Genomic DNA, 922,746 nt, shown 5'->3' with positions numbered 1-922,746 from the left:
ATTTCAAAACTAGTACCGTTTGGTGCTGTAATTTCTGCTGATTCTATAGCATGATCAAATGTTTTTCTAAATGGAATGACTCCGAGTTCTTCTAATCCTGATAAACTGACTAGTCCACCGCAATGCTCGGGAGTGCCAATCTCATAATCCTCCTCAATTACTAGAACAGTGTTTCCATTTCTGGCAATCTCTCTTGCGCAAAGTAGACCTGCAACACTTCCCCCGGCAATTACTACATCAAAATTCATAAATTTTTTGCCTGTGTCAGTTATTTAACTTGATTTTTTAATCGATCTATTTCTCCCTCTATACTTTGGAGAAATCCCTCACACTCATACTCTCATAACTATTCCCAAATTTGGAACATTGCATGTTAGTATTTATCTAAAATTCTCCAATAATATGTGAATAGAATATGAAATTTACAAAGTCCTTTCGAGGTTTACTAGCAGATACTGAATTTTGTATATGGGGGAATGAGTCTTGACTTTTTTTAGAGTAGGATGTGTTTTACTTGTATTGTTTTTGACTCCGTTGTTTGTCTTTCCAATTTATGATGCATATGCTTTATTTGAAAATCCATCATCAATCACATTTGAACAAAGGAAAAGGATCTACGTTCCGGCTTCAAGTGGTGCAACAGATGTACTTACAATTCCACCTATTTCTATAGGTACGCAAACAGATCGTTTGCTTGTAGCAAGCATTGCTTTGGATAATCAGGGTAGTAATGGAGATATTTCAGTATCTTATGTACAATTTCAAGGTGGGGTAGGTTGTGGTGTTGCTGCAAATTCACAAAATTTTACTAGTGCAGCTATTGCTAATAATGCAGGAAACGCTAGAAGTGAGATATGGTATTTAGTTAATCCTCCAGAAAATGAGACATGTAATGTTATTATTAAATTAGATAATCAAATTGGAAATACTGTGCCAGGTGCAAGTGCAGTTGCTCGTGCTGTATTTTTTTCTGGTGTACATCAAGGTGTATCTATTGATGGACAATTTAGTAATACTGGTGGTCCCTCAACCATTCCAACTGTCAATAAAGTTCCAAATCCCACCAATAGCTCACAAATAATTATTGACACCGTATCTACAACTATTGATGAAGAACCAGTAACCACTATACTTGGCCAAAATCAAATACGGATAAACAAACAGACATTCAGTGGAGTAAATCCATTTAATTCTGATTGGAGTTCTGCTTACTCTTATCAAAATGGTACAAGTGCAGATGTTGCAATGTCTTATTCTACCACTTCAAATTCAAATTGGGCAATTAGTGGAATTGTTATAAATTCTTGTGATATTGGTTCATCCTGTACTGTTGTATCTAGTTCTAGTTCTAGTTCTAGTTCTGGTGATGAAAATGGTTCTTGTCGTGGTGATTGTAGCCCTCCAACACTAGGAATTGACAAAAACAATAAGCGAGTCGTAAGTAACGGCTTTGCATTTAACAAAAATCCTGTTGATGCCGAATTATACTATACCCCCTATCCTCTGATTACAGCTTATGTTGGTGAAGAAAATGCCATTGATCTTCGTATTTATGAAAACGATGGACCAAGTAACCTTGCACATGTAGCAGTCGCATTTGGTTTGGGTAATGGTGAAACATTTGGTCAAAGTAATGCAATGATTAATTGGGATAGATCTTTTGATGGTAAAGAAACTGTGTCTCTTATTGATCCATACAATGTTTTAGCTAATGTTACTGTAAATGTCACTGAAGTAGACTGTGATGATATTGGCAGCAAATGTAATCATGTTACTGTTTACCATACTTTTAGAGCACCATTAGAATTTAACATGGTAGCAACTAATATCTGGGATCATGATAGAAACGCATGGCAGAATTACTTTAACCATGGTCTACAAGTTGTAGGGGAATCTCTAAACCCTCCAAATATTCATAGTGGCATTTACAAAGGAAAAATCTACCAATTGACTGAAGTTGAAAAGAACAAGTCAGTTGACGATGATGGTAATACTTGGACCTTTGATTATGGAATTTGGAATAAAGATTATGTCGATACTAAAAAAGCAGATCGTCAATTAGTTAATCCTGAAAAAATTTGGGCTATTAATCATGTTCTAAAAGAATATTCTATTGGTGATTCTTCTGATGCATCCACCCATGATAGATACCATGACCAGTTTTCAATCCAAAAAGAATATCAAATTATACTTGCTGAAAGTTTACTTGAAGAGATATGTCCAAAATGTTTTGATGATGAATTTGAGGAGATAGATAATATTTCATATTATGACTTTGATGTTTCAATTAAAAGAACTGATGATCCTGAATTTGCTAACTCTATGAAATTAGAATCAGAGAAGGCTGAATTCCTCTTGGAAGAGATGATAAATTCATTTTATCCTGGACGAGTCTTTGAAGAAGAATAATCTTAACTGATTTTTTGCTTTTTTTCATTTAATTTACGATCAAATGTGATCTGTATTTTTTAAAAATTACATCCCGTCTTTATCTCTATTTTTTGTATTATTTTTTTTAGACAAAAAATGATCGTAAATTCATGATTTTCCCAAATTTGGTATGTTCGGTCTTGGTTTTTTAATGCACCAGTCACAAAAAATGTGTTGCAGTGGATGATGGAAATCATGTGTACTAATGTTACATACAATGTATCATATGATTTTGGAAACAAAACAGATGTGAGGGGTATGGTCCATTGATAAATCTAAATAAATTCTCATCTAAAAAATCAAAGATTTTTTCTAGTTTGATATTTTCAATTCTAATTTTTGGAATGTTTTCAATTCCTATAAATTCTGCATTTGCTGCAGGAGGTGCAGACCTCATTGTAGACTATGATCTTTTATTTTTTCCAGGACCTGATGTAGATTTTGGTGATCTTGGTGCATTATTTGTACATGTTTCACTAACTGAAGAATCAGACGATGCAGAAGAAGTTCAACTTCGTTTTGAAGCTCCTCCTGGATTAATCTTTGATGAAGTAGCTACTGATACTGATGTGTGCTATCTTGATCCTGATCCTGCGGCTGCAACTGGATTCATTGTTACATGTGATATTGTTTCTTTAGATGAATCTGTACTTGCAGCAGGTGATGACGTCACCGCTGTCATTGTTTTTGAAGTAGGTCCTATTGGAAATTCTGCTGATTCTCTTATTGAAGTTTCAACTGTAACTCAACCAAATACTGTTACTTATGTTAAAGATCCAACAGTTCCAATCACATGTGCATTTTGTCCAGAACCCTTGGTAATCACATCTCATTTAGATGTTGACATAACTAGTGATAACACTCCAACCATTTTTGGTACAGCTCAAGCAGATCATTCGATCTCATTAAATGTTGTTGGACCTGGAGTTGACAATACATTTGTACAACCTTCTTCAGGTGGAGTTTTTAATTTTGATATAACTCCTGCATTACCTGATGGTGTCTATACTATCACTGCAACTGATACTGAAGCATTTGATTTAGCAGGCAATCTTATTCCTATTGCAGATTCTATTATACTAACTATCGATACTACAACCTTTGTTTCCTTTGATCCTTCTCTTAATCTTTCAACTACTAATCTAGAATTTCCAACAATTTTTGGTACTGCAGAAGCAAACTCTACTGTAGAAGTATTTGTTGAAGGAGTATCTGTTGGAACAACAACCTCTGATGGAGTAGGCAACTGGTCATTAATCCCATCTGCTCCTCTAATAGAAGGTTCAAACAATATTACTGCTACAGTCATTGATGCTGTAAGTAATACTAGTTCTGCAGGTCCTATTGAAATTATTCTGGATTCTGACATTACAGTTACAATCACATCTCATACAAATGGTCAGATAATTACAATTAACAATCCAATATTTTCTGGAAGCTCAGATCCGAATTCAGACATTGAATTATTTATTGATGGGTTATCTGTAGGTACAACCACTTCTGATGGTACTGTCGGTTTGTGGTCATTTCCAGAAAATCTTCTTTCTGAAGGTCTTCACACTATTTCTGTAACCGCAACTGATCCATTAGGAAACGTAGGTTCTCTAGGAATTTCAATTACTGTAGATACTGTAACATTTGTAACTATTGATCCTTCTTTGGATGGAATATCCACTATGGATACAACTCCTACCATTTTTGGTACTGCCGAACCTCACTCTGTCGTTGAATTATTTGTTGATGGTATTTCTATAGGAACTAAAGTTGTCAATGCAAATGGAGATTGGACTAAAAACTCTTTTAGTTTAACAAACGGGGTCCATCTATTTACTGCAATTGCAACTGATTCATATGGTAATGTTGCATCCACCATTTCTCCTACTACTATCACAATTGATACAATACGACCTGGAGTTGTAATATCTACGGTAGCTGGAACTTATACCAATCTTAATCCAATTCCATTTACTGCTGTTTTCACTGAACCTGTTTTTGGCTTGACAGAATTCAGTTTCAATGTTTTGGGTGGCTCTACTATCACTCCTGGCTCTCTTAGTACTGTTGATAATATTGTCTGGACATTTACTGTAGTTCCAAATGAGGATGGTGCAGTTCCAGTAAAGCTTACTCCGAATCAAGCTGTTGATGCTGCCGGTAATTGGAATACCATGTCAAATACTGCAAATATTCTATATGATTCTACTTCCCCAACCTCAACAGTTACATCTACATCTGCTCCTGTTACCAACATTTTCCCAATTCCATTTACTGTAACCTTTAATGAGGATGTAACTGGATTTACAGAGTCTGATATTGTATTATCAGGAGGAACTATAGATGCTGGTTCATTTTCTACTTCCTCTGCTAAAATTTACACCTTTACTGTAACCCCTGCTGGCACTGGTGATCCTGCAGAAACTATCTCTGCAACAATTCTATCTGCAGCTGCTCAAGACTTGGCAGGAAATAGCAGCATATTGGATGGTGTAGATGATGTAGAGGATGTATTGTATGATACTGCTATCACAGTCTCAATCACATCTCATTTCAATGGCCAAAAAGTAAATGATGATACACCGACTTTCTTTGGTGGTAAAGATTCTGGCGATTTAGTTGAAGTCTTCGCTGATGGTGTTAAAATTGGTGAGGACTTGACATCGTCTACAACTTGGACTGTAACACCAATTGTTCCACTCCCTGAAGGAACTCATACTATCACAGTCACTGCAACTGACAATGCAGGCAATACAGCATCTGTAGTTATTATTATTGATACTATGCGACCTACTCCTACAATTACTTCCTCCTCAGCTGATCCTACCAACATCGAACCAATTCCATTTACAGTAACTTTTGATGAATTAGTCGATAATCTTACTGAGGCGGAAATTATTGTTGTTGGTGGTACTGTAGATGAAAATTCATTATCTCCTGATTTTGACGTCCCAACTCTGGTTTACACATTTACTGTAACACCAACTACTGATGGAACTATCTCTGTAACAATTCCTGAAAATGTTGCAGAAGATGAAGCAACAAATGGCAATTATGAATCTAACATATTTGATATTTTATTTGATTCTACTGCTCTTATTGAAATTGATTCCCCGATCACAGGAACCTCTATTGGTGATAATACTCCCACTCTATTGGGAACTTCTGAACCCTTTGCTCTAATTGAAATATTTTCTTCTTCTATTACTCTTCCACCTTTAGGCAGCACTACTGCTGACATTGATGGCAACTGGTCATTTACTACTCCTACATTAGCTGAAGGTTCAAAGACTCTCATTGCAAAAGCTACTGATGCTTTAGGCAATACTGCAAGTGATTCTATTATAATTTTCATTGATACAACACCCCCAGTAATTACACTAAACCCACCAAATCCACAAGTAATTTCAGAATCAGGAACATATACAGAACTTGGAGCTACTACTAATGATGGTTCACCAATAGTAATTGATGCATCTGATGTCCTAGCTAACATTGGAGTTGTAGGCTTTTACTCTGTAACTTATACTGCAACTGATTCTGTTGGAAATACATCTGTTGTAACTAGAACTGTGGATATTATTGATGATAATATCCCTATTATTACCCTCAATCTGCCAAACCCACAAACCATTCAAATTGCTAATCCCTTTGCTACATACACAGAACTTGGTGCAACTGCACTTGATTTTCCTGGAATTGATCTTACTGCTGATATTGTAATTGATGCATCTGATGTACTTGCAAATCTTGACACAATAGGAACATACTTTGTTTACTATGATGTAGTAGATGGAGAAGGAAATGCAGCAGTTCAAAAAGTTAGAACTGTTAACATCATTGATACTATTGCCCCAATTATTGAACTTAGTTCATATGCTGAAACAATACAATTAGGCGATTCATTTGATCCTGCCACTGCAACTGCCACTGACAATGATCCTGCATATACAGGAGTTATCACTATTGGCGGAGATGCTGTTGATACCTCTGTGGTTGGCGTTTATACTATTTCATACACTAGTACTGATCCTTCTGGTAATGCAGCAATTGTTAATCAAATTGTAACTGTAGAGGACACAACTGCACCTGTAATCTCATTAATTGGAACAACTCCAATTACATTAGAAGTTGGAGTTGATACTTACACTGAACTTGGAGCTACTGTAACTGATGATGATCCTACATATTCAGAAACTGTATCTGTTGGCGGAGATTCAGTCTTAGATGCAGTTGGTACATACACTGTAACTTATGATGCACCAGCAGACGCATCAGGAAACACTCCCTTGCAAATTACTAGAATTGTTAATGTAGTTGACACAACAATTCCAGTTATCACTCCAACTGGTTCTGATGCAACCATAGAACTAGAAGCTGCCAACTCTTACACCGAACTTGGCGGTACAGTAACTGACAATGATCCAACTTATTCTGAATCTGTAACCGTATCAGGCGATTTACCTGACACATCTGCAGTCGGAGTTTACACCGTACTCTATGATGCTCCAGCAGATGCAGCAGGAAATATCCCAGACCAACAATCAATCACAATTACCGTAGTTGACACCACCCCACCAACCTTTGATGTTGATGGCAACACAGTTGATTACACTACTACACTAATGGTAAATGATGTTTACACAGTTGGAACTATACTCAATATTGCTGACTTTAGCACTACAACTCAAAATATTGTAGGTGATGATCTTGTTGATACAAGTGCTGTAGATTCATTCATCGTAATTTACACAGTAACTGATGCAGAAGGCAACTTTACAACTATTACTGAAACTGTTAATGTCATTTCAGGCAATGTCCCAATAATCATACTAAATCCACCAAACCCACAAACAATTGAATTAGGTTCAGGTTACACTGAGCTTGGAGCAACAGCAACTGATGTTGAAGATGGCATTCTAACTAGTTCTATCACTATTGATGATTCAGCATTTGTTGATGCAATTGGTTCATATCTTGTAACTTATACCGTAACTGATTCATCATCAAATACAACTGTTGAAACCAGAACTGTCAACGTAGTTGATACCACAAACCCCGTTATTTCCCTTAATGGAGCAACTCCTGTTACTATTGAAGTTGGAGTTGACACTTACACTGAATTTGGTGCAACTGTAACTGACAATGATCCTGCTACTGCCCCTGTTGCTATTGTTGGCGGAGATGTAGTCGATGATAGTACAGTTGGTGTGTATGTTGTAACTTATGATGCAGTTGACCCATCAGGTAATGTAGCAACCCAAGTAACTAGAACTGTCAACGTAGTTGACACTACAGCACCAACCATCACAGTTACACCTGATACCATTACACTAGAAGCTGGCTCACCATCACCAGATCTATTAGATGGAGTCACTACTGATGATGGTTCAACTGTCACCACAACTGGTTCAGTTGACACTAGCACACCAGGAACCTACGTCATCACTTACAACTCAGTTGATGCTCAAGGAAATGCAGCAGCACCAGTTACTAGAACTTACATTATACAAGATACCACAGACCCAGTTCTTACAGTCCCAGCTGATGTAACATTAGAATTCCCAGCAGACACAACTCCTGCCAACACTGGCTTTGCAACTGCAACTGATAATGCACTTCCAGCACCAACAGTAACATTTAGCGATGTATCAGTTCCAGGAACTGGAAACATCATCGAAGTAATCACTAGAACATGGACTGCAACTGATGCAACAGGCAACTCTGTCAGTGCAGACCAAACTATCACAGTACAAGATACTGTAGGACCAACCATCACAGTTACACCTGATACCATTACACTAGAAGCTGGCTCACCATCACCAGATCTATTAGATGGAGTCACTACTGATGATGGTTCAACTGTCACCACAACTGGTTCAGTTGACACTAGCACACCAGGAACCTACGTCATCACTTACAACTCAGTTGATGCTCAAGGAAATGCAGCAGCACCAGTTACTAGAACTTACATTATACAAGATACCACAGACCCAGTTCTTACAGTCCCAGCTGATGTAACATTAGAATTCCCAGCAGACACAACTCCTGCCAACACTGGCTTTGCAACTGCAACTGATAATGCACTTCCAGCACCAACAGTAACATTTAGCGATGTATCAGTTCCAGGAACTGGAAACATCATCGAAGTAATCACTAGAACATGGACTGCAACTGATGCAACAGGCAACTCTGTCAGTGCAGACCAAACTATCACAGTACAAGATACTGTAGGACCAACCATCACAGTTACACCTGATACCATTACACTAGAAGCTGGCTCACCATCACCAGATCTATTAGATGGAGTCACTACTGATGATGGTTCAACTGTCACCACAACTGGTTCAGTTGACACTAGCACACCAGGAACCTACGTCATCACTTACAACTCAGTTGATGCTCAAGGAAATGCAGCAGCACCAGTTACTAGAACTTACATTATACAAGATACCACAGACCCAGTTCTTACAGTCCCAGCTGATGTAACATTAGAATTCCCAGCAGACACAACTCCTGCCAACACTGGCTTTGCAACTGCAACTGATAATGCACTTCCAGCACCAACAGTAACATTTAGCGATGTATCAGTTCCAGGAACTGGAAACATCATCGAAGTAATCACTAGAACATGGACTGCAACTGATGCAACAGGCAACTCTGTCAGTGCAGACCAAACTATCACAGTACAAGATACTGTAGGACCAACCATCACAGTTACACCTGATACCATTACACTAGAAGCTGGCTCACCATCACCAGATCTATTAGATGGAGTCACTACTGATGATGGTTCAACTGTCACCACAACTGGTTCAGTTGACACTAGCACACCAGGAACCTACGTCATCACTTACAACTCAGTTGATGCTCAAGGAAATGCAGCAGCACCAGTTACTAGAACTTACATTATACAAGATACCACAGACCCAGTTCTTACAGTCCCAGCTGATGTAACATTAGAATTCCCAGCAGACACAACTCCTGCCAACACTGGCTTTGCAACTGCAACTGATAATGCACTTCCAGCACCAACAGTAACATTTAGCGATGTATCAGTTCCAGGAACTGGAAACATCATCGAAGTAATCACTAGAACATGGACTGCAACTGATGCAACAGGCAACTCTGTCAGTGCAGACCAAACTATCACAGTACAAGATACTGTAGGACCAACCATCACAGTTACACCTGATACCATTACACTAGAAGCTGGCTCACCATCACCAGATCTATTAGATGGAGTCACTACTGATGATGGTTCAACTGTCACCACAACTGGTTCAGTTGACACTAGCACACCAGGAACCTACGTCATCACTTACAACTCAGTTGATGCTCAAGGAAATGCAGCAGCACCAGTTACTAGAACTTACATTATACAAGATACCACAGACCCAGTTCTTACAGTCCCAGCTGATGTAACATTAGAATTCCCAGCAGACACAACTCCTGCCAACACTGGCTTTGCAACTGCAACTGATAATGCACTTCCAGCACCAACAGTAACATTTAGCGATGTATCAGTTCCAGGAACTGGAAACATCATCGAAGTAATCACTAGAACATGGACTGCAACTGATGCAACAGGCAACTCTGTCAGTGCAGACCAAACTATCACAGTACAAGATACTGTAGGACCAACCATCACAGTTACACCTGATACCATTACACTAGAAGCTGGCTCACCATCACCAGATCTATTAGATGGAGTCACTACTGATGATGGTTCAACTGTCACCACAACTGGTTCAGTTGACACTAGCACACCAGGAACCTACGTCATCACTTACAACTCAGTTGATGCTCAAGGAAATGCAGCAGCACCAGTTACTAGAACTTACATTATACAAGATACCACAGACCCAGTTCTTACAGTCCCAGCTGATGTAACATTAGAATTCCCAGCAGACACAACTCCTGCCAACACTGGCTTTGCAACTGCAACTGATAATGCACTTCCAGCACCAACAGTAACATTTAGCGATGTATCAGTTCCAGGAACTGGAAACATCATCGAAGTAATCACTAGAACATGGACTGCAACTGATGCAACAGGCAACTCTGTCAGTGCAGACCAAACTATCACAGTACAAGATACTGTAGGACCAACCATCACAGTTACACCTGATACCATTACACTAGAAGCTGGCTCACCATCACCAGATCTATTAGATGGAGTCACTACTGATGATGGTTCAACTGTCACCACAACTGGTTCAGTTGACACTAGCACACCAGGAACCTACGTCATCACTTACAACTCAGTTGATGCTCAAGGAAATGCAGCAGCACCAGTTACTAGAACTTACATTATACAAGATACCACAGACCCAGTTCTTACAGTCCCAGCTGATGTAACATTAGAATTCCCAGCAGACACAACTCCTGCCAACACTGGCTTTGCAACTGCAACTGATAATGCACTTCCAGCACCAACAGTAACATTTAGCGATGTATCAGTTCCAGGAACTGGAAACATCATCGAAGTAATCACTAGAACATGGACTGCAACTGATGCAACAGGCAACTCTGTCAGTGCAGACCAAACTATCACAGTACAAGATACTGTAGGACCAACCATCACAGTTACACCTGATACCATTACACTAGAAGCTGGCTCACCATCACCAGATCTATTAGATGGAGTCACTACTGATGATGGTTCAACTGTCACCACAACTGGTTCAGTTGACACTAGCACACCAGGAACCTACGTCATCACTTACAACTCAGTTGATGCTCAAGGAAATGCAGCAGCACCAGTTACTAGAACTTACATTATACAAGATACCACAGACCCAGTTCTTACAGTCCCAGCTGATGTAACATTAGAATTCCCAGCAGACACAACTCCTGCCAACACTGGCTTTGCAACTGCAACTGATAATGCACTTCCAGCACCAACAGTAACATTTAGCGATGTATCAGTTCCAGGAACTGGAAACATCATCGAAGTAATCACTAGAACATGGACTGCAACTGATGCAACAGGCAACTCTGTCAGTGCAGACCAAAACTATCACAGTACAAGATACTGTAGGACCAACCATCACAGTTACACCTGATACCATTACACTAGAAGCTGGCTCACCATCACCAGATCTATTAGATGGAGTCACTACTGATGATGGTTCAACTGTCACCACAACTGGTTCAGTTGACACTAGCACACCAGGAACCTACGTCATCACTTACAACTCAGTTGATGCTCAAGGAAATGCAGCAGCACCAGTTACTAGAACTTACATTATACAAGATACCACAGACCCAGTTCTTACAGTCCCAGCTGATGTAACATTAGAATTCCCAGCAGACACAACTCCTGCCAACACTGGCTTTGCAACTGCAACTGATAATGCACTTCCAGCACCAACAGTAACATTTAGCGATGTATCAGTTCCAGGAACTGGAAACATCATCGAAGTAATCACTAGAACATGGACTGCAACTGATGCAACAGGCAACTCTGTCAGTGCAGACCAAACTATCACAGTACAAGATACTGTAGGACCAACCATTCACAGTTACACCTGATACCATTACACTAGAAGCTGGCTCACCATCACCAGATCTATTAGATGGAGTCACTACTGATGATGGTTCAACTGTCACCACAACTGGTTCAGTTGACACTAGCACACCAGGAACCTACGTCATCACTTACAACTCAGTTGATGCTCAAGGAAATGCAGCAGCACCAGTTACTAGAACTTACATTATACAAGATACCACAGACCCAGTTCTTACAGTCCCAGCTGATGTAACATTAGAATTCCCAGCAGACACAACTCCTGCCAACACTGGCTTTGCAACTGCAACTGATAATGCACTTCCAGCACCAACAGTAACATTTAGCGATGTATCAGTTCCAGGAACTGGAAACATCATCGAAGTAATCACTAGAACATGGACTGCAACTGATGCAACAGGCAACTCTGTCAGTGCAGACCAAACTATCACAGTACAAGATACTGTAGGACCAACCATCACAGTTACACCTGATACCATTACACTAGAAGCTGGCTCACCATCACCAGATCTATTAGATGGAGTCACTACTGATGATGGTTCAACTGTCACCACAACTGGTTCAGTTGACACTAGCACACCAGGAACCTACGTCATCACTTACAACTCAGTTGATGCTCAAGGAAATGCAGCAGCACCAGTTACTAGAACTTACATTATACAAGATACCACAGACCCAGTTCTTACAGTCCCAGCTGATGTAACATTAGAATTCCCAGCAGACACAACTCCTGCCAACACTGGCTTTGCAACTGCAACTGATAATGCACTTCCAGCACCAACAGTAACATTTAGCGATGTATCAGTTCCAGGAACTGGAAACATCATCGAAGTAATCACTAGAACATGGACTGCAACTGATGCAACAGGCAACTCTGTCAGTGCAGACCAAACTATCACAGTACAAGATACTGTAGGACCAACCATCACAGTTACACCTGATACCATTACACTAGAAGCTGGCTCACCATCACCAGATCTATTAGATGGAGTCACTACTGATGATGGTTCAACTGTCACCACAACTGGTTCAGTTGACACTAGCACACCAGGAACCTACGTCATCACTTACAACTCAGTTGATGCTCAAGGAAATGCAGCAGCACCAGTTACTAGAACTTACATTATACAAGATACCACAGACCCAGTTCTTACAGTCCCAGCTGATGTAACATTAGAATTCCCAGCAGACACAACTCCTGCCAACACTGGCTTTGCAACTGCAACTGATAATGCACTTCCAGCACCAACAGTAACATTTAGCGATGTATCAGTTCCAGGAACTGGAAACATCATCGAAGTAATCACTAGAACATGGACTGCAACTGATGCAACAGGCAACTCTGTCAGTGCAGACCAAACTATCACAGTACAAGATACTGTAGGACCAACCATCACAGTTACACCTGATACCATTACACTAGAAGCTGGCTCACCATCACCAGATCTATTAGATGGAGTCACTACTGATGATGGTTCAACTGTCACCACAACTGGTTCAGTTGACACTAGCACACCAGGAACCTACGTCATCACTTACAACTCAGTTGATGCTCAAGGAAATGCAGCAGCACCAGTTACTAGAACTTACATTATACAAGATACCACAGACCCAGTTCTTACAGTCCCAGCTGATGTAACATTAGAATTCCCAGCAGACACAACTCCTGCCAACACTGGCTTTGCAACTGCAACTGATAATGCACTTCCAGCACCAACAGTAACATTTAGCGATGTATCAGTTCCAGGAACTGGAAACATCATCGAAGTAATCACTAGAACATGGACTGCAACTGATGCAACAGGCAACTCTGTCAGTGCAGACCAAACTATCACAGTACAAGATACTGTAGGACCAACCATCACAGTTACACCTGATACCATTACACTAGAAGCTGGCTCACCATCACCAGATCTATTAGATGGAGTCACTACTGATGATGGTTCAACTGTCACCACAACTGGTTCAGTTGACACTAGCACACCAGGAACCTACGTCATCACTTACAACTCAGTTGATGCTCAAGGAAATGCAGCAGCACCAGTTACTAGAACTTACATTATACAAGATACCACAGACCCAGTTCTTACAGTCCCAGCTGATGTAACATTAGAATTCCCAGCAGACACAACTCCTGCCAACACTGGCTTTGCAACTGCAACTGATAATGCACTTCCAGCACCAACAGTAACATTTAGCGATGTATCAGTTCCAGGAACTGGAAACATCATCGAAGTAATCACTAGAACATGGACTGCAACTGATGCAACAGGCAACTCTGTCAGTGCAGACCAAACTATCACAGTAGTGACTCTAAACACTACTCCAGTTCTTTCACCAATTGGTGATCAATCAGTGGATGAGTCTACCACATTGACATTTACTGCAACTGCAACTGATGCAGAAGTGCCCCCTCAATCACTAACATTCTCACTTGATGCAGGCGCCCCACCAGGTGCAACAATTGATTCACTTACTGGAGAATTCTCATGGACTCCAACTACTATTGGAACATTTACTGTTACAGTAAGAGTAACTGATGATGGAACACCATCACTAGATGACTTTGAAACAATTACAATTACCGTAGTTTCATTAGGAAATGACGCTGACGTATCCATAGTAAAGTCTGGAGAATTAATCACATCTGGTGGTACTACTGGAGTAATTGATGTTCGAGTAGCAACTGGTACTGATGATGCAGAAGAAGATGATGATGAAGATGTATCACTAAACTCTAGCGACCTTGATCTAAATGAAGAAGAATATGTCGGTATGAGATTCAATGGAATTGAAATTCCAGATGGTGCAACAATCACCAATGCATATGTACAATTTACAACCGAAGATGATGAGGATACAGGATATGCCAAAGTAAAGATATTTGCCCAAGATTCTGATAATCCACAAACCTTTACCAACCAGGATGAGAATATCTCTTCTAGACCTACAACTTCAGCTTCTGTCAGCTGGATAATTCCTGACTGGATTGGAGAAGGAACTGCAGGTGCACCACAACAGACTCCTGACATTACTGCACTAATTCAAGAGGTAGTTGACAGAAATGGTTGGAACAGTGGAAACTCTATTGCAATAATTGTTGAAGAAGATAGTGGAAGTGCTGACAGAGATGCTATCTCATATGAAACTAATCCAAACAAAGCTCCATTACTACACATCGAATACGAAATTCCATCTGAACAATCAATCATTAACTATACACTAGAAATTGATAACAATGGACCAGACGCTGCAACCAATGTCATCGTCTCTGATGTCTTACCATCACAAGTTACAGGACAAAGTGTTTCACCATCACCAGAATGTACATTGTCCGGTAATGCTGTAACATGTGACTTTAGTTCACTACCTGCAGGATCAGATGAAACCATCACAATTACCACACTAGTTAATTCTGGAGTGTCTGGAGTAATATCCAACACTGCAACAGTTTCAGCAGATGAGAGTGATCCAAACCCAAGCAACAATGAATCAACTAAAAACATAACAATTGAAGAAAGTGCCAATAATCCTCCAACAGCAAAGGCTAGCGCAACACCAAATCCAGCTGATGAAGGTGTAATTGTCACATTACTTTCAACGGGATCATCTGACTCTGATGGAACAATCATATCATATGCATGGACTGCCCCCACAGGAATTATCTTATCTGATGTAACTGCATCTTCCCCAACATTCACAGCACCTTTAGTAGAATCCCCAGGTGAGACACTTGTCTTCTCACTAGTTGTAACTGATGATGAAGGTGCCTCATCTGATCCAGATACAGTTAGTGTTGGAATTAATGATGTATCTTCTGTTCAAACAGTTCAGCAACAAAAACAAGCAATAATTGATGAATTAAAGAATCTAAAATCCTCAGCTGAATCACAACAAACTGTTAAGCGTATTGATAGGGCAGTACAGGACGTCAAGAAAAGTCTTGATCAGAAATACTGGATAGATGAAAATACACTAGATCCAAAACAAGGAAAGCATTCAATCCATGAAGAAGAAAAAGCTGTAAAGAGATTAATGAATATTATAAAACAAGACAAAGAGTCTGAATCATTCCTAAACTTTATTCAAGAAATAATTGATCAGATCACTCTAATTGATAAGACATTTGCAGAAAATGCAATATCTCAAGCCCAAGCAGCAAACACTGATGGAAAATTCACAAAATTAATCCAAAAGGCAGTTGATAACTTTGAGAAAGGTCTAGATTATGAGGATGACGGTAAATATGACAAGGCAATTCACAGTTATGAAAAAGCATGGACAATTGTCGCTGTTTTAAATATTTTAGATAGTCTAGATTCTCAGATATCTGAATTTACCACTGCAGCAATTAAATCAGAATTAATTGATGATCTTGTAGAAGAATCATCTGAAGAATCATCTGAAGAATCATCTGAAGAATCATCTGAAGAATCATCTGAAGAATCATCTGAAGAATCATCTGAAGAATCATCTGAAGAATCATCTGAAGAATCATCTGAAGAATCATCTGAAGAATCATCTGAAGAATCATCTGAAGAATCATCTGAAGAATCATCTGAAGAATCATCTGAAGAAGAAAAGACTGAAGATGAAAATGTAGATCTAAAATCTCAAAATGATGTTATCATTGATGTCAACACAGCACCCGTAATTGTGCTAAATGGAACAAACCCACAAATAATTACACTAGATGGTGATTACACTGAACTCAATGCCACTGCAACAGACCTTGAGGACGGAGACATCAGCGGCTCTATTGTGATAAACTCTACAGCAGTAAACACTGCTATACTTGGAAACTACACAGTAACATACAATGTATCTGATTCCTTGGCACTTCCAGCAGAGGAGCAAATCAGAACCGTTCAAGTAGTAAATGACGCTATGATTGATGTCGTAGAAGAAAAGACTGATGACACCACAGAGAAATCAACTGACGACACCACAGAGAAATCAACTGACGACACCACAGAGAAATCAACTGAGGAAGAAAAGACTGACGACACCACAGAGAAATCAACTGAGGAAAGAAAAGACTGACGACACCACAGAGAAATCAACTGAGGAAGAAAAGACTGATGACACCACAGAGAAATCAACTGAGGAAGAAAAGACTGACGACACCACAGAGAAATCAACTGACGACACCACAGAGAAATCAACTGACGACACCACAGAGAAATCAACTGATGACACCACAGAGAAATCAACTGATGACACCACAGAGAAATCAACTGACGACACCACAGAGAAATCAACTGAGGAAGAAAAGACTGACGACACCACAGAGAAATCAACTGAGGAAGAAAAGACTGATGACACCACAGAGAAATCAACTGAGGAAGAAAAGACTGATGACACCACAGAGAAATCAACTGAGGAAGAAAAGACTGATGACACCACAGAGAAATCAACTGATGACACCACAGAGAAATCAACTGATGACACCACAGAGAAATCAACTGATGACACCACAGAGAAATCAACTGATGACACCACAGAGAAATCAACTGACGACACCACAGAGAAATCAACTGAGGAAGAAAAGACTGATGACACCACAGAGAAATCAACTGAGGAAGAAAAGACTGATGACACCACAGAGAAATCAACTGAGGAAGAAAAGACTGATGTAAATCGTCTTGAATTAAGCAAAGATCTCTAAACGTAATTCAGATTAATCCAAATTCAAAAGACTTTCATTTTACCATTTTCAAGCTTACTTGTGGGAGACATCAAACAGGTAATTGTAGTTAGAACTGATCTAGATATGGGTAAAGGCAAAATTGCAGCCCAAGTGGGTCATGCATGTGTGCTTGGTGCAGAACATGTTAGAAAATCTCACCCTGAATGGTATCAAAAATGGTGGGGTGGACAAGAAAAAGTGGTAGTCAAAGTGTCTGGAATTAAAGAATTGCAAGAGGTAAAACGCCATGCAATTGATTTGAATCTACCTTGGTCTGAAGTGTCTGATGCTGGCCACACTCAGTTGGCTCCTGGCACTACAACATGCATCTCAATTGGTCCTGCTCCTGAAAACTTGATTGATAAAATAACAGGGGATCTGAAATTATTATAACAATTACTTGGAATAAGATATAACAAGGCTCAATATTTTTTCTAATATGAAGAAAAAAGGTGTTATAGTTACCATATTTTTCGGATTCATTTTACTTTCATCTACTGTATTGCTGACATTGCCTGGAATTGATCCAGGTACTGACTCTCCAGAAGTTTCAGTTACTGGAACTCCTGCTGATAATTTCCCAGATGAGCAACGTGCACAATTTTGCGGTTCAAGTAATGCCCAGTCTACAAATTATGTTCAAGAATATTCAATTCCAACCTTATGTACAAATCCACTTGCAATTATAACTGATTATGATGGAAATGTGTGGTTTGCTCAAACTAATACTGGTAAAATTTCAAAGTTTGATCCTAACTCAAAAACATTTACTGAATATGAAAATCCAATGTGGCCTCAAGGTGGACGCTCAATGATGTGGGGAATGGACTATGCACCTGATGGTTCTATATGGTACACTGATGAATCTTATGATTCCATATGGAAATTCTCAACTATTGATGAGACCTATGATAGATTATCTTATCCGTCTGAAGGGGATTCATTACCTCAAAAACTACTAGTTGATGGTTCTCAAATAATAATAAATGATTTTACTGGAAACAAACTCACATTTTTAGATCCTAATCAATCCGGTGAGGAAGTAAATTATCTTAGTATCCCATCTCCAACCAATGACTCTGTAACTGCAGACTTTGCAGTTGATGCAAATGATAATGTCTGGTATACTAATTGGTTGTATCAGCAAGGAGGAGTTTTAGTAAAGTTTGATCAAAATAGTTACCTTAACGCTGTTGCAACTTCGAATGAAAAATTTCTTCCATTAATTGACTTTATTGAAATATACCGATTACCTGTAACCCTTCTTACTCCTAATGGTATTGCAGCAGCAGATGATGGAACAATTTGGATGGCTGATACAACATCATCATCGTTCTTTAATTTCGATCCTATGACTGAGAGTTTCGTACAATATGTGACATCTGATCCTATGTTGAGCACATATGGTAATCAGACAGGCGTTGTAAAGACGCCTATATCCAGACCTTATTGGATTGAATCCGATAACCAAGGTAGAATCATCTTCAATGAACAAACTGCAAATAATATCTCTGTAATGGATCCCAAATCTCAATCACTTGTTGAATATCATGTTCCTTCAAAGAATCCAAACTGGGCTGATTGTGACCCTGGAACCGGTATGATGTTGGCTGATTGCGGTGTTGCTCAAATCTTTGATTTTACTATTGATGGTGAAAAAATTTGGTTTACTGAATGGGCAGAAAACAATATTGGAGTAGTTGACACCTCTATTCCATTACCATTGGAAATACAATTATCTTCATCTTCTATAATCACCACCCCTGGAAATTCAAAACCTATTGACTTTGTTGTGTCTTCTTTGTCTCAAAAAGATCTACTTGGCGTTTCATTAATTTTATCTTCAACACATGATTTTTTGAATATCGAATTAATTGATGCGCCAAAAACATTCCAACTTGATTCAGATGCCCCTCGTCCAATTTCACTTATCATTAATACTGCAGACGATGCAATTCCTGGGACATACAAAGTTCTAGTAGGTGCACAATTATCTGATGTTGCAATTAGCAAATATGTCACAGTGACAATAGAGTGATACCTGACTTAGATTCTCAAATTGGGATTTTAGTTTACAGTACTAAATTTCCTGGCATTGGGGGTAAGATTAGAGTTGAACCTGAAGATTTCCAAGTTAGTGAATTAATTTCTGAGAAATCTAAAAAATCAATTGGTGATGAACATGGATATGCTGTGTATAAATTAAAAAAGAAAAAAATTGACACCAATCATGCACTATCTGGAATTTTTAGACAAAAAGGAATTAGATTAAAATCCCTTGGATTAAAAGATGCATCCGCAGTTACAGAGCAATTTGTTTGCTCTGGAAATAAGGGAAAACCAATAGAGAATTTCTCAAGTGACAAATATTCTCTAGAGCACTTGGGTTTTGTAAAAAAACCGCTATCAAAAAAGGATATGGTTGGTAATCATTTTAAATTGAAAATATCTGATTGTCAAAATAAATTAGAATCTTTTACAGAATATGAAAAAATTCTTAATTTCTATGGATATCAGAGGTTTGGCTCAAAAAGACCAGTCACACATCATATTGGTAAGGCCATTTTACAGCAAGATTTTGTAAAAACTGTTGATTTGATTTTATCCTTTACTTCTTCATATGACTCTAAAGAAAATACTGAAATCCGTCAAAAATTATCTGACAAGGCAAATTATCAGCAATATTTTGATCAGGTTCCAATTCAAATGGATATTGAAAGAATTGTTCTAAAGGAAATGATTGAACATGGAGAACCAATTCGTGCCATTAGGGCAATCCCTGTCTCATTAAGACGATTTTACATTCAGGCTTACCAGTCTTTTATTTTCAATCAATCTTTGAGTGCTGCATTTTTAGAAGGTGAGGATCTCTTTGAAGCACAAACAGGAGATGTTTGCTTTGATAATCATGGTATTATTGGAAAATATGTTAAAGGAATGGATCAAAATTTAGCGTTACCATTTGTTGGTTATTCATATTATAAAAAAACACGATTTGATTTTCAAATTTCCAAAGTTCTACAACAAGAAGAAATTTCTCCCAAAGATTTCTTCATTAAAGAGATGCAAGAAGCAAGTAGTGAGGGTGGGTTTAGACAAGCTGCGATACAATGTTCAGATTATTCTGCACATGGTGATGTAGTAGAATTTTCATTATCTAGAGGATCTTTTGCAACAATTTTGTTAAGAGAGATAATGAAACCTCAAGATCCAATGATTGCTGGATTTTGAGATCTGTTTTGAAAGAATAATTTCTTAGATGTCTTTAAGTTGGTGTTTTTTTAAGAAAATATGATTTAGATGGAAAGAGCATACATGCTGATTAGTTGTGAGATCGGAGAAGAGCAATCATTGTATTCACAATTAAAAAAAATTCCCGAAGTGAAAAGTTGTCTAATTACTTATGGGAGTTATGATGTTGTGGCAGAATTTGTAACTGATTCTGCTTCTCAAATTAACGAAATAATTACATCTAAAATTAGAAAATTGCCAAACATTCGAAGTACAATTACTCTTCGTGTAACAACTTAATTTTTTTTGAGAATTGTAAATCCAATACCTGAAATTAATATTCCGACAATAATTATCTGCAAACCATAACTTGTCCATTCTGGGTTTGCATACATGAAAGATGTTTCTGGCCCGACTATAGATTGACCTTGGAGATGAAAAATCAAACCAAATATTCCAATTATAATTCCAATTATTATGAGAGTTTTTCCGCCTTTCATGACTTTTTTTCTTGATTCTACTAAAAAAGGGTAAAGAGAATTGATTATTTGAGCAAATGATTTTCCGATTTGGTTTTTAATTATTTTCTTTTGAGCATGTAATGTGTCTAATTGGGATGATTATCAACAAGAGTCAAGCGTGCGTAGTCATATGGGGCTAATTCTATTTGTATCCTCAGCATCTCTTGCCATTCTGTTGTTTCTAATTTTTCACCCGCAAATTGAGACAATTAACAAAGAATCTCCAATTCTTATCAACATCATGTTTTTCCCTGCTATGGCTGTAGGGTTCCTTTATGGGATAAGAATCACTGAAAGGGCGGTAAAACCTTCAGAGATTCGCAGTCCAATCAAAAGATCAATTGTAAAACTATTCTTGTTCTTTTTTGTAATTGGTGGGATGTTCAGTTCTGTGAATTTTGCAATTAATGGCGGTAGTATAATGCCTGATATGGAAATATTGGATGATGGATTGTTACCTTGGATAAATAATTTCATTACTGCAAACGGTGGAGCTACTTTTCTAATAATCACAAGTATTGGTTTGATGGCAGCAGCTACCAAAAGAATCGTTGGAATGAATACTGGAATTGTAAATAGAATAGTTACATTTGTTGGAACATTTGTGTTTTTTACAATGCTTGTATTGAGTTTTACAAAATCTGATCCTACGTCATCTGGTGTTTTCTTGTATACATTTTATCAAGCCGGAATTGTAGGAGGTGCATTTTTTGCTATGAATCGTCTTACTAAAAATCAAAATATGCTAGAAGATTTTACAAATGGATATTAGATTACTTCCACTTTGCTGGGTCTACATAAATTCCTGATGCTTCATTGTTGATTCTCTCTCTATATTTTACACAATCCTCTGCCACAAAATCATTTGCTTTACATTCGTTAAAATGAGCCGTATGGTCTCTTGCCCAATTATCTGCTAACAGTACATCATCTGCGATAAATAGACCTATGATGGCTATTGCTGCTAAACTAGCAGATACCACAATCATAGAATATCCCACTTTAGCATAATTGTGAGGGTCTTTCATTTACGGTGAATCCATAACTCTTGAATTTAATCTTTTCAAGCTGAGATTTTGCGATCAAATTATTGGTATTAGGGATTTTTTTGGGAAAAGCTGAAAAGAAAGTACTCAAAAATATCTTCATTGAGCATTCAAATCTTACAATACGAATTTCTTGGACCTATTCCTCTTGAAGAATGGGGGCCTCCGATGGAGAAATTGGTTTACCTAATTCTTTCTAGGGATAAAGACAAATTCAATATTGTATATGTTGGTGATTGTGAAAAGACAGAAGACAAGTCGTTTTTTCTCCAACATTCTCAATACAAATGCTGGGTTGATCATTCAGGCTCTGAAAAATCACTATATTTGGCAATCTTGCCTCTCTTTGAATCTGATTCTGAACGTAGAAAAATTATATTTCAAAAGATAATTGCCCATTACAAACCACTATGCAATTCTGCAGATATGCCAAAATCAAAACCTGATTACATAGTACGAAAATCTGAAGATGTAAATACAAAATCTGAAAAAATTGTCTGTCTCTGTTGTGGTGCTGAAATGAAGCCAGAAAAACTACTCCAAAAATCTACGCTTTTTAGATGTACAGGTTGTGGATTGAGTGATACTAGGATGAATTGTTAATTTTATTTTGAACATCAAATAACTGCAAAGTTAACAAATCAATAGCTTTTTTCAAATGTTGAAATTCATTTATTGAATGCATTTGTCCTTCAACCAAAGCCCTTTGAACTTTGATAGAGTTTTTTTGGAAATCATCAGATGCAACAATTTCCATGGCGTTTAATTTTGATAATAAATTATCTAAATCTTTAATCATTTCATCTGATGGTTTGTGTTTGTCCATGATTTTATGAAATTATTTTGATATATGAATCGTTACAAAAGATCCTCATCAATTTCTTGAATGGGATCTAAATATTGTTGACATGTACATGTTGGAATTTGACATTTCCCTGCTTTCATAAGGGAACTACTATTTTCATTTTTACTGTGTGCCTCATTTGTGTGGTGACATTTTTTACAATTCATATCCCAAACATTCTTTTCTAATATTTAAGCCAAGAATTAAGGGATTAAAACTGCTCTTGCTTCAATTTCAGAATCTTTTAATTTTTTGAGTGCTTGATTTGCTTGCTCTAATGGAAAAATCTGAGTAATCACTTCAAGATTCTCTTCATCGCATATCTTGATTACTTGCTCCATATCTTTTGTAGAACCAATCAAAGTTCCACGGATTGTTTTCTCTTCAAATGGCATAAATGATGGATTCTCACCAACAGTTGCAATCACAATTAATCCTCCCTTCTTTACTGATTTTATTGCAGTATCTGTGACTATATCTGCTGGGGCAAACACTATGGCAGCATCTAGTGTACCATGTTTTTCTTTTAATGTGTCTAGAAACTTTTCTTGCTTTTCAGAAAACACCATTGCATCTGATGCCCCTAATCTTTTAGCAACATCAAGATGTTTCTGTGATCTTGAAAATGCAATAACTTTACAATTTTCTACTTTGGCAAACTGAATTGCCATGTGTCCTACTCCTCCGATTCCAAAAATTCCAATTTTTTTATTTAGTTTTGGTTCTGCGGCCTTTACTGCTTTGTATGCTGTAATGCCTGCACAAAATAACGGTGCAGCATACTCTGCCCTCATATTGTCTGGTACTTTGGTTGCATAGTCTTCTACAACTGTAATGTATTCTGTGTAACCTCCTTTGAAAGACTCTCCTGTGATAATTGATGATTCACAAAGGTACTCTTTTCCTTCTTTACAATATTGACATTCTTTACATGCTTCTAAAAGAGGAGTTATCCCTGCTCTGTCTCCAATTTTAAATTTAGTAACTTTATCTCCGATCTGAACCACTTTTCCAACCACTTCGTGACCCGGAACTGTTGGAAGTGTTGGTGGAATGCCGATATCTTTCCAGTCTCCCTCAATTCCATGAAGTTGTGAATGACAAACCCCACAGGCCTCAATTTTTAATAAAATTTCATTTGATCTTTTAATTTGATGTTTATCAATTTGTGTAAGTTTCAAGGGATTTGTTTCAATTTTAGCACATTCTGAAAGTACCATTGCGCGCATTTTTTCCATAAATTTGATATTCTATTACGAAATTTTAACATTCGTAATTTTTATTCTTACAATACATGTAGCCAATTCCAAAAATCTAGTTCATGATCTATAAGCTTAAGTGCTCACAGTATCTGAGAGTTCATGTCTGAAAGTATCAGTGAATCATGTTTGGATTGTGGTACTCCTTTGGAATTAACAATTCAAGGTCAAAAGAAAAAACCATGCACTAAATGTGGTGCATATCGTAGAAAAAGAGAATATTCTTAATCGCTGTATTTCAGCATGTTCAAATTATTCTTAGATTGTTATGGGATTATTCTTCTAAATTGAATACCCAATGGGTGTTGAAATTATCATCAATCTGATAAATCCAATGGTCAGAGGTTGGTCTATCCTAAGTAATAGGCCAATCTTGCTTTTACGCTAAGATTTATTTGCAAAATTAAAAAATTATACCTATGGCTGAAATTACTGATGAAGACCGTGAGAGAGTTAAATTATTACAACTTATCACAAGTTCTAAACATGAATTCAAAAAACTGACTCTTGAGCAATTAAAAAGATTACAAGAACTAGTTGAAAAAAAAGATTACAGTCATGATAAAAAAGCACATAAATCAAAAGTCAAATTGCTAGCAAGAATTAACGTTAGAATTTATGAATTAACTGAAGGAAAAGGAATCTGGAATTAACATAATGTCAACTAGGTACAAATATTCAAGCAGTGTTGATGAATTGTGGTAGAAAATAATCTCATTCATGAAAGTAGTCCCTACTTACTTCAACATGCACATAACCCTGTTAACTGGTATGGCTGGAATAATGAGTCCTTAAAAAAAGCAAAAGATGAAAACAAACCTATTTTCTTAAGCATTGGATACAGCGCTTGCCATTGGTGCCATGTTATGGCTCATGAATCTTTTGAAAATGAAGACGTGGCTGAATTTATGAACGAGCATTTCATTAACATAAAAGTCGACAGAGAAGAGAGACCTGACATTGATGATATTTATCAAAAAGTTTGCCAAATAGCTACTGGCCAGGGTGGTTGGCCGTTGAGCATTTTCCTTACTCCTGATCAAAAACCGTTCTATATTGGAACTTATTTTCCTGTTTTGGATTCATACGGACGTCCTGGATTTGGCAGCATTTGTAGACAACTCTCACAAGCATGGACAGAAAAACCAAAAGATATCGAAAAATCCGCTGAGAAGTTTATTGGTGCATTACAAAAAACTGAAACAATTCAAACTCCTTCAAAATTAGAGAGAGCAATTCTTGATGAGGCAGCTATGAACTTGTTTCAATTAGGAGATGCAACTTATGGTGGATTTGGTTCTGCACCAAAATTTCCAAATGCTGCAAATGTGTCATTTTTGTTTAGGTATGCAAAACTATCTGGATTGGGAAAATTCAATGAATTTGCGCTCAAAACTCTCAAAAAAATGGCAAATGGGGGCATCTTTGATCAAATAGGAGGTGGTTTTTCCAGATATTCTACTGATGCAAAATGGTTGGTTCCTCATTTTGAAAAAATGCTTTATGACAATGCACTAATCCCTGTAAACTATGCTGAAGCATATCAGATAACTAAAGATCCTTTTTATCTTGATGTTTTGAAAAAAACACTTGATTTTGTTTTACGTGATATGACTTCCCCTGAAGGTGGATTTTATTCTGCATATGATGCAGACTCTGAAGGTATAGAGGGGAAATTCTATGTGTGGAAAAAAAGTGAAATTAAAGAAATCCTAGGAAGTGATGCAGATCTATTTTGTTTATACTATGACGTAACTGATGGAGGAAATTGGGAGGGAAATAATATTTTATGTAATAATCTTAACATATCCACAGTTGCTTTCAACTTTGGAAAATCAGAATCTGAGGTTAGAGAAGTTTTAAAATCTTGCTCAGAAAAATTACTCAAAGTACGTTCAGCTAGAGTTCCCCCTGGATTAGATGACAAAGTATTGGTTTCATGGAATTCATTAATGATAACAGCATTTGCAAAAGGCTATCGAGTAACTGGAGATCAAAGATATCTTGATGCTGCAAAGAACTGCATTTCTTTCATAGAGCAAAAACTTTTGATAGATGAGAAATTATTACGGACTTACAAAAATGGAGTTGCAAAAATTGATGGTTATTTGGAAGATTATTCTTATTTTGTAAATGCATTACTGGATGTCTTTGAAATTGAACCTGATGAAAAATATCTAAAATTATCTATAAAATTAGGACATCATTTAGTGAACCATTTCTGGGATTCAGAAAATAATAGTTTCTTTATGACTTCTGATGATCATGAAAAATTGATTATCCGCCCCAAGAGTAATTATGATTTATCACTACCTTCTGGAAATTCTGTATCTGCCTTTATCATGCTTAGATTATACCATCTATCTCAAGAAAAAACATTTCTTGAAATCACTACTAAAATAATGGAATCTCAGGCACAAATTGCGGCTGAAAACCCATTTGGATTTGGATATCTACTAAATACAATTTCAATGTATATTCAAAAACCTGTAGAAATTACTTTGATTAACACTGAAAATTCTGAAATACGAAAATCTCTTCATTTAGATTATTTGCCCAATTCAATTTTGATTACCATTCAAAATTCTGCTCAACTGGATTCTCTTGCAAAATATCCATTTTTTGCAGGTAAATTATTTGGAGATAAAACTAGTGTTTATGTTTGTAAGGATTTCACTTGCTCCTTACCTCTACATACTCTTGAAGAAATAAATTCAAATCTTTAGATTTTCTTCAAATCTGTAGCAATGATATTCCCAACTTGAGGCCTTCCCATACTGTCATATCTTGATCTTGGCATTGCTATTGTCATCTGAGTTTGTTGATATGATTTGATATTTACTTTAGGTTGTGCTTGTAGAATTGCTTCTAATAATGGCATGACTTGTTCTTTAGTTTCTGAATCTAAATTTTTTGCAACATTTTCCATGATCATTTGTTGCTGTGAAATAGGCTCTGTTGTAATGTTTTCAATCAAAGTTAATTGAATCATTTGACCATTGTCTACTATTTGTGTAATTTTGAATTCATTTGTAGCTGACATTACAACACTTTATTTCTTTGATGATTTATCTTTACCGAATTGCAAAGTACAATACTACACCTGCAGTCACTACGGCAGCAGCAACTCCCATGAAAAAAATTATCTTACTTCCATCAACGTTCATGGATTTCATTTATGATAGTTGGAATTAAACTATGCTGATTTTTTAAAGAATCTGCTTACTGATGATTTCTACGTAAGTGTTTTAATAGAAATTTGCTAATATTTGATATCGCATACTAATGGTATTCATACATCTGCGATAGTACAACCAGTCCAACAGGAGTCATAAAGAATGCCCACTTGGGCATTCTTTTTCATTATGATTAATCTTCAGAATCTGTATCTTCAGGCGTGATTTTTGCTTCATTAGATGTTGATTCTACCTTTGGAGGGTCAATGATTGATTTCTTGATTTGTGCTGCTCTATCTTTTATTATTTGATTGAATTCCCTCATGTCCTCTAAGCTTGGAGTTTCCTGTTGATTCTGATATGCCTGCAAAAATCCAGAATACACACATCCTGTAATAATTCCAAATGCTGTATCTGGAATTGATTCTATTTCGGGAATAAAATTCTCTGCTATCTGTTTATATGATTCTGATTCACTAATGTAATAATCAATTAAACTATCTATGAAATCTTTATTTTCTTTGGAAATTACCATTGCTATTTTATTTATTTCCTAGTTTATTTAATTGTCTTTGATTAATCGTTTATTTATTCATGAACTCTTTACAAGATGTTGTGGAAATTAGAATCCGATGAAGGTTATTTTAGAATATATGATTCTAAAAAACTCATTGCGGGATATTTTGATCCTGATTATGGGGATATATTTCCAAAAGCAAATTCTGAAGAAATCGTTGCTTCCATGTTAAAAAATCATGATAAGATTTTAGGAGGTATAATTATGGTTCCTCTTGTCAAATTTAGATTGTTTGACACTGATTTGGATACTACAATAACTAATGTAGAATCTCAAGTAAATCGTGTCAATGAGCATTTACAAAAATGGAAATTATTTTTGTCTGAAATGAATTATGATTGGCATTCTGTAAGAATATCTCACACTGATCAAGACATGCTTACTATAGCGTTTCAGAAAAAATTCTCAAAACCAACGCCTCTTGAAAATAAGGCCCTACTTGAAGAACTTTCTGATACAATGGATAATTTACAAAAATCTGACTTGCTGTAAAATTTCAAAATCTATGGTAAATGATCTTTTTTCCACTTTTCAGCCTCATTAAAACAATTAAACCACTCTACTTCAATCTCATTTGAATCAAATTCATCCATTTCGTTTTTGAATTCCAAGTCGCATTTGTTTTTCATATTCTCTGAGATTTGAATTACTTTTTGTTTTAGTACTTTATCTGGAGGTGAAAACTTGCCTGCCTCATCAAATTCTATTATTCCTGATTTAGCTAATTGAAATTCTACTAGTCCTAAATTTTCATACTCATATGCTTCTTGAATTTGAGTATCTGATCTTACCTTTGCTAATTCGTCTCCGGTTTTAATCCATTTAATATATTCAATATCGCTTTTTAATTGAGTTTCAGATGATATCTTAAACAATTCAACTGAACTTTCAAACAACTCTGGGGTGGACAAGTTATCGTATTTGGAAATAATATTTTCAAATTTTTCTACATGTTCATCATAGTATTCTAGTAGTTCTTCTTTTGTAATGTCTCCTTCATCCCACTGTGTTTTTTCAGAATAAAATTTTGTCTGCAATTCTGTCACTTCTTGTTGAATTTGAGCAAGCTCATTTCCAAATTGAAACCCTTTCTGTTTAGTTTGTTCTGCTGAATAATTATATGCAATAATACCTGCGATAATGATGATCCCTATGGCAGTAATAGTGATATTTTGAATTTTATTTTTTTTCAAAGATAATCTATGTAATTTCCTTCATCATCTAACTTTAATTCAATTGTAAATTCAGTGCCGCTGATAAAAGAGTCATTTCGTGTAGTTCTGACTCTTCCAATAACTAGTTCATATGGCCAAATTTCTACTACGATTGAGCCTACAGTAGCTATTGGGGTTTCAGTAATTTCCATATCTTCACGTTTGACCCCGTGTCTTTCAAGCATGTGGATGGCGTGATCTAATAATGGCTCTGGGTTGTTGTAATTTAGTACCCAAACTTTTCCTTCATAATCAATTTTTTGCAATTTGAAACAATCCTAAATTCACTCATATAACAATTATTCGGGAACAATGACGTTTAGGGTCATTGTGCTGACTACTCTGGAGAGTTTTCTAATAGTCGCAATCACTTTTTCAAATTCATCCTGATTGCTAGTTTGAATTTCAGCAATCACATCATATGCTCCAAAAGTAAGATATGCATTGCTAATGTCTTGCATTTGTTTTAATTCATCAACAATGTATTCTTCTGCTCCCAAGTCGCAATTTAATAAAATGAATCCTTTATGCATTGGTTTATCTTAAAATAATTATGTAGTTCTTGTCTTTAAGTTTTACAGTATTACCATCTACTACGTCCGCCGTAGCTATTTTTGTTTCCATCTCTATCACTACTTCTTCTTCTACTTCTATCGTCTCTTGGATTGCCTCCTCCTCTAGAACCTCCATATCCGCCAGAACGTCCGCCTCTGGAATAATTAGATCTTGATTGCCCTCCATATCTTCTTGATGGAGTTTGTCTTTTTAGTGGGTCTGGAATTGAAATTTGAATTCCCATTTCTTGATTTAAATCTGTAATTGGAACTTTGATTTGACGTTTGACTAAATTCCAATCTCCTACTGATGAATATGATACAAATGTGATTGCTCTTCCTTTTGCACCAGCTCTTGCAGTTCTTCCAATTCTATGAAAATATGCCATCTCTTGATTTGGCACATCATAATTTACTACTAGTTCTACTCTAGGTACATCGATTCCTCTTGAAGCTACATCTGTTGCAACAAGAATGTCTGCTTTACCGCTCCTAAATTTACCCATAGATTGTTCTCTTCTATGCTGTGACATGTCTCCCTCAATTGCCACTGCATTGTATTTTTCTTGATGGAGGAATTTTGCAACATCTCTGGTTCTATATTTTGTTGAACAAAATACGATGATTTGTCCTTTGACTGGTTTGATGAAATCAATTAGATACTTGAATTTGTCACGGTCTTTAATTACTAAATATGATTGGTCTATTCCTTCTCCACTAAGATCATCTGCATCCAGTAAGAATTGTTTTGGATTGTTCAAATATTCTTCTGATAATCTTAAAATCTCAGTTGGCATTGTTGCTGAAAACAATGACATTACTCTATCTTCAGGAGCTAAATCTAAAATAAATGAAATATCATCGACAAATCCCATGTCTAGCATTGTATCTGCTTCATCAAGAACAATGTGAGAGATATCTCGTAGTTCAATTGAGCCTCTTTTGAGATGGTCAATTAGTCTACCTGGAGTGGCAACAACAATTTCAACACCTCTATGAAGTGCATCTAATTGAATTCCCATTCCTTGTCCTCCGTAGACTGTTGCAATTCTAATTCCTGTATGTTTACCAAATTTTTTGATTTCATCACTGATTTGCATGGCCAATTCTCTTGTTGGTGCCATGATTAAACCTTGAATTCCTTGTTTAGGTTGAATTTTTTCTAACATTGATAATGCAAATGCTGCAGTTTTTCCTGAACCAGTATGTGCTTGTCCCACAACATCTCTTCCTGAAAGTAAAACTGGGATTACTGCTTCTTGAATTGGAAATGCATCTTCAAACCCCTGATCAGTAATTCCTTTCAGCACGTCGTCGCTTAATCCTAGATCTTTAAATTTTGTCATTTTATTTTTTACTCTTTGGCAATGACGAAAAAGCTCATTGCCCACTCGTCATTATTCTGATGCTTGATGCCGATTGTGGTCTAATAAACGCTTGTTATTTTTTTATGAATTTAGTTGAGCATCAATTACTTTTTTGAAACTCTCAAATGGCTGTGCTCCTTTTAATTCAACAAATCCAATTTGATCATTTCCTACAAAGAATCCAGGTGTTCCTGAAACTCCATAATCTCTTCCATCATTAAGATCATTTTGAATTTCTGGGATGTGTTTTCCACTATTAAGACACAAATCAAATGATTCTTGATCTAATTGTATGTCTGATGCATATTGACTGAATAATGATAGCGCATCGATAGTTTCTAGATTATTCCAGTTATTTTGATTTTCAAATAATGTATCGTGCATTTCTCTAAACTTGTTTTGATCATTTGCGCATTCAGCTGCAACTGATGCTGGTAATGCATTTGGATGAATACTTTGAATTGGGAAATCTCTAAAAACTAATTTTACTTTGCCTGATTCGATATATTCTTCCAATAGTAGTGGTAATGTTTGAATGTGGAATCTTGCACAAAATGGACACTGAAAGTCTGAAAACTCTATAATGGTAATTGGTGCATCCGGATTCCCTATAATTGGATCATCATCCATTGAAATTTTTACTGGTTCTGCTACTTGTTTAGTAGGTAATTGGTTTTGTAATAGTTTTAGCTCTAGTTTTGCCATGGCCTCATCAAGATCTTCTGTTGAAATTTGGTTTGAATTGAGATTTGATGTGTATGATCCTGCAAAGAATGCTGAAACTCCAACTAGGATTATTATTCCTAAGAGTAATCCATTAAACGTAGATTTTTTCACAGAAATTTTTTCATTATTATTGTGATTTATTTCTGAATCATCTAAACTCATTTTAATTAAATCAAAATATAGTATACTTAATCGTATTGCCAAATCTTTGATTTGATGTGATATAGAAATGAAAAGCCAATGACGGGATCTGAACCCATGACCTATTGATTACAAATCAATTGCTCTACCAGGCTGAGCTACATTGGCACGAAGTAGGATGAATTTTTTGAAGGTTTAAAGTGTTACCTGTGGTTAATAGAAAATGATTTTATTCTAAAATCATCAAATTCACCGTCAGTTTATAATAATGCCCTATTTTGACACATGTTATGAGGTACATCGAACCAACTAGAGTTAAATTTTTGATGATTATGTTTTTCACAACTGGTATACTTGGTATAATTATCGGATTATCTGGTTTTACTCCTCCTTCATTTAAGATGATGATCACATTCATGGGTGTGATAAATATTGGATTGGGCGCATTTTTCACATTTATCTATCTAACTCAGACTCGAAAAGATCCTGATAAACGAAAGAAGAAAAGAAAAACCGATTAGATTTTTCAACAACTTTTAGAATAATTTTAAAGATTTTGGTTCAATTAAAGTATAAATAATAACTCTCTATCATGAATTCAGAAATGCTAGATCTAGTTGCGAAGAATTTGTTTCTTACAAAAGGTAAAGGAGTTCATGAAGACCGACTAACTAGTTTTGAATATGCCCTTCGAGATGCAGGTATTGCTGGTACTAATCTTGTTTTAATTTCAAGTATTTTCCCGCCAAAGGCAAAATTAATTTCAAGAAAAGAAGGATTAAAAAAAATTTCCCCTGGACAAATTCTATTTACAATATATTCTAAAAATCAAACAAATGAACCGCAAAGAGTATGTGCAGCATCTGTGGGTCTTGCTCAACCAAAGGATAAAGATAGATATGGATATCTTTCTGAATACGAATCTTTTGGCCAAAATGAAGTTCAAGCAGGTGATTATGCTGAAGATATTGCAGCACAAATGCTTGCTTCTTCTTTAGGAATTCCTTTTGATGCTGATAAAGCATGGAATGAAAAGAGACAACAATGGTTAATTTCTGGTGAAATTTACAAAACTCATAACATTACTCAAACTACAAAAGGTGACAAAGATGGAAAGTGGACGACTGTTTTTGCAGCGGCAGTTCTTTTATTATAATTATTTTTTATATCCTTTAAGGTAAAACAATGCGGCAGCTATTGCAACTATTGTAATTATAACTACTACTACTATTGATTCATCTAATTCTATGTTTTTATTTTCTACTTTTTTATTTTCTATATCATCTCCTACTAGAGAAAATTTTAATTCATCTTTTTTGATTGATGTCTTTTCTCCAAAAATGTATTTTCCTTGAATTACTTCTCCTTCTTGAGGATCAAAAATCCATCCTTGTTTTTTTATGTCTGTGGGAATTTTTTCATTATCGATAATTTGTGTTGGAACTATATTCCCCTTAATATCTGAAATACTGATACTTTCAGGTGATAAAATTACTACTTGAATAATTGAATTTAATGGATAAAATCCGGTAGAAAAATAATCTGATCTTTTGATCTCTTCAATTTGTAGAAATTCTAATGGGCTCATTTCTGATATTGTTGAAGCCGTGTTTGGATACATGACTGATAACCTTAGCTGTAAAAGCGATTTTGAATCTAAAGGAATCATTGAAAATGTCATTTTTGCATTTTCATCAGATGACATTTTTTTTGCAACATCATAAAATCCTCCTGCATCTCTGATTATTTTTGGAATTAAGATTGCTGATACTTTTTCATACATCGAATTGGTGTCCTCCATTGGTAATGTGTACACTGCAGAAATTGTTCCTTTTCCAGAAATTGCACCTGATGTTTCTAAGGCTTGGTTTGTTTTATCATCTGTGTGTACGAAAACTGAATGAAATTCTGCATTTGTATCAAAAATTTGATTGATTTCTCCAATGTATTTTTCTGCAATCATTTTTGTGGAGTCTTGAATTGCAATGATGCCTCTATCCTCCATGTTTCGTTGTACATTAATCATAATACATGATTGATCCACTACTCCTAGAACACACTGATTTTGATTGGTGAATATGACTGCAGTTATTCTATCATCATCTCTGATACTCTGTTCTAACTCTGTTGGAATTTTGATTTCTTGAATACTGGTACTCTGTAAAGTTATTGACGCTGTAACATTTTGAGATATACTCCTATCTACAACTACTTGTGCACTCTCTTGAAATGTTGCAAGATTCATTTCTTGAGCATATGTGAAACTAGTTGAAACCCCTATCAGTATGGTTAATGTAAAGAAAAGAATCTTTTTTTGCATTGACTGCCTTTTTAAAATCAAATTATTAAATTTACTCTTATTTTGTTCATATTGTTCATTATTGTAATATTTTTTAATTTTTTACTAAGAATATGTTATCTGGTAACTAATATTCTCATTAATACAAATATCTAGATAGTATGGCACTAATTCCAATTCTAGTAGATCTTTTTCTTAATCCAGTTATTCAACTAATTGCAGTTTTGAGTGCTTTTGGAATTGGTCTGTTTCAAGGAATAATTCTTGGTAGGGCAATTTTGGTAAGATTCCCTCGTCTACAAAATCATGTTAAAACTGTATCAATTACCATGTTTGTTTTATTTTTAATAAATGCAATTTTGAGTGTTCCAAGATTTGCCTCCCCTGATAAAGTGAGTCTGTCAAATTTATCTGCAAATTCTCCTGCTGAGTTTGCATCTACTCTTTTTTTGATTTTTGGGATGAATACTGGATTTTTGACTGTACTGGCAATTTCTGTAACTGTGATGACTTTTGTTGTATTGAAGTTTACAAATCTAACTGGTATCGCTAAAGGATTTATTTTCTTTTTCAGTGCGCTTTTGTTGGTATTGACTGCGGTAAGTCGTTTCACTGATCTTACCCCTAGCACTTTTGAAGTTTTATTGTATTTTCTATATCAGTTAGGGATAACTATAGGAATACTTGCGGGCTCTATTAGAAAGATAAAACCCAAAAAATTGGACCTGAAATAATTTCAAAGGTTTAAATCTGATAATCTTTGTCTTTGAATTGACATCGAATTCAAACCGTTCGGGGAACAAGCCGGCAGTCCATGCGTTGGACTGTCGGCCCCATTTATTCTAAAATTTAATTCAAAGAAGAGAGTGTTTTTACTTGATCTTTCACATAATCAAATCCTTCTTGCCAGAATTTTGGACTAGTAATATCAAATCCATATTCTGAAAGAAGTTTTTCTGGTTTTTTAGAACCTCCAGCTGCAAGAATATTGATATATGCTGGAACAAAGTCTTTGCCTTCTTTTTTGTATCTCTGGAACAATGATAATGCAAGTAAATTTCCAAATGAATATGCATAACAGTAAAACGGAGTATGGTAAAAATGAGGAATACAACTCCATTCTATTGCAAAGTCATCTGATAAACTAACTGAATTACCAAATTGAATTTTGAGATTTTTCAAATATGTTTTTGAAATTTCATCTATTGTGGTGCCTTCTCCAATTTGTTTATGTGCGTCAACTTCAAAGATTGTGAAAAATGATTGTCTCAGTATTGTAGCATACAGATCATCGATTTTTTCTGATAACATTGCCTTTTTTTCATTATCTGAAATTTTGTTTGATAGGTTATCGTATAGGAGTAATTCTGAAAAAGTTGATGCAGTCTCAGCTAGAGGAAGAGGTGCATCTTGAACAAGAATAGATCTATCTTGTGCAGCTTGGCTGTGCACTGCATGACCTAATTCATGAGCCAAAGTAAATACATCCCTTGATTTGCCTGTGAAATTTACCAATACGAAGGGTGTGATTTTAGGAGTTAGAGTACTACAAAATGCTCCGTCTCTTTTTCCTGGTCTTACACTTGAATCGATATGATTCTCATTGAATACTTTGCGTGCATGTTCTTCTAATGTAGTACTAAATTTACCAAGTGACTCAAAAACTAATTTTACCGATTTATCATAAGAGTAGTTTTTTTCTTTAATGTTGGCTGCTGCTGGGGCATACAAATCATACCTACGTAGCTTTTTCATCTTTAGCATCTTTGCTTTTTGAACAAAGAATTTCTGAAACACTGGTGAATTTTTTTTACAAACTGAAAGTAGCGAGTCTATAGTTTTATCATCCACATCATTTCCTATATTCCTCATTGATATTGGGGATTCATATCCTCTGATCTCTATTCCTTCATCTTTCCAATTCTGAACGATATTTTGATAAATTTCTCCCACCACTCCTTTATTTTGTGAATATTTTGAAAGAATTGTTTTGTAAGCTGTTTCTCTAATTTTTGGATTTGTACTTCGAACATAGTTTGTAAGTTCTTCTCTTGTCATTGTTTTGAGTTTGTTTCCAACTTTCATCTTATATTCAAAAGAATTTGTAATTTTATCATACAGTTTTACAAGTGCAGATATTCCTGTCACATCTAATGTGTTTATGATACGTTCTTCAGGTTCACTTAGTGCATATTTTGCAAATAATCTTTTATGTGAAAGATACTCTGTAATCTCTCCTGCATCTTTCATGAGTCTTTTGGCATTTTTATCATCCACTTGTGTTTTCCACCACAAATCAAAAAATAAAATCTTGTTTGATATTTCAGAACCTAGTTTTGACATTTTAGTCATTAGTGCTGTTGCTTCATCTGATTGTGTGTCAGAAGAATATGATAGTGATGCATAACCTCCGATCCTGCTCATGTTTTCTGAAATCTTTTCAACTTGATGAAGAATATTCATAAATTGTTTAGATGACATTTTAGGATCTAGTTTTGATTTGATCTTTTCGAATTTTTCTGCCTGTTTTTCTAATTCTTTAATTTGTTTTTGAAATGCAGGACTTTTTGGATTTTTTACTAGTTCTGTTAGATCCCACTTACCTAACTGATACGATGACATCTGAGTTTGCTGTTTTGTGACTATTAAAAAATGAATATGTGGATTAGACTATTTCTGCCCTCCTTATTTTTAGAATTTTTTAGAATTTTTGGTAAAATTTTAATTTTTAAAAGATTTGTTCCTAAAAACTAGGCTCGATCAATCTCTGAAAAAGTCAGTAAATAAGTCGTTTATATAGGAAATGAATAGCACAAAAGGAGTAATCTTTATGGTTTTAGAAATTGTCAATGCAGATTCGACCTGTGGTCGATGTGGAAAAAATTCCATGTTAACTGATAATGTTACAGGAGAAAGATTTTGTGGAAAATGTGGTTATGTCATAACTGAGACATTGCAAGATTCTGGACCTGAATGGAGATCTTTTTCCAAAGAAGGTGGAGCAGATCCAACAAGAACTGGTGCTCCTACATCTTTAGCAATGCATGATAGAGGACTTGCAACTATTATCAGTCCTATGAATAAAGACTCATCTGGAAAACCACTTACATCTACAATGAAGAGTACAATTGAAAGACTACGAACTTGGGATAGCAGAAGTAAAGTAAATGCATCCTCTGACAAAAATCTTAGACAAGCATTAAGTGAATTATCTACATTAAAAGACAAACTTTCATTATCTGATGCAGTTATTGAAAAAGCATCTTACATTTACAGAAAAGCATTAGAGAAAGGACTTGTAAAGGGTCGTTCCATCTCTGCATTAATTGCTGCATCATTATATGCTGCATGCAGAGATACTGAAACTCCAAGAACTCTAAAAGATGTTTCAGATGCAGGTAACATTAAGAAAAAAGATATTTCAAGATGCTATAGAATTTTACATCAAGAGTTGGAACTAAAAATGCCTGTAGTTGATCCAGTACAATGTGTTGCAAGAATTGCAAGCTCTATTGGAATTACAGAAAAGACAAAAAGATTTGCAGTTAAAGTACTCAAAGATGCACAAGCACATGAAGAATCTGCAGGAAAAGATCCTATGGGATTAGCAGCTGCAGCACTTTACTTGTCTTGTGTAAAAAATGGTGAGGATAAAACTCAACGAGATATTGCAGAAGCTGCAAATGTAACTGAAGTAACAATTAGAAATAGATACAAAGGCTTAAGATTAGACCAAAATATGGATACGATGGGAGGAAAATAGAAAAATGACTCAAACTAAACCTATCATTGCAATTGTAAACGTTGTAGCCTCTGCAACAATTGAACAAAAATTAGACCTTGTAGATATCACTAAAAAATTCCCCGCAGTTGAATATCATCCTGAACAGTTCCCAGGCGCAGTATTCAGACTAAAAAGCCCAAAGACTGCTACATTGCTCTTTGGCTCAGGAAAGATGGTATGTACTGGTGCTAAATCTCAAGAATTGGCAGAAACTGCTGTTTTTGAAGTTGTGAAAATCTTGAGAAAAGGCAAAATCAAAATTAAAAATGATCCTATAGTTTCAATTCAAAATATTGTATCTTCAATTAATCTTGGTGGTAAAGTAAACTTGGAGCAAGCTGCAAGAACTCTTCCTAGAAGTATGTATGAACCAGAACAATTCCCAGGACTAATTCACAGAATGCTTGATCCAAAAACTGTAATTCTAATTTTTGCATCAGGTAAATTGGTGTGTGTTGGAGCAAAACTTGAAAAAGATGTTCATCGCTCTGTCAACCAAATCCATGCATTACTTGAAGAAAAAGAATTAATGGTTTACGATTAAAATCGTAGAAAATAGTTTCTAATCTCTCAAATTATTCTGAATGAAAATATTCTTCATGTATGTAGCACCATTTCCAAATGTTCTCTGGAACTGCTTGCATTACAGGATGTCCTGTATCTTCAAAATGTTTAGTTGCGTGTTTGCCAATTGATGAATCGCAGCAACCAACATGTCCACACGTTAAACACATTCTAAGTGCAACTATTGGCAGATGTTCTTTTTCACATTCTTGACAGTTTTTTGTATTTTGAGATACGTTTCTTTCTTGAGTAAAATGTTCGCATTCTTTTGCCATACTAATATTTTTTCAAAGTGTCTTTGTATCTCTTTATTGATTCTATGATGACGATTTTAGCTTCTTTAGCTGATTTCCATCCTAATATCTCTACTTTTTTCCCTTCCAAGTCTTTATACACTTGGAAAAAGTGTGCAATCTCTGAGCGGTAATGGTCTTCAATATCTGTAATATCTGCAGTGTGTAAATAACGTGGGTCATTTGTTGCAACGCAAATAATTTTGTCATCTAATTTTCCATCATCTTTCATTTGGAGTAGTCCTATTGGTCTTGCTTCAATTAGTATTCCTGGGTATGTTGGGTTTGTAACTAGTACAAGTGCATCAAGTGGGTCTCCATCATCAGATAATGTTTGAGGGATTAATCCATAATCTCCTGGATAGTGAAATGGTGAAAATAATACTCTGTCTAATTTTATCATGTTGTGCTTTTTATCATATTCGTACTTGTTCATAGACCCTTTAGGAATCTCTACAATGGCGTTAATAATTTCAGGAACATCACTACCTGATTCTATGTCGTGCCAAAAATTCTTACTCATTTTCTAGCTCTTCATTTAGATATTCAGTATATGAATTCTATGAAATATTATGTGGATTTGAATTTAGTAGAAATCTTTTATCTTGTTTCATTGTGGATTACCCATGGCAAAAATTGTAATCATTGTAGGTTCTGTTAGATCTGAACGACATGGAATTAAAGTAGCCAAATGGGTTGTATCAAAATTAAAAGAGAAAGGTCATGATGTTTCACTTGTGGATCCTCTAGAGTTGGATTTGCCAATACTTGACAAGATGTACAAGGAGATGGAATCTCCTCCTGAAAAATTACAAAATTTGCAAAAAATCCTCAAAGAAGCAGATGGGTATGTTCCAATCACACCAGAGTACAATCATAGTGTTTCATCAGCATTAAAAAATACATTAGATTATTTTCTTGAAGAGTATTTTTTCAAACCTTCTGCAATTATTTCATATTCTGTGGGTGCATTTGGGGGCATTACGGCTGGAAACCATCTCCGTCAAATATTGGCAGAGATGGGAACTCTGGCAATTTCTTCACAACTTCCAATTTCTAAAGTTCATGAGGTATTTGATGCTGATGGAAAATTATTGGATGAAAATTATGATAGACGATTTTCTAGATTCTTAAAAGAATTTGAATGGTACATGTCTGCACTATCTAAACAAAGAGAATCTGGAATGCCTTATTGATTAAACTAAATCATTGGAATTTGGGATTACTTTGTAAATTTTTACAATATAATCTCCATTGAAGATATTTACAAATTCTCCTGAATTGGAATCTAGACTTCTAACTCTGAATTTGTATTCATAAGAGCCATCACCTTTAGTGTCTACTTGTGCAAAGTGCACTGGATCTTCTCCCTTGTAGAATTGAATGATTACTGGGTATCTTTCAGCAACATCTGATGCATCCCCTCTAACTGTTCCCCATGGTAGTTTGTTATCTTCAGGAACATTCATCGTTGTAATTGTTTTTTCCAAGCTAATCTCCTCATTAATTGGAGTAACTGTAATTTGGTTTGATTCTGCAGAACTGCTTGCTGGAATCATCATGACTCCTAATACTGTTAGAATTGTTCCAATTAGCAAAATACTTGATTTTGAACTCATACCATCCTCATTTGTTCAAAGTTGCTTAAAAAATTTATTACTAATTTGTACTGGGTTTGTTCTTGATTATGGTAATTCGTCTTCCAAGTCACAGCAAGCTTTGTGAACCCATTGATCTTTAGAATTCTTTAGAATCTCTTTTCCGGCCTTTATGACGTCGCCACATTCAACACATTTTCCGGTAAATTTGGCTTTCATGGATTTGATATGATTTTGACCCCTTTAAACTAGGCTGATTATGTTATATTTGAAAAATCGACCAAAAAATACCAAGATTTTATCAAAAATAATATGTCTATTCCCTTTAGAGTTAGATGTTAGGAGATATGGTGATTATAGTTGCTCAGTGAAGAAGATCTTTTTGCACGTATTTTGAAAATAAAACAACTCAAAGAAAATTGCTTCAAATATCTTGAAGAAAGTTCAAATCAATTATTGACTCAAAAAATCCTTTTTGCAATTTCTGAATTAACTGCTGAGGAGATGGGTCCGGTAAAACTCGCTCAAATTGCTCAAAAGACTACTGGTGAGAATGACAAGTTAAAACAAGATCTAGTTAGATTAACAATTGAAAAGTCTCTTCTAAAATGTGGATTAGTTGAGAAACTCAAATATGCATCAAATGATGTTCGATACATTTTGACTGCATATAGATTCCAAAAAATTAAGGAAATTGATAGTTTCAGAGGGGAGAGTTCTCAGCCAATTGGTGATGTGTATGAATTGCCAAAAAATACGTGGCCTCTATCTGATGAATTTTATTTATTATTAGCAAAAAAATATGGATATGAACAATCTTTGAATAAACTTCATTCAGACTATGACTCTGATGTTATTCCTCGTGGAAAATATGAGACATTAAACAGCGATTACAAAAAATCTCTTGATCAAATTAATGAAAAATTAGATTCAAAATATTCTGGCCTTGAAGCATTGGTGGTATCTGAATCATGAAGTTGATAATTTTTGGTTTAGTTTTTTTTGGACTTTTCTCTATTGGTATGTCTGGAGATGATTTTGTATATGCCCAATTCTCAAACACTAATACTCTAAAGGTGAGTTTTGAAAATAATCTTCTTCCATCATATGAAGTGCCATTGGTTTCTGGGCAGACATTTACTTTATCTCAGAATCATTCATGGGTTCAAGATGAGACTAGTCGATTCAATCTGGTATCGTACACTCTAGATGGTGAAACTGTAAAGATCTCAAGAACTGCTAGGGGTGACTTCACACTATCTATCCCCACTGATTCTTCTCACAGTGTTGTGTTTTCAGCAGTTCCTCAATATGCTCTAAGTGTAGAGGGGACAAATGATTACTCTTTTCTTCCATCATCTCCAACTAGTGATAATTGGTTTGATTCTGGAACTTCAGTCTCTGTAAATGTGCAAAAGACTAGTGAAATTGAACCAAACAAGGTTCGACAAGAGATAACTGGTTGGTCATTGGACAAGGCAGAGTTTTGGGAAATTGAGGATGATGGTTCTACATCATTTACTACTCCACCGATAGTGTTGAATGAGTATCATCAGGTAGATTTCTTTACAGAATATCAGTACAAGCTTAATGTAATTTCTGATTCTGGTGAAACCACTGGAAGCGGTTGGTATGAACAGGGAGTTACTGTTCCTATTGGTATTGATGCTGGTGGAGATGGATTGGTGTTAAATTCATTATCTGAATGGGAGGGTGCTGATGTGACATATGATGGAAATACTGCTCAAGTGTTCATTGATGGTCCAGTTACAGTTTCTGCAAAAGTTGAGAAAAACTATTCGCTTGTAATTGGGATGATTGTAATTCCAATATTGATTATTGGTTTTGTTGGATTTAGAAAATTCAAGAATAGAGTTCCTGTAGTTGTTGAGGAGAAACCTGTAGAGCGAATTGTAGAAAAAGTTATTGAGCGAGTAGATGCTCCTGAGAAAAAATATGAAGATGGGTATGATAAGAAACTCTCAGAATATCTATCTGAGCAAATTAAATTAAAAATTGATGAGATGCACTCATCTCAGATTATTTCTGATTCAAAATATTCCAAAATCTCTAAACAAAATGAATAGTTATTAATTTTATCCCGAACCTACTACAAGTCTGAATGTGTCTTCTATCCACAATCCTCCTGTATCTGTTGCTCTAATTGTAATATCTGCCGTTCCATCTCTTCCATTTTTGACATCTACAGTTACTAATGTAGTGCCCGGAACACTGGTGATTGCATCAATTGTATCTGAATCCCCTGAAATGATTGCACTTGTTCCAGTGTATGTTAATTGAATGTCAGTATCCTCTGCATCAGCAAAATATTGACCAATATCTAGAATTACATAATCTACATTCTTTGCTGTACTGTCATCTGGTATTGAAAGAGATACTGTTGGCTGAGTATTTCCAGCAGCAGAAACTGTTACATCAAATGAATCTTCTACAAATAACAAATCTGTATCTGTTGCTCTGACTGTGATGATTCCTGTTCCTTCACCCGCAGCAGTGTCATCATAATCAATAGTCAAAACATCATTAACATCAATAGAAATTGAAGTGAATGTGCCGGTGAATGTATTTAATGAAATGCTATAAGTCATTTCATCATCGGCATCCTCTACATCGTCAAATACATTTCTAAGATCAATTACAGAATCTGGTCTTGGAGAAGTTAAAGTTACATCTGAAATTGGATTTTCTACTGTTGGAGTACCAGCTATTATTGCCGTAATTACTCTGATAACATCTGATAATCCTCCTACCTTAGCAGTAATAGTATAAACCCCCACTACGTCAGGTGTAAATGAATATGGTTGTGCCTCATTCTTGATATTTCCTAAACTTGAACCGATTGGAATGTCTACATCTATTTTGATTTTATCTGAATCATCTTTACCGTTCTTTATTGCAGTGAAATCTTGAACTGTGTATTGTACTCCTACTGTTGCTGAGATATTAATTGCATCACCATCTGTGATTCCATCATTGGCCTTCTTTGCAAGGCCTGGTGGTCCACCATTAGCTGCAGCATCTGCAATTCTATCTAATTTTGCTTGTTTTGCCTTGTCCTTCTTGACTTTAGCCTTTGAGTCTTTGTACATTTTATCGTAATTTTCTTCAAATGAATCTTCTTCCAACTCATCTACTGCATCTTCAAAATAATCATCTGGAGAATACACTAGATCTGCAGAAACATCGTACACGTCAGGAATAATTGATGCAATATCTACAGAATCTAAAGATTCAGTTGGATTTTCTACATCCGTATTACTTGGATTTTCTACATCAGTACTTGGTGATTCTGATTCATCATTATTTTTATCTAGTAATTTAGCTAAACCTGGTGGCACCTTTCCGAATTTAGAAATCTTTAGCTCCTTCTCAGCTTCCTTGTTTTCCTCTTTCAATAATTTCTCAGCTTCCTTGTTTTCCTCTTTTAGCTCCTTCTCAGCTTCCTTGTTTTCCTCTTTCAATAATTTCTCAGCTTCCTTGTTTTCCTCTTTTAGCTCCTTTGCTGCCTCTGGATCTGTCTCTTTTAGCTCCTTCTCAGCTTCCTTGTTTTCCTCTTTTAGCTCCTTCTCAGCTTCCTTGTTATCTTCTTTTAGCTCCTTCTCAGCTTCCTTGTTATCTTCTTTTAGCTCCTTCTCAGCTTCCTTGTTATCTTCTTTTAGCTCCTTCTCAGCTTCCTTGTTATCTTCTTTTAGCTCCTTCTCAGCTTCCTTGTTTTCATTTTTGAATTCCTTTGCAAGATTGCTATTGTCATCTGTTTTTTCTAAAATCTCATCAATTTCACCTGTGTTCAGAACATCTAGGGTATCTTGTAATTCATTTAGTGTATCTTGGCTTAAGCCTAGTTCTTCTCCGTTTGCTAACATTTGATTTATTGTGCTGATACTATTTGTCACAAATTGCTCAATTCGTTCATCTTGATTTTCCTCTACTGCTACATTGATCTGATTATAAACTTCATTTTTCATCTCATTTGCTATTGATAATTTTTCATTTGCACCTGAAATATCACCATTAGCTAATCCCTCTTTTGCTAAATTGATAGATTCCTCATATTCCTCTAAATTAACATCTAAATTATTTGATTCAATTAATTGTCTTAAATTTTCTACCTCCTCATCAGTGTCTGTAATTTTTTCCTGAATCTCAAAAATATTGGCTGATGTTGGCTGATTAATAATCTGAGAACTAAACTCGTCTATACCTGAACTCTCTCCAAATGATTCTGATTCAATTATTTCTCCAATTACTGATGCTGAATCCTCAAACAATGTCATGGCAATTAATGCATGCTCTTCTGCTGCATCAAAATCACCTGCGTTCAGAGCATCAATTGCCTTTTGATATTCCTCTTGTCCTAAATCATAAAATGTCTGCGCTGAAGAAGGGATCTCTCCAGTGTCATCAAAAGAGTCTAAGAGATTACTTCTTGTCAAATCAAGCACCATTTTGATTGGTGAACTAGTTTCTGATTCAGTTGATTGGGCAAAAGCTGAAGGTACACTAACTGTTAATACGAAAAGTGCAATTAGGCCGAAGAGGCTTATTTTCAACACTGATCTTGCGTCATAACTGAACTTAACTGAGTAGTTCGATCCATCCAGTCGTCCGGTTCGCATTATGTTATTAACATAATACCGTATTACAAATGGAAAAATTAAATTCATGTTCATTTGAACCATCCCCATAACCAGTCAAACCATTCTACTGATTCTTCCTTGAAATCTAAAATTCGCACCAAACCTTTCTCATGAGGATCTATTCTGATCCAAGAGTGGGTTGAATTTTGATGAAATTGACTAAACTCTACTTTATCTCCATTCAGTAATACGTCATTTGGATTTTCCAAAACTGTTGTAGGAATAATTGTCAAAACAATTGCCTTGTCTCTGATGATGAATTGAATTTCATCTGAATTTGCTGAAAATTCTTCTATCTTGGCCGCAGTGATTGCTTCAATTTTATATTCTGAACCATCAACATTAACAAAAAACTCCTTTGATGTGACTGGCTTGATTGAATAACTCAGAGAAATATCTCCTGGGGGTAAGACGTATTCTTTTTCTGAAATTTCAATTGGAATTATATTTAATGAAACTAGTTTTGATAATTGGGGTAGGCTGACTCTGGATTCTAATTCACTGCTGTATTTTAGCCTAAAAACTCCTGATTCATAGGTTAGAATATCTGCATTATATTTGAGATCAACTACTGAGGCGCCTAATGTGGCTATTTTCAAAAGATCTTGGTCCTGTGTAGTGCCTAAAAGAATATCTTTTTCATCAATTGCCAAAAGATTTGAAATTTTTTCTGAAACTATTGGTACGTCAATTGATGAAACAAATGTTTTGGGAAATAGTGTTTGAGAAATTTTGGCTTTTCCTTCTGAATTAACGATTATTGATATCTGCTCATTTCCTAGTTGGGATAATCCTGCTGAAATCCCAATAATTATAAGCAAAAACACAATGATTTGTAATTTCATTGAATTACCTTCTAGGTGTTGGTGGTCCACCTACTCCGGAAATATCAATCCATTTACCATCAACAAACTTTTGTAGTTTGTTAGTCATACTGTTGTAGAATAATTCTCCTTCTGTACCGTTGGTTGCAGGTTTACTGAAATATCCTTTCTCAGTTGTTATTTCAAATGGATTGGATATTGTTTCTATAATCTCTAATGTTTGCTCTAATCTGTCAAGATCGCTTTGTAAGATCTCCACCTCTAAGGAAAATGACACACATTCAAATTTTGTTACCTCTCTGATCTCGACAGTTCCGTCATCCTCTGTAAAGAAAATCTTTCCTTTTGAATCCACACCATGAACAAAATATTCAGTTACATCACAATTTGAATATTTTAATGTCTCAATTACCTCTCCATCACCTGAGAAAATATCGATTGCGATGTTCATTCCTTTGTTTTTAAGTAGTGTATTTTTTGATTCTAGTGATTTTTGAATTAAAGCGTAAAATGGTTTTTTATCTTTACTAGGAACTGATTCTAGTAAAAAATTTGCTTCTCCATCAACAAAACCAATTCTTGAGAATGAATCATATGCATTCTCAAAATTTGTTCCATCTGGGTTTATTCGTACTAGAATTGTCTTTGCAACATTGTCACGATCGAGTGTTACACCTGCATAAGCTTCTTCCCATATGTCAAAATTGGAATAAACAGTAGATAATGTAAATAATATTGCAATTGAGGCAATTGTGATAACGCCTATCTGGCTATTTTTCAATAAGGTAATTGATGGATTTTCCTTTATAAGCAATAGTATGTAATTCCACTATTGGGACTCAAAATAGGACAGGTTCGCATGGTTCGAACCATATTTCGTGCCTAATCGAAAACCTTGATTATATTCATTGTAACCACTACAATCTTTGTAGAACAATGAACCAAACAACACAAAACCAAACATTTGACTCAAATCACACTTTTTTAGATTCTAGATTGGAGTCACTTTTCAATATGACAAATGATGTCATGATGAAAATTAAAACACAATCTATGGAGATGTCCCAATGACATACCAATTCCTAGCAGATTCATCCATTGATAATCTCCTAAAAATGACAAACGTTGTCATAATGAAAATTAAAACACAATCACAGGAGAATTTCTAATGAATTCTCAAAATCAAATCAGTCTGTTTGATAATGAATCAGACACTGCAATGTACAAGCATAAACTAACTCTTGAGAAAATTAGAGATGAATTAATCAATTTTGGCCTCACAAAAAGCCAGGCAAAGGTGTTCATTTATCTTGGAAAGTATGGATCGAAGACTGCTTCTGAGATAGCAAAAGCACTACAATTGCCTCGAACTGAGACCTATCATCTGGTCAACTCCCTTCAGAGTATGGGATTGGTTGTTGCAGAACTGGCACATCCAACAAAATACACGGCAATGGATATGAAAGAAGCAGTTTCTACATTGGTCAAACAAGAACAGGATAGAATTGACACCCTGGCAAACAAGGAAGAATCTCTTTCAGAGATGTGGAAAGAAATCCCATTCTTTGCAGTAGAGACAGATGAATCAAAATCTGAAAAAATGCAATTGCTACATGGAACAGGCCCTATCATGAACAAAATCAAGGAAATGGTAAATTCTAGCAATGAGGATTTCAGAATCTATGGCAGTGTTTCAGATTTACTAAGAATGTATCATGCAGATGTGTTTGATTGGGTAGAAGAAGCACCAACTAATCTCAAAATGGTCGTCACTCCTCTAAACCAAACCCCTGAATTCCTATCTGAGATGAATTCAGCACAAATTAGAGCAATGCCTGCAAATTCTGAAAACAAGTGTTTCATTGTGAATGACAAAAAAGAGGTCCTCATCTTTATGCGCAATGCAACACATCCTACAAGACAGGTCTTTGCATGGTGGTCTGATTCTGAAACTCTCGTAGATATGATGAGTTCATTGTTTGAACTGTCTTGGGAAAAAGGAGAGGCGCTATATTGACTAGTCAGGTTTTAGCACTTGAGAGCCTTCAAAATGAGGTTTCATTTATGGCTAAACAGTCTATAGATGATGGTCGTCAACATCTCAATGATCTTGAAGTTAAACATTTGATAAAAATGACCGGTGATGTAGTTATGAAAATTAAAAATCAGACAAAGGAGTTTTACTATTGAACTTTTTACAACAATTCTACTTACTACTTACTGGACAAGTAGAGCAATTATCTACGGAGATGTCTACTTGAATATGGTCCGTAAATTCTACTTACTACTTACTGGACAAGTAGAACAACTATCAAAGGAGATTGACGATGAATCAATGCGAAGATAGACACGAACCAAAATACAAAATTATTTACAAACCTACAATTGGACAGATTTACTGCCATGAATGGCTTGTATGTGAGCAATGCTATGAAACTAAATTTCACTTTGGTTCAGAAGATATGATTAAATCTATAGTTCCACTCTCTAAAATCTCGGCATGATTCAAAATATTTTAAAGTCCAGTAATGGCAAATCTATCTTATTTCATCTCAAAATATTAGATGAGACCTCAGAACTGATTACTGATCTCTCTGAATATCCTTGTTAAAGTTTCAAAATACTCTCAAACCAGTGAGGTTCGATGCCATCGATACTTAATTCATGCCTAATCGAAATCCTTGGTTATATTCATTGTAACTAATAGTGTATTGAAGAAAAATGAATACAACACAAAAAACAGTGATGTTTGATTCCAGTTCAGAATGTTTTCTTGATGCTGACATGGCAAATCTCTTACAAATGACAAATGAAGTCCTAATGAAGATTAAACTACACGTAATGGAGTCATCCTAATGACTTTACAATATGTCCAAGATCCTCAAATGGAGGCTTTGCTCAAAATGACTAACACTGTCATTTCAAAGATAAAGCTTCAAACTCAGGAGATATCCTTATGAAAATCTGTGAAATCTGTTTAGATTCATTTGATGTAGGTCACAAAGGATGTTGTTCGATTAACTGCTATCTCAAAGTACTACAATCCAGATTGGATGACTGTTTTAGAAATGATGTTAGTCACACACAACTATTGGCACAAATATCTTAAAACCCACTTATTTCTTAAAACTTGAAATAATATCTAAGAGTCTTTTTTTTTCATCAATATATTTATCGTAATTTTTAACATAATCTTTAATCGCAATTGCAATCAAATTTGTATCTAGATTTTCCTTGTTTTTTAAAATTGTCTGCAGTAGGATTTCTTTTGATGATTCAACCTCTAATTTTGTCTGAGAGACATTCACATGGTTTGTTTGTTTTCTAGATTTTAATAATTACTATTATTTCACACTGGATTGGGATTATTCGTTTTAGACATTTTCACCCTTATTTCTGTCTAAAATCCTCTTTCTTTTTCAATTAGTTTTTAATGATATGCCATTTACGGGGAACGTATGGATTCCAGAGATGTTGTAGATGACGTCAATGCTTTATTGAAATTGGATGTTGGTGACCCTTATAGATTAGAGCACATTAAACAGACTTTCATTCAAAATAAAAAAATCTGGATTACTGATGAGAATTATCTGAAAAATTTACGAGAAAAATATCTTGTTAAACATACTTCTGATGCACAAACTGATGAGATTGTTTTTGAAAATGAACCTGAAAATAAAGATACAATTCATTGTTGGAAATGTGGAAAACAAGGTCCATTGGGTGCTAACTTTTGCATGATTTGTGGGGCTTCAATTTTTGAAGTAGGTGCAAACCCTCAACTTATTCCTGAATCAAAATCTTTTGGCAGTTTCTCAAAATCAATTCCATTAAAGATTCCAATTATTGTGGGAATTCCTGTTTTGATATTGATAATACTTGGTGCTGGTTATTCTCAAGGGTATTTTGATAATACATTTGATTCATCATCTGATACAATTTCTAACCCTGTGATTGAGGATGAAGATATTTTCTATGGTGAATTTGATTCCAAATGTGGCCCTGGTACTGTTCTTGATCCTGATACAAATGCATGTAGAGTTGGTGTTGTAAAAACATCTGATTCAACTGAGTTTGATTCCAAATGTGGCCCTGGAACTATCTTTGATTCTAAATCCAATTCATGTATTTTGGGATAAATGAAATGGTGGACCGAATGGGATTTGAACCCACGACCTTTGCGGGAAAGTAATTTCCTTACGCAGTGTGAGTGCGTCATCCAAACCAAACTAGACGACCGGTCCAACTAAATTGCTCAATTAGGAGTTTTTTTGTCTTTGCTATGTGATTATGTTACAATTACCTTGACCTTTTTTACTATTTTTAAAAATAATTTTCATGTCTTTACAAGAGTTTGATGCATTAATTGACCGGATGAAATTGGCCTTTGAATATGCTGATAACTTAGGACAATATGTAGAGGCTGCTAGAGTTTTGTATCAAATGAATGATCAACTCCCTGAGGATTTACAGTTGACATTTGAAGAATTGGAAGATCCTGAGGCAGCTAAATCCTTTGTTAAACAATACAATAGTGAATTAAAATCTGTAATTGTAGACTATCGACAAAGATTAATGATTTCTTAATTCTATTTCTTAATTCTATTTCTTAACCCCGAGATTCCTATTCTTTAATCTCAAGTATGGATTTCTACATTTTCTACATCGTGTAGCACCTATATCGTTTCTAGCTCCACATTTGAAGCAAATTCTCATTACAAGACGTGCTTGTTGTGCAATTCGTTTCTTTTCTGGATCTGTAATAGGCATTAATTTTCTCCTTTATCTCTCTCTTTTATTCTAATCGGATTTTTCCATCTTTCCTGCTAGTAATACTGGTACTTCTGCAGGTCTTTTTGCAACAGGGATGTTTGCTTTGTTAAACATTGATACTTTAGATTCTGCTGATCCATAATTTCCCATTACAATTGCTCCTGCATGACCCATTCTCTTTTCTTTAGGTGCTGCTCTTCCTGCAATGTATGCTACTGTTGGTTTGTTAAATCCACAATCGATAATTCTTTGAGCTAACATCTCTTCAGAGTCTCCTCCAATTTCTCCAACTATTACCAATCCTTCCATATCTGGAATGTCTTTTACCATTTCAAATGCATCAATTAATCTTGTTCCGTTAACTGGGTCACCGCCAATTCCAATTGTAATTGATTGACCAAATCCTGAATTTGTAAGAGCATCTGAAATTTCATATAGTAATGTTCCACTTTTTGATAATACTGCAATTTTTCCTGCCTTAAATGGCATTGGTGGCATGATTCCTATCTTGATTAGTTCTGGAATCATTATTCCCGGTGTGTTTGGTCCAATTATTGTTGCGCCCTTTTTGTTTGCTAAATCTAATGCCTCCATTGTATCTCTAATTGGAACGTGTTCTGGAATTGCAACTAGTAATTTGATTCCAGCATTTAATGCATCTTTAGCTGCTGAAAGGAAGGATTTTGCTGGAACAAAGATGATTGAAATTTTTGCATCAGTTGCATCTACTGCTTCCTGCATTGTATTGTAAATTGGTACACTCTCATTCCATGTTTGTCCTCCTTTACCTGGTGTAACTCCTGCTGTAATGTTGGTTCCATACTCTAACATTTTTCCTGCATGTAGTGAACCATATGATCCTGTAATTCCTTGAACTATGACTTCTTTATTTTCATAATCTGGGTCTCCTGGTTTTCCTTTTAGTAATTCAAAGATGTCTGTCATTTCTTTATCCCCATCACTGCTGCATTAATTGCCTCTTCTACTGTATCAAATATGTTGGTTCTAGAACCTTGTAACATTTCTTTTGCTTTATCTGATTCTGTTCCCTTTAGTCTTGAAAATACTGGCAAATCAATTAGATTATTTTCATATGCTTTGAGAAATGCTTCGGCAACAACAGTAGTTTTTACAATTCCTCCATAGAGATTTACGAGAATTCCTTTGACTTTTGGCAATTGACTGATTAATGTTAATGCTTCATACACTGATTCTGTTGTTGCACCGCCACCGACATCAAGAAAACATGCAGGCTTTCCACCGTTATCTGATAACATATCTAATGTTGACATTACAAGTCCTGCACCATTTCCAACTACTGCAATATCTCCATCAAGTTCTACTAGAGAAAATCCACTTTTTTCAGCTTGTTCTTCTATTGCTGTTTTTTCTTGGTATTTTTGTAATTCTGGGTGTCTGAAATTACTATTGTCATCTGTTACAAATTTTCCATCTAGTGCCATGATTGAATCATCCTGCATTATTGCTAATGGATTAATCTCGACAAGTTCTGCCTCTTTTTCAATTGTTAATTTTGATAATTTTTTTAAAGTATCCACAAATTGTTCTGCTGTGATTCCTTCTAGCCCCATTTCCTTTGCAACTTGTTTTGCTAATTCATCTGAGACATCTCCTAATCCAACCTCTTTGATAATTTGATTTTTAACTGATTCAATTTCTACACCACCTTCAGCTGATGCAATAATGGTGTAACATCTTTTTGAACGATTCAAAAATATTGAAAGGTACAATTCTTTTTTAATATCTGCCATCTTTTCAAGTAAAATTGCTCTTGCTTTCTCTCCTTTAATCGTCAAGTCCATGACTTGAGGATATTTTAGCTCAAATTCATCATCGTTTTGACATTTTTGAATTCCGCCTGCTTTTCCTCTGCCTCCAACAGGCACTTGAATTTTAATTACAAATGGATATCCTAATTCTTTTGCATGTTTACGACCATCTTCTATGCTAGTTGATGAGATGCTCTCAAGTAAGTTAATTCCATATTCTCGAAATAATTCCTTGGCCTGAAATTCAAGTAATTGCATGCAGAAATTATGAAATTTACGGTCTTTATTAACTATGATACTATTTTAGTTGTTCATCTAGAAAATCAATCATTTCTAAAAAGCGATCTTTACTTTTTCGTAATAATTCTTGAGGGTACTCTTCTATGGTAAATACAAATTGTTGATGAAAGCTTGGAACTAGAATTCCTCCTGATGTGACCATCTGTTCAATCACATATCCTTTGGTAAGTGTACATACAATTTCTTCATAAGATTCTTCTTCTTCTTCAAGAGTTTGTCTGTACAGAACAATTGGTCTGTTTGTTTTTGCAACAATACTTGAGCCTTTTTCTAACAGATCTGATAGCTGCTGAATTTGCCATGCATCAAGGCTAATCTGTTTAACCATATTATCAATAAGGGATTTTTCTATTTAACCGTGATAAAACAACACCTCTTCACTATTTGTCGTGTATAAAGTCACTTTAATTTTGAATTTAAAATAAAGAAAATGATTTGGCACTTAGGCCATATCTAATGCTCTAGAATGTTTTCTTGTATGTGGTCTTTCACCTGCATACTTTCTTCGCATGTGTCCTGATGGTCTACCATAGATTAGTTCTAGGAACCAAGACTCATGTTCTATCTCTTCAGCCAAAATATCTTTTGCAATATCGTATGTGACAGGATCTTTTCCAAATGTCATCTGGCAAACTTTGTTCCAGTTGACAATTGCTCCTTGTTCTGCTTTGAGACATTTTTCTAGAATCGCTTTATGATCTGTTGGATTTGCTGGAAGTTGTAAGAATTCACATCCAGAAATTTTGATAAATTCTGTTGCGTCATTTGGAAGAGTTCCACCTAGTTGGTAGATTCTCTCAAGGCATGATTCAAAGTGACTAAGATCTTCTAATCTTGCATCTTCGATAATTCCTTTCAATCCTTCCCCTTCTATACCTGTGCAATGTGCTCTGAGATTGGTAAAGTAATAGTATGCAGTAAATTCTACTGCAGCATTTTTGATTAATTCCTTTAACAATTCATCAACATCTAGGCCATTTTGTTTTAGAACGTTAATTCCAACAACATTTGGGGTTGATTCTGACATTTGCTTATGGGATTTCTAAATGTAATAAAAATATTGCATTCATTTTCAAATTCTATTCTACAGAAATTTTGATTTTTTGACCATCAATGTCGTCTTCTTTGTATTCCTTACAAGATTCTGTAAAGTTAACTTGTTTTACTCTGACCAAAAATGCTAGTTCTTCAGCTTTTTCTTTCATCATTTCAAGGGATTCTTCATCTAATTCTAAAATAGATGCAACTTCTAAAACATCAGTTGGGGTATATCCTCTCTCTTTTCTAAGTGTTTGGAGTCTTCTTGCAATATCTTTTACCAATCCTTTTGCCATCATCTCTTTGTTTCTTAATGTTGAAATAATTACAGTATAGTTGTCTCTTTTTGCAGCGGCATAATTTTCACTTGCATCAAAATCTATTATGAAGTCTTCATTATATAGCGAAATAATCTCTCCATCAATATCAAAATCATATTTTGAATTTTTCTCTAATGATGAAATTATTTCATCTGGATTGGTTTCATTAAATGTAGATACAAGTTTTCCCATGTGTTGTTTTGCTTTTGGTCCAATTCGTTTTCTTTCTAATTCTACTACTCCTTTGACAGGTAATCCTAATTGTTTTAATTCCAGAATTTGTTCTATTCCTGATTCTTTTTCTGTTTCAGTAATTGTAAATTTCTCGACATTTAGTTGAGATTGTAATAATTCAGATAATGATTCAAGTTTATTTTTCTGACCTTTCTTTACACAAATCTGTGCTTCGTTTAATGGCCATCGTCTTTTCAGTTTTCCTTTCATTCTGGCAGCTGAAGAAATTGATACGATATCCTTCATGATGTCAAATGATTCTTCGATTTTTTCATTTACTAGATCTTCTTGGTATGTTGGCCATTTGTCAAGTAGAATACTTTGTTTTCCTGGAAATATTGATTGATAGAGATGTTCGCTTGTAAATGGACAAAATGGATGAATCAGAATATCTAATGTTTTTAGAACTTCACTTAGGACTGCATAGATTGCCAATCTTCTGTTTTTCTTTTCATCGTCTTCATCCCATAGTTCTCCTCTAGTTATTGGAATGTAGATTTGACTGAGGTTGTTGATGATAAAATCATCAATTGCCTTTGCGCCTTCGTGAAATTTACATGATTCATTTTTCTCAGTAAGAATTTGAATCAGTTTTTGAAGTTTTGATAGTAACCATATATCTGGAGATGTCAGCAAGTCATTTTGCTTTGCCCATTTAATTGAGTTTGAATTATTAAAATTATCATATTGACTATTTTGCTGAAAATACAGGTGTAAATTGAATAGCGTGTTGATTACCTGATATGGCCTTGACATTAATTCATCTGTGCTAAAACTTAGGGGCTCAATTGGACTTGCTTTCCACATAAAATAGAATCTAATCAGGTCTACTGGATATTTTTCAAGCAATTCTGCTCCCTCTAGGACATTGCCTTTACTTTTACTCATTTTTCCTCCGTTCTCATCTAACACATGTCCTTGAAACAAAAATGATTTGTAAGGTGGAGTTGCAGCATTGTTTAAAATTACATTTTCAATTAGTAACGTGTATGCCCAACCTCTAGTTTGATCAATTCCTTCTGTGAAAAATGGAGCCGGAATTTCATTTGCATATTCTTCATCTGTTAGCGAGGAATAAGGTGCAGAGCCACTGTTATGCCAAGTATCTAAAACATATTCTTCTCTTTTTGTATTGACTCCATTACATTTTTTACATTTTACTGTAATGTTGTCAATCCATGGTCTGTGTAATTCAAAGTCAGGGCCGTCTGGCAATTTATCTGCAGCATCTACAATGTCTTTTCTAGTAAAGAACCAATTTTTCTCACCGCAATCTTCACAATTCCAAACTGGTAGAGGACAGCCCCAAATCCTTTCTCGAGAAATACACCAAGGATGTCTCTCTTTGATAATTCCAAGAAATCTGTTTTTTGGCTGCTCAAAAAAATACTCTACACTTTCTGCTGCATCAATTGCTTTGTTATCTAATCTATCTAATTTGTAAAACCACCCTTTTCTTGCAAGCCACACAATTGGATGGTGTGATCTCCAGCATAGTGGGTACTTGTGTTTGATTTTACCAATTTTTACAAGGGCATTGCACTCTTTTAGATCCTCGACTATGGGTCTGTCTGCATCTCTAACAAACATTCCTTGATATTTTCCTGCTTTTTCAGTGAATTTTACCTCGTCATTAATGGGGCTGAAAATTTTGACTTTGCGTTTATTTGCAATTTTAATATCTTCTTCACCGTTTGCAGGTGATAGATGTACAAGACCACTCCCTGTGCTGGCATCTACAAATGTCTCTGAAACTGCCACATGATAATTATCTGATTTTGAAATTTCATTTAATTCTGGAATTAAATCCAATAATGGATGAATGTATTTTTTTCCTTCAAATTCTGAGCCTTTTACAGTTTTTTCAATTTTATATTCTTCAATTTTTACTTCTGCCATGAACTCTTCTAGTCTTGTTTTTCCAATTACCCAAGTTTCGTTTTCCACTTTGACATATGCATAGTCTTCTTTAGGTTGTAATCCTACCATGGCATCAGTAACAAGAGTAAATGGCATTGTAGTCCATACTATCAAAAATGCATCTTCATCCACTAGCTTGACTTTGTAGTATAGTGAAGGGTCTTTGACTTCTTCATACCCTTGGTTGACTTCTGCATGACTGAGTGACGTTTGACAACTTGGACAGTATGCAATTACAGTAAAGTCTTCTTCTAAAATTTTATTTTCATATGCTTTTTTGAGAACTTGCCATTCTCTTTCAATAAATTCATCTCTAAATGTCCAATATGCTTTTTCATGATTAAATGACATTCCAAGTTGTGTATCAACTTCAACCCATGTTTTGTTGAATTTTTCTACAGTTTTTTTACATTCAGAAACAATTCTTTCAATTCCAAATTCTTTGATGGCTTCACTTTTTCCACCTGTAACTCCTAATTCTTTTTCCACCTGTAATTCTACAGGGAGTCCTTGGGTATCCCATCCACCATTAAATTCAATTTTTTTTCCTTGTAATGTGTTGAATCGATACCACAAATCCTTGATTACTCTGCCTCTGAGATGTCCTGCATGTGGAATTCCATTCATAGTGGGTGGGCCCTCAATAAATCGAATTTTTTCAGGTTTATCTGATGCAAAAATCAGTTTTTCCAAGTCAATGGATTTGATATATTTTCTAACTTCTGATTCTATTGCTTTAGCATCAAATTTTGAAGAAAGTTCCATCTAAATTTTAGAATGTTTGTGGCATTATAAAGCTAAATTGATTTGTTGAGACTTGGATTATATAATTGAGAAAAAGATAATTTTTGTTGGTAAATGTCTTAGTGATTGGTTCTGGTGGAAGAGAACATGCATTATCATGGAAGTTGTCTCAAAGTAGTAAAGTTGAAACTGTTTTTACTGCTCCTGGAAATGGCGGGACTGAAAATAATGTTCCAATAAGTGTGGATGATTTAGATGGATTAGCAGATTTTGCTCAAAAAAATAATTGTTTTACTGTAGTTGGACCTGAAGATCCTCTAGCTGCTGGAATTGTAGATAAATTTAACAAATTAGGTCTCAGAGTTTTTGGACCATCACGCCAAGCGGCTCAACTTGAATCAAGTAAGATTTGGGCAAAAGACTTTATGAAAAGAAATGAAATCCCGACTGCTCGTTTTGAAATATTTGATGATGCTCAAAAAGCTCAAGAATATGTGAAATCCCTTGACTACAATGTAGTTGTAAAGGCAGATGGTTTGGCTGCAGGAAAGGGTGTAATTGTTTGTAATAGTAATGATGAGGCAATTTCTGCAATTCAAACAATTTTGGTAAATAAGACATTTGGTGATGCTGGAAATAGGATTATCATTGAGGAGAGAATTGATGGAATTGAAGCCTCCTACATTGCTCTTTCTGATGGGGATATTGCTATTCCTATGGCTTCCAGCCAAGATCATAAGAGAATTTTTGATAATGATGAAGGCCCAAACACTGGAGGAATGGGTGCATATTCTCCAACTCCAATAATTGATGATAATTTAGCAAAAATAATTCAAGAAGAAGTTATTGAAAAAACTATCCATGCAATGAAAAAAGAGGGAATTGTTTTCAAGGGATTTTTGTATGCCGGAATTATGATTCAGGATGGTAAACCATATGTTTTAGAATACAACGTTCGAATGGGTGATCCTGAATGCCAGCCAATTACTATGAGGATGGATTTTGATTTGTATGATTATTTTGTAGCAAGTGTTGATGGCACATTGTCTTCTTTACCTCCTGCCACTTGGAAATCACAATCTGCTGTGTGTGTTGTTTTGGCATCAAAGGGATATCCTGAGGCATATTCAAAAGATGATGAGATCACTGGCTTTGATTCTGTTCCGGAGGGTGCAATTGTTTTCCATGCTGGTACCAAAAAGTCTGGCGAAAAGATTCTCTCAAACGGTGGACGTGTATTGGGAGTAACTGCATTAGGTGATACATTACAATCGGCAATCACAAACGCATATGCTGCAACTGACAAAATTATTTGGTCTCAGAAATTTCATCGAAAAGATATTGGTCAAAAAGGTCTTTCTTATCTTTGAGTCTGTATCATTTGATCTTCTGTTACAATCCAATCCATCAATACATCATGATCTGATTTTGGAATTTTTTTGATAATTTGTTTTTCCAAGGTAAGAGAAATTGTTGTAGTTTTATTTTCTGCCAAAAATTTATCATAGAACCCATAGCCATAACCTAATCTGACTCCGCTATGATCAATTCCTACAGTTGGCACTAAAATAACGTCTAGATTGTTGTTCACTGGGCAATCATCTTTTGGTTCCATAATATCAAAACTGCCATGTTCTAGGCTTGAAAAATCTACAATTTTTCTAAATTCCATGGTTTTCCCAGTAACTTTAGGCAGGAAAACCTCTTTTCCTTGACTGATTAGTTCTTGGATGATATCCTGAGTAAAAATCTCACTTCCTATTGGGTAGTATACTCCAATTCTCTGAGCATTTTTGAAAGCATACATTTTTCTTAATTTTTTCTGAATATTCCCACTTGCAATTTTTAATAGATCAAACGATGTGTTGTCTCTTGTTTCCAAAAGCCTATTTCGTAATGATTCTTTTTCTGGGTTTTTATCCAATTTGACTACTCAGTGATGCTGCTGTAATTGTATTTTTCAATAGCATTGCAACTGTCATGGGACCAACTCCTCCTGGAACTGGCGTGGCAAATGATGCTTTTTGAATTATTTTTTCATAATCTGAATCTCCCACTAATTTTTCTTGAAATCTTGAAATTGCAACATCAATTACAATTGCTCCTTCTTTGATCATATCTGGGGTTAGTGTGAATTTGTTTCTGTCTCCTACTGCAGTGATGATAATGTCTGCATTTTGACATAGTTCTGATAAATTTTTAGTTTTAGAGTGACATGTCAATACAGTGGCATTTTTTTCTAATAACAAATGATACAGTGGTTTTCCTACGAGGTTACTTCGATTAATTAACACGACATTTTTTCCTTCTAGGTCTATTCCATGATAATCAAACATCTCCATTATTCCTGATGGTGTACATGCAACTAATGCTGCTTTACTCATGGCAAGTAAACCTGCATTATGTGGAGTTAAACCATCTACATCTTTTAGTGGAGATATTCTTGATGTAGTTGCAAATTCATCTAGTTGATTTGGTAGAGGAAGTTGAACTAAAATACCATGAACTGATTTGTCTGCATTTAATTCATCAATAATTTTGGTTAATTCTGATTGAGTTATGTTGGCATCAAGTTTGTGATCTTTTGTGGAAATTCCTACTGCTTCACATGCTATGTGTTTATTTCTAACATATGTTGCAGAAGCTGGATTATCTCCAACCAATACTGTGGCTAAACAAGGCGAAATCCCTTGATTTTTCAGCACCTCAGCTGCTTTTTTGACTCTTTCCTTGACTGATTGGGCAATAATCTTACCATCAATTCTAATGCCTGCCATGAACTGCTTTTTGATTTGTAGATATTTAATCCTTGGAATTCTAAGATGAAAATCTCAGAAAAGAAATTAAATGGTTATTTCACTAGTCATAACATGTTTGTAATGATTGCCGATATTCAACTCAAGGAAGGGGTTGAGGACGATTTTAAAAATTGGTTTGCTGAATCAAACAAAGTACTATGTAATTTTCCAGGATTTATCTCTAGAAAATTCTTGAAATCCTCTGATGGAACTTATAGAATCCTTGTTGAACATGAAAGCAAAGAAACTTTTATCAAAATGCACCAAAGCCCTGAACATGAAAAAGTTCATCCTACTGGACATTCATTCATGAGTGCTGATCCTCAGAGAAAAACATACGAAGTAGCTGCTGAATAAAATTGAAGCTAGAATATGATTTAGATATATATCTAGAAAAAATAAAAAACAATAATTCTTATTTTCATACTTTTATCAATAAGGACAGTTTAGCCGCAGGAGTTTTGGTACTCAAACCTGGAGAGGAGGACACTCAAACACCACATGACAGTGATGAGGTATACTATATCATTTCAGGTAACGGATTTTTAAAAATTAAAGATAAGGATTACAAAGTTTCTCAAGATAAATTATTTTTTGTAGCAAAAAATGTGGAGCATTGCTTTCATGGAAATACAAAGGAACTCAAAGTTTTGTATTTTTTTGGAGGTCCTGATTCTTAACTAATTATTGTTCTTCTACCTGAAACTTTGATTTTTTTTCTAGCAAATAGATTGACTGCTTCAGGATAAATTCGGTGTTCTTCTTTTAAGATTCTTTTTGATAATGATTCTTCTGTATCTTTTTCATTAATTTTGACTACTGCTTGAATAATTACAGGACCTGTATCCATTCCTGAATCTACAAAATGAACTGAACATCCTGATACTTTAGCTCCGTATTCTAATGCCTGTTTTTGTGAATCTAATCCTGGAAATGCTGGAAGTAAAGCTGGATGAATGTTGATGATTCTGTTTTTGTACTTTTTTACAAATTCTGGGCTTATAATTCTCATAAATCCTGCAAGACATACAAGGCCATTTTTTGGTGTGACTCCATGTTTTGTGAGGATTGAAATAATTTCTTTATCGTACTCTGCTCTGGTTCCTTTGAATCCTTTACTTTCAACTACTTCGATTTTAACTCCTAATTTTTCTGCAATTTTTAGACCTTTAGCATCATGTTTGTTAGAAATTACAATTGCTGGATTGATTGGAATCTTTTTTTTCTTAATTGCCTTTAGGATTGATTCCATGTTACTCCCACGACCTGAGATTAGAATTCCTAGATTTAGCAACTAGTCAATAGTAGATCAAACCTGCAATTTATATCAAATCCAACTTACTTGATTTTCATTGCCTAGTAAAGTCAGGATGACAAAAAATGGAATCCTGTGTGAGGTTGATGATAAACGAGTTTTGTTGGATCCAAAAAACAGTGATGTTAATGGGATAAATTTTGTATCGCACGCACACTCTGATCATCTTCCATCGAAAAACGGTGGAACTATTCTATCATCTATTGAGACTAGTGAAATAGCCAACCTTCGAGGGTTTAAGATGGAAAATCATGTTGAATTTCTTGATGATTTTTCTCTAATTGACAGTGGGCATATTTTGGGTGCAAAAGGATTACTTTTCGATGATATTTTCTATACTGGAGATGTTTGTACAAGAGATCGTGGATTTCTCAAGGGTGCCAAAATTCCAAAGTGTAAAACTCTGATCACTGAATGTACATTTGGTTTACCTGAATTTATTTTTCCAAAACTTGAAGATATTCTAAAACAAGTCAATGAATTAATTTCTGAACTTTATGGGAAAGGGGTTCCTGTAATTTTGATGGGTTACCAATTAGGTAAGGCCCAAACTATAACACAGTTTTTTGGTCATTGGGGTCCGTTATACCTACATGACTCTGTTAAAGACATGAATGCATTACATCAAAAATTTGGGGTATCACTCAATGATGGAATTGGACATACTGAGGCTGAGAAAAATGGTTTACTTGACAAAAAACCTTGGGTTATGATTGCACCAATGATGTCTAGTAAAAATAAATTTGTTCAAGATATGAAATCAAAATACGGTGCAGTAACAATTGGATTTAGTGGATGGGCACAATCAATGAAGTACTCTTTTGGGAGGAGAACTGATTATTCGTTTCCAATGAGTGATCACTGTGATTACACTGAATTGATTGACATGGTTGTACAATCTGGAGCTGAACAAGTTTACACAATACATGGATTTGTAGATGAGTTTGCAGAAGACTTGAGGAAAAGAGGGATTAGTGCACAGCCATTACTTGAAAATTCATTAGATGATTTTACTTAGTAAATTCATTACATCCACAATTATCTACAAGACATGTTTCTGCATTTCTAACATGGTCGTGAGAAAAGTGTTTACATTCTTCATTTTTACAAATTCTTCGTATAGCTTCTTTCTGAACCACAGATTGAGCAATTTTATTTGCTTTGTCTTTTGAAAATCCTTTTTTATCGATATAGAAATGAACTACTCTATTATACAGCATTTCTGGATTGAATTGTTTTTCTAGCAATACTGTCTCTTCCTATTCCCTCTTCTAAAACTTGATCCCTCATGGCAGTCACATTTGCAGGAGATGTCGTTACAAAATCCATGATTGTTTTTTACCATATTCTAATTAGGCAATTATGATATTTGAAGGACTCTACTTTTTGAATAATCATTTGTTCAATAAAATTCAAAAAAATTAATATTTTTACGCCTAACTTTTTGAATGATTTATCTCAAAATTACGCCTATATCCATTAGATTTGTGTGAGTTGGATTTGTTTTGATGTTTCCTTTTTGCTTTTGAAAAAATCTCCCTGAATCACTATTTTTAAGAAATTCTTTCATTGTGTCTAAATCCACTTTTACATTTTCTGTAATTGCTCCTGCAAAAACTGAATTGCCATCAACACCATCAGTTCCTGCAGATGCAATGACCATCTTTTTTAATTTTTGTGTATTTTTTAATAATCTTAAAACTAATTCTTGATTTCTCCCACCCATTCCTTTTCCTAGAACTTTGACTGTTGGTTCTCCCCCAAAAATAATACATGTTTTATCTTCTTCTGAAATTTTTTTAAGAATTTTAGTTACTATTTCTTTAATGTCTCCAAAAATATGCATCACACTAACTGTATAGCCCATTTTTTCAGCTTTAGATTTCATTTCATTTAGACAATCGTCATTATTTGCAATCACATAATTTTCGATTTTGGCTTTTTTTGGAGTCTCTAGTTCTTTCTCATTCATTCTATTTTTTAAAAGTGTCAAAACTTCATTAGGCATTTTCCAACCTATTTTGTATTTTTTAATAATTGCTAATGCATCTGCATATGTTGTGTCATCCATGTATGTTGTACCTGATGCAATTGATGACAGATCATCTCCTTCAACATCTGACATTATTAGTCCTATTCCTTGACATTTCATATTCTCTACAAGCTTACCTCCCTTGATTTTTGATAGATGCTTTCTAATACAATTGAATTCTTGTATGGTTGCACCAGATTTTAACAGAGTATCTGTGACATGCACTTTGTCATCCAAAGTGATATCATCAGGCATTGCTAACAATGATGAGCCTCCTCCTGAAACTAGGAAAATTATCAATTCATCACTCCGCTTGTTTTGAACAAATTTCATGACTTCTTTTGCTGCTTTTACACTTGTGGAATCTGGCTTTGGATGTCTGGAATTAAAAATCTGGAATTTTTTACCTTTGATAACTGATTTTGAACCTTTTGGAATAACTATAATTCCGCTTTTTATTGGAATGACTGCATTTAGTGCTCTAGTCATAGTGTCCCCTGCCTTCCCAAAAGCGACTGAATAGATACTTGAATATTTCTCTAAACTGAATGATTTCCCATCAATTTTTATTTCATTAGGAGTGACAAATTTCTTAATTATATTTTCTGGATTTGCTGCTTGAAGTCCTGATTCTAAAATTTTTAAACAATCTTTTTTCTTGTCTGTAGTTGCCAAGTCGTCAAAATTTTGAATTATCATGATGTCCATCGATAATGCAAGATATAATAATAATCAATGATGTCTTTCATTCATGAATACAGTACGCATTCCAAAAGTTATCAACTTTGGAGAAAATGCACTTGGTGAAACAGAGTATCCAAAAAATGCCTTGATTGTCACAACAGTTCCTCCTGAACTTTCTGACAAATGGATTGCAAGAATGGGTATTACGGATTACATGTTGTATGACCAAGTAAAACCTGAACCATCCATGGATGACGTCAATGCTGTTATTTCACAATTCAAAGACAAAGACCCATCATGTCTAATTGGACTTGGTGGTGGAAGTTCTATGGATGTAGTAAAATATGCTGCACCTGAGATGAAAAAAGACAAAATCTTAATTCCAACTACATTTGGAACTGGAGCTGAAATGACAACTTATTGCGTTTTGAAATTTGATGGCAAAAAGAAATTGTTACGTGAAGACAGATTTCTAGCTGATATGGCAGTTGTAGATTCCTATTTCCTAGATGGAACTCCGCAACAAGTCATAAACAATTCTGTCTGTGATGCATGTGCTCAAGCTACTGAAGGCTATGATAGCAAACTCGGTAATGACTTGACAAGAACTCTATGCAAACAAGCATTTGAGATTCTATATGATGCAATTATGAATGACAAACCAGAAAACTATCCTTACGGATCAATGTTGTCTGGAATGGGATTTGGTAATTGCTCTACAACTCTAGGACATGCATTGTCCTATGTGTTCTCAAATGAGGGTGTACCCCATGGATATTCCTTGTCCTCTTGTACTACCGTTGCACACAAGCATAACAAGTCAATCTTCTATGATAGATTCAAAGAGGCTATGGAAAAGTTAGGCTTTGATAAACTAGAACTCAAAACTGATATTTCAGAAGCTGCAGACACTGTAATGACAGATAGAGGACATTTGGATCCAAACCCAATTCCAATATCCAAAGAAGATGTTGTAAAGTGTCTTGAAGATATCAACGCAGGTAATTTGTAAAAAATTCAATATTTTTTACTTTTTTTCTATTTTCTTGATAAAGTACGAAATTGGCAGCTTGATGAAACTTTTTATTCTAATAATCTGGTGTAAATGTACTTGGCTTCAAAACAACTCAAATTTGGTATTCAAAATGGACTAAATGTAGCAAGAGCTGGTTATACTGAAGACCAAATATTGACAGCATGCATACTAGCTGATAAGACTGGTTATGATTCTATTTTTTATATGGACCACACAAATGTCCCACAATGGAAAAATGCAACTGTTCTTGATCCTTGGGTAATGTTATCTGCAATTGCAGCTGTAACAAGTAATGTTGAACTAGGAACTTGTGTAACTGATGCAATTAGAAGACATCCTTCTAACATTGCTCTAGCTGCAATTACTCTTGATAGAGTTTCCAAAGGTAGAGCAATTTTGGGAATTGGTGCAGGTGAGGCACAGAATTTAAAAGAATTTTGTATTCCATTTGAGAAACCTGTTTCTAAATGGGAAGAACAAATTGAAGTTATTCATCAATTATACAAATCAACTCCTGATCATACTGTAGATTATGCAGGAAAATATTATCAACTTGAAGGGGCATGTTTGCAAGCTCCTCCAATTAGAAAACCACGTCCACCAACTTACATGGCATCCGGTGGTAAACGTACACTTGCATTAACTGGAAAACTCGGTGATGGGTGGCTACCAATTGGTTACACTCCTGAATTGTTTGAGGATCATAGAAAACAAATCGAGGTTTCAATGGATACAAACAACAGAACACAAGAGGAAAAAGATAACTTCCAAATGGCTTTAGATATTGATGTCTACTTTTCTGATGATGCTGAAGTATCATGGGCCAAAATGAAAGAAGCTGTTAAAGTTAGTTTATTCAAGCCTGAAATTTTAAGGGTTCACGGCTTGAAAGAAATTGAAGGATTTGATTTTGTAAAATACTTTACAGAATATTCAATGTCTGATCAAAGTTGGATTGTAAAGATGAGAGAAGCTGCAACTAAAATTCCAGATGCTGTTGCTCGTTCATCAACTGCAGTTGGTACTCCTGAAGATATGATTCCTGTATTTGAGCGATTTATGGATGCTGGTGTAAATCACTTTGTTATTAGATTCTGGGGTAAGAATTACTTTGGTTCTATTGACAAGTTTGCAAGTCATGTGATGCCTGTATTGCGTGCTAAAGCCAAACAATAAGAAATTCAATATTATATCATACAGCAAATCATTTAGTATACTTCTTCATAGAATTTACCATGGATGAAGAACTTCCTGATTCTGTAAAAAAATGCCTTGATATATTAGAAGAAAATGTGGAAATCTTGGCAAATCTTGAATATGATTTAGATGATGAAAAGGAAGATGAATTGACTCCTGATATGGAATTGCACAATCTATATGATATGAGTGAAGATGTGGCAGAATCTGCTAAACTAAAACGTGCAGAATCAAATTTTGCTAGACGGCAATCTGAAGATTCTTTATGATTTATGTGGCCTTTTTCTCTTTGTCATTGATTTAGAATTACGTCTATTTTTTTGCTTTTCAATTCTTTTTCTAGTTCTCTCAGTTGCATTAGTTGAACCTTGAATAATTTTTGTTTTACTTCCATCCTTTAACATTATTTGTTTACCCTTGAATCTAAACTCTACATCTCTGCATTTGATGTAGTACTTTTTCAAACAGAAGAATATTCTATTGTTTGTCCCATGCATCTCTTTGACTTCTTTTGATTTTTTCAATTCATTGAGAATATTTCGAAGTAATCCCTTATCGATATCTGTAATTCTATGTAATTCTCTAAACCAAATGAATTTTGATGCCGAACCCCATTCTTCTAGAAGATTCAGTGTAACTTTGGTGGCTTCTTCTCGTTCATCATCTACTTCGCTCATTTCATACATTGAATTAATCCTAAATTTAGGAATTTACATTAATGAAGAATTTGGATGAAAAAAGTCAAGTTTTAGAAAGTTGCTTGTTTTTGATAATTTTTGTAATCATCCTCTATGGGCACAGAATTCAAAACCGAATGTAATGAATTAGAATGTAGAATAATGGAAATTAAGGCTATGGCCAAAGAATTAGATGAAGAAGATTGACTCTATCTCTTTGATTTTGATTTCCTTTCTTTAATTCTAGATTTTGTTACTTTGACTGATTGTTTTTGATTGTTCTCCATCTTGTTTGCTATGGAATCAATTTGCTTGATGATTTTTGCTTGAATTTCAGGAGAATTTGTTTTTAATAATTTTATTTTTAATTTTTTTAATTGATTAGAATATTCTCGAAAATCATCTTTTAATTCATTAAGATAAGGATCGTCCATGATTGTTTTTTATTTACCTTGTATTTTAGGAATTTCTATACTCTGGATTTATAATATTATTTTACTGAATTAAATTATGCAGTTAACTGGAATTCTCCAAATAAAATCATATGAAAAAGTAAAAGATTTCTTAAATGAAGAACATGTTGGACGTGTAGCAAGTATTGATGTAAATGGATTCCCGCAAATTATTCCTATGAATTTTGTATTTCTTAATGATGCAGTTTACATGCATTCTCATGTAAAGGGTGAAAAACTTGATAATATTGCAAGAAACAACAAAGTTGGATTTGAGTCTGATAGGGAACTTGAATTTTTACCATCCTATTTTGAAGATCCACATAATGCATCTTTAGCTGATACATTATACATCAGTGTTGTAATCAAGGGGATTGCTTCTTTTGTATCTGATAGAGAAGAAAAAACTCGTGCACTAAATGGTTTAATGGAAAAATATCAGCCTGAAGGATTTTACGATCCAATTAAATCTGATATGCGGGTTTTAGATGCTGTTAGTGTTATCAAAGTATCTCCCCAGTCCATACATGGCAAATACAAAATCGGTCAGCATATGCGACCTGATGATAGATTAGATTTGGCAGAAAAAATTCTAAAGAAAAATTCCCCTTCTGCACATGAAACTTTGAAGATTATGGGATTTGAGATAACTGATACTGGTTTGAAAATGATTGATGAGCCTAGTTGGTAATTTGGGTATTTTAAAATTAATTCCTTTTAAATTCCAAAAACCTTTTTGCCTTTCTGTTCTCTGAATTTTCGAAGAAAGTCATCGGTTTTGATCTTCAAATCCATCATGACTTCTTGCTGTGTTTCTTTGAATTCTTTATTCGTATCTTCTTCAGGAATTGCAGTTCCTTTGAGTTTTAATTCAATTCTAACTTCTTGCTCTGTTTCTTTGAGTTCTTTTTTAGGATCATTGTTCATTACTTGCACATTCCTAATTGAATTTCACTTGAATTTATAATGATGTAGAATTTCCCAAATTTAGTAATTTGTTGACTTGGCATTACTAATCTACAAACGTTAGCTATAAGTTCAGTTTTTGAGGATTGTATGCGTTGGAACAGATATCTAAGTTTGAATTGGCCTCTGATTACTCTCCTACAGGGGATCAACCTCAAGCTATTGATGCATTAGTCAAAGGAGTAGAGAAAGGAACTGTTCAAACATTACTTGGAGTTACAGGTAGTGGAAAAACCTTTTCTGTAGCAAATGTAATTGCAAGAACTGGAAAGAATACCTTAGTCATTTCTCATAACAAAACTCTTGCTGCTCAACTATACTCTGAACTAAAACAATTTTTTCCAAAAAATAATGTTGGTTATTTTGTATCTTATTATGACTATTATCAACCTGAAAGCTATCTTCCACAAACTGATACCTACATAGAAAAAGATACTCAAATTAATGAAAAAATTGAAAAGATGAGATTGGAGGCAACTGCAATGTTGTTATCTGGCGAACCTACAATTATTGTATCTACAGTATCTTGTATCTACTCTCTTGGTAATCCTAAAGATTGGGGAGACTTGGCTATTACATTAAACATTGGTGATGAGATTAAAAGAAATGAGATAATTCGAAGATTTGTAGATGCAAGATATGAAAGAAATGATACTGAAGTAGCTCCTGGAAATTTTAGAGTTAAAGGTGATACAATAGATGTAACTCCTGCATACTCTGAAGATTTAGTTAGAATCTCTATGTTTGGGGATGAAATAGAAAAAATTGCTTTATTAGATCATGTTTCCTTGAAAGAAAAAAAGAAAGTTAACCAAATGAAAATTTATCCTGCAAAACATTATCTTATTGCAAAAGATGTTCGTAAAAAGGCTGTCAAATCTATTAGAACTGAATTAAAACAACGATTACCTGAATTAAACGAATTAGAGAAACAAAGACTTGAGATGAGAACAAAATATGATTTAGAGATGATTGAAGAGTTAGGGTATTGCTCTGGAATTGAAAATTACTCTAGACATTTTGATGGACGAAAAGCTGGAGAAAAAGCATTTTGTTTAATGGATTTTTTCGGCGATGATTATCTTTTGGTAATTGATGAATCTCATGTCACGTTACCTCAACTTCATGGGATGTTCAAGGGTGATCATTCTAGGAAAAATGAATTGATCACATATGGGTTTAGATTACCTAGTGCATTTGATAATCGACCACTAAAATTTGAAGAATTTGAAGAATACATACAAAATACCATTTTTGTTTCAGCTACTCCTTCTGATTATGAGAAAAAAATTTCATCTCACATTGCAGAGCAACTAGTGAGGCCTACTGGGTTACTTGATCCTCAAGTAGAGATTAGGCCTAGCAAAGACCAGATGGATGATTTAATTCGAGAAATTAACAAAAGGACTGCTAAATCTGAGAGGGTTTTAGTCACTACTTTGACTAAACGTATGGCTGAGGATTTGGCTGAATATCTATCAAAAAAACAGGTTAGGGTGAGATACATGCATTCAGAGATAGAAGGATTACAGAGAACTGAGATAATCAGGCAATTACGATTAGGGGAGTTTGATGTACTTGTGGGGATTAATCTTTTACGTGAGGGTCTGGATATTCCCGAAGTTTCTCTAGTTGCAATTTTGGATGCTGACAAGGAAGGATTTTTGAGGAATTTTACAAGTTTAATTCAGACCTGTGGTAGAGCTGCAAGAAATGTAAATGGAACTGTCATCATGTATGCTGATAATACCACCAAATCTATGAAAAATGCAATGGATGAAACTACACGTCGTAGAGAAAAACAAATACAATACAATAAAGATCATAATATTACTCCTAAAACAATTATCAAGTCAGTCCCAGATCAAGAAGTTGCATTAGATGATTCTAAACTCAAATCAACACATGATCTTACTACTGAAGTTATAGATTTGGATGCACAAATGAAAAAATATTCTGAAGAATTAGATTTTGAACGTGCAATTGAATGCAGAGATAGAATAAAAAGACTAGAGAAGGAGATTGAATTTAAAAATGGTAGAAAATAAATTAAAAATTCGTGGAGCTCGACACCATAATCTGAAAAATTTAGATGTTGATATTCCAAAAAATAAATTAGTTGTAATTAGTGGATTGTCTGGTTCTGGAAAATCTACATTGGCATTTGATACCATCTATGCTGAGGGTCAGAGAAGATATGTGGAATCTCTTTCTTCATATGCTCGTCAATTTTTAGAGATGATGGATAAACCTGATGTCGATTCTATTGAGGGTTTATCTCCTGCAATTTCTATACAACAAAAAACTACAAGCAAAAACCCACGTTCTACTGTTGGAACTACTACTGAAATTTATGATTACATGAGATTATTGTTTGCAAGAATTGGAATCCCCTACTGTACTAATTGTGGACGCAAAGTCTCAACACAATCTATTGAAAGAATTTGTGATTCAGTACTCAAAGATTTCTCGGGAAAAAAAATACTTGTTTTGGCTCCTATGGTTCAAAGAAAAAAGGGTACGTATGAGAAATTATTTGAACAAATCAAAAAAGATGGCTATTCTAGAATACGACTTAATGGCGAGATTTTGAGCCTAGATAATGACATTCCCCCTCTTGATAGGCAGAAATGGCACAATATTGAGATTGTAGTTGATAGAATTACAACTGAAAAATCAGAGCGCTCTAGACTTTTTGAGGCAATACAAACTGCAATCAAAGCATCAAAAGGAGATGTGATGATTGCCACAGATAAATCTGAGAAGATTTTCTCTCAAAATAATGCATGTCCATATTGTGGATTAACTGTCGGTGATTTAGAACCTCGTTCTTTTTCATTTAATTCTCCTTTTGGAATGTGTAAAACATGTAATGGTTTGGGAGTAAAGATGGAGTTTGATGCAGATTTAGTGGTGCCTGATAAAACAAAATCTATTTTGGATGGGGCAATTGTTCCATGGAGTGGTAGATTTTCTGCATTTAGACGCCAAGCACTAAGAGCGGTAGGAAAAAAATTTGGGTTTGATTTGATGACTCCTTTTGATAAGATCAAACCAAAACATCTTCAAATTATTTTACATGGAACTGATGATTTAATTGATTTTACATATCATTCAAAGTCTGGAGATTCATCTTGGCAATCAACTAATGCCTTTGAAGGTGTTTTAAATAATTTACAGCGTTCATTTATGGAAACTGATTCTGAATCAAAAAGAGAATGGCTAAAACAATTCATGAGAGATACTCCATGTACCACATGTAATGGTAAAAAACTAAAACCAGAATCACTTGCAGTTAATATTAATGAAAAAGGAATAATGGATGTATGTGATATGTCAATTGATCATTGCTATGATTTTTTTTCATCATTAAAATTAACAACAAATGAACAATACATTGCAAGAGATGTCCTAAAAGAAATTAAAGAACGTCTAGAATTTTTAATGAATGTTGGATTAAATTATCTTACATTAAATAGATTAAGTTCTACTCTGTCTGGTGGAGAATCACAAAGAATTAGATTGGCCACGCAAATTGGTTCTAATTTAACTGGAGTTTTGTATGTTTTAGATGAACCTACTATTGGATTACATCAACGAGATAACACCCGACTCATTAAAACGCTAAATAAGCTACGAAATCTAGGAAATACTGTCATAGTAGTAGAGCATGACGAAGAAGTTATACGAAATTCAGACTGGATGATAGATTTAGGTCCCGGGGCTGGTGTGCATGGTGGACATGTAGTTTTTGAAGGAACAGTCAATCAAATTCTTAAAGATAACAAATCTGTAACTGGCAAATATTTGAAAGATAATTCGTTGATTAATTTAGATGATAAAATTCGTAATCGTTCAGGTTCTCTATTGATTAGTAAAGCATCTGAAAATAATTTAAAAGAAATTAATATTGAAATTCCTTTGGGATTATTTGTTTCTGTAACTGGTGTTTCTGGTTCTGGAAAATCCACTTTGATTAATGATATTTTATTAAAAACATTACAAAATTATTTTTCCAAATCTAATATTCGACCAGGAATGCACAAAGATATTACAGGTATAGAAAATATTGATAAAGTAATTGCAATTGATCAATCTCCGATTGGTAGAACACCACGTTCAAACCCTGCAACATACATTGGAGCTTTTACACCTATCAGAGAACTTTATGCAAATACTGCATTATCAAAAGAACGTGGATATGCACCAGGTCAATTCTCATTTAATGTAGCTGATGGACGATGTTTTGCATGTGATGGTGATGGTGTTAAGCAAATTGAAATGCAGTTTTTATCTGATGTTTATGTAAAGTGTGATGAATGTAAAGGAAAAAGATACAATACTGAAACTTTATCTGTATTGTACAAGGGAAAAAATATTTCTGACATTTTAGATATGACTGTATACGAGGCATTGAATTTCTTTGAGAACATCCCTGCAATTCAACGAAAATTACAAACTGTATATGATGTAGGTTTAGGGTATATCAAACTAGGACAATCATCAACTACATTATCTGGAGGTGAAGCTCAAAGAGTAAAACTTGCATCTGAATTATCTAAACGAGGTACTGGGAAAACATTATACATTTTAGATGAGCCTACAACCGGTCTGCATTTTGCAGATGTTCAAAAATTATTAGATGTTCTTAATCGTCTAGTAAACTTGGGAAACACTGTGGTTGTAATTGAACATAACATGGATGTAATCAAAAATTCTGATTGGTTAATTGATCTTGGACCTGAGGGTGGAGATGAAGGTGGAAAAGTAGTTGCAGTTGGCACTCCAAAAGATATTGCAAAAGCACCTGGAAGTTATACTGGAAAGTATTTGAAAAAATTGTTAAAAAAATGACCTTTGATATTTCTAAAATTAACATTCCAACTGATCCTGGAATTTATTTAATGAAAGATTCTGACGGCCAGATTATCTATATTGGAAAAGCCAAAAATTTGAAAAATAGGGTGAGATCTTATTTTAACAAAAATCAAAATTATAAAACACAAAAACTTGTTGAAAATATTTCATCTATTGAATTTGTTTTAACTGATAATGAAAGTGAAGCATTTCTTTTAGAATCAAATATGATCAAAAAGTATCGGCCTAGATTTAACATTGAATTAAAAGATCAACAACGATACACGTATCTTAGAATATCTGATGAAAAATTTCCTAGGTTATTAGTTTCAAGGAGGACTAGAGATGGGAAATTTCTAGGTAAGGGGAAAACTTTTGGTCCTTTTACACAAGGCAGTTCAAAATTACTTACTATTGGTACTTTGAGGAAAGCATTCCAAATTAGAATTTGTAAAACACTTCCAAAAAAAGTTTGTTTAGAATATCATCTGGGGAATTGTGAGGGGCCATGTGAATTTAAAGATGCTCAAGAACGATATCAAAAACATGTAAATGCATTACAAGATGTGCTGAAAGGAAAAAACAAGACTAAGATTTTTACAAAAAAATTAAAAGAAGAAATGCAACATGCTGCAGAATCGCAACAATTTGAACGTGCAAAAGACATTCGTGATACCCTGATTAGGCTTGGTAGTCTTCAAACTAAACAAAAAATGGAATATGTTGAAAATTCTGATGAAGAATATTTTGGAATAGGTATCCAAGAACAATCTGCAACTGTTATGAATTTTAGAATGATCAACGGTGTGATTAGAGATAGTGACAAGTTCTTTTTTGATTTAGTTGGGGATAATTCATTTTCAAATTTCTTATATCAATATTATTCTACACATAAAATTCCAAAATTTATTTTGGTTAGTGAATTACCTAATAACAAAAAATTGTTAGAATTATTGCTCTCTGAACAATCAGGACTTAAAGTTCAAATTTTATGCCCTACAAAAGGTAAGAAAAAAGACATCATTAATCTAATTTTAAAAAATATTAAATTAATTCTATCTAAAGGGGGAGATCCTGGATTGGTGGAATTAAAAGAACTTCTTAGCCTCCCTGTCATTCCAAATATCATTGAATGTTTTGACATTTCAAATCATGGAGAAGATTTTGCTGTGGGGTCAATGGCTAGGTTTGTTGGCGGGATTCCAAATAAATCTGGATATCGAAAATTCAAAATTAAAACAGTGACTGGGCGAGATGATTTTGCAATGATTGGTGAAATTATCACGAGACGATATTATAGATTGCTAGAAGAAAACTCTGAACTTCCTGACTTGATAGTAATTGATGGTGGTAAAGGTCAGCTTAGTTCTGCATTAAAGTCATTACAATCTCTTGGTTTAGATTTACCTTGTATTTCTTTGGCAAAAGAAAATGAAGAAATCTATGTTCCTAAAAACAAAAATCCAATTATCATTCCAAAATACAAATCATCTTTGAAAATTTTACAATATGCTAGAGATGAAACGCATAGATTTGGAGTGGCATATAATAGATCAATAAGGAAAAATCAAATAAAATAAGAAAAAAGGAAAAAAGTTTTTTGTTAGCTAACTGAAACGCTGCCGACCATCCATGGATGTACCATACAGAAGTACTTGTAGCTGCCTGCTTTATCAAATGTAAATGCATATTCTGCATTTGCCATTACTAAACTGCTATCAAATACGCCAGATGGGCCATTAGCTGGACTGCCACCAGTTACAGTGTGAGCTGCTGTGTCAACATTAATCCATTTTACTGTGTCGCCAGCTTTGATTTTGATATCTGCTGGTGTGTAACATGCATTACTTGTTTCACATCCTGGAACTGAAGTACCTGATGGAATATCAACAGAATGTGTTTTAGGTCCTGTTGGTGCTTTAGCTACTGGTTTTTCTTCTTTAGCTATTGGTTTTTCTTCCATTTTCACTTTATCTTCCAGTTTCACTGTTTTTTCCATCATATCATCTCCAGTTTTTACTTTCTGAGCGATATCTGCACCAAATGACTCAGTTTGAGTTTTTGGTTCTGATACTTCTTTTGTAACTGCTGGAGCAGTGTATGTTGGAGCATTATAAGCTGCATCTCCTGCAACTGCAATTCCTACACCTACTAGTGCAATTGCAATTGAGAAAACTATTGCTGCTTTGTCTATACCTGCCATAATTGATCCATGGTTTAGCATATACTAAATAAATCTAATCGTCTTTCTCACGTTTATTTTTATAATTTAGCCTGATGTGTTATTTTTTCAAAATTAGTTCATTTTCAGAATTTTGTTTTTTTAAAGTTTTTTCTACAACCTCTTTTTGAAATATTTTCAAGATAGTTGCTAAACAATTGTAAATTCCATAAGATCGCTCTAATTGAAGATGAGGTGTTGTCAATGTTAGTGAACAAATCTTTCTTTTATCAGACTAGTGCTAAGTATAATCACAAACTGCGATTGAGCTCTCACCAAACAACTATTCGTTTTTGGTCTTAAGCTCTTTTGCTTCTAGTATTTTATTTGCCAAGTTGTCTTTTTGTTGAATCAATTCAAATTTAATTTTTAACTTTCTTTGTATGGTTAATTGTTTGATAAATTTAATTCGATTTACAATAAATTCATCTTCTATTTTCAAGTCTGTATTTATCTGATCAAACATTGTTTTTTCATCTAACTTTATTTTGATAATATCATTATTTTTTAATATGAATACTCCAATCCCCCAAAATAATCCGATATGTAATGCTACATATTTTGATTGTAGTTCTGAAATTTTATTTTTGTATATTTGTGCATGTTCTCTACTTTGTTCAATAATTGAATCATTTGTTTGAATTATCCAGGAAATTTTCTTTACATTCCCATCTGAATAAAAAACATGGTCCAATTGTCAACCAAAAAGGGGTCTTTTGTTAATATATTTTGAATCCCCCACTTATGATCATAGATTGAAAGGTGTACATATGCTTGAATCTCACGCCTTCTTCTCGAAAATGGTCGATGAATTGGTTGAATTTTCAGAATATGATCCTGAATTAGCAGATGGAATCAAGTGGCTTGATGATCAGGCTCAGAAAAAAGGTATTACATTTTATGATATGGTTTTTGAAGTGTTGTACAAACATGATGTCAATTCAAAAGCTAAAGATTGGTTAAGCACAAGAAATTAAATTTATTTTCTTAAGTCTAATGTTTGATATTCGCAACCTTGCGGTCCGCAATATTTTCCAACATATGTCGCCTTTGGTCTATACAAAGCTGGTTTAGGTGCAGCTTCTGCAAATTTTTCTTCAATGATATGTGCGGCCCATCCTACAACTCTTGAGATGGCAAAGATTGGGGTGTTAAGATCCATTGGAATTTTTAACATGTAGTATAATGATGCACTGTATAGGTCTACATTTGGATAGATATCTCTATCTTTTTGGGATTTCATTTCAGCAATAGTTGTAGTTTCTACTTTTTCTGTAATGTCAAACCATGGTTCTTTGGTTTTTTCTGCCAATTTTCTAGAAAGTTCTTTTAACACTTGTGCTCTTGGATCATAAGTTTTGTATACTGCATGTCCCATTCCCATAATTCTATCCCCTGCTTTGATTTTTTCTTTAATCCATCCTTCAACTTTATCTAATTCTCCAATTTCTAAGAGCATTTTCATTACTTCTGTATTTGCTCCTCCATGTAGTTCTCCACTTAATGCTCCAATTGCAGCACTTGATGCTGAATACATGTGTGCTCTTGTTGATGCAACTTGTCTGGCTGTAAAAGTAGATGCATTGAATGTATGATCAGCATGAAGAATTAAACACACATCAAATATTTTTTCAACTTCAGGGTCTGGTTTTTCTCCAAACATCATGTATAGAAAATTTGCAGCATGACTAAGTGATGAATCCGGTTCGACTGGTTCTAATCCGTTTCTTATTCTGTGCCAACTAGCAACAATTGTTGGGACTTTGGCAATGAGGTTAATTGCTTTATCGTAACTGGCATCTTTGTTTGAAAATTCTTCATCATAATAACCTGCAAGTGCAGATACGAATGCCTGAAGCATATCCATTGGATCTGCATCTTTTCTCCAATTGCCCATGTTTTTTTGCATCTGTTTTGGAATGTATCTTGCATCGATTAATTTTGCATTAAATTCATCTAATTGATTTTGTGTTGGTAATTTGTCATAAAGTAGGAGATAGGATGTTTCTTCAAACGTTGAATTTTTTGTAAGATCTAAAATATCAAATCCTCGATAAATGAGTTTTCCTTTCTCACCGTCTATGTTTGAAATTCTGGTATCTGCAACTTCAATTCCACGTAGACCGATATTTTTTGTCTCCATGATGTGCCTATTGAGAATCTTTTATTATATTTTCTCTAAAATCATGTCTCCGAAGTTTAGTAATTAGTCTAATATGGCAACTTTTGGTCATAAATGATTATTTTTAATCAAAACTTGATGACTCCTAAAGAGCGAGAACATTTGAAAAAATTAGATGACTTGGTACTAAATGCATCATCTGAAGAACTTAAAAAAATTCAAGAAATTGATAATCAAACCCAGATGGAGGGTCTATCGCTATATGATGTATATCTTGATTCAAGTTCGTTGGTAAATCAAAGTATCAAAAAGCCTTTTAGAAAATCCTAATTTTACATTCTTCATTTAAATGAGGGTTTGTGATTTTCGAATCTGTATTGGTATCCTCTAAAACTAAAAAAACAGCAGCTAAAAAAGTAACTAAAAAAACAGCAGCTAAAAAAGTAACTAAAAAAACAGCAGCTAAAAAAGTAACTAAAAAAACAGCAGCTAAAAAAGTAACTAAAAAAACAGCAGCTAAAAAAGTAACTAAAAAAACAGCAGCTAAAAAAACAAGTTCATCTAAGCGTACTAAAGTAATTTGTATTTCCCATAAGGAAGATTGTGATGGTATTAGTTCTGCAGCATTAATTCGTCAAGCATTTGGCGGAGATGCAATATTAGTTGATTATCCTGGTCAAATGGAAGCATTAAACCAAGTTGTTTTAGATGAAAAATTAAAGTCATTATTTATTTGTGATTTAGGATTAAGTAAAAAAACACAAGATGAATTTATTGACATTTTAACAAGATTGAGAAAAAATAAAGTTTCAGTTACATACATTGATCATCATGATATTGATCCTAATGTTGTAAAAGCATTAAACAAAATCAAAGTAAAGGTAATTCATGATATCAATGAATGCACTGCAGTTCTAACTTATACTGCTTTCAAATCCAAACTCAATGATCATGCATCCTTTGTTGCAGCATGTGCTGCAATCACAGATTATATGGAATCTAGACCACTTGGTTCAAAATTACTTCAAATCTATGACCGACAATTTGCATTGATTAGTGCAACAGTGATGACTTACAATATTGTGGGACGTCAAAGAGAACCTGATTATCTGCAATACTTAGTTGAGGAATTGGCAGACTCTAAATTCCCACATGATATTCCAAATACTTATGAATTTGCACAAATTCAAGTAGAAAAATTATCTCAAATGATTGCCAAAGTAAAAGTTGGATTAAAAACAATGAGTAATCTAGGACATATGGAAATTTTAGATTCTGGCGCAAGTGGAGCAGTTAATTTTGTAATGGGTCTATCTGGTAAAAATGTGGGTGTGGCATACAAGGAACGTGTAGACCATGGGATTTATGCAGTATCTGTAAGAGGTTCAAAGAATTGTAAAGTTCACTTGGGTAAAATTGTTAATCTTTTGGCAACTAGTCTTGGTGGTTCTGGTGGTGGACATGACAAAGCATGTGGTGCAGTTGTCCCAAAACCAAAAATAAAGAAATTCATTACAGAATTAAATAAAAAAATAAAATAATTACTGTAAGATTCTAGGGATTTTTTTCACTAGATGTGAAATTGATATTCTTCCAGGTCCTGCCACGATGATTGTGAGAACTGCTGCTAACATTACAAGATCCCATTCCCATCCTCCTTGAGAAACAAAAAATCCATTCTCCCATCTAATGTGAAATATTGCACCAAGTAAAATTATGGCAAATATAGAACCTGTGACTCTTGTGAGTACTCCAACAATTAGTAAAATACCGCCAATAAATTCTGCTAAAGCAATTGGTAATTGCATTTCTGGTGGAATTCCAATACTCATTAGCCATTCTTGCCAACTAGGATCAAATTTTTTCAAACTATGAACTATGAATATGACGCCGATTGATGCTCTAATTCCCCAATGAGTGATGTCGTGTAATACATTTTCTTTTAGATTTGCCTTTGTATTCATGGATAAACGATTTAGAAATTGATTAAAAGGGTTTATCCAAATTAAAATCAAATTGGAAGAATTTTTTAATAATTTGCAAATCAAATCTATTCTACATTGAATCTAAAGATACTTGTACCCGTCATTGTATTTGGAGTTGCAATTGTAATATTCTCTATATTGTTTTTATCTGATTCAGACAATGTTGTTGATTTTACTTCTATGGAGTCTGCCTCTGAACTCATTTCTGAGCCTGATTCCATGATGATTATGGAGACAAATGGGGTAAAGCATAGTATTCCACTTGATAAGATAAAGGGGGGCGGACCACCAAAAGATGGAATTCCGTCAATTGACGATCCTGTATTTGCAGAGATTCGAAATTCTGATTTTATGTCTGACTCTGACACTGTAATTGGATTGGAAATTAACGGAGAAGTGAAAGCTTATCCTATTTTCATCTTAGTTTGGCATGAAATTGTTAATGATAGAGTTGGTGATGTTCCAGTATCTGTTACGTACTGTCCTTTATGCTACACTAATCAGGTTTTTGAGAGAATTATTAATGGACAAGAAGTGGAATTTGGAACTTCTGGAAAGTTATACAACAGTAATTTGTTAATGTATGATCGATTTACTGAATCCTATTGGAGTCAAGCTCTTGGAATTGCAGTAAAGGGTGAATTAACAGGATACAAATTAAATCTAATTCCATTTGATGTAATTACTTGGGGTGATTGGAAGAAACTTCATCCTGATACTTTGGTATTGACTACTGATACTGGTTACATTCGTTCGTATTCTACTGATCCTTATGGAAACTATTACACCGAACCGCGAATAATGTTCCCAGTAGAACATAGAGATGATCGATTAAATCCAAAAGAAATAATCATTGGATTTAATCAAGATAATATTTACAAAGCTTACAAACAAAATGACATTGAATCTAAAATTTTGATTAATGATTTTATTGGTGATGCCCCTATAATGCTGGTTTCATTGTTTTCTGAAAATTCTCGTGCATTTGAGAGAACTGTAAATGGAAATACATTAGACTTTGTGTATGATGATGGAAAAATTATAGACATGCAAACAAATTCTGAGTGGAACTATGATGGATTATCTATATCTGGTGAGAATATTGGAATGCAGTTAAAACGAATGCCAATTGAGCCTGGATTTTGGTTTGAATGGGTTGCATTTCATCCTCAAACTCTAGTTTATGATGGTGCATGATGAAACCTCTTAGAAAGGCAATACTTGCAGGTATGATTACAATTACAGTGTATCTTTCTGTAGTTGTAATTACAACTCCTGCATTGGAGCCTCAAGATGCAATTAGTGCTGCATTTCAACTAAATTCAATAGTGATAATTGGAATGGGGATTGGAATTGGATTACAAATATTCCTTTCAGAGAAAAGTAAGACATTGGGTTGTAAACTAGATGTAAAGAAAAAAACGTTTAGTGGAAATACTGGAAGTACTGCTGCTACCTCTTTTTTCTCATTTTTTTCTTTGGTTCCTCTTGGTTGTTGTGGTTGGTGGCTCTATGCATTGTCTTTACTTCCAGGTATTGTAGGAACTGGTGTATCTGCTGTTCTGATAGAATATAGTCAAGTTTTATCTTATCTGGGATTGATCATAATCTTTGGATTTGCAGGATTGACTGCTTACAAATTAAAACAAGAACTAAAATTACAAAAAATTGTTTGATTCACTTTTAATCTAAATGATATCTGAAATGGATTGGAATTTATGATTGCGATATTGTAAAAGCAAAAAATTTTCCTTTACTTTTACTAGCAAATTTTGCAACCTTTGCCATGAATCCGTATTTTTTATCTCTCATCTTTACTGCTTCTTTAGTTTCCAGTTCAGATAATATTTTTGCAGTGCCTGAAATCCATTCTCCTGTAATTTTACCCCTCATTGAACACAATGCAAATTTTACTTGTAAATTATTTTTAAGCCGTTTTACTTTACCTGTTTGTTCTCTAGTTACAACATAAATCAAATTATCTTTAATTACAAACCAAACAGGGGTTTTTACTGGTTGATTGTTTTTTCGATAAGTTTCAAGTGAAATATATTTTTCTGATTTTATGTCGTCTAAACTAAACATATTCTTTGTGTTTGTATGTGGAATTAAAATCTAGTTGGTATAGCAAGTTTTGATTTTGATGATACTATGATTATGGAGATAATTGATATTGCTAAAACAAGTGAAGCTATGACTCCAAATTCAGGTACTACTACTCCGTCTTTGATTTCAACTTGAATTGATTTTTTAATCTCTGATGATGTACCTTGATTTGCAGTAATTGTATACATGCCGTCTTCTTTCCACATTGGACCTCCTGTCTTAATCTCCACTTCAAAATTTCCGTTAATTCCTGGGGTTACTTGTGCTATAGTCATTAGATTCCCCATAGGGGAATTAACAATTAATGTGATATCTGAGCCTCTCAAACTTGTATTTCCAGTTATTGCAATTACATCTGAGCCGTTTACTGCATCCGCAATCAATGTGATTCCATTTGTTGCCATCGGTACTTTTCTCTCTATTGTTTTCTCTTGAGTTGTATTTGGAATTTCATTTCTTGGTATTGCTTGGGCTATAACTGTAAATTGAGTGGATGCTGTTACTTCTGAATCTTCATGACTTGCTGTAATCAAATATGTTCCAGCCTTGAAACTTGGAATTGGATGATTTAATAATTTTTTAAATTCTCCATTATCTCCAATTGCTAACTGTGGGGCAAAAACAAGTGCCCCGTCAGGACCTATAATTCGGAGTTTTACGGGTTTGAATTCAGATACATCTGTTATTTTACCTGAAATCCAAATTGAATCTAATGCATTGATTTGTTCAGATGATACTTTTACTTCTAAAGTTGGCTCTGCAAATGCTGAGCTAGATGCCATTGAAATTATGATTAACATAAATAATGAAATCTTTAGCATTTTTATCACTAAATCACAACTGTATATGAATTGTTTCTATGAAGGTATAGTAATCTTCTTAACTTTGAATTTTATTTTCTCTATTCTTTTTTAGAACTTTCTTCATCTGTCTGTTAGGCTATTCTGCAAATTCTACAATTGCATCTATTTCAGTCATTGAATCCAATGGCAGACAAGCTACTCCAACTGCAACTCTTGCATGTTTTCCTTTTTCTCCAAATATCTCAAAGAGTAAATCTGATGCAGGATTGATGACTTTGGGATGTTGTGTAAACTCTGGCATAGAATTTACAAATCCTGAAAGTTTCACAATTCTTGTAACTTTGTCTAGACTTCCAATTTCTCTTTTAATTTGAGCAAGTATGTTAATTGCACACATTCGGGCAGATTTTTGGGCAGTCACTAAATTGTTATCTGAAACTTTTCCTGTAAAAATTACTTTTCCATCTTCCATTGGAATTTGACCTGAGATAAATAACAAATTACCTGTACGTATGACTGGGACATATGATCCTGCGGGAGTAGGTGGATTTGGAAGTTTAACTCCTATGGATTCAAGTTTTTCTTCAATCATGATTATGATGCTTAATTTGGGTCTGATTTTAGTATTTTGAATTTACCAAATGTATGTTCTCTACATTGAAAATAATTAGAAGATTTTGTATATGTGAAAAATTTCCTATTAATTGTCACTAGGGGCGTTTTATGATGAGGATCTAGTAAATGTCTCTGGTGACACTTGAAAATTATTTTTATATTTTTAGATATCCTGCTTTTGGAATTTTACCTGTAAATTCTCGTTGTAATACTATTCGTTCTTGAGTTTTTCTCCCTTCAAGTAATCTGCGATTTATTTCATCCATAAATTCATTAATTTGTTTAAAGCATTTTGTTATTTCTTTTTTTAATTCTTTATCTTCACTATTTTCTTTAGTCCACAGTATTGATGATGCTAATTCAAACATACTTGTCATACTAATTAGTAATGATTCATAGTCTGATTTTGTATATTTACTAAATTTATACGCACTAAGATCTTTTGATATGTCCAAAAATATTTTTTTATTTTCTAAATTTTTAATTGCAGAATTTATTTTAGATTCATATGTAAAAATATTGTTGTTGATAAAACCAATATGCTCTTCAAATGAATAATGATAATGTTTTACATAATATGCATCATCTTTGTAGCCGTGTTTTTTAATGTGACCTAACAGTTCCATTTTTTTTAAAATTTCTTTTAGCTTGCTTTTTTTGAATCTTTTTTTGTTATTTAGGCAAGTTTGCCACAAGTCTCCCAGATAATTTTTTTCATCATTCATGCATTCTAAAATATATTCAATTGAAACCATTTGCATGGCCTTACTCTTTAATTGAATTATTTATTGGTGATGACTAAAATTTTGACTCCAATGGAGCCTGCTGATTATAACATGGTATGAAAACTGAGTATTTTGTACATCTTTCTTACCTACTATTGTAATGAATGTTGGTCTCAAATTCATTATTGTAATGCTGTATCATGACGAAGAATTAGATGAGGAAGAATTGAATAAATGCTTTGCAAAATTTGATTCTAAGACTATTGAACTAATTAAGCAAGAATACAAAGATGATTGATAGTGAAAAACTAGCAAATACTGTTTCTGCATTTATTGAGAAAAACCTTCTAGGTAATGCTCCTTTTCAAAGCACTTCGGAATTTATCTCATATATTGCCTATAAAGAGTCTCAAAAAAAATTAAACACTAATTCAAAACTATTAGAATAGTTTTTTAATTTTTTGTTATTTTAATATGGACTTTTTCGCCTTTGCTTGAATTATTTTGATAGATTGTTCTTGTTTTGTACCCTTGTTTTTGAAGACATCCATCTAAAATTGACACCCATGGTAATGAATGTCCACTGTTTAATTTTGATTCTATTGTAATGTTTTTGGTATTTGCCTCAAAATTAACATGGCCTGAACATGTGATTTGCATTATTGCATCAATAATCTCAATCACGTCATCTAGTGTTTTTGATTTTAAAGAAACTCCGTTCTTCTCCAAAAGTTTAACCATATCTGCTTCTGGTTTTTTAGATACCATTGTAGAATTTAGTAAATATGGTAAACCTATTTCATTGACGATTTTAATAATTTTGTAAATCTCTTGTGCTTCAGTTTTTGTCATATCTCCTAATGCTTTTGTCTTAATTGCGTTTTTCCAAATATTGGAAAATATTTTTTCTTGGTTTATTCCCAAAATGTCTGTAGATGAAAATATTGCCCCTTTACCATTGCTATTATCTACCATTAGCAATTCTGTTTCATCAAAAATAAAGCAGTTTTGTGTAATGTCTGATGCTCTGATTTCTACTCCGTCTGGAATTACTCTAAACGATTCAGAACAAATTTGAGATGGTGCTACTAGAACTTTCACATCTAAATTTCTTCGTAATACTGATAACAACTGTTCTTTACATTCAGCTAATAATCCAAAACCCCATTGGTCAGTCATGATTTTGATTGATGATTTTGAACCTTCAATCATAGTTTGTAGTTGTGATAAGACGTTATTTGCACTTAAATGAAAATATCTTTTTTCTTCAGAGCCTCGAGTCTTTCTACTTTCTTCACTTGCTTTCTTTAAATTAGAAATCAAAGCATTCATGGCGTTTACCTTATTGATCTGCTCATGAATTATTCCATCAAAAGCATCTTCTGGAGCAATTGCTGTACACATAATTGGTTTACTTTTTGAAATGATGACTAGTTTTTTATTTTCTAATTTCAATAATGTTGGGTAGATTTTTGTTCTTGGAATCTCTGAATAATATGCAAGATCTCCTGCTGAAATAGTGCCCTTTGCTATTAATGCCACATATGCCTGTGCTTCGTATTTACTTAATCCAAATTCTTCTAGACTGACTGTTAAAACGTGCTCATTTACCATGGTTTTCTTTGATTTGTTATTAGGTAAAATTGAGAGCTAAATTCCTTTACACAAATACTCAAAAAAAATCAAAATTGTATCTGTTGATAGGTGTAACTGTGGTTACTAAAATATTTGATACATCGTCCTCAAATACAAAATTTAGAATTGTTAGTCGGTATGTTGGTAAAATGCAGTATTAATTCAATAGAAATTGAAAACATCTCTCATTCTGTAACTCTGGTTCCACGATTAAAATATTCTATAAATATACTCAATGATGTAATTGATGTTCTTAATGATAAACAAATTCAAATAAAAAAAGCAAATCAAGGTTTAATTCATGATTTTGATGAATCTGATAAACTTCATACTGTTGCATTAAAACTAGAACATCTTGTAACATTCTCTTTAGAGATATTACTTTCTGTACAAAAGAACATGGGGAGAATTTCAAACATAAGTAGCATACCTGAAATTTTACCCTCTACAATCCCTATGATTAGAATTGTTAGTGCACAACTTTTTGAATTAATCCCAAATTGTAGTCAAAAACTATCTGAAATCTCAGTTCATTTAGGTAGTATCGTCATAGATTCTGCTGCTTTAACAACTGCTAGATTTGATTTTAGTCAATCCAATTATGAATCTTCGTCTAAACTTAATGAAGTAAAATTGATGGTGGACTCTAAATTAAGTAAGCAGTACCCTAATCTTGATTTTTTGAAATTATGCAACACCTGATATGCTAAATCAAAAACGAGATTTTTCAAAAGACCTAGAACGAATAAAATCTATTTCCTCAATAATTGACAAAAAACTATCTGAAGTAAAACCTTCAGAGGATTCAAAAATTGATAAACTTACCTTGGAGGAACTACAAGATCTGGATAAAATTGTTGGAATTGCCAATTTTATGATGTGTAAATATGCAGATAAGAAAGAAATGCGCTCAATTCTAAAGCATTTCGCCTCGATAATTGATGAAACTGCCGGCTCCCTTGAAGATTTGGATGGTGAGGTTTCTGAATTGATACTCTCTGCTGAGGATTCTATTAACAAAGTCAAAGACATGCATGTCAATATCTCAGACAAGTCTGATTTTAAAAAAAAATACCTTGATGGTCCTGACTATAATGAACATGAAACAAGTGCAATTAATTTAACCAATTTTGTGACAGAGATTAACACAGTAGAATACCAACAAAATTCTCGAGAGGAAACTGCGTAGGTAATTAGAATGAGTTTAGCCCCCCAAGAATTAGAAAACACAGCAAGCAAATATGCTTCTGAAGCCATCAAATTTGATTCTCAAGGTGCTCGTGGAATGGCAATCACACATTATCAGCATGCAATAGATGCTTTGGTAAAATTATTACAACTTTATCCTACTAGTAAACTAAATCAAATTTACAAAGAACGATGTAACTCTTACCATGGAAGAATTCAAGCTTTACAGCAATCTCATGGTGTTGAACCAGCAGTTGATCCAAAAGCTTCTGATTCAGATCAAAAGAAATCTGTTCAGAGACAAGAAAATGAAAATGATTTTGAAGAATTAGTTATGAAAGAAAAACCTGATGTTACTTGGGATCAAGTAATTGGTTTAGATGATGCTAAAAGTGCATTACGTGAATCTATAGTTTATCCTACTAAAAGACCTGATTTGTTTCCTCTTGGATGGCCAAAAGGAATGTTACTTTATGGTCCACCAGGTACAGGAAAAACAATGCTTGCAGCAGCAACTGCAAATGAAATGGATGGTTATTTCATTAATGTGGATGCATCATCTATGATGAGTAAATGGCTTGGTGAAGCAGAAAAGAATGTTTCAAAACTATTTGCTATGGCAAGACAATATGCTGAAAAAGAAGGAAAGCCTGTTATTTTATTTGTAGATGAAGTAGATTCTTTGTTAGGCTCTAGAAGTAGTGAAGTCGGTGGAGAAGTAAGAACTAAAAATCAATTCTTAACTGAAATGGATGGAGTTAATGGAAAAGGTAAAGATTTGATGTTGTATGTGATTGGTGCAACCAATAAACCATGGAGTCTTGATTGGCCTTTCCTTAGAAGATTCCAAAAAAGAATCTATGTGTCATTACCTACTCAAGCAGCAAGAGAAAATCTATTTGAACAATATACTGCTCCGTTGAGTAAACATATCAATGTAAACAATACTGAATTGGCAAAACTATTTGATGGATATAGTGCAAGTGACATTAAAGATGTCTGTCAAGCCGCACAAATTAAGACAGTTCATGAAATTTTCGATGCTCCTGATTACCATGAACCAGTTGAAGGTGAAACTCCTATCCAACCAAGAGATCTAACAACTGCTGATTTCAAAAATATAATGGCTAGAAGAAAACCTAGTGTTTCTATTGATATGATTCGCGCTTATCACAAATGGAGCGAAGAGTTCCAAGCCCTCTGATTGATTATTCTTATTTTGCGATCAGTTTTTTGAATTTCATTTACGCATAAAACTTAAATTCATAATAACTCGGACTTTACGAGGGTCACAATTACTACAAAGAAATCAAACCACGCAAACAAGTTTGGAAAACTGATCTTTGATGATGGTACTGTTCTTGATGGTCACGGTTTTGGTTATTCTACAACTGTTTTTGGAGAAATTGTTTTCAATACTGGAATGGTTGGCTACACTGAGGCTTTAACTGATCCATCGTATAATGGTCAAATTCTCACTTTGACTTATCCTTTGGTTGGAAATTATGGCGTTCCCGATCCATCAATTGTTGATAAAGATGGAATTTCAAAATTCTTTGAATCTGATCAAATACAAATTCGTGGGTTGGTAGTTCATGAATTATCTTTGACTGCAAGTCATTGGAATCTTTCTATGACTTTGGATGAATGGATGAACAATGAAAAAGTACCTGGAATTTCTGGAATTGATACTCGTGAATTAACAAAAAAACTTCGAACAGGTGGAGTGATGATGGCAGCATTAGTTGTGTCTGACACTGAGATTGATGTTGAATCTGTTAAAAAACAACTAGAATCTACAAAACATTATGATTCTGAACAATTCATGGATGTGGTATCTACAAAAGAAGAACAAATTTACGGCGATGAAGAAAAATCTGTAGTTGTAATTGACACCGGTGCAAAAAATGCTATTTTAAGAAATGTTCGTGAACTTGGTTACAAAGCAATCTTAGTTCCATGGAATACTTCATATGAAAATGTCATGTCGTATAACCCTAAAGGTGTTGTACTTAGTAGTGGTCCTGGTGACCCACAAAAATGTCCTGATACTATAGACACTGCAAAAAAATTAATTGAAAATAATATTCCTACATTGGGTATTTGTTTAGGTGCACAAATTATTGGCATTGCAGGAAATACAGAAACTTACAAACTAAAGTATGGACACAGAGGACAAAACAAACCTTGTGTTAATTTAGAAAATAATCAAGTCTATGTTACAAGTCAGAACCATGGATATGGAATAACTCCTGAATCTATTGAAAAATCTGACTTTAAATTATGGTTTACTAATGCAGATGATAAGACAGTTGAAGGAATAAAACATAAAAAACAAAGTTGTATTGCAGTACAGTTTCATCCCGAAGCTGCTCCTGGTCCTTTTGATTGTAAATTTGTCTTTGAAGAACTCAAAAAACTAATGGAGAAATAAATTATTGCCTAAAAATGAATCCTTAAAGAAAATCCTTGTACTGGGAAGTGGTGCAATTAAAATTGGTGAAGCTGGAGAATTTGATTATTCTGGAAGTCAATGTCTTAAAGCAATACATGAAGATGGAATTAACAGTGTCTTAATTAATCCTAATGTTGCAACTATACAAACTGATACTAGATTTGCAGATCAAGTGTATCTTCTTCCAGTTAATGCCGAGTATGTGGAATCCATTATCGAAAAAGAAAGACCTGATGGAGTTATGTTGGCATATGGAGGACAAACTGCACTAAACTGTGGAGTGAATCTTAATGAATCTGGAATTTTGAAAAAATATGGTGTTAATGTACTTGGAACTCAGATTGCAGGCATTCAAAAAACCGAAGATAGGCAGCTTTTCAAAGATTCTATGAATGAATGCAATGTCCCTGTATTGAAAAGCAAAACTGTCAATAATTTTGAAGATGCTAAAAAAGCAGCTGAAGAACTTGTCTATCCTGTGATAATTCGAGTTGCATACACTCTCGGAGGAAGGGGTGGCGGTGTTGCCTATAATGAAATTGAATTGCATGAAATTGTTGAACGAGGTCTCAAAGCTAGTCTGGTCAAACAAGTACTAGTTGAAGAATACATTGGCCATTGGAAGCAAATTGAATATGAGGTAATGCAAGATTATGATGGAAATAATGTAATTGTTTGTAATATGGAGAATGTTCTTTCTATGAAAGCACATACTGGTGATAATATTGTTGTTGCACCATCACAAACAATTGATAATCATGAATATCATATGTTACGTTCAGCTGCTCTTCGTGCAACAAAACATGTTGGTATAGTTGGTGAATGTAATATTCAATATGCTTTAGATCCTGATTCTGCTAAATATGTTGCAATTGAAATCAACCCTAGACTTTCTCGTTCATCTGCATTGGCAAGTAAAGCAACTGGATATCCGTTAGCATACATGTCTGCAAAAATTGGTCTGGGTTATAATTTATCTGAGTTGGTAAATAGAATTACCAAAAACACTACTGCTTGTTTTGAACCGTCCCTTGATTACATTGTATGCAAACATCCTAGGTGGGATTTTGATAAATTTGAACTTGTAAATAGACGACTTGGTCCTACAATGAAATCTGTTGGAGAGGTAATGGCAATTGGTAGAACTTTTGAGGAATCATTCCAGAAAGCAATTCGAATGCTAGACATTGGAAATGATGGATTAGTTTTGAATCGTACGAATGGAACTAAATATACTGAAGAAGAAATTGAATACAAATTATCTCATCATGATGATCAAGTCCTATATCATGTTGCAATTGCATTGAAGATGGGAATTACTGTAGAACGAATTTACAAATTATCTACAGTTGATCCTTGGTTTATAGAAAAAATTAAAAATATTGTGAATATTGAAGAGAAACTAAAAGATTCTGAACTTGATGAATCTTTAATGTGGGAAGCAAAAAAATCTGGTTTTTCAGATAAACAGATTGCACGTGCAAAAGACAAAACTCCTGATGAAATTCGTGATTTGAGAAAGAACTTAGGCGTAATTCCTTCGGTTAAACAAATTGATACACTTGCAGCAGAGTGGCCTGCAGTTACAAATTATTTGTATTTGACATATGGTGGTCACTCCAATGACATAGTAATTCCACAGGATGAAAAGGGAATAATTGTGCTTGGTGCAGGCCCTTACAGAATAGGAAGTAGTGTTGAATTTGATTGGGGTACTGTTAACATGGTTTGGGGTCTTCAAGAAAATGGTGAAAAAAGTGTCTCAGTGGTAAACTGTAACCCTGAAACAGTATCGACTGATTATGATATTTGTACAAGATTATACTTTGAAGAATTAACTCAGGAACGAATTTTAGATATTACTGAATTTGAACATCCAAAGGGAATCATTACTTGTGTTGGAGGTCAAACTGCAAACAACTTGACTCTTGGCCTTGCACAACATGGAGTAAATATTATGGGTACTAGTGCAGAAGATGTTGATAGGGCAGAAGACCGTTCTAAATTTAGCGCTGAACTCGATAAACTGCACATTCAACAACCACGATGGCAAGCATTTTCAAATCTTAATGAAGCAAAATCTTTTGCTCAAGAAGTCGAATTCCCTGTAATTGTTAGACCTTCATATGTTTTGTCTGGTGCTGCAATGAAAGTTGTTTGGTCTCAAGAAGAACTAAAAACATATGTCAAGGAAGCCACTGATGTATCCCCTGATCATCCTGTAGTCATATCCAAATTCATGTTGAACTCTCTTGAAGTTGATGTAGATGGAATAAGTAATGGAAAAGAAGTTGTAATTGGTTCAATAGTTGAACATATTGATAGTGCTGGCGTTCATTCTGGTGATGCAATGATGGTGATTCCTCCTTGGCGTCTAAGTAACAAAACTATTGAAACAATTAATGAATATTCGAAAAAAATTGCTTTAACCTTTAATGTTAAAGGACCATTTAATTTACAATTTTTAATTCACGACGATCATGTCTATGTAATAGAACTAAACATTCGTGCATCACGTTCAATGCCTTTTGTATCTAAATTGGTCAAAACAAACTTAATTTCGCTTGCTGCTAAGGCTATTTTGGATAAACCTCTACCTAAAATCCCTGAAAATAAATGGCAAAAAATCCAAAACTATGGAATAAAGGTCCCACAATTCTCTTTCATGCAATTAGAGGGAGCTGATATTGCATTAGGTGTTGAAATGCAATCTACTGGAGAAGCTGCATGTTTTGGAAATAGTTTCTATGATGCATTATCTAAAGGATTGACCTCTGTTGGTTATAATCTCCCAGACAAAGGTTCTGCTCTTGTTACTGTAGGTGGTGCACAAAATAAAGAAAAACTAGTTCCAACAATTGCTAAATTAAAACAATTAGGATTTAAAATCTTGGCAACAGAACACACTGCAGAATTCTTTGAAGAGAAAATTGGTCAGATTGAAATTGTTCATAAAATTTCAGAACCTGAACGAAAACCAAATATCTCTGATTTATTATATGAACGAAAAATTGATTTTATTATTAATATTCCAAGTACATCTACTTTGGAAAAATATGTGGGAATGCTTGATGATGAATATCAAATAAGACGAAAATCACTTGAATTGGGTATACCTGTCTTGACTACTATTGAATTGGCAGATTCTTTTGTAAAAACATTGGAATGGTTAAGAACAAACAAAACAACAAAAGATCCAATTGAACCTTATGACAAGTATGAGTAATTATAAAAAACATAAACGCAAGTATTCTATAAAATGACATGGCAAAAAAATTTTCTGATGATGAACTTGATGAAGTTCTAAGTAAAATTGAAAAATTTAATTCTGATGGAATTCGTTTTATTCATCTAAAAAATAATGTGAAGATAAATTTTGTAAAAATAAAGATTGCAGAATTTAAACTCAAAGATATTTTGGTTTTTTTAGATGAAAACGGTTTAGTTCAAAGAATTCCTTTTGATGACAAACCTGGCTTCCATGATCTGACATTATATCGTATTTCTGAAAAAGGACGTGACTTAATTTCTAAATTTACTCGTGATCCTAATGATGATTGGAATAAAAGTAGTTATTCATCAGAAGTTCAATGCCAAAACTGTGGCTATTCATACAAAATTCGAGTTTTATATTCTGAAACTGTTAAAAATTGGGCAAAATCTCAACGTTGTCCTAACTGTGCAATGAAGGGAACATTGGCAACGAAAATTATTTGATTAAATTACTTGGTTGATATTTGATTCATTTCCAATAATTGTTCCATCTAGAGTAATTATTTTTGCTTTAGATATTTCATTAATTTTATTAATTATTGGGGAGATGGATTTTTTATATTGTTTTCTGTGAGTTGCGTAAAAATATTTGTTAAATGATGGTACAATTGTTATTTCAATTTCACCTGATTTATTTGGAAAAATATTTTCTTTATCTGTTTTAATTGATACCCATACTCTTTGACCATTGATTATGGAGTCTTCTTGAAAAAATACAGGATGGAGGTGTCCCATGATGATTTTATCCACATGTGAAAAGTTTTCTGAAGGTAATGTGTGGCCATGTGTCAGCAAAATATTTTCTTCAACCATTCCTGTTGAACTAATCATTGTGATGTTGTCTGGAACTAGTCTCTGAATATTTGCATCATGATTTCCAGGAATTAATATCACATCACATTTTTCTCTAATCTTTTTAAAAAACAAAGGAACTTCATCCCATTCATTTCTAGATATGCTTTTGATACTTGATTTAATGTCCCCTAACATAATTACTGAATCTGGTTTTTCTGAATCTATAATATCTGATAATTCTTGAATAGACTCATTGATTGTTGAATTTTTACCGATGAAAATTTCATTTGATGCCATATTACTTTCAAACCCAATATGGATGTCTGTAACTATGAGATTCTTTTTTTCACCTTCTAAAATTAGTACAGGTTTTGATGGAATGATTCTTGTTTGTAACATCAAAGTTATACTGAAGATATGTGATTAAACCCTTATGAGTAAAGATTTGGATCGTGTTCAGTCTTTAGTTTCTGAAAAACGAGTAAAATTACATATCTTTGAGCCCACACAGCGTAAAATTTGGTCTGTAGTTGGAAAAGGCGAAGAACATTGGATTGATCCTGATTGTAATTATTGTTCTTGTCCTGGTTTCTATTTTGGTAAATTAAATGGGAAACTGACTTGCTATCATCTTGAATCTGCACAATTAGCTAGGAATGAAAATAAAGTTGAAGAAATAATTTTTTCTGATGATGAATTTTTTGATTTTCTTAGAGGATTGATTTCTGATTTATAATTCGAACCTGTTAATAACTAGAAATTATTCATAATATTATGGATGAAGACCAACAAAATTCTGAAATAGAAAAAATTGCAAATCTTATGGTTCATGATGATATTTCACCTGATGAGCAGGATGTTGCAAAATTAGAAAAATACAAAAATCAGATCAAGGACGACTGTGATCTTGATGATGAAAGTGCCTTAAAGATGGTTTATGAGACATTACTTTATAGAAAATTAAAAAATTCTGATTCTAGTGATGTTTTAGAAAAAGGTAATGAGTTTGGTGCTGGATTCAGCTGAACCTACTCTAATGGTATAGTGTCGATATCGTCTTTTGATACTCCTTTCCAAAGACCAACCATTCCTTCTGGTTCTACTTCTTCAACTTTGGTGATTTGTTGAATCTTGATGTGATCTGGGTTTGGAGGCATCCATAACATTGCCATGTAATCCCCAACTTTTCCTATTTTAGTTGGTAAGGCCATGATGACTTTATCTGCTACAAATCCTTTTGCAGTCAATGCGTTTGTTGCTTTTTCTTTAAGATCCATTTTTCCGTGTAGGAACAAATAGACATCTTTTTGAGTGTCAATTCCTGCCATGATTTGACTGATTTTTTAAACTAAATCAACCTTCCTGATCTGACTGTCCCAAAAAGGGTTAAATTAGAACGTACAAAATTCACAACTGTGAAAATCTTCACTGTTGGCAGCAAATCATTTGTAACTAGTTTTCAATTAGCTGGAATTCCAGGAAAAATTTCTGAAAATCCTCAAAATGCCCTTGAAGAAATTAAGACGCTCACTGATGACTCTGATGTGGGACTTGTTTTGGTTAGTGATGATATTACAGAATCTATCAGTGATGAGTTAACTGCATTACGGGCAGAAAAATCTACTTTGGTATTTGCATTACCTGCAACTGGAAGTGAAAAAACTGAAATTGATTACAGAGTAATGTTGAAAAAGATTCTTGGTGTATAATCTTCTTATAATCAAATTTCTAATGTTTTACCATGAAAAGTGCATCTGTTAAAGAAGCATCTGTAGTTTCTGTTGATGATGTAGAGAAACCTAAGTTAACTTCTGGCGATATACTAGTACAGATGCAAGCTTGTGGTATTTGTGGGTCTGATTTGGAAAAAGTTTTTGGACAATATGGACAACCTTCTATGCGATTAGGACATGAACCATCTGGAATAATATTAGATGTTGGATCTGATGTGACTGAATTCAAAAAAGGTGATAGAGTTTTTACACATCACCATGTTCCGTGCTATGATTGTCATTATTGTAACCATGGGAATGAAACAATGTGCAAAAAATATTCTGAAACTAATCTTTCTCCATGTGGATTATCTGAAGAATATGTAGTTCCTGCATGGAATGTTTCACATGGTGGAGTTTTAAAAATTTCTGATTCTCTAAGTTATGAAGAAGCTGCAATGATTGAACCTTTGGCATGTTGTGTAAGGGCATGGTCTAAATTTGCATATCGCGAAGGTGATTCTACTGCAATTTTTGGAGTTGGTCCAACTGGAATGATGCATGTAATGTTGGCACATGCTAAAAAATTCTCAAAAATTTTCTGTTTTGATGTAAATAATTTTAGATTAGATTTTGCAAAAAAATTCAACATTACCCATTCTATTTCTTCTATGGATGAAAATCGCAAACAAAAGATTTTGGATAATACTGATGGGCAAGGAGTTGATGTGGCAATTGTTGCTACTAGTAGTCTCAAAGCATTAGATGACGCTATTGATATGACTAGAAAAGGTGGTACTGTAATGATGTTTGGGGTTCCATCAAAAGGTGCAAAATTGGATTTAGATATGAACAAAATTTATTCTAAGGAAATAACTTTGGTAACCAGTTATGCTGCATCTGATTCTGATACCAAGGAAGCATTAGATCTTATTGAATCCTCTCAAATTGATGTTAAGCAATTAATCACTCATACTTATTCTATTTCTGATTCTCAAAAAGCATTTGATCATGCTCGAACTGGTGAGAATGCAATGAAGATAATTATTACAAAATAAGAAAGGCTTAAGAAGGGATTTTCATTCTTTCAAAATCGAAGAAATATGAATTGGGGATTGCAAAATAGAATTTCTCGTATAATTAAACCACAAAATAATCGTGCATTAATGTTAGCAGTGGATCATGGGTATTTCCTTGGTCCAACTGAAAAACTTGAAAATCCAAAAAAAGTGATTGCTCCTCTTTTGAAATATTGTGATTCATTAATGGTTACAAGAGGAGTTCAAAGATCTTCTGTTTCTGCAACCACTGACACTCCTATGGTCTTGAGAGTCTCTGGTGGTTCTAGTATCATAGGTGAGGATTTATCTCAAGAAGACATCACTGTCAGCATTGAAGATGCAATTAGGCTAAACGCTAGTGCCCTTGCAATGTCTATCTTTGTTGGTTCAAAATATGAATATCAAACTATTGTCAATCTTGGAAAATTAGTTAATGAGGCAGAAAAATATGGATTGCCTGTTTTAGCAGTAACTGCAGTTGGAAAAGAACTAGGTAAAGATGCTAGATATCTTTCATTAGCATGTCGAGTTGCAGCTGAACAAGGTGCTCATATTGTTAAAACATACTATTGTGATAATTTTGAAAAAGTAGTCCAATCATGCCCTGTCCCAATAATTGTGGCCGGTGGAAAAAAAATTCCTGAACGCGATGCCTTACAATTAACATTTAATGCAATTAAAGGCGGTGCAGTAGGTGTTGATATGGGTAGAAACATTTGGCAATCTGAGCATCCTGTTTCAATGATTAAAGCCGTTAGAGCAATTGTACATAATAATCAAAATGTTGATCAAGCTTTCAAATTATATCAAAAATTAGTTAGTGAAGAACCTAAAAACAAATCAAACAAACCTAATCAAAACAAATCAAACAAACCTAATCAAAACAAATCAAACAAACCTAATCAAAACAAATCAAACAAACCTAATCAAAACAAATCAAACAAACCTAATCAAAACAAATCAAACAAACCTAATCAAAACAAATCAAACAAACCTAATCAAAACAAATCAAACAAACCTAATCAAAACAAATCAAACAAACCTAATCAAAACAAATCAAACAAACCTAATCAAAACAAATCAAACAAACCTAATCAAAACAAACCTGATGTTACTAGAAAATAAAAATTAACCTTCAATCTTTGATAAATGAATATGTGCTATTTTCCATGTTGGTTGTTTTACTAAAACAAATGTTGCACGTCCATTGATTACCATGTGTTCACCTGTGTATGCTTTGTTATCTACTAGCATTCCTTTTTGAATTAATTCTAAAGCAACCACTGCTGTGTCTCCAAACAAGCTAATTTTTGGATTTTTAATTTCATAGGAGTAGTCTGATATACTGATAAATCTTAATTCTTCAAGTTCAATTGTTGTTTGATAGTCTTTGAGATCATATGGTGGTAAATCACTGAAACTAGAAAATTTAGAATCATTTAGATGAATATCTCTGAGTTTTGAAAGATCTTTGCTGATTCCTGATTGAAATAATGTCTCTATGATGTTGATTATTTCTTCATTATCGCTCAAAATAGTCCATTTCGAATGCAGAAAATATCAGTTTAAGTCTTCTGTATGATATGGAGTGAATTCATGATTATTTTTCAGATAATCTTTATTAATTATCAATTGATTGTTTTTATGATTTCAATGAACACAAAATTAGCTAAAATATTTGGTGATGATTTGCTTTTTGTTGTTCTACTATAGTGTGTCTAAAATTTACTAGCTTAAAATTATGGAGAGAAATTAAATGAATAAAATGGAAACTATGACAGGTGCAAAGGCCTTGATGACGGCTATGGAAAAAGAAGGCGTTAAACAAGTATTTGGATTGCCTGGAGGTGCAAATCTTCCAATGTATGATGAATTTAACCGATGTAATATTCGACATATTTTGGTAAGACATGAGCAGTCAGCTGCTCATATGGCTGATGGTTTTGGAAGAGTCAGCAGAAAACCTGGTGTATGCTTTGCAACTTCTGGTCCTGGTGCAACTAACATTTTGACTGGCATTGCAACTGCACAAGCAGATTCTGCTCCGATGATTGCAGTAACTGGACAGGTAGCGGTTAACATGATCGGTAGAGATGCATTTCAAGAAAGTGATATTATTGGAATGGCAAATCCTGTTGTAAAATATGCATTTCAACCAAGAACTGCTTCAGAAATTCCAGAAGTTGTTAAGAAAGGATTTTTCATTGCAGAAACTGGAAGACCTGGACCTGTATTAATTGATATTCCAAAAGATGTTCAAACTAATGAATCTCCTATGGAATTTCCAGATGAATTTAAAATTCAAGGATATCATCCGTGGGCTGATCCTGATATTGTTAATGTTGAGAGAGCAATCGACATGTTACTTCATGCTGAAAAACCAATTATCTTAGCTGGAGGTGGAGCAATTATTTCATCTGCATTTGCAGAATTACAAGCTGTTGCAGAAACTCTAATGCTTCCTGTAGTTTCAACATTCAAAGGAAAAGGTGCATTTCCTGAAACTCATCCGTTGTCATTAGGTCCAATTGGAATGCATGGACATGCAGAAGCTAATAAAATGATGGCAGAAGCTGATTGTGTTTTAGCTATTGGAACTAGATTTTCAGATAGATCTGTTGGAACTTTTGAGGCCTTTGAAAAACGATTAAAAATTATTCACATGGATGTTGATCCTGCTGAAATTGGCAAGAATCAAAATGCTCAGATTGCAGTTGTTGGAGATGTAAAGGTAAATCTCAGAGTTATGGTAAAGTTACTTTTACAAAAGGCAATTAAAAAAACTGATGAATCGCCTTGGGTAAAACATGTTAAAGAAACTAAAGCCTATTGGAAAGAAAATTTAAAAATTCACCCAGGTGAAATGGGCGCTGCTAAAATTTTACGTAAACTTCGTGAATTATTGCCAAAAGAATCCATTGTAACTACTGAGGTAGGACAACATCAAATGTGGGCATCATTATTTTATGATGTGATTCAACCTGGCACTTTCTTTAGTTCAACTGGACTTGGTACTATGGGTTGGGGATTTCCAGCAGCTATTGGTGCAAAAGTTGCAAAACCAGATGTACCAGTTGTTGACATTGCAGGAGATGGAAGCTTTAGTATGACAGAAAACTCTCTTGCAACAGCCGTTTTGGAAGATATTCCTGTAATTGTATTTCTCTTAAACAACTCTTCATTGGGAATGGTAGCTCAATGGCAGAGAACTTTCTATGATAGAAGAATGACTGGTGTAGAACAACACAGTTGTCCTGATTATGTTAAATTAGCAGAGTCTTATGGTGCACAAGGTATTCGTGCACAGTCAATGGATGAACTCGATAAAGCCATCAAAAACGCATTAAGCAGTGATGTTGCAACAGTAATTGACATTCCAATTGATCCTGAAGAAGATGTGTTGCCATTTGTAGCTCCTGGAACTTCGTTATCGGATATGATCTTACCCTCTTAGGTGATTGATGATGTGGGCAATTCTTTCTATTTTAGTTGAAAATAAACCTGGAATTTTATTCAAGATAACGCATCTTTTTAGAGCAAGAAATTTCAACATTGATAGTATTTCAGTAGGAACTACTGAAAATCCTGATTACTCTAAAATGACTATCACGACATATGGGGATGAAAAACGAATCGAACAGATAGTAAAACAACTCGATAAAATGATTGATACTGTAAAAGTTGAGCATTTAGATGAGCACAAAACTGTATTTCGAGAACTTAGTATTTTTAAGATAAAACTCAGTAATGCTAATGATAGTATGGAAGTTAACAAATTAGCAAATGCATATGGTGGCAAAGTCCATGATGTTAAAAAGGATTCTATGATGGTTGAATTGACTGCTACGCCTGATCAAATTAAAGCATTTGAGGAATTAGCAAGGCCATTTGGAATACTTGATGTTGCACGAACTGGTGTTGCTGCATTGCAGAGAAGTGGCGCTTAATGGTAAATGTTAGAATTTTTGATACTACATTACGTGATGGTGAACAAACACTTGGTGTATCATTATCTCCAGAACAAAAATTAGCAATTGCAAAAAAACTTGATGAATTAGGAGTTGATGCAATTGAAGCAGGATTTCCAGTAATTTCTGATGGTGAATTAAAAGCAGTCAAAATGATTACTTCTGAAGGCTTGTCTTGTGAAATTGCTGGATTGACTAGGACAATCAAAAAAGATATTGATGCTGCAGTTGATGCTGGATTAAATTATATTCATACATTCATTGCAACTTCCGATATTCATTTGGAACACAAGCTCCAAATGACTCGAGATCAAGCACTTGAAAAAGCAATTGAGGCAGTAGAGTATGGCAAGTCACGTGGATTACAAGTAGAGTTTTCAGCTGAAGATGCATCAAGAACAGACCGTGAATTTTTGAAAAAAGTTTTCGGTGATGTTGCAAAAGCAGGAGCTGATCGTGTTAACATTCCTGATACTGTAGGTTATTCTACTCCTGAATATATGGCTGAGATCACTAGAGATACTATTGAAGCTACAAAACTTCCAGTAAGTGTTCACTGTCATAATGATTTTGGATTAGCAGTTGCAAACTCTTTGGCTGGAATTCATGCAGGAGCTTCATGTGCTCATGTAACAATAAATGGAATTGGAGAGCGAGCTGGAAACGCATCATTGGAAGAACTTTCCATGGCACTCAAATGCTTACCTCATAAACAAAATTACGAAACTAATATTAAATCTGAATTAATCTATGAAACTTCTAGATTTATCTCAAAGACTGTGGGAATTATTGTACAGCCAAACAAAGCAATAGTTGGGGCCAATGCCTTTGGCCACGAGTCTGGTATTCACACTCACGGTGTATTGAGTAATCCTCTCACTTACGAACCTATCAGTCCTGAATTAGTGGGAAGAAAAAGATGGCTTAAGGTTGGAAAACATGCAGGAGTCCATGGAATGAATGCCATGTTGAAAGAGTATGGTGTTACGCCAACTGAAGAACAAGCAAAACAAATCTTAGAAAAAGTCAAAATACTTGGTGATCAAGGAAAACAAGTTACTGATGTAGAGTTGTTATCTATGGCAAGTGATGTTTTAGGTGAAAAAGAACTCAAAAGAATTGTACAATTAACTGGCTTTTCAGTTTCTACTGGAATTGGAACAATGCCTTATGCGTTTGTAAAATTAAATATTAATGGTCAAGACCATATTGGAACTGATTACGGCGTCGGTCCAGTTGATGCAGCATTAAATGCAATTCAAAAAATCACAGGTAAGATTTCTGAGATTAGAATTAAAGATTATGGATTGGCATCCATTTCAGGTGGTTCTGGCGCTTTATGTGAAGTTACAGTAAAAGTTGAGGATCCTTTAGGAAACAAGGTTTCGGCAAAATCTGTTGGTGAAGATATTGTAACAACTTCTGTAAAGGCAGTAATTGATGCAATCAATAGAATTATGCTTAAAAAAATGCTTAGTGAGAAACAGGTCAACTAATATGAAATTTTTAATTTATGTGATACTGGATAATTATAATTCCTTTAAGTTTTAAAAAATAAGTTATGGAAAAATTATTAAGTTTATCATGGGTGATTCTAGTTGCTTCTCTACTTTTCACCTCTATGATTTGGATCAGTTATTCTTTGGAAGAACAAAATTCTCAAAAACAAAATTTTCTTAAAGATACTGATTTTTTGACATTATTAATTACTGATGAACTAAAACAATATGGGCAAGTGCTAGTTGGAGCAAAGGGTCTTTACGCTGCTTCAAATGAGGTTGAATTATCTGAATGGAATACCTTTATTGATTCACAAAATCTTCCTACACGATTTCCTGGACTTCAAGGAGTTGGATATGTTGAACACACTCTTCATGAAAATCGTGATAAACTAATTGCCAAAATGGTTGACTATGGATTTGTTAACTATCAAATTTTACCTCAGGGGGATAGGAGTGAATATTATCCTGTGTTGTTTGTAGCTCCTTTGGATATTCGTAACGAAAAGGCCATTGGTTTTGATATTTACTCTGAGCAAATTCGGCAGGATGCAGTAAATCTTCTCAAAAAAACTGGAGATACTACGATTACTGGAAAAATAATTTTGGTTCAAGAAATTGATGATGATATTCAGTATGGGTTCTTGATGCTGACTCCAATTTATTCAAACGAAGCAAACTCCTCAGATACTTTAACTGGTATGGTATATGCCGTATTTAGAATAAATGATTTTATTCTTGGAACAGTGGATGGCCACTTATTTGATAATATAAAATTAAAAATATATGATACTTCTGTTTCAGATGAAAATTTATTTTTTGATTCACAAGAATTACATGACACTACTTTTGATGATGATTTTTCAACTGAGATATTTGTCTCCATAAATAATAGGGATTGGGTATTTTCATATGCTGGAAATAGTGTGCCTCTTAATCTGGTGGAAGCATTAGTTCAAATTTTTATCCCTGTAGTTGGAATTGCAATGAGTTTATTGTTATTTTACATGTTTAGAATTTTTGCTACAAATATAAAATTGACTCAAGAGGCAGCAAATAGTGAAAAAATTACCACGATTGGAACAATGGCTTCACGAATGTCTCATGATTTGAAAAATCCTCTTACTGTGATTAAAAGTAGCCTTGAATTATTGAAAATGAATTTGGGACCTGACCTGGATGAAAAAACAAAAAATTATACAAAACGAATTGATGATTCAATTGATTCTATATTTTCTATAATTGATGATGTTTTAGAATTTGCAAAAAATTCAAAACTCCATAAAGAAAAAACTTCCATTAACTTTCTACTTGAAACTGTAGTTTCCAATATTGATGTACCAAAAGATATTCAAATCAAATTACCTGAAAATAAAATGACTCTGAATTGTGATTCCAGTAAGATGAAATCTGTTTTTTCAAATTTAATTACAAATTCTATACAATCAATAGAAAATAATGGAACAATTACGATTTCTATTGAATCTGATTCTAAAAATGCATTTATCTCTATAGTTGATTCTGGACCTGGTATTCCTAAAGATAAAATTTCTCGAATTTTTGATCCATTATTCACTACTAAATCTTCTGGAACTGGATTAGGTTTAGGAATTTGTCGAAATATTATAGAACAACATCGAGGAACAATCTCTGTACACAACAATCCTACCACGTTTACTATCTCTTTACCAAAAACTTTGGCGTCTGATGATGATAATGTGGTTGATGCTGGGGTTGTATTGAAAAAAATGCTCAAAGATATCAAAAAAGATGAAACTTAGTTGAATTAATTGCATTATCTTGATTGTGCAGGAAAACTAATGATTTAAAATTAACATGTGTTGAATTATTTCATGTACAATATTTCGTTAATTACTGGTGATGGGATTGGTCCTGAACTATCAGAATCTGCAATTTCTGTTTTAAATACAATTCATGATAAGCTTGATTTGAAATTTGAAATTACAACATTATCTGCTGGTGACCAGGCTCTATCCGAAACCGGAAAAGCACTTCCTGATGAAACAGTTGAATCGATAAAACAGTCTGATGCATGCATGAAAGCACCCGTAGGTGAAAGTGCTGCTGATGTGATTGTGGTGTTGAGGAGAATGCTTGATTTGTATGCCAATATTCGACCTGCAAAATCATACCCACACATGCCTGCATTACGTGATGATATTGATATGGTGATAGTTCGAGAAAATACTGAGGATCTTTACATTGGTAAGGAATTCAGTCTAGGTGATTCATCTGTTGCACTTAGAATAATTTCTGAAGCAGCTTCGAAAAGAATTGCAAAATATGCTTTTGAAACTGCTAAACAACGTGACTCTATGCGAAAAGTAACATGTGTTCATAAATCAAATGTGATGCGAATTACGGATGGTATGTTTGCAAAGGCATGTGCTGATGTTTCCAAGGATTATCCTGATATTACATTTGAAGAGATGTATGTTGACGCATGTGCTATGAATTTAATTCGTCAACCAGAACAGTTTGATGTTGTAGTTACTACTAATTTGTTTGGAGATATTTTATCTGATGAATCCTCACAGGTAGTTGGTGGATTAGGTATGGCCCCAGCTGCTAACATTGGAGATAATTTTGCTTTGTTTGAACCCGTTCATGGTGCAGCATTTGATATTGCAGGCCAAAACATCGCAAATCCTTCATCTTTCTTGTTATCCATGAAGATGATGCTTGATTGGTTAGGTAACAAACACAATGATTCCAAATGTATTGAGGTTGGTCAAAAATTAGAATCTACTATTTTTAATTTAGTAAAAACTGGCGTTAAGACTAAAGATATTGGTGGTGACAAGAGTACTAGTGAATTTACAAAACAAATTACTGATAATCTTTAAAGGGTATTTTTAAAACAACGAGATACATGGAAAACACGTTAAATCAAGGACGTATTCCTAACATGATGTGTTTTCCAGACCTATCGTTCTACGACGCAGAACAATGGTTTCTCGTCATATCTATTACGTCAAAATGATATTTAACCATGATCCTAATTTCCTTCTAGTGATAATTGAACCTGCCTATGATATTCTCTGAATGTATTCTTCGTGAATTTTTTTCTGATTTTGTATTATCCACAAAAATGCCTCATAGTTTGAATTCATAAAAATTCCTAGATTTTTTTGTTAAAGATAAAAAAAGTGTAAAAAATTTGATTCTTTAGTATGCGGTCTTTTGAGCCTGATTTTTCTTTAAATTGAATCTGTAGAAAATTACCAATTTTTATTAATCACATTTTTTAAGAAAATCTATGGCCGATTGTTGTATTTGTAAAATTGTTCCTGGGACCTTAAAAATTACTGATGGAAATCCAAAATATAAAGGAAAACCAATTTGTAAAGAATGTGCAGGATATCGTAAACTACTCAAAGAAACTAAGTAGATTCTTCTGACTTTGTTTTGTTTTTTGCAGCCCATTCTTCATACATTTTTATCAACTCATCCACATCTTTACCTTCTTCAGAATAAGTTACAATGACTCCGAATGTCCCTTTAGTGTCATGTCCTCTTGCAAAATACCCCCAAAATGAATCTGGTAATTTAGCAAAACTACTAGAATCATGTGATACTCCAATCAAATTGTTTCCAATTACTTCTACCACTTTTTTTGCATCTTTTTGATCAATCATGATCAATTAACGCCTTTTCTTCTTTTTAATTTCTCGCCATTTAATGACGTATTATTTTCAAAATCATCTAATTTTTTCTTTATGTCTTCTTTTTCTTCTTTAGTTATTTCTCTAATTATTACATCAACCCCATCTGCAAAATTTTCACATTTTCCACATAACCATAATGGTGGTTTGTCTTTTGCAAATACTATTGGTAATCTTCTTTCATTGCATTGTTTACAGAATAATGTCATATTTTCTATATTCCTCTATGGGCTAAGCCTATCTGGGTCACGTGGATACAAAACTACTTCACGAACATTGTCAATACCAATAAGTGTAGTCATCAATCTATCTAATCCCATTCCCCAACCTGAGTGCGGTGGCATTCCCCAATCAAATGTTTTAAGATGGTCTGCAAATTGGTTCGGATCTAATCCTTGTTCTTTTAGTCTCTCTTTGAGCATTTCTGGATTGTGTAGTCTAGTTCCTCCTGAAGATAATTCTAAAAATCCGTATTGTAAATCAAAAGAACGTGAAAGTGTTGCATCCTCGTCCTTCTCTCTAATGTAAAATGGTTTTAATTTCATTGGCCAGTCAGTTAAGAAGAAAAATCCTGGATGGTTTTGTCCAATAATTCTAAGATGCGAATCAAGTAAATCATCTCCAAATTCTACTTTTTCCCCTGCTTTTTTCAATTCATCCACACATTGAGTGTATGTTATTCTCTCAAATGGTACTGAAGGAATTTCTATTGCATGCTCAATACTTTCTTGTTCAGTTTTACAATTTTCTGAGATATCTTTGTAAACTGATACTACTAGAGATTCTAAAACATTCATGACATCCTCATAGTCCATAAATGCAGCTTCAATGTCTATACTGGTAAATTCTGTCAAATGCCTTCCAGTATGAGAATTTTCTGCTCTGTAAAAATTTGAAATCTCAAACACTCTCTCTAAACCAATTGTCATTTGTTCTTTGTATAATTGTGGGCTCTGAGCAAGATATGCTGTTTTACCAAAGTAGTCTAATGAAAATAAGTCTGCACCCCCCTCACTTGCACTCCCAATTATTTTTGGAGTTGTGATTTCAATAAATTTTTTATCAGCTAGAGTTTTTCTTAAAGATTGTAATACATGATGTCGTAATTTAAAAATTGAAGCTGTTTTTTGATTTCGCATATCTAATGCTCTGTGATTTAGTCTTGTATCGATATTACTTTCTAGTCGACCAATTGGATCAATTGGTAATGGATGAATTGCTTTTCCTAAAACTTCTATTTCGTCTGCCTTGACCTCAAATGCAAAATCCCGAGCTTTGGTTTCTTGAACAATCCCTCTAATGCTGACAACACTTTGACGGTTGATCTCCCCTAGATTATCATTGAGTTCTCCTTTTACTATAACTTGAGATATTCCTGAGACATCTCGAAGAGTAATAAATGACATTTTTCCTAATTTTCTAAGATCCTCAATCCATCCTCCTAACACTACTTCTTTTCCAATCAATTCTTGGTTTAGTTCAGAAATATCATGAGTTTTTACAAATACCATGTCTATCTTTTATCCTCAAATTCTATCTCAATGTCAAGGTTTCGGGCATTCCTAACTATCTGCACCACTTTTTCAGTGTCTATGGGAAATTTTGGAGTCCATTTCCCTGAAACAACTGCTTTTGTTTTTTGAACGCCGCCAGGTGCCCAAACTGCATTAATTGATAGGATTTTGGTGGGAAAGAACAAATCTTCGATGAAACGTTTGTCTGTTTCATCGGCTTCTACAAGCCAAATTTTGCCTTTGAATTGGTCTTGTAGTGTTCGATATAATGTCCGACTCTGTCTAATCAACATAATGTCATTTTTTGCAAGAGACAATACAAAATTCCCATCAAATTCCTTGCATGAATATAGTGTAAAATTTTCAATTTCTTTATTTGATTTTGCAATTTTTGCAAGATTCATCGATGCTTCTACATCAGCTTTTGTTAACTGTCCTGATTCAATCTTACTTTCACATTGAGGACAAAGAATAGAATTTTTTGCATCAAAGCCACAAATAGGTAATTTCATTTAAATCGACTTTTTAATTCTAATAATGTTGTTTATATCCCTTAGTGCAAAACAAAAATTCTAGTTTGGATCTAAGAGAACGATGACATTTTTAACAGTTAATGGATTATCCTCAAAATATTCATCATCTAAAGGACCTGTTTATGCTGTAGATGATGTAGATTTTGAATTGAATGACGGTGAATCTATGGGAATTGCAGGTGAGAGTGCATGTGGAAAAAGTACATTGGGTTTGTCATTAATTCGAATGCTTTCAGGTGGAACTGCTGAAGGAAAAATCCTCTTTGATGGAGTTTCTATTTTAGATATGACAGAATCAAAATTTGATGATGAATATAGGTGGAAGAAAATCTCCATGGTTTTTCAGGGTGCCATGAATTCTTTGGATCCTGTATTTACAGTTAATGAACAATTCGTTGAGATTTTAAAAGAGCATTCATTTGATGGCGATTCAAAGAAATTAATTTCTGATGCAATGAATTCTGTATCTCTCGATGAAAGTGTTCTAAAAAAATATCCGCATGAACTAAGTGGTGGGATGAAACAAAGAGTTATCATTGCAATGTCGCTATTACTCAAACCAAAATTTGTAATTGCCGATGAACCTACAACTGCATTGGATGTTTTAATACAAGCTCAAATCATAAATTTATTAAAATCTCTAAAAAAAGAAGGCATGTCTTTTATGTTAATTACGCATGATTTGGCGGTTCTGTCTGAAATTTCTGATAAAATCGGTATTATGTATGGAGGACAAATGGTGGAATTTGGTTCATCAGAACAAATTTACAAGAATCCAAAACATCCCTACACTCAGGGACTTTTAGAATCCATTCCTACTTTGAAAGGAAACACTCCAAAATACATCAAAGGAACGCCTCCAAGTTTACTTGACGCACCAACTCAATGTAGATTCATTGAAAGATGTCCCTTAGCTATAGACAAATGCAAAGAACTCCCTCCTAAATTTAAAACTGAAACTGGTTATGTCCGGTGCTGGTTATATGAAGATGAAAAATAGGTTTATTTTTTATTCAGAAATTCCTCGTCGATTTTTTTCAAGTATGTTTCTTGCAATTTAGCAATTTCTCTTCCAGTCGTATTTCTGCTAATCATTTTAGCATATTGGACTAAATCTTGGTTTTTTTGAGTTTTTTCAAACTCTTCAATTTTTTTAAATGACTCTTGCTCAAACTTCATAATTGCTCTTAACTCTTTACTGATTTCTATAGCTTTCATTTCTTCATAATTTTTGGAATTTGATTTTCTAAAATTAATTTCATCAATTAACTCTTGAACTTCATCTGATTCATCCATATTTTTTAAAAATTATTCAAATATTTTAATTTTGTATTTCTTTTTTATGTTCTAGTATGTGCTTTAATCCATCAGTCATACAAAGTGAATCTAAGTCTATTTCACAATAAGGACATTTCAAAGTTTTAAGAATATTTTTTTACAATGGGTAGGCAAGAGTCTATGATTCTGAGCATCTCTGATCTAATGACTTTTTTGTCAATTGAAATCCAAACTCTTGATTTTTTAATTGCAAATGAAATTGTCTGTACTTTCTTCCTTTCTTCCCAGACAAATTCAATCTCCCCTAAATTCTTGTCAAAAAATCCTTCCAAATCCGTCTTTATTGCAATATGTGAAAATTGATACTGTGTGTTCTTTTCATTTAACAGCGGTAACAAATCTGGTCTTCTCTTGTATGCTAGAAGATTTCCACTCTCTCCGATGACTCCTACAAATCTGATAAATGGGCTAATTGTGGCAATTGTATCGCAAATTTTCTCAAAGTCTTTTTTTGACATCTGCATTGTTGTGTAAAAAGATGATATTTTAATCATTATCGAAGTATTCTGTCATTAATTATATCCAAAAAATCTCTTCTAGACTATAAAATATGACCGTTTAGCCATACCTCATACTTTATGATTATACATAATATCTTGTGTTCGTCAGTTGTGTTACATACTATCTATTACAAGCGGTTACAAATTAACACATCATATGAAAATACTGATAGTTGATGATAATGTCGATATCACTGAAATGTTTTCAAAATATCTTTCATTAAAGGGATATGAGTGTGCAATTTCTAACACTGGCCAAAATGCTCTAAATATGATAAAAAATCAATCTTTTGATTATGTGATTTTAGATATGGCAATGCCTGAATTTGGAGGATTGGATGTGATTAAATCCTTGGAAAAAGAAGATCTATTAAAAAATAATAAAATAATAATTCTCACTGCTTCATCAATTTCGAACGTTGATATTGAAAATATTACAAAAAAACAAGGAGTAACCACCTTTCTAAAAAAACCAGTACAATTAAGTGAATTACTCCAGGTTATGTCTAATTAACAATTTAATTTTTTATTGCTATGGATAATCTATCGGTGAAAAATATGAAACAAAAATCCAACTTCAATAATAATTTTATTGCTAATAGTATTCAAAATAAAATCTTAGTTCCAATGTTACTCTTATCATTAATACCTACTTTTATTTTTGGTATGCTTTTTTTAAATAATGAAATTGCTAGTTTAGAAGAGGAAGAAGTTTTAGAGAATCTTTATTCAGATATTTTCTTTTTTTCAATGATTATGATTTCTACTTCTATATTGATAATAGTTTTTTCACATTTAGTTGCTAAAGGAATACAGACTCCAATTTTAGAATTGAAAAATGCATTCAAGGAATTTAATGGAGGAAAATATGATTCTATAATTAAAATTAAAGGCCACGATGAAGTATCTGATTTAACACAATCTTTCCAAACTTTTCAAGAATATTTTATTGCAAATAATAAAATTAAAGATTTCTATCAAAAAGAATTAGAATTAAAATTAAATGAACTTAAAAAAACTGATGTTTTAAAAGATGAATTTGCCTCAATGATAACCCATGAACTTAAAACCCCGTTAACTCCAATTCGGGGATATTGTGAAATGTTAAAAGATAACGATTTAGGAAAGTTAACTCCTGAACAATTAGATTGTATTGAAACAATTGATTCAAACGCATTTCATCTAGAAAACTTAATTGGCGATATTTTAGATGCTCAAAAATTAGATATGGGACATATTGTTTTTAATAAATCTGAAGTTGAAATTAGTTCTTTTATCTCTGAATTAACTAAAAACATTCAACCACTGGTAGATAGCAAAAATATCCAGCTTATCGTTTCACGATTGACTGAATGCATATTATTTACTGATGAGCAAAGACTGCGACAAATTTTTTATAATTTAGTTAGAAATGCCATTGATTTTGTACCTGAAAACAGTGGTGTGATTGAACTTGGATTCAAATCATCTGGGGATGATCAAATTTTTTATGTAAGGGATAATGGATTGGGAATACCTAAAGATAAACAATCAAATATTTTTAAAAAATTCTATCAGGTAGATACTGCCCAAACTCGTAAACATGGCGGCAGTGGTTTAGGCTTAGTCATTTGTAAGGGAATGGTTGAGGGTCTTGGTGGTAAAATATGGTTTGATAGTGATCATGGTAAAGGAACTACGTTTTATTTTAGCCTCTCAAAAGATTTACCTGTTACCAGTGAGGTAAAACAATTGAACAAATCTACTAAAAATATTGACAAGTTTGGAGAACGTAAATAATGAATAATGATTATGAATCAATTGAAGACCTTAGTAAACAATTTTCAGATAATGTAGTTGCTAATCAAAAACGTCTTAATGGAATTCGCACACACCAATTTCTTGATATGACTAATGTATATGGAGAAGTAAATGTTAAGCAGGTTGTAGAAAAAGGACATGATTTTACATATAGAGAAAAATCTCAATTAGAAATTTTATCAAATGAAATGAATGAATTAGTATTAAATCAAATTAAAAGTTTTGAAGAAGAAACTGCTTTTAAAAATAAAGAATTAATGCAAAAGAAAATACTTTTAGAAGAATTAGGAAAGGAGTATTCAAAACAACTTTCTTTTATTTCTAAATTGTCTAATTCTGAAACTGATTTACCACTTACTCCTCTAATTGTTCACATTGATATGCTTTTACAACAACAAAATTTATCTGAAAAACAAAAAAACCATTTGATTATTGCAAGACATAATATTCTATCTGGATTAAATTTACAATAAGTTGTTTTTAATAAAACAAAAAAATCCTATATGTGGGGATTCGGTATTATTTTGAATTATCTAGTTTGATTTGCCATAAGGTGATCCTTACAATTACTGAGGCATGAGTGGTTTACGGGTAATCCGTAATTCTTTGAATGATGTGAAGATTATTCAAACTCAATATGGGAATGACTCCGTTTTCATTAAATAACGTCTAAAATTAGTTTGATTTGTGGATTTTACTGACATCTTTCCGTTTGCGCCTGATGTCGGTTATTCTCTTCTAGCTTTAGTTAATTTCTTTGGTTCTCTTGTTCCTTTTGTCCCATTGCCTGGATTTTTACTTTTAGCTACTATGTCTGTGGGTAATCAATATGATCTACATATTTTGGCATTAGTATCTGCAGTAACTGCTACTGTTGCAAAACAAATTATTTTCTATGTTAGTTATGGTGGTCGAAGAATTATCAATGAAAAAACTAGAAAGAGGATGCGTCCATTTGAGAGATTGATCAAAAGATATGGTGCAGGTGCTGCATTCTTTGCAGCTGCCACTCCGATTCCAGATGATCTAGTATATGTTCCACTAGGATTGGCAAAATATAATCCTAGAAGATTTTTTATTGCAACTCTTACTGGAAAAATAGTTCTAAGTTATTCAATTGTCTTCATTTCACACCATTTAGGATTGTCTTTAGTTGAACCTTTCCTTGAAAATATAGATGATGCAACTCCGATATACATTGGAATTATAATTTTTGGAGTGATGATGACTGCCGTTATTGTATTGCTATTGAGATTAGATTGGGCTAGGATTCTTGGAAAGTTTGCTCCTTGGACTTTGGATGAAAATAACAAAGAAGATTAAATTTTAATTTTAAAATTCCACATTTTATCTACTGCTTTTGTTATTCCTATTCTTTGTGATGTAATTATTTTTTTTGACTTTATTCCTTCAGTTATGTAGAGTTTAGATTTTTTTGTTAAATCTATCCCATAATGTTCTTTGGTGATATCTAATGCTTGTGCTAATTTTGCTGGTCCATCAGTGAGGTTTTTTAAATTTTGAATTCCTCGATTTTTTTGCATTACTTTGATTCCTTTTTCAGGCTCAATTGCACGAATGAGAACTGCTCCAGCTGCTTTCTTAGGATTTTTTGCTACTACATTGAAACAAAAATACATTCCATATGTAAAATAAACATAGGCAAAACCCCCCTCCCCAAACATTATCTTGTTTCTATCTGTAATTTTTTTAAATGCATGGCTTGCTGGATCATCATTATGTCTATATGCTTCTGTTTCAGTAATGATTCCTGATACTTCACTACGTCCTATTTTTCTAATTATTTTTTTTCCTAAGAGATTTTTTGCAACCGTAACTGTGTCTTTTGAATAAAATTCTCTAGGGAGTATAGTCAATATCAATTTTCACTTTTTTATTGTTTTTTAACTCTGTGATTAAATTAAATAATTTTACAATATCTTTTTTCAACACTGTGATTAGTTCTTGATTGTAAATGGTTGCTGCTGGATGAATTGTCAAAAAATACAATTGTTCTTCTTTTCTAACTAGTTTTCCTCTAAATTTTGTTATTTCTGAACCCCCTAATATGGAATTAAATGCAGTATTTCCTAATATGCAAATTATTTTTGGTTTAATGATTGCAATTTCTTGTTTTAGATAATCTTTACATGTTTCCCTTTCAATTGTGGTTGGAACTCTGTTTTTTGGAGGTCTACATTTTACAATGTTTGTAATGTATACTTCTTCTCTTGATATCCCTGCTTCTTCTAGAGCTATTGAAAGTTTTTTACCTGCAATACCGATAAATGGCTCGCCATTTTTATCTTCATTTTTTCCAGGTGCTTCTCCTACAAAAATTACATTTGAATGAAAATTCCCTTTACCTGGTACTGAATTAGTTCTTGTTTTAGAAAGATTACACTTTGTACATTTGATGACGTTTTGTTTAATAATCTCTAGTTTTTGATTCATTTTTTAATTTACACTCTTTACTGTGGCATTTCCTCTTATTGTTGGTCCTCCGTTCCCCATGATCATTGACTGCATTGGATCTCCTTTACCGCAATTAGTTATTGGTCTTACAGTGAAATCGTTCCCACATGCATCAATTGATTCGAAGAATTTTGGCGCTGTCCCCATGACAATGACGTCCCTTAACAAATTAGTAATTTCCCCATTTTCAATTCGCTGAGCATACTGACATGATATGCTCCAATTATATCGTTTCATATCTATTGAGGGGATTTTCATATTTGAGATTAAGTATCCGTGTTTGACTTCTTTGATAATTTCATTTACGTCTCTATCTCCGTTACCGATACATGTACATGCCATTCGTATCAAAGGAATAAATCGATAGTTTGTTGCCCTCATATTTCCTGTTGGTATAGAATCAAAATCCATAGATGTTTCCCTATTTTGCATGTGATTTTTTAAAACTCCATTTTCAACTAGAGTTGTTTTCTTAGTTTCAATCCCTTCGTCATCAAATTGATACCATCCTAAACTTTCTTTCATTGTTGGATCATCAAATACGTTGAGATTCTCGGAACCAATTTTTTCTCCTAGTTTGTTTTTCCACCATGCTCCGCCTGCCCATGCCATCTCTTTTCCTAATACTCTATCTGCCTCTGACGGATGTCCTAATATTTCATGTGTAAGTAATGATACAAAATCTGGATTCATTACCACTGTTGAATTTTCTTCTTTTACTGGTTTTGCAAGTGTTAGTTGTGATGCTTTTACTGCAATTTCTTTTGCACTTTTTTGTATTTTATTTTTATTTGTTAATTGCTCTAGTCCCCCCCTTCCCCCTTCTGTAATGTTAACTGATTGAGTTATTCCTGAATTATGGGCTGTTGCAATCATGTCAATAACAGTGTCTGTAAAATTCTGTAAAATTTCTGAACCTTCAGTATTTACAAAATATTTTGAATTAATTGTAAACCATGGATTTACGATAGATTTTATAATTTTTGGAATTTCTGAAATAGTTTTGTCTGCCTCTAATCCAATTTTTATTATATCTTCTAATTCAGGTTTTTTAATTACCAAATAATTGACTTTAGATTTATTTGCAAGATTAGGATAAAGTTTTATTTTATTTCTATTATTGCTCTTACTACTTTTTAATGAATTATCTATTGCATCTTTGATTTGCTCAAATGTTTTTGGATTTGTAATTGAACAAAAATTCCATACGTTATCTTTGATAGTTCTAATGCCTATTCCTCTATCATCATTTGTTCTCACATATTCTACTGAATTTTTTTCTATCAGTGCTGACTTTCGTTCTTGTTGTTCTGCTCTAGCATCACAATATTGAACCCCTGACTGTTCTGCATACTTGACTGCTTTATCAGCAAAATCTTGCAATTTTACATCCATGCTTTATGACATTCTGCATGGTTCGTAAATCTTCTGTTATCTAATGGCTTGATATTGCAGGCATGGTAAAATAATACTCATCTTCGAAATCATAATCTGTACTAGATTTTTTGCGTAAAAATTCAAAATATTTGGTACAATTTTCATAAAATTCCTTATTTTTCTCATGTTGTTGCTCCATATTCTATATTCAAAAATATCCATTTTGTTAAGAGTGTGAGGGATTTTAGTTCTGAAAGTTTGTTTTCTTTAAGCAGATTTTAAAGGAGTTTTGGTGTTAACTGCTTCTTCTTTTGGAATTGTAAATGAGAATGTTGCCCCTTGATTAGGTATGCTTTGAACCCTGATTTTACCTAGATGATTATCTATGATTCCTTTACAGATTGCTAATCCTAACCCACTCCCTCCTTTTTCTCTTGTAAGTGATGCATCTACTTGATAGAATTTTTTGAAAAGATCTTTTTGTTTTTCTTCTGGAATTCCTACCCCATTATCCTTAACAAAAATTTCTATTTCATTAGGATGATCTTGTAAAGTTACATCAATCTTCCCTGGATTTGGCTCAATTGCAATGATGCTGTTTTTAATTAGATTTGTGATTACCTGTCCAATTCTTTCTGGATCGTGATTGATAATCAAACTTTCAGCATTATATGTAATTTTAATATTTTTGGGATCTGCTTCTGGTTGCAAAGTTTCAATTGCTTTAGTGATTGTATTTTTAATATCTGATTTTTGTTTTGTCATTCGTAATTGTCCTAAATCTAATTTTTGTACATCCAGCAAATCTGAAATAATTGATAACAATGCTTCAGAACTTGATTTAATGATACTAATTCGTTCTTTTTGTTTATCTGTTAGTTTTCCTAAGTGTTCATTAAGCAAAATATCTGCGTATCCTTGAATTGGAACTAGTGGTGTTTTTAATTCGTGTGTGATCATCGCAAGAAATTCATCTTTTGCAATATCTGTTTTTTTAGCTTCCTCTTCTTTTTCTTTAATCGTATTTGACATCATGTTGAAGTTTGCAACAAGTTGTCCCACTTCATCTGAACCTGAATATTCTATTTTTTCACCATATACTCCTTCTTTTACTTTGGATATTGCTTTAGATATTGTATCTAGAGGTGATAGAGATTGCCTAATGATAAACAAAACTAAGAAGAATACCCCGATATCTACTCCTAAGAGAATTTGAATGATAATTTGTCCCTCTGAACCTTGAGAACTTAATTCTTCATTCCACGAATTGAGAAGCATATCTATTTTTTCAAACAAAATATTTTTTTCCACCGCCATTTCATTTTTTGCTAAATTGAATTCTGGTGATAACAAAGCCCTTTCTTGTAATGTCTCAATTTTTACTTTAATTGCTTCCCATAATGGATCTAAATCTCTTAGTGCTTCTGAATTTTCTCTTGGAATTGGTATTAATTCTTCATGAGTCATACCAACTTTTTCTACATCTAAATCTGATGTAGATAATTGCATCAGTTTTCTTAACCCTATCTCAAATTGTAAATTCTTTTCTTTTAGAATTTCTTGAGCATTCTCTCCTTCTCCTATAGAAATGAGAAGACTTTGCTGTCCTATTATTTTTGCACATTCAGCTAATTCTTTTGCAATTAGTTTATGTGGATTATAATCTCTATCTAATTTATCTAGATCTTTACTTAACTTGTCTGTTACAAGTACTAGCTCTTGATTTTTCTGTAATACATAGTTCATGGCATTTGTAGCTTCCATATCAAATACTGATGTTTTTTCCACTATCAATGCTTTAGATTTGTAAGATTCCCATGATGATAGAACTTCATTATAATCTGTAATGAGTGATGTTGGAATTATTTCTAATTTGTGACCTTTGAATTCTCCTCCGTTTCTAATGGTTGATAATGTTAATTGAACTTCTGTAATTTCTTTTTCTAGTTTTTCTTTGTCTTCTAATACTCCGTTTGCAACTGATGTAGCTAAACTTGAAATTGATTCAGCTTTTACTTTTACATCTCCTGCACCTATAATGGAATATGATTGAGATGTATCTGAATTATCTTCTTGATATAGTAGAAATAAATTAAAAACTGCAGCAGCGATGAGAATAGCTATCAAAACATATGCCTTACTAACTATTTTCATATCAAAAATCACCCATCGTACACTATAAAAATAAAGGGTGAATTTAATTTAATGATACATAATGTCTGATGAATTTATTGCAGTTGCAACCCAAGAAGTGACTGATGACATTAATTCCATTGAAAATATTTTAAAATTATGCGTTAATGATGCTGATGTATTTCAAAACGCTTCAAAATTTCAAAAACATACTCATAAAATTAAAGGTCTAGCACCCATGATGGGTAAAGAACCTCTTGGTGATTTATCTGCTTCATTAGATGATCTTTTTAAGAAAATTATTGATGGTCAGCAAATTGAAGGAGTTTTTGATTTGATTCTTGATTCTATTCCTCATATGAAAAAATCCATGAATGAAATTGATTATGATTTTAGTCAAATTGATGAGCGAATTAGACAACTCTAGTCAAAATTTGAATAATCTAGTTTTTTAATGTGGAGTTTTAATGAAAACAAATGGCTAAAATTTTGATTGCAGATGATTCAGATGCAATTCGACTTGTTTTAAAGGATATTTTATCAATTGGTGAACATGAAATTGTTGGTGAGGCAACAGATGGCGCTGAAGCAGTTGATCTTTATCAGAAATATAATCCTCAAATTCTATTGTTAGATTTGGCCATGCCGCGGAAAGATGGATTTACTGTTGTAAAAGAAATAATTGCATATGATCCTAACGCAAAAATTATTCTGATAACTGCAAGTGATGATCAAAAAGTTATTCAACAATGCTTAGAATCCGGTGCATCTTCATACATATCAAAACCCTTTGATTTTAATGGTGTTTTAGAATCAATCAAGTCTTTAATTTGAGAAAGTAAATTAGGGTATTAGTTATCTAAGGAATTGATCTAAAAATTGTCAAAAATTGTAGCTGATACTAGTGTGATTATCAATGGTCAACTTGTATCTCAAATTGAATCTGGAAGTATTAGGAATTTTGAAATCATTATCCCTCAAGCTGTGTTTGATGAATTACAATCTCAAGCATCCAAGAAAAAAGAACAGGGGTTCATAGGTCTTGAGAAAATACGAAAGCTAAAATCATTATCTGGAAGTTATGGATTAAATATTATTGTAGGTGGAACTCATCCTTCTTCAGATGATGTGAAGCTTGCTGGTAGTGGACGAATTGATTCTCTGATTGTAGATATGGCTAAACAAAATAATGCAATATTGTATACTTCTGATCATGTACAACACTTGGTTGCACAAGCAGGAGATGTTGAAACAGTATTTTTAAAATCTAGAATTAAAAATGAAACCTTAGAATTTTTAAAATATTTTGATTCTGAAACCATGAGCATTCATCTAAAAGAAAATCAATACCCTCTGGCAAAAAAAGGAAAGCCCGGTGCCTTTGTATTAACAAAGTTAAACGATGAACTTCTATCTAAGGAATATTTAGAAATGATTTCAGCCCAAATTTTGGATATTGTGAATATCTCTGATTCTACTACTCTGGAGATATCAAAAACAGGTGCATCTGTTGTTCAACATGAGGATTATAGAATTGCAATTACTCATCCTCCTTTTTCAGAATCTTTTGAAATTACAATAGTTCATCCAATTGTAAAATTATCTCTTGATGATTATTCTATTTCTGATAAATTAATGGAAAGATTCTCAGATAGTGCAGAAGGTATTGTTATTTCAGGTGCTCCTGGTTCTGGAAAAAGTACCCTTGCATCCGGACTAGCAAATTTTTATTATAAACAGGGAAAGATTGTAAAAACATTTGAGTCTCCACGAGATTTACAAGTTGATTCAGGAGTAACTCAATACAGTAAACTTGATGGAAGTTTTGATAATTCTGCTGATATTTTACTTTTAGTTAGACCTGATTATACAATTTTTGATGAAGTTCGACGAAAAGAAGATTTTGTTACCTTTGCTGATTTAAGATTAACAGGAGTTGGAATGGTTGGTGTTGTTCATGCAAATTCCCCATTAGATGCAATTCAACGTTTCATTGGGAAAATTGAATTGGGGATTATTCCAAATGTTTTGGACACTGTAGTTTTTGTTAAAGACGGTGGAATTCAAATGGTATATGATTTAGAATTAAAAGTCAAAGTTCCAACGGGTATGACTGAATCTGATTTGGCTAGACCTGTAATTGAAATTAGAAATTTTGAGAATGATGTTCTAGAACATGAGATTTACACCTTTGGTGAAGAGAATGTTATAGTTCCCGTTGGAAAAAAAGTAGATAAAATTGGAATAGAAAAACTCGCTGAGGATAAAATTAAGGAAACTTTTAGACGATATGACCCAAATGTTGAGGTTGAAATTCTATCTGATAATCGAGTTAAAGTTATGGTCGATGAACGAAATATTGCATCCATTATTGGAAGGGGAGGCTCAAACATTAATGAAATTGAAAAATTGCTCAAAGTCCACATTGATGTTGTTGAAAAATCATCTGATGATTTATCGCTAACCTCTAATGATTTACCATTTAGTTTTTCTGAATCAAAAACTGCGATTCTACTTACTGTGAATAGAGATTTTACTTCAATGCATGCTGATATCTATGCTAATGAAAAATTCATAGCCTCGGTTAGAATTGGAAAAAAAGGACAGATTAAAATCCCTAAACGTTCAGATGTTGCAAGAACATTGATGGATTTTTCATCTTCACAAAACGATATTAAACTATATCTTAAAGATTTTTAAAATTATCAATAATTTTTGGATTTGCTTTTAGAAAAGTAATAAATTTTCTTAATTGTTTTATTGTTTTTGGATTGAGATGGTGTTCAATTCCCTCTGCATCTTGGTTTGCCGTTTCATATCCTACTCCTAAAATTTCAAAAAATTCCAATAGTATTCCGTGCTTCTGCCTTATTCCCTCTGCTACTTGCATTCCTTTGTCTGTAAGATTGATTCCATGATATTTTTCATATTCTAAAAACCCGTTTTCGTCTAGTCTCTGAAGCATTTTGGTAACACTTGGTGCACTAACATTCATGTATCTCGAAATATCTAAAGTGGTTGCATATCCTTTCAACTCTACAAGTTCTCCAATAATTTCTAAATAATCCTCCATTCTTGAGCTTGAACGATTCCTTTCTAATTGATGAGCTGCTTTGATTGAATCTAGTCTTTTAGAATCCTTAGTTTTCATGTATCTTTGTATCTAAATGGAATCTAGTATAATTGAGTGTCTTTTTGTTGATTTTAGCTACTCTTTGTTGACTTGAATGTGACATGAGTTGATCTCTGTTTCTTAACTAATTTCTTCTAAATCGAAATTGGAATGGTTGATCCTCTAAAGGAACGTCTTGAAAAATTGAAGAAATTCTCTGATTCTGCTAAACGTAGAGCAAATCTGTATTCTGAAGTATCTGGAATCGATGGAAAACACACTGCACGTTCATTGGGGTCTTTGCAAAAAGCACCTGCGCCAGGTAAAAAACTACAAAAAATAGGATTTTTGATGTTATGGATACCTGAACCAACTGGTGTGACTTGTGCCATTGGAGGACCTATGATAGTTGCTGGTAGATATCTTGACAAAAAATACAATGGTTCCACTATTCATGACATTGGCCATCAGACAAAGAATAACATGTCCACGATTAATGATTTTAAAAATTCTGTAATGTGAGAATTTTAGTAAGTTTTTTTAATAGTGACTCATGAAGTCTTAATGAAAGACATGAAACTATCTACTAAAATGAAAAAAGCTCTAAATGATCAAATCCTTCTTGAAGCATCTGCAACGAACAGCTATCTTGCAATGGCATCCTGGTGTGAAGTCACAGGATATCAGGGAGCAGCTGATTACTTTTACGCTCAGTCTGATGAAGAGAGGACGCATATGCTCAAAATTGTTCGCTATCTTAATGCACTTGGTACCATCGCAACAGTTCCTGCAACAAAGTCTCCGTCTAGTTCTTACAAATCCCTTGAAGTATTGATCAACACTGCACTCAAAAATGAACAAGCAGTGACTAAAGCAATTCATAACATGGTGGAAATTGCACAAAAAGAAAAAGATCATTCAACATATGTTTTCCTTGAGTGGTTTGTAAATGAACAAGTACAAGAAGAAACAAAGTTTGAAACAATTTTACAAAAGTTTGATTTGCTTGGTAGAGATAAACTAGGAATAAATGAGATTGATAAATTCCTTGCTGCAGAAGCTGCAGCTCCAACTGAACCTGCAGCATAGATTTTCTAAAATAATTAATACCTCGTTATTTTCAACTCTTTCATGACCGTTATTGTGACAAGAAAGCCAGGTGGTGTAACTCAATTATTTAACACTGAAACTGGTAGAGTGACCTACAAGTGTAAGGCAGAATCAGCATTCATGCTAATTGAAGCTTTTGGAGGTATTGTAAAATTCAATCAAAAAGGGTCTATGGCAACTGTCACTGGTCATATTACCACCTTGGAATCTTGTGATGTCTTAAAGAAAGGACATTCAGAATACAGAGAGGCATTAACTGTTATTGTTAATGCACACAAGGAGTTTGCACAAAATGTTTCTAATTCATATCAAAAAGATATTCAAGAACTTGAAAACAAATTATCTGCTCTTTGAGTTTTTTAGAATAAATTATTATTTAAAATCAGTTATCCGTAAATCATACAATGTTCGCATTCACAAACCTCTTGTTCTTTTGATTTTTTTAGGCATTTTTTATGTTGACCTGCCTGGCATTGTACACAAATTTCTTCAATGTTATCCACAGTCGTATATTTTTTAGACTGATCAAATCCAAACCCTCCATCTTGCGGTCCTACCATACACTTACTACATTGAGGCTCTATTTCTACTTCACTAATTGATTGCTGATTTTATTGCTTCTTGTAAATCTCTCTTATGGGTTTCAATTATCCCACGTATTTCAAATGTGTCGACATATCCGCCAGCAGATGCTCTAGTTGCTTTAAGTAAATAATGTAGAGCCCCTTCCTCTATTTTTCCTACATAATATCCATAAAGAAAATCTGATTCGTCTTTACATTTCCAAATTTGTTTGATTGCTGGAAATGTTTGCTTAATCTCAGTTGGAATTTCTAGAATTCTTCTTTGAATGTATTGATCTAATGATTTTCTAATTGTTGAATCTTGAAACAACTCAAAACCTTATTGATAGACTTGCATTTTAGTCCTTTTTCTTTTTGTCTTTTTTTAGTTCACCTGGCTTGTCCCACATATGCATAGTACCTCTAACCATGAATGAACCTACAATTATGGCAACCAGTCCTGTGACTATGAATAAAAATAATTTCCCAATATCTTTGATGCTTGCCATATAGTATTCACTCATTGTATCTAGTTATAATTGTCTGAGATAAGCAATTAGATTCAATAATGAGTTTAACCAATTCTTCTCAAATGTCTAAAATTAAACAGATTGCAGCCTGGATTGCAATTATTGGTGGTGGAATTGGATTCTTCTTCTTTTCAATTGAGATGGCTGAATTCATGCGATAGTGTGAAAACTAAATACGTTCAATTTTAAAATATTATTTGTGATAACTACAGAAATTAAGGATTTTTTAAATTTACAAAAACTTGGATATGTTGCAACTGTCTCCTCTGATGGCAAACCCAACATTTCACCAAAGGGTACTATTATTGGGTGGTCTTCTGAAACTCTTGCTTTTGCAGATATTCGTTCTCCTGATACCATGAAAAATTTAATTGACAATCCTAGTGTGGAGATCAATGTAATTGATCCTCTTCTTCGTAAGGGATACTTGTTTCAAGGAACTGCTAGACTGATAAAAAATGGTGATTTGTATCAAGAAATTCTAAACCATTATAGACAAAATGGGATTAAGAGTATCATTAATTCAATCGTATTGGTAGATGTATCATGTGTGTCTGAAGTTCTTTCGCCTTTGTATGATCTCGGAATTTCTGAAGAAGAAATAAAATCAAAATGGCAAAGTCATTTTTCTTCTCTATGATTTATCAAATGATTGTGCAGTTTGTTTGATATTCTCTAAATCTTTCTTTGTTTTTTCATGTTCCGCTCTTTCTTTTTCCAATAATGATTGAACTGTTTCTAATTCTTTCAGTGTTGTGTTGAGTTTTGATTTTAATGATCCTACTACTACACTTGCAGCTTCTATAACTCCTGCCGAACTTTTTTGACTTTTATTGTCTATTCCAATGAATTCTTTTTCAGATGCTGTGAGAATACTGGCATCTTCGAAAGTATCTTTTTTATCTAATTCTTGTTTTGCATTGTATAGTCTAGAGTTTGCCTCGTCTAATTCTTTTTCAACTTCTACTTGTTGCTTTTTAATATTATGTAATGTTGCTTGCTCTTTTTCTATTTGTTCTTTAATTTCATCATGTTTTTTTGTAAATTCATTCAATTCTTCTTTTATTTTTGAATGATCTCCTTCGGTCTTGTTGAATTTTTCTACTGATTTTGAATCTTTAATTAATTCTGCTTTTTTGACTTTTTCTCTTGTTTCTTTGTATTCTCGTTGAGTGATATCCAGTTCCATCTTTTTTTGATTAAGTTCTTTTTTTACTACCATTAAACTACCTACTGTTGAATCGTACTCTTCCTTGACAGTAGTAATTCTCTGAGTAATTTCGTCTAATTCTGTTTGTTTTTCTCTGAATTCTTTTTGTAATTTTTCAACTTCTTTTTCAAGTTCAGTTTTTAGTGTTATTTCTGCACTGTTATCTGGAATGTCTTCTACTTTCTTTTTACCAAAAAATCCCATATCTAATTCCTGATTTTTCCAAAAGATGAACCTTTCTTATGCTTGTTTTACTCGCCATCTGAAAAATTTTAGGTAAAACCCAATACTGCCAATCATAATGCCCGCAATCCAGGCAATGGGTCCCAATCCCATCTCATTAGTGCTTTCTTGAGGTGCAAGAAATAGCAACAATGCTCCAAGTATGATTAATGCAAATCCTCCGCTGTTCTTTGATCTGTTATGTTCTCCGTGAACCATGATTAAACATACTCTGAAAGTGTTTTTGCTACTTGCTTTCGTCCAATGTCTGAAATGAATGGTCCTATTTTTGGTCCTCTTGAGGTTCCAAGTATGATTTGATATAATATTTTAAAGAAATCTTTTGGTTGAACATCATTTGCTTTTGCAATTTGATAAATTGTATTTTGAATATCTTCTAATTCTTCATTGCCCTCTAATGCTTCTACAAGTAATTTTAATGCCTTTTTAGCAGTATCATCTAAATCCACCTGAGTTTTTTCTTGTTCATCAAATTCATTTGAATAGTTTCCTGCAAGTTCAATGAGTTTTTCAATTTCAGGTTCTGGATTTTTAATTACACCATAATCTAACAATTTTTTCATTACTCGCTCAGTTCTATTTTCTTTGAAGATTTTTGCTAATTCAATTAATAATCTATAGTTAACATGCGTGCTTGATTGTTTTGGCGGGTTGAGGAGATTTACATATTCATACAATCCTTTATTTTTTATCAACTTTGCTTGGTTATCTACTTTGATTCGTCCAAAGTAGATGTCTTCTAATTCATTATACTCATTCATCAATCCTGGAATGTCATCAAATCCTAATTCTCTTGCACCTGTAATTCTCTTGTAAAGTAACAATAGAATTGATTTTGGGCTGCCAAATTCTAGCCATTTCTGTGCGGTAATTACATTCCCTAGAGATTTTGAAATCTTTTTTCCACCCTTGTCTAAAAACATCTCATATTTTACATGATGAGGATGTGGAAATCCTAAAATTTCATCTGCAACCCAATCATTTACTTTAACTGAATCCATGATGTCTTTCCCATATGCTTCAAATCTAATGTCAAATGCTTTCCATCTTGCAGCAAATTCTACTTTCCAAGCTAATTTACCAAGATCTTTTCCAATATCTGCCTCCCCCACATGGCCACACCCTTTGACCATTTTTGAGCCAATTTCAGTATCGTGGCAAGTGTATTTTATCTTCTTTTCATCTGCAATGTATTCTGAAGCTTCGGCAGTGTAGAGGCGATTACAATTAGCACAAACTGGAAAATACGGTAGATATTTTTGATATTTCTCTTGTCCTACTAATTCTGAAATCTTATCTCCAATTTTTGCACTGTTTTGTAGAATTGTATGAATTTGATCTTTTAGTAATCCTTGTTTGTAAGTGTCAACTGCTCTTCTAAATTCATATTTTATTCCTACTTTGTCTAATCCTTCTAGTAGAATGCTGCTCATGTGCATCCCGTAGGAATCGTGACATCCATAGGGATCCGGAATTAATGATACTGGTTTTGCAATGTGTTCTTCTAATCCAAACTCTTGCATTCCTTCAGGAATTTTTCTTAATCCATCAAGATCATCTGAATATGCAATTAATTCTGATTTGTATCCTAAATTTTCTAATGCCAGTTTAACTCCGTATGCTCTTACTGCATCTCCTAAGCTTCCTATGTGTGGAATACCAGAAGCTCCCAATCCACTTTCAACTCTGAGTAGATCTGTATTCCTTCCTAGTTCTTTTTCTCGTTCAAGTAACTCTGAAGCTAATTTGTCAATCCAAGTTCCTTTTCCTATAATTTCCTGTTCAGTCATATCTTTGCTCTAATTCAATGTCTTGGACATGTATGGCCCATATAACGAATACCCTAGTTTTTGATAATATTCTCTTGTACCTACTGCGCTAATCACTAGAAGTTTTTTAGCATCAAATTCTTCTTTAGATATTTTTTCAGCTTCCTTCATCAAATTTTTTCCTAAACCTGAATGTTGGATTTCATCATCTTCTTTTTCACCTAGTTTCAATGATTTCCCATAAACGTGAATTTCTCTTACTATGCAAGTATCTTGATTAATTTCATCTCTATGTGCATCAATGCTGGGTTTTCGCAATCTCAAAAATCCATAAATTGATTCATTTTTGTCCTCATATGACAAGAATACTTCTTTTCCTCCGGATGAATCATAATTAATTCTGTTTAGTTTTATTTCTCCTCCGTTTGTTTTTTTGTCAGTTAATCCTGCTTCTCTACATCTGATACATTTGCAAGAAAGTCCTTGTTTTGCAAGATTTTGATGTACGATTTGCCTTAAATTTCCTGATTTTGGTCCTGCAATAATCTCACCTGGAGTTATTTCTCTTTGGATTCTCATAATTCTCACCCACTTTGGGACATTTTTTTTAGCCTCTGTTAGCACTTTGATCATATCTTCATCTGAATATGGTGTGTATTTCCCTTGCTTGTATTCTTCGTATAATGGGGTATTTTCAATAACTAGTGATGGATAAATTTTCAACATATCTGGACGCAATTGTGGGTCTGAAAATAATTTTTTAAAATCCGCAATGTCTTCTTCTGGTTTCATTGTAGGAAGTCCTGGCATCATATGTGCAACTAGTTTGTAACCTGCATCTTTTGAAATTTGAAATGATTCTACCACATCATTGTAATCGTGTCCTCTGTTTACTATTTTGTAAACTCTTTCTTGTAATGACTGAACTCCAATTTCAACTCTTGTGATTCCATAACTTAACATTAAATCCACATGTTCTTTTTTGCAGTAATCTGGTTTTGTCTCAATTGTAAATCCTACGTTTCTTATTGATGCATGTTCATTGTTTGATTTTGCTTCCTCCAAATCTTTTGAATCTGTCCCGTTTAATGCATCATAACATGATTTGATGAAATCTTTCTGATAATCTTTTGGCATGAATAGAAATGTCCCTCCTACGATCACTACTTCCATTTTAGATGGGTCGTGTCCAAATGCAATTAATTTTTCAATCTTTGAAGTGATTTGTAATTTAGGATCAAACTCATTTTCAATTGCATTTAATGATGATGGTTCTTTTCCTGTATAGCTATTTGGGGAATTAAATTCAATTCCGCCTGGACAATACGTGCATCTTCCATGAGGGCATGCATATGGTTTTGGCATTAATGCCACTACTGATACGCCTGATGCTGTTTTAGCTGGTTTTCTAATCAACATTTTTTTTAGTTTATCGAAATCTGATTCCTTTGCCATTGATAATATTTCATAATTTTTTGGAATTCTACTTAGTGCATATTTGGTGCAAATTTTTATAATTTCTTCTTTTACTTGTTTTTTGCTTGGCTCTTGAATTGTTAGAAGATTCTGAGTAATTTCATCACATGCTTTGGATGTGATGGGGTCAAGCTTGTTCATGAATGATCTTTTTAATTTGGACATAAATTCGTTAAATAATTTGGTATTTTTGATATCTATTTACGCCTAGTTGTATTTCTTTTAACAGCCTTTCTAGCTGGTTTTCTCTTTACTACCTTTTTCTTTGCTGCACTCTTTCTAGCTGGTTTTCTCTTTACTACCTTTTTCTTTGCTGCACTCTTTCTAGCTGGTTTTCTCTTTACTACCTTTTTCTTTGCTGCACTCTTTCTAGCTGGTTTTCTCTTTACTCCTTTCTTTTTTGCTCTTTGCATGGTTTTGCCAATTTTGTTTTTTTCCATCTTCTTTAATTCCGCTATTTCTGTCTGAATTTTTTTAATTTCTTCTTTAATCCCACTTTTAGAATCTAATGCAGAATGAACGAAATTTACTATTTTACAATGATCTACATTTGGTTCTGTTCTGATCAAAAATAATTCATTTGAATTTATTGGGATGCTAATCATTGACACTTTCTCAAAATCTGTAATTGATGCCTTTTCAAGTCCAATTTTATATGCTAAATTTGTATTTAGATCTCTTTTTTGTAATGCATAATGCATTGACATTTTTGCTTCATCTTCCCCGAATATTTTTTCTATGTTTTCCTTATATCCTCCTGCAACTAATTCCCCTTTACTGTTTGCTACTGCTGCAAATCTTATCTTACCATCTAGTTTCAATACTTGTTTTGATAATTCATCATAATTTACAGTCAACTTGTTTTCTCTTTTAATTTCTCATGATATATTTGTAGTTTATTTTGAATTCCCTTCTATTTTCATTTCTGAATTTCCTTCTCCTCCACTTTTCTGTTCTTTTCGGTATTCCATTTTTAGCCATATTGGTGTGATGATTGTCGTAACTGCAACCATGATTACGATGGTGGAATATACTTCTGATGTGAGAATTCCTGCTGTAACTCCTACTCCTGCAACAATTAATCCTACTTCGCCTCTTGAAATCATCCCAATTCCAACTCTCATCCCTTGTTGTCTATTTTTCAAAAATAACATTGCAGGTAATCCACATCCGAATAATTTTGTTACAACTGCCACTATAATTACAACTCCACTGATTAGTAAAATTTCAAAATTAACTGCCCTTAGGTCTACTTGTGCACCAATGATTGCAAAGAAGAGTGGTGCAAAAATTAATCCTATCTTTCCGATATAATTTTCTATTTTGTCAAATACTTTGGTAGTTGATAATGCCATTCCTACTGCAAATGCTCCTACAATAGGTGATAGCCCTATTGAACCTGCAAGTGCTGCCGCCCCAAAGAACGACGCAGTTGCAATTCCTTCCACACTGCCTTTTGCTTTCCATAGTCTTGGTGTGATGACTTTTGGTATGATAACTACTGCTACAATTAGCATTATTGCAAAGAATCCTAATACTTGAAGAATTGTAATTACTACTTCTGTAATGTCGATATTGTCTATTCCTCCATCTGAACCTGCAATTGATGATACTACTGATAATACTGCAATTGCTAAAATATCATCTACGACTGCTGCCCCTATGATTAGTCTAGCTTCTGGAGTTTTTATTTTACCGAACTCACTTAACACTTGAATTGATATTGCAATACTTGTTGCAGTAAGTGCTGTTGCAATTAACATTGATTGTAATGCGTCAAATCCAAACATTTGGAATACTGCGAGACCTGCAAAGAATGGTACTACCACTCCTAATGTTCCGACTGTAAATGATGCCTTTCCTCCTTTGAGAAATTCTTTTGGTGTCATTTCTAACCCTGCCATAAACAAGATTACAATTGCACCCATCTCTCCAAGAATTTTAATTTCATCGTTGATGTGAAGTAATTGTCTTCCATCAACTACGAAAAATGCCCCTAATGCAAATGGTCCTACTATCATTCCAGCTAGTAATTCACCTAAAACAATTGGAAGTTTTAATCTGAGGAAAAGCTCTGCCATTAATTTGGCTGCAAACAGAAGTATTCCTACACCAATTATTGTTTCAATGAATTGAGCCTCGGCCATCTCTCTATATTCTTAAAAAATCTGTCATATAAGGTATATTTTATTGAAAATTACTTTATCTTTGTAGAACCATGCTTTTCTATATTGATCTTTTAAAGATCTATTTTTCTTCTTTAAGCAATGTTTCAATTATTTCGGTATTAGTGCTAATCCAAGTTTTCAGATATGCTGAAAATAAATTCTCTAATTCGTCCATTGGTAATCCCTTGAATCTAGGATCTGCCTGTAGATCTATAAATTGTTCATGAAGTTGTTCTAGTGTTGCCTTTTGTTCTTTGTTTAATGCTTCTAATTTTTCAACTACTTCCATTACGGCCATATTTTTTTCAGGCTTTCTTAAAACTTAAAACTATTGATGGATTTCTGAATCTTTTAAATTCAACTTAGGTAATTTTTGTAGAATTTACAAAAACACCTTTCTTGGAAATGATCTGTCCAATTTCCTGACTTGAAATTTTATGCTTTTTGAATATTGATTTAATTTTTGTTGCCTGATCCTTTGGTGCAACTACACAAAATCCTACTCCCATGTTGAATGTTTTGTACATTTCTTCTGGTTTCACTCCTTGCTCTTCTATCAATCCCATGATTGGAGGTATTTTTGGCAGTGCATCTATTTGATATCCTATATTTTTGAGACGTAATAGTTTGGTAAATGCCCCGCCTGTAATATGTGCAAATCCATTAACTTTACATTTTTTGTTTATTTCTAGAACTGGATTTGTATAAATTTCAGTTGGTTTTAGTAATGCATCGCCGATAACCCCCACTCCTTTGACTTTGTCTTTAACTGAATATTTTGTTAATAGTGCTTTTCTTGCAAGTGAGTATCCGTTTGAATGAATCCCTGAACTATTTACACCGATAATCACATCCCCTGCTTTGATTTTGTTTCCAAGCACCATCTCTTTTTTCTCCAATAATCCTACTACCATTCCTGCTAGATCAAATGCAAATCCATTACCTTCGATGACGTCTGGCATAATTGCTGTTTCTCCTCCGACAATTGGCATTGCAGATTTTTTAGCACCTGTTACTAGTCCTTCTACAATTTTTTTGAATATTGTTACATCATTTTTGTTTGCAGCAATATAATCTACAAATGAAATTGGTGTTGCACCAATACAGATTATATCATTAACGTTCATTGCAACACAATCGATTCCTATCGTGTTGTATTTTTTCATCATGTTTGCAATTACAACTTTAGTTCCAACACCGTCTGTATGTGTCGCCAATAATTTTCCACCTGGAATTTCTACAATTCCTGCATAATGGCCAAACCCGTGCGTCATCTTTGCTTTTTTCTGAAGTTTATGAGTTGATGAAATTAGTTTGCCGATGGCTTTTTGACTTTGTTTAATTTTAGAAATATCTACTCCTGCTTTTTTGTAAGTTAGAGCCATAGTTTGTTGCGCTTTTGCTGTGAATAAAAGAATTTGCCCTTTGTTTCGATCACATGTACATGCCGGATATTTCTTCTCTATGCTCTGCATATTTCTGAGATAATTCGCTAAACTCTGAATGGATTCTGTCTTTTTGTTTTTGAAGTTCTGTTGTATCTATATTCATGTCATAAAATCGATTTAATGCTTCAATTAGAGTTGCTGCTGCTGCTGAATCTGGTGCCTCTTTGTTTGCTTTTGCCAATAGGGTTAGCCCCTGAATTTTTCTAACTAGGCACTCATTTAGTATGCCTCCTGGGATTCCTGTGATGAATCCTTGTGGGATCATACTGATATCCTTATCTGCCATTGTTCTTACTAGATCTTCTTCTGCTGCACAGTATGCTTTATCATCGTGCTCTGTACTTGCAACTCCATCTAAAATTACAATTTCTTTTGAGCCTTTTTCTTCTGCCCAATCTAAAATCGATGATACCAGTGTGAATAGCCCTTGCATCCTTAGTGTAATTTCACAAATAATTGCACAAACAGTTCCTTCCTTATTTGCATAAAATCGAAAAGGATGACGTAATCTGCCTCTCATGAATACAGTTGATGGTGGTAGATATTTTGATCTCATTACTGCAATTTCTTCCATTTTTAATTCTGTGATGATATGGTTAATTGCTACAGGCCCAACTAGACCTGCTCCTACAAATCCTGCAAAAATTATTGGACTTTTTAATTCTATTTGCTTTTTTTCAAAAACTTCAGCTTCTGGAAACTCTTTTTGCACTGCTTACGTCGATTTGTTCTGATTAATTACCTTTGTCAATAAGTAGATTGTATGAGAAAATAAAAAAATAAAGGATTAAGCCACGTAGTTGTTCTTTTGAATAAAGAGTTGTAACATGGTTCGTCCCTTATCTGTAATTGTATAGATCACATTTGCTCCCACGGCTTCCTTGCTGATAAATTCATAATCTACACATAGGTGTAAATAATTTAGAAATGATTTTTTCATTCTAATTTTTGATTTTGAATACAAATCAGAGAATGTCATAGGGTTTCCTTTTAGTTGGTATAGCAATTTCAATAAAGATAATGTGCTGTAATCTTTTGTTCTTGCTTTTACTGCATCTAAAACTTGTTCATCTCTATGTATGATAAAGTCCTCGAATTGATCTGCCACTTCTAGTGGTACATATGTTAGTCTTGCTCGCATCATACCGTATAGTACGGTACATTACTTTATTAGTCTTTAACTTGATCTTTGTTGATCTTCCCAGCTGGTTTTTTTACACCTGATCGTGCCTAGATCTGTGTGATTTGGAATTAGCTTGAATTGTTTGATTTGTGAAATTATGATGTATCACCTGATTTAAACAACCAAAATCTAAAATCAATTTGTGGAAATTGCAATAAGTGCTATACTGACTATTGTTGGTTTAGTTATGCTATGCTTCGGTGGTAACTGGCTAGTAAGTGGGGGTGTTGCAATTGCAAGAAAATTCCGTACCAGTAATTTGATAATTGGAATGACAATAGTTGCATATGGTACATCTACTCCTGAACTTGCAGCAAGTATTGCAGCTGCTGGCGAACACAGTGCAATTATTTTGGGAAATATTGTAGGTAGTAACATTGCAAATGTTGGTATGGTGATTGGTCTATCTGCAATAATTATTCCACTTGCTGTAAGCAAATCAATTTTAAGAAAAGAAATCCCAATCATGCTTGGTGTTTCATTACTTTTAATTTTAATTTCAATTGATGGAGAAATTTCTCAATATGATGGTGTTTTATTACTTGCCGGTTTGGGTGTATTTGCTTATTATACATTTAAAGATGCAATGAAACAAAGAGCAGAAAACAAAGAAGAAACTAACCAAGAAATTAAACAAGAAACTAACCAAGAAATTAAACAAGAAATCAAACAAGGTGCAAACAATGTTTATCTAAAATCTGCAGGATTAATTGCAATTGGAGTGGTTCTCTTGTATGTTGGTGCGCTATTAACTGTTGACAATGCTGTGATTTTAGCTAAAGAATTTGGATTGTCTGAGAAGGTTATAGGTTTGACTGTGATTGCAATTGGAACTTCTCTTCCAGAATTAATCACATCAATTATTGCAATTAGAAAAGGTCATGCAGACATTGGTGTTGGAAATATTATTGGAAGTAACATTTACAATATTTTGATGATTATGGGAGTTGGTGCTGCACTTGGAGGTGTAATGGTTGGTGCTGATGTTTATGTTGATTATGCAATTATGATTATTTTCAGTCTATCTTTATTGATTGCTTTGAAAACTGGAATTATTGGTAGGGCAATGGGTATTGCTTTATCTATTGGCTATGTTGCATATCTCATAGTCACCTTTTTCAAGTAATTTGTGCCTAAATTTGAGCCTAAATGGAATTTACTGCAATGTTTTCGGCCTTTAATGAAGGAGCAATTGATGGAAGTGATGCCCATTGGATAATATTTCTTTGATTATTTCCAATGGCTGAAATATTTTTCAACATGTTTGGAAGATTGTGAATTATTCTGACTGATTTTCCTGGGCCTATAATTTTTCCATTCTCAATAATTCTAATTCCACTCCTTGCAGTACATGAAAAATCTCCTCTAATTGGATTCACTGCATATGTGTACCATAGTCTTCCTACAAGTAATCCGTGCTTTGTTTCTCTAATCATCTCTTCTTGAGAATGATCTCCTGAAACTATTTTCAGATTATGTGGAGATGATATCGGAATTGGCTCAGAACTCCTTCCCATGGGGGAGCCCGGACGTGATGCATTGCCTGTTGATTGTTTTCCTTCTTTATAACTATCAAATAAATTAGAAAATGTATTTTTGAAAATACCTTTTTCTATAAGATTCTGTTTTTGCGTTTTGGTTCCTTCATCGTCTATTGATTTTGTTCCAATCCCTTCTGGTATGTGTGGATCATCAATTAAATTAAGTTGTTCAACTGCAATTTTTTTTTCATAACTATCTGAAAAACAACTTTTCTTTTCTCTAAATGTTTTAAAATTAAAATTAGATGCAATAACAAAAGCTAATAATTCTCCTACTGAATACGGTTCAAAAATTATGGAATATGTGTCGGAATTAATTTTCTGTGGATTTATTGACTCTATACACATTGTCTTTGCATCTTTGCCTATCTGCTGTGGTGAAAAATTTGATAATGTTCTACCACATGAATGTCCTATTCCTGATACTGGCGTCTCTCCATGTTCTGATTCTGCATTAATTATTCCTGAAATGTATGTGGATTTATCGATAAAATCAAGTCCATGGGAATTCATCAATTGATATTTTTCAGATACTATGTGGAGTGATCCTGTAATCGTATCTACTTTATCATTATTTGCAGAATTAATCATATTTTGTGCGATATCCGTGCATTCAGTACCTGAAATCTGATCTAGTTTTGTATCAAATGTTCCCTCTAATTGAATATGATATGCTTTATCTGGCAGTCCTTCCCAAAATTCCCTTGATTTGAGATTTGATGTTACTCTCAAGGCTTTCTGCATTGTATGTTCTATGTCTTCTTCATTTGTTGTCTGCATGGACGCAATTTTTTTATCATGAATTAGTCTAATTCCAAAACTCTTATCAAAATTCTGTTTAATCTCAACAATTTCTGAATCTGTAATTCTGATTGTAGTAATTTTTTTCTTTACTAAAGTAACATCACATTCATCAATTTTTAATTTTTTTGAATGACTGAGTGCCTTTTCTAAGGCTGACAAATTATTGTTTCCTTGGATTTTTATAATTATATTTATTTATTTTAATTAATTCTACATATGATCCAAATTGCTTGTCTGTGACATTATCTAATTTATCTTCTATCTCTTCTTCACCGTCAAATTTTTTCAGAATTTCATAATGTGTGTTTCTTTCAGCTGGAATTCTTCCAATTTCTTTTACCATTCTTCTAATTTCTTTAGGTTTTAACAATTGACCATATTCTGAACCTGCAGATGTTGAAATACTTTCGTTGATTAATGTTCCTCCAAAATCATTTGCTCCCCACATGAGTAGTAACTGTGACATTTTTTGTCCTTCTTTTACCCATGACATTTGTAAATTATCAATCGAATTATTTAACATGATTCTTGAAACTGCATGTGTGAGTAAAACATCATTTCCGCTACCTCCTTGTCTTATCCCTTCATGTAATTGGTGTTTGTACATTGGAGCTTCTGTATGTATGAAATTTAGTGGGACAAATTCTGTAAATCCTCCTGTTTCTTTTTGAATTTCTCTTAAACGCACGATATGTTTTACCCTATCTTCAAGTGTTTCCACATGTCCAAACATCATAGTTGAGGTTGTATTAATTCCCATTTTATGGGCACTTTTGATAACTGTCTCCCAATTTTCAACACTAATTCTACCTGGAGAGATTTTATCTCTTAGTTTTTGATCAAGAATTTCAGCTGATGTGCCAGGAAGTGTGTTTACCCCCGCCTCTTTCATTCTTTTTAAAAATTCTTCAATTGATACATTTGAGCGAGTTGCTCCATAGAGAATTTCTTCGGGGGAAAAACCGTGAATATGAATATCTGGAATCTCTTTTTTAATATCTCTGCAAATTTTTTCATACAAATCCCCCTCCATATCTGGTGGTAGTCCTGCCTGAATGCAAACTTCAGTCGCTCCTAACTGATATGCTTCTTTTGCTCTTCGTACAATCTCTTCGTTTGGAAGAAAATACCCTTCTTCTTCTCTGAAATCTCTACTAAATGCACAAAAACCGCATTGTTTGATACAGACATTTGTAAAATTGATATTTCTATTTACTACATATGACACTATATCCCCGACTCGTCTCTTTCTTAATTCGTCTGCAACGAGACCTACTAAATGAAAGTCAATTCCTTGCACTTTGAATAATTTTAATCCGTCATCTGCTGAAATTTCTTTTTCAGATAATGCATCGTTTAGAATTCCTGCTATTATGGGATCGGCATTTTTGAAAAGTGAATCTATGTTAGTAATCATCTCCAATATTCCTCTTTTACGAATCCTTCCTCATCTTCAATGACTGATATCTTATCTCTTAACTCTTTACTAATAAAAGAAAAATACTCTGGGTATATTGGGAATCGGCATTTTAAATCAAAGCCTGCTTTTTTCGAATAATCATCTACTTTGTTAATTTCTGGCCAAGAAAATTCGGGATTTACAAAGTCTGGAGTGAGTGGAGATATTCCTCCCCAATCATTTATTCCCACTGATAAGAAACTCTGATATGATTTTGGAGATAGATTTGGAGGAATCTGTATATTCATTTGTGGCATGATGATCCTTGATAATGCAACAACTAGTTTGAAGTATTTTTCATCAGCTGATGGTTCGTTTTTCATTCTAGTATCTGGTTTTGGCTGAAAGTTTTGTAAAATAACTTCTTGAATATTTCCATGTTTGTCGTTAAGTTGTTTAATTGCAAATAATGAATCAATAATTTCATCTATTGTTTCTCCTATGCCTACTAGAATCCCTGTAGTCATTGGTATGCCTAGTTTTCCAGAATTTTCTAAAATTGCTAATCTTGCTTTTGGTCTTTTACTTGCTGCTAAATGATGTGGCATTCCTTTTTCTGTTAATCGCTCACTGACATTTTCTAGCATTACTCCCATTGACACATTAGTTTTTTTCAATTCTTTCATCTCTTCATAATTTAGATTTCCTGCATTTGTATGTGGGAACATCCCCATTTCTAATGCCAGTTCTGATGAATGAATCAGATATTCTACAGTAGATTTGAACCCGTTTTCTTTTAACCAATCTCGAGCTTCTTGATATCTTTGCTCTGGTTGTTCCCCTGTGACAAAAAGTGCTTCCACACATCTGTATTTTTTTGCAAGTGTTAGTAATTCAGTAATCTGTTGTTTTGACATCAACGAAAGTTTTGCTTCTCCCGGTTCAGATTTGTAAGTACAATATGAACAAGTATCTTTGCATAAATTTACAATATTGAAAAATGCTTTTTTTGAAAAGGTTACAGAATTATTTTTAAATTTCTTTCTTAAATTTTGTGAGACTTGATACAAGTTATCTGGATTTGTTGTTGCCTTTTGATATATTTCGATTATTTCTTGACGGGAGGCTGGCTTATTTTCTAAAATCTGGTTTAAACTCTCTGAATCAAAGACAAGATTGTTCAACAGAAGGATTTCTTTTTAGGAAGTATTTATGCTTGTATTGATTTAATTTCCATTTGGTCTTTCATCTAGTAATATTGTGACATTTGTAGTCCTTCCATCCCTTAGAATTTCTAATACCATTTCATCACCTACTGTCTTTGCTCTTTGCAAATGAACCAAAATATCATCAATTTTTCTGACTTCTTTTCCATCAACTGCTAAAATAATATCTCCTCCTAATGGATAGTTGACTCCGTCAACTTCGATGGTTTTTTCAGAACCAATCAATCCTGCACGAAATGCTGGACTATCTTCTACCACTGTAATTACTAAGAATCCAACTGCCTCTTTTACATTCAAAACCTTCGCCATGTCTGGATCAATGTCTCTACCTGAAATTCCAATCCATGGATGTTTGTATTCTCCATCTTCAATTAATGTTGGAACAATTTTTGCAACTGTCTGTGATGGAATCGAAAACCCAACCCCTGTAAATTCTCCTGTTGTTGATTGTATTGCAGTGTTAATTCCAACTATTTCACCACGCATGTTGAGTAGTGGTCCTCCAGAATTGCCAGGATTGATTGCAGCATCTGTTTGAATTACATCTGGAATTTGATAGTTTGATTCAGTTGGAAGTAATCTGCCTAATTGACTAATAATTCCAGAAGTCATAGATCCTGATAATCCAAATGGATTACCAATTGCAGCAATCTGTTCTCCTACTTTGAGATTTGAAGAATCTCCAATGGATAATGGATGTAACAAAGCTAAATCTGCATTAACTTTGATGATGGCAATGTCTGTGTATGTATCAACTCCAATAATATCTGCGTTATATGATCTACCATCGAGAAATGTGACTACTACTTTGTTTGCATCTTTTACAACATGTGCATTTGTTATGATGTGCCCTTTCTTGTCAAAAACAAAACCTGAACCTACACCTCCTTTCACTTCTTCGGATTCCCCTCTTTGAACATTAACTCTAACTACTCCTGGTTCTGATTTTTCAAAAATTTCAATTAATGATAACTTCTTGGAAATTAATGGAGACGCTTCGGCAACTATGTTTGTATTATCATTTATGATATCTGGTTCTGCTAATTCTGGTGATGAGATAAACAGTACTGCAACAATAACTAATGTTATTGCTGCTCCTATTGCCCCACCTACAAATACTCCTGATTTGTCCATGAGATTTTTTATTTCTTACTTTCTATCTAAAAGGCTTGCTATACACTAATTGAACTTTGAGAATGATCTTTCATTGAATAACTTCTACCTCTCCATGTTACTGCAGATGTTCTTTTAGCTTGTAGCAACCCACTCAAAAATCCTAAGACTACTACTAAACTTCCTACTGGTGCAAATATTGCATATGCTAATTTTAATTTTAAACCTATTTTCACTTCAATAATTGCTCCAATGTAAATCAGAATTGAAGCGATTGCAGATGCAATACAAAGTATTTTTGCAGATATTGACTCTATTGGGAATATAGATGAAATTGTGAATATTGGAAATGGGATAAATAACAAAAATACTATTGCAAAAAATATCCCTATTGCAATTTTTCCACTCTGTAGATAGAGTGGCACCATTAGCCTCTTTAGAGCATTCCATAAAGTTCCCTTATCTCGTGCCCAAATAGCTTCGATGAGATGTTCTCCACGAACCATTTTCATTTTATATCCTGCCTCCTTGACTTTTTTCCCTAATGCTCCGTCTTCAATAATTTCTTGCTTGACTCCTTCATGAGTGCCCACTTCTTGATATGTTGTTTTTTTAAGAATAAAGAAACTCCCAAAAAAATAACCTGTCTTTTTTTCTGGATTGTTTACATTTAATGCTGAAAATCTAGTATGCAAGAATGTTGAAATCATTGGAAGTGTGATGTTTGTCCAAAAATCAAATGTTAACATTTTTGGTATTGCTGATAATGCATCCAATCCAAATGAATTCAAATGAGTTACTGCAAGTGTTATGACATTTTCTGCATGTTTTGTGTCTGCATCAGTAAAAAGTAATAATTCACCGGTTGCTTTTTTGTAACCTTCCATGCATGCCCAGTTCTTTCCCATCCATCCATCCGGTTTTGGGCTTGCAGATACTGGAATTATTTTTGGATATTTTTTTGCATATTCTGAAATTATTTCTCCTGTTTTATCTTCTGACGAATCATCAACTACAATGATTTCATAATTTTCATAGTTTTGTTTAACTAGTGAATCTAGGCATTTTTCAATGAACTCTTCTTCGTTTCTTGCTGGTAAAATTATTGAAACTTTGGGATTTGTTTTAGATGTATTTTCAAATTTATCTAAATATGGTGTTAATCTAAATGACTCAAGCATTGATTTGATAAGAAAAATCCATGCGCCACAAATTCCAATTAGAATTGCAGTTAATGTATAATTGAAAATATCTAGGATTAAATCCATGAAATCTATCTCTCGATTTCTTCTTTGATACTTTGCATGGCTTGCTTTGTACCACTTTTGATGTGTTTTTTAATCATACCTGTAAACATGCCCATCACTCCTGTTAGTTTGATATCCCAATATGTTGAAAGTATTGTTTTTTCACCTTTGACTGACAATGATACTATTTTTTCACCATCGATTATACCTTTGGTGAATCGTGCTTCAATTTTCTCTTTTGGGTAAATTTTTACTTCTTGTAAGCATTTTTGATCTCTAAACGCAATTATGACTTCTCTACTGATGGTATTACCTTCTTTTGAAATATTTCTGACTTCTTTTGTGCCCTTCCAAAACTTTGGTTCATTATCTATATCTGAAACAATATCCCACACTTTGTCTATTGAGGCATTGATTTCTACTTCAACTTGGATTGTAGCCATAGAATGAAGTCCCCTCTTCCGCATTAAATATATTAGATTCTTACAATGTTTCAAATAGACTGTGATCGGTAACATGCCTAAAATCCGGAACATTAACTCCAGTTCCAATGGCGTTTGCCATTCTTCGGTCACAGTCCCTTAAAACTTGAAAAAAAATGAAACCAACAAAATACATGCCAAAAATTGAAACTTTAGATGGTGCAGGTTTTTGGAAAAATGCATATGCTCATCAACGAGGGAAATTATTGAAAAAAGTCAATGTTCCTGAAGATCAAATTGTTGAATTAGTTAACAAAAAGTATATGGAAATTCCTGCAGCATTAAGGTATGAGATTGAAACAAGTGGGATTAACAAAAAAGATTTACAATGAAATTCGAAATTCATTTTAACGGGGAAAATTAGGTTTTATCATGTCTACGATAACTTATGATGACTTTGCAAAGTTAGACATTCGTGTTGCTAAAATTATTGCGACTGAACCAATTGAGGGTAAATCTAGGATTATCAAAGGTAGAATTGATTTGGGTGATGATGATCAACGTGATGTAATAATTGGAGGCGCACAATATTATCGACCTGAAGATATAGTTGGAAAAACTGTTATTGTAATTGCAAATCTTGAACCAAAAAAAATGGCAGGAGTTGAATCAAATGCAATGTTGTTGGCAGCTGATGTGGATGACAAACCTTTCTGGTTGACTGTGACAGAAGATGTTCCTTTAGGAAGTCCAATTAAATAATCTAAATTAGAAATTATTTTTTTAAATTAAAATTAATGAAAATTAGTTTTTGATTTGGAAAATTAATCATAAATCATTAATTCTTTTTCTTCAAGTAATGCGTGTAGATTATTTACAGAACGATACACGTCTTCTTCATGTTTAGCTCCTGTACATACAAGTTTTCCTGATGAGAATAATAAAATGACTGTCTTTGGATCTACCATTCTATGAATAAGACCTGGGAATTGTTCAGGTTCATACATACTTCGTGGTAATGTTCTTGCAGCTTGTTCCAAATGGATTTTTCCACCTAAATTGATGGATGCCACAATGTTTTGAATTGTTACTACTGCGTTTTTTTTGACCTTAATTCCTCCTTTTCGAAGATCTTGTACTACTGTTTTTACTGCTTTTTTTGCCAATTCTTCGGATTTTGAACCAGTGCACACCATTTTACCTGACGTGAAAATCAATGTTGCCGTTTTTGGAGTTTTTAATCTGAATACTAGTCCTGGAAATGAGTCTGGATGATACTCTACATCTGGAAATTTCCTAGTAATATCATTCAAGTCCATTTTTTGCATTACGTCTGCTGAAGCTACAACGTTTTCTACACTCACCATTGGTTTTGTTTGTGGCATATTCGGCTTTTTTTGTCTTTAAACTATAATAAAAGCACTCGCCATTATTCTGCTTAAAAAACACATTTTTTCATTTTCAGTTGTGTTGTGCTATTTGAAATTAGGACGAATGCTTTAATTTGGTTCTGAAAAATATTGATTCTAGTGAATTTTACAAATTTTGATTTAGATCAGTTGTTTTCGATGGGTGATGATTCAAACCCATTGTTGATGATTGTTTGGATTCTTCCGATAATTCTTTTCGTATTTTATGGACAACAAATACAGCTTTTTGTTACCTCTAGAGAAATTAAAAAAGGACTTAAAAAATTAGACAATTTCAGAGAAGAGTCTAGAACTGAATTAATTAATTATGTTAAAAATAATTTAAAAGTAAAAAATGACCCTGTAAAAAAAATTGATAAATTTTTAGAATATTTTACAATCATGCCAGTTGATATGGATCCTAATGGAATTGTTGACAAAGTCCATCACACAGTTAGGTCTAGAGAAGATTACACTAGATCTCATGTAAAATCTCTGTCACCTGAAATGAATGATATTGAATTAAATAAAATCCAAACCTTACTTGAAATTGCATCTTCACTACAAATGATTTACAAAATAGTTAATCACATGTTCTTGACTGCCAAAAAACAAAATAATTATCCTTTAATTTTACCCCTTCAAATGCTTCTGCCCTTCATTATGGAGCAAGCAGAGGCTATGATAGAGGCAATCCCTGCATTCAAATCTGATCAGCCTGTTGGTGATGGAATTGGTCCGATGGTTGTTGGAAAAATGATGTTGGAACATGAAAAAGAAACTATTGCATTTCAAACATCTCTTTCAAAAATTGATTTTGAAGATAGAAAATTGTTTCTTTTAAAAGCTGAAGGTCCTGCTTCTACAGTTGGCAGACCTGCAGACGGGCTAGAAAAAATTATGTCTGAAAATAAAATTGATGCAATAATAATGATTGATGCTGCATTGAAAATGGAAGGTGAGGATTCTGCATCTATTGCTCAAGGCTTTGGTGCTGCTATTGGAGGAATTGGTACAGAACGATTTCAAATTGAAGCCGTTGCAACAACAAACAATGTTCCGATATTTTCAATTGTAGTCAAACAATCAGTTAAAGAAGCCATCACTTTGATGACCGAAGACATTGCTGATACTGCAGAAATTGTTCGATTACAATTAAATGAAATGATCCTTGAAAATACTAAATCTGGTCAATCTGTTGTAATAATTGGTGTTGGAAATACATCTGGAGTTCCCCAATGATTTTCTCCAAGAAAAAAATTACAACGGAATATACTGTAGAGCAATGCACCAAATGTGGTACCTTGACTAAAAGAAAATTCAATCATGGTGATGTCTTGTTTGCTACCCTCTTAAAATGTGCCTCTTGTGATGGACACACTAGAATTGAGAAAATTTTTGGTGAAACAGTAGAACAATAATTTCTTGATTACTCTGTTTTGTATTTCACATTACAAGAAGGACAAAACCATGTTGCCGCTTCTCCTTGTTCTCTAAACATAAATCCGCCACATTTTGGGCATGCTCTGACTTCTTCACTCATGCCTTCATGATTTTTTTATTCAGCCTTTGTAGTTACTGTAACTCCATTCTCATTAGGAATGAATGTGTGTTCTGCTTGTGCTACTCTTTGTTCATTAACTTCAATTAGTATAGGGTACGCTTGAACTGCTTTTTTCTTTATCAAAAAATCTAATAGTTCACGTGCTTCTTTTTCTTCCCATTCTTTTGTTAGCCATCTTAGGGCAAATGGCAACATGTTGCAATTCTCCCAAATGAAGTCAAGTAGTTTGTCTGCTTCAACATTTTTGGTTTTCTTTCTTGAATTTAATGCAAAAATATTTTTTATATTTCCATTTCTAACAAATCCGCCTGCTTGCTCTGTTGTCACAAATGGTTCACATGCATAAGCCGTATTTTCTGAAAGTGAAAATCCTCCAATTGACCAAATATTTGGAATTGATTTCCCTGCATGTATTGTATATTGATCCAATGAGTGACCACTAAGATTTGCAATTGGTTTGAAACCCATTTTTTTAATTGTTGTTTCAATGGTTCGTCCAATGTCACTTGCCTTTACTCCTGTTTTTATCATGGACATTGCATTTCCTAATGCTTCTTCAGCTGCTTGAACTAATCCGTCAAATTGTGCATCATAGCAAACAGTTACTGCTGTATCTGCAATGTAACCGTCAATTTGTGCACCAAGATCAATTTTTACTAAATCTGTGTCTTTGATTGTAATTGGATCATTTGGTTCTGCAGTATAGTGAGCTGCAATTTCATTAATACTTGCATTTACTGGAAATGCACATTTAGCACCTCTTTTTTTAATTTCATTTTCCACTTCTTCACAAATTTCAAAAACTGTTTTACCTACCCAGTCTTTTACTCTCACCATCTCTCTTACTTCAGCTGCAATTTTACCTGCCTTGATGTATTGCTCTGTTTGCACGATATCGATCCTGAATTTACCTTTAAAATGATTATCTGTGAAGCTTAAATTGGGCAATTTTCTGGTTTTACTGGGATCGTGGTCTAGCTTGGTATGATTCTGCGTTTGGGACGCAGAGGTCGCGAATTCAAATTTCGCCGATCCCACCATCATCATCTTATTATCAAATCATATTCATATCCAATTGCCGAGCAATGAGGAAGAGTTAGAGTATTGATTGAAAATGAATTAAACTAATTGAGTCTGAGCTCCGGCACGTTTTTATCAATTCTTGAGTTTTTTGTTTTAATGAAATTTGAGCGACGTGATATAGTTTTGATTATTGGAATTTTTCTTATTGTTCTTGGCATTACTCAATACATCCCATTTCATTATTCTGCATTGATAGGAGTTGGGTTTTATTTTGCAATCAAATTGTATGTTGAAAAGAGACGAAAATCGATTGAAAATAGTGTTGGAGATGGAATTTGTATGGAATGTGGCTCAAAAATTATTCAAACAAAATGCCCTAATTGTGACTATTCTAAAGAATAATTCCTACGCATGCCTTAAAACCAAAAAATCAGGTTAATTTTTGATGGCATTAAGATATCTGACTTTAACAACAAGCTCAACTTTTCCTCAATTCCATTCTAAAATGAGTCTTTTAGTCAATCAAATTAGGAATTAACGATGAATCGAAATATACCTCTAGTATTTTCTATACTTCTTTTTGCAGGAATTCTTGTTCCAGCATATGCTCAGACTGCTGATCATGTTGTAATTAATGAGGTTGACCTCAATCCTCCTGGCGATGATTCTAAAACAATTTCTGAATGGGTTGAACTTTACAATCCTACTGACTCTGATGTTGATTTAAGTGGATGGAAGATAGCCTCTACAACTGTTCTTAAAAAAACAATGACTGTTTCACCTGGTACCATAATTAAACCCGGACAATATTTGACATATTCTTACCAAAGTCTATGGTTCACTGATTCAAATGAATCAGTTGAATTAAGAGATGCAAATAATGTTGTTATAGATAAAACTCCTCATTTTGGTGACATTCAAAATACTTTTACATCCTGGCAGAGACTCTATGACGGATATGATTTTGATAGTTCTGATGATTGGAAGTTTGTTACCTCTACTGCAGGTTCATCTAATGGAAAATTAATTCAGACACAAAATTCTGATGGAGTTGTAGTTTCTATTTCTTCAGACAAACCATCTTACTTGTTTGGTGAAGTGGCAGTTCTTTCTGGAAGTGTATCTGAAGAAATTTATCAAATTAAACCCTTTTTCCAACCTGAAAAGATCATAATTACAATCTCTGGACCTAATTTTAATAAAATAGTTACAATGTATCCTGATCTTAAATTAAACTATAAAACCACACTTAGTTTGCATCAAGTTTTAGGAATTAATGAAGGAACTTATGATGCAGTTGTTACTTATGGTGATACAACAACCGGTACAACCTTTTCTGTCGGAAATAAAATATTAGAACAAAAAATCCAAGAAGAATCTGATATTAGTATTCTTACTGATAAATCTCAATATCTTCCAGGTGAACATGTTATAATTACTGGATTTGCCTCTGAAATACTCCCATTCCAAGGTATGGCTTTTACTGTTACTGATGTAAATGGCAAAGATATCTCTACTGGAAATCTTTTCCCAACCAATGGAAAATTCACCACTAAAGTATATCTCACAACCATTAATCCAATTTATGGCACATTCAACATAAATGCAGAATATGCTGATAAATCCACTACAACTTCGTTTGAAGTTTTAGAGGATATTAAAGAAGATGTTCCAATATCCCTTTGGATTGATAAACCTGCATATGGTTTAGGTGAAACAGTTACCATAAGTGGCAGATTAAATGATGTTTGGGTCAATAATTTAGATTTAGAAATTACACAAACAAAACAATCTTCACTTGGTTCTTCGGGGAATTCAGGATTTAAAATTCAAGATAGTGTGAAAATAAGTGGTGATGGTTCGTTCAATTATTCTTTTAAAATCCCTGATAATTCTATAAGATTAGGAGATTACAAAATTACAGTATCTAAGAGTGTTGGTTCTGCAACTATTATTGCACATGCTGTAAAGGATCCTGAAAATTTTGTTGCCTCAAACGATCCATTAACTATCCAAACTGATGATATGATCTATGAATTTGCAGATAAAATAACTATTAGCGGTTTTGTAAAAGATCCATTTAGTAATGCAAGTTATGGTACTGGGACATCAGTTAAGGTTGTGATATCTCATGAAGATGGCAAGCCTTTACAGATTAATAATATTCAAGAAGCAAAGAGGCTAAATGGTGCTGGTCTGATTAATTATGACTTTACTGCTATTCCTGAAACGTCTGGAAGATATTCTGTTCAAGTAGATGTTTCTAAAAATATTTTTACTGTGGGTAATTATGTAGTTAAAGCACAATACTTGTCACATACAGTCACTTCTACTTTTTCAATTGTTGATTCTCTGAATTTAGAGGATGGAGCATTAATTTCAATTAATAAGGATGTATTTGGTTTGGGTGAAACTGTTCATCTTACGGGAATTTTACCTTCAACCGGTGATAATTCTGTTAAAATTTCCGTTACTAGACCTGATGGTACAAGAGCTGATTCAGGAGCAACCGTTGATAAACAACGTTTTTCATGGGATTGGAAAGTTCCTTCTTATGAAAAACCTCCAACATTAAAAGATGATGATGGACGAGATGTCCGAACATCCAATTATGGAATTTACAAAATCAAAGTATCAGTTCCATCTGAAAACAAGAATATTTTCTTTAAAGTCTCAAAAGATCCTCTGAATGATTCTCTTTCTCTAACTCCTCTTTTCGTATCTACAGAAAAATCTCTGTACAAAGCCGGTGAAAAACTAAAAGTAATTGGTGACGTTATTCAACGTGAACAAGGTGACGAAGGACTAGTAGTTAAAGACCGAGTTCAATTGCGAATTATTGATGGATCATTTCCATTCAAATTAATTCATGAAGCACATGTATATCCAAATCAAGGTGGAGAATTTTCAAGTACTTTTGAATTACCTGCTACCATATTTGATGAAGGTGAATATGTTGTTCGTGCAAATTATGCTGGAACCCAAACTGAGTCTAGATTCAGTGTTGCTAATGACTTTTTATTTGGAGTTGAAGATGATTTAGCTTTGTTGCTTGGTATAGATAAGTCTGAATATTATCCTGGTGATACCGTAGTGATTACTGGAAAGCCTAACAAGTTAATTTATTTAGAAAAATTTGAAGTTGGTGTAATTAAAAAATCTGAATCACAGATAACTTGTGGTTCTTTTATTTGTGGAAAAAATATTGGTCCTATCAAAACAATTCGCCCTGGCCCTTCAGGTTCATTTACTTATGAATATATGATTCCTGATAAAGTAACATCAATTGGTACATACGAGGTATCAGTTGACGCCGATTTTGATACTGGTTCTAAAACTTTTACTGTAATTGAAAAACTACCTGCTCCAAAATTAAACACTGTTATTGAAAGTCAAAATAGAATTGCAGATAAAACCATTCCAATTTTTACTGAAGAGAAAACTGTTGATGATGTAAAACTTGCTCCGAGAGTTGTTAGTGGTTCTTTGATTACTCCATCTAGGGGTGATGAATCTAATGTTGATCTTAGAGTCTCAACAGTAACTGGAACTTGTATAATTGGACCTGATGCTGAATGTTTGGTAAAAGAATCTACAAGAAAACAAGGTCAAATCTATGATGTTGTAGAAGTTGATGGAGTTAGTCTTAATGTTAGGTATAGTGGACCTGATGTGCGTCTAGAGAAATTCAGTATTTTGCCTGAATCTTCTGAAGGATTTTTACCTGATGCAAATTGGAATGTTGAGGTACTCAAAGATGAACAAGTTTCAAGATTTTACTATAAAGTAACTTACAAAACGCTAGAGTAAATTCAAAATACTCTCGATCTTATTCTTTATTGAAATGAAATTACAAGTATTAATGTTCTATCAAGACGATCCAAAAAAATGCACTGCTGCCAAAATGGTAAAATTTGGTCTTGCACAAAACATTAAAAAAATTGGCTCTAAGGGATTAGTGTTAGATCCATTTTCTGAAAAAACTTTACTTCCTAAAGATAAATCCATAATTAATACCATAATTGGTATTGATTGCTCTTGGAATTTGGTAGATCAGGCATTCTCAAAAAAATTTTCTGGCATCAAAAGAAAACTACCTCCATTACTTGCGGGGAATCCTGTGAATTATTCGAAATTAAATAAATTAACTACTGTTGAGGCATTGGCTGCATCTTTATTCATTTTAGGTTCTAGAGATCAGGCTTTAGAATTACTTAACAAATTCAAATGGGGTCATACTTTTTATGAATTAAATCAAAATCTTTTAGAAGAATATTCTAAACTTGAAAATGAATCACAAATAGATTTAATTTTAAAAGATTATGGTTTAATTTAATTTCTCTTTTTAAAATATATTGATACTGTAATAATTACTATGATTGGTATTGCCCAGAACCAATACTCTGATTTACTTTCAGTAAATTCAATCTCATCTGTATTTACTATCGGTAAATCATTTTTATTATTGGTTACAATAAAACTAGATTCGTAAAAATCTGGCTTTAAAACTGAGTTTGATATTGCAAATATCTTGATATTATTTGCTCCTGTATCTAGTTGATTAGATTCATCTGAAGATATTTTGATGTTGGTATTATCCTCAGTAACGAAATATGTGTTTGAACTGATATTTTCTCCATTACTATTTGTTAAAAAATATAAAATTGAATTTGAATTTTTTGTTTTTACACTTATACTTATTTCATCCCCTTTCTGTATTAATTTTTTAATTTCTACTTTTTCAATTATAGGGAACTCTGCTTTTTCAAATGTTGACCATTTACCCTTTTTGAATGGATATGAATCATTATCAAACGCAGTTACTTTGATGGTTCTTGATTCGGGAGAATATGATTCTAAATAAAATGGCCCATTACTTATTACTGCATGCTGTTTGTTATTAATCCAGTCTATTGATGAATCATATCTTGATTGATAGTATTCTGAACTTTCATTGTTTTCGCTAAATGGCAGTGGAATGTGGTTTGATTCTTTGAATTCTTCCAAATACCCTTTTATCGTATTTGCATCATTTGGGATGATTAATGATAGCCAGTTTACATTTTTACTTGTAGCACCTGATCTAGAAAATGACACTTTGCCATCCGTTACTGCTTTCTCCATCGCAGCAGTAATTTCCCAAGGAATTGTATTCCATAATGCTGCCCACTCTGCAATCTCTCCTTCATCAAAGTGCCAATAATCAACATACACCTCGATGGTGTCATCATCTACTAGATTGATTCCTTTTATTGTCTGAATACTTTGTGCAGCTCTTGGTGTGAATTCGGTATCAAATGTTTTATCATTTTCATCTGTTTGAGTTCCCCACTCTACTGTAAAATACAATGAATGCAAGATATCGTTCATATCCATTTTTTTACCATTGTGCCAACTGCTGAATTTAAAATCATATGTTACCTTACTTGTTGACTGTGCATTTGCTTCTACTTTCTCCCATTTTTTGATAATTGGATTCCACATTATTGCCTCTTGAGGAATGTTGATTTTATTATTTGATCCTTCACTTTCAACTTCCCATGTTGCTCTTATGGGAAATGTTTCTCCAGTGAAAGGGTGTTTGAATGTTGCAGGATCTGAAATAATTCCCCAAATGTGTCTACTATAGGTATCTCCGAATCCCATCACTGGGTTCCATGCTCCTTGATAGATTTGTTTGACTCCTATTACTAGTTCATCATTACTATTCTTTGCATTAATTGGTGTAAACCTACTTGGAACTCCAGCTCCGAAATCATTTACAATCCCGCTGGTTTTTTCATTTACAACGTATTGGTCTACTTTACTTGCTAAAAAAATTCGTACTGATTCATTAATTCCTTCAACTACTGCATCTTGAATTAATTCTGTTCTTTGCTTTGAGGTTTCAAAATCTCCTGTGTAAATTTTTTGAGTTAGTGAATCTAATTTCTCATTTTCATAATTCCAATATGAAGGATCATTAAACCCTGGCATATTTGAAAACCAAGGAGAATACATTTGTCCTAATCCTACTGAATCATATTTTACAAATGCTGAACGTCCCCATCCTTCTGTATACAAATTCCATTTCACATCTGAAGGATTTGAACCATATACTACTACGAATGCTTTATTCAAATCTCCAAATTCTTTCTTAACTTCAAATCCCACACTTTCTAATTCAACTGATAATATTTCCCCTATTGATTTTCTTACTGGATCATCACTTCTGATAAAAATTGTAATCTCAATTGGACTTCCGTCGATTTGCCATTTACCGTCTATTTTACTTGCTCCTTTTTCATTTAGATTTTTTGAGATGATTTCATTTGCAAGTGATGGATTGTATCTGAAATTATACGTCTCTAGTTGCTCAATCACTGTGAGGTATTCTGGGTCTGATGGACTATAGTATGAAATAATTGGTGAACCATAACCTCCCATCAATTCGTTTACAATTAGTTTTCTGTCTACTAGGTAATTCAAAGCAAATCTAGTATCTTTATTTGAAAAAGGATTGAACTTTTGAGATTCCGCAGGATTTACCAAAATACTATATGATCCTCCTGTAGAATCAAATACTTGTAATCCCTTCCTACCTTGGTCACTTTCTAGTCTGTCTGGTGATATCGTGAAATAGTAAATGTCCAGATTCCCATTCCTTACTTCTTCTAGTGCTGTATTTTCATCTAAATATTGAATAAATTTTACTGAATCAAAAAATGTATTTTTTTCTGCAAATGATTCATCATATAGAATTGATGTAACTGAAAAAGCTAGTATGATAACTAGCATTTTTTTCATATTGATTATTTTAAAACCATGTACTAAAACCTATATCATAATACCCTGATGTTAATAGCTCCTAAAACCTATATTTCCATAATGAATCAAATACATCAATTGGATATCAACCCAAAAATGATAACTGGATTACAAGGTATTATACAGGGAGGTGTATCTGTAAAAGATTTTTCTGCTGTTACAAAACTAAGTGATGCTGAATCTAAAATAATTTTAGATGAATTTATTAAAAATGATATTGGAACAAAGGAAAACAATTCATATCTTTTTGAAGATGGTGATAAATTAAAGACTGCGATATTCTTACTTGAAAAAGGATATTCTATAGATGAGATCTCTGTTGCTTTAGAGTGGAGGGATTTTGAAGGTTTAACTGCAGAAATTCTATCTGAAAAAAATTTTGCAGTAATGAAAAATATGATGTTGACAAAACCTAGAATGGAAATTGATGTTGTTGGAATTAGACTTGGTATTGCAATTTTAATTGATTGTAAACATTGGAAACGTTATAGCTCATCTGCGCTATCTACTGCTGTTAAAAAACAAATTGAAAGAACAAAACAATATGTTGAAAAAACCCCTGGAGCAATAGCTGTGCCAGTAATAGTGACTTTATATCAAGATAAAATTGATTTTATTGAGAATGTTCCAATAGTTCCTATTTTTCAATTCGCTTCATTTATTGATGAATTTTATGGTAATATTGATAAAATGAACACTATAGGAACAGACTAGTAACAAAAAAGACTACTCCTCCTATTACAAATCCCTTGGTGATTTTCAATGAATTATCTAATGCCTTGGAGTAGTCTTCATAGATCCCTTGACCCATTACTTTGACATTTGTCTCATTTTCTAAAATTTCAAATTTTACTGTAGTGATGTTGGCCTCTGCACTCTTTGCAATTGTAAGGAACCATTTTGCAAGTTTTTCTGCACTTGTAATTAATCCTAATTGATAGTATCCGTTTCTATTTCTTGCTTTAACTGGTGCATAATGAGTATCAGACGTACATATTTCTAACAGTTGGCAGCCTTCCTTTGCAAAAATATCTATGATTTTTTCTCTAATTCCATTTTCCATGTTATTTGCATCTGCCCATCCCAGAAAATATTTTTTATTATTAATATTGAGACAAATAATTCCAAGACCCCCCATTCCTAAATCTTCTGTCCATACATCCATTTGATCCGTATTTGCATAGCCTAATTCAATTGGGAAACTATTTTTTGAAATTAATGTATCTAAACAAGATTTTGCAGCTTTTAGCATGTCTTCACCATCTTCCTTTGAAATTTCCTCCCCCATCGCATTATGACAATCAACAATCATTGTTTGTGAATAATTTTTGTTGTTTGCATATTGTTCAATTTCTGTTTTTATATAATCTGGAATATCTTCCATTCCATGTGGGGATAATGATAAAAATAATAATGGATTGTTTCCAAAAAGTAAACCTGTAACTCTTGATTTGTTAATTTGAACAATTACTGGTTCTGTGCATTTGATGCCCTCATCTTTTACTTTGGTGTTCTCTAAATTATGTAGATATTTTTCAACTTCATTTCTTGATGGGAGATTTAATGTGTGATTTGATATGCTATGCATAACCATGGCTGATGATGACAAATTCTTGTAAATTAGGTAGGGGATATTGCTTCCACCTACTGGATGATATGGTCCTGGATGAATTTCTGGCAATATAATTCTGAATTCTTTATCTCCATTATCCATCGAAAATTTGATTTGTGATGTTGATACTTTGGTTTCATTTGAGCGCTGTTCCATTAGTTCTTCTGCATCTTCAAAATCATTTCCTTGAGACGCAAGATATGCTTGAATTGTTTTATGTGTACTTGCCATTGCCGGTCTCCCAGCTCTATCTGTAACAACTGACCATACACTTGCAATTATCATAAATGATACGCCGTATCCTAAACCTATTGGTTCACTAAGTATTGAAACCCACAAATCTTGTGGAATTAATACAAGATACATTGCTACTGGTTGGATAAAGCATATTGCCCATGCTTTTTTGAGACTCGCCCCTAGAGTTGTAGTGTAAATACCAATTCTAAAACTGGCAAAAAGCAATAATCCGAATACTATGAAAAATGGTTCAATATCTTTTGATAAGACAATGCTTGAAAGTATACCCATCAACAGTGTAACTGTCCACAACATGTTTGCAAAAAGAGATGAATGCAAAGATTTTGAGTATTCTTTTTTCTTTGAAAATCTTGTATCTAGTAATTGTGTTAAAGCTAAAACTCCTAAAACTATTGGTAATCTATACCAGTTTTCTTCAAAACCTAGATTACTCAAATAGCCAAAATATATTGCTAAAACCGTTACTGATGCTACAACCATTGAAACAACAAGTGAAAAATACTTTGATCCTGGATTTACTAGAGTAAGGGAAAATCTATTGTGTATATTTGAAACATCATCTGGAGCTTTTTCCATTGTTTATTCACGGAGCGAAAAATAAATCAATTATCCATGAAACGGCAATTAAACTGATGGGAATTGATACTACGATTTTTGGATCTAATTTGAATCCCTTTGTCTCATCTTCAAAGAATCTCATGAGACCTCCACTTGATGCTGGGAGTGGTGCTGATTTCTTATCTGCCATTACAATTCGTCATCGCGGATTTTAACATAAAAACTTTATTCATCAACTATAATTTGACCTTAAATCGTGTTTTTTCCTAAATTTGTCTCAATTCTGTATTATTCAGTTCCTTTTGTAATTAGAACGGGGCATTTGGCATGTCCGAGTACTCCATTTGCAACACTTCCTAACACAATTTTTCTAAAACCAGTTCTTCCATGAGACCCCATTACAATAAAGTCGATATTGTTTTTACCGGCAAAAGATACTATTCCATCTGAAGATGAAGGGTTGTGGATTATTGCTATTGAGAATGGTACATTTTTGGCATTTGCTTGCTCTTCTAGCTTCTTTAGCATAATTGTTGCAGTATTCTCTTCTTCGTCTTGGATTTCTTGTAATCTTTCAAGAGAAATTCCAGCAGAATCAGATAATTTCGATTGTAATACGGTCATGACTGTGAGTTTTGATTCAAATTTTTCTGCTATCTCCAATGCTGTGTCAAATGCCTTTTGAGAGTATCCTGAACCATCAAAAGGAACTAAAATATTTTTCAATGTCTTGTAACATTTACTTTAGGATTTATACTGTGTGGTTGATTTTAAGATCAGATTTTCTTTTTAGCAATTTTTTTCTTTTTTAGGTACTTTCATAACCGATAGTTCTCATCCCTACACAAGGCTTTTTTCCTTTACTCCAACATTTACAAGAACAAGAAACAGCTTTTCCGCTTTCTAAGTCTTTAACAACTTTATGAAAAACCCCTTCTCTAATTTTTGATTCAATCAATATTGTTTCATATCTATCTTGTTTCACGATTTTTGTAGGTGAATTATGAACTTAAGATTTTCTTTATTATTTCCCTTTCAACTTCTCAATTGTTTCTAGCAGTGAATTGATCGTTTTTAAGATATTTTGTTGTTTTTCATGATCTTTTTCTTGTTCAAGTTCCTTAGAAAGTATCTCTAATTTTTTCTCGAATGTTTTTTCTATGCTTGTTGTCTCATTAACTGGATTTTCAATGATTATCTCTTTTTTTTCTGGCTGTCTGCCACAACTAATACACAATGCCAGACCTGCTTTCATCACTCTGACGCCTGCACAGTATGGACAAGGTTCGCTAAGTAATGTTGCTCCTTGAAGAAGCATTTCAGCAGCTTTTTTTGTAAGTTCTTCTGTCACTGTTTTTCTTTAATTTTCTATCTAAAAAATCCGTTTATTTTTTATTTTTTCATAATATTCAAACAAGGCTTAATAGTGTGAATAATTGAATTTAGTTCGAACGAATGGCAGTAATTTGTAATACTTGTGGTCTACCCGAAGATTTGTGCGCATGTGGTGAACTTGCCAAAGATAGTACTAAAATCATTATCAGATTAGAAACTAGGCGTTTTAAGAAAAAGGGTACTATGATTGAAGGATTGGATCCTAAAATAAATAATCTGGAAACTGTAGCAAAAGATCTCAAAAATAAATATGCCTGTGGAGGAACTGCAAAAGAAGGCTACATATTTTTACAAGGAGATCATCGTGATACAATCAAAGATACTTTGATTCATTTAGGATTTGCAGAAGACACAATAGAATTACATTAGAGTGCAATTGCAAAATCCAAATAAAATAATTCAGTCTATTGGAATCCCATTCACTGCATTACTTTCAGTAGTTTTTGGTTTACTTTTAGTTTCATTCCCAATTGGAATTTACGTAATTTTTGAAACTAATGTCGGAGGTGATATTAATTTTGAATATCCTTTAACTCATTTGGATCTTTTTGTTGGTACTGATTTTTACAAATCCTCTCTTGATGTTAGTATAGGTGATGCATTTGTTGTGCTGTGGATATTTTACCTTGTTCTTTTTGTTATTGCTATTCTTGGACCTCGTCATAATTTTTTTAAAACCCTTTCACCCATTATTTCATTTGGAAAATATGATACACGTGTAAATTACATGATTGGAATTACTAAATGGTTTTCAATTTTAATTTTAATCTCGACTCTGATAAACTATGTTCAGCAAGGGATTGGCCTTGAAATTGTACCTCCTTTGGCTGAAAATAATTTAATCCAGTTTTTTTATGTAAGTTTAGCTCCTCTTCTTGAAGAGTTTGGGTTTCGTCTAATCTTAATTGGTGTTCCGTTATTTGCTCTCTATTCTACAAAGTCTTCTTTGAAATATTTTGTTAAATGTTTGTGGAGTCCTGCTAATTTGGATATTTATGATGCAAAAAAAGCATTTCTTTTAATTATTTTTGTTGGTGTTCTTTTTGGATTTGCACATATAGCATTTGGTGATTCTTGGAGTACTGGTAAATTTGCCCAAGCTGCGGCTAGTGGAATAATTCTGGGTTGGGTATACATTCGATATGGTTTTGTTGTTTCTCTCTTGATTCATTGGGCTGCAAATTACTTTGTTTTTTCATATGCGAATTTTATTTCTCAGATTAATGTAATTTCTATTGAAGATGCATTTTCACATTCTCTAATGTCCACTTTAGAAATTTTACTGCTTGTGACGGGTATTTTTTCAATATGTATTTTATTTGTAAATAGATTTTATTCTAAAAAAGAGTCTACCTTAGAGGTTTAGTGCTACCTTCAATCCTTTGTATCTATTTCTAATTGTTACTTCTGTGACTCCTGCAGCTTCTGCAACATCTCTTTGAGTTTTATTTTCACCGTTTGTAACACATGCTACATAAAGTGCAGCAGCTGCCAATCCCATTGGATCTTTACCTGCTGATATTTTTTGCTCTTCAGCTGTTTGAAGAATTTTAGTTGCTTTTCTTTTTGTTTTTTCAGATAACCCTGCTTTACTTGCAATTCGCGAAATGCATTTTACCGGATCAACTACTGGCATCTTCAAATTTAATTCTCGAAGTAATAATCTGTAACACCTTGCAATGTCTTTACGCTTAATGTTGCTTGCTTGACCTATGTCTTTTAGTGTCCTTGGCGTTTCAGTATCCCTGCATGCTGCATAAAGCGCTGATGCAATCAATGCTGAAATGGAACGGCCCCTAACTAATCCTTTCTCTAAAGCTTTTCTGTAAATGTAAGCTGCTTTTTCAATAACTGAATCGCCTACTGCTAATTTATCCTTTAATCTGTCTAATTCACTAAATGCTTGTCTAAAGTTTCTGTCAACTGGTTCATGAACTTGGCTTCTACTATCCCATGTTCTTAATCTTTCAATAGTGCTTTTCATTGCTGCAGTTAGTGGTTTACCCGTGGCGTCTCTATTTTGTGGATTGATTACTGTGGCTAACCCCATATCGTGCATTGCAAGTGATGTTGGAACCCCTGCTCTGCTTTTATTCTCCCCTTCGTTAGAAAATGACCTCCATTCGGGCCCTGATTCTTCTACTTTGTCTGTGATTACAAAACCACATTTTCCACAGAAATTTTCTCCTGTATTGGCATCTGTAACTAGAGTACCCTTTCCACATCTGGGACATTTGTCTTTTGGATTAGTTGTTTTAACCATTTTCTTTCAAAACTTTTTATGATGATATTTAACATTTTCTAATTTATTGCTTATAAGTATGTCTGAGATCTCGTACCTAAAATGACAATTTTTTTATGTTTTGAGCGATTTTTTTATTTTAACGCTATAATTTTTCTAATTTTTTCTGATATCTCTGGTTTTTCATTTTGTTCTAGTAAGAATTTGAGATCTTCCATGTTATCTACATCCCACATTATTCTTTTCACAAATACCATTGCAACATTGAGTGTGTGCTCTTTTGCAGTGTTCATGTGAATTTTATAACTATCTTCATCGTAATGAGTCTCCATCAAATCTATTGGCATTCTTACCAAGGCATTGGTACCATCAAATCTTCTAGAAGGGACAATTATTGCAAAATTGGGGTGCATCTTGTAGTTTAACATAAAATCGATATCTTGAGTTTTGATAAATGGGATATCTTGAGGAAATACTATTGATGCATTAAAGTTATTTTCCAAAAGATATTTGTCAGCTAAAGCCACTGCACTGTTGACACTCTCTTCTTTTTCATCGATGATTGTAACTGTATTGAATTTTTTTCCTATCTCGATTGCTTTTGCTTCTTTAGTTACCACTACTGTTTTTTCAATTTGTGGTGAAATTGACAAAGTGTGTAAAATTTCTTCTAACATCACTTTACATAATTCTTCAACCTGTTGTTGAGATAAATCTAAACGGGTTTTAGCATTTAAGAAAGTCTTTACAGGAATAATTGCAGCTATTTTCAAATTACACGTGTACTTGTTTTAAAATGAAATTTGCTAATGCGTCTTCAGCAATTTTATTTTTCATAGTGATCTTTGTTTCAAAAACCTTCATGTCTAAACTTTGAATTTTCTTTACTAACATCTTGTCTTTTGAATCTACAATGATGTTTGCACATACGTCGGAATACATCTTTGCTAATCCATAAGCATTTGATTCAATTCCTGCAGCCTGCATGTATTTTGCTGCAGGTCCACTAATTGCATTATCGCCAATCAATGGACTGACTGCAACCACTTTTTTCTTTATTTTTGATAATTCTTTTCTAATTCCTTTAATCTGTAACATTGGACCAATTGATGTTAATGGATTTCCTGGTGCTAAAATTACCATGTCTGCATCATGGATTGCATTTATTGCCTCTGGATTTGGACGAGCTTTGTCTGCTCCGATATATTGAATCCCTTCAATTGGATCTTTACCTCTGTGTTTGACATGGTATTCTTGTAAATGTAATTCTCCTTTGTCTGTGGTAATTCTTGTTTCAATACTGTTATCTGTAACTGGTATGATGTTTGCACTCACTGCAAATTTCTCACACATCCATTTTGTAATGTCACTTAGATTCTTTCCGTTTTTCAACATGTTTGTTCTAATCAAATGAGTGGCTGCATCTCTGTCTCCTACTCTAAACCATGTCTCTTCACCAAAAACTTCCATTTGTCGTAAAAAGTTGAATGTGTCCTTTTTCATTCCCCATCCTCGTTCTTGATCAAGTAAATCTGCTAAACCGTATACGATAGTATCGATATCTGGACAGACATAAAGTCCGTATAGCCAATAATTATCTCCAACGTTACTAATTACGTTGACTTTGGATTCTTGAGACACTAATCCTCGGACTAGCTTGACTGAACCTGTTCCACCTGCTAAGACTGTTATCATATCATATTCCTCTAAAACTGTATTTGCAGTGTTTGTCACTCAATATTACTTTTTCAAAAAATTACCGATCTAGATAATTAGGATAAGTTTATTACTGTAATTTCAGGGATTTTACTCGTGTCTCGGGCTGTGATATTGTCTGTTTTGCTAGCAACTCTTATTGTTGTCGGTACCAGTACTCCTGTTTGGGCAGCACAATTAGATGCTAGAATTAACCCTAATACTGAAACATCTCCATTTAAAATGAATTATCAAAAAACAGTTTTTATCGAATATCCAAATGGTGGAAATCTTTTTGATGAATTACAAGGAAAAGAATGGAGTGTTCAAGGAACTGCTGATTCTTCAAATCCTGGAGTTCAAGCACTTATTGCAGAACTAAACCGTGGTATTGCCAATGATGGTAGTCAAGCACAAATTAGTGACTTGAATGTCTCTTATGATTTTCATCTCAAAGCTAGAAACATCAACACTTCAATTGATTATCGTGTAATTTTACAAGGCACATTAAGTGATTATGTGATTACAGATGATGGTCAAAGATCTTTAGTTGACTTGGGTTGGAGAGGAATGTCTACCGATAAAGAAATTGTAATTGATGGTGTTGAGATTAATATTCCAATTAATATTTTAAGGGATAACGAACCCGAAGTGTACACGTACTTTGCTGGAACTGAAGCTGAAGAAGTTTTAGGAAAACATCTCATTAATGCTGACTTTATTTTAGAACAACCATTGACCAACTGGCACTTTCTATTTGATCCAACTGGAATCAATGTGGATGCTGGAACCTTTGGACTAGATGATGAAATCGCTGGATTTGTTGTATCGTCATGGACGATGGGTGAAAGTAGTATTAGAGAAGGAAGACAAGTTGAAAGAGTCTTTGAAGCAGAAATAATGGCTGATCAACTTTATGTTGTTAGAAGTGTTCAATCTACAGATACAGCAAATTTGTCTACCATTGGATTTGGTGCTTTAGATAAATTAGACGGTGTTGAAATTGCCGGTGTAACTCCAACTCCTCCTGCTGATTATATGACTACATCTACTGGTGATTTCCCTGTGATGATAGTTTATGGAATGGCAGGATTAGCTGCAGTTGCAGGTATTGCATTTTTCTTCATTAGTAGCAGATCACTCAAAAATGAAACTCAAGGTCAACAAGGAATTGATCCAAATAGACTAGTTGGCTACCAAACTAGTGCCTCTTCTGGTGGATATCAGACCAATAGAGGTGAAGCTCATCTGAAAGATGAAACTGATTATCAGCAAACTCGAAGTGTCTATGAGAACACTGCTCCTCAGGAAACTACTACTCCACCTCCAACAATGGCTAATCGTGAAGAAGCAGCATGTGGATGTGCATCTTCTGCAGAAATGGGTTCTGAATGTGATTGTGAAATGCAAGGTTCCTGTCTATGTGACGCATCATGTGGATGCTCCGCAGATGTTTGTAAAGAACACGTTAGCTCTATGAGTTAATCATATTTTCTTATCTTTTCATATAATTTCATATTTCCATAATTGGAAAGATTCTCTATTGTTTGATCTTTTTGTAAACAAATAATTCTTGAACCTTGAAAATAGTAGTATTACGTTAATTTGGTATGTCTGAAAGACTTACAATTATGCTCAATAGCGATATTGCAAAGAAACTTAGATCCTTACAAGCAAAAAAAATCAAAGAATCTTCCTCAACTGTAAGTTTTTCTAGAATTGTAAATGAAGTATTAGAAAAAGGTCTCAAATAATTTTAGTTTTTATCTTTTTTATGGATTGTTCTGATATGTCTTTCTAAATGTCCCTCTCCAGCTAGATGTTTTTTACAATGGGGACATTGGATTCTTTTTATCATTTCTTAAATTCATATATTTTATGAATTTCATATATTCTTTATTATGATATTAAAAATATGTGTGCTGGGAGTAACCCTCCTTCTGTTTTCACGATATTTCGCTTTGCAGCCTACCTGAACTTAGTACAGGAACTATTAGTTCTGTTTGGCTTTGCTCCATGTGGGTCGTCTTTTTCATTCCTTTTATGGAAACCTCAGGTTTTGCCATCATAGTGCGCCATATTGGATTATTTTCTGCTCCGTTGCCAACCATCTCTGATTATCTATCTCCAGATCACATTTCCTGTTTGGAGGGAGGAGTTTCCTCTGCCGTAGCAGCGTGTCGTGCTCCAGCTCACATGAATACTGTATTTTGTTATGGGATTTGAGTATTACTTTTTAGGTTTTGTGCCTATGATGAACAAAGTGCCGTGTTCTCTTTTCCATTTCTTTTTGTTGTTCAAATCTTTGACATTTTTGGTTTTTACATTAAAGCCTGCTTTTTTGAAAAATTCTCTCCATTCTTTTTTTGAATGTAGATGCATCTGGATTTTCATTATTCCTGCCCATCTTGCTGTTGCTTTGTTATCTGTGTAAAAATCAGTTCCACAGAAAAATTGCCCTCCTGGTTTTAACAATTTGAATATTTTCTCAAGTGCAATTTCAATAGAGTCTGCATAGTAAAGTGATTCCATAGAAAAAATAAAATTAAATCTTCCTCTATAATTCATAGATTCTATGTCTGTGTGAATATATTCTTCTTTTTTACTCTCTGTCTTTTTTTTAGCCTGAATGATCATTTTTTTACTTTTATCTATACCGATGGATTTTTTACAAAACTTTTCTTTTGTAATTTTTCTTACTACCCATCCATTTCCACAACCTACATCTAAAAATGTAAATGGTTTATCAAATGATATTGATTTTAAAAATTTTAAAACGTTTTTCCCATGCTCTTCTTCCATATGTTCTGCTTTTCCATTTTGAGCCCATTTATCAAAAGTTTCTCTAACTTTATCCATAACTTTTGTTTATTTTATTTCCAATATATTCTTCTTCTTACTGAGCTATGTGATGAACAATTTCTACGTGTTTCTTATATTTAATTTTCAATGATTTATTTTGAATATAATTGCCTGATGAATCTTGTCGAAATTGTGGTGGAAAGTTGCATGAATATTCTAAATGTTCTCAATGTTTCAAGTCTAACAGAATGATCTGTGACAAATGTTCGACAATTACGCCAGAGCAATTTCATTCAATTTGTATGTCTTACCAGACAAATCCAACCAACACTGTGCCCCAAATTAAGCCTGGTAACTATTCTATGGTGGTTACCATGGCTTAATTTATCAACATTATTTGAAATATCTGATACTATAGCTGCTCAAGTTTTAAGTAGTATGAGCCTCGATTTGGATCCTTATGAGTCGAATTCCGGTTGTTTTGAGCCTATTTGTTCTACTTTTGATGCCTGTGTATGCATCAGCCCAAACTCCTGACCGTATTACAATACTTGAAAATTTTGGTAGTTATGAGAGTGGCGAACCATTGTTTGTCTATGGTCAAATTGCAAATCTTCTAGATGATTCTTTTTTGATTATGCAAATCATTAATCCTCAAGGTGATTTATGTCAAATTCAACAATTAATGCCACTGTCCAATGGTGCTTTCATTACGGATGTTATTCCATTGAAAGGTAGAATTTGTGGTATTTCTGGAGAATATGAAATAAAGTTATTCTATGGTGATTATTCAAAATCTACCCCATTCACTGTTTCATCTGACTCTTTTTTAGAACCTGATGAAGAACAAATGACTTTGTCTGCTCAGAACTTGATATCTTCTCATAGTGATGCAATTGGAAAATTATTTGATATTCCTTCTCCTTTACCTGAACCTTCTTCTAATGATTTATCTCAACTAGAAAATGATTTTGTAGATTTATGGAGTGAGTTCTTTGTAGATGATTTAATAATTGAAATTGATCCTCTAATTCGACCTGCGGTAACTTCTTCCTTTGATATAGTCCAAAAATTATTGGATGATGATGAAATTTCTTTTGAAATAGCAAAATCTATTGATGAAACTATTTTTACATCTATTTTTTATTATGAAATTGGGGATAAAACTAAAGCCATTGATTTGTTGACTGATGCATTTGTAGATGTAACAAATGTCAACCCTGATAAAGTTCCAAATCAAAGAGCTCCAACTTTTGATGAATTAGAAGAGACTCTTTTGAATTTAATGAAAAAATCTGATACAGTAATGAGTAAATCTGTGAAAAATGAGGTTGGATTTATTTTTGCAAGGGGAACTGCTCCTGTATTTTCAGATGAAATTGGGGAATTGATAGATGTACTTTCAAAATCTCGATATCTTGATGTAGTTTCTAGAAAACAAAGTGATCTTTATCGATTAGTTCAAAATGATTGGGAGTCTCTGAAACCTTCTCTTATGGCCAAAGAGTCTATAGATGAATTAATTTCCACATCAATACGCGTTTCAGAATTACACCAGGCAGCTATTCTTTTAAGAGAATTGGACAATGTTGATAGATTCATCTCTTTGGATTCTGAAGAAAATAGTGATCTTGCCAATCTGATTGAACCTGATTGGAATGCATTAGAGCGTGATTTGGCATTGGCTAGCTCAGTTGAAGATATTTTGGAATCTGAATCAAAAATCAACCAAATGGTCCAAGTCATAGACATTTCATCAAGAATTAGTAAGAGTGTAGAAATTTCTCAATCTACTGGTGGAAACTCTGCACTAGTTAGTGATTGGAAATTACTTTTAGAGCAAGTTGATAATGCTGATTCCATTGATGATATCTTAGAAATTGTTTCTGAGTTTGATCAAACTATGACTGACCTGAGAGAGAAAAGAAACCCTTTGACTGTATTAGAATTCCAATACAAATCTATGAAAGAAAAAGCTGAACTTCAAGCTGATTATGAAAATCTCTTTTTAATTGATAATGCATTGAAAATTTTGGATACTGCCAAACAAATGGAATCTGGAAGTCCTTCGATAACTAGAATTGATAGGATTGAAGTTTTATTGAGTTGGGTTAGTGACATGTCTTCAAAAATTCAAAATGATTTAGATTCTTACAACAAGGATGCATACAAAATCCGTGCAAGTGATATTTTACAACGTGCAAAATCTCTTGAAAATTTAGTTGAATTGAGTTTAACGAAAAATAGATTCCTTCCAAATTATATTGAATTTGCTGAAACATTTAATGAAAAAATTGACAATGTTCGAGATCTTGTAATTAAAAATGATCTTGATCAAGCAGATGCACTAGTTCGTGATTTATTTGATGAATGGCGTTTAGTTTCTCAAGCATACACTGATGATCCACATGGTTCTGATGTGGGTTACACTGGTGATGAAATCAAACGAATCGAATTCCGTAAAAAATTAGATACTTTTTCAAATATGGTTTCGACTTTTTATAATGCAGGATTTTCAGAATATGTCGATAAATACAATGGCATGATGGCAGATGCTGATCATATGATTGAATTGGCAAATTTTGTAGATGCTGAATCAAAGATTTTAGAAATTGGTGACTATCTTAGCCAACATTTAGTTCTACACAATGACAGTATAATATACGATATTTCATTTGATGCTGAAAAAAATATTTGGGTAATTAACGGTGCCACTGAAAAATCCGTTTTTGACCGACGTGAAAATCTCTATGTGACTGTGTACAATATGGATGGAACCAAACACAGCAGTCTAGCGTTTACTGATACAAAACAAGGTAATTTCTTTACTCAATGGATTGCACCAACTGATCCTGGATTATATATTGTCATGTTGCAATACAAAGATTCCAAAGCATCTCAAATTGTCCATATTGAGGAGGACTTTGACTATGAATACAATGCTGCTGATTTGAGTATGGTTGAATTGGCACGTGAATTTGAAGAATTACAATCATTTGCTGAAAAATTTGGTGGTGAAAGCTATTCTGAAAATTCCAGATTTGGATCAGTGATTAATGAAATTGAATTTGCATTCAAAGACAAAGATGCAGAAAATGTGAATGAAAATCTAAACGAATTAAAATCTCTCATAGAAAGATATCTGCCAATCCGAAATAAGGCCGCCCCTATTATGGCTGAATATAGTGGAGATAAACTGGTAATCTCTGGTGCTCTTTTAAAAACGGTTCAATTCCCTGAAGATCTTTTCATTGACATCTATGATCAGCAAGGGAATATTGTAGAAGAGATTGCATTGAAGGATACTGCTGGTGGAAAGTTTAGTAAAATTGTAAACAAATCATTTGATTCTGGAGTTTATGTAGTTCAGTTATCTTACCATGATTTAGTTGTAAGTGATTTCTTTAACGTAAAATAATTATTTTTTACCTTTCACCAAATTGAATAGTTGTCTAACTACTAGTTTTGGATGATGAGTTGCTAATTTGATCATGTTTGATAAACCAAAATCTGCTTTTATAAAATCCATGAATTCTTCGGGTTTTAGTTCATTAATTATATCTAATTCTTTGTCCCATTCTTCATCGGTTAGACCAATCCATCTATCTTGAACTTTACTTGCAGAATTAATTTTTGATTCAATAGATTTTCTCCAATTTTCTTCATAGGGGTAAAGTGATTTTTTTTCTGTATTTCCTGATTTTATTGCATCTGAGGCTACTTTTCCTGCAACTCTTCCAAACTTTATGGCATATCTGATGCCTTCTAACACTAACGGGTTTGCTTGTCCTGCTGAATCTCCTACTAGAATCAAATTATTAAAAACTGTTTTTCTAGATAATCCATCATTTGGAATTAATCCATAATGAAATTCAATCTCAGTTAATTTTCCTAGTTTTTTTATTGGTCCTAATTTTTTCTCAATAATTTCTTTTAGTCTTTGAGTGGGGTCTACATTTGATTCTGGTTTTCCAACACCTACTCCAATCCTAACTATGTTATTTCCTAATGGAAATATCCATGCATATCCTGCAGGTGAGTATTCTTGTCCTACCATTAACCACCATGTTTCAGAATCCACATTTTCTGCTATCATTTCATATTCTGCACCTGCACCAAACCTTTCCCATTGTGGTGCTAATCCCATTGCCTTACACACTGTTGATGGAAAACCACTAGCATCAATTACAACTTTAGCATGAAATGTTGTTTCCCCCTTGGGACCGATACCGGTAACTCCTACGATATCTCCTTTTTCATTTTCTATGACATTTTTGATATTCATTTTTACAAAAATATCTGCACCTGCATTTTCTGCTTCGTTTGCTAACCATCGATATGTTTTTCTCACATCTAATACGGCGGCCCTGGGGATTGTATCACTAATTGTGACTTCGTTATTGGGAGAACAGAATGAAAAATTCTTAATTGGATTAAAACAATCATCTGGAATTCCAAATTCTTTGATATTTTGAATCCATGTTACACCGCTAGTTCTCACTGTTTCTGCAATAGTGTTTTCTTTTTCAAGTAATGCAACCTTGATTCCGTTCTTTGCAGCAGAATATGCAGCTGAGGAGCCTGCAGGCCCGCCGCCTACAACAACTAAATCATAATGATATTCTTCTGACAATTACTTCAATGATGAATACCTAGGATATAATTTTGAGGAATGAGAATTATTATTTTTTTAACACTGGGGTACCTGTGGTATCATTTTCTCTTTCTGAATCAAAAGTTTCCATATGTGCAGGATCTCTATGCATGAAACTATGAGTTTCTCCTTCTGTCTTTCTACAGAATTTTGAATGAATTGTCTCTTCGATTTTTAACGTAGTTTCATTTTCATGAAATAGTCGTTTTCCACAGTCTGGACATATGATTTCAGGCATAAATTCCGTCAGTATCAAATCTATTTAGATGTTTCATACTTTTTGTGAAATATTCATTCTCAACCCAAACTTTAGATGTTTATTCGTTTGTTGTAAAATATGGATGAATCTGAAATTGGATCTTTTTTAATATGGTCTGCTATCACTGGAATTATTATGCTTGTTACTGGATTTAGCTATAGAGTATATTCTAAAAAGAATAAGATCTCTACTTGATTTTTTAAAAATCTAATGTTATCCTTCTGAAGCTGTTTTACCGCCATCTACATTCAAGATGGTTCCTGTAACCCAGTTTGCCTCATCAGATGCTAAATAAAGAACTGCATTTGCAACATCGATTGGTTCGCCAACTCTTGCAAGAGGTAGTCTTTCTTCTAACACTTTTCTTGCTTGAGGATCATCAAGATAGGGTTTTATCATTCCTGAATTTATAATTCCTGGATTAACACAATTACATCTAATGTTTCGTCTAGCATATTCTACTGCAATTGATTTTGTGAACATGGAGATTGCAGCCTTGGTAGATGAATATACTGCCAAGTGAACTCTTGGAATTGCTCTTTCACTTGAAATTGAGCCTACGTTAACTATTGCCCCACTATTAACATCTGACATTTTTGAAAGAGCCGCCTTTGTCATATGGAATACTCCAAACAAGTTTACATCAATTAATTTTTTTATTTCAGAATCTTGCATTTCGTGAAAATGTATCGGATCATTAATTGCTCCTGCGTTATTTACCAAAATGTCTATCTTACCATAAGTGTCCATAATCTGATTCACTGCCTGTAATACTTGGGATTCATCAGTCAAATCACATGAAATTGAAGCCGTTGATTCTTCATGACCTATTTCTTTTCTAGTTGCCTCTAATTGCTCTAAATTCCTTGCAACTAGGATTACTTTGGCCCCTTCTTCTACAAATCTCTTAACAATACCTTTCCCAATGTCACTTGATGCCCCTGTAACTATTGCAACTTTTTCATTTAATCGCATAATATGGTATTGTTATCCTATCTTATAGAATTTTTGTTGAATTCTATTCGTGATTTTGATTATTTTTATTCGTTAATTTTTTTAAGATATTCTATAATGCCTGTATAATCAATGTCTCCAAATCCTTCTTTTATTGCATTTTCATAAACTTCTTCTGCCTTGCTTATCATAGGAAGTTCTATTCCAAGTGATTTTGCAGCATTTGTCATGGTGGTGATATCTTTTTTAAGATTTGAAAGCGTGAATGTTGTATCATATTTACCTTCTATCATTTTGTAAGCCTTTTTTTCACTCATTCCTGTTTTGAAATAGGTAGAGTTTAAAATTTCTAGAAATATTTTTGGATCAACTCCTGATTTTTTTACAAGTGTTATTCCTTCAGATAATGCCAATGCTAACATCGTGATTTGGAGATTCATGGCTAATTTAATAGAATTAGCAACTCCGTTCTCCCCCAAGAAAAACACTTTGTTTGCTATTGTGTCCAATACTGCTTTACAATTATCAAAACTTTCTTTATTCCCTGATGCCATCAAAACTAAATCTCCAGTTATTGCTACATTTGGTCCTCCCATTACTGGGATGTCTAGCTTTGTAATTTCAGAATCCATAAATTGTTTTGAAATATTTTTTGATTCTGTTGAATCAACTGTGCTCATGTCTGCAACAATTAGATTTTTGTGATTTCCATGTACAATTCCATTATTCCCAAATGAAATATCTTTTACAGCATCTGCATCTTTTACAATTATAATTACTAGTTCTGATTTTTCTGCCACTTCTTTTGGAGACTCTGCAATTGTTGCACCTTTTTCTTTTAGTTCTTCTGATTTTTCTTTTGTTCTATTATATGCTGTTACTTCATAACCTGAATCCACTAAATGTAATGCCACTGCATTTCCTAACATACCTAATCCGATAATTCCTATTTTTTTCATTTGGCTTCTCCTGGTGTTGTTTTATTAATGTCGCTCTTCATTTTGAATCTCCCAGTGTTTGTTTCCAAATCTTGATGCAACAAATTCTAATTGGCCTATTGTTTTATCTCCTTTTTTGACTTTGGCAAAATCATATTTTTTCATTTTAATTATTTTTTCTTTTGGTTTGTATCCTCCCTCGATAACTTTAACTTTGAATCTTTTACTTGCTTTGATGATCATCTTTCTGGCATTCTGAACATTTCCAATCCATGAAAACATTTCAAATTCTCCAAAATTCTCTGTAGTCACATTGTAGCCATACAATCTTGCCTCTAGTTTGATGGATTGTACTTTTGCTTGTTCATTTAGCCATGCCACGACTTCTTCTCCATGTCCTTTTTCTACTCCAAATGTTTCAGAATCTGCCATGTAATTACACTCACAATATTAAACCATAATAATCATTTTCTAATTCTTGTTAAACTAAAATATCGATTCAATTATCATATTTTATGCTCACAATTGACTGCAAGGATGTGGTATCTGTCAAAAATGATTTACTTGTATTTGTAGCAGATCAAGTTGCTGCAATCCCTACTTTAAAGAATCATCAGTTTACGTTGTCTTCTTTTGATGATGATGAAATTATTGACACTACTGCAGTAATTTCTGCAATAAAAGAATTTTTAGATTCTATAGATGAAGGACAAAATTTTGCTGTAATTTCAAATAATGATATGATAAACATTACGTCCATCTCTGGAAAAGTAATTGAAAACACTACACCACAGTCTGAACATGAAATGTTTTCATGTACTCATTGTGGATATGTAACACAATACCAAGTTGAACTAAATGTCCATATGCGAATTCACTATATCTAATTTATTTTACAATTTCTCTAGTATCTAATTTTTTAATATTTAGAATTCATACAACCCATTAAATTAACCATAACTCGATCTAGATTAATTTAGTTCTCAAAAATATACTAAATTTTAAATCCATGTAGGTTGGATTTAACTAGATATTTTGTAGAATATTACGTAATTCCAAGTGTTATGATAAATTTTTTGTTAAGGTTTTATTTACAATTTTTATCATTTATTGATTTTCAACAGGATCTTTATAAGCACTAATCACTCAAAATGTTTGTGAAAAAACCTTTGAAGAATAATGTATCCAAGATTTATTGTGAAAAATGTGATCTAATTTTAGAATCTCGTCAAAAATTTGATAAACATATTGAAAGTCATTCTTCTAATGTGACCTGTGAAGTTTGTCCGATTGACACTGTTATTGCAAAATTTGTAAATTTATTCAAAAGAAAATCTTCTCGTAATTTGGAATAAGTTTTTTTAACCAAGAATTCCTATTTTTAATTATGAATAAAATAGGCGTAATTATAGGCGCCATAGTTATTGCAATTATTGCTGGGGTCGCCGTATCCTTATCTACATCTACTGAAACTGTTAATTTGGATATGGGTAGAACCCATGGAACAATTTCAACTGCAATGGGTTCTCCGATATTAGGTGATCCTTCAGCTCCCATCACTATTGTAGAATTTGGAGATTATCAATGTCATCAATGTTACAATTGGTTTCACAATACAAAACCTGCAATAACTCGTGATTATATTGAAACTGGAAAAGCAAATTTAGTTTTTGTTGATTTGGCATTTTTAGGACGTGATTCTCCAAAAGCAGCTCAGGCCTCTTATTGTGCTGAAGATCAAGAGATGTATTGGGAATATCATGATATTCTATACATGTCTCAAGAATCTAAAATTGATAACGGATGGGCAAACACTGAACGACTAAAGGCATTTGCATTTAGTTTAGGTTTGGATATGGAATTGTTTGACAGCTGTCTTGACTCTGGAAAATATTCTAAACGCGTACAATACAATAGTCAACAAGCTCGAGATCATGGTGTAAGAGGAACTCCGGGTTTCTTTATTGTTGGTCCTGATGGACAAGAGCAACTTGGTGGTGCACAACCTTTCTCTGTGTTCAAACAAGTGTTGGACAAAATGATCTAATGGTATCTGCAATCAATCTTGTATTTTCAAATTCAAAATATCTTGTCTTATCATTTGTAATTTTTTCATCCATGTTAGTTGGGTTGCTAATTATCTCTGAGTATATTTTCTTAGAACCTTATGTTGTTAGCCATATTCCATCTGGAACTGAATTTGGATTTATTCTTATTGTAACGATATCTGCTTTATCTGCCCTAGTATTACCAATGAACATATTTCGTATCAATATACTAAAAAAATCAAAACAAAAAATGGGTGGGGGTGTTTTTGGTTCAATAATTGGAGCTGCTGCGGGTGCATGCAGTTGTGGTCCTATTGGATTTGCTGTAATCTCAACCTTTGGTTCAGTAGGAGCTACAGCAACTACATTTCTGACAAATTATGAAACTCCGATTAGGATAGTTGCCATTGGAATATTGGCAATCACTTACTTTACTTCCGTAAGATCATTGAAAATTGAGTGTAAGTTTGATCCAAAGATTTGATGTATTAGAAATCACCACTTAGACAAACATTTGCAACCTTGGAATGTATCTTGCAGACAATTCTAGTGTTTGTATGACCATTCTCTATATTCCAATTAGACCTGGTAGACGAGATCCAGAATCTGATGAAATAGAAGATGCTGAAGACTAGTATTCACTAAATTTCTACATTGATTTGTTACGTTTCATAAATTCCAAAGTCGAGATATTTATTTGCCTTTTGAGGGTTTAACATAATGCAGAATTGGAATTTGATTTTTGGAATTTTCATAATTTCTAGTCCTATTCTCTTTGCAATGATTGCATTCCCGGACTCTATAGCTTGGAGTTGGAATGAAGGTAGAGGTGGTTATTTCTTTGCTTTGATTTTTGTTGTTGCTGAATTAATTGGATTGAAGATTGTGATTTCAAAGAAAAAATTACTTGCTGTAATTCCTTTAGCTGTGGCTACAATTATTTATCTTGTTTCATTAGAATATGGTTTAAGAGATTACATTATTGAATCTGCAGAATATTTTGATGTACAATTAATCTATTCATGGACTTGGATGTGGGACTTTGTTGTCATGGCAATATTCATTGTTGTTGCATTGAGTATCTTCTTTGGAAAACGCTGGATCAGAATTGCTCCTGCTGGTCCAATATTTCTTATAGGTACTGCAATAATTCTTTCACTTGATGCGTTTTTCCCATATGATACACTTGGGCCTTTACAATACATTGTCCCATACTTTGTTCAAGCAAATGTTTGGATAATTACTGTACTTGATCTTGGAACTGCTGTTGCTAAAGACAATGTAATGTTCTTACGTGGTGATCATGGTTCGATGGCTCTTCAAGTATTTTGGCCATCAGCCGGTGTTCATAGTATTATCATTTTTTCTTTAGTAATTGGGGCATTCATGTTAAAATTAAACATCCCTAGAACTAGAAAGGCAATTTACTTTGTTTTAGGAATTATTGGAACTATTGTTGTCAATTTAATCCGAATTTTTTCATTATCTTGGTATGCTCTTAAAGTCACAACTGATCCTGTTGCTTGGGAGGAATATCATAAAATTGCAGGCGAGATAATGTTCTTGCCTTGGCTATTTGCGTTTATTTTAGTAGTAATTATCATTGAATCCAGACGTCTTAAAAAATCAGAAAAATAATTGATATTTCTAAAAATAAGAAGTAATGTCGCTTTGTCCTTGAATTTCTGAAAGTTCTGAAACTTTAACTCCTAATCTTCTAATTGTAATGGTTTGATTTTCTAATGCTTCTTTTAATAATTGATCAGCTGTTTTTTCCAATTCTTCAATACTAGTGGTGGGGCTTCTGAGCATTCGTGATTTTGATTTGTTTGATAGATCTGATTGTACGAAATGTATGCCAACTGATTTGAACATTTGATTATTTTTTTTAACTACACTATGCACTTCCTTACAAAGTTCTATGATGTTTTCAGATAAGAATTGATAATCTTTTGAATCTTGCTTTAATGTTGTAATTTTACTATATTGTATTCGTGCTTCACGTTTTTTTACTGGTTCATTATCTATTCCTCTAACTGCATTATAGATATATCCTCCAGTCTTTCTTCCAAACTCTTTGTTTAATGTAAAAATATCTATTTTTTTTAAATCTTGAATTGTTTCTAAATTCATTTCTAAAAATCTTTCTTCAGTTTTTTTACCAATGCCTGGTATAGTTCTAATTTTTAATTGTTCTAAAAATGTATCAACTTTTTCTGGTGATACTGTGGTTAAACCATCTGGTTTTTGAAAGTCTGATGCTATTTTTGAAATTAATTTATTTGGAGAAATTCCTATTGAACAACTAAGTTTTATTTTATCTCTAATGGAATTTTTTATTTGCTGTGCGAGATGATTTGCCTTCTCAAAATCACCCTCAACTCTATCTGTTACATCTAGATAAGCTTCATCTCTGCCAACATATTCAAAAATGTCTGCGTAATCTTTCATAATCTCCATTGCTTTTTCTGAAATTTCAGTATAGAACTCAAAGTCAACTGGTAGAAAAACTGCATCTTTTCTTTCATCAAGTCTTTTTTTTGCAAATGCAATTGGAATTCCTGATTTAACACCGTATTTTCTGGCTGTGTAATTTGCAGTAGCAATAGCACCGCTATCTCCTCCTCTGTCTGAATAAACACAAACACATACTGGTTTTGATTTTAGTTCTGGTGATCTAGTTTCTTCACATTGGGCATAAAAATAATCAAAATCTATGTGGAAAACTACTCTTGTTTCCAATATTCTTCTAGATTGCTTTGATTATTACTATATTGTGCATGATTTTTTGTTTTGTATTTTTTTTAACAGCCTGCATGTTTTTTAGGTATGGGGATTGTTTTTTCTTATGGAGTCAACTCTAAGTTCAGATGAGCCTGAAAGAATTCAAGCCTTACATGATTTAAAAATACTGGACACTCCTCCTGAAGAACGATTTGATAGGATTACAAAAGTTGCACAAATAATGTTTGATGTTCCGATAGCGCTGGTAAGTTTAGTTGATACTAATCGTCAATGGTTCAAATCATGTGCTGGACTTTCTGCTACTGAAACTCCTAGAAGTATGTCTTTTTGCAGTCATGCGATTTTAAATGAGGATGTAATGTCTATTACTGATGCCACTAATGATGAACGGTTTTCTGATAATCCTCTTGTTACGGGAGAACCTCATATTAGATTTTATGCGGGAAAACCAATTCGAGATCCTAATGGAAAAAAATTAGGGACTCTTTGTATCATTGATACAAAACCTCGTGTTTTCAGTAGAGCTGATAAAAGTGTCTTAATTGATCTTGCTAATTGGGTTGAGAGTGAATTTAAAAATACTGTTTTAACTATGTCATTGAAATCTACTGCAAAAGATTTGTCAATAGCTCAGCAAGAACTTTTAAAACAAAATGAGCAATTAGCAGAAAAGGTACAAGAAAAAACTGAACAACTCTTAAAAAATGACCGAGTATCTACAATAGGTTCAATGGCATCACGTATTGCACATGATTTAAGAAATCCTTTATCTATCATTCAAATGTCTTCAGATCTTTTGAAAATGAACCTTGAACACCATATGGATGATAAAATGAAAAGTCAGTGTGCTGGTTTACAAGATTCTATTGTTGAAATTAATCGTATCATCGAAGATGTGCTAAATTATGCAAAAACTACTGAACTCAATTTGGAATCTACATATGTTTCTGAACTCTTAAAAAATGCTATAAAAAATATCTTTATTCCTAAAACAATGTCAATAAAATTACCTGACAATGATTCTCAAATTAAATGTGATTCTAGAAAAATTCAAGCTGTCTTTTCAAATTTAATTGTAAACTCTATTCAGGAATTAAATAATTCAGGACAAATTATTATACGATTACTTGACACTCCTGAAAAAGTTTCTATCTTTTTTGAAGATTCTGGTTCAGGAATTTCTGACGATGTTTTACCGAAGATTTTTGACCATCTTTTTACTACAAAACCTGAAGGTACTGGTTTAGGGCTAGGAATTTGTAAATCTATAATTGAACAACATAAAGGTACAATTTCTGTAAAAAATAACCCGACAACGTTTACAATTGATTTACCAAAATTGAATCTTTAGCCTTACATCCAATTAATCTAAATATTGATGAAAGAACTGTATCTCCATGGAATATCCTGTATCCGTAGATGAAAATGGTGTCAAGTTTAAACCTGAAAAAATGGAAAAGGAGAAACTCTATCATTGTATTTTTAAAAACAAAGCAATACTGGTGTTCAAAGATTCTCAAGATGTGATGAATTGCTATGAAATTGAAGAAGTAGATCTAGTCGAGCAAATCAAGAAAATAGACAATGATGACGATCTTGAAAAATTATTTGAAGACTATTTGAAAGGAAATACCTGAAAAATTAAATAAAAGCGAGAGAGAAATTCGGTATAACAGGAATTTAAAATTGAGTAGCAATAAAAAATCAAAAGACGCAGAAGACATCTTATCAGAATTTGGTTCTAGAGTTAAATCAGAACCTGAACCAACACCAGAACCTGAACCAACACCAGAACCTGAACCAACACCAGAACCTGAACCAACACCAGAACCTGAACCAACACCAGAACCTGAACCAACACCAGAACCTGAACCAACACCAGAACCTGAACCAACACCAGAACCTGAACCAACACCAGAACCTGAACCAACACCAGAACCTGAACCAACACCAGAACCTGAACCAACACCAGAACCTGAACCAACACCAGAACCTGAACCAACACCAGAACCTGAACCAACACCAGAACCTGAACCAACACCAGAACCTGAACCAACACCAGAACCTGAACCAACACCAGAACCTGAACCAACACCAGAACCTGAACCAACACCAGATGACAAATCTAAATCAAATGATACTGAACATAAAACCCCTAACCCTAAACACTTTTCAGATTCTCCTCACAGTACAGAGGAACGTGATGTAATTTTTATTGGTACAAAACCAATTATGACTTATGTTTCTGCAACATTAACCCAACTTTCAACTAGACCTACTGTAACTATCAAAGCAAGAGGCAAACGAATTACACAGGCTGTTGATGTTTCACAAATGATTGTAAAACGAATGGATTCAGTTGGTTATGTAATTAGTGATGTTAGAATTTCATCTGATTCTTTAACTTCACAAGATGGAAAGCAACGTAATGTTTCCAACATGGAAATTGATATTTCAAAAAACTAGACTAAAAAACTTAACATTAATTCTATTTGCTATGTTATTTGTTGTTCTAATGATTGCTTTTTTTGGTGATTCTTGCAGTGTAGATCATTTGATAATACTAAATGAAATCCTATCTTATGAACAATCTTTAGATCCAGAACAATGCGAAAATATTCTTGAACAAATTTATTCTTATAATGACATGTGTACATCTGAAATAGAAATTTTAGATTGTGGTTAAGGTGATATGTCTAGTAAAAATATGATTCCAAAATAAACTAGCAATAAACTCAATCCCACCATTATGATTTTGTAGTTTCTATTTGATAATATTTGTGAACTTTTGGATGCTAGAAATGAAATCCCTCCCAACCACACATAATCCATCCATATGTGTAGGAAAAATACTATTAATATGCCTGAAAATGCCCACATTAACATTGCATCTGAAATTAGTTTGAATCCTATAGTTAACCACCAAATTATAAAAAATGGATTTAGTGCGCTAAGTACAATTCCAGTAAGTAATGGCCCATGTTTTGGAATTGATGTAATGTTTTTGTTATTTTGTAATGTATTTTTGATTTGAACAAATGCAAAAATGAAAAGTGTAATTGCTCCTACAATTGAAATTATAGTTCTAAATTCTGGAAATGATTCTAAAGAAAAAACTCCAATTCCTAATAAAATAACTAAAGGAAATTCTACAATTGTATGGCCTATTGCCATTTTAACCCCTGATTTGGTCCCTTCTCGTAATCCATATGATATATTTGCAGTAAATAATGGTCCTGGGGCCATTACTCCTGATGCCGAAATAACGATTACAATAATTGCAAATTCAAAAATTTGAATCACTCTTTTTCAATTATCTGATTCTGAAATAAACTTGATGTGGTTTATTATCTATACATGGAGTCTTTGAGATTTTTTGACTCTTCTTGAGCTTCTTTAATAATGCCTTCAGCTTTCTCTGCTTCTTTTTCTAGTGATGATATATCACAAGATGCACCTGGGATTAATTTTGACATTGCCATACATAGATTTGCACTTGATTTGAAATCTGGCCCGTTTCCAGTTGTATGAAAAATTATTACGATGACATCTTGATTTGACATCCTGCCTTCATTTAGTAAAATCCCTGGAATGCCTGGAATTGTACCATGATCTAATACTTTGAGACCTGCTTCTTTTATTTTGGTTCTTGCAGATTCTGTACTTCCAATACCTATCATCTCTTCTTCTTCATTTGGTGACTTAATTGCAACACTACTAACAATTAATTTTATTTTTTGTTTTTTTGCCCATGACAGCATTGTTTTTGCTGTAATTCTATGCAATGACTGCTCTAGAGTCAAATATGACAAAAATATTCCTACTTTTAATTTCTCATTTACAAAAATCCTTGATGGAAAATTCGGTTTTCCATTTTTAATCACACTGATTGGAGGAAATGCTTCTGAATCCATTACTCCTCCCAGTTCAAATTGTGATGTATTGATCATTGATTCAGTTGCAATTGCACTGGTAAAACCTGCTGAAGGAAATCCATCTATCAAATATCCATTTTCTAAATTTAATTTTCTAATTTCTCTTATTCTAATTTTTGGAATCAATGAATATTTTCTATATTGATCAAATAATAGCTTTTATCTAATTCTATTTTTTTACTTTTGAAAGTAATGCTGCATAAATGAATGGTAAAATCGTTGTTACTTCTGCATGAAGTGTTGATTGTTTTGCTATTTGTGTAACTTTTCCCCATGAAATTGCTTCTCGTACAAGTGCACCACTTAGGCTTCCATCAAATTCTTGAGCAGTAGTGATGTAAAATGCATAATCTAGTCCTTCTCTGTATTGGTTCCACCATAATGTGTGGTGTTTTGAAATTCCACCTCCAATCATGAATGCTCCTGATTTCTCTGCTTTGAAAATTAACCCTGATAGTAGATTTGCATCTCCAATCATGTTTAATTTGAAATCTGCATGTTTTTGTGTAAATAACCAAATTTGACTTCCTACTGCTCCGTCCATAATTCCTGGAACTACTACGTCGATATCATTTTTGTATGCCCAGTATAGAAAAGAGTCTTCGCCAAGATGTTTTCCAATCATTTTACAAATTTCAGATGTACTCATCTCTTTGTTTCCATTTTGATATTCTTCTTCTAAGAATGACTGCATTTTTTCTTCAATTAGTGGTCCGTAACTATCCATTGGTACTAGGACATTTCCTAATCTGTGGATGTTTTGATTTGCCAGTTCCATATCATCCATTGTAAATGACCCTTCTTTGTAATGTGAAAAATGTCTAGCAATATCATGATCTAATGCACCGCAAGTTGTAATTGCAACATCAAACCATTTGTTTTTTATCATGTCTTTAATTATTCCTCTTAACCCTGTGGATACTACTGCACCTACAAATGAAACAAATCTTAGACATTGTTTATCTGAAATCATTTCTGTTAAAATCTCTAAACCACTTGATAGGTTCACTGACTCAAATCCTCCTGATTGAGACAACTCTTCAAAAATTTTTTCAATTGACATGTTTGAATCAATTTGAATATCTTTTACTGGACGGCCAGGATCTATCATGATTACATTCTATGTCGGTACCGAATATAAAATCCTGCCTTTAACGAATGAAATTTTTCAATTATCTGGGGAAACTTTAAACCTCCCTCTCAATAATGAATTTCAAATGGCTGATAGAATTAAAGTTGGTTTAGTAGGTATCGGTAATTGTTTTTCAGGTTTAATTCAAGGAATTGAATATTATAGAAAAAATCCTTCCCAAGAAGTAACTGGTATTATTCACGATAAACTAGCAGGATATGGAATTCATGATATTGACTTTGTTTGTGGGTTTGATGTTGGCGAAAATAAAGTTGGCAAACTATTGCATGAGGCAATTTATGAATATCCAAACATGGTTGATTGGATTGCTAAAGATGATTTGCCAAAAAATGAAGCATTGGTCTATGAAAGTCCTATTTTAGATGGAGTAGGTGTTTGGGTCGAAAATCGAATTAAACCTATTGTTAGCACAAAAACACCTGAGCAAATAGCTGAAGAGGTCAAAAAAATTATCAAAGAAAAAGGTGTTGAAATTATTGTATCTTATTTGCCAGTTGGTTCTGATAAAGTAACTGAATTTTGGGCTCAAATTTGTTTAGATACAAAAACTGCGTTTGTAAATTGTATTCCCTCTTTTATTGCATCAGATGAGAAATGGGCAAAAAAGTTTGAGGATGCAAATGTTCCTTGCATTGGTGATGATATCAAGGGTCAAGTTGGTGCAACTATTGTACATAGAACTTTGGCTAAACTTTGTAGTGATAGAGGAACAAAAATTGAAAAAACATACCAAATCAATGTTGGAGGTAATACTGATTTCTTAAACATGAAGGAACAAGACAGACTGGCATCTAAGAGAATCTCTAAGACTGAAAGTGTCCAAAGTCAACTTAAGGAAAGATTAGATGATGATCAAATCTATGTTGGACCTTCAGATTTTATTCCATTTCTAGGAAATACAAAACTCATGTTTATGAGAATTGAAGGTAGACAATGGGCAAATATTCCATATAATATGGAAGTACGTTTAGAAGTTGATGATAAAGCAAATTCTGCAGGTATTGTAATTGATGCCATTCGATTAGCAAGAATTGCTCTTGATAGAGGAGTTGGTGGTCCAATCAAACCTGCCAGTGCATACTTGATGAAACATCCTATAGAACAAACCTCTGATGCTTTGGCAAAAGATGCATGTGAAAAGTTTGTTGCAGGCGACTAGTCACTGAAAATTATTAGAATCTGAAAATCTTATCTTTCTACTCTTTTCATATTTATTCAAATCAAACTCTTTACTAACTCCGCATTCTCCATTTAATTTCATAACTTTTGTTGTGACTATTTTGTTTTTTTCATTCAAATCTATGATGAGACTGTTTCCTCCGAATCTCTTATTTTCAACATTTGCTGCTAAGATTGGTATTCTATTTTCTAAGGATCTGACTTGAACATACATTTGCCAAGGCTCAATTCCTCTCCTAACTATTCTACTAGGTGAAAACAAAACTTGGGCTCCTTTTTTTACCAGTGTATTTGCTACTTTTGGAAACACCATATCATAGCAAATTATCACTCCAAACTTGCATGCGGTATTGAAGATTTTAGCCTCATTTCCTGGTTTTACACTGTTTTTTTCATAGTCAAAAGGATGAATTTTCTCTTGTTTGCCTATGAATTCTCCCTTTGGCCCAATCACTGGCGATATGATGGATGTTTTTTTCTTTGTAATTTCATAAAACGCTCCTGGAATTATGGTCATGCTGAATTCCTTTGATATTTTTTTAAACTCTGAAAACTCTAAATCAAAATCATTGATCTCGTTATTTTTTAGCCACTGTTCTGGCAGGCACACAATGTCTGTGTTATTCCTTCCTAATTTTTTAAGAATTTTTACTGCATGAGAAATTCCTTTTTGATTAGTACTTTGTGATGCAGTCTGGATTAACCCAAGCTTAACCATGTTTTTAGAATTATTTCTTAGTAATTATAGTAGGCGTAATTATGCGATCATTAAATAAAAAATTATTATTTTCTTTTCAACCGCTACGAAAAATATCATAACACAACAAGAAAAATTAATCAATTCTGTCAACTAAACTTGTTAACCATCGATTATCCTACGTAATGAGAAATTATTATCATTGGTTCATGTTAAAAAAGTTGAGATCTTCGGTTTCAAATCATTTGGATTTAAGAATACTACTGTACAGTTCGAACCCGGACTAGTTTCAATTTCAGGTCCAAATGGTTCTGGTAAAAGTAACATCTTGGATGCCATTATTTTTGCAATGGGTGAAAATAAACCAAAAGTAATGAGAGTGGATAAATTGCGATCTCTAATTCATGATATTGAAGGAGCAAGACATGGACCAAAAATGGCAAGATCAAGTGTTCATTTTGATAACTCTGATAGAAAAATTCCAGTAGATTCTGATGCAGTTGAAATTACAAGAGAGATGGATGCTAACGGCGAAAACACATACTATCTAAATAAAAAGAAAACAAATCGAAGTCATATTCTTGATTTACTTGATATGGCAAATGCCGGTTTGGGTCAACTCAATGCTGTCCAACAAGGAACTGTAACTAGAATATCTGAATTCACTTCAGAAGAAAAAAGAAAAACAATTGAAGATTTAATTGGTCTATCATACTTTGATGATAAAAAAGTAGAATCTATAAAACAATTAGATGAGGCAGATAGACGTTTAGAAATTGCTCTTGCCAAAATGGGCGAAATCAAAAAAAGAATAGATGAATTAGAGGAAGAAAGAAATCAAAAATTACGTCATGATATTTTAGAACGTGAGTTAAATCGTTACAAGGCCATTGCTGCAGCAAACAAAATGAAGGTTATTTCAAGCCAAAAATCGGCAAAAGAATCCAATTTGAATGCATTAAATGCTGAAATCACAACGTTTAGCACTCAAAGAAATACTTTGAGAGAAGAAATTGGTGCTTTGGAAACTGAAAAGACAAAGTTGATGGCTGAAGCTAATGATTACAGTCAAGCAAAAGCTACTCTTGATGTTGAAATTAGTTCTGCAATGGAACAATATGAGATAGACAATAGTGCAATTTCTGCATCAAAGAAACGATTAGAGCAAATTAATTTAAGATTACCTGAAATACAAAATGAAATTGCTGAAATTAATCAAGCTAGATCTGATATTGATACACAACTTCAAAAAATAAAAATATCTATTGATGAAACAGATTTAAAGAAAAATAAAATCAATGAAGATTTACAAATTATTGACTCTCAAAGAAATAAAATACTTACAGAACAATCAGAAGCAGCAGCTAAAAAATCTGAAATTGATAATAAAATCAAATCTCTTACAAGTCAACTCAATGATGTACAACTAAAATTATCCAAAGTTTTACATGAGAAAGATGAATCCAAAATCAAAATTGACACAAATACTGCTAAACTCTCTGAATTAGAACATGATATTGTTTCATTAACTGGTTACCAATCTAAACTGGAATCTATGTTGAATAATCATAATGCATCTATTACTGAATTAAAATCAAGAATTCAAAAACTCCATGATAGAAAATCAAAAATACATAATGATATGGATGAGTTGGAATTTATTTTAGAGAAATCAAATAAAGCTGCAAATCAATATGAATCAAAAATTAAAACTGTACAGGGATTCATGCATGAAGATTACACTGTTGCTAAATTAAAAGAAGATGCAGACAAACTTGGCATTGATGGATTAGTTTATGAAATGATTTCATGGGAAAAAAAATACGAGCGTTCAGTTTTAGCAGTTAGTTCTGATTGGATTAAAGCAATTGTTGTAAAAGATTTTGCAACTTTACTTGGCATAGCTGAAGTTGCACGAAGTAAAAATCTTCCAAAATTAAAGATAATTCCACTAGATGCAATTCCACAATTCAAACTATCTCTACCAAAAGAATCTGGTGTAATCGGCATACTTGCCAACTACGTTACATGTGATCCTGCATATGCTTCCCTCAAAACTTTCCTATTTGGCAATATTGTGCTTACTGAGAATAGGGAATCTGCTTATAATGTCTCTCAAAAGGGTTACAAATCTGTAACACTTGATGGTGAATTCTTTGAAGAAAAAGGTGGTACAGTAATCATTGATATTAACTCCAAAATATCTAAACTCACAAAATTAATCTCTATGAGTAGTGATATTGATGGATTATTCCAGTCAATTAGTATAATTAAAAAATACATGTTAAAGAAAAAATATTCATTAAAAAAATTAGAGGATTCCATCCAGTCTTATGATGATCGTCTATCCATGTCTGAAAATTCACTAACCTCTACAACTGAAAATTATTCAAATTTGAAATCTAGACTCACTTCTGCACATAGTATGAAGGAGCAACTTTCAAAAAGAATTTCAGATCTTACTTCAAGAAATAATGTAATTGAATCTGAAGTGAATACTTGCGAATCTCATGTAGAATCATTACAAGAAAGAATAACTATTGTTGAAGAAAATTATGCTAGTGGAGAACAAGATAGAATTGCTTCTGAATTATCCAGAATTAATATTAAAAAATCTGACATTGAGAAATTATACACTACAATAATGAATGAATATCGTGATAAATCTTCCCAACAAACAACATTACAAACTCAATACAATAGAGAAAAATCTCAATCTAATCGTCTTGATGCTGAAACAAATTCCTTGAATCTAGAATACAAAGAACTTGAAACAAAAATACATGACTTGGAAATTCAGAAAGAATCCAAGAATCAAGTTCTTGTATCATTGCGTGAAAAAGAACAAGAATTAATTTCTACATCTGGCTCATCTATTGGACATCTAAAAGAATTTGATGATAAACTCAAAGTATTAACTGAACAAGATAGAGAATTGACAAAACAAATCAATACTATAGAGCGTCAAACAGATTCACTTACTCGTGATCTTAAAGATTTAGTTGAAAATGAGGCTAAACTACAACAAATTCTATCTACGTTTGGATTTGATAAAGATATGGAAACATTTGATGTTGAGTCAATTGTACATGGATTAACTACTGAATTATCTTCGCTAAATGCATTAAATGCTAAAGCACCTGAAACATACCTTGAGGTATCTTATGGATATCGTTCCATGTCTACAAGAAAGAATTCTCTTGAAGCTGAAAGAAATTCTATTGTCAAATTTATTGAAGATATTGAAAAAGATAAACGACAAACATTCTTAGATGCATTTGATAAAGTCGATAAAGAAATTCGTTTAATTTTCAATAAAATGACTGATGGGAATGCATGGTTGGAATTACAAAATGAAGATGACATATTCAATTCTGGAATTTCATATCTAATCCAATTCCCAAATAAACCCAAAAGAGAATCCACATCAATTAGTGGTGGTGAAAAAACATTGGCCGCAATTGTATTTGTTCTAGCATTACAAAAACTAAAACCATCTCCATTCTATCTCTTTGATGAAGTTGATGCTCACCTTGATGCACCAAATTCAGAAAGATTAGCAAAAATTTTAGAAGAAAGATCCAAGGAAAGTCAATTCATTATGGTGTCCCTCAAAGACTCTGTAATTCAGAAAGCAAAATTGATCTACGGGGTATTTCCAAAGAATGGGGTATCTAATGTTGTCACTTACAAAGATAAACGAATCCCTTCCATGAAAACTTCCTAGTCTAGTTTTACAAAACAGGCTGAGTAATGGTCTGCACTATTTTCTTCTAATCTTGGTTCTTCTATACATTTTTCAATGGCATATTGACATCTTGCTCTAAATCTACATCCTTGATACACATCAATATCTAACGGATCATTGATTCTGATTTTCTTCTCCTTGTGTAAATTATCCGGATCAGGCTCTGAAATAGCATCAATTAATGCTTGAGTGTAAGGATGCCTTGGTTTTACCAGCACTTGATTAATTGGTCCAATTTCAACAATTTTCCCCATGTACAAAATCCCTATTCTTTGACCAAAATATCTGGCAGTAGCCAAATCATGTGTGATGTAGATAAATGAAATGTTGTATTTTCTCTGTAATTCTTGCATCAATTCTAACATTTCAGCTCTAATTGATACATCTAACATAGAAACTGGTTCATCTGCTAGTATTATTTTGGGTTTTAGTGCCAAAGCTCTTGCCAGTACTACTCTCTGTCTTTGTCCGCCTGACAACATGTGTGGGTATCTTTTTACAATGTCTTCAGCTGGTTCTAATTTTACTTCATGGAGTACTTCGATTACTCTTTTGGTTCTATCCTCCTTGTTCCCAATTTTATGAATTTCAAGTGGTTCAGATATGATGTCACCAATCTTCATTCTGGGGTTGATGGAGTCGTATGGATCTTGATGTATCATTTGGCAATTCATTCTAATTTTTACTAAATTTTCTTTTTTATCATCGATTTCCTGTTCTTCAAAAAATATTTTTCCTGAATCTGATTGGATTGATTTAAGAATTAATTTTGCAATGGTTGATTTTCCTGAACCTGATTCCCCTGCTAACACAAAAACTTCGCCTTTTTTTAATGAAAATGATATATCATCAGTAGCTCTCACAGTTACTGATTTTTCCCCAAATATTCCTTTTTTTGTAAAATATTTTTTCAAATGTTCTACTCTGAGAATTTCACCCAACATTTATTGTTGAATGAAGAAGTATATCAAGAAATATTATTCATGCGTAAAATTTGGGATAAAGCATTTATGTTAAACAAAGACCGGTTTAATACTTGAATAAAGCAATCCAAAAACATCCTGATTATAAAAAATATGTAATAGATTCTAAACTTCAATATTTTAAACCTCATGCTAGTAAAATCGAGAAAACATTTGCTGAAGAGATCTCTTCAAGCTTGAATAGGGAATCTAAATTTATCGTGCCTAAATTTTTCTATGATAAAAAAGGGTCTGACTTGTTTGAAAAAATTTGTACCCTTCCTGAATACTATCCTACAAGAACTGAAATTGCTATTTTGAAAAAGTTAAAGACTGAATTGCCTTCATTTATTGATGATTCCTTTAGATTAGTTGAACTTGGTAGTGGGGCATCTGTAAAAACGCGATTATTACTTGATATTTTCACTCAAATGCAACAAACTACAGAATATTTCCCTATTGATATCTCTGAAATACTAGCTGAAAGTTCAGAACAACTTTTACAAGATTATGATAATCTTCGAATTACTGGAATTATTGACACATATGAGGGTGGGTTAGAATTTTTAAAAAATTATGATGATAAAAATAATTTAATTCTATTTTTAGGTTCTAGCTTTGGAAATTTTTCTCCTACTGATGGTAAAATCTTTTTAGAAAAAATAAATTCTACCATGAAATCTGGTGATTTATTTTTAATTGGTTTGGATCTGGTAAAGGATTCGCAAATTTTAGAATCTGCATATAATGATAAACAAGGTATTACTGCTGAATTTAATCTCAATGTTCTATCTAGAATAAATGATGAACTTGATGCAGATTTTAATTTAGATAATTTTTCTCATTATTCTATTTACAATAAAGAGGATCAGCGAATTGAAATGTATTTGAAATCTTTAGTGAATCAATCTGTTGTCATTTCAAAATCTGGTCTTTTATTAAATTTGGAAAAAAATGAGTTGATTCATACTGAACATTCTCATAAATTTACTCTAGACCAAATTAAAACACTTTTTACAAGTACTGGATTCAAAATTAATCATACTTGGTTAGATGAGAAAACTAATTTTTCATTAACTTTAGTATCAAAAAATTAAATATTTTCAGCACATCTGAAACCTGAAAATAACCATCTTTCATCTAATCTGAAGAAATTTCTGTAACTTCCTCTAATTGACATCTTTGGAGTTCCAAAAGAACCTCCTCTCAAAACTTTTTGATTTGTAAACCATTTGTCATTGTATTCATCAAATCCTGATTTGAATCCTGGGTACCCTGTATACTCTGATGATGTCCATTCCCAAACATCTCCGATCATTTGTTGACATCCTGAATGACTAGTCCCATTTGGGTATGTTCCAATTTCAGAACATCCCCAGTGATATGATTCTAGTAAATTACATTTTTCATTTGTTGGATTTTCATTTCCCCATGGGAAAGTAGTTTTCTCTTGCTTGTATTCATTCCAACAAGCAGCTTTTTCCCATTCAGCCTCTGTTGGGAGTCTTTTTCCTGCCCATTTACAATATGCATCTGCTTCGTAGAAACTTACATGGCATACTGGCTCGTTTGAATTGATTTCTCTAATTCCTAAAAAGTCTCTTGTATGCCATTTACCATCAACTTTTTCCCAATACATTGGAGATTCCCATTTGTTTTCTTTGACTTTTTCCCATCCGTCTGATAACCAGTATTTGTAAGTCTCATATCCTCCAGCTTCCATGAATTCTAGATATTGCTTGTTTGTTACAGGAAATTCGTCAATTTTATAATCATTAAGGTAAACTTTGTGTTCTGGTAATTCAATATCGTAGCAAAACTCTTTTCCTGTATTCCCCATGATGTATAATCCTCCCTTAATTTGGATTGATTTTCTATCGACGATTGGCTGTTTTACAATTTCATTTTTCTTTACAGGTCGGTATTGTTCTGCAAGTAAATGTTGTAAATCATACACTAGGAGTTCTTGATGTTGACATTCATGATGAAATCCTGTCATGATAAGTTTGACATCATCTTCACTAAGCGTTTGGGTTTGAATGAATTTCTCTACTTTTTGATTTATTGTATTAAAATATTGAAAAATTTGATCAGTTGTTGGTCTTGACACAACTCCTCTCAAACCTTTGTCATGAGGTACTCCAAATTGCTGATAGTATGAATTTAGGTATTCTGAAAATTCTTTAGAATAAAATTCGTAATTTTTATCAATCTTATTCATTATTGTTTCATAAATCCAACTTACATGTCCAATGTGCCATTTTGGTGGACTCATAAAAAATGCAGTTTGAACTACAAAATCATCTTTTTCTAATGTTTTTACAAGTTCTAGCGTTCTACTGCGTGTTTCTTTAAACTGTGATAGTAATGAAATCTCTGACTGTAATTCTGGGTTGGATGTCAATATTAAGAAATAATATTTTTTCTATTATTATATTTGTGGGTTTTTTAATATCCTCTAGCAAAGATTGGAACTGCTATGCTTTGTTCTTGACAGTAGATGCATTTTTGATTTGTATTTTCACTTCCAAATGGAATGACTCTAATTTCTGCCCCTGTTTCTTCTTTAATTTTTTCTTCACATTCTAATTTTCCACACCAGGGTGAATTGAAGAAACCTCCTTTCTCAATTTTTGATTTAAAATCAGAATAATCCGAAATCTCTAAGGTATTGCTTTTAGCATCTTCTCTGGCTTTTTTTAACATCTCTACTTGAATTTCATCTAATATTGTGGGAATTTTCTCAATTTCTGAACAACTCAAACTAATTTTTTCAAGATTGTATCTTTTTGCAACTACTATGCTATTTTTTTCAATATCTTTGGGCCCTATCTCTATTCTCAATGGAACTCCTTTGAGTTCCCAATCGTTGAATTTGTAACCTGGGGATAACCCTTCTCTTTCATCTACGTGTACTCTGATGTCTTTTGATTCTAATTCCTTTTTGATTTCTTCTACTTTTGGAAGAACTGTTTCTTTTCCTTCATCGTTTCTGTAAATTGGAACAATAACTACTTGCATTGGAGCAACCTTTGGTGGTAAAACTAATCCTTTGTCATCTCCGTGCGCCATGATCATGGCTCCAATTAATCTCCAAGACACTCCCCAAGATGTTTGCCATGCAAAATGTTCTACATTGTCTTTATCTGCAAATTTAACTTCAAATGGTTTTGAAAAGTTTTGACCTAAGAAATGAGACGTACCCATCTGTAATGCTTTCCCATCTGGCATGATTGATTCCATTGTAGTGGTGTACACTGCTCCTACAAATTTTTCTTTCTCACTTTTTTTACCTGTTGTTACTGGAATTGCAAGTTCTTCTTCAACTGTATTTTTGTAAATATCTAAAATTTTCATTACTTCTTTTTCTGCTTCTTCTTGAGTACTGTGTACAGTATGTCCTTCTTGCCATAAAAATTCTGAAGTTCTGAGGAATGGTTTTGTTGCTTTAATTTCGGCTCTTAATGCGGTATTCCAAAAATTAATTTTTAATGGTAAATCTCTCCAACTTTGAATCCATTTTGCATACATGGTATATGCCAATGTTTCCGATGTTGGTCTTAATGCCAATCTATCTCCAATTTCATTAGTTCCTGAATGAGTTACCCAAAATACTTCTGGATTGAATCCTGCAAAATGTTTCTGTTCTTTACCTAACAGTGATTCTGGAATTAAGATTGGTAAAAATCCATTCCTAATACCATTTCTTGAAAATTTTTTGTCAAAAGTACCTCTTAATGATTCCCAAATGGAATAACCGTCTGGTCTGAGTACAATTAATCCTTTAACGGGAGCATAATCTGCAAGTTTGGCCTTTAGAACTACTTGTGTATACCATTCACTAAAATCATCCTTCTTTGAAACTGTGATTCCTACGTCTTCTTTACCCAAACTAAGATTTATTGAATTAATTTAACTAATGAGCCTTTCGTGATGATTTTTGTTTTAAAACTAATTTGTTATTTTAGTGGGTCGCCTTTGCATAATACTTCGCCCATGACTCTACTTTGGAAATTCGGACAAATGAAACATTGAACAAATTGAATATCTTCTTTTAAAACTGGACACTTTACAAATTCCTGTTTCATTCTTTTGAGCATTTTTGGACTAACACCTTTGAGTTTCAATTTTCCTTTATCATCCATCAAACCTAAGTCTTTTAATTTTTCTTTGAGTTCGGCAGGGAATTTTACTTTATCTTCTGTCGTTTCAATTTTTACATCATATTTGCGTTCTAGCTCTTCTGCCATACTTAGTGTGATATACTCGGTGATTTATTACTAGCGTTTTTTAGATCTGAAAAAAGTTTAAACTTTAATATAATTAGCGATTTTTTTCAAAATCAGATTACTATTGTTAGCTATTTTTGATGTTGAGGGCGTTTTGTATGATGAAGAATATCTCCCAATTCTTGCAGAAAAACTTAACAAAGAATCTGAAATTTGGGAAATCACAAAACAAGGAATTCAAGGAAAAATTAACTGGGAAGAGGGATTACGAACTAGAGTTGCAGCTTTGAAGGGCCTTGATGAAAAAACTTGTCAAGAAGTATCTGATGCATTACCTATCATGACTGGTGCAAAAGAGGCATGTATGGCATTAAAAGCAGCAGGATGGAAAATAATGGCCGTATCTGGTGGTTTTTCCCTGATGATGCACAGATTGAAAAAAGAATTGGATCTTGATTATGTTTTTTCAAATGAATTAATTTTCAAAGATGGTAAACTAGATGGTGTTACAATTAATGTTGATTCTGATAAATCAAAATCTGCAAAAATAAAAATTGAAGAATGGGGTGAGAAAAAAGAAGATATAGTTTGTGTCGTAGATGGTGCAAATGACATAAAATTATTTGATGTTTGTGGATTGGGAATTGCATATCGTGCCCAAGATATTGTCAAAGACTTGGCCACTACAACTTTGGAAGAAAAAGATCTATCTAAAATTATTGATATTATCAACAAACACTATAAACTTGAATTAGAAGCTGCAACCCCTGCGTAAACAATTTTTTAGTCCTCTATTTGAGATACATTACTTGCAAATTATTCCTATTCATGTTGAAAAAGAGATTGACCCATCTGATGATCTATCTGACATCATTCTGAAATCTGAAAAATTAAATGATGGCGACATTCTGGTAATTGCACAAAAAATAATCTCTAAACAAGAAGGACGTTTGATAGATTTGTCAACTGTAACTCCTTCTTTATTGGCTGAAGGTATTGGCTCTCAATACCAAAAAGATCCTAAAATTATTGAACTAATTTTATCTGAATCTAAACGAATTGTAAGGATGAAAAATGGTATATTGATAGTTGAAACTAATCATGGTTTTATTTGTGCAAATGCTGGAATTGATGAAAGTAATATCCAAGAAGGATATGCAACTTTGTTACCTGTGAACTCTGATAAATCTGCACAACAAATTAGACAGAAAATTTTTGAACAATCAAACAAACAAGTAGTAGTAATAATTTCTGATACATTTGGTCGACCTTTTAGAATGGGACAAACTAATCATGCAATTGGAGTATCTGGATTAAATCCTATTTTAGATTATGAGGGAACTTTGGATTCTTTTAATAAAATTTTACGAGTAACTGCAATAGCTATTGCTGATGAGATTGCATCTGCATCCGAATTAGTTATGGGTAAGTCTTTGAAATGCCCCTTTGCAATAATTCGTGACTATTCATTTGAGATTGAAGACCATACAATTAATGAATTAATTCGCCCTGAACATGAAGACCTTTTCAGATAATTTTTTTCAAAATTTAATTCTACATAGTAGGACAAGCTAAACTCGTATAGCTTTTAATATGACAATTTGGTCTTTAGGGATCAGTAATGTCTGAATCTACTGAAAAAAAACTAGATGCAACAGGATTATTTTGTCCTGAACCTGTGTTTAGAACCAAAATTGAAATTGAAAGAATGCAGGTCGGTGAAATAATTATTGTATCTGCTGATGATCCTGCAGCTGAAGATGATATTTCGAGATGGGTTACACGAAATGGTCATGAATTATTAGACATGTCCAAAGACGGTGAAACTATTACATTCAAAATTAAAAAGGTGAAATAATCCAAATCATGACTACTGTTACTGATACAGATGTTTTGAATCGTGTAGGGAACACTCCGCTGGTACATTTGGATTCTCTTTCTCATGATAACGTTAAATATTTTGCAAAATTAGAGGGTCATAATCCATTTGGGTCTGTTAAAGACAGGGCAGCATATTATATGATTAAAGATGGTGAAGAAAAAGGAATTTTAACAAAAGGGAAAAGCATCATCATTGAACCCACCTCTGGTAACACAGGAATTGCATTGACCGGAATTGCAAATATCTTGGGTTATAAAGTTGAGATTGTAATCCCTGAAAAAGCAAGTAATGAAACTAAAGATATCATTAGAAAATTAGGAGCCAAAGTGTTTGAAACCAGTGATGATTTATGTCCTAAAGTAGGTGCTGGAACTGATCAAAGCATTGCACTTGCTACATCGATTGCATCATCTAGACCTGATACGTATTATTCCCCAAATCAATATGCTAATGAAGCAAATTTTAAGGGACATTATGTTGGAACTGGACCTGAAATTTGGAAACAAACTGAAGGTAAGGTGACTCATTTCTTTACCGGTGTTGGTACTGGAGGTACAATTACCGGGATAGGTGCATATTTGAAAGAAAAAAATCCTGATGTTAAAATAATTGGATGTCAACCACAACAAAACCACTTAATCCAAGGATGGAGAAATTTTGAAGAATCTGCAAAACCTGATTTATTCTTAAAAAGGGAAAATGTTGTTGATGATTGGGTATCTGCTGATAATGATGAGGCATTTTCAGTTGTAAAAGATGTATTTGCTAAAGACAAACTCTTGATTAGTCCATCTTCTGCTGCAGTTTATGCATGTATGAAAAAATATCCTATTGATGGCGATGCATGTGTTGTAGGGATTTTTGCTGATGATGGCAGGAAATTCAAAAGTGTTTACGCAACTCAAAACGTTATGACTGAGGAAGAGTTTGATAATTGCCTCGAAGATGCAAAACACATGTCGGAATTGGCATACTGACTATTCGAGAATACTTTTCAAATGTTTTTCATAAAATTCTCTAAATGATCCATTCATGTCCATTTCATGTCGTAAACATTCGTTACTTTGTTCTGTTATTTGATTTTTAATTTCTTTACTCCATGGGCTTTGTTGTTTATCTTTTGAATCTATTATTGTTGGGTTTTCTTTAATTTTCTCCATAGTTTCAGATAGTTTTGTACTTAATTGTCTGAATTTACTAATGCGTAAAAGAAATAGTTGTGATTCCTCTTTGTTTACCAAGTCCATCATTGCATGAACTTGATTGTAATATTCCAAACCTTTTTCATTATATTTTTTAAAATCTTTCATTCTTTGGTTCCAATATTCTTTGGTTATTTTTTCTTCAATTCTGTAACTGAATTGTAATTCCCCCAAATCCATTCCTAATTTAGCTAGTTTATTGCTATGTTCTTTAGCTATTTTTTTTAGATTTTCTGGATCTTGACTCATTACTTTTTAATTTCCTCACTCACAATAAAGAGTTTAGATTTTTGATTCATTCCATTTTTTCTCAGATTCTTTTGAATATTCTACCATGCATGCTTCACAGAATGAATCCCGCTCGGTAATTCCTAATTTAACAAAATATTTTACAGACCATTTGTATGAAGGTGATTTTCTATATTGAAATTGTTGAATTGTGTAGATGTCTTTTTGATGAAATTTATTCAGGCATTTTTTACATTGGGCATTTTTCATTACTATTTGTCTGCACTTTCAGTAAGATATTTGTCAACATCAATTGCTGCCATACATCCAAAGCCTGCTGCAGTAATTGCTTGTCGATAACTTCTATCATGTACATCCCCTGCAGCAAAAATTCCTTCCATATTGGTGTGTGTTTTATTTTTTAATATGATGTATCCTTCATCATCTAAATCAATTTGACCTTTGAATAGTTGTGTATTTGGCACATGACCAATTGCAACAAATAATCCTCCTACATCAAGTGTAGTTTCTTCATTTGTTTTTAGATTTTTCAAAACTGCATGTTGTATTTTTTGATCTCCTTTGATTGAAGTCACTGCTGAATCAAAATGGAATTTTATTTTTTCATTGTTAAATGCTCTTTCTTGCATGATTTTACTTGCACGTAATTCTCCTCTTCTATGTATTAGATGAACATTTGATGCAAATTTTGTAAGGAATGTTGCTTCTTCAATTGCAGAATCTCCACCACCTACAACAAGAATTTCTTGATTTCTAAAGAAAGGACCATCACATGTTGCACAATATGATACTCCTTTTCCACTGAAAGTCTCTTCACCTTCAACACCTAATTTTCTTGGATTAGCTCCTGTCGCAATAATTACTGCCCGGCCTTCGAATTCCTCTGATGCTGTCAGAACTTTGAATGGTTTACGTCTAAAGTCAACATCAACTACGACATCATCAATAATCGTAGTTCCCATTCTTTGTGATTGTTTTCTCATATCAATCATCAAGTCAGGTCCCATGATTCCTTTTTCAAAACCAGGATAATTTTCAACTTCTGTTGTGTTGACTAGTTGTCCTCCTGGAAGTAATCCTGATAAAATCAAAGTATCATAACCTGCTCTAGAACAATAAATTCCTGCAGTGTATCCAGATGGACCTGCACCAATAATGATTACGTCATATTTTGTTTTAGTTTTATCTGTTATTTTGATTTCATCATCTCTTGTTTCGAGAACTGCTGAACCTGTGTCTCCCCCTGCCATCATAATGTTAATGGTCTTAATTTCAATAATTTAAGTGAATATCCCTTTGAGTTTCTCTTGATGTCTGTCACATAGTTTTTTATTTTCTAATTGTGAATAGAACAGATCCTTTTGCCAATGCGAATTAAATAACCTGCATTCCTTATTTTCACAAAATGCATCCCCTGTACTATAATACATGATGGTTTGTAGTACATACCCTTCTACAATATCGCTTAATCTTGGATCGTGATATTCTAAAAATTCACCTTTGTATTTTTCTTTGATTTCTTCTATTTTTGCTTCTGAAAAATTTGGCATTAAATCTAAATAGTATTGCTTGGGTTTTGCAGGTGCCTCTATCATTCCAGTTGTTGAAATTATTGTAGGGTTGGAACTGATTAGTGCTCTAGCATGATATCTGAAATCATCATTATCAAATGTTGCAGTAAGTTTGTTTGTAAAAACTATGTGTAATGTGTTATCTGTGATTGAAATATTCTCTGCAATGATGTTTCGTAGTTCAAATCCATCGTACAATGTCATTGTATCTTGTTCAGTTGTATCTTGATTTTCTTTTTCAATTTGAATTTCTTCTTGTGTTGGAATATGCTTTTTGAATTGATTTTTTAAATCAAAAATTCGTGTTGATGCTATTTTTTCAAATATTTCATCTTCTAAACTTTTAAAAAAATTATCGTTTATCTCAACTTTGATTTGACATGTATCTGTGATGAATTCTTTAATTTTTTCAATTTGAATTTCTGGAACTGTAGGCTCATTGTATAGAATAATCTTAGAAATCTTCACTAGAGAAAGATTGTTTTAATTGCTTATCTTTCTAACTCTTTGATTTTCTGGGCTGTAATCTCTGCTGCTCTCTTTCCAGAGTATAACATAGAGCCAAAAGTTGGTCCCATTCTTGCTAATCCATGTGTTTCAGTTACTGACATTCCAGCGGCAATCAATCCTGGATATACTTCACCTGTCTTGTGAACTACGTGTTCTTCACCGTCGTTGACATGCATTGGTTCCATTCCTTTCCATTTTGCTAATCCTCTATCTACAAGTCTTTTCACTGCAACTGAATCATGACCTGATGCATCTATGATTATTTTTGCTTCAAGTGCAATTGGATCGACACAAGTAATGTTACGTGGTAGTGCTGAAACTGGCATCCAATTGACAACAATTCCTGCAACTCTTCCATTTTTCAAAACCAAATCATCGAATTTAGTTAATTGTAAGAATTTTACTCCTGCATCACATGCTGCTGCAATTAATTTTGAAACTGCATGTGGTCCTGGTGTTATGTATAATCCATCTGCAACTTTTTTGTATGGTACTCCAAGTTCATCCCATATTTTCTGTGCTGGTTCTCTTACAGTAACTGGGTTCATCATATATCCTCCTAACCAGTAGCCGCCACCTAGGTAGTTGTTTTGTTCGATAACTAGAACTTTGTATCCCATGTTAGATAATTCTCTACTAGCTGTTAATCCTGCAGGACCTGCGCCAATAATGATGACGTCGGATTCTGCTCTGTCAATTAATACATCATGAAATTCATTTGCAATTGCACGTGTAATTTCAACTTCACGTACGTCGGTAAAAATTTTCTCTGATTGCTCTGCAACTGTTGCTTCTTGCATGAAGACACATCATTTCCTGAACAATTAATACTTTCCCACATCTGATTTCTAAAAAATTAGGTAATACTAATTATTTCTAAAATTATGCTCTTCATAGATATAGGAAAATTTTGTACTTTGAGGAAAGTATCTCTCCTAAAACCTCCAAATTTCAAAAATTTATATCCAAACTAAAAGAAATTCCTTTGTATTGACTATATCAGATCTTAAACAATCTCTGCCTGATTCTGTAAAATCCAAAATAAATTGGTCTAGAATTGAGGAGGCAGATGATTTTGCAAATACTGTAAAGTTATTCCGTCAAGGAAAATATGACGAAGCTAGTTTTAGACGATATAGATTACAACATGGAGCATATGGAACTAGAATGACTAGTGACTATGCCATGGTTCGAATTAAACTCCCAGCTGGAGAAGTTTATCCTGATCAAATTGAAAAAATCTCTCAACTAAGTGAACAATACTCTATAGGAAGTGCACATTTTTCCACTAGAGAAAATATTCAACTACACTGGGTAATCCTTGAAGATGTCTCTGAAATATTCAGGGGTCTTGCAGAAGTTGGTTTGACATCCAGAGAAGCATGTGGAAACTCTGTACGAAATGTAATGTGTAGTCCTTTATCTGGTGTTTGCCCTGATGAAGAATTTGATGCAACTCCATATGCACTTGCAACTGCACGATTCTTTTTGAGAAACCCTATGGCTCAAAATCTTCCTCGTAAATTCAAATTCAATTTTACATGTTGCGAGAAACATGGAATGGTAAGAATGGTTGATGTGGGATTAATTCCACAGATTAGAGAAATTAACGGAACTACTCAAAAAGGATTTAAAATTTTCCTTGGTGGTGGTTTAGGAAACAGATCTTTTGTTGGACATCAATTAGAAGAGTTTACTCCTGAAGAAGATTTACTTTACACATCAATTGCTGTTGTGAGAATATTTGATAGAATGGGTGATAGAAAAAATCTTGCTCGAAACAGAATGAGGTACTTGGTAAATGATATGGGTTGGGATAAATTCCAAAATCTTGTATTAAAAGAAAGAGCAGTAGTTAGAGCTACACAATCAGTTGTAACTCAATTAGAAGTTGATCATACTCCAGATGTTATCAAAAGACCAATTCGAATATCTGATGAGAATGGTGGTGAAACAACTCCTGATGGATATGCAAGATGGATCAAAACCAATACTGTGAAACAAACACAAGAAGGATATGTATCGGTATTTCTTACACTTGAAGCAGGAGACATTACTGCAAGTCAACTATATGGATTGGCTGATATCATTCGTAACTTTTCATCTGAAGGAAAGGGAAGATGTGGATTTACACAAAATATTGCTCTACGATACGTGCATGAGGATGATTTGCCTCGCCTGTATTCTAAATTACTTGAGACTGGATTGGCGAAATCAGGTGCTTTAACCATGACTGCCCCTATTGGTTGCTCTGGAACTACCTCATGTAATCTTGCATTAACTAATTCTCATAGATTGGCAAAAGAAATCCAAAGAAAATTCCTAGAACTAAAACTAGATGAAGATGAGGACCTTAGTGATTCTTCAATTAAGATTAGTGGATGTCCTAATTCATGTGGACAACATGGAATTGCAACTTTAGGATTCTTTGGTGGTGGTGGACGTGTTGGAAAAGACATGTACGCAAATTACCAAATGTCTGTTGGTGGTCGTTCTGATGGAGATACAATGTTGGGACAAACATTACTTCGTGTTCCTGCAAAACGAGTGATACCTGTAATTCTAAAGATAATTGAAATTTTTAAAGCAAATAAAAAGTCTGATGATACTTTAAAATCTTGGATTCATAGGGTTGTAAATGGAAATGAAGATTCTGAAATTAAATCAATTATTGATATTAAAAAAATTCTGGAACCTCTGATTATTCCACCAACAATTGATGAGGATCCAGACTTTTACTTGGATTATGGAAGTGACTCTAGCTATCACACAAAAACCGGCAAGGGTGAATGTGCTGCTTGACAGACACTGTTAAAATTACAACTGATGTAGACTCTTTACGTTCAGAGATTCGTGACAAAAGTGTTAGAGTAATTGATGTTAGACGAGAAGCCGATTACAAACAAGATCATATTCCAACTGCTGTAAATTTACCTCTTGCAAATTTATTATCTGATGATAGCCCTGAACGTGTTTTAAAATTAGTAAATTCTATGGGGGTTGATGATGAAACTCCTGTTGTAGTTTATGATGATACTTTTGGTGCATTGGCATCAAGAGTTGCATGGACTTTGGAATATCTTGGGCATTCAGATGTAACTCTGTTGGAATCCACATATAGTCATTGGAAATCCCTTGGATTGGAAAATGATTCTACCACTCCTGAAATTCAATCTAAGGAACACTCTATGAAATTAAAACCTGATATTTTGGCAACTTCGGATTATTTGGAAACTGCAAAAACTCGAGATGATGTAATTTTAATTGATAATAGGGAAAGACTGAACTTTCTTGAACAACATATTCCAGGTGCTATCAGTTTACCTTATCGTACTTTGGCCTCAAATGATAAAATTTTACGCTCAAAAGATGATATGAAACGATTATTGGATAATCGTGGAATTACAGGGGGTTCTGAAATTATCACTTATTGTGGTAGTGTTGGCACACTTTCAGGTTTGGCATACTATGCACTAAAATCTACTGGATTATCAAATACAAAACTATACGTTCGTTCTTTCAAAGAATGGAAAAATCTTCAAAAACCAACTGAAAAACAAGAAGATGCAAATTACTGGGATTTATCAGCAGAATAATTAGGAAATCTGTTCTCTAAGTTTTTTCGTTACAGTTCCTTCAATGTTGTCGAAGAGATCTACCATTTTGTCTTTGTTATCAATTAGATAATCTACCCCTCTATCTTTTAGTCTGATTTTCCATAATCTTATTTCTCTATGTTCATCAAAGAAAGTTTCAATCATTTGTTCACCTGATTTTGTTGGGTCAATGAATTCATCAAACAGTTCAATTGTTTTATCGACATCTTCTTCTTCTATTGCTTCTCTTACTGATTGAATAGCTTGACTAAGTTCTTTCAAATTTTTAACTGGTCGTGGTAATGTTTTCTTTGTAATTCCAAATAGTCCTTTCTTTTCTTTGCCGAGTTTCTCTGCAATGTTATCTGCTAGATCATATATTGGAATTTTACTTAGACCGTCACGTTTTTCATTTTGAACTATTAGTCCTTTCTCTAATAATTTTCTCAAAGCAGTTTCTGCATCTACTTTGTCTAGGAATGTTGTCCATACAATTGCCCCTATTGTATGGTATCCTTGTCTGATTGATTCTAAAACAACGACTTCTTCAATTCTTTTAAATCCTTCTTCAATTTTGACATTTGTGAAATCTCTATCTCTGATAGACCTTCTTGCATTTTTAACATCAATTTCTATGGAGCGTTTCAAAGCTTCAAGTGATTCTGGAACTTGATTTAGTAGTGATAAGAAACATGCTTTGTTGTACCATGCCATTCCATATGTTGCATCTGACTCTATTGCTTTCTGTGCTGCATCTAGAGCTTGAGCATATTTTTTCTGTTCATAGTGTACTAGCCCTTTGAGATTCCAAGCTTCTGGATTTGTAACATCAATTTCTAAAACTTTGTCATATACTTTCAAAGCATCTGAGAATTCCTCTAGATGGAATCTGGCGTATCCTAGTTTCATCAATACTTCAACATTTTTTGGGTCAATTCGTAATGCTTGCTCAAACATTTCAATGGCATCTTCTAGTTTTTCATCAGCCATCAAATTGATGCCTTTTTTGTATAATCTTTTTAAATTGTAATCGATATCTACTAAACTTCTTTCTTGTGGGATTGTCTTCTCGACTTTTATTTCCTCTTTGTCCTTTGATTTTCTTCCAAAAGGTTTCTTCACAGCTCAAATAGGCATTTTATCTAGATAAATACCAACCTTAATTGCGCCTAATCTTGATCGTACTTGATTTCAAATAGAACTTTGCGATCTAAATACAGAAATACTTGAAATATTAACAAACGTTTGTGTCATCTCAGCCACGTTTAGAGATTCAAGGACAGGCACCATTCAAACAATCTGGTGTCTATGAAGCTCAAATTGCAATTACTGATAGTAGACCCTCAGATGATGATATTCGTTCAAAGCAATTTTCAACTTTATGGCGAGGCAATTTCCATCTCAGAGTAAAAGATGGATTATTTTCTGAAACTCTAGGCTCTCCTACAAATCCACTTCCATCATCTGTATCTAATCTTAATCGTGTTTGGATTGTTGTTACTGATTTATTTTCTTCATTGCATACTGTGTTTGAAGTTCCGTTATCTAGATCATCAACCCAGTCTGAAATAAAATCTGAAACAAAAACAAATGCTGATAATCAAAAACCTACACGTTCTACAAAAACAAATGTTGTTGGAGCAGCCGGTCCTCCTGGTGACAAAGGTCCTGACGGTCCTCCTGGTCCTCCTGGTGACAAAGGTCCAATCGGCCCACCTGGACAACAAGGACCAATGGGCATTAAAGGTCCTGAAGGTCCTAAAGGTCAACCTGGTGACAAAGGAGCAACTGGTGACAAAGGTCCTCAAGGAGATAAAGGAATTTCTGGCGATAGAGGATTAACTGGAGATAAAGGAATTACTGGAGATAAAGGAGATAAAGGAGATAAAGGAATTGTTGGTCCTCCTGGTGAAAAAGGTGACAAAGGAGCAACTGGACCACTTGGTGACAAAGGTCCTTCTGGATTAAAAGGACCACTTGGTGACAAAGGAGAAAAAGGTCCAACTGGATTAATTGGTGATAAAGGTGCAACTGGATTACGTGGTGTCCCTGGTGATAAGGGCGATGATGGTCCACAAGGATCTTCTGGCGATAAAGGATTAACTGGTCCAACCGGACCGCCCGGAGAAAAAGGTCCAACTGGATTATCTGGTGTACAAGGAGAAAAAGGAATTCAAGGTGGTCCTGGACCAATCGGAGAAAAAGGTCCACTAGGTCCTCCTGGTGACAAAGGTCCACTAGGTCCTCCTGGACCACATGGCGATAAAGGATTAACTGGTCCTGCCGGACCACTTGGTGACAAAGGTCCAATCGGCCCCCCTGGTCCACTAGGAGAAAAAGGAAACAAAGGTGTTGAGGGTCCTATCGGAGAAAAAGGTCCACAAGGTCCACAAGGTCCAGCAGGTTCTAAAGGATTAACTGGAGTTCCTGGTCCTCAGGGAGAAAAAGGTGACAAAGGTTCCATTGGTCCCATTGGAGAAAAAGGTCAAACTGGTCCTCTAGGTGCACCTGGTGACAAAGGTCCACAAGGTCCACAAGGTTCTCAAGGTGAACGTGGAACTACTGGTCCTTCAGGAGAAAAAGGTCCACAAGGTCCACAAGGAATTCAAGGTCCACAAGGTGAACGTGGCCCAACTGGTCCAATAGGTTCCATTGGTGAACAAGGTCCAGTAGGGGGACAAGGTCCAGTAGGTCCACCAGGCCCAAGAGGTCCGCCAGGTTCTCCTGGAGAAAAAGGTCCATCTGGTGGAATGTCTGCAGAACAGAAAGCACTCTTCAAAGATTTACTGGAAATGTTAACTGACAAAAATGTAATTACTACTGAAGAACAAATAAAATTGATGAGTTATCTTTATTGAGAAATTTATTTTTTAATTTAATTATTTTAATAATTTATTTTCAATATTAAAATTTGTAAATTGGTTTTATTTTTTGTAAACTTTATTTTAATAATTTCATTTTTTTAGATTTTTAATTTTTTCTTTATTGATGGATATGTTTTGTAGTGTTGTAAAAAACTAATCTGTTGTATTCTTATATTTTTAATTAATTTAGAGTTAACACTATTTTGAAATTTGAAAAATGAAAACAATTCGTCGTCATTTTGACGATTGTTAATTTATCGACTAGATTATCGTCTTTTTGCTGCAGTTTTTCTCTTTGGAGCGGCTCTGCGTTTTGGAGCTGCCTTTCTCTTTGGAGCTGCTTTTCTCTTTGGAGCGGCTCTGCGTTTTGGTGCTGCCTTTCTCTTTGGAGCTGCTTTCTTTGCTGCAGTTTTTCTCTTTGGAGCGGCTCTGCGTTTTGGAGCTGCCTTTCTCTTTGGAGCTGCTTTCTTTGCTGCAGTTTTTCTAGTAGCTTTTCGTTTTGGAGCTGCTGCGGTAGATTTTTTAGTTGATCTACGTTTAGTTGCAGCTTTTCTTTTTGTAGCCATACAGAATTCCGCAATTTCATCGTTTTTCAGTGGTTAAACTAAAGAAATTTACACAATTTGATTACAAATTGTCAAGTAATTTTATTTGAATTTATTTTATTTTGATCGTAAATTTTCTATTTTTTACTTTTACAAACAATTTCTTTGCCACAAGAACAATTATTCGTCTAATTTTTTTCATTTGTGATGTATTTTAGTCGCAATATTGATTATTTTTTTTAAAATTATTTTTTTGTAGTTTGTTTTTAATTTTTTTACAAAAATTAATGTTGTAATTTATTCCGATCTATTTTTGATTATGCCCCACGTCTTTTGATGATTGTTAACACATCTTCATCAATCATTATGTGATTCAAACCCACACGTTGCCCTCCAAACTTTACACTCTTTCCCCAAATTAACCCATATCTGAATTCTCGTTTTAATCTTCGATGTAGTTTATTACAAATGTCTTCTACAGTGTCTCCTTCTCTTGCAATTAGCGGTTCTTTGAAATCTGCTTCGCCTCCTTTTGGTTTCAAGTAAATTCTAATGAACTTTAATTTTTCATATATTTTTTCTTTAAGCAACTCGATGTTGGTATCTGAGTTTGCAGATACTTCTATTACCTCTGATTTGATTTTTGTTTTCAAATCTTTTAGAAATGCATCATCGACTAGATCAATTTTATTTAGAATAGTTAATGCTTTAGAATAACTAATGTTTCCTGCAATATGATCAGCTAACTGCTCTGATGTCACGTCTTCTCTAACTACAACACGCGCACTAACTAAACCATAAAGGTGTAAAATATCTTTGAGATGATCTACTGAAATTTTTGTAAGCTTTACTTGTTGAGCAACTGCAATTCCGCCCATTGATGCTTTTTCAATTGTAATGTTTGGTGGCAATTGATTTAATCTAATTCCTATATTTCCTAATTCATTTACTAATACATCCTCATGGAATGGCTGGAACACATCTAACACTAGTAACACAAGATCTGCAGTTCTTGCAACTGAAAGAATTCTCTTCCCTAATCCTTTACCTGAAGATGCCCCTTTGATGATTCCTGGAAGATCTAATACTTGGATATTTGCACCTCTATACTCCATCATCCCTGGAACTACAGTTAATGTTGTAAACTGAAAAGCTCCAACCGTTGATTTTGCACTAGTCATTTTGTTTAACAGGGTTGATTTCCCCACACTTGGCAATCCAATAAAAACAACAGTTGCATCCCCACTTCGCCTTACATCAAATCCATCTTCTTTCTTTCCAGATTTTTTGACAACCTCATCTTCTTGCTCTCTTTTGAGCTTGGCAATCTTTGCTTTGAGTAAACCTATGTGCTTCTCAGTAGCCTTGTTGATCTGAGTCTTTGCCATTTCATCTTGAATGGATTTAATTTTTTCAGGAATTCCCAATACTGTTCACTCCTTTTCACTTTCTTTACAAATAAAACCGTATAACTTGCACTTAGTAGCAAATATTATTCGGTTCAAAAAACGATTCTTATGAAAAAGAGAACATTTGCAGTAGATATTGATGGAACTATTACTGAAAATGGTGGGGGTAGAATTCATCTTGAAGCACTTGAAGCATTGCGTCGATTAACTACCATGGGACATAATGTAATTTTTGTAACTGGAAGGTCTTCAGTTGAAGGATATCTTTTATCTGTTTTTGGTGGAACAACAAAAATTGCAGTAGGTGAGAATGGTGGATGTATTACAATTGATTCTGATGAACATATTTTGCTTGGAAATATGGATGAGTGCAAAAAAGCATTTGAAATAATTCAAAATAATATTGAACACGTACAAGAAAAACATGTTTTTCCAAGAATGACTGAAGTTGTTTTGGAGAGAACATTTGATTTGGATTTGGCAAGAAAATTGTTAAAAGAAAAAAATATTTCAGTTGAATTATCTGATAGCCAATATGCATACCACATTAATTCACCAGGAATTGACAAGGGGACAGGGTTTACTAAAATCATGGAAAAATTATCTATTTCTGCTGATGATGTGATTGCAATTGGGGATAGTGCAACTGACATTCCATTATTCCGGGTGTCTAAAACAAGTATTGCATTAGGTAATGCATCTGATCATGTAAAATCTGAGGCAACTATGGTGATGTCGGCCCATGCGGGAGATGGAGTTCTTGAGGCATTAGATAAATTAGCACCTATATTATCTGAAATATAGAAATGACTTTCAAATCTATTCTTGATGAAATTGAAAATAATCTCAACAAAATATTATCTGACTTGTCAATTTCTGATGTGATGTTTTCTGTAGAGCCTGCAAAACCTGGTTTTGGAGATGTAAGCTCTAATGTTTCATTTTTACTTGCAAAACAACTAAAGAAAAGTCCTAAAGAAATTGCTGAAATTCTTTCTTCAAAATATTCTGATTGCACTAGTATGCTTGTATTAAAATCTGAGGCTCATCCATCTGGATATCTTAACTTTTTTGCAAATTGGGATAAACTAAATCAGTTGATTTTATCTGAATCTTATCTTGATACCTGTGGTGATGTTGAAATTGGTAATGGCTCTAGTGTTGTAGTTGAGCATACTAGTGTTAATCCTAACAAGGCACTACACATTGGACATATTAGAAATATCATTATCGGGGATACGGTATCTAGAATTTTAAAGAAAGCCGATTACAAAGTAAATGTACTAAACTACATTGATGATTCGGGATTACAGGTAGCTGACATTATAGTTGGATTCAAACACTTTGGATATGCCCAAGAGCCTCCTGATGGAAAAAAGTTTGATCATTATTGTGGTGATGATGTTTATGTTAAAACTACTGAAAAATATGAACAAGATTCTAGTTTAGAGGAAATCAGAAAAAATGTTCTAAAAGAATTAGAAGATGGGGATTCTGAAACTGCAAAGTTTGGAGATAAGATAACTCGACGGGTTTTAGCCGGACAGCTAGAAACTTGTTGGAACTTTGGCGTAACTTATGATTGTCTAAATTTTGAATCCCAGATAATTCGTTCAGGGTTATGGGATGAAATCTTTGAAAAACTCAAAGAGATGAATCTAATTGAATTTGAAAATGAAGGTAAGAATAATGGATGTTGGGTTATTCGTGGAGATGGCAAAGAAGAAGATAAGGTGATAGTTCGTAGTAATGGAACTGCTACATACATTGCAAAAGACATCCCATATGCTGCCTGGAAACTTGGACTGATCAAGGATCCTTTCAACTATGAAAAATATGAAAAAGAGCAGCCAAATTCTAGAGTCTTGTGGCAGACTACCCTGAAGAATACTGAAAAAATCTCCAAAGATTTTACTGCTGAGAAAGTTGTCACTGTAATTGATTCACGTCAGGCTAGATTACAAAAAATTATCACTGGTTTGATGGGTAAATTCAAATCTGTTCCTGATGCATACAATCATCTGGGATACGAGTCCGTAACTTTGAGTTCAGATACTGCAAAAACTTTGGGACTTGAAACTGATGGCAAACAAGCACAAATGTCTGGTAGAAAAGGATTGTATGTTTCAGCTGATTCCGTTTATAATATTCTAAAAGAGAAAACAAAGGAAGAAACAAAACGAAGACATCCTGAAATGGATGATTCTGAAATTGAAACAATCGCTCACTCAGTATCTGTTGGTACAATTCGATATGAGATGATAAAACAGGATTTAGATAAAATAATAACATTTGATTTGACAAAGTCTCTTAGCTTGGAGGGGGATACATCTCCATACATCCAATATACTCATGCAAGAGCATCACGAATCTTGGAGAAATCTGGTCGCATTCCAACTATTAATGTTGATTTTACTTTATTGAATGAAAAATCAGAATTAGATTTGATTAAAAATATTGGTCTATTCAATCTACAGGTTAGAGATGCTGCCAAAAATCTATCTCCAAAAGTTATTGCACGATACTGTTATGATTTAGCAGTTTCATTTAATTCATTTTATGAAAAATCCAAAGTTCTTGAATTAGGTGATGTGGAATTGGAGAATTCTCGTCTATGTTTGGTAAATTCATTTAAAATTGTTTTAGAAAAGGCCTTGGATCTTTTGGGAATTCAATCTCCTGATAGAATGTAATGTCCTAGGAAGAAAACTGGTCCCTTCCTAGGGATATCCTATTGAGCCGAAGCCCTATAGAATATCTTGGCGTGCAAACCAATTATTTACTGTGATTTGTTTTACTCCAATAAACTTTACTTTACAAAAATCATTAGAGAATTGAATTGTTTTGTAAAATATCTATGAATGCACAAATTTTATTATTTTAAAAAAATCATCTAGTTTTTACATCACTATGCTGGTTAATTGTTGCGTGATTCCAAAAATCGCGATTACCAAATCGGGTAATCAAAACGCAATTATGAAGAATGGATTCTCTCCAATCTTCATGAGATTGGGAGAGACTCTTCAGTTCTTCCAATCTCGCTTTTGATTAATCAACCACATATTGGATGTTTAAACAAACTTCATATTTTCGTAAAAAGTATGAAAATATTATTTTAAATACATGTACCTAATCTATTGTTATTATTGTGTTATTTCTTTATCAAACAGACACCTGTTAATTTCATAATCGATCAAAATTAGGGATGGGCATGGGATCAAAATGACATCTGTAATTGTAATTGATGATAATGAGGATATTGTATATTCAATGTCTGAACTTTTAGAGATATATGGAATTAATGTAGTTGGTAAAGGCTACAATGGATTAGAATGTGTGGAATTATACGACAAACTACATCCTGATGCGGTTTTACTTGATTTGATGATGCCAAAATATGATGGGCTGTATGCATTAAAAGAACTCAGAAAAATAGATCCAAAAAGTGTTGTACTAATTGTTACTGGAGGGGCTTCTCCGTCAATGAGTGATGGGGTAGATGCTTTGGAGCCTAACAAAATCATTTTCAAACCAGTCGACGTAAATACTTTGGTTGAAACGATATTGGAGGAGACACACACCACAATGCCGTTTAAAATTCAATATTCATTCAAAGATGATCCAAATTCATACACTTGTGTAATGACGCATGATCAATACAAAAATTTCAAAGACTTGCCTGTATTACAAGAAAGTAAAATTCTTAAAAATGATGAGAATAATCTTGAAGCATATAAACAGGAAATGCAAAAAGCATTAATCTTGGCAGCCGAAAACGACCTTACTCATATTCAAAAATTATCTCAACAGGTTTAATCTATTTCCTTGGTTTTCGTCTAGGGTTCTTCTCATAATATTTCTCGACATTCTCGTTCCACTCTTTAGTTTCTGCAAGACGAGAGCGTGCATGTGGTCTTTTACCATTGTTTGATAGTACAGTACTATTATTTTCATAAAATTTATCTGTCTCATTAATTAAAACATCTAGAAATTCTGATGCACCTTTAGATTCATCACTTTTAGGATCCTTGTGGGATAAAATGGATTTTGCAAGTGTCTCAATTTTTGCTATTTTAATTCTATATTCACTTAATACTCTGTGTTCGAAGGAAATCATTTCATTTTTGCTCCATTTTACTAGTGTATGTTCATTTCGGTTCTCTTACCCGTACATTGATTTGTCAATTGTTGCATCAGTAGTGTTGTTTTGAGCTGAAAATCCACTTAAATTTGAGCGAAGAATTTTTTGAACATGCCCTGACACTCTTGCCACATTATCCCATGCACTATGAAATGAGATCCTGTCTAGTGATTGCTCATCTACATGGGAAAATATGGCTAATCCTGCAATATCCTCTCCCGCCTTAATCCATTGATGCCCAACACCACATGTTGTACAAATCTCACTTATTTCCATAATTGCTTTAGAAAATGATGGGTTTTTCATAACTAGTAATTTTGAATCTTGGGATGGGAATCTCATGTTTACATTGATGTGAACTCTGTCTTCCCGGTTTGCATTTTTGCTGACAATGACATTGCTACCTACATGAAACTGCCAATCTATGATCTTGCTCTTCTCTTTGATTTTTTCAGTTTGATCTTCATAATTGATTTTTGTAACTTTGATAAATTCTTCAACCAAATTTTTCATTTCTTGAGGTGTTTTTGCCATGAGTCTGGTTATTCCTTATCTGATATATCCATGTTATAGAAAAAAAGAATTAATGGCTGTGTCCACAACCACAAGAGTCATGTCCGCCATGGCCTTCTGATTCTTTACCTGCACATTTGGAACATTTCTCTGCTCCTGTTGGGGAGAAGAAACCAATTCCACATGATACACATTTTTGATTTGACATGATGTTAGTATAGAATTGCCGTATTTAATTAATGCGCATTATTTAGGCTGGAGATGAAAATAATAAAGTTCAGAATAATTTAGTATGGGTTATTCAGATTTCTGAAATACTCTGTATTCTCCGATAATAGAGTTACACTTGTGACATGTGTATTGTCCTCTTTCTATCAAAGTTAATCCATCTGCAACTGCTTCGTTTGGCTGTTCCTCAATTTGTATTTGAGTTGGTCCATTAAACTCTGAATTACATTGTTTGCAAAAGTGTTTTGACATTTTTGCAGTATCTAATTTTTCAAGTGATGCTAAAAAATGCTTGTCTATATTTGGAACAAGTTTTGATTTTGTTACTTGCTCATCAGTAAGATCTGCATTAATCCATCCACCTGATCCGGCTAGTTGAATTTCGGTCAATTTGATATATTGTCTTGTTTGGTCTTAAAATACTGTTTGAACTAGATGATTTTTTGTTTCCATTCTGGAAAAAAAGTCAGTCTCCTTTACTATGGAGACTCTGAAATGTATTAACTAGTTTATGTGAGCATTGGGCTCTTCCAGCTAACACCGCGAGATGTCTCTGACTCAATGAACCTCTTACGTCTATGTTTTTGTTAAAAAACCAGAATCAAAAATAATTACTTTTAGGTTAAATTTCTAAACGCCCGATCACAAAAATCATGCGCAATTGTTTGAGACTTGTCTTATCTCCATATGCAAGAAATAGCTTCATTATTCGGCAATATTCATCAAATTTGAGGAAATCAGATAGAACCCGTTGTAATAATCATCAGCACATGACTTTAATTTTTGAGGTAAATAACACTTTGAATTACGATGCAACGTAAGTTTTTCTCATCTAGGTCATTACACCATTACTGTCTTTAGAATCTGATTCTACAATTGCTTTTATTTGAGATGTATCTTCGCAGTTTTTTCTAAATCCAATAGTATGTTGTAATATTCTAACCATCCCATATCGTTTGTAACTGCTAGTTGATTCATCATATTCCTTGTCATGTTTTGTTAAAATCACGGCTTTGACTTTCTTCTTACATGTTTTGCAATATACAAAAATCTCTTTCACAACTTTTTTGAATTATTTGTGAACTTAAGGTTATTGGAATGATTGCAGGTGTTACTCTATGCCTTTTTCTAACTTTATTTTTCTAATGACTTCTTGAACTAATTCTTCATCTTTTGTAACTAATTCTTGTAGTTTTTTCTTGTATTCTTCATCTCCCCATTTATCCAGACCTAGCATCTCTTTGACTAGTTTTACAATTTCAGATTTATTTCTCTGATGGTCACGCTTGGCAATTTCTGCACCTTCCATAACTTTTCTCAAATAATTATGAATTTTAAGCGTATTGATTTTTTTAGTAGAACTGGGGAGTACTGTTGTTGAATTTTAACTGTATTTTTTCGTCATGTAGTTACAAATGCAATAATGTTGATGAAGGTGAATTTCTAAAACATTTGAATAAAGAACACCATGATGAAATTTTGAAAATTTCAAAAAAAGAGAATATTTCAATTAAAATGGCAGAAATGATAACAGTGACAAACTCCACTGTATTCATTAATTCTGGATAATTGACAACAAAATGGGTTTATAGATTCTACTCATTTGCCTGTGACATAGATGATATACAGTATTGATGATGCGATAACTGAAATTCCGATAATTATTGCCAGTTCCTTTGTTGAAAATACACTTGTTCTAACACTCACAATTCCCCTATGGGAATTCCAAACTTAAGCTTATTGAAATTCAGTATATTCAATATGGGTAAAAAGTCTAGAAAAACCAGTAGGTTGGATAATCTGTTTTAACTAATGGATGGTTTATGATGCTCTACTGTAGTCTATTCTCAAAAGAGTTTGGAATCTGAGGAAATTTTTTTATGTATAATTTCTACGTCGTGGTTAAATACAAATTTTGCATAATGGATTTATGATTCAATTAAAAAATAAAAGAAATATTTTCAAAATAATTCAAAACAAATGGGACCAATTAGAGAACCCCGACCAAGAATGGTAGGAATTAAAATTTAAAAAATTAAGCATATTGTTTATTTCTCAAAAGAGTTTAGAACACTGCAATGCCAAATTGTAGAAGGTTTGAACAGAATGATTATTCTTTGTTTTTGTCTCTAAAATCATTTGAATTATGATGACCTAGTGCATCACGATATAGTAAGTATCCAATTATCGTCATTGGAAAAGATAAAAATAACATTATGGTCAGTATGGATAAAACCCAATCTGGTAAAACAGAGTTTTTAATACCGCCAATGATTTCAGATGAGAAAAATAGAATAAGTGCAGGAATATAAAATAATATCACCCCAGATAAAGCTAAACCTGCACTTATGGTAATTCCCTTTTCATGTTCTTCTGCATGTATTGGCACCCACCAAACTAGATAGTGTAATCTGAGAGATTCTAAAATTGTTCTAAATGACATTAGACAGATCCTGTATGGTTTTTTGTGAATTGTTCATTCCATTCTTTTGACCATTTTTTTATAAAATACATTGCAACAGGTAATATTGCAAGTTCAGGTATTACAACATGCATTAAAGACATGGGGAAAAAATACATCATAACACCAAATACAGGGAGTCCAATGCCAAGCACAATCATAACATATGGAGTCAATTTTCCTACTTTGTTTGCAGCATAAAGATCCAGACCTGGAATGTAGACATATTGTGTTTGTTTCTTAATGTCTACAGGTTCATTTTTCATATAATTCACTTATGATTTTCATACATTACCATCTGTATGTTATTTCAGATAACATAGGCACAAGATTATTCAAAAAGCCCTGATTTAGTCCGTCAAACAGTAGGTTGGATAATTGGGTTTGACTAATGGATTGTTTATCATATGCTAGTTGGGAGAATAAAAATATCGATATACTATGTTTGAAAAATCAGAAGATTCCTATGGGTCCAAATGTGTTTGTGGACATTTTCTCAACGGGCATCATCATGGACCTATCAAAAAAACAATCTATTCAAGATTCAGTCATGAGTTTGTAGAAAATAGGATTAATTGTAGATTTTGTGAATGTCCAAAATTCAATAAAAAGCATTTTTGGAAAAAAAATCAAAATTACTCATTAAAAGATAAATCGTGAAATGAATTGGATTCTAAACCTATTCACACTTTAGCCACATGATTTGCTGTGGTCAAACAGTAGGTTGGATAATTGATTTTAACTAATAATTCAATTCTGTTTAGTAAGCCCAACCACGTGCAATTAATTTTTCAATTGTTGATGGTTTTACACAAGCTGGAGATTTATCTACTTTGAAAATTTTTTGGAAACCTTGTCTACAAACAATGTCTAATGGAGCTATGCCTGATTCTTCTTGAATTTTCAAACTAGGGATTTCTTTTGACGATAATAATTCAGACTCTGAACTTTTTAGATTATCCACACTCGGGTGATATGCTCCTATTGCAGATAAAATCATTCCTAAAGAGATTTCATTATCAGGATCTGTAGAGTGATTAAAAGAAGATATCGTGCCAATTAATGCAGAAGATGAATTTAACATGATTACTTGTTCTTCATAAGAAAGAGGAATTCCTTCAGAGTCTAATTCTTTGAATAATCCCATGGTGCCAAAAATATTGACAGCCCCTTGAGGAATTTGTCTTTTGAATAAAGGTTCAATAGAATATTTATCAAAAAAAGATACAGTGGCAAAAGGCAAACCATCTATAAACTCCACATCAGTCGTTCCATCATACCCGCGATATTGTAATACAACTACAATATTTTCAAATTGATACAGATCAGAATTAATATCATCAATTAATTCTTGAGATATATCTAATAGTTCCGGATTGCTTCCCTGTTTATCAAATTTATCAACTAATGCATTGTATTCATTTACCAATTCTTTCACATCCACAGAAAATAATTCCATGTCGATACTTCTAAACACCTTTCGATGAAATTCTTCAGGTTCTAAAATATTCAGATAAGGGATCATTGAACCATCCTCATGAATAGCTGCATATGAAGAAAGTTCCCAACCTCGCTGACTTAATTTATCTTCAATTCGTAATAATGTTGTAGTCATTTCACTACCTAGATGTTCAATTTCAACATCAGAAGAGAATATTGTGAAAAAATCTTCTCTTGTTTTTATGTTTAAAATTTCTTGAAAGAGATCAATTAATTCTTCATCACTCATTTGAGAAAAAGCATAATTTGAAAATAAAGATTCATCTTTTTCAGAAACTTGACAATTATCTGCAAATGGAACTAGTTTTGGAAATTCTGGCCACATGGCATTATCATTCCAACCTTCAAAAGTTATCAAATAATCAAAGGGTAACTGGCAATCAAAGGATCTACGAATATCATTAATTTTTGAAAACCCATCAAGATTGCAAGAGTCTTCATTTTTTTGAATAAGATTCAGATAATATCTACCGTTTGAAAAAGGTCCTTCATAAATTCCAATTTTACAATTCTGTATAGAACTAATTTGTTCAGAATTCATCATTTGTTCCAAATTTTCCGGTTCTGCAAATGAAGAAGGAATGAAACTGAACAACAAGAGTAAGGGCATCACCATCCAAACCAATTTCATAATCAAAATTTGCATATTTTCATACATTACCATCTGTATGTTATTTCAGATAACATAGGCACAAGATTATTCAAAAAACCCTGGTTTAGTCCGTCAAACAGTAGATTCTTATCTAAAAATTTGAGGCAAAATATATGGCTAAAATTAAGAATAATTCTCCAGTATTATTCTTCTACAATAATTCAAAAAAATGGTTAACCAAAATTTCTAAAAAAGAATCCTTCCACACTCACATTGGTATTATCAAACACTCTGATGCAATTGGCAAAGAATATGGTTCTAGATTAATGACAAACAAGGACAAGTACGTCTATCTTTTGCAGCCAACAATGTATGATTATGTAATGAAAATCCAACATGGTACACAAATTGTGTATCCTAAAGATATTGGATACATTATTGCAAGAGCTGGGATTGGCGATGGACAAAAAATCTTAGAGATTGGAACAGGCAGTGGCTCATTAACTTCGTTTGTAGCTAGTGTTGTAAAACCTCGTGGTCATGTATACACATTTGATGTCGATGAAAATTTTATGAAAATTGCTGAGAAAAATATCAAAAAAGCAGGAGTTTCAAAATATGTAACTCAACACAATCTTGATCTAAAAACTGCTAAAAAAATGCCTTTAGACGAAATGGATATGGCAATTATTGATTTAGGGGATCCTTGGGTTGTAATTCCTCAAGTTAGACAGATGTTGAAGGGTAGTGGAACTATGTTTGCTATTTGTCCTACTATGAATCAATTAGAAAAATTAACCATGGCACTAGTTGAAAATGAATTCACTGACATTGAATCAACTGAACATATCATCCGAAATATAGAGGCCAGAGAGGGAAAAACCAGACATTCTTTCCAGGGGATTGGACATACAACTTATCTTTGTTTTGCAAGAAAGGCCTTTTTTGGTAGAGAGGCTCGAAGATCTGCAGAAGCAGCAAAAGTTTCAGACTCTTCAAAGAAAACTGCTCCAAAAATTGTTAAAAAAACTATCACAAAACCGGCAAAAAAGACTAGTGGAAAAACCCCAAAAAGGACAAGTAAAAAATCTGCCTAGTCATTGTTAGATACTTTAAAACAAGTTTTATTCATCTATTTTTTAGAGTGTATGGTATGGTGAGGAAGAATCTGACTGCTGCAATGGTTAAGAAATTTATTCCTGCCAGAAAATCAAAATCCCGAAAAGGTGACAATGGAATTGTTCTAGTTGTTGGTGGAAGTTACATTTACCATGGCGCGCCAATATTATCTTCACTTGCTGCATTGAAATGCGGAACTGATCTAGTTTACACATCTGTTCCTAAAGTTAACGTTACTCCAACTCGTGCAGTTTCTCCAAATTTGATTGTAATTCCTTTAGTTGATCAAAAACTTACATTAGGTGCAGTAAACAAACTGATTGGCGCTTTACCCCGTAATTTACATTCAGCAACAATTGGAATGGGATTGGCAATTCAAGAAAAAAATTCATTGTTGCATTTTGTAAAGTCATTACTTGATAGGGATGTTAGATTATCTCTAGATGCTAGTGCATTAATCCCTGATGTTTTACCATTTCTGGCAAACAAGAATGTTGTAGTTACTCCTCATGCAGGAGAATTCAAAAGATTGTTTGGAGATGTACCACCAAACACAAAAAATGAAAGAATCAAACTTGTAGAATCTAAAGCAAAAGAGTTTGGAATTACTGTTTTACTGAAAGGTGCAACTGATGTTGTATCTAATGGCACTACTACTTATCTTAATGAGAAAAAAACTCCTGCTATGACCGTTGGTGGAACTGGTGACGTTTTATCTGGATTAGTGGCAGGATTGTTATCAAATAATAGAAATTCTTTGGAATCTGCAGCAGCTGCTACATTCATTAATGGATTGGCAGGAAAATCTGCTCAAAAACGCTTAGGATTACACATGACATCGATGGATCTTTTAGATGAAATTCCATCTGTAATGAAGCCTTTTGATAGAATTGTGTGAGTAAAATGATTCCAGCAAAGCATGTAGATTCTCATATGGATGAACTTGTCTCAGATTTACAATTACTAATTCGTCAACCAAGCGTTTCTGCAAAAAATGAGGGGATTGAAGAATGTGCAGTTTTGGTTCAAAAATTACTAAAAAAATCTGGGGTCAAATCAGAAATTTTACGATTAAAGAAAGGTGTTGCACCAATTGTATATGGTGAAATAAAATCAAAACAAAACCCCGAAAAAACTCTCATGTTTTACAATCATTATGATGTCCAGCCTGCAGAACCTTTTGATTTATGGGATGATCCTCCATTTAGTGGTACAAAAAAAGGTAACAAAATCTTTGGACGTGGTGCAACTGATGACAAGGGAGAATTAATCACTCGAATCAAAGCAGTAGAGGCATGTCTGAAAACAACCGGTGATGTACCTTGTAACATAAAATTTGTAATTGAAGGTGAAGAGGAAACTGGCAGTGCACATATTGAAGAATATCTGAAAAAATACAAAAAGAAATTTTCATGCGATGGAGTAATTTGGGAATTTGGATATGTTGATGCAAAAAATAGACCAATCATCGGACTTGGAATGAAGGGATTACTCTTTGTTGAATTGTCTGTAAAAGAATCCGTTCGAGATGCACATTCAAGCTTGGCAGTATTAATTAAAAATCCTGCTTGGCGATTAATCGAGGTTGTAAATACTCTGAGGAACTCTGATGGCAAAGTCCTCATCAAAGGATGGTATGATGAAGTATCTTCTTTTTCAAAAAACGATTTGAAAATAATTCGAGAGGAGCCTTTTGATGAAAGTGTATTTAAAAAAGAATTTGGAATAAAGTCATTTGTGGGAAACAAAAAAGGAATGGATGCAAAAAAGGCTCTAGTTGGAGGGGCAACTTGTAACATTGCAGGTTTTGTTTCAGGATACATTGGTGATGGTGCAAAAACTGTTCTTCCTGGTAGTGCCCTTGTGAAGATTGACTTTAGATTAATCCCTAAGATGGATCCTAAAAAACAAGTTTTACGATTAAAAAACCACTTGAAATCAAAAGGATTTTCAGATGTTGGCATCAAAGTTTACCATGGTGAGGCAGCTGCTAGAACTGACTCTTCACATCCATTTGTATCCCAAGTTAAAGATGCTGCAGACAAGTCGTTTGGAAAGTCAATTCTTAACGTTTCAAATGCCGGTACTGGTCCGATGCATCCATTTGTTGAAATTCTAAATGCTCCTTGCATATCTATAGGAAGCACATACATGTTTTCAAGAATTCATTCACCAAACGAATTTGCAAGAATTGATTTGTTAAAGAAAACTACAAAATGTATGTGTGAGATAATGAATAATTTTGGAAATTCCTAGTGTAGACATCTGGGTATTTTTTTGATAGCTTGGGCAAGTGATATTCTACCTGGACCTACTATCATAATTACAAGTGCTACTGCAAGTAAAATTAAATCCAATTCTACTCCTCCTTTACCCGTAATGCTTGATGCTCCTTTGACCATGAAAATTGCACCAAGCATAATAATTGAAATTAATGATGCAGATAGTCTACTTAGAACTCCAATGATTAGTAAAATTCCTGGAACTAGTTCTGCTAATGCAATTGGGATTTGCATTTCTACAGGCAATCCCATGTTTGGCAAATTCTCTGCAAATCCTGGACTGAACTTTGAGATTCCATGAAGAATAAAGATCACACCGATTGCAGATCTTAACCCCATGAACACTAAATCGTTTAGAATCTTCTCTCGAATTTCAGCAGAGGTCATGAGACTACCTTGAACTTTCACTATAATTATTTTGCCCACAAATTATACGTTAAATGTAGAAAGCCCTTTATTATGCGGCAAAATTATTTGAAATATGTCAATGTATATGCCAGGAGCAACTGCTGTTGGGATTACTTTTGATGGCGGTATTGTTCTTGCAAGTGAGAAAAGGATCGCATTTGGAAACTTTTTGGTAAGTAAATCCACAAAGAAAACATTCCCTATTACTAACAAAGTTGGTGCAACCTGTGCTGGCCTTGTAGCTGACATGCAAATTCTATCTTTGCAAATTGCTGCTTTAGCTAAAATTAGAAAAATGGAACTTAAAAGAGACGTTCCACCAAATACAGTAGCCAAAATGATGTCAAATATGATGTATGAAAGAAGATACTTCCCATTGTTAACTCAGGTAATTGTTGGTGGCGTAGTCGACAAACCAATCATGTATACCTTAGACCCGTTAGGTTCAGTACTTCCTGATGATTATGCAGCAGTAGGAACTGGTGCAGAAATGGCATTAGGTGTTTTGGATCCTCAATTCAAACCAAACATGAGTAGAGATGAAGCAGTAGAATTAGCAAAACATGCCGTGCGTTCAGCAGCCCTTAGAGATTCTGCTAGTGGTGATGGATTAGATATCCTAGTGATCACTAAAGATGGTACTGAAGAATTTACAGAAGATATTAAATAAAAAATTTATTTTAAAAATTAGTTTTAATCGTAAATAGTTTTTCCCGTTTCCCAGAATCTGTCTGAGACATAATGCATATTTTTTATCACCTCTCCTTTTTCCATGGTTTCTAATTCTGAACTACTTACCAGTGACTTTCCAACTGCTAAAAACTTGTGTTGAGATTCCTCAACAATACATACTATCTTATCTTTTTCAAACTCTGTGAATTTTTTAATTCCTGGTCTCATCAAATTTGCTCCCTTACACATGAACTTCACTGCTCCCATGTCTACTGTAACTGTTGGAAATTTTTCTAACATTTCAATTTCAGATAAAAATGGTAAATAATCTTCATCGACTTTGAGAATTTTTAATCCATCTCCTGTAATAATTTGTGCATCATCTAAAATTTGATGAACTTTGACATTTTTCATTTTAGGAAATTCCATTCCCCATTTTTCTGAAACTGTCTTTAGCAGTGTACTAGTTTCACTTTTAGAAATTAAATTAGACTTCAATCTCTTGCAATCTCTTGTCTGATGTCTAACAAGTCTCTGAGAATTGAACTGGCTGTTTCCATGCCTCCTGCACCTTTACCGATAATTGTCTGGGTGCCTGAATGCTCAGATGTAAAAGCGATTGCGTTTAATGTTCCATTCACACATAGAGGATCGTCATTTGATACTTCTTTTGGTCCTACAACAAGTTCTTTGTTGCAAGATGCGATTAGTTTAATTGCACAATTATTTTTGGCAGCCTTTTTGATATCTTCAACTGTGACTTTTCTAATTCCTGTACAGTTGATGTCTGGAAGTGTTACTTTCATTCCCATAATCCAGTTAGCAAGGATGACTAGTTTTGCTGCAGCATCTAATCCATCTAAATCTAATGTCTCGTCTGCTTCTACATACCCTTTGTCTTTTGCATCTTTGAGAGCTTCTTCATAAGTTACCCCTGTTCCCATATTTGTTAAAATGTAATTTGTAGTTCCATTAAGAATTCCTGCAAACGATGTAATTCTTTCACCGCTAAGGCTATTTTTTGCATAATCTAGGATTGGGGTTCCACCTCCAACTGTACCGCTGAATTTGAACATTACCTGATTGTATGTTGCAAGTTCTAACAGTGATGGGAATGCTAGCGCTAGTGGTCCTTTATTTACCGATATCACATGCATGCCTTTTTTCATGGCAGTAGTGATGTGAGTCATTCCCGGCTCTGCATCTTTGTAGTTACTTGCTGTAGTTTCAATTAACACATCTGCATCTACATTTTTTAACATGTCAATTCCGGACATTAAATTTTTAGAATCTGAATAATTTTTTACCGTCCCAAACTTTTTCTTTGCCTCAATTAGTTTATTGAAATTTAATCCTGATGGGTCTACTGCACTTCCTTTACTATCAAAAACTCCTACAACTCTTGGCTTTAATCCATATTTTGCATATAGATCATCTGCTCTTGATTCAAATAATTTTACCAAGCTTTGACCTACAACCCCAAAACCGCATAATATGATTCTCAAATCATTTCTTTCCCTTTTGTTTCGTTTTTGTGGTTCATAATATTCTTCTTGATTTTATTATCCTTAATTGTGTTTTATTAATAATTTTTGAATAATCTTTCACAATTAACATGCCTTTGTTAATTGATGACTATTGCATATCTTCATCTTTTTCATGTTGTAATGAAATTGAATTGATACAATATCTTTGATTTGTAGGCTGAGGACCGTCGTCAAATACGTGACCTAAATGTGCGCCACATTTGTTGCAATTAACTTCAGTACGAACCATTCCATATGCGTTATCTGAAATGTATTCTATCTTTTCTTCAGAGATTGGTTTCCAGAAACTTGGCCATCCTGACCCTGAATCAAATTTTGCATCAGATGAGAATAGTTCTTCACCACAACACGTGCATTTGAAAGTCCCTTCTAGTTTGGTATTGTTATATTTTCCAGTAAATGGTGGTTCTGTTCCATGGTTAATACAAATTTCATATTGATCTGGGGTTAGCTGCTTTTTCCATTCTTCAGGCTTTTTCACAATTTTTTCTGTCATGATATTTTTTAATTATTCTGATATTAGTATATTTTTCTATTTTTTTAATTTCTTTCGCTTTTCTTCTGTTCTTTTTTCAGATTCAAATCTTTCCAAATCATATTCTTTCATGTCTACATACTTCATTATTTTACTGAGATTTGGATGAACTTTGTTAATTTGTTTGAACATTTGTTGTGCGACTCTTCTATAATCTACATGTCCTTGTGGAACTGTTCGTAATTCAATTAAATGACATGCTTCTCTTAGATTCATTTTCATGAAATATGGATAGTTGTATCCAAAGTTTACAACATACTGTCCTTGTTCTGGAAGTTTAATTCTGATTTTATCAAATATTTCTTTTGTTTTATTCATACAGTCTTTGAAATCATTTTCAATTCCTAAAACTTTAATTTCGTTTGGAATGCTGTATCCATGATCTGTTGTTAGTAATTGTCTTTCAAGTGTAAGTGCTCTATGTCTGTGAAAATCTCTAAACATTCCAAAATTATTACATAAATCAAAAGTATAATAGATATTTTCAAAGGCCCTTGATGGTCTATGACGTCTGTTTGTACGAATTTTTGTAAATTCATTGATGATTTTAATTTTTTTATCTTTTGATATTTTTTTTACTTGTTTTAGTATGTCTTGGTATGATGTGCTAGGTGATTGCTCATACATGATGCTTGTAATTATTGTGTCTATAGAATTTTTCTCTGATTCATAGTATACTAGTTTGGTAACGGTGCCTTTCTTTGGGTTTGGTTTTATTTCTCTAGATGTAATTATTTTGGATTTGTTTTTTATATCTCTGAGATATTTTTGGAATGCTTTTCCATATTTGTCATCTGCTCGTCTCACAAATGACTTTATTGTGGTGTCAAGCTCTTTTTTGATTTTTGAGGCTAAATCTTGTTCTTCTTTTAGTTCAGATGCACCTAAAACAGTAAGTAGATATTCAAATGCTCTTCCGTTTCCAGTAATTCCAACATTGGTCAAAGTTGATGCTGGTAATAATCCTCTGAGAATATCAAGAGCTTTGGCTTTAGTGGAACCTCTATAGATCATGTTTGCAGATTTTATATCTGATTCATTTTTTAATTTGGTAAATAATTTTTCTTTTCCATCTTTAGAATCTTTGAAACTATATTTTTCAATTGGATATTTTTCTCTAACATAATTTATCATTGGTTCAATATTTTTTGAATAAACATCAAATGAAAAATTACAACTCTCCTCATACATATCTGCAAAACGAGATTTCATTATTTCAGGGTCTCTGTAAAATCTGTACTTTCCGTTTTCTTTTTTGTTCCATGCCACATATCTTGATGATTTTTCTAAATATGATAATCCTATTCTTCTGTCTTCAATTTTTTTCACTGCAATGTTTGATAATCCTTCAATTGCAATTTGTGCTTCTCCTAACTCTGCAACTGAATCATCGCCATACTCTAAGAGAACTCGATTGTAAAATTCCTCACCTCTAGTTTTGTTTTGTAAAAATTCATCAAGAAAAATTCGTCTCATGCTTTTGTCTGTTCTACTATATCTTGACATCAATGCACCACGATCAACTTGTCGTGGAGTAATTATTGCAAAGACGTTGCCTTCAGTGTTTGAAAAGTGATCTGATAGAATATTTTTTTCTTTAATTGAGAATTCAGACAATATGGATATGCTGTTTCACAATTATTAATAGTCTATTTCTTTTTTCCAATTTGAATTAGATCGGGTCCCTTGTCTCTGTTTTTGTCTTGACCTTTTGCTTGCCATCTCAATAACACTTGCTTGAATCCTTCTGCATCTTCTTCGTTTTCAGTGTATAGCAGTGTTGTAACCCAGAATCCTTTCTTGGCTGTTTTCCCTCCAATTGAGTTCATCCAGAAATCGTTTGGCAAGGTCTCCATTGCTTTGTTATTTGGATCCTTTGTAGCTTCAGTCCATCTGCTTGCGACAAAATTCAAAATTTGCTCAAGTTCTTCTTTTTGAATCATGAGCCTACTAAATTGTCTCTAAATTTTAAAATTGCTAAATCTCAGGCGATGTTGAGTTGGTGAATTTAATCTTACTAAAACTAAAAATATTTCTTACACTTTGCCGGTTATACAAATCTCTAAAGTATCACACATGACAAACGACGATATCGAAATTATCGGTAAAAATGTCAAAGACATGTACGGAACATTCATGGGTAAAGTCGTAGGAACAATAACTGACTTTGACGGAAGTATTCAATCCGTCGGAATCGACTGCGGTTCACAAGGATTACAGCAAATCCAATATGAGCAACTAGTCGTTCAAGGTGAAGTTGTTATATTTATTCCAAAATGGAGACTTGACTCACAAAGACTCATTCGAGAAAAACAATTAACTCTACGTCGATTGAAAGCATTGATTGATATAGTTTCTGAAAATGATGACATGAAAACAGATGCAGAAATAATTCATGAAAAATACAAGTCAAAACTTGTATCATTAGATGAAACAGAACGTGAAATCAAAGCAATACTTGAGGCAAGATTGACAGAGTTAGATGATCAAATGAAGTCTGCAAAAATGTTATCGTTTGATGCAAAAGTACAATTTAAGAGCAACGAAATCTCTGATGCAACATTTGAGACTGTGAAATCATGCACAACTGAGGTAATTGAGCATGTAACTCACGAAACAGCAGAAATCGCAAATGTAAAGAGTAGAATTGCAGACCTTGAATTGGAAGTGCAACAGATAACTGCCCCTCCAACACCAGACATCCAAGAATCAGCCCGTTCATATCTGGAGACTACTGAACAAGAACAACAAATTGTTCAGACAATACTTCCAGAAGTACCAGTCGAATCAACAACACCTTCAGAACTAATTGAGGCACCTAGTACCCCTATACCAGAACCTCCAACAGAATCTGAGGTAGCATTTGCATTTCCAGAACCACCCCAACAGGTGACAGCAGAAACTTCAAAAGACGACAATGATAACGATTGGCTTGCAAGAATGGAAGCACAATAATTTTTTTATATTATTTTTCAACACTTAGAAAGATCTAAGTTCATACACTTTTTGATGTCTGAAATTTTTCATATAGGTCTTGGAAATAATGATGATGCATTAAGAAAAAAAGCTGATGCTGACTTTGTATCGTTTTGGGATGAGCAGGCAAAGAATTTGTCGTGGTTCTCTCCGTGGGAAAAAACTCTAGATTGGAGGCCTCCTTTTGCTAAATGGTTCGTTGGAGGCACGATTAATGCCTCGTATAATACACTGGATATTCATCAGGCCGCAAAATCTGATAAATCTGCAATTCTATGGGAGGGGGAAAATGGCGAATCAAGAAACCTCACATATGGACAAATGTTTACTCAGGTACAAAAATTTGCAAATGTTCTCAAATCACTTGGTGTTAAAAAAGGAGATAGAGTTACAATTTATCTTCCGATGGTTCCAGAGCTACCCATTGCAATGTTGGCATGTGCTAGAATTGGTGCCGCCCACACTGTAATTTTTTCCGGGTTTAGTGCAACATCCATTAAAGATAGAGTGGCTGACTCAAATTCCAAAGTAATCATAACTGCTGATGGTGGGTATAGACGGGGGAAAATCGTTCCACTAAAGGATGTAATTGATGAAGCAATAAGTGAATTAGATTTTGTTGAACATGTAATAGTACTAGAGAGAACAAAAAATAAAATTTCAATGTCATCTAAAGATCAACTCTGGACAGAATTAATTGATAGTGCTTCATCTTCTTGTCCTGCTGAAGAATTACCTAGTGATCATCCTCTTTACATTTTGTATACTTCTGGAACTACAGGAAAACCCAAAGGCGTGTTGCATGGTACTGGAGGATACTTGACACATTTGTACTCGACATTCAAATGGGCATTTGACATTAAAGATTCAGATGTATTTTTTTGTACTGCTGATATTGGTTGGGTAACTGGACATAGCTATGTTGTTTATGCTCCATTCCTTCATGGTGCAACACAAGTGATGTATGAAGGCGCACCTGATTTTCCTGAACCATCTAGAATGTGGGAAATTTTACAAAAATATAACGTTACAATTTTTTACACAACTCCTACTGCTTTGAGAATGTTTATGAAATTTGGAGATGATATTCCAAATTCTTTTGATTTATCTCAATTAAGATTACTTGGAACCGTTGGGGAGCCGATAAACCCTGAAGTTTGGAAATGGTATTTCAAAACTATAGGGAAAGAAAAATGTCCAATTATTGATACTTGGTGGCAAACTGAAACTGGTGGAATGTTAATTTCTTCTTTACCTGGATTGGAGACTATTCCCCTAAAGCCTGGATCTGGAACTCTGCCAATTCCAGGCGTAAATATCACTGTAGTTGATGAAAATGGGGGTGATGTACCTGCAAATACCAAAGGATATCTTGTAATCAAAAACCCTTGGCCTGGGATGCTTTTGACATTGTGGGGTGATGATGAAAAATATAAAACAGTTTACTGGTCAAAATATGAAAATTGCTACTATCCTGGTGATTATGCTTTAAAAGATGATGATGACTATATTTGGTTGCTAGGTCGTGCAGATGATGTTCTAAAAGTTGCAGGTCATAGAATTGGCACTGCTGAACTTGAAAGTTGCATGGTTTCACATCCAAGTATTGCAGAATCTGCAGCATGTGGTATTCCTGATGAAGTTAAAGGTGAGGTGATTATTGCATTTGTTGTTTTAAAACAAGGTATTTCAAATGATACTAGTATTTTAGAAAAAGAATTGTCTAATAAAATTAGAACTGATATTGGTGCAATTGCAACTCCAAAACAAATCTATTTTGTTTCTAAATTACCAAAAACCCGTAGTGGAAAAATAATGAGAAGATTGTTAAAAGCAATTGGAAATAATGAGAAAATAGGTGATGTCAGTACATTGGAAGATGGTGCTGCAGTAACTGAAGTTCAACAAGTTTTTGATGAATTGCAAAAATCAATTAAAGAAAATTCTAGATAATTATTTTTTTAAATCATCTAATTTAATTTTAGATAACATTTCAAACATTTCTTTTAGTCCGTCATATTCTGATTTTGAATTTTCATCAAATTGATCATATTCTTTTTCTTTAATTTCATCTAATCTCTTAATTGATTCTTTAAAAAATTCTTCATACTCTTTTATTTTTTCATCTGACATTTGTGCCAAATCAAAAATTACGGTATTGCTTCCTAGCAGATTTTTATTTTCATCATATAGACTGGTTGCTTGTAATAATCCTGAAAAAGTATCGCCATTTTGTTTTTTGAATGTTATTTTTCTATCTGTCACTTTGCCTGTCTCAAACCATATTTTTAGTGAATTATTCATGTCGCCCCAAGAGTCTTTTGGTACGTGTTCGAAGATTGGTTTTCCGAGAATTTCTGACTTTGCATAGCCTAGATTTGCCGCATATGTCGAATTACAGTCCAAAATCATGCCTATGGAATTGATTCTTCTCCACATAATTGGGGCGTCTTTCAGAGTTTTCCTAGCTTCTGTTTGAGGCATTTTTTAAAATTAGATTGACTAGTTATTAAATTGAAATCTTAGAACCATTGATCGAGATTTTGACTCTTTTTCTCCAATGCTTTTTTCAATCTGTTTAAAGTAGATTGGATTCTATCTTCAGAGAAACTCCTTTCTTTAAGATATTTCATGACTCCTTCATAATCTACTTCATTAAACACAATTTCATCTACATCTGCAACTTCAGGATTTAGGAATATTTTTCGTATTTGTTGAAAATCAATTTCTGATAACTGTTCTTGAATTTGTGGGATATCTTCCAATCTTGAATGTTGTTTGATTAACTTCATTGCAGTCTTTGGACCGACTCTCTCAAATCCATTTGGATTAAAATCAGTACCAATTAAAATTCCTACATCAATTAATTCTTCTCTGGTTAATCCAATTGATTCAAGTGTTTTCTGGGTTTCAATAATTTCTGGCAATACATCGATGTATGTATTTCTGTTTGGAATTTTCCTTCTTCCACTACTTGTAAAATTTCTTACTAGTCTTTTTGCTCCACATAATATGGAGTCATAGTCTTGACTAGCTGATGCATATGCTTGTCCTGTGTTTGTTAGATGTGCTGCAGTTGCTTCTCCTTCTGATGGTGCTTCAATATATGGAATGCCAAAATATGTGAGAAATTCTTTTGATTCTTTTACCATTCCATCTCGCATACTAGTTGTTTGCTGTGCAAATTTTCTTGCATCTTCCATATTTCCTTCTGCAACTGCTTTTTCATATTTTACAGTGGCGTCTCTTTTGATTTGTTTTCTACGCTCAATTTCTGCAGTTTTTAGTGATGGTGGTTTTCCATCAAAAACATACACTGGTTGAATCCCTAATGACAGAAAATTTACATTTCTGTATAATAATCCGCTTAGATGACTGGTAATTCTTCCTTCAGAATCCGTTAATTGTAATCCGTCTGGCCCTCTAATACTTGCCAAGAATTGGTAAATTGCATTGTATGCATCAATTGCAACTACTCTATTTGAAAATGCCTCTAGGGTTGTTTTCTCCCTTATTACCAAATCCTTTAGGTTTAATCCCATAGAATTTCTTGTGTCTATGAGGTATTTTGTGTTTATCTTTTATCTCTGATCGATGTTTTATTGTGATTTTTGAAATCGATTTTAATATACAGATAATCTAATGATGATTATTGCCAGTTGACTTGCCTTTACATTTGAAAGACAAAATTTTTGAAATAAAATATGATCCTGATAAAACTATTTCTAAAATTATTTCATATTTCCCATTTGATGAATTAGAAAAACAAGAAATTGTTTCTATTTTAGATGATGTTGCTTTTGATGGGTTTCGTTCTATTTTTTCAAACACTGTTAGTGACGAAAAATGGAATAGCACAAAGGATCAAATCAAAAAGAAATTCAATGATGAATTATTTGATATTGATCATCTTTGATCTTTACTGTTTTTTCTGATTTGCTTTATTATGGAGTTATTCTGAGAATAGATGCCGAGATAGCCAAGTAGTACGGCGGCCGTCTCGAAAACGGCTACGCGCAAGCGTGCGGGGGTTCGAATCCCTCTCTCGGCGCGCTTAACATAATAATATCATATTTTAAATTCTAATCTATCTCAAGAATATGTCAAGATTCTAAATATTATCACTAGACTAATTCTAAAACTATAGAATGAATTTGTAATATTACTCTTTGACAAAGAATAATCTTTATTTATAATATGAAGTTCATTCAACCAATGAACAAAACCCAAACTATCTTTTCATTTGTTGCAATTAGCTTGGCAAGTGTACTATTAGGAAGTACTTTTGCAGACCAAATGGTTATTGCACAAGGTACACAAGTACCTGTATTTGATGCTAAGATAAAACGAGTTAATCAAGAAACAATTGTGATATCTACAGTTAGAGTCAATAACATGCCTTCTATCGATGAAGATATCAATTTCACATGGGAGATTACGGCTTCAGGTCAAACATCCACACCTGTAAGTTATACATATCCTGCAGGTGAAACTGGAAAAATCAAAATTGGTGATCTTGAAACTGGTCAAATCATTGTGAAGTATGATCCTGTTAAAGATGTTCTAGTTGGAAAATATAGAATTGCAGGAGACTTTGGTATTACATATGATGTATCAGGTTTTGCTGAAGGTGCATTGTCTCAAACCAATCTAATATCTGGGCAATCTACTATTAGTGCCACCTCGCAACTAGTTTTCTAGAACTTTTTAATTTTTTTATTTTTTATTTCACGCTAATCTAGCTGAATCCCCGTGAATTTGAATCTTCAATTAGGGCGTCAAACTTTCTGTACTGTTCACTCTCTCGGCGCTCTCAACATATTGATTTCATATTTTGAAATTATAATGAATTACATGAAGGTATAATAGAAACAATAAAACTAATTTTTGATATACTATGGATAAAAGAGATCGTTTAGTTTTAACTGGAATTTTATTAGGTACTGGAATTCCAGTTCTATTGATGATTTTTGTAGCGAATGGAATTATTGATTCTCCGATCCCATAACTTGCTTTCTACAGAATTAAATTTCTAAACTTTTAGTTTTTAATGCAAATGCTCCACATTTTGGACATCGATGTTTTTTCAAATAATCTGAATGAGTTTGACCTAGTTTTTTAGAATACGTACATTGTTCCCCACAATCTAGACATTCAGCGGGTAAATCTCCTTTCATAGATTGATTGGGAAACTACCAGTACAAATAATTTCACATTTTGAATGTTATTCTAAAAATTGGTATGATCTCTAGAAATATGTTACAACATTAAATCTAAAATAAGAAAAAATGAGATATATAGAGAATTAATACATGTTTGTTTAATATCATGAAATGTAAATACTGTGGAAAAATTTCCCTTGCAAAAAATGCCATTTTTTGTTCTAAAAAATGTGATACCTATTATTCTGATGAGTTAGCAAGAAAAAACGATTCAAACTTTGTTCGAGTAACTGTAAGCATGGATGGAGATATATCCAAAAGTCTTAGAGCCATTCAATCCAGTCTAATTCTAAACACCAATGAATCCATATCCTTTTCTCAAGTTGTGAATCTTGTGCTAGGAGAAGGAATTAAAGTAAAAAAGAATGTCTTAAAAGGCATCTAGACTTTATCTCCAAAATAACGTCTGACTCAACCTGAATTGAATTCACATTGAGGTTCGAATTTCTACATCGTCATTTTTGATCTTTTATTTTATAATTTATTCAAAATGTTTAAACTAACATGATTGCTCAAAATTATCATGACATCTGAGATTGAATCAAAAATTCAAGATTCTGATCTTTCTAATGCTGAATTGATTTCTCATTTTCGGGAAAAATGTAAAATTTGTGGTCATCATCGAATAATGCATAATGATTTGGGTGCATGTGAGGGTGTCATGAACAAACCATGTACATCTGGCTGTGATAAATTTGAAGCAGAATGATTAATTTCTACTATTTGAAATTTTTATAATTCTTTAATATGATATTTTTACAAGTATCTTATGGGTTCAGAAAAACAACCAGAAAAAATTTTTCCTTTAGGTTATGAACCTGATGATATCCCTGTTTCTGATAATCCAAATATCCGAAATCAATTACTTGATTTTATTTTAACTTCTGGGCCTACTGAAGTTGTCGACACTGATTTGTTTGCAGTAATGGCAAAGAGGCGTTCTACTCGAAAATTCTCTGACAAACCAGTTGAAACTACCAAGGTTGATAAAATAATTGCAGCTGCAGATACTGCTCCAACAGCAGGAAATTTTCAAGGGTTTGAAGTATTTTATATCAAAAGTCCAAAAATAAAAAAACTCCTAGTTGAGGCTTGTAATAAACAACCATATGTTGATGCCCCTGTTGTGTTGGTTTTCTGCAAAAATCCTTCTAGAGTAAAGTTTGATTTCCCTGATGATATTTTGAAAAAATTTGCCATTCAGGATGCAACTCTTGCTGCAGGATATTCGCAACTAGCTGCTCAAGCTTTAGGATTAAGTTCTATTTGGATTGGAATGTTTGATGAACAAAAAGTAATGGATGCTATCGAAACTGATTTGGTCCCCTCATCTGTCCTTTGCATAGGGTATCCTGAACAAACAAAGTTTGCTAAACCTAGAAGAAACCTAAAAGATTTAGTTCATGTAAAGTGGTAATATCCACTTGAAATTCTCCAGCTTTAAATAATCATAGTTTATTGTTTATTTCATGACTGATGCATATGTAATGCTAAATTGTGAACTTGGTGCTGAAGAGGCAATTATTGAACAACTCAAAGAACTTGAACAGGTAGTTGATGTTTTTGAAACCATTGGTACTCATGATATGATGGTAAAATTGCAAGCAGAAAATTTTGAAAAAATAAGAGAAATTGTTTCATGGAATATTCAAAAGCTAAAAAACGTACGTGCTACTTCTACTCTGATAAAAAAAGATAATTAAGAATAGACCCATAGTAGTTCTAATGGTTGATGAGAAAAACGAAATCGACAAATTGATTGATAATATGATTTCTAGTGGTGATGAATTAGTTGATAATCTCAAATCGGTATTGCCTAATTCTTTATCTGAATCCATGGTGATGTTTCATGAATCCAATGTTGCTAATCTCAAAAAAATCAAAGAGTTTTTGAACAAATAGTAGAATTATACCTAATGATTACTACTATATCTTTTTTAATCATTATTTGAAATTCATGTCATGGGCAGATCGAGAACTATTACAATTTCTGTGGCGAAGAAAACAGGCGATGCGTTTGATGCTATTTTGAAGATGCCTCCAAAAATGATGCCTGATGCAAAAATCAACGATTCTGGTTGGTGGTTATTTACTGGACCTCATGGAAAATCAATGCTAAAATTTGCTGAAAATAAATCTCTTGGAATTTTAGACCATCAATACATTGATGAAGAATCTAAATGGGATGTTCCTATGAGAGTTGTTTCAAATGGTGATGTTTCTGAGGTTATAATTACTTTGAACAAACCTGATGAAATAACTGATGTTCAATTTGATCAAAGAATGGAAGAACTCGGTGAGATGTTTAATTCAATGAAAAACATCATAGAGTCTGAATCCTAAAATTTAGACCTATTTTGGACTGAACAAGTACAAATCATTCTTCAAGCTTAAATGTAAATTTTGTAATATAGAATAGAGAAAAAATGCCATATGAAGAAGTATATTTCCAAAAAATGGAAGATGAAAAATTAGAGAAATTAAAGTCTAAAAAACAGAATTAATCCTTGTCTGAATTATTGGGACTGTCATTTTTATTATTCCCAGGTCCTACAATATCTTCAGGTTTAACTCTGTTATCCCAATCTCCTTTAACTCCTTTAATTAGAGAGATGATTCCAGCTGCAATGAATCCTAAAACTAGACCAAAGAATACTGTCTGATCAAATATCTTGTATGAGCAATTGATTTCAACTGGAGGGGAATCATCAGAATATTCGTAACATGTTCCAAATTGATTTGATTCTAGAGTTGCAGCTTGAAAATTATTTCCAAATACACCTAGGATAAGAAATCCTACAAAGATTAGAATGATGCCTGCAATGATGAATCTCATGTCACTCATAATTTTTTTCTCTGATTTATCGTATTTACATTTTGACCTTAAAATTTACTAGTGTTATTTTTCAAGTAATGCTTTAAGATTTTCAAGTGATGCTTCATAAAATGCTGCCAAAAACACTATGAAGTCTAAAAATTCTTTTTCAGACATTTTCTCACTATTGAGATATGATTGCCATGTCAACTCTACTAGATTTTTAGATTTTGGTTTAATTGAAATTGTTGCAACATATGCTCTTAATGGTAATCCTTCAGTTGCGATATATGTGAAATACTCGCCTTTTTTCCATGCAACAACATGCTCTTCAATTTTGTTTCCGTCTTCAAATGTGATTAATCTGATAGCACCTACATCTGTTTTCTTTTTTGATAAGTACACTGTTTTTTTAACGTCTACTACCCATGTAGGCAATCCTGCAATATTGCTAATTTTTCTCCAAACCTTGTCTTTTGATGCTTTGATCTTGATTGTTTTTTTAACAGTTCCAGTATGATGTGCCTTTTTCACCATGTCTCTATCCCGATATTACATAATTTTAAATTTTAGCTGAACAACCATTTTTAATCCCCTGAGGAGAATAATATCAAATGGTCTTTGGATGGGGAAAAAAGAAACAAGTAGATACATCTATTGAAGAAATACCGCAAAATAAGGAAATTTCACTTGCAGATGTTCCCAAAATTATAGATGATCTTACTAATTTGAGAAAATCTCAAACCTTGTCTGAAATAAATAACTTGAGAAACAAAACGGTTCCTCTCATTGAAGAATTGATGAAAATTGGTAATGTCCTTGAAAAAGATAATCTCAATATGGATGATGTAGACAAACATTTGGCAATCATTGTAGTCAGAGGTAAAAAACAAGTTATTGATATGATCAAAAAAGATGTTGTTTCATTACCGAAAATATCTTCTTTTGAGGATGCTGAAAAATTAAATTCTGTATTGAATCTTATTCTTAAAAAAGTAGGTGATGTGTTGGGACGCCAAACTAGAGTAATTCATATTTTTGCCAAAAAATATGCATCGCAACTAAAAGAAAATCTTGCAGTGATGAATTCTAATCACTCTGAAATTAATGATTTATTGAAAAATTACGATTCTACAAAGTCTCTTTCTCAAGAAACACTTGATATCATAAAACAAATTAAAAATCTTACAAAGTTACGTAAAGAACAATCTCAAAAAATTGATGATATAACAAAAAATACAATTAAACTAAATGAAAAAATAACATCCATTCAAAATAGTATTGATGAAATAAAATCATCTGACAATTATAACCAATATCAGAATTTAAAAAATACTTTAGATACCCATGCAAATGAAAAATCAAAAATTAAAAATCAAATTAACACACAATTTACAAAAATCTCTCGACCTCTAAGTAGATATGAATATGCTTCATCATTGGACAAGGATCAAAAAAGTATTTTATCAAATTTGGTCTCTGAGCCCTTTGATGTTATGACTAATGCAAATAGGGATTCTATTATTACTATACTTGAAAATGTCCGTAAAGGAGTTTCATCGGGTTCTATCTCTGTAAAAGATACTGAGAAAACATTTTCTCAGATAACTGAAACAGAAGAGTCATTGGATGGATATGTACACCAGGTTTCTGAATACCATAAAAAATATCAAAAGATCCAAAATGATCTGAATTCTCTAATGCCTAAAGAATTGATTTCTTTAGAAAATGAACTTGCCAAAAATACCTCTGCATTGGATGAATCCCAACTAAAATCTGAAACTTTTCAAGGTGAAATAAATGAAATTGATTCAAAAATCCCTGAACTAGTCTCTGAAATAGAACAAAAACTGAGACAATTTTCTAATACTCGATATACTGTTTTAATATCTTAAAATTAAATTAGTTCTATACTGAATACTTGATATGTTGTTTAACAAGAAAAAATACGAACGTAAAGTTTTATTGAAAAAAGAAGTTCTTGATAGCATACTGTCCTTTTGTCAAATGAAACATCCCAATGAAGGAATTTTAATTTTAAAAGGAAAATCAAAAAATGGTGAAATCAAAATCGATGGATTAGTAATTCCCCCATTTAGTGAAACGGGACCTACTTTTGCAGGATTTCCACATTCCTTTTTACCTTTTGATATGAGTTATGTAGGAATTGTACATTCTCATCCAAGTGGTTCTGCAGAACCTTCTGTAACTGATTTGCATAATTTCTTTGGTTTGGTTTCGATGATTGTCAAATCTCCATATGATGATGATTCCATTTTTGCATGGGATAGTAATGGAAATACAATTCCACTTTCTATTGAATAATTTTACAACAAATCTGCTGACCAGCCTGAAGAAAACTGAAGAAACTTTATATCCGTTTTAAAGATACTTTTATTGAATTGAATCCTCAGCTTAAACGATATTATATTTTCCTAGGTGCTTCTTTGGTGTTTAGTATTGGGTTACAAATTGGTCTTGGATATCTTGGTGTTCCATGGTATATCAGCATAGGTGCAGTAATGGCAATTTTCATTTTATTGCCTATGATTATGAGACGAAGACAAATGAGTAATACTGGTAATTATGGTGGAGATTCAGGAACTGGTAGTGGTGGATTCTTTGGTATGGGTTCACAGGGTGGATCTGGTGGAGTTAGATATGTTTGCCTTGTTTGTAATAACAAACACAAAGGCGGCACCTGTCCGCGATGTGGTTCTAAAATGCAAAGAGCAGACTTTTAGTTGATTAAGGATGGCATTAGAAGAATTAAGAAAAAAGGTTCTATATCAGAACTCTATTGAAATTTGGATTGGAATAAGTGAAGAAAAAAACATAGACTGGTTTGATACTGATAATTATCAAAAGTTTATTACATTTCTTCTAAAAAATAATCAAAACATGAAACAAATGTCTATTTGTTTTGATGAATCAGATAAGGCATCTTATGGCGGTCACAGCAAAAAAGTATTTGCCAACAATTTGGCCGCAATTAATAATGAGAATTCTGCATGTTATTCAATTAAACTAAATGATGGTGCTATTGAATTAATTCGAAAATTCAATCTCTAACTTTATTATCTTTTCAATTTTGGATTTACTATTGCGTCAAGTGCATTCCCAATAAATACAAAAGCTAATCCTGTAATTGCAATCATTATTCCTGGGGGCATAATCCACCACCACATTCCTCTAGATGCTGCCCCAAACGTATTGGCATCATGTAAAATCTGTCCCCATGTCGGAAAAGATGGATCTCCTAACCCTAGAAAACTCAATCCTGCTTCAGTTGTAATTGCGGCTGGAACTGAAATTGCAATGCTTGCAAATGCATATGGCAATAATTGTGGAACAATATGTTTTAAGATGATTTTGGAATCTTTTTGACCCATCATGTTTGCTGCATCTACATAGCCTCGAGTTTTGATTTGGAGTGACATACTTCTGGCAACTTTGGCAATTCCTACCCATCCGAAAATCGTTAAAAAACCTACCATGACAAAAATACTATTACTAATTGTCACTGATAGAATGATTAAAAATGGCAGTGCTGGCAATGCGTAAATTACATCATTAAACCTCATCATGGTCTCATCTGTTTTTTTGCCTTTGTATCCTGCATATACTCCATAAAGCAAACCCATCACCACGGATGCAATTGAAACTACTAATCCAATGAATAACGCAAGTGGTGTTCCCCACAAAAGCCCAATTGCCAAATCTCGTCGTAATTCATCAGTTCCCATTATTCCAAATGCTTTACCTCCGATGATTAATTTTGATTCATGAATTTGTATTTCAGAGTTTGTTCCATACATATCAATTAAAAAAATATAACTTCCTTTCAAAGGATCATTTGTATCAATTTTAGAAAAGACAATATTTTCTGCAGATAGTCTTTCAAATACAAACTCAAATTTCTCTGATTGTAAAAATAGATTTTTCTTTATTGAATTATCTGTGGAGAAAATTCTTTCACTGTGCACTGTTTTTCCATTCGAATATGGCAGTGATGTTGTCAGTAAATCTAGTTTAATTCCGTCTGGTCTGATTACTGACATTTGTAGTAGAGGTGAACCTGAATACTCTGTGGAGAATTCATAGATGAAATCATTTGGAAAGTCGTCGTAATCATAATTTAATCCGAATTGATGTGATGTAAGATTTATCTCTGAATTTGATATTTTTTCAATATTTGGATTTTTCAAAATTTTATGTTCAGGGATTTTTTCAGTCATGAAAATATTTACCCAAATTGGAATTGCAACTTTTGGATTTGAAATCCAATTTCCTGGATTATTCCATTCTTGAAATGTTTCAATAGGGATACTGATCATTGCAATGACTGATGTTATGACTAGGATTGAAAGAATTGAAATTCCTGCAATTCCCATCTTGCTTTTGATGAATTCTTGTTTTATTTCCTGAGGTGTGATATTACTCATTGACCCGTCCTCACTCTAGGATCAAAATAACCATAAAGTAAATCTGCGATGAATATGCTGATTAGGAAAAATACTGTGAGTAGATACGTTGCACCAATAATTACGGGCAAGTCCATTACTGTAATTGCTTCAAAATACAGTCTTCCCATCCCGGGCCAATCAAAAACAGCTTCTGTAATTATTGCTCCTCCAAGAGATCCAGATAAGCTGAGAGCTAGAATTGTAACAATTGGCGGAGCTGCATTTTTCAGTGCATGCGTGTAAATTATTTTCTTTTGGTTAATTCCTATGGTTTTTTTTGCTATGATGAAATCCTCTTGCATTATTCCTACCATGAAATTTCTTACCAGATATGCCCATGAACCAAACCCAATCATTACAATTGTAATTAATGGTAATGCCATATGATATAGTAAAGATAGTAGATATGTCGGATCTGATGATGGAATATCTGGTGTTGCTCTTGCAGGAAATATTTGCCATGTAAATGCAAATAAAAAGATCATTAGCATTCCTATCCACCATACAGGAAAACTAGAACTAATTATTGCAAAACTTGAAGTGATTCTATCAATTGTTGAACCAACTTTACTGCTAGAAAAAGCGCCCAGAAATATTCCTATAATTGATATGATTATGGTTGCAGTTGTAAATAACAAAACTGTTCTGGGGAGTTTTTCAAATAGGATGTCTTTTACATCTGACGATCCTTCATCACTTGTTAGAAATGTTGCATTCCCAAAATCTAATAACATTATTTTGTACATTGTTATTCCAATTCTTTGAGGTGAATACCAGGGCTCATCAAGTCCTAAGACCTCTATTCTTTGGTCAATTTGATTTTGAATGAACCCTTCAAATTCATCCACTGATGAGAAACTTTCTGCAATGGCTGGATTCTCTGTTATTTCAGATCTTACTTGAAAAACAATCCCTTGTTTTAGAATTGTATCCATATTGGAGCCAACTAATGCAATTGTAATCAACAATGTAATCATCAAAACTCCGAACATTGTGGCCATTCTTGTTGCAATGTACTTTTTCATGCCCAATAATCAGTCAGTAGAGAATTAGTTTATAACAATAGATGTTTTTTCCCACAGTTTATTACTGTACAATATTACTTAGATTTAGAAAAGACATGTCCTTTGATAGAGAAAGAGAAATGCACACTGCAAAATGCGGTGACTGTGGAAATGAATGTCAAGTACCATTCAAACCAAAAGAAGACAGACCTGTTTATTGCAGAGAATGCTTCCAAAACCACAAACCAGCACCAAGAGAAGGTGGGGGTAGATTTGGTGGAAGATCCGGCGGTGGAAGATCTGGCGGATTTGGTGGAGATAGAGGTTCTAGATTTGGTAATCGAGACGACAGACCACGTGAAATGCATGATGCAAAATGTGGGGATTGTGGAACTGATTGTCAAGTACCATTCAAGCCAAGAGAAGACAGACCTGTTTATTGCAGAGAATGCTTCCAAAGCCACAAAAATTAGAAATTCCGTTTTGAGTAAATTTCAAAACTCCTTTATTTTATAAAACAAAGATTTAGAATCTTTCATTGTTGCTGAATATTATGAATGACATCCCCTCAAGAAACAACATTTCAATTGGTATGGTGGTAGAAATTGTTCAAAAACATGATCAACGTTCAGGAAAATTAACTTCTGGTACTGTTAAGCGAATCCTTACATCAAGCCATATTCATCCTCATGGAATTAAAGTTGAATTAGATTCTGGTAAAATTGGTAGAGTTCAAAAAATAACCTAGTTTTAAAAAAGACGAGAGTGAAACGAATTCTAGGCTTCACTGAGGCAGAAAAGCAAATCTCTCGTCCTAGTATTATACACGATCATAGAATTTAAACATTATATGAATATATGAAAAATAACAGATAAAACTTTGAGATTTGTTGATACTGTATGAGTGCAAATACGATTAGAAAAGCCAAGAAACTTGTTGAAAGTGGCGGTGTGGAAAAAATTGATGAGGATTTATTTCAAATAAAATCTTCATCTGATCCTGAAAAATCATACTTTGTAACATCAGATACTTGTGAATGTCCTGGTTTCAAAAATTTCTATAAATTTCATCATGGAAAAGGATTAAAGGCAAATTGTTCTCATTTGGAAGCAATTAGGATATTCAAAGAAAATTCTGGTTAAGCTATTTCAAATCTTTTACGTCTATTTTTCCGACATGTGCTTTGTTTTTTGTAATTACAATTGGTCTTAAAATTAAGCCTGGATGCTTTACCATTAATTTGATCAATTGACTGTCTGATTTTTTGATATTGTCTAAATCTAATTCTTTGTACATTTTGTCTCTTTTTCGTAACAATTCTTGTGCCTTTTTACCTGTCATTTTGATGATTTTTTTTAATTCATCTTCGTTAAATGGATCTTTGAAAAAATCCCGTGCATCTATGTCTATTTTCATTCTTTCAATACTTGAAATTGTCTTTTTACAGGTAATGCAGGTTGATTTATGATATACTTTCAATCTGTTTTAATTTTTAACTTGGATTAAAATTTGTTTAGGGGTCTATTGACAGTGTTTTTCTAAAATTGACAAGATTGGAATCTAATTTTTCTTTTTCATTGACTCATAATGACTATCTATATGATCAGTACACCATTCACTTTTACAACATGAGCATATCAAAGTTCCAAGATTAGTGCAATGTGGGTGAAAATAATTAATCATTTCTTTTTGAGCCAGTCCCATTCAGCTCTTTCAGTATCTTCATCATCCATCATATATCTAAAGAAAATTTGATTATTTAGGATAAAGTGTGTTCAAAAAAGCACACGTCTTATCAATTATCACTCACAATATTTGGAAAAGAGTTTAGAGTCTGATCCATTATTTTCATAAAAATTAATTAAGAGATAATTGATTATTTCAAAAAATGAATATGCTGTCATACACAACATATGCTTTTATTGAAATCATCTGAATTTCTTTCAAAATCACATTCTTTACATGCTTGCCAACTTCTTTTTTTAAGAATTGAAAGTGATGCATCGTATGATACTGAATACATTTTTCCGCCACATGAAGGACAAGGTAATGGAATATCTATTTTCATCAATTTTTAATATGTAATTTTGAATATAAGAGCCGCGTAGAATTTATCTATTCTACTTCTTCACTTGATTGTTCTACCTCTTTTTCAGAACTCTCTAAATGTGTTTCATTGAATTTCTCAAGGGTTTCTTTAGAGATCGTCAATCTGTCTAGATATGCTTGTCTTGCTTCTTCGTATGTTCCTCCATTCTCAAGAATTTCTGCTCTGATTTTTTGAGCATCTAAAAAGTTATTTTGAGTATAGTTTAATTGATTGATTACTAATCCTCTGATTTCCGGATTTAATCCTCCGATATAGTCTTCATACTTGTAACCGCCATATGTGCCATAACCTGGCTTGTATTCCTCGATTGCTTGGTTTCTGAGATTTTCAGCAATTCTTCTTTGTTGTTCTAAAAATATCTCTTCTGCAATTGGTTTCTGAGATTCCTTTTGTTTTGCAATTAATTGGTCAAGTAATCCATGATAATATTTGAATAGTGTTTGACCTATTGGGTTTCTATCAAAATCACTTTCATTTGAGCTAAGATATTTTATTGCTTCATCTGTTGATAATTGCTGTTGTAATAATGAGTCTGGGTTTGCCTCTCCTTTTACCTGAAATTGAGTACTTGATAATCCTGTCATGCCATACCATGAAGCAACTACGTTAACGGTATATGTTCCTGGAATTCTTTGGAAATTTACAAATTGTGCTTTAAATTCCCCATCAGGATTTGTAAATGCCTTGGTGGTATCAGCACCTGTTCTAACTAAAACTTCTACTCCTCTGGTAGGATGGTATGCGTGGTCTACTACTCTTCCAGTCACAACCACTGTGTCTCCAGCATATACTGCGCCCTTTTCCATGTCTAATTCTACAATAAAATCCCAAAGTACTGCCTGAGAAGTTGGAATAAATGAGAATAAAATTACAAACGAGCATAGTCCTATTACTATGGCTTTATCATTATACACATGCATTTGTTTTGATTTTTGCAGTTAAGATAAAGTATGAATAAAAATTCGCTAATTTTCAATTTTAATTGAGTAATTATCTTTGATTTGAGCATTGAAACTGGGTCAATTTAACAATCCCTACTAATTCTTAAACCATTAAAATTATTCTATCTTAAATCATGGATTTGAAAAAATTCAGCAATGATGTTTTTGAAATGTCTGAAAAACTCTCAAAAAATCTAAAAGAAAACGATGCTTCTAAACTGAATTATGTTGGGAAACAATTGATTGGGATGTATAAGAAAAATCTTGTCAAAATCAATCATTCTATTTTAGAGCTAATTTGTGCTAGTAATCTAATTTCTAGAGGATTTACTGTTGAAGTTGAAAAAGATATTTCTGATATTCTTGTTTGTGATATTTTTGCAAAAAAAGGTGGAGGAAATAATATTATTGAAATTGAAACTGGATTTACTCCTCCTGAACATGCTATGGATACTATAGATTATTTCTCTGCAAGAATTATGAGTAAGATTGCCAGATATAGCCAATACTGCTCAAAGTTCTCTCTGGCAACTCCTGTAGTGGGCTTGTTGCCTATTTCTAAAATATTTCTATTGCCTCCAAATGCACGAAAAAAAGAAGATGTGCAGAGGATTAAAGATCTTTGTGATCGGTACTACAAAAATCCGCCAATAGAATATGATGATATTTTGAATGCTCATCTTCATTCAATATATCTAATTAATATCGACAAAGGATTTGCTAAGGAACTTGATCCGCAAGGATACATGGATTTGACAAATGATCTACTTGAACGAAGCGAAGTCCTGTATTAAGACTGTAAAATAGAAAAAATTCAAATCCTCCTATTTCTTAGTGATACTAGGATGATTTGTGCAGCATGTGAAACTAGGAAGCATTTTGAATGCATTGATTGTATGAATAATCACAAGACTCATCTTTGTAGCTGTGATTGCCATGATGAAAATACAGAGGCTCATGAAGTAGGGAAATCCCATTAAATTTAATTTTTAAATTTTCTTTCAATCTCTTGGGCCATAATTTCTAATTGACTTGTATCCCCTAATTTTCTATATGTCAATTTTTCTATGGTTTTGATGATGCTAATTGCTGATCTATATTGTGGTATTTCAGGTTCATTTAGTTCGCCATACATTCCTATTCCTTGAATTTTATTCATTTTTGCAAATCCTAGAATCAATCCATTAAAACCTGTAATAATTGATTTTTGAGGGGTGGTTTCTACGTTTAACCCCTCCATCTGTTTTGTCAGCTCCCTTGATGTCGTAGTGATGTATGTTTTGGGTTCATTATTGAAAATTCTATTAGTATGGAATCCTCCTAACGTGTAGATAAATTTTGCAGAATATTTTTTTGCAGTATCTATGACGTCTTGACATAATTCATTTAGTTCATTATTGCTTTGTGGTTGTCCTTTACCTCCGCCAAAAACAATCAAATCCTCCGTGTATCTGTATTCCCACTTTTCATCAGGAATATCCACGTATCCTCCTCTATCAACAATATATGTTGGAAATGGAGTTTTTGCCGTTCTGAATGTTTTTGTTCTAAGTGAGTCATTGATAAAATTTACAACTATGCTCCCGACATTTCCCATGTCTTGCATTGCAGCTATGATAATTGGTTTAGTAATTTCTGGCTCTTCATTTTGAATGAACTCCATGACCTCTTTGATATCTAATGAAGTTTAAACGTATGTTGTCTTTTTGATTTTTTATCATGGGATTAAATTTTATAATGCTATTTTCATTTTTATGATTCAATTTTTTGGAATCTGTTTTTAATTTCTATTTTTTTTAAGATTAATCCCATTGACAAGTATTTGTCATTATTTGAGGAAAAACCTAGCTTCGAACTTTAGTGATATTTTTGATATATTTAATTTTGATTTTTTTAATAATTTTTTTCTATTTTTGTGCCTAGAGATCAACTCTAGAAATTTACCCCATAAGTAAAAATTGATATCATATTTTAACTCTTGTAGATTTTAATTTCCTTTTTTAATGATCGAGATAAATATGAAGATTCATAAGTCAAAAAAACTTTCTGTCGACAAATTATGGAAACATCCATGGAAAACATCGGCACTCTAGAGTATGTTCTTGACAAATACTCTAAAATTTGGAGCTGGAAAGTCACTGGTGATCGTGCCGTTAGTATGATCTCTAGACTCGTCTCTGAGGCGTGGTATGGGGAGAATGTGAATGAGATTATAATTCCTGATAGTACAGAAACTGTAAAACAACTCAAACTCATCATGGATAGATATCCACTTGAAATTTTATCCAAATCTGTTTGGCAGAGGAAAATTGTAAAAACATATGCTCCAAAACCTACGATCCCTCCAATCAAACTTAAACTAAAACGTGCAAAAACTGGAGAGCAATTTAGAGGAAAACTCCTAAATTTCCAAAAAGAGGGTTTGGATTTTTTACTCAAATCTTCTGGAAATGCTTTACTAGCTGATGAGATGGGACTTGGAAAAACTGTTCAAACTCTTTCATATGCTGCAACTGAAAAACAAACTTTTCCTCTTCTTGTTGTAGCTCCATTAGTTACGTTAAACAATTGGGAACGAGAAATTCAAAAATTTCTAAAGAAAAAAAGCAGGAATGGACGTATACTTGAATCTGAATCCCCAAGTGTTACAATGATTAGAACTGGAAAATCACATGAACTTCCTAAAACTGATATTTACTTAATCAACTATGAATTACTTTTCAAAAGAAATGATGACTTGGCTAAATTGGGATTGAAGACAATTGTTTGTGATGAGGTCCATAATTTAAGATCAAAAACAACGCAAAAATATAAAGCTGTAAAAAAATTAGCCGCAAACAGTTCCGTTCTATATAGAATTGGTCTTTCTGGAACTCCAATTTACAATCGTGGTTCAGAAATTTGGCCGATTATTGATATCCTAAAACCTGGTTTATTGGGAAGCTTTAAGGAATTTTGTGAATATTTTTGTTATGTCAATGAAAAAGGCAAGGCGATTGTTTTAGAAAATAAACGTGCATCATTAAGAAATGAATTACAAAAACATGTTATGCTTCGAAGAAAGAAAGCTGATGTTCTAAAGGAGCTCAAAGATAAAGTTCGTTACAAGGAAGTTATTGCTGCAGATACTGATTATTATCTTGAAGAATTAGATAAAGTTTGGAAAAAGGTAGAATCTGAACAGAAAGATGCAGATTCAGAATTTATTAAATCTGCTTCATATCATAGAGCCATACAAAGTGAACGACAAATTGCAGGAATTGCAAAGCTTCCACATGTAATTAATTTTGTGAAAAATATTATGGAAATTGAAGAGAGTGTTGTGGTGTTTTGCCATCATAAGGTAATCCACAAGTTACTTCATGAAAGCTTGCAAGAATTCTCCCCTGTATCTATAATTGGTGGACAATCTGACAATCTTCGTCAGGATCAAATAGACAAATTTCAAAAGGGTGAATCAAAATTAATGATTGCAGGTATTCGTGCTGGAAATGTTGGTATTAATTTAACTCGAGCAAAATATGTAATTTTTGCAGAGCTTGATTGGAGTCCTGCTATTCATAGACAAGCAGAAGATAGACTTCATAGAATTGGTCAGAAAAACACTGTATTTGCATATTATTTGATTGGAAAAGGAACTTTGGATGATCACGTTGCCAATATTTTAGTCGATAAGAGCTATGAAATTGATGAAATTATGGATGAGTCAAAAGAAAATTATGAAAATAAAGACAAAGCTGAATTGATTCTGGCCCAAATTCAAGATAAGATTAGATCAAAATAACTAAATTTCTAATTTTTCTTTTAATGTGGATAATTTCTTAATGATTGAATCTTTTTTTGATTGTTCTATTTGTGTATCTTGAATTTCTTTTATGGCTAGTTCTATAATGCTGAGGATTTCTACATCTTGTTTCACTTCTCCAAATTTAGTATTATCAAATCCATCTGTTTCTGTCTTATCTATCTCGAGTACCCCTTCAGGAAGTATCTCATAAACTTTGATTACTTTATCTTCTATTCTTTGGGGTGACATTAACACAAATTGATTTTTTCTTAATTTTTCAATATCTTCTTCAATTTCATTTCTAGATATTTTTAAAATATTTTCTATCTGTCCAATACTGCATGATTTAATTTGTAATAATCGTAATATTTTTGCCCATGTGGGAATACTTTTGCTCCAAAGAATTTCTTTTGCTAGTTCAGTAATTGAAAATGAGCCGTCATTATTCAGTGAAATCATTTTTCTGTCTTTTAATGTTGCAAGCGAATCTAATAATTTTCCAACCCCTAATCTCTTTAATTCTGAATTCTCTAGATTGTTTTCATTAAATGTTCCATTTTCATTAATTGCTAAATGTAAAATTTCTAAATCAATCGTTCCTAGTTTTCTCATAATGTTGACAATTCCTTGAGATTTATCATTCTTTGCACTTGAAGAATATATGTGGATTATACTGGATTGACTTATGGTTCAATACGAACTTCCAAGATTGCCTTATGGGTATGATGAACTAGAACCATTTCTTGATACAGAAACAATGAAAATTCATCATCAGAAACATCATCAGGCATATGTTGATGGGTTGAACAAATCTCTTGCAGATGTAGGAAGTGCATCTCATCCGCAATACATTTCATCTGTACTATCTGATCTAAAATCTATTCCAGAATCTGGAAGAAGTGCGATTAACTTTTTTGGTGGTGGATTTGAAAATCATCGTTTGTTTTGGGAAACCATGACCCCAAATAGTGATGGAAAACCAACTGGTCAATTGGAGGATCAAATTGATGTTTATTTTGATAATTTTGATAATTTCAAAAAAGTTTTTTCGGAAACTGCCATCAATATTCAGGGTAGTGGTTGGTGTTGGTTAGTTTTTAATTCAACTTATCATAAAATTGAAATCATCACCACTGAAAATCAAACTAGTCCTTGGACTCTGGGAAAATTCCCGTTACTTGGTTTGGATGTTTGGGAGCATGCATATTATTTGAAATATCAAAACAAAAGACCTGATTATGTTAATGCATGGTGGAATGTTGTTAATTGGGATTATGTTGGAAATAGATTTTCAGAACTTGCATAATTTTGTCTGATTTGGACAAATTCTTTTAAACAAAAACTATACTTTTTACTCATGAACAAGAGTCTAAGATACATTGCACTTCTTGCAATTTTACCCTTGTTTACAGCAGGTATGACGACAGATTATTTCTCAGATGCTGAAGCCCTCAAAAGCAAAGGTACTGGAACATCACAATATGGTTCTAGCACTAACATCTGTGGATTAGACCTATGCTCAAACTATCCTGGCGGTAAAGCAGCTTGGAAAGCAGATCAAGGTAGTAGTGTCGCTCCTGTAGCTCCAGTTGAAAAATCTATGGAAAAAGAAACCATGATGGAAAAAGAAACCATGATGGAAAAAGAAACCATGATGGAAAAAGAAACCATGATGGAAAAAGAAACCATGATGGAAAAAGAAACCATGGAAGAAACTGAAGCAGACTTGGGTTCTGTACTTAGATTATCAAGAGCAAATGTTCCAGCAACAATTCCGATGCATCAAGGTTACTACAACGGTGAAGATGTTTACTATATCATCACTGATTCTAGTGATCCAACACATGCAGAATTAATTACTGAAAATCAAGGATGGCAAGTAGAGCTTGCTCCTTTGTTGAAGAATGCTCCTAAAGACGCACTATCAAAAGTATACTTGTTTACCAACGGCATTGAAGGCGATGGTATACATGGATATCAAGGTCAAGTGTTTACTAGTACTCCTGCACAAGCAGATGTTTACAGTGCATTGACCTCACATGTCCACGTAATGTGGAATGATGGTGAATCTCCAAGAGTGCTTGATTCAGAAGCAATGATTATGGAGGCAGCTAAGAACAATGAAATTACATTAACAGAAATTAATGTAGTTTTGAATATGCCACAAATCATTTGGCCTGAAGGTCAGATGATGGTTAAGGAAGACAAAACATTAACTGATGTCACTCCTTATGGTGGCGGTCAAGTTCTTGATATCGATACAGAAGAGATGAATGTAACTTTCATAGCTCATCGCGGATGGGGTCCAGATGGTAGAACAATCTATTACATTGTAACAGATGCTACTCCAAGTGGTCCTGCCGGAATGATGGGTGTTGTAAGTTCACCAACATCTGCAAGATTGATTGCAAATTCAGCAGCAGTAGATTTGTTTCAGTTCAAAAATGGTTTAACAGGTACTGGTCCATTAGGATTTCAACCTGGTATAGCAGCAGGAGCTCCTGGCGATGCTAATTATTCTCCAATGTGGAGGATCTTTATGATTGGTTGGGAAAACCCTGATGATGCTCAATTGTTAGAAACCATTGATGATATGAACGCATACAGCGAAGCTGGCTTGATCAACATTGGTATTGCACGTCCGATGGATAGTGACCATATAGTCAACTGTCCATTTATTGACCCATTCCAATAAATTCTTTTTTTATTTTTATTTTTTTTAATTATTGAACATTTGTTCATTTTTAAGGATTTTTTTTAACATTTTCTCTGACAATCACCTATCTAACTTATCTTTGATTGTGAGTATAGTATATCATGAGTATCGCTGGAATGTATATGCTAAACACAGAAGAATACAGTTATGAGAAAATTCATCAAGCTCTATCTATGCTTTATCTTGATAGAAAAAATGAATTTCGTGAATTGTCTGAGGTTCTTCTAAACAAAAAAGCACTTAGTGCAATGTCTAATTGGAAAGAATTTGTTTTAAATTTCAGCTTGGATGTTGAAGATGCTTTTAAAACCTGGTCTGGACAGAGTCCCTTAGCTCCTAGCTCTCCACAAAAAGCTTTGACTTTGTTAAGACAATTAGGTCATGGTAAAACATCTATGAATCAACTAGCCCATTTGCTAAATATGTCGTATAACATATCTTGTGAATTCAAAGAGATTTACAGACGTCTAAAATGATCTCTTTTTCTTTTTGATGTAAATATCTAAATTCTACTAAATTTTTACCTATTCCTATGGGATTCAAAAGAGGAATTAATACATGTGTGGAATGTGAAAAGAAAATGAAAGAAGATCCTAATGAAACGGGCATGTGTCCTAAATGTGGTAAATCTCAAAATCGTATTGAATCAACAATATACAAAGAATTAATCGATGAAGGGAGATTCCCATAATATGGATTTCATGTTAGAAGAAGAATTAATTGATTTGATGACTTTTTGTCTACAGAACCCTGATTCATCAGAGGTATCTGATAAACATAAACGAATTACTGAAATTGGTCATGAATTATTTGCTGATGGTGGGATAGATGCTTTGGAGAATTTCTTTTTCGTGCTAAAAAATAGGATTACTGAAGAAATAGAAAAAGATCCATCGCCAATGCGTTCGCTTTGGAATGGCCTTACTGATGAATGGCAGTATTAAATTTCTCTAGTGAGAAGTTTATCCTCTGCCTATTCTAAAAATGGCTGTACTACATGTAGGGCATGTACCCTTGATTGCAGGTTTACCATTTTTCATGGTGTATGGTTTAGGGCCGCCGATTTCTCGTTTGTCTCGACACTTTACACAATATCCTATTGTCATAATTTGATTAGACGCAAGGTCATATTAGCGAGAACTTGTTGAACTTTTTTCACTATATGACAAATCTCCGATCCCATTTATTGTGTTGCAGAACGATTTTATTCGTATCGTGGAATAAATTGATCTTTTTTTAGGAATAAATCATTCGAATTCTTTAAATTCATAATATTTTTGCTGTTTATTTTTAATAATATCAACTCACGTTGATTGATAATTTTACAAACTCTGACAGTGCACTATGATTTTTCAAACCTTCCCAAACAAAAATCTCTGCAATGTATTTTCCTGAATCACTTGGTGTCCATGATAAAGATGGACTAAGTTCTTGATCTGGAGTAAGTTGACCACTTATCCATCCTAATGATACTACAAGATCTAAATCATTTTTAATTTGTACTAGATAAACAAAATTTTGTGAATTTGTTTGATGATTTGTAATATCTGATGAGATCTGGATTTGCTGATTCACGTTTATGTTGTCTAATACTGGAACTCCAAATGCATTTTCTAATCTTGGTTCTAAAATTGATGTTCTTTCTAACTCTGTTAATGCAAATGCTGGTGTGACACTTACAGTGATCACTAGTATTACTAATAGTCCTATGCCCTTACATACCATGATCTTTTTGACATTTTTTAGTTACAAAAGCCTTTCTGCATTAATTTTTGAACTTTAATTGAAAATAATTCAAAATTTCTCTAAATTCCTAATTACTGTGCTCTTTGAAGTAATGATTTTCCCTGGATTGAGAATATTGTCAGGATCAAAATACTCTTTAATTTTTTTGAATATTTTATAGTTTTTTGAACCATATTGTTTTTTGATAAATTCTGAGCGTGCAAGCCCATCTCCGTGCTCAGCAGTAATTGTACCTCCAAGATTTAGTATTTCTTCAAAATACTCTATTGCAATTTTTTTGATTATTTGATTTCCACTCCTTTTTGAAATTAATCGCACATGTACATTCCCATTTCCTGCATGACCATAAACGATTGATTTTGTTTTGTATTTTTTATTTATTTTATTTAAAATTAAAAATAATTTTGGAAACTTTTCCAAAGGAACTGCTGCATCTTCGATGATGTGGGGAATTCTATTTTCTTTTTTTATTGATTTTAAACTATAGTGCAGTGATGAATCTCGGTACTTCCACCACTTTGCAATTTCTTCTTGTGTTTGTAATTTTTTAACAATATTTCCTGTTGTTATTTTTCTAATTTTTTTTTCATTTAAGTTAATTTTTTCATCATATTCAACAAAAAGTAAACATTTGCTTTTTTTATTAAATTTATATTTAATTTGATCAAATGTAGTTTTATCTACAAATTCAATTGCTGATGGATTTGTTTTATTGATTTCTAAGCAATTTTTTGCAGCTTTTATTACTGATTCATATTCAATAATGATTAAAATCTGTTTTTTTGGTTTGTTTTTTATTTCTAATTTTGCAGACAAAATTATTCCTAATGTTCCCTCTGATCCAATTATTGTTTTATGAACATCTTTTTCTGTTTTTATTTTATCTAATCTGTATCCTGATGAATTTTTAGATACTTTTGGAAATCTTTCTAATTCTATGTTGGTTATAATTTTTTTAATTTGTTTTGCAATTGTTTTATTTTTTGGCAAAATAATTTTTTTAGCATTCCCGTCAATGAATGTAATTTCTTTAACATTGTCAATTACACTGCCATACTTTAGACTTCTACTTCCACTAGAATTATTCCCTAACATTCCTCCAACTGAACAAAATGATCCTATTGATGGATTTGGTGGGAAGAATTTTTTTGATGCTTCTAATTTTTTATCTAAATTACCTTTAATCACTCCTGATTCAACTCTGGCATAATTTTTGTCGAGCCTGATTGAAGAAAAATTCTTCATATCTAATATTATTCCAGAGTTTAATGCACTTCCTACAAGACCTGTACCTGCACCTCGTACAGTTATGCTGATTTTTCTTTTTTTAGCAATCTTTACTGCATTAATTATATCTGATTCGTTTTTTGGAATCACAATTATTTTTGGAATTATTTTATACGAACTTGCATCAACTGAATAAAATTCTCTAAATTCTCTAGTAGATGATACCTTCCCTTGAATCTTTGATTCTAATAATTCTATAATTGATTTTTCCATGTGGTGAAACTATACTTTAATTCTATAGTAATCCCATCTTTCAGGATCAAATAATGTTACAAATTCTGCCTGTTCTTTGTCTATTCTTGCTCTAATGACATCTCGTAATGCAAAACTAGTCATAAATTTGAATTTCATTGAACTTGCTTGCATGATGAACATATGACGCATTTCACTGCCTCCTTTTAATCCCCAATATCCCATTTTTAGTGCCAATGGTTCTAAGAATATTGTATTTCCTTCTCCATAATTTTCATCTCTAATCTCTTCACGTAATTTGTAATTCTCTAGTGGACCACCTTTTGAAAATCCTATAATTTCTCCATTTTTGTCGTTTAGTCTTAGAGTGTTGATGATTACTTGAGGATCTTTTACTGATTTTTCAAAATTTTCTTTTTCAAATTGTAGTGGTGATGGTAGTTCTAAAAATATTTCGTATAATGCCTTTATGAATTTAGGATCATCTCTCATTGTCATGGATTCAATTGTTGGAATAAACTTTAAATTTTCATAAGAATAATCTGCTTGAATGGTAATTTCTTGCTGTCTAATTTTCATAAATGATAAAACTGTGTCAAAGAAATTTTTTCTCATTTCTTTTGGAAGCACTTTGAGAATTGCTTTGGCCATGTCTGTTTCTTTGTTTAATAGTTCTTCAAAATATGCAACTGCACTTCTTATGATTAATGATGGTCTCCATGCTAAAGCATGGGCATTCATTTTTGCCATCTCCATTGCTTTTGTAAAATCACCTAATGCATAACCGCTGATTCTATCGACAACTGATAGATACCATCCCATTTCCATAATGTGTTCTTGATATGGTAGATTATTTCTTGTTAAATCAGAACTATCAAAAGATTGTTTGATTTGGCTTTCTGCATTTTTTCTTAATTGTCCACTCCAAGGATATGTGGTTCTTAAAATCAAAACTTTGATTATTTCTAAATCCATATTTGCATCATTAATTAATTGACGAAGTTTTCTATCCATTGAAATAAATTTTAAAACACTTTCTTCATGAGGTTTATCTACACTTTTTTGAGGATCAAAGTCGTGGAATAATGCTGCAACGTATAGATATTTCAGATCTTCATTTGTAAATTTAATTTTCTCTTGTTTATTTGCTAAAAGTGAGACATAGGTCACTTCTAATTCATGATTGATGTTGTGATATCCGTAATACTCTGTTCCTAATCCTTGACTTTCAAACAAATCAATGGTATAATCTAGCATTTCGACATAACAGTCGTCTTCTAATCCATTTTCTACCATTAGGCTGAGAATTTCATTTCTCATTGAGTGGGTATTTGCAAATTGCTGCAATGATTTTGATCTGATTTACCGTTTTTAAACATGATCTATTTTTTTAATTTTTTTAAATTTATGCTTAGAAAGATTCAATAGAATTCAGGTTCGGTAATTTTTGAATGTCATTTAACAAGGATTTATTGGACAAATTGATGGCTTTTAATGAAAAAAATTCCCCCAAATTTACACTTTCTGTTGATGAAAAAATTTATCCAATTACAAGTACTTTGATAACTAATTCCCCAATTCCGGTAAATGAGCCAACTACTCGTGGAGGGGTATATTTTTCAGACAAATTTGCATACAAAATGAAGTGTGTTGTGGAAGATCTTTCAGTCATTCCATTATTGACTAAGAAAATGCTTGGCCCTAATACTGAATTTGGTGAACTTAAAATAACTACTCAAATTGAAGATGATGGTAAACCTTTTCCCATTGAAATTTTTACCAATCTTACAAACAGTGTTCAGACTCCAACATCCCTTGAACTTAGTTTGATTATTGTAAAATTAGAATCTGTTTAAACTACTCTGAAATATTTATCATATTTTTCTCTACGTTCTTTATCTGATAATACTTCATATGCTTTGTTCAGTTCTGCCATTTCATCCTCAGAGTTTTCTTTAGTTTTATCCGGGTGTGTCTTTTTTGCAAGCTCTCTGAATTTCTTTTTAATTTCTTCGGGAGTTGCATCTTTTGCAACGCCAATCACTTCGTAATAGTTTGGTAATTCGTTATCGTTTAATGCTTCTCTGAATTCCTTGTCATCTTTTGTATTTCTTCTCTGTCCTAATTCTTCATAATCATCTCCCCAATCTGAATGATATTTCTCAAACGTCTTGTCTTTTTTTGATTCTAAGTCTCCTTTATCATATGATGTTTTTCTACGTAGAATGATATCTCTTGATAAAAATAAAAATAGGCCAATTACTGCAATTGAAAAACCTGAAAAAAGAATTATTTTTTCATCATCGCTAACTTCTAATTCCATATCTAAATTGCTATTTTGAGCATGTGCTGTTTGTATTGCTCCAAAAATAATTACTAAGATTACAAAAATAGTGACATTCTTCATTTTTTATACCTATGATAATCTAAAATCTTCTTTAGCAGTATTAAGAACTACATGAGTTATTGTATTTTCCACATTAGGGATTGTTGCTAGCTCCTTTACAAACTTGCTCAATTCCTTTCTTTCTTTGAATTTTGCAATGATTATCGTATCTGTTGAACCTGTGATGTCATATACTCCACAAACATTTTCAAATTTTGCTATTTCCTCCTCGATATCCATGACTTTATCATTTTTAGCAATAATTTCGATAATGGCAGTCATTGAATATCCTATTTTTTCATGATCAATTATTGCAGTGTATCCGTGGATGATTTTCTCTTTTTCTAATTTTTTTATTCTTGATAATACTGTCACAGTTGACATTCCAAGTTTTAGCGCAAGCTGCCTGGCAGATTGCCTTGCATCAACGAGTAGATTTTTAAGAATTTTTTCATCTGTTTCATCCAGGTTCATATTCTATTATAGTGAAAAATTTATTTAAATTTTCATGAAATCTATGTAAATTCGTTTGATTTTCTCTATCTATGCCTTTGGATTTTCTCTCAGATTTAATACAAATGGTATCTAAAATAATCTATGGGTGAAATTGAGACACTAGTCAAGAAAGGTCAAATTCTGATGGATGAAGGGGAATTCCATGATGCCCTTGGTTATTTTGAACAAGCCCTTCTATTGAACCAAGATGATCCTGATCTTTGGAATAACAAAGGAATTGCACTGCGAAGTTTAGGACGATATGAGGAATCTATGGAATGTTTTAACAAGTCTCTTGAAATTGAACCTAGAGACAAATTTGCATCTTGATTTAGAATTGGTTATTGTATAATGATCGCTAATTTAATAATTCATTTTTCAATTTTTAAGGGTGAGTGGTCAGGTTTTATGTGAACAATTGATAGTCAATGAGACAAAAAATCAGTTTATTATTGATAAAATAATATCCAATTCTGTGAGCGATAGAATTGAGAAGATGTTGACACACGCTTTTGAATGTGTTGAAGATGAGAATTTCTCTGAAGCTTTAAAATTGTATGATTTAGCCCTGAAACAAGATCCTAACAATGTCAATATCTTAATTGACAAGGGTGCAACTTTACAAAATATGGGTAAATTAAAACTTGCAATTCGTTCATATGATAAAGCACTTAAAATTTCACCTGACAATATTGATGCGTTGTTGAACAAAGGATCCACCTTGCATTCTGATGAAAAATACCTTCAAGCCATTGAATGCTATGATTTTGCTTTAAAGATTGATAAAAAATGTGCTATGGCCCTTGCATACAAAGGCCTTTCATTAGGGGAAATGGGTGAACTTAGAGATGCGATAAAACATTTCAAAAAGGCATTGTCAATTGACAAACACTATGATTTGGCAAGTATTTCAAAAGAGATTGCTCAAGAATTGCTAAAATCAATTAATGAAAAAAAATCTAAAATACGGTAACGTCGCCTGGTGCTGGCTCTCGTTTTGCCTGTTTTTCATTATCTTTGAAAAAATCACTATGTTTTGAATTCTGATGTTCCCTTAACTCTTCAATATTCTCAAAACCTTCATGGCACAAGTAACACTTTGGTTTATGTTCGTCTACTAGGGGAAGTACCATGATGTTCCTATTATGACTGGTTACTTATTTCTTGAGATTCTATCTTATTCTTTCTTGATTTTTAGTTTAGAATTTTAGATTACTGGGATTTGAATGTGTATTTCAGAACCTTTGTTAATTCCTTCTGATTGGGCCCAAATTTTACCTCTGTGATTCTCAACAATTAATTTTGATAATGCCAATCCGATTCCTGATCCTCCATGTGTCCTAGTAGATGTGGTGTCAACTTGATAGTATTTTACAAATATTTTATCCATATTCTCTTTTGAAATTCCAATTCCGTTATCCTTTACTATAACTATGATGTTGTTTTTACTTTTTTTTATTGAAATTTTGATACTTCCTTCTTTTTTTGGACAAAAGTCTATGGCATTACTGAGTAAATTTATCATAACTTGATTGATTCTATCTTTATCACAATTACACATTGCATTACTCTCAAATTCTTCTACGACTGTGATTCCTTTTTTCATAAATTCATCTTTTAACTGCTCTACACTTTCTTTGATAATTACTGAAAGATCATTAATTCGCATATTAAATTTAAACTGATTTATCTCGATTCTATTGATGTCTAGCATATCTGAGACTAAATTTTGCATTTTTGAACAACTATTTTTTATTCTAATTAGCCTCTCTCTTTGTTTTTCATTTAATTCTCCAAATTCTTTTGATAGCAGTAAATCCACATAACCTAAGATTGGAACAAGAGGTGTTTTTAATTCATGTGTCATCATAGCAGAAAAATCTTTTTTCATTGTATCAATTTCATTTAATTTTGTTACCATTTGAGAAAAATCCTCAATTAACTCTTTGATTTCATCAGGACCTTTTGGATTAATTACAATATCAAAATTTCCTACAGCAATTTGCTTTGTAGATTTTCTTAAATCTTTAATGGGGGATGATAGTTTTTTTGAAAATAATATTCCTAGGAAAATTGACAGTCCTATTAATATTGGAATTGTTATTTGAAGCGCAGCTGTGCCATCTTTAGATCCTTTCTCTATACTTGCGTATAGCAAATCTGATGTACTATCTAATGATTTTACGGTATTCCCATATTCAACATTGTTAATTTCAGCATGATGTTTCCAAGAATCTGAGTATCTTTGTTTTAACTTTGTATATTCATCACTTTCTAAAATTTCTATAGCTTGTTCAGAATTCCCTTGAGATACTAAATCAAATGCGGTATTTTCCATTTTAACTAGTTCTATATTGATCTCATCTAGTTCTAAAATCACTTCATTATCTACAGGTGAATATGGATCTTTGAGAATGCTGTCTAAAAGTGGTTCGGTTTCAAAGTACCTTTCTTTCCACTTTTCGTTTTGAGTGAAAACATAGTTTCTCGCTGATTGAGTTAAAATTTCATCATAGTAAATTATCTGTCTGTTATTATCTAAAACAATTGCATTAGTTTTAAAATTCTCGATTGATTCTGGAACTGAATTTTTGAGTGTGTCTATGATTGTAGTGAATTGATATAATGAAATTACCCCAATAACTCCTGATATTCCAACAATTATGAGAAATCCTAAAATAAGAATATGTGAAAATTTCATAATTTTAATTTGCTAAATAGGTGATGAAACAATCTATGTAAAATATTGCTTTATTTTGTCAATGATTTTGAATTTCATTGAAAACTCTTTCTAGTAACTAATGAAAAATTCTCTCTTTCTAAGTTAGGTGCAAAATAACCTCTGTTAGTTGAATTTCACTAAGGAATATATCATGAAAGGATCATTATACGAATATGTTGGAACAGCTAGTTGGGGATTCTCAAGCTTTAGATCGTGCCCTTGCTGGTGAAGAACTTTCTTACAAAGATGGCTTAGAATTGATGAATTATGATAATTTACATTTACTTGGAGCAGTTGCAGATAATTCTAGAAAAAAACTGGTTGGTGACACTGTGACATTTGCAGCATCATACTACATGAACTACACCAATGTCTGTGCAGCTAGCTGTCAGATGTGCGCATTTTATAGAAAAGATGGTGCAGATGATGCATACACCTTAACTCCTCAAGAAATTGAGGCAAGAGTTGGAATTGCAAAACAGATGGGTGCTACTGAAGTTCACATTGTTGGAGGGTTTCATCCAAAGCTTCCACTAGAGTATTATGAAGATATGATGAGGTCAATCAAAAAGAGCCATCCTCAACTTAACATCAAAGCATTAACTGCAGCTGAGATTTACTATTTGTCAAAATTAACAAAAAATTCTACAAAGGAAATTTTATCTCGTCTAAAAGATGCAGGACTTGATTCAATGCCTGGTGGAGGAGCTGAACTATTTCATCCTGATATTAGGGGAAAAATTGTTAGAGGAAAATGCACGGGTCAACAATGGCTTGATGTAATTGAGGAGGCTCACAATATGGATATCAAAAGTAATGTCACCATGCTTTATGGACATATTGAAAAACCTGAACATATTGTTGATCATCTAATCAAGGTTCGTGAATTACAAAAGAAAACAAATGGATTTCTAACTTTAATTCCTTTGAAATTTAGTTTAGATAACACTGAACTAGAACAAGAGCATTTGGTGAACAATGAATGTTCATCAGTTTATGATTTACAAGTTGTTGCACTATCTAGATTGATGCTTGCAAACGTTCTAAACAATATCTCAGTTTACTGGGTTGCATATGGCAAAAAGCTTGCTCAAGTTGCATTGTCTAATGGTGGTAATGATTTAGTTGGAACGGCATTTTCTGAGGAGATTTACAAATCTGCTGGAAAAGCAACTTCTTCTTCAGTGGAAGAGCTTGCAACAATGGTAAAAGAGGTTGGACGGTCTCCTGCTCAAAGAAATACTCATTTTGGTATTTTGAAAAAATTCTAACTCATCTGTTTTTTAATAGAATCTAATTTTTCTTCCATTTTGACTTGCTTGTCTCTTCTTGAATCAATTTTGATGATTACCTCAACTCGTGCTATGCCTAAATTATGAACTGTTTCCATCATTTGTTTTGTGGCTGTATTTATGACATCAATATTGTCTGATTCTAGAATTGTACCCATGGCATTGATTTCGTATCTTAGATTTTCTATTTTTTGAATTGATTCAATTGCCTTTGCAATGTAAAAACTGGCACTGGTGGTTTTAGTTGCCATTGGATATATGCTGATTTCAGCTTGAATCAATATGTCTCATTTTGCTATTTTTTACTTAATAATATCTTCTCAAGTTGTTTTTTACAACCAAAATCATTGTATGTGATTTTCCCAACATTCAAAGATGGGTAATTATTAATAAATTTGAATTGGAACAAAACAATGATTAAAACAAAATGTGATAGATGCGGTTCTGATTTAGGCACAGAAAGTAAGAAAACAAAACAACGATTTTGTGGAAATTGTAAGAAAAAGTTTGATTTGTATAAATAATCATTTTTTGAATTATTCTGCTGGTTTCTTTTCTTTTCTTGTCGCACTGTCTTTTTTCCTTCTTGCACCAAAACTAATCAAAATCAGTAAGAATCCAACTCCGATTAAAATACCTGATAACATCTGATAAGCTTGATTTTGATCTTCAGCTATTAGTAAATCGATAACTTCTTCTTCACTCATTCCTGATTGACCTATTGGCTGCTCAGTAGATGCAATGGTGACAATAATCCCTGCAATTATCATTACGAGTCCTCCTGATAAAATTCTCTTATCTACTAAAACCAATTATGTTTCAATAATTTTTATCATATATTAGGTATTTTCTTTTTATTATTTTCAGCACTAGTTGCAACTAGTGTTTTTTCAACTAATGGATGCTAAATTATTCAATTAAGCCACTTCTCCTCAATGCTTGCATGTAGTGTTGGGTTTGCACTTTAGATTTATCTGAATACTCATTTTTTTCTAGCCATTTTTCTAGAGTTCTATATTTGAATTTCAGAGTTGTTTTTAGCATTGTCTTTCGAGTGGTTTGCCAGTCTTCATCTCTAACTGATTGCACTCTGATTATTCTTGGAATCCACTTGTAGAATTGAAACTTTGACCATTTCAACTCTGAATCTTCCATTTCACTATCTTTGGAATTTAGCATATTACATCTCTGCATTCAGACATGAGAAATGTAGTAAGAATAAACCCTCCTAGAATTGAAATTTCAAGTGAAATTGACAATCCTGCAAAAAGTGTTTTTTTCTCATCAAGTTTCATGACCATAACTATTTTTTTTGATAATAGTATATCAAGTAAATTCTAATTGTTTTACTAGTGGTAAAATATTCTAAAATCCTTCAGGTGGTCTTTGAACAAAAACATTACACACCAGTGCATCTGTTTTTTCATCTCTGTATTGTACATTACATGAAACAAACTTTCCTTTGAGTGCACGTTCTAAATCTTCTTTAGTTTTCTCTTCGTATTGTGGTTGATCGGGATCATCAATTTTACTCATTATCACTTTTTCGACTTTACCGTATTGCTCTTGATTGTCTTTTCTAGTATGACTAACTAGTAGCTCAAAAGCATTGTTTGTGAGAATATTGAGTACTGCGCCACCGATTCCATCTCCCATGAATATTATTTTTTTTCGGTTCTATAATTACTTGCTGGCAATACTTATTTCAAAGTCTGGAACAAGTCCTTTCTCTTTTGCCATTTCAAATAATCTTCTGATGGATTCCTCCCCTGAATCCCCCATGTTTACAGTTACTTTGTTTACATACATTTTTACAAATTTTTCAATTAGACTTTGTTCTTTACCTCTAGCATACTGCATTGCATATTTTATTGCATCATCAAAATGCTCTATTCCGAATTCTATGGATGCCTGAAGATATCTGTCAAACTTTACTATTGTCTCCATGCCTAGGTCTGTTCTCATAACATTGATTCCTAAAGGTACTGGTAGGCCGTTTGTAGTTTTATCCCACCATTCGCCAACATCTAAAATTTTGACATTTCCTTCTTGTTCATATGATAGTTGAGTCTCATGAATTACCAATCCGACATCAACTTTGCCTGACTTTACAGCTTCTGGAATATCGCTGAAGTTCATTTCAACATAATCAAATTTCCCAATCATTAATTGTAATAACAAAAATGCAGATGTCATTTTTCCAGGGATGGCAATTTTACATTTTTTAATTTCATCAATTGTCATCTGTTTTTTTGCAGTAACAATTGGACCGTAGTTTATCCCAAAACTCCCACCACTTCTCAATATTGTATATCCTGGGATAAACGCACATGCATGAACCGAAACTGCAGTTACATCTAATTCCGGATCTGTTGCTTTACGATTTAATTTCTCAATATCTTCAATAACATGATTTACCTTAAAATCTGGAGATGGGACTTTACCTGTAAACATTCCATAAAACATGAATGCGTCATCTGAATCAGGAGTATGGCCTACAGAAATTTCCATAACTGCTTCCTTGATTCTGGTAATAAATACCAAAAAGAACCAAAAGAAAAAATGCCTGATACTTACAGTAAAAGATTTGTGATGTTTCTAACCAAATGATCTACTGATCTTTTCAAAAACTAAGGTTTAATACCTGAATCCAAAGTTTTGCGAATATGGCAAAATTCAAGTCTACTGGGGAGGTAATGAAAATTATCAAGAACAAAGCCAACATTCGTAACTTTGGTGTAATTGCCCACGTAGACCACGGAAAGACAACAATGAGTGACAGCCTTTTGGCAAACTCTGGAATTATTGCCCCCTCAGCTGCTGGAAAAGCCCTTGCAATGGACTTTGATAAAGAGGAGCAAGAAAGAGGAATTACAATTTACCAAGCAAACGTTACCTTACTCTTTGCCCAAAAAGGTCAAGAATATGTAATTAACATGATTGATACCCCAGGCCACGTCGACTTTAGTGGAAGGGTTATTCGAAGTCTTAGAGCAATTGATGGTGCAGTTGTAGTTTGTGATGCAGTAGAAGGTATCATGACACAAACAGAGACTGTAACTAGAATGGCCCTTGAAGAGAGAGTAAAACCTGTTTTGTTTATCAACAAAGTGGATAGACTCATCAAAGAACTAAGATTAACTCCAGAAAAAATGCAAGCACAATTAGCTGAAGTAGTTTCAAATTTCAATACTCTAGTTGACACATATGCAGAACCAGAATACAAAGAGAAATGGAAAGTATCTATTCAAGATGCAAGTGTTACATTTGGTTCAGCCAAAGATAGATGGGCAATTAACACTGATTTAATGAAAGAAAGAGGAATAACATTCAAAGATGTAATTGATGCATATACTGAAGAAAAACTTGATGAACTTATTGAGAAAGCACCATTAGCTGATGCTGTACTTGGAATGGTAGTTAAACATCATCCAGCACCACATGATGCAATCAAGTATAGAATCCCACAAATTTGGAAAGGTGATTTAGAATCTGATGTTGGTAAAGCTTTGCTTGCAGGTAGTGATGATGGTCCAACAATTATGATGGTTGTAAACATGGTCCTAGATCCAGCAGCCGGTCCTGTTGCAATTGGAAGATTATTTTCAGGTACCATCAAAGACGGTCAAACTTTACACATTATAGATGAGAAAAGAGAAGGCAGAGTTCAATCAGTCAATTTCTTTATGGGTAACCAAAGAGAACAAGTTGGTGAATTGGGAGCAGGTAATATTCCAGCTTTACTGGGACTGACTGAATGTAGAGCCGGAAACACTCTATCATCAATTAAAGATATTCCAATGTTTGAGGGTGTGAAATACGTTTCAGAACCTGTTGTTCAAATTGCAATTGAACCAAAACATCCTAAAGATTTACCTAAACTCGTAGACATTTTAAGACAACTAACAATTGAGGATCCAAATTTAGTTGTAAAAATTGATGAGGAGTCTGGCGAAACAATTGTTGCAGGGATGGGTGTATTACATTTGGATGTTGCAGTACATAGAATTCAGGATGCAAAATGTGAGATTATAACATCTGAGCCTTTGATTAACTATAGAGAAACTGTAAAGGGTGGTTGTGAACCAATTATGGCAAAATCACCAAACAGACACAACAAGATTTTCATGAAAGTGGAACCATTAGAACCAAAAATTGCCCACATGCTAAGAACCGGTGAAATTTCAGACCTCAAAGACAAGAAGGCAGTTTCTGATTTACTAAAAGAGAATGGATGGGATACAGATACAATCAAGAGGGTTATGAAATTTGATTCACGTGGTAATGTTTTGATTAACGGAACAAAAGGTGTTCAGTTTGTACAAGAATCAACTGATTCTATTAATTCAGGATTTGAAGAAGTAATGAAAGAGGGACCTCTCTGTAAAGAACAGATGAGGGATTGTAAATTCATCTTTACTCACTTTGTACCTCACGAGGATACGGCACACAGAGGTTTGTCTCAATTAGGACCTGCATCAAGACGTGCATGTATGGGTGCATTGCTCACTGCAGGAACTGCAGTATTAGAGCCAACACTGGCAATTGAAGTTCGTGTCCCAACTGATTTGGTTGGTAACGTTGCAACTATTCTTTCTGGTAAACGAGGTAAAGTACTTGACATGAGCCAAAAAGGCGCATCAAGCATTGTTATTGGTGAGATTCCAGCTTCTGAAACATTTACACTATCTGAAGCAATGAGAGGACAAACTGCAGGTCGTGCAACCTGGAATACTTCATTTAAGGCATGGACTGAAGTTCCAAAATCCATGTTAGGTGCAGCAGTAGCTGACATTAGAAAGAGAAAGGGATTGGCACCAGAACCACCAGGTGTTAACGAATTTATTGATAAAGCATAAAAAGGCAAAGCCCCCCTTTTGTTCCTGAATAGTTGGTAATGACTAGGATTATGATGGAAGATTGTTTGTTGGAAATAGCTTATTTTCTAGTGTTGAATTTATGAAAATATGACAGACGAATATGCTGAACTACAAAAATTACGAGCACTTTGGAGTAAGGCAATCATTCATCGTGGAAATCACAAGCATAAAAAATCTACAAAGAAGAAATGGCACATCTATTACTATGATGAGGAAGGGAATTTCAAAACTCAGCGAGTGAATACATTACAAGCAATGTATTACAAGACTCAGAAAAGGAAAAGAATCAAGTATGTTTGTACAGAATGTTTAGAGATGTTTGTAGGATTGGTAAAATCACACAAAGAAGAAGTTGAATGTCCTTATTGTGAAATGGGTTGATTTTGGAAATAACAAATTAAAGTAATCACTAATGAAATAGAAGATGCAATCATAAATCCCATTGAAATACGCAGAACCTCGAATTTTCTTTCCTGTACTTTTGCTAAACTATGTATGTTATTAGCATAATCTTTGAGAATATCTTCTGTAGAGTATTTTTTCAATTTTTCTTCAAATTCACTCATGGATAATTTTGTTATTGCAGGATAGAAAATTGCCGTTTCCCCTTTGAATTTTTTTGTAATTCGTGGGAAAATGGTGAAAAATGAAAACATGATAGTCCCTAACAATAATCCCATTGTGACAAATAAAGGAAATATTGCATAGCCTAATCCATCACGTTCAAAAAATGTAAGCAAACCCAAAATAATTCCAGAGGCACCCAAAACCAAACCTGACTTGGTGTCAATGAGATTGATTATGCTATTGTTGTGCTCTAAAGCATCTCTTGCAAAAGCAATTTTCTCATTATCGCTCATAAATCAAAACCTTCCCAATGGGCAGTATAGTGATAGAAGGGATATTTTTTCCCTTGAAACCAAGTCCAGTTAAAATCACTTCTCTGATTTTGTATTTTACATATTGCTTGTTCATGTTTATTCAAATTTAGATATGCTCCACCTCCTACAAATATTTGATGATTTCCAGCAAATTCTTCTATTTGTTTTGCAATACTAACTTCATTACCAACCAATGTCAATTGATTCATTCCTTGAACACCTACTCGTGCCACCCAAATTGAGCCAAAATCAATTCCTATGGAACATGAAAATTTAGGTAAACCAATTGAATCAAGATATGTATTCATTGCATAATATACTTCAGTTAACATTGATAATCCACAATGTACTGCATCTAAACATGATTGTTGATCATCCTTCCCAACTCCAAATAATGCAGTGATGCTATCCCCTACATATTTTTCAACAAATCCATCATATTCTCTAATCATATGAGTAAATTCAGACAAATAGATATTCAAAAAACGTAATTTTTGTTCATTTGTCAATGACCCTGTTAATCCTTTAAAATTATTCATATCCACATGCATTACTGCAAGATTGAATTCTTTGGCTTCCCCTAATCTCATGTTTTCGATTTTTGGAATTGTCTGACCTTGCTTATTGGGAACAAACAATCTATCCTTATCAAATTGTTTTATTCTGTTTTTAGCATCTGCGTTTTTAGATGAAGTCCATACCATGATGAGTATTATTTTATGAACTATTACTGCTTTTCCAATATGCTTAAGTTCATTTATTTTTCTTAATAATAAATGGAAAAAAAATTCTATGTTTATGTTATTTTAGCAATTATAACTATGACTGCATTGGCAGTTTTCTTAAACACTGTTGATGAAATTAACAATAATGTTACATTGGTAGCTGAAATTGCAGTAGGTATTGTCATAACAACTATAGTTTATGGCACTACAAAAGAGAATGAAAAAAGACAAAAAATATTTCTCGGTAATTTAGAAAAAACACGAAATAACAGAATTAATTTTTATGCTACGAAATTAGTTGTAGATTTAGAAAAAATAAAAAATTATTTTGAAGTTTTAGAAAATTTGCCTAAAAAAGAATTTGAGAAATTAAATGTACCATTTTATGAGAAATTCAAAATGACTCATGTGATAACACTAAATTTAGATGGACAGCAAAAAGAAGTGCCAAATTTTTTGTACTTTAATGTAATGAAAAAAGATCTACAAATAATAGAATCAGACTTACCCCCAGAAATATCGTATTTTGTAGGTGGGAACATCGAAATGTCTGAAATGTGTTTAATTCCTATGTATGGTAAAATCCACATGCATGACAAGTTATGGAATCAAACTAAAGATAATGTAATTATAGCAATTGAACGATTGAATTCGACAATTACTGAAAAGAAATCTCTCAAAGAATATGGTGTTGTATTTACTCAGATAAATGCCGATACAAAAATTTAATTTAAAATTCTATTTTCAGTTGTTTCCCTAGACAGTATTCTACTAAATTTTGAACTTTAATCTTCCCAATTGTAATCTCTTGAACTGATTTCAAACCAGATTCAGTCTTCTTTCCATACCTAGAATTATACTTTCTCTCCTGTGAAAACTGTCTTTCCAATAACTCCAAGAACCGCTTGATCAGAGCATATTCAATTACTATGGTTCCGTCTTTTGAATAACTATACTCTTTGAGTTTGATTTGTTTTCTTGAATCCTTGTGATTTGCAATTTTGTACACTGAATAATCTACCATCCATCTGAATGGTTCTATAATATCATAGACAAGGGGTTGAAAACCTGAATGTGTACGATGCATAAATCCAAGGTATGGGTCTAGACCAAATCCACAAACAAATTTTGAGATTTCCCCTGCCAAGACAGAATACCCATAATTTAACAAAGCATTGATGATATCAGTTGCATCTTTTTTGGATATTTTGATAGAAGACTGATTTCTTGATTGGAATCCATATTTTGGAGGAATAAATTTAGCAAATTCCCTCCAGTATGTGATGGCTGAAACATTTTCCTTATCAGATAGGGTATCAACAGGACTGCCAATTAGTTTGAGTAGTTTCAGTTGAGATTCTTTTTTGGCAGAAATAATCTGTTTTGTCAAATATTGACATTTTGATTCATTTCGAAACGTGTCATATTGTGCCATTTTGTATTTAGTTCCAGTTAAAGAATCCATCATGCCATTGCAAAAAGTAACTGGCTTTCCGTGATGGTCTAGTAAAATCACATTTCGATTATTCTCAGAAAGTTGTGTTAATGCTTCAGTGGAGATGTACCCTTTTCCTTGCATTACTATTTTCTCATAAGGCATATTTTTGACTGCCCATTCTTCAATTTCAGGCTCAGAAAATGGGTCATGATTGGATTTGAGGATAATTTTAGAATTTTTGACTGAAATGGAGTGGCCGTATCCTTTGAGGAATTTAACGTTGTAGTGGTTTTTCTTACCTTGAAGAGCCATTAAGGATTAACAGTTTCTATGAGCACCGCATCAGGAAATGCCAATCCAAAAATAGCAAAGGTTACCCAATATGCTACAATTAGTGATATTGCAAATGCATTATGAATTTCATGACCTCGTGGTTTTACAGAATTAAATTCCAAATCATTCCAGATTCCTAATAGCAAATCATAATGATATCCTTCTTTGATCTTTGTAGACATTTCCCTGAATTTTGAAAAATTCACATTATCTTTTTCTAATCCTACTTCCTTGTTGATCTTGCCTCTGTGTTCATCTTTTAGATATCTGTAATAGTATTGAGTTTGAGTATCCATTCCATCCTTTTTTTCCAGTTCCATCATTCTTCCATATAGACCGACAATTCCTTTGTCTGTCATTCTCGTCAGATATCTCCAGTACGCCATTGCAAATGTCAATAGAATCCCTTCAAAGACTAAAAATACAAATCTCCATTCTGGAGGAAAGTTGGGTAATTGTGATAATGAAACTGAAACTATACCTAAAACTAACGGGATGAAAATATAATCACGTTGAATGATTGCCTTACTCCAAAGTGCTCGTAATTTTTGTAGTTCAGCATATTCGTCTGTCATATTTTCATAAATTCAACACTAGAAAATAAGCTATTTCCAACAAACAATCTTCCATCATAATCCTAGTCATTACCAACTATTCAGGAACAAAAGGGGGGCTTTGCCTTTTTATTGATAAAGCATAATTCTTTTAACCATTTTTAAAATTCCACTCAGAATGTCTTTTTCTCCTTAAATTTTGAATCGAAATGTTTGTTCATTTGAACAAACAATGTCGTTTATGTCTAAATCTACCATAATCACTCATTATAGACCACTGAATGACATTCATTACCACTCATTACCAATGTATATATATTAGATGTTGTATAATATTGTCATGAGTACACAACCTCAAACTAGCGATGCATTTGCAATGTATAAGCAAAATGTTCAGAAATACTTTGAAAATATTTCAAAAATTACACCCCAATATTTCCAATCTGCAACAGAATTGCAAAACGAATGTATGAAAACTTGTCAAAAAACAATTAATGCTACAGTCACAATTCAGCAAGAATTTGCAAAAAAATCTGGAATGAACACTGAAATTCCAGACTCTGCAAAAACTGCAATCATTGATACAAATAAGCAACTTGTTCAAGCAAGCACAGTCAACAACCAATTGGTAAAAACTACCATGGATGCAACTGTTCAAAATTTCAAAACATTTAACGACAACGTTAATGCTTTTGCTGAATTAAACAAAAACATTATCCAAACTTGGATAACTCCTTTCACACAAACAAAATAGTGTGATTGTTTTTTCTTTTTTTATTTTACTGGTTTAGAATTATTCATGAAATTTGATGATTACTCATCAAACCCATGATGTGTTAGGTGTTTTGTCTTTTAAAATTTGTATTTAACCCCGATGGACGATTTATCAGCGGATAAATTCCTAGTCTCAAAAATTCCGAAGACCTTATTTCTAATGATGCTAAACTAATTGTGAGAATATATGGTGAAAAATTATTGGGAAAAAAAATTCAAAAAGGAACTTGTTGAGGAAGAAGATAAACTAATTCAAGAGGTAAATAACGCAGTCAGAAAAAAGCTTGCAGAGGCTGAAGGATCAGAGCCCGAGTCCTAATCTTCGTATACATACAGTCCATTACTTCCTAATTCTATTGAATGAACTTGCTCACTGTGCTCAATACCTCGTAATTTTATTATTTTGATAGTACGTTTCATTTCATTGTTGATTATTTGATTGTCCAATTGAATTATTCCTGATGTGACAAACCATTCGAGTGGAACTTCGTCCTTTTCTGAAAATTCTGAAATTAAAAGTGAAGTTACTCCAAAATTCTCAAGGGATTGAATCATACCTTGTAAACCTTGCCTCATGTAAAACTTGTCTGAATATTGCATTCCCAGAATAGAGATTGAATCAATCACAATTCTCTTTGCTTTGATCTTCTTTATGCTGTTTAGGATAAATTTTGTTAAATGTTCAAATGGAATCTGCTCTCCTCTGTATAATGAATCATCTCGTCCAACTACTTCATCTTTAATTTTAAATGGCCTCAAATCTATCATTAGGATTTTCCCTTTGGATACTAGTTCATCAATATCCCAACCAAATGTTTTACAATCATTTTTTATTTCTTCAATGCTTTGTGATAGTGAAATGTATATGCCATTTTCTTCAAATTCTTTAGCTCCTGAATAGATAAACTGTAAACCAAATGTTGTCTTTCCACTTCCTGGAGGACCTGAAACAACTACAGAACTATTTTTTTTGAGACCCACTGATAATGTTGAATCAAAACCTGGGATGCCTGTTTTAACAAATTCGGCATTTTTTCTTTTCTTAGAAACAATTTGAGGCTTGAATGTTGCAAAATATAGTGCAGTCCCACACACTCCTACAACTAGAGATATTACTTCTCCTGCCCAAAAATAGGTTGTTCCTACAAGGGATGCCAATAACCCTCCTGAAAAAACCATTTGAGGTATGGTTGTCTTTGTTTTAATAATTCTAGATGGTTGTTTTATTTCTTTTTTGATTGGTTCTATTTTTTGTAAATTATTTGTTTTTATTATTGGGATTTTTTCAAAACATTTATCGTGAAACCAAAAATTATTTTTTCTAATTGATTTCTCATCTAAATTAATTTCAGTATCACAATGATAGCATTTTATCAGATCTTCTAATACTATATTTTCAACAGTTTTCTCTGGACTGGATTCCTCAAAACATTTATCGTGAAACCAAAAATTATTTTTTCTAATTGATTTCTCATCTAAATTAATTTCAGTATCACAATGATAGCATTTTATCAGATCTTCTAATACTATATTTTCAACAGTTTTCTCTGGACTGGATTCCTCAAAAACTAGAGTGCATAGTTTGACTATTCTTTCAATATATGCAAGATCTGACTTTGGTAAATTTCTGTTTTTTTCTAATTTTTCAATAATGTATAACGTTCTCCCTGGATCTCCATAGTTATTTTGAATACTTTCATTAAGTTTTGAAATTGTTTCTTTTATTTTCAACTAACATTTATCACTATTTTTTCAAGTAATGGGTTATGAGTAATGAAAATTCTCTTAGGTGTCAAATATTTGTGCGATCACTATTGGTAAATGATGAATTTTTGTATATTTTTTGGATATTTTAGATAAATCAAAAAAACAGACTATGTAGAAATATTTCACCTAATTTGATATATCAAAAATAACTCATAATGTGTTCATATGCAGACAAGAAAGTATGCTTTATTGCCAATATTGTTTATTTTATTTTCCTCGGCAATAGTTCCACATTCTTTTGCATCCGTAGAATCTGAGGCTCAAGAAGATATTCAGGCAGGGTGTCCTAACGGGGAAGTGATGGTTTATCGAACTACCTCTAAACAATATGTCTGTGTTATACCTTCTACTGCTGATCGATGGGTAGAATTAGGTTTGGCCAATACCGTTTCAGAATATCCTAAACCATCTGAGACTAAATCTTATGAAATTGTTGCTGAAGATGAAATTGAAATTCCTACTTCACCTCCATTACCACCTAAAAAACAACGTATTTCTCAAGATGATTCTGAATGCCGGGATGGCTATACTCTAATTTATCGATTTATTCATCATGATACATTTTGTACCAGTCCTTCAACTGCACTTAGTTGGGAGCGTTTAGGTCTGGCTGAAATTATAAATGATGAAAAAAACATTGATGAGGGTAAACAAGAACGAGATGAACAAGAACGAGATGAACAAGAACGAGATGAACAAGAACGAGATGAACAAGAACGAGATGAACAAGAACGAGATGAACAAGAACGAGATGAACAAGAACGAGATGAACAAGAACGAGATGAACAAGAACGAGATGAACAAGAACGAGATGAACAAGAACGAGATGAACAAGAACGAGATGAACAAGAACGAGATGAACAAGAACGAGATGAACAAGAACGAGATGAACAAGAACGAGATGAACAAGAACGAGATGAACAAGAACGAGATGAACAAGAACGAGATGAACAAGAACGAGATAATGAATCTACATTCTCATACTCTTCAAATATTCCAAGAATATATCAATTAAGGGATGGGATTTGGGTTGCTGTGGGATATGATTCCACAAATAGTTTGTTAATTGAAGGTGATTCTGGAATAATTGTGATTGACACTTTAACTTCATATGAATCTGCAAAAAAACTATTGGATGACTTTAGAATACTATTTTCTGATAAACCTATTAAAACAATAATCTACACTCAAGAAAACTCTGACCTTCTTTTAGGTTCTAAAGCATTTCTAGAAGAAGGTGATGGTTCTGTTGAAATTATTGCTCCTGAAGATTTACAGGCCTATTTTAGTGATTCTGATAACTCGGAAGTGATTCCAACTCATCTTTTTCAATCTGAATTTTTATTAGATATTTCAGGTGTTAAAATTAAACTTGTATTTGGAATTGGAGAAGAATTTTCTGATCAAACATATATTTTTCTCACTGATGAGGATGGTCTTCTAATTGGTGACTCCATTTACGGAGTTACACCATATATTTTGGACATGAAATATTTGCGATATTTGGATGATTCTTAACATCTATTTTCATATTTCATGCCGATACTAATTAATAGATGACCTTACTAATATAGGTCGACCTAGTTAAAATGAGTCAGTCTGAGCCCGCCCCAAAAAAATATGAGCGTGAAAGAATTCTTTTAGAAAGTATCAAAAATAATCCTGATTTACATCATAATGCATTACTGAAAATACTTGTTCCAGAATTTATGGCGAAAACCACCTTTGAGAAAATACGCGATTCATTAATTAAAAAAGAGATAATTTCTGTTCGAATCAAAGGGAATATGAAATTTTATTATCCTTCTGAAGATTATGAGATTAATCTTCAACACCAAGTGGAACGAAATACAAATACTTATTTTCACGATTTAAAATTAGAAATTAAAAAATTGGATGTTGATTATCCTCATAAAGATATTGATGAAAAGATACTTGTTGCAAATTCTATATTGAGAAATCTTATACGTACAGATACTGGTTTTACAATTCTTGATTCTTCTAAAAATCCAAAAAAGACACTATATCGAGATGAGCATTTGGAAATACAACAATTAATTCATCATATTTTTAAGATAATTCGAAATGATAGGCATTTTGATATTATTTTCCCTACGATTGTAAGTAATTTGGGATTTTTTATACCTCAATCATCTTGGGATGAAGATCTTGTCTAGTTATTTATTCAGGTGAATTCTATCCTTATTCAATGGGTTTACTGTATACAAAATTTTATATGGATTTTGATGAGGATGAGTGGAAGCAAATCTCAAATGATCCTATAGTTTTTGAATCTATAAAAAAAGATGTTAGTCTGGAAATTGAAGATACTTCCCATAAATCATACAAACTCCTTTTCAAGCAAGGTGGAAAAATTCACATGTTTCGTGTTACTGGAAAGTTTCGTTTAACATGGGATGATGAGGATTTACTGAATTCTATAAAATAATAATGGGGGATGTCTAATTAATTCCATGTCTTTAGAAGATGAAATAAAAATAATTTTAGATGATTTTGAACAGGCAAAATCTGAATCAATTATTCATATTTTAAATCAAATAAAACCTCATTTTAAAAGTGGATTGATTTCGGAATATTTACAAGGGAAAATCCAAAAAATTCAAGATGTTGATAATGAACAAGATAAAAAGAAACAATGCAAGGCATTGTTACCTTATTTTGATTGGTATTTGCAAGGATTGTAGGACTAAGAATAGTTATTAATTTTATCTAATGCGGTTTTAATGGTTTTGAGATCTTTTCTACCTTGGATCATATCTCCAATTAATTTCACAAAATATTCATTTCCTGTATCCTCAGCTTTATGAATATCTGATTGGTAACACGATAGAGCTTTTTCTAAAAATTGTTTTTCATCTTCTAATTCTTTTAAAATCTGTAAATCTGAAAGACTTGCATGAATTTTTACAACAACTTCATTGATTTTGGGAACTGTTTTTCTTGCTTGTTGGTTTAAAATTGAACCAAATGTTGCACCTGATTCTTTTAATTCTGGACTCTCGTTGAGTGTTTTTAATCTATTCTTATAATGATTTAATGATTTGAGAATTATCTCATAACCTCCTTCATCTTTAAGATATATTCCACCTAACCAAATTTTATCAGTCATTTATTCTTGAGATTTACATGTATTATTTAATTTAGTTCTCTGTTTTATTCTGAATATTTTTTAATTGTTAATTTGAAATTATTCAATTAATTTTTAAAATTTCCAACTGCAATTAAGCCTCTGAATGTTCTTTGAGTGTCGGTTCATTTTTGTTAATCAAATACAATAAAATCCCTGCTAGCCCTACTCCCATACCGCTGATTCCTACAAATGTGCCTATATTTTTTAGTAATCTTAACTCTGGGGTTGTTTGCCCTAATTCAATTGAATAAAATGATATTAATCCAAATACAAACATGGCAATGCCGATAATTGTAATAATTAATGACATTTTCATACTGGAGGTAATTTTTTCTGATTAATAAACAACAACAAAATGTGCGTTCTGATGAACAGAGTAAACCCTTTTAATTAAATTCTAATTCTGTATTGTATGAATTTCAAGTTTCTTTTTTTAGGATTAATGGTTTTATTCACAATTCCGATAATATCTAATGTATATGCCCAAACAACATATGATGTCAATATTCCTACAGGTGCTGCAAATCCAAATTCACCTTATTTTTGGCAGAGTGAAAAAGATGGCTCCACAAATGGTGATGTTGCAATTTCTCCTGGTGATGCCATACTGTGGAAAAATGCTGACACTGCAGCACATACAGTAACTTCTGGTAATGTGGAATCTGGCCCTGATGATATTTTTGATAGTGGTTTGTTTGGACCTGGTAAAACATTCTCCCACACCTTTACTGAAACTGGAAACTTTGATTACTATTGTTTGCTTCATCCTTGGATGGATGGAACGATCATGGTAACTGCAGGGTACTCTATAATTCCTAATGTTGGAAAACAAGCAGGGGATGGTTCAACAATCTTTGATGTAGAATATGATTTTAATCGATTACTTGGAAAGCCAATAATTGACACTGAGCAAAAATCTATAACTTTTGAAATAATTGGTCAGCCACAATCTGAAAACAAAGAATTGGAATTGAGACTACCTTCAGAATTAATTGATGGAAATTATGTAATTTGGATTGATGGGAAAAAACTATCTGACTTTGATCAAGTGAGAGATGGTGATGTCAATGTCGTATTTCTTTCAGTTGAACATGACTCTAAACTATTAACTATCATGGGTACTTCTGTTGTTCCTGAATTTGGAACAATGGGGATTATGATATTGTTATTTTCAATAATATCTGTAATTGCTCTGAGCCAAAAATCTAGAATTCAAATAAAATTCTAGATGTCTCATAAAAATCAGACTAAAAATAGCGCATTATGAAAATACTTAGGAACAAATTACTCTTTATCACCTAAAATTAATTTCTGTGTAAATTTTTTTGATAAAGTTATTTTTACTAGATTCAATAATGAATTAATCAAAAGCAAGATGACTCAATTAGAACGGCTATCTCTTAATCAAACAATATCTAAAGTCGATGTATTAATTGACTCTGGAAACGGTGATGCTGGACGATTATACCACATTCTTGAATTTTTAAAAAATAATAGACCTCTATACCAATCAGATAAAGTTTACCTTGAAAATAAACTACAATCTTCATTTTCTGTAGAAGAAGAATTGGTTGAGGAAAATAAACTTCTTCCTAGAATAAAAGATCTGATTGATTCTGGGAATGGTGATGCTGGCAGATTACAATACATCTATGATACACTATCCAACAACAAACAGCTTTATCATTCAGATGCAGATTATTTGGAATCCAAATTACATCCTATAATGGATGAAACACTACTTGTAGAGTCTTCTAAAAAAATGAATGCTGAAATTCAAAAAACCCACAAAGATATAATTGAATCAACACCCTCACAAAAAATTAAAGGAGCGTTGCCAAAAGGATGGTCTCAAGAACCAGATTCTGAAAATGTAGAAACTCTGGTAAAAAATATTGAAAAAGAAAATCAAAAAATAAAAACACAAGAAAAAATATCTGATGAAATTAACCAACAACGCAATAATTTGTCCAAATTAATATCCCATAGGAAAGAATATGATCAAAAAATATCCCAAGAAAAATCTTCACTTGAATCACAAATTAAAGAAGAACGGATACGGATTGAAACTCAGACAAGGATATCTAATGAAATAATTGCGCAAAAAGAAGAACTTACAAAAGTAAAAAAAGAAAGAATTCTAATAATTGATAAAATTGCTTTAGAAAAAAATAAAATTGCAAAAGAATTGTTATCTCAAAAAAGACAATTAGTTCAGGCACAATTAGAACAAGAAAAAATAGAGAAACAGGTAACACGTGAGCAAGAATTACTGGCAAAAATGGCCAACGAACAGAAGGATAGACTGGTAGAACAGGCACAAATTGCGCGTGAAATTAAATCGAAACAAACTGAACTAGATAGAACAAAACAGGATTATGATGAAATTGTATCTCAAGTAAATGAGGAAAAAATAAAATTTGCAGAATCTGAAAAACTCAAGAAATTGATCAAATCTCAAGAACAGGATCTTATCAAAGCAAAAGAGGAGCGACTAAATTTAATTAACACTATTGCTGCAGAAAAAGAAATAATTTCCAAAAAGGCTAATGATGAAAAATTAAAATTAAAATCACAGGTTGAATTAACTAAACAACTCAAAAAAGAGGAAAAAACATATGATTTATTAAAAAAGAAACGAGAAAAAATTGAATCTCAAATTAAAATTAAGAATCAAAAACTTAAAGAAAAACAACAAAAATTGAAAAAACAAATTGAGGAAAAAAATAAAAAACTAAAGTCTATTTCAAAAAAACCTGTTGTAAAAAAGACTGTTAAAAAACATGTGAATAGAAAAACTAGTAAAAAATAATTATTTAATTTTTATTGTAATCTCTTCTCCATTACCTATTGGGGATGTAACTGTTCTTAATCTAGGATTTGTTTTTAGATAATTTGAAAATTTCTTCATATCCTCCCTGTATTTTTCTGGATATAACATATTGTCTGTAACAATTATGCCGTTTATAGATACCATTGGAAAAATTAAATCAAAATATTGAACAATATTTTCCTTGTCTGCATCAATTAAGACAAAATCAAAGAATCCCTGATATTTTTTCTGAGTATTTAATTCTGATAATATCTCTATTGCCAATCCTTCTTTGATTGAAATTCCATCTGATAATTTTGCTTTTTCAAAATTCTCTTTTGCTCTTTTGATTTTGTTTGGGTTTTGCTCTATTGTGATTATTTCTCCCAAATTCTCTGAAATAGCTTCAGCACACCAAATTGTTGAATAACCTGTGGATGTACCAATTTCAAGCATATTTTTTACATTATTTAGGCGTAAAATCATGTTTAGCATCTCCCCTGTCTCTTTAGTGATTGCAAGCATTCTGTCTTCTGCTGTAACGTCTACTTTTCGAGATTTTTCTAGATTTGATTGTGTCTCTAATTCATTGAGGACAATTTGTATGGATTCTTTCATCTGATTGGGATGGTTTTCAATAAATTTAACTTTGTCTTGGATTGCTTTTATAAAAAAATTTGATGGCTTATATTTACCAAATCTTTTTTTCCAAATTAGAAATGACAACTAAAAAAATTGATTTACTTGATGTAGTTCAAAAAATTCTTAATTTAGATACTAAGATGAGATTTGCAGCAATTATTGATCCTAAAGGAAATATTCGTGAGGCCATCATGAAAACAGGAAAAACTAATTTGAAAAATCAAAAGGAAGAAGAGCATTTCTGTAAACAGGTTGCTCAAAGACGCACTATGAGAAAAGAGTTTGATAGGTCTTTGGGTAAAGTAAGGTATGTTCATGTAGAGAGGGAAAGAGTATCTCAAATGGTAATTTACACAAAGCGGAACATTGTATATTTTACAATGGAGCCTGAAATGCCGATTAGTACCAAAATCAGGTTAATTACAAAAATTAAAAAAATAACTGCAGGCCTTTAGACTTTTTTAACAACGATAGTTGTTAGATATTATGGCACTTCGTAAATATTTTGGTGATTCTAAAATGTTCGAATATGATAAATTCTATCGTGCATGTCAACAGGAAAACAGGCCGTTTGTCAAGGCAAAAATTAACCCACTACATGGGAATTACCTTGTACAACTAGATTTGATGACATGTGATTATGAATTATCTAGTAACACACAAGAAAAAATCTCTAAATTAATTCAAAATGAAATTGAATATGTAAAAACAAACTTGAATTATACATTTGAAGGGTTTAGTATAGATAAAGAATTGGCATGGTTTGATGGTGTATCCTCAGAACATCTTGAGGTTTTTTGTAATTCTCTGTATGATTTATCCTTAAAATCCAGACTAGAATCGAATTAAATTTTTTAAAATTTTATCGATAACCTGGATTTCTTGTTTTCGTTCCTTTATTGTGGATAGATTCCACTCTTTTGCAAATTCTGATTCTTTATCCATCTTTTCTAACATTTCGATATATTTTATCAGATGAATTTTGTAGTCATGGAGCATGTCTAAATACTTATTGTGATTTTTCTCAGTTGGTGTAACCATTCCACTCCTCCTCTCTGATATCTGGAAACATATCTCTAATTCTTTTCATATCCTTCTCCATTGCTTCTATTCTATTTGTTAAGTGACTTTTGATTGCCGGTTCTCCTTCATGATCTTTTTCTTTCTGAATATCTGAGATTACTTTAGCTAAAGATTTGTAATATGATATGTGATTTTTTTTAGATTCTTCAGATGTATCTTCTTCTTTTACATCCATTGTATTTTATAATATAATTGAAAATAAGTACTTGATGGTACTTTGCTATTTGTGATCCCGATACGCTTAAGTTAATAATTTACATCCAAAATTTATGGATCTTAATGAAATACTAACAAGAGAAAGAGATTCTCTAAGAGATGAAAATATAGAGTTAAGACAAAAAGTAAAAGAACTTGAATTAAAAATACAGGAATTAGAGAAACAGGAATGAGAAATGTACTAATTGATCAAAATTGCAAGTGGCTAGTAAATGAGGATGCTAAAAAACATCTGGAAAATTATGATAAAATATTTGTAGTTGGGGTTGATTTGAAACAAAGAGACTATGATGAGACATTGGCAACATTTTGTAAAGACAATGATTGTGAGTTACTTACTGCTGATAATCGCGCATATGTTCATTTTTTTAGTGAGAAAAAAATTAAAAATATCCAAATATCTGAATTCATCTATGAGGATAAAGCAGATAGACCAATCTATCTTGTTAAGATCGTAGACTAGTTTACGTTATTTGTGTCAATATGTGATATTCTCAAATTTGCAAGAACTTCATTAAGAAAATCCCCTTCTGGTTGATGCGTTATGCTTTTCATTATTGATTCCCAACAATCATTTATTTTTCTAATTATTTGTGAATACATTTTATCTTTTTTAAATGCCGGATAATATGATAATAATTTCATTATACCGTCAGTTGATTGAACAATGTGTATTTGATGAATAATTGATCTTAGTCTTTCATGAAGTGAGAAATTTTCTTCTTTCACTGTAATTTCAAAATTAGCAATTTCCTCAAATATCATATCTACTTCTTTATGCAAATTTTTTAGTTGATTGTTTACAGATTCTGAGAGATTTATCAACTCATATTCGATATGGGAACGACTATGAACTTTTTTATCAATTTCTCCTGCTTCTACTAGTGCACTAATTTCCCTGTAAACTATTTTCTCATTACCTACTTTTTTTATCACTCTTTTTGCAAGGTCTGTACCTCTAATCTTTCCATTTTCATTTAGTATTCTAATAATTTCTGTCTTGATTATCTCTGAATTTTTATCCATTATTTTCTCCTAAAATTCACTTTTGATATTTTTCAATTACTGCTTTTTGTCCCATCTCGCTAATCTCTGTTACTAATTTTTCCAATATTTCGATTCCTTTCTTAATGGGCTCTTTTTCCAAATTTTTGTATTCTAATTTTTGTTTTAGAACCATTCTTTCGTTATTTACGAAACTCAACAATGGGACATTTTCTCCCATGTTCAAATTTATGAAAAAGTCAATATATTCTTCAGTTGATTTTATTGCCATATTTTTTATTCCCTAGTCTAGTATTTGTTTGAATTTGTTCATACTAGGTTTATTTACAATTTTGATCTATCTTCAATATGGATAGTTGTGATAGGCGTGTTCGTGCTTACAAAAATGGCAAAACATTTGATCAATGCAGAGATATGGCAGAATCTATGAATCCTGATTTTAAAAAAATTATTGAAAATAATGGCAAGGTACTCTGGACTGAGATTTTAGAAAAAGTTGATCATGATGAAATTATTTACAAACTTACACTGAAATTTCTACGCCGAGACGGGTATGATATTGGGAACCATAAAATTCCTGAAGTAAAGAAATTTTAATTTAAATTGATTTTACAACTACCATCTGTATTTCTTAATTTCTTTGCCATGATAAATGGGGTTACTAGTAAGATGGGAATTGATATTGCAATGAAAAATGTTTGCAGTTGAGTTAAAGCAATTGACAATGCAATCCCGCTTGCAGTTCCAATAAATATTGACAAAAATGTTCCTGCACAAGTAGGACATGCGATAAATAATCCAGCTATTGCACCTATACTGCTTGCCCCTCTACCTTTTCTTGAAATTGTATAAGCGTTAACTGCAATTACGGTGTTTAATCCTACCAAATATGAAACAATAACTTGCAATACTAGGTTGATTGGTATTATGTTTAATCCTACATGTTCAGTGAGATATATGATGACTTGTGGCATATATCCTGCTCCGTCACAACATGGTGCAATGAATCCTGATGGGATGGTAGCACCATAATGATAAGAAAAGTCAACTTCTGGTTGATACACTAGAGTTCCTGAAACAAGTGAAAAAAAGACTCCATATCCGATAAATGTTGCAGTGAAAATTTTTCGAGATTTTGAATTCCATGTGGCAAATGCAATAATTGATAAAAGATCCTTTCCTTTGTTTTCCACTTTTTCTCTTTGATATCTGTACGTTCCAAACCCAATGGCTCCAAATGATACTATTAGAATAATGTAAAATCCATATGCAATTCTTTGTATGGTATCCATGGCGCTAGGGGTGAAGACTTCTGGATCTTGATATCTACCATACATAAAAAACAAAATTCCAATAGTTACAAATCCTAAAACAATTAGTTTTTTTCCTTGAGTTGTATTTTTTTTCTCTTCGACTCCCATATGTGAAATTTTTTAGATATTACATTAAATTCTATCCTAATTCTGGTTTGGTGATAAGCGTAGATTTTTGGGATTTGTCTTGTTAATTGATTAATTCAGAGTTTTAGCTTAGTTTAGGTACAAAAATGTAGATGATTGCAATTATTTCCAATCTGCCAAAAATCATCAAAAACCCTAAAACAATTTTTGTTGCAGGATCCGTATCAAAATGAATTACTCCTGCAGATAATCCTCCTGTGGTGATTACTCCTACTGATTCAAAAAATGCATCTTGGAATGGAACGTCCTCAATTGCTGCAAGATGTAATCCTGTTATTGATGCAATTATAGGAAATAGTGCTAGAATGATAAGTGTGGATATGACTTCTTTTTTTGCTTGAGGGGCAAGTTCTGCACGTTTTACTTTACTGAGCATTGCTTTAACATCTCTGAGATGGAAAATTCTAAATATTTTCAAACCTCCTGTAGTAGAAAACCCACATCCGCCAATTACCATCAAAATTATCAAAACGGCGTGTGCTCCGCCACTCAACCCTGCAAGACTATCTATTTGTAATCCTGCTGTTGTACTGGCTGATACAGAATAAAATGCACTCTGCATTGGATCTAAACCGCTAATTCCAATAAACAAAACAGTTGCACTACCTAAAATTGCAAAGTATGTTAAAACTTCTTTTCCAAGTTTTGGGGAAAGGAATTTTTTTCTTACAAATGCATAGTGGAAAGTAAATGGTAATGCTCCGAGTATCATTGCCCCCATCAAAATAATATGTTCTTGCCAAACTAATCCTTCAAGAATTGTCGATGTGGGTGTAAATCCTCCTGTAGATAGAGTACTCATAGCCAGCGAAAAATTATCAATGATATTTCCCTCTCCAAATACATACAGTAGAGATGCAACAATGACAATGTAAATCGCAAAGATGACTGTGATGGTTGAAAATAATTCTTTCATGTGCAATGTTCTTCCTGAAATGAAACCACGCATTGATTGCAATTTAGATTCAGGATAAAACGCAGTAATTACTAGGTAAATGAAACTCATTCCTCCTACTAGTTGGGTATAACTTCGAAAGAATGTGAAACTCTGGGTAAGTTTTTCTGGTTCATCAAATAATGATATTCCTCCAGTTGTAAATCCTGCAGCACTAGAAAAGAATGCATTACTGAATTTTTCAATATCTGTTTCATCACTTGGAAGTACGTACAGATACGGCACTGTTCCAAACAACGATAGTAAAAACAGGCTTGAAAACACCAAAATCGAGGCTTGTTGTAAATTTAAACTTGATTTTTCACCATAAGAGTTGAGGAAAAACCCTGTAACTAGTAAAAGGACAGTAGTCAGGTAAATTCCAGTAGCAGTAGTTGTATCCTCTAATATTGTTGCAACAATTGCAGGAACCAAAAGCAACACTCCTGCAAACTGTAAGACAAATCCAAGATTTCCTAAAATGGCTTTTACTGGTGGACTCAATAAACGAGGTGCAGTAGCAGTTGCATCTCTTATGACATTTGCAATAACTGATTGAAAAATCATTCCGATTACTTGATTTTTCTTTGATAAGACTGGAAGTTTTCTAATGTTATTATCTCTCATTTTATGTAATGCATCTTGTAAAGTTGATTTTTCATTAATTGTGATTAGAGGTGTACTCATGATATCTTTCAATTTTGTAGATTCTGCGTAAACTGTAACGTCACTGACTTTACTTAGAATATCTTCATCGGTAACAATCCCTACTGGAAAATTATTTTTGTCTGTAACAACAATGTCATCTGTTTCGTAGTGACGTAACATTCTGGCAGCTTCGCTGGTTTGTGTCTCTTGTCCGAGAGTAAGTACATCTTTGTCCATGTAATCTGTAACGTACTTACTAAGAACATATGATACGGCACGTTCTGGATTAGTTGACATTAAGCTACCTTAGTTGGGGATTTTAAATAATTTGGGGTTACGCGTGAGAAGTGATCGTTGAAAAATAATTAACTAATTCATGATTTTGATCTCATTTTTTTGCTATCTTTATAAGCACTGACCAGGATGTTTATTCGTATTACTATGGAAATTGATCAAGCACAAGAGCCTGATTATGAGTCTGTGAAAATTGATTATGTTGGATTCGTTGATCCTTATGCCGTTGAAGGTATGGTTGTTCTAAAAGCTGATAATGGAAAAGAATTCCATATGAGGGCCTTTTCTGGTGAAGTTGCAAAACATATCTCGAGTTTTGGCGAAACTGAAGGTGAGGCCGCACCATCCATTTACAAGATGATTGAAGAAATTTGTGAACAAAATGAATTGGTTCTAGTTAAAGTCAAAATTTATGAAAGTGGTGATGTGTTGCGTGCCAATCTATACTTTACAGGTAAGAAAGACCTTGTATTGAGAAACTATCGTGCTTCAGATGCTATGGCATTGGGTGCATTTTATAATATTCCAATTCTTGTAAGGAAGAATCTGCTTAAAGAAAGCATGGAAGCAGAATAAAATTAATTTTAATTAGAATAGTTTTTCTTCTAGTGTATAATTGAGATATTATGAATGAGCAAGAACAACTGATGGATAATTTACTAAATGTTGATCTTGAGATAATTGATGTGGTTAGAGCACTACATCAAGGCAATTGGGATTCAGAATCTATGAAGCAACAAGTTGGAGATTTATTGAAAATTAGAGATGAAATGGTACAGCAACTAATGTCTCTGAAAGGCGATGATCATTCTTGTGATTGTGGCCATGATCATACACATGAGTAATTAACTTAATTCTTCAAAGAAGTTATCTGGAAACTTTTTCTTAATTTTTGCTATTTCTAATTGGTATGATTGAATTTTTAATTCTATTTCATCCCTTTCTTTATCTTTGAGATTTTCTTTGTCTTTTTTTAGCTTGTTTATTTGACTAGTTAGTGTCTTGTACATTATTGAAAATTCAGGAAAATTCTCAGGTAGTTCATCCCCCATAGCTAGATTAAATATACATCCTACTAATACGGATTATGAAAATTCTTTTGTTCTCTTTACTTTTCATTATGTCTGGAATGGGTGTAGCCTTTGCTGATCCTGTAACTGCACAAAACACATCTGAAGATAAAACCCATTTTGTAAATGAACAAATTATGATAGTGGCTGATGTTTCAAACAATCAAGACACTCCACAAAATTTTGCATACATTACACAAGTTAGAGATGATAACGATGTTGTGATTTCATTGTCTTGGCTGACTGGTTCTTTGTCTCCTAGACAGTCATTTTCTCCTGCACAGTCTTGGGTTCCTACTGAACCTGGAACGTATCACATTCAGGTGTATGTTTGGGAGAGTATTGACAATCCTTCGGCATTATCGCCGCCACTATCTATGATGGTAAACGTCAGTGAACGTCAAATCTAATTTAATAAAAAACGCTTCATAATTCGGCAATTCTCATCATCTATCAGTTATAGCTTAGAAGGTTGATTAATCATCAGCATTTTTCCTCATATTGTCTTGAATATATTATCATTCAATCTAAAAATAAGAAGCTTTTTCACATGATGAGATTTCATTATGATGTATGGCAAATCTTGAAAAAATCTACCAAAGTGTTGCAGAACAAGTAATTCATCGATGTCACGGAGCAATCAAGATTACAAAACATGGTAAGATAATTGAAGTCTATGATACTAGACGACATATTTGGAGTGATGGACTGGCAGGTCTTATCATTAAAGAAGAATCAAAGAATGCAAATCTACGCGATTGGGAAGTTGCAAGGTGTATTAGGCCTCGTATAATTTCTATGCTTCTTGAAGACAAGGAAGGATTGCTATCCACACGGTTAGCTCCTGACAGCGCTGAAAATCAAACCAGAAAAAGATTATCCAAGAAGAAATTCACTGTTAAAAAACCTACAACCAAGAAGAAATCAATTAGACGGAAATCTGATCAGTAGACTACTTTTCTGATCAAATGCGGCTCTTTTAGCATTATTGAGTCATCTTTGGTAGCTGACAAATCTACTTCTTTGAGATTGTGATTTGTAATTACAATTAATGCCTCACATCTAGAACACAGTATCGTCTTTCCATTTGAGCGACCTTCTCTTACGAGGTCTTTCTCCAACCTGTCTTCTTTTTGACATGTGGGGCATAGCCTTGGCTCTTTTAAAATTGTGATTATTTCCTTGATGAAAATGGACCTGCCCATGTATTTGATTCTGAAATACCCCTAAAGAATTGTATTGTTAATTGGTATCAGCATTCCATTTTGAATGTCAAACCGCTTTAATCATTCAAAATTAGAACGAATGGTATTCAGTATATTTCCAATCTAACCAATTAACACTATTTTGTCGGGGGTTGTTGAAAATATATTTTTGTAAATCTAGACTATTTTTCGTAGCAAGTCATTTACTGCTTTGGAATAACTATATGTTGAATTTTTTTTATGTATTGTTTTAGCCTGGAATTGTCTGATTTTTTTATCTAGACTGTCTTCAATCATTATGGTTACTCGTCTTCCCATATGTTCAATTGACATTCATTGTATTAATACCACGAATACAATTTTCCCTAGTGCTAATCCTGTGTTCTGTAAATGCCTGATGATATTGTTATGAACATTTGATTACAATTTACAATAATACTTTATGTTTTATGTAATAATTCATACTAAATGTTAAATAGTTATTTGTCCTATACAATATGATGTCGTTAGTTGTAAAATCTGGCGATTAGACCGCGCTGCCCCGCAGAACGAAAAAGGCAATCAGGCGTTTAGACGTTTGACCACGAGAGGAAATCTCTCAATGTTCTGCAGTTAGGGGTTTGCGCCTTTTTGTTTTCTTTAGAAAAAATATTGAATTTTTAGAAAAATAAAAAAAATTATGGTGAGAATGCTTTGCCACTGACACTTTTGTCCCATGCATCCACCATTGGATTTTGTCGTCTTTCAAGTTCTTCCAGGTAGCCGTTTATTTCTCCTGCTGGGATGTAAAATGTTGCAGATACAATATCTCCAACACTTGCATCACAGTTTGAAACAACAACTGATCTTCCAAGACTTGACTCACCTACACAACCATAATCTGTTACGGCGATAACTGACACTTCTTCAGTAACTAATTCTGGAAGTATATTCCAGGGGGCTATCGTGAAAACTAGTATCACTGAAGTAGCTACAGCCACAATAACTAGAAATTTTAGTTGTGGTGTTTTTGCGATTTTTGTTTGTTGCATTTCTGTTCACTGTTACTTGCACTTTGTGATATATAACCTAGGGCTAACATTTTAACTAGTGCCAACAATTTGAAGTACTGCTACAATTTTGAGATGGTGATAACTGATGTTTTATTCTGCATTATTTTCAAAGTTTCTGATTTTTAGAAAAAATAATTAAACATAACAAATTAAATTTTTAAAAATAAATTAAAATCAGACTTTACAGTTACAACCTTTTTGTTTTAGAATTTGGATTTGCTTTGTTGGTAAGTCTAGATATGTATCTTGTTTAGATTTCCCTGTTGCTTTTTTTACATCTAATGGACTTTGGTGATTATAGCCTCTATTTTTCATTTCAATTACTTGCTCATTGTGTCTTAGATACAATGCCTTCAATTTCCCAACCCATCTGATAGTTTCAGGATGTTTTGAATATCCTTTCTTGTTTTGGGTGATGACTATCCACATAGCATGTAGTTCCCGATGCTCACCCAGCAAATGGTTTCTGCATAGTTTTTCAACAGGAATATCCCAAACTCTCATTTGGCTTTCCTAGATCTTGGTTTTGTTCTTAAAACAGCTTTACAGCACATACATCTGGCATTCTCTGATAACACAAAAATCCCACAAAATGTGCATCTTTTTTGTCCTATCTCATACCTGATTCTGTTTGGGGCTGGTGATGCCTTGTATCGTTCACAAATGTTGTTACATGTCCTACCCAATTATTTCACCTACTATTTCCCTGATTGCTAATTCAACTAGCATACTGACAATGTTGATTTGAGTTATTTAAGACGCCTACATTTTCAAATCTAGTGCCAAAATTTTTCCTCATTGATTCAATTTAAAATAATAATTTTTTTAAACATTCCTAATAATTTTTGGCAATTCTTCTAAATTTACTTTTGAAATTACTCTTGCATCGAACTTTGGAATTTTATCCGTTTGTAGTGCATATCCTCCAATTAAAATTGGGATTTTACATTCATTAGTTATTTTTCTTACCAACCTTTGACCAGCTAAGATGTTATCTGGCAATGTAATTGAGACAAATACCATATTTGGTTTATTGTTCTCAATAAAACTAATGATGGACTCTGTTGGTAATGATGTTCTCATATTGAATACTTTGAATCCTTTTATTGTAAGATATGTTTCTAAGACATCACATCCCAAATGATGTTCCTCTCCAACTGGAACACATATGAGTATTTTTTTCTTATTTACTATTTTTGAAACACTGTCCATAATTATTTTAACTAATGTTTGTGCAATGTTACTTGCAACATGTTCTGTCGCGATACTGATTTTATTACTTGCCCAATCTTCACCAATGTCGTACATGACTTGTTTTAAAATTTTATCGAAAAAATCTGCTTCATTAAAAATTCTTGTGTAGTCTTGATATATTTTTACACAATCTTCTATATTGCCTTCTGTTAATTTCTTGTAGAGTTGTAGTTTTGATTTTTTTGTTGATTCTTCTCTTTTTTTAATATCTTTTGGATTGTAAGATGCTAGAACTGAGAGAATTTTGGGATTATCTCTATATTCGATTGGAATATCATCTTTTATGACTTCTGATGCTTTACCTAAATATTTCACAATTTCTTGTTTGGATGTACTTTTTTTTGAATCCCAGACACTTTTGACTAGGTATAGATATTGATCAGATTTTACTTTTTTTGCTCTGATATAGACCATCCTTATTTTTTTAAAAAATGCTATTTAACTGGTGCTAAATTAAATTTATAGTGCCAATTTAATGACTTTTTATGACTGTATATCAAAATATATCTTATGATTACCACTAGTAGTAATAATTATCACTAGTTTAAATAATCTAAATCAAAAAAATTATACTATGGATAAGCAATATTTTAAAAAATTAATCACTTATTGTCCTCTATTATTGTGTGGTGGATTGTGATGATGAAACAACATTCTTTAAATGAAAAAATTCATCAAACATCTCCGTTTTCAATTATGGTTACTGGTGCCACTGGTTTTATTGGTTCTAGATTATTGTCTACTCTTTCATTAAATGGTTATACAGTTACAGGATTAAGTAGAAAAAAATTGAATGATGAAGACAATGTCAAATATGTACAAGCTGATGTTTTTGATAAAGAACAATTGACAAAATCTATGCAAGGGATCGAGGTTGTTTACTACTTACTACATTCTATGGAGGGAAGTAAAAGTGAATGGCAAAATTTTGCAAACCGTGAAAAAGTTCAAGCTCAGAATTTTCTTGAATCCGCTACAAAAGCTGGTGTAAGGAGAATAATCTATTTGGGAGGACTAGTCAATGATAGTCTTGAATTATCTCCGCATATGAAAAGTCGCAAAGATGTAGGTGATATACTTCGCTCTGGTTCTATTCCTGTAACTGAATTTCGTGCCTCATTAATTATTGGTGCACAAGGTGGTTCATATGCTATGTTACGTTATCTTGTAGAGCGATTACCTGTGATGATTTGTCCATCTTGGGTTAAATCATTGGCTCAACCTATTGCAGTAGATGATGTAGTTTTCTATTTAGCTGAATGTCTTTCAAAGCCTGAAACTATGGGTCAAATTTTTGAAATTGGTGGACCTGATAAGATAACCTATGAGGAATTAATGAGAGTCTATTCTGCATATTTGAATAGAAATCTGTTTGTTCTACAAATTCCTTTTTTAACTACTCGACTCTCCTCTTATTGGGTAGACCTTATTACTCCAGTTAAGGCCTCACTTGCAAGACCTTTGATTGATAGTCTTGTACATGATACTATTGTCACTGACGATAAAATTACAAAAATTATCCAAATTAAATTGAAATCCGTACGTGAATCCATTGATATCGCTACTAATGAAATGATTTCATCTCCTCCGTTATCTAAAGTAAAAGAAGAAAAAACTGGTTTCAAAATTAATCAAAAATTAATTCAGATCTCATTATTGGCTTTGGCTTTTATTGGAACTTCTTATTATTGGTTAGATGATAGATCTGATGTTTATCAGCCTCTGTGGTTGTTAGGTTCTTTTCTTTGGTATGGCATAATAATTGCATCTCTAATTCTTATACGAAATAATACCCGTTTGGGTTACTTTTTGGCGGGAATCCTGTCTTGGGTTACTTTGGTGTTTTGGCTAATTGATAATTTTTACGTTGTATTTCAAACTTCATTGATTGCATCAGAACCTAATGAATTAATGACGCTTAGAAATTTTATTGGAATCTTTATTGTTTCGTTAACTGTTTTGTCGTCTCATAATTTATTTCATAAGGTTATAGATTATCAGTATAAGGGAAAACCTATTTGATATTTTTTAAATTATATTATTTATTTTTTTTTAAAATAGCAAATAAATTTTCTAAATTTGAATTAGAGTATAATAGAAAATAAGTTTGCATTGCAAGATATGTGTTGTTGAATCTATAAATTATTTGATTGATTTCCGATAAAATTTCACCTATTGAGATCTTTTCATCTTTGTATTGTTTTATTAATTCTAAAAATTTTTCTTTTTCTAATTGAGTAAAATCATTAAAAAAGGTTCCAAAAACATGCAAAATTACATTACTATGTGTCTTTGTTGTAGGTTTAGATTCTAATGCTACATTGAGATGTTTTTCATATTCTTTTAATATTTCTGAAAATTCTATTTTTTTATTACTTGCAACAATATTACCTAGGATTTTTAATTCACTTTGATTGTGAGCCATAAGCATGTGTTTATTCATCGCTTGAAATGTTATCAAATCTTTAATTTTATTTGATTTTTTTATTTCTTCAAAACGTTCAAAAACATATTTTTTGATGTCTTTTTCAGTTAATTCTTGTTCTGAGGTCTGATTATCCTCTTGTTTTTCATTCACTTTTGATGTTACTTCCACTTTACATATAAGCAACAATTTGATTTTTTCACTTTACCACTATGTTTTTGATTATTGGGAAATTAGCACTAGATTATTGTATTGACACTAGGTTAAATATAAGAAACGAAAAAAATTGTTATGAAAACAATAATCGCCGCAATTTCAACAATTGCTCTACTTTTAGTAGTTACCTCATCTGTATCCTCTGCTTATGCAGAAGTACCTGGTTGGGTAAAAAACAATGCTGGATGGTGGGCTGATGGAGCTATCTCTGAATCTGAATTTATTTCAGGTATTGAATTTTTGATTACAGATGGAATCATTGTAGTACCTCCAACAACTGTCTCATCTGAAACATCTAATGGTGTTCCAGATTGGGTAAAAAACAATGCTGGATGGTGGGCTGATGGAACTATCACTGATGGTGAATTTGTAAATGGAATTCAACACTTGATAAAATCTGGTCTTATTTCAGTTTCTGTAAATTCTGTACCAGTTCAGGTTGCACCAGTTGAATCTAATAGTGATTCAAAATTAGCTGCACTTGAAGCTGAGTTAGAGAAATGCTCAGAAATTCTCAAAGCATACAAAAGAATTGATTGTGAAAAACCAATTGACAAAGCAATCATGCTTTACAAATACAAAACAAATGCTGAGCACTTTGATCTAGGACCAATAACCTATCACTGGTTTGGTGTAGGCTCTGAAGGAAATGAATTTGAAATTACTTCTTCAGGACAAGCAATATTGTCAATTCGTATGCTTGCAGAAAATACTAGCTCAGAAATAACTGCAATACATTGTACTAGTCCTGCAATATGTGCATATGATATCTGGGATGGTTCAAAAGCATTCAAGTATTCTGGAATGGACTTTACCAGTGGTGAGATAGTATTGAATCCTGGTGATTCACGAGAATTCAACATCCTCTTTGGACCTAACATTGGATATGGTGGAACTGAGTTCAAATATGACCCCTCAAAAAGTTACACCTTCAGAATCAATGAAAACTTTGGAAGTGCAAACATTCCTTTGAAACTGGAGTAATCCTCCTTTTTCACTATTTTTTCTAAATTTTAGGTTGATATTCAATTATGTTATTTCTTAAACAAAACCCAAATTCTGGTTCCTACAAAAATCCCAACTGCTAAAACAATCAAAATTGGTACTAGGAATTCACCTTCATTCACAACATTTTGTATCTTTTAATAATATTTAGAAATTATTTCTTATGTGACAATTTCATCTAAACGGTCTTCTTCTTGTGCTCGCTTAATTTCCATTGCAATTCTTCTTCCCACACCAAATGTTTGACCGTATTGATATTTGGTATATGGACTAGTCGTTGCAACAATTGGATTTCCTGGAACTCTTAATGATACATCATAAACAATTAATTCTAAATCTTTTGTGATTACACTCTGCAATGAAAATGGTCCAATTATTCCTGGTGCGTATTCTTTCTTCACTGCTGCTACGAATTTGTCCCCCATTTTGAGTACTTTTTCAAGGAGTGATTCTCTAATGCTTGCAGGAGTATGCCCTACTTCGATATTTTGTAAATCGATATCCATTTCTAATTGTTCTTTTGCTGGAAGTGCATTGTAATCATGAATGTTAGTTTGTAATCTTCTCTCAATTCCAATAAAATCGACCTGATTTGAAATTGGTGTGTGAAAGAAATTAAAATTCATGTATGTTCCAATTGCCAATTCTTCAATGCTTGCTTTTTCAAGATCTTTTTTGGCAATTACTCCTTGCTTTATTTTTTCTTCAGATTTTGTCACATAATCTTTGTATGATGAAACTGTAAAGAATGCTCTTTCTAGAGGCCTCTTTTTTTCTTGAACTTTAACAATACATGGTTTGTTAATTCGTTTAGGATCTTTGAATAGTTTGGGATATTTTATTCTGGCTTTTTCTAATAGGTAGTATTGGCCTTTTTTTGCAGTCCTTTCTTCTGCTTGGAATAGTTTTCTATTTCCAAAAATTGGAACTTTGAATGAATTTTCAATGGTTTTGTATCCCAGGTAAACTGTAAGGGATCTATGTGGAACTATGATTGTACTGGAATCTCTTAATTCTTTTTGATATTTGGCTGATGCCATATCTTTGAATTTATCTAAAACTGTAATCTCATCTGCAATGCGTCCAAATCTCAGATATGGGCCTTCCCTGCCTTTTTGACAAAAGACTCTGGTTTGAAAATCTTCATCTTTTGCACCATCCATTATTTCCAGTGCTGAGTGACTTCCAAGAACACCAATTTTTACATCAGTGTAATCATTAACAATTTTTTTTATTTCAGAACTTTTAATCACATTGTGCCTGCATATTGGTATCTAATATAGCTAATTTTTGATTATTCAGATCGGTTGATCAATAGATTTTTTTCAACTGATGATTGATAGATGTTATGCTGTATAATTTTGAACTCCAAATACTGGGGGTTTTACTTCTTCCTGTAATGCTTGCTGCTGGAATATTCATGTGGTTTAAACGAAGAAAGGCAAACCAGGAATTATCTGATTCAGAAAATCTAGATTCTACAAATATCTAGTGTTAATTCCCTCTTTCTATCTAATACATAAAATACTATAACCCTCAATGATTAATCAATGAAGCTTGTAATTGGAATCACTGGGAGTACTGGTGTAATCTATGGAATTAGAATGCTTGAAACCTTAAAAAAACTAAACATTGAAACTCACTTGATAATTTCTGAATGGGGTGAAAAATGTATTTCCATGGAAACTGAATTTACTCCTGAACATGTAAAATCACTTGCAACAAATGTCTCTGATGAAAAAAATATGGCATCAAGTGTATCTAGTGGCACTCATAGAATTGATGGAATGATTGTTGCTCCTTGTAGCATGAAAACATTAGCTGCAATTGCAAATGGTTATGATGATACTTTGGTGGCAAGAGCAGCTGGTGTCACAATAAAAGAATCTAGAAAATTAATTTTGATGGTAAGAGAAACACCTCTTTCTGCAATTCATTTAGAAAATATGTTAAAACTTGCTAGATTGGGTATTGTTATTTTACCTCCAGTAACTGAATTTTATACAAAACCCAAATCCATTGATGACATTGTGAATCATGGTGTCGGTAAATGTTTGGACCAATTTGACATAGAGCACAATTTATACCCTCGATGGGGTACTCTCTAAACTACCATTGCCCAAATTCTCTTTAGAAAAAATTGTTAACAGCAATCGAAAAAATACATTTGAAATTTTTTCAAATTTTGAAAATTATCAAAGAATTATCCCACAACATTATCCATCAGTCCGCATTCGTTCTATGCGGGGTGACGTATCTGTAGTTGAGGAGCATTTGATTTTGGGTACTATGGAATTGTTAATTATGGCAAAACATGTTTTCCAAAAACCAATCTTACATGAAATGACTATTATTGGTGGTGATGCAAAGGGAAGTAAAATTAAACAAGAATTTATCGAACTTGAAAATGAAACCAAAGTCCTAGTGGATGTTGATTTAAAATTTAAAGGAAAAATGAAGTTTTCAGTCATGTTTGGAAAAAATAATTTCAAACAAAATTATGATATGGTCTTAGATGATTTTGTAAAATTAGCTGAAAATTAGTCTGTTTTTACTTCTTTATCACTGGAGCTTTTGTTAATCTCTTCTTTGAATTCTTTAAGATCCTTATCTGCTTCAATTTTTCCTTTCTCAAATTCTCCTTTGGCTTTACCAAAAGTTTTTGCAAGTTCTGGAATCTTCTTTGCACCAAAAATCAATACTCCGATAACTACTACCAATACAATGATCTCGGTGGTCCCTAGCATTTACAAAATATTTCCTTATTTCAGATTTAAGTGTTAGACTTTTTTCGCTCTCTACGCTCAATTATGATCATGCCTGCTGCATACAATCCAATCATGGGACCTGCAACAAACATCATTGTTACCCCTGTTCCATCTGGAGTAATTACTGCTCCAAAGATCACTATGGCAACTATTGCATATCTGATGTTCTTTCTCCAAAAATCAACATCCACCATCCCTGATGCCGATATTGCATACATTACAAGAGGAAGTTGAAATGAAAAACCAAACGCTAGCAAAAATTGTAATACAAATGTTACAAACTCCATTACATTGAGAAAAGTAATTAATCCTGCCCCTTCTCCATATCTATACAAAAAATCTAACATGTATGGGATGACAAAATTATAAGAAAATACACAACCTGCAATGAATAATCCTAATGCCGGCAATGAAATGTTTCTACTGACATTGATTTCATTTTCTTTTAATGCTGGTTTGATGAATCCTACCAATTCTTTTATTATTATTGGCATACTTAGAACAACTCCAACTAGTGCTGCAACATACATTTGAGCAAAGAAAGCTTGCCCTGGTGCAGTTTGAATCAAATCTACATTTTCTGGCACTAGATTAATTCTCATATGATTTGTAATTTGTGCTGCAATGTTGTGAGTTGGTTCTGGAATTGGATAATACAAAGTGAATTGACTAATTTGAAATGGTTCTGCATGAAACATTAGTAAAAATGCACTAATTCCACCTACAACTAATACGATTCGAACTAGACGTTTTCTTAATTCTTCAAGATGTTGATTGATGCCATCCAATTCGGACATTTGTTTTCTTTAATTCTAAAGTATAATAGTTATGTAGGAATTGGCAATAGTTTTGCCTCTGGTAATCCTGCCTCTTTGAGTGCTTCAGCAGTAATGCCTCCAAACTCTAATGATATGACTGCCTTTACATTGAATTTTGCTTCCATCTCTTTTGCTAAATTTGAAATATCTGTTGCAGAATAGATTTCATCAGAACCTTTTAGGATAATTCTATCTCCTTTCTCCATCTCTTTACCCTTGTATTTTCCTTGAAGGAATTTGGTGATTTCTGGGAGTTCTTTTCGGTCTATGTTGTTGTAAAAATAACAAATTCCTTTAACTGATTCATAATCATACGCTGTTCCATTTCTATACATGAAAACACCGATAAAATGAGCCTCGTCTTCTGGTTCTCTAATACATTTGATTTCCCAGTTTAGCAAATTCTTTTCATCATATGCATAACTACCTAACTCATCAGATGTAATTTTCCAGTATCTCATTCGACCTTTTGCCATTATGAAATATTGTAAATTATTCTGATATAAATTCCATCTCTATGTGACTGGGTGATTTTCTGTCTTCTTTTATAGTAAATTCTCATAATTTCACTGTGACAGATCCACAAAATCCCTTATTTCCAGTAAAAATTGATGATTATCCCAAACTATTTGATTATGTGTTAACTGCAGAAGGTTTGATCTATTTTCAAACTTTGAAAAGAAAATATGTTCTTGGAAAAGAATTAGTTCTAGATGAATACAACAAACTTCGATTGTTGTATGTGTATTATGCTACGGCCAATAGGAATCCCCAAGAAGTTTTTGCATGGCAAGACATTTGCATAACTCTAGATGATAGGGGAATTTTTGAAAAATATATGTATCAATCAAAAGAGGATTTGAAAAATAGTTTATTGATAATTGAAAATCCTCATTATCAATCCGGTCTTTACAGAATCTATACAGAACATGTTAAGGAAAAAATGAATTCCTAGTAACCGGATTCAGGCTGGCGATATCTTAACAACACAAGTCCACAAACCCGGGTTACCTGTGGTGTATTTCAAAATAAGTATAAAAGCACAAAATTATTCGGAAGATAGATTAACCACGATTTTATTTTTCAATTTGTAAATGACAACATTCCAAGTTCATGTAACTATAGAAAATAAACCTGGAATAAGTGATCCTGAAGGTGAAACTATTCTCAATGATTTAGTTCTCAAAGGGACCCACAAAACAGTTTCAAAAATTAAAACAGCAAAGATGTTGAAATTTACAATCCAAGAAAACGACAAAAAAACTGCACAGTCAAAAGTACAGGAAATTTGTGATGATTTGAGAATTTATAATCCGATGGTAAGCATTGTCACAATTGATGTTTTTGAAGGTTAATTTTATTCTAAATTATGTTATCTACTGTAGCGGTAATCAAAAGTTTACTTCTGAGAACTTCTGATAGATTTGTCTGAGTTATGACTCCTACCAATTTTTCATCTTCGAGTACAATTAAACACCTGATGTTATTGTTTAACATCTTTTGAATTACCTGCTCAACTTCTGTCTCAGGATTGACCCATTTGAAATTTTTAGACATTATCTCTTTTATCTGAATTTGTGATGACTTGACATCTTCTGCTGCAACCTTTCTGACGATATCTCCTTCTGAAACAATTCCTTCTGGTTTACCATCTTTTAGTATCACCAGAAAACTGATCTCTTTTTCTTTTAGAATTTTTGATGCATCAAGTGCATTTTTGGTGTAATCTATTGTGATTACATTTTTTTCCATAATGTCTCGCACTTGAGTCATGGCGATCAACTGATTTCTATACATAAGAGTCTACTATGACTAGATTCAAATTAAATATCTCTGAATGTTTGAAGAATTGTGAAAGTTGGAGTTGTAGTTTTTCCAGGTAGTAATTGTGATCGTGATATGTTCCATGTATTGACTGATGTGTTTCATCTTAATGCAGAATATTTTTGGCATGAAAAAGGATTGCCTGAAAATATTGATGCCATAGTTCTTCCAGGGGGATTTTCTTATGGTGATAGATTAAGAGCAGGTGTAATTGCAGCTCACAGTCCAATTATAAAAGATGTGAAAAAAATGGCTGAAAAAGGAATTCCTATTTTAGGTGTATGTAATGGATTTCAAATTCTTGTAGAATCGGGATTACTTCCAGGGGTATTGCTCAAAAATGAATCTCTTAATTTTATGTGCGAATGGACTAATCTGATTGTAGAAAACAACAAAACACCATTTACAAACAAATTTGAACTAAATCAGAGAATCCCAATCCCTATAGCTAATGGAGAGGGAAGATACTATGTTGATGATGATACTATGAAAGAATTAAAGAAAAAAAATCAAATTGTTTTTAGATATTCTGAGGTGGTAAATGGGTCCTCAGATAGAATTGCAGGCGTGTGTAATGAGGATTATAATGTGGTTGGAATGATGCCTCATCCCGAAAGAGCAGTTGAATCTGACATTAATCCAATTGATAACAGACCTTCTTCTCTAATCTTTGAATCTCTATTGACAAAAATGGGTGTTGCTAGATGAGTTTAGAAAAACGAGAACTTGCTGAATTAAAATCTAAAATTGGTAGAGATCCTACCTCTACTGAACTACAAATCGTAGCTGCTGAGTGGTCTGAACACTGTTCATACAAGTCATCTAAACGACATTTGAAAATGTTGCCTATGGATGGACCACTTGTAATTAATGAGAAAGGATATGATTCTGGGGTTTTAGATGTCGGTGATGGATATGTGGTAACTGCTCATATTGAAAGTCACAACCATCCATCTGCTGTTGAACCATACGGCGGCGCTGCCACTGGAGTCGGTGGAGTGATTAGAGATATTTTATCTGCTGGTACTAGACCTATTGCGATTTTTGATGGTTTGAGATTTGGTGACATTGAAAAAGATTTGCAAGCAAGATGGTTGTTCAAAAATGCTGTTACTGGTATTGCTGATTATGGAAATTGTTTAGGTATTCCAACTATTGGAGGAGAAGTAGAGTTTGATGAATGCTATGAAAATTATGCAATGGTAGATGTTGCTGCATTAGGTTTTGGTAAAAAAGAAAATTTGATCAAAAATCACGTAGAGAAAGATGACATTGTTGTTTTGATGGGAGGTTCTACTGGCAGGGATGGCATTGGTGGTTCTCAATTTGCATCTGATTCTTTGGAATCTGAAGACCGTTCTGCTGTCCAAATCCCTGACCCATTTATTGAGAAATTAATCATAGAAGCAGTTTTGCAGGCACGAAATGAGGGATTAATTCATGCCATGAAAGATCTTGGCGGTGGCGGTTTATCTTGTGCAATTTCAGAAACTGCTGATGCTATGGAGATTGGTATTGAAATGGATGTCGACAAAGTTCACACTAGAGAATCTGACATGAATGCTGATGAGATCATGGTTTCAGAATCTCAAGAAAGAATGTTAATTGTTACAAGTAAAACAAAATTTAAAAAACTAGAAGAAATTTGTAATAAATTTCGAATCGGTTGTTCAGTTATTGGTCATGTAAAATATGATAACAATGTGCATATCAAAAAAGGTGAAAAAACAGTTGCCAATTTACCTGCTGATTTTGTAGCTAATGCAACACTACTTGATTTGCCATCAAAAGAACCCGCTTATTTGAAAACTATTGAAACTGAAAAGACATTCAATCCTATCTCTGATTACTCTAAACTTATGATAACATTACTTGCATCGCCCAACATTGCAAGTAAGATTTGGGTTTATGGACAATATGATCATGAAGTTGGAATTCGAACTGTAGTGAAACCTGGAACTGATGCATCTGTGTTAAGATTAGATAATGGAAAATACCTTTCTGCAAAAATTGACGGTAATCCAAAACAATGCTACATCAATCCTCGGGAAGGGGCAATTGGTTGCTTTGAGGAAGCATGTAGAAATGTTGTCTGTACTGGAGCAAGACCCATTGGAATGCTTGATCATCTTCAATTTGGTAATCCTAATGATCCTGAAATTTTCTGGACTTTCTTAGAATCACTAAAGGGGTTAACTGATTTTGCAAAATCCTTTCAAATCCCATGTGTTGGAGGCAAAGTTAGTCTGTATAATGAGACTCCTAAAGGCTCAATCAAGCCAACTCCAGTCATTGGGGTAATTGGATTAATTGACAAGAAACCATCAGTTCCTCAAAAAATCTCAAAAGATGACTGTCTTATCATAATTGGCGATACTAGAAATGAACTTGGTGGTTCTGAATACTTTGAATATGTTCACAAATTCATTGGTGGGAAATGTCCTGTAGTAAATTTTGATGATTCAAAAAAACACATGAAATCTGTTCTTGATATTATTGATAAAAATCTCATCAAATTGGCACATGATTGCTCTAAAGGTGGACTAGCAGTTGCAGTATCTGAAATTTGCATGACTAATCAAATTGGCTGTGTTACCTCATTGGATAAAGTCCCTGGTGAAAAACTAGATGTTGATAGAATCTTGTTTTCTGAAAGCCATTCTAGATATCTATTATCTTTTGATAAGAAAAATCTCTTAGGAATTGAAGATGTTCTCAAAAAGAATAATGTTTCATTCAAACAGATAGGTGAATTTGGTGGTGAAAAAATTCAATTTACTAATGATTCAAAATTAATAATTGATCTTGATTTGAAAAAGACCCATGAAATATGGTTACATGCACTTCCAAATTTAGTACTGCACGGTAAAAAATTCTCTGATGATAATGGCTGAAAAAAAGAAAAAGTCTGAGAGGAAACAGAAAGGACAAAAGGCATCTGAACAAAATCAACGAATTCAAAAATACAAGAGTGAACAACAAAAAAAGAAAAAAGGAAAAAAACCTAAAAAATATTAGAATACCAAAGCATATCTCTCTAATCTTTGTCAAACTGAAACGATTGTCTCTGTAACTGCCGGATTTTGTTTTTCATAATAACCTGCCCTTTTAGGCTCAAAATATCCTAGATACACTCTCATGATCTGTAATATGCTCGGATGTAACTCGGAAGCTTACGCTAACGTGATGTTTTATCACTTTGAATTGGGGAGTTCAAAAGCCTATTGTCGACAGATCATGAGATTTTGTATTAACCATGCTAAAGACATTTCAAGAGATGATGACTCAATTAGGATTCAAGTGTTAAGTTGAGAAAAATAGAGATTGATGTAAAAGATAAGGACTATCTTGATTTTCTATCCGTTTGCATTAATGAGGAATTATCAGTTGAAGCCAAACTCAAGAACATCATAAAGTATCACATCATAACTTATCGAAATATGAAGAAAATTAGAAATCAAAAGCTATTTTCTGATCGCATAAAGTGATCAGCATTTTTATTGTTCAAAGGTGGTAATGGATCAGGGGATGAAGGCATTAACTGATTTTTCAGCTAAGTTTTACACTTTTTCTAACCTTTTGATGATATGTTTCCCTGAGGAGTCTGCTTAGAAATGCCAAAAGTAAAGGAAAACTGCGGTGTTGTAGGAATTTACAGTTTAACTGGAAAAAATGTTGTTCCGATGGTCTTTGATGCTTTACGAGCTTTACAGCATAGAGGACAAGAAGCTTGGGGATTTGCAGTTCCAAACAAACCTCCGTTTAAAAAAATAGGGCTAGTCTCACATTCTTCATCTGAATTTAAAAAAATTGCACAAGAGTATGCATCTCCATGTGTTATTGGCCATGTAAGATATTCTACAATGGGTACCAGTACTTTGGAAAATGCACAGCCATTGAAAGTAAAGGATCTCTGCATTGCACATAATGGAACAATTGCAAATGCTCAGGAATTATCAAACCTCGTTGGAGGTTGCTCTTTTACACCACAAAATGCAAGTGATACTTTGGTTGCAGCACAAAGACTAGTGTCACTAATTTCTGAAAATGGTGAAATGGGAAAAGCACTATCAATTCTAAAAAATGAGATGGTAGGATCTTATTGTTTTACATTTATCTCTGATGATAACTCTGTTTACGCTGCTCGAGATCCTAAAGGATTTCGTCCAATGGTGTTGGGACATAAGGAATCTGATGATACATACATTGTAACTTCTGAATCTGCTGCAGTTACTGCAGTTGGTGCAACTTTACAAAGAGATGTAGTTCCTGGTGAATTGATCAAATTAAGCCAAAGTGGTTTAGAAACTGAACAATTTTCTACTGATACTTCTCGTGCACATTGTTCTTTTGAATTTACTTACTTTGCCCATCCGTCAAGTAACATGGAGGGGCGCAACATTTACGTTTCAAGAAAAAAAATTGGGCAATTTATGGCAAAAAAATTTCCCATTAAAGATGCTGACTTGGTTATACCTGTACCTGATTCTGCAAGACCTGCAGCGTTAGGTTATGCTCAAGAACTTGGAGTATCTTTTGATGAAGGTCTGCTGAAAGACAGATACAGCAAGAAAGGCCCACTACGAAGTTTCATTGAACCCCATCAAAGTGATAGAGTTGAAATCAATCGTTGGATTATCCCAATTAGTGAAATAATCAAAGATAAACATGTGGTAGTAATTGATGATAGTTTAGTTAGAGGCACTAGTTCTAAGGCTATTATCAAGGCTCTTCGTCGTGCAGGTGCCAAAAAAATAAGCATGTTGATCACATATCCTCAAATCAATTATCCTTGTTATGCTGGAATTGATTTTCCATCTCAAGAAGAACTTGCTACCTATACTAATGGAAAAACTATGAGCAGTGATGAAATTACTGAAATGGTGCGACAAAGCATTGGTGTTGACTTTTTGGGATATAACACTGCTGAAAATTTAGCAGAAGCAGTTGGAATGCCAAAAGACTCAATGTGCTTTACATGTTCTTCAGGAAACTATGATTCATTGGGAATAAAACCTGATTTTACTAAACGTGAACAAGTTAAAGCAAAAATCTAAACTCTGATTATTTGGAGATTTAATTAAATATGGATTAAAATATCCTATATTCATGCAAGCAATTTGGAATGATGTCGTAATTGCAGAAAGTAATGACACCGTTGTGGTAGATGGAAATCATTATTTTCCATTTGACTCAATTAAACAAGAGTATTTCAAAAAAACTGAATTGACCACTGTTTGTGGTTGGAAAGGAATGGCTAATTACTATTCTGTAGATGTTAATGGGAAAATAAACAAAGATTGTGCATGGTATTATGCAGAGCCAAACGATGCTGCCTCTAAAATCAAAGGAATGGTGGCTTTTTGGAATGGCGTTAAAGTAGAATAATTTTTAATTTTTAATACAGTTCTTACATTGAGTGAATTTTTCTGTAATTGCTTGCTCTATTGTATCTGGAACGAAATATACTTTGTCTAGTTTTTTAATTTCAACAATTTTACAATCTGATGTCATAACTGCTAAGTGATGAACTACTCCATCTAATCTATTTCCAAGATATCCTGGCATATCTATATAGTAAAATGATGAGAATATCAATTTTTGCTTTAAAATTCATAGAAAAATGCCAAAATATATAGAAAATCAGGCACGAAATGTAATAATAGAGTCGGTATATATCCAATCAAAATCATACAAAGTATGTTCAAAAAAATACTAGGGAAATTAAAACTTGGTTGTTGTACGGCCAAATCTGCAGACGATGTTAATGCATTCAAAGAGTCTGAAACCAAAACAGAGGAAAAGTCAAAATAAAATGAAATACAATTGTAGAGTATGTACTTTTCATTGGGATGGAAATTCTGATACTTTTGACAAAGTACTGATTCATGAAAAAACTCACATTAAGAAGGTTAGTGCATAGTGGTCATTTGTAACAAATGTTACAATGAACACCATGATCAATGCATGGGAAAGGCTGACATGTTTGATTGCAGCTGTGACAGTTGTAAAAAATAATCCATTTTAATTCTTAGAATGGATATACACTTTCATAATTTTCATATGGTTAATGATAATTTGCACATTGGATGTGTGAAGAATTTATGTTATGATATTTCCGTGGTTAATTACATATAGGTTTAGATTATTCTTCATCTATTTTTTTATTATATTCGTCAATTTCGAGATTGTATTTTTCAATTTCTTCATTTTCAGAATCAATATCGGTCTCAAACAAGTCTGGATTTTCTTCTTGAGCTTTTTTCATTAGTTTTTTAAATGAATCTGGATCATCTTTTTGAAGATCTAGGAGTAGTTTCCCTATGGATTCATCGAGATTACTCATTTGATTATCTGCTAATTTATCTGGTATTTCTAAATATCTTTTATGAGTAATTCTTAGAGCAATTTAGGAAGAAAATGAATCTTGACAAAAAATGTTGTATTTATTGAACAACCTATTACTTATGAAGTTAATCTAGTATGAATCACTATGCCTAAATGTAGAAACTGTGATGATGATTTTATACCTGATTCCACTAGTTTTTGCTCAGATAATTGTTCTAATGTGCATGCTCAAAAATATTTTCTACATTAAGATAAGTTCAGACTTACCTATCTGATTTTGGCATTTTATGTGATGGGGGTGGTATGTTACCTATGCTGGCTTTGGAATTAATGGCCGGTGGTTAATATCTGTCATTTTACACAATGAATGAATTTGTTCCTCTGATTCAAAATGACATTTTTTGCAATTAAACTTGATAGGCTCATGACAAATTGAGCATTTCTGTTTGATTGTCATTTCTATTCCACATTTTCTACAACTATCAATTCTCATGATGTAATTATGTGAAAATTGATCATATACCTTGGTCAGCTGTTTAGCTTACCTGTAATCGATGGGTTTTACCCGACTCTATATGCAACTAGTTCTAACTATAATCATGAAAACACATCAAATCTCAAACTGGGATAAAATGGTTCATGCCCCCTTCAAAAAGGTCGTAAAATTTGACCTCATCTGCATGGGAATCGGTGTAGTAATTGGAGTGGGTATTGGAGCATACTCTGTTGCTAGTGGATTATTAGGCTAGCAACAAACTTATTTTTTATGATTATTGATATGACTATAATGCAATTTCAAACAGTTGAGGCGTCATACATATCAAAAGAAGGATGTAGGCTAGTTTGGAAAGGAGTTGATGATGACGATACAGATGTTATCATTCTAAACAAGAATGAACTAGAAAGTTTGGTCGAAATTTTTAAAAAAAACTCTACAGGTGAAGTAGAGTTAGAAGATCAGTCTAGCTTTATCAGAGTTAATTCTGATGTTACACAATTTACATTAACAAATCATGGATTACTTGAGGCAAAGACTGCTGAACTACAAGAACAAGTTTTAGAGTTTGCCAAAATCCCACATGAACCACAATATGTTTACGTTGGTTCAAAAGAATTCTATCCCTCTGTCTGGATTCGAGATGATGATAAAGAATCTGGAGATATTGCTACAGAAAATCCAAAACAATCCCTCATTGAAGCAATACTATCTTCAGAACCTGAAAAAATTAGGCAAGATCTTTCCCCTACTGATTTGTTCAGGGTGTTCTCTACTAGACGCTCAACTAGAAAATTTCTTAAAACCAAAGTTGAGGATTGGAAAATTGACAAGATTTTATCGGCAGCAGATGTTGCCCCTACTGCTGGAAACTTTCAAGGATTTCAGGTATTTTTGATTAAAAATGATAAAACAAAAGAAGCCCTTGTAGAGGCTGCAAATAAGCAACCATATGTCAATGCACCTGTAGTTTTGGTATTTTGTATGGAGCCTTCTAGAGTCAAACTAAAGTTCCCTCAAGAAATATTGGAGAAATTTTCATTACAAGATGCTACAATTGCGGCTGCCTTTTCATTGTTGGCAGCATCAGGTGTAGGATTAAGTACGATCTGGATTGGGATGTTTGATGAAGAAAAGGTAAAGAAAATTTTAGGTACTGATTTGAGACCTTCATCTATTCTTTGTATTGGATATCCTGATAAGAAAAAACCTCCAAAATCTAGAAGAAAACTAAAAGAACTAATCAAAGTAATTGAATAGAATCTGTAATCATTTTTATCCTATATTGAGTAGTCGTATCATTGACAGACCTTTTTGATGAAACTGCAAACTATGTTCTTGATTTGGCCAGCCCCCAAAGAATGGAAATTTTATTCAAATTATTAGAGAAAAATTCTACCCCGACTGCATTGGCAAAGGAGATTGGTGCAACTAAACAAGAAGTACATAGAAATTTCACACGATTGGAGGAAAGTGGTTTGATTGAAAAGAAAAATGATGGGAAATACGTGTTAACAACATTTGGAAAAACAGTTTGCACTCAGGTACCCTCATTAGTTTTCCTTTCACAAAATAGGAAATATTTTGAAGAGCACAATTTTGGAGAAATTCCACATAAATTCCAAATGCGCTGTGGGCAATTAGCAGTTAGTCAGCGTGTCAAGGGATTTTCTAAAACAATGGAGCAGTGGAAGAGTATTTACAAAAATTCTAATGAATATATCTATGAGGTGCTATCTGAAGTCCCTCTAGATTTGATAGAGCCTCTGATAAAGCAAGTCAAGAAAGGGATAAACTTTGATTATATTTTTTCTGAATCTGCAGTAGTTCCAAAAGGAAGGAAGGCACTTCTCAAGAAATTTGGATTTGATAAATTAATGGCTGATGGATTAATCCAAAGAAAAATGACAAAAGATGTTCAAACAGTACTTGTGATGAATGAGAAAGAGGCATGCATAATGTTTCCAAAAGTAGATGGAGAGTCCGATATTAGTGAGATGTTTTATTCAGATGATTCAATGTTTCATGAATGGTGTCTTGACTATTTCAGATATTGTTGGTATGGTTCTGATGTTTTCAAAGAGAGTAAATTAAAAGAATAGTTTTGCTTTCTATATGTCAAAACGACAATGAACCTTTTTTGAATTTTATAAAATTAGTTGAAACTAATTAGCTGTTTCTAATTTTAGAATAATTTTTAAATTATTTTCACTATATTGTATCTATGGAAAACAAATCCTGTAGAATATGTACTTCTAGATTAGAAGTAGAACGTAGATGCAAATTCTGTAATGAGCCAACTAGACTCTTTTGTCATACTTGTGGAGTAATGGCAGAAAAAATTGCACATCCTGCATGTATGATAATTGATGTTAATAGAATGCTTTTAGAATCAGATATGCATCACTAATTTTTTTAATACAATTATTATCTTGATTCAATAAAAATTACATCTACAAGATCCTTATTGCTTCGTTTTGTAACTGTGTCTCGGTTTGCATTGTGGTAATTTTGTAAATGTGCCTTTCGAGTTTTTATTCCGTATTCTCTACATAATCTGCAAAAATAGGTTACCTGTCTACTTGATCTAGGTTTTGATTGATTCTCATATTCTTGTATCGTAGTTTGCATGGACTGTTTATTGAAATGCTAATATTTGAATATTGTCATGTACATGACATAATTGTCATATATAGACAATTTATGCAAAATCTTTATATTTTGTAATCTCTATTACATTAAATCGGTGATTAAAAGATGTTTGATGACCAATTCGAAAAAACATTTCGAAGATTATCTGGCCCCTTTTTTTCAATGGGGGATGTCTTTGAAATTCCAGACGGAGCCCAAGTCCAAACAATTGGACCATACTATTACGGCTATCATATGACCGTGGGACCTGATGGAAAACCCGTTGTAAAAGAATGGGGTAATGCAAAACCAACCACTGCAATCAGTGATTCTGGCATACGGGATGTCTATGTGGATGAGACAATTAATGAAAAAGAACGCATTTTACAACTCGTAGCTGAAATGCCAGGAATCGAAAAATCTGACATTCAGGTCAATGTTGCAGATAACATCGTGTCAATCTCTGCTGAACACGGAGAAAGAAAGTATGGAACAAAGATTCCATTAAAGTATGACATTGATGAAAATTCCGCAAAAGCAAAATACACAAACGGCGTATTGGAGCTGACATTCTCTCTTGCCGAAGAAAAACCCAAAGGCAAGATTGTGTCAGTAGAATGATTGGAGGGTGATACAATGAAAACCATTTCATCAATCAATCAGTTCAAAGAGTCTGTCAAATCTTCCGTGGAAAAAGTTTCTTCATATCCTGAAGAAATTATTTCCAAATGGAGGATTGGGAGGAGAAACTTCCCTTGAGGTGAACAACATGCAAAAAATCAGTTCTTGGGACAAAATGGTACATGCACCATTTAAGAAAGTGGTGAAGTTTGATCTTCTGTGCATAGCAATGGGAATGCCCATTGGTGCAGGAATCGCAACTGCATTTCTAACTGGTGATATTTACCAACTCGTTTCATGGTGGTAGAAAATGCCAGACACTTTGTGTAGAGTGTGTGGAGGGGAGTTGGATGTTGAAAAGCAATGTTTTCATTGCAATCAACCCCTCCAACTTTTTTGTACAAAATGCACAAATCCCACAGAAGTTAGATTTCACAGTCAATGCATGTACAGTGAGGAGATTCTATGCCATACGGTAGCATCACTGGCATAAGCCATAGAATTTCTCCTTCAAAAATGTGGGGGAGTTTATTCTCCTTCACATATCTCAATTTTTTATTATTTTAAAATAATCTCTATATCTATAGATCTTGTTTTTCTCTTTACAATTCAAACTAGTTTCTTCAATCTTTTAATGGAAAATTGACCTTGCCCTAGCAGTTAAATTCTATCAATTTCAGGCATAATTGTTTGAAGTTTCTAACAAGTGGCAAGGTAAAGGATCTTTATGATGTTGATGAATCCAGTATTTTGTTCAAATTCTCAGATAGGGTTTCTGCTTTTGATGTAAAGTTCAAACAAGATATTCCACGAAAGGGTGAGATTCTTTGTAAATTTGCAGAGTTTTGGTTTAACGAATTATCTGTACCTAATCACTTTATCAGACGAGAATCAGACACTGAAATCATTGTTAAAAAAATGAAGATGTTGCCAATCGAATGTGTAGTTCGTGGGTATTTTTATGGCAGTCTAGTTAGCAGATGGAAAAAAGGTGAGGTTACTTTACCTGAAGGTACAGATACCACATTGGCTGCAAAACTCCCTGAGCCTCTATTTGATCCTACAACGAAATCTGAACATGATATTCCAATAAACAAAGCAAAAGCATTGGAGATGAAACTTGTTTCTGAAGAACAATATGCCTGGTTAGAAAAAACTTCAATTGACATTTACAAAAAGATGGCGCAAATTGCAGACGGTGTTGGATTTATTCTGGCTGATTTGAAATTAGAGTTTGGATTATTGGATGGTAAAATTACATTAGGTGATTCAATTGGTCCTGATGAATACCGCTTGTGGCCCAAAGACTCCTTTGAGGTAGGAAAAATACAAGAAGCCTATGACAAACAACTCTTACGTGATTGGTTAACTGCAAATGGATATCAAAAACAGTTTGATGATGAACGTGATGCAGGACGTGAACCCGTTGCACCCGAAATCCCCGCTGAAATAATTTCAAAAATGACAGAACGCTATGTTACTGCATATGAGAAACTAACTGGACACTCATTGTAATGATATTGTCAACTCATTGTTGACTAGAAGTTAACATTCAACTCGATTTTTATTTTTGACCTATTGGAAAATCTTGTCCTGTAGGGTGATTTGACAACATCTTTTCCAGGATCTGCCTTTTTTGATATTTTTTGAAATTTCTAAAACCGCTACAATAATTATTCATCCTATACTATATTCATTGTAGTGCTACTGATTATTTTGATTGCACTACAATATCTATTGTACTGGTATCAATGGATATGGTAGCAGTCCAACATCTATTATAGTATACAAAAATTGATGCGATTAGACAAAAAAATATGATACGCGGATCTTTTAGATCGCTTTTTGAAGGTAATTCTGTATGTCTACGTTACTAGAAAAGCAAATCAAAGTTAATCGTACTGTTACAACAAGTGTTGGACACGCACGTGCAATTGAAGACCCTGCACGAGCAAAAATAGTTGAAATTTTATATCATCAGGCATTATCTGCTGATCAGATTTCTACTGCTCTAAAAAAGACAGGATACAAAAAAGCACTAACTACTGTCCGTCATCATTTAGAAATTCTAAAAGCATCTGGGCTAATTGAAATTGCCAGAATTGAGGAATCTCGTGGAGCCATTACAAAATTCTACAGTACATCTACAAAATTGTTGGATTTTCAAACTCCTGCAGATTTTGATTCAACATATTCAAAAATAATAACAAACACCTCGACGAAAATTGAGAAAATTCTCAAAGGATTAACACCAAAAACTAAATCAAAAGGTAAGAAATCTGAAGAGTACTCTCAATATCTTGTAATGGAGATTATGAACAGAGCAATGACTAATGTTCTTGAAAAATCAAGTACAAAATAATTGAACGAATTTGAAATGATTAATCACCTCAAACCGATCAACTCAAATTTTGCACTCGGAGCAAAAATACACAAAAAATCTCTAAAAAATACAATTCCAAGGGATACTGTTGGAAAAACATCTGCAACAATGCGGAAAAGTGAAAACTGATGGATGAGAAAGTTGTAAAACTATTTTCAGAAAAAAACCTTGTCTTTATTGCAACTGTTATGAAAGACGGTTCACCGCAAGTTTCACCTGTATGGGCTAATTATGAAGACGGATATGTTTTGGTAAATACTGCAGAGGGTAGAATAAAACACAAAAATGTTTTACGTGATCCTAGAGTTGCGGTATCTGTAGTGTCTAAAGACAATCCACTTGACATGACAACAATTCGTGGAACTGTTGATGAATTAATTCCAGACTATGAATACAAACATGCAGACAAACTTACACAACAATACATGGGTCGTGATCATTATCCGTTCAAACGAGATGATGAAAAAAGAGTCATACTAAAAATAAAACCAAACAAGGTTTTTGTTTTGCCTGAACTAAAGATGAGTGAGTAGAAAATAAAATGTTTCTAAATTCGAATTTAGAAACATAATACATTCAGTAGGGTGAATTTAAAAAAGATAGCAAGGACAGCTTATCGTCTACGTTTTGCTGCCTTTCTCTTTGGAGCGGCTTTGCGTTTAGATGCAGCTTTACGTTTTGGTGCTGCTTTTCTTTTTGCTGCCTTTCTCTTTGGAGCTGCTTTTTTGGCTGCAGTTCTTCTCTTTGGAGCGGCTCTGCGTTTAGTTGCTGCCTTTCTCTTTGGAGCTGCTTTTCGTTTGGCTGCTGCTTTTCGTTTAGGAGCTGCTTTTCTCTTTGGTGCAGATTTACCTGCATTCTTCCTTCGAGTTGCTGCTGCTTTTCTTTTACGAGCTGCTGCTGCCTTTAATGCCTCTGCTGCTGCTTTAGCTGCATTCCTCTTTCGAGTTCTTGCTGCTTTTTTAGCTGCTTCGGCTCTTTTGGCTTTAGATACTGCCATATAATTTTGCAAAAATCATCGGTGTTATATTGTAAAAGTCACACATTACTACGCGCTATATAGAAAAATTTGACACTTTTTTTGATTTTTTTAATTTATCGATCAGCAATTTGTAAGACAAACAACAGCTGTATCAACAGTTGATTGATCTTTTTGTGGACGAATAATTATTTTGTATTGTTTTTCTTCATCAAATGGAACATCAAACTGTGTTGTTCTTTGAATTGGTTTGTTTGGGTCAAGTCCTTCTAAAAACAAATCATTTGCTGAAAATTCTCCAAAAAATGCTTCATGTTTTTGATCTCTGTCATCTACAAAGTAGAATTGTCCTCCTGAAATCACTGTTTTTTCATCACTGATGTTTTTTGCAGTAATTCCAATCATTACAAACGTGTTTTCAGGTGTATTTTCTTTATCTCCGTTATGTGTTCCCTCAAATGTTATGACGTACTCTACCGGTCCTACAACTACTGGATTTCCTACACTTGATTCAATGAAATTTGTTTCATATTGGATATACATGAACATTGCAAATCCCATTGAAGCTACAATTGCTCCGATCACGATGACAATTCCAATTCCGCCCATTGATTTTTTGTAATAATTTTGGTATATAGTTGAAACGCAAAGTCTGAAAAAAAAGTTCAGACCTAACGCAAAAAATTGCGCCTTGTGAGAGGGGAAGGCCTGAACTCTAATTGTATTATTATACAAAATGACTTAAAATCGGCGGAATTTATGACTAGATCCTGGTTCCGTTTTGGAACTCAATATTGTAATCTTGTTGACATACACAGGATTATCTACTAATTTGTTCTAGTATAATTGAACATGCCTTGAGGCGAATTCGTCATTGTTCTCTGTCTTGAGGTTTTTGTTCTTTTTTTATGATTAAATGATGTTTGTCATATTTTCATAAGACGCCGATAATTTTTTATTTCTCATGTTTGGGAATTGTACCAATGACAAAAACAGTTCTTTTAGGTGCAATATTAGCCGCAGTTTTCACTGTAATGATGTTTGCATCTCCTATGGCTGACGCAATTACTGGTCTTCTAGACACAGAGGTAAAAGATAACAAAAACACCTACCAAAAAATTACATTTTCACTAGCTGGGGATGTTGTTACTGATGGCAGTGACTTTGGTGGATATGCTATTTTCACTGAAGGTGGTGATGTTATTGCAGTTACTTCTCACATGGGTGCTTACGATAGTGCAGGTCAACAATTTGATGATCCAGCAATCACGTTTGCTCTATGTAGTCCTGAACAGTTAGGTGCAGGATTATGTGGCCCTGAATGGCATTCACATCTTGTAAAGCCAGTAGCAAATAGTTTGTGTCAAATTGCATCTGTAGGCGCATTAACATTCGAAGAACCATCTGCAACAGTTGTTGCAAATCAGGATAACATCAAAGTAGTTAATGTGAAAAAAGGCACTAATTCATTTACAGAGTCTGTAACTGGAACTGCAACTGACTTTACAGCAGGAAATTCTGCTGTTGTTCCAAATCCTGTAACCGGAGTTGGAGTTGGAGTACCATTTGACTTGACACCTGTATTTGATGATGATGTATTACAAGCAATTTGCATCGGTCCTGAAAACACAGAACCACCAGAACCTCCTGGATTCTAACAGAATTCTATTTCTTTTCTTTATTTTTGATCAAAAAGGTGGGGGATTTCAGTAATATTTCCTTGTGATGTAATATCACATTGAATTTTTAGGCATACAGAAAACCTGCCAAAAACCTACAATAATTTGCCAAACATCTGCATAAAACAACAGTTTAACTATAAAATTTCATGATAATTTCTATGAGGAAGATTGTTCTATTCATTGCATCAAGTTTGGATGGATATATTGCAAAAAATGACGGTGGTGTTGATTGGCTTCCAGTAAGATGTTCTTCTGGATATGATGATTTTTACAAATCAATTGACACTGTAATTATGGGTAAAAAGACCTACTCTCAAATACTAACATTTGGGGCATATCCATACAAAGACAAGAAATCATACGTGCTTACTCGAAATGACACTTCAAGTAATAATGATATTCGATTTGTAAATGATGTTGAAAAATTAACAAAAAACCTTCTTACTAGTTCTGGCTCTGATATCTGGTTGGTAGGTGGGGCTGAAATAATCACTACTTTCATGAATCTTGGTTTGATTGATGAAATTATCCTATCAATAATACCTGTCGTTCTTGGCAGTGGGGTCCCCTTATTCAACAAAATTCAAAAAGAAACAAAATTTCAATTGATCAAAACTACCGAATATGATGCACTGGTTGAATTACATTACAAAGTTTTGAAATAATTTCCATTCAAATTATTGAATGATTTTTGTCTAAAAATGGTCTTTTTTTACTAATTTTTAGGGGGTTGAGCTTTTACGCACGACAACAATAGTTTGGGGGTCTTTAGCTGGGAGAGCTTGGTGGAATTAGGGTTGCATCTTATATCTAGGCACAAGTGTTACACCCCCCCTCCAAATGCCTGATTTTGAAAATTTCACAATGTGACTAAACATGCAAATTTTCAGGGGGGGTTTAACGCCTAGCCTTAATTTTGTAAAATCACTCATTTTAGAAAGTTATCTGAAATTGATGTGATCCAGTCAAATATTTGAAGAAATAGACTTGATGAAAGCATTCTAAATTCATCAAATATGTTGTTTGTAGATGCAAATGTTTCATTGATTGCTGATTCATCAATTTGTAACATACTCTCTTTCATCATCTAGTTTTAGGAAAATTTTGATTTTACTCTGTGTGTGCATTATTGGACACACATTTTGCCCCAAATAAGGGGGGGTTTTTTCGACAAAAAGATGGCTTGTGGACCAATTACTGCTTCAATTCTTTCTGAACTGTCTTTACAATGAAATGGACTGCTAATGCTAGTCCCATCACTTTGAAGAAATTATTCATGTAATTTGCCCTCTTTTTTGTCATATGTCTCAAGAACTTCGTCTATCATTTTGAGGAGATTCAATTCTGAATTGCCTCCCATTTTGTAGTTGGTTCATCAAGTCTGAGCTTGCTGACATTGATGCTAACATTGATTTCAAAGTTCTTCGTTGTGTGCTTGAATAACAAATTGCAGATATTCATTTTACAAACACCACCAAAGTTGCAATCATTGTTAAAACAAAAGCCTTGTTTTTTGATGCCTTGAGTTTAAGAAATTGGGTTTCTAAAAAACTTGGGTTTGTTGTATTTTTTGTTGTAAATTTTGTTGCTATCATACTCTATTGTAGTGAATTTTCGATATAAGGTCCGCGTAGAACTGATAAATCGTCTATTTTTTTAAAAGGTCTTCAACAAAAATCTGGCTGTTTTATCGTATTTTTCGGATACGCTATCTATTGCCTCTAGCATTGTTTGTTGATTGATGTTTTCCTTGTCATCCATCACTACATAGACTCCGACTTTTTGTTTTCCATCTTCAGTGATAATTTTGTTAATTGCCTGTATTGAATAGCAGTAGTCACTCACTTTTTTCTCAAATTTTGTTTTCTCTTCTGCACTAAATTCCAAATACCTTGCAATTTGATTATTTTTCATTTCAACTTTGGCACCAATTACTAGTATGCCTGGTTGCCCCTTTGGCTCAAATACCTCTACGGGAATTCCGTACTGTCCTGCATGTTTTACTAGGATTTGGAAATTATTTTCTGGGTTTTTTACTTCATCAAATGATAATCCTTCATGAATTATCCATCTCTCTACGTTATCTCTCATCCTTGATGCACTCATTGGAAATCTTTGAAATTAGTACTATATGATTCTAAATCTGAATAATTACCATACTAAATTTAAGATGTTTCTAAACTCGAGTTTAGAAATAACTGTTATCTTTACCTAGAAAACAAGAAATTATTTCTTAGATGTTGACATTAAAGCCTGAATCTATGCCTGGAACAGTTGATGCAATCACGATATTGAAAATTATGCCAATCACCATGAAGACAATACCGATATACAAACAATTTCTTGCCTTATGTGGATCATCTTTTCGTAAAATAAAAAATGCAATAATCCCACCAATCATTCCAAAGAAAATTGGCAACAGAAACCATGCATTGCTTCTAGTTTTTTCTGGATATGACATTCTTTTTCATCTTTACTTTGCAACTATAACTTTTTTCTGTAGTTGTGTGATTTCAATTTCTACTGTTTCTAAAGGATCTTCTACTTGATTACGTCTAATTGAGAACATTTTTGGTTTTTCAAAATCATCTGTGCAATCTGGACATGCATATACTAGTACTCTATGTTCATTTGGTGCTTTAGGATTTGACAATCTTGGATAATATACCAATCTTGCTCCACAATCAACACAATATCTGTTGGCCCTTCTAGTTCTGACCAATGTAAACCTCCTGCATCATTCTAAGTATGCGATCATCTATTAGATCTATATTGTCTAATAGAGTAAACCAATTACTTACAACCGATCAATATTTCTAAATTCGAATTTAGAAACATATTATTTACTATTCCTTGATTATACTGCTATTGTAAAAATAGAATATTTCAAAACTCGAGTTTAGAAAGAAGCGCCTCCCACCAGACTTGAACTGGTGACCAACCGGTTAACAGCCGGTTGCTCTACCACGCTGAGCTAGGGAGGCACACGATTTTACCTTGGCAAAAGTGATTTAATCTTTGCGACTATGCATAATAAACTAAAGTTTGAAAATGTTTAGTTAAATTTGGCAAAGAATTCTTTAATTTCTTTTGCATGACTTTCTACTAATTCAATAATTTCTAAGTGTTCATCAGCTGTTGGTTCTCTTTGATGTACAATTTGAAATGCACTAAGTGCTGAACCAACCATTTCGCCTACAAAAAAACCACATAAAAAATCCCCAATGTTTCCACAATCCCATGTTTCCCCGATTCTTGGAGATACACCTGCAGATTTGTATAATTCTAAAGTTTGCACTATTAAATCAGTTGTCTGTTTTGAAAATTCAGGATCAAGGGTCATTTGGTAAACTATGATTTTACTTTTCTATGCCTTTTTTCTTTTCAAATGAATAGATACCATCAAGGAACACTCTATGATCTTTGTTTTTTACTTTGGATCTTAATTCTATATTGGCAGCTGTTTGTGTAATATCTGTCCACACTTCCCCTGTAAGAATAACATCTTCTCCTTTTGGAACTACTTTGGTGTTTCCAACAATATGTGTTAATCTTGGAGCTCGCTCTCCTTGGAAATTTTCAATTATGATTGACTTTCCATCTACTTTGACAGTGATTGGAAAGTGAGAAAACACAATTTTCATTTTTATTGTATATCCAGTAACTAGACCTTCACAAATATTTCTAATAATTGATCTTGCAGTGTGTAATATTGCATAATCTCTCTTTTTTTGTTCAATTGTGGATAGGAGAATCTTGTTTTCTTCGATTTTGATGTTTACTGGTATGGTTCTAAAACTTTTGTGAGTTTTACCTAGGGGTCCTACAAAGTGCAACATGTGTTTCTTTAAAGTAACTGTGACTCCTTCTGGAATATCCACTTGATCTTGGAATTTTTCTAGTTGCTCAGTAGACATAACCTATCAAAAATCCTCCAATTCCTTTAGTTGCTGCATCATGATGTGACATTACTCCTTGGTTAGTTGTTACCAAAAGCATTCCTCTGTCATATGCGGGCAAATATTGTTGCTCCCAACTATTGTATTCATCAGTTTTTACTTTGAATCTTGGGGAAATTGCTCCACATTTTGTAATTTTTGCTAATAGTTTAATTTTGAATTTTCCGCCTCTTTTATCGTCAATATGCTCAAATTCGCCAATGTATCCATCTTTTTGAAGTGTTTTTAGAACTTCAATACCTAGTTTTGATGTTGGAAGAATGATACAATCTGATTTTCTTCTTGCTTCATTATTGTAAAGTGTGACAAATAGATTTGCTAAGATGTTTGTTGCTGGCATATTATATCACTTATTTTTCCTGAACCCTAAAGATGTTGCTACTTCTCTGAAGCATCGTCTGCATAACATTAAATCATATTTTTGAATAACTGCTGTATAATCTCCACATCTTTTACACCATCTGGAACCTCTACCAAAGTCGTGTTTTTTTCTTCCTGTTGCTTCGTATGATCTATCTTTTGCCATTATGTTATAGTCACTCCAAATTCTTTTTCTAGATAATCTTTTGCTTCTTGACTTTTGATAACGTGAGTTTTTCCAACTCTAGCTTTGTGTTTACTTCGAGTTCTAATTCCATATCCTGGTCTAGTTAATGTAATTGAAATCCCTAATCCTAAAATTCCAACTTGTGGATCATATTTTACTCCTGGAATATCGATGTGTTCATTAATTCCAAATGAAAAGTTTCCAAAATTATCAAATGATTTTCCGTTTATTGCATTACCTTTAGCTTCAAGTAATCTTTTCAATAATGCAACAGCATCTTCTCCACGAATTGTAACTGCAACTCCTATTGGTTCGCCTTTTCTTACTCCCCAATCTCTGTATGCTGCTTTTGCATTACGTGTTGATGGTTTTTTTCCAGAGATTTGTTCTAATGCAACTTGTGCTGTGGTAATTACATCTCCGGATTTGCCTAAACCCATGTTTAGAACAATTTTCTCTAAAGAGATTTTTTTCATTGGGGATTGTGTTACTTGAGACATAAGATCACTTTAATTGAATTATTGGCTCCTGTTTTCCAATTGGCATTATGATGTCTGCAGGAATTTCGATTTTTCTATCTCCTAATGTAAGGATGACTCTTTTAGGAAGAATGAATGTCCCTTCTTCAATTGATTCGATTTTACCAATTTGTCCTGCGTTGTTTCCTCTTGTAACTAGCCCTTGAATTCCTGTTTCTAATTTAATTACTTCAAGAATTTTTTGTTCTGGAACTTGAATTAAACATGCATCGCCAACATTTACTTTGGTATCTGAAATAATTGAACGTCCGTCATGGAATCCAATTTGCAATTTTCCTTTGTTGAGTGTAGTTTTAGTGGTAACTCTAACAAGTTTTTTAGATTTTTCTGATTCGTTGATTTTAATTGGTTTTAGTAATTTGTCTTCAGTTGGAACTAGACGATAAATATCTGATACATCTGTTAGTTCTACAACATCCATTAATCCAATTGAATGGTGAAGTGATTTTCTAACAACCCCATCAATTTTTACTCTTCCAGAATAAATTGATGCTTTAGCTTCTCTTAGACTAGTGACAATACTTAGCATGTCTCTAAGAAATACTGCTGTAGGAACTGAGAAACTTTTTTTATGTGAACCTGGTTTTACTGTAATTACAAATCGTTTTTCTTTTCTGCCAATTCCCCAGAACTGTGGGGCCATTTGACGTTTGAGTTTCTTACTACCTGCTATACTTACCATTAATTATCATCTTCCTCTTTTTTGGCTTTTTCTGCTACTTTTGTTTCTTTAGGGGCAACTTTTACAGGCTCTGTTTTTGTTTCAGTAGATACTTTTTCTGTTTTTGGTTGTTTTCTAGGATCTTTTCCTTCTAGTTTTGCAATTCTCCATTTGTCTACTGTGTTTAATGAAGTAACTACTAGATTAGATGTGTGAATGTAAACGTCAAATTTTTCCCCTTTAGTTTTTTCTTTCTTTACTCCTTCAATTGCAACACTGCTTTTTTGTGTAGATATTTTAGCTATTTTACCATCAACTCCTTTGAATTCTCCTCTTAGAATTGTAACGCTGTCTCCTTCGACTACTCTTACACTTCTTTTACCATATTTTTTATGAAGATCTTTTGAAAGTGCACTTCCCAGTTGTTTACTTTTAGTTTTGTATGTTGCCTGATAAATCATCTGATTGCGCATTTTAGTTGGTTTCATTTTATTATACCACCATTGATGCCAAGTTAGCTACTCTTGGCCATTTTTCTGTAGCTTCTGCTGCAACTGGTCCTTTGATGTCTGTTCCTTTAGTTTCCCCTTCTGGAGTTATTAGCACTGCTGCATTATCTTCGAAACAAACTCTTACACCATTTAATCTTCTAACTGCATATTTTTGTCTAATAATTACTGCGCCATACACTTGTTTCCTCAATTCTGCAGGACCTTTCTTAACTACAACATTACAAAAGTCACCAACAGATGCTGATGCAAGTCTTGATGATCTTGTTTTATGTCTTGGAACATTGATTACTTCTAAAATTTTAGCGCCAGAGTTATCTGCACATACAATGTTTGCACCGATTGGGATTACTTTGGTAACGTATGGTCTAAATTCTTCTACTCCTTTACCTGCTTGCTTTGCCATTATGCCTTAACCTCCACAACAACATATGATACTGATTTTGAGATTGGTCTGCATTCTGCAGTTAAGACATGATCTCCTGCTTCAACATCTATGCAGCCTGGTACATGTGCGTGAATTGTACTTGTACCCCTTGCATATCTCTTAAATTTACTAAAGTAAATTGGTGCATCTTTTTGTAATGTGATGGTTTGTTTTGCTTTGGCTCCTGTTACTTTACCATCAAAGAGTTTTCCTCTAATTGATAATCCGCCGTGGAATGGACAATGTCTGTCTTCACATTCTCTGGTTGGTTCTTTAACTTTTAATCCTATATTTTGAGTCATGCTCTTCCTCCAATTCTATCAAATGATCTTTTTGCAATTTTTGTGCCTTTAACTATTACATCCTTGCCTTGAATGGAAAATTTCCAACTGTTGGTTGATTTTGCAATGGATTTTGAACCATTTTCTGTGTTTATTGTAAACATTGATTTTGTTTCATTGGTAATTCTTCCATTTAATCCTACTACTTGAGAGTTGGTGGATTGAATGATCTCTGTATCTAATCCTATGAATTCATGTGATGTTATATTGTCTGCAGTAATCATTTCTCTTTCCTCATCTCAGTTAATCTTGTAAGCATTCTTGCAATGTCATGTCGTAATGGTTTTAGTTTTCCACTCTCTTTTCTCAATGTTCCTTTAGAACCATCAATTCTAAGTTTGGCAAGTTCACTGCGTGTTTCTTGAATTTTACCTTTAAGATCTTTTTCGTTTAATTGTTTAATTGTCTTCATACTGAGTCTGGTCATTTCAATTTGGCCTCCTCTTCTTCTAATGTTTCAAGTGTTTCCATTTTCTTTGCTTCAAGTGCAATTCTTTCTGATTCTGATTTTGCATCGTCTTTTTTGCCTTGTGCTTTAATCACTTCAACTTTAGCACCTTCAACATCGATTTCTTCAACTCTGGTTTTCTCTTCTTTTACTGCATTTGCTTTCATGGCTTTTTCAGTTCTCATTTCAAATTCTGGAATGAGTTTTTCTTTTTTAGCAATTCTAATTCTAACTCCAATTAATCCCATTGCTGTTTTTACGTGTGCAATGTCTTCATCAACAATAATCTCTGCATGGTGTCCTGCTCTTGGTAAAATTCCTTGGGTGTGTTTCTCAAATGCTGAACGGTCACCTCTAAGTTTTCCTGAAATTGTAATTTGAACGCCCATTGCACCACCTTCCATAATTTGTTTTAGTGTCCACATGGTTGCTCTTCTAAATGCTGTTCCTCTTTCCAAATGTGATGCCATTCTATTACACATTACACTAGGAGCTAATTCTGGTTTTTCAATTTCAACTACTGAAATTTGTGGGTTTTTTAATCCAAAGTCTGTTGCAAGTTTTTCTGTTAGTGCTCTAATTCCTGAACCTTTTCTTCCGATTACAATTCCAGGTCTTGTTACATGTAATGCAACTCTAGTACCAACTGGTGTTTTTGAAATCTCTGCATGTGAAAAACCTGCATCTTTGATTGCCTCTCTGAGATAATCTTTGAGTAACATCATGTTGTAGTTATCTTTAATTACATTTTTTACAGCTGACATTTCTAAATCTCCTTTGCCACCAATTCTACATGAGTTAATACATTGTTCTTTGGAGTTGCTCTTCCCATTGCTCTTGGGATGAATCTTTTAACAACTACTCCTTTGTGAACAGTTGCGTTTACAATTCTTAATCTATCTAAATCCATTCCTTTGTATTCTGCATTTGATTCTAAATTATCTAAAACTTTGATGAACTCTTTTGCAGTTTTTTGTGGATAACGTCCAGACATTACTCCTGGGTCAGGTCTATGTGCTACTTGGTTTTTGTATCTTCCAAATGGTACTGCTCTTTTTTTGTTAATTACTGCAATAAGATAGTCTCTTGCTTTTTCAATTGATAGTCCTTTGATTGAGACTGCAACTTCACGTGCATGTTTGTGAGAGATATCTTTTTCACGTAGTGATGAACGTACGTGTCTAGTTGGGTCATAATTTTGGAAAGCGTAATTGAATCTACCCATAATAATCACTTTAATGGCACGTAAAGGCTGGATCTTGATGCACCCACACCTGGGGCACCATGTGAAACCTTCTTGTTCGTTATTACATATTCTCCCAAATAATGTCCAATCATTTCAGTTGTTATTGTAACTGGTTGGAATTCTTTTCCGGAGAATGTGTTTACTGTAATGCCTACCATGTATGGTAGAACAATCAAATCTCTTACATGAGTTTTGATAGGATTTTTTAATTTACCTGCTTTTGCAGCTTTAATTTCTTCAATCAATTTTCTTTTTCCATCAGTGATCCCTCTGGTAAGTGATCGTCTTTGTCTGGAATTAAATAACAAGAATAATTTTTCTAGCGATAAACTATCTAGTTCCTCTTTTGGAATGCCTCTGTATAAAAATTCTTTAACCATCTCTATTCTCCTCTGTTAGTATTCTTCGAGTTCTATGGTCCATATTAGAGCATTCCTATCTTTGTTGCCAAATCTCTGGCTTTTTCGGTATTTTCAAACTGAACATAAGCTTTTTTGCCGTAAATTGTTCTTGCAGTGTTTACTTTTTTGACATTTTGATTATAGAGTGTCTTTACTGCTTCTGAAATTTCTGATTTATTTGCGGATATTTCTACTATGAAACAAATTTTACTTTCATTCTCAACCATTGCAAAGGTCTTTTCCGTAATGTACGGCTTTATGATAATTTTCATTGCTTGATCTACATTCATTGTGTTTTCACCATTACTTCGAGATGTGTTGATTTTATTTTTCCAATCTCCTCTATTGCAGATTTGGAATATACTGTTAATCTAATTGGATCAGAACCTGGGGCTAAATCTAACACACTCAAGTCTTTGACATTTCTTACTTCTACGCCTGGTAATGCACCTGTTGCTTGTGAGAGATTTGTTGAATTTGCAGTTACAAACAAAACACTTTTGCCTATTTTCTTGGTTCTGCCTCTAAGTCTTGATTGTCCAGAACGTGGTTTTCTTGCGTTTAATCTTTTGACATCTTGTGTTAATTTCAATGCATCTAGCACTTTGGTGATTTCACTTGTTTTAGAAATATTTTCAATATCATCTGATACTATGATTGGGAATGATTCTATTCCTTTTACTTTGTGACCTCTAAGTTCAACAAGATCTTTTGATGCTGTTGCTGCAATTGCAGAACATAATGCTAGTTTGTTCTCTTTTTTATTTAATTTCTTAAAAATCACTTTTTCTACAATTGGTGGATGTGCTTGTCTTCCGCCTCTAGTTGATGCGACTTCTGCACCTTGTCCTTGTCTTCCACCGCCCCCACCTTGCATTCTTGCAACACGAGATACACCTTGACCTGTTGGAGGATCGTTTGAATCTGCAACTACATCCATACCTGCCATTGGTTTTCTTCCTTGTCTTTGGAATTTATGAGATGTTAAATTAGTAACAGCTTTGTGAATTAGATCTTTTCTAAATGGAGTTGAGAATATTATTGGCAATTCAATTTCTGTATCCTTAGTTCCAGTTGTTGTGTAAGTTGATGTCTTCATTATACTACAACCTCCAAGATGTTTGGTTTATTGACTTTAACTGGTGCATTTCTGATTTGACTTCTAAGTTTGATTAATCTCTTGTAAGTTCCAGGGACTGAACCCTTTAGAATTATGAAGTCACCTTTAACTAATCCAAAATGTTTGTATCCGCCATCTGGATTAATTTTAATTTCATCTGATTCTGTATTGCCCATGATCATAATTCGTTTATCGTATTCTACTCTTTGATGGAATCCTGTTTGTCCTGATCTTGGAACTGTGTACATGACACTTTGTGGTGAGATGGGACCTAATGAACCAACTTCTCTAACTGTCTTTCTTGATTTGTGTTGTTTCTTTTTTACACCCCATCTTCTCATTGTACCTTGCCATCCATGACCTTTAGTAATAGCTGCAACATCTACAGTTGAACCTGTTTCAAAGATTTGATCAATTTTAATTTCTTTACCTAAATGTTCTTTGACATGTGCAAATTGTTTTGCAATGTCTCCTCCACTTACCATTGCTTCAAAAATATATGGTTTCTTCATTTCTAATCCTGCTGCTCTTGGAGAAACTGCAACAATTGCATAAATTTCTTTAATTCTTTTTAATCTTGTTTCTGCATTCTCCATTGATCCTGCAATATTTTTAATTGTAATTTCTTTGGCAATGTTTTTTGGAATGTCTTCTGCATACACATCAAACTCTGCATGTTTACCATCATGATCTTTTGAATATCCTCTGATTCCTAAAATTAACACTGGTGGTGTTACTAGTACTGTTCCTAAACTTACCAATTGTTTTCCTGCGTTTGGAACTTTATCACGGTCATCGATACTGACAATTTGAACACAACCTGCTTTGAAACCGCAGTGTGCCAAAATCTTTGGTTCTTCTGAAGATGATCTTGATGGCCAAGCTCTAATTCTTGCCTCCATTGTCTTTGCACGAACTCTACGTGAGTATGCTAGACTTCCTCTACGTGGTTGGTGTCTTTTTCGAGCTCCCATGACTAAATCGCATCATCGATTTCCCTCTATTAAACCATGTGAGATATCGTTAACCACTAAAAAAAATTAGGTTAACCAACTATGCCTAATTTGTTATGGGGAAATTAATTCTGAGGCCGCATTCCAAATTGTGTATCCTCCGATAATGATCCCTAATACTCCTAAACCAATTGCAAGTAACAAAAAATTTTTTCTTTCAGGCATTTTTGATTAATTATTGGCGTTAAGTATTGCCAATGTTCCTAACAATGCTTCTTCTAGACGTACAGTTTCAGTTGCTTGATTTGGGAAAAAGTTAATTGATTTTGCATTTTGAACTTTATTCATTCGTCCACCAATTATTTCATGAACTCCTTTCTCAGGAGATCCAAATACAACTAGGGTATGTTCATCTGATTTTGTATATTTTGATAACTGTTCATTGGATACTGGTTTCCCTTTTCTTGATGTTATGATGATGTTTCCTTTCCATTCTGATAGTATGGAAAACAAATTTGCTCGCTCTTTTACTGAGTATCCCCAATACTCTGGAACTTCACTTTTATCGATATCTTTGATTGAAAGTTTAGGATAACCTTCTTTGAATTTAATCGTAACTCTTTTTCCATTTGTGGTGTTGTTCCCATAATATCGAATCAATTGGTTAATTCCAACATCTACAAATTTTTCTCCCTTTGAACTTACTACAATTCCTTCTCTAATGTCTCCAGCTTTAATTTTTTTAGAATTAACTGGTGTGTTGTGACTTGGAATTTTTAATGGATGTAAAACTCCTGCAAATTTTAAATCATTCATCTTTGGAAATAATCTTCTTCTCAAAAATTGTGGTGTTTCTAAATATCTTAGAATCATTACCATTAATCCTGGATCTGTTTTTTTATTTCCTTCTTGATAGATGTAGATTGTATCGATTTTAAAAATTGCACAAGCTCTTGCTAGAACAGAAATTTTTCTAGTTTTATCAATTTTAAGGGATTCATCTGATAATGCAGACTCGGGAATTGCAACAGATAATTTCAATGTAATTTAATCTCTCAGGCCCTTAAAATAATTATTTTTGCTCGTGTGGGTATTTTGTTTTAGCTTCAGTTGCATATTTTGTAATCTGTTCATCTGATACTAATTCATACAACCCTGTTTCTTTTTTGATGCATGCCATTCTGATATGGTTTGTTCCTTCTTTATCTTCACTTGAAAGATAAATTCCTGCAGAAGCTAATATTGCAGCATCATCAAGTGAAAGATCTTCTTTGTATGTTTTCTCTAAAAAGTCAGTTACTTGATCAGAACCAGAACCAATTGCTATTGCATCATAAGAGATGTATGTTCCACTAGGGTCTGTTAGATACAATTGTGGTGTGTTGTTTACAACTCCACCTAGAATTAGTGCAACACCATATGGTCTTACACCTGCATATTGAGTATATTGTTGACATTGATCAGCTAAGTGTTTAGCAATTGTCTCGACTTCCACTGGCTCATCATAAATCATCTTGTTACTTTGTGAAAAGAATCTTGCATTGTCTACCTGACTTCTAGCATCTGGAATATATCCTGCTGCTGCAACTCCTACATGATCATCAATTTGGAAAATCTTTTGAGCAGTTTCTGAAATTTGTAATTTTCTTGGTTTTTCTTCCACTGCAATAACAATACCGTCTTTGCATTTTACTCCGACAGCAATTGTTCCTCTTCTTACAGTTTCAATAGCATATTCCACTTGGTATAGTCTACCGTCTGGTGAGAATACTGTAATTGCTCTATCGTAACCTTGTTGTGCAGGAAGCATTTGATTGCAATGCTTTGATTATACAATTTAAACCATGCCCATAATTGAGAGTAAATACTGCATTGATCGGAGCCTGGTTTTGTTTTGATTTTTACTAATCAAACCTTAATTTGAAACTGAATTCATGAGGGACATATGAAATTTGAAATAGGATTTTCAGGTCATGAAAATATTCGTTCAAACCATCAAAAAACTATTGAAATTACAAAAGATTCACATCTGACTCTTCGAGGAGATTGTATTATTGGTGTAAATGCAAAATCTGGTTGTGCAGATTTACCTGAAGAATTGAAAACTAAACTCAAAAATCCTGATTCTAAAGTAACTTTTTCAATTAAAGTTGGAGATGAAAACTTTGTAATTGAAGGTAAAGGGCATCCTGAACTTATTTTATCTCATTCTGATGATATCGTAATTAGGAAAAGTGATTTTATCTGTCCACGTACACTTGCAATAAAATGTGACAAGGCATCTGATTTACTACCTAGGAGTATGGTGAAGCAATTACAAGATCCAAAAACTCTAGGTACATTTACTATTGCAGTTGAATGATATTGTCACAATTTTATAGATGAAACTTTGATCATCCCTATGGGTCTTAAAACAAATATCTTTCTTCTAGTTCCATTGGCAACATTTGCAGCAATTGTAATTGGAGTAGGCATGTATATGACAATCTGCAAAAATTCAAACATTCCGCTTAATTGTTAGATCTATTGGATTTCTTAACACAATTTCCTGTTTTAGTTAATTCTACTTTAGCATGATTCTCTTAAAGCATGAATTGGATTTCTTATTGTGGTAAAACCTACAATAGAATTACCAATTTCTAAAATTCCCACTGATGTCGAATTAAAGAAATTAAAAGAATATTTCAAAGATATGCCTGTAAAAGAAATCCTTTCTGGTTTAAAATTTGCAAAAAATAGATGGTCTGCTAAAGATGCTGGTACTCTTAAAGTGGGAAGAAAAAGTATTATTCAGAAAGAAGTTCACTCTGTTACTACTGAGCAGGCCCAGTGGAGATTAAAAAATTGGAAGATGATGATTGCTAATTATCGTAGACGTGGGTATAGTTATCCTACAATCTCTAGAATAAAGAAAATTTTAATTCAAAAAAGCAAAAAGAAATCTAAATAATTTCTATTTGAATTGATTATTCCATTGATTCGACCATTTACGAATAAGAAATACTGTTATGCTGTATTCTACTATTAGAATTAGTAAGAATATTGGTAATCCTGATGGATGATCTGTTCTAAATATCATTTCTGTCCAATTAATTTCTAAATCATTAATGTCTTCAGAAATACCATCTTTGTTGATTCCAGTTATATCATATTCTGGAATTAAACTAGCATACATTGCACCTAATGATAATTCTACTATTATTACTATCAAAAGATATTTTCTAAATTTTCTTATGTTGTAAGCAGCATACCAATTCAAAATTGGAATGAAACAATAGATTGTTTGTCTTGTCAAGCTTACAGGACCATTGGCAGGCATAACATCATGAATTTATTATTCTTATTTACTATTGCTAAAAACTTCTAAAAATAAAATATGTTATTGGGTCCATCCCCAATTAACTAATTTTTTAACACTAGATGCTTTAACACAAGCTGGTTCTCCAGAATATTTGAAAATTAACTCCAGTGATTCTTTACATTGAACGCTTTCAGGTTGAACACCTTCACTAATTTGTTTTAATGGGGCTAAAGTTGTTCCATCTATCTTATTTGGATCATTAGTATCCATGGATAAAGTTTCATCTAATTCTACAATTATTGATGAATCACTTCCAAAAACCTCTTCCATATGTTTAGAGTCTGTAGATTCCATTCCACTTAGAATTTCAAATTCTTCTATGATTGCATCTACTAATTGTATGACTTCTGATGGATCTGCTCTTTGATCATATGCAAACCAAATTTCTCCATATGTATCATCGACATCTCCAGAATTTTCAATATCATTTCGTACTTCTTCGAAGATTTGTTGTGATCTCCAAATGAATGCTGAACCATCTTGAAATTCTGCCATTTCTACAATGTCGCCATCATCGATAGCTTCTTTGTATTCGACTTTGGATGTTTCAAGTAAACCATTGATTAATTGTGCTTTAAATGATGGATCGTTACTAAGTTCATCTCCAACTACAATGTCTCTTGCCTCTTGGATGATGTCTTTTGCATCTTCGATTGCAGATTGTGCAATGCTTCTACTTACCTTTGTACTTGCTTTATCTTTTAATTCCAACAAAGTTTGTTCAAGTTTTGCTTTGAATTCAGGATTGTCTTCTAAATGGACACTCATAGTTTCAAATAATTCTGCAATTGGATGTGTTGCATGAACTAATGCTAATTCAGAATTATTTTCATCAAGATTCATCTCTAATGCCCAAAAATGTCCTAGTGTTTCTTCAAGTGTTCCTGCAAATTCTAATTTTGAATCTTTATCAGAATCTGCAAAAGCTAATGGTGAACTTCCTAAAATAATTATGGATAAAATCACTAATGCAATTTTGTTCATTACATGAATGATTTCTAATTTAGTTTAAAATGTTTCTTTATTGTTATATTTTACATGTTCATATTCTAGAGATTAAGAATTGTAATTAGTTATTTTTTGTAATTCTAGATGAAGATATCTGTTTTTTTCTCAACAATTTGCTGTTTGAGTGAATCTGGTATATCTGGAATTGTGGACTTTGTTTGTCCTGCAATTACACTGTGTGCTTCCTCAAGAATAGCTAATGTGTCTGCGTTTGTATCTGGCACCATACTCATACTATCTCCAATTCCTACTGATGAACCAGACATTACATCTCCTAGTATTTGTGACAAATCTTGCATTGATGCATTTGCTTCTGGCATAATTCCATTTAGCGATGGACTTAGACCTTTGATTATTGCCATACATGGACTGAGTGTTACTACTACATCTCCTAATTCTGAAACTGTATCTAATCTGAGTTTGACTTGTTCCATGGATAGCTTTGCTCCGCCTACCATGTTCTTCATTTTTCTAACTTGAGTTAATTCCCCTGCGTATGCCTGAGCGTATGCAGGTTTGTTGTTTCTTTGTGCATTTACTATTTTTTCAAAAATCTTATCATGTTTTATCCGTAATTTTTCATTAATTCCTTCTAATTTTGAAATCTGGAATTGTAATTTTTTTTGTGCAAAGTCAATCTTGTTTTTTAGCGGCTCATCTGGCTTTACTTTTCCCATAACTCTTTGAGAGATACTTTCTCCTTCTGTTTTGTTCCAAGAGTTACTAATCATACCTTTATCCAAATTATAGTTGTTTTTTTTGTTTTAAATAGAGTTGTCACTGTATGTGGTGTCACTGGAGTTACACAAGTGAGCAGTTACACTATCCAAAAGTAAATGTGAATATCTGAAATCCACTTCCTTCCACTTTGATCTCCATAAGGTGACTAGAACTCATGTCACTATTGATAATATTGTACAATCCTGGCTCTGTTACATGTACAATATTGTTATCGGCAATATCTTTGCCTGCATATTCTGATGATACTGGTTCTCCATCCAAAAATATTTCCAATTCTGCTGAATTCTCAGTTACAATGTTTACTTCTTTGGCATTGTAAAGTAACTTGATAGTCCCTGTTTCGGAGATTAATTTCATACTGTCATCATAATTCTTCCAATCTCCTATTGGGTAGAATTTATGCAAGTCTATGTTTTCTGGTTCAGAATATGATATAGTTTTCCCTGGATGAAATCCTTCTTCACTACCTAATTGATTTCTATTTTGTGCAAACTTGTAACCAAAATACAGTTCAGGAGTTCTAAATATTGTATGTTCAAACTCTTCAATATCTACAAGAGATGTTGTTGATGTCATCTGAATTCCTAATGATGTGGATCGTTCTTCTAATAATTTCTGAATAACTTTTTCAGTTTCTTGATAGCTGCCCTCTCCAATATGATCATATCTGATGTATCCTTCATGATCTGCAATGTATTTTCTTGGCCAATATCTATTTTCAAAAGCTTTCCAAGTTTCCATATCATTATCTAATACAACAGGATATTCTATTCCATATTTGTCAATGGCAATTTGAACATTTTTGGGATCTTTCTCAAATTCAAATTCAGGTGAATGAATTCCTACAATTAGTAATCCTTGATCAGAATATTTGTCATCCCATGCAGTAATGTATGGTAATGTTCTGATGCAATTGATGCAACTATAAGTCCAAATATCATACAGAACAACCTTGTCTTCTATCTCTTTAGATAATTCTTCTGGTGTGGTGTTAAGATGATTGGCAATCCCTACTAATTTTGGTGCTTTTTTAAATCCTGATTTGTCAATTTCTGAAAGTGAATTCATATCTGTGAATGTGGTAGATGATTGCACATCTTGATCCAATGATGAGAAAATTACTCCTACAACTCCTAATCCTGCAGCTATGATGATTCCGAAAATTATCCCTGTTTTAATTTCTGAATTCATTAAATCACCCTAGGAGTACCAACTCGTTAAGAAGTGGAAAATTTGCAATATATGCAAGTTGATTTGTAAATACCAAAATCCCTAAAATAATAATGAATGCACCTAAAATTACATTATAGTATTTTAGATGTTTTGACATTGAACGAATTATCCTTGTGGCTCTAGAAAAAAAGATTCCTATCAAAATAAATGGAATTCCTAATCCTAATGAATATGCTAACAACAAACTAAATGAAATTGATGGTGTAGTTGCAGCTAAAGTAAGAATCGTTCCAAGTATTGGACCAACACATGGTGTCCATCCCGCAGCAAATGCTAACCCAAACACAAATGACATTGGATAACTTGATTTTGAATTTTTAGGAAAAAACTTCTTTTCTACATTTAATGCCCGAATTTTTGTAGATAATAACAAAAATATTCCAAATGAAACGATGATGACGCCTCCTATCATGTTCAGACTTTCTGTAAAATTGCTTGCCGCACTAGAAAGAACACTGTTGATTAAAACTCCTAGTATGGAAAACACTACTGAAAAGCCTAATACAAAAAATATTGTGTTTAGAATAATATTTGCTCTATTAATTGAGAGAACAGTTCCGTTTTTGGAACCTAATTCAGTTACAGTTGTACCTGAGATATAAGCTAGAAAAGCTGGGATCATGGGTAAGATACAAGGCGCAACAAATGAACCCAAACCTGCAAGTACTGCTACAAAAATAGTAGGATCTGCCATGTTCTAAATTTACAATTTTTGCTTTAAAGCCTTCTTCCAATTCTTTACCAACTCTTTTGCTATCCCTTTTTATCTGGGATGTGGATACTTTTGATATGAATAAGCGATTTATCATTGTCGGAGTAGTTTTAGGAATTATAGTTGCTCTTGCAGTAATTATTGGTTCACCTGCAATTGGTGGGTTTGACGCAATGCGCTAGTTGTAAAATTTTTTGTAGGCTTTTTCAAAAATCTTTAGTGAATTTTCAATTTCAGTGCCTGATAACCACGCTGTAACTGAAATTCTCAGTCTTGCTTGGTTCTTTGGAACTGTTGGATATCTTATTGGTTGTGCAAATATCCCACTATCAAACAAAAAATTCCCAAATTGCATTGCTTTTTTTTCATCCCCTATGATTATTGGGATAATTTGACTTGTAGAATTTATTTCAAAACCCACTTGTTTGAGCCCTTTTGTAAGTTGTTCTGTATTTTTTACTAGTTTTCTTTTTTGTTTTTCTCTATTTGATTGGAATCGTTTGAATGAATACTCTACCAAAAAAGATGGTAGTGCTGAAGTATAGATGAAAGATTTTGATTTATTTACACATAAATCAATTACATTGTTGTGAGATGAAACATACCCTCCAAATGATCCTAACCCTTTACTTAAACTACTGATATACAAATCAATTTCCTTTGCAACTTTAAAATGGTCTGGTGTTCCCTTTCCATCTTTACCTATTACAAAATCCCCGTGTGCATCATCTACTATTGTAATGGCATTTGATTTATTTGAAATTTCAGTAATCTGCTTTAATGATGATAAATCACCATCCATACTAAAAATTCCTTCAGTTATAACAAATTTGTTTTTTCCTTTTTGTTTTATTTTTTTATTTAAATCTTGCATGTCATTATGTTTGTAAATTGAAATTTTAGCATCAGTTAACTTGCATGATTCAATTATACTTGCATGGTTTAATTCATCACTGAGAATCAAATCTCCTTTTTTTGCAATTGCTGAAATTGCACCCAAATTTGCCATATATCCTGTAGGGTAGATTAGACAATTTTGATGTGATTTGTGTTTTGCCAGTGCTTCTTCTAATTTTCTATATGATTCATCATTTCCTGAGACTAGTCTAGAACTTGATTGTAGTTGTTTGATTTGAATTTTTGAAGTTGGAATTCCTAAATAATCATTTGAGCACAAGTTGAGAAACTGTTTGTTATTGATAGTTATTTTGGAACCATTGGCTATTCCATATTTCATTTTACGATAAAGATTTTTTTGTTTCAGATTTTTTAATTCTGAATCTACAAAGTTCAGTTTATGCTTGAAGGCCAATTTTTTCAATCATTTTACGGTCTTTTTCAGCCTCATTTCCACCCATGGTGAGGTATCCTGCAGTGATAATTCCATTTGCTCCACTTTGAAGTAACTCTTCTCCGGAATCATCCAGATTTGTTTCACGTCCACCTGATATTTTGATAACTGATTCAGGTAATAGGAACCTGATCACAGAAAACATTCTGACAATTTCAGAATTTGGCAAATCTGCTTGTAATTCTAATGGTGTTCCTGGAACTGGAACTAGGATGTTAATTGTTACTTCTTCTGGATATAGTCTAGCTAATTCTAAAGTTAACTCTAATCTTTGCTCTCGTGTTTCTCCTAACCCGATAATTCCACCGGTGCACAATTCTAATCCAGCTTCTCTTGCAATGCCTAGTGTTTTTAATCTGTCTTCATATGTGTGAGTTGTACATATTTCTGAGAATTTTGATTTTGCAGTTTCTAAATTATGATTGTATCTTTTTACTTTGAGCTCTTTGAGTTTTTTTGCTTGTTCGGGTGTAAGGAAACCCAAACTGCATTCAACACTAATTCCTACTTTATCGTTAATTTCTGTAATGATTTTGCATACCTTTTGAAAATCATTAGTGGATGGTTCTCTCCATGCTGCAACAAGACAATATGACTCTGCTCCTTCTGCCATTGCTTTTTTTGCCTTGATTACTACTTCTTCTGGCGTTGGTAATTGATATGATTCTATTCCTGTATCAAAAAATGCAGATTGTCCACAAAATGTACAGTCTTCACTACATGCATTTTTTTTAATATTGTTTAATTGTTCAACATCCACTTTGTCTCCATTAAAATCTCGAGTAATCTCATTTGCACATCTGGCTAAATCTTTGAGATTCTCCTCAGGAACGTCTAGTAGTTTCTTTGCATCATCTACTGTTATGTGATTTCCTGAAAATACTTTTTCTTGACATTCTTTGATGAATTCCAAAATACTCATAATTTTATTAAAATAATTCTATTTTATAACATTACTGGAAAGGTTAACCCTGACGGGTATGGGGGGTTAACAGTCAAACCATCTTTGATTTTGCAGACTTGATTGTAGATATTGTTCTTTTTAGGAGTAAATCTAACTCTGATTCAGATATTGCCAATGGGGGTACAAGCATGACTATGTTTCCTAATGTTCTGAGATAGATTCCGTTCTTTTTTCCTTCCTCAAAGAAGATTTTATTTATGGATTTTTTAGGCGAAATTGGTATTTTTTTTGATTTGTCCTTTACTAGTTCAATTCCCATAAGCATCCCCTTATGTCGAATGTCTCCTACGATATCTATCTCTGAAATTTCGTTATGAAGTTTTTCAAACACTTTGGATGTTTTTTGAATTTTCTTAATCAAATTCTTTTTCTTGTACATTATGATATTCTCATATGCAACAGCTGCTGCAATTGGGTTTCCAGTGTACGTGTGTCCATGAAATAAATGTCTCCAATCATTAAATTCACCTAAAAATGAATCATAGATTTTCTTGTTTGTTAAAGTTGCAGCCATGGTAAGATATCCTCCAGTTAACATTTTCCCATATGCTATAATGTCTGGAATGCTTTTTTGTTCTTCATACTGTGTCATTGATCCCAATCTACCAAATCCTGTTGCTATTTCATCTAAAACAAATAATATATCATGTTTTTTACATATGTGGCTGATCTTTTTTTGAAATCCTTTAGGATAAATTATAACTCCTCCTGCAACCTGTGCACCACTCTCCAATACAAATGCTGCAATGTTATCTTTTTTAGAAAATCTTTTTTCAATTTTATCTAAGCAATAATTTTCATAGTCTGTTAATGTAAATCCTTTTGGTACTCTGTATTTATTTGGAACTGGAAATTGTATTGTTGAAAATAATTGTTTTTTAAATTTACCAAAGAACTCTGGTACATATCCTACAGACATTGCTCCAAATGTATCTCCGTGATATCCATTTTCTAATGTTGCAATCTCTGTTTTCTTTTTATTGCCTCTATTTTTCCAATACTGTAATGCTATTTTGATTGCAATCTCCATTGCAGATGAGCCGTTATCTGAATAAAACACCTTGTGCATCTTAGGTGATATCTTTACAAGACTGTCTGCAAGTTTTTCTGCAGGCTCTGTTGTTAGGTTAAACTGTGATGAATGTTGCAGTTTTTTGCTTTGTTGATTAATGGCCTTGATTAGTTGTGGGTTTGAATGTCCCCAAACGTTACACCACATTGAGGCTACACCATCAATCATTTTATTCCCTTTAGAATCTGTTAGCCATACTCCTTTTGCACTGGTGATTTTTGTAAATTTGTCCCATTCTTTCATCTGAGTGTTTGGATGCCAGACAGAACTTTTCAATGGATTTTGTATAGATTCAGATCTTAATAATTAACCGATGAATTAATCAATGGATAATTCTGAATATCATTGTTGAAATCTCTCTTTATCACAGGAACTGACACTGATGTTGGAAAAACATACATCACGGCAGGGCTTGCAGTTGTACTTCAAAAAATGAATGTAGATGTCGGCGTGATGAAGCCATTTGCAGCAGGTGTCGCTGAAAAAAAAGGGTACAAATCTGAAGACATTAAGATATTATCTCGAGCCGCAAAAGTATGTGATCCTGAAAAATTAGTAAATCCACAATTCTTTCCAATTCCTGCATCTCCGTATACTGCATGGAAGAAATTAAAAACAAAACCAAAAATTTCAACCATTCTATCTAGTTTTAAAAAATTAACTAAACTTCACGACATGATTCTGGTGGAGGGAATGGGTGGAATCATGACTCCTATTCTCAAAGACTATTACATTACAAACTTGATTAAAGAAATGAAAATTCCTACAGTAATTGTAACTAGAAGTAAAATTGGAACTGTAAACCATACTATAATGACAGTGAAGATGTGTGAGAAATACAAAATTCCTATCAAAGGAATAATAATTAATAATTTTGACAAGGGGTATGCAGTTAAAGATTTGACTCGTGACTTGGAAAATCTTACTGGTGTTCCTGTTTTAGGTTCTATCCCTTTTATCGAAGATATGAGTAATGCATCTTTGAATAGAATTTTCAAAAAGAATCTTAATTTTAAATTGCTATTAAAATAGTTATATTCTTAAAATTTTGAATTTACTTGTACCATGAACATTACTAAACTGTGCAATTTCAAAAATAATTTTTGAAAACGAATTTTCCTCTTTAGATAAAACAAATGTTTTCTTGTTTGTAGGGATATTTTCTGATAACACTAACCATATGTTTTCTTTTTCAGGTTGAATTTTTTCCAACGATGCTATCTTTTCATTTATTATTTCAACGTTTGATGATTTTGGTATATACACTAACAATGTTTTTTTTGGATCTTTTTCTAATGTTTTTGTATTTGGAATAACTATATCTAACTCTGTATCATTATACGTTACTTTTCTTTGACTTGTGATTAGTGCATTAGTAAGTAAATAATGCAATAATCCTGTAGCTAGTACTCCTACTACTTCATCTTTTACACCCATTGTTAGAATATGATCATAGCAATTCATTGCAATGTCATCAATAATTTGTTCAAATTTTTTTTCAACAATTAATTTGGGAATGATTTCTGAACTTTCTATATAATTGAACAAATAATCCTTAATTGGATTTGATTCTTCTTCCATTTCTTGACCTTTCACTATTTCTTTTTAATAAAATCCTTGTTAGATGATTTTAAAAAGCAGATTGTGTAGTGTTGATCATGGTAATTGTTGGTGATTTGATTGAATTAACTGATGATGGACAGGATTTAGAAAATATTGAAATTCTTAACAATTTTGATAACATCTCATGGACAATTCAAGATGGAACTAAAATACCTGTAGAAATTTTTTCATTATATTCCACTAATTCTGGAGCAGTTACAATTAACGATGTAAATTTTGAATTATTTGATAGGATAAAAAAATCAAATTTTAGTCATGTTTTTGTTCATATAGATCACTATGAAGAGATGTTCATACTGTTCTTTGAATTTGCTACTGAAACAGAGTCTGATTCTTTTGAGTTTGTTCATTTTGGCTTTGTTCCTACAGGTGATTTTTTTAGCACATTGTCTTCTAATCCTGTTTTAAAAATTAAAACAAAAAACTTCAAATTTTCTGAAGGTGCAATGAAGAAAATTTTAGAGAAATTAACTGAATTTAATTCAAAATATTCTAAAAATTCACAATTTTAAAATTATTCATTGTAAACATAGTGTCTTTCGCCTCTGGATTCTTTTTTAGTATCCACATTTACAAGAACAAATTCTTTCTTTGAATTAACCATGGATTCTTCAGGGGCTAGTTTGTTTTCGTGTAATTCTTCATATTCATCCCATGTGAGTCTTCTTCTATCTCCAATCTCTGCTTCCAAATTCAGATTTTTTACTATTTCTTTGTAAGATGGTTGGATTACTCCACTGAACACCATTGCACTACTGCCACTTCCATATGATCCAAATCCTACTCTTTTTCCTTCAAGATCAATTCCTTTTTGATATTCAAATTCTAAACTACTTCTAAATCCCAAGTATAGTGATGCAGTATACAAATTACCTATCATACTAGATGCAATCAAAGAACTAGATAGTTTTGATTCATAAACTTCTTGATATGTTTCAGTTTTTGTAAATAGCTTGGTAAATTCATGATCTTTTGCCATAAATTCCTCATCACCTAATACTGATTCAATTGTTCCACGTGGATCTTTGGGAACTGGTTCTTCTACTCCAATCTCTTGTAAAATCTTCTTCCATCTTGGCAATTTTCTCCATTCATGTCTAACTAGATATGCTAAGGCCTTCTTTCCCATGTTACTATAAGGCAAATGCATGTTGATGTAGTCCATATGATCTAAAATTGTCTCATCTGGTTCTAATTTGATTAATCCTGATGATGCAACTTTTTTCTTGTATATTTCAAGTGCTTTTCTTACTTGAATCATGTAAAGTAAATTGGAATACTGTCCATGAACAATAGGAGTTTCTTTTCCAAAAGGTCTGTAAAAATCATATTCATCTTTAATTGATGTTGATGTTACTTTAGGATCAAAACCCAATAATCGGGGTTCATCATTCAGAAGCATAACTACTGCTCCTGCACCTTGTGTCATTTCACCACTAGAACCCATATCATATTTTGCAATATCTGATACTACTACCAGTGCATGTTTTCCTTCTGCTTCTCCTGCTCTAATCCAGTTTGCATTATCATAAAGTGCATAAGAACCACTTACACATGCGAATTTAGTTTCAACTCCTCCGCAGTGCTCAAATGCACCTTGACCGTAAACTTGCTCTAGCATTCCAATAACGTATGAATTCATTGCTTTTGATTCATCAAATGCTGATTCAGTTGAAATGTATAATCTTCCTATATCGTCAGGTGAAAGTTTGTTTTTTTGCATAATTCGTAAGCATGCATTTGCTGCAAGACATGCTGGGTCTTGATTGGCATCAACTATTGCCATCTGTGAAACTCCTAAGCCTTTTTGTAATTTTACTGGGTCTAATCCTCTATTATCTGCAAAATCAGCTGCATCGATATACAATCTTGGGATGTAAATTGCAATGTCATCAATTCCAGCTGCCATAAGCTAGGACTCGGAATTTCATTAATAAGGATATTGGGTAAATTCTAAGTAACTAGGAAGGCAATTTTCGTAATTTTGTTGACAATCTATTAATAAAATGATCGCAAAATCTATTTTTCTAATTCCATTTCAAAAACTTTTTCAAATGTTTCTAAAGGCTGAGCTCCAAACAATCTGGTTGTTTTTCCATCAGGTCCTATGACAAAAAATGCAGGGGTTCCAGTTAATTCTAAATTTTTTGCATCTTCATTACTTGCAAGAATTGTTTGTGAATGCAATCCGTTTAACATACATTCAGACCATACATCCATGTCTAATCCTATTTCTTGAGCAAATCTACCTAAATTCTCTGATGATGCCCACCCATTATTCTCTCCAGTCCAATTGGAATACAAAATATCATGATATTCCCAAAACAAACCTTGATCATTTGCACAATGTGCCCCATGTGATGCATTTACAGAATCAGGGCCAATTATGTTGTAATCTTTGAAAATCATTTTTACTTTACCTGTTTCAACATAGTTTTCTAAAATTTTACCTTCAGTTGAATGAAAGAACACATTGCAAAAATGACATTGATAGTCTCCAAATTCAATTAATGTCACTGGTGCGTTTGGATTTCCAAGTATTGGTGAGCCATTTGCAAGAAATGTCTCCATGGTAATTTTTGCAGGACCTGCTTGTTGTATGGTGGGCGTTGGTTCAATTTTTAGTTCTGTAGGATTTGTAATTCCATCAAACATTGTAAATGCAATTATGATGACTATTGCTGAAATTATGGCTCCTATGGCAAGTGAAGGTGCATGTAACAATAGAAATCAAAATTGTTTTGGTACATTTAGTCTTTTGTTCCATTTTCAATTATCTGATGGTCTCCCCTAAAGTAAATATTTACGATATTTTTTATCCTGAATTTTTATTTTCTGAAATTGATAATCTTTTTTTGAATTATCTGGAAAAATGTACTTTGTTTCATACAATTCTATATTGTTTACAATTTTAACAGAAATAGCCCTTCTTTGATTTTTATAATTTGTAATTATAACTTGAATTGTTGTATTTGATCTAAATGCATAATTTCAACTAAAATTGATAAACTTGTCGTGAATGAAACAATAATTGTAAAATGATGAAGAAATTTATGCTGAGTGTACAATAATACATGTTTCATTTTATAAACAGTTTTTATTTTAGTTATAATTGGTAGATAGTTATTGAAATCAAAAAACTCTGTTTTAATTATTGAAGATAGTCCTGCTGTTGGTATGTTGCTAGCTGAATTTATGAAAAAACTAGGTTATACAGATATCAAAACCGCCGAGTCTGGACATGCTGGGATATCTCTATTCAAACAATTTGTTGAAAAAGATATCACTCCGTTAATATTTTTGGATTATAATCTTCCTGATAGTACTGCAAATTCCATAATGTCTCAGATATTGCCGATAAAACCTTTTACAAAAATTATAATTGAAACAGCAAATAGCAAAGACGAAGACACAATTAAAGAAGTAATTGGATTGGGTGCATATCACTATCTTCAAAAACCAATCCATTTCAATGAAGTTGAAAAAATTATCACAATATTGGAAGAAGAAGAATCATATTTGGAAAAAAAGTCTCCCAGAACTAGTACATCTCAAGAAGATGATATAGATGAAGAGAAAATTATAGAACATATTGATTTTATTTTAAAAACTAATAATCAAATTAGTTTGAATAAAATTGAACAGATCCTTGGGTTTTCAAATGAATTTATTGTAACTTATTTGAAAAAGCTAGAAACAAAAGGAAAAATAGTTCAACTAGACAATAAAAAAGAAATTGCTTGCAATCAATGTGATTCTATACGAACATCTCAGGTATTCTTTTGTCCTACTTGTAAAAGTTCAAATTTCAAATTAGGTAAATTAATTGAACATTATGATTGTGGTAATATTACAGAAGAAAGTACTTATGAAAATGAACTTTGTCCAAACTGTAAAAAGGAAATTAAAGCATTAGGTGTGGATTACAGAGTAATGCAAAACCATTACATTTGCAATGATTGTGGTGGACTTTCTCCTGAAATTTCAACTAGTTACATTTGTTTGAAATGTGAAAGTAGATTTAAACTTGAAGAAGCACGTTGGAAATCAAGTGTAAATTACAAAGTTCTCAATACAAAATAATTCCATTCTTAACTAGATACTCTATTCCTTGCACAAATGTTTTGTCATCAATTGAACCATCTGCCCACCACCCTGCATTATTTTTAATCCACTGTGGAATGTTTTGTTCTATTTTTGACGTTTGAGATTTATCATTAACATGAATTATTTTTTCTTTAACTAGATACTCTATTCCTTGCACAAATGTTTTGTCATCAATTGAACCATCTGCCCACCACCCTGCATTATTTTTAATCCACTGTGGAACAACTATTATTAAATTAGAATTGATCTTTCCAATTGGTACAATTTTGTACCCTTTTTCATCAATTTCATCAATGATTTTTATTAATTCATTAATTTGATTTTTATTCACAGAGTTTGTATATGTTGAATTAATGACAGTGGCGAATTCTTGTGGTTGAATTGTTATTATTCCAAATCCGTAATTCTTGACTCCGTCAATTAATTCATTTACCACTTGCTGTGAGTTTCTTCCTTCATAGATATTTGATGTTGGATTAAATTTCCCTGTTGCAGTTATTTGTGGGAATCTGTAGATGTTTTCCCCTTTTAATGCAAATGTGGGGTTTTCTTCATTTACTAGACTAGTACTGATATGAGTAATTTTATTTTCTTCTAATATTTTAAGAGTGTCTGAATTTGCCACGTTACTTGGAGGTATGAAAATATGTGGAGCGACACCTACTACTGATTCAATTCTCTCTATTGATTCTTTTAGATTTTGATTTTGTTCATCTTTGTCATAATTGGTATATGGCGTTAATCCAATCCCTTTAGTTGCAACTTCTAAAATTTTTCCATTCTTGCTTGTATTTTCTTTTACAAATGAAGTAATTTTTTGATCATTTCCAAAGGCATCTGCAATAATCCCAACTGTTAAAGGAATTTTATTTTCAATAAATACATTCATAATTTCAATTTGAATATTGTTTAACCAATAATCTTGTACCCCATCTAATCTAAAAGATACACAATTACAGGTGTCGATTGTATTTTTAACCTTCTCTACGTTTGTATTGTTTATTGGAGTTTGATGTGTATTTTCTTGATAATTATTTTGAGTGCTGTTCTTTTTAATTTCACTTAACTTTACAAATTTTGAATCTAATGTGGATACGTTACCCAATAATATTTTTAATTCCAAAAGGGCTTTTTGATTTGGTTCTGCATAAATTTCTTCGTTTTTAATTGTAAACCCTTGTGGATGCATCATGATTATGGCATATCCTTTTTGATTAATGCTCTTGATTATTTCTGATTCAATTTCACTTGTTTCATTAAGTACCCAATCTTTTCCATTAATTAGGACGCCTGTTTCTGTTGTTGCAGGGATATTATGAAATTCATTTTCTACAAAAATTCTACTATTTTCTTTAATATGTGATGTTAAATGGGTAAATCCATTTTCTTTTAAAATTTCAACTGTATTGTCATTATACAAATTCTGAGGAGGGATGAATGATGTTGGTATTACTCCGAAAATTTCAAATATTTTTTCATTTGTATCTAGGATGTATTTTTCTTGTGTTTCTTTACTAACGGTTGTTAGAGCGTCATTATTCCAACTATGATTTGAAATTTCTGTATTATTATTTAGTAATGTTTCTTTGATTACTGATGTGATCTTTTGATCATTTCCTATGAGGCCTCCAATTACCCCAATTGTAAGTGGTATGTTTTCTTCTTCAAACAATTTTATCATTTCAATTTGTGTGTCTGCTAACCAATAATCTTGTATATCATCAAGTCTGAATGCAATACAGTTACATTCGAGTAACGGATTTTCATTTTCAATCATTTTAGGTGTATGTTTGTAGATGTTGAAATGATTTACATTTCCTACTAATGGTATTTTATTTTCTGGCCAATATTTATTTTCTGCATTGTTTTCACTACTTATTTTAATAGAATACATTCCCGTTTTTAGATTCGAAAATTGGGCATCTCCTCTAAAATTTACATCTGATGTAGTGACAGTTTTTCCAACTGAATTTACTAACGACACTTTATAATTTCCATCATTTGATGTAATTTTTTTTGTACCTGAATACAAATTAACTGTAATTAATTCTTCTAAAACTTCTTGCAAATTTGTATTTATTTTTTTATCAAGTGATAATCCAGCTTGTAATTTAATGGGATAATCCGAAGTGATAAAAATTTCTCCTAAATACACATCTGCAATATAATGTTCATCTTGTTTTGTAGTGGATTGAATCCAATACCGTGTTGTTTCACCTTTATCATTTGTTAACCCTTTTCTCCATTCCACATTGTCTTGGGATTTTATAATTACTGTTGCATCTTTGATCGGATTTCCATTTTTATAATAAACTTCAAACTTTAAACCTCCTGATAATGGAATGATTATGTTTAGTTTTTCAGGATTATTATTTAATTGAATATATCCTACATCGGCATACATCCCATTAACATAAACTTCAATTTTATAGCGATGGTTTATTGGCAATAAAATTTTTTCAGGATTACTTTCTATTTTTTTTTCTAGTATTGGTACTTTATCAAAGTCTTGAAATATTTTTACCTCCATATCGTTAAAATCTGCTCTATCACCATTTGTGTATTTGATTTCAACTTCAACAATTTCATTTTCTTCTGCCAAAATTTGTTCATGTGGTATTAGTAAAACAAGTGATATGATGATGGATAACACTATACATTTTTTATTAAATAACATCTTACACTCCAATTCTTTTCGCACTTGTCCAAGTAGCTTTCTTGTTTCTTAATTGTTCTATAATTGCTTTTAGTAACAAATAGTCTACAACCTGTTTGAACCCGTATACTAAAAATATTGTATAGAGGAGTAACTTGGGATCCTCATTATCAATTCTCAATGCTAATGCCGTCATTAGATAGTGCACAACAACAAAAATTAAAGATATTTGTAAAATATACAAACCATCCCCCATAATGACGCCTATTATGGCATTAATTGTAGCAATAAAACCAATGATTGGAGTAACAACCATTCCTAGGAATAGGTATGGTAGGGATAGTCTTTGCAGATGTCCAAATCTGGGATTGGTTAAAGCATCTGAATGTCTTTTTAGTACCTGAATGTTTCCTCTATACCATCGTTTTCTTTGAGCAACAAAGTCTTTCATTGTATTTGGTGCTTCAGTATAGGCTGTAGCTTTACTACTTCCTTGTGTAATTAGACCTGCTTTTAGAAGTTTTATTGTTTGATCAAAATCCTCGACAATCGTATCTTTACCGTATGCTCCGGCCTCTATCAAAAATGATTTTCTAAATGCACCTAATGCTCCTGGTACTATAGTAATTGATCCAAATATATCAAAAGCTCTTCGGATAATTTGAATTCCAGTTATGTATTCTAATGCTTGACATTTTGTTAATATGTTATTTCTGTTTCTTACTTTTATGTTGCCGGCAACTGCTGCAACATGTTCATTTACTTCAAATCCTTTTACAATCTCTTTTAGAGCATTTCTTCCAATAATTGTATCTGCATCAACTATTACTATGATCTCGCCTTTTGCATATACAGTTCCATAATTTAGTGCAGTAGCTTTACCTCCGTTTTCTTTATGCAATACAAGAATTTGTTTTTTATATCTTGATGCTATTGATAATGTTGAATCACTACTACCATCATCTACAAAAATAATTTCTTTATTTGGGTATTTTGTTTCTAGTAACCCTTCAATTGTATTTGCAATTACTTTTTCTTCATTATAAGCTGGAATTATGATTGATATTTTTGGGTATGTTTTTACAACTTGTTGATTATCTTCTCGATACTTGCTTATGACTGCCATAGGTACAAACAACATTGTTGACCAAAATGAGATAGTTAGTGCCCATAACAAAATTATTCTTACAGGTGATTCTAACATTGTGTATCCTTCAAATGCAATCATCCCTCCAATGACAAATGGGGAACCTAAAAGAAACACCAAAAACACTGATGGTGCACGTTTTCCAGTTTTATTTTTAGAGTATAGCTCTCCTGTAGCTCCAACTATGTGATATAGGGTGATTACTCCGCCAATACCCATAGCAATCATACTTAGAGGTCCTAAAATGAAAAAAACACTTGTTACAAGAAATCCAACAATTGCTACAACTAATCCCACTTGAATTAAATCTAGTTTCTTTTTTGGAGTTTTTACATTTTTAGTAATTTCTGGTTTAGTTTTTTCTAAAATTGGTTTTGCACATAATTCATGATACCAATTGTTTTGAAATCTTAATGATTTTTCTTCAAGTTTAATTATTTTTTCACAAGAATTACATTTGATCATTTTTGGATTTAAAAAAACAGTATTGTCTTTTTTCCGAATTATTGTTTTTTCCTTGATTGTTTCATTGTCAATGCTGGAAATTCTTAATTCTAAAATTTTCTCTAAATACTGTCTATCTGAATTTGTAATGTCTCTATCATTCCTAAGTCTTTTCAACAAGTATTGATTTCTACCTTCATCTCCTTTTGATTGATCTATAGCCTGAGCTAGTTTTGAGATGATTGAATTTTTGTCCAATTTTAATAATTGTTAAAGCCTGATTTGTGATTATATGTTAGTACGTCATGAAAATTTTCCTTTCAGTCTATTATTTTATGCAAAATTATGATGATTTCATTTCATTCCAAATTTCATATTATTGATGATTATTTTCATAAAATTCTACAGCATGGGTAAATTGTCTATAATGATCCACCTCTTTCCAAAACTTCTCTTCATCTATGTTTTTACCTTCATCTATCCAAACATTTAGAATTTTTTGCATAAACATTTGTGTGCTATCATCAATTTGAGGTCTAACCCCAGTTTCTTTTTCTATTCTGTCTCTTTCTTCTTTGAATTTCTTTAGTAATCCTTTGAGATGTTTTCCATTCATTTGAGCAGCTTTTTCTCTTTTTGATGAATGGATATCTTTTTTGAAATTTGACAAAAATCCCATTATGTGATTATGTTATTTCTGAGATTAAAGGGTTACAAACACTATGATAAATGCAATTACAACTATTGCTATGGATATTTTCATAAATGATGACATGATTTTAATTAAATTATACGATTATTATGGTTTTACACACTATATTTTTGGCAAGTTACCTGTTTTATCTAAATTTGATTTACAAACTTTACAGTAGAGTCTTATTTCTTTTGATGGAAATTCAGTTCCACAATTTTTACAAATAAAGAACTTTTCGTCATCCATAATTTTATTGAGTTTGTAGTTAACTTAAGAGTATTGATGGTTGGATCATCTTGCAGGTCTTTTAAAACTTGGCTTTATTTTAGAATTATTTACTGATGATTTTTCAAACATTCTATCTGATATGTCATTTTTTGTTTTTTCTTCAGATGAAATATCTTCAATTTTGTAAATTTTTTTAATTGTTTTTGATGGTTTATTGTTTTTTGAATAGATGATATTTGTTGGTGAAATTTTCTTTTTATTATTATTTCTTGGTTTATCCACATCTACAGGTTTTTTCTTTGTCCATGTAATGTTATTAACATCTGATGACGATGATTTTTCTTTATTATAATCGCCTAATGATTTAACCATAATCCACTATGATCCTTCACGACATAATAGTATTGATTTATTTTCTATTCTCATTTACTTGGTTAATTATTGATTGCATGCAGTCATGACAAATAATTGATTTTGCATCCATTTTACGAATATTTTCATGATCTTGTATTTCTGAATCATATGTTGCTGCAATGACTATTTTATTATTCCATACTGCAAAATCTTCTTTCTTTTTATTACATACTATGCAGTCCACAGATTTTAGAAATTCTATGTCTACATAAGCGTGTTTTTCTCTAAACTGATGATAGAACCTCAATTTTATTTTTTAACCAAATCTAACTATGATTTAGAAAAAAAAATAAGAATAATTGAAAATAATCAAGTTTAAAATTAATCAAACGAAACTAATCTAAATTTTCTATTTTTGATGTTTTGGTAAACATTCTTTGCAATATACTGGTCTTCCTTCTTTTGGTTCAAAAGGAACTTCGGAATCTTTTCCGCAGTCAGCACATACGCATTTGTACATTTTTCTGTCTGTTGACATACAATACATGATTTTCCTTCCCATATGAACGGGCGTATTGGAGTTTAGACTCTATGATTCTTTATGTTTATCACATGAATAGCATATTTCTTTCTTAGTGTGTTTTGACAATAGACGATTACAGTTTGTACATCTTTTGTGTTCTACTGAAAGTTGTACAGGAATAGTTTGTATTTTTTTGAATCTTCCCAAAAACCCCATATGTTATCTAAGATAATTTTGAACTTAAGGTTATTGGAATCTAAATAAATGGGTCTGGGGCATCTAATTTATGAAGAAAGTCTTTGTTAATGGATATGGTTCTATTGGAAGCAGAATTGTTTCATTTCTAAAAGATGACCCCGAAATTACAGTTGTAGGTATTGGAAAATACTCTCCAGACAGCAAAGTAGACGATGCAATCTCTAAAGGACTAAATGTTTATGTTCCTGAATCAAAATTAGATTCTTTTTCAAATTATAAAATTTCAGGTTCTATTGAATCTGCATTAGATCAATCCGATTTAGTAATTGATGCTGCTCCTGGCGGGCATGGTTACAAAAATAAAAAAAATCTTTACGAGCCAAAAAAAATCCCTGCAATTTACCAAGGTGGAGAATCCACTACAGGTGCAGCGGCAGTATCTGAATTATTGTTTAATTCCCGAGTAAATTACAATCAGGCATTAGGAAAATACCATGTAATGCAAGGCAGCTGTAATGTTACTGGAATGGGGAGAGTTTTGGAACCATTACGAAACAAGTTTGGTGATCAATTAGTTAGATTCGATGTTACTCTAGTGAGAAGATGGGCTGATATTGAGCAAACTGAGAAAAAAGTTTCTGACACCATAGAGATGACTGAAAAACCACATCATGGTGATGACGTTAAATTATATTTTGGCAAAGATGCGCCATTATACGTTCGTGCAATCAAAGTCCCTACAAGACAAATGCACTTACACATAATGGATATTAGATTCAAAGACACTGCACCAAAACCCTCTGAAATCCACGATGTGTTTACAAATGAATTTGGTGTTGCAACACTTTGGACTGCTAAAGGTACTAAGGATGTAAGAGACTATGCTCAAAATATGGGATTTAATTTTACTGACACCAACATGATTCACATTCATGCTAACATGACTACTGCTATTGGCGATACCATTCAAATGATGTACTCTGATGATCAAACTGGAATTGTAATTCCAGAAAATCACATGTTAATGCAAGCTATGCTTTTTGAAAAATCTTACAAAGATGCATTTACACATACTGAGTCAATATTTCATATGGCTGAGAAAAAACAAAAATTACAAGAATATTTTGCTAAAAATAATTAAGTTTTAATTTTTTCAATTCTAATTTTTTTAGGAATATTTTTTGAAACTTTTTCTACGATTATTCTTAATTCATTTACTTCTACTTTATCTCCTTCTTGGGGAATATCTTGTAATCTCTCATGCAATAATCCATTTAGTGATGCATAGTCATCTCCTTCTGGAACATTCGTTTTAAAAATTTCATTAATTTTGTCAATCTCTATATCTCCATTTGTAACAATTGTATTTTGATCAATTCTTTCAAAATCTGCTTGTCTAGTCAAATCTGTTTCATCTTCAATTTCACCTACTATTTCTTCGAGAAGATCTTCTAGAGTAACTAACCCTTCTACACCTCCATGTTCATCAACTACAATTGCCATGTGTGTTTTTCTACCCTTCATCTCTTTCAATAATCCACTCACCATTTTTTCTTGAGATGCAAATACTGGTTTTCTTGCAATTTTTTCAAGACTAGTCATTTTGTTGTCTCGTTCTAGTTCTTTGAGGACATCTCTTACATGAATAAATCCGACAATGTCATCACTCGTATCCCCGTAAATTGGAATTCGTGAATGTCCACTTTGGTTAATTTGAGGTAATGCTTCAAAAAGTAACATTTTAGAATTTAATGTGAACATCTTAGTTCTTGGAGTCATAACTGAACGAATTACAGTATCATCGAATTTCAAAGCACCATGGACTAATTCCATTTCATCTTTTTCCAATGCTTTTTCTTCCAAACCTTGATCAATCACTCCTCTGATTTCTTCTTCAGTTATTGGTGGTGGGGTGGAACTACTACCAGTCATTTTTACAACTCCTTTAGTTATAATCTCAAAAAATTTTACTACTGGATAGAATACATAACTAAACACAAGTAATACTGGAGAATACCTTAATGCAATTTTAGTTGAATTGGCATTACAATATGTTTTTGGGGTGATTTCTCCAAATACTAGAATTAAAAATGTCATTATTCCAACTGCAATCCCCAATCCATCATCTCCAAATAATCTGATTGCAAGACTTGTTGCTAGTGCTGATGCACCTACATTTACCAAATTATTTCCAAGATTTACACTGGACATCATCCAACTAGGATTCATTTTTAATTTGTAGAGTGCTTTAGAACCTTTTTTACCTTCATTAAATAATTGAACTACTTTGGATTTTCTTACTCCAACAAGTGCTACTTCCAGACCGCTGAAAAATCCAGACAGTCCGATTAATACAGCTAACGCTGTAATTTCAACCCATAAATCTACCATGATATTCTCCTAGAAAATTTCTTAGAACAACTATTACAATTACTCATTTAGTTTTTTTGCACCATCTTTTGGTTGTTGGTCATTTACAAAACATGGATTTAACTCTTGAGATAAAAATTGCTTTAGAGTAATTAAGGCTAATTTTTGGGCGGGATTGCAAATTTGTTCTCAGGATTTTTATGGTAATCCACTGGTATCATTGCATCTTTTTGTCTACCCGTAAGGATTCCTACTACTACTTCATCTTTTTTAATAATCCCATCATTAATCAATTTTTTAATTCCAGCTACTGATGCACCGGATGCCATTTCACAATCAAATCCATTTAGACCGACAACTGACATTCCATCTAACATTTCAGAATCTGTAACTGTTGTTGCAACACCGTTAGTGAATTCTAATGCACGTAATCCTTTCAAAATATTTGCAGGTCTACCAATTTGTATTGCAGTAGCTTTAGTTTTTGGTCTTAATCCTTCTTTATCTAAATGATCATAATATCTTGAAATTAGTCCTGTATTTGGATTACCTTTATTCCATCTTAATTCTTCATTTTCAAATTTTCCATTATACAAATCAGATAATGTACTTGCACCTTCTGAATTGATTACTGCAATTCTTGGAATTTTTTTAATCCATCCCCATTCATATAATTCCATTAATGCTTTACCGCAACTTGAAGTATTTCCTAATGCTCCTCCTGGATATACTATCCAATCAGGTGCTTCCCAATTCAAATATTCTAATGCTCTAAATGGAATTGTTTTTTGCCCTTCGATTCTAAATGGATTAATTGAATTGACTGTGTATCCATCATGATTTTGTGCATCATCTAAGGATTGTTTTAATGCCTCATCAAAATTACCATCAACTTCTATAATTTGTGCTCCAAATTGATATGCTTGACTTAGTTTACCTGGGGCTATTTGACCTGCAGGAATATACACGTCACAGTTTATTCCTTCATTTGCTGCAAACATTCCAGCTGAAGCAGATGTATTTCCAGTTGATGCACAAACAATTTTTTTGGCACCTATCATTTTAGCATGAGTCACTGCTGTTGCCATTCCATTATCTTTGAACGAGCCACTTGGATTGTATCCTTCAGGCTGTAACCACAAATTATCGTTTGAAATATCTATGAAATTTGCAGCTTTTGACATCCTGTATGGTTTTGATTGTCTTCCTTCCGCTCCATCTAATGAAACTAGATATTTTGAACATTCTTCTAGATTTTCAGTATCGATTTGACAAAAATTTAGTAAATCTCTAAATCTCCAAACTCCACTTTCATTAAATATACTATTTTCAGAATCCCGTCTCTTGTAAAAAACTTCTTTGAGTTTTGGAGATGGTTTATTTTTGTATTTTACATCTAAAAGATGCCCTTTCTCACATTGAACATTTGTGTTTTCAATTGGATATTCTAACCCACATTGTGGATCAATACACTTGAGATAGGCGTCCCCTTGCATAGTAATTTTAGATAATCGGTGATAATTTAAAGGAAATCATGTAAAAATTGATTGAGCTTTACCATATTTGCTAAACTTTAGATTGGATGTTTATCCACTACAAATGTGGTCACATACAATGAACATCTCAAGAAGATTATTTCTCAAACTCTTGAATCATATCATATCCTTAAAGAAATTCAAGATAAACCTGGAGATCTTGATAACATCAAGAAAGAGATGTTAAAAATTAATGGGTTTCTTAAGGTGATAACTAACAATATTGATGAATATAAAATCAGCCATTCTGATTTTAAAAAATTAAAATCTAAATTTACTCATTATTTAGAAAATTATTTTTTTGAAAAGGAGATTGAAACAATGGCTCCATTATATTCAAATGATGTACACCGAGTGAAAAATATGAGATTTAAAATTCTTGAAGCATTAGAAGATAAAAAAATGATAGACAGTATGGAGGATTTAGTAGAAAAGATATGACAAATGGAAAAAAATGCATTCTATGTGGTTGCCGTGATCATAAACTTTTTGGATGTAATAGACACATGTCCAAAAAATGTAGTTGTTTCAAAAAGGATAATTAATTTTATTTTCGTTTTGGTCCAGATCTTTCATGGAAATTCAAACAGCATTTACATTCTTTTTCACGACATTCTGCCTCACTATGATGACCACAGATCCCACATTCGCAGCTACTTGACATGATATTGGTTGTATGATTTAGAATATAATTTATCCCCCAATTTTTTATGAGTTTATGGTCAAAATGTGACTATTTTTTTGATTTTGATTTTGTTTTTTTTGCTGGTCTATCTTCCAATTCTTTTTTAATTTCATCTGCTTTATGCTCTACTGCTTTGATGATCTCTTGGATGATTCCATCTAAATCGCTATCTTCAGCTTCTGGTTCTATTGTACTTGCAATTTCTGTAATGGTATTTGAAATTTCAGAACTTACATCTTCGAAACTTTCAGGGTCTTCATAAGCTGCATTGTAAAGATCTTTTAAATTATTGACATGACCGATTACTTGCTCAGTTAGAACTATCTTGTAATCTGTTCCATTCACTTCGAATTCTTTAGAACTCATATTGTTTTTTCAATAACTTGAGTTTATAATGTTTTCAGCTAATTTATTCACATATTGGATTGATAAATAATCAAAAAATTATGTAATCTAATGCTGAAGCATCACTGATTAATCTGGTATGTTTTGATCCTACTACATAACCATTTTTGATATCTTCTGCTGGTATCCATCTATTTGTAGAAGAGTAATGTCTTTTTTCAGCTAATTCTCTTTCAATTGCTTCGATATCAAATTCTGCCTCTTCAACTTGTTGTGTTGTAAGATGTTTGATGGTTACCATGATCTTAGTAACTTTTACACGATCACCGAACTTCCATTTTAGTACTGGATTTTCATCTGAAACTTCTAGTACTTTGATCTTCATTTGCTTTTTTCCAAATGCGTCATGACTGATTAATGCTCTTTCATCTGTAAATTCCTCAAAACTTATTCTTGAATTTACTTCGGCATCAGATACTGTTTCAAGTAAAGATTCTACCTTATTTTCTGATGATTCTTTATTGATCTTCTCTTCAGACATGCATCTACTTGACATCTTATCCTTAAAAACGATTTGAAGAATTAATCTGATTTAGCACTAGTTCGTTGTTTAGTCTTAAATGGCATTTTGCATTCTTTGAGGAATAATTCTTTTCTAGACCCCTCTATTTTGGCATAAAATTTACCTTCATATGTACACACGCAGTCAGTAATTTCTAGAGATTCATCCCAGATTTTGAAATATTCTCTCAATTCTCTATTCTCATATTTTCCAATGTCAATTCTTTTCTTTGATAGAAATTTGAATGCCAATAGAACATTTCTTTTTTTATAAATATCAAAAGTCTTAATCCAGGATAGGCAGCGTTCAATTTGATCTGCAGGTACTGGAAGAGATGTACTGGTTCCTGATTTTGCCTCTATGGTAAAGATTGCACTATTATCAGTATTTACAGCCAATACATCAGGTAATGCTATGCTTGGGGAGCCTAATCTAAATGCCTTCCAATCATCGGTATTATTAAATCGCTTTACAATCGTATCTTCCCACTGGTATCCTCTCTGTCTGCGTGTTCTTGCAGCTCTTTGATTATTCGTAATGGGTGGTAGATTTTCTTTTTGCTTTGTAACTGTTAGTGCCGAAAATTTTGATCTCAATACCATACTGTTCGTCTATTGTGTATAGTAAAGTAGGTAATTATACAATAACTCGACAAATTATTGTGTAAATGCCATAATCATCTTAACCTTTTAGAATCTAATAATATTCATAAAAATTTGAATTCATAGAGTAATTAAAAGATGAAAGTCAAGATGTGCAGTAATCTAGATACTGTTATCTCTAACCTTCTAAATTAGTTGGAATTTGCGATCTATAAACTTGTCGTATGATAGTTTAAGGTACATTATCAACTTGTGCCTATTTCTCAAAAATATTTAGAATACAATCTATGCAAATTCTAAGTGGAAAATAAATAATTATGTCTTCTAAAACAAAAATTACTACAATAGATATTTTAAAATCTTGAAAACATGAATTATAGAATGTCTGAATTTGACATAATAATTGAAAAACTCTTGGAGCAAAGGAATTCTTATCTAAATACATTGAAACATCTAGATTTTGAACTAATATTGGATCTTTCTAATGATGAAATTAAAAATATAGAAAAATTACAAACAATCACAATAGGTGAAATAAAAAAAATAGAACAAGAAATTGCTTTTTTAACATCTAAAACTGATGAAAAACTACAATGAGTTTATCAAACCCGACTAAATGTAAAAAATTATGCTAGAGGAATTAGTACAAAATCTAGTTGATGTAAAGAGAAATTTTGCCAAAAATTACTCTGGAAATGCACATATTCAAGAAGTAATTCCATCATCTGTTTCAGATAAATTCCAATTATCATCAAATCATTTACAACAACTTCATGAGTTTGCCCTCAAAAATCCAATTTACTTTAATCATTACGAAGAGGATATTGATGGAACCATGTGTACTGTCTATGAAGGGGACATTAACCAATATTGGTTAAACAGTATCAAACATGGTTCGAGTTGTCAGCCATTTTATCCTACATGGATTATGTCTGCATATGTGATGACAAGTATTGCTAAGGAACTTGGGTATGCTGAATTAGTGGATATTGGTTCAGGGGATGGGAGAATAGCTTTTTCTGGAACTATTTTAGGACAAACATCTCACAGCATTGAAATCGATGATGTCTTAGTTGAATTACAAGATACCATCTGTAAATCTACAAAACAAGACTTTAATCCAAAATGTGATGATGCTTTGGAATTAGATTATTCTGAATTAAAATTAAATAAACCTGTTTTTTTCATAGGTGGTCTTCCACAAATGGGTGGGGATGTATTGGCAACAAGTATTATAGAAAAAATTAATTGTATTTCAGATTTAAAAAAGAACACATGTATTGTTTTTGCCGGTACTCATACTAAAAGACAATTATCTGGAAATTTAGAAAATGGTGGGTGGAGTTCATTGATTGAAAAACACAATTTGAAAGTAATTGATACTGTATCTCTACCAACAATTTGGACATTTGATCAAACAGTAGAAACCCCTTACATCTATACTGAATTTAACTAACTTCAAAAAAATAATTCCCTTGAGAAATCCCACATTTTGAAATTATCACTGACTGTCCTACCTCTGGGATTTTTGAAATAGTTGCAATAATTCTAAACGTTTTTTCAATTTCGACCAGGCAAAAATATTGCTCATTTTTACCTGAAAATTCAATTATTTTAGCCTCAAAATTACCCTCATCTAGTGAGACTTCTCCAAAACAGTGATTGCAAAATTCTGATGCAGGCCATACGATTTTTTTACATTTATCGCATTTTGGAATACAAAAAATTCCTTCATTCAATTTATTTTCAAAACTCATTTTTCTAAAACCAATACTGTAGATGATGTTGCAGCTGCTGACATGTTGTGAACCAATCCTGTTTTAGAGTTATCTACTTGTCTTTTATTTGCAGTTGATTGTAGTTGTTGTGTAATTTCTATAGTTTGAGCAATCCCAGTAGCACCAAGAGGGTGACCGCATCCAATTAAACCCCCTCTTGGGTTTACTTTGAAATTATCAGTATCATGTAATTCTTTAATCATATCCATACTCTTTCCTTCTTGTGATAATCCTAATGATTCCAGTGCCATTGGTTCGCAAACTGAAAATGCATCATGCAATTCTATAACATCAATATCTGAAATATTTTTCTTTGACATTTTTAATGCTACATTGCCTGCTTGTTTGGTAGAATCCATGGATGTAAATGAAGTATTTTTTGTAAATCCAGCCGATGTTGTTTTTTGACCAATTCCTGTTATCCAAACAGGATTCTCAGAAAGTTCTTTCACTTTATCTTCAGAACCTAGAATAATTGATGCACTTCCAGTACATGGTCTTGAACAATCTAATAATCTGAGATCATCTGTAAGTTGTTTTGAATTCACTACCTCCTCAACTGTGAATGTTTTATGTGAAAATGCATTCTCATTCTCTATTGCTTGTTTGTGATTTTTTACTGAAACTATTGCTAATTGTTCATCTGTAATACCAAATTTCCGTTTGTATGATTTTGAAAATATTGAAGACCAAAAAATTGGATGCTTGAATTCTCCACGTGAATTATCCCACTCCAATACACTCCCTGGACTATCGTATCTTTCAGCACCTGTAACTAAAACTAGATCTGCAAGACCCGAAGCTATGTAAGAATATGCTGAAACAATGGAATTTGTGCCTGAATTACATAAATTTTCAATAGAATGGGCTATTTTTGGCTGAATACCTGCCATTTCAGATAGTATTGGGGAGAGGTACTTTGAATTGCTATTTGTAGAAACTAAAACAGCATCAATTTCACTTCTGCTGATATGTGAGTTGTTTTTGAATAATTCTTTTGTAGAATCAAATAAAATAGATTCTATTTTTTTATCCTCTTTTGTAAAAGGTGTGATCCCATATCCTATAATTCCAACTTTATTCATATCATTGATCCAAAAATGTTTTTTTGAATAACTCAAATGAATTCATTGTGGATCCAATTGGGTTAAATTGTAAAATAGGTTGCTCAATTCCAATATCGATGAAATTCTTTAATTGTTTTTTACATTCTTCTGATGTTCCAGAAATTGCAAGGGATTGTAACATGCTATCAGTTACCAAATTATGGGTTGATTTAAATCCTGATTTTTTAAATTCATCATAAATTTCACTAGTTTCTTTTTGAAACCCATTATCTGATAAAAATTTACGATAAATATCGCCTACTGAAATATAAAATGCAACTGTCTTTTTTGTTCTCAATATTGCTTCTTCAGAATTTTCAGACACACATGTAATTATTTGACATGTCACATCTATTTTTTTCTTTGATTGCATTTTAGATATAGTTTGTTTCATTTCATTTAGTGGTCTAAGGTAAAAAATTACCCCATTGCCAATTTCCCATGCAAGATCTACCATTTTTTTATTAATTGCTGCAAGATAAATTGGAATTTCTTTTCTTTGTGGTTTGATTAGTAATGTAAAATTATTTAATTTAAAAATTTGACCATCATAATTTACTTGTTTTCCTGATAATGCAAGACGAATTATTTCCACATATTCTTTCATTCTTTGTAATGGTTTTTCAAATTTATTTCCATGAAATGATTCAACTATTGGTAAGCTACTTGTTCCAAGTCCTAGTACTAATCTGCCATTTGATAGTGTATCAACTGTTGATGCCCCCATAGCAATAGTTGATGGACTTCTAGAATAGATGTTGATAATTGATGAGCCTATTTTTTGTTTTTTTGTTTTGGCCGATACTGCTCCTAGCATTGAGAAATTCTCCATACCCCACGTTTCAGGCACCCATACTGTATCGGTATTTGTTTTAGAAATAATTTCTGAGCATTTTAGAACCTCTTCTATGGATAGTAATGAACCTAGACTACATGCAATACGCATGAAATTGCTATGTGTTTTGGATATTCTAGTGTTCTGTTTTAGTAAGGGGTGAATTTTGGTTGAGGTCGAGTATTATCAGATCGGTTTAGAATTAGAATTATGAGCGAACAAGTATTCTCAGAAGAATCTGACAAAAAACCAACATTTTGGGACAATGCAACAAAATATGCTTCAATTAGTAAAGATGAATTGTTTGTTGAAGAAATAGCATATTGTATGGTCACATTACATAGAACCGGTGCATAAAAACACAATATTTTATTTTATTATTTTATCTATTTCTAAAGAACATTCTTCCATATCTTTGAATGAATCTACTGAATACCATTTGACATTTTTAAATTTTTCAATATTGAGTTTTCCTTTTTTGGCATAATCTGGAAAAACTGTTTTTTCTATATCTCCTTTTTTTGGTAGATCTTTTAGAATGTCTCTTTCTAAATGATAAATCCCTGCATTCATCCACACATCTGAAATTTCTTTTTTTTCTTTGAACTTTGTAATTTTATCTTCACTAATTTCCAATACTCCAAATTTTGTTTTTAATTCAATTGATGCAATTGAATTTTGTTTCTTTGATAATTTTTTTAAATCTATGTTTGTTATCGTATCTCCATTAATGACAAAAAATGATTTATCTTTGATTAATTTACCTGCTTTTTTAATTGCACCCCCTGTGCCTAATGGTGTTTTTTCAATAGAGAATTTTATTTTAATTCCTAAATTTTTAATTTTCAAATAATCTTCAATCATTTCTTGTTTATATCCTGTACAAATTATTACTTCAGACACACCATATTTTTTAAGATATTTTAATTGCCATTCTATGATTGGAGTGTTTTTGATTGGTACTAGTGGTTTTGGAACATAGTCTGTAATTGGTCTTAATCTTTTCCCTCTTCCTCCTGCCAAAATTATTGCTTTCATCTATTTGGTGGTAGATTTTTCAGGTTTTATGTTTTCAGTCTTTACGATATCTTCCATCTTTTTTGCAAATTCATTATAGATGTTCTCAAGTTCCTTTAATGGCATTTCAATACCTAGTAATTTCATAGTTTTATTCCAAGATTCAATATACTTTTCATCATCTAGACCTTTTCCGAGAGTTTCTGCAATGGAGTGAACTCCCTCAGTTTTTCCTAGAGCATAAATTGCAATATCTCTATCTGTCAACAATATTTTTCACTTTCTGTAAGGTAGTAGTTCAAATCTCTCACGACCTGCATTAGATGAAATAGTGTATATAAATAAATAGAAAAGGTCTATTCGGATTTAATGTCACTGTCATAATAGTATAATTCAGTGTAGCATTCAAGACAATGCGGAGAATCAATCTTGGATTTTTTCATGTTAACAACTGCTTTCTTCAGTTAAATTGTAATGTAATTCTTGATAGCATTCAACGCAATAATTTTTAAATTTAGTATGATCACAATCGTAGACCTTGTTTACATCATTTTCACACTTTGCACAAATAGTCATGCTAAATGTTTAAGATTTTTTTATCTTAATTGCACCTAATGCAATTTGTAAAATTGCTGGAGCAAATAACATTATTGGATTTCTCTCTACACCTTCTGGGGCAGGAGTTCCTACCATTGCAAGACCTCCAATTAGAATTAAAACTCCTGATACTATTATTAGTCCGCCTAATTTCATTGATGGTTGTTTAAATGATATGAAAAATGCAATTATTGGTAAAAGAATTGCTGGACCTCCTAGTCCTGCACCTCGTTGCATGTCATCTAATGGTAAAAAGCCATCATGATTATCACTCCCCATTGCAACGGCAACATCTGCTCCATACAAAACAAGTAATCCTATAGAAATTGCTGATAATACAATAGATGTTTTAAGAAGCATGATTTGATTTGCTATTCACAACTAATAAATCTAATCCGATGCTTTGACAACAGTTTTTGGTTTTATATTCTCTAATTTTTTTAACAACTCTTCAATTGACTCACCATTCACACCAACTATGTTGATGTGCCCTAATTTTCGAAGAGGTTTTGAGATTTTTTTACCATACATTTTCAAAAATACTCCATTATCAGAAATATCTAGTGGGTCATATTCTCCTGTAAACCCATCACTTCCCAAAATATTGTACATTATGGAATTATGAATTAATTCTGTACTTCCTAATTCTAACCCTAGAATTGCTTTTAGATGCTGTTCAAATTGAGACGTTTTACTAGATTGTAACGTATGATGTCCAGAATTATGAACTCTTGGGGCTATTTCATTAATCATTACTTCATCATCATTAGTTACAAACATCTCTATGCCGAATATTCCAGCACCTTTTAGTACCGACATTGTTTTTTCAGCTATCTTTTCTGCCTTGTCTGAAATATTTTTAGAAACTCTGGCAGGTGCTATTGTTTCTCGTAAAATATTATGTTCATGTATATTTTCAACTAGAGGATATGTTTTGATTTGACCTTTGGTGTTTCTTGAAGCAATTACAGATACTTCCATACTGAACGGTACAAATTTTTCTAAAAGAAGAGGTTGCCCTTTGAAATAATCAAATGCTTTTTGAACTCCATCTTCAGAGTTAATTTTAAAATTACCTCTTCCATCATATGCGTCCCTTCGAGCTTTTAGCATTGCAGGAAGTCCAAATTTCTCTAATCCTCTCTTAACATCATCAATATTACTGATTTCCATAAAATCTGGTATTGGTATGTTATTTTCTTTAAGAAAAGATTTTTGTAAGAATTTGTCTTGGATGATTTTCAAAGTTTCAGGTGATGGGTTGATTTGAGATTTACCCTCAACTGATTTTAAGACATCACTATCTCCTGATTCAATTTCATATGTGATAATGTCAGATTTATTTGCCAATTCAATAATGGCGTCTTTGTCTTTAAAATCTGCGATAATTTGGGTTGCTCCTACTTGGGAAGCAGGACAATTTTCAGTAGGATCTAACACAATAATTTCAGATATTTCGTTAGGCATTTTTTTAGCTGCCTCTGTGATCATCATTCCTAGTTGACCTCCGCCAATAATTCCAAGAATTTTTGCCATTACTGAATTGTTCTTTTTGGATTAAAAATATCTAATGTATTTGGAATGATATTTTTGATTATTTCTTAATAGAATTGTTAATTACTCTCTAGTTTTTTCTATTATCATGGCATATTCAAAAAAACCATTAGTTGGAATTATCATGGGATCAAGTTCTGATAGTAGAATTATGCAGGGTGCTGCAGAGATTTTAGACGAGTATAAAATTAAACATGAAGATCAAATCGTATCTGCACATAGAACTCCTGCAAGATTGGCAGAATATGCAAAACATGCTGAGAAGATGGGATTTAAAATTATTATTGCTGGAGCAGGTGGTGCTGCACATTTACCTGGAATGATTGCATCTCACACTACAATTCCAGTAATTGGAGTTCCAATTCTGGTTTTCAATGATAAACATCCAAAAAAATCAGACACAGCGAAATTTTCTGCGTTTGGCGGATTAGATTCATTGCTGTCAATAACTGAAATGCCATCTGGTTCTCCAGTGGTAGCTGTTGGAGTTAACAAAGCAGGCAATGCCGCAATCTATGCTATGAAGATGTTGGCAAATGAATTTCCAGATTTGAAAAAAATTCTAAAACAACATAAATCCAATCAGCATAATTCAGTCATGAAAGAGTCTGATCAATTAAAAAAAGAAGGTCTTTCAAAATTTGCAAAAAAGAAATTCAAATAGATTATGTCAGTAATGTGAATTGAATATTTTTCTTTTTTAATGCATCAATAAGTAATTCTGCTTGTTCTTTTCCTTGAGTTTCTAGACTTAATGTAACGCCTGCAGATCCTGCATTGATGTTGGAGCTCAGTCTATCATGCACTACTTCAACGATATTTGCATTTGCTAAAGTTATTTCATCAACAATTTCTTTGAATGCACCTGGTCTATCAGGTAGCAAAATAGATAATTTTAACAATCTGCCCATTGCTGCAAGGCCTTTATCTACAATTTGTCCTAATAGATACATATCCACATTACCTCCGGCCAATATTGCTACAACTTTTTTCCCTACTGCAGGTTTTTTAGAAATTAGATAAGCTAAACTCGATGCACCTGCAGGTTCAACTACAAACTTCATTCTTTCCATTAGCAAGAACATCGCTTTTGTAATTTCAATATCATCTACTAGGACTATTTCATCTATAAGATCTTTAATGATTGTAAATGTTAACTGTCCTGGAACCTTGACTGAAATGCCGTCAGCTATAGTTCTCTCCCCCCCACTAGATGTAATTGATCCTTGTTTTACAGAATCATGCATGGATGGGAATGACTTTGATTGTACTCCTATAACTTTGATTTGTGGATTTTTTTCTTTAATTGCAATTAGTGTACCTGCTGCCAATCCACCACCCCCTATTGGCACATAGATTTCATCTACATCTGGCAAATCTTCTAGTATTTCTAATCCAATTACACCTTGTGCGGCAATTATCTGTGGATCATCAAAAGCATGAATCATTATTGCTCCCGTTTCTTTTGCTATTTCTTTAGCTTTTGCTGATGATTCATCATAGTTTACTCCCTCCAGTATTACATTAGCACCATAACCTCTAGTTGCAGAAACTTTTGCAGGGGATGCATTTTTTGGCATTACAATGGTACATGGAATTTTTTCTAATGATGATGCAAATGCAACACCTTGTGCATGGTTACCTGCAGAAGCTGCAACAACTCCATGTTTTTTTTCTTCATTAGATAATGATTTAATTTTAAAATAAGCTCCACGAATTTTAAATGAACCAGTTTTTTGTCTAAATTCTGCTTTAAGATACACTTCGGAACCTGTCATGTCACTAAATGTTGAAGTGTGTATCAGAGGTGTTTTTTTAATTTCATTACCTCGTAATGCATTTGCAGCCAGTATGTCATCATATGTAGGGTTCATTGGAAATCATGCTATTGATTTGGCGTATTTGTCTTCTTCTATCCAAAAATTGTATTTTTAGTCAAATTTTATGCGTATATTTTGAGGAATGCCTAAATAGTAAAAAAATTCACGTTCAAAGTATATCCGGTGGCCGAATCTCCCCTTTGAGATAATTTCTCATTTTTCGGTCACTTGGGTTTTATTATGATTGAATAACTTTTTCAAGTTCAGTTAATCGTTTTAGAATATTTTCTTTTACACTATCTGACATTTTTCTTGGATCAAACACTCCTTCACGGTTCCCATTTTTAATAAATTCCAAGTCTAATGATAACAAACATCCCTCTTCGCCTGAAACTAATCTAGGGTCATCGATTAACACAGGAGATGTTTGATAAGTTTCAAGTAAAAGTGAATCAAGTTCTGAAAACAATTTAGATTTTTTTTCAGATAATTCTTGAAAATCAACCCCTGCATCTTTTTGAATTTCTTCAAATACTTTTTCTCTGAATTCATCGTTTTCATAAAACACTTCAAACAATTTCTGATGATCAAAATCTTTGTATCCCATCTCTTTTAGTTTATTCAAAACTAATTGATCACTATTATCTGATAGTTGCTCCTGTTCGTTTTTAGTTAAATCTACAATTTCTGCTAATTCTTTTTGACAGTCAATTACACGTTGGATGGGTTTGTAATATAACAACACATGAAACTGTAATGACAAATGTCCAGATAACAAATAACTCCCTTCAGAAATCTCGAATTTTGTAAAAATTCGTCTTACATCTTGATTATTTGTAATGGATACATCTTGAACAGACCATTCTTTAAGAGAATCATTTATTTTTTGAAAATAATCTGTAATTTTTTTTGGATCAAATGTTTTTTGATCCGTAATGGTTGAATCACCCATCATTACTTTTACATCTACCATTTTGGTAACGTCTATAATTTTTGGAAGAAATGATTTTTGAATTGATTCACTCTTTTCATTTAAAATTTGAATGAAATCATTAGATGATCTTGAACCTAATCTCACAGGAAATATCTGAAAATTGCTCTCCTTAAACCTTCATCCTTAAATCTAAATAGATTAAAAGGCCCTCATAGGCATGAGCAGTTCAGTGATTTCTTGTGATCATTGTAATGCTGATATTACAGAGTATTATCATACTGGATACAAGGGTAAACGAGGCAAATGCCCAAAATGTGGAGTGGATTTCCCACTAGAATAAGGTGATTGAATGACTAGAGAAGAAAATGAGATTAAATCAAAATCAGAAAATATTGATCAACCCAACAATGTTGTAGATATGATGCTTAGTAAAAATCAGCAACCAACATTAGATTCTGAAACCATGATTTTAGAAACTCAAAAAAGAGTTTGGGCTGCTCTGAAAAAAGGTTATGAGTATACTGGATTAATTGATGAATCTGATGCATATCTAAGAAAACATGTTTTATCAAAAATAGATATGGTTGTACTTTATGTAGATTTAGTTGGTTCAACAACAATGACATTGGAGATGCCTGCAGAAAAAATTGCAATTATCATAAGCTCATTTTCTCAAGAGATGGCTGCAGTTATTAGACAACATCATGGATATGTTTTAAAATTTGTAGGAGATGCAGTAATTGGATATTTTGTTAGGGATGAAAGTGGACTACTTGCAGCGGATAATGCCGTGGATTGTGCTAACTCTATGATATCAATTATTCAAAAAGGAATCAACCCAATTCTAAATCAATATGATTATCCGGATTTAATGGTAAAGATCGGAGTTGATTTTGGTCAAAACATTGTAGTAAGATATGGTTCAGATATTGAAAATTCGCATGTAGATTTAATGGGACCTGCAATGAATATTGCAGCAAAAATCCAAAACATGGCAAAACCTAATCAAATTTTAATTGGCAATGACGTTTACCAAAGACTACATCCTAGTTCTCAAAAAGATTTCGTACGGATTATTTGGACAAAAGATGAATGGAAATATCGTTCAAGAGCTACCGGGGAAACTTATCATGTCTATGAATTCAAAGGATGAATCTTAAACTGTAAAATTATCTGGACACTCAACATGTTCATAGTGATGTTCTGTAAATTTCTCTTGAACTACATAAATTACAATTTTATGAAGATCTTTTCCTTCAATATCTTTTTTACATTTTAAACATGCTTTTTTTGATTGTTCCAACTGTATTTGCGATCCAAACTGCGAATCTATAAGGATCTGCGATCAGCTCAAGTTGAGCTAAGGCACCTGAGAATTGAGTTAATGGTATATCAAATGCGTAAAGCAAGCCACAAATATAGCAAATATTGAGGATATTCATGGATAATGTGGTAACTGACCATCTACGTAATCTCTATGGATTAAATCCAAACATACCACATGTAGCATTCCAATTTCCAAGACTGCCTCCGGGATTATCAAATCCAATGTTCAAAAACCATGAGAATCCTATGAAAGCACAATTTTTACAAAATGCAGAAAACATGGCTCAGAAACTTCAAGGATTCCAGCACATGTATCAACAATACGCTGCAGGCCTGCTAACGATGACATCTTCCGTAATACCACCAGGACATCCTGCATACACTAGACAAAATTCCATAGAAACACTACAAACAGAAAATGACAAACTGATTAAAGAAAATTTAGAATTAAAGAAAAAATTAGACAAAGAAAAAAATTCAAAATAATTACTAGTGTTAAAAATTGAAAATAGACAACATCCTTATTAATTTCAAAAATTAGTTTGATTATGGTAAAAACTGCTGCTGATAAATGGAAAGACACCGTAATTAAATATAGAAAAAATTGCCAAAAAATTTTAGAGATATCTGACAATATACGATATGCTGGAATTGTTAATGCATATGGCAGAACATTAACTGGAATGATCAAACCAAACCTCAAACCTCTTTTACAATCAGAAGATTTCAAAAATGAATTATTTGTAATATCTACACTAATTTCACTAAGGCGAGATTCAGTAGGAGCAATTGGAAAATTAGAACATGTTGTTTTACAACATCAAAAAATAACGATTGTTATTTTACAAAAAAACAATGTAACATACTATGTCTCAGTAAATAGAAAAGAAAAAGACTTAGAGAAGACTATCGCTTCAATTAAAAAGACAATCTAAGCTGGCGTAAATCCTTGGTATCCGCCTGTCTGTTGATCTTTATCATCAAATACAGGTTCAAATAAAGAAATTAGATAGTCATCAGGATCTAAAATTACTGCATTTAGTCCTGCATCTTTTTCAACAACATCACGATGAATTGTGACACCTTTTGACTTTAATTCTTCAACAGCGGATTTTACATCACCGACAATGAAACCTATAGTAATTCCATTTTCTATAGAACTGCCAATATGTTTTGCAGTTAGTGATGCTGGATGTAAACTCAATAATGCACCAGTAGTACCCAAATCAACCCAGGATCTTCTTTGACTTTTTATTGGAAGCCCTATGATTTCATGGTAAAATTTCAGGGATTTGTCAATATCAGTTACAGCTAATATTACATTTCCTACTTTTTTGATGTTCACATAAAGTATACAATAAAGTTCTTTAAATCAATTGCGTCATTGCACTTCAACCATAGTTTCAGTTCTATCAACTCCGTTGATTTTCTGAATTTGGTTTGCAACCTCTTTTATCTGAACCAGTTCTTTAACATCAATTATCGCAACTGCGTCAAATTGCCCACTAGTTGGAAATGAATCAGCAACAAAAGCAATTTTCTTTAATCTTGCAGCAATTAGTTTTTTTGGAGATTTAACCAAAATTATAGCTCTTACCATCCCATGTTGACCTCCACTTCAATCAAAGTTTCAGTGGTTACGATATCTTTGATTTTTTTAAAATCAATTACCATATTGTTTATTTCATCAATATTGCCTTGCAATAAGACGCTGATATCAGCTCGTCCGGCAACCACCATGATTTGTTTTAAAATCTTACGTTTTTTCTTTAAAATCTCTACAACCGTATCAACTTTTCCAGGTTTGACTGTAATCAAACATAATGCACGCATACATAGTATATGTCACCGGATCGGATAAAGATTCCTAGTCTGATGCTTCTTGTGAACGAGCCTCTTCTAGATATGCTCGTCTTTCTTCATTGACTTTCTCTTGATCAATTACAATATCATCATCCACTATGACAATACCTCCATCTACAAATGGTTCTTCTTTTTGTTTTTTAGATTTTGTTTTAGATTTGGCACCTTTTGACTTGGTTGTTGTTTTCTTCACAGGTGTTTTTTTCACTGTTTTCTTTGCAACTTTTTTTTCTGCCATGAATCTCGAAAATCAAGAGTCAGGGTGGTTTTTAAAGATTATGCAGAATATGTTTTAGATCAAATTGATAATTTTTTATCGATCAAACTGGCCATCTGAGTCAACAAATAACACATAATTCACTTTATCATCAAATTATACAAATAACTCTCATTGGGAGGTGAAGAAAAATAGCAACATTAGCAGATTACCAAATAACAGGAAACAGTGCATCTCTGGCAAAAATTGGAGAACAATCATTTACAATTACTTTTGTGGAAGATTCCAATTATACCCAAGGTGAGGTTGTTACCCCGGGGGTAAAGATTACCACCAAAGAAATGTTTGATGTGGATGGAAACCAAATAAACAAATTTCACACTACACGTGTGGCCATAGTTAATAGATTCAAAAATGAAACACTCCGAGAAGATATTAACAATAAACAAATTCCATTAGGTCCCGTCAAATGCATTTCTGAAAAATCAGCATCTGGAAAAAGTTTTTACAATTTAGTAGATGCATAAATAATGAAACCCTGAAAAGGTTTCCCACCTCTTCTTTATTTCTAAAGAAAAGGGAATAAAATGAAAACCAAATTGTATAAATCCATTATCTACTTAACATTATTGTAATTTTTAAAAAATACTAAATTTTATCTGAATTATTTTTATTAATATCATATTTCAGTAAATTGGGTCTTTTTCAATTCTAAAATATTAAATTATTTGATTTTTCAATAAGATCTTCAATCTACAAAAAAACTTTCATTTGAATGAAAGTGGTGCCGAGGGCATGATTTGAACAAGCGACAGCCCGGTCTTCAGCCGAGTGCTCTTCCAGGCTGAGCTACCTCGGCACTTAGAAAAAATGAATAATGTTGAGGAATTAAAGTTTGTCTTTTTAGATCTTCCAAGGAATATCGTCTATGTTTTTTCGCTTATTGATTAAACGACTCATGACAAAAAACAAATCAGACAAACGATTAAGGTATTTTATACAATTTGAGTTAATTTCATCTTTTTCACTAAGTAGAACAGTTTGGGATTCTGCTCTTCTCACGACCGTTCTGACATAATGTAATTGTGCAGCAGATGGATCTCCTCCAGGTAGAATGAAATTTGTTAGAGGGGGCAATTCTAATTCAAATTTATCGATATACTGTTCTAAATTTGTCACCATTTCTAGAGACACTCTATTTTTTACATCATTGAGATTGGGATTTGAAAGATCTGCCCCCACTAAAAATAAGTCATTTTGAATTTTAGTTAAAACATTACGTATGTCACCCTCTAGCGGATTTGCCAAAACTATGCCAAGTGCTGCATTTGCCTCATCTACTGTACCATATGAAATAATTCTGGGATGTGATTTACCTATTCTATAATTTCCTTGTAAACCTGTATTTCCATCATCACCTGTTTTGGTGTATATTTTCATAATTATCTATTTTGTAGATTGCTATTATGTTATTCGAAATGTAATGATATGAAAATTCATTAGGAGATTACTCTAGATAAAATACACATAATGATATTAGATTTTTTAAAAACTGTGATTAATTTGAAAAAAATCCCCCGACAAGGGTGGATTGATAAATTATCGATACCACACCCTGAATCTGTAGCAGATCATACATACTCTATGGCAATGATGGGTATGATTATATCTGATTTAGAAAATTATAATTTTGAAAAAATTATCAAAATGATATTACTTCATGATTTAGCTGAATCAAAAATAGGAGATTACACACCAGGTCAGATAGATTTGGTGAAAAAAAATGAAATAGAAAATGAGGCATTTTTAAAAATTTTAGAAAATTTACCTGTATCAATTAAATCACAATATCAGATTATTTGGAACGAATTTCAAGAAAATAATTCTCCTGAATCTCAAATAGTTCATCAACTTGATAGATTGGAGATGGCTCTACAAGCCAAAACATATCAAAATGAAGGTTATTCCACAGAAAAATTAGAATCCTTTTTTGAATCTGCAAAAAAAGATATCACACATCCAAAATTAAAAGAAATATTTAGAAATATCATCGAGAATGAATAGTATGTCTGAAACTGAAAAGGATGAATTAATTGATGCTCAAAAACAAGTTATAGGAATATTATTTGAAGTAATCAAAAGATTACAAGCAAATAATGATCTCGATGAAGAGTATTTTAAAATAATTTCAAATGGCACAAAAAACGATGATCGAATTAAAAAAATAATTAACGAGAGAACAGAAAATGCAAAAATTGTCGGTAGGTTATTAGAGCAATTAGAGACTTAATTTCAACAACCACAATCATCGTCAGATATTATTCTAAGATGGGCTGTCTGCTGATATTTATCTTGGACATAATTTGCAAGGTTTACTATTCGAATTCGAGGTTCACGAGTAGTCCAATTACCTTCATTTTCAAACCAAAATTCAATTTCATCAAGGTCATATCGCTCATTTTTTTCAACTAGTCCTTTGAAGATTAATTTTATTTCATCAATTTCAGATTCAGTAAGTTTTGATTTGTCCTCAACAATACTGGTGATTTCATTTAATTTGATTATCACATTGTTTGTCAAAGGCATATTTTGTATTGTTTTGAGATTCTATACAAATCTTTAGAAGTAAAATTGTTATAGCAATTACATCAGTTGAAATCATGCAATATTTTCAGGCTTTAAAATTAGGTCAAAAAAGAGTGGCCGAGGCAAGAGAATATCTTAACACTTTGACAAATGGCAAAGCTATGCCTGCATTGGCACTTGTGGCCAATAATTCAAAGGTGTGGGCTCCTGTCGGTGAAGAAAATTTGTATGCATTTGTTGATGAATCTGCAGGTTTTGTTTTGACTGATAATAGTGGATATATTCTTGCACTAGTGGATAAAACGGGTTCATCTAAAACAATTGTTCAAGGGGTGACAAACCAACAAAAAGAAATATTGGAAAAGGCATTCCAAACTGACAATATTCCAAAGTTTGAGGGTAAAGTAATCTTACCTGTTTAGGCTCAGAAAAAAAACGTAAGCTTTAGTTATGATATAGTTTAGATGTATAAAATGAGCAAATTTTCTCAAGAAATTGAAGTTGGAGGCCATCTGATTGATTCTTCAATTTTGACTAAGATCTTTGATAAAATTATGGATTTGAAGGGAGAATTTCAAGTGCAGGAAATTGAAATTGGAAAAAAGAAAAAAGATCAATCATTTGCACGATTATTAATTACAGGAAAAAATCAAAAACATCTCGATGAAATTTTAGAGACAGTGTATAGATTAGGAGCAGTATCCAAAATTCAACAACAAATCACTTTGAAAAAATCCCCAAAAAAATATGTCATGCCAGATAATTTTTACAGTACAACAAATAACCACACTCAAGTTTTTCATAAAGGAAAGTGGATTCCAGTAGAAAACATGATGATGGACAAATGCATAGTTGTAAAAAATAATAGAGCATTTTGCGTCCCAGTTCGAGATGTAAAAAAAGATGATCAGATAATTGTAGGAGAGAAAGGCATCAAAATTACACCCCCAGAACGTCCAAGAGAAGGGGTAAATGTGTTTGAATTTATGGGAAGTTCTAGCTCTAGTGAAAGACCAACCCAGCACATTGCAAAACAAGTTGCAGATGACATTTACAATACAAAAAAGAAAGGAGGAAAAATTGTAATTGTTGGAGGTCCTGCCATTGTGCATACAGGGGCAGATGATTCGGTATCTGAATTAATTAGATTAGGATACATTGATGGTGTTTTGGCAGGTAATGCATTGGCAGTACATGATATTGAATATGCAACATTAGGCACTTCTTTAGGGATGAATGTACATGATGCAACATTGGCCTATCATGGACATAGAAATCACATGGATACAATCAATGCAGTATTCAAAGCAGGTTCAATTGCAAATATGGTGAAAAGTAAAAAACTAACCAAAGGAATAATGTATGAATGTGTTAAAAATAACGTTCCATTTGTTTTAGCAGGTTCAATTAGAGATGATGGTCCATTACCTGATGTAATTACAGATGTTGCAGAAGCTCAGCGTGAATACAAAAAAGTACTAAAAGATGCAAGTATGGTAATTATGATTTCTACAATGTTGCATTCTATTGCTACAGGAAACATGCTTCCAGCAAATGTCAAAGTAATCGTTGTGGATATCAGTCAACCAACTGTCACAAAACTTATGGATAGAGGTACATGGCAAGCTCTAGGAATTGTGTCTGATGTCGGGGCCTTTTTACCATTAATTGCACAACAAATTAGAAAAAAGAAATAATCACGGCATTAATCTCGGGTGCAATAATTGCAGACCATCCGAATTAAGATCAATTGGGTGGATTTGTTCACTATGTTTAATCCCTCTCATTTTGGTGACTTGGATTGTTCTCTCCATAGTGTCTTCAATTCTTGTATGTCTAAGTTGAATAATCCCAGAGGTTACAAACCATTCTAAAGGGATTTCATCATTATCGTGATATTCTGATAATATCAAACTTGTAACTCCAAAGTTCTCTAATGCTTGAACCATTCCTTGTAATCCTTGTCTCATGTAAAATTTATCAGGATATTGCATGGCAAGAATTGTAACTGAATCAATTACTACTCTTTTAGCTTCAACTCGTTTGATACTACTAAGTATCAATTTTGTTAAATGTTCAAATGGTAATTGCTCTCCACGATATAATGAGTCATCTTTACCAATCAACTCATCTTGAATTTTGAATGGTCTGGCGTCAATCATCAATATCTTATCTTGAGATATCAGATTATCAAAGTCCCACCCATAGGACTTGCAATCATTTTTCACCTCTTCAATATTTTGAGATAAAGTTACATAGATTCCAGGTTCATCAAAGTCATTTGCTCCCGAATGCAAGAATTGTAAGCCAAATGTGGTCTTTCCACTACCAGGTGGTCCTGAAACAGTCACTGATCTTCCAGGTTTTAACCCTCCAGATATTACTGAATCTAATCCTGGAATTCCTGTTTTTACTTTAGAATATGTTGAATCCATCTCTATACAAAATCAAATGTGAATTTTGTATATAAAGAGGAAGACGGGTTTTGTTCTAACAAATAATGATTTATGAAATTATTACAAATGAATATTCTTTGAGTTTGTCCAAAGGGATTCGAAAAGTAATTTCATCGAATATACCATTGATTTTGAATTTGTCCACATTGCAAATAATTCTTCAGTAGAATTTGCATTCTTTGTAAAGAATAACATCTCACCATTATCTTTCAATATGAAACATAGGTGGTTTTCAATATCTTTACTAAGTTTTTTGATATTCTTTCGTTCTAAATCATCAAAGATGTATGCGGTTTTTTCAGAACACGCACTGAGTAATCTAAATTGTTGTTTTGATTTTACAAATGATTCTAGAAAATCACCGTGATACAGTTTGAGATAATCTTTCTCAGAACCTAAAATTAAAAATTCATCATTATAGCTATCAGTCATTTCTGTAATTTTAGAATGAATTTGGTTTGATCCTTGTAACATTTGAAATTTCTCTTCAACTTCATCATGAATTGAATCAAATGCCGGGATGTTTTCCCATAATTCAGATAATCCTTTTTCCATCTGCTCTAATGATTTGACTCTTTCTTTTTCAGAGTTTACTAAAATCCATATTGCTTTGTCTAAAGGTAAAGCAGTAAATTGAATTGGGTGTTGAAATGTTGCTGAAACAACTCCTTTATTCTGTAATGCAGATAGCAAATGATATGTTTCAGTTCTAGGAAGTTTGAGTGCTTTGCATACTTCAGGAGCAGTTTTTGAACCATATTTTCCAAGATAAATGAATACCTTGCTTTGATTTGATGTTAGACCATATTGTAATAGTTCTGTTTGAACCTTTTCAACAGATAACTTGTACTCATACATTTGTGAGTCAGGTGATGAATCAAATATTGATGTCTGTGTTGTTTCTTTTGCCATGTTTTTTCAGGATCCTCTGTTAGAAAACACTAGTCTAAATTGATGTATAGCTAATTTTGTTAGATCGAATTGATCGTATTTGTCAATTATTTGACATCTATTATAAGATAATTTAGGCATAAATAGTCACTAAACTCCTATTTTTATTGAATTTTCAACAGATATTGCTTTTCCTGAATAGATCGATTTTAAGCTGAAATTTTCTCTAATTACAGATGATTTTAGGAATGCAATTTCAATTGTACCTTCAGAACCTTGAAATGCAATACATCCCATATCTTTTTTGAGTCCTTTTTCAATTACATTGTTTAATGTTGATAAACAACGTTGTAGATTTTCAAGTTTTGCTTTTAGTTCATCAACTGCTTTGAAATATAGTTCTAATTCACCTTTTATGCCCAATCCATTGTAAACTAGAATTTCATTTAGATTATACCATTTATCGCTAATACCTTTTTTTCCTTTTTTCTTTTTTTCTTTTACTGTTTTTTCTTTAGATTTCTTATCATCTGATTTCTTATCATCTGATTTCTTATCATCTGATTTCTTATCATCTGATTTCTTATCATCTGATTTCTTATCATCTGATTTCTTATCATCTGATTTCTTTTGGGGTGTTATTTCTCCAGTTAGTTTTTCTTTTAGTGCAAGAAAATCAGGATCATCTACAGATGATTCTTCATTTAGACGAATTTTTTCCCCCAACATGTTTGAATATTCTTGAATAGATGATTCAGTATTTTCTATTTCTTGCTCTAAATTAATTTTGAGAGCATTGATTGAGCTAAATCTTTCAATTAAATTCTTCAATTTTCCTCAATAGTAGTCATCGATGGTAAATTTTCTTTTAATTGACTTAGAGTACTAAGTTGTTTAGTAGCAGTTCTCAAGAATGTTATTTTTTCAGTCAAATATGATTTTTGAGTTTGAATTAATTCTAATAATTGAGGAGTGACATATTCCACAATTCCAGTAATCACTTCAGGAGGATAATCTGTGAATTTTTTAGTCTCGGTTTTACCGTTTGCTAATTTTATAATTAATTTTAAATTTGGGAGCATTGTGATTGTTGAATTTGCAGGGAGATTGAATATCTCTGGATGTACATTTGTTGAGAATCCTAAGAATTGAGTGATGACTTGTAATGCATTATGTAAATCATCTATAACATTTGTTTTTTGATCTTCTAATTCATAAATTTGAAGAGACTCTTCCATCAGAGTGTTTAGTTGAGTGAGTGTTTTTGCATTAACATCATTAGGATCAATAGATGCTGTTTGAGGAGCTGCCTGTTGTTCTGGAGCTGCCTGTTGTTCTGGAGCTGCCTGTTGTTCTGGAGCTGCCTGTTGTTCTGGAGCTGCCTGTTGTTCTGGAGCTGCCTGTTGTTCTGGAGCTGCCTGTTGTTCTGGAGCTGCCTGTTGTTCTGGAGCTGCCTGTTGTTCTGGAGCTGTCTGTTGTTCTGGAGCTGCCTGAGGGTTGGTAGATTCTGATGATTGCATCTGATCTATCTGAATGAAAAAATTACATTAAAAGTTGTATGTTCCTTAATGTTACACCATTTTCAAAGCAAGTTGTTAATCTGTAACAATGATTGAGCCTATTGGGACTGATCTAGAGAACGTTTCACCTTGATCAGAGTATCCATTTAGCCAGATGGTTGTACGATATGAGCCTGGAATGAGTTTATTCCCTGCAGCATTTGTAGATGGTCTATCGGTTGCAACATAGAAATCCAAGTCAGCAATTTCACCGGGAGGGATGTATAGACTATCATGATCTTCATTTACATCAGTGCCATTAATGCGATCTACTAAAGCAGCATATGCTCCTCCTGTACCATTAAAATTAATCCGTGTTCCTTGATAAATTAAAAATATTCCATCTGTTCCAGTATTTGCGGCAAACACATCAAAGTGATCATCTTTGTCATGAGTGTAATATGTGGGAAATGGATCACTTGGGAATGGAATTTGCATGAAAGATGGATATGGTAGCATCGATGTATCATCAATTTTCATATCTACTTCTAATGATTCCAAAGTAGCTGTGGAATCTTTCCAATCAAAATAAAGTTCTAATCTTTGATCATCACCTACAACTTTTTGTGGTAAAGTAAATGTCATATTTTGTTGAGAGTAAGCCCAATCATCATTATCTCCCCCATCTTTAGGATCTGCAAAGAAAACACCTACATCATCTTCAGTATGCCATGTCTCCACAAAATTCCCATTCGAATCCGTTAATTCCAATCTTAAATCAAAACGATATGCATTATCTCCATAGTTTGTCCTTCCCAAGTCATCTGCTTCAGAACTACTTAGTTCATCCTCATTCCAATGCATTACATCATCAATCCATCCTCCAAAATAGTTCAATAGTTCTTGATTTGAACCGACATACCATTTTCCATCAGCATCTACAACACTGTAAGAAGGATGATTTGGGTTTGAGAAAATTGTGTTTTCTGTGGCCACACCATCAATATCTTTTATGTATAACCTACAATCATCACTACTTGCATCTCTTGTTGCTACCACATGGTACCATTCTCCATCATCGTATTCATTTTGACTTCTACAAGTGACATCTGCGGTAAGTCCTTGATCCATATTATATTCAAATAATATTTTTCCCGTACCATCTTCACCTAGAGAAATTTTATAGTAATCTGCAAGCGGATATACTCCATCACCTTCCCAAAAAACAAGCATCTCTTCAGTTGTTATTTCTCCAGGATCTGTTTTGAACCATAATGATGTAGACACATCATTACTATCAATATGATTTCCATCCCCATCGGACACATCATTTGAGCTTCTAAAACAGTCGTTAATCCCATCAAATTCATAAGTTCCCGAATTATGTGGTCCTAAACCATCTCTGTAAGTGGGGGTTGAATCGGAGGCACCCCAAGAAATATACAAATGTGCAGAGTTGGACTCTCCGTCATCATCCCAATGTTTAGCTGTTCTATGATTGTCATTTGTACCCCCACTATTGTCTTTAATAATGAAAGCCATCCCATTACCACTAGTCCATCCTCCCTGATCAATCAGTTCTTGAATTATTGGAGATAAATCTGGTGTTCGTGTGTTAGTACCTCTATCATTATTGCTCCATCCAGAGGGTGCCCATTGTACCTGCTCATCAGTTACAGAACTAATGGTACCATCCCATCTATCTTTAACATTATCATCACTTGTAGTAAATGCGGGTGCATCTGCAATTTTTTGTGCCCCAATAATTATATCAACAGGAGTTTCATTACGTGTTTCATCAGCTTCAAATTCAATATATGCAGAAGTTACAGTAACTCCTGAAGGAATAGGGACATCCCAACGATAACCCATCCATTGATAATCACCATTATCTTCTACCAATTCATGATCACTACTACCACCACCCAAATCCATACTTCCATCATCTGATTGTTCTGCATCATCAGCTGAAGCTTGAATAGGTGTGGGTCCAAAAGAAGAAGATCCACAAGATTCTAAATCCCTAGATGAATCACTTTCTGAATTATCGGGATTTATTCCCACACCGTCTTCAAAATGAAATATCATATCTACATTTTGATCTTTTAGTCCTGTAGCTACGGGTTCACTTGATAACATCATGGCAACGTTCCAATCCCCTGCAGGTATTGTGATTGGTTCAGAACCATTATTTGTAAAAAAGTGAGGCACTTCAGAATCTAATTGAATTCTATCACCATTTCCTCCTCCATCACCCGTTCCTGACCACATTTGGTATTCTCCGGATGGAGTACCATCAGTTTCTTCATGGAATAGTAAAATATCATCATCAATTAGGATCTGATTTCCAAGTCCCCCAGATTCAATGGCAACTTCTGCATTAAGTGCAGATTCAATTGTTTGTAATGAAACAGAAACAGTATCGTTTCTCAAATCATTAGTCAATCCTGCAGTAAATTCTAAGATATCTCCATTAGAGCCAGTAAATGAGTAAACCCATTCAAAGATAGCAGTATCACCCGGAGATACAGAATCAAAACTAACAGGAGTGACAGATTGTTCTAAAGTATATTCACATGATGATGAACAAGTGGGTAAAACTTCAAGCATAGTAGGTTGTAAATTCAATAATTGAGTAGTGCCAGTATTGATTACTTCCAAAGCAACATTAGTACTAAAAGTAGTTGGGAATACAGAAGGTGACGCAGTTAATCTTAAATAAACTGTAGAGTCGCCAACGCTATTCAGAAACATTTGTTCTGCAGTTCCTCTGGTAGTTACAAGTTGTGCAGCATATGATTGTGTATCAAGTGCAGTCAATCCAATATTTTGACCAATATTCATTGTAACATTTCCTGGTGCAAGAGAATAGTTGATATCAAACCTAGATACGGGCCATGACGAATCAGTGGTATTTTCAATCCACAATCTATTTAGATGAACAGGTATGTTACCCGTATTTTTTACTGTCATGTTGAATTGATTATTATCAATTGATACTTTTACAACTTCAAATTTTTCAGTAGATTTTTCAACATCAGTAGTTTGTTTAATTGCAATAGTTTCACCAAGTTGAGTGATCTGATTCATGTTAAATGTTGTATATGTAATTGCAGTAGTTATGACAATGAGCATAAACACGCCACCAATTATTGCACTAAGACCTCTTCTTTTTTTAAACAAATTAGGTCACCGTTTGAGCATTATAGCTATTTCCTCGATTTGTTGTGATTATAAAATCCGTAGTTTCACCAGCATCCCAAAAATAAGTAGTGTTAAATGAATAAATTGCATTTGGAGATACCCCGCCATCAGTAATTGAAAATAATGTAAATCCTGAACTATTTGAAACTCGAATTGAAGTTATATTCAGACCAATGATTCCCACATTACTTAATGTAACATTTAATGTTTCAGGAGAAGAATTTCCAAACCAAATATTTTCTATAAATATGTCTTCATTTAGTTTATTCATTTTTTCATTAAAAGAATTCTCAATTTCTATTTGTTGTGTAAATAAACTAGTATTTGACCATGTTACTAACATGACACCCATAATTGAAACCGCAGCCATAAGAATTGCACTTGTTACTACTGTCGATAGAGCTTTTCTCTTTTTACATGAAAAAAAATCACTATGATCATGGCTAATCATATAAAAAATGAGATAATTTTTCATATTATCACTAGTATGTAAAAAAATATACTTACACCGTAGGCTGAACTATGTCAGAAGTCTTTTCTCCCGTAGCAGGTTCTGCTTGTGGTTCTGGAGTAGCAGGTTCTGCTTGTGGTTCTGGAGTAGCAGGTTCTGCTTGTGGTTCTGGAGTAGCAGGTTCTGCTTGTGGTTCTGGAGTAGCAGGTTCTGCTTGTGGTTCTAACAAATCATTTGATAACTCATTTGTTTGAGTCTCATCAGAAAGACCCATAGAACCTATTGTGTGAGGTGGACATGAAACGTTAAGGCTCTTCGAGAGTAAAAAGAATGTAGGGAATAATTCCTGATAAATCATTGTTAAAATTTTTGGAACACCATTTTCATCTTTATTCAAAATCTCATCTCTTTCCTCAGAATCACCCTGAATTCTTGCAATCCCTTCAATAGCTAGACGAACATTTTTAGGATTAGATAACGCTGTAAATCCATATTTGAATATTGATTGATCCTCACTATTAGCAACTTCTTCAATATTGGCCTCCACATCATATTTGTCTAATTTGGTAATTTTTGGGTCATTTTTACTCATGGCAATTGAAGTAAGTTCGATATGGGCATTCATTATAAATAAAATAGCCAAAAAATTCATTATTACAATGTGTATGTAACATTTCCACACACATAACAGCATTAACTCTATTCACAACTAAAACAGTCATCAATGGACCAAAATAATTCGCTAATTTCATCAACTAATCGAACTAAAATTAATTCAGATAAAGGCAATTTGTCAATGTCAATTTCAAAGATCAAAAAAGAAACTCATGCATTATCCAAAATGTATGATTTTAAAAAATACATGAATTCTGCAGAAATGGTATTCCCCGAAGAAATGGATGAGATGATTCCAAAAGACACTCCACCTTATTTAGATAATGGTGAGCATTATGTTGAAAGAATTGGTAGAGCACTAAAGTTTTTCAAACAGTGTGCATTAATTGGCCCGAGTGGAACTGGTAAAACTCACATTGTCTATCTAGTTGCAGAATTAGCAGGTTTACCAATGTGGGAAATCAACTGTGGTTTGGCAACATCTGTTTTTGATTTATTTGGAAGATATGTTGGATTAGGAAAAGAGAATTGGATTGACGGGTTAATTACAGGTTGGTGTAGGAAAGGTGGAATTTTATATCTTGATGAGGCAAACATGATGAAACAAGATGTTGCTACAAAACTCAATCCATTACTAGATCAGAGGGGACACATGGTATTAACAGAAAAAGATAGTGAAATTATTCACAGACATAAGCATGCTTACATGATAATTAGTATGAACCCTGTATCATCAGAATTTGCAGGTACAAAACCAATCAATGCTGCCATGAGAAGAAGAATGAGTGTTTGGTTAAACTTTGATTACATGAGTGTTGGAGATAACATAGATGAAAAAGAAATTGTCATGGTTTCAAAAAAAGGAGGGATACCAATGATTGATGCTGAAAGTATTGTAAAAGTTGGAGCTAAACTAAGACAAGAATACAAAATGGGAGATTTGCCATACGGTCCATCTGTTGGAGATTTAGTAAACTGGGCAAAAGTTTGTTCTGATGGAGTATCTATTATGGAGGGAGGCAATGAAACATTAATTCCGATGACTAGTGATGATCCTGAAGTTCAAGACGAAGTTAGACATATTGTCAAAAAAGTTTTAGAAAGTCAAACTTTATCAAAAAAGGTGTGATTTGACTGAAAGACACAATTCAAGATATTGGGCATAGTTTATTTTTTGAAATTTCTGGACGAAAACCAATAGATATCGATACGTTTTTTCTAGATACGCAGTATTTTCCAAAAATTGAATATGAGCCAAGAATGACAGTATTTTTTCCAATGCCTAGACCTATTCAGGGATTAGAAACAATTCAAGGATGTGCTTTCTCAAACGTAGAAGAATCACAAAATACTATTTTTTCTTTGTATTTGGCATCAATCTGTCATGCTGCAGGCCATGCAAAGGTAACAAATTTTAAAATCTACAAAAAATGGATGAAAGATAAAAATAAAAAACGAGCATATGAAACATTTGAATACATTGAAGATGTAAGAGTGAATGAATTTTTAAAAAATGACTTTCCAGAATATCATAATGAGATCAAAAAAATTGAAAATCTTTTTAATATGATAAATGATCAAACAGAATTAGAAAATATTAAAAGAAATTCAAAAAAGATATTTTCAAACAGATTTATTTCAGAAATTAAAAGTAAACGAAAAGAATTAGAAGATAAAATCCTTAACACAGATCCTGAAAATGAAAAAGAAATTTCAAATATTGCAGATATAATTTATGAATCTTCAAATATCATATCTGATTATAATTATCCATTTACAGATCATTATAGTCATCCTAAACGAATAGAAAAATGGTTAGAAGATATTACAATAACGACTGAAGGTATATTCTATGACACTGTTCAAAGATTCACAGAAGTATGGTTTGAACAACTAAAACGAAGAGCCAAGGTTAGGAAAAAATATGGTGGAATTACGGAAGATTTAGAATTTGACAAGATTGACTTTGCCCCAGAAAATATTGGCGAATATCTCAGATTAAAAAATGCCACTCACTTGTTTTTAAAAAAGATGTCTTCACAGATGAAAATGACACCCAATGTCATGGATGAAGGAATGCCTGAAGATATGGGGCTGTTAGAAATGCAGGCAGCAATTCAAGCAGTAGCAGCTCAAAATAACAGCATACAAATTTTTGAGCAAGACGATTATAGGAGAATTGAAGAAGAATGGGCAATCGTAGTCGATACCAGTAGTAGTATGAGACTAAAATTTGATGAAATGAAAAAATTTGCCATTTGCTTAGGTGAGGCTGCAAATGAAGTCAATTCAAAGAATGGAAAATGGGGATTTTTTACATTCAATAATAATTTCACAATAGTCAAAGACCATTATGAAAATTTTGATCAACATTCAAAATCACGTATTGGCGGTATTGAGATCAAAGGTCTTTCTTTTATTGCAGATGCAGTTATACTATGCTCAAGAATTTTAGAGAGAGAAAATATTGAACGCAGATACATATTTTTGATTACAGATGGACAAGCGTTAGGCACATATGAAGCAGATGTGAAAATGAAAGAAGCTGTTGAGGCAGCAAGAAAAAAAGGCATCAGTGTTGTAGCCATTGGTATCCCTACAGGCGTAACTAAAATTTTTTCATTATGTATGCCATATGAAGGATTAAGGAAAACAGTTGCAAGATTTTTGGGTGCATATACCAATCTTGCAGGCGATGATCTGTAGTTTTCAAATTTTAGTTTTTATATAGTGTAAAAATTTCACCAAGAAATTAAAAAATATTACATACTCGACTAGTTATTCTATGAGATTGGATTAAAAATAATAAAATGAAAACCAAACTAAGCAAAAAACGTGCAATCAGTACTGTACTTACAACTGTCATCATATTGGTGTCATCAGTTGTGCTTGGTTCAGGTGTTGTACTTTACGGAACTTCATTATTTCAAGGAAATACACAAACTGAAGCTATCCAAGCTTCTGATGTCAAAGTGTGGGTACATGCTACTGATCCCACAGGCGTAGCTTGGGGAGCAGCTAGTGTTAGAAATACAGGAGACAAAGTTATTTCAGTTAATCAAATTTCAGTTAGAGGTACAGATATTCCGTTTGGACAATGGTATGCAGATACAACAATGACAAGTAGTGAATATCAACAAGCATTGAATCATACAGGTTGGGTAAACGCATTGCCAGGAACTAACGGACCAGCAATTTCAAAACTTGGAGCATGTGTAGGTGACGCAAATTACCTGTGTATTGATCAAGATTCATGGGGTGCAGGCACCAACGTCATCTCAGCAGATGTATCAACAGGTCCAGTATCATTAGATCCGGGTCAAACTGCAGTTATTTACTTTAAAGCATATAATGGCACATTCACATCACTTGATACAGGAATTCAGTCAAATGTTAGTATATACGCAGGTAAAGCAGGTGCACCCTATTCAATTGTAGTTGCAGGATTATCATAATTCCATATTCTTCTCCAATATCCAGAACAATAGATTAAATTCTTTTTACTCTGTAATTCAAAAAAATTACATACTCGACTAGTTATTCTATTAGATTGGATTAAAAATAATAAAATGAAAACCAAACTAAGCAAAAAACGTGCAATCAGTACTGTACTTACAACTGTCATCATATTGGTGTCATCAGTTGTGCTTGGTTCAGGTGTTGTACTTTACGGAACTTCATTATTCCAAGGAGGTACACAAACTGAAAATATTTCAGTAACTGGAACCAAAGTATGGGTACATCAAACTGATCCTGGCGGCGCAGCTTGGGGTGCAACGGGTGTTAGAAATACAGGTGACAAAGTAGTCGCCGTAGATAAAATATCACTTAGGGGCATAGATATCCCATTTGGACAATGGTATGTAGATACAACCTTGACTGCTGCTGAATTTCAGCAAGCATTGAATCATACAGGTTGGGTAAACGCATTGCCAGCAACTAATGGACCAGCAATTTCAAAACTTGGAGCATGTGTAGGTGACGCAAATTACCTGTGTATTGATCAAGATTCATGGGGTGTAGGCACCAACGTCATTCAAGGTGTTGCTGCAACAGGCCCAGTGTCCTTGAACCCAGGTAGTACTGCAGTTATTTATTTCAAAATAAATAACGGTACAATTACAACTCTCGACTCTGGTGTTGCAACTACAGTCAGTGTGTTTGCAGGAAAAGCTGGCGGACCTCAAAGTATCACCGTATCAGGACAATAATCCAGGATAAGGGAATTTTTTTATTCTTATCCAAAAAATTATTTTTATATTTTTGTTAAAAACCAATATTGTGTGTATTGTAATGTTTCATACTGCTCAATATAACCAAAAATCCATGAATAGTATTGAGTCACATGGGTAAAAAGAAAGAAGAACAAGGATTAGAAACATTTCTTAAAAGTGAATTCTTATCCGAATTAAACAACGAGACTCCAAAAGGTTCAAAATTATTAGAAAAATACCCTCTAAAAGCACCATTTAGTTATGTTAACATTTTACAGGATATAGAGAAAGGCAATATATCTTACCAAGTAGATGAAACTAAATTAAATCAATCAGAGCAAATTGTATATAATCAACTCTATCGATTAATAGAAGAAAATTTAGACTCTCCTGATAATATCGAAAAAGATTTTGGATTCATTTCATTTGTCAATAAAGTTCTAAAAGAAAATGAAAAATTGTTTGAGGATCAGCCACTTGCAAGCCTTGAAAAAGTAAAATATTATTTAGAAAAAGAAATCGATGGTTTTGGAAATATTGATCCAATGATGCATGACCCAAATATCGAAGACGTAAGTTGTAGTGGAATAAATTTACCAATCTATGTATGGCATAGAAAATATGACAGTATTCCTTGTAATATCACATTTGAAGATGAGAAATTAAATTCCTTTGTATCGAGAATTGTGTTTAGAGCAGGGAAACACATCAGTTCGGCACACCCAATTTCAGATTTATCATTACAAGGGAACCATAGGATTTCAGTATTATACCAAAAAGAAGTTACACCGAAAGGAACTAGTTTTACAATAAGAAAATTCAAACAAGATCCTTATTCAGTAATTGATCTAATATCATTTGGTACAATTAGTGTAGATATTGCAGCATATCTATGGATGTTAATGGAAGCAAAAATGTCCATCATGGTAATCGGCTCAACAGGTAGTGGTAAAACAACTATACTTAATGCGATTACAGGTTTGGTGAATCCAGATTTTAAGATTTTTTCAGTAGAGGATGTAGCTGAAATCAACATCAAACATGAAAATTGGTTTAGTTTAGTATCCAGAGTAGGTTTTGGTAACAATGAAGAAGGAGAAATCGGATTATATGATTTAATTAAATCAGGGGTAAGACATAGACCAGACTATATTGTAGTAGGTGAAATTAGAGGGTCTGAAGCATATGTCATGTTCCAAGCAATGGCTACAGGTCACGGAGGTTTGTGTACAATGCATGCAGATAGTTTAGAATCAGCAAGTAAAAGATTGCAACAAAAACCAATGGATATTCCAGCAGCATATATGGCATTAATGAATTGTGCCATAGTAATTAGAAGAGTAAAAGGCATGGATGGTAAAAGTACTAGAAGGGCAATTTCAGTTCAAGAAATCAAAACCTCAGATTCATATCATAATTCTTTTAGATGGGATCCAAAAGCAGATTATTTTGAACCTCAATTAGGAGATAGTGAAATGTTCAATAGACTATCACAACAAACAGGTCTTAGTCTGGATGAAATTATGGAAGAATATGAAAAAAGGAAAATTGTTTTGAAATGGTTAGTAGATAGAGGGATTAGAAGCTACGATAAAGTTGCTGAATATATTGGAAAATACTATAGAGATCCTGAAACATTAATGAAGAAAATTGAATATGGTGTATAAACATGTCATTTATAAAAAAATATGAAGAAGATGATAAGAAAAAGAAATTAAATAAAAAGATTGATCCAGAATTACCTTTTTTTATAACAATAGTGACATTGCTGGCCACTAGTGGGTTTGGCCCATATACTATTTTTTTAAAAATTAAGAATTTGGATTTGCTACCGCATGTCAGACATGAATCAATAAAAATTTTAAAACGAATTGATATCTTGGGTCAAGATCCATTAATAGTCATGTCAGAGAGTAAAGAAAAAGGTTCGAGTTTTGGAGATTTTCTAAGTGGATGGGTATCGGCCATCCAAAGTGGAGGGGATGTAGTAAGTTATCTTAAATCAAAAATGGATGGAGCGTTTGAATTGTATGAATCACAACAGGAAGAATTAGCAAAAAAAGTAGAGACTGTAATTGAAACGTATATGACAATGCAAGTTGTGGTATTGGCCATCTACATCATAATTACAGCAACATCTACAGACGGAGTAGGAAGCACCCCTGGACCGAATGATATTGATCCACTATATTTTGTCATCATCTTGCCTCCAGTAGTATCAGTGCTTTTTTCAATTATTGCAGGCAAATTAAACAAATCAAAAGTAAATGAACTAGATTGGAAAAAAATCTCAACATTTGGATTGCCGGGAATTTTAGTTGCAATAATAATTAATTATTTAGATTTATTACCAGAATTAAATTTGTACATTTTAGGTGGTGCATTAATTGCAGCTGCAATATGGCCAGCATTAAATTTTAAAGACAAGTACAAATTTTCAATTGACGCAGAAAGGGCAACTGCTCAAATTATGAGAGATGTTGCAGAAGCAAGAAAAGCAGGGCTAGGTCCAGAAAAATGTGTTGTAAGAACCACAAAAAGAAAAGATTATGGATCATTCAATAGAGTGGCCAATGGTATTGCCAATAAACTCGAGTGGGGAATGACATTGGATGATATTTTTGGCTATATTAAAAAAGAAACTAATGATTTTAGGATTTTAATAAATTTTAAAGTGTTATTTGAAATTATTTCAGCAGGTGGAGGAAATGTCAATACTTTAATCACATTAGCTGGCGTTGCTGAAAAAATGCATAACTTAGAAAAAACAAAAAGAGAAAAATTAAAACCATTTGTCATGGTAGGTTTCATGTTAATTGCAATTACAGGTTTTACAACATTGCTTGTAATTGAATCTCTGACAAGTCTAGGTGCACAATTAGAAGAGAATGAAGAAAAAAGGGCATTATTGGAAGCAGATGCAAATTACAGGTTTCAATTATTAGGTGTTGCAATATTGGTTCAATCTTGGATTTCAGGGTTATTTTTGGGAAAAATTACCACTGGATCTTACTCTGGTGGATTCATGTATTCTATATTTCTAGTTGCAACATCAATTGGAGCAATAGTGGTAATTTCGCTTAAAATATTCAGCGTATCATCAATTTTTGCATGACTGTGTGTATTGTAATATTTCACACTGTTTTATATAAGAAAAATTCAGTTAAATGATCTAAGTTGAAAGTTCTTTTTCTCATTTTTAGTTTAATGTTGAGCATTTTTGTAATACCTGTTCAGGCTCAAACAACATCAGAGTTTGGATACCAACTTCATCCAGGAAAATTATTAGAGAATACAGAAGCAACATTGCAAATTTTTATCACGTCAAACGATATAATGGTACCAAAACAAATAGATGGTTTGAAAGTTGTGAGTTCTGATAACGAAATAATTCAAATCATCAGGATTGAAGAAGGAAATGATAAATTTACCAAAAATGTAATTATCAAAGCAAAGGAATCAGGAATTGCCAGTATAGCATTGGCAGCAACAGGTTTTTCATCTAAAGAAATTTCTTTAGAAGTTTTTACCAACAATAATAATCCTACAAAAATGTTAATGAAGGTAACACCGTCAGAGTTCCCCGTTGATGGACCTAGATTTGGATTCATTGTTGTAGAATTAGCAACTACTGGAGGATTGCCAGCCATTACATCGGAAGAGGTAATGATAAATCTAGACACTCCAAATAAAGATGTAATCAATATCAAAGAATCAGAATTAGTAATATCTGGAGGAGAATATTATGCGATTACAGAATTTGAAATATTAGATTATGGGGATGCAATTATTTTTGCAGAAACAGGAAATATGAAAAAAATAAGTAGTATTGTAAAAGTATTAGAACCAATAACCCCTCTTCAATTGCAACTATATGTTCATCCAGAAAATTATATTAGTTTTAGTGGTTCAGAAGGATATGCAATTGTACAACTTCTAGATGGAGATGGATTACCAGTTTTTGCAGAAGAAGATATTCATTTAGAAATAGGAGTTGAAAATCCAGACGTTTCAATCAATACCAGTAATAAATTTGAAGAGGTAATGATTGAAGAAAAAAATTTAGTGATAAAAAAAGGAAGTTACTCTACATTTACAAAATTTTCACCTAGACCAAATTTAGGTGAATTTACATCAAGTTTTGAAGAAACATACAAAATGTTTATTTCAGCAGAAAATATTCTAACAAATGGTGCAACATTTACAGTAATACATGATGAAATTGGTTCATTAGAAGGTAAAGGCCCATCCGTTACAGAAACATTGCCATTTTTAACTACTGGAAAACAAGAAATTATTGCAGTCACATATTATGAAACAGAGATTGAAGTTTCAAGACAGACAGGTGGGTCTACTCAAGGAACCACCAACAGAGAACTTGTTTCAGTAACAGTCCCTGTCAAGGCACAAGAGGATCATAAAATTATCTTTTCCTCATCAGAACTGGACTCTGTTAATCCAATTGATCCTTTAATGAAAAAAGGTGAAAGTGCAATCATTGTTTTTGGAGATACCGGAACGGTAGTACCGGAAGACCCTGTAAGTTTTTACATAACAGATAATGAAGGAGTAAAAACAGCAACAGGGGATCCGATAGGACCACTTGAGGAAGACTTAGAATTAATTATCGAGTCATTAGTACCAGTTGTTTTAGCGGAAAAAGAATTTCCAGTTCTAGGATATCTTAATGAAGGAGCAGGAGAAGAGGAAACAAGTACTTCTACTAGTGATGAAGAGGGAGAGGTAGATCCTAGATTAGGAGTGAGTTACTTTATAGAAGATGGGGTGTTATCTTTTTCAGCTAATGAATTAATTAATGCAGATTCAATTACAATAAAACGAAATCAACCATTTGCAGAGTTTAATTTAGTTTCAAAGGTGGGTACAACAGATCTATCATATCAAATGGGCGGATTTGAAGGAATTTCATCAATTACTAGTCACACAACGGATCCTACTACAATTTATTTATCATTCCAAAAAAATATTTTAGCAAATTCTAAAACACTTGCCACGGTTCAAGCATTAGACTCAGTTGGAAATCCAGTATACGCAAAAAAAGATATTAAAATTAATTTAGTTTCAAATAATGAAACAATATTAAAAGTGCCTGAAAAATTATTAATTAAAGAAGGGGATTATTTTTCTACTTTTGAGATAGACACAGTCAATGAAGGGACGATAGAATTAGCATTGCTTTCAGAAGATTTTACGCTTTCTAAATATGATATCAATGTAATTGATATTAGTCCCGTTGTCACATTAGAATTTCTAGGAGGGCTAAATTGGAATGAACGAATTGAATCAAAAATATCAATTACAATTCCAGAAGTAACTACCGCTTTGGGCGGATTTAATGTAGAGTGGGATATTGTAGGAGGAGAAATACTAACAACTGAACAAGTTACAAGTAGTGAAGGTATTGCAAAGGCAAACATACTTGCAAATGATAAAGATAAGGTTTCCGTATCCGTCACAGTCTCAGGAAATGGACTAAGCTCTACAACTATCTCAAAAACTGCCAATATACTAAACATGCCAGTTATGGAAGAGATTTCAGAGGAAGAACCAGACTGGAGTGGATTACCTATCGATAATACATTATTAGTAATGATCATAATTCCAGTTGCAATATTGACAGGGTTATTTTTCCTTAAACGAATGGATAAATTAGATATAATAACCGAAAAAATCCCAATTGGAGATAAAATAGAAGAGGTTAAAGAAAGAATTTCAGATATTAGAAATAGATAATGAATTGTAAAAGATATGACTAAACAAAGAGAATATTTTTCCCCATGCATTTCATATAGAATTTAAAAATAAGACACACCATGTTTGAAACATTAACAAATTACGATATAATTGGAATCAGTTTAGCACTTTTAATGTTAATTTTAGGTTCAATTATCGATGTTTGGAAAAGAGAGATTCACGATTATTATTGGATTGTGTTTGGAAGTACAGGATTTCTCCTAGTCTTCATTAGTTCAGACATAACATCAAATCTATGGACAATGGGATTTGCGTTAATCATTGCACCCTTTGTGATATTAGTTTGGAGAATCGGAATGTTTGGAGGAGCTGATGCTTTTGCATTAATTGCATTAGCAGTAATTGCACCCATGGCTACATTTACAGATAGCCCCATATCGCCATTTACGACTCTATCCAATGCAGCCGTGTTGTTTACAATTCCATTTTTTATCAACATTATTAGAAATGGGGTATCTAAAATTAAAGGTGAAGATATTTTTGATGGATTTGAAGAAACAGATTTTAAAAAAATAATTGCAATATTAATTGGATACAAGGCAAAAAATCCAAAATTTGCATTTTCAATAGAAAAAACTGAAAATGGTAAAAAGAAATTTGATTTAATCATGCATCATGCAGAAAATCAAGAATACTGTATTACACCCAATACCTGGATTACCCCTGGAATACCATATCTGTTACTGATTACAGGCGGGTTTATCATCCAATTAGCATATGGAGATATTATACTAGGTCGACTATTAGGCTTATAAAATAAAATATTTTTTGATCTGTAACATCTAATAACATACACTCCCTTATGTCACAAAATTATGTAAAAATTCTTAATGACAGTGACTGAGACAGTGGAAGAAGGGTTATTTCAAACAGAAAATCCAATTCACGAACTACAACGAATGCTTGTGAGATATGATTTAACACCAAATCAAGCTAAAGTATACTTATTTCTAAGTAAAATAGGAATTAAAACTGCATCAGAAATTTCAAAAGCACTAAAAATTCCAAGAACTGAAACATATCATCTTTTATCAACTTTGCAACAAAAAGGAATAATTTTTTCAGTTTTTGGAAAACCTACAAAATTCAATGCAGTTGGGCTGGATGAATCGTTAGAGATTTTAATTAACAATGAGAAGAATCGATTAAACGAACTTGAAGCAGGTAAAAGCAGTCTCATTAAATTATGGAATATAATTCCAAAATATGGTGAAAGTGAAGACGAATCGCAAGAAAACAAATTTCAATCACTGCAAGGTCGAAATTCAATTTTAGGTAAACTAGAACAAATGATAAAAGAATCAAAAGAAAACATCCTAGTTTTAGGAACTGATGCGGATTTCAAAAGGTTCTATTTTACTGAATTTACAGAATTATTAAACAAAACAAAATCAGACCTTAGAATATTAACAGACCATCAAGCTGATACATCAAATATTTTTGAAAGTATTGAACCTAAAAAAATTAAAAAGATTGATGATAAAAACAGGGAAGATTTTTGTTTCATAATTAAAGATAATAGCGAGGTAATATTTTTCATCAGTAACAATAAAGTAAAAGATATGCTTGCCGTATGGACTGATTCAAATGCATTTGTAACAACATTAAGATCATTATTTAGTTTGATGTGGAAAAAGTCACATCACATTGATGAAACAGATGCTGAATCATTATTAGGTTCTGAAATTACTTATGAACATAGATTAAGAGAGATTGAACAAGAAAAGATGATATTAAATTATCTTCAAGAAAATTTCAAATTGTTGGATAGTGGGAGAAGTTCAAATTGACCAATAAAGATATATCAAAATTGAAGCAAAGAGAAGAATTGGAAAATTTAGAAATTTTAATTATCGATGATAATGAGCAAATTACAAAAATGCTCACAACATTTCTAGAGTTAAAAGAGCACAAATGTACCGTGGCAAACGATGGAAAAGAAGGACTATCATTAATTAAAGAAAATCGTCATGATGTGATTTTACTGGATTTGGCTATGCCTGAATTTGACGGTTATTCAGTCATAGATGATCTTGAAAAAAATAACATGTTAAAAGATCATAAAATAATAGTCTTTACAGCATCTACAATTACACAAGAAGAATTAGACAGCATTGTAAAGCGTGGTGTTTCATCATACATCTTAAAACCAATAGACATTGACATTTTACTATCAAAGCTTGTAGAGACTGCAAAGTTATAATATTTAGAGGTGCAACTAAATGCTCCCAATTAAACATACATTATTTATCGTTTCAGGAGTATCAAGTTTTATTATTTTTTACATGGGTGTTGTTAATTTTCTAACATCCGTGGATGAAGGTACTGGAATGATATTGTTAGTATTTTCAGTATTTGTGGCGACAGGAACATTGCTCGGAACAGTCCATATCTCAACAAGCATCACAAAACCAATACAAAAATTAGCAAAAAATATGTCTGAATTTTCAAAAACAAATAAAATGTCAAACAAATATCAAATCAAAACAAATGTAAAAGAGATTTTTGAATTAAATGAAAATTTTGAAAGCATGGGTGGAAAAGTTGAAAAAACAATCGAGGTACAAAATGAATATGTACAAAAATTAAAAGATATGGATAGAAAAAAAGTTGAGTTTTCATCAATGGTATCACATGAACTAAAAACCCCCCTAGTTCCAATCTTAGGTTATGTCCAAATGTTACAAAAAGAAGAACTACTTGGAAAGTTAAATGAAGGACAAAAAGATGCAGTAGATGAAATTTATACATCTACAATTAAACTAGAAAAATTAATTGGAGATATTCTAACAACACAGAAATTAGATTTAGGAAAGCTAATTTTTAACGAAGAAGACATTGATGTTTCAGAGTTACTGTATGGATTAATTAAAGAATTTGATCCAATTGCAACTGAGAAAAAAATAGAATTGACTGCAAATTTTAATGAAGATATCAATATCCATAGTGACAAGGATAGAATTAATCAGGTCTTTTCTAATTTAATTAAGAATGCAATAGATTACGTTCCTCCAAATACAGGATGCGTTGAAATTGGAATAAAAAATGAGGTAAAACATGTGGAATTTTTTGTTCGAGATAATGGTGTAGGAATATCCGATAACAACAAAAAAGAATTATTTAAAAAATTCTACCAGGTAGATACTTCATCAAAGAGGAAAAAAGGAGGAAGTGGTTTAGGTTTAGCAATTTGTAAAGGTATTGTAGAAGGTTTAGGAGGTGAGATTTGGGTTGAAAGTGAAGAAAATGTTCAAACTACATTCTTTTTTAATATTCCAAAAAAACCCGTCAATTCATCAATAAATAATATAACATCTAGAAAACAAGAAATTAACATTTAACTTTTACCCATAATAAAACTGGATGAATACTACGTTTATCTTAAATTTAAAAAATTATGTTTTATTTTATTGAACAAGATTAGGAATGGATCTTATTCTATAGCAATTATATCATTAATATTATTTACAAATCCTGCTTTTGCAGAACTTTCTAGTCTAAATGTTAATGATGAATTATTTGTCAAAGGCGACCAAATAGTATTTTCAGGAATAGTTGAAAAAGAATCATCAGGTTTAGTTACAATTGTAGTAAGGGATCAAAATGAACAGTTTGTTTTGCTATCACAAGCAAATATCAATCATGATAACACATTTGAAAAAAGCGTAATAATTAATGAACAATTTGAAAATAATGGAGTTTACACAGCAAATGGATTCATCCTTAACATGACAAAGGGAATAACTGCAGAATTTGTTGTCTCTTCAGAGGATGCACCTAGAGAAATAAACAATAAATCAAATGAAAATCCAAACAACTATGAACAATCAAACGAGTATGCAAATATCAAGGAACCCGAACCGGTTGTCAAGAAATACCCAAGTTATGCAGATTTTGTAGATCCTAGCAAAGATCCATCACACTATATTGAAAGATATTACTCAGAGACAACATACAAGAGTTGGTTTGACAAAAACTATCCCAATCTAACAATAGAGGAGACAGTAGGGTTTACAGATAATATCAAAGAGATAAAATCCAAGGTTCATGAAATAATACCCGAAGCCCAGGCATCATCCATGGTAGAATCAGTTGAAAAATCAGATAATAATTCAGATATTGCACAAATATCCCTAGCTGTGGCAGCTTTAGGGATATTGTTTGGAGCAGTATATGGAGTGAAAAGACAAGTGGATAATAATTCCAAACAAATTTTGATCAATAAAGACACAATTAGAAGAAAAATTTTTCATCCAATTGTTAGAACTAATCCAATGAACATCATACAAACAAGATTAGCTAAAGGTGAAATCACTTTAGAAGAATTTGAATCATTAAGATCAAAATTAAATTAGTTTGGAGAAACCATAGAACTTTTCACAGATTCTGATTTCAGTAGATTGTCTTTCTTAATATTTACAAAAAAATCTGCTATCATGTCCAAACCTGCAACGATTTTAGGAGCATTATTTTTTACAAATTCTGTTTTTTCAGAACTAGAAACAGGTTTATTTTTAAGATAATTTCGATAAACTGTAGCACCATCATAATCCACATATGCTATTCTTGCACTAAAATCAGTTCTCTCCAAAACAAGACTATCTCCACCTACAATTGCAGTATGGTATGGATGTAAAATTAATGATTCAGATAATTTTTGCGATGTGTCAATATTCATTTTTTGCAAATCAATTGTAAATGAATTAAAATCAGCAAGAAGGTAAAATGTGGCATCCGGTCGAGTTGCCTTTACACCATCAATTGCAATTAACCGATGATATGTGTACTCCCCCATTATTTGATGTATGTTTCTAGTAACTACAAAATATTCATCAATTTCACTACTAATTTCAAATCCAGCTACGGCAGCATGTTGAATAGGTGTGGATACAGCAGTATATTCAGTTGCAAGTATTTTTTTAAACTGTCGTCTTAGATCAATTGCATGTTGTGGAAAAATGACATATCCGAGCCTATACCCACCAGCTGCGTGGGATTTTGATAATCCATTTGTTACAAATGTTCCTTCAGGATAAATTTTCCCCATGCTAACGAATTTAGAAAAATTATAGGTAGTAAGAGCATAAATTTCATCAGAGATCACCGTAATATTTTGTTCTTTACACACATCAGCAATTTCTTCCAATTCTAATTCATCATATAACAATCCAGTAGGATTATTTGGATTATTCAGTATCAAAATTTTCTGTCTATCTTGTAATCGTAATGCCAATTTTCTCAAATCATTTGGAGATATTTTTTTATTAGCACGAGTAGGTAACATGTGATAATTTTTTTTCAAGAATCTAATTTGTGGAAGATACCCTAGCCATGCAGGAGTTGGCAATATTACAGTTCCATGTAAAATCTCCAGCAGATTGAAAATTAATTCCTTAGTACCTGGACCAACATAGATTCTTTCAGGAGCTACATCCATTCCAAAATAATGCTTATTGTATTTCGATATTGCAGATCTTAATTCAGGGATGCCTGGAACTGCAGCATATTCCCCTTTGTCAGCATTTTTGATTAATGCATCTTGAATTAATTTAGGAACAGGGAATGGGGATTGTCCAAATGCAAATCCATAAAATCCAAAACTACATTCAGGATGAGGGCAATCTGAATGAAATTCTTGTAAAAATGTGTTTAATTTGAGATTCTCAGGCATCTCAATGTCTTCAACTTGCTGATCAACTACAAATTTCATAAAATAATTTGTAAGGATCGAAAATATAGATGTGACGTGAAATACTAAATAACAAAAGGTGAGATTTTATCAACCTAATTTTTGAATTTCATCTAAAACTTGAGGATTTTCCAAAGAAGACAAGTCACCTAATTCAGTTCCAAGCAACTTGGATTTTAGCAATCTACGCATGATTTTTCCTGTCCTAGTTTTTGGCAAATCAGATAATTGAAAAATAAATTTTGGCCTTGCCAATTTTCCAATTTTTCCAGAGACATAATCAGAAATTTCAGAAGAAGGTATATTTTCAGATTTTTTATCTGCTACAAAAAAGACAACAATTGCCTCACCAGTAATTTCATCTGGAATCGCTACAGATGCAGCATCAGATATTTTATCATGTGAAATTATTGTGTGTTCAATTTCTGCAGTACTCATTCTATGACCTGAGACATTAATGACATCATCTGCCCTCCCACGCATATACCAAAGATTATCTTTATCAACATAAACAAAATCACCATGAAACCAAACATTTTCAAATCGATTCCAATAAGTTTCCAGATATCTTTTATCATCATTTAGTAGACCACGTGTCATTGCAGGCCATGGAGATTTTATAACAAGATAGCCATTTTTTTCTCGTACAGATTTTAAATCATCATCAACTACATCCAAATTCATTCCAGGTACCGGCATTCCTACAGTAGAAGGTTTTAATTTCATTCCAGGGAATACAGATAACATTGCTCCACCTATCTCAGTACCGCCAGACAAATTCATAATGGGGATTTTTTTATTACCAACTTTTTCATATAACCACCACCAGGAATCTTCATCTAATGGCTCTCCTGTTGTAGGAATATTTTTTATTTTATCTAACTGGTATAATTTTAAAGGCTCAACATTATTTTTTTTAAATAATCTTACAGCAGTTGGAGATATTCCAAAGATTGTTGCATTGTAATCAGATAACATCTTCCAAATTCTATCAGATGTAGGAAAATCTAATGCCCCATCATAAATTACAGCACTTGCCCCCATCATCAACAATCCATAAACATTCCATACCAACCCTGTAATCCAACCAATATCAGCAGGCCAAAACAATACATCTTGTGCCTGAGTGTCAATAAGATATGCTGATTGGTGACCAGCAAATACAGAAAATCCACCATGAGTGTGAACTACCCCTTTAGGATTACCAGTAGTTCCAGAAGTATACAAAATGAAAAGAGAGTCTTCTGAATCTAAAATTTCAGTATTGCAAATTACATCTTGAGAGGATACAAGGGAATTATAAAAAATAATATTTTCAGATTCAACATATTCATCCACTCCTTTGTATGGAATTACTATAGTTTTTTCAACCATTGTATCATTTAATGCAATTTCTATTGATTCTTTTTGTGATACAGTTTTTCCTTTACGACAAAACCCATCAGATACAATTAGTATTTTGGCATTACAATCTTTCAATCTCACATGTAAAGAATCCGAACTATATCCTGAAAAAATTACAGTTTGAACTGCACCAATTTTCGCAGCTGCCAAAATAGATAATATTGCCTCCTCAATCATAGGTAAATATATTGCAATGACATCACCTTTTTTTACACCCAATGACTTTAATCCATTTGCAAGTTTAGAAACTTTGGAATCAAGTTCAGAATAAGGAATCTCAGATTTTTCTCCATCTTCTGATTCAAAATAATATGCAATTTTTTCAGGAGTTTTTTTGGCAAATTTTTCTACAGATGATTTGTAGATGTTTGTTTTTCCATTAACAAACCATTTAGACCATGCAATACCTTTAGTAATATCTAAAATTTTTTCATATGGTGAATCCCAGACGATTCCGATATCCTCATCCACTGATTTCCAAAACCACTCAAGATCATTTTTAGATTTTTGAGATAATTCATCAAAAGATGAAATGTTATATTTTTGCATAAATTTGAAAATATTAGATTCTTGAATTTGTTTTTTTGTTGGAATAAATGCAAATTCAGACAAGATTTAATTTTTTAAAACTCGAGCAGAGTAAAAAGATTGTTTATTATGAAATATCAATTCCCAATCTCCTTGCACATGCAATAGCTGCTTTTCCGGCATCTTCATCAATTCCAACTAATTCTAGTTTTTGAGTCCATTCAGTTGCAGCTCCCATCGTATTTTCACGATAATATTCTCTCAAAATTGTGCCTATTTCAGCATCTAATTTGCGTCTAGTAGCATCATTCATCCCTGCCTGAAGAATTGTCGCATCAGATGTTGCCAAGATTTTGATAAATTCAATGTTTTCCAAAGACAGTTTAGTCATTGAACATCAATTTGTTTTTTCAAGATATCAAGAGTCAATACAGGATCTGCTTTTCCTTTAGTTTTCTGCATTACTTTACCCACCAAATAGTTGATAGTTTGAGGATTTGATTTGGCTTGCTCAACTGCTTGTGGTTCTTCTGAAATTACTTGAATAATGATTCCAGATAATTCAGATTCGTCTGAAACATTTCCAAGATCAAGTTCTGAAATTACAGTAGTCAAATCTTTACCCGTTTTTAATATTTCATGTAAGGCATTTTTAGAGGAGTTTCTTGAAACTTTTCCTGATTGTATAGCATCAGCAAGTTCTCTCAGATGAGCTGATGAAAACTTTGATGCTTCTCGTTTTTCACGAGTATCAACCAACCCCATCAATTCAGTTGTGATTATATTTGCCACCTCTTTAGCATTTGAATCAGTATGTGCATCTTCAAACAAATCAGAATAATATTTATCAGAAGATAAAACCTCAGCTACTTGTGCAGGGATATTGTATTTTGAAATATAACGTTCTTTTTTAGAACTAATACTTTCAGGCATTTCAGTTTGCAATTTCTTTTGAATTTCAGGATCAATTGTTACCCAAGGAATATCACCTTCTAAGAAATATCGATAGTCAAGATCTTCTTCTTTAGAACGGGAAGATACTGTAATCTTTCGTCTATCATCCCAATGACGGGTTTCTTGTATTATTTCAATATCTCTAGACTGAAGACTTTCTTGTCGTGTAATTTCAAAATGAACTGCTTTTTCCAAATCATGAAATGAACCAATATTTTTAATTTCAACTTTTTTTCCACCTTTAATTGATACATTTGCATCTGCCCTCATTGCACCCTCTAAACTAGGATCAGCAACTCCAAGATTTGCAAGAATATCAGATAGAATATTTAGGAAATCTCTAACTTCCTTTGGAGTCTCAAAATCAGGTTCTGTAACAATTTCAACCAAAGGTGTGCCTGCACGATTGTAATCTACTAGAGTTATCTGATTTTTAGATGAACTTCCTTCGTAAATTAGTCGACCAGGATCCTCTTCAAGCTGAATTCTCGTTATTCTTATTTTTTTATCACCAATCATAACAGAGCCAGTACCGCCCACACTAGTATCTCCATAAATGTTCAATTGGGTTATTTGAAAATTTTTAGGAGAATCAGGATAAAAATAATTTTTTCTAAAAAATGCAATTTTTTCAGGAGTAGTGCAGTTTAAAGCCATTGCAATTATTGTTGCTTTTTTTACAGCTTCTTGATTTAATCGGGGTAAACTTCCTGGCAACCCCATACATACAGGACAAATGTTTTCATTGATTTGAAATTCTCTATAGTTTGCTTTACATGAACAAAATAATTTACTATTCAAATTTGTTAATTGACAGTGAATTTCTAATCCAATCATTGTCATAGTGGCACCTCCGGTAAACTTACGGTCTGTTCTAATGCATATGCTGCTTGAAGTAATGATTTGTCATTCATTGAATCTGCCATCAACTGAATTCCAATAGGCAACCCGTTTGAAATAGTATAGGGAATTGATATTGCAGGTTTTCCAGTAAGATTTGCAGTTACCGTATTAATGTCAACTAAAAATAAAGATATAGGATCATCAATCTTTTCACCGAGTTTGAATGGTAAAACTGGGACAGTTGGAGAAATCAGAAAATCAAATTTCTTAAATGCATCATTGACTTCTTTTGTAAGTTTACTTTTTACTTTGAGTGCCTTTAAGAAATATTTTCCAGCCTGTCCTGCAGATGGAACAAATCCACCAATAATCATCCTCCTTGTAACCTCAGGTCCAAATTTACGTCTGGCCTTTGAAATGTATGAATTAAACTCGTAACCTTCCAATGGAAAATCATAACCATATCTTAGATTATCATATCTTGCCAGATTACTTCCAGCTTCAGTTGCAGTAATTGTATAATATGCTGCAACAGAATATTTTACCATATCAAGAGACATTTCTTCGCAAATTGCCCCCAACCCTTCTAATTTTGCAATAGCATCTTTTGTTGCAGATAATACTGCCGGATCAATACCTTCTCCAATCATCTCTTTAATTATGCCTATTTTTTTGCCTTCTATGCCTGATTCTATGCCTGTTAGATAATCTTCATTTTTGTTATTAATTGTCGTATTATCATTAGGATCAATTCCTGAAATGAGATTTAACATGAATGCAGTATCCTTTACTGTTCTTGTGAGAGGACCAATCTGTTCAATACTATTTGCATAAGAAATTAACCCATATCTGCTAATCAATCCATAGGTTGGCTTGTAACCAACTGTAGAACAAAAACTTGCAGGATTTCTTACAGAACCGCCAGTATCAGAACCTAAAGATGCAACACATTCCAATGCACTAACAGATACAGCACTGCCTCCTGACGAGCCACCAGGGACACGTTCAGTATCCCACGGATTTTTGCTGGGACCATATGCACTAAACTCTGTTGTAAGACCCATAGCAAACTCATCCATGTTTACCTTTCCAACAAATACTGCATCTTGTTTTTTTAATTTTGAAATTACAGTAGCATCATACGGTGCAATAAAATTCTCAAGCATTTTGGATGCACACGTAGTTTTTGAATCTTTAATGCAGAGATTATCCTTTATCGATATAGGCATTCCAAAACAATCCCCAACTTTTTCACCTGATTTTATTTTTTTATCAATTGTTCTGGCTTGATCAATTGCATCATCATTTATAGATAAAAAAGCATGTAGTTTATCATCAACACTTTGAATTCGCTCCATAGTCTTTGCAACAAAATCTTCTGCAGAGATATTTCCTGTTTTTACTTCTTGAATATAATCAAGGGCAGAGATATTTAGATTCATGAAGACATCTTTGGTGCACGAACGTATGTTCCCTTGTAGTGATTGAGTTTTTCTATTAATTTATCATCAAATGGAATGTATTCATCTTCTCGCAATTGAGAGATTGAAATCTCAGGCATTGAAATTTCTTCAGATTCAACTCCTGCAGAATCTAAAATATCAAAATAATTAATCATATTATGGACTTTTTCAACATATTCTTCATGATCATCAATCTCGATTCGCATTAATTTTGAAACGTGTTCTATCTCTTCCTCAGTTACCATGTCATACTCCTAGGAGTCAATCCGCCATTAAGGTAAGTCTCAGATAAAATAACAGTCATTTCATGACTAAATTTCATAATACTCAAAGGGTAATTTTGCAACTCTAAAACCATGATATTATCAAGTGTTTTTTACATTTTAAAAATCTTGGTCATTTCTTTTTCTCTAGTTCCTTGATTTTACAATCATTCAAAGACGCCATCAACTAGATCACGACATTCTGGAACTTTAGATAATTTATCCCTCAAAGTATCAAGTGGAATGTTAAACCTCCCTAAGGGTTGATGATCATTGTCTGTAACGTTTACCATTCCCGAACTTGTAAATAATCTCAACCAGGATATTTGAGGGAAGACCTCAAAGGAATAATCCTTAGAGTCAGTATGTAGTGTAAATCTAACAAATATCATTCCTTCTTTGTGCTTTCCAATGTCAAATAGAACTCTTGAGCCGTTTATTGTTTCAGGTTTGTTCTTGAAAAATGCTATTGCAGAATCTCCGATATTTGTAATTCCACATTCTTCTTCACCGTTAGCAAAGATTCCAATACCAGACTCACAAGCACCACTCATTTTCTTAAAGACAATAACGGTTGTTGAATCAAGGTGTTAATCTATCCACATCTCGTGGATAAAATGTAGTATCACGAATATTTTCAGTACCTGTTAAAACCATAATTAATCTCTCCAATCCTATCCCACATCCGGCGTGGGGAGGAACTCCATAATCAAATGCTGCCAAGTGATATTCAAACGCATCAGTTTTCATACCTTTGTTTTTCATTCTCTCAGCTAACTCATCACGTTTTTCAATTCTTGTACTGCCAGAAGACAATTCTAAATCACCATACATCAAATCAAATGATTCTGAAACTTTGGGGTTGGATTTACTATCTTTTACGTAAAATGGTTTTGGTGCAAGAGGCCAGTCAGTAATAAAATAAAATCCATCTAGTCCTATTTTTTTGAGATTTGATGGATACAAGTCATCACCCCATTCTGTTTTTGCACCTGCTTTTTGCATTCTATCAATTAAATCATCATAAGTATATCGAGGAATTATATCAGGAATTTGGATTGTAGGGAATTCAGAATCAGGATTATCTTTCACATAGTCATTAACAGCACTAATTGAAACTTTGATAATTTCTTCAATTCTATTCATTACATCAGTGTAATCAACAAATGCTTCTTCCAAATCAATAGAAATTGCTTCAGCTAAATGACGATTTGTTCTCGAAGGTTCGGCTCTAAAAATAGGTGCAATCTCAAAAACTTTTTCAAAACTCATCGTCAATTGTTCTTTGTACAATTGGGGACTCTGAGCTAAGAATGCTTCTTTGTTGTAATAGAAAATTGGAAATAATGCAGCACCACCTTCAGTGGCCGTTGCAATCATTTTCGGAGTGTTAATTTCAACAAAGTTTTGATTTCCAAAATAATCTCGAATTGATTTTAAAACTAAACTTCTTGTTTTGAAAATATGTTGTAGAACATCACGTCTAAGATCAATAGGTCTGACCTCCAATCTAGTATCAATATTTTTTACTGTTTTTACAGTGGGCTCAAAAGGAGGAATTTTTTCAACATCCGAGAACACTCTTAGTTCGGTTGGAATTATTTCATAACCACTAGGTGCTTTTTCAGATGCCTTGACATTTCCAACAATTGCAATAGACGAATGTGCTTTTAATGCAGAGATTTTTTCGCGAATAGCATCAGGGCAATCTCCTTTTTTTGCAACAATAGAAAGATCACCATTTTTGTCCCGTAATGTAGCAAAACTGATGTTTCCATGTCCACGAATAGTCAAGACCCAACCCATTACAGTGACAGAAGTTCCATCCATAGAGGAGTTTATTTCATCAGAATAATGAGATCTACGTAAAGTTCCTAATTCAGTTTCTATCATAATTTACAATATTCCAGATATCATGGTGTAATTAATTTTTATATAAAATAGTGAACCATTTCCTTAATTTTCATAATGCTTATAGCCAGTAAAAATTCCACAAAAAAACAAGTTGAACATATTGATTCTTTTAGTAATTGCAATGTTTCTCATTGTAGGAGTATACGTAGGATATCACGCATCTCAACAAGCTGGCGAAGGGGAAGAACACAATGTCATCATAGAATTAGAAATATTTAATGAAAGATCTGGAGTGATTCAAATTTATCAAAACCCAGAACTCAGAAAATCAATGCTCTAGCAGTAAAGCCGGATTTATATTAAATTGTAATAATTATTCATAAAGTCATGACACTTTCAAATAAAGAAAAAATTATAGCAATAATTTCTAATGGAATTGCAGTGTTTTCATTACTCCAAGAAAGAGACGAATTACCAAAAAATACAACAATGTATGATTTTGTACTAAAGGTAATTCCTGAGGATGTAAAATCAGAATTAAGTGTGGAATTAATAGATGAAGTGTTCCAATATGTCACAACTGCACATAATAGTTCATAAAGTACAAGGACACACTCAAAATATCAATGACTGCAATTGCAACATTAGGCTCACATTGTTCTTTACAGGTTCTAAAAGGAGCAAAAGATGAAGGGTTGAAAACAATTCTTGTGTGTGAAAAAAAACGTGAAAAACTATACAAAAGATTCCCATTTATCGATGAATTAATTATCGTAGACTCATTCAAAGAAGTATTAGATCAAAAATGCCAAACAATTCTTGAAGAAAATAATGCAGTCCTAATACCTCATGGAACATTGGTTGCACAAATGAGTTCTGAAGAAATTGAATCAATCAAAACCCCTGTCTTCGGGAACAAATGGATTCTAAGATGGGAATCAGACAGAGAAATGAAAGAGAAACTAATGAGAGAGGCAAAACTTCCAATGCCCGAGCCAGTTACAGAACCAAGTCAAATTGAAAAATTAGTAATTGTAAAAAGACAAGGAGCTGCAGGTGGAAAAGGCTACTTTATGGCAGCAAATGAAGAAGATTACAATAGTAAAAGAAATCAATTGATTTCAGAAGGAATAATTTCTAAAGATGAAACTCTGTACATTCAAGAATATGCAGCAGGTGTTTTAGCTTATTTGACATTTTTCTATTCTCCATTAAAAGAAGAATTAGAATTCTTCGGAGTTGATCAAAGACATGAATCCGACATTGAAGGGTTGGGAAGAATACCAGCAGAACAACAAATGAAATCAAATAAAGTTCCATCATTTAATGTGATTGGAAACAGCCCTCTTGTTTTACGAGAATCATTGTTAGACGAAGTATATAAAATGGGAGAAAATTTTGTAAAAGCTGCAAAAAGAGTTGTAGCCCCAGGAATGAATGGTCCATTTTGTATCGAAGGAGTTTATGATGAAAATGCAAACTTTACATCTTTTGAATTTTCAGCAAGAATAGTTGCAGGTTCTAACATCTACATGGATGGCTCCCCCTACTATTCTCTACTATTCAATGAAACTATGAGTATGGGGAAAAGAATTGCAAGAGAGGTCAAGACAGCTACAGAATTAAACCAATTAGATAAAATTACAACGTAAATTTTTTTGTAGTAACTTCCATCCCATGTTGGGATTTTACAATAAATTTATCTCGCATTTTAACACTAGCCCAATCAATTCCCAAAACCACTATCAACACAACAAACATGAACACAGCAACTTTTCCATATTCAAAGAATTTGATATATTGTACAACGTAAAAACCAATACCTCCTGCACCTACAATACCCAAAATAGTACTTTGACGAACATTGTAATCAAACATGTAAAGCATTTGACCAAGAAGATGTGAGGCAGATTCAGGAATTACAACATATCTAATTAATTGGAATTTTGAAACGCCAATAGAAGTGACAGCATCCATAGGATCAGAATCAATAGTTTCAATCGATTCGTATTGTAATTTAGTTACAAATCCAATTGTGTATAGAATTATTGCCAGGACACCAGCAAACGGTCCCAATCCAACAACAATTACAAATAACATTGCCCATAGAATTGAAGGAAACGTGCGAATTATCGCTAAAAATGCTCTAATTGGAGCATAAACGAATTTGTTATTCAAGTTACGTGCAGCAAGCATACTAAATGGCAATCCAATAACAACACCAATTACAGTTCCAATGAAAGCCATTTGCAATGTTTCAAGCATTGCTAAAAGAGCAGTTGGAACATATTTCATATTATCAATAATATTTTCTAAAACTAGGATTTCTTCAAGAACAATTCCAAGATTAGGTAAACCTTCAGCAAATTCTAAAGGATTAGCTTCAACATTATAGGATGCAATAAGAACGAGTCCCACAATAATCCCAATTACAATATTATTTTTTGGTGTCATCATCATACATCTCCATTATTTCTTCAGTAGTCATATCTCCTGTTTGAAAATCAACAATAGTGTCACCCTCAACGCCTATTTCTAAAATTTTATGACCTTCCTTAATCACTGCAACCCTGTTTGCATATTCTAATGCTAATTGCATATCATGATGGACCATGATAGCAGTCAAATTCATTTGTTTTTGAGCATCAGCAACTAAATCCATTATTTCTTTTGCAGTAACATGATCAAGTTCTGAAACAATTTCATCTGCTAACAAAATAGTGGGTTTTTGCATCAATGCTCTGGCAATAGCAACTCTACGTTTTTCACCACCACTTAACATGTAGGTTTTTCTGTTTTCTTTGCCCGTTAGTCCAACAAGTGAAATTATTCTTTTAGCTTCAATGATTTCATGTTCAGGGAATTTTTTTAAAAATGACTGTATTTTATTTAATCTAGGCAAAGATCCAATTAAAATATTATCAAGTACTGTGATATTTTTTACCAACCCTAAACTTTGAGGGATGTATCCTATTGTATGCATCATTTTTTTAAATTTTTTATTGTTCATGTCAGGTGTAGTGTAATCAATTTTAATTACCCCACTACTTGGAACCATCATTCCATTCATTAATTTCAGTAGAGTTGATTTTCCAGAGCCTGATTGACCAACAATGGCATAATTAGTTCCCCTATCAATTGAAAGATTAATTTTTTCTAATGCAAAATTCTTGGAATCATATGATGTAGATACATCACTCATCTGGATGATTTTATTTGTAGAAATTAATGAAAAAGAAGGGTTTTGGGTCATCTGAATTTGTTTCATTTCCAGAATCCCGGGTTTTATTTGCTCTTGTTATATTTATCAAGGATTTTCTGATCAAGGCCTGTTAAAGCATCGATAAAACTACCAAACTCACCAATGTGCATAGTAGTAGTTGTTGGAACTAGAGCTTCTGCACCATACAAGTCAGTCAAAATATGATTATTTTCATCATAATTGAGTTGAATTAATGCATCAACTAGTGCTTTTTTGGTAGAGTCAGACATGTCTGAACTTACCATAAACACATGTGATGGTACAGGTCCAATTGTTGTAACTGGACGTAACTTTACTTGATCTTCTAATTCAAGATATTTTTGCGGAGCAATATCTGAACCAAATGCAACATCTACTTTACCATTAAGAAGTAACTGTAATGCAGCTTTGTATCCGCCTGCAAAAGTATAACTTTCAAAGTTATTTGCCAATGCAGATTCCAAAGCAACAATGTCATCACCTTCAATTGTAATGTGTCCATCAGTAACTAGGGTTCCCATAGGTCTAACAAAACCAGAGGAACCAGTTATGCTGGTAAATGCCACTTTTTTTCCAACCGTATCTTCTAAGGATTGAATTGAATCATTGTTAGCAAGTGCCCAAACAGTTGCTTGATAATTTACTTTACCTGCAACAAGTTCAGCCATTACAGCTTCTGCACCGGTTCTTTGATGGGTAATCCATGCAGGACCAGTATCCATAAAGGCAGCATCAATATGACCAAATCTCATTCCTTCAATGATAGTTTCATAGTTTGTTGGAACAACAATTTCAACATCTATACCAAGTTCATGTTCTAGAAATGTTTCTAGTGCTTGAGCTTTTGGAGTTAATTCATCAGCTTTTTCAACTGGAATAAATCCGATGGTAAGAGGTTCTGAAATTGTAGTTTTTGATTCAGATGAAACATTAATGATTCCACTTTCTAATAGAAATTCAATTCCATTTAGAAAAGTTTCATCATCTAGTGCACCATCAGCCCACCAACCAGCATTTGTTTTAATCCATTCAGGGACTAAACTTTCAGCTTGGACTGTCTGAGTTAATGGTACAGACAAAACACCAACTGCTGCAAATACAGCAATCAATGTTATTGTAAGTTGTCGTTTCATGATTAACAAAAAATTAGGATAAGCTAAATTATTTAAATTAAGGTTTCATTTTTAATTCTCATTCTAAATCTATAGAATGAGAATATAATTACTTGATAGGCTCGATTTGTATAATATGCTCAACAATAGTAAGGATAATTAAATTAGAAATATCACATTGCTAAAAATAGTAACAAAGACAATTGGTCTTAAATTATATTTTTATGAATTGGATTTAGGATTAGAAGTGTTTGAGTACAAATTTAGACTAGGTTCCAAATCCTCCAATGTAATTTCCACCTTGCCTATTCTACTCCGATAAAGTTTGATTTTTTTACCCTCTGTAGAAATAACATACTTGTCAATCTCAGCAAGAGCGAGATCCTCAAGTGTGGACAATGTTTTGTAAACAGTTGAAAGTGAAATTTTCAATTCATCAGAAATTTGTGTCGCATCTTTTGATTCATTTTTGACTGAAAATAATACAGATCTAGTACATACATTGCTAAGGGATTCAATAATTCTCTGAGTAATGTCAAATTCAGATAGTTGGATTATGGTTGGTTTTTGCATAAAATCACTTAATTTGGAATTAATGTTAAAACAGGTTCAGGTTTTCTAATGGAGATATCAGCCTTACTTATTCTACTTCGATAAACTTTGTATTTTCTCCCCTTATCAGATAGCATCCATTGTTCAACTTCAATTAGTGTTAATTCCTCAAGATCTTTCAATTTTTTATACACTGAACTTAGAGGGATTTTTAATTTGTAGGATAGTTCAGCTGCAGTGTTACCTTTCTTAATGATTGAAAACAGAATTGCCCTTGACTCAGAATCAGCCAATGCTTCTATTACTTTTTGAGTGATATCATATTTTTTTAATTGTGGCAAAGTTAATTTTCTTGACATGCAAATATGAGAAATATTGTCCATCTATTTAAACGGGCTGTAATCATTCTCATTCTAGAGAGTTAGAATAATTATGAATACTGAGTTGTTTCTTTTCTAGATTCAAAACGATTCCAGAACAAACCCAAAATTATACCTACAGAAATCCAAAATGACGAAACACCAAGTACAGACATTAATCTAAATTCATTTACCAAATTCATTGGGGCAGTAATTTCATCGGGGTTTTCAGGCATTATGAAGAATACAGCGCTAATGAAAATACCATATCCAATTAAAGATATGAATTTTTTATTATTTTCTAATTTCTTAGACACTTTGTAAAATACCAATGCACCTATTCCAGAGATTGCAATAAAGGATAGATACAGAATTGCTCGAAGAACTACAGTTTCAGCATCACCAACTGTTGGAGGATTTGCAGGATATTTCAAAAAAGGTATTAGATATAGAGTAAACCACATAATTCCTGCAAGTAGTAGAGATTTTTTTACATCATGATTTCCAGGGAGTGTATTTCTAGACAATGCAAAAACAATTCCAAAAAGAGCACCAACAGATGTTCCCAAAATTACACCAGCTAAAATTTGACCACTTTTTTGCCACGTTCGATATCCTTCATATTCAATCCAAAACTCTGCATTGTCTTCTTCTTCTCCAGAATCAAAGAGATTTTGATTTTCAATTCCAATTGCCTGATCAAGATATGGTTCTACTATGGCAAAATTCACAGTTCCATGAATGAATCCTGCAAAAGCGCCAGAGAGCAAAACAATAGTGATAAAAATAATGGTTTTCAAGATTAAGGATTCCTAATGACAAGGAAAGCCAGCTGCATGTCTCATATCATGAGTAAGCTCATGAATGTAAAGGTCTGTAAATGCTTGCTCGCCATAAACTAGACTAAAGATATGTCCTTGATCAAATCCAACAACAAACAATCCTGCTGCAAATACAATTGCCAATGCCAGAATTGCTAATTTTGAAACACCAGTCTTTGAAATACTGATTTGTTGTGATTCAGACATGAAAATCATCTTTCTCTGAATATATTTAAGCTCTTGGATGCCGGTATTATTTATAAAGAAATCAGATTATTTTCACGAAATCTGTTTGTATAAGATCTAACATACTGTTCCTTTTGATACAAAAAATTATCATAATAATAGGATAATGAGCACAACCGGGATAGATTCTTCAGATAAAGAATATGAAAATCAACTTTCAGAGATCATCCAAGGTGAGCTGATCAATCTGTATGGAGGTGACGGATACAATTCAATTATGCAAACTATGGTAAAAATTAGCGGTAGAAGAGAAGAAGAGATTATTACAAATTATGATTTATTTGCAGAATTAACAGAAGGTGTTTTTGGCAGATTAGCAGAATCAAAGATTCTAGGTCCAATTAAATTAGAAATGTTAAAAATTGGTGAAGAAAATATACAACAAAAACAAACACCAGAAAAAAAATCATTGAAATTATTAATTGCAGATGATGAACCAGCCATTCTAACATTATACAAGACATTTCTGGAAGGGAAAGGTAAAGAAATCACAACTGCCACTGATGGAAAAAAATGTGTAGACATCTACAAGAGAACATCAAATGAATCAGAGAATTGTTTTGATGTAGTTATTTTAGATCAAAAAATGCCATTTATGACAGGTTTGGAAGCTGCAATAGAAATTCTAAATATCAATCCACGTCAAAAAATTATATTTGCATCAGGGTATCTTGAAAAAACATTACTTGAAGTATTAACAAAGATTGATAGAGCAATTGCAGTGATAGAAAAACCGTTTTCACTAGACGTATTAGATCATATGATTAACAATACAGAATTGTTCAATAAATTAGATAAAATTAACATCAATCAAGAAGAAAAAGATATCAAGACAAAGTTATCAGAAATAATGGTCGTATTAGAAAACCAAATTTAGAATACAATTAGACAAGATATTTACTTGAAATAAAATTTGTTCTTGTATGACACAGTTGTACTTGCTAGCAATTCCCATAGTAATTGGAATAATTACAGGAATGTTTTTGGCATTTTATCCAGAAACTGAAACAAACTCCAGTCTACTTACAACCTCAAATTTGATTGATGATGGCTCGCCCATTATGGGCAATTCAAATGCACCTATCACAATCTTAGAGTGGGGAGACTATCAATGCACATTTTGTTACAAATTTCATCAAAATACACTAGAGACAATTCAAGAAGATTTTATCAATACGGGTAAAGTCAAATTAGTTTTCAAAGACTTTCCATTAAATGGTCCTGATTCACTTCTTGCAGCAGAAGCAACATACTGTGCAGAAGACCAAGGAAAGTATTGGCAATATCATGACGAACTATACATCAATTGGGGTGGAGAAAGAACGGGTTGGATAACAAGAGGATCATTAGAAAATTTTGCAAATACTGTGAATTTGGATTTGAATGAATTTAACAAATGTCTAGATGATCACAAATATCAAAACAAAGTAAACGCCATACATGAATTTGGAAAAGAGATTGGAATTGATGCAACACCGTCATTTTTGGTCTTTAATGGAGAAAAAATAATCAAAATTCGAGGAAATCAACCATTAGAAGTATTTCTAAAAACATTTGAAGAGTTATGATTTTAAAAATAATCAAAAAGATATATTCGCAATTTAAGGATAGTACGTAATGCCCAAGATTGACATTGAAAAACAAGATTCTGTTAAAATATACAAAATCAGAAAAACATTAGAAGAATTATCTCAAAAATCTGGCAGAGGTACTGAATTAATTACAGTGTATATTCCAAAAGGAAAACAATTACACGAAATTATTAATTCATTACAACAAGAGCAAGGAACCGCAGATAATATCAAATCAGATTTAACAAGATCACATGTAGTTGATTCACTAGGTAAAGTTGTTCAAAGATTAAAGATGTACAAAAAAACTCCAGATAAAGGACTAGTGGTGTTTTGCGGAGCATTGCCGCCAGAAGAAGGAGGGCCTCTAGGAAGTGAAGTGGTTACAATTTGGGAGATAGACCCACCAAAAGATTTGAATCAATATCTGTACAGATGTGATGATCATTTCCATGTAGATATTCTAAAAGACATGCTAAAAGATGACAACCTGATTGGATTTTTAGCAATTGATGCAAAAGATGCAGGCTGGGGATTACTACATGGAGATAAAATAGAGGTTTTATCCCAAACAGGTTCAGGTGTTGCAGGTAAACACAGGCAAGGTGGACAGTCTGCTAAAAGATTTCAAAAACTAAGGGAGATGGAACTAAGTTATTTTTACAACAGAGTGGCACAAACCACCAGAGAGTATTTTATTGACATTTACCCAGTAAAAGGATTAATCATTTCAGGGCCAGGACCCACCAAAGAGGATTTCATAAATGGGAATTATTTAGAATACAGATTACAAAATAATATTATCAATACAATTGATGCATCATATTCAGGAGCAGAAGGCATAAGAGAAGCTTTTGCAAAATCTGCAGATATTTTAGGAAATTTCAGATTGGTTGAAGAGAAGAAAATGGTCGAGGATTTGTTTAGAGAGATCAACACCAATACCGGAAAAGGATCTTATGGTTTGCAAGAAGTAATAGAGTATCTAAAAAATAATGTTGTTCAAACTTTGTTAATTACAGATAACACGAATCTTCACAGAGTTGAAGGGAAATGTAAGCGTTGTAAACATCTTCAAGAAGAGATAGTTGAAAGACCACTGGTAATTCCAAAAAAGACAGAATTTTCTTCAAAACCATGCCCAGGATGTAATTCTATGGAGGTAGAAGTTAACGAACAAGATGTGGTAGACTATTTACAAATTTTATCTTCAAAAGCTGGCTCTCAGTTAGAAGTTGTTTCAGGTAGTGCAGAGCATGGAAACATGCTTGCAAGTTTAGGAAAAGTTGGAGCAATACTGAGATACAATCCAGGCCATTCTAAATAAGACTGCGAACTTTTTTTGCCAGTTCTAAAAGTTCTTCATCAGATGATATCTGACGTTTAGTCCAAACAGTTCCCTTGCTATTATATCTTGGAATGATGTGGATGTGAACGTGAGGGATAATTTGTTTTGCTGCTCGTCCATTGTTTTGTGCAAGGCTAAACGCATCAGCTCCTGTAGCATCCAAAATAGCCTTTGCAATTTTAGGAACTATTGCAAAAACATTTCCAACATCATTTGAATCCATATCAGTAATTCGTTCATGATGTTTTCTAGGAATTACTAAACTGTGTCCCACATCTATCGGATATTTATCTAAAAATGCAACATGAAATTCATCCTCATATAAGAAATGGCCATCTCGTTTTCCATCCAATATGTCACAAAAAATACATCCCATAAAGAACAGCAATTGGTGATTTTATTTATTATTACTTAATTCAAATAAACATCAGTTAGGCATGTAAAACTCAACTATAGAAAATAAATCCTATTGTTCTAGATTTCTTCTTTTCCACAATGCATGCATCTTTTTGAGGATAATATCTCAAACCACACAAAATCATGAATAAATCCCTCTTTGCAATTCACATGTGCTTTAGTAGAGATATCATTACAAAGAGTCTAGTCAAAAACAGTATCGATCTACATGAACTCTTTTCAAGAAAGATTCACAGATTCAAAATCACTAGAATAGCAATCAATTCTATTTTGAAATGATCAAGTGACGAATGGTTAATTAGGGCAAATTTCAGAGTGGAATTATCCAATGGGCCGAAAAGAAAGACGAGAGCGTGAAGTAAAACGTGAAAACTATGCTACAAAACATTCAGCAGCAAAGAAGAAAGAGACTCTTATCGCAATTGGAGTTTTAGCAATAATTGCAGTAATTGTAGGATATGCAGGATATCTGTTTCTCAATATGACTGAAACTGCACCAGGTGGCCCAGAAAATGCAGGAGCGTTAGGCAGTGAACACTCACATGCAGCAATTTTGGTAAAAATATTTGGTGATACATTTGAATTTTCAGGTCCAGCATTTCAAATCAAATCAAGCTGGATTCATTTTGAAGGTAGAGATGGGTCTACAATTCACAAGCACGCAACAGGAGTTGATCTAGGTTATCTATTTGAAACTCTAGCAATAGGTCTAGATGATCAATGCTACATATTCCCAGATGGAAAACAATTCTGTTCAAATGAAGACTATGAATTAAAATTCTTCATTAACGGAGAACAAGTACCAGACATTAGAGAATATGAAATTGTAGAAGACGACAGAGTGTTAATTGTGTATGGTGCTGAAACACCTGAAGAGATTGAAGCATACTTGTTACAACTAGACAACCAAGTATTAGTAAAATAAAATTCTAAGTTTTATCCTTTGTAGTAAATGATGATGCACTTTTGTCAAACATCATATAATATCCACACATAGAACATCTCAGAACAGTCAACTCAGTTGTAAGGAATTCTTTATCTTCAAATCTTCCACTGAGTTTTACATCATCTCCTGCAATCTCAGCCTTGTTACTCTTGCAAACCGGACATTCTAGTGCTTTTTGTTCCATGAAAATATTCAAAATATTTACAATTTAAACTCAATGAAAGCAATCAATTAGAAAACAGTCAGTAAAGTAGCATATTGAAAATTTCTCAATATCCTTCTTCATCTAAATCAGGTTCAGCATTTACCTTATCAAAACTCATACTCATTTTTTGACAGGACTCGCATTTTTCCATAATGCCAAATTGATTCTTGTATTGACCTTTTCCATCACATCTAAAACAAACCAATATGTTCTAAATTATTTTGATATGAATTAAGTATTCAAATCATATTTGTGCCTAAAACAACATAATTTTGTGTAAAATCATACCATTGACAATCTGACGAAAGTCTAAATTATAGCAATCCAAATTTGTCATATTATGGAAATTTCCAGTAAGAACGTAGTAGATGGAACCGCACGTTCTCCCCATAGAGCAATGTACAAGGCCATGGGGCTAAATGATAATGATCTCAGTAAACAATTCATCGGAGTTTGCCATACAGGAAACGAGGCAACTCCTTGCAACATATTATTGCCAACTTTAGCTGAAGAAGCAAAGAAAGGAGTTGCAGATAATGGAGCAACTCCACGAATATTTTCAACAATTGCAGTCAGTGATGGAATTGCAATGGGTCATGAAGGAATGAAATCTTCTTTAATTTCTCGTGAAGTTATTGCAGATTCTATTGAATTAATGGTTAGAGCCCACCAATATGACGGAATTGTTGGAATAGCTGGTTGTGATAAAAGTTTACCAGGCACCATGATGGCAATGGCAAGATTAAACCTACCATCAGTGTTTGTATATGGCGGAACTATTATGCCAGGAATTTTAGACGGAAAAGAACTAACAGTTGTTGATGTTTATGAAGCAGTAGGCGCATACGATTCAGGTCAAATTTCTTTAGAGATGTTAAAAAATATAGAAAATACAGCATGTCCTAGTTCAGGATCATGTGGTGGAATGTTTACTGCAAACACAATGGCATCAATTTCAGAAGCTATCGGATTAGCACTACCTGGAAGTGCCAGTCCTCCTGCAGAAGATGACCGTAGAAACAAAATGGTTTATGATACAGGTGCTGCATGTGCCAAACTATTAGAATTAAACATCAAACCAAGAGACATAATGACGTATGAAGCATTTGAGAATTCAATTGTAATGCTCAACGCAGTTGGAGGTTCAACTAATGGAATTTTACATTTGTTAGCAATGGCAAATGAAGCAAGAATCAAATTGACATATGATGATTTTGAAAAAATTAGAAAAAAGACACCACATATTGCAGATATGAAACCAGGTGGGAATTATGTAATGAATAGTCTTGATAAGATAGGAGGAATTCCATTTGTTCTCAAAAAACTAGCTGCTAAAGGATTGATAAATGGAGATTGTATCACAGTCACTGGAAAGACAATTCAACAAAATCTTGATTCTATGAATATTCCAGAACCTGAGCAAACTATTATTCGCCCAATTGATAATCCACTTCATTCTGTAGGAACTGCAGTAGTACTCAAAGGAAGTCTTGCACCAGAGGGAGCTGTAATTAAAACAGCAGGAGTAGAGATGACAAAATTTACAGGTAAAGCTAAAGTGTACGATAGAGAAGAATATGCCTTTGATGCAGTTGCAAAGGGAGATGTTGAAGAAGGCGATGTAGTAGTAATCAGATATGAAGGACCAAAAGGAGGACCAGGAATGCGAGAAATGCTTGCAACCACTGCAGCACTTGTAGGTCAAGGTTTAGGTAAAAAAGTTGCAATGGTAACTGATGGACGATTTTCAGGTGGAACTAGAGGATTCATGGTAGGACACGTTGCACCAGAAGCATATGTTGGTGGACCTATTGCTCTTGTGAAAAATGGTGATGAAATTACAATTGATACAGAAACTACAGTAATTGATCTTCATGTTTCAGAAGAAGAGTTGGCAAAAAGAAAAGAATCTTGGAGAAAACCTGCACCAAACTACACGTCAGGTGCATTAGCAAAATATGCAACACTTGTAGGCTCTGCTGCACAAGGTGCAATCACTACTGCAAATCCCTAGAAAGAACAATTTATCCACAAGATTTATAGATCGCAATATCAGACATTCACCAGAGATAACAGGAAAAAGAAATCAATTTATGCTTATCAAATTACTGTTGTCTACTACAGGTTCTCTCTAACAATATTTTAACTTCGAGCTTTATTGGTAAAGTTGCAATGAGTGCATAGATCATTTTCTTTTGTAGAAAATGACAATCCACAATTTGGGCAAACTATAATATCTGTCACACATGCTAGGGTAAAGTCCATCATAAATACCCCTTACAATCAGCAATAAAACAAATAATTTGGATTTTTAATGATTAGATTTAAGTTCAAAATGAATTAACGAGTTTTATGGACATTTACTCTAGTAAATTTGCAATAATTTTGATAATTGTACTAGTAGGAATTTTAGCATTGCAAGTAATGAGTAACAGTAGTAATACTCAGCAACTAATTGATTCAGAAACATGTGAAATTTACATAATGGATGGAAACATTAATGCTAAAAAATATCTCAATGAATTTGATACAAAGTGTCTAGATTTTAAAAATCTAAACAAATAGAAAATTAATTAATAAAACAATTTCCAATATTACTCATGGAAGGACCATCTGAATTAAACTCTGTATTTTGGAATGAGGAAAAAAAATCATGGGATTATAAAATGATAAAAGTTGATGAATATTTTGGATTTACAGAATGCCAGCAATGTAGAAAACCAATGTCACATAACATAAAATCAGATGGGGAATTCAAAATGGTTTATGTAAAATGTGCATGTGCAGAAAGAAAATAATCAAATTAAAAAATTAAACATCATCCATTCCTAAAACATCATAGTATGCCCTTGGAATCATTGGTTGACCTTTGAAAAATACATTATTCACAGCAGTATCCAAGACATATGTTTTTGCCCAGTCATCATCACTTCTAATTGAACGACCAAAACCTTGTAGAATTTTTGTTAATGTTTGCGATGTGTACCATGATGGAAATTTGTTCATTTTGGCTCTTGTTCTCTTTTCGGTATAATTTGGATATGGAACTTTGGCAATTATTTGAAACCTAGACAAATCATCTTTCAAATCAACTCCTTCCCATAATGAGGAAGACAATAAAACTCCAGTAGGATCAGTTGCATGTTCAGAAATTACCTCATCCTGAGTTTTGCCATCTTTATTTTTACTATGACAGAGCCTAATTCTTTGAGCATTTTTTGGAGAAAGATGACGTATGATTTTTTGACATCTAGGAATAGAGGATGTAAGAATAAGCCCACGCTCGTTTGAATGCTCATCCATTATCCTATCAATTGTTTTGATTACTTCAAGTTCATCTTCTTCAGTAGAACCATAGCTTAACCTCTTAATGTTTAGAAGATCTATAGTTCTATGTTCAATTGGGAATGGAGATTTTGGAGTATCAACAAACGCAACATCATCTTTTACCAATCCCATGTTTTCACAGAAACTATTTTTGTCAATTGTTGCAGACATGAACAACTGATATTCTGTTTCAAAAAAGGAATTTGCAAACTTTGAAACATCAATTGGCTTTACAGAGATAGTTCTAAAATTTCCATTAAAATCTTTGACAGGATCATTTACAACAAAATTATCCTTGTCAGTCATGATGTCAATTTTAGCTTGTGCAGACCTGTCATGTCTTCGTTCCAATCCCGTAAGTAATTCATAGTCAGGATCATTTTGAAAAGCAGCACTTTCTTTGATATCTTTAATTTTTTTAGCATAAGAAAATGCCATATCATCAGTTAGTTGAATCATTGAATCCAAATCTGTAAAATCATATTTTTCTGAATTTAGATTGCATTCATCAACTTGCCCTGCAAAAATATCAAAACCTACAAACTGAATAATTTGGTCTTCAATTTTATGTGCCTCATCAAAAACGGTTACTTTCCTATCAAGATAATCTTCAAAGAGTTTTTTGTTAAATTTCATTATTGTAAAAAATGCGTGATAATTCCACAAAGAATGATTAGAAACAAGTGCATCATATTTTTGCATGTAATAATGACATGGTTTTGCATCTGTAGTGTTATCTTCAACCTGTTTAATAGTAGGCTTGAATTTGCAGACCTCAAAAACTTCTTTGCCGTTTTTTGAGACTCTTTCCTGACATTCACCTTTGTCACAGGTCAAACCCCATCTCATTGCCCTTCTATCATTGTCAACTTTTTCTGATTCCATAAGTTTGAGACACGGAAAATTTTGCTTGCCTTTTACTGGCTTTAGAAATGGAATATCTTTGATGTATTGATCCTGAAGATGTTTTGATGCAGTTACTGTAAATGAACTATCAAAATAATTTGAAATTGTTGCACCCACAAGAGATTTTCCAACACCTGTAGGTGCACATAGAATTATTTTCTTGAAGCCTGATTTTAATTTCTCATCAATTTGAGAAATGATCTCTTTTTGAATTTCTCTAGGAGTAAAATGATCTGGAAATTTTTCTAATAATGACAGGATTACATCTTTTTTTACTCAGTATTAAAAGCATAAGGGTTATTGGAGAATAATGAATGTGTAATCTAGTTTAATATCTAGTGCCACTATGATAAATCATGGAATTATTAGAGGATAAAATGAGAGTGTGGACAGATAGCTCCCAATATGTAAAAGCAAACCCAGGAGTATACGTTTTGTATAATAGAAAACGGGATGTAATATTCATTGGAGAAACAGATAGCCTGGAAGCAGAATTTGCAAAATATGTCGATACAGAATTTGAAGGAGATGAATGCAAACAAAAAACATCATTCTATCAGAGAGTATTTTCAGAAAATCCAAAAGAGATGCAACTGCAATTAATTGAAGATTTTAAAAATGAGACTGGGAATATTCCGGTGTGTAATGCAGAAATCAAAGTAGAAACACATTAGACCATTTCATTGTGTTTTACTAAAATTGAATATGATCAATACAAAAAATCATTTTTAGTCATTTTAAACAAAAATATCATCAAGGATATTTTTGAGATTTAGTACAAAAATGGATATAAAAATGAATTATGATACAAGTAGATTATCATCCATATTATATCAAAAAATAGTTTTTTGCCGAATTATTAGGAGTAATTTTTATATTTTTCAAGAAACCAATTTAACTTAGAAAGGGGGAATAATGCAATGCATCAGTGCTACTATTGCGAGCAATTGTTTGATTCAAAAGAAGAGCTATACAACCATGTGGAAGTTCATTCAGATATTGAAAGGAATAAAGAAATCATGGAAAGGAAGAAAAAGACTTCTAAAAAATAAATTTTCAAGCCTAGACTAAAAAAAAATAGAGCAAAGGTCAGAATATTTCAAATTCTGGAGTGGATATAAGAATTATTTTTACAAATTATATGGATTGGGTTGAAACTTTATTGGAAAAATCATGTGATAAAACACTCACAAAAGGAGAAGTATTACACAGTCTTTTCCATATGATTGAAGTAAATGAAAATACATTAAATCACATTGAAACAAACAAAACAGATTTCGGTCCAGAACTTGAAGAATTAAAGCAGACAGAAATAAGAGATTTAAATTTCCATTTAAAATATTATAGAAGTCTGGTAAATTACATTAATTCGGTTCCTGAAAATAAAATTATAGAAAATAGAACATAATTATTCAAAGATATAGCATACAATAAAAAAATCCATAGTTGATTTTTTTATAAATACCATTTATTTTCAATATAATTTAAATTAAATTCTGATAATCCATCATAGTTGAATTGAAATATAATTTACTTTTACATAAATTACAAATAGATTATCCATGTAAAACAAATCATGTATGCAATTGTTTAAAAATCAGATCGTATTTTGATTGTTCCTCAAAATTCTTTCCATAATTTGTATCGTTTTGATATTTCTGAGATCGTTCATTGAAGAGATTTTGTAATTTTTCCACCTGTTCATTAATCATTTTACCAGAATCTTCTTTTGCAAATTGTTTTCGTTGTTCATCATTTTGACCTCGAGTTGAAAAATGTTTTTTGTAAAATTGTTCTTGCAGATGTACCATATTTTCACGTTTTACTAGTTCAGCCAAGTCAAAATTTCCTTGTTCATGATTTAGCAATGATTCATTTGCATCAGATTGTCGTACCCAAGATAACAATGGATGAAACTCTACAAAAAGAGAAATGTCATTAATTAGAAAAACAACATTTCTATCAACTATTTCTGAATCCACAACCCAAGTGAATCTATATTTTATTACACTATGACTGTCTTCAAACACGGCAGGATTTGATTCTGCTTGAAAATCAGACCACGAAAGGGCAAAATTAGAAGTCCATTCCAAAGTTGTTTTTTCACCCATATCTAGCCGTATTTCTATGAGAATAAAATTATTCTTTATTTTTTAGGTGTGAATTTATTATTAGAAAAGAGTGTTTGACGGCAAAGGAATTCTAGGTATGGTCAATTAAGGCAAATGTATGACGCCGTCAAACAGATGACTCTGTAATTGATTTAGCAGATTAGACTAAAAGAAAACGTGTGTGCAAATTGAACAAAATTATTCATGCATGGAATTTTTCAAACATCAGGCTCAACATTGCAGGAGTGGGTAATGGATCACTTTTTCAACCCTTTTTGATCAAAATACAAGACATGGTCAATTTTATGAATTTTTCAAAATACCAATCATTACAAATATTGAAAGCAAGATGATTGCGGATTTGATATCTACTGTAACCCCCAAAGGGCCGATGATAAGATATCAAATTTGCTTGCTTTCATAATTCTAAACTATTAATCTCAGACAATTTAGAGGCTATCCATGATGAAAAAATTCTACATATGGATGGGAATTTCAGTAGCTGCATTAATTGTAGGATTAGTTTTGTTGTTTGGATAATTAAGATAAAATTTCAAAATTAGGATTGCATCCAAGCTGATTCAATATTTCATTGATTTGTTCAATTAATTCATTTTGTTGATCAATCAAGTCATTTACTTTTTCTGCTTGTTTATTTAATTTGTCATGAGCTTGTTGAGCTTTTTCAAATTCTTTTGGAGGTAGAGTCTTTCCTTCATAAAATTCATACTGTTTATAGTATTCATCATATTGTGATTGTTCACGTGCAATTTTATCATCTAACAATTTAATTTGAGATTCAATTTCTTTTTCTTCAGATAGTAATAATTTTTGTCCAACGTACAATTCTTCAAATCTTTCAGGGATAGAATATCCTTTAGTGTTATAATCAATTTGCGGAGATTCAGTAGAATACATCAAGTGATTTTTCTCACTAGTATGACCCAACCCCATCGTATGTCCAATTTCATGCATCAAAATATTTACAACCATATTTTCATCATTTTGAACAAAGTTAGAATTACAATCTTGTGCACCAATGGATATATCCAATATGCAGTGACTTAGAATTCCAAACAAAACAGTATTGCATGTTGCTAAACCGGTATGAGTAGAGGATGCATATTTTTGCCATTTTATTTCAATGTTAGAATTTTTAGATTCTATAAATTCTAAATTAGGATTATATTCCTCCCAAGTATCTAACGCTTTTTTTAATGCATCAATTGGAATCTGTTTATCTGGAACATCAGGGACATCTTCAAAAGAATAGTAAATAATCTGATGATCTTTAGATGTCACTACATTTGATATTTGTTGAAGATTTTCAATGGATGGCGAAAGTCCCTTACTAGTTTCAGTGTTAAACGGGAGTAAATCAGCATACCACGCATATCCAAAACCCACTAAAAATACAATTAACACAACTATTGTTTTCAATAATCAGTTAAACTAATTGGAGTACCTAAAACTTTCCATTAAATTAATAGAATCAGGCTCAATTGAATTTTTTGATAAACTAAATCAACTTTTTCATACTTTTTTTATTTTAAAAGAATTATCGAATTAGAATCATTGCCATAGAATAGCTGGATGTTGGTAATCGCCTAACGCACTCGACATTGATTACCAATTTTATCTGTGGCCCAGAATTTTAATTGGGATGAGAGTTTTTCAAATAGTTAGAGTTTTGCTCATCTGAAAATAAATTTTGATTTAACAATGTCAATTTCATAACATCTTGAAAAGCAGGACATCCACAATCAATTGAAAACAATTCTTCACATTTTGGACATTGAATTACAGTGTGAATTCCCCAATCACATTCAACATCATCTATAATTTCAAAAATTACATCTTCTTTACACATGCAATGTAATGTGTTTTGAAATTTATCAATAATTGACATATCAGACCATTTGCAAAATCAAATATAATTTAATAACAACAAAGTTTTGAAGAATTCAACTTTGACTGAATGTCCGACGTGTAAACTTGCAATGGAATCACATTCTACTGAAGAACTAATGGAATGCTGTATGAAGCAAGTAGGGGATGAATTTACAGAAGAAGAGTCAGGAATATGTCCAAATTGCAAACATGATATCAAAAAACATTCAAGTAAAGAACTTGCTGAATGCACCATAGAATTTCTCAAATCAGGAATAAACTAGGTCAAGATAAGATTAAACAGAAGAAAAAAACACAAATTTCATTGAATCAAAGTACCAAAAAATTAATTCAAGAATACTCCCCAATGTGGACTAACAAACAGATTTGGGAGTTTGAGCAACTAAATGAGGAATTAACTTTTGATACAGTCTATGCAGAACCCAATAGTTTTGAATCATGGAATACAAAAATGGCAAATCCTGATGTGTTTATTCGAGATATAGTAGTTAGGACATTTGATAATTTTCTGGACGGCTACGAATTATGGATTTCAAATAAAGACCAAGGCAAATTAGACTCAAAATACGTGGTTTATCTCATGTCAGTTATGGCAGATATTATGATAGAGGAGGAAGTTTGCCTTAATTTTAGAATAGAAAACGAGGCTCTAGTAGTAACTATAGATGAAAAAGCAGATGTAATTGACTGTAAAGAATTCTTTGAGGAGTTTTATCATCTGGCAACTGGATTTAATTTCAATACAGATACTGGAATTCCAGATGATGAAACAGAAGCTGAACTATACCTCACACGATTGCAAGAAGAATTTGATGAGAGAATGCAAAACAAGTTAGGAGATAAATATTTGCCAGGCAACAATGATCCGGACACATTACATTCAAAGGATTGAGCTAAAATACAAGATAAAGGGATAATGAGATAATGTCTGAGAGAAAACCATATAGAAATTTTAAAAAAAGAGAACTATCATTGACAGCAGAGCAAAAGGTAGAAAGTTTTGTAAAGAGGAATTCTCAAAATGGATACTTTACCAAAGTTTCAACCATATCATACAAGTTTGACGTATCTGAAGACATGGCATGGAGTATTGTGGGCGAATTATTATCCAGCGGTTCCTTTGAATCAATTCATGATGATCATACAGGTGAAATGAAACTATGTGAAATGGGAAAAACATATTCAATATTAGATTTAGAGCAAAAAAGAAAAAAGCAGAAATATCAAGATAAAAATAAAAAATCCAAAGTAAAACCCAAACCAAAAAAAGAAAACTCTTAATTCTAAATTATCAGTACAAAATGCATGGATGATGAAAATTTACCAGTGCAATGTCATCCCATAATAAAACCAAAAAAGAAAAAGCAAAAAGAGGTAAAAAATGATACAGTGTAAATTATGCGGTACTCCATTAGGAAAAGAGCCAACTACTGAAAAATTAGAAACCCATTGGAAGAAACATCATAATTGGCATTGGGAATCAAACAAAGAGAAAACTCCTGAAGAAGCATTATTGAAAAAGAGATAACCAACGTCTTGGAATAGTGGTCGTTTATAGCATGCATAGACCACTAAACGAAGGCGTCAATAATCATTCAGGCTCGAGATATAAAAGATCATGTAATGATTTTTTAAACATTTGTTTAGTAAAATGAAAATAATAAAACTAATTTTTAGAATTTGCCACGTTTAATTTATCAATTCATCATGCCAAATAATACCATGAACGATGACTTTGCAGAGTATACAAAATGCAGAACATGCGGCGTTGCCCTGATTTATTGCAACTGCAACTGTCCATACTGTGGAAAACGAGAAGAGTGTGATTGTGAGATAAGCCCAATCACACAATAATTTATTTTTGTAAAATTAAAACAGGCATAAAGAAATATTATTTTTAAGCTTAACACTGAGAAAAAACTCACTTTAAATCTGTAATACGAATTTTGCCATCATGGCTCATGTCAACAATAGAGGCATATGATATCAAAGCAAAAAAGAAAGTGTCAATGAACAATCCAAAACCATATCTAATGAAGAATGGATCCTGGGCACTAAAGGGAACTAGCTCTGAGACTGGAATCAATCTATTCAAAATTGTCGGAAGACAAAAACCAGTAATTGGACAGTCAAGATTTGAAGCATTCAAGAATTTGTTTACTAGTAGACAATGTGAATGTGAAAAACAGTGCTAGATTAGTTTTTTTTATTTAGACTAAAGAATTAGAAAGCATTAATTTGAATAGACATCAGATGAAAACATGTCTTTAGATATTACATGGAAGAACAATTTTTACGGAATTTCTTGGGCTTATGAAAAAGATAGATTGGTAGTATCCACAGTTTTTGAGGACAAAAATGAGGCACTAGCCATTGCCAAAGAGATTGAAGATTGGAGTGATAAATTTACGAGATTAACTATCATTGAGAAAGAAAATGATGAATTTGCAATTTGTTGTTATCAGGATCCTCAAATTTCAAAAAATAACAGTCATCTAGGATTGTTTCGAACGGGTATGAGACAGAGTGGAGGATATGAACAGGCAAAACCAATGATTATAGAAAAACCACCACTATTACAAATTGCATATGCTGCAGATGTCAGAGACATGAACACATATGAGCAAATTTCACGACTAGTTCCAATGCGAAAATGCCGAATTATTTCTGAAAAAGATTTGAAAAGGCAAGAATACTATTACGAGAAAACTGCAAACTCTCAGAATTAAAAAGGTGAGATTCAAAAATTCTAGGATTGAATCATCACCAGGTATGGTCGGGTAACAGTAATTATTTAATTTGAATATAATGCATTACTACTCTTTCGTACTGAGAAATCGTACTGAGAAATCGTACTGAGAAATCGTACTGAGAAATCGTACTGAGAAATCGTACTGAGAAATCGTACTGAGAAATCGTACTGAGAAATCGTACTGAGAAATCGTACTGAGAAATCGTTCATCTTCGTTAAATAGAAAATTCTCCAATGATACATTATGGAAGATAACAATAATCAACAAAATTGGGAAGAAGCAATCGGCCTTTCTTGGCTAGTGTCAGACGAATAAATTGCCTGGAAACATTTGCAGCCCTAACTGTTGGTGTAAACTGGAGAAACCCAATAGCACTGACGAACTGCTTTAGACAATCTAAAGCATTATTTTTTAATTCACAATATTGATAAAGATACTTTTTTGTCTTGTAATATGAAATTGACACCAAAAATACTGACGGTTGTTTTAATTATTTCATTATTTGGTAGTGTTTTAGAGATATGGGGAGGAAGTTGGGACATTACTAGTCACGCATTGGGTGCGCCTGAATCATTTTTCACACCACCTCACGCAGTGTTATATTCTGGAGTTGGAATATCGCTGATTGCAGCAATTACAGCATTGGGAATGATTGTTAAAGATAAAGAAATTCTCCGCAAATCATTTTCTTTGGGATTAAAATTAATCATAATTGGTAGCGTAATCCAGGTTGTTGCAGGTCCTGGAGATTATCTATGGCATGAACTATTTGGAACAGATGGATTACTCAGTCCAACACACTTGACCCTAATTACTGGGATTTTGATACAGTCAGTTGGAATTGTCATAGGATTAACAAGAATGATTCAATACAATTTCAAAGTGACAAAACCTTCAATCACAGTTGGATTTTCAGCATTATGGTTTATCGTAATTGCATTTATTTTTCAATTTACCTTGCCAATTTCTAAAGGTGAAACAATGAACTTGAATCCGGATCCATATGTTGCAGGAATTATTCTTGCAGTCACCATGCCGTTTTTCTGCACATTAATTTTCTGGGGAGCTGCAAAATCCATGAAAAAATTTGGATGGGCTAGTGTATCAGCTGCAGGACTGATAATTCTCAATGTAACTGCAAATGTCATTCCAGCCACTGCATTGTGGGGATATCTTCCATGGTTTGCAGTTCCAATGATAATTGCATTAGTTGCTGATGGAATTATCAATAATAAAATCAAAATTGGTAAATTCAAAGAAGAAATTGCAGGGGCATTAGTTGGTGCAGTGTTTTTGGTGTATAGTATGCCTTTGGTCGGAATGTCATTTATTCAATTTTACGTATTTAATGGAGTCTCAGGATATACATTACTACCAGAATTTGCAGAGACATTGGCGATAAATCTAGGATTTATGGCCATACCTGGAGCCATAATGGGAATTATCGCAGTCAAAGTTGCAAAAAAGAAAATTTCCATCCCAGTGGAATCAACAATATAGATAAATTCTGTATCAGAGATGTACAATCATGCATTGTGATGACAAGCGCACTCTTTTTGTTCTCAAAGAAAATATTGAAAAAAATTGGGAAGAACTAAAAGAATCAAAGTTTGATGAAATAAAATTAAAAGAATTCAGTGACGCATTAGTAGAGTATTTTGATTTGAAAAAATCATCCAAACAAGATTTAAGTTCATAATTTTTACAGAAAGACTAATGGCCGATTACGATAAAGATGGAAGACTAATAATTTCAAGGGCTAGGCAGTTAGAACAAATTCCAGAAATTTGTTACCATTGCAATAGCGATGATCTACAAATGATCATGACTCATGTAGATGGAGGTAGTTGGATATGCTTGGACTGCAATAGTCTAAATTGTTATGAACCAGCGATGAGATTAACAAAGAACATGCCATTTTCTATGTTAAATTTAGGAAGAGATGAAATTGTATTTATTCCTGAATGGGATTTTGAGTGATAAAACTCTAAACTCTTTTGGCAATACGCTTAAGTTCAAAAGTATGGTAGAAAATTCATGAATACATTAGATTTTTTGATAAAACAAAATGATCAAATATCAATGTCAATGCCTGAATGTGATAATATCAATACTGACGGGCAAGATGATGAGTAAAGATGGCCGAAGCTTCACTTTCAAAACTAGATGACAAGGGAGTTTTTACCATTGTAAAAGTTGAAAGCGTTGAAAGAAAAGTAGGGAAAGAAACAATCACTGAAGTTAATATTGAAACTGAAGAATCATTTGATGGAGTAAAGAACTTTTACACTTCAAGAAAAATGATCGTTGCAAAATTTTATGATAATGGTAAACCGACAATATTATCTCAAGATATTCAAAGAGGGAAAAAATACAGAGTAAAAATCATCACTCAGAAATTTGGAAACGGTAAGGAAGATTACGATATTGCAAAATCCTGATTTTGTAAGAATTTCTTAAAATAACTCAACTCTTTTCTAGTATATGGAAAATATCATGATATGGTAAAGAGGGATTTTTAAAAAATGATGCTAGAGCACACTAAAGAGTGCAAATACAGGATGGATAATGACATGCCTCATACTAATTGCACATGTCAATGTCACAAAATCATCATGGCTGAATCTACAAAACTAGACTCAAGGACTTTTTGATTCAGGTTCAAAATTATCTATAATCTCAGTTATATTTGAAAGCAATGTCTTTTTGATCTCCTCTTGACTCATTCCTGATTTGTGCATTAGCTTCATCTGGTCCATTATAGAAAAATGCATCCGTCCTTGAAGATAATCAACAATTCCAAATCCTTTCTTTGGGAATTCTGTTACAAACATTTCATGTTCTGATGATTCATCATCACTCATGACATTATTCTAAAAAAACTAGTTATAAAATTTCCAAAATGTTCTTTAAACCAAACAAAAAGGAAACGTCATGACAGAATTTGTCCATAAACCATATGACAAAATCTACGTCAGAGACATGATAAAGCTAAATCTAGACGATCTAATCGGCATGATGTCATCGTTAGATGCAGCAAATGCATACTGGGTTGATGGAGTATTGTTTGCAAGCTTTGCAATGACTGAATCTGAAGAACTGGCAAAAAAAGAGATGCAAAATGAAATGTTTCTAGATAAGATCATTTTTGCAGTTTATGAGAATTACACAAAGACAGTAAAATCCTCAACTAATTTAGAAATTGGTGTATTAAACATGCAAAAAAGTAAACTATACAAAGATTTGATTGCCTGGCTTAAAACACAAACAATCTGGAATGAATAAAAAAATTAAGATTGATCCCATGAAGAATAACCACCGTCTAAAGTTACTGCATTGAATCCCTCTTTTACCAGTTCATCAGCTGCAATGTTTCCCCTATAGCCGGTTCCACAGTAAGTGCAGATTTTCTTATCCCTATAGTCTTCAATCTGTTTTTTCTTTGCGTTTCTAATGCTCAATCCCAAAGGCATATGAATAGAGTTTTCAATTTTTCCACCCCCTAGTTCATCAGATTCTCTGACATCAATGATTACAAAATCATTTTTTTGTGACATTAGTTCTTTTGCAGTAATTTTATCTGCCATGATTGATATTATTTGTAGTATAATTTATTTCTGCGTAATTAGTTTGTAATAGAAGTTGTCTTAAGACCATTCATCATGCATTCAAAATGAATCTGTTCTATTGTTTCATAACCACACTCATCACAATAGAATTGGTTTTCTTTGTTACAAATGTCACATTTTCTGTTAACTTGCAATTCATTACCACATCGTCTGCATGAATCTTGTTTCATATTACAAAATACCCATTGGTTGATTTAAACACTAGGAAAATTAGAGTCTCCTAATTAGCTTCTTCTAATTAGTTGGAACTAATCATAGTCATAAAAAAATTAATTTTTTAAAACTAGGTTCTCTAAAGATAATCCATAGTATGAATTATCTCCTGAATTAATTTTCTCAAGTAATTCTTTTTTCAATAGTTGAATTTCTTTCTCAGTCATCATAAAACAATGTAAAACAATCAAAGAGATAATCCTCTCTTTTCAAATTCCATAAACCAATAGCTAACAGTATGTTCATTTTTTAATTCTAAAAATTAAAAATAATCAATAGGCTTAAGTTTGGAGATCGCTTAAGAATTAATCAATGGATGAGCCAATTGTAGAGGTATCAAAGGAACTGATTGCAGCAAATTATGAGATTGAGGAGGTAACTAAGCAATGGAACGTTCTAAAACATGAATACAGGAGTACAAAAGACCCCACCAAAAGGGCAGAAATTAAAGAAGAATGGGATAAACTACAAAAAAAGATGAAACAGCTGGAAATGAATCGTCGAAAGATCATAGAAAGAAAAGAAGAGATAGAATTTAGAAGCAGATGGAAAGGCTGGAAAAAAAGCTAGATAAATCAGAGAAATAGAATCTAAACTCCAATAAGCTTAAGTTCACAGAAATTTCAAAAAAATTATTGACACTTGATCCAAACTACAAAGCCACAGTTGTAATTCTGAAGGATATTGAATCAAAAGGACTAGTGCAGTTCAACAAGGAATACCTTGATGAGGAATTTTTCAGGAATTTTATAAAATTTAGAAAGTCATTCTCACATTCAATGAGTGAGTTAATTAGTAAACTAGATACATTTGAGACAAAAAATGAAGAGTTGACAAATTTTATAATTTACTCAGAGATGTCATACATTAATTCTCATCTTGATGCAATAAAGAAATTCTTGAAAATCATTATCAATCCAATAAAACTAGATGAAGGTTTTGGTAAAGATACCACATTAGAGCAAATGATAGAACGAATTTGTAAAAAAATGAAGTATAATGGCAAATTACAAAATTCAATTAATGGATTATTCTTACTAGATTTTAGAAAAGCAACAACTCAACAGCAATTTGTAATTGAAAAAATAGGCATTTTAATAATTAATCACAAGAATGAAAACAAGATACAATTAAACATCAAAGATTTAGCCGACTATTCATCCCAAGCAATGGAGATACTATCTGCAATGTTTGATTGGTCAAATGGGAAAACACAAGAACCCGAAAAAAACCCAGATGGCCTAGATAATCTAGTCAGTGATTTGACAAAACAAGTACAAGAATTAGATAATAAATTAGACAACCTATCTTGATTTATTGTAAATTATTCAGATAGTATTTCTCTACTCGCTCCATCATAGGCCCTACATACTCATCACATGTTTTGATAAATTCCTGCCTAGTATTCTTCTCACTACTAACCAAGATTACCACCTGATTGATTTTCTGACCAGTTACTTCTTCAAACATATGGGCATAACATGTAGTTTGCAAATAATATTCGTACATGTATTCATCAATCTGAGGCTTGCGCTTTGTTTTGTAATCAATGATAGATAATTCCCCATTGTATTCTGCAATCAAATCACTAGTACCTGCAACTTGTAATTTGTCAGAATACATTCTCTGCTCAATGGATGTGACATCTGAAATGTTATCAAGAAAAGGTTTCAAATTATTAAAATGTGCAATAGGTAGTAAATCAAATTCTTCCATTGCAAGTTTATTGCCAAGATAGTCTTCTATCATTTTGTGGGACTGTGTACCAATGTCTTGGGCTTGTTTTGTAATATATTCATGAGCGGGCTCATTTTCTTTCCATGATTGCAACCCATTTTTCTTGTGTTCTGGAGCAGTTGCCGAAAGGATAGTGCTGATTGAGGGATAAATTTTGTCAAACTTGGTCTGATACCAATGTCCATCTTCCCTATCCAAAAGGGTAGGCTCTCTTGCCTTTAGCATCTGTGTAAAACTTGCCACTAAAATTTTTTGATTCTAGTAGTTATTGAATGATTTGGATGTCACATCATTTTTTTAAATTTCTCAAACTCAGATCTAGTTTTTACAAATTGATCCGTTACGATTTTTCTCAGTGAGAAAAGATTCTCCATTGAATCATTGATAATGTGAATTGCTTCATCATAAATTACAGTATCAATAAACTCCTCATCAGGATATACAGTATACTCTAAAAATTCAGAATCAGTTTGTATTTTTAACTTGAATCCCATGAGCAGTCCCAGATCGTCATGTTTATTTAAAAATCCAATCAAGCTTGCCTTCAATGAAGGATCGTTTGGCAGTGATGCATACTGAGAATCATTTTGGTTGTCAATTATACATGCAATAGGTTGACCCTTTGCGTGTAATACTTTAGAATTGTGTGTAAGAACATACTCATCAGGTTCTGGCATCTTGTCTAATGGCATGATAGCATTTGCAGTAAATTGATTAATAATTTTTTAAATAATTATGAAGATTCCTCTTCATCAGGCTCGTTTGCCTTATCTCTAACCTTTTTCATGATACAAAATTTACTTAAAGTTTTTTTCCATCCCATGATTATTTCACACAAAACTTGGTCTTATACGTTTAGGTGTTTAGTGATGAATTCAAGATTAAATTTCGATATTCTTCTTAAGCAATATTTAGAATACCGTGTATAACTTCAATTATTTTTTTTGAATCCTTTGAAGAGTCATCCTTGATTTCAAGTGTTTTTGTTTTGAAATAAGTAACAGGTAATTTGGAATTTGTCAGGACTATATCAAAAGTTTCAATTATAGATCTACTATCACTTAGACAAGGAATTGTCTTAAATGACTTTTTTAATCCTCTTTTTATTTTCCCATAATTTTTTTCATTTACATTATCAAATCTAGTCATTTAATTTTTCAACCCCTAGGAAAAAATTCTCATCATGTCAAATGTGCTCCTAAATCGAACTAAAATGCAAAAAATCATTCTGCATTATTATACTTCATCTACACTATAAACTGTGTATTGTATCATAAATCAAGAAAAGAGGCACTGTAATGAACAAAGAAAAAAACATGAAACATTTCATAAAATGCACATTTTGTGGAAAGTCAGACCGTGTAGAATATCTTGGTGGAATGGACTGGTTTTGCAACAAGAGATGTCATTATAATTATAGACATAGAGAAGACAATACTTCAACTCTCAACTAATACCATCAAAAATGTGGAATATGGAAGGTTTGAAATTAAATTATGTTTTATCTTTTAGTTTGTCAATTTTAGAGTTAGAATTGAAAAAATAATGACTAATTTTTTGATCTCATCGGTTCATTAATGGTAATTTAGTCTAAAAATTTATTCATGAAATTTTGCCCCAACTGTGATTCTAGGCTCGTTCAAAGCTATGAAGATGTTGGAGGTCCATGGGTTTGTCCAAAATGTAACCCCGAAAAGATTCTGGTCAAAACCCCAACATACGGTGTAAACTATTCAGGAAAAACTAAACAATGCTCCAAAGGTTGCGGTGCTGAGATTTACTGGGATGAGGGATTCAAGTCTGATAGCGGGAAATTTATCCCAATTGATTCAAGGACAGATGAGCCACACAGATGTGATGGTCCATCAGAATCTGGAATGTCATACTATCCAGATGAAATTAAAAAATATTCAAAACCAAAACCAAAAGAACCTGAAAATAAAATTCCATTACCTGAAAGCATCATGTATGATCTTTCTAAAATTCCAAAATCATTAATTGACAATGACCCCATAATTCGAGAGATAGTTCAAGGGCACAAGGAAGAATCCCTTGCACTAATTCATTATCAAAGACTAATTGCGCCAGAAGCTGAAAAGATTCCAATTGAAACTCTAAGTGATGTGTTATCAGAAAATATTATCAAAGGATTGGCAAAGTATGGCTTCACAGGATTATTACCATTCCAAGAGGAAGCAGTTAGAGCAATTCTAAGGGGAGAAAATTCAATTATTTCAGCACCTACGGGGTCTGGAAAAACTGAAGCGTTTGCAATCCCAGTTTTGCAGAAAATTTCAGAGAATCCAACCCCTGGAGTTTTCACATTACTTGTGTATCCACTAAATGCGTTAATTGATGACCAAGTATCAAAGATTTCAGATTTAATTCAGAAATGTAAATTATCAGAGAAAATGGCAGTCTACTCGATTCACGGAGGACAAAGTACAGACTACAAAGACATGATAATTTCAGATGCAAGTCAGAAATCCCTAATCATTGCAACAAATTTTGATTTTATCAATTACCATTTAATTTTACAAGACAAAAAATGGAATGAACTATTCAAGAATGCAAAAATTATCGTAATGGATGAGGCACATTCCTACACCAGTTTTCATGGCTCCAATGTGTATCACGTGTTAAAAAGAATGAAAAGATTCATGGGTAAAGTCCAATTTGTAGGAGCGTCAGCTACACTTGACAATTCAAAGGAATTTTTCTCAAACATGTTTGATTTGCCTGAAGATTCATTTACATATATCAAAAGTAAATTTAGACGAAAACAAAACATGCACATGTTTTTTGTGATGCCTAGAAAATTTAAACAAAGAACCACAATGGAGATGCTATCATCAATTTGTTACAAGAACAATTCAACGCAACTAGTCTTTAGTAACTCTCACAATGATGCAGAATTTTTAGCATCAAATGTTGAGGAGGCAAACAGTGGGATTAGAATTCAAATACATAGAGGAGGCCTTGATCAAAAGGATAGGAAACTGTACGAATCTCAAATGAAAGCAGGAGAGCTAGACGTACTTTCATGTACTCCAACTTTGGAATTGGGAATAGACATAGGACACGTGGATGTAGTTATCTCTGCATTTAAAAATGAGTTTGATTCGTTTATTCAAAGAATAGGCAGAGCAGGAAGGAAGGGTCAGAAATCTTATGCTATCTGTGTTTTTGATCCAGACGATGCGGCATGTCACTATTTTGCACGGCATATTGATGAGTATCTATCACAAGACCACGTTATTCCAATTAACAAGAAAAATCCAATAATTTCTGAAAAACATGAAGAGTCAGTGGATATCGAAGACCAAGCAATGGATGAGTCAGACAAATCGCAGTTCTTTGACTTTGCAAACAGTGTAAATTTACGTGGAGCATCAGGAGAGATTTCAATTTATTATAATTCAAGAAAAATAGGAACTAGAGGAGTCCCTGTAGGATATTATCAACTACATCAAAAGGCAATTTATCACTTCAATAAACAAAACTATGAAGTAAATTCATTGATAAAATCTCAAAACGGAGCAAGAGCGTATCTTGTAAAATCACATGAAAAACAAAAGAGAACCATTCCAATTGTAAGAACAGCAATAATTCAAACATCTGAAGGCAAAGCCATTCATAGAGAAATCAATTTCAAGGAGAGAAAAATATCCCTGCGCTATGGAATTATCTCCCTTGATAGAACTATTACAGGATACATGAAAGGAAACTATAACGAAACAACAGACCAATATGAAATGCATAACGGTGCCAACACATCATCATGGAGAAATTTTCATTGGAAGTCAAAGCACTCAGCAGTTAGTATAATACTACCTCCAGAATTTATCTCAAAAAATAGCTCTGATTCAAAAAGTCCAATTGTCAATGACCCCATAGTTCACACCATATCACATGTTCTAGTAAACGCAAGTAAGATTATGACAAAAGCTGAATCAAGTGATATTGATGTATATTATGAAAAAGGAGTAATCTACATCTATGATAATTCATCAGATGGGTTTAACGGATGCAGTAAAATCATCTATGACGAGTTTGAAAAGATACTCAACACAGGATATTCACTGATAAATGACTGTGATTGTCCAACTGATAAAAATCAGAAAGGTGAAAAGAACTGGGGAGGATGTCCAAAATGTACATTTACCACAAACTATTGTCAAACAAAAAATAAAGAACTCTCTAAAAACGGCGCAAAGGAGTTCTTCTCTGCGTTTAATTTATTGTAAATTTGCAATTGATCTTTCAGGTGCATGCAATGTTCTCACATGTCTGCTTAGAAAACCTGAACTGATTAATTGTATTTCACAGTGTGGGCATTGTACCATGAATATACTATACATAAAGTACACATAATGATGACGGAATTTAAAACAAAAAATACATTCCGAAATGGAACTTTTGATCGCAATTACTGTAATGGATAATGAACATCACAAAATAATACTATTCCATTAGGTAATGTTTTTGCAGTAATACTATGACCCTCATCAATTCCCTTCCCACAAATGTAGCATTCCACCTTACTTACCGAAGATGAGATAGTTTGTGATTTGAGAATATGCATTTTCTGCATGATTGTTTGGTTTGCCCCCTGCATGGTGATTATAGTACGATCAACTAGACTATAAAGGTACCGTACCATACCGTAATAATACCGTGCCTAAGAGATCAACAATTTCAACCAAACCCAGAGAGATCAGAATTATCTTATCAATTTAAATAATAAACCACCAAAATTTTGTTTATGGGTGGACACCTTTGGAAAGACACAAGCAAAAGTAATACCCCTAGATTTATCTGAAAACCAATTTCAAATTTACAATAAAATTTCAAGAAACTATTCACATTCATTTCTCTTTGAATCTCTAACAGGACCTGAAGTTCTAGCTGAAACATCAGTTATGGGATTTGACCCAAAAATAATCCTCAAAGGATATTCAGATAAGGTAGAAATCATTGAGAATGGAAAAACTACAGTCATCCAAACCACAAATCCATTTGAAGAACTAAAGAAACTATTAGGAAAATCTGATGATCAAAGTTATCGATATTTAGGAGGAGCAGTAGGTGTAGTAAACTATGATGCAATCAGATTAGTAGAAAACATAAGCAACTCTCACAATACACCACAGCCATTAATTGAATTTGGAATTTATGATGACGGAATTCTCTATGACAAAATACATGAAAAACTATTCTACTTTTACCATGATGAAAACAGATTTGATAAATTTGTAATGAGTGATGATACTTTTGAAAAATTCCATGCAAGCGAAGTGACACCAAACATGGATGAAACAAAATATTCAGAAATTGTAAACAAGGCAAAAAAATACATCCATGATGGAGATATTTTCCAAGTTGTATTATCAAGAAAGTTTGTTTTTGATACAACAGGGGACAATCTAACACTTTACAAAACATTGAGAAAACTAAATCCTTCACCCTACATGTATCATCTAAAACAAGGAAACAAAACAATTATCGGAGCATCTCCTGAAATGCTAGTTAGAATTACAGATGATAAAGTTGAGACATTTCCAATTGCAGGAACTAGGAAAATTACAGATGACGAGGAAAAAAACAAAGTATTATCTGAAGAATTAATCCACGATGAGAAAGAACTGGCAGAGCACACAATGCTTGTAGATTTGGGGAGAAATGATATTGGCAGAATTTGCAAGTATGGAACTGTCCATCCAGAATCACTAATGGAGATAAAGCGATTCAGCCATGTTCAGCACATAGTTAGTCATGTGGTAGGGAATTTGGCACCTGAAAACGATATGTTTGATGCATTTCAGGCAGTATTTCCTGCAGGAACAGTATCAGGAGCACCAAAGGTTAGAGCAATGGAGATTATTGATGAATTAGAGACAGAAGCTAGAGGACCATATGCAGGGGCTGTCGGATATTTCTCATACAATGGATGCTGTGACTTTGCAATTGCAATTAGAAGTATCTTCATAGAAAATGACAAGGGCTTTGTTCAATCAGGGGCAGGCATAGTATCAGACTCTATTGCAGAAAATGAATTCAAGGAAACGGAACATAAAGCAGGAGCAATGCTTCAAGCATTAAAGGAGGCAACAAGTTGAAATTTCTAATTATCGACAACTACGATTCATTCGTGTATAACATTGCACAGTATCTTGGAGAGCTTGGAGTAAATTGTGATGTGATTAGAAATGACAAAATCACCCTACAGCAGATTAAAGATAAAAATTATGATGCAATAATAATTTCTCCAGGACCAGGAACACCAGAAGACAAAAAATATTTCGGAGTGTGTTCAGAAGTGATCAAAGACATGGGACCAAGCACTCCAATTTTAGGAGTATGTCTCGGACATCAAGGAATCATTGATGCATTTGGAGGTAAAGTTACAAATGCAGGATGTGTAAGACATGGAAAGACTAGTCCAGTAGACTACATTGAATCAAAACTGTTTGCAGGTGTAAAGAATCCATTTAGGGCAACAAGATATCATAGTTTGGTTGGAGATAAAACAGTAATTCCAGAGGTACTCAAAGTCATAGCTACTGCAGGAGATGATGGGGAAGTCATGGCAATTGAACATAAAGAATTTTTAATTCAAGGAGTGCAGTTTCATCCAGAATCTATAATGACTGAAGATGGGAAAAAGATTCTAGGCAATTTCATCAACCAAGTAAAGGAGAGAAAAAAATGATCACAGATATCATTTCAAAACTACAAGAAAAAACAGATCTTACATATGACGAGATGAACAAAGTCATGACAGATGTTCTCTCGGGCAAAACAGATGATTTAGAAAATGCAGATTTTTTGTCATATTTGGCAGACAAGGGTGAAACTGATGATGAACTATTAGGAATGCTAGATAAAATGCAGGAATTTTCACTCAAAGTTGAGGCTAAAAATCAAGGAAAACTCATCGATATGTGCGGAACTGGAGGGGACAAACTCCAAACATTCAACATATCCACAACGGCATCATTTGTGGTAGCAGCTGCAGGTGGAGTGGTGGCAAAGCATGGAAACCGTTCAAGTTCAGGAGTTTCAGGGAGTGCAGATATTTTTGAACATTTCGGATATGATTTGAGTTCAGAGCCGGCAAAGATTGCAGAGATTCTACAAAAACACAACATCTGTTTTATGTTTGCACAAAAGTTCCATCCAGCAATGAAACATGTCTCTACTGCAAGAAAGCAACTTGGTAAAAGAACGGCATTTAATCTTCTAGGACCACTATCAAATCCTGCAGATGTAAAAAATCAACTAGTAGGAGTATTCTCAATTGAATATTTGGATAGATTACCATTATTACTAAAAAGAAAAGGGGCTGAGAACATCATGACTGTTCGCTCAGATGATGGAATGGATGAATTTTCAACAAGTGCAGTTAATCGCGTATGTGTATTGAAAAATGACAAAGTGTTAATGAATGCAATTGATCCTGAAATTGTAGGATTGCACAAATCAACATTAAAAGATATTCAAATTAGTACAAAAGAAGATGCGATAAAATCATTTGTAGAAGTGTTAAACAATACAGCAAACCAAGCAATGATTGAAACTACAGCACTAAATGCAGCAGGAGGATTAATTGTTGCAAACATTTCTAAAAACTTTGAGGAAGCAGTAGAACTTGCACTAGATACAATAAAGAATGGAAAAGCATTTTCATTGTTAGAAAAGTTTGTACAAGATACAGGAGACATCTCAAAATTAAAGGAGATTACTAATGGCTGAAAATATTCTACGAAAACTAGTAAACAACTCTCAGATGGCAATTAATGATGGAATTTATGAGGTGGAAGCAAATTTGCAAAAGTCATCCAAAGACTTTATCCATATAATTAAAACAAATCCTCATGCAACATTACTTACAGAGGTAAAATTTGCATCTCCATCCCTAGGCAAAATCAGAACACTGACAGATCCCGTAAGCATTGCAAAGCAGATGATTACAGGAGGCTCAAAAGCACTCTCAGTTTTGACTCAACCACACCTGTTTCATGGCTCTCCAGAGTATTTCATGAAGGTTAGGGAGGCAGTAGATGTTCCAATGTTGATGAAAGATATCATGATTGATAAAATCCAAATCGATGCTGCAAAGAAGATTGGTGCAGATTACATGTTGGTAATTCAGTCATTGTATGACCAAAAATTCCTAACAGACATTGACGAGTTTATCGCTTATGGACACAAGCAAGGATTACAAATTTTACTTGAAGTGCATACAAAACAAGAACTAGAAAATGCATTAAACACAAAAGCTGATCTTATTGGAATTAACAACAGGAATTTAGACACTTTAGAAATTGATCTTAAAACTACAGAGAACATTCTATCAGGAGTGGAAAAGTCAAGACCAATACTTTCTGAAAGCGGAATTAATACACCTGAAGATATTCAATACCTAAAAAAGTGCGGAGCAGATGCGTTTTTGATAGGCTCAAGCATAATGAAAAGTGACAACATTGAAGAACAAGTAAAAAAACTGGTGAATGCGTATTGAAATATCCTAAAAATGGCAGATTTGGAGAATTTGGTGGAAAGTACATTCCAGAAACACTAGTTCCAGCAATTGAGGAACTAGAAGAAAATTATCTCAAATTTAAAAACGATAAAAAATTCAAAGCAGAATTAGATTACTATCTCAAAGTCTATGCCGGAAGACCAACTCCATTATACTATGCAAAGAATTTATCTGAAAAAATAGGAGGTGCTAAAATCTATCTAAAACGAGAAGACTTGCTACATGGAGGAGCTCACAAGATAAACAATACTTTGGGCCAAGCTTTGCTTGCAAAAAAGATGAACAAAAAAAGAATCATTGCAGAAACTGGTGCAGGTCAACACGGAGTTGCAACTGCAATGGCATGTGCAGCATTAGGAATGAAATCAGAAGTGTACATGGGGTATAGAGATACAATTAGACAGAAACAAAATGTACTTCGAATGAATATGCTTGGGTGTAAAGTTCATCCTGTAAAATCAGGCTCTAAAACACTCAAAGATGCAATTAATGAGGCAATTCGTGACTGGATTACAAATGTAGAGAACACCTACTATTTGCTAGGATCAGCAGTCGGCCCTCATCCATATCCTGTAATGGTAAGGGACTTTCAAAGTGTAATTGGAAATGAGATAAAATCACAGATGAAAAAAATTAACAATAAAACACCAGATACTGTAATTGCATGTGTCGGCGGAGGTTCAAATGCAATTGGAACATTCTACCCACTAGTTGATTCTAATTCAGAAATAATAGGAGTAGAGGCTGCAGGTCACGGATTAAAATCCAAAATGCATTCTGCAACATTGTCTGCAGGAAGTAAGGGAGTATTACATGGAATGATGACATACCTACTACAAGATAAAGAAGGCCAAGTTACAGAGACTCATAGTATTTCAGCAGGATTAGATTATCCAGGAGTGGGTCCTGAGCATTCATACTATAAAGACACTAAACGAGTAAAATATCACTCAGCAACTGATGCTGAAGTTATTGATGCATTTTTGTTGTTAACTAGAACAGAAGGAATCATTCCAGCTTTGGAATCATCTCATGCAATTGCAGAAGCTGTTAAAGTTGCAAGAAAGAGTAAAAAGTCAGAAAACATAGTTGTTACACTTTCAGGACGTGGAGACAAAGACATCGAAGAAGTACAAAATTATTTGAATAAACATGACAAGAATTAAAGAAAAATTTGCAGAGTTGAAGGCAAAAAAGGAAAAAGCCCTGATAGCATACATCATGGCAGGATTTCCAAATGAAAAAGCCACAATCTCGACAGTGAGAGGATTAGTAAAAGGAGGGGCAGATATCATTGAATTAGGATTTCCATTCTCAGATCCATTAGCAGATGGTCCAGTAATTCAAAATGCCAGCACCATATCTTTAGAAAAAGGAACAAAGATTGCAAAGTTTTTCAGTCTTGTAAAAAAGATCAGAAAAGAGACAGACATTCCATTAATCTTAATGACTTACACCAATATCCTATACCACAAAGGATATGCAAAATTCATCTCAGAAGCCAAAAAAGCAGGAATTGATGGATTTATCCTTCCTGACATGTCAATTGAGGAATCAAAAGAGTACTTACAGGCAGCAAAAAACAAGGCAGATACCATATTTCTAATCTCACCAAATACTAGCAATACAAGAATTCAAAAAATATCAAAAGCATCATCAGGATTTTTGTATCTTGTTGCAGTGTTTGGAACAACGGGTGTAAAAACTGGAATTAAAAAATACACACTTGATGCAATAAAGCAAGTAAAGAAGCAAACCAAAGGAAAAATTCCAGTAGGGATTGGATTTGGGGTATCAACACCTGAAGATGTAAAAAAATACATCAAAGCAGGAGCAGATGCAGTAATTGTCGGTAGTGCATATCTGAAATTAATTGAAAAAACACCCCAAACCAACCTAGAATCAAAAATTGCGTCATTTACAAAAAGTCTCAAAAAACAAACAATTCTCTAAAACAAACGTCAAAGCTGGCGGTCAAGTTTTCAAACTTTCATTGAGGGGAACTCGATTTCAGTAATGGCCGCCAAACTAGAGGTTCTCATAACATAATACTTTTAGAAAAATAAAACATGGACGGTATCAAAACCTAAAATTCATTTGAAATACAGACGAATTTTTCACAATTGTAAAGATCGTAATTATCTAAACATCAAAAGTTTAGAGCGAGTCAAAAACAACATCGAAACAACACCAATGCTCAAAATACTAATTGCCAAGAAACCAAATTCTGGAATTACTTTAGTTCCCATGATTTTGATGTCTTTAGAATCTGCAGTTATTGGAAGGATTAGTTTAGTTCCAGAGGATGTGGATTCGGATTCAAATTCTGTCATCACTCCGTCAACAAATACGGCATTTGGATTTTCAATTAATTTAGGTGGTAAAACAAGTGTAATCTGATCATTTCCGCTACTTCCAGAAATTCTAAAAGTTAAGCTTTTCTCATCAGGATTAACATGTACTGCTTTTTGCAAATTTGTATCAAGAATATACTTTACCTTAAATCCTAAGCCATCATCACTAAACCCTGAACCTACATTATCTATTGATTTTACATTGCCAGGGTTTTTCACAACATGAACGACTCCATTCATGAAAGGATGAATACTACAAAAATAGTAAAAATCACCCACATCGTTAAATTTTTGAGTAAATGATTTACCTGCAGTAAAAAATCCACTATCAAATTTACCATCTACTTCAAATTCACCTGTTTGAATACTATCTGCTGAAACTGAGGTTATTGTATGAAATGCAGTATCAGCATTATGCCAAATTACAGAATCACCTGGAAAGACAGTAATTTCACCAGTTGTCACACCAGTTGATTTTTCAGACCAAAAAAATGGAGCGCCAGGATCAGAAGCACCAGAAGGAATTTTAATTTCAAATGTGGTTTCAGCAAATGCCAAACTGGCATAGCCTGCAACAAATAGAACTAACAAAGGTAAAAGATAAACTCGCACATCATAGTAATTCAACCTCTACTATTTCAACCTAGCATGATAGACAAAACATACAAAAACTAGATACCCGTTTGTTTAATGTGCAGACAAAGTTAATTTTTGTCACAGGTGGTGTGATGTCTGGCCTTGGAAAAGGCGTAACTACTTCATCGATTGCAAAATTATTACAATTAGCAGATCAAAAAGTTTCATGCATCAAAATAGATCCATATCTCAACTATGATGCCGGAACAATGAACCCAGTAGCTCATGGAGAGGTCTTCGTAACAGATGACGGAGGAGAATGTGACATGGATATTGGAAACTATGAAAGATTCCTAAATCAAAATATTCCAAAAAGCCACAACATTACAACAGCACAAGTATATTCTTCAGTAATTGAGGCCGAAAGAAAAGGAGAATATCTAGGAGCATGTGTTCAGATCATCCCACATGTAACTGATGAAATTAAAAATAGAATTTCAAAAATTGCAGAGGAGGAAAAACTAGACTTTTTGATTGTAGAATGTGGTGGAACAGTAGGGGATATCGAGTCACTTCCATTTCTAGAGGCATTAAGGCAAATGAGAGTCGAGGAAGGACCAGAAAATGTAATTTTTGTTCATGTAACATTAGCACCATCATTGGATGTGGTTGGAGAACAAAAGACAAAACCAACACAACACAGTGTTCAGGAATTAAGAAGAATAGGTATTCAGCCAGACTTTTTGGCAGTTAGATGCACATTACCATTAGAAGAGAAGACAAAAAAGAAGATTGCAATGTTTACAAATGTCACACCAAAAGATGTCCTATCATGCCACGATGCAAAATCAATTTTCGAGGTGCCTCAAATGCTATACGACCAAGGAATCATGGATTCAATATTTAGAAAGTTCGGAAAAGTGGGAATGGTTAATGCATCAGCTAATTGGGACAAGTGGAATAAGATTGCTCAGAACATGATAAACCATGAAAATAACAAAGTGAAAATTGCAATGGTTGGAAAATATGTCACATTAGCTGATAGTTATGTGAGCGTAAACCATGCACTAAAGCATGCAGGTGCGCAAATGGGCAAATCAATTGATATCGATTGGATAGATTCTGAATCAATAACAGATTACAATACACTATCAAAATATGACGGAATTCTAGTACCAGGCGGATTTGGCACCCGAGGATCAGAGGGAATTATTCAAACTGCAAATTATGCAAGGGAGAAAAACATACCATATCTTGGAATATGTTTCGGATTCCAATTAGCTGCAATTGCATTTGGACGTAGCGTATTGAATCTAGAAGATGCAAACTCTACAGAAATAAAAAAAGATACAAAGAATCCAATTGTAGATTTACTTCCAGAACAAAAAAATATTTCAGATATGGGAGGCTCACTTCGATTAGGAGCTAATGATGTAATAATCAAAGAGAACACAAATGCCAAGAAAATTTACAACTCAACAGTAATCAGTAAAAGACATAGACATAGATACGAAATCAACCAAGAGTACATTCCTCAATTTGAAAGAAACGGATTGATATTTTCTGCAGATAGTGACGGTGGGAAAAGAATGGAAATACTTGAAATTCCTTTGCATAAATTCTATCTGGGAGTACAGTTCCATCCGGAATTCAATAGCAGACCAGGGTTTCCTGAAGAAGTATTTTCAGCATTCATAAAAGCTGCATCTGAAAATAATTGATCATTTATTGAAATAATTACAATTTTTCATGTAAAATTTACCGACTAAAATTAACTGTAACATTTTACTTGAGACAAATTTGTGTGAAAATAAGTATGTAATATTTATTACAAACTTATGATTAAGATACATTAAGATTTTCATACTTTGTGAGAGGTATGGTTCTGCCAGTAATGGCAGTAAGTATAGCTATTTTCATTCCAGTAGAAATTTGGGCTGAAAATAGTGAGCAATGGAGTGAATTAAGACATTGGGAGAATGTAAAAGAGAATAAAATTCCAGTCTTAATTGTTAGAGATGCAAAGGTGAGTGAAACTCAGGTGGATATTGTAGAAGACGCAATCAATTCAAAAAAAGTAAAAAATTCTGGAAGAACGTTATTTTTGGGATGGAATGAAGGAATCAAAGAAATTTCAAAATCATTTGGAGTAAAAGTTCCAACATTAGAAATACAATACAAACTTGAAAGAACAGAGGCAATAATTATTCATCTCAGTGAGAAAACAAATTCAAATGGCTATAACGGATATACAAATTTGTTCTATGATGCAAATGGAAATATCATAAAAGCTCTTGTAACAATCTACAATACAGATGAATTAAACAAGTTGCAACTTGAATCAATCATCAGACATGAATTAGGCCATGCACTTGGATTAGGACACACAAATGTAGAAAATGATTTGATGCAACCAAAGATCAACATGAACTTTAATGCAATATCACTTTTAGATTTACAAGCTCTTGCAAGCATCTACTGATTTAGTAGTTCAATCCATCTTTTCGTTTCAATAGATAGTAGTGATTTTTAGAAATTCCCAACTGTGGGAAAATTAATTTTTGTTAAAATTAAATAAGACAACATACACTCTAAATCCATAAATTGTCAAAGTGTAAAGAGTGCGGTAAAGAGTATGAAAGTGGAATAAAAGAATTTTGTTCAGATAAGTGTTACAAAATAGATATTCAAAAAAGAATCAATGAAGCTACAGAAAATGAAGAGTCACACACTAAAAAAATTTCAAAATTAGATGAAAACTAGTCACTCAATCTTTGAAATTTCATAAATTTTCTGTCTTGCATCACGAATTGAAACTTTCTTTTTGACATAGCCTTTTTTGAGTAAATGGCTCAGAGCCAACCGAACAGTTCTATCAGGAAGTAATGTTTTGTTTGCAAGATCTTTTTGAGTTAAAGCCCCCTCATACTCCAGAGTTTTCAATAAAAGTTTAGAACTAGGAGGCATGCTAAGAAGTTCTTCAGCAAGATGGACCTTTTTTGCAAGGGCAGAGATCGCTGTTGAATCTTTTTTTAATCTAATAATTTGAGCAGGTGGGAAAAACTGTGTGCATTCAACTGTTTTCTTTACTTTGTACCTATCCAAACCATCCAAAACAACCTCACAGTGTAACCGTGCAGATATGTCATCAATTTCAATAGAACTGCTATTTGAAACAATGATTGGTCTACGGGTTACATCAAGAGAGTTTACAGAAATTATTTCAAAAACTGCAGAGTCTTGGAACAATACTGGACCTCCAGCAGACATTGAATATGCAGATGATCCAATTGGAGTAGATACAATTATTCCATCACTATTATCATGCCATACCTCATCACCATTAACACGCAAAGTATGCTCCATCAGCATTGCACTCTTTGATGAAAATACTGCAACATCATTTAATACCGGATAGACATTTTTTCCATCAATTTTTACACCAAGTCTAGGTACTTGTTCTACTTTGTAGTTTTGTTTTTTCAATAAATTGACATATGATGAAAATTCTCTCAATTCAATTTGAGCCAAAAATCCACTTGCCTCACCTTCACTTATTCCCAGTACAGGTAAAGTAGAATCAAATGTTCTATGAAAATAATTCCTAACTCCCTTATCCCCCCCAAGGACAATTATACAATCAGCTTGTTTGCTTTTAGTTTTAGAAATTGGAAATGACGTAATTCCAGATTCGTCAAGAATTTTTTTAATTGTCTTTGCAGCTGATTCTGTGCTACCTGAACCGTAAATGCCTATCTGCATAGAAGAAACAGTCAATTTGGTAGAATAAAAGAATATTCAAATCTGTAAGGCAATACTGAAAGTTCTTTTTCCATATCTATAACTTTTTTAGAATTCATTCTATTACAAATCTCGAAATTTTACTAAATTGTAAAAATATGATGCATTCGTTTCAATTGTTCCTTTTTTCGGAATCTTTTGTAAGCCTACATTCTTTGATTCTAATGCCGCTTGTGCAGCACCTCCAGCAAAACACAGAGCCCACAAAAAATCCTTCTCTTTAAGCATTGTACAAGTAAAAGCAGTACAGAAAATATCTCCAATGCCAGTGGTATCGTGAATAGTCCTATTTGGTAAAGTAATTGAATAGATTTTGTCTTTTACCAACAATGATACATTTGCCTTGTCAGTTAACAACACATGTTTGATTCCTTTTTTTTGCAATGCCAACATCATCTCATCACTAGTTCCATTTACAATCTGTCTTGATTCTTCAGGATTGACCTTGATTGCATCAACATTTGATAAATCAAGATCAGTTTGTTCCAAGAAAACATTATTTTCAGAATCTTTTCGTCTTAAAAATCCCTGAGGATCAACAAAGAGGAAATTAGAATCATTCTTAATTTTTTTAAATGTCTCATCAGATATTTCATGGTAAATTGGGCTTACAAGGTGAGCATCTGCAGCACTTTGAGAATAGTTAATTTCTTCACATTCATTTTCTAATTTGAGAGTTCTATCAGAACCAGTTATCGAAATAGCAAACTTGGTGGTATTTTTTTGAGATTCAGAATCTACAAGATTAATTTTATCTTCATTAAGATATTGTTTTGGAAAATCAGGGCCAAACTTTGTGTACAAATCCACATCAAATTTGAATTGTCGAGCTGTAATACCAGAATAACAAGCCGCCCCACCAATTTGCTCATAGTTATTTCCATCAATAGTTATTGTATCAATTGCGCAATGTGAAAAAACAGCTAGTTTCATTTCTCTTGTTTTTAATCAGTACGGATTTAGTTTTTTGCATTTTTTTCAGCAATACATTGCTCACAAATTATCTCACCATGAATAATTACCACTTCTACCCCCGACCTAAAACAAGTATGGCAAAGTCCACGCATGATTGTATCAATTGGATTTCTTCGATCTAGGATTAAAACATGTATGATTTTTATCTAAAAATCAGGCACAAAAGGACCAATTTGTATTAAAATTCTACAAGAATATAAGTAGGCAAATTTGCTCATGTTCATGCCACTTAAGCGTGCAAGTAGAGGTCGTACAAAAGGAGGAAAAGGATCTTCAGGTGTTGTACAATGTACAAACTGTGGACAGACTGTCCCAAAAGACAAGGCAAAGAAAGTTACTTCTAAATTAAATTTGGTTGAACATACTTTAGCAAAAGAACTACGTGCACAAGGCGCATATATTGCATCACCAACAGTTTTGAAACATTACTGTATTTCATGTGCAATTCACTTTAAGATTCTAAAAATTAGATCTGCAGATAGTAGAAGAAAACGTGGAAAACTTCGTTAGCAATTATTCTTTAATATTTTTAGCAGTGTAAACCATTCTCTGTACTAGAGTAATCCCTGCAATTATCACTACAATAATTACAGCATATTCCATAAATCCAATCATTCCAATAATTGCAATCACCAATAATCTTTCAGCTCGTTCGCCAATTCCTATTCCTTGAAGTTTAATGTTAATAATATCAGATTTGGATCTAGCATAACTTACTAACAAAGACAATGTAATTGCAAGCAATACAAGATACGGCTCAGCATATCCTCCAACTAAAAGTCCTAAAAATATTGCAACTTCAGAAATCTTATCAAACATAGAATCAAGATATTCACCTTTTTTCGAAGTCTTTCCAGTAACTCTTGCTACTTGACCATCTACCATGTCAAAAAATCCTGAAACAAGTAACAAAACACCGCCAAGAATTAATCCATATTCTATTCCCATTCCATAAACAACTGCAGACACCAGTGCAAATGCCAATCCTACAAATGTCCAAAAGTTTGCAGACAATCCTGTAGATGCAAATCCCTTACCTATTTTTTCTAAAGTAGGCCTTAGAGTATCTCGCAGATTATTTAACACGAGTTACACCCAAAATACCATCTAATAAAGTGAACAGGAGTGAAATCGAGGCAAAATAGGTCAATAATCCATCAAATAGCGAGATTTTTCAAATTTGAAGCAAAATAATAGATAATGTTAATATGAAAATTAAAGAACAAATCAAAGGAGTATTTGTAAGGATAGTTAATTTTTCAATATTCTTGATTAATTTTTGAGCATATGTTAGGGAATAAATTAATTATTTCGGGATAGATTAATTGCAATCAAAGTAGAAATTATTTTTGCAGCCAATGATGCAGTGGCGCCATTATCATGGTATGGATTTAATTCAACAATATCCACACCAGTGACTTTGGTTTCCTGAAAAATGTTGATCATATCAAATAGTTCTCTAGACGTAATTCCATCAGCTTCAGGATTACCAACGCCAGGAGCATATGCAGGATCTAACACATCAAGATCAAAACTAGAATATACAGTATCAAATGTAGAGACATGATCTCTTAGAAGACTAGGACCTTTGCCTTCACAAATTTGCTTGTAAGTAATAGTTTTAATTTTATTTTCAGTTAGAAATTCTAATTCCTCTTTGACAAAGGCTCTTGCTCCAACATGTAAAATATTGTCAGCCCCTCTCTCTTCTACAATGCGTCTCAAGTAAGATGCATGGCTTAGTTTAATGTCAGCAAATTCATCACGTAAATCATAGTGTGCATCAAAAACAACATATCCAGTATCTTTTGGAAAACTAGTATACGTACCATAAGTAATGGAATGCTCTCCGCCCAAAATGAACAACTGTCTTTGCTTTGCAACAAGTTCAGAAGTAATTTTTTTGACCATGTCAATCATTTCAGATGCCACAACAGTATGACGTGTGTTTCCCAAATCTTCAATATTGACAGTCTCTAAATCAATTCCAAGGTCAGGATGAAATATCTCAATATTATTAAAAGAGTCACGAATTGCGTCAGGTCCAAATCTACAACCAGGCTTGTAAGAGTGAGTAGCATCAAAAGGTATTCCGAATATCGTAGCTACAGGTTCGGAATCATCATCAGATGATGTAATTAGCGGATTATTATTCATGTATAGATCAAGATAGCTCATTTTAGTTACACCATCAAATTTGGTCTCTTTGAGAGATATTTTGGAAGATTCAAACCAGTGAAAGGTTTTCCTTTGGTTTGGTCTTTAATTTCATTAATAAAATCATCAAATGACAATTCCCGCACATCACCAGTTTGTCTATCACGTATACTAAGATTTTGAGAATTTGCTTCTTTTTCACCAATCACCAAAATGTATCGAATCCATTCTTTTTCAGCTTCACGTATTCTTTTTCCAATACTTTCGTTTCTATCATCAATGTCAACACGAACATCACTTGCAGAAATTTTATCAGATAATGATTCAGTAAATGTATTGAATTCTTCTTTGAGTGGAATTATTCTAACTTGAGTAGGGGCCAACCAAAGTGGGAATTGAGGTTTTCGCCCCTCATGAGAATCTTTAGCAGCTTTTTCTAACAATGCATAGATAATTCTCTCAATTGCGCCACTAGGGGAGTTGTGCAATATGATTGGATTTTGTTTGACATTATTTTCATCTACAAAATCAATTCCGTATCTATTTCCATTTTCTACATCAATCTGGTCAGTTGATAAAGCAGAGGCTTTTCCCAGACCATCAATAAAATTAAACTCCCATTTCAATACAAAGTAAAAGAATTTCTCTTTCCACATTTCAACAAGAACTGGTCTTCCATGTTTTTTGACGAGTTCCTCAATGGATGATTTGTTTTCATTGTAAAAGTCCTCTGTGAATCTGATTGCCATATCATAGTCAGTTTCATCAATCCCTAGCTCTTTGAGAACACTTTGAGAAAGATCAAATCTTACCTTAATTTCATCAATTGCCTGAGGCATATCTTTGCAAAATGCATGGCAGTCAGGCATGGTAAATGCTCTTAATCGTCTTAAACCGACTAATTCCCCTGATTGTTCACGTCTAAAGCTGTAACGAGTTAACTCATAGAGTTTGTAGGGCAAATTCTTGTATGATAATTGGTATTGATTGGCCATCAGGAATTGACCAAAACATGCAGCAAATCTCAAAAAGAGTTTTTTGCCTTCAGAGTCAATATTGTATTGTCTTGCAGGGAACCGGTTAAAGTAACTAACCATACTTGGATGTTCTGAATCATACATGATTGGAGTTTCAACTTCATAACCACCATATTCTTTAACTCTGTCAGTAACATATCGTTCAATTAATGATTTGATCAAACGACCATTAGGATAAAATCTCATATTTCCAGAATCAGATGCAGGTTCATAGTCTGCTATTCCCATCTTCTTCATCAATGCAACATGTGGTGGTGGTTGGTCCACTTTACGAATTTTTGCCGATTCATATTTTGCCAAAATTTCTAGTTTAGGATATTTTGCAAAATTAAAATCACCAATATTTGTCATTGTTCCATCTGGAGAAAGTATTTTCCAAAATGAGCGAATTTTAGATTCACCTTTGAGTGCATCAGAAGTTAATTCCTCATCAGGTTTTACAGATGCAGAATCTTTTGTGACAACTTTGGAACTTTCTGCAAGTGGATGTCCCTTTACTTGGATTTTGTAAGATTTTGTCCAACCAAATGGAGAATGAGATACTTCAAGTTCGGATGCTGCATCTTCCATCTCTTTAAGTAATTTAATGGCAATCGATGGTTTTGCAAGATTTGAGCTAAGATGAGCATAAGGGTATAACAATAATTTTTTAGATCCAATTTTTTCCATTGATGATTTAATCTGAGTGATTGCATTTTGTGCCACTGAGGAGTCATCACCGTCTTCAATTGCAACAAATACCACCACAAGTTCTTCCAATCTCTGAGTTTGAGGATTTTCAATATCTTCAGCAGATTGTATCTCCTTTTTGGTTGGAGTATACTCGATGTTATCACAATGAAGTTGCAATATACGCATGTTTAGAGATGTTAAATCGGGCATAAATATACGATTCTCAAAAATCTCAAGAATGCGAGGAAATTCCAGAAGAACAGTAAGCCCAGATATACTATTGAAATTTATTCAGAATATCCACAAATGAGTCATGCAAGGTAGAAAAGATGAGCATAGACATCAAGAACTACTCAAAGAAAAGAAAGAGTTAGAAAAAAACAGACCACATGGAATTGATGAAATGCGAAGATGGAAGCACAACATGGGTAAAATTTTACAAGAATTGGAACTATACAAGTAATCACTCAAGGTACATTTTAGATCTAAATTCAAATGTACTATATCAATAAATCAATACACATAATGAATCCATCAGATGTTTTTAGAAAAAGGAATCTCTCAAAGACCAATTTTGAATATGAGGAATTGATTGGAAGAGATTTTTCAGATTCCAACATGAAGGGAGTGAATCTCAAAAACAGAGATATACACAATGCGGATTTGAGATGTACTGATCTTAGTGGAGCAGATATGAGCGGGGCAATATTGTTTTATGTAAAAATGCGAGGTGCAGATTTACAAAACACCAATCTATCCAATGCAAAGCTATGGGATGCAGATTTGTATGGAGCAGATATGCGAGGAGCAGACATCAGAGGGGCAGATTTGTTTTATGCAGATTTACGAAGTGTGGATTTGAGCGGAGCTAATCTCAGTGGAGTAAATCTCAGACACACAAATTTTGAGGGAGCAGTTTTAGAAGAGACAAATTTTGAGGGAGCAAACTATGATTCACACACATTAGACACAATTTCTGAAGATAAAAAAATAAAATTAAAGCAGCAAGGAAATTCATGGTAAAGTATAATCAAAAAAAGATACAGTTTATTTTAAAATGAATCCAAAATTAAATTTAGTTTAATTTTTCTCGTAGTGTAATAACTGAACGTAAAATCAAGCCAGACATACCCAAATTAGATGTAAGAAATTCACTAGCCCTCAAAAGAGATGCTTCCCCTCGAAATCCTTCATCATAAATCATTTCCACAGATCCTTTATCAGTCTCAACAAAAGATGTTATTAAAGAAAAAACACCTAATTTCTCATCAGTTCGTTCTGAATAAAGTCGTAATTCTACTTTTGAAATTTTGAATTCATCTTGGATAAAATTTCCAGAAGAAAATAAAATTTTAACAGCATCAGGAGTTCGATCTACACGTCTAGGATTATGTAAATCAACAATATTCATTCTGTATCATTTAGAATTATTCCTAAATAAGTAATAATATCAGCACAAATTCCCATCAGAAAGGATTAGAGAACTAATCTCGCGTTATTTTATCAAACACGCAACTAGCTGTAAGATCTCCTGTAACATTAACCATAGTTCTGATCATGTCTAAAATTCTATCTACAGAAATCAATAGTAAGATTCCAACAGGAGGGATTCCCACAGTTACCAATATGGTAGATAAGACAATTACACCAGCTCCTGGTACAGCAGGTGTTCCAATAGAAGCCAAAAGAGAGGTGACAATGATTACAAGCATAGCCAACAGACTCAATTCAATTGAAAAGAGTTGTGCTAAAAAGAAAACAGCTATCACTTGATACAAGGCAGTACCATCCATATTCACAGTAGTTCCAAGTGGAATTACAAATTTTGAAACTTTTGGATCAATCTTGAGATCATCTTCTGCAGTCTTTAGTGTGACAGGCATTGTTGCCATTGAACTAGCTGTTGAAAAAGCCAAAGTTTGCGGATTGCGGAATTTTAAAAATGTAGAAGATATCGGTCTTTTTGCTACAAACTTTAAGATCAACATGTATACCAGCAACATAATTCCAAGACCCAGAACAACAGTTCCCATGTATACCCCTAATCCAACCATTGTTCCCATACCAACGGTGGCAACCATTCCAACAATTAATCCAAAAACAGCAAACGGTACAATCTTCATAGAAAACAATAGAATGTATAATGTTATTTTTTGAATTGATTCCAATATATCCAATAATGGTTTGACTGATTCTTTTGGAAGTGCTGCCATTGACAGTCCTACAATGAGTGCCATCACCAAGATGCTAAACATCTGCCCTTCCAGATATGAAAAAATAGGATTACTTGGAATTATGTTAGGTATTATACTTGGAATATCATCTAGTGAAAAGCCATCTTTAATTTGTAGATCATCATCTGAAAGATCATGAGATTCTTGAAGAGCAGTAAGATCAAGAATGCTACCAGGGGATATAACGGACGCAAGAAATACGGCTACAAGTATTGCGATTGTTGTGGTGATTACAAAATAAACACCAACGCCTAATCCCAGAGTTTTTAGTTTATCTTTTGCCCCTAAATTAGTAATAGCTACAACGATGGAGGCAAAGATTAACGGAACAATTATCATTTGAATTATACTCAAAAATATGTTAGCAGGAATTTTCAGATACGATGTTAGAGTATCTAAAGTCTCATCATCTAACCCAACACCCACATCATCACCTAAAATCAGCCCTACACAAAGCCCTATGATTAAAGAGATTACAACTTGTAGCCATAAATTTTTGAAAATATATTTCTTAATGGTCATTTAATACATTTTGATTTTCAGCATCCATCAAAAAGGATTCGATAGCATTATTTACCAAAAAATTAGTTTTCAAACATGGATCCTCACAAGTTTCATGGTAAAGATATTCCACATATCAAACTAGACCCAAAAATGACCATAGAAGACTTGGTCGATGTGTTTGCAAGTTCAGGATATAATGGACGGCAGTTAGGTGATGCAGCCAAATTATATGCAAAAATGATTGAAGAGGATGCAACAATTTGCCTAACAGTTTCAGGTGCAATGACGCCAGTTGGATTTGGAGGAATAATCAAAACATTAATTGAAAGAGGATTTGTAGATTGGATTGTTACGACAGGGGCAAATGTGTATCATGAGGATCATTTTGCTTGGGGACTGCCAGTAAAGCAAGGAAGTTTTGATGTCGATGACATGAAATTGTATGAAAATGAAATCGTTAGAATTAGAGATGTGTATATCAAATTTCATGAAACATTAGAAGCTCAAGATGAATTAGTTCAAAAAATGTTTGGAGATGATTTTCCAGATGAATCATTTACAACTGCAGAATTTTGTAATTTAATGGGAAAACTAAGTAAAGAAAAAGCAAAACATCCTGAAAAAAGTTTTGTCACATCAGCATATGATTATGATGTCCCAGTATACATTTCAACTATGAAAGATTCATCATTAGCTTTGAATTTAGCAGTACACAGATTAGCAGGTAAAACATACAATTTGGATTTCGTAAGAGAAATCATTGAACAAGCCGCCATCTTGTATGATTCTAAAAAATCAGGCATTTTAGAATTGGGGGGAGGAGTACCAAAGAATACGGCTCAGCAAACAGGACCACTATTAGATCAAATTCTAAAAAGAGATGATGGAGGACAAGATTACATTATTCAAATTACAGATGCACGTCCAGATACAGGAGGTTTGTCAGGTGCAACACTTCAAGAAGGGAAGAGTTGGGGCAAAGTTCAAGATGCACATAACGGTATGGTTACAGTTTATGCGGATGCCACCATAGCATTTCCAATTCTAGCATTGTACGTTCTAAGTAATCAAAAGAGTAGAAAACCAAAAAGACTTTACAAAAAACTAAACACACTATACAAAAAACTAAGTGATGATTATTTCAATAATCCTGCCAACAAAGTAAAAAAATCAAAGAAGAAAAACTAAAACCTATCAAATCGAGCACGTTCTAGATCACGATCATCTTTAGATTCTTTCTTGTATTCTTTGTAGTGTTCTTTACAAAGAACAGTTTTTTTTCCAGATGAGTTTACACGCAACCCTGCATTTTCGACTTTACTAGTATTTAGAGAACGAGTGCCATCTTGATCACAGCCTTCAAAATTGCATTTTGCTCCTTTTGAAATTATTCCCATATTGAATAATAATCAAGATGTTATTTATACTTGAAAATAATTTTTAAATTTATTATTATCTACAAAGGAGCAATTTCAAAATTGGTTCATCGTTTATAAGAGGAATATTTTTTTCTAAAATCATGGGTGGAGGAAAGAAACCAACAGCAGGAAACAAAGACAAATCTGCAGGTTCTAAAGATACAAAGAAAAAGAAAGACAAAGGTGAAGGGGGACCAAAGAAAGCAGAAATTACCGTTATAGTAAATGAGCAACAAGCATTAAAAATTATTCAAAATTCCAAAGTTCTCACTGTTCAGGATCTTGCAAGACAAACAGGTGTTAAAATTTCTGCAGCAAATGCATTCCTAAAAGAATCTACAAGTAAAGGAATAGTAAAAAGAGTTGGCGGATATTCAGGTCACTATTTGTATCAAGCAGTTTCTTCATAAATACAAAGTACATCTCCAGATTTAACATCCTTTAATGCATCAATTTTTTCACCTAATTTTCCTATAGGAGTCATTGTTTTTGTAAATACAGCATCATTTAGAAAAAAACACAAACTTCCAGTTGAGGGTAAAAATGCAACATCGCCTTTTTTGAATTCAGTTTTAGATCTTTCAATTCCAGAATCAATGTTAGATTCAAAATACAGAATACTTTTTCCAAGTAAATGTGCATGGCCCTCTAACGGTAAAGATCTCATAATGGTTCCAACAGTTCTTGGAGACAAGTGACGTTTTAGATCACATGAAATTTTTGCTTTTCCACGAATTTCTAATATTAGCTGTTTTCTGGAGACTGACGATGTACTCAATTCGTACTTTAAAATGATTAGATTATATAACGTTTTAAAGAAATTTTCTTACTTGTCTGATGTTAATGAAACTGAATTAATTGAAGCTCCACAACCTGAAGAATTAGATGAAGAGGTTGAGGAGAATGCAGGGTTAAACAAAGCATTAGATACATATCGAAAATTAATAGATAGAAAAGATCTTGTTGAACCATTAACTGAAAAAGAACAAGATAGTCTTGAAAAAAGAATCAAAGAAATTGAAAACAGAGAAGTTGTTGAAAGAATTGAAGAACATGAACCAGTAGAAATTCCTTGTGAGAAGAATAAAATTACAATCGGACCACCGACATTGACAAGATTTGAAAAGGCAAGAATCATGGGAGCAAGAGCATTACAATTATCATTAGGGGCACCACCATTTATCCCAATTCCAAAATCAGCAAGAATTTCACTAGATATCTCAATGGAAGAATTAGAACAAAGAGTAATCCCAATTACAATTAGACGTGTACTTCCAAACGGAGATTATCAAAACATACCAATTGATTATTTTGAGAAATAATCAATAGCGAATAAAATTTTAGAGATAGTTACAGATTACCAGACAATATTGTATATGACAGTATATCAAAGATGAACCTATCGTCGATAAAACTTAAAAGAACACAAAATTTCTAAATATTGAATAATGCTCATGGAAGGGACAACTGAAACAAGGGGTCAAGAGCAGACCGAAAAGTCTGAACAGGCCGTAATAAAAATAGGAAATTATCCAGTAATGGAATCAGCTCTTGAAGTATTAACAATATTAGGAAATAAAAAGAAAGTAGTTTTACAATCAAGGGGAAATTCAATACCAAATGCTGTTGCAGTAGCGAACATCATTACAGAAAAAATGCTCAAAGGTAACTCAAAAGTTCAAAAAATTAATCTAGACACAGTAGAAGCTGCAGGAATTGGCAACATGACATCAACAATTGAAATTATTTTAATTAAAAACTAGTAGACGCTTCCAGGGCCTTTAAGAAGCATATTTTCACATTCTTTACAAACTTGCTCATCAATGTTTGATTCCAAATTGTGATGTATCTCACAAATTAACAAACTTGATTTGATATAATTACACAGTCCAATAAATTTAGAAAGACTAGACGGGGTGTAGGCCATATCAGAAGATAGACCATCACATAGTTCATCAATCATTATTGAAACTTGTTTTTCTGCCAAAAGTTTTGCAATTAAAGAAGGGTCACCTCTGGTACCTCGAATATAATTGCTAATTGCAGCTTGCGTTACACCTAACATTTTAGAAATTTCCTCTTCTCTGATGTTATGATCTTCTGCAAGTTTTTTTGCAAGAATAGCCCGCAATGCAGGAATTAGAGTTTTTGATTCAATTTCAGCAGGAAGTAGCAATACCCCTCAAGGATTGAATTGAGGATTTAAAGTTTACAATAAAAAATGAATTATTGTATGTGCTCTCATTAGGCATAGCTATTTTAATTTCAAAATTGCATCAATTGTATTGGAAGAGTTTTCAAAGAATCTGTACAGTGCATTAGAAGAGTCATGTAATGAGTGCAAGTCAAACTTAATATCATTATCAGGGGGTTTAGATAGTTCAATTATTGCATATTTTTTAAAACAAAGAAAACCCAAAGCAGTGGCAATAATTGCAGATGATTTTGTTTCAAAAGATTTGACATATTGTCAAATGATTTCAAAAGAAATGGAACTACCACTAACAATTTACAATGTCAAGACAGAGCAAATACTAGAAGCAGTAGAAGACACAATTAAAATTTTAAAAAATTTTAACGATATTGAAATTCGCAATAATGTTGTAATGTATTTAGCAATTAAATGGGCAAAAAACAATGGCGAAAAATCAATAATTACAGGTGATGGTGCAGATGAACTGTTTGCAGGATATAGTTTTCTCATAAACAAATCCGAGGATGAATTAGAAAGTGAAGTTAAGAGAATATGCTCAGTAATGCATTTTCCAACACAGGAAATAGGCAAATCATTAGGGATAACCATAAAATCTCCATTTCTAAATGAAAAAGTGATTCAACTGGCTGAAAAAATTCCAGTTAATCTCAAAGTTAGAGAAGAAGAGGGTAAAAGACAAGGTAAATGGATTTTACGGAAAACTTTTGAAAAAAACATCCCAAAACAAATTGCATGGAGAGAGAAATCACCAATGCAAGATGGATCTGGAACTGCAGGTTTAACCAATCTCTTTGATTCCATAGTGGGTGAAGAGCAATTTGTTGAAAGAAAATTAACTGTAGAAAAAACAGACAATGTCGTAATTAGAAGTAGAGAATCAATGTACTATTATGAAATTTTTAAAAAACTGTACGGTACTCCGGCAGATCCAAAATCAGAAGAAAAATGCCCATACTGTAAACATCATGTCGGTAAATCTAAATTCTGTAGAATGTGTGGAGCATTTCCAATCTAAATATTATTTTTATATTTTCGGGGCTTTTTGAGGAAAATTCGCCTACATCCTGAACAACAGAAATAGACTTTTTTTCCATCATGATCATGAATTAAAGCTAATTCTTCATCAAGTTCAATTCCACACACAGGATCTACTGGCACAAATTTTTTACTTTTAAATTCAATTTATAGTTTCATTTGTAGAGAACTCAACCTAATTGATTAGGAGACAATTTTTGAGTTTTTTTGTAACTGTACCAGTCATAATAGAAAGATGATTAATGTCCAATCCAAGTTCTATACAATTTTGTAGGGAAGCAATGGATTCAATTTCTTCAGTAGCACCAAAAAATTCCTGTCGTCCAAAACATGTTTCACAAACTAACCATTCACTAACATTTCCACCAAAAGTGACAGGCTTGTATTTTATTTTGTAAACAGGTGTATGTCTATCATGACAGCGGTTCATATTGTAAGTTCCTGAATTTGAGATTTTATTTTATGAGTTACATCAGAGGTAATTTTTAAAATATGTTCAATATCCGAACTAGACAAATCAGTTTGCCCCCCAGCAAAAGAATCTTTTACAATCAATCCAATTTCCTTAGTCAGTTCAGACATTGCTAAATAATCAGAATCAAGTTTTTCATCAGTCAACATAATAAAAAATCAAATGTTATTGCTAATTAAGAAGATCACAAAGTCCCAAAATTGGAACCCCGATCAAACTAGGAATGAATTATTTCAATAATTTTTTTGGGGAGAGAACCATAATCAGAATCAGGCTCAGATACTACATACAAAATGTCATCATTAATTATTACACTAATTGCAAGTGCACGTTCTCGTGATGCCAAAGCAAAATTGACAGGACCCAATTGTTTATCAAACTCTTTTCTCATCTTTACACGTAATGCCAATTCCATGAAAATCATTTCGTCATCTTTTTCACTTTCTAATGGTTCAACATTTTCCTTCATTCCACCAGCTACCAATCGACCACGTTCATTTATCACTCCAGCAAATCGAATTTTAGGATCAATTGTAAAAACTGAATCACAAATTTTTGTGTAATCATATATTTTTGCAGACAAATTACTATGACTCTCAATTGTCCTCATTTATTATCTTTGTATAAAATTTTGAGGCTAATAACTTAGGAAGTTAGTTTCTTTACCAATGCAAGAAATTCATCTTCAGACAATGATGTGATTTTCATAATTCCAAGATTTTCTAAAACATGCGCTTCAGATTTTTGCCCTACTAATGGTGCTAAAACACCAGGAGTTGAGCGAATGAATTGCAAGGCACGTAAAGAGGGTTTTAATTCATTAAATTCAGGCATTACCCCAGGAGTAAGCAAACGTCCTTGCATAAATGGCACGCTAGTGAACACGCCGATTCCCAATCTAACAGCAGATTCTAAAATTGATACGTGTTCATTTCCAAGTATTTGATTTTTTGCAAGTAGTGCTTGATCATAATTCATGTTGTAAGGCAACTGAATAAATCTAAATCCATGATCTTCACCTCCAACTTGTTTTGCTAAATTTACCGTATCTTCTAATGAGAGATATTGGGGATTATCAGATGGAACTCTAAAGCATTCCCATGTTGCCATACCATAAAATTTAATTTTACCTTCTTTTCGTTTTTGTTCATACAATTCAAAAACTAATTTTAGATTTTCTAAAAATTTTTCTTTAGATACATCTTTGATTTGACCTTCAATAGCATTATGGAGATAAATTAGATCAAGGCATTCAATATCGAGATTTTTTAAACTTCTATCTAACTGATCAGATAAATATGGAACAGTCATGCAATGATATCCTGAGGTCACATCGCCTTCTTTTATCACACCTTTTTGAGAATATTCTTCTTTAACATATTCCCAAAACCCCAACTGAACATCAGCATCATTAGTGACATATCCATTTTTTGAACTGATAAAAATCTCATCACGTGAAATTTTACCATCGTTAATTAATTCAGAGATTGCTTTACCAACAGAGCGTTCTGCCTTTTGAGATCTATAATTAATTGCAGTATCAACTACGTTAATACCCAACAAAATAGATTGTTTTACAGCATCAGTTACCAATTGATCTGTTTTAGCATCTGGTTCTCCAAGATAGGTTCCAATACCGACATTGGAGAGAAACAAATTTTCAAATTTTTTAAAATTACTCTCATTTGCGCCTGAATTTTTAGCAAATTTTTGAGTTCCTTCAGTACTAGCAAAGCCAGAGATCATGAAATTTTTCTATTCATCACTAAATTTATGTCAAGTGATAGAATCAATTAAAAAACCAACTACAAACAGCACACCAGTGATTCTGCCAAACATCAATGTAGAAGACATGTAAGGTACAAGTTGATCTATAGAATCATAATTTTTTTGCAAACCAATGCCTGATTTTATCATTAATGGAATGCTAAGAAAACTAATCAAAGAATATACAGGGAACAAGTTTGTAGAAACACCAACAATTATTGCCAGATAAGAAACCAAAGGAAAAATCCAGAATAATTTTGAACCAGTTTTTTTACCGACTGCAATGACCAAAGTTTTTCGTCCCTTTGACTTGTCTGCATCATGATCTGGAAAAGATGCAATAAACAATACTAGAGACGAGAGAGATCCCACAACAATTCCTGCAAGTATTGATTCGAAAGATATCTGTCCTGATTGGATAAAGAAAGTGCCAATTACTATCATAGAACCTTTCACTGCAACAAAAAACTCACCTAATCCAGAGTCAACAATTTTTGTAGAATAAAAATAAATTGACAAAATTGCAAACCCCAAAATTATTGCAATAATAATTCCATCTGTAACTACAAAGTATCCGCCAATAATAGTACCAATAATTAAAAATACAATTCCTGCACGATAAACAGAAGATGGTTGCAGTAATCCTTCTGGCAATACACCAGTTCCACCACTCATTTTAGTTCTTGTTGTTTCAGTATCAATTCCTCGTTTAAAATCCCAAAAATCATTTAGTAAATCAACACTAGCATGTAACGCCATAACACCAGCAAATGTCAACCCTGCATCAAATAGGTTAATTGCTGAATTTTGCCACCAATTTAATGCCAATCCAACAGACACAGCAATTACAGAAGCTAAAAGAAATCGTACTCTAATTACACGAAACCATACAGAAAGCATGAATTATTCTATCAGGTTTTCATTATAATATTGATGAGTTTTGAGGAATTGACGATTATATTATGAAAACAAGGGTGAAAATTCATGATTCTAGGTGAAATTGGAGAAGATGAAAAAAGAGTAAAATTCAATGTTCCAATTCATTGCACAGAGTGTAAAAGATCAGTACCAGGCAGAATAATATCTGGAGAGGAATATTCTCAAACCAAAGCATTTGAAATTGAATTAGAGCATTTTAAAAAAAATTATCTATGTGGTATTTGTAGAGATAAAAGAAGAAGAAAATAAGATGATTTACTAGTCGTCATCATCGTCATCATCATCATCATCATCATCATCATCATCATCATCATCATCATCATCATCATCGTCATCACCATTGCCGTCAGTGAAATTTTGATCTGTTCCAGTGAAAGAATATGAAACATCAAATGCTCCAATGTCAGTTGAAGTACAATCTAAAATAACACCATTTACTAAATTGGAGCTTGAAGAAGGCACATTAAATGCAGCAAGTCCTATCTCAAAGCATTCTGGGAAAGTAATGATATCATCTTCAATCGTTGGAAAATTATCTTTTTCAAAGACATTAACTTTAACAACAGTACGAGTGTTTTTTAATTCAGAATCTGCAATGAAAATTGTTTCCATGTTCCCTGCAGCATTGAAAGGATTAATCAAAATACAAGGGGCATTATGAGCATCGCAGCTGTCAAGACCGTTAGGAATTGTCCTATCAAAAGATAGAGAGTTCACATAAAATCTAGAATCAGAAGAACTGTTGGATTTATTTTTTCCATAATCTGAATTTTTGTCATGTTTGTCATGTTTGTCATGTTTGTCATGTTTGTCATGTTTGTCATGTTTGTCATGTTTGTCATGTTTGTCATGTTTGTCATGTTTGTCATGTTTGTCATGTTTGTCATGTTTGTCATGTTTGTCATGTTTGTCATTATTTGATGGATAGTAATCACCAGTTGCAAAAACACTATCTCCTACAGAAATAGAGCCTATTAAAATTGCAGAAATAACGAAGATAGTCAAAACAAATATTTTACTTGTCATTAATGAGTCAAAGAGTTTTTAGATTTTAAAATTAAAGATGTTCAATTGAACAAACTACAGATTCTGAAATAATTATAGTTCTTCCTCTTCTTCCCATTCTTCTTCTAAATTAGTTTTAGATTTTCTCAAGAACATAAAGACAACAACACCAACCATCAGGATTCCACCAATTACAATGTAAATTATCCATTCAGGCAAGTCCAAATCTATTGAGTCAAATACAGGTTCAGGAGCATCAACATTCACAGTAAAGGAATCTTTTCCTTCAGCATAACCTTCAGCAGTTGCAATAATTTCAAATGAAATATCAGGACCTTTCAATGCAGTCAAACTCACAATTGCACTGCCATCAGAACCAGTTCTAACGACATTTGGAGTAATTAATGCATCCTCAGAATTTGCACTGATTTTTATCGAAGCGCCAGATACTGAATCTGCATTTTCATCATCTACAAATAATTTAAATTCAATGGGTTTATCAACAGGAATTTCAGAATCCAATCCTCCTGTGAATATTTTTAATTGTGATTGAGAGGAAGCAGTAGTAACATAGATAGATGTTCCATTCACGCCCTTTGCACTTGCAGAAATTACAGCATTACCTACAGAACCAGTTGTTTCAATGTTAAATTTAGTGTAGGATGAACCTGCAGGAATCATAACATTTTCAAGAATCCGAACTACAGAGTCTTTTGAAGAAGTAATTTTTGATTTTATATCAAATTTGGGAATGACAGGATTTCCTTGCAGATCTACCAGTTGTACAATACCGATATTTTCTTGATGATCAGCATTCATTTTTTCTACAGGTATTGAAATTTGTATTTGAGATGTAGGATGAGTGATAAAATTAGCACTTCCTTGCAAATTCAAATTAGCATTTTCCCCAATAGGCTCCACATTTAGAACAATTTTTGTCTCTGATTCAGATATGTTAAATGAGTCACTTCGTAATTGTGTAAAAGTAAAAGTATCATCTTTTTTTATCTCAACTAATCCATTTGTTGGAGTTATCAAATATTTTCCTGTCTCTTTCATAATTTTTGGTCGTTCTTTTGCATCAAGTGCAATTAAAAACATATCAAAAAATCCATCACGATCAAAAATTATATTATCAAACCCAGTAGGAGAAAATAATCTAACTTCTTTTTGTTCTAGTGTATTAATTACTTCAGTAGTAAATGAACCAGTACCTACACCATTAATGGATGTAGAAATTTTTACAGGTCCAGTTTTTTGGCCTGTTGAAATTGTAGATGTCCCATAAGAATATGAGCTGAGGATTTTCCCTCCATCAACAATAGTAGCTTTCTGATCGTCACTTGATATTACATTAATTTTTTGAACAAATCCATCAGAGTATTGATTTTCATTAGATTGAATAGGATACAGTTCATCTTCTTCTAAACAATCTATACTGTACAAAATAATATCTTCAGAAGATAATTCAGTATTATGAGTTATTTCTTCAGAATCCTCATCATTAGACTCATCAGATTCTTGGAGACATTCAGGATGGATTCGAATTTCTTTGCCATCAGGTCTAAACCCATCATCATCACCGTCTTCTTCAATCATCGATAATTGGTATGTAAAAAATGCTGTAGCGTTGCTAGGAATTTTACTCAAACCAAAAACAGATACAGTGGTATCATAATTTTTATCATCAAAATTATTATCACTTGGACGATTTCTTTGATCCATTTCGATAGATTCCCCTATTGTTCGAAACGTGTCAGTGGCAGTGCCAAATCCTTCAGAACTAACTCCAATTAAAATATCATTTGCAAGTAAGTTTTGTAAACTATATTTCTGCTGAAGTAAGTATCCAAACTGATCCTTTTTTATCATGGGTTTTTCTACTTGTTTGCTAATTTTATCAAGATTTTCACCAATTGGATATTGTTCACTGGAGAAAAAATCCAGTGGAATATCATTAGGAGTTTTTGTCGGATTGCCATCAGAATCAACAACGCTTACAAAAATATTCAAAGTTCTATCAAACTCAGCAGGAATTAATTTTGGGAATATAGATAATTGTAATGACGTAGGAAGAGTGGATGAAATTTGGATACTTTTAGCTACATCAAGACCAGAATCTTCATGAATTGCACGAATGAAAGTATTTCCCACTTTATCATAGGCAGAGATAGTACCCCATGCATAATAATCACCTGAATTAATAGTTAGAATTTGTGAATTAGTGGTTGCCAAAAGTCCATCATAATCTAACAAAATATCAACATCATTAGGTGCACGAACTATAACACCATCGCTAGTTTTTAGAAAAACTGTAAATGGCATTTTAGAATTCACATGCATGTTATTTGTTGGAAGGTTTAATTCTAAAATCAAATCATCGGGAAGATAGGTTTCATCTGTACCAACATCAATTTTTTGAAATGTAATTTTACCATCAAGGTTAGCAGTAATTGTAGTGGATCCGGATTTTTCACTGGTTGTCACAGGAAACGATGCAAATTCTTCATTGGCCTTTAAAACAATTTTGTTTGGAACATATGCAATAGAAGGATCGTCAGAACTTAGACTGATTGGAACATCATTAGATGAAGTAATAGGGACTCCAAATTTACTTAGAACAAAAACATATCCTATATGGTGCTCAGAAACTCCACTTTCCAAATGAGATGGAGATATTGCTAATTTTATCGAATAATCAGATAATGCCTCCAAATTTTGTGCCGAAACAGGACTAAAAGTTCCAGAAAATAATAGAATTGTAGCAAGTAAGAAGAGGATTGGTTTTTTTGTTTTCATTTTTTTCTCCATTTTTATTTTTCACTCCATTTTTTTTCATAAAAAGGAAAAAAGGGTGGAGTTATCCACTTTGTTGACCAGCGATAACAGTTCCAACAAAGACAGCACCGTTTGCAGTTGTTAACTTGAACTGTGTGTCTCTTCCAGACTTGATGTTTTCATCAAGTGTAGCGATTACTGTTACCTGTTGACCAGGTTGAACTTCTGCAGAAGATGATCCTAGTATTGTACTAGGTCCTCTTGTAAGAACATTGAATGAACCCTGTGGGGCAGGATCAACAGAAGTATAGTTGTATACTGTACCTCCAATTCTCACTTCACTTAGAGTAAGTTTACCTACACTGTTACTTTGTACATAAACTCCTACTTGTTCACCTACAACAAGACCATTTCCTGGTGTATTTGTTGCAGGATATGTGGTACCATCATGGTTTGCTAGAGTAGTACCATCTGAGGCATCATAGCCTGTGAATTTTAGAGATTCAATGTTTGGTGAACCACTGATTTGAGCAGAACTGAAAAATCCTTGTGAAAACACAAAGACAATACTTCCACCAACCACTGCGATTGCTACCAAAAGAAGTGTTGCGATTACTGGAGCAACTGCTCTTCTTGAAGTCATTTTTGACTGTAGTTTTGTCATTATGAATTTCTTAGAATTAAAAAAGATGTTAAAGAGATCTTTGTTCAAAATGGACTACAATTAACTGGTTTGTACGTATGTTTTTGAATTTGAACAAAAATTAAGAGCCATCGACTTGCAGGACAATTTCAGATAAAGGTCCTACTGAGAAATTATTATCTGTCTGACCCTGAGCCAATACATACATTACATACATTTGATCATTTGTTATATTTGGCGCCCTTGCACTAAATTGAATTGTATCTGCAACATTTGATGATGTACCTAAATTAGAACTAGTTATTCCTATAATTTGTGTAGAACCATCTCCAAATACAGTAACAGAAGGAGTACTCACAAAACCAGAAGTACCACCAAGAATAGTTACGTCAGTCCATTCTTTAGGAATGTTAATTATTAATTTTCCACCAGAATCAATGAATGTGTTATCATCAGTGTCCAAGTCAGCAAATACAATGTTAAATGTTTCAACAGAATTTGGGATAATGCCAACTCTTGAAGATTGAATATCAGTACTAAGTACAGAGTTAACAGTATCTGAAAGATAAACATTACCAATAACATCAGCTCCATCATACATTGTACTTTGATATCCTGATTTTCCAAATGAGCCAACATTGGTAAAAACAGATGCTTGGACCACAATAGATTCTAAAATATTTTGGCCAGCAATTGAGCCAGGCAATACTTTAACCAAGAAAGATTCTGTGGAATTCGGAGGGATTGTAACGGGATTAGTAAAATCTTGCCACATTATGATGTTTTCCGATGGACAATCCCAATCGTTAGTTCCAGTGGGGAAAATATTTTCAGCTTGACAATTTGATGCAAATAATTTATCATTGTTATTTGCCCCTGGAGAAAATGCAGTTAATGATAATTTAGTTACCTCCATTGGAGCATTTACAGGATTTGCAATATTTACACCCCACAATGCTTTTTGACCAGAATCTCCTTGAGATGAAGGAATTGTCAGAAATAGCTTTGGACGTGCAAGTAATTCCTCGTTAATTATATCAGGATCATTTTCTCCACTTCCACCATCAGTTGGCAATCTCAATATACTAACATCAGATACAACATTGCTAGACACATCATCAGGAATTACATCATCACCACGTGCTACTGCTGAAAAAGTTAAAAGATCTGAACTAGCACCAGTTACCTGATAATCCCAAGTAAACATTACAGATGCACCACTATCTAAATCAACACTTGGAGGAGTATGTGATGAAGATGCAACAACAGAACCAGAACCTGTTCCAACAAAGGACAGTGTATCAGGTTCAACATTTTTAATTAATGAATTCCCTGTATTTGTTACAACCATGGCTATTGTAACATTTTGTCCAATAATTACATCAGGGGGATCTGTTACGAGTTCAGCACGCAACCCAGATGAACTAGGTCCTGTTCCTACAGTTAACTCTGTAACTTTAATTGTTCCAAATGAAGAAATTACCTTGATATCATAAGTATCAGGAATCATTTGCAATATTTGATTCTCAACAACATTTGACGTAAAACCAGATGGAACAAATGCATCATCATAATTTACATCATAGCGATTAACAGGTTGAGTGGGCAAAGTTTTGTTTGTTATCCAAATACTAGAGATTTCAACGGGATTCTGACCAAAATTATTTACACCAACATCAAGAAAGTTATTTGCATCAGTTGAAACTATTAATCCAAACTGCTCTTGTTGTTTTTTTATTTCTAAATCCGAAACAATTCTTTGAGTAGTTACAATATCTGTTTGAGCATCCAAAGCCAAACTCAAAACAGAAAATCCTGCAATCATCAGTACGGTAAAAAATAATGCTCCAACAACAGAGGACAATCCACGCCTATTTTTAGGCATTAATGATGATTTTTCAAAATTTATCGTGCATCACCACTATCAATTAAAAATTCTACAAGGTGCATTCCACCAGTATTTAGAGAGACTGGAATTCCTTTGTTAAGTTGGATATCAGGACTAGATGAATCAAGTTTTACCAGAACGTTGACAATTTGACCATTTTGAATTTCAAATGTTTCACTCTGCAAGTTAGGATTGCTTCCAGTAGATAAAATTGAAAACATGCCATCTGCAGGAAATTCACCAACTGATAAATCCAAATCAAGCCCCGATGTAGAAGAATCCCAAGAATGAGTTGTACCGCTAATGATAACTTTTTCTAAAAATATTGAATTAAGACCGTTGTTTTGAAGTTGTAATACAATAAACTCAGTTCCACCAGATGAAGGAATTGTGTCTGGATTTGAAACACATGATGCCCTACACAAGTGTGAATCAGTTAGATTGTCAACTTCCAACAGAGTTAACAGATTTACAGAATCTCGTGTATCATATGCAAGAAGTAAAAGATTGAGCGATGAAGAATCCAATGTAGATACAGTTCCAAGATTTCCAGTGACAAATGCATCATTCATAAAATAAGTCAAAGTACTTGCTCCAGTTACAGTAACTGCCATCAACATCATAGTACTAATAATATCAGCAACTCCACGTCTATTTCTTAAACGAGAATTTTTTTCCTTATTATATTTCGGATTGAAAGTAAACTTGTAATTCATTTTCATCTCATGTATTAAATGGCGACGCAACAGTAGTAATGAAATTCCCTTTTGAAGTAGTAAGAGAAATTTTGTATTCAGAATTAAGGTAATATGGATCATTCCATGTTTGAGTTCCAGTGGTTAAAATTATATCAGAACCATCAAGAGTTATTTTTTGATTATTTTTTACCTGAATAGAATCATCTACATCCACCCAATTTGCAATAATTTCTTGGGTATCTATTTTTAAAATAGTAATATTTGTAATTGTGGACTCAACCGTTCCAATATTTGCCAAATCTATTGAAATATCATCAGTGTTAGGTTCAAATCGTACATGTTCAAAAATTATATCTTCACGATGAATTTGATTTTTTGATTTTTCATGGAATGACAAATCATAGGTAAATGCGCTTATACTATTCATACCATTAAACAATATCACAGAGCCTACGGAACTTACAATTCCTAAAATCACAATGCTGCCCATAACCTGACTAACAGCACGTCTATTTTTTACTGGAATTTTAAAAAAGACATTACTCACTTTTGCCACCATTCTTTGAATACCATTCAGAAACAAACTCTTCTACGCGAGAAAGAATTTGAGAAAAATCAGGTTCTGAAATTAGATTAATACCATAGTGCTGAGCAAGGCTTTCAATTCCATCATTAATTCCAGAGACAGTAACTAGTAGAGTATTTGTCGGATCAATGTCTAATTTTGGAACCAATATGGAATTCATGTCAGACTGATCAACTCCGGTTGGTTGATTTCGGATAAAAATTAAAATCGACTCCCCACTAGTTTTACTTTTTGCATATATTGGGATTTCATGAATATTTCCACTTTTTCCTTTAATTGAAATATTGAGTTTGGCATCAAAATTAAATCCCTGTAATAATTTTAACAATTCATCTTTGATTTGATTTGTATCAGAATTAATTGAAATTTCAGAATTTTTTAATTTATAACTAAATGTTGTAATAAATTGGCCAGAATTTGTATCAAAATCATGTTCATGTTTTCTGCAATGTAATTTAATTACAGCATTATCAAATTTTTCCTCACAATCATCACATTGATACCACATTGCAGGAACCCGTACTTCTTTTTCAAAATTTTTAATTTCTTTTTTACAAGAAGGACAATTGGAATTATCTGGGTCTGTAAAATCAAAATTGATACTTTCAGTAATATAACCACATTTTTTATGTTCAAAGAGATTAAGTTTTTCAACACTCATTGAATGGCATTTGGGACAATACAAACGCATGCTAGATGAAAAAGTTTCAGGATGTACAGGACACACAATTAATTTTTCATATACTTTTTTTTCTAAAATTCCATCAGAAACTAAATCATCAAGACATGTAACATTATCTTGCATTTCCCCTATTTTTGATAAAATTGGATAAAACAAAAGACCTTCATTGTAATCTACAAATGGTTTGATGGTACGGTCCTCTAGTTTCTGAACTTCTTGAATCAACTTTACAGCCTTACTGGTAGAAGGTTTTACTACATCAGCCTCTAGCGATAAAATAAGATCTTCATCAACAATGGTTTCAGGGCTAGATTCAACAGTAGAATCATCAGAATTTCCTTTAAAAATTGATGATATATTACCAAAACCAGATAATTTGTGCTCAGATTTTACATCCAATGGTGCATCATTTGAAGAGATTTTTCTTCTAAACATGAGAAATTACCTCATATGATACGAATAGAACACTTGCCATGGTGATATTCTATGCAATGTTTAGAGTAAAAGGAAAATGTTGTTCAAATGAACGAACATGCGTTAAAACACATAGGTTACGCATAGAAACTGAAATTGAAATTTAGTATTTTAAAAGATAGTTTATCAGCATTGCAAAAATTACAACCTGCAAATAAACTAGATTTCAAACCCAAAAAAAAGCAGGTTAAAACAGTTGTAGAAGAATTAGAAGAAGATTTTAAAATTCCAAAATATATGACGCTCTCAAAACTAGATTGGGATAATAATGAGATTCATGCAGGTATAATTAAAGATCCCACAGCTAAAGGAGGATTAAGATATCAAGTAATAGAACCTGTTCTCTCAGAGCGTGATCAAAAGGCCTTTGAAATAATTAAAAAATTACTAATGACAGAACTTACTGTTTCATTGCACGATATTAAATCAAAAAAAGATGCAGAAAGAAGATTAAAAAAGAAAATCACATCCATGATTAAAAAATACAGATTAAAAATTCCTCCAAAAAACATAGCAAAGATTAATTATTTTGCAGTTAGAGATTTCGTCTATCTTGGAAAGATAGAACCATTAATGCGTGATCATATGATAGAGGAAATTAGTTGTGATGGAACAAATATTCCAATATACATTTGGCATAGAGAGCATGAATCAATGCCAACTAACATCATATATGAAAAAGATGTAGAATTAAATAATTTTTCAAGAAAAATGGCATATATTTGTGGAAAACATGTTTCTATGGCAGACCCAATCATTGATGCATCATTACCAAATGGAAGCAGAATTAATCTAACTTTAGGTCATGAAATTACAAAACGTGGAAGTACATTCACAATACGAAGATTCAGAGCAGACCCAATTACAGTTATTGATTTGATAAAATTTGGAACAATGTCAATTGATATTGCAGCATACATGTGGTATTTGGCAGAAAAAAAATCAACTATGCTTGTTGCAGGAGGTACTGCTAGTGGAAAAACTACCGCACTCAATGCACTTGCCACATTTATCCGACCAGGAGAAAAAGTAGTCAGTATTGAAGATACTCAAGAACTAAATTTACCTCATGAAAACTGGATTCCGGCAGTATCCAGGCAGAACTTTACAGACACACAAGTAGGAGAAATTAATCAATTTGATCTTCTCAGAGCAGCTCTAAGGCAAAGACCAGATATCATAATTGTTGGAGAAACAAGAGGAAGAGAGGCTTACACATTGTTTCAAGCAATGGCTACAGGTCACGGAGGATTTTCATCAATTCACGCAGATTCAGTGGATGCAACACTGACAAGACTAACATCATCTCCAATGGATGTACCTAAGGCACTAATCGCAAACAGTCTTGATTTGATAACACTTCAATTAAAAATTAGAGTAGGAGACAAATCACTTAGAAGAATCATTCAAGTTTCAGAGATTGACGGGGTTGATGAAACTACAGGTCAAATTAAAACACATGAGATTTTCAAGTGGAACCCAAAGACAGATGTTCATGAATACATGGGAGATAGTGTAATTTTTAGAAAACTCAAAGAACGAGATGGGGATAGTGAAGAAAAAATCAATTATGAATTGACAAAAAGAAGATTAGCATTAGAATGGATGGTAAAAAATGATATTCGAGATCACAAAGAAGTATCTGCAAACGTAATGGACTATTATGCAGACCCTGAAAGATACTATGAAAGAAAAAGACTAGAGGTGCAGATTTGAAATTAGCTGGAAGTAAACAACAAAAGAAAGTTCAAGAAGAATCAGTAGGACAACTACACATCTACAGTTACAAATTACTAAATGATCACGTTAAATTTCTTCATCCAAAATTAACATCACTAGACAAATCAATCAAACAAGCAATGATGCCAATTCCATTTGAAGTCTATGTTTCAAGTATGGTATTCTTTAGCATGATCGCAGGAGTATGTGGGATAATTATGGGGATTATTGCTGCTCAATTCATCAACATTCAACCAGCAAGCGTCGGAATGATCCTCCCACTCTTGAGCGGATTGATGCTTTTTGGAATGACATTTGGAATATTACAAATGATTCCAGCTATTAGAGTAAAAAATAGATCCGCAAAACTGGTTGAGGAAATTCCACATTTTATTGGATATATGTCAACTCTAGCAACAAGCGGTTTAACACTAGAAGGGATTTTCAAAGCAATAGCAAAAGAAGACACAGATGAAGATATTGTAAAAGACTCCAGATTTATCGTAAGGAATATCGATATTTTAGGAATGGATTTGATTAGCGCCATCAAAGATTTAGTACATAGAACTCCATCAGGACCATATTCAGAATTACTAGAAGGAGCAATAGTTACAGTTCAATCAGGAGGAGATCTTAAAGAATACTTTAACGCAACTGCAAAAGTTCAGTTAGAAGAAAAGAAAATGCTAATGCAAAAAACTACAGAATCTCTAGGGAGTGTTGCAGAAATTTACACAATTTTACTGATTGTATTTCCATTACTTGCAGTAATCATGTTATCAATTATGGGTATAATGAGTCCGAGTCTTGCAGGATTTGATTTGTTGACATTGATGAATATTCTAACATTTGCAGTAATCCCACTTAGTGGAGTACTGATGTTGGTAATGATGGATACAATGGTGCCAAAGAGGTAAAAGTATGGAAGTTGTAAAAAGGAAAAAAATAGAAAACAAAACTAAAAAATATACTGCATTAGAGCCATCAGAATCAGTTCTAAATAACAACATTCTAAGGACAATCACGTTTTCATTAATTGCATCAATTAGCGTTCTCTCAATGAGTTTCTATTTTTCAGAATATTCAGATTCAACTACAATTAGGGATGTAGGATTAATTTTTGGAATAATGGTAGGAATAATTCCATTAACCATACACCAACTAAAAGAAGTTCAAAGAAGAGATAATATTGATAGGAATATGCCCGTATTCTTACTGGCTTTGTTAAGTTCTGTCCAAAGTGGAGCGAATCTAATTAAAGCAATAGAGCAAGCTGGTGAGAGAAACCTGGGAGCACTAACGCCAGAATTAAAAAATCTCAGGGCAAATATTAGTTGGGGAACCCCGATTGAGGATGCTTTTGAAAACTTTGCAGAAAGAACTGGAACTAGAGTTTCAAGAAGAGTAACGGTGTTGTTGGAAATGGCAATGAAAATTGGAGGAGATGTAACTGAAAATCTAGAAATGATTCAGAAACACGTATCAGAAATGCAAAATATTGAAAAAAGTAGAAAATCAGCATTAGCACCATACACATACACAATTTACATTTCATTTGGGGTGTTCTTGGCAGTGGCAGTATTACTTACAACTAGTTTTTTCACGGAAATTGAAAAAGTCCAAGAAGGATTGCTAGCATCAGGTAGTGGTACTGAAGGATTATTCGGATCCCTTGCGAGTATGGAAATTGACAAATTAGAATCAGCATTGTTTAACATGGCAATCATCGAGGCATTGTTTGGCGGACTGGCGGCGGGAAAGATTGGTGCCGGATCATATGTTGCAGGTACAAAACATGTTGTTGCAATGATCATAATGGCCGTGGTGGCGTTTAACATTCCAATGTAAAGTTCATTTTAGACATTTTTTAAAAAAAATGTACAATATGAATATAAAAAATAATAACTTAATACGATAATAACATGATAATGTGTAATTTTAAAAAAAGACAACATATTCTTGTTAGTAATTGATCTAACACGCTGATCCTTTAGTTCACATCGATCTTTTAGAAAGTACCAAAAATGGAAATAACATATTTCGAAAGACTAAGCAATCATACGAAAATACTAAATGCAATCCTGAAAAATGAGCCTATGGTCAAGAGGATGAGAAAATAATGATGTCATATCAAGAACAAGTAACTGGAATTGCAATTGAATTAGAAGAGATTTTAGATTTAGATGATTTGGAAGCTAAAGTATATCTTAACTTGTTAAGAGCAGGACCAATTACTGCAAGTGCTCTTGCAAAAGAATTAGATATTGACAGAGCAAGAATGTATAGAACTGTGGATAAACTAGTAAGTAGAAACATTATTTCAACAACACTATCTAGTCCAAAATTATGTATTGCAGCAGATCCTCATGATGCATTAAAAATTGCTTTAGGGAAAAAAGAAGACGAGGTAAATAAAATAAAAAAATCAGGAGAAGCAATTATTGATAAAATTAACAATGAAATTAGCACCAGTCAAGTCAGTACAGTTCCAACATTTAGAGTAGTCCAAGGTCGTCAAAATATCTATGCTGACATTGCACACCTAATTGAAAATTCAACTGGAATTACATACATTGCAACAACATTAGATGATATTTCACGAATGTATCATAGCACAATACCTGAAAAAATTAGCATTTGTGAAAAGAACGGAGGTCAAGTCAGATTACTTGTAGATATGACTGATCCAAAATTAGCACCATTTGTTAAAAGATTCAATGCCACTGAAACACGAATAGGAAAACTTCCATCTAAAGGAAGAATGGTGGTTCAGATGGATAAAAAAATGATAATGTCTGACTCTGCTGCATCGTCTCATAATTCTAATGCAGATGCAGATTTTTCTCTATGTACAAACTCATCAGAGATGGTAGACAATATTTTCACATTATGTTCATTTCTATGGGACGCTTCAAAACCACTCAAAACCATCGATGTAAAACAGTATGTTAGAAAAACAAAATCTTAGATGCATTTAATATCATACAAAAGTAAGAGTTTCATAAAAGTCGAGCCTAATAAAATAGAAATCGTTAAAAGTTATTAATTCCCAGATTTGGAAATGGCAATAGAAATCTATGATGAAAACAAATTGAGAGACCTTCCAGATGAACAAAGGATGTCAGTTTGTGAAAGAATCATCAAAAATGATAGTGATGAATCAAAAAGATGGGATGCAGTATGGTTAATCGGAGAATTAGCTGAAAATAAAACAAAAGACGACCCGTTATTTGACAAAGCTGCAGACTTGATGGAATGGGTTTTAAAAAATGATAATAACGGAGTGGTAAAACATGAGGCATGTTATCAAATTGCAGGCAGAAACATGAGAAGCAAAATTCCAGTACTAGTAGACTCTGCCCTAAATGACAAAAGTATCTTAACAAAACATGAAGCAATTGAATCTTTAGGACTCATGCGAGCTTTTGATGCTATAGATTTGATTAAAGATGCAGAAGTTGATCCAAGTATCGATGTTAGGGAAACTGCAAGATTTGTAATCAAGAGATTACGTAGATTACAAGATCAAGGCGAATACAAACCAACAAACATTTTGTAATTTAATAAAATTACAACTAGATAATTTAAATTTTTCAAACCCCCAGATGTCTTTTAATTCACCCAATAGAGATTTATAAAAAAAATCTAACAAAACAATATGGGCAATGGCGGTATTGATCCAAAGGAAACACCAGATGTAGTACCAGAGAAAGTAGAAAGTTCCTTTAATTACAAAGCATTTCTAGGAATTGTAATTTTAGTAATAACATTTCATATAAGCATCAATTATTTCATATCAGGAGAAAATGCAGATACAGTAGTTTCCCTATTTTCAATGTTTGTCCCACTTGCACTTTCAATTATTGGATTTTCAGTAGTTAAAAAATACAAAGGAACCCAAGTTTTTGGTAAAGCATATCTAGCACTATCCTTAGGATATCTGAGTATATTTTTTGCAGAAGTCACATATGCAGTATATGATATTGTTTACGATATTGAACCATATCCATCCATTGCAGATGTGTTCTTCTTTTTACTATACCCATTATTATTGACATATCTTTTCATCAATATCAAATTCTTTTCTCCAAAGTTAGGCAAAAAATCAAAACTGTGGATAATTGCGATGCCATTAATTGTATTACTAGGATATTCAATATTATCTACTACTGAAGGGGAGATCAGCTTTCTAGAATTTGATTTCTACTATGGAATCGTGTTTGTTTATTCTGCAACACTCACATTAGCAGTAGCAGTAGTAGGGGCATCAATATTCAGACAAGGAGCCATTGGTAAAGCATGGTTAATTTTAGTCATAGGAATTTTACTTAACAACCTGGGAGACCTTTGGTATTACAATTTAGAATTGTTTGAAGGGTATGATCTCACACATCCAGTAAACATGTTTTGGTATTCAGGATACTTGGTTGTAATCTATGCCTTACTCAAACACAAAAAAACACTTTAGATTCTATAAAATTATCTAAAAAATCATCTAAGAATAAATTTGTACAGTCTGTAAAATAGAACTGTCACTGATCAAAGTATTCTTCAGTTGAACTTTTACTGCAATATCATTTTTAATAATGTCAACTTTGACATTGTCAAAAATTGTTTCATATTTTTTGACTTTTTTGCCATCATGTGCCAACTCAAATCCAGTTGATATTAGTAATCCATTATTAATTAAATAATTTATTTTTCGATATCCAGATGTTTGTGGAATACTACAAGTTTCAAGAATTTTTGCAATTATCAAAGATGTATCCATCACAGAACCAAGGACTGCTTTTTTATCTTGATCAGCAAATGATTCTAAAAATACTCTTGAAAGTTCAGGATCTTTTATGTGAATCCAGTTGGAATCAGATTGCTTTGTTTTTTCAACTTGAACAATTGTTTGTAAGAATTTTTGTTCAAGACCATCAGCACCTGCACCAAAGAATTCCCTTAGAACACTATCAAATTTATGGAAATTTTTAATTGCTTGAACTAAACCAAGACCGTGTCTTTCCATTAATCTTTCTTCAATTTTATTTAATGTCTCCTTACCCAAATTTTCTTCTATAGATTTTCGTAAAGAAGGAACAAGTAAGTTGTCTAATCCGTTTTCCATTGTCAATTATGGGAATATAATATCTAATAAACAGATTGTCAAAACATTTGTGACAAACACTCCTTTTTATATTAAAAATAATTTACTAAGAATGATCGCAATTTAGCATATTTGTGATCCATCATAATGCATACATTGTAACTGTTTGTACAATGTTGTAAGTATTGAAAATAACATACTAATTCATATCACCAAAATTGGAAATAACATAGTAACGAAATGAGAATAATTGTAAAAGTGGATCAGAGGAGAGTAAATTGACTGCGCAAGAAAAAGAATTACTTAAAAAAACAGACAATGTTTCAATCAGAATCGATTCAGATCTAAGCAGTAAACTCCATGAAAAATGTTTAGAGCAAAAAATCAGTCTCAATACACTAATCAATCATCTATTAGAAAAACAAGTTAATTGGAATGAGTTAACAACAGAAATGGGATGGGTTTCAATGTTCAGATCAACATTTAGAGAATTGTCAGATTCTGTTCCTAAAGAAAAAATTGAAAAAATAGCAGTAGCAACAGGAACGTCAGATTTTAAAAATTCATTGAATTACATGTATGGATACATTGACTTGGATTCAATTTTAGATTTATTCAAAAAAAGATGCCTTAGCAACAATGTTCAATATAGAGAAATGTTCGTAAATGGAGTAAGAAAGATAATCATTCATCATGACTTGGGTAAAAACTGGCCATTGTTAATTGTAGGACAAATAAATACAATCCTCAATGAGATTGGATATAGAACACTAAATGAAGAGTACAATAAACTTGGATTTTCATTTGAAATTGTAAAAACGGAGGATCTCTAAACAGTAAGAAATTACGCACGTAATTCCCAAAGAATCAAGGATCCACCTATAAGGGATAATCTCATTTCCAAATATGGGAATAATGATATCAAAAAATCTATCATTAGTGAAATCAAAATACGGATATTATTTGATCATTTTAGCTGCTGCATTATCAGCACTTATCCACGTAATTTCAAAACCCATGCTTGAAAATTCAGAAAATCTAATTGAAATTAACCCAGTAGTTATGGCATTTTTAATTTATTTTATCGGAGGTATTTTCTTTACCCCAGTAGCACGAAAAACAAGTTCTATTTCCAAATTTGGAAAAAAAGATTGGTTGTTCATGGGGGCTATTGGAATTGCAGAAGTATCAGCACTAATCACATACTTTTACGGTCTATCAACTGCAACTGCAGTTAACGCATCGATATTCAGTAACAGTGAGATAATTTTTGCCCTAGTCATAGGAATGATGGTATTCAAAGAAAGACTACACATCAAAGAATGCATTCCGTTTTCAATGATAATTATTGGAATGATGGCACTTCCAATTGGAAATGATCTTTATCAAAATAATTTTAATTTAGGACATATGGTCACAGGAGATCTTTTGATAGTACTATCAGGCATATTGTATGCAATTGACATTACATTTTGTAAATATGTAGGAGACAAGTTTGATGCAAGAAGAGTTACACAGATTGTGTCATTCATTTGTGCAGGAGTTGCCATTTCATTAATTGTAATATTTGAGATTCCTATGGATGTAGATGTAACTCAACTTCCAGGAATCTTAGTAATGTCAATTTTAGGAACAGGAATGTCAACATTATTTTTCTTGATGGCTTTGAAAATGATTGGTACCGTTAGAACAGTCTTGTTGTATTCAACTACTGCAGTTTTTGGAGTAGTATTTTCAGGCCTATTCCTCGCCGAAACAATTACTGCAATAGACATCATATCACTAGTTTTAGTACTAACTGGAATATTCTTACTTAGAAACAGGCTGGCAGGCAAAGATGATCACGATGTTAGTGCAGATAATGAAGTAATCATTAACGAATCATCACATAGGTCATCAGTTAAGCGCGGTAAACATAAATCAAAAACACCGATTCCACACAGAATAAGAGAAGTAGTTGTTTTCCAAGGTTGGATTGGTGCAGGATAGGCACAAAATGTCATTTCATAAAAATGAAAATACAAAAAAATAGTCATCAATAATAATAATCAGTACAAATATTTTGAAAAAAATGAAAAATGCAGGCATAAAAAATACATAATTTTTAAAAAAAATTTCAAATGTAGTTATTTGTAATGAATTGTATACTATTGAACGATCAGACTTTTAAGATAAAATCGATCATTTCCAATAATGGCAATCATTGCAAATACAATGCAGTTAGGAACTTTTCCAGTCGATAAAACAAATTATGAAGAAATCAGAGATGCATTAGTAGGGTTTGGATTAACACCTAACCAAAGCAAAGTCTTCTTTTATCTTGGAAAAATAGGATCAAAAACAGCATCAGATATTGCAAAGGCAGTAAATATTCCAAGAAGTGAAACATATCACTTGTTAACAGCACTACAAAACAAAGGAATTGTAGAGGCATCTTTCCAACATCCAATTCAATTCACAGCACTGGCAATTAAAAAAGCAGTAAACCTACTAATCAGTACAGAAACAGAACGACTCAACAAACTAAAAAAATCAGGCCCAGTCCTAGAAGAGATATGGGAAAAAATACCAGGAGCTACTACAACTAAAAAAGAAGATGAAGAAGAGAAATTCAAAGTATTGCAAGGGGGAAATCAAGTTAACAGTAAAATTTTTGACATGATATTAAATGCAAAAGAAGAGTGTAGAATTTTAGGTTCAGAGAAAGACTTTATGAAATTTTATCATGCAAACTTTCTTGATGCATTAGAAGAGAGGGAAATCAATTACAAACTATTAACTCCAATTACAAATAAATCAAAATATATTTTTGAAGGTATTGACAAATCTAAAATCAAACAATTGTGTTCATCTGTAAAAGAAAACTTGTGCTTTTTGATCAAAGATGATGATGAAGTATTATTCTTTATTAAAAATGAAGGAAATAATAAAGAGATGAGGGCAATTTGGACAAACTCTGAAACTATCATCTATTCTAAAGCATTATTGTTTAACAATATTTGGTCAAAAACAGATTCAGACGAGGTAGATATCAAATGAGTAGATGTAGTTGTGGATACAGCACTAGATGCAGAGATGAATTCTGCGCACATTTAGCAAATTCTTGGAATGATTTTAGAAACGTACACGATTTAAAATAATCAAACTAGAGTATCGTCATCAACTTCAATTGGTTTGCGACCCATAAACCCAGAATCTTTTTCATGCCAGAATTTAATGTCAGTCTCACCATATTTCCAACATAGACATACTTCCTCTTCAAATCGTTTTGAAGGAAAATCAAGCAATCCCTGCTCTATACTTTTAACAATAACTCCTGTATTTTCCAATAATTCTACAGATTCATAGAATTTGGTAATTGCAGAATTTAGTTTTTGTTTTAAATTAACATAAGATTCAAAGGAATTTGTAGTTGAGATGCAAATTTGTAATTCTTGCTCAATCTTCTTTACTTCAGTATTTTTAGCCAAAGCATATTCAAATTTCTTTATCACATCAGGTAATGCATCATTTGCTTCATTTGTAGTAAAAAACGAGAACATGGGATTATTCATAAAGTAGAGATTAAAAATCTTAGGTGCAAATGTTGACACCCATCTATAAATCACAATTACATCTAGATGTAATAATTGTAGAAAATATGCTAATTGAGTTTAGAGACTAACCTTGACTATCCAAATAATCCAAGTATCAAGAAAAAGAAACTGCAAAGGTATACATGAACGATAGGGAAATAATAGTATGACTAAGAAATTACCAAGTGGACATAATATTGGCGGTGGCGCTAAACAGAAAAGACGTAAAGAACGTAAACAAGAATCTAAGAAAAACTAAGTTGGGAGTAAACTTTTGAATTGCCCTGGTGCAGATTTATTAAGAAATAACATCGAGAATTATTATGAGTGAGGATCAATTAGAGGCATTAATTATTCAAGTAATCAACGGAGCAGTAACTACAATTCCATCATATCTAGACGAAATTAAGGAAAACAAAGAAGTGCTAAAAGTTGAAAACCCACAAGAGTTTGTGTATGGAATAGTTATGGGAATGGCACTTGGAATGGGTGGAGCAATTCTCAGTGCTCAAAAGGAAATGCCAACTGAAGAAGATCAAATGAAAATCAGAGACATAGTATACAAACACATTCCAGAGATAAGAGAACGAATTTTTAGTTGATTGAATTTAATAATAAAGAAATAGCATTTCTAAATGAATTAGAAGAGGCAAGAATAGCTACATCACATGACAACATACCCCATACCAAACCAGTGTCATTTATTTTTGTAGATAATTCAATAATTATTGCAACAGACTATAACACAAGAACGTACAAAAATGTCAAAATAAATTCAAAATCTGCAATTGTAATTGATATTTACAAATCTGGAGGACATAAAGCAATCTGCATTCAAGGAGATACAGAATTAATTGAAGCAGGACAAGAGTTTAAAAAACTATACGATATTTTTTATAAAAAATTTTCGTGGGTAAGAAAAGATCCTTGGAAAGAAAATGAAGCCCCATTTTTAAAAATCATACCAAATAATAAAATTAGTTGGGGATTATCCTAAAAAACTACTTCTTGCTCAATTTGAGACAATAGTCCTTGAACAGAAATTGGTTTTCTTAGAACGGAACGAATTCCCAAATTAAGTAGTTCCTGTTCTTGTGTAGGATTCATTTCAAGGGCACTAACGATTACCACTTTAGACAATTCTGAAGGTCGTCTATGTTTTAGATCTAAAAGGAAATCAACACCACTATATTTTGGCATACACATGTCAAGCAAGATTAAATCATAATCTTTGTAGACTGCCAATTCTAAACCAGCTCGTCCATCAGACACACTATCAAAATCATAATTTTTAGTAGATAAAATATCTGCAAAAATTTGACTTATTTCAGAAACATCTTCAACATGAAGTATTTTCATATATTATGAATGAGATTGAAAGTGATAAGAACAAGTTTGCTCATTTGAACAAACTAGAATATTTATCAAAACAACTTGTAATTTTGATTTGCCTACAAAATTTTTATTTATGACAATCACATTGGCAAATATCAGGAACGCATCTATGAGTTAGACAGTCTCTACAGCCTTTACTTCTACCACTTTTTACTCTTAACCGTTCTCTATCCAATTCCTAATGTCTTAAACAAATACTAACAAATAAAGAGATGAAAGAGATCAAATGTAGAAATGAGTAATAAGATAAAATGCTCGCACATACTAGTAGCAAAACAAAGCGAAGCGCTAACAATTCTTGAAAAAATCAAAAGTGGTGAAAAATTTGGCAATTTAGCAAAAGAATTTTCAACTGACACAGGGAGTGGCAAAAAAGAAGGGAATTTAGGCTATTTTACAAAAGGAATGATGGTAAAACCATTTGAAGAAGCAGCATTCAAACTTCAAGTTGGAGAAATTTCCGAACCAATCAAATCAGAATTTGGATACCATATTATCAAAAGACAAGGGTAGTTCAGAGTGAAGATTTTGATTCTCTAACCTTTTCAAAATCATCATTAATTTTCTTACTAATTTTCTTAAAATCTTCTTTAATTTCCTTGTGAAGTTTTTTCTCCTTTTCAACTAATTCTTTCATTTCTTTTGATTTGTTACTAACTGACAACATTGAAAAATGAATTTAAACAGTTTAGAAGATTATCGTCAATTTCAATACCTAAAAAACCAAAATAAAATACACAACATTTTTTTCAGTTACAAAACAGACAAAATCATGGTACTAAGTGATAAAATATTAGATGAAATTTTAGAATATCTAGAAAAATCAATTAATAATTTAGCAAAAGAGGCATTTGAAAATCTTGAATTAGAAGGAGGATTTGAAGGGGTGAAAGAATTTCTTCAAAGTCAATACGACATAAGACTAGAAAATTTATTATCTGCAAAAAAAAGTAGCATACACCATTTAGAATCAAGCATGAAAAATAAAGTAATTCAAAGAAAACAAACCATTTTTGAAAATATTACAAATCAATATCAAAATTAAAGAAATGCATCTAGTCCAGATTTTTTAGATTCAATTTCTTGATTATTCTCCAATACTTTAGTCATTTTTTCACCCATTGATTTTGCTGCAGTCATTTTTCTTTTCCCAATCCAATAATACGTCTCATCAATAGTGTTTTTTGCAATCAACACTACAAGTTTACCAGTATCTTTTCTCCCCGTCCTACCTCTCCTTTGAATGAATCTTACAGAGCTAGGAACGTTATCATAAAAAATCACCTGATTAACTTCTGCAATATCTAGTCCTTCTTCCCCAACACGAGTAGCAACAAGTACTCGGAATAACCCATCTCGAAAATTTTGTACAGTTTCAATTTGTTTCTTCTGCTTCAATCCAGCATCTCCTGCTTTTCCAATCAAGATACCTGCAGAAATTCCCAATTCAGTGAGTTTATTGTAAATTAAATCAACAGAGTCACGATAGCTTGTAAAGATCAATGCCTTACCAGGAACAGACTCAATTATTTCTTTAAGTTTAGGAATCTTTGAATGTTCAATGCCACGAGATTGTGCTTCATTTGCCAAATGAATAGCCCGTGTAAAGTTTGGATCAATTTCAAACAAGTCTTTAACACCTACTCCCTTCTTTGCTTTTGCACGTTCACAGAATTTTAGAAATGGTGTAATTCCATGAGCCTCCAAAATATTCAACGCATAATGAATTCTAATCGCAGTGAATAGGGGTTTTGCAGAACGTCTATTCTGATTTAATACAAATTGTCGAATTCTGAGAAGTGCAGATAATGATTGTTGCTCTGCCAAACGTATTCCGTTTTTTCTTAAAACATCATATCGCTCATCTAATGCTAATTTCAATAATTTTTGTATCGCCTTTAGATCAGGAGGAAGTTCAACGTTAATCCATTCAGTGTTAGTTTCTTGAGTGTAAGGTTTTACATCAGGACTATCTTCAGTACGTTCAGCAACACTAGAAATTCGAAGTTTTGTTAAAATCTCAGTAGCCTTTTCTTTTTCACTAGGTAAAGTAGCAGTCATCCCCACAAGTCTAGCAGACGAATCTCCGAATCGTTCAGCGATTCCAGAGTATGCATAATCACCTACAGTTCTATGTACTTCATCAAATATCACCAGACTAAATTGGTCGGGATTAACTATACCACGAATTAAATCATTTCTAGCAATTTCAGGAGTAGCACAGACAATACTATTGTTCCAAAGATTAGTTCGCTTGGGAATTGGGTCCTCACCAGTAACTAGTGCGATATCATCCAGAGTAAGATTATTTTTTAAAAAATCATAGTGCTGATTCACTAAAACTCGAGTAGGTGCTAAAAATAAGATTCCTCCAGTTCCTTTTGATAGATATTCAGAAATTACATGTAATGCAACAGCAGTTTTTCCAAGACCGGTAGGCAAAACAACAATACAGTTTTCTGTAATGGCTTGATTTGCCAGATTAATCTGATAGTCTCTTATCTCAATAGAGTTTTTTTTTACATATTTTTTATCAACGAAATCAGTCATCGTACAAATGGAGATGTAATTTATTGATTTTATGCTTTCGTATAGTTAATTGTTAGCTAACGTATACTTTCTCGTTTCTAATTAACTAAAACCATGCCTAAGTTCAAAAATTAAGGTTATGGAAATCATCCTTAATTGATTAATTCTTTGTATAATGTTGATCCAATACAGATTTGGGTTAAGCCATATGTACCACACATCAAGTTTTAAAAAATTTCCTAAAAATTAAACCAATAACTTTTCTCAACTCTCATTTTGAGAAATACAATTCAATAGTCATTTTGAAGTAAAATCATCATTATGAATTATGATCGCAAATACAATTGCAATTAGCGTGATCCATATATTGAACAGGCAAACAGGATTCATGTGAGCAGTTCTTTTGACAGACCAGATTGGGATGAATATTTTATGCTTCAAGCAGAACTAGCAAAATTGCGCTCCAACTGCATGACCAGACAAGTAGGAGCAGTAATTGTGAGAAACCACAGACAATTAGCAACTGGATATAATGGAACCCCACCTGGAATCAAAAATTGTTTTGAAGGAGGATGTAAGAGATGTCAACTTCGAATGGAAGGCAAAATTGAATCCGGAGCATCACTGGATAGATGTCTGTGCAACCATGCAGAAGCTAATGCAATTATGCATTGTGCAATATTAGGAATTGAAGCTGGAATAAAAGGTGCAATTCTATACACAACATTTGTACCATGCCTAGAATGCACAAAAATGGCAATTACTATCGGAATTAGAAAATTTGTTTGTCTTGATGCATATCCTGAAACAGATTATGAATTACTAGAAGAAGCAGGAGTTGAAGTAATTAGTTTAGACAAAGATAAAATTACAAAATGGGCAAAAGCACTAGTTAGTAAATACGAAGATTCAGAGTGAGAAAATGCAAGTCAATTTGCCTGAAACTAAAAAAATTGAATCAATGTTACCATCAATGCTAGTGTCAGCCACATATGACAACATTTCAAAATCAGTTGTTCTAAAATTCTATGAACCAGAATCAAAAAAACTAATTTTATGGCATGATGAAACAAATCATAAACCATATTGTTATTCAAGATTAGATCCAGATGAATTAGATTTCCTTCAAGAAAGAACTGATGTACTTGAAATCAAACAGATTAAAAAATATGATTTACTAAAGGATGAAGAAATTAATTTATCACAAATAATTGTAGATAATCCATTATCCATAGGAGGAAATTTTGGAGAAAGCATAAAAAATCAAATTGAAACATGGGAATCTGATCTCAAATATTATGAAAACTATCTTTATGACAGAGGGCTAATAGTTGGAAGATATTACGAAGTAAAAAATGGAAAAATAGAACCTTACGATGTAGAAATTTCAGATGAAGTTAAACTTGCATTGAAGAGTTTGTTGTGGGATAAAGTAGACAGTAAAAGCATGGTAGATGCAGAAGAATTTAAAATATTTATTTCAGAATGGGCAGATTTACTAAACCAGCCAATTCCAAGAATAAAAAGACTCAGTGTAGATATAGAAGTCGAAGCAGTAATTGGAAGAATTCCAGACCCAAAACTTGCAGAAAAAAAAGTTACAGCCGTCGGTCTAAAAGGATCTGATGGATTTGATCAAATTTTTGTACTAAAAACAGAAGGAACAGAAGAAGGGACAAATGAGCTAGAACCCAACATCAAGATAAAATTCTATGAATTAAATGATGAGAAAAAAATGCTAGAAGACGCATTTGAAATAATCAAAACATTTCCATTTGTTCTAACATATAACGGAGATGAATTTGATTTACCATATCTCTACAACAGAGCAGAAAGATTAGGGATACAAAACTCACAAAATCCATTTTACATGATGAGAGATTCTGCAACCCTCAAAGAAGGAGTTCATTTAGATTTATACAAAGTTCTTTCAAATAGATCATTTCAGATCTATGCATTCAGCCAATCATATACGGATTTTTCTCTAAATAGTGTCTCAAAGGCACTTCTAGGAAAAGAAAAGATAGACTACGGGCTAGAATTTGATGAATTAACACTTTACCAGACTGCAAATTATTGTTACAATGACGCACTACTAACATACGAACTTACCAGTTTCAACAAAGATTTGTTGATGGACTTGCTTGTAATCATTGCAAGGATTGGAAGATTACCAATTGACGATGTTGCAAGATTAGGAGTGTCACAATGGATTAGAAGTTTATTGTATTATGAACACAGACGAAGAAATTATTTAATTCCCAAACGTGAAGAATTGCAAAGAAGATCAGAGGGGGTAATGTCTGATGCAGTAATCAAAGATAAAAAATATAGAGGAGGTCTCGTTGTTGAACCAAAAGAAGGAATCCATTTCGATGTTGTTGTAATGGATTTTGCAAGTCTATATCCAAGTATCATCAAAGTTCGAAATTTATCATATGAGACAGTAAGATGCACTCATGAAGAATGTAAAAAAAATACAATACCTGGGACAAATCATTGGGCATGTACAAAGAAAAACGGTCTAACATCAATGATCATCGGATCATTGCGAGATTTGAGAGTAAACTATTACAAAAGTCTCTCAAAAAAAGAGACATTAACTGATGATCAAAAGCAGCAATACACAGTAGTCAGTCAAGCACTCAAAGTAATTCTAAATGCCAGCTATGGGGTAATGGGTGCTGAAATATTTCCACTCTACTTTCTACCAGTAGCAGAAGCAACAACTGCGATAGGAAGACATACAATTTTAGAGACAATCAAAAAATGCGAAGATACAGGAATTGAAGTGTTGTATGGAGATACAGATTCATTATTCCTTAAAAAACCAACTCCAGAGCAAATTAAGATAGTAATAGAGCAGGCAAAAAAAGATCATGGAGTAGATTTAGAAATTGACAAAACATATAGATATTGTGTATTAAGTAATAGAAAGAAAAATTATCTAGGAGTAACAAAATCAGGTAAAGTAGATGTTAAAGGGTTAACAGGCAAAAAATCACACACACCAGCTTTTATCAAAAATTTATTTTATGAATTAGTAGACATATTATCTAAAGTTCAGACGATGGATGACTTTGTAAAAGCAAAACAAGACATTGCAGAAAAAATTTCAATTTGTGGAAAAAAAGTAGAAGCCAAAGAAATTCCATTAGAAGATTTAACATTCAATGTGATGTTGAGTAAAGCTCCTTCAGAATATGTAAAAACAATTCCTCAACATATCAGAGCAGCAAAACAACTAGAATCAATTAGAGAGATAAAGAAAGGAGATAAAATTTCATTCATTAAAATTCTAAACAAACCAGGCGTAAAACCAGTAGAGTTGGCAAAAAAAGAAGAGATTGATTCTAAAAAATACATGGAGTTTATGGAATCAACATTGGAGCAAATAACATCCTCAATGGATTTAGATTTTGATACAATGTTGGGAAAACCAAAGCAAACAGGATTAGATGAATTTTTTTGGAGTTGATTTGAATAATGGAAGTTGATGGAACCCTATTAACAATATTAGGAATTACAGCAGGAGTGCTAATTCTTACAGGGTGGGTAGAGCAAATTTACAAAGGATACAAAACAAAGAGACTAAATGATGTTTCAAAGTTTTTGATGATCTTCATAGCTGCAGGATCAATATTGTGGTTAATTTATGGAATTGTCGTATCAGATGTATTCATCATAGGCACGAATTTAGCAGGATTAACTCTAATGATAATTGTATCAACTATGAAAAAACGATACGACAATTTATCAAAAATAAAACAATCTTAATCAAGAATTAAATACAATATAGAAAATTTTAAAGAAAGATGTTTGTAATTAATTGTAAAAACTATGAAGAGATTGCAGGAGACAACATTATCAAATTTGTAAAAATAGCAGAAAAAATTTCTAAAAAATATAAAATTAAAATCGCCGTATCACCGCCACAGCATTTAGTTGGTGTAGTAGCAAACAGTTCAATATCAATTCTCGCTCAGCATATCGATGTCTCCAAAACTGGAAGCACGACAGGTTTTGTAATTCCAGAGTTGTTAAAAAAATCTAAAGTCAAAGGATCATTAATCAACCATAGTGAACATAGAATTACAAGTAAAGAAATTGAAAAATTAGTATTGAAATTAAAAGAACTAAAAATGATATCAATTTTATGCGTAAAAGATATTTCAGAAGTAAAAAAATATGTCAAGTTAAATCCAGATTATATTGCAATTGAACCTCCAGAATTAATTGGTTCAGGGAAAGCAGTTTCTAAAGAAAAACCAGAATTAATTGCAAAAGCTGCCAGCATAGTAAATAATTCAAAAAATAAAACAAAATTGCTTTGTGGTGCAGGTATTGTATCAGGCGAAGACGTTGCAAAAGCAATAGAGTTAGGATCAAAAGGAATCCTAGTAGCTAGTGGAATTATTAAAGCAAAGGATTGGAATAAAGTAATTTCAGAATTTGCCAAGGCATTAGTTTAAAAAGCCAAATAATTTACAAAATTTTGCATGGTAAAATCCAAACCAGTTTATGCATTTGAAGAGGCAGACAGCAAAAATAGAATGCTTCTAGGCGGTAAAGGAGCAGGATTGAGCGAAATGACTCGATTGAAACTTCCAGTACCACCAGGATTTACGATCACAACTGAAGTTTGTAACAAGTATTACGATAATAACAAAAAACTTCCAAAAGATGTGATGCCAGCAGTAATGAAAAACATTGCAAAAATGGAAAAAAAGACAGGTAAAAAATGGAATTCTACAAAGAATCCATTATTAGTATCAGTTCGTTCAGGTGCTGCCATCTCAATGCCTGGAATGATGGACACAATTTTGAATTTAGGATTAAATGAGAAAACAGTTGAAGGTTTTGCAGAACAGACAAAGAATCCACGTTTTTCATGGGATTCGTATAGAAGATTTATTCAATTATTTGGTAAAGTTGTATTTGGAGTCAACGATGAAAAATTTGAACATGTACTAGACTCTGCAAAATCCAAACAAGGAGTTTCTGATGATAGCAAGCTAAACGTAGAATCATTAAAAACAATTGTAACAGAATACAAAAAAATATGTGAAGAGCATACAAAAAGAAAATTTCCAGATACACCTAATGAACAATTAGTGTTATCCATAGAGGCTGTTTTCAAAAGTTGGATGGGTGAAAGAGCAATTGTTTATCGTGAAAAAAATAACATAACAAAAGACATTGCAAATGGAACTGCAGTTAATGTAGTTACAATGGTATTTGGAAATATGGGAGATGATAGTGCAACAGGAGTCGTATTTACAAGAAATGGTCATAACGGTAAAAAAGAGATGGAAGGTGAATATCTAATCAATGCACAAGGAGAAGACGTAGTTGCAGGAGTAAGAACTGGATTGAGTATCGAATTGTTAAAAAAAGACATGCCAAAATCACATAAAGAATTAAGCAATGCATGTGCAAAGCTAGAAAAACATTTCAGAGAACCCCAAGATATTGAATTTACTATTGAGCAAGGAAAATTCTACTTGTTACAAACAAGAACAGCAAAGATGAGTGCAGCGGCTCTTGTAAAAACATCAGTAGATATGGTAAAAGAGAAATTAATCAGTAAAGAGAGAGCACTTACAAGAATTCCAGCACAACAATTAGAAGCATTGCTCCATAGAACAATGGATGAATCAGAAATTAAAAATTATAAACTATTGGCAAAAGGAATTCCAGCATCACCCGGAGCTGCAAGTGGAATTGTTGTCTTTGATGTAAAAAAAGCAATAGAGTTAGGAGATACAGGAAATAAAGTAATCCTAGTAAGAAAAGAAACAAAGCCAGAAGATGTACCTGCATTCTTTTCATCAGAAGGGATTTTGACCAGTTTAGGAGGAAAATCATCCCATGCAGCTATAGTCTCAAGAGGAATGGGAAAACCATGCATAGTAGGATGTCCAGAATTAAAAATCAATTATGATAATAACACATGTACAGCAAATGGAATTACAATCAAAGAAAGAGAAACAATTACCATTGACGGAAGTGCAGGAACTGTCTATATCGGAGACATTCCAACAGTTGAGCCAAAAGTAACAAAAGACTTTGAGCAAATTTTAGAATGGGCACAAAAAACAAAAACATTAGGAATTAGAGCAAATGCAGACACCCCAGAAGGAGCAATTCTTGCAAGAAAGTTTGGCGGTCAAGGAATTGGATTATGCAGAACAGAAAGAATGTTCAATGGAAGTGACAGAATCAACTTATTTGTAGAAATGATCATGGCTGAAAATATTGAAGAGAGAAGCAAAATCTTAACGAAATTAGGCCAGTTACAAAAAAGTGACTTTATTGAAATTCTAAAGGCGATGGAAGGGTACGAAGTTACAATTAGACTACTTGATCCTCCACTTCACGAGTTCTTACCAAATCCAGAAGAACTAGTAGAAAAAATTCAAAAATTAGAATCGAGTGGAGATACAAATGAAATTAACAAAACAAAGATTATTCTCAAAAGAGCAAGAGAATTAGCAGAAATAAATCCAATGATGGGACATAGAGGAGTCAGAGTAGGAATCACATACCCAGAAATTTATGAAATGCAAATTAAAGCAGTGTTTGAGGCATTAGTAGAATTAACAAAAAAGAAAGTTAAAGCACATCCACAAATAATGATTCCCCAAATTAGCAGCATTGCAGAATTAAATCACATAAAGAAAATCTACGATAGAATAAAGAAAGATACAGAAACTAAGCACAAAATGAAATTAAAAATTAATTTTGGAACCATGATAGAAGTTGTAAGGGCAGCTCTAACTGCAAATGAGCTTGCAACCACGGCAGAATTCTTTAGTTTTGGGACCAATGACTTGACTCAAGGAACTTTTAGTTTCAGTCGAGAAGATGTTGAAGGGAAATTCCTTCCAGAATACATGGAGAAAGAACTCTTAGAAAGAAATCCATTCCAATCAATTGATGTTAATGGAGTGGGTAGTTTGATAAAAATAGGTCTTGCCGCTGGTCGTAAATTACGATCAAATATGGAAGTAGGAATTTGTGGAGAGCATGGCGGAGACCCAAGTTCTATCAAATTCTGTCATGGTGCAGGACTAACTTATGTAAGTGCATCACCACATAGAATACCAATTGCCATAGTCGCAGCAGCTCAAGCAGCAATTGAGCAACCAATGAAAAAATCCAAAGCAAAGAGAAAGAAAAAATAAATAATTCTACAAATCATCCATATTATGACAAAGAGTATTAGTTGTTCTGATGCAGGAAAAGATTGTAAATGGTCTGCGACTGCATCCACCGAAGAAGAATTAATGGATAAAGTCACTAAACACGTCATTGAAGAACATAAAGAAATTGAGCTAAATTCAAAATCAATCCACAGCATCAAATCACTTATTAAAAATATCTAAATTCAAAAAAATAAGTTTTAAACAACGAATAAAATCAAACTTGGAAATCACAACTTTGCTAATATGCTGGATTTGAATAATCAATCATGGCTAATTAGAATGATCTCTAAAAACAAATTTTTAAATCAATCAAAATCACCTCTAAATGAATTGCTACCTAGAATTGATTCTATTAAACAAATTAGGCTGAAAATTGGCATTACTCAAAAAAAACTTGCAACGATGGCAGGAATAAGTACTTCAATGATCAATCAAATTGAATCAGGAAGAAGTCAACCAAGCTATGAAACTGCTAAAAGAATATTTGAAAGTCTTGCTAAATTAGAAGGAGAATCATCATCTCACACCGCAGGGGATTTTTGTAGTAAAGACATCGTAAAGTTAAAACCATCAAACACTCTTCATGATGCAATTAAAAAAATGCATGAATTATCCATTAGTCAAATCCCAGTGTTTGATAATTCAGATGTAGTAGGTGTAGTTTCAGAAGACGGGATAGTAAAACACCTTTCAGATTTAGGAGAAACAGAGTTAAAAAAAGCAAAGTTATCAGACACTATGGATTCAGTTCCACCAATTGTGGATTTTGATACACCAGCAAATGTTTTGGTTCCTCTGATAAGGTATTCAAAATGCATCCTAGTTTCAAAAAAATCAAAAATCATAGGCATCATAACAGCATCAGATACTTTGAAAATGATGGAATGATATTTGTAGTATTTTCAGATAGCCAAAGTCTTAAGACAATTGTTTTCAAACAATCATCACATGGATTACATTTGTAAAAAGTGTGGGACATCATGTAGAAGTTCTAGAGGAATTGGTAAAAATTACAAACTATGTGATAGATGTAACAAAATTAGACAAAAAGAAAGTAAAAAATAATCTATTGAACAATAATTTGATTTTTACCCCATTTGAGGTCAAATTCTTTTTGATTCATTTTAATTTTTGATTTGCATTTAACACATCTACGAAATTTGTTGGTTTTTGAATATCTCCAAACATGAGGTTCGCTTATTTTGTGGCAGTTCATACAAATCAGAATTTCCCGTTCACTTAAGCGTATTGATAGTTAGAATATGTTTAGTGTGACTAATCTTTGGGATGAGAGCAAAGTTCTGCCAAAACGCCATGTAATGATTTTGGATGAATAAAGGTAACTTTAGTTCCAGCAGATCCAGGTCTAATATTGCCTAAAAATTGAATTCCACACCCTTCCATTCGTTCAACCTCACCTTCAATGTTATCAGTCTCTAATGCCATATGGTGTAACCCTTGGCCTTTTTTATCCAAAAATTTCTTAATTGGGCTAGAGTCATTTGTGGGTTGCATTAACTCCACACGAGCATTTTCTAAATGCAAAATTGCAACTTTGACACCTTCAGTTTCTACTGTTTCAAATTCAACATCATCAACACCCAGAGCTTGTTGATAGATTTTAGCAGATTCTTCAACATCATTTACTGCAATTGCAATATGATCAATTTTCATCTAAAAGAGTTTCTCAACTTACAGTATTAATGGATTTATTTTGCTTTAAAATTACAAAATTTTTATTTAATGACTAGCGAAATGTTCGGGTTTTATAAAGTAAGGAATAACACCAATACTCCAAGATGGATGAATTAAAAGTAAAAAAAGATTTTACAGATATTTACACGCAAGATTCTCCACGCAGTTACCTAAAGGAAATGGATAGACTAGATTATGACATATCAGATTCTACAAAACCGCTATACAATTCAATTATAGAACAACTTGAAAAAACAGTATCTAGACCAATTAATGTTTTAGACTTGGGAAGTTCATACGGTATCAACTCATCATTGATGAAATATAATTTAACAATGTCAGAATTGAACGATTTCTTTTTGAATGGAACTGGACCCACAAAAAAAGAGACCAAACAATTCTACGAGGAATGTGATTGCAATGACAATATGAATTTCTATCAAATAGATATTTCAAATGAGGCTTTAAAATTCTCCGAAGAGATGAATTTGTGTGAAAGAGGCATGAATGTTGATCTTGAGGCTGAAAAATTAAATTTGTTAGGATCATTACCTAAAATTGATTTAGTAATTGCAACTGGGTGTGTAGGCTATATTGGATACAAGGCATTTTTAATCTACTTAAAGTAATTAAAAATAGACAATCCAATTATATCGAATCGGATAAAGAGTATGTCGCACCAATCTTTGCATTCTCAGTTCTCAGAATGTTTAACATGGAAGACATTGAAGAAGTTTTTGAAATGTATGACTATTCTGTTGTAAAAAGCGACATAAAACCAATACGTCAAAGAAGTTTTTCAGGTCCTAAAGAAAAAATACAAACCATTTCCCTATTACATGGAATGGGGATTAACACCGAAGAATATGAAGACGAAGGAAATTTCTTTGCCGATTTTTACATAGCAAAATTCAAAAATTAATCAACATACTATTAAAAATAAAATTATAAAAGATCTAGACTAGAAAACTTCTTTTGGACGGTATTCACCAAAGACCTCACGGAATGTATTACTAATTTCACCAGTTGTAGCAAATGCTTTAGCGGCAGTTACGATGTATGGCATCAGATTTTCTTCAGTATCAGCAGCACTCTTCATTGCAGATAATGCCTTTTCTAATTTTTTAGAATCCCTATCTGCACGTAATTTTTTAAGCGCTTTCTTTTGTTGGATTTCAATTCTACCATCAATTCTCAATAATTCAGGTTGCTCTTCTTCTTCAGCATACTTGTTTACACCGACAATTACCCTTTCAGCATCATCAGTTTCTTTTTTCAAACGATATGCATTTGCACGAATCTCAGATTGAAAGAAGCCTTTCTCTATAGCTTTGACAGAACCACCCATTTTCTGAATTTTTTTGAGATATTTCCAAACATCAGCCTCAATTTGGTCACATAATTCCTCCAAATAATAAGAGCCGGCCAAAGGATCAGCAGTCTTTGTAATTCCACTTTCATGAGCTACTATCTGTTGAGTTCTCAATGCAATTTTTGCAGACTCTTGAGTTGGAAGTGCCAATGCTTCATCACGAGAATTTGTGTGTAATGATTGAGTGCCTCCAGCAACTGCAGCCATTGTTTGAATTGCAACACGAACAATGTTATTGTTAGGTTGTTGTGCAGTTAATGATTCTCCGCTAGTTTGCGTGTGGAACTTTAATTGTAATGAACGAGGATTTTTTGCATGGAACATCTCTTTTAGAATTTTTGCATAAACTTTCCTTGCAACTCTAAACTTTGCAACTTCTTCAAAGAACTCTATAGTACAACAAAAGAAAAATGATAAACGGGGTGCAAAGTCGTCAATTTTCAACCCTTTATCGATGCAAGTTTGAATATATGCAATTGCATTTGCTAAAGTAAATGCAACTTCTTGTGTGGCAGTGCAACCAGCTTCTCTCATGTGATATCCAGAAATAGATACAGGATACCAAGAAGGGACCTTCTCTGCACAGTATTCTATCATGTCACCAATTAATCGCATAGATGGTTCTGGAGGATAAATGTAGGTGTTTCTTGCAATGTATTCTTTGAGAATATCATTTTGAGTAGTTCCACGAAGTTCATGACTTTTGAAACCTTGAGCTTCTCCAACTGCAATGTAATATGCCAAAAGCGTTGATGCAGTGGAGTTAATCGTCATAGAAGAACTTACTTTTCCCAAAGGAATGCCATCAAAGGCAGTCATCATGTCTTTTATTGAGGTAATTGATACACCAACTTTTCCGACTTCACCTTCAGCTTGTGGAGAGTCTGAATCATACCCAATTTGAGTTGGAAGATCAAATGCCATACTAAGACCAGTCTGACCTTTTTCAAGCATGAATTTGAATCGCTCATTAGTTAATTTTGCATCTCCAAATCCAGAATACTGTCTCATAGTCCAAAATCTTTCACGAAACATTCCAGGATGAATGCCCCTAGTGAAAGGATATTTTCCTGCATCTTCTACAGGTCTCTTTTTAGGAGATTTTTGATATATTCGTTTTACAACATATTCAGAATCTGTAAAAATTTTCTTTTCAGGTGTTTTTGATTTTGATGATTTCTTTACAGTCATAATATCACTTTACCAATGATTTTGTTATTTTGTCCCCAGCTAAGAAAGGATCAATTTCTCTTGATTGTAATTTTTTAAGGTATTTTGAAAATGTTTTATCAGTGACTAGCAACTCATCAATCTTTTCTTTGATGTTATTTAAAACAATATCTTTTAGTTCTGCCTCTAATCGTTCTTTATCTTTAGCTTCTTTGAATTGTTTTTTAGATTTCATCATATCTTTTAGAGTTTTAGCAAATACAGTAATTCCTGAATTCTTTTTTACAGATGTTTTTAGAATCACAGGATTTCTGACAGAATCTCCTATAAAATCACGTACAGCATCAAATAGTTGATTTGTTCCGCTAAGGTCACTTTTGTTAACAAGGTAGATATCTCCAATTTCAGTTAGACCCGCTTTGATTGTTTGAATGCTATCACCAGTGTTTGGATTAAACACAACTACTGTAATATCGGCAATGTTTGAAATTTCAACTTCAGTTTGTCCAGCCCCCACACTCTCAATAATTATCGGATTAAATCCAGCAAATTCTAAAACTCGAATACTATTTCGTAATGAACGAGATACAGCTCCCGTTGCACCTCTTGATGCAATACTGCGAATGTATGTACCAGAATCAGTGGATTCACTCATTCTAACTCTATCACCTAGTATAGCTCCACCTGTCACATGGCTTGTAGGATCAACTGCCAATACAGCAGGTTTTGTACCTAATTTTTTCATCACCATTGCAGTCTTGTTAATCAATGAACTTTTTCCAGCACCAGCAGGTCCAGTAATTCCAATTATAATTGAATTTCCACTAGATTTGAAAATTTTCTTTAGTAATTTTTTTGCTTCAGTTTGATCATTTTCAACAATAGTTATTGCCTTGGCAATTGCTCCACGTTTTCCTTTTTTTAGATCAACAAGCAAATCCAAGATACAGTAAATGAATTAGAGGTGCAATAAAATCTTGTGTTCGATCTATGGAGTAGAATAGATGACAGTAGGAATAGATTCTCCTAGAGGATGGATTTCAGTTTTTAATTGAATATGACCTAATTCTTCATGATCAATTTCTAAAACTATAGGATGAATTGCCCAACCATATTTTGGTTCATTTGGAAATGGGACAATTTCAATAAATTCTGAATCAGAGAATGTTTTTTGGAAAGTTTCATCCATGCCAAGGATTTCCATTACAACATTAGTTGTTTTTTGTGATTTATCAAAAAATGAAATTTCAACATGGCCAGTATCATAGTAAACAGCATCTACTTGAAATGTTTGACGCAATGTATCCTTATCATCAGATGCACCGCCAGTCAAAAATATTATTGCCAATACAGTAAAAACCCCAAGGAATATTGGAGGACCTAATTTTTTAGCCATCTTTGAATTCTTTTCTCATACGTCTAAGGAATTTGGAGTTTATTCTAATTCTTTCCAGAGTTTGAGATTGAGTACGTTCAGTTCCAGGAGTAGGATTCTTTTTGAAAAATGCTTTAATTTCTTTCTCCATTGAATCATCTGCAACCAAAGTGATACTTGCTACAATTCGATTGAAGAGCGGATTTCCATGTCCTACTTTTTTGTTGATTTTTTTCCAATTTTTCTTCAACCAGGACCACAAAACTTTGTCACCGTATGGATTTGCAGCCACTCTCATAATTGGTAATTGCATATTTTGTGAACGAACTTGAGAGGTTTGAGAGAAATCAAGTGATTTTACTAGTAATTTTTTATCTTTAAATCCACATAGAGCACCTAAGAATCGAAGTTTCTCCTCCATGGTTTTAGCATTCTTGTATAGTTTTGTTAGTTCTACATGAGTTTTTGAATTTCCATTCCATGCAGCAATAGAGAGGATTGGTTCTACTAAGTCAGGAGAAATTGAACTAGGTGATTTTAAGAATTTTTTATATCGTTTCAATGCTTCATCAGTGACTTCATCATCATTCATTTTACCTAAAACAGAAATTGCAAATCCACGTAATAGTGCATCAGTGTGTTTATCAGATTTTTTTGGTTCCCATCCCAAATTAAATAAAATTTTCCTAAAGTAATTTACTGCATATCCACGAATCTCTTCTGCAAATGGTTCATCAAATGCACGGAAATACAATGACGCCAAATTATGTGCAACATTAACAGAAGCAAGATAACTATCTTCATCAAAATAAGCATCTGAAAAATCCAGATAATTTCTAACTTGTTCATCACCTGAAACACATAATGAAAACAAATCATTTTGAATAGCCCATCTATCAATTGCAGGTATACGTTTTTCATCCACTAACATTTTCAAATCAAGTAAAATACCTTCATCATATTTGACTCGATAGAATCCTTTACGTCCATAATTTGCAACAAATCCCAAAGTATTTCGTGGTAGTTTAACAGACATGGATTTTGTAGTGAATAGTTTTTGAGAAATCTCAGATTCTAATCCCAGAGACATAGGGATAGACCACAGCCCTTTACTGAATTTTTTATCAGGTTCAAGAAGATATCTCTTTTGTGTTAATTTTAAATTATTTCCATCTTGGTTAATTTCAACTAGAGGGAATCCAGGCTGTTTTAGCCATGTATTTACCATTGAGGATACAGGCATTTTAGATGCCTTACCTATTGCATCCCACAAATCTTGACCCTGTGCATTTTGATATTTAAAATCAGACAGATATTTTTTTAATCCTTTTTGGAAATTGGGTTCACCAACATAATGTTCAAGCATTCGAAGAACACACCCACCTTTATCATATGAAATGGCATCAAAAATCTCACGAATTTCTGCAGGAGAATTTACTTGTACATCAATTGGATGAGTTGTTTTAAGTGAATCAAGGCCCATTGCCACATTCATTGCATCTTCAACAAACTGGTTCCACAAATCCCATTCAGGATAGAATTTATCAACAAATTTTGTAGCCATAAACGTTGCAAAACTCTCATTTAACCACAAATCATTCCACCACTTCATAGTTACAAGATTACCAAACCACTGATGGGCAATTTCGTGTGAAATTACTTCAGCGATAAATTGTTTTGTTCTAGTGGAAGAGGTTTTAGGATCATATAGTAAGATAGTTTCTCTAAAAGTAATTGCACCCCAGTTCTCCATAGCTCCTGCTGCAAAGTCAGGAACTGCAATCAAGTCTAGTTTAGGTAAAGGATATTTGATTCCAAAATATTTCTCATAAGATGTAAGAAGTTTCTTTCCCAAATCTAAAGAGAATTTTCCCTTTGATTTGTTACCCTTTGTTGTAACTACCCTAATCTGAATTTTACCAACTTTACCTGTAAGATATTCAAACTCTCCAACTCCAAGATAAATCAAATATGTAGAAACTATCGGAGTTTTTGAAAAATTATACAGAGTTTTGTTTCCAATTTTTTTCTTTGATTTAATTGGCATGTTTGAAATTGCAGTAAATTTGTCATCTGCAATTATAGAAATTTCAAATGTTGCCTTTGCTTCAGGTTCATCCCAGCATGGGAAAGCACGTCTGGCATCTGCTGCTTCAAACTGAGTAGTAGCAAGATATTTTGTTTTTCCATTTTGAACATATTGACTACGATAAAATCCCAATAATCTATCATTTAAGATTCCTTGAAATTCTAAATCAATAGTAATTTTACCTTTAATTTTTTCAGATAATTTGATGCCCAATTCTTCTTTTTTCTCATCAGTTTTTGGAGAAGATTTGATGATTTTTCCTTTTGATTTTACTTGACATGAAATAATTTTAAGTTCAGCACAATGCAGGGTGATGAGATTGGTAGGCTTTTTACAATCTGCAGTAATAGACTCCATCCCGTGAAATGTAAATTTTTTTAGATCAGGTTCAAAAGTTAATTGGTAATTAATCGGATTTACATCCATAATTCTGATGCTCTAGTTACACTTTAAGTAGATTTTCTATTTTAGATTAAATCCACGGATCAGATTTTTCATCCCAAGAGATTGCACTAATATCATTATCTGATAATGTATCACTATTTTTAATCGAAGCAAGTAGACACTCATCAGAGCAATGAGTCATCTCTGAATTTTTCATGAATTTTTCACAATTTTCACAATATAGTCCCATATCTCAAATGAACTAATTCAGCAATTCATTTTAAAATGAAATACGATTATCAAATTTGAGAAACATATTTTCAGCCATTCCAAGTATCAACTTTATATTCAGATTACTTCAGATATTGATGTAATTGTCACCCCCAATAAAACGTCAACAACATCCTCAAAAAAAAGAAAAAACAAGGAGTGTGACTTATCGTCTTCCAGTGAAACTAGTTGAGGAAATAGAAACTGAAGCAATGAACAAAAATATCTCTCACAATGTAATGGCAAGACAAATTTTAGAAAAATATGTAGAGTGGGATAGATTTGCATCTAAGATTGGCATGATTCCAGTACCAAAGAAAATTCTAGACACATTAGGAATTGAGATGACTGCTAAAGAAATTAATGAAATTATCAACGTAATAAAGCCAGTAATCAAAGACACTGTGTTATTCATCAAAGGAAAATATGATTTGAAAAGATGTATTGAAACGCTTGAAGATTACATGCGAGCATCTGGAATGAAATCAGACCATAGAATTGAAGGTGAACTACATCATTTCATTATTCAGCACGAATTAGGAGGCAACTGGTCAATATTCACAGAACAGTTACTACAAGAAATATTCAAAGAGTTCTTACCAGATTCAAAAATGAAATGTCAAACCACAGAATCAACAGTCATTGCAACTATTGCACTGGGCGGGGATTTTAGTGAGCACGATTACTAGAAAAAGATAGTAGATTAGTTTTGATTGAAAACTACATCCACATCAATTTTTCCATCATGAAAACTAGTATTGACTGCCTTGATTTTACTCTTGTACAAAAATAATCTTTTTCCCTCATCAGTGATTACCCCTGATGTTCTGATCATTTTCGAATCATGTAATTGTTGAATTCTTCTATATACAGTACTTAGAGGGATTATTTTTTCTCGAGATACCTCGATTGCAGATTTTGGAGAATCCATTATTGCTTCTAGAATAGATCTACAGTATTTGTCAGAAAGAATTTCAAGAAAAGATTCTTTTCTTTCTGGCTCTTCAATTTTTAGTTGGTTAATTACTTGCATAATCTAACTAGGGTAAAATTTCGATATAACTACTGAGAAGACATACGGGTGCACTGCACTACAAAAAACACTATTTTATTGATTGATCAGCTTTTAATCCCTTGTAACGATTTCTAATCGTTACTTCAGTTACACCTGCAGCTTCTGCAAGATCCCGTTGAGTAATTGATACGCCGTTCTTTACACATGATAGATAAAGTGCTGTTGCTGCAAGTCCCATAGGATCTTTTCCAGCAGATTCTTTACGCTCTTGTGCCTCTTTGAGTACTTTGACTGCATATCGTTTAGTTTTTTCAGAGATCTCAAGTTTACTAGAGATTCTAGCAATACACTGAATGGAATCAACTACAGGCATTTTTAGTTCTAATTCATGGTGTAGTAATCTATAACATCGTGCAATATCTTTTCGTTTTACATTTGCGGCATCAGCAACATCTTTTAGAGTTCGAGGTGTTTCTGTATCTCGACATGCGGCATACAAGGATGCGGCAATCATTGCAGAAATAGATCTTCCACGAACTAATTTTTTCTCTAATGCTTTTCTGTAAATGTATGCTGCTTTCTCTAAAACATTTGCAGGAATTGAAACTTTATCTTTTAATTTATTTAAATCACTAAGAGCTTGTCTCAAATTTCTATCAACAGGTGCATGAACTTGACTTCTACTATCCCAAGTTCTTAGTCTCTCAATGGTACTCTTCATAGATGTTGAAAGTGGTTTACCAGATGCATCTTTGTTTAGAGGATTAATCACAGTAGATAATCCCATGTCATGAATCATCAGAGATGAAGGTGCACCAGTTCTTGCAGGATCTGCCCCACCATCTTTTTGGAATGATCTCCATTCAGGACCAGATTCTTGAGACTTTCCATCTATTACATATCCACACTTTCCACAAAACTGTTCACCAGTTACTTCATCAGATAAAATAGAATTTTTTCCACAACGTGCACAAGATGGAGTATCCATTAGAAATTCACCATGATTTTTTGAAAAGTCATAATTGAAACAATAGAGGTATCAACATAATTAAACATGATTTAGAAGTAATTCTCATCTATAAGAAGGATGAGTATTTTCATCAAGCAAGATAGAAAGTTTCAAACTATACAACTACAGTAATCTCAGGGGCAGACATACCGCCATATCCAGGATCTATAGTTTGCTTAGGGTTTAGAGAAGTATCATGATGACATGCCTTGTTACAAACAGGACAGAATTTTCTATCAAGTACGATACATTGACAGATATGATTTTTTACATAGGCTTGGGCTGCTTGATTCCATTCCCCAGTGCCATTACAATATACGCAGATATTTGTGGATGATGAACCTACACCTTTACAAAAATCACAAACATCTTCAGTCATACCTTATCTTCACTATTTGGGGTTGAATCAATATATTTGAAGAGGTAAAAAGTTGCAAATCAAATAAACCTTTTAAAATATCCCAAATTCAACTATAATCATGAAGCAAAAAGCAGCATCACGAAGTATCAAAATTTTGGTAGCCAAATTAGGATTAGACGGTCACGATAGAGGTGCCCTAGTACTATGTAGAGCATTCAGAGATGCGGGAATGGAAGTAATCTATTCAGGTCTTTTTGCTACACCAGACAGAATTGCACAAATTGCAGAAGATGAAGATGTAGATGCCATAGCAATGAGTTTGCTAAATGGAGCACATGGAACACTTTTCCCAAGAGTAGTCAAGACACTAAAAAAGAAAGGAATCAAAGACGTGTTAATAGTTGGAGGAGGAGTAATTCCAGATATAGATCATAATGATCTTGTAAAAGCAGGAGTAGATCATGTGTTTGGTCCAGGTACACCATTGTCAACAATCATCGATCATATTACAACTGGCGTATCTAAATTAAGAAAAATATAAGAAAAAAGATTATTCTGTGGAATCAGGCCACATCATTTTACGCATTTCTTTACCAACTTTTTCAATTTGGTGTTCGTCATATACTTTCATGTGTTTATCAAATGCATCTTTACCGTTTTTCTGATATTCAGAAATCCACTCGCTGTTGAATGTACCATCTTGAATCATGGTGAGAACTTTTTTCATGTTCTCTTTGTTGGATTTATCCATAACCATTGGTCCACGTGTCAGTCCACCATATCTGGCAGTTTCACTTACACGTCTCCACATTCCATTAATTCCATATCTCTGAATCATATCTACAATGAGTTTGAGTTCATGTAAAACTTCAAAGTATGCAATTTCTGGCTGGTATCCTGCTTCAACTAGAGTTTCAAATGCATTTGTAACCATAGAAGCTGCTCCACCACAAAGGTCAGCTTGTTCACCAAACCAATCAGTTTCTACTTCCTCTTTGAAAGCAGTTTTGATTAATCCAGCTCTTGCACTACCAATTGCTTTTGCAATTCCCAATGTTCTATCCCAAGCTTTTCCTGTAAAATCTTGTTCAACTGCAACTATTGCAGGAGTTCCAAAATTATCAAGATATGTTTCTCGGACTTTAGAACCAGGTCCCTTTGGTGCAACCATGATTAAATCAACGTTGCTTGGTGCTTCAATCCATTTCCAATAGATTGCAGCTGCATGAGAAAATGACAATGCTTTTCCTTCTGAAAGATTTGGTCCGATTTCATCTTTGTATACTTGACCTTGAATCATGTCAGGAATCAATATGTGTACAATATCTGCTTGCTTTGTTGCATCTGCAACAGACATTACTTTGTGACCATCAGCTTCTGCCTTTTTCCAGCTGTTACCGCCTTCTTTAAGACCAATTATTACATTAAGACCAGAGTCTTTCATGTTATTTGCTTGTGCATCACCTTGAATTCCATAACCAATTACAGCAATTGTTTGATCTTTAATTGGATCAAGACTGATATCGGCATCTTTCCATGTTTTTGCCATGATTCTAGGAAAAATATTGCAAATATTAACTATAGAATCTAAATCTCAATTATTTTGTCACATGAACGACATTTGACAGTGACCTTTTCACCTGCAAGTCGAATGAATCTCTTTGAACCACATTTGGGACAAATAGGACATGAACGTGCAGGTTTCATAATTCAATTATAATTTTTGATTTAATTAAATCAGTCTATTTGATAGTGCCACTACCAAGTATTCTGATTGTTGTAGATTCAGGTTTTAAAATAACTGCAACTTGACCCTTTTTGCAAACAATTGGTTTTTCAAATGTTAGTTTAAGAGGAGAAATTGAGGAAAATTTTGCAGCTTTAATTTGTAAACCCACACTGACCAGACATCCCTGATTTTCTGCAATGTCACTTTTGTAAAATGGACTCTTTTTGAAATCAAGTTCAATCTCAGTTTTAACATCAACTGCACCTTCTACTGAAATAACATCTCCACGACTAACTTCATCAGGTTTTGCACCCTTAACTGCCAATCCAACTCTTGCAGGACATATGGATTCAGATACAGGATCATCATGCATTTGAATTGATTTTATTAAAACATCAATTCCTGCTGGATATAATTTCAAATTATCATATTGTTTGACAGTTCCATTAGTCACCTTACCTAAAATCACAGTTCCAACTCCTTTCACGTCAAAACAATGATCAATTAATAATTCAGAAGGATCATTGTTTGTAATTGGTTCCAGTTTATCCATCTCTTCTTTGATTTTATCTTGTTCAACTTTGATGTAATTTTCCACCACTGTTCCTTTAATCATCATATTTAATTTTGATTCATCAACATCAAAAGTATGAGATAAAATTCCTTTTTCTTTTTTCAAAGAATCAAGTGCAATGATTTGCTCACCAGTAAATTTATCTAATTTATCAACATGAAATATTATATATTCAGCCAAATTGATTGCTTGGAAGAGAGGCTGAATTTTATCAGGAAATCCATTTGGAATAACCCAAGTTTTGATAATGTCGGATTCTTTTCTATCATAAAGAGTAAGATCAGATTCTGTACCTTTTTTTCCAAACTCAGATGCAATTTCTTGTTTACCTAAAACTACAAAATTTATTGATTGTACCACAATGATTTGCTAAAAATAGACTTTATGAAGTTTTGAAGATTTCAAATTTGATCAATGTTTGTGATTTTTAATACAACTATCACAGAATTCTGAGCCACATTGTTCACATGAAATTAATTGTCCTGGTCGATATCCAGTGAAGCAATTATCACATGCAGTTCCATTCATAGATATTTTTGAAATTTCTACTCTAAAAATGATTCTAGACTCTAGCAAGGATATTCAGAAAGATCTGTAGGCACATCATACTGTTCATCTAAAATATGAAGATGATATAGGATGGATTTGTTATTAGATGAGCCGATACTCGTTGTCATGATAAGTATGAATTTCATTTTTGGTATAAAATACTAACGTACGAATCATACTAGACCAACACGTTCATGAAATTAAGGGTAAGAATTCAAAACTTGAGCATAACTTGCAAAACGATGATTTTTGGGCTTTACTGATTTTTGGCAATATTTTTTCACAGGTTTTCCAATTGCACCATTTAGACCAAGTGGACCTTTAACATATTTCTCCTTGTTTGCCCAAAGAAGAACTTCATCTTTTGGAGCATAATGATTCACTATTTTCGAGTTAACTATAGATTGAATAATTGTTCCATATTTTTTTGAAGATGGAACATCTTCAGTAATTGATGCGCCAAAAAAATAAGCAGCCTCTACAATTCCAATATTTTGTTTCTTTTTTGCAAGATATTCCAAAGTACTCAAAATTACCTGTGAACCTAAAGAATGACCCATTAATCTTATCTTTGTTTTAGGACTAGTGGTTTTGAAATCTTCAATAAATTTTCCAAGATTTTTTCCATTTTTTATTGCAATTTTTTGACCAACTGCAAGCGAACGTTTTGCATGTTTAATTAAATGGGCACCAGTTGTGTTTGAGTCATAGCTGTAACCAATTACTGGATGAGCATATCCTAATTTACGTAATTGTTTTTTAGCTAGAACAACTTTAGCAATAGCTCCTGCATTATCATTTCTCAATCCATGAATCATGATAGTAATTTCTTGTGAATTGTTTAATTTTTTAAAATCATTTTTGGGATATGTATAATATGAATTATTTTTTAGAGTTGCTCCACTTGATAGATCATAGTACCCCCTTGTAGAAATTCGTGGAATAGGCTTCATGATTATTCAGAAGGTCCCAATTGATTTTTGTGTTTTTCAATATCAGATTCTTCAACTTTAACAAATATTGGAGATGCATCACCCAGCACATGATTTGGAGAGATTCCAAGTAATGACATGTCACTCCATGAAGATTTGTTAATTTCACCATCTAATCCCAATTGCTCCCAAATTTTTTGTGAAGATTCAGGCAAGAAAGGGAAAAGGGCTATGGATAACGCTCGTGCAGCATTTACTGAAAGATACACACAGTTTGCAGTTCCAGGTCCTTTTTTCCAAGGTTCTTTGTGTTGAAAATATTGATTAAAAAATGATGAAAATTCCATAATTCTCTTCAATGCCCTATCAAGATGGTTTTGTTCCATGAGGTCACTCAAATCAGTTGCAAAGTTTTTAATTTTTTGTTCAGCCTCAGAATCTTTTTCATCAAATGAATCAACTTCTGGAACTTTTCCATCAAATGCTTTTTTTGTAAAACCAAGTGCTCTATTTACAAAATTTCCTAGATTTCCAATCAATTCAGAATTAATTCTTGTTGTGAAATCATCCCAATCAAAATTCAGATCATCTTGAGAATATGGATTAATAGATACAAGATAAAATCTAAGATAGTCTGCAGGATAATATTCTAAAAATTGTTTCAAACCAATATACCAATTCCTGCTTTTTGAAATTTTCTTTGATTGTAAAGTCAAATGTCCACGAGTTGGAATGTAATCTGGAAGTTTGTATTCTGAATCAATCCCCAATCTCATTGCAGGTAAGAAAAGATAGTGGTGATATACAATGTCTTTTCCTATAAAGTGGTAAATGTCAGCAGAATTCCAAAATTCTTTTCCATCAATTCCTTTATCATTAAGAAATTTTAATGCAGTTGAAATGTATGCCAGGTGATTATCAAACCAACCATAGAAGACCTTACCTTCTGCACCATCAAGTGGTACTGGTACACCCCAAGGAATATCTCGTGTTATATCCCAATCAATTAGTCCAGATTTGATCCAATTCTGAACATATTTTTTTACATCTTTTTGTAAATTGGGTGCCTCATCTAACCATTTTGCTAATGAATCACTAAAGTTTTTGAGTTTGAAAAAATAATGTGTGGTTTTTTCTTTTGTTGGTGTTGCTCCACATAATGAGCACTTTGGATCTGTTATTTCTTCAGGTACACGCCCACAACTCTCACAAAGATCAGAATATTGATCATCTGCCTTACAGTAAGGACATATGCCTTTCACATATCTATCAGGTAGGAATTTTTCATCATTATTGCAATAAAATTGGATAATTTCTTTTTCATAAATATGCCCAGAATCATTTAACTTTTTGAAAACATCTTGAACAAAAGAAATGTTTTCAGTAGAACTTGTTTTGTAAAAATAGTCAAAATCAATATTGAATGCTGAAAAATCTTCGTAGTCTCGCTTATTCCAGTGTGCCACATATTCAGCAGGTGTTTTTCCTTCTTTTTCAGACTGGATTAAGATTGGAGTTCCAAAATCATCAGATGCACAAACATAGTAAGCTTCAACACCATTCATTTTTAAAAATCTAGTTGTTACATCAGCTGGAAGATAAGTAGATGCAACATGTCCTAAATGAATTTCGCCATTTGCATATGGCAATGCACTGGTGATTATAGCTTTTTTGTTCATTTGATATTATTTAATGACTGAAGTGAGGTTAAGAAGTTTACCAGTTATTTGCGTATTTTACTTGTTCAGGAGTTAATTTATCAATTTTAACATCCATTGCCTTTAGAGCATCAACTGCAATTTGTTGATCAATTTCCTCAGGAACATCGATAATTTTGTTTTCCATTTTTTTATGGTTTTTGAGAATATACAATACAGAAAGTATTTGATTTGAAAATGATTGTGCCATAACTTCAGGAGGATGTCCTTCTGCAGCAACCAAATTTGCAAGACGACCTTGTCCAATAAGATACACTATTTTTCCATTGCTCAAAGTACATTCATCGAGGTTGGGTCTCACTTCTTTAACTGATTTTGAAGATTTTAACAAAAATTTACTATCAATTTCAACATCAAAGTGACCAACGTTGCCCATAATTGCACCAGATTTCATTTTCATAATGTGTTCTTTTCTAATTACACTAGTCATTCCAGTGCATGTAACAAACATATCACCAATCTTTGCAGCTTCACTCATTGGCATTACTTCAAATCCATCCATGTGTGCTTCAAGAGCTTTGATAGGATCAACTTCAGTTACAATAACTTTAGAACCCATTCCATTAAATCTAGATGCAACACCACGACCTACCCATCCATAACCGATAACTACAACACGTTTTGATGCCATAAGCAGATTCATTGCACGAAGATATCCGTCAATTGTGCTCTGACCAGTTCCGTATCTATTATCAAACATGTGCTTCGTATATGCTTCATTAACTAAAATAACAGGATAACGCAATTTCCCTTGGTTTTCTACAGCTCTGATTCTAGTAACACCTGCGGTGGTTTCTTCAGTTGCCCCAAGGATTTCCATATCTTTAAACCGTTTATCAAAATGTGCTTTGATGTTCATATCAGCACCATCATCGGTAAGAATAGCTGGTTTGTGTTTTAGAACTTGATCAATACACCAATCATAATCTTTTACAGATTGTCCATGCCAAGAATAAACATTGATTCCTTGAGAGGCTAAAAATGCAGCAATGTCGTCTTGTGTTGTGAGAGGATTTCCACCACAACATGCAACTGTAGCGCCCAACTCTTTTGCACCCATTAGTAAAACGGATGTTTCTTTAGTAATGTGAAGACAAAATCCAAGTGTGATTCCCTTTAGAGGTTTTGATTTTTTATATCGATTAATAGTATTATCAAGAATTTGCATATGAGATCGAGCCCATTCATAAGATAACTTTCCATCTTTAATCAATTTTGGACTAGACTTTACTTTACTCAACAAATTCACCTAACCTGCTGGCTATAAAATTCTATCATGCGAATGTAAATAAATGACAAAGATATCAGAGATTTGTTGACTTGGAAGAAAATTGCAGATAAAGGTGCAGTAGCAGCAGGTAAAGGAAAAGCTTTCAAAGTAGATGGTAAGCAAATTGCAGTTTTCAATCAAGATGGATATCATGCAATGGATGATCTCTGCGTACATCAAGATGGATCAATTGCACCAGGAAAATTAGACGGAGATATTGTGGAATGCCCATTACATTTTTGGCATTATAATATCAAAACCGGACAATTAACGGATTATCTCAAAGATGTAAAACTTGAAACATATCCAGTACAAGCTAGAGATGACGGTATTTACATCGACATCTAATTATTAAAAATTTCCACATCTCAAAATATCAAATAATTCTTCAAATTACATCAATTACAGGTTTAGAGAATTAAAGGAGAAGGGACAATTGCCCTTTCCTCGTACTAGGTATGGGTTATGTTGGGCACAGATTATTCTGTGATCATACTACTCCAAATTAGTATAAGGAATAATGTGTGTTCAAAATGAACTAATAGATATTCAATAGAAGCATAAGTTTTATTCTCACACATTCAGAAAAATAATAATTGAATCAAGACATCATAAATGAGATTAAAGAGCAAGACTATCTAGCAATAACTGAAGAAATTGAGAATTTTATATCAGAGCAAATAGAAAAAAATCAATCTAAAGGAGTTATTTTAGGATTAAGTGGAGGAATAGACTCAGCAGTAATAGCTTACATTTGTAAGAGAAAACTAAAAGATAAAACACTTGCATTAATAATGCCAGATACATCAATTACTCCCAAATCTGAAACAGAAGATGCACTCAAAATGATTTCGTTGACAGGAATCGAGTACAAGTTAATTGATATCAAACCAATCATAAACGAATATTCAATGTATTTAGAACCAAATGAAAAAGCTAAAGGAAATCTCAGGGCTAGAGTTCGAACAAACATACTATACTATTATGCAAATGCAAAAAACTATCTCGTTTTAGGATCAAGTGATAAAAGTGAATTCAACATAGGATATTTTACAAAATTTGGTGACGGGGCATCAGATATCACACCAATAATTTCATTATACAAACTACAAGTTAGAGAAATTGCTAAACATTTGGGAGTGCCAGACAAAATTATTTCCAAAAAAAGCAGTCCACATCTTTGGAAAGACCATGAGGCAGAAGAGGAATTAGGAATACAATACGAAGAGATAGATTCTATTTTGCACTGCATGTTAGAGAAAAAATTTTCAATTGACGAAATAGAGAAAAACACAGAGATATCACGAATCACTATAGAAAAAATTCAACAATTACACATAAACAGTGAACATAAAAGATTGCTACCCCAGAAACCAAATAGAGAATAGAATGAAGCTGTTAGATACATTATCCAAAGCAGAACAAGAGGTAGATATTTCAAAAAAGGTCAAAATTTACCTCTGCGGAGTCACAGTGTATGATGAATCTCACATAGGCCATGCAAGAACAATAATAGTTTTCGACGTACTAAGAAAATATCTTGAAAATAAAGGAATAGAAATTGAATTTATTCAAAATTTTACAGATGTTGATGATAAAATAATTAATCGCGCAAAGACTGAAAATAAAACAGCTGAAGAGATCAGTACAAAATACATCGAGAATTATTTTAACGATTTTGATGGATTAAATGTAAAACGTGCAACAAATTATCCAAAAGCAACAGAACACATTGAAGATATTATTAACTTCATTAAAAAATTAATTGAAAAAGATATCGCATATGCAACAAAGAACGGAGTTTATTTTTCAGTTTCAAAATTTTCAGAATATGGGAAATTATCTAAAAAGAAGATAGATGAACTTCAATCAGGAGCTAGAATTGATATCGATGAGCAAAAAAAAGACCCTTTAGATTTTGCAGTATGGAAACTATCAGATGTCAGCCCCACTTGGGATAGTCCTTGGGGTAAAGGAAGACCCGGATGGCATATTGAATGTTCAGTTATGAGCATAAAGTATCTAGGAGAAAATTTTGACATTCATGGTGGAGGACGAGATTTAATTTTTCCTCATCATGAAAATGAAATTGCACAATCTGAATCTTGCACAGGAGTTCAATTTGCAAAAATTTGGATGCATGTTGGAATGGTCACCATTGATGGAGAAAAAATGTCAAAATCTATTGGAAATGTAAAATCCATCAAATATGTATTAGAGAACTGGGGACCAAACATAATCAGATTATTCTGTCTATCAGGACATTATTCAAAACCAATAGACTATTCTGAGGAATTATTAAAAGAAAATCTTACAAAATGGAGACAAGTGGAAACTTGTCATTATGAATTAATTCATGCTAATAGCGAAAATAGTGATGAAATTGGCGAATTTGTCACTAAAACAGGCATAGAATTTGATACTGCTTTGAATAGTGACTTTAACACACATTTGGCATTATCTGCATTTTTCCAGTTAGTTAAAGAAACTAACAGATTAGCTGCTGAAGAAAAACTTGGAATAAATAATTCTAAAATAATTAAAGAGGAATTAAAAAGAATGTTAGAGATACTTGGATTAGAAATTCCCAAAATAACAGATAGTCAAAAAGAAGAAATCGATAAATTGATCATCGACAGAGAGAAAGCAAGAAACGAAAAACAATTTGAGGATGCAGATAAAATTCGAGACAAACTAAACGAAATGAATATTGAATTAATTGATCATAAAGGAAAAACAATTTGGATGCGTAAAGAAATTATCAATGCAGAAAAATAAAATTAGTACACACTAATTAGTTTACACTAACAACAATTACGCCTAAAAAAATTAGGAGAGTCTAATTAGGACAATCTAATTTTCGCGTTGTTTAATAGAAGAAAAAAATAATACAATACATGAATGCATGGAATAAATTTTGGCAATGGTATGAAAATAAAATATTAGGAAGTGTTGTTTTAATTGCAATCATACAATTCATTCAAGTTCCACATATGATATGGAATGCAGACATTATGTTAGAAGCAGGAATCGTCTCCAGAGTTCATCCAGTAATTGACTGGTTTTTGTATGGAGTAGATCTAATTGAAATTGTTTCAATAATTAATGTTGGAATGATAATGTTTAGTTTGATCAAAAAGAGAAGAGCAGAGAAAAAACTAATTCAAAAGACAGCATAACTATTCTTTTGCTTTCCAAATAACACGTTGAGGAAATGGAATTTCAATTCCTGCAGCATCAAGGGCATTTTTAGCAACTTTGAGTAACTTAGGTCCTACTTGGTCCCAATCATCTCTAGGATGCCACACCAAAATTTCAATATTTACGCTTGAATCAGCTAATTCTTTTATTCTAAAGTCAGGTTCGGGCAATGTCAAAACAAAAGGCATGGAAGAACGAATAGCTTTTTTAAGAACTGAAATAGCACCGTCAATATCTTCTCTATATGCAATTCCAATTATTCCTTCAGAACGTCTAACAGGAGTTGAGCTTAAGGATCGTATATTAGAAGTAAAAAATGATTCATTTGGAACTCTTAGAATAGTACCATCGAATTTTTTTACTCGGACAGAAAATGTACTAATATCTAACAGAGTTCCAGAAACATCAGTTCCAGGAATCTCAATCTTATCTCCTTGCTTAACTGGTTTTTCTATCATTAAGAAAATTCCTGAAATTAAATTAGATACTACTGATTGTGTTGCAAATCCAATGATAATTCCAAAGATTCCCCCAGCTACAAGTAATCCAGAAAAATCAACACCAGTTGTAGAAGTAAAAACAAGGAAAGACAATATTATAATTCCAAAGTAAATTAGTTTTCCAAAGTTTTTAGCAGAATCTTGAGGTAATTTAGGGGCATAATACTTTGAAAAAAGCAATCTTATAGTTCTTGCAACAAGTATTCCAACCCCCATAATTATTCCTCCAAATAACAATGAAAGAACAGTTAATCCGCCAGTTATTTCAATATCAGATAAAGGTTGTAAAAATTCAAAGACCAATTTATTCAACTCCCATATCGATAGATTTAGTCTGCTCTGCTCTCTCATATGTTGGAGATTGTTTCCAGTCAGTTTGAACTGTTAAAGATTTAGCATCAAGGATTTCTAAAGTTAGTTTTTTCTTTAGCACCGCTGTCAAAGAATCAAAGATGGTCTTTGAATTATCATAATATAGTGAATGTCCAGAAATAGGAAAAACAAGATTGGATATAGTATATCCTTTGGATAAATCATTTTTAAGATTAATTTCCATCACACCGTTAACATATGGAATTGATGAATCATGAGATTCAACAATGTCAGAATGAGCATATTTACACAAAGTTCCAGATTCAGGGGGCCCATATAGACAAAATCTAGAATCCAATGAATTGCAAGTAAACCAATCTAAAGATTCAGGAACTCCATCATGAATTAAAAAAATACCAATTTCAATAGGACAATTAATGAAAACAATTGCAGATGACCCGCTAGAAAGAAAAATAGGAGATTCAAGATCCAAATACAAATAGTTAGTTCTTCGAGCAGGGTGATTCAAAGGTCTAATTGGTGCCACTTCAATAGTAAGAATTGAAGAAGACGTAGGGATTATTTTTTCAACCATATTTTCTTCAGAGTCTATCTTATCATAAGAAAAAATATTTTCACCTATTTTTTTAATTCTAACAGTAACATTAGGAAAAGAAAGTTCAAGAAAGTCATCAATCGAATATTTCCCATAAGATGAATATTCTGATTTCATGTCCTCTTCACTCATACTTTCAGGATTCTTTGAACTTGAATTTATTCTATCGTTTTCAAACATCATCTTATTTTTAAAATATGTCTGAATTGTAATCAAAATAATTATTTTAAAAAAAATCAGAAATTGTTTTTTGCCGAATCAGATCTACAATATTTCCATGTAATAGCCATTCTGATTTACTGATACTCATCTTATTTGATGCTAAAGATAAAGCGTGTTCAAAATCATCAGCAATAATAGGAGTTTGATTCATTGCCTCACGTACACCTTCTCTTACTTGCCATACACCAACAGGAATTGCATATTCTGGACGAATTTCTCTTAAAATTACAACTCCTGCTTGAATTTTCTTTTCTTTTAGATACTCTAACACACCTAATTTTGCTGCAAAATAAGCTCCAGCAATGGCAGGCGGATGATCAATTCCACGCGCATCCTCATAATCAGAACCAAATCCTAAAACCCCATCAGAATACCAAGCTTCAATCATCTCGTAGACCCATCGATGGGGAAACAACACAACAGTGAATATGTTTCCAAGATGTTCATATGAAAATATTCTATGTGAATCAATTAGAGAGTAATCTAAAACATCATCAGTGAGAGATTTACAAATTATATCATCAGTAGCAGTAATACTCCATTTAGTAGGAACCAATTTTCTTTTCTGACCCAACATTCCAATACTGAAACATTTTTGAATTTTAGAAATTTCAATCCCAGAATTATATAAATTCAAAACAGCATCCTGAGCTTTCAAATCTTTGTCATAGTATGTTTTTTCTAGAGATTTCACAGAAGACGAGCCAGAAAATTTTGCTGTTTTTATTTCACCAATAGGACCAAAAGGAGCACTTTCACCATCTAAAGAAACATTGGACAGTGTAGATTTTTGAAACATCAAATCAGAATCAATAGGTCTAGAGGACATTGTTAATTCTTGAAGACTTTCAATATAACGTCCATCTGTTTCTTTAATTCCAATTTTTTTAATTCCTCGAACAAGATTTAATCTAAAATTCACTATATCTTCTAATGATTTACCTCTCCATTGTTCTGGACTATCAAGTAAACTAGTGTCACCATGGATTGGAGGAACCATTGGACCCACAAAGACTTTGGGATAATTATGAGAGCCAACAAAAACTGACGGAGGACTACTACCACTAACAGAATCAGAAGAAAATAGATTTCCATGTTTTGAAAGAGTCTCGTGCCATTTTGCTAAAATTGAACGTCTAATTTCTTGAGAGTCAGAAGACATGTATAATCATGCCTGAAATATGGCTATTAACTTGCCTAATGACAAAAATTGATGAGATGTCAACAGATAATGTTTAAGGGATTATTTCTCATCAAAATGTATGACGATAAAAAGAATTGTTTCATTTTTACCAAGTGCTACTGAATTATTATATGAATTTGGCATACAAGACGATCTGTATGGTGTAACTCATGAATGTAAATATCCAAAAGATGCAGTGTCAAAGCCTAAAGTAATTAATTCAGTAATAAATTCAGATGAATTATCCAGTAAAGAAATTGACACCGCAACATGTCAATTACTAAAGGACGGAAAAGATATTTTTGTATTAAATGAAGAAAATCTAAAAAATGCAAATCCAGATCTAATCATATCACAAGAAACATGTGAGGTATGTGCAGCTTATACGAATCAGGTAAACAAAGCAGTTCAAATTCTGCAAAAAAAACCAATGTTATTTTCAATGGATCCTCACAACATGAATGAAATTATTAATTCAGTTACAGAACTAGGTAAAATAATCGATAAAAAAGAAAAGGCTAAAGAAATTACAGATTCACTATCAAAAAGGATTGAGAAAATTAGAAAAAATACTAATGCCAAAGAGATCAAAGTTCTTGCAATAGAATGGATTGAGCCCTTTTTTACTGCAGGTCATTGGGTTCCAGAAATGATTGAAATTGCAGGAGGAATTAATATGATCAGCAAAACAGGAGAACACTCTAGAAGATCAGACATAGATGAGATCATCAATGCAAATCCAGATATCATTATCTTGATGCCTTGTGGTTTTGATACACAGAGAACCATCAAAGAGTATGAAAAATTTCTAAAAAATAATGAAAAATGGAAAAATCTTAAAGCAGTAAAAATGAATAAAATTTTTGCAGTAGATGCAAATTCATTTTTCAGTAAACCCAGCATACGCACAATTGACGGGAGTGAAATTTTGGCAAAGATCATCCAGCCTGAAATCTTTGAAGAATTAACAGTGCCAGATAGGTCATTTGCACATATTGAGAATGATTAATCCTAGGCATGACTAAGTGGCTGTTATTTCACATAACATACAACGGGTTATCCCCAATTTTGGAAATTAAAATACATGACAAGAACATTTGCAGGAGACCAAAAAATCGACAGTTTGTTGAAAATGACAAATGATGTTCTGTATAAAATTAAAAACGAAATTCAATGATTAAACTATTTTTTTGCAGCACTAACAAGAGAGACAACATCCCTATCCCTTAATTGGTAATCAGTAGGCAATCTCAAATTATACCTCAAATCTTTTCCATAAATCAGACCTTTTGTTAAATCAGAATGAATCTCTTTTGCAAGATCATTAATAGTTGCACCATCTTTTAATAATATCAAATCAGGCAACACCCTTCCTTTTTTGTCTGCAAGGTTTTTTTCATCAGCTACAGGATAAATAGAATTCATTTTAAGTAGTTTGAAGACAGCCACATTAATTGCAAACTGTACACCAGTCCTCATGTATTCTCCCATTATACCTTTTTTGATAAAATTCAATGCGTTAATTTGTTTTTCATTCAATTCATCAGGTTTTATAATTTCAAATGTTTCAGATCCAGGAGAATATTTGATCAATCCTTTTTGTTCTGCACGTCTTAAAACAAATTCACTATCACCACTGACTGGGATTACTATTGAATCATTATATCGTTCTCTCAATCTAGCAAAATTTTTGTCAGCACCTTCAACATCAACCTTATTTGCAACAATCAAAGTAGGTTTCGATATTTTCCGTAAGTGTGATGCAAATTTTTTAGTATCAACCATATCAAAGTTATCAAAATCTTTCTCTTCAAGATTAGTGGCACGAAATGTTTCTTTAACTTGAATTTTAGTAACTCCAATTCCACGGTAAAGATCAGTAATAGTATCAATAACATCAGTTCCAGATTTAATTAATTTTGAAACCTTATCTCGATTACCTTCTAGAATTTTATGATACCACATGATTAGTTCTTCCTCTATATCTGCAAAATCAGATATTGGATCCCCAGTCCCAACTTCAGTAATTTTTCCAGAAGAATCAATCCCGCCAGATGCGTCAACGACATGAAGCAGCGCATCAGATTGTGCAGCAATTGACAAAAACTGATTCCCAAGACCTTTACCTTTCCAAGCATCTTTGATGAGACCAGGTAAATCTATCAACTCAATTGGGATATACCTCCAACCATCAAGACATTTTGAATTATTTGGATTATCTTGAATTTTAAATTCAGGATGAACGCATAAAGTAATTGCATGTGCAACTCCAGATACAGGAGACTTTGTAGTGAAAGGATATGATGAAATTTCCTCAGAAGAAAGGGTAGCGGAATTGAAAAAGGTAGTCTTGCCAGTATTGGTTTTACCAATTAATCCTATCTTGATGGGCATGTAATTATGAACAGTTCAGAATATTTATCTCTGCCTAGGAATGCTGAGATTTTTTTATTTTTTCCAATGTTTCCTGTAGCTCTTTGATTGCCCATTCAATATCAGAGAAATCTTCCTCAGAAAGAGACCCCTTCCACTTTTCTAAAACACTATTAGAAATTTCAGAACAGCTGTAAATCAAATTCCAGTAAGGATGATGTTCAGCAGTTGTGTATGAGAGTTCAGTTACATCATTAAGACCATTTTGAGCTCTTGCCAAGGAAGTAATTTTTTCCCCAAATATTTTTACGATATTATTATCAAGATCTTTTTCAATTTTTAATGGAATGTTTTGATTTTCATACTTTTTAATAAACTCTAGTAAATCATGATAAAAATTTTCAAAATCAGTCATTGTGACAATCTCTTATGTTCTGCCAACATACATCGATTGAAAATTACTTTAATCCCAGCTTGTGTTGCCAACTTTTCAGCTTCAGGATTATGAATTCCCTCTTGAAGCCAAATCACTTTAGGTTTTTTCTTGATTGCCTCTACAACAAATGGTAAAACCTGGTCTGAAGGCCTGAAAACATCAATGATGTCAACTTCTCCATCAATTTCAGAAATAGAGCTGTAACACTGCTTCCCTAATATTTCATCAGTTGTTGGATTTACAGGTGTTATATCATATCCATTTTCAAACAAATATTTTGGCACATAATGTGCAGCTTTTGAAGAATTTTTAGACATTCCCACTACAGCCACTTTGGTTAATGAGAGGATCTCGCTGATTTGCTGATCGGAAAAAGAATCTTGCTCCACAACAAAGATTGTGCCAGGGTGAATATAATTTTTGAATCCCAAAAAGAACAAAGAATATTTTAGAAGCCAAGAAATAGAAACAACATGGATGAAGAGCCAAAAGATCTCATTGTACTAGGTGCAATAAAACACGGAATAAAGAAATTTGATAAAATTCAAAAAATGACAAAAATTGAACCTGAGGAATTAAATTTAATTTTAGAGCAATTAGAAAAACGCGGATTCATTCGTGCTGAAGAAAAAAAAGGATTTTTCGGGACGAAGGTAGAAATCACAGTTACCGACAAAGGTTCCAACGAAGTCGATGAAAGAGTTCATGAATTACAAACAAAATGGAATCAAATGTCATTATTATACAAAACAGGAGACAAGGACAAGTTAAAACAAGAAATGGAAGATAACAAATCATGGATCCCCTCAATGATGTTCTTTGGAATAATGGATATGATGATGTTTTCAATGATGTTCAGCATGATGGGAATGGCAATGACAGATTATGTAGCTCCAGAAAACATACCAGATACAGGAGATGGAAACATGGATGACGCAGGTATGGATGACGGTGGATTTGACTTCGATATTGGATTCTAGTGTGTGTTTTATACTTGAGATAAAAAGAACACATAGTTGATTTACAATTCATTTGACAATCCAGGGCTAATCAAAGTACTAACATTTTTGCAAACTCACAATACAGAATATCTATCAGGTCAAGATTTGAGTGACGTATTAAGAATTAGTAGAGTTGCAGTTTGGAAACACATTAAAAAAATTCAGGAGTTAGGATACATTGTAGAATCAAAACAAAAGTTAGGATACAAATTAATTTCAAATTCAGAGTTATTACTTCCGTGGGAGATTACTTCAAATTTAAAAACAAAAATCATAGGAAAGCAAGCATACTATTTTGATTCAATTGATTCAACACAAAATCAGGCATTAAAAATGGCTCAAGATGCTGCAAATGACGGAACAATAATAGTTGCAGCAAAACAAACAGGAGGAAAAGGAAGAGACGGAAGAAAATGGATATCACCAAAAGGCGGAATTTGGATTTCAATAATACTGCATCCAAAATTTGACATTTCAATTACAACATTATTTCCCATTGCATCATCGCTTGCATTATCAATAGCAATTGAGAAAGTATTTTCAATTAAACCTGAATTGAAATGGCCAAATGATTTGACAATAAAGGGTAAAAAAGTGGCGGGGATGTTGGTAGACGTATCATTAGAATCAAATAAAATTGAAAAACTAGTTTTAGGCGTTGGAATAAATTTTGATGTGGATGTAAAAAAGATTGAAAAAACACTAAATGAAACTCCAAATTTTTACGGAGTAGCATCACTGAGTGAACAAAAACAAAACATCAAACCAATTCAATTAGTGCAGACATTTTTGTTAGAACTAGAAAAAATTTACAAGGATCTCAATGAAAGACAAATTAAAAAAATAATTTCAGAGTGGACATTAAGATCATCAACAATAGGTAAAAACGTAGAACTGAACACAATTGATTCTAAAATTAAAGGAAAAGCTATAAAAATTGATGATGACGGAGCCCTCGTAGTTTCAAACAACAATAAGAATCACAGAATAATTGCAGGGGACATCATACATTTATCAAAATAAAGTTATTTTTTCTTAGGTTTTGCTAGTTTTTTCTTAGGTTTTAATAATTTTTTAGAAGGTTTTGGTTTTTTTGATGGATTTGAAATTAGTGTAGATTGTTCTTTTAAAATCTCTTTAAGATCTTTTTGGATATCAAAAACAATTGAGAGTAATTTTTCAAGCTCTTTTGAATATTGACCATATGCACCAATCAATTCTGTTTTCTTTTCGTCAGATTTTAAAAGATATTCATTTGAACGGAGTAAATTTGCAGATTCAATCATTTCAGGAATATTCTTTGTAGGTTCTCCTAGTTGGTCTAAATCAAATTGTATTTGTTGAATTTTTTTCCGCAAATCATAAATAATTTCTCCAACACCAACATTTGTCAATATAGAATCACGTAATTGTTAACGAATTAAAGATTTTCTAAAGGGTGTAAATAAGAAAAATCATACATAAAAAGGAGCATAATGAAGTACAATTTGGAAATAAACTATAAACAAAATAAAAATATAAAAATATCCATGAAAGGGATTTTTTATTTTTTATTTGTGATTGGTATTAGTTTGACAATTTCTAGCGAATTAGTGTTTGCTCAAACAGAAGATGATCCAGAAATAATGTTCAATCTAGCTAATAATCATTTCAACAATGGAGAATACAAACAAGCAATCACAATTTACGATGAGATTTTAAAAATTGCTCCAAACAATATTTCGACATTAAAAATGAAGGGGATTGCACTAAGTAACCTCGATGATCACTCTAATTCACTAAAACAATTTTTCAAAGTATTACAGTATAAGCCCAATGACGTTATTTCTTTAACAGGTATGGGAGTTGGTTTTGGGTATTTGGGAGAATATCAAGAATCAATTGCATATTTTGAAAAAGCATCAATTGAGAAACCAGATAGCATAGTGATTAATAATTATAAAGATTTCATCAACGATGTAATTTCAAAATATCCTTACACACCAACTGAAAAACCAGAGCAATCAAAATCAGTGCAAATAATATCAATCCCAGAATGGGTAAGACCGATTGCAAAATGGTGGTCAGAAGGAAGTGTGGAGGATTCAGAATTCAATTCAGCCTTGATATATCTAATAGAAAACAAAATAATTCAGATTCCACCAGCAAATCCAATCACTCAATCAAATGAAAAGATTCCAGAGTGGGTAAAAACCAATGCAGGATGGTGGGCAGACAAGCAATTAGAAGATACAGAGTTTGTTGCAGCCATTCAATATTTAATTGAAAATGGAATCATCAAAATTAAAATTGAGAAACTGCCAGAGAAAACTCAAAAAGAATTAGATCTTGAAATTCATTTGTTTGAAAAATATCTCAGAGATATTTCAAATAATATCTCAAAAGAAAAAAGATACATCGAATACCCCAACCCAAGCAGGGATGTTATTAAAAAATTCCTAAGAGATTATGTTAAATGGAATTTTGAAGAAGAGGTAAAAAGAGCATCATCTAAATTTCCAGATCCTACATATCAAATTGACAACGGAACTTACATCATCAACTACAAAGTATTCATCAATGATCAACCCACAGGGCTTCCATTAAACCATGTAGACACATTAAAAAATTCTTTTAGTTTTTGGGAAGAGCAAGAATTATCAACGAATGAGCAAAGTGCAAAAATAAAATTTACAGTAACCAACCTCAAACATGAAGCAAATGTATGGGTAACATGGGTTGTGCGCAATATCGGAGACGGGGTATTAGGGCATGCACATATTGGAAAGGGAGTTGTAGAAGTTACATTAGGAGATTACAATTGTGACGGTAGTTTCCAATTATACGATGTAAACAGTGTTGAAACAATCATGACTCATGAATTAGGGCATTCAATTGGATTAAAACACATTAGCGATAAAAATAACATAATGTATCCATCATTTACTCCATCGTACGCATACTGTTTGTTGAATTAAATTCAAAAAAACAGATCATGTTCTAAAAATCTAGAATAAAAATTAGCTTAACCTACACCCAATTAACCTTCAGATATTTGGTAAAATGAATAATAAGGTATTTTTGCAATTATGTGTATTATGCTTAAAAATACAATGATGAGTGGCCCAAAATGTCCATCATGTGGCGATAAAAAAATGATTACAGATCAAAATACAGGAGAGTTGTTCTGTAGTAAATGTGGAATAGTAGTTACAGATAAAATTTCAGATACAGGTGCAGAATGGCGTTCATTTTCAAATGATGAAGGAAACAAAGCTAGAACAGGTGCTGGTACATCATTAAAAATGCACGACATGGGATTATCTACAGTTATCGGTGCAGCAAATAAAGATGCAACAGGTAAACCACTTTCAACATCTATGAAAAGTTCGATTGAAAGGTTGAGAACTTGGGACAGTAGAAGTCAAGCACATTCATCAGCAGATAGAAATTTGAGACAAGCACTTAATGAGATGGATAAATTAAAAGATAAACTTGCTTTAACGGATTCAGTAATCGAGAAAGCAGCTTACATTTACAGAAAGGCAATGGAGAAAAAACTTGTGAGAGGCCGCTCTATTCAAGGATTAGTAGCAGCATGTCTTTATGCATCATGTAGAAATACAGAAACTCCTAGAACTCTAGATGATATTGCAAAAGGAATCAACATTAGAAGAAAAGATGTTGCAAGATGTTATAGATTAATTTTTAGAGAATTGGAATTAAAGATGCCAGTAGTTGATCCTGTTAAAGGAGTATCCAGAATTGCAAGTATCGCTGAACTTAGCGAAAAGAGTAAACGAAAAGCAACTGCAATTTTAAATCAAGCAAAAGAAATGGGAGTAGTGGCAGGAAAAGATCCAATGGGAATTGCAGCAGCGGCACTATATCTTGCATGTATTAGTACAGGTGAAGTAAAATCTCAAAAAGAAATATCAATTGCATCAGGAGTTACAGAAGTGACAATTAGAAATAGATGTGCCGGATTAAGACAAATGTTAAAAGACGAATAATACCACTATCTAGACTTTTCAAACTCTATTTTATCCCAAGGAAATACAACATATCCATCATCATTAGTTTCTTTAGCATAGATTAATTGTGATGGAAATTTCTTTCCACGTCTTGCAAACAGTGTTGCATAAACTAATTTTGATGCATCCTCAGATTTTGAAATAATTCTATCAAATGTTTTCCCAGAATCAAAAATATCATCAACAACCAAGGAATTTGCAGGGATAACTTTTTCATCAACAAAGATTTTTTCAATTCCCAAGTGATCTGCCAGTAATCTAGAAGGTACCAATCCACCTCTACTCAGAGTTGTAATACTAGAAAATTTTTTTGATTTTAAAATAAGATTAGAAAGTTGTTCTGTTAATGAATCAATTTCAGACCAGCTAACATATTGTTCCTTATCCATAATTGAAACATCGTAAGGAGGAATTAAGTTGTTATGATTAGAAAGTGCTCATTGGAGATTTTTTCAGAGGTTCTATAATCTTGAGAACTTTAAAAGGTAATTTTCCAAAATCAGTATCTTTTTCACAAGATAATAACAATACTTCATCATTACTTAATGGGAAACTCATCACAATTACTTTGTCTCGATATGACATTGAAAAATGCACTTCACCGAATTCTCTATCAAATTCATGTCTCATTCTAACTCGTAATGCAAGCTCCATGAACATCATTTCATCTTGTTTTTGAGTTTCAAGAGAATGCAATCCACCCTTCATTCCACCAGCAGTAAGATGTCCCCTGCTATTGATGAGCCTGGCTGAACGCATTTTTGGGTCTAAAGCAATGATTTTTTGACATATTTTTTCTAGTTCTTCAACATTGTCCAACAATCTAATTTAGAAATCGAACTATTTATTGCGATCTGTAACAAGGATATTTGTGCAACAAGATTCTTCAAAAGACATTACTGATTACTACAAGCATTTGTCATTATTTTGGACTGACATTATGCATTTGATGTCAAGTAAACCACAGGCATTAACATCTACTGGACCCATGAGAGCATTTGCAGCAAATTCAAAGAAAGTAACTACAGAATTAATTGAAATTAATGAAGATTTGATGGGATTCAATCAATACCTTACAGAATATTACAAACAATTAGCAGGGGCTTGGGAAGTTGCTCAAAAAAAGGTTAATCTCAAGGCACCTGAAGTACCTCAAGATGTAGAACAAATTGAAGCATTCAAACGTATTTGGATAGATATTTTCGATAATGATTTTACAGAATTATTTGATTCCAAAAAATTTGGAGAAAATTATGGAAAATTAGTTTCAAAAGAACTTGAGTTAACTAAACATTGGAATAATATTACAAACGTTGTATTACAATCTGTCAATCTTCCAAGTAAAGAAGAGATTGATGAAGTGTACAAAGAACTTCATTCTCTAAAAAAAAGAGTTGGAAAACTAGAATTAGAATTAAAGAAAAAAGAGATGACTAAAAAATGAATAGCGAATCAAGAATAGATCCTAAAATTATCGAAGAGGTTTTAAAATTTAGTAAAAATGTAATTGATGCTCCAAAACTAGTATCAGCTCCGGATGAAATTAGTTTAGAAGTAACACCTCACGACACAGTTCACGAATTAGATAAGACCAGACTATTACACTATAGACCACTTACTGAAAAACAACATAAAACACCATTACTGATTTCTTATGCATTAATCAACAGATATCACATATTAGATATTCAACCAGAGAAAAGTTGGGTAAGAAATCTTCTCCTACAAGGATTTGATGTATACATGTTAGATTGGGGAACACCAACCAGTATGGACAAGTATCTAGATTTTGATGATTATGTAAATAATTATTTAGATTCAGCAGTAGAGCATATCAAAAATGAATCATCTACAGAAAAAATTTCACTTCAAGGATATTGTACAGGAGGTACAATTGCTACAGCATATGCAGCATTACATCCAGAAAGTGTAAAAAACTATGTTGCTACAGCTCCCGTAATTGACGGATGGCGAGATACCACAGTAATTAGTAATCTTGCCAAACACATGGATGTGGATAAAATGGTAGATACTATTGGTAACATGCCTCCAGAATTCATGTATTATTGCTTTTCAGTTCTAAAACCATTTGAGCAAGGGATTGAGAAATATGTGAAATTTTTTAAAAATATTGATAACAAGAAATTTGTAGATAATTTCCTAAGGGTAGAAAAATGGTTAGGAGATACACCACCAATCCCAGGCGAATTATTCAAACAATGGATAAAAGACATCTATCAAGAGAATTTACTTATTCAAAATAAGATGTATGTTGGAGGAGAACGCATAGATTTGAAAAAAATAGACATGCCCACATTTACTCAGATTGCAGTCGGAGATCATCTAGTATCCCCAGAATGCAGTATGCCACTACATTATGCCATAGGAAGTGAAGATAAAACTTTGAGAATGTACCCCACAGGTCATGTTGGAATGATTGCTAGTTCACTATCTCAAAAAAAGGTATTACCAGAATTAGGTACATGGTTAGCTGAAAGATCATAAAAAAGGAAAAAGTTAAAAAATTAGTTTTCCACTAGTTTGTTTTTGTTGTAAAGACAGAAATCCAAGATTGCAGAATATTTCTATTTAGGTCAGCAAATGATTTTGCATTATCGTTGAATGTTTTGATATTTTGTTGTGTTGCATCGATAGTTGCAAGTGTTACTTGATTTTGTATAGAAGCTGCCTTTACAATTTCTTCAGTAGTATCATTAATTACTTTTAATGTTGCTTCAGGAATATTTGCTGCTATACCTGCTTTTTGCACATATTCTTTTTGTATTGTAATAGTTGAATCAACTATGTTTTCATATGCTTGTAGGTATTCCTGTTGTACATTTGTAATTGATTGATGGTATTGCGGTACTGATTGTTTTATACCGTTGAAGATTTTGTCAACATTTTCTTGATATACAGAAAATACATCTTTAGATTTTGTTTGTGTTGTTTCGTTTTTACTCATTGTTTCACCTCCTTATTTTTTGATTTTTTTGCTATTGGTAAGATTATGACTTGAACTAAATCACCATCTCCTAAACCTAGTGCATTACGTTCAGCTTCAGGGATAGAGATTCTTCCATTACTACTAATAGTAGTTTTGTAAGCACCCCAATTCATAAAGGAAGGAAGCATTTGGCCGATAGAAAACATTGTATCCATACTTTTACTTTGCATGTTAGACATGTTATCCATCACATTAGATTGAGTTTTTCGTGCAGTATCAGAAACTCCTTTTAGTGTTTCTAAAGGATTGAATGTTTGACTAGTTTGATTTGTCATCAAAGAACCAAAGTTTTTCATAAATTCTGCTTGAGCACGTCCGCTTTTTTGAATCCAAGATTTGAACATCTCAGAAGGATCGTATAGGTTTTGATTACCACTCATAGGTAATAGTTGGAATCATTTGCATATAAATGGATCTAAGTGCCATCTAAGAATTCCAAGACTTTGATAGCAAATGTTTCAGGATCTTGAACGTATGGAGTGTGACCACATTCATCCATTCTAAAAAATCTACAATCCTGAATTGCTGAAACAAAACTATCGGCATAATCAATAGGAATAACAGGATCTAGAGACCCCCAAATTATCAAAGTAGGAGTTCTAATAGAATCAAGTTTTGTAGTGATGGGTGTAGAATTTTTCAACCCCAAAATAGTAGACATGAATGCTAATTTTGCATTAGGCAATTGCATTCGCTCAATAAAACTAGTAATGAGTTCTTGAGAAGCTTCTTCTCCGGAAGCTTCCATCAGTTCAAATGCATTTTTAGCAGTAGTTTCACTAGGGTATAGTGCAGCCATAACATATGCATCAAGTGCAGGAGTAGAGTGTTGCATAGCTCCGGCAGGAGAAACAAGAACAAGTTTTTCAATTTCGTTAGGATGTATTGAGGTATAATTTGCTGCTATTTGTCCACCCAATGAAGAACCAATCAAATTTGGATGTGCAACTCCAATTTGTGCAAAAAATTTTTCTAAGAATTCTGAAAAGAATTCAGGAGTGTAATCAATTTGAGGTTTATCACTCAATCCAAACCCTATCAAATCAGGAACAATCACAGTATAGTTTTTTGAAAAATAAGGAAGTACGTTCAACCATCGTTCAGATGATGCTCCCAACCCATGTAGTAGAACAAGAGTATTTTTAGAATTTCCTGATTCCAAATATCGAATTTTATATCCATCTATTTTAAGGAATTTCTCTTCCACTATTTTAGCAACAATTATCATCAGTAGATAAGTTTTAGTTAAATTTGCGATCAACAGACATCACACAAAGAAAATCACGATTAAATGAAAATAGAATGTATGTTTTTTAGGATCAACTGTAGCTAAAAAATGTGATAAAAAAGAAAATTTCAAAAATACTAGTTCCACTAGATGGATCTAAAAATTCCATCAGAGGATTAGAGACGGCAATTACACTAGCCAGAAGTTGTGGTGCAACACTTACAGGAATATATTCAATTTATGCCCCACCACATTCTGAATTCAGAGGCGTAGGCTCGGTAGAAAAATCACTAAATGTAGAAGTTAAAAAATTCATGGATGAGGCAAAAACTCTTGCTGCAAAAAATGGCATTGTATTTAATGAAAAAATAGCCAGAGGGGAAATAGGATATAATATTATCAAACTTGCACAAGGAAAAGGTAATTTTGATATGATCGTTATGGGCTCACGAGGACGAAGTTCTACTAAAGCAATGTTCTTTGGAAGTGTTTCAAATTATGTAATCCATACATCAAAGATTCCAGTTGTAATAGTAAAATAATCTAAGAAAGTCCGTGTTTTTTGAAATATTTTTGATGGTATTCTTCAGCTTTGTAAAATGTAGGGGCTGGAACTATTTCAGTGACAACAGGATTATCAAATTTCCCTGATTTTTGAAGTGATTCTTTAGAATTTTCTGCAATTTCTTTTTGTTTTTCATCATGATAGAAAATTGCTGAACGGTATTGAATTCCTACATCAGGACCTTGACGATTTAGTGTTGTAGGGTTATGGTTTGACCAAAAAATGTCAAGTAATTCTTCAAATGAGATTTCATCAGGATCATAATCAACTTCAACAGCTTCTGCATGTCCTGTTTTATCAGTACAAACTTCTTCATATGTTGGATTTGGGAGTTGACCACCAATGTATCCTACTGCAGTTGATTTCACTCCTTTAGTTTTATTGAGTAAATCTTCAACATGCCAAAAACATCCTGCACCAAAAGTTGCTTTCATGACAAAACTATACACATACAGAATTAAAATGATTCTAAATTAATCAATGGATATTATATCTTCTTGAATAAGATATTTTATAGAGTTGATAAACTCTTGCTGAGAAATTAAATCAGTAGACCACCAATGAGCAGTATTTCTAAACCAAGAAGGAATATCATCAGTGGAAAGGGAATTATTTTCAAGATTTTGAATCACTATAATTTTATTTTGTATCATAAAATTTAAGCCAGACATAAATTCAGTGTCAGAAATCCCACCAATAGCCCAATTTTGAGCATAGAGTTTAATCCAATCAGGGATGTATGTATAAAATCCTAAAATATCATAAATGGTTCTCTCAGGAAATTGTGAATCAAACCAAGAACGATATGTTGATTCAGCATTGTATCGGTCAATATAGTATTGTGGCGATTTATCAAAAGCAGGGAAATTTTCAATGTGAGTAGGAGAATAGCCTACAACTTCATCTATATCGTAAAGTGGGAATTGAGAATCAAACCAAGAACGATATGTTGATTCAGCATTGTATCTATCAATATAGTATTGTGGCGATTTATCAAAAGCAGGGAAACCTAAAATTATCATTTTTGGATTTTCAGTAAAAGGATGATCATCATCAATGTTTGGCGTAATGTTTGTAGGAGTAGGATTTGGTTTAGTGTTTGGCGTAGTGTTAGGGGCAATATTGGGTGTAGTTGGAGGAACATATTCAGAGGATTTTTCATACTCCATAAATTTTTCAAGATTTCCAGCATAAGAAATTTTGATTGTGTATTGACCATTTTCAGACCAAGTTGGACCTCCGGCATTAATCGTTTTTGAAAATGATCCATCAGTATTTGGAATAGCACTATCAACATGAGCCAAACCAGTACCACTAGGGGTAATAATTTGAATAATTATAGATAGTAATTCAGGATCATAATCCACATTGCCAGAAATTACAATAGTATCATCAGTATGATACAATGTTTTGTCAGTAGTGAAATCATTCACAGTTGCAAATGACGGAGTAAGGAAAATCGGAAATATCAATAACAATACAAGAAAACTAGAATTCATGAACTAATGCTCATCTTCAATACGCTTAATTAAAGAATTCGTCAGATAATTCAATTATGTTTAATTAACATCAGTGAAGATCTCTACAACTTTTTTTGCCAAGGTTTCAATATTGACAGTAGGTTCTGCTGAAATCAATAGTAAAATTTGTGTGATAGGAAATGGGAAACTTACTAAAACTGCTTTATCACGTCTTGCAGCAAGATAATTGATTGGACCTAGGCTTTCATCAAACTCTTTTCGTATGGATGCTTTTGAAACAAAATCAAAAAATGACTGTAACTTAGTCTCATCACCCTCATAAGGAACTAGACCTTTTTTAAAACCTCCAGAGATCAGTTTACCATCTTTATCAACAATTCCAGCAAAACGAATTTCAGTTTCTTCTAATAATTTGGCACATTTTTGAGCATACAAAGTATCAGACATATTTTTCAAATAAATTATCAAAAATAAAAACCTAGCCTATAGCAGTCAAAAATTTAACTACAAATGGCATTTCAGCAAGACATAATCAATTATCCCATCTTGTGATGCTTTTTTCATTTTTTGAATAGATCTGAATAATACTTTTTCAACAAATGGAGAATATTGTTTCAAAATGGATTTCTTTAATTCATCTCTATTTTCCACATAATAATCAGCCAAAGGATCATAGACAGACGAACCAATCATTTTTTCTTCAGATATTGTAAATCCTCCAGAAACAATAATTTTTTTCACATCATCTAAACTATAATGTTCTGAGGACCAAGTAAATTTTAAAATCCCTAATTTTGAAATAGATGAGGATGTAAGTGTGATAGGTATTGCCAAAATCAACAAGCCAGAATCAGATAAAATTCTTTTAGATTCTAAAATAAAATCAGAGAAAGGCTTGAAATGTTGTGAAGATTCCAATGCCAATACTCTATCTACAGAGTTATCAGTGAACGGTAATTTTGTAGAAGAGGAATTTAAAAAAATAATTTTTTGTTGTGGGTTTGAATGAGAAAGCTGATCATAATTAATATTGACACAAAATATAGACAAATTTTCAAAATTGTTTCGCCAAAAAATTGCAGGTGCAGATAATCCACTGCCTACATCCACAATATTTTTACAAGAATTTAATTCTGCCATGTTAGCAAAAACAGTACATAGATTTTCTTGTGCAGAGATAGGAGTATTATTTTTAGCATCCCAATATCCAAAATTCAGCATATCTCCACCAGTGGCAAGTTGCATAACAGGAGACAAAGTATTGTAAAGATTTACAACATCTTTTTCGTTCCTACGAAAAGTCCATAAGAAAAGATCAAGGAGATTAATAGTAGTCAAAAATATTTTCAAATTTTATATCATCTATAGACTATTAATTCCTAAGGTAAACCTTCAGAATCTTCAGCACAGTGTTTGTGTACCCACTGATCGTCTTGATTTTTTGTAATCTCTTTTCCCGGTTGAATTTTATCACCACAAGAGATGCAAGATGTACCAAATTTTGCTTTCATGAATGTAAATCATATCAGAGAGATAAATCATCTATTATAGGTAAAGTGTTAACCAAAGATGAACATATTTTAGTGATTCAAAAAATGAATTTACATGTCCGATCCACAAGACAATTCCCCATCAAAAATAATTCTAGCTAAATGGACAGATAGATTTGCTGCATGGTTAATTGACTTTATAATAATTTCAATTATTTCAACATCAATTATTTTTGCATTATTTGGAACAATGTATTATGAATTTGAAAATGTAGAGTTTTGGGCAGAAAGCATACAATACATCCCCACAAGTAGCATATTCTTTCTCTATTGGGTAATTTTAGAATACAAAACAGGACAAACAATTGGCAAAAAAATTCTTAATTTGAAGATAGTCAGAATTACAGGTCAAAAAGCTGACCTCAAAGGAATTATGATTAGCAGTTTTGGAAAATCATTTCTACTACCAATAGACATCATTCTAGGATGGATTCTAACAAATGAAAAACGTCAAAGGATATTCAATAAAATAGGAGATACAATAGTTGTTAAATTAAAAGAAGATGAGGCTAATTCAGATTTAAAATATACCAAAGACTAGATTTTGTCATTTTTTGTTAAACAAATACTGTGAAGATTTTACCAACAGATCTATTAGCAAGATCAGATCTTTGAAAAATTATGTCTGATGAAAACAAACAATGGTGGTTAGGACTACCAGAAGAACTTCAAAAAGATATCGAATTTGAAGAGTAATTACTTTCAAATTAATTCCCAATATAGGGAAAATCGGAATAACTTGTAATATCGTCTATAGACGTGTGTCAATGTAGTAGAATGAACAAAAATAGAGAAATGAAAAGATTTGCAGTAACAGTATTCTCAGTATTACTATTATCAATGACGTATTCAGGTAATTTTGAAATTTTTGCCTCTACTGTACAACAAGAAAAACAAGACATCATTAACCAATTAGAGAATATCAAAAACGATGATAACATAAGTAAAAAATCAAAAAAGAATTTAGAATTAGCAATAAAGAAATTAGAAAAAAGTCTTAATTCAGAATATTGGAAAGATGAATCTACAATTAATTTTAAACATGGTAAAAAAGTTCTAAATGCAGATCAACAGGCAATAAAGAAATTAGAAAATATTTTAAAAGATAAAAAATTATCTAATGAAATTAAAGATGAAATTAAAAATATCAACATCAACATCACACAATTAGACAAATCACTTGTAGAAAATGCAATAAATGAACTAGAAGAAATTATTATGAGTGATAAAGGAGTTAAAAAAATTGAAAAAGCCATTGAGAAAATAGATAAAGGAAATGTATTATTGGAAGATGAAAAATATTCTCAAGCTTTGAAAAATTATGTCAAAGCATGGGATCAAATCAAGAAAGCTCTAAAAGATCCTAACTTTAAAAAATTAAAATTAATACATCTTGAAGGCAGTGCGGATTTAGATTATGATGGAGACAATGACATCTATCTAAAAATTCTCAAACCAAAAAAACCTAACAAACCATATGAAGTAGACATTAAAATGACATCAGAATGCCTTAAAGGGAATACTGTCGATACTGCAGGATTAAAAATTGGATTTTCTGCACCAGTTAAACATTCTACCGAATCATTCCATGAAGAATTTGATATGACAAATGAATGGTTTAAGAAATATGATCCAGACGGACAAATAAACACAGTTGTAATTGATTCAGTTTCAACATATTCACAATTTCCTGAAACTGGAGATAACTTCATCCAGACAAATTCAGAAACAATGGAAAATTCTTTTGATTTAATTCCTTCATCACCAATGTTAGATGAACAAGAATCATGGGAAGGAAAATTCCAATTTACAGGTCAATCCGGAGATTACCACATAGTAATTTTTACTCCTACAATCCCAGCAGGTGAGCCAATCATTTGTAATGCATTGGCTTCATTTACAATTGATACTACATTTGAATAAGAAAACAAATCCATCTATTGAATTGGAAGTTTCAGTGTAAAAGTAGTAGGTTTGTTTGAAACAGAAATAGACCCACCATGTTGTTCCACAATGCTTTTGCAAATTACCAATCCCAAACCAGTTCCAGTTGTTTTAGTAGTAAACATGGGCTCAAATATTTTAGATAAATTTTCACCAGAAATACCAGGGCCAGAATCTTTGATCAAAATAGTTAGGAATTCAGAATCAGATTCAATCTCAACATCAATTTCTCCCTGACCATCAATAGCTTGAACAGCATTATTGATTATGTTTGATAGAACACCCTCAATTTTTCTTTCATCACAATTAATTTTGAAATCATTTTCAGACAAATTAATCACAACACCATAAGAAGATTTTACGTGATTCATAGCCAATTTTAGAATTCTCTGAATGTAGATAGGTTTCTTTTTAATTTCAGTAGTTCTTGCAAAATCTAAAACATCTTCAATAATTCTATTCATATCAAAAATAGAATTTTGCATTCTAAACCATTTCTCTTTATCTTTAGAATCTAATTTTGAAAGTATTTCAGGAGATAACATTTCAGCATAAGTGTGTAAAATTGTCAGAGGGTTTTTCAAATCATGCGCAATTCTACTTGCCATAGTTCCAATAGTAGCCAATCTTTCAGATCTTACTAGTTCACTACTTTTTATTTCAACTTGAGATATTAAATTTTCATTTTGTTTTACTAATTTTGCTTCTGCTTCCAAAAGTTTTGATTCAATTTCTTTTTCTTTTGTAATGTCTGTTCGAATTGCAACAAAATGTGTAATGTTATCTTCAGAGTCAGCAACAGGGATAAGAGTAGATTTTAACCAATAGTGTGAACCGTCTTTTGCACGATTCTTTATCTCACCTTCCCAAATTTGTCCTGATGTAATTGCATCCCACATTGTTGTAAAAAATTCATCAGAATGTTCATCTGATTTTAAAATGCGATGGTTTTGCCCAATTAATTCATCCTCAGAATATTTTGATAATTCACAGAATTTTTTATTTGCATAGATTATTGTACCTTCAGCATCAGTAACTGCAACTATAGAATGATCAGAGAAAATTTCATCAAAATTCTCAACATCTAAATTTAATTTTTTAAAAGATGCAGAAAGCCCCATTATCATAATTAATTTTTTATTTGATATAATACAAGCGGTTGTGTGTTATTTTCAATAACAGAGTAAATAATCGTGCATAGTTTTCACTAAGGTAGATTTCAAATAATTTCATCTATAGCTTACGCTAAGAGTTAATTAGAAAATCAAAAATGCATAGCTTACGCTATGTATGATTTGAAATGAAATCATCGTACAAGTCGTGTATTATGTTATCCACTTGATGATATGAAATTTGATCATCGCGCATAGTCTCTATGTAAGTGGCTGAACCGATGTGTTGGTCTATTAGTAAAGGCTGGCTCACCACTCGCCGAAGCTTGTGATCTACACCACCTTCCTATCAACGCAGTATTTTGCTGCCGACCTTCATCTTACGAAAGAATAACTTGTCTCGGGATAGGATTCGTGCTTAGATGCTTTCAGCACTTAGCCTAAACGGCTTAGCTGCCCGGCCTGCCTTATCAGACAACCGGTAAACCAGTGGCCACGCTGCTCTGTTCCTCTCGTACTCGGAGCAACTTCCCCTCAGTTATTCGCGCTTCCATCAGGCAGAGACCGACCTGTCTCACGACGGTCTAAACCCAGCTCATGTTCCCTTTTAATAGGCGAGCAGCCTCACCCTTGGCCCCTGCTGCAGGACCAGGATAGGAAAAGCCGACATCGAGGTACCAAACCGCGGGGTCGATAGGAGCTCTCGCCCGCGACGAGCCTGTTATCCCTGGGGTAATTTTTCTGTCACCTCCGGGCCCCAATAGTGGGCACACGAAGGATCGCTAAGCCAGACTTTCGTCTATGAATTCCGTGCGTTTGGAAATCCATTCAGTCGAGTTTTTGGCTTTGCCCTCTTCAACGGATTTCTGCCCCGTTTGAACTCAACTTTGGGCCCCTTTGATATCTTTTCAAAGGGGTGCCGCCCCAGCCGAACTGCCCACCTGCACGTGTCTCCGGTCTTCACTGGATAAGTGGTACTGCAAAAAGAGTCTGGTGTTACATCGTTGCTTCACTAACATCCCGGGGAATGTTAGGCATAGCTCCCAGATACCCTGTGCAATTCTTACTATACCACAAGCACAAGCTGCAGTAAAACTCCACGGGGTCTTCTCTCCCCGATGGAAGTTGATGGACTGTTCGTCCACCTTATGTGGCTTCACCGGGTTGTAGGCGGGGACAGTGGGGCTCTCGTTGTTCCATTCATGCGCGTCGGAACTTACCCGACAAGGCATTTGGCTACCTTAAGAGAGTCAGAGTTACTCCCGGCGTTAACCGGCCCTTAGCTCGGTTGAACCCAAGTTTTAGGTACCGGCACCGGCCAGGATTCAGCGACTATACAAATCCTTTCGGACTAGCAGTCGCCTGTGTTTTTATTAAACAGTCGAAACCCCCTTGTCATTGCAACCTGCGGTCCCCATTCCTCATGAAGACCGCAGGCATCCCTTATACCTAAGCTACAGGACTAATTTGCCGAATTCCCTCGCCATACGGTATACCCGTAGCACCTTAGCTTTCTAAGCCAGCGCACCTGTGTCGGTTCTGGGTACGAACTTGTATCTTACTAACTACACAATCTTTCATGGTCTCCTGGATTCGAGAAAACTTCGCTAACGCGAAGCCATTCCTACCTCGGGTGAGTTCTCGTCATTACGACACTCCTCCACCCTCGAATAGTTAGATACAACGATGGTTGTACAAACCCTATCCGGAAGCGAACCATATAGCTCAAACGCTTGATACAAGGTACTAGAATATTAACTAGTTTCCCATTCGGTGTACTCTGTTGAGGTACATCTTAGGATCGACTACCTCCAGGCTGATAACGCATTGCCTGGAAACCCTTGCGCTTACGGTGGTATAGATTCTCACTATACTATGCTGTTACTACCACCAAGATCTGCAATAGAAATCGGTCCACAGGACGTCATCGCCCTGCTTCGACCCAATCACTACGCCAACCTACCACGAATCATCCACTGATGATTATCCAAAGTATCGGTATTTTGCTTTAGCCCCGTCCGTTTTTGAGGCATCCCCCCTCGGCAGGTAAGTTGTTACACACTTTTTAAAGGATAGCTGCTTCTGAGCTTACCTCCCTGCTGTCTTGGCGAGAACACGCTCTTTAGCTTGACACTTAGCAAAAATTTGGGGACCTTAACTTCAGTCTGGGTTAAACCCCTTTCGGCCGTGAGCCTTACGCCACACGAGCCCGTGTGCTTGCTTCTGCGATGCATATCCGTTCGGAGTTTGAATGGAGGGTGAGGGATTTCTCCCCCGCGCCCTTCTATCAGTGCTCTACCGGAAATGCTATCTCCACAAACCACGCCCTGCGAGACGCTTCGGTTGGAACTAGCGAGCGCCAGTCTAGATTGGTTTTTGACCCCTATTCCCAAGTCACAACAACGATTTGCACGTCAGAACGTCTTAAGACCTCCAGCGGGCTTTCGCCCGCCTTCATCTAGCTCAGGAATAGATCGACTGGCTTCTAGCCTAGCCGCCATGACTCAACGCACTTTCACACGCTTCTCCTGAATTCTTGCGAATCTGCGAGAACTCGGTTTCCCTTCGCCTACACCTTTACAGGTTTAAGCTTGCCATGACAGTTAGCTCCTTGGTCCGTGTTTCGAGACGGAACGCGTGACACTGATGATTTGAACATCAAATCTTCAAATCTATTGCTAGAATCTCTAATCTGAAAAAATCACCTTCCATGCCACGCACGTCTGTAAGTAATAGGTTTCATGCACTTTTCGCCCCCCTTCCGGGGTACTTTTCAGCTTTCCCTCACGGTACTAGTCCACTATCGGTCTTGAGAAATATTTAGCCTCGGATGCTACTTTCACCCATATTCATTGCCCACTACCAAGGACAACTACTCGGGTATGAATAGGACTTTTTCCACTTCGCCTAAGGGGGTATCACCCTCTTTGCCAGAACTTTTCAGATCATTTCAGCTGTGTTCCAAGATTCCATATTATCATACCAAAACACCACATCTCCCGAAGGATTCAGTTTGGGCTCTTTCCTTTTCGTTCGCCACTACTTGGGAAATCTCAATTGATTTCTTTTCCACGTGGTACTAAGATGCTTCAATTCCCACGGTTCGACTTCCAATACTAATGTACTGGAATGTGCATAAGCACAAGATTCTCATTCGGACATCTCGGGATCATAGGATGCGTGCGCCTACCCCGAGCTTATCGCAGCTTGCCACGTCCTTCATCTCTCCTCAAGCCTAGCAATCCACCTATTACCGTCTTTACACCGGTATATTCAGCCACATATTACACGACTATGCACGACGATCATTGCAAGCCACCGGTAAGTGGCCCACTACATCCTTCATACACCACTTTCGTGATGCATTGCATCGATGATTTCAATGTGAAGATTATGTACACCCGTACACTTTCCATGTCTAAGGAGGTGATCCGACCGCAGGTTCCCCTACGGTCACCTTGTTACGACTTTTCCCTTGTCACGAACCCCAAGTTCGATAACGCCAATCAGACGTCACCTCGCTAAGAGCTCACTTCAATGAAACGACGGGCGGTGTGTGCAAGGAGCAGGGACGTATTCAACGCGCGATAATGACACGCATTTACTAGGGATTCCATATTCGTGAGGGCGAGTTGCAGCCCTCAGTCATAACTGTGGTAACGTTTGAGGATTACCTCATCCTTTCGGATTTGAAACCCATTGTCGTTACCATTGCAGCCCGCGTGTGGCCCCAGAGTTTCGGGGCATACTGACCTGCCGTGGCCCCTTCCTTCCTCCGCATTAACTGCGGCGGTCCCGCTAATTCGCCCCACTACTCCTGAGAGTAATGGTGGCAACTAGAGGCAGGGATCTCGCTCGTTACCTGACTTAACAGGACATCTCACGGCACGAGCTGGCGACGGCCATGCACCACCTCTCAGCTTGTCTGGTAAAGTCTTCAGCTTGACCTTCATTCTGCTGTCTCTCCGGGTAAGATTTCTGGCGTTGACTCCAATTGAACCGCAGGCTTCACCCCTTGTGGTGCTCCCCCGCCAATTCCTTTAAGTTTCATACTTGCGTACGTACTTCCCAGGCGGCAAACTTAACGGCTTCCCTGCAGCACTGCATTGACCACAAGTCAATGCATCACTGAGTTTGCATAGTTTACAGCTGGGACTACCCGGGTATCTAATCCGGTTTGCTCCCCCAGCTTTCATCCCTCACCGTCGGACGTGTTCTGGTAGACCGCCTTCGCCACAGGTGGTCATCAATAGATCAAAGGATTTTACCCCTTCCTACCGAGTACCGTCTACCTCTCCCACTCCCTAGCTCTGCAGTATTCCCGGCAGCCTGTACGTTAAGCGTACAGATTTAACCGAAAACTTACAGAGCCGGCTACGGATGCTTTAGGCCCAATAATCATCCTGACCACTTGAGGTGCTGGTTTTACCGCGGCGGCTGACACCAGAACTTGCCCACCCCTTATTCGTTAGTGTTTCTAGGACTAACAAAAGATTCGTTTAGCACAAATCACTCGGATTAACCTTGTCGTGCTTTCGCACATTGCAAAGTTTTCTCGCCTGCTGCGCCCCATAGGGCCTGGGTCCGTGTCTCAGTACCCATCTCCGGGCTACTCCTCTCAGAGCCCGTACCTGTAATAGTCTTGGTGGGCCATTACCTCACCAACAAACTGATAGGCCGCAGTCCCATCCTACGGCGATAAATCATTTGGAACACAAACCATTCCAGATATAGTGTTCTATCGAGCATTATTCTCAGTTTCCCGAGGTTATTCTCGTCCATAGGTTAGGTTGACTACGCGTTACTGAGCCGTATGCCTTGTATTGCTACAATGACTCGCATGGCTTAGTATCAATCCGATAGCAGTCAGGTCCGGCAGGATCAACCGGATTCTGAATTATATTTTGTATTTTCGATTATTGAAGTACTTTTGTACTTTAATTTGGAATTGACGGATGCACATAATCTTCACATTTCAGATATTGATCTTTCAATCAAATCCTCATTCTTGTATGCGTAACTGGAGGCCCATGAATCACAAAGTGGCATCTTGCCATACTTCATCACGAGCGCCGCCTATTGCGTTACGTATGCAGAAGCCAACAAAGCCAGAATCCATATAAACCATACGTGAAATTATGCCTGATCGGGGCAAAATATTGTAAAAATTACACATTTTATTTTCAAGATCACATCTAAAGCCCCAGATGATGTGTAAAATTCTCAAAATCAAAGATATTTTGATACTTAAAATGATACATCTCATTTTGAAAATTACTTTTGAGTAACATTTCTGAATATAAAAAAAAGACAAAGACATCTGCAAAACTATTTGCAAAGTCAGCAAGACTTCATGTAAATGGTGTTTCTCATAACATAAGATTTTATGAACCATATCCATTTGTTGTAAAATCATCTAAAGGAACAAAGCTTGTGGATGTCGATAACAACAAGTATACAGATTACTGGATGGGTCACTGGTCTTTGATATTTGGACATGGTCAAAAAAATGTCAAAGATGCACTACAAAAACAAATTGAAAAAAGTTGGATGTATGGAACAGTTAATGAGCAGACAATAAAATTATCAGAGTTAATTTCCAAAGCAGTTCCAGTTGCTGAAAAAATTCGATACGTTACATCAGGTACTGAAGCTACAATGTATGCAGTTAGATTAGCACGTTCAGTAACAGGAAAAAATATTATTGCAAAGATTGATGGAGGATGGCACGGATATACTTCTGATTTATTAAAAAGTGTAAACTGGCCATTTACAGAATCAGAAAGTAGTGGAGTAGTTAATGAAGAAAAAATTGTTTCAATTCCATACAATGATTTAGAAAATTCACTAAAGATTTTAAAAAAATATTCTAAAGACTTGGCAGGAGTAATAATTGAACCAGTGCTTGGAGGTGGCGGATGCATTCCTGCAACACAAGATTATCTTAAAGGGATTGAAGAATTTGTTCACAAAAATAATTCATTATTTATTTTAGATGAAATTGTGACAGGATTTAGATTTAGATATGGATGTCTCTATCCAACCATGAAATTAAATCCCGACATTGTCACATTAGGAAAAATTGTTGGTGGAGGAATGGCAATAGGTGTAATGTGTGGTAAAAAGGAAATCATGGAGCAGGCAGACACTAGAGGGAAGAAAAAATCTGAACGTAGTTATGTTGGGGGAGGCACATTTTCTGCAAATCCCGCATCCATGACATCAGGATATGCAACACTCAGTCTCTTAAAATCAAAAAAATCAACGTATTCAAAATTAAACTCATTGGGAGAATTTGCAAGAAAAGAGATAGGAAGAGCATTTGATGGTAAAGTTGCAATAACAGGCAAAGGCTCATTATTCATGACTCATTTTCTAAAAGACGGCATAACTGAGATTACAAATTCTGCAGATGCTGCAAAATGTGATAGTAAAATGCTTGCAAAATATCATTTCAAGATGATTGCACAAGATGGAATTTTCTTTTTGCCTGGAAAACTAGGTGCAATTTCAGATGCCCATACAAAAGAAGACATCAAAAAAATGATCAAAGCATCAGAAGAATTTTAGGAATCGTTTGGAAATGTCTTGTTTTTCCAAGATGTAAGTTCTGTAAAAACATCAACGTAATTTTCAGATTTGACAGTCACATGAACATGTGCCAAAAGAGCACTAAACTGAGCCTCAAATATCAAAGTGCATTCTTGTTTGAAAAAAGGTACAGTTATTCCAATTTTTTTCAGAGAAGTAAATTTGAAATTCTCAATTTGAATGACATCTTTTTTTATAGTTACTTTTTTTCTCTTTGGATTTTTATTTATAGAGTCATCTAGTTCCTTTTTGACAGAATCACTCCAAATTGGACCATCCATTGGCCATCTATGAACATGAACCTTCTCACAAAGATATGAAATTTCAGAGGATGACAATAATCCTACTAAAGTCAATTACAAATTAAGCCTATCCCATGAAACAAGAAATTAGATCAATTACACTAAAGAATTAAGATATTCAGATTTTTGGAACAAGCCAAACTTTCATTAGCAATATCATTTTTGAGAAATTATGGGACTGTTTGGATCCAAGGACAACACCGAGGATTTAATGTACAATGCAATGTCACTAATGGAGAAAAATCAGCCAAAGGGGGCAATCTCATTATTTAACAAAATTCTAAAACAAGAATCAAAAAATACAACAGCATTATTTAACAAAGGCCTAGCATTAAACCAAATTAAAAAATACAGTGATGCAATAACATGTTTTGATATTTTATTAGAAATTAATCCTAAAGATTCTCAAGCATGGAATAACAGAGGGATAGCAATGGCAGAAAATGGAAACATACAAGCTGCTGCAGAATGCTATGACAAAGCAATAGAAGTCGACCCAAAGAATGCAGCATCATATTTTAACAAAGGAGTACTGTTAGACAAATTACAAGAAAGAGAAGAGGCATTACAAGTTTTAGATAAAGCAATTTCAATAGAACCAAGAAAACCAAATGCATTGTTTTACAAAGGAATCATACTAGGTAAAATGAAAAAACATGAAGAGGCATTAAATTGTTTTAATTCTGTGCACAAGAACAATCCAAGTCACATGGATGCATTTTTTCATAAAGGAATCGAACTTGCAGAATTAGATAAGCATGTAAAAGCAATTGAGATTTTTGATAAAATATTATCAAAACATAAAGATAATGTAAATATTATTTATGCAAAATCAAGAAGCAAAGCAGCATTAGGAGAATACCCTCAAGCATTAGAGTTACTAAAACAATCAATCTCTAAAAATCCAAAAATGATTAGAAGTTGGGCAAAAGAAGAACCAGTTTTTACAAAGTTGCATTCTAATGATCAATTCAGAAAATTAGTCAAGATGTAACATACAAAAATTCTAAAAAATAGAACAACCACCAAATACAAAAAAAATAATGTAAATTCTAGAAACTATTAAACACTAAAAAAATTATTCACCATAAACTGTTTGAAGCACAGTGCTATTTGAAATAACTTCAGGAGTAAATTGTACATGAACAGTAACCTTATTGTTAAAATCAATATTCACATTATCAAATAATGATTTGTATTTGTCAACCACTCTATTATTAGAGGTTAAATCAAATCCAGATTTAATTAGTAATCCACCTTCAATTAAAGAATTAATTTTTCGATATCCAGAAGTTATTGGAATTTCTAATTTTTCTAAGATTTCAGATATAGTCCAGGGTTCACCTATCGATGCATTTAGAATTTTTGACATTTCATCATCGCTGAATGCTTTCAAAATAGCTTGACTAATTTCAGGATCAGAGATCGTAAATCTTTTTTCAGCCTTGTCCTGTTTTGATTTCATACAACAAACACCATCTAAGAATTTCTGCTCTAGACCAGATGCCCCTGCCCCAAAAAATTCCCTCAAAACAGAATCTAATTTGTGGAATTCTTTTATCGAGTTTGTAATTGAAATACCATATTTTTCAAATAGACGATTCTGGATACTATGGAAAGTAGTCTCTCCAAGATTCTCTCGAATCATCTTTTCAAGAGATGCTGCAAAAAATGTATCAATCTCAGTCATGATTATCATTAAATAATACTTTCATATTAATTTTAGACCAGTTCATAGGCATTAATTCAGTCATTAGAAACCACCTCAGATAATTTACGAATGGGCGCAATATCATTTTCAGTTGCTAGATTCAAGGCATTTTGCATTTTCTCATAGAATAATTTAGTGTTTTTCTGATTAGTAATTTCACATTCTTCTATCACAGGTAATAGTTTAAAATTTCGATATTGTTGATAGTTTACAGTACAAGTGTAATAATTAACATCCTCTTTGAATTTGTATTGAATTTGAAATGAAGTAGGGAATTCATTTTCTCGTAAAAGAACATCATCAATAGTTTGTTTGATTTGTTGAGTATCAAACGGCTTGTGAAGTATAGGGATGTTCAATAAATTAAGAAGATTTGAATTACGAACATCCAAATCGCCAGTAATCATAATAAATTTAGCCATTGAATCTACATCCTTGATATTTTCAACAGCATAGTATCCATCATATCGAGGCATTTGTAAATCAGTCAAAACTAAATCAGGTTTGTGTTTTTTATACAACTCTACTGCATCTTTACCATTATTCCCAGTTGCAAGAATATCCACATTAATTGTATGTAATAATTCTGAGAACACATCTACTATATCTGGATCATCATCAATTAGGATACAATTAACCAACGGATAGCAACCCCAAATTTATGAACATGTTTTATTCTAGCATATATTCATATTTTGTATTATTATCTTATTTTATTAAATCCCAAATATGGGAAATTTTCAGGCATAAACTTTTTTCTCAGATCTGTAATAATTAAAAAATAGATTAAAGGACTTTTTTCCTTACAGCATCAATTCTAATAATTGCAACCTTCTTTTTTGGGCCAATTAATCGAGCCTCAAATATTGGAATAAAGATCTCAGAAATATCAGATAAAACAAATTCTTCATTCAAATTTCTCACATCAGTTTCAAGAGGTTTTTTTAATTGTGTTTGAAGTTTTTCAACTGCATCATCATAGGTCATTTCAGATTTTTTGGTATTTTGGATATTTTCATCTAATAATTGCTGAGGATAATTTTCAACAGTTTTTGAATCAATTTTAAAAGGAAATTCTACATCTCTACCATGATGATCAAACGTCAATACATCTTCTTCTTCCACAAAAACATGTTCTTCTAATTTTAAATCAATTTTATTTTTACCACGACTGCCAACAAATGCTTTAGTAATGCCAGATTTTGAACGTATTGGAAAAATACCATCTCCAAGAGAGACCTCATGTACATTAGAGTCTACAGAAATAGTATGGTTAGCTTTTCTAAAATAATCTGCAACATACTTTCCAGAAACCATCAGGATGCATTCATAGTATAAATTCAAAGAATGAACATGAACATCTTCTTTCTTTGGACGTGAAAGTAAAGATTTGAAAGGATCAGTTTTCTTCTCTTCAACAATATCCATTGCTTCAGATTTATCAATATTTTTTCTCAAAACTACCGTCTTTACATCATAAGGTGATTGAGTCAAAACTGTTCTAAATACACAATTCTATCTATTAAACCAATTCCACTAGGGATTAAATAATAGAATTTAGAACTAGTTAGTATGGCAGCAAAAAAGAAAACAGGATACATTGAGAGATTTCTAAAAAAAGCAGATAAAGCAATAGATGATGGAATTAAGAGAGCTGACGAAGCACTAGAAGATGCAGTAGAGTTTAGCGAAATGGCAGCATCTCAAGCAAAAAAAACTAGTGATCAATTAAGTAAAAAAGCATTAAAAGAAAAAGAGAAAATAAAATCAAGAGGAATTAAAAAAATTAACGAAGGAGTTACTTCTGCAAAAAAATTAACATCTAATTCAGAAGAAGATTTGCAAATGCTTGAAAAACTTGGCAAATTAAGGAAAGCAGGAGTGTTAACAGAAAAAGAATTTCAAGAAAAGAAGAAGAAGATACTAGCCAGGATTTAAAATGAAAAAAACAAACATTTCAGGGACAGGCGATAAAAGAAATGTAAATCCAGATTGGTTTACAGGTAAAACATGGATGAAAGTTCTTTCAGAAAAAATTAAAGCAAAAGATCAAGATATCTATCACGTTCATTTTGAGAAAGGTTCTAGAACAAAACTACATCAACATAACGGTAATCAGATTTTAGTAGGAGTAAAGGGGAAAGGAAGTTTAGAAGTCTTTAAAAAATCAGGTACAAGTAAAAATAACTTTAAAATTAAAAAAATCGAAAGAATCAGCCTCAATGAAGGGGACATGGTGCACATTCCAGCAAAAACACTTCACACCCATGGTTCAATTGACAAGAAAAAAGAGTTTTCACATATTGCAATCAATATCCTTCCAAAGAAAAATGCAATATACAAAACAGAATGGTATGAATCAGATTTTAAAACAAAAGTTTCAAAGATCATCTAAATGAAATGTCATTGCGTAAAAATTCTGAGATCAAATTAATTCAAGGAAATGAAGGAACTAAAATAAAACAATATTTTCATCCACACAATACACTAAATGGAATCAACTATAGTTTAGCCCAGTTCATATTGGAATCAGGTAAAAAATCAAAACTTCATAAAATGAGTTCAACCGAAATATTCTATATTTTAGATGGGTCGGGGGTTTTGCATGTAAATGATGAAATATTTCACCTAGAAAAAGATGATTCAGTTTATGTTCCACCAAATTCAAAACAATTTATTGAAAATGTAGGAACAAGTGATTTGAAATTTTTATGTATTGTCGAACCTGCATGGAAGGCAGATGACGAAGTTTTGTTAGAATAAACAAAATCACCTGTAAATGATAGGCAATTATTTTTAACATATGACAATTCTCTATTTCTAGTGAATACATTTCAAGCGCTCAGAGTATTGAATGTCGATTCAAGTTCATCACAAACTGAGATCAAAGCAGCATATAGAAAAATGGCATTAGAATTGCATCCAGATAAAAATAATGGGAAATCTGAAAATGGTGAATTTGAAAAAATTACTGAAGCATACAACCATCTAAAAAACAATCACAATCAAAGAATCAATTCCAATTATCAAGATACAACTCAAAACAAACCAAAAAATGATTTTAAAAGAAAACCTCAATGGGGAGCACCAGATGATGGGAGTATACCAGAACAAGACTGGGGCAAATACACTCGCGAATTTGAAGAAGGAGATCCAGATTTTTGGAAAGAATATGAACGAAAGTTCTGGGAAGATTACAATGCTCGAGTGCGTGCAGATGGAAAAAATGGTGAATTTGAAAAAGCTCAAGAACCAAAAGAACAACCAAATCTTTTTGTCAACGTAGATGAAAGCTTGTGTATAGGATGTTGTAGTTGTGAAATGATTGCACCAGATGTATTTTCAATTAATAAAGAAAGCAGATCAAACCCTAAATCATCAGTAATAAATCAAAAAGGAGCAGGTGTAAACAAAATAATGAATGCCGCAGAAACTTGCCCAACTAAAGCAATCAGTATAGAGAATACAGAAACTAAAGAAAGATTGTATCCTTATTAGATTTTCAATTTGTCGTATAGTTCATCCATGTCAGATTCAGATACATTTACTTTAGAACTGAACATACTATGAATTGGACCTGCAGAGTCAACAGTACTTCTAGGAACCAGATGAACATGAACATGAGGGATTTCCTGACCAGCATCTTTTCCATTATGAATTGCAACTAAAGTAGACCCAGTAATTTTATCCACATTTGAAATCATTTGGTGAACAAGTGAGAAGAGGTCAGTATTCTCTTCAATACTCATGTCTTGAATTTTTTGATGATGGTTTTTTGGAATGATCAAAGCATGGCCTGCTGCAAGAGGGAATGCATCTAAGAATGAAATAGAATGTTTTGTTTCTTTCAAAAATTTTGATTTTATTTCACCAGATACAATCTTGCAAAAAATACAATCCATGATAGTTTTCAATTGGTTTAAAATATTAAATCATCGATTAGGGCTCTACAATTGTTGCCCACGCAAGACCTTCTCCAAACTTTATAGTTGCAACATCCCCAGGATTCATCGTACAATTCTCAATAATTTTAGGAATAGTGTCAGCAGTTTCGACATAACAGACCCCATTATCATTATTCAAGATAATCACTTCTTCAAAAACATCTTCACGAATTAAATTCCAAAATGGGAATACCAATGTAGAGAGCACAATCCCAGCAGTAAGAAAAGCACCTACAAATACAATGCTAGTTTTCTGACTTGAGCTGAGTTCCATTTACCAAGTTCCACCATCACCTGCATTAGGATCTAATTTCTTAGCAGGTATATTGCCATGTGCTTTTTTCATGTGTCTTTTTAATCGTTCAGGATCATGCAACTCTGTTCCACAAACATCACATTTGGTTTTAGTCTCATCATCTTTCTTTCGTTTGAACAAGCCCATTAAATGATAAAATTTTGAAATACATTATAAAGGATACTCGATTTTTGATAAATTGTGACAGTAAAAAATATCACAGTTTTAGGTTCGGGAGTCATGGGGCACGGAATTGCTCAGGTTTCAGCAACTGCCGGATATAATGTAGTTTTACGAGATATCAAACAAGAATTTCTAGACAAAGCAATGGAGAAAATAAAATGGAGTCTAGACAAGCTAGTATCAAAAGAAAAAATATCCAAAGAAGAAGGAGATGCAATATTTTCAAGAATTACACCAATTGTAGATTTGAGTGATGCAGTAAAAAACGCAGAACTTGTAATTGAAGTAGTTCCCGAAATCATGGAGTTAAAAAAATCAGTTTATGCTGAACTAGACAAAGTTGCAGGGCCTGAAGTAGTGTTTGCATCAAATACCAGTACATTACCAATCACAGAAATTGCAAATACAACATCAAGACCTGAAAAGTTTATTGGAATTCATTTTTTCAATCCACCACAACTAATGAAATTAGTAGAAATAATTCCAGGAGAGAAAACATCACAGGCAATCACAGATTTAACTCAAGAATATGTCAAATCAGTTAACAAAGTAGCCGTATTGTGTAGAAAAGATGTTCCAGGATTCATAATTAACAGATTATTCATCCCAATGGTTCACGAAGCATGTTTTGTAAAAGATAGAACAGGTGCAACACTTGAAGAGATTGATTCAGCAGTGAAATTTAAACTCGGATTCCCAATGGGAATATTTGAATTGGCAGATTTTACTGGAATGGATGTAATTCACAAAGCTACAGTAGAGATGCATTTGCGTGACAAAAAAGTGATCAACCCACACCCACTTGTAGAAAAAATGTTTGATGAGAAAAAACTAGGACAAAAATCAGGGGAAGGGTATTACAAATATTCTGATGATAAATATGAACGTGTTGCACTTTCAGAAGAGTTAGCAGAGAAATGCAATCCAATTCAACTTGTTGCAAATATTTTAAACAATGCAGCATGGCTTGTCTCAAATGGAGCAAGTGACATTGAAGAGATTGAAAGAGCAGCACAGTTAGGACTAGGCCTCAAAAAACCATTATTTGAAACTGCAAAAGAAATTGGAATTAAAAAAATAGTAGATGAATTAAACAAACTTGCAGATGAACATGGTGAATTTTACAGACCAGATCCACTTTTAATTTCTATGCAGTAATTAATTCCAAAATTTTCTTTACTGCTTCTTGTGCAGTATCAACACCAATTATTTTGATATTTTTTCTATGATCAATATACCCGTCAATATATGGATCAACTGAACTTCCAAGATTTTTAATTGCAACCATAGGTTTTTTGTGCATATATGATGCACAAGCTTCAGATAAAGTTCCAGATCCACCACCAACAATAATTACACCATCAGCACTTAGAGCATTAAGATAGTCACGAGTAAGACCCATCCCTGTAGGAATCACTACATCACAGAATTCATTAGCAAATGAAGCATCATCTTGCGGAATTATTCCAACTGTGAAACCATTTGCATCATGTGCACCATGTGATGAAGCCTCCATCACCCCACCTAGACCACCACTAATCAAAACAGAATCAGATTTTGCAATTTCAGAACCAATATCATAAGCAATTTTTTCATGTTTTGGAGTGCAGCCATTTGTATTATTTCCAATTACCAAAATTTGTCGTTTTCTTACCACACATAATATTGTAAAATTGGTTTGAAATATCTTTCCAAGAGAAAAAGATATTAGGTAAAAATATCAACTATACTTATGGAAAATCGTTCAATGCCAGTATGTTTTACTGAAAAACAGTATAAAATGATCGAAGAATTTGCCAAGAGAAACGGCATGCTAAATACAAGTCAGGCTCTTGAAAAAATCTTAAGCGAATAACATTTTTTGTTATTTTTATTTTGTTTACATTTATAGAATATATCATATCATGAGGATCAATGGGACTATTTAGTAAAAAACCATCATTTTGTAGTGTCTGTAATAAAGAACTTACTCACAAACATAAACCAAAACGAGAATGGAATGTAAAAGGCCCACTATGTGGAGATTGTCATTTTGATAAATCAAAAGAATACTATGAAGGGAAAGTAAGACAACCATGTGTTGTATGTGGAATGACACAGAAAATTACTGACTTGTGGGAACCTAGATGGCAATGGGACATGGAAGGACTGTTATGCAAAAAATGTTTTGATCAAAAAGAAGAAGACCACGGGAAGAAGAAGAATTTTTGTTCTCTATGTGGAGGGAAAATGGGACTTATCAGGTATAATCCAAAGGGGAATTGGAAGATAGAAGGCCAGCTTTGCAGAAATTGCTGGGATGAAAAGAAAGCAGAGTTTGGATAAAAGTGGGATTCTTTAAAAAAATCAAATGTGAAATTTGTGATAAGAAATTTTCAAAAGAAGAAGAAAGGATGAACCACATACAAATTGTTCATGGAAAAGATTTGAAGTATGATTGTAAAGAGTGTAACAAGTTTTTTTCAAACATGGAAGATATGAGGACTCATTTACAAAGAGAACACAGTTACAAAAAAGACAGATAACTAAATTGCTTTTACTGTTTTAACTACTGGAGGTCTATCTTTAGTAAATACTCTGAAACCACAAATACATTTGATTTCAGGTAATCTAGATAATTCAGAATTTAAAACACTAGTACCACATCTCAAACAAGAATAACTAACATCAAAAGTCTCAACAGGTGTTTCTTCTACTTCGTCTATTTCTTCTTCAACCATATTTATCATCAAAATTTCTATAATTTAAGGATACCAGATTATGTTAGAGACAATTCAATGTAGACATCGTCAGGGATTTTAAGTCTCATTAATTGTCTAATAGCTTTATCATCAGCGTTGATATTAATAATTCTTCTATGCATTTTCATTTCCCATTTTTCATAAGTTTCGGTTCCACTACCACATGGGGATTTTCTTGTTGCAACATGTAGTCTTTTTACAGGAAGTGGAGTTGGGCCTTTAACTTTAACACCAGTTTTTTTACCAATACCCATTATCTCGCCGCATACACCGTCTAATTTCGGTAGACTGGTAGAAGTGAGTTTAACACGGGCGGTTTGTGTCATAAAATACGCCTATGGTTTGTACTCTTCGGTAATTTCCTTTACAATTCCTGCTGCGATAGTTGCACCCATATCTCTAAGAGCGAATCTACCCATCTCAGGGAATTCTTGGAATGTTTCAATACATGTTGGTCTCACCGGTCTAATTTTTACAATTGCAGAATCTCCAACTTTAAGGAACTTTGGATTTTCTTCTTCAACTGCACCAGTTGCTGGGTTAATCTTTTGGAGGAACTCAGTAACAGTTGCTGCAACTTGTGTAGTGTGTGCGTGCATTACTGGTGTGTAACCAGGAGCAATTGCTGTTGGGTGGTGAATAACAATAATTTGGGCTTTGAATTCTTTTGCAACATTTGGTGGTGCGTCAGGGGTACCAAGAACATCTCCTCTCTTGATATCTTTCTTTTCAATACCTCTTAGGTTGAAACCAATGTTGTCACCTGCTTCTGCAGATGGCATTTCAGTGTGGTGAGTTTCAATAGATTTGATTTCACCGAGTGCACCAGAAGGCATTACAATAATTTTTTGTCCTGCTTTCATGATACCGGTTTCAACTCTACCTACAGGTACAGTACCTACACCAGTAATAGTGTAAACGTCTTGGATTGGAACACGTAGTGGTTTACCTACTGGTTTTTCAGTGACAGTAAAGTCATCAAATGCTTCTAACAAAGTCTTACCTTTGTACCAAGCCATGTTCTCAGATCTTTTGACTAAGTTATCACCCTTCCATCCAGAAACTGGAATGACTGGGACGTTTTCTAGTTTGTAACCGACAGATTTGGCTAATTTTTCACCTTTCTCTTTGGCTGCATTAAATGCGTCTTCTTTGTATTCGACTGCATCCATTTTGTTGATTGCAATAATAATTTGGCTCACACCAAGTGTTTTGAGCAAGAATGCGTGTTCTCTTGCTTGTCCACCTGCTGCAATTGCAGTATCAGTTTCACCTTCTTTTGCAGAAAGTACTAAGATTGCTGCATCTGCTTCAGAAGCACCAGTAATCATGTTTTTAATAAAGTCCCTGTGACCAGGAGCGTCAATCAAAGTAAAGAAGTACTTTGGTGACTCAAACTTTTGGAAAGCTAGATCGATTGTAATACCTCTCTCTCTTTCGTCTTTAATGTTATCCATAACCCATGCATACTTGAAAGTATCACCTTTTCCGGTCTTTTCGGATTCGGCTCCGTGAGCTGCAATAGTTCTTTCATCTACAACTCCAAGATCCATCAAAAAATGACCCATAGTAGTTGATTTTCCATTATCAATATGTCCTGTAACAATCAGGTTCAAGTGGGGTTTATCTGCCATATGAAAAGCCTCACCGATGGCATTTATTAGCGTTATGGATTTTTGAAAAAAAAATAAAGAATCTTCAATTAATTACAGATCAGGGGACTTGTCTAAAAGCACATAAATCAAAGGTACAAAAAACAAATTTATGAAAATTACAGTTTCAGTTATCAAAGCAGATGTTGGCGGAATTGGCGGACATACAAAACCTAGTGACGGCCTAATCAAAGCAATTAGAAACACCGTTGAAAATTCAGGGGATTTACTTATTGATCATTACATAGGATATTGTGGAGACGATACCCACATCGTTATGACTCACACACATGGTGTCGATAATGAAAAAATCCACAAACTAGCATGGGATGCATTCATGGCAGGTACTCAAGTAGCAAAAGATGAAGGTCTGTACGGTGCAGGTCAAGATCTGTTAAAAGATTCTTTTTCAGGAAACGTAAAAGGAATGGGTCCAGGAGTTGCAGAATTAGAATTTGAAGAAAGACCTAACGAAGCATTCACTGTTTTTGCAGCAGATAAAACAGAACCAGGTGCATTCAACTATCCAATCTATAGAATGTTTGTAGATACATTAAGTAACACAGCATTGATTGTAAACAAAAGTTTGGCATCAGGTGTTGTAATGAACATTATGGATGTAGAGAAAGCACAAATTGCATCATTGCAATTATGGGAAGACAAACCAACTATTGAAGCAGCATTAATGTATCCAGGAAGATATGTTGTAGATTCAGTTTACACTAGAGACGGAGAGCCAATTCTCGATGCATCAACTGACAGATTACACAACATTGCAGGAACATATGTTGGAAAAGATGATCCAATCATGCTAGTAAGAACTCAAAAGAATTTTCCAGCAACAGAAGAAGTAGGAAGTATGTTTAACAATCCACACTATGTTGCAGGCAACACAAGAGGCAGTCACAACATGCCATTAATGCCAGTGAAACTAAATTCAGCAGCATCAATCAACTTTTGCATTCCAATTGTTGAATCACTAGTGTTTAGTATGCACAATGGTAAATTGGTAGGACCATTTGATGGATTCTCAACACCGGATTGGGATTACATTAGAGAAATTGCAACAAAGAAAGCCATGGCAATTAGAAGTCAGGGATTCATCCATCCAGCAACATTGGTACCATCAGAACTAGAATATGCAGAAGGCTATAGAGCAAGAATGGATATTCTAGAAACCAAGATGAAACCAATGAAAGAAACATCGTCTGGTGAAAAGAAAGAAAATTACGAAGATCCAGACTAGTAATTTCGGATCACACTAATCATAGGAAATAGTTAAATCAAAAAAAGTCCTAACAGAATTAGGTCATGAATGCTTTTCAAAAGGTGTTTGATTGGAAAACGTATATTTTCACAGCATTAGCAGTCATATCTTTCTCAAGTTTTGTAGCAGTACTATTTGGACAAACGATTCCTGGAATCATTTTAGCATTTTTCAAAATTGCTGGAGAATATGTGGTGTTAGGATCAGTGTTTATTTTTGCACTTGCTTGGCTCTTTAAAGCAAAACCTCACAACCGTCCAAAAGAATACTCTATTGTACCATTTGATGTGTATGGTAAAAAAAGCAAGATTGATGGAATACGAACAAATTTCAAAACACACGATGTTGCATGGAGCTTTATGAAACAATACAAAGAAGCATATCCATTTTACAATTTTGCGCTAGTTTCAGATCTTCCAAAGTCTGACAAACCAACAATCTTCAGATACATCTAATTCAGACTTTTATTCAAGATTACACAGAGAAGTGAAATGGAGTTTTCAATTTTATCTGAATCATTTAACAAAATGGAATCAACTAGAAAAAGACTAGAATTAACACAATTTTTAGTGGAATTATTTGAAAAAACACCTCATGATGTAATTTCAAAAATAGTGTATCTCATTCAAGGAAAATTAAGACCAGACTTTGAAGGAATTGAATTAGGAGTTGCAGAAAAACTTGCAATCAGAGCAATTTCAAAATCAGCAGGCATTCCAATTAAAAAAATTGAAGAAGAATACAGAAAAAGTGGAGACCTAGGACATGCATCTTCAATAATATTAGAGCAAAAAACTCAAACCACATTTCTTGTCGAGGACATAACAGTTGAAAGAGTATACGAGACACTATTCAAAATTGCAAAACTAGGTGGTTCTAGATCTCAAGACATGAAGATGAAATATATTTCAAGTTTACTAAATGATGCGACACCACTAGAAGCTAGTTTCATTTTAAAAATATTGTTAGGAACTCTAAGACTAGGGATTGCTGAAAATACAGTCATGGATGCATTAGCTGTAGCATTTACAGGAGAAAAAGAGAATAGAAAAAAACTACAGTACGCATACAATGTATCTAGTGATTTAGGAAAAGTTGCAGAAACAATTGCAACAAAAGGGCTAGAAGGAATTGAAAAATTTGAAATTGTTTTGTTTAATCCCATTAGACCAATGTTAGCAGATAGAGTGAAAAGTGAAGCTGAAGCCATTGAGAAGATGGGAAATGAGTTTGCAGCAGAATACAAACTAGATGGAGAGAGAGTGCAACTCCACATAGAGGGAGACAAAGTAATGTTGTTTTCTAGAAGTTTAGAGAACATTGAAAGTTATTATCCAGACATAATAGAAAAAATTCCCAAAAACATTCAAGCAGACAATATAATTTTAGAAGCAGAGGCTGTTGCAATAAATGAAAACACTGGAGAGTTTTTACCTTTTCAAGAATTAATGCATAGGAGAAGAAAATACAAAATAGAAAAAGCAGTTACAGAATATCCAATTAGTGTAAACTTTTTTGATGTGCTATATTGTAATGGGAAAAATTGCATTGAATTAAGTTACAAAGAAAGAAGAGAAACGCTTGAAAAACATGTGAAAGAAGATGAATTTGCAAAATACATCCCCATGAGCATAGTAAAAAATGAAAATGATATTGAAGATTTTATGGAAAACAGTATCAATGCAGGAAGTGAAGGATTGATGCTAAAAATGTTAGATAAACCATATCAAGCAGGTTCAAGAGGAAGTCACTGGTTAAAACTAAAACGAGAATACAGAAACGAATTAGGAGATAGCTTAGACTTGGTAGTTATTGGAGGATATTTTGGCAAAGGAAGAAGAACAGGAAATTATGGAACGTTACTCTTAGCAACTTATGATGAAGACGAAGATACATTTCCCAGCATCTGTAAAGTTGGAACAGGTTTTTCTGATGATTCCCTAGATCAATTATTTCAAATATTACATCCCAAAGTTTCAATTAAAAAAAATCCACGCATCATTAGTGAAATGGAGGCAGACGTATGGTTTGAGCCAGAATTAGTAATTGAAGTAGTTGCATCTGAAATTACTCTCAGTCCAATTCACAAAGCAGCAATGAATGCAATTAGAAAAGATGCAGGATTAGCTTTGAGATTTCCAAAATTTACTGGAAAAATCAGAGTTGAAAAAGCTGTTGAAGATGCATCAACTAATGAAGAAGTCATAACTCTTTACAAGGGGCAGAAAAAAATAGCTCATGACAAAAATTTAATGTAATTTGTGCTCAAAAAAGTTCTAAAATCATAGAGGATTTAAATTACCTCGAGGATTTTTCATTTATGTTATGTATAGCGGAGAGCTTGAAGTTCAAGCAAAAAGAAAGGCTATAGCAGTTTTACAAGACGAAATCAATAGAATTCTAAATGCATCCAGAGAACTTGCAACACTTCCTGAACTAATGATGAAAAAAGACAAAGCAGGAATAAAAAACACATTAGAACAAATTTCAACAATTGAAGAAGAAGTTGAAAACTTGAGAAGAAAAATTACACGCGAAGTAGCTGATGTCGGAGGATTAATCATGAATAGAGAAAATCTTTTGAATACAGCATATACAATGGATGAGATTGCAGGTTACATCACAGGCATTTCATTCAAACTATCAAATGTAAAAATTACAACTCTAAAAAGTGCAAAACTGGATACAGATATTACAAAACTGATTGAACTAGTTGTAGACGAAGTTTACAAACTAAATGAAATCATTCGTAGTCTTAACACAAACACTGCAAATGCTATTGAATTGGCACAAGAAACACAAACAATTGAAAGAGAAATCGACATAAAATACAGACAAGCAACAATAAAACTCCTAACAGCAGTTACAGATACAAAAGAATTGTTGTTAATCAAAGATGTCATTGAAGGGATTGAAGAAATGTCCGATAAATGTCAAAGAGTTTCAGATTCTTTCATATTGTTAGCACTGAGCCTATAATCAAACAAAATTCTACACTTTTACTTTATTTTTATTTCAAGTAAATCACATATTTTACTATAGAATTCATATACAGACAAGAGTCTAAAAATTTATGAAAAGTGAATTAATCGAAAACAGAATCATAGTATGGGATATTGAAGATTCAAAGAAACTTTTCAGCCAAGGATATTATGGAAAACCAATAGGAATTCCAAAACCAGTAATTGAAGAAATAGATGCACCATTGATTTTAGATTTGATTGAAGGCCTCTACTTGTTAGAAAATAAAAAAATTACAATTACAAAGTCTAAACAAAAAATTACACCAGAGCAGTTAATTGAGATTTGCAAGGAGGAAGTTTTTGAATTTGATAAGAAATATCTAGTATACAAAAACTTTAGAGACAAAGGATACATCATTAATCCAGGAATAAAATTCGGATGTGACTTTGCAGTATATGAAAAAGGTCCAGGTATTGATCATGCACCATTTTTAATTCAAGTGTACACTAGAAGTGAATCTATCACATCGACAGGTATTGTTCTAGCAGGAAGACTAGCAACTACAGTTAGAAAGCAATTCATTTTAGCAATTCCAAAGGGTAAAGATAAGGTAGACTTTTTGGCGCTTGATTGGTGGAAAGCTTAGACTGATTTTATGTGGCCAGCTATTCTATCATAAATTTCAAAAAGTTCTTTTGTAATTCCAAAAGCAATATGATTATCCCATTTACCTCTAATTCTTACTGCCACGTCAGTTGGTTCAACATATATTGTAGCATCTTTAACAGATTGTTTTGCTATCATTTCATTTAATTCAGCATCAGCATTTAGTTTGGATGCCAAACTTCCTGAACCATTCCATTCTACTTTGACCACAGTTTTTGATGAAAAATGACCCTTTGTAGTTAGTTTAGTTTTTGCAACATAATTGGCAAATCCAGTACCTGCAGATTTTCTTACAATGAATTGAGCTTGAAATCTATCTAATGCGCCCCATGGAAGTGGATTTGAGTCTTGCATGATTATCCCTTTTGAATTATTTGTATTGCGTCAATGTTTGAATTCTTAACATCAATACATCCTCTATTAGTTACCATTCTTGGGGTTTGAGCAAAATATCTACTATAGTAATCATCGTTTTCAATTTCATCAGTTCCAATTTCTTTAGATTCAGAATCTATGCCGATCTCTTTTAGCATTCCAGAAAATTTTTCAGGCCATGATTGGTAGACAAATGTGTCTGACTCTGTATCATGCATTAAAAATCATGAATCATACCCACAAATAAAGATATCAAGAAAATATCAAAAATAGGGATCAATCAAATTAAATATCACAAAAGTTCTGTCAGTTTATCTATGCTTAAATTTCAAAATAAAATCGCCCTAATTACAGGAAGTGGTACTGGAATAGGCAAAGCCATTGCTACAAAATTCATTGAAGAGGGAGCTAGCGTTATAATTCTTGGAAGAAGAAAAGAGCCATTAGAAGAAGCAGCAAAAGAACTTGAAGGAAAAATCCCCCAAGGCACAAATGCTTCAGTTAGAATTTTTTCAGGAGTAGATGTTGCCGATGAAGCAGCAATGAACAACATGTTTGATACACTGAAAAATGAAAATTCAACCATAGATTACATAATTAACAACGCAGGAGTCTCAGGACCTGTCACATGTTTTGCAAATGCATCACTTGATGAATTCAAAAGTACAATTGGAATTCATCTAACAGGAACATTTTGGGGCTCTGTTCAGGCATTAAAAGTAATGAAAGAAGGAGGAAAAATAATTACAATATCAACATTCTTCACAGAAGAAAAACCATTAGAGCAAAGACCTTACAGATTTAGAAGTCCATATACTGCAGCACAGGGGGCAAAAAATAGATTAGCAGAATTAATGTCATGGGAATTAGTAGATAAAGGAATCATATCCATTGCAACAAACCCAGGACCAGTTCATTCAGATAGAATTTACAAGACAGTATATCCAAAAGCAGCCGCTGAATTTATGAGAGTCAGTGGATTTGAAGACTTGTCTCCAACAGAAGTAGATGTAGCAAACAAGGAACTACTTGAATTGTTAGGGGAAGATGAAAGTGTAATTAAAAACGGAATTGCAGCAGCTGCAACAAAACTTGCAAACGGAAAAGATGTTTCAAAACTTACAGAGACATTTACCAATCTATTAAACAAAATTCAAACTATTGCAGAAAAGGTTCAAAACAATACATCACACATGATTGCAAACAAAGAATTCCTATCACAAGGACAAGTTGCAGAAACTGTTTTGAATCTATGTGATGATGAAATTGCAAAAATAATTAACGGTAAAGTAATTCCAGGAGACAGAGTATTCTATCCAGTTAAACCACACATTGGAACTTCAACGCCAGGAGTCCATCAACCAGACTTTACAGGAAAAGCAGTTGTATTCACAATCGATGCAACTGACAAGGCAGATGCTGAGAGAGTAGAGTTTTTGGCACAACATGTTGAGAAGAACGGAGGGAAAGTTGCTTGTTTCATATCACAATCAACATCAAAAGAATTACAAGAATACATCAGTAGTAAATTCCACTCACATGTAGTAGACATTAAGAATCCCGAAGAAGTTGCAAAATGGTTAAACACCGCAAAGACCAATATCGGCGAAATTTTAGGCGTAATTCACATAACTGGAAGACTTCCAAACATGCCAAAATTAACCGAAGTATCAAGGTCAGTATGGGAAGCATTAACTGAGAAATTCATCTCCACTCCAGCAACGGTTGCACAAAGAGCACTAGAACAATTTGTTCCAGGTGGAAGTAAAGACCCACGACTTTACAAAGATGCCAAAGGTGCAATCATGATCATTGGTCCAGATTTACCAACAGGTAGAAAAGTTACAGGTACTCAAAGAGCACAAGTAGAAGTGTTCAGAGGGGCACTAAGACCATTTACAACTACTGTCAATCAAGAATTAAGTGATGTTCTAAATTCTAAAATTAGAATGTTCACAATTTTCCCAGGAACAGTAACTGGTTCAGAACCTGACAATCAAAAAATTGCAGATGCATTTAATTTCCTAGTATCAGAAAATGCAGCAACATCAGCAGAGATTGTATTTTGTGTTGATGAATCAAGATAAGAATGAAAAAATTCTCAGAGTTTAGAGTAAGCGATACATTTCACTCCACATGTAGTATTTCAGATAAAGAACTAGAAGAATATCTAAAATTCTCCAGAGTTAGAAATGCATTCTTGGAAGATAAAAGAAAAGGAGAACAGCAACTAGTTTCAGGTAGAGCCATCCTATCAAGAATGGAGGGGGAATTTACAAGATTGAATCAAATTTACGGAAACGATATAATTTTTCTAGGTACTGACGGCGATGCAGAATGGGGAAATAGAAACACTCGATTTCTCAAACCACTATACACTGATCAAGTGTTGAAATTAAAATTTACAATCTCACAGATAGAAGACATTGATGAGGAGTATGGGAAAATTTTTGTAGATTATGAAGGAGCATCTCAAGATGAAGAGATAATCGTACTATCAAAGAAAAACATCTATAGAATTAAAAAAGAACCACCTAGATAAAATTTAAAATCAATCTTCTAATTCTTCATCATTTCTTCTTGATGGTCTTATTGGGATAAACATTATTGTCATAGAATGAATTAGGTGGTTTTTGTATTTAATAGAGACGTAGAATTCATACTTTGTTTTAGAAAATATCAAAAAACCAACAAATTAGAAGATTATTTTGTTCCTTGCTACGCACACACCATTCAATTAACAGATATTTTTTGAAACACTTTCAAAAATGAATTCTAGGTTTAAGCTTTTTCTGTTTCGATTAACAAATTCATTATTGCTTCAGATGTAACTATACCTAATACTTTGCCAGGATTTTCAGGGTCCATTACAGGTATCATGTCAAATGGATGAGAATTCATTTTTTGAATTACAGAGTAAAGATAGTGATCAGGTAAGGTCGTATGAAATTTTTCATACATTACATCTCCAATTGTGGTAAGATCACGGGTATTTTTCTGAGATTTGTCTATCTCTCGTTTTGATACAAGACCAACTAATTTGTCGTCTTTATCAAAAACAAGGAAAGGATTTTTTGTTAAAGTATTTTTTTCACAAAATTCTTTGATCATTATTTCAGGAGTTGTTTTTGAATATGCTGTATTAATTACTGCAATTGCAGGAGTATCGGACACTACCCTTCTAAAGAAAATTGGAACTAGTCCGAGTTCTATATCTCCAACCTTAAACGGAGTAATTTTCTTTAGTTTGCGTTGAAGCTCAACACTAGATATTATCATAGTGATAAGAGTACCAAGAACCAATAGTGAAAATAGTTTGTTATCCATAATGTCTGCTTGAAGCAAAGACAGCATCAATGCCAAGTCCACTGCACCTTTTGACATTACACCATAAGCTACAGTTGCAGCAGGCCTCATATGTGCAATCCTTACTGCAATGTAAGAACTCAAAAACTTGACACCCGTCATGATTACAATAAATACGGCAATAATCCACCATTCTAAATCCAAAAATGCCAAACTAAAATGCAAACCAATTCCTGCAAAGAAGATTGGTATGAATATTCCATATCCTACTGCATTGATATTTTTAGAAATTTCCTGATATTCAGCTCTTGCCAATCTAGATACTGCAATTCCTAAGAGAAGTGCACCTATAGCACCATGGACACCACTGATTTCAGCAATATATGCAACAAGAAGGATCATTCCTATCACTACGCCAAAATACGCCTCTTTGACACGAAGATGGTTTTTGATAAACCTGAAAAATTGTGGCAATCCATATACTGAAAGAAGTGCAGCAACACCAAAGAAAACAATCATTTTTACAAATAGCCACAACATTTCAGAAATTTGTGGCGAATCAGAACTTGCATCTATCTGAATAAATACACTGACAAAGATAATTGCAATAAATTCTACAATAGCAGTAACTGTAAAAATTTCAAGACCAATAGTTGATTTTAATTTCCCAATATCACTGAGAACCTTGGCCGTAACTCCCAAACTTGATGCTGCAATAACACTGGCTATGGCAAAAGATTGAATAAAATTAAAATCAATTGCAAGGCCAAAAATACCTGCGATTAGAAAGGGTATCAAAAATGCCACTGCTGCCCCTGCAAATATTTTTCCTTTCATTACCTTGAATAATCCAGCAACATCAATCTCTTCAAGCCCAATTAAGAAAAACAAAAAGAATACACCAATTGAGACAAAAAGTTCTATGGCTTCAATTGGCTGTACTATAGCTAAAACCGCAGGACCTACAATTATTCCTGCAATAACATTTCCAAGAATTGTAGGTTGACCAATTCTATGAAGCAGTTCACCCCCTAGTTTTGATGCAATAACTAACACTGCAATAAATAAAATTGCCTCAAATGACATTCTACTAAATTACATATCATACATAAGATAAACCAATCCGAATTATACTAAAAATAATTAAACCTCTAGTACAATATTTGACCTGGATTCAGTAAACTAGAATCTAAAAAATACTCAGATAACATTACAGTAATTTTCTAACAGGGTTTACCTAAAAATTTGGGAAATAAGTTAAATTCCATATCATCGTACTTGTGTCATGGTAGAAGAGCCCATTCAAAACAATGAAACTAAAGAAGACGAACCAATATCATTGTGCGATGTGCTAAAAACAGACACTTCAGAAATAATTAAAAAATTAGAGGCTCAAGCACCATCAATATTTCAAAATAATTCAAATCTGTATACTCAATATCTTCATTTGTTTGATGACATGTTTGGAACGTGTTATATTTCTGAAAAGGAGTTTTTTGATAAACTAAACATCGATCCTAAAATATTGAAACAGATCAAAGAAAATTCAGAATCAATAAAGAAAAGTTATTTGAATCTAATAGATATGAACACAAAATATTGGGATGAATATTTTAAAATGAGAGTTTCTGCAGTAAAGTCTTTTGATAGTTTTATCCATACCATGATGGAATCATATGCAAAGACTTTGTCTAAGATTAATGAGTCATCGAATAAAAATAAAGAATGAAAAAACTCCACATAGTTCAAATATCTTAAAAGAATGCATAACCATAGTATACAATGAAAGATAATTCCAATAAAGAAATAGCAAAAAAAGGCATAGAGAATATTCTTTCTCAAAATAAAAATATTCTAGACATCATCACTGAAGAAAAAAAATCCCACATTGTGGATTTTGATGAACACATTAAAGAAGTTCAAAAAAGAGTATACGGTGCATTACATCAAGATTTCCAATACTCTGATGTGACGAATAATTCAGATAACTATCTAAGAGAGAATGTATTTTCACGCATTCCCATGATTGTAATGTATGTTGATCTTGTTGGTTCAACACAGATGATTTTAGATCTTCCCCAAAAGCAACTAACAGCAATAGTTAGTTCTTTTGCTCAAGAGATGGCTTATGTGATTCAACGCCATGGAGGATACATTCTAAAATTTGTTGGAGATGCGGTTATTGGTTATTTTAGTGAAAATGATCAAGATAGTGCTGTGAGTTGTGCAGAATCAATGATCAAAGTACTCGAAATGGGCATAAATCCAATTTTAAAACAATATGATTATCCTGATTTAAAAATAAAGATTGGTCTCGATTACGGGGAAAACACAATAATTCGTTATGGTAATAATGAAAAAGAATCCCACATTGATCTTTTAGGTCAATCAATGAATATTGCTGCAAAAATTCAAGGACGTGCTCATGCGGATCAAATATTGATTGGTGGAGATGTGTATGCAAAATTATCCCCACCCATTCAAGAATATTTTGAAAAAATGCAATGGGATAACGATGAATGGAATTATACAAATAAAATTACTGGACATATCTATCCAGTCTATGCCTATATAGGAAAATAGAGTACATCAAGTATTGTCCAGTACCAAAATTCCATCCATTGCAGAACTACAAGACATCATAATGGATTTATTAAAAAATGAGAATTTAGATGACTCGATATATTTAGAAATAATGCATTACAGCTTGGATGATTTTAATAAACAAAATCTAAACAAAGATTACTATGGATACCACAATATTAGTCACAATCTTGTTGTGGTTCATAATACACTACTAGCAGCTCGTGGTGAAGAATTTAAAAAAATAATTTCACAAGATGATTTTAAGCATCTATTTGTTGCTGCATTATTCCATGATTATGAACCTGACAAAACAGAAGACAAACCAGAAGAGATTGTGGCATCCAATTTTGTAACATCAGATCCTAAACTTCAAAATTTATTGAAGAAAATAGATGTAGATGTTAATTTAGTTGCAGCATTGATTCTACGTACATCTCATCCTTGGAAAATAAAACAAAAGGAAATAGAACCTATGATTGCTAAACATTATACAAAATCAAAATATTCCAAGGAAAAACAAAAACAAAATCATTATTCTAATTTAGGATGGTTTTTGTCAATTACAGATAGAATAGGGGCATATGCTTTAGGAGATTTTTTGGATGCGATGGAGTTGGCAAAGAAGAATTCTCATTCACTAGGATGGGAACCTGAGCAAATAGTACAGCGCAGTATAACATATTTTGAGACATTACTAAATGAAGAAAATGAAATGAGTAGTAAAGTTTTGAAATCTTTACCAAAATCAATGCAACACAGATTTCAAGAAAACTATTCAAGTTTTATCAAGTTACGAGAAAAAGAATTAGAAATAAAGAAATCAATTTCAAATGGAGAACTGCAATTAATTCCAGTCATAGAGAAGAAGATTTCTGATCGTAGATTTGCAGAAATGCTCTTTGACATATTTGATGAGTTGCCAGATCCTTTGCAATTCAAAAAAGGCACTTTCTTTGAATCCTTAGAGGACCCTGAAACTATTCTAGTTACACTACGATTGGGAACTGAATCTGGAGAGGTAATAGGATTTGCAAAAGGTGGACCTCTTGAGAGATATTCACTCTCAAATAAAATTAATGACGAAAATTATGGAAAACAAAATACAATTTTCTTAGAACCTTTGGCCATCAAGGCAGGATATTGGGGACATAGCGGAGGACCAGACATGCGGGAATTGTTTAGAAAAGAAACTAAAAAAAGAAAATATGCTTATTTGACCGGATTGCAATTACGCGAAGTGATTCAAAATAGAATCAATCGTGAAGATAAGATAGAATTTGTTCAAAAGTTAAACCCTGAAAGATTAGATTACTATAGAGTCACTCTTTGAATTGAAGGTAGAGCCCAACTAAAACAATGTTTTAGTTTTTAAAAAAAATAAAAAAAGATTATTTTGTAAGTACTAGAGAGTAGCTTACAGTGAATGGTTCTGAGTTCATTGTATGAAGTCCGAAAGCATTACCTGAGAATTGTGTAGAGCCAGCTGATTTTGTTGGGACCAAAGATAGTGCATAGTATGTTTCACCATCTGCAGTCCAACTTGGCAAACCTGTTACCTCACCTTTAGTTAGTGGGCCAATCAATGTTACAAGTTGTACTGGTTCTGATGCATCCCATGTGAGATGTCCAGAATATGCTTGGTCTCTTGGAGGTAGCAATAGAGCTAGTTGATGTGTCTCATGCCCGACTCCAGGATCTTGTTGAGAAGTTATAGTTTTTCTAATAACTTTCTCACCATCTGGAATGTGTTCAGTATAGGTTACAGAATAGCTTACAGTGAATGGTTCAGTATTTGTTGTGTGAATTGCAATAGCATTTCCTGAGAATTGCCATACACCTGCAGAAGTTTCTTTATCTACAAATGTTAAACCAAACTTTGTTTTTCCATCAGTACTCCAAACTTTTTGTCCTTTAACATTACTGTCTTTTAATGGACCATGTAATGCTACAAGTTGAACATTCTCAGATGCAGCATATGTTAGATATCCACGATATACTTTATCAGAAGGAGGCAAAACGATAGCTAGTTGATGATTCTCGTGTCCTTGTGCTGGGTCTTGTTCAGATGTTAAAACACCAGTAACAGTCTTTGGGACTTTGAGAGTTGCAACTGCTTTAGCTGCTTCCATTGTTTCAGATTTAGCGTCTTTTTTTGGAACTTCTTTAGCTTTTTCGGCAGATTCTGTTTTCTTTTCTGTCTTTACTTCTTCTTTCTTCTTTTTCTCAGTAGGAACCTCTTTTGCAGGTTCTGAGCAAAGTCTGTCACCACAAACTTTGTTTGAGTTGATTATAGATGAAGATGTGCCTTTACTCTTTAGAGCATCAGCAGATTGAATAAAGCCAGCAGATCCTGCAATAGTTCCTGTTAAAAGAACAGCAACTGCAAAAATAGCTAGAATTGTTTTTGTCATTAATGACCATAATACTGAGGGACATTATAAACAATATCAAAATTAGGCCAACTTAAGATTCAACAGAACAATGAATAATTAGGTTATTTAAAAAAATAATGCACATATAAAAAACAGTCAACATAAGCTCAATAAATGGCAAGACCGATTTTAGTTATTGATGATTCTGAAAGTATTTTAATACGAATTAAAGAATTTTTAGAAAAACTTGGACAAAATGAAAATTATTTAGAAAATAATGCGGATGCAGGATTAAAAAAATTTCAAGAATTAGCAGTGGATGGAATTCATCCAATAGTATTCATGGATTATGATATTAAAGACAGTTCAGGGATATCGATTCTCAGTAGATTGTTAGAATTAGATACCGATGGAGAAATCATCATCATGACTGCATTAGAAAAAGACTCAGATGTAATTTCAAAATTAATCAACGAAGGAGCATATGAAATTCTTTCAAAACCGATAAGATTAGACATGTTAAGAAACGTGCTAGCAATTTTAGAATTAGAAAATGATTCAACCTCCAATAAGGAAGACATTACAGAATTACTAAAAACATCCAATAGACTAAGCGAGGCATGGTTATCAGATAAATTAGATATTAGTATAGAGGAACTTGGAAAGTATACTGAAAAATGGATTTCAGATAAAAAAATAAAACAAATTGATGACATCAAAGAGGTATTTTGTCCACATTGTAATTCAATTAAAACAGGACATCTCTTTCATTGTCCACAATGTAAAAAATCAGATTTTAATCAAATTGATTTAATCGAACATTATCCATGTGGAAATATCGAAGAAGAGACTGCTTTTATTAATGACAAATGTCCAAACTGTAAAAAAGAATTAAATGCGATAGGAGTAGATTATAGAAAAATTAAAAATCATTATGTTTGTAATACATGTGAGAATAAATTTACAGAAATTGGATGTGATTTTATTTGTTTAAAATGCAACAAGCAATTTACAGAAGAGGATGCAATATGGAAATCAAGCAGAGGTTTTCTAAAAATAGATCAAAATTAATTAAATAAAAATACAATATTTTTATTCATAGAATTAGTTGTATAGTTTTTACTAGTTATCATTTGTATACTTCATACAAATTACCATATAATTGAAATTTTAAATCCCTCATCTGGTTTCTCAAGTCAATTATCTTACTAGATAATTCAGTAACTTTTTCTTCATAATTGGCAGGTTTTACACTCAATACAACAAGTTTGTTTAGTTCTTTTTGATATTGAACCTGTTCATCTAAAAGCATTCCAATGTTTGATTCAAGTTGAATAATCTTAGCAGAAACATCTGCTCTGTTTGCAATTTCTAATGTAATTGAATTTGCATCTAGTGCGTTAATTTTACCGGCAGACATTTGACATGAATTGGCAATTATCCTTTCAGCAATTTTTATTGTTTTTTCTTCATTGTCAGAGGATATTCTAACTTCAGGAGCTCGTAGAACATCATTTCCTGAACATGCCTCAAAAACTACATTGTATAATTTCACACCAGTTACGGTATCAGGAGTGTCAGTATTTCCAAGGGTTTGTTTTGATACAGTTAGAATTTTTGCAGATGTTCCTTCAAGTGGAGTTCCAGTAAAGGCCAATTTTTGCTTTGCAAATTGAGATGCAGGTAATTGTGGAGAATGCAGAGTGAATAGATATTTGTTAAGTTCTCCTTTTGCAAGATTCAATTCGGCTCGTAGTTTAACAATTTCATCACCAGTGGTAGATATCATAACTTTAGAGTCAGCAGTAAGTGGAGTAGAATCTTTTGGAATTACATCAGAGAAACTCTTTTTCAATACAGATAATTTTCCTTGTAGTTGAGAAACGTTATTTTCTAATTCTGTTAATTTATCGGTGATTATTCCTTTGTTAGTCAATACACCTGAAATGGACTTTGGATCAATTGCCTTGATGGATGCGGAGCTTGTAAAGCAAGTGTTAGCCTGAATTTTTTTTGCGAGTTTTACTGTTTTGGCCTCACTATCAGAGGTAACAAGTACTTCTGGAACACGAACTGTTTTCTCATTTGCACATGCTTCAAAGACGTAAAGATATTCTACAGTTCTAGGTGTAGAAGTGAATTTTCCTTCAGAACCAAATTTCTTTACGGTATCGAATCCATTAATTGTTCCAATAGGGGAATTTTGTCTAAAGGATTTTTTTGCATCTAATTTTGCTTTAGGAATATCTTTTGCAATACCAGATTTTATTAATTTTTCAGCAGTTGTAGGAGTAAAGCAATCAATACTATCTGCATTAATTCTGTATACTTTAACTAGATGAGCTTTACAAATAACTTCTGATTTATCAATACCTATTTTGACTTGCTTTGATGGGGATACAACATCAGCATATGATGATTCAGCTACTTGTGAAACAAGTAGTACAGATAATGAAACTGCGATTAGAATTAAGAATTGGAACTTCATGGTAATAGTTTTCAATTAAATTCAGATTTTATTATTAATAAAGAATGCTATCAAAATAGGCTCATTGTCCTGTTGCTATTGAATAACTTACAGTGAATGGGGTATCTTTCATAGTATGTAATGCAACCGCATTTCCGGTAAACTGCCAAGTACCCATTGCAGTTTCTTTATCGACAAATGTTAGGGCATATTTTTTTATTCCATCAGGAGACCAAATTGCTTGACCATGTGCACCTTGTCCAGGTTGTAATGGACCATGAAGTGCTACTAGTTGTACATCTTCAGATGCTGAGAATCCCAATGTTCCAAAATATGCATAAGTTCTAGGAGGTAAAATAATTGCTAATTGGTGATTTTCATGTCCCTGGCCTGGATCTTGCACAGATGTGATGGTTTCACTTTTTACAGTATCAGAAAGAGTTCTCTCCCTATATGCAACTGAATATGAAACAGTAAATGGATCTTCATTCATAGTATGTACTGCTAAAGCATTTCCAGCAAATTGCCAAGTTCCTGCTTTGGCATTTAATGGGACAAATGTTAGGGCATATTTTGTTTTTCCATCAGGAGACCAAATTGCTTGGCCTTTATCTTCACCTTCTTTTAACGGTCCATGAAGTGCTACTAGTTGTACATCTTCAGAGGAAGTAAATGTAAACAATCCACGATATACTTTTTCTGATGGTGGAAGGATTAATGCTAATTGGTGATTTTCATGTCCTTGGCCTGGATCTTGTATAGACGTTATAGTTCCAGTTTTAATTGTTCTTGGAGGTAATGATGTTTCATCATATCTTGCTTGTTCAGATGATGCCTTGTCATCTAATTTCTTTTTTTCAGATTCTTTCTTTTCTGTTTTAACTTGTTCCTTTTTTTCTGCTTTTGGTTCTGCTTTCTTTTCTACTTTAGGTTCAACTTTTGGTGTTGTTTTTGGTTCTGCTTTCTTTTCTTCAGGTTCAACTTCAGAGCACAGTCTATCACCACAGACAATTCCTTTTGTTGCAGAGCCATATTGTGAAGAAGGAACTCCTTGTCCTTTCAATGCATCAGCAGGGATTAGAGTAAGTGGACCGGATATTGTACCTAGTAATAATATTGAAACAGTGAAAAATACAACAAAGATATTCTTGTTCATAGGGTTAGATAGAATTCTCAGGTATTAAAGGATCATGAAACATTGATTTCAAAATCAACAGTTGGACTTATTGCTGCAGGGTTTTTCAGATTATCCCAAACAAAGATTGTCGCAATATATTTTCCAGGAGCATCAGGTATCCAAGATACAGAGGGGGACAGTATTTGTCCTTTTGAGAGAGTTCCTGTAATCCAAGACAATGAATTTACAGCATTTGAGGAATCCTGAATCTGGACCAAATAAGTAAATGGTTGAGTTCCAACATTATTGTTAATTATACTTGCAGAAATTTGAACTTGATTATCCACATTTATCAAACTAATAGAATTTCCAAAAGAATCAACAACGCGCGGATTCGATACAGGTGCACGCTCCATAGGAGGAACTACAGGACCTACAGTAGTACTAGATGTAATTTTAAGTTCATCTGTTCTCGAATAAGGTTTTGGTAAAGTGTTGTCTTCATATTTTGCAGTAACATAGTCACCTTCATTTACTCGTAATTTATGACCAGATGATTGGTCTCGTGAAGAAAATGTGACAGAGCCTTCAAAGATGCCTGTGGCAGGGCCTGTTTCAGTTACAGTTACATCAATTCCACCAAGATCAGAATCAGACCACACATCAATCAAAAAGGTGTTTACAGTTTCAGGATTGAGATTCATGTCAGGATCAACTACTCTGATAATTCCATTTCCGTTGGCAGATGAAGCACCTTGAACCCATTCAATATCTCCAATGTTCCATCTAATCAATGCAGATGCAGTAGATGTTTCTCGGTCTGTGAATTGAAATGATACAGTAAGTCCATCATCATTTTTAGTTTCCAAGAAACCGTTTGTTGGACCTCCGCCAGTTTTTGGTTGAGTTCTAGGATTTGTATCAAATCCATCAATGTCTCCTGTTCTTGAATTTCCATCAGCGTCATGTTTGAATCCAGTTAGTATTACTTCTCCAGTAAAAATTCCAGTATCACCACCAGTTTCAACAAGTTTGTATTGAGTGAGTTTGTTTGCACGACTTGAAATTTTTATTTCATTTGTAGATTTTGAACCAATCTCATCTACTTTATTTGAATTAAAATTATGATCAGGAGCTACAATTGTAACATAGACTTTGTCAGTCCAGGTATAGATTCTCTTATCTAAAGAGATTGAAGATTGAAAGTTGGATGTGAAAAATTTTGCTTCTATTTTTTGATCATTCTTTCCTACAAAATCAGAGCCGGCGGTTCCCCAATCAGTGTATGTAAGTTTAATTGACTCACCCCTATCAAGTGATTTTCCATTTATTTCAGATGGAATTTTAATAACAGTTTGGAAAATTCCAGTAGAATCACCAGTTTCACGCAATCCAAAGGGTTGTGAGTCAAATACTAGTCCATTCTTTGTAGCAGCGCCACCCATCTTTCCCATTGTAGTCTTTACATTACCTGAATTCCATTCTAAAATATCAAGTGAGTGTGTTTCTGCTTTTTTGGAATCAAAATTTAGATCAGGATCAACTAATGTAATTATTGCGTCACGTCCAATAACATAAGAAGTGGTATCAGATTGCAATGAGCCTATTCTAAGATCGAATGCTGCTGAACCGGTTACAGTTCTCTGAGAACCCGATGCATCTGTTTGATCAGAGTATTCTACTGTAATCACATCTCCTTGCAAGATACAGTAATTGCCTGTAGGTGGAGACACATCAAATCTGGATAAAACCCCAGATTTTGTTTTGTCCAACTTTGTAAATCCAGAATCAGGAGTAACAGGACATTTGAGGGATGAAGGTCCATCAACGTATCTAATTGGTAAACTAAATTGGAAAAGACCAGAACTAGGAGAAGTTTCAGTTATAGGTCCAAGTTCACGAGTAACACCACTTTTTGTAGTCTTTCCAGTTGTAATCACTCCAGAATTTGCATCCTCACCACCAGCTGTGGCCAACAGTAAACTAGAGCTTCCCCTTGTTACAATTACTTTGACTGGTCCATTAGAAGTTCCTGGAATATTTTGGGAGATTGTGTCTTCTCCATTTGGAGATAAATTATAGTCATTGTCATTGATTCGAACGTACAGTACTGTGTCTTTAGGTCCAATCTCTTCGCCTGAATCAATTACTTTAAGATCACCATTTTTGGTAATTGCAGTCAAGTGAAATGGGAAAATCGATAAACTGTTTGGCCTATCAGAAGTAGATTTTCCTGAATTAAAAAAGTCAGCAACAGAACCTACTGGAACAGGATAACTGGTCCTATCAAGTTGAACACTTCCACTTGTTGCACCAACTGCAGCACTTGCACTAGTAATTGCAGCTTGACTTGATAGTCCTCTAAAGTCATAATATCGTGCACCAATATCCACTCCAGTGGTTACCTTGATGGTACCACCACTATTTCTTGAACAATATTGGGAGGGGATTTTAAAATTTCCAGTAAACTCACCAGTCTTTGCTCCAGTTTCAACTAAGGTAAATCCAGTTGAGGCCAATCCGTCACTTCCAGAAATAGGAGAGCAAGATTTTCCATTTTTAGAAACAGATGATTTTAACCAAGTTTCATCATCAAATGTGATTGCCAACAATCGTCCATATGGTTGATTGTCAGCAGTCAATCCTAAATTTGGAAGACCTACTGTATCAACTGCAGGATCATTTGGATACTTTGAAGGATCTACTACGGTATAGATTTCAATTAAATCAGAATTAGTATTAAGATCTTTATCAGATAAAGTGACTCCTACTGTATCACCAGGCTTGAATGTTTTTACAGAAAGCACAACAAGCCCCATGTGAGCTAGAACCTCTTGTTGGTCTGAAATTGCAGTAAAGACTCCATCAGTACCCAAGTCATTATAACTGATTCTTGGAGAATCATTTCCCTTTAGCTCATCAATCATTAGAAATATTGGTTCATCATCAATTGGAATTATTTTTTCATATGTTTTTGGATCAAAAATATTTAATTGATTCAACATGATATATTCAAGACTTCCTCTAAACTTTCCAGAATTTGTAGATAATTCTTCTACCTCTACACGGACAATTTGATTTGCAATTCTTTCAGTTTTTAGTTTTCCATCTTTTATCAACCCATAAGAGAAAAAGTCAGCTACAATAGGTCTTGTTTCGGTTCCCATCTTTTGAATTTTTGAATATGAAAACATTAATCCTATTTGCTCATTTCCTGAAAATGAACTTGAAAATAAATTAGAATGAAGTAGTTGAGGATCTGCTACTTGTAAATTAGAATTCAAATTAATTAGATTTTGTAAAGATGTATCAGATGCAATTTTAATTGCAGTTATGTTGGGTGTTGGGTTTCCCGAAGAATCAAGAATAGGAGAAGAACCCGTTCCAACTAGCAAGTAAATATCAAAATTATTGATAGTGTTGTTAAGAGAACGTAAATCAAAATTAAACATGTTTACCCCTCTAAAATTGGATGTAGAATCAAATGGATTATTTATTGAAGCATAAAGTTTGTTCAGATTTGTTTTAAGATCAATAACTAGAGCATCTGAATCAGAATTATTCACAGGATCAATTCTTGCCCTATCGCTGAATTTTTCAACCATTACAGTGGATGTCGTGCCTAAATTAGTACCTGAAAGAGTGAATAATCCAGGAGTGGTGGGATTTAAAACAAATCCATCTAAAAAGGATGCAGAAACCTTACTGTTTGCTTCAGTACCGCTCTCCCCCAAAGTATATGGATTTCCAGTACTTAATGCAGGAATTGCTTTGTATGAAGGATTGAAAAGATCAAGGTCTTCTTTTGCTAAATTATTTTTATTTGCATCAGAGTCAATTAGTATTACCGGCATTTCTTCACCTGAATTCCACTCAGTTCCTTTGAGTTGTTCATCAAGGGATAAACTAGCTTTTCCAAATCCTATGAGAAGAGTTAATGGTTTTTTATTATATTCGATAGAAGCAGATGTTCCTCTTTGAGCATTTTGTGTTGTGATTATAACAGAATCATTATTTGGGTCATAGGTTGTAAAGATTCCACTGTTTGGAGATGTTTCAGTAATCGTTACAGGTTGTTTGCCAGCTGCAATAGAGCCTGCACTAGAAGAAATTAATGAAATATCTATTTCGCCATTACCATTTGTTTGAGAATGACTGTTATCTTTGATTGTAAGTACATTTGATTGTCCTTGGACATTTGGATTTATCTTAAGAATGCCATTGTCTTTGAACATCATAGAAGTAAGATTTGGAATAAGATTTACAGCACCTGCAGTTCCATCAGAGTTTGAATTTCCAGACTCTCCATATAGCATGTAGAAAGTAGAAGGACTAGTTGGAGAAGTTCCAAATGACCAAGAATCAACAGAGGTAGGATCAATGTTTAAAGAAAGATCCTTAATTTTTAAATTAACATCAGATGATCTAGGATAAGAAGTTCTGTCTAACTCATGTGTGATTGATTTTTCTGCAGAATCAAACGTTAGAGTTGTTTGTTGAGCCCCTCCTCCTTTATTGTATTGGACTATAACATTACTACCTTTAGAAAAATCATACAGTTGGATAAAAGGCCAAAGATCTTTTGATGAGATGCCAATTTGTCCAAGATTTACTTTAGTATTTCCAGGATTCATCTCTTTTGCTTGTCTTACAACATTAATCGTTTTTTTAGAATATGGTAAACTCAATGAACAATCTTGAGATATTTGATTTGGTGGATTTTTGCCGTTTTCTCCACCGACAGTAGCCCCATTGATAGGAATTGCAATTCCATCAGTTTCTGAAACAGATACGCCCAAAATTGAAGTATTCCGTGAACAAAATGTACCAAAGTCAAGTCCTTTACCAGTTAGACCAACTGTACTATCAGCTATTTGAGCCTGTTTTCTGTCAGAGAAATAACCATACCAATTTCCATCAGTAGATTGAACCATACGCAAATCTTTTCCATTTACTGTTACATCAGGTTCACCCTTTCCTTCACCAGTATTACTGATGTTTTGATCACGAATAACGACTTGAACAACTTGAGGGCCTGAAATTTTGTTATTAAACACAGAACTATCTGCAGAAACAAAAAGGTTAGATGTTTGAGCTTCAACATTAGAAAAACCTCCTAATGACATACTGCCAGTAAGAATTAGAAGAGACAAAACAATTGCAGAGAGAGGTTTAGTAGTTATCATTTTAATTATTGAATTGAATATTATTTATTTTCATAGTATGAAAGCATTGTGAATGAAACATAAGAAAAAAAGAGGATTATCCTCTAAGTACATACAACAGTCGGTAATATTCTGTTCTAGCATCTTGAAGATCCTTTCTTAGGTCAACCAATTCAGCCGTAACATCATTAATCTTTTTCATGTTGGCCGGTTTTGCAGAAGAACTTAGACTTTGGAATGCCATATATGCTTCCTCAAGTTGAGTGTTTTTGTCAGAGATTTTAGATTTGATGTTGGTCAATCTCTTTTCTGCATCACTAATCATCAAATTGATTTTAGATTTATCAACTTTCTTTAGCTGAATTGAATTTTTATCAAATGCTTTGATGGTAGTTGAAGTAACTTTGCATGTATTTGCTGCAATTTCCTTGTTTAGTTTAACTGACTTTACTTGACTATCAGATGTGAGTATCACTTCTGGAGCCCTCATAGTATAATCATTTGCACAAACTTGGAAGATAACACTGTGATTACCCAAGGAGGACGAAGTTACTAATTTGATTTCAGTTGTATTATTTTTACTCAATTGTGCATGTACAGAACTAAGACCAAATCCAGATGTAAGAAGAATTGTAGCCAAAGTAATTGTAGTTATAGTTAGCGTAGTTGTTTTTTTGTTCATTTTTTTCTTTTCACCTCATCTTAGTTTGTTAAGTGTAATCTTCAAACGAATGATCTAGAAATATCCACGACAATCCTGCAAAATCAGTCCAATCTACAGAAGGATTAGTTGTAAGAGCATTTTGAGTGTCACTTTCAACTAATTTAGTTGGTGGGCTTTGGGATCGTAGTGTAATTTGTTTCATGAATGTAGAAAGTAGAAAGTAGTTATTTAATCACATGAGAGTTGTCAGGAGTTAGGAACTGAATAACTAGTTGACTTTATTCTGAATGAAATCAAATCTAAAAAATACTAATCAATTCACTAAAACTTGTTCTAAAATTGTAATTTGTATATTTGCAACATTGTTTGCATGTATTTGGGTCACATAGGTTCTACACACATTTTGTGGGATATCTTTGTTTGAACCAACTTGAATTGATTCTATTTTAGACTGTACCAAAACTTTGGCTTTGTCAATGGCTTTATCACCTGCACAAATATTGAATTTCACATCAAATTTTCCTTGACCAATATCAGTAGTAGATAAAATTTTCACACTAGGTTCAAAAGATATCTTGGGTTTTCCAATCTTTGATTTAGTATCAAACTCTAGAAATTTTTCATGCAGTTTATCAACTCTGTCATCACCTTGATATTTCCAAATTGGATCTTGGTAAAGTTTCACACAAGTATTGATGAAATTTACATGAGCATATTTTGATACGAACTGTGCACTTCCAATATTTTTGTATGACTGATATAACACTGAACATTGGTTTATTCTAGGTTTTGTAACTATTACATCAGTTGAGGTTATACTAGGATCAAGTAGGATATTTTTTTCATCTACATCTAAAAATATGATTTTATTATTAATCAAAAATTTGATAGAGTCAATGTATTCTTGCTCAGAAACAATACCCTGGCCATACCAAAGGGCGATATTTTTTATCCAATCTGGAAGAATAGTTTCTGCATAGGTAAAAGATACACCTACAAACAGCAATAACAAAAATGGAATTAATAGTATTGATTTATTCAATATGTTGATTAATCACTGCTTGAATAAAAGCTATTCATTAAAAAACAGATACATTTTAAAAATAAAAAAGAACATAATTTGTAAATTAAAACATCAAACTATCAAAATCTAGAGGCATGCAAATAGTTGAGAATATCAGAAAATCTATAACAATTATTAGTCACCGTGTGATTTTTGCTATTTAAAGTTCTGTATAGTTAACCTTATTGTGGATGAAGTCATCTTGTTTACTTTGTAATAGATTAAGATAATTTCTTTGCAAGTTATTAATCAAAATAAGATAAAAGATCATGAAACAAATCGATAATGACAAAACATTTACAAATGCATACATAGGTCCGTGGTTTGCAATTAGTCCTGAAACACATCAAACTTTAACTAATGTAAAAAATTCGCTTGCTACAACAATAGCAGTTATCAAAGATTATGTAAGAACCAACAAACCTCAATTTAGAAACAGTATTCTGGACGAATACAAATGATAGGTGTGCATAATTGAAAGTTGAAATTATACAATCTCAAAATAAATCAGAATTAGATAATTTGATCAATGAATGTGTACAAGACAGAGATGTTAAAGACATCAAACTATCCACAGCAGTGTTATCAAATAATGTAATTCAATACACTGCAATGATTATGATTAACACGTGATACTGATGATAGGATTGAACTACATAAAATGACTACACCAAAGAAAAGGAAAAGAAAATTGTTCAGAGATAGAGAGGATGAAGATTGAAATTTAGTGAAAAGCGCAAAACACCCAGATTTGTTTAAAACTAGCAGATAGTAAATTAAAAAATAATAATTTTTTCACAATTATTTTCCGATATAGGCATAAACTGGATAGATTTTTCCAGTTTTTGCAGATTTGTATTTCCATTGAGATTTATCCAAATCCAAATGTACAAAATATTCTTGAATTGAAGGATGTATTTTTTCATAAATATCATATCCTACCAATATTTGATCAGTTTCAGCCAAGTTCTGAATTTTAGCTGCCATGCTAACTGAAGCGCCTAAAATATCAACATGTGCTTCTTGCAAGTCATCACCATATCTTACAATAGTGTTCTCTCCAAAATCAATTCCAATTTTTACATTCAATTCAGGTAAATCATTATTTTTTAGAATTGGATTAATTCCAACTTTGATTATTTTAAGCATCGATTCTGCACATGTAACTGCCCGACTTGCAACAGATACAGATAATTCTTCGGCAACAAAGTAACCAATTACTGCATCACCTACAAATTTCAATACAAATCCATCATGGCGTTTAATCACATATGCCATCTCTTGAGAGAAAGTAGTGAAAATGGTTGCAAGTTTTTCCTTTGGTAAATTTAAGATCATTGATGTTGAACCAACTAAATCAATAAACAATATTGCCATAGGCATACTTTGTAACACTCTTTTTCTCAAAAACTGTTCAGATTCTTCAGTAACAGTAGAATAAGTAGAATTACCTTTTAGTGATTGAGATACACGTTTTTGAACTTCTTCAGCAAGAGTTTCAGAATCAACAATTGTTTCAGTTCCTCTCCCCATTAGCATATCTACAATACTAGGTGTTTTTGGGGAAAGTAAATTCTTGACACCTTTTTTTGCAATATCTTGAGCAGACTTATCAGCCAATACATCATTTTAGAAACGCATTCTTTTAAACCAACTCAAATACACTGAAAAACATCTCATCAAAAAAGATAAAATTCTAAAACACATCACATGTACAGTGCATCTGATTGATGTAGAGATATATGAAATTCAGGCTACATTCATTTTGTTTATTATACTGGAAATAACTATCCCTTACAGAACAAAATGACGTATATTCATAGCAAATGCCCCTATTGTGAACACGGAAATCCAATAGTTGCTACACGCACACTATGGTTAATCCATCTTGCAAAGCATAAAGAAGAAATCATAGAGCATCTAGTTGCAGTATCAGATGAATGTGAATTTTGTTCCTATCCTGAAATGTCTGCTAGTGACAAACATGCAGCAGCACATTACAGATGGGCACATCAGAAACATGAATTACTTGAGTGGGCTGTAGATATGCTTGAAGAAAAAACACAGTTAGCTGAATAACGTTTCTTTAAAAGATAATTTTATTTTAAATTATTTTGTGTGAGTGTAAATGAGTTTGAATTCTTTGGCCAAAGTATCTGCAATATTTTGAAGATATGTAACTTCTCGCATACTAGATTTCCCCTTTCCAAGCTGTCGCATTAAAATAAAGCAATGGACAATAGGGTCACGTTCAGATTCTTCAGGATCTTGGTTGTCAGTTATTATTGTAAAGCAATCTTTAAACTCTAAACAAAAATCCATTACAAGCTCCTTCCAACTTTCAGAAGATTGTGATATCCCTAATGCAGAAGCTAATTCTTTAAATTCTTGAGTTCGATCACCTTCAAGAATTTTAATTGCTGAAATAGATCTATCCATGTCAGGGAAATTATCAAGCATGACTACAATATCAAAACTCAGTATAAAAATCTAGAATCTAAATTAATCAATAATAAAAAACTAATATTTAGAATTTACAAATCTATGTTTCAACTAGTAAAATTGAACATTCTGCCTTTTCTTGTACTTTTTTTGCGGTTCCACCTATCTTGAAAAGAGATATGTAATCAGTAGTAGATTTTTTCTTTTTAGCCATCACTATAAGATCAACATTTTCTTCATTTGCATATTTTATGATTGAATTTGCAGGATTACCAGTTCTAAAAATTCCATCGCATTTCAAGCCCTCGGCTCTACAATGTGCAACTCGTTCTGCTAAAAATTTTCTAACATTATCTTTTACATTTGAGAGCAGAGACTCTATTTGATCATGTGTAGAGTTATCATCATCAGGTAATTCCTCAAAAAAAGGATTAGACCAAGGCATGATTACATTTAGAATGACAATTTTTGCAGAAGAATTTTTTGCGATGTATTTAGCATGTTTCAGTGCCTGGTCTCCAGCATCTGTACCTCCGTGAGGCACTAAAATTGTGTTATACATGAGCCCTAGTGCTCTTCAATGGAAATAAAGTTTTTCCAATTTTATATCTAACAGTGTCTTTAAACCAATTAAAGAAATACACAGTCATCTCAATTAATTCGATCATGCAATTTTAATGGTTACTTGTAAATTAAATAAAATGGAAATTGAGTTGATTCTGAATAAAATCAACTAGAATTTACCTTAATAATTTGTATATCCATAACGTATCAGTGAATTCGTGATAAGACAGCCATCATTGTTCTACATCTAATTTTCAAAAATGGGTCTGCCTTCATTTGAATTCACTTTCATTCATGGCAGATGCAATAAATTTTGCAATTGCTATTCCAAGATTTCTAAAAAGTGCAACATAAACTACTTTAGTAAACCTGTTGCCAATATTATCTTAGATTTTCATCATCATTTGTATCTGCTTCATCTTTTTTCAATTTTTTCTCAACATCACTAGTCTTTTGTTCTATTTTTTTCTCAATCTCATCTGTTTCTTTGTCTATTTTTTTCTCAATCTCATCTGTTTCTTTGTCTATTTTTTTCTCAAGACTTTCATGTTTACCCTCAATTTTTTCCACATGAACTTTAATTTTTTCATTAATTTGTTTTTCAATTGATTCTTCTAATTTTTCTTCTGCAACAGGAAGAATTTTTCTTTTTATCAAGAATAAAACACGTAAAATTGCCTCAACAATAATTGCATAAATAACAAATCCTGCTATTTTTCCTAAAAATGGAATAAAATCATCTAATCGTTCAAGCACCTGATCTGCTGTGAAGAAAATATTGCTTGTAAGGAAGATACCTAACAGTGCAAATGGAATTAATTTTGCAAAATCTTTTGCAAGATCTTCTTTATAGTATGCAGATATTCTTACTGTCACAACTAAAGAAATTACTACTAGAAATACTAATTCTATAGAAAGATCTGGAGCCATAAAGAACAAAAATGTAGAATATACTACAAACCAAACTAAAACTACCAACGGAAAAACTACTACATATTTTACAACGTATGCAATTATCGATGTAATTTTTTTACCATCTGTCTGATATTTGTCTAGTCCAAGAGGAATCATTTCACGCCTTGCAATGAATCTATAAAAATTCCAAATGAAAATACCATATACTACCATCCCAATAGAATACAAAATTAAATCAGTAAAAGAAACTTCAATTGCAAGAGAACCCGTAATATTTTCTACATAGCTGAAATATTTTATCCATTCATCTTCAATTGAAAAATCTTCAAATGCTGCAAATGCTAAAGGAGTTTGCAGTACTGCTAAAATTATTAATACAAAACAAAGAGGCTTCAAAAGTTCACTATCCTTAATCTAAAATCAGGTAAATACTTTGTGAGTAGGTTAATTAAAAATAAAGAGGAAAATGAAGACCGCATAGATTTTTTAAAATATCCTCAGCCTCATTCCATTATGATAATATCGTTTGAATTCTTCGAATGATATCACCAGGTTCGCCTGCATTATCTAATGTTACAATTAAAAGCATTTCACTCCCAAATGGGAAAATTGCTCTTATCAGATTATCATATACCTGTAAAGTATACTGAGTTTTACCAATTTTTTCTGAAAGTGAAGTTCTAAAATTCCACGATTCAATGGTATGCTGTAGTGCAGTAATATTTTCTCTTTCAGTTAAATGATCAGTGATACCATCCATAATTCGTTTATGTATTGCATTTCCTTGCAAATCATAAACCATAACATATCGGATGTTTCCTGAAATGTTTATAATGCTGTTCAAGAATTTTTCTTGATCTGCAATTTTTAGTTCATTCATAAAACTACATTCGGTTATTCTATAATTAAAGAAAGTAGTAGTTGTGTTGATTCAGAGTCAGCACAATTGCATATTGAATATTATTTTGGCTCAATCCAAATGTGCCAATAAATGTTGTATTTTTAGTTAGAAAAACAAAGCCATTTGATTAGTCTAACAATCTAAAAATGGGTTAGATGACTTTAAACTGTATGAAATCAACTTGGGATGTCCTTATTAGTAATCATCAAAATATAGTAACAATGGCAGATGTAGACTCAAGTGCAATTATAGGAAGTAATGTTACAATGCAAGAAAGTACTGTAATAGAAGGAGATGCACATATTGGAGATAATTGTGTTTTAGATAAAAGAGTAGTAATTGAAAAGCATGCAATTATTGGTAGCGGTGTTAAAATGGGTGAGCATTGTGTCATAGAAAGAAAAGTCAACATAGGTAATGACTGTAATTTTGGAAAACATGTAGTAGTAGAAGGAGGCGCAGTTGTCGGCATCGGAGTAAAAATAGGTGACGATGTAGTATTAGAAAAAGATACCAAAGTACCAGATGGCGCAGATATTCCAATGGGCACTGTTTTATCAGCAGGTAAAACTTATCCAGACGGAACAACACTAAAGGCAAAATATTATAAAAAATAAATTAAAATTAATTATCATGACAAAAATTGATCCAAGTGCAATCATAGGGAACAATGTAACTATGGACGACACTGTAACAATAGAAGAAGAAACCCACGTTGGAGATAATTGTAATTTCGGAAGTAAAGTAGTAATTGAAAAAAAGGCAGTATTAGGTAGTGGCGTAAAAATAGGAGACAGTACCGTAATAGGGAAAAAAGCTCACATAGGTAATGATTGTGTCTTGGGCACCAAAGTTCTAGTCACAAAAAAATCAACAATAGGTAAAGGAGTTACAATTGGAAATAATGTGATATTAGAAAAAAAATCCATTGTTAAAGATAATTCAGTCGTACCAGATGGAACAGTTGTTAAAGAAGAAGAAACTTTCCGAAGCGAACCAAAAAAAAACTAACAAGTTTTAGAGAAAGATTATCTCACTGGAATTTTAAAAAATAACCTGCATAAAAAAGACATTTAACAAACAGTTTTTAAAAATAAAAATTCAAAATCACTAGTACAAAATAATTATAAATAAAAAAAATAAACTAGAGAAATTATTTTCTCTTAGGATGGAGTGTATTTTGCTTTGGTTGTCATTCCATCTGGAAATGTCTTTCCAGCAGGTAAAACAGTGCCAGTAGCTATGACTGCATTGTCTAAAACAGTAGTGTCTTTTTCCAATACAATGTCATCGCCCATTTTGACACCATTGCCAATAACTGCATGACCTTCTACTACTACTTTTTTGCCAAATACACAATCATTGCCTACATTGACTTTACGCTCAATGATACAACCATCTTCCATCGTAACACCATTGCCAATAACTGCATGTTTTTCAATTACTACTTTGTTTCCAAAGACACAGTTATCGCCTATTTTGGCGTCACCTTCAATTACAGTACTTTCTTGCATTTTCACGCCATTTCCTATAATTGCACTTGGGTCTACGTTTGTCATGCAATATTTTCATTGTTTCCCTATAAGAAACAATTTGTAATTGTGTTAAATCTGAATTAAATCAATTGCAATTCAACAGAGCAATCTAAACTAGTTGTAATTTTATAATTAAATTTTGAGTCTGCTACTTAGATTTTTGAAAAGAAATAATCAAGTGAATTTTCAAATTGCTTATTTAATTTTTGAAGGTGATTAACATCCACAGTAAGTGCATCTTCATCAAACCATGGAGATGACAAATATAATGATCTATTCATCTCAACTTGAATCCAGGGAAGAGGTTTATTCCCATATGTTTTTGTAATGTGACCACCATGAAATGGATCATTTATGGATATTTCATCTCTATCAATAAAATATGATTTAGATATAGAATCAGCTAATAATTCCATCATTTCCTGAGAAGCTGTTTTTCCATCATCATTAGAAATACAAAACAAAGGTCTTTTTGATTGTGTTTTATCTGGTGAAAAATAAGGAGCAGTAGCAGCCATTGAATGACAGTCCAAACATAATTTCAAATCTAATTCAGTAATACTTTTTTGAATTGCTTGATGATATGGATTGTAATACATTTCAATAAGCATTGTTTTGAGTGAATCGTCAGGTTCTTTTCCATTGGTATAGATTGGTTTATCATAGCATGTCTTACTCTTAATCAACCCATCAGGATTATTTGGAGGCATGTCTTGTAACGAGCGATTAAGATCTACAAAGGGTCTTGCAATATCAGTTTTAATTACACGCTGAACTTTATCCCCCAAATCATAGAGTTCTATTACAAAAGGATCAGAATCATCAAACAGATCTTTGTTTGTAATGGATAAATGTCCGTCAAGTTCCGAAGGTTTCCGAGTTCCTCCATGAGGTATGGATAACAATACAGGTAGTTTAGTCAATTCAATCCCTCCGCAATTCCATCACGACGAACTTCTGCTACTCCTTGAAATCCTTCACCTGTTTGACATTTCATAACAGCATGAATTGCGCCCAAAAAGAACGAATATCTTTCCCTAAGGTCTATTTTGTAACCCATATTTTTGAGATGTTTGATTATTTCAACACCTGAAACGTCATCTTCCAAACTGATTGTACCATCCACTCCACAATGTAGTCTTGGTTTTGTCATTGCTACATCTATAGAATTATCCCTATCAATAATTCTTGAAACAAATTGGCTTAATACTGAAAAGATACGTGCACTGCCAGGAGTTCCCATAACAATCCAGGGCTCATGATTATAAAATAAAATTGATGGACATACAGATGTCCAAGGAATAGCATTTGGTCGTAAATAGTAAGGATGATTTGCATTCTTAAGCTCAAATGCAGACATGTAATTGTTATACAAGAATCCTAATCCATCAGCAGCTGCTTTTGAGCCATAGACTAATTCAATTGATTGAGTTATGCCAACAGCATTTCCTTCATTATCCATTACTGAAAGATGCGTAGTGTCTTCAGTATCCATGGAATCTCTTAATGGAAGGTCAGGATCAACTGAATTTCGAATAGACTTTGAAAGGGTTTTTGCAAAACTTCTACTGAGATGAGTTTTATCATTTACTTGATGATAGGTTCTTGGATTAAATTTACGTTGTTCTCTATACAATAATGCTTTACGAAAAGATTCAGCAACAAAGTGAAATGATTGAGGAGAACTAGTGTTTATGAATTTTTTTGTGAGATTATTAAGCATCATTAATACTAACAACATCGTAGCACCTGCTGCAGGTGGAGGTACAGTTTCCACACGAATTCCACGATATCTTTTACTAATTACTTTTCTTTCAATTGGTAGTGGAATAAATGAAAGATCTTCTTGTCGTAGATAACCGTCATTAAGTCTCATATCTTTATCAATCAATGTTGCAATCAATCCATGATAAAATGAGCGAAACCCAGATGTTGCTAGTTGTTCTAAAGTATTAGCTAAATCATCCTGAACAAAAAGATCTCCTTCATCATAAGGTACTACTCCATCTTTTAGGAAATATTTTGCTCCGGATTTTGATGGAACTTTTAAAAAATTCTTAAGGTGTTTTTCTTGTAACTCATGTTGTAGTTTAGTAATTTTATATCCATTCTTTGCAATACGAACAGAAGGTTTCACAATAGTATCCCAAGGTAATCTACCATATCTCTCATTTAGATATCCCAAAGTTGCAACAGTACTTGGAACTGTAGTTGCCTTGTATCCAATTAATCCATGAGATTTTCTTGCAAAATTAGAAATATGTGCAAATGATGGGGCCCTACTGGAGCCATCTACAGCTACTGATTTTCCATCTACATGTACAATTGCCATAGATTGACCACCAATTCCTGAAGCTTGAGGTTCACACACGCCCAAGGCTAGAGCAGATGCGCAAGCAGCATCTACAGCATTTCCACCTTTTTTGAGCATTTCAACTCCAGCTTTTGTCGCATCAGGGAACGCAGTTGAGACCATTCCTTTTTTGGCAACAGAGCATTTTTTATCAGAAGTGGGTTTAAAGGAATTCTCTATTTTTTCAATGTTCATTTACTGATACCTTTCTCTAATCATGGGATATATCCTTTCCACAATGAGGGCATGTATTGTTAGTTGATGCCTTCTTTTTTCTAAGTTCTTCAGTAAATGCAGAAGCCATAATTCCTGTAGGAATTGCATAAACGGCAATTCCAATGACAGCAACACCTGCAGCAATTAATTTTCCAGGTATAGTAATTGGATAAACATCACCATAACCTATTGTTGTTAGAGTAACTATTCCCCACCACATAGATGCAGGAATGCTAGAAAAAACTGCAGGTTGTGCTTCATGTTCTGCATGATACATCAAACTAGATGCAAATATCAACACAATAAATAAAATGAAAAATGCAACTGCCAAATCACCAGCCTTTGATTTGAATACTTGCCCCAAAGTTTGCATTGGATCAGAGTATCTTGCAAGTTTGAAGAGTCTAAACAATCTCAAAAGTCTAATTATTCTAATGAAGCGAGTGTCTGTAACTACAAACGGTAAGAAAAATGGAAGTATTGCTGCCAAATCAACTAACATCATAGGAGTAAATACAAATCGAAGTACACCAAATTTTGAATTTTGGTATTTTGGATTTAGTTTACAAACTATAATTCTTCCAATATACTCTGCAGTGAAAATTACAACTGAAAATATTTCAAAAGGAGTAAAGAGATAACCATACTCATCTAAAACAGATTCTTCTGTTTCAATAATAACTACAATAACATTTACAGTGATTAAAGCAATAATGAAGAATTGAAAAGCCTTTGTAACTTTGTCATTAGTTGTACCTTCAAGGATTTCATATGTTCTTTGTAATGCTTTATTGGTCATCATTTAGCCTCAATTTGTTGAAAAGAAATTAAAAGAATCAAGATTTTTGTGCAGGAATTCAGATTAAAGCCATCTCTTTTTCTTAAACCAAGCAATCATCGCTCCAGAAATAATCCCCATTACAATTAGCATAGCAAAATAACTTCCCTCCCATTCTAATTCGGGCACATATGAAAAATTAGTTCCATAGAGACCAGCTATGAACGTGATAGGAATGAAAATTGCTGCAACTATGGTCAAAGTCTTCATAACCTCATTCATTCTATTACTTACACTGGATAGATAGGTATCAAGCATACCACCAATCACATCTCGCAGTCCTTCAATGGAATCAGTTACCTGAATAGTATGGTTATAGACGTCACGAAGATACGTTCTAGTGTTATCAGATACCAAAACTGTAGAATCTCGCTCCAATGAATTAATAATTTCTCGTCCTGGCCAAATTGCTTTTCTTAATGCAATCATTCTGCGTTTTAAAGTCTGAATTGTTTGCATTGTTTCAGGTGTAGGATTTTGCATCAAGTCTTCTTCTAAATCTTCTGTAAGATCACCAATCTTTTCTAATACTAAGAAATAACTATCAATGATTGCATCAATTAGAGAATAAGCAAGATAATCTGTCTTTAGTTTTCTAATACTACCAGAATTTTCTCGTAATCGTTTTCTAATCTCATCAAAAAAGTCATCCTGAATTTCTTGAAAAGTTAAAAGATGATTTTCAGCCAATACGATTGATATTTGTTCTAAATCCAATTTCCCCGTTTGAGTATCATAGTGAGGCATTTTCAACATTATCAAAATATGATCATCAAATATTTCAACGGATGGTCTTAGTTCAGTATTCATAATGTTTGACTGATGGAGAGAATGAATTCCAAAATTATCTCCAAAAGTTTTAATGACATTGGGATCATGTACCCCAATTATATTCACCCATGAAACATTTGGTTTGTTTTTTGATTCCAAACATTCTTCAAATGACGCATTTGGAATTTCGTTAATTCTTTCAGAATCGTATTCAATTAAATTTACAGTTACTTTGTCTACTTTTTGCTCTCCAACGTGGATTAAAGCCCCAGGACGTTGACCGATTGTATCAGATAGTGTTGTTTTCTGAGTTTTAGTTTTGTTTACAATACCACCCATAATACCAGCAATGTCTTGCAATCCCAAATCATTTGTTATTTCTTTGACTTTGGATGTCTTACTTGCAACTCCAACAATAATGAATCCAGCTATAATTGAAAAGAGTACACTTACCAATAGTGGTGTGAAATCCCCAATAATTGCAGATTGATATATTGCATTTACATCAGTCTGGGAACCTGCAGGTACAATCAAACCAATAACGGTGTCAAGTAGGAAGAATAGAAAAGAGATACACGCACCAATAATTATTGCAGTGACAACGGTAATTTTTGGAGGAATATCAATATTTTTTTCACCTTTGAATGGAGAAAGAAATTTTTTGTATCGAATAATCAACAATGCCATTGCAGTGATAATTATTGTTGAAATTATCCACCAACCTACAAGCCAAGGACCTTGTTGAGATTCAATTTGTTCAACTCCAGATATTAGATCTTGAATATTTCCGGTTAGCGGTAAAGAAAGTAGTGATGTTGCGATTCCAATTACAATTTGATATAAAAATGCAAAAGTAAACCCATAGACGAGTCTATTGGTAATTATTCCAATTTTATCTCTCAATTCAGTTACACCTCATCTAAAATTCGCTGAATTCTAATAGACGTAGGTTTGTTTTTTTCTACTTGCTCGATTTTAATTGATAGAGAGCTAATTTTCACAACATCTCCAACTTTGGGTATATCATGGAGTTGTTCATGTAACAATCCGTTTAAAGTAGAATAATGATCAGGGTATGGAATATTTGTTTTGAAAGCCAAGTTGATTTCATCTATTTCAACATCACCATTTGTGATTATGGTATTCTCATCAATTCGCTCATAAAGTTGAATATCAGAATCAGTTTCATCTCTAATTTCACCTACAATCTCTTCAATGAGATCCTCCAAAGTAACAATTCCTTCTACACCTCCAAATTCATCAACAACTATTGCCATGTGGGTATTTTTTGCTTGCATTTCCCTAAGCAGAGTAGTCATCTTCTTCTCTTGTGACACGTAAATTGGTTCACGTACAAAATCTCTAATTTTTTTGTGTTGCAGTTCACTATCTTTTAGATGTTTTAGTAAATCTCGAACATGCAAAATGCCAATAATATCATCACGATCTTTTCCATAAATTGGAATTCTAGAATGTCCACTTTGATGAATTGTGTCTGCTGCATCAAACAATTCCATATCACCAGGTAAGGTAAACATCTTAGTTCGTGGCATCATTACAGATCTTATCACATTATCATTAAAGTCCAATGCACCATGAACCATATCTCTTTCAGATGTTTCTAGTGCATCATCTCTGTGACCTTGATCAATAATACCTTTAATCTCCTCACCAGTCAATGCAGGTGGTCTATATCCACTGCCAGTAAGTTTGATTATTGCCCTAGTAATTCTTTCAAGAACCCAAACAACTGGGTATAGCACATAACTAAAAGCTAATAAAATTCCACTACATCTTAAAGCGACTTTAGTTGCATTTGCATTACAATATGTTTTAGGAGTTACTTCACCAAAAATAATAATTAAAAATGTCATTAGTCCAACTGCAATTCCCATTCCATTATCACCAAAAATTTCGATAGCAACAACTGTTGCAAGGGATGCAGAGCCAATGTTCACTAAATTATTTCCAAGATTTACACTTGACATCATCCAGCCAGGGTTGGAATGTAATTTTTGAAGAGCCTTTGCACCTTTTGTTTTATTTTTCACCAATCTCTCAATTGTGGCTTGACTTGTACCTACAAGTGCTACCTCTAAACCACTAAAAAATCCTGAAAGGCCAATTAATGCGGCAAGTGCAGCTAATTGATATTCTAAACTCATTTCGCAGCACACTTGAAGACGACAGATGCCAATAATGCTGCCCTCTCTATAAGACTGTCATGAATAATGTATTCTTTAGATGTACGATAATGATTTCCTAATGGACCAAATCCATCCAATGCAGGGAGTCTAACTGGCACATTACTAATGTCAGAGGATAATAGTTGGGCATGTTTTTTAATTTTAATTTCATGTTTTTTAGCCAAATCTTCTACTAATTTGTAGAATTTTGTATCAGAAGGCTCTTCCAATACAGGATGTCGTGTTTGAATTTTATTTACTGCGACATCTAGTTTTTTAGAATTAGATTCTCGTTTTTTCATCACAGATTTAATTTTTGAATCTAATAATTCTCCAAGTTTTTCTGTTTTGTAACTACATGTTAGTGAGATTGTAGCATAATTTGGAGTATGTCCATGAGAGCCTTGAGCTACAACAGAAGTTGTACTTAATCGATAATTCTTTTCATCTTTTGAGATCTTATCAATTGCAGCTAATTTTTTTGCCAAAACAGGTATGATTCCATGAATGTTTGAATTAGCTTCATCACCTGTTGATGTAAATCTAACTTCATAATCACTTCTACCATAACAAGTTGTAATAATTCCACCATCAACACTACCTGATTTTAATCCAAGAATGTATTTTGAATTTTTAGAAATCTCTTCAATCAAATTACTACTGTGTCGTCCACCCAAACTATCATCAGTTGTAAGTAATACACCACATTTTATTTTTTTGAGTCTTTTTGAAAATCTTAGTGCATGTAATGCACCTAACATCACTACCAATCCACCTTTACTTTCAGCAACACCTGAGCCTACGATCTTATCACTAGTTTCAGAATATGTTATCAAATCATTTGGCCCATAATGAGTATCCATATGAGATATGAATAATACATCATTGTGAGAATCAGAGTGATTTTTGAAATAACGAAAGTCTCCAACATCAGATTGTTTGTAAACTTGTTCACTAAATCCAAGATGAGATAATCGTTTAGATAATTTAGTTCCTAATTGATTTACATTTTCAATATTGTATACATGTGTATTGAGATTAACATAATCTTTCAAAGTCTCTTTTAGACTCTGCAAATGACTTCTCAGATAGGTTCTTGCAACAACACGTAAAGGTTGAGTCAAATCCACTTCTTCATCATTATGCTGAGTAGTAGAACCAAAGTAGCGAATTACTGCAACATCTAAAATTTTATTCACTAGAGATTCATACGTATATCCAGCAGTTTTCCCAGCATGATAAAATGAACCACCAGTTCCAAGACTAGCCATTGAATTTAATTCAAGGATGTAAAGATTCTCATCTTTATCCATTCGAAAGTCCACTCTAGTATAATCATTTAATCCTAAAGCTGAAAATGCATCTATGCACATTTGTTTCATCTCAGCCTCTTTTTCTTTTGATAATTTTGCAGGACATGTTTTTTCAACTCCACCTTTTTTCTTTTTATCAGTAATAGTTTGTATTTGATCAGGATGATCAAGATTAATTTCAACGATTGGTAAAACTTCTATGTTTGGTTTATTTCCCAACAAACCCACAGCAAACTCTCTTCCTGAAATGAATTGTTCTACCAAAATATCTTGTTGGAATTTTTCAATTTGAACTTTAACTGCAGCTCTCAAGTCATCCCAATTATCTACAACTTCCATTCCCATAGAAGTAGATTCTAGTTTTGGTTTTACAATCACAGGAAATATCAAGTCATCATGTTTGTCTTCAGGAGTTCTAAACACCCAGAATCCAGGAGTAGGAATTTTATTTTTCTGCAAAACTATTTTGGTCATCACCTTATCTTGAACAATGGCATGACCTGCTGGACCAGAACCGATGTATGGAATTCCAAGCATCTCCATCATTGCAGGAATGTGAGTGTATCTGTTCTGACCTTGAATACCATATGCCATGTTAAAGACCATGCCAGGATTTTCACCTGCAACCACTTTTGGCATAAATTCTTTTAATTCTTCATTTAAGTGAATATCACCTTCAATTACCTTGACAGTGTGTCCGCCTTTTTCTAAGGATTGGGCAACTCTCTCAACTGCTTTTGAACTATAGTGTTCTTTGGTAGTCATACCAAAGACATTGATTACGTCATTAGGATCTATCTTATTTTCATTGTAAATTAAAGCAACTTTCATTATATCATCTCATTTTTTTTAATTGGCTTTATACCCATGCATCATGATGGAGGGGCCTTTTTCTGAGTCCATGCCTGTTCATTAAGTTGATGGCATTTACAATCAGCACTTTTTCCCTTGCAATCTTTGTGATGTAAGGTAGCATCACATTTGTTACAGTCAGGATCTCTCCAGCTTGCCTGATTTCCACAATTTGGACATCTCATATTTACTCGTAATTTTTACACTCTATAAGTATAGAGGATTTTGAACTAGTTTAGAAATCAAATAGCTAGCTGTCTTGATTCTGATTTAAGTCAAGTAAATAAAATTTGAAAAATATTCATAATTCAATATGTTTAAAATTGAGACAGATTTCTAAAAAATATGTCAGATGCTACAGTTGAAGATATAAAGAAACTAGATATCGCATGTAAAAATCTATCAAATGAAAATAAAATTAGACATGTAGGAGTAATTAACAATCTTGGAAAACTAATTGCAGGAGGTTTCAAAGCAGGAACATCGCCTCTCTTAGACAGCGATAAAATTGCCATGACATACATGCAAATGCAATTAGATTTTAAAATGAGACAAGAATTTGATGAGGCTCTTGGACCAATTGACTATATTGCATCAAGAAGAAAAAAACAATTGATAATTAGTGTGCCAATTGGAAACAATTTGGTTCTCATTTCAGCAGAACCTGATGCGGATGATAAGGAAATAATTAAAAAAGCAGAAGAGTTATTTGACGATATAACAATATCTACAATTTAATTAAAAATATTTTCAAATGTTATCTATATATCTCTAAGAGAATTTTATGCAATTCAACTTTTAGAGAATTTAATTCTTTACGTAATTCTATAGTTTTGTCAGTTCCCTCAGAAATTAATTTTTGACGTTCTTCTTTACTGATTGAGCTTGAAGTAGAAGCTGAATTGAGTGCTTTTTGTACTACCATCATTTCATCTTTTATTGATTCAATTTTCTTTTCTAATTGTACTATGGTTTCTGAGGATTGAGTTTGTCCAGCTAGTTTGATAATAATTGAACTTGGAGAGAGTGCATTGATTTTTCCAGTAGATACTTGGCAAGAGTTCTTTACTATTTTTTCAGCCATTTTTACAACTTTGGTACCAATGTCTGAAGACAATTCTACTACTGGGATTCTCAATGGATTATCACCAGTACAAATCTCAAAAACTACGTTGTATGCCATTGAATTTTCAGGTCGATCTTCAGGTTGAATCAAAGCCAAATTAACTGATATTATCTCAGAAACAACACCATCAACATTCATTCCAGTGATTGATTTGCCTTTTTGTATCGTAATATTATCAGTGGTGGCACTTAGACTCAAAAACAACAAATATTTTTGTAATTCTGCTCGTGTATTGTTCAAGTCAGTTCTAATTTCAGATATTTTTTTATGAATTGCAGAAACAATTTTTGCTTTAGCTGTAGCCGATGTGTCTACATCAATAGTAGATAATTTTTCCCTCTGTGAAGAAAGATCTAATTTGAGACTAGTTATTTTATTTTCTAATTCTGTAATTGATTCAGTGATACCACCATGATTTAGCAATCTTGCAGAAATACTTTCAGGATCCGAAGCTCTAATTTTAGCGGCAGTTGTATAACAAGAAGTCAGTTCTACATCTCTAAGTTTAACTGATTTTGTCTCAGAATCAGAAGTAATTATCACCTCAGGGGAACGAATTTTTTCATCGATGGCACATATTTTAAACACATAGTTGAGAGTGTCAATTTTTGGGAATGTTTCAACAGCACCTGGATTTTTGTATTGTTTTGTTGTTGCCATGTGTGTAAGTGTACCAATTGGTTTTGACTTTAATTCTTCAACTTTAGAAACATCTATTGGATCAGGAGGTAATGCAAACCCTCGCTTAACTAGTAAATCAGCCATTACAGGTGAAACACAAACAGCATTTCCATTTAATGTTCTGATAATTTTAACAAATTTTTCATTGCAAATTACTTCTTTTGCAGTAAAGTTCAGATCCATTTGGCCTTTTGGTGAAAGGACATCTGCAAATACAATATTTGATGTAGTTACTGTTGATGCAAGTAGTACAAATATCAAAAATGAAACTGGGATTATTTTAATCATCACAAAAACATCTCATCATTGATTTTTAGATTTCCTAAAATTAATAATATCATGAAGCCTTGAGTAATAGTGAATTGAGTTTCACTCTATTTTCTAAAATATCATTTCGTAATTCACTAATTTCTTGAGTTAATTTAAGAGCAATTGGTTCAGTTGTAGAATCAAGTTTTTTAGAAATTAGATCACCCAAATTGCTTCTCTTATCAGCAAGAATAACTTCCATTTCAGATATCTGAGTTTCTAAAGATTTGATTTGTTTTGAGATTCCAGAGTTTCCACTAATTGTAGGTATGATGGATTCAGAATCTAATGCGTTTATTCTTGCAATACCGACTTGGCAAGATTCAGGAATTATTCTATCAATTAATTTGACATCAATTGTTTCTGTATCTGATGTAACAGTGATTATTGGCAATCTAATAGATTGCATACCAGCACATGCTTCGAAAACTACATTGAATCTTTTAACGTCAGGGTTATTTGTTCCAGATGGAGCAACAACACTTGGAGTTACTGAAATAAGGTTGGTACTCATTCCCTCAAGAGGTTGTCCTGTAATGGATTTTGGTAAATCAATTTTAGATACTTTGGTACTTGGAGGGACATACAAAACCATGAAATATCTTCTAAGTTGATCCTGAAGGTCTTTCAATTCTTTTTTCATAGTTATGATACTAGTCATATTTTCAGACTCGGGGGATTGATCATTAGATTTTGGTAATTTTGCTTTAGCAGTAGCAATTTTAGTTTTTAAATCAGTGATTTGAGATTCAAGTGAGGAGATTTTTTCTGAAATTCCTCCTTTATTCAACAGAGTTGCAGAAATAGAATTAGGATCTGCAGCTTTAATATTTACAGAGCTAGTATAGCAAGAATTTGCTTTTAGTGGAGTTGCTAATTTTACATTTTTAGTTTCACTATCAGATGTGACAAAGATTTCAGGTGCTCTAATTAATTTTGTAGTACTACATGCTTCAAAGACATATGAATATCCAGAAGTACTAGGTTTTGCAGGAGTGTTACCTCCAGCCAGTTGTTTTAATGTTACAATTTTGGTTATATTTCCAACAGACTCACCTTTTTTCAATTTCTTTTCTTTAATTTCTGCTACTTTTTTCTCAGAAAGTTGTTTTGCCCATCCATGTTCTGCCAATTTTTCAGCAGTGGTTGGTTTTACACAAGCAACTTTACCAGAAGAACTTTTAGTGATTTTTACTAATCCTTCTGCACAGATAATCTGTTCATTTGTAAAGTCTAATTTCATTTGTTGTCTGGGATTAATTACATCTGCAAATGATTGAGAAGGTAAAGTGCCTGAAATTAAAATAACTCCTAAAATAACTGCAAAGATAGGAACTGTATTCATAATAAATCACCATTTTTTATCATTAAAAAACATTACAGTTATTGAGTTTGTATTGGATTAAATCAATTGTTTTCTTTTTGATCAAGTCCAATATTTTTTAGAAATTTGTTTGATTCTTCTAGAGCATGTTTTTTGATTTTCACCCTATCATCTTTTTGAATAGATTTTGAGGCTAGTTGTAGCATCTCATCCATAAGATTAATTCCTCCTTGTGCTCCTTTTTTGAGCCCTAATTGGTAAAGCAGAGGCAATTTGGACATATCATTTGGTATATTCATCTTGATTTCAGGAAGAGTGATTTTTTCTTCAGGGGTCTCAATTTCGGTGAATTTGTCCACTACTTTAGAGAGTAATGTTTCTAGATTTTCGCCTAAATTCCTCTCAAGTTTTGTATTCTTTTCTTTTCTAGCCATCATTACAATTCTCTTAATTTTTAGAATGGCCTGATTAGTCTCAACAGAATCAAAGTCAGTTGCAGAAAGATCCAAACCAAAATCATGCATAAATGCTGCTGCAATATATGAAATTGCTTCTTTTCTACAAGATGCCTTTGTAGTTCCAAATGGGCAATTATCACAATTTGTTGTAAAGTATCTAGCTCCTCTTTGACCAAAACTTGAAAGAACAATTTTGTCTTGTTCACGTAGTTTACCAATTGTTCTTGAGACAAGTCCCTCATCAATTAGCAATGCTTGCGAAACTTCTTGGTTAGAATAAGATCCTTCATCAATTAAATCTAAAATTTCTTCTTCCAATTCCCCTGGAGAACGTCTAGATGGCTCATCAATTGCATCAGCTAAATAGTGAGAGACGATCTTGTCAGTTTTTTCATGATTGATAACAAATGCTTTTCCGTCAAATTGTGCATTAAGGCCAGATAGGTTTTCATCTTTGAGGATTTTTTTGAGAATTTTTTCAAGATTTTTAATTTTAAACTCTTTTAAAAGTTCAGATATCTTAACTGTGGAAATTTTTAGATTATTTGCAGCAAATATATAATATAGTGCCCATCTAATTTTTCTTTCATCACTTCTCTCAATTAATCTCAACAGACCACAAAAAATATCAATTCTATTCCATTTAATATTAGAAATTTCATCTTTGGAATTTTTGATAAATAATGCCCTATCTAGTTCTTTTAAAAAATCTTCAAATTGTTTTACAAGTTGAGGTTTTTTAATTTTTGACACCTCTTTAATTTTAGTACTTTGGGATATTGCATCAAGTAATTCTGATTTTAATAAAATTGGTTTATCTCTAAGTGATTTTGTCTCATATCTTAAAAATTCAAAAAATTCTAAATTTTTATTTTTAATAGATATTGGTTGAAAAACTTTCAATCCCAAAAGATTTGAAGAAGAAAGACCCACAATTTCATTAAACTAGTTGACTATTTATGCCTATCAAGACAAGTACATGACCAGATTTATTTCAATCATATCTGAAAAAATTTTTTAAAATTAAATGGATTCTAAATTAACAACCCAAGTATCTTTTACACCACCGCCAGAAGAATTATTTGTAATTCTTCCATGTCTGGCATATCTTGATAAACCACCTGGTGGAACTTGTGGACCATCATTTGTATAATATGAAAATACTCTAAGGTCCACGTATGAATCTCGCATGATCAGGGGGTTGAAAGATTCTCTTGTGATTGTAGTAGAAAAATCCAAAGTTTCCTGTAACAAATAGTCATCAGGTTTTTCAGTGATCTCTGTTTTAATCTTTTCAATTAGTGCACCTCTCTTAGATTTTGGATGATCTCGTGGAATTACAGTTCCCATACCACCATATCCCCCTCTCTCTTTTACAACAAGGTTCTCCACATTTTTGATTGCACTTTCCAAATCTTCAGGAATTGTTGGGTTGTATGATTTAGGTTGCTCTAAAATAGGTTCTTCAGAAAGATAATGTCGTATAAGTTCAGGAACATAAGAGTAAACTAATTTGTCATCTGCAATACCAGTTCCTGGAGAATTAACCAATGCAACTTTTCCATCAAGATATGCTTTTGTAATTCCAGGTACGAAAATATCCAAATCTTCAACTCTGCGATAAATTACATCCACTTGAACTTCACCCTCACCAGGAATTTTTACTACAACATTACCTGATGCAGTGATGTAAAGATCTCCTGCCTCCACTAGTGGAATGTTCATTAATTTTGAAAGATACATGTGCTCAAAATACGCAGAGCCAGATGTACCATCTGTCAGCAACACCATGAATGGATTTTTTACCCATGAAGCATCTTTCATTGCATCAAGTAGAAATTTCCAAGGCTTGTATGATTCAAGTTTGTATCCCTTTTTCAAAATATCCAGATACCTATCACTCATTTCACGAATCTTGATAGGATATGTAACGCCGCTAGGTACCCTAAGATTATCCTCAATCACATAGTACGTTTCCCCATTGTATAGAAGATCTGCACCATAAACTTGAATGAAGATATCATTTTTTGGCAAATGCCCAATTAAATCAGGATTAAAATATTCAGAACCGAAAATTAATTCATCAGGGACAATTGTTTTTTTCTGAGTATAGACATCCTTTAGGAACATGTTGAGTACTTTTGCACGCTGTTTAATTCCATCTTGAATTGTTTGAAAATTTTGTTTTGAAATTATACGTGGAACAAAATCCATAGGAACCGCATTGTACTCAGTAGGTTTTACATTGTATGTGAAGCCTTCAAGATACGCTGTAAGATCTGCAGACATTACCTTTTCCCCCAATCGAAGTAAACGAGGATTTTGAATGTTTTTAAAAAATTGTTGGTACTCTTTACGTATTATAAGATTAGAATCAATTGCCTCATTGAAACTTTCATCTTTTGAAAAATCAATTGATTTTGAAGGAAGAGAGTCTACATGCATTATATTCACTGTTGTTGATGACGAGTTTGATTTTGTCTTGTATCGTCTGAGATTTTAGGAGGAGCAATTTCTTCGTCGATAACCCTACCTAAATTATTAATTGCTGCAACTACATCATTTGCATGTTTGATTACCTCATCAATATTTTGTAAATCAGGTCTTTCTTCTACTGCTATTACCAGAATATTTGATTCTCTAACTAATCTATCAATTCCCAAACCCATTGCATTTGTTCTCATATTCCTTACAGCATATAGAACGCTAGATGAGACATCTCCGTGTAATATTACTTCAAGAAATTTTTCACGCTTTGTAAATTCTATTCCCAAACTATCTGCAAGAGAGATCAATGGTTCTTCACTTTTTAGATTTTTGTACGTATGGAGAGCACTAAGTAAGGAGCGAGTTATACTATCTACTCTTTCAACATAACGACCTAACCAATATGCTTTGTATAATTTACTTGGAAGAATCAAGTTTTTTTTATCCAGTTTATCGTTCAGAACAAATAACAAAAGAAAATTACCTTATTAAACTAATACAAAAAATTCTATTGTGGAATAATTGTTGGGATAACATTCAACTGAGTTAGACTGTTCGGACTGTCAGATTCAAAAGAACCAGTAATTGGAGATACGTCATTGTAATCACGGCCATGCCCATATTTTACATAGTAGTGTTCTAAATCAAAAGATCTGTTATGAGTAGGGTCTAAAGGAATCCAACCAACATTTGGCCAGTAAGCTTCTGCCCATGCATGAGTTGCTCCAGGTGTATCTACTAAAATGCCACTGACATATCTAGATGGAATTCCAAGTGAGCGTAAAAATCCAATAAGAATATGGGCTTTGTCCTGACATACCCCTACACCCATGGCCAATGATTCTCTAGCTTTAGTTTGAATTGTAGTTGATGCAGGAACATATTCTATGTTTGTTGTAACCCACTCTGTAAGAACCTGTAATGCTTCTTTCAAAGTTTTGACATTGTCTACAATATCAGGAGCTCTCTGTCTAATCATATCTGGATTGATAAGAGTTGAAGCATTAAGGTAAGTCCTAACATCAGGTGAGAAAATAGATTTGTCAAGTGGCAAACTAATGTCATCATCTACTGTAACTTTGTAAGGAGTTGTCTCTACAGTTGAAATTACTTTAAAGTAAGATGAGTAGTGTGGCTCAGTAATTTTAATTCGTAAATTTCTGTTTCCAAATCTATCGGTATAGTAGAGTTCCTTTCCAGTAGGGGTTATAGTCACTTGCTCATCAATAGGAGTTTGCCAAAATTCTTTTGAAGGAAATACACGTAAAACATTATCATTTATTGTAACTATATTATCATAAGAATAACTGACGTCATATTCTACTGAAACCTTCAAGACGTAATTATTTTGTTTGAGGCTATTTAAACTAAAATCAGATACAAAGATTCTAATCCAAAGCAAGTACTGTGAATTTTGTATACTTACGTTAATGAAAAAAATTCAATTTTATTGTAATAATTGTGGTGGCGACCTGACAAATCAAATTATCTGTTATGGAACATTATGCTCAAAATGTTGGGATAAAGTAAAGCCCGACAGACGAAATATTGAAATAAAATAACAAGTGAATAATAGAGGAAATATAGAAATGCCACTTTTAATAGAAAAACCATCTGGAAATAGTAACGTAGGAGATCTTTGTCCCGTATGCAATAGACCAAGAAAAGATCATACCGTTGAAGAGATTAAGATTTGCTCTGACAAATTAAAAGACATAGAAAAATCAGGAAGATAAAATCAGTTAATAATTTCAAAAAATAACAACATAATTTAGAACACCAATAAATTCAAAGTCTTAAAAGTCTAAATTTACCAAATATCTAAAAAATCGTGGGCAAAATAAAACTAATTGGTATTAGCATACTGGTAATAATAATAATTCTAGGAATATTATTTGCATATTCGTATACTCATTTGAGCATAAATCTAAAGGATGTTGAATTTCAAAGTATAGACTGGGAGACATTAACTTGGTCTAATCTACTAAATGTAGGACTAGATACACTATCTGGAGATTGGTTTAACGCAGCATTTGGTTTGATTCAAGGAATTAACTTGAATTTTATTTTTAATGTAAATAATAATGGTTTTCTTCCCGTGTACATTCCAGATTTGTATTATGATATTTTGATCAATGATATCAGAATTGGTAGAGGAAATAGCAACATAGACACCACAATTTATCCTGGAGAAACTAAAGAAATAATATCATTTCAAAATATTCAAAAAAATAGTTTTTCTCCGGCCATAAATTCCATAGTGAGTACTCAGGGAATCATGGAAATTAAAGTAAGGGGCACGGCATATTTTAAAATATTTGGAATGAACATACCAATTCCATTTGAATCATCTAAACAAATTTCAATTTACGATGAAGTCAGAAATAAAATAAATTCAGAAATTCAAAAAAACCAACCACAAAATGATGGATGGGTAAGCACTACAGCAAAAAACCCTCTTGAAAACGTACTAAATTCAATAACAACTGAATTGTTTGGTGCAGAAGACTTGGAACTGTCATTATCAGGGCAAACTATTGTAGACTCTACCTACAAAGTCACCCCCAAGTCATATTCACATATCTACTTTACACTAGAATGTACAGCAAATATCAAAGGGGGATTTATTGCAAATGCATTACTTGGAAATGACATAGTTGTTTTTATTCTAAATGAAGAGAATTTTAAAAAATTCAAAGAGGGACAAAATGCATCAACACATTACAAAAGCAACAAAGTCGAATCAGGGGCCTTTGATGTAACATTAGTTCCAGGCGAATATTACATCATAATATCAAATGAGCATTCAATGTTTTCAACAAAAACAGTTCAACTACAAGCAGCATCAACGTGTTCGTGATACAATTAACTAATCTTTAAAAAAATCTTCGATTGGCGGTGTATCGTATTTCATGTCAACTTTTGTAAGGGATTTATTTTTAATCAAACCAATAAACGTCAAGTCACGTTTAAACAACAAGTCTGCCATCCAGCTAGTAGCAACCTGAAATTTTTTTTCAAACATTGGCAACTGTGACAAATAATATGTTCTCCAAATTAACCACGCAACAGGACCAGTAATAGGCAAACCAAACATCACTGCAATGGCAATTTTCCTACCCAAGGTAGTCATCATACCTTTACTTTTAAAAGAGAATTTTTTTAATTTTGTTTTACCAGTAATTGCAGAATACAAATTATTTACTACGGTACTACTTTGATGAATTGAGTTTTGAGCAGTTGCAGGGTATGGCTCCCCAGTAAGGGGATTTTTTATCAATGCATTATCCCCCAAAGCTAAAACATTTTCATTTTCAAGAACTCGTAAATATTCATCAACCATGATTTTTCCCGACTGGTGATGCTGGCATTCCAAGTTGTATATTACAGGATCAATATCAGTCCCTGCAGCCCAAATCAAAGTCATACATGGAATTACTTTACCATTATCTAATTTTACAAAATCTTCTCCCGCATCTACTGCTTTAGTCTTAGTGAGTACGTTAACTCCAGCTTTGCGTAAGTAGTTACCAGCAATTTTTCCAAGCTTTGGCCCAAGTTCAGATAAAATAAATTCTTTAGAGGCAACTAGATTCATAGAAATATTCTCTGTGCCTATGCTCGGATAGAAATTCTTGACAGAATCTCGAACAAGTTGATTTATCTCGCCCATTGTTTCTACACCTGCAAAACCACCACCTACAACAGTAAATGTCATCAACGCTTTTTTGAAATCTTCATCTGAAGTTTGGGCTGCACTTTCAAGCATATTGATCACTTGTGAATTAATAGATACTGCATCCTCCACAGTTTTAATAACAAACGAATGTTTTTCAATATTTTTATTATGAAAAAAGTTTGTGTTACTTCCAAGAGCAATTACCAAATAGTCATAATCAAGTGCATGCACTTTTCCATCAAATGTCCTAGTAATAGTAACTAATTTTTGTTTTAAATCTATAAAAGATATTTCAGCATGATAAAATTCTGCCTGTTTGCACAGTTTACGAATTGGAACAGTGATATCACTAGGATGAATTAATCCTGATGAAACCTGTGGTAACATAGGAGTATAAAGAAAATAATTATCTTGACTTACAATGCTAATTCTAATGTTTGAATCGTTTTTGAATTTATTTTGAATTGATTTGAGAACATTTACTCCTCCAAATCCACCTCCTAAAATTAGAATTTTTGTTGTCATGTATAATCAATTATTAAATTATAAAATATTACAGCCTACCAGTCAAAGAAGTTACGGTCATAGATGAATACTCAAGATATTTTGTAACCATTGGGAGCATAGTAAGATTATACATTTTCATAATTACTGTCATTTAAGAGAACGTTATTTCTAGAATAATCTACATCAATTGCAATAATCACAGGCTTGTCTTGGATTTTTTTAGCCTCATCTAAAATCCTTGGAAATTCCTCTGTAGATTTGACTACATACCCTACGGCTCCAAAACTTTCAGCTAGTTGGATAAAATCAGGATTGGTAAAATTTGTAAAGACACTCTTACCAAACTCATTTTTTTGTTTCATAGATATCATACCTAAATCACGATCACACCATACTACAGTAATGATTTGAATCTTTAGTCTGACTGCAGTTTCAAGTTCCTGCACGTTCATCAAAAAACCTGCATCACCGCACATTGCAACCACATTTCGTTCAGGATAAACTAATTTTGCAGCCATTGCGCCTGGAAATGCAAATCCCATAGAACAAAATCCATTTGGAATAATGCAAGTGTTTGGCTGATATGTTTTGTAAATTTTAGCAATCCAAAGTTTGTGTGCTCCGACATCAGACAAAACAATGTCATGTTCGCCCATGGCATTTCTAACATCTATTATTAATTTCTCAGGTTTTATTGGGAAAGACATATCATCATTAAATGAATCACGTCGCTCATCAACTTCACGTAAAATTTTCTTAAAAATTTCTGGAATCTCTTTTCGTGGGAAAATATCTAATTCAGGATGTATTTCTTTTTGAGATTCTAGTTCAGATAAAATATCATCAATGGCATATTCAATATCTGAAACTATTTCCACTTTGGGTCGATAATAGGTATACACTTCAGAAGGCGTAAAATCAATATGGATAATTTTTTTATTCAAATCTTGATTCCAATTTTTAGGACTATACTCTACAAGATCAACACCCACTGCAATTACAACATCTGCAGATTTCATTGCAAGTAATGCATGGTCTGCATCTTTGATTCCAATAGTATGCAAATGTAATGGCGAATCATCAGATACCACTCCTTTTCCCATAAACGTATTCATAGCAATGATGCCAGTTTTCTCTACAAATTTACGAATGTGAGAACTAGCGTTTTCTCGAACACACCCATTTCCTAGAAAAATTATAGGATTTTTTGCATGAAGAATCAATTGTGCAGCCTGTTTAATCAATTCTTCATTTGCACCAGATCTAAAGATGGGCTGAGGTTCTATTGGGGGAATGTCCGTATCTTTTTTTGCAATATCTTGCGGCAGTTCAATATGTACAGCGCCTGGTTTTTCCTCTAATGAAATTTTGAATGCACGTCTTACAATTTCTGGAATATTTTGCGGATTACGTATAGACCAATTCCATTTTGTAATGGGCTTGAACATTGTAATTGCATCCATATTTTGATGTGATTCTTTATGCAATAGATGAGAATCAGTCTGTCCAGTAATTGCAAGTAATCTTGACCTATCCATGTTTGCATTTGCAACACCAGTAACTAGATTTGTCGCGCCAGGACCCAAAGTAGCCAAACACACTCCAACTTTACCAGTTAGTCGCCCATACACATCTGCCATGAATGCAGCTCCTTGTTCATGCCGAGTCAAAATGAATTTAATCTTAGACTCAGATAACGACATCATAAAATCAGCATTCTCCTCACCCGGGATGCCAAAAATGTATTCTACGCCTTCAGTTTCAAGACATTTTACAAATAAATCAGAAGCTTTCAATATTGTTCCTGTAATTTACAACGCAATTATTTCTTAAAAAAGTTCCAATGACAAAATTAGTAATCAACATGTATTGCTAATTTTTTAAGAGAATGCATCTATAATTTTAACATATTGGAATTACAATGATTAGAAATTAAATCTCTTGATCAATACTTCCACCTTGACCATACAACACATGCATGGTAAACGTATCAGTAACATCAGGATGGTTTCTTAATCTTTGGAGAATTAGTTCTACGCCGTTAGGATCTGGAGTTTTAATTTTAATAAAAACATCATACTTGCCCCATATACCATTAATTTCAATTATTTCAGGTAATTCTTTGAGTTCTGTAATTACGCTAATTTCACGGCCAGTTTTACAATTTATGAGAATATAGGCTTGCATACCTTCAATCCCATTTATGATAGATAAAGATCACGCCCCAAATCACATAAATTTGTAAAATCAGGCTCAAAATTTATCACATTTGTAAACTGGGATTTTGGAGATTAGGTCTATAGGAAATTTACAAAGACAGTTGATTTTACAATATCTCTGTTTGGTTATAGTATGTAATGTTATTTTTCTTCAGATTCCAATTCTTCATCGTCTTTCATCAAGCTATCCATGATATGTCCATGAGACAATTTCTGAAATACAAATACAGAATCTGCAATTAATAGAATTGCTATAGCAAGACCAATACCTGAAATAATAAATGGTAAAAAGGGCAAATAGTCTAAATCTCCAATGTAGGGTTGAATCACAGCAATCAATACTAGAATAAATCCAGTAAAGAAAATATTTCGCAGTAATCTATGTAGAGGTTTCTCTTCCAACTTTTGAGTGTCAGCTGGAATTAGTTTTGTAGATAAAATATCAGATATGTTTGTAACCAGTTTCTCAATTTTACCAAGCATTGCAATTACTGGATAAATAATTAACAGTACACTCACAATGGTTAGTAATATTTCAGGATCAATGGCCAAAGGAATTCCAGTTTGAGTAATGATGTTCACTATATCATCATTAAAGTAATCAATAACTGCTAAAATTGCAATTACTATCATTAGATTTACAAAGAATTTAGGACCATGTTCTTTGAGTAATTTATTAAATTGAGTATCACCATCTGATGAATTCATTAATTTGTTGAAGAATCTACCTACAATGAAAATCGGATTTAACAATTTCATTGGAACATAACTTTCTCTATTTGCAAGAGTAGGTAATATCTTCAGCAACAATGGAATGCACAGCATTGTAGCTAATGTCACAAGCATTGTAACTGGATACAGTGTATCTCGAACAGAACCGCCATCTACTGCCTGTTTTGCCATGATAAATGAGAATTCCCCTCTAGGAACCATCACTGTGCCAATAGTAGACGCACCAGGGACATCATGACCACCAATAGATGCTCCAAAGAAGTTGCCTACAAATTTTCCAATAATTGCTAAAATGATTATAGGTATTGAAATTAGTGCAACTTCAGGAATTGCCATTATATTTACAAGCATTCCAATTGACACAAAGAATATCACCCCAAAGAAATCACGTAACGGAAGAATTTTTTTAGTAATTTGTTCAGAATGCTTCGATGATGCAATAATCATTCCCATGATAAATGCACCAATTGCAGAACTTTGTCCTAGAAAATGAGCAAGAACTGCCAAACCAAAGCCCAGCGCTAATGCAGTGATAAACGGCGCTTCGGGGATATCTAATCCATGAATTTTCTCCAACAGTTTTGGAATTAGTTTAATTCCCAAGCCCAACGCTATTACAAAGAACGTTAAACTCTGTAAAACTAAAATTCCAACACCAGTGAAATCAAGCTCTGCACCAGCTGATGCATTTCCTAAAATTACTAAAAGCAATACGGCTGCAAGATCTTCCACTATCAAAATCGTGATGACAGTGTTGAACTCTTTTGTTTTGACTAGTTTAAGATCACGTAGTATTCGAAGAGAAATTGCAGTACTACTAATTGATAAAATTCCTGCCAGATACAGAGCCTCTAAATGAGTCCAACCAAAAGAGAATGCCCCGATATATGCCAAGAAAAACATTATTGATAATTCAGACATTCCTACGACAATAGGTTTGATTCCAGCTTTGCGTAATTTCTGTAAACTAAATTCCAGCCCTACGACAAAAAGAAGAATGATAATTCCAAGTTCTGCCAACAGATTGATTAATTCTACATCATCAACGATACCGAGTCCATACGGACCTGCAATCATTCCAATTAAGATAAAACCGATAATTGTGGGAAATTTTATTTTTTTCATAATTCCAGCACCAATCATGCCTCCCCCAAGCAGCAATGCCAGTAATGCTAGAAAATCAGTTACTTCAACAGTCATAATCTAGATAATTTTTCCAGTTACAGCATCTATTCTGGCAATTACAACCTTGTTTTTCTTATCATAACACTTTGTCTCATAAATTGGTACAAGTATCTCACGAAATTCAGCGATAACGTACTCCTCACGATTAATTTTCAGATCATGTTTGAGACTTTCTTTTAATTTTTGAGATAGTTTTGAAAAAACTTCATCATCAGTCATTTCAGTTCTTCTGATGTGGTCTTTATTTACATCAAGTACCCTTTGGACATAATTTTCTACGGCATCAGAGTGAGTACTGTATCCAAAGGTAGTTACCAATCCATTGTGATCAAAATACATTGAATCAGTCATGCTTTTGAGGGCATTTTCAACTACATTAAGTTCCAGATCTTGTTTTGAGATTCCAACTCCTTGTTTCATTTTTTTGCCAAATTTTTTCCAGGTACCAGATTCATTTAAGATTGGGAATTTTTCATCTCCAATTGAAACTTCAACAACATCAGGATCCACTTTAATCATGTATGATGCATTACGATCAAAGTCAATTTCATAATGACCCAAAATAAAAATAAATTGCTCCAAATACAATTGTGGAATGTCAACTTTTATTTCATCAGGTTTCGGTCGTCGTAATGCAGAGCCAAAAAAAGATGTTTTCTTTTTATTTAAAACATCCATGATATCTTGAGGTAAGAATTGAGTTCTAAGTACTATAGTTTCTTTTGTAGGAGTATTGCTAGGTGTTAGATTTGTTTTGTCTGTCAAATTATCTCAAATCCAAAGTATTCATTCAAATTCTATCTAAGATCTTTTTCTTTTTTTCATTAAATTCTTTGTCAGTAATTATTCCCAATTCTTTGAGCTTTGCCAATTTTTCTAAAAGTTCAAGACTTGAGGCACCATATTGAGTACCAAGTTTTATTCGTCCTACAATTAATTCAAAAAAGTAAAAAAATGCATTATAGATTTTTTTATAAAATTTAGGACTCTTCTTTTTTAGCATATTTTTTTGCTCTAAACTTTTTTCTCTAAGTTTTAGCGAATTGATTTTTAATGTTTTTAGATAATCTTGAGATTTAAGAAAATCAGTAGTAGAACTAGTAACTTGATTTAGTTTTTCTAAAGATTCCCTACCCAATTGTTTTCCGTGTTCAACAGTTTGAGTATAATTCTTTGTTACATCTTCTAAAATATTATCTTGTTTTTCCTTGAGTATTTCTCGAGGATTTTCTGATTTTTCTTTTTTCTCGACCATGTTATTGATGTACAAAGTATTAGTGTAAAGGTATTATTTTAACATCCACATTGTTAGGTAATACTAACTGCAAAACCACGTTTTAATCAAAATCTCATCTTACAATTAATGTGCAACCTTTGAATTTAGTACATATCAATAATGTGAAAATCTAGTCTTCAGATAGGTTTTGAGTATGACCAGGATCACCTTCAACAGCTTCTGCACTCCTTCTTGAAATATCTGAAATATGTGATTTAAAACAAGAGTCAGAACAAAATTTTTCAGTATTGCCTTCAAATGCCTTACCACAATGCTTGCAAAGCATTTTCATAATGATTCAGCCGCACATTCTGAAGAGCAGTAATCACTACTTCTATTGAAAAACTCTTTGTTACAATGTTTACATTTTTTTCCAGAATTCATCATGTGCCCCCCTATATTACACCAAATATCAAAAGACCCACTCAAATTTATATAAATCGGAAAATGTAAGCTTTTGCTAGTAAAGTAAGCAATAACAGAATACAATTTGCATATTTTATTTATTTAAATTTAATTTTCAGATAAGGTATTTATTAAAAAAAGTCCAATTCGGAATATGGCGGTCAAAACAAAAGATGAAGTAATCAGTTTACGATTTACCAAAGATCATATTAATTCCATTAAAAAATTAGCACAAGAGAACAACATTTCCCCCACAAAGGCTGCAGAAAATATCATCAACAATCATCTAGATGTTCTGGACAAGTGTTTCAAACGCCAAGATATGATAATTCAACGTAGTGAAATAAAAAAGCTATACAATAGATTTACCAAAAAAGAGTTAGATCCTTGGATAAAAACAAAATATGAGCCAACTGTTTCCTGCATGCAGTTATTTTCTCCAATGTTAAAATTTGAAGAAATGACTGAAACTATGTCAAGTTGGTTTAAACAAAATGGCCATCACTTGTATTATGATGATAAAGACGGACTAAGGACAATAACATGTGCAAATAGCGACATGGGATATAATTGGTTATATGTTAATGGAATGATATATTTTAAAATGTTCAATGATGCAAAACATGTCACATCAGATTTTAAATCAGATGAAGAAAGTTTTGAATTTAAAATAAAAATCCCAGAGCAATAGATTTAACGTTTCTGAAACTCATCTGTGTGTTATTATTCTAATTCTAGTTACCAATATCCTAATTTTACAATTATCAACATAATATTCTTAAAATTATTTATTAATGAAAGACCCAAAAAACTAGACGTTTCTTTTTGATTTAATCATTCATAATACAATCTAAAAAGTTCAGATGTATCAATAGTACCAATTTTTAAAATAAATTATGAAAAAATATCATAAGTAAAATACAGGAGAGCCGACTAGTCTCTCCCGCCCTTAGGTCATAAGACCTAATGAACAACATACATTACAAAATTGGTATAAAAACATAAAATGAAATATTGAGCCTAAATTCTAAAATAAATTCACAGATATAGAATCAAAGAATAATTTTGCAGCTGCAATTAAAATTACAACAGACACAAGAATTTGCAAGTATCTTTCTTTGATATCAATAGATAATCTTGCACCAACTAATCCTCCAATAAATGAACCAATTGCCAAAAATCCTGCTTGAAGAAAATCTGGATGTCCCAAGAAACTATGAACTATCACTCCTGACAGAGATGCAAACAAGAGAATCATCTGAGATGTAGGAGCAGCTTTTTTCATTGCCATGCCCATTCCTACAACCATTAACGGAACAAAAATTATCCCACCCCCAATTCCAAAAAAAGATGAAATTATTCCTGCAAAAAAACTTGCACCGATTGCAAAAACAATCATTTGTTTTGAAATTGTTTTCTCTCTGGTTTCAATTTTTTTCCTTAAAAATATGTACGCAGCTGATGCAATCAACACAAATCCAAATAAAATTTTAAAGATATCGGGTGCAACATCAGTGGATATTATTGCACCTAAAACAGTTCCAGGAATTGAAAGCAATCCCAATTTGATTCCCAAAGAGTATTCAATTCGTTTTTGTTTTGAATATGAAATTGTAGATGCAATGGCATTACTTAATGCAGCAAACAGACTATTACTTGCAGCAACAGTAGGCGGAAACCCCAAAAAGGTCAAGACAGGTACAACAATGATTCCACCACCTAGACCAATCATAGAACCTAATAGTCCAGCTGCAAAGCCTAAAGGAATTAACCATAATTGATCAATCATTGTAATCGTCAATCAAAGAAATTTGTAGTATATAATTAGACTACTTTAGAATGATCAATGTCTGCAAAACAGAATTGTCCTTAGGTGTAATCTCCAAAGTTATTTCAGAAGTTTTCAAATCGTCGATTTGTGATTTTATTCCACGTTCATTAGAATCATAGTAAAATGTGTGAACAAGTTCCACCCACGCAGAGATAGACTCAACATCATCATCAGCCTTTTCTTCCTCCCAACAGTCACAGACAAGAGTTTCAATCATAGCCTCAATTACTGCTAAAACCTCATCTTGATTGGACTCCAAAGTTTGAGTTTCAAGATTAGCTATTGCCAAGACTGGAGAGTTAGTGTCACCTCCAATGTTGATATTTCCCAAAGTGTTTCCATGAATGTCAGTTACAGCAGTAGTAGTGCAATATTCTACAGTTCTTGGTAATCCTTTATCAAAAAATGTACAGTATTGACTAATTGTATGATCAGTTATTGCAGTTGGTGAAGATACAAAAATATTTTGATTGGCTAAAGTTTTTTGAATTTTTTCAATATCATAATATGTAAACCCAGTATAGTAAACGGGTTTTGATTCTGTTTCAGGAGTAGAATAAAAAATAATTATTGCACCTAAAACAATGATTACAACTCCCATTATGATCAATAATGGCTTGTTCATTAAATTACAAATTATTTATTCAAAGATAAGGCTTTGCAATTCTAGATAGAAATTATGGTCAATTTCGAATCAAGAGTGATATTATTTTGTTCAACAAATCCAGAAGTTACTTCTAGCACATATGATGCCTCATTATCTGGAACAACACTTTGACAAGTAGTAATTTCTACGACTGTCTTACATGGCGGAACATCTTTTTCAATATGTACAACATTTCCATCTTGATCAAACCAAATCATATCTAATGAAAATTGCATGTTAAGCATCCATAAAGAATACAAACCCGGATCTGCAAATACAAAAATCATCCCCTGATCATAAGGCAATTGTTCTTGAAACATCAATCCACGAACTCGTCTTGGTTCTGAATCTGCAATTTGCACTTCAAGTGGAATATCATCAACTAAAATGGTACCTCGTGGAAATTCAACTGATTCTAATTTACTATCACTTGGAAGCGTCAACATTCCAATTACACCAATAATGACTGCCGCAATTGTTATCGGAATTAATGCTTGAGCACGAGTAGTCATAAATTAACTCGGCAAAATCCATTTAAAATGTGTTAGACTGCCCAGACGGCAAGAAAGCATCAGTTATTCAGACAATGTAAGGGATTTTGAAAATAGGATCATTTTGATGAAACATGAAATTTACACTGTAAGATAAAATATGAAATAACTCAATCTATGCTATAGCACTTTCTTTAATGGCTTATCTCTTTTACAAATAACACAGTACTCTTCTTTTGAATGACTATTAATTGGAGTTAAACAATCATGACAATATTTCATGATTTTACGAATTGAGCTTGTTATATTAAGAATCTTCAACATTAACCACTAGATATACACCACTCATGAAACCATAGTTACAATTTGGAAATGATGAATTTATGTATTAGAATTTAGAAGCTAATCTTTGTTTTTTTCATTATACTTTTGCACCTCATCTAGAGGCACTTCAATTGTTCTATCTGCACCTTTGCAATAATTTTTTCCTTTGAAATGTTTGTGAATTTTGATTTTAGCCATCATGATGCTATCTATTCCATAGTTTCCATGATGATCTGTAATTTTTTGACTAACAACATGGCAAGATTGAGAAACAGTACACCATTTACATACAATTTTCATTTTTTTGTCATCAGTCATAGTGTATCTCTAAGAATTAGAGACTTAAGGGTATAGGAGTTTTGAAAAATTGATAGGGCATCAGTATCTAATTGTGATATTCACTGTTAAATTAACAAACATTTTTACATAAAAAAACTACATCTACACGATTAATCGTCATGATTTTATCGTAAATTCATGAATTATGAAAAATTATGTGAGACTATTTTTGGTCTAGATAAACAAATTAGATTTGTTGCAGTCTATTCTAAAAACTATGAAAAGATTGCAGGTGGAATGAGAGAAGGAACTAAAACCCTATCACCAGAATCAATTACCAGACTATCAGTTGAACAGGCATTTGATAGATGGACTACACGCCTACAAATGGGAGAATATATCGGAGCCCCAAAATATGCCCTTGCAGAATATGAAAAATTAAAGAGATTTACATTTCATGTGGGAGGAAACGCCCTATTGTTAATTTCCACTGAACTTGGAATATCCAATGATTTATTGATAGAAAATGTTCTAAAAACAATAAGACAATAAAACAGAACCCAGCACAATCACATGAAAATAATTAGATAGATCCAAATTTTAGAACTGCAAACACAACTGCAAACCCAATTAGGAAAAGAATTCCTGAAACACTTAGAATTTTTAACCACATGGAAGGTTGATGCTCTGTGTCAAGAAATTTGCCAGTAACCAATCTAAAATTAAAGATTGCAATTACCGGTGCAATTACAAATGACAGGACAGTTGCAAAATCAACTAATTCCTTGAGATTGTTTCCAAATTGAAACACCACCACAAGTGAACCACCAGAGATTAGAATCAAGAAAAACAAGTAAAGAGTTCGAAATTTTGTGCGTATTTTCTCTTCGTTTTTGGTAAAAATCAATTCAACTGTTCTCTGCAATGATCTGGAATATCCATCAAAAACTGCAATTATAGTTCCAAACATTACAGTAAATGCCGAAGCTGCAATGAAGACATAGCTCCACTCCCCAATTGTCTGTGTGTATAATGTAACTATTTCATGTGCAAAAAGAGAATTACTGTTTGGAAGTTCTTCGCCAGAACCATAGAAAATAAACGAACCCAATGTCACAAACATTATTGCAAGAATTCCAGTTATCAAATAGGCTAATCGAAATTCAAAGAGAGTCTCCTTCAAACGAGGTTTGTATCTTGTTTGTTTCATTCGCTCCAAGGTCCACAAGCTATTCCAGCTGGACAGATCAACTGCAGTTGGCATCCAACCCATCAGTGCAAGTAAGAAAAAGATTCCAGAGATATCCCAAAGATCTTTTGGCTCAAATCCTGCAATAGGTACCAGTGGCCCATTATACAATGTGAGTGAAAATGCAGCAACTGTAGAGACAACTAAAACAATTGCAATAATTTTGATCAAACTATCTAGTGCATTGAATTTTCCAATAGCCAAAACTGCCACACATACTGCAAATAAAATAATTATTGTCCACTCTCCAAGAAAATCAATTCCAAATAGATTTTCAAAAAATCCCGCAGTGACAAATCCTACTGCACCTGTAACAAAAAACATCGAACTAATAGTTAATAGAAAATACAACCACAAGGCAGGCTTGCCAAGTTTTTTGTAGCCATCAATTATGCTTGTCTGTGTAGAATTTGCATAACGAGAACCAAATTCAAAGAAAGGGTACTTTAGTATAGTTACTAAGATGACAAATCCCACAATAAACAATCCATAATCAGCGCCTGCCCTAGTTGACTGGACAAGATGAGATACGCCTATGGCAGTACATGCAAATAAAATTCCAGGTCCTGCAGTCTTTGAAAAACGAGATACAGTTGAACTCATTATTTTATACTGGATTAATATTCCAAGAGCCATCAACCCAAACACCAATTACTTTGGCATTCAAATTCCATGATGAAATAATTTCAACTGCATTTTTGATTTGTGCAATATGTTCTTCATCAGAGACAGGATTTGCTGCACAATCATAGTGACCTGAAACTACAACTAGTTCAGATTTGTGTGCATTTATAGAAATCCCAACCTTTGTTTTGATTGATTCAACAACGTCTGAAATTTTTTTATCAACTCCAGGTTCAGTTATAGTATCAACAAAATCTGCGGAATAATTTTCTTTAATCCACTTGTTTAGTGGAAGTTGAATTCTGCCATCCATACAAGATACAGATGTTGCAAATTTTCCTTCAGCCATACCAAAATAAAATTAGTCTTCCTTAAAAATTATTTTTTATACAAAAAACAATCAGAAGTATGATCATTTACCATTCCTATTGCCTGCATCAAGGCATAGCAAATTGTAGGACCTACAAAATTAAACCCGCGTTTTTTAAGATCTTTACTCAATTTTTCTGAAATATCGCTAGTTGCAGGCAAATCAGAGTGTTTTTTGAACTTGTTTTTGATAGGTTTATGATTTACAAATCCCCACAGGTATTTGTCAAAAGTTCCAAATTCATCCTGAATTTTTAAGAATAATTTTGCATTATTTATTGCAGAATTGATTTTTAGTTTATTTCGAATTATTGATTCGTCTTGCAGTAGTTTTTCTACTTTTTTTTGAGTGTATTTTGAGACCTTTTTTGCATCAAAGTTAGAAAATGCCTTCCTATAGCCCTCTCTCCTGTTTAGAATAGTAGTCCAGGATAGACCAGCTTGTGCCCCCTCCAAAATTAGAAATTCAAATAATATTTTATCATCATGTTGAGGTGTCCCCCATTCATCATCATGGTAGGTGGTGTTAGGTTCATCTTTTGCCCACTCACATCTTTTTTTCATAGTTTAGTTTATCATATGATTCAAAATAACAGTTACCAAAGAGATACCATGAAATTAAATCCACAACTATTACAAATCAATAGAAGTTTTCTCATTTGTTTTGTAATTTCTGCATCATTATCAGCAGTTGCTGCACAGTTACTAGGAGATCAAGAAAACTATCTCAATACAACATTTACAATAATTATCGGATACATCATTTACTTTGGAATATTTTCGGTCTTATTTTATTGGGATAACAAAGACAGATACAAATCGATGAAGTCAAATTTAATCAAAAAAGAACTACTAACTTTGATTTCATCATTTGGAGTGGGTGAAATCATTTATCTGGGAATAAGATGGCCTACACTGTACTATTTTCTTGAAATTGGAATAGAGCCATACTTGGCATCATTAATTTCAGAAGTTATTGCAACAGGGTGCTACATGGCATCAGTGACAATTTTTCTCAGAAAGACTAAAACTTTCTAGTTATTTTGCCAACTGTGTTACTAGATCAGTAGAGGTAATTATTCCAACTACCTTACCGTTTTCAGTAACTGCTAATTTTCTAATTTTTTTACTAGTCATTCTCTCAGCAGCAGCTGAAATTGGTTCATTGTGATTTATCGTAATTAATGGAGAAGACATTATTTTTTCCACAGGAGTGTCAAATGGAAGATTCTTTGCTGCAATTTTTGTTGCAAAATCTCTATCGGTAACAATTCCCACAGGATTAGAATTATCCTGAACCAATATTGCTCCAATTCCTCCCTGCTCCATCATTTTTGCTACCTGGAATGCAGTAGTAGAAGGGTTTACAGTAATCAAGGCTCTAGTCATAACATCTTGAATCAAGATAGAAGAATTGAAATTTTCATGGCTCATCCCTTGGTTGAGGAATTATAATATTTAAGATCTTCATATTCGAGTATCATTTAGATTTACTTTTTGATTAATTCTCTTCTTTTAGGCACCTGATTTACCAATACTCCAGTATATACTACAGGTAACCCACTCAAAGTATGTTTAAAAAAATAATGGAAAAACTAAGATGTGGTTCTTGTAAAACCACAGAGGATGTAAATGCATTCAAAGAATCCGAAAAGAAAACTGAAGAAAAATCAAAATGAAATATAATTGTAAAGAATGTGATTTTAAATGGGAAGGAACCGTAGATACTTTTGAAAAAGTATGTCAACATGAAAAAAAACATTTAGAAAAAAATGAATCAGAAAGTAACGGAGGAGGCTATTAAGATGTCAATTCGCTGTAAAGTTTGTAACGCATCAAAAGTTACAAATGATCAAAAAGAATTTAGTGACAAGTGGGAATGTGAAACATGTGGCAATATACTTGATACACAAGGTAATGTAATTAATCAAAAATAATTCAATACTAATTTTTGATGTAGAGCGTAATCATTAGTGCACACTAATTTTACGCTCCTTTAATACAAGCGAAAACAGACGATAATCAATGAAAATAACCTCTTGTAGAAAATGCGGTTTCAATGTTGATGTACATCAAAATTGTCCTGAATGTAAAAAACCAATTGAGTTTATTTGCCACAATTGCAATCTTCACACAGATAAAGAAATTCACACAAATTGCATCATTGAGAAAATACCTGTCGTGGTTTAAGGAAAATTATTGACCACAGTTCAAGTAGTTAAAAAAACAAAAATATTTTGCGATTATTGTCATGCCTCAAAATTTGTAACTGACCAAGTTATTGGAGAAACTATCTGCTCTAGTTGTGGATTTGTTATTTCAGAAAATGCCGAAGATAGAGGAGCAGAGCGCAGACTAATTTCAGATACTGCAGATACTGCCAGAACAGGTCCCGGACTATCACTGAAAATGCACGACAAGGGCCTCAATACAAGAATTGGAGCACAAAACAAGGATGCAGTTGGAAAGCCACTCTCGGGTAAAACCACTCAGATGTTTGACAGATTACGAAAATGGGATAGCAGATCACAGACAAAAAACTCAGCAGAAAGGAATCTCAGATTTGCACTAATAGAATTTGATAAAGTACAGTCAAAATTAGGCCTCTCAGATACAGTAGTTGAGCGCGCATCACTATTTTACAGAAAGGCAATTGAGAGAAACATTATTCGTGGTAGAACTGTAAAATCCATTGCAGCAGCATGTTTGTATGCCTCATGTCGAGATTTAGAGCACCACAGGTCTCTAACTGAGATTGCAGATCAATTTGTAATTAAAAGAAAAGAGATAGCACGTGCATACAGAATATTGTTTAGAGAATTAGAATTTACTGTGTCTGTAGTTGATCCAATAAAATCAATTAGTAAAATTGCAAGTAAGATAGGAACATCTGAAAAAACAATTCGTAAAGCAACACAAATTTTAACTGCAGCCCAAGATGCAGGAATCATAGCTGGTAAAAATCCAGAAATCGTGGCAGCCACTGCAGTTTATGCAGCATGTGTGATTACAGGAGAATCAAAATCTCAAACAGAAATTGCAGCAGCTGCAAATACCAGCACAGTTTCAATAAGAAATAGAATTCAAGAATTTAAAACAAAATTGGATTTGTTTGGCACATTAAGTTAATTCGGAGTTGGAAATGGATAATACATCTAAAGATAGTGAATTCAAAATACAACTATCAACAGAGGACATCAACAAAATAGATGAAGAACTCAAAGGGGCAGATAACATCTCAAAGCCTCTTGAAATATCAAATGAGAAAAATAAAACAATCAAGATAGATGAGAGTCAAAGTACAGTCAAGGGACTGCGGTTACTTAATGTATGCAGTAATTGTGAAAACAAGTTCATTCCTAAAAATAGCATGATGAATGAGAAACTATGCAAATCATGTTTAGAAAAATAATAATTTTAAAAAATCTAAATTAAAATTATTTCAAATTTAATTCTAGAAAAGAGAGAGTTTTATCCCAAGCAGATTTTGACTCTTCAGGAGCATATCGCTCTCCAGAAGGATTTGCAAAGGCATGATCAACTCCTTCATAGATGTAAATTTGATTATCTACGCCTGCATCATTCAATGCAGATTCAAATTCATTAACTGTGTCAACTGGAATTCCCCTATCTAGTTCTGCAAAGATTCCAAGAACAGGCCAATCAATAGAAGACAGATTATCAGAGTCAGTCACAAGTGAACCATAGTAAATTACAGTAGCATCCATCTCACCATTACCTAGTGCAAGGTTTAGGGATTGACCACCACCAAAGCACCAACCAATTGAACCAACAGTGTTTGCAGAATAATCATCACTCAATAATGAAACTGCAGAATTCATGTTTTGTAGTCCGTATTCAGAATCAAATGATGAAATTAATTGCCTGGCTTGATCAGAAGTAGTTGCAACTTTACCATCATAAAGATCAACTGCCAATACTACATATCCATGAGATGCAAGTTTGTCTGCCATCTCTTTGATGTTGTCATTTAATCCCCACCATTCATGAATCATAATAATTCCAGGATAATCTCCATCATCTACAGGTTTTGACAAGTAGCCAGAAGTATTACCAGAGTAGACAACCATTTCTGAAGTTGTCAAATGAGTTCCCAGTGTAAAAATTTCAGAGGTATTGTTGTCATCAACATAATCAGGTAAAACATGAATTGCCCAACCTCTTGTAATTAATTTCTCAACACTTGTCGGATTAACACATGCAGGTAATCCATTTGATTGTTTTAGAACAAGTGATTTTCCTTCAGTGCATGTAACGTTTGAAGGATCAACGCCTTGAGTGATTTGAACTAAAGGTGGAGGGAAATATGCAACAGAGGACATAGTGGATGGTTCAGAAGTTACATCTATTTCGGAACATAATTTGTCCCCACAAACTTTGTCTGACATTACTTCCCATGCAGATTTTCCTTCAGATTGAATAGCATCAACTGAAGGAATGCTATAGATAACTAAAGAGAAACCGATTAAAAAAACAATCATAAAATTATACAAAAAAGAATTCATTTACACTCAAAATAGTTCATTAAAATTTAAACGATTTCATACAGAGAGTGCTAATCCGCAATTTACAACATTTCTTCAGGCTAAAATAGACTCAATAGTAGATGATTAAATTTTAGAGAGGATTTTTTTCTTTTTTTCATCAAATTCTTTTTTTGTGATAATTCCCGCTTTTTGTAAATCACCAAGTTTTTTCAGCAAGTCCAGTTCTCTATGCTTGGGAGTTTGTAGATTCTCTTTTACTTTAATTCCAGATTTGATGCCAGATTTTGTTTTCTTTTTTAATTTAGAACCCAAAATACTTCCTTTGGAAGCCAGTCTTTCACTAATTTTATATCCCTTTTTCTTTGCTTGTTTGATTATCTCTTCAGATTTCTCTCGTGTAACATCATCAACTAGTTTGTGTTTTTTTGCCATGGAACCCAGTTCTTTGGTTTTCTTTTTGGCAAGACGAGTTTGCAATACCAGATCTTTAATAATTTCATTTTTTGTTTTTCGTTTGAATCGTCTTGTATATTCTTCAATGAGCAATACTGGAAATGGACTATACTCCACATCAAGATAGTATTTGATTATAGTGTCATCAGGTAATTTTTCCAAATAATCTTTAATTGATTTTTCGGACTTTAATTCCATGATTATCATTCACTCTTTACTCATAAAAAGATTCAACTTTAGGAATGGATTAGTTTTGATTTTCATAATATAGTTTGATCACTTGATCAACTATGGTATTGGTGTCACATTCTTTTTCAGTACTTACAAGAAGCAGGTTATCATCCCCAAGATAAAATGAAAAACGCTTAACCGTATCATATTCGGCTAGAGTGTATTTTGTCTTCCCTAACATTTTGGCCATATCTTTTCTTGATTTCCAATCAAATGTTGCAAGATTAACAAGTTCTTTTGATGCGCGCTCAGAAAGTAAACTTTCTACTCCTTCTCTCATTCCACCCCCTAATTTGACAGACCATTCATCAAATACTGTGGCAAATCGAACCTTAGGATCTATATCCAAAATTTGAGAGCAGAATTTTTCATAATCCAATAATATTGTTTATCCTACTAAATTATTAGCGTTTAGAGATAATTGGCAATTTTTACTAGAAGGGATGTTAGAATTAGACTACCAACACGCCACTTGATATCAAAAATTGAATCCCCAAAATAAAATCAGAGTCAGATACCAATCCTTGTGACCACCAGCCTGCGTTATTTTTAATCCACTGCGGAATCTCAGAGGATTGAGATTCAGCAGTTTGCGTAGTGTCTGGGATTTCTATGATTCCTTCTTTAATTAGAAATTGAATTCCTCCAATAAAGGAATCCTCATCTATAGTACCTTCAGACCACCAACCTGCGTTATTTTTAATCCAGGATGGAATTTCGCCAGATTTTTTCTCTTGTATAATAGAGTTAGAAATATCAAAATCTAACTGGGATACAAGAAATTCTTCAAAGTTTTTAGAGTTTTGACCAGTTAAAATTAATTTTAATTTGTATTTCCCATCACTTGGAATGAAAATTGATTCTTGAGCAATACCGTTATTGGCCAAAATACCAAGATATGATTCACCTGTTCCAAGATTTGACCATATTTCTTTTCCAGATGAATCAGATATACTGTATGCAAACAAAATATCATTTACAGGATTATTCCCCGAATCAAGAAAAGAGAACGTAAAGGGAATATTTTTTCCTGTAGCAGATTTTGAATCCCATGATACTTTGGATACAATATTGTTATCAAATTTTAAATCCAGAACATTAAATTCAATTAAATCTCCAGATGAAATTTCAATATTTAATGAATCATCATTTTTTTCTAGATACATATCATGTGGAATTTTAATTTTAATTATATTTTCATGGATAGAGGAATCATCAAATTTAACATATTGAGAATCTAATTGATTTCTATCTACAAATACATTAACATCATATCCTTGTTTGAATGATGAGAAATCTTTTTCTAAAATAATTAATTGTTCAACATAGGAGTTAGGCTGATACGAATATTCTTGGGTAAGAATTGTATCATAAGAAATTGAATCTAACAAACTATCATGTTTGAAATTAGAGGTTTCACTGTTGTAAGATTTGATTGAAACTGGATATTCTTGTGCAGTTGCAGATTTTATCAGAAAAGTTTCTTTTTGAGGAACATGTACAAAAGTTTCAAAAAGGAAATCTTTTGTAGTCATTGTTTTAGGATTTGTTGCACCTACAATTGACACATTTACAGCATATTCTCCGCTCTTATCAAAAACAGGTCCTTGAATAACTGGGATTGAATCTCCACGTGCAAAGTAGCCACCTGCGATAGGATGTTTTTCACCGTAATATTTTGTACATTTCCAAAGTTCTTGATTCATGCATTCAGATTTTGGTTTAATTTCTAAATCTAATTTTCCATCTTCATCAAAGAAATATTCATTTGCAACAAGGCTATCCCCATGAAAAATTTGAATACGATATGTTACACTTTTGACATTGGTGTTAGTATCAGTATCAAACAATCTAATTGAGAGAATAGGGTTTTTTGAATCACCAAGTGTAAAATTTTCAGGAGTGAGTGCAGTGATTAAAGCCAATCTCATACCATCAAAATCAACTGGCGGGGCAAGAGATCCTGAATGGTGTTGGGCATATGCTGGAGAAAATGAAATGGCAAGTAATAGTGCAAATGCAACTAGAAGGAATTTCTGAATCACATTAAGAGTAATTCAAAGGTCTTAAAATACAATATGGAATCAATTATGGATCTGACAGTACTAGATAAGACTAGTCTTCTTCATCGTCTTCATCGTCTTCATCGTCTTCATCGTCATCTTCTTCATCATCGTCCATCTCATGTTTCATTGCCTTTTGGGCATGTTTCCATGCTTTTTCATAATGATGAATACCTTTATCGAATTTATCATCAGCTACTTCATCGTCACCTTTTGCCATCTCCTCTACTGCTTTGCTAATTTCCTTATCAGATTTTTTGTCACCTGCAAATACTTGTGCATCATCTAGAGCAGTTTGTGCAAAGTTTCTATCAATTTCTACTATACTATCAATAACGCCTTGAATCATTGCAATAAATGAACCAGATTCTGGATTTTTCTTTTCATTAGTAATCTTCATCAAATCTTTTACTGCTTTTTCTTCTGAGTGAATTGCCTTGTGACCATGTTTGTCACTTAGTGTATTTTCATCTTCCCAGTTTTTAGATTTGAGGCTTTTCTCAATATCCTTAATTGCTTTTTCTAAATTCTTTTCAGTCTTTTTATTTTCTGCATCATCTATCTTATCATTTAGTTGAGTAATGAAATCTGATTTTTGATCCTGTACTGAAACTTCAGATACTATATCATCTGCAGGATTAAGCGGGTCTGTACCATCGATGTTAACTTCTGTGCCATCATCTACCCCACCGCCGTCAGTGTCAGATAGTAATGGATTAGTAAAATGAGTGTTAATTTCACCGCCATCAGTTAATCCGTCACCGTCAGTGTCAGTTAGTAATGGGTCTGTTCCATGAGTGTTAATTTCTGCACCATCAGTTAATCCATCACCGTCAGTGTCGGCATTATTAGGATCAGTTCCTAATGCTATCTCTTCTGCATCAGATAGGCCATCTCCGTCAGAATCAACAAATGAAACTGATACAGTCACAGTTGCAGTGTCTTCTAGTCCAGCATCATCTAAAATGGTATATGTAAAAATTTCATCTCCAAAGAATCCAGGTGCTGGAGAATATTCTAAGGAGGTTACCAAATTATTTACAATTCCACCACTATCAGCAGGACCAACTCCAGAAATTACTAGTGCGGGTTTGTTTTCATCATTATCATTAAGCAAGACATCAAGTGGATTGTTTGTAGTATCTTGGTCTAGTGTAAAGAAGTCATCAGATGCAACGGGTGGAAGATTTGTAAGTGTAACTGTAACTAAAAAGAACTCATTTGCAATGTTAGTAGAACTATCTGATGCAGTACAATCAACTTGTGTAACTCCTACTGGGAATACATCATCAGATGGAGGGTTACAAGTTGGTGTAACTGAGCCATCAAATACATCAGAAGCAGTTGCAGTGTAAGATACTAGAATTCCTGCAGGATCAACTGTTTCAACATCAATATTTGCTGGAGTGGATATGAAGGGCTCGATAGTATCTTCAACTATAACATTGAAACTGGTGTTTGCAGTGTTTCCTTCTGAATCACTAGCAGTACACGTTACTAGATTGAATGTTTGAGTTGGAGGAGTGTATTGGAAAAGGGTAACATCAGATGTTGCATCACATGTTGTAACAACTGGTCCTTCTTCAGGATCTTCAGCAGTTGGAATTGCAAATGTTGCAGTAGTACCAGATGGTCCTGCTACTTCAACTGTTACATCTAAAATCAATGATGTGAATACAGGAGGAGTTACATCAATTACAGTACAATCTGCAGGTGATGATGAACCTTCAGGAGATTCACTTCCTACAGGACACATCGTAGGAATTGCAGAACCGGCTGGACAATAATTATCTGCAGGACAAATTAATGTGTCAGTTGCACCTGTAGTTGGAACAAAGGAACCTGGAGGTGCTAGTTCACATTGTAATTGTCCTGGTAATGGTTGGAATTCTCCAACTGGACATTGAATAGGTAGAGTTTGACCCTCTATTGGAACAAATGAACCTGGAGGTGCTTCAAGACATAGTTGTTGACCTGGTTGGTCTTGGAAGAATCCTGCTGGACAGAGTTGTGAATCAATTGCACCTGTAGTTGGAACAAAGGAACCTGGAGGTGCTTCAAGACATAGTTGTTGACCTGGTTGGTCTTGGAAGAATCCTGCTGGACAGAGTTGTGAATCAATTGCACCTGTAGTTGGAACAAATGAACCTGGAGGTGCTAGTTCACATTGTAATTGTCCTGGTAATGGTTGGAATTCTCCAACTGGACATTGAATAGGTAGAGTTTGACCCTCTATTGGAACAAATGAACCTGGAGGTGCTTCAAGACATAGTTGTTGACCTGGTTGGTCTTGGAAGAATCCTGCTGGACAGAGTTGTGAATCAATTGCACCTGTAGTTGGAACAAAGGAACCTGGAGGTGCTTCAAGACATAGTTGTTGACCTGGTTGGTCTTGGAAGAATCCTGCTGGACAGAGTTGTGAATCAATTGCACCTGTAGTTGGAACAAATGAACCTGGAGGTGCTAGTTCACATTGTAATTGTCCTGGTAATGGTTGGAATTCTCCAACTGGACATTGAATAGGTAGAGTTTGACCCTCTATTGGAACAAATGAACCTGGAGGTGCTTCAAGACATAGTTGTTGACCTGGTTGGTCTTGGAAGAATCCTGCTGGACAGAGTTGTGAATCAATTGCACCTGTAGTTGGAACAAAGGAACCTGGAGGTGCTTCAAGACATAGTTGTTGACCTGGTTGGTCTTGGAAGAATCCTGCTGGACAGAGTTGTGAATCAATTGCACCTGTAGTTGGAACAAATGAACCTGGAGGTGCTAGTTCACATTGTAATTGTCCTGGTAATGGTTGGAATTCTCCAACTGGACATTGAATAGGTAGAGTTTGACCCTCTATTGGAACAAATGAACCTGGAGGTGCTTCAAGACATAGTTGTTGACCTAGTTGGTCTTGGAAGAATCCTGCTGGACAGAGTTGTGAATCAATTGCACCTGTAGTTGGAACAAATGAACCTGGAGGTGCTAGTTCACATTGTAATTGTCCTGGTAATGGTTGGAAGGTTCCAAGAGCACATAGTGTTGCACTAGTAGCACCGGCTGTTGGAACAAAACTACCTGGAGGTGCAGGAGTACAAAAATTATCACCAGGTGCTGCAAAAGAACCTGCAGGACACACATCCTCATTAGTTATTGTACCCAATCCTTGATTATCTGCAAATGCTACATTTTGTTCAGGAATTTGTAAATTAAGTAAATCAACAAAGAATGTTTCATCAGTTTCAAGATCGATATCACCATTTACAGTTACAGGAATAGTAGTTGATGTTTCTCCAGCATTAATTGTGGCAATTCCAGAACTTGCAACATAGTCATCATCAGCAGTTGTTGCAGAGTCATCTGCAGTTCCAAAGGAAATATCTACAGGGATTTGTGGTGTATCATCCAGACTTATTGTAAAGGTAAAGATACTAGTTCCAGCATCACCTTCGAATTGAGTTACATCGTCAATGGATGCATCACATGTATTGTTTTGAACAGTTCCAGTTCCTATAATATCTGCAATAGAATTAAGAACTATGGCACCACAGTGATTAATGAATAATCCAGATGAACTGAATACACCACCATTGCTATTATCAACTAGATTGAAATTGTTATAGACTTCACCAGGAATAGCTATGAATGTAACAGTACTAGATGCATCAGAAATAGTAGTTATTCCTCTATTATCAAATTCATTACCAGGAGAGACGTTAATTGTAAGGTCACCGCCAGCTTGGACAATAATGTCACCGTCATTTGTAACTCCTAGGTCTCCAGCATTGTTGCCAAGATGTCCTGCACCCTCAATAGTAATGGTGTGACCTGCAGGATGTGTAAACGGAATTGTGTTGGTTCCGCTCTGTTGGATAAAGGATGTCTTTCCAGCTCCAATGAAGATTTGACTAGGGCCAGTTGATGAAGTGGTGGTAAGTGTTGCATCATCTTCGAAAAATAATGTAGTAGAAGAACCAGTGTTTACAATACCGTCATTGTGGAAGTTTCCCTCCATGGTAACTGCAACACTGTTGTTGATGTCTAGAGAATTGTTTTGATCATTTGAGACATTTACAAATGTCATAGATTGAATTACAGTAATTTGTCCGCCAGTTGCAGTAAAGAGATTATCATTTTCTAATATTCCATTTTGTAATCGGATATCTGCATTGTCAATGGCCTCAAATGTTCCATTTTGTAAGAAACGTTCTGAAGGAATAGCAAGCCAATGTATGTCACTGCCTACTCCAGTTGATCTAACTACTGCATTGTTGATGAAATCATTACCAGGAGAGACGTTAATTGTAAGGTCACCGCCAGCTTGGACAATAATGTCACCGTCATTTGTAACTCCTAGGTCTCCAGCATTGTTGCCAAGATGTCCTGCACCCTCAATAGTAATGGTGTGACCTGCAGGATGTGTAAACGGAATTGTGTTGGTTCCGCTCTGTTGGATAAAGGATGTCTTTCCAGCTCCAATGAAGATTTGACTAGGGCCAGTTGATGAAGTGGTGGTAAGTGTTGCATCATCTTCGAAAAATAATGTAGTAGAAGAACCAGTGTTTACAATACCGTCATTGTGGAAGTTTCCCTCCATGGTAACTGCAACACTGTTGTTGATGTCTAGAGAATTGTTTTGATCATTTGAGACATTTACAAATGTCATAGATTGAATTACAGTAATTTGTCCGCCAGTTGCAGTAAAGAGATTATCATTTTCTAATATTCCATTTTGTAATCGGATATCTGCATTGTCAATGGCCTCAAATGTTCCATTTTGTAAGAAACGTTCTGAAGGAATAGCAAGCCAATGTATGTCACTGCCTACTCCAGTTGATCTAACTACTGCATTGTTGATGAAATCATTACCAGGAGAGACGTTAATTGTAAGGTCACCGCCAGCTTGGACAATAATGTCACCGTCATTTGTAACTCCTAGGTCTCCAGCATTGTTGCCAAGATGTCCTGCACCCTCAATAGTAATGGTGTGACCTGCAGGATGTGTAAACGGAATTGTGTTGGTTCCGCTCTGTTGGATAAAGGATGTCTTTCCAGCTCCAATGAAGATTTGACTAGGGCCAGTTGATGAAGTGGTGGTAAGTGTTGCATCATCTTCGAAAAATAATGTAGTAGAAGAACCAGTGTTTACAATACCGTCATTGTGGAAGTTTCCCTCCATGGTAACTGCAACACTGTTGTTGATGTCTAGAGAATTGTTTTGATCATTTGAGACATTTACAAATGTCATAGATTGAATTACAGTAATTTGTCCGCCAGTTGCAGTAAAGAGATTATCATTTTCTAATATTCCATTTTGTAATCGGATATCTGCATTGTCAATGGCCTCAAATGTTCCATTTTGTAAGAAACGTTCTGAAGGAATAGCAAGCCAATGTATGTCACTGCCTACTCCAGTTGATCTAACTACTGCATTGTTGATGAAATCATTACCAGGAGAGACGTTAATTGTAAGGTCACCGCCAGCTTGGACAATAATGTCACCGTCATTTGTAACTCCTAGGTCTCCAGCATTGTTGCCAAGATGTCCTGCACCCTCAATAGTAATGGTGTGACCTGCAGGATGTGTAAACGGAATTGTGTTGGTTCCGCTCTGTTGGATAAAGGATGTCTTTCCAGCTCCAATGAAGATTTGACTAGGGCCAGTTGATGAAGTGGTGGTAAGTGTTGCATCATCTTCGAAAAATAATGTAGTAGAAGAACCAGTGTTTACAATACCGTCATTGTGGAAGTTTCCCTCCATGGTAACTGCAACACTGTTGTTGATGTCTAGAGAATTGTTTTGATCATTTGAGACATTTACAAATGTCATAGATTGAATTACAGTAATTTGTCCGCCAGTTGCAGTAAAGAGATTATCATTTTCTAATATTCCATTTTGTAATCGGATATCTGCATTGTCAATGGCCTCAAATGTTCCATTTTGTAAGAAACGTTCTGAAGGAATAGCAAGCCAATGTATGTCACTGCCTACTCCAGTTGATCTAACTACTGCATTGTTGATGAAATCATTACCAGGAGAGACGTTAATTGTAAGGTCACCGCCAGCTTGGACAATAATGTCACCGTCATTTGTAACTCCTAGGTCTCCAGCATTGTTGCCAAGATGTCCTGCACCCTCAATAGTAATGGTGTGACCTGCAGGATGTGTAAACGGAATTGTGTTGGTTCCGCTCTGTTGGATAAAGGATGTCTTTCCAGCTCCAATGAAGATTTGACTAGGGCCAGTTGATGAAGTGGTGGTAAGTGTTGCATCATCTTCGAAAAATAATGTAGTAGAAGAACCAGTGTTTACAATACCGTCATTGTGGAAGTTTCCCTCCATGGTAACTGCAACACTGTTGTTGATGTCTAGAGAATTGTTTTGATCATTTGAGACATTTACAAATGTCATAGATTGAATTACAGTAATTTGTCCGCCAGTTGCAGTAAAGAGATTATCATTTTCTAATATTCCATTTTGTAATCGGATATCTGCATTGTCAATGGCCTCAAATGTTCCATTTTGTAAGAAACGTTCTGAAGGAATAGCAAGCCAATGTATGTCACTGCCTACTCCAGTTGATCTAACTACTGCATTGTTGATGAAATCATTACCAGGAGAGACGTTAATTGTAAGGTCACCGCCAGCTTGGACAATAATGTCACCGTCATTTGTAACTCCTAGGTCTCCAGCATTGTTGCCAAGATGTCCTGCACCCTCAATAGTAATGGTGTGACCTGCAGGATGTGTAAACGGAATTGTGTTGGTTCCGCTCTGTTGGATAAAGGATGTCTTTCCAGCTCCAATGAAGATTTGACTAGGGCCAGTTGATGAAGTGGTGGTAAGTGTTGCATCATCTTCGAAAAATAATGTAGTAGAAGAACCAGTGTTTACAATACCGTCATTGTGGAAGTTTCCCTCCATGGTAACTGCAACACTGTTGTTGATGTCTAGAGAATTGTTTTGATCATTTGAGACATTTACAAATGTCATAGATTGAATTACAGTAATTTGTCCGCCAGTTGCAGTAAAGAGATTATCATTTTCTAATATTCCATTTTGTAATCGGATATCTGCATTGTCAATGGCCTCAAATGTTCCATTTTGTAAGAAACGTTCTGAAGGAATAGCAAGCCAATGTATGTCACTGCCTACTCCAGTTGATCTAACTACTGCATTGTTGATGAAATCATTACCAGGAGAGACGTTAATTGTAAGGTCACCGCCAGCTTGGACAATAATGTCACCGTCATTTGTAACTCCTAGGTCTCCAGCATTGTTGCCAAGATGTCCTGCACCCTCAATAGTAATGGTGTGACCTGCAGGATGTGTAAACGGAATTGTGTTGGTTCCGCTCTGTTGGATAAAGGATGTCTTTCCAGCTCCAATGAAGATTTGACTAGGGCCAGTTGATGAAGTGGTGGTAAGTGTTGCATCATCTTCGAAAAATAATGTAGTAGAAGAACCAGTGTTTACAATACCGTCGTTATGTAGATTTGATGTAATCGTTATTGCAACAGAGTTATTGATATCGATAGTTCCAGAGTTTTGAATTTCATTAATTGTTATGGATGAAGTAACTGTGACAGTAGAACCACTTGGAATAACAACAGTATCTCCAGATACCGGAACTATCCCACCAACCCAAGTTGAACCAACATTCCAGTCTCCACCTGCAGGTGCTGCAGTTATTGTAGCTGCATATGCATCCTGATTAAATGAAAATCCAATTAAAAATACTGTAAAAATTAATCCTAATAGCAGATTTCTACTAAAACTCAATAAAAAATGCAAATCTGCACTATTTATAAAACCGATCATGTGTCAGCGATCAAATATTACAGATTCATTTTACAAGGACAGAATAAAAAATAGTTAAATCAGAATTATCAAGATTGCTCTGTACACCAGCATACAGCAGACATATCAAGTTCGTAAGGTTTTGTGTCTACAACTTTTGCATATCCCTCATCAAAATCAGGCGTGCCCTTGATGTAATTTCGGAATTGTTCTTTTTTTATTGCCAATTCTAAATCGATAATTGTTCTCTCTTCATTAATCATCTTTTTTGATATTTGTTCTTGTGTTCGTGTTTTTGAGATACCAATCATCATGTATTATTTAACACAAAATTCAACTTAAGATCATGCCTGTCATGAGATATTACGGACCCGATCGGATTCGAACCGACGACCTATTGCTCCGCAAGCAATCGCACTATCCAAGCTATGCAACGAGTCCAAAAATATTTTAAAATTTACGCTTAATTTGGATTGCTATTAGTTAGATTCTGCAAAAATGTATTGAACATCGTCCGATTCATGAATAGTCCAAGCTGCAGGTAATGGAATAGTTTGTATAGATTTTAGATTATTTTTTTCAATTAATGTCCCCCATCCAGCCTCATTTTTAGGATCTTGGGGATACTTTTGAGATAGAGTTCCAGCAAATACCCATCCGGAATTCTGTTTCAAATTAGATATTGAATTGATTTTATCCAACACCCCAGATGCAAGAAACACTCCACCCATTTGTGCCAGCCCTCCAATGAAAAATACAGGTCGTGTCAAATTCAGAGAAAGATAATCAAAAGAGATAGCATCTGCACAGTAAGGATGAAAGTTTAGTTTTGATGTTAAAAGATTTTGTAAATCAACTAACATATCATCAATTTCAATACTGTACGATTCCAAATCAAGAATTTTGGCACAATATGCAATTCGTCCATCGCCTGAACCAATATCAATCACTTCAGAGTATCCTAATTCCTTTGCAAACAACACACCAATGTATCCAGACATTATCCAAGTAGGAGAAAACGGAGCTTTGCTTGATCCATGTTGAATACTGTTCAGCCAATATTTGTTAATGTCACCTTCATAAACAATACAATCTATAGAACCAATTTTTTTCTCAAAAGAATTATAGTAAATTGGATTCTTTGTTGCAAACTCATGTAACAAATCTAAATGAGATTGTTCAATTGGAAATAATTCAGAAGTACATTTTGGAATTAATTCCTGAACTTGGCTATTCCCATCATATATTTTCACAAATTCTTGTTTTAATTCAACTAGGTTTTTTGCAATATCATCAATCATGAGAGATTCCTTTCTCATATTGCTCAACAAATTCTTTGGTACTCATTGTTTGACGTAATTCCTCAAACAGTTTAGCATCAGACTCTATCTGCTCTTTTGACTTTTCTCCAGAAGTTCCAGATTGTAATTTCTGGGTCATCTCCTGAATTGTTGTAGATATTTTTGCCATAATATTTGGATGAACTATAGAATCAAATTTTTCAGAAATGAATTTTTCAGTTTCTTTGATTTTTAACAAGACATTAGGCTCAGAATCTGCCTGTTGTTTGAGCATTGTGGCCATAGATGAGACATTCATGACCTGATAGTAGGTCTCGACAATTTCATGAATATTCATATCGGTTTTAGAATTTGCAGTATCAATTAGACTAGAAAGTTTTTGAGATTCTGAATCAAACATTTCAGAAACAGCATCAGAGGATGTCATATGTAAAATTTAAAGTTCAAATTTTTAAAAACGTTAGGATTATGCTTCTTTTTCTGCTGGTTTGGTGTAAACATAATTCATAATCAAACCTGCAATGATTCCACCTAATATTGGGGCTGCCCAGTATAACCAATGGAATTCCCAGAATCCTGAAATTAAAGCAGGACCAAATGTTCTTGCAGGATTTACTGATGCACCTGTTAATGGTACTGCAACTAGGTGAATTAGGAAAACCATTCCACCAATTGCAAGTCCTTGAATTCCAGGAGTTGCTTTTTTGTGAACTGCAACCATAAAGATTACAGTAACTAGGAAGAATGTCAAGATTGCCTCAATTGCAAATCCAGAACCAATACTGTTGTTGATTAAATCACTTGGACCACCTTGAGTTCCAAAGTTAACTTTGGCGCCAAGTTCAGGCAATATTGCTGCAAGTGTTGCAGCTGCTGCTACTGCACCGATTAATTGTGAAATAATGTATCCGACTCCATCTACGATTCCAATCTTTTTTGTAATCATCATAGGAATTGTAACTGCTGGATTAATGTGAGCACCAGAAACATGTCCGAATGCATAAACCATCAAAGCAATGGCACCACCGTGTCCAAGAGAAATGAACAATACTGATTGTGTTGTTAGATCCTCACCAAATGCAGAAACTGCTAGAATTACTGAAAGAGGACCAAAGAATACTAAACCAAAAGTTGCAATTGCTTCTGCAAGATATGCTCTTGGATTAACCATCAAGCTAAAACCTCGCATTTATCCATATAAAAGATTCGACATTGATTTTGGATCCATTGATCTCAAAAAGTAATTAATTACAGGCCAATCCATTTGAGAACATATGGTTTCTGAAGGCGATTCTGTTCCAAAATTTGCAGTAAATGATGCAAACGGTAACAAGGTAAAGTCAAGTGATTTTAAGGGAAAAAAGCACGTCATCTACTTTTACCCAAAGGACTTCACTCCAGGATGCACTACAGAGGCTGATGAATTTTCTAAAGATTATAAAAAATTCCAAAAGGAAGGAATCGAAATTATTGGAGTCAGTCCGGACGATGTAGATTCTCATAAAAAATTCTGTGACAAGATGAAAATCCAATATCCATTATTGGCAGATGTTGAGAAAGAAGTCTCAAATGCATTTGGTGTTTGGGGAAAGAAAAAATTCATGGGTCGAGAATACATGGGAGTAATGAGAAGTACATTTCTTGTAAATGAAAAGGGGAAAATTTTCAAAATATATCCCAAGGTAAAACCTGCAGGACATTCTAAAGAAGTTCTAGAGGATTTTCTAAGTTTAAAATAAAAATAAGTAAAGAAAAGATTGTTAATAGATTAGAAACCTTTTGGTAAAGTTCCTTTAGATGCTTTTGGTGCTTCAGGTTCTGTTTTTGGTTCAAACCCTTTTGGTAAAGTACCTCTACTAGCTGTAGAACGTGCTTTAGATTCTGCTTCTAGTAATTCATCAAAGGCTTTTTCATCATCTATTCTTTGTTGTTCTATTCTTTGCAAGTAATCTGCTTCATATTCTGCAAGTTTCTCCCCTCTAGATTTTCCATCATCAACTTTAGTGGTTTGTTGTGGTGGTGCTTGCTGTGTTTCTCCCATACCTTTTGGTAGTGTGCCTTTTGCAGGCTTTGGTGGTTCTGGCGGTGGTGCTTGTTGTGTTTGTGTTTGTGCACTAAGACCGTCAACAGTCATTGGGACTCCACTAAAACTTCCAAATCGCTTATCAGCAGGATGGAATGCCATTCTTGTTCTTGTAGCAAAGTATTGGTTTGATGGTGCAGTGTAACCTGTTACTACTGCTTTTTGATCATTCCAATTTTTAGTTGGGACTTTACCTACAGGAGCTGTTAGTCTGACAAAGTATCTGTTAGGTGCTGGAGAATAACCTGTGACTTTTGCCCTATAATCGTGGAATGATGTCATAGGAGCTGTCATGTATGCATTCTCTAATGCATCTTGTACAGTTGCTGGAGGTTGTGATGTAGTTTCAGCTGGTTTTGGTGTTTCTGCAGGTTTCTCTTCTGTTCCTTTAGGTAGAACACCTTTTGGTTTGGTCTCAGCTGGTTTAACCTCAGCAGGTTTTGTTTCTGCTGGTTTTACTTCAGCTGGCTTAACCTCAGTAGGTTTTGTTTCTGCAGGTTTTACTTCAGCTGGTTTTGGAGCAGGCTTATCTTCTAGTTGTGTAGCTAATTTTGTTAATTTTGCCTCTAGTTCAGCAATTTTGGATTCTAGATCCTTTTTTGTACTTGCTTTGCTTTTTGCTGCCATTCCTTACAGTAAATATCGCATTGTTTATTTACATTTTGTTCATCGAAAACTTTTGTTCAAATTAATTAGTAAAATCAAACAATATTTTGAAATAATTACATTAGTTTTTTTATCAATCAGGTTCCCAGAATTGCATCACATACATGCAATTGTTACAGCGCCACAATCTAACATGAATTCCATTTTTTGGATCAGCAGCATAAGTTCCATCATCCATCTTCATAACCGTTGGAAGATAGCTCAGTTCAGAATTTTCAAGCCATTCATTTTGTTGACAGTTAGGACATGAGATTTTTGGAGCCATGTATAGTGTATGAACAGAGAAGAATATTACTATTAAAAATAGAAAATAAAAGTTATTTTTGAATTAGAAACCTTTTGGTAGTGTGCCTTTTGCAGGCTTTGGTGGTTCTGGCGGTGGTGCTTGTTGTGTTTGTGTTTGTGCACTAAGACCGTCAACAGTCATTGGGACTCCACTAAAACTTCCAAATCGCTTATCAGCAGGATGGAATGCCATTCTTGTTCTTGTAGCAAAGTATTGGTTTGATGGTGCAGTGTAACCTGTTACTACTGCTTTTTGATCATTCCAATTTTTAGTTGGGACTTTACCTACAGGAGCTGTTAGTCTGACAAAGTATCTGTTAGGTGCTGGAGAATAACCTGTGACTTTGGCTCTATAATCATGGAATGATGTCATAGGAGCTGTCATGTATGCATTCTCTAATGCATCTTGTACAGTTGCTGGAGGTTGTGATGTAGTTTCAGCTGGTTTTGGGGCATCCTGTGGTTTAGGAGCTTCTGCTGGTGCATCTCCAAATCCTTTTGGTAGTGTACCTTTAGGTTTTGTAGTTGCTGCAGGTCTTTCAGCTGGTTTCACTTCAGCTGGTTTTGAATCCGTTCCTTTAGGTAGAACACCTTTTGGTTTGGTTTCAGCTGGTTTAACCTCAGCAGGTTTTGTTTCTGCTGGTTTTACTTCAGCAGGTTTTGTTTCTGCTGGTTTCACTTCAGCAGGTTTTGAATCTAGCTGAGTAGAAAGTTTGTTTAGCTTTGCTTCTAATTCGGCAATCTTGTTTTCAAGATCTTGTTTTGTTTGCTTTTTAGCAGCTGCCATAATTTTGATGGCCAATTCGGGGTTTATGTACATTTGGGTTGATTCCGCCAACTAATTTTGATCAAGTTTTATATGCTAAAATGCACAATTGATCTTATGGATGACTTTGAAAAAGAATATCCAGATTTTGATTGGAAGAACACTCCAGCCTACAAACATCCTGGAGGTAAGGATTGCCCATGTCCTAAACATGAATACATTCGAGAGCAGATCAATTTTACAAAACAAGTAAACGAGAAAGGCAAAGAGCCATCAAAAGTCACTCTAAAGTTTTGTCCAGATCATTACAGAGTGTACATGGATGAAGTAATTCCTGCAATGCCATTAAAATATAAAATTCTAACAAAAATTGCACTAAAACTAGGAGCAATTCAAGTTGAACAATTAAAGTACATGGAATCAGAATTGTGCTTTTACTGTAAATTCGGTTCTGGCGGACATGATAGAAAAACAGAACTCCCACCAATGTAAAACCAGTTAAGCTTATACTTGATCTGACTAGAGAGTCAATGTGGGAATAGAAGGAATTAGAGATTTCATTTCAGAGCTTGAAAAACACGGAGAATTAAAGAGAGTCAAAACAGAAGTTGATTCAGATTTAGAGATTGCAGAAATCATGAGACGTGAAATGTACTCTAATGGTCCGGCAATACTTTTTGAAAATGTAAAAGGATTCGACATGCCAGTTTTAGGAAATGCGTTTGGTTCAATGAAAAGATTAGAAATTGGATTAGAGATGACAGACTTTACTGAAATTGGTCAACGTATTGTAGATATGACAAAGATGGACATCCCATCAGGGTTACTAAATAAAATTAAAAAACTTCCAGAACTATCCAAAATGACTGCATCATTTCCAAAAGCAGAATCAAGTGGACCAGTAACTGAGATTACATCAAGTGATGCATCGTTTGATGATTTACCAATTTTAAAATCATGGCCTGATGATGCAGGCCGATTCATAACACTAGGACTAGTTGCAACTAAACATCCAGAAACAGGAGTAAGAAATTTAGGAGTTTACAGAATGCAAATTGTTGATAAAACTCATGCACTAATGCACTGGCAAAAACACAAGAGAGGTGCACATCACAGTGAACTATCAAAAGAAAAAGGAGAAAAAATCCCTACTGCAATTATTATTGGCGGAGAGCCGGCTACAGTATTTTCATCAATTGCTCCAGTTCCAGAAGGACTGGACAAGTATCTCTTTGCAGGAATTACAAGAAAAGAAGGAATCAAAACTGTAAAATGTAAAACAATTGATTTGGATGTTCCAGCAAATGCAGAGATTGTTTTAGAAGGATATGTAGATCCTGCAGACATTAGAGATGAAGGACCGTTTGGAGATCACACAGGATACTATACACCAGTTGAGCCATACCCAACATTTACACTAACAGGAATTATGCGAAGAAAAGATCCAATCTACGTTACAACAGTTGTTGGAAAACCAATTCTAGAGGATGCATATATCGGCAAAGTAATTGAGCGTTCATTTTTGCCACTGATTCAAATGTTCCATCCAGAAGTGATAGACTTTAGCATGCCACCTGCTGGATGGTTCCAAGGATTTGCAATTATATCAATAAAGAAAAGATATCCAGGACAGGCAAAAAAAGTCATGATGGGTCTTTGGGGAATGGGACAGCTATCACTGACAAAAATGTTCGTAGTCGTAGATGAGGACATCAATGTTCATGATATCAATGATGTAATTTGGGCAATCACTACAAGGGCAGATGCTGCAAGAGATACTGTAATTATCAACAACACACCAACTGACACACTAGATCCTGCATCACCTCTAGTGAACTTGGGATCTAAAATGGGAATTGATGCAACTCAAAAAACTAGAGAAGAAGGATATGAAAGAGAAATTCAACAACAAGTCAAAGTCGATGAGAAGACAAAAGATCTAGTAAATTCTAAATGGTCCAGTTACGGATTATGATACTGAAATAGGATTATAGAAATTATCTCGCTCTTCTACCTGATAGCCAATTTGATGAATTGCATCGACAATTATTTTCTCAGTAAGTTCTGTTGAACGTGCTCCAGTACAAGAAACAACTTCTTCTCCAATGAGTGTGCCACCAAAGTCATCAGCACCATATTGTAGTGCTAGTTGAGCCATACCAACCCCATTTGTTAACCATGAGGATTGAATGTGGGGGATTAGTCCATCAAGAACTAGTCTAGATATTGCTATCATCTTCAATAGCTGAGTTCCGCCAGTTCCGTAATCCACAATACCTTCTTCTTGCATCAAGGTATTGTTTGGCTCAAAGTTCCACGGAATAAATGCCATGAAGCCTTTGGTCTTTTCTTGTAATTTTACAATTTTAGAAAAATGCTCAACAATATCATTATTGTTCTCAACACTGCCATACATCATTGTTGCAGAACCTGGAATACCCAAGGTGTGTGCCTCATCCATAATTCTAATCCAATCAGCACTAGAGATTTTTTTAGGACTAATAATTTCTTTAACTGAATCAGTTAAGATTTCAGCACCAGCTCCGGGAATTGATTGCAATCCTGCATCTTTTAATCTAGATAAGATTTCTTTTGTAGATGATTTTTCAACTCTAGAAATCATATCAATTTCAGATGTAGATAATCCATGAACCCCAACAGTTGGGAATTTTTCTCTAATCATCCTAAATGCATCTTCATAATATTCAATTTTCAAATTAGGGTTATGACCGCCCTGAATCAAAACTTGTCGAATCTTAAACATGTCATAAGAGGTTTTTACTCTAGCTTCAATTTCATCAAGAGTTAATGTGTAAGAATCCTCAGCTCCAGGAGATCTGTAAAATGCACAAAACTTACAATCTGTGATACAGACATTGGTATAATTCAAAATAATATTATTTACAAAAGAGGCTTTCTTGCCAAACTGTTTTCGTGTTAAATGACCTGCAGTAAGACCCATCAAATGAATATCATCAGACTCTAATAATCTCAAAATATCTTCAGGACCAGGTCTCTGGCCATTAAGAGAATTTTCTAAAATATCTTTGATATCACTTTTTTGTATCTGCTCAGTAGTTTGACTCAAGTAACCATAATCCCTTAGAATTTCTATTTAATTCTTGATAGAAATAAACAATGGAAAAAGAAATAAACAAAATGAGTGATTTGTGCGCAATTTTTGAGAAATTCGAATTCAAAGATTCACGTTATTTTTAAGTAGGGCACAAAAATCAGATCAAATCATGGTATCAGGAAATCAAATTAGACTTAATCGAATTCTCAGAAAGGGAAGAATGCTTTGCATTCCAATGGATCACGGCATCTCTAATGGACCAATTGAGGGTCTTGAAGATCCAATATCAACAATTTACAAATGTGAAACACATGGACTCACAAGTGTAATCATTAACAAAGGAATTCTCAAAGCATTACCAAAACCAACCAAAATAGGAATTTTAGTTCATTTTTCAAGTAGTACATCATTATCATTAGCACCAAATCGCAAAATGTTAACTGGAACTGTAAAAGAGGCAGCAGCTATGGGAGCTGATGGAGTTTCATTGCACATCAACATTGGAGGCAAAGAAGAGCCAGAGATGTTAGAGCAGTTAGGAATGACTGCAGACCAATGTCACAAATGGGGAATGCCACTTTTAGCAATGATGTATCCAAGAGGAGAAAATATCAAGAATCCACATGACCCAGAAGTTGTCGGACATGTTGCAAGAATCGGAGCAGAGTGTGGTGCAGATATTGTAAAAACACTATACACAGGTGATATTGATTCATTTGCAAAAATTGTAAAAAGCACACCAGTTCCAATTGTAATTGCTGGCGGACCAAAAGCTAAAACAGATTTAGATATTCTTCAAATGACCGAAGACGCAATGACTGCAGGAGCTAAAGGAGTTACATATGGTAGAAACATCTTTGCACATAAAACACCTGAAAAAATGGTAGAAGCATTAGCCGAAATAATTTTCAGAAAAGGAACCGCAAAGGAAGCAATGAAAAAAATTGAGTAAATCAAGAGAATTAATAATTTCACCTAAAGTGTCACAGACACAATTAGCTAAACTTCTTCCTCAATTAGAAGAAGAAGGAATCAAGATGGTGTATCTTGACCCAAAAAAACTAGGCAAGAAAAAGACTAAACTTCAAACAGTATTTCCATCTAGTTCTGCAAATTATGTAGTATTAGAAAAAGAGGCTCCAAAACCAAAGGGTAAGAAAGTTGGAAGGAAATTCCAAATCTTATCAAATTCTGATATCGAAAATGTTCTCAACATAGCCAAGAAAGGATTAGACTTTGTAATTATCGAAGTAAAAGACTGGAAAATAATTCCACTAGAAAACATTATTGCAAAATTGCATAAAATTCACACCAAAATCTTTGCAATAGCTAGAACCCCTGAGGAAGTCAGGAAGATGTTTTCAATTTTAGAAGTCGGAGTAGATGGCGTAATATTCAGCACATCATCAATTAGTGAAGTTCGTGAAGTCATGATATACTTGGGAACAAAGAGTTTCGATATGAAGCCTGCAAAGATTACAGAAATCAAGGAAGTAGGAGACGGAGAGCGCGTTTGTGTGGATACTGCATCTATGCTTCACAAAGGGGAAGGCATGTTAATTGGGAGCAGATCAAACTTTTTGTTTCTAGTTCATAATGAATCAGTAGGATCATCATTTACATCACCTAGACCATTTCGAGTAAACGCAGGTGCAGTTCATTGCTATACATTGTCACCAGATGGAACAACAAGTTATCTCTCAGAAATAGAGACAGGTTCTGAAGTTTTAATTCTTAATTCAAAAGGTAAAGCAAGAAGAGCAACTGTAGGAAGATCAAAGATCGAACGAAGACCAATGTTGATGATTAAAGCTACTGTGGGAGGAGAAACAGGAGGAATCATTGCACAAGACGCAGAAACAATTCGCTTTGTAAAATCAAATGGGCAACTCGTTTCAGTTACACACCTAAAGAAAGGAGATACAGTCATGGTGCATTCAAAGGCTGCAATGGGCAGACATTTTGGAATGGAAGTCTCAGATGAATATATCTTAGAAAAATGAAATACAAAACATGTGTCTCCATTGCAGAACAAACACCAGCAAAAACTAAAAAAAGATTAAAAATTGCACTATCAAAATCAGATTATGTTGAAGTTAGATTTGATTTTCTAAGATCAGACCAAATTCCAGAAACATTAGAATTGATAAAAAAAGATCTCAATAGAATAGTATGCACATTAAGACCAAAAAACGAAGGTGGAAAGTTTTCAGGAAATGAAAAAGAAAGAATTGCAATTATAAAATTAATTGCAGAGTACAACCCATTCTTGCTAGATATAGAATTTAACACATTGAAGAGAAATGCAACATTAACGAATTATTTAAAATCAACAAAAACAAAATTACTTGTTTCATGGCACGATTTCAAAAAGACCCCAAGTTCTGCAGAACTAAAAAAGAAGATAACTCTAATGAGTAAATATTCTTCAAATGTAAAAATAGTCAGTACGGCAAAATCAACTGATGACTCTACTAGAATGTTAGAATTGTACAGTAAGAAAGGGAAAAATAATCTCATCGCATTTGCAATGGGAGATTATGGTAGAATTTCAAGGATTTTGTGCCTATATTTGGGCAGTCCATACACATACGTCTCACTAGGAAAAGCAATAGCTCCTGGGCAATTCAGTGTAGATGAAGTGAAAAAAATTATCAATTTAAAAAAATAACAGTTGAGAGTTTAAATCAATCATAATACTCAAGAAAATAAGATGAGTAAATCATTTGCCGTAATTGGAGATCCCATTGATCACTCATTATCACCAAATATTCATAGTGCAGCATTTAGGGAATTAGATTTAGATTCATCATACATTGCATATAGAATTCCTAAAGGAGAATTAGCTGAAGGTATTGAAGGATTAAAGAAAATAAAGATAGACGGTTTCAACATTACAATCCCACATAAAGTGGAGATGATGAAGTATCTAGATAAAATTGATGAAACGTGTAGTCTTATTGGTGCAGTTAACACAGTATCAAACAAAGATGGAGTTTTAAAAGGATACAATACAGACATGGATGGATTCCTAGAACCATTTAAGAAAAAAGAATTAAACATCAAAGGAGCCAAAGTTCTTTTAATTGGAGCAGGAGGAGCAGCCAGAGCAATAGTTGCAGGATTTGCTAAAGAAAAAGCAGATAGTATAACCATTGCAAATAGAACACTAGAAAAAGCAGTCAGTCTTTCAAAATTTGCAAAAACAATAGGACTAGATGCTAGTGCTGTAAAAATTGAAGACATTAAAGATTCAGCAAAGAATTACGACATTATTGTCAATGCAACATCAGTAGGTCTCAAAAATGAATCCAGTGTAATTGAATTAGATGGAATTAATGAAAAAACAATCGTGTATGATATCGTATACATGCCAATGAACACAGATTTTATCAAAAAAGCAAAAGCACAAAAAGCAATTATAATTTACGGGTATGAAATGCTTCTAGGTCAAGCAGTCAGGGCTTTTGAGATTTGGCAGGGCATAGAAGCACCTTATAATGCCATGAAAAAAGCACTGTTAGGGGGATTTTGATGGCAAAAGCAAAGGCTACAGTCCATGGGGCAGTTTCATTGGTAAATGCAATTGCAAATCATAAAGGGGCCACCCTAGGAATTGAGCTTAAAGTAGAGGCTACAGTAGAGACCAGCCCAGGAAAAGGGATTTCAATACAATCTGAGAATAAGAGCCTAAGTTCTCGCTTGATTAACAAAACAATTGAAAAAATTGTTTCAAAAAAAGACTTGGAGCAAAACAAGATCATAATTACATTAGATTCAGAAATCCCAACAGGTTACGGATTAAAAAGTTCAAGCGCTATTTCTTCAGCCGTTGCCCTAGCATGTGCAAAAATATTCAAACCAAAATTCACTGATCAGCAAATTTTACTTGCAGGAGTAGATGCATCAATTGAATCCAAAGTCAGCATTACCGGAGCATACGATGATGCATGTTCTTGTTATTATGGGGGATTTAATGTTACAGACAATGCAAAAAAGAAGAGAATACAATTTGAAAAGGGGCCATCCAACCTAATTGCAGTAATATTTATTCCAAAAAATAGAAAAAGAGGAAACTTAAAAAAACTCAAGATTCTCTCATCAATTTTTGAAAATGCATGGGAGTTAGCCAGAAAAGCAAACTATTGGGATGCAATGATAATAAACGGATTAGCTACTGCATCAATATTAAATTCAGATTCTAAAATTATTACAGAACTAATTGAAAAAGGCGCACTAGGAGCATCAGTTTCTGGAAATGGACCATCAATTGCAGCAGTAACAAAAAAAGAAAATGAAACTGCAATCAAAAAAGTATTCTCAACATTAGAAGGAAACATAATCGTTTCAAAAATTAGCAATAAAAAGGCAGAAGTTCATGAAGTGTAAAATTCAAAAATCAAAAATAACAGGACAGATAATTTGTCCTCCAAACAAAAGCTATACACACAGAGCAATTTTTCTAGCATCACTTGCTGGAAAAAACAGTACTGTAGAGAATGTATTACTCTCAGCAGATACTAAAGCAACAATTGAGACATGTAAGAAATTTGGAGCAGAAATTGAGATTGCTGATTCATCAATAATTGTTAAAAATCCAATAAAAATAGGCACAAAAGTACCTGAAATTGATACTGAGAATTCAGGTACTACAATGAGAATTGCCTCAGGCATAGCAAGTCTGTATTCTGAGGAAATCACTCTAACTGGAGATTCAAGTTTACAAAAAAGACCAATGCAGCCCCTCTTAGATGCATTATCAAGTATTGGAGCACAGTGTAGTTCAACTGATGGAAAACCGCCAATCAAAATTAAAGGAAAAATAATTGGAGGAGAAGTAAAGATTCCAGGGAATTTTTCTAGCCAGTTTATCTCTTCATTATTAATTTGTGCACCACTAACTGAGAAAGGAATCAATCTCACCATTGAAGGAAACCTAGTATCAAAGCCATATCTTGATGCAACAATTGCCACAATGCGAAAGTTTGGCGTAACAGTGCAAACACTAATTCCATACAAAAGGTACAACATATCTCCACAAATTTACAAAGAATCTACATTTACTGTTCCAATAGATTTTTCAAGTCTTGCACTACTTCTTTCTGCAACTGTTCTAAACGGTGAGGACATTACAATAAAGGGAAACATGGGGAATTTACCTCAAGGAGATGAAGTGTTTATAGATATTTTAGAACAGTTAGGAGTTCAAATAATGATGGATGATGAACAAATCAAAATTAAATCTCCTGAAAAACTAAAGGGAGGAAAATTTAATTTGAGTAATTCACCAGATCTTCTTCCACCACTTGCAATTTTGGCATTATGTTCATCTGGACCAATTGAAATATTTAATGTAAAACATGCAAGATTAAAAGAGACAGATAGAATTGCAATCATTTCAAGAGAATTAGTAAAACTTGGAATTAATATTCAAGAAAAAGAAGACGGTATGATTTTAGAAGCATCAGAAAATATTTCAGGTGCAGATTTAATATCAGAAGAAGACCACAGATTATTCATGGCATTTTGTATTGCAGGAATGTATGTTGGTAATTGTACAGTTACAGATCCGGAATCAGTCAAAGTTTCATATCCAAATTTTGTAGAGGAGATGAATCGTATGGGTGCAAAAATCTTAGTTGATTGATATTATTTTTAGAAAAAATTATTCAGGGAGATAAAAGGCGCGACCCTGTATAGAGTGAAAAGCATTCTCCTCACTCACAACGCTTTCGCGTGATAACATGTCTTTTTCGCAGGGCCGCGCAAACTATTTGTTATAATTTACACGTTTTACCATATATTGTGTATGTTATTATTATATTTAAGAATATATTATAATTATTTCATGTTTTATCCAATAATAATATAATTTCTAAACAGGTGTAAAGTATAAGTAAAAAATAATCAATTTCATGATAAAATTTTCAACAAATTTCAGAATGAGGAATTATAAACATCAAATAACTTTGATAGTATGTTGCCGGGAAGTTCTATTGGTCAGCGTCTTGTTTTAACAAGTTTTGGCGAAAGTCATGGAAAATCAATCGGGGCAGTTTTAGATGGATGTCCTGCAGGATTAGAAATCGATGAAAAAGATATTCAAAAAATGCTAGACCTTAGAAAGCCAGGTCAGAATTTAATCTCTACTCAAAGAAAAGAAGGAGACGTAGTTGAAATAATTTCAGGTGTTTTCAGAGGTCATACAACAGGAGCACCAATTACAATGGTAATTTGGAACAGTGATCAAAAATCAAAAGATTATGAAAATTTGAAAACAAAGCTAAGACCAGGTCATTCAGATTATCCTGCCATGACAAAATATAATCACTATAATGATCACAGAGGAGGAGGGAGATTCTCAGGTAGATTAACAGCTACCCATGTTATGGGAGGAGCTATTGCAAGAAAATTACTCAAAGTAACACTAGGTGTTGAAACAAACTCATTCACATCACAGATTGGAAAAATAAAGATGGAAAAAGAATTCAATAGTAAAATGATTAATTCAATTTATAAAAATGAAGTAAGATGTCCAGAAACTAAAACAGCAAAAACCATGAGAGAAAACATTCTAAATGCAAGAAAGAAAGGCGACTCACTTGGTGGAATAATTGAATCAGTTACAACAAATGTTCCAGTAGGATTAGGTGAACCCATTTTTAGTTCATTAGAATCAGATTTGAGTAAAGCAATTTTTTCAATTCCATCAGTGAAAGGAATTGAATTTGGTTCAGGATTTCAAGGTTCAGAACTTTTTGGTTCTGAAAATAATGACTTGTATGTAGTAAAGAGAGGAAAAATCGTTACTGAAACAAACAGATCTGGTGGAATTCTAGGTGGAATTTCAAATGGAATGCCAATTACAATGAGAATCGCTTTCAAGCCAGCATCGTCTATTGCTCAAAAGCAGAAAACGGTAGATATCAAAACAAAAAAAGAAACTATTCTACAAGTCAAAGGAAGACACGATCCATGTGTAGTACCCAGAGCTCCACCAGTAGTAGATTCACTTGTGGCATTAACAATAGCAGATCATGCACTCCTATCAGGAGCAATTAAACCAGTTCTCTAAGAAAATGTCAGATATCAACGATCTTCGAAACAAAATGGATGAGGTCACTCTAAAAATGATAGAGTTACTAAAAACTAGAACAGATATTGCAAAAGAGATTGGAGAAGTCAAAAAAAATATCGGTAAAGGAGTAACAGACGAAGCAAGAGAAGATAGCCTACGTGGAAAAGTAATTTCACTGTGTAACAATATCGGATTAGATGAAACAATGGCAACAAAGTTTCTAAATTTTCTATTAAATGAATCAGTAAAAGTTCAATCTAGAAATAAACAAACACATCTCTCAATTTTCTTAAAAGCAAAATCACTTGAAGCACAAGGGAAAAAAATTATCCATATGGAAGTTGGAGAGCCTGACTTTTTACCACCAAAAATAGTCAAAGATGCATTAGAAGAAGTATTTGATAAAGGCTTTCTAAAATATGGCCAAGTAAAAGGAATGCCAGTCTTTAGGGAATCACTTGCAAAATATGTATCAAAAAAATTCAATGTGAATATTCAACAAGACAACATAATTGTAAGCCCCGGTGCAAGATTTTCAATTTTCACAGCAATAACTACTCTTTTGAATCCAGGAGATGAGATGATAGTAATTGAGCCTGCATGGCCTGCTTACAAAGATTGTGCACTGAATGCAGGGATTAAAGTTAGAACCATCAATACAACTGTTGAAGACAAGTGGGAACCATCTGTAGAGCAGATCAAAAGTACAATTAATTCAAATACAAAAATGATCGTTCTGAATTATCCAAACAATCCCACAGGAAAAATTCTAAATGAAAAATTACAAGATGAAATTATCCAGTTAGCAAAAGAAAATAATCTATACATTCTCAGTGACGAAATTTATTCACAATATGCAAAGACTAGCTGGAAAAGCATTCTAAGTTACAATTATGAGAAAAGTATCGTAACACAATCATTTTCAAAATCACATGCAATGACCGGATTTAGAGTAGGGTACGGTATTGCCGATTCAAAAATAATCGAAAAAATGGCAAAACTAGAAGCATTATGTCTTACAAATGTCCCTGAAGCAATTCAATATGTAGCCATGAAAGCCCTTGAAGCAGACACATCCAACAATACTAATACAGTACAAACCCGACTAGATGTGTTGTCTAAAAAAGCAAGTGAGATGGGACTAGATTTTGTAGTCCCTGATGGTGCAATGTACCTTTTTGCAAGAATCAATCAAGAGGGCTTTGATGGAGTCAATTTCGCCAATAGTGCCTTAGAGAAAGGTTTGGCAGTAGCTCCAGGTGAAGGATTTGGAAATTACAAGAACTTTATCAGATTATCTGCATGCCAAGATGAAGAGGTTTTGGTTGAAGGAATGAATATACTTGGTAACATAATGAGGACTAACAATTGAAAAAGATCACAATAATTGGCGCAGGGGGTCAAATGGGACAATGGTTTGTAAAATATTTTGCAAGCGAAGGATTTGAAGTAACAGGGTATGACTCTGAAAATAAAGTATCTGGAAAAGACGTTAAAATATCAGAATCACTAGTAGGGGGAATTTTAAAAGCAGATTATGTTGTTCTTTGTACACCTACGAGAAGAACACCCGAGATAATCAGACTGATTGCAAAAGAGATGAAACGAGACACATATCTAATTGAAATATCATCTGAAAAATCCAAAGTAGTATCATCATTATCAAAAATGCCAGCAAAAATTAATCCAATCTGTATTCATCCAATGTTTGGTCCAGGTACCAAAACAATCAAAGGCCAAAATATTATTTCAGTTCCAATCAAAGATGCCAAAAAAGAATTAACTGTTGCAAAAGCATTGTTTAGTGGAGCAAACTTTGTCACAATAGATGCAGCAGAACATGACAAAAAGATAGCAGTAATTTTAGGATTAACACATTTAATGAATTTAGTTTTTGCAAACATCATTTCAAAAGATGAAAAGATGAATCTCACAGAAAAAATGTCAGGTACAACTTTCAGAGTTCAAAAAACATTGGCAGAAAGTATCATGACAGAATCTCCAGAACTAATTGAGACCATCATTGCAAACCCAGAGATACGAAGAGTGGCAGAAGAACTTTGGAAAGACATTGGCAGATTACTAACAGCTGTTCAAGAATCAAAGACAGAAGAAGTGATAGACTACATCAAAGAATGCCAAGAGAGACTTGCCAAACATACGGATGTAACTGAATCCTACAAAAGAATGACAAAAATGGTAAAAGCAGTCGAAAAATAGTCGACATGCGTTCTACAAAGATCGTTACATCATTCATTAAAGATAATGAAAAATTACTAATTCTCAAGCGGAGTGATAAAGTAAAATCCATGAAGGGATTGTGGGCAGGAATTAGCGGAATTATTGAAAATAAGGAAGAGCCTCTTTCAAGAGCAAAAATTGAAATTTTTGAGGAAGCAGGAATTACAGAAGACAAAATCACACTAATCAAAGCAAGTGAAGAAATGAAAATTCATTCACCTCAATACAAAAATCATGAATGGGAGATATTCCCATTTTTGTTTGAATCAAGTAAACCTACAATCAAACTAAACTGGGAGAACTCAGAGTTCAAATGGATTAACATGGATGAATTAGAAAATTATGAAACAGTGCCAAGCCTTCAAAAAGTATTATTCAACTTGTTGTAAATTTTCATTTTCTTTTTCGTATTTTTTCTGTTGTGGCAACATCATGTAGACACAAGCACCACCACACATAGTACAAGGAACATTATTGCCAGGATGCTGTCCTGTTCTACTATGAATTTTTGCAGCCTCTTCAGGATCAATAGATAATGCTAGTTGCTTCTCCCAATCTAAAGTACGTCGGGCTTCAGTCATTTCCATATCCCATTTGATAACTTTGTCACGAATCTTTACAAGGTCTCCAGCATGAGCTGCAATTCTATATGCGATTAATCCAGCCTTTACCTCATCGGCATTTGGTAATGCTAAATGTTCAGAAGGTGTAAGATAACATAAAAGATCAACACCTTCACTTGCAGAAACTGCTGCACCAATTGCACTAGCAATATGATCATGGCCAGATGCAACATCAGTGACTAAGGGTCCTAGAACATAATATGGAACATCGCCAATTAGAGATTTTGCAAGTCTTACGTTTGCAGCAACTTCATTTAATGGAACGTGTCCTGGTCCTTCAACCATCACTTGAATATCTTGTTCATGTGCACGTTTAGTTAATCTAGAGATGTTAATCATCTCTTGAACTTGTAATTCATCATGAGAATCTAAAATTGAGCCTGGTCTTAATGCATCTCCAAGGCTAAATGTAACATCATATTTTTTGGCTATCTCCATCATGTAATCATAATGAGTGATGTATGGATTTTCTTTATCATGTTTTAACATCCAAGCAGCAGTTATTGTGCCACCTTTACTAACAACACCACCATATCGTTGAACTTTGAGAATTCTTTTTGCAATATCTTTAGTAATTCCACAATGAACTGTTGTATAATCAACTCCATCTTTTGCATTATTTTCAAATGCTTTGATGTAATCATCTTCAGTTAAATTCAAAGGATTCTTGTGAACTTCAACTCCGTAATTGTAAGCTTCGTAAATTGGAACAGTTCCAAATGTGATCGGTGCAGCATCCATCAGTGTTCGACGTATTTCTTTAACATCACCGCCATCACTTAGATCCATTATAGTGTCTGCATGATACTTTATTGCAACTTTAGCTTTTTCTACTTCTTCATCAAGATTAACATTTAATGTAGATGTTCCAATGTTGACATTAACTTTAGTTTTCAACCCCTTACCGATTCCAACATTGTGTATTTTTTGAGGTCTCACGTTATTGCTTGGAATAATTATTGAGCCCTTTGCAATTTTAGGAATTAGCCATTCAAGTGAAACATCCTCGTCTTTTGCAACTTGTTTCATTTCATCAGTTGCTACTCCACGTCTTGCAGAAGTCATTTGAGTTGCCATAACGTATTCTATGTTTTTACCTGATTTAAACAATCGTGAAAATCATAAAAAGTTCTGATCGCATGAAAACTCTTTGGCACTATATTAAGAAAAATGATCGACCTTTTATGCCAGAAAGTGCAAATAATGCTATGAGATCAATTAGAGAATGCAGACATTGTGGTAGAGAATTTTACAGTATGAAAGATGAATTCTGTTCTTTTGATTGTGTAACTCAAACATCATAACCATTACACTAGTTTCAATTCATTTTCTAAAACTTGTTTTTCTAACTTTATTTTAGAAATTCTATCCACAATAGGCACGATAATACGCTTAGAATCAGGAGAATCTGCAAAGTTTTGTTTTATTTCATATAGACGCTGAGATAACTCAATTTCAGCATAAACTAGTGAAATGTAGTTTCGTAGTTTTTTATTTTCAGACTTTAAAGAATTTAATTCAGAGACATCCATTATCTTGGTGGACTCCAGCTCTCCTCCATAGTGTCATCCATATTTTTTGAAATAAGATATTGCTTGCCGCATTTGAAACATTGCCAGAGAAATTTATCATCCTTTATTGTTTGGTACTGCATAGGTAACAAACAAGTGGTACACTGTAGTGTGTCAGGAGTAGCATCATCCACCATAGGGATTTTTGTCATCAAAGAAAGTGAGTTATTCAAGTATAAAATAGATATTACAAAAACGCACATTAAATGGAAATACAGATTAGTACTTTAAACTAAGAAAATATAATGAATCTGCTTTCTATTGGAGGATCCGACCCATCATCAGGGGCAGGAATTCAAAGTGATGTAAAGTCATTTTCAGAATTGGGAGCATATGGATTAACAGTAATCACTGCAATTACAGGTCAGAATACTTCAAGTTTTGGAATGATTGAACCAGTATCAAAAAAAATATTGGAAAATCAACTTGAATCAGTATTAAATGATTTTAAAATTGACGGAATTAAAATAGGAATGGTGTTTAATTCTGAAATAATTAAAACACTATACCAACAATTAAAAAAAATAAAAATTCCAATTGTTGTAGATCCAGTTATCAAATCTACAACTGGTGGAGCACTGATACAAAATAAAGCAATTAAAGATTTTCAAAAATACATAATTCCACTTGCAACAGTTATCACCCCAAATAGATTCGAGGCAGAAATATTATCAAAATTAAAGATAAATTCAAAAAACACAGTAGAGAAAATTGCAAAAAACATCCAAAAAATGGGAGCAAAGAATGTAATAATTACAGGAATAGAAGGAAAAAATAATCAGATAGCAGATTTTGTCCAAGAGAGAAATACAAAATATCTAATTTCAGGTGAAAAAATTAGCAGTACAAACCATGGAAGTGGATGCAATTATTCAGCCGCGATTGTTTATGCAATAGCAAACAAAAAAACAATCCGCGAATCTGTAAAATTTGCAAAGGAATTTGCATATAATTCAATTAAAAATGCAAAAAAAGTTGGAATGGGAATAAAGATAACAGATATTCAGAACAATGACAAGATAAATTCAGAATTATCCCAGTCAATTAATGAATTTGTAAAAATTAAAAATATTTACAGGAACATTCCTGAATGTCAAACAAATTTTGTATATTCTAAATCAAAACCCAAATCCACTAAAGATATCTTAGGGTTATCAGGAAGAATTGTTAAAGCAGGAAACGAAGTCATAGTTGCAGGCAATCTGACATATGGGGGCTCAAAACATGTTGCTACTGCATTGCTTACAGTAAATAAAAAATTTTCAGAAATTCATTCTGCAATAAATTTGAAATATGAAAAATCAATAATTTCTAAAATTAAAAAATCAAAATTATCAGTTTCTAGCTATGACAGAGTTAAAGAGCCCAATGATGTAAAAATTAAAGGATCATCGATAGAGTGGGGAATTCAAAATGCAATAAAAAATTTGAAATCACCTCCAGATGTTATTTTTCATAAGGGAGATTTTGGAAAAGAGCCAATGATAATAATTTTTGGAGATAACCCCAAAAGTATTTTGAAAAAATTATCAAAAATTACAGGATGAAATTCTAGTCTAAAAACATCCTCGAACATAAATAGTCATATTTCAAATAATATTTGTGAAGACAGTGATTTTAGCAGGAGGTCTAGGTACCAGATTGCTTCCATTGACTAAGAAAACTCCAAAACCAATGTTACCATTAGGTAAAAAACCAATTTTAGAACACCTCATAGATTGGAATAAAAAAAACGGAGTAAAATCAATTGTTTTGTGTGTAAGTCATCTTAGAGAAACAATTGAGGACTATTTTGGAGATGGTGAGAAATTTGGAGTAAATATAGAATATGCAATTTCAAACAAACCACTTGCCACTGCAGGTCAACTAAAAACTGCAGAGAAATTCATTGACGATACTTTTGTTTGCATGTATGGAGATTCAATATTTGATTTTAATCTTAGAAATATGATCAAACAGCACAAAACAAAAAAAGCATTTGTTACAATGAGTCTAAACGAATACAAAACCAATTTAGAATATGGTGTAATTGATGTATCAAAAACAGGTAAAGTGCTAAGCTGGAAAGAAAAACCAGAGATAAAGGCCAATGTAAACATGGGTTGCTATGTAATGGAACCAAAAGTACTCAATCTGATTCCAAAGAACAAACCATATGGAATGGATGACGTGATAAAAAAGGCCATGACTAATAAAAAATTAGTCAGCAGTTTCATTACAAAAAATGGATTTACAGATATAGGAAATAAAGAATCATATGAAAAAGCATCTAAGGAACATACTCAAAGACGAGGAAAGAAATGAGTGATGTAATCATTAGAGAATTAAAAGAAGAGGACCTTTGGAATGGATTCTTAACATCACTTGATTCTTTAAAACAAGCAAGCAATATTGAGAAATCTAAAGCAAAAGAAATTTTCGATAAAATTAACGCCAACCCAGATCACATCATAGCAGTTGCAGAATTAGACGGAAAAATTGTTGGATCTACAACACTACTCATAGAATCAAAATTTATCCACAATGGTGGATTGGTTGGACATATTGAGGATGTAGTGGTAAACAAAGAGCATCAAGGTAAGGAAATTGGTGAGAAAATCATGAAGCATCTTATCAACAAATCAAAAAATCGAGGCTGTTACAAGACAATTTTAGATTGTACAGATGATGTAAAACCATTTTATGAAAAACTAGGCTTCAAACAAGTAGGCAATGAATTAAGATTAGATAATATTTAGAAAAATTCTTTTTTCGGACGTCGCTTTTTTTCTTTTGTTAAATAAGCGCCAACAGCAATTACAGGGATGGATAATATCATAAACAGTATAGGAGAATATTTTACAACATCTGTAATATAGACAGGATCAATTTTATCAACAAGAGAATAAGAGACAAACATTCCTATGAGCATGATCACTCCACCTGCAACTATCAATCCACCAATAGGTTTTGAACCATATTGTCTTGTCATGATGTATGGAACTGCAGCTAGTATTCCAGCAGGTGCAGCTCCAATGGAAATGAATTGGAATATTTTTGGATCAGCATCAAATGTTATTGAAAATGCAATAGTTTCTGGAACATCGGTCATAAAATTATAAACAGAAATCATTTCACCAGCAAACATTGCAAATAACCCAAGACTTGTCACTGCAAGCCATTTTTCAATTGCCATAATTCTAACAGATTCTAGTTGATAAATAAACCATTCAAAAAATCACACAATGCCAACTAAGTTGGCTAATTCTTTCCTGCAAGCTGCTCCAAGTTTTTCTGCTGCTTGTTCAGGAGAGATATCATTTAAGAAGATACCATATCCACGTTCTAATCCAGACCAAGATTTTGTAATTGGATAAATTTCAATATGCCAATGAATTTGTCGACTATTTTTCTTTTCAGGAGAAAGATGAAAAACCAAATTGTATGATACGTTCTTTACGGTTTTTGTCAATCCCCCAAGAGTGGCCCTTAAAATTAATGATAAATCGTTAATTTCTTTTTGAGTTATTTTTGAAAAACTAGTAGTATGTTTTTTTGGAGAAATCCAGAATTCATAAGGATATGAAGGAGCCCATGGGCAATATGCAATAAATCCCTCAGTTTGAAGAACCTGTCTTGGACCACTGATTTCTTCATTTATTGTCTGACACATTGGACAAACTCCTTTTTCATTCAAAATTTTATGAGATGCTTCGGCTTCAGTCTCAATTACAGGAGGAATAGTTGAGAACGTTAGAAGATTAAGATGAGGGTGAGGATTTGCATTGCCTCCTAATTCACCATGGTCACCGTAAATTGAAACATAAGTTACACCTTTTTGCGTGTAAAGCCATCGTAATCTGTCTTGAACTACAACTAGCACATTGGACCATTGTTCAGGGTCTATTGTTGCAAATGTATCTTTGACGTTTGGAGATGCAACTACAATGTAATGATAACCATATGCAGGTTCACTGTAAAATGGCTTGTCACTGTAAGAGTTTTCTGTTTCAATTGAGACGATAGGATTTTTACTTTCAAAAACTCGTATGGCCCAATTTTTAACATAATCATCATCATTATCTTGAAGACGTTGTAACATTCCATCTTTTGCAACAAGAGACAAAACAGATGGATTTGTCATAGCTTCGTTACCTGGAGCAAACGGTGATTTTTTAGGATCAATTACTTTGTCATCTTTTTTTGAGACAATCATAAAACGCTCAGAAACATAGTCTTTGCGCATATCCCCCATAATGGTTAGTTGAAGTAAAATGTATGTTAAAACGTTTACTAAGATCTATACAAAACAATTTTAAAAATAATTTTGCAATTTTATTTTAAAAAATTAAGAGAATCCCATTTTCATCAAATGATTTTAATGAAAAAGTTTCGTTAAAAATTTCATAAACAGTTGTTTTGTTTTGATCGCAAAATTTGTTGCAAGATTTAAAACAGAGCATTGGATTTCGAATAAACAGGGACTATTTTGGATAATTCGGATATTCATATGATCTATGTTCTTTTAGATGGAGTAGGAGATCTTCCACATCCCGATTTGGATGGAAAAACACCATTGGAGGCTGCAAATACTCCAACATTAGACAAAATTGCCAGCAATGGTACTATTGGAGAAGTAATTTCAGTTGGGAAAGGAATTGCTCCAGAATCAGATATTGCTGTATTCAATATGTTAGGATACAAATTCAAACATGCAGATTATGCAGGTAGAGGAGTAATTGAAGCAATAGGCATAGGTATCGATTTCAAAGACGGCGACTTGGCACTTAGGGGAAATTATTCTACATTAAATGATGAGGGAGTAATTATCGATAGAAGAGCAGGAAGACACATTGAAAAAGAAGATGCAGATGGAGTTGCAAAAGAGATTGAAGAAAAGATCAAACTATCATCTCCAGGTGTTTCAATAGTAGTGGCCCCAACAATAGGACACAGAGTAACAGTAAGAATAAGAAAAGAATCTCAAAAATTATCTTCAAGAATTACCAATACTGATCCAGCCTATAGCAACATTGGAGGTATGGGAGTTGCAAAAGCAGTGGGGGACTTTCTTAAAATTGAAAAATGTTTACCATTAGAAGATACTGAAGAATCAAAGTTTACTGCAAATTTAGTAAATGAATTTTCAGAAAAATCAATTGAAATCATGAAGAATAGTCAAATTAACAAAAAAAGACAAGAAGAAAATAAAAAACAACTTAGTTGTATCTTGTTAAGAGATGCAGGAAACAAATATCCTGATGTTATTCCAATTAATGAAAAATATGGAATGAACTTTTCATGCATAGTAGATATGCCAGTAGAACTTGGAATTTCAGAAGTTCTAAAAATGAAAGCCTTCGAAGCTGGAGGTTTAACAGATTATGAAGAAAAAGCAAGAGTCGCTGCAAAGGCTATGGAGACTCAAAATTCAATTTACGTACACCTCAAAGGACCAGACGAATTTGGTCATGACGGAGATGCAATTGGAAAAATGAAAAATATAGAAGAGATTGATCAAAGATTCTTCAAAACGCTAGTAGATAATATTGATTCTAGCAAAGTTGCAATTATAATTTCTGCAGACCACTCAACTCCATGTATTAACAAAGGACACAGCGATGATCCAGTTCCAATTCTAGTTTCAGGTGATTTTATCAAAAATGATGGAACTACCAGAATGACTGAAGAGCAGGCAAAAAAAGGAAACATAGGATTACTTCAAGGGGCAGAAGTTGTTTCAAAAGCCTTAGAATTAATTAAATCTCAAATCTAGTTAGTTTGTTTGCTTGCTGCATTTCAATTGCTTTTTTTCTAATTCTATCTACATCTATTGAATAATACATAGATGGGGAAGAACCTAATTTTTCCAAAGCTCTTTTCAACATTCCAATACCTATGCTTTCTTCATTTTCTTGTTCATGAGCAAATGCAACTGCAACTAGAATAATACCTTGAACAAGTTCTTTTTCCCGCCCATAGCATTGATTCCAAACTCCTTCAAATGCTTCATGGCATTCCCAAAAGCGTTCATTGTTAAAATAAAATATTCCATCTTGGATTCCTTTGTCTTTGTCTATGTGTTCTTCAACAACATGTCTCACATTATCAAGTTCGCCAATTGGGGATAATCTCTCTACAAGAGGATCTAGATCTACTTTTTCTGATGCTACATCAAATTCAATAAATTTTGAGGCAACTCTTGCAAGTCTAACTGAAACATTCATGTCAGATGCAAGATCTCGAGCCCTGTGTGCTAGTTCTCTACAATTCTGAGGCAAATATTTCTCATTTTTAAAATGCAGTAAATAACGTTCCACGATATAGTACTGAGGGAATTTCTTAAATTTCTTCTGTAATTTCAATCAAGGTTTATATGAAATATCCAGAGATTTTTGATACATGTCCATAATTGAGACAATTACAGACGTCAACAACTCCTTTCTATCAAGAAGAGAGTTGACTTGTAATTTTGCAGGCTTGGGAGGCAAACTCAAAAGTCTAGAAGCTGTAGATATGATTACAAAAGAGTTCAAGTTAGATGGCAAAGTCGTCATCCCAATGAGATTAAGAACTCAAGTCGGTAAGTCCCTCATTACAGGAACATTCTATGTCTATGACGATGAAGGGTTGGCAAAAAAACACATCAATCCAACAATATTTTCAAGACTAGAAAGAACTAAAGCAAAACTTGCAGAAGCTGACGCAGCTGCAAAAGAAGCTGAAGTAGCAGATGCACCAGCTGAAGAAGCTAAAGAAGAAGCACCTGCAGAAGTTAAAGCAGATGCACCAGCTGAAGAAGCTAAAAAAGAGGAGAAAACTGAATAATGCCTGTAGAGAAAAAAGGTAAGAAAGGTTCCAGTCCTAGCATTGCATCATATTACAAAGTAGAAGGAGACAAAGCATCAAGAACAAGAAAAATATGTTCTAGATGCGGTAAAGGAACTTTCATGGCCCAACATAAAGATAGAAACACTTGTGGCAAATGTGGTTTGACAGAATTTAAACAATAAAAAATTATTTCAAAATTAATTATAAAATATTTTAGTAAATTCGTTTTTTGTGAATTTTGGAACTTTTTTCTTCCAATAACTCCATTTTTGAAATAAATGCAGGATCAAGTTTTATTTTTGAAAGAGATTCAGCAGATAGTTTGACTGTATTAGTATCTAAAGAAATGTTAGTCTTTGGAAGATTTTTTTCAGCCCAGAATTTCATCACCTTATCTTCAAGCTTAAAATCACGAAATCCTGCAGGGAATTTTTTTGTAATGTGATTTAGTAATGTACGATCTTTGAAGACAGCACGGGGCTCAAACAATCTAGTTTCATCACTGTAAACATTTTCAAATAAATTTCCAGAAACTTCATCAGATAGTAATTCCATTTTAGAGATTTTTCTCATCAAATCTAAGAAATGTAAAAATTCATGAGCCAAAATTGCATGAATTGTTCCCTTTAGACCATAGGCAATCAAGGGTGCAGAAATTTGTATAACAACCTGGAATTTTTCTTCAAACATTACAGGGATAGTTCTTGCAAATAAGATTCCAAATTCGTATGCATTAGGATTAGGTGATGAAATGACAAGTGTGGGTTCAACATATGCAATAGGATATGCAATTCCAGATGCTTTTTCAATTCGATTTATCCCTTCAAGTACTAGAGGGAATCTCTTCATGGTTAAATCAAAGACATTATCAGGAATAATTCCCTTAGTATGTGCATCTTTGAAACGTACTAGCGGATCCAATATTACACCTCGACAATTTTGAATGTAAAAAGGTTGGTTAGATCAGGAACGTGGTTTGCCTGCTTTCTTTTTTTTACGAGTTTCAGCCCTTTGATCAGCATGTCTCATATGTTTATTTTTTTTTCTCATTGGCATGATGATTTATGATAATTAGTGCTAGTTAATTGTTATCATTGCATTTCAATCTCAAGAAAATCAAATTCTCGACATTCACATGGAGTATCAAGAATACTTGAAATTCCAGGGGCAATGTCATCTCCAGTAACAAATCGTTTGATTGGAAGGCCTCCTTCAGCCTTGACAATCAAAGTGAATAAATTATTTGAATTTTTTTTAGATTTCACATTGAAAATTTTCTTCTCTGATCGTCTCCCAGATTTTTCATAAACTACCACAGGATTGATTGTGAGATCTTTTAATTTCTTCAACATCTTTGAATCAATTTGGGATTCAGTAGAAATTTTCACACTGATAACAGAATTGAACTTGAGTGGTTTTTTTGGAGATTCGTAAACTGGTTTTAAATTAATTATTTTAATTGGACCAACTGTAACGTTAGAGAATTTTGCCTTTTGTTTGTGTGGATTTTGAATTTTTACAAAAAACGGTCTTCCAGAGCCCAAAACTAGACTGGATTTATCTTCACCGCCAATCCATGTAAATTTTGTAGTTGTACCACCAAATTTTTGAAAAAGAGGTTTAGAAATTGCACCCTCCACACTATCATATTCTGAAATACCATGAAAATCACAAACTCTACATCCTTTTCCAGAACAATTATCACATGGCTTTTGTTTTTGAGAAAAACCTCGCTCAGACTTTAGATATCGTCCAGAAAAAGTAATAGATTTTGAACGCAAATCACATAATTCTTCTTTGAAATTTATGGTAAAAGTTACATCTGGATCAAGATGATCAATTGTTTTCTTTGTTCTTTTAGAATATAATTTCCCGATTTCTTTTGTAATGTCAGTCTTGATGCTATCAATTCCCCGTAGTTTGTACTGAGATCTAATAAAATCATCCCTATCAACAATTGAGGGTTTTACGATAACTCCAATCCCAAATGTTTTAAAAGAATAACCAGCAGATTTGTCAAGCATAAGTTTTAAAAAATGATCCAGATTACCAAACAGATTTTTACATACATAGCATTTTTCGACAGGGTTTTGATTTAATTTTTTACCAAGAAATTTATTTGATGAAAGATGTAATTGTTTTGAAAATAGTCTACCTAAGCAATTATCACATAAAGGATATTTTTTAGTAATTTTATTTGCAATAGGAATAATTTTCTGATAATTAGACATATTTTGAAATTGGAATAAAGATTAGCCCAATCCTAATTTTCTAAGAGTCCCTTGCATTTGACGACCTTTAGATGCTTTCATCATGTTCTTAGAATTTTTATAATTTTTAATTAATTCTTTAACTTCACCTTCAGGCCACCCTGAACCACGAGAGATTCTTTTGATTCTAGATGAGTTTAGTAATCCTTCAGGATCTGCTTTTTCTGCTTTGGTCATACTTTGAATTATGAATCTCCATTTTGTAACTCGGCCTTCCATTTGATCTACTTGATCACCCTTGACCATTCCAGAAAGTCCGGGCATACTATCAAGAATTCCTTGCAATGAACCCATTTTGCTGACTTCTTCTAACTGAGAAAGAAAATCCTCCATGTTCATTTTTCCACTAGAGATTCTTTTCATTCTCACATCATCACCCTCGTTTTCTAATCGTTTGGCTAAATCCAAAACAGCTTGGATATCACCCATGCCAAGTAATCTTCCAACAAATCTAGTAGGTGAAAATTTTTCTAAATCATCAATTCTCTCACCAGTACCAATGTACATTATTTGTGCACCAGTAGCTGCTGATGCTGCAAGTGCACCACCACCTTTTGCAGAACTATCTAGTTTAGTGATAATGACACCACCTACAGGGATTGTTTTATGAAATGCTTCAGCTTGATTGAAACATTGTTGTCCTATTGTTCCATCAATCACTAGTAAAGCTAAATCAGGATCTGCAACTTTGTTAATTCTCTCCATTTCCTCTAAGAGATCTTGTTCTTCCTTATGACGACCAGCAGTATCAATTAGAATTACATCTAATGCTTGTCCTGCAAAATGTTTCAATCCATTTTTAACAATATTTGGAGAATCTTTGTTATTTTCTTCACCATAGACTTCAACATTTGATTTTTCACACATGGTTTTGAGTTGAACCAATGCTCCAGGTCTATACGTATCAGCACCTACAACACCAACTTTGTATCCTTGGTGTGTTAGAAATTTGGCAAGTTTTGATGCCACAGTAGTTTTACCACTGCCTTGAATTCCCAGTAGAATAATCTTATTTTGTCTATCAGGTTTAAATTCAAATTCAGATTCATTACCAAGTAATTTTGAAAGTTCATCATATAGGATCTTTACGATGTGATCTTTTCGAGAGAGACCAGGTGGAGGAGTCTCATTAAGAGCACGCTCCTCAAGGTGTTTTGTAATTTCTAAAACAAGTCGGACATTGACATCAGATTGAAGTAATGCCCTTTGAACATCCTTTGATAATTCTTTGATTAGTTCCTCATCGATACCTGAAGATTTTACAATTTTTTTGATTGCATCTCCTAAACTAGTCTTAAGGCCATCAAGCATGGAAATTCAACCCCGCATCCACTATTTCAAACCTTCCTCTATAGCCATCCCATATTTTTTCGGACTGATTAATTTTGATCGAGTTTGTAAAAAGAGGACAATTAATTACAAATGTCTCAGCCTCACCCCCTTCAAAATTTAAATTAAAACCAAATTTTTCAGACAAATGTTTCAATGAGATAATATCAGATTTTAAAATTTTTTTTCCCAACCAAGAATCATTTAATCCATCTGAAGATACTGTAGTCATTATAAAATTAAATTCTGAATCAACTAATTCATTCATATATTTTTCTGGATCAGTATTCCACAAGGGGGCAATAACTTTCAAATTTAATTTCAAACAAATGCTTTCAAATTTATCTTTTTGAAATTTACTCTGGATTCCACCGTGCACTAATCCCTCAATCTGGAATTGGTCTTTTGCATTTTGCAATAAATTTTCAATTAGGATTAATTCATTATTAGTTTCATCAGAGTTTGACGTAATAGTTAATTGAGGAATATTCATTGTCTCTGATTGTAATTTTGTCCATTTCATGTTTGGATGATGTAACAAATGACTTTCATCAGATTTTGGAAATATACTCAACAGACATTTTACTTCATGTCCTTGTTTTTGTGCCAGATAGATTGCATATGTGCTATCTTTTCCTCCTGAAAAAAGAGAAGCTAATTTCATTATCTAAAAAATATTTAATTCAATAAATTTTTTAGGTTAATTGAAAAAGATGCTTCAATACTCATAATCGTCATCACGAAATCAGACGGCTTTTCCGATAATCATCAGCATCATCAATCGTTCTTAACACGCATTATTTTAGTTCTATCCATTACAACCCAGTATTCTACATTTTGACCATTTTCCAACTTACCTTTGACTTCATCATCAATCAAAGATATGTCAATAGTCTCAAAGGATTCTGAATCCATAACTTGAATGGTATCACCATTAATTGAGATAATTTGACCAATTTTTTTGTTAATTAGAGGAATGTGAATTTGCATACTGACGGGTCCGACATGAGGTCTTTTTTGACCATCAAAAACACCTTGGCCAACAATTCTTGCTTTTGCTGCTCCGTGTTTACCTGGTTTTGAAGTATCATATTCTACAATTCTACATGGCTCTCCACTAGGTTGATCTGAGTGAGGCAATAGAATGTATGATCCAATTTTCAAAGAACCAAGGTCAGAAGGTTTACTCATGAAAATCAGTTTTTGCTCGAATATTTAACTTTTCTACTTTAGTTTTTCAAGAATTGAAAGACTCATCAAATTGGTCATTGTCATTCCTTTTCGATTAATATCTCGTCTAGTTTGATCACAATATTTCTTTACACTTTGATGACTTTTTTCGCTTGCGACTTCAATTACAACAATATTTTCAGAATAAGGAAATGTAAATTTTGAACTGTTTAAGCAAAATGTATTCATATTTCCTAGTCCGGCTACCTCAATTTTGTCCCTTTTTAGTAAGAGATTTGCAATATCTTGTAAATCATCTCCCTCATCCCCATATTCTAAATAATATACAGAGACAAAATTTGTATCACCCTGAACTTCTCTTTCAAAGAGACCGTCTTTGATGTTAAAGACAAATGATGTTTTCTCTTGATTGTGAGCTGCAAGATCTTTTGAAATTTGTTCACTGTCATTGAATTTGGCTAAAATGTAATGGTTTGTAGAATCAGAAAAGTACGGTTTGCTTTCACTAGAAAATGTTCCTGTAACAAAGTACATTTCTTCAATATTTTTTGATTTTGTCCAAATCTCTTTTAGATCAATAGAATCATGATTGTGCAGATATGGAGCACATACGTATCCAGAATAAGATAATTCTAGTTTGGACATACTCACTTGCAAAACTTTTCAGGGTATTTATGCATATACAGATCTTGACGATCAGATTTGTGGTTCATCTACAATAGTTTTTTAATAGTAGAGATCTTCATTTTTTTGTCCCGTGGTAGCTCAGCCTGGTAGAGCTCCTGGCTGTAGTTGTTGGCTTTAGATGGCTAAACGAAACACAGCCCATCAGGCATACAGAAACCGGGTTGTCGATGGTTCAATTCCGTCCCGCGGGACCACAGTTTTTTGAAAATGTTTAGTTTTGGAGTATTTTGCGATCTTGATAATTTTACAACATACTACTAGACCAACCACGTTTAAGTAATTTTCCAGAGTTCCCCAAATCAAATTGAATTGTGGTTTAAGATTCCAGCAAATTGAAATTTCCAGAACCATCCCCAAAAAGTAAGCTAACATCATTAGAAAATTGATTTGCAGTAGCAATGTCTAGATTTCCATCATCGTTAAGATCACCTGTGGTAATTGACTGAGGATAACCACCTACAAGATAATTTTTTGCTGTTTGGAATGTTCCATCTCCATTGTTAAGAAGAACAGATACATCATTTGATATGGAATTTGCAGTAGCAATGTCTAGATTTCCATCACCGTTAAAATCAGCAGATGTAATGTCTCTAGGAGCAATTCCAACGCGTATGGGAGACATAGATTCGAATGTTCCATCTCCATTGTTAAAAAGTAAACTAACATTATCAGAGTACTGATTAGATGTAGCAATGTCTAGATTTCCATCACCGTTAAAATCACCTGTTAAAACAGACCAAGGTCTAATTACAATTGAATCAAATGAGTAATGATACACACCATCTTCTTTAAATGAATTTTTTTTCTGATTTATTTCCTTCATTACAGAATTCGATGCAGGTTCAGATAATGGCCAAGAAAATTTTGTATGTAAAGTGCCATCACCACTACCCAAAAGTATCGTTACCTCAGGGTCAAAATTAGGAACAACAATGTCTAGATTTCCATCACCGTTAAAATCACCTGTGGCAATTGATTTTGGCATTTTATTTGCAGGGTAATTTTGTATGTCTTGAAAACCTCCCGTCCCATTATTAATTAGAATAGATACGTCATTATCTGCAATTACTATATCCAACATTCCATCTTTATTCATATCTTGAAGGGATATTGAATTTGAAAAAGTTCCTGTGTTGTGTATTTGAGCATCATAAAACGTCCCATCTCCTTTATTTTGGAGAATTGCAACACCCCCTTTATCCGAATTTAATCCTATAATGACATCATTGTAACCATCATTATTTAGATCCCCAATATTTACAGAAGATCCATGATGGCTAATTCCATACTCTTTTGATGATTGAAAATCCCCTTGACCCCTACTTAGAAGAACAGATGCAGTCATTCCATTTCTATTAGCAACAACAAGATCCAATAGTCCATCACCATTTAGTTCCCCCATAGCAACAGATACAGGATCACCAAGATCTTTTAATGCAAATCTATCTGTAATGGCATTTTGTACTGAAGTAGATTCAGGATCCGTAGGAGTAATCTCAGAACTGATTGACGACTTTGAATCATCGCCAACAAGAAACAACATACTCATTACAACCACTACAAGAATTCCAACTACAATAGTAACAACAATCATTCCAATGATGAGAGAAATTATTGATTTAAAGTAACTAATTTGATGAACATATTTTATGGCAATTATTCCTAAAATGAATGACCATCCAATAAAGAAATATGAAAAAAGTTGATACGGAAGATATTCCCCAAAATAATTAACATAAATTTCAGAGGGTTCAAAAATAAAATCATCTATTGAAAGGGTTGATGAATCTATCACATTGGAAACTCCAGCAACGCTTGCAAAAATAAATACAGTTGGAACCAGAATAAAGCCAATAATTTGCGGAATTGAGGCATAACCAAATGCCGATAAATATACAAAAAGTTTTCCTTTGCCGTCTAGTTTTTTTGCAAAATAAAATATTACAAAAATACTAATAATTTCCACCATCCACGTTGCTCCTGAAAAATTGTAAAATGAAGATGATTCAAAATTCATTTCGCGTATTGTGGCATAAACAATTGAAAATATCAACAAACCAATACCTATGCGAGAATATTTTTCACTTACAGCAATTTCTTTGAAACTACTAATCGGATGAATTACTATATCTTTGAGAAGAGTCATATCTCTATTCATGAATTCATCTTATGATTTTCATACATTACCATCTGTATGTTATTTACAATAACACTAGGCACAAATCTTATGATTCTAGACTGTTAAAAGGGGCTGTAGTTTCATCAACACTTTGAACTGTAAAATATTTTGAAGTGTTCATACCATTATGAAATACGGTTACCATATACAATCCATCAAGATTTAACCAATTAAAGCCAAACCCTATCTCAAATTTGCCTTCCTTTGAAACAAAGCTTGATGAATTGTGCACAAATCCTTTAATCAATTCTCCAGAGTCTGCATCATACATCTTAATAGAAACTTGTTTTGAAAATTCAGGATTGATAATTTGTCCTGTAACATGAATGGATTCATTTTCAACATATGCATATTTTTCAAGTTGAATTGCTATCGTTGTTTCAGTAGAAGATAGGGATTGGGATTTACTTGTAGAAGTTGTCAAGGGGTTAATGAAAACACTTGTGCTAGCAACAACATTGTTGTCTGCATCCATTGCATTTATGATATATTCTCTATTAGGATCAGCATTGATTACAATCCCATAATTTTTCAAGACAATATCATATTGATAAGAAATTCCTCTAGAATCTATCCACGCATTAACGATATTATCGCCATTAAGATGAGTCAATTGTATTCGATAAACCCACGGATTTCCCTCTCCTGTGACATGAATTGTTTCATCAAGATAGTATGTCTTCTTATCTGTCCTGATAGTTGATTGAATAATTCCTTCTACTTGGATTTCATTTAAATTGGAATCTTCATTTAATTCTGTTTTTAATTCAGGAATATCAGGCAAGAAAAATTCTTCATCTTCATAAATCATGGTAGCAAGTAGCACCCCACTATACACAACTACTGCAGAAGATACCAAAATGACCATTACAATAATTAAAATGAAAAATTTGTACATTTTTCTAGGTGATAGAATTATTCTTTTTTATCAGACTTTATAGGAATTATTTTCTCATCAGTTTGATTTAACACCAATGTAGGGGAAATTCCTTGCTCAGTCAATACAATTTTTGAATTATTTTCAAGACTAGCTTGTGTTACTTCTAATTTTTTTAACTCCTTGGCATTGCCTATAAAATATTTTTCAGCAGATTCGTTTACAAGCTGAATTTCTTTTGCATGTGCTGCTGCAACTCTTTCAATTGCTTGTGATTGTCCTTCTGCCTCTAAAATAAGAGATTGTCGTACACCTTCGGCCTCTTTAATGCTGGCTCTTCTTTCACCATCAGCCTTTGTCTCACGTGCATTTGCAAAGTCAATTGCAGATTGCTTGTCATTTTCAGCCTTGATTACCATGTTCATTGTTTCTTGAACGTCATCTGGGGGTTCAATCTCTTTTAGTTCAACTCGAACTATAGTAATCCCCCAATCTTTTGTTTCAATTGCCATGGTTTCAAAAACCTCGTGATTAAGTTTGCCACGTTGAGAGTTTACATCTTTAAAAACATTATCTCCAATTACATTTCTTAATGTTGTACGGGCTAGCTGAACAATTTGAATATCATAATTATTTACTTGGTATAATGCACTTTTGAGCTCTTTCTCAGATGCACCCACTTTAAAGTAGACTTGAGCATCAACTGTACAGTTTAGGTTATCCTTTGTAATTACTTCTTGACGCATGACATCAACTAACTGTTCTGTAATGTTTACAGAATACATTTTTTGAACAAATGGAATAATGAATGTAATACCAGAATTTTGGAATCGTGTGTATTTTCCAAGTGTCTCAATAGCTGCCCTGTTTGTAGGTCTAATAATTCGGATTCCAGAAAGTAAAATTCCAATTACAATTAATCCGAGAATAATCTGTCCAATTAAAATTCCAACATCCAATTCAGCCATAGGATATATCTCATATTTTCACACATTAGTATCTGTATGTTATTTTAAATAACATCGGGCACAAAATGTGAGCCATAATAAATTAAAGTTGTACTTTTAAAAATAATAAAAAGATAGACTAGTTTAAGAAAACAAATTGAAATCTTAAATTAAAAAATTTGTTGCCTATGCTGATTTTTTGACTTGTTGTGCTGCTGGGCCTTTTTGACCTTCGCCTACTACAAACTCGACTTTATCGCCTTCGTTGATGAATCCGTCAACATCTGATTTGTGAACAAACAGATCGTCTCCACCTTCTCTTTCAATAAAACCAAAGCCTTTTGTTCGGTTGAACCATTTTACAGTTCCTGTTTCTGACATTACATGGAAATAAAATATTCACTATATTAACTAAAGCATTAAAACGAAATAAAGTTAGACGTGAAAATTAGAAATCTTTTGCAATGTGCTTGTTATCTTTGAGCCATTCAACTTGAGGAATTGTAAATCTCCAAACAATATCGCCTCGTTCATCCTCTTTGAAATCCCATGGAGCAATAATTACAATATCATTATCTCTAATCCAGACTCTTCTCTTTAGTTTACCACGAATTCTTCCACGACGAGTGACATTATCATCGCATTTTATCATGACATTTTCTCCTCCCATCATTTTTAAAACACGGCCGAAAAGTTCACCCTCTTCAGGTAATCGAATTTCTTTTAGTGCACTCTCATTTTTTACTTGGCGCTTACCCATATCACTTATTTCCATTATCAGCATATAACTGGTAGGGTTATTTGATGAGAAAAATTAGCAAAAATTAAGCATAAGAGATTTCTATCAAGTAGAATAAAAAAATACATGGAATTTAGATGCATTGATGAGTGCTCTCAGTGCTGCATTGAAAGAGAATATTATCCAAGTAAAAAATTCGGCAAAATAGGAGTATTGATTCTACCTGAAGAGAAAAAAAGAATCGAAACCCTTGCAATTAAAAATAATTTAGAAATTAAGATTTTACCAAGAATTGGAATGTCTGAAAATAAAAATACCCTTCCAACAAAAATTTTAGCATATCAATTAATGGGTGCAGAGAAAAACGGGAACACATGCCCATTTTTAGATAAAGATAGTGGAGATAAATCACCACATGGCGGATTCCCATGTAAGATATACAATCAAAGACCTCTTGCATGTACTGCATATCCTTTGATTGAAACAGAGCCAATCACACTAGATCAAAAATGCAAATTTTGCAAAGAGCATGGGAATGCAGATGGGAATTTACATGCTGAAACTGAAGCGCTTTTAAAAATTAAAGAAAAAATGATTCCAGATGCTCAAGTCATCTGGAGATATGCTACAAACGTTGGAGAGATAGAGGATCAAAAGGTATTGGAATCAGGTTGGATTTTAGAGCAGTAAATATCCCAAGCATACAAATCAGTACAAATTCAGCCAAAAATTCAAAAGGCATTACATATTTGCAATAACATGAGCGAAGATGCTTGGTCAAATTTAGACAAGGTTGATCAAAAAATTATTGAAATTCTTAACAATAATGCAAGGACCCCATCAAAAGAAATTGCATCTGAATTAAAAAAATCAGGTCATGACGTTTCAGATAGAACAATTAGAAAAAGAATAGAGCGTTTAGAAAAAAGTGGAATCATCAAAGGATACAAAGCAGTTCTAACAGACGTATCAGGAATTAATCAATACCAAGCAGTGTTAATGAAATTAAAACCATCCAAATCACTTGAAGCAGTAAAAGATTCAATCAAAGATTTTATTACAAAAATGGACAATTATCTACTAATATCAAACATGGAGGGGGAATGGAACATGCTCGTACTATTACAAATAAATTCAGAAAAAACAAACACATCTCAAAAAATTGTAGAGAAATTTTCAGATGAGTTGATTGATTATAGAATAAATGAAATTGACATTAAAGATGTAAACATTCTGAACATGTCATTATTGTTATTGTAGTAAGGAATATTCAGATTCTGCAATATCTATTGCATTTTTAACTTCATCAAGTGTGAATGGTTTTTGAATAAATGCAGAAACACCAGAACTAATAGTTTTGTTAACACGAGTAGTTGTTTTTTCATCAGCAGTAATTACTACAATCTGTAAATCAATTTTTTCATTTAATAATTTTGTAGCAACCACATCACCTTCTAAATCAGGCAATCCCATGTCAAGTAATACTACAGGTGTTTGGTTTTCAGAAAATAGTTTTTTGCATCCCTTCACTCCATCTTTTCCATTTTCAAAGACATGAATTTCAGAATAGCCCAGTTTTTCAGCATATGTTTTTAGTTTCATTGCAATTGATTTACTGTCATCAATGATTACAATAGGTCGAATAGTGGAGATAGGTGTTTGAAACATTAATTTTGCTTTTTGATATGCAACTTTAGCTTTGTCAAATTCACCTAAACTTAAAAGACATTTTGATGCACATAGTAAAGCACCTTTAACATTTGTAGAATCTTTTGCTTTAGAATATTTTAAAAACAAATCACTTGCTTGTTTAATTTCATTTTCAGAATTTTTTCCTTGTCTATTTCTGCATTCACTTGCTAGCATGTATAACAAAGCAGACTTTAGAAGGTCTGATTTTTTTATCAATTCAGCTTGGTTTAGAAAAAGATTATGAGCAGTAATGAATTGTTTATTTTTAAGATGAGTTAATGCTATTTCACAGCTTGTTTTAGTATCCAATAATAACACTCAAATTTTTTCTGTTATAAAATTTTGTAGCAGCCTAATGAACTATGGATTTATCACAGCACGCCCAATAATTTTTCGGGCTTTGAGATCTTCAAGAGCAGTGTTTGCATCATCTAAGGAATATCTTTTTGAAATTACTGGATTAATTGTACCTTTTCGTGCAAGATCAAGTAGTTCCACCATATCAGTGTAATTTCCAGTATATGCACCTTGAATGATAATTGATTTTAGAGGAATTGTAACAAGGGATAATTCAATAGAACCGCCAAATAATCCAACAAGAACCAAGTTACCACGTTTTCTAAGTATTGCAAAATCTAATTTTGCAGTTGGAGGAGCATTAACAAAATCAACAACACTATCTGCACCTTTATCATTACAGATTGACATTATTTTTTTAGTTGTTTCAGGGTCTTTGGAATTTACTGTGAAATGAGCACCCATTTCTTTTGCTGTTTCTAATTTTTTATCATCCAAGTCAACACAAATAATCTTAGCATCAGTTATGGCTGATGCAATTTGTACACCCATCAATCCCAAGCCACCAGCGCCAACAATCACAATAAATTCAGGTGAATTTTGGTTTGCTTTTTTGATAGCAGTGTAAGCAGTTAGACCAGAACATGCAAGTGAAGTAGCAGCATCAGGATCAACACCATCAAGTTTTGCCAAATATTTTGAATCAGGAATTAATGCATAATCAGAATAACCCCCATCTTGAAAAACACCCATAGATCTTGGGGCATCGCATAGATTTTCATTTTCTACTTTACAAGCAGGACACTCACCGCATCCAATCCATGGAAAAACTAAAACTTGATCTCCTTTTGAAACTCCAGAAACAGAATCTCCAATCTCTTCAACAGTTCCCACAATTTCATGACCAGGCGTTACAGGATATTTTACCCCTCTATCAGTGACTTTCATAAATTGACCATCACCTAGATCATATCCACCTTCCCACAAATGTAAATCACTATGGCATACACCAACTGATTTCACTTTAACTAGAACTTGTGCACCTTGTGGTTTTGGGGTATCACTTTCAGAGACTGCAAGAGGCTCATTTGGGCCTAAGATCCTAGCAGATTTCATAGTTCATTTTTCCACACTAACAATATAAGAGTTGACTGGATGTGAGAAAAAAGTAGAGCCCTTAGATATTATTGAATAGTCAAAGAGAAAGTATGTGAGCGAATCACAAACTCCCAACAGTATTTCTCAGGAACCAGTAAACATTCTATTTAGCCCGTCATCAGTTGTTAAAAAAGACGTTTGGGAAATTGACCTAATTCAAATTTTAAATTTATTAATAAAAATTCTTGAAAAAACAGGAAAGAAAGATCTCAAAGTTGCAGGAATGGCCGCTTTATCATCATCACTAATTTACAGAATGAAAGTAGAAAGTATTTTTGCACTACAAAAAGCAGCAATGGAGAGAAAACCAATGCATCAAAGAACCGATGCAGATATTGAATTAATTGATATTCCATATAGACATGAATCCACATATCCAGTTTCATTAGATGACTTGTTAGGATTATTACAAAATCTCATAGGTACAATTGCAAACCCACAATCCAGACGAAACAGACATTTAGAAATTGAGCCAATTGAAGCCCCAGACTTTCAAGACTTTTTCATATCACTTGAAAGCATCATTGGAAAATACGAAGACCTCATTATGAAAAAAATAGCTGCTGCAGGATTTGGATTATTACAAGACATCATCGTAGACTTGGATCAAGTCGACTCCATCAGATGTTTCTTTGCAGCATTATTTTTGGCAAGAGACCAAAAAGTTGACCTCGAACAAGCAGAAGATGACATCAAAATTATCGTCATGAAAGATGAATTGACAAATTAATCAAAGGTGTAAAAAAATGGTAAAAGTTGAGAATTTAGATGAGGCTACAGCAAGAATAGAAGCAGCATTGTATTCTGCAGGCAGGCCACTTAGAATTGAAGACATTGTACGAGCTTCAGGCACAGAATCTAGAACAAAAACACTTGCCTTACTTGAGAGCATTATGAAAAAGACAAAGTCAGCTTTCAAGGCATTAGAAATTGTCATACTTCCAGACGGATCATACGTGATGCAATTAAAACCAGAATACAGTTCAACTGTCAAAAGGTATGCATCAAAACCAGTGTTACCAAATGCAACACTCAAGACATTATCATACATTGCATATATGCAACCCATCTCATCAAAACAACTTGTCGAGACAAGAGGATCTGGAGTGTATGCACATCTCAAAGAATTAAGACAACTAGATTACATCTCTAGTCAAAACGTTGGACGAATGAAAATTTTTTCAACAACTGATAAATTCCAAAAATACTTTGGAATTCAAGGAGACGTAGAAGATCTAAAACAAAGATTATTCTCCAAAGTGAGAAAAACTGCCAGCAGACAAACAACTCCAACACCACCTGTTGCATCAGAAGTTAACTAGAAATTTTAACTCAAGGCTAATTTTTTGCGTTTTGTATAAATTAGAGTAATTTAGACAACATTCGTGAGAAAATCCGTAGAGAACTTAGCAACCAGTAAAATTACTGGTGGAAGAAGAGTTCCACTTAGAATTAGAAGAAAATATGAAACTGATAGATATCCAAATGAGCCAATCAATGGAGCTCAAGTTACAGTAACTAGAAGAGTTAGAGGCAATAATAAAAAAACAGCTTTGAAGACAATTGACTTTGTTAATTTAGCAACAGGTGAAGCTAAAGTAAAGAAAACAAAAATTATCAAAGTATTAGAAAACGCTACAAACAATGATTATCAAAGACGTGGCATCATTACAAAGGGTGCAATTCTTGAAACAGCAGAAGGCAAATGCAAAGTTGTTTCAAAACCAGGACAAAACGGAATAGTTAACGCAATTTTAGTAAAGGAGTAAACATGAAAGATTACGAGCATGTCGTAATCTGGTTAGATTATTTCAACAAGAATTTAAAAAAATCTAAAGGTAGAAGATTAGGTTTAGAAAAATGTGTTTTTGATCCTTCATTAAAAGAATTAATGGATGCGACAAAAGCTGGGGGATTGGAAATTACAGAATCAGATGACAAGGTAAGATTTCCTAAAAGACCATTTGTAAGGTCAGGGTATGTTATCGTACCAAAAGGATCCTCCAAGACAAAAATACTAAACAAAATTTCAGAAAAGTTAGTGGCAAAAAGATCAAAGCAGTCCAAATAAAATGAATTCTAGCTCTTAGCTAAAGTAAAGTTGACAGAAGTCTATGATAAGACTACGATCATTAGTAATTCTAATTGCAGGAGGTAGGCGAAATAATGCACCTAGCCGGTAGTGGCAGGGTAATCATTCAACTATCAACAGAATTAGTTGAAGGACAGATACTCTGTGACAAAACGGGAACTAGAGTTGCAAAAGTAAACGAACTGATAGGTCCAATAAAAAGACCGTATGCATCAGCAACGCCATTAACAAATAATATCAAAAAATACATCGGCAAACAAGTTTACGTTGATCAAGAATCCCCTGCTAACAAACCAAAAAGATTTAGGAGAAAAAAATAATGAACATACTAGAAAAACAAAACTGTCCTGAATGTAAATCTACATTAGTAGACGACATGCAGAATGGTGAAATAATCTGCTCTGGTTGCGGCGTAGTAGTCGATGATCAGATTGCAGACTTTGGTCCAGAAACAATAAGCTCAAACTTCGAAGATAAGATGAAGCTAGCAAGAGCAACAGGACAAACAACCTACTCCCAACATGATTTGGGAATAACTACCGAGATATCAATTAGTTCAAAAGACTACAGTGGAAAAACAATCAACCACGGTGTCGCAAATCAAATGAACAATCTCAGAAAGTGGCAACAAAGAGTACGAGTTTCCTCACCAAAAGAAAGAAGATTAGCAAATGTTTTAACAAAAATGGGTGAAACATGTGAAAGTCTAAATCTTTCAAAGAATGTTTTGGAAACCTCATCTATGATCTACAGAAACTTGGATGGACATGTCGATGTAAAGGGAAAATCAGTAGTAAGCATTACAGCAGCTACGATTTACATGGCATGCAAACAATGTGATGTAGTAAGATCATTAGAAGAAATTTGTCGAGGAATTTGTCCAGCAAAAGATGTTAAATCAAAAACAAAACTTGCAGCTAGATACTATCGAACCATGGTAATGGAAATGGGACATCTACACGCCCCAGTTGTAACCATGGACAAATACATCTCAAAGATAGCAAATATGACTCAGACTGAGGTAAGAGTTGAAAGACTAGCCTTAGAAATTGCTGAGAAAACTAAAGACAGCAGCATCGCTGACGGAAAGGCACCAAATGGTATAGCCGCAGCATATCTGTATGTAGCATCAGTTCTACTTGGTCAAAATGTCCTACAAAGAGACGTTTCAAGTGTTGCAGGAGTTACAGAAGTCACTATCAGAAATAGATGTAAAGAGATTCTAACATGCTATAAGCTCAAAATTACTTTGAGACCATCTCTGGCCAACTAATTACACCCCCCTTTTTCATTTTATTATTTATCATCACGGTTAGGATTAGCTAAATTTCGTCGGTATTATATAGAGAATCAAAACAAATCGAAACATGGCAGTATTAGAAATCAAAGATCTTCACGTATCTAGAGAAGGTAAAGAGATTCTAAAAGGAGTCAATTTGAAAACAGGCCCAGGAGAAGTGCATGCCATTATGGGACCAAACGGTTCAGGAAAAAGTACATTAGCATACACATTACTTGCACACCCAAAATATGAAGTCACAAAAGGAGATATTTTGTTAGATGGTGAAAGCATTTTAGAATTATCAGCAGATGAGAGAGCAAAGAAAGGATTATTCTTAGGATTTCAATACCCAACTGAAGTTTCAGGTGTAGGATTTTCTCACTTTCTAAGAACTGCATACAACTCTCTAAGTAAAGCAATGCAAGGAGACAACAGAGAAGTATTCATCACAGTTAGAGAATTTCAAAAATATCTTAAAGAAAATTTAGAAAAAGTTGGTTTGAAAGAAGAATTCCTTTCAAGATATCTCAACGAAGGATTTTCCGGTGGAGAAAAGAAACGTGCCGAAGTATTACAAATGGCAGTCCTAAAACCAAAAATTTCAATTTTAGATGAACCAGATTCAGGATTAGATATTGATGCCGTACAAGCAGTAGCACAGGCAATCAGTAAAGTTGCAGATAAAGATGCAACAATTATTATCATCACTCACTATGCCAGAATTTTAAAATTCCTAGATAAATTAGATTTTGTTCACGTATTTGCAAGAGGTCAAGTATTGAAAACAGGTGATGCATCACTTGCAGACAAACTCGAAGCAGAAGGATACGAATGGGCTTTAGAACAATCAGCCTAATCAATTTTAACCAAAGAACATTCTAAAAAACTATTGATATACAAAGTACATGTAGAATTTTCTAAAGATGTTTTAGAAATAATTAATGATGAAATTATTATCGGAATAAAATCAAAGCCAATTAAAGGTGAGGCAAACAAAGAAATTATTAAAAAAATTGCAAAACATTTCAAAATATCTACAGCACTTGTACAAATAAAGTCAGGACATAAAACATCAGAAAAAATTATAGAGATTTCACAGTAGAGAATCTAGTTTTTGTTTAAATAGGGTTTCAAAATTGAGATGGATATGTCAGAAGAAGATAACCAATATTATTTCAATTTCTCATTTTTCAAAGTGGATCCTAAATGGAGATGGATGGCAGACTTGGCAAAAGAAGAGTCTGCAAAAGAAGTGGAAAATGTAATGAACAATTCAGGGATTATGTATAGAACATATTCAAATTTAGGATTAAGAGATGATGCTGATTTTCTAATTTGGTTTGCAGCAAAAACAGTTGAAGAAATTCAAACAGTCATTGAAAAAATTTACAAAACTGTATTTGGGAAATACATAGTTCCATCAAGAACATATCTGTCATGCACAAGACCATCTCTCTATGTACAAGAACAAAAGGTGCATGGGTTTCTTACAGGAAATGATCCAAAAAAACACGTCATAGTATACCCATTTACAAAAACAAGAGAGTGGTATCTACTTCCTAAAGAAAAGCGTCAAGAAATTATGGATGAGCATATTGAAGTAAGTCGAAAATACCCACAGATTATTCTCAACACCACATACTCTTTTGGAATACATGATGAAGATTTCATGTTAGCATTTGAAGTAGATGATATCAGAGATTTTCAAGATTTGATCATGGATTTACGAGAAACCCAAGTCTCAACATATGTAAAAAATGACATTCCGATGATCGTATGTGTCAAAAAAGACCTAGTTCCACTGATTTCCAGTCTAGGTTAATCCATTCAAATAATTTTAAAATCACAGGTGCAAATCTTGGATAAACATAAATGATGAAATTTCAGATCAGAAAACAGTTTTGAAATACAACAAACTAGGAAAAACAGATATCGAAATCTCAGAGATTGGATTTGGAGCATGGGCGATTGCTCTTGATTGGTGGGGCAAAAAAATTGAAGAAGATGAAGCAAAAAGAATGCTCAAAAAAGCTTATGACGTTGGAATTAATTTCTTTGAAACCGGAGATTTGTATGGTAAAGGATTAAGTGAAAAATTAATTGGCGAAGTCTTCAAAGACATGAGAGACGAGGTTGTCATTTCAACAAAATACGGTTATGATTTTAGAAATGTTGAACAAATTGGACATAAAGAACTTCCACAAAAATTTGATGAAGATTATACTAGAATGGCACTAAGAAATAGTTTAGAGAGATTACAAACAGATCATCTTGACATGTATGGAGTACACAATCCAAAACTCAAAGACGTAAGAGATGATTCAATATACAATTTACTTGATAGTTTCATCAAAGATGGTTCAATCAAAACATATCAAATTGCTCTAGGTCCAGCAATTGGATGGACACAAGAAGGATTGGAAGCTATGGATAAACCAAACATCAGTGCAGTCCAAACAGTTTACAATATTTTAGAACAAACACCAGGAAACGAATTAATGAAAAAAGCTGAAGAAAAAGATGTAGGAATTCTAGTTAGAGTTCCAGAGGCATCAGGAATTTTAACAGGAAAAGTCAATGCAGATACAAAATTTGATGACAATGATCATAGATCAGTTAGAAAAAGAGAATGGCTCAAAGCATCATTAGAAAAAGTCGAACAATTCAAACCAATTGCAGACAGAAATGGTCTAAGCATTACAGAATTTGCAATGAAGCATATGATGACTAAGAAAGGATTTGCAACAGTACTTCCAACAATGATCAGTGAAGAAGAGATTGTAAATTATGCTCAAATGTCAGATGGAAAATACATTTCAGACTCAGATATGAAAGAAGTTGAAGAGTTGTACAATTCTTGGCCTCCATACGAATTAAAAGCAACACCACAAGCAAGTTAATTTGTAAATGGATACCCCCATAGATTCAGAAAAAACCATTGAAATAATTGAAAGGATGAAACTAGCCAAAATTGGCAAATACAAAAAATGGGAATCTATGATTAAAAAGATAAAAAATGAACAGAAATTAAATCCTGAAGAATTAGAATATTATGCCAACATAACAAGAATCTACAAAAATTCAAACATCACTACTAGAAGTAAAGTATACCACACTAAATTATCAGAATTAGATGAAAAACCTCCATGTAAAGAATGTGGAGATGATTCAACCTACTATTGCAACATGAATGATCAGTACTTTTGTACAATTCATGTCGTAGGGCACGATAAAAACGAGATCTAAGATGCTGAAAGTGTTTCTTCTAAACTAAAAGAATTCTCTACAAAATATTCAACACGTGTTTTTTTGAATTCACGGGAGCTGAAAAGGATATTGTATTCATCTACATTAATTTGATCTTGAATGGTTTTTGCCACCTCATATGCCTCATCATGAGTTTTACAATGAATCATTGAAAAGACATTGTATGGCCAATCAGCATATGTTGGTCTTTCATAACAATGACTTACCTGTGGAAATGAGCCCAATGTTTCTCCAACTTGTTTAATTCTATCTTCTGGAACTTTCCATACAATCATTCCATTTGCAGTAAATCCAACTTGTCTGTGTCTTAAGATTGCAGCAAATCTTCGCATGACTCCAATATTTTCATAGTGTTTCATTTTTTCAAATAATTCATTTTCAGTTATTCCAAGATTTTTTGCTGCAAGGACAAATGGTTCATCAATAATATCCATGTCTTTTTGTAATTCACGGATAAAGTCTTTATCTTCTTCAGTTGGATTAAATTCTACATTTTTAACTTCTTTTTTCTCTTCACTAGGTGCAATTTCATGTTTCTTGTCATCTACCATGTCAAGTTTAACACCAATTTTGAATAATTGTAATGTAGGAAGCATTCTTACTTTTTTAATTCCTTTTAAGACATTGAATTTTTCAAGCTCTGCTTTCAAATCAGCACCTGGAGGAACAGCTAAAGTAAACCATAGATTAAACTCGTGATCCCGTTCATAATTGTGACTTACACCAGGATGACGATTGATTTGGCTTGCAACATAATCTAATTTATCAGATTCAATTTCCATAGCTACTAGAGAACTAGTATATCCTAGTTTTCGAGTATCAAAAATTGCACTTAATTGTCTCAGAACACCAATTTCTTTTAGTTCTTTTAGACGAGACTTGATATCTTCAGGAGTAGTATTGAATTTTTTAGCAATTGCATCAAAAGGTCTTGTTACTAGAGGAAACGTCCATTGAATTTCATTTAGAAGTTCTTTATCAGATTCATCCATAGAAGTCATAAGTCAGTAACCTGACCATTCAATTAAAAATGTAGCTGGTATTTCACGCTCTGAAATTTAATACATAAATAGAAACTGGGGTGCCTTTGATCGATGATAGTTAATCTAAATCTCCAGAACAAAAAAATCATCATTATAGGGGGAGGAAATGAGGCACAAAAAAGAATCAATTCTCTACTCAAACAAGAATGTGACATTACCATAATTGCAGATTCAATAAATTCACAAATAACCAAACTAACCAAAACTAAAAAAATCAAAGTCATAAAACAAAAAGTTGTAGATACAAAATTTATTTCAAAATTAAAACCCAATATGATCATTACAACTACTAATGATAGAAAGATAAATCAGAAAATCATCAACGCTGCAAAAAAGAAAGGCATCACAGTGTATAGTTCAGACAATCCTGAAGATAGTGACTTTTCTAATCCTGCAATCATTGATTTTGAAAACATGATACAGATTGCAATTTTTACAGGAGGCCAAAGTCCAGCCATGTCAAAGAAGATCAAAGAAAAATCAGAAAAAGCACTCAAAAAAACAATCACAAAAGAAGACATTGCACAGATCAAAATTCAAAAAATGGCAAGGAAATTAGCAAAAGAAGTAATCGATACTCCAGATCAGAGACGAGAATGCCTACGTAGCATCATGAGGGATAATGAGATTGATCAGTTAATTAAAGACGGCCAGATGAAAAAAGCTGAAAAGAAAGTTAGTACAATATTGAGGAATTGGAAATGAAACAAAATATCATCAATGCACGCGTTACTTTTCGTAACTCACCAATTCACATTCTTGAACAATTTACAATTAAGGATATGAAGAATGCGTATGAGCAATTCAAAAAAGATTCAGGGTTGGACGAATGTGTAATTATTCAAACATGCAACAGAATAGAGATATTTGGAAAATCAGAAACATATGATTTAGAAAAGATAAAGAAAACTTGGGCTACAATTACAGGGCTTCAAGAAGAGACATTTAATGAAAATATAGAATTTGTAGAAAACCATGATGCATTACACCATTTATTGAAACTAACATCAGGGTTGGATTCGATGGTATTGGGAGAAGACCAAATTCTAGGTCAAATTAAAAATTCAATTACATCAGCCAGAGAAGAAAAAGCATCAGGCCAACATCTCAACACACTATTTGATAAAGCAATTCGAATAGGAACCAGAATCAGAAATTCAAGTGGAATTGGCGCAGGAGGTATTTCAGTTGGGTCCATGGCAGTAAAGTTAGCAGAAGAAAACATTGATGAATTAAAAACAAAAAAAGTGTTACTAATTGGAACTGGAGAAGTCTCAACCCTAGTTGCAAAATCATTACAAAGACGTGGCTATGCCTTTGATGTTACAAGTAGAACGATTGGAAGATCAAATACATTTTGTGAAACAATGGGAGGTAGTCCAATCAAGTTTGAATCAGTGCTCTCAGGATTTGATAATTATGATGTGATATTTGTAGCAACAACTGCACCATATTTTCTTGTTACAAATGAAAAAATTACAGAAGCTATGAAAAATAAAAAAAATGGAATGATGATTTTAGATTTATCAAATCCTAGAACTGTAGATGAAAAAGTTGCAACTATTGGCGGTGTGAAACTAATGAATTTAGATCAAATTGCAGAAATGGTAGAGAAAAACATGAATGCCAGATTAAACAAGGTAAAAAGCGTTGAAAATATAATTAGTGAGGAAGTATCTGTATTAGAAGCCTCAATGAAAAGATTAGATGCAGAACCACTTGTAATAGACGTATTCAAGAATATTGAAAATATTCGAGAAAAAGAATTACAAAAAGCACTTCAAATGCTAAATGAAAAAGATGAGAAAAAAATCAAGATTATCGAAGAACTAACAAAAGCAGTTGTCGAAAGTATTGTATCTACTCCAATGAACAATATCAGAAAAGCATCAGAGCAAGGCAATCCTGACGTGGTAGAATTAGCAGGCAAGCTGTTTGACTATAAAAAACAGAACCAGGCAGACTAGGATTATATTTTACCTAAAGAGAATTTTATCATGTCATTTCCAACTAGACGTTTGCGTCGACTAAGAACATCTGAAAAGATGAGAAATCTAGTTCAAGAGACAACACTATCTCCAAATGATTTCATTTGTCCAGTATTTGTTCAAGAAGGTTTGAATGAAAGGATCAAAGTCGAATCAATGTCAGAAATTGAAAGACTCCCATTGAGCGATGTTAATGAAGAAGTTGCAACCATTATTGATTTAGGAATTCCAGCAATCATGTTATTTGGAATTCCATCAGAAAAAGATGAAGCGGGAAGTTCAGCATTTGATGATAACGGAATAGTTCAAAAGGCAATTTCTCAAATTAGAGAAAAATTTGGAGATAAAATAGTAATCATGGCAGATGTTTGTCTATGTCAATTTACATCCACAGGACATTGTGGTATTATCCAGGGAGATAAAATTGACAACGATACAAGTCTAGACACTCTTGCAAAAATTGCAGTTAGTCAAGCAAAAGCCGGAGTAGATACAGTATCACCATCAGCAATGATGGATGGTCAGGTTTCAGCAATACGAAAAGCATTGGATGTTGCAGGGTTTACAGACGTATCAATAATGTCACATTCTGCAAAACACCGTTCAAACTTTTACTCTCCATTTAGAGATGCTGCAGAATGTGCTCCAAAGTTTGGAGATAGGAAAACATACCAAGTTCCATATACAAATGCAAGAGAAGCAATGATGGAAGTAGAGACAGATATTGAAGAAGGAGTAGATATTATCATGATCAAACCAGCTTTGGCATATTTGGATTTAATTTCAGAGACTAGAAGAAAATACAATGTTCCAGTTTCAGCATACAGTGTTTCTGGAGAATATGCATTGGTAAAAGCAGCTTCACAGTTAGGATATGTAAATGAGAAAGACATCACATTGGAAATTCTACATTCAATTAAAAGAGCAGGAGCAGATATGATAGTAACATATTTTGCAAAATCAGCTTCTAGATTTCTTCAAGAATCATGAGAAACGACGAGCGTTTTGAAATTCAAAGAGCCTTTGATTTATTGCCACATGTAGTTGGTGCTAGCTGGACTGCTGTCTGGTTTAGAATGAATGGTATCAAAAAACCAACTAGAGAAGAATTTAGAGAGAAAACTTTGGAATACTTACAACTAGTTGAGCCTGTTTTTGGCTCTTATCCAAACAATAAGGAATTTGAAGAAATTATCAAATATATCGAATTTAGAAAAAATGAAGAATATTCCAAAATAAAATCAGGCGAGAATAAAGAAATTGAGACTCGTTATGACAGATATGTCGATTATGGGTAGAGAAACCCAAAACTACATAATTAAATATTCGAATAGAGGGGAAATATCTAATCACACACAATGTCAAAAATATTCAAAAATATAGCAGTCGGGATAATTACTCCAACTCACACAAAAAAATCATTTAACATTGGAGTTCAATTGGCAAAAGAATTAGGTTCTGAACTAACAATAATTGAATGCATGTATAAGATACAGCCAAAGCTATATTTTTTTGAGACAAAATCAGACAAAAAAATAGCTGCAACACAAATTTCTAAGCTAAAAACAGAATTAGCGAATTGGAAAAAAATTGCAAAAGAGCAAGGAGTCAATGTCAAAACCAAATTTGCCTTAACTGACTCTATCACTCATTGGATGATAGACTATGTAAAAGATAACAAAATTGATCTATTAATCGTAGACTATCCCAAATTGTCAACAATAGAAATGACACTATATGATGACATTATAAACACAATTCATCACGAATCCCATTGTCATCTTTTAACAACAAAATAATAGTAAAATCATACAGATACAGTAAAAGAATTCATTTTTTATAACAAATATATCTCAACACCAAACTATAGATTACTATGATCAAGGGACTTGTGGTTTCAATGAGCCTTACAATGGTTCTAGTTTTTGGTTTACTTTTTGCATTACTTGCAGGTTTGAGTTTCTATTTTAACCTAGGAATCTTTGTAACAGTAGGCTTAGCAGTAGCCCTAGGTTTGTTTCAATGGGCCATTGGCCCATCAATAGTAAGATGGAGTACAAACATGACTCCATTGAACAAAGAAGAGTACCCCTGGATTGAAGAAACAACAAATGAGATATGTATTAAAAATAAAGTGAAAATCCCAAAAATAACAATAGCCAATACAAGTATGCCTAATGCGTTTGTTTTTGGCAGAACTAGTAAATCTGCAACAATGACACTAACCAGAGGATTACTAAACACGTTGACAAAAGACGAAGTCCGAGGAGTCATTGCTCATGAGATAGGTCACATTAAACATAACGATATGGTTGTAATGACCATCATCTCAGTGATTCCAACTATTGCATATTTTATTGCATTATCAACGATGTTTGGAGGAAGAACACGAAATCAGGGAGGATCTGCAATGCTAATTGGAATTGGCGCATTTGCAGTTTATTTTATTACAAATTTGTTGATCCTCTACTTTTCACGTCTTAGGGAATATTATGCAGATAATTTTGCAGCAAGACAAGTAAAACCAACAATTCTTGCAAATGCTTTGGCAAAGATCACATATGGATTAAGCTTACAAAAACAACAAGCAAAAAACTCCACTCTACGTTCATTTTATGCCGTAGATCCAATTTCATCAAGTTATGAGATAACAAAATTTTCTTCATATTATGAAGATCAAAACATTTCAGAAGACGAAGTAAAGAAAGCAATGGATTGGGAGCGAAATAGTAGTTTTAGTAAATTTGGGGAAATTTTTAGAACACATCCACTAACTTTCAAAAGAATTGAAAAATTATATCAACTTGAGAAAGGATTTTAATTTTATTTTATTTGATTATAGTCCTGCATAATTTGTGGTAATTTATCATCAGGGTTCTTTTTTACATTATATTTTTTACAATACTCAAAGTTGTTAGGCCAATTTGATTTTGCAATTCTTCCAAAATCATCACTAACCATTTTATCATACCAATCAATTATGATTAGTCCATATCCAAAGAAACGTCTCAGATACGTTCCTATTTCAAGAGGAATTTTATTTTTTAATGTAAGAAAAGCAATCTCATCAAGTGTATTTAGATAGTCATTTGCATATCTTTCACAATCCTCTGTTGTTTTTAGAACTGTGTTTTTTTCTAACCTCTTTGTCAAGTCTTCATGAAATGATCTTAATAGTTGTGCTAATTCAGAATCAGCACAATTTCAGAATACAGCATATTAGCCATAGTTTGGATTTTGATTTTAAAATGATATCATTTTGAGCTAATTCTAGTTTCAAGGCAGGTTTTGTGCGTAAAACACAAGAAAAACACTTAGGATGAAATTTCGTTTTTTAGTTGTTTAAGAAATTCTTTAAGCACTTTGGTTCTCTTTTTAGCCTCAATCTTACCTGATTTAGTATTCATTAATGATTCAAGTTTCAACAATTTTTTATAAAAATGGTCGACAGTCCAAGTTTTATCATCAGGAGTTCTTGTTTTGCAAAATGGATCATCAACATTGTAAAATGATCGTTTCAGTGATCCTCCTGTAGCAAAAACTCTAGCAATGCCTATTGCACCTATTGCATCTAGTCTATCTGCATCCTGAAGAATTTTCCCTTCCAAAGTTGATGGTGTTTTGTTTTGAGAAAAACTATGGTCTGCAATAGCATCGGAAATAATTAAAATTTCTTCTTTTGAAAAACCATATTTTTGTAGTACAAGTTTAGATTTTTTTGCACTTTCTATTGAAGACATTTTTGAGCGTTTATCAGATTTTGGATATGAAACAATGTCATGTAGTAAGGCAGCACTTAGGACCAATTTTTTATTGGCTTTTTCTTTTTCACATATTTTTTGAGCATTCTTGTATACCCTCATAACATGATCAAAATCATGAGCAGAATCATTATCCATGATTTCTTTAACCTCATTTTTTATAGAATCAATAGGGTTCATTAAATTCTCCATATTTTTGGTTTGACAAATTTAATTTTTCTTTTCGTAATTAAAAGAGTCCAATTAATTGATGCAAAAAGGACAATCAATCCAATACCTGCACCGTCAATTAATAAAATAGCAGTTAATCGATCTTCAAATAATTCTAAGAAAGGAGTTAGAACTGCATTTCCAAAATAAATCATAACAATATATGAAATGACTCTACCAAACCAGAATCCTACATAAATTCCCAGACTTTTTGCACGCATTAATCCATAAGCAATGAACAACATGTTACTTGGAAGTGGAGTTGCACCAAACAGAAAAGATGCAATAACATAACCATATTTTTTATTATTCAAATAATTTCCAATTACATCCAGATTGGATTTTTGCTCTTCTGCAACAAATCGTCTAAAAACTACACTAATCCGTTTAAGAACAAATCTACCAATAGTAGCACCTGTAGCTCCGACCATAGCGAGAATAACTACATTCAGAGTTGGATCAAGGAGGTAAAATGATGTCAGAATAATCCAGCTTGGAGGCATCAAGATTGGAGCTGCATTTACTCCAATTAGTACAAGAAAAATTCCAAAATATGAAAATTCTCCAAAAATTTCTAAAATATCCATGATCTTTCAAAAAATATAGTATTTTTTTTATTTCTAAACCCTTGGATTCACATTCAGTCATGAAAAAATTTCATTCTGATCTAAAAAATTAAAAAAATTACAAGTTTTTCAAAACAATGATCATGTATTGTAAAAAATTGGATCAATGATGCAATATCTTTATAAGTTATTTTTGCCTGCACTATATATGTCAGAGATGGTTTGGAAATGTTTCCGATGCAATCTCTCTTTCAAAGACGACGAAATAGCAGAAATGCATAAAGAAATCTCAGCGCATTCAGTCACTAAAGTAAAGTCTATTGTTGCATAATTGCAAATTTTTACAGGATATATCAATTTTAATTAAAATTTAGTGCAGAGGGTGGGATTCGAACCCACGAACTCCTAAGAGAAGGGATTTCCTATTTTGAGGATCTTGAGTCCCTCTCGGTTGACCGGGCTTCGATACCTCTGCAATGAGATTGCGCATTAACCGATATTTCTCGATTACTATTTGAGATAAATTAAAAACTGATCTGTAATTTTGACATTTTTTTAACAAAGCTTATAATCGTGCGCAAATGATTCAAAAATATGTCAGAATTCATACCAATTTCCGACGCAAGAAAAATGCGAAGTGGAGTTAATGTAGAAGCTGAAGTGGTAAGCAAAGGAGATCCTAGAACTGTTAATCTCAAAAGTGGAGGAACAGTAGATGTCTGCGATGCAGAAATTGCCAACGAAGATAAATCTGAAGAAAACAAAATGAAACTCACATTGTGGGGTGACGATATCAAAGCAGTGAATGTCGGAGATAAAGTTGTCATTACAAATGGATATACAAACGAGTTCAAAGGCGAAGTATCCCTAACCAAAGGTAAATTTGGTAAGATGGAAATCAATCCTTAAGAGATAAATCAGATTTTTAATTTATTTTATTTTGTAACATCTAAAGTTACTACAATTTCTGTTTCATCATTTTCAAGGTCATCATCCAAGGTAATTTTTTTATCCAAAAGTTTGAATTCTTCAATCAAAGAGCCATCCTCAGTGAATGTTCTTACGAGTTTGCTTTTCGGAAGAACAGATACATCACTAGCATCATGATATTCTTTAATGGATTCACCATTTTTTATGATAATCTTCATTCTACAGATTAAGATAAAATCAGATAATTAAAAGTATAAGGCTTATAATTTCAGTTAATTTTACTCATGAATTAAATTTGCACTCCTAAAGATTTGGATAAAAAATGGAAAATATCCTATATACTAAATCCACATCATGCAATTATGAATAAATCCATACTAGTAATTGTTGCAATAGTAGTGGTTGGTGGGGTCACAGTATTTGCCACATACCCGTACTTTACAGAATCAACTGTAGATGAGGCAATACCAGCTGGCGCCATTACTCAACCAATGATGGAAGATAAGGATGCAATGTTGATGAAAGATGACTCCACTAGGATGGAAGATAAAATGATGGAGGAAGAATCCATAGAAACACCCCCAATATCTTATGCTGGAACATTCATCGGTGTTGGTGATGGAATTCATGATGCGCAAGGAGATGCATACACAATACCACTAGAAAATGAAAGTACTATACTAAGACTGGAAAACTTTGAATCAACAAATGGTCCAGACTTGTTTGTCTACTTGGCTACGGATGATAAAGCATCAGACTTTGTCAACTTAGGTGATCTAAAGGCAAACAGAGGAAACCAAAACTATGAAATTCCTAATGGAACTGATCTTAGCAAATACAACAAAGTTCTGATTTGGTGTAAAGCATTTGGCGTCTTATTTGGCAGTGCAGAATTATCATCCTAAGAATTTTTTTAATAACAACAAAACAATCCTGCGTTTATTTTATAGAAAATAATTAAAAGACTATCTTCTAGATTTCTTTTTAGCTGCAGTCTTTTTCTTTGCTGGTCTCTTTTTAGCTGCAGTCTTTTTCTTTGCTGGTCTCTTTTTAGCTGCAGTCTTTTTCTTTGCGGGTCTCTTTTTAGCTGCAGTCTTTTTCTTTGCTGGTCTCTTTTTAGCTGCAGTCTTTTTCTTTGCGGGTCTCTTTTTAGCTGCAGTCTTTTTCTTTGCTGGTCTCTTTTTAGCTGCAGTCTTTTTCTTTGCGGGTCTCTTTTTAGCTGCAGTCTTTTTCTTTGCTGGTCTCTTTTTAGCTGCAGTCTTTTTCTTTGCGGGTCTCTTTTTAGCTGCAGTCTTTTTCTTTGCGGGTCTCTTTTTAGCTGCAGTCTTTTTCTTTGCTGGTCTCTTTTTAGCTGCAGTCTTTTTCTTTGCGGGTCTCTTTTTAGCTGCAGTCTTTTTCTTTGCGGGTCTCTTTTTAGCTGCAGTCTTTTTCTTTGCGGGTCTCTTTTTAGCTGCAGTCTTTTTCTTTGCCATCAATTCTTTTAATTTTGAATATGCATTTTCCAAAGATTTTTGAGCAGATTCTTCAGCCTTTGTTCTTTTTTCTAATTCTTTGAGGAATTTTTGTGCTGCCTTGCGACTTGAAACTTTGGTCTCACGCAAAGAGGGTTTTGATTGAGTTTGTTTTTGAATTTTTGAGACAATTTTTGATTTAATATCAGAGAAATTTTCAACATCACCTGAAATCTTCTTTGAGGTCTTTTCTCTACTTTTGATTTCTTCAACTAATTCACTTACATGATCATTTAATGAGCGTAATCTAGCCTCAGCATTTTCCTTTTCTACAGGATTATCAGCAAATTCAATTTCTTGCTCTGCCTGCTCAATTGCCTCTTTTTCTTTAGATAGACGTTCTTCGGCTACTGCTATCAATCTTCCAATACTTTCCAATTGAGCATTTTTTCTTAAAAGAACAGTTGAAACATCACCAGACTCTTCTCGTTCTGATTCAATTTTTTTCTCAATTGTATTTAGACCTGATGAAGAGCGTTTTTCTGCTGAACGAAATTCTTTAACTTGTTTTTCAGCTTTTTGACGAAGTTTTGTTGCTTCTTGTTTCTTTTTTCGTAATTGTATTACTAATTTTTCTAATGATACCAATGAATCAATCATGATAAAAGAGTCGGTTAAGTGGTGAATATGACCATGATTTGACTTTCATGTAAAGAAAATTAACATGGTTTGATCGCAAAAACAAATTTTTTAAAAAATATTAGTCAAAAGAAATAGCAGACAACATGGAATTTCATCCAAAAGATTTGGCAATAGCAAAAACATATGATCTGAAAAGTGAAAAAGAAGCAATTAGTGCAGTTGAGGACATGGTAAATCTAGGATTCAAGGGGAAAAAAGAAGGATACAAAGTCTTAATGCCAAAAGAATCAAAACTAGCAAAAAGAATAGGATACACCGTTACTACTGGAATAACTACAGGGCTGGGACGAAAAAAGGAAGACAGAGACATCAAATATTGGACATATCATCATGATGATGAACATTTTGCAATTGTTTTGATACACAGAGATGTTTTGACAGAATTAGGTTTTTGATTTATCAAAAATTTTGTAAAGTTTAGTTCTCTTGGCCATTACTCCGGCTAGCATCATTCCAATTACAGAGCCACCAATCACATCAATTGGATAGTGTTCTAACACATAGAGTCTACTCAAAGAAATCAAGATAGGATACAAGAACATCAAATATGCCCCACGTGGGAATCTATCAGATAACGCATATCCTAAAATGATTGCAAATATCATCGACCTTGCAGCATGTCCAGATGGATATGAGGCATCATAGCCACCCTCACAAAACAAGGCAAAGGTATCTTTACTTACAGGCACAGGGAATTCTACTGAATCATACTCAAAATCAGGCCTATCACGATCCACACCGCATTTCACATAACCAGTAAGCAATGTAGAAATGACAATCAAGATCATCAAAGTTATTCCAACTCTTCTTGTTCTTGGAATTATCAATATCAGAATTGCAAACCCTAGCATCCACAAAGCCTCCCCACTTTCAGTGATAGATTGCATTATGAGGTCAAGTGATGGATTTCCAACATTTTCAGAAAAAAACAATATTACATTTTGATCAAAAGTTTCTGTAACTCCAGAATATACCAGAGTCGTTATAATTAGAAATAAAATTGTAAGTAGAACAAATGAACGAGACCTAATATCAAAAATCCAATTTTGCAATTATCGAAACCTCAAACACGTGTCTTTTAATTTTTGTCAATAGATAAGTTTTGAAATTCAGATATAATTCAGAAATGAAACTTAGATCGACTCAAAGAATTTAACCAAGGTATCAATAGACAAGTTGTGAAGGTACTCACACTAGATGATTTTGACCTAAAAGGTAAAACCGTTTTTTTGAGAGTTGATATGAACTGTCCCATAAATCCTGAGACATTTGAGATTTCAGGAACAAAAAGGATTGAAGAAGCAATTGAAACTTTACAGTCATTAAAAGAGGCAAAAGTCGTCATTGGATCTCACCAAGGAAGAGTTGGAAATTACGAGTATACAGGGATGGACAAACATGCCAAAGTTCTTGAAAAATTAATGGGTAGAGAAATAAAATATGTAGAAGATACAATTGGGGAAGCTGCACAAAATGCGATCAAGAATTTAAAAGATGGTGAAATTTTACTTTTAGATAATCTCAGATTATGTGCAGAAGAAAATTATGAATTCACTCCAGAAAACGCAGCTAAAACAATCATGGTTTCTCGTTTATCAAAATTATTTGATCTATGTGTGTTGGATTCATTTCCAAGTGCACACAGATCACATCCGTCAATAGTTGGATTTCCACAGGCATTACCTGCATGTGCAGGAAGAATTGTAGAAAGAGAAGTTAGAAACCTAAATGAAATAATGACAGTTGCCAAAGCCCCTCATGTAATTGTCTTAGGAGGATCTAAAATTCCAGATAGATTAGAGGCAATTAAATTATTAATTCAAAATGGTCGGGCAGATCATGTTTTGTTAACTGGATTAATTGGAAATGTGTTCATGAGGGCCCAAGCTAGAATAAAATCACCTCTTGGAATAAAACGAGAAGATGAAGTTGTAGCAAAGGCACATGCACTGATTGGAGAGTATCCAGATGTTTTTGCTACTCCTGTAGATATTGCAATTAACAAAGATGGAGAAAGAGTAGAGATGGACGTACGAGAGATGGGAAAGGGGGATAAGATTTTTGATTTAGGTCCAAAGACTGTAGAGTATTACTCTAAATTAATTGCAGGTGCTGGAACTGTATTTATCAGTGGACCTGCAGGATTTTTTGAAAAAGAAAATTTCAGCTATGGAACAAAAGCATTACTTGATGCAGTTGCAAATTCAATGGCAACGACTATTGTAAGTGGCGGACATCTCACCACGGCATTAAAACAACAAGGATTAGCAGATAAGATCAATCATGTCAGTACAGCTGGCGGTGCACTAGTACTTTATCTCACAGGAGAAAAACTACCAATGATTAAAGCATTAGAAGATGCTGCAACAAAACACAGATCTAAAGAGTAGATTTGCAAGAAGGGTTTGGACACAGTCTTTCTTCAGATGCACCAAGATGAACATCATTGTTGCAAGCATTACAATGAAATTTTTCAATAGGATCAAATAATTTTAGATATACCGTAGTTAAATTCTGGGCAATATTTCTTGCAAGACCAGAATCACAAATATCTGTAAAAAGAGACTCAGTATTATTAATCGTCCAAGAAGGATCCATATCACCATTTGATTTTATAATTTCAAAAATTTCATCATTTGTAAATTTAGTATCAATGTCATTGAATTTTTCAAAGATTATTTTTCTAATTTGGAGTGCAATTGGAAGTTTAGGAGTAAAATCACTCATACTAGTACAGATTATCTGCCTCTTCTTTCAATTTATCCACATCTTGAGTATCACTCAGATTCTTTCCAATGTAGGTATAAAGAGCAGATTTGAGTACCTTGAGAGAAAGTAGAGCACATTTGATTCGGACTGCTTGTAGATGTTCAAGGCCTAATTCACTTAACACGTCATTTTTTTCAATTGCTCTTGCTTCATCAATGCTTTTCCCCTTTGTAATTTCAGTCAAAACTGAAGTACATGCCATACAAATTGCACAGCCTTTTCCATGGAATTTAATATCAGTCACTTTGTTATCATCAATTTTCATATCAATGTCAATACTATCCCCACATAGAGGATTAGAATCATGGAATGTAACATCATGATTTTCAATTTCTCCATAGTTTATCGGATTTCTTGAATAATCAACGATCATTTCATGGTAAATGTCTGCGTTACTACTCATAATTTAAACACCTTTGCCACAATATTTAATGAATTTACCAGAATATCAATGTCTTGTTTAGTATTGTAAATGTAAAAGCTAGCACGAGATGTGGCTGCAACATTTAATCTCTCCATCAATACTTGTGCACAGTGATGGCCAGATCTAACTGCAATTCCCTCACCATCAATAATTTGAGCAACATCATGAGGATGGACATCTGAAAAATTAAATGAGATAACCCCACCGCGTTTTGAAATATCTTTTGTGCCATAGATATGAAGTCCTTTAACTTCAGATAGTTTTTCAATAGCATATTTTGTTAATTCAATTTCATGTTCTCGAATATTGTCCATTCCAAGTTTAGTAAGATAGTCAATTGCCGCACCCAGACCTACAACATCTGCAATATTTGGAGTACCAGCTTCAAATTTGTAAGGCAAATCATTCCAGGTAGTTTCATACTTGTGAACTTCTCTAATCATATCACCGCCACCATGAAATGGACTCATGGTTTCTAAAACAGATTTTTTGACCCATAAGACACCAATTCCTGTAGGTCCGAGCATTTTATGCCCAGAAAATGCAAAGAAGTCACATCCTAATTTTTCAATGTCAACTTTCATGTGGGGAACTGCCTGTGCCCCATCAATTAGAGTAGGTACACCTGCAGCTTTGCATTTCTCAATAATTTTTTCAGCATTGGTAATTGTTCCAAGAACATTGGACATTAAACTAAAAGTTACAAGTTTTACCTTACCTGTTGCAAGATATTTATCAAGATCATCTAAAATCAATTCCCCATTATCATCCATTCCAACATATTCTAATTTTGCACGTTTCTCTTGAGTGAGAAGTTGCCATGGAACAATGTTGCTGTGATGTTCATACTCAGTTGTAATAATAATATCACCTTCATTGATGTGAGTTCTACCCCATGCATATGCAACTAAATTAATTGCCTCAGTTGTACCGCGGACAAAAATAATCTCTTGGCGATTTTTTATGTTAATAAAATTTGCAATCTTATCTCGTACTGCCTCATAGGCCTCAGTTGCTTCTTCAGCAAGAGCATACACTGCCCTGTGAATATTTGCATTGTGGTTTTGATAATAATCAGTAATAGCATCAATTACTTGATTTGGTTTTTGTGTAGTGGATGCATTATCAAGATAAACAAGCTGTTTGTTTTCTCTAACAGTTCTTTTTAGAATTGGAAAATCATTTTTAATATTTTCAAATAATGATTCTGTACTTTGCATATCTTAAATCTCCACGTAAATTTCGTCAGCATCTATTTTAACATTATATATGGAAAGAGGAGTTTCTGCAGGAAGATTTTGTGGTTCACCATTTACTAAATTAAAAACAGAAAGATGTAACGGACATCTAACACCTTCATCACTAAGAAATCCAGTAGAAAGATCTGCATCAGCATGAGTGCATATCAAATCAGTAGCATGGATTTTTCCCTTTAGATTTGCAATGAGGAGTTTTTTACCTTCATGAACAAACCCAAAAAGTTGACCTTCTTTTACCTGCTCCACACTGCAAGCTTTAATCCATTCAGACAAAATATCACCGATACTTGTAGTGTTGTTCCATTTCAGAGTCTTCGTTGTAACGAGTCTCTTCAATTTCAACAAATTTGGCTAATTCTTCATCAGTGTTAATTGTAAGTTCCCTATTTTCCCATTTTGATTCAATAAGATAAGCAATCCATGCTCTGACCTGGATAGACATTTTTCTTGAAAGAGGTTCCAAGAATCCTTCAATAATTATTCTCTCAGCTTCTGCATGAGTAAGGCATCTAGTTTTCAAATAGAATACTTGTTCCTCATCAATTTGTGCAACAGATGCTGAGTGAGTAGCCTTTACATCGTTAGTGAAAATTTCCAATCCAGGAATTGCATCAGATTTTGCATCCTTATCTAAAAGAATAGAACGGCCAGACAAAAATGAGTTTGATTTTGCTGCATTTTCTTTTATTCTAATCATTCCCTTGAAGAGGGATTTTGATTTATTTCTTAGAATGGATTTCTCAACTACTCTTGCTTCAGTAGATGGGCTTTCATGGTTTACGTTAGTTTGAATATCAAAAGATTGCTCATTATTTCCAAAAATTACTTCAGAGTCATTTGATGATGCACCATTACCATTAAGGAAATATTCAATTTTGTATCTAGACAACATTGATCCAAACAATCCAGAATACCAATTTACTTTGGAATCTTGTGCTAAATCAGTTCGTCTTGTTGTAAAGGTTACAGCATGTTGGTCCATCATTTGAAGACTGGTAATATCGAGTTGTGCATTTGCTGCAAGATTTGTGTTTAACAATTCAAGATATGCTTGTTGTGCTTCAGTTTTTGGAGAATACAATTCTTGGACAATTGCAGCTTTACTACTTTCATCTGCAAATATTATATTTCTAGAAATTACAGAGTGATCATCATCAGATAGGCATGTCAAAAAGTAAACAGGTTTTTCCAAGACTAAATTACGTGGAATGTGAATGAATATTCCAGAATTAAATGCAGCATTGTTTAGTGCAGTAAATTTATCTTCTTGAGATTTAGATGCATCTAATGCTTTTTTTACTAAATCAGGATTATTTTTAATTGCATCAGATATTGAAGAGATCACTAGTCCTTTAGATTTTAAATCATCAGGGAGATTGATTTTATGAATATTAGTTCCAATTTGAATAATACAAATTTCATTGTCAAGTTCGCTTAATCTTTTCTTAAGAAAATCTGGAACAGTGTCAGTTGTAGATGTTGAAAGGGATACTTTTTCTGGATCCATTTTTTTGGCATCAGTGTATTTGTTGTAAAGTGGAGATAGTTCAAGTGCTAAACCATCATAGACAGATAGAGAGCTTTTTCTGTAATCCTTTAACCAATCAGGCTCATTTCTAGATGAGGAAATCTCATCAATATGGGTCGTATTGAGTTTTGAGAGAATGGCTTGAGACATGATTTATCAAAATTATATTTTGGGAAGACTATCCCACTGAGTCATCCATCTCTAGTTTGATGAGTCTGTTTAATTCAACAGCATACTCCATTGGTAATTCTTTTGTAAATGGTTCCATGAAACCATTAACAATTAGAGATAGTGCTTCTTCCTCATTAAATCCTCTACTCATAAGATAGAAGATTTGTTCATCACCAATTTTTCCAACAGTTGCTTCGTGGGTAATTGTTGCATCTTCTTGATTAATTTCCATGTATGGATAGGTATCAGTTTTAGATGTATCATCTAAGAGTAATGCATCACATCTTACAGTAGATTTTACACCAGTAGCACCTTTTGCTACATGTAACATTCCTCTGTAAGTGGAACGTCCATCAAGTCGGCTTACTGACTTTGATGTGACTTTGGAAGTAGTATTTGGTGCAAGATGGACCATTTTAGCACCTGTATCTTGGTGTTGTCCCTTACCTGCAAATGCAATTGATAATGTTTCACCATAGGCTCTCTCACCCATAAGATAAACACCAGGATACTTCATTGTTAGTTTACTACCAATGTTTCCATCAATCCATTCAACAGTTGCACCTTCATGTGCATAAGCACGTTTTGTTACAAGGTTGTAAACATCTGCACTCCAATTTTGAATTGTAGTGTATCTTAGTTTTGCATCTTTGAGTGCAACTAATTCTACAACTGCAGAGTGTAGTGATTCTGAAGAATAGACAGGAGCAGTACAACCTTCAATGTAATGTACTTCTGCACCTTCATCAACTATAATCAATGTTCTTTCAAATTGACCGATGTTTTCTGCATTAATTCTAAAGTATGCTTGTAGAGGCATGTCAACTTTGACACCCGGTGGAACATAGATGAAAGAGCCACCACTCCACACTGCACTGTTAAGTGCTGCAAATTTGTTATCCTCTGGAGGGATAATTTTACCAAAGTACTTTTTGAATAACTCTGGATGTTCATGAAGAGCTGCATCAGTATCTAAAAAGAGAACTCCTTGTTTTGCCAAGTCTTCTCTTAGACTGTGATATACAACTTCAGACTCATATTGTGCACCGACACCTGCTAAGAATTTCTTTTCAGCTTCTGGAATTCCAAGTTTGTCAAATGTATTCTTTACATTTTCTGGAACATCATCCCAATTCTTTTCTACTTTGTCAGATGCTTTTGCATAATAGTAAATATTTTGGAAATCAATTACACTAAGATCTCCGCCCCAAGTTGGCATTGGCTTTTGCATAAATATTTCATAAGAACGTAATCTGAAATCAAGCATCCATTGTGGCTCTTTTTTCATTTTACTAATTTCAATTACAGTATCCTTAGACAGGCCTTTCTTGCTAAGGTGGACATACATTTCTGTAGTGTCTTTAAAATCATATTTTGAATAATCCATATCTAGATTTTCAGCAGTCATGTCCAACATAACCCCGTTATATTATAAATACATGAGGAAAAATAGGCACAGCTAAATAGCTTCAGCTAAATTTCATACTAGGCAGTCAAAGTACTTTTCATTGCGTCAAATGCACCTGCTACTGTATGCGTTTCAGATACAACATAAGAAACATCAAATTTCTTTAATTCCTCAGAAGTGAAGGGACCAATACATACCAGAGCTAATTTTGAGAGTCGATCAATTAGATCAGATTTTTCATAATCTTTGAGCATAATCTCAAAGAACCCACGAACAGATGATGCACTAGTAAAGATAACACCGTCAACTTTGTTTTGAGAAAATAATTCTCTAAAACCATTCCATTGAGTAGTATCTCTAAATGCACATACATCATACAGATGAATCTCTACAACATCAATTCCAATCTTGTTTAGTAATTCTTTAAGAAAAGAATTTGATGCACCACTGCGAGGAATAATTACTTTTTTACCAACAGCATGAATTTGAGAAAATTCCTCGCCAACTCCAACTGAAGAATAGTTTTGGGGTTCGTGATTTACTTTGATACCATATGATTTCAACGATTCAGTAGTTTTAGGACCCACAGACATTACCGAAGTATTTGCAACTGCTAATTGTAATTTCTCAAAATTTCCAATATTTTTTGCAGTGTCAAATAAAATCTTCACTGCCTTTGAGCTTAAAAATACAGAATAATCAGGATTTTCAGTTTCAACTAGATTCAAAAAGTCATCAACAATTTTTTCACCCTTACTGACAAGCTCGATTGTAGGCAAGGGAATTGGAATCGCTTTGTTTTGCTCAGCAAGAGAGATAAATTCTGATGCATCATCTTTTGAGCGAGTTATAGCAATTGTTTTTCCATCAAGCATTATTTCCACCCTATAGTATCGGATAAATCAACTACATACCCAATGATGATATTTGTTGGAGGAGTAATTTTATTTTCTTTAACTTTTTTTGCAATGTTTGTAACTGTTCCTTTGATCATTTTTTGTTGAGGAGTAGTGCCATTTTGAATTACAGCTACAGGTGTTTTTTTATCCATCCCCCCAGCAATTAGTTGTTTACAAATAACATCAATTCTAGACAAACCCATCATAATTACAATCGTATCAACTGATTTTGCAAGATTCTTCCATTTGACAATCTCTTTTTTCTTTTCTGGATCTTCATGTCCAGTAACAAATACTACTGATGAAGCATATTTTCTATGAGTTAACGGAATGCCAGCATATGTTGCTGAACCAATTCCAGAAGTAATCCCTGGAACAATTTCATATTTTATTTTATTTTCTTTAAGAAATTCTGCCTCTTCACCACCGCGTCCAAAAATAATTGGGTCACCGCCCTTTAGTCTAACTACATTTTTTTTAGATTTTGCATATTGTACCATTAAATCATTAGTTGTGTTTTGATGTGTTGTGTCATCCCCTACTGCACGACCGACATAAACTTTTTCGGCTTTTTTTGGAATCATTGAAATTATTTTTTTACTAACTAGTCTATCATACAAAACAACATCTGCTTTTTCAAGTAATTCAACTGCACGTAATGTGATTAATTTACTATCTCCAGGTCCTGCACCAACAAGATACACTTTTCCAGTCATGACTTATTCCATTCCTCCACTTTCTCTCTCCAATTTAATGCAAGATCATTTACTCCCTTCTCACGCAGTTCCATTCCAGCACTTTTTCCAAGAGATGCAGGATCATCCTTCTTTCCAGTTTTGTTTACAAAAAGTGATTGTTTCCCATCTACTGAAAATGCAGATACAGACAGAGTCATCTCAGAGCCATTTGATTTTGCATATGCCCCTAATGGAAATCTACATCCAGAATCAACATAGTCAGAAAGGGAACGCTCAGCCTCAATCTCTAAACGAGAATCAGGATCTTCAATTTTTTTAAGCATTAAAATCGTTTGAGCATCATCAGCCCTTGCAACTATTGCAATTGCACCCTGACCCGGAGAAGGGGAAAAATCTTCAATAGATAATGGAGAATATTTTACATCCGCACCAATTCTGGATATTCCAGCTTGTGCAAGAACTATAGCATCATAGTTTCCTCCAGAGACTTTTTTTATTCTAGTCTCAATGTTCCCACGTATTGGTTTTACTATTACATCAGATCTTTTTCTTGAAACCTGAACTGCACGTCTTAATGAACTAGTTCCAATTACTGAACCTTCTTTGATGTTTTCCAATGTTGAACCGTCAGATGAAATAAACACATCATTGACTACCTCACGTTTAGGAATTGATGCAAGTGTTAGATTTTCATCTAGTTCAGATGGAACATCCTTCAAACTATGTACTGCAAAATCTACTTCCTTTAGAGCAACAGCCCTATCAACTTCTTTTTCAAAAATTCCCTTTTGATCTATTGTAAATAACGGTCTTGTATCAGTATCACCCTTTGTAGTGATTGGTTTGATTTCATATTCACAATCAGGATTAACTTTTTTTAATTCAGAAATTACCCAGTTGGTTTGTGCAACAGATAACTGACTTCCTCTAGCTCCTACAATGTACTTCAATTTTTCACCGATTTTAATGCCAAATTATATGCATCAAGTGTCTTGTTCAGATCAGTTTGTGTGTGCGCATCAGAGAGAAAAACTACTTCAAACTGAGATGGTGCAATGAAAATGCCATTTTTTAATAAAGTCTGGAACATTTTTTGGAATTTCTTTGCATTTGCATTCTTCGATGTTTGATAATCTACAACAGGCTTGTTAGTAAAGAAAATCTGAAACATCGAGGCTGTAAAGTTGATTTGATGAGGTATTTTCAGATCAGTAGCCATATCATCTAGTGCAGTAGAAAACAAAAGATTGAATCGTTCAAGTTTTGAATAGAGTTTATTTTTTATTTTGTTTATTGTTTTAATTGAACTAATTGCAGCACTAACAGAAATGGGGTTTCCTGCAAATGTACTTGCTTGGTAAACTTTACCGCCAGGAGAAAGTAAATCCATGATTTCTTTTTTACCACCTACTGCTGAAATTGTAAATCCATTACTTAGTGCTTTAGCCATCGTAGTAATGTCAGGTTTAATTCCAAAATATTCTTGTGCCCCACCAGGTGCAACTCTAAAACCAGTAACTACCTCATCAAAAATTAATGGGATGTTATTTTCTTTAGTAACTTTTCTTAAATCAGAAAGGAAATTCTTTTCAGGTAAAATTAAACCCATGTTAGCAAGTATTGGCTCTACAATAACTCCTGCAATGTCTTTATGTTTTTGAATAGTTTTTTGTAAATCTTCAATATTGTTATACTCTACAACCAAAGTATTTTTTGAAACCTCATCTAGTCCACCATCAGAAACAGATATTCCGTTATGTGCAGAGCCTGACCCTGCTTTCACTAAAACAGAATCATGTGCACCATGATAGCATCCTTCAAATTTTATTATTTTTTTCTTTTTTGTAAAACCACGTGCCAATCTAATTGCAGTCATCGTAGCCTCACCGCCAGTATTCATCAATCTTACTTTGTCAATAGAGGGGAAATTTCCAATGATTAGTTTTGAGAGTTCAATTTCAGACTCAGTAGGAGTACAGTAAAGAGTACCTTTTGTCAATTGATTGGAAACAGATTTGAGAATTTCTTTACGTCTATGTCCTAAGAGTAATGCACCATAACCATTGCAGAAATCAATGTAACGCTTGTCATCAACATCCCAAATGTATGCCCCATTTGCTTTTTTTGTGAAAAACGGATATGGCTCAAAATACCTTACTGGGCTGTTAACACCAGAAGGGATTACTTTTTTAGCAATATTGAATAATTTTTTAGATTCAGACACCACACAATTGATATTTTTAGTCATTATTATTCGTAATTTGTGGCTCTTTGTGCTTGGAATTTCTTTCTGAATAGAAATGCTGCAATCATAGTCCCAACATATGGAGCACTCCAATATAGCCATAGATTTTCAAACGTTCCAGATAATAACGCAGGTGCCAATGCTCTGGCAGGATTCATAGATGCCCCAGAGATGAAAGCCAAAAACAAAATATCCAATCCAACGATTCCGCCAATAGCAACACCGCTAAATCCTCTTAGTCCTTTTGTATACACAACATAAAAAATGACACCCATAAGCATTGCAGATGCTAAAACTTCAACAGGAAAAATTACAAATATTGAAAAATCAAGATTCGGGGCATTTGCTCCTAGATTTGCATCATCTCCAATTATCAATAAAACAAATAGAGACCCCAGTATTGCACCAATTATTTCTGCTACTAAATAATAAACGACTTGAATTTTTGATATATGTCCTGTAATGTAATAACCAATAGTCACTGCAGGATTAAAATGAGCAAGAGAGATTTTTCCAAAAGAATACACACCTATCAAAAGTGCAATGAATGGGGCTACAGCTGCAAATGGAATTCCTAATTGGCCATCAAAAAACTTAGCATCATAAACTATCGAGCCAGTTGCAAAAACTACAAGAATAAATGTTCCAATTAATTCTACTGTAAAAATCTGTAAATTAGAATATGCCATTAATCATGTTCCTTAAGGGTTTCAATAAGATGAATTACTTCAGATTTTATTTTATCACGAATTTTTCTCACATCATCAAGTGATTTCTCTTTAGGATCAGAGATATCCCAATCAATTACATCTTTAACAAACAACGATGGACATGACTCTTTATCCATACATCCCATGTTAACAGTTTTGAAAGAATTCTCAATCATGGAATCAGATAATAGTTTGGGTTGTTGATTTGTCATGTCAATACCAATTTCATTCATTACCTGAACTACAATTGGATGAAGTTGGGATGACGGTGTTGTTCCAGCACTAGAAACGTTGAATTGATTTGAGGCAAATTTTCTAAAAAAAGCCTCAGCCATCTGGCTCCTACCGGCATTTTCTACGCACACAAACAGAATATTTTCAGGCATTCTTCACTATCACATAAATATTAGTTTATATAAATTTAAATTGATATGAATGGAGTTAGTCTTTTAAAATGTATTTGCGATGAGACACGTTTTGAAATCTTAGAACTATTGCAAAAAGACAAAGAATTATGCGTAAATGATTTTGTAGAGAAATTAGAAAAAGATCAACCACTAGTTTCACACCATCTAAAGACATTAAAAAAATGCGGAATAGTCAAATCAAGGGACGAAGGTAAAAAAGCAATGTATGCAATTTCAAGCAATCAGTTATCAGAATTAATTTCAAACGTTACAAAAGCAAGCAAAAAAATTCCAATTTTGTGTTCTGATGACAAGTGCTGCTAAAACTTTTCAGTTCGTACTACGCCAACATCACTAACATAGAGTACAATTGCAAAGTTTGCAAATAGTGTTCTTGAAATCTCTTCAACAACGTCTTGTAATTTTTCTTCACGCATAATTACTTCAACTTTAACATTTTTTTCAGTTTTTAATCCTTGTCCACGAATTCCACGTGCACCATTTCCATCAACCTCATATGTTGTATATCCAGTGATATCATATTTGCCTAAAATATCAATAATGTTCTTTTGAGCAAGAATCTCACAAGTGATTGTAAGTAATTTTACTGTGTATAATTTCATATCCAACCCTTTGTGATATAATGGAATAAGTCTATCGTTCCGTCTCCACTGTGAAGGAATGTTGAGATTGCAAACATGACAGGAAGTAAGATTATGATATTGTAAGGGAATGTAATTCCTAATGCAGATGTAATGTACAAACTGGGTTTTGCCTGCGGAATTGAATGGCGCAGTACAGCCGGTGCTGCAATAAATGAAGCACTAGCCAATAGTAAACCAAACATTACTGCTCCACCTAGGCTCAATCCCATGGCAGTTGCAACTAAAACACCAATTATTCCATTGAATGTTGGCATGATTATTGCAAATGCAGTAAGGAAAATTCCAACTTTTTTAATATCCTCTAATCTTTGACCTGCAATGATTCCCATCTCAATCATAAAAATTACAATTGCACCAGTGAACATTTCATCAAAGACAATTTTAATTGGACTAAACCCATCTTCTCCAATAATATAACCAATAACTATACTTCCTAAGAGAATTACAATTGCTTTGCCAGTAATGGAGTCGTGCAGTACCTGAGAAAGTTTTGTTTTTGTTTCTTGAATGCCCATATCAAGATCAGATGTATCTTCTTTAGAGACAGATTCTTTTTTCTGACGAATTTGTTTTGAAACTGCCATGTTTGTCAAAAATATCGCCATAATGAATGCAACAGGTTCTAAAACTGCCAAGACTGCTGCAAGATATCCTTCAGATGTAACTCCTTGATTCTTTAAAAATGACAACCCAACTGAAAAAGTGACTGCTCCTACTGCACCGTATGTAGATGCTAATGCATATGAATCAAAAATATTGAACTTACCCAACCTTCTTAAAATTTGATAATGATTTAATGTAAACAACAATGACAAACCTATTGCAACTAACATTGGAATCAACATGTTTTCAAATCCAGTGTTTCTCATCTCTATTCCACCGTGAAGTCCAATTGCCGCAAGAAGATAGATTGGTAAAAATTCAGAGATAGCTTCTGGAATTTTTAAATCAGATTTTATTCTAGCTGCAATAATTCCAAACAAAAAGAATAGAATTATCGGAGTAAGTAGATTTGATTGAATTAATTGTAAAATTTCCATTTGAATATTTCAAAAAATTTTTGCTGAAATAAAAATCAAGGCATTATTGAAAATTAAACAAATAGATGAATTAGAAAAGTAAACCCAATTCCCATAGCTGCTGCACCTGGAATAGTGATAATCCAAGAAAATACAATTTGTCTGCTAACTTTCCACCTTACTGCACGTTTTCTTCGGGCAGCACCTGAACCCATGATAGTTCCAGTAATTGCATGAGTAGTACTAGCAGGAATACCAAAAATTGCAAATACTGCAAGCATCAGTCCACCTCCAGTTTCTGCTGCAAATCCTTGGTATGGTCTAAGTTTGGTGATTTTCACACCAAGTGTTTTGATGACTTTGTAGCCTCCAAAGAAAGTACCCAAGCCCATAGCAGTTGCTGCAGCAAAAACTACCCATAAGGGCATCTCAAGTTCAGGAATCATTCCAGCTGAGAATAAAATTAAAACGATAATACCCATTGTTTTTTGTCCATCGTTTGCTCCGTGAGTTAAAGCAAACCATGCTGAAGAAATTATTTGTAATTTACCAAATGTTTTATTCACAGGTCCAGGTTTCCAACTTGCAAATACGGTAATTATCAAGGTAGTTAACAAAAGACCAAAAATTATTCCTCCAATTGGAGCAATGATAATTCCTGCAAAGACTTTGGTCAATCCACCATAAACTAATTTTTCAAATCCTAATCCCATTATACCTGCACCCATAATTCCTCCAACCAGAGAATGACTGTTAGAAATAGGTAATCCAAAATAAGTACAAAGAGTACTCCATCCAATTGCTCCTGCCAATCCTCCAACAATCATGTAGACTGTAATGTCATCAGGACTGACAATTCCTTTTGCAATAGTAGTTGCAACAGCAACACCGAAAACAAAAGGTCCAATGAAATTCATTGCTGCAGATAAACCAACAGCATGAATTGGTTTTAGAACACGGGTTCCAATAACTGTAGCAACAGAATTTGCCGAATCATTAAAACCATTTACAAAATCAAAGATTAATGCAACTATGATTGCGCCTATTGCTATCTCTAACATCTAATCAACTCATGTGTATTTTAAAACGATATCCTCGATGACGTCTGCAACATCAACACATCTATCAGATGCAGTTTCCATTGTTTCGTAGATATCTTTTAGTTTAATGATTTTGATTGCATCAGTGCTCTCAAAGAGTTCTTTGATGGCATCTCTATACAAGTCATCAACTGTGTGCTCAATATCACTAGTATTTCTGCAATGCTGAATCATATCTTTTGGATTTTTGATACGTTGTAATTTTGAAACCATATACTCTACTTCTTTTGTGGCTTTGAGTAGCTCATTTGCAATCTCAACAGTATATGGCGGAGGAGTTGTAATTTTGTAGCTGTAAATTCTTGCTGCAATCCCATCCATAAAATCAATCACATCATCAATTTTTGATGCAATTCTCTGCATATCCTCACGATCTAGAGGAGTTATGAAGGTCTTGTTTAGTTCAGAGAAAATATCACGTGTTAGTACATCTGCCTCAGTTTCAAGTTGATGAATCTTTTTTGCTTGTTCAAGATTAGTAAGATCGTCAAATAATACCACTACTGCTTCAGATGTTTCAACTGCTTTTTTTGCCAAATCATCTAAAATCTTTAAGAGTTCTTTTTCATTGGATTTAATCCAAGATAACCATTGTCCCATAACTCATGGAATGTGTTTGGTAAGATAAGCCTAGTGAACATAATGTCTATTGTTCTATATAGTGACACGATCAAAGAGCATATTTTGTTTTGATCGGATATCTAAATAATTTATTTAAAAAAAATAAGAAAAAAGAAAAAAGATCTATTCTGATGTGAAATCAGAACGCCAATCTTGGGTGTTTCTAAGATCTTTCGAACTTTGAGTATTTGCTTTTTCTACTTTATACATTGCATCGTATGCTGGATTGTTTGGATGATATCCTTGACATTCAAAATCAAAAATATTCTCTAGAGCAAATTTATTTTTGACATAACTCTCTTCAGAATTAGGATCTGTTTCAACAGTGTAATCAATTGCCCTACAATTCATATAATTAAAGCCACGAATCACTTTTCCATCAGACATAATATCAACATCAATATCAACAAGATCTACAAGACTTGTTCCTGCCATTCCTTGAACTTTGATTTTGTCATCTACATGATTATACAGTATTGGGTAATCGCCAACAATTCCCCTAAATTCTATTGTAGGATAAGTTGCCTTGTCAGTTACTGTTTCAGTATTAGTGTCCTCAGTGATTGATAGAACTTCGCTTTGCTTGAACATTGAAAATTCTATTGTCTCAATACCATCTGCAAATGTAAAAGTAGAAATGACATCGAGACCACCATCTGTATTTTGAATTGGTTCTACATACTCATTTGTGATTTGTGTTACCTTCCATGTTGGAGCATCACCTCTCAGAGCATCATAATGCATGTTGATTCCTTTAACTCCAGAACAAGTAAAGGTAGACTGTAGTACTAGTACAAAACCACTTTTTCCAGTAAATCCTTCTTCTTTGTCAGTCTGTGTTCTAATTTGAGCATCAGATACACGACAAGATGTAAAATCAAATCCTCTTAAAGTTGATTCAGTATTAGAAAACTCCACCAATGCATCAAAATCAATGTTAGATGCAGTAGACATTCCAGATACTTGATTTGATCTATCAATTGCATCAAATAACAATGGATAATAATCTAAAACACCTTCTACTGCAAATTCTGCATTAACATTTTCAGAAGATTCTCCATAACCTGAAATTAGATTAAACACAGGGAAATGAATTTTTTCTGCTCCATTCTCAAAACTAAAGGTCACTGAAGTGCTCATATTATTAGCAAATGTAAATCCAGAATCACCGTAATCAGTTAAAGAATAATTTCTAGGAATTTTGGAAGTTTTATCTAAATTTAGACCACTACATACAAAATCAATTTTATCTACGATTGCAAATCCAATTTCTTTGAAATAACTCTCATATTCATTTGAATCAAGTGTCTCAACTTGATAATTATCTATTCTACAAGTGCTATAATCAAGAGTAATAATGGATTTATCATCTTTTACAAAGTTAACATCAACATCAAAATATTTCAATTGATGATCAAATGCTGCATTAGAAAATCTGTACTTGTATGCCTCATCCATTGCTTTATGTAATAATGGTGAATCAGTAACAGTTCCTTCTACTGAGAATGAAATTCCAGAATTATCTGAAAAACTCTCACCCATCTCAAAGACAGGGAATTCATATGTTTCAACTCCATCTCTGAATGTAAATGTTAGAACAGGTTGCACATCACCTATCATTTTGTATCCTTGATTTTCTTCTGCATATGCATTAGTAAATCCAAATGAAACAAGTGCGACAATGCTAAAAATTGCAATATTTTTTGTATTTTTAAAAGTCATTAAATTAAAACAAGATATTGACCCTATAAGCTGTAAGATGGTTTTCTATTTGTAGAACATAGTTCTAGATAGATACAATTATTCTATTTAGTAAATCTCTAATTTTCACAATTTATCAATAAATCCTTGCTAGAATCAAAGTAACATCTATCAAAGTCAGAACCACCGTCAATTACATCTGAGCCTGAATTTGCATAAATCAAGTCACTGCCGGATTGACCCTTTAAAATATCATTTCCAGAATTTCCTCGAATTACATCATCACCTTCATCACCAGAAATAATATCATCTCCAGCACCTCCAAAGATGCAATCATCTCCTAAACCTCCGGAGATTAGATCATTTCCTCCTAATCCAAATATTAGATCATTGCCATCAGTCCCTGAAATGACATCATCTCCAGAAGTTCCCTCTATCAGATTATAATCAGAATGATTGTTTCCACATGTATTGACAGTAATTCTCTGATTGTCAGTGGAACTATGTCCAGCGTTATCAAAGGCAATCCAAATTAGATTGGTGATACCTGGTTTGAATGCATCAGGGGCATTGTTAATGATAATTTTAATTCCACTTTCATCAGTTGCAACTGCATTTCCAACAAATACATCAGTGAGCATATCTTCAGCCTCAATTGTGATTGATTCTGGAGCAGTAATTACGGGTTTAATTTGATCTCTTGATGGAGGTCTGACTTCAGCAGGAGCAACATAGTAGGATTCAGTTGGAGGTACAAAAAATGGCGTTTCATAGGATTTTATTGAATGCGTTGGAGAATCTACAACTAGTAATTCTCCATTAATCCCAATTGCCATGTCAGTGATTTGTTTAAAGGAATCAAGGTATGGACCTTTTTGTTCAGATTGAATTAATCGTAAATCAGAATTTTGAGATAAATGTAAAATTTTGGCAGTGTGAGAATTTACAACGAACATATCTCCATTAGGATCAATGGCTATTGCTTCAGGAGCAAAGACATAGCTAGGAAAGTAAAATTGAAATGATTGTAAGAATTCTCCTTCAGCACTAAATTTCTCAATTTTTCCATTTCCTTTATCTGTAACAAAAATATTTCCAAATTCATCTGCATCAATTCCAGAAACATTAAGGAATTGTCCAGGACCTAAACCACTAGAACCAAATGATGAAATGAATTTCCCATCAGTGGAAAATACTTGGATTCTTTGATTTCCCGTATCAACTACATACAAAAGTCCATTGCTAAGTGTTATTCCATTAGGATAGAAGAATTGTCCTTCAGCAGTTCCTTTTTTGCCCCATGATGAAATGAATTCACCATCCAAAGAAAACTTTTGAATTCTATTTAGATCACGGTCCACTACAAAAACTGAATCATCACTTACAACAATTCCAGTAGGATTGTAAAAATCCCCTAATTGTTTTCCGCTATTTCCCCAATGAGTTACATATTCTCCACTGCTAGAAAATTTTTGAATTCGTTTGTTACCAAAGTCACTAACATAGATACTACCATCTTCACCTATTGCAATGAATTGAGGAAAAGCAAAATTGTTAGGGTCTGTAGGTCCATAATTTCCCCACTTGTGTAATAAATCATAATCTCCAGATGCAAAAGATGTTTGCGTAAATGAGCTAGTTACTAAAACTGTAAAAAGAATCAACAAGGAAAGTAATAATTTCAACAATCAATCATGACAAAATATGAGAAACATAACCAGAGTTAGCTTATGTTGTAATTATTGTCAATTTTTTGTTAAAATGGTTTATTCACTTCACGCGTAAAGACATAGCTTGCAAGTCCCACCATTACAAGAACAAATGCAATTAAAACTCCTAGGCTCAAAATTATAGGAATTCCACCTTCAGAAACTCCTGTCATCAATTCTCTAACAAGCAAAACAGTGTAAGTAACAGGATTTAGTTTGGCAATTACTGCAAGCCAATCAGGAAGTAACTCTAATGGGAATAACGCAGGACTGAGCATGAATAGTGGCATACCAAGAAAATTAATCATGCCCCAAAAAGTTTCTTGAGACTTTGCAGTAGCTGCAATCATTACAGATATTCCTGAAAATCCTAAAGAAAACAAAATAACTATTGCCATTATGGGTGCAATCATTATCGGATTAGGGAAATTGACACCAATAGCTAAAGCAATCCCTATAATCAAACTAGCTTGCAATGCAGCAATCAAAGAAATAGCAGCCATCTTTCCCAATGCGATTGAAGAGCGAGAAATTGGAGAAGACAAAGCCTTGTTCATAAAGCCATACCGCCTATCCCACAAAGTATTGACACCACCAAAAATACTTGTGAAAATTGCAGTGAGAATTATGACACCAGGTGCCATAAATTCAATATATTCACCTTCAAATCCAACTGACTGAATTAATGGTTGTGTTCCAGAAAATGTATTGCCAATTACTATAATCCAAATTGCAGGTTGAATTAAACGAATTAAAACACCACTGCGAGATTTTTTGTATCTCTTTAACTCCCTCCAAAAAATAGTATATGTGTCATAAAGTAAATTATTCATGCACGCAACCTCTTCATTTTTGCATGCTCACGTTTTCTGTTATACCCAGCATCATCGCCTTTGATTTCATGTCCAGTATATGAAATGAAAACATCATCAAGTGTTGGTTGTGTTAGAGAGATAGATTTTATTTTAATTTCAAGTTCTGAAGAAATTTGGAAAATTTTAGGGATTACTTCAGTGCCATTGGATGCAAAAAGAGTAAGCTTTGAACCATCTTCATTAATTTTCTTTACAAATTCAATTTCTCTAATTTTTGAGATAAAAGTTTCATGCTTTTCGCCTTCGTCAATCACAATAGAAATCACTTCATTACCCATTGCATTTTTCATATTTTCTGGAGAATCAATTACCTGAATTTTACCGCCATCAATAATTCCAACTCTATCACACAATTGGTCAGCCTCCTCCATGTAGTGAGTAGAAACAAAAATAGTCATATCAAATTCTGTGTGAATTTTCTTGATATATTCCCAAATTTTTCTCCTAGTTTGAATATCTAATCCAACTGTAGGCTCATCTAGAAACAATACTTTGGGTCTATGCAATAATCCCCCTGCAATATCCAATCTTTTTCTCATCCCACCAGAATAAGTCACAACGGCTTGATCTTGTTTGTCAACAAGTTCGATTAATTCCAATACATCATCAATTCGTGTGTTTATTTCGTTTCTTGGGATGTGATTTAATTTTGCTTGTAATAGAAGATTTTCTCGCCCTGTTAGGTATTCATCTACTGTTGATTCTTGTTGAACATAGCCAATGTGTTCTCTAACTTTTTTGGGGTTTGAAGATACATCAAATCCTGAAATTATTGCTTTTCCAGATGTTGGTTTGAGTAAAGTAGTTAGAATCATCATGGTTGTACTTTTACCAGCACCATTTGGACCAAGGAATCCAAAAATTTCTCCTTTTTTAACTGAAAATGAAATATCGTTAACTGCAATAGTATCGCCAAATGATTTAGTAAGAGATTGTGTCTCTATGGAATACATCACATTGATCGCAGTTATCAATTATAAATTGCTAAGTATTGGTTGAGTCGATCCTCATAAAAAATTTAAAGACCAAATAATCAAATTAAAGCATGAAAGGATTATGTCAAAAATGTCACTCATCAAATGTTGATGTTACAGTACAAGAAGGAATTCCTGTTTGTGGTGTCTGCTCTAAAAAATCAGAATAAACAATAGATGAATTTTGAAAAAAGAAAATTAAAAGAAATTATTCAAGTTTTTTGAATTCTTCTTTAGTCATTCTTAAAATGACTTTTTCTCCTACACCCCAAATTTCAGCTTTAGATAGGATTTTAGAATGCATTAAACCATCAGTGACTTCGATTGATTCCAATTCATTTGTTTCTGGATTTTTATGCAATCGTTTTACTTTACCAATTTTATGTCTATCAATATCAGTTACAGGAATTCCAGTTCTCACAGGAGGTCTGCTCAGTAGCAAGGTCTCCTCAGAAAACTTGTCAATATAATCCTCAGATAGAAAGAAATCTCTTCTGAATCCTTGATGGATAGTTACACCGTTGACAGCTAGTGTGTCTTGGTTGATGTGAATATGTTTGACTTTGCCATATTCGATTCCTTCTCTATCAATGACTTTTTTTCCAGTAAATGTATCTGCAGTTGCCAAATTGGTAGGCATGCCTTCAAGTTTTACGGACATGTCACCAAATCAACAGATTTGCTTATCACACCGAATATCAGAAATTTCTATCAATGAGGTTAAATTACTTGACAGAAGAAAATTACGCATGGATATAAAGGAAGAATTGTTTCGTCCAATCCTAATTACAAAGGGAAGAAAAACAGGAAGGGAGCACAAAGTTATGCTTCGGGCAGTTAATCATAATGGAAAAATTTACTTTTCAAGGCACAGACCAGATGGGGATTGGTTTCAAAATGCATTGGCAAATCCACTAGTCAAAATACAATACAATGATAATGAATTCATTGGAAATGCAAAATTAGTTACGGACAAAACACTAGATGAAAAAATTTCTTTTCTAAAATATCCAGGAGAAGAAAGAGCCAAAGAGAAAAGAGTTACAATTGAAGTTACGTTAAACTAGATTTTCTAAATTTCCACAAATAGAATGCTGTCAGTCCACCTAGGATTATCGTAATTACAACAAGGGGTAAAAAGAAATCAGAACTTACAGTCATCTCAGAACTTACTGCAGTATTTACAACATCCATACTACGCTGTGCAATTTCTTGTGATTCAGATTCTGCAATCATTGGAGAAGATGCAGAGATGGACTCTACAGATTCATCACTTGGTAATGATTGTATATTTTTAGCAGATTCCTCAATGACAGGAATTCCACCATCCATTGCAAAATTATCTACAGGAATAGTTTTGTTTTGAAATTGAGATAATGAAAGTAATCCAGAAAAACCAGTTGCAATTCCAAGTCCTGCAACTTTGTAGATATTCCTAAAGGAGCGAACTAGTAATTTACTTTCTTTTGTTTTCTCAGAAAGTTTAGGTGGAACAATGACAATACTGAATTTTGATGCAGTGTAAATTTTCATGTCTTGTGATTTTGAATTTTTTTCAATCCTAGATATTTTCACTACTCCAAGATCTTGTAGTTTATTGAGATGGTACTTTACAAGCTGAAGAGACACATCACTTTTTTGTGCAATCTGAGATGCAGTTAATTCGTCATTGAATAATAATTGGAGGATTTCACGACTAGAATCATTGGTGAATATCTCCCCAAATGATTTTATTTTTTCATCATCAGTTGCAAGGATTTTAATATTTTCAGTTAATCCATCATCAGGTAACTTATCAGTGGACATTCGAGTTGATTATCTAATTCTAGTATATGTAAATTGTTTGGTGAAATTTGAATTTCACTAAACCTTTTATCCCAAACTATGAAATGATAGTAATCACTAAATGTCTGTTTTCAAAAAATGGATAAAGTGAGGAAAGAAAAATGAATCAAAAAATAACAATACCAATTGTAATCGCCATTTCGGTAATAGTTACTGCCGGAATAATGTTTTCAGTAGGAAGTGATAATCAGCCGCAAATCACACAAACACCTCAAACTGAAATAGTCTATATTGAAAAAACAGTTTCAGAATTCTTTGAAGGAACTAACAATGTTAAAAAAATATCATCTCAAGATGAGCTAAAAGGTATTCTCGAGGCATCATCATCACAAGGCGGTAATTTCTATGATGATCGAATGATAAGATCATTTGCAGTTGCAGAATCAGCAAGTTTCGATAGTGCTCAAAATACAGGAGTTCCAGCAATGGCACCAATGCCTTCTGATGGAGCAGCTAAAACAGGAGGATCAGAATATTCAACAACAAATGTTCAAGTACAAAATGTAGATGAACCAGACTATCTCAAAAATGATTCAAAGTACGTATACATTGTATCTCAAAATACACTTTCAATAATTGATGCATATCCAGCAGAATCTGCAAAATTAGTTTTAAAAATTGCATTAGACATTGAATCACAATACATTCAGAACATGTTCCTAAATGACGATAGACTAGTAATTTTCTACAACGGTCAAAGTGATGATGAAATCATCCCACAGTACGACTTTATTCCAAGACGTTCATACAGTTCAGTCACACATGCATTGATTGTAGATGTATCAGACAAAGAGAACCCAACAATCCTAAAAGACTATTCCATAGACGGGCATTTCATGGATGCACGAATGATTGGAAATTATGCTTACTTTGTTACAAACAGTAATGTCGATTATCAATATCCAAGACTCCCAGTAATAATGGAGGATTCAATTAGAATAATGACACCAGATGCATTTTACTTTGACAATATGGAACAATTTTCAAACTTTAACACATTAACAGCAATTGATATTTTTGGCGATAAAATAAATTCAGAATCATTTCTCATGGGGTACACTGGAGCATTCTATGTTTCTGAAGATAATTTCTATTTAACATATCAACAAAACATGCCATTTGGATTTTATGAGAATTCATCACGGGACAGATTCTTTGATGTAGTTGTACCATTATTACCAAATAACACTCAAGAACAAATCAAAGCAATACAAAATGATTCTTCAATTACTTCAGCAGTGCAATGGATAAAAATTTCAGAACTAATGCAAAAATCTTACAACCAGATGGATAAAAAAGACAAAGAGGAATTATTTGAAAAAATCAGAGAAGCCCTTAATGAATACGATGTTAAAATCCAAGAAGATACTAGAAAAACAATAATTCATAAAATTTCAATTGATGAAGATAAAATCGAATATGTAGCCAAAGGATCAGTTCCCGGTAGATTACTAAATCAATTCTCCATGGATGAAAACGGAGATAGATTCAGAGTAGCAACAACTACTGAATATTACATTCAACATCAAGGTACAGTTCGTGCAAATGCAGTCTATGTTTTAGATGAACAACTAAAGATCGTAGGTGAATTAGATGAGATTGCCCCAGATGAGAGCATCTTCTCTGCAAGATTCATGGGTGATAGACTATACTTGGTAACTTTCCAACAAATTGACCCATTCTTTGTAATTGATTTATCAACAGATACGCCTAAAATTCTAGGTGAATTGAAAATCCCAGGATTTTCAAACTATTTGCATCCATATGATGAAGAACATGTTATTGGAATCGGACGAGATACAAAGGAAGTAGACAATGGCAGAGTTCAGCAATTAGGCATCAAAATTGCATTGTTTAATGTGGCAGATGTGAAAAACCCCAAAGTTGCAGATGACATCATAATCGGTGATAGTTCAACTCATTCAGAAGCACTATACGAACACAAGTCATTTTTCTTTGATAAAAAAAGTGGAGTGCTATCAATTCCTATTAGTGGAGATGCAAAAAGTCTCAGCGGATTATCAAGTGCAAAAAAGATTGCTCCAGATTACAATCGTTGGAGTGGATTCTATGTATTTGATGTGAACACTTTAGATGGATTCAACCTTAAAGGAACAGTAACACACTCTGCAGAAGATTCACGATATTATGGAATGAGTAATGCAAGAAGTTTCTACATCGATGAAGTCTTGTATACTGCTTCTCAAGGATATTTGAAGATGAATTCTTTGAATAACTTGGATGAAATAAATTCAATAAAACTCGAAAACACTGGAAAGTTTATTGATTATATTGGCGGAGAAGTTATTCGTGAAGCTATACCAGATGAACAATAGTTGAAACTCCACGTCTATCAATTTCAACATCATTTTCAACTTCACTTAGAGTCACAGTAAATGAGATAACATCACGAGGTTTTGCATTTTCTGCATGAAGTTTAAGATGAATATCTAAAATATCAAATTCCTTATCAGGTAAATTTTCCTCATCCAAATACGCATCACATGTAGATTCAATTCTAAATCTATCATCTTTAAAATGAAATCCAAGTTTCATCTTTCTCCCTTCCCGACCTGCACCTTTCACATTCACATCAATTACCCCAGGACTAGTTTCAGTGTAACCGGATTTGTGATTTACAAAAACTCCAATTTCTAGTGGCTTTCCTGCAGTAGCTTCTGCCATTTTTTGAATTCCATCATTCATTACAACATCAACTGCCTTAATGGACTGGGCTACTTTTGCTATCCAGTCATTGGTTCTAGTGATTGTAGCACAAATTCCTACACGTCGTCGTTTATCTTCATCTTCAGGCAATTTGTAATAATCAACCCATGCCTCATAATCATGTGAGATATCCTCGATAAAGTCCATACATGTTCGTCTATAGTCATCAACATTATCGGTTCTCAGTGAAGCATCATCTGTTCTCATCCCATCAAAATCCATAGGCATTGCCATATTCTGAACTAATCGAAGTTCTAAAAAAACTAATCTTGAGGAAAATTAATGATTATAATAGGAAATTTTCAGATAAAAAGCATGATATTTTCAGAAGTGGTCGAAGATTTGCAATCTGAACTAAAAAAAGAGTTAGCACAGATCAGATTTCTATTAAAGAAAAATCCCGCCATGGCATATACCAGAATTGTTGAGATTGGAAAAGAAGTTGGTAAAAAATACAACATCAAACTAATTGTAAATTTTCCAAAGCAAGGCAGAATTGACGAGTTTGAAAAATATGGCAAAAGAGATTTGAGTTTAATCATCGATTATGACAAGAAAAGATTTCCAATAGACAGGGAGATCATAAAACAAAAAGCAATTGAAATGCTAGGTGATGTAAAGACTGAAGATGCATACATGTATGAAAATAAGGAAGGAGTCAGAGTATTTACAGATAATTGGAAAATAGATATTTTACCTCATTCAGTTCACATTTGGACTGATTTTGATGATAAAGTCACAGCATTTTGTAATTGGCTAATGGAAAATGCTTATGAGATGAAAAGCAAAAAATAATTTTCTAAACTAAACGCGCTCAAGTTGTTCTAACAAATCCTGAGCTTCTGTATTTTTTGGTTCAAGTTTTATAATATATTTACAACAAGCAATAGCTTCATCTTTTTGTTCCAATGCCAAATGCACGTTGGTTTTAAGAGACAGAGTCTCTACATCTTCATTATCTAATTCAAATGCTTTTTCAAAATAGGGTAATGCCCTTTTTGCATCATCTACAATAAAGAAAGCACTACCTAAAATAAACATAAAATCATGATCATCAGAATATTGTGATTCCAAGCTTTTACCAAATGCTATAGCCGCATCATATTCACCATCTCTAAGTAATTTCTTAATGCGACGTTTAGGATGTTTGAAAAGGCCTGCCATATTTGCTCGTTATTTAGAATAGATTTTTGTAATTTGAATGTAAACTAGAGAAAATATCAGTCGTACCATGCAGGAGGCTCTGAACCTGAACTTGTAGTACTTTTACTAGTTGGAATCTTCATTATTCCTTCTTTGATTAAGAATTGAATTCCTTGTACAAATGAATCATCATCAATTAAGCCATCTGCCCACCATCCTGCATTATTTTTAATCCAATCAGGAATTGCACTTGTACTTCCACCACTACCCTGAGTTGTTGGAGGAATCTTCATAATTCCTTCTTTGATTAAGAATTTTATTCCTTCAACAAAGGATTTATCATCAATTGAACCATCTGCCCACCATCCTGCATTATTTTTAATCCAACTAGGGATTTTTTGTACAGGTGCTGTTCCATCTTTTGCAAATATTGGAACAGAGAATTTCAGATAGTCTGATGCAACACTAGGTACAATTCCTTGAGGTGCTAGACCATATACCCACACAACATATTTTGCTGTACCAGGTTCTTCTTTAACAATAAAATCAAGTATGGCCTGTCCGGATGGAGAATACAAGAAAGACTGTCCCTCTTCTTGAGCAATGGATCGTAATGGAGTCAAATTATCATCTACAACCAAGAAATCATACTGAACTTGATTTAAAAATTCAGTGTCATCGTATTTACTGATAAATTTAATGAGCCATTGGGACTCACATCCTTGAACTAAATCTTCAGGACCATAGTTAATGTGAATTTGATAATCAAAATTATTTGTAGGTTTTTTTATGCTGATTGATTTTTCAATATTTGTTTCACATCCAGCTTGAGCCACATCAGTACTGGTAGATTTGTATTGATCAATAGGAGACACTTGAACATTTTGCTTATAATCTAATAACGTGAATTCGTATTCTGTTGGAGGAATTCCTTCTGAGACATGAGTGTATGTTTTAGCTTTAACAGGGAATGGGAAATCATCTACAATCCAAACCTTACTTGTGACACCACCAGTTTTCCAACCAACTTGAACAGTATCCCATGTTCCTGCAGGAGTTACCACTGTTTCAAGTTTCATTGGAACAACTTGTTCTCCACCAATGTTTCCAATTTTACCCCAAGATTTATCACTGAATTTTTTTGGGCCTTTACCGCCAGAACTATCATCAGATGTTGCAAATGCAGATAGCCATACTATAGAAGATTTGAAAGCTCCACGATAAAGTCCTAATTCTGAACTACCACCTGTTGGCTCTGGTGCAATTTTTCCAAATTCTATTTCGCCAACTATTATTTTATTTCCATCAAATACTGCAACATCAGCTAACCATTTGGTTTCAGTACCAACTTTTTTATCTCCTTTAATCCACATATCCAATTCAAAATTTGTACATTCTTTGTAATCCACATGGCACATAGAGTAAGAAAAGAAATCCCCTTGCCTGAGACCTTCACCGGCATACCAAGTACCTTCTTTATCAACACCTCCAGATTGGAATTGTGCAGAGGCAGAAGGTGCTGCAAGTGATCCAAATAGAAGTACAGAAATTGCTAAAATTAGTAATAATGATGCTTTCAATCTAAAAAAAATTGTCAAAACGGATAGTTAAACGTTTTTCAAAAATGTAAAAAATGAGAAAAAGAGGCAGTAAAATCTTATTCGAATAAGCAAATATAGAGGAATAAGTACAGAAATTCCAGAAATGTGCGAATGTTCCAAAGTCCACCTGTTTGAAGTCGAATTCAAACTAGATGGAATGACCGTAGTACCCACTCACAAGAACTGCGGATTTGGACTAGATGAAAAACAAGCTGACAAGTTCCAAAAAGAATTAGTAAAATCATGGGGCTTTGAGGACGAAGAGGATTAATTAAAAAATAAAAAATTAGTATTGGATCTAATCCAATTACATTTCTTTAACTGCTTCTTTACAAACGTCTGTATTACATTTGCAATCAGCACTGCATATACAATGACCTTGCATTGCACAATCGCAGGAATAATCTGGATCGCCGCTGTCAGCTTCGCATCCACATGCTTGATCTACCATGATAATCCAGAGATTTTACTTATTTTAAAAGGTTAGTACATCCAGCTAGAACACTACGCACTTGAGAGAATCCCAAGGATATCATTGCAGGACTTTTGAACTTGTGTTGATTGCTGTTCAAGGAGATTGGAATCAGCCTCAACATCAAATGCGACCTTTAGAATATGCATCAAATCCTGCTCTCGATTTAAGGAATCTTTGATTTTTACAAAATTTTCTTGATTTAGATATCCCAAATAAAAATAGCAATCAGAAAGCATTGAATTTTTTACAAAGAAATCATATTTTTGTTGAATAATTTGTGAATAGTTATTTTTTTCTACAATATCAGAGAACCCAATTGTTGATTTTAGCATTCTTTCAAGTAATGTTGGCGTAGCCCTCTCAATCCCAACTGTTTGCATTACAATTGAGATATGCTCATTGATTGTGTTTTTCTTTAATTTTCGAAGTGAATCAAGCATGTGTGATGGACTAGGACGTAGATTGTTAATTGATGAGATGGCTTTTGCCAAATAGTAAGTTGCACATTTTTGCCAGCAAGGTGCAAACACGTCTAAGGATTGAATTGATTCCATTGCTTTTTGAGAACAAAACTGTGATTCAATAAGGCAGTTTTTTGCAAAATCAGAATATAATGAGGTGTGTTTTTCCTCAATCTTTGAGAGGAACATTCGAAGATCCCAAGACTCGTCTTGTAGAATTTCTAGTTTATGATATTGGAGAAGTTTTTCAGAATTTGTCTCAGACAAAGATGTATGATGAATGGTTACAAAGTCATCTCCTGCTTTGACTATTTTTGCAGGTTCTGATTTTCCATCAAAGATGAAAAGATCATAATCGCATGAATCAAAAGATAATTCAGAGATTCTACACCCGCCAAGACCGATTGGACCGCCAGATAATTGATTCTCTTTGATGAATTTTTGAATCTCCATAGAATTTCATATCTTTGATTTTTCTATAAAGGAATCAACTCACAAAGTTTTACAAATTCATTCAAAGTCAAAACATTTCCTTTAAATTATGATTTGATTTGTTTTTTAACAAGCTCCTATAGTGTAGTCCGGTTAAGCATTTTGGCTTCTCAAGCCAAAGACTCGGGTTCAAATCCCGATGGGAGCACGCTTATTTCTATCTAAAATTAGATACCAGAACAAAAAAGACAATTTTCTTCAATAATGTTAAATTTTAAAATTGAATTATTTGGCTAAATCAGACTAGTCTTTCTTATCTTTCTTGTCGTCATTGTCATTCTCTTCTTCTTCATCGTCTTCATCATCACCGTGCTTCATTGCTTTTTGAGCATGATTCCATGCTTTTTCAAATCTATCAATGGCCTTTTCAGGTTTATCCTTGTCTAATTCTTCTTGGGCTTTTACCATCTCCTTGTTTGCCTTGTCTATTTCTTTGTCAGATTTTTTATCTCCGCCAAATTCATCAATTGCTTTGTCAATTGCATGCTGTGCCAATATTCTATCAATATCAACTAAATTATCAATGAATTTCTGAATTTGGTTTTGGAATTCAAGAGTTTCTTTTGATTTTTTCTTTTTATCGTCATTGTTATCTCCTAGAATCTTTAGCAGTCTCTGTATAGCATCACCTTCTTCTTTGAAGACTTTGTCACCCTTCTTTGGGTCTAAGTTAATCTGATCAATCCATAGTTGGGATTCAAGACTATTTTGAATATCTTTGATTGCTTTGTCTATCTCCTTTGGAGTGTTCTTTTCATTTGCTTGTATTTTTAGTAATTCTAATTCAGAGATAATATCTTGTTTACCTTGTTGTGGTCCATTGATTGTGACGAGCTGTGTTTGAATTACAGAATTTCCTGTAAAGTCAGTAGCAGTCCATGTAACTGTTGTATCCCCAATTGGAAATCCATCAACAGGAGAGTCATTTGTAATTAATGGGTTTGAATCTACTGCATCAATAGCAAAAGCAGTTCCAATATCAACTAGTGTAAGAAGTCCATCAAGTGGAACTTTGACATCATCTGGAATAGTAAGAACAGGTGCTGTAGTATCAACTAAAGTTACCAATTGAATATCTTCACCGACATTATCTGAAAAGTCAGTTGCAGTCCAAAGTATGGATGTTAGTCCCAATGGATAAGTTGCAGGCTCATTATTTGTGACAATAGGATCAGAGTCTACTGCATCAGATACACTTGGAATTCCCAATGTCACATCAGATGCAAGAGTATCAAATGCTGTTGCCTCTACAGTAACATCACCAGAACTAATTACAAATGGTGCAGTAGTATCAACTACAAATATTCTAAATGATTCTGAACTAGAATTACCTGATGCATCAGTTGCAGTACATTCTACTGTGTGTTCAGCCAAGCTAAACAATAATCCACTTTGTGGAATACAGATAGATGTAATTTGGCCATCTACAGCATCACCAGTTATTGGAGATGTAAATTCAACAGTGGCACCATCAGGACCTGTAGCTTCCTCTGTAATATCTTGAATTAGAGTTCCATCAAATTCTGGTGGAGTAGTATCAACAATAGTAATAGTTTGATCTGCACTTGCAGCATTTCCTGAATTGTCAGTTGCAGTCCATGTTCTAGTGATGGTATCTAATCCAGGAATGGTACCAGAAATAATCACATCAGTAGAAGATATTGTTGGTGCAGGATCTACAGTATCTATTGCAGTAGCAGTACCTGTAGATGTAGTAGAAGTGTCATCACCGAACTCAACTGTCACATCAGATGGAATAGTAAGTGTAGGTGGATTAGTATCAATGTCTTCTCCGTTACAATCTTGATCAATTCCATCATTTGGAATTTCAGTAGCTCCTGGGAAAATGGTACTATCACCATCATTGCAATCTAAAGTTGAAGGAAAACCATCACCATCTGCATCAAGAATTGTTTGACCCACAGGAATATCAATAGGATTGCCATTAACAATAATTACAACCTGAGATGCACCATTGTTTGTAAACTCAAATAATGTTCCATCAAATGTCAAGTCATCACCTGAATTGAGTGTAGTAGTTCCAACCACATTATTTACATCAGTAAATGTAACATCAATTGACCCTGAAACTACTTGGATATTTGCACTATCACATGTGATGATAACTTCCTCTTCAGCATCAAGTATGAATACAGCACTTGCTGAACATGCAGTTACAGTAGCAGGGATTGTTCCTCCTGATGCAAGAATTCTAACACCTCTAGGATCTTCAACATCTGAAACTCGGATAGTTTGGTCTCCTGCAAATACCATTCCTTCAGTTATTGGAGCAGGATCATTATCTGCAAATCCGCCACTTTGTAAAAATGGATTGGTATCTAGATCATCTGGAATACCATCATTATCATCGTCTGAATCACAAACATCACCTAATACATCACCGTCAAAATTTTCTTGAGTCGGATTAAAGTCATCAGGGCAATTATCGGAAGAATCAGGTACACCGTCACCATCTGAATCTACTGGACCAGTAGTATCACATGCATCACCTATCCCATCACCATCAGAATCAGTTTGTGAAGCATTTGGAGTTGAAGGGCAGTTATCTACAGAGTCAGACACTCCATCTCCGTCTGAATCAGTTGGTGGTGGTGGAGAAAAATCACATTTCATATTTTTAACTCTATCCCAACATTCAGTAACTGGAGTTCCTGGTTTTCCATCAAGACCAATTGGAGTATACGTTGCCTCTATTTTGTTGAAAATTAATGAAAATTCTTCATCAGGTCTGTCATCAGAATTTGCAGAAGTTTGCCAATCTTTGATAAAAGAATTATGAAGAATGTATTCAAGATACACGTGTGGTTTGTCAGATGTAGTAGTTAGAAAACTAATTTTTACATCACCAACATTATTTCCTGAAACAGAACTTTTAAAAATTCCACTTGATGCTAAATCTAAATTTTTACTCATTGCTATTTCTGAAATTTCCCCAACTCCAATATTGATATCAGCAGTACCGTCCTTTCCACTTTCAGCTAGAGTTCTATCAATTTCAAAATTAAGCGAGTCTACAATTATTTGATTTTCAAAATCTTTGATTTTGGATTCTCCAGGAATACTAGGAATTTCAACCAGAATTGCAGCATAGGCTCCTTGTACTGTAAAAACAGTTGCAAAAAGTACCAGAATAACTAAAAGATTAAAAAATTTCATTTTTCATCCCTGCCAATAATACATGGGGCAGAGCACAGCAAATCACATCACCGAGAGAATTAATTAATTTCCACAATCCCATTGATTGTGTGCTTTATTCTGTACCAAATCCCATCCAACTGGATCTTGGGTCGTGAAGGTTTGACCATCAATTGTACTAGAATATCTAAATGCTATCTTATTATAATAAAATGAAACTTCCTCAGTTGGCCTGTCATCAGCATCACCACTAGTTGACCAAGATTTAACAAAAGTATTTCCAAGACAATAATCCAAAAATACTATAGGTTGTCCGTGAGTACCAGAAGATTGGACAAATGAGATTTGTGAATTTCCATGAGAATTTCCAGCAACACTAGCTATGAAAAGTTTAGAGGTTGCACTGTCTAGACTTTTTGAAATAGAAACTTCTTGCAGTTCACCAACACCAATGTTAATATCTGCAGTGCCACCCTTTTCACCACTTTCTTTAAGTTCACGTTCTACACCAAAACTAAAAGAATCTGCAACAAACCATTCTTTTTTATCATATCCTTCTGTCGTTACATCGCCAGGAATTCCAGGAATTTTAACATAGATTGCACCATATGCATCAGATGCAGACATTGCAATAAGTGATAATCCTAAAAGAGCAGCAAAGAAAATAGTAAATTTCATAAAATCACTAATTTATTCTACATTATAAATCTGATCTAATGTCAAAAAATATTATTACAAATATAATTTTAAAAATTGGTTTAAAGGAAAATTAATATTTTAAATTAAAAGTTGGTAAAAAATTATTTTATTAAAGTGGACGATTAGTCGTCTTCGTCGTCATCTTCGTCTTCATCTTCGTCTTCATCATCCTCTTCTTCACTATCATCGTCGTCATTTTCTTGAGCTTTCTCTAATGCTTTTTGTGCATGTTTCCATGCTTTCTTGTATTGATCTATTGCTTTGTCTGGTTTGTCTTTGTTTAGTTGCTCTAGGGCCTTATCCATTTCTTTGTTAGCCTTGTCTAGTTCTTTGTCTACTTTCTTATCACCTGCAAATACTCCTGCTTCATTAATTGCATTTTGTGCTAATTGTGCATCTACTTCAACTAGAGTGGCAATTATTCCTGAAACATCAATTGAAGAGTCACTCTTTGCAGCCTTTAGTAGACTCTTTACTGCCTTCTTTTCTTCATCAAAGACTTTGTGTCCGTGTTTTTCAGTTAGTGTAGTAGAGTCTTCCCATAGTTTATCTGCAACACTTTTGTTAATTGATTTGATTGCTTTAGCTATTTCCTTTGTAGCCTTTTTATCATCAGTGTTTATATTTTCTAAATCAGTTACAGTAGATCCCTTTAGTTCTCTTAGAGCATCTCCGCTAACTGGACATGCATCAACTCTATCCAAGATTAAATCTAATTCAAGTTCTGGTGGTGGAATTGGTACTTCAGGACTATCTTGTGTGATAAATCCAGGTGCACTAACGGATACTTTGTAAACTCCTGGAACTGTATCCCAACCATATCTACCATCTGATCCAGTTGTCTGAACTGAACCGGTATCTTGAATATAATCAGATTCTGCTGCAATTACAAATAGTCCTGTACCTGGTGGGAATTCTTTGAGTAATGTAACTTCTGCACCTGCAAGTGGTTCATCAGTACAGACATCAGTTATTTGGCCACTTGGGTCAATGTAGACACTTCCACCTTGTTGGAATTCTATTGTACCATCAGGACAGAATACATCAAAGTTCAAGTTCAAAACACCATGTCTTGGGAAAAATGGTTCCAATGCAGGAACAGTAGTGAATACATCTGGATTAGTTGGATCTTGCACAAGGATTACTGGAATAGTTTCAGTTGTTTCAGTAAATTCAAGTTGTAATGTAACAGCGGTTGGACTAATGCCTACACCACAATGATCAAATCCAAAGGATGTATCTTTAGAAACTGTAATGTTATTTTGCCAATAAACTGATGGCAATCCGCCAGAGCCCCATGAGTTTAGTGGGCCAACTGTAACTTCAGGATTTGCTGGAACAGGAGCAGTATTTCCAAATGGTGGGACTATTGCGATTTCATCAGAAATAACGTCAACCTGAACAATTAGAGGGGTTGTGTTTACACTACCAAATGGCAATATTTCATTTACAGAGTATTGACCTGCTGGAATATTGTTAAAGAAAAAGTCACCATTAAAGTTAGTTTGAGTACATGTGTTTGATGGAGTTAAACAAAATGTTATACCAGAAATTCCAGATTCACCCAAATCTTTAAGTCCATTTCCATTTGCATCTTGGAATTTAGAACCTTGAATGTCACCAGGTGGGATATCTTGATTTACAAAGTTCAAGTTTTCAACTAAATCACCGCTTGCAACTGTTACAAAGTATGGCTCTCCATTAGGTGGAAGTATTTGTGATGTTCCAAATGGTGCACGTTCTTCAACTCTATAGTCACCAGGTAGAACATTAAGCCAAAACATTCCTGTTTCATCAACAGGAGTATTTGGATCATCTTGCATTGTATAAGTTCTAAAAGTATTTGGATCATTAAAGTCAGTTGAACATTCTAAATTAGTTGGAGTAATTTTACATGCTTTAATCTCAACAAATGCTCTTGGTTGATCACCTACTCCATCACCAGTAGTATCAGTTAATTTTTGACCATGTAATGAGGCTGCAAGGATATTTCCAAAATTAACATCATTTTGAATTGGTTCCTCAACTAAATCAACACAGTGTGCAGTAGATCCAAATACTTCAAAAGTTGGAACTTCACCAAATACAAAACATTCTTCAGTGTTTGGGAATGTTTGAACTAGATTATCAGGTAAAGTTTCTGCAACATAATAAAATGCTGGAAGTAAATCAGTAAACCAATATTCGCCATCAACATTAGTGAGAATACAATCTATTGGATCAAAACCAAAGCCTTCTCCTGCAAATGCTGTTTGGATACCAAACATGTCAGTACCAACTACACCATCGATACCAAAGTCTCCTCCCCCAAATCTATCATTATCTGAATATAGACATACTTCAATTCCAGATACAACAGGTTCATCTATGTCTTGAAGACCGTTTGCATTAAGATCATTCCATTTGAATCCATGAACTTCACCAAATACAAAACATTCTTCAGTAATTACTCCACCATTGATTGGCCCAATTTCAGTTCCAGAACAACTAAAGATTGTTCCTTGGAAATTATTAAAAAATCCATTTTGAACAGTAATTGTTCCCTCATTGTTGACGACTCTATCGTTATAAAATGACCCATCAACTAGGATATCTGCACCTGCTCGATTATGAATTAACCAAAAATTATCAATTACGCCGTTGCCAAATCCTCCCCCTGTTTGATAAATTGGTGGGAAACTAAATCCATTAAATGACTGTGGAATTGCACCACCAATAGTAGATAATGTACCGCTGTTATCAACAATTCCACCTACTTCATTTACAAAGAAATTCTCATTTAGAATTGAAGCCCCAACATTGTTTTCAATTAATCCAAAATTAATTAATTCGCCAAAACCACCACCGCATTCTTCAGGTGGACAAGCTATACCAACTTGAGTTATCTCAGGAAAACCAAATTCATTAAATGATACATAGCCTCCAAATCCAGTTATAGAAATTATTCCATTATTTTGAATTGTTCCATAATTTTCAACAAATCCTTCAATGGTTAATGTTACTCCAGGAACAACAACTAAAGTTCCACCTTGCTCTATTGTTAAATCAAAAATAGTTTCATTAATTGTGACAGTATGAGTCTCTCCACTTGCAATTACATCTAGGATTGGATGCTCTGCAAAGGCAGATTGTACACCCATAGTACTAAAAAGAACAGTTAAAGCAAAAATTGCAATTAAATTTTTCAACATTGTCTGCAATTCATTTTTCTATATATGCTTTAGCTATAGATTTCATAGTGCTAACAAGTTAAACTGTATAGAATAGACATTTTGATCGTAGTAAAAAATAATTATACTTAAACAATCAATTAGCATTTACAAATTGTGATAAAGTCAAATTATGTTATTACAATATTATTTGCATCACTAATAATTTTATTTTCACAAACAAATTCTGCATATTCAGAATTGTTCTACGATGTTAACACTGTAAATTTTTCTGGAAAGCCAGCTTCAGCAGTTGTAAATGAAAATGCAAATGTCATTTATGTTACAGATTTTTTTGCAGGAAAACTAGTTGAAATTGATGGAAATACTGAGAAAATATCAGGATACATCAATACTACAAAAACCCCCTTTGGTGTGGGGTACAATCCTGGAACTGATTTGATCTATGTTGGAGGGGAATTTGCAAATGTCGTCAAAGTCATAAATGCAGGCACAAAAGAGGTAGAAAAAACCATTCAAATGAACAGTCCATATGATATTGCAGTCAATTCAGAAAATAATTTAATTTACATTACAAGTGATAGGACCAATTCAGTTTTTGTAATTGATGGAATTACAAATGAAATAATTTCTAAATTAAATGTAAACAAGCCATGCGGTATTGCAGTTAATGAAAAAACGGGAAATGTGTATGTCACAAGTGAAACAGATGATACAGTTCATGTCTTTGATGAGAAAAATAATCTAATTGATGTAATCCAAGTCGAATCAAGTCCACGCGGTGTTGCAGTAAATGAAATTACAAATATAATTTATGTTACAAACCAAGAGACAAACACTGTTTCAGTAATTGACGGTGTAGAAAATACAGTGATAAAATCAATTCCAGTTGGAGAAATACCAAGAAGGATTGCAATACAACATGATGCTAATCTAATATATGTTACAAATCATGCTTCAAATAACATTTCAGTGATAGATGGGGAAACCAATTCTATTGTAAAAACAATTCCAGTAAATGCTCCATTTGAAATTGTAATTAATGAAAAAACAAACAAACTATATTCAATGTATTATGGGAATCAAGCAGTATCAGTTATACAAAATACAAACCAAATACAAGATAATTTTAATTCAGTTACAACATCTAATTTATCAAATGATGAAAAGAAAAGTATCATTCCAATTATAGACACACAAGAATTTCCAGAATCAAACATCAAAGTAGAAACAATTGCAGATAACTTGAAGATACCATGGGAGATTGATTTTGCAACAGATGGAAGAATTTTCTTTACAGAAAGAGTTGGCAATCTAAGAGTAATTGAAAACGGAGTTATTTCAGAACCAATTATTTCACTTAAAGTGTCTGGAACAGAAGGGGGATTGCTTGGATTAGCCTTGGATCCGGATTTTGAGGAAAACCATTATCTGTATTTGTATTATAGCTATAATGATTTTCTTGACATTTTCAATAGAGTAGTTCGCTATACAGAATCTGAAAACACATTATCTGATGAAACCATATTACTTGATAGAATTCCAGGAAGTAATTGGCATGATGGTGGAAGAATAAAGTTTGGACCAGACCAAAAACTCTACATTACAACTGGAGATGCTTCAAGCTACAATCTAGCACAAGATTTGAATTCACTTGCAGGGAAAATTCTAAGAATAAATTCAGATGGAACAATACCTAAAGACAATCCATTTACAGACTCTGCCATTTTTTCATATGGACACAGAAACCCACAGGGAATTGATTGGCATCCAGATAGCGGAATTCTAGTTGCAAGCGAGCATGGTCCTTCAGGTGAACGAGGACGTGCACATGATGAAATCAACGTAATATTTTCTGGTAAAAACTATGGATGGCCAGAAATTATAGGCGATGAAACAAGTGAAGGATTAGAGAATCCAATTATACATACAGGCGATGATACATGGGCACCATCTGGTGCCAGTTTTTATGATTCAGATAAAATTTCTGACTGGTATGGAAAATACTTTGTTGCAACACTACGTGGAAATCATTTAAGAATGCTTGATTTGGATTTGGAAAACAATCTAGTGGTTGGAAGTGAGGCAATACTTGCAGGAGAATACGGAAGACTACGTAATGCCAACATGGGTCCTGATGGTCACTTGTACATTCTAACTAGCAATCAAGACGGCAGAGGAGATCCAGCATACAATGATGATAGAATTTTGCGAATTACTCCATTAGAAAATAACATAGAAAAAGAAATCAATCCGCTTGCACCTCTAAAACAATTTACTTTAGGAATTCATCCAAGTGATGTCACATGCAAAGAGGGATTGGATTTAATTTTCAAAAACACGTCACTGGAACCTGCATGTGTAAAACCACCTACTGCTCAAAAACTCATACAATATGGCTGGGCAGTCAATACCATAAATAAATAAGAATAAAAAAATTAGAATTCAAACTAACAACTATTGAGTTGTCGATGCTCTTTTCAATGCTTTTTGATAGTTTGTTTTCTTTGTTTTAGCAGATTTTTCTGCAGTTTTTAGAGCCTTCTTTACAGCTTTGATCTTGTTGTTTGCTTGTAGAAGTTCTCTTTTTCTTTTGTTTGCTACTAGTGTTGCTCGTCTCTTTGCCTTGCTAACTGTACCTTTTGATTTTCTTACAGTTTTTCTTGCTTTTGTGACAGTTCTCTTTGCTTTACTAGCAGTTTTTCTTACAGCTCTCTTTATTTTCCTTACAGGTTTTCGTTTAGCTGCACGTTTTTTTGTTGCCATGAGTGATCACGATAAAACATGAAGTAAATAACATGCACGTCAGAATTTTTTTATATAAACTCAAATAATTTTACTACGAATTTTACAAACTATCAAAAAAATAATTATCAAATGCGTTGTACATTAGACTCTGATCGATGTTTGTTTGAACGAGTTGTATAACGAACTCTACTGTTACAACACGGACATCTTGGAAATTTTTCCTGGTAATAGTAATTACAATTTTGGCAAAAACATCCACCAGTAGTGAATGCTTCTTGTTTGGATGATTTTTCAAACACTATACATTGATTTTTACAGTTACCTAATCCCATAATTTCTCAATTCCAATTATCATATAGTGATTACAGGTTTTGATTGATTTTTGATCGCATTTACTGTATACAGTATGTTATCGCCTTCAGGCATAGGATTTGCACACTGTCCACATTCAGGTAAGATTACCTTTGCATCATATTCTATTTCACCTATGGATTTTCCACAATCCTTGCAGTAGATAGATTTTGTATCGTAGATATTCATTTTAATTTTCTGATAATCTAAAGATTGTTTTTCTAATTAAGGAAAATGATAGTTGATTTCATTTAGAATTAAATCAACTTGCCATTTGTTTAATTATTTTGCCGTGTTATGGGTTGCCCGAGGTGAAAGATATGCAAACTCACAAAACCAGCACACTAGATAAAATGGTCCATGCACCATTTAGAAAGGTCGTAAAATTTGATCTGTTCTGTATGGGCTTAGGTGTTGTAATGGGAATGGGTATTGGTGCCTTTATTGCTACCAATATTTAATTTCAATAGCACCTCAACGTGACAGAAGACATCTTCTGTCATTTTTTTATTTGTTTTACAAATCTAAATAATTTTAATTTAAAATATTAATTGTAATAGAAGGTTTTTCTTTCCGTGTGGGTTTTAGCCAACTAGGTTTTGCCTACAAACCTTGTAACGGCAAAATGGGGATAAGAGTTCCAAAATTTAAAGTTTATGTGTTACTCTAGGCTCAACGATATTTTGTAAACAATGCCTTTGCAGTATTTTCTGCTCTTGTAAATCGTAGTTCGACCTCTTCCCAATTAATTACATTCCACCAAGCTTCAATGTAAGCTGGTCTCTTGTTTTCATATTTTAGATAGTATGCATGCTCCCAAACATCCAATCCTAATAGTGGTACGAGTTCTTCAGTGATTGGACTGTCTTGATTTGCAGTTGTTTTGAATTGAATTTTTTTTGTAACTGGATTAAATATCAGCCATCCCCAACCACTGCCTTGTATTACTGCAGTCTCAGCTGAGAATTTTTCTTTAAACTTCTCAAAACTTCCAAATTCCTTATCTATTGCTTCTTTTAATTTCCCACCTGGTTCTCCACCGCCACCAGGTTTCATGCTCTTCCAAAACAATTCATGGTTATTGTAACCTCCACCATGGAAATTGATTCGCCCTCTGACTTCGGGTTTTAGTTGATCCAAATCCGATAATATAATTAGTAATCCTTTGTCTTGATTTTCTTTTGACATCTCATCCCATGCATCATTTAATCCGTTTGTGTATGCTTGATGGTGTTTTGAGTGATGTATCTCCATTGTTTGCGCATCGATATGTGGCTCTAGTGCATCATATGCATATGGTAAATCAGGTAATAGAAAATCGCCCATTATGGTTTAATGTGATTTTCATCATATAAACAGTTTTTCGGATTTTGGCGAGATTATTCATCAATAAAGAATCAGATTGTTCTGATTCCAAGTCTAGAATACTTTGAAGAGACAAGTATTATTCCACTTATGGCTACAACCATTACGATTAATGCCACTGAGCCAAATTCAGGAACTGCATTAGTTCCTACAACATCAATTTGGTGTATGCTGTGATGGTAGTTTAATTCCAACTTTGTAGTGGTTTCAGTATTTGCTGTAACAATCACATCCTCATCAGCCATTATTTTGCCATCTATCATTACTGACATTTGTCCACTGAGCAATGCCTTTGGAATACTGATTTGAGTAACTCCTTTAGTTCCAGATTCCCCCTCTACCATAAAGGAGACTTTCTTTTCAGGTTCTTTGAATTTCACTTCAGTTACTTTGGAATTACTTGCAACCTTAACCTCAAAATCATCATGACCTTCAACTTTAATTTTTACAGATGAAGGAGTAGATACTATTACCTTTGTACTAGTCTCCAAGTTTGCTCTAGTTTCTGCACTAAGAGTTCCAAGTACTGAAGAGTCTGAAATAATTTTTGATTTTATTGTGTATTCACCGTTAACAGAGTTTGATGGTAACAATACTTCAGCATCAAAGCCCCCACCACTTTTCATTTGGACAGTGCTTTCTTTAACCATCATTCCTTTGTTGTCAAATATTTGGACATTTACTGTGTTAGAAGCGCCAAGTTGTGTCATTAAACCAGAAAATAAAGAACCTTCAACTCTTATCATCTCACCTGGTTGATACAACTTTTGTTTTGATTGAACTGCAAATGAATTTTCAGAACTGGCTTTAACTTTAGGATAAGATGATTTGATTGCCAACTGTACTTGAGATTCAGCCTTTGCACTAGTCTCAGATGTTTCCTCTGATGATTTTTCTTCAGCCTTTGTCTCTGAAGATGTTTGGGCCTTTGCCTCTACTGATGTTTCTGTTTTTCCCTCTACGGATACATTTGATTCACCATCGTCGGATTTTTCACCAATCTTTACTTCGGTTTCAGTCTCAACACCTACATTCACTCCAGTTTGAGCAAATGCATTATCTGACATACCTACTGAAGCAATACCAAAGGATACTAAACTTAGAACAATTATTGAAAATAAAATTAACTTACTTTTCATCACATTCATCAATCTCAATTTGTCTTTATAGCTTTGCATGTAATTAAATCAGACTTGCTGCGGCTTGTACTATTTTTGAATTAATCTAGATTTAATGTAAATGAACGAGCAGATTGCTCAAACCCTAAATGTTCATAGAATTTATGAGATTCCTTGCGTTGATTTCCAGATTCCAATCTAATTCTATGACATTTTTTCTCTTTTGTAAGGGTAATGCAATAATTGATTAGTTTTTTGCCTGTTCCATTATTTTGATATTTTTCAAGAACAATTAACTCTGGAATATACATCTCCAATGTTGATTGATTTAATCTTGACAAATACACTACACTTACCATACCAATAATTCTCACACTATCAAGTTCGGCAACAAGGATTGTTTTGTCTGAATCTTTCACATATTTTGTAACTAGTTTACGAAATGTTTCAACCTCAGAGTCTTTTTGGGGTTTTGGACGCCCTAGTTCATACAACAATCCAAGGATCATCGGGATATCTTTTCCAGATGATGGTCTAACTACAACACTATCCATAGCAAGATAGAATCATCATGACTTTAATGATTTTTTCAGAATTTAACTAGTACATAGGTTAGAATTGGTTTTAGTACTAGAAGATATCAAGCATAGTATGGTATTTGATGAAAGTGTAAGGAAACTAAAATGTGATAAATGTGGATCACGGTTCAAGTATCCTGAAAGACTGAAAAAACATAAAGAGATTGCACATAACAAGAAAAAGGAAAAATGCAGAGCATGTGGTTCTGAATTTCACACTACGGATGATCTAAGAAAACACAAGAAAGATTGCAAGGAAAAAGTTTAAGATCTCTAATTTCACTCAAATGTCTTAGCAGTCTTTGTGATTCTATGACCACAATTTGCACAAAGATTAATTTTTCCATCAAATCTTAGTTCCCCACATTTGCCACATCTAGTAAAAGCCATAATACATTCAAAACAAACTAAGAATTAAGAATGATCTTTGTTACAGCTCGATAATGCATTTTGTGTTACATCTCTAGAGTCTTTTTTTCTTTTTCCAGGTATCATAATCTGAAATACATTTACTGCAAAGATAGGCGGGATCGCTGAGGAGATTAATGCTAGCTTGTAGATTATTTTTTGATTTACAGCTCATACAAAATTTTTCTTTTGTGATTTCCTTTTTCACCATCTAATTTAATCAATAAAAGTACCCAAATTAAGGATAAAAACGAACGTAGATAGTCGGAAAATAAGAAAAAAGGTCTTGTAAACTTAATCACAGACTTTGATTTCTGATGCTTCTGCTTTGAAACCAGATTTTGCATGTGAGCCATCACAATTTGGTTTGTTTTCAGATGCAGTACATCTGCATAATGCACATAATCTCTTTCCATCAGTTTCTACAATTAATGGACCGTTTTCTTTTGCACTGATTGTTACTTTTACCATATCACAGTGTGGCTTTTACCGTATATTACACTGTCTCAATGAACTTGCCTGCTAATTTGGAGATAAAATGGCTACAGAAATCTAGAATATTATAAAAATAGTATTTAGAAATAGTATAGATTACCTAAATTCATCAAGTAGGTCTTCGTCTTTTTTAAATATCCATGTAAGACCAACCATATCCATTGCAGTTATTCTAGATGAAATTGGAGTTTCAGATTCACGTTTAACCAGAGAAATGGACTGGTTTTGAACAGGTTCATGTTTGTATTGCATTAATGTTGACATGATTTAGTTATACAAAATTTACTTAAAAGATTAACGAACAAATGATCCTTAAAGATTTGAATTGCTTTTTGAGATAGTTTTGAATGTATAACTAAAAAATAATAAAAATTGAATCTTAAGACCAGCAACGATTAGTTGTTTGGTGACAGTTTCAATTGAATTTAGTATTCAAAAAAAGTATTTAGTTCGTACTGATGATTTGTACTGATAATTTCTACTAGTTTCTTTTATGTAGAATTCTCAAAGAAATGATGGTTTCCTACAAGAATTATCTACTAGTTTACCATCGTCCGAGGATTGGGCAATTTTGGCCCAATCTTTCATAATAATACTCCACTATGATTCATCCATCAAAATGGGATAAAATTAGACGTAGATAGGCATGAAAATGCTTATCTGAATTGAATTCATGAAATTCCATTATGGGTTTGTTGGATAGATTTAGTCGTACGTTTGACAAGTATGGGTATGACCTAGATGGGTACGACAAGGACGGGTATGACAAAAAGGGGTTTAACAAAAATGGGTATGACAAAAAAGGGTTTAACAAAAATGGGTACGACAAAAAAGGGTTTAACAAAAATGGGTATGACAAAAAAGGATACGACAAAAAAGGGTATGACAAAAAAGGATACAAAGACGGGTATGATGAAGATGGATTTGATTTCAAGGGTTACAATAAAGAGGGATTTAACAAAAATGGGTATGACAAAAAGGGATACGATAAAGACGGTTATGACAATCGAGGTTTTTCCATAGATGGGATTCACATAGATACAAAAATTGCTTTTAATGAAGACGGGTTTAACAAAAATGGGTACGACAAAAAAGGGTTTAACAAAAATGGGTATGACAAAAAAGGATACACCAAAGACGGGTTTAACAAAAATGGATTTAACAAGAATGGGTATGACCTAGACGGTTATGATAAGAAAGGATTCAACAAAGACGGGTTTAACAAAGACGGTTATGATGAGAATGGGTATGATAGTAACGGGTATGATGAAGATGAATACAATCAAGAAGGATACAATTTAGACGGGTATGATGAGAATGGGTATGATAGTAACGGGTATGACGGACTAGGATATGATCACCTAGGTTACGACAAAGAAGGATACAATCAAGAAGGATACAACAAATTCAATAAAAAGAAAAATGAAGTAGACAGTGATTAAAACAAATTTTTTGTCTAAATACATTCAGCAAAAATGTGCATCCTCACGGCACAGAAATGGACACAGATAGTAACTAGATTACCAAAATTCCATTTGAAATCATATATTGGATTCCTGCAATAAAGTCTGAATCTTCTAACAAGCCTTCAGACCACCATCCGGCATTATTTTTTACCCATGATGGGATTTCTTTATTGACAGTCTCAGCAGCTTCAGTTGGAGGAATTACGATAATGCCATTAGTAATCATATAATTTAACCCTGCAACAAAGTCTGAATCCTCTAGCAATCCACCAGACCACCATCCTGCATTATTTTTTACCCATGATGGAATTTCTACAGTAGTTGGAGTAGCAGATAATACACTAGTACCTAAAATTTCAATTTCTTGATCATTAGTGTAAAATGGAATTATCAAAGTTCTAGTGTTATCAGCTGAATTAATTTCAAGATAATCTGACTCTGTTCCATCAATTAATACAAAAAAGATATCATCCTCATCATCAAATGTTGCATCAATTAATCCTCGTGGAATATTAAGTTCTATAAAGCCATCATCAAAAGAAACAATTTCTATAATTAGAGAGGTGGAATCAACATCCAAATTCATTACAAGGATTTCGCCATTTTCAATATCATAACCTACATCATAATCTAAAATATCATACAAACTGGCCTCAGCATATACTAAATTAAAAGAAACAAGAAACAAAGCGGCAGTCAGAACAAATAATGGCTTGAATATCATGTAGAGTCTCCAACCATCTCCTGCTCCACTTCATTGCTCACTTCAGCACAAACTTCTGCCAAAAGATCTGCTTCCAGTTCAACTAGTTCTGAGTCAGACAATCCCTCCAAATCTGCATCAGTATAGAAATCAGCAAGTGTCATTTCATAGCAATCATCAATTGATTCCTCAACTACTTCATTTACTTCAGATAATTCCTCAACGTCTTCAAAGGCAGTAATTGGTACAGGATCATCAACTGAAAGTGAACCTACAAAGTCCAGAATCCATAGTGTTCCAGATTTACTCTTGCCATCTTTAGCAACAATATCAACTGATGCTCCTAATTCTGTAGGAAATATTCCATCCATCTTTATTTGCATTGCAAATGTATGTGGTTGGCCACTAGTATCGACTGTGTTTATTGTAACTTGCAATGAATCATTCTCAAAGTTGGCTCTACTTCGTCCAAATGCTACATCATGTACATTGTGTAATTCACCAGTAGTTGCATCCTCTATGACGATTTGTCCACCAATAATTTTCAGAGTTGCACCAGAATCACCCAATCTCACTAACTCCAGATTAACATCTCCTGAAACTGTTTTTACATCATTTTCATTTGAAGTGCTAAAAGCATCACCTTGGAAACTAAGAACATAATTTGTAATGTCTTCTTCAGGAAGTTCTACTATATCGCCATAGTAACTTCCATCTTCAACTTTATCAATCAAATCAGATGATCTTACTTTGTCTCTAATTGAATCAATTCTATCTTTAACTTCGGCACGAATTTTCTCTTTGTGCTCTAATACGATTTCTCTAAATTTGTCTTTACCAACTTCTTGGATTTTTGATTTGATTAAATCGGTTCTAAATTCTACTCTATCATGAATTTTATCTTTAATTGTATCTCGTACTTGTTGACTAACTTTATCTTGTACTCGGTCTTTAACAGCATCTTGAACTTTGTCTCTAATTTCTAATGCAACTCTATCTTTGACTTTGTCAGATATTCTATCTTTTACAGTATCACGAAATTCTTGAATGTTATCTCTTTTATCTTGAATTCGCTCCTTTACTTCAGCTCGTTTATCTTGAATTCGCTCCTTTACTTCAGCTCGTTTATCTTGTGCTTTGTCTTTTAGATTTGAAATAATTGCATCTTTTTTGTTTTGAAATTTCTCCCTTAGATCAGAGCGTTTATCTAAAATTTTGGATTGAATCTCATCTTTTCTATCAGAAAGATTATCTCGAATTTGATCTCTTTTTTCTGCAATTCTATCCTTTATTGCATCTTTTCTATCTTGAATATTATCATGAATTTGAGCTCTTTTTTGTTTGGCTTTTTCTTGTAATTCTGCACGTTTTTCTTCTATTTTTTCTCGGACTTGTTGTTTACGTTCTTCTAGATTTTCCCGAGCTTGTTGTTTACGCTTTTCTAGCTGGTCTTGTGCTTGTTGTCTGCGTTCTTCTAGTTTATCTCTGGCTTGCTGTTTTCGTTCTTCTAATTGGTCTCTAGCTTGTTGTTTACGTTCTTCTAGTTTTTCCCTAGCTAGTTCTTTACGCTTTTCTAGCTGGTCTTGTGCTTGTTGTCTGCGTTCTTCTAGTTGGTCTCTGGCTTGCTGTTTTCGTTCTTCAATTCTGTCTTGTTCTTGTTGTCTACGTTCTTCTAGTTGGTCTCTGGCTTGTTGTTTACGTTCTTCAATTCTGTCTTGTTCTTGTTGTCTACGTTCTTCTTCTTGTTGAGCCATCTTACGTTTTTCTTCAGCAGTCATCTGATCAGAAGAAATAGAATTAGCACTTTTAGAATCAAGATGATTATCGGCAAAGGCAACACTGTATGATGAGCTAGAAAAGCCTGTAACTAGAACTAAAAGCAAAAATATCGCATAGCCTGTTTTCATCATGAAGGATAAACGAATTTTGTGATTTAAAACACTTTTGTAACTATGTTAGGGAACAATGTTACCATACAATTCAACTAGCTTGGAGATATTCTATTCTAAAAAATATTCTTAATCATTCTTCAGCAGAATCATCAGATAGTTTCTTGTCAATATCTGCTTGTTTTGCTTTAAAGCGCTCATATTTTTTATCCCATTTCGATAAGACAAACCATTGCCTAACTCCTACACCCAACCAAACAAGGGAGATTGCAAAAATTATTAGCTGTGGAGGATTCAGAAACAAGTTAGTTCGTCCACGGTCTATTACTTTGGATTTAATATTTTCATATTCCTCCTCTGTAATGTCACCATTACTCAAATGAATTTGTAAACGCACATCTAATTTTTCATCAAATGGAGAGTCAAATACACTAGTCATTACAAGTAAGGCCAACGGAGGTAAAATCAAAGTTGTCAAAATCATTATCATAAAGATTTTTTTTGTATTTCCCATCTGGAACATGATTCCATCTAGAATTTCAAAGATATTTTCTCGTTTTTCAGAGCCGTTACCCGAATTACTCATGATTAAATCTCCCATTTTTCATTAAAAACGCTTGAGTAACAATGTTACTTGTCATTTTTTGTCCTCCCTTGGGAATAGTTCCTCATATGGATCCAAAACTTCTTTCATAATACGAATACCTTTTTCAGAAATCTTGTATTTTAAAATCACTTTATTTCCCCAAGGTTCTTTTTCTAAAGATAAAATCCCTTTTTCAATCATATCATCTAAGATTCCTTTGTGTTTTGCATTGTTTAATCCGCATATACTCATCAATTTGCTTTGATTTAGCTCACCGTACTCGTATAGCTTGAGCAAAATATCTTTTCGAATGTAAATTCTATCTCTATATTCACGCGCCAGATTAATCCCTCTCTTTTGAATTAGAATAGATTAGAACATTACTGTTCCCATATTCTCTTACTTCTCGGTTTTGTTCGAAGTCTAGTTGCACAGCAAGGACAGTTAATTTCTTCAGTATAAAAATAGCAATCACAGGTACCACATCTTTTCTGTCCAGATTTATATCGTAAATTATTTGGCATTGAAATTGCTTTTTTCTGGCCACATATGCCCTTACAAATCTGTGTCAATGAATCATTGAATTACTTTTCATCACATAAAGACAAAGTAACTTTGTTACGTTACAATTGTTAGCTAGCCTTTAAATTCAATTTCTCATCTAGTTGTCAATGAAAACAAAACAAACGTTACCCGCTATGATTGCACTAGTTGCAATAATGGCAGTTGCTTTCTCACCTATGGCATTAGCCATAGATGCAGACAGTAACGTTGCTACAACTACAAATGTAGCAGGAGTATCTGCAGATGCTAGCATTTCCACAAGTGTAGCAGCAGAACGTCCTGTAGACACTGTAGTTAGACCACAAGTTCAATTTGATGGAACTACAAGTGGCTGGGCAATTATAGCAGGTCAAGCACATGAAGCAAAAATTGCTATTGATGGAAAAGCAGTACGTAATGATAATGGCGTATGGAGAGTTTCATCTGATGCAGAGATTTCTGCAGCAGACCGCCATGCAAAATTAGAATTAAAAGGTAAAGCAATCAATGGTAAAATCAAACTTCATGGTACTGGCACATTAGATTCAGGTGAATCCTTTAGAATTATTCTAAGAGGACATTATACACCAGTATATGATGAGCAAGGAACATTTGTGATGGCCTTTACAGCAGCAAAAATTCATTCAGCACAAAACGGCATACACATGCCATTGATTCAGAGTGGATTAGTAAATGTTGAAGCAGTAGACCCATCAACAAATGATTATGAAAAGTTCGTAGATGAATTTACTGTACAGTAATTCATCTACATCTTTTTTCTTTTTTTATTAGTCAGGAATTACAAGTTATGATTCTAGATACACAGGGACATTCTACTCATAGGTTTGAGTTCATTGATGTTGAACCTATTTTGGAGAAAAATTCTCAAAGTTCATCAGAGAGATTTTTTATGTGAGAAGTACTATTTGCAAATGCTTCATCAATTGAGCGCTGCATTTCCTCCTCATATTGTTTCATCTCCATCTGATTTCTCTTAAGAATAATAATTTCTTTGATTGAAGGTAAATTTTTGAAATTGATGTACTGTGAATGTGTCACATAGCAAGTATATGATTTATCATCATCTTGGAATTTGTACATTATTTTAAAAACCACGATTTTGTTAATTTAATAGTAAATTAAAATTTTAGCCAATATCGTGATGATGTACACTGTACAAAAGCGCTCCAATGATATACTAATTTTAAAATTGTTTCTTTAAATAACAAAATTTTTAATTAAATTTATTGGGCCTAAGAGAAATTCAATTAAAAGAAGAATATCGTTCAGACAAAGACGATATTGTTTCAGAGTTCTTCCTTCCCTGTCTAAGTAATTGTATTGAATATGACAGATGTGTTGATTTTTTATCCATTCAGACATTATCAACATTCTCAGTAGCATTTGATAGATTTGCAGAAGGAAAAGCAAAATTGAGAATGATTACAGGACACAGATTTAGAACTAGTGATCTCAATTTATTTACAAAACTCTTTTCTGAAAAATATACAAAGTCATTTAATGGAAAATTAATCAAAGATGCAAAAATCCAAAAGCTTCAAGACATTGTAAATAACGGACAAGTTGAATTAAAAATCGCAATACCAAATTCAGAAAGCATAACAGATACATTTTCAGAAAGAATTGGGATTTTCAGAGATGATGAAGACCAAACAGTTGCATTTACAGGAACATCCAAAGAATCATTTTCTGCACAATCTAGAGATTTTGAATCAGTGGATGTCTTTACTTCATGGAATGATAAATCCAGAGTTGAAAGAAAAGTAAAAGACTTTGAAGACTTGTGGCAAAATAAAACAAAACATGTGGAAGTGTATGATTTTATGTATGCTGAAGAAAATAATCTTTTAAAATATTCTTCAGAATGGATTATGAAAGATTAGAGATCAAAGGGTTCTTCAAGTCTTGATTTGTTTTCTGCAAAATCCATTTTATTGATTTTATAGTAGATAACTTCACCACGGCGTTCTATTACTGCAATGATTGGTTCTTTTCCCATTTGAGTAATTTCTTCAATCTTTTTTTGTAGATTTCCCATCTTTTCTTGTTGACCCTCATTGAGTCCAAAGATTAGGAATTTTGCACCTTTTTCACCATAATGACCCCTCTCATACACTCGAAAATCAGAACCAAATCCAAATCCATCTTTTACAACATAGCCCCTATTCCTAAGATCACGATAAATCAAAAACTTTGTAAGAGTCTCAGAATCAGTTTTTTGACAAATATTCATGAAAATATCAAAATTAATTTGTTTTTTGTTCTTTTTTAGAATCAGTCTTTTTGCATACAACAAGTAAAGTGTTTCAAATGATTTTAGGAATAATTTTTTTTCTTCAATTTCTCCAAACCCCTTTAATTCTAATTCATGAATCATGTTCTTTTGTGTGATACATGTTTGATCTGAAACTAACTCTCCATGAACTAATGGGGTATCATCCATAATAAAGTGAAAATCAAAGGATTTCCATATAAGCATTGGAGAATATGAGAGATACCCTGCTAACCGTTAAAATATGGGCATTCTGGCTTGAAAATATCATGCATGGTGCTAATTATCGAGATGGAAAAGGTCAAGTCTTTACAAGAAAAGAATACATCAAAGGTAAACCACAAATCAAAATTGCAAAATTTCAAGGTGGCAAAAGAGGAACATACCAGTACTGTGTTCAATTATTGTTAAACGAAAAAATTCAGATTAGACATATGGCTATTGAATCTACAAGACTAGCTGCAAACAAAACACTAGAAAAAACAACTGGTGAATCAGGATATTATTCAAGATTAAGGATTTACCCACACAATCTTCTCAGAGAAAACAAACAAATTGCAACTGCAGGTGCAGATAGAGTTTCAGAAGGAATGCGAAGATCATGGGGAAAAGCAGTAAGTCTAGGGGCTAGGGTAAAACAAGGACAATGCATTATGGAATTATACGTAAATGGTGATGCTCATCTAACTGCTGCAAAAAAAGCACTACATGGTTCATGTGTAAAATTACCAGGAACACCACTAATCAAAGTAATTGATTGGAACAAACTATCACCATAAGTTATCTAAATCAGATTTCTTATTTTTAACAAATTCTAAAAATTCTTGAAATTCTTGTTTTGTTGGTTCTCTATTTAGAATTCTTTTAGATTGATAATAAAATGTGTTATAGATTCTTCCCACAACAATTCCCAAAGCAAAAGAGTTTGAATCATCAATTACAGATAGTGATTTGATCAATTGTTTAATTTCATCTTTATTTGATATAGAATCTTGAATTTTTTGCTCAATTTTCTTTAGAAGAGTTTCATCCATAAATGATCTTAATTGAAATAGTTAAAAACAGTTTAATATCCAAATTCAGCCTTGAGGTTTGTTGCAGTTATAGTACAGTCTGGTTAGTACTCGTGCTTGCCAAGTACGTGACCCGGGTTCAAATCCCGGTAACTGCACCACTTTATTTGTTCTTTGGAATCAATGCATTTTGTATAATTTCAAGTGCATCTTGAGCTTTTTCTGGACGTGGTAATTGAATCATAAACACCTTATCTTTTCCAAAATTAGATTTTGGTGAAGTGAGGGCAAGCATGGATGTTTTTGCAAGAGATTTGAAAAAAGCAAGGTGAGTTTTTGCATTCACCAGAAACGTTTCAGTGATATTTCCAGTTGAAAAAGTCAATTTTACTTCAACAAATGTATTACCCAATCCATCTTGCAAAATATTCAAATCAGTGTTAATTGACAATGGTTGTCCTGCAACCTTAGACAATATCTCATCATATCTTTTCTCCTCCAATTCAATACAAGGCGTCTCGTTTCCTTCAAAATCAAAAGTAGTGATTCCATTATGTACCCTATCTAAGAATTCTTTGAGTTCATCAGACATTTTCTTTTTTTTCCAATACAGGGATTATTTTGTCACCGGCCTTCATCAAAAATGGGGAGATGAAAGCAGTGATAATTGAAATTATACCAACTAACGGGAACAAGAATGCACTAACTGCCCCAATATCCACTCCAACTTTTACAATGACAATAGAGAATTCCCCTCGAGGTGCAGCCAAAGTGAATGCTGAACGAAGTGCCTTGCCACGTTTCTGTCTGAAAATGAAATTTCCAATCATATTGCCTCCAAATTTCATCCCGGTTGCAACTGCAATCAAAGCAATTGCAATAAAAATATAATTTTCTAGCTGTGAGACATCCATCAAGGCTCCAACTGAAATGAAAAAGATAGCAACAAACATGTCTTTGATTGGACTTGAAAGTAACTTTGCTACCTCAGCAGATTTAGATTCGGCCACTAAAACGCCTGCTAAAAATGCCCCAATTGCTACAGATAATCCTACAATATTTGCAAATAATGCATAACCAAAGCAAAGACCCAGTACACTTAACAGAAGAATCTCACGATGTTCTGCTGCTGCAACTCTATCAATTAGAGGTGGAATTACGCGAGTTCCAATAGTAAATGTACCGACAATAAGACCAGTTGCAACCAATACAACTACAATGATTGATTCTATAGATACAGTTCCAACCAATGCAATGGATTGCAAAGATGAAATTAAGATGACAGCTATCACGTCCTCTACAATCAAAATACCAAGAACCATAATGGATGATTCTTTTTTGATTTTTCCCATATCCTCTAACAACTTTACGATAATTGCAGTACTAGATATTGACAAGGCTGCAGAAATAAACAAAGCATCCATGAATCCCAATCCAAGGGCTGTAGCAGTATAGAACAGCACACCCAAGGTTGAAAACAATCCTATAGTTCCAACTCCAACAGCTACTCGTCCAATATTTTTAATTTTTGCATATGGAAACTCTATTCCAATTACAAAGAGAAGTAAGATGACTCCAATTTCAGCAAAAAGATTCAATGCAGAGATATCAGATAAAATCCCAACTCCGCCCAACACATCACCAGACGGACCTCCTTCAGGTAAGACCCAAGACCAAAACGGAGAAAGTGGACCAATCAACATTCCTGCAAAAAGATAGCCGATGATCAATGGTTGTTTGATTTTAAAAAAAGCCAGAGTTACAACAGCGCCAATAATCATAATGAATGCCAAATCAGTGACAAAACTTGTGTGAGGTAATTCAGGAGTTATTTGCTCAATTAAACTAGTTACAGTGTTGTTTAGGGTATTTTGAATTCCACCAGTAATCTGAAGTGGAATGTTTTGCATGTAATCAATAAACAAATTTGTTTAAAAAATGATTGCGAATTGCAATTTTGGAATGTTCCAGAGATAATGTTAGGCTCGGCAATTTTGAAAATCTTTAACCTCTTTATGCCCAAACAACATAATTCATGTGCAGAGTGATGATTAGGTCATCTGAATTAAATGAAGAGATATGACCTGGGGTATCTGACTGCATAATTGGTTATTTTGCAATCACCTTACTATTAATAGTACGGTACCATACCGTACTATATGATTCAATGCGAATATTGTCCAAGAGGGTTTATTGAAACAGTGAATGGATTGGCTGAAAAGACATTTCATGAATTACTTCATGAACCAGAAGTTGTAAACAAGTAACTCTTTACATTTTTATTTTTACACCCAACTTTTTTATCTTTAAATTTTAAATGATTTCATATGGCTACCAAAACTACAAAAAAGAAAACACCAGTCAAGGCAAAGAAAGAGCCTAATCCATCAGTGTTGTTAAAAAAGGTAGCATCAGTCTCAGATTCAAACAAAGCATTACAAAAAGAAATTAAAGTAATGTCAAAAATCTTTGGCGAAAATCAAAAAGTGCTAGTATCCATGAAAGGAATGATTGACACATTAACATCCACACTAGAACATATTCAAAAACAATCAAAACAAATTAACATAATAGAGGATGATACCCAAAAACTCTATGCAGGATTAAATCAAGTCAGATCACAATCAAATTTAGTTAATAAAATTAATGACCAGACTTCTAAATTAGAAAAAGAGATCAGTAAAATTTCAGAATTACAAAAATCATCAAAATCTCAAGACATATCAGAGCGAGTTGAAGAAAGCATGAACTCAATTAAAAATAATTCTCAAATGATAATCAAAATTGCACAAAGAATTGACGAAGTTAGAGATGATTTAAGAAAAGTTTCTGGAAAAACAGATTCATTCTTAGAGATTGGTTCTGAGATGGATAATCTAAAAAATACAATTGAAGAAATATCTGGAAAAACAGCAAAATTAGATACAGGTACTCAAATTATTGAAAGTCTCAAACTAGAATTAGGAAGAATTTCAGAAGGGGCAGCATCTAGTTCAAATCTAAATGCTGAGCTTGATGCCATTAAAATCACAATTGATGCAATATCATCAAAAGCATCAAAAATTGATTCTTTAGCAGGAGTAATTGATGGACTAAAACAACAGTTTGATTCCATTTCATCCAAAGCAAATTCCATAGATAATTTGAGCCTAGAATCAATAAAAGAACTAGGAGGTAAGATTGATAAAATTGAAACAGAGATTGGAGCACTAGCACAGAGGGCTGATTCCACAGCATTTGTAGGAGAAGGGCTAAAATCAGTTCAGGAGGAAGTTTCAAATTTCAAACAAAATGTATTTGATAAAACAAACAGTATTGAGCAAAAAATATCATCAGTGTCTGACACCCTAAAAAGACAAGACGAATCTACAATAGAATTTCATAAAAAATCTGAAAGACTATTTCAAGAGTTACAAACAGTCAAAGATGTCACCAACAAGGCATCTAGTGATTCATCTAAAGAGATGATGGCTTTGTTGAAGCTATCTGAATACCAATCAAACATTAGAATGAATGCCGAATCAAAATATGGAGTATCAAAAGACATAGAAAAAATGGCATCTCAAACCGCAGATATTGTAAATCTCTTTGATCGAATTTCAGTAGAGTCTGGAGAGAAAATTCCTCTACCTCATGAAGTTCGACAGTGGGCTGTTAGTAAAATATTAGATTGCGCAGACAAGTGGGAAGTAAGATTCAGTGATGTATATTCAATTTTAACAAACGCCATTGGCAGAGACATGTTAAAAGAATCAATAAGAATTCAACAAGTGCGAGACATTTATGGAATAAGAGCTGTTGATGAAATTAGAAAAGATCTAAATATTTCTTAATTATTCTTGATCAGTTTTATTGAGTTGTTCTTTCTTTCGTTTTAATGCTGCAAAAATTCCTATAATTGCAGCAATCCAAATACCACTAAGCATCATGTTTGCAGGACTGACATACATGTACGGAGTTGCATCCATGATGTTGATTTTTAGCAATGCTGCCCTTTCCTTGATATCCAACATACCTGTATGATATGCAGAATTATCTTTAGGAATATTGGATATTTCATTAACTCCTGTAAACATTGTATCTATGTTATTTTGAATTCTAAGAAAGTTAGTAGATTCTGTTCCAAATATCCAAACAGGATTTTTTGAAATTATGTTACCTTCAGTATCCCAGGTATCAGGTAAATTCACCATTACAATATCCAAATCTGCTTGGATTGCAACTAAATGATCACGAATCATTTGTGGATCTGATGAAGACACAATACCATCAAGATTTCCTCGTATTCTATCAAGAGGGTAAATATCAGAATTGTAACCAGAAATTGCCATATATCCTCCAAAAATAATTATTCCAAGTATTCCAATCATGGAAAGTTTGTAAACAGTATTTGCCATTTTTTCCTTCTTAGTTTTTGCTCGATTATCACTTGATTTATTTCTTTTAAATTTAGTATGAGACAAACTCAGGTATGCAATGAAAAAAAAGCCAATTGTTTGAAGAGCAATGATTGGTACAAACACAGGATTGTTTGAAAAAATTGCAATGAAAATTCCCATTACTCCATAAACTCCAAAGAATATTTCTAGCAGAGTTGTTTGTGTAAATGGTAAATTATAGGCCTTGTCTTTCCAATCATCTTTTTTTGTTACTAGTCCGTATTTTGGAGTTCTGTGAAATTCATTTTTCTTTCCTAGTACTGCATCAAATACTGCTACTGTGTTATTTACAGACATTCCAGCATTGTAAATTAGTAATGCCGGAAGTAGTTTTGCTTTAGATTTCCAGGTTTTACCATACATTCCCTGAATCACTAAAACATATGCGCCAGGTCCCATTGCAAGATATGTTGCAATTGTTAATGCCGGTAGAACACTTACAACATAAAGATTGACTTGGGCTGCAAGCAATACAGGTAATGATAAAAATTGTATCAACACTAGAGGATAAACAATATGACGAGTAAGTTGAATGAATGCCTGAAGTTTAGCTTCAATTGCAACATGACGTTTTAGAGCAACATCAGAAAGTAATTTAATTGCACATTGAATTGATCCCTTTGCCCAACGGAATTGTTGTCTTTTTGCCCCATTCATTTGTGCAGGCAATTCAGCATCAACTACAATATCAGGTAAAAACAAACACTTCCAACCTTTCATTTGTGCACGATAGCTTAGATCAAGATCCTCTACAAGTGTGGCAGTATGCCAACCTCCAGCATCTTCAATACAATCACGTCTCCAAATACCAGCAGTACCGTTAAAATTCATGAAGAGATGAGAATTGCTTTTTGCTTTCTGCTCTACAAGAAAATGAAAATCAATACTGAGGGCTTGCACTTGAGTAATGGTAGAGTAATTTTCATTGACATGGCCCCACCTGCATTGAACTAGACCAATTTTTGATGTTGCAAAATGCGGTATTGCTCGTTTAAGAAACCAAGTGGGAGGAATAAAATCAGCATCAAATATTGCAACAAGTTCGGTGTCAGTTGTTTTCATTGCATGTTTTAATGCACCAGCCTTGTAACCTACTCTTGTTCCACGTCGCACATGTTCAATTAGATACCCATCTTTTTTGTAACCATCAACTACATTTTTTAGTAATTCAACTGTATCATCATCTGAATCATCGCATACCATTATTCTCATTTTGTCTTTTGGATAATCCATATGACAAACTGCATCAACGAGTCGTTTTGCTACATACTTTTCATTGTAAATTGGTAATTGTATTGTAATAGTTGGAGTGCCCCAATCAATTGTAGGATGAGATTCTTTTCTTGTTCTTGAAAGAAATGCAAGATAGTAAAAATTAACTGTGTATGCAGTAATAATTATGGCAGATAAAATAAACAGATCAAATACAAATGAGGTGAAAGGATTGATTGTCATATCACTAAATTCAAGGAATTGCTAATCGCTATTTAAGTGGAAAGAAATTAAATTTATTTTTGCTCATAAATCTTGATTGCTTGTGGAGGACATACGCCTTCACATGCAAGACAGAAAATACAATCAGGTTCTTTTGACATTAACGGCTTTTTCTCAGATGCAGGATTGCCAGGAGTGTCAAACCATTCGTATACAGCGACAGGACATGCTTCAATGCATCCACCATCGGCTACACAAATATCATAGTCTACTGAAACAAATTCTCCCCATACACCCATGATACCATTACTTGTACCTCTTCTACCCCAAGTTTTGATTGTGTGTTCAGGGGCTTCGTATGGTGTAGTTGGTTTCATTTTTGATTTGTAATCAACATCAATTGGTCCAGGTTTTGCTCCATCTGGAATTTCAATAGCACTATCATCTTCTTCACCCTCTTCATCGTCTTTTGCCTCAACTGGTTTTGGTTTTGCACCAAGAACAATTTTTGCAAGAGGAGTTAGTTCTTCTAGTTTTTGAATAGCTGCAACTTCAGAAATTTTTTCAGTTTTTGCAAAATATGAAATCATTTTGTCAGCCAAAATAGTATTTCGTAAAATAGTATCAATTACCATTTTAGCAAAATGGTCAGCCTTTTTTCTATAATCTTTAACCCAATTAGGATCACCGAACTTTTCAATTGGGAAAATTTGATAAATAATATCTACAACTTCGCCACTTACAATTTCAACTGTAACTGACAAATCAACTTCTTGATATCCTTTAGCATCAGGATCATCCATGTTTTGTTCTTTCCAACGATATGTTGCGTAAATTCTATCAGCATACATGTCCATTTCAAATGCCTTTTTGAGACCATCATGAACAGATTTTAGTTCAACTGGATCTTCGAGTTTTATTGGTAATCGATACAAGCCAAGTTTGAATCCATGTAAAGGATAAACGCCACGTTTTGCAGTTGCGGCCTCCATTGACCAAACTCGATCTTTTAGGAGTAAAGACATCTGTGTCTATTCATTTTATTTTAGATAAAAAGGTTATCAGTCCTCATCATCAGGACATGTGAGTTCTCGAAGTTTGGTGTACTTTTCATCCATTGCTTCTGCGTGAACCAATACCTGAGATAGATCAAAGGAATCTTTTGCAAAATACCAACGAATTGGAACCCAGTGTCCAATTCCATCCATATCATGGATCATTCCTTTATCGGCTTTGACATTGATTTTTTCATCAATAGAGGTTTCTTTAATTTCAAGACCACGTTTAGTTTTGTCCTCTAAGATAATATCAGACTCGCCGTCTTTGATAAAATAGAAAGTACCTTTCTCAAGAACAGGAAGGTCTAAAAGCAATTTATTTTTCCACAGGATTTCCTATCATGTTTCCCCATTCAGTCCAAGAACCATCATAGTTTCTAACTTTTGGGTATCCAAGTAGATATTTCAATACAAACCAACTGTGTGAAGAACGCTCTCCAATTCTGCAATAACAAATTACATCTTTGTCAGGAGTGACTCCTTTTGGTTCATAATTTTGTTTTAATTCTTCAACTGCTTTGAAAGTACCATCAGCATCATTAACTGCAGTTGCCCAAGGAATATTATTTGCATCAGGAATATGGCCACCTCTTTGTGCATGCTCCATTGGATATTCTGGAGGTGCAGTAATTTGACCAGTAAATTCTGCAGGTGATCTTACATCCACCATTACAGTGTCTTCTTTTCCTAAAGCTCTACTAACATCAAATAGATATGCACGTAATCCCTCATCTGTAGGTTGTGCAACATAAGTTGTCGAAGCTATTTGAGGTTCGTCAGTAGTGTAATCTTTATTTTCCAATTCCCATTTTTTTCGTCCACCGTTCATGATCTTTAAATTTTCATGACCGTAAATTTTGAAAACCCAGAAAGCAAATGCTGCAAACCAGTTGTTAAAGTCACCATAAAGAATAACTTCAGTATCTGCAGTGATTCCGTTTTTAGCCATTAATGCTTCAAATTCTTTTTTACTAATGATATCTCGAGTTACTGGATCATTGATGTCTCGTTTCCACCAAATTAAACTGGCACCATTAATGTGGCCTTTTTGATATCCATTTACAGGATCATAATCAACTTCAACTAATTTTCTTTTTTCATTAGGAGGATTCTGTGATACCCATTCGGTATCGACTAAAACTTCAGGATGTGCGTAACTCATAATTTGTACGGATTTGTTTTCATACTTATTTGTTTTTCCAAAGGATAGGAAAAATATCATTTTTAAGTAAATACGATTCAGAAGAACTGCTTGAAATTAGAAAAAGTAGCAGTAGTTAGCAAGGTAGGGTCCAAAGATTCAGAGCAAGCTGCAAAAGACGTTACAAAAAAGCTATTAGCAAAAAAAATTACAGTATTTACTATTTCTCCAATTGAAGTTGAGGGCGCAAAACAGATAGAGGCCTTGGAGGAATTAAAAAAGGAAAGACTAGACCTGGTCATCACCTTAGGGGGAGATGGAACAACACTTCGTGTATTTAGAAACTTGGAAAATGAGACTCCAATTCTGACTATCAACGTAGGAGGAAATAGAGGGATTTTAGCAGAAATAACAATTGAAGAAATTGATGATGCAATTGAACAAATTGTAAAAGATAATTTCTTTTTAGATAAAAGAATTAGAGTTGTTGCATCTTGTGGAGGAAAAGAATTTCCACCAGCACTAAATGAAATTTACATCACTAGAACAAACTTGACTAAAACTGCAGAGATTACAATTAAATTTCAAGACGACACAGTAAAGCAAAAAATGGATGGAGTGATAATTGCAACACCAAGTGGTTCTACAGGTCATTCTTTTTCATTAGGAGGTCCAATTCTGCATGAAAGTTTAGATGTTTTAATCATAACACCTGTCGCACCAGTGTACAGATTAGCATCATTGATTGTTCCAGATGAAAAAATAGAAATTACATCTACTCATGATTGCCATATTGCAATGGATGCACAAGTAGTCAAATCGGCAGGATATGGAGAACCAATCACCATTAAAAGATACAAAAAACATGCAGTCTTTCTAAGATTAAAGAAGAGAGGACTAAGACAGATGAGCAAGCTTGGATTTTAGAATTTTAGACGCCAGTGCATTTTATGCAGGAGTACCGTTTAGATCATCAGATGATTGCTACACAACCTCACTAGTTTATGAAGAAATTAAACACATAAAGAAAAACCATGATGCATTAGGAACTTTACTTGAAACTAACAGATTAAAAATCAGAGAACCAGATTCTGAATCAATAAAAGCTGCAATCAAATCATCAAAAGATACAGGAGATTTTCCCCAGTTATCAAAACAAGATATCTCAATTATTGCATTAGGTATTGAAATGAAGGGTCAGATAATTAGTGATGATTTTGCAATTTCAAACGTTGCCAAGAATCTAGGTTTAGAAATTAGGCCTATCATGACTAAGGGTATCGCAGATGTTGGAAAATGGGTTCATTATTGCCCAGGATGTAGAACTAATCACACAACTGGAACAGAGTGTCCAATGTGTGGAACTCCATTAAAAAGAAAATTACTCAAACAAATCAGCTAAAACTATACAGTTAGAATTTGAAAATTAATTCAATCAAGTGTCGTGTAGTGTTTGTTGGTTTGATGTTTTTAGTAATTTACTTTTAGTAGCAAGTGTTTTTTTGATTTTTTTTGCACGAGCATCACCTAGACCTTCAACTTTTGCCAATTCTGCAGCAGTGGCACTGAAAACTTTCAGAGGAGTTCCAAACTTAGTTAGCATTCTAACTGCAAATTTTTCTCCTATTCCAGGTAAACTGCAAAGAACTGAAAGTTGTTGTTTTTCCAGATCAGATGATTTTTTTATCTTTTTTAGATATGGGCCTTTAGGAGTATCTTTTCTGGAGCACATTGAAACCAAAAGTTTAGCAGTATGTGCAGCACTAGGTGTTGGAATTACAGGGATGTTAAAATCTAAAACTACAGTTGAGAGAGCGCCATAAAAAATCAGAGGGTTTTCAGTAATCTCTTCAATTTCATCAACATTACCTTCCATGAGAACTACTGGGTGCTCAAAATGTTCTTTCAATCTTGAGCATTGATCAAACAATCTACCATCAAAAACAGAAGCCATAAGATCACGAATACTTTTTCTCTCAACTATTGTTTCAGGTGCAACAATGTAATCTCCAATCGGAAGTGTTTTCATTTCAATGTTTAATCCAATAGATTTTAACAAATCAGGAATTCCACTTTTCCGCTCCCGCTCATCTACTACAATTCTAAGATTTTCTAAATTCACAACATTGCTACAAAAGAATTGTTAATATCTTGTATGAAACTAGGAAATTATTTTCTAGGGTTGTCTTCTACAGGAGGTGAATTTGGAGGAGTACCGGCAGCACCACCTTTCATTTGTTCAGTAATTTTTGCTTCTTGCTCTTTTAGTGATTCTTTTAGACGTGTTTCTTGTTTTTCAAGAACTGTTGCACGTGTTTTAGTTAGTTCAATTCGTTCTTCTAATTCAGCAATCAACTCTTCTTTTTTTGATTTAATCAAAACAGTACCAGCTTGTTTGAACACTGCATCACCATCAGCAACTTTGCGTAATTCTTCAAGGGCTTTTTCTGTTTCTGCATTTTCAATTTCAAGATGTTGTTTTTGAGTCATTACTGATTGAAGACTCTGCTGTGCTTGTTGTAATTTCATAATTTGCTCTTGAAGCCATGGTGGCATTTGTCCTGCTGACATTATTTACCAAAAAATTTGTTTCATTATATCTTTACCGATTCTATTGAATCATAACTTGCTTGAATTAATCGAAGAGTAGAGTTCAAGTTTGCTCGAAGATGAGGTAATTGATCAGTTTCAACAGCAATGGTGATTTTTTTATCAAAAGTCATCTTTGTTTTTACAGGATTTTCAGGATAAAATTCATTGTCTGTATTTACAGATTCAAAAATTGCTTTTGTCTTGTCTTTTGCATCAACTGTGATTTTTGCACTAAAGTTTAATGTCATATGCAGTTCCGGCTACTTTATAGCTGCATTTTTTACAAGACCAAATTCCAACGGCATCACGTCCAAAGTTTTGTGAACCACACTCAGGGCAAGTTCGTTTTTCTTTTAATGTAAAATGAACTTTAGAATATTGTTTTCTAAGTTTAATTCCGTAACGAGCACCTAATCCTTTAAGGGCTTTTTTTGCTTTAGAGTGTTTAACCATTTTACTGACTATCCTTTTGAGCTGCTTTTATTTTTTCTCTTATCTGTGCACCTACACGTACAGAGATGTCACCACATTGATTAATTTCATCTTGTGTGAATCCATCACTGCCACCTTTTTGCAATGCGCAGATATTTCCATCAGAATCAGTTGTAATTGTAACACGAGCATCCATACTAGCCCATTCATCTCCATTTGGATCAACTAGGATATGTTTACCAATTTTTCCCATAGTTACAGATACTGGGATTGTAGTTATTGGCAAAGGAGTTTCTTCACCTTCAACTAGTGTTGGTTGTTCATCAGTCCAAGTCCATTTTGGAGTAGTTGATGTAAGTAAAGCGGCAGTTGCAGCATAAGAGCATGCATCAAAGAGATTGCCATCATAATCAACAACAACAATATCAGCAAATACACCAATTACGGATTTGTCTTTTTCAATAACTAATTGAGAAACATCAACCATGTGACTTTCTCTAATTCCTCTATCAGTAACTCTTGCTAATTCAATAACAGGTGGTTGTGGTGGACCAGTCTCTACAGTTGGATGAGATAATGGTAAGAGTTCAGCAGTACAAATGAAAAGGCCTCTATCTCCAGTGTCTGGGAATGGTCTATCAGGTTTAATTTTTACCCCACAGATTGTTTCAGTATCACCAAGATAGACTCGGGCTGATCCATTAGCGTGTGGAATTGCATTAATTTCAATTTTAAGTTCACGTGGTTCATCAAGTGCACGTCCATCAACACGTTTTCCTTGTTCTAATAATTCAAGAATTTGTGTTCTCTTTAGTTCATCAATAACAGAAACAGATGTCAATTTTAGTCTCCTCCATTTCCAAAGTATTTGTCTTTTAGTGCTTTCTTTTGTAGTTCGTAAACAACTTTGCAGCCCTTTACTCCAACATCAACACATTTTTTGTATTCTTCTGGAGTCAAAACTCCATCTAATTGTAATAGTGTAATTTTATCAAGACTTGGCATGTAACCAATTGGCATATCTGCTTGACCTGCTTGGTCTTCTTCATTGTTAACATCAAGGATTATTGTATCTGCAACTTTTCCTGCTGCAACTGCTGCAACCATATCTCGCATTGGGATTCCAGCATCAGCTAGTGCAACAGATGCTGCAGTAAGTGCAGCACATCTAGTTCCACCATCGGCTTGTAATACTTCGATAAATACATCAACTGCAGTTCTTGGGAAATTCTCCAACATTACTGCAGGCTCTAAAGCTTCTTTGATTACTTTGGATATTTCAATTTCTCTTCTTGAAGGTGCAGGATTTTTTCTATCACCAACAGAGAAGGGTTCCATGTGATATCTAACTCTTAAAATTCCAGTATCAGTGTTTGACATGTGTTTTGGATGTACATCTCTTGGACCGAAAACTCCGACCAAAATTTTGTTATCACCAAATTCAATGTAAGCAGAACCATCAGCGTTTTTTAGTCCACCGGCTCTAATCATTATTCGTCGTGTCTCGTCTACTTTACGACCATCACAGCGAATACCATTCTCGTCCAATAGGACCATTGTTGCGTCTCTTCCGCCCATTAAGTTTCATCATCCTTTATTTCTAACATTTCTTTAATTTGGTCAGTCAAATTAGCAACATGTGCCTTTTGATTAACCATTTCAATTGCTTTTTTAGCCTTTAATAATCCCTCGGGACTCTCACATGAAACTACAACCCAGCCGTTCTGACCAATTGTAACTGCAGCATTTGTTGCCATCTCTATCATCTGAATCATGCTACCTCTCTTTCCAATTAGGCGTGGAACCTTACTTGGTGAGATTTCTACCAATTCACCAGAGTCAATTGCACCCAAGTCTCTATCAGAGATTGTAACTAGAGGATCTCTTGTTCTATCAAAATTAGCAATTCTTGCTGCCACTAGATCTCCTGTTTTTAGTTTAGTAGAAAGTTCATCAGCATGAGCAGAAAAATCTCGTCCAAAAACATCTTGTGCAGGCAAAAATCCAACATAGCATGAATTGATGTCCAACTCCCAGGACAAGGAAGTGTGTGAATTTACTTTACCAATAACAAGATCATCGATTTTAGGGATATATTTTCCAGTTAATGTAATTACACGAACTGAATCTTCATAAATTTCAGAAATACCAATGGTTGTAGAAATTATCTTTTCGCCTTCAAGGATTACATTTTGCTCAGGTCTGAATGGACCAGTAGTTACAACATCGCCTGGAATAACATATTTTCGCTTATTATCCATTATTGAACTACCTCGACTGAAGCAGAGCCCTTGGTTATAGAACCTAATCTGTCTATCACGTTTGGCCTTGCTGCAGCGGGTATTTCAAGTATTGCTTTTAATGAACCATTATTTTGCCATTCTTCTGAACTTAGAGAACCTACAGATTTTAGAACTGCATATGATTGAGATGCATATTGTGCAGGGACGATAATCTCCAATTTGAGATTCTCAGACTTTAGAGCAATTATAGAACGTAGTTGTTCTACAAGATCTTTTACCTGCTCATCGACTGTTTTGTGAGGATCAATTGATACTCGTGCATCTTTCATTGCTTGCTCAATTCTAACTGGAGGATGTGGTAAGTGAGTTCTAGGATCAACGTAAGTTTTGGCAATAAATGTGACAATCTGTTTTTTCTTCTCTTCAATCATCTTTCGTCTTTGATCAGTTGTAAGATTCAGATCACCTTTCTTGAGAATAATTTCTGCAATTTCAGCTTGATCTTCGGTTTTGAAAGCATGGAGTAATTTTTCAGCAGCAGGTCTTGTACCCTTGCTGGCATCAGTGTAAATTTCATCAGAAACCAAGATTGAAGCAATATCCTTTTTCTTACCCAATCTGTAATCAAGTGCAGGATCAGGCTTTACCATAATTTCAAACTTTTCACCTTCAAAGGAATATCTAACCAACGTATAGTCTGCCATTTCTATTACATCTATGGTAATTTGGTATTTATCTATACGTAAAACCAGCTAGATTTTTATGTGGACTTTGAAGATTTTCTTCAAGATTTGTCATCCTTAGAAGTAATTAGCAAAGATAATGATAAGATAGCTGTAAAGCTAAAAGGCATACCATTACAGTATGCAAACGCCCTTAGACGAGTTTGTCTAAACGGAGTTCCAGTTTTTGCAATTGATACTGTAGATGTTATTGAAAATTCATCAGTATTACCAGATGAAGGACTAGCACACAGATTAGGGCTAATTCCAATTACTACAGATTTGAGCAGATTCAATGAACCATCAAAATGTGAGTGTCAAAGTGAGACAGGATGTTCAAACTGCAAAGTTATGTTAGTTTTAGACTCTGGTGATTCAGACGTTACAAGAACCGTTCTATCTAACGAGTTATCATCAGAAGATGATACAATTAAACCAGTTTCAGATAAAATTCCAATCGTTCATCTAGCACCAGGTCAAAGAATCAAAGTTGAGTGCTATGCAAGACTAGGACGTGGAACTGAACACGCAAAATGGAATTCTGCAAACATCTCAACACTTACAGATACTGACAAAGAAGATGTCAAAGTACTAACTGTAGAATCAACTGGAGCCCTCAAACCAGAGCAAATCATAGTTTCTGGAGTTGACGAGGTCACCAATAGAATTGGTCAATTTAAAGAAATGATTGACCAAGTTGAAGCGTAATTAAGCATAGACATTATATTTGGGTTTCAAACCGCATTATTCACATGACTAGTCAAGTCGTAATACACATGGCAAAAGATCTAAAGAAAGCATCAGCAAAAAATGATGCCGCAATTTGGGGAAAATTGGCAGAATATGCACTAAAACCATCCATTGCAAGAAGAGATCTCAATTTGAATAGAATCGATCAATTAACCAAAGAAAACGACATTGTAGTATTCCCAGGAAAGGTCCTCGGAACAGGAAATATTTCTCACAAAATCACATTATTCTCATTTTCAATTTCAAGTTCTGCAGCAGCAAAAATTGTTGAGAAAGGTGGCAAACTAATCACTCATTCAGACTTAATCGAACAAAACCCAACTGGAAAAGGAGTCGTTTTACTTGGCTAATGGAAGAATCAACAGACCAGCTGGAAGAAATTCAAACACTTCCAAACAAGAAGTTGTAATTCGAACTGATAGACCAATTGTAGTTGATGCAACTAATCACATTGCAGGAAGACTAGCATCAAATGTTGCAAAATTACTAATGCAAGGACACAGAGTTTCAGTTGTTAATTGTGAAAAAATCATGATGAGTGGAACAAGAAGTAATCAGATTAAAGAACAAAGAGAATTTTTAGAAATTAACAGTATCATCAATTACAAACACGGTCCTGTACACTATAGAAGACCAGATACCTTGATGGCAAAAATGATTCGTCAAATGTTACCATACGATAGAAAACCATCAGGTAAAGAAGCACATCAAAGACTTAGAACATACATTGGTTCCCCTCAAGAAATTAAATCACTAGAAAAAATTCAATTTGAAAAAGCATTGATTAGAAAAACTGCATCAAACTATACAGCACTAGGCGAACTATGTAGAATAATTGGGTGGACTGAATGACAACTCCAAAAACTGAAATTTATTTTGCAACTAGAAAAACAGCTAGTGCACATGTTTACATTACTAAAGGAAAAGGCAAAGTTAGAATTAACAACGTTCCAGTAGAGATGATTCCACAAGAGACTGCTCGTGAAGTTATTCTAGCACCATTAGAGATTACAGGAGATTTGAGAGACAAAATCGATATTTCTGTTAGAGTTAGAGGCGGTGGCTTTATGGGTCAAGCAAGTGCAATAGCAACTGGAATTTCAAGAGCACTAACAGGATGGACCAAATCTAAAAAAGAACCAAAAGATCATCCTTTCCCAAAATCAACTAGAGAAGACCTTAGAAAACGAATCACTGATTTTGATAAATACCTAGTCAGTGGAGATGCCAGAAGAAGAGAACCAAAGAAATTTGGCGGACCTGGTGCAAGAAGAAGAAAGCAGAAATCATACCGTTAGGCTGTGAAGGCTGTAATTCTTGCAGGCGGCAAGGGAACCAGAGGCAAACCATATACTGAATATTTTCCAAAAGCAATGACTCCAATCAATGGAAAGCCAATGATTGATTACATTGTAAGATATCTAAAATCATTTAGTTTTGTAAATGAGGTAATCATCATTTCAGATTTTAATGGATTGGGAGGGCAAATCAAAAACTATTACGGAAAACAAAAAAACATTTCATTTGTTCAAGACTCACAAAGCGGTACAGGGGGAGACCTGTTACACATTGCAGACAAACTCAAAAACGAATCAGAATTTGTATTATGGTTTGTAGATAACTTGTGTGCAATAGATCTTGGTAACATGAAAAAAGTTTTCAAAGAGAAAAAAAGTTCTGCGTGTGTTGCAACTAGAACTAAAAGAAAAGAAGAGACAGGGTTTGCAACAGTAGAGAATGGAATCATAAAAGAGTTTAAAGAAAAACCAGTAATGAAATTACAACTATCAGAGTGTCTTGGAGTTTACATGTTAGGAAATGATATTATTAAAAAAATTAAAGCAAAACAAAAACAAAAGGAAATCAATCTATCATTTGATATTTTACAAGACCTATCCAAAGAAGGAAAAATTAGCGCCTTTGATATTGGTGATAAAGAATGGATTGATGCTGAATCCCCAATGGTCTTAGAGAGAAACGAGAAAAGAGTAAAGAAGATTATAAAACAGATGGGATTTTAGACTGTTTTTCAAAAGCTGAAATTTTATCTTCATATTGATATGTAATTGCAATATCATCCAACCCTTCTAAAAGAATTTTTTTCTGGTAAGAGTCAATCTCAAAGGATATTTCATCTGTTGGAGTTTTGATAGTTTGGCCCTCTAAATCTACTTCAATTTTACCAGTCTCTTGTAGTAGTTTTTCCACAATGCTCTGATCCAAGATAATTGGTAAAACTCCGTTTTTGAAACAATTGCTAAAGAAAATATCTGCAAATGAAGGGGCAATGATTACTGCAAATCCATAGTCAAGTAAGGCCCAAACAGCATGTTCACGACTAGAACCGCAGCCAAAATTATCTCCTGCTACTAGAATCTGTGAATTTTCATATTTTGAATCATTCAAGACAAAATCAGATTTTTTATTTTTCTGCTCATCGTATCTCCAATCAAAAAATAAAAATTCTCCAAATCCTGATTTTTGAACTAGCTTTAAGAATTGTTTTGGAACAATCTGATCAGTATCCACATTTACTTTATCAAGTGGAGTAACAATGCTAGTTATTTTTTTAAAACAATCCATCTTAATTCAAATCCATCTTCCTTACATCTACAAAATGTCCATGAATTGCAGCAGCTGCTGCCATCACAGGACTAACCAAATGAGTTCGTCCCCCAGTTCCTTGTCTTCCTTCAAAATTTCTATTTGATGTACTTGCACATCGCTCTCCTGGAGATAAAATATCAGGGTTCATTCCAAGACACATACTGCAACCAGCTTCTCTCCATTCAAAATTAGCATCAATGAAAATTTTATCCAAGCCCATATCTTCTGCTTGTTTTTTTACCATTTGAGAACCAGGAACCACCATTGCTTGAACATTTGGAGAAATTTTTTGCCCCTTGATCACTTTGGATGCTTCAATCAAATCTTCCAATCGAGCATTAGTGCATGAGCCAATGAATACTCTATCTATTTTGATATCTTCAATCAAAGTTCCAGGTTTCAAATCCATATACTCTAGTGCTTTTTCAGCACCTCTCTTTTGATTTGAATCACCTTTAGAAAATTCATCAGGGGATGGAATAGAGTCAGATACATTGCATGTCATGCCAGGATTGGTTCCCCAACTTACTTGTGGAGCAATCTCATCAATGTGTAAGGTAAATTCTTTCTCAAACTGGGCATCACTATCAGTCTTCAAATGATCCTTCCAAGAATCAACGAGAGATTCATAGTTCTTTGGAGTGTACTCTCTATCTCGTAGATAATCAAAGGTTTTTTCATCAGGTGCTATCAAACCAGCACGAGCCCCTGCCTCAATAGACATGTTACAGATAGTCATTCGCTGCTCCATGGATAAATCAGTGATTCCCTCACCACGATACTCAATTACAGTGCCTGTTCCACCGCCTGTCCCTATATTTTTGATAATTGATAGAACGATATCTTTTGCAGTAACTGCATGAGAGTTTTTTCGTTTTCCTTCAACTCTAATTTCAAATGGTTTTGGTTTTTCGAGCCACATAGTTTGAGATGCCAAGACATGCTCCACATCACTGGTTCCAATTCCTAAAGCTAATGCTCCAAAAGCGCCATGTGTAGATGTATGACTATCACCGCAAACAATGGTAGAGCCAGGGAGTGTAATTCCTAGCTGAGGACCAATTACATGAACTATCCCTTGATTAGGACTGTTAATTCCAAATAATTTAATTCCAAAATCTTTACAATTTTTTTCCAGAGTTTTAATTTGAACAGAGGATATTTCATCTAACATTGGAAGAGAGCGGTCAGTTGTTGGAACATTGTGATCCATAGTAGCTATGGTAAGATCAGGTCGTCTGACTTTTCTGTTATTCATTCGCAAGCCTTCAAAGGCTTGTGGAGAAGTTACTTCATGGACTAGATGTCTGTCTATGTAGATTAATGATGGATTATTTTGTTTTTCAACAACAATGTGGGATTCCCAGATTTTTTCAAAAAGTGTTTTTCCCATTTTAATCCTGGTCTGGCTTGTACTTGAATAAACCACCTGCAGCAATTATCTTTCCAATAATTTCTGAGAATGGTTTCATTTTGTATGTTTGATTTTTTGTAATATTTTTAATTTCATTTTTAGTTACATCAATTTCAATCTCATCACTTTCTGAAATTCCTTCATATGCATCCTGTTCAATCTCAATTGGTAACAAAAATGCCCCATCAACTGCATTTCGATAAAAGATTCTTGCAAAGGATAATGCAAGCACTGCCTTTATTCCAGAATGGGCCAAAGCAATTGGAGCGTGTTCACGTGATGAGCCACAACCAAAATTCTTACCTGATAAAATAAAATCTCCTTCTTTTACTTTGGAATGAAAGTCAGGGTCTAATCCCTCCATTGCATGTGTTGCAAGTTCTGCATAATCGTGAATTTTGAGATATGTGCCAGGAATGATAACATCAGTGTCAATGTTGTCTCGTGCGTATTTTATGACGTTGCCTTTCATTTCAAATCCCTCGGATCTGTGATTTTTCCAGTTACTGCAGAAGCTGCTGCCACTAGAGGCGATGAGAGATATGTCTGAGACTCTACATGTCCCATTCTGCCAGGGAAATTTCTGTTGGTAGTACTGATACAAATTTCATCTTTTGCCAAAACTCCCATATGGGCACCACAGCAGGCACCACAAGTTGGTGGTCCAACTGTAACTCCGGCATCTAAGAATATTTTTAATAATCCATTCTCCATGGCTCTCTGATAAATTGAAATTGCTGCAGGTAAAATTTCTGTTCGAATCTTTACCTTTCTTCCTTTGAGTACACTGGCTGCTGCTACCAAGTCTTCGTATTTTGCACCAGTGCAAGAACCAATGTATGATTTATCTAATTCAACAGAAGGAGCTTCTCGCACTACACAAATGTTTTCAGGAGAAAATGGTTTTGCAACAGTTGGCTCCAACTCTGATGCTTCATACTCAAACGTTTTTGCATATTCAGAATCTGCATCACCTTTAACCAAATTCATGTTAGTTGCACCTCTTTGAGTAAGATAGTCTGCCACTTTTTGGTCTGCCTCTACAATACCATTCTTTGCGCCAGCCTCTGTTGTCATGTTGCATAATGTCAATCTGCTCTCAACTGACATTTCATCAATGCCACTTCCGCCAAACTGCATAGTTCTATAAGATCCTCCATCATTTCCAATATCTCCAATAATTTTTAGAATTACATCTTTGGCCATCACATGATCAGGTAATTTCCCATTTAGCTTAAAGTAATAAGTTTCAGGGACCTTGAACCAAATTTTTCCATTTAACAAAACATAAGCAATATCAGTGTGTCCTAGACCGCAAGCAAAAGCCCCCAAAGCACCTGTTGTGTTTGTGTGAGAGTCCCCACCAACATAAATTTCTCCGGGCAACACCATTGCCTCTTCATGAGAAATTGTATGGCAAATTCCATACTGACCCATTCCATATTTGAAATGCTTTTCAATTCCATATTGTTTGGTAAATTTTGATAATTTTACTATATTTTCAGCAGATACTTTTTCAGCAGATGGCACAAAATGGTCTTCGGCAACCCAAACTTTGGTAGGATCCCATAGTTTGTCTACTGAAAATCCTTGTTTCTTTAGCTTGTCAAATACCTTAATCACGCCTGGTCCGGACACATCATGCATCATTACCTTATCCACATTGGCAAAAACTACATCATCTGGGGAAACAGATGACTTTCCAGCACCACGTGCGAGGATCTTCTCTACAAGATTCATAATGAAAAAAGCTTGTTCTACAGATTAAAAGCTTTTCAGATGTCCGTATGTCAGATATTAAAACGGCAATATCTAAAACATTTGTTTTTTCAATATTTTCCAAAATTAGTCACAAATGGAAAAAGTTTGAATTTTTAATTAAAAGAAAAAAAGAAAAAATTAGGAAGTTCCTTCCTCAACTTTCCATGAGTATTCTACGTTGCCTTTCTTATCACCGTTAGAATCACGTTCGGTATATGTTACCTTGATTTCCTCAAAGTTTAATGAGAAACTCTCAGCTGGAACATCTTCTCCTTGACCTGAACCACTAATGTTATAGCTTGTTACTAGAACATTTGTTAGTTCATATGCATAGTAAGTAAGTCGACCTGCATCACCATACGTTGCGGTTAAATTAATCTCAACTTTTGGATATACTTTTCCTAAAGCTACAGATTCAGCAATTTTTGGACTAGCTTTGTCTAATTCTTTTACAATTACAACATCATCCATTACTACATCACCACGTGTACGTGTACTACCAGTTGCAGCTCCTCCAGGTTGATGTAATCCTTGGTCAAATGATAATAAATCACTCCAACCTTGGTGATCCTTATCTATTGCTTCACCATCAACACCATCAAATTTGATGTATGCTGAAGTAGAGGCAGATTCAGATGGAGGGTTAGTTACTAGTGCATCAATTTGATCTTGTTGATCATCAATCCGTAGATCAAGTGATACTATTTCAGTATCAATTCTTTCCACATCAGCATCATGTACTGAAATCTCTGTAAAGACATCAAAGAATGAATCAATACGATTTCCAGATGCATCTGTGAAGATGTCAAAGAAGCTATCAGGAGATTCATAAAATTCTATGAAAATATCAAAGAATGAATCTACAGATGCCTGTGACTCCTCTAGAGCACTTGCACGTGCTTGCAATTGTACCATTTCAGTATCAAATCCATCAGCTTGTCCTTTGAGAACTGTAATATGTCCAGAATTTTCATCAACTTGTTTTTGCAAATCACCTAATCCACCAGAATTTGTTTGGTGGCCAGGTTTATGTTCGGCATATACCGTTGTTCCTGTCATTATAGTACCTGCGACAAATGCTAAAGCCACAAGTCCTGCAATGATTGTTTTACTTGTCATTAGAAATTAAAAATTTAAAGTCGATTTAAACCAGATCATCTGTCAGCGATCAAATATTACAATTCCAAGGATTAGATATGAAAAAAGAATTATTCAAATTGTGAAACCCATTCTAAAAATAGAATTGAAATTAAGACACCAAAACCCAAGATAATTCCAAGTATTGCCAAAAGTCTAGTTTTCATCTTATCTAATACTGCCCCTCTACAGGGTTCTAAAAGACATCCATTCAGGAGCAATTGTATGTCCATCAAACATTGTTGTAAATCTATACGAATATTCAGTATCAGGTTTCAAATCCATGACCACAATTTTATGAACTTCATGAGGAAGGTTGGAATGATCTTTCTCAATGATATTTGTCGGTGAATCTTTTTCAAAATATTCTACATAACACTTGATTGGATAATCAGTCGTAGATTCAAAAATAGCACCAGTTTCGGTAATTTTTGATACTTTGACGTTGTTAAAAGTGAGATTAGTTATTCTAGGATCTTGAAACTCAAAGAAATACAATACAACTCCAGTTGAGATTATCACTAAAGATGATAGTACAATCAGAAAAACTTTAGATTTCATCAATATGCATCATTTATGAACATATTACTTATAATTGTAATTCCAATTCTCCAAAGAAATCAATATTTCAATTAAAACAACTCAGGATGCTAATTTTTTATTTTTAATTCCTTCTTTTAGTACGAGATTCACAACATATGAAAAAGAGATGTTCTCAGTCGCATTTCGAATAAGATCTGATTGAATTTTTCTAAGGCCATTAGATACATCTTGGTCCATCTTTATTGTTACAGTTACAGATTTCAAATTAGTTTTACGTTCTAATTCTGCAGAATGGTAAGTGTTACATTTTTTAGAACAAAAAATAGAATTTTTTGCATTAAAATTTTTACCGCAATATTTGCATTTCATAATAATCAGATACTCGTGTGCTAATCAGTCTGCAATATATTCATTTTTTATTTTAAACTTGTTTAATTCTTAATTTGTAATTCATTCCAGATGCATTAATGAAAATTCAATTATAAAAAAATTTAAAAAAAATACTAATTCTAGGTCTTTAGTTGTGATGTTCCTCTGTTTGTCCGGTATCCTCCGACAGAACTTGATATTGGAACTGACTCCAAATGTGCAGGATCAATTCCGGATTGCTCGGAACTCGTTCTCTTTGCCTTTCGGTCACTAATTACAAAGAATCCGACAGCTGCTGCAACCCCAAGTCCAGATATACCATACATTGCAACTACCTGCATGTCATCTTCTTTTACAATAACTGGTGCATCATCCTGAATTGCAAACACCTCAACTTTTCCTATTCTAGACTCATTGACATATCCTTCAATGACTATTGTTGCATCATCCTGGGACTCTATTGAGCGAATAGAATATTCTTCTCCGTCAATTGTAAATTCCTGATACATCTTTTTGTCTTCACAGAATCCAATGTATACAGTACAGATTCCCATTGAATAATTGGTGATTACTGTGCCTGAAAACTTGAAATCTACAGTCTCACTCATCTTGGCAGTAGGATCAAACATTGATTCCCATCTATGTAATGGAAATTCAGAAATTCCTGCAGCATCAATTAGAGGACTCTCTAGTATCTCCATTGCCTCACTACCAGATAAATATTCTAGCACCATACCATGAGATACTGCAAGAACACTACTTGGAGAGTTGATGTCATATTCTCCATATTCAGTATCTACAGGAATTACTCCCTCAATTGAGAATCCTCTCCACTGAGAATCCAAAGTACTTGAATCTCCAACATAGTGATTCTGAATTGTAGGGTTTAGGACTATCCTATACTCTATACCAATTGATTTTTCCTGCACAGATACAAGTGCAGAATATTTTCCAGAGACATCAGTAACCTTTGCAAAAGATTTTTTCTCCAGTTCTGCGTTTATCTGAGATATTATAGAGTCAGCATTTGATTTGTCAATATCAAATGATACCTTGATACCATCACCCACCAATCTTTGTAGTTCTGCATCACCATCATGGTTTATTGTAATAATTCTTGTAAACTGATAAGTTGGGATAAATTCATCTGAATCCTTGGCAATTGCAGCATCCAATTGTGCAGCAGATACATGATTAGCTGATGATATTGACACTATCAATACCAAAAGTAGGACAATCGCTTTGTACATGTCTCATTTAGGTTACAATCACATAAAACAACAATAAGAAATTATTTTAATTGAGAAAATGATCTGTGTCTTTTATCATACAGATGTAATTAACCTCTCATGCAAAAACAATCTGTTTTGTTTACAGGCATATCACTTGCATTGCTAGTTGTTATGATACAGCCAGCCTTTGCACAGTATGATATTTCTGAAAAAGGACTGTATGAAGGAATGAAAGACTCTAGAATCAAAGTAGAGATTGCAACACAAAAAGATGCAACAGGTTCTGGCACTCCTGTATTTGCAGCTGATGGAATAGTTGGAGCATCCATCTTGTCTGCTGGAGTATTTGGCGGAGTTGCAACAATGTTCTTCCTTCGAGGTAGAAAAGGCAAGTATGCCGCAATGGGAAGGGGCTAAACCCCTCTTTTTTAGGCACAAATTTTCTCTTCTATATAAGCAATAATCTTTTTTTCAAAAATAACAAAAAGTAGAATTTCTTAAGTAAGATTTTGACCTATATTATGGTACAATGCCAAACCAGTTTTCCCAGCTATTATGCATGGATACGATTCGAAATGCAAATGACAACTTAGAACCAGGTGAGAGAACAATGCTTGCATGTGAGAATAAACTTCCAAGACATGCAATAAAATCAGCTCTTGCAATAAGCAAGGATCATGACTATACCTTGTGGATTGAGCTGTACGAGCACAGTCTTGCAGAAAAAATTATAGACATCTACAGTGATTCTGTAAAGCGCAAGATTCTATTGCACATTGACAAACCAATTGCAAAAGATGAGCTGCTTGAAAAGTGTGGAGTTTCATTGTCTTCTGCATACCGCAAGTTCAACGAGTTGTTACATGACGGATTTATCTTGCCAGTTGGATATACAAAATCAGAAAAACGTGTTAGAGTGTTTGACAAAATAATTTCAAAGGCAGAGTTTAGTGTATCAACTAAAATCAGCCAGATAAGATTGCAGGTAAACCTATCACGTTTGCCCAAAGCAAGATTAGGAGTAGTCTACCCATGACTGCAATGGAGACTCTCCTTGCCACTCCTTTTGAGAAAACATTTACAGATTTTGTAGACAAAGACGACATTACAAAAATTAAAAACAATTTATTTGAACAGTATCAAATTACGCTTGCATCATCACTGAAAGACTTTGAAAAGTTTGAATGCATTACAGAGAAAATTATGGGCCATGATGGCTCATCTACAATCAGAAAGACATTAGATAAGATATGTCACATGGAGCCCCAATCAAAACACAAAATAGAAATCAAAGACGAATTGCTCAAAAATGCAATCTTAAACTCTTATGATGATCCACTCAAAAAACACATTATGGATATTGCATTTGATTATCCTCTGACACTGTGGGAGATTGCATCAAGGGCAAGATATGGTAGTTTTTCATTATCTGAGAACATATCATATCTAATATCTCACGGATTACTCACAACACTGGACTTGAAGGACACAGATGAGAACAAAAAATACTATTCAACAATTGATGATATCTCAGTGAAAATTGATGAGAGTGAATTTCGTGTCTATGTCACCATTAATGATATCTCAGAAGAGACTCCATAGGCTAGTTTTCATTTTTTGACTCGGCATATTCTTTACAGCCAAATTTTTTTATTTTTGATGCTAGATCCTCTTGAGGAAGCTCAATCTGATGAACTTTTTGATAATAGCAATGAAATTCGATATGGTCTAGAATATAATTTTCATCAAAATATAGATTCATCCTAGCAAGATAACCATCTTCACTTCCAGAAAAATATGACACGTGATCATTTCTTACTGATATCTGTGCATCTTCATATTGCATTTGAAATGCCTGTACTTCTGGAATATTTTTGAACAGTTCAATTACTTTAGGTGCAACATTTTCTTTTTCTTGTTCATTTAGACATTCATGCATTCTAGTAATCCATGCGTCTGCAACCTCCTCACTAGGAAAATCAGGATAAATATGACTAAGAGATTCGCAGTCCATTACTAAAAATTCTTGTGCAGACGGAATGGTTAGAGAAACATCATCTATCATCTCAATTTTTTCAGATTCTGAGACACTACCAATCAAACTCATAACACCATAAAATGCAAAGAGAATTAAAACTATAACACCAACATTTCTTGCAAACTTTTTCTTGTATTCAGGACCAACTGGAGTGAAAAAGTAATTAAAACTAGTTTTCATCTCTTCTCAATTAACTCCAATAATTCATCTGACAGACTACCATACTGTTTTTCATACTGCTTTATCATATCCTGTGTACGTTGCTCATCAAATTTACCGTGAATCATTGCTCCAACAATGTTTCTTAATTCTCCTTGCTTATTCATCTCTGAGAAAAACTTCCAATGTGATTCTTGATCAAAAGTATTCCCCATAGATTCTTGCTCTAACTGTCTTAGTTTTTCACGTAATGTTTGAGAGTAATCATAAAGAGATTGTCTCCACGGGTCTAAAATAATATTACAAAATTCTCCATTTGAATAACTGGAAATTATATCATCATAGGTGTGTGTGTTATATCGATAGCCAGTACTACCATCAAAACAATGCAAATACAACGGTTCCTTGTCAGTTATTTCATCAGTGCATGAACTCAGATGAAAGTAAGTTGATGCACTCTGATTTTTGTTATTTGTTGCAAACAATCCATAATGAATATTGGACTGCTGGCTTCTTTCATCCTGTATTGATAATTCAAGGTCGTGTGAGGCGTATTTTTTTGTAAATATTTTAAAATTTTCAGTTTGCATGAGTTTTTGCATATGCAGAGGTATCTTACGCTCAAAGTCACATACAGATGAAGGCTCTAAATCAAATCTTTCTGCCCAATGAGTACTGTTTTGAAATGGATAGTACCCTTCAAGTAATTCCACATGTGTGATTTTTAGACCCATATAGTCTAAGGAAATTTCTTTTAATTTTTCTTGCATCAGTCTTTTTGAATTTTCAAATTTCTGCTCATCATCAGTCAATTGATATTTTTTGGATAGTTGATTCATTGCAACTAGATCATCAGAATGTTTTTCAAATGATATGGATTTTGGAACGCCATCAGGATTTTGGTAAATCAGAACCAATGTAGAGGATGTTAAGAATATCATCACCAGAATAATTTTGTGTTCTGTTTTCATTTTCTATCCACATATCCTGTTCCATTACAGCGTTTACATGGAGGAATTGGTTTACTTGTATATGTGGGAATAAAACCCATACCTCTACAAGAAATACATGTTTCTTGATTAGAATTTGTTTTCTTACGATGATTTTTCACTGTAGATATTATTGCAATTAGCAGAACTATTCCTAAAATTACAACAATTGCAATATTATATTCTAACATAGTTTTGCTCCAATTTTATTAAAAATCTAATTTTCATTTTTTCTCCAATAGTTTATTGAGCTCACTTGCAATTTCTTTACTGTCTGCCAGCTCTAAAATTATTTTAGAATAAAAATTTGATTTCAATACCAACACAAGAAAATCATATTTTCTTTTCTTAGTATACCAAAATTGTTTTTGTTTATCTGCAAAATATGTTCCAAGTTCCAATATACGCGGAAGATTTGTTCCTGCAATTTTTAGTCCCGACTGAGAATGAGGAGATTCTGAAAAGACAGATACAATATCATCATATGGAATGTAAAATGAGCCTTTAGCAGCACCAATTTTTTCAAGTAGGTTCAAATTTACCCTCAGATGATCATCAAACAAAATTATTTTCATTTTTTAACTTTCAAAATCCTCTTGGAAATTTACGTAATAATACTTCATGGCAGTCAACTTTGTAAAGAGTTCCACAAGTAGCATAGATTCCAAGAAACGTAATTCCAAGTAATATTAGAAAAATTATAGACATTTTTTTGAAACTGATATTTTGTAATTTATTCCAGATATCCATAATATCGAGATTAATCTCTTAGAACTACATATGCAATGCCATCAGAATCTAGTTTTACCTCAATGTATGGATCTTGCTCATAAAGAGATACAAGATCATCCATGCTATCTTCAAATTTGGTTTCAAGTTCTTTCAAATCATCAATTTTTTCATCAAGGATAGAGTCTTGCTCAGTCTCATAATTTTCTCGAATCTCGGCAATCCTAATACTTAGTTCTTCTTTGGTAATATCAGAACTCTGATTATAGTCTAGTGTAGCATTTTTCTCATCAAGTTTTGACTGGAATAGCAAATCAGCATATACTTTATCGTAGAATTTTTTTAATTCTAATTGGCTATCTTCAAATTCACGCTCCATATCTTGAATTTGTATTGAAATTTCAGCAATTCTAAGGTCTACATCCTTTTTCTCTATACTAGTTTGGATATAGTTATCAGTAGTATGAATTTCAGCAATTCCTGACTCCACCCACTCTTGTGCAGTTTCATTTAACACACATGAATATTTTTCAGTATCAACATTGTAGATTACAATAAATCCATCATTGCATTTTGTTAGTGGTGTAATTGGTTCAGAAGCAAAACGATTTTGTACATCTCCTGTAATTTCACCCATTCCGTGTCTTATCCACATCTCAGCAGTAGATACGGATACACAAACATAATCCTCGGCATGGTATCGGTACACAACTATTTGTCCATCTCTGCATTCTGTATCAGGATTTGTTTTTCCAAGATCATCCCAAGATAAGGCATCATCAGGATTTGCCTGCAGATATGCAGGATTTGTTCTATAATCCTCATAGTATTGTCTTAATTGCTCTCCAGTTACTGGTGAATCTACAAATTTTCCATCCACATCAAATAGAATTTGCTGTGAATAGTATGCCAAGTTGTGTTTAACATTAAACTGTGAATTGGTTTCAATTAGTTCAATTCTTTTAGTTTCAGCAGCTGCAAGATATGCTTGGAATGCTGCACGTCTTGTCCCCCCATCAGCCAATACTTGTTTTAGCGCATCTCGTCCTGCCTTTACTTTTTGTTCTTTGAATTCAAACTGATCCCAAAACACATCTTGCACCTGAGAGTCAGGAATTTTATCTACAAAGCGCTCAAAAGAGTTGTATGGCGAATAATATTCCCACAAATTTTCCCAATCAGTAAGGTCTTGATTTAGTCTTTCAAGGGATTGAGCTCTTTTATCCTCCAACTCTTTTTGTTTTTCTAAATTCTCATAGTTTCGCTCCTCTAATTCTGCAATCCATTTTTTTGTCTGCTCTATTTTTCTCAAAATATCCTGAGCAACTGGATTATTCTCCAAGTCATCAGAAATTGTTGTCTGCTCTGTAGTCTGAGCATAACCTGTTTGAAATGCAGCCACAAATCCAATTAGTAGCAATACGGCAAATACAAAAATTCTAGGCATCAATAACGGTTGAAAATTTTTCCTCACTGATAAAGAATGCTATCCTTTAGTTTATTCTTCATCAATTATAGTCCAAGATAGACCAAGTAGTTGTTCCCAAGATTCAGATTTATCATTTGACATGACATAGATTAGCATAATTTGTTTAAAACCTTAATGAACAAATGATCCATGAAAATTATTTTCAGACTTAGATTTTTAATTTTCCAGTATCAAGACCGTGTTTAACTATAGAGATTAACTCCTCAACAGAACAATTTCTCAGAGATTCAGGCAAGGATTCAGCCTCAAATGATTGAAAACTGCCAAGCTTTTTTCTAACAATCATTTTTACAAGACTGGGAACATTTTCTGCCACTTTGGTGTTGATGTGTTCTAAAATTTCATCAATTTCGTTTTGTTCCATCTCTAATACCTACAATATTCTAATTATTCACAACAATAAAAAAGAAAAGGAACACTAGAAACATTGTGCAATTAACGGTTTTCCCACTATTAGCAGAAAGAATGGATTCAAAATTTGATGTTTTTGAAACATTGCTAAAAACATTAGAAAACAACAACGAGTCTTTACAAGATGGAGATGTTTTGGTAATATCTACAAAATACATCTCAAACTCACAAGGAAGAATCGTAGATTTGGAGAAAATTATCACATCAGAGGAAGGAAACAAAGTATCAAAGGAATATCAACTAAAACCAGAAATTGCAGAAATAATAATCAGAGAATCAGATAAAATTTTCGGCGGAATTGGAGGATTTGTGATTACATCAGCTGACAACATCATGGCACCAAATGCAGGAATTGACAAATCAAATGCAAAAAAAGGTCTTGCCATACTTTACCCAACTAACCCATATCAAACAGCAGAAGAAATTCGTAGAAAAATTTTCTTAAAATTTTTCATTCATGTAGGAGTTATTCTTGTAGATAGCAGACTAATGCCTGCAAGAATCGGCACATCAGGTGTTGCAATATCTTGTGCAGGTATTGAACCAGTTTTAGATATGAGAGCAAAAAAAGATCTTGATGGCAATCCATTAAAGGTTACATTTCAAGCAGTTGTAGATAATCTTGCAACAATTGCAAACCACAAGATGGGAGAAGGAGCAGAATCAAAACCATTTGCAATAGTTAGAAATTCTGAAGCTGTTCTCACAGATAGAAAAATCAGTCCATCAGAGATGGCAATTTCTCCTGATCAATGCGTTTACGTCAGAGGTCTGTCAAATCCTCCAAAGGTTTAACCTAAAATCCGGTTCTGCTTTAAATAGAGGAATCCGGTGAAAGACTCAATGGAATATCTCACCACATATCCCAAAACAGTGTCTTTCTTTGATGGAATAAAACACAAGATCGATGTTGATAGTAAAGACGGTGTAGAGCAACTCCACATTGTAGTAAAGAAAAGTTTTGAAGAGTTGACAAAAATATTTGCAGCTGAAGGATTTACCAAAGTAAAGCTAGAACACAAACAACCAGATCAAATTGGAAGTGGTTTGAATTTAAAATTAAAAAAACCTTGGGAGATGCATGTGCGAATGGTTGATTTGAAAAAAGGATTAATCGGCATTCATGCAGAAGTCGAAGTTTCAAGGGACTATCTGCAACATTTGTTTTCTCAAAGAACACCAGTAGTTTACGAAGTAGAAGAAATTTTAAAAAAATATCAAGTAGACTATAATATTTGGCATGATAAAATTAAGAAAAATGTAACTGCCATAGTTGATAATTATAAAGTAAAACTTGCAACACCGAGCATTCCAGTGTTTGCATGGAAACCAATGTTGTTTGTAATTGGCACTATAGCAGCATTTTATGGTTGGAAATACTTTAACACAATCTGGTAGGATTAAACGCCGAGAGTTTCAGCCTTACTTAGTTCTAAGAATACCTTATCACCAACTGAGAGACCCATCTCTTTGTACTCATGCATTTCAAGTTTCAATTGAGTAACTCCTGATTGCATTCCTGCTCCACCCATTCCAGACATCATCTTGTTCAAGTCTTTCATCATATCATTCATGTTTGAAAATCCCATTACTTTGGGTGCTCCAAATGGTGGTTGTTGAGTTGGAGTTCCTTCCTTTAGATCTTTTAGAGAAGATAGTGAAACTACAACATATGGTGCTCCGTCAGGTGCAGAATCAATGCTTTTTACTACAAATTCTTTCTTCATATCTACAATAGGGTGTTATTCAATATAATTTTAGTTTTAAGGTCAAATTGCACTAGATCAGGCAAGATTGAAGCTTTAATTACAATTTTTAGAATTTTAAATCATTGTCAGAAAATGTAAAGACGACATTACGATACTATGGTATCTCACCTTGGGAGATTGAAGTTCTATATGGATATCTAAATTCCCGCTTTACCATAATTCAAGATGAAATAGAGGCAGATGATGAAAATTTTGTTAGTTCCTTAGACATTGATATTCCACTGCAATTCAATGAAGAATTTTTCCAGTGGTTTGATTTCAAACGTTGGGAACAAATCAAAGCAGTGTTCAAGGAAATGAAGAGACGAAGAGGTACCGGAAATGCTTTAAAAATTGTAATTAATTTTTCCGGTTATCCAAAAATTATTTTCATAATAGATATCGAAGATAAACAATGGTTTGATAATGCATTAGAAAAAATTGATTTTGTTTTAGAACTACTTCCATATCACCTAGATCCAGAAAAAATCCCATCAGGTATCTCTAAAATAATTTACAGGTTTGATCCAGAGTCAATTAGATGGCGTCTTGATACTGCCTCATCTGAAAATAAAAAATACACATTCAGTGGAGATTCCTGGAAAGAGATTACTTGAGATCTTTTTGTAAAGGCTCTAATAATTCATGCAGTTCTTTATACTTTGACTCTAAAAACTCCAATGCATCAACAAGTTTTTTTGATTTTCCATATTTGAAGCGAATCAATTCCCTATGATGCCAAAATGTTTGCTTGTCATCAACAGACAACGTGGTAAAATAATCAGTACCCTTTAATGAATCAGGTAATTTTACATCATGAGGAAATAGCATATCTACAATAAACCATTCATCACCGTCCGGATAATCAGAACCAGTCTCCACATCAAAAAACACATGCAGTAAATCAGACTGCATAAGACCATCATCATTAATCACAGGATGTTTGATGGATGATTTTTGAAAATCTAAATTAACTAATTCAGGTTCAAAGAAACCCTTTATGATAGATTTTCGAAATATTTTATTTGCCTCGTTAATATTCAAATGCAAAATAATATTCTACGAAACTTGCCTATAACTTGTTAGGTTACTGAGTGAAATTTAGACTTCTAGTGAATCCAATATTTTTGAAATATCAGTATTAGGAGTACCATTTTCTGAAATTTTTTGTTTTGCAGGAGGATTTTCCAAATAATTTGGAATTTTATCTTTAATTCTTTGAGTGTATGGGGATGTCAGTTCATTTTTGTAAAATACACCAGTTGGGATTTTGTTTCCCCATTCAAGTGATTTAATCAAGGCCTGAGATAGTTTTTCATTTACTTCAACTTCAGAACCATAGTGGACTAGCGGGTCAAACTTTTGATCTTCTAGTTTGTAAATTCTAGAATGTCTTTTTTGAGCCTCATCCATTAAATCAGCACCAGCATACCAATCGCGAGTGTTAAGATCATTGTAAGTTGGACATGGTTGCAATACATCAAGAAATGACAGACCTTTGTGATTTACTGCCTGCACAATCAAATCTTTGAGATGTCTAACATCATAGGAATAACCACGAGCTACAAATGTAAAACCACTTGCAATTGCCAATCCGATTGGATTAACATTAGAATTTGTATTTGGTGAAGGTAATGATTTTGTTTTTTCTCCTAATTTCAAAGTTGGGGATGCTTGACCTTTGGTTAAACCGTAAACCCCGTTATCAAAAATAATGTAAGTCATATCCACATTTCGTCTACCGGCTGCAACAAAATGACCAGCACCAATTCCCAAACCATCACCATCTCCACCTACTGCAACAACAGTAAGATCAGGATTTGCAATTTTTGCGCCTTGTGCAAATGTCAAAACCCGTCCATGCAATGTGTGCACACCATATGTGTTAATGAAATGCGATGTCTTACCAGAGCAACCAATTCCAGAAAACATTACAGCTTTATCCCTTTCAACACCCATCTCAGCTAATGCCATCTGAATTGCATTGACTATACCAAAATCACCACATCCGGCACACCAATCATTGTGAACGTCTGTCTTGTAATCTGCTAGTTTAAGCGCCATGCATTAGAACCTCACGTTTGTCTGCTTTCTTTTCAATAATTTTCTTAAGTGAATCATAAACTTCAGTACTAGTCATTGCTCGTCCATTGTATTTTAAGATAAAGTAGTCAATATCACGGGATGTATTTTGTTTGAAAAGTTTTCCCATTTGACCTGAATGATTTGCCTCAATGTCAATGATCGTTTTTGCATCTTTCAATAAAGAATCAACATAATCACCTGGAAATGGATGTAATAATTTTAGTTGAACAAATCCTATGGATATTCCCTCTTTTTTGAGCATCTCTATTGCATCAAGAATTGGACCTTTTGCAGATCCCCAGGAAATTATTGTGTGCTCTTCAATGCCAAAAGACTTTACTTGCTCATCAACAGGTATCTCCTTTAGAATTAAATCCAATCTAGACATCCTCTTATCCATCATTTTTACACGTAAAATTGGATCCTCAGTAATGTGACCTATTTCATCAGACTCATCCCCAGTATTCCAAAAAATTCCATTATCTAATCCCAATTTAGAACGAGGGGATATCCCATCATCAGTAAATTCAAATCGTCTGTACCCATCATCTACTTTTTCCAATAGTTTTCCTCTATTGATTGTAATTTTTGCAGGATCAAATCTCTTGCAAGTAATTACAGAACTTGCCATGAATTTATCCATAAGATGGATTAATGGCACTTGGAAAATTTCTGCATAGTTGAAACAATTTCCAGTATCATAGAAACTCTCCTCAATATCACCTGAAGCATAAACAATTTTTGGAAAATCACCATGGCCTGCATGTACTGCAAAAAGTAAATCATCCTGGCCATGTCGTGTAGGTAGACCAGTTGATGGTCCGCTTCTTTGATAATTTGTAATTACAACGGGCACTTCATTAATTCCTGCCCAACCCAACATTTCAGCCATCAATGCAAATCCAGGTCCAGATGTACATGTAGCTGAGCGAGTTCCAGTTAGTGCTCCACCAATAGTCATTCCCATTGCAGAAATTTCATCTTCAGTTTGGATAACTGCAGTTGATCCAGGTCTATCACCTGAGATTTCTAAAATTTCATTTGATTCAAGAAATACAGATTCATCAGATGCAGGAGTAATTGGATAGTACGGTTGGAATCTGCATCCGCATGCCATTTTTCCTAGTGCAGTTCCCTGAAAACCTTGAGCCAAAATAGTTCCAGGTTCTTTCTCTGTTCCAGACAAGACATGTTCAAAGTTTTCATATTTTGCAGTAACATAATTGTAAGAATAGTTTGCAGCTTGTTGATTTATTTTTGCAATTTCAGGTTTTGAAGAAAAGATTTCTCCAACTGCATTTATCAGTGAACCAGTAGGCATCTTGACTAATCCTAAAGACAAAGAAACTCCAATTACATTATACATTCTAATCAATCCTTTCAATCGAGGATTCTCAGTCTCTTCAGCTAATGATTCAAGAATTGATTTAAAAGATACAGGGAATAGTTTAACACCATTTTCTTTTGCAATCTCTAAAACCCCTGCAATTGTTAACGGTTTATTTTTAGATTCAAGCTCCTTGTGTAATCTTTCTTTAAATGGAGCATCAAGTGTATGAACAGAGTCTGTTTTAATCACATCTAAATCAGAATCATAAATTATTCCTCCACCAGATACTACCTCATCATAATGACGAAAGATTGTTTCAGCGTCAAAGGACGCCATTAAATTTACATCATTAACATTTGAATTGATTTTTTTATCAGTTACTCTAACTGCAAAGTAACTGTGTTCACCCTTAATGTTAGAGTAGAATTCACGTTTTCCAAATATTTGATAGCCCATTTCAGCACATACTTTGGAGAAAATATTGGCACCTGATTCAACACCGCTGCCTTGAGGGCCTCCAATTAGCCAAGTAAAATCAACTGAACTCACAACGATTCACACATTTCCTGAATTTTAATAGTAAGATGGTTCATTTCTTCTAACCTCCAGTGGCTGCATCAAACAATGCACATTCACATTTATCACGTTCACCACAATAAGGACATACACAAATACATTTTTCAATCGAATTTCCACATTCAACACAAATAGCAAATTCTTCCTCTTCAACGTTAGAAGCCACTACTAAAAGTACAAGGAAATCGTATAAATGGTTTGAGATGAATGTCAAGACTGATGAAAAAGAAAGTTTTCCTTACAAGGACTTTACATGATTTTGCACTAAAAGAGTTGAGAAAAAAATATCAAATTGAAATTCATTCAGGTCAAATCCCAATTCCACAAACTAAGCTACGATCAAAGATTAAAGATATTGACGGATTGATTTGTTTTCCATATGATAAAATCAACAAAGAGATGATTGATGAGGGTAAAAATCTCAAAGTTATCAGTACATACAGTGTAGGTTTTGATCATATAGATACTCTATACGCTAAAGAAAAGAAAATCCGCATAGGGTACACCCCAGAAGTTTTAACAGATGCGACAGCAGATTTAGCTTTTTCATTATTGCTTGATATTGCTAGAAGAACAACTGAAGGAGATAGAATCATCAGAGATGGCAGATGGAGAGAAATCTACGGTGCATATGATTATGTTGGTGTAGACCTTCAAGGAAAAACAATTGGGATTTTAGGTTTAGGTAGAATCGGCAGTACACTTGCAAAGCGAGCAAAGGCATTTGATATGAAAATAATATATCACAACAGAAAACATGCTTCAAAATCTAAAGAAAAATCCCTTGGTGCAAAATATGTCTCATTTGAAAAGCTAATCGCTGAGAGTGATTTTCTTTCAATACATGTGCCTCACACAAAAGAGACAGACAGATTGTTTGACATGAAAATTTTAAAAAAAATGAAAAAAACATCATTTCTAATCAACACATCAAGGGGAAAAGTAGTAAATGAGAAAGATCTTGCCACAGCATTAAAGAAAAAAATCATTTCAGGTGCAGGCTTGGATGTTTTTGAAAACGAACCAATCAAGAAAAACCACCCATTTGTAAAATTACCAAACATCATACTTGCCCCACACATAGGAAGCTCTACAAAAGAGACAAGGATGAAAATGGCTGAAATTACAGTAAAGAATTTGAATCTAGGAATTAATGGAAAAAAACCAATCTATTCAGTAGGATATTGATTTTCACGCATGAGTTGGCACCGAGTATAATGCGCAGTTTTTATATCTAAATTGCAATCTAAAATCAGAATGAAAAAATTCAAACATACGAATGAAGAATTAGAATTAGCAAAGGTTCAATCTGAAAAAGAAAAGAAAAGAAAAGAATCTGAAGAATAACATTTTTCCTCCTTGTCTTTTTCAGACAAGGGTTTTTTTTAAAATTTAATACTAGAAGAAAATTTTTGGTTTAGTTGATCATAGAGTTTTTTTCTTTCAGCAACCAATTGTTTTGAATCATCATACATCTTTGTAAAAAATGCTGCAAGAATACGTTCACCGCCTTCATCAAAGAATCTGACACTGAAACTAATTTTGTCAGGTTTCTGTTCTTGAATAAATTCTGCGGATTTTACTACCTCAGAGTTTAGATGCATGTGTGCTGGTCCGTCATTATCTCCAATAGTAATCCATTTGTCCTTTTGTCTAATACTAAGAGAATCACTTCGAATCTCACTTGTGGCGCCATTATTTTTTATGATAAGTAAAATATCATCAATTTTTATCAAATCAGATAATAATTCTAAAAGCATTACTAGTTCTATGAAAGTAAATTATTTCAATTTTTGGAACGATTCATGTCAATTTGGACAAAATCATCAGTATCACCATGAACACAATCAGTTCCAATTGCTTTTACTGGTTCAAAACTAATTTTTCCATCATGCATCTTACCTTCTTTTTGTAAAATGCCTATTTTACCAGATACAATGTGCTTGTGTTTTTGGCAAGTTACTCCAACCATATACTCATCAGAACTAGAAACAATCGATACGATAAAGTGAGGAGGATTAACGCATTGTTTTCCTTCTTCTGTTACTGAGCACTTGTCAGGTAGCATGGTTTGATTTAGAATTTTATTGGTTATTAATCTTGATTGTCATAGATTCAATTTATTATCAACTTGATCAAATTATAATTGAAAGTTATTGGCACATAGTTTTGATGTTATTATTATCGGAGGGGGAATTCTTGGAACTTCGATATCGTATTTTTTATCATCTCTAAATAAATCAAAAAAAATAGCAGTTATTGAACAAGCTCACAAGGTTGCTTTTCATACAAGTGGAAGAAATACTGGAAAAGTTCATGCTCCATATCTATACAATCCAATAAAGAAAAAATTATTTGCAAAATCAGCATTTCATGGTTATGAGATGTGGGAAACATATGCAAAACTAAAAAAATTACCATTCAAAAAAGATGGAGTAATCGAAGTTGCATTAGATGATAAAGGAATCAAGGTTCTTGAAAAATATCTAAAGTGGGGAAAAGAAAATGGTTTAGAAGATAGCGACATCGAACTATTAAACAAAGAAGAAATAAAAAAAACAGAGCCGGAAATTAAATGTGAATCTGCATTATGTGTTTACAAAGATGCATCTACAGATTATTCTTTATTTACAAATTCAATAATGAAAGACAGTGAAAAAAATGGTACAACACTTTTGCTTGATACGAGAGTTACAAAGATAAGAAAAGGAAAAGATAGATGGACAATTACAATAGATGGTGAACATGAAATTCATACAAAATTTCTAATCAATGCTGCAGGAGGAGAAGCAGTAGACATTGCACACAGTATGGGAGTTGCAAAAAAAGTTACAGATGTACATTTCAGAGGTGAGTATTGGAAAGTTCCCAAAGCATACAACAACCTTACAAAATCTAGCGTGTATTCAGTACCTGAATTTCCAGATTATCCATTCTTAGATCCACATTGGATTCTCAGAGTAGATGGCAGTTGTGAGATTGGTCCCAATGCAGTACCTGTATTCAGCCCATACGGATACGATAAGGTAGAAAACATCAAAGAATTCTTTCCAAAGATGCTAGAGATGTTAGGCTCTGGTGCAAGAAAAGCAATTTTTGATAAACAATTTCAAGAACTTGCAGTAAATGAAATACAATCATCCATGTCAAAAAGTGCAATGGTCAATAGAGTAAAAAAATTCTTGCCGAAAATAGATGCTGACAAAATAACTGAAAAAGGTACAGCAGGAATAAGATCTTCAATCATCGATGAGGGAGGGAAATTTGTGCCAGATGTAATTCAGATTGATGATGAAGCATCATTTCATATTTTAAATTATAATTCACCAGGGGCAACAGGTGCTTTGCCATTTGCTGCACACATTGTAAATCATCTACATGAGGAAGGATTCTTTCAATGTGAAGACACTGAAGCGCAATGCGGTCCTTGGAAGTTCAATGAAATAATCCAAAAAATACACTAGATTAATGAATTTTATTTTATTCTATATCTGAGAATTGCCAAAACAGAATTATCAATCTCTAATTTTTTAATGACATTTGGAGATACTGCAAATTCTATTTTGCAAGAAGTATTTTTTGCAAGTTCAAGCATTTTTACAATATTTTTGAATTGAGAATTGGTGTGATAATTGGCTGAAACTATCAAGATATCAACTGCTCCCTTTTCCAGTGCTTTGTAAATGACAGCATTTCTTTTTGCAGTTAGCCCATCCTTGACTAGAGTTTCATATTTTGCAAGCAACTCAACTACATGTTTTCTCCTATGCTGGTATAGATGATGGATAATTTTCTCATGGATTTCTTTAGACGGAGTTGAAAAAGACAGGTTTTCTACAAATCTGCATTTTTTCATTAATTCTGAATCAAGTTCATCGAAAAATTCTGTTTTTGCAGGACCAGAACCACCCAACAAAAGTAATTCTGAATTAGAATCCATTGTTTTAATTTTATTTGCAACTTTCTTAAAGAAAACATGAATTTTTGTTTGCCTTGCCCTCAAAAATCTCCCCTGACTTTGTCCTCCTTTTTTATGCCTACCCTGTAAATCAATTTTGAGTTTTGCTTCTTGTAAAATCTGACTGCCATGAAATTTTTGTATTCTTGCAGTCTTTTGATCAAGGGTTACTAACAAAACATCATAATTTGTTTTTAGAACATCATTGAATGGCTTGATGTATGGTTTTTTACTTTTCATGTAGATGTAAGGAAGTTTTTTTGATGTTCCAATCTCTTTAATTATTATTTTATCATTATTTACCCAACCAAAAATACAAAGAGTTTCTGCAAATTTTCCAAGTAATGATGGGTCCTTTTTTAATTCTAGAATTCTTTTCTCTATTTTAGATTCAATTCTCTCAACAGTTTCACTACGTTTGTTTTCTGTTAGTAAAGAAATTATTTCAGATCCCTTACCGTATGGATAATAGACAGACACACATGTAGAGTTGATTGATTTTATCTCATGAATAAACTGATTGATAGATATCCATTCAGTTGATGAGATTTCAGAAGATTCCAGAGTATTCAATGATTATTCGTAAAGGTGTTCATATAAAATTCAAATTAAAAATGGCGCCGGGAGGGAGATTTGAACTCCCGTTCCCTTGCGAGAACGCGCTTTATGGTTAATTATTTCCAGGCGCGCGCCCTACCAGGCTAGGCGACCCCGGCACTAGTCTTGCGACATTGATGTTCTGTAATTTGTGATTATAAATTATGTTACTGAGAAACTATTTCCAAATCGTAATAGTTGTGGATTTCTCTACATTATTTCCTTGATCGTCGATTCCTTTTGTGGATATTTTGTAAAGACCTTCCAAAGCTGTATCTCCATCATTTTTTATTTGATTCCATGAAAAAGAAACTTCATCACCAGGTTCTAAATTTGACATTCCTTGTTTCTCTGAAACTGCAGGTGAAAACATCAGAATTCCAGACAATCCAGTTATTCGAAGTCCATATGATGAATCAGAAAATAATAGTGGAACTGTTCCAGAGTTTACAATTCGAATAAGTATTGTCTCACCTTTTTTAAAATCAGATTTTTCAGTAACTATTGAAACTGAAGGCCCTTCAACAAAAACTAAATGACTTGTACTTTTAAAATCAACTAGATATATTCCAAAACCAAGACCTGCAACCACGCCAATTCCAATAAAGAGTACAAGGCTTTTTGCTAACAATTTCTTTTAAAATAATTCTTGATTTTTTAATCCTTTGGAGGTGTTGGTTTTGTTCTCCATTTTTTAGGATAAGTTTTAGGTGCCATGATAATTCTTTTTGTTTCAAATGCATATCCTTTAGTAGCATCTTTGATTTCCTCCTCAGACATTGTAGCTTCGGCCAAAGCTACGGCTTCACCTTTTTGTGTATAAACTCCAACGATATCGCCTTTTTTGAGATTTTGAGAGATTTGTAAAATTCCAGGAATTGCCAGTTGCGCACCATGACACATTGCATCAACTGCAGAATCTCTAACTACTACAGATTTTAATTCACTAAGAGCATATTCAACGGGTTTAATCATCTTCAAGAGTTTAGTATCGTCTTTTTTCTCCTCCCAGATTGCAAATGCATCTGCAAGTTCATGCAAAGTTACCAAACCATCACGCTCAGAGAATTGATCAACTCGAGTTCTTCTAAGCTCAACCATAGTTGCACCAGGGCCCAAAATTTCTCCGATATCATAGTATAGTTTTCTAATGTAAGTTCCAGCTTCGCATAAAATTCTAGTTAACAGTAATCTCTCTTTTTGTTCAATTATCTCAAATTCATAGATGGTTCTGGTTCTTGTTTGTCTCAATACTGCAGAACGTTGTGGAGGCTTTTGGAAAATCTCTCCTCTAAACATTTCAACAATTTCATTTAATTTTTCTTTTGATGGAAGAGAATGAACTCGTCCTAGTGCATGATACTCTTTAGGACCATACAGTAAAACTCCCAGTGCTTTTGTTGCCTCACCTAAACCTAAAGGTAAAACTCCAGAAACTTGAGGATCAAGTGTACCACTGTGACCAATCTTTGGAAGTTTTAAGAGTCGTTTTGTCCATGCAACAGTCTCATGACTTGTAGGACCAGGAGGTTTATCCAAAAGAATAATTCCGTAATTTAGTAATTGCTCAATTGATCTTTTATCATAATATGTTCCGTATGCATCATCAGTGATGTCTTGATCAATTTCTACAAGGTTTTGTAATTGTTTTAGCGTCATAGTAATTTTCTCACAGTTTCTTTAGTTACATCAATAACTTGTTTTGCTGTTAAATTATCCGTATTTATAATTAAATCAAATACTGATTTGTCTTCTCCGAAATCAAAATCATATAATTTCTTGTACAATGCTTTATTCCTATCAAATCTTTTTTTTGTAATCTCATATGCATCTTCTGGGCTCATACTATCCCTTGACTGCATTCTCTTAGTGCTGCTTTCATGAGAACCCTCAAGCCAAATTCTTATTCCATCTTTAATCAGCCAAGGCAAAGTGTAACTGGTAATTACCATTCCACCCTTGTCAAAAAAATCAATTAATTTTTCATCTAGTTTTTTATCAAATTCAGAATTTTCTTCGCGTTGTTTGAGAAACTTCATTCCCTCTTCTGTATCCCACCAATCATCACCTTTAGAATCAAATCCGTGTTCTTCTGCCATTTCTTTTAGGACATCGCCACCACTAAGATATTTTAATTGAAATTCTTCTGCTAATCCTTTAGCAACAGTTGTTTTGCCTACTGCGGGAGGACCAGAAATAACTATAGATTTGGTCAACTGAGATCCATAGATGTTTTGGTGAGTCTCATTATAATTCCACTAAATGCAATAGATGAAAGGAAATACCAAGCCCACAGATACAAAGCATTTTCTTTACCAAAACAATGATGTCCTTCTTCAAGTGCTTGTTCTGCAGTACATGTCAATTGGAACATGTCTCCAGGAATTACATTTAGAGGGATTGGGGAGAAAGCTACAGTGTATGAAAATAGTTGTGGCAATACTAGATAGAAGATCAAAATTAAAGGAACAAATGTAATCATCATTGGTCTCATATTCATCTGCATCATCTCCATTGACATTTTGTTCATGTATGATGATTTTTTTCCAAGTTCTGCAATCTTTGCTTGGTCTTTTGCCCTCATTGCAGCCATTCTTTCTTTTTGCCATCCACGAGTCTCTTTCATAATTCGTTTTAGTTTTACTTGGTCTACCATTTTCTTTCTGACTGCTGCATTGAAGATGTTCAATAAGATACCAAATCCAGATACTGCAAACATTGAGAGAATCACTCCTTTGATAATAGGATCATCACTGCCCAAAGCTCCTCTTTCACCGCCGAGGAAGTCTGGCATCTGGAGATGTATTACATCGATAAAGAGTAGAATAAAGTTGAAATCCATTTTTACAGTCCTATTGCATTAATGATTTTATCAGCCGCCTCATCAACCTTTCCCTCACCATTTAGAATATGCTTAACAGGTGAGCCTGAAATTACTGAGCAGGCTGAAATCATACCTGATTGAGCATCTAACTCCTTCTTAATGTTGGCCAAAGTGATTTTATCCCTATTTCGAGTATCATCTTTCATTCGTCTATTGTAAATTTCTTCAGGTTTTGCAGAAACTGAGACAAAGTTTGTAGGTTTTATAATTTTGAGAACGTGTTCAGGTAAACCAGGATAGTATCCTTCTGAAGAACTGATGAATGCATGTGTATCAATAATTACGACATCTTCATCATGTAAGGCAATTTTTTCTGCTGCAAGTTTTTGTAGTTTTTGTTGTTCAGATACAGATAGTTTTCGTAACTCATCTCTATCTTTAATGCCATTTTCTTTTGCAAGCTCAAACATCAAAGTTCCAAAACTAATAACGCAGACACTTTTTTTATGATTTTTTATTATTTTCTCCATGTTAGTTAGCAATGTGGTTTTCCCAACACCCGGGATTCCTACCATTACAACTTTTTTATTTTCTGCCAAGTAAAGCACCCAAACGCGGCATGACGACTTCAACTTGTTCTCGGACTAACTGTGTGTAATAGTTGATGAGAATATCGACCATAAGTAAAATACCGATTCCAGAACCAAAGACGCCAAGGACATCTGATACTCCGGCTAATCCACCCAAAATTGCAGAACCAATGATGGTAACTGATGGGATGTATTTGTTTAGTAATGCTTCAACTGGTGCATTTGATCTTCTAAATCCAGGAATTTGCACATCTGCATCAAGTAAGTTTTGAGCCGCACTCTTTGGTGACAAACCACCAAGCTCGACCCACAATCTACCGAACACAATTACAATTCCAATCATAAACAGAACATAACCTACTGCACGCATTGGATCTAATGCTGCAACATCCAAACCTCTTGGCGGAGTGATGTAGTAAATGATACCTCCAACTGGAGTGTTAGGACTAGTAGGATCAAATTGTGCGACAAAGTTCATGAAGAAATTATTGTTACGCGGGTTCATGTTTGCCCACAGCATCTGGAAGATGAAAACTGCGTTTGCAGTAAGTGCTGATGCTAAAATTACTGGAATGTTTGAAACGTACATTAACTTGATAGGATAAACTGCTGAAAATCCTCTGTATTTTGTAGAGACAATTGGAATTTCAATTTTGATTCCTTGAGTAAATACAAGCACTAGCAATACTCCTGCGGTAAGGAACAATCCAAAGATACTCGGCAATTGATTTGAACGGAAGAAGACATTTTCAATATTTCCACTGCCAGTCAAAGATTCGATAAGATATGGAATAATACCAATCATTCCTCCATCTCCAGCAGGCAACGGACTGAACATACTCCAAAGAATTTGCTGAGCTACACCTGCCATAATGAACAGACTGATTCCACTTCCTAATCCCCATCCTTTCTGAATTAGTTCATCGAGGAACATGATGATAATCGACGCTGCCATCAGCTGCCCTATCAGGACATACATGACATATGGCTCTGTAACTCCAGGACCGTATACTGCAATAGCGTATACAATTGATTCAGCAACAATTACGACATATGTTACAAGTTTAGTTGCAGTCTGAAAGATTCCTCTCTCTTCTGGTTTTTTGAAATCAAATTTTAGAATGTCTGAACCTCTCAACAATTGCATCAAGAGTCCAGCTGTAACTATCGGCCCTATACCCAGTTCAACTAGGGTTCCTTGTTGTGATGCAAAAATAACTCTAGCAAAGGCTAGGAAATCAAATTGAGGTGCAGTTGCTCCAAATAGTGGAGTCTGACCCATTATCATGTAGATAAGTAATGCAATTCCACACCAGAGTAGCCTTACCTGTAGTGGAATTTTCTTTTTAGGTTTTGGAACTTGTGGTAAATATGGTTCTGCTTTGAAAACGATTTTTCGAATAGTTGCAGTGAGTGTACCCTCAGCCATTTTCAGTTAACACTTCTCCCCCAACAGCTTTTAGTTTTTCTTCAGCAGATGCAGTAAATTGTTCAACTTTGACGGAATAAGCATTTGTTATCTTTCCGCCACCGAGGAGTTTTTTGTACCCTGCATTTGCAAGGTCTACAATTTTTTTGCCTCCTTCTTCTTTACCGAATTTTATGAACAGGTCATCTAGATCTCTAAGACTTGCCCAGTTTTTGATAATATTTGGGTGAGGTGTTTTAGGTATATCATGGCCATAATGATCTTGGTCTTCTTTAATCATAGTACTTCTATGATGTTTTTTCATACCAGTAATTCCAAGACCACCTTTGTGACCACTTGCACGGTGTTGACCTACTTGTCCCCATCCCATGTGTCGTCCGCCTCTAAGTCGTCTTGTTTTTCTTAATCTAGTTGCCATGTTAAATCATTCTCCTTACTATAGTGTCAAGTTCTTTATTTTGTCCAAGAACACCTTTTTGTCCATAAAGTTTCTTTGTACTTTTTTTGAATCCGTGAACAGGTGGTGCTAAAGCAAACCAAGGTTTGAGTGGTTTTAATTTTGATAATGTTGCTTTACCTTCAGCCAATGCTGCTCCAAGTTCTTTAGTACTTGCAAATCCTAATTCTTTCAAATCTTCATCAGTTACTTTTTGATAACCACCTTTTCTTGCTTTCTTGTCTAGCAACTCAGTTGCTAAAGATGCATCAATTTCAACCCAAGAAACATAGTGTTGTACTTTTCTAAGCATTCCCAAAGTATTGTCTTTGGCAGGAAGAATAGTTGCACGATATTTTTTGTCTAATTTCAACAAAGTCATAGTGGTGGTTGCCCAGTATGGACAATCTGCTTGACCTTTTATTCTAACAACAAGATATGCATTTACCATAATTTATCAACCCTGACTAAATGTCTGTCTTAGACAATCCAATACGGCTTTAGAAGTTGAGTTCATAGTTGGAGTAGAACCTTTAGCAGTGGTCCATGCATCTTTGAGACCGGCTAATTCCAATAATCGTTTAATTTTACCTCCTGCGACAAGACCTAATCCTCTAGGTGCAGGAATAATTTCTATAGTAACACTTCCACCTTTACCCTTTACTTTGAATGGTACAGAATGTTTTTGATCACATCTGCATTCCCAACTGCCACATCCCATTTTGATTGGTTGTATGTTTAGGAAAGCTTGACTGGTTGCTTTTTCAATTGCAATTCTCATTTGTTTTGATTTACCTTGACCAATTCCCAAATATCCATTCTCATTACCTGTTGCAACAATTGCTTTGAATCTAGTTGATTGACCGTTTGAAGTCATTTTTTGAATGATACCTACATCTACTACTTCACTTTTCAAGTCAGGTAATAGTTTCTTGATAATTCCAGATTCTTGAATACGTAATCCAGATTCAATAATTTCTTCTAATGATGATATTTCTCCAGATGAAACTTTTTGTCCCAAAATAGTTTTTGGTACCCAAACTTCTTCTTCTGGTTCTCTTCTTGGTCTTCTTGGACGGTCTCCACCTTTAGCTCCACCTGGTGGTCCTCTACCATAAACTGGTGGACCTCTACCTCGTCCTCCTTGTCCTGGTTTTTGTCCTGGTTTAGTTTGTGATGCTTGACTCATTTCTATTTGACCTCGCTATCAATTGCGGATTTTATTTTTGAAACTTCATTTTTTACTGTCAAGTGATCACCATTAATTCTCTCCTCAGTTGGAAATCTTGCAGGATCTGCTGGGACTTCAAGGCCTGCATCAATTATTCCTTTAAGGGATGCTGCCATTCTTTGAGTAAATCTTCTAGTTCCAGTATACATGATTGCACCCTTTGCACCTTTTCCTAATGCTTTCTTTCCTGCCAAATATCCAGTTAGATATGCTGCAGGAATACTTTTTCTAGAACCTTTCCAACCTTTTTCAATTAGATATCTAGAATGAGCAGAGGCGACAACTTTGTCACCAGTCATGCCAGGTGTTAGAATTTGGACTTGGGTATTTTCATTAGTAATATTTACAGTGATAAAATCTCGTTTTCCCATCAACATGGTTCCACGTTTTTTATAATTGGTCTTTTCCTCTCTTAAACGTCTCAATATTTTCGAATAAGCCATCTATAGAGACCGAGTTTGAATCTGCTCTTATATACGTTAAGCGTGAATTAGAGCAGCTAGCAAAGATTTCTGTGTATGTAAACGATTTTCTGCCTCATCCCAAACAACTGATTGCGGACCGTCAATTACAGATGCAGTAACTTCTTGTCCCCTCTTTGCTGGAAGACAATGTAAAAAGATCGCATCTTTTTTTGCAGACTTCATTAGTTTGTCATTGACTTGATACTTTGGTAAGAATTTTTGTAATCTTTTTTTATCTAGATTATGAATCGATGAAAAAGTATCTGCAACTATAACATCTGCATTTTTAGATGCAGTGTAGGGATCAGTTGTTAGCTCAACGGTAGTTGATTTTTTTGCTTGAGTCACTACAGTTTTGTTTGGTTCAAACCCTTTCGGAGTTGCAATAGATATTTTTGCACCAGCTAGTGCTGCACCGTAAATCATAGAGTTGCATACATTGTTTCCATCACCAATCCAGGCAATTTTTAATCCCTTTAGTTTTTTCTTTTTCTCTTTAATCGTCATAAAGTCTGCCAAGATTTGGCAAGGATGAAAAGTATCAGAGAGACCGTTAATCACAGGTACACTTGCATGTTCAGATAATGTTTCAAGTAATTTATGATCATATACACGTGCCATAATACAGTTTGAGTAACGTGAAAGAGTTTTTGCAGTGTCTTCAATTGATTCTCCACGAGAGAGTTGCATTTCATTAGATGATAGATTAACTGCATGTCCGCCCAACTGATACATTCCTATCTCAAAACTAACACGTGTACGTGTAGATGGCTTTTGGAAGATCATTGTCAGTGTTTTATTTTTTAGAACAGGTTTGTTTCCACCTTTCTTGAGTTCTTTTTTTAGTTTGATTGATTCATCAATTAGTCCTACAAATTCCTTTGAGGATAGTTCCGCTAAAGTGAGTAAATTTTTTGTTTTTAATTTCATTTCTTAAAGAACCCGAACCTACCTTTCTTCTTTTTAGGTTCTTCCTTATCATGTTTTTGTATCTCTTCTTCATCTGTTGTGTCATGTTGATCATCTTTTGTTGCTCCAGGTTCAGGTCTGCCATCTTTAATCCATTTACGAATCTTGTTTCCTAAACTGATTGCGTCGTTGTCATTTTCAGGTGGAGGGATATCAAATAGATCAGAATATGTTGCAATGTCTTCGTCTTTGATTCCATCAAATGGATCATCAGAGTTTGATTGTACTTCTGGTGTTGGTTCTGGTGTTGGTTCTGGTGTTGGTTCTGGTGTTGGTTCTGGTGTTGGTTCTGGTGTTGGTTCTGGTGTTGGTTCTGGTGTTGGTTCTGGTGTTGGTTCTGGTGTTGGTTCTGGTGTTGGTTCTGGTGTTGGTTCTGGTGTTGGTTCTGGTGTTGGTTCTGGTGTTGGTTCTGGTTCAGATTCTTTCTTCAAATCAACATTTTCTAATGAACCAAAAACAGTTTCTAGAAAAGTTTCCTTATCAAATGGTTTTAGATCAGAATATTCTTGACCAACTCCCACATAGAGAACTGGGGTAGTAGTTACTTTTACAATAGATAGCGCAGCGCCACCTCGTGCATCTGCATCACTCTTTGTTAAAATTGAACCATCAAAATGAACATGTTCAAAGAATTCACGTGCTTGGTTTACTGTATCATTTCCAGCCAATGAATCACCTACAAAAATTTTCATGTCAGGATTTACTACTTTGGTAATTTTTTCAATCTGTTGCATCAAGTTTTCACTTGTTTGCATTCGTCCTGCAGTATCAATTAGCACAACATCTGTCTTGTGAGATTTTGCATACAGTACTGCATCACGTGCTACAGCTGCAGGATCTGAATTGTAATTTTGTGCAACAAGTTTCAAGTTTAGACGATTTGCATGTTCACGTAATTGTTCAATTGCACCTGCTCTAAATGTGTCAGCTGCTGCAATCACTACAGAATATTTTGCTTCTTTTAGCAAGTATGCAAGTTTTGCAAGTGAAGTGGTTTTACCAGTACCGTTAATTCCTACAAATAGAATCAAGAAAGGCTCTCCCTTACTCTTTTTTTCATTTATTTTTTCAAAAATATCATACTCTCCAGCAGCATCAAAGAGCGTAGAGATACTTGAAATCAAACTATCTTTGACAAATTTTTCTATTTCATGTTTATCAACTTTGGATCCAATTAGTTTTTCTTTAAGATCAGCTTTGATTGAATCAATAACTTCAGTTGCAACATCAGATTCTAAAAGAGATATTTCTAATTCAAATAAAATATCTTCAATATCTTTTTCATTAAGTTCTTTTTCCCCTAAGCTTTTTGCAGCATTAGAGAATGCACTTCGGAGTTTATCAAACATAGTTTATCCAGAAGTTGGAGGTTGTTGCATTGCCTGCATCATTTGATTCATTTGGGCTTTGCCTTGTTCTAATCTAGCAGAAGCATCTTGTTTTTTTGCTGCAGTATCTTGTATTGCAACTTCAACTTCTTTGATTCTTGCTTCTAGGTAGTTAATTGCAGAAGGAAAATCTTTTTCAACTGCAACTCCTGCACCGATATTCAAAACAATTTTAGAACTAGATGAAATTTTTGTGGGAACATATGTGCCCATTCCTATTGGAACTAGAGTTTCAGATTCAGGATTTTTACCAAGTGATTGAATAGATTGAATCGAAGCTGTTGCTTCTCTTAAAATATTCATAAAAGTTGCTTCTCTTTGAGATAAATCAGAAAAATACTGTTCAAGCATTTGCATTTGTTGCATTAATTGCTCTGCCTGTTCTTCACTCATGTACAACCAACATCTTCCAGATGGTTATAAATTCATTCATGGATTTTGAAAAATCTAATTAAAAATAGATTAAGAAATATAAAAAAAATAAAGATTTAACTTTATTTTGCTTTAGAGAATCTTGATTCTACTTCATCCCAATTAACAACATTCCACCATGCCTCAATATATGCAGGTCTTTTGTTTTGGTAGTTGAGATAGTATGCATGTTCCCATACATCACAGCCTAGTAATGGCACTAATCCAACAGTTCGTGGACTAGTTTGGTTTGGCATTGATTTGTACTCAACCTTACTTGAAGTAGGATTGTATACTAACCATCCCCAACCGCTGCCTTGAATTACAGCTGTAGTAGATGAAAATTTCTCTTTGAAGTCAGCAAAGCTTCCAAAGGATTCTTTGATTGCATCTGCAATAGATCCTCCAGGTTCACCGCCTCCGTTTGCTTTCATGTTATTCCAAAATAACCTATGGTTGTCAAAACCACCACCGTTGAAATTAACTGCACCTCTTTGAGCTTCTGGTACTGAATTAATATCAGACAAGATGTCAAGGATATCTTTTTCTTGGATATCAGCAGGACATGCTTCAAGAGCTGCATTTAGTTTGTCAGTGTATGCTTGATGATGTTTTGTGTGATGAATCTCCATTGTTTTTGCATCAATGTGAGGTTCCAATGCATCATATGCATATGGCATTTCAGGAAGAGTGTATTTTCCCATATAGGACTAGGATGATTTATTCAATTTATTGCTTTAGCAAGCAATTCATTTTTACTTGTTAAATGGATTACAAAACTTGTGAAAATATTAGTAATTTTCTCAGTATCAATAGCACTATTAGGAATTTTTATTTTATCGCAACCACTAGACTCTGAAAATGAATTTAGAACTTATCTGCAAAGAAGCGTTCCATTTGTTGGAACAGACATCCCTAGAATGGATGGGATAGACGGTTCTGGAATTAAGATTGCAGTGATAGATACGGGAGTTGATTTTAACCATCCAGATCTTTTGGGGTGGGGACCTGATGGCAAGGTAATTGGAGGATTTAATTTTATACAAGAAGGCAAACCACCACTTGATACAAACGGCCATGGGACTCAAGTTGCTGGAGTAATTGCAGCAGATGGGCAAATTACCGGCATTGCACCAAAGGCCAAAATTTTAGCTTACAAAGTTTCTGAAGACGGCGAAGGCGTTTCATCGGACTTGATAATTAGAGCAATAGAGAAAGCAATTGAGGATGAGGCAGACATTATCAATATCAGTTTAGGTGTAAACAAGACTAATTCAAAAATTGACCGTGCAGTAAATGCAGCATTAGAGAAAGAGATCTTTGTAGTTACTGCAGCAGGAAATGATGGACCTGGATTAGAATCAATTGGCAGTCCAGGAAGAAATTTTGGATCAGTAACAGTTGGTGCAACGTATAACAATCTAACTTCAAGCTTGGTTGCAACTTTTGAAATTGATGAAAAACCATACACTGTAATTCCAATGGTTGGTTCTTCAAAATTAGATAATGCAATTACGGGAAAAATAGTTTATGCCGGATTTGGAAAGGCTGAAGATTTTGAAAACATTGATGTAGAAAATGCAATAGTAATTGTTGAGCGAGGAAGTGATGTAGAAGGTGAGTTGTTATATTTTTCAATTAAAGAAAAAAATGCTGCAAATGCAGGAGCTAAAGCATTAATTGTTTACAATGACAAGTCAGGAATTTTCTTGGGTGAATTAATTCACGAGTTTATTGAAGAAGGATATTCACCGCAGATTCCAGTAGTGTCAATTGACAGAGAAGAAGGATTAGAAATTGTCAAATCAATAAAAAACAACAGTGAAGGAACACTACATCTGTTTTACAATCCAGACTTTGTAGCACATTTTAGTTCCAGAGGACCAGTATCTCCATTTTATATCAAACCAGAAATTGTAGCACCAGGTGCATACATCAACACCACACAAAATAATGCAGGATACAACTTTACCAGTGGCACAAGCTATGCTGCCCCTCATGTCAGTGGTGCAGCGGCTCTACTATTGCAGAAAAATCCAGAATTGCACCATCATGAGATCAAATCCATACTATTGACTACTGTCAAGGAGGTATCTGATGCCTACGGACAGGTGTTTTCAATCCATGATGCAGGAGCAGGGAGATTAGATATCGGAAATGCCTACAATGCAAAATTGATCATAGAGCCACCAAACTTTGTTGCCATGGCATCATCTGATGATAAAATTGTGGAAAGACAATTCCAGCTAAAATCAATTGATGGCTCATGGGACGGATTTGAGGTAAATTTTGACGGACCCGAATTCATTGCATTTAGTGGAGAACTTGTAGATGGAAATATTTTAGAAATAAAAATGAAGATGCTAGAAGATAATTTCGGAGAACATGAAGGACTAATTATGATAAGTCATGATGGTATCCAATACAGAGTTCCATTTCTGCTACACTATACCCAGGGTTCAGTTTCTGTAACTCAGCAAGAACAGGATCTTTTCTTTGAGATTAATCATCCAGAAGAATGGAGTTTTGCTAAAATTTCTGTAATTAATAGTAAAGATGGAAGAACTACAACAACTACAACAACTCCTGAGAAAAAAGCATCAATTGAGATTTATGAAAACTCACTGTATTGGATTGATACTAAAATTCAAGTAAATGGCAACACATCAAATGCATTTAACACAATTGAGATTAACTCACTAGATGAAAATATCAATAGACCAGATATACTAGACATTCCAGAAAAACAAATCGGCATAATAGCTATAATTTTAATTGGAATTGGAATGTTTGGAATTTTAAAAAGAAGATAAATCTATTTTAGATTTTTAGGACCAGCATTAATAATTTCAGGTGAAACGTCTTCAAACTTTGCAAAGTTTTCAACAAACATTTGTGCTAATTTTTTTGCAGAAAGATCATACGAGTCTTTGTCAACCCAAGTATTTTTTGGATCCAAAATTTCATCTGGGACACCTTCCACCTGAGTTGGAATATCCAAATTAAACAAATCATCATGTCTATACTTTACAATGTCAAGTGCACCTGAAAGTGCAGCAGTTACCATTGCCCTACTATACTTGATCTTTATTCTTTTTCCAACTCCATATGGACCGCCAGACCATCCAGTGTTGACGAGGTAAACTACGGTATTATGCTGATTAATTTTTTCTCCGAGTAGTTTTGCATAAACTGAGGCTGGTCTAGGCATGAATGGGGCTCCAAAACACTGAGAAAATACAGATTTTGGCTCTTTAATTCCTCGCTCAGTTCCTGCCAATTTACTGGTATATCCGGACATGAAATGATACATTGCCCCTTCTTTTGTAAGTCGGGAAACTGGAGGTAAAACCCCTAATGCATCTGCAGTCAAAAATATAATCACTCGAGGATTGCCACCAACACTTGGAATTACAGCACCTGGGATGAAATCAAGTGGATAGCCAACACGAGTATTTTCAGTTAATGTATTATCGTCATAGTCTGGAACATTGTCATTTAGTACAACATTTTCTAAAAGAGCTCCTGGTTTGATTGCATTCCAAATTTCAGGTTCTGCCTCTTGACTTAGGTCAATGCACTTTGCATAACATCCACCTTCAAAATTAAAAGTACCATTATCAGACCATCCATGTTCATCGTCTCCAATTAATTTTCTATTAGGGTCTGCTGAAAGTGTAGTTTTACCAGTACCAGATAAACCAAAGAACAAGGCAGTGTCACCTTTCTCTCCAATATTTGCAGAGCAGTGCATTGGGAAAATACCACGTCCAGGTAAAAGGAAGTTCATAACACCAAACATTGATTTTTTCATCTCGCCTGCATATTCAGTTCCACCAATCAAAACAATTTTTCTAGTCAAGTCAATTAGGATAAAGACATCAGTTCTAGTTCCATCAATTTCAGGATCTGCAACAAAGTCATTGATACAAAGAATTGTAAATTCAGGTTCGTGTTTTTCTAATTCATCTTTAGTTGGTCTAATGAATAAATTACTTGAAAACATACTCTGCCAAACATGATCATTGATTACTCTGATTGGTAAGCGGGTTTCAGGATCAGCCCCTACAAATCCATCAAAAACAAAGAGTTCCTTGTTATCAACAAAGTCTTTCATTTTTTCAAATAGTTTTTCAAACTTGCCACTTGGGAATTGATGGTTAATTGGACCCCAGTCAATTGTGTCATGAGTTTTATCATCATATACGATAAATCGGTCATCAGGGGATCTGCCGGTATATTTGCCAGTATTGACTGAAAGTGAGCCTGTAGAGTTGACTACTCCCTCCTTTCGCTCAACTGCCAATTTTACCATCTCATCTACGCTAAGATTTCTGTGGACTTTGGATGGTTTAATTCCAAATTGAGTTAATTGTGATGAAAATTTCTCAGTTGCTGCAGTACCTAGTACTAGTGTCAGAGGAGTATGCCTCCAGAAATACAGTGATCAATCCCAGCCTGAGTCATGAGATATTCGATCCGACCTAGGTTTCCTTATTATCTTTTTCTTAAAGAAAATTTTCTATGATCTAGGAACGTATTTATTCCAAAATTCAAGACTCAATTTCATGACGATCAACAAAGAATTGCTTGCAAAGAGACAAGAGGTCAAAGAAAACAAGCCAGACTTTGTAAGACCAGAAAGTTGGCGTTATGTTAGACTTCAAACCAATTGGAGAAAACCAAAAGGTATTGATCATCACCAAAGAAAACAAAAAAGCAGAGGCCGTCCAGGTCTTGTCAAAATTGGATATGGTGGACCAAAAGAAGCACGAGGATTACATCCATCAGGATTTACAGATAACCTAGTTTACAACTTGAACGATTTAGAAAAATTAGACCCAAAGAAAGATGGAGTTCGATTTGCCCACGGTGTCGGTACCAGAAAAAGAAAAGAAATCATAGTTAAAGCAATTGAGCAAAAATTCAAAATTTTCAATGCGAGAGTGAGTGCAAGTGGTAGTAAATCTTAGAGCTAAGAAAAGACTTGCAGCCAGAGTTACTGGTGTTGGAGTTCATAGAATTAGATTCGATACAGACCATCTAGATGATATTGCAGATGCAATTACAAGAGAAAATATCCGTAGTCTTATCACCGCAAACACAATTAAAATTAAATCATTTACCGGTACTTCAAGAGGAAGAGCACACGACAAGAAAGCTCAGAAAAACAAAAGAGGTACAACTCAAGGTTCCAAACAAGGACGAAAAGGTGCAAGAGTTGGTAAGAAAGAAGTCTATGTTGCAAAAGTTAGAGCACTAAGACGATTATTGAAGATTGCAAAAGACAGAAAAGATTTGACTAATCCAGAGTTCTGGGCTCTTTACAAGAAAGTAGGTGGAAACACAGTTAGAAACAAAGCTCACCTCAGACTACTCATGGAAGAGATTAAAGAAAAACGCAAAAATTAGAATCGATAAAGTTTATTTTCCAATTCTAAAATTTTACCATTTTCAATTTTAACTCCTTCATCACTTAGCATCTTTGTTTTGACATGTTCTCCATATGCATATCCACCAATTTTTCCAGTAGACATTACAACTCTGTGGCAAGGAATGATCACAGGGTATGGATTTTTGTTCATTATTTTTCCTATTGCACGCTGACCATTTTTTAATCCAACAGCTTTTGCCAATTCTCCATATGTGGTAATCTGCCCCTTTGGAACTTGTAGTAATTTTTTGTAAACTTTTTGCTGCAGATTCAAAGTCTAATGACCTCAAGGTCTGTGGATTTTAAAAGTTCAAGAACTTTTTGTTTGTTTGTTCCCAATCCACGCCAATCAAGTAAAGCAAATTTTGCCATATTGTTTTGAGTGATAATGTGAGAAAATAATTCCTCATCAAGATCATCTAATGCATGTTTAGGAATTACAGTACCTAATGCATATTTTCCATCTAATAGTTCACTAGTAAATTTTGAAGGATAGTGAGTGCCACCAAAACAAATCGCTACTGGATGTTCTTTGATCGGTTCACTCAATACTTTGTGAACTAGTTTTGCAACTGAATGACACAGAGACTCATCAGTCCATTGTTTTTCAGTAGTGCCAATCTCTACAAATATTGAGGGTTTTTTCAGTGCAGTAGGTCCATGGTGAGTAGCCTCTATAGTAATTTGGAATTCTGAGAATTTTGATTGGTTTTTCATTAAAGTTTGAAGATATGTTTTTTGAAAATCAGGTTTTGGGATTGCCACTTGTCTATCGTTTCCACCAAACTTTGCATCTGAAAAATTCCCAGTACTGTGACATGTCAAAGCTAAAACTCCAGACTCTGCTGCATGTTTTGAGAGAAAAATAAATCCGTCATAATCATATTTTTCCTCCAACCAATCAGCAGAAATTGCAGGGGTTGGAATGATTAAAAGATCATAAAATTTTCCGCGAAAGACATCACCGTCTTTTGTCATTTCTTTTGAAAGAAACTTTGCCATATTGTGACCTGCCGGGTCATCTTGATACGCAACTAGTAGCTCCATGAGATAAGAGATATAAGGACACCTTATTAATTTCCAGCAATGAACCCTAGGCAAACTTTGAAGAACATGGCCAACACTATGAAAATGGCCAAAAAGCCAGACAAAGATGAGTATTCACAACACCTTAGACTCGTTTTGTTAGGAATAGCAGGTGTAGGAGCTATTGGTTTTACAATTCAGTTTGTCTTTTCTGTAATTACGTTTGGTAGATAACAATGTCTGAAGAAATAAAATCACACTTGTTTGCAATTAGAACTACTGGAGGACAGGAAAAAGTCGTCATGAGATTATTAGAAGCAAAAGCCAATGCAAATCAAATTAACATTCAGTCAGTATTTTGGGTAAGTGACTTGAAAGGATATGTCGTAATTGAAGCAGTCAATCCAAGTGATGCATATCTTGCAGTAGAAGGAGTCAGACATATCCGAGGTCAATTAAGAGGAGAATTAGAATTCAAAGATATTGAAGGATATCTAATCAAGAAATCAACAGTTTCACAATTAACAGTAGATAATGTAGTAGAAATTACAGGTGGACCATTCAAAGGAATGAAGGCAACAATTACTAGAATTGATGTCGACAAAGAAGAGGCAACTGTAGTTTTGTTAGATGCATCATACCAATTACCAGTCACAGTGGACGCTAACTACCTAAAGCTGTCTACTGAGGGTTAGGAAGGATTAAATTTTCAATTTGAGTTTGATTTAACATGGGAGAACAAAAAGTATCATCACTTGTAACAGGCGGAGGAGCATCAGCAGGTCCACCATTAGGTCCAGCACTAGGTCCGCTTGGAGTCAACATCATGGAAGTTATCAATTCTATTAATGAGAAAACCAAAGACTTTGAGGGAATGAAAGTTCCAGTTACAGTAATCGTTGATACAGATACAAAAAAATATGAAATTGAAATCGGCATCCCATCAGCTGCTGCTTTAATCATGAAAGAGGCCGGAATCTCAAAAGGTTCTGGAGCATCAGGAACTGAATGGGCAGGGGATGTAACAATGGAGTCAATTGTCAGAGTAGCAAATACAAAACTTGACAAATCTTATGCTTCTTCACTAAAATCAGTTGCAAAAACCATCATTGGTACATGTGTAGCATTAGGAGTTAAAGTAGAAGGTAAAACTCCTAAAGAAATTACTGCCGAGATCAATGAAGGCAAATGGGACGCAAAATTTCAATAATTATTGAATAAGATATACCGGATCTTTATCGGTTTTTTGTAATTCTACAAAGGTTTCAGTATTTTGAATACCTTCTATTTTTCCGATTTTTTCAATTACTATACTGTGTAAAGCTTCAAGATTCTTTGCATACACCTGAATCATAATGTCAAATCTTCCTGTAATTTCAGAAATGGATACAACCTCAGCAGTTGCCATGAATTGTTTGTGAATTGTATCCTTGAATTTTGGATCTCGGTTTATACCGACTGAGGCCTTTACTCCAATCCCTAATAATGAATCATCAATCTCAATTGTGAACTTTTTGATGAGTTTCTTCTTCATCAGTCTCTTAATTCGACTGTAAAGAACAGAGGCATTGATTCCTAATTTTTTTGATAAAGTAGGGACAGAAATGGAACCATCATTGGTCAATTCATAAAGTAATTTCATATCTAATTCGTCAAATCTATGCAACGTAATCGAAAAACATGATTATGATTTAATATATGTAGGTTTTCAGCATGATTTTCACCTTAATTATAAAAAATTTAGTGAAAAAATGTAATTTTTTAAAATAATTGAGCGACAAAAGACATCAATCTCTAAACGATTTTAAGTAGGTTTTCTAGAAATTGTTTCGTAATGATTACAGATGCTCAGATTACTGAATTGATTAAAAGAGCAAGAGGAGCTACAAAAGAGCGTAAATTTAAACAATCTTTAGAATTAATCGTCACTTTCAAAGATATTGATGTAAAAAAAGGATTTGCAATTAACGAAGTTGTTCAACTTCCAAAGACTAGTTCTCCAGCAACTGTTTGCATTATTGCAACAGGTGAAATGAATCAAAAAGCAAAAGCTGCAAAAGCAGATTCTGTAATTGGAACAGAAGAACTAAGTAAATTTGGTGCAAACAAAAGAGAATCTAGAAAATTCATTAACAAATATGATTTCTTCTTGGCAGATACCAAAGTCATGCCAGAAGTTGGTAAAACTTTGGGTCAACTATTAGGTCCAAGAGGAAAGATGCCAACACCAGTTCCATTTGATGCATCCATTGAAGCATTCTTGCAAAGATTTAGATCTTGCATCAAAGTAAGAACAAGAGCATCATTGTCAATCTCATCTAAAATTGGAGATTTGTCTATGGATGATGCAGATTTAACAATTAACGCACATACAGTCCTAGCTGCAATTGAAAAGAAATTACCAAACGGAGAGAAGAACATAAAGAAAATTTTAATTAAAACTACAATGGGCAAACCGGTAAAACAAATACAAGAGGTCAAGAAGAAATATGCATGAAAATAGAACTTCTTATCCTAAAAGAAAATCCCAAATGTATCAACAATTACAAGAGCTTCCAAAAAAATACAAAGTTCTAGCTGTAATTAAAATGAGAAAAGTTCGTTCTACACAAATTCTTCCATTAAGAAAAACTCTTGCAGGACAAGTAGAATTTTTCAGCATTAAAGATAAAATTGCAAAAAAAGCATTTGAGAAATTAGATGTCCCAGGAATCAAAGACATTGCAGACCATCTAACTGGACAATGCATGTTCTTGTTTACTGACATGTCACCATTCAAGCTAAACGTACTTCTTGCCAAAAACAAAGTAATGATGGCAGCAAGAGGTGGAGACCTTGCAAGTTTTGATATTGTAGTTCCTGCCAAGAACACAGGAATCGCACCAGGACCAATGCTTACAGAATTCAAAGAAGCTGGCATTCCAACTAAGATTGATCAAGGAACAATCTGGATTGCAAAGGATAGTACCCCAGTGAAAAAGGGCGAGGCAATCAATGAGAAATTAGCATCCATTTTAGGTAAATTAGATATCAAACCAGTAGAAGCAGGAATTTCACTAGTCACTGCACTAGAGGATGGAACTGTATATGCTGAAGAAGAGATGGTAATTGATGTTGAAAAAGTCAGAAATGCATTTGCTCAATTCCACCAAGAAGCAGTTACACTATCAATTGAAGCAGGATATATCACAGCAGACAACGTTATGCAAATTCTCAGCAAGGCAGCACAATCTGCACGTTCTGTATCTGTTGAATCAGGATTTATGACTGATGAGACAAAGGAACAAATTCTACAAAAAGCAGACTCTCAAGCAAAAGCAGTTGCAGGCCAAGCAAAAGATTACACTCCTGCTTAAATCTCAGAAATATCATTTATCATTGTGAATCGAAATCTGATCTTAATCATATTAGGGATAATTGGATTTGGAATTTTTGAAGTTTTAATGTATTCAGGTTTGCTTAATTTTCTAGCAATCTAGTCCAAAGATTCTCGAACCTTTGGAAGATTCCAATTAAACTTCATTGCAAGTAATCTAATTCCAGTTCCTGTAACTATTCCAACTACTGATGCAATCTGTACATCAACACCAGCTGATAAAATTCCATAGAACACTACAATTCCGATAATACTTGCAATTGCATATACTTCTTTTACAAATACAATTGGAATTTCTCGAACAAAGACATCTCGTAATATTCCACCACCAATTGCTGTAATCATTCCACCAAAGAGCATTGGGAGAAACTCCAATCCAACTACTTGGTATGCAATTGATGCACCTAAAATTGAAAACACTCCCAACCCTACTGCATCAAAGACTAGCCATATGCTCATCTGTTTTTTGAATTTTGTATACAAGAAGAACATTACAACACCAACTGTAACAGTAATTGCTACATAGATAGGATCTGAAAACGCTGTAGGGAATCGTCCAAAGATTACATCTCGAGTTACACCACCACCTACTCCAACTACAGAGGCCAAAACTATAATTCCAAAAATATCTGCCTTGTGTGATATTGCTTTTGAAGCTCCAGTTACCGCAAATGCAATCGTCCCCAAATAATCTAAAATGCTAATGAATCCATCAATTGGAAACGAAAAATCAACCATCTATTGCAAATTGTGAGCTATTGCTAATTAAGATTTGAAAAATAAAGATCAAAAGTAAATTTGATAGAAATAAAGTTGCTTAGCCAAATAAGGAAGACAATCCTTCCATGGCTGCTTCTTCGTTTTTAGGTTCTTCTTTCTTCTTTTCTTCTGCTGCCGGTGCTGCTGCGTCTGCTGCCGGTGCTGCGGCTGCTGCAACTGCTACTGGGGCGGCTTTAACTGCCTCATCGATGTTAACATCGGCTAAGGCTGCAACTAGTGATTTAACTTGGGCTTCATTAACGTCAGCACCAGATGCTTTAACAACTGATGTGAGGTTTGCCTCGTTAACTTCTTTGTCTAGTTTGTGAAGAAGTAAAGCAGCGTAAACATATTCCATTGTATCGAGATTTTCTTAGGGCATAATATAAAACTATGGAGAAGTTACGCCTAGAAATTGGAAATCTAGTTGAGAATTTTCAGACTTCTGCAAACAGCATAAAGTGTTCTCTTTAGAGTTGGATCAGTCAAAGTTTCCATTCTGTGCTTTAAGACTCGTTTTGCCTCATCTCTTTCAGAACCTTCAGGTAATGATAGAACAGTATTGATAAATTCTGGAATTGATTCTCGAATCCAACCATCAAGCATTGCATAAATTTTTGGAGGAAGAATATCGCATTTATCAACATCAAGATCTAGCACTTCGGCATAATTCTCATGTTCAACTCTATACACCAAAGCTAAAACAACATTATCTGGAGTTGGATGTTCAAGAATTTCCCTTGAGCGCTCTCCAGTCTTTCCTTGAGCAATCTTATTTTTTAATCCAATTGCATTTACTAGTACTCCGTTAACTCCGACTTTACGTCCATCAACACCAGTAACTATTCCAAAAATAAAGTCATTAAATTCACCATTTTTTTTAACTGAGAAAACTGCAGTTCCTTCTTTGAGAGCAGGTTTCTTTCCAAACATGAATAGATTACATTGTGTTCTGTATTTAATGTATCATTAATCGACAATTCTTAATATTGGAATATAGCAGTCTCAGCGTTGGATAAAAAAGAGATTCTAAAAGAATTTTCAGCAGATCCTGAGAAATACTATAACGTCAAACTTTTCCAAGAGCAAGGATTTACAAGAAAATCTTGCACTAAATGTGGCAGATTCTTTTGGACTCTAAATGCCGATAGAAACTTGTGTCCAGATGATGGATTGGATACGTATTCGTTCATCGGTGAGCCTCCAACTAGCAAGAGATTTGATTATACACAAGCTTGGAAACAAGTTGAGGAATTTTTTGTAAAAAATAATCACACATCAGTATCAAGATATCCTGTTGTGTGCAGATGGCGAGATGATCTGTTTTTTACAATTGCATCAGTTGTTGATTTTCAAAGAATAATGGGAAGCAAAGTTGTTTTTGAATTTCCTGCAAACCCACTAGTAGTTCCACAAACTTGTTTGCGTTTCAAAGATTTAGAAAATGTAGGAGTTACCGGCAGACACTTTTCTAGCTTCTGCATGATTGGACAACACAGTGTTCCAGATTTAGGAGGATACTGGAAAGATGAATGCGTTGATTTGGATTTTAGATTATTGACTGATCAGTTTGGAATTAAAAAAGAAGAAGTCGTTTTTGTAGAGGACGTATGGGCTGGCGGCGGCTCTTTTGGACCGTCACTAGAATACTTTGTTCGAGGGCTAGAGCTTGGAAATGCAGTATTTACTGAATTCCAGGGGGAGCTAGGGAATCACACTACACTTGACCAGAGAGTTATAGACATGGGTGCAGGGCTTGAGAGATTTGCATGGATTACAATGGGTACACCTACTGCATACGACTGTTGTTTTGGTCCAATTAACGGGAAGTTATTTGAAAAGATTGGAGTTGATTCAGACTCTGAAGTTTTAAAAAAATACTTTACAGAAATTGCAAAAGAGATTGATCACTACGATGACTTGAATGAGGTAAGACGCATTGCAGTAAAGAATGCAGGAATTACAGATACTCAGCTAGATAAAATGATAACACCACTAGAAGGAGTGTATCAAATTGCAGATCATCTGAGAACTCTAATCTTTGCAATTTCAGATGGTGCATTGCCAAGTAATGTTGGTGGTGGATATAATCTCAGAATGATGTTGCGACGAATCAATGGAACAATTACCAGATTAAATTTGAAATTAGATATGGATGATTTGATAGATACTCACATTGACTATCTCAAAGATACCTATCCTGAGCTTGATGAGAAGAGAGAAGATGTCAAGGCAATTCTCAAGCTAGAATCTGCAAGATATGAGGACTCCAAAGTACACATGAAGAAAAAAGCAGAAAAGATTCGTGAAAAAGGTGTGCCAACAGTCGATGAATTAATCACTTTATACGAATCAGATGGAATTACACCTGAATATCTCAAAGAAGTCGATGCAATTAGTGAGATTCCATCACAATTTTACTCTAAACTATCTGATTTGCACCAGTCTGAAAAGAAAAAGGCAATCACAGAACTTCCACTAGAAGAGTTACCTGAAACTGAAACTCTATTTTACAAAGACGACCCAATGCAGTTTGATGCCAAAGTAATCAAAGTCTTTGATGATCAAGTGGTATTAGATAGAACTTCATTTTATGCAAGAGGTGGAGGACAAGAACCGGACTTGGGAACCATTGCAGGATTCAAAGTTGTAAACGTGGACAAACACGCAAACATTATTGTTCACAAGCTAGAAGGTGGCGTTCCAAAAGAAGGAGAAACTGTACAGTGCAAAGTTGATGAGACAAGACGTGCAAACATAACCAAAAACCATACCAGTACTCACATCATCAATGCATCATCAAGAGGTGTTTTGGGTTCATGGATTTGGCAGCACTCTGCATTCAAAGACGATGATCATGCAAGATTAGACATTACACATCATTCCTCATTAACGGATGAGCAAGTAAAACAGATTGAAGATGCAGCAAACCAAATGGTAAAGGAGAACTATCCAGTGAATATAGATTACTACGATAGAGGAACTGCAGAGCAAAAGTATGGATTTAGAATTTATCAAGGCGGTGTAGTTCCAGTAAAGTCAGTTAGAATTGTATCAATTGAAGATAAAGACATTGAAGCTTGTGGTGGAACACATGTCAAAAAGACTGGAGATATAGAACTGATCAAAATTACAAAGACTAAACGAATTCAAGACGGTGTAGTTAGAATAGAGTTTGTCTCAGGTCCAACTGCATTCCAATATGTAAAAGACCAAGAAGAGGAATCTAAAAAGCAAGCTGAAGAAAACATTGCAAAAGAAAAATTAGAAAAACAACGAGAAGAGAATAAAGAAAAAGCAAGAGAGCAGATTCCAATACTACTAGAGAAGATAATTTCAGGAGAATCAGTAGAGACAGATGGAATTAGTGTGAAGGGGAAATTGTGTTTTACATCCAGTGAGAATTATGATGATTATTTTTATCAAAACTTTGGCAAGAAACTAGTTGCAAAAGATGATACTGCTGCATTTTGTGGAATTTTTGAAGCTGGTCCAACTGTGCGAGTAATGGTCTTTGCAGGAGAGCAATCAGGCGTAAATTCAGGCGAGATTGCCAAGGAGATAGCCTCAATTTTAGGAGGTTCTGGTGGTGGTGATGCTAAATTTGCTCAAGGTGGAGGAAAGGACACATCTAAAAAAGAGCAGGCAATAGCCAAAGCAAAATCAATGATTTTAGGATAATACTATGATAAACTGGAATGAACTAGAAACTAAATGGCGAAACAAGTGGGCAGAATCAAAAGACTTTGAGACAAACCCAAATGATAAACCAAAAAAATTCATTACAGTTGCATATCCGTATCCAAACTCTCCGCAACATATCGGACATGGCAGAACATACACACTAGCTGATGTTCATGCAAGGTTCTATAGAATGCAAGGATACAACGTATTGTTTCCAATGGGATTCCACTATACTGGAACTCCAGTATTAGGCATGGCCAAAAGAATTGAGAAGGGAGAGAAAGAAATTCTTGATGGATTACGAAATGTGTATCATGTTCCTGAAGAGGCAATCAAGACATTTGTTGAACCAATAAAGATTGCAGATTATTTCCATGAAGAGATAAAATCTGGAATGATCGAGATGGGTTATTCAATTGATTGGAGACGAGAGTTTACTACTATAGTTCCAGGTTATCAGAAATTTATCGAGTGGCAGATTACTATACTCAAAGAAAGAGGTAGAATTATTCAAGGTAGTCATCCAGTTGGTTGGTGTCCAAAAGACCAGAATCCTGTATCACAGCACGATACAATGGGGGACGTTGAACCCAAAATTGATGAGAAGAATTTCTTGATTAAATTCAAGCTAGGTGAATTTATTTTCCCAGTGACAACACTGCGACCTGAAACAATTTTTGGAATTACGAATCTTTGGGTCAATCCAAATACTATATACAAAAAGGTAACAGTTGATGATGAAACATGGATAATTTCTGAAGAGTGTGCACATAAAATAGAATTCTTTGAAAAACAAGTAAAAATAATTGGCGATATTCCAGGTAGTGAAATTATTGGAAAATATGCAACTAACCACGATGGACGAGAGATTCCAGTATTACCTGCAGATTTTGTAGAGCCCGGAATGGGTACGGGTGTAGTAATGTCAGTGCCAGCTCACGCACCAAAGGATTACCAAGCTTTGATGGATTTGAAGGCTAAAAATCACGAATTAGCGTCCAAAATTGAGCCTATTCCCATCATAGTTACAGAAGGATATGGAGAGTATCCTGCAAAACAGATTTGTGAGAAATTAGGAGTTTCAGACCAAACAGATTCCAAGCTAGAAGAGGCTACAAAGGAATTGTACCTCAAAGAGTTTACAGATGGAAAATTAAATGAAAAATGTTTACATTTCAATAACGAAAAGGTGCAGTTTGGTCGCGATAAAATCAGAACATGGCTCCAAGAGAACAACACACTAGAAAAATTCCCAGTGCTTGAAAACTCTCCGGTACATTGCAGATGCGGAGCTGAATGTGTTGTAAAAATATTGAACAACCAATGGTTTCTCAATTACGGAGATGAAGAGTGGAAGGAGCTTGCTCGTAATTGTTTTGATGAAATGAACATTCTACCTAGTAACATTAGAACAGAATTCAAAGAAGTGATAGAGTGGTTACACGAGCGAGCTTGTGCAAGACAACAGGGGTTGGGAACTAAACTCCCATGGGACAAGGATTGGATTGTAGAGTCATTATCAGATAGTGTAATTTACATGGCATACTATACCATTTCACGATTCCTAAATGATGGAACAGTATCTCCTGAGAATTTAACTCGCGAGTTTTTCGATTATGTTTTGCTTGACAAAGGAGATGTGGCACTAGCTGCTAGCACTTCTAAACTTTCTGAGGATATTATCAATACAATGAAAAAAGAATTCCAATATTTCTATCCAGTTGACTCTAGACATTCAGGACGAGATTTAGTTCAGAATCATTTGTCATTTTTTGTATTAAATCATGTAGCAATATTTGAGAAAAAACTATGGCCACAAGAAATTGTAGTCAATGGAAGTGTAATGATGGATGGTGCTAAGATGTCAAAGAGTATGGGAAATATCATTCCGTTACGTACTGCAATCAGAGACCATGGTGCAGATCCAATTAGATTGGCTATCATTTCATCAGCAGAATTGTTACAGGATGCAGATTTTAACATGGAATCAGTTTCAGGAATTCAAAGCAAGCTTACATCTCTACTTGAAGAGTGCTCTAGGCTCAAAAATGAGCCTATTTCAGAGTTGCAAGCTGAAGATAAATGGATTTTATCTAAAACCCAAAGTTTGATTGGAGATGTTACAGAAGCAGTTGAAAAAATGAGATTGCGTGAGGCATTACATGATATTTTGTTTTCATTTGAATCTGATTTGAGTTGGTATGCAAAACGTGTAGAAGCTAAAGGACGAAAAGACGTTTCAGGAATTTTGTACAAGATAAATTCTGCACGAGTTGCAATGTTGTCTCCATTTGCACCACACATAGCTGAGGAAATGTGGGAGAAGCTTGGAAATGAAACCCAAGTGTCAAAATCAGCATGGCCTACACATTCCAAAGATGATGTTGATGTTACTGCCATTCAAGCTGAAGTGTTGCTTAAAGGAACCATAGATGACATTGCAAATATTCTCAAAGTTACAAAAATAACTCCAAAGAAAATTGTTCTTTATGTAAATTCAGATGAAACAAAAACCAAAATCTATCGTAAGATGTTAGGCATAATGGTAGGCGGTCAAAACAACATGGGAGTTGTAATGAAAGAACTCATTGCAGATCCGCAAACTACAGATGCTAAAAAGATGCCAGACTTTGTACAAAAGACAATCAAGGATTTGCATTCAGAATCTGAAGAAATTAAATCAATGAAGCATGAATCTTCAAGCTTTGATGAGAAGGAATTCTTATCATCTGAACTATCAAGTATCGGTAAAAAGGAATTTGGAGTAGACATTACAGTATATTCAGAATCAGATAATGACATTTATGATCCAAAAGGTAAAGCAAGACACGCAAGACCATTCAAGCCTGCAATATTGATTGAATAATTTTTTGTTTAATTATCTGAAGGTGACTTGACAAATTAGTTCAAAGCCATTAATTCAGGTATGAATCCACGGGGATTCAGCCACCATTTTGTGGATAAAAATGGACGCAGATAGGAATAGAAAAAACAGGTTTTGTAAGAACAATACATGATTATCGTATGTATTAGCTTCAACAGATATAATTTATCAAGCAAGTTCTGAAAATCTATTTCCAACATAATCCCAATTAACAACATTCCACCATGCATTAACATAATCAGGTCTTTTGTTTTGATATTTCAAATAATATGCATGTTCCCAAACATCCAAACCAAGTAACGGGAATTTTCCTAGAGTCCAAGGACTAGTTTGATTTTCAGTGGTGATGATTTCAATTTTATGATAAGTTGAATTAAAAACTAACCAACACCAACCACTACCCTGAATATTGATGGCGGTTTCAGAAAAAACTTTTTTGAAATTATCAAAATTATCAAAATAAACATCAATTTGATCCTCCAATTGACCAGTTGGTTTTCCATCACTATTTGGGGTCATGGTTTCCCAAAACAAACGATGATTTTCAAATCCACCACCAAAAAAGTTAATCGCACTTCTTCCAGATTCTGGAATAGATTTTAGATCAGATAGTACAGATGAAATGTATTGCGGATGAGATGCACTTCCTACATCTGCAAGAGATTTGTTCAACCCATCAACATATGCCTGATGATGTTTCTGATGATGAATTTTCATTGTTTCTGTATCAAGAAATGGTTCCAGTTCATCATATCCATAAGGCAATCTTGGAAGTTCGTATTGAACCATAAGTCAATCCAATATAATCCACATATATTTTTGAATTTTTAAATCAGAATACTCATTTCCTCTTATTTAGAACATCAAATCAATATCACTAGGATTCTCTTGATAAATTATTTATCATTAAAAAATCCAGTTTCAGTGTTTTTTGACTAATATCATGCCTGACATGAAATACAATTAAAAAAATATTATCCAAGGTTCAGGTCTAGCTGGACTTACACGCATTATGGGCATAGTTAAGATCCTTTTTAGAGTATTAAAAAAATAGATTATAGATTTGACAAATGTAAATCCTGAAACAAAACATCATGAAGAAGAGATTGAAAAATTTCTAACAAAATTGGGATTTACACAAATATTATCTAATGAAATAATTTTAGATAAAGAAATGCAGATAGGGGAAATTGATTCTCTTTTTGAATACAAAGATTATCTATTCATAATTGAGGTAAGTACAAAGAAAAAGCTAGATAATCAGAAAAAGAATTTCTTTTTTTCTAAATGGTCAGATGGCTACAACCTTAGAAAACTCAGAAAGCAATGCAATCTTACCGTAAAGAAAACTTTCAGAGTTTATTTTGATAGAGTTACAAATACACCTGAAAATCATGCAGGATTAGATCATATTACATTAAGACGAAAAGGAAACAAAGTTATCTATGCTGAAAAGTATGAAGAAATTAAGAAAGACTTGAAGAAAAGTGTACCATTAGCACGAAGATATTTTCTAAAGTTGATAGAAACATCATAGACAAATACACTTGCGAGCCAAATTTGCAAGTCTTGGTAAAAATATTATACAGCCATTACGAGACCAATGGATGTTTATCGATGTTGAGAAGATTGGAAGAAATAGATGGATAACAATTGCTCAAGAAGGAATAGATGCATCAGAATTTCTAACCTAGGATGTGGTTGCCTTGAAATCACAAATATCATTGTAATTACAATTCCTACATGGTTGGCCAGGTGTAGCATCAAACTCTTCATTTAGAATTGACTTCGTATTTTCTTCTAATTGTTTTTTGACTTGTGTAACTTTGGATTGTTCCACATCATATGGAATTACTTTTTGATTTCGAATATAGTATAGAGATGTTCTCTCAGGTAATTCATTGTATAATTTCTCAACTCCTAACGAATACAGATTCATTTGAAGATCTTCAGAAATATTTTTCATTATTCCGCTTGGAATGCTCTTGCCTGTCTTAAAATCAACAATATGGTATTTTCCTTCAGGAGTTTTCTCTATTCTGTCAATGTTTCCAGTTACCTTAACTCCCTCAAACTCTAGTTGGAATTCTTTTTCCACATCAACTACGGTATTTGGATTTGATTCTAACCATGAAATGTATGTCTGGAGCATATTTTCTACTAGTTGACGGTCTTCAGCCTCCTTTTTCTTTGGCTTTTTCAGATATGAATTCGAATTCCAGGTTTTCTCAAGCGTGTTTAGTGCCTCCTCATAAGTTGGTGTTCTGCCTTGTTTTTCAATTCCTGCAAGGATTTCAACTACCTTGTGAAATGCATTACCCATGTACTGTGCAGTTCCTTTAGACGTAGGTACACGTAGAATATGTGAGAATTTGTATTCCAATGGACATTCTTGATACACTGAGAACTTTGATTTTGATAATTGTAATTTTTCTTTGTTAATCAAAGGAATTTTGTTTTCAAACAACTGATTTTCAAGTTCTATATTGTCTTCTGATTGTAAAATAGACTCAAATGAAAAGCCATCAAGTGTTTTGTTTTTCTCAAAGTAATCTATTTTTGCAAGATCAATTATTCTATTAATTGCACTTTGAAATTGCATCTGATTAAGATGTGTAATTGCCTGTCCAGCATATTCGTTTTTCAAAATACCAAGCCGTTCTTGTTCTTGAAGCATCGACTCTTGTGTTTTACCATTAAATTCGACAAGTTCGATTAAATTATTTTCTTCATATTTTAGTTCCTCTAAGAATTGAGATGGTTTGTTTGGTCTTTTGTTGCGGGTATATTTAATTGGAAATATCATGAATAGTTGGTTGCTGGCTCTAGTCATTGCAACGTATAACAATCTTCTTTCTTCTTTGATATAACTTTCTTTACCAGTATCATGTATCATCAGTCCTTTTGATAGTTCATCAGGAACATAGAATGTTTTTGGGTTATACTTTAGCGGCATCTTTCTTTGTGCAACATCAACTACAAACACAAATGGAAATTCCTTTCCTTTACTTTGGTGAATTGTCGATACCTGTACAGTATTATCAGATTCCAGCCCCTCTTCAGTTTCAATATCAAATTTATCTAAAGATTCTAAATATCCTAAGAAATCATTAATTGTCTCATCAGGATTTAAATTTTCAAACTGTTGTGCAATTTTAAATATTTCTTTAAGGACTGATTGTTGGTTTCTACTCTCCAGAGTATCATCTCTTGTTAAATTCTTGTACAAATCAGTCTCTTTCATCATTACTTGGAGAATTGATTCGCTAACACTCTGCATAGTTTCTAGTTTAGTTATTCTTGAGAATAATTCAGATAGTTCCCGAAGTTCTGATTTCTGCGTAATTCCTGCAATCTCATCATTTAGAGAATCATAGACAAAATCATTGTCAGTGTCGGATTTTCTTGCCTTTCTTGATGATTCATACATGATTTTTGAGATATTTTGCTCTGAAATCCCATGCAATCTCAAAACTCGGTAGATGTGCCTTCCTGAAGTAGTTGGATTTGCCATAATTTTCAGGTAGGATAGCATATTCTTGCCTGTGGAGGAAGTGAAAATTTTGGTATCTCCAACATAATTTGCAGGAATGTTAAAAGCATTCAAGGATTGTGCAAATTTCTTACCGTCTGCTCTTTTTCTAGATAATACTGCAAAGTCTTTGAAAGAATACTCAGGACTTGCATTTAGAATTTCTTTGATTTGATTCACAACATATTCTACCTCACCCATTTCATTGTTACAACGAACTACGATTGTTTTTGATTGGTCATCCTTGTTTGAGAATAATTTTTTTGGCTCTCTGCCAATGACTGGTTCTAGTAATTTTCCTGCGAGTTCAACTAGATTTTTTGGGCTACGATAATTTTCAGGAAGAATTACTTCAGTTGCTTTAGGATATGCCTCTTTGAAATGCTGGAAAATTCTATCATATGCACCTTGGAATTTGTAAATACTTTGATCTGAATCTCCCACCACTGTAAGATTTCCTTCTGGTGTGAGTTGTCTCACAAGTTGGAATTGTGCAAAGTTATTATCCTGAAATTCATCAACTAGAACGTATTTGAATTTATTTTGATAATTTTTTAACATGTTTGGCTTTTCTTGTAGTTTTTCATTAGTTAGTACGATCATGTCATCAAAATCAATAAGTTTAGCACTCCTCAAGAATTCTACATGTTTAACATAGACTTTGTACATGTCATCAAGTTTGTACAGGTAATCTCTTTCTTCAGGGTGGATGTCTTCTTGACTTAGTTTTTTATCTAGATATGCTCTTAGTTCTTCTGCATCAACTAGTTCATCTTTGAATGTACTGATACCATCAATTAGTGATTCAATTACTTCTGCAGCATTATTTCCAATTTCAATATGTTCAAATTTAAAATCATCAATGTTTTTCAGACCCCATACTAACAAACTTGCTCTGTCAATTACATCTGTAATTCCAATCCCTGTTTCCAGTACATTATCTCCTAGGATATCATGACAAAATGAGTGAAATGTACTGATATGCATTTCTGAAACATCTCCAAAAATTTCCTCCAGTCTGTCTGACATTACCTGTGCTGCCTTTTCAGAAAATGTCAAACATAGAATTTCGGATTTTTTTGCATGGCCGTTTTCTACAAGAAACCTTATTCTTTCAACAATCACGCGTGTTTTTCCACTTCCAGGTCCTGCAGAGACCAAAAGTGGCCCGTCCAGATGTTCTGCTGCCTGTTTTTGTGAAGGATTAAGAATCAAATATCTCATTAAGAAACTAGAAGTTATTAAATTATGAATTATGATTTCACATTTCAAAAATTGTTGTTAAAGATATTTTTGATAGATAAATGCACTACTTACTGGCAATACTAATTTCAAAGTCTGGAACAAGTCCTTTCTCTTTTGCCATTTCAAATAATCTTCTGATGGATTCCTCCCCTGAATCCCCCATGTTTACAGTTACTTTGTTTACATACATTTTTACAAATTTTTCAATTAGACTTTGTTCTTTACCTCTAGCATACTGCATTGCATATTTTATTGCATCATCAAAATGCTCTATTCCGAATTCTATGGATGCCTGAAGATATCTGTCAAACTTTACTATTGTCTCCATGCCTAGGTCTGTTCTCATAACATTGATTCCTAGAGGCACTGGTAGGCCGTTTGTAGTTTTATCCCACCATTCGCCAACATCTAAAATTTTGACATTTCCTTCTTGTTCATATGATAGTTGAGTCTCATGAATTACCAATCCGACATCAACTTTGCCTGACTTTACAGCTTCTGGAATATCGCTGAAGTTCATTTCAACATAATCGAACTTTCCAATCATTAATTGTAGTAACAAAAATGCAGATGTCATTTTTCCAGGGATGGCGATTTTACATTTTTTAATTTCATCAATTGTCATTTGTTTTTTAGCCGTAACAATTGGGCCGTAGTTTATCCCAAAACTTCCACCGCTTCTCAATATTGTATATCCTGGGATAAACGCACATGCATGAACTGAAACTGCAGTTACATCTAGTTCCGGATCTGTTGCTTTACGATTTAATTTCTCAATATCTTCAATAACATGATTTACCTTAAAATCTGGAGATGGAACTTTACCTGTGAACATCCCATAAAACATGAATGCGTCATCTGAATCAGGAGTATGACCTACAGAAATTTCCATATATCATTTCGAGACTGTCGTTATAAAAATTAAAACATGATAATTTTGATTTTATTTCTAATCAAATATCAGGATTTAATTTTTTCTAGTAAAATTTCTACAGATTCATCACCAGGATCTTGTGAGACTAGTTTTCCCTCAAAGGCCTGTTTTAAAATAGAACTTTTAAACGCAGAAATTAATTTAATAGATTGTTCAATTGTATTTTCATTTTTTTCAATTAATGAAATTTCTTCATCAACAATTTCAGTAATTAATTTTTGTTCAATTAAGGGAGCAAGAGGAAGAAACAATTCTTTAATCTTTGATTTTGAAATTTCTTTGAATGTTGTTCCTTTTGCAGTATCTTGAAGCAGTTTACGATTTGCAAATAACCAATATGCAAGGTATCTATTATCAATTATTTTAGAACAAACAAATGATGCAAATCCCTGATTTGTAGTCACATCTGCAGTAGATATTGCAATATTACCTATTGTAGCACGAGATGTCAATAATACAGAATTTTTAGGAATGATTTTGGCAGAACTTTTTTTCAAACCTAGTTCAGTAATTGTTTCTTTTGAGGAATTTACAAATGTGATTTTATCTCGTGGGATTTCAGTGGGAGTTAACCAAGTTATTTTCCCACCAAAATATTCAAGATTTTTTCTTGATGGGGTACCACCACCGACAAGTTCTGCAATATCATCAATTTTTACATATTCCCAAGTATTTGGAATTTTTTTAGAATTTTCTAGAATCTTTTTTGTCAATTTTTCCCATGTAGGATTAATCTGTTTTAATAAAATAGAGATAGATTCAGTTTTTGAATTTCTTTCTCTCCATTTTTTAGTTAATAATCCATTAAATGCAGAATTTAATAAAGATTTACGATTAAACATTAATTGTGATTTTATATCATAAAGAAGTTTGAGTATAGATTCAGTTTTTAAATAAAGTTCTTCAATTTTTTTTACAATTCTTTTTTGTTCATTTAATGGAGGTAAAAGCATTTGAGACTTATACACATCATCACGTCTAAGAGAAGGAACGGCAGTAGAAGTGTTTAGGCGATTTAATTTCATATGTTTTAATAAAAAATAAAGAAACTTTAGATCATACATAGGATATTCACTTAGAAAATATGCAGTATCAATTGCCCAAGAAGGATTTTCTTCATAGTAGATTTCACCAACATTACCCTTACGTCCTATTATCAAAGAAGAGTTAGAAACTAAAGGTTCATCATGGTATCCAATCATCCCACTAGAACCATAAACTGGAATTTTTCCATGACTATTTCTAGTTCTTTTGGTTAATCCTTTGCCATAATGTAATGTCAGGTATTCATCGTATCGGAAACTAGTCCATCCCTCAGGAAGTTTATTTTTTTCCAAGATTATCAATTAATTCATTTATTGAATCAAGTGCAGATTCTAAATTCTCTTTAATTTCATCAGCAATTATTTCAGGTGCAGGTAAATTCTCAATGTCTTCTAGTGAATCATCTTTTAGCCAGAAAATATCCCAGGATACCTTGTCTCTTTTGATGATTTCATCATAAGCATAGGCATGAAATTTGTCAGTTTCCTTTCTTTTTAAGATATTTTTAGAATTATAGCATTTTACAAAGTCATCAAGATGGTCCCTACTCAATGTATTTTCTTTTAGTGTAAAGTGTTGATTTGTTCTAAAATCATAAATCCACATTTTTTCAGTCCATGCTTTACCGTCTGTTCTTGCTGGTTTTTTATCAAAGAATAATACATTAGCTTTAACACCACCCGCATAAAATATTCCAGTAGGTAATCTGAGTAATGTATGACAGTTCATTTGTTCTAACATTTTTCTTCTCACAGTTTCACCTGCCCCTCCCTCAAAGAGAACATTATCAGGAACTACTATACTACACCTACCATTTACTTTGAGAATTGTCTTTACATGTTGTAAGAAATTTAATTGCTTGTTTGATGTAGTTGCCCAAAAGTCATCTCGCTCATAAGATAATGTTTCGCGTTCTGCTTTGCCCGATTCAGAAAATATCATAGTGCTTGATTTTTTTCCAAATGGGGGATTAGTCATTATAATATCAAATCTATCACCAGAATCAGAAATTAACGAGTCAGCTGATGTAATTTGACTTTCTTTATCTCCAATTCCATGCAAGAACATACTCATTGCACACAGTCTTACAACTTCAGTTACAATATCCCAGCCCTTGAATGTTTTTTCTTTAAGAAATTTTTTCTCATCAGGATCTAAATTGTAATTTTCTGTAAGATACTTGTGAGCAGATAAGAAAAATCCACCAGTTCCACATGCAGGATCACCAATTGTCTCTTTTGGTTTTGGGTGTATTATATCAACCATTGCAGAAATTAGGGCTCTAGGTGTAAAGTATTGTCCTGCACCGGACTTTACATCTTCTGCGTTTTTCTCCAGTAGTCCTTCATATATTTCACCTTTAACATCAATGTCCATTCCAGTCCAAAGAATTCTATCTTTGTCTTTAGTATCGCCATCAATTAGTTTGATTAGTCGTTCTAGTTTTGCAGGGTCTTGGATTTTGTTCTGAGATTTTCGAAATATTACGCCTAGTAATCCCTTTTCTTGGGATAAATTTTCTAAAACATGTCGGTAATGTTTTTCTAAATCATCACCGTTTTTGGAGTTTAACGTAGTCCAATCATATTTTTTTGGAATAAATGATTTTTTCTTAAAGGGTGGCTTTGTTTGTTCGTCTGCCATTTTCAAAAATAGTAAATTAGTTAATTGTTGTACATAATCACCATAAGAAACTCCATCATCTCTTAGTACGTTACAAAAATTCCATAGTTTTGCTACAATTGCTGATGCTTCATTTGACATTTTTCTTCTTCCTTGATGCTTTTTGTTTTTGTATTAACTGTTGTTTTTCTTGTTTGATTTTTGCTTCATATTTTTCTTTCTCTTGTTTTATTTTTTGTAGTAAAATTTCTGGATGTTCATCATTTGGATCTTGGGGAATTAGTTTTCCTTCAAATGCTTGTTTTAATATTGTATTTTTTATTAATGGGATTTTTAACAATAATAGATTGATAGAATTTTCAGTGTTGTGAACAAGTAAAAATTCCTCTTCAATTTTTTGGATAATTATTTTTTGTTCTTTTAATGAAGGTACTGGGATTGAAAACGACATTAATTTGGACTTGTTGATAAATGGGATATCAATACCTTGTAGAGAAGATTCTAATTGTTTGATAAACATAGAAAATTGTAAAAAATAAAAAAGAAATTTTGAATTGATATTATCATTTAAAATGAATTTACCTACACGTTGATAAAGAATTGAGGGTACATCACATGGATTGAGCATTCCAACTTTGATTTGTCTATTTATAATTGGGCGATTTAACGCCATGATCACATCTCCTTCTTTTAATTCTAATTCAGGGTATTTTTTTAAATACTCATACGGGAGATATGCAATATCATTCCAAATAATTTTGCCAAAGGAAACATTTGCTATTTGAAATAGTCTAACGCCTTTTGTTGAATATTCACTTTTTTTAAATGCCCTTCCAGATAATAAATCACAAACATCATTTAATTGTAATATTTCATAATCAGAATCAAAATAAAATTTTAAAATTGATTGGTAATGAAATTTTAATTGTTTTTTTGTTTGAATTAAAATTTGTTCAATAGAATCAACTAAAGAAAATAACTCTTCAATTTTATCTATAATTCTTTTTTGTTCATTTAATGAAGGAATTGGAACATCTATGTCTTTTACAATTGCAATGTTTAAATTTACTTGTGTTACTCCCTGTTGATTTTCTTGACGAATTTTTGCTCGAATTTTTTCAAACCAATAGTATGCATAATCAATATTCATATTTTTAGGAATATCTGGGAAAGTTAGAAATCCATCATGAATACAACCATCAACTTTTAAAATTTTTGGAACACATACAGTTCCACTATTTGACAAAATCAAAGAGCCTTTTTTTAATAATCGGCTTTTTTTAGCACCCTCTTCAGTAACTGTATCTTTAGTTTTTGTAAGAAATTTACCTTTTTCTTTACTAATATCTCGAATCATTATCCACGGAATGGTTCCACCAAAATATCTAGGATCTCCTTTAGGTCTTGGAGAACCTCCACGAATTACATCAGTAACATCTTGAATTTTAACCCATATCCAGCCCTTTGGAAGTTCACTAATATTTTCTAAAATAATTTTACTCATGAATTAATCAACACCTCATGTAATTCGTCTAATATTTTTTCATAATCGTCTCCAAATAATTTGTAAAACTTTACTCTACCACCTTTTTGATTAAATGGAACATCATCTAATGCGTCAATTCCAATTGAAACAGAACTTGCAATAGTATCTTTGATCATTACTAGCCATTCTTTTTGCTCTGGTGTGAATGTTCTATCCGAAGACTCTTGTGTTTGCAACCACTTTTCAAACTTCTCAGTAACTAGTTCTGAAAATGGCAAAAGTAAGTCTTGTTTACCTGCAGAATATCTTATAATAGATATCAAATCAGTCAGCATTTTAGCAGGGTTGCTCTTTACCTTTGATTTATCCAGTCTTTGGTAGGCACTCCAGAGCATTTCAGGTGTTAAATTGTATGGGGGTTTCTTTATGGTATTTGCCAAATTTTTGATATCTGCAAAGGTAATCTCCCTCATTCTATATGGTTTGGAATAGATAATGTCAAGTGCAGTAATCTGATCTTTATTTTTCTCTACAAATTCTGTCCAGTTTTCAATTGTTTTATTATCATAACTTTGTACTTTATCTGTAAATCCTGTCTCTAACAGTTCATCAATGGATACATCATCAATGATTTGCTCATTTTTAGATTTTATATCAAGAATTGTTTTACGTAATTTTGCAGAATCAAATACTTTGCATGCCTCATCAATCATTTGCTTTGATACAGTTCTAATTTGTTCATTTGTTGGTTCTTTAGTTTTAAATTGCTCTTTTGCTATTTCCATTTTTTTATCAGCGTTAATTCCATCAAGTAAAGTTCTTTCAATATCAACAAGTGTTTTTCCATCATTTACACTAGCTATCTCATCTTTGTCGTCTTGACTTAATTTTTTGTTTATTCTTGATAAACGATAAATCAAACTTTCAACATCATCTGTATTGGCATTTTTATCAGTTGCCTTGTCCAATAACACCTTAAATGATACATTTGGGTTTTTAGATAGAGAGTGTGTATCCCCCATAGTATGCTCACATACACCAACTGCATCAACTATTACAAAGTGAGTTTTTGATTTTGCATCAGGCGTTACTGCAATCAAATCATCATCTTTAATTGTTCTAGTTCCACGACCTTTCATTTGATCAAAGTAATTTTTGGTTCTTACATCACGCATAAAGATTATACATTCTAGTGGCTTGATGTCAGTTCCAGTTGCAATCATATCTACTGATACGGCAATTCGGGGCATGGGTGAATTTCTAAAACTAGAAATCAATTCTTCAGGCTTTTCTTTAGTGCGGTATGTAATTTTTTTACAAAACTCATTTCCTAAACCAAACTCTTCCTTTACAATTTCTGTAATGTCTTCTGCATGTGAATCATCTTTTGCAAAAATCAGAGTTTTTGGAACATTAGTTCTGTTTGGAAATATTTCAGGTAGTCTTTCTTTGAATGTTCGAATGATTAGCCTTATTCTGTCCTTTGATACTACTGATCTATCTAGTTCATTTTGTGCGTAAATTAGGTCTTGATCTAGCTGTTCTGCCTCTTGTTTACGTGTAAGTCTATCTCGTTTTTCAACAAATTGTCCTGCATCTACAGAACTACCTTCCTCAGTGATTTTTGTACGAATTTTGTATACGTGATATCCTACGTTTACCTCATCTACTACTGCACGCTCATGAGTATACCTCATTACCTGATTGTTATGGAAAAATCCAATCGTATCATTTGAAGGAGTTGCAGTTAATCCTATCAAAAAGGAATCAAAGTAATCAAGCACCTGCTTCCATTTATTGTAAATTGATCTATGACATTCATCAATAACTATGAAATCAAATTCGCCTATCGGAATATTTGCATTATATTTTACATCAACAGGAGTTTCATCTATACCTCCTTCAAATGCTGAAAACTCGTCATTTTCTTCTTCATATTCTTTCTCACCCTTTAGAACGGAGAACATTCTTTGAATTGTAGATATTACAACTTTGGGAACAGGATCTATTGTGTGAGATTGTAATAGTTGCACATTATACAAGTCTGTAAATTTTCTACCATCATCAGGAGTTGTATATTGTTGAAATTCACGTAATGCTTGTCGTCCTAAATTAGATCTATCCACTAAAAATAAAATCTTTTTTGCCTTTGCGAATTTGATCAGTCTATAAATTGCGGTGACTGCTGCGAATGTTTTACCAGAACCTGTTGCCATTTGAATTAGTGCACGTGGTTTGTTTTGTGAAAATGAATCCTCAAGATTTGTAATTGCTTCTGATTGACAATCCCGAAGTTTATCAAAATTTAATTTTGGGATAGCTTTTAGTCTTGCACGTAATGTTGTTTCTTCATTAAGCCATGTTTGCAATAATTCGGGTCTATGAAATGTAAAGACATGACGAGAACGATGATTAGGATCACGTCTATCTGCAAATGTGGTTTCAATTCCAGTTGTTTCATATGAAAATGGTGGTCGCATATCAGTGGAAGTGAATTTTTCATGTAACCCATCAAGATATTTTTCTGATTGTTCGACAACTCCACTAAGTGTATGACCATATTTTTTTGCCTCCACTACCCCTACAGGTTGGGAATCAATGAATAATGCATAATCTGCATTGTCTTTACTTAAAGGATATTCTCTAACTGCCACTCCCAAGGATTCGCTAAGATTTCGATCATCATAATCTTGAATAATCCAGCCTGAATCAGTCAACATTTTGTCAATATCTTGACGTGCTTGGTCTTCAGGATTCATAAGGTAATCATTTCATTTCATGTATTTATTCAGATTGTAAAGTATTTCATTTAATTTTACATTATTCAGATGACAGATGGACAGTAATTGAACAGATGTCGTCTATTTCCTGAATCATCTTATTTTTAATTTCATAAATCTTATTATATTGTTTAGCAAGTTCTTTTTGTTTTTTAATATCAAATTTGCCCGATTTATCAACAGGGATATTTATCGATATAGTTTCTAAATTAGTCGCTCCAAGTTTTTGGGTAAATGTAAATCCAAGTTTTTTTACTTCATTTTCAAGCAAATATTTCATAAATGGCGCATGGATTTTTTTTCCATATCCTCGTTTTAATTTTAAAACTCGATGATCCTCGTTTGTACAAAAAACTCCTTTTCTGACAAAAAACTTCCCCACAGAACCGTTTCTATTCCATGTTAGTGCATCTTTGAAATATTTTACATTTTTTACATCTTTTTTAATATGTCCCAATACTTCAGTTTCAGAATACGAACAACCATAAACAGGGATAGTACCTTTATGAGAATTACAAAGTTCTTTCGTCATTTTAGATTGTGTTTTTTCAAATTCATAAATTTCTGAAATAGTTTTTGAAATTGTCTTACCATCAGTAGGTATTTCTATAGATATTTCATCTAATTCTTTTCTTTCAGATTCTAAGTTTTCTTTCATTTTTTTTAAAAACACATATTTTTTTGATAATTCTTTTTGTTTATCGATATCAAAAGTTCCGTCTTCTTTTTCTGGAATTTCAATTGTAATAGTACCCATATTACCCAAGTTTGCTCGTAAGGTTCTACCAAATCCCAATTCAGATTTTTTTATTTCTAATTGATGTATAAGATATTCAGGAAAAATAGCATCATCAAGAATTTCTATCCTTCCACAATGATCAGTATTTCCAAAAATTTGCTTTGCAGGTATAAAATTCAAATCAAAATAACTGTCTATTCCATACAAGACACTTGGATAATCAAAATTTTTAAGATTTGATTCTTTTAAAAAATATCTTGGTTTGAATACATTTGCACTGTAAATTGGAATATTTCCTTTCTTTTCACGTTCATCTTTATCTGTAACTCTAACACCCTGATCATACCGAAAATATTTTGTGTCTGTAAGTTGAATTATTTTGGTCATGAAAACTTCGCCAATTCCGTCTTGTAATTTTCCATAGATGTAATCAAATCATTAATTTTTTCATTAAATTCAGGCATATCCATGACAACTTCTTCTTTTTCAATTCCCAGAGAAATTTTTTCTTCATTCGTCCACCACCTATCTACAGGCCATTTTCCAAATGGCTCAGAAGAAAATTTTTCAAAGGGTTGAATTTTACATCGTTCAGAATCAGGTTCTTTCATTGTTTTATTATTTTTGAATGAATTAAACAAAGAAACCATTTCATTCAAATCATTCTTCTCAGATTCAGAAAATCTGTTTTTATCTAATGACTCACCTATTTCACTTACTAGATATGTAAATACAGGATCTGTTTGGGGATGGCTTTTCCTATCAGAAGCTTTCTTCCAAGGTTTTTTGGTAATTGCTAAAATGAAAGTTTTCTTAGGAGTATTATAAAATGTACCAACAGGTAATGAGATAATTGCATCAATATAGCATTCATCAGTAATTAATTCACGTATAGAATTATCATTTCGGTAGAGCAATCCATCCGGGATAACAACAAATGCTTTCTTTCCATTTTTGAGACTGTTAATTATCCATTCAATAAACAAACTTTCTATTCCCAAACCACCTGTTTTGTAATATTTTTTTAGTGTGGCATTATGACTAATTGTTTTTTTCAGATTTGAACTACCACTTACAATGTAAGGAGGATTTGTTAAAATTAAATCATATTTTTCATATTCAGATTTTGATAGAGTTCCAAGAGTGGTGTTTGTAATTAATTTAAAAGTAGAATGGAAAAGATTTGCAAATTTAAGATGCATCAAAGTATTTTTCTTTAGTAAATCACTCAGAAAAATTAGCATATTAGATTTAGCAAGAGTGATGATTAATTTTGAATCATCAGATGTTGGCACTCCTCTATCAAATCCAGAAAAGACAAATCTAGGATTTATTTCGTTTCCAGAAATTTCATAATAGAAATCTACACCATCTTTACAAAGTTTCATAGGCTCTAAAATGAAACCACCCACACCACATGCAGGATCACAGATTTGAGAGCCAGAGTCCAATTCTTCAATATTTGACATGTGTATCATCGAATCAATGATATTTCTAGGAGTGAAGTGCTTCCCAGAATTTTTTTGAGTTCCACTTTTTTTCATAAATTCTTCAAATATTTTTGATTTGAACCCAGGATCAATATTTTTAATTTCTCCAAATTTTTTGAATCTTTTTAGAATTGTCATAAAATGTTGTCCATGATCAGAAACATCGCTACTTAGAATGAATCCGTTGATGATAGAAGTATCATCTTCAGTTGAGAGAGGGAACATTTTCTTTAGATGTGGTCGAACATTTTGATGATAATTTTTCAGTGCTGTCAATGTACCTAATTTGAAAATATGATCAAAATTTATTGTGTTACCATTTTCATCATCAATTAAAATTTCTAAATCGCTTAGATGTTTGAAAATTAATAATTCCATGAATGTTGCCAAACATTTCTCAGGAGTCTCACTACTAATCGAATAAAGATCTTGCCATATTTGTCTGGCCAAACTTGTAGGATCTTGAGTCACCGGACTCACAAGTATTGAACTAGTAATACTAATACTTTGTTCAACATGTTCTATATTTTGTACAGATGTCTTGGTTATTGCATCACAATTATCAAGAATAGTTTCATCATTTTTTTGAGATATTGTAAATTCCTTTACAAATGGCTTTTTGTTTTCATCAAAAATTATGGAATATGAACGATCTTTTCCTTTTGAATCAGTGTAATCATTTTCAGAATCAGAATGTTTAGGATTAAACCATATGAATTTAGATCCATCTGTTGCAATACCCATATTTGCATTTAATTCCTGAGCAAGATCATTGCATTGTTCAACTGTATCTTTTTTTAATTTTTTAGTTTTAAATTTTGTAGGGATTTTACGTTCTATAACACAATGAACTTTAATTACATCACCATTTTTTTCTATGATTAATCCATCAGGTTTTCGTTCAGAATAATCACCATAATCTTTGTTAGGAATAGCTTTTGCAGATACTAGTTGATTTAATGTAGTACTCCCAATATCCCAATATTCATATTTACCAATCTTTACCACTCTATTATTCTGTAATTCTTCACTCACAATAATTTTATTTTTTCTAATGTCTTAATTGTTACGAATTTAATGAAAAAACTAAATTATTCACTCATTATTCAACAGAGATTTTTGAAAGTGTATAGTACCCCCATCCTAGACATCCTAAAACTGTCCCAACAATTCCTGATATTTCTTAATGCCTTCAAATCTATCAAATTTCAGTCGGGGGTCCCGATTGTACTTGACATCTGGATCATGATTAACAGAATAGTATTCATTCTTCATTTGTTCCCATAAGACAAATTTTTCAGGAAAATATTTTCCTATAATATCTGCAGGGAATTTCAGACGATACATTTTGCCTGATCCATATCTACCCAATGTCTTTGTAGATGATTCTAAAATTCCTGCCTGAGCCAATTCGTTTAGTAAGTCAGATACACGACGATAGCCCAGATTTTTTTTGTCTTCAGGTAGAACATTAGAATACACTTTCTCTATTGCCGAGGTATAGTGCCACTGTTTACCAGATACAAAGGTACTCTGACCAATTACATAGCAGATTACTTTCATGTGATATGGTGCAGTTTTTAGGAATTGTAAAACAAAATCAGAGTCCAATAAATCATTGGCTTGGGCAACATGGTCTTTTGATATGGGTTGATTTTCCTTTATTGCCAGTTTTGCTGCAGAATGGAGTAAATCAATGGCCCGCCTTGCATCGCCATGAATAGACGAGCTAAGATGAGCACATTGTTGTAAAATAGGCAGATCTACTTTTTCATGAAGTGCTTTATCAGAAATTTCTTTTAAAATATCAACAATTTCATCTTTAGAATACGGATCAAATAAGATATGATTATTCCCAATTCTTGATTTTACTCTATCATCAAGATTGTATTGATCAAAGAGATTGTTCGATATGGTAATAATTGAGACCAGATAATTTTGTTTTTTTAGATCCTCAATTATCGTGAGCAATTTGTAGAAAAAGTCTGACGGATTACCTCGTTTGTCATTTAAAATGGAATCTGCCTCGTCTAAAAGTATGAAGAGAGTGTTTTTCTTTTCATGTTCTAGTTTCTGTACAATTGCAGATTCAACATTCTCTATTGCCTTGTTTAGTCCGTTAGAATTCGTAATAGTTTTGCCTTGTAATTCCTCTAAAATCAGATTTGATGCTCCAAAAATTGTCTTGCTTTTCCTCAAATTCACTATACATGTAGATATGTCAGGAAGGTTATCCAGTACAAATTTTACCAGTGTGGATTTTCCAGAACCGCTTCTTCCATATACTGACACGAGTGGCGGGACAAAATTCTTTTTGTATCCTACTATCATGCCAAGAAGTTCTTGAATTTTATCCTCTCTTCCTAAAATTTTCTTTGGGGCAGAAAGAGTATCAAAATAAGACTGATCTTTAAATGCAGTCATCCGATCAATTTCTTTTTTTAATAATTTCTGGAATTTTCGTTTGTGCATTTGTTCTACTAGAAACACAAAACAATTTCAAAATAGCGAATAAAAAAAATTGGCACAAAAATTGCTTTGTAGAATTGCAAACACTGAAATTACCCCAATGTTATTTTGCAAAAAAACAAGTTGGATAATAACCAAAAACAAGTTGGATAATAACCAAAAACAAGTTGGATAATAACCAAAAACAAGATTATAACAATAATGATTCCAGTTTAGAATCTAATTGATTGCACATACTCAAATTCAATCATTTATACAATTACCAGAACAAATCTCACCCTCTTGAGTGCAAAACGTGATTATTATGAAGTTCTAGGCGTCACAAAATCATCAACTAATCAAGAAGTAAAAGCACAGTATAGAAAATTAGCATTAAAGTTTCATCCAGACAGAAACCAGTACAAAGATTCTGAAGAGCATTTCAAAGAAATCTCTGAAGCATATTCTGTTATCTCAAATCCAGAAAAGAAACTAGTCTATGACAGATACGGACATGCAGGAGTAAACCAAAGATACACCAGTGAAGATATTTTTCGCAGTAACGGTGCAGGATTTGATCCTAATGATGTATGGGGATGGCGCAACAAAGGTGGTACTTTGTATTCTCAGGGCAGATACGATGAGGCAATAGAATGCTATGACAAAGCAATAGAGGTTGATCCTAACAGTACAGTAGTATGGTACAACAAAGGATTGGCACTAAATTCATTGGGCAAATACAAAGAAGCTATAGCATGTTACGACAAAGTAATAGAAATTGATCCACAAGATGCTGATGCGTGGAACAACAAAGGATTAGCGTTAACTGCACTTGGTAAAACTGAAGAGGCAAAGAGATGCTATGAGAAATCTATAGAGTTAGACGTATAACAAAATCGTATAATCTAAATTTTAAAAAATGTAAACAAACCCGGAATAATCCCCACTGCCTTTGTCCCCCTTCATTCCTTTGGCAAGAAAATACTCTTCAATCTCTAGTCCGTCTTTCTCACCAACAGACCAGTCCTTCCAGTACTGGACATTTTTACCGTCATTTGCATGCTTGTCTTTTTTTGTTTTGGGTTTGTCAGTAATGCCTATAGTACATCCAGTGTAATCAGAATTTTTTGATTTACTTACTCTGTATTCTATTTCAGAGATAATGTCTGACTTGTTCATACAAACAACAGATGTATCTCTTACTTAGTTTTTGCCAAAGTATGCCTTGACATGTGGTCTGAACAAATAATACAAAATCACCACATCAATTATCAAACCAATGATGTTGAAGGATGGTAAATCAAAGATTAAACTGATTATTGTCAAAATCAAAGTAATAGTCCATGCCCACGGTTTCCCCTTTAGCAATCCCCATGCCATAACAAATGATATTGCACCAAGTGCTACCATGATGCCACCAATTGCAGCCATCGCACCTGCTCCAATATCCATCATTCCCATTCCGGAAACTCCCCACAGCACACTAAGTGAAATGCCAAAACCAATTGCAAGTGCACCTGAAATTATCTCAAGTATTGCAAGAATTGTAACACCAGTTGGTCTTACTGCAGTTGACATGTCATTTACAGAAAATACTTTGTAATAAATAGTTCATAAAATCATAAGTTAGATCTAGTCTTTATCGTCTGGATTAATCTCATCATCTTCAATGGTTTGATTTTTTTTCTTTTTCAAAAATGCAAATTTGAATGCAAACACCATTGTCTGATAACTGAGACTTTAATTGACTTAAGCGTATTGGATGGAGTTATTTCCCAAATCCAAATCTAGTGAATAGGCTTTTCTTCTCAGAAATACCAGAATCCTCAGGATTTTGAAACATTTCAATAAATTCATCATAGTCTTTTGGAGGCGTCCCTCTATCCATTACACTCATAGATTTTGGAGTAAGTGAGGCTACTCTTTGATTAATGGTATCTTCAATAAAATCAGATTCGGCATATTTCAAACTAGCTAGATACATCACATCAACTTTGACATCTTTGTAATCCCTATGGATAATTCGACATAGTTCGTTGAGATACATGGGTTTTTCTTTGTTAGAGTGTAGTGTTTGAATTATTTCAAATAGATTGATTCCAATAATTTTAGGATGATTTACAGTCAATGAATGATGTTGTAATTTTGTCAATATAGGAATATTGGAGTTTAGAGTCGAGTCTAGTCTACTAAGATTATTCCTTGCTGAATCAAGTACTGTATCCCGAGAACAAATGTCTCATCATTAATCTCACCTGCTGCCCACCATCTGGCATTGTCCTTAATCCATGATGGAATCCCTGTACTATCATGAATGGTTTCAGTTGCAGGAATGACTAGAATATCCTGTGTTATCAAATATTTTATCCCTACAACAAATGTCTCATCATTAATCTCACCAGTAGACCACCACAATGCATTGCTTCGAATCCAATCAGGAATGGGTTGTATAACATCTGGAGTTAACTCTATAATTTCAGGTTCTGATACTGGTTCTTGAGAATAAAATCCATTAGGATACATCTCAATGACATTTTTTACATCTCCAGTGGTAATTTTTCCCTTGTAGCTGATCAACTCAAAAGTTGGATGCATCAGTGATGTGTTGATATCAACGTGGGGCAACCCAAGTGCATGTCCGAACTCGTGGCGAAATATTGAACCAAACTCTACAGTAGTGGCAAGATCAATTGGGTCTCTACAAATCCCATAGTAGATGTACTGAGAGTCTCTACCAGTCTCACAAGAGTAGGGAGTAAAATAATACATGTTAATTATTCCAATGCCTCCAGCATTTTGAAAAGTTCCCAGAGTTAGCTTTTTGTTTTCATTTTCTGGTTTGTCTTTAAACTTTACAATGACATCACACTTTATAGAATCAGAATAATTCACCACATCAATATCCCATTTCCAATTTTCTGCCCTTGGGAATGTGGACTGTTCCTTTAGCATGTTTTGCCATTCAGTAATTCCTGCCTTGATCTCTTTGATGTAGAGTTCCTTTTTTGTTTTAGATAAACTGGAATCGGCTGGAAACTCCTCAAGACATACTTGAGGTGCTGCAGCATATGCTGGAATTAAATAAAGTGCAAACAATACCACAACTCCAATTATTACTAGAGGAAATTTACTTGAAGATACACCACTGAACTTCATAAATTTTTTGAAATAATTATAGACTTAAGCCTATTGGAGTTTAGATATTTTTCTAAAATGTAAATGTGGACTTGACAGGTAAGTAGTACCCATCTAGCCCACAAACAACAATACTGCTAAAGAGATAAAAATCAATGTAGGAATTTAGAATCTAGTCATCAAACTCGTAAAAGACCCAGGACAAACCGCGCATCTCTTCCCATGAATTCTCTTCCATGAAATACAATATACAAAATAACAATAAAACAAAACGAAGCATTACTACGAAAGATCTTTAAAGTAAAAACCAAACTTTCATCATGCTAGATTTCAGAAAGTATCTAAACTGTCCAGATTGTAAAAACTCCCCGCCCTACTGCACCACCCACAAAAAAGAAGTAAAGGCAATACTTGCAGAAGAATAACTCACAATCATACATTTTACAAAATACCGGAAAAAACAAAGGCAGTAATCAGAACTGATCCATTGATCAACACCATCGACTCTTTCATTCGATGTTACTTTGATGGATTACTGCCTTGATCATACTAGTCATAATAAAATAAAAAGGACTCTGCAGCAAACATGAAAATCTGTTTGATTTTTCCATTATTTTTTGACATTACAATTAATTCACAACTCTTTGTTTTTCTGATCATTTCTATACAAAAACCAAACAAATGTTTAGAATTGTCATGACACTACTCTTGTATTAGTTTCACGTAATTGTATCATGGTATATTCAAACGCATTATACTTTGCATCACAGTTTGACAAGTTGACAGAAGAAGTACTATCCACATTTAGTGAAAAACAAAAATTGCAAAAAAAGATCAAACTAGAAAAAATCCCATTTGCAAAAACTTTACTTGCACTACGCAAAAAAGGAGATACTAAAACTTGACTAGAACATATAGAAGAAGAGATACAAAATACCCAACAAGGGATGGGAACAGTAATCCTGTTTGCAGAGACCCCCACTGCAAAGATTGCAACTAGATGAGTTTTTCAAGGAACTCTAAATTGTTAATTTTTGTAGGCATATTGGTAGCAATAGGTGTGCTAGTTTTAGTTTTCAAATAGTCTCAGTTTATGAAAGTTTTAATCAACGGTATAATCAGATGGTAATATGGCTGATCTTAAAACATATGAAAAAATAAATGAAGACATTAGATTTACAGAAGAGGAAACAATAGAACTACTAAAGCTAACAGAGAAGGAAATTCTAGTTCTCATTCTATCTGAATTAAAAAAGATAACTGCAAATACTGAAAAATAACTTAGAGAAAAAACCTATTTCTCTTTCTTTAAAAGATCAATAACTTCGGTATTACTCTTCATCCAAGTTTTCAAATACGCATAAAACAGATTCTCCAAGTCATCTACCAATCCTTCCAATCTAGGGTCAGCGCGGATATCAGCTAGCTGCTCATCTAAATTCCCTAAAATTACCTCTAATCCCTGGTTAGATACCTCTAGCTTCTTGATGGCCTCATCTATGCCCATGTAAAGTATTAGGGAATCATAGATAATAAATGCAGATCATTTTACAATGTTACATCTTTTCAAAAGTGGTTCTCAAAGAATACCTCATTCACAGACAACTGCCCACCTCTTGGTGCAGCATCCTCTGCACGTTTGCCAACTACTACCATCATGACTATCATGTGGTTTTCAGGCAATTTGATTATCTCTGCTAGTTCATCATACTCAAAGCCGACCATAGGACAAGAGTCAAGACCCATCTGTCGAGCAGCAAGCATTATGGTCTGAGCTGCAAATCCGCAAGAGCGCATTGCCTCATCACGACGGTTCTCAGGATGATCTTCATATTTTCGAGCTAGTGCATTTTTTACCATCTCTTGTTTTTCTGGAGTGTTATTTTTCCAGTAACGTAGTGGATCTTCTTTCCATGCATCAAGATTTCCACAAAGAACAATTACCAGAGAGCCATCTTTTGGCTGGGCCTGATCACGAGCTGCCTTTGATATTTTCTCTTTGACAGATTGATCAGTAACGTAGACGAATCTCCAGTTTTGTTGGTTGTAACTAGTTGGAGAAAGTATTGTCAACTCTTGTATTAGTTTAACATCTTCAGAGGACATTTTGTGTGAGCTATCAAATTTCTTTATAGCTCGGCGAGTCTTTATCGCATCAAAAGTATCCATGATAAAAGAGAAATTTTTCCCAAATTTAATTGAAATGAAAAGGTAATTGAGCTTAAGATCAGCATCCAAAAGATGCAGATGACAGCTCACCACTTAAGATCAGAAACTAGTGTTTTCTGATGACAGTGACTTGTCTTAAGGTCTGAAACGATTGTACTCAGACGAGCGACTCACCTTTTCTGATTGTATTATGAGAATTTCTTATTTAACCCGCACTATCTTTTGATACTATTGGGGTTTTAATCAAAACAAATTCCGATAGTCTATTTATTACACCTCTAGTTCATTGAAATCATCTTGAAGATAGCAGTAATGGGAATGGGTGTAGCAGGCTCTTATCTTATGGCCAGACTAAAGGACTCTGACCACGAAGTTGTCGGATATGAAAGAATGGTTGAAGAAAGACATGATTCCATTTGCGCATGGGGTACGATAAAGCCAACTTTGGCAGAATTTTGCAAAAAAACAGGCAGAGATTTTAATGATTTTCTAATTCATGACGGCAAAAAGATGCATGTCAAAATGAACGACGATGTAAAATTTGATATCGGCCTCAAAGGACTATGTACCTATAACAAACTAGCACTAATCAAAGATTTCATCAAAGATTCTAAAATTATCTACGGCCCACCACCAAGTATCGAAGAGTTAGAAAAAGAGTATGACATGATAGTTGACTGTACAGGATTTCACAGAGTATACTTGCCAAAATTAAAACAAGATTTCTTTTTACCAACATATGAATACAAAGTAGAGTATCCAGACAAGGTTCCATATGATGACTTTTACATTGAACCATTTCCTGGAATGTCAGGATACTTTTGGTATTTCCCACTAGGGGAGAGATGGGCACACATTGGTGCAGGTGATTACAATAAACAACACATGAAGGCAACAGATGATTTCCTAAAGAAACACGGAGGAAAGGTTTTACAAACAAAGGGTCGCCCAATCAGACTTGCAACACCGGATAGATGCAAGCCATACTATTCAGGTAAGGTAGTCGGAGTTGGCGAATCAATTGGAACAGTTTATGCATTGTTAGGGGAGGGAATCATTCCATCAATGCAATGCGTTGAGATATTTTTAGAGAACATGAATGATTTCAAAGCGTATGAGAAAGCAGTAGAGAAACATTTCAAAGTCTATGCAAAGGTGTTTAATTTTGTGCATGCAAAGATTCAGAAGAACTTTAGTTTCCTCAAAGCACTGCCAGATTTTATTTCAATATTTCTTTACATGAAAAAGAACGAAGACAGATTTGGAATGAATATCAAAGTTGCAGATCTGATGAAAGTTGCAAAAGCCTAACTAAAACTTACAGAACCAAACCCTTCTCGATTTGTTCTATTTGATGCCATGTTATAGTCATAGATTGTAGTAGAGTATGCTTTGAGTTCGTCTTTCATTTGGTCTAGATTGTCAGCCAAGTAAAATCCAGGGCAATCACCGGTAAATTGGTACGTTGCATGAACTCGTGCCTTGCCTTTCTCATTTTCAAGCCAGCTTGCAAATGGATACAAGTAACAGACTCCGGGACGGTCTGGATGCATGCTGCATCCTCCCTTGTCATCTAAGAACCTACATGAGATGTGAGTTCCATCCTCTTCTGCAGTCTCGTCATTTTTTCTTTTCAGATTAATTGTAGTCATTGTAGTCATTTGCCCTGCAGGACCCGGTTCCTGATACGTAACAGTAAGAGTTTCTTTTTTGATAAACTCTGATGTGCTTTTGTATTTCAAACCCTTTCCAATTGTAATCAAATCATCAGAGGTTAGTGGCAGTCTTCCTTGTCTGTCACAACAATTGTGACAATCAGGCCAGAAACATTTCCACAAGATGTATTTTTTTTCTGAATTCAAATAAGGAACATGAAACACCACATCTTTTACTTTAATGGCATAGTCTGATACATCTGTAATTTTACCTAACACAAATTTTCTAATAACTGGATCAACATCCCAGTCTTTTTCTAATAAATCAAGGGACTCTTCAATTTCCTTTTGAGACAATCAAGTTATAACATCTTTTGCAGATGTTATTAATGTTTGAGTGAAAAAGGAAAATATGCCTCAGCCACAGAAAATAGAAGATGGGTATGGAGTGAAATAATTTGGCCCTTAATTTTACAAATTAATGATGTAGCATTTACATTAAAACAATTTCAAGAAAAACGAGAAAAAGTATGCATTGAAAAAAATATTTCAATCAACATTCCATCAAGGGGTCTAGTATCTCTAATGCAAAAAGGAATTATCAGAAAAGAAGGGAAACTATACTCTATTCATTATAGATTAATCCCATACATGCGGTTAAAAGCTGATTGCAATTATGCAACTGCAATTCATGAAGTCAGACTAAAATAATTACAACAAATGAATATATTCTAAACCATCAAAATTTCTTTCAGTAGCCCGATAGTCTAGTGGTCAAGGATTCTGCCCTCTGGATCTCAAGAGTGGATAGGCGGGGACGGCAGTTCGAATCTGCCTCGGGCTACCTAAAATTTCTAAAATAAACTTACTATCTTGATGCTTGAGCGATACGTTCCAACTCATGTCTCTTCTTTACAGAAGGAGCATTGGAATCATTTGCTGCTGCAAGCATTAGTTGCTCTGCCATGTGTTCCTCAATTGGTTTTGGATTTGAGAAAGTTGCCTCTTTTACAGCATCTGCGATAAACTTCAAAGCCAAATCAACTCGTCTAATTGGTGCAACATCAACTGATACATGGTATGTAGTACCACCGTAAACAATTCTTGTAGTATCTTCAGTTGGAGCAGAATATTCTATTGCTCTAACTAGTACTTCGACAGGATTTTGTCCGGTTTTTAATGCAATAATATCAAAAGCTACTTTTACAGTATTGAGAAGTTTTGTTTTTTTACCAGTCATTCTACCAGTGTTCTTTGCATATTTTTTTCCAAAGTGCATTGATTTGTTGATTAATCTCTCAACAATGTTAACATCTGCTTTGTTGAATCGCTTTAATGCAGAGCGACCATAAGTGTAAGGTAAGATTTGTTTCCTCAAAGAGATGGCAGTCTTTAATCCAGGATCTTTAATCTCAATATCAGATAAATCCCATTTTCTAAATAATAGTAAATTTTTAGTTTGTGCCATATCTATCTCCTTGGTTTCTCCTTCTTTCCAATTACTAATTCATGCAATGATGTACCGTTAACTTTAGAAACTTTGAATCTAACTCCAGGAATATCTCCCATTGCACCACCTTGTGTTGCACCCATTCCTTCAATTGTAACCTCATCGTGTTCATCAATGAAGTTCATTGCACCATCTCTTGGCAAAAATGCAGTTACGGATTTACCATTTCTAATTAATTGAACTCTAACACATTTTCTAATAGCAGAGTTTGGCTGTTTTGCAGCAATACCTACTTTTTCTAAAACAATACCACGTCCTTGTGGTGCTCCTCCAAGAGGATCAGCCTTTTTATCAATACCTAATTTTCTTCTTTTGAAAGTGGAGATTGCCCATCGTTGTTTCTTCTTTTTAGTTGTAAGAACTCTGCCAGCAAATAATCCAAGTGGTGATTTTCTCATCTTCTACATCTCCAAAGTTGCCCGTTCAGGACTATTAATCAACACACTGCTAATATCAAAATATCGTTTTGCAAGTAGTCTTGCCTTTTCAGCATTTCTACCGTCTCTTCCAACTACAATTCCTTTCTTTCTTGGATCTACCATAACTATTGCCTGTTTCGTTCCATCAGCTCGTTTATTTATTTTTACTTCAGAAACTAGTTTAGAATTAAGCAAACTAGACAAGAATTTGGCCGGATCTTCATCAAATTCAACCAATTCAACATTTCTCTTTACAATATTTTGTAATGATTTGATATGGATACCACCCTTACCAATTGCTAGTCCCATTTTTCCAGTATTAACTACAAAAATTACTCTGTCTTGTTTTTCATCTTCTATACAATCACGTGCTGTTGCACCAGTAACATTTTGGAAAAGCGACATCAATCGCATTTGATCAGTTGTGAGTTTAATTGATTGTGCCATAAGAATTCCTTTTTATCTCCGAACCCAAAAAGTCTCATTTAAACTTAGGTTAAAGAAACTACGATGATTCATTTTTATCCTCAACTTCTGTGTCTTTTAAAATTGATTTGATGCTAGCATCGTCTATTGAAGTAAATGAAATTGTCGAGATTCTAAATTGTAAGCCACATAGTCTACCTAATGCGACTGATGTTCCTTGAAAGTTGACCAAAGGTATTTTTTCTTTTTTTGCATCTAATTCAATTTGCTCAACCATTTCTTTTTTTATTGATTGAGACAACACAATAAGTTTCGAATTTTTTATAGAGCTTAAAACTTGCTTTGTGCCCATTGTTAATTTATCTTCTTTACGAGCATCCCGTAATGATTTCTCAAGTATCTTACTCATGTTTTACCTTATGACGATCGTCTTGACAGGGCTTTATAGGTTTATTGAAAAATTAAGCGTAGAGTATAAGAGAATTAGTTTAGAAAACCAAAGAGAGACCCCAAAGTGGAAAATGCAATACCCACTTCATCAAAGAAATTAGGAGATGTTTGCTTTTCAGACTCGGTCATTAAGATAGTTTTAGATGATGAATTTTCATCATAATTATTTTCATCAGTAGAGATATCAACAGTTTCAGATGAAACTATATTTGCAGCTAAAGCAATTTGAAGATTTTTCTGAGCTGTGTAATAATTTGGATTTTGTTTTAAAACTTCAATATACAAAAGAATTGCATCATCTAAATTTCCCATATTAGCAAGAGCATTTGCCTTATTGTTTTTTGCAGGAAGGAAACTTGGGTCCAGTCTAATTGCATGATCGTAGAATATCAAAGCCTCAGAATAATAGCCCAATTTACCTAAGGTTGAGCCCTTATTGACAAGGATTTCAACGTCATTTGGATTGTTGATTAAAGATTCATTGAAAAAATCCAATGAACTATCAAAATTACACAATCGATACAGTGCAGGTCCCATTCCATCATAATAAGAAATTGTATCATCATAAGTACTAGAATCACATTCCAATTTAATTTCATTAAGTAATTTTCCTAATTCAATATCTTCCACTGTAAGATTATTTTCTTTGTGAACTTTAGTATCTTTAGTTGGTTTATCATTTGTTTTTTTAATTGGTTTGCTTTCTAAAACAGTATTTGTAATTTCTTTATTATTTTTTTCAGGACTCTTTGTTTGAGTTGGTGTAGGGTTTACTACAGGGTTAGATGGTTGTTCAGAAGTGGTTTCATCTGTTGAATTAGTTTCGGGTGTTGCATCATCTGCAATATCAATTGTTGAATCAATTTCAGTTGTAGTGTCAGTTGTTGTATCAATAGTTGAATCAATTTCAGTTGTAGTGTCATCTATTTGATCATCCGGAAAAGTTTCTTCAGTTTCTGGCAATACACCATAATAATCAAAATAAGATGTTACTTCAGAATCGGCATAGTGTGCTTTGACAGAGTATGTTCCATCCACTCTAAAATTCACACCATCTTTTGCAAGAAAGCTTGTACTAAATTCCATATTCGAATCAATGGAACCAAAATAAAATCCAGCAGGCATTCCAAACGGATCATAAATTCCAATTAGTGCAGTTGGAGAATCAACTGAGGATACAAGACCAACAATTTCAATAATTTCATTGTCAGTGTATTGATTTTTTTCTGTGTATAGTAGAATAATTTCAGGTTCTTCTTCTATGATAATTTCAGGAGCAGATAACTCCCCATCCATTAGAAAATAATGATTCTCAGAAATTTGGCCATAATCTAATTTTACCAAATATTCACCAGGTTTCTCATAAAACGGAGAATCAAGGCTAATTGTTTTAGAAAAAGTGCTCTCAGAGGATATTTCTAAATTATTTGCAGATAAGACCTTCCCATCAGGATCATAAATGCTCATGGCAATTACAGGCATTCCAACTTCTAAAATTTCGCCAGATATAGTTAGAGAGTCACCTAGTTCGTAAAGTGGTTTATCAAAGTCTACAATTATTGAATCAGCAAAAACATCAAGGAAAACCACAGGAGAAAATACGGCTAACACTAAGGTTATTCCTAAAACATATCCTAACACAACAAAAAAAACGTATTTTTCTATTTAACACTCACGTAGAAATTCTACTTTTCATTTCACAGTAATCAAAGTAGACATTGTTGGAGAAAGAGCAGTTGATTCACTAATTGAATTCCAAACAAATGTTTCAATTTCATATGTTCCAGATTCATTTGGAATCCAAGATTGAGAAACATCTAGTATTTGCTGAGATGAAATTTCGCCTTGAATCCAGGATAGAGATTCTACAAAGTTTTTGTCATTTTTTATCTGAAAAAAATACACAAATTTTTGTTTCAGATCATGATCATTTGAAATGGTCCCAACTATTTGCAATTGGGAATTTTCAGTAAAGGATTGGATTGGATTCCCTAGTCCATCAGAAAAAGTGATGGCAGAATTTTGGATTCTTTCAATTGATGGAATCGATGAATCAACTTTAGCAAAAGTTTTGATCTCCAAGTTATCATTTACGGAATAGGGTTTAGGCAAGGTATAGTCATCGTATTTTGCAAAAATTTCATCTCCTGCCACAGCATAAAGCCTATTTCCACTTGAAGGGGAGTTTTGGGATAATGGAATTGTTGCAACAAACATACCAGAACTCTCAGATGTTTCAACAGCATTTACTGTAACACCTGCAACATCAGAATCTGAAAATATCTGAATTGGTAAGTTATCCAAGGCCTCAGGATTCAGATTCATATCTAGATCAACTACCCTAACCACTACAGCATCTTTTAGAAAGAAAACATCCTGCACAAAATCAATTGTACCAATATTCCACCTTACAGGAACGGATTCAACTAGCACTACCCCATCTGCAAACTCAAAAGAAATGGTGATTGCCGAATCCCTATCAACTTCTAAAAATCCACTAGTAGGACCACTCCCAGATGTTCTTGGAGTTGTGTCAGAATTTCCATCCCCATCAGCATCATGAGCAAATCCAGTAAGAATTACTTCTGCAGTAAAAATTCCAGAATTAACATCTGTCTCAGTGAATCGATATGATTCAAGTGAATTCTCAGAAGTTGTAATTTTAATTGGATGATCATCAGTACCTCCAATTGAGTCAATCAAATGTCTATCAGAATTCCAGCTAGGAGAGATTATTGTTATCTTCATTTTATCAGTCCACGAATAAACAGGCTTGTCAGTAAAAATTGGAGAGTATGGATTATTGTAATCAGGAGCAGATTCTCCAAATGCAGGAAACAAAAACAGTGTCAGTAAAAGAAATTCAAACATGATAAAAATTTACAATTATTGAATTTATTGTTTGATGAGTAATTTTCTATTTGTCTTCTTCAGGCAATGAAACTGCCAAGATGTTATCTCCTCGGAGTAAGATTTTTCCAAGTTTTTGATGTTTTTCTTCTGTAACATCTTCAGCATCCTCCAATGTGAGATTCATATGAATATCAAAGTCTTGTAAAAGCCCCTGTATAGTTTGAGTATTTCTCAATCGAAGTAAAACGACTTTACCTTTACTGTTACTCATTAATGTAGAAATTTCATCGGCCATAATTATTACTCAGTTTTCTTGTTTTTCTTGCTTACTTGCATGTACAAGTCAACAGTACCACTTCCAATTGGAATATTACTTCCAACAATAACGTTTTCTGTAATACCTTTGAGTTGTTCAACTTCACCCTGTAGTGCAGCATGTGCAATTGTTGGGACTGTAATTTCGAATGCGGCCCTTGCAAGAACACTATCTTTAGTACCTGCAATTCCATGTCTACCAATTTGTTGCATGTAACCTCTAGAACACATCAAGTCAGATACCAACATGATGTATCGATTATCAACTTCTAATCCCTGGTCACCCAAAGTATGGTTAAGTTCATTGATTAATGAATTTCTGGCAGCCTCAATTCCCAAGGTTCCTGCAATTTCAAAGACATTGTTTGTTCTAACATTTCTTTTGTCAATGCCTTTTACTGCAAGTACTTTAGCAATGTTTGAACCAGTTGTCTGAATAATCCATTCATCATTCTTTTGAACAAGTGTAACTCGCTCAACATCTGGAACTCCTTTAACAATAGTCTTGAGAACTTTATTTCTAATTGCAATTGCAGATGCAGTATCTGCCTCATCTACCAAATTCAAAGTGATTAATTCGCCTGTAACTTCCATCTTGAATTTCTTATTAGATGAAAGTGCGGCTTCTACTTCGGCCATCGAACATCCTCTCTCTTTTAGTCTGTTAGGACTCATGATTAATTTGATATTTGTAGAGTAATCAGTTTCAGTATTAGCAATCAATGCACTGACGTTAGTTTGCAATACGTTTCGTGCAACTTCGATTGCTTTTTCTCGAGAATTCTTTGATTCCTTGTCAAGATAGATATCCATAGTTGGAGTAACTGGTTTCTTTCTAGCATCAACTAATTCAATTAATCTTGGAAGACCCAAAGTTACGTTTCTTTCTTTAATTCCTGCAAAGTGGAATGTTCTCAAAGTCATCTGAGTACCAGGTTCACCAATAGATTGTGCCGTGACAATTCCTACTGCTTGACCAGGTTCAACTTGTGCATTTTTGTAAAGGGAAAGTCCTTTCTTACATACTGCTTCAACACCTTCTTTACTCAAGTTAGATTTCTGTAAAGCATCAGTTACAAGTTGAGTTAATCTTGGATTGAATATCTTTGTGTATTTTTTAGCCAATGTATCAATTTCATCTTTGGTTGCTTTCTTTCCAGAATCAATAATGGTTTGAGATTCTGCCAATCTACTTGCATTAAATGCCTCACCATGATCACTTTTCTGCACATCAATTCCATCTTCACCATAAAGGAATTGAACGATGTGTCCGTGTGGGTCTCTTACGGTTCCATCATATTCTAATCTAATGTGCTCTAATGCGTTAATCAATCTACGCTGCATGTAACCACTTTGTTGGGTTCTAACTGCAGTATCTACTAATCCTTCACGCCCACCCATTGCGTGGAAGAAGAATTCTAAAGCTGTAAGACCTGTTCTGTAATTTGATTTTACAAATCCATGTGCATCAGGATTACTATCATTTTCTAAATAATGTGTTAATGCACGATTACTATAACCAAAACTCATTCTATTTCCTCGTCTTGATTGTTGGCCTAATGCACCTGCCATCTGACCTACGTTAAGTGCTGAACCTCTGGCACCAGTTGTGGCCATGATTTTTCCAGCGTTATTATCATCTAGAGAATCATTTGCAGTAGCTCCTGCTTTCTCTCTTGCTTTACCTAGCTCATTGACGATGTATGCCTCTAAGGCCTCTTCAGCCTTCATACCTCTTGTTAGCTTTAGAGTTCCTTTGTTATATTGATCAGTTAGGTCAGCTACAGTATCATAAGTTTCTTTGATTTCATCTAAGATTTGTTGCACATTCTTTTCTGGTACTTCAAGATCACCATAACCATAACTGAATCCATAGTGTGTGATGAATTGTTTTACCATAATTAGAATAGAGTTTAAGAAAGTCTTACCAGCTGCATTTCCATAGTCTTTTGTAATTCTGTGTAAGACACTTTCAGGTTCTTCTGCACCGATTGATGTTTTGTCAATTACACCGCTGATTAATTCACCGTTTTTAATTACAACATCTTTTTCTGGACCTTTTGTTCCCTTTGACCATTTTGAAGTAAGAACATAGTTGAAGTCTTTTGGAAGGAATAATGAGAATAGTTGTTTACCAGTATATGCAGGACCATCTTTTGTTTTGGTACCAGGTTTTGGAAGTGCATCAGTATAACCACCAAGCATTGCATAGTTTGAAAATTCTTGAACGGATAATGTAGTATCGTCTTTAGTTAGAAGATATGCACCAGTTACAAAGTCTCTTAGTGCCCCAATAATTGGACCACCATATCTTGGAGAGATTAATTGATCTTGAACTCTCATCAAAAGAATTGCTTCTGCTCTTGCTTCCTCACTTTGAGGTACGTGAAGGTTCATCTCATCACCATCAAAGTCTGCGTTGTATGGCGGACATACAGATGGGTGTAATCTGAATGTTTTACCTGGAAGTACTCTCACATAGTGAGCCATAATTGACATCTGGTGGAGTGATGGTTGTCTGTTAAACATGACAATATCACCGTCTGCAAGATGTCTTTCAATCAAATATCCAATCTCAAGGGTTTCAGCAATAGTAGAGCGGTCTTCTACGAAATCTAATCTAATCTTTACACCGTCTGGTCTTACAATATAGTTTACACCAGGGAATTGTTCAGGTCCGTTAATTACTAATTTTCTCATTCTTTCAATATTCCATTCAGTGACAATTTCAGGAATAGTAAGTTTCATTGCAACTTGTTCAGGAACTCCAACTTCAGACAAATCCAAGTTAGGATCAGGTGAAATTACAGTTCTACTAGAAAAATCGACTCTCTTTCCAGACAGTGATCCTCTAAATCTTCCCTCTTTACCCTTTAGTCTTTGAGTTAAAGTTTTGAGTGGACGTCCAGAACGATGATGAGCTTGTGGAATTCCAGAGACCTCATTATCAAAGTATGTTGTAGAGTGATATTGTAACAGGTCAACTAAATCTTGAACAATTAACGGAGGAGTACCTGCTTCTTTACTTTCCTTTAGTCTTTGATTAACTCTGATGATATCTACCATTTTGTGTGTCAAGTCATCTTCAGAACGAATTCCAGTTTCAAGAATAATTGAAGGTCTAACAGTTACTGGAGGAACAGGTAATGCTTGAAGAATAAACCATTCTGGTCTTGCAGTGATTGGATCATAATTTAGTAATGTTAAATCTTCATCAAGAATTTGTGTAAATCTTTCTCTAATTGTAATTGGTAATAATCTGTGTTCACCAATTTCAGTTTTTTCTACAAAGATTGTTGGTTTTGTAAAGACTAGCTCGTATTGGGTTTTTCCACAATGAGGGCACTCTTTTGCTTTCTTTGCTTTTTCAATAATTTGTTCTGGAATACGTTTTTGTGAAACTACAGTGTATGCTGCGTGTTTATCTTTAATTTTCTGGAATGCATTTAGATCATCTTGAGGGACTTTGAGTCTTGCACAAGAACGACATGTGGATTGTAATAATTTGTAAATATTATCAATAAAGGCAATGTGTAAAATTGGTTCTGCAAGTTCAATGTGTCCAAAGTGTCCAGGACATCTTGCTGCAGTATTTCCACATGTAAGACATTTTTGTCCAGGCTCAAGTGTTCCTAATCGTCCATCCATAAGACCCCCTTGTACTGGCATTCCATCTTCATCGTATGTTTCAGGGGCAGTGATTTCAGCTACTGAATATTTTCTAATTTCAGTTGGAGACCATACTGAAAATCGAATTCCGTCAATTGCTTTAATTGCTTGAACAGACATCCTAGATTTTCTCCTTGATTAACAATCTTGGTGCAACGTTAAGACTTTGCATTTCTTGTAATAATAGTTTGAATGCATATGCAACAGATACAGAAGATACTTTGGCTTTATCTCCACATACTCTGCAAACATATTTTCTTTGTTTAACATCATGATAAGCAACTAGACCACATCTCTCACATACAAAGATATCAGATTTGTCAGACTCGTCAAGCAATCTATCTTTAAGAATCATTGAAGCACCATAAGCAATCAAACAATCTCTCTCCATTTCACCAAATCTTAATCCACCACCTCTTGCTCTTCCTTCAGTTGGTTGTTTAGTTAACATCTGAACTTGTCCACGAGCTCTTGCATGGATTTTGTCTGCAACCATGTGGTGTAATTTTTGATAATATACAACTCCAATAAAGACATCTACTGGGAAAGATTTTCCAGTTCTTCCATCATACATTGTTTCTTTACCAGAATATTCAAAACCGTGTGCATCCATTACTTCTTTAACTTCAGGCATCTTCTCACCAACAAATGCAGAACCATCAAATCTTTTTCCACGTAATGCAGCTGCTTTACCACAGATAGATTCCATCATCATTCCAACTGTCATTCTTGAAGGGAATGCATGTGGGTTAATCAAAACATCAGGAGACATTCCACTTGCAGTGTATGGTAAATCTTCTGCTTTAGCTAAAATTCCAAGTACACCTTTTTGTCCATGTCTTGATGCAAATTTATCACCAATTTCAGGAACTCTCATGTCTCTTGCTCTAATTTTATACATTTTTCCGCCTTCATTTGATTGAGTCATAACTACAGTGTCAATTACTCCAGTTTCAGATGGTCTTACACCAATTGAGGTATCTCGTCTGTATGGACCAGAAGATTCGAATTCTCTATACTCTTCCATGAATCTTGGAGGGCTAGTTTTTCCAATCAAAATATCTCCACCTTTTACTGGAGATTCTGATGCAACTACACCATCGTCTTCAAGTAATCTGTATGCACGTTCTCCTTTGTAACCTCTAATGTTATCCTCAGCATTTGGAATTTCAAAGCTATCACGCATTCCACCAGGGTACTGTTTTGCTTCAGCATCATAAATTCTAAAGAAGAATGTTCTACCAAGACCTCGGTCAACAGATGATTGACTCAATACGATAGCGTCTTCAATGTTGTAACCATCAAATGGTAATACTGCAACAACACAATTTTGTCCTGCTGGTCTGTCTTCTAATCCTAAAAGTTTCATTGCTTTTGTATTGACAATTGGAACTTGAGGATATAGCATAAAGTGTTGTCTAACATATGTACTAGTATTCATCATAGGTGTTGAAAATCCTAAACTCTGTTTTGCCATTGCAGATTCGTATGTATTTCTTGGAGATTGGTTATGTTCAGGATATGGAATAATAGAAGCTCCTGCACCTAGAATTGATGGTGGGAAAACTTCCAAGTGAGTATGTTTCTTGGCATCTTTTTCATCCAAAGTAACATAACAGTTCTCTTCTTCATTTGCATCAATCATTTCCAAGACACCCATTCGCAAAAGATCAGTCCAAGAAAGTAATTTCTTTGAAATTTTATCTAATAATTCTGTAGTTAGTAGTGGTTTGTTATCTTTGATAATAATTAACGGACGAAGAACTCTACCGGCATTGCAATTGACATACAGTCTTTTTGTTGATCCTTCGATTTCAGATTTGTGGAATGATACTCCAACGTGTGGATGAATCTTTGAGTTTCTTCTTAGTTCTCTGAGTGATTCTGCTAGTTCTCCACCATCTTTGTAATATCCAATTAATTTACCATCTACAAATATTCTAGCTCCGTCTTTCTTCAAATCTTCTTTTGCATCAAAGAAATGAACAGTTCCTAAATCATAGAGTTTTTCTACAATTTCCTCATTTGGTACGTTTACTGAAATGATTCCAGATAATGCCAAGTTCTTAACCAAACCACAGTTTGAGCCTTCAGGAGTTTCACTAGGACAGATTCTTCCAAAGTGTGTTGCATGCAAATCTCTTGCTTCGAAATTTGGCTGAGTTCTACTTAGGGGTGATTGAATTCTTCTAAGATGACTGATTGTTGAAAGATAATTTGTTCTATCAAGTAATTGAGTGACACCGACACGACCTCGTCCCCAGTTTCCAGTTGCAATTGCATTGTTTAATTTATCAGTAATAATTCCCGGACGTATTGCTGCAGCAACTGCATTAATTCCACGTTTTTGACCAGAGCGTTCGAGTTGATATTTCATATCTCTAACCAAATTTCTAAATGCAGTTCTGAATAAATCTGCTAACATTTGTCCTGCAAATTTGATTACTTTATTTCCATAATGATCTTTATCATCAGGAGTAATCCATCCAAGTTTTAATTCTAATAATTTACAAGCTGCTTCACCTAAGAACTGGGCTTTTTCTTTTCTGTTTTCTGGATGTTTACCCAAGTGTGGTAAGAGTCCCCAATCAAGTAATGTTTCAGCACGTTTAATCTGGAACTCCTCTAACATTCCAGGTGCAATTCTTTTACTGATATAGACAATGGCATCTTTTGATGTTGGAACATCTCCTGCCTTTTCAAAAGAGCCTTCTAATTCATCTTGGATATCATCAACTAGTGAAACTACAGATGCAATTTCTCTATCAGATTCTAATCCAAGTGCTCTCATTAATGTGACAACTGGGATATCAACAGGGGAACCAGGGATTCGGGCTACAATCAAACCATCATTTTTCATGACAAGTTCTAGTTTTGCACGATAGCCAACAATTGAAGAATATACTTTAGCTTTGAAAACAATATTGCCACCAACAGTTTCTCTATCAACAATTATTTTGTTGTAGGAAAGATCTTCCAATCCAACAATTACACGTTCTGAACCATTGATGATAAAGTAACCACCTGGGTCTTGTGGATCTTCACCATGTTCAATTAATTTTTGAGAAGAGAAATTATGTAAAATGCATGCATTGGATTTTGCCATTACTGGTACGTCTCCAATATGAACAAATCTAGATTCTAATATTTTTCCATCTTCTACAACACTGGCCTCCATCATCACTGGTGCAGAATAAGAAACATTTCTCAATCTTGCTTCAGCTGGAGTAATGTGAGTGATTGAACCGTCAAGTTCCATCATTCTTGGTTGTTGAAGTTTTACTTTTCCTAGTTGAATTTTGTAAGGGTACTCTGCATTTTCAATATCAATTTGTCCAACTTCATTTATGATACTTTGTAGTCCTCGTTCTAAAAATTCATCAAATGAGTTTAGATGTTGACGTGCAATTCCTTCACGTTTTAAGATGTCTTGAATTACGGGCCATCTTTTAGTTGAAGGATCTGCCATCTAGATTTCCACCACATATCGATAATAGAGACTTTCACCGGCAGTTGGACTTTTTCTTGTAATTTTTATCATATCCCCTGGTTTTACACCAAGTCCTAAAATTGCAGGATCGTTTACAAAGATTAATGGTAATTCAGTTGGTTTACAATTGTATTTTTTTAAAACTTCTTCAGCTTCTTGTTTTGTAATGATCTCATGTTTTGGAACATAGACATGATCTGGTACTAGTACTTGATTTTTCTTAGCAGCCATTTAGAATTCCTCCAAATCGAACATTAAATGTAACAGTAATCAAAACACACAAACTGTCAAAAATTCACGCTCGGGTTAATATATATGTAATTTGAAACTAGACCGTAAACGGTCTTTTTTCTATTTTGTCAATAAATTTTATCACAACCTTAAATAGTCCAAATCTGGGCGTAAAATTGATGAAAGCTCATCTATCGGTGTTTGCCATATCTGCAATTTTAATTGCAAGTATTGGTGTAGCACCAGCATTTGGACAAATACAAAGCTCGATTACTGTTACTACAGATATGTCATCATATTCAGAAGGTGATACAATTCTAGTAACAGGAACAGTAAAAGATCTGTATGGCGTTCCAGTGAGTGTAATAGTTAAAGCTCCTAATGGGAACTTGGTATCAATAGCACAAGTGACAGTTAGTCCTGATAAAACATTCAGTACTGAAGTTACTGCAGGTGGTTCATTGATGAAAGCAACTGGTACATACACAGTTACAGTTCAATATGGAACAGAGAATAGAACAGCAACAGCATCATTTGAATTTAGTGGATCTACAACAACTCCACCAACCCCTTCCAAAGTTACTGACAAAACAGTATCAATTGAAGGTTCAAGTGATTTAATAGGATATGAAATTACAGGTGGAAAACTACTAAGTATCTTACCTGACGTGGATGCAAATTCACTCATAGTCTCTATTTCTGCTACAAGCGATGGTTCATTGACTCTTACAATTCCTAGATCGGTATTAGATGCAACAATCGGTGGTGAAGATGATGACTTTTTCGTCTTAATTGATGGAGAAGAAGTAGACTTTGATGAAACAACATCATCAACAAATAGAATACTTACAATAGCATTCCCAGTTGGAGCAGAAGAGATCGAAATAATCGGTACATTTGTAGTCCCAGAATTTGGTACAATAGCAGCTATGATTCTAGCAGTAGCAATTATTTCAATAATTGCAGTTTCTGCAAAATCAAGACTTAGTATTATACCAAGATACTAAATCTCATCTTTTTTCTATTTTTAGGAATTCATCTGATCGGTGCCGATTAGATGACAAAATCCTATTTTTAAATATACATAAATAGCAATAATGCTGGATGAAAATAAGATGAATGTAAAACGTTCTACAACATCAATGGCAATAGCCCTTCTGGCACTGTCATTAGTTTCAATGACCTCTATTCAGCAAGATGCTTTTGCTCAAACTCTTGGAATGTCCATTACAGCTACAGCCGATAAAGGCTCAGATACAATTACTCTAACAGGTAAAACAGTTTCAAAGCTTAATGACGTTACATTTACTGTAACATCTCCAAGTGGAAGTAATGTGGTCGCAATTGACCAAGTATCTCCAGACGCTGAAGGGATTTTTGCAAAAACATTCAAAGTCGGACCAACATGGACTGAGAATGGATTTTACAAGATTAAAGCAATGCAAGGTGCAGGAGCAAATTCATTGTATACTTTGAATGTGTTTGTTGAAGTAGCAGACGGTATGACTAAAAGAACTTCTGAAACTCAATCTAATCTAGAGACAGGAATTTTCACACCAAATACAACAAATGTTTCAAAAGACGCAGGAATCATGCTTGATGCAATAATTGTCGAAAATGGTTCTACAATGTTTGAAGTTACTGGAAAAACAGACAGAGTTAGTCAAGATATTACTCTGAAAGTAATCGCACCAAATGGAAATGTGGTAAAAGTAGCTCAGATAACACCAATGCTCGATGGAGAATTTGCAACTAAAGTTACAGTAGGAGGACCGCTATGGAAACAAGATGGACTTTACACTGTAATGGTAAAACAATTCGATGATCCAAAATATTCTGCTTCAGCACAAGTAGATATCATGGACGGAGTTGTAGTCCCAGAGTTTGGTACAATAGCAGCTATGATTCTAGCAGTAGCAATTATCTCAATAATTGCAGTTTCTGCAAAATCAAGACTCAGCATTGTTCCAAGATACTAAGTTCACAACTTTTTTTCTATTTTTAAGTATACATAAATAGAGACAGGTGCAAATCGCAATAAGATGAACAACCGAACGTCGTTCGCGCTACTAGCCTTTATGACTGCAGTCGGTACTTTAACTATGTCATCAGCATATGCTGCTGGAGAAATTCCAGAAGCATGTGTAGGATGTTCTATGGAAGATGCTAAAGCAACAGCAAACAGAATGCTGCAAAAAGCCCTTCCAGTATCTGTTTGGACAGACAAAGCAGATTATGGACATAATGACATGATTAAGGTAACAGGCCAAGTAGCAAATGTAGCCTCTGGATATCCAGTTACAGTAACTGTTGTTAGTCCCTTGAACTCCATTGTTACAATTGATCAAGTCAGTGTAACACAAGATGGAACTTTTGAGACGACACTAAATACAGCAGGTGCTATGTGGAAATACGATGGTACCTACACCATTAAAGTAAACTATGGTAGTACTGAAAAAAGTAACAGTGCCAAAGTTGAACTAACTGGTGGAGAAGCATATTCACCAAATTACAACACACCAACCAAAACAAAACAATGTGGCGGTAATGAATTCTCTGCAAATGGTCAATGTATACCATTTACAATTTCAGGTGGAATGGTAACTGGTGCAAGTCTCAATACTAATGACAACTCAATTGTCATTATGATCAACGCTAAAAATGATGGAACACTAACAGTAACCCCAACAAAAACAACCATTGACGGTATCTTCATGGTACTAGTTGACGGACAAGAATGGGATGATGTTGAAATTGTTGCAAACAAAGTAACAGTCAAGTTCCTAGCAGGCGCTGAGAAAATTGAAATCATCGGTACCCATGTGATTCCAGAATTTGGTACAATAGCAGCTATGATTCTTGCAGTAGCAATTATCTCAATAATTGCAGTTTCTGCAAAATCAAGACTGAGTATTGTTCCAAGATACTAAAAGTTACACAACTTTTTTCATTTTTTCATTTTTTAATAGTAAAGGAAATATACAAACGAGTACTCAAAAGTTTGTGAGCTTGAAAATATTTTATGGTCTCATATTATTATTGATAATTTCTACTGGAACAGCATTTGCTCAAGAATCTCTAATTTCAGTTCAAACAGATGATAATCACTATGATGAAGGAGATACCATAGTAATTTCAGGAACTGTAACTACTATAGTAGGTAGTACACCAGCAACATTGCAACTCTTTTCAGATGGAAATCTAGTAGATATTGCACAAATTACAATAGCACAAGATGGAAGTTATTCTCATACAGTTATTGCAGAAGGTCCATTGTGGAAAAAAAGTGGAGAATATACAGTTAGAGCCTCATATGGAGAAGGGAACATTGCAGAATCTGAATTTAGTTATTCACCCAAATCAGAAATAATTTCAACTTCAACAAACTACGAAGTAGACGCTGGTAGTCATGGAACATTTGATGTAGAATATACCATTAATGGCGGTACAATTACAAATATCGTAGTAGATTCAAACATCTTTGCAATAATAGTTCAAATTGATGCTTTTGATGAAGGGTCAATTACGTTAGATTTACCTAGAGAATTCATAGGGGCTGAAAAACAAGATGGTAAAGACGACACATTCATTATTTTAATAGATGGAATAGAGGTTGAATATCAAGAATCAGTAGTACTTGCAGATTCTAGAGTAATTACCATTAATTTTGAGCAAGGTGATTCAGATATTGAAATAATTGGAACTTATGTGATTCCGGAATTTGGAAGTATTGTCATGATAATATTGATGATTGGAATAATGACTACCATACTTATTTCAAGAAATAGATTAGCAATTAGAACTTAATTTTTAGACGAAAAAGAATATTTTTCTTTAAAGGGCGAAACAGATCTTAGTTCTTCAACAATTTTTTTAAGCGAATTTACAGTTTCTTCAATTTCTTTTTCATTATTAAAAATTCCAAGAGTCAATCTCAAAGAACCAGTAATCTGTTCATGAGAAAACCCCATTGCCTGTAAAACATGTGAGGCCCTTTGAGTATTTACAGAACATGCTGAACCCGTAGATGCAGCAATTCCATATTCATCTAGTTTGATAATTAGATCCTCACCATTGACACCAAGAAATGTAAAATGAGCATTGTTAGGCAACCTAGATTTAGAATCTCCATTTAGAGTAACTTCAGGGATTTCATCTAAGACTTTATCAATTAAAAGATCACGAAGTTTTGTGACATATGCCAAATTCTCAGATAAATTATTTTTTGCAATTTCACATGCTTTACCAAACCCCACAATATTTGCCACATTTTCAGTACCTGAACGTAATCCACGTTCTTGACCACCTCCTAAAATCACAGGATCAATATGGATACCGTTTTTGATGTATAATGCACCTATACCCTTAGGACCATGAAGTTTATGAGAAGAAATAGAGAGTAAATCTATGCCTAATTCTTTAACATCGATAGGGATCTTACCAATAGCCTGAACTGCATCAGTATGGAAAGGGACTTTTTTTTCATGACAAATTTGAGATATTTCTGAAATTTTTTGAACAGTGCCAACTTCATTATTTCCAAACATTATTGAAACAAGACACGTGTTATCAGAGATATTGTTTTTGAGTTCAGTTGGATCTATCATTCCAGATTTATCAACAGGTAAATACTTAATTTCCAATCCATTTTGAGATAATTTTTTACAAGGTTCTAAAATTGCATCATGCTCGATTGAAGAAGTGACAATGTTACAGGGTATATTTTTCACAGGTATTCCACTCAATACAGTATTGTTTGACTCTGTACCGCCAGAAGTGAGTAAAATTTCTGAAGGTTCTGCATTAATTAAAAATGCAATTTGTTTTCTAGCTTTTTCAATTGCTTTACGAGACATCCTACCATATCTATGAATGGATGAGGCATTGCCATATTGTTCTTTAAGATAGGGTAGCATTGAAGTTAAAACATCTTCATGAATTTGAGTAGATGCTGCATTATCGAGATATATCAATCTGCAATCACATTGATTTTTCCAGGTTTATAGCCTTCCGGATCAACTTCAACAGAAGTAAAACCAATCATCTGTAATTTTTCAGTGATTTGTTTCAAAATTACTTTATCAAATTTAGATAACATTTGTTTCTCAACTTCAATTTTTGCTAAACCATCAATATCTCGAACTCTAACTTGTTTTACCTGTGTAAGTTGTTTTACTATATTCTCACCATATTCGATTCGAGTTAATTTCTCAGCAGTTACTCTTTGACCCCATGGAATTCGTGAAGCTAAACATGAATTTGATGGCTTGTCAAATACAGATAATCCAACTAATTTAGCAGATTCGCGGATTTGAGATTTTGAAAAATTAGTTTCTACAAGGGGGCTTCTAATTCCATTTTTTTTCAATGCCTCAATTCCAGGTCTGTAATCACCTAAATCATCAAGATTGGTCCCATCTACAATTATCCCCACATCGTAATCTTTTGCCAATTTGATCAAACGGTCTCCCAATTCCATCCTACAGTGAAAACACCTATCAGAATCATTTTTTACAAAATCTTCATTCTCAAGTTCATTATAATCCAAAAGTAGTTGCTTTATGCCAATTTCAGTACATACTTGTTTAGCAGTACCAAGTTCTTCAGCAGACAAAGTCTTGTAATCAGCAGTTACTGCAATAGCAGAAGATCCAAGTTTTTGAAATGCAGCATATGCAACAAGTGCACTATCAACTCCACCTGAAAGTGCAATCATCACTTTATTTTTACCCTCAAACCAATTTACAAGATCATCAAGTTTTGTCATTAATTAATCTCCAATTTTTCAATTTCTTTTCTCAATAAAACATCTGTTTCTTTAATTGATTTATCAACAATATTAGAAATTTTTTTCAGGTCATCAAATTCTATTTTGAAATCAGTTTTCCCTTTAAATGATGATTTTTTGTAATGGACTTTAAAAGATTGACCATTTAGATTAATTGAAACATCATGTTTTGTTCTAGGAACAATGAATCTATTAGAATCTGAAATTCTAATTCCCAAAGTTCCAGTTTCTAAAATTAGTGAATCAATTATTTCATCAACAGTGTCATCAGTACAAATTACAGATACAAGATTTGTCGGTCTACCTTTCTTTGTAATTCCATGATAAATTGAAACATCTTTTGCTCCTTTTTCCATAATTTTCTCAATTAAATTTCCTAAAATTTCACCTGAAATATCATCAACATTAGTTTCAAGTATTTTTACAGAATCCATTTCAAAATTATTCCCTGTTCCCCTTACAATTTTTAAAACATTTGAAAAAGTCTCAAAATCTTTTTGTCCTGCCCCATAACCAATAGATTCCAACTTTAGTTGAGGATAGTGTTTTACAGATTCATCGGCTAAATTTACCAAAATACAGGCTCCAGTGGGAGTTGTAAGTTCCTCATTAGCGTCATTTCCTTTAATTTCAAGATTTGAATTTTTAAAGATCTCAAGAATAGCGCTTGCAGGGTTAGACATTGTACCATGTGAAAAAGTCACAGAACCACCTCCAACGGCAATAGGCAAACAAACAATTTTTTCATCAAACAATCCCAAGTCTTCTAATGCAATGGTTATTCCTACAATATCCACCAAAGTATCTATACTTGATGCCTCGTGAAAATGAACAGATTCTTCAGGAACACCGTGTATTTTAGATTCTGAAGAAATTAGTGTATCAATACATGATTCTGCAAAAGATGTTGCTTTTGGAGACAAGTTAATTTCTTGAGCAGATTTAGAAATTGCATTTTTTATTTCAGAACCTTTTCTTTCATGAACATTCTCATTAATTTCCAAAACTAAACAAATAGAATCAATCCCATGTTTTTGGGTTTTTTCAAAATCAATTTTTTTTATAGAAGAATTAGAAAAGAATTTTTCAGATTTTCTAATTCCTGAAATGATCTTATCTTTATCAGCACCAAGATCTACTAAAGAGCAAAGAAGCATATCTCCAGATATACCAGCAATTTGAGGATCAATAACTAGAACCATGATTAAAAATTATCAAAAATGCTTATAAATTCGACTAATATTTCACGAATTTCACTAGATTTAATTATTCAAAATCAAGACCAATTTTCATGATTACAATAATCGGTTCAGGCAAAGTAGGCGGAGATGCAGCATTATTTTCAGCTTTAAAACGATTAGATGATCAAATTTTATTACTTGATGTTGCAGAAGGGCTCCCTCAAGGGGAAGCAATGGATATCAATCATATGCTATCTGAACAAGGAATTGATGTAGAAGTAAAAGGTTCAAACAATTTTGAAGATATGAGGGGATCAAACGTAGTTGTAGTAGTTGCAGGTTCTGGAAGAAAACCTGGAATGACAAGAATGGATCTATTGAAAATCAATGCAACAATTGTAAAAAGCGTTGTAGAGAATGTAAAAAAGTATGCAGATGATTCCATGATAATTCCAGTAACTAATCCGTTAGACCCTATGGCGTACATCACTTACAAAGTTTCAGGATTTGATAGAAGTAGAGTATTTGGCATGGGTGGAATGTTAGATTTATCAAGATTTAGACAATTTATTCACGAGGCAACTGGACATTCACGAGATTCCATTAGAGCATTAGTAATTGGCGAACACGGTGAAAACATGTTACCATTGCCAAGATTTTCGTCAGTATCTGGAATTCCTTTGTCATCTTTTCTTCCAAAAGAGAAATTAGATGAACTAGTTCTAAATACAAAACAAGTAGCAGCAAAAGTTATTGAATTGAAAGGCGCTACAGTTCACGCTCCAGGTAATGCAATTTCTGCAATTGTTGAAGCAGTAGTAAGAGATAGAAAACAAGTCATTCCAGTTGCAACTTATCTTGATGGAGAATACGGTCATTCAGATGTTACAATTGGAGTTCCCGCAATCATAGGAAAGAAAGGTGTAGAGAAAATTATTGAATTGGACCTAAATGAAGAAGAAAAACAAGTCTTTGACAAGGCAGTTGCAAGCGTAAAGAATGCCATCTCAGGTATTAAAATCTAAGCATTTTTTTAGAATAACAAATAAAATTTATCAATGGAAATTCATGAAATTTTACAATCATTAGAGAAAGGAAAAATATCAGCAAATAATGCAAAAAAGCTTTTGTCACTTTATTCAATTGAAGAGGTCGAAGGCTTTGCCAAAATTGATATTAACAGAAGAAACAGAAGAGGAATTCCAGAAGTAATTTTTGCAGAAACTAAAGAATTAGATGAAATTAAAAAAATTGTTAAAAAAACAATAGAGAAAACAAATTCAGTAATAATATCGAGAATTAAAAAAGAAGATTATGCAAAAATGTTATCTTTTTCTAAGAAATTAAAAGTGAAAATTAAAACTGGAAAAAATTCATCATCATTGTTATTGTTTAAAAAACCAATTAAATTCCATGGAGGGAAAGTTGGAATAATGACTGCAGGTACATCAGATATTGGAGTTGCAGAAGAATCTAGATTAATGTGTGAAGCAATGAATTGTAAGTGCATTACAAGTTATGACGTAGGAGTAGCTGGAATTCAAAGAGTGTTTCCAATTTTAAAAAAAATGATAAATGAAGATGTAGATTGTATCATAGTTGCAGCAGGAATGGAAGGGGCCTTGGCCACACTTGTTTCCACAATGGTAGATATTCCAATTATAGGAATTCCAACATCTGTAGGATATGGGTATGGAGGGAAAGGGATAGCAGCACTTGCATCAATGCTCCAAAGTTGTTCTCTTGGATTATCAGTTGTAAATATCGACAATGGGATAGCAGCTGGGGGTATAGCTGCCAATATCGCAAATAGAGCAATAAGAAAAAATCATTCTAGTTAGAATTTTAGACTACCATCTCGTAAATGATATATAACATACCTAAAAGAAGTTGGGTAATTGGCTGGCAAACGTGTTGTACTTACTGCTGATCGTAGTTTAATGACAAATTATAGAGGAAATTTTCTTTATGGATTTATTGCATGTGGACCATATGAGGTTCTACCAGAATGGGTTTTTGATAAAGTATTTTGTCCTTCAGTTGAAACAGACCCAATAACAGGAGAGGTAAAAGTTGCTCAAGTAGGATTAAGAAGAATTGAGAGTTCCTTGATTCAAGGCGGATACAAAAGAGAAGATGTATTCATGGCACACCCAGAAATGCTAAGTAAATCAATTGGACCAGATACCAAAGTTGTTGGAATTAACGTAATGGATCCATTAGGAATGGCACCAGTTACTACCACCATGTCTCCAGAAAAATTATCCTATGTTGCAATGAAATTTAAAAAAATGTGTGCAAGTATTATTCAATTAAAAAAGAAATATGATTTCAAAGTTGTAGTAGGAGGCAACGGGGCATGGGAATTAGCAAAGTCAGATAGAATGAAAATACATGGAATTGATACCGTTGTTGTTGGAGAAGCAGATGAGCTAGCAGTAGACTTGTTCCAAGATTTGGAAAAAAATGATGCCCCAGAACTAATGCATTGTTTTGTAAGAAATCTTGAAAACATCCCAGTTATTGAAGGTCCAACAATCAATTCATTGATTGAAGCAATGAGAGGTTGCGGAAGAGGATGTGACTTTTGTGATGTTAACAAAAGATCAAAGAAAGATCTTCCATTAGAGAGATTACAACATGAAGCTAAAACTAACTTAGATTACGGATTTGATTCTATTTGGTTGCATTCTGATGAAATGTTACTATATGGATGTGATAATAGAGACTTTGTTCCAAACAGAGATGCAATTGTTGATTTATGGAAAGGGCTCAAAGGATTAGGTGCAAACTTTATTGGAACCACACATATGACATTTTCAGCAGTTGCTGCAGATCCTATATTGATGCAGCAAATTTCCCATGTTAATGAACAAGATAAAACAGGCAGATGGCTTGCAACTAATCTTGGGATTGAGACAGTATCACCAGCAATGGTAAAAAAACACCTCGGAGTAAAAACGAAACCATTTGCTCCTGAAGAATGGGGAAGTGTTGTAAGAGAAGGAGCAAAAATTTTAAATGAAAATCACTGGTTCCCAGCTGCCACAATCATAATTGGCTGGCCTGACGAAACTCCAGATGATGTTCAATATACAATAGATATGATGAGTGACTTTAGAGAAATGGATTTCAGAGGATTAGTAGCACCATTACTTTACCAAGACTTTAGTGAAAAGAATTCAATGCACTTTGGAAATCTAAATGAAGCACAATTTACATTATTTTGGAAATGTTGGGAGAATAACTTACGAGTCATCAATGATATCATTCCTATTATTCTTAGAAACAAGACATATGGTCCACCAATGAAGGTATTCATGTATGGAATTCTCAAAGCAGGTACATGGGCAATTATGAGATATTTGCGAGGATTATGTAAAGATCTGTTCAATGGACGAACTCCAGATCAAATTATCGACAAATATGCAAGAAGTAGATCTGTATCTGCTCCTAAAATTCAGACAAAAAAACTATAGATTTTCAATAGCAATATCAGCTATAGTGTTTCTTATTGGTGTTAAAGAAATAAAGTAAACTTTGTCTGCTCGTTCTACTGCTTCAACTTTTTTAAATGACTTTGATGCTATATCAAATTCATAAATTCCAGGTTCAAGTGAACCCTTTGCATAAAGCATAAGATATGTTTCTCCAGTAGCAGGACTTAATGGAATAAAAGACATCACATATCCTTTGTAAGAATTAATTGGCAAGGTGTTTTTCATTGGCGGTGCAGCTGATGCCATATACATTAGAAAATCTTCAATGGATTCAAATTCTTCATACTCAATATGCATGAAATATCAAATGAGGTTTAAGTATAATAACCTAGAGTGAAATAAGATTATTTTCTAGATTTAATGATTTGATTAACTTTGAATCCAATTAATGCTGGTGCTGCAATATACATTCCCAAGTTCAAAGCAATTACAGAAATACCCAGTCCTAAAACTTCAACTTCTGAACCATCTTCAGCCAAAGTCATTATAGATAATGTTGAAACCATTGGAGTGATAAATGCTCTAACTGCTTCTTGGAACATTGGATTTTCTCTTTCCATGTCAGCAATTGTTGGTGAGAATGAATAGTATAATTGGTTAAATCCAGACATAAATGCTGATCCAGATGATGTACTCATTACAGTGTTATCCCTAATCTCTCTAAGGAATTGAACTTGTGGTGCTAATTCAGTTCCATATGCTGCTGTAGCAATTAAGCAACCACCACCTTTTGGTTCTTCAGTTTTTACAACTTGACAAATTCCATTTACTAATTGAGTTCCAGCCCCACATGTTGGTTCTGGCTCAGGCTCAGGTGTTGGTTCTGGCTCAGGTGTTGGTTCTGGCTCAGGTGTTGGTTCTGGTTTTGGTTCTGGTTTTGGTTCTGGTTTTGGTTCTGGTTCTGGTTGACCACTAACAACTTGCTCTCCACCAACATAATTTACAACAACTGTAGAATCATCTGCGCCATAATGAAATTCAAAATTATAATCACCATTCAGTTTCCAAAGTGGACCACCGGCAACAATACTTTTGGTAAATGAACCATCAGAACTAGGAGTCAATTGACCAATTCCTACTATATTATTATCAGGTGAAGTTATGATAAATGTAAGTCCTTTTCCAGATGAAGAATCATAATCTTTGATACTTCCAGTTATTGTTACAGTTGCACCATTTGAAGCAATGTCAATATTAGTAGATATAGGTAATGCAGGATTTGGATCACTTGCTGCAAATGCAACATCGCTAACACCATAAGATAGAATTGAAATAGATAATAAAGCAAATGCTAAGAATCCAGATAGCTTCATTTTCATTTTGATTCATGAATTGAGGTATTTATGTTTTCAATGAAAGAAATATTGACCATATTATATTCGAATAATACCTTTTTTGACCAAGAATTGAATTGATTTTACAAAGTCATCATCGGATATTTCCCCATCTGCCCACCATTTTGCATTGTTTTTGATCCAATCAGGAATCAACTGATCAGAAATAGAAAGTTTAGAATCAGTATTGACAATGATTAGACCTTTTTCAATAAGGTATTCAAGTCCGTCAATAAATTCTGAATCTGAAACAGAATCAGATGACCACCATTTTGCATTGTTTTTGATCCAATCAGGAATTGGTGGATTAGAAACTACAAACGACAGAGATTTTACAAGTGAATTATTATGAAACAAATTAATTTTATAAACACCAGATAAGGTATTTTCATTAATGGAAATTATAGATTTGAAACTTCCCGCACTAGATAAAGTTGCACCAAAATTTTGAGTTTGTCCATCAGGAGTTGTGATTATTACATCCAAAGGAATTCCTCTTCTAGAAGTATCAACTTTGCCTGAAAGAAGAATTTCTTCAATTTGTCCTGCAGTTGGTTTTACTATTTCATATGTGCTGAGTTGTGCGGAGGTAGGATATGATGTCGGAGGTGCTCGCAACAAACTAAAAACATTGGCATTTCCAAAATTATCTCGAGAATCGTAATATTTTGCATCAAGACTACCACCTGCTGAAGAAATTATGGCAGTTCCAGATTTATTACATATTTTTGAAGGCATTTTGAAGACCCCGTTAAAAATTCCAGTACTAGGTCCAGTTTCTACAAGAGTAAAACCAGTAGCGCCCAAACCGCCATAACTTACACCGTCTACAGTGCAACGTTTGTAACGAATATCTTTGATCAAAACTTCAAGTAAAGTAATTCCATTTTTCCCAACAGTGTCAACGTTTGGAGAATTGGGATCATCAATAACAAAATAGATATCAACTAAATCATTTTTCAAATTAAGATCAGGATCATTTAATGTCAACGTTACTGGCTGGCCAAATCTATAAGATTTAGAATCTGAAGAAATCATTCCGGCAGTAGTTTGTATATTAGATTGTGAAGAAGTTGTTGTGAAAACTCCAGTAGCATCAAGATCAGAATATGAAATAAAAATACCCTTGTCATTAATCAGTCTATCAGTAACAATGAATTTTATTTGATCATCTATTGGTTGAATAGTTTCAATAAAAACAGGATCAAAAATATTTAATTGGTTTGCTACAGAATACTCCATAGTTCCATCAAAAGTAGAGGAATTATCAGATGTTTCTTCCAATTCAAAACGATATATAGAATTATTCACATCTTTTGAATTTTTAATCCCAAATGAAAAGAAATCAAATACTATTGGTTGTTTATTTTCTTCACTAGAAATAGTCAAAGTATCACCAGACCCAGTTGAATCAAAATCAATTACAAGAAATACCATTCCACTTTCATTAGAAATATTTGCAATGTCAGAATCATCAATTTGAATAAAACCCTGGGATGATGAAATATCACCAGCATCAATTATGGCAATTGAAGACGTACCTAAAGTTCCAAAAGAAAGAGTGAAAGAGGTGTCACTAAAATCAGTGATCCCATAATCATTTTCAAAAGATCTTAAATCATAATTTATCCAATTAGTTCCATCTGTATTTGAATTTGAAACATCAAGTAAGATAGATGACAAAGAAGATGCCGAAACTCCTAGATTCATTGAAATCATTTCATATGTGCCATTTGCCACATTTGATGAATCTATAACGAGCCTGTCAGAATTAGTGTCAGGCACAGACGAATTGGAATCATCACCGCCTACAAGAATAGGTGAGGATGAATGAAATTGAACATCTTGAGCATTTTGAAAAGTTACAGGGTTTCCAATAGTTATTGATGGAATAATGGCAGTTGAACGAAAAACATCAAGATGATCACGAGCATCAGAATTGATATTTTGATCAGGATCTACTAAAATTACTGGAATTTTACTACCTGGATTTAATGATTGAGAATCAGTTTCAATAGTCAATGTAGGATTTTCCAAAGAGACAGAAGCTGATGAAGAACCTGTAAGAACTGAAATTGAATTTTTGTTATATGTAATAGAACCTGTTTGTCCTCTTGGGGCACTATCTAAAATTCCTAAAATAGATTGATCATTATTATCTGCAGTGTCAAAGATTCCAGAATTAGGACCATCTTCAACTAAAGTAATGATTTCCACATATGTTGTTGTTCCATCAGATACACTTGTAGTTGGTTGTTCATCATTTGATTGTAATTCAATTACAGAGTTTAGATTAACAGATAGTTTTCCATTATCTTCAAACCCAATCTTTGAAAGATTAGGGATTAAATCAACTAATCCAATCCACCCATTTGCAGCATTTTGTCCATTTTCATCAAATGCTTGATAGAATGTTGATGGTGTATTTCCAACATCAAAAGTCCATGAATCTTCATCGGTTGGATCTTGATTTAATTGAAAATCATTAATGGTTAAGAAAACCTCTGCGTTCTTTGGATAAAGAACTCTATCAATATTCATAGAAATGTTTTGACTTTCATCATATTCTAATGAAACCATTTGTGGTGAACCAGCAGGATTGTATTGGATGATAACTTCATTAAATGAATAAAGTTGAATTAAAGGCCAAGCGTTTGTATTTAATCCAATTTGTCCTGAGGGAACATTTGGATTTGTGTTTATTGACTTTGCATTACGAACTACATTGTTCAACACAGCTCCAGTTGGAGATGCAGTACAGTCAGAAAAGGAAGTGTTCCCATTAGTTGAACCAGTTGCAGCGCGAGGTATTGCAAAGCCATCTGTTTCAGATAAAGAAATTCCTACTATAGACGATAAAGTATTCCTACTACAAAATACTCCAAAATCTAATCCCTCTCCTGCAAGTCCTACAGTCGAATCTGCTTGTTTTGCCTTATCCACATTGGCAAAATATGCGTACCAGCTACCATCAGTTGCCTGAGTCATTCGTAATGATTTTCCATTAATTGTTACATCAGGTTCGCCTTTACCCTGGTCTGTATTAGACAGATTTGGATCAATTACTATTACTTCAACTACCATTGAACCAGAAAAAGAATTGTCAAATTGTGAATTCTCAGCAGAAACAAATAGATTTGGATTACTTGATGCTTCAGCATCAATTTGAGGAATAATCAGTAAAATTGAGAAAGTTGCCACTAAAGCAAAATATTTCAAGTCCAACACGATCCTACAAGCCAATTTTATCACAAATAACGTTGTCGTAGGAATGCTTCTTAGAAAACGGTAATACATGATTCAAAATATCAAAAATAAGGAAAATGTTTGTTCAAAGAACCAAAGTTTTACAGATTTCACTTTTAGCCATATTTTCAGCATTTGTAGTTGAATTAATTTTTGGACTAATTTCAAACAGTCTTGCCCTCATTACCGACAGCATTCATGCTTTACTAGATAGTGTGGTAACACTAGTTTTACTTTTAGCAGCAAGGTGGGCAATTAAACCTCCAGATGCTGAACATACGTATGGCCATGGAAAGATAGAATCACTTGGAGGATTAATTGGAGGAATAGCAATTTTTCTAATTGCATGTTTTTTCATTTACGAATCAATCAACAGATTACAGAGTCCACCTCCAAGTGTTTTACCAGGATTATTTGCAATAATTGGTGGCCTTTACACAATCGGAATTGACTTTTTCAGAATCATCATCTTAAGAAGATCTATTAAAAAAATTGGCGGCGCTACCTTGAAAGCAGATTTTTATCATGCATTCATGGATCTAGGTTCCACAGTAGTTGCAATTATAGGAATTATTTTAGTATCATATGGTTTGTACTTTGGAGATTTTGTTGCAGCATTAATCCTAGGGATTTTACTGGCAGTACTAAGTGTGAAATTAATATACAAAACAGCATTGGATTTGACGGATGTTATATCACCAGAACTTGTAAAAAAAGTCAAAGAAATTTCAATGTCAACTGATGGTGTAGTTGATACAGGATCAATCCTCATGAGAAGATCAGGAGATACAATTTTTGCAGATATAACAATCGCCCTAAGAGGAGATACCAGTTTTGATAAGGCTCATGAAATTAGTGACAGTGTTGAAAGGAATATAAAAAATAAAATCCCTAATGCATCACCTACGATTCATTTTGAACCAAATTGGAAAGATGTCCCACTAGATGCAAAAATCTCAGACATTGCAAAGAATGTAGATGGTGTTAAAGGGGTTCATAATGTTACCACCCATAAGACAAAGGGCAAAATATATTCAAATTTACACGTGATGGTAGAAAGAGGGATTGATTTATCCTCAGCTCATAAAATTTCAGAAATAATTGAACAAAAAATTCAAGAACAAATTTCAGAAATCGAACATGTTACAATCCATCTAGAGCCATTCATTACTGTTCCAGAAAATATCAATATCGAAGATGTTGAAACTGAAGAAAAAATTAAAACTATATTGGAAAAATATCCAGATATTAAGAAAATTGGTAGAATTGTATCTTTAAAATTTGAGAATATTCTCAAAATAGATATCGACTGTTCATTTAACAAAGATTTGTCAATTGAAAAAGTTCATGATTTGACAACAGAGATTGAACACATCATTAGAACAGAAATTGATAATTCAGTAATTACAATACATCCTGAACCAATTTAGACCAAGATACTAGTCAGATACATGATGACCATTCCAATTGCAAAACCAGAAGCAACTGCAGCGCTTGATAGATTTTTGTCTCCCTGTTCTCGAATCCACTTTAGAATTGTGAGAATGACTTGAAATATTGCCCCTGCTCCAATTGCCAAAAATACCACTGATGTAAATGGAGAATAAACAAATCCACCTATCCATGCACCAAAAATAGCAGGAGCTCCAGCAATTAATCCCATGGCAACGAGTTTTCCAATCACTTTTTTCTCTCTAGACAATGGTGCAGCTATTGCAATACCTTCAGTTGTATTATGCAGTGCAAAACCTATAATCAAAAATGTACTAAAGGCAATAGATCCAAGACCTACAGCAGCTCCTATTGCAAGCCCTTCACCAAAGTTATGAAGACCAATACCAATTGATATCATCAGTGCAATTGCAACAGGCTTTGTTATCCTAGATGATTTTGCTCTACTTACTAATTTTTCACCAGTATAATACAATCCAAGGAATGATAATATCAAAACAGTTGCAACAAGTAATACTCCGTTAAAGCTACCTGAAAGACTTTCATTTGAAACCTCTAATGCTTCTTCAATAGAATCAATTCCTAAAAATAATAATAGTCCAGCAGTTAGTGCCAAAAAGAAATGGTATTTTTGTCTGCTAATTCTTCTGATAAATGGCAACCAAAGCAAACCAATCATTACTGGAATTATTCCAACATAAGTTCCAATTATTGCAAAAAATCCTAAAAGCTCAAAGCTTGGTTCTAATGCAGGAGCTGCGGCTTCAATCTCTTTTTCAAATCTAGTTCCATCCTCAATTGTTAATCCAATCCTATAGGGTTCTGCCTCATTCCATTCAAAAGGAATTCGAACAAGAGCTGTCTCATATCGTTCTAAATATCTATCAGGTTCAACTGCTGCAGGTTGTATTCTATCATTGATGTCAGCCATTGCAATTTCAACAGGTATAGGACCAGTGTTTCTAACAGTAACTTGAATTTCAGAATTTAGGAAATCAACTTTTTCCATAGATATTTCAGGTAATGGAACACCCAAATCCAATAATTCAGATCCAGGTCCAAAAATGTATGCAACCAGGAGGATTAAAAACACAAATGGAATTACACCACTTGCAATCAGTTTCACTTTCGAGGACTTGTTACTAACTTCCATATCCTTCAGACTCTATACCTTCTTTGTTTTCATTTACCATGAATATTCCAACCCAGCCTTTTTCTGAAAACTCAACTTTGTGTGCATGAAACAAATATTTTCCCGGATACTTGTATTCAAATTCCATTATTCCTCGCTCTGTTTGAGACAAAGTAATCATATCAGTATAAAATGATGGTACAATGTCAGTTCCAGTTGGATAATATTTGTACAAATTTCCATGTAAGTGAAAATTATTTATTGGATCAAATTCTACCATGTTGACTACATAAATTCGAATTAATTCGTTAGTGTTAATCTGAATTGGATGGTGTTGATAATAAAATGGAATTGTATTTGCAGCATAGAAATTATTTTCAGTATCAAAATCAGTGTCCAAACCGTTTAGAACCATCACCATCTCATCAGCAGCAGGACGTTTTTCTTTTGGATCTACTATAAAGACACCATATAGGCCATGTACAATGTGTTCTTCTAAAGGCATCACATGGCAGTGATAAGGATGGACTCCAACAGGACCAGCTTCAAACTCATAAACAAATTGTCCGCCATTTCCACCTACAGGTTCAAAGACACCGTCCATTCCAGCAGGATGAATTCCATGAAAATGTATAGTGTGTTCTTTTTCTCCATGGTTAATGAACTTGATTCTTACAATATCACCTTCAGTTGCTCTAATTGTAGGTCCAGGAACTGTTCCATTATAGGACCATACATTATAAAATATTCCAGGAGATACCTCCATAATTTCATCATCTCGAGCAACAAGGGTATATTCTCTTAGTGTAGTACCATCAGCAAGTTGGGAGACTCGCCCATAGTTGAAATCCCGCAGATACTCCATCGGATCAAATTCTACAGTTGCACTGGTGTATAGAGGATCTAGTATTTCTCCTGTGGTTTTGACCACAGCACCACTATGGGTGACAAAGACCTTATCTTCCTGTTGAGCATTGATTCCTTCAGGAAGAGCAACAAATAGAGCAGATACTGCAATAATTACAAACATAGACATCATCATGATACCAGAACGAGATTTTATTTTCATTAACAAATTCATGATAAATAACAATAATATAAAGTTGCCCTAAGCTAACTTTTTTAGCCTGATCTAACTTTTTTATTTTAAGATAAATATTTGTGAAAAATTAGGTTTAAACTAAAGATAATCTGCCTTAATCTGTGCAAAAATCAGGATTAATTATTGTAATTTTTGGATTATTAATTGTAACAGGGCTAGTAGTATCAATAGTTGAAAATCAAACAACATTGGAAGGAATCAATCAAGGAAATGGGAAAGTGAGTTCAGTGGACACAGTTACAGTTTCAGTTGATCTAGACAAAGAAATTTCACCCGTAGGAATTTTTGCGGTTCAAATAATGGAATTCAAAGAAAATACAATTACTGCAATAATTTTAGACCCCTCAAATATAGAAATTATTTCTCAAAAAGTAAATGAAGAAACAATTGAAAAAGAATTTGATGTGCTTGAATCTGGAACTTATCAACTAATTATTCAAAGTTCTAATGAAGATGAAATTTATGTTACAGGTGCAATTGGCTCATTACCAGATGCAAATAAAAAATTCATCTTATCTGTAATTTCCTTAAGTATTCTCATCATAGGAATGGTAGGACTGGTCACTATGGGAATAATTGAGATAAAAAATAGAAAAAAATCAGTTTAGATAACTATCCATTTTTTCTAATCCGCTAATAGTTGCATCAAAGTTATCACCATCTTCAATAATACTTGTGAGTTTTTCCGAATTTGCAGTTAGCATACATTTTCCATAATCAGAATTTTTTAAAATAAATCCATGTTCAATCAAATATGAGAGTCTTTCAAGAACTTCAGTTTCAGAAACAGATGATTGTTCGGCCAAAAAAGAGCATTCTTTTGAGCCATCCTCAAGTTCAGCTAAAATTGTCGAAGTTGTTGGATCAAACATACATTCAACAATTTTTTCTCGATCAAATGTATCATTCATAATAAAATACAAAATTTTCAAAGTAATAACTTTTTGAATTGATTCTTCCAATAAGATAATTAAGAAATAAAATCTCAGAAAATCATGCAAAAACTCTGTAGTAAGGATCCCTCAGGGAAGGGAATTCACTGTTTTTGTGTAGATATTGACGCTCAAAGAGGAGTCAAAAAATGCTGTAAATGCAATTTGTGGAATGTCCAAGGCAGTGATTGGACTAGTGATGAGGATTTTAGATAATTAAATTCAAAATAGATATCAGTGTTAGGCACCATCTTAAAATCTCAATAAAGCCTTATTTGAAAAATCATGTAATTTGATGCCTAGCATGGTTTTTATCGGGGATTCTGTGAATTTTTGAATACTTGAGCGCACAAGAATACAGACACATTGTCAGAATTGTAGGAAACGATATCCGTGGAGAAAAGAAGATGGTTATCGGATTAACCCAAATTAAGGGTCTTGGCTTTATGTTTGCAACAGCTATTCTTGATACTCTAAAAATTAATCCAAATTCCAATATCGGTAATCTTACAGATGAAAATGTTCAAGCAATTGAAAAAGTAATTACAGATCCTATTGGAAGTAATATTCCAATCTGGTTCCTTAACAGAAGAAAAGATATTGAAACTGGTGCAGATTTACATTTGTTAACATCAGATATTCCATTTACATTAAGAAATGATATTGAAAGAGAAAGAATTGCTGCAAGTTGGAGAGGTTATCGTCATCTAAGTGGTCTAAAAGTTAGAGGACAGAGAACTAGAACTTCAGGTAGAAAAGGCGGAGCAGTTGGTGTCGCTAAAGGTGGATTGGCAGCTCCAGTCAAGAAAGGTGGTGCAGGAGCTCCAGCAGCTCCAACAGCAGAAGGTGCAGCAGCTCCAGCAGCAGAAGGTGCAGCAGCTCCAGCAGCAGAAACACCAGCAGCAGCTCCAGCAAAGGAGAAAAAAGAATAGGTGTTTTGAATGGGAGATCCTAAATATTCACGTAAAGTATGGAAAAAACCAAAACGACCTCTTAATTATGAATTAAAAATGGAGGAGCTAAAAACTCTTGGAACTTTTGGATTAAGAACTAAAAGAGAATTATGGAAAGCACATACAGAATTAGCACGTGTAAGAAAACAAGCTAGATCATTGCTTTCATTAAGACAAGAAGTAAGAGCAGAAAAAGAACCAATCTTAATGAATTCTCTCATAAGAATTGGACTTGTAAGTAGTGATTCATCATTAGATGATGTGCTTAACCTAAATGCAACAGATTTACTTTCACGAAGATTACAAACTATCGTTTCAAATAAACTTGGATTTAAAACACCATATCAAGCAAGACAAGCAGTAATTCATGGTCACATAATGATTGGTGAAAGAAAAGTCGATATTCCATCATACACGGTAACAGTTGAGGAAGAAGACAGTGTTCATTTTACACCAGAATCAAAGATTCCTGAAATGTTAGAAAAAACAAAGAAAGAAGAACCAAAAGTAGTAGCAACAGAAGAAGAAACAACTGAGGCTCCTGCAACTGAGGCTCCTGCAACTGAGGCTCCTGCAACTGAGGCTCCTGCAACTGAGGCTCCTGCAACTGAAGCCCCAAAAGATAAAAGTTCTTCAACTGAATAATCGAAAAAATAGGCTTATCAGTAAATAACCCCAATTATCAAAGAGAATCATAATGTGTTCAATTATCGGTTATTACGGAAAGGAGGGCGCAGCACCAATCATTGTCAAGGGATTAAAAAGAATGGAGTATCGCGGATACGACAGTGTAGGGGTAGCAACTGAATCAAATAACCAAATTGAATTAAAAAAAGGAGTTGGAAAAGTTAATGAAGTTAATTCAAAGATTCAGTTAGATTCACTTCCAGGAAAAATAGGCATTGGACATACCAGATGGGCAACTCACGGAAAAGTAACAGAGTTTAATGCACATCCACATCCAAGTAATTCAGGAAAAATTGCAATTGTGCATAATGGAATCATAGAGAATTTTGAAGAGCTAAAAAAACAATTAGAAGAGGAAGGATATAACTTCAAAAGTGAAACAGATAGTGAGATTATAGCAAACTTACTTCAGAAACACTATGAAGAAACAAACGATGTTAAAAAAACAATTTTGAAAACAGTTTCAGAAATTAAAGGTCATTATGCATTTGTTGCAATGTTTGAAAATGGTCAAATGGCTGCTGCACGATTTCATGAACCATTAATTATAGGAGTAGGACAAGATGATTTCTTTCTATCAAGTGATGTTCTAGGTTTTATTGAATTTACAGACGATGCGATTTATTTAGAAAATGGAAATTTTGTAATTTTGGAGGAAAACAAATTTCAAATTTTAGATTTTCAAGGAGAACATGCAAAATATGGAATTACTAAAGTATCTAAAGAATTTGGAGATGCATACAAAGGAGATTATGCACATTTCACATTAAAAGAAATTTACGAACAACACGAAACCATACTAAGAGCTGGAGAGAAAACAGAAGAAGCGATAGAAAAGGCAGCAGATCATATCAAACATGCAAAAAACATCTATGTTACAGGAAGCGGAACCAGCTATAATTCAGCACTAATTGCAAAGCAAATCTTTTCAAAATATGCCAAGATTAAAGCAGAGCCAATAATGTCAAGTGAACTCCAATTTGCACCTGAGACTATAGAAGAAAATGCCATCATCATCGCTATATCTCAAAGTGGAGAAAGTGCAGATGTTTTAGATGCAGTAAAAATTGGAAAGAAAGCAAATTGTAAAATCATCGCCATAGTAAATTTAATGACATCTTCACTTGCTCGAGAAGCAGATATAGTAATTGGAATGAATTGTGGACCTGAGATAGGAGTAGCTGCTACAAAAAGTTTCACATCTCAATTAGTGATACTCTACAAAATAGTACAAAAATTAACTGACAATAAAATAACAATTAATTTTGAAAAGTTTGCAGAATCAATTGTTAAAATATTAGAAAACCCAGTAAAGATTCAAAAAATTGCAAAAGTGATCAAAGATGTTTCAGACATCTATGTACTAGGAAGGGGAATTAATTATCCAATTGCAAAAGAGGCAGCTTTGAAATTAAAGGAATTGACATACATTCATGCTGAAGGGATTCCAGGTGGAGAATTAAAACATGGACCTCTTGCATTGATGGATTCAAGTGTATTTGTAATTATAATAAATCCAAATGATTCTACATATTCAGATACATTAACCAGTGCAAGAGAGATTAAAGCTCGCGGAGCAAAAATTATCGGAGTTTCAGATATCGAAAGTGATGTGTATGATTATTGGATTGAAATGCCAAAAATAGATCAAGTACTATATCCAATATCAGAAATTATTCCAATTCAATTTTTATCATATTACGCAGCACTTGAAAAAGATACAGATCCGGATTATCCTAGAAATCTTGCAAAATCAGTTACAGTGAAGTAAACAATCTATGATATTCTTTTTCTGCAATTTCTAAAAATTTTGTAGAATCATTTCCAGTTTTAATCATTGAAGAGATTATACTACCACCAGCACCCACACCTTCTTTTGCAAATCCTTCTGAAAATGCTTTCAAACCAGTATGTTTTGAATTTTCCAAACCGGGATTAACAGAGATTGCCGGAATATCAGCAATTTTAGATACAAGGCTAGTAAAATTTGCACTCTCATCACCAGTAATGTACGAAGTAGTTCCAATTGCAGTGTTTTCCTCATTAAAACCAATTTTTGCTGCAAATGCTAAAACTGCAGCCATCTGAGTTCCTCCTGCCAACATCACATTAGATACACTAGATGCAGAACTTAGCATTCCTGCAACAAATGGAATCATCGGATCACCCACTTTAGCTACAATACTGTATGGATGATCAGAATCTATTCTTTCAAGTGCAGATTTAACAATTTGATTTTTTAATTCAACTGGATTATCTGGAATACTGGAACTGACTTTAGCATCATAACCCAATGCTTTTAGAACAGCAAGAGCAGTAGTGGTTCCACCAGGAATACTTTCACCAATAATCAAACAATCAGTAAGTGATGCCATACTTCGTCCCACAATTCTGCCATAATCAACAGCATGAGACACTTGTGAATCAGTCATTGCATCCTCAGTTGAAATATTTTTTCCAAAAGGCATACCAGTGTCAATGAATGGAAGTTGTGGAGAAATTTTACTTCCAGCATTAATTGTCAAGTGAGGGATACTAGCTGACTCTAATGCAGTTTTAGTTAATAATCCAGGAGTAGGTTTTCCATCAGGAGTCATTGGGATTTTATCAATGGTTTTACAATACCCATAATGAAGATATTCAGCATCTGCAGGAGGAGTAAACTGAATTGAATCTTTGTCAGCACCTGCAAATGTAATCCCAGGAATTTCACAAGTTTCAGTATAAGAAATTACAAAAGAAAAAAGAAATCGTTTAGATTTCATTGATTCAATGAAATTTTTCCCTTGTTCTATATTTCCAAATAGTTCAAAATTTTCCATTTTAACTCCTAACCCATCATATCAAGAAACTGCTGTTCAGTTCTTTTTTGCATTACATGATTAGTGATTTTCTCTTGTCCCAAGGTTGAAATTTCAGAACCACCATAATTATGCCCAGAATACATGACTAGATTTTCATCTAATTTGTGCAATACATCAAATAGACTATGATAGAGATCTTTTGCACTACCTCCAGGTAAATCAATTCTACCACAATTTCCTACAAATAATGTATCACCAGAAAAAATTTTTCCATCACCCACAAGGCAAATACTATCTGGAGAATGACCTGGAGTGTGTAGTACTTTTAATTTGGAATTTCCAAATTCAATAAAATCTCCATCCTTTACAGTAATTTCATGTTTTAATTCTGAAGACTCATGTTGGATAATTGGTGCTTTGGTAGATTCAGCCATTGCTTCATTTCCCAACGTATGATCAAAATGATGATGGGTGTTTACAATGTATTTAATTTTCAGATTATTTTTTTTAATTACCATTTCTAATTCAATTAAATCCCATGAAGGATCAATTATGATTGCTTCACTAGTATCTTCATCTTCAACAATGTAGGAAAAATTCTGCATATTTCCGACTTGAATTTGGTGTACTTTCATAGAATTCCCACCTCAGCTTCAGGTGGAATTCCAATTTTTTCTGCATACAATTCACCAGTCAAATCTTTCCGTTTAGGAATTCCTTGTTTCATTTTATGAAAAGTAACTGTCATATCAGATTTTGCGTAAATATTTGCAGTTTCTCCAGTTTGAGGATCCAAACCAGATGGAACGTCAACTGCAAATTTGTAACAATTTGCTTCGTTGATAAAATTAATTGCTGAAGCATATGGCTCTCGAATATCTCCAGATATCCCAGTGCCCAAAATTCCATCAATTATTACATCAGGTTTAAAATTAAATTCAAAAGAATCACCTGACATTAATTTTACAGATGACATTTTCTGTAAAATTGACCAATTCCAATTACTCTCTTCAGTTTTAATTTTCTCAGGACTGCCCAGAAGCATTACTGTAACTTTGGCATTATATCCTGCAAGATGCCTTGCCATTACCAGACCATCTCCACCATTATTTCCCAATCCAGCAAAAATTAGAATATTTTTTGATTCAACATCTATTTTTTCAAGTAAACGTCTAACTGCTGCTGCTCCTGCATTTTCCATCATAAATTTTTTCAAAAATCCCATCTCATGTCCTTTATTTTCAATATTATACATTTGATCAACTGTAATTTCCATATCATTCATGAAATTATATCCAAAATAAGAGTTTAGCAAACGGCTTTATCCTAGTTTTAAAATATTTGTAAGCATGACATTAAAAAATGTAAAACCATCATTAAATAAAATTGCAAAAAATTTAGAAACAGTTCAAGATGCCAGAGAATTTTTACTAAAAAATACTAGAGAAATCATCATCCTATGCAGTAAATCAATTATCGCAGTCCATAAAGGAGATTTGGTTACAGGAAAAAATAACCTAAAACAAGCTGATACATTATTAAAAAAATATAAGAAAAAAGCAACTGGTGGATTAAGGAGATACCTCATAACTCCAGAGCAAGAATTTGTAGAGGCTGCATGTTTGATTGCAATTGTTGAAAAAAAAGAAATTCCTTCAGATAAAAAATTAGCAGTAATGCCAGAATCATATGTTTTAGGATTACTGGATTGTGTAGGAGAATTAAAAAGACAAGTTTTTGATAAAATTAGAATTGACGACATTGATGAGGCAACTAGGATTTTTGAAACAATGGAGAACTTGTATCTTCAGCTGTACACTTTTTCAATGTACGATAAAGTAGTAAAAGAAGCTAGAAGAAAAATTGATGTAAATAGAATTCTAGTAGATGACGTCAGATCAGTAATTACAGAAGAAAAAAGACGAACAGAATTAATCAAAATTTTAAAGAAACTAGAGAAATAATCAGAAACAAAGAGGTGCGGATGATGGGATTTGAACCCACGAACTCCTGAGAGACTAGCCCCTCAAGCTAGCGCCTTTGGCCAGGCTGGGCGACATCCGCAAAGGAATTTTCTTGCATGGTTTTTATAATCCTTGGTTACTTTTTCGTTCGTGTTAATTCCTGTTAGATGTTTAACGTGTGGAAAATTAATTGCTGATAAATTTGAAGATTATCAAAATAAAATTAAAGCAGGAGAAGATCCTACAAAAACTCTTGATTCTTTAGGCGTTGAAAGATATTGTTGTAGAAGAATGCTTTTGACCACTGTAGAAACAATACAACAAGTAATTCCATTTTATGAAGCAATTCAGAGAAGAAAACAAGAAGTTCAATCTGAGTTAGAATAACTTGGCTAAAATATCCTCAATTGAAGGACGTATTCTATACAATAGCAGAGGTAGTAAAACAATTGAAGTCGATGTTAAATCAGATAACAAATTTCTAGGAAGAGTATGCGCTCCATCAGGTGCCAGTGTAGGAAAATATGAAGCAGTTAGTTTTCCAAATGAAAACCCTGAGCAAAGTCTCAAAATACTTAGAGACAACTCTCAAAAATTTATTGGATTAGAATCATCAGATCTTAAAGCAATTCATGATGTTCTAAAAGGATTAGATGGAACTTCAAATTATTCAGTAATAGGAGGAGGGTTGGCGTTTGCAGTAACAATCGCTTCAATGGATTCAGCAGCAAAAGCATCTGGAGAACCATTGTTTAGAATTCTATCCCCAGAATCTTCATTCAAGTTTCCATTTCCATTAGGAAATATTTTGGGAGGAGGAGCACATGCAGGTCCTGGAACACCAGATATTCAAGAAATATTAATTTGTGCAACAGGCTCAAAAACCATTGAAAATGCAATTGAAACTAATTTATCAGTTCATAAAGAATTGCGTAAGGTATTAGAAAAAGAAGACTCTAGTTTTACAAACGGAAGAGGTGATGAAGGTGGTTGGGCACCAAAATTAGAAAATCAAAAAGCATTAGAAATTTCTGCTAAAGCATGTGAGAATTTAGGATTTACTTTAGGAAAAGAAGTATCTTTAGGAGTTGACTTTGCATCATCAACACAATGGAATGAAGAAAAAGGCAAGTATCTTTATGACAGAGCAGGATTTGAAAATTCAACTGGAGAGCAGATTGATTTTGCAGCAGATATTATTGAGAAATTTAAATTAATTTATGCTGAGGATGCAGTTCATGAAGAGGCATTCGAAGACATGTCAGAATTGACAAAAAAATTCCCCAACACACTAGTTACAGGAGATGACTTAACTGTGACAAACAAAGATATTCTAAAAAAAGCCATTGAGGTAAAATCATGTAATGCTGCAATTTTAAAAGTTAATCAAGCAGGAAGTCTTTTTGATGCATTGGAATTTGCTGATGAAGCTACTCAAAACAATATCAAATTAATCACATCACATAGATCTGGAGAATCTACAGATTCGCAAATATCCCACATTGGTCTTGCTACAAAGTCAAAAATGCTCAAAGTGGGCATTGTAGGAGGAGAAAGAGTAGCAAAACTCAATGAATTGTTACGACTATCAGAGCATGATTTAATACGCGGTATGGCAGAGATTTAAAATCGTCATGAGCCAACAAACTGAACCAACTGACATCAAAAAGAAGGTTTTAGCCACTGGAATTAGAGTAGGCACTCAAGTTAAGACCAAATTTATGAAACCATTCATCACAAAAGCAAGTCCTGAAGGCCTATACATGCTCGATTTAGACATCACACTAGAAAAAATTCAAACAGCAGCAAAATTCATCAATAGATTAGGTGCTGAAAATCTCATAGTATGCTCAGGTAGACAATATGCAGAAACACCAATTGAAAAATTTTGTGAAAGTTTAGGTGCTAAAAAATTACTAAATAGATTCATGCCAGGAACATTAACAAATCCATCATTACCATATTACATTGAACCAAAATTAGTTTTAATTTCAGATCCTCAAGTAGATGAACAAGCAATCATTGAAGCAACCAATGCAGGTATTCCAATTATCGGAATTGCAAACACAGACAACATCACATCTAATTTGGATGTAATTATTCCAGCAAACAACAGAGGAAGAAAAGCTCTAGCAACAGTTTACTGGTTATTGGTTCGTCAGGTCTTAATCGAAAGAGGAGAATTAAAAGAAAATGAACCAATGAAAGAAGATATCGACGATTTTGAAACAAAGATCACCGAAGAAGAAATCGACGATTTTTAGAATTTTAGAATGTTTAATTGAAATCCAAAGCTTCTGCTCCAGGAAAAGTAATTCTCTTTGGAGAACATTTTGTTGTGTATGGAGTTAAAGCAATTCTCTGTGCAATTAACAAAAGAATTACGGTAACTGCTGAAAAAATTGAAGGGAAAAAAATTTCCATTAAATCAAATATCGGAAATTTAGAATTAGAAACGGGAAAATTAATTTCTGAAATTAATTCACCATTAAAACCATTTTACTATTTGGCAGATAAAATGTTAAAGAATGAAAACACAGGAATTGAAATCATTGTTGAATCAGATATTCCATTAGGGGTTGGTCTAGGTTCATCATCTGCATGTTGTGTTGCAGGAGCCGCAGCAATTTCAAGATTATTTAGGAAAACATCAAAAGAAGAGATTCTCACACTAGCAATAGAAGCTGAAAAAACAATTTTTAAAAATACATCAGGAGCTGATTGTACAGTTTGTACATATGGTGGAATTATGAATTATGATAAGGAAAATGGATTTCATAAAATAGAATCTGAGCCTAATTTTCATCTAGTAATTGCTAATTCAAACATCGAACATTCCACAGAATCAATAGTGGAAGATGTAAGAGAATTTAAAGAAAATGACGAGGCGGGATTTTCTTCATTATGTAAAAAGGAATCAAAATTGGTAGAAGATGTTTTAGAATTATTAAAAGAAAATGACATCAAAAAATTAGGAACTAAAATTAAAGAAAATCAAGAATATTTAGAAACAATAGGAATTTCAAATGAGAAATTAAGAGAAATGATCCAAATAGGTCAAACTGAATCATTTGGTGCAAAAATTACTGGTGCAGGAGGAGGAGGATGCATCTATGCTCTTACAGATGAATCAAATCTCAAACAGACAATTAACCAATTCAAAGATAAGAATTATGATTGTTTTTCAGTAAAAATTGATTTTAAGGGTCTGGATACTTTTTAATTGATCAGATAATTCTGAAAAACATGATTCTAATAAAATTAGGTGGATCAATTATTACCAATAAAGAAAAACCATTATCTCCAAGGAAAAAAACAATTGAAAATCTATCTAAAAGTTTGAGAAAAATTGATGAGCCGATAATTATTGTTCATGGAGGAGGATCATACGGACATTATTGGTCTGTAAAATACGATATGCATACAAAAGAAAAAAAATACAATCCAAAAGGAGTAGCAATTGTTAAAAATTCAATGATTGAATTGAATAAAATAATTCTAGATTCATTAATAAAAAATAAATTAAATCCATACTGTTTACCTCCAACTGATTTTATGTCGGGAAACAAACCAATTACTAAAAAAATCAAAGAGATTGAAAAAATCGCAAAATCAGGCTTGATTCCAGTCACATATGGAGATGCACTATGGTTTGGTCAGAATAAAACATACATTTTATCTGGAGATAAAATTATGACTCATCTTGCAAAAATTCTAAAACCTAGACTATGCATTTTTGCACTAAATGAGGATGGATTGTATTCGGATTTAAAATCAAAGAAACTAATTTATGAATTACAAGGTGAACGTCCATCTATTTCTGAAAATAAAATGGATGTTACAGGTGGGATGACTAGAAAAGTTGAAGAAGCATCAAGAATTGCAAAGATGGGAATGAATGTTTTCTTTGTAAATGGTAACAAACCTGAAAGAATTGTGAAAGGGGTTAAAAATAAGACATTTGAAGGAACGCTGTTTAGAGGTAAAAGAAATGTCTGAAGAATTTGTAATTTTAGTTGATGAAAATGATAATCCAATAGGAAAAGAAGAAAAAGTAAAGTGCCATTTACCAAATGGAAAACTTCATCGAGCATTTACTGCATTATTGTTTGATGAAAATGGCAGACTAGTACTCACAAGAAGAGCCAAAGAGAAAATGTTATGGCCTAATGATTGGGATGGAACATTTGCAAGCCATCCAAGAGAATCAGAAACTTATGTTTCATCAGGAGAGAGAAGAATGCCTGAAGAATTAGGAATTGAAGGAGCATTAGATTATTTACATAAATTTGAATATCATGTTCCATACAAAGACGTAGGATCTGAAAATGAAATATGTGGAACATTAATTGGCATAATTGACAAGTCCATTGAATTAAAAGAAATTGAAGGGGAAATTGATGAGATAAAACGAATTTCTTCTAAAGAACTAATTGTAGAATTAAAAGAAAATCCACAAATCTATTGCCCATGGATGCTTATTGCATTAGAATTATTAGAAAAATCTGATAAATCCATGCTCGAAAAACATGCAAATATCTTATCTACATGGATGAACAGTGATGTGCATGATGAATTGCAAAAAGCAATTAAAATTCATCTACCAAATGACAAATGGAGATTAGTAAATGAATAAAACTAAACAAATGGAACAAAATGCAAAAATAGTAAACAAATATCTAAATTCAAAATTAAAAGGAAATCCTAAAAAACTCTATGATGCAGCAGGGCATCTAATTGTTAATGGTGGAAAAAGACTAAGGCCATATATGGTAATTAGGAGTTGTCAAATTTTAAAAGGTAAAGTTTCCACTGCAATGCCTGCTGCAAGTGCAGTGGAGATGGTACATAATTTTTCATTAGTTCATGATGATATTATGGATAATGATGAAATGCGTCATGGAGTTCCAACGGTTCATAAAAAATTTGGCATGCCAATTGCAATTCTTGCAGGGGATGTTTTATTTTCAAAAGCATTTCAAATCATTACTGATTCAAAATTATCTCCTATCGCTACAACACAACTAGTATCCAGACTTGCAAAAGCTTGTGTTGATATCTGTGAAGGACAATTACTAGATGTAAAAATGGCCGAAGAGAGAAAAATTCCTTCACAAGCAGAATACATTACAATGATTGGTAAGAAAACTGCAGCTTTGTTTGATGTATCTTGTGCAATGGGGGCTATTTGTGCTACAAATAAAGCAAAAGACATCTCAAATCTCTCATCATTTGGAAGAAATTTAGGAATTGCTTTTCAAATAACTGATGATCTTATCGGTGTTATGGGAGATCCTAAGATAACAAAAAAACCAGTAGGAAATGATTTGAGAGAAGGAAAGAAATCACTTCCAATTCTCATGGCAATAAAATTATCAAAAGGTAATGATAAAAAGATAATTCTAAAAGCATTTGGGAATTCAAAAGTATCAAAGAAAGATCTGAATAAAGCAGTAGAAGTCATTAGATCTTTGGGGATAGAGCAAAGTGTAAGGAAACAGGCTCTAAAATACGCTGAAATGGCAAAAAAATCACTAAAAAGTTATTCAGGATCTGCAAAAACTGAATTAATTTCATTGTTAGATTTCGTAGTAAAACGAAGTGTGTAGTTGTAAAGGTAAAAACCATCATGAATGAAGAATTAAAAAAAGAAATTAAAAAAATGGCACTTCAAAATGCTTTTGAGCATGGAGGAGAAACTAGAGATAAAATAATTTTAGGAAAAATTCTCGGAACAAAACCAGAATTTAGAAGTAAAGTAAAAGAAATTTCAGGGCATATTTCTGAAATAGTATCAACAGTGAATCAGTTATCTTTAGAAGAACAAGAAATTGAAATTAAAGAAAATTTTCCAGAAATTTTAATCCCAAAAGAAAAAATTGAAGAGAGAGAAGGTCTTCCAGAATTAAAAGATGCAGAGCAAGGAAAAGTGATCACAAGGTTTCCTCCAGAACCAAACGGATATCCACACATTGGACATGCAAAAGCAGCTATCATTAATTCAGAATATGCCAAAATGTATGGAGGAAAATTTATTCTAAGAATGGATGATACAAATCCAGAAGCTGAAAGAATGGAATATCATGCAGCTATCAAAGTAGGATTAGAATGGTTAGGGATTGAATTCGACAAAGTAAAAAATACATCAGACGACATGGAATTATTTTATGAAAAAGGAATTGAATTAATTAAATTAGGAAAAGCATACGTTTGTACTTGTAAAAGAGAAGATATCAGTAAAAACAGAAGAGAGAGAAAAGCATGCAAGTGTAGTAGAGAAGATATAGAAAAAAACAATAAAAATTGGAAAAAGATGAATAATAAATTCAAACCAGGAGATGCCATAGTTCGATTCCGTGGAAATATGGAAGCAGATAATGCAGTCATGCGAGATCCTGTCTTGTTTAGAATTATTGAAGGGAAACATTACACTTTAGGAGAAAAATATAGAATTTGGCCAAGTTACGATATGGCAGTTGCAATAGAAGATAGCATTGATGGTGTAACTCATGCCTATCGTTCGAAAGAATTTGAACTCAGAAAAGAGCTAATTGATGCAATTTTAGATGCACTAAACATGAGAAAACCAGCCCAAGGGTTTTTCTCAAGATTGGAATTCAAAGGAATGCCAATATCAAAAAGAATCATCAAACCGCTCATTGAAGAAGGGAAAGTTACATGGTATGATGATCCAAGGCTTCCAACCTTAGAAGGATTACGAAAAAGAGGAATCAAACCAGAAGCAATTAGGAAATTCATCATGTCATTAGGATTGACCAAGGCAAATACTCTTGCACCATTTGATGCACTAGAGGCATTTAACAGAAAATTTGTGGATCCAAATAGCATTAGACTATTCATGGTAAGTAATGCAAAAAAACTTTCAGTGAAAAATTTACCTATATCTTCTGTTGAAATTCCAAATCATCCAATAAATAATATGGGAAAAAGAACAATCGAGATAGATGGGAATTTTTACATTTCAGGAGAAGATGCGCAAACAATCAAAGAAGGATCACAAATCCGTTTATTGGGTTTAGGGAATATTCTCATTACAAAACAAGGAATAGAATTTGAAGGAGAATTTATTGAAAATGAAAATACAAAAGATGTACCAAAAATTCAATGGGTACCACAAAAAACTGGACATGAGATAAAGATGATAATTCCAAAAACATTGTTTAATGGTGATGAATTTAATGAAGACAGTTTAGAGGAATTAGATGTCTTTACAGAACCACATTATCTACAATTAAAAGAAGGAGAAGAAATACAATTTGTTAGATTTGGATATTGCAGAAAAGATTCTCAAAATCAAGCAATTTTTACCCACAAGTGATTTAATATGAAAATAGCACGATTATCATATCAAAATAATGAAACATATGGTTTTGTTAATGGAGATAAAGTATCCACGAAAGATGAGATCACCTATCTGACAGGCGTCCCAATTCCTCAAAATGTCAAAGATTTTCTTTTTGATGGATGGTATGATGAGATTAAAAATAAAATTAAAGATTTACCATATGGAGAAAATATTTCAAAATACAAATTATTACCGCCGATTCCTAATCCGAACAAGATAATTTGTTTAGCATTCAATTATGTAGATCATGCAAAAGAACAAGGACTACAAGCACCCGAAGATCCTGCACTTGTTATAAAACCTAGAACTGCATTAAATGGTACAAATTCAGATATTGTATGTCCAGACTTTGTTACACAATTAGATTATGAGGTTGAATTAGCTATGATTATTGGTAAAAATTGTAAAAATGTAAGCGTAGATGATGCATTTGATTCAATATTTGGATATATGGTTTTCAATGATGTTTCAGCAAGGGATATTCAATTCAAAGACAAGCAATTCACAAGAGGGAAAAGTTTTGATTCATTTGCACCTTGTGGACCATGGATTACAACAAAAGATGAAATCAAAGATCCTCAAAATCTAAAAATGACAACTAAAATTAACGGAGAATTGAGACAAAATTCCTCATCAAGTAATATGTTTATCAAAATCCCAGAAATTGTTTCAAAAATTTCCAAAGTTATGACATTAGAAAAAGGAGATATCATCTCCACTGGAACACCAGCTGGAGTTATGTTAAACAAACCAAATGCAGTGTTTCTAAAAGACGGAGATAAGGTTGAAATGGAGATAGAGAGTTTAGGGATTTTAAACAATACAATTAAAGTTGTTAAATCAAATTAAACTAAAGATTTCTTCATTAAATGAAAGGATATTTTAGATTCCAAGGTATCAAAAGATGGTAATTTTTCTCTAGTTAAAATTTGAATACGTTCATAGTTTTTTTCCCAACCAAAGTTTTGTAAAAATGAAAGAATTTCACAAGTAGATTCATCTGAATTTGAGAATAGAGTAACGATCAACGTTCTATCAAAATGCTCAGATTCAGTAATTATTGCAATGGAGTTTTTATCATCAATTGAAGAATTAACAATTCTATTTTGTTTATAAAATGATTCCAATATTTTATCATCAATTGGAAGCCACCTCCAAGATTTTACATAATGAGAATGTGATTTAGAATTGACAGATTTACCAAAAGTGACATTATGATTTGGGTTATTTTTTGGTTCAATAGTGTAAAAATTCCATGTTTGAAAAATTTTATAGTTTAGAGATTGAGCCATGGAAATGGATATTGGATTTTCTGTATCTATCAACATAAATGAAAAAGATAGATTTTTCTCTAAACCTGTGATTTCTGCATGTTTTACTAGTTCAGATGCAATATTTTGGCGTCGAGAATTCGGCTTAATTCTGATTCCTTCAATCCAAACTTGATCATCAGAATAAAAGGCATGACAAATTCCAACAGGATCTAGTTTTTCTGCTAAGAATAGATGACCTTCAGATATCCAATAATTCCAAACATACTCCACATAATCTCCCCATGAAAAAGTATTTTTACAAAATTTCAAAACATGTGTTTTATCTGAATCATTTGCTTCTCTAATTCTCAATTTTGTCATATACAAAAAATTATTAAGAATAATTAGATAAAAACTTCAATGGGAAAAATTATTGCCGGTAAAACATCAGATATACCACCTGGAAAAATGATCAAAGCATCTATTGATGGTAGAGATATCCTCGTTGCAAACATTGATGGAGAATATTGTGCTACAGATGACTCATGTACTCATTCAGGCTCTAGTCTATCTGAAGGGAAATTAGATGGTTGTACAATTACTTGTGGATGGCATGCAGCAGAATTTGATTGTAAAACTGGTAAATTAATGAAATTCCCAGCAAAAATTAGAGATTTAACATCATACAATGTTGTCGTAGAATCAGACAATGTCTTTGTAGAGATATAACTATATTCTTCTAATTTTTAACAATAGGTGTAAAAATGGCTGACGACTCTCAAAATAAAGAATCTATGAAAGGAGCAATTGAAACATTAGAACAAATTACTTCTAGCAACTCAACTCCAAAAACAATCAAGAAATCCATTACAGATTTAATAGTAGATTTGAAAAATCCTGAAAATTCACTATCTGTCAGGGCAGCAAATACTATCAGCCTATTAGATGATGTAACACAAGATCCTAACATGCCTTCATACGTTAGAACTCAATTATGGCAAGCAGTTTCAAAATTAGAAAGCATAAGAGAATAAATTCTCGTACATTGTATCAACCATAATGAAAATTGAAGAATATTTAGAAACTTTACCTGAAAATTTACTCAGTGGTGAGGATGTTCAATTACCAGAAAAATCATTTTGTGAAATTTTTAAATTTGTAAATTTAGGTAAAGACGATATTTTTTATCATTTAGGATGTGGGAATGAGAAAGGGATTGAACTTGCTGTAAATGAATTTGGTGTTAAAAAAGCAGTTGGTATTGATAATAACTCTGAGAAAATAAACCAAGCAAAAAAAAATCTTGCAGAAAAAAATATCAAAGCAGATTTAATTTGTCAAAACATAGAAGATTCAATTTTGTCTGATGCATCAGTGATTTTATTTTGGTTTTCAGATGAAAAAATCATTAATGAAATGATGAAGAAATTTGAAAATCTTAAAGAAAATACAAAAATAATTACAATTTGGGGGCCACTACCAGAATGCCTTCCAGATAAAGTAGATTTTCCATATATTATCAATAAAGCTCCTTTCAAAAAAGCAAAAAACATGCAAGAACAATTGTTATCAATTTTTGGGGTAAAATGCGTTGATTTTATCACAGCATGGGAATTTGCTGAACGATATACAAAATCAATAGGCTCTCCAGAAATTAAAAATGATCGATTTTTGACTATTATTCAAACATTAGTAATTTGGATTAATGCAAAAAAACTAGGAGTGGCATGTGGAGAAGAAATTCCAGAATCCATTCAAACATACATCAATATCATGAAAATGCATTTTGATATTGATTTTGAATATCTATTAAAAGAATAATCTGTGTAATCCTTTTATTTTGTTTTTACTTGAATATAACATGGAAGGAAGAATCAACATTAATGTTTCAGCAGTAGATTATGATAAAACTAGTAAAGCATTAACACACCAACTATCGCTTTTAGAAGAAATGGTTCATGGACAAGATGATTTTGTGATGACAGATTCAGAATTTGCATTCGGATGGCATTTTTTTGTATTAAGTATCAATAGAACATTAGTAGAAAAGCTAATAGAAATGATGGGCGCCGATTTTGATAAAATTAGGGGTAAGGGAAAAGAAAAGAAGTTTTTAACATGGTTAACAAAAAATGTCGAGAGTAAATCTCCTAGATTCAAACTAGCCATCAAAGAAGAGATGGAATCTAGCAAGTTCGGTATTTTTTAAAATAAAAAGGCCCTCGAGGGGAATCGAACTCCTGTCCGAGGATCCACAATCCTCTATACTAACCACTGTACTACGAGGGCCACAAAAAAAGAAACTTGTTCAACCAGTAATAATCTTTAAGATCATGTTGGAAATTAGGCTGTAGATTTATTATTGACTAGGTTAAATTCTATGTATGCGAAAATGGTGGATTGCAATGGCAATATCCATTGGACTTGTTTGGGTAGGTACAAATTATTTTCTCCCATGGGTACAATGAATATCTAAATTAGATTAGCCTCAAATTCAAAAATAATTTCAGTTCCATTTTAGCGATCGCTTTAAATTTGTAGTATCAGGGTATTTTTCGACATGAGAAAGGGTTTCATTACAAACAGGCTACGTTCAAACAAAAAATCAGTAGACACACCTATTGAAAATAAGATAGAAACCATCCAGGGAGAAAAATTCGTATGGATTGATTTACAAAATCCAGATAGAAACGATGTTGAAAAATTAGCTGAAAAATACAATTTCAACGCATTGAACGTAGAAGATTGTATGACTAAATTTGAGCTTCCAAAACTAGATAGTTATGACGATCATTTCTTTGTAATTCTTCATTTTCCACCATTAGCACAAAAAACAGGAATATCAAAAAATAGTCAATTGTCAATATTTGTAGGAAAAGATTTCCTGATAACAGTTCATCAAGGAGATCTTAAACCACTTGTAGAACTGGCAGATATTTGTAAAACAAATGTTGATCAACAAAGAAAAGATAGATTGTTAGGAAAATCATCAGGATTACTACTACACGAGATCTTAGATGTGTTAGTAGATGACCTTTTACACACATCAAGGAAAATTATTGCAAATCTAGATGATATTGAAGATAGAGTTTTTGATGAATCAAAACCAGTAGCTAGAAGCATAGCATTACTTAGAAGAGAAATTAATAGATTAAGAAGAATAGCAAATCCATTAAAGAGATTTGTACTTGAAATAGCAAAACAGGTTAAACGATTTCCAGATAGTCAAGATGATGAACTTACATTATTCTATGATGACGTAATAGATCACATTGACAAAGTTATCGAAACATTAGAAGAATCTAGAGAAACCATGGAAATTTACAAAGACACAGATTTTGTGTTAAGTAATGAAAAAACAAATAAGGTTCTTGCAGTATTAACAATAATTTTCACATTAGCAATTCCATCAACAGTGATTGGGACATTTTATGGAATGAATGTTGACTTGCCAGGTGGGATTGGAAGTAATTCAATGTTTTTAGGGCCATTTACAACTTTCATACTAGTAATTATTGCGTCAGCGGTACCTGCGATCATGATGTTCACATATTTCAAAAAATGGGGTTGGATTAGTAATTAAAATAAAAAATTAAGATCTACCCATACAAAATAAGCTTAGATAAATACAAGATAATTTAATCTAAATTATGGGGAAAATCAGAATTAGAACTGGTAGAGGCACAGGAACCATCGAAGTTGATGAAGATGCTTCAAAATGGTCTGGAGATGAATTCAGAAAGATCCAAGAAGCAAGAAAAAAAGCAACAGCAGGTAGAATGGTTCACACTGGTCGTGGAACTGGTTCAAGAAAACTAGGAGATATGCCTGATCCAAAAGCAAGACCTTCTACTGAAGGAATGACTAGAAGTACAGGTAGAGGAACTAGTTCTAGAAAAAGTACAAACAAAGGCTCAGATAAATCCTAAATTTTTAATTTTTATAACTTTATTTTTTAATGATACCTAAATTTTGATATCAGGATTTCCAGACTTTAGCTTGTCCCAATCTGCAAGAAAATTATCCAATCCAATTTTTGTTAATGGATGCAACATCATTTTATCTAATACAGCAGGAGGTAATGTGACAACATCTGCACCAATTTTTGCTGCATCAACTACATGTACTGGATGACGAACACTTGCAACAAGAATTTGAGTTCCAAAATTATAATTTGAGAAAATTTCTTTAATTTCTTGAATCAATTTCATTCCATCTTGACCAATGTCATCTAATCTTCCAATGAATGGACTAACATATTTTGCTCCAGCTTTTGCAGCCAGTAAAGCTTGATTTGCAGAAAAGATTAGCGTAACATTAACAGGAATTCCTTCAGATGAAAATGATTTACAAGCTTTTAGACCATCAGGAGTCATAGGAACTTTAACAACAACGTTGTCTCCATATTGACGAAGACGTTTACCTTCTTCCATCATTCCAGAATATTCAATACTGACAACTTCTAAACTAACATCACCTTTGATAATTTTTGTAATTTCCTCCATAGCATCTTTTGGATTACCACCTTCCTTGAACATGAGTGATGGATTAGTTGTTATTCCATCTAACAAACCCATGTCATTGAATTTTCTTATGGCTTCAAGATTAGCAGTATCAAGAAAAATTTTCATAATTTTTTACTCCTAATTTCTTTAACTTGTTTTGCCATATTAAAAGATGTTATTCCATGTTTCTCCAAGAGTAATGGAACTTCATTATCACGTGCAGATTCACCAAACATATCCTGGGCTCCAATTCTTTTGATAGGTACTGGATAAGATTCTGAAACAGATTCTGCTACTGCTGAACCCATTCCACCAATAATATTATGTTCTTCAGTTGTTACAATACATCCAGTTTCTCTTGCTGCTTTTTCTAAAAGTTCATGGTCAATTGGTTTGATCGAAAACATATCTAAAACTCTACAAGAGATTCCTTCTTGTTGTAATGATTCAGCAGTTTCTAAAGCCATCCTAACTGTAATACCGCATGCTGCGATAGTGCAATCAGAACCATCCCTTAACGTAATTCCTTTTCCAATTTGAAATTCTTGAGAATCAGAATGGACAAGAGGTGTTTTTGATCTTGCCATCCTCATGTAAAATGGACCATATTCTCTAGCCATTAATTGAGTTAGTTTTGAGACGGCTACAGTGTCAGCAGGAATAAAAACTCGGAAATTGGGGATAACTCTCATTATAGCAATGTCTTCAATAGTTTGATGTGAACCTCCATCAGGACCTACTGACAAACCACCATGGGATGTAACTAATTTTACATTAAGGCCTTTTTTTCCTGGAGGTGATGGATATGCAACATTATTTCTAATTTGATCAACTGCCCTACCAGGTAAAAATATCGCATAAGTACTTGCAAAAGAAATTTTTCCAGAAGCGGCTAATCCTGCAGACATTGTAACTAGATTAGCTTCAGCAATACCTACATTAAAAAATCGATTTGGAAATTCGTTACCAAACCCTGAAGTTTTTAATGAATCAGTTGTATCTGCACCTAAAACAACAACGTTAGGATTTTCTTTTCCTAATTGAATTAAAGATTTAGAATATTCTGAACGCATGTCAGTCATTATTGGTTCATTCAAATGAATCCGGCCTCCTGTGCAATTTTTTTAATTTGTTCTTGTTTTTCACCAATTACATGTAATCCAATCCATTTGTTTACCAAGTCACTTCCACCAAGTTCATTTGCTTTTGCAAGTAGTTCATATCTTCTTGATTTTAAAACTTCATTTCTAAAATCTCTAATTGCAGCTCGAACATCTCGTTGACCAATGATTGCACCACCTCCAACAAAAGCGCGTGCGCCATCAGAAAATACTGAGCCAATATTTTCAAGATTAACCCCCCCATCAGCCTCAATATAGCCTGAAAAATTATGTTGTTTTAAAATAGAATTCAATCTTGTCATTTTTTCATGGGTTTCTTCAATGTATTTTTGACCAGATTTCCCAGGGACTACAGACATCACTATTAGTTGATCAAGAGATTGCAAAAATTTGTAAGACCATTCAGGTAATTCTGTGTCAGGGTTTATTGATAAACCCACACCTACCTGATTTTGTCTTAATACATCATGAATTTCTCCAAAACTAGATTCATCAGTCACTTCAGCATGAACAGTGATAATATCACTACCAGCATCAACATAGTCTTTCACATATTTTACAGGTTCAGTAATCATCAAGTGAGTGTCAAATGGAATTACTGTAAGAGGCCTTAGTTCTTTTATTTTATTATGATCAAATGTTTTTGTTGGAACAAATTGGCCATCCATCACATCAAGATGAATGTAATCTGCTCTACCAGTAACACATCGCTTAATTTCATTTTCTAAATTTGTCATATCTCCAGCAATAATGGATGGTGCAATCATAAATTGTGAATCCAATTCAAGATTAATTATTGGAACAACATCAGAGTCTGGGGCTTTGCCATGCCATTGTGGATTATCTTCCATGTGTTCAATAGATTTTCCTTTAATTGTTCTTGAGATGATTATAGTGGGAACTCCTTTTGTAGCATTGGCTTTCATAATAGCAGCATCAATTTGTTCAACGCGATGTCCATCAATTTCAATTACATTCCAACCAAATGATCTCCATTTATCACCAGTTTTCCAACGTGATGCATCTTTCCACATTTCAGAAATTTCTGAACCTTCTAAATTTTCATCCAGTGGCATAATTTTTTCAGTGTATGAATCCTGTTGAATGAAATTTCTATCAAGAAATGCTGTGAGATTATCAACTTTATATTTTGAAGCAGTCATTGCAGCTTCCCAAACTTGTCCTTCATCAGACTCTCCATCTCCAATGATAGTATAGACATGATGGTTTTTGGAATCAATTTTTGCTGCAAGTGCAATTCCAATAGAATACGACAATCCTGTGCCTAGAGAACCTCCACAAAATTCTACTCCAGGACATTTTAGATCTGGATGTCCTTGCAGTTTACTACCAAATTTTCGAAGTGTGTCAATTTCAGATTCTGGGAAATACCCTGCAACTGCCATATTAGAAAACAATCCAGGAGCAGCATGTCCTTTTGACAAAACTAATCGATCTCTATCATCCCATTGAGGATTGTCAGGATCAAATTTCAAATGTTTGTTAAATAAACATCCTAAAATTTCGGCCATAGAAAATGAACCGCCAGGATGACCAGATCCTGCAGCATTAGTTCCTCTAATTACTAATTTACGAGCTCGAAGAATATTTTTCTTAATTTGGTAATAGTTAAGCCCCATCTGCAACATTATCCTGATAAATTGAATAAAAATCTACTTCTAAAGAAAACCACTCATCCCAAAACTTCAAAGAGATAGGGATCATAATACAATTAAGATGTCAAAGAGAGTTCTACTTTTTCTAACATAAATTTCAAAAATGCAGCTAATGACTTTTTTGTTCCATGCTTTACATTCCACTCCTTAACAATTTCATCATAGAACTTCCACTCAGATTCATCTTTTTTAAGATGACTTACCATCATTTTCTCAAATTCTGCAAGATCCCAATCTACAGGGCACATTATATTGCTCATTTGAATTAATTTTCCATTTTTCATTGAAAACGGATATGATTTGCACACTCCTGGCTTGAAATCATTTACTGTACATCTAAAGACATCTTTAGTTTCTTCAAGAAATTCACATCCGCCTTTGTTTTGTTTCAAGGCAAGATCAATTAGACCTTCTTCCACCTGAATTCCAAGAGAATAATCTTTTGCACCATAAATCTCTAAGAATTTTTTAGGAGCCATTCCCAATCCAGTTGATAGTCTGTAAACATCATGAGCATTTACAAATATCACATATTCTTTACAACAATCAGTATGGCATGATACACAAGGGAATTCCCCAGTTTTAGTACGACTAGAATCAGGATCATCTACAATTAATGTCATAATAATCAAAATAAAATTCAGGTATTAAGTTTGTAAAATTTTAATTTGATCGTTACTCTAGAATATCATGGAAATTAATGAAAATATTCCAATTGTATTATTTGATAATCAGTGTTATTTATGCATGAAATTTGCTAATGCAGTTAATTTTTTTGCCAGAGGTAAAATAACAATGGTAGGACATTATTCAGAATTTGGAGAAAAAATTAGGAAAAGTGTTTTGGATGAATCAGCATTAGAAATGTTTTGGTTTATCAATCAAAAACGAGCATATGGAGGAAGAGCAGGTTTACTTCCATTAATAAAATCAATTTTATCTAAAAAAACAAGAAAATCACCAATGTCTAAAATTAATGATGAATGCCAACAAGATTGTAAAACAGTTAAAGCTGTATTTGTAAGATCTGCAAGTCTGATTACCAGAAGTAAGATAATAGATCTATAGTAAATCTAAATAATACTTTAAAAAAGAGAATTTCAATATGAAGATTAAAACTGAAAGTTCCGCTAAAAAGAGAACGAGTCTTCTATGTGGATTTGTATTAGAAAATTCTAACAAAGTTTTAGGATTACCAAAATTTGACAGTAAAACTACATCGGCAATTAATCAATCTCTAAAAGATATGGAAGGAAAATTAGGAAAATTCAGTATCGTTCCAATACCTGGAAAACCCATACAAAGAATCCTACTTGCAGGTATAGGAAAAAAAGAGAATCTATCGAAAGATACCATTAGATTTGTCTCAGGAAAAATTGCTCAAAAAGCAAGAGAGTTGAAATTATCAGAATTTTCAATCATATCACCCCCAAGTTTTGTAACAGACCCAATTTCTGCAGTATCTCAAATCATCGAAGGTACAAAAATGGCTCTTTACAAATTTGAAAAATTCAAGACGGAAAAAATTGAAACTTCTCCAAATCTTACCATCATTGTTTCAAAATCAGATAAAATTACAAAAGCTGTCAAAATATCTGAGATTGTTGCAAACGGTGCGATATTTACCAAAAGTATTGCCAATTTACCTCCAAACGAATGTACCCCTACAACATTAGCAAACTTTGCAAAAATTATGTCAAAGAAAAATAAAATGAAATGTAATATCATTTCAGAACCTGAATTAAAGAAAAAAGGATTCGGTGGTATTTCAGCAGTAGGTCAAGGAAGTAACAATCAACCAAAATTAATTATTCTAGAACATAATCGTGGTAGAAAAAATGACAAACCAATTGTCCTTGTAGGAAAAGCAGTGACATTTGATACAGGCGGTATTTCATTAAAACCAGGAGCAGCAATGGATGAAATGAAATTCGACAAGTGTGGTGGATGTACAGTATTAGGAATCATGAAATCCATTTCAGAATTAAAACTACCAATCAATGTTGTAGGTATTATTCCATCAGTTGAAAATATGCCAGGTGGAGAGTCATACAGACCAGGAGACATTATAAAATTATACAGTGGAAAAACAGCTGAAATTCTAAATACAGATGCAGAAGGAAGATTAATTTTAGCTGATGCACTATCGTATGGAGAAAAACACTATTCTCCAAAGGCAATTATTGATTTTGCTACGCTTACAGGTGCATGTATTGTAGCACTTGGAACCAATGTCGCAGCAATTGTATCAAATGATGAAAAACTAACAAAGAAGATCAACGAGTCTTCTAAAAGAACAACTGAAGAAGTCTGGGAATTACCATTGAATCAAGACTATATGGATATGATAAAATCAGATGTTGCAGATATGAAAAATATTGGAATCGGAAGAGCAGCTGGAACTATTACAGCAGCTGCATTTTTAAAAAATGCAATTGAAAAAACCCCATGGACACATATTGACATTGCAGGAGTTGCATGGACACAAACAGCCACAAAAGAAAAATCATACAATCCAAAAGGTGCGACAGGTTTTGGAGTGAGATTAATTTTAGATTATTTACAAAACTTATAGAATTAGTATCCTCTACTGTTTCTATCAGGTGTGCCAACATTTGGATTTCTCCAGCCATGTTTCTCCATCATATGATTTAGCAATCTGATATCATTATCACATGTTTCTCCACAAACAGAACAATTTGGCATATTGAATTCACATCAACCCAATTAATTCAATATTAAAAGATTGATTGAAAAGTAGAAAATGCCAGCACTGTTGCTTCCCAAGAGCTCTCGCATCTTAGTAGCACAACAGCGACATTAGGTTTGACTTCCAAGTTCGGAACGGGATTGGGTCGCACCCTAACGCTATGGCCGGCTTGAAATTTGATGTCAAATTCTCATCTATTAACGTAACGCCAATTTTAAAAAATGCTCAAAATAGGTATAAAGCAAAGAAAATACCGGATTACAACATGACTCACAGAGTAGCGGTTTTAGATCAAGATCTTTGTCAGCCACAAAAATGCGGTTTAGAATGCATAAAATATTGTCCAGTCAATAAATCTGGCGCAGAATGTGTTACTATTAACGAAGAATCAAAAAAGGCTCAGATTGATGAGGACATTTGTAATGGATGCGGGATTTGTGTCAAAGTGTGTCCTTTTGATGCCATAACAATCGTCAACTTAGCAAGTGAACTAGCTACTGATAAAATTCATCAATACGGGATGAACTCATTTCGACTTTACAAATTACCTACTCCAAAAAAAGGTGAAGTTGTAGGACTTTTGGGAAGAAATGGAATGGGGAAAAGTACAGTAGTCAACATCCTATCAGGAAATCTTAAACCAAATTTAGGTAGATATGAAAATCCACCTGAATGGGATGAGGTTTTAAAACATTACAGCGGAACAGAACTTAAACAACATTTTGAAAAGATTGAACAAAAACAAATTCGAGCTTCTATTAAACCACAACAAGTCCATCACATTGCCGAAGCATTTGATGGAACAGGAAAAGAATTACTAGACAAATATGATGAACGGGGAGTATCAAGAGAACTAATCAAAACGTTAGGGTTAGAAAACTCAATGGAACAAAGTTTGAAAGAACTAAGTGGTGGTGAATTACAAAGAATTGCAGTTGCAACAGCAGCATCAAAAGATACAGAATTTTACTTTTTTGACGAACCATCTTCATACAACGATGTTTTCCAAAGAACTGGTGTAGCAAGAGTAATACAAAATTTAGCTAAAATTGGAAAAAGTGTAATGGTGGTAGAACATGATTTAACATTGTTAGATTTTCTAAGTGACTATATCGAAGTGTTATATGGAGAACCTACAGCATATGGAATTGTTTCAGGTATCTTATCTACCAAAGTTGGAATCAATGTTTTTCTTGATGGGTATCTACCAAATGAAAATGTGAGATTTAGAGATAAGAAATTTTCTTTTGATGTATCATCTTCATCAACAGATATTTTTCAAGAAGGAAGTGATATTCTCACATATCCAAAACTAGAGAAAAAATATCCATCATTTTCAGTAACGATTGAGCCTGGAAGAGTAAGAAAAGGAGAGGTTTTAGGAATAATGGGAGCGAATGCACTTGGTAAAACAACTCTAATGAAAATGATTGCAGGAGTTGAAAAACCAGATTCTGGTAGTATTAGCAAAAAAATCAAGATAGCATACAAGCCACAATATCTCCAAAATGATCTTGATGTAGAAGTTATGTCAGTATTAGATCAAGCAAACGGAGGTCAAGTTGAAGGAAGTATGGAAGAAGAACAAATTCTAGATCCATTAAAGATAAAAAAATTATACAATAAATCTATCCAAAAACTTTCTGGAGGAGAATTGCAAAAAGTGGCAGTTGCATCATGTCTACTGCAAAAAGTTGATTTGTATGCATTAGATGAACCTTCAGCATTTTTAGATGTAGAGGATAGAATCGCCGTAGCAAAATTTTTACAAAAATTTGTACGCTCGTTTGGCAAGTCTGCGATTATTATTGATCACGATTTACAATTAATGGATTTAGTTTCAGATTCAATGATAATATTTGAAGGAGAATCAGGCTCTTCAGGGATTGCAACATCACCAATGCCAAAGCCTGATGCAATGAATAGATTTCTCAAATCATTAGACATGTCATTTAGAAGAGACGAGAAAAGTCTAAGACCTCGTGTAAATAAATTAGAAAGTAGATTAGATAAAGATCAAAAAACAAGTGGAAATTTCTACTACAAGCATTGACTCGAATGTTAAAAAAAGCATTAGAAAATGTGCTTACAGAAAAAGAAAGTGATGAATTAATTTCTGCTTTTGATCAGATAGGTGAAATAATTATTGTTAGAATTCCAGATTCACTCCTCTCAAAAAAGAAGATCATTGGAAAGGCATTGTTAGATGATGTAAAAATTGTAAGAAGTGTATTCTATCAATCTTCTGCTGTGAGTGGAGATTTTCGAACAAGAGATTTAGAAATTCTTGCAGGAGAAGACAATACAGAAACAGAATACAAGGAGTTTGGATGTAGATTCACAGTAGATGTTGAAAAGGCATTTTTTTCTCCCAGATTGTCTACAGAAAGGGAGAGAATTGCTAATTTGATTCAAAATGGGGAGGTGGTGACTAACATGTTTGCAGGGATTGGGATGTTTTCAATAATGGCTGCAAAGAAGAAAAAGTGCACAGTGTATAGTCTCGATATCAACCCAATTGCTTCAAAATTATGTGAGACAAATATTGAGTTAAACAAGCTTTTAGGAAATGTAATTTCAATTAATGGTGATGCATCAGAAATCATCAAAGAGCAATCGATAGATAAATCAGATAGAACATTGATGTTGTTACCTGAAAGATCAGATGAATTTTTACAATCAGCAATTGATACAACCAAAGATGGAGGCATCATTCATTATTATTCACATATTCATGCAGATAAAAAAACAGATGCAGGAAAACTTTCAGAAGAACATTATCTCCAAGTCACTCCAGTAAAATCTGAAATACTACATTCAAAAATTGTCAGAGCTGTTGGTCCAAGATATTATCAAACAGTTGTGGATGTTAAAATTTCTAAATAACTTAATCTTCAGAAGTAATAGAAGCAGGTGAAGGTTTAGTTGTCGCCATCACATATCCAATCCAAGCAATTACTCCTAAAATTCCACCTGCAATCATTAAAACAGATAGTTGTAGTACAATAGGACTCCATTCAGAGAGCATTAACAAATATGCATAAAGGAAAAAACTACCAATACATAAAACAAAAATTGTAACACCCATTCCTTTTCGTTTGTCCATGGCGAAGAATTTTTTGTGAGTTATTTATTGGTTTGAACTAATTCAATTGCCATAAGGTACGCATCCTCGCCATCTCGATAATAGGCGTTTAATTGTTGTCTAATTGCAAATCCCATTTTTTCATATAACCTGACAGCATCAGTATTACTACATCTTACTTCTAAATAGAATTCATCACATTTTCTTAACTTTACACCATTGACAGATTCTTCGACTAGTGCTTTTCCTATTCCTTTTCTTCGATGTTCTTCAACTACTGCAATAGATACAACATGCCCTTTTTTAACAAAACCTAATTTCTTAAAATTTGAAAAACCAAATTCTGTTTTACACATTATGTATCCAACATGTTTTCCACCGATTTCAGCAATAATGAAAGCCTCAGGTAACTCAGCAAGTAAACTTTCATAGAAATAATCTGAATAATGTTCAGGTAGAGTTTTTAGATTAATTTCCATAACAGAAATTAGATCGCTTGGTCCAGCTCTCCTAATATTACAATCCCCTAACTGTCTTAGGATTACTTGCATGATGGGGTATAGTTTTATCAATATTTAATTTTAAACCAAAAGACCATTTAATGGAAAAATTCATGTTAATTAGATGGAGGATCCTTCACAAGAAGATATTATTTCATTAGTTAACTCCATATTTCAGGTCAGTGATTTCACTAAAACTGAATTTTCATTAGAATTTAAAATTGAAGATATGAATTTCAAGTCAAAATTTGAAGGATTAGCAAGGAAATTAGAAGATATGAGATACGTATGCAAATTAGAAAAAATGGAAGAGGGAGGACTATATGTTATCATTCAAAAATTCCCCCCAAAGAAACAGAGAAGATGGATGAGTACATCATGGACTCCAAGAATATTGTTTGTGATTGTTATTTCATTTGTAATGGTAGATGGATACTATAGGACATCAGGTACAAATTCTATAATAGAAATTGGAGATCCATTAGAAATGGCAGCAGTGTATACATTGTCATTGCTAGGGATTTTAGGAATTCATGAGCTTGGTCATATTATTGCTGCAAAAGCACACGGTCTAAAAACAACCTGGCCGTATTTCATTCCAGGACTCCCAATTATTGGAATTCCAACTTTTGGGGCATTTATTCAGTCAAAAGGATTAACAATTAATCGAGAAATTTTATTCGATGTTGCTATTGCAGGCCCAATTGCAGGATTGGTTATTGCCATAATAGTTTCAATTTATGGTGCATATACTGCTCCAGTTTTAGATCCTGAAATTGCTGCAGGCTTATTTGAAGAATCTAGATTGATTGAATGGAATCAAGGAGAGCCATTATTGATGACTGCTAGTTTAGCATTATTTGGTAAGGGAGGATCAGGACATGAAGTAATCATGACACCAGTAATGTTTGCAGCATGGATTGGTTTCTTAATTACATTTTTGAATTTATTACCAGCATGGCAATTAGACGGAGGGCATATGGCAAGAACATTACTTGGAGTTAAACTTCACAAATATGCAACATATGGAAGTATGGCAATTCTTGTTTTGTTAAATTATTGGTTAATGGCACTTTTAATTTTGTTCATGAGTTCAAGGAATCCTAGCGCATCCCCGTTAGATGATGTCTCACCTTTATCAAGAAATAGAAAACTTGCATATCTAGGAATTATCGTATTAGCAGTTTTATGCGCACCTCTTCCAACAGAATTTTTGTCAGGTTTGCTACCTTAACAACAATCTTGCACCGTCAGTAACTACTGCAACTTTTTGACGAGGTCCTTGAGTTTTCAAAATATAATCCATAGAATATTTTATTCCCTGCATAGAAATCAAATTTAATTTCTTGGCATAAAATTCAGGTAAAATTGAAACCAATCCAATTTGAAAATTCTTTTGTATTTCTGAAAGAAACAATAAATTTTCCATTCCATCAATGTATTTTGTAGGATTTCGAAGCTGCTCTATAGTCAATCTATCTTCAATGTATTGCTGAAGGGCATCATTACCTAAACCACCTTTACATTCAGCAACTAAAATAGCAAGACCATCTTTTTTAATTGCGTTAGAGCAATTCCAAAGTGAAGAAAATGAATTTCCAAGATTATCATTACTTGCATCTTTTCCAGTGCTGATCACCATTGTTTTATGTTGACCCACATCTTTGATAGAATTTGATTCCAAAATTTTTGTTGACGCAATAGTTTCTGAAGGATGTCCTATTGAGAAATCAACAATCCCTTCAGAATTTGCAACTATCTCTATTCCTTGAATTTCAAAATTGTCTGCAAATTTTTTGGCTTCAGTTAAACTTTCAGGATATTGTCCAGGTGTAGGAAGATTGCCTTGTCTTTTGGCATATGCAGAAAGCATCGATTCTTGACCAAACTTTTTGATAAGACGTGTGGAAATAGTCTCATATCCAAATAATCCATTGAATTCCATCTCACCCATGAATACTAGATTTGAATTTGAAATGCCCAGATCATCAAATTCATTAATTGAACTTCCTTCAGGCAATCCAGATTTTACTAAATTTAGAATTTTTTTATCAGTTAGTATTTTTGGAAACGGTTTAGATTTTTGCTCGCATAATGTAAACAACGCAGAGATTAATTTTAGAATAGATTTAGAATTATGCAGTACGACAAGTTCCATTGGTTTTGACAAATCAAGAGTGTTTAATTTTTCATTGATCACCGAATCATCTAAAATTTTCCCCTCAGAATCAATTTTTTGCTCCAGATTTTCTGCCTTTATATCTAAAACAACATCAGTAATTCCATAATTTAACCAAATTTCAGGCATAATTATCTCTAAATACAAAACAAAATAAATCAAGTGTAGTTAACTTTTGTATGGAATTTGTAAAAGAGTTTGCAACCTTTTTGCATCAAAATGGCATCATAAAATTTGGTGACTTTACATTAGCCAGTGGAAAAAAGAGTTCGTATTATGTAGATTTGAGATTAGTCCCAAGTTATCCTATTGAATTTAGAAAAATGGTGAAATATCTTGAAAATGAGATTGGGCAAGATATTGGATTAGATAATTTTGATTCAATTGTGTCAGTACCTACAGGAGGTCTAGTAATTGCATCAGCATTGGCAATTGAAACCGTAAAACCGTTAATCTATGTAAGAAGCAAGCCAAAAGATTATGGAACATCAAAATCAGTCGAAGGGAAAATTCACGATAACATGAAAGTTGTAATGATCGATGATGTTGCAACCACGGGGGGTTCAGTAGTTAATGCCATCAAGTCTTTGAAAGAAGTAAACATCACAGTAAAAGATGCATATGTGATTGTAAATCGGATGGAGGGGGCTGATGAAGCATTGTTAGAATTAGGAGTTAAAATACACTCAATTCTAAATATTTTACAAATTACAGAGGCTTTGTTTGATCAAAATCTAATTGATGCAAACATCTTAGAAAAGGTAAAAAAACAAATCAACAAATGAGTTTTGGCTGCTCAGTCAAATGCCTTCCAATCATCAATTCAGATATAACTCTGATTCTTCATTGCGGCCAGATAATTTTTAATTCGCTCATTTTAAAACTAATGGAAATAATGGGCCCGAAGGGCTTCGATCCCTTGGCTCACCGGTTATGAGCCGGTTACTCTACCAAGCTGAGTTACGGGCCCTAAGCAAAGGAATTTTTTCTCAGGTTTAAAATGTTATGAGATTAGCAGTATTCTTCGTAGCAGCTATCAAGCAACAAGTTTTGTGCTGAAATTGATTTATCTGCAATTTCAATCAAAACACTAGAATCAATTGAGGATCTCTCCAAAATATTTCTCCAAGATGCGGCATGTCTAACGTCAGCTTCGGTGTGAAGTTTGAAGTATTCTGTAGCTTCATTACTAGTCATCCCATAAAATTCAGACAATCCATCAAGTTTTGTCTGACTGATTTTTGGGATTTCTTTTTCAAAGGCATACATTGCACATGCTCCTCCATCAAAAGTATCCATAAGTTGATTCAAATCAGATACAGCTTTTTGTGTTTTGTCAGTTCCAGAATATGAAATTAATTCATCTTTGGATATTCCTAGTTCGCCAGCAAAGGCAATCCATGGTTTAATATGATCAGATTCTTCTTGCTGGTTTTCAACTAATTCGCCAACTACTGCTTCAGAAGATTTTTCAATTATCGGAGTCATAAAGGATGGGACTGCTTTTACAAGTTGGAAATATTCTTTAGAATAACCTGCCAAAGATTCCTGGGTTAATTTTCCATCAGACCACATTTGGTAAAATGGGTGTTTTAGTAAACTTCTTTCTTCAATCATTTCGTCAATTTTCTTAATTATGTTCATGATACATCTCCACGAGAGCCAATAAAAAAATCTTTGTTGTTTACAAAAGATTTTATGGTCATAAAAAATAATTTTCATGGGTTCCAGTGGTGTAGACCGGTCAAGCATTTTGCCCTTTCAAGGCAAAGATCCCGGGTTCAAATCCCGGCTGGAGCACCAAGATTTATTTACGTATGGTAAAGTTTTTTGATCAGGCCATCTTGGACAGGAAAAATATCGAGATAAATCCTCTACTTGAAACTTATGGAAAGTATATTCAGCGAATTAATCAGGCTTTAGAAAATGAATTAGGAATCTATTCCGAATCAGAGTTCATTGAGCCTCTAAAATATTCCCTAGAAGGAGGAAAACGAATTAGGCCCATAATTTTGAATTTAGCCGCAGAGAGTGTAGGTAAAATTGATGAAAATGTACTTTCAGCATCATGTGCTGTTGAATTTCTTCATATGGAATCCATTATCCATGATGATATTATCGATAATGAAACAATGAGAAGGCAAAAAGAGCCATTCCACATAAAATATGGGTATAACACAAGCGTACTAACTGGAGATTTTGTTTTAGGATTAATTCTTGCAATATCATCTAGATTAGACAATGCTAGAATTACAAAAGATTTGGCTACCACTGCCATGCTAATGAGTGAAGGAGAAATGATTGAAGGTAGATTAGAAACTAGTGAGGATGTTACATTTGATGATTATCTAAAAGTAATTGAATACAAAACTGCAGTTGCATTTCAAGTTGCAGCAAGAATTGGTGGAATTATTGCAAATGGAACTGAAGAACAAATTGAAGCATTAACTGAATATGGTAAAAATCTTGGAATTGCATATCAAATTAGAGATGATTTGTTAGATTGGAAAAATGAGGACAAGTTATTCAATTTGTTAATCAAAAAAAGTTCTGATCCAAGAGACGTCTTTAACAAAATGGAAGAAATGTTAAAAGAGTATTCAGAAAAAGCAAGAACCGCATTAAGAAAAATTCCAGATAGCGATGCTAAAATTAATTTAGATAATTTAATTAAATTTACTTCGTTTAAGGCATAAAACCTAAACTAATTACTGGAGTTGCAAACTCTACAAATTTAATTAATGGTTCTGGATATACACCAAATCCTACCAAGAAGATTGTTGAAAATATCATTACAGCAATAATGGATTTTGGTTCTGCAACTCTCTTTTCGGTTTCTCCTTCAAAGTACATCTTTCTTGTAATCCAACCATAGTAAGCAAGTGATAATGCACTGTTAAGGACACCTGCAATTGCAAGCCATGGTGCCCACCATATTACAGAACTAGCATCTAAAGCACTACCAAACAACATCAATTTACTCCAGAATCCTGAAAGTGGAGGAATTCCTGCTAAAGCAAATAATGCAATAACTAATCCTAGTGCAGTGATAGGCATTCGTCTTCCAAGTCCCTTCAATTTATCAATATGTGTGACTGCAAGTGTTGTAATAATACCTGTAACTGCAATAAATGCAGCACCTTTCATTACTGCATGATTCATAATTTGATACAAAGAACCTTGTAAACCAAGTGAACTATGAGGTGCTACAGCAAGTCCTATCAAAATGTATCCTGCATGTGCAATACTAGAATATGCCAACATTCTTGAAATGTTCTTTTGCATAATTGCAGCAACATTTCCAATAGTCATTGTCATCACTGCAATAATTCCAAGAGCTAAAGTCCAATCAAGATTCAAAACAACCATTCCAAGAACAACAATTCTAATCGTTGCAGCAAAGCCCGCTTTTTTGGTTGCAGCAGCTAAGAGTGCAGTAATAGTTGGTGGAGCACCCTCATAGGTATCTGGAAGCCATTGATGAAAAGGTACAAGTCCCATTTTGAATCCAAATCCTGCAATAAACATTCCAACTGAAAGTAATGCAAGTGGCAGCATGGAAGGATCAAGTGTAGAATAACCTTGAATTACTTCTCCAATATTTGTAGAACCAGTTAATCCATAAGAAATTGAAATTCCGTAAACTATGATTGCAGAGGACAGTGCACCAAAGAGGAAATATTTTAGAGCGGCTTCATTGGAACTTGGATTCTTTTTCATATATCCAACTAAGATGTATGTTGGAATACTCATCAGCTCCCATGCAACAAATAACATTATCAAATCAGTAGAATATGCAACTAGAACCATACCAATTGTTGCCAGTAAAATTAGTGAATAGTAAACTGCTGGTGAGTTATGCTTTCGCATATAATTGAAAGAACCAACAGTTGTGAAAATAGCAACAATAAGCATTGCAATTGCAAAGAATCCACCAAATGCATCATCAACAATTACATCTTCAGAAAATAGTGCAGATGATGCAATGTTTTCGGCATAAAATTGGTATCCAACATATCCCATAGATACAATTAATGCTGCAAATGCAATTACTGCATAAAATGAATTTGAGCCTTGTTCTTTTCTTGCAATGCTGATTATTGGCAAAAGAATTCCGACAGTTCCCAAAATTGCAATTAATACCAATGGAGTTGAAGTAATTTCTAACATTTCATCATCTCTCCTATATCAATAATATCAGGACTACGAATAGTAATCCTGCTCCAAATACGAATAGATATGATTGTGAGACACCAGTTTGCGTTCCTTGAACGACTTTAGCGCTCCATCCAACTGCTTTTTGGACTCCAGCATTCATACCGTAATCGATAGCTGTCTTTTCAAAGTATCGGAAAACTCCTCTTGCAAGCCATAGAGGGGCTACAACAAAGCACCAGTATACCATTGCGTTAAGATACCATCTGTTTAAGAAAAGTTTGTGAATTGCATAGAAGACAATATTTGAATTGACAAATTTCACAGGATCTACCCATCTTCCAATATAAAATATGTAACCTAGACCAATTCCTGTAGCAAACGCTACCAAGGATGAACCAAGTGCAACTGGATTAAGTCCTTGCAAGAATTCAGGTAAAATTGATGCTTCATTTGCTACATGTGCTGAGTGAATACCAAATGAGTGTTCCAAGTAATCAGTGAACAAGTGATGAAGTCCTTCTTCAGCAGATAATCCAATCAAACCAATTCCAATTGTGAGTACTGCAAGAATTCCATATGGAATCCACATTGACATTGGTGCTTCATGAATATGATGTCCTTCTTCCTCCATTTTTTCAATGTGTTTACTCTTCTTTCCAAAGAAGACTAGTCCAATCATTCTTGTTGTATAAAATGCAGTGATAACAGCAGTTAGAACAGCGATAATGTATAATGGCATTGCCCATTCATTTCCAGATGTATAGACTGCAGCAAAGATTGCATCCTTACTCCAGAAACCTGTTGTGATAAATGGTGCACCCATTAAACCAAGACCGGCAGCCCACATGAACACATAAGTTTTCTTCATTTGTTTTCTTAAACCACCCATATCGCTCATGAATCTAGAGCCAACAATATGTAACAAAGAACCGGCTGCCATGAACAATGAAGCCTTGAACATTGCATGAGAAATTAAATGGAAAAATCCTGCAGTATAACCATCAACATATTGATGAGACAATCCTGCAACACCTAATGCCATCATCATATAACCAATTTGAGAACCAGTAGAATATGCAAGAACTTTCTTTATTTCATTATTCACCATACCTTGTGTTGCAAGTAATAATGCAGTAATTGCACCAACCCAGGCAATTATCTCAAAGAATTGATCAGCCATAATTCCTGCAGCACCTAATGCAAAAACAAGTGGACCAATTCTTGCCACCAAGAAAACACCTGCTTTAACCATAGTTGCTGCGTGAATTAATGCAGAAACTGCAGTAGGACCAGTCATTGCTTCTAACAACCACTCGTTTAGTGGGAATTGAGCTGATTTTCCTATGGCACCTCCAAATAATAAAACAAATGCAGGGACTAATAGTCCCTGAGCAGCCATATTAGTTGCCCATTGAGTTTCACCCATTAATTCCTTAAAGCCAAAAGTGCCAGCAAACAAGAATATCAAAAGCATACCAGCAATCATCATTACATCACCAACTTTTGTCATGATGAATGCCTTCATTCCTGCATGAGTTGGAGCATAGTAATCTAACATACCAAGAACAGTTCTACCTTCAACACCGACATGATCCTTCTTTTTATCACGATACCAAAAGCTAATCAAAGCATATGATGCAAGTCCTACACCTTCCCATCCAAAGAATACTTGTAACAAGTTATCAGATAGTACAATTAACTGCATTGAACCAATAAAGAACAACATCCAAAACCAAAATCTTGTAATGTCTTTGTCACCTTTCATGTATCCGGTACTGTAAATCATAATGAGGAATGAAATCCAACTAACCACATTTGCCATTATTATTGAAAGTGGATCTGCCAAAACTCCAGCTTTGAGACCAATTGCCTCAATCCACATTATCTGATCATGGATTTCGTGTGCCTCCAAAGCCATTGGAAGAAGTGATGCTGCAGATAATGCACTCATCAAAGCAAATGCTACTGCAACATAACCAGTTGCATGTTTTGATAGTTTACCAACTCCCGGAATAATCATTGCTGCTACAAATGGTAAAATCCAAACTAACCAAGCACTTGCGGCTCCAACTTCAAATGGTAATCCTAAAGCTTCTGTTGCCATAATCTAAACTCCCAACACTCCATTCATGTATGGAATTATTGTCTTCAAGAAAATATCTGGATAAATTCCAACCACAATTGAAAATCCTGCCAACACCATCATTGGTGCTGTCATATACCAACTTCCTTCTTTAACATGTTCAAGATGTTCTGGAGTCTTTCCAAAGAATACGCGTTTTAGCATCCACAACATGTAAGACATTGTAAGAGCTGTTGCAACTAGTCCTAGACCAAATGTTACTGCTCTAAGTGTTGAACCCTCTTCAATGGCAGTCTCTAAAGCACCGAAAAATAGAATCCACTCTCCCATGAAACCGCTTGTTGGTGGAACACCCATAATTGTTAATGCACCAATAACTGCACATACTGCAGTGATTGGCATTTTTCCTGCTAATCCTCCAAGTTTAGAGATACTTCTAGTTCCAACTTTAACAATAATAATTCCAGCCATCATGAAGAGAATTCCTTTACCAATGGCGTGTGTTACATACATCATCTCAGCACCTGCAAGACCAAGTACAGATATTGAACCAATACCAAATAGGATGTAACCCATCTGACTAATACTAGAATATGCAAGCATGCGTTTCAAATCATCTTGCATCAGTGCCATGGCACCACCGTAAATCATTGTAACAAGACCCCAGATATGGAACCATATTGCAAGATCTGCAAATGTTGAAGGCAAAAATTCTACAATTAATCTGAAAATACCATAAGCACCAATTCCAATCATGGCAGGGGACAATAATGCACTGATTGGTGTAGGTGCAGAACCGTGAACATATGGAAGCCAGATATGGAACATAAAGACTGCCAGTTTTACACCAAGGCCTATTGAAATTGCAACTGCAGATAACATGAGAATATCTTCAGGGATTTCTGATTCATTGATATCTGCAAAATCAAAACTGCCAATGGAAAGACCAATCATCAAAAATCCTAATAGTAAAACTACTGCACCAGCATGAGTCCAAAATAAGAACATTAAACCAATCTTTCTTCTTGGTCCATCACCCCAAAGTGCAACTAAGAAGAAACCTGGAATTAACATAACCTCAAAGAATACATAAAATTCAATTAGATTAGTTGAAAGAACAGTTCCAAGCATACCCATTGCAAATACAAGATATAGTGCAAAGTAAAGTCCAGATTTAGCATTCACATAATTTGTAAGAGAAGATGATTCAATGATAGATGTTTGACCACCAGCAGATGAAACAATTTTCTTTTCTTCTTCAAATTGTTCGTGGAATTTATGAATCATGTATGGTTTTGAATAAATTGCCAATATTGTAGATAAAACATAAATCAGTATTGCAAATGGTGATGCCAATCCATCTAACAAGAAACCAAATTCTCCAAATTGTTCAGTCCATGGATAGTGTTCCTCTACTGTTCCAGAAAGTGCTGCATTGATTACAAGAATTGTAGTGTATAACAGAATTGCAAATGTAAACCACATTGCAGGGGTAGGTCCTACTTTTCTTCCAAGAATATATGCTACTGGAGATAAAAGTAACGGTAAGAAAACTGCCTGTAATAATGCGTATTCCATTATCCCTTCAAGCTCCTAAAGTCTGCAATATCGACATTTTGATACATACGATAAGCTACGATGATTAACGATAATCCCACTGCCACTTCTGCTGCAGCAATTGCAATTGAAAATAATGCCATAGTTTGACCACCACTATGTGGTAAGAATCTACCAAATGCAACAATGTTCAAGTTTGCGGCATTGATAATAATTTCAACTGCAAAAAGCATTCGAATAAAATTACGTTTTACTGCAAGACCATAGATTCCTATGCCAAGTAAGGCAACAGATACTAAAGTAAAATCAATTAGCTCGCTGGTCATTCTCCACATCCTCTCGTTTTGCTAAAACTAATGCACCAGTTACAGATCCTGCAAGAAGTAATCCCATCAAGATTAATGCTGGCCAGTAGTAAGTTACAAAGTCAATTCCAATATCTCTAAAGTCTGGAGCAGGTTCATCAGTAGTTATTGTTTTGATTCCAGAATCTAAGAACACCGCACCTAATGAAACCATAATTATTAGCATCAAACCAATTCCTGCAAATTTTCTTCTTTTATCCTCAATTTTTTTGAAGATTAATTCTCTTTTTACTAACATCACAGTAAATAAAATTAGAACAGCAATAGAGCCTACGTAAACTGCTATTTGGAATAATGCAACAAATGGTGCATCAAGTAAGAAAAAGAATCCTGCAATACCACCTAAAGTTCCCATCAAAGCAATGGAACCATAAATCAATGATCTCATTTCAAGTGCTGCAATGGCAGAACCAATTGTAATTACAGTTAATGCAAGAAATGCGGCATCAGCCATGTGTTGCACCTCTATCAGAAATTTGTATTTCACTGTCTTGTGCAACATATGGTTTGACTTGTAATTGAGCAGGAGTATAGATTAGACCTTCTTTTGAAAATGAAGATAATTCATAATCATTTGTCATGTAAAGTGCATAAAATGGACATGCATCAACACAAAGACCACAAAAAACACATTTTCCATAATCAATTTGTGGCATGATTGATTTTTTATTTTGTTTTTGTTCTTCTGGGACTTTTACCATTGCAATAGCTTCTGCAACACCTTCACATGCAATTGAACATAATTGACATCCAGTACAATGATCATGGAATAGCATATGACGTCCTTTGAGTCCTGCAATACCAACACCTGTAGATGGATCAAACTGATAACCGTCACCTACAAACTTTAGTTTTTCTTCAGGATAACGAAGAGTGAATCTCTTGGTTGCAATATGTTTAATTCCAGAATTTAATGCACGAATAATACCAGTTGCAGTTCCCATTATTGTAATCCTCCTGGTCCTAGCACTCCAGCGTAAAGCAATCCAAGTGCAATAAAGATGTTAACGAAAGCTAGCCCAATTAATTTGCTCCATCCAAGACTCAATAACATATCAACTCTAATTCTTGGGAAAACACCTCTTGGTAATAATATGAAAAAGATGACACCAACAGTTTTTAGAACAAACCAAAGTGTGCCATTAAGCATTTCTTGATCAAATAATGGCAATCCAGGGAATGGACCTACAGTGACAGGGCCCATTTCAATTCCGGTAAGAAGTTCTTCTGGGAATGGAGGTACCACCATTGGGCCATTCCAGCCACCAAGGAAAAGTACTACAAACAGACCTGCAAACGCATAAAGTTTCAGATATGTTCCTAATTGGACAAGTCCATACATCATTCCAGATAACTCAGTTAGCCATCCAGCGACGATTTCACTTTCAGCCTCTGGCAAATCAAATGGTATTCTTTCTAATTCTGCAAGCATTGTGATAAAGAATACGATAGCTCCAACTGGTAAAAATACAATCCATGGGAAACTAGATTGACTTGCAGCAATTTCAGAGAGATTAAGAGATCCAGTTAACATCACCACACCCAACAAAGATAGAATTAATGGAATTTCAAATGAGACCATTTGGAATAAAGCCCTGATACCACCAATGAATGGGAATTTACTATTTGCAGACCATGCAGAAAGAATTGTAATGATTGGGAAGAATCCAATAACGGCAAAAACACCAAGTAAGCCCATCTCTACATCAGCAACCACCCAACCAGGAGCTACAGGAATGAATGCGACAAATGCGGCAGCTGTAGCTACAAAGAGTACTGGTGCTGCCCAGAAAATTGGTTTGTCAGCTTTTGCTGGAATAATAATTTCTTTTGAGATTAATTTTAAACCATCACCCATTAATTGTAAGATACCTTCAAACTTTCCACAATAGAATGGACCAACTCTTAATTGTAATTTTGCAAGCATTTTTCTTTCAACAAAGATTGTAGCAGCAGCTAATAATGCTGCAAATCCAAATCCAGGAAATGCCATTACTCTAAAGATATCAGTTGACATGAATGCTTTAACAACAGGAAGTATACGTGTCGGATCCGCCATCCAAGTAAATGCAAGGAATGGAGTAAGTAACTCACCATCAATTACTGGCATCTCAATTACAAACAGGATCATCATAATTGCTGGAAGACCAACTAAGACAACAATTAGTATTATCCAAAATATATTATCAAGTAATGATTTTACAAACTCACTTAGTTTGAAATTTGGTGCAATAACTGACATTTATCGGTCTGCCTCCACTGGCCAATAATTTAGACTCCAATAAACTGATGGCATGTTACCTAGTTTTTCTCCTTTGAGAAGATTTGGTAATGCAATCAGATTTCTAAAAGATGGGACACTCAACTTTACTCTGTATGGTTCTGCTTTAGCATCAGATACAATATAGCAACCTAAAGAGCCTCTACCAGACTCTACACGCTTGTAAACAGATTCAAGTCCTTTGGTTTTTGGATTTGGTTTTAGTTTTACTCTAACTGAGCCTGACTTTGGCATTTTTTGTAATGCTTGTCTAATAATATTACAACTTTCTAACATGTCAAGCCATGGAATTTTAGATCTTGCATAAGAATCACCTTCTTTCATTACGTTGGTATGAACATCTAATTCATCATAGACATCATATGGTTCCTTTACTCTAAGATCATAATCAACACCACTGGCTCGAAGTACAGAGCCGGTTGTTCCATATCGAATTGCATCCTGTTTTGATAAAACACCAGTATCTCTAGTTCTTGCAATGAGAATAGGGTTATCATAAAAGATTGCTGCATATTCTTTGATACGTTTTTCAAAATAGTTTACTTGTCGTAAACAGACATCTTCAAAGTTTGGTGGTAAATCATTTCTAACTCCACCTGGAACAAAATGTGCATGTGTTACTCTAGCACCAGTCATTTTTTCCATAAGATCAATTAAGAGTTCACGATCTCCTGCGGGCCACATAAACATTGTAGAGTGACCCAAAAAGATTCCATAAATTGCAAGCCAGTACATGATGTAGATACATCGGTTTAATTCAGATGCAATTACTCTAACATATTTTGCCCGTTCTGGAACTTCGATTCCAAGTAATTCTTCTGCTCCCAAAACATATGGATAAAGTACATTACATGAATCATGAATTACAGGTCTTTCTAAGTGAGGAATATTTGTAATGTAGTTTCTATATTCAGCCATCTTTTCCTCACCACGATGTACATACCCTGGATCTGGATCACATCCAACAATGTAATCGCCATCAATTTGAACAATAATTCTCATGTGACCTGAACCTGGATGTTGTGGTCCAACATTGAGAGTCATTATTCTCTCGTCAACTTTTTGGAGTGCTAATCCAGGAGGTAAAATAAAAGTCATCTCTATCTACCTTTTATTGCAAAGTCCTTTCGAAGTGGAGGTAAGTCTGCCCAATCTTCTGGCAAAAGTAATCGTCTATTATCAGGATGTCCTTCAAAGAAAACTCCAAACATTTCAAAAACTTCTCTTTCATGAAATTCTACACTGTAAAATATATCTCTAAGAGTTGGAAGACGAGTTGCATCATTTCCAGGGATTGGGTTAGTTTCTCTAGGAGCCCTAGTAGCTAAGACTAGAATTTGTCTGGCTAAAGAAGAGTCAGTGTAAGAGCCAATATGATAAACTACTTCAATTTCATTATCTTGAGGGTAATCAACGCCTGAAACAGATTCAACGTGATCATAGTTTAGAGCATCACGAATGAATTCAGCAACATCATGAACATTTTCTTTTCCAACATTAATTCTCACTCTATCTTCTTTTACAAATCCAACTTCTATTTTATCTCCAAATTTTTCAACTATTTTATCTGAAATACTTTTTTCAAATGCTGGTAACTCTACAGGTGCTGCTTCGGGTTTCTTTGGTGCAGGTTTTGGTGGAGGTGATTTAACTTCAGGCTTAGCATCTGTAGGAGGATTTTCTGTTTCAGTACTCATTATACAAACTTCCTAGCCTTCATTCTCTTAATTTTTTCTTGCAATAACATACATCCTTGGATAAGAGTTTCAGGTCTAGGTGGGCAACCTGGAACATAGACATCAACTGGAATAACTCCATCAATTCCTGGAAGTACATTGTATGAATCAAAATACAAACCTCCAGTAATTGCACAAGCTCCCATAGCAATTACATACTTTGGTTCTGGCATTTGATCATAAACTAATCTGAGACGTGGTGCCATTTTTCTTGTAATGGTTCCTTGTACAACTACAAGATCACATTGTCTTAGTGAACCAAATGCTTCAATGATACCAAATCTTTCAACATCATATCGTGGACTTGATGCTGCACCAAATTCTACACTGCAACAAGCTGTTTCAATGTGAACAGGCCAGAGTGACCAAATTCTACCCCAGTTAATGGCATAGCCCAATGGTTTATCAATTGCTTTTTCTAAAATGTCTCCTAACTTTCCGATAAAGACATTTGCGTTTTCTGGTGTAACTAAATCTTTAAGCAATTTTATCCCTTATCCTCGTAAATACAATTTATATAAAAAACTACCATATTCTTCGTCTCCCAGATTGATACAAAGCAAATGCCATTGCTCCAAACATAATAGCTAAAAATCCCATCATCGGCAAAGTTGCCATCTTTGGAATTTCCAATAGTGCACTACCCCATGCATACAAGAAAATTGCCATCACATCAAATACTACAAACATCAGAATATACGGGTAATACTGCATCATGAAATGAGTTCTACCTTCACCTGTTGGAACTTGTCCACATTCCATTGGGAGGAATTTTACTGGATTACTTCTCTTTCGTGGAGAAATCATTCTTGAAATAATTAAAGCTGGAGCCATTGCTACTACGGCAAAGCCAAACATCAATACAACGGTACTATAATTGCCCGCTAATTCCCCGACCAATTTAGCTTTTCACTCCAATTTTTGTATAAAAAGGTATGTTTCGTTTTTGAGATCAATTTTTGAAAAAAATTATTTTTGAAAAGAACTTAATAGGATAACGTCAAATTGCGATCATGACATTAAATGTAGGAGACATCGCTCCAGGTTTTGAACTTGCAGACACCGAATTAAAAATGAGGAATTTGGATGAATTTAAAGGCGGAAAAATAGTATTATCATTCATAGTTGCAGCAAGTTCTCCTGTATGTGAAGTTGAACTTTGTTCATTTAGAGATTCTTGGAAAGAAATTTCAAATTTAGGAGCTAAAGTCATAGCAATTAGTAATGACGGTCCATTTGCAAACAAGGCTTTTGCAGAAAAAAACAACTTTAACTTTCCATTATTAGCAGATTATACCAGTAAAACAATTCGAGATTACGATATTTTGATGCCTGATTTACTTCACATTAAAGATTACAATGCTGCAAAGCGTTCAGTTTTCATTATCAATGAAGATGGAAAAATTGGTTACAAATGGGTTTCAGAAGATCCATTAAAAGAACCAAACTATGAAGAAATTAAAAATTTCTTAAAATAAAAAATCTATTCTATTTCTGCAACAACATCGCCTTTAGCAACAGTTGCAGCTTCTTTAACTTTAATTGCTTTTACAACTCCATCTTTGTGTGCTTTGACAGAAACTTGCATTTTCATTGATTCTAAAGTACAAACGACATCTCCCTTCTTTACAGAATCTCCTTCTGCAATTGCAATAGATACAACTTTGCCTGGAATTTGACTCTTCAAAGCCAATTGTTCATTACCTGCACCTGCACCACCAGAGTGTTTGTAAACTACTTCATCAAAGTGAGTGTGTCGATTAATTACAATTGGGATATTATCAACAACAATATTCATTTCGTTAGTTGATTGTTCTAAATATTTGGCCTTGTGATATTTTTGATCTAGAATGAATTCAATTCCAGATGAATTCATATTAATAATTTTTAATTTATGTTCATCATCATTAATTTTAATCACATAGTCATTATTACCAAGATTTTCAACAATCTTTCCTTCAAATGATTTTTCAATGTCTGTAATTTTATAATCCATTTATCATCAATCCAACTTGTATTTCCAGTTTGAACTAGAAGAAGAGTTTTTTTGTATTCTACTTTTAAAGAATTCAGAATGAACAATTGCTGCAGCAATAGCAGCTTCACTCTTCTCAACTTTTTCTTTCTTTAGATCTTCAGTTAATTTATCAATCATACCATAACGTTTCAAAAAGTCAGTAGATAGATCACCTTTTTTGTATTCTTCTGAATTCAAAATTGTCTTGTAAAGAGGGATAGATGTTTCTACACCTTGGATGTAAAAATCATTTAGAGCCGTAAGCATACGAGTTCTTGATTCATCAAAAGTTTGTCCCCATGTACAAAGTTTAGCCATAAGAGAGTCATAAAATGGAGATACTGTACATCCAGGATACAAATAAGTATCACATCTCACACTAGGTCCAGATGGAATTGTTACATCTGGGACTGGTCCTGTTGAAGGAGCAAAGTCCAAGAATGTGTCTTCAGCATTAATTCTACATTCAATTGCATAACCATTCATTTTGAGATCTTTTTGTTTGAATGGTAGTGGTTCACCATTTGCAATATCTATTTGAAGTTTAACAAAATCCAATCCAGAAACCATCTCAGAAATAGGATGTTCTACTTGCAACCTAGCATTAATTTCAATAAAGTAAAATTCGCCATTATCTGCTCTTAAGAATTCAGCAGTTCCTAAATTAGTATAATCAACTGCTTCTGAGGCTTTTACAACTAATTCACCTACTCTATCTCGTGTTTCTTGATCAACTACAGGAGAAGGTGTTTGTTCAATTAGTTTTTGGTTTCTTCTCTGAATTGAACACTCTCTTTCAAAAATATGAACAGCATTACCATGTTTGTCTCTACACATTTGATATTCAATGTGTCTTGTTTTTTCGAGGAATTTTTCAACAATTATAGCAGATTTTCCTACAGCAGAAATAGATTCACTTGTAACAGTTTCAAAACCTTCACGTAATTCGTTGTCATTTGTAACAATTCTAATTCCACGACCTCCACCACCATAAACTGATTTCAACATTACAGGATAATCAATATCATTTGCAATTTTCAATGCCTCTTCTACATCTTTTACAAGTCCTGGACTTCCAGGAACTGTTGGTACTTTGGCTTTAAGCATTGCAGCTTTGCATTGCATTTTATCACCACAAAGATCCATGGATTTTCCTGATGGTCCAATAAAGTTTATGTTATTTTTTTCACAAGTAGTTGCAAAATCAGAATTTTCAGAAAGAAATCCATATCCCGGATGAATTGCATCAGCTCCTGAAGACAAAATAACTTCAAGGATTTTTTCTTGATTGAGATAAGATTTTGCAGGAGATGCTTCTCCAATATGATAAGCCTCAGTTGCTTGTTTCACATGTAAAGAGTCATAATCTTCATCAGAATAAACTGCAACAGTCTTAATTCCCAGTCTCTTACATGTTCTAATTACACGTAAAGCTATTTCTCCTCTGTTTGCGATAAGTACTTTTTCAATCATATCTAATCACAAATTAATATTCCCATGTTTTCTTGGTAATTGTTTTACTCTTTTATTTTCTAACATTTCAAGTGCTTTAATCAACATAGGCCTTGTTTCAGCAGGATCAATTACATTATCTACAGTTCCATGAGATGCTGCAACATATGGATTTTCAAATTTTTCTGCAAATTCATCAATTAATTGTTTTTTTAGTGCCTCAGCATCTTCAGCCTCAGAAAGATCTTTTCTATACATTATTTTTACAGCAGCCTCTCCACCCAAAACAGCGCATCTAGCAGTAGGCCATGCATAATTAATGTCAGTTCTAAGATTTTTACTTCCCATTGCAATGTATGCACCACCATATGCCTTTCCAATAACTAAAGTAATTCTTGGAACAGTTGCTTCACAGTATGCATAAAGTAACTTGCTACCATGTCGGATGATACCATTATGTTCTTGATTAGAACCTGGCATGTATCCAGGAGTGTCCACTAAAGTAATGATTGGAACATTGAAGGAATCACAAAATCGAATGAAACGTGCTGCTTTATTTGATGAATCAATGTCAAGTGCACCTGCAAGAACAATAGGTTGATTTGCAACAATACCAACAGTCTTACCATTCATTCGTCCAAAACCAACTACAATATTTGCAGCAAATAATTCATGTACTTCAAAGAACTCATGATTGTCAACAATCGAGTTAATGATTTCTTTCATATCATATGGTTGTAAAGGATTTTCCGGAATGATATTGATCAAATTATGATCCATTCTATTTGGATCATCATCTGTTTCAATTTTTGGTGGTGCTTCAGTATTATTTTGAGGTAAATATGAAATTAGTTTTTTGATATAATCCATGCACTCGTATTCATTTTGTGCTACAAAATGTGCAACACCACTTTTTGAACCATGAGTCATTGCACCGCCAAGATCATCAAATGAAATTTCCTCACCTAATACAGTCTTGACAACATCTGGACCTGTAACAAACATTGTTCCTACTTTTTCAACCATAATTACAAAGTCAGTCATTGCTGGAGAATATACAGAACCACCTGCAGATGGACCAATACTTGCAGTAATTTGTGGAATTACTCCTGAAGCTAGTTGATTATGATAAAAGATATCTGCAAATCCATCAAGACTCATTATTCCTTCTTGAATTCTGGCTCCACCAGAATCCATAATACCAATTATTGGACAACCTGTTTGAACAGCATGATCCATTAGTTTACAGATTTTTTTAGCTCCCATCTGACTAAGTGTTCCACCAAGTACAGTGAAATCATATGCAAAAACAAAGATTTGTCTTCCATGTACATTTCCATAACCTCCAACAACACCATCAGTGAAGAATTTCTTTTTCTGCATATCATATTCGTGATAATGATGTGTGGTTAATGGATCAATTTCAGTAAAAGTACCTTCATCAAGTAAGAGATTAATTCTTTCACGAGCAGTTAATTTGCCCTTGTCATGTTGAGCCTTGATTCGATCTTGGCCTCCGCCTTGTGATGCTGCATTATTCTTTTTAGAGTATTCTTCAATCTTTTCAGAATGCACAGTATTCTAAAGCATGAAGGTTTCCTATATTAATTTAATTTGAGATAATTTAGATATAGAATTTTTACAAAAATTCAAAGATCATTGTTTTTTTTAGAGTTTCAGGAGTTTAGAAGTAAAAATTTCTTGTTTACCGATTTTTGATAAGAGCTAAAAGCATCTTTTTCTTCACTACATTTCTTACATATGCACAATTGAGAGACATTTGGTAAATCACAAATTTCTTGGAATTCACATTGAGAACAACCAGCTGGTCCCCCACATACTATACATTGTAATTCGTTAGTTTGGGCACATTTTTCATGTTTAACACCCAAGCCTTTTGCCCATAACCCAATTTCATTGACAGGGATTTTTTCATTACAAACGATACAAGTTCCAGGAAATTTCATGGGGATTTTTCTCCAACTCATTTTATTAGTTCAATCTCCTTTTCAATAATATCTCCAAATGTTTCTTCCAATTCCAATTCTAGAGTTTTATTTTTGATACAAAATAAAACATATGGCAAACATAAAGTTACAAAAGAACTAGAAGATAAATGTAATTTTCTTGCCATAACATTTGATAGTGACTTTATTTTTGCACCATCCCAACGAATTCTATTTAGTAAAGGCCACGATAAATTGTATTTAGAATATCTTATTCTATCATCATTTTGATATAATTTAATCAAAGTATCATTCAGATATCTAAGTAATCTCCAATTTTGAGTTTTCATTATTCTTCCAAAAAGCATATCTGCAGTAGATATTATTTCTAAATATTTTGCAAGAGTTTTGGAATCTAATTCACTAGTAATAATACTAGAATAGAATGCATTAATTTTTTCCCGTGGATCAATTTGCATAGAATAAAGAACACTACGAGCTTCTTCAATTGAATTTGCTTTAAAGAAAGCATTTACCCCATCTTCCACATTAACACTTTCAAAAGATTGATCAGTTTGAGGATTGAATCCAGTTACTAAAGACTGTGTAAGATTAATCATTGAACGAACATCACCTTTAGATTTATCAATCACTTTGATTAATGAACCAGGACTAAGTTTTGCACTTTGTTTTTTCAAAATATTTTCAAGATACACTCTCAATAATCGAGGAGGAATTTTTTTAAATTGAATTGTTTTTACAACTTTTTTGATACTTTTCATTTTATCAGAATCATCACTGTTTGCAGCAAGAACAATTGGGACCGTAGGTTCTTTTAAAATATCAACTAGTGCAGATGCTCCACCATAATCACTTCTACCATGAATACCATCTACTTCATCCACAAAAATCATCGGAGTTCCCAAAACACTCACATTTCCTAAAACAGGCATGAGAATTTCATTTATTCTTGATTTACTTCTAACATCACTGGCATTAAGTCCAATCATATCATAACCGAATTGTTTAGCAACAAGATATGCAATGGTAGTTTTTCCAATTCCAGGAGGACCAACTAAAAGTAATGGCTTTGTGCCTTTTTTCCATTTTACAAACCATTCAGTTATTGCTGCCCGGGCTTCTTCATTTCCAACCATATCAGAAATTATCTGAGGTCGGTATTTTTCAGACCACATCAATGTAATCACTTGGGAAGTTTAGATTGATACTCTGACCATTTGTTAGCCTTTTGTAATTTATTATACCAATATTGATTGTAGTGTTCAACTGTCAAAAATAAGAATTCTAAAAATTCTTTATGAGAGAAATTATCAGGTAGTAATTCAAGTGTAAGTCTTGCATCTTGTAAATACAGATTACTTTTTTCTAAAGTAACTTCAAATCCTTTCTTTACATCATTTGCCAATAATGAATAGTAAAGTGGCCATGAAGGTATTTTTACAAACCCATTCTTAATTGAATCTTCAATTTCATTTCCACATCCAACACCTTCAGCAGCTCTTGCCATACCTAAATAGAAAATTTCTCCCAGTGGTCTTTCTGCTAAAGCCATGTTTCTTCCAGCAGTTCCCATAACTGCACGATATTTTTTGTAAGATAGAGTCATCTCTTCTTCAGTAATTTCAGTCGGTTTTGATTTTAATTTTTCATCTAAATATTGTCCAATTCTTGCATCTTCAAAACCTGCCTCAAATTCTTTTAAAACTTGTTCACCACCTTTTGAAATTTTATCCCTAGCCAATTTCAAAATATATGGATTCATTAGTTTGTAATCATCAAGAAATTCTAAATCTTCATCTTTGTCTACGATTCTATCCATAGGTTCACTTAGATCAATTGCAAGAATATGCCCTTCAACCATATCTTGTTTTAATTTAGAATCTTCTCTTCCAGAATATTCTGCTGCTGCATCAAATAATCCATTAAAAACAGGGAAAGTCATTTTTACAAAATTTGAATTTAAAATTCGATTGACTCTATCTTGCATTACTTCAATACTATCTAATTTTGACTTAATAGGCTCAATTTCAGATGCATTTAGTATAATTTCAGTAGAACCTACTTCATTTCCAAATGCCTGTTGTGTGGCATTTGGATTTGTGTCAGATTGTATCTCATGTAATAATCCTTTAGCAAATCTTTCTGCAAAGTTTGGGAATTGATTTTCAGTTTCTTCTTTGTATTTGTTAAATAATTTGTAACCTTTAGACTTGAACAAAGCTTGTTTTATAATCTGCTTTCCAGGTTTAGTACTCATCAAAGATTCTTTACTAATTACAGATTGATCTTTGCCGCTCACAAACGTTAAGCTTTTTTATTGTTATTTATGCTTTCAAACTAAATTTTTTCTTCACTTAAATTACGAGCGACTAGATTGCCAACATGGAAGTATTAGAAATTCTTCGTGAAGCTTCAAACCGAATTTATAAAAATGTGAAAGATCTTGCAGGGACAAATGATGCTGCAGGGGATTTTGGTGTAGGAGCAGGTGGAGATATTTCAAGAAACATTGACATTGTTGCTGAAAAAACTGTTTTAGATTATCTAAAAGAAATTAACTTCGAGTGTATAGTATTAGGTGAAGAATGTGGACGAGTTGAATTATCTAAAAATCCAAAAGGATTTGTCATCATGGATGCAATAGATGGTTCTGCAAATGCAGTGAGAGGCGTTCCTTTTTTCTGTAGTTCATTAGCATTTGCAACAGAAAATAAGCTTAGTTCAATTACAGATGGTGTTATTACAAATCTTTCAAACGGTGAAATGTATTGGGCATCTAAAAATAAAGGTGCATTTTATAACAATAAACAAATTAAAGTTCATAAAAAAGATCCAATCTACAAAATAGTTGGAATTAACACATCAGGCTCATCAATTGAATTAATGAATAAATTACATCCAATTTTTGAAAATTATAATCATACTAGACATTTTGGTGCAAATGCACTTGAAATGGCAATGTTTGCAAGAGGACTAATGGATATTTTTATTGATTTAAGAAATAAAATTAGAATTCAAGATATTGCAGCAGGATATGTAATTGTTAAAGAGGCAGGAGGAATGTTACTAGATGCAAATTTGAATCCACTTGATACAGATCTAAGTTATGAAACAAGAGTTTCTTTCATTGCTGCTGCAAATCAAGAAATTCTTGATGAAATAATGTCACAAATCAATAGTTAAATTTTTAGAATAAAAAATTGAAAAATCATGAACAGTTTGATAAATTATTGACATTTCTGGGTTTCTAATAGATCTCACAAGTTAGATACTAAGAGAAATATATTTAACCAAAGTCAGGAAAAAACTTCTTGTATGGTAACTGAGATGAAAGCAAAAGTCGTCTATAGGGAGTTACTTAAAGAAGATCTGGTAATTATCAGATTAGTTCCAGAAAAAGGAATGCCAGAATACAAGACAGGTCAATTTTTGACGATAGGTCTTCCAATTCCTGCAGAAAAAAAAGTTGTCAGAAGAGCATATTCTATTGCATCACATGCAGAAAATAGAGATTATTTTGAATTTGTAATTAGATGGGTAAGAAAACCACTTCCAGGTCGTGTAACTACTGAATTATTTTATCTAAGTGTTGGTGATGAAGTATCTCTCGGAGATCCAACTGGAGCTGCATTGCAAATTAGTGACAAGTTACCTAACGGACAAAAAGATAACAGAAGAATAATTTGTGTAGGTGGAGGCACAGGTTTAGCACCATTCATTGCATTTGCAAAGCATTTTCACGATACCAATGATAAACGAGAAGTAGTTATTCTTCATGGGGCAAGTTATGTCGATGAGTTAAGCTACAAACGACTATTAACAGATTTAGAATTAGAAAGTGAGAAAAAAGGTAGGGATAAATGGAATTTTCGATATAGAGCAGCAATTAGTAGACCAAAAGAATTTTTCAATAGATCTTGGAATGGTCATGTAGGCAGAGTTGAATCATTCTTCAAGCCGGATAAAAAATCAGGATTATCACCTGTTGAAGAAATGGTAGGAGAAGAATTAACGCCAGATAATACCATCATCTACATTTGTGGGTATCAAGGAACAATTGATGGGGTAATTGAACACCTAGGTCCAAAAGGATTTGTTACTGAGCATGAAAAGAAACCAGATGGAAGCTTTGGTATCAAGTTCGAATCATACGGATAGAAATTCAATTAATTTTAGTCAATTTTTCTCTTAGAGATTTCTGATGTAACTCATTTCAAATAACTTACCTGTGGATTTTTATATTGATAATTTTTCACAAAGATATGACAAAACTCAAGTGTAATGATTATGGGTTTGAGTGTGATTTTGTATCTGAGGGAGAAACAGAGTCAGTTATTGACGAATTTAGAAAACACACAGATGAAGAGCATGGAATAGATTATTCTAAAGAAGCAGTTATGCAATTCCTCTTAAGAAAACAAGGAATATAGAAGATTTAAGCGTCCAATCTTTTCATTCTAGCAGATAAAACAGGTAGTTCTTTTTCTATGATTTTCTCTACTGCAGGAACAATACCCACTCTAGCTTTTACGCTTTCTTCATAAAGTTCTGCTATTTGATCTCGGAACAATAATTTGATTCCAGGTAGTGCTGTAATTCCCTCATCAACAGTTCGTGGTTCTGATAAATCTAAAATGAGCGTACCTTTTTTCTTTTCTTCCATAACTAATCGAATTCGATCATATGTAATTAAGAAATAATCACAAGTTGTTGCAACAAAAATAATGTCGTATTTATCAAATCCTATTAAAACATCATTGAAATCAACAGGGGTTCCTCCAAGAATTGTTGAAAATCCAGTAGCACGCTCTAAACTTCGACTTGCAACATCAAAAGGAATTTCTTTTTTACTCAAAGTTTTTGCAAGCATAGCTGCAGGCTCACCAGTACCAATTATCAACACTTTCTTTTTGGAATCAAGACCTGCTTTTTCATCAACAAGTTTTACTGCAACATCACCTAATGAGACAACATCTTTTGCAATACCAGTAGTATCTCTCATCCTAGTAGCTAATCTAATAACACTTTCAAATAATTTATTGAGAATATTACCTGAAACACCCGCATTCTTTGCATCCGTTAAGGCCTTTACAATATCATCAAAAACACTTTGCCATCCAACAACTAACGAATCCAATCCAGATGCGAGTCTTAATAGATTCAAATAAACATCATCTCCCTTGTAAACTTCAAGTGTTTGATCAAAGTGATCTATGTCAATTTGTTCTAATGATGACAGAGATACCCAAGTATCTTTAACTTGATTTAAAACAAGTGCTTTACCTTCTGCTCTTCTTGCATCAGGAGAATCATCAGTTTCAACATTACTTACTGTAAATATTTCTACTCTAGTTGCAGTTTGAATAATAATACATTCTTCAACACCAGGTATTTTTTTAAATTCTGCACATGCTGCAGGAACATCTTTGAAAGTAAATTTGGATATTGTATGAATTGGAACATTTTTGAAAGTTACTCGTGCATTTATTACATCAAAAGAGATTTGACTCAAATCATTCACCTATGCTTTAATCTTGTCCCGACCACCTTTGGCAGTTCTAAAAACATTCATCCCTAAATAGAAATTTTCATGTAAAGATTCCAAGTAAATAATTTGATTCTCTGTTTCTTTAATTTCTTTTTCGTCTGGATCAGGATTATTTTTTAATTGTTCAAGTTTCTGTTTCATTTCTTCTAGGAATGAACCAACTCCACGTTCATAATTTGAAACACCAGCAAATTCGGGACTAAGAACATGTTGAGGAACATATGCAGGAGTTTGATCCTGTGGAATTTCAGCTATTCTAGTAAGTGATTCCTGTTCATCTGCTGAAAGAATAGGTCTTGGGAAACGGTCTTTTTTATCTAACCAAAATTCAGGCTCACCCATATCTCGTCTAAAAATTTCTTCACCTTGTCTCTTGAATGTGTAATCTGATTTTGCAGCAGCATCTGCTTTTACTTCAGCTGCTATTGCTTTGTATTCTTCTTCAGCTGCTGCTTCGGCTTCTGCTTTTGCTGCATTTGCTTTAGCGAGGGCCTCTTTTACTGCCATTTCTGCTTCTTCAACTGCTTTAGCTGCAGCTTCAGCTTTTGATGTTGCTTCTTCTGCCACCTTAACTTGGGCAACTTTAACTTCATCAATAGCATCTTTTACAACAATTTCTGCTTCTTCAACTGCTACGTCTGCAACTTCAGTTTTGGATATTGCTTTTTCTGTTGCTTTAGATTCTAAACTTACAGTTTCATCTGTAGATGACTTTTTAGATGTTGAATCGTCAGTAGATTTTGCTTCAACTTTAGATTCTTTTTTCTCCTCAGACATCAAAATTTACTAAAATTGCCTGAATTTTAATATTCTTGTGAGATTCATCAGCAATCTATTCCTTATTCAACAATATTTTCTAGAAATTTTATTCTGATCGGTGTAAATGATATCAAAATGTATAAAATGAAAATAATGGCGCCCTCGGCGGGATTTGAACACGCGTCTCAGCCGTGACAGGGCCGAATTCTAGACCGGGCTATACTACAAGGGCACAAATTCTTAGAGTCAAAATGCCAGATTAAAAGTTTCTGTCACAACAAAATCTTTTGTAAAAGACTAAATTATACAATTAAGGCATTTTTTACGAGGGTCTATGGCGCAGCCAGGTAGCGCACCGGACTTTTAATCCGGTTGTCAAGGGTCCGAATCCCTTTAGACCCGCTCTCTATTCTTTATTCATCAAATGATTGCTTTAACTTGCTTTTTCAAATCATCAATACATGCATTAATTTTATTTTCTCTTTGCAATACATCAGATCTGTATTGATTAATTTTTAGAGTTCTATCAGATATCATTCTTTTCTGTTCATCATAGCCTGAAGAACCAAAAGATTTTCTGTCTTTAAGAGATGAAACAACAGTTGTAGAAGATATGATTTTTGAGACTATCTTTGGATCAACTTTTGTGTCAGCCACTGATTTTTTTATTTCAGACAAGCTTAATTTTGAAATAGGTTTTTTTAAATTATGAGCCAATTGAACTAATGCCCCGGAAATTTTATGGGTTACTCTAAATGGAATTCCTTCTTGAACTAATTTTTCAGCAATATCTAACGCAATTAGATTACTAGACTCTGTAACTTTTTTCATTTGTTTTTCATTTACTTTTAAAGTTAGAAGAATTGATTTTAAAATTAATAATGCACTGATAGAAATTTTTGATGTAGACCAAATAGATGATTTAATTTGTTGTAAATCTCGCCCATATCCTGATGCTAGTCCCTTTACAGTTGTTAAAATTGCAGTTAAATTCCCTATAACTTCTGCAGTTTTACCTCGTGTAAGTTCCAAAATATCTGGATTCTTTTTTTGAGGCATTACACTAGATGGAGATGTAAATTCATCTGATAGTTCAATAAATGAAAATTCAGAAGTAGACCAGATTACGAAATCTTCAGAAATTTTACTTAGGTTCGTCATTAAAATAGAAATCATTGCCACATATTCTGCCACAAAATCGCGTGTACTAGTTGCATCAATTGAATTTTCAACAAGACCATCAAAACCCAACATCTTTGCAGTACTATGTCTATCAATAGGGATACTTGTTCCTCCGACAGGGCCTGCTCCAAGTGGACTTTGGTTTATTCGTTCAAACGTTCCAAACAATCTTTCAAAATCTCGTGTCAAAGCATCAGCATGAGCTAAAAGATAATGAGAAAATAAACCAGCTTGTGCTTGTTGGAGATGAGTGTATAGTGGCATGATTGTTTTTTGGTGATTTTTAGCCACAGATACAAGGGCTTCAATGGTATCTAAAAGACAATTACAAATGATATTGATATCATCTCTTATTTTCATTCGAATATCTAAGACAACTTGATCGTTTCGAGATCTTGCAGTATGCATTTTTCCTCCACTGGCCATTCCAGCTTTTTTTATCACCAAAGTTTCAATAAGCTCATGAATATCTTCTGCACCAGATGAGGCATCAAATTTTTCATTTTTCAAATTCTCTAAAGCACTCAAAATTTTTTTTGCATCAGTATTTGTTATGATATTTTGTTGAAATAACATCAAGGCGTGAGCTTGACTTCCAAGAATATCATAAAGTGCAATTTCAGAATCATCATTAATTGATGAAACATAATCCAAAGTAATATCACTCAAATCAGTACCAAGACGTGAACGATACATTACCTAAGGTTCTATAATGGTTATATATAGCAACGATGGTTTTCACGACATGAGCCAAGATATCAAACTGATGCGAGTTAAAATATTTGATGAGCTATCAAAGATTGTAGATCCAGAAATTAACACATCAATTGTAGAATTAGAATTAATTGATGAAGTTGATATCAACGACAGTAATGTCAAAGTAGATTTACATCTTACAAGTCCATTCTGTCCAGCAGTATTTGGTTTTAAAATTTGCCAAGACGTACACGATAATCTTTTGAAAGTAGAGGGTGTAAAAGATGTTAAAGTTAATGTCTCAAATCATTTCATGGCAGAACAGATTAACAATCAAGTAAACAATAGCCCAAATCCAAAAAAACTAGGTTAACTTCTAAAACCTAGCATATATCCTCGAAGTAGTTGAATTCCCATAGCAGGATCAACTCCTTTTGGACATACTTGACTACAAGAGCCAGCAAAATGACATCGCCAAATACCATGAGAGTCATCAATCATTTTTAATCTAGAATCTTTACCCTTATCTCTACTATCTGCAACATATCGATATGCTTGGGCTAATGCTTGAGGTCCAACAAATGATGAATCAGTTGCCATTGTAGGACATGCAGAATTACACAAACCACATTTGATACAATTTGCAAATTGAATGTATTGTTCTACTTCTTCAGGAGTTTGTAAGAATTCTTTTTCGTCAGATACTAGTTCTGTATCATCTCTAATTAGATACGGTTTAATTTTTTGATGAGAATCAAATAATTTTTCAAACTTTACTGCTAAATCTCGAATTACAGGGAAATTATTCATGGGTTCAACGGTGACAACGTTAGAATCTAATTCACTAATTTTTGTAAAACATGCCAATCTTGGTTTTCCATTAATTATCATTCCACATGAACCACATGTAGCTTGTCTACAAGAATAACGTACTGCAACAGAATGATCAAAATGTTTTTTGACATCAAGGATTGCTTCTAGAACAGTTGTCCATTTTTCATATTTGACATTAAACTCCATAAATTGACTTGATTCATCATGTTCAGGATTGAATCTTGAAATTTTAAGAGTGATAGATTTTGCCGTTGATGATTGTTCATTTGAAATACTAGAAACTTGAGCCATTCCTATACCATCCCCATGTTTGTCATAATAATTGTTCTTGAGCCATATGCTATTAACCCAATCATTCCAACAAGGCAACCATAAGATACAGCTTTTTCATATAGTCTTCCTTGTTTTAATTCAAGTAAAATTACCCTTAATCCATTAAATCCATGAACAGCAAGTAGGACTAGAATTATTTCCAACATTATAGCATATGGAACAAATTTGTAATTTGCTAAAACATTTTCATATTCTAAAGATTCTGCATATCCCATTGTAAGACGCATCAAAATGTGAACTGCCACCAACGCTACGGCTGCCAAAGCAGTCCCATAGTGGATTTTCATTATTGTACTTTCTCTCATTTTATTCACCAAACATTACCGCTAAACCATACATCATTGCAACTGCTGCAAGAACTATTGCAGAATAAATTCCAATTTTATGTCTATAATTTTGTGATGCTGGATCATATGGATAATCAGGTCTTGCAGGTTTTCCTACACCTACTCCACCATGTCCCAACATTACTCTAACACCATTTACAGTATGAAATACACACATTGCAATTACAATTGACATTACGATATGACCTTCAGTACCAGAGATGAGTTCCATGAAATCATCCCAGCCAACCTGACCTCGTAAAATATTACTGGTTTCATAAATATGGCCTATAAAATATGCCAATAATCCCAATCCACTTAATCTCATTAGCAAATATGCTACTCGTTCAATTCCATATCTACGAGGATTGATCATACCTCCAATACCTTCTCTGTGTTCATCGTTTGCCATCTAGTATTTCCTCTCCACTGGCTGGTACTTAGTAATTGTGACTGGATGTGTTTTCATTATTGGTTCATTTGGATCATAGTAAGCAAGAGTATGATGTAAAAAGTTGACATCATCTCGTTTTGGATAATCAGTTCTTGAATGTGCTCCACGAGATTCTTTTCTATTAATTGCACCAAGTAAAACAATCTCAGCTACTCTAAACATAGAATCAAGTTCCATCACATTTGCAAAATTAGTGTTATACTCTTTTGCTTTATCATCGACGTGTTTCCAAGTCTGTTTCTTTAAATCTCGAATTATTTTAAGACCTTCAATTAGATTAGTTTCATTTTTGTAAACATATGCTTTATCATTCATTGTATCAGTTAGTTGTTGTCTAATTTCATAGGGATTGACATCACCATTTCCTCTAAAGATTCCATCATAGATTCTCTTTTCTTCAGCAGCTACAAGGTGATGAGGCCATGGATTCGTAGATTCATTCTTTTGAATATAGTCAATTGCCAATTCACCTGTAATTTTACCCCAAACAATACATTCAGACGTTGAATTTGCGCCTAAACGATTAGAACCATGAACACTATTACAAGCAGCCTCTCCGGCAGCCCAAACTCCTTGAATTTCAGTTGCACCATCAATGTCAGTATGTAGTCCACCCATCATGTAATGACATACAGGTCTGATGTCAAGCAAATCCTTTGCAGGATCTTGACCTGAAAATTTAATTGATATTTCTCTAATTCCACCTAATTTCTCTTTAATCTTCTCATCTCCAAGATGTCGTAAATCAAGTTTCATGCAATCTACGCCAGTTTCATGTTTGAATCCCCTACCCTCTTGAATTTCAGTCATTATTGATCTTGATACAATATCACGTGGAGCTAATTCCATTTTACCAGCTGCATATGTTTTCATAAATCGTTCACCTTTGTTGTTAAGAAGATATCCACCCTCACCTCTTGCACCTTCAGTAATTAGAATACCAGAAGGTAAAATTCCAGTCGGATGGAATTGAACAAACTCCATATCCTTGAGCGCCATACCAGCACGTAATCCCATATCCAAACCATCAGGAGTTGAAGAAAGGGCATAAGTAGAAAAGCTGTACAATCTTCCAGCACCTCCAGTTGCAATGATGAGAGCTTTTCCTTTGATAGTGTAAAATGTACCAGAACTTAATTCAATTGCAGTGACACCCATGAATCGTTTTCCATCATGAATAATTGATGTGACAAACCATTCGTTAAGATATTCAATATTTTCAAATTTTAGACATGTATCATACAAAGTTTGCATTTCAAAGAAACCAACTTTATCAGATGCATATGTAGCTCTAGGAAAACTATATCCACCAAAATTTCGTTGATCAATTCTACCATCATCTCGTCTTGACCATGGCATTCCCCAATGATCTAATTGATGAATTTCCTGTGGCATTTCAACACAAAGTCTTTCAGCAACATCTTGGTCTGCAAGAAAATCACTTCCTTTCACAGTATCATAAACATGAGATTCAATTGTATCACCTTCATCTTCAAAAAGAACTGCTGCAGTTCCACCTTCTGCTGAAACTGAATGTGAACGCATGACTTGAACTTTAGAAACAATTCCAATTTTGAGATGAGGTCCTTTTTTGGCTGCAGCAATTGCAGCTCGTAAACCGGCTAAACCAGAACCACAAATGATTAAGTCAAATTCTATGGAATCTACCATATTTCAGTCAAACTTGCTTTGTACAGGATAAATATGTAGTAATTGGCAGGCATGATCCAAGTTCTGCTACGGAGACGGCTGAAAAATTGTCGTGCTTCAATTCGACTGATACCTATTTTGAGGATCTGAGGAGGTGATTTAATGCAAAAACGTATTCCTAAACCCCGATCGCCAGCCTTATATCTTAGTACATTAGATGATGTATGTAGAGATGAAGTGTGTATGACATCAGAGAAACCAGAATTTGTAAGGAAGACCATCAGCGTAGCTCCTGAAATTAACAAGTGGATACAGATACTGCGTGGAAAAATGATGCAAGATGATCCTATGGAGGAGATAGATTACACAACAGCCGCAAATTATCTTATGGGGTGGGGCATTAATTTTATTCAAAAATATGAAGCAGACGATGAAGACAATGAAGAAATCAGTAAACTTGTAGGTGAAAGAATAGCTCTACAAGAACAAAGCTTGTCTGATGCTTACGAAAATCTATTTCGTGATGAAAATCAAGATAACCATATAGAAAAAATTAATGGTAAAAGGAAAAAAGATTCAGATGTTAAGAAATAATATAATTACAGCACAAGCTGTTTACCCAATTTTTAGTAATCATATCAAAGGAAAAAAGACAGTAGTCAGCCAACTTGATAATGTCGACCTGTGCTAACACGACGGGGTGTCAAGTTGATCCTGTCTTCCTTTGGTATGGTTACAGATATTTTCACAATCTAATATATTTTATCTCGCTTTTGTGACTATTAGCTTCTTACCTTCAACCTTGATTTTTAGGCTCTCATTAGGTGCAAATGGAAATAAACTATCTGTAACTAATGTACTAGGTAAATTCATACTATGTCGATTCCCAACCTTGTAAATTTTAACGTCAGCTTCACTAACCATACTTATTGGTATATACCATGGTATATTAAAATTTATATACATTAATGGTATGTACCATAGTATGTACCAACAGACAAAGCAAGAATTAGAAAGACAAGTTAGAGGCATGGAAATTGCATCTGTTAATCACCCTATCAAAAGAATCAACAAGTTAAATTACAAGATTCGTTCTCAATCTAATGAAGAAATATGGTACAACGTCACAAAAAAGTACGGAAGCAATTTAGGTTCTCGTCAAGACGGTCAATGGATTTGTACCTGTCCAGATTATCGATTCCGACAAATTCAATGCAAGCACATTTGTGCAATTTTATTTTCGAAAAAAATTCGAGGGAAAGTAATCTCCCAAGATGTTGCACCAATCATTATCGGGTCATCTGATAGCATAGAATGTCTAAAGTGTAAATCAGAAAAAATAGTAAAAGATGGCAATCGTCACAACAAGAAAGGATTATCTCAAAAGTATCTTTGTCGTGAATGTGGATATAGATTCGTAGTGAATACTGGGTTTGAAAATTCAAAGAAAGAACCCAAGCTAATTTGTGCCTGTATTGACCTGTATTTCAAAGGAATGTCATTAAGAAAAGTAGCTGATCATGTAAAGCAGTTCTATGGTGTAAGTATCTCAAATGTATCTGTATTAAGATGGGTGCAAAGATTTGCTGATGTAGTGTCTCCTTTTGTAAATTCTCTTTCTCCTCCTCATTTAGGAGGAGTATTTCAGGTAGATGAAATGGTAGTACACGTAAGACGAGAGGAAATAGGAAAAGGACACTATCAGTGGTTATGGAATTTTATGGATGATTCTACCCGTTTTTGGGTAAGTAGTATGGTAAGTCAACGTAGAGAAGTATCAGATGCAAGAAATGTATTTGCAGATGCAAAATCAAAGATAGGTACAACTCATGCAGTAATACATGATGGTCTACCATCATACAACGAAGCTTTCCAAAAGGAATTTTACACTATCAAAAATCCAAGAGTGAAAAATATTCGTTCTATTTCTGTAAGAAATGAGGGATTGAATTCTAGAGTAGAACGCCTTAACGGAACTATGAGAGATAGAGAAAAAGTAATGCGTGGAATGAATACTAGAGAATCTTCACAGAAGATAATTGAAGCCATGAGGATTCATTATAATTTCATAAGAGAACATTCAAGCTTGGGTAAAACTCCAGCTGAACAAGCTGGAATTAAATTAGAATTAGGTGAAAATAAAATTGAATCTTTGTTTAAGATTGCAACACAAAATTAATTTGAAGCTGACATCATATTTATTTCAGCATCAAAGATGGAATCAAAATAAATTTCACTGATGTCTAAATCATCTACCTTTCTTTCAATTAGAGAAGCAGGTAAAACAGGGTAGGACGTATCCAGAATAATTTCATTTCCAGATACGGTGTGAGTTAACAGTTGTATTCCATTCATTGTTTTCCAGTTACTATAACCTAAGCGATTAAAAACACTTAGCAATACGTCTACTCTGTACTCATTCCGTTTCATTGTACTGTCACATTTCAATGGTTTCAGTTTGTAGTTTGTCTTGGAATTCAGGATGTTTTTGCAAATACAACTCAATTGCATCTCTAATTTTTGGTGCAACCTCATCTCTAGTTTTTGCGTAAATACTGACGGGTTTCATCACTGGACAATATGCTATGAATCCATCTGATTTATCGTCATGCTCTACACGATATGTTATTTGCATAATGATAATTCTAGAATGTGGTTATATTAAACTATGATTTCTAATTTGCACTTTTGATAAAATTAGCTTGACTTAATTTTTCTTAATATATGAAATATATGTCATTTTAAAAAATGACGATCTGTTTACTCATATCAGCCGAATTGAAGCACGAGAAGAAATCAGCCATTTTCGTAGCAGAACTATGATCCAAAATATTAAAATATATCACTAGTGATATCACTAGTGATGATTTCTGAGTGGTTTCAAAGAGTAGGAAGCTCAGTCCCAAGAGGATTTTCAAGATATTTCATTTTAGAATTATTAAAAAAAACTCCGCATACTGGGAAAGAGATTATCGATTATGCCGTTGAACAAAGTAATGGAATTTGGAAACCATCACCTGGATTAATTTATCCTTTGTTGGGTAGATTACTAGATGAAGGATTAATTGAAGAAACAAAGGATGGGAAATATCAATTAACACAAAAAGGGAAAGATACGGCAGAAGATGTAGACAAAGTAAATGACATTGTTAAAAAACAACTTGAGGTTTTATTTCGATTAGGAAATGTTGGAAGATTTGTTGCTTTAGATCTACTAGAAAAGATTGCTGCAATGGGATCTATACTAAGTTCTAATTTTGCCAACATGACAGAGGATGAAACCAAAAAATACAAGCAATTTCTAGAATCAGAACTAAAAAAAGTTCAAGAGAAAGAAATAAAGAAAAAAAGTAAAAAGATTGAGATCGAATGATTTGATTCTACTTTATCATCAATTCAATTAAAATCATAAATAATTCAGAAAAAGAACACAATTATGAAAAATTTGAAAAGCATGTTAAAATCAAAAAAGCCACTTGTCATTCCAGGTGTCTATGATGCTTTAGGTGCTAAAATTGCTCAAAAAGTAGGATTTGATGCAATGTTTCAAACAGGGTATGGAACATCTGCCACATTATTTGGAATGCCAGATTATGGATTTATTGGTGCCACGGAAACTATAGATAATGCCAGAAGAATATGTAGAGCAGTACAGGTTCCTGTAATTGTTGATTCAGATACTGGATATGGAAATGCACTAAGCGTTTGGAAATTAGTAAAGGAATTAGAATTAGCAGGAGCATCAGGCATATTCTTAGAGGACCAACGATGGCCTAAACGATGTGGTCACATGCAAGGAAAAGAAGTAATTTCTCAAGAAGAATATACAGAAAAATTATCTGCTGCAATTGATGCAAGAGAAAATAAAAATTTCATCATTGTTGCCAGAACTGATGCAAGGGCAACTGAAGGATTAGATGAAGCAATTGAACGTGGAAAACAAAACAAGAAAACAGGTGCAGATGCTGTATTTGTTGAAGCACCAAGATCAATTGATGAAATGAAGAAGATCGGAAAAGAAATCAACGCCCCACTTGTTGCAAATATGATAGAAGGTGGAGCAACTCCATTAAGTTCAGCAGAATTATTAAGTAAAATGGGGTTTAACATTATTCTCTATCCATTATCTGTTTTGTATGCAAATACATTTGCAACAATGAATATCCTAACTGAATTAAAAAAGTCAGGTAATACTTCAAAGTATAAACAAAAAGTTGTCAATTTTAATCAGTTTAATGACTTGGTTGAACTTTCAAAGTTTGAAAAAATGGAAAATAAGTATAAAAGATCAAAGAAATAATAAAATAAAAAATTTCAAGTAAAGTACAACTAGCTTGTATTTCGCTTTACTTCAATTTCTATTGTTGAAACGTTTCTTGTTCTACCGTCTTGAGACTCTAATGATTCGGAGCCAATTTTAATTTCTCCGATAGTGTAGCCTGCATTTTCTGTCTTTCTAGCAATGATTTGAGCTACATCTACAGCACGACCTATGCTGAGTCCTCTAGCTTTGATGCTTACGGCAGGTAAGTTTGCCAATTGAATTAGCGTTGATGTTACATATGCCATCAATGGTTTCTTACCAATGAATACGGTGTCTCGGGTTTCATTTGACATGCAAAATTTGGTATTTTAGGATAATTTAAAGCTAAAAGGGGATTTTCAAAATAAATGAAAAAAAATTGAAAAATTTGAAGCATTATTAACTAGAAAGAAGGAATTTAGTCAGAACTTGGAAAATATTTTAAAAGTTTTAGAATTTGGAAACAGTAAAGAAAAAATCAAAATTTTAGAGACTCTAGATAATGAGGACAATCCCAATTTATTAGAAAAAATAATTTCAAAATTAGATGACGATGATCTTGCAGTTAGAGGGGAAGCATTTAGTTCACTATTATTAAATAAAAATAAAATTTCGAATTTTTTGATCAATAATTTGAGTACCGCAAATAAAAACATCAGAAGTTTTGTATCACTAGTACTAGCAAATAGAAATGAAACATCTGCAATACCTGAAATAATTAAACTTGTAAATGATGAACGTTCTATGGTCAGATCATGTGCTCTTGGAGCCTTAGGTCATCTAAAAGCCATTGAAGCTAAAGAGATTTTTCTTGAAGCATTATCAGATTCCAACATAGAAGTAAAGAAAAGTGCGCTCCAAGCAATAATTAACTTGAAAATTGCATTATCAGAAGAAAAAATCAATGATATTTTAAAAGAAAAAGATCCAGAAATTGAAAAAATGATTTTATCTGCAATTAAAAAATAAATGGACCGGAAGGGATTTGAACCCTCGATCCCATGCATGCCATGCACATATCCTACCGGACTAGACGACCGGCCCAATAATCAGAAATCTGATTGAAATAAGTTTTACAAATTGGTTATTAACGTTTAGCGGTCAATTAGGAAATCGTGTTATGAAATTAACACAATATATTTAACCGTGCAAATGCTGATTCAATCGTTATGGTCGTAGATAACAAAGCAACTGTCACTTATGTCCAATTATTAAAAGAAGATCTTGTAATTATTAGAATGGTTCCAAATGATGGACCTGTTCCAGAATATCAAGCAGGTCAATTCATCACTTTAGGATTACCAAATCCTGTGGAAAATGGAAAAATTGTTAGACGTGCATATTCAATTGCATCACATCCAGAAAATAGAGACTATATTGAATTAGTTATCAGATGGGTTAGAAAACCACTTCCAGGTAGATTAACTACTCAATTATTTAATGTAAAAGAAGGAGATGAAATTCTCTGGTTAAAACCAACAGGTAGAGCTTTACTAATTAATGAAGAATTGGCAAATGGGGAAAAAGATAACCGTAGAATTGTTTGTATTGGTGGAGGAACAGGTCTTGCACCATTTGTAAGTTTTGCACAACATCTTCATGATACTGGAGATAAACGTGAAATCATAGTTTTACATGGTGCCAGTTATGTTGATGAATTAAGTTACAAAGATTTGCTAACTAATCTTGAAAATGAAAGTATTGCTAAAGGAAAAGATCAATGGAATTTCAGGTACAGAGCTGCAATTAGTAGACCACAAGAATGGTTTAACAGATCATGGGCAGGTCAAGTTGGTAGAGTTGAGACATTCCTAAGACCAAGAGACAATGGAATTTCACCATTAGAAGAATTAATTGATGATAAAATAACTAAAGAAAATACAATTTTCTATGTTTGTGGATGGCAAGGAACCATTGATGGGGTAATGGATTTCTTGAATCCCAAAGGTTTTGTCACAGACCATGACAAACGTGAAGATGGAAGCTTTGAAGTTAAATACGAATCATACGGATAAAACTTTTTTAAATTCAATCATTGAAATATGAGAATTATTTACGTGATGTAATTGATTACGGCACTATATCTCGCACATCTAAATCCAGTAACGAATGCACATGTTGAAATTATTAAAGAATTAAAAAAACAAGCAGATGTAGTTAAAGTAATGCCAGTAGTCTTCAAAGATGAAGACAGAGAAATAAACAGTAAGAGTTTTCCGTTTGATTTTAAAACTAGGAAAAAAATGCTTGAATCTATTTTTGGAGATTCAATCAAAATAACTGATGATTACGCATTTCAAGCACCATTCAAAAAATATCTTCCGCCACTGGTAAGAAGGAAATCATGGAAACTAAGAAAACAAATTCTTGATGGAGTTGAAGGTGATTATTTTTCATATACCGGTGACAAGGCAGAAGGTTACATGTTGAAAATGTACAGATTAAGACCAAAAATTGGTGAACGTAAAGCACTCTCTGCAACATCAGTTAAAGAAAAATTGTATGATGTAGCATTAGGGAAAAAATCTGCTTGGAAAGAAGATGTTCCTGAAGAGATAGTCAAAATTATTGATGAAGAATGGAAGACTGTTGAAAAATTTGCAAAAGAAGAAGATCAAACTACACGGATTGTAGGAATGAAATTTCCTAAAGAAGGGTATTCAAAATAAGTAGAGATTAATACACTCGTGGTAGAATTTTTCCATGGCAATTCCTCTTTCAAAATATGTTTGGTTTGATGGAAAATATGTCCCTACAGAAAAAGCACAAGTTCCAATTACAACACATGCAATTCATTATGGGACATCAATATTTGAAGGAATTAGAGCATACTGGAATGGGAAAAATCTCAATGTTTTCAGATTAGATGAACATGTAAAGCGATTTAGAAGATCAGGACAATTTTATAATATTTCACTTAATTTTTCAGATGATGAAATTACTAATGCAATTATTGGGATTTGTAAAAAAAATAAAATAAAAAAATCATGTTACATAAGACCGTTTTACTTTGTAGGTGATTACGGAATTAATCTCCATGTTACTGAAAAAGCTCCAACAAATGTTGCAATCTTTACTTTTCCTTTTGGGGATTTGTTTAATAAAAATGGAATTACAGCAGGAGTCGTATCTTGGAGAAAATTCTCAGACATGTCAACCCCACCTCAAGCCAAAATGGGAGGAAATTATCTAAATTCTATCATTGCAACCCAAGAGGCAAAGCGAAATGGGTTTGATGAGGCAATTTTACTTGATCATAATGGAAATGTCAGTGAAGCCCCAGGTGAGAATATCTTCATTGTTAGAAATGGTCAATTGATCACTCCTTCGCTTGCATCATCAGCACTTGAAGGAATTACACGAGATGCAATTATCAAAATTGCAAAAGATTTGGATATAGATATGATTGAGCGAGAGATTACAAGAAGTGAATTGATAACATCAGAAGAAATTTTCCTAACTGGAACTGCAGCTGAAATTACACCAATCATTAAAATGGATTCAAAACAAATTGGAAATGGCAAACCTGGAGACATTACTAAAAAAATGATGGAAATGTATACAGAGATAGTAATGAACAAAAATGATGATTATACTCATTGGTTAACTGAGGTATATTAGATGAAAATTATTCAAATTGGAACAGGCGGATGGGGGAAAAACCATACAAGAATTTTATCACAATTAGGAGTACTAGTAGCTGTATGTGATTCAGATTCTCAAAAAAGTAAAGAATATGGAGAAAAGTATTCGGTTAATCATTATACATCATTAGATGAATTATTAGTTAAAGAGGAATTTGATGGTGCATTTGTAGTAACACCTACATCAACTCATACTGCAATTACACATAAGTTGTTAGATGCAAAAAAACATGTCTTTGTTGAAAAACCAATGACATACAAATCTGAAGATGGTCAAAACCTTGTTAAAATTGCAGAAAAAAATAAAGTTATTCTAACATGTGGATATATTGAAAGATTCAATCCTGCAGTTGACGTAGTTAAAAAAATGGTCAAAGAGAAAAAATACGGTGATTTAGTAATGCTTGAATTTCACAGAGAAAATAGAATGCCTCTGCACATCAAAGATGTGGGGATTATTTATGATACATCAGTTCATGATATCGATACTGCAAATTGGTTATTTGATGAAATGCCTCAGGTAGTATTTGCCAGAGCAGGGAAAATAAAACATGAACATGAAGACTTTACAAGTATCATGTTAGGATACAAAAATGATAAAGTTGCAATCATAACATCCAATTGGATAACCCCTAAAAAATTAAGGAAATTTAATGCAGTTTGTACAGATGCAATTATTTCATCTGATTTTATCACCCAAGAAATTGTCGTAGAAAAAGATGAAAATTCAGAAATTATACAAAATGAAAAACAAGAACCATTGTTATTAGAAATTCAAAGTTTTCTTGGGGCAATTGAAGGGAAAAACAACCAAGTGGTAAAATCTCAAGAGGCAGTAAATGTTACAAAAATTGCCGAAGCTGCACTTTTATCTAGTCAAAAGGGAATACCAATCTATCTGGATCTAAAATGAACAAAACTATGATGGATATTTTGGCTTGTCCGATTGACAAAACACATCCTTTAGAATTATTTGAAATAAAGGAAAAAGACAATGTTATTTCCGAAGGGGTTATTTTTTGCCCAAAATGTTCTAGATTTTACCCAATAATTGAAGAGATTCCAATAATGTTACCAGATGAACTTCGAGATAAGAAACAAGAAATAGAATTTCTGAAAAAATTTAAGGATAGATTACCTGAAAAAATTATTACAAAGGCAAACCCATGGCACTTGTGAGATAATGGTTACTAATTTTATTTCAGAGAAAGCAAAGATTGGTGAAAATGTTCAGATTTGGCATTTTTCATATGTAGGAGATAATGTAGAAATTGGAGATAATGTCAAAATTGGTTCTTTAGCACATGTTGATTATGATGTAAAGATTGGTGAAAATACCAAAATCGAAGGTCAAGCATACATACCACCACTTTCAAGAATTGGAAAAAATGTATTCATTGGACCTGCAGCAGTATTAACAAATGATCCTTATCCAATGTGTAATAAAATGATAGGAGTAACAATTGAAGATAATGCAATTATTGGTGCACGTGCAGTAATCAAAGCAGGTGTCACTGTAGGAAAAAATAGTGTTGTTGCAATGGGAGCAGTTGTGACAAAAGATGTTCCTGAAAATACAGTAGTGATAGGTTCTCCTGCTTCAATTAGATACAGTAGAGACGAATATGACAAGAAACAAAGACAGTGGAAAGAAAGTTAAAGTTTAATTTCGTTTCTAAATATCCAATTTTTCATCTTTGATAAAATTAAAACCCAAATTACAACTAGAACTATTGCAATAACAGCTTTTATGACAGATGCAATAAACCAATTAAGTTCACCAAATCCTGAAATTGAAATTGGTCCTAGAATCATAACTATAATTCCACCACCTACAATTATCAACCCCCACATTGCAAACAAGAAAATAAAAAGTCCAGATTTCAAAATGTTACTCCCATCATAAACGCAGTAATCACTGCTAAAATTCCTGAAAATATTGTTAGTTTAAAAATTGCCAATCCTACATTTTTTTCAGACATTGGTCCACCTGCAAGAATCAGTCTAACCAAAGTAACAGGGGCCTTTTTGTCATTAGTTGCCTTTAGTAGAAAGTCTTCAGTATGTTCTACAGGTTTTCCCTTGATTTGTCTATGTTCTACTACTCGTTTTACGCTTGATAGGAACAAAAATGAGTTGATCACTGCAGGCAAAAGTGCAATTGCTGCAATTATTTCAACACCACCTACAATTGCAATTGCACCATACATTGCACCTAAAGTTAATGCGCCAGAATCTCCTGGAAAAATTTTACTTGGGATTTTATGATATTTGTAAAATGCTAATGAAACAAATCCAAGCGGTAAACTTACAATTGCAATTTCATAGTTTTGTACAATGAATAAGCAAATTGACAATGAGAAACTAGCAATGACC

1096 protein-coding genes, 20 tRNA genes, 3 rRNA genes, 1 other RNA gene and 4 pseudogenes (2 of these 1124 only partly in view) are annotated in these 922,746 nt (G+C 33.5%); 486 read left to right on the top strand and 638 right to left on the bottom strand.

Features of this window, described 5'->3' with window-relative positions:
• Positions 1-248, bottom strand: partial view of an NAD(P)/FAD-dependent oxidoreductase gene (locus tag C5F49_RS06885; RefSeq protein ID WP_179362261.1) — the 5' portion only. Its footprint begins 889 nt before the window's first position; 248 of the gene's 1,137 nt are visible here — the first part of the coding sequence; it begins with the start codon at positions 246-248; the stop codon falls past the left edge of the window.
• Positions 249-483: 235 nt separating this feature from the next.
• On the opposite strand from C5F49_RS06885, the gene C5F49_RS06880 reads away from it, so the two are divergent.
• The 4 genes and pseudogenes from C5F49_RS06880 to C5F49_RS09800 all read left to right on the top strand — a co-directional run.
• Entirely contained in the window at positions 484-2,409 is a 1,926-nt protein-coding gene (locus tag C5F49_RS06880) for a hypothetical protein (RefSeq protein WP_179362260.1), read from the top strand.
• Positions 2,410-2,696: 287 nt separating this feature from the next.
• Positions 2,697-11,492, top strand: coding sequence for a beta strand repeat-containing protein (locus C5F49_RS06875; RefSeq protein WP_179362259.1), 8,796 nt, complete (start codon positions 2,697-2,699; stop codon positions 11,490-11,492).
• Positions 11,431-11,961, top strand: a complete 531-nt coding sequence (locus C5F49_RS06870; protein WP_179362258.1) for an immunoglobulin-like domain-containing protein — start codon at positions 11,431-11,433, stop codon at positions 11,959-11,961. Before C5F49_RS06875 ends, C5F49_RS06870 begins: the two co-directional genes overlap by 62 nt.
• Before the next feature lie 4 nt (positions 11,962-11,965).
• A pseudogene (locus C5F49_RS09800) lies at positions 11,966-12,127 on the top strand (immunoglobulin-like domain-containing protein); the annotation flags it as partial.
• Between the two features lie 11 nt (positions 12,128-12,138).
• On the opposite strand, the gene C5F49_RS06860 reads toward C5F49_RS09800, so the two are convergent.
• The 5 genes from C5F49_RS06860 to C5F49_RS06840 all read right to left on the bottom strand — a co-directional run bounded on the left by C5F49_RS06860 (position 12,139) and on the right by C5F49_RS06840 (position 14,277).
• Entirely contained in the window at positions 12,139-12,528 is a 390-nt protein-coding gene (locus C5F49_RS06860) for a hypothetical protein (RefSeq protein ID WP_179362257.1), read from the bottom strand.
• A 78-nt stretch (positions 12,529-12,606) separates the two neighbouring features.
• Complete coding sequence (locus C5F49_RS09620; RefSeq protein WP_179362257.1) at positions 12,607-12,996, bottom strand: hypothetical protein; 390 nt, start codon at positions 12,994-12,996, stop codon at positions 12,607-12,609.
• 78 nt (positions 12,997-13,074) lie between these two features.
• Positions 13,075-13,464: a hypothetical protein gene (locus C5F49_RS06850; protein WP_179362257.1), complete on the bottom strand. Its 390-nt coding sequence runs from the start codon at positions 13,462-13,464 to the stop codon at positions 13,075-13,077.
• Between the two features lie 78 nt (positions 13,465-13,542).
• Positions 13,543-13,932 (bottom strand): hypothetical protein, encoded by a 390-nt coding sequence (locus tag C5F49_RS09615; protein ID WP_179362257.1) that lies wholly within the window; start codon positions 13,930-13,932, stop codon positions 13,543-13,545.
• A gap of 78 nt (positions 13,933-14,010) precedes the next feature.
• Positions 14,011-14,277 carry a hypothetical protein gene (locus tag C5F49_RS06840; protein WP_179362256.1) on the bottom strand — a complete coding sequence of 89 codons (267 nt, stop codon included), beginning with the start codon at positions 14,275-14,277 and terminating at the stop codon, positions 14,011-14,013.
• Between C5F49_RS06840 and C5F49_RS06835 the strand changes: the two are divergent.
• The 6 genes and pseudogenes from C5F49_RS06835 to C5F49_RS06815 all read left to right on the top strand — a co-directional run.
• A pseudogene (locus tag C5F49_RS06835) lies at positions 14,264-16,819 on the top strand (immunoglobulin-like domain-containing protein); the annotation flags it as partial. The gene C5F49_RS06840 and the pseudogene C5F49_RS06835 overlap by 14 nt on opposite strands.
• 52 nt (positions 16,820-16,871) lie before the next feature.
• Entirely contained in the window at positions 16,872-17,624 is a 753-nt protein-coding gene (locus tag C5F49_RS09745; RefSeq protein WP_281361110.1) for a midas domain-containing protein, read from the top strand.
• 60 nt (positions 17,625-17,684) lie between these two features.
• Positions 17,685-18,038: a peptidyl-tRNA hydrolase Pth2 gene (gene pth2, locus C5F49_RS06830; RefSeq protein WP_179362254.1), complete on the top strand. Its 354-nt coding sequence runs from the start codon at positions 17,685-17,687 to the stop codon at positions 18,036-18,038.
• Positions 18,039-18,084: 46 nt separating this feature from the next.
• The gene (locus C5F49_RS06825; protein ID WP_179362253.1) at positions 18,085-19,683 is read left to right on the top strand and encodes a Vgb family protein; all 1,599 of its coding nucleotides are present in this window, start codon (positions 18,085-18,087) and stop codon (positions 19,681-19,683) included.
• Complete coding sequence (gene truD, locus C5F49_RS06820; RefSeq protein WP_179362252.1) at positions 19,680-20,876, top strand: tRNA pseudouridine(13) synthase TruD; 1,197 nt, start codon at positions 19,680-19,682, stop codon at positions 20,874-20,876. Before C5F49_RS06825 ends, truD begins: the two co-directional genes overlap by 4 nt.
• 69 nt (positions 20,877-20,945) lie before the next feature.
• Positions 20,946-21,176 (top strand): Lrp/AsnC ligand binding domain-containing protein, encoded by a 231-nt coding sequence (locus tag C5F49_RS06815; protein ID WP_179362251.1) that lies wholly within the window; start codon positions 20,946-20,948, stop codon positions 21,174-21,176.
• Here the strand turns inward: C5F49_RS06815 and C5F49_RS06810 are convergent.
• A complete protein-coding gene (locus tag C5F49_RS06810) occupies positions 21,173-21,376 on the bottom strand; it encodes a hypothetical protein (protein ID WP_179362250.1) in 204 nt (67 codons plus the stop codon). The genes C5F49_RS06815 and C5F49_RS06810 overlap by 4 nt on opposite strands.
• A 103-nt stretch (positions 21,377-21,479) precedes the next feature.
• On the opposite strand from C5F49_RS06810, the gene C5F49_RS06805 reads away from it, so the two are divergent.
• Complete coding sequence (locus C5F49_RS06805; RefSeq protein ID WP_246275310.1) at positions 21,480-22,169, top strand: hypothetical protein; 690 nt, start codon at positions 21,480-21,482, stop codon at positions 22,167-22,169.
• A gap of 1 nt (position 22,170) precedes the next feature.
• Here C5F49_RS06805 and C5F49_RS06800 read toward each other — a convergent pair whose 3' ends face one another.
• On the bottom strand, positions 22,171-22,425 hold the full coding sequence (locus tag C5F49_RS06800; RefSeq protein WP_179362249.1) for a hypothetical protein: 255 nt from the start codon (positions 22,423-22,425) through the stop codon (positions 22,171-22,173).
• Positions 22,426-22,545: 120 nt separating this feature from the next.
• On the opposite strand from C5F49_RS06800, the gene C5F49_RS06795 reads away from it, so the two are divergent.
• Positions 22,546-23,046: a hypothetical protein gene (locus tag C5F49_RS06795; protein WP_179362248.1), complete on the top strand. Its 501-nt coding sequence runs from the start codon at positions 22,546-22,548 to the stop codon at positions 23,044-23,046.
• On the opposite strand, the gene C5F49_RS06790 is transcribed toward C5F49_RS06795, so the two are convergent.
• The 3 genes from C5F49_RS06790 to C5F49_RS06780 are packed head-to-tail and all read right to left on the bottom strand — an operon-like array spanning position 23,030 to position 24,525.
• Positions 23,030-23,269 carry a hypothetical protein gene (locus C5F49_RS06790; protein ID WP_179362247.1) on the bottom strand — a complete coding sequence of 80 codons (240 nt, stop codon included), beginning with the start codon at positions 23,267-23,269 and terminating at the stop codon, positions 23,030-23,032. The genes C5F49_RS06795 and C5F49_RS06790 overlap by 17 nt on opposite strands.
• 32 nt (positions 23,270-23,301) lie before the next feature.
• Positions 23,302-23,454 carry a hypothetical protein gene (locus C5F49_RS06785; protein WP_179362246.1) on the bottom strand — a complete coding sequence of 51 codons (153 nt, stop codon included), beginning with the start codon at positions 23,452-23,454 and terminating at the stop codon, positions 23,302-23,304.
• A gap of 36 nt (positions 23,455-23,490) precedes the next feature.
• Positions 23,491-24,525, bottom strand: coding sequence for an alcohol dehydrogenase catalytic domain-containing protein (locus tag C5F49_RS06780; protein ID WP_179362245.1), 1,035 nt, complete (start codon positions 24,523-24,525; stop codon positions 23,491-23,493).
• Between the two features lie 123 nt (positions 24,526-24,648).
• Here C5F49_RS06780 and C5F49_RS09740 point away from each other — a divergent pair, with 123 nt between their 5' ends.
• The 3 genes from C5F49_RS09740 (at position 24,649) to C5F49_RS06770 (ending at position 27,272) form a co-directional block, all read left to right on the top strand.
• On the top strand, positions 24,649-24,774 hold the full coding sequence (locus C5F49_RS09740; protein WP_281361109.1) for a hypothetical protein: 126 nt from the start codon (positions 24,649-24,651) through the stop codon (positions 24,772-24,774).
• Between the two features lie 191 nt (positions 24,775-24,965).
• Positions 24,966-25,199, top strand: a complete 234-nt coding sequence (locus tag C5F49_RS06775) for a hypothetical protein (RefSeq protein WP_179362244.1) — start codon at positions 24,966-24,968, stop codon at positions 25,197-25,199.
• A 45-nt stretch (positions 25,200-25,244) separates the two neighbouring features.
• Positions 25,245-27,272, top strand: coding sequence for a thioredoxin domain-containing protein (locus C5F49_RS06770; RefSeq protein WP_179362243.1), 2,028 nt, complete (start codon positions 25,245-25,247; stop codon positions 27,270-27,272).
• Here the strand turns inward: C5F49_RS06770 and C5F49_RS06765 are convergent.
• The gene (locus tag C5F49_RS06765) at positions 27,269-27,589 is read right to left on the bottom strand and encodes a hypothetical protein (RefSeq protein WP_179362242.1); all 321 of its coding nucleotides are present in this window, start codon (positions 27,587-27,589) and stop codon (positions 27,269-27,271) included. The two genes, C5F49_RS06770 and C5F49_RS06765, sit on opposite strands and share 4 nt — an antisense overlap.
• Before the next feature lie 326 nt (positions 27,590-27,915).
• The gene (locus tag C5F49_RS06760) at positions 27,916-28,257 is read right to left on the bottom strand and encodes a hypothetical protein (RefSeq protein WP_179362241.1); all 342 of its coding nucleotides are present in this window, start codon (positions 28,255-28,257) and stop codon (positions 27,916-27,918) included.
• A 75-nt stretch (positions 28,258-28,332) separates the two neighbouring features.
• Between C5F49_RS06760 and C5F49_RS06755 the strand changes: the two genes are divergently transcribed.
• Complete coding sequence (locus C5F49_RS06755; protein ID WP_179362240.1) at positions 28,333-28,791, top strand: hypothetical protein; 459 nt, start codon at positions 28,333-28,335, stop codon at positions 28,789-28,791.
• Positions 28,792-28,802: 11 nt separating this feature from the next.
• Here C5F49_RS06755 and C5F49_RS06750 read toward each other — a convergent pair whose 3' ends face one another.
• The 6 genes from C5F49_RS06750 to C5F49_RS06725 all read right to left on the bottom strand — a co-directional run bounded on the left by C5F49_RS06750 (position 28,803) and on the right by C5F49_RS06725 (position 32,469).
• Complete coding sequence (locus C5F49_RS06750; RefSeq protein ID WP_179362239.1) at positions 28,803-29,492, bottom strand: hypothetical protein; 690 nt, start codon at positions 29,490-29,492, stop codon at positions 28,803-28,805.
• Positions 29,489-29,779, bottom strand: a complete 291-nt coding sequence (locus C5F49_RS06745) for a hypothetical protein (protein WP_179362238.1) — start codon at positions 29,777-29,779, stop codon at positions 29,489-29,491. The genes C5F49_RS06750 and C5F49_RS06745 overlap by 4 nt, the downstream gene beginning before the upstream one ends.
• A 33-nt stretch (positions 29,780-29,812) precedes the next feature.
• Positions 29,813-30,046: an Lrp/AsnC ligand binding domain-containing protein gene (locus tag C5F49_RS06740; RefSeq protein ID WP_179362237.1), complete on the bottom strand. Its 234-nt coding sequence runs from the start codon at positions 30,044-30,046 to the stop codon at positions 29,813-29,815.
• Positions 30,047-30,096: 50 nt separating this feature from the next.
• Positions 30,097-31,413: a DEAD/DEAH box helicase gene (locus C5F49_RS06735; RefSeq protein ID WP_179362236.1), complete on the bottom strand. Its 1,317-nt coding sequence runs from the start codon at positions 31,411-31,413 to the stop codon at positions 30,097-30,099.
• A 102-nt stretch (positions 31,414-31,515) separates the two neighbouring features.
• Positions 31,516-32,322, bottom strand: a complete 807-nt coding sequence (locus tag C5F49_RS06730) for a DsbA family protein (protein ID WP_179362235.1) — start codon at positions 32,320-32,322, stop codon at positions 31,516-31,518.
• Between the two features lie 73 nt (positions 32,323-32,395).
• Positions 32,396-32,469 (bottom strand) — tRNA-Thr (locus C5F49_RS06725).
• 122 nt (positions 32,470-32,591) lie between these two features.
• Here C5F49_RS06725 and C5F49_RS06720 point away from each other — a divergent pair.
• Complete coding sequence (locus C5F49_RS06720) at positions 32,592-32,822, top strand: hypothetical protein (protein WP_179362234.1); 231 nt, start codon at positions 32,592-32,594, stop codon at positions 32,820-32,822.
• An 83-nt stretch (positions 32,823-32,905) separates the two neighbouring features.
• Positions 32,906-33,457, top strand: a complete 552-nt coding sequence (locus C5F49_RS06715) for a pyruvoyl-dependent arginine decarboxylase (protein WP_179362233.1) — start codon at positions 32,906-32,908, stop codon at positions 33,455-33,457.
• Here the strand turns inward: C5F49_RS06715 and C5F49_RS06710 are convergent, their stop codons facing one another.
• The 3 genes from C5F49_RS06710 to C5F49_RS06700 form a co-directional block, all read right to left on the bottom strand.
• Positions 33,458-34,621 (bottom strand): hypothetical protein, encoded by a 1,164-nt coding sequence (locus tag C5F49_RS06710; RefSeq protein ID WP_179362232.1) that lies wholly within the window; start codon positions 34,619-34,621, stop codon positions 33,458-33,460.
• A 283-nt stretch (positions 34,622-34,904) separates the two neighbouring features.
• Positions 34,905-35,213 carry a hypothetical protein gene (locus C5F49_RS06705; protein WP_179362231.1) on the bottom strand — a complete coding sequence of 103 codons (309 nt, stop codon included), beginning with the start codon at positions 35,211-35,213 and terminating at the stop codon, positions 34,905-34,907.
• A 236-nt stretch (positions 35,214-35,449) separates the two neighbouring features.
• Positions 35,450-37,222, bottom strand: coding sequence for a M3 family oligoendopeptidase (locus tag C5F49_RS06700; RefSeq protein WP_179362230.1), 1,773 nt, complete (start codon positions 37,220-37,222; stop codon positions 35,450-35,452).
• A gap of 208 nt (positions 37,223-37,430) precedes the next feature.
• Between C5F49_RS06700 and C5F49_RS06695 the strand changes: the two genes are divergently transcribed.
• Together C5F49_RS06695 and C5F49_RS06690 are read left to right on the top strand one after the other, a co-directional pair.
• On the top strand, positions 37,431-38,363 hold the full coding sequence (locus C5F49_RS06695; RefSeq protein ID WP_179362229.1) for a transcription initiation factor IIB: 933 nt from the start codon (positions 37,431-37,433) through the stop codon (positions 38,361-38,363).
• Between the two features lie 4 nt (positions 38,364-38,367).
• Entirely contained in the window at positions 38,368-38,928 is a 561-nt protein-coding gene (locus C5F49_RS06690) for a TATA-box-binding protein (protein ID WP_179362228.1), read from the top strand.
• Positions 38,929-38,959: 31 nt separating this feature from the next.
• Here C5F49_RS06690 and C5F49_RS06685 read toward each other — a convergent pair whose 3' ends face one another.
• Positions 38,960-39,223, bottom strand: coding sequence for a UBP-type zinc finger domain-containing protein (locus tag C5F49_RS06685; protein WP_179362227.1), 264 nt, complete (start codon positions 39,221-39,223; stop codon positions 38,960-38,962).
• Position 39,224: 1 nt separating this feature from the next.
• Positions 39,225-39,764, bottom strand: a complete 540-nt coding sequence (locus C5F49_RS06680) for an inorganic diphosphatase (RefSeq protein ID WP_179362226.1) — start codon at positions 39,762-39,764, stop codon at positions 39,225-39,227.
• Between the two features lie 103 nt (positions 39,765-39,867).
• On the opposite strand from C5F49_RS06680, the gene C5F49_RS06675 reads away from it, so the two are divergent.
• Positions 39,868-40,437 carry an NADPH-dependent FMN reductase gene (locus C5F49_RS06675; RefSeq protein WP_179362225.1) on the top strand — a complete coding sequence of 190 codons (570 nt, stop codon included), beginning with the start codon at positions 39,868-39,870 and terminating at the stop codon, positions 40,435-40,437.
• Here C5F49_RS06675 and C5F49_RS06670 read toward each other — a convergent pair whose 3' ends face one another.
• Together C5F49_RS06670 and C5F49_RS09735 are read right to left on the bottom strand one after the other, a co-directional pair.
• On the bottom strand, positions 40,438-40,860 hold the full coding sequence (locus tag C5F49_RS06670) for a hypothetical protein (RefSeq protein WP_179362224.1): 423 nt from the start codon (positions 40,858-40,860) through the stop codon (positions 40,438-40,440).
• Between the two features lie 66 nt (positions 40,861-40,926).
• Positions 40,927-41,058, bottom strand: a complete 132-nt coding sequence (locus tag C5F49_RS09735) for a hypothetical protein (protein WP_281361107.1) — start codon at positions 41,056-41,058, stop codon at positions 40,927-40,929.
• A 141-nt stretch (positions 41,059-41,199) separates the two neighbouring features.
• On the opposite strand from C5F49_RS09735, the gene C5F49_RS06665 reads away from it, so the two are divergent.
• The gene (locus tag C5F49_RS06665) at positions 41,200-41,814 is read left to right on the top strand and encodes a hypothetical protein (RefSeq protein ID WP_179362223.1); all 615 of its coding nucleotides are present in this window, start codon (positions 41,200-41,202) and stop codon (positions 41,812-41,814) included.
• Positions 41,811-42,926, top strand: a complete 1,116-nt coding sequence (locus C5F49_RS06660; RefSeq protein ID WP_179362222.1) for a hypothetical protein — start codon at positions 41,811-41,813, stop codon at positions 42,924-42,926. The genes C5F49_RS06665 and C5F49_RS06660 overlap by 4 nt, the downstream gene beginning before the upstream one ends.
• 9 nt (positions 42,927-42,935) lie before the next feature.
• Here C5F49_RS06660 and C5F49_RS06655 read toward each other — a convergent pair whose 3' ends face one another.
• The 3 genes from C5F49_RS06655 to C5F49_RS06645 all read right to left on the bottom strand — a co-directional run bounded on the left by C5F49_RS06655 (position 42,936) and on the right by C5F49_RS06645 (position 47,102).
• Entirely contained in the window at positions 42,936-45,410 is a 2,475-nt protein-coding gene (locus C5F49_RS06655) for a coiled-coil domain-containing protein (protein ID WP_179362221.1), read from the bottom strand.
• Between the two features lie 116 nt (positions 45,411-45,526).
• Complete coding sequence (locus C5F49_RS06650) at positions 45,527-46,342, bottom strand: hypothetical protein (RefSeq protein ID WP_179362220.1); 816 nt, start codon at positions 46,340-46,342, stop codon at positions 45,527-45,529.
• 4 nt (positions 46,343-46,346) lie between these two features.
• Positions 46,347-47,102 carry a hypothetical protein gene (locus tag C5F49_RS06645; protein ID WP_179362219.1) on the bottom strand — a complete coding sequence of 252 codons (756 nt, stop codon included), beginning with the start codon at positions 47,100-47,102 and terminating at the stop codon, positions 46,347-46,349.
• A 387-nt stretch (positions 47,103-47,489) separates the two neighbouring features.
• Here C5F49_RS06645 and C5F49_RS06640 point away from each other — a divergent pair, with 387 nt between their 5' ends.
• From C5F49_RS06640 to C5F49_RS06620, 6 genes are all read left to right on the top strand, one after another.
• On the top strand, positions 47,490-48,338 hold the full coding sequence (locus C5F49_RS06640) for a TrmB family transcriptional regulator (protein ID WP_179362218.1): 849 nt from the start codon (positions 47,490-47,492) through the stop codon (positions 48,336-48,338).
• Complete coding sequence (locus tag C5F49_RS06635) at positions 48,335-48,511, top strand: hypothetical protein (protein WP_179361847.1); 177 nt, start codon at positions 48,335-48,337, stop codon at positions 48,509-48,511. The genes C5F49_RS06640 and C5F49_RS06635 overlap by 4 nt, the downstream gene beginning before the upstream one ends.
• A 137-nt stretch (positions 48,512-48,648) precedes the next feature.
• Positions 48,649-48,825: a hypothetical protein gene (locus C5F49_RS06630; protein ID WP_179362217.1), complete on the top strand. Its 177-nt coding sequence runs from the start codon at positions 48,649-48,651 to the stop codon at positions 48,823-48,825.
• Between the two features lie 217 nt (positions 48,826-49,042).
• Positions 49,043-49,177, top strand: coding sequence for a hypothetical protein (locus tag C5F49_RS09730; protein ID WP_281361106.1), 135 nt, complete (start codon positions 49,043-49,045; stop codon positions 49,175-49,177).
• A 100-nt stretch (positions 49,178-49,277) separates the two neighbouring features.
• Positions 49,278-49,430 carry a hypothetical protein gene (locus tag C5F49_RS06625; protein ID WP_179362216.1) on the top strand — a complete coding sequence of 51 codons (153 nt, stop codon included), beginning with the start codon at positions 49,278-49,280 and terminating at the stop codon, positions 49,428-49,430.
• A 349-nt stretch (positions 49,431-49,779) separates the two neighbouring features.
• Positions 49,780-50,460, top strand: coding sequence for a zinc-ribbon domain-containing protein (locus tag C5F49_RS06620; protein WP_179362215.1), 681 nt, complete (start codon positions 49,780-49,782; stop codon positions 50,458-50,460).
• Positions 50,461-50,466: 6 nt separating this feature from the next.
• Here C5F49_RS06620 and C5F49_RS06615 read toward each other — a convergent pair.
• Positions 50,467-50,565: transfer RNA gene (locus C5F49_RS06615), tRNA-Val, on the bottom strand.
• 94 nt (positions 50,566-50,659) lie between these two features.
• On the opposite strand from C5F49_RS06615, the gene C5F49_RS06610 reads away from it, so the two are divergent.
• Positions 50,660-50,908 (top strand): hypothetical protein, encoded by a 249-nt coding sequence (locus tag C5F49_RS06610; protein ID WP_179362214.1) that lies wholly within the window; start codon positions 50,660-50,662, stop codon positions 50,906-50,908.
• Between the two features lie 15 nt (positions 50,909-50,923).
• On the opposite strand, the gene C5F49_RS06605 is transcribed toward C5F49_RS06610, so the two are convergent.
• From C5F49_RS06605 to ileS, 6 genes are all read right to left on the bottom strand, one after another.
• Complete coding sequence (locus C5F49_RS06605; RefSeq protein ID WP_179362213.1) at positions 50,924-51,091, bottom strand: 50S ribosomal protein L40e; 168 nt, start codon at positions 51,089-51,091, stop codon at positions 50,924-50,926.
• A gap of 30 nt (positions 51,092-51,121) precedes the next feature.
• A complete protein-coding gene (locus tag C5F49_RS06600; RefSeq protein WP_179362212.1) occupies positions 51,122-52,039 on the bottom strand; it encodes a succinate--CoA ligase subunit alpha in 918 nt (305 codons plus the stop codon).
• Positions 52,036-53,142: a succinate--CoA ligase subunit beta gene (locus tag C5F49_RS06595; RefSeq protein ID WP_179362211.1), complete on the bottom strand. Its 1,107-nt coding sequence runs from the start codon at positions 53,140-53,142 to the stop codon at positions 52,036-52,038. The genes C5F49_RS06600 and C5F49_RS06595 overlap by 4 nt, the downstream gene beginning before the upstream one ends.
• 40 nt (positions 53,143-53,182) lie before the next feature.
• The gene (locus C5F49_RS06590) at positions 53,183-53,512 is read right to left on the bottom strand and encodes a hypothetical protein (RefSeq protein WP_179362210.1); all 330 of its coding nucleotides are present in this window, start codon (positions 53,510-53,512) and stop codon (positions 53,183-53,185) included.
• A gap of 114 nt (positions 53,513-53,626) precedes the next feature.
• Entirely contained in the window at positions 53,627-54,211 is a 585-nt protein-coding gene (gene dps, locus C5F49_RS06585) for a DNA protection during starvation protein (protein WP_179362209.1), read from the bottom strand.
• Positions 54,212-54,263: 52 nt separating this feature from the next.
• Positions 54,264-57,461, bottom strand: coding sequence for an isoleucine--tRNA ligase (ileS, locus tag C5F49_RS06580; RefSeq protein ID WP_179362208.1), 3,198 nt, complete (start codon positions 57,459-57,461; stop codon positions 54,264-54,266).
• Between the two features lie 86 nt (positions 57,462-57,547).
• Between ileS and purD the strand changes: the two genes are divergently transcribed.
• Positions 57,548-58,810, top strand: coding sequence for a phosphoribosylamine--glycine ligase (gene purD, locus C5F49_RS06575; RefSeq protein ID WP_179362207.1), 1,263 nt, complete (start codon positions 57,548-57,550; stop codon positions 58,808-58,810).
• Here the strand turns inward: purD and C5F49_RS06570 are convergent.
• Positions 58,801-59,364: a 5-formyltetrahydrofolate cyclo-ligase gene (locus C5F49_RS06570; RefSeq protein WP_179362206.1), complete on the bottom strand. Its 564-nt coding sequence runs from the start codon at positions 59,362-59,364 to the stop codon at positions 58,801-58,803. The two genes, purD and C5F49_RS06570, sit on opposite strands and share 10 nt — an antisense overlap.
• Positions 59,357-60,217 carry a bifunctional 5,10-methylenetetrahydrofolate dehydrogenase/5,10-methenyltetrahydrofolate cyclohydrolase gene (locus C5F49_RS06565; RefSeq protein WP_179362205.1) on the bottom strand — a complete coding sequence of 287 codons (861 nt, stop codon included), beginning with the start codon at positions 60,215-60,217 and terminating at the stop codon, positions 59,357-59,359. Before C5F49_RS06565 ends, C5F49_RS06570 begins: the two co-directional genes overlap by 8 nt.
• A gap of 93 nt (positions 60,218-60,310) precedes the next feature.
• Here C5F49_RS06565 and C5F49_RS06560 point away from each other — a divergent pair, with 93 nt between their 5' ends.
• Both C5F49_RS06560 and C5F49_RS06555 read left to right on the top strand, forming a co-directional pair.
• On the top strand, positions 60,311-60,595 hold the full coding sequence (locus tag C5F49_RS06560) for an antibiotic biosynthesis monooxygenase family protein (RefSeq protein WP_179363631.1): 285 nt from the start codon (positions 60,311-60,313) through the stop codon (positions 60,593-60,595).
• Positions 60,596-60,597: 2 nt separating this feature from the next.
• The gene (locus C5F49_RS06555; RefSeq protein WP_179362204.1) at positions 60,598-60,918 is read left to right on the top strand and encodes a cupin domain-containing protein; all 321 of its coding nucleotides are present in this window, start codon (positions 60,598-60,600) and stop codon (positions 60,916-60,918) included.
• Here C5F49_RS06555 and purN read toward each other — a convergent pair.
• Complete coding sequence (purN, locus tag C5F49_RS06550; protein ID WP_179362203.1) at positions 60,915-61,532, bottom strand: phosphoribosylglycinamide formyltransferase; 618 nt, start codon at positions 61,530-61,532, stop codon at positions 60,915-60,917. The two genes, C5F49_RS06555 and purN, sit on opposite strands and share 4 nt — an antisense overlap.
• Before the next feature lie 76 nt (positions 61,533-61,608).
• Between purN and C5F49_RS06545 the strand changes: the two genes are divergently transcribed.
• Entirely contained in the window at positions 61,609-62,571 is a 963-nt protein-coding gene (locus C5F49_RS06545; protein WP_179362202.1) for an MBL fold metallo-hydrolase, read from the top strand.
• Here the strand turns inward: C5F49_RS06545 and C5F49_RS06540 are convergent.
• Positions 62,564-62,800: a hypothetical protein gene (locus tag C5F49_RS06540; RefSeq protein WP_179362201.1), complete on the bottom strand. Its 237-nt coding sequence runs from the start codon at positions 62,798-62,800 to the stop codon at positions 62,564-62,566. The genes C5F49_RS06545 and C5F49_RS06540 overlap by 8 nt on opposite strands.
• Positions 62,801-63,006: 206 nt before the next feature.
• Positions 63,007-64,284: a glycerate kinase type-2 family protein gene (locus C5F49_RS06535; RefSeq protein ID WP_179362200.1), complete on the bottom strand. Its 1,278-nt coding sequence runs from the start codon at positions 64,282-64,284 to the stop codon at positions 63,007-63,009.
• A 52-nt stretch (positions 64,285-64,336) separates the two neighbouring features.
• On the opposite strand from C5F49_RS06535, the gene C5F49_RS06530 reads away from it, so the two are divergent.
• The 3 genes from C5F49_RS06530 to C5F49_RS06520 all read left to right on the top strand — a co-directional run bounded on the left by C5F49_RS06530 (position 64,337) and on the right by C5F49_RS06520 (position 66,771).
• Positions 64,337-65,281 carry an iron-containing alcohol dehydrogenase gene (locus C5F49_RS06530; RefSeq protein WP_179362199.1) on the top strand — a complete coding sequence of 315 codons (945 nt, stop codon included), beginning with the start codon at positions 64,337-64,339 and terminating at the stop codon, positions 65,279-65,281.
• A gap of 93 nt (positions 65,282-65,374) precedes the next feature.
• Complete coding sequence (locus C5F49_RS06525; RefSeq protein WP_179362198.1) at positions 65,375-66,481, top strand: LLM class flavin-dependent oxidoreductase; 1,107 nt, start codon at positions 65,375-65,377, stop codon at positions 66,479-66,481.
• Between the two features lie 59 nt (positions 66,482-66,540).
• Complete coding sequence (locus tag C5F49_RS06520) at positions 66,541-66,771, top strand: hypothetical protein (protein ID WP_179362197.1); 231 nt, start codon at positions 66,541-66,543, stop codon at positions 66,769-66,771.
• Here C5F49_RS06520 and C5F49_RS06515 read toward each other — a convergent pair.
• Both C5F49_RS06515 and C5F49_RS06510 read right to left on the bottom strand, forming a co-directional pair.
• Positions 66,766-67,179: a hypothetical protein gene (locus C5F49_RS06515; RefSeq protein WP_179362196.1), complete on the bottom strand. Its 414-nt coding sequence runs from the start codon at positions 67,177-67,179 to the stop codon at positions 66,766-66,768. The two genes, C5F49_RS06520 and C5F49_RS06515, sit on opposite strands and share 6 nt — an antisense overlap.
• Positions 67,180-67,388: 209 nt before the next feature.
• Entirely contained in the window at positions 67,389-67,613 is a 225-nt protein-coding gene (locus C5F49_RS06510) for a hypothetical protein (protein WP_179362195.1), read from the bottom strand.
• Between the two features lie 76 nt (positions 67,614-67,689).
• Here C5F49_RS06510 and C5F49_RS06505 point away from each other — a divergent pair, with 76 nt between their 5' ends.
• Complete coding sequence (locus tag C5F49_RS06505; protein WP_179362194.1) at positions 67,690-68,322, top strand: pyridoxamine 5'-phosphate oxidase family protein; 633 nt, start codon at positions 67,690-67,692, stop codon at positions 68,320-68,322.
• Between the two features lie 26 nt (positions 68,323-68,348).
• Here C5F49_RS06505 and C5F49_RS06500 read toward each other — a convergent pair whose 3' ends face one another.
• Positions 68,349-68,558, bottom strand: coding sequence for a hypothetical protein (locus tag C5F49_RS06500; protein ID WP_179362193.1), 210 nt, complete (start codon positions 68,556-68,558; stop codon positions 68,349-68,351).
• A 134-nt stretch (positions 68,559-68,692) separates the two neighbouring features.
• Here C5F49_RS06500 and uvrB point away from each other — a divergent pair, with 134 nt between their 5' ends.
• From uvrB to uvrC, 3 genes are read left to right on the top strand one after another with little or no spacing between them, the layout of a single operon-like run.
• The gene (gene uvrB / locus C5F49_RS06495; protein ID WP_179362192.1) at positions 68,693-70,645 is read left to right on the top strand and encodes an excinuclease ABC subunit UvrB; all 1,953 of its coding nucleotides are present in this window, start codon (positions 68,693-68,695) and stop codon (positions 70,643-70,645) included.
• Positions 70,632-73,451 (top strand): excinuclease ABC subunit UvrA, encoded by a 2,820-nt coding sequence (uvrA, locus tag C5F49_RS06490; RefSeq protein ID WP_179362191.1) that lies wholly within the window; start codon positions 70,632-70,634, stop codon positions 73,449-73,451. The genes uvrB and uvrA overlap by 14 nt, the downstream gene beginning before the upstream one ends.
• Positions 73,448-75,034: an excinuclease ABC subunit UvrC gene (gene uvrC / locus C5F49_RS06485; protein ID WP_179362190.1), complete on the top strand. Its 1,587-nt coding sequence runs from the start codon at positions 73,448-73,450 to the stop codon at positions 75,032-75,034. Before uvrA ends, uvrC begins: the two co-directional genes overlap by 4 nt.
• 23 nt (positions 75,035-75,057) lie before the next feature.
• On the opposite strand, the gene C5F49_RS06480 is transcribed toward uvrC, so the two are convergent.
• Both C5F49_RS06480 and C5F49_RS06475 read right to left on the bottom strand, forming a co-directional pair.
• Positions 75,058-75,657 carry a cupredoxin domain-containing protein gene (locus C5F49_RS06480; RefSeq protein WP_179362189.1) on the bottom strand — a complete coding sequence of 200 codons (600 nt, stop codon included), beginning with the start codon at positions 75,655-75,657 and terminating at the stop codon, positions 75,058-75,060.
• A gap of 301 nt (positions 75,658-75,958) precedes the next feature.
• Positions 75,959-76,369 carry a hypothetical protein gene (locus C5F49_RS06475; protein ID WP_179362188.1) on the bottom strand — a complete coding sequence of 137 codons (411 nt, stop codon included), beginning with the start codon at positions 76,367-76,369 and terminating at the stop codon, positions 75,959-75,961.
• 76 nt (positions 76,370-76,445) lie between these two features.
• On the opposite strand from C5F49_RS06475, the gene C5F49_RS06470 reads away from it, so the two are divergent.
• Positions 76,446-76,652 (top strand): hypothetical protein, encoded by a 207-nt coding sequence (locus C5F49_RS06470; protein WP_026090100.1) that lies wholly within the window; start codon positions 76,446-76,448, stop codon positions 76,650-76,652.
• Positions 76,653-76,654: 2 nt separating this feature from the next.
• Here the strand turns inward: C5F49_RS06470 and C5F49_RS06465 are convergent, their stop codons facing one another.
• Positions 76,655-77,818, bottom strand: coding sequence for a citrate synthase (locus C5F49_RS06465; protein ID WP_179362187.1), 1,164 nt, complete (start codon positions 77,816-77,818; stop codon positions 76,655-76,657).
• A 117-nt stretch (positions 77,819-77,935) separates the two neighbouring features.
• On the opposite strand from C5F49_RS06465, the gene C5F49_RS06460 reads away from it, so the two are divergent.
• Both C5F49_RS06460 and C5F49_RS06455 read left to right on the top strand, forming a co-directional pair.
• Positions 77,936-78,127 carry a hypothetical protein gene (locus C5F49_RS06460; RefSeq protein ID WP_179362186.1) on the top strand — a complete coding sequence of 64 codons (192 nt, stop codon included), beginning with the start codon at positions 77,936-77,938 and terminating at the stop codon, positions 78,125-78,127.
• A 47-nt stretch (positions 78,128-78,174) separates the two neighbouring features.
• Complete coding sequence (locus tag C5F49_RS06455) at positions 78,175-79,338, top strand: DHHA1 domain-containing protein (RefSeq protein WP_179362185.1); 1,164 nt, start codon at positions 78,175-78,177, stop codon at positions 79,336-79,338.
• Here the strand turns inward: C5F49_RS06455 and C5F49_RS06450 are convergent, their stop codons facing one another.
• Positions 79,339-79,761, bottom strand: a complete 423-nt coding sequence (locus C5F49_RS06450; RefSeq protein WP_179362184.1) for a DoxX family protein — start codon at positions 79,759-79,761, stop codon at positions 79,339-79,341.
• A gap of 96 nt (positions 79,762-79,857) precedes the next feature.
• Between C5F49_RS06450 and C5F49_RS06445 the strand changes: the two genes are divergently transcribed.
• Entirely contained in the window at positions 79,858-80,979 is a 1,122-nt protein-coding gene (locus tag C5F49_RS06445; protein WP_179362183.1) for a DUF3179 domain-containing protein, read from the top strand.
• Positions 80,979-81,458: a hypothetical protein gene (locus C5F49_RS06440; protein ID WP_179362182.1), complete on the top strand. Its 480-nt coding sequence runs from the start codon at positions 80,979-80,981 to the stop codon at positions 81,456-81,458. Before C5F49_RS06445 ends, C5F49_RS06440 begins: the two co-directional genes overlap by 1 nt.
• A gap of 40 nt (positions 81,459-81,498) precedes the next feature.
• On the opposite strand, the gene C5F49_RS06435 is transcribed toward C5F49_RS06440, so the two are convergent.
• The 4 genes from C5F49_RS06435 to C5F49_RS06420 all read right to left on the bottom strand — a co-directional run bounded on the left by C5F49_RS06435 (position 81,499) and on the right by C5F49_RS06420 (position 84,061).
• Positions 81,499-81,867, bottom strand: coding sequence for a PPOX class F420-dependent oxidoreductase (locus C5F49_RS06435; RefSeq protein WP_179362181.1), 369 nt, complete (start codon positions 81,865-81,867; stop codon positions 81,499-81,501).
• 23 nt (positions 81,868-81,890) lie between these two features.
• Positions 81,891-82,670 (bottom strand): PEFG-CTERM sorting domain-containing protein, encoded by a 780-nt coding sequence (locus tag C5F49_RS06430; protein ID WP_246275305.1) that lies wholly within the window; start codon positions 82,668-82,670, stop codon positions 81,891-81,893.
• Positions 82,671-82,827: 157 nt separating this feature from the next.
• On the bottom strand, positions 82,828-83,283 hold the full coding sequence (locus tag C5F49_RS06425) for a RidA family protein (RefSeq protein ID WP_179362179.1): 456 nt from the start codon (positions 83,281-83,283) through the stop codon (positions 82,828-82,830).
• Between the two features lie 178 nt (positions 83,284-83,461).
• Positions 83,462-84,061 carry a hypothetical protein gene (locus C5F49_RS06420; RefSeq protein WP_246275304.1) on the bottom strand — a complete coding sequence of 200 codons (600 nt, stop codon included), beginning with the start codon at positions 84,059-84,061 and terminating at the stop codon, positions 83,462-83,464.
• A 130-nt stretch (positions 84,062-84,191) separates the two neighbouring features.
• Between C5F49_RS06420 and C5F49_RS06415 the strand changes: the two genes are divergently transcribed.
• Positions 84,192-84,329: a hypothetical protein gene (locus C5F49_RS06415; RefSeq protein ID WP_179362177.1), complete on the top strand. Its 138-nt coding sequence runs from the start codon at positions 84,192-84,194 to the stop codon at positions 84,327-84,329.
• A 155-nt stretch (positions 84,330-84,484) separates the two neighbouring features.
• On the opposite strand, the gene C5F49_RS06410 is transcribed toward C5F49_RS06415, so the two are convergent.
• The gene (locus tag C5F49_RS06410; protein ID WP_179362176.1) at positions 84,485-85,645 is read right to left on the bottom strand and encodes a TrmB family transcriptional regulator; all 1,161 of its coding nucleotides are present in this window, start codon (positions 85,643-85,645) and stop codon (positions 84,485-84,487) included.
• A 159-nt stretch (positions 85,646-85,804) separates the two neighbouring features.
• On the opposite strand from C5F49_RS06410, the gene C5F49_RS06405 reads away from it, so the two are divergent.
• The 6 genes from C5F49_RS06405 to C5F49_RS06380 all read left to right on the top strand — a co-directional run bounded on the left by C5F49_RS06405 (position 85,805) and on the right by C5F49_RS06380 (position 93,026).
• Positions 85,805-86,368 (top strand): hypothetical protein, encoded by a 564-nt coding sequence (locus C5F49_RS06405; RefSeq protein ID WP_179362175.1) that lies wholly within the window; start codon positions 85,805-85,807, stop codon positions 86,366-86,368.
• A 1-nt stretch (position 86,369) separates the two neighbouring features.
• A complete protein-coding gene (locus C5F49_RS06400; RefSeq protein ID WP_179362174.1) occupies positions 86,370-86,855 on the top strand; it encodes a hypothetical protein in 486 nt (161 codons plus the stop codon).
• A gap of 9 nt (positions 86,856-86,864) precedes the next feature.
• Complete coding sequence (locus C5F49_RS06395) at positions 86,865-88,058, top strand: AAA family ATPase (protein WP_179362173.1); 1,194 nt, start codon at positions 86,865-86,867, stop codon at positions 88,056-88,058.
• Between the two features lie 132 nt (positions 88,059-88,190).
• Positions 88,191-89,288, top strand: coding sequence for a glutamine-hydrolyzing carbamoyl-phosphate synthase small subunit (gene carA, locus C5F49_RS06390; protein ID WP_246275410.1), 1,098 nt, complete (start codon positions 88,191-88,193; stop codon positions 89,286-89,288).
• Positions 89,289-89,292: 4 nt separating this feature from the next.
• The gene (carB, locus tag C5F49_RS06385) at positions 89,293-92,535 is read left to right on the top strand and encodes a carbamoyl-phosphate synthase (glutamine-hydrolyzing) large subunit (RefSeq protein WP_179362172.1); all 3,243 of its coding nucleotides are present in this window, start codon (positions 89,293-89,295) and stop codon (positions 92,533-92,535) included.
• Between the two features lie 38 nt (positions 92,536-92,573).
• Complete coding sequence (locus C5F49_RS06380; protein ID WP_179362171.1) at positions 92,574-93,026, top strand: hypothetical protein; 453 nt, start codon at positions 92,574-92,576, stop codon at positions 93,024-93,026.
• Here the strand turns inward: C5F49_RS06380 and C5F49_RS06375 are convergent, their stop codons facing one another.
• Positions 93,027-93,776, bottom strand: a complete 750-nt coding sequence (locus tag C5F49_RS06375) for a metallophosphoesterase (RefSeq protein ID WP_179362170.1) — start codon at positions 93,774-93,776, stop codon at positions 93,027-93,029.
• A gap of 34 nt (positions 93,777-93,810) precedes the next feature.
• Here C5F49_RS06375 and C5F49_RS06370 point away from each other — a divergent pair, with 34 nt between their 5' ends.
• Positions 93,811-94,113, top strand: coding sequence for a hypothetical protein (locus tag C5F49_RS06370; protein ID WP_179362169.1), 303 nt, complete (start codon positions 93,811-93,813; stop codon positions 94,111-94,113).
• Positions 94,114-94,151: 38 nt separating this feature from the next.
• Entirely contained in the window at positions 94,152-94,403 is a 252-nt protein-coding gene (locus C5F49_RS06365) for a hypothetical protein (protein ID WP_179362168.1), read from the top strand.
• Positions 94,404-94,405: 2 nt separating this feature from the next.
• Here the strand turns inward: C5F49_RS06365 and C5F49_RS06360 are convergent, their stop codons facing one another.
• Positions 94,406-94,705 (bottom strand): hypothetical protein, encoded by a 300-nt coding sequence (locus C5F49_RS06360; protein WP_179362167.1) that lies wholly within the window; start codon positions 94,703-94,705, stop codon positions 94,406-94,408.
• A gap of 87 nt (positions 94,706-94,792) precedes the next feature.
• Here C5F49_RS06360 and C5F49_RS06355 point away from each other — a divergent pair, with 87 nt between their 5' ends.
• The 3 genes and pseudogenes from C5F49_RS06355 to lsrF form a co-directional block, all read left to right on the top strand.
• Positions 94,793-95,086: a V-type ATP synthase subunit F gene (locus C5F49_RS06355; RefSeq protein ID WP_179362166.1), complete on the top strand. Its 294-nt coding sequence runs from the start codon at positions 94,793-94,795 to the stop codon at positions 95,084-95,086.
• 32 nt (positions 95,087-95,118) lie between these two features.
• A complete protein-coding gene (locus C5F49_RS06350) occupies positions 95,119-96,147 on the top strand; it encodes a zinc-dependent dehydrogenase (protein ID WP_179362165.1) in 1,029 nt (342 codons plus the stop codon).
• 39 nt (positions 96,148-96,186) lie between these two features.
• Positions 96,187-97,275: pseudogene (gene lsrF, locus C5F49_RS06345) on the top strand (3-hydroxy-5-phosphonooxypentane-2,4-dione thiolase); the annotation flags it as partial.
• 3 nt (positions 97,276-97,278) lie between these two features.
• On the opposite strand, the gene C5F49_RS06340 reads toward lsrF, so the two are convergent.
• On the bottom strand, positions 97,279-97,683 hold the full coding sequence (locus tag C5F49_RS06340) for a YybH family protein (RefSeq protein ID WP_179362163.1): 405 nt from the start codon (positions 97,681-97,683) through the stop codon (positions 97,279-97,281).
• Positions 97,684-97,906: 223 nt separating this feature from the next.
• Here C5F49_RS06340 and ilvB point away from each other — a divergent pair, with 223 nt between their 5' ends.
• The 6 genes from ilvB to C5F49_RS09725 all read left to right on the top strand — a co-directional run bounded on the left by ilvB (position 97,907) and on the right by C5F49_RS09725 (position 105,029).
• Positions 97,907-99,604, top strand: a complete 1,698-nt coding sequence (ilvB, locus tag C5F49_RS06335; protein ID WP_179362162.1) for a biosynthetic-type acetolactate synthase large subunit — start codon at positions 97,907-97,909, stop codon at positions 99,602-99,604.
• Positions 99,605-99,614: 10 nt separating this feature from the next.
• Positions 99,615-100,097 (top strand): acetolactate synthase small subunit, encoded by a 483-nt coding sequence (gene ilvN, locus C5F49_RS06330; RefSeq protein ID WP_179363629.1) that lies wholly within the window; start codon positions 99,615-99,617, stop codon positions 100,095-100,097.
• Positions 100,097-101,614, top strand: a complete 1,518-nt coding sequence (locus tag C5F49_RS06325) for a 2-isopropylmalate synthase (protein ID WP_179362161.1) — start codon at positions 100,097-100,099, stop codon at positions 101,612-101,614. Before ilvN ends, C5F49_RS06325 begins: the two co-directional genes overlap by 1 nt.
• 146 nt (positions 101,615-101,760) lie before the next feature.
• Positions 101,761-103,398, top strand: a complete 1,638-nt coding sequence (locus tag C5F49_RS06320) for a CHASE domain-containing protein (protein ID WP_246275302.1) — start codon at positions 101,761-101,763, stop codon at positions 103,396-103,398.
• Positions 103,399-103,470: 72 nt separating this feature from the next.
• Positions 103,471-104,484 (top strand): isocitrate/isopropylmalate dehydrogenase family protein, encoded by a 1,014-nt coding sequence (locus C5F49_RS06315; RefSeq protein ID WP_179362159.1) that lies wholly within the window; start codon positions 103,471-103,473, stop codon positions 104,482-104,484.
• A 413-nt stretch (positions 104,485-104,897) separates the two neighbouring features.
• Positions 104,898-105,029: a hypothetical protein gene (locus C5F49_RS09725; RefSeq protein WP_281361105.1), complete on the top strand. Its 132-nt coding sequence runs from the start codon at positions 104,898-104,900 to the stop codon at positions 105,027-105,029.
• On the opposite strand, the gene C5F49_RS06310 is transcribed toward C5F49_RS09725, so the two are convergent.
• The 4 genes from C5F49_RS06310 to C5F49_RS06295 are packed head-to-tail and all read right to left on the bottom strand — an operon-like array spanning position 105,022 to position 107,329.
• Positions 105,022-105,276: a hypothetical protein gene (locus C5F49_RS06310; RefSeq protein WP_179362158.1), complete on the bottom strand. Its 255-nt coding sequence runs from the start codon at positions 105,274-105,276 to the stop codon at positions 105,022-105,024. The genes C5F49_RS09725 and C5F49_RS06310 overlap by 8 nt on opposite strands.
• Before the next feature lie 2 nt (positions 105,277-105,278).
• Positions 105,279-105,512, bottom strand: a complete 234-nt coding sequence (locus C5F49_RS06305; protein WP_179362157.1) for a hypothetical protein — start codon at positions 105,510-105,512, stop codon at positions 105,279-105,281.
• Between the two features lie 15 nt (positions 105,513-105,527).
• Entirely contained in the window at positions 105,528-106,814 is a 1,287-nt protein-coding gene (gene aspS / locus C5F49_RS06300) for an aspartate--tRNA(Asn) ligase (protein ID WP_179362156.1), read from the bottom strand.
• 2 nt (positions 106,815-106,816) lie between these two features.
• Positions 106,817-107,329, bottom strand: a complete 513-nt coding sequence (locus C5F49_RS06295) for a transcription elongation factor NusA (RefSeq protein ID WP_179362155.1) — start codon at positions 107,327-107,329, stop codon at positions 106,817-106,819.
• Between the two features lie 82 nt (positions 107,330-107,411).
• Here C5F49_RS06295 and C5F49_RS06290 point away from each other — a divergent pair, with 82 nt between their 5' ends.
• Positions 107,412-108,350 (top strand): ABC transporter ATP-binding protein, encoded by a 939-nt coding sequence (locus C5F49_RS06290; protein WP_179362154.1) that lies wholly within the window; start codon positions 107,412-107,414, stop codon positions 108,348-108,350.
• Positions 108,351-108,352: 2 nt separating this feature from the next.
• Here the strand turns inward: C5F49_RS06290 and C5F49_RS06285 are convergent, their stop codons facing one another.
• The gene (locus tag C5F49_RS06285) at positions 108,353-108,646 is read right to left on the bottom strand and encodes a hypothetical protein (protein ID WP_179362153.1); all 294 of its coding nucleotides are present in this window, start codon (positions 108,644-108,646) and stop codon (positions 108,353-108,355) included.
• 125 nt (positions 108,647-108,771) lie between these two features.
• Positions 108,772-109,146, bottom strand: a complete 375-nt coding sequence (locus tag C5F49_RS06280; protein WP_179362152.1) for a hypothetical protein — start codon at positions 109,144-109,146, stop codon at positions 108,772-108,774.
• 199 nt (positions 109,147-109,345) lie between these two features.
• Here C5F49_RS06280 and C5F49_RS06275 point away from each other — a divergent pair, with 199 nt between their 5' ends.
• The 4 genes from C5F49_RS06275 to C5F49_RS06260 all read left to right on the top strand — a co-directional run bounded on the left by C5F49_RS06275 (position 109,346) and on the right by C5F49_RS06260 (position 112,311).
• Positions 109,346-109,702 (top strand): response regulator, encoded by a 357-nt coding sequence (locus C5F49_RS06275; RefSeq protein WP_179362151.1) that lies wholly within the window; start codon positions 109,346-109,348, stop codon positions 109,700-109,702.
• 44 nt (positions 109,703-109,746) lie between these two features.
• A complete protein-coding gene (locus C5F49_RS06270) occupies positions 109,747-110,967 on the top strand; it encodes a HAMP domain-containing sensor histidine kinase (RefSeq protein ID WP_179362150.1) in 1,221 nt (406 codons plus the stop codon).
• Positions 110,967-111,461 (top strand): hypothetical protein, encoded by a 495-nt coding sequence (locus C5F49_RS06265; protein WP_179362149.1) that lies wholly within the window; start codon positions 110,967-110,969, stop codon positions 111,459-111,461. The genes C5F49_RS06270 and C5F49_RS06265 overlap by 1 nt, the downstream gene beginning before the upstream one ends.
• Positions 111,462-111,675: 214 nt before the next feature.
• On the top strand, positions 111,676-112,311 hold the full coding sequence (locus C5F49_RS06260) for a DedA family protein (protein ID WP_179362148.1): 636 nt from the start codon (positions 111,676-111,678) through the stop codon (positions 112,309-112,311).
• Here the strand turns inward: C5F49_RS06260 and C5F49_RS06255 are convergent.
• The 4 genes from C5F49_RS06255 to C5F49_RS06240 form a co-directional block, all read right to left on the bottom strand.
• Complete coding sequence (locus C5F49_RS06255; RefSeq protein WP_179362147.1) at positions 112,308-112,865, bottom strand: DNA-3-methyladenine glycosylase; 558 nt, start codon at positions 112,863-112,865, stop codon at positions 112,308-112,310. The genes C5F49_RS06260 and C5F49_RS06255 overlap by 4 nt on opposite strands.
• Positions 112,849-113,442, bottom strand: a complete 594-nt coding sequence (locus C5F49_RS06250; protein WP_179362146.1) for a uracil-DNA glycosylase — start codon at positions 113,440-113,442, stop codon at positions 112,849-112,851. The genes C5F49_RS06255 and C5F49_RS06250 overlap by 17 nt, the downstream gene beginning before the upstream one ends.
• 3 nt (positions 113,443-113,445) lie before the next feature.
• The gene (locus tag C5F49_RS06245; RefSeq protein WP_246275301.1) at positions 113,446-114,846 is read right to left on the bottom strand and encodes a TldD/PmbA family protein; all 1,401 of its coding nucleotides are present in this window, start codon (positions 114,844-114,846) and stop codon (positions 113,446-113,448) included.
• 261 nt (positions 114,847-115,107) lie between these two features.
• Positions 115,108-116,994, bottom strand: coding sequence for a sensor histidine kinase (locus C5F49_RS06240; RefSeq protein WP_179362144.1), 1,887 nt, complete (start codon positions 116,992-116,994; stop codon positions 115,108-115,110).
• 61 nt (positions 116,995-117,055) lie between these two features.
• Here C5F49_RS06240 and C5F49_RS06235 point away from each other — a divergent pair, with 61 nt between their 5' ends.
• The 3 genes from C5F49_RS06235 to C5F49_RS06225 are packed head-to-tail and all read left to right on the top strand — an operon-like array spanning position 117,056 to position 119,673.
• The gene (locus C5F49_RS06235) at positions 117,056-117,400 is read left to right on the top strand and encodes an Hpt domain-containing protein (protein ID WP_179362143.1); all 345 of its coding nucleotides are present in this window, start codon (positions 117,056-117,058) and stop codon (positions 117,398-117,400) included.
• A gap of 50 nt (positions 117,401-117,450) precedes the next feature.
• A complete protein-coding gene (locus C5F49_RS06230; protein ID WP_179362142.1) occupies positions 117,451-117,807 on the top strand; it encodes a response regulator in 357 nt (118 codons plus the stop codon).
• Between the two features lie 45 nt (positions 117,808-117,852).
• Positions 117,853-119,673, top strand: coding sequence for a PINc/VapC family ATPase (locus C5F49_RS06225; RefSeq protein WP_179362141.1), 1,821 nt, complete (start codon positions 117,853-117,855; stop codon positions 119,671-119,673).
• On the opposite strand, the gene C5F49_RS06220 is transcribed toward C5F49_RS06225, so the two are convergent.
• Complete coding sequence (locus C5F49_RS06220; protein WP_179362140.1) at positions 119,660-120,124, bottom strand: metal-dependent transcriptional regulator; 465 nt, start codon at positions 120,122-120,124, stop codon at positions 119,660-119,662. The two genes, C5F49_RS06225 and C5F49_RS06220, sit on opposite strands and share 14 nt — an antisense overlap.
• A 132-nt stretch (positions 120,125-120,256) precedes the next feature.
• On the opposite strand from C5F49_RS06220, the gene C5F49_RS06215 reads away from it, so the two are divergent.
• From C5F49_RS06215 to C5F49_RS06205, 3 genes are read left to right on the top strand one after another with little or no spacing between them, the layout of a single operon-like run.
• On the top strand, positions 120,257-120,607 hold the full coding sequence (locus C5F49_RS06215) for a hypothetical protein (RefSeq protein WP_179362139.1): 351 nt from the start codon (positions 120,257-120,259) through the stop codon (positions 120,605-120,607).
• Between the two features lie 51 nt (positions 120,608-120,658).
• The gene (locus C5F49_RS06210; protein WP_179363628.1) at positions 120,659-121,174 is read left to right on the top strand and encodes a ferritin; all 516 of its coding nucleotides are present in this window, start codon (positions 120,659-120,661) and stop codon (positions 121,172-121,174) included.
• A gap of 42 nt (positions 121,175-121,216) precedes the next feature.
• Complete coding sequence (locus C5F49_RS06205; protein WP_179362138.1) at positions 121,217-121,549, top strand: hypothetical protein; 333 nt, start codon at positions 121,217-121,219, stop codon at positions 121,547-121,549.
• 32 nt (positions 121,550-121,581) lie between these two features.
• Here C5F49_RS06205 and C5F49_RS06200 read toward each other — a convergent pair whose 3' ends face one another.
• From C5F49_RS06200 to C5F49_RS06190, 3 genes are read right to left on the bottom strand one after another with little or no spacing between them, the layout of a single operon-like run.
• The gene (locus tag C5F49_RS06200) at positions 121,582-121,755 is read right to left on the bottom strand and encodes a hypothetical protein (RefSeq protein ID WP_179362137.1); all 174 of its coding nucleotides are present in this window, start codon (positions 121,753-121,755) and stop codon (positions 121,582-121,584) included.
• Positions 121,756-121,789: 34 nt separating this feature from the next.
• Entirely contained in the window at positions 121,790-122,089 is a 300-nt protein-coding gene (locus C5F49_RS06195; protein WP_179362136.1) for a hypothetical protein, read from the bottom strand.
• A gap of 28 nt (positions 122,090-122,117) precedes the next feature.
• Positions 122,118-122,282, bottom strand: a complete 165-nt coding sequence (locus tag C5F49_RS06190; protein WP_179361846.1) for a hypothetical protein — start codon at positions 122,280-122,282, stop codon at positions 122,118-122,120.
• Positions 122,283-122,326: 44 nt separating this feature from the next.
• On the opposite strand from C5F49_RS06190, the gene C5F49_RS09720 reads away from it, so the two are divergent.
• The gene (locus C5F49_RS09720) at positions 122,327-122,449 is read left to right on the top strand and encodes a hypothetical protein (RefSeq protein WP_281361104.1); all 123 of its coding nucleotides are present in this window, start codon (positions 122,327-122,329) and stop codon (positions 122,447-122,449) included.
• Between the two features lie 38 nt (positions 122,450-122,487).
• Positions 122,488-122,928 (top strand): pyridoxamine 5'-phosphate oxidase family protein, encoded by a 441-nt coding sequence (locus tag C5F49_RS06185; protein WP_179362135.1) that lies wholly within the window; start codon positions 122,488-122,490, stop codon positions 122,926-122,928.
• Here the strand turns inward: C5F49_RS06185 and C5F49_RS06180 are convergent.
• The 10 genes from C5F49_RS06180 to C5F49_RS06135 form a co-directional block, all read right to left on the bottom strand.
• Positions 122,923-123,702, bottom strand: coding sequence for a DNA repair protein (locus C5F49_RS06180; RefSeq protein WP_179362134.1), 780 nt, complete (start codon positions 123,700-123,702; stop codon positions 122,923-122,925). The two genes, C5F49_RS06185 and C5F49_RS06180, sit on opposite strands and share 6 nt — an antisense overlap.
• 36 nt (positions 123,703-123,738) lie before the next feature.
• Positions 123,739-123,939, bottom strand: a complete 201-nt coding sequence (locus C5F49_RS06175; protein WP_179362133.1) for a hypothetical protein — start codon at positions 123,937-123,939, stop codon at positions 123,739-123,741.
• A gap of 2 nt (positions 123,940-123,941) precedes the next feature.
• Complete coding sequence (lysS, locus tag C5F49_RS06170) at positions 123,942-125,531, bottom strand: lysine--tRNA ligase (RefSeq protein WP_179362132.1); 1,590 nt, start codon at positions 125,529-125,531, stop codon at positions 123,942-123,944.
• Between the two features lie 9 nt (positions 125,532-125,540).
• Positions 125,541-127,127, bottom strand: coding sequence for an elongator complex protein 3 (locus C5F49_RS06165; RefSeq protein WP_179362131.1), 1,587 nt, complete (start codon positions 127,125-127,127; stop codon positions 125,541-125,543).
• 56 nt (positions 127,128-127,183) lie between these two features.
• Positions 127,184-127,843, bottom strand: a complete 660-nt coding sequence (locus C5F49_RS06160; RefSeq protein WP_179362130.1) for a DUF6659 family protein — start codon at positions 127,841-127,843, stop codon at positions 127,184-127,186.
• Between the two features lie 39 nt (positions 127,844-127,882).
• Entirely contained in the window at positions 127,883-129,133 is a 1,251-nt protein-coding gene (locus C5F49_RS06155) for a cation:proton antiporter (protein WP_179362129.1), read from the bottom strand.
• Between the two features lie 100 nt (positions 129,134-129,233).
• Complete coding sequence (locus C5F49_RS06150; protein WP_179362128.1) at positions 129,234-129,452, bottom strand: hypothetical protein; 219 nt, start codon at positions 129,450-129,452, stop codon at positions 129,234-129,236.
• Positions 129,453-129,516: 64 nt separating this feature from the next.
• A complete protein-coding gene (gene purM, locus C5F49_RS06145) occupies positions 129,517-130,539 on the bottom strand; it encodes a phosphoribosylformylglycinamidine cyclo-ligase (RefSeq protein WP_179362127.1) in 1,023 nt (340 codons plus the stop codon).
• A gap of 49 nt (positions 130,540-130,588) precedes the next feature.
• Positions 130,589-131,314, bottom strand: a complete 726-nt coding sequence (locus C5F49_RS06140; protein WP_179362126.1) for a proteasome assembly chaperone family protein — start codon at positions 131,312-131,314, stop codon at positions 130,589-130,591.
• 75 nt (positions 131,315-131,389) lie between these two features.
• Positions 131,390-131,746 carry a helix-turn-helix domain-containing protein gene (locus C5F49_RS06135; RefSeq protein WP_179362125.1) on the bottom strand — a complete coding sequence of 119 codons (357 nt, stop codon included), beginning with the start codon at positions 131,744-131,746 and terminating at the stop codon, positions 131,390-131,392.
• A gap of 181 nt (positions 131,747-131,927) precedes the next feature.
• On the opposite strand from C5F49_RS06135, the gene C5F49_RS06130 reads away from it, so the two are divergent.
• Complete coding sequence (locus C5F49_RS06130) at positions 131,928-132,911, top strand: calcium/sodium antiporter (protein WP_179362124.1); 984 nt, start codon at positions 131,928-131,930, stop codon at positions 132,909-132,911.
• Positions 132,912-132,930: 19 nt separating this feature from the next.
• On the opposite strand, the gene C5F49_RS06125 is transcribed toward C5F49_RS06130, so the two are convergent.
• From C5F49_RS06125 to C5F49_RS06100, 6 genes are read right to left on the bottom strand one after another with little or no spacing between them, the layout of a single operon-like run.
• Entirely contained in the window at positions 132,931-134,289 is a 1,359-nt protein-coding gene (locus tag C5F49_RS06125; RefSeq protein WP_179362123.1) for a TldD/PmbA family protein, read from the bottom strand.
• A 1-nt stretch (position 134,290) separates the two neighbouring features.
• A complete protein-coding gene (gene cofH, locus C5F49_RS06120) occupies positions 134,291-135,547 on the bottom strand; it encodes a 5-amino-6-(D-ribitylamino)uracil--L-tyrosine 4-hydroxyphenyl transferase CofH (RefSeq protein ID WP_179362122.1) in 1,257 nt (418 codons plus the stop codon).
• On the bottom strand, positions 135,544-136,713 hold the full coding sequence (gene cofG, locus C5F49_RS06115) for a 7,8-didemethyl-8-hydroxy-5-deazariboflavin synthase subunit CofG (protein WP_179362121.1): 1,170 nt from the start codon (positions 136,711-136,713) through the stop codon (positions 135,544-135,546). Before cofG ends, cofH begins: the two co-directional genes overlap by 4 nt.
• A 42-nt stretch (positions 136,714-136,755) precedes the next feature.
• Positions 136,756-137,889 carry a S1C family serine protease gene (locus C5F49_RS06110; RefSeq protein WP_179362120.1) on the bottom strand — a complete coding sequence of 378 codons (1,134 nt, stop codon included), beginning with the start codon at positions 137,887-137,889 and terminating at the stop codon, positions 136,756-136,758.
• Positions 137,890-137,927: 38 nt separating this feature from the next.
• The gene (locus C5F49_RS06105) at positions 137,928-139,136 is read right to left on the bottom strand and encodes a glycosyltransferase family 2 protein (RefSeq protein WP_179362119.1); all 1,209 of its coding nucleotides are present in this window, start codon (positions 139,134-139,136) and stop codon (positions 137,928-137,930) included.
• Between the two features lie 5 nt (positions 139,137-139,141).
• Positions 139,142-139,558: a type II toxin-antitoxin system RatA family toxin gene (locus C5F49_RS06100; protein WP_179362118.1), complete on the bottom strand. Its 417-nt coding sequence runs from the start codon at positions 139,556-139,558 to the stop codon at positions 139,142-139,144.
• A 155-nt stretch (positions 139,559-139,713) separates the two neighbouring features.
• Between C5F49_RS06100 and C5F49_RS06095 the strand changes: the two genes are divergently transcribed.
• Together C5F49_RS06095 and C5F49_RS06090 are read left to right on the top strand one after the other, a co-directional pair.
• Positions 139,714-139,929: a hypothetical protein gene (locus C5F49_RS06095; RefSeq protein ID WP_014964802.1), complete on the top strand. Its 216-nt coding sequence runs from the start codon at positions 139,714-139,716 to the stop codon at positions 139,927-139,929.
• A 40-nt stretch (positions 139,930-139,969) separates the two neighbouring features.
• Complete coding sequence (locus C5F49_RS06090; protein ID WP_179362117.1) at positions 139,970-140,299, top strand: tRNA-binding protein; 330 nt, start codon at positions 139,970-139,972, stop codon at positions 140,297-140,299.
• A gap of 62 nt (positions 140,300-140,361) precedes the next feature.
• Here C5F49_RS06090 and C5F49_RS06085 read toward each other — a convergent pair whose 3' ends face one another.
• Positions 140,362-140,922, bottom strand: coding sequence for a TATA-box-binding protein (locus C5F49_RS06085; RefSeq protein WP_179362116.1), 561 nt, complete (start codon positions 140,920-140,922; stop codon positions 140,362-140,364).
• 144 nt (positions 140,923-141,066) lie between these two features.
• On the opposite strand from C5F49_RS06085, the gene C5F49_RS06080 reads away from it, so the two are divergent.
• Together C5F49_RS06080 and C5F49_RS06075 are read left to right on the top strand one after the other, a co-directional pair.
• Positions 141,067-142,188 carry a DUF1512 domain-containing protein gene (locus C5F49_RS06080; RefSeq protein ID WP_218841235.1) on the top strand — a complete coding sequence of 374 codons (1,122 nt, stop codon included), beginning with the start codon at positions 141,067-141,069 and terminating at the stop codon, positions 142,186-142,188.
• Complete coding sequence (locus C5F49_RS06075; RefSeq protein ID WP_179362115.1) at positions 142,185-142,367, top strand: hypothetical protein; 183 nt, start codon at positions 142,185-142,187, stop codon at positions 142,365-142,367. The genes C5F49_RS06080 and C5F49_RS06075 overlap by 4 nt, the downstream gene beginning before the upstream one ends.
• 137 nt (positions 142,368-142,504) lie before the next feature.
• Here C5F49_RS06075 and map read toward each other — a convergent pair whose 3' ends face one another.
• A complete protein-coding gene (map, locus tag C5F49_RS06070) occupies positions 142,505-143,401 on the bottom strand; it encodes a type II methionyl aminopeptidase (RefSeq protein ID WP_179362114.1) in 897 nt (298 codons plus the stop codon).
• Between the two features lie 72 nt (positions 143,402-143,473).
• On the opposite strand from map, the gene C5F49_RS06065 reads away from it, so the two are divergent.
• The 4 genes from C5F49_RS06065 (at position 143,474) to C5F49_RS06050 (ending at position 147,869) form a co-directional block, all read left to right on the top strand.
• A tRNA-Pro gene (locus tag C5F49_RS06065) sits at positions 143,474-143,550 on the top strand.
• Between the two features lie 139 nt (positions 143,551-143,689).
• On the top strand, positions 143,690-143,935 hold the full coding sequence (locus C5F49_RS06060; RefSeq protein WP_246275298.1) for a hypothetical protein: 246 nt from the start codon (positions 143,690-143,692) through the stop codon (positions 143,933-143,935).
• A 138-nt stretch (positions 143,936-144,073) separates the two neighbouring features.
• On the top strand, positions 144,074-147,343 hold the full coding sequence (locus C5F49_RS06055; RefSeq protein WP_179362113.1) for a lamin tail domain-containing protein: 3,270 nt from the start codon (positions 144,074-144,076) through the stop codon (positions 147,341-147,343).
• A gap of 34 nt (positions 147,344-147,377) precedes the next feature.
• Positions 147,378-147,869, top strand: a complete 492-nt coding sequence (locus tag C5F49_RS06050) for a DUF367 family protein (RefSeq protein WP_179362112.1) — start codon at positions 147,378-147,380, stop codon at positions 147,867-147,869.
• On the opposite strand, the gene C5F49_RS06045 is transcribed toward C5F49_RS06050, so the two are convergent.
• A complete protein-coding gene (locus C5F49_RS06045; RefSeq protein ID WP_179362111.1) occupies positions 147,866-150,319 on the bottom strand; it encodes an ABC transporter substrate-binding protein in 2,454 nt (817 codons plus the stop codon). The genes C5F49_RS06050 and C5F49_RS06045 overlap by 4 nt on opposite strands.
• An 81-nt stretch (positions 150,320-150,400) precedes the next feature.
• Between C5F49_RS06045 and C5F49_RS06040 the strand changes: the two genes are divergently transcribed.
• Positions 150,401-151,054, top strand: a complete 654-nt coding sequence (locus tag C5F49_RS06040; protein ID WP_179362110.1) for a hypothetical protein — start codon at positions 150,401-150,403, stop codon at positions 151,052-151,054.
• On the opposite strand, the gene C5F49_RS06035 is transcribed toward C5F49_RS06040, so the two are convergent.
• The 5 genes from C5F49_RS06035 to C5F49_RS06015 all read right to left on the bottom strand — a co-directional run bounded on the left by C5F49_RS06035 (position 151,038) and on the right by C5F49_RS06015 (position 154,119).
• Entirely contained in the window at positions 151,038-152,786 is a 1,749-nt protein-coding gene (locus tag C5F49_RS06035) for a DUF2070 family protein (RefSeq protein WP_179362109.1), read from the bottom strand. The two genes, C5F49_RS06040 and C5F49_RS06035, sit on opposite strands and share 17 nt — an antisense overlap.
• A 7-nt stretch (positions 152,787-152,793) precedes the next feature.
• Positions 152,794-152,958, bottom strand: coding sequence for a preprotein translocase subunit Sec61beta (locus tag C5F49_RS06030; RefSeq protein ID WP_179362108.1), 165 nt, complete (start codon positions 152,956-152,958; stop codon positions 152,794-152,796).
• 98 nt (positions 152,959-153,056) lie between these two features.
• Positions 153,057-153,494, bottom strand: a complete 438-nt coding sequence (locus C5F49_RS06025; RefSeq protein ID WP_179362107.1) for a universal stress protein — start codon at positions 153,492-153,494, stop codon at positions 153,057-153,059.
• Between the two features lie 82 nt (positions 153,495-153,576).
• A complete protein-coding gene (locus C5F49_RS06020) occupies positions 153,577-153,753 on the bottom strand; it encodes a hypothetical protein (protein ID WP_179362106.1) in 177 nt (58 codons plus the stop codon).
• A gap of 39 nt (positions 153,754-153,792) precedes the next feature.
• Positions 153,793-154,119: an Sjogren's syndrome/scleroderma autoantigen 1 family protein gene (locus tag C5F49_RS06015; RefSeq protein WP_179362105.1), complete on the bottom strand. Its 327-nt coding sequence runs from the start codon at positions 154,117-154,119 to the stop codon at positions 153,793-153,795.
• 104 nt (positions 154,120-154,223) lie between these two features.
• On the opposite strand from C5F49_RS06015, the gene yciH reads away from it, so the two are divergent.
• Together yciH and C5F49_RS06005 are read left to right on the top strand one after the other, a co-directional pair.
• Positions 154,224-154,532 (top strand): stress response translation initiation inhibitor YciH, encoded by a 309-nt coding sequence (gene yciH, locus C5F49_RS06010; RefSeq protein ID WP_179362104.1) that lies wholly within the window; start codon positions 154,224-154,226, stop codon positions 154,530-154,532.
• Position 154,533: 1 nt separating this feature from the next.
• Positions 154,534-155,529: a CPBP family intramembrane glutamic endopeptidase gene (locus C5F49_RS06005; protein WP_343045173.1), complete on the top strand. Its 996-nt coding sequence runs from the start codon at positions 154,534-154,536 to the stop codon at positions 155,527-155,529.
• Here C5F49_RS06005 and C5F49_RS06000 read toward each other — a convergent pair.
• The 3 genes from C5F49_RS06000 to cofD all read right to left on the bottom strand — a co-directional run bounded on the left by C5F49_RS06000 (position 155,518) and on the right by cofD (position 158,100).
• Complete coding sequence (locus tag C5F49_RS06000) at positions 155,518-156,426, bottom strand: transcription initiation factor IIB (RefSeq protein ID WP_014964821.1); 909 nt, start codon at positions 156,424-156,426, stop codon at positions 155,518-155,520. The two genes, C5F49_RS06005 and C5F49_RS06000, sit on opposite strands and share 12 nt — an antisense overlap.
• A 113-nt stretch (positions 156,427-156,539) precedes the next feature.
• Positions 156,540-157,178 carry a 2-phospho-L-lactate guanylyltransferase gene (gene cofC / locus C5F49_RS05995; RefSeq protein ID WP_179362102.1) on the bottom strand — a complete coding sequence of 213 codons (639 nt, stop codon included), beginning with the start codon at positions 157,176-157,178 and terminating at the stop codon, positions 156,540-156,542.
• A gap of 1 nt (position 157,179) precedes the next feature.
• Entirely contained in the window at positions 157,180-158,100 is a 921-nt protein-coding gene (gene cofD, locus C5F49_RS05990; RefSeq protein WP_179363625.1) for a 2-phospho-L-lactate transferase, read from the bottom strand.
• 117 nt (positions 158,101-158,217) lie between these two features.
• Here cofD and C5F49_RS05985 point away from each other — a divergent pair, with 117 nt between their 5' ends.
• Positions 158,218-159,585 carry a hypothetical protein gene (locus C5F49_RS05985; RefSeq protein ID WP_179362101.1) on the top strand — a complete coding sequence of 456 codons (1,368 nt, stop codon included), beginning with the start codon at positions 158,218-158,220 and terminating at the stop codon, positions 159,583-159,585.
• Positions 159,586-159,710: 125 nt separating this feature from the next.
• A complete protein-coding gene (locus C5F49_RS05980; RefSeq protein WP_179362100.1) occupies positions 159,711-159,854 on the top strand; it encodes a hypothetical protein in 144 nt (47 codons plus the stop codon).
• 163 nt (positions 159,855-160,017) lie between these two features.
• On the opposite strand, the gene rnpB is transcribed toward C5F49_RS05980, so the two are convergent.
• An RNA gene (rnpB, locus tag C5F49_RS05975) (RNase P RNA component) lies at positions 160,018-160,296 on the bottom strand.
• Positions 160,297-160,329: 33 nt separating this feature from the next.
• Positions 160,330-160,959, bottom strand: a complete 630-nt coding sequence (locus C5F49_RS05970; RefSeq protein WP_179362099.1) for a class I SAM-dependent methyltransferase — start codon at positions 160,957-160,959, stop codon at positions 160,330-160,332.
• 403 nt (positions 160,960-161,362) lie between these two features.
• On the opposite strand from C5F49_RS05970, the gene C5F49_RS05965 reads away from it, so the two are divergent.
• Positions 161,363-164,320: a hypothetical protein gene (locus tag C5F49_RS05965; protein WP_246275296.1), complete on the top strand. Its 2,958-nt coding sequence runs from the start codon at positions 161,363-161,365 to the stop codon at positions 164,318-164,320.
• Here the strand turns inward: C5F49_RS05965 and C5F49_RS05960 are convergent, their stop codons facing one another.
• The 5 genes from C5F49_RS05960 to C5F49_RS05940 form a co-directional block, all read right to left on the bottom strand.
• Positions 164,321-165,535, bottom strand: a complete 1,215-nt coding sequence (locus tag C5F49_RS05960; protein ID WP_179362098.1) for an NAD(P)/FAD-dependent oxidoreductase — start codon at positions 165,533-165,535, stop codon at positions 164,321-164,323. It lies immediately after the preceding gene.
• 49 nt (positions 165,536-165,584) lie between these two features.
• Positions 165,585-165,794: a hypothetical protein gene (locus C5F49_RS05955; RefSeq protein WP_179362097.1), complete on the bottom strand. Its 210-nt coding sequence runs from the start codon at positions 165,792-165,794 to the stop codon at positions 165,585-165,587.
• 234 nt (positions 165,795-166,028) lie between these two features.
• Positions 166,029-166,790 (bottom strand): SDR family NAD(P)-dependent oxidoreductase, encoded by a 762-nt coding sequence (locus C5F49_RS05950; RefSeq protein WP_179362096.1) that lies wholly within the window; start codon positions 166,788-166,790, stop codon positions 166,029-166,031.
• A gap of 65 nt (positions 166,791-166,855) precedes the next feature.
• Positions 166,856-167,728: an NAD(P)-dependent oxidoreductase gene (locus C5F49_RS05945; protein WP_179362095.1), complete on the bottom strand. Its 873-nt coding sequence runs from the start codon at positions 167,726-167,728 to the stop codon at positions 166,856-166,858.
• A gap of 24 nt (positions 167,729-167,752) precedes the next feature.
• Complete coding sequence (locus C5F49_RS05940) at positions 167,753-168,139, bottom strand: hypothetical protein (protein ID WP_179362094.1); 387 nt, start codon at positions 168,137-168,139, stop codon at positions 167,753-167,755.
• A gap of 83 nt (positions 168,140-168,222) precedes the next feature.
• Between C5F49_RS05940 and C5F49_RS05935 the strand changes: the two genes are divergently transcribed.
• From C5F49_RS05935 to artG, 4 genes are all read left to right on the top strand, one after another.
• Positions 168,223-168,594: a C2H2-type zinc finger protein gene (locus tag C5F49_RS05935; RefSeq protein ID WP_179362093.1), complete on the top strand. Its 372-nt coding sequence runs from the start codon at positions 168,223-168,225 to the stop codon at positions 168,592-168,594.
• Between the two features lie 500 nt (positions 168,595-169,094).
• On the top strand, positions 169,095-169,754 hold the full coding sequence (locus C5F49_RS05930; protein WP_179362092.1) for a DsbA family protein: 660 nt from the start codon (positions 169,095-169,097) through the stop codon (positions 169,752-169,754).
• Positions 169,754-170,239 carry a hypothetical protein gene (locus C5F49_RS05925; RefSeq protein WP_179362091.1) on the top strand — a complete coding sequence of 162 codons (486 nt, stop codon included), beginning with the start codon at positions 169,754-169,756 and terminating at the stop codon, positions 170,237-170,239. The genes C5F49_RS05930 and C5F49_RS05925 overlap by 1 nt, the downstream gene beginning before the upstream one ends.
• A gap of 236 nt (positions 170,240-170,475) precedes the next feature.
• A complete protein-coding gene (gene artG, locus C5F49_RS05920; protein WP_179362090.1) occupies positions 170,476-171,393 on the top strand; it encodes a thaumarchaeosortase in 918 nt (305 codons plus the stop codon).
• A gap of 9 nt (positions 171,394-171,402) precedes the next feature.
• On the opposite strand, the gene dinB is transcribed toward artG, so the two are convergent.
• A complete protein-coding gene (gene dinB / locus C5F49_RS05915; RefSeq protein WP_179362089.1) occupies positions 171,403-172,497 on the bottom strand; it encodes a DNA polymerase IV in 1,095 nt (364 codons plus the stop codon).
• Positions 172,498-172,603: 106 nt separating this feature from the next.
• Between dinB and C5F49_RS05910 the strand changes: the two genes are divergently transcribed.
• The 4 genes from C5F49_RS05910 to C5F49_RS05895 are packed head-to-tail and all read left to right on the top strand — an operon-like array spanning position 172,604 to position 175,186.
• On the top strand, positions 172,604-173,851 hold the full coding sequence (locus tag C5F49_RS05910; protein ID WP_179362088.1) for a GAF domain-containing sensor histidine kinase: 1,248 nt from the start codon (positions 172,604-172,606) through the stop codon (positions 173,849-173,851).
• Between the two features lie 46 nt (positions 173,852-173,897).
• A complete protein-coding gene (locus tag C5F49_RS05905) occupies positions 173,898-174,137 on the top strand; it encodes a hypothetical protein (protein WP_179362087.1) in 240 nt (79 codons plus the stop codon).
• A gap of 49 nt (positions 174,138-174,186) precedes the next feature.
• The gene (locus tag C5F49_RS09790) at positions 174,187-174,966 is read left to right on the top strand and encodes a DNA-binding protein (protein WP_246275295.1); all 780 of its coding nucleotides are present in this window, start codon (positions 174,187-174,189) and stop codon (positions 174,964-174,966) included.
• 31 nt (positions 174,967-174,997) lie between these two features.
• Positions 174,998-175,186 carry a hypothetical protein gene (locus tag C5F49_RS05895; RefSeq protein WP_246275294.1) on the top strand — a complete coding sequence of 63 codons (189 nt, stop codon included), beginning with the start codon at positions 174,998-175,000 and terminating at the stop codon, positions 175,184-175,186.
• Here C5F49_RS05895 and C5F49_RS05890 read toward each other — a convergent pair.
• From C5F49_RS05890 to C5F49_RS05880, 3 genes are all read right to left on the bottom strand, one after another.
• Positions 175,183-175,746, bottom strand: coding sequence for a LysE family transporter (locus C5F49_RS05890; RefSeq protein ID WP_425489648.1), 564 nt, complete (start codon positions 175,744-175,746; stop codon positions 175,183-175,185). The two genes, C5F49_RS05895 and C5F49_RS05890, sit on opposite strands and share 4 nt — an antisense overlap.
• A gap of 101 nt (positions 175,747-175,847) precedes the next feature.
• Positions 175,848-176,561, bottom strand: a complete 714-nt coding sequence (locus C5F49_RS05885) for a proteasome assembly chaperone family protein (protein ID WP_179362084.1) — start codon at positions 176,559-176,561, stop codon at positions 175,848-175,850.
• Between the two features lie 43 nt (positions 176,562-176,604).
• Positions 176,605-177,546, bottom strand: a complete 942-nt coding sequence (locus C5F49_RS05880) for a deoxyhypusine synthase (RefSeq protein WP_179362083.1) — start codon at positions 177,544-177,546, stop codon at positions 176,605-176,607.
• Positions 177,547-177,652: 106 nt separating this feature from the next.
• Here C5F49_RS05880 and C5F49_RS05875 point away from each other — a divergent pair, with 106 nt between their 5' ends.
• Positions 177,653-178,747, top strand: coding sequence for an inositol-3-phosphate synthase (locus C5F49_RS05875; RefSeq protein ID WP_179362082.1), 1,095 nt, complete (start codon positions 177,653-177,655; stop codon positions 178,745-178,747).
• Here the strand turns inward: C5F49_RS05875 and C5F49_RS05870 are convergent, their stop codons facing one another.
• Positions 178,748-179,485, bottom strand: coding sequence for a carbon-nitrogen hydrolase family protein (locus C5F49_RS05870; RefSeq protein ID WP_179362081.1), 738 nt, complete (start codon positions 179,483-179,485; stop codon positions 178,748-178,750).
• Between the two features lie 181 nt (positions 179,486-179,666).
• Between C5F49_RS05870 and C5F49_RS05865 the strand changes: the two genes are divergently transcribed.
• The gene (locus tag C5F49_RS05865) at positions 179,667-183,191 is read left to right on the top strand and encodes a chromosome segregation SMC family protein (RefSeq protein ID WP_179362080.1); all 3,525 of its coding nucleotides are present in this window, start codon (positions 179,667-179,669) and stop codon (positions 183,189-183,191) included.
• On the opposite strand, the gene C5F49_RS05860 is transcribed toward C5F49_RS05865, so the two are convergent.
• Positions 183,188-184,153: an ABC transporter ATP-binding protein gene (locus C5F49_RS05860; protein ID WP_179363622.1), complete on the bottom strand. Its 966-nt coding sequence runs from the start codon at positions 184,151-184,153 to the stop codon at positions 183,188-183,190. The genes C5F49_RS05865 and C5F49_RS05860 overlap by 4 nt on opposite strands.
• A gap of 95 nt (positions 184,154-184,248) precedes the next feature.
• Here C5F49_RS05860 and egtD point away from each other — a divergent pair, with 95 nt between their 5' ends.
• Complete coding sequence (egtD, locus tag C5F49_RS05855) at positions 184,249-185,271, top strand: L-histidine N(alpha)-methyltransferase (protein WP_179362079.1); 1,023 nt, start codon at positions 184,249-184,251, stop codon at positions 185,269-185,271.
• Here the strand turns inward: egtD and egtB are convergent.
• From egtB to C5F49_RS05840, 3 genes are all read right to left on the bottom strand, one after another.
• On the bottom strand, positions 185,268-186,578 hold the full coding sequence (gene egtB, locus C5F49_RS05850) for an ergothioneine biosynthesis protein EgtB (RefSeq protein WP_179362078.1): 1,311 nt from the start codon (positions 186,576-186,578) through the stop codon (positions 185,268-185,270). The two genes, egtD and egtB, sit on opposite strands and share 4 nt — an antisense overlap.
• Positions 186,579-186,622: 44 nt before the next feature.
• Positions 186,623-188,065 carry a proline--tRNA ligase gene (gene proS / locus C5F49_RS05845; RefSeq protein WP_179362077.1) on the bottom strand — a complete coding sequence of 481 codons (1,443 nt, stop codon included), beginning with the start codon at positions 188,063-188,065 and terminating at the stop codon, positions 186,623-186,625.
• 68 nt (positions 188,066-188,133) lie between these two features.
• The gene (locus tag C5F49_RS05840) at positions 188,134-188,424 is read right to left on the bottom strand and encodes a hypothetical protein (protein WP_179362076.1); all 291 of its coding nucleotides are present in this window, start codon (positions 188,422-188,424) and stop codon (positions 188,134-188,136) included.
• A gap of 103 nt (positions 188,425-188,527) precedes the next feature.
• Here C5F49_RS05840 and serB point away from each other — a divergent pair, with 103 nt between their 5' ends.
• The 4 genes from serB to C5F49_RS05820 all read left to right on the top strand — a co-directional run bounded on the left by serB (position 188,528) and on the right by C5F49_RS05820 (position 191,262).
• The gene (serB, locus tag C5F49_RS05835; protein ID WP_179362075.1) at positions 188,528-189,178 is read left to right on the top strand and encodes a phosphoserine phosphatase SerB; all 651 of its coding nucleotides are present in this window, start codon (positions 188,528-188,530) and stop codon (positions 189,176-189,178) included.
• Between the two features lie 34 nt (positions 189,179-189,212).
• Positions 189,213-189,938: a coenzyme F420-0:L-glutamate ligase gene (gene cofE / locus C5F49_RS05830; protein WP_179362074.1), complete on the top strand. Its 726-nt coding sequence runs from the start codon at positions 189,213-189,215 to the stop codon at positions 189,936-189,938.
• Between the two features lie 86 nt (positions 189,939-190,024).
• Positions 190,025-190,261, top strand: a complete 237-nt coding sequence (locus C5F49_RS05825) for a sulfurtransferase TusA family protein (protein WP_179362073.1) — start codon at positions 190,025-190,027, stop codon at positions 190,259-190,261.
• 8 nt (positions 190,262-190,269) lie between these two features.
• Complete coding sequence (locus C5F49_RS05820; RefSeq protein WP_179362072.1) at positions 190,270-191,262, top strand: cysteine synthase family protein; 993 nt, start codon at positions 190,270-190,272, stop codon at positions 191,260-191,262.
• On the opposite strand, the gene C5F49_RS05815 is transcribed toward C5F49_RS05820, so the two are convergent.
• The 5 genes from C5F49_RS05815 to C5F49_RS05795 are packed head-to-tail and all read right to left on the bottom strand — an operon-like array spanning position 191,263 to position 194,617.
• Positions 191,263-191,736 carry a hypothetical protein gene (locus C5F49_RS05815; RefSeq protein WP_179362071.1) on the bottom strand — a complete coding sequence of 158 codons (474 nt, stop codon included), beginning with the start codon at positions 191,734-191,736 and terminating at the stop codon, positions 191,263-191,265.
• Positions 191,737-191,769: 33 nt separating this feature from the next.
• The gene (locus tag C5F49_RS05810; protein ID WP_179362070.1) at positions 191,770-191,985 is read right to left on the bottom strand and encodes a hypothetical protein; all 216 of its coding nucleotides are present in this window, start codon (positions 191,983-191,985) and stop codon (positions 191,770-191,772) included.
• A gap of 2 nt (positions 191,986-191,987) precedes the next feature.
• Positions 191,988-192,986, bottom strand: coding sequence for a thioredoxin-disulfide reductase (gene trxB, locus C5F49_RS05805; protein ID WP_179362069.1), 999 nt, complete (start codon positions 192,984-192,986; stop codon positions 191,988-191,990).
• Between the two features lie 30 nt (positions 192,987-193,016).
• Complete coding sequence (locus tag C5F49_RS05800; protein WP_179362068.1) at positions 193,017-193,775, bottom strand: DUF6775 family putative metallopeptidase; 759 nt, start codon at positions 193,773-193,775, stop codon at positions 193,017-193,019.
• A gap of 23 nt (positions 193,776-193,798) precedes the next feature.
• A complete protein-coding gene (locus tag C5F49_RS05795) occupies positions 193,799-194,617 on the bottom strand; it encodes a sulfide-dependent adenosine diphosphate thiazole synthase (protein WP_179362067.1) in 819 nt (272 codons plus the stop codon).
• 190 nt (positions 194,618-194,807) lie between these two features.
• On the opposite strand from C5F49_RS05795, the gene C5F49_RS05790 reads away from it, so the two are divergent.
• Positions 194,808-196,619 carry a nitrite/sulfite reductase gene (locus C5F49_RS05790; RefSeq protein WP_179362066.1) on the top strand — a complete coding sequence of 604 codons (1,812 nt, stop codon included), beginning with the start codon at positions 194,808-194,810 and terminating at the stop codon, positions 196,617-196,619.
• Complete coding sequence (locus C5F49_RS05785; protein ID WP_179362065.1) at positions 196,616-197,413, top strand: sulfurtransferase; 798 nt, start codon at positions 196,616-196,618, stop codon at positions 197,411-197,413. The genes C5F49_RS05790 and C5F49_RS05785 overlap by 4 nt, the downstream gene beginning before the upstream one ends.
• On the opposite strand, the gene C5F49_RS05780 is transcribed toward C5F49_RS05785, so the two are convergent.
• Positions 197,414-198,535, bottom strand: coding sequence for a tetratricopeptide repeat protein (locus C5F49_RS05780; protein ID WP_179362064.1), 1,122 nt, complete (start codon positions 198,533-198,535; stop codon positions 197,414-197,416).
• A gap of 125 nt (positions 198,536-198,660) precedes the next feature.
• Here C5F49_RS05780 and C5F49_RS05775 point away from each other — a divergent pair, with 125 nt between their 5' ends.
• Positions 198,661-200,271 (top strand): collagen-like domain-containing protein, encoded by a 1,611-nt coding sequence (locus C5F49_RS05775; protein WP_179362063.1) that lies wholly within the window; start codon positions 198,661-198,663, stop codon positions 200,269-200,271.
• A gap of 272 nt (positions 200,272-200,543) precedes the next feature.
• Here C5F49_RS05775 and C5F49_RS05770 read toward each other — a convergent pair whose 3' ends face one another.
• Together C5F49_RS05770 and C5F49_RS05765 are read right to left on the bottom strand one after the other, a co-directional pair.
• A complete protein-coding gene (locus C5F49_RS05770) occupies positions 200,544-200,843 on the bottom strand; it encodes a hypothetical protein (RefSeq protein ID WP_179362062.1) in 300 nt (99 codons plus the stop codon).
• A gap of 296 nt (positions 200,844-201,139) precedes the next feature.
• Positions 201,140-202,249, bottom strand: coding sequence for an OBG GTPase family GTP-binding protein (locus C5F49_RS05765; RefSeq protein ID WP_179362061.1), 1,110 nt, complete (start codon positions 202,247-202,249; stop codon positions 201,140-201,142).
• A gap of 90 nt (positions 202,250-202,339) precedes the next feature.
• Here C5F49_RS05765 and C5F49_RS05760 point away from each other — a divergent pair, with 90 nt between their 5' ends.
• The 3 genes from C5F49_RS05760 (at position 202,340) to C5F49_RS05750 (ending at position 206,047) form a co-directional block, all read left to right on the top strand.
• Entirely contained in the window at positions 202,340-203,035 is a 696-nt protein-coding gene (locus C5F49_RS05760) for a phosphoglycolate phosphatase (protein WP_179362060.1), read from the top strand.
• Positions 203,036-203,037: 2 nt separating this feature from the next.
• Positions 203,038-204,924, top strand: coding sequence for an arginine--tRNA ligase (locus tag C5F49_RS05755; protein ID WP_179362059.1), 1,887 nt, complete (start codon positions 203,038-203,040; stop codon positions 204,922-204,924).
• Positions 204,925-205,453: 529 nt separating this feature from the next.
• Positions 205,454-206,047 carry a response regulator gene (locus C5F49_RS05750; RefSeq protein ID WP_179362058.1) on the top strand — a complete coding sequence of 198 codons (594 nt, stop codon included), beginning with the start codon at positions 205,454-205,456 and terminating at the stop codon, positions 206,045-206,047.
• A 1-nt stretch (position 206,048) separates the two neighbouring features.
• On the opposite strand, the gene C5F49_RS05745 is transcribed toward C5F49_RS05750, so the two are convergent.
• The 6 genes from C5F49_RS05745 to C5F49_RS05720 form a co-directional block, all read right to left on the bottom strand.
• Positions 206,049-206,348 (bottom strand): hypothetical protein, encoded by a 300-nt coding sequence (locus tag C5F49_RS05745; protein WP_179362057.1) that lies wholly within the window; start codon positions 206,346-206,348, stop codon positions 206,049-206,051.
• Between the two features lie 45 nt (positions 206,349-206,393).
• Complete coding sequence (locus tag C5F49_RS05740) at positions 206,394-206,906, bottom strand: hypothetical protein (RefSeq protein WP_179362056.1); 513 nt, start codon at positions 206,904-206,906, stop codon at positions 206,394-206,396.
• A gap of 49 nt (positions 206,907-206,955) precedes the next feature.
• Positions 206,956-207,093, bottom strand: coding sequence for a hypothetical protein (locus C5F49_RS05735; protein WP_179362055.1), 138 nt, complete (start codon positions 207,091-207,093; stop codon positions 206,956-206,958).
• An 89-nt stretch (positions 207,094-207,182) separates the two neighbouring features.
• Positions 207,183-207,503, bottom strand: a complete 321-nt coding sequence (locus tag C5F49_RS05730) for a hypothetical protein (protein ID WP_179362054.1) — start codon at positions 207,501-207,503, stop codon at positions 207,183-207,185.
• 442 nt (positions 207,504-207,945) lie between these two features.
• Positions 207,946-208,173, bottom strand: a complete 228-nt coding sequence (locus C5F49_RS05725) for a hypothetical protein (RefSeq protein ID WP_179362053.1) — start codon at positions 208,171-208,173, stop codon at positions 207,946-207,948.
• Positions 208,174-208,224: 51 nt separating this feature from the next.
• Positions 208,225-208,422, bottom strand: a complete 198-nt coding sequence (locus tag C5F49_RS05720; RefSeq protein WP_179362052.1) for a hypothetical protein — start codon at positions 208,420-208,422, stop codon at positions 208,225-208,227.
• A gap of 68 nt (positions 208,423-208,490) precedes the next feature.
• On the opposite strand from C5F49_RS05720, the gene C5F49_RS05715 reads away from it, so the two are divergent.
• Positions 208,491-208,682, top strand: coding sequence for a hypothetical protein (locus tag C5F49_RS05715; RefSeq protein WP_179362051.1), 192 nt, complete (start codon positions 208,491-208,493; stop codon positions 208,680-208,682).
• A 541-nt stretch (positions 208,683-209,223) separates the two neighbouring features.
• On the opposite strand, the gene C5F49_RS05710 is transcribed toward C5F49_RS05715, so the two are convergent.
• The 3 genes from C5F49_RS05710 to C5F49_RS05700 form a co-directional block, all read right to left on the bottom strand.
• A complete protein-coding gene (locus tag C5F49_RS05710; RefSeq protein WP_179362050.1) occupies positions 209,224-209,556 on the bottom strand; it encodes a hypothetical protein in 333 nt (110 codons plus the stop codon).
• The gene (locus C5F49_RS05705; RefSeq protein ID WP_179362049.1) at positions 209,556-209,840 is read right to left on the bottom strand and encodes a hypothetical protein; all 285 of its coding nucleotides are present in this window, start codon (positions 209,838-209,840) and stop codon (positions 209,556-209,558) included. Before C5F49_RS05705 ends, C5F49_RS05710 begins: the two co-directional genes overlap by 1 nt.
• Positions 209,841-210,334: 494 nt before the next feature.
• Positions 210,335-211,672 carry a hypothetical protein gene (locus C5F49_RS05700; protein WP_179362048.1) on the bottom strand — a complete coding sequence of 446 codons (1,338 nt, stop codon included), beginning with the start codon at positions 211,670-211,672 and terminating at the stop codon, positions 210,335-210,337.
• Positions 211,673-211,839: 167 nt separating this feature from the next.
• On the opposite strand from C5F49_RS05700, the gene C5F49_RS05695 reads away from it, so the two are divergent.
• From C5F49_RS05695 to C5F49_RS05685, 3 genes are read left to right on the top strand one after another with little or no spacing between them, the layout of a single operon-like run.
• Complete coding sequence (locus tag C5F49_RS05695; protein WP_179362047.1) at positions 211,840-212,763, top strand: tRNA (adenine-N1)-methyltransferase; 924 nt, start codon at positions 211,840-211,842, stop codon at positions 212,761-212,763.
• A gap of 56 nt (positions 212,764-212,819) precedes the next feature.
• On the top strand, positions 212,820-213,683 hold the full coding sequence (locus C5F49_RS05690; RefSeq protein ID WP_179362046.1) for an NAD(P)H-hydrate dehydratase: 864 nt from the start codon (positions 212,820-212,822) through the stop codon (positions 213,681-213,683).
• Between the two features lie 5 nt (positions 213,684-213,688).
• A complete protein-coding gene (locus C5F49_RS05685; RefSeq protein ID WP_179362045.1) occupies positions 213,689-215,041 on the top strand; it encodes a M20/M25/M40 family metallo-hydrolase in 1,353 nt (450 codons plus the stop codon).
• Here the strand turns inward: C5F49_RS05685 and C5F49_RS05680 are convergent.
• Positions 215,038-215,454 carry a DoxX family protein gene (locus tag C5F49_RS05680; protein WP_179362044.1) on the bottom strand — a complete coding sequence of 139 codons (417 nt, stop codon included), beginning with the start codon at positions 215,452-215,454 and terminating at the stop codon, positions 215,038-215,040. The genes C5F49_RS05685 and C5F49_RS05680 overlap by 4 nt on opposite strands.
• Before the next feature lie 94 nt (positions 215,455-215,548).
• Between C5F49_RS05680 and C5F49_RS05675 the strand changes: the two genes are divergently transcribed.
• Entirely contained in the window at positions 215,549-216,145 is a 597-nt protein-coding gene (locus C5F49_RS05675; RefSeq protein ID WP_246275293.1) for an Ntn hydrolase family protein, read from the top strand.
• Between the two features lie 23 nt (positions 216,146-216,168).
• Here the strand turns inward: C5F49_RS05675 and C5F49_RS05670 are convergent, their stop codons facing one another.
• The 5 genes and pseudogenes from C5F49_RS05670 to C5F49_RS05650 form a co-directional block, all read right to left on the bottom strand.
• Positions 216,169-216,645 (bottom strand): PUA domain-containing protein, encoded by a 477-nt coding sequence (locus C5F49_RS05670; RefSeq protein ID WP_179362043.1) that lies wholly within the window; start codon positions 216,643-216,645, stop codon positions 216,169-216,171.
• A pseudogene (locus C5F49_RS05665) lies at positions 216,642-217,655 on the bottom strand (homoserine dehydrogenase); the annotation flags it as partial. The gene C5F49_RS05670 and the pseudogene C5F49_RS05665, both read right to left, overlap by 4 nt.
• A gap of 127 nt (positions 217,656-217,782) precedes the next feature.
• Positions 217,783-218,190, bottom strand: a complete 408-nt coding sequence (msrB, locus tag C5F49_RS05660; RefSeq protein WP_179362041.1) for a peptide-methionine (R)-S-oxide reductase MsrB — start codon at positions 218,188-218,190, stop codon at positions 217,783-217,785.
• A 36-nt stretch (positions 218,191-218,226) separates the two neighbouring features.
• Positions 218,227-219,846 carry an FAD-dependent thymidylate synthase gene (locus C5F49_RS05655; protein ID WP_179362040.1) on the bottom strand — a complete coding sequence of 540 codons (1,620 nt, stop codon included), beginning with the start codon at positions 219,844-219,846 and terminating at the stop codon, positions 218,227-218,229.
• Positions 219,847-219,878: 32 nt separating this feature from the next.
• Positions 219,879-220,172: a hypothetical protein gene (locus C5F49_RS05650; RefSeq protein ID WP_179362039.1), complete on the bottom strand. Its 294-nt coding sequence runs from the start codon at positions 220,170-220,172 to the stop codon at positions 219,879-219,881.
• A gap of 133 nt (positions 220,173-220,305) precedes the next feature.
• On the opposite strand from C5F49_RS05650, the gene C5F49_RS05645 reads away from it, so the two are divergent.
• Complete coding sequence (locus tag C5F49_RS05645) at positions 220,306-221,184, top strand: CdvA-like protein (RefSeq protein ID WP_179362038.1); 879 nt, start codon at positions 220,306-220,308, stop codon at positions 221,182-221,184.
• Positions 221,185-221,238: 54 nt separating this feature from the next.
• Positions 221,239-223,158, top strand: a complete 1,920-nt coding sequence (gene acs, locus C5F49_RS05640) for an acetate--CoA ligase (RefSeq protein WP_179362037.1) — start codon at positions 221,239-221,241, stop codon at positions 223,156-223,158.
• Here the strand turns inward: acs and C5F49_RS05635 are convergent, their stop codons facing one another.
• Positions 223,159-223,689: a PAS domain-containing protein gene (locus C5F49_RS05635; protein WP_179362036.1), complete on the bottom strand. Its 531-nt coding sequence runs from the start codon at positions 223,687-223,689 to the stop codon at positions 223,159-223,161. It abuts the gene before it with no gap.
• A 38-nt stretch (positions 223,690-223,727) separates the two neighbouring features.
• Positions 223,728-224,747 carry a flap endonuclease-1 gene (gene fen / locus C5F49_RS05630; protein WP_179362035.1) on the bottom strand — a complete coding sequence of 340 codons (1,020 nt, stop codon included), beginning with the start codon at positions 224,745-224,747 and terminating at the stop codon, positions 223,728-223,730.
• A gap of 110 nt (positions 224,748-224,857) precedes the next feature.
• Here fen and C5F49_RS05625 point away from each other — a divergent pair, with 110 nt between their 5' ends.
• The 3 genes from C5F49_RS05625 to C5F49_RS05615 all read left to right on the top strand — a co-directional run bounded on the left by C5F49_RS05625 (position 224,858) and on the right by C5F49_RS05615 (position 225,906).
• The gene (locus tag C5F49_RS05625) at positions 224,858-225,121 is read left to right on the top strand and encodes a hypothetical protein (protein ID WP_179362034.1); all 264 of its coding nucleotides are present in this window, start codon (positions 224,858-224,860) and stop codon (positions 225,119-225,121) included.
• 53 nt (positions 225,122-225,174) lie between these two features.
• Positions 225,175-225,256, top strand: a tRNA-Ser gene (locus C5F49_RS05620).
• Positions 225,257-225,420: 164 nt separating this feature from the next.
• Positions 225,421-225,906 carry a hypothetical protein gene (locus C5F49_RS05615; protein WP_179362033.1) on the top strand — a complete coding sequence of 162 codons (486 nt, stop codon included), beginning with the start codon at positions 225,421-225,423 and terminating at the stop codon, positions 225,904-225,906.
• 323 nt (positions 225,907-226,229) lie between these two features.
• Here C5F49_RS05615 and C5F49_RS05610 read toward each other — a convergent pair whose 3' ends face one another.
• Positions 226,230-226,382: a hypothetical protein gene (locus tag C5F49_RS05610; protein WP_179362032.1), complete on the bottom strand. Its 153-nt coding sequence runs from the start codon at positions 226,380-226,382 to the stop codon at positions 226,230-226,232.
• A gap of 151 nt (positions 226,383-226,533) precedes the next feature.
• Here C5F49_RS05610 and C5F49_RS05605 point away from each other — a divergent pair, with 151 nt between their 5' ends.
• From C5F49_RS05605 to C5F49_RS05580, 6 genes are all read left to right on the top strand, one after another.
• The gene (locus tag C5F49_RS05605) at positions 226,534-226,812 is read left to right on the top strand and encodes a hypothetical protein (protein WP_179362031.1); all 279 of its coding nucleotides are present in this window, start codon (positions 226,534-226,536) and stop codon (positions 226,810-226,812) included.
• Between the two features lie 138 nt (positions 226,813-226,950).
• A complete protein-coding gene (locus C5F49_RS05600) occupies positions 226,951-227,136 on the top strand; it encodes a hypothetical protein (RefSeq protein WP_179362030.1) in 186 nt (61 codons plus the stop codon).
• A gap of 60 nt (positions 227,137-227,196) precedes the next feature.
• Positions 227,197-227,844: a nitroreductase family protein gene (locus tag C5F49_RS05595; RefSeq protein ID WP_179362029.1), complete on the top strand. Its 648-nt coding sequence runs from the start codon at positions 227,197-227,199 to the stop codon at positions 227,842-227,844.
• Positions 227,845-227,896: 52 nt separating this feature from the next.
• Positions 227,897-228,130: an Lrp/AsnC ligand binding domain-containing protein gene (locus C5F49_RS05590; RefSeq protein WP_179362028.1), complete on the top strand. Its 234-nt coding sequence runs from the start codon at positions 227,897-227,899 to the stop codon at positions 228,128-228,130.
• A gap of 22 nt (positions 228,131-228,152) precedes the next feature.
• Positions 228,153-228,329: a hypothetical protein gene (locus tag C5F49_RS05585; protein ID WP_179362027.1), complete on the top strand. Its 177-nt coding sequence runs from the start codon at positions 228,153-228,155 to the stop codon at positions 228,327-228,329.
• Positions 228,330-228,389: 60 nt separating this feature from the next.
• A complete protein-coding gene (locus tag C5F49_RS05580; protein WP_179362026.1) occupies positions 228,390-228,770 on the top strand; it encodes a hypothetical protein in 381 nt (126 codons plus the stop codon).
• Positions 228,771-228,927: 157 nt separating this feature from the next.
• Here C5F49_RS05580 and C5F49_RS05575 read toward each other — a convergent pair whose 3' ends face one another.
• The gene (locus C5F49_RS05575) at positions 228,928-229,263 is read right to left on the bottom strand and encodes a hypothetical protein (protein WP_179363620.1); all 336 of its coding nucleotides are present in this window, start codon (positions 229,261-229,263) and stop codon (positions 228,928-228,930) included.
• Between the two features lie 63 nt (positions 229,264-229,326).
• Positions 229,327-229,779, bottom strand: coding sequence for an SRPBCC family protein (locus C5F49_RS05570; protein ID WP_179362025.1), 453 nt, complete (start codon positions 229,777-229,779; stop codon positions 229,327-229,329).
• 77 nt (positions 229,780-229,856) lie between these two features.
• Between C5F49_RS05570 and C5F49_RS05565 the strand changes: the two genes are divergently transcribed.
• The 4 genes from C5F49_RS05565 (at position 229,857) to C5F49_RS05550 (ending at position 232,314) form a co-directional block, all read left to right on the top strand.
• A complete protein-coding gene (locus C5F49_RS05565; protein WP_179362024.1) occupies positions 229,857-231,137 on the top strand; it encodes an exonuclease SbcC in 1,281 nt (426 codons plus the stop codon).
• A gap of 31 nt (positions 231,138-231,168) precedes the next feature.
• Positions 231,169-231,567, top strand: coding sequence for a Mov34/MPN/PAD-1 family protein (locus C5F49_RS05560; protein WP_179362023.1), 399 nt, complete (start codon positions 231,169-231,171; stop codon positions 231,565-231,567).
• 77 nt (positions 231,568-231,644) lie between these two features.
• The gene (locus C5F49_RS05555; protein WP_179362022.1) at positions 231,645-231,986 is read left to right on the top strand and encodes a hypothetical protein; all 342 of its coding nucleotides are present in this window, start codon (positions 231,645-231,647) and stop codon (positions 231,984-231,986) included.
• Positions 231,987-231,996: 10 nt separating this feature from the next.
• A complete protein-coding gene (locus C5F49_RS05550) occupies positions 231,997-232,314 on the top strand; it encodes a hypothetical protein (protein WP_179362021.1) in 318 nt (105 codons plus the stop codon).
• Positions 232,315-232,319: 5 nt separating this feature from the next.
• On the opposite strand, the gene C5F49_RS05545 is transcribed toward C5F49_RS05550, so the two are convergent.
• The gene (locus tag C5F49_RS05545) at positions 232,320-233,687 is read right to left on the bottom strand and encodes an ABC transporter permease (protein ID WP_179362020.1); all 1,368 of its coding nucleotides are present in this window, start codon (positions 233,685-233,687) and stop codon (positions 232,320-232,322) included.
• Positions 233,684-234,733 (bottom strand): ABC transporter permease, encoded by a 1,050-nt coding sequence (locus C5F49_RS05540; protein ID WP_179362019.1) that lies wholly within the window; start codon positions 234,731-234,733, stop codon positions 233,684-233,686. Before C5F49_RS05540 ends, C5F49_RS05545 begins: the two co-directional genes overlap by 4 nt.
• A gap of 95 nt (positions 234,734-234,828) precedes the next feature.
• Here C5F49_RS05540 and C5F49_RS05535 point away from each other — a divergent pair, with 95 nt between their 5' ends.
• The 3 genes from C5F49_RS05535 to C5F49_RS05525 all read left to right on the top strand — a co-directional run bounded on the left by C5F49_RS05535 (position 234,829) and on the right by C5F49_RS05525 (position 235,855).
• Positions 234,829-235,185 (top strand): CxxC-x17-CxxC domain-containing protein, encoded by a 357-nt coding sequence (locus C5F49_RS05535; RefSeq protein WP_179362018.1) that lies wholly within the window; start codon positions 234,829-234,831, stop codon positions 235,183-235,185.
• A gap of 80 nt (positions 235,186-235,265) precedes the next feature.
• Positions 235,266-235,460 carry a YwbE family protein gene (locus C5F49_RS05530; RefSeq protein WP_179362017.1) on the top strand — a complete coding sequence of 65 codons (195 nt, stop codon included), beginning with the start codon at positions 235,266-235,268 and terminating at the stop codon, positions 235,458-235,460.
• Positions 235,461-235,612: 152 nt separating this feature from the next.
• The gene (locus C5F49_RS05525; protein ID WP_179362016.1) at positions 235,613-235,855 is read left to right on the top strand and encodes a hypothetical protein; all 243 of its coding nucleotides are present in this window, start codon (positions 235,613-235,615) and stop codon (positions 235,853-235,855) included.
• Between the two features lies 1 nt (position 235,856).
• Here the strand turns inward: C5F49_RS05525 and C5F49_RS05520 are convergent, their stop codons facing one another.
• From C5F49_RS05520 to C5F49_RS05510, 3 genes are all read right to left on the bottom strand, one after another.
• Positions 235,857-236,192: an arsenate reductase family protein gene (locus tag C5F49_RS05520; RefSeq protein ID WP_179362015.1), complete on the bottom strand. Its 336-nt coding sequence runs from the start codon at positions 236,190-236,192 to the stop codon at positions 235,857-235,859.
• 421 nt (positions 236,193-236,613) lie between these two features.
• A complete protein-coding gene (locus tag C5F49_RS05515) occupies positions 236,614-236,781 on the bottom strand; it encodes a hypothetical protein (protein ID WP_179362014.1) in 168 nt (55 codons plus the stop codon).
• Between the two features lie 47 nt (positions 236,782-236,828).
• Entirely contained in the window at positions 236,829-237,737 is a 909-nt protein-coding gene (locus C5F49_RS05510; RefSeq protein ID WP_179362013.1) for a carboxypeptidase regulatory-like domain-containing protein, read from the bottom strand.
• Between the two features lie 161 nt (positions 237,738-237,898).
• Here C5F49_RS05510 and C5F49_RS05505 point away from each other — a divergent pair, with 161 nt between their 5' ends.
• Positions 237,899-238,558 (top strand): hypothetical protein, encoded by a 660-nt coding sequence (locus C5F49_RS05505; RefSeq protein WP_179362012.1) that lies wholly within the window; start codon positions 237,899-237,901, stop codon positions 238,556-238,558.
• Positions 238,559-238,746: 188 nt separating this feature from the next.
• Here C5F49_RS05505 and C5F49_RS05500 read toward each other — a convergent pair whose 3' ends face one another.
• Complete coding sequence (locus tag C5F49_RS05500) at positions 238,747-239,427, bottom strand: PAC2 family protein (protein ID WP_179362011.1); 681 nt, start codon at positions 239,425-239,427, stop codon at positions 238,747-238,749.
• 396 nt (positions 239,428-239,823) lie between these two features.
• Between C5F49_RS05500 and C5F49_RS05495 the strand changes: the two genes are divergently transcribed.
• Positions 239,824-241,548 (top strand): DEAD/DEAH box helicase, encoded by a 1,725-nt coding sequence (locus C5F49_RS05495; protein WP_179362010.1) that lies wholly within the window; start codon positions 239,824-239,826, stop codon positions 241,546-241,548.
• Here C5F49_RS05495 and C5F49_RS05490 read toward each other — a convergent pair whose 3' ends face one another.
• On the bottom strand, positions 241,549-242,163 hold the full coding sequence (locus tag C5F49_RS05490; protein ID WP_179362009.1) for a hypothetical protein: 615 nt from the start codon (positions 242,161-242,163) through the stop codon (positions 241,549-241,551).
• Between the two features lie 73 nt (positions 242,164-242,236).
• On the opposite strand from C5F49_RS05490, the gene C5F49_RS05485 reads away from it, so the two are divergent.
• The 5 genes from C5F49_RS05485 to C5F49_RS05465 all read left to right on the top strand — a co-directional run bounded on the left by C5F49_RS05485 (position 242,237) and on the right by C5F49_RS05465 (position 245,211).
• On the top strand, positions 242,237-242,857 hold the full coding sequence (locus C5F49_RS05485) for a superoxide dismutase (protein ID WP_179362008.1): 621 nt from the start codon (positions 242,237-242,239) through the stop codon (positions 242,855-242,857).
• A 51-nt stretch (positions 242,858-242,908) separates the two neighbouring features.
• The gene (locus C5F49_RS05480; protein WP_179362007.1) at positions 242,909-244,246 is read left to right on the top strand and encodes a DUF7482 domain-containing protein; all 1,338 of its coding nucleotides are present in this window, start codon (positions 242,909-242,911) and stop codon (positions 244,244-244,246) included.
• Positions 244,247-244,368: 122 nt separating this feature from the next.
• Positions 244,369-244,743 (top strand): hypothetical protein, encoded by a 375-nt coding sequence (locus C5F49_RS05475; protein WP_179362006.1) that lies wholly within the window; start codon positions 244,369-244,371, stop codon positions 244,741-244,743.
• Between the two features lie 56 nt (positions 244,744-244,799).
• Positions 244,800-244,958, top strand: coding sequence for a hypothetical protein (locus C5F49_RS05470; RefSeq protein WP_179362005.1), 159 nt, complete (start codon positions 244,800-244,802; stop codon positions 244,956-244,958).
• Position 244,959: 1 nt separating this feature from the next.
• On the top strand, positions 244,960-245,211 hold the full coding sequence (locus C5F49_RS05465; protein ID WP_179362004.1) for a hypothetical protein: 252 nt from the start codon (positions 244,960-244,962) through the stop codon (positions 245,209-245,211).
• An 18-nt stretch (positions 245,212-245,229) separates the two neighbouring features.
• On the opposite strand, the gene C5F49_RS09715 is transcribed toward C5F49_RS05465, so the two are convergent.
• The 4 genes from C5F49_RS09715 to C5F49_RS05450 form a co-directional block, all read right to left on the bottom strand.
• The gene (locus tag C5F49_RS09715; RefSeq protein ID WP_014964934.1) at positions 245,230-245,373 is read right to left on the bottom strand and encodes a DUF5679 domain-containing protein; all 144 of its coding nucleotides are present in this window, start codon (positions 245,371-245,373) and stop codon (positions 245,230-245,232) included.
• Between the two features lie 193 nt (positions 245,374-245,566).
• Positions 245,567-245,992: a hypothetical protein gene (locus C5F49_RS05460; protein ID WP_179362003.1), complete on the bottom strand. Its 426-nt coding sequence runs from the start codon at positions 245,990-245,992 to the stop codon at positions 245,567-245,569.
• Positions 245,993-246,061: 69 nt separating this feature from the next.
• Complete coding sequence (locus tag C5F49_RS05455) at positions 246,062-247,513, bottom strand: FAD-binding oxidoreductase (RefSeq protein ID WP_179362002.1); 1,452 nt, start codon at positions 247,511-247,513, stop codon at positions 246,062-246,064.
• A 9-nt stretch (positions 247,514-247,522) separates the two neighbouring features.
• The gene (locus C5F49_RS05450; protein WP_179363619.1) at positions 247,523-248,812 is read right to left on the bottom strand and encodes an HD domain-containing protein; all 1,290 of its coding nucleotides are present in this window, start codon (positions 248,810-248,812) and stop codon (positions 247,523-247,525) included.
• Positions 248,813-248,976: 164 nt separating this feature from the next.
• On the opposite strand from C5F49_RS05450, the gene C5F49_RS05445 reads away from it, so the two are divergent.
• Complete coding sequence (locus C5F49_RS05445) at positions 248,977-249,348, top strand: hypothetical protein (protein ID WP_246275292.1); 372 nt, start codon at positions 248,977-248,979, stop codon at positions 249,346-249,348.
• Here the strand turns inward: C5F49_RS05445 and C5F49_RS05440 are convergent.
• Both C5F49_RS05440 and C5F49_RS05435 read right to left on the bottom strand, forming a co-directional pair.
• Positions 249,345-249,899 (bottom strand): DnaJ domain-containing protein, encoded by a 555-nt coding sequence (locus tag C5F49_RS05440; protein WP_179362000.1) that lies wholly within the window; start codon positions 249,897-249,899, stop codon positions 249,345-249,347. The two genes, C5F49_RS05445 and C5F49_RS05440, sit on opposite strands and share 4 nt — an antisense overlap.
• Positions 249,900-249,908: 9 nt before the next feature.
• Positions 249,909-250,352 (bottom strand): Lrp/AsnC family transcriptional regulator, encoded by a 444-nt coding sequence (locus tag C5F49_RS05435; RefSeq protein ID WP_179361999.1) that lies wholly within the window; start codon positions 250,350-250,352, stop codon positions 249,909-249,911.
• Positions 250,353-250,475: 123 nt separating this feature from the next.
• On the opposite strand from C5F49_RS05435, the gene C5F49_RS05430 reads away from it, so the two are divergent.
• Positions 250,476-250,703, top strand: coding sequence for a tetratricopeptide repeat protein (locus tag C5F49_RS05430; RefSeq protein WP_179361998.1), 228 nt, complete (start codon positions 250,476-250,478; stop codon positions 250,701-250,703).
• A gap of 145 nt (positions 250,704-250,848) precedes the next feature.
• A complete protein-coding gene (locus tag C5F49_RS05425; RefSeq protein WP_246275291.1) occupies positions 250,849-251,346 on the top strand; it encodes a tetratricopeptide repeat protein in 498 nt (165 codons plus the stop codon).
• On the opposite strand, the gene C5F49_RS05420 is transcribed toward C5F49_RS05425, so the two are convergent.
• Together C5F49_RS05420 and C5F49_RS05415 are read right to left on the bottom strand one after the other, a co-directional pair.
• Positions 251,333-251,506, bottom strand: coding sequence for a hypothetical protein (locus C5F49_RS05420; protein WP_179361997.1), 174 nt, complete (start codon positions 251,504-251,506; stop codon positions 251,333-251,335). The two genes, C5F49_RS05425 and C5F49_RS05420, sit on opposite strands and share 14 nt — an antisense overlap.
• A 74-nt stretch (positions 251,507-251,580) precedes the next feature.
• Positions 251,581-253,074 (bottom strand): ATP-binding protein, encoded by a 1,494-nt coding sequence (locus tag C5F49_RS05415; protein WP_179361996.1) that lies wholly within the window; start codon positions 253,072-253,074, stop codon positions 251,581-251,583.
• A 194-nt stretch (positions 253,075-253,268) separates the two neighbouring features.
• Here C5F49_RS05415 and C5F49_RS05410 point away from each other — a divergent pair, with 194 nt between their 5' ends.
• A complete protein-coding gene (locus tag C5F49_RS05410) occupies positions 253,269-254,366 on the top strand; it encodes a radical SAM protein (RefSeq protein WP_179361995.1) in 1,098 nt (365 codons plus the stop codon).
• On the opposite strand, the gene C5F49_RS05405 is transcribed toward C5F49_RS05410, so the two are convergent.
• From C5F49_RS05405 to C5F49_RS05385, 6 genes are all read right to left on the bottom strand, one after another.
• Positions 254,363-254,668 (bottom strand): MTH1187 family thiamine-binding protein, encoded by a 306-nt coding sequence (locus C5F49_RS05405; protein WP_179361994.1) that lies wholly within the window; start codon positions 254,666-254,668, stop codon positions 254,363-254,365. The two genes, C5F49_RS05410 and C5F49_RS05405, sit on opposite strands and share 4 nt — an antisense overlap.
• A 255-nt stretch (positions 254,669-254,923) precedes the next feature.
• Complete coding sequence (locus C5F49_RS05400; protein WP_179361993.1) at positions 254,924-255,199, bottom strand: hypothetical protein; 276 nt, start codon at positions 255,197-255,199, stop codon at positions 254,924-254,926.
• 97 nt (positions 255,200-255,296) lie between these two features.
• Complete coding sequence (locus tag C5F49_RS05395; protein WP_179361992.1) at positions 255,297-255,566, bottom strand: hypothetical protein; 270 nt, start codon at positions 255,564-255,566, stop codon at positions 255,297-255,299.
• Positions 255,560-255,682, bottom strand: a complete 123-nt coding sequence (locus C5F49_RS09710; RefSeq protein WP_281361103.1) for a hypothetical protein — start codon at positions 255,680-255,682, stop codon at positions 255,560-255,562. The genes C5F49_RS05395 and C5F49_RS09710 overlap by 7 nt, the downstream gene beginning before the upstream one ends.
• A gap of 70 nt (positions 255,683-255,752) precedes the next feature.
• Positions 255,753-256,043: a hypothetical protein gene (locus C5F49_RS05390; protein WP_179361991.1), complete on the bottom strand. Its 291-nt coding sequence runs from the start codon at positions 256,041-256,043 to the stop codon at positions 255,753-255,755.
• 27 nt (positions 256,044-256,070) lie between these two features.
• On the bottom strand, positions 256,071-256,898 hold the full coding sequence (locus C5F49_RS05385) for an MqnA/MqnD/SBP family protein (RefSeq protein ID WP_179361990.1): 828 nt from the start codon (positions 256,896-256,898) through the stop codon (positions 256,071-256,073).
• Between the two features lie 155 nt (positions 256,899-257,053).
• Between C5F49_RS05385 and C5F49_RS05380 the strand changes: the two genes are divergently transcribed.
• Entirely contained in the window at positions 257,054-259,246 is a 2,193-nt protein-coding gene (locus tag C5F49_RS05380; RefSeq protein WP_179361989.1) for an elongation factor EF-2, read from the top strand.
• A 108-nt stretch (positions 259,247-259,354) separates the two neighbouring features.
• Positions 259,355-259,648 (top strand): hypothetical protein, encoded by a 294-nt coding sequence (locus tag C5F49_RS05375; protein WP_179361988.1) that lies wholly within the window; start codon positions 259,355-259,357, stop codon positions 259,646-259,648.
• Here the strand turns inward: C5F49_RS05375 and C5F49_RS05370 are convergent.
• Complete coding sequence (locus C5F49_RS05370; RefSeq protein WP_179361987.1) at positions 259,630-260,127, bottom strand: Pycsar system effector family protein; 498 nt, start codon at positions 260,125-260,127, stop codon at positions 259,630-259,632. The two genes, C5F49_RS05375 and C5F49_RS05370, sit on opposite strands and share 19 nt — an antisense overlap.
• Complete coding sequence (locus tag C5F49_RS05365; protein ID WP_179361986.1) at positions 260,124-260,852, bottom strand: adenylate/guanylate cyclase domain-containing protein; 729 nt, start codon at positions 260,850-260,852, stop codon at positions 260,124-260,126. Before C5F49_RS05365 ends, C5F49_RS05370 begins: the two co-directional genes overlap by 4 nt.
• Before the next feature lie 72 nt (positions 260,853-260,924).
• On the opposite strand from C5F49_RS05365, the gene C5F49_RS05360 reads away from it, so the two are divergent.
• On the top strand, positions 260,925-261,602 hold the full coding sequence (locus C5F49_RS05360; RefSeq protein ID WP_179361985.1) for a hypothetical protein: 678 nt from the start codon (positions 260,925-260,927) through the stop codon (positions 261,600-261,602).
• A 1-nt stretch (position 261,603) separates the two neighbouring features.
• On the opposite strand, the gene cas1 is transcribed toward C5F49_RS05360, so the two are convergent.
• Entirely contained in the window at positions 261,604-262,623 is a 1,020-nt protein-coding gene (cas1, locus tag C5F49_RS05355; RefSeq protein WP_179361984.1) for a CRISPR-associated endonuclease Cas1, read from the bottom strand.
• Positions 262,623-263,219, bottom strand: coding sequence for a hypothetical protein (locus C5F49_RS05350; RefSeq protein WP_179361983.1), 597 nt, complete (start codon positions 263,217-263,219; stop codon positions 262,623-262,625). Before C5F49_RS05350 ends, cas1 begins: the two co-directional genes overlap by 1 nt.
• A 319-nt stretch (positions 263,220-263,538) precedes the next feature.
• On the opposite strand from C5F49_RS05350, the gene C5F49_RS05345 reads away from it, so the two are divergent.
• Both C5F49_RS05345 and C5F49_RS09705 read left to right on the top strand, forming a co-directional pair.
• Complete coding sequence (locus C5F49_RS05345; RefSeq protein ID WP_179361982.1) at positions 263,539-263,952, top strand: hypothetical protein; 414 nt, start codon at positions 263,539-263,541, stop codon at positions 263,950-263,952.
• Positions 263,953-264,162: 210 nt separating this feature from the next.
• Positions 264,163-264,291, top strand: a complete 129-nt coding sequence (locus C5F49_RS09705; RefSeq protein WP_281361102.1) for a hypothetical protein — start codon at positions 264,163-264,165, stop codon at positions 264,289-264,291.
• Here the strand turns inward: C5F49_RS09705 and C5F49_RS09605 are convergent.
• Complete coding sequence (locus tag C5F49_RS09605; protein ID WP_246275290.1) at positions 264,288-265,703, bottom strand: RAD55 family ATPase; 1,416 nt, start codon at positions 265,701-265,703, stop codon at positions 264,288-264,290. The two genes, C5F49_RS09705 and C5F49_RS09605, sit on opposite strands and share 4 nt — an antisense overlap.
• A 201-nt stretch (positions 265,704-265,904) precedes the next feature.
• Here C5F49_RS09605 and C5F49_RS05335 point away from each other — a divergent pair, with 201 nt between their 5' ends.
• The 4 genes from C5F49_RS05335 to C5F49_RS05320 all read left to right on the top strand — a co-directional run bounded on the left by C5F49_RS05335 (position 265,905) and on the right by C5F49_RS05320 (position 268,444).
• Positions 265,905-267,257 (top strand): MBL fold metallo-hydrolase, encoded by a 1,353-nt coding sequence (locus tag C5F49_RS05335; protein WP_179361981.1) that lies wholly within the window; start codon positions 265,905-265,907, stop codon positions 267,255-267,257.
• 71 nt (positions 267,258-267,328) lie between these two features.
• Positions 267,329-267,916 carry a hypothetical protein gene (locus C5F49_RS05330; RefSeq protein WP_179361980.1) on the top strand — a complete coding sequence of 196 codons (588 nt, stop codon included), beginning with the start codon at positions 267,329-267,331 and terminating at the stop codon, positions 267,914-267,916.
• Positions 267,917-267,948: 32 nt separating this feature from the next.
• Positions 267,949-268,188: a hypothetical protein gene (locus C5F49_RS05325; protein WP_179361979.1), complete on the top strand. Its 240-nt coding sequence runs from the start codon at positions 267,949-267,951 to the stop codon at positions 268,186-268,188.
• Positions 268,189-268,213: 25 nt separating this feature from the next.
• Positions 268,214-268,444 (top strand): hypothetical protein, encoded by a 231-nt coding sequence (locus C5F49_RS05320; RefSeq protein WP_179361978.1) that lies wholly within the window; start codon positions 268,214-268,216, stop codon positions 268,442-268,444.
• Between the two features lie 2 nt (positions 268,445-268,446).
• On the opposite strand, the gene C5F49_RS05315 is transcribed toward C5F49_RS05320, so the two are convergent.
• Together C5F49_RS05315 and C5F49_RS05310 are read right to left on the bottom strand one after the other, a co-directional pair.
• Positions 268,447-268,869, bottom strand: a complete 423-nt coding sequence (locus C5F49_RS05315; RefSeq protein WP_179361977.1) for a hypothetical protein — start codon at positions 268,867-268,869, stop codon at positions 268,447-268,449.
• A gap of 112 nt (positions 268,870-268,981) precedes the next feature.
• Positions 268,982-269,200 carry a hypothetical protein gene (locus tag C5F49_RS05310; protein WP_246275289.1) on the bottom strand — a complete coding sequence of 73 codons (219 nt, stop codon included), beginning with the start codon at positions 269,198-269,200 and terminating at the stop codon, positions 268,982-268,984.
• 102 nt (positions 269,201-269,302) lie between these two features.
• On the opposite strand from C5F49_RS05310, the gene C5F49_RS05305 reads away from it, so the two are divergent.
• Positions 269,303-270,118 (top strand): PEFG-CTERM sorting domain-containing protein, encoded by an 816-nt coding sequence (locus C5F49_RS05305; protein ID WP_246275288.1) that lies wholly within the window; start codon positions 269,303-269,305, stop codon positions 270,116-270,118.
• 147 nt (positions 270,119-270,265) lie between these two features.
• Positions 270,266-271,702: a coiled-coil domain-containing protein gene (locus C5F49_RS05300; protein ID WP_179361975.1), complete on the top strand. Its 1,437-nt coding sequence runs from the start codon at positions 270,266-270,268 to the stop codon at positions 271,700-271,702.
• On the opposite strand, the gene C5F49_RS05295 is transcribed toward C5F49_RS05300, so the two are convergent.
• Positions 271,703-272,320 (bottom strand): O-methyltransferase, encoded by a 618-nt coding sequence (locus tag C5F49_RS05295; RefSeq protein WP_179361974.1) that lies wholly within the window; start codon positions 272,318-272,320, stop codon positions 271,703-271,705. It lies immediately after the preceding gene.
• Positions 272,321-272,421: 101 nt separating this feature from the next.
• On the opposite strand from C5F49_RS05295, the gene C5F49_RS05290 reads away from it, so the two are divergent.
• Positions 272,422-272,799 carry a DUF6659 family protein gene (locus C5F49_RS05290; protein ID WP_179361973.1) on the top strand — a complete coding sequence of 126 codons (378 nt, stop codon included), beginning with the start codon at positions 272,422-272,424 and terminating at the stop codon, positions 272,797-272,799.
• Between the two features lie 31 nt (positions 272,800-272,830).
• Positions 272,831-273,193 carry a hypothetical protein gene (locus C5F49_RS05285; RefSeq protein ID WP_179361972.1) on the top strand — a complete coding sequence of 121 codons (363 nt, stop codon included), beginning with the start codon at positions 272,831-272,833 and terminating at the stop codon, positions 273,191-273,193.
• Here the strand turns inward: C5F49_RS05285 and C5F49_RS05280 are convergent.
• Together C5F49_RS05280 and C5F49_RS05275 are read right to left on the bottom strand one after the other, a co-directional pair.
• Complete coding sequence (locus C5F49_RS05280) at positions 273,179-273,385, bottom strand: hypothetical protein (protein WP_179361971.1); 207 nt, start codon at positions 273,383-273,385, stop codon at positions 273,179-273,181. The two genes, C5F49_RS05285 and C5F49_RS05280, sit on opposite strands and share 15 nt — an antisense overlap.
• Complete coding sequence (locus C5F49_RS05275; RefSeq protein WP_179361970.1) at positions 273,369-273,602, bottom strand: hypothetical protein; 234 nt, start codon at positions 273,600-273,602, stop codon at positions 273,369-273,371. The genes C5F49_RS05280 and C5F49_RS05275 overlap by 17 nt, the downstream gene beginning before the upstream one ends.
• 210 nt (positions 273,603-273,812) lie before the next feature.
• On the opposite strand from C5F49_RS05275, the gene C5F49_RS05270 reads away from it, so the two are divergent.
• Positions 273,813-274,106: a hypothetical protein gene (locus C5F49_RS05270; RefSeq protein ID WP_179361969.1), complete on the top strand. Its 294-nt coding sequence runs from the start codon at positions 273,813-273,815 to the stop codon at positions 274,104-274,106.
• Here the strand turns inward: C5F49_RS05270 and C5F49_RS05265 are convergent.
• Together C5F49_RS05265 and C5F49_RS05260 are read right to left on the bottom strand one after the other, a co-directional pair.
• A complete protein-coding gene (locus C5F49_RS05265; protein ID WP_179361968.1) occupies positions 274,103-274,669 on the bottom strand; it encodes a hypothetical protein in 567 nt (188 codons plus the stop codon). The two genes, C5F49_RS05270 and C5F49_RS05265, sit on opposite strands and share 4 nt — an antisense overlap.
• 16 nt (positions 274,670-274,685) lie before the next feature.
• The gene (locus tag C5F49_RS05260) at positions 274,686-274,919 is read right to left on the bottom strand and encodes a hypothetical protein (RefSeq protein ID WP_179361967.1); all 234 of its coding nucleotides are present in this window, start codon (positions 274,917-274,919) and stop codon (positions 274,686-274,688) included.
• 77 nt (positions 274,920-274,996) lie between these two features.
• On the opposite strand from C5F49_RS05260, the gene C5F49_RS05255 reads away from it, so the two are divergent.
• Positions 274,997-275,245 (top strand): hypothetical protein, encoded by a 249-nt coding sequence (locus tag C5F49_RS05255; RefSeq protein ID WP_179361966.1) that lies wholly within the window; start codon positions 274,997-274,999, stop codon positions 275,243-275,245.
• Here C5F49_RS05255 and C5F49_RS05250 read toward each other — a convergent pair.
• Both C5F49_RS05250 and C5F49_RS05245 read right to left on the bottom strand, forming a co-directional pair.
• Complete coding sequence (locus C5F49_RS05250) at positions 275,242-276,069, bottom strand: hypothetical protein (protein WP_179361965.1); 828 nt, start codon at positions 276,067-276,069, stop codon at positions 275,242-275,244. The two genes, C5F49_RS05255 and C5F49_RS05250, sit on opposite strands and share 4 nt — an antisense overlap.
• 103 nt (positions 276,070-276,172) lie before the next feature.
• Entirely contained in the window at positions 276,173-277,987 is a 1,815-nt protein-coding gene (locus C5F49_RS05245) for a CBS domain-containing protein (protein WP_179361964.1), read from the bottom strand.
• A gap of 144 nt (positions 277,988-278,131) precedes the next feature.
• On the opposite strand from C5F49_RS05245, the gene C5F49_RS05240 reads away from it, so the two are divergent.
• Together C5F49_RS05240 and C5F49_RS05235 are read left to right on the top strand one after the other, a co-directional pair.
• Positions 278,132-278,560, top strand: a complete 429-nt coding sequence (locus C5F49_RS05240; protein WP_179361963.1) for a bifunctional nuclease family protein — start codon at positions 278,132-278,134, stop codon at positions 278,558-278,560.
• A 50-nt stretch (positions 278,561-278,610) separates the two neighbouring features.
• Positions 278,611-278,829, top strand: coding sequence for a hypothetical protein (locus C5F49_RS05235; protein WP_179361962.1), 219 nt, complete (start codon positions 278,611-278,613; stop codon positions 278,827-278,829).
• On the opposite strand, the gene C5F49_RS05230 is transcribed toward C5F49_RS05235, so the two are convergent.
• Positions 278,830-279,036, bottom strand: a complete 207-nt coding sequence (locus C5F49_RS05230; protein ID WP_179361961.1) for a hypothetical protein — start codon at positions 279,034-279,036, stop codon at positions 278,830-278,832.
• Between the two features lie 35 nt (positions 279,037-279,071).
• Between C5F49_RS05230 and C5F49_RS05225 the strand changes: the two genes are divergently transcribed.
• Positions 279,072-279,464: a hypothetical protein gene (locus C5F49_RS05225; RefSeq protein WP_179361960.1), complete on the top strand. Its 393-nt coding sequence runs from the start codon at positions 279,072-279,074 to the stop codon at positions 279,462-279,464.
• A 163-nt stretch (positions 279,465-279,627) separates the two neighbouring features.
• A complete protein-coding gene (locus tag C5F49_RS09600; RefSeq protein WP_246275287.1) occupies positions 279,628-280,005 on the top strand; it encodes a hypothetical protein in 378 nt (125 codons plus the stop codon).
• A 431-nt stretch (positions 280,006-280,436) separates the two neighbouring features.
• On the opposite strand, the gene C5F49_RS05215 is transcribed toward C5F49_RS09600, so the two are convergent.
• The 4 genes from C5F49_RS05215 to C5F49_RS05200 all read right to left on the bottom strand — a co-directional run bounded on the left by C5F49_RS05215 (position 280,437) and on the right by C5F49_RS05200 (position 282,979).
• Positions 280,437-280,592, bottom strand: coding sequence for a hypothetical protein (locus C5F49_RS05215; protein WP_179361845.1), 156 nt, complete (start codon positions 280,590-280,592; stop codon positions 280,437-280,439).
• A gap of 344 nt (positions 280,593-280,936) precedes the next feature.
• Positions 280,937-281,290: a hypothetical protein gene (locus C5F49_RS05210; RefSeq protein ID WP_179361959.1), complete on the bottom strand. Its 354-nt coding sequence runs from the start codon at positions 281,288-281,290 to the stop codon at positions 280,937-280,939.
• 195 nt (positions 281,291-281,485) lie between these two features.
• The gene (locus tag C5F49_RS05205) at positions 281,486-281,815 is read right to left on the bottom strand and encodes a pyrimidine dimer DNA glycosylase/endonuclease V (protein WP_179361958.1); all 330 of its coding nucleotides are present in this window, start codon (positions 281,813-281,815) and stop codon (positions 281,486-281,488) included.
• 321 nt (positions 281,816-282,136) lie between these two features.
• Positions 282,137-282,979 (bottom strand): cobalamin B12-binding domain-containing protein, encoded by an 843-nt coding sequence (locus C5F49_RS05200; protein ID WP_179361957.1) that lies wholly within the window; start codon positions 282,977-282,979, stop codon positions 282,137-282,139.
• A gap of 228 nt (positions 282,980-283,207) precedes the next feature.
• Between C5F49_RS05200 and C5F49_RS05195 the strand changes: the two genes are divergently transcribed.
• On the top strand, positions 283,208-284,587 hold the full coding sequence (locus C5F49_RS05195; RefSeq protein ID WP_246275409.1) for an NAD-dependent epimerase/dehydratase family protein: 1,380 nt from the start codon (positions 283,208-283,210) through the stop codon (positions 284,585-284,587).
• Between the two features lie 16 nt (positions 284,588-284,603).
• Here C5F49_RS05195 and C5F49_RS05190 read toward each other — a convergent pair whose 3' ends face one another.
• Positions 284,604-285,161, bottom strand: coding sequence for a DUF1722 domain-containing protein (locus C5F49_RS05190; RefSeq protein WP_179361956.1), 558 nt, complete (start codon positions 285,159-285,161; stop codon positions 284,604-284,606).
• Between the two features lie 120 nt (positions 285,162-285,281).
• Between C5F49_RS05190 and C5F49_RS05185 the strand changes: the two genes are divergently transcribed.
• On the top strand, positions 285,282-286,190 hold the full coding sequence (locus tag C5F49_RS05185; RefSeq protein ID WP_179361955.1) for a peptidase: 909 nt from the start codon (positions 285,282-285,284) through the stop codon (positions 286,188-286,190).
• 182 nt (positions 286,191-286,372) lie between these two features.
• On the opposite strand, the gene C5F49_RS05180 is transcribed toward C5F49_RS05185, so the two are convergent.
• Positions 286,373-287,464 (bottom strand): formate--phosphoribosylaminoimidazolecarboxamide ligase family protein, encoded by a 1,092-nt coding sequence (locus C5F49_RS05180; RefSeq protein WP_179361954.1) that lies wholly within the window; start codon positions 287,462-287,464, stop codon positions 286,373-286,375.
• A gap of 95 nt (positions 287,465-287,559) precedes the next feature.
• On the opposite strand from C5F49_RS05180, the gene C5F49_RS05175 reads away from it, so the two are divergent.
• Genes C5F49_RS05175 through C5F49_RS05165 form a run of 3 tightly spaced genes read left to right on the top strand, consistent with a single transcriptional unit; the run spans position 287,560 to position 288,755 of the window.
• The gene (locus tag C5F49_RS05175) at positions 287,560-287,703 is read left to right on the top strand and encodes a hypothetical protein (protein WP_179361953.1); all 144 of its coding nucleotides are present in this window, start codon (positions 287,560-287,562) and stop codon (positions 287,701-287,703) included.
• Between the two features lie 58 nt (positions 287,704-287,761).
• Complete coding sequence (locus tag C5F49_RS05170; RefSeq protein WP_179361952.1) at positions 287,762-288,319, top strand: UbiX family flavin prenyltransferase; 558 nt, start codon at positions 287,762-287,764, stop codon at positions 288,317-288,319.
• A 7-nt stretch (positions 288,320-288,326) separates the two neighbouring features.
• On the top strand, positions 288,327-288,755 hold the full coding sequence (locus C5F49_RS05165; RefSeq protein WP_179361951.1) for an SRPBCC family protein: 429 nt from the start codon (positions 288,327-288,329) through the stop codon (positions 288,753-288,755).
• Here C5F49_RS05165 and C5F49_RS05160 read toward each other — a convergent pair.
• The 3 genes from C5F49_RS05160 to C5F49_RS05150 are packed head-to-tail and all read right to left on the bottom strand — an operon-like array spanning position 288,752 to position 290,273.
• Entirely contained in the window at positions 288,752-288,958 is a 207-nt protein-coding gene (locus C5F49_RS05160; RefSeq protein ID WP_179361950.1) for a Sec-independent protein translocase subunit TatA/TatB, read from the bottom strand. The genes C5F49_RS05165 and C5F49_RS05160 overlap by 4 nt on opposite strands.
• A 26-nt stretch (positions 288,959-288,984) precedes the next feature.
• On the bottom strand, positions 288,985-289,776 hold the full coding sequence (tatC, locus tag C5F49_RS05155; RefSeq protein ID WP_179361949.1) for a twin-arginine translocase subunit TatC: 792 nt from the start codon (positions 289,774-289,776) through the stop codon (positions 288,985-288,987).
• A 29-nt stretch (positions 289,777-289,805) separates the two neighbouring features.
• Positions 289,806-290,273, bottom strand: coding sequence for a hypothetical protein (locus C5F49_RS05150; RefSeq protein ID WP_179361948.1), 468 nt, complete (start codon positions 290,271-290,273; stop codon positions 289,806-289,808).
• A gap of 95 nt (positions 290,274-290,368) precedes the next feature.
• On the opposite strand from C5F49_RS05150, the gene C5F49_RS05145 reads away from it, so the two are divergent.
• Positions 290,369-290,752, top strand: a complete 384-nt coding sequence (locus C5F49_RS05145; RefSeq protein WP_179361947.1) for a hypothetical protein — start codon at positions 290,369-290,371, stop codon at positions 290,750-290,752.
• 139 nt (positions 290,753-290,891) lie between these two features.
• A complete protein-coding gene (purS, locus tag C5F49_RS05140) occupies positions 290,892-291,152 on the top strand; it encodes a phosphoribosylformylglycinamidine synthase subunit PurS (protein WP_179361946.1) in 261 nt (86 codons plus the stop codon).
• Positions 291,153-291,159: 7 nt separating this feature from the next.
• On the opposite strand, the gene C5F49_RS05135 is transcribed toward purS, so the two are convergent.
• Entirely contained in the window at positions 291,160-291,570 is a 411-nt protein-coding gene (locus C5F49_RS05135; protein WP_179361945.1) for a CBS domain-containing protein, read from the bottom strand.
• A 78-nt stretch (positions 291,571-291,648) separates the two neighbouring features.
• Between C5F49_RS05135 and purQ the strand changes: the two genes are divergently transcribed.
• From purQ to C5F49_RS05115, 5 genes are all read left to right on the top strand, one after another.
• On the top strand, positions 291,649-292,329 hold the full coding sequence (gene purQ / locus C5F49_RS05130) for a phosphoribosylformylglycinamidine synthase subunit PurQ (protein ID WP_179361944.1): 681 nt from the start codon (positions 291,649-291,651) through the stop codon (positions 292,327-292,329).
• A complete protein-coding gene (gene purL, locus C5F49_RS05125) occupies positions 292,326-294,515 on the top strand; it encodes a phosphoribosylformylglycinamidine synthase subunit PurL (RefSeq protein ID WP_179361943.1) in 2,190 nt (729 codons plus the stop codon). The genes purQ and purL overlap by 4 nt, the downstream gene beginning before the upstream one ends.
• The gene (locus C5F49_RS09700; protein ID WP_281361101.1) at positions 294,508-294,639 is read left to right on the top strand and encodes a hypothetical protein; all 132 of its coding nucleotides are present in this window, start codon (positions 294,508-294,510) and stop codon (positions 294,637-294,639) included. The genes purL and C5F49_RS09700 overlap by 8 nt, the downstream gene beginning before the upstream one ends.
• 596 nt (positions 294,640-295,235) lie before the next feature.
• Positions 295,236-296,678 (top strand): amidophosphoribosyltransferase, encoded by a 1,443-nt coding sequence (locus tag C5F49_RS05120; protein WP_179361942.1) that lies wholly within the window; start codon positions 295,236-295,238, stop codon positions 296,676-296,678.
• A gap of 52 nt (positions 296,679-296,730) precedes the next feature.
• Entirely contained in the window at positions 296,731-297,009 is a 279-nt protein-coding gene (locus C5F49_RS05115) for a DUF427 domain-containing protein (protein ID WP_179361941.1), read from the top strand.
• 3 nt (positions 297,010-297,012) lie between these two features.
• Here C5F49_RS05115 and C5F49_RS05110 read toward each other — a convergent pair whose 3' ends face one another.
• Together C5F49_RS05110 and C5F49_RS05105 are read right to left on the bottom strand one after the other, a co-directional pair.
• Complete coding sequence (locus tag C5F49_RS05110) at positions 297,013-297,189, bottom strand: hypothetical protein (protein WP_179361940.1); 177 nt, start codon at positions 297,187-297,189, stop codon at positions 297,013-297,015.
• A 577-nt stretch (positions 297,190-297,766) separates the two neighbouring features.
• Positions 297,767-297,967, bottom strand: a complete 201-nt coding sequence (locus C5F49_RS05105) for a hypothetical protein (protein ID WP_179361939.1) — start codon at positions 297,965-297,967, stop codon at positions 297,767-297,769.
• Between the two features lie 601 nt (positions 297,968-298,568).
• Here C5F49_RS05105 and C5F49_RS05100 point away from each other — a divergent pair.
• The 4 genes from C5F49_RS05100 (at position 298,569) to C5F49_RS05085 (ending at position 300,875) form a co-directional block, all read left to right on the top strand.
• On the top strand, positions 298,569-298,718 hold the full coding sequence (locus tag C5F49_RS05100) for a hypothetical protein (protein WP_179361938.1): 150 nt from the start codon (positions 298,569-298,571) through the stop codon (positions 298,716-298,718).
• Between the two features lie 38 nt (positions 298,719-298,756).
• Positions 298,757-299,725 carry a nitroreductase family protein gene (locus C5F49_RS09770; protein ID WP_179361937.1) on the top strand — a complete coding sequence of 323 codons (969 nt, stop codon included), beginning with the start codon at positions 298,757-298,759 and terminating at the stop codon, positions 299,723-299,725.
• A 41-nt stretch (positions 299,726-299,766) separates the two neighbouring features.
• Positions 299,767-300,567, top strand: a complete 801-nt coding sequence (locus tag C5F49_RS05090; protein ID WP_179361936.1) for a helix-turn-helix transcriptional regulator — start codon at positions 299,767-299,769, stop codon at positions 300,565-300,567.
• A gap of 122 nt (positions 300,568-300,689) precedes the next feature.
• A complete protein-coding gene (locus C5F49_RS05085; RefSeq protein WP_179361935.1) occupies positions 300,690-300,875 on the top strand; it encodes a hypothetical protein in 186 nt (61 codons plus the stop codon).
• Positions 300,876-300,892: 17 nt separating this feature from the next.
• Here C5F49_RS05085 and C5F49_RS05080 read toward each other — a convergent pair whose 3' ends face one another.
• Positions 300,893-301,096 (bottom strand): hypothetical protein, encoded by a 204-nt coding sequence (locus C5F49_RS05080; RefSeq protein ID WP_179361934.1) that lies wholly within the window; start codon positions 301,094-301,096, stop codon positions 300,893-300,895.
• Between the two features lie 126 nt (positions 301,097-301,222).
• Between C5F49_RS05080 and hsp20 the strand changes: the two genes are divergently transcribed.
• The 5 genes from hsp20 (at position 301,223) to C5F49_RS05055 (ending at position 304,633) form a co-directional block, all read left to right on the top strand.
• Entirely contained in the window at positions 301,223-301,717 is a 495-nt protein-coding gene (hsp20, locus tag C5F49_RS05075) for an archaeal heat shock protein Hsp20 (RefSeq protein ID WP_246275286.1), read from the top strand.
• Between the two features lie 148 nt (positions 301,718-301,865).
• Positions 301,866-302,024: a hypothetical protein gene (locus C5F49_RS05070; RefSeq protein ID WP_179361933.1), complete on the top strand. Its 159-nt coding sequence runs from the start codon at positions 301,866-301,868 to the stop codon at positions 302,022-302,024.
• Between the two features lie 383 nt (positions 302,025-302,407).
• A complete protein-coding gene (gene purC / locus C5F49_RS05065) occupies positions 302,408-303,232 on the top strand; it encodes a phosphoribosylaminoimidazolesuccinocarboxamide synthase (protein WP_179361932.1) in 825 nt (274 codons plus the stop codon).
• Between the two features lie 346 nt (positions 303,233-303,578).
• Positions 303,579-304,079: a winged helix-turn-helix domain-containing protein gene (locus C5F49_RS05060; RefSeq protein ID WP_179361931.1), complete on the top strand. Its 501-nt coding sequence runs from the start codon at positions 303,579-303,581 to the stop codon at positions 304,077-304,079.
• A 149-nt stretch (positions 304,080-304,228) separates the two neighbouring features.
• Complete coding sequence (locus tag C5F49_RS05055; protein ID WP_179361930.1) at positions 304,229-304,633, top strand: PPOX class F420-dependent oxidoreductase; 405 nt, start codon at positions 304,229-304,231, stop codon at positions 304,631-304,633.
• Positions 304,634-304,713: 80 nt separating this feature from the next.
• Here C5F49_RS05055 and C5F49_RS09785 read toward each other — a convergent pair whose 3' ends face one another.
• A complete protein-coding gene (locus tag C5F49_RS09785; protein ID WP_425489604.1) occupies positions 304,714-305,097 on the bottom strand; it encodes a hypothetical protein in 384 nt (127 codons plus the stop codon).
• Between the two features lie 102 nt (positions 305,098-305,199).
• Positions 305,200-305,685 carry a DUF4352 domain-containing protein gene (locus C5F49_RS05050; RefSeq protein WP_179361929.1) on the bottom strand — a complete coding sequence of 162 codons (486 nt, stop codon included), beginning with the start codon at positions 305,683-305,685 and terminating at the stop codon, positions 305,200-305,202.
• 374 nt (positions 305,686-306,059) lie between these two features.
• Between C5F49_RS05050 and C5F49_RS05045 the strand changes: the two genes are divergently transcribed.
• The gene (locus C5F49_RS05045; RefSeq protein ID WP_179361928.1) at positions 306,060-306,734 is read left to right on the top strand and encodes a hypothetical protein; all 675 of its coding nucleotides are present in this window, start codon (positions 306,060-306,062) and stop codon (positions 306,732-306,734) included.
• Between the two features lie 182 nt (positions 306,735-306,916).
• Complete coding sequence (locus C5F49_RS05040) at positions 306,917-307,423, top strand: dihydrofolate reductase family protein (protein WP_179361927.1); 507 nt, start codon at positions 306,917-306,919, stop codon at positions 307,421-307,423.
• Between the two features lie 263 nt (positions 307,424-307,686).
• Here C5F49_RS05040 and C5F49_RS05035 read toward each other — a convergent pair whose 3' ends face one another.
• From C5F49_RS05035 to psmA, 25 genes are all read right to left on the bottom strand, one after another.
• A complete protein-coding gene (locus C5F49_RS05035; protein WP_179361926.1) occupies positions 307,687-307,842 on the bottom strand; it encodes a hypothetical protein in 156 nt (51 codons plus the stop codon).
• A gap of 373 nt (positions 307,843-308,215) precedes the next feature.
• Positions 308,216-308,353, bottom strand: coding sequence for a hypothetical protein (locus tag C5F49_RS05030; protein ID WP_179361925.1), 138 nt, complete (start codon positions 308,351-308,353; stop codon positions 308,216-308,218).
• Between the two features lie 61 nt (positions 308,354-308,414).
• Positions 308,415-308,864, bottom strand: coding sequence for a DUF2299 family protein (locus C5F49_RS05025; RefSeq protein ID WP_179361924.1), 450 nt, complete (start codon positions 308,862-308,864; stop codon positions 308,415-308,417).
• 127 nt (positions 308,865-308,991) lie between these two features.
• Positions 308,992-309,219 carry a hypothetical protein gene (locus C5F49_RS05020; protein ID WP_179361923.1) on the bottom strand — a complete coding sequence of 76 codons (228 nt, stop codon included), beginning with the start codon at positions 309,217-309,219 and terminating at the stop codon, positions 308,992-308,994.
• 12 nt (positions 309,220-309,231) lie between these two features.
• Positions 309,232-309,480, bottom strand: a complete 249-nt coding sequence (locus C5F49_RS05015) for a hypothetical protein (RefSeq protein ID WP_179361922.1) — start codon at positions 309,478-309,480, stop codon at positions 309,232-309,234.
• Positions 309,481-309,668: 188 nt separating this feature from the next.
• Positions 309,669-309,742 (bottom strand) — tRNA-Asn (locus C5F49_RS05010).
• Between the two features lie 71 nt (positions 309,743-309,813).
• Complete coding sequence (locus tag C5F49_RS05005) at positions 309,814-310,101, bottom strand: hypothetical protein (RefSeq protein WP_179361921.1); 288 nt, start codon at positions 310,099-310,101, stop codon at positions 309,814-309,816.
• Positions 310,102-310,117: 16 nt separating this feature from the next.
• Positions 310,118-310,675 (bottom strand): 50S ribosomal protein L6, encoded by a 558-nt coding sequence (locus C5F49_RS05000; protein WP_179361920.1) that lies wholly within the window; start codon positions 310,673-310,675, stop codon positions 310,118-310,120.
• Entirely contained in the window at positions 310,665-311,057 is a 393-nt protein-coding gene (locus C5F49_RS04995) for a 30S ribosomal protein S8 (RefSeq protein ID WP_179361919.1), read from the bottom strand. Before C5F49_RS04995 ends, C5F49_RS05000 begins: the two co-directional genes overlap by 11 nt.
• A 6-nt stretch (positions 311,058-311,063) precedes the next feature.
• Positions 311,064-311,243 carry a 30S ribosomal protein S14 gene (locus tag C5F49_RS04990; protein ID WP_008300270.1) on the bottom strand — a complete coding sequence of 60 codons (180 nt, stop codon included), beginning with the start codon at positions 311,241-311,243 and terminating at the stop codon, positions 311,064-311,066.
• Positions 311,243-311,764, bottom strand: a complete 522-nt coding sequence (locus tag C5F49_RS04985; RefSeq protein WP_179361918.1) for a 50S ribosomal protein L5 — start codon at positions 311,762-311,764, stop codon at positions 311,243-311,245. Before C5F49_RS04985 ends, C5F49_RS04990 begins: the two co-directional genes overlap by 1 nt.
• Before the next feature lie 4 nt (positions 311,765-311,768).
• The gene (locus tag C5F49_RS04980) at positions 311,769-312,485 is read right to left on the bottom strand and encodes a 30S ribosomal protein S4e (RefSeq protein ID WP_179361917.1); all 717 of its coding nucleotides are present in this window, start codon (positions 312,483-312,485) and stop codon (positions 311,769-311,771) included.
• Complete coding sequence (gene rplX / locus C5F49_RS04975) at positions 312,485-312,952, bottom strand: 50S ribosomal protein L24 (RefSeq protein ID WP_179361916.1); 468 nt, start codon at positions 312,950-312,952, stop codon at positions 312,485-312,487. Before rplX ends, C5F49_RS04980 begins: the two co-directional genes overlap by 1 nt.
• Positions 312,953-312,956: 4 nt before the next feature.
• Positions 312,957-313,379, bottom strand: coding sequence for a 50S ribosomal protein L14 (locus C5F49_RS04970; RefSeq protein ID WP_179361915.1), 423 nt, complete (start codon positions 313,377-313,379; stop codon positions 312,957-312,959).
• A complete protein-coding gene (locus C5F49_RS04965; protein WP_179361914.1) occupies positions 313,379-313,702 on the bottom strand; it encodes a 30S ribosomal protein S17 in 324 nt (107 codons plus the stop codon). Before C5F49_RS04965 ends, C5F49_RS04970 begins: the two co-directional genes overlap by 1 nt.
• Positions 313,699-313,965, bottom strand: coding sequence for a ribonuclease P protein component 1 (locus C5F49_RS04960; RefSeq protein ID WP_179361913.1), 267 nt, complete (start codon positions 313,963-313,965; stop codon positions 313,699-313,701). Before C5F49_RS04960 ends, C5F49_RS04965 begins: the two co-directional genes overlap by 4 nt.
• A complete protein-coding gene (rpmC, locus tag C5F49_RS04955) occupies positions 313,962-314,168 on the bottom strand; it encodes a 50S ribosomal protein L29 (RefSeq protein WP_179361912.1) in 207 nt (68 codons plus the stop codon). Before rpmC ends, C5F49_RS04960 begins: the two co-directional genes overlap by 4 nt.
• Positions 314,165-314,953 (bottom strand): 30S ribosomal protein S3, encoded by a 789-nt coding sequence (locus C5F49_RS04950; RefSeq protein WP_179361911.1) that lies wholly within the window; start codon positions 314,951-314,953, stop codon positions 314,165-314,167. Before C5F49_RS04950 ends, rpmC begins: the two co-directional genes overlap by 4 nt.
• Positions 314,954-314,955: 2 nt before the next feature.
• Positions 314,956-315,414: a 50S ribosomal protein L22 gene (locus C5F49_RS04945; RefSeq protein WP_179361910.1), complete on the bottom strand. Its 459-nt coding sequence runs from the start codon at positions 315,412-315,414 to the stop codon at positions 314,956-314,958.
• A gap of 5 nt (positions 315,415-315,419) precedes the next feature.
• Complete coding sequence (locus C5F49_RS04940) at positions 315,420-315,815, bottom strand: 30S ribosomal protein S19 (protein WP_179361909.1); 396 nt, start codon at positions 315,813-315,815, stop codon at positions 315,420-315,422.
• A 44-nt stretch (positions 315,816-315,859) separates the two neighbouring features.
• On the bottom strand, positions 315,860-316,126 hold the full coding sequence (locus tag C5F49_RS04935; protein ID WP_179361908.1) for a 50S ribosomal protein L23: 267 nt from the start codon (positions 316,124-316,126) through the stop codon (positions 315,860-315,862).
• Positions 316,123-316,935, bottom strand: coding sequence for a 50S ribosomal protein L4 (gene rpl4p / locus C5F49_RS04930; protein WP_179361907.1), 813 nt, complete (start codon positions 316,933-316,935; stop codon positions 316,123-316,125). The genes C5F49_RS04935 and rpl4p overlap by 4 nt, the downstream gene beginning before the upstream one ends.
• Entirely contained in the window at positions 316,935-317,930 is a 996-nt protein-coding gene (locus C5F49_RS04925; protein WP_179361906.1) for a 50S ribosomal protein L3, read from the bottom strand. Before C5F49_RS04925 ends, rpl4p begins: the two co-directional genes overlap by 1 nt.
• A gap of 210 nt (positions 317,931-318,140) precedes the next feature.
• Positions 318,141-318,950: a putative RNA uridine N3 methyltransferase gene (locus C5F49_RS04920; RefSeq protein WP_179361905.1), complete on the bottom strand. Its 810-nt coding sequence runs from the start codon at positions 318,948-318,950 to the stop codon at positions 318,141-318,143.
• A gap of 31 nt (positions 318,951-318,981) precedes the next feature.
• Complete coding sequence (psmA, locus tag C5F49_RS04915; protein ID WP_179361904.1) at positions 318,982-319,719, bottom strand: archaeal proteasome endopeptidase complex subunit alpha; 738 nt, start codon at positions 319,717-319,719, stop codon at positions 318,982-318,984.
• A gap of 135 nt (positions 319,720-319,854) precedes the next feature.
• Between psmA and C5F49_RS04910 the strand changes: the two genes are divergently transcribed.
• Positions 319,855-320,271 carry a DUF371 domain-containing protein gene (locus C5F49_RS04910; protein WP_179361903.1) on the top strand — a complete coding sequence of 139 codons (417 nt, stop codon included), beginning with the start codon at positions 319,855-319,857 and terminating at the stop codon, positions 320,269-320,271.
• A 246-nt stretch (positions 320,272-320,517) separates the two neighbouring features.
• Entirely contained in the window at positions 320,518-320,859 is a 342-nt protein-coding gene (locus C5F49_RS04905; protein ID WP_179361902.1) for a hypothetical protein, read from the top strand.
• 3 nt (positions 320,860-320,862) lie between these two features.
• On the opposite strand, the gene C5F49_RS04900 is transcribed toward C5F49_RS04905, so the two are convergent.
• The 8 genes from C5F49_RS04900 to bioA form a co-directional block, all read right to left on the bottom strand.
• Positions 320,863-321,228 (bottom strand): hypothetical protein, encoded by a 366-nt coding sequence (locus tag C5F49_RS04900; protein ID WP_179361901.1) that lies wholly within the window; start codon positions 321,226-321,228, stop codon positions 320,863-320,865.
• Between the two features lie 60 nt (positions 321,229-321,288).
• A complete protein-coding gene (locus C5F49_RS04895) occupies positions 321,289-322,254 on the bottom strand; it encodes a hypothetical protein (protein ID WP_179361900.1) in 966 nt (321 codons plus the stop codon).
• A 104-nt stretch (positions 322,255-322,358) separates the two neighbouring features.
• Positions 322,359-323,009 (bottom strand): Snf7 family protein, encoded by a 651-nt coding sequence (locus C5F49_RS04890; RefSeq protein WP_179361899.1) that lies wholly within the window; start codon positions 323,007-323,009, stop codon positions 322,359-322,361.
• Between the two features lie 91 nt (positions 323,010-323,100).
• Entirely contained in the window at positions 323,101-324,210 is a 1,110-nt protein-coding gene (locus C5F49_RS04885) for a redoxin family protein (protein WP_179361898.1), read from the bottom strand.
• 4 nt (positions 324,211-324,214) lie between these two features.
• Positions 324,215-324,946, bottom strand: a complete 732-nt coding sequence (locus tag C5F49_RS04880) for a cytochrome c biogenesis CcdA family protein (RefSeq protein ID WP_179361897.1) — start codon at positions 324,944-324,946, stop codon at positions 324,215-324,217.
• 196 nt (positions 324,947-325,142) lie between these two features.
• Complete coding sequence (locus tag C5F49_RS04875; protein WP_179361896.1) at positions 325,143-326,285, bottom strand: aminotransferase class I/II-fold pyridoxal phosphate-dependent enzyme; 1,143 nt, start codon at positions 326,283-326,285, stop codon at positions 325,143-325,145.
• The gene (gene bioB, locus C5F49_RS04870; protein ID WP_179361895.1) at positions 326,260-327,237 is read right to left on the bottom strand and encodes a biotin synthase BioB; all 978 of its coding nucleotides are present in this window, start codon (positions 327,235-327,237) and stop codon (positions 326,260-326,262) included. Before bioB ends, C5F49_RS04875 begins: the two co-directional genes overlap by 26 nt.
• 73 nt (positions 327,238-327,310) lie before the next feature.
• Entirely contained in the window at positions 327,311-328,627 is a 1,317-nt protein-coding gene (gene bioA, locus C5F49_RS04865; RefSeq protein WP_179361894.1) for an adenosylmethionine--8-amino-7-oxononanoate transaminase, read from the bottom strand.
• Positions 328,628-328,699: 72 nt separating this feature from the next.
• Here bioA and bioD point away from each other — a divergent pair, with 72 nt between their 5' ends.
• Positions 328,700-329,383, top strand: a complete 684-nt coding sequence (gene bioD / locus C5F49_RS04860) for a dethiobiotin synthase (RefSeq protein ID WP_179361893.1) — start codon at positions 328,700-328,702, stop codon at positions 329,381-329,383.
• On the opposite strand, the gene C5F49_RS04855 is transcribed toward bioD, so the two are convergent.
• A complete protein-coding gene (locus C5F49_RS04855; RefSeq protein WP_179361892.1) occupies positions 329,384-329,932 on the bottom strand; it encodes a hypothetical protein in 549 nt (182 codons plus the stop codon). It abuts the gene before it with no gap.
• A 77-nt stretch (positions 329,933-330,009) separates the two neighbouring features.
• On the opposite strand from C5F49_RS04855, the gene C5F49_RS04850 reads away from it, so the two are divergent.
• Positions 330,010-330,486: a hypothetical protein gene (locus C5F49_RS04850; protein ID WP_179361891.1), complete on the top strand. Its 477-nt coding sequence runs from the start codon at positions 330,010-330,012 to the stop codon at positions 330,484-330,486.
• A 2-nt stretch (positions 330,487-330,488) separates the two neighbouring features.
• On the opposite strand, the gene C5F49_RS04845 is transcribed toward C5F49_RS04850, so the two are convergent.
• Together C5F49_RS04845 and C5F49_RS04840 are read right to left on the bottom strand one after the other, a co-directional pair.
• Positions 330,489-331,883 carry a hydroxymethylglutaryl-CoA synthase family protein gene (locus C5F49_RS04845; protein WP_179361890.1) on the bottom strand — a complete coding sequence of 465 codons (1,395 nt, stop codon included), beginning with the start codon at positions 331,881-331,883 and terminating at the stop codon, positions 330,489-330,491.
• A 110-nt stretch (positions 331,884-331,993) separates the two neighbouring features.
• Positions 331,994-332,698 (bottom strand): DsbA family protein, encoded by a 705-nt coding sequence (locus C5F49_RS04840; RefSeq protein ID WP_179361889.1) that lies wholly within the window; start codon positions 332,696-332,698, stop codon positions 331,994-331,996.
• A 402-nt stretch (positions 332,699-333,100) separates the two neighbouring features.
• Here C5F49_RS04840 and C5F49_RS04835 point away from each other — a divergent pair, with 402 nt between their 5' ends.
• Positions 333,101-334,057 (top strand): TackOD1 domain-containing metal-binding protein, encoded by a 957-nt coding sequence (locus C5F49_RS04835; protein WP_179361888.1) that lies wholly within the window; start codon positions 333,101-333,103, stop codon positions 334,055-334,057.
• On the opposite strand, the gene C5F49_RS04830 is transcribed toward C5F49_RS04835, so the two are convergent.
• The 7 genes from C5F49_RS04830 to C5F49_RS04805 all read right to left on the bottom strand — a co-directional run bounded on the left by C5F49_RS04830 (position 334,044) and on the right by C5F49_RS04805 (position 340,142).
• On the bottom strand, positions 334,044-336,758 hold the full coding sequence (locus C5F49_RS04830) for a polysaccharide deacetylase family protein (RefSeq protein WP_179361887.1): 2,715 nt from the start codon (positions 336,756-336,758) through the stop codon (positions 334,044-334,046). The two genes, C5F49_RS04835 and C5F49_RS04830, sit on opposite strands and share 14 nt — an antisense overlap.
• A gap of 1 nt (position 336,759) precedes the next feature.
• A complete protein-coding gene (locus C5F49_RS04825; protein WP_179361886.1) occupies positions 336,760-338,586 on the bottom strand; it encodes a glycosyltransferase in 1,827 nt (608 codons plus the stop codon).
• A gap of 118 nt (positions 338,587-338,704) precedes the next feature.
• Complete coding sequence (locus C5F49_RS04820; RefSeq protein ID WP_179361885.1) at positions 338,705-339,007, bottom strand: hypothetical protein; 303 nt, start codon at positions 339,005-339,007, stop codon at positions 338,705-338,707.
• 135 nt (positions 339,008-339,142) lie between these two features.
• Complete coding sequence (locus C5F49_RS09695) at positions 339,143-339,268, bottom strand: hypothetical protein (protein WP_281361100.1); 126 nt, start codon at positions 339,266-339,268, stop codon at positions 339,143-339,145.
• Between the two features lie 45 nt (positions 339,269-339,313).
• On the bottom strand, positions 339,314-339,622 hold the full coding sequence (locus tag C5F49_RS04815) for a hypothetical protein (RefSeq protein ID WP_179361884.1): 309 nt from the start codon (positions 339,620-339,622) through the stop codon (positions 339,314-339,316).
• Between the two features lie 37 nt (positions 339,623-339,659).
• Positions 339,660-339,848, bottom strand: coding sequence for a hypothetical protein (locus C5F49_RS04810; RefSeq protein ID WP_179361883.1), 189 nt, complete (start codon positions 339,846-339,848; stop codon positions 339,660-339,662).
• 165 nt (positions 339,849-340,013) lie between these two features.
• Positions 340,014-340,142, bottom strand: coding sequence for a CxxC-x17-CxxC domain-containing protein (locus C5F49_RS04805; RefSeq protein WP_179361882.1), 129 nt, complete (start codon positions 340,140-340,142; stop codon positions 340,014-340,016).
• A gap of 271 nt (positions 340,143-340,413) precedes the next feature.
• Here C5F49_RS04805 and C5F49_RS04800 point away from each other — a divergent pair, with 271 nt between their 5' ends.
• On the top strand, positions 340,414-341,466 hold the full coding sequence (locus tag C5F49_RS04800) for a type II glyceraldehyde-3-phosphate dehydrogenase (RefSeq protein WP_179361881.1): 1,053 nt from the start codon (positions 340,414-340,416) through the stop codon (positions 341,464-341,466).
• Here C5F49_RS04800 and C5F49_RS04795 read toward each other — a convergent pair.
• Complete coding sequence (locus C5F49_RS04795; protein ID WP_179361880.1) at positions 341,463-342,716, bottom strand: hemolysin family protein; 1,254 nt, start codon at positions 342,714-342,716, stop codon at positions 341,463-341,465. The two genes, C5F49_RS04800 and C5F49_RS04795, sit on opposite strands and share 4 nt — an antisense overlap.
• A 137-nt stretch (positions 342,717-342,853) precedes the next feature.
• On the bottom strand, positions 342,854-344,191 hold the full coding sequence (gene thrC, locus C5F49_RS04790) for a threonine synthase (protein WP_179361879.1): 1,338 nt from the start codon (positions 344,189-344,191) through the stop codon (positions 342,854-342,856).
• 105 nt (positions 344,192-344,296) lie between these two features.
• Here thrC and C5F49_RS04785 point away from each other — a divergent pair, with 105 nt between their 5' ends.
• Entirely contained in the window at positions 344,297-344,671 is a 375-nt protein-coding gene (locus C5F49_RS04785; RefSeq protein WP_179361878.1) for a hypothetical protein, read from the top strand.
• Between the two features lie 292 nt (positions 344,672-344,963).
• Here the strand turns inward: C5F49_RS04785 and C5F49_RS04780 are convergent, their stop codons facing one another.
• The 3 genes from C5F49_RS04780 to C5F49_RS04770 form a co-directional block, all read right to left on the bottom strand.
• Positions 344,964-345,281: a hypothetical protein gene (locus C5F49_RS04780; RefSeq protein WP_179361877.1), complete on the bottom strand. Its 318-nt coding sequence runs from the start codon at positions 345,279-345,281 to the stop codon at positions 344,964-344,966.
• Between the two features lie 70 nt (positions 345,282-345,351).
• A complete protein-coding gene (locus C5F49_RS04775) occupies positions 345,352-345,801 on the bottom strand; it encodes a hypothetical protein (protein WP_179361876.1) in 450 nt (149 codons plus the stop codon).
• A gap of 41 nt (positions 345,802-345,842) precedes the next feature.
• Positions 345,843-346,424, bottom strand: coding sequence for a resolvase (locus C5F49_RS04770; protein WP_179361875.1), 582 nt, complete (start codon positions 346,422-346,424; stop codon positions 345,843-345,845).
• A 381-nt stretch (positions 346,425-346,805) separates the two neighbouring features.
• On the opposite strand from C5F49_RS04770, the gene C5F49_RS04765 reads away from it, so the two are divergent.
• Both C5F49_RS04765 and C5F49_RS04760 read left to right on the top strand, forming a co-directional pair.
• A complete protein-coding gene (locus C5F49_RS04765; protein ID WP_179361874.1) occupies positions 346,806-347,021 on the top strand; it encodes a hypothetical protein in 216 nt (71 codons plus the stop codon).
• 31 nt (positions 347,022-347,052) lie between these two features.
• Complete coding sequence (locus C5F49_RS04760; protein WP_179361873.1) at positions 347,053-347,880, top strand: hypothetical protein; 828 nt, start codon at positions 347,053-347,055, stop codon at positions 347,878-347,880.
• Here the strand turns inward: C5F49_RS04760 and C5F49_RS04755 are convergent.
• From C5F49_RS04755 to C5F49_RS04745, 3 genes are read right to left on the bottom strand one after another with little or no spacing between them, the layout of a single operon-like run.
• Positions 347,873-348,181 (bottom strand): zinc ribbon domain-containing protein, encoded by a 309-nt coding sequence (locus C5F49_RS04755; RefSeq protein WP_179361872.1) that lies wholly within the window; start codon positions 348,179-348,181, stop codon positions 347,873-347,875. The two genes, C5F49_RS04760 and C5F49_RS04755, sit on opposite strands and share 8 nt — an antisense overlap.
• Positions 348,178-349,287: a thiolase family protein gene (locus tag C5F49_RS04750; RefSeq protein WP_179361871.1), complete on the bottom strand. Its 1,110-nt coding sequence runs from the start codon at positions 349,285-349,287 to the stop codon at positions 348,178-348,180. The genes C5F49_RS04755 and C5F49_RS04750 overlap by 4 nt, the downstream gene beginning before the upstream one ends.
• Before the next feature lies 1 nt (position 349,288).
• Positions 349,289-350,254 carry an LLM class flavin-dependent oxidoreductase gene (locus tag C5F49_RS04745; RefSeq protein ID WP_179361870.1) on the bottom strand — a complete coding sequence of 322 codons (966 nt, stop codon included), beginning with the start codon at positions 350,252-350,254 and terminating at the stop codon, positions 349,289-349,291.
• Between the two features lie 99 nt (positions 350,255-350,353).
• On the opposite strand from C5F49_RS04745, the gene C5F49_RS04740 reads away from it, so the two are divergent.
• Positions 350,354-350,500, top strand: coding sequence for a hypothetical protein (locus tag C5F49_RS04740; protein WP_179361869.1), 147 nt, complete (start codon positions 350,354-350,356; stop codon positions 350,498-350,500).
• Between the two features lie 12 nt (positions 350,501-350,512).
• Here the strand turns inward: C5F49_RS04740 and C5F49_RS04735 are convergent, their stop codons facing one another.
• From C5F49_RS04735 to C5F49_RS04720, 4 genes are all read right to left on the bottom strand, one after another.
• Positions 350,513-351,181 (bottom strand): nucleotidyltransferase family protein, encoded by a 669-nt coding sequence (locus C5F49_RS04735; RefSeq protein WP_179361868.1) that lies wholly within the window; start codon positions 351,179-351,181, stop codon positions 350,513-350,515.
• Entirely contained in the window at positions 351,182-351,430 is a 249-nt protein-coding gene (locus C5F49_RS04730) for a hypothetical protein (protein WP_179361867.1), read from the bottom strand.
• A gap of 315 nt (positions 351,431-351,745) precedes the next feature.
• Positions 351,746-352,117: a hypothetical protein gene (locus C5F49_RS04725; protein ID WP_179361866.1), complete on the bottom strand. Its 372-nt coding sequence runs from the start codon at positions 352,115-352,117 to the stop codon at positions 351,746-351,748.
• Positions 352,118-352,147: 30 nt separating this feature from the next.
• On the bottom strand, positions 352,148-353,293 hold the full coding sequence (locus tag C5F49_RS04720) for a 5-(carboxyamino)imidazole ribonucleotide synthase (protein ID WP_179361865.1): 1,146 nt from the start codon (positions 353,291-353,293) through the stop codon (positions 352,148-352,150).
• 106 nt (positions 353,294-353,399) lie between these two features.
• Here C5F49_RS04720 and purE point away from each other — a divergent pair, with 106 nt between their 5' ends.
• On the top strand, positions 353,400-353,975 hold the full coding sequence (gene purE, locus C5F49_RS04715; RefSeq protein ID WP_179361864.1) for a 5-(carboxyamino)imidazole ribonucleotide mutase: 576 nt from the start codon (positions 353,400-353,402) through the stop codon (positions 353,973-353,975).
• A 1-nt stretch (position 353,976) separates the two neighbouring features.
• Here the strand turns inward: purE and ilvA are convergent, their stop codons facing one another.
• Both ilvA and C5F49_RS04705 read right to left on the bottom strand, forming a co-directional pair.
• Positions 353,977-355,185, bottom strand: coding sequence for a threonine ammonia-lyase (ilvA, locus tag C5F49_RS04710; protein ID WP_179361863.1), 1,209 nt, complete (start codon positions 355,183-355,185; stop codon positions 353,977-353,979).
• Positions 355,186-355,369: 184 nt separating this feature from the next.
• Positions 355,370-356,209, bottom strand: a complete 840-nt coding sequence (locus C5F49_RS04705) for a hypothetical protein (protein WP_179361862.1) — start codon at positions 356,207-356,209, stop codon at positions 355,370-355,372.
• A gap of 73 nt (positions 356,210-356,282) precedes the next feature.
• On the opposite strand from C5F49_RS04705, the gene C5F49_RS09690 reads away from it, so the two are divergent.
• A complete protein-coding gene (locus tag C5F49_RS09690) occupies positions 356,283-356,405 on the top strand; it encodes a hypothetical protein (RefSeq protein WP_281361099.1) in 123 nt (40 codons plus the stop codon).
• Between the two features lie 9 nt (positions 356,406-356,414).
• Positions 356,415-357,218 (top strand): adenylate/guanylate cyclase domain-containing protein, encoded by an 804-nt coding sequence (locus C5F49_RS04700; RefSeq protein WP_179361861.1) that lies wholly within the window; start codon positions 356,415-356,417, stop codon positions 357,216-357,218.
• A 3-nt stretch (positions 357,219-357,221) separates the two neighbouring features.
• Here the strand turns inward: C5F49_RS04700 and C5F49_RS04695 are convergent, their stop codons facing one another.
• Positions 357,222-357,368, bottom strand: coding sequence for a hypothetical protein (locus C5F49_RS04695; RefSeq protein ID WP_179361860.1), 147 nt, complete (start codon positions 357,366-357,368; stop codon positions 357,222-357,224).
• A gap of 137 nt (positions 357,369-357,505) precedes the next feature.
• Here C5F49_RS04695 and C5F49_RS04690 point away from each other — a divergent pair, with 137 nt between their 5' ends.
• Together C5F49_RS04690 and C5F49_RS04685 are read left to right on the top strand one after the other, a co-directional pair.
• Positions 357,506-357,877 carry a hypothetical protein gene (locus tag C5F49_RS04690; RefSeq protein ID WP_179361859.1) on the top strand — a complete coding sequence of 124 codons (372 nt, stop codon included), beginning with the start codon at positions 357,506-357,508 and terminating at the stop codon, positions 357,875-357,877.
• Between the two features lie 62 nt (positions 357,878-357,939).
• Entirely contained in the window at positions 357,940-358,326 is a 387-nt protein-coding gene (locus C5F49_RS04685) for a hypothetical protein (protein ID WP_179361858.1), read from the top strand.
• On the opposite strand, the gene C5F49_RS04680 is transcribed toward C5F49_RS04685, so the two are convergent.
• From C5F49_RS04680 to C5F49_RS04665, 4 genes are read right to left on the bottom strand one after another with little or no spacing between them, the layout of a single operon-like run.
• Positions 358,323-358,736: a VOC family protein gene (locus C5F49_RS04680; RefSeq protein WP_179361857.1), complete on the bottom strand. Its 414-nt coding sequence runs from the start codon at positions 358,734-358,736 to the stop codon at positions 358,323-358,325. The genes C5F49_RS04685 and C5F49_RS04680 overlap by 4 nt on opposite strands.
• A 36-nt stretch (positions 358,737-358,772) precedes the next feature.
• Positions 358,773-358,991 (bottom strand): Lrp/AsnC ligand binding domain-containing protein, encoded by a 219-nt coding sequence (locus C5F49_RS04675; protein ID WP_179361856.1) that lies wholly within the window; start codon positions 358,989-358,991, stop codon positions 358,773-358,775.
• Positions 358,985-359,224 (bottom strand): hypothetical protein, encoded by a 240-nt coding sequence (locus C5F49_RS04670; RefSeq protein WP_179361855.1) that lies wholly within the window; start codon positions 359,222-359,224, stop codon positions 358,985-358,987. The genes C5F49_RS04675 and C5F49_RS04670 overlap by 7 nt, the downstream gene beginning before the upstream one ends.
• Before the next feature lie 34 nt (positions 359,225-359,258).
• Complete coding sequence (locus tag C5F49_RS04665; RefSeq protein ID WP_179361854.1) at positions 359,259-359,492, bottom strand: hypothetical protein; 234 nt, start codon at positions 359,490-359,492, stop codon at positions 359,259-359,261.
• Between the two features lie 254 nt (positions 359,493-359,746).
• On the opposite strand from C5F49_RS04665, the gene C5F49_RS04660 reads away from it, so the two are divergent.
• Positions 359,747-359,998: a hypothetical protein gene (locus C5F49_RS04660; RefSeq protein ID WP_246275285.1), complete on the top strand. Its 252-nt coding sequence runs from the start codon at positions 359,747-359,749 to the stop codon at positions 359,996-359,998.
• A gap of 255 nt (positions 359,999-360,253) precedes the next feature.
• On the opposite strand, the gene C5F49_RS04655 is transcribed toward C5F49_RS04660, so the two are convergent.
• Both C5F49_RS04655 and C5F49_RS04650 read right to left on the bottom strand, forming a co-directional pair.
• Positions 360,254-360,330 (bottom strand) — tRNA-Phe (locus C5F49_RS04655).
• A 44-nt stretch (positions 360,331-360,374) separates the two neighbouring features.
• Entirely contained in the window at positions 360,375-360,911 is a 537-nt protein-coding gene (locus tag C5F49_RS04650; protein WP_179363556.1) for a cob(I)yrinic acid a,c-diamide adenosyltransferase, read from the bottom strand.
• A gap of 90 nt (positions 360,912-361,001) precedes the next feature.
• On the opposite strand from C5F49_RS04650, the gene C5F49_RS04645 reads away from it, so the two are divergent.
• Positions 361,002-361,535 (top strand): HD domain-containing protein, encoded by a 534-nt coding sequence (locus tag C5F49_RS04645; protein WP_179363555.1) that lies wholly within the window; start codon positions 361,002-361,004, stop codon positions 361,533-361,535.
• Between the two features lies 1 nt (position 361,536).
• The gene (locus C5F49_RS04640; RefSeq protein WP_179363554.1) at positions 361,537-361,761 is read left to right on the top strand and encodes a hydrolase; all 225 of its coding nucleotides are present in this window, start codon (positions 361,537-361,539) and stop codon (positions 361,759-361,761) included.
• A 2-nt stretch (positions 361,762-361,763) separates the two neighbouring features.
• Here C5F49_RS04640 and C5F49_RS04635 read toward each other — a convergent pair whose 3' ends face one another.
• Positions 361,764-362,057: a hypothetical protein gene (locus C5F49_RS04635; protein ID WP_179363553.1), complete on the bottom strand. Its 294-nt coding sequence runs from the start codon at positions 362,055-362,057 to the stop codon at positions 361,764-361,766.
• Positions 362,058-362,131: 74 nt separating this feature from the next.
• Between C5F49_RS04635 and C5F49_RS04630 the strand changes: the two genes are divergently transcribed.
• On the top strand, positions 362,132-362,479 hold the full coding sequence (locus C5F49_RS04630) for a hypothetical protein (RefSeq protein ID WP_179363552.1): 348 nt from the start codon (positions 362,132-362,134) through the stop codon (positions 362,477-362,479).
• A 51-nt stretch (positions 362,480-362,530) separates the two neighbouring features.
• Complete coding sequence (locus tag C5F49_RS04625) at positions 362,531-363,754, top strand: ornithine cyclodeaminase, nickel-pincer nucleotide-dependent (protein ID WP_179363551.1); 1,224 nt, start codon at positions 362,531-362,533, stop codon at positions 363,752-363,754.
• On the opposite strand, the gene C5F49_RS04620 is transcribed toward C5F49_RS04625, so the two are convergent.
• From C5F49_RS04620 to C5F49_RS04590, 7 genes are all read right to left on the bottom strand, one after another.
• On the bottom strand, positions 363,755-364,492 hold the full coding sequence (locus tag C5F49_RS04620; protein WP_179363550.1) for an RAD55 family ATPase: 738 nt from the start codon (positions 364,490-364,492) through the stop codon (positions 363,755-363,757). It lies immediately after the preceding gene.
• Positions 364,493-364,573: 81 nt separating this feature from the next.
• On the bottom strand, positions 364,574-365,425 hold the full coding sequence (locus tag C5F49_RS04615; RefSeq protein ID WP_179363549.1) for a TrmB family transcriptional regulator: 852 nt from the start codon (positions 365,423-365,425) through the stop codon (positions 364,574-364,576).
• 129 nt (positions 365,426-365,554) lie between these two features.
• Entirely contained in the window at positions 365,555-366,235 is a 681-nt protein-coding gene (locus C5F49_RS04610; protein ID WP_179363548.1) for a hypothetical protein, read from the bottom strand.
• Positions 366,232-366,924 carry a hypothetical protein gene (locus C5F49_RS04605; RefSeq protein ID WP_246275400.1) on the bottom strand — a complete coding sequence of 231 codons (693 nt, stop codon included), beginning with the start codon at positions 366,922-366,924 and terminating at the stop codon, positions 366,232-366,234. The genes C5F49_RS04610 and C5F49_RS04605 overlap by 4 nt, the downstream gene beginning before the upstream one ends.
• Before the next feature lie 75 nt (positions 366,925-366,999).
• A complete protein-coding gene (locus C5F49_RS04600) occupies positions 367,000-370,086 on the bottom strand; it encodes a LamG-like jellyroll fold domain-containing protein (protein ID WP_179363547.1) in 3,087 nt (1,028 codons plus the stop codon).
• A gap of 1 nt (position 370,087) precedes the next feature.
• Positions 370,088-370,582 carry a hypothetical protein gene (locus C5F49_RS04595; RefSeq protein WP_179363546.1) on the bottom strand — a complete coding sequence of 165 codons (495 nt, stop codon included), beginning with the start codon at positions 370,580-370,582 and terminating at the stop codon, positions 370,088-370,090.
• 28 nt (positions 370,583-370,610) lie between these two features.
• Positions 370,611-371,183, bottom strand: coding sequence for a hypothetical protein (locus C5F49_RS04590; protein ID WP_179363545.1), 573 nt, complete (start codon positions 371,181-371,183; stop codon positions 370,611-370,613).
• 99 nt (positions 371,184-371,282) lie between these two features.
• Here C5F49_RS04590 and C5F49_RS04585 point away from each other — a divergent pair, with 99 nt between their 5' ends.
• The 12 genes from C5F49_RS04585 to C5F49_RS04530 all read left to right on the top strand — a co-directional run bounded on the left by C5F49_RS04585 (position 371,283) and on the right by C5F49_RS04530 (position 385,517).
• Positions 371,283-372,302: an AAA family ATPase gene (locus C5F49_RS04585; RefSeq protein ID WP_179363544.1), complete on the top strand. Its 1,020-nt coding sequence runs from the start codon at positions 371,283-371,285 to the stop codon at positions 372,300-372,302.
• A gap of 131 nt (positions 372,303-372,433) precedes the next feature.
• On the top strand, positions 372,434-373,879 hold the full coding sequence (locus C5F49_RS04580) for a vWA domain-containing protein (RefSeq protein ID WP_246275399.1): 1,446 nt from the start codon (positions 372,434-372,436) through the stop codon (positions 373,877-373,879).
• Between the two features lie 104 nt (positions 373,880-373,983).
• Complete coding sequence (locus tag C5F49_RS04575) at positions 373,984-374,628, top strand: hypothetical protein (RefSeq protein WP_179363543.1); 645 nt, start codon at positions 373,984-373,986, stop codon at positions 374,626-374,628.
• A gap of 114 nt (positions 374,629-374,742) precedes the next feature.
• Positions 374,743-375,384, top strand: coding sequence for a hypothetical protein (locus C5F49_RS04570; RefSeq protein WP_179363542.1), 642 nt, complete (start codon positions 374,743-374,745; stop codon positions 375,382-375,384).
• Between the two features lie 134 nt (positions 375,385-375,518).
• On the top strand, positions 375,519-377,054 hold the full coding sequence (locus tag C5F49_RS04565) for a type II/IV secretion system ATPase subunit (RefSeq protein ID WP_179363541.1): 1,536 nt from the start codon (positions 375,519-375,521) through the stop codon (positions 377,052-377,054).
• 2 nt (positions 377,055-377,056) lie between these two features.
• Entirely contained in the window at positions 377,057-378,502 is a 1,446-nt protein-coding gene (locus C5F49_RS04560; protein ID WP_179363540.1) for a type II secretion system F family protein, read from the top strand.
• Between the two features lie 92 nt (positions 378,503-378,594).
• Positions 378,595-381,141 (top strand): hypothetical protein, encoded by a 2,547-nt coding sequence (locus tag C5F49_RS04555; protein WP_179363539.1) that lies wholly within the window; start codon positions 378,595-378,597, stop codon positions 381,139-381,141.
• 80 nt (positions 381,142-381,221) lie between these two features.
• Positions 381,222-381,917, top strand: a complete 696-nt coding sequence (locus C5F49_RS04550; RefSeq protein ID WP_246275398.1) for an A24 family peptidase C-terminal domain-containing protein — start codon at positions 381,222-381,224, stop codon at positions 381,915-381,917.
• Between the two features lie 75 nt (positions 381,918-381,992).
• Complete coding sequence (locus C5F49_RS04545; RefSeq protein WP_179363538.1) at positions 381,993-382,952, top strand: TrmB family transcriptional regulator; 960 nt, start codon at positions 381,993-381,995, stop codon at positions 382,950-382,952.
• Entirely contained in the window at positions 382,949-383,365 is a 417-nt protein-coding gene (locus C5F49_RS04540) for a response regulator (RefSeq protein WP_246275397.1), read from the top strand. The genes C5F49_RS04545 and C5F49_RS04540 overlap by 4 nt, the downstream gene beginning before the upstream one ends.
• Positions 383,366-383,384: 19 nt before the next feature.
• Positions 383,385-384,503 carry a sensor histidine kinase gene (locus tag C5F49_RS04535; RefSeq protein ID WP_179363537.1) on the top strand — a complete coding sequence of 373 codons (1,119 nt, stop codon included), beginning with the start codon at positions 383,385-383,387 and terminating at the stop codon, positions 384,501-384,503.
• Positions 384,504-384,572: 69 nt separating this feature from the next.
• A complete protein-coding gene (locus C5F49_RS04530) occupies positions 384,573-385,517 on the top strand; it encodes an SHOCT domain-containing protein (RefSeq protein ID WP_246275396.1) in 945 nt (314 codons plus the stop codon).
• On the opposite strand, the gene C5F49_RS04525 is transcribed toward C5F49_RS04530, so the two are convergent.
• The 8 genes from C5F49_RS04525 to aspS (C5F49_RS04490) all read right to left on the bottom strand — a co-directional run bounded on the left by C5F49_RS04525 (position 385,514) and on the right by aspS (C5F49_RS04490) (position 394,199).
• Positions 385,514-386,872: a pyridoxal phosphate-dependent aminotransferase gene (locus tag C5F49_RS04525; RefSeq protein ID WP_179363536.1), complete on the bottom strand. Its 1,359-nt coding sequence runs from the start codon at positions 386,870-386,872 to the stop codon at positions 385,514-385,516. The genes C5F49_RS04530 and C5F49_RS04525 overlap by 4 nt on opposite strands.
• Before the next feature lie 69 nt (positions 386,873-386,941).
• A complete protein-coding gene (locus tag C5F49_RS04520) occupies positions 386,942-388,867 on the bottom strand; it encodes an AMP-binding protein (RefSeq protein WP_179363535.1) in 1,926 nt (641 codons plus the stop codon).
• Positions 388,868-388,910: 43 nt separating this feature from the next.
• Complete coding sequence (locus tag C5F49_RS04515; protein ID WP_179363534.1) at positions 388,911-389,174, bottom strand: hypothetical protein; 264 nt, start codon at positions 389,172-389,174, stop codon at positions 388,911-388,913.
• Complete coding sequence (gene gatB / locus C5F49_RS04510) at positions 389,171-390,580, bottom strand: Asp-tRNA(Asn)/Glu-tRNA(Gln) amidotransferase subunit GatB (RefSeq protein WP_179363533.1); 1,410 nt, start codon at positions 390,578-390,580, stop codon at positions 389,171-389,173. Before gatB ends, C5F49_RS04515 begins: the two co-directional genes overlap by 4 nt.
• Complete coding sequence (gene gatA / locus C5F49_RS04505; RefSeq protein WP_179363532.1) at positions 390,577-392,022, bottom strand: Asp-tRNA(Asn)/Glu-tRNA(Gln) amidotransferase subunit GatA; 1,446 nt, start codon at positions 392,020-392,022, stop codon at positions 390,577-390,579. The genes gatB and gatA overlap by 4 nt, the downstream gene beginning before the upstream one ends.
• Positions 392,019-392,288 (bottom strand): Asp-tRNA(Asn)/Glu-tRNA(Gln) amidotransferase subunit GatC, encoded by a 270-nt coding sequence (locus tag C5F49_RS04500; protein ID WP_179363531.1) that lies wholly within the window; start codon positions 392,286-392,288, stop codon positions 392,019-392,021. The genes gatA and C5F49_RS04500 overlap by 4 nt, the downstream gene beginning before the upstream one ends.
• Before the next feature lie 185 nt (positions 392,289-392,473).
• On the bottom strand, positions 392,474-392,860 hold the full coding sequence (locus C5F49_RS04495) for a hypothetical protein (RefSeq protein WP_179363530.1): 387 nt from the start codon (positions 392,858-392,860) through the stop codon (positions 392,474-392,476).
• A 28-nt stretch (positions 392,861-392,888) separates the two neighbouring features.
• Positions 392,889-394,199 carry an aspartate--tRNA(Asn) ligase gene (aspS, locus tag C5F49_RS04490; protein ID WP_179363529.1) on the bottom strand — a complete coding sequence of 437 codons (1,311 nt, stop codon included), beginning with the start codon at positions 394,197-394,199 and terminating at the stop codon, positions 392,889-392,891.
• 121 nt (positions 394,200-394,320) lie between these two features.
• Between aspS (C5F49_RS04490) and C5F49_RS04485 the strand changes: the two genes are divergently transcribed.
• From C5F49_RS04485 to C5F49_RS04475, 3 genes are read left to right on the top strand one after another with little or no spacing between them, the layout of a single operon-like run.
• Positions 394,321-394,500, top strand: a complete 180-nt coding sequence (locus tag C5F49_RS04485) for a hypothetical protein (protein WP_246275395.1) — start codon at positions 394,321-394,323, stop codon at positions 394,498-394,500.
• 47 nt (positions 394,501-394,547) lie between these two features.
• Entirely contained in the window at positions 394,548-394,760 is a 213-nt protein-coding gene (locus C5F49_RS04480) for a hypothetical protein (protein WP_179363527.1), read from the top strand.
• Positions 394,761-394,786: 26 nt separating this feature from the next.
• Complete coding sequence (locus C5F49_RS04475; protein ID WP_179363526.1) at positions 394,787-395,812, top strand: formate--phosphoribosylaminoimidazolecarboxamide ligase; 1,026 nt, start codon at positions 394,787-394,789, stop codon at positions 395,810-395,812.
• Here C5F49_RS04475 and phnE read toward each other — a convergent pair.
• The 7 genes from phnE to C5F49_RS04440 all read right to left on the bottom strand — a co-directional run bounded on the left by phnE (position 395,802) and on the right by C5F49_RS04440 (position 400,452).
• Positions 395,802-396,617, bottom strand: a complete 816-nt coding sequence (gene phnE / locus C5F49_RS04470; protein WP_246275394.1) for a phosphonate ABC transporter, permease protein PhnE — start codon at positions 396,615-396,617, stop codon at positions 395,802-395,804. The genes C5F49_RS04475 and phnE overlap by 11 nt on opposite strands.
• Positions 396,598-397,428 carry a phosphonate ABC transporter ATP-binding protein gene (locus tag C5F49_RS04465; protein WP_179363525.1) on the bottom strand — a complete coding sequence of 277 codons (831 nt, stop codon included), beginning with the start codon at positions 397,426-397,428 and terminating at the stop codon, positions 396,598-396,600. The genes phnE and C5F49_RS04465 overlap by 20 nt, the downstream gene beginning before the upstream one ends.
• Before the next feature lie 17 nt (positions 397,429-397,445).
• Complete coding sequence (locus C5F49_RS04460) at positions 397,446-398,534, bottom strand: phosphate/phosphite/phosphonate ABC transporter substrate-binding protein (RefSeq protein ID WP_179363524.1); 1,089 nt, start codon at positions 398,532-398,534, stop codon at positions 397,446-397,448.
• Positions 398,535-398,735: 201 nt separating this feature from the next.
• A complete protein-coding gene (locus C5F49_RS04455) occupies positions 398,736-399,086 on the bottom strand; it encodes a helix-turn-helix domain-containing protein (protein WP_179363523.1) in 351 nt (116 codons plus the stop codon).
• Positions 399,087-399,094: 8 nt separating this feature from the next.
• Complete coding sequence (locus C5F49_RS04450; protein WP_179363522.1) at positions 399,095-399,424, bottom strand: ArsR/SmtB family transcription factor; 330 nt, start codon at positions 399,422-399,424, stop codon at positions 399,095-399,097.
• 71 nt (positions 399,425-399,495) lie between these two features.
• The gene (locus C5F49_RS04445) at positions 399,496-400,224 is read right to left on the bottom strand and encodes a CbtA family protein (protein WP_179363521.1); all 729 of its coding nucleotides are present in this window, start codon (positions 400,222-400,224) and stop codon (positions 399,496-399,498) included.
• Positions 400,225-400,236: 12 nt separating this feature from the next.
• Positions 400,237-400,452 (bottom strand): CbtB domain-containing protein, encoded by a 216-nt coding sequence (locus C5F49_RS04440; RefSeq protein ID WP_179363520.1) that lies wholly within the window; start codon positions 400,450-400,452, stop codon positions 400,237-400,239.
• A 145-nt stretch (positions 400,453-400,597) separates the two neighbouring features.
• On the opposite strand from C5F49_RS04440, the gene C5F49_RS04435 reads away from it, so the two are divergent.
• Genes C5F49_RS04435 through prf1 form a run of 3 tightly spaced genes read left to right on the top strand, consistent with a single transcriptional unit; the run spans position 400,598 to position 403,389 of the window.
• The gene (locus C5F49_RS04435; protein ID WP_179363519.1) at positions 400,598-401,368 is read left to right on the top strand and encodes a response regulator; all 771 of its coding nucleotides are present in this window, start codon (positions 400,598-400,600) and stop codon (positions 401,366-401,368) included.
• Positions 401,369-401,414: 46 nt separating this feature from the next.
• Positions 401,415-402,059, top strand: a complete 645-nt coding sequence (locus C5F49_RS04430; RefSeq protein ID WP_179363518.1) for a DsbA family protein — start codon at positions 401,415-401,417, stop codon at positions 402,057-402,059.
• A gap of 49 nt (positions 402,060-402,108) precedes the next feature.
• Positions 402,109-403,389 (top strand): peptide chain release factor aRF-1, encoded by a 1,281-nt coding sequence (gene prf1, locus C5F49_RS04425; RefSeq protein ID WP_179363517.1) that lies wholly within the window; start codon positions 402,109-402,111, stop codon positions 403,387-403,389.
• On the opposite strand, the gene C5F49_RS04420 is transcribed toward prf1, so the two are convergent.
• Positions 403,382-403,786: an HIT domain-containing protein gene (locus C5F49_RS04420; protein WP_179363516.1), complete on the bottom strand. Its 405-nt coding sequence runs from the start codon at positions 403,784-403,786 to the stop codon at positions 403,382-403,384. The genes prf1 and C5F49_RS04420 overlap by 8 nt on opposite strands.
• A 369-nt stretch (positions 403,787-404,155) precedes the next feature.
• Between C5F49_RS04420 and C5F49_RS04415 the strand changes: the two genes are divergently transcribed.
• Positions 404,156-404,752 carry a protein-disulfide isomerase gene (locus tag C5F49_RS04415; RefSeq protein WP_179363515.1) on the top strand — a complete coding sequence of 199 codons (597 nt, stop codon included), beginning with the start codon at positions 404,156-404,158 and terminating at the stop codon, positions 404,750-404,752.
• Between the two features lie 4 nt (positions 404,753-404,756).
• Here the strand turns inward: C5F49_RS04415 and C5F49_RS04410 are convergent, their stop codons facing one another.
• Complete coding sequence (locus C5F49_RS04410) at positions 404,757-404,957, bottom strand: hypothetical protein (protein WP_179363514.1); 201 nt, start codon at positions 404,955-404,957, stop codon at positions 404,757-404,759.
• Between the two features lie 85 nt (positions 404,958-405,042).
• Positions 405,043-405,183, bottom strand: a complete 141-nt coding sequence (locus tag C5F49_RS04405) for a hypothetical protein (protein ID WP_179363513.1) — start codon at positions 405,181-405,183, stop codon at positions 405,043-405,045.
• Between the two features lie 135 nt (positions 405,184-405,318).
• Here C5F49_RS04405 and ilvD point away from each other — a divergent pair, with 135 nt between their 5' ends.
• The 3 genes from ilvD (at position 405,319) to C5F49_RS04390 (ending at position 407,776) form a co-directional block, all read left to right on the top strand.
• A complete protein-coding gene (ilvD, locus tag C5F49_RS04400) occupies positions 405,319-406,992 on the top strand; it encodes a dihydroxy-acid dehydratase (RefSeq protein ID WP_179363512.1) in 1,674 nt (557 codons plus the stop codon).
• Between the two features lie 338 nt (positions 406,993-407,330).
• A complete protein-coding gene (locus tag C5F49_RS04395; RefSeq protein ID WP_179363511.1) occupies positions 407,331-407,543 on the top strand; it encodes a hypothetical protein in 213 nt (70 codons plus the stop codon).
• Positions 407,544-407,578: 35 nt separating this feature from the next.
• Entirely contained in the window at positions 407,579-407,776 is a 198-nt protein-coding gene (locus C5F49_RS04390; protein ID WP_179363510.1) for a hypothetical protein, read from the top strand.
• 13 nt (positions 407,777-407,789) lie between these two features.
• On the opposite strand, the gene C5F49_RS04385 is transcribed toward C5F49_RS04390, so the two are convergent.
• The gene (locus tag C5F49_RS04385; RefSeq protein ID WP_246275406.1) at positions 407,790-409,472 is read right to left on the bottom strand and encodes a helicase C-terminal domain-containing protein; all 1,683 of its coding nucleotides are present in this window, start codon (positions 409,470-409,472) and stop codon (positions 407,790-407,792) included.
• A gap of 95 nt (positions 409,473-409,567) precedes the next feature.
• Here C5F49_RS04385 and C5F49_RS04380 point away from each other — a divergent pair, with 95 nt between their 5' ends.
• The gene (locus tag C5F49_RS04380) at positions 409,568-409,885 is read left to right on the top strand and encodes a hypothetical protein (protein WP_179363509.1); all 318 of its coding nucleotides are present in this window, start codon (positions 409,568-409,570) and stop codon (positions 409,883-409,885) included.
• Positions 409,886-410,352: 467 nt separating this feature from the next.
• On the top strand, positions 410,353-410,619 hold the full coding sequence (locus C5F49_RS04375) for a hypothetical protein (RefSeq protein WP_179363508.1): 267 nt from the start codon (positions 410,353-410,355) through the stop codon (positions 410,617-410,619).
• 166 nt (positions 410,620-410,785) lie between these two features.
• On the opposite strand, the gene C5F49_RS04370 is transcribed toward C5F49_RS04375, so the two are convergent.
• Complete coding sequence (locus tag C5F49_RS04370; RefSeq protein WP_179363507.1) at positions 410,786-411,322, bottom strand: hypothetical protein; 537 nt, start codon at positions 411,320-411,322, stop codon at positions 410,786-410,788.
• A gap of 188 nt (positions 411,323-411,510) precedes the next feature.
• Between C5F49_RS04370 and C5F49_RS04365 the strand changes: the two genes are divergently transcribed.
• The gene (locus tag C5F49_RS04365; RefSeq protein WP_179363506.1) at positions 411,511-411,675 is read left to right on the top strand and encodes a hypothetical protein; all 165 of its coding nucleotides are present in this window, start codon (positions 411,511-411,513) and stop codon (positions 411,673-411,675) included.
• Positions 411,676-411,862: 187 nt separating this feature from the next.
• On the opposite strand, the gene C5F49_RS04360 is transcribed toward C5F49_RS04365, so the two are convergent.
• Positions 411,863-412,762, bottom strand: a complete 900-nt coding sequence (locus C5F49_RS04360; protein WP_179363505.1) for a matrixin family metalloprotease — start codon at positions 412,760-412,762, stop codon at positions 411,863-411,865.
• A gap of 214 nt (positions 412,763-412,976) precedes the next feature.
• Positions 412,977-413,231, bottom strand: coding sequence for a hypothetical protein (locus C5F49_RS04355; RefSeq protein WP_179363504.1), 255 nt, complete (start codon positions 413,229-413,231; stop codon positions 412,977-412,979).
• Between the two features lie 46 nt (positions 413,232-413,277).
• On the opposite strand from C5F49_RS04355, the gene C5F49_RS04350 reads away from it, so the two are divergent.
• The 10 genes from C5F49_RS04350 to C5F49_RS04305 all read left to right on the top strand — a co-directional run bounded on the left by C5F49_RS04350 (position 413,278) and on the right by C5F49_RS04305 (position 418,427).
• Positions 413,278-413,496, top strand: coding sequence for a hypothetical protein (locus C5F49_RS04350; RefSeq protein WP_246275393.1), 219 nt, complete (start codon positions 413,278-413,280; stop codon positions 413,494-413,496).
• 41 nt (positions 413,497-413,537) lie between these two features.
• Positions 413,538-414,125 (top strand): hypothetical protein, encoded by a 588-nt coding sequence (locus tag C5F49_RS04345; RefSeq protein WP_179363503.1) that lies wholly within the window; start codon positions 413,538-413,540, stop codon positions 414,123-414,125.
• A 32-nt stretch (positions 414,126-414,157) separates the two neighbouring features.
• Entirely contained in the window at positions 414,158-414,514 is a 357-nt protein-coding gene (locus C5F49_RS04340; protein ID WP_179363502.1) for a hypothetical protein, read from the top strand.
• A 100-nt stretch (positions 414,515-414,614) separates the two neighbouring features.
• Complete coding sequence (locus tag C5F49_RS04335) at positions 414,615-414,761, top strand: hypothetical protein (protein WP_179363501.1); 147 nt, start codon at positions 414,615-414,617, stop codon at positions 414,759-414,761.
• A gap of 433 nt (positions 414,762-415,194) precedes the next feature.
• Positions 415,195-415,428 (top strand): hypothetical protein, encoded by a 234-nt coding sequence (locus C5F49_RS04330; protein ID WP_179363500.1) that lies wholly within the window; start codon positions 415,195-415,197, stop codon positions 415,426-415,428.
• Between the two features lie 66 nt (positions 415,429-415,494).
• The gene (locus C5F49_RS04325; RefSeq protein ID WP_179363499.1) at positions 415,495-415,962 is read left to right on the top strand and encodes a hypothetical protein; all 468 of its coding nucleotides are present in this window, start codon (positions 415,495-415,497) and stop codon (positions 415,960-415,962) included.
• A gap of 477 nt (positions 415,963-416,439) precedes the next feature.
• Positions 416,440-417,486 carry a hypothetical protein gene (locus tag C5F49_RS04320; protein WP_179363498.1) on the top strand — a complete coding sequence of 349 codons (1,047 nt, stop codon included), beginning with the start codon at positions 416,440-416,442 and terminating at the stop codon, positions 417,484-417,486.
• A gap of 28 nt (positions 417,487-417,514) precedes the next feature.
• Complete coding sequence (locus C5F49_RS04315) at positions 417,515-417,685, top strand: hypothetical protein (RefSeq protein WP_179363497.1); 171 nt, start codon at positions 417,515-417,517, stop codon at positions 417,683-417,685.
• A gap of 17 nt (positions 417,686-417,702) precedes the next feature.
• The gene (locus C5F49_RS04310; protein WP_179363496.1) at positions 417,703-417,966 is read left to right on the top strand and encodes a hypothetical protein; all 264 of its coding nucleotides are present in this window, start codon (positions 417,703-417,705) and stop codon (positions 417,964-417,966) included.
• Between the two features lie 158 nt (positions 417,967-418,124).
• On the top strand, positions 418,125-418,427 hold the full coding sequence (locus C5F49_RS04305) for a hypothetical protein (RefSeq protein WP_179363495.1): 303 nt from the start codon (positions 418,125-418,127) through the stop codon (positions 418,425-418,427).
• Positions 418,428-418,625: 198 nt separating this feature from the next.
• Here the strand turns inward: C5F49_RS04305 and C5F49_RS04300 are convergent, their stop codons facing one another.
• Positions 418,626-418,850: a hypothetical protein gene (locus C5F49_RS04300; protein WP_179363494.1), complete on the bottom strand. Its 225-nt coding sequence runs from the start codon at positions 418,848-418,850 to the stop codon at positions 418,626-418,628.
• Between the two features lie 70 nt (positions 418,851-418,920).
• Here C5F49_RS04300 and C5F49_RS04295 point away from each other — a divergent pair, with 70 nt between their 5' ends.
• Positions 418,921-419,271 (top strand): hypothetical protein, encoded by a 351-nt coding sequence (locus C5F49_RS04295; RefSeq protein WP_179363493.1) that lies wholly within the window; start codon positions 418,921-418,923, stop codon positions 419,269-419,271.
• 5 nt (positions 419,272-419,276) lie between these two features.
• Here the strand turns inward: C5F49_RS04295 and C5F49_RS04290 are convergent, their stop codons facing one another.
• Both C5F49_RS04290 and C5F49_RS04285 read right to left on the bottom strand, forming a co-directional pair.
• Complete coding sequence (locus C5F49_RS04290) at positions 419,277-419,573, bottom strand: rhodanese-like domain-containing protein (RefSeq protein ID WP_179363492.1); 297 nt, start codon at positions 419,571-419,573, stop codon at positions 419,277-419,279.
• Between the two features lie 38 nt (positions 419,574-419,611).
• Positions 419,612-419,785, bottom strand: coding sequence for a hypothetical protein (locus tag C5F49_RS04285; RefSeq protein WP_179363491.1), 174 nt, complete (start codon positions 419,783-419,785; stop codon positions 419,612-419,614).
• A gap of 355 nt (positions 419,786-420,140) precedes the next feature.
• Here C5F49_RS04285 and C5F49_RS04280 point away from each other — a divergent pair, with 355 nt between their 5' ends.
• Together C5F49_RS04280 and C5F49_RS04275 are read left to right on the top strand one after the other, a co-directional pair.
• Positions 420,141-420,398 (top strand): hypothetical protein, encoded by a 258-nt coding sequence (locus C5F49_RS04280; RefSeq protein WP_179363490.1) that lies wholly within the window; start codon positions 420,141-420,143, stop codon positions 420,396-420,398.
• Between the two features lie 65 nt (positions 420,399-420,463).
• Entirely contained in the window at positions 420,464-421,141 is a 678-nt protein-coding gene (locus C5F49_RS04275) for a hypothetical protein (RefSeq protein WP_179363489.1), read from the top strand.
• A gap of 1 nt (position 421,142) precedes the next feature.
• Here C5F49_RS04275 and C5F49_RS04270 read toward each other — a convergent pair whose 3' ends face one another.
• From C5F49_RS04270 to C5F49_RS04260, 3 genes are all read right to left on the bottom strand, one after another.
• Positions 421,143-421,808 (bottom strand): PD-(D/E)XK nuclease family protein, encoded by a 666-nt coding sequence (locus C5F49_RS04270; RefSeq protein ID WP_246275392.1) that lies wholly within the window; start codon positions 421,806-421,808, stop codon positions 421,143-421,145.
• A gap of 41 nt (positions 421,809-421,849) precedes the next feature.
• The gene (locus C5F49_RS04265) at positions 421,850-422,257 is read right to left on the bottom strand and encodes a hypothetical protein (RefSeq protein WP_179363488.1); all 408 of its coding nucleotides are present in this window, start codon (positions 422,255-422,257) and stop codon (positions 421,850-421,852) included.
• A 208-nt stretch (positions 422,258-422,465) separates the two neighbouring features.
• A complete protein-coding gene (locus tag C5F49_RS04260; protein ID WP_179363487.1) occupies positions 422,466-422,714 on the bottom strand; it encodes a hypothetical protein in 249 nt (82 codons plus the stop codon).
• 149 nt (positions 422,715-422,863) lie between these two features.
• Here C5F49_RS04260 and C5F49_RS04255 point away from each other — a divergent pair, with 149 nt between their 5' ends.
• Both C5F49_RS04255 and C5F49_RS04250 read left to right on the top strand, forming a co-directional pair.
• Positions 422,864-423,019 (top strand): hypothetical protein, encoded by a 156-nt coding sequence (locus tag C5F49_RS04255; RefSeq protein WP_179363486.1) that lies wholly within the window; start codon positions 422,864-422,866, stop codon positions 423,017-423,019.
• A 150-nt stretch (positions 423,020-423,169) separates the two neighbouring features.
• The gene (locus tag C5F49_RS04250) at positions 423,170-425,812 is read left to right on the top strand and encodes a DEAD/DEAH box helicase (RefSeq protein ID WP_179363485.1); all 2,643 of its coding nucleotides are present in this window, start codon (positions 423,170-423,172) and stop codon (positions 425,810-425,812) included.
• Positions 425,813-425,994: 182 nt separating this feature from the next.
• On the opposite strand, the gene C5F49_RS04245 is transcribed toward C5F49_RS04250, so the two are convergent.
• Positions 425,995-426,228 carry a hypothetical protein gene (locus C5F49_RS04245; RefSeq protein WP_246275391.1) on the bottom strand — a complete coding sequence of 78 codons (234 nt, stop codon included), beginning with the start codon at positions 426,226-426,228 and terminating at the stop codon, positions 425,995-425,997.
• A 106-nt stretch (positions 426,229-426,334) separates the two neighbouring features.
• Between C5F49_RS04245 and C5F49_RS04240 the strand changes: the two genes are divergently transcribed.
• Genes C5F49_RS04240 through trpA form a run of 6 tightly spaced genes read left to right on the top strand, consistent with a single transcriptional unit; the run spans position 426,335 to position 432,063 of the window.
• Complete coding sequence (locus tag C5F49_RS04240; RefSeq protein WP_179363484.1) at positions 426,335-427,684, top strand: anthranilate synthase component I family protein; 1,350 nt, start codon at positions 426,335-426,337, stop codon at positions 427,682-427,684.
• Positions 427,681-428,277, top strand: a complete 597-nt coding sequence (locus C5F49_RS04235) for an anthranilate synthase component II (RefSeq protein WP_179363483.1) — start codon at positions 427,681-427,683, stop codon at positions 428,275-428,277. The genes C5F49_RS04240 and C5F49_RS04235 overlap by 4 nt, the downstream gene beginning before the upstream one ends.
• Complete coding sequence (trpD, locus tag C5F49_RS04230; RefSeq protein WP_179363482.1) at positions 428,274-429,320, top strand: anthranilate phosphoribosyltransferase; 1,047 nt, start codon at positions 428,274-428,276, stop codon at positions 429,318-429,320. Before C5F49_RS04235 ends, trpD begins: the two co-directional genes overlap by 4 nt.
• Positions 429,313-430,089 (top strand): indole-3-glycerol phosphate synthase TrpC, encoded by a 777-nt coding sequence (locus C5F49_RS04225; protein ID WP_179363481.1) that lies wholly within the window; start codon positions 429,313-429,315, stop codon positions 430,087-430,089. The genes trpD and C5F49_RS04225 overlap by 8 nt, the downstream gene beginning before the upstream one ends.
• Positions 430,086-431,276, top strand: a complete 1,191-nt coding sequence (trpB, locus tag C5F49_RS04220) for a tryptophan synthase subunit beta (protein WP_179363480.1) — start codon at positions 430,086-430,088, stop codon at positions 431,274-431,276. The genes C5F49_RS04225 and trpB overlap by 4 nt, the downstream gene beginning before the upstream one ends.
• Positions 431,263-432,063 carry a tryptophan synthase subunit alpha gene (gene trpA, locus C5F49_RS04215; protein ID WP_179363479.1) on the top strand — a complete coding sequence of 267 codons (801 nt, stop codon included), beginning with the start codon at positions 431,263-431,265 and terminating at the stop codon, positions 432,061-432,063. The genes trpB and trpA overlap by 14 nt, the downstream gene beginning before the upstream one ends.
• A gap of 185 nt (positions 432,064-432,248) precedes the next feature.
• On the opposite strand, the gene C5F49_RS04210 is transcribed toward trpA, so the two are convergent.
• Positions 432,249-433,076, bottom strand: coding sequence for a cupredoxin domain-containing protein (locus C5F49_RS04210; protein ID WP_179363478.1), 828 nt, complete (start codon positions 433,074-433,076; stop codon positions 432,249-432,251).
• Between the two features lie 80 nt (positions 433,077-433,156).
• Between C5F49_RS04210 and pyrG the strand changes: the two genes are divergently transcribed.
• The 3 genes from pyrG to C5F49_RS04195 all read left to right on the top strand — a co-directional run bounded on the left by pyrG (position 433,157) and on the right by C5F49_RS04195 (position 435,803).
• Positions 433,157-434,761: a glutamine hydrolyzing CTP synthase gene (gene pyrG, locus C5F49_RS04205; RefSeq protein WP_179363477.1), complete on the top strand. Its 1,605-nt coding sequence runs from the start codon at positions 433,157-433,159 to the stop codon at positions 434,759-434,761.
• A 158-nt stretch (positions 434,762-434,919) separates the two neighbouring features.
• Entirely contained in the window at positions 434,920-435,522 is a 603-nt protein-coding gene (locus C5F49_RS04200; protein ID WP_246275390.1) for a matrixin family metalloprotease, read from the top strand.
• A 122-nt stretch (positions 435,523-435,644) separates the two neighbouring features.
• Positions 435,645-435,803, top strand: coding sequence for a hypothetical protein (locus C5F49_RS04195; protein ID WP_179363476.1), 159 nt, complete (start codon positions 435,645-435,647; stop codon positions 435,801-435,803).
• Here C5F49_RS04195 and C5F49_RS04190 read toward each other — a convergent pair whose 3' ends face one another.
• On the bottom strand, positions 435,804-436,802 hold the full coding sequence (locus C5F49_RS04190; protein ID WP_179363603.1) for an NAD(+)/NADH kinase: 999 nt from the start codon (positions 436,800-436,802) through the stop codon (positions 435,804-435,806).
• Positions 436,803-436,904: 102 nt separating this feature from the next.
• Positions 436,905-437,774, bottom strand: a complete 870-nt coding sequence (locus C5F49_RS04185) for a PfkB family carbohydrate kinase (protein WP_179363475.1) — start codon at positions 437,772-437,774, stop codon at positions 436,905-436,907.
• A gap of 264 nt (positions 437,775-438,038) precedes the next feature.
• Between C5F49_RS04185 and C5F49_RS04180 the strand changes: the two genes are divergently transcribed.
• Entirely contained in the window at positions 438,039-438,326 is a 288-nt protein-coding gene (locus tag C5F49_RS04180) for a 30S ribosomal protein S26e (protein WP_179363474.1), read from the top strand.
• Between the two features lie 3 nt (positions 438,327-438,329).
• On the opposite strand, the gene C5F49_RS04175 is transcribed toward C5F49_RS04180, so the two are convergent.
• From C5F49_RS04175 to C5F49_RS04165, 3 genes are all read right to left on the bottom strand, one after another.
• The gene (locus tag C5F49_RS04175) at positions 438,330-438,902 is read right to left on the bottom strand and encodes a CDP-alcohol phosphatidyltransferase family protein (RefSeq protein WP_179363473.1); all 573 of its coding nucleotides are present in this window, start codon (positions 438,900-438,902) and stop codon (positions 438,330-438,332) included.
• Between the two features lie 216 nt (positions 438,903-439,118).
• A complete protein-coding gene (speB, locus tag C5F49_RS04170) occupies positions 439,119-439,994 on the bottom strand; it encodes an agmatinase (RefSeq protein ID WP_179363472.1) in 876 nt (291 codons plus the stop codon).
• A 5-nt stretch (positions 439,995-439,999) separates the two neighbouring features.
• On the bottom strand, positions 440,000-441,868 hold the full coding sequence (locus C5F49_RS04165; protein WP_179363602.1) for a threonine--tRNA ligase: 1,869 nt from the start codon (positions 441,866-441,868) through the stop codon (positions 440,000-440,002).
• 127 nt (positions 441,869-441,995) lie between these two features.
• On the opposite strand from C5F49_RS04165, the gene C5F49_RS04160 reads away from it, so the two are divergent.
• On the top strand, positions 441,996-442,145 hold the full coding sequence (locus tag C5F49_RS04160; protein ID WP_179363471.1) for a hypothetical protein: 150 nt from the start codon (positions 441,996-441,998) through the stop codon (positions 442,143-442,145).
• Between the two features lie 62 nt (positions 442,146-442,207).
• Entirely contained in the window at positions 442,208-442,705 is a 498-nt protein-coding gene (locus tag C5F49_RS04155) for a pentapeptide repeat-containing protein (protein WP_179363470.1), read from the top strand.
• A 52-nt stretch (positions 442,706-442,757) separates the two neighbouring features.
• Here C5F49_RS04155 and C5F49_RS04150 read toward each other — a convergent pair whose 3' ends face one another.
• Together C5F49_RS04150 and C5F49_RS04145 are read right to left on the bottom strand one after the other, a co-directional pair.
• On the bottom strand, positions 442,758-443,093 hold the full coding sequence (locus tag C5F49_RS04150; RefSeq protein WP_179363469.1) for a hypothetical protein: 336 nt from the start codon (positions 443,091-443,093) through the stop codon (positions 442,758-442,760).
• Positions 443,094-443,166: 73 nt separating this feature from the next.
• Entirely contained in the window at positions 443,167-444,438 is a 1,272-nt protein-coding gene (locus C5F49_RS04145) for a dicarboxylate/amino acid:cation symporter (protein WP_179363468.1), read from the bottom strand.
• Between the two features lie 75 nt (positions 444,439-444,513).
• Between C5F49_RS04145 and C5F49_RS04140 the strand changes: the two genes are divergently transcribed.
• Positions 444,514-445,608, top strand: a complete 1,095-nt coding sequence (locus C5F49_RS04140) for a homospermidine biosynthesis protein (protein WP_179363467.1) — start codon at positions 444,514-444,516, stop codon at positions 445,606-445,608.
• Here the strand turns inward: C5F49_RS04140 and C5F49_RS04135 are convergent.
• On the bottom strand, positions 445,605-445,817 hold the full coding sequence (locus tag C5F49_RS04135; RefSeq protein WP_179363466.1) for a hypothetical protein: 213 nt from the start codon (positions 445,815-445,817) through the stop codon (positions 445,605-445,607). The two genes, C5F49_RS04140 and C5F49_RS04135, sit on opposite strands and share 4 nt — an antisense overlap.
• 122 nt (positions 445,818-445,939) lie before the next feature.
• On the opposite strand from C5F49_RS04135, the gene C5F49_RS04130 reads away from it, so the two are divergent.
• On the top strand, positions 445,940-446,248 hold the full coding sequence (locus C5F49_RS04130; protein WP_179363465.1) for a Fic family protein: 309 nt from the start codon (positions 445,940-445,942) through the stop codon (positions 446,246-446,248).
• Here the strand turns inward: C5F49_RS04130 and C5F49_RS04125 are convergent.
• Positions 446,230-446,616 (bottom strand): cyclophilin-like fold protein, encoded by a 387-nt coding sequence (locus tag C5F49_RS04125; RefSeq protein WP_179363464.1) that lies wholly within the window; start codon positions 446,614-446,616, stop codon positions 446,230-446,232. The genes C5F49_RS04130 and C5F49_RS04125 overlap by 19 nt on opposite strands.
• Before the next feature lie 13 nt (positions 446,617-446,629).
• Between C5F49_RS04125 and C5F49_RS04120 the strand changes: the two genes are divergently transcribed.
• On the top strand, positions 446,630-447,160 hold the full coding sequence (locus tag C5F49_RS04120) for a DNA-directed RNA polymerase subunit K (RefSeq protein WP_425489647.1): 531 nt from the start codon (positions 446,630-446,632) through the stop codon (positions 447,158-447,160).
• Between the two features lie 126 nt (positions 447,161-447,286).
• Positions 447,287-447,601 carry an AlbA family DNA/RNA-binding protein gene (locus C5F49_RS04115; RefSeq protein ID WP_179363462.1) on the top strand — a complete coding sequence of 105 codons (315 nt, stop codon included), beginning with the start codon at positions 447,287-447,289 and terminating at the stop codon, positions 447,599-447,601.
• On the opposite strand, the gene C5F49_RS04110 is transcribed toward C5F49_RS04115, so the two are convergent.
• A complete protein-coding gene (locus tag C5F49_RS04110; RefSeq protein ID WP_179363461.1) occupies positions 447,598-448,014 on the bottom strand; it encodes a transcriptional regulator in 417 nt (138 codons plus the stop codon). The two genes, C5F49_RS04115 and C5F49_RS04110, sit on opposite strands and share 4 nt — an antisense overlap.
• Positions 448,015-448,123: 109 nt before the next feature.
• Between C5F49_RS04110 and C5F49_RS04105 the strand changes: the two genes are divergently transcribed.
• Positions 448,124-449,068 carry an asparagine synthase C-terminal domain-containing protein gene (locus C5F49_RS04105; RefSeq protein WP_179363460.1) on the top strand — a complete coding sequence of 315 codons (945 nt, stop codon included), beginning with the start codon at positions 448,124-448,126 and terminating at the stop codon, positions 449,066-449,068.
• Here C5F49_RS04105 and C5F49_RS04100 read toward each other — a convergent pair.
• The 6 genes from C5F49_RS04100 to C5F49_RS04075 form a co-directional block, all read right to left on the bottom strand.
• Positions 449,065-449,211 (bottom strand): YHS domain-containing protein, encoded by a 147-nt coding sequence (locus C5F49_RS04100; RefSeq protein ID WP_179363459.1) that lies wholly within the window; start codon positions 449,209-449,211, stop codon positions 449,065-449,067. The two genes, C5F49_RS04105 and C5F49_RS04100, sit on opposite strands and share 4 nt — an antisense overlap.
• Positions 449,212-449,263: 52 nt before the next feature.
• Complete coding sequence (locus C5F49_RS04095; RefSeq protein ID WP_179363458.1) at positions 449,264-449,518, bottom strand: hypothetical protein; 255 nt, start codon at positions 449,516-449,518, stop codon at positions 449,264-449,266.
• On the bottom strand, positions 449,515-449,709 hold the full coding sequence (locus tag C5F49_RS04090) for a hypothetical protein (protein ID WP_179363457.1): 195 nt from the start codon (positions 449,707-449,709) through the stop codon (positions 449,515-449,517). The genes C5F49_RS04095 and C5F49_RS04090 overlap by 4 nt, the downstream gene beginning before the upstream one ends.
• Before the next feature lie 68 nt (positions 449,710-449,777).
• Complete coding sequence (locus tag C5F49_RS04085; RefSeq protein WP_179363601.1) at positions 449,778-450,143, bottom strand: DUF6659 family protein; 366 nt, start codon at positions 450,141-450,143, stop codon at positions 449,778-449,780.
• Between the two features lie 62 nt (positions 450,144-450,205).
• Entirely contained in the window at positions 450,206-451,306 is a 1,101-nt protein-coding gene (locus C5F49_RS04080; RefSeq protein WP_179363456.1) for an aldo/keto reductase, read from the bottom strand.
• 30 nt (positions 451,307-451,336) lie between these two features.
• Positions 451,337-452,227, bottom strand: coding sequence for a prenyltransferase (locus tag C5F49_RS04075; protein ID WP_179363455.1), 891 nt, complete (start codon positions 452,225-452,227; stop codon positions 451,337-451,339).
• 84 nt (positions 452,228-452,311) lie between these two features.
• Here C5F49_RS04075 and C5F49_RS04070 point away from each other — a divergent pair, with 84 nt between their 5' ends.
• Positions 452,312-452,515, top strand: a complete 204-nt coding sequence (locus tag C5F49_RS04070) for a hypothetical protein (protein WP_179363454.1) — start codon at positions 452,312-452,314, stop codon at positions 452,513-452,515.
• Between the two features lie 9 nt (positions 452,516-452,524).
• Here the strand turns inward: C5F49_RS04070 and C5F49_RS04065 are convergent, their stop codons facing one another.
• The 7 genes from C5F49_RS04065 to C5F49_RS04035 form a co-directional block, all read right to left on the bottom strand.
• On the bottom strand, positions 452,525-453,292 hold the full coding sequence (locus C5F49_RS04065; protein WP_179363453.1) for a hypothetical protein: 768 nt from the start codon (positions 453,290-453,292) through the stop codon (positions 452,525-452,527).
• Between the two features lie 72 nt (positions 453,293-453,364).
• A complete protein-coding gene (locus tag C5F49_RS04060) occupies positions 453,365-456,070 on the bottom strand; it encodes a hypothetical protein (protein WP_246275388.1) in 2,706 nt (901 codons plus the stop codon).
• Positions 456,071-456,131: 61 nt separating this feature from the next.
• The gene (locus tag C5F49_RS04055; RefSeq protein WP_179363452.1) at positions 456,132-456,713 is read right to left on the bottom strand and encodes an archaellin/type IV pilin N-terminal domain-containing protein; all 582 of its coding nucleotides are present in this window, start codon (positions 456,711-456,713) and stop codon (positions 456,132-456,134) included.
• Between the two features lie 100 nt (positions 456,714-456,813).
• Positions 456,814-458,577: a DUF7507 domain-containing protein gene (locus C5F49_RS04050; RefSeq protein ID WP_179363451.1), complete on the bottom strand. Its 1,764-nt coding sequence runs from the start codon at positions 458,575-458,577 to the stop codon at positions 456,814-456,816.
• Positions 458,578-458,597: 20 nt separating this feature from the next.
• A complete protein-coding gene (locus C5F49_RS04045) occupies positions 458,598-459,296 on the bottom strand; it encodes a hypothetical protein (RefSeq protein ID WP_246275387.1) in 699 nt (232 codons plus the stop codon).
• Positions 459,297-459,303: 7 nt separating this feature from the next.
• Positions 459,304-459,825, bottom strand: a complete 522-nt coding sequence (locus tag C5F49_RS04040; protein WP_179363449.1) for a hypothetical protein — start codon at positions 459,823-459,825, stop codon at positions 459,304-459,306.
• The gene (locus C5F49_RS04035) at positions 459,818-460,981 is read right to left on the bottom strand and encodes a TackOD1 domain-containing metal-binding protein (RefSeq protein ID WP_179363448.1); all 1,164 of its coding nucleotides are present in this window, start codon (positions 460,979-460,981) and stop codon (positions 459,818-459,820) included. Before C5F49_RS04035 ends, C5F49_RS04040 begins: the two co-directional genes overlap by 8 nt.
• A gap of 135 nt (positions 460,982-461,116) precedes the next feature.
• Here C5F49_RS04035 and C5F49_RS04030 point away from each other — a divergent pair, with 135 nt between their 5' ends.
• The 6 genes from C5F49_RS04030 (at position 461,117) to C5F49_RS04005 (ending at position 467,207) form a co-directional block, all read left to right on the top strand.
• Positions 461,117-462,736: a type II/IV secretion system ATPase subunit gene (locus C5F49_RS04030; protein WP_179363447.1), complete on the top strand. Its 1,620-nt coding sequence runs from the start codon at positions 461,117-461,119 to the stop codon at positions 462,734-462,736.
• Positions 462,733-463,656 carry a type II secretion system F family protein gene (locus C5F49_RS04025; RefSeq protein ID WP_179363446.1) on the top strand — a complete coding sequence of 308 codons (924 nt, stop codon included), beginning with the start codon at positions 462,733-462,735 and terminating at the stop codon, positions 463,654-463,656. Before C5F49_RS04030 ends, C5F49_RS04025 begins: the two co-directional genes overlap by 4 nt.
• A 4-nt stretch (positions 463,657-463,660) precedes the next feature.
• A complete protein-coding gene (locus C5F49_RS04020; protein WP_179363445.1) occupies positions 463,661-464,587 on the top strand; it encodes a type II secretion system F family protein in 927 nt (308 codons plus the stop codon).
• Positions 464,588-464,861: 274 nt separating this feature from the next.
• A complete protein-coding gene (locus C5F49_RS04015; protein ID WP_179363599.1) occupies positions 464,862-465,707 on the top strand; it encodes a TrmB family transcriptional regulator in 846 nt (281 codons plus the stop codon).
• A 93-nt stretch (positions 465,708-465,800) separates the two neighbouring features.
• Positions 465,801-466,298, top strand: coding sequence for a HEAT repeat domain-containing protein (locus C5F49_RS04010; protein WP_179363444.1), 498 nt, complete (start codon positions 465,801-465,803; stop codon positions 466,296-466,298).
• A 99-nt stretch (positions 466,299-466,397) separates the two neighbouring features.
• Entirely contained in the window at positions 466,398-467,207 is an 810-nt protein-coding gene (locus C5F49_RS04005) for a histidine kinase (RefSeq protein ID WP_179363443.1), read from the top strand.
• Between the two features lie 27 nt (positions 467,208-467,234).
• On the opposite strand, the gene C5F49_RS04000 is transcribed toward C5F49_RS04005, so the two are convergent.
• Positions 467,235-467,855, bottom strand: coding sequence for a transcriptional regulator (locus tag C5F49_RS04000; protein WP_179363442.1), 621 nt, complete (start codon positions 467,853-467,855; stop codon positions 467,235-467,237).
• Between the two features lie 257 nt (positions 467,856-468,112).
• On the opposite strand from C5F49_RS04000, the gene C5F49_RS03995 reads away from it, so the two are divergent.
• From C5F49_RS03995 to C5F49_RS03985, 3 genes are all read left to right on the top strand, one after another.
• Positions 468,113-468,667, top strand: coding sequence for a hypothetical protein (locus C5F49_RS03995; protein WP_179363441.1), 555 nt, complete (start codon positions 468,113-468,115; stop codon positions 468,665-468,667).
• Positions 468,668-468,773: 106 nt separating this feature from the next.
• Positions 468,774-469,823: a DMT family transporter gene (locus C5F49_RS03990; RefSeq protein WP_246275386.1), complete on the top strand. Its 1,050-nt coding sequence runs from the start codon at positions 468,774-468,776 to the stop codon at positions 469,821-469,823.
• Between the two features lie 204 nt (positions 469,824-470,027).
• The gene (locus tag C5F49_RS03985; protein WP_179363440.1) at positions 470,028-470,873 is read left to right on the top strand and encodes a TrmB family transcriptional regulator; all 846 of its coding nucleotides are present in this window, start codon (positions 470,028-470,030) and stop codon (positions 470,871-470,873) included.
• A gap of 101 nt (positions 470,874-470,974) precedes the next feature.
• On the opposite strand, the gene C5F49_RS03980 is transcribed toward C5F49_RS03985, so the two are convergent.
• Positions 470,975-471,376, bottom strand: coding sequence for a DUF2203 domain-containing protein (locus tag C5F49_RS03980; protein ID WP_179363439.1), 402 nt, complete (start codon positions 471,374-471,376; stop codon positions 470,975-470,977).
• 356 nt (positions 471,377-471,732) lie between these two features.
• Between C5F49_RS03980 and C5F49_RS03975 the strand changes: the two genes are divergently transcribed.
• Together C5F49_RS03975 and C5F49_RS03970 are read left to right on the top strand one after the other, a co-directional pair.
• Positions 471,733-472,011: a hypothetical protein gene (locus tag C5F49_RS03975; RefSeq protein WP_179363438.1), complete on the top strand. Its 279-nt coding sequence runs from the start codon at positions 471,733-471,735 to the stop codon at positions 472,009-472,011.
• Complete coding sequence (locus C5F49_RS03970) at positions 472,008-472,406, top strand: pyridoxamine 5'-phosphate oxidase family protein (protein ID WP_179363437.1); 399 nt, start codon at positions 472,008-472,010, stop codon at positions 472,404-472,406. Before C5F49_RS03975 ends, C5F49_RS03970 begins: the two co-directional genes overlap by 4 nt.
• On the opposite strand, the gene C5F49_RS03965 is transcribed toward C5F49_RS03970, so the two are convergent.
• A complete protein-coding gene (locus C5F49_RS03965; RefSeq protein WP_179363436.1) occupies positions 472,403-472,768 on the bottom strand; it encodes a response regulator in 366 nt (121 codons plus the stop codon). The two genes, C5F49_RS03970 and C5F49_RS03965, sit on opposite strands and share 4 nt — an antisense overlap.
• Positions 472,769-473,038: 270 nt before the next feature.
• Between C5F49_RS03965 and C5F49_RS03960 the strand changes: the two genes are divergently transcribed.
• The gene (locus tag C5F49_RS03960) at positions 473,039-473,317 is read left to right on the top strand and encodes a peptidylprolyl isomerase (protein WP_179363435.1); all 279 of its coding nucleotides are present in this window, start codon (positions 473,039-473,041) and stop codon (positions 473,315-473,317) included.
• A 1-nt stretch (position 473,318) separates the two neighbouring features.
• On the opposite strand, the gene C5F49_RS03955 is transcribed toward C5F49_RS03960, so the two are convergent.
• Positions 473,319-473,468: a hypothetical protein gene (locus C5F49_RS03955; RefSeq protein WP_179361853.1), complete on the bottom strand. Its 150-nt coding sequence runs from the start codon at positions 473,466-473,468 to the stop codon at positions 473,319-473,321.
• 108 nt (positions 473,469-473,576) lie between these two features.
• Between C5F49_RS03955 and C5F49_RS03950 the strand changes: the two genes are divergently transcribed.
• On the top strand, positions 473,577-473,849 hold the full coding sequence (locus C5F49_RS03950) for a hypothetical protein (protein WP_179363434.1): 273 nt from the start codon (positions 473,577-473,579) through the stop codon (positions 473,847-473,849).
• Here C5F49_RS03950 and C5F49_RS03945 read toward each other — a convergent pair.
• A complete protein-coding gene (locus C5F49_RS03945; protein ID WP_179363433.1) occupies positions 473,846-475,354 on the bottom strand; it encodes a DEAD/DEAH box helicase in 1,509 nt (502 codons plus the stop codon). The two genes, C5F49_RS03950 and C5F49_RS03945, sit on opposite strands and share 4 nt — an antisense overlap.
• 411 nt (positions 475,355-475,765) lie before the next feature.
• Here C5F49_RS03945 and C5F49_RS03940 point away from each other — a divergent pair, with 411 nt between their 5' ends.
• From C5F49_RS03940 to C5F49_RS03910, 7 genes are all read left to right on the top strand, one after another.
• Positions 475,766-476,251: a deoxycytidylate deaminase gene (locus C5F49_RS03940; protein WP_343045188.1), complete on the top strand. Its 486-nt coding sequence runs from the start codon at positions 475,766-475,768 to the stop codon at positions 476,249-476,251.
• Positions 476,252-476,255: 4 nt separating this feature from the next.
• Entirely contained in the window at positions 476,256-478,811 is a 2,556-nt protein-coding gene (locus C5F49_RS03935; protein ID WP_179363431.1) for a DNA-directed DNA polymerase I, read from the top strand.
• A gap of 8 nt (positions 478,812-478,819) precedes the next feature.
• Positions 478,820-479,110, top strand: a complete 291-nt coding sequence (locus C5F49_RS03930; RefSeq protein ID WP_179363430.1) for a SemiSWEET family sugar transporter — start codon at positions 478,820-478,822, stop codon at positions 479,108-479,110.
• 38 nt (positions 479,111-479,148) lie between these two features.
• Positions 479,149-479,805, top strand: coding sequence for a triose-phosphate isomerase (gene tpiA, locus C5F49_RS03925; protein ID WP_179363429.1), 657 nt, complete (start codon positions 479,149-479,151; stop codon positions 479,803-479,805).
• A gap of 27 nt (positions 479,806-479,832) precedes the next feature.
• Complete coding sequence (gene ppdK, locus C5F49_RS03920) at positions 479,833-482,520, top strand: pyruvate, phosphate dikinase (protein WP_179363428.1); 2,688 nt, start codon at positions 479,833-479,835, stop codon at positions 482,518-482,520.
• 24 nt (positions 482,521-482,544) lie between these two features.
• Entirely contained in the window at positions 482,545-482,721 is a 177-nt protein-coding gene (locus C5F49_RS03915) for a DUF1059 domain-containing protein (RefSeq protein ID WP_179363427.1), read from the top strand.
• Positions 482,722-482,871: 150 nt separating this feature from the next.
• Positions 482,872-483,429 carry a CBS domain-containing protein gene (locus C5F49_RS03910; RefSeq protein WP_179363426.1) on the top strand — a complete coding sequence of 186 codons (558 nt, stop codon included), beginning with the start codon at positions 482,872-482,874 and terminating at the stop codon, positions 483,427-483,429.
• 387 nt (positions 483,430-483,816) lie between these two features.
• Here the strand turns inward: C5F49_RS03910 and mce are convergent, their stop codons facing one another.
• Positions 483,817-484,215 (bottom strand): methylmalonyl-CoA epimerase, encoded by a 399-nt coding sequence (mce, locus tag C5F49_RS03905; RefSeq protein ID WP_179363425.1) that lies wholly within the window; start codon positions 484,213-484,215, stop codon positions 483,817-483,819.
• Between the two features lie 125 nt (positions 484,216-484,340).
• On the opposite strand from mce, the gene C5F49_RS09590 reads away from it, so the two are divergent.
• Positions 484,341-484,865: a hypothetical protein gene (locus C5F49_RS09590; protein WP_246275385.1), complete on the top strand. Its 525-nt coding sequence runs from the start codon at positions 484,341-484,343 to the stop codon at positions 484,863-484,865.
• Positions 484,866-484,951: 86 nt separating this feature from the next.
• Entirely contained in the window at positions 484,952-485,158 is a 207-nt protein-coding gene (locus C5F49_RS09585) for a hypothetical protein (protein ID WP_246275384.1), read from the top strand.
• 39 nt (positions 485,159-485,197) lie between these two features.
• Here C5F49_RS09585 and C5F49_RS03895 read toward each other — a convergent pair whose 3' ends face one another.
• From C5F49_RS03895 to C5F49_RS09685, 5 genes are read right to left on the bottom strand one after another with little or no spacing between them, the layout of a single operon-like run.
• The gene (locus C5F49_RS03895; protein ID WP_179363424.1) at positions 485,198-486,799 is read right to left on the bottom strand and encodes an acyl-CoA mutase large subunit family protein; all 1,602 of its coding nucleotides are present in this window, start codon (positions 486,797-486,799) and stop codon (positions 485,198-485,200) included.
• Positions 486,800-486,803: 4 nt separating this feature from the next.
• A complete protein-coding gene (gene meaB, locus C5F49_RS03890; protein WP_179363597.1) occupies positions 486,804-487,724 on the bottom strand; it encodes a methylmalonyl Co-A mutase-associated GTPase MeaB in 921 nt (306 codons plus the stop codon).
• A gap of 42 nt (positions 487,725-487,766) precedes the next feature.
• Complete coding sequence (locus tag C5F49_RS03885) at positions 487,767-488,174, bottom strand: hypothetical protein (RefSeq protein ID WP_179363423.1); 408 nt, start codon at positions 488,172-488,174, stop codon at positions 487,767-487,769.
• Entirely contained in the window at positions 488,167-490,668 is a 2,502-nt protein-coding gene (locus tag C5F49_RS03880; RefSeq protein WP_179363422.1) for a M1 family metallopeptidase, read from the bottom strand. The genes C5F49_RS03885 and C5F49_RS03880 overlap by 8 nt, the downstream gene beginning before the upstream one ends.
• A gap of 46 nt (positions 490,669-490,714) precedes the next feature.
• Positions 490,715-490,843, bottom strand: coding sequence for a hypothetical protein (locus C5F49_RS09685; protein ID WP_281361125.1), 129 nt, complete (start codon positions 490,841-490,843; stop codon positions 490,715-490,717).
• Between the two features lie 157 nt (positions 490,844-491,000).
• Here C5F49_RS09685 and C5F49_RS03875 point away from each other — a divergent pair, with 157 nt between their 5' ends.
• On the top strand, positions 491,001-491,585 hold the full coding sequence (locus tag C5F49_RS03875) for a hypothetical protein (RefSeq protein WP_179363421.1): 585 nt from the start codon (positions 491,001-491,003) through the stop codon (positions 491,583-491,585).
• Between the two features lie 14 nt (positions 491,586-491,599).
• Here C5F49_RS03875 and C5F49_RS03870 read toward each other — a convergent pair whose 3' ends face one another.
• From C5F49_RS03870 to C5F49_RS03860, 3 genes are all read right to left on the bottom strand, one after another.
• On the bottom strand, positions 491,600-491,929 hold the full coding sequence (locus C5F49_RS03870) for a winged helix-turn-helix domain-containing protein (RefSeq protein ID WP_179363420.1): 330 nt from the start codon (positions 491,927-491,929) through the stop codon (positions 491,600-491,602).
• Between the two features lie 70 nt (positions 491,930-491,999).
• Entirely contained in the window at positions 492,000-492,899 is a 900-nt protein-coding gene (locus tag C5F49_RS03865; RefSeq protein WP_179363419.1) for a transcription initiation factor IIB, read from the bottom strand.
• Positions 492,900-493,035: 136 nt separating this feature from the next.
• A complete protein-coding gene (locus C5F49_RS03860; protein WP_179363418.1) occupies positions 493,036-493,299 on the bottom strand; it encodes a hypothetical protein in 264 nt (87 codons plus the stop codon).
• Positions 493,300-493,399: 100 nt separating this feature from the next.
• Between C5F49_RS03860 and C5F49_RS03855 the strand changes: the two genes are divergently transcribed.
• Complete coding sequence (locus C5F49_RS03855) at positions 493,400-493,822, top strand: cobalamin B12-binding domain-containing protein (protein WP_179363417.1); 423 nt, start codon at positions 493,400-493,402, stop codon at positions 493,820-493,822.
• A gap of 9 nt (positions 493,823-493,831) precedes the next feature.
• Here C5F49_RS03855 and ilvC read toward each other — a convergent pair whose 3' ends face one another.
• From ilvC to C5F49_RS03830, 5 genes are all read right to left on the bottom strand, one after another.
• The gene (gene ilvC / locus C5F49_RS03850) at positions 493,832-494,830 is read right to left on the bottom strand and encodes a ketol-acid reductoisomerase (protein ID WP_218841242.1); all 999 of its coding nucleotides are present in this window, start codon (positions 494,828-494,830) and stop codon (positions 493,832-493,834) included.
• A gap of 193 nt (positions 494,831-495,023) precedes the next feature.
• The gene (locus tag C5F49_RS03845) at positions 495,024-495,944 is read right to left on the bottom strand and encodes an EF-Tu/IF-2/RF-3 family GTPase (RefSeq protein WP_179363416.1); all 921 of its coding nucleotides are present in this window, start codon (positions 495,942-495,944) and stop codon (positions 495,024-495,026) included.
• 389 nt (positions 495,945-496,333) lie between these two features.
• Positions 496,334-497,086, bottom strand: coding sequence for a DUF726 domain-containing protein (locus C5F49_RS03840; protein WP_179363415.1), 753 nt, complete (start codon positions 497,084-497,086; stop codon positions 496,334-496,336).
• A 2-nt stretch (positions 497,087-497,088) separates the two neighbouring features.
• Positions 497,089-498,744 (bottom strand): methionine--tRNA ligase, encoded by a 1,656-nt coding sequence (metG, locus tag C5F49_RS03835; protein WP_179363414.1) that lies wholly within the window; start codon positions 498,742-498,744, stop codon positions 497,089-497,091.
• A gap of 37 nt (positions 498,745-498,781) precedes the next feature.
• On the bottom strand, positions 498,782-500,023 hold the full coding sequence (locus C5F49_RS03830) for an adenosylhomocysteinase (protein ID WP_179363413.1): 1,242 nt from the start codon (positions 500,021-500,023) through the stop codon (positions 498,782-498,784).
• Between the two features lie 75 nt (positions 500,024-500,098).
• On the opposite strand from C5F49_RS03830, the gene C5F49_RS03825 reads away from it, so the two are divergent.
• From C5F49_RS03825 to C5F49_RS03810, 4 genes are all read left to right on the top strand, one after another.
• Positions 500,099-500,401, top strand: coding sequence for a Rieske (2Fe-2S) protein (locus tag C5F49_RS03825; RefSeq protein WP_179363412.1), 303 nt, complete (start codon positions 500,099-500,101; stop codon positions 500,399-500,401).
• A 248-nt stretch (positions 500,402-500,649) separates the two neighbouring features.
• Complete coding sequence (locus C5F49_RS03820) at positions 500,650-501,441, top strand: NAD+ synthase (RefSeq protein WP_179363411.1); 792 nt, start codon at positions 500,650-500,652, stop codon at positions 501,439-501,441.
• Between the two features lies 1 nt (position 501,442).
• Positions 501,443-502,831 carry a cysteine--tRNA ligase gene (gene cysS / locus C5F49_RS03815; RefSeq protein WP_179363410.1) on the top strand — a complete coding sequence of 463 codons (1,389 nt, stop codon included), beginning with the start codon at positions 501,443-501,445 and terminating at the stop codon, positions 502,829-502,831.
• A gap of 119 nt (positions 502,832-502,950) precedes the next feature.
• On the top strand, positions 502,951-503,232 hold the full coding sequence (locus C5F49_RS03810; RefSeq protein ID WP_179363409.1) for a hypothetical protein: 282 nt from the start codon (positions 502,951-502,953) through the stop codon (positions 503,230-503,232).
• Here C5F49_RS03810 and C5F49_RS03805 read toward each other — a convergent pair whose 3' ends face one another.
• From C5F49_RS03805 to C5F49_RS03795, 3 genes are read right to left on the bottom strand one after another with little or no spacing between them, the layout of a single operon-like run.
• Positions 503,233-504,057 carry a mechanosensitive ion channel family protein gene (locus C5F49_RS03805; RefSeq protein ID WP_179363408.1) on the bottom strand — a complete coding sequence of 275 codons (825 nt, stop codon included), beginning with the start codon at positions 504,055-504,057 and terminating at the stop codon, positions 503,233-503,235.
• Between the two features lies 1 nt (position 504,058).
• Positions 504,059-504,898 (bottom strand): DUF432 domain-containing protein, encoded by an 840-nt coding sequence (locus C5F49_RS03800; protein WP_246275381.1) that lies wholly within the window; start codon positions 504,896-504,898, stop codon positions 504,059-504,061.
• A 10-nt stretch (positions 504,899-504,908) separates the two neighbouring features.
• Positions 504,909-506,066, bottom strand: a complete 1,158-nt coding sequence (locus tag C5F49_RS03795; protein ID WP_179363407.1) for a hypothetical protein — start codon at positions 506,064-506,066, stop codon at positions 504,909-504,911.
• Between the two features lie 100 nt (positions 506,067-506,166).
• On the opposite strand from C5F49_RS03795, the gene C5F49_RS03790 reads away from it, so the two are divergent.
• Positions 506,167-507,096: a cobalamin-binding protein gene (locus tag C5F49_RS03790; RefSeq protein WP_179363406.1), complete on the top strand. Its 930-nt coding sequence runs from the start codon at positions 506,167-506,169 to the stop codon at positions 507,094-507,096.
• 173 nt (positions 507,097-507,269) lie between these two features.
• Here C5F49_RS03790 and C5F49_RS03785 read toward each other — a convergent pair whose 3' ends face one another.
• The 3 genes from C5F49_RS03785 to C5F49_RS03775 are packed head-to-tail and all read right to left on the bottom strand — an operon-like array spanning position 507,270 to position 509,285.
• Positions 507,270-508,481, bottom strand: coding sequence for a redox-regulated ATPase YchF (locus tag C5F49_RS03785; RefSeq protein WP_179363405.1), 1,212 nt, complete (start codon positions 508,479-508,481; stop codon positions 507,270-507,272).
• Between the two features lie 34 nt (positions 508,482-508,515).
• Positions 508,516-508,875, bottom strand: a complete 360-nt coding sequence (locus C5F49_RS03780) for a hypothetical protein (RefSeq protein ID WP_179363404.1) — start codon at positions 508,873-508,875, stop codon at positions 508,516-508,518.
• Complete coding sequence (locus C5F49_RS03775) at positions 508,872-509,285, bottom strand: CoA-binding protein (RefSeq protein ID WP_425489646.1); 414 nt, start codon at positions 509,283-509,285, stop codon at positions 508,872-508,874. The genes C5F49_RS03780 and C5F49_RS03775 overlap by 4 nt, the downstream gene beginning before the upstream one ends.
• A gap of 84 nt (positions 509,286-509,369) precedes the next feature.
• Here C5F49_RS03775 and C5F49_RS03770 point away from each other — a divergent pair, with 84 nt between their 5' ends.
• Both C5F49_RS03770 and C5F49_RS03765 read left to right on the top strand, forming a co-directional pair.
• A complete protein-coding gene (locus tag C5F49_RS03770) occupies positions 509,370-509,876 on the top strand; it encodes a hypothetical protein (RefSeq protein ID WP_179363403.1) in 507 nt (168 codons plus the stop codon).
• Positions 509,877-509,912: 36 nt separating this feature from the next.
• On the top strand, positions 509,913-510,920 hold the full coding sequence (locus C5F49_RS03765) for a biotin--[acetyl-CoA-carboxylase] ligase (protein WP_179363402.1): 1,008 nt from the start codon (positions 509,913-509,915) through the stop codon (positions 510,918-510,920).
• Positions 510,921-510,922: 2 nt separating this feature from the next.
• On the opposite strand, the gene C5F49_RS03760 is transcribed toward C5F49_RS03765, so the two are convergent.
• Complete coding sequence (locus C5F49_RS03760; protein ID WP_179363401.1) at positions 510,923-511,291, bottom strand: hypothetical protein; 369 nt, start codon at positions 511,289-511,291, stop codon at positions 510,923-510,925.
• A gap of 135 nt (positions 511,292-511,426) precedes the next feature.
• Here C5F49_RS03760 and C5F49_RS03755 point away from each other — a divergent pair, with 135 nt between their 5' ends.
• Together C5F49_RS03755 and C5F49_RS03750 are read left to right on the top strand one after the other, a co-directional pair.
• Positions 511,427-512,854 carry a M57 family metalloprotease gene (locus tag C5F49_RS03755; RefSeq protein ID WP_179363400.1) on the top strand — a complete coding sequence of 476 codons (1,428 nt, stop codon included), beginning with the start codon at positions 511,427-511,429 and terminating at the stop codon, positions 512,852-512,854.
• A 120-nt stretch (positions 512,855-512,974) separates the two neighbouring features.
• Positions 512,975-513,889 (top strand): transcription initiation factor IIB, encoded by a 915-nt coding sequence (locus C5F49_RS03750; protein WP_179363399.1) that lies wholly within the window; start codon positions 512,975-512,977, stop codon positions 513,887-513,889.
• A gap of 5 nt (positions 513,890-513,894) precedes the next feature.
• On the opposite strand, the gene C5F49_RS03745 is transcribed toward C5F49_RS03750, so the two are convergent.
• Together C5F49_RS03745 and C5F49_RS03740 are read right to left on the bottom strand one after the other, a co-directional pair.
• Positions 513,895-514,299, bottom strand: a complete 405-nt coding sequence (locus tag C5F49_RS03745; RefSeq protein ID WP_179363398.1) for a phosphoribosyltransferase — start codon at positions 514,297-514,299, stop codon at positions 513,895-513,897.
• A gap of 37 nt (positions 514,300-514,336) precedes the next feature.
• The gene (locus C5F49_RS03740; protein ID WP_179363397.1) at positions 514,337-514,729 is read right to left on the bottom strand and encodes a DUF6659 family protein; all 393 of its coding nucleotides are present in this window, start codon (positions 514,727-514,729) and stop codon (positions 514,337-514,339) included.
• 52 nt (positions 514,730-514,781) lie between these two features.
• Between C5F49_RS03740 and C5F49_RS03735 the strand changes: the two genes are divergently transcribed.
• Together C5F49_RS03735 and phaC are read left to right on the top strand one after the other, a co-directional pair.
• The gene (locus C5F49_RS03735; protein WP_179363396.1) at positions 514,782-515,354 is read left to right on the top strand and encodes a poly(R)-hydroxyalkanoic acid synthase subunit PhaE; all 573 of its coding nucleotides are present in this window, start codon (positions 514,782-514,784) and stop codon (positions 515,352-515,354) included.
• Positions 515,351-516,415, top strand: a complete 1,065-nt coding sequence (phaC, locus tag C5F49_RS03730) for a class III poly(R)-hydroxyalkanoic acid synthase subunit PhaC (RefSeq protein ID WP_179363395.1) — start codon at positions 515,351-515,353, stop codon at positions 516,413-516,415. The genes C5F49_RS03735 and phaC overlap by 4 nt, the downstream gene beginning before the upstream one ends.
• 31 nt (positions 516,416-516,446) lie before the next feature.
• Here phaC and C5F49_RS03725 read toward each other — a convergent pair whose 3' ends face one another.
• The 3 genes from C5F49_RS03725 to C5F49_RS03715 are packed head-to-tail and all read right to left on the bottom strand — an operon-like array spanning position 516,447 to position 518,145.
• A complete protein-coding gene (locus tag C5F49_RS03725; RefSeq protein ID WP_179363394.1) occupies positions 516,447-516,875 on the bottom strand; it encodes a hypothetical protein in 429 nt (142 codons plus the stop codon).
• Positions 516,872-517,297 carry an AbrB/MazE/SpoVT family DNA-binding domain-containing protein gene (locus C5F49_RS03720; protein WP_179363393.1) on the bottom strand — a complete coding sequence of 142 codons (426 nt, stop codon included), beginning with the start codon at positions 517,295-517,297 and terminating at the stop codon, positions 516,872-516,874. The genes C5F49_RS03725 and C5F49_RS03720 overlap by 4 nt, the downstream gene beginning before the upstream one ends.
• A 35-nt stretch (positions 517,298-517,332) precedes the next feature.
• A complete protein-coding gene (locus tag C5F49_RS03715) occupies positions 517,333-518,145 on the bottom strand; it encodes an alpha/beta fold hydrolase (RefSeq protein WP_179363392.1) in 813 nt (270 codons plus the stop codon).
• A gap of 110 nt (positions 518,146-518,255) precedes the next feature.
• Here C5F49_RS03715 and C5F49_RS03710 point away from each other — a divergent pair, with 110 nt between their 5' ends.
• Positions 518,256-518,687 (top strand): universal stress protein, encoded by a 432-nt coding sequence (locus C5F49_RS03710; RefSeq protein ID WP_179363391.1) that lies wholly within the window; start codon positions 518,256-518,258, stop codon positions 518,685-518,687.
• Position 518,688: 1 nt separating this feature from the next.
• On the opposite strand, the gene msrA is transcribed toward C5F49_RS03710, so the two are convergent.
• The 5 genes from msrA to C5F49_RS09680 form a co-directional block, all read right to left on the bottom strand.
• On the bottom strand, positions 518,689-519,144 hold the full coding sequence (gene msrA / locus C5F49_RS03705) for a peptide-methionine (S)-S-oxide reductase MsrA (protein WP_179363390.1): 456 nt from the start codon (positions 519,142-519,144) through the stop codon (positions 518,689-518,691).
• A gap of 39 nt (positions 519,145-519,183) precedes the next feature.
• The gene (locus C5F49_RS03700; RefSeq protein WP_179363389.1) at positions 519,184-520,209 is read right to left on the bottom strand and encodes a hypothetical protein; all 1,026 of its coding nucleotides are present in this window, start codon (positions 520,207-520,209) and stop codon (positions 519,184-519,186) included.
• Between the two features lie 60 nt (positions 520,210-520,269).
• Positions 520,270-520,638, bottom strand: a complete 369-nt coding sequence (locus tag C5F49_RS03695) for a DUF6659 family protein (RefSeq protein ID WP_179363388.1) — start codon at positions 520,636-520,638, stop codon at positions 520,270-520,272.
• A 57-nt stretch (positions 520,639-520,695) separates the two neighbouring features.
• Positions 520,696-521,436, bottom strand: a complete 741-nt coding sequence (locus C5F49_RS03690) for a class I SAM-dependent methyltransferase (protein ID WP_425489644.1) — start codon at positions 521,434-521,436, stop codon at positions 520,696-520,698.
• A 134-nt stretch (positions 521,437-521,570) separates the two neighbouring features.
• Positions 521,571-521,702, bottom strand: coding sequence for a hypothetical protein (locus C5F49_RS09680; RefSeq protein ID WP_281361124.1), 132 nt, complete (start codon positions 521,700-521,702; stop codon positions 521,571-521,573).
• Between the two features lie 94 nt (positions 521,703-521,796).
• Between C5F49_RS09680 and C5F49_RS03685 the strand changes: the two genes are divergently transcribed.
• Both C5F49_RS03685 and C5F49_RS03680 read left to right on the top strand, forming a co-directional pair.
• A complete protein-coding gene (locus C5F49_RS03685) occupies positions 521,797-522,282 on the top strand; it encodes an RDD family protein (RefSeq protein WP_179363386.1) in 486 nt (161 codons plus the stop codon).
• Positions 522,283-522,518: 236 nt separating this feature from the next.
• Positions 522,519-523,664: a hypothetical protein gene (locus C5F49_RS03680; RefSeq protein WP_179363385.1), complete on the top strand. Its 1,146-nt coding sequence runs from the start codon at positions 522,519-522,521 to the stop codon at positions 523,662-523,664.
• Between the two features lie 14 nt (positions 523,665-523,678).
• Here the strand turns inward: C5F49_RS03680 and C5F49_RS09580 are convergent, their stop codons facing one another.
• The 3 genes from C5F49_RS09580 to C5F49_RS03660 form a co-directional block, all read right to left on the bottom strand.
• A complete protein-coding gene (locus tag C5F49_RS09580) occupies positions 523,679-524,806 on the bottom strand; it encodes a two-component system sensor histidine kinase NtrB (protein WP_246275380.1) in 1,128 nt (375 codons plus the stop codon).
• Positions 524,807-525,071: 265 nt separating this feature from the next.
• Positions 525,072-528,069: ribosomal RNA gene (locus tag C5F49_RS03665) — 23S ribosomal RNA — on the bottom strand.
• Positions 528,070-528,218: 149 nt separating this feature from the next.
• A 16S ribosomal RNA gene (locus tag C5F49_RS03660) occupies positions 528,219-529,689 on the bottom strand.
• The 16S and 23S rRNA genes sit together here, the layout of an rRNA operon.
• 388 nt (positions 529,690-530,077) lie before the next feature.
• Between C5F49_RS03660 and C5F49_RS03655 the strand changes: the two genes are divergently transcribed.
• A complete protein-coding gene (locus C5F49_RS03655; RefSeq protein ID WP_179363384.1) occupies positions 530,078-531,367 on the top strand; it encodes an aspartate aminotransferase family protein in 1,290 nt (429 codons plus the stop codon).
• Here the strand turns inward: C5F49_RS03655 and C5F49_RS03650 are convergent.
• Positions 531,364-531,726, bottom strand: coding sequence for a hypothetical protein (locus C5F49_RS03650; protein ID WP_246275379.1), 363 nt, complete (start codon positions 531,724-531,726; stop codon positions 531,364-531,366). The two genes, C5F49_RS03655 and C5F49_RS03650, sit on opposite strands and share 4 nt — an antisense overlap.
• 136 nt (positions 531,727-531,862) lie before the next feature.
• Here C5F49_RS03650 and C5F49_RS03645 point away from each other — a divergent pair, with 136 nt between their 5' ends.
• Entirely contained in the window at positions 531,863-532,684 is an 822-nt protein-coding gene (locus tag C5F49_RS03645) for a tetratricopeptide repeat protein (protein WP_179363383.1), read from the top strand.
• Positions 532,685-532,768: 84 nt separating this feature from the next.
• On the opposite strand, the gene C5F49_RS03640 is transcribed toward C5F49_RS03645, so the two are convergent.
• From C5F49_RS03640 to C5F49_RS03630, 3 genes are all read right to left on the bottom strand, one after another.
• A complete protein-coding gene (locus C5F49_RS03640) occupies positions 532,769-533,380 on the bottom strand; it encodes a winged helix-turn-helix domain-containing protein (RefSeq protein WP_179363382.1) in 612 nt (203 codons plus the stop codon).
• 56 nt (positions 533,381-533,436) lie between these two features.
• Entirely contained in the window at positions 533,437-534,042 is a 606-nt protein-coding gene (locus tag C5F49_RS03635; protein WP_179363381.1) for a response regulator, read from the bottom strand.
• Between the two features lie 145 nt (positions 534,043-534,187).
• Positions 534,188-534,895 (bottom strand): hypothetical protein, encoded by a 708-nt coding sequence (locus C5F49_RS03630; RefSeq protein ID WP_179363380.1) that lies wholly within the window; start codon positions 534,893-534,895, stop codon positions 534,188-534,190.
• Between the two features lie 78 nt (positions 534,896-534,973).
• Between C5F49_RS03630 and C5F49_RS03625 the strand changes: the two genes are divergently transcribed.
• From C5F49_RS03625 to C5F49_RS03610, 4 genes are read left to right on the top strand one after another with little or no spacing between them, the layout of a single operon-like run.
• Positions 534,974-535,339 carry an SHOCT domain-containing protein gene (locus tag C5F49_RS03625; RefSeq protein WP_179363379.1) on the top strand — a complete coding sequence of 122 codons (366 nt, stop codon included), beginning with the start codon at positions 534,974-534,976 and terminating at the stop codon, positions 535,337-535,339.
• 1 nt (position 535,340) lies between these two features.
• Positions 535,341-535,796, top strand: coding sequence for a cupin domain-containing protein (locus tag C5F49_RS03620; protein ID WP_179363378.1), 456 nt, complete (start codon positions 535,341-535,343; stop codon positions 535,794-535,796).
• 5 nt (positions 535,797-535,801) lie between these two features.
• Positions 535,802-536,164 (top strand): cupin domain-containing protein, encoded by a 363-nt coding sequence (locus C5F49_RS03615; RefSeq protein WP_179363377.1) that lies wholly within the window; start codon positions 535,802-535,804, stop codon positions 536,162-536,164.
• Between the two features lie 60 nt (positions 536,165-536,224).
• Complete coding sequence (locus C5F49_RS03610; protein ID WP_179363376.1) at positions 536,225-536,899, top strand: DnaJ domain-containing protein; 675 nt, start codon at positions 536,225-536,227, stop codon at positions 536,897-536,899.
• Here the strand turns inward: C5F49_RS03610 and C5F49_RS03605 are convergent.
• From C5F49_RS03605 to C5F49_RS03595, 3 genes are read right to left on the bottom strand one after another with little or no spacing between them, the layout of a single operon-like run.
• Positions 536,896-537,303, bottom strand: coding sequence for an HIT family protein (locus tag C5F49_RS03605; RefSeq protein WP_179363375.1), 408 nt, complete (start codon positions 537,301-537,303; stop codon positions 536,896-536,898). The two genes, C5F49_RS03610 and C5F49_RS03605, sit on opposite strands and share 4 nt — an antisense overlap.
• A 37-nt stretch (positions 537,304-537,340) precedes the next feature.
• The gene (locus C5F49_RS03600; RefSeq protein ID WP_179363374.1) at positions 537,341-537,619 is read right to left on the bottom strand and encodes a hypothetical protein; all 279 of its coding nucleotides are present in this window, start codon (positions 537,617-537,619) and stop codon (positions 537,341-537,343) included.
• Entirely contained in the window at positions 537,620-537,787 is a 168-nt protein-coding gene (locus C5F49_RS03595; protein ID WP_179363373.1) for a hypothetical protein, read from the bottom strand. It lies immediately after the preceding gene.
• A 54-nt stretch (positions 537,788-537,841) separates the two neighbouring features.
• Between C5F49_RS03595 and C5F49_RS03590 the strand changes: the two genes are divergently transcribed.
• The gene (locus C5F49_RS03590) at positions 537,842-538,981 is read left to right on the top strand and encodes a 3-hydroxyacyl-CoA dehydrogenase (RefSeq protein ID WP_179363372.1); all 1,140 of its coding nucleotides are present in this window, start codon (positions 537,842-537,844) and stop codon (positions 538,979-538,981) included.
• Here the strand turns inward: C5F49_RS03590 and C5F49_RS03585 are convergent.
• A complete protein-coding gene (locus C5F49_RS03585; protein WP_179363371.1) occupies positions 538,971-539,480 on the bottom strand; it encodes a TIGR00725 family protein in 510 nt (169 codons plus the stop codon). The genes C5F49_RS03590 and C5F49_RS03585 overlap by 11 nt on opposite strands.
• Positions 539,481-539,737: 257 nt before the next feature.
• Here C5F49_RS03585 and C5F49_RS03580 point away from each other — a divergent pair, with 257 nt between their 5' ends.
• Together C5F49_RS03580 and C5F49_RS03575 are read left to right on the top strand one after the other, a co-directional pair.
• Entirely contained in the window at positions 539,738-540,148 is a 411-nt protein-coding gene (locus C5F49_RS03580) for a hypothetical protein (RefSeq protein ID WP_179363370.1), read from the top strand.
• A 2-nt stretch (positions 540,149-540,150) separates the two neighbouring features.
• Positions 540,151-540,348 (top strand): C2H2-type zinc finger protein, encoded by a 198-nt coding sequence (locus tag C5F49_RS03575; RefSeq protein WP_179363369.1) that lies wholly within the window; start codon positions 540,151-540,153, stop codon positions 540,346-540,348.
• On the opposite strand, the gene C5F49_RS03570 is transcribed toward C5F49_RS03575, so the two are convergent.
• The 3 genes from C5F49_RS03570 to tuf are packed head-to-tail and all read right to left on the bottom strand — an operon-like array spanning position 540,349 to position 542,198.
• On the bottom strand, positions 540,349-540,552 hold the full coding sequence (locus C5F49_RS03570; protein ID WP_179363368.1) for a TFIIB-type zinc ribbon-containing protein: 204 nt from the start codon (positions 540,550-540,552) through the stop codon (positions 540,349-540,351). It abuts the gene before it with no gap.
• A gap of 29 nt (positions 540,553-540,581) precedes the next feature.
• Positions 540,582-540,890, bottom strand: coding sequence for a 30S ribosomal protein S10 (gene rpsJ, locus C5F49_RS03565; RefSeq protein ID WP_008299200.1), 309 nt, complete (start codon positions 540,888-540,890; stop codon positions 540,582-540,584).
• A gap of 9 nt (positions 540,891-540,899) precedes the next feature.
• The gene (gene tuf, locus C5F49_RS03560; protein WP_179363367.1) at positions 540,900-542,198 is read right to left on the bottom strand and encodes a translation elongation factor EF-1 subunit alpha; all 1,299 of its coding nucleotides are present in this window, start codon (positions 542,196-542,198) and stop codon (positions 540,900-540,902) included.
• 130 nt (positions 542,199-542,328) lie between these two features.
• Here tuf and fbp point away from each other — a divergent pair, with 130 nt between their 5' ends.
• The 5 genes from fbp to endA (C5F49_RS03535) all read left to right on the top strand — a co-directional run bounded on the left by fbp (position 542,329) and on the right by endA (C5F49_RS03535) (position 547,093).
• Positions 542,329-543,462, top strand: a complete 1,134-nt coding sequence (gene fbp / locus C5F49_RS03555) for a fructose-1,6-bisphosphate aldolase/phosphatase (protein ID WP_179363366.1) — start codon at positions 542,329-542,331, stop codon at positions 543,460-543,462.
• 65 nt (positions 543,463-543,527) lie between these two features.
• On the top strand, positions 543,528-543,938 hold the full coding sequence (locus C5F49_RS03550; RefSeq protein ID WP_179363365.1) for a hypothetical protein: 411 nt from the start codon (positions 543,528-543,530) through the stop codon (positions 543,936-543,938).
• A gap of 36 nt (positions 543,939-543,974) precedes the next feature.
• Positions 543,975-545,741, top strand: a complete 1,767-nt coding sequence (locus C5F49_RS03545; protein WP_179363364.1) for an ATP-dependent DNA ligase — start codon at positions 543,975-543,977, stop codon at positions 545,739-545,741.
• A gap of 67 nt (positions 545,742-545,808) precedes the next feature.
• On the top strand, positions 545,809-546,462 hold the full coding sequence (locus tag C5F49_RS03540) for a DUF47 domain-containing protein (protein WP_179363363.1): 654 nt from the start codon (positions 545,809-545,811) through the stop codon (positions 546,460-546,462).
• Between the two features lie 94 nt (positions 546,463-546,556).
• Entirely contained in the window at positions 546,557-547,093 is a 537-nt protein-coding gene (gene endA, locus C5F49_RS03535; protein ID WP_179363362.1) for a tRNA-intron lyase, read from the top strand.
• On the opposite strand, the gene C5F49_RS03530 is transcribed toward endA (C5F49_RS03535), so the two are convergent.
• Both C5F49_RS03530 and C5F49_RS03525 read right to left on the bottom strand, forming a co-directional pair.
• Complete coding sequence (locus tag C5F49_RS03530; protein ID WP_179363361.1) at positions 547,090-547,467, bottom strand: hypothetical protein; 378 nt, start codon at positions 547,465-547,467, stop codon at positions 547,090-547,092. The two genes, endA (C5F49_RS03535) and C5F49_RS03530, sit on opposite strands and share 4 nt — an antisense overlap.
• Positions 547,468-547,469: 2 nt before the next feature.
• A complete protein-coding gene (locus tag C5F49_RS03525) occupies positions 547,470-547,706 on the bottom strand; it encodes a hypothetical protein (RefSeq protein ID WP_179363360.1) in 237 nt (78 codons plus the stop codon).
• A 99-nt stretch (positions 547,707-547,805) separates the two neighbouring features.
• On the opposite strand from C5F49_RS03525, the gene C5F49_RS03520 reads away from it, so the two are divergent.
• Together C5F49_RS03520 and C5F49_RS03515 are read left to right on the top strand one after the other, a co-directional pair.
• Entirely contained in the window at positions 547,806-549,575 is a 1,770-nt protein-coding gene (locus tag C5F49_RS03520; RefSeq protein ID WP_179363359.1) for an SDR family NAD(P)-dependent oxidoreductase, read from the top strand.
• A 2-nt stretch (positions 549,576-549,577) separates the two neighbouring features.
• The gene (locus C5F49_RS03515) at positions 549,578-550,030 is read left to right on the top strand and encodes a hypothetical protein (RefSeq protein ID WP_179363358.1); all 453 of its coding nucleotides are present in this window, start codon (positions 549,578-549,580) and stop codon (positions 550,028-550,030) included.
• A 239-nt stretch (positions 550,031-550,269) separates the two neighbouring features.
• Here C5F49_RS03515 and C5F49_RS03510 read toward each other — a convergent pair whose 3' ends face one another.
• Positions 550,270-551,880 carry a cation:proton antiporter domain-containing protein gene (locus tag C5F49_RS03510; protein WP_179363357.1) on the bottom strand — a complete coding sequence of 537 codons (1,611 nt, stop codon included), beginning with the start codon at positions 551,878-551,880 and terminating at the stop codon, positions 550,270-550,272.
• A 199-nt stretch (positions 551,881-552,079) separates the two neighbouring features.
• Here C5F49_RS03510 and C5F49_RS03505 point away from each other — a divergent pair, with 199 nt between their 5' ends.
• From C5F49_RS03505 to C5F49_RS03495, 3 genes are read left to right on the top strand one after another with little or no spacing between them, the layout of a single operon-like run.
• Entirely contained in the window at positions 552,080-552,523 is a 444-nt protein-coding gene (locus C5F49_RS03505; RefSeq protein ID WP_179363356.1) for a hypothetical protein, read from the top strand.
• Positions 552,524-552,576: 53 nt separating this feature from the next.
• Positions 552,577-553,377: an adenylate/guanylate cyclase domain-containing protein gene (locus C5F49_RS03500; protein WP_179363355.1), complete on the top strand. Its 801-nt coding sequence runs from the start codon at positions 552,577-552,579 to the stop codon at positions 553,375-553,377.
• Between the two features lie 13 nt (positions 553,378-553,390).
• Positions 553,391-554,710, top strand: a complete 1,320-nt coding sequence (locus C5F49_RS03495; protein ID WP_179363354.1) for a hypothetical protein — start codon at positions 553,391-553,393, stop codon at positions 554,708-554,710.
• A 58-nt stretch (positions 554,711-554,768) separates the two neighbouring features.
• Here the strand turns inward: C5F49_RS03495 and C5F49_RS03490 are convergent, their stop codons facing one another.
• The gene (locus tag C5F49_RS03490; protein WP_179363353.1) at positions 554,769-555,791 is read right to left on the bottom strand and encodes a hypothetical protein; all 1,023 of its coding nucleotides are present in this window, start codon (positions 555,789-555,791) and stop codon (positions 554,769-554,771) included.
• Positions 555,792-555,926: 135 nt separating this feature from the next.
• Here C5F49_RS03490 and C5F49_RS03485 point away from each other — a divergent pair, with 135 nt between their 5' ends.
• Complete coding sequence (locus C5F49_RS03485) at positions 555,927-556,823, top strand: TackOD1 domain-containing metal-binding protein (protein ID WP_179363352.1); 897 nt, start codon at positions 555,927-555,929, stop codon at positions 556,821-556,823.
• A gap of 58 nt (positions 556,824-556,881) precedes the next feature.
• Here C5F49_RS03485 and C5F49_RS03480 read toward each other — a convergent pair whose 3' ends face one another.
• The 6 genes from C5F49_RS03480 to C5F49_RS03455 form a co-directional block, all read right to left on the bottom strand.
• Positions 556,882-558,255, bottom strand: a complete 1,374-nt coding sequence (locus C5F49_RS03480; protein WP_179363351.1) for a hypothetical protein — start codon at positions 558,253-558,255, stop codon at positions 556,882-556,884.
• A gap of 46 nt (positions 558,256-558,301) precedes the next feature.
• Positions 558,302-559,375, bottom strand: a complete 1,074-nt coding sequence (locus tag C5F49_RS03475; RefSeq protein WP_179363350.1) for a hypothetical protein — start codon at positions 559,373-559,375, stop codon at positions 558,302-558,304.
• Positions 559,376-559,407: 32 nt separating this feature from the next.
• Positions 559,408-564,522, bottom strand: a complete 5,115-nt coding sequence (locus tag C5F49_RS03470; protein WP_179363349.1) for a hypothetical protein — start codon at positions 564,520-564,522, stop codon at positions 559,408-559,410.
• A gap of 76 nt (positions 564,523-564,598) precedes the next feature.
• Complete coding sequence (locus C5F49_RS03465; protein ID WP_179363348.1) at positions 564,599-565,183, bottom strand: hypothetical protein; 585 nt, start codon at positions 565,181-565,183, stop codon at positions 564,599-564,601.
• 28 nt (positions 565,184-565,211) lie between these two features.
• Positions 565,212-565,367 (bottom strand): hypothetical protein, encoded by a 156-nt coding sequence (locus C5F49_RS03460; protein ID WP_179363347.1) that lies wholly within the window; start codon positions 565,365-565,367, stop codon positions 565,212-565,214.
• Positions 565,368-565,478: 111 nt separating this feature from the next.
• Positions 565,479-566,207 (bottom strand): plastocyanin, encoded by a 729-nt coding sequence (locus tag C5F49_RS03455; RefSeq protein WP_246275377.1) that lies wholly within the window; start codon positions 566,205-566,207, stop codon positions 565,479-565,481.
• A gap of 290 nt (positions 566,208-566,497) precedes the next feature.
• Between C5F49_RS03455 and C5F49_RS03450 the strand changes: the two genes are divergently transcribed.
• Both C5F49_RS03450 and C5F49_RS03445 read left to right on the top strand, forming a co-directional pair.
• Positions 566,498-566,689, top strand: coding sequence for a hypothetical protein (locus C5F49_RS03450; protein WP_179363346.1), 192 nt, complete (start codon positions 566,498-566,500; stop codon positions 566,687-566,689).
• A 13-nt stretch (positions 566,690-566,702) separates the two neighbouring features.
• Positions 566,703-566,861 carry a hypothetical protein gene (locus C5F49_RS03445; RefSeq protein WP_179363345.1) on the top strand — a complete coding sequence of 53 codons (159 nt, stop codon included), beginning with the start codon at positions 566,703-566,705 and terminating at the stop codon, positions 566,859-566,861.
• A 168-nt stretch (positions 566,862-567,029) separates the two neighbouring features.
• Here C5F49_RS03445 and C5F49_RS03440 read toward each other — a convergent pair whose 3' ends face one another.
• On the bottom strand, positions 567,030-567,848 hold the full coding sequence (locus tag C5F49_RS03440; protein WP_246275376.1) for an adenylate/guanylate cyclase domain-containing protein: 819 nt from the start codon (positions 567,846-567,848) through the stop codon (positions 567,030-567,032).
• A gap of 186 nt (positions 567,849-568,034) precedes the next feature.
• Between C5F49_RS03440 and C5F49_RS03435 the strand changes: the two genes are divergently transcribed.
• Positions 568,035-568,307, top strand: coding sequence for a hypothetical protein (locus C5F49_RS03435; RefSeq protein ID WP_179363344.1), 273 nt, complete (start codon positions 568,035-568,037; stop codon positions 568,305-568,307).
• 30 nt (positions 568,308-568,337) lie between these two features.
• Here the strand turns inward: C5F49_RS03435 and C5F49_RS03430 are convergent, their stop codons facing one another.
• The 4 genes from C5F49_RS03430 to C5F49_RS03415 form a co-directional block, all read right to left on the bottom strand.
• A complete protein-coding gene (locus tag C5F49_RS03430; RefSeq protein ID WP_179363343.1) occupies positions 568,338-568,688 on the bottom strand; it encodes a hypothetical protein in 351 nt (116 codons plus the stop codon).
• A gap of 82 nt (positions 568,689-568,770) precedes the next feature.
• Positions 568,771-569,232 (bottom strand): universal stress protein, encoded by a 462-nt coding sequence (locus C5F49_RS03425; RefSeq protein ID WP_179363342.1) that lies wholly within the window; start codon positions 569,230-569,232, stop codon positions 568,771-568,773.
• Positions 569,233-569,615: 383 nt separating this feature from the next.
• Positions 569,616-570,545 carry a hypothetical protein gene (locus C5F49_RS03420; RefSeq protein WP_179363341.1) on the bottom strand — a complete coding sequence of 310 codons (930 nt, stop codon included), beginning with the start codon at positions 570,543-570,545 and terminating at the stop codon, positions 569,616-569,618.
• A gap of 115 nt (positions 570,546-570,660) precedes the next feature.
• Positions 570,661-571,029: a hypothetical protein gene (locus C5F49_RS03415; RefSeq protein ID WP_179363340.1), complete on the bottom strand. Its 369-nt coding sequence runs from the start codon at positions 571,027-571,029 to the stop codon at positions 570,661-570,663.
• A 242-nt stretch (positions 571,030-571,271) separates the two neighbouring features.
• Here C5F49_RS03415 and C5F49_RS03410 point away from each other — a divergent pair, with 242 nt between their 5' ends.
• Positions 571,272-571,667, top strand: coding sequence for an LbetaH domain-containing protein (locus C5F49_RS03410; RefSeq protein ID WP_179363339.1), 396 nt, complete (start codon positions 571,272-571,274; stop codon positions 571,665-571,667).
• A 16-nt stretch (positions 571,668-571,683) separates the two neighbouring features.
• On the top strand, positions 571,684-572,061 hold the full coding sequence (locus C5F49_RS03405; protein WP_179363338.1) for a DapH/DapD/GlmU-related protein: 378 nt from the start codon (positions 571,684-571,686) through the stop codon (positions 572,059-572,061).
• A 152-nt stretch (positions 572,062-572,213) separates the two neighbouring features.
• Here C5F49_RS03405 and C5F49_RS03400 read toward each other — a convergent pair whose 3' ends face one another.
• The 8 genes from C5F49_RS03400 to C5F49_RS03365 all read right to left on the bottom strand — a co-directional run bounded on the left by C5F49_RS03400 (position 572,214) and on the right by C5F49_RS03365 (position 581,299).
• Complete coding sequence (locus C5F49_RS03400) at positions 572,214-572,609, bottom strand: nucleotidyltransferase family protein (protein WP_179363337.1); 396 nt, start codon at positions 572,607-572,609, stop codon at positions 572,214-572,216.
• A 128-nt stretch (positions 572,610-572,737) separates the two neighbouring features.
• Positions 572,738-573,508, bottom strand: coding sequence for an N-formylglutamate amidohydrolase (locus C5F49_RS03395; protein WP_179363336.1), 771 nt, complete (start codon positions 573,506-573,508; stop codon positions 572,738-572,740).
• Positions 573,505-575,133, bottom strand: coding sequence for a gamma-glutamyltransferase family protein (locus tag C5F49_RS03390; protein WP_179363335.1), 1,629 nt, complete (start codon positions 575,131-575,133; stop codon positions 573,505-573,507). The genes C5F49_RS03395 and C5F49_RS03390 overlap by 4 nt, the downstream gene beginning before the upstream one ends.
• A gap of 16 nt (positions 575,134-575,149) precedes the next feature.
• Complete coding sequence (locus C5F49_RS03385) at positions 575,150-575,956, bottom strand: ion transporter (RefSeq protein ID WP_246275375.1); 807 nt, start codon at positions 575,954-575,956, stop codon at positions 575,150-575,152.
• 60 nt (positions 575,957-576,016) lie between these two features.
• Entirely contained in the window at positions 576,017-577,666 is a 1,650-nt protein-coding gene (corA, locus tag C5F49_RS03380; protein ID WP_179363334.1) for a magnesium/cobalt transporter CorA, read from the bottom strand.
• A gap of 5 nt (positions 577,667-577,671) precedes the next feature.
• The gene (locus C5F49_RS03375) at positions 577,672-578,928 is read right to left on the bottom strand and encodes a hemolysin family protein (protein WP_179363333.1); all 1,257 of its coding nucleotides are present in this window, start codon (positions 578,926-578,928) and stop codon (positions 577,672-577,674) included.
• Entirely contained in the window at positions 578,925-581,093 is a 2,169-nt protein-coding gene (locus C5F49_RS03370) for a M20/M25/M40 family metallo-hydrolase (protein WP_179363332.1), read from the bottom strand. Before C5F49_RS03370 ends, C5F49_RS03375 begins: the two co-directional genes overlap by 4 nt.
• A gap of 41 nt (positions 581,094-581,134) precedes the next feature.
• Positions 581,135-581,299, bottom strand: coding sequence for a hypothetical protein (locus C5F49_RS03365; RefSeq protein ID WP_179363331.1), 165 nt, complete (start codon positions 581,297-581,299; stop codon positions 581,135-581,137).
• A gap of 160 nt (positions 581,300-581,459) precedes the next feature.
• Between C5F49_RS03365 and C5F49_RS03360 the strand changes: the two genes are divergently transcribed.
• Complete coding sequence (locus C5F49_RS03360; protein ID WP_179363330.1) at positions 581,460-581,852, top strand: DUF6659 family protein; 393 nt, start codon at positions 581,460-581,462, stop codon at positions 581,850-581,852.
• A gap of 19 nt (positions 581,853-581,871) precedes the next feature.
• On the opposite strand, the gene C5F49_RS03355 is transcribed toward C5F49_RS03360, so the two are convergent.
• From C5F49_RS03355 to C5F49_RS03330, 6 genes are all read right to left on the bottom strand, one after another.
• On the bottom strand, positions 581,872-583,209 hold the full coding sequence (locus C5F49_RS03355) for a hypothetical protein (RefSeq protein WP_179363329.1): 1,338 nt from the start codon (positions 583,207-583,209) through the stop codon (positions 581,872-581,874).
• A gap of 49 nt (positions 583,210-583,258) precedes the next feature.
• Positions 583,259-584,575, bottom strand: coding sequence for a hypothetical protein (locus C5F49_RS03350; protein ID WP_179363328.1), 1,317 nt, complete (start codon positions 584,573-584,575; stop codon positions 583,259-583,261).
• A 62-nt stretch (positions 584,576-584,637) separates the two neighbouring features.
• On the bottom strand, positions 584,638-585,945 hold the full coding sequence (locus C5F49_RS03345; RefSeq protein ID WP_179363327.1) for a hypothetical protein: 1,308 nt from the start codon (positions 585,943-585,945) through the stop codon (positions 584,638-584,640).
• A gap of 90 nt (positions 585,946-586,035) precedes the next feature.
• Positions 586,036-587,457, bottom strand: a complete 1,422-nt coding sequence (locus C5F49_RS03340) for a circularly permuted type 2 ATP-grasp protein (RefSeq protein WP_179363326.1) — start codon at positions 587,455-587,457, stop codon at positions 586,036-586,038.
• A gap of 5 nt (positions 587,458-587,462) precedes the next feature.
• Positions 587,463-587,972, bottom strand: a complete 510-nt coding sequence (locus C5F49_RS03335) for an alpha-E domain-containing protein (protein ID WP_179363325.1) — start codon at positions 587,970-587,972, stop codon at positions 587,463-587,465.
• 35 nt (positions 587,973-588,007) lie between these two features.
• Complete coding sequence (locus tag C5F49_RS03330; protein WP_179363324.1) at positions 588,008-588,835, bottom strand: transglutaminase family protein; 828 nt, start codon at positions 588,833-588,835, stop codon at positions 588,008-588,010.
• Between the two features lie 253 nt (positions 588,836-589,088).
• On the opposite strand from C5F49_RS03330, the gene C5F49_RS03325 reads away from it, so the two are divergent.
• Positions 589,089-589,235, top strand: a complete 147-nt coding sequence (locus C5F49_RS03325; RefSeq protein ID WP_179363323.1) for a hypothetical protein — start codon at positions 589,089-589,091, stop codon at positions 589,233-589,235.
• A 95-nt stretch (positions 589,236-589,330) separates the two neighbouring features.
• Positions 589,331-590,359 carry a p24 family protein gene (locus C5F49_RS03320; protein WP_179363322.1) on the top strand — a complete coding sequence of 343 codons (1,029 nt, stop codon included), beginning with the start codon at positions 589,331-589,333 and terminating at the stop codon, positions 590,357-590,359.
• 9 nt (positions 590,360-590,368) lie between these two features.
• Here C5F49_RS03320 and C5F49_RS03315 read toward each other — a convergent pair whose 3' ends face one another.
• The 7 genes from C5F49_RS03315 to C5F49_RS03285 form a co-directional block, all read right to left on the bottom strand.
• On the bottom strand, positions 590,369-591,703 hold the full coding sequence (locus C5F49_RS03315; protein WP_179363321.1) for an NAD(P)/FAD-dependent oxidoreductase: 1,335 nt from the start codon (positions 591,701-591,703) through the stop codon (positions 590,369-590,371).
• Between the two features lie 107 nt (positions 591,704-591,810).
• A complete protein-coding gene (locus C5F49_RS03310) occupies positions 591,811-593,481 on the bottom strand; it encodes an acetolactate synthase large subunit (RefSeq protein ID WP_179363320.1) in 1,671 nt (556 codons plus the stop codon).
• 136 nt (positions 593,482-593,617) lie between these two features.
• Positions 593,618-593,872, bottom strand: coding sequence for an Lrp/AsnC ligand binding domain-containing protein (locus C5F49_RS03305; RefSeq protein WP_179363319.1), 255 nt, complete (start codon positions 593,870-593,872; stop codon positions 593,618-593,620).
• 173 nt (positions 593,873-594,045) lie between these two features.
• On the bottom strand, positions 594,046-595,836 hold the full coding sequence (locus C5F49_RS03300; protein WP_179363318.1) for a cation:proton antiporter: 1,791 nt from the start codon (positions 595,834-595,836) through the stop codon (positions 594,046-594,048).
• 3 nt (positions 595,837-595,839) lie between these two features.
• The gene (locus C5F49_RS03295) at positions 595,840-596,586 is read right to left on the bottom strand and encodes a hypothetical protein (RefSeq protein ID WP_179363317.1); all 747 of its coding nucleotides are present in this window, start codon (positions 596,584-596,586) and stop codon (positions 595,840-595,842) included.
• A 25-nt stretch (positions 596,587-596,611) separates the two neighbouring features.
• A complete protein-coding gene (locus tag C5F49_RS03290; protein WP_179363316.1) occupies positions 596,612-597,076 on the bottom strand; it encodes an SHOCT domain-containing protein in 465 nt (154 codons plus the stop codon).
• Positions 597,077-597,227: 151 nt separating this feature from the next.
• Positions 597,228-597,389, bottom strand: a complete 162-nt coding sequence (locus C5F49_RS03285) for a hypothetical protein (protein ID WP_179361852.1) — start codon at positions 597,387-597,389, stop codon at positions 597,228-597,230.
• Between the two features lie 267 nt (positions 597,390-597,656).
• Between C5F49_RS03285 and C5F49_RS03280 the strand changes: the two genes are divergently transcribed.
• The gene (locus tag C5F49_RS03280; protein ID WP_179363315.1) at positions 597,657-598,193 is read left to right on the top strand and encodes a hypothetical protein; all 537 of its coding nucleotides are present in this window, start codon (positions 597,657-597,659) and stop codon (positions 598,191-598,193) included.
• Between the two features lie 336 nt (positions 598,194-598,529).
• Here the strand turns inward: C5F49_RS03280 and C5F49_RS03275 are convergent, their stop codons facing one another.
• From C5F49_RS03275 to C5F49_RS03260, 4 genes are all read right to left on the bottom strand, one after another.
• Positions 598,530-599,291, bottom strand: coding sequence for a sulfite exporter TauE/SafE family protein (locus C5F49_RS03275; RefSeq protein ID WP_179363314.1), 762 nt, complete (start codon positions 599,289-599,291; stop codon positions 598,530-598,532).
• Between the two features lie 40 nt (positions 599,292-599,331).
• Positions 599,332-599,958: a hypothetical protein gene (locus C5F49_RS03270; RefSeq protein ID WP_179363313.1), complete on the bottom strand. Its 627-nt coding sequence runs from the start codon at positions 599,956-599,958 to the stop codon at positions 599,332-599,334.
• 41 nt (positions 599,959-599,999) lie between these two features.
• Positions 600,000-600,491: a DUF192 domain-containing protein gene (locus C5F49_RS03265; protein ID WP_179363312.1), complete on the bottom strand. Its 492-nt coding sequence runs from the start codon at positions 600,489-600,491 to the stop codon at positions 600,000-600,002.
• 381 nt (positions 600,492-600,872) lie between these two features.
• On the bottom strand, positions 600,873-601,112 hold the full coding sequence (locus C5F49_RS03260) for a hypothetical protein (protein WP_179363311.1): 240 nt from the start codon (positions 601,110-601,112) through the stop codon (positions 600,873-600,875).
• A gap of 159 nt (positions 601,113-601,271) precedes the next feature.
• Between C5F49_RS03260 and C5F49_RS03255 the strand changes: the two genes are divergently transcribed.
• Positions 601,272-601,625, top strand: coding sequence for a hypothetical protein (locus C5F49_RS03255; protein WP_179363310.1), 354 nt, complete (start codon positions 601,272-601,274; stop codon positions 601,623-601,625).
• 31 nt (positions 601,626-601,656) lie between these two features.
• Here C5F49_RS03255 and C5F49_RS03250 read toward each other — a convergent pair whose 3' ends face one another.
• From C5F49_RS03250 to C5F49_RS03240, 3 genes are read right to left on the bottom strand one after another with little or no spacing between them, the layout of a single operon-like run.
• Positions 601,657-602,958 (bottom strand): NRAMP family divalent metal transporter, encoded by a 1,302-nt coding sequence (locus C5F49_RS03250; protein ID WP_246275374.1) that lies wholly within the window; start codon positions 602,956-602,958, stop codon positions 601,657-601,659.
• On the bottom strand, positions 602,930-603,295 hold the full coding sequence (locus tag C5F49_RS03245; RefSeq protein WP_179363309.1) for a carbonic anhydrase: 366 nt from the start codon (positions 603,293-603,295) through the stop codon (positions 602,930-602,932). Before C5F49_RS03245 ends, C5F49_RS03250 begins: the two co-directional genes overlap by 29 nt.
• 29 nt (positions 603,296-603,324) lie before the next feature.
• The gene (locus C5F49_RS03240) at positions 603,325-603,879 is read right to left on the bottom strand and encodes a DNA-3-methyladenine glycosylase I (RefSeq protein ID WP_179363308.1); all 555 of its coding nucleotides are present in this window, start codon (positions 603,877-603,879) and stop codon (positions 603,325-603,327) included.
• A 48-nt stretch (positions 603,880-603,927) separates the two neighbouring features.
• Here C5F49_RS03240 and C5F49_RS03235 point away from each other — a divergent pair, with 48 nt between their 5' ends.
• Positions 603,928-604,353: a hypothetical protein gene (locus C5F49_RS03235; protein WP_179363307.1), complete on the top strand. Its 426-nt coding sequence runs from the start codon at positions 603,928-603,930 to the stop codon at positions 604,351-604,353.
• Here C5F49_RS03235 and C5F49_RS03230 read toward each other — a convergent pair whose 3' ends face one another.
• Entirely contained in the window at positions 604,354-604,749 is a 396-nt protein-coding gene (locus C5F49_RS03230) for a CBS domain-containing protein (protein WP_179363306.1), read from the bottom strand. It lies immediately after the preceding gene.
• A gap of 241 nt (positions 604,750-604,990) precedes the next feature.
• Here C5F49_RS03230 and C5F49_RS09675 point away from each other — a divergent pair, with 241 nt between their 5' ends.
• From C5F49_RS09675 to C5F49_RS03220, 4 genes are all read left to right on the top strand, one after another.
• Positions 604,991-605,119, top strand: a complete 129-nt coding sequence (locus tag C5F49_RS09675) for a hypothetical protein (protein WP_281361123.1) — start codon at positions 604,991-604,993, stop codon at positions 605,117-605,119.
• A 1-nt stretch (position 605,120) separates the two neighbouring features.
• Complete coding sequence (locus C5F49_RS09670) at positions 605,121-605,252, top strand: hypothetical protein (RefSeq protein ID WP_281361121.1); 132 nt, start codon at positions 605,121-605,123, stop codon at positions 605,250-605,252.
• Positions 605,253-605,514: 262 nt separating this feature from the next.
• A complete protein-coding gene (locus C5F49_RS03225) occupies positions 605,515-606,444 on the top strand; it encodes a transcription initiation factor IIB (RefSeq protein ID WP_179363305.1) in 930 nt (309 codons plus the stop codon).
• 13 nt (positions 606,445-606,457) lie between these two features.
• Positions 606,458-606,727 (top strand): hypothetical protein, encoded by a 270-nt coding sequence (locus C5F49_RS03220; protein WP_179363304.1) that lies wholly within the window; start codon positions 606,458-606,460, stop codon positions 606,725-606,727.
• A 25-nt stretch (positions 606,728-606,752) separates the two neighbouring features.
• Here the strand turns inward: C5F49_RS03220 and C5F49_RS03215 are convergent, their stop codons facing one another.
• The 10 genes from C5F49_RS03215 to C5F49_RS03170 all read right to left on the bottom strand — a co-directional run bounded on the left by C5F49_RS03215 (position 606,753) and on the right by C5F49_RS03170 (position 620,831).
• Positions 606,753-607,841 (bottom strand): dienelactone hydrolase family protein, encoded by a 1,089-nt coding sequence (locus C5F49_RS03215; RefSeq protein WP_179363303.1) that lies wholly within the window; start codon positions 607,839-607,841, stop codon positions 606,753-606,755.
• 105 nt (positions 607,842-607,946) lie between these two features.
• Positions 607,947-608,474 (bottom strand): hypothetical protein, encoded by a 528-nt coding sequence (locus C5F49_RS03210; protein WP_179363302.1) that lies wholly within the window; start codon positions 608,472-608,474, stop codon positions 607,947-607,949.
• Positions 608,475-608,523: 49 nt separating this feature from the next.
• The gene (locus tag C5F49_RS03205; RefSeq protein ID WP_179363301.1) at positions 608,524-608,886 is read right to left on the bottom strand and encodes a DUF6659 family protein; all 363 of its coding nucleotides are present in this window, start codon (positions 608,884-608,886) and stop codon (positions 608,524-608,526) included.
• 73 nt (positions 608,887-608,959) lie between these two features.
• Positions 608,960-610,552 (bottom strand): peptidase, encoded by a 1,593-nt coding sequence (locus C5F49_RS03200; protein WP_179363300.1) that lies wholly within the window; start codon positions 610,550-610,552, stop codon positions 608,960-608,962.
• Between the two features lie 70 nt (positions 610,553-610,622).
• Positions 610,623-618,341: an Ig-like domain-containing protein gene (locus C5F49_RS03195; RefSeq protein WP_179363299.1), complete on the bottom strand. Its 7,719-nt coding sequence runs from the start codon at positions 618,339-618,341 to the stop codon at positions 610,623-610,625.
• Positions 618,342-618,448: 107 nt separating this feature from the next.
• On the bottom strand, positions 618,449-618,673 hold the full coding sequence (locus tag C5F49_RS03190) for a hypothetical protein (protein ID WP_179363298.1): 225 nt from the start codon (positions 618,671-618,673) through the stop codon (positions 618,449-618,451).
• 52 nt (positions 618,674-618,725) lie between these two features.
• Positions 618,726-618,800, bottom strand: a tRNA-Arg gene (locus C5F49_RS03185).
• 38 nt (positions 618,801-618,838) lie between these two features.
• Positions 618,839-619,660, bottom strand: coding sequence for a hypothetical protein (locus tag C5F49_RS03180; protein WP_179363297.1), 822 nt, complete (start codon positions 619,658-619,660; stop codon positions 618,839-618,841).
• The gene (locus tag C5F49_RS03175) at positions 619,653-620,087 is read right to left on the bottom strand and encodes a hypothetical protein (RefSeq protein WP_179363296.1); all 435 of its coding nucleotides are present in this window, start codon (positions 620,085-620,087) and stop codon (positions 619,653-619,655) included. Before C5F49_RS03175 ends, C5F49_RS03180 begins: the two co-directional genes overlap by 8 nt.
• A 39-nt stretch (positions 620,088-620,126) precedes the next feature.
• Positions 620,127-620,831, bottom strand: a complete 705-nt coding sequence (locus C5F49_RS03170; protein ID WP_179363295.1) for an MIP/aquaporin family protein — start codon at positions 620,829-620,831, stop codon at positions 620,127-620,129.
• 103 nt (positions 620,832-620,934) lie between these two features.
• Between C5F49_RS03170 and bcp the strand changes: the two genes are divergently transcribed.
• The gene (bcp, locus tag C5F49_RS03165) at positions 620,935-621,399 is read left to right on the top strand and encodes a thioredoxin-dependent thiol peroxidase (RefSeq protein WP_179363294.1); all 465 of its coding nucleotides are present in this window, start codon (positions 620,935-620,937) and stop codon (positions 621,397-621,399) included.
• Positions 621,400-621,428: 29 nt separating this feature from the next.
• Here bcp and C5F49_RS03160 read toward each other — a convergent pair whose 3' ends face one another.
• The 3 genes from C5F49_RS03160 to C5F49_RS09575 all read right to left on the bottom strand — a co-directional run bounded on the left by C5F49_RS03160 (position 621,429) and on the right by C5F49_RS09575 (position 623,514).
• Complete coding sequence (locus tag C5F49_RS03160; RefSeq protein WP_179363293.1) at positions 621,429-622,370, bottom strand: trans-sialidase; 942 nt, start codon at positions 622,368-622,370, stop codon at positions 621,429-621,431.
• A 112-nt stretch (positions 622,371-622,482) separates the two neighbouring features.
• Positions 622,483-622,674, bottom strand: coding sequence for a hypothetical protein (locus tag C5F49_RS03155; protein WP_179363292.1), 192 nt, complete (start codon positions 622,672-622,674; stop codon positions 622,483-622,485).
• Positions 622,675-622,737: 63 nt separating this feature from the next.
• On the bottom strand, positions 622,738-623,514 hold the full coding sequence (locus C5F49_RS09575; RefSeq protein ID WP_246275373.1) for a trans-sialidase: 777 nt from the start codon (positions 623,512-623,514) through the stop codon (positions 622,738-622,740).
• Positions 623,515-623,577: 63 nt separating this feature from the next.
• Here C5F49_RS09575 and C5F49_RS03140 point away from each other — a divergent pair, with 63 nt between their 5' ends.
• Both C5F49_RS03140 and C5F49_RS03135 read left to right on the top strand, forming a co-directional pair.
• Positions 623,578-623,952: a hypothetical protein gene (locus C5F49_RS03140; RefSeq protein WP_179363289.1), complete on the top strand. Its 375-nt coding sequence runs from the start codon at positions 623,578-623,580 to the stop codon at positions 623,950-623,952.
• 40 nt (positions 623,953-623,992) lie between these two features.
• On the top strand, positions 623,993-625,435 hold the full coding sequence (locus C5F49_RS03135; RefSeq protein ID WP_179363288.1) for a menaquinone biosynthesis decarboxylase: 1,443 nt from the start codon (positions 623,993-623,995) through the stop codon (positions 625,433-625,435).
• Here C5F49_RS03135 and mqnC read toward each other — a convergent pair.
• Entirely contained in the window at positions 625,430-626,548 is a 1,119-nt protein-coding gene (gene mqnC / locus C5F49_RS03130; RefSeq protein ID WP_179363287.1) for a cyclic dehypoxanthinyl futalosine synthase, read from the bottom strand. The two genes, C5F49_RS03135 and mqnC, sit on opposite strands and share 6 nt — an antisense overlap.
• 157 nt (positions 626,549-626,705) lie before the next feature.
• On the opposite strand from mqnC, the gene C5F49_RS03125 reads away from it, so the two are divergent.
• The 10 genes from C5F49_RS03125 (at position 626,706) to C5F49_RS03080 (ending at position 636,244) form a co-directional block, all read left to right on the top strand.
• Positions 626,706-627,488: a 2-amino-3,7-dideoxy-D-threo-hept-6-ulosonate synthase gene (locus C5F49_RS03125; protein ID WP_179363286.1), complete on the top strand. Its 783-nt coding sequence runs from the start codon at positions 626,706-626,708 to the stop codon at positions 627,486-627,488.
• Positions 627,481-628,539: a 3-dehydroquinate synthase II domain-containing protein gene (locus C5F49_RS03120; RefSeq protein WP_179363285.1), complete on the top strand. Its 1,059-nt coding sequence runs from the start codon at positions 627,481-627,483 to the stop codon at positions 628,537-628,539. Before C5F49_RS03125 ends, C5F49_RS03120 begins: the two co-directional genes overlap by 8 nt.
• A complete protein-coding gene (gene aroD / locus C5F49_RS03115; RefSeq protein WP_179363284.1) occupies positions 628,536-629,207 on the top strand; it encodes a type I 3-dehydroquinate dehydratase in 672 nt (223 codons plus the stop codon). Before C5F49_RS03120 ends, aroD begins: the two co-directional genes overlap by 4 nt.
• A gap of 42 nt (positions 629,208-629,249) precedes the next feature.
• Complete coding sequence (gene aroE / locus C5F49_RS03110; RefSeq protein ID WP_179363283.1) at positions 629,250-630,071, top strand: shikimate dehydrogenase; 822 nt, start codon at positions 629,250-629,252, stop codon at positions 630,069-630,071.
• On the top strand, positions 630,071-630,925 hold the full coding sequence (locus C5F49_RS03105) for a shikimate kinase (RefSeq protein WP_179363282.1): 855 nt from the start codon (positions 630,071-630,073) through the stop codon (positions 630,923-630,925). Before aroE ends, C5F49_RS03105 begins: the two co-directional genes overlap by 1 nt.
• Positions 630,915-632,183, top strand: coding sequence for a 3-phosphoshikimate 1-carboxyvinyltransferase (aroA, locus tag C5F49_RS03100; protein WP_179363281.1), 1,269 nt, complete (start codon positions 630,915-630,917; stop codon positions 632,181-632,183). Before C5F49_RS03105 ends, aroA begins: the two co-directional genes overlap by 11 nt.
• A 330-nt stretch (positions 632,184-632,513) precedes the next feature.
• Positions 632,514-633,611, top strand: a complete 1,098-nt coding sequence (aroC, locus tag C5F49_RS03095) for a chorismate synthase (protein ID WP_179363280.1) — start codon at positions 632,514-632,516, stop codon at positions 633,609-633,611.
• A 4-nt stretch (positions 633,612-633,615) separates the two neighbouring features.
• Complete coding sequence (locus tag C5F49_RS03090) at positions 633,616-634,986, top strand: aminotransferase class I/II-fold pyridoxal phosphate-dependent enzyme (RefSeq protein ID WP_179363279.1); 1,371 nt, start codon at positions 633,616-633,618, stop codon at positions 634,984-634,986.
• Positions 634,983-635,834, top strand: coding sequence for a prephenate dehydrogenase/arogenate dehydrogenase family protein (locus C5F49_RS03085; protein WP_179363278.1), 852 nt, complete (start codon positions 634,983-634,985; stop codon positions 635,832-635,834). Before C5F49_RS03090 ends, C5F49_RS03085 begins: the two co-directional genes overlap by 4 nt.
• Positions 635,835-635,839: 5 nt before the next feature.
• Positions 635,840-636,244, top strand: a complete 405-nt coding sequence (locus C5F49_RS03080) for an NUDIX domain-containing protein (protein ID WP_179363277.1) — start codon at positions 635,840-635,842, stop codon at positions 636,242-636,244.
• Here C5F49_RS03080 and thiC read toward each other — a convergent pair.
• Positions 636,227-637,555 (bottom strand): phosphomethylpyrimidine synthase ThiC, encoded by a 1,329-nt coding sequence (gene thiC / locus C5F49_RS03075; RefSeq protein ID WP_179363276.1) that lies wholly within the window; start codon positions 637,553-637,555, stop codon positions 636,227-636,229. The genes C5F49_RS03080 and thiC overlap by 18 nt on opposite strands.
• Before the next feature lie 62 nt (positions 637,556-637,617).
• Between thiC and C5F49_RS03070 the strand changes: the two genes are divergently transcribed.
• Complete coding sequence (locus C5F49_RS03070; RefSeq protein WP_179363275.1) at positions 637,618-637,782, top strand: hypothetical protein; 165 nt, start codon at positions 637,618-637,620, stop codon at positions 637,780-637,782.
• A gap of 3 nt (positions 637,783-637,785) precedes the next feature.
• Here C5F49_RS03070 and C5F49_RS03065 read toward each other — a convergent pair whose 3' ends face one another.
• Positions 637,786-638,010 (bottom strand): hypothetical protein, encoded by a 225-nt coding sequence (locus C5F49_RS03065; RefSeq protein ID WP_179363274.1) that lies wholly within the window; start codon positions 638,008-638,010, stop codon positions 637,786-637,788.
• A complete protein-coding gene (locus tag C5F49_RS03060) occupies positions 638,010-638,201 on the bottom strand; it encodes a hypothetical protein (RefSeq protein ID WP_179363273.1) in 192 nt (63 codons plus the stop codon). The genes C5F49_RS03065 and C5F49_RS03060 overlap by 1 nt, the downstream gene beginning before the upstream one ends.
• A gap of 93 nt (positions 638,202-638,294) precedes the next feature.
• Between C5F49_RS03060 and thiD the strand changes: the two genes are divergently transcribed.
• From thiD to C5F49_RS03045, 3 genes are read left to right on the top strand one after another with little or no spacing between them, the layout of a single operon-like run.
• Complete coding sequence (gene thiD / locus C5F49_RS03055) at positions 638,295-639,596, top strand: bifunctional hydroxymethylpyrimidine kinase/phosphomethylpyrimidine kinase (RefSeq protein ID WP_179363272.1); 1,302 nt, start codon at positions 638,295-638,297, stop codon at positions 639,594-639,596.
• A gap of 55 nt (positions 639,597-639,651) precedes the next feature.
• Positions 639,652-640,353 (top strand): nucleotidyltransferase family protein, encoded by a 702-nt coding sequence (locus tag C5F49_RS03050; RefSeq protein ID WP_179363271.1) that lies wholly within the window; start codon positions 639,652-639,654, stop codon positions 640,351-640,353.
• Positions 640,350-640,787, top strand: coding sequence for a GNAT family N-acetyltransferase (locus C5F49_RS03045; protein ID WP_179363270.1), 438 nt, complete (start codon positions 640,350-640,352; stop codon positions 640,785-640,787). Before C5F49_RS03050 ends, C5F49_RS03045 begins: the two co-directional genes overlap by 4 nt.
• Here the strand turns inward: C5F49_RS03045 and C5F49_RS03040 are convergent.
• Both C5F49_RS03040 and C5F49_RS03035 read right to left on the bottom strand, forming a co-directional pair.
• Positions 640,784-641,224 carry a hypothetical protein gene (locus tag C5F49_RS03040; protein WP_179363269.1) on the bottom strand — a complete coding sequence of 147 codons (441 nt, stop codon included), beginning with the start codon at positions 641,222-641,224 and terminating at the stop codon, positions 640,784-640,786. The two genes, C5F49_RS03045 and C5F49_RS03040, sit on opposite strands and share 4 nt — an antisense overlap.
• A 42-nt stretch (positions 641,225-641,266) precedes the next feature.
• Positions 641,267-642,283, bottom strand: coding sequence for a galactose-1-phosphate uridylyltransferase (locus tag C5F49_RS03035; RefSeq protein WP_179363268.1), 1,017 nt, complete (start codon positions 642,281-642,283; stop codon positions 641,267-641,269).
• A 255-nt stretch (positions 642,284-642,538) separates the two neighbouring features.
• On the opposite strand from C5F49_RS03035, the gene C5F49_RS03030 reads away from it, so the two are divergent.
• Positions 642,539-643,804: a BPG-independent phosphoglycerate mutase family protein gene (locus C5F49_RS03030; RefSeq protein WP_179363267.1), complete on the top strand. Its 1,266-nt coding sequence runs from the start codon at positions 642,539-642,541 to the stop codon at positions 643,802-643,804.
• Here the strand turns inward: C5F49_RS03030 and C5F49_RS03025 are convergent.
• Complete coding sequence (locus tag C5F49_RS03025) at positions 643,788-644,348, bottom strand: DUF309 domain-containing protein (protein ID WP_179363266.1); 561 nt, start codon at positions 644,346-644,348, stop codon at positions 643,788-643,790. The genes C5F49_RS03030 and C5F49_RS03025 overlap by 17 nt on opposite strands.
• A gap of 82 nt (positions 644,349-644,430) precedes the next feature.
• Between C5F49_RS03025 and C5F49_RS03020 the strand changes: the two genes are divergently transcribed.
• Both C5F49_RS03020 and C5F49_RS03015 read left to right on the top strand, forming a co-directional pair.
• Entirely contained in the window at positions 644,431-644,856 is a 426-nt protein-coding gene (locus tag C5F49_RS03020) for an eS24 family ribosomal protein (protein WP_179363265.1), read from the top strand.
• Entirely contained in the window at positions 644,856-645,041 is a 186-nt protein-coding gene (locus C5F49_RS03015) for a 30S ribosomal protein S27ae (RefSeq protein ID WP_179363264.1), read from the top strand. The genes C5F49_RS03020 and C5F49_RS03015 overlap by 1 nt, the downstream gene beginning before the upstream one ends.
• A gap of 31 nt (positions 645,042-645,072) precedes the next feature.
• Here the strand turns inward: C5F49_RS03015 and C5F49_RS03010 are convergent, their stop codons facing one another.
• The 6 genes from C5F49_RS03010 to C5F49_RS02985 form a co-directional block, all read right to left on the bottom strand.
• Entirely contained in the window at positions 645,073-645,780 is a 708-nt protein-coding gene (locus C5F49_RS03010) for a hypothetical protein (RefSeq protein ID WP_179363263.1), read from the bottom strand.
• A gap of 170 nt (positions 645,781-645,950) precedes the next feature.
• The gene (locus C5F49_RS03005) at positions 645,951-647,090 is read right to left on the bottom strand and encodes a tRNA pseudouridine(54/55) synthase Pus10 (RefSeq protein WP_179363262.1); all 1,140 of its coding nucleotides are present in this window, start codon (positions 647,088-647,090) and stop codon (positions 645,951-645,953) included.
• A gap of 21 nt (positions 647,091-647,111) precedes the next feature.
• On the bottom strand, positions 647,112-648,440 hold the full coding sequence (locus C5F49_RS03000) for a signal recognition particle receptor subunit alpha (protein ID WP_179363261.1): 1,329 nt from the start codon (positions 648,438-648,440) through the stop codon (positions 647,112-647,114).
• A complete protein-coding gene (locus C5F49_RS02995; RefSeq protein ID WP_179363260.1) occupies positions 648,433-649,122 on the bottom strand; it encodes a diphthine--ammonia ligase in 690 nt (229 codons plus the stop codon). Before C5F49_RS02995 ends, C5F49_RS03000 begins: the two co-directional genes overlap by 8 nt.
• A gap of 113 nt (positions 649,123-649,235) precedes the next feature.
• Positions 649,236-649,649 (bottom strand): translation initiation factor IF-5A, encoded by a 414-nt coding sequence (locus tag C5F49_RS02990; RefSeq protein WP_179363259.1) that lies wholly within the window; start codon positions 649,647-649,649, stop codon positions 649,236-649,238.
• A 33-nt stretch (positions 649,650-649,682) separates the two neighbouring features.
• Positions 649,683-650,294: a hypothetical protein gene (locus C5F49_RS02985; protein ID WP_179363258.1), complete on the bottom strand. Its 612-nt coding sequence runs from the start codon at positions 650,292-650,294 to the stop codon at positions 649,683-649,685.
• Positions 650,295-650,403: 109 nt separating this feature from the next.
• On the opposite strand from C5F49_RS02985, the gene C5F49_RS02980 reads away from it, so the two are divergent.
• Positions 650,404-650,530 (top strand) — tRNA-Tyr (locus tag C5F49_RS02980).
• A 122-nt stretch (positions 650,531-650,652) separates the two neighbouring features.
• Here the strand turns inward: C5F49_RS02980 and C5F49_RS02975 are convergent.
• The 5 genes from C5F49_RS02975 to C5F49_RS02955 all read right to left on the bottom strand — a co-directional run bounded on the left by C5F49_RS02975 (position 650,653) and on the right by C5F49_RS02955 (position 655,099).
• A complete protein-coding gene (locus tag C5F49_RS02975) occupies positions 650,653-652,494 on the bottom strand; it encodes an FG-GAP-like repeat-containing protein (RefSeq protein WP_179363257.1) in 1,842 nt (613 codons plus the stop codon).
• Between the two features lie 67 nt (positions 652,495-652,561).
• Complete coding sequence (locus C5F49_RS02970) at positions 652,562-653,413, bottom strand: hypothetical protein (RefSeq protein ID WP_179363256.1); 852 nt, start codon at positions 653,411-653,413, stop codon at positions 652,562-652,564.
• Positions 653,414-653,430: 17 nt separating this feature from the next.
• Positions 653,431-654,360: an SPFH domain-containing protein gene (locus C5F49_RS02965; RefSeq protein WP_179363255.1), complete on the bottom strand. Its 930-nt coding sequence runs from the start codon at positions 654,358-654,360 to the stop codon at positions 653,431-653,433.
• A 165-nt stretch (positions 654,361-654,525) separates the two neighbouring features.
• Positions 654,526-654,720 (bottom strand): cold-shock protein, encoded by a 195-nt coding sequence (locus C5F49_RS02960; RefSeq protein ID WP_179363254.1) that lies wholly within the window; start codon positions 654,718-654,720, stop codon positions 654,526-654,528.
• Between the two features lie 67 nt (positions 654,721-654,787).
• Positions 654,788-655,099, bottom strand: coding sequence for a translation initiation factor eIF-1A (locus C5F49_RS02955; protein WP_179363253.1), 312 nt, complete (start codon positions 655,097-655,099; stop codon positions 654,788-654,790).
• Positions 655,100-655,204: 105 nt separating this feature from the next.
• Between C5F49_RS02955 and C5F49_RS02950 the strand changes: the two genes are divergently transcribed.
• Both C5F49_RS02950 and C5F49_RS02945 read left to right on the top strand, forming a co-directional pair.
• Entirely contained in the window at positions 655,205-655,768 is a 564-nt protein-coding gene (locus C5F49_RS02950) for a YkgJ family cysteine cluster protein (RefSeq protein WP_179363252.1), read from the top strand.
• 69 nt (positions 655,769-655,837) lie between these two features.
• Positions 655,838-656,338 (top strand): Lrp/AsnC family transcriptional regulator, encoded by a 501-nt coding sequence (locus tag C5F49_RS02945; RefSeq protein ID WP_179363251.1) that lies wholly within the window; start codon positions 655,838-655,840, stop codon positions 656,336-656,338.
• Here C5F49_RS02945 and C5F49_RS02940 read toward each other — a convergent pair.
• Entirely contained in the window at positions 656,330-657,079 is a 750-nt protein-coding gene (locus tag C5F49_RS02940) for a response regulator (protein WP_179363250.1), read from the bottom strand. The two genes, C5F49_RS02945 and C5F49_RS02940, sit on opposite strands and share 9 nt — an antisense overlap.
• A gap of 51 nt (positions 657,080-657,130) precedes the next feature.
• Positions 657,131-658,183 carry an alcohol dehydrogenase gene (locus C5F49_RS02935; RefSeq protein WP_179363249.1) on the bottom strand — a complete coding sequence of 351 codons (1,053 nt, stop codon included), beginning with the start codon at positions 658,181-658,183 and terminating at the stop codon, positions 657,131-657,133.
• Positions 658,184-658,277: 94 nt separating this feature from the next.
• Here C5F49_RS02935 and C5F49_RS02930 point away from each other — a divergent pair, with 94 nt between their 5' ends.
• The 11 genes from C5F49_RS02930 (at position 658,278) to C5F49_RS02880 (ending at position 664,845) form a co-directional block, all read left to right on the top strand.
• Complete coding sequence (locus C5F49_RS02930) at positions 658,278-658,955, top strand: chromosome segregation protein ScpA (RefSeq protein WP_179363248.1); 678 nt, start codon at positions 658,278-658,280, stop codon at positions 658,953-658,955.
• 16 nt (positions 658,956-658,971) lie between these two features.
• Positions 658,972-659,547 carry an SMC-Scp complex subunit ScpB gene (scpB, locus tag C5F49_RS02925; RefSeq protein ID WP_179363247.1) on the top strand — a complete coding sequence of 192 codons (576 nt, stop codon included), beginning with the start codon at positions 658,972-658,974 and terminating at the stop codon, positions 659,545-659,547.
• Positions 659,548-659,610: 63 nt separating this feature from the next.
• Entirely contained in the window at positions 659,611-659,994 is a 384-nt protein-coding gene (locus C5F49_RS02920) for a 30S ribosomal protein S8e (RefSeq protein WP_179363246.1), read from the top strand.
• Positions 659,995-659,996: 2 nt separating this feature from the next.
• Positions 659,997-660,296, top strand: coding sequence for a signal recognition particle subunit SRP19/SEC65 family protein (locus C5F49_RS02915; RefSeq protein WP_179363245.1), 300 nt, complete (start codon positions 659,997-659,999; stop codon positions 660,294-660,296).
• A 74-nt stretch (positions 660,297-660,370) separates the two neighbouring features.
• Positions 660,371-660,637 carry an H/ACA ribonucleoprotein complex subunit GAR1 gene (locus C5F49_RS02910; RefSeq protein ID WP_179363244.1) on the top strand — a complete coding sequence of 89 codons (267 nt, stop codon included), beginning with the start codon at positions 660,371-660,373 and terminating at the stop codon, positions 660,635-660,637.
• Positions 660,637-661,590: a transcription initiation factor IIB gene (locus tag C5F49_RS02905; protein ID WP_179363243.1), complete on the top strand. Its 954-nt coding sequence runs from the start codon at positions 660,637-660,639 to the stop codon at positions 661,588-661,590. Before C5F49_RS02910 ends, C5F49_RS02905 begins: the two co-directional genes overlap by 1 nt.
• Positions 661,591-661,684: 94 nt before the next feature.
• Positions 661,685-662,455 (top strand): Fe-S cluster assembly ATPase SufC, encoded by a 771-nt coding sequence (gene sufC / locus C5F49_RS02900; protein ID WP_179363242.1) that lies wholly within the window; start codon positions 661,685-661,687, stop codon positions 662,453-662,455.
• 33 nt (positions 662,456-662,488) lie between these two features.
• On the top strand, positions 662,489-662,701 hold the full coding sequence (locus tag C5F49_RS02895) for a DUF167 domain-containing protein (protein WP_179363241.1): 213 nt from the start codon (positions 662,489-662,491) through the stop codon (positions 662,699-662,701).
• Between the two features lie 45 nt (positions 662,702-662,746).
• Positions 662,747-663,421 carry a chlorite dismutase family protein gene (locus C5F49_RS02890; RefSeq protein ID WP_179363240.1) on the top strand — a complete coding sequence of 225 codons (675 nt, stop codon included), beginning with the start codon at positions 662,747-662,749 and terminating at the stop codon, positions 663,419-663,421.
• Positions 663,422-663,500: 79 nt separating this feature from the next.
• On the top strand, positions 663,501-664,499 hold the full coding sequence (locus C5F49_RS02885; RefSeq protein WP_179363239.1) for an aldo/keto reductase: 999 nt from the start codon (positions 663,501-663,503) through the stop codon (positions 664,497-664,499).
• Between the two features lie 7 nt (positions 664,500-664,506).
• Positions 664,507-664,845: a hypothetical protein gene (locus C5F49_RS02880; RefSeq protein WP_179363238.1), complete on the top strand. Its 339-nt coding sequence runs from the start codon at positions 664,507-664,509 to the stop codon at positions 664,843-664,845.
• On the opposite strand, the gene ahbA is transcribed toward C5F49_RS02880, so the two are convergent.
• Positions 664,842-665,858, bottom strand: coding sequence for a siroheme decarboxylase subunit alpha (gene ahbA / locus C5F49_RS02875; RefSeq protein WP_179363587.1), 1,017 nt, complete (start codon positions 665,856-665,858; stop codon positions 664,842-664,844). The two genes, C5F49_RS02880 and ahbA, sit on opposite strands and share 4 nt — an antisense overlap.
• Positions 665,859-665,960: 102 nt before the next feature.
• On the opposite strand from ahbA, the gene C5F49_RS02870 reads away from it, so the two are divergent.
• The 6 genes from C5F49_RS02870 (at position 665,961) to C5F49_RS02845 (ending at position 670,718) form a co-directional block, all read left to right on the top strand.
• The gene (locus C5F49_RS02870) at positions 665,961-666,614 is read left to right on the top strand and encodes a precorrin-2 dehydrogenase/sirohydrochlorin ferrochelatase family protein (protein ID WP_179363237.1); all 654 of its coding nucleotides are present in this window, start codon (positions 665,961-665,963) and stop codon (positions 666,612-666,614) included.
• Positions 666,611-667,876, top strand: coding sequence for a glutamyl-tRNA reductase (gene hemA, locus C5F49_RS02865; RefSeq protein WP_179363236.1), 1,266 nt, complete (start codon positions 666,611-666,613; stop codon positions 667,874-667,876). Before C5F49_RS02870 ends, hemA begins: the two co-directional genes overlap by 4 nt.
• Before the next feature lie 30 nt (positions 667,877-667,906).
• The gene (gene hemB / locus C5F49_RS02860) at positions 667,907-668,887 is read left to right on the top strand and encodes a porphobilinogen synthase (RefSeq protein ID WP_179363235.1); all 981 of its coding nucleotides are present in this window, start codon (positions 667,907-667,909) and stop codon (positions 668,885-668,887) included.
• The gene (locus C5F49_RS02855; RefSeq protein ID WP_179363234.1) at positions 668,884-669,195 is read left to right on the top strand and encodes a hypothetical protein; all 312 of its coding nucleotides are present in this window, start codon (positions 668,884-668,886) and stop codon (positions 669,193-669,195) included. Before hemB ends, C5F49_RS02855 begins: the two co-directional genes overlap by 4 nt.
• Positions 669,196-669,255: 60 nt before the next feature.
• On the top strand, positions 669,256-669,696 hold the full coding sequence (locus C5F49_RS02850; protein ID WP_179363233.1) for a universal stress protein: 441 nt from the start codon (positions 669,256-669,258) through the stop codon (positions 669,694-669,696).
• 77 nt (positions 669,697-669,773) lie between these two features.
• Positions 669,774-670,718, top strand: a complete 945-nt coding sequence (locus C5F49_RS02845) for a zinc metalloprotease HtpX (protein WP_179363232.1) — start codon at positions 669,774-669,776, stop codon at positions 670,716-670,718.
• 2 nt (positions 670,719-670,720) lie between these two features.
• Here C5F49_RS02845 and C5F49_RS02840 read toward each other — a convergent pair whose 3' ends face one another.
• The 4 genes from C5F49_RS02840 to C5F49_RS02825 all read right to left on the bottom strand — a co-directional run bounded on the left by C5F49_RS02840 (position 670,721) and on the right by C5F49_RS02825 (position 672,909).
• On the bottom strand, positions 670,721-671,050 hold the full coding sequence (locus tag C5F49_RS02840) for a hypothetical protein (RefSeq protein WP_246275370.1): 330 nt from the start codon (positions 671,048-671,050) through the stop codon (positions 670,721-670,723).
• 161 nt (positions 671,051-671,211) lie between these two features.
• A complete protein-coding gene (locus tag C5F49_RS02835) occupies positions 671,212-671,838 on the bottom strand; it encodes an HD domain-containing protein (protein WP_179363231.1) in 627 nt (208 codons plus the stop codon).
• Positions 671,838-672,458, bottom strand: coding sequence for a hypothetical protein (locus C5F49_RS02830; protein WP_179363586.1), 621 nt, complete (start codon positions 672,456-672,458; stop codon positions 671,838-671,840). The genes C5F49_RS02835 and C5F49_RS02830 overlap by 1 nt, the downstream gene beginning before the upstream one ends.
• A 350-nt stretch (positions 672,459-672,808) precedes the next feature.
• A tRNA-Leu gene (locus C5F49_RS02825) sits at positions 672,809-672,909 on the bottom strand.
• Positions 672,910-673,028: 119 nt separating this feature from the next.
• Here C5F49_RS02825 and C5F49_RS02820 point away from each other — a divergent pair.
• Positions 673,029-673,343 (top strand): single stranded DNA-binding domain-containing protein, encoded by a 315-nt coding sequence (locus C5F49_RS02820; protein ID WP_179363230.1) that lies wholly within the window; start codon positions 673,029-673,031, stop codon positions 673,341-673,343.
• 26 nt (positions 673,344-673,369) lie between these two features.
• Here C5F49_RS02820 and C5F49_RS02815 read toward each other — a convergent pair whose 3' ends face one another.
• Positions 673,370-673,582, bottom strand: coding sequence for a hypothetical protein (locus tag C5F49_RS02815; protein WP_179363229.1), 213 nt, complete (start codon positions 673,580-673,582; stop codon positions 673,370-673,372).
• A 144-nt stretch (positions 673,583-673,726) separates the two neighbouring features.
• Between C5F49_RS02815 and C5F49_RS02810 the strand changes: the two genes are divergently transcribed.
• A complete protein-coding gene (locus C5F49_RS02810) occupies positions 673,727-674,269 on the top strand; it encodes a DM13 domain-containing protein (protein ID WP_179363228.1) in 543 nt (180 codons plus the stop codon).
• Between the two features lie 60 nt (positions 674,270-674,329).
• Here C5F49_RS02810 and C5F49_RS09570 read toward each other — a convergent pair whose 3' ends face one another.
• Positions 674,330-675,475 carry a coiled-coil domain-containing protein gene (locus C5F49_RS09570; protein ID WP_246275369.1) on the bottom strand — a complete coding sequence of 382 codons (1,146 nt, stop codon included), beginning with the start codon at positions 675,473-675,475 and terminating at the stop codon, positions 674,330-674,332.
• Positions 675,476-675,600: 125 nt separating this feature from the next.
• Here C5F49_RS09570 and C5F49_RS02800 point away from each other — a divergent pair, with 125 nt between their 5' ends.
• Positions 675,601-675,912, top strand: coding sequence for a hypothetical protein (locus tag C5F49_RS02800; protein WP_179363227.1), 312 nt, complete (start codon positions 675,601-675,603; stop codon positions 675,910-675,912).
• Here C5F49_RS02800 and C5F49_RS02795 read toward each other — a convergent pair.
• Positions 675,901-676,569 (bottom strand): phosphatase PAP2 family protein, encoded by a 669-nt coding sequence (locus C5F49_RS02795; protein WP_179363226.1) that lies wholly within the window; start codon positions 676,567-676,569, stop codon positions 675,901-675,903. The two genes, C5F49_RS02800 and C5F49_RS02795, sit on opposite strands and share 12 nt — an antisense overlap.
• A 126-nt stretch (positions 676,570-676,695) precedes the next feature.
• On the opposite strand from C5F49_RS02795, the gene C5F49_RS02790 reads away from it, so the two are divergent.
• Positions 676,696-677,907 (top strand): phosphoglycerate kinase, encoded by a 1,212-nt coding sequence (locus C5F49_RS02790; protein WP_179363225.1) that lies wholly within the window; start codon positions 676,696-676,698, stop codon positions 677,905-677,907.
• Here C5F49_RS02790 and C5F49_RS02785 read toward each other — a convergent pair.
• From C5F49_RS02785 to C5F49_RS02730, 12 genes are all read right to left on the bottom strand, one after another.
• A complete protein-coding gene (locus C5F49_RS02785) occupies positions 677,897-678,244 on the bottom strand; it encodes a hypothetical protein (protein ID WP_179363224.1) in 348 nt (115 codons plus the stop codon). The two genes, C5F49_RS02790 and C5F49_RS02785, sit on opposite strands and share 11 nt — an antisense overlap.
• Before the next feature lies 1 nt (position 678,245).
• Positions 678,246-678,689, bottom strand: a complete 444-nt coding sequence (sufU, locus tag C5F49_RS02780) for a Fe-S cluster assembly sulfur transfer protein SufU (protein ID WP_179363223.1) — start codon at positions 678,687-678,689, stop codon at positions 678,246-678,248.
• Entirely contained in the window at positions 678,686-679,930 is a 1,245-nt protein-coding gene (locus C5F49_RS02775; RefSeq protein ID WP_179363222.1) for a cysteine desulfurase, read from the bottom strand. Before C5F49_RS02775 ends, sufU begins: the two co-directional genes overlap by 4 nt.
• A gap of 3 nt (positions 679,931-679,933) precedes the next feature.
• Complete coding sequence (locus tag C5F49_RS02770) at positions 679,934-680,242, bottom strand: Rieske (2Fe-2S) protein (RefSeq protein ID WP_179363221.1); 309 nt, start codon at positions 680,240-680,242, stop codon at positions 679,934-679,936.
• A gap of 4 nt (positions 680,243-680,246) precedes the next feature.
• On the bottom strand, positions 680,247-681,647 hold the full coding sequence (sufD, locus tag C5F49_RS02765) for a Fe-S cluster assembly protein SufD (RefSeq protein ID WP_179363220.1): 1,401 nt from the start codon (positions 681,645-681,647) through the stop codon (positions 680,247-680,249).
• A gap of 28 nt (positions 681,648-681,675) precedes the next feature.
• On the bottom strand, positions 681,676-683,076 hold the full coding sequence (gene sufB, locus C5F49_RS02760; RefSeq protein WP_179363219.1) for a Fe-S cluster assembly protein SufB: 1,401 nt from the start codon (positions 683,074-683,076) through the stop codon (positions 681,676-681,678).
• 77 nt (positions 683,077-683,153) lie between these two features.
• Positions 683,154-683,951: a uroporphyrinogen-III synthase gene (locus tag C5F49_RS02755; protein WP_179363218.1), complete on the bottom strand. Its 798-nt coding sequence runs from the start codon at positions 683,949-683,951 to the stop codon at positions 683,154-683,156.
• The gene (gene cobA / locus C5F49_RS02750) at positions 683,951-684,691 is read right to left on the bottom strand and encodes a uroporphyrinogen-III C-methyltransferase (protein WP_179363217.1); all 741 of its coding nucleotides are present in this window, start codon (positions 684,689-684,691) and stop codon (positions 683,951-683,953) included. The genes C5F49_RS02755 and cobA overlap by 1 nt, the downstream gene beginning before the upstream one ends.
• Complete coding sequence (gene hemC / locus C5F49_RS02745) at positions 684,688-685,623, bottom strand: hydroxymethylbilane synthase (protein WP_179363216.1); 936 nt, start codon at positions 685,621-685,623, stop codon at positions 684,688-684,690. Before hemC ends, cobA begins: the two co-directional genes overlap by 4 nt.
• Positions 685,620-686,921: a glutamate-1-semialdehyde 2,1-aminomutase gene (hemL, locus tag C5F49_RS02740; RefSeq protein ID WP_246275367.1), complete on the bottom strand. Its 1,302-nt coding sequence runs from the start codon at positions 686,919-686,921 to the stop codon at positions 685,620-685,622. The genes hemC and hemL overlap by 4 nt, the downstream gene beginning before the upstream one ends.
• Positions 686,922-686,923: 2 nt before the next feature.
• Positions 686,924-687,607, bottom strand: coding sequence for an MIP/aquaporin family protein (locus C5F49_RS02735; RefSeq protein WP_179363215.1), 684 nt, complete (start codon positions 687,605-687,607; stop codon positions 686,924-686,926).
• Positions 687,607-688,014, bottom strand: a complete 408-nt coding sequence (locus C5F49_RS02730; protein WP_179363214.1) for an arsenate-mycothiol transferase ArsC — start codon at positions 688,012-688,014, stop codon at positions 687,607-687,609. The genes C5F49_RS02735 and C5F49_RS02730 overlap by 1 nt, the downstream gene beginning before the upstream one ends.
• 45 nt (positions 688,015-688,059) lie before the next feature.
• On the opposite strand from C5F49_RS02730, the gene C5F49_RS02725 reads away from it, so the two are divergent.
• Entirely contained in the window at positions 688,060-688,359 is a 300-nt protein-coding gene (locus C5F49_RS02725; protein WP_179363213.1) for an ArsR/SmtB family transcription factor, read from the top strand.
• Here C5F49_RS02725 and C5F49_RS02720 read toward each other — a convergent pair.
• The 9 genes from C5F49_RS02720 to C5F49_RS02680 form a co-directional block, all read right to left on the bottom strand.
• Complete coding sequence (locus C5F49_RS02720) at positions 688,356-688,658, bottom strand: DUF3240 family protein (protein WP_179363212.1); 303 nt, start codon at positions 688,656-688,658, stop codon at positions 688,356-688,358. The genes C5F49_RS02725 and C5F49_RS02720 overlap by 4 nt on opposite strands.
• Positions 688,655-689,740: a sodium-dependent bicarbonate transport family permease gene (locus C5F49_RS02715; protein ID WP_179363211.1), complete on the bottom strand. Its 1,086-nt coding sequence runs from the start codon at positions 689,738-689,740 to the stop codon at positions 688,655-688,657. Before C5F49_RS02715 ends, C5F49_RS02720 begins: the two co-directional genes overlap by 4 nt.
• Before the next feature lie 53 nt (positions 689,741-689,793).
• The gene (locus C5F49_RS02710; protein WP_179363210.1) at positions 689,794-690,780 is read right to left on the bottom strand and encodes an inorganic phosphate transporter; all 987 of its coding nucleotides are present in this window, start codon (positions 690,778-690,780) and stop codon (positions 689,794-689,796) included.
• A gap of 9 nt (positions 690,781-690,789) precedes the next feature.
• Positions 690,790-691,419: a DUF47 domain-containing protein gene (locus C5F49_RS02705; protein WP_179363209.1), complete on the bottom strand. Its 630-nt coding sequence runs from the start codon at positions 691,417-691,419 to the stop codon at positions 690,790-690,792.
• 144 nt (positions 691,420-691,563) lie between these two features.
• Entirely contained in the window at positions 691,564-693,162 is a 1,599-nt protein-coding gene (locus C5F49_RS02700; protein WP_179363208.1) for a hypothetical protein, read from the bottom strand.
• A 98-nt stretch (positions 693,163-693,260) separates the two neighbouring features.
• The gene (locus C5F49_RS02695) at positions 693,261-694,805 is read right to left on the bottom strand and encodes a 6-bladed beta-propeller (protein WP_246275365.1); all 1,545 of its coding nucleotides are present in this window, start codon (positions 694,803-694,805) and stop codon (positions 693,261-693,263) included.
• A gap of 92 nt (positions 694,806-694,897) precedes the next feature.
• Entirely contained in the window at positions 694,898-695,683 is a 786-nt protein-coding gene (locus C5F49_RS02690; RefSeq protein WP_179363206.1) for an ABC transporter permease, read from the bottom strand.
• Positions 695,680-696,678 (bottom strand): ATP-binding cassette domain-containing protein, encoded by a 999-nt coding sequence (locus tag C5F49_RS02685; RefSeq protein ID WP_179363205.1) that lies wholly within the window; start codon positions 696,676-696,678, stop codon positions 695,680-695,682. The genes C5F49_RS02690 and C5F49_RS02685 overlap by 4 nt, the downstream gene beginning before the upstream one ends.
• Positions 696,679-696,907: 229 nt before the next feature.
• The gene (locus C5F49_RS02680) at positions 696,908-697,360 is read right to left on the bottom strand and encodes a hypothetical protein (RefSeq protein ID WP_179363204.1); all 453 of its coding nucleotides are present in this window, start codon (positions 697,358-697,360) and stop codon (positions 696,908-696,910) included.
• 88 nt (positions 697,361-697,448) lie between these two features.
• On the opposite strand from C5F49_RS02680, the gene C5F49_RS02675 reads away from it, so the two are divergent.
• Positions 697,449-697,766: a nitroreductase/quinone reductase family protein gene (locus tag C5F49_RS02675; RefSeq protein ID WP_179363203.1), complete on the top strand. Its 318-nt coding sequence runs from the start codon at positions 697,449-697,451 to the stop codon at positions 697,764-697,766.
• On the opposite strand, the gene C5F49_RS02670 is transcribed toward C5F49_RS02675, so the two are convergent.
• A complete protein-coding gene (locus C5F49_RS02670) occupies positions 697,753-698,505 on the bottom strand; it encodes an ArsR/SmtB family transcription factor (protein ID WP_179363202.1) in 753 nt (250 codons plus the stop codon). The genes C5F49_RS02675 and C5F49_RS02670 overlap by 14 nt on opposite strands.
• 140 nt (positions 698,506-698,645) lie before the next feature.
• On the opposite strand from C5F49_RS02670, the gene C5F49_RS02665 reads away from it, so the two are divergent.
• A complete protein-coding gene (locus C5F49_RS02665) occupies positions 698,646-700,880 on the top strand; it encodes a beta-propeller domain-containing protein (RefSeq protein WP_179363201.1) in 2,235 nt (744 codons plus the stop codon).
• Here C5F49_RS02665 and C5F49_RS02660 read toward each other — a convergent pair.
• On the bottom strand, positions 700,861-701,505 hold the full coding sequence (locus C5F49_RS02660) for a hypothetical protein (RefSeq protein ID WP_179363200.1): 645 nt from the start codon (positions 701,503-701,505) through the stop codon (positions 700,861-700,863). The genes C5F49_RS02665 and C5F49_RS02660 overlap by 20 nt on opposite strands.
• A gap of 81 nt (positions 701,506-701,586) precedes the next feature.
• Here C5F49_RS02660 and C5F49_RS02655 point away from each other — a divergent pair, with 81 nt between their 5' ends.
• A complete protein-coding gene (locus C5F49_RS02655) occupies positions 701,587-702,066 on the top strand; it encodes a hypothetical protein (RefSeq protein WP_179363199.1) in 480 nt (159 codons plus the stop codon).
• A 9-nt stretch (positions 702,067-702,075) separates the two neighbouring features.
• On the opposite strand, the gene C5F49_RS02650 is transcribed toward C5F49_RS02655, so the two are convergent.
• Complete coding sequence (locus tag C5F49_RS02650) at positions 702,076-702,435, bottom strand: tetratricopeptide repeat protein (protein WP_179363198.1); 360 nt, start codon at positions 702,433-702,435, stop codon at positions 702,076-702,078.
• A 56-nt stretch (positions 702,436-702,491) separates the two neighbouring features.
• The gene (locus tag C5F49_RS02645; RefSeq protein ID WP_179363197.1) at positions 702,492-703,994 is read right to left on the bottom strand and encodes a peptidase; all 1,503 of its coding nucleotides are present in this window, start codon (positions 703,992-703,994) and stop codon (positions 702,492-702,494) included.
• Positions 703,995-704,118: 124 nt separating this feature from the next.
• Between C5F49_RS02645 and C5F49_RS02640 the strand changes: the two genes are divergently transcribed.
• Positions 704,119-704,286 (top strand): hypothetical protein, encoded by a 168-nt coding sequence (locus tag C5F49_RS02640; protein ID WP_179363196.1) that lies wholly within the window; start codon positions 704,119-704,121, stop codon positions 704,284-704,286.
• 233 nt (positions 704,287-704,519) lie between these two features.
• Here the strand turns inward: C5F49_RS02640 and C5F49_RS02635 are convergent, their stop codons facing one another.
• The gene (locus C5F49_RS02635; RefSeq protein WP_179363195.1) at positions 704,520-705,404 is read right to left on the bottom strand and encodes a hypothetical protein; all 885 of its coding nucleotides are present in this window, start codon (positions 705,402-705,404) and stop codon (positions 704,520-704,522) included.
• A gap of 112 nt (positions 705,405-705,516) precedes the next feature.
• Here C5F49_RS02635 and C5F49_RS02630 point away from each other — a divergent pair.
• A tRNA-Glu gene (locus C5F49_RS02630) sits at positions 705,517-705,591 on the top strand.
• A gap of 95 nt (positions 705,592-705,686) precedes the next feature.
• Here the strand turns inward: C5F49_RS02630 and C5F49_RS02625 are convergent.
• The 3 genes from C5F49_RS02625 to C5F49_RS02615 form a co-directional block, all read right to left on the bottom strand.
• Positions 705,687-708,620, bottom strand: a complete 2,934-nt coding sequence (locus C5F49_RS02625) for a type VI secretion system tube protein Hcp (protein ID WP_179363194.1) — start codon at positions 708,618-708,620, stop codon at positions 705,687-705,689.
• Positions 708,621-708,683: 63 nt separating this feature from the next.
• The gene (locus tag C5F49_RS02620; protein WP_179363193.1) at positions 708,684-709,277 is read right to left on the bottom strand and encodes an Hcp family type VI secretion system effector; all 594 of its coding nucleotides are present in this window, start codon (positions 709,275-709,277) and stop codon (positions 708,684-708,686) included.
• Positions 709,278-709,420: 143 nt separating this feature from the next.
• Positions 709,421-712,486, bottom strand: a complete 3,066-nt coding sequence (locus tag C5F49_RS02615) for an SdrD B-like domain-containing protein (protein ID WP_179363192.1) — start codon at positions 712,484-712,486, stop codon at positions 709,421-709,423.
• Positions 712,487-712,624: 138 nt separating this feature from the next.
• On the opposite strand from C5F49_RS02615, the gene C5F49_RS02610 reads away from it, so the two are divergent.
• Positions 712,625-714,895 carry a PQQ-dependent sugar dehydrogenase gene (locus C5F49_RS02610; RefSeq protein WP_179363191.1) on the top strand — a complete coding sequence of 757 codons (2,271 nt, stop codon included), beginning with the start codon at positions 712,625-712,627 and terminating at the stop codon, positions 714,893-714,895.
• 30 nt (positions 714,896-714,925) lie between these two features.
• Here C5F49_RS02610 and C5F49_RS02605 read toward each other — a convergent pair whose 3' ends face one another.
• Positions 714,926-715,234, bottom strand: a complete 309-nt coding sequence (locus C5F49_RS02605; RefSeq protein WP_179363190.1) for a hypothetical protein — start codon at positions 715,232-715,234, stop codon at positions 714,926-714,928.
• A gap of 333 nt (positions 715,235-715,567) precedes the next feature.
• Positions 715,568-715,756: a hypothetical protein gene (locus tag C5F49_RS02600; RefSeq protein ID WP_179361851.1), complete on the bottom strand. Its 189-nt coding sequence runs from the start codon at positions 715,754-715,756 to the stop codon at positions 715,568-715,570.
• Between the two features lie 131 nt (positions 715,757-715,887).
• On the opposite strand from C5F49_RS02600, the gene C5F49_RS02595 reads away from it, so the two are divergent.
• Positions 715,888-716,028, top strand: coding sequence for a hypothetical protein (locus C5F49_RS02595; protein ID WP_179363189.1), 141 nt, complete (start codon positions 715,888-715,890; stop codon positions 716,026-716,028).
• A 211-nt stretch (positions 716,029-716,239) separates the two neighbouring features.
• On the opposite strand, the gene C5F49_RS02590 is transcribed toward C5F49_RS02595, so the two are convergent.
• The 3 genes from C5F49_RS02590 to C5F49_RS02580 form a co-directional block, all read right to left on the bottom strand.
• Positions 716,240-716,893, bottom strand: coding sequence for a superoxide dismutase (locus C5F49_RS02590; protein WP_179363188.1), 654 nt, complete (start codon positions 716,891-716,893; stop codon positions 716,240-716,242).
• 71 nt (positions 716,894-716,964) lie between these two features.
• Positions 716,965-718,071 (bottom strand): MG2 domain-containing protein, encoded by a 1,107-nt coding sequence (locus C5F49_RS02585; RefSeq protein WP_179363187.1) that lies wholly within the window; start codon positions 718,069-718,071, stop codon positions 716,965-716,967.
• Between the two features lie 80 nt (positions 718,072-718,151).
• A complete protein-coding gene (locus C5F49_RS02580) occupies positions 718,152-718,604 on the bottom strand; it encodes a GNAT family N-acetyltransferase (protein WP_179363186.1) in 453 nt (150 codons plus the stop codon).
• Between the two features lie 97 nt (positions 718,605-718,701).
• On the opposite strand from C5F49_RS02580, the gene C5F49_RS02575 reads away from it, so the two are divergent.
• Positions 718,702-718,896, top strand: a complete 195-nt coding sequence (locus C5F49_RS02575) for a hypothetical protein (protein ID WP_179363185.1) — start codon at positions 718,702-718,704, stop codon at positions 718,894-718,896.
• A 434-nt stretch (positions 718,897-719,330) separates the two neighbouring features.
• Here the strand turns inward: C5F49_RS02575 and C5F49_RS02570 are convergent, their stop codons facing one another.
• Positions 719,331-719,507 carry a CDGSH iron-sulfur domain-containing protein gene (locus tag C5F49_RS02570; protein ID WP_179363184.1) on the bottom strand — a complete coding sequence of 59 codons (177 nt, stop codon included), beginning with the start codon at positions 719,505-719,507 and terminating at the stop codon, positions 719,331-719,333.
• Positions 719,508-719,627: 120 nt separating this feature from the next.
• Positions 719,628-719,795: a hypothetical protein gene (locus C5F49_RS02565; RefSeq protein WP_179363183.1), complete on the bottom strand. Its 168-nt coding sequence runs from the start codon at positions 719,793-719,795 to the stop codon at positions 719,628-719,630.
• Between the two features lie 422 nt (positions 719,796-720,217).
• Between C5F49_RS02565 and C5F49_RS02560 the strand changes: the two genes are divergently transcribed.
• Positions 720,218-720,973, top strand: a complete 756-nt coding sequence (locus C5F49_RS02560) for a hypothetical protein (RefSeq protein WP_179363182.1) — start codon at positions 720,218-720,220, stop codon at positions 720,971-720,973.
• 73 nt (positions 720,974-721,046) lie between these two features.
• Here the strand turns inward: C5F49_RS02560 and C5F49_RS02555 are convergent, their stop codons facing one another.
• The 4 genes from C5F49_RS02555 to C5F49_RS02540 all read right to left on the bottom strand — a co-directional run bounded on the left by C5F49_RS02555 (position 721,047) and on the right by C5F49_RS02540 (position 724,427).
• A complete protein-coding gene (locus tag C5F49_RS02555; RefSeq protein ID WP_179363181.1) occupies positions 721,047-721,721 on the bottom strand; it encodes a hypothetical protein in 675 nt (224 codons plus the stop codon).
• On the bottom strand, positions 721,718-723,610 hold the full coding sequence (locus tag C5F49_RS02550) for a coiled-coil domain-containing protein (protein ID WP_179363180.1): 1,893 nt from the start codon (positions 723,608-723,610) through the stop codon (positions 721,718-721,720). The genes C5F49_RS02555 and C5F49_RS02550 overlap by 4 nt, the downstream gene beginning before the upstream one ends.
• Before the next feature lie 112 nt (positions 723,611-723,722).
• Positions 723,723-724,175, bottom strand: a complete 453-nt coding sequence (locus tag C5F49_RS02545) for a hypothetical protein (protein WP_179363179.1) — start codon at positions 724,173-724,175, stop codon at positions 723,723-723,725.
• Positions 724,176-724,226: 51 nt separating this feature from the next.
• On the bottom strand, positions 724,227-724,427 hold the full coding sequence (locus tag C5F49_RS02540) for a hypothetical protein (protein ID WP_218841240.1): 201 nt from the start codon (positions 724,425-724,427) through the stop codon (positions 724,227-724,229).
• A gap of 419 nt (positions 724,428-724,846) precedes the next feature.
• On the opposite strand from C5F49_RS02540, the gene C5F49_RS02535 reads away from it, so the two are divergent.
• A complete protein-coding gene (locus C5F49_RS02535; protein WP_179363178.1) occupies positions 724,847-725,479 on the top strand; it encodes a hypothetical protein in 633 nt (210 codons plus the stop codon).
• 124 nt (positions 725,480-725,603) lie between these two features.
• Here the strand turns inward: C5F49_RS02535 and C5F49_RS02530 are convergent, their stop codons facing one another.
• A complete protein-coding gene (locus tag C5F49_RS02530; RefSeq protein WP_179363177.1) occupies positions 725,604-725,834 on the bottom strand; it encodes a hypothetical protein in 231 nt (76 codons plus the stop codon).
• A gap of 131 nt (positions 725,835-725,965) precedes the next feature.
• Here C5F49_RS02530 and C5F49_RS02525 point away from each other — a divergent pair, with 131 nt between their 5' ends.
• A complete protein-coding gene (locus C5F49_RS02525) occupies positions 725,966-726,622 on the top strand; it encodes a phospholipase D-like domain-containing protein (protein ID WP_179363176.1) in 657 nt (218 codons plus the stop codon).
• On the opposite strand, the gene endA (C5F49_RS02520) is transcribed toward C5F49_RS02525, so the two are convergent.
• Positions 726,619-727,182: a tRNA-intron lyase gene (endA, locus tag C5F49_RS02520; protein ID WP_179363175.1), complete on the bottom strand. Its 564-nt coding sequence runs from the start codon at positions 727,180-727,182 to the stop codon at positions 726,619-726,621. The genes C5F49_RS02525 and endA (C5F49_RS02520) overlap by 4 nt on opposite strands.
• A gap of 98 nt (positions 727,183-727,280) precedes the next feature.
• On the opposite strand from endA (C5F49_RS02520), the gene C5F49_RS02515 reads away from it, so the two are divergent.
• Complete coding sequence (locus C5F49_RS02515) at positions 727,281-727,790, top strand: 50S ribosomal protein L16 (RefSeq protein ID WP_179363583.1); 510 nt, start codon at positions 727,281-727,283, stop codon at positions 727,788-727,790.
• Here the strand turns inward: C5F49_RS02515 and C5F49_RS02510 are convergent.
• Positions 727,782-728,045 (bottom strand): hypothetical protein, encoded by a 264-nt coding sequence (locus tag C5F49_RS02510; RefSeq protein WP_179363174.1) that lies wholly within the window; start codon positions 728,043-728,045, stop codon positions 727,782-727,784. The two genes, C5F49_RS02515 and C5F49_RS02510, sit on opposite strands and share 9 nt — an antisense overlap.
• Before the next feature lie 63 nt (positions 728,046-728,108).
• On the opposite strand from C5F49_RS02510, the gene C5F49_RS02505 reads away from it, so the two are divergent.
• Positions 728,109-728,185 (top strand) — tRNA-Gly (locus C5F49_RS02505).
• A 2-nt stretch (positions 728,186-728,187) separates the two neighbouring features.
• Here C5F49_RS02505 and C5F49_RS02500 read toward each other — a convergent pair.
• The gene (locus C5F49_RS02500) at positions 728,188-728,616 is read right to left on the bottom strand and encodes a hypothetical protein (RefSeq protein WP_179363173.1); all 429 of its coding nucleotides are present in this window, start codon (positions 728,614-728,616) and stop codon (positions 728,188-728,190) included.
• Entirely contained in the window at positions 728,609-729,934 is a 1,326-nt protein-coding gene (locus C5F49_RS02495) for a cation:proton antiporter (protein ID WP_179363172.1), read from the bottom strand. Before C5F49_RS02495 ends, C5F49_RS02500 begins: the two co-directional genes overlap by 8 nt.
• A gap of 417 nt (positions 729,935-730,351) precedes the next feature.
• Here C5F49_RS02495 and C5F49_RS02490 point away from each other — a divergent pair, with 417 nt between their 5' ends.
• Complete coding sequence (locus C5F49_RS02490) at positions 730,352-731,857, top strand: chemotaxis protein (protein ID WP_179363171.1); 1,506 nt, start codon at positions 730,352-730,354, stop codon at positions 731,855-731,857.
• Here C5F49_RS02490 and C5F49_RS02485 read toward each other — a convergent pair whose 3' ends face one another.
• From C5F49_RS02485 to C5F49_RS02470, 4 genes are read right to left on the bottom strand one after another with little or no spacing between them, the layout of a single operon-like run.
• Positions 731,858-733,918 (bottom strand): cellulose synthase family protein, encoded by a 2,061-nt coding sequence (locus tag C5F49_RS02485; RefSeq protein ID WP_179363170.1) that lies wholly within the window; start codon positions 733,916-733,918, stop codon positions 731,858-731,860. It lies immediately after the preceding gene.
• A gap of 53 nt (positions 733,919-733,971) precedes the next feature.
• The gene (locus tag C5F49_RS02480; protein WP_179363169.1) at positions 733,972-734,922 is read right to left on the bottom strand and encodes a 4Fe-4S dicluster domain-containing protein; all 951 of its coding nucleotides are present in this window, start codon (positions 734,920-734,922) and stop codon (positions 733,972-733,974) included.
• Positions 734,923-734,958: 36 nt separating this feature from the next.
• Positions 734,959-735,270, bottom strand: a complete 312-nt coding sequence (locus C5F49_RS02475) for a hypothetical protein (protein WP_179363168.1) — start codon at positions 735,268-735,270, stop codon at positions 734,959-734,961.
• Between the two features lies 1 nt (position 735,271).
• Positions 735,272-736,117 (bottom strand): sulfurtransferase, encoded by an 846-nt coding sequence (locus C5F49_RS02470; RefSeq protein ID WP_179363167.1) that lies wholly within the window; start codon positions 736,115-736,117, stop codon positions 735,272-735,274.
• A gap of 90 nt (positions 736,118-736,207) precedes the next feature.
• Here C5F49_RS02470 and C5F49_RS02465 point away from each other — a divergent pair, with 90 nt between their 5' ends.
• Both C5F49_RS02465 and C5F49_RS02460 read left to right on the top strand, forming a co-directional pair.
• Positions 736,208-737,023, top strand: coding sequence for an NAD(+)/NADH kinase (locus C5F49_RS02465; protein ID WP_179363166.1), 816 nt, complete (start codon positions 736,208-736,210; stop codon positions 737,021-737,023).
• Positions 737,013-737,498 (top strand): NOB1 family endonuclease, encoded by a 486-nt coding sequence (locus tag C5F49_RS02460; RefSeq protein WP_179363165.1) that lies wholly within the window; start codon positions 737,013-737,015, stop codon positions 737,496-737,498. Before C5F49_RS02465 ends, C5F49_RS02460 begins: the two co-directional genes overlap by 11 nt.
• Positions 737,499-737,531: 33 nt before the next feature.
• Here the strand turns inward: C5F49_RS02460 and C5F49_RS02455 are convergent, their stop codons facing one another.
• The 8 genes from C5F49_RS02455 to C5F49_RS02420 are packed head-to-tail and all read right to left on the bottom strand — an operon-like array spanning position 737,532 to position 742,067.
• A complete protein-coding gene (locus C5F49_RS02455) occupies positions 737,532-738,218 on the bottom strand; it encodes an ERCC4 domain-containing protein (protein ID WP_179363164.1) in 687 nt (228 codons plus the stop codon).
• 47 nt (positions 738,219-738,265) lie between these two features.
• A complete protein-coding gene (locus C5F49_RS02450) occupies positions 738,266-738,667 on the bottom strand; it encodes a prefoldin subunit beta (RefSeq protein WP_179363163.1) in 402 nt (133 codons plus the stop codon).
• A 23-nt stretch (positions 738,668-738,690) separates the two neighbouring features.
• On the bottom strand, positions 738,691-738,936 hold the full coding sequence (locus C5F49_RS02445; protein WP_179363162.1) for a KEOPS complex subunit Pcc1: 246 nt from the start codon (positions 738,934-738,936) through the stop codon (positions 738,691-738,693).
• On the bottom strand, positions 738,920-739,141 hold the full coding sequence (locus C5F49_RS02440; RefSeq protein WP_179363161.1) for an eL43 family ribosomal protein: 222 nt from the start codon (positions 739,139-739,141) through the stop codon (positions 738,920-738,922). The genes C5F49_RS02445 and C5F49_RS02440 overlap by 17 nt, the downstream gene beginning before the upstream one ends.
• Before the next feature lies 1 nt (position 739,142).
• The gene (gene rrp42 / locus C5F49_RS02435) at positions 739,143-739,961 is read right to left on the bottom strand and encodes an exosome complex protein Rrp42 (protein WP_179363160.1); all 819 of its coding nucleotides are present in this window, start codon (positions 739,959-739,961) and stop codon (positions 739,143-739,145) included.
• A gap of 2 nt (positions 739,962-739,963) precedes the next feature.
• Complete coding sequence (gene rrp41, locus C5F49_RS02430; RefSeq protein WP_179363159.1) at positions 739,964-740,698, bottom strand: exosome complex exonuclease Rrp41; 735 nt, start codon at positions 740,696-740,698, stop codon at positions 739,964-739,966.
• Complete coding sequence (gene rrp4 / locus C5F49_RS02425; RefSeq protein ID WP_179363158.1) at positions 740,698-741,381, bottom strand: exosome complex RNA-binding protein Rrp4; 684 nt, start codon at positions 741,379-741,381, stop codon at positions 740,698-740,700. Before rrp4 ends, rrp41 begins: the two co-directional genes overlap by 1 nt.
• On the bottom strand, positions 741,381-742,067 hold the full coding sequence (locus tag C5F49_RS02420) for a ribosome assembly factor SBDS (protein WP_179363157.1): 687 nt from the start codon (positions 742,065-742,067) through the stop codon (positions 741,381-741,383). The genes rrp4 and C5F49_RS02420 overlap by 1 nt, the downstream gene beginning before the upstream one ends.
• Positions 742,068-742,127: 60 nt before the next feature.
• Here C5F49_RS02420 and C5F49_RS02415 point away from each other — a divergent pair, with 60 nt between their 5' ends.
• Genes C5F49_RS02415 through C5F49_RS02395 form a run of 5 tightly spaced genes read left to right on the top strand, consistent with a single transcriptional unit; the run spans position 742,128 to position 744,856 of the window.
• Positions 742,128-742,793 (top strand): DNA-directed RNA polymerase subunit D, encoded by a 666-nt coding sequence (locus C5F49_RS02415; protein ID WP_179363156.1) that lies wholly within the window; start codon positions 742,128-742,130, stop codon positions 742,791-742,793.
• A 44-nt stretch (positions 742,794-742,837) separates the two neighbouring features.
• A complete protein-coding gene (locus tag C5F49_RS02410) occupies positions 742,838-743,185 on the top strand; it encodes a 50S ribosomal protein L18e (RefSeq protein ID WP_179363155.1) in 348 nt (115 codons plus the stop codon).
• Positions 743,178-743,687, top strand: a complete 510-nt coding sequence (gene rplM / locus C5F49_RS02405) for a 50S ribosomal protein L13 (RefSeq protein ID WP_179363154.1) — start codon at positions 743,178-743,180, stop codon at positions 743,685-743,687. Before C5F49_RS02410 ends, rplM begins: the two co-directional genes overlap by 8 nt.
• Positions 743,684-744,133, top strand: a complete 450-nt coding sequence (gene rpsI / locus C5F49_RS02400) for a 30S ribosomal protein S9 (protein WP_179363153.1) — start codon at positions 743,684-743,686, stop codon at positions 744,131-744,133. Before rplM ends, rpsI begins: the two co-directional genes overlap by 4 nt.
• 3 nt (positions 744,134-744,136) lie before the next feature.
• Complete coding sequence (locus C5F49_RS02395; protein WP_179363152.1) at positions 744,137-744,856, top strand: nucleotidyltransferase family protein; 720 nt, start codon at positions 744,137-744,139, stop codon at positions 744,854-744,856.
• Here the strand turns inward: C5F49_RS02395 and leuD are convergent.
• The 8 genes from leuD to C5F49_RS02355 form a co-directional block, all read right to left on the bottom strand.
• Positions 744,834-745,418, bottom strand: a complete 585-nt coding sequence (gene leuD, locus C5F49_RS02390; protein WP_179363151.1) for a 3-isopropylmalate dehydratase small subunit — start codon at positions 745,416-745,418, stop codon at positions 744,834-744,836. The genes C5F49_RS02395 and leuD overlap by 23 nt on opposite strands.
• 1 nt (position 745,419) lies before the next feature.
• The gene (gene leuC, locus C5F49_RS02385) at positions 745,420-746,835 is read right to left on the bottom strand and encodes a 3-isopropylmalate dehydratase large subunit (protein WP_179363150.1); all 1,416 of its coding nucleotides are present in this window, start codon (positions 746,833-746,835) and stop codon (positions 745,420-745,422) included.
• A 1-nt stretch (position 746,836) separates the two neighbouring features.
• Positions 746,837-747,328, bottom strand: coding sequence for a LeuD/DmdB family oxidoreductase small subunit (locus tag C5F49_RS02380; protein ID WP_179363149.1), 492 nt, complete (start codon positions 747,326-747,328; stop codon positions 746,837-746,839).
• Positions 747,325-748,596, bottom strand: coding sequence for a 3-isopropylmalate dehydratase large subunit (locus C5F49_RS02375; protein WP_179363148.1), 1,272 nt, complete (start codon positions 748,594-748,596; stop codon positions 747,325-747,327). Before C5F49_RS02375 ends, C5F49_RS02380 begins: the two co-directional genes overlap by 4 nt.
• A 159-nt stretch (positions 748,597-748,755) precedes the next feature.
• Positions 748,756-749,736, bottom strand: a complete 981-nt coding sequence (locus C5F49_RS02370) for an Hcp family type VI secretion system effector (RefSeq protein ID WP_179363147.1) — start codon at positions 749,734-749,736, stop codon at positions 748,756-748,758.
• Between the two features lie 204 nt (positions 749,737-749,940).
• Positions 749,941-750,315: a hypothetical protein gene (locus tag C5F49_RS02365; protein ID WP_179363146.1), complete on the bottom strand. Its 375-nt coding sequence runs from the start codon at positions 750,313-750,315 to the stop codon at positions 749,941-749,943.
• Between the two features lie 81 nt (positions 750,316-750,396).
• Positions 750,397-750,666 (bottom strand): hypothetical protein, encoded by a 270-nt coding sequence (locus C5F49_RS02360; protein ID WP_179363145.1) that lies wholly within the window; start codon positions 750,664-750,666, stop codon positions 750,397-750,399.
• A gap of 140 nt (positions 750,667-750,806) precedes the next feature.
• Positions 750,807-751,880 (bottom strand): hypothetical protein, encoded by a 1,074-nt coding sequence (locus C5F49_RS02355; protein WP_179363144.1) that lies wholly within the window; start codon positions 751,878-751,880, stop codon positions 750,807-750,809.
• A 135-nt stretch (positions 751,881-752,015) separates the two neighbouring features.
• Between C5F49_RS02355 and C5F49_RS02350 the strand changes: the two genes are divergently transcribed.
• The 3 genes from C5F49_RS02350 to C5F49_RS02340 all read left to right on the top strand — a co-directional run bounded on the left by C5F49_RS02350 (position 752,016) and on the right by C5F49_RS02340 (position 753,500).
• The gene (locus C5F49_RS02350; protein WP_179363143.1) at positions 752,016-752,315 is read left to right on the top strand and encodes a hypothetical protein; all 300 of its coding nucleotides are present in this window, start codon (positions 752,016-752,018) and stop codon (positions 752,313-752,315) included.
• Positions 752,316-752,457: 142 nt separating this feature from the next.
• Positions 752,458-752,934, top strand: coding sequence for a helix-turn-helix transcriptional regulator (locus tag C5F49_RS02345; protein WP_179363142.1), 477 nt, complete (start codon positions 752,458-752,460; stop codon positions 752,932-752,934).
• Positions 752,931-753,500, top strand: a complete 570-nt coding sequence (locus C5F49_RS02340) for a hypothetical protein (RefSeq protein ID WP_179363141.1) — start codon at positions 752,931-752,933, stop codon at positions 753,498-753,500. Before C5F49_RS02345 ends, C5F49_RS02340 begins: the two co-directional genes overlap by 4 nt.
• Position 753,501: 1 nt before the next feature.
• Here the strand turns inward: C5F49_RS02340 and C5F49_RS02335 are convergent, their stop codons facing one another.
• The 7 genes from C5F49_RS02335 to C5F49_RS02310 all read right to left on the bottom strand — a co-directional run bounded on the left by C5F49_RS02335 (position 753,502) and on the right by C5F49_RS02310 (position 757,666).
• Positions 753,502-754,116, bottom strand: a complete 615-nt coding sequence (locus C5F49_RS02335) for a hypothetical protein (protein ID WP_179363140.1) — start codon at positions 754,114-754,116, stop codon at positions 753,502-753,504.
• Positions 754,113-755,066, bottom strand: a complete 954-nt coding sequence (locus tag C5F49_RS02330) for a hypothetical protein (RefSeq protein ID WP_246275363.1) — start codon at positions 755,064-755,066, stop codon at positions 754,113-754,115. The genes C5F49_RS02335 and C5F49_RS02330 overlap by 4 nt, the downstream gene beginning before the upstream one ends.
• A complete protein-coding gene (locus C5F49_RS02325; RefSeq protein WP_179361850.1) occupies positions 755,063-755,275 on the bottom strand; it encodes a hypothetical protein in 213 nt (70 codons plus the stop codon). The genes C5F49_RS02330 and C5F49_RS02325 overlap by 4 nt, the downstream gene beginning before the upstream one ends.
• 33 nt (positions 755,276-755,308) lie before the next feature.
• The gene (locus tag C5F49_RS02320) at positions 755,309-755,620 is read right to left on the bottom strand and encodes a hypothetical protein (RefSeq protein WP_179363139.1); all 312 of its coding nucleotides are present in this window, start codon (positions 755,618-755,620) and stop codon (positions 755,309-755,311) included.
• 49 nt (positions 755,621-755,669) lie between these two features.
• Entirely contained in the window at positions 755,670-755,792 is a 123-nt protein-coding gene (locus C5F49_RS09665) for a hypothetical protein (protein WP_281361120.1), read from the bottom strand.
• Positions 755,793-755,844: 52 nt separating this feature from the next.
• The gene (locus C5F49_RS02315; RefSeq protein WP_179363582.1) at positions 755,845-757,260 is read right to left on the bottom strand and encodes a hypothetical protein; all 1,416 of its coding nucleotides are present in this window, start codon (positions 757,258-757,260) and stop codon (positions 755,845-755,847) included.
• Positions 757,261-757,450: 190 nt separating this feature from the next.
• The gene (locus tag C5F49_RS02310) at positions 757,451-757,666 is read right to left on the bottom strand and encodes a hypothetical protein (protein ID WP_179363138.1); all 216 of its coding nucleotides are present in this window, start codon (positions 757,664-757,666) and stop codon (positions 757,451-757,453) included.
• 65 nt (positions 757,667-757,731) lie between these two features.
• On the opposite strand from C5F49_RS02310, the gene C5F49_RS02305 reads away from it, so the two are divergent.
• Together C5F49_RS02305 and C5F49_RS02300 are read left to right on the top strand one after the other, a co-directional pair.
• Complete coding sequence (locus C5F49_RS02305) at positions 757,732-758,508, top strand: coenzyme F420-0:L-glutamate ligase (RefSeq protein WP_179363137.1); 777 nt, start codon at positions 757,732-757,734, stop codon at positions 758,506-758,508.
• Positions 758,509-758,556: 48 nt separating this feature from the next.
• Complete coding sequence (locus tag C5F49_RS02300; protein ID WP_179363136.1) at positions 758,557-759,111, top strand: hypothetical protein; 555 nt, start codon at positions 758,557-758,559, stop codon at positions 759,109-759,111.
• 2 nt (positions 759,112-759,113) lie between these two features.
• Here the strand turns inward: C5F49_RS02300 and C5F49_RS02295 are convergent, their stop codons facing one another.
• Positions 759,114-759,440 carry a hypothetical protein gene (locus C5F49_RS02295; protein WP_179363135.1) on the bottom strand — a complete coding sequence of 109 codons (327 nt, stop codon included), beginning with the start codon at positions 759,438-759,440 and terminating at the stop codon, positions 759,114-759,116.
• Positions 759,441-759,544: 104 nt separating this feature from the next.
• Here C5F49_RS02295 and C5F49_RS02290 point away from each other — a divergent pair, with 104 nt between their 5' ends.
• Positions 759,545-760,078, top strand: coding sequence for a hypothetical protein (locus C5F49_RS02290; RefSeq protein ID WP_179363134.1), 534 nt, complete (start codon positions 759,545-759,547; stop codon positions 760,076-760,078).
• Here C5F49_RS02290 and C5F49_RS02285 read toward each other — a convergent pair.
• Genes C5F49_RS02285 through C5F49_RS02270 form a run of 4 tightly spaced genes read right to left on the bottom strand, consistent with a single transcriptional unit; the run spans position 760,071 to position 763,618 of the window.
• Positions 760,071-760,511 carry a hypothetical protein gene (locus C5F49_RS02285; RefSeq protein ID WP_179363133.1) on the bottom strand — a complete coding sequence of 147 codons (441 nt, stop codon included), beginning with the start codon at positions 760,509-760,511 and terminating at the stop codon, positions 760,071-760,073. The genes C5F49_RS02290 and C5F49_RS02285 overlap by 8 nt on opposite strands.
• A 51-nt stretch (positions 760,512-760,562) precedes the next feature.
• On the bottom strand, positions 760,563-761,525 hold the full coding sequence (locus C5F49_RS02280; RefSeq protein ID WP_179363132.1) for a 2-oxoacid:ferredoxin oxidoreductase subunit beta: 963 nt from the start codon (positions 761,523-761,525) through the stop codon (positions 760,563-760,565).
• Positions 761,515-763,425, bottom strand: a complete 1,911-nt coding sequence (locus tag C5F49_RS02275; protein WP_179363131.1) for a 2-oxoacid:ferredoxin oxidoreductase subunit alpha — start codon at positions 763,423-763,425, stop codon at positions 761,515-761,517. Before C5F49_RS02275 ends, C5F49_RS02280 begins: the two co-directional genes overlap by 11 nt.
• Positions 763,426-763,474: 49 nt before the next feature.
• A complete protein-coding gene (locus C5F49_RS02270; protein WP_246275362.1) occupies positions 763,475-763,618 on the bottom strand; it encodes a hypothetical protein in 144 nt (47 codons plus the stop codon).
• A 53-nt stretch (positions 763,619-763,671) separates the two neighbouring features.
• On the opposite strand from C5F49_RS02270, the gene C5F49_RS02265 reads away from it, so the two are divergent.
• Positions 763,672-764,640 carry a 2-hydroxyacid dehydrogenase gene (locus C5F49_RS02265; protein WP_179363130.1) on the top strand — a complete coding sequence of 323 codons (969 nt, stop codon included), beginning with the start codon at positions 763,672-763,674 and terminating at the stop codon, positions 764,638-764,640.
• A gap of 197 nt (positions 764,641-764,837) precedes the next feature.
• Here C5F49_RS02265 and C5F49_RS02260 read toward each other — a convergent pair whose 3' ends face one another.
• Both C5F49_RS02260 and C5F49_RS02255 read right to left on the bottom strand, forming a co-directional pair.
• Entirely contained in the window at positions 764,838-765,212 is a 375-nt protein-coding gene (locus tag C5F49_RS02260) for a ChuX/HutX family heme-like substrate-binding protein (RefSeq protein WP_179363129.1), read from the bottom strand.
• A gap of 26 nt (positions 765,213-765,238) precedes the next feature.
• Positions 765,239-765,520 (bottom strand): hypothetical protein, encoded by a 282-nt coding sequence (locus C5F49_RS02255; RefSeq protein ID WP_179363128.1) that lies wholly within the window; start codon positions 765,518-765,520, stop codon positions 765,239-765,241.
• A gap of 88 nt (positions 765,521-765,608) precedes the next feature.
• Between C5F49_RS02255 and C5F49_RS02250 the strand changes: the two genes are divergently transcribed.
• On the top strand, positions 765,609-766,916 hold the full coding sequence (locus tag C5F49_RS02250; protein WP_179363127.1) for an NAD(P)/FAD-dependent oxidoreductase: 1,308 nt from the start codon (positions 765,609-765,611) through the stop codon (positions 766,914-766,916).
• An 11-nt stretch (positions 766,917-766,927) separates the two neighbouring features.
• On the opposite strand, the gene C5F49_RS02245 is transcribed toward C5F49_RS02250, so the two are convergent.
• The 16 genes from C5F49_RS02245 to C5F49_RS02170 form a co-directional block, all read right to left on the bottom strand.
• Positions 766,928-767,983 carry a baeRF10 domain-containing protein gene (locus C5F49_RS02245; RefSeq protein ID WP_179363126.1) on the bottom strand — a complete coding sequence of 352 codons (1,056 nt, stop codon included), beginning with the start codon at positions 767,981-767,983 and terminating at the stop codon, positions 766,928-766,930.
• 42 nt (positions 767,984-768,025) lie between these two features.
• Positions 768,026-768,126, bottom strand: a tRNA-Ser gene (locus C5F49_RS02240).
• 59 nt (positions 768,127-768,185) lie between these two features.
• Positions 768,186-768,638, bottom strand: a complete 453-nt coding sequence (locus C5F49_RS02235) for a hypothetical protein (protein ID WP_179363125.1) — start codon at positions 768,636-768,638, stop codon at positions 768,186-768,188.
• A 26-nt stretch (positions 768,639-768,664) separates the two neighbouring features.
• Positions 768,665-769,666, bottom strand: coding sequence for an RNA-guided pseudouridylation complex pseudouridine synthase subunit Cbf5 (locus C5F49_RS02230; RefSeq protein WP_179363124.1), 1,002 nt, complete (start codon positions 769,664-769,666; stop codon positions 768,665-768,667).
• Positions 769,663-770,223 carry a cytidylate kinase-like family protein gene (locus C5F49_RS02225; protein ID WP_179363123.1) on the bottom strand — a complete coding sequence of 187 codons (561 nt, stop codon included), beginning with the start codon at positions 770,221-770,223 and terminating at the stop codon, positions 769,663-769,665. Before C5F49_RS02225 ends, C5F49_RS02230 begins: the two co-directional genes overlap by 4 nt.
• Positions 770,220-770,849: an EMC3/TMCO1 family protein gene (locus C5F49_RS02220; protein WP_179363122.1), complete on the bottom strand. Its 630-nt coding sequence runs from the start codon at positions 770,847-770,849 to the stop codon at positions 770,220-770,222. Before C5F49_RS02220 ends, C5F49_RS02225 begins: the two co-directional genes overlap by 4 nt.
• Before the next feature lie 2 nt (positions 770,850-770,851).
• Positions 770,852-771,439: an adenylate kinase gene (locus tag C5F49_RS02215; protein ID WP_246275404.1), complete on the bottom strand. Its 588-nt coding sequence runs from the start codon at positions 771,437-771,439 to the stop codon at positions 770,852-770,854.
• Complete coding sequence (secY, locus tag C5F49_RS02210) at positions 771,417-772,850, bottom strand: preprotein translocase subunit SecY (protein ID WP_179363120.1); 1,434 nt, start codon at positions 772,848-772,850, stop codon at positions 771,417-771,419. Before secY ends, C5F49_RS02215 begins: the two co-directional genes overlap by 23 nt.
• The gene (locus C5F49_RS02205; protein WP_179363119.1) at positions 772,843-773,268 is read right to left on the bottom strand and encodes an uL15m family ribosomal protein; all 426 of its coding nucleotides are present in this window, start codon (positions 773,266-773,268) and stop codon (positions 772,843-772,845) included. The genes secY and C5F49_RS02205 overlap by 8 nt, the downstream gene beginning before the upstream one ends.
• 1 nt (position 773,269) lies before the next feature.
• Positions 773,270-773,737 (bottom strand): 50S ribosomal protein L30, encoded by a 468-nt coding sequence (locus C5F49_RS02200; RefSeq protein WP_179363118.1) that lies wholly within the window; start codon positions 773,735-773,737, stop codon positions 773,270-773,272.
• Between the two features lie 6 nt (positions 773,738-773,743).
• The gene (locus C5F49_RS02195; protein ID WP_179363117.1) at positions 773,744-774,475 is read right to left on the bottom strand and encodes a 30S ribosomal protein S5; all 732 of its coding nucleotides are present in this window, start codon (positions 774,473-774,475) and stop codon (positions 773,744-773,746) included.
• A gap of 2 nt (positions 774,476-774,477) precedes the next feature.
• The gene (locus C5F49_RS02190) at positions 774,478-774,960 is read right to left on the bottom strand and encodes a 50S ribosomal protein L18 (protein WP_179363116.1); all 483 of its coding nucleotides are present in this window, start codon (positions 774,958-774,960) and stop codon (positions 774,478-774,480) included.
• Between the two features lie 36 nt (positions 774,961-774,996).
• The gene (gene argF, locus C5F49_RS02185) at positions 774,997-775,911 is read right to left on the bottom strand and encodes an ornithine carbamoyltransferase (protein ID WP_179363115.1); all 915 of its coding nucleotides are present in this window, start codon (positions 775,909-775,911) and stop codon (positions 774,997-774,999) included.
• Positions 775,908-777,299 carry a signal recognition particle-docking protein FtsY gene (ftsY, locus tag C5F49_RS02180; RefSeq protein WP_179363114.1) on the bottom strand — a complete coding sequence of 464 codons (1,392 nt, stop codon included), beginning with the start codon at positions 777,297-777,299 and terminating at the stop codon, positions 775,908-775,910. Before ftsY ends, argF begins: the two co-directional genes overlap by 4 nt.
• 3 nt (positions 777,300-777,302) lie before the next feature.
• Positions 777,303-777,731, bottom strand: a complete 429-nt coding sequence (gene pfdA, locus C5F49_RS02175) for a prefoldin subunit alpha (protein ID WP_179363113.1) — start codon at positions 777,729-777,731, stop codon at positions 777,303-777,305.
• Positions 777,732-777,832: 101 nt separating this feature from the next.
• Complete coding sequence (locus C5F49_RS02170; RefSeq protein WP_179363112.1) at positions 777,833-778,453, bottom strand: superoxide dismutase; 621 nt, start codon at positions 778,451-778,453, stop codon at positions 777,833-777,835.
• A gap of 78 nt (positions 778,454-778,531) precedes the next feature.
• On the opposite strand from C5F49_RS02170, the gene C5F49_RS02165 reads away from it, so the two are divergent.
• Entirely contained in the window at positions 778,532-780,562 is a 2,031-nt protein-coding gene (locus C5F49_RS02165) for a S8 family serine peptidase (RefSeq protein WP_179363111.1), read from the top strand.
• Between the two features lie 2 nt (positions 780,563-780,564).
• Here the strand turns inward: C5F49_RS02165 and pckA are convergent, their stop codons facing one another.
• Entirely contained in the window at positions 780,565-782,169 is a 1,605-nt protein-coding gene (gene pckA, locus C5F49_RS02160; protein ID WP_179363580.1) for a phosphoenolpyruvate carboxykinase (ATP), read from the bottom strand.
• A 148-nt stretch (positions 782,170-782,317) separates the two neighbouring features.
• Between pckA and C5F49_RS02155 the strand changes: the two genes are divergently transcribed.
• The gene (locus C5F49_RS02155) at positions 782,318-782,722 is read left to right on the top strand and encodes a 50S ribosomal protein L32e (RefSeq protein WP_179363110.1); all 405 of its coding nucleotides are present in this window, start codon (positions 782,318-782,320) and stop codon (positions 782,720-782,722) included.
• Complete coding sequence (locus C5F49_RS02150; RefSeq protein ID WP_179363109.1) at positions 782,706-783,161, top strand: 50S ribosomal protein L19e; 456 nt, start codon at positions 782,706-782,708, stop codon at positions 783,159-783,161. Before C5F49_RS02155 ends, C5F49_RS02150 begins: the two co-directional genes overlap by 17 nt.
• Here the strand turns inward: C5F49_RS02150 and C5F49_RS02145 are convergent.
• On the bottom strand, positions 783,158-783,457 hold the full coding sequence (locus tag C5F49_RS02145) for a methylated-DNA--[protein]-cysteine S-methyltransferase (RefSeq protein WP_179363108.1): 300 nt from the start codon (positions 783,455-783,457) through the stop codon (positions 783,158-783,160). The genes C5F49_RS02150 and C5F49_RS02145 overlap by 4 nt on opposite strands.
• On the bottom strand, positions 783,454-784,230 hold the full coding sequence (locus C5F49_RS02140; RefSeq protein WP_179363107.1) for a D-aminoacyl-tRNA deacylase: 777 nt from the start codon (positions 784,228-784,230) through the stop codon (positions 783,454-783,456). Before C5F49_RS02140 ends, C5F49_RS02145 begins: the two co-directional genes overlap by 4 nt.
• A gap of 84 nt (positions 784,231-784,314) precedes the next feature.
• On the opposite strand from C5F49_RS02140, the gene C5F49_RS02135 reads away from it, so the two are divergent.
• Genes C5F49_RS02135 through C5F49_RS02125 form a run of 3 tightly spaced genes read left to right on the top strand, consistent with a single transcriptional unit; the run spans position 784,315 to position 785,419 of the window.
• On the top strand, positions 784,315-784,443 hold the full coding sequence (locus C5F49_RS02135; protein WP_246275361.1) for a protein translocase SEC61 complex subunit gamma: 129 nt from the start codon (positions 784,315-784,317) through the stop codon (positions 784,441-784,443).
• 2 nt (positions 784,444-784,445) lie between these two features.
• A complete protein-coding gene (locus C5F49_RS02130) occupies positions 784,446-784,904 on the top strand; it encodes a transcription elongation factor Spt5 (RefSeq protein ID WP_179363105.1) in 459 nt (152 codons plus the stop codon).
• A 35-nt stretch (positions 784,905-784,939) separates the two neighbouring features.
• Positions 784,940-785,419: a 50S ribosomal protein L11 gene (locus tag C5F49_RS02125; protein WP_179363104.1), complete on the top strand. Its 480-nt coding sequence runs from the start codon at positions 784,940-784,942 to the stop codon at positions 785,417-785,419.
• Here C5F49_RS02125 and C5F49_RS02120 read toward each other — a convergent pair whose 3' ends face one another.
• Positions 785,420-785,851 carry an Lrp/AsnC family transcriptional regulator gene (locus tag C5F49_RS02120; RefSeq protein ID WP_179363579.1) on the bottom strand — a complete coding sequence of 144 codons (432 nt, stop codon included), beginning with the start codon at positions 785,849-785,851 and terminating at the stop codon, positions 785,420-785,422.
• A gap of 192 nt (positions 785,852-786,043) precedes the next feature.
• Between C5F49_RS02120 and C5F49_RS02115 the strand changes: the two genes are divergently transcribed.
• Both C5F49_RS02115 and C5F49_RS02110 read left to right on the top strand, forming a co-directional pair.
• Positions 786,044-786,706 (top strand): 50S ribosomal protein L1, encoded by a 663-nt coding sequence (locus C5F49_RS02115; protein WP_179363103.1) that lies wholly within the window; start codon positions 786,044-786,046, stop codon positions 786,704-786,706.
• Entirely contained in the window at positions 786,699-787,565 is an 867-nt protein-coding gene (locus C5F49_RS02110; protein WP_179363102.1) for a 50S ribosomal protein L10, read from the top strand. The genes C5F49_RS02115 and C5F49_RS02110 overlap by 8 nt, the downstream gene beginning before the upstream one ends.
• Before the next feature lie 119 nt (positions 787,566-787,684).
• Here the strand turns inward: C5F49_RS02110 and C5F49_RS02105 are convergent, their stop codons facing one another.
• The 3 genes from C5F49_RS02105 to C5F49_RS02095 all read right to left on the bottom strand — a co-directional run bounded on the left by C5F49_RS02105 (position 787,685) and on the right by C5F49_RS02095 (position 789,277).
• Complete coding sequence (locus C5F49_RS02105; RefSeq protein ID WP_179363101.1) at positions 787,685-788,323, bottom strand: trimeric intracellular cation channel family protein; 639 nt, start codon at positions 788,321-788,323, stop codon at positions 787,685-787,687.
• A gap of 79 nt (positions 788,324-788,402) precedes the next feature.
• On the bottom strand, positions 788,403-788,702 hold the full coding sequence (rpl12p, locus tag C5F49_RS02100) for a 50S ribosomal protein P1 (protein WP_179363100.1): 300 nt from the start codon (positions 788,700-788,702) through the stop codon (positions 788,403-788,405).
• A gap of 65 nt (positions 788,703-788,767) precedes the next feature.
• Positions 788,768-789,277: a hypothetical protein gene (locus C5F49_RS02095; protein ID WP_179363099.1), complete on the bottom strand. Its 510-nt coding sequence runs from the start codon at positions 789,275-789,277 to the stop codon at positions 788,768-788,770.
• Positions 789,278-789,355: 78 nt separating this feature from the next.
• Here C5F49_RS02095 and alaS point away from each other — a divergent pair, with 78 nt between their 5' ends.
• Together alaS and leuS are read left to right on the top strand one after the other, a co-directional pair.
• Complete coding sequence (gene alaS, locus C5F49_RS02090) at positions 789,356-792,025, top strand: alanine--tRNA ligase (protein WP_179363098.1); 2,670 nt, start codon at positions 789,356-789,358, stop codon at positions 792,023-792,025.
• A gap of 4 nt (positions 792,026-792,029) precedes the next feature.
• Positions 792,030-794,894 (top strand): leucine--tRNA ligase, encoded by a 2,865-nt coding sequence (gene leuS, locus C5F49_RS02085; RefSeq protein WP_179363097.1) that lies wholly within the window; start codon positions 792,030-792,032, stop codon positions 794,892-794,894.
• Between the two features lie 186 nt (positions 794,895-795,080).
• Here leuS and C5F49_RS02080 read toward each other — a convergent pair whose 3' ends face one another.
• Positions 795,081-795,701, bottom strand: a complete 621-nt coding sequence (locus C5F49_RS02080) for a superoxide dismutase (protein WP_179362008.1) — start codon at positions 795,699-795,701, stop codon at positions 795,081-795,083.
• 274 nt (positions 795,702-795,975) lie between these two features.
• On the opposite strand from C5F49_RS02080, the gene C5F49_RS02075 reads away from it, so the two are divergent.
• Positions 795,976-796,449: a hypothetical protein gene (locus C5F49_RS02075; RefSeq protein ID WP_179363096.1), complete on the top strand. Its 474-nt coding sequence runs from the start codon at positions 795,976-795,978 to the stop codon at positions 796,447-796,449.
• Positions 796,450-796,459: 10 nt separating this feature from the next.
• Positions 796,460-796,606 (top strand): DUF6293 family protein, encoded by a 147-nt coding sequence (locus tag C5F49_RS02070; protein WP_179363095.1) that lies wholly within the window; start codon positions 796,460-796,462, stop codon positions 796,604-796,606.
• On the opposite strand, the gene C5F49_RS02065 is transcribed toward C5F49_RS02070, so the two are convergent.
• From C5F49_RS02065 to C5F49_RS02025, 9 genes are all read right to left on the bottom strand, one after another.
• Positions 796,603-799,668: an ATP-dependent helicase gene (locus C5F49_RS02065; protein WP_179363094.1), complete on the bottom strand. Its 3,066-nt coding sequence runs from the start codon at positions 799,666-799,668 to the stop codon at positions 796,603-796,605. The two genes, C5F49_RS02070 and C5F49_RS02065, sit on opposite strands and share 4 nt — an antisense overlap.
• Positions 799,669-799,753: 85 nt before the next feature.
• On the bottom strand, positions 799,754-800,581 hold the full coding sequence (locus tag C5F49_RS02060; RefSeq protein WP_179361990.1) for an MqnA/MqnD/SBP family protein: 828 nt from the start codon (positions 800,579-800,581) through the stop codon (positions 799,754-799,756).
• Between the two features lie 68 nt (positions 800,582-800,649).
• On the bottom strand, positions 800,650-801,960 hold the full coding sequence (locus C5F49_RS02055) for a restriction endonuclease subunit S (RefSeq protein WP_179363093.1): 1,311 nt from the start codon (positions 801,958-801,960) through the stop codon (positions 800,650-800,652).
• Complete coding sequence (locus tag C5F49_RS02050) at positions 801,947-803,431, bottom strand: class I SAM-dependent DNA methyltransferase (RefSeq protein ID WP_179363092.1); 1,485 nt, start codon at positions 803,429-803,431, stop codon at positions 801,947-801,949. The genes C5F49_RS02055 and C5F49_RS02050 overlap by 14 nt, the downstream gene beginning before the upstream one ends.
• Complete coding sequence (locus C5F49_RS02045) at positions 803,421-804,794, bottom strand: restriction endonuclease subunit S (protein ID WP_179363091.1); 1,374 nt, start codon at positions 804,792-804,794, stop codon at positions 803,421-803,423. Before C5F49_RS02045 ends, C5F49_RS02050 begins: the two co-directional genes overlap by 11 nt.
• The gene (locus tag C5F49_RS02040; RefSeq protein WP_179363090.1) at positions 804,791-807,535 is read right to left on the bottom strand and encodes a type I restriction endonuclease subunit R; all 2,745 of its coding nucleotides are present in this window, start codon (positions 807,533-807,535) and stop codon (positions 804,791-804,793) included. The genes C5F49_RS02045 and C5F49_RS02040 overlap by 4 nt, the downstream gene beginning before the upstream one ends.
• Positions 807,536-807,596: 61 nt before the next feature.
• Positions 807,597-808,682, bottom strand: a complete 1,086-nt coding sequence (locus C5F49_RS02035) for a restriction endonuclease subunit S (RefSeq protein WP_179363089.1) — start codon at positions 808,680-808,682, stop codon at positions 807,597-807,599.
• Positions 808,679-810,820, bottom strand: a complete 2,142-nt coding sequence (locus C5F49_RS02030) for an HsdM family class I SAM-dependent methyltransferase (RefSeq protein WP_179363088.1) — start codon at positions 810,818-810,820, stop codon at positions 808,679-808,681. Before C5F49_RS02030 ends, C5F49_RS02035 begins: the two co-directional genes overlap by 4 nt.
• Positions 810,821-810,937: 117 nt before the next feature.
• Positions 810,938-812,275 carry a Cdc6/Cdc18 family protein gene (locus C5F49_RS02025; protein ID WP_179363087.1) on the bottom strand — a complete coding sequence of 446 codons (1,338 nt, stop codon included), beginning with the start codon at positions 812,273-812,275 and terminating at the stop codon, positions 810,938-810,940.
• Between the two features lie 261 nt (positions 812,276-812,536).
• Here C5F49_RS02025 and C5F49_RS02020 point away from each other — a divergent pair, with 261 nt between their 5' ends.
• The gene (locus tag C5F49_RS02020) at positions 812,537-813,124 is read left to right on the top strand and encodes a tetratricopeptide repeat protein (RefSeq protein WP_179363086.1); all 588 of its coding nucleotides are present in this window, start codon (positions 812,537-812,539) and stop codon (positions 813,122-813,124) included.
• A gap of 21 nt (positions 813,125-813,145) precedes the next feature.
• On the opposite strand, the gene C5F49_RS02015 is transcribed toward C5F49_RS02020, so the two are convergent.
• The 4 genes from C5F49_RS02015 to C5F49_RS02000 all read right to left on the bottom strand — a co-directional run bounded on the left by C5F49_RS02015 (position 813,146) and on the right by C5F49_RS02000 (position 815,389).
• Positions 813,146-813,412, bottom strand: a complete 267-nt coding sequence (locus C5F49_RS02015) for a hypothetical protein (RefSeq protein ID WP_179363085.1) — start codon at positions 813,410-813,412, stop codon at positions 813,146-813,148.
• Between the two features lie 24 nt (positions 813,413-813,436).
• Entirely contained in the window at positions 813,437-813,811 is a 375-nt protein-coding gene (locus tag C5F49_RS02010) for a hypothetical protein (protein WP_179363084.1), read from the bottom strand.
• Between the two features lie 190 nt (positions 813,812-814,001).
• On the bottom strand, positions 814,002-814,361 hold the full coding sequence (locus C5F49_RS02005) for a hypothetical protein (RefSeq protein ID WP_179363083.1): 360 nt from the start codon (positions 814,359-814,361) through the stop codon (positions 814,002-814,004).
• A 53-nt stretch (positions 814,362-814,414) separates the two neighbouring features.
• The gene (locus C5F49_RS02000; RefSeq protein WP_179363082.1) at positions 814,415-815,389 is read right to left on the bottom strand and encodes a matrixin family metalloprotease; all 975 of its coding nucleotides are present in this window, start codon (positions 815,387-815,389) and stop codon (positions 814,415-814,417) included.
• A gap of 713 nt (positions 815,390-816,102) precedes the next feature.
• Here C5F49_RS02000 and C5F49_RS01995 point away from each other — a divergent pair.
• Positions 816,103-816,273, top strand: coding sequence for a hypothetical protein (locus C5F49_RS01995; protein ID WP_179363081.1), 171 nt, complete (start codon positions 816,103-816,105; stop codon positions 816,271-816,273).
• A 225-nt stretch (positions 816,274-816,498) separates the two neighbouring features.
• On the top strand, positions 816,499-816,648 hold the full coding sequence (locus C5F49_RS01990; protein WP_179363080.1) for a hypothetical protein: 150 nt from the start codon (positions 816,499-816,501) through the stop codon (positions 816,646-816,648).
• Positions 816,649-816,662: 14 nt separating this feature from the next.
• Here the strand turns inward: C5F49_RS01990 and C5F49_RS01985 are convergent, their stop codons facing one another.
• Positions 816,663-816,875, bottom strand: a complete 213-nt coding sequence (locus C5F49_RS01985) for a hypothetical protein (RefSeq protein ID WP_179363079.1) — start codon at positions 816,873-816,875, stop codon at positions 816,663-816,665.
• Between the two features lie 59 nt (positions 816,876-816,934).
• Positions 816,935-817,537, bottom strand: a complete 603-nt coding sequence (locus C5F49_RS01980; RefSeq protein WP_179363078.1) for a nitroreductase family protein — start codon at positions 817,535-817,537, stop codon at positions 816,935-816,937.
• A 297-nt stretch (positions 817,538-817,834) separates the two neighbouring features.
• On the opposite strand from C5F49_RS01980, the gene C5F49_RS01975 reads away from it, so the two are divergent.
• Positions 817,835-818,848 carry an NAD(P)/FAD-dependent oxidoreductase gene (locus tag C5F49_RS01975; RefSeq protein WP_179363077.1) on the top strand — a complete coding sequence of 338 codons (1,014 nt, stop codon included), beginning with the start codon at positions 817,835-817,837 and terminating at the stop codon, positions 818,846-818,848.
• Here the strand turns inward: C5F49_RS01975 and C5F49_RS01970 are convergent.
• Complete coding sequence (locus C5F49_RS01970) at positions 818,845-819,549, bottom strand: YkgJ family cysteine cluster protein (RefSeq protein WP_179363076.1); 705 nt, start codon at positions 819,547-819,549, stop codon at positions 818,845-818,847. The two genes, C5F49_RS01975 and C5F49_RS01970, sit on opposite strands and share 4 nt — an antisense overlap.
• A 36-nt stretch (positions 819,550-819,585) precedes the next feature.
• Here C5F49_RS01970 and C5F49_RS01965 point away from each other — a divergent pair, with 36 nt between their 5' ends.
• Both C5F49_RS01965 and C5F49_RS01960 read left to right on the top strand, forming a co-directional pair.
• A complete protein-coding gene (locus C5F49_RS01965) occupies positions 819,586-819,903 on the top strand; it encodes a hypothetical protein (protein WP_179363075.1) in 318 nt (105 codons plus the stop codon).
• 45 nt (positions 819,904-819,948) lie between these two features.
• Positions 819,949-820,036 (top strand) — tRNA-Gln (locus tag C5F49_RS01960).
• A gap of 24 nt (positions 820,037-820,060) precedes the next feature.
• On the opposite strand, the gene C5F49_RS01955 is transcribed toward C5F49_RS01960, so the two are convergent.
• The 10 genes from C5F49_RS01955 to C5F49_RS01910 form a co-directional block, all read right to left on the bottom strand.
• Positions 820,061-820,660 carry a 30S ribosomal protein S7 gene (locus tag C5F49_RS01955; protein WP_179363074.1) on the bottom strand — a complete coding sequence of 200 codons (600 nt, stop codon included), beginning with the start codon at positions 820,658-820,660 and terminating at the stop codon, positions 820,061-820,063.
• 2 nt (positions 820,661-820,662) lie between these two features.
• On the bottom strand, positions 820,663-821,100 hold the full coding sequence (locus C5F49_RS01950) for a 30S ribosomal protein S12 (RefSeq protein ID WP_067959499.1): 438 nt from the start codon (positions 821,098-821,100) through the stop codon (positions 820,663-820,665).
• Between the two features lie 3 nt (positions 821,101-821,103).
• Positions 821,104-821,568 (bottom strand): NusA-like transcription termination signal-binding factor, encoded by a 465-nt coding sequence (locus C5F49_RS01945; protein WP_179363073.1) that lies wholly within the window; start codon positions 821,566-821,568, stop codon positions 821,104-821,106.
• A gap of 58 nt (positions 821,569-821,626) precedes the next feature.
• Positions 821,627-821,956, bottom strand: a complete 330-nt coding sequence (locus tag C5F49_RS01940; protein ID WP_179363072.1) for a ribosomal L7Ae/L30e/S12e/Gadd45 family protein — start codon at positions 821,954-821,956, stop codon at positions 821,627-821,629.
• A gap of 74 nt (positions 821,957-822,030) precedes the next feature.
• Positions 822,031-823,638 carry a tetratricopeptide repeat protein gene (locus C5F49_RS01935; protein WP_179363071.1) on the bottom strand — a complete coding sequence of 536 codons (1,608 nt, stop codon included), beginning with the start codon at positions 823,636-823,638 and terminating at the stop codon, positions 822,031-822,033.
• A 51-nt stretch (positions 823,639-823,689) separates the two neighbouring features.
• Positions 823,690-824,868, bottom strand: a complete 1,179-nt coding sequence (locus C5F49_RS01930; protein WP_179363070.1) for a hypothetical protein — start codon at positions 824,866-824,868, stop codon at positions 823,690-823,692.
• Positions 824,869-824,914: 46 nt separating this feature from the next.
• Complete coding sequence (locus tag C5F49_RS01925; RefSeq protein ID WP_179363069.1) at positions 824,915-825,145, bottom strand: LSM domain-containing protein; 231 nt, start codon at positions 825,143-825,145, stop codon at positions 824,915-824,917.
• A gap of 5 nt (positions 825,146-825,150) precedes the next feature.
• Positions 825,151-828,954, bottom strand: a complete 3,804-nt coding sequence (locus C5F49_RS01920; protein ID WP_179363068.1) for a DNA-directed RNA polymerase subunit A' — start codon at positions 828,952-828,954, stop codon at positions 825,151-825,153.
• Position 828,955: 1 nt separating this feature from the next.
• Positions 828,956-832,303: a DNA-directed RNA polymerase subunit B gene (locus tag C5F49_RS01915; protein ID WP_179363067.1), complete on the bottom strand. Its 3,348-nt coding sequence runs from the start codon at positions 832,301-832,303 to the stop codon at positions 828,956-828,958.
• Positions 832,304-832,555 carry a DNA-directed RNA polymerase subunit H gene (locus C5F49_RS01910; RefSeq protein WP_179363066.1) on the bottom strand — a complete coding sequence of 84 codons (252 nt, stop codon included), beginning with the start codon at positions 832,553-832,555 and terminating at the stop codon, positions 832,304-832,306. It abuts the gene before it with no gap.
• A 179-nt stretch (positions 832,556-832,734) separates the two neighbouring features.
• On the opposite strand from C5F49_RS01910, the gene C5F49_RS01905 reads away from it, so the two are divergent.
• From C5F49_RS01905 to C5F49_RS01890, 4 genes are all read left to right on the top strand, one after another.
• Positions 832,735-833,562 (top strand): PEFG-CTERM sorting domain-containing protein, encoded by an 828-nt coding sequence (locus tag C5F49_RS01905; RefSeq protein ID WP_179363065.1) that lies wholly within the window; start codon positions 832,735-832,737, stop codon positions 833,560-833,562.
• 108 nt (positions 833,563-833,670) lie between these two features.
• Positions 833,671-834,534, top strand: coding sequence for a PEFG-CTERM sorting domain-containing protein (locus C5F49_RS01900; RefSeq protein ID WP_179363064.1), 864 nt, complete (start codon positions 833,671-833,673; stop codon positions 834,532-834,534).
• 123 nt (positions 834,535-834,657) lie between these two features.
• On the top strand, positions 834,658-835,485 hold the full coding sequence (locus C5F49_RS01895) for a PEFG-CTERM sorting domain-containing protein (RefSeq protein ID WP_179363063.1): 828 nt from the start codon (positions 834,658-834,660) through the stop codon (positions 835,483-835,485).
• Between the two features lie 73 nt (positions 835,486-835,558).
• Positions 835,559-836,362, top strand: coding sequence for a PEFG-CTERM sorting domain-containing protein (locus C5F49_RS01890; RefSeq protein ID WP_179363062.1), 804 nt, complete (start codon positions 835,559-835,561; stop codon positions 836,360-836,362).
• On the opposite strand, the gene C5F49_RS01885 is transcribed toward C5F49_RS01890, so the two are convergent.
• Genes C5F49_RS01885 through larC form a run of 3 tightly spaced genes read right to left on the bottom strand, consistent with a single transcriptional unit; the run spans position 836,359 to position 839,545 of the window.
• Positions 836,359-837,528: a cysteine desulfurase family protein gene (locus tag C5F49_RS01885; protein ID WP_179363061.1), complete on the bottom strand. Its 1,170-nt coding sequence runs from the start codon at positions 837,526-837,528 to the stop codon at positions 836,359-836,361. The two genes, C5F49_RS01890 and C5F49_RS01885, sit on opposite strands and share 4 nt — an antisense overlap.
• Positions 837,525-838,322 carry an ATP-dependent sacrificial sulfur transferase LarE gene (larE, locus tag C5F49_RS01880; RefSeq protein ID WP_179363060.1) on the bottom strand — a complete coding sequence of 266 codons (798 nt, stop codon included), beginning with the start codon at positions 838,320-838,322 and terminating at the stop codon, positions 837,525-837,527. Before larE ends, C5F49_RS01885 begins: the two co-directional genes overlap by 4 nt.
• Positions 838,322-839,545, bottom strand: a complete 1,224-nt coding sequence (gene larC / locus C5F49_RS01875) for a nickel pincer cofactor biosynthesis protein LarC (RefSeq protein WP_179363059.1) — start codon at positions 839,543-839,545, stop codon at positions 838,322-838,324. Before larC ends, larE begins: the two co-directional genes overlap by 1 nt.
• Before the next feature lie 89 nt (positions 839,546-839,634).
• Between larC and C5F49_RS01870 the strand changes: the two genes are divergently transcribed.
• Genes C5F49_RS01870 through C5F49_RS01860 form a run of 3 tightly spaced genes read left to right on the top strand, consistent with a single transcriptional unit; the run spans position 839,635 to position 843,003 of the window.
• Positions 839,635-840,549, top strand: a complete 915-nt coding sequence (locus C5F49_RS01870) for a malate dehydrogenase (protein ID WP_179363058.1) — start codon at positions 839,635-839,637, stop codon at positions 840,547-840,549.
• Positions 840,550-840,582: 33 nt separating this feature from the next.
• Positions 840,583-841,365 carry a nickel pincer cofactor biosynthesis protein LarB gene (gene larB, locus C5F49_RS01865; RefSeq protein WP_179363057.1) on the top strand — a complete coding sequence of 261 codons (783 nt, stop codon included), beginning with the start codon at positions 840,583-840,585 and terminating at the stop codon, positions 841,363-841,365.
• Positions 841,366-841,422: 57 nt separating this feature from the next.
• Positions 841,423-843,003, top strand: a complete 1,581-nt coding sequence (locus tag C5F49_RS01860) for a B12-binding domain-containing radical SAM protein (RefSeq protein WP_179363056.1) — start codon at positions 841,423-841,425, stop codon at positions 843,001-843,003.
• Here the strand turns inward: C5F49_RS01860 and C5F49_RS01855 are convergent.
• The 3 genes from C5F49_RS01855 to C5F49_RS01845 are packed head-to-tail and all read right to left on the bottom strand — an operon-like array spanning position 842,998 to position 847,601.
• Positions 842,998-843,321 carry a hypothetical protein gene (locus tag C5F49_RS01855; protein ID WP_179363055.1) on the bottom strand — a complete coding sequence of 108 codons (324 nt, stop codon included), beginning with the start codon at positions 843,319-843,321 and terminating at the stop codon, positions 842,998-843,000. The genes C5F49_RS01860 and C5F49_RS01855 overlap by 6 nt on opposite strands.
• Before the next feature lie 47 nt (positions 843,322-843,368).
• The gene (locus tag C5F49_RS01850; RefSeq protein ID WP_179363054.1) at positions 843,369-844,343 is read right to left on the bottom strand and encodes a CFI-box-CTERM domain-containing protein; all 975 of its coding nucleotides are present in this window, start codon (positions 844,341-844,343) and stop codon (positions 843,369-843,371) included.
• Between the two features lie 54 nt (positions 844,344-844,397).
• Positions 844,398-847,601, bottom strand: a complete 3,204-nt coding sequence (locus C5F49_RS01845) for a peptidase (protein ID WP_343045186.1) — start codon at positions 847,599-847,601, stop codon at positions 844,398-844,400.
• An 80-nt stretch (positions 847,602-847,681) separates the two neighbouring features.
• Here C5F49_RS01845 and C5F49_RS01840 point away from each other — a divergent pair, with 80 nt between their 5' ends.
• Positions 847,682-849,034, top strand: coding sequence for a cation diffusion facilitator family transporter (locus C5F49_RS01840; protein WP_179363053.1), 1,353 nt, complete (start codon positions 847,682-847,684; stop codon positions 849,032-849,034).
• Here the strand turns inward: C5F49_RS01840 and C5F49_RS01835 are convergent.
• Positions 849,031-850,209, bottom strand: a complete 1,179-nt coding sequence (locus C5F49_RS01835; protein WP_179363052.1) for a ZIP family metal transporter — start codon at positions 850,207-850,209, stop codon at positions 849,031-849,033. The two genes, C5F49_RS01840 and C5F49_RS01835, sit on opposite strands and share 4 nt — an antisense overlap.
• Positions 850,199-851,257, bottom strand: a complete 1,059-nt coding sequence (locus tag C5F49_RS01830; protein WP_246275360.1) for a multicopper oxidase domain-containing protein — start codon at positions 851,255-851,257, stop codon at positions 850,199-850,201. Before C5F49_RS01830 ends, C5F49_RS01835 begins: the two co-directional genes overlap by 11 nt.
• Positions 851,258-851,391: 134 nt before the next feature.
• Between C5F49_RS01830 and C5F49_RS01825 the strand changes: the two genes are divergently transcribed.
• Entirely contained in the window at positions 851,392-851,898 is a 507-nt protein-coding gene (locus C5F49_RS01825; RefSeq protein ID WP_179363051.1) for a hypothetical protein, read from the top strand.
• On the opposite strand, the gene C5F49_RS01820 is transcribed toward C5F49_RS01825, so the two are convergent.
• Positions 851,890-852,201, bottom strand: a complete 312-nt coding sequence (locus C5F49_RS01820) for a hypothetical protein (RefSeq protein WP_179363050.1) — start codon at positions 852,199-852,201, stop codon at positions 851,890-851,892. The genes C5F49_RS01825 and C5F49_RS01820 overlap by 9 nt on opposite strands.
• Before the next feature lie 84 nt (positions 852,202-852,285).
• On the opposite strand from C5F49_RS01820, the gene C5F49_RS01815 reads away from it, so the two are divergent.
• The 4 genes from C5F49_RS01815 to glmS all read left to right on the top strand — a co-directional run bounded on the left by C5F49_RS01815 (position 852,286) and on the right by glmS (position 855,633).
• A complete protein-coding gene (locus C5F49_RS01815; protein ID WP_179363049.1) occupies positions 852,286-852,438 on the top strand; it encodes a hypothetical protein in 153 nt (50 codons plus the stop codon).
• Positions 852,439-852,563: 125 nt separating this feature from the next.
• Complete coding sequence (locus C5F49_RS01810) at positions 852,564-853,154, top strand: 30S ribosomal protein S13 (RefSeq protein WP_179363048.1); 591 nt, start codon at positions 852,564-852,566, stop codon at positions 853,152-853,154.
• Positions 853,155-853,163: 9 nt separating this feature from the next.
• Positions 853,164-853,820, top strand: a complete 657-nt coding sequence (locus tag C5F49_RS01805) for a 30S ribosomal protein S4 (RefSeq protein ID WP_179363047.1) — start codon at positions 853,164-853,166, stop codon at positions 853,818-853,820.
• Positions 853,821-853,872: 52 nt separating this feature from the next.
• Entirely contained in the window at positions 853,873-855,633 is a 1,761-nt protein-coding gene (glmS, locus tag C5F49_RS01800; protein ID WP_179363046.1) for a glutamine--fructose-6-phosphate transaminase (isomerizing), read from the top strand.
• On the opposite strand, the gene cobT is transcribed toward glmS, so the two are convergent.
• The 3 genes from cobT to C5F49_RS01785 are packed head-to-tail and all read right to left on the bottom strand — an operon-like array spanning position 855,620 to position 857,942.
• Positions 855,620-856,684 (bottom strand): nicotinate mononucleotide-dependent phosphoribosyltransferase CobT, encoded by a 1,065-nt coding sequence (gene cobT, locus C5F49_RS01795; RefSeq protein WP_179363045.1) that lies wholly within the window; start codon positions 856,682-856,684, stop codon positions 855,620-855,622. The two genes, glmS and cobT, sit on opposite strands and share 14 nt — an antisense overlap.
• Before the next feature lie 8 nt (positions 856,685-856,692).
• Positions 856,693-857,301 (bottom strand): MBL fold metallo-hydrolase, encoded by a 609-nt coding sequence (locus tag C5F49_RS01790; protein WP_179363044.1) that lies wholly within the window; start codon positions 857,299-857,301, stop codon positions 856,693-856,695.
• Positions 857,298-857,942 carry an NAD(P)H-hydrate epimerase gene (locus C5F49_RS01785; RefSeq protein WP_179363576.1) on the bottom strand — a complete coding sequence of 215 codons (645 nt, stop codon included), beginning with the start codon at positions 857,940-857,942 and terminating at the stop codon, positions 857,298-857,300. The genes C5F49_RS01790 and C5F49_RS01785 overlap by 4 nt, the downstream gene beginning before the upstream one ends.
• Positions 857,943-858,015: 73 nt before the next feature.
• Between C5F49_RS01785 and C5F49_RS01780 the strand changes: the two genes are divergently transcribed.
• Positions 858,016-858,630: a translin family protein gene (locus C5F49_RS01780; protein ID WP_179363043.1), complete on the top strand. Its 615-nt coding sequence runs from the start codon at positions 858,016-858,018 to the stop codon at positions 858,628-858,630.
• Positions 858,631-858,645: 15 nt separating this feature from the next.
• Here C5F49_RS01780 and C5F49_RS01775 read toward each other — a convergent pair.
• Positions 858,646-858,730, bottom strand: a tRNA-Leu gene (locus C5F49_RS01775).
• A 50-nt stretch (positions 858,731-858,780) separates the two neighbouring features.
• Between C5F49_RS01775 and C5F49_RS01770 the strand changes: the two genes are divergently transcribed.
• The 9 genes from C5F49_RS01770 to C5F49_RS01730 are packed head-to-tail and all read left to right on the top strand — an operon-like array spanning position 858,781 to position 866,845.
• A complete protein-coding gene (locus C5F49_RS01770; protein WP_179363042.1) occupies positions 858,781-859,017 on the top strand; it encodes a DNA-directed RNA polymerase subunit N in 237 nt (78 codons plus the stop codon).
• A 1-nt stretch (position 859,018) separates the two neighbouring features.
• Positions 859,019-860,257 carry a phosphopyruvate hydratase gene (gene eno, locus C5F49_RS01765; protein ID WP_179363041.1) on the top strand — a complete coding sequence of 413 codons (1,239 nt, stop codon included), beginning with the start codon at positions 859,019-859,021 and terminating at the stop codon, positions 860,255-860,257.
• Positions 860,258-860,264: 7 nt separating this feature from the next.
• Positions 860,265-860,894, top strand: a complete 630-nt coding sequence (rpsB, locus tag C5F49_RS01760) for a 30S ribosomal protein S2 (protein ID WP_179363040.1) — start codon at positions 860,265-860,267, stop codon at positions 860,892-860,894.
• 17 nt (positions 860,895-860,911) lie between these two features.
• Positions 860,912-861,853, top strand: a complete 942-nt coding sequence (mvk, locus tag C5F49_RS01755; RefSeq protein ID WP_179363039.1) for a mevalonate kinase — start codon at positions 860,912-860,914, stop codon at positions 861,851-861,853.
• 23 nt (positions 861,854-861,876) lie between these two features.
• Complete coding sequence (locus tag C5F49_RS01750) at positions 861,877-862,629, top strand: isopentenyl phosphate kinase (protein ID WP_179363038.1); 753 nt, start codon at positions 861,877-861,879, stop codon at positions 862,627-862,629.
• Positions 862,622-863,266, top strand: a complete 645-nt coding sequence (locus C5F49_RS01745) for an isopentenyl-diphosphate Delta-isomerase (protein WP_179363037.1) — start codon at positions 862,622-862,624, stop codon at positions 863,264-863,266. The genes C5F49_RS01750 and C5F49_RS01745 overlap by 8 nt, the downstream gene beginning before the upstream one ends.
• A complete protein-coding gene (locus C5F49_RS01740) occupies positions 863,259-864,239 on the top strand; it encodes a polyprenyl synthetase family protein (protein WP_179363036.1) in 981 nt (326 codons plus the stop codon). The genes C5F49_RS01745 and C5F49_RS01740 overlap by 8 nt, the downstream gene beginning before the upstream one ends.
• 20 nt (positions 864,240-864,259) lie before the next feature.
• A complete protein-coding gene (locus tag C5F49_RS01735) occupies positions 864,260-865,969 on the top strand; it encodes a glutamate--tRNA ligase (protein ID WP_179363035.1) in 1,710 nt (569 codons plus the stop codon).
• 6 nt (positions 865,970-865,975) lie between these two features.
• Positions 865,976-866,845 carry a fumarylacetoacetate hydrolase family protein gene (locus C5F49_RS01730; RefSeq protein WP_179363034.1) on the top strand — a complete coding sequence of 290 codons (870 nt, stop codon included), beginning with the start codon at positions 865,976-865,978 and terminating at the stop codon, positions 866,843-866,845.
• On the opposite strand, the gene C5F49_RS01725 is transcribed toward C5F49_RS01730, so the two are convergent.
• Positions 866,842-867,630: a GNAT family N-acetyltransferase gene (locus C5F49_RS01725; protein WP_179363033.1), complete on the bottom strand. Its 789-nt coding sequence runs from the start codon at positions 867,628-867,630 to the stop codon at positions 866,842-866,844. The genes C5F49_RS01730 and C5F49_RS01725 overlap by 4 nt on opposite strands.
• A 39-nt stretch (positions 867,631-867,669) precedes the next feature.
• Between C5F49_RS01725 and C5F49_RS01720 the strand changes: the two genes are divergently transcribed.
• From C5F49_RS01720 to C5F49_RS01705, 4 genes are read left to right on the top strand one after another with little or no spacing between them, the layout of a single operon-like run.
• Entirely contained in the window at positions 867,670-867,978 is a 309-nt protein-coding gene (locus tag C5F49_RS01720) for a Rieske (2Fe-2S) protein (protein ID WP_179363032.1), read from the top strand.
• Positions 867,979-868,013: 35 nt separating this feature from the next.
• Positions 868,014-868,283 (top strand): stationary phase-response protein, encoded by a 270-nt coding sequence (locus tag C5F49_RS01715; RefSeq protein WP_179363031.1) that lies wholly within the window; start codon positions 868,014-868,016, stop codon positions 868,281-868,283.
• A 25-nt stretch (positions 868,284-868,308) separates the two neighbouring features.
• The gene (locus tag C5F49_RS01710; RefSeq protein ID WP_179363030.1) at positions 868,309-869,070 is read left to right on the top strand and encodes a class I SAM-dependent methyltransferase; all 762 of its coding nucleotides are present in this window, start codon (positions 868,309-868,311) and stop codon (positions 869,068-869,070) included.
• A 40-nt stretch (positions 869,071-869,110) separates the two neighbouring features.
• On the top strand, positions 869,111-869,458 hold the full coding sequence (locus C5F49_RS01705; RefSeq protein ID WP_179363029.1) for a hypothetical protein: 348 nt from the start codon (positions 869,111-869,113) through the stop codon (positions 869,456-869,458).
• 8 nt (positions 869,459-869,466) lie between these two features.
• Here the strand turns inward: C5F49_RS01705 and C5F49_RS01700 are convergent.
• Positions 869,467-869,538, bottom strand: a tRNA-His gene (locus C5F49_RS01700).
• 271 nt (positions 869,539-869,809) lie between these two features.
• Between C5F49_RS01700 and C5F49_RS01695 the strand changes: the two genes are divergently transcribed.
• Positions 869,810-870,832, top strand: coding sequence for a magnesium transporter CorA family protein (locus C5F49_RS01695; RefSeq protein WP_179363028.1), 1,023 nt, complete (start codon positions 869,810-869,812; stop codon positions 870,830-870,832).
• A 67-nt stretch (positions 870,833-870,899) separates the two neighbouring features.
• Entirely contained in the window at positions 870,900-871,178 is a 279-nt protein-coding gene (locus C5F49_RS01690) for a hypothetical protein (RefSeq protein ID WP_179363027.1), read from the top strand.
• Positions 871,179-871,214: 36 nt separating this feature from the next.
• On the opposite strand, the gene fsa is transcribed toward C5F49_RS01690, so the two are convergent.
• The 4 genes from fsa to C5F49_RS01670 all read right to left on the bottom strand — a co-directional run bounded on the left by fsa (position 871,215) and on the right by C5F49_RS01670 (position 875,174).
• Positions 871,215-871,880 (bottom strand): fructose-6-phosphate aldolase, encoded by a 666-nt coding sequence (gene fsa / locus C5F49_RS01685; protein ID WP_179363026.1) that lies wholly within the window; start codon positions 871,878-871,880, stop codon positions 871,215-871,217.
• Positions 871,877-872,851 (bottom strand): transketolase family protein, encoded by a 975-nt coding sequence (locus tag C5F49_RS01680; protein WP_179363025.1) that lies wholly within the window; start codon positions 872,849-872,851, stop codon positions 871,877-871,879. Before C5F49_RS01680 ends, fsa begins: the two co-directional genes overlap by 4 nt.
• A complete protein-coding gene (locus tag C5F49_RS01675) occupies positions 872,848-874,515 on the bottom strand; it encodes a ribulose-phosphate 3-epimerase (RefSeq protein ID WP_179363024.1) in 1,668 nt (555 codons plus the stop codon). The genes C5F49_RS01680 and C5F49_RS01675 overlap by 4 nt, the downstream gene beginning before the upstream one ends.
• A gap of 92 nt (positions 874,516-874,607) precedes the next feature.
• On the bottom strand, positions 874,608-875,174 hold the full coding sequence (locus tag C5F49_RS01670) for a YkgJ family cysteine cluster protein (protein ID WP_179363023.1): 567 nt from the start codon (positions 875,172-875,174) through the stop codon (positions 874,608-874,610).
• Positions 875,175-875,241: 67 nt separating this feature from the next.
• Between C5F49_RS01670 and C5F49_RS01665 the strand changes: the two genes are divergently transcribed.
• On the top strand, positions 875,242-875,619 hold the full coding sequence (locus C5F49_RS01665; RefSeq protein ID WP_179363022.1) for a hypothetical protein: 378 nt from the start codon (positions 875,242-875,244) through the stop codon (positions 875,617-875,619).
• A gap of 37 nt (positions 875,620-875,656) precedes the next feature.
• The gene (locus C5F49_RS01660) at positions 875,657-877,126 is read left to right on the top strand and encodes a leucyl aminopeptidase (RefSeq protein ID WP_179363021.1); all 1,470 of its coding nucleotides are present in this window, start codon (positions 875,657-875,659) and stop codon (positions 877,124-877,126) included.
• A gap of 2 nt (positions 877,127-877,128) precedes the next feature.
• Here C5F49_RS01660 and C5F49_RS09660 read toward each other — a convergent pair whose 3' ends face one another.
• Both C5F49_RS09660 and rrf read right to left on the bottom strand, forming a co-directional pair.
• Positions 877,129-877,257, bottom strand: a complete 129-nt coding sequence (locus C5F49_RS09660; protein ID WP_281361119.1) for a hypothetical protein — start codon at positions 877,255-877,257, stop codon at positions 877,129-877,131.
• 56 nt (positions 877,258-877,313) lie between these two features.
• Positions 877,314-877,433, bottom strand: a 5S ribosomal RNA gene (gene rrf, locus C5F49_RS01655).
• 93 nt (positions 877,434-877,526) lie between these two features.
• Between rrf and C5F49_RS01650 the strand changes: the two genes are divergently transcribed.
• Both C5F49_RS01650 and C5F49_RS01645 read left to right on the top strand, forming a co-directional pair.
• Positions 877,527-879,314: a ribosome biogenesis/translation initiation ATPase RLI gene (locus C5F49_RS01650; protein ID WP_179363575.1), complete on the top strand. Its 1,788-nt coding sequence runs from the start codon at positions 877,527-877,529 to the stop codon at positions 879,312-879,314.
• 5 nt (positions 879,315-879,319) lie between these two features.
• The gene (locus tag C5F49_RS01645; RefSeq protein ID WP_179363574.1) at positions 879,320-880,147 is read left to right on the top strand and encodes a class I SAM-dependent methyltransferase; all 828 of its coding nucleotides are present in this window, start codon (positions 879,320-879,322) and stop codon (positions 880,145-880,147) included.
• A 1-nt stretch (position 880,148) separates the two neighbouring features.
• Here the strand turns inward: C5F49_RS01645 and C5F49_RS01640 are convergent, their stop codons facing one another.
• Complete coding sequence (locus C5F49_RS01640) at positions 880,149-880,367, bottom strand: transcriptional regulator (protein ID WP_179363020.1); 219 nt, start codon at positions 880,365-880,367, stop codon at positions 880,149-880,151.
• 20 nt (positions 880,368-880,387) lie between these two features.
• Entirely contained in the window at positions 880,388-880,897 is a 510-nt protein-coding gene (gene rimI / locus C5F49_RS01635) for a ribosomal protein S18-alanine N-acetyltransferase (protein WP_179363019.1), read from the bottom strand.
• Between the two features lie 73 nt (positions 880,898-880,970).
• Between rimI and C5F49_RS01630 the strand changes: the two genes are divergently transcribed.
• Complete coding sequence (locus tag C5F49_RS01630; protein WP_179363018.1) at positions 880,971-882,080, top strand: site-2 protease family protein; 1,110 nt, start codon at positions 880,971-880,973, stop codon at positions 882,078-882,080.
• On the opposite strand, the gene C5F49_RS01625 is transcribed toward C5F49_RS01630, so the two are convergent.
• Positions 882,072-883,154 carry a nickel-dependent lactate racemase family protein gene (locus C5F49_RS01625; protein ID WP_179363017.1) on the bottom strand — a complete coding sequence of 361 codons (1,083 nt, stop codon included), beginning with the start codon at positions 883,152-883,154 and terminating at the stop codon, positions 882,072-882,074. The genes C5F49_RS01630 and C5F49_RS01625 overlap by 9 nt on opposite strands.
• A 50-nt stretch (positions 883,155-883,204) precedes the next feature.
• Between C5F49_RS01625 and pyrE the strand changes: the two genes are divergently transcribed.
• Entirely contained in the window at positions 883,205-883,810 is a 606-nt protein-coding gene (pyrE, locus tag C5F49_RS01620; RefSeq protein WP_179363016.1) for an orotate phosphoribosyltransferase, read from the top strand.
• A 111-nt stretch (positions 883,811-883,921) separates the two neighbouring features.
• Here the strand turns inward: pyrE and C5F49_RS01615 are convergent.
• Both C5F49_RS01615 and C5F49_RS01610 read right to left on the bottom strand, forming a co-directional pair.
• A tRNA-Ile gene (locus C5F49_RS01615) sits at positions 883,922-883,995 on the bottom strand.
• A gap of 41 nt (positions 883,996-884,036) precedes the next feature.
• Positions 884,037-884,669: an iron-containing redox enzyme family protein gene (locus C5F49_RS01610; RefSeq protein WP_179363015.1), complete on the bottom strand. Its 633-nt coding sequence runs from the start codon at positions 884,667-884,669 to the stop codon at positions 884,037-884,039.
• Between the two features lie 80 nt (positions 884,670-884,749).
• Here C5F49_RS01610 and C5F49_RS01605 point away from each other — a divergent pair.
• Positions 884,750-884,828, top strand: a tRNA-Glu gene (locus C5F49_RS01605).
• Between the two features lie 14 nt (positions 884,829-884,842).
• Positions 884,843-885,721 carry a polyprenyl synthetase family protein gene (locus C5F49_RS01600; protein ID WP_246275358.1) on the top strand — a complete coding sequence of 293 codons (879 nt, stop codon included), beginning with the start codon at positions 884,843-884,845 and terminating at the stop codon, positions 885,719-885,721.
• Here the strand turns inward: C5F49_RS01600 and C5F49_RS01595 are convergent.
• Genes C5F49_RS01595 through C5F49_RS01545 form a run of 11 tightly spaced genes read right to left on the bottom strand, consistent with a single transcriptional unit; the run spans position 885,711 to position 896,063 of the window.
• Positions 885,711-887,195 (bottom strand): NADH-quinone oxidoreductase subunit N, encoded by a 1,485-nt coding sequence (locus tag C5F49_RS01595; RefSeq protein ID WP_179363014.1) that lies wholly within the window; start codon positions 887,193-887,195, stop codon positions 885,711-885,713. The genes C5F49_RS01600 and C5F49_RS01595 overlap by 11 nt on opposite strands.
• A 13-nt stretch (positions 887,196-887,208) precedes the next feature.
• The gene (locus tag C5F49_RS01590) at positions 887,209-889,287 is read right to left on the bottom strand and encodes an NADH-quinone oxidoreductase subunit 5 family protein (protein WP_179363013.1); all 2,079 of its coding nucleotides are present in this window, start codon (positions 889,285-889,287) and stop codon (positions 887,209-887,211) included.
• A 3-nt stretch (positions 889,288-889,290) separates the two neighbouring features.
• Positions 889,291-890,844 carry a complex I subunit 4 family protein gene (locus C5F49_RS01585; protein ID WP_179363012.1) on the bottom strand — a complete coding sequence of 518 codons (1,554 nt, stop codon included), beginning with the start codon at positions 890,842-890,844 and terminating at the stop codon, positions 889,291-889,293.
• Complete coding sequence (gene nuoK / locus C5F49_RS01580) at positions 890,844-891,149, bottom strand: NADH-quinone oxidoreductase subunit NuoK (RefSeq protein WP_179363011.1); 306 nt, start codon at positions 891,147-891,149, stop codon at positions 890,844-890,846. The genes C5F49_RS01585 and nuoK overlap by 1 nt, the downstream gene beginning before the upstream one ends.
• Positions 891,130-891,642 (bottom strand): NADH-quinone oxidoreductase subunit J family protein, encoded by a 513-nt coding sequence (locus tag C5F49_RS01575; protein WP_179363010.1) that lies wholly within the window; start codon positions 891,640-891,642, stop codon positions 891,130-891,132. The genes nuoK and C5F49_RS01575 overlap by 20 nt, the downstream gene beginning before the upstream one ends.
• The gene (locus tag C5F49_RS01570) at positions 891,635-892,132 is read right to left on the bottom strand and encodes an NADH-quinone oxidoreductase subunit I (protein WP_014964445.1); all 498 of its coding nucleotides are present in this window, start codon (positions 892,130-892,132) and stop codon (positions 891,635-891,637) included. The genes C5F49_RS01575 and C5F49_RS01570 overlap by 8 nt, the downstream gene beginning before the upstream one ends.
• Positions 892,132-893,430: an NADH-quinone oxidoreductase subunit NuoH gene (gene nuoH, locus C5F49_RS01565; RefSeq protein ID WP_179363009.1), complete on the bottom strand. Its 1,299-nt coding sequence runs from the start codon at positions 893,428-893,430 to the stop codon at positions 892,132-892,134. Before nuoH ends, C5F49_RS01570 begins: the two co-directional genes overlap by 1 nt.
• A complete protein-coding gene (locus C5F49_RS01560; RefSeq protein ID WP_179363008.1) occupies positions 893,431-894,567 on the bottom strand; it encodes an NADH-quinone oxidoreductase subunit D in 1,137 nt (378 codons plus the stop codon).
• A gap of 2 nt (positions 894,568-894,569) precedes the next feature.
• Positions 894,570-895,166, bottom strand: coding sequence for an NADH-quinone oxidoreductase subunit C (locus tag C5F49_RS01555; protein ID WP_179363007.1), 597 nt, complete (start codon positions 895,164-895,166; stop codon positions 894,570-894,572).
• Positions 895,166-895,690 (bottom strand): NADH-quinone oxidoreductase subunit B, encoded by a 525-nt coding sequence (locus C5F49_RS01550; RefSeq protein ID WP_179363006.1) that lies wholly within the window; start codon positions 895,688-895,690, stop codon positions 895,166-895,168. The genes C5F49_RS01555 and C5F49_RS01550 overlap by 1 nt, the downstream gene beginning before the upstream one ends.
• A 40-nt stretch (positions 895,691-895,730) precedes the next feature.
• Entirely contained in the window at positions 895,731-896,063 is a 333-nt protein-coding gene (locus C5F49_RS01545; RefSeq protein ID WP_179363572.1) for an NADH-quinone oxidoreductase subunit A, read from the bottom strand.
• A gap of 155 nt (positions 896,064-896,218) precedes the next feature.
• Here C5F49_RS01545 and C5F49_RS01540 point away from each other — a divergent pair, with 155 nt between their 5' ends.
• The gene (locus C5F49_RS01540) at positions 896,219-896,683 is read left to right on the top strand and encodes a redoxin domain-containing protein (protein WP_179363005.1); all 465 of its coding nucleotides are present in this window, start codon (positions 896,219-896,221) and stop codon (positions 896,681-896,683) included.
• A gap of 5 nt (positions 896,684-896,688) precedes the next feature.
• Here the strand turns inward: C5F49_RS01540 and C5F49_RS01535 are convergent, their stop codons facing one another.
• From C5F49_RS01535 to C5F49_RS09565, 6 genes are all read right to left on the bottom strand, one after another.
• The gene (locus C5F49_RS01535; protein WP_179363004.1) at positions 896,689-897,201 is read right to left on the bottom strand and encodes an acyl-CoA carboxylase biotin carboxyl carrier protein subunit; all 513 of its coding nucleotides are present in this window, start codon (positions 897,199-897,201) and stop codon (positions 896,689-896,691) included.
• Between the two features lie 6 nt (positions 897,202-897,207).
• A complete protein-coding gene (locus C5F49_RS01530) occupies positions 897,208-898,695 on the bottom strand; it encodes an acetyl-CoA carboxylase biotin carboxylase subunit (protein WP_179363003.1) in 1,488 nt (495 codons plus the stop codon).
• A 6-nt stretch (positions 898,696-898,701) separates the two neighbouring features.
• Positions 898,702-900,249: an acyl-CoA carboxylase subunit beta gene (locus C5F49_RS01525; RefSeq protein ID WP_179363002.1), complete on the bottom strand. Its 1,548-nt coding sequence runs from the start codon at positions 900,247-900,249 to the stop codon at positions 898,702-898,704.
• 101 nt (positions 900,250-900,350) lie between these two features.
• Entirely contained in the window at positions 900,351-900,662 is a 312-nt protein-coding gene (locus C5F49_RS01520) for a hypothetical protein (protein WP_179363001.1), read from the bottom strand.
• Positions 900,659-901,816 carry an AAA family ATPase gene (locus tag C5F49_RS01515; RefSeq protein ID WP_179363571.1) on the bottom strand — a complete coding sequence of 386 codons (1,158 nt, stop codon included), beginning with the start codon at positions 901,814-901,816 and terminating at the stop codon, positions 900,659-900,661. The genes C5F49_RS01520 and C5F49_RS01515 overlap by 4 nt, the downstream gene beginning before the upstream one ends.
• 8 nt (positions 901,817-901,824) lie before the next feature.
• The gene (locus C5F49_RS09565) at positions 901,825-902,940 is read right to left on the bottom strand and encodes a hypothetical protein (protein WP_246275356.1); all 1,116 of its coding nucleotides are present in this window, start codon (positions 902,938-902,940) and stop codon (positions 901,825-901,827) included.
• Positions 902,941-903,023: 83 nt separating this feature from the next.
• Between C5F49_RS09565 and C5F49_RS01505 the strand changes: the two genes are divergently transcribed.
• The 3 genes from C5F49_RS01505 to C5F49_RS01495 all read left to right on the top strand — a co-directional run bounded on the left by C5F49_RS01505 (position 903,024) and on the right by C5F49_RS01495 (position 905,071).
• Entirely contained in the window at positions 903,024-903,824 is an 801-nt protein-coding gene (locus tag C5F49_RS01505) for an inositol monophosphatase family protein (RefSeq protein ID WP_179363000.1), read from the top strand.
• A 132-nt stretch (positions 903,825-903,956) separates the two neighbouring features.
• Positions 903,957-904,799: an FAD-binding oxidoreductase gene (locus tag C5F49_RS01500; RefSeq protein WP_179362999.1), complete on the top strand. Its 843-nt coding sequence runs from the start codon at positions 903,957-903,959 to the stop codon at positions 904,797-904,799.
• Between the two features lie 104 nt (positions 904,800-904,903).
• Positions 904,904-905,071, top strand: coding sequence for a DUF1059 domain-containing protein (locus C5F49_RS01495; protein ID WP_179362998.1), 168 nt, complete (start codon positions 904,904-904,906; stop codon positions 905,069-905,071).
• A gap of 5 nt (positions 905,072-905,076) precedes the next feature.
• Here the strand turns inward: C5F49_RS01495 and C5F49_RS01490 are convergent, their stop codons facing one another.
• The 3 genes from C5F49_RS01490 to C5F49_RS01480 all read right to left on the bottom strand — a co-directional run bounded on the left by C5F49_RS01490 (position 905,077) and on the right by C5F49_RS01480 (position 907,180).
• Positions 905,077-906,153: a glutamyl-tRNA reductase gene (locus tag C5F49_RS01490; RefSeq protein WP_179362997.1), complete on the bottom strand. Its 1,077-nt coding sequence runs from the start codon at positions 906,151-906,153 to the stop codon at positions 905,077-905,079.
• A gap of 9 nt (positions 906,154-906,162) precedes the next feature.
• Positions 906,163-906,966 carry a hypothetical protein gene (locus C5F49_RS01485; RefSeq protein ID WP_179362996.1) on the bottom strand — a complete coding sequence of 268 codons (804 nt, stop codon included), beginning with the start codon at positions 906,964-906,966 and terminating at the stop codon, positions 906,163-906,165.
• A gap of 136 nt (positions 906,967-907,102) precedes the next feature.
• Positions 907,103-907,180 (bottom strand) — tRNA-Asp (locus C5F49_RS01480).
• 96 nt (positions 907,181-907,276) lie between these two features.
• Between C5F49_RS01480 and C5F49_RS01475 the strand changes: the two genes are divergently transcribed.
• A tRNA-Lys gene (locus C5F49_RS01475) sits at positions 907,277-907,350 on the top strand.
• An 18-nt stretch (positions 907,351-907,368) separates the two neighbouring features.
• Here C5F49_RS01475 and argH read toward each other — a convergent pair.
• Positions 907,369-908,826 (bottom strand): argininosuccinate lyase, encoded by a 1,458-nt coding sequence (argH, locus tag C5F49_RS01470; RefSeq protein WP_179362995.1) that lies wholly within the window; start codon positions 908,824-908,826, stop codon positions 907,369-907,371.
• A gap of 49 nt (positions 908,827-908,875) precedes the next feature.
• Between argH and C5F49_RS01465 the strand changes: the two genes are divergently transcribed.
• Positions 908,876-909,199 carry a metal-sulfur cluster assembly factor gene (locus tag C5F49_RS01465; RefSeq protein WP_179362994.1) on the top strand — a complete coding sequence of 108 codons (324 nt, stop codon included), beginning with the start codon at positions 908,876-908,878 and terminating at the stop codon, positions 909,197-909,199.
• Here the strand turns inward: C5F49_RS01465 and C5F49_RS01460 are convergent.
• Genes C5F49_RS01460 through C5F49_RS01445 form a run of 4 tightly spaced genes read right to left on the bottom strand, consistent with a single transcriptional unit; the run spans position 909,196 to position 912,444 of the window.
• Positions 909,196-909,951 (bottom strand): succinate dehydrogenase/fumarate reductase iron-sulfur subunit, encoded by a 756-nt coding sequence (locus C5F49_RS01460; RefSeq protein WP_179362993.1) that lies wholly within the window; start codon positions 909,949-909,951, stop codon positions 909,196-909,198. The genes C5F49_RS01465 and C5F49_RS01460 overlap by 4 nt on opposite strands.
• A gap of 2 nt (positions 909,952-909,953) precedes the next feature.
• A complete protein-coding gene (locus tag C5F49_RS01455; RefSeq protein ID WP_179362992.1) occupies positions 909,954-910,298 on the bottom strand; it encodes a succinate dehydrogenase/fumarate reductase transmembrane subunit in 345 nt (114 codons plus the stop codon).
• A 1-nt stretch (position 910,299) separates the two neighbouring features.
• Complete coding sequence (locus tag C5F49_RS01450; protein ID WP_179362991.1) at positions 910,300-910,731, bottom strand: succinate dehydrogenase/fumarate reductase transmembrane subunit; 432 nt, start codon at positions 910,729-910,731, stop codon at positions 910,300-910,302.
• On the bottom strand, positions 910,732-912,444 hold the full coding sequence (locus C5F49_RS01445; protein WP_179362990.1) for a succinate dehydrogenase/fumarate reductase flavoprotein subunit: 1,713 nt from the start codon (positions 912,442-912,444) through the stop codon (positions 910,732-910,734).
• Between the two features lie 141 nt (positions 912,445-912,585).
• Between C5F49_RS01445 and C5F49_RS01440 the strand changes: the two genes are divergently transcribed.
• Together C5F49_RS01440 and C5F49_RS01435 are read left to right on the top strand one after the other, a co-directional pair.
• Entirely contained in the window at positions 912,586-913,017 is a 432-nt protein-coding gene (locus tag C5F49_RS01440; protein WP_179362989.1) for a hypothetical protein, read from the top strand.
• 391 nt (positions 913,018-913,408) lie between these two features.
• Complete coding sequence (locus C5F49_RS01435) at positions 913,409-914,602, top strand: DDE-type integrase/transposase/recombinase (protein ID WP_179362988.1); 1,194 nt, start codon at positions 913,409-913,411, stop codon at positions 914,600-914,602.
• On the opposite strand, the gene C5F49_RS01430 is transcribed toward C5F49_RS01435, so the two are convergent.
• Together C5F49_RS01430 and C5F49_RS01425 are read right to left on the bottom strand one after the other, a co-directional pair.
• The gene (locus C5F49_RS01430) at positions 914,599-914,853 is read right to left on the bottom strand and encodes a hypothetical protein (RefSeq protein WP_179362987.1); all 255 of its coding nucleotides are present in this window, start codon (positions 914,851-914,853) and stop codon (positions 914,599-914,601) included. The two genes, C5F49_RS01435 and C5F49_RS01430, sit on opposite strands and share 4 nt — an antisense overlap.
• 7 nt (positions 914,854-914,860) lie before the next feature.
• Positions 914,861-915,058, bottom strand: a complete 198-nt coding sequence (locus C5F49_RS01425; protein ID WP_179362986.1) for a type II toxin-antitoxin system HicB family antitoxin — start codon at positions 915,056-915,058, stop codon at positions 914,861-914,863.
• 228 nt (positions 915,059-915,286) lie between these two features.
• Here C5F49_RS01425 and C5F49_RS01420 point away from each other — a divergent pair, with 228 nt between their 5' ends.
• Positions 915,287-915,796, top strand: coding sequence for a PadR family transcriptional regulator (locus C5F49_RS01420; RefSeq protein ID WP_179363570.1), 510 nt, complete (start codon positions 915,287-915,289; stop codon positions 915,794-915,796).
• A gap of 81 nt (positions 915,797-915,877) precedes the next feature.
• Complete coding sequence (locus C5F49_RS01415) at positions 915,878-916,723, top strand: isocitrate lyase/PEP mutase family protein (RefSeq protein ID WP_179363569.1); 846 nt, start codon at positions 915,878-915,880, stop codon at positions 916,721-916,723.
• 29 nt (positions 916,724-916,752) lie between these two features.
• Here C5F49_RS01415 and C5F49_RS01410 read toward each other — a convergent pair whose 3' ends face one another.
• Positions 916,753-917,040, bottom strand: coding sequence for an AlbA family DNA/RNA-binding protein (locus tag C5F49_RS01410; RefSeq protein ID WP_179362985.1), 288 nt, complete (start codon positions 917,038-917,040; stop codon positions 916,753-916,755).
• Positions 917,041-917,155: 115 nt separating this feature from the next.
• On the opposite strand from C5F49_RS01410, the gene C5F49_RS01405 reads away from it, so the two are divergent.
• Complete coding sequence (locus C5F49_RS01405) at positions 917,156-917,695, top strand: HEAT repeat domain-containing protein (protein WP_179362984.1); 540 nt, start codon at positions 917,156-917,158, stop codon at positions 917,693-917,695.
• Between the two features lies 1 nt (position 917,696).
• Here C5F49_RS01405 and C5F49_RS01400 read toward each other — a convergent pair.
• Positions 917,697-917,770: transfer RNA gene (locus C5F49_RS01400), tRNA-Ala, on the bottom strand.
• Positions 917,771-917,895: 125 nt separating this feature from the next.
• Here C5F49_RS01400 and C5F49_RS01395 point away from each other — a divergent pair.
• From C5F49_RS01395 to C5F49_RS01370, 6 genes are read left to right on the top strand one after another with little or no spacing between them, the layout of a single operon-like run.
• Positions 917,896-918,741: a ferredoxin--NADP reductase gene (locus tag C5F49_RS01395; RefSeq protein WP_179362983.1), complete on the top strand. Its 846-nt coding sequence runs from the start codon at positions 917,896-917,898 to the stop codon at positions 918,739-918,741.
• Positions 918,742-918,792: 51 nt separating this feature from the next.
• Complete coding sequence (locus C5F49_RS01390; RefSeq protein WP_179362982.1) at positions 918,793-919,395, top strand: nucleotidyl transferase family protein; 603 nt, start codon at positions 918,793-918,795, stop codon at positions 919,393-919,395.
• Positions 919,396-919,429: 34 nt separating this feature from the next.
• Positions 919,430-920,347 (top strand): branched-chain amino acid transaminase, encoded by a 918-nt coding sequence (locus C5F49_RS01385; RefSeq protein WP_179362981.1) that lies wholly within the window; start codon positions 919,430-919,432, stop codon positions 920,345-920,347.
• Positions 920,348-921,283 (top strand): Gfo/Idh/MocA family protein, encoded by a 936-nt coding sequence (locus C5F49_RS01380; RefSeq protein WP_179362980.1) that lies wholly within the window; start codon positions 920,348-920,350, stop codon positions 921,281-921,283.
• Positions 921,280-921,549: a Trm112 family protein gene (locus tag C5F49_RS01375; protein WP_179362979.1), complete on the top strand. Its 270-nt coding sequence runs from the start codon at positions 921,280-921,282 to the stop codon at positions 921,547-921,549. Before C5F49_RS01380 ends, C5F49_RS01375 begins: the two co-directional genes overlap by 4 nt.
• Before the next feature lie 4 nt (positions 921,550-921,553).
• Positions 921,554-922,030 carry an acyltransferase gene (locus tag C5F49_RS01370; RefSeq protein ID WP_179362978.1) on the top strand — a complete coding sequence of 159 codons (477 nt, stop codon included), beginning with the start codon at positions 921,554-921,556 and terminating at the stop codon, positions 922,028-922,030.
• Here the strand turns inward: C5F49_RS01370 and C5F49_RS01365 are convergent.
• Entirely contained in the window at positions 922,027-922,257 is a 231-nt protein-coding gene (locus C5F49_RS01365; RefSeq protein WP_179362977.1) for a hypothetical protein, read from the bottom strand. The two genes, C5F49_RS01370 and C5F49_RS01365, sit on opposite strands and share 4 nt — an antisense overlap.
• Positions 922,254-922,746 carry the end of an MraY family glycosyltransferase gene (locus C5F49_RS01360; protein ID WP_179362976.1) on the bottom strand. The gene runs 500 nt beyond the window's last position, so the window shows 493 of its 993 coding nt (coding positions 501-993); the start codon falls outside the window, past its right edge; the stop codon is at positions 922,254-922,256. The genes C5F49_RS01365 and C5F49_RS01360 overlap by 4 nt, the downstream gene beginning before the upstream one ends.

Source organism: Nitrosopumilus oxyclinae (assembly GCF_013407165.1).
GTDB lineage: Archaea > Thermoproteota > Nitrososphaeria > Nitrososphaerales > Nitrosopumilaceae > Nitrosopumilus > Nitrosopumilus oxyclinae.
Note: the sequence above shows the minus strand (reverse complement) of the source record. Positions and strands in the feature narration are given on the sequence as shown.

Coding starts and splice junctions, on each gene's coding strand:
- C5F49_RS09745 (WP_281361110.1), top strand. CDS start 16,872: ATGACACCACAGAGAAATCAACTGACGACACCACAGAGAAATCAACTG.
- C5F49_RS06825 (WP_179362253.1), top strand. CDS start 18,085: ATGAAGAAAAAAGGTGTTATAGTTACCATATTTTTCGGATTCATTTTA.
- C5F49_RS06815 (WP_179362251.1), top strand. CDS start 20,946: ATGGAAAGAGCATACATGCTGATTAGTTGTGAGATCGGAGAAGAGCAA.
- C5F49_RS06810 (WP_179362250.1), bottom strand. CDS start 21,376: ATGAAAGGCGGAAAAACTCTCATAATAATTGGAATTATAATTGGAATA.
- C5F49_RS06800 (WP_179362249.1), bottom strand. CDS start 22,425: ATGAAAGACCCTCACAATTATGCTAAAGTGGGATATTCTATGATTGTG.
- C5F49_RS06790 (WP_179362247.1), bottom strand. CDS start 23,269: ATGGACAAACACAAACCATCAGATGAAATGATTAAAGATTTAGATAAT.
- C5F49_RS06785 (WP_179362246.1), bottom strand. CDS start 23,454: ATGAATTGTAAAAAATGTCACCACACAAATGAGGCACACAGTAAAAAT.
- C5F49_RS06780 (WP_179362245.1), bottom strand. CDS start 24,525: ATGGAAAAAATGCGCGCAATGGTACTTTCAGAATGTGCTAAAATTGAA.
- C5F49_RS09740 (WP_281361109.1), top strand. CDS start 24,649: ATGTCTGAAAGTATCAGTGAATCATGTTTGGATTGTGGTACTCCTTTG.
- C5F49_RS06775 (WP_179362244.1), top strand. CDS start 24,966: ATGGCTGAAATTACTGATGAAGACCGTGAGAGAGTTAAATTATTACAA.
- C5F49_RS06765 (WP_179362242.1), bottom strand. CDS start 27,589: ATGTCAGCTACAAATGAATTCAAAATTACACAAATAGTAGACAATGGT.
- C5F49_RS06760 (WP_179362241.1), bottom strand. CDS start 28,257: ATGGTAATTTCCAAAGAAAATAAAGATTTCATAGATAGTTTAATTGAT.
- C5F49_RS06755 (WP_179362240.1), top strand. CDS start 28,333: ATGTTGTGGAAATTAGAATCCGATGAAGGTTATTTTAGAATATATGAT.
- C5F49_RS06740 (WP_179362237.1), bottom strand. CDS start 30,046: ATGCATAAAGGATTCATTTTATTAAATTGCGACTTGGGAGCAGAAGAA.
- C5F49_RS06735 (WP_179362236.1), bottom strand. CDS start 31,413: ATGACAAAATTTAAAGATCTAGGATTAAGCGACGACGTGCTGAAAGGA.
- C5F49_RS06730 (WP_179362235.1), bottom strand. CDS start 32,322: ATGAGTTTAGATGATTCAGAAATAAATCACAATAATAATGAAAAAATT.
- C5F49_RS06720 (WP_179362234.1), top strand. CDS start 32,592: ATGAGGTACATCGAACCAACTAGAGTTAAATTTTTGATGATTATGTTT.
- C5F49_RS06715 (WP_179362233.1), top strand. CDS start 32,906: ATGCTAGATCTAGTTGCGAAGAATTTGTTTCTTACAAAAGGTAAAGGA.
- C5F49_RS06710 (WP_179362232.1), bottom strand. CDS start 34,621: ATGCAAAAAAAGATTCTTTTCTTTACATTAACCATACTGATAGGGGTT.
- C5F49_RS06700 (WP_179362230.1), bottom strand. CDS start 37,222: ATGTCATCGTATCAGTTAGGTAAGTGGGATCTAACAGAACTAGTAAAA.
- C5F49_RS06695 (WP_179362229.1), top strand. CDS start 37,431: ATGGTTTTAGAAATTGTCAATGCAGATTCGACCTGTGGTCGATGTGGA.
- C5F49_RS06690 (WP_179362228.1), top strand. CDS start 38,368: ATGACTCAAACTAAACCTATCATTGCAATTGTAAACGTTGTAGCCTCT.
- C5F49_RS06685 (WP_179362227.1), bottom strand. CDS start 39,223: ATGGCAAAAGAATGCGAACATTTTACTCAAGAAAGAAACGTATCTCAA.
- C5F49_RS06680 (WP_179362226.1), bottom strand. CDS start 39,764: ATGAGTAAGAATTTTTGGCACGACATAGAATCAGGTAGTGATGTTCCT.
- C5F49_RS06675 (WP_179362225.1), top strand. CDS start 39,868: ATGGCAAAAATTGTAATCATTGTAGGTTCTGTTAGATCTGAACGACAT.
- C5F49_RS06670 (WP_179362224.1), bottom strand. CDS start 40,860: ATGAGTTCAAAATCAAGTATTTTGCTAATTGGAACAATTCTAACAGTA.
- C5F49_RS09735 (WP_281361107.1), bottom strand. CDS start 41,058: ATGAAAGCCAAATTTACCGGAAAATGTGTTGAATGTGGCGACGTCATA.
- C5F49_RS06660 (WP_179362222.1), top strand. CDS start 41,811: ATGAAGTTGATAATTTTTGGTTTAGTTTTTTTTGGACTTTTCTCTATT.
- C5F49_RS06650 (WP_179362220.1), bottom strand. CDS start 46,342: ATGAAATTACAAATCATTGTGTTTTTGCTTATAATTATTGGGATTTCA.
- C5F49_RS06640 (WP_179362218.1), top strand. CDS start 47,490: ATGAATTCTCAAAATCAAATCAGTCTGTTTGATAATGAATCAGACACT.
- C5F49_RS06630 (WP_179362217.1), top strand. CDS start 48,649: ATGAATCAATGCGAAGATAGACACGAACCAAAATACAAAATTATTTAC.
- C5F49_RS09730 (WP_281361106.1), top strand. CDS start 49,043: ATGAATACAACACAAAAAACAGTGATGTTTGATTCCAGTTCAGAATGT.
- C5F49_RS06625 (WP_179362216.1), top strand. CDS start 49,278: ATGAAAATCTGTGAAATCTGTTTAGATTCATTTGATGTAGGTCACAAA.
- C5F49_RS06620 (WP_179362215.1), top strand. CDS start 49,780: ATGGATTCCAGAGATGTTGTAGATGACGTCAATGCTTTATTGAAATTG.
- C5F49_RS06610 (WP_179362214.1), top strand. CDS start 50,660: ATGTCTTTACAAGAGTTTGATGCATTAATTGACCGGATGAAATTGGCC.
- C5F49_RS06605 (WP_179362213.1), bottom strand. CDS start 51,091: ATGCCTATTACAGATCCAGAAAAGAAACGAATTGCACAACAAGCACGT.
- C5F49_RS06600 (WP_179362212.1), bottom strand. CDS start 52,039: ATGACAGACATCTTTGAATTACTAAAAGGAAAACCAGGAGACCCAGAT.
- C5F49_RS06595 (WP_179362211.1), bottom strand. CDS start 53,142: ATGCAATTACTTGAATTTCAGGCCAAGGAATTATTTCGAGAATATGGA.
- C5F49_RS06590 (WP_179362210.1), bottom strand. CDS start 53,512: ATGGTTAAACAGATTAGCCTTGATGCATGGCAAATTCAGCAGCTATCA.
- dps (WP_179362209.1), bottom strand. CDS start 54,211: ATGTCAGAATCAACCCCAAATGTTGTTGGAATTAACGTTCTAAAACAA.
- ileS (WP_179362208.1), bottom strand. CDS start 57,461: ATGGAACTTTCTTCAAAATTTGATGCTAAAGCAATAGAATCAGAAGTT.
- C5F49_RS06565 (WP_179362205.1), bottom strand. CDS start 60,217: ATGGCAGGCATTAGAATTGATGGTAAGATTATTGCCCAATCAGTCAAG.
- C5F49_RS06560 (WP_179363631.1), top strand. CDS start 60,311: ATGTTTGTAATGATTGCCGATATTCAACTCAAGGAAGGGGTTGAGGAC.
- C5F49_RS06545 (WP_179362202.1), top strand. CDS start 61,609: ATGACAAAAAATGGAATCCTGTGTGAGGTTGATGATAAACGAGTTTTG.
- C5F49_RS06535 (WP_179362200.1), bottom strand. CDS start 64,284: ATGATAATTCAAAATTTTGACGACTTGGCAACTACAGACAAGAAAAAA.
- C5F49_RS06530 (WP_179362199.1), top strand. CDS start 64,337: ATGAATACAGTACGCATTCCAAAAGTTATCAACTTTGGAGAAAATGCA.
- C5F49_RS06525 (WP_179362198.1), top strand. CDS start 65,375: ATGTACTTGGCTTCAAAACAACTCAAATTTGGTATTCAAAATGGACTA.
- C5F49_RS06520 (WP_179362197.1), top strand. CDS start 66,541: ATGGATGAAGAACTTCCTGATTCTGTAAAAAAATGCCTTGATATATTA.
- C5F49_RS06515 (WP_179362196.1), bottom strand. CDS start 67,179: ATGAGCGAAGTAGATGATGAACGAGAAGAAGCCACCAAAGTTACACTG.
- C5F49_RS06510 (WP_179362195.1), bottom strand. CDS start 67,613: ATGGACGATCCTTATCTTAATGAATTAAAAGATGATTTTCGAGAATAT.
- C5F49_RS06505 (WP_179362194.1), top strand. CDS start 67,690: ATGCAGTTAACTGGAATTCTCCAAATAAAATCATATGAAAAAGTAAAA.
- C5F49_RS06500 (WP_179362193.1), bottom strand. CDS start 68,558: ATGAACAATGATCCTAAAAAAGAACTCAAAGAAACAGAGCAAGAAGTT.
- uvrA (WP_179362191.1), top strand. CDS start 70,632: ATGGTAGAAAATAAATTAAAAATTCGTGGAGCTCGACACCATAATCTG.
- uvrC (WP_179362190.1), top strand. CDS start 73,448: ATGACCTTTGATATTTCTAAAATTAACATTCCAACTGATCCTGGAATT.
- C5F49_RS06480 (WP_179362189.1), bottom strand. CDS start 75,657: ATGGCAGGTATAGACAAAGCAGCAATAGTTTTCTCAATTGCAATTGCA.
- C5F49_RS06470 (WP_026090100.1), top strand. CDS start 76,446: ATGCTTGAATCTCACGCCTTCTTCTCGAAAATGGTCGATGAATTGGTT.
- C5F49_RS06465 (WP_179362187.1), bottom strand. CDS start 77,818: ATGGAGACAAAAAATATCGGTCTACGTGGAATTGAAGTTGCAGATACC.
- C5F49_RS06460 (WP_179362186.1), top strand. CDS start 77,936: ATGACTCCTAAAGAGCGAGAACATTTGAAAAAATTAGATGACTTGGTA.
- C5F49_RS06450 (WP_179362184.1), bottom strand. CDS start 79,761: ATGAATACAAAGGCAAATCTAAAAGAAAATGTATTACACGACATCACT.
- C5F49_RS06440 (WP_179362182.1), top strand. CDS start 80,979: ATGAAACCTCTTAGAAAGGCAATACTTGCAGGTATGATTACAATTACA.
- C5F49_RS06435 (WP_179362181.1), bottom strand. CDS start 81,867: ATGTTTAGTTTAGACGACATAAAATCAGAAAAATATATTTCACTTGAA.
- C5F49_RS06430 (WP_246275305.1), bottom strand. CDS start 82,670: ATGGCATCTAGCTCAGCATTTGCAGAGCCAACTTTAGAAGTAAAAGTA.
- C5F49_RS06425 (WP_179362179.1), bottom strand. CDS start 83,283: ATGATTGAAGAAAAACTTGAATCCATAGGAGTTAAACTTCCAAATCCA.
- C5F49_RS06420 (WP_246275304.1), bottom strand. CDS start 84,061: ATGGTTTCAATTGAATATATTTTAGAATGCATGAATGATGAAAAAAAT.
- C5F49_RS06415 (WP_179362177.1), top strand. CDS start 84,192: ATGAATGTTGGTCTCAAATTCATTATTGTAATGCTGTATCATGACGAA.
- C5F49_RS06410 (WP_179362176.1), bottom strand. CDS start 85,645: ATGGTAAATGAGCACGTTTTAACAGTCAGTCTAGAAGAATTTGGATTA.
- C5F49_RS06405 (WP_179362175.1), top strand. CDS start 85,805: ATGTTGGTAAAATGCAGTATTAATTCAATAGAAATTGAAAACATCTCT.
- C5F49_RS06400 (WP_179362174.1), top strand. CDS start 86,370: ATGCTAAATCAAAAACGAGATTTTTCAAAAGACCTAGAACGAATAAAA.
- C5F49_RS06395 (WP_179362173.1), top strand. CDS start 86,865: ATGAGTTTAGCCCCCCAAGAATTAGAAAACACAGCAAGCAAATATGCT.
- C5F49_RS06380 (WP_179362171.1), top strand. CDS start 92,574: ATGGCAAAAAAATTTTCTGATGATGAACTTGATGAAGTTCTAAGTAAA.
- C5F49_RS06375 (WP_179362170.1), bottom strand. CDS start 93,776: ATGTTACAAACAAGAATCATTCCATCAAAACCTGTACTAATTTTAGAA.
- C5F49_RS06370 (WP_179362169.1), top strand. CDS start 93,811: ATGAGTAAAGATTTGGATCGTGTTCAGTCTTTAGTTTCTGAAAAACGA.
- C5F49_RS06365 (WP_179362168.1), top strand. CDS start 94,152: ATGGATGAAGACCAACAAAATTCTGAAATAGAAAAAATTGCAAATCTT.
- C5F49_RS06360 (WP_179362167.1), bottom strand. CDS start 94,705: ATGGCAGGAATTGACACTCAAAAAGATGTCTATTTGTTCCTACACGGA.
- C5F49_RS06350 (WP_179362165.1), top strand. CDS start 95,119: ATGAAAAGTGCATCTGTTAAAGAAGCATCTGTAGTTTCTGTTGATGAT.
- ilvB (WP_179362162.1), top strand. CDS start 97,907: ATGAATAAAATGGAAACTATGACAGGTGCAAAGGCCTTGATGACGGCT.
- ilvN (WP_179363629.1), top strand. CDS start 99,615: ATGTGGGCAATTCTTTCTATTTTAGTTGAAAATAAACCTGGAATTTTA.
- C5F49_RS06325 (WP_179362161.1), top strand. CDS start 100,097: ATGGTAAATGTTAGAATTTTTGATACTACATTACGTGATGGTGAACAA.
- C5F49_RS06315 (WP_179362159.1), top strand. CDS start 103,471: ATGTACAATATTTCGTTAATTACTGGTGATGGGATTGGTCCTGAACTA.
- C5F49_RS09725 (WP_281361105.1), top strand. CDS start 104,898: ATGGCCGATTGTTGTATTTGTAAAATTGTTCCTGGGACCTTAAAAATT.
- C5F49_RS06310 (WP_179362158.1), bottom strand. CDS start 105,276: ATGATTGATCAAAAAGATGCAAAAAAAGTGGTAGAAGTAATTGGAAAC.
- C5F49_RS06305 (WP_179362157.1), bottom strand. CDS start 105,512: ATGACATTATTCTGTAAACAATGCAATGAAAGAAGATTACCAATAGTA.
- aspS (WP_179362156.1), bottom strand. CDS start 106,814: ATGGTATTTGTAAAAACTCATGATATTTCTGAACTAAACCAAGAATTG.
- C5F49_RS06295 (WP_179362155.1), bottom strand. CDS start 107,329: ATGAAATTACCTATTTGTGGCTTTGATGCAAAAAATTCTATTCTTTGT.
- C5F49_RS06290 (WP_179362154.1), top strand. CDS start 107,412: ATGACATTTTTAACAGTTAATGGATTATCCTCAAAATATTCATCATCT.
- C5F49_RS06285 (WP_179362153.1), bottom strand. CDS start 108,646: ATGGATGAATCAGATGAAGTTCAAGAGTTAATTGATGAAATTAATTTT.
- C5F49_RS06280 (WP_179362152.1), bottom strand. CDS start 109,146: ATGTCAAAAAAAGACTTTGAGAAAATTTGCGATACAATTGCCACAATT.
- C5F49_RS06275 (WP_179362151.1), top strand. CDS start 109,346: ATGAAAATACTGATAGTTGATGATAATGTCGATATCACTGAAATGTTT.
- C5F49_RS06270 (WP_179362150.1), top strand. CDS start 109,747: ATGAAACAAAAATCCAACTTCAATAATAATTTTATTGCTAATAGTATT.
- C5F49_RS06265 (WP_179362149.1), top strand. CDS start 110,967: ATGAATAATGATTATGAATCAATTGAAGACCTTAGTAAACAATTTTCA.
- C5F49_RS06250 (WP_179362146.1), bottom strand. CDS start 113,442: ATGAATCAAAAACTAGAGATTATTAAACAAAACGTCATCAAATGTACA.
- C5F49_RS06240 (WP_179362144.1), bottom strand. CDS start 116,994: ATGAAAATAGTTAGTAAGGCATATGTTTTGATAGCTATTCTCATCGCT.
- C5F49_RS06235 (WP_179362143.1), top strand. CDS start 117,056: ATGTCTGATGAATTTATTGCAGTTGCAACCCAAGAAGTGACTGATGAC.
- C5F49_RS06230 (WP_179362142.1), top strand. CDS start 117,451: ATGGCTAAAATTTTGATTGCAGATGATTCAGATGCAATTCGACTTGTT.
- C5F49_RS06220 (WP_179362140.1), bottom strand. CDS start 120,124: ATGAAAACTAAGGATTCTAAAAGACTAGATTCAATCAAAGCAGCTCAT.
- C5F49_RS06215 (WP_179362139.1), top strand. CDS start 120,257: ATGGTTGATCCTCTAAAGGAACGTCTTGAAAAATTGAAGAAATTCTCT.
- C5F49_RS06210 (WP_179363628.1), top strand. CDS start 120,659: ATGAAACTATCTACTAAAATGAAAAAAGCTCTAAATGATCAAATCCTT.
- C5F49_RS06205 (WP_179362138.1), top strand. CDS start 121,217: ATGACCGTTATTGTGACAAGAAAGCCAGGTGGTGTAACTCAATTATTT.
- C5F49_RS06200 (WP_179362137.1), bottom strand. CDS start 121,755: ATGGTAGGACCGCAAGATGGAGGGTTTGGATTTGATCAGTCTAAAAAA.
- C5F49_RS06190 (WP_179361846.1), bottom strand. CDS start 122,282: ATGAGTGAATACTATATGGCAAGCATCAAAGATATTGGGAAATTATTT.
- C5F49_RS09720 (WP_281361104.1), top strand. CDS start 122,327: ATGAGTTTAACCAATTCTTCTCAAATGTCTAAAATTAAACAGATTGCA.
- C5F49_RS06180 (WP_179362134.1), bottom strand. CDS start 123,702: ATGGGATTTTTTGGTAAAAAGAAAGTAGAAGACATTCCAGATAACAGT.
- C5F49_RS06175 (WP_179362133.1), bottom strand. CDS start 123,939: ATGGTTCACGGAGAACATAACAGATCAAAGAACAGCGGAGGATTTGCA.
- lysS (WP_179362132.1), bottom strand. CDS start 125,531: ATGACTGAACAGGAAATTATAGGAAAAGGAACTTGGATTGACAAATTA.
- C5F49_RS06165 (WP_179362131.1), bottom strand. CDS start 127,127: ATGAACAAGCTTGACCCCATCACATCCAAAGCATGTGATGAAATTACT.
- C5F49_RS06155 (WP_179362129.1), bottom strand. CDS start 129,133: ATGGCCGAGGCTCAATTCATTGAAACAATAATTGGTGTAGGAATACTT.
- C5F49_RS06150 (WP_179362128.1), bottom strand. CDS start 129,452: ATGGCCGTAATGGAAGTAGTTGAAAAATTAGAAGCATTAAACAAAGAA.
- purM (WP_179362127.1), bottom strand. CDS start 130,539: ATGGCTCTAACTTACAAAAAAGCAGGAGTAGATATTTCTAAAATTAAA.
- C5F49_RS06135 (WP_179362125.1), bottom strand. CDS start 131,746: ATGATGCGAGCAAGACTAACATATGTACCACTAGAAGTGGCAGATCAA.
- cofH (WP_179362122.1), bottom strand. CDS start 135,547: ATGATTACTAACATAGATTCACTTTTCAAAAATGCCGATCCCATAATA.
- C5F49_RS06110 (WP_179362120.1), bottom strand. CDS start 137,889: ATGGACAAATCAGGAGTATTTGTAGGTGGGGCAATAGGAGCAGCAATA.
- C5F49_RS06105 (WP_179362119.1), bottom strand. CDS start 139,136: ATGGATTTAATCCTAGATATTTTCAATTATACATTAACTGCAATTCTA.
- C5F49_RS06100 (WP_179362118.1), bottom strand. CDS start 139,558: ATGGCTACAATCCAAGTTGAAGTAGAAATCAATGCCTCAATAGACAAA.
- C5F49_RS06095 (WP_014964802.1), top strand. CDS start 139,714: ATGAAACCAACAAAATACATGCCAAAAATTGAAACTTTAGATGGTGCA.
- C5F49_RS06090 (WP_179362117.1), top strand. CDS start 139,970: ATGTCTACGATAACTTATGATGACTTTGCAAAGTTAGACATTCGTGTT.
- C5F49_RS06085 (WP_179362116.1), bottom strand. CDS start 140,922: ATGCCACAAACAAAACCAATGGTGAGTGTAGAAAACGTTGTAGCTTCA.
- C5F49_RS06075 (WP_179362115.1), top strand. CDS start 142,185: ATGATTTTCTCCAAGAAAAAAATTACAACGGAATATACTGTAGAGCAA.
- C5F49_RS06060 (WP_246275298.1), top strand. CDS start 143,690: ATGAAATTTGAGCGACGTGATATAGTTTTGATTATTGGAATTTTTCTT.
- C5F49_RS06055 (WP_179362113.1), top strand. CDS start 144,074: ATGAATCGAAATATACCTCTAGTATTTTCTATACTTCTTTTTGCAGGA.
- C5F49_RS06050 (WP_179362112.1), top strand. CDS start 147,378: ATGAAATTACAAGTATTAATGTTCTATCAAGACGATCCAAAAAAATGC.
- C5F49_RS06045 (WP_179362111.1), bottom strand. CDS start 150,319: ATGAAAAAAATGCTAGTTATCATACTAGCTTTTTCAGTTACATCAATT.
- C5F49_RS06040 (WP_179362110.1), top strand. CDS start 150,401: ATGAATCAAATACATCAATTGGATATCAACCCAAAAATGATAACTGGA.
- C5F49_RS06035 (WP_179362109.1), bottom strand. CDS start 152,786: ATGGAAAAAGCTCCAGATGATGTTTCAAATATACACAATAGATTTTCC.
- C5F49_RS06030 (WP_179362108.1), bottom strand. CDS start 152,958: ATGGCAGATAAGAAATCAGCACCACTCCCAGCATCAAGTGGAGGTCTC.
- yciH (WP_179362104.1), top strand. CDS start 154,224: ATGGCAGTAATTTGTAATACTTGTGGTCTACCCGAAGATTTGTGCGCA.
- C5F49_RS06000 (WP_014964821.1), bottom strand. CDS start 156,426: ATGGTTAAAACAACTAATCCAAAAGACAAATGTCCCAGATGTGGAAAG.
- cofD (WP_179363625.1), bottom strand. CDS start 158,100: ATGATAACAGTCTTAGCAGGTGGAACAGGTTCAGTCAAGCTAGTCCGA.
- C5F49_RS05980 (WP_179362100.1), top strand. CDS start 159,711: ATGTCTGAAAGACTTACAATTATGCTCAATAGCGATATTGCAAAGAAA.
- C5F49_RS05970 (WP_179362099.1), bottom strand. CDS start 160,959: ATGGATAAAGTTAGAGAAACTTTTGATAAATGGGCTCAAAATGGAAAA.
- C5F49_RS05965 (WP_246275296.1), top strand. CDS start 161,363: ATGAGTCGAATTCCGGTTGTTTTGAGCCTATTTGTTCTACTTTTGATG.
- C5F49_RS05955 (WP_179362097.1), bottom strand. CDS start 165,794: ATGCCTGAAATCATATGTCCAGACTGTGGAAAACGACTATTTCATGAA.
- C5F49_RS05950 (WP_179362096.1), bottom strand. CDS start 166,790: ATGCGATTAAATGAAAAAGTTGCAATAGTTACAGGGGCATCAAGTGAC.
- C5F49_RS05945 (WP_179362095.1), bottom strand. CDS start 167,728: ATGAAAAAAATAGGAATTATCGGATTAGGTATGTTAGGAAATGCAGTG.
- C5F49_RS05940 (WP_179362094.1), bottom strand. CDS start 168,139: ATGGCAGATTCTGAAACATTTGGAGTAGAAAAAGGACATGGAGAAGAA.
- C5F49_RS05935 (WP_179362093.1), top strand. CDS start 168,223: ATGCTCACAATTGACTGCAAGGATGTGGTATCTGTCAAAAATGATTTA.
- C5F49_RS05930 (WP_179362092.1), top strand. CDS start 169,095: ATGAATAAAATAGGCGTAATTATAGGCGCCATAGTTATTGCAATTATT.
- C5F49_RS05925 (WP_179362091.1), top strand. CDS start 169,754: ATGGTATCTGCAATCAATCTTGTATTTTCAAATTCAAAATATCTTGTC.
- artG (WP_179362090.1), top strand. CDS start 170,476: ATGCAGAATTGGAATTTGATTTTTGGAATTTTCATAATTTCTAGTCCT.
- C5F49_RS05910 (WP_179362088.1), top strand. CDS start 172,604: ATGGAGTCAACTCTAAGTTCAGATGAGCCTGAAAGAATTCAAGCCTTA.
- C5F49_RS05905 (WP_179362087.1), top strand. CDS start 173,898: ATGGAATATCCTGTATCCGTAGATGAAAATGGTGTCAAGTTTAAACCT.
- C5F49_RS05895 (WP_246275294.1), top strand. CDS start 174,998: ATGTTATTTGTTGTTCTAATGATTGCTTTTTTTGGTGATTCTTGCAGT.
- C5F49_RS05890 (WP_425489648.1), bottom strand. CDS start 175,746: ATGGCCCCAGGACCATTATTTACTGCAAATATATCATATGGATTACGA.
- C5F49_RS05880 (WP_179362083.1), bottom strand. CDS start 177,546: ATGATAGATCCTGGCCGTCCAGTAAAAGATATTCAAATTGATTCAAAC.
- C5F49_RS05875 (WP_179362082.1), top strand. CDS start 177,653: ATGGCTGATAGAATTAAAGTTGGTTTAGTAGGTATCGGTAATTGTTTT.
- C5F49_RS05870 (WP_179362081.1), bottom strand. CDS start 179,485: ATGGTTAAGCTTGGGTTAATCCAGACTGCATCACAAAGTACTAATCAA.
- C5F49_RS05840 (WP_179362076.1), bottom strand. CDS start 188,424: ATGGCAGAAGAGCTAGAACGCAAATATGATGTAAAAATTGAAACGACA.
- C5F49_RS05825 (WP_179362073.1), top strand. CDS start 190,025: ATGTCTGAATCTACTGAAAAAAAACTAGATGCAACAGGATTATTTTGT.
- C5F49_RS05820 (WP_179362072.1), top strand. CDS start 190,270: ATGACTACTGTTACTGATACAGATGTTTTGAATCGTGTAGGGAACACT.
- C5F49_RS05815 (WP_179362071.1), bottom strand. CDS start 191,736: ATGAGTCAAGATCCAGAAAATCTAAAAAAAATAGCTAAAGAACATAGC.
- C5F49_RS05810 (WP_179362070.1), bottom strand. CDS start 191,985: ATGAAAAATGCCCAATGTAAAAAATGCCTGAATAAATTTCATCAAAAA.
- trxB (WP_179362069.1), bottom strand. CDS start 192,986: ATGGCAGGGGGAGACACAGGTTCAGCAGTTCTCGAAACAAGAGATGAT.
- C5F49_RS05795 (WP_179362067.1), bottom strand. CDS start 194,617: ATGCAAGAAGCAACAGTTGCAGAGCAATCAGAGAAAATTTTTACCGAC.
- C5F49_RS05770 (WP_179362062.1), bottom strand. CDS start 200,843: ATGGCTACAAAAAGAAAAGCTGCAACTAAACGTAGATCAACTAAAAAA.
- C5F49_RS05760 (WP_179362060.1), top strand. CDS start 202,340: ATGAAAAAGAGAACATTTGCAGTAGATATTGATGGAACTATTACTGAA.
- C5F49_RS05755 (WP_179362059.1), top strand. CDS start 203,038: ATGACTTTCAAATCTATTCTTGATGAAATTGAAAATAATCTCAACAAA.
- C5F49_RS05750 (WP_179362058.1), top strand. CDS start 205,454: ATGACATCTGTAATTGTAATTGATGATAATGAGGATATTGTATATTCA.
- C5F49_RS05745 (WP_179362057.1), bottom strand. CDS start 206,348: ATGATTTCCTTCGAACACAGAGTATTAAGTGAATATAGAATTAAAATA.
- C5F49_RS05740 (WP_179362056.1), bottom strand. CDS start 206,906: ATGGCAAAAACACCTCAAGAAATGAAAAATTTGGTTGAAGAATTTATC.
- C5F49_RS05735 (WP_179362055.1), bottom strand. CDS start 207,093: ATGTCAAATCAAAAATGTGTATCATGTGGAATTGGTTTCTTCTCCCCA.
- C5F49_RS05720 (WP_179362052.1), bottom strand. CDS start 208,422: ATGGAAGGTGCAGAAATTGCCAAGCGTGACCATCAGAGAAATAAATCT.
- C5F49_RS05710 (WP_179362050.1), bottom strand. CDS start 209,556: ATGTCATTTAGAACAATTTTAGAATCTCTCAGATTACACTATCTAGTT.
- C5F49_RS05705 (WP_179362049.1), bottom strand. CDS start 209,840: ATGAAAAATGAACCTGTAGACATTAAGAAACAAACACAATATGTCTAC.
- C5F49_RS05695 (WP_179362047.1), top strand. CDS start 211,840: ATGGCTAAAATTAAGAATAATTCTCCAGTATTATTCTTCTACAATAAT.
- C5F49_RS05690 (WP_179362046.1), top strand. CDS start 212,820: ATGGTGAGGAAGAATCTGACTGCTGCAATGGTTAAGAAATTTATTCCT.
- C5F49_RS05685 (WP_179362045.1), top strand. CDS start 213,689: ATGATTCCAGCAAAGCATGTAGATTCTCATATGGATGAACTTGTCTCA.
- C5F49_RS05680 (WP_179362044.1), bottom strand. CDS start 215,454: ATGACCTCTGCTGAAATTCGAGAGAAGATTCTAAACGATTTAGTGTTC.
- C5F49_RS05675 (WP_246275293.1), top strand. CDS start 215,549: ATGTCAATGTATATGCCAGGAGCAACTGCTGTTGGGATTACTTTTGAT.
- msrB (WP_179362041.1), bottom strand. CDS start 218,190: ATGACAGAAAAAATTGTGAAAAAGCCTGAAGAATGGAAAAAGCAGCTA.
- C5F49_RS05650 (WP_179362039.1), bottom strand. CDS start 220,172: ATGATTCAAAAAGAAGAACTTGAGCAAATTTTGAATTTTGTCGCAAGC.
- C5F49_RS05645 (WP_179362038.1), top strand. CDS start 220,306: ATGACAAACGACGATATCGAAATTATCGGTAAAAATGTCAAAGACATG.
- acs (WP_179362037.1), top strand. CDS start 221,239: ATGTCTGAAATTTTTCATATAGGTCTTGGAAATAATGATGATGCATTA.
- C5F49_RS05635 (WP_179362036.1), bottom strand. CDS start 223,689: ATGCCTCAAACAGAAGCTAGGAAAACTCTGAAAGACGCCCCAATTATG.
- fen (WP_179362035.1), bottom strand. CDS start 224,747: ATGGGATTAAACCTAAAGGATTTGGTAATAAGGGAGAAAACAACCCTA.
- C5F49_RS05615 (WP_179362033.1), top strand. CDS start 225,421: ATGAACAAAACCCAAACTATCTTTTCATTTGTTGCAATTAGCTTGGCA.
- C5F49_RS05610 (WP_179362032.1), bottom strand. CDS start 226,382: ATGAAAGGAGATTTACCCGCTGAATGTCTAGATTGTGGGGAACAATGT.
- C5F49_RS05605 (WP_179362031.1), top strand. CDS start 226,534: ATGAAATGTAAATACTGTGGAAAAATTTCCCTTGCAAAAAATGCCATT.
- C5F49_RS05600 (WP_179362030.1), top strand. CDS start 226,951: ATGACATCTGAGATTGAATCAAAAATTCAAGATTCTGATCTTTCTAAT.
- C5F49_RS05595 (WP_179362029.1), top strand. CDS start 227,197: ATGGGTTCAGAAAAACAACCAGAAAAAATTTTTCCTTTAGGTTATGAA.
- C5F49_RS05590 (WP_179362028.1), top strand. CDS start 227,897: ATGACTGATGCATATGTAATGCTAAATTGTGAACTTGGTGCTGAAGAG.
- C5F49_RS05585 (WP_179362027.1), top strand. CDS start 228,153: ATGGTTGATGAGAAAAACGAAATCGACAAATTGATTGATAATATGATT.
- C5F49_RS05580 (WP_179362026.1), top strand. CDS start 228,390: ATGGGCAGATCGAGAACTATTACAATTTCTGTGGCGAAGAAAACAGGC.
- C5F49_RS05575 (WP_179363620.1), bottom strand. CDS start 229,263: ATGAGATTCATCATTGCAGGCATCATTCTAATCTTTGTAGGATTTCTT.
- C5F49_RS05570 (WP_179362025.1), bottom strand. CDS start 229,779: ATGGTGAAAAAGGCACATCATACTGGAACTGTTAAAAAAACAATCAAG.
- C5F49_RS05565 (WP_179362024.1), top strand. CDS start 229,857: ATGGTCTTTGGATGGGGAAAAAAGAAACAAGTAGATACATCTATTGAA.
- C5F49_RS05560 (WP_179362023.1), top strand. CDS start 231,169: ATGTTGTTTAACAAGAAAAAATACGAACGTAAAGTTTTATTGAAAAAA.
- C5F49_RS05550 (WP_179362021.1), top strand. CDS start 231,997: ATGGCATTAGAAGAATTAAGAAAAAAGGTTCTATATCAGAACTCTATT.
- C5F49_RS05545 (WP_179362020.1), bottom strand. CDS start 233,687: ATGAGTAATATCACACCTCAGGAAATAAAACAAGAATTCATCAAAAGC.
- C5F49_RS05540 (WP_179362019.1), bottom strand. CDS start 234,733: ATGAAAAAGTACATTGCAACAAGAATGGCCACAATGTTCGGAGTTTTG.
- C5F49_RS05535 (WP_179362018.1), top strand. CDS start 234,829: ATGTCCTTTGATAGAGAAAGAGAAATGCACACTGCAAAATGCGGTGAC.
- C5F49_RS05530 (WP_179362017.1), top strand. CDS start 235,266: ATGAATGACATCCCCTCAAGAAACAACATTTCAATTGGTATGGTGGTA.
- C5F49_RS05525 (WP_179362016.1), top strand. CDS start 235,613: ATGAGTGCAAATACGATTAGAAAAGCCAAGAAACTTGTTGAAAGTGGC.
- C5F49_RS05515 (WP_179362014.1), bottom strand. CDS start 236,781: ATGAAAATAGATATTCCATTACCTTGTCCTTCATGTGGCGGAAAAATG.
- C5F49_RS05505 (WP_179362012.1), top strand. CDS start 237,899: ATGGATTTGAAAAAATTCAGCAATGATGTTTTTGAAATGTCTGAAAAA.
- C5F49_RS05500 (WP_179362011.1), bottom strand. CDS start 239,427: ATGGAGTTCATTCAAAATGAAGAGCCAGAAATTACTAAACCAATTATC.
- C5F49_RS05495 (WP_179362010.1), top strand. CDS start 239,824: ATGGAAACATCCATGGAAAACATCGGCACTCTAGAGTATGTTCTTGAC.
- C5F49_RS05490 (WP_179362009.1), bottom strand. CDS start 242,163: ATGAGAAAACTAGGAACGATTGATTTAGAAATTTTACATTTAGCAATT.
- C5F49_RS05485 (WP_179362008.1), top strand. CDS start 242,237: ATGGTTCAATACGAACTTCCAAGATTGCCTTATGGGTATGATGAACTA.
- C5F49_RS05480 (WP_179362007.1), top strand. CDS start 242,909: ATGAACAAGAGTCTAAGATACATTGCACTTCTTGCAATTTTACCCTTG.
- C5F49_RS05475 (WP_179362006.1), top strand. CDS start 244,369: ATGAGTATCGCTGGAATGTATATGCTAAACACAGAAGAATACAGTTAT.
- C5F49_RS05470 (WP_179362005.1), top strand. CDS start 244,800: ATGGGATTCAAAAGAGGAATTAATACATGTGTGGAATGTGAAAAGAAA.
- C5F49_RS05465 (WP_179362004.1), top strand. CDS start 244,960: ATGGATTTCATGTTAGAAGAAGAATTAATTGATTTGATGACTTTTTGT.
- C5F49_RS09715 (WP_014964934.1), bottom strand. CDS start 245,373: ATGACAATAGGATATTGTGTAAAGTGTCGAGACAAACGAGAAATCGGC.
- C5F49_RS05460 (WP_179362003.1), bottom strand. CDS start 245,992: ATGGTATGTAAGGGCATAGGACTATTAGTAATACTAGTGATCACTGTA.
- C5F49_RS05455 (WP_179362002.1), bottom strand. CDS start 247,513: ATGGAAAAATCAATTATAGAATTATTAGAATCAAAGATTCAAGGGAAG.
- C5F49_RS05450 (WP_179363619.1), bottom strand. CDS start 248,812: ATGAGAAATGAAATTCTCAGCCTAATGGTAGAAAATGGATTAGAAGAC.
- C5F49_RS05445 (WP_246275292.1), top strand. CDS start 248,977: ATGGCTTTTAATGAAAAAAATTCCCCCAAATTTACACTTTCTGTTGAT.
- C5F49_RS05440 (WP_179362000.1), bottom strand. CDS start 249,899: ATGAAGAATGTCACTATTTTTGTAATCTTAGTAATTATTTTTGGAGCA.
- C5F49_RS05435 (WP_179361999.1), bottom strand. CDS start 250,352: ATGAACCTGGATGAAACAGATGAAAAAATTCTTAAAAATCTACTCGTT.
- C5F49_RS05430 (WP_179361998.1), top strand. CDS start 250,476: ATGGGTGAAATTGAGACACTAGTCAAGAAAGGTCAAATTCTGATGGAT.
- C5F49_RS05420 (WP_179361997.1), bottom strand. CDS start 251,506: ATGGTACTTCCCCTAGTAGACGAACATAAACCAAAGTGTTACTTGTGC.
- C5F49_RS05415 (WP_179361996.1), bottom strand. CDS start 253,074: ATGAAATTTTCACATATTCTTATTTTAGGATTTCTCATAATTGTTGGA.
- C5F49_RS05410 (WP_179361995.1), top strand. CDS start 253,269: ATGTTGGAACAGCTAGTTGGGGATTCTCAAGCTTTAGATCGTGCCCTT.
- C5F49_RS05395 (WP_179361992.1), bottom strand. CDS start 255,566: ATGCTAAATTCCAAAGATAGTGAAATGGAAGATTCAGAGTTGAAATGG.
- C5F49_RS09710 (WP_281361103.1), bottom strand. CDS start 255,682: ATGAAACTTGATGAGAAAAAAACACTTTTTGCAGGATTGTCAATTTCA.
- C5F49_RS05390 (WP_179361991.1), bottom strand. CDS start 256,043: ATGGGAGATGGAATCGGTGGCGCAGTACTCAATATTCTCACAAACAAT.
- C5F49_RS05385 (WP_179361990.1), bottom strand. CDS start 256,898: ATGGAAATTTCTGTAGGCCATACTCCTGATTCAGATGACGCATTCATG.
- C5F49_RS05380 (WP_179361989.1), top strand. CDS start 257,054: ATGGCAAAATTCAAGTCTACTGGGGAGGTAATGAAAATTATCAAGAAC.
- C5F49_RS05375 (WP_179361988.1), top strand. CDS start 259,355: ATGACAGACGAATATGCTGAACTACAAAAATTACGAGCACTTTGGAGT.
- C5F49_RS05370 (WP_179361987.1), bottom strand. CDS start 260,127: ATGAGCGATAATGAGAAAATTGCTTTTGCAAGAGATGCTTTAGAGCAC.
- C5F49_RS05365 (WP_179361986.1), bottom strand. CDS start 260,852: ATGGTATGGACTTCATCTAAAAACGCAGATGCTAAAAACAGAATAAAA.
- C5F49_RS05360 (WP_179361985.1), top strand. CDS start 260,925: ATGGAAAAAAAATTCTATGTTTATGTTATTTTAGCAATTATAACTATG.
- cas1 (WP_179361984.1), bottom strand. CDS start 262,623: ATGGCTCTTCAAGGTAAGAAAAACCACTACAACGTTAAATTCCTCAAA.
- C5F49_RS05350 (WP_179361983.1), bottom strand. CDS start 263,219: ATGACAGACGAATATGCTGAACTACAAAAATTACGAGCACTTTGGAGT.
- C5F49_RS05345 (WP_179361982.1), top strand. CDS start 263,539: ATGAGTACACAACCTCAAACTAGCGATGCATTTGCAATGTATAAGCAA.
- C5F49_RS05335 (WP_179361981.1), top strand. CDS start 265,905: ATGCAGACAAGAAAGTATGCTTTATTGCCAATATTGTTTATTTTATTT.
- C5F49_RS05330 (WP_179361980.1), top strand. CDS start 267,329: ATGAGTCAGTCTGAGCCCGCCCCAAAAAAATATGAGCGTGAAAGAATT.
- C5F49_RS05325 (WP_179361979.1), top strand. CDS start 267,949: ATGGGTTTACTGTATACAAAATTTTATATGGATTTTGATGAGGATGAG.
- C5F49_RS05320 (WP_179361978.1), top strand. CDS start 268,214: ATGTCTTTAGAAGATGAAATAAAAATAATTTTAGATGATTTTGAACAG.
- C5F49_RS05315 (WP_179361977.1), bottom strand. CDS start 268,869: ATGACTGATAAAATTTGGTTAGGTGGAATATATCTTAAAGATGAAGGA.
- C5F49_RS05310 (WP_246275289.1), bottom strand. CDS start 269,200: ATGTCATTAATTATTACAATTATCGGCATTGCCATGTTTGTATTTGGA.
- C5F49_RS05305 (WP_246275288.1), top strand. CDS start 269,303: ATGAATTTCAAGTTTCTTTTTTTAGGATTAATGGTTTTATTCACAATT.
- C5F49_RS05300 (WP_179361975.1), top strand. CDS start 270,266: ATGACTCAATTAGAACGGCTATCTCTTAATCAAACAATATCTAAAGTC.
- C5F49_RS05295 (WP_179361974.1), bottom strand. CDS start 272,320: ATGAAAGAATCCATACAAATTGTCCTCAATGAATTAGAGACACAATCA.
- C5F49_RS05290 (WP_179361973.1), top strand. CDS start 272,422: ATGACAACTAAAAAAATTGATTTACTTGATGTAGTTCAAAAAATTCTT.
- C5F49_RS05285 (WP_179361972.1), top strand. CDS start 272,831: ATGGCACTTCGTAAATATTTTGGTGATTCTAAAATGTTCGAATATGAT.
- C5F49_RS05280 (WP_179361971.1), bottom strand. CDS start 273,385: ATGGTTACACCAACTGAGAAAAATCACAATAAGTATTTAGACATGCTC.
- C5F49_RS05275 (WP_179361970.1), bottom strand. CDS start 273,602: ATGGATGTAAAAGAAGAAGATACATCTGAAGAATCTAAAAAAAATCAC.
- C5F49_RS05270 (WP_179361969.1), top strand. CDS start 273,813: ATGAGAAATGTACTAATTGATCAAAATTGCAAGTGGCTAGTAAATGAG.
- C5F49_RS05265 (WP_179361968.1), bottom strand. CDS start 274,669: ATGGATAAAAATTCAGAGATAATCAAGACAGAAATTATTAGAATACTA.
- C5F49_RS05260 (WP_179361967.1), bottom strand. CDS start 274,919: ATGGCAATAAAATCAACTGAAGAATATATTGACTTTTTCATAAATTTG.
- C5F49_RS05255 (WP_179361966.1), top strand. CDS start 274,997: ATGGATAGTTGTGATAGGCGTGTTCGTGCTTACAAAAATGGCAAAACA.
- C5F49_RS05250 (WP_179361965.1), bottom strand. CDS start 276,069: ATGGGAGTCGAAGAGAAAAAAAATACAACTCAAGGAAAAAAACTAATT.
- C5F49_RS05245 (WP_179361964.1), bottom strand. CDS start 277,987: ATGTCAACTAATCCAGAACGTGCCGTATCATATGTTCTTAGTAAGTAC.
- C5F49_RS05240 (WP_179361963.1), top strand. CDS start 278,132: ATGGAAATTGATCAAGCACAAGAGCCTGATTATGAGTCTGTGAAAATT.
- C5F49_RS05235 (WP_179361962.1), top strand. CDS start 278,611: ATGAATGAGCAAGAACAACTGATGGATAATTTACTAAATGTTGATCTT.
- C5F49_RS05230 (WP_179361961.1), bottom strand. CDS start 279,036: ATGGGGGATGAACTACCTGAGAATTTTCCTGAATTTTCAATAATGTAC.
- C5F49_RS05225 (WP_179361960.1), top strand. CDS start 279,072: ATGAAAATTCTTTTGTTCTCTTTACTTTTCATTATGTCTGGAATGGGT.
- C5F49_RS09600 (WP_246275287.1), top strand. CDS start 279,628: ATGGCAAATCTTGAAAAAATCTACCAAAGTGTTGCAGAACAAGTAATT.
- C5F49_RS05215 (WP_179361845.1), bottom strand. CDS start 280,592: ATGTCAATTGAACATATGGGAAGACGAGTAACCATAATGATTGAAGAC.
- C5F49_RS05210 (WP_179361959.1), bottom strand. CDS start 281,290: ATGCAACAAACAAAAATCGCAAAAACACCACAACTAAAATTTCTAGTT.
- C5F49_RS05205 (WP_179361958.1), bottom strand. CDS start 281,815: ATGAGAGTTTGGGATATTCCTGTTGAAAAACTATGCAGAAACCATTTG.
- C5F49_RS05200 (WP_179361957.1), bottom strand. CDS start 282,979: ATGGTCTATATCAGAGCAAAAAAAGTAAAATCTGATCAATATCTATAC.
- C5F49_RS05195 (WP_246275409.1), top strand. CDS start 283,208: ATGAAACAACATTCTTTAAATGAAAAAATTCATCAAACATCTCCGTTT.
- C5F49_RS05185 (WP_179361955.1), top strand. CDS start 285,282: ATGAAAACAATAATCGCCGCAATTTCAACAATTGCTCTACTTTTAGTA.
- C5F49_RS05175 (WP_179361953.1), top strand. CDS start 287,560: ATGCTGTATAATTTTGAACTCCAAATACTGGGGGTTTTACTTCTTCCT.
- C5F49_RS05170 (WP_179361952.1), top strand. CDS start 287,762: ATGAAGCTTGTAATTGGAATCACTGGGAGTACTGGTGTAATCTATGGA.
- C5F49_RS05160 (WP_179361950.1), bottom strand. CDS start 288,958: ATGCTAGGGACCACCGAGATCATTGTATTGGTAGTAGTTATCGGAGTA.
- tatC (WP_179361949.1), bottom strand. CDS start 289,776: ATGTCCGAATTGGATGGCATCAATCAACATCTTGAAGAATTAAGAAAA.
- C5F49_RS05150 (WP_179361948.1), bottom strand. CDS start 290,273: ATGGCAAAAGGTCGAATGAGATACTGGAAAATTACATCTGATGAGTTA.
- purS (WP_179361946.1), top strand. CDS start 290,892: ATGACAACATTCCAAGTTCATGTAACTATAGAAAATAAACCTGGAATA.
- C5F49_RS05135 (WP_179361945.1), bottom strand. CDS start 291,570: ATGACTCAAGTGCGAGACATTATGGAAAAAAATGTAATCACAATAGAT.
- purL (WP_179361943.1), top strand. CDS start 292,326: ATGAGTTTAGAAAAACGAGAACTTGCTGAATTAAAATCTAAAATTGGT.
- C5F49_RS09700 (WP_281361101.1), top strand. CDS start 294,508: ATGGCTGAAAAAAAGAAAAAGTCTGAGAGGAAACAGAAAGGACAAAAG.
- C5F49_RS05120 (WP_179361942.1), top strand. CDS start 295,236: ATGCCAAAAGTAAAGGAAAACTGCGGTGTTGTAGGAATTTACAGTTTA.
- C5F49_RS05115 (WP_179361941.1), top strand. CDS start 296,731: ATGCAAGCAATTTGGAATGATGTCGTAATTGCAGAAAGTAATGACACC.
- C5F49_RS05110 (WP_179361940.1), bottom strand. CDS start 297,189: ATGCCAGGATATCTTGGAAATAGATTAGATGGAGTAGTTCATCACTTA.
- C5F49_RS05105 (WP_179361939.1), bottom strand. CDS start 297,967: ATGAGTAATCTCGATGAATCCATAGGGAAACTACTCCTAGATCTTCAA.
- C5F49_RS05100 (WP_179361938.1), top strand. CDS start 298,569: ATGAAAACACATCAAATCTCAAACTGGGATAAAATGGTTCATGCCCCC.
- C5F49_RS09770 (WP_179361937.1), top strand. CDS start 298,757: ATGCAATTTCAAACAGTTGAGGCGTCATACATATCAAAAGAAGGATGT.
- C5F49_RS05085 (WP_179361935.1), top strand. CDS start 300,690: ATGGAAAACAAATCCTGTAGAATATGTACTTCTAGATTAGAAGTAGAA.
- C5F49_RS05080 (WP_179361934.1), bottom strand. CDS start 301,096: ATGCAAACTACGATACAAGAATATGAGAATCAATCAAAACCTAGATCA.
- hsp20 (WP_246275286.1), top strand. CDS start 301,223: ATGTTTGATGACCAATTCGAAAAAACATTTCGAAGATTATCTGGCCCC.
- C5F49_RS05070 (WP_179361933.1), top strand. CDS start 301,866: ATGCAAAAAATCAGTTCTTGGGACAAAATGGTACATGCACCATTTAAG.
- C5F49_RS05060 (WP_179361931.1), top strand. CDS start 303,579: ATGTCTACGTTACTAGAAAAGCAAATCAAAGTTAATCGTACTGTTACA.
- C5F49_RS05055 (WP_179361930.1), top strand. CDS start 304,229: ATGGATGAGAAAGTTGTAAAACTATTTTCAGAAAAAAACCTTGTCTTT.
- C5F49_RS09785 (WP_425489604.1), bottom strand. CDS start 305,097: ATGGCAGTATCTAAAGCCAAAAGAGCCGAAGCAGCTAAAAAAGCAGCA.
- C5F49_RS05050 (WP_179361929.1), bottom strand. CDS start 305,685: ATGGGCGGAATTGGAATTGTCATCGTGATCGGAGCAATTGTAGCTTCA.
- C5F49_RS05045 (WP_179361928.1), top strand. CDS start 306,060: ATGACAAAAACAGTTCTTTTAGGTGCAATATTAGCCGCAGTTTTCACT.
- C5F49_RS05040 (WP_179361927.1), top strand. CDS start 306,917: ATGAGGAAGATTGTTCTATTCATTGCATCAAGTTTGGATGGATATATT.
- C5F49_RS05035 (WP_179361926.1), bottom strand. CDS start 307,842: ATGAAAGAGAGTATGTTACAAATTGATGAATCAGCAATCAATGAAACA.
- C5F49_RS05030 (WP_179361925.1), bottom strand. CDS start 308,353: ATGATAGCAACAAAATTTACAACAAAAAATACAACAAACCCAAGTTTT.
- C5F49_RS05025 (WP_179361924.1), bottom strand. CDS start 308,864: ATGAGTGCATCAAGGATGAGAGATAACGTAGAGAGATGGATAATTCAT.
- C5F49_RS05020 (WP_179361923.1), bottom strand. CDS start 309,219: ATGTCATATCCAGAAAAAACTAGAAGCAATGCATGGTTTCTGTTGCCA.
- C5F49_RS05005 (WP_179361921.1), bottom strand. CDS start 310,101: ATGACCCTTGATCCTGAATTTTCAAAACAGACAACTGATTTAATAGTG.
- C5F49_RS05000 (WP_179361920.1), bottom strand. CDS start 310,675: ATGTCTACTGAGCAACTAGAAAAATTCCAAGATCAAGTGGATATTCCA.
- C5F49_RS04995 (WP_179361919.1), bottom strand. CDS start 311,057: ATGCCAGCAACAAACATCTTAGCAAATCTATTTGTCACACTTTACAAT.
- C5F49_RS04990 (WP_008300270.1), bottom strand. CDS start 311,243: ATGGCAAAAGATAGATCATACGAAGCAACAGGAAGAAAAAAACACGAC.
- C5F49_RS04985 (WP_179361918.1), bottom strand. CDS start 311,764: ATGTCTCAAGTAACACAATCCCCAATGAAAAAAATCTCTTTAGAGAAA.
- C5F49_RS04980 (WP_179361917.1), bottom strand. CDS start 312,485: ATGGTAAGTATAGCAGGTAGTAAGAAACTCAAACGTCAAATGGCCCCA.
- rplX (WP_179361916.1), bottom strand. CDS start 312,952: ATGAAACCAACTAAAATGCGCAATCAGATGATTTATCAGGCAACATAC.
- C5F49_RS04970 (WP_179361915.1), bottom strand. CDS start 313,379: ATGGCAAAGCAAGCAGGTAAAGGAGTAGAAGAATTTAGACCATACGTT.
- C5F49_RS04965 (WP_179361914.1), bottom strand. CDS start 313,702: ATGACTCAAAATATAGGATTAAAAGTTAAAGAACCAACCAGAGAATGT.
- C5F49_RS04960 (WP_179361913.1), bottom strand. CDS start 313,965: ATGATTACTGCAGACAATATAACATCACATGAATTCATAGGATTAGAT.
- rpmC (WP_179361912.1), bottom strand. CDS start 314,168: ATGACCAGACTCAGTATGAAGACAATTAAACAATTAAACGAAAAAGAT.
- C5F49_RS04950 (WP_179361911.1), bottom strand. CDS start 314,953: ATGTCAGCTGTAAAAAATGTAATTAAAGATAACTACAACATGATGTTA.
- C5F49_RS04945 (WP_179361910.1), bottom strand. CDS start 315,414: ATGGGTAGATTCAATTACGCTTTCCAAAATTATGACCCAACTAGACAC.
- C5F49_RS04940 (WP_179361909.1), bottom strand. CDS start 315,815: ATGGTTAAAGAATTTTTATACAGAGGCATTCCAAAAGAGGAACTAGAT.
- C5F49_RS04935 (WP_179361908.1), bottom strand. CDS start 316,126: ATGAATGTAGATCAAGCAATGAAAATTATCATAAAGCCGTACATTACG.
- rpl4p (WP_179361907.1), bottom strand. CDS start 316,935: ATGAAGACATCAACTTACACAACAACTGGAACTAAGGATACAGAAATT.
- C5F49_RS04925 (WP_179361906.1), bottom strand. CDS start 317,930: ATGGGAGCTCGAAAAAGACACCAACCACGTAGAGGAAGTCTAGCATAC.
- psmA (WP_179361904.1), bottom strand. CDS start 319,719: ATGCTTCCTGCACAACAAGGTTACGATAGAGCAATTACAGTATTCTCA.
- C5F49_RS04910 (WP_179361903.1), top strand. CDS start 319,855: ATGAAATTTGAAATAGGATTTTCAGGTCATGAAAATATTCGTTCAAAC.
- C5F49_RS04900 (WP_179361901.1), bottom strand. CDS start 321,228: ATGCCTGCCAATGGTCCTGTAAGCTTGACAAGACAAACAATCTATTGT.
- C5F49_RS04895 (WP_179361900.1), bottom strand. CDS start 322,254: ATGAACAAAATTGCATTAGTGATTTTATCCATAATTATTTTAGGAAGT.
- C5F49_RS04890 (WP_179361899.1), bottom strand. CDS start 323,009: ATGATTAGTAACTCTTGGAACAAAACAGAAGGAGAAAGTATCTCTCAA.
- C5F49_RS04885 (WP_179361898.1), bottom strand. CDS start 324,210: ATGAATTCAGAAATTAAAACAGGGATAATTTTCGGAATCATCATAGCT.
- C5F49_RS04880 (WP_179361897.1), bottom strand. CDS start 324,946: ATGGCAGATCCTACTATTTTTGTAGCAGTACTTGCAGGTTTGGGTTCA.
- bioB (WP_179361895.1), bottom strand. CDS start 327,237: ATGAGTATTTTGGAATTCATCAAAGAATGTCAAGAAAAAGTATTTTCA.
- C5F49_RS04855 (WP_179361892.1), bottom strand. CDS start 329,932: ATGGAAGAAGAATCAAATCCAATTAAGGATTATTTGTTCAATTATATA.
- C5F49_RS04850 (WP_179361891.1), top strand. CDS start 330,010: ATGGTAATTGTTGGTGATTTGATTGAATTAACTGATGATGGACAGGAT.
- C5F49_RS04845 (WP_179361890.1), bottom strand. CDS start 331,883: ATGGCAGCTGGAATTGATGACATTGCAATTTACATCCCAAGATTGTAT.
- C5F49_RS04830 (WP_179361887.1), bottom strand. CDS start 336,758: ATGTTATTTAATAAAAAATGTATAGTGTTATCCATCATCATATCACTT.
- C5F49_RS04820 (WP_179361885.1), bottom strand. CDS start 339,007: ATGGGATTTTTGTCAAATTTCAAAAAAGATATCCATTCATCAAAAAGA.
- C5F49_RS09695 (WP_281361100.1), bottom strand. CDS start 339,268: ATGGATGACGAAAAGTTCTTTATTTGTAAAAATTGTGGAACTGAATTT.
- C5F49_RS04815 (WP_179361884.1), bottom strand. CDS start 339,622: ATGGTTAAATCATTAGGCGATTATAATAAAGAAAAATCATCGTCATCA.
- C5F49_RS04805 (WP_179361882.1), bottom strand. CDS start 340,142: ATGTCAACAGACAGAAAAATGTACAAATGCGTATGTGCTGACTGCGGA.
- C5F49_RS04800 (WP_179361881.1), top strand. CDS start 340,414: ATGAAGAAAGTCTTTGTTAATGGATATGGTTCTATTGGAAGCAGAATT.
- C5F49_RS04795 (WP_179361880.1), bottom strand. CDS start 342,716: ATGGTAGATTTATGGGTTGAAATTACAGCGTTAGCTGTATTAATCGGA.
- thrC (WP_179361879.1), bottom strand. CDS start 344,191: ATGCAAGGGGACGCCTATCTCAAGTGTATTGATCCACAATGTGGGTTA.
- C5F49_RS04780 (WP_179361877.1), bottom strand. CDS start 345,281: ATGAGTTCTAAAGAATTCGAAGTGAATGGAACAGATTACAAGATAGTT.
- C5F49_RS04775 (WP_179361876.1), bottom strand. CDS start 345,801: ATGTCTGAAGAGAAGATCAATAAAGAATCATCAGAAAATAAGGTAGAA.
- C5F49_RS04770 (WP_179361875.1), bottom strand. CDS start 346,424: ATGGTATTGAGATCAAAATTTTCGGCACTAACAGTTACAAAGCAAAAA.
- C5F49_RS04765 (WP_179361874.1), top strand. CDS start 346,806: ATGTCTGAATTTGACATAATAATTGAAAAACTCTTGGAGCAAAGGAAT.
- C5F49_RS04760 (WP_179361873.1), top strand. CDS start 347,053: ATGCTAGAGGAATTAGTACAAAATCTAGTTGATGTAAAGAGAAATTTT.
- C5F49_RS04755 (WP_179361872.1), bottom strand. CDS start 348,181: ATGAGTTTTGAAAATAAATTGAATGAAGGAATTTTTTGTATTCCAAAA.
- C5F49_RS04750 (WP_179361871.1), bottom strand. CDS start 349,287: ATGAATAAAGTTGGAATTATAGGATATGGGATCACACCTTTTACAAAA.
- C5F49_RS04745 (WP_179361870.1), bottom strand. CDS start 350,254: ATGCGTATTGCATGTAGTCTAGGTTCATTACTATCCATAGAAGAGGTT.
- C5F49_RS04740 (WP_179361869.1), top strand. CDS start 350,354: ATGAGCGAACAAGTATTCTCAGAAGAATCTGACAAAAAACCAACATTT.
- C5F49_RS04735 (WP_179361868.1), bottom strand. CDS start 351,181: ATGAAAGCAATAATTTTGGCAGGAGGAAGAGGGAAAAGATTAAGACCA.
- C5F49_RS04725 (WP_179361866.1), bottom strand. CDS start 352,117: ATGCTTCTTAAAACATCTATTGTATTATCAGCAATTTCTATAGGATTA.
- C5F49_RS04720 (WP_179361865.1), bottom strand. CDS start 353,293: ATGGCAAAAATTCTTGGAATTATTGGCGGAGGTCAACTAGGAATGATG.
- purE (WP_179361864.1), top strand. CDS start 353,400: ATGGCATATTCAAAAAAACCATTAGTTGGAATTATCATGGGATCAAGT.
- ilvA (WP_179361863.1), bottom strand. CDS start 355,185: ATGAACCCTACATATGATGACATACTGGCTGCAAATGCATTACGAGGT.
- C5F49_RS09690 (WP_281361099.1), top strand. CDS start 356,283: ATGAGCAGTTCAGTGATTTCTTGTGATCATTGTAATGCTGATATTACA.
- C5F49_RS04700 (WP_179361861.1), top strand. CDS start 356,415: ATGACTAGAGAAGAAAATGAGATTAAATCAAAATCAGAAAATATTGAT.
- C5F49_RS04690 (WP_179361859.1), top strand. CDS start 357,506: ATGGATAATGTGGTAACTGACCATCTACGTAATCTCTATGGATTAAAT.
- C5F49_RS04685 (WP_179361858.1), top strand. CDS start 357,940: ATGGTAAAAACTGCTGCTGATAAATGGAAAGACACCGTAATTAAATAT.
- C5F49_RS04675 (WP_179361856.1), bottom strand. CDS start 358,991: ATGGTAAGAGCTATAATTTTGGTTAAATCTCCAAAAAAACTAATTGCT.
- C5F49_RS04670 (WP_179361855.1), bottom strand. CDS start 359,224: ATGCGTGCATTATGTTTGATTACAGTCAAACCTGGAAAAGTTGATACG.
- C5F49_RS04665 (WP_179361854.1), bottom strand. CDS start 359,492: ATGGCAGAAAAAAAAGTTGCAAAGAAAACAGTGAAAAAAACACCTGTG.
- C5F49_RS04650 (WP_179363556.1), bottom strand. CDS start 360,911: ATGAAAATATACACCAAAACAGGTGATGATGGAAATACAGGTTTACAA.
- C5F49_RS04645 (WP_179363555.1), top strand. CDS start 361,002: ATGATATTAGATTTTTTAAAAACTGTGATTAATTTGAAAAAAATCCCC.
- C5F49_RS04640 (WP_179363554.1), top strand. CDS start 361,537: ATGTCTGAAACTGAAAAGGATGAATTAATTGATGCTCAAAAACAAGTT.
- C5F49_RS04635 (WP_179363553.1), bottom strand. CDS start 362,057: ATGCCTTTGACAAACAATGTGATAATCAAATTAAATGAAATCACCAGT.
- C5F49_RS04630 (WP_179363552.1), top strand. CDS start 362,132: ATGCAATATTTTCAGGCTTTAAAATTAGGTCAAAAAAGAGTGGCCGAG.
- C5F49_RS04625 (WP_179363551.1), top strand. CDS start 362,531: ATGAGCAAATTTTCTCAAGAAATTGAAGTTGGAGGCCATCTGATTGAT.
- C5F49_RS04620 (WP_179363550.1), bottom strand. CDS start 364,492: ATGGATTCAACATATTCTAAAGTAAAAACAGGAATTCCAGGATTAGAT.
- C5F49_RS04615 (WP_179363549.1), bottom strand. CDS start 365,425: ATGGCAAAAGAAACAACACAGACATCAATATTTGATTCATCACCTGAC.
- C5F49_RS04605 (WP_246275400.1), bottom strand. CDS start 366,924: ATGCAATCATCAGAATCTACCAACCCTCAGGCAGCTCCAGAACAACAG.
- C5F49_RS04595 (WP_179363546.1), bottom strand. CDS start 370,582: ATGAAAAATTATCTCATTTTTTATATGATTAGCCATGATCATAGTGAT.
- C5F49_RS04590 (WP_179363545.1), bottom strand. CDS start 371,183: ATGAATGCCCATATCGAACTTACTTCAATTGCCATGAGTAAAAATGAC.
- C5F49_RS04585 (WP_179363544.1), top strand. CDS start 371,283: ATGGACCAAAATAATTCGCTAATTTCATCAACTAATCGAACTAAAATT.
- C5F49_RS04580 (WP_246275399.1), top strand. CDS start 372,434: ATGACAGTATTTTTTCCAATGCCTAGACCTATTCAGGGATTAGAAACA.
- C5F49_RS04575 (WP_179363543.1), top strand. CDS start 373,984: ATGAAAACCAAACTAAGCAAAAAACGTGCAATCAGTACTGTACTTACA.
- C5F49_RS04570 (WP_179363542.1), top strand. CDS start 374,743: ATGAAAACCAAACTAAGCAAAAAACGTGCAATCAGTACTGTACTTACA.
- C5F49_RS04565 (WP_179363541.1), top strand. CDS start 375,519: ATGGGTAAAAAGAAAGAAGAACAAGGATTAGAAACATTTCTTAAAAGT.
- C5F49_RS04560 (WP_179363540.1), top strand. CDS start 377,057: ATGTCATTTATAAAAAAATATGAAGAAGATGATAAGAAAAAGAAATTA.
- C5F49_RS04555 (WP_179363539.1), top strand. CDS start 378,595: ATGTTGAGCATTTTTGTAATACCTGTTCAGGCTCAAACAACATCAGAG.
- C5F49_RS04550 (WP_246275398.1), top strand. CDS start 381,222: ATGTTTGAAACATTAACAAATTACGATATAATTGGAATCAGTTTAGCA.
- C5F49_RS04545 (WP_179363538.1), top strand. CDS start 381,993: ATGACAGTGACTGAGACAGTGGAAGAAGGGTTATTTCAAACAGAAAAT.
- C5F49_RS04535 (WP_179363537.1), top strand. CDS start 383,385: ATGCTCCCAATTAAACATACATTATTTATCGTTTCAGGAGTATCAAGT.
- C5F49_RS04525 (WP_179363536.1), bottom strand. CDS start 386,872: ATGAAATTTGTAGTTGATCAGCAAGTTGAAGACATTGAGATGCCTGAG.
- C5F49_RS04515 (WP_179363534.1), bottom strand. CDS start 389,174: ATGACTAAACTGTCTTTGGAAAACATTGAATTTATCAAAATCTTGGCA.
- gatB (WP_179363533.1), bottom strand. CDS start 390,580: ATGACAATGATTGGATTAGAAATTCACTGTCAATTAACAAATTTGAAT.
- gatA (WP_179363532.1), bottom strand. CDS start 392,022: ATGAATCTAAATATCTCTGCCCTTGATTATATTCAAGAAGTAAAAACA.
- C5F49_RS04500 (WP_179363531.1), bottom strand. CDS start 392,288: ATGGTAACTGAGGAAGAGATAGAACACGTTTCAAAATTAATGCGAATC.
- C5F49_RS04495 (WP_179363530.1), bottom strand. CDS start 392,860: ATGAGTGGTGCTTGTGAGTCTGGTATTGGAATCTTTGCTAACGGTGAA.
- aspS (WP_179363529.1), bottom strand. CDS start 394,199: ATGATAGAAACTGAATTAGGAACTTTACGTAGATCTCATTATTCTGAT.
- C5F49_RS04480 (WP_179363527.1), top strand. CDS start 394,548: ATGACACTTTCAAATAAAGAAAAAATTATAGCAATAATTTCTAATGGA.
- C5F49_RS04475 (WP_179363526.1), top strand. CDS start 394,787: ATGACTGCAATTGCAACATTAGGCTCACATTGTTCTTTACAGGTTCTA.
- phnE (WP_246275394.1), bottom strand. CDS start 396,617: ATGATGACACCAAAAAATAATATTGTAATTGGGATTATTGTGGGACTC.
- C5F49_RS04465 (WP_179363525.1), bottom strand. CDS start 397,428: ATGAAACAAATTCAGATGACCCAAAACCCTTCTTTTTCATTAATTTCT.
- C5F49_RS04460 (WP_179363524.1), bottom strand. CDS start 398,534: ATGAAACGACAACTTACAATAACATTGATTGCTGTATTTGCAGCAGTT.
- C5F49_RS04455 (WP_179363523.1), bottom strand. CDS start 399,086: ATGCAAAAACCAACCATAATCCAACTATCTGAATTTGACATTACTCAG.
- C5F49_RS04450 (WP_179363522.1), bottom strand. CDS start 399,424: ATGTCAAGAAAATTAACTTTGCCACAATTAAAAAAATATGATATCACT.
- C5F49_RS04440 (WP_179363520.1), bottom strand. CDS start 400,452: ATGTCTGAATCACAACAAATCAGTATTTCAAAGACTGGTGTTTCAAAA.
- C5F49_RS04435 (WP_179363519.1), top strand. CDS start 400,598: ATGAGCACAACCGGGATAGATTCTTCAGATAAAGAATATGAAAATCAA.
- C5F49_RS04430 (WP_179363518.1), top strand. CDS start 401,415: ATGACACAGTTGTACTTGCTAGCAATTCCCATAGTAATTGGAATAATT.
- prf1 (WP_179363517.1), top strand. CDS start 402,109: ATGCCCAAGATTGACATTGAAAAACAAGATTCTGTTAAAATATACAAA.
- C5F49_RS04420 (WP_179363516.1), bottom strand. CDS start 403,786: ATGGGATGTATTTTTTGTGACATATTGGATGGAAAACGAGATGGCCAT.
- C5F49_RS04415 (WP_179363515.1), top strand. CDS start 404,156: ATGGGCCGAAAAGAAAGACGAGAGCGTGAAGTAAAACGTGAAAACTAT.
- C5F49_RS04410 (WP_179363514.1), bottom strand. CDS start 404,957: ATGGAACAAAAAGCACTAGAATGTCCGGTTTGCAAGAGTAACAAGGCT.
- ilvD (WP_179363512.1), top strand. CDS start 405,319: ATGGAAATTTCCAGTAAGAACGTAGTAGATGGAACCGCACGTTCTCCC.
- C5F49_RS04395 (WP_179363511.1), top strand. CDS start 407,331: ATGGACATTTACTCTAGTAAATTTGCAATAATTTTGATAATTGTACTA.
- C5F49_RS04390 (WP_179363510.1), top strand. CDS start 407,579: ATGGAAGGACCATCTGAATTAAACTCTGTATTTTGGAATGAGGAAAAA.
- C5F49_RS04380 (WP_179363509.1), top strand. CDS start 409,568: ATGGAATTATTAGAGGATAAAATGAGAGTGTGGACAGATAGCTCCCAA.
- C5F49_RS04375 (WP_179363508.1), top strand. CDS start 410,353: ATGGATTGGGTTGAAACTTTATTGGAAAAATCATGTGATAAAACACTC.
- C5F49_RS04370 (WP_179363507.1), bottom strand. CDS start 411,322: ATGGGTGAAAAAACAACTTTGGAATGGACTTCTAATTTTGCCCTTTCG.
- C5F49_RS04355 (WP_179363504.1), bottom strand. CDS start 413,231: ATGTCAATTATTGATAAATTTCAAAACACATTACATTGCATGTGTAAA.
- C5F49_RS04340 (WP_179363502.1), top strand. CDS start 414,158: ATGTCTGAGAGAAAACCATATAGAAATTTTAAAAAAAGAGAACTATCA.
- C5F49_RS04335 (WP_179363501.1), top strand. CDS start 414,615: ATGATACAGTGTAAATTATGCGGTACTCCATTAGGAAAAGAGCCAACT.
- C5F49_RS04330 (WP_179363500.1), top strand. CDS start 415,195: ATGTCAACAATAGAGGCATATGATATCAAAGCAAAAAAGAAAGTGTCA.
- C5F49_RS04325 (WP_179363499.1), top strand. CDS start 415,495: ATGTCTTTAGATATTACATGGAAGAACAATTTTTACGGAATTTCTTGG.
- C5F49_RS04320 (WP_179363498.1), top strand. CDS start 416,440: ATGAAATTGACACCAAAAATACTGACGGTTGTTTTAATTATTTCATTA.
- C5F49_RS04315 (WP_179363497.1), top strand. CDS start 417,515: ATGCATTGTGATGACAAGCGCACTCTTTTTGTTCTCAAAGAAAATATT.
- C5F49_RS04310 (WP_179363496.1), top strand. CDS start 417,703: ATGGCCGATTACGATAAAGATGGAAGACTAATAATTTCAAGGGCTAGG.
- C5F49_RS04305 (WP_179363495.1), top strand. CDS start 418,125: ATGGCCGAAGCTTCACTTTCAAAACTAGATGACAAGGGAGTTTTTACC.
- C5F49_RS04300 (WP_179363494.1), bottom strand. CDS start 418,850: ATGAGTGATGATGAATCATCAGAACATGAAATGTTTGTAACAGAATTC.
- C5F49_RS04295 (WP_179363493.1), top strand. CDS start 418,921: ATGACAGAATTTGTCCATAAACCATATGACAAAATCTACGTCAGAGAC.
- C5F49_RS04290 (WP_179363492.1), bottom strand. CDS start 419,573: ATGGCAGATAAAATTACTGCAAAAGAACTAATGTCACAAAAAAATGAT.
- C5F49_RS04285 (WP_179363491.1), bottom strand. CDS start 419,785: ATGAAACAAGATTCATGCAGACGATGTGGTAATGAATTGCAAGTTAAC.
- C5F49_RS04280 (WP_179363490.1), top strand. CDS start 420,141: ATGGATGAGCCAATTGTAGAGGTATCAAAGGAACTGATTGCAGCAAAT.
- C5F49_RS04265 (WP_179363488.1), bottom strand. CDS start 422,257: ATGCCATTAGACAAGATGCCAGAACCTGATGAGTATGTTCTTACACAC.
- C5F49_RS04260 (WP_179363487.1), bottom strand. CDS start 422,714: ATGACTAGATTTGATAATGTAAATGAAAAAAATTATGGGAAAATAAAA.
- C5F49_RS04255 (WP_179363486.1), top strand. CDS start 422,864: ATGAACAAAGAAAAAAACATGAAACATTTCATAAAATGCACATTTTGT.
- C5F49_RS04250 (WP_179363485.1), top strand. CDS start 423,170: ATGAAATTTTGCCCCAACTGTGATTCTAGGCTCGTTCAAAGCTATGAA.
- C5F49_RS04245 (WP_246275391.1), bottom strand. CDS start 426,228: ATGGTACGGTACCTTTATAGTCTAGTTGATCGTACTATAATCACCATG.
- trpD (WP_179363482.1), top strand. CDS start 428,274: ATGATCACAGATATCATTTCAAAACTACAAGAAAAAACAGATCTTACA.
- C5F49_RS04225 (WP_179363481.1), top strand. CDS start 429,313: ATGGCTGAAAATATTCTACGAAAACTAGTAAACAACTCTCAGATGGCA.
- trpA (WP_179363479.1), top strand. CDS start 431,263: ATGACAAGAATTAAAGAAAAATTTGCAGAGTTGAAGGCAAAAAAGGAA.
- C5F49_RS04200 (WP_246275390.1), top strand. CDS start 434,920: ATGGTTCTGCCAGTAATGGCAGTAAGTATAGCTATTTTCATTCCAGTA.
- C5F49_RS04190 (WP_179363603.1), bottom strand. CDS start 436,802: ATGCAGATAGGCATTTACGGTTCAGGTAGCACAGAATCAGCTGCAAAG.
- C5F49_RS04185 (WP_179363475.1), bottom strand. CDS start 437,774: ATGAAACTAGCTGTTTTTTCACATTGCGCAATTGATACAATAACTATT.
- C5F49_RS04180 (WP_179363474.1), top strand. CDS start 438,039: ATGCCACTTAAGCGTGCAAGTAGAGGTCGTACAAAAGGAGGAAAAGGA.
- speB (WP_179363472.1), bottom strand. CDS start 439,994: ATGAGCTATCTTGATCTATACATGAATAATAATCCGCTAATTACATCA.
- C5F49_RS04165 (WP_179363602.1), bottom strand. CDS start 441,868: ATGCGTATATTGCAACTTCATTGTGATAACATCGAGTATACTCCAACC.
- C5F49_RS04160 (WP_179363471.1), top strand. CDS start 441,996: ATGCAAGGTAGAAAAGATGAGCATAGACATCAAGAACTACTCAAAGAA.
- C5F49_RS04155 (WP_179363470.1), top strand. CDS start 442,208: ATGAATCCATCAGATGTTTTTAGAAAAAGGAATCTCTCAAAGACCAAT.
- C5F49_RS04150 (WP_179363469.1), bottom strand. CDS start 443,093: ATGAATATTGTTGATTTACATAATCCTAGACGTGTAGATCGAACTCCT.
- C5F49_RS04145 (WP_179363468.1), bottom strand. CDS start 444,438: ATGACCATTAAGAAATATATTTTCAAAAATTTATGGCTACAAGTTGTA.
- C5F49_RS04140 (WP_179363467.1), top strand. CDS start 444,514: ATGGATCCTCACAAGTTTCATGGTAAAGATATTCCACATATCAAACTA.
- C5F49_RS04135 (WP_179363466.1), bottom strand. CDS start 445,817: ATGGGAATAATTTCAAAAGGAGCAAAATGCAATTTTGAAGGCTGTGAT.
- C5F49_RS04130 (WP_179363465.1), top strand. CDS start 445,940: ATGGGTGGAGGAAAGAAACCAACAGCAGGAAACAAAGACAAATCTGCA.
- C5F49_RS04120 (WP_425489647.1), top strand. CDS start 446,630: ATGATTAGATTATATAACGTTTTAAAGAAATTTTCTTACTTGTCTGAT.
- C5F49_RS04115 (WP_179363462.1), top strand. CDS start 447,287: ATGCTCATGGAAGGGACAACTGAAACAAGGGGTCAAGAGCAGACCGAA.
- C5F49_RS04095 (WP_179363458.1), bottom strand. CDS start 449,518: ATGAACCGCTGTCATGATAGACATACACCTGTTTACAAAATAAAATAC.
- C5F49_RS04090 (WP_179363457.1), bottom strand. CDS start 449,709: ATGTTGACTGATGAAAAACTTGATTCTGATTATTTAGCAATGTCTGAA.
- C5F49_RS04080 (WP_179363456.1), bottom strand. CDS start 451,306: ATGATCTCTGGCTTTGCTAGTACTGAAGGAACTCAAAAATTTGCTAAA.
- C5F49_RS04075 (WP_179363455.1), bottom strand. CDS start 452,227: ATGCTTTCTGTATGGTTTCGTGTAATTAGAGTACGATTTCTTTTAGCT.
- C5F49_RS04070 (WP_179363454.1), top strand. CDS start 452,312: ATGATTCTAGGTGAAATTGGAGAAGATGAAAAAAGAGTAAAATTCAAT.
- C5F49_RS04065 (WP_179363453.1), bottom strand. CDS start 453,292: ATGACAAGTAAAATATTTGTTTTGACTATCTTCGTTATTTCTGCAATT.
- C5F49_RS04060 (WP_246275388.1), bottom strand. CDS start 456,070: ATGAAAACAAAAAAACCAATCCTCTTCTTACTTGCTACAATTCTATTA.
- C5F49_RS04055 (WP_179363452.1), bottom strand. CDS start 456,713: ATGACAAAACTACAGTCAAAAATGACTTCAAGAAGAGCAGTTGCTCCA.
- C5F49_RS04050 (WP_179363451.1), bottom strand. CDS start 458,577: ATGCCTAAAAATAGGCGTGGATTGTCCTCTGTTGTTGGAGCATTATTT.
- C5F49_RS04045 (WP_246275387.1), bottom strand. CDS start 459,296: ATGAATTACAAGTTTACTTTCAATCCGAAATATAATAAGGAAAAAAAT.
- C5F49_RS04035 (WP_179363448.1), bottom strand. CDS start 460,981: ATGTTTAGAAGAAAAATCTCTTCAAATGATGCACCATTGGATGTAAAA.
- C5F49_RS04020 (WP_179363445.1), top strand. CDS start 463,661: ATGGAAGTTGTAAAAAGGAAAAAAATAGAAAACAAAACTAAAAAATAT.
- C5F49_RS04015 (WP_179363599.1), top strand. CDS start 464,862: ATGTCATATCAAGAACAAGTAACTGGAATTGCAATTGAATTAGAAGAG.
- C5F49_RS04010 (WP_179363444.1), top strand. CDS start 465,801: ATGGCAATAGAAATCTATGATGAAAACAAATTGAGAGACCTTCCAGAT.
- C5F49_RS04005 (WP_179363443.1), top strand. CDS start 466,398: ATGGGCAATGGCGGTATTGATCCAAAGGAAACACCAGATGTAGTACCA.
- C5F49_RS04000 (WP_179363442.1), bottom strand. CDS start 467,855: ATGGAAAACGGATTAGACAACTTACTTGTTCCTTCTTTACGAAAATCT.
- C5F49_RS03985 (WP_179363440.1), top strand. CDS start 470,028: ATGGCAATCATTGCAAATACAATGCAGTTAGGAACTTTTCCAGTCGAT.
- C5F49_RS03980 (WP_179363439.1), bottom strand. CDS start 471,376: ATGTTCTCGTTTTTTACTACAAATGAAGCAAATGATGCATTACCTGAT.
- C5F49_RS03975 (WP_179363438.1), top strand. CDS start 471,733: ATGAGTGAGGATCAATTAGAGGCATTAATTATTCAAGTAATCAACGGA.
- C5F49_RS03965 (WP_179363436.1), bottom strand. CDS start 472,768: ATGAAAATACTTCATGTTGAAGATGTTTCTGAAATAAGTCAAATTTTT.
- C5F49_RS03960 (WP_179363435.1), top strand. CDS start 473,039: ATGAGTAATAAGATAAAATGCTCGCACATACTAGTAGCAAAACAAAGC.
- C5F49_RS03950 (WP_179363434.1), top strand. CDS start 473,577: ATGGTACTAAGTGATAAAATATTAGATGAAATTTTAGAATATCTAGAA.
- C5F49_RS03945 (WP_179363433.1), bottom strand. CDS start 475,354: ATGACTGATTTCGTTGATAAAAAATATGTAAAAAAAAACTCTATTGAG.
- C5F49_RS03940 (WP_343045188.1), top strand. CDS start 475,766: ATGCTTCAAGCAGAACTAGCAAAATTGCGCTCCAACTGCATGACCAGA.
- C5F49_RS03935 (WP_179363431.1), top strand. CDS start 476,256: ATGCAAGTCAATTTGCCTGAAACTAAAAAAATTGAATCAATGTTACCA.
- C5F49_RS03930 (WP_179363430.1), top strand. CDS start 478,820: ATGGAAGTTGATGGAACCCTATTAACAATATTAGGAATTACAGCAGGA.
- tpiA (WP_179363429.1), top strand. CDS start 479,149: ATGTTTGTAATTAATTGTAAAAACTATGAAGAGATTGCAGGAGACAAC.
- ppdK (WP_179363428.1), top strand. CDS start 479,833: ATGGTAAAATCCAAACCAGTTTATGCATTTGAAGAGGCAGACAGCAAA.
- C5F49_RS03915 (WP_179363427.1), top strand. CDS start 482,545: ATGACAAAGAGTATTAGTTGTTCTGATGCAGGAAAAGATTGTAAATGG.
- mce (WP_179363425.1), bottom strand. CDS start 484,215: ATGAAAATTGATCATATTGCAATTGCAGTAAATGATGTTGAAGAATCT.
- C5F49_RS09590 (WP_246275385.1), top strand. CDS start 484,341: ATGGATGAATTAAAAGTAAAAAAAGATTTTACAGATATTTACACGCAA.
- C5F49_RS09585 (WP_246275384.1), top strand. CDS start 484,952: ATGGAAGACATTGAAGAAGTTTTTGAAATGTATGACTATTCTGTTGTA.
- C5F49_RS03895 (WP_179363424.1), bottom strand. CDS start 486,799: ATGACTGTAAAGAAATCATCAAAATCAAAAACACCTGAAAAGAAAATT.
- C5F49_RS03885 (WP_179363423.1), bottom strand. CDS start 488,174: ATGGCTAAAAAATTAGGTCCTCCAATATTCCTTGGGGTTTTTACTGTA.
- C5F49_RS03880 (WP_179363422.1), bottom strand. CDS start 490,668: ATGGATGTAAATCCGATTAATTACCAATTAACTTTTGAACCTGATCTA.
- C5F49_RS09685 (WP_281361125.1), bottom strand. CDS start 490,843: ATGAAAAATTCAGAGATGACTCATTGCTCTGATGAGTGTCTACTTGCT.
- C5F49_RS03870 (WP_179363420.1), bottom strand. CDS start 491,929: ATGCAAGTAATTAACCAACTAAAAATTGAAGAGCCAGAAAGAAAAGAA.
- C5F49_RS03865 (WP_179363419.1), bottom strand. CDS start 492,899: ATGGATACTCCATCTTGTGCACGTTGTGGAAAAAATTCTATTTTATCT.
- C5F49_RS03860 (WP_179363418.1), bottom strand. CDS start 493,299: ATGACTGAAGATGTTTGTGATTTTTGTAAAGGTGTAGGTTCATCATCC.
- C5F49_RS03855 (WP_179363417.1), top strand. CDS start 493,400: ATGAAGCAAAAAGCAGCATCACGAAGTATCAAAATTTTGGTAGCCAAA.
- ilvC (WP_218841242.1), bottom strand. CDS start 494,830: ATGGCAAAAACATGGAAAGATGCCGATATCAGTCTTGATCCAATTAAA.
- C5F49_RS03840 (WP_179363415.1), bottom strand. CDS start 497,086: ATGAAGCCTATTCCACGAATTTCTACAAGGGGGTACTATGATCTATCA.
- metG (WP_179363414.1), bottom strand. CDS start 498,744: ATGAACAAAAAAGCTATAATCACCAGTGCATTGCCATATGCAAATGGC.
- cysS (WP_179363410.1), top strand. CDS start 501,443: ATGAAGCTGTTAGATACATTATCCAAAGCAGAACAAGAGGTAGATATT.
- C5F49_RS03810 (WP_179363409.1), top strand. CDS start 502,951: ATGAATGCATGGAATAAATTTTGGCAATGGTATGAAAATAAAATATTA.
- C5F49_RS03795 (WP_179363407.1), bottom strand. CDS start 506,066: ATGTCTTCTGACTCTCAAGAAATTAGACGTTCAATTTTAGCAAAATGG.
- C5F49_RS03790 (WP_179363406.1), top strand. CDS start 506,167: ATGACGATAAAAAGAATTGTTTCATTTTTACCAAGTGCTACTGAATTA.
- C5F49_RS03785 (WP_179363405.1), bottom strand. CDS start 508,481: ATGCCCATCAAGATAGGATTAATTGGTAAAACCAATACTGGCAAGACT.
- C5F49_RS03780 (WP_179363404.1), bottom strand. CDS start 508,875: ATGACTGATTTTGAAAATTTTTATCATGATTTACTAGAGTTTATTAAA.
- C5F49_RS03770 (WP_179363403.1), top strand. CDS start 509,370: ATGGATGAAGAGCCAAAAGATCTCATTGTACTAGGTGCAATAAAACAC.
- C5F49_RS03755 (WP_179363400.1), top strand. CDS start 511,427: ATGAAAGGGATTTTTTATTTTTTATTTGTGATTGGTATTAGTTTGACA.
- C5F49_RS03750 (WP_179363399.1), top strand. CDS start 512,975: ATGCTTAAAAATACAATGATGAGTGGCCCAAAATGTCCATCATGTGGC.
- C5F49_RS03745 (WP_179363398.1), bottom strand. CDS start 514,299: ATGGATAAGGAACAATATGTTAGCTGGTCTGAAATTGATTCATTAACA.
- phaC (WP_179363395.1), top strand. CDS start 515,351: ATGAATAGCGAATCAAGAATAGATCCTAAAATTATCGAAGAGGTTTTA.
- C5F49_RS03725 (WP_179363394.1), bottom strand. CDS start 516,875: ATGAGTAAAAACGAAACAACACAAACAAAATCTAAAGATGTATTTTCT.
- C5F49_RS03720 (WP_179363393.1), bottom strand. CDS start 517,297: ATGAGTGGTAATCAAAACCTATACGATCCTTCTGAGATGTTCAAATCT.
- C5F49_RS03715 (WP_179363392.1), bottom strand. CDS start 518,145: ATGATAATTGTTGCTAAAATAGTGGAAGAGAAATTCCTTAAAATAGAT.
- msrA (WP_179363390.1), bottom strand. CDS start 519,144: ATGAAAGCAACTTTTGGTGCAGGATGTTTTTGGCATGTTGAAGATTTA.
- C5F49_RS03700 (WP_179363389.1), bottom strand. CDS start 520,209: ATGAATTCTAGTTTTCTTGTATTGTTATTGATATTTCCGATTTTCCTT.
- C5F49_RS03695 (WP_179363388.1), bottom strand. CDS start 520,638: ATGTCTGATACTTTGTATGCTCAAAAATGTGCCAAATTATTAGAAGAA.
- C5F49_RS03690 (WP_425489644.1), bottom strand. CDS start 521,436: ATGCAACTTGCCACTGGTGGAGATATGCTGAATTTTGGATATTGGGAT.
- C5F49_RS09680 (WP_281361124.1), bottom strand. CDS start 521,702: ATGAAAGCAAAATTTGGTACATCTTGCATCTCTTGTGGTGATAAAATT.
- C5F49_RS03685 (WP_179363386.1), top strand. CDS start 521,797: ATGTCCGATCCACAAGACAATTCCCCATCAAAAATAATTCTAGCTAAA.
- C5F49_RS03680 (WP_179363385.1), top strand. CDS start 522,519: ATGAACAAAAATAGAGAAATGAAAAGATTTGCAGTAACAGTATTCTCA.
- C5F49_RS09580 (WP_246275380.1), bottom strand. CDS start 524,806: ATGGGGCTTTCTGCATCTTTTAAAAAATTAAATTTAGATGTTGAGAAT.
- C5F49_RS03645 (WP_179363383.1), top strand. CDS start 531,863: ATGGGACTGTTTGGATCCAAGGACAACACCGAGGATTTAATGTACAAT.
- C5F49_RS03640 (WP_179363382.1), bottom strand. CDS start 533,380: ATGACTGAGATTGATACATTTTTTGCAGCATCTCTTGAAAAGATGATT.
- C5F49_RS03625 (WP_179363379.1), top strand. CDS start 534,974: ATGGCAGCAAAAAAGAAAACAGGATACATTGAGAGATTTCTAAAAAAA.
- C5F49_RS03620 (WP_179363378.1), top strand. CDS start 535,341: ATGAAAAAAACAAACATTTCAGGGACAGGCGATAAAAGAAATGTAAAT.
- C5F49_RS03615 (WP_179363377.1), top strand. CDS start 535,802: ATGTCATTGCGTAAAAATTCTGAGATCAAATTAATTCAAGGAAATGAA.
- C5F49_RS03605 (WP_179363375.1), bottom strand. CDS start 537,303: ATGGATTGTATTTTTTGCAAGATTGTATCTGGTGAAATAAAATCAAAA.
- C5F49_RS03600 (WP_179363374.1), bottom strand. CDS start 537,619: ATGGAACTCAGCTCAAGTCAGAAAACTAGCATTGTATTTGTAGGTGCT.
- C5F49_RS03595 (WP_179363373.1), bottom strand. CDS start 537,787: ATGGGCTTGTTCAAACGAAAGAAAGATGATGAGACTAAAACCAAATGT.
- C5F49_RS03580 (WP_179363370.1), top strand. CDS start 539,738: ATGGGACTATTTAGTAAAAAACCATCATTTTGTAGTGTCTGTAATAAA.
- C5F49_RS03570 (WP_179363368.1), bottom strand. CDS start 540,552: ATGATAAATATGGTTGAAGAAGAAATAGACGAAGTAGAAGAAACACCT.
- rpsJ (WP_008299200.1), bottom strand. CDS start 540,890: ATGACACAAACCGCCCGTGTTAAACTCACTTCTACCAGTCTACCGAAA.
- tuf (WP_179363367.1), bottom strand. CDS start 542,198: ATGGCAGATAAACCCCACTTGAACCTGATTGTTACAGGACATATTGAT.
- fbp (WP_179363366.1), top strand. CDS start 542,329: ATGAAAATTACAGTTTCAGTTATCAAAGCAGATGTTGGCGGAATTGGC.
- C5F49_RS03550 (WP_179363365.1), top strand. CDS start 543,528: ATGAATGCTTTTCAAAAGGTGTTTGATTGGAAAACGTATATTTTCACA.
- C5F49_RS03545 (WP_179363364.1), top strand. CDS start 543,975: ATGGAGTTTTCAATTTTATCTGAATCATTTAACAAAATGGAATCAACT.
- C5F49_RS03540 (WP_179363363.1), top strand. CDS start 545,809: ATGTATAGCGGAGAGCTTGAAGTTCAAGCAAAAAGAAAGGCTATAGCA.
- endA (WP_179363362.1), top strand. CDS start 546,557: ATGAAAAGTGAATTAATCGAAAACAGAATCATAGTATGGGATATTGAA.
- C5F49_RS03530 (WP_179363361.1), bottom strand. CDS start 547,467: ATGCAAGACTCAAATCCACTTCCATGGGGCGCATTAGATAGATTTCAA.
- C5F49_RS03525 (WP_179363360.1), bottom strand. CDS start 547,706: ATGCATGATACAGAGTCAGACACATTTGTCTACCAATCATGGCCTGAA.
- C5F49_RS03520 (WP_179363359.1), top strand. CDS start 547,806: ATGCTTAAATTTCAAAATAAAATCGCCCTAATTACAGGAAGTGGTACT.
- C5F49_RS03515 (WP_179363358.1), top strand. CDS start 549,578: ATGAAAAAATTCTCAGAGTTTAGAGTAAGCGATACATTTCACTCCACA.
- C5F49_RS03510 (WP_179363357.1), bottom strand. CDS start 551,880: ATGTCATTTGAGGCAATTTTATTTATTGCAGTGTTAGTTATTGCATCA.
- C5F49_RS03505 (WP_179363356.1), top strand. CDS start 552,080: ATGGTAGAAGAGCCCATTCAAAACAATGAAACTAAAGAAGACGAACCA.
- C5F49_RS03500 (WP_179363355.1), top strand. CDS start 552,577: ATGAAAGATAATTCCAATAAAGAAATAGCAAAAAAAGGCATAGAGAAT.
- C5F49_RS03490 (WP_179363353.1), bottom strand. CDS start 555,791: ATGACAAAAACAATTCTAGCTATTTTTGCAGTTGCTGTTCTTTTAACA.
- C5F49_RS03485 (WP_179363352.1), top strand. CDS start 555,927: ATGGCAAGACCGATTTTAGTTATTGATGATTCTGAAAGTATTTTAATA.
- C5F49_RS03475 (WP_179363350.1), bottom strand. CDS start 559,375: ATGAACAAGAATATCTTTGTTGTATTTTTCACTGTTTCAATATTATTA.
- C5F49_RS03470 (WP_179363349.1), bottom strand. CDS start 564,522: ATGATAACTACTAAACCTCTCTCTGCAATTGTTTTGTCTCTTCTAATT.
- C5F49_RS03465 (WP_179363348.1), bottom strand. CDS start 565,183: ATGAACAAAAAAACAACTACGCTAACTATAACTACAATTACTTTGGCT.
- C5F49_RS03460 (WP_179363347.1), bottom strand. CDS start 565,367: ATGAAACAAATTACACTACGATCCCAAAGCCCACCAACTAAATTAGTT.
- C5F49_RS03450 (WP_179363346.1), top strand. CDS start 566,498: ATGAAACAAATCGATAATGACAAAACATTTACAAATGCATACATAGGT.
- C5F49_RS03435 (WP_179363344.1), top strand. CDS start 568,035: ATGACGTATATTCATAGCAAATGCCCCTATTGTGAACACGGAAATCCA.
- C5F49_RS03430 (WP_179363343.1), bottom strand. CDS start 568,688: ATGCTTGATAATTTCCCTGACATGGATAGATCTATTTCAGCAATTAAA.
- C5F49_RS03425 (WP_179363342.1), bottom strand. CDS start 569,232: ATGTATAACACAATTTTAGTGCCTCACGGAGGTACAGATGCTGGAGAC.
- C5F49_RS03415 (WP_179363340.1), bottom strand. CDS start 571,029: ATGAATGAACTAAAAATTGCAGATCAAGAAAAATTCTTGAACAGCATT.
- C5F49_RS03410 (WP_179363339.1), top strand. CDS start 571,272: ATGGCAGATGTAGACTCAAGTGCAATTATAGGAAGTAATGTTACAATG.
- C5F49_RS03405 (WP_179363338.1), top strand. CDS start 571,684: ATGACAAAAATTGATCCAAGTGCAATCATAGGGAACAATGTAACTATG.
- C5F49_RS03400 (WP_179363337.1), bottom strand. CDS start 572,609: ATGACAAACGTAGACCCAAGTGCAATTATAGGAAATGGCGTGAAAATG.
- C5F49_RS03390 (WP_179363335.1), bottom strand. CDS start 575,133: ATGAACATTGAAAAAATAGAGAATTCCTTTAAACCCACTTCTGATAAA.
- C5F49_RS03385 (WP_246275375.1), bottom strand. CDS start 575,956: ATGATGACCAATAAAGCATTACAAAGAACATATGAAATCCTTGAAGGT.
- C5F49_RS03375 (WP_179363333.1), bottom strand. CDS start 578,928: ATGAGTTTAGAATATCAATTAGCTGCACTTGCCGCATTAATTGGCCTT.
- C5F49_RS03370 (WP_179363332.1), bottom strand. CDS start 581,093: ATGAAAGTTGCTTTAATTTACAATGAAAATAAGATAGATCCTAATGAC.
- C5F49_RS03365 (WP_179363331.1), bottom strand. CDS start 581,299: ATGAGATGTCCAAATTGTGGAAATCAGGCAAGCTGGAGAGATCCTGAC.
- C5F49_RS03360 (WP_179363330.1), top strand. CDS start 581,460: ATGTCAGATGCTACAGTTGAAGATATAAAGAAACTAGATATCGCATGT.
- C5F49_RS03355 (WP_179363329.1), bottom strand. CDS start 583,209: ATGATTAAAATAATCCCAGTTTCATTTTTGATATTTGTACTACTTGCA.
- C5F49_RS03350 (WP_179363328.1), bottom strand. CDS start 584,575: ATGAATACAGTTCCTATCTTTGCAGTTATTTTAGGAGTTATTTTAATT.
- C5F49_RS03340 (WP_179363326.1), bottom strand. CDS start 587,457: ATGCATGTAGACTCTCTTCCTTCAAAATCAATTGATTTTTCAAAAGAT.
- C5F49_RS03325 (WP_179363323.1), top strand. CDS start 589,089: ATGCCACTTTTAATAGAAAAACCATCTGGAAATAGTAACGTAGGAGAT.
- C5F49_RS03315 (WP_179363321.1), bottom strand. CDS start 591,703: ATGACAACAAAAATTCTAATTTTAGGAGGTGGATTTGGAGGAGTAAAT.
- C5F49_RS03305 (WP_179363319.1), bottom strand. CDS start 593,872: ATGCAAGCCTATATTCTCATAAATTGTAAAACTGGCCGTGAAATTAGC.
- C5F49_RS03300 (WP_179363318.1), bottom strand. CDS start 595,836: ATGACTGTTGAAGTAACTGATTTTCTAGCATTACTGGCATTGCTGCTT.
- C5F49_RS03290 (WP_179363316.1), bottom strand. CDS start 597,076: ATGGTCGAGAAAAAAGAAAAATCAGAAAATCCTCGAGAAATACTCAAG.
- C5F49_RS03285 (WP_179361852.1), bottom strand. CDS start 597,389: ATGAAAATGCTTTGCAAGCATTGTGGTAAGGCATTTGAAGGCAATACT.
- C5F49_RS03280 (WP_179363315.1), top strand. CDS start 597,657: ATGGCGGTCAAAACAAAAGATGAAGTAATCAGTTTACGATTTACCAAA.
- C5F49_RS03275 (WP_179363314.1), bottom strand. CDS start 599,291: ATGATTGATCAATTATGGTTAATTCCTTTAGGCTTTGCAGCTGGACTA.
- C5F49_RS03270 (WP_179363313.1), bottom strand. CDS start 599,958: ATGAACAAGCCATTATTGATCATAATGGGAGTTGTAATCATTGTTTTA.
- C5F49_RS03265 (WP_179363312.1), bottom strand. CDS start 600,491: ATGACTACTCGTGCTCAAGCATTAATTCCGATAACAATTGCGGCAGTC.
- C5F49_RS03260 (WP_179363311.1), bottom strand. CDS start 601,112: ATGACTGATGACAAAAAAATGAAAATTGTATGTAAATGGTGTACTGTT.
- C5F49_RS03255 (WP_179363310.1), top strand. CDS start 601,272: ATGAATTATGAAAAATTATGTGAGACTATTTTTGGTCTAGATAAACAA.
- C5F49_RS03250 (WP_246275374.1), bottom strand. CDS start 602,958: ATGGCTCTTGGAATATTAATCCAGTATAAAATAATGAGTTCAACTGTA.
- C5F49_RS03245 (WP_179363309.1), bottom strand. CDS start 603,295: ATGGCTGAAGGAAAATTTGCAACATCTGTATCTTGTATGGATGGCAGA.
- C5F49_RS03240 (WP_179363308.1), bottom strand. CDS start 603,879: ATGAAAAAAAGATGTGAGTGGGCAAAAGATGAACCTAACACCACCTAC.
- C5F49_RS03235 (WP_179363307.1), top strand. CDS start 603,928: ATGAAATTAAATCCACAACTATTACAAATCAATAGAAGTTTTCTCATT.
- C5F49_RS03230 (WP_179363306.1), bottom strand. CDS start 604,749: ATGAGCCATGAAAATTTCAATTCTTCTATCTTGATTCAAGATGTTATG.
- C5F49_RS09675 (WP_281361123.1), top strand. CDS start 604,991: ATGAAATATAATTGTAAAGAATGTGATTTTAAATGGGAAGGAACCGTA.
- C5F49_RS09670 (WP_281361121.1), top strand. CDS start 605,121: ATGTCAATTCGCTGTAAAGTTTGTAACGCATCAAAAGTTACAAATGAT.
- C5F49_RS03220 (WP_179363304.1), top strand. CDS start 606,458: ATGGATAATACATCTAAAGATAGTGAATTCAAAATACAACTATCAACA.
- C5F49_RS03215 (WP_179363303.1), bottom strand. CDS start 607,841: ATGAATTCTTTTTTGTATAATTTTATGATTGTTTTTTTAATCGGTTTC.
- C5F49_RS03210 (WP_179363302.1), bottom strand. CDS start 608,474: ATGGAATTAAAGTCCGAAAAATCAATTAAAGATTATTTGGAAAAATTA.
- C5F49_RS03190 (WP_179363298.1), bottom strand. CDS start 618,673: ATGATGATTGGTATCTCAAAAACACGAACACAAGAACAAATATCAAAA.
- C5F49_RS03180 (WP_179363297.1), bottom strand. CDS start 619,660: ATGATTGATGATATTGCAAAAAACCTAGTTGAATTAAAACAAGAATTT.
- C5F49_RS03175 (WP_179363296.1), bottom strand. CDS start 620,087: ATGACATCCTCTGATGCTGTTTCTGAAATGTTTGATTCAGAATCTCAA.
- C5F49_RS03170 (WP_179363295.1), bottom strand. CDS start 620,831: ATGGTTAATCCAAGAGCATATCTTGCAGAAGCAATTGCAACTTTTGGT.
- bcp (WP_179363294.1), top strand. CDS start 620,935: ATGGTTTCTGAAGGCGATTCTGTTCCAAAATTTGCAGTAAATGATGCA.
- C5F49_RS03160 (WP_179363293.1), bottom strand. CDS start 622,370: ATGGCAGCAAAAAGCAAAGCAAGTACAAAAAAGGATCTAGAATCCAAA.
- C5F49_RS03155 (WP_179363292.1), bottom strand. CDS start 622,674: ATGGCTCCAAAAATCTCATGTCCTAACTGTCAACAAAATGAATGGCTT.
- C5F49_RS09575 (WP_246275373.1), bottom strand. CDS start 623,514: ATGTACATAAACCCCGAATTGGCCATCAAAATTATGGCAGCTGCTAAA.
- C5F49_RS03140 (WP_179363289.1), top strand. CDS start 623,578: ATGGATGACTTTGAAAAAGAATATCCAGATTTTGATTGGAAGAACACT.
- C5F49_RS03125 (WP_179363286.1), top strand. CDS start 626,706: ATGGTATCAGGAAATCAAATTAGACTTAATCGAATTCTCAGAAAGGGA.
- aroD (WP_179363284.1), top strand. CDS start 628,536: ATGAAATACAAAACATGTGTCTCCATTGCAGAACAAACACCAGCAAAA.
- aroE (WP_179363283.1), top strand. CDS start 629,250: ATGAGTAAATCATTTGCCGTAATTGGAGATCCCATTGATCACTCATTA.
- C5F49_RS03105 (WP_179363282.1), top strand. CDS start 630,071: ATGGCAAAAGCAAAGGCTACAGTCCATGGGGCAGTTTCATTGGTAAAT.
- aroA (WP_179363281.1), top strand. CDS start 630,915: ATGAAGTGTAAAATTCAAAAATCAAAAATAACAGGACAGATAATTTGT.
- aroC (WP_179363280.1), top strand. CDS start 632,514: ATGTTGCCGGGAAGTTCTATTGGTCAGCGTCTTGTTTTAACAAGTTTT.
- C5F49_RS03090 (WP_179363279.1), top strand. CDS start 633,616: ATGTCAGATATCAACGATCTTCGAAACAAAATGGATGAGGTCACTCTA.
- C5F49_RS03080 (WP_179363277.1), top strand. CDS start 635,840: ATGCGTTCTACAAAGATCGTTACATCATTCATTAAAGATAATGAAAAA.
- thiC (WP_179363276.1), bottom strand. CDS start 637,555: ATGGCAACTCAAATGACTTCTGCAAGACGTGGAGTAGCAACTGATGAA.
- C5F49_RS03070 (WP_179363275.1), top strand. CDS start 637,618: ATGAAAACTCTTTGGCACTATATTAAGAAAAATGATCGACCTTTTATG.
- C5F49_RS03065 (WP_179363274.1), bottom strand. CDS start 638,010: ATGGATGTCTCTGAATTAAATTCTTTAAAGTCTGAAAATAAAAAACTA.
- C5F49_RS03060 (WP_179363273.1), bottom strand. CDS start 638,201: ATGACAAAAATCCCTATGGTGGATGATGCTACTCCTGACACACTACAG.
- thiD (WP_179363272.1), top strand. CDS start 638,295: ATGAATCTGCTTTCTATTGGAGGATCCGACCCATCATCAGGGGCAGGA.
- C5F49_RS03045 (WP_179363270.1), top strand. CDS start 640,350: ATGAGTGATGTAATCATTAGAGAATTAAAAGAAGAGGACCTTTGGAAT.
- C5F49_RS03040 (WP_179363269.1), bottom strand. CDS start 641,224: ATGGCAATTGAAAAATGGCTTGCAGTGACAAGTCTTGGGTTATTTGCA.
- C5F49_RS03035 (WP_179363268.1), bottom strand. CDS start 642,283: ATGGGGGATATGCGCAAAGACTATGTTTCTGAGCGTTTTATGATTGTC.
- C5F49_RS03030 (WP_179363267.1), top strand. CDS start 642,539: ATGATCTATGTTCTTTTAGATGGAGTAGGAGATCTTCCACATCCCGAT.
- C5F49_RS03020 (WP_179363265.1), top strand. CDS start 644,431: ATGTCCATAATTGAGACAATTACAGACGTCAACAACTCCTTTCTATCA.
- C5F49_RS03015 (WP_179363264.1), top strand. CDS start 644,856: ATGCCTGTAGAGAAAAAAGGTAAGAAAGGTTCCAGTCCTAGCATTGCA.
- C5F49_RS03005 (WP_179363262.1), bottom strand. CDS start 647,090: ATGTCTAATTATCAGAAAATTATTCCTATTGCAAATAAAATTACTAAA.
- C5F49_RS03000 (WP_179363261.1), bottom strand. CDS start 648,440: ATGCTTGATGGCCTTAAGACTAGTTTAGGAGATGCAATCAAAAAAATT.
- C5F49_RS02995 (WP_179363260.1), bottom strand. CDS start 649,122: ATGAAATTAGCTTCTCTTTTTTCAGGAGGAAAAGATAGCACATATGCA.
- C5F49_RS02990 (WP_179363259.1), bottom strand. CDS start 649,649: ATGAGTAAACCTTCTGACCTTGGTTCTTTGAAAATTGGATCATACATT.
- C5F49_RS02985 (WP_179363258.1), bottom strand. CDS start 650,294: ATGTCCAAACTAGAATTATCTTATTCTGGATACGTATGTGCTCCATAT.
- C5F49_RS02975 (WP_179363257.1), bottom strand. CDS start 652,494: ATGAATAGAGATATGACTCTTCTCAAAGATATAGTAATTCATCCGATT.
- C5F49_RS02970 (WP_179363256.1), bottom strand. CDS start 653,413: ATGTACAAATTTTTCATTTTAATTATTGTAATGGTCATTTTGGTATCT.
- C5F49_RS02965 (WP_179363255.1), bottom strand. CDS start 654,360: ATGGCTGAATTGGATGTTGGAATTTTAATTGGACAGATTATTCTCGGA.
- C5F49_RS02960 (WP_179363254.1), bottom strand. CDS start 654,720: ATGTCAGAAACAGGAACTGTAAAATGGTTCAACCGAACAAAAGGCTTT.
- C5F49_RS02955 (WP_179363253.1), bottom strand. CDS start 655,099: ATGGGTAAGCGCCAAGTAAAAAATGAGAGTGCACTAAAAGAAATTCGA.
- C5F49_RS02950 (WP_179363252.1), top strand. CDS start 655,205: ATGGAATTTAGATGCATTGATGAGTGCTCTCAGTGCTGCATTGAAAGA.
- C5F49_RS02945 (WP_179363251.1), top strand. CDS start 655,838: ATGAGCGAAGATGCTTGGTCAAATTTAGACAAGGTTGATCAAAAAATT.
- C5F49_RS02935 (WP_179363249.1), bottom strand. CDS start 658,183: ATGAAATCTGCTAGGATCTTAGGCCCAAATGAGCCTCTTGCAGTCTCT.
- scpB (WP_179363247.1), top strand. CDS start 658,972: ATGGTAAAAGTTGAGAATTTAGATGAGGCTACAGCAAGAATAGAAGCA.
- C5F49_RS02915 (WP_179363245.1), top strand. CDS start 659,997: ATGAAAGATTACGAGCATGTCGTAATCTGGTTAGATTATTTCAACAAG.
- C5F49_RS02905 (WP_179363243.1), top strand. CDS start 660,637: ATGAACATACTAGAAAAACAAAACTGTCCTGAATGTAAATCTACATTA.
- sufC (WP_179363242.1), top strand. CDS start 661,685: ATGGCAGTATTAGAAATCAAAGATCTTCACGTATCTAGAGAAGGTAAA.
- C5F49_RS02890 (WP_179363240.1), top strand. CDS start 662,747: ATGTCAGAAGAAGATAACCAATATTATTTCAATTTCTCATTTTTCAAA.
- C5F49_RS02880 (WP_179363238.1), top strand. CDS start 664,507: ATGGATACCCCCATAGATTCAGAAAAAACCATTGAAATAATTGAAAGG.
- ahbA (WP_179363587.1), bottom strand. CDS start 665,858: ATGGATGAATCTGATAAAGAACTTCTAAATGAAATTCAATGGACGTTT.
- C5F49_RS02870 (WP_179363237.1), top strand. CDS start 665,961: ATGATAGTTAATCTAAATCTCCAGAACAAAAAAATCATCATTATAGGG.
- hemA (WP_179363236.1), top strand. CDS start 666,611: ATGAAACAAAATATCATCAATGCACGCGTTACTTTTCGTAACTCACCA.
- hemB (WP_179363235.1), top strand. CDS start 667,907: ATGTCATTTCCAACTAGACGTTTGCGTCGACTAAGAACATCTGAAAAG.
- C5F49_RS02855 (WP_179363234.1), top strand. CDS start 668,884: ATGAGAAACGACGAGCGTTTTGAAATTCAAAGAGCCTTTGATTTATTG.
- C5F49_RS02850 (WP_179363233.1), top strand. CDS start 669,256: ATGTCAAAAATATTCAAAAATATAGCAGTCGGGATAATTACTCCAACT.
- C5F49_RS02845 (WP_179363232.1), top strand. CDS start 669,774: ATGATCAAGGGACTTGTGGTTTCAATGAGCCTTACAATGGTTCTAGTT.
- C5F49_RS02835 (WP_179363231.1), bottom strand. CDS start 671,838: ATGAACCCTATTGATTCTATAAAAAATGAGGTTAAAGAAATCATGGAT.
- C5F49_RS02820 (WP_179363230.1), top strand. CDS start 673,029: ATGTCAGAATTCATACCAATTTCCGACGCAAGAAAAATGCGAAGTGGA.
- C5F49_RS02815 (WP_179363229.1), bottom strand. CDS start 673,582: ATGAAGATTATCATAAAAAATGGTGAATCCATTAAAGAATATCATGAT.
- C5F49_RS02810 (WP_179363228.1), top strand. CDS start 673,727: ATGAATAAATCCATACTAGTAATTGTTGCAATAGTAGTGGTTGGTGGG.
- C5F49_RS09570 (WP_246275369.1), bottom strand. CDS start 675,475: ATGATTGATTCATTGGTATCATTAGAAAAATTAGTAATACAATTACGA.
- C5F49_RS02800 (WP_179363227.1), top strand. CDS start 675,601: ATGGAATTTCATCCAAAAGATTTGGCAATAGCAAAAACATATGATCTG.
- C5F49_RS02785 (WP_179363224.1), bottom strand. CDS start 678,244: ATGAGTGATTTTACTCCTAAACTTCCAATTGCACTCCAAATTAGAAAA.
- sufU (WP_179363223.1), bottom strand. CDS start 678,689: ATGAGTAGTAACGCAGACATTTACCATGAAATGATCGTTGATTATTCA.
- C5F49_RS02775 (WP_179363222.1), bottom strand. CDS start 679,930: ATGCAAAGTACAGAATCATTATTTGAAAATATTAAAAATGATTTTCCA.
- sufD (WP_179363220.1), bottom strand. CDS start 681,647: ATGTCTCAAGCCATTCTCTCAAAACTCAATACGACCCATATTGATGAG.
- sufB (WP_179363219.1), bottom strand. CDS start 683,076: ATGACTGCTGAAAATCTAGATATGGATTATTCAAAATATGATTTTAAA.
- C5F49_RS02755 (WP_179363218.1), bottom strand. CDS start 683,951: ATGCTTGATGGAAAAACAATTGCTATAACTCGCTCAAAAGATGATGCA.
- cobA (WP_179363217.1), bottom strand. CDS start 684,691: ATGACTGGAAAAGTGTATCTTGTTGGTGCAGGACCTGGAGATAGTAAA.
- hemL (WP_246275367.1), bottom strand. CDS start 686,921: ATGACTAAAAATATCAATTGTGTGGTGTCTGAATCTAAAAAATTATTC.
- C5F49_RS02735 (WP_179363215.1), bottom strand. CDS start 687,607: ATGGCATATTCTAATTTACAGATTTTTACAGTAGAATTAATTGGAACA.
- C5F49_RS02730 (WP_179363214.1), bottom strand. CDS start 688,014: ATGCCTGAAAATATTCTGTTTGTGTGCGTAGAAAATGCCGGTAGGAGC.
- C5F49_RS02725 (WP_179363213.1), top strand. CDS start 688,060: ATGAATGGAGTTAGTCTTTTAAAATGTATTTGCGATGAGACACGTTTT.
- C5F49_RS02720 (WP_179363212.1), bottom strand. CDS start 688,658: ATGAAATTATACACAGTAAAATTACTTACAATCACTTGTGAGATTCTT.
- C5F49_RS02715 (WP_179363211.1), bottom strand. CDS start 689,740: ATGGAAATTTTACAATTAATTCAATCAAATCTACTTACTCCGATAATT.
- C5F49_RS02710 (WP_179363210.1), bottom strand. CDS start 690,780: ATGTTAGAGATAGCAATAGGCGCAATCATAGTTGCATTAATCTTTGAT.
- C5F49_RS02705 (WP_179363209.1), bottom strand. CDS start 691,419: ATGGGACAATGGTTATCTTGGATTAAATCCAATGAAAAAGAACTCTTA.
- C5F49_RS02700 (WP_179363208.1), bottom strand. CDS start 693,162: ATGACTTTTAAAAATACAAAAAATATTGCAATTTTTAGCATTGTCGCA.
- C5F49_RS02690 (WP_179363206.1), bottom strand. CDS start 695,683: ATGAATAATTTACTTTATGACACATATACTATTTTTTGGAGGGAGTTA.
- C5F49_RS02685 (WP_179363205.1), bottom strand. CDS start 696,678: ATGTATTCCATAGAGACACAATCTCTTACTAAATCATTTGGCGATACT.
- C5F49_RS02680 (WP_179363204.1), bottom strand. CDS start 697,360: ATGTCCGTAAAACTTGAAGGCATGCCTACCAATTTGGCAACTGCAGAT.
- C5F49_RS02675 (WP_179363203.1), top strand. CDS start 697,449: ATGGATATAAAGGAAGAATTGTTTCGTCCAATCCTAATTACAAAGGGA.
- C5F49_RS02670 (WP_179363202.1), bottom strand. CDS start 698,505: ATGTCCACTGATAAGTTACCTGATGATGGATTAACTGAAAATATTAAA.
- C5F49_RS02665 (WP_179363201.1), top strand. CDS start 698,646: ATGAATCAAAAAATAACAATACCAATTGTAATCGCCATTTCGGTAATA.
- C5F49_RS02660 (WP_179363200.1), bottom strand. CDS start 701,505: ATGGCAATGCCTATGGATTTTGATGGGATGAGAACAGATGATGCTTCA.
- C5F49_RS02655 (WP_179363199.1), top strand. CDS start 701,587: ATGATATTTTCAGAAGTGGTCGAAGATTTGCAATCTGAACTAAAAAAA.
- C5F49_RS02650 (WP_179363198.1), bottom strand. CDS start 702,435: ATGGCAGGCCTTTTCAAACATCCTAAACGTCGCATTAAGAAATTACTT.
- C5F49_RS02640 (WP_179363196.1), top strand. CDS start 704,119: ATGTGCGAATGTTCCAAAGTCCACCTGTTTGAAGTCGAATTCAAACTA.
- C5F49_RS02635 (WP_179363195.1), bottom strand. CDS start 705,404: ATGGAGATTCAAAAATTCATCAAAGAGAATCAATTATCTGGCGGTCCA.
- C5F49_RS02625 (WP_179363194.1), bottom strand. CDS start 708,620: ATGAAATTTTTTAATCTTTTAGTTATTCTGGTACTTTTTGCAACTGTT.
- C5F49_RS02620 (WP_179363193.1), bottom strand. CDS start 709,277: ATGAAATTTACTATTTTCTTTGCTGCTCTTTTAGGATTATCACTTATT.
- C5F49_RS02605 (WP_179363190.1), bottom strand. CDS start 715,234: ATGGCAACAAAAAAACGTGCAGCTAAACGAAAACCTGTAAGGAAAATA.
- C5F49_RS02600 (WP_179361851.1), bottom strand. CDS start 715,756: ATGAATATCTACGATACAAAATCTATCTACTGCAAGGATTGTGGAAAA.
- C5F49_RS02595 (WP_179363189.1), top strand. CDS start 715,888: ATGCAAACTCACAAAACCAGCACACTAGATAAAATGGTCCATGCACCA.
- C5F49_RS02590 (WP_179363188.1), bottom strand. CDS start 716,893: ATGGGCGATTTTCTATTACCTGATTTACCATATGCATATGATGCACTA.
- C5F49_RS02585 (WP_179363187.1), bottom strand. CDS start 718,071: ATGAAAAGTAAGTTAATTTTATTTTCAATAATTGTTCTAAGTTTAGTA.
- C5F49_RS02580 (WP_179363186.1), bottom strand. CDS start 718,604: ATGGATAGTGTTGTAGTTAGACCATCATCTGGAAAAGATATCCCGATG.
- C5F49_RS02575 (WP_179363185.1), top strand. CDS start 718,702: ATGGTATTTGATGAAAGTGTAAGGAAACTAAAATGTGATAAATGTGGA.
- C5F49_RS02570 (WP_179363184.1), bottom strand. CDS start 719,507: ATGGTAAAAGTAACAATCAGTGCAAAAGAAAACGGTCCATTAATTGTA.
- C5F49_RS02565 (WP_179363183.1), bottom strand. CDS start 719,795: ATGTCAACATTAATGCAATACAAACATGAACCTGTTCAAAACCAGTCC.
- C5F49_RS02560 (WP_179363182.1), top strand. CDS start 720,218: ATGGGTTTGTTGGATAGATTTAGTCGTACGTTTGACAAGTATGGGTAT.
- C5F49_RS02555 (WP_179363181.1), bottom strand. CDS start 721,721: ATGATATTCAAGCCATTATTTGTTCTGACTGCCGCTTTGTTTCTTGTT.
- C5F49_RS02550 (WP_179363180.1), bottom strand. CDS start 723,610: ATGATGAAAACAGGCTATGCGATATTTTTGCTTTTAGTTCTAGTTACA.
- C5F49_RS02545 (WP_179363179.1), bottom strand. CDS start 724,175: ATGAGTAATTCGGGTAACGGCTCTGAAAAACGAGAAAATATCTTTGAA.
- C5F49_RS02540 (WP_218841240.1), bottom strand. CDS start 724,427: ATGAGTATATGCGGATTAAACAATGCAAAACACAAAGGAATCTTAGAT.
- C5F49_RS02535 (WP_179363178.1), top strand. CDS start 724,847: ATGAAAACAAAACAAACGTTACCCGCTATGATTGCACTAGTTGCAATA.
- endA (WP_179363175.1), bottom strand. CDS start 727,182: ATGGATGATACCCCATTAGTTCATGGAGAGTTAGTTTCAGATCAAACA.
- C5F49_RS02515 (WP_179363583.1), top strand. CDS start 727,281: ATGCATGGTGCTAATTATCGAGATGGAAAAGGTCAAGTCTTTACAAGA.
- C5F49_RS02510 (WP_179363174.1), bottom strand. CDS start 728,045: ATGGATGAAACTCTTCTAAAGAAAATTGAGCAAAAAATTCAAGATTCT.
- C5F49_RS02500 (WP_179363173.1), bottom strand. CDS start 728,616: ATGTCTGATGAACTCAAAGAATTCTTAGATAGGGTACATAATGGAATC.
- C5F49_RS02495 (WP_179363172.1), bottom strand. CDS start 729,934: ATGCAAAACATTCCACTTCAGATTACTGGTGGAATTCAAAATACCCTA.
- C5F49_RS02490 (WP_179363171.1), top strand. CDS start 730,352: ATGGCTACCAAAACTACAAAAAAGAAAACACCAGTCAAGGCAAAGAAA.
- C5F49_RS02485 (WP_179363170.1), bottom strand. CDS start 733,918: ATGACAATCAATCCTTTCACCTCATTTGTATTTGATCTGTTTATTTTA.
- C5F49_RS02480 (WP_179363169.1), bottom strand. CDS start 734,922: ATGTCTTTACTCCTAAAAGATCGAGTTTGGTCAATGGAGGCCGCAACT.
- C5F49_RS02470 (WP_179363167.1), bottom strand. CDS start 736,117: ATGAGTTACGCACATCCTGAAGTTTTAGTCGATACCGAATGGGTATCA.
- C5F49_RS02450 (WP_179363163.1), bottom strand. CDS start 738,667: ATGTCAGCAGGACAAATGCCACCATGGCTTCAAGAGCAAATTATGAAA.
- C5F49_RS02445 (WP_179363162.1), bottom strand. CDS start 738,936: ATGACATTAAACTTTAGTGCAAAAATCACAGTTGATGCAAAAGACAAG.
- C5F49_RS02440 (WP_179363161.1), bottom strand. CDS start 739,141: ATGGTTAAACACTCTAAAGCAAAAAAAGCCCTTAAAGGATTAGGTGCT.
- rrp41 (WP_179363159.1), bottom strand. CDS start 740,698: ATGGGCGGAAGAGACGCAACAATGGTCCTATTGGACGAGAATGGTATT.
- rrp4 (WP_179363158.1), bottom strand. CDS start 741,381: ATGGATAATAAGCGAAAATATGTTATTCCAGGCGATGTTGTAACTACT.
- C5F49_RS02420 (WP_179363157.1), bottom strand. CDS start 742,067: ATGGCAGACTATACGTTGGTTAGATATTCCTTTGAAGGTGAAAAGTTT.
- C5F49_RS02410 (WP_179363155.1), top strand. CDS start 742,838: ATGACTAGTCAAGTCGTAATACACATGGCAAAAGATCTAAAGAAAGCA.
- rpsI (WP_179363153.1), top strand. CDS start 743,684: ATGACAACTCCAAAAACTGAAATTTATTTTGCAACTAGAAAAACAGCT.
- leuD (WP_179363151.1), bottom strand. CDS start 745,418: ATGGATTGTTTTAAAAAAATAACTAGCATTGTTACTCCACTTGATAAA.
- leuC (WP_179363150.1), bottom strand. CDS start 746,835: ATGGGAAAAACACTTTTTGAAAAAATCTGGGAATCCCACATTGTTGTT.
- C5F49_RS02380 (WP_179363149.1), bottom strand. CDS start 747,328: ATGAAAGGCAACGTCATAAAATACGCACGAGACAACATTGACACTGAT.
- C5F49_RS02375 (WP_179363148.1), bottom strand. CDS start 748,596: ATGAATCTTGTAGAGAAGATCCTCGCACGTGGTGCTGGAAAGTCATCT.
- C5F49_RS02370 (WP_179363147.1), bottom strand. CDS start 749,736: ATGACAAGTAAAACAATCATTGCAGGACTTGTGGCTTTAGCATTTGTC.
- C5F49_RS02365 (WP_179363146.1), bottom strand. CDS start 750,315: ATGAAATCTAAAGTTTTTCTGATTGTACTATCATCTTTAGTGATAATC.
- C5F49_RS02360 (WP_179363145.1), bottom strand. CDS start 750,666: ATGAAATGCAAATATTGCGGTAAAAATTTTAATGCAAAAAATTCTATT.
- C5F49_RS02350 (WP_179363143.1), top strand. CDS start 752,016: ATGCAAAAACAATCTGTTTTGTTTACAGGCATATCACTTGCATTGCTA.
- C5F49_RS02345 (WP_179363142.1), top strand. CDS start 752,458: ATGGATACGATTCGAAATGCAAATGACAACTTAGAACCAGGTGAGAGA.
- C5F49_RS02340 (WP_179363141.1), top strand. CDS start 752,931: ATGACTGCAATGGAGACTCTCCTTGCCACTCCTTTTGAGAAAACATTT.
- C5F49_RS02335 (WP_179363140.1), bottom strand. CDS start 754,116: ATGAAAACTAGTTTTAATTACTTTTTCACTCCAGTTGGTCCTGAATAC.
- C5F49_RS02330 (WP_246275363.1), bottom strand. CDS start 755,066: ATGAAAACAGAACACAAAATTATTCTGGTGATGATATTCTTAACATCC.
- C5F49_RS02325 (WP_179361850.1), bottom strand. CDS start 755,275: ATGTTAGAATATAATATTGCAATTGTTGTAATTTTAGGAATAGTTCTG.
- C5F49_RS09665 (WP_281361120.1), bottom strand. CDS start 755,792: ATGTCTATAATTTTTCTAATATTACTTGGAATTACGTTTCTTGGAATC.
- C5F49_RS02315 (WP_179363582.1), bottom strand. CDS start 757,260: ATGCCTAGAATTTTTGTATTTGCCGTATTGCTACTAATTGGATTTGTG.
- C5F49_RS02310 (WP_179363138.1), bottom strand. CDS start 757,666: ATGGAACAAAACGAAATTGATGAAATTTTAGAACACATCAACACCAAA.
- C5F49_RS02300 (WP_179363136.1), top strand. CDS start 758,557: ATGGAATATCTCACCACATATCCCAAAACAGTGTCTTTCTTTGATGGA.
- C5F49_RS02295 (WP_179363135.1), bottom strand. CDS start 759,440: ATGAAGAAAGAATTTGTAGTAAAAAGCATTGATTCTGCACCTGACGGA.
- C5F49_RS02280 (WP_179363132.1), bottom strand. CDS start 761,525: ATGGCGCTTAAACTAGCAGATTACAAGACAGACGTTCACAATGATTGG.
- C5F49_RS02265 (WP_179363130.1), top strand. CDS start 763,672: ATGAAAAAGAAAGTTTTCCTTACAAGGACTTTACATGATTTTGCACTA.
- C5F49_RS02260 (WP_179363129.1), bottom strand. CDS start 765,212: ATGCTTTTAGAATTATTATCTGATTTGATAAAAATTGATGATATTTTA.
- C5F49_RS02255 (WP_179363128.1), bottom strand. CDS start 765,520: ATGCTACCTGACAAGTGCTCAGTAACAGAAGAAGGAAAACAATGCGTT.
- C5F49_RS02230 (WP_179363124.1), bottom strand. CDS start 769,666: ATGACGCTAAAACAATTACAAAACCTTGTAGAAATTGATCAAGACATC.
- C5F49_RS02220 (WP_179363122.1), bottom strand. CDS start 770,849: ATGGATTTCAACTTTATTCTACTCTTTATCGATGTAATACATCTCCAG.
- secY (WP_179363120.1), bottom strand. CDS start 772,850: ATGGCTGAGGGTACACTCACTGCAACTATTCGAAAAATCGTTTTCAAA.
- C5F49_RS02205 (WP_179363119.1), bottom strand. CDS start 773,268: ATGGCAACTAGATTAAGAAAAACAAGACGACTTAGAGGCGGACGACAC.
- C5F49_RS02200 (WP_179363118.1), bottom strand. CDS start 773,737: ATGGTAAATGCATATCTTGTTGTTAGAATAAAAGGTCAAGCAGATTGT.
- C5F49_RS02195 (WP_179363117.1), bottom strand. CDS start 774,475: ATGAGTCAAGCATCACAAACTAAACCAGGACAAAAACCAGGACAAGGA.
- C5F49_RS02190 (WP_179363116.1), bottom strand. CDS start 774,960: ATGGCTTATTCGAAAATATTGAGACGTTTAAGAGAGGAAAAGACCAAT.
- argF (WP_179363115.1), bottom strand. CDS start 775,911: ATGAAATTAAAAACAAAAAATTTACTCACTTTAGCGGAACTATCCTCA.
- ftsY (WP_179363114.1), bottom strand. CDS start 777,299: ATGTTTGATAAACTCCGAAGTGCATTCTCTAATGCTGCAAAAAGCTTA.
- pfdA (WP_179363113.1), bottom strand. CDS start 777,731: ATGAGTGAAGAACAGGCAGAGCAATTAATGCAACAAATGCAAATGCTT.
- C5F49_RS02170 (WP_179363112.1), bottom strand. CDS start 778,453: ATGGGAAAATACACTCTTCCTGAAATGCCATATGCATATGATGCATTG.
- C5F49_RS02155 (WP_179363110.1), top strand. CDS start 782,318: ATGACGATCAACAAAGAATTGCTTGCAAAGAGACAAGAGGTCAAAGAA.
- C5F49_RS02140 (WP_179363107.1), bottom strand. CDS start 784,230: ATGGAGCTACTAGTTGCGTATCAAGATGACCCGGCAGGTCACAATATG.
- C5F49_RS02135 (WP_246275361.1), top strand. CDS start 784,315: ATGGCCAAAAAGCCAGACAAAGATGAGTATTCACAACACCTTAGACTC.
- C5F49_RS02130 (WP_179363105.1), top strand. CDS start 784,446: ATGTCTGAAGAAATAAAATCACACTTGTTTGCAATTAGAACTACTGGA.
- C5F49_RS02125 (WP_179363104.1), top strand. CDS start 784,940: ATGGGAGAACAAAAAGTATCATCACTTGTAACAGGCGGAGGAGCATCA.
- C5F49_RS02120 (WP_179363579.1), bottom strand. CDS start 785,851: ATGAAATTACTTTATGAATTGACCAATGATGGTTCCATTTCTGTCCCT.
- C5F49_RS02115 (WP_179363103.1), top strand. CDS start 786,044: ATGATTACAGATGCTCAGATTACTGAATTGATTAAAAGAGCAAGAGGA.
- C5F49_RS02110 (WP_179363102.1), top strand. CDS start 786,699: ATGCATGAAAATAGAACTTCTTATCCTAAAAGAAAATCCCAAATGTAT.
- C5F49_RS02105 (WP_179363101.1), bottom strand. CDS start 788,323: ATGGTTGATTTTTCGTTTCCAATTGATGGATTCATTAGCATTTTAGAT.
- rpl12p (WP_179363100.1), bottom strand. CDS start 788,702: ATGGAATATGTTTACGCTGCTTTACTTCTTCACAAACTAGACAAAGAA.
- C5F49_RS02095 (WP_179363099.1), bottom strand. CDS start 789,277: ATGTTTGGAAAGAAACCTGCTCTCAAAGAAGGAACTGCAGTTTTCTCA.
- leuS (WP_179363097.1), top strand. CDS start 792,030: ATGATAAACTGGAATGAACTAGAAACTAAATGGCGAAACAAGTGGGCA.
- C5F49_RS02080 (WP_179362008.1), bottom strand. CDS start 795,701: ATGGTTCAATACGAACTTCCAAGATTGCCTTATGGATATGATGAACTG.
- C5F49_RS02065 (WP_179363094.1), bottom strand. CDS start 799,668: ATGAGATATTTGATTCTTAATCCTTCACAAAAACAGGCAGCAGAACAT.
- C5F49_RS02060 (WP_179361990.1), bottom strand. CDS start 800,581: ATGGAAATTTCTGTAGGTCATACTCCTGATTCAGATGACGCATTCATG.
- C5F49_RS02050 (WP_179363092.1), bottom strand. CDS start 803,431: ATGTCAAATGAAGCATCAGCAATTGTAGCAAAACTATGGAATTTTTGT.
- C5F49_RS02045 (WP_179363091.1), bottom strand. CDS start 804,794: ATGAGTAAAATTATTTTAGAAAATATTAGTGAACTTCCAAAGGGCTGG.
- C5F49_RS02040 (WP_179363090.1), bottom strand. CDS start 807,535: ATGAATCCTGAAGACCAAGCACGTCAAGATATTGACAAAATGTTGACT.
- C5F49_RS02035 (WP_179363089.1), bottom strand. CDS start 808,682: ATGACCAAAATAATTCAACTTACAGACACAAAATATTTTCGGTATGAT.
- C5F49_RS02015 (WP_179363085.1), bottom strand. CDS start 813,412: ATGAACAAGTCAGACATTATCTCTGAAATAGAATACAGAGTAAGTAAA.
- C5F49_RS02010 (WP_179363084.1), bottom strand. CDS start 813,811: ATGTCAACTGCAGTAAGACCAACTGGTGTTACAATTCTTGCAATACTT.
- C5F49_RS02000 (WP_179363082.1), bottom strand. CDS start 815,389: ATGAAGTTCAGTGGTGTATCTTCAAGTAAATTTCCTCTAGTAATAATT.
- C5F49_RS01995 (WP_179363081.1), top strand. CDS start 816,103: ATGGTATATTCAAACGCATTATACTTTGCATCACAGTTTGACAAGTTG.
- C5F49_RS01990 (WP_179363080.1), top strand. CDS start 816,499: ATGGCTGATCTTAAAACATATGAAAAAATAAATGAAGACATTAGATTT.
- C5F49_RS01985 (WP_179363079.1), bottom strand. CDS start 816,875: ATGGGCATAGATGAGGCCATCAAGAAGCTAGAGGTATCTAACCAGGGA.
- C5F49_RS01980 (WP_179363078.1), bottom strand. CDS start 817,537: ATGGATACTTTTGATGCGATAAAGACTCGCCGAGCTATAAAGAAATTT.
- C5F49_RS01955 (WP_179363074.1), bottom strand. CDS start 820,660: ATGGCACAAACTAAAAATTTACTATTATTTAGAAAATGGGATTTATCT.
- C5F49_RS01950 (WP_067959499.1), bottom strand. CDS start 821,100: ATGAGAAAATCACCACTTGGATTATTTGCTGGCAGAGTTCTTACAACT.
- C5F49_RS01945 (WP_179363073.1), bottom strand. CDS start 821,568: ATGGCACAATCAATTAAACTCACAACTGATCAAATGCGATTGATGTCG.
- C5F49_RS01940 (WP_179363072.1), bottom strand. CDS start 821,956: ATGAGTAAGATACTTGAGAAATCATTACGGGATGCTCGTAAAGAAGAT.
- C5F49_RS01930 (WP_179363070.1), bottom strand. CDS start 824,868: ATGTTTGAATTTCTTTTACTGACACTGTTTTTGTTTCCTGCATTTGGA.
- C5F49_RS01925 (WP_179363069.1), bottom strand. CDS start 825,145: ATGGCCGATGAAATTTCTACATTAATGAGTAACAGTAAAGGTAAAGTC.
- C5F49_RS01920 (WP_179363068.1), bottom strand. CDS start 828,954: ATGTCTGTTCAAGCAATTAAAGCAATTGACGGAATTCGATTTTCAGTA.
- C5F49_RS01915 (WP_179363067.1), bottom strand. CDS start 832,303: ATGGCAGATCCTTCAACTAAAAGATGGCCCGTAATTCAAGACATCTTA.
- C5F49_RS01910 (WP_179363066.1), bottom strand. CDS start 832,555: ATGGCTGCTAAGAAAAATCAAGTACTAGTACCAGATCATGTCTATGTT.
- C5F49_RS01905 (WP_179363065.1), top strand. CDS start 832,735: ATGAAAGCTCATCTATCGGTGTTTGCCATATCTGCAATTTTAATTGCA.
- C5F49_RS01900 (WP_179363064.1), top strand. CDS start 833,671: ATGAATGTAAAACGTTCTACAACATCAATGGCAATAGCCCTTCTGGCA.
- C5F49_RS01895 (WP_179363063.1), top strand. CDS start 834,658: ATGTCATCAGCATATGCTGCTGGAGAAATTCCAGAAGCATGTGTAGGA.
- larE (WP_179363060.1), bottom strand. CDS start 838,322: ATGACAAAACTTGATGATCTTGTAAATTGGTTTGAGGGTAAAAATAAA.
- larC (WP_179363059.1), bottom strand. CDS start 839,545: ATGGTTCTAGTTATTGATCCTCAAATTGCTGGTATATCTGGAGATATG.
- C5F49_RS01870 (WP_179363058.1), top strand. CDS start 839,635: ATGATTACAATAATCGGTTCAGGCAAAGTAGGCGGAGATGCAGCATTA.
- larB (WP_179363057.1), top strand. CDS start 840,583: ATGGAAATTCATGAAATTTTACAATCATTAGAGAAAGGAAAAATATCA.
- C5F49_RS01855 (WP_179363055.1), bottom strand. CDS start 843,321: ATGCATATTGAGTATGAAGAATTTGAATCCATTGAAGATTTTCTAATG.
- C5F49_RS01850 (WP_179363054.1), bottom strand. CDS start 844,343: ATGAAAATGAAGCTATCTGGATTCTTAGCATTTGCTTTATTATCTATT.
- C5F49_RS01840 (WP_179363053.1), top strand. CDS start 847,682: ATGTTTGTTCAAAGAACCAAAGTTTTACAGATTTCACTTTTAGCCATA.
- C5F49_RS01835 (WP_179363052.1), bottom strand. CDS start 850,209: ATGGAAGTTAGTAACAAGTCCTCGAAAGTGAAACTGATTGCAAGTGGT.
- C5F49_RS01830 (WP_246275360.1), bottom strand. CDS start 851,257: ATGAAAATAAAATCTCGTTCTGGTATCATGATGATGTCTATGTTTGTA.
- C5F49_RS01820 (WP_179363050.1), bottom strand. CDS start 852,201: ATGAATGATACATTTGATCGAGAAAAAATTGTTGAATGTATGTTTGAT.
- C5F49_RS01815 (WP_179363049.1), top strand. CDS start 852,286: ATGCAAAAACTCTGTAGTAAGGATCCCTCAGGGAAGGGAATTCACTGT.
- C5F49_RS01805 (WP_179363047.1), top strand. CDS start 853,164: ATGGGAGATCCTAAATATTCACGTAAAGTATGGAAAAAACCAAAACGA.
- glmS (WP_179363046.1), top strand. CDS start 853,873: ATGTGTTCAATTATCGGTTATTACGGAAAGGAGGGCGCAGCACCAATC.
- cobT (WP_179363045.1), bottom strand. CDS start 856,684: ATGGAAAATTTTGAACTATTTGGAAATATAGAACAAGGGAAAAATTTC.
- C5F49_RS01790 (WP_179363044.1), bottom strand. CDS start 857,301: ATGAAAGTACACCAAATTCAAGTCGGAAATATGCAGAATTTTTCCTAC.
- C5F49_RS01785 (WP_179363576.1), bottom strand. CDS start 857,942: ATGGAAATTACAGTTGATCAAATGTATAATATTGAAAATAAAGGACAT.
- C5F49_RS01780 (WP_179363043.1), top strand. CDS start 858,016: ATGACATTAAAAAATGTAAAACCATCATTAAATAAAATTGCAAAAAAT.
- rpsB (WP_179363040.1), top strand. CDS start 860,265: ATGAGCCAACAAACTGAACCAACTGACATCAAAAAGAAGGTTTTAGCC.
- C5F49_RS01750 (WP_179363038.1), top strand. CDS start 861,877: ATGATTCTAATAAAATTAGGTGGATCAATTATTACCAATAAAGAAAAA.
- C5F49_RS01745 (WP_179363037.1), top strand. CDS start 862,622: ATGTCTGAAGAATTTGTAATTTTAGTTGATGAAAATGATAATCCAATA.
- C5F49_RS01740 (WP_179363036.1), top strand. CDS start 863,259: ATGAATAAAACTAAACAAATGGAACAAAATGCAAAAATAGTAAACAAA.
- C5F49_RS01735 (WP_179363035.1), top strand. CDS start 864,260: ATGAATGAAGAATTAAAAAAAGAAATTAAAAAAATGGCACTTCAAAAT.
- C5F49_RS01730 (WP_179363034.1), top strand. CDS start 865,976: ATGAAAATAGCACGATTATCATATCAAAATAATGAAACATATGGTTTT.
- C5F49_RS01725 (WP_179363033.1), bottom strand. CDS start 867,630: ATGACAAAATTGAGAATTAGAGAAGCAAATGATTCAGATAAAACACAT.
- C5F49_RS01720 (WP_179363032.1), top strand. CDS start 867,670: ATGGGAAAAATTATTGCCGGTAAAACATCAGATATACCACCTGGAAAA.
- C5F49_RS01715 (WP_179363031.1), top strand. CDS start 868,014: ATGGCTGACGACTCTCAAAATAAAGAATCTATGAAAGGAGCAATTGAA.
- C5F49_RS01710 (WP_179363030.1), top strand. CDS start 868,309: ATGAAAATTGAAGAATATTTAGAAACTTTACCTGAAAATTTACTCAGT.
- C5F49_RS01705 (WP_179363029.1), top strand. CDS start 869,111: ATGGAAGGAAGAATCAACATTAATGTTTCAGCAGTAGATTATGATAAA.
- C5F49_RS01695 (WP_179363028.1), top strand. CDS start 869,810: ATGAGAAAGGGTTTCATTACAAACAGGCTACGTTCAAACAAAAAATCA.
- C5F49_RS01690 (WP_179363027.1), top strand. CDS start 870,900: ATGGGGAAAATCAGAATTAGAACTGGTAGAGGCACAGGAACCATCGAA.
- fsa (WP_179363026.1), bottom strand. CDS start 871,880: ATGAAAATTTTTCTTGATACTGCTAATCTTGAAGCCATAAGAAAATTC.
- C5F49_RS01675 (WP_179363024.1), bottom strand. CDS start 874,515: ATGGGGCTTAACTATTACCAAATTAAGAAAAATATTCTTCGAGCTCGT.
- C5F49_RS01670 (WP_179363023.1), bottom strand. CDS start 875,174: ATGACATTAATTGTAGATGATCCTGATTCTAGTCGTACTAAAACTGGG.
- C5F49_RS01665 (WP_179363022.1), top strand. CDS start 875,242: ATGGAAATTAATGAAAATATTCCAATTGTATTATTTGATAATCAGTGT.
- C5F49_RS01660 (WP_179363021.1), top strand. CDS start 875,657: ATGAAGATTAAAACTGAAAGTTCCGCTAAAAAGAGAACGAGTCTTCTA.
- C5F49_RS09660 (WP_281361119.1), bottom strand. CDS start 877,257: ATGCCAAATTGTTCTGTTTGTGGAGAAACATGTGATAATGATATCAGA.
- C5F49_RS01650 (WP_179363575.1), top strand. CDS start 877,527: ATGACTCACAGAGTAGCGGTTTTAGATCAAGATCTTTGTCAGCCACAA.
- C5F49_RS01645 (WP_179363574.1), top strand. CDS start 879,320: ATGTTAAAAAAAGCATTAGAAAATGTGCTTACAGAAAAAGAAAGTGAT.
- C5F49_RS01640 (WP_179363020.1), bottom strand. CDS start 880,367: ATGGACAAACGAAAAGGAATGGGTGTTACAATTTTTGTTTTATGTATT.
- rimI (WP_179363019.1), bottom strand. CDS start 880,897: ATGCAAGTAATCCTAAGACAGTTAGGGGATTGTAATATTAGGAGAGCT.
- C5F49_RS01630 (WP_179363018.1), top strand. CDS start 880,971: ATGGAGGATCCTTCACAAGAAGATATTATTTCATTAGTTAACTCCATA.
- C5F49_RS01625 (WP_179363017.1), bottom strand. CDS start 883,154: ATGCCTGAAATTTGGTTAAATTATGGAATTACTGATGTTGTTTTAGAT.
- pyrE (WP_179363016.1), top strand. CDS start 883,205: ATGGAATTTGTAAAAGAGTTTGCAACCTTTTTGCATCAAAATGGCATC.
- C5F49_RS01610 (WP_179363015.1), bottom strand. CDS start 884,669: ATGAACATAATTAAGAAAATTGACGAAATGATTGAAGAAAGAAGTTTA.
- C5F49_RS01600 (WP_246275358.1), top strand. CDS start 884,843: ATGGTAAAGTTTTTTGATCAGGCCATCTTGGACAGGAAAAATATCGAG.
- C5F49_RS01595 (WP_179363014.1), bottom strand. CDS start 887,195: ATGTTAGAAATTACTTCAACTCCATTGGTATTAATTGCAATTTTGGGA.
- C5F49_RS01590 (WP_179363013.1), bottom strand. CDS start 889,287: ATGGCAACAGAAGCTTTAGGATTACCATTTGAAGTTGGAGCCGCAAGT.
- C5F49_RS01585 (WP_179363012.1), bottom strand. CDS start 890,844: ATGGAATACGCATTATTACAGGCAGTTTTCTTACCGTTACTTTTATCT.
- nuoK (WP_179363011.1), bottom strand. CDS start 891,149: ATGACCAGCGAGCTAATTGATTTTACTTTAGTATCTGTTGCCTTACTT.
- C5F49_RS01575 (WP_179363010.1), bottom strand. CDS start 891,642: ATGGCTGATGCCGCATTTCTTGCATTAACTGTAATTACAATTGGTTCT.
- C5F49_RS01570 (WP_014964445.1), bottom strand. CDS start 892,132: ATGGGAACTGCAACTGGTATTATTCGTGCATTAAATTCTGGAATTAAA.
- nuoH (WP_179363009.1), bottom strand. CDS start 893,430: ATGTCAGTTATTGCACCAAATTTCAAACTAAGTGAGTTTGTAAAATCA.
- C5F49_RS01560 (WP_179363008.1), bottom strand. CDS start 894,567: ATGACTTTTATTTTACCTCCTGGATTAGCACTCCAAAAAGTTGACGAG.
- C5F49_RS01555 (WP_179363007.1), bottom strand. CDS start 895,166: ATGAGTACTGAAACAGAAAATCCTCCTACAGATGCTAAGCCTGAAGTT.
- C5F49_RS01545 (WP_179363572.1), bottom strand. CDS start 896,063: ATGTTTGGCTTTGCCGTAGTAGCAATGGCTCCAGCTTTAATTATTTCA.
- C5F49_RS01540 (WP_179363005.1), top strand. CDS start 896,219: ATGACATTAAATGTAGGAGACATCGCTCCAGGTTTTGAACTTGCAGAC.
- C5F49_RS01535 (WP_179363004.1), bottom strand. CDS start 897,201: ATGGATTATAAAATTACAGACATTGAAAAATCATTTGAAGGAAAGATT.
- C5F49_RS01530 (WP_179363003.1), bottom strand. CDS start 898,695: ATGATTGAAAAAGTACTTATCGCAAACAGAGGAGAAATAGCTTTACGT.
- C5F49_RS01520 (WP_179363001.1), bottom strand. CDS start 900,662: ATGAGTTGGAGAAAAATCCCCATGAAATTTCCTGGAACTTGTATCGTT.
- C5F49_RS01515 (WP_179363571.1), bottom strand. CDS start 901,816: ATGTGGTCTGAAAAATACCGACCTCAGATAATTTCTGATATGGTTGGA.
- C5F49_RS01505 (WP_179363000.1), top strand. CDS start 903,024: ATGGAAGTATTAGAAATTCTTCGTGAAGCTTCAAACCGAATTTATAAA.
- C5F49_RS01500 (WP_179362999.1), top strand. CDS start 903,957: ATGGTAACTGAGATGAAAGCAAAAGTCGTCTATAGGGAGTTACTTAAA.
- C5F49_RS01495 (WP_179362998.1), top strand. CDS start 904,904: ATGACAAAACTCAAGTGTAATGATTATGGGTTTGAGTGTGATTTTGTA.
- C5F49_RS01485 (WP_179362996.1), bottom strand. CDS start 906,966: ATGTCTGAGGAGAAAAAAGAATCTAAAGTTGAAGCAAAATCTACTGAC.
- argH (WP_179362995.1), bottom strand. CDS start 908,826: ATGTATCGTTCACGTCTTGGTACTGATTTGAGTGATATTACTTTGGAT.
- C5F49_RS01465 (WP_179362994.1), top strand. CDS start 908,876: ATGAGCCAAGATATCAAACTGATGCGAGTTAAAATATTTGATGAGCTA.
- C5F49_RS01460 (WP_179362993.1), bottom strand. CDS start 909,951: ATGGCTCAAGTTTCTAGTATTTCAAATGAACAATCATCAACGGCAAAA.
- C5F49_RS01455 (WP_179362992.1), bottom strand. CDS start 910,298: ATGAGAGAAAGTACAATAATGAAAATCCACTATGGGACTGCTTTGGCA.
- C5F49_RS01450 (WP_179362991.1), bottom strand. CDS start 910,731: ATGGCAAACGATGAACACAGAGAAGGTATTGGAGGTATGATCAATCCT.
- C5F49_RS01445 (WP_179362990.1), bottom strand. CDS start 912,444: ATGGTAGATTCCATAGAATTTGACTTAATCATTTGTGGTTCTGGTTTA.
- C5F49_RS01440 (WP_179362989.1), top strand. CDS start 912,586: ATGCAAAAACGTATTCCTAAACCCCGATCGCCAGCCTTATATCTTAGT.
- C5F49_RS01435 (WP_179362988.1), top strand. CDS start 913,409: ATGTACCAACAGACAAAGCAAGAATTAGAAAGACAAGTTAGAGGCATG.
- C5F49_RS01430 (WP_179362987.1), bottom strand. CDS start 914,853: ATGAAACGGAATGAGTACAGAGTAGACGTATTGCTAAGTGTTTTTAAT.
- C5F49_RS01425 (WP_179362986.1), bottom strand. CDS start 915,058: ATGCAAATAACATATCGTGTAGAGCATGACGATAAATCAGATGGATTC.
- C5F49_RS01420 (WP_179363570.1), top strand. CDS start 915,287: ATGATTTCTGAGTGGTTTCAAAGAGTAGGAAGCTCAGTCCCAAGAGGA.
- C5F49_RS01415 (WP_179363569.1), top strand. CDS start 915,878: ATGTTAAAATCAAAAAAGCCACTTGTCATTCCAGGTGTCTATGATGCT.
- C5F49_RS01410 (WP_179362985.1), bottom strand. CDS start 917,040: ATGTCAAATGAAACCCGAGACACCGTATTCATTGGTAAGAAACCATTG.
- C5F49_RS01395 (WP_179362983.1), top strand. CDS start 917,896: ATGGTCGTAGATAACAAAGCAACTGTCACTTATGTCCAATTATTAAAA.
- C5F49_RS01385 (WP_179362981.1), top strand. CDS start 919,430: ATGGCAATTCCTCTTTCAAAATATGTTTGGTTTGATGGAAAATATGTC.
- C5F49_RS01380 (WP_179362980.1), top strand. CDS start 920,348: ATGAAAATTATTCAAATTGGAACAGGCGGATGGGGGAAAAACCATACA.
- C5F49_RS01375 (WP_179362979.1), top strand. CDS start 921,280: ATGAACAAAACTATGATGGATATTTTGGCTTGTCCGATTGACAAAACA.
- C5F49_RS01370 (WP_179362978.1), top strand. CDS start 921,554: ATGGTTACTAATTTTATTTCAGAGAAAGCAAAGATTGGTGAAAATGTT.